General features: G+C 72.3%; 748 protein-coding genes, 8 tRNA genes, 5 rRNA genes, 2 pseudogenes and 3 riboswitches (2 of these 766 running past the window's edge). Of the genes and pseudogenes, 279 read left to right on the plus strand and 484 right to left on the minus strand.

All coding sequences use genetic code 11. From position 1 onward, the window contains the following. The 4 genes from asnB to ACXNSR_RS05900 form a co-directional block, all read left to right on the plus strand. Positions 1-1,204, plus strand: partial view of an asparagine synthase (glutamine-hydrolyzing) gene (asnB, locus tag ACXNSR_RS05885; RefSeq protein WP_458641080.1) — the 3' portion only. The gene continues 647 nt to the left of window position 1, outside the view; only the last 1,204 of its 1,851 coding nucleotides appear in the window; its start codon lies beyond the left edge, outside the window; it ends in the stop codon at positions 1,202-1,204. 267 nt (positions 1,205-1,471) lie between these two features. Then, positions 1,472-1,636: a hypothetical protein gene (locus ACXNSR_RS05890; RefSeq protein ID WP_458641081.1), complete on the plus strand. Its 165-nt coding sequence runs from the start codon at positions 1,472-1,474 to the stop codon at positions 1,634-1,636. Then, a complete protein-coding gene (locus ACXNSR_RS05895) occupies positions 1,623-3,047 on the plus strand; it encodes an amidase (RefSeq protein ID WP_458641082.1) in 1,425 nt (474 codons plus the stop codon). The genes ACXNSR_RS05890 and ACXNSR_RS05895 overlap by 14 nt, the downstream gene beginning before the upstream one ends. A 23-nt stretch (positions 3,048-3,070) precedes the next feature. Beyond that, positions 3,071-3,898, plus strand: coding sequence for a thioesterase family protein (locus ACXNSR_RS05900; RefSeq protein ID WP_458641083.1), 828 nt, complete (start codon positions 3,071-3,073; stop codon positions 3,896-3,898). An 80-nt stretch (positions 3,899-3,978) separates the two neighbouring features. Here ACXNSR_RS05900 and ACXNSR_RS05905 read toward each other — a convergent pair whose 3' ends face one another. Beyond that, complete coding sequence (locus ACXNSR_RS05905) at positions 3,979-5,217, minus strand: cytochrome P450 (RefSeq protein WP_458641084.1); 1,239 nt, start codon at positions 5,215-5,217, stop codon at positions 3,979-3,981. A gap of 101 nt (positions 5,218-5,318) precedes the next feature. On the opposite strand from ACXNSR_RS05905, the gene ACXNSR_RS05910 reads away from it, so the two are divergent. Further along, positions 5,319-6,242 (plus strand): LysR family transcriptional regulator, encoded by a 924-nt coding sequence (locus tag ACXNSR_RS05910; RefSeq protein ID WP_458641085.1) that lies wholly within the window; start codon positions 5,319-5,321, stop codon positions 6,240-6,242. 146 nt (positions 6,243-6,388) lie between these two features. On the opposite strand, the gene serA is transcribed toward ACXNSR_RS05910, so the two are convergent. The 13 genes from serA to ACXNSR_RS05975 form a co-directional block, all read right to left on the minus strand. After that, entirely contained in the window at positions 6,389-7,975 is a 1,587-nt protein-coding gene (serA, locus tag ACXNSR_RS05915; RefSeq protein ID WP_458641086.1) for a phosphoglycerate dehydrogenase, read from the minus strand. 81 nt (positions 7,976-8,056) lie between these two features. Next, the gene (gene fdxA, locus ACXNSR_RS05920) at positions 8,057-8,380 is read right to left on the minus strand and encodes a ferredoxin (protein WP_458641087.1); all 324 of its coding nucleotides are present in this window, start codon (positions 8,378-8,380) and stop codon (positions 8,057-8,059) included. Between the two features lie 36 nt (positions 8,381-8,416). After that, positions 8,417-9,469, minus strand: coding sequence for a 2-oxoacid:ferredoxin oxidoreductase subunit beta (locus ACXNSR_RS05925; RefSeq protein ID WP_458641088.1), 1,053 nt, complete (start codon positions 9,467-9,469; stop codon positions 8,417-8,419). Continuing rightward, complete coding sequence (locus tag ACXNSR_RS05930; RefSeq protein WP_458641089.1) at positions 9,462-11,324, minus strand: 2-oxoacid:acceptor oxidoreductase subunit alpha; 1,863 nt, start codon at positions 11,322-11,324, stop codon at positions 9,462-9,464. Before ACXNSR_RS05930 ends, ACXNSR_RS05925 begins: the two co-directional genes overlap by 8 nt. Beyond that, the gene (locus ACXNSR_RS05935; RefSeq protein ID WP_458641090.1) at positions 11,321-12,184 is read right to left on the minus strand and encodes a VOC family protein; all 864 of its coding nucleotides are present in this window, start codon (positions 12,182-12,184) and stop codon (positions 11,321-11,323) included. Before ACXNSR_RS05935 ends, ACXNSR_RS05930 begins: the two co-directional genes overlap by 4 nt. Positions 12,185-12,188: 4 nt before the next feature. After that, on the minus strand, positions 12,189-13,523 hold the full coding sequence (locus ACXNSR_RS05940) for a hypothetical protein (RefSeq protein WP_458641091.1): 1,335 nt from the start codon (positions 13,521-13,523) through the stop codon (positions 12,189-12,191). Continuing rightward, entirely contained in the window at positions 13,520-14,605 is a 1,086-nt protein-coding gene (locus ACXNSR_RS05945; protein WP_458641092.1) for an NAD(P)/FAD-dependent oxidoreductase, read from the minus strand. The genes ACXNSR_RS05940 and ACXNSR_RS05945 overlap by 4 nt, the downstream gene beginning before the upstream one ends. Next, positions 14,602-15,924 (minus strand): SidA/IucD/PvdA family monooxygenase, encoded by a 1,323-nt coding sequence (locus ACXNSR_RS05950; RefSeq protein ID WP_458641093.1) that lies wholly within the window; start codon positions 15,922-15,924, stop codon positions 14,602-14,604. The genes ACXNSR_RS05945 and ACXNSR_RS05950 overlap by 4 nt, the downstream gene beginning before the upstream one ends. A gap of 65 nt (positions 15,925-15,989) precedes the next feature. Then, positions 15,990-16,358, minus strand: coding sequence for an aspartate 1-decarboxylase (panD, locus tag ACXNSR_RS05955; protein WP_030719588.1), 369 nt, complete (start codon positions 16,356-16,358; stop codon positions 15,990-15,992). Positions 16,359-16,422: 64 nt separating this feature from the next. Beyond that, positions 16,423-18,015 carry a class I tRNA ligase family protein gene (locus ACXNSR_RS05960; protein WP_458641094.1) on the minus strand — a complete coding sequence of 531 codons (1,593 nt, stop codon included), beginning with the start codon at positions 18,013-18,015 and terminating at the stop codon, positions 16,423-16,425. Next, entirely contained in the window at positions 18,015-18,368 is a 354-nt protein-coding gene (locus ACXNSR_RS05965; protein ID WP_458641095.1) for a cupin domain-containing protein, read from the minus strand. The genes ACXNSR_RS05960 and ACXNSR_RS05965 overlap by 1 nt, the downstream gene beginning before the upstream one ends. Positions 18,369-18,462: 94 nt before the next feature. After that, positions 18,463-19,707: an FAD-dependent oxidoreductase gene (locus tag ACXNSR_RS05970; RefSeq protein WP_458641096.1), complete on the minus strand. Its 1,245-nt coding sequence runs from the start codon at positions 19,705-19,707 to the stop codon at positions 18,463-18,465. A 553-nt stretch (positions 19,708-20,260) separates the two neighbouring features. Continuing rightward, positions 20,261-20,878 (minus strand): TetR family transcriptional regulator, encoded by a 618-nt coding sequence (locus ACXNSR_RS05975; RefSeq protein WP_458641097.1) that lies wholly within the window; start codon positions 20,876-20,878, stop codon positions 20,261-20,263. Positions 20,879-21,314: 436 nt separating this feature from the next. Between ACXNSR_RS05975 and ACXNSR_RS05980 the strand changes: the two genes are divergently transcribed. Then, positions 21,315-22,553: an IS701 family transposase gene (locus ACXNSR_RS05980; RefSeq protein WP_458641098.1), complete on the plus strand. Its 1,239-nt coding sequence runs from the start codon at positions 21,315-21,317 to the stop codon at positions 22,551-22,553. A 163-nt stretch (positions 22,554-22,716) separates the two neighbouring features. Here ACXNSR_RS05980 and ACXNSR_RS05985 read toward each other — a convergent pair whose 3' ends face one another. Both ACXNSR_RS05985 and ACXNSR_RS05990 read right to left on the minus strand, forming a co-directional pair. Further along, entirely contained in the window at positions 22,717-23,490 is a 774-nt protein-coding gene (locus ACXNSR_RS05985; protein WP_458641099.1) for an SDR family NAD(P)-dependent oxidoreductase, read from the minus strand. A gap of 57 nt (positions 23,491-23,547) precedes the next feature. Beyond that, positions 23,548-24,186 carry a ScbR family autoregulator-binding transcription factor gene (locus tag ACXNSR_RS05990; RefSeq protein ID WP_458641100.1) on the minus strand — a complete coding sequence of 213 codons (639 nt, stop codon included), beginning with the start codon at positions 24,184-24,186 and terminating at the stop codon, positions 23,548-23,550. A gap of 126 nt (positions 24,187-24,312) precedes the next feature. Between ACXNSR_RS05990 and ACXNSR_RS05995 the strand changes: the two genes are divergently transcribed. After that, on the plus strand, positions 24,313-25,248 hold the full coding sequence (locus ACXNSR_RS05995) for a ScbA/BarX family gamma-butyrolactone biosynthesis protein (protein WP_458641101.1): 936 nt from the start codon (positions 24,313-24,315) through the stop codon (positions 25,246-25,248). 147 nt (positions 25,249-25,395) lie between these two features. Here the strand turns inward: ACXNSR_RS05995 and ACXNSR_RS06000 are convergent, their stop codons facing one another. Further along, a complete protein-coding gene (locus ACXNSR_RS06000) occupies positions 25,396-26,556 on the minus strand; it encodes a helix-turn-helix domain-containing protein (RefSeq protein WP_458641102.1) in 1,161 nt (386 codons plus the stop codon). Positions 26,557-26,642: 86 nt separating this feature from the next. Here ACXNSR_RS06000 and ACXNSR_RS06005 point away from each other — a divergent pair, with 86 nt between their 5' ends. Next, positions 26,643-27,698, plus strand: coding sequence for a ferredoxin reductase (locus tag ACXNSR_RS06005; protein WP_458641103.1), 1,056 nt, complete (start codon positions 26,643-26,645; stop codon positions 27,696-27,698). A 7-nt stretch (positions 27,699-27,705) separates the two neighbouring features. Further along, positions 27,706-28,824 (plus strand): fatty acid desaturase family protein, encoded by a 1,119-nt coding sequence (locus ACXNSR_RS06010; RefSeq protein WP_458641104.1) that lies wholly within the window; start codon positions 27,706-27,708, stop codon positions 28,822-28,824. Positions 28,825-28,863: 39 nt separating this feature from the next. On the opposite strand, the gene ACXNSR_RS06015 is transcribed toward ACXNSR_RS06010, so the two are convergent. From ACXNSR_RS06015 to ACXNSR_RS06110, 20 genes are all read right to left on the minus strand, one after another. Continuing rightward, positions 28,864-32,058 carry an eCIS core domain-containing protein gene (locus ACXNSR_RS06015; RefSeq protein WP_458641105.1) on the minus strand — a complete coding sequence of 1,065 codons (3,195 nt, stop codon included), beginning with the start codon at positions 32,056-32,058 and terminating at the stop codon, positions 28,864-28,866. Next, on the minus strand, positions 32,055-34,097 hold the full coding sequence (locus ACXNSR_RS06020) for an AAA family ATPase (RefSeq protein ID WP_458641106.1): 2,043 nt from the start codon (positions 34,095-34,097) through the stop codon (positions 32,055-32,057). The genes ACXNSR_RS06015 and ACXNSR_RS06020 overlap by 4 nt, the downstream gene beginning before the upstream one ends. Then, the gene (locus ACXNSR_RS06025) at positions 34,094-35,341 is read right to left on the minus strand and encodes a DUF4255 domain-containing protein (RefSeq protein WP_458641107.1); all 1,248 of its coding nucleotides are present in this window, start codon (positions 35,339-35,341) and stop codon (positions 34,094-34,096) included. The genes ACXNSR_RS06020 and ACXNSR_RS06025 overlap by 4 nt, the downstream gene beginning before the upstream one ends. A gap of 7 nt (positions 35,342-35,348) precedes the next feature. Further along, complete coding sequence (locus ACXNSR_RS06030) at positions 35,349-35,855, minus strand: hypothetical protein (protein ID WP_458641108.1); 507 nt, start codon at positions 35,853-35,855, stop codon at positions 35,349-35,351. 90 nt (positions 35,856-35,945) lie between these two features. Further along, positions 35,946-39,260 carry a DUF6519 domain-containing protein gene (locus tag ACXNSR_RS06035; RefSeq protein WP_458641109.1) on the minus strand — a complete coding sequence of 1,105 codons (3,315 nt, stop codon included), beginning with the start codon at positions 39,258-39,260 and terminating at the stop codon, positions 35,946-35,948. Between the two features lie 16 nt (positions 39,261-39,276). Further along, the gene (locus ACXNSR_RS06040) at positions 39,277-41,454 is read right to left on the minus strand and encodes a hypothetical protein (RefSeq protein ID WP_458641110.1); all 2,178 of its coding nucleotides are present in this window, start codon (positions 41,452-41,454) and stop codon (positions 39,277-39,279) included. After that, positions 41,451-44,048 carry a putative baseplate assembly protein gene (locus ACXNSR_RS06045; RefSeq protein ID WP_458641111.1) on the minus strand — a complete coding sequence of 866 codons (2,598 nt, stop codon included), beginning with the start codon at positions 44,046-44,048 and terminating at the stop codon, positions 41,451-41,453. Before ACXNSR_RS06045 ends, ACXNSR_RS06040 begins: the two co-directional genes overlap by 4 nt. Next, positions 44,045-46,789 carry a putative baseplate assembly protein gene (locus ACXNSR_RS06050; protein WP_458641112.1) on the minus strand — a complete coding sequence of 915 codons (2,745 nt, stop codon included), beginning with the start codon at positions 46,787-46,789 and terminating at the stop codon, positions 44,045-44,047. Before ACXNSR_RS06050 ends, ACXNSR_RS06045 begins: the two co-directional genes overlap by 4 nt. Continuing rightward, positions 46,786-47,151: a GPW/gp25 family protein gene (locus ACXNSR_RS06055; RefSeq protein WP_458641113.1), complete on the minus strand. Its 366-nt coding sequence runs from the start codon at positions 47,149-47,151 to the stop codon at positions 46,786-46,788. The genes ACXNSR_RS06050 and ACXNSR_RS06055 overlap by 4 nt, the downstream gene beginning before the upstream one ends. Before the next feature lie 10 nt (positions 47,152-47,161). After that, a complete protein-coding gene (locus ACXNSR_RS06060; RefSeq protein WP_458641114.1) occupies positions 47,162-47,479 on the minus strand; it encodes a hypothetical protein in 318 nt (105 codons plus the stop codon). Positions 47,480-47,482: 3 nt separating this feature from the next. After that, positions 47,483-48,010, minus strand: coding sequence for a phage baseplate assembly protein V (locus ACXNSR_RS06065; protein WP_458641115.1), 528 nt, complete (start codon positions 48,008-48,010; stop codon positions 47,483-47,485). Then, positions 48,007-49,134 (minus strand): hypothetical protein, encoded by a 1,128-nt coding sequence (locus tag ACXNSR_RS06070; RefSeq protein WP_458641116.1) that lies wholly within the window; start codon positions 49,132-49,134, stop codon positions 48,007-48,009. The genes ACXNSR_RS06065 and ACXNSR_RS06070 overlap by 4 nt, the downstream gene beginning before the upstream one ends. Then, a complete protein-coding gene (locus tag ACXNSR_RS06075) occupies positions 49,127-49,507 on the minus strand; it encodes a hypothetical protein (RefSeq protein WP_458641117.1) in 381 nt (126 codons plus the stop codon). Before ACXNSR_RS06075 ends, ACXNSR_RS06070 begins: the two co-directional genes overlap by 8 nt. A 1-nt stretch (position 49,508) precedes the next feature. Continuing rightward, positions 49,509-50,144, minus strand: a complete 636-nt coding sequence (locus ACXNSR_RS06080) for a hypothetical protein (RefSeq protein ID WP_458641118.1) — start codon at positions 50,142-50,144, stop codon at positions 49,509-49,511. Continuing rightward, on the minus strand, positions 50,141-50,404 hold the full coding sequence (locus ACXNSR_RS06085) for a hypothetical protein (RefSeq protein WP_458641119.1): 264 nt from the start codon (positions 50,402-50,404) through the stop codon (positions 50,141-50,143). Before ACXNSR_RS06085 ends, ACXNSR_RS06080 begins: the two co-directional genes overlap by 4 nt. Next, positions 50,401-51,270: a hypothetical protein gene (locus ACXNSR_RS06090; protein ID WP_458641120.1), complete on the minus strand. Its 870-nt coding sequence runs from the start codon at positions 51,268-51,270 to the stop codon at positions 50,401-50,403. Before ACXNSR_RS06090 ends, ACXNSR_RS06085 begins: the two co-directional genes overlap by 4 nt. Further along, a complete protein-coding gene (locus ACXNSR_RS06095) occupies positions 51,267-52,025 on the minus strand; it encodes a hypothetical protein (protein WP_458641121.1) in 759 nt (252 codons plus the stop codon). The genes ACXNSR_RS06090 and ACXNSR_RS06095 overlap by 4 nt, the downstream gene beginning before the upstream one ends. 8 nt (positions 52,026-52,033) lie before the next feature. Next, entirely contained in the window at positions 52,034-52,555 is a 522-nt protein-coding gene (locus ACXNSR_RS06100) for a phage tail protein (RefSeq protein WP_458641122.1), read from the minus strand. Between the two features lie 11 nt (positions 52,556-52,566). Further along, on the minus strand, positions 52,567-54,108 hold the full coding sequence (locus ACXNSR_RS06105) for a phage tail sheath family protein (RefSeq protein ID WP_458641123.1): 1,542 nt from the start codon (positions 54,106-54,108) through the stop codon (positions 52,567-52,569). A gap of 51 nt (positions 54,109-54,159) precedes the next feature. Further along, positions 54,160-54,933, minus strand: coding sequence for an AfsR/SARP family transcriptional regulator (locus tag ACXNSR_RS06110; RefSeq protein WP_458641124.1), 774 nt, complete (start codon positions 54,931-54,933; stop codon positions 54,160-54,162). A gap of 334 nt (positions 54,934-55,267) precedes the next feature. Between ACXNSR_RS06110 and ACXNSR_RS06115 the strand changes: the two genes are divergently transcribed. From ACXNSR_RS06115 to ACXNSR_RS06150, 8 genes are all read left to right on the plus strand, one after another. Beyond that, the gene (locus ACXNSR_RS06115) at positions 55,268-55,675 is read left to right on the plus strand and encodes an FKBP-type peptidyl-prolyl cis-trans isomerase (protein ID WP_458641125.1); all 408 of its coding nucleotides are present in this window, start codon (positions 55,268-55,270) and stop codon (positions 55,673-55,675) included. A 121-nt stretch (positions 55,676-55,796) separates the two neighbouring features. Further along, positions 55,797-56,801: a COX15/CtaA family protein gene (locus ACXNSR_RS06120; RefSeq protein WP_458641126.1), complete on the plus strand. Its 1,005-nt coding sequence runs from the start codon at positions 55,797-55,799 to the stop codon at positions 56,799-56,801. A 93-nt stretch (positions 56,802-56,894) separates the two neighbouring features. After that, the gene (locus tag ACXNSR_RS06125; protein WP_458641127.1) at positions 56,895-57,299 is read left to right on the plus strand and encodes a hypothetical protein; all 405 of its coding nucleotides are present in this window, start codon (positions 56,895-56,897) and stop codon (positions 57,297-57,299) included. A 137-nt stretch (positions 57,300-57,436) separates the two neighbouring features. Beyond that, on the plus strand, positions 57,437-57,847 hold the full coding sequence (locus tag ACXNSR_RS06130; RefSeq protein ID WP_458641128.1) for a hypothetical protein: 411 nt from the start codon (positions 57,437-57,439) through the stop codon (positions 57,845-57,847). Positions 57,848-57,985: 138 nt separating this feature from the next. Beyond that, on the plus strand, positions 57,986-59,146 hold the full coding sequence (locus ACXNSR_RS06135) for a PLP-dependent cysteine synthase family protein (RefSeq protein WP_458641129.1): 1,161 nt from the start codon (positions 57,986-57,988) through the stop codon (positions 59,144-59,146). After that, the gene (locus ACXNSR_RS06140; protein WP_458641130.1) at positions 59,143-60,456 is read left to right on the plus strand and encodes an MDR family MFS transporter; all 1,314 of its coding nucleotides are present in this window, start codon (positions 59,143-59,145) and stop codon (positions 60,454-60,456) included. The genes ACXNSR_RS06135 and ACXNSR_RS06140 overlap by 4 nt, the downstream gene beginning before the upstream one ends. Positions 60,457-60,592: 136 nt before the next feature. Then, a complete protein-coding gene (locus ACXNSR_RS06145; RefSeq protein WP_458641131.1) occupies positions 60,593-61,039 on the plus strand; it encodes a DUF6153 family protein in 447 nt (148 codons plus the stop codon). 76 nt (positions 61,040-61,115) lie between these two features. Further along, positions 61,116-61,745, plus strand: coding sequence for a DUF305 domain-containing protein (locus tag ACXNSR_RS06150; protein ID WP_458641132.1), 630 nt, complete (start codon positions 61,116-61,118; stop codon positions 61,743-61,745). A 51-nt stretch (positions 61,746-61,796) separates the two neighbouring features. Here ACXNSR_RS06150 and ACXNSR_RS06155 read toward each other — a convergent pair whose 3' ends face one another. The 14 genes from ACXNSR_RS06155 to ACXNSR_RS06220 form a co-directional block, all read right to left on the minus strand. Next, positions 61,797-62,765 (minus strand): MASE1 domain-containing protein, encoded by a 969-nt coding sequence (locus tag ACXNSR_RS06155; RefSeq protein ID WP_458643579.1) that lies wholly within the window; start codon positions 62,763-62,765, stop codon positions 61,797-61,799. Between the two features lie 35 nt (positions 62,766-62,800). Continuing rightward, positions 62,801-63,658: a PP2C family protein-serine/threonine phosphatase gene (locus ACXNSR_RS06160; protein WP_458641133.1), complete on the minus strand. Its 858-nt coding sequence runs from the start codon at positions 63,656-63,658 to the stop codon at positions 62,801-62,803. Then, entirely contained in the window at positions 63,655-65,265 is a 1,611-nt protein-coding gene (locus ACXNSR_RS06165) for an alpha/beta fold hydrolase (RefSeq protein ID WP_458641134.1), read from the minus strand. The genes ACXNSR_RS06160 and ACXNSR_RS06165 overlap by 4 nt, the downstream gene beginning before the upstream one ends. A 194-nt stretch (positions 65,266-65,459) precedes the next feature. Then, a complete protein-coding gene (locus tag ACXNSR_RS06170; protein ID WP_458641135.1) occupies positions 65,460-67,568 on the minus strand; it encodes an ATP-binding SpoIIE family protein phosphatase in 2,109 nt (702 codons plus the stop codon). A 117-nt stretch (positions 67,569-67,685) separates the two neighbouring features. Further along, on the minus strand, positions 67,686-68,642 hold the full coding sequence (locus ACXNSR_RS06175) for an ABC transporter substrate-binding protein (RefSeq protein ID WP_458643580.1): 957 nt from the start codon (positions 68,640-68,642) through the stop codon (positions 67,686-67,688). Between the two features lie 40 nt (positions 68,643-68,682). Beyond that, the gene (locus ACXNSR_RS06180; RefSeq protein WP_458641136.1) at positions 68,683-70,692 is read right to left on the minus strand and encodes an ABC transporter permease subunit; all 2,010 of its coding nucleotides are present in this window, start codon (positions 70,690-70,692) and stop codon (positions 68,683-68,685) included. A 112-nt stretch (positions 70,693-70,804) separates the two neighbouring features. Next, positions 70,805-71,893, minus strand: coding sequence for a quaternary amine ABC transporter ATP-binding protein (locus ACXNSR_RS06185; RefSeq protein ID WP_458641137.1), 1,089 nt, complete (start codon positions 71,891-71,893; stop codon positions 70,805-70,807). Further along, the gene (locus tag ACXNSR_RS06190) at positions 71,890-73,416 is read right to left on the minus strand and encodes a GMC family oxidoreductase (RefSeq protein WP_458643581.1); all 1,527 of its coding nucleotides are present in this window, start codon (positions 73,414-73,416) and stop codon (positions 71,890-71,892) included. The genes ACXNSR_RS06185 and ACXNSR_RS06190 overlap by 4 nt, the downstream gene beginning before the upstream one ends. 32 nt (positions 73,417-73,448) lie before the next feature. Then, a complete protein-coding gene (locus ACXNSR_RS06195; protein ID WP_458641138.1) occupies positions 73,449-74,954 on the minus strand; it encodes an aldehyde dehydrogenase family protein in 1,506 nt (501 codons plus the stop codon). Positions 74,955-75,285: 331 nt separating this feature from the next. Then, on the minus strand, positions 75,286-75,750 hold the full coding sequence (locus ACXNSR_RS06200) for a hypothetical protein (RefSeq protein WP_458641139.1): 465 nt from the start codon (positions 75,748-75,750) through the stop codon (positions 75,286-75,288). 3 nt (positions 75,751-75,753) lie between these two features. Further along, the gene (locus tag ACXNSR_RS06205; RefSeq protein ID WP_458641140.1) at positions 75,754-77,115 is read right to left on the minus strand and encodes a hypothetical protein; all 1,362 of its coding nucleotides are present in this window, start codon (positions 77,113-77,115) and stop codon (positions 75,754-75,756) included. After that, complete coding sequence (locus ACXNSR_RS06210; RefSeq protein WP_458641141.1) at positions 77,115-77,495, minus strand: hypothetical protein; 381 nt, start codon at positions 77,493-77,495, stop codon at positions 77,115-77,117. Before ACXNSR_RS06210 ends, ACXNSR_RS06205 begins: the two co-directional genes overlap by 1 nt. A gap of 121 nt (positions 77,496-77,616) precedes the next feature. After that, a complete protein-coding gene (locus ACXNSR_RS06215; protein WP_458641142.1) occupies positions 77,617-78,651 on the minus strand; it encodes a DUF6745 domain-containing protein in 1,035 nt (344 codons plus the stop codon). A gap of 34 nt (positions 78,652-78,685) precedes the next feature. Then, positions 78,686-79,012 (minus strand): hypothetical protein, encoded by a 327-nt coding sequence (locus tag ACXNSR_RS06220; protein ID WP_458641143.1) that lies wholly within the window; start codon positions 79,010-79,012, stop codon positions 78,686-78,688. A 187-nt stretch (positions 79,013-79,199) separates the two neighbouring features. Here ACXNSR_RS06220 and ACXNSR_RS06225 point away from each other — a divergent pair, with 187 nt between their 5' ends. Genes ACXNSR_RS06225 through ACXNSR_RS06245 form a run of 5 tightly spaced genes read left to right on the plus strand, consistent with a single transcriptional unit; the run spans position 79,200 to position 84,386 of the window. Beyond that, the gene (locus tag ACXNSR_RS06225; RefSeq protein WP_458641144.1) at positions 79,200-80,159 is read left to right on the plus strand and encodes an STM4015 family protein; all 960 of its coding nucleotides are present in this window, start codon (positions 79,200-79,202) and stop codon (positions 80,157-80,159) included. A gap of 10 nt (positions 80,160-80,169) precedes the next feature. Beyond that, positions 80,170-81,294, plus strand: coding sequence for an STM4014 family protein (locus ACXNSR_RS06230; RefSeq protein WP_458641145.1), 1,125 nt, complete (start codon positions 80,170-80,172; stop codon positions 81,292-81,294). 25 nt (positions 81,295-81,319) lie between these two features. Beyond that, positions 81,320-82,126: an STM4013/SEN3800 family hydrolase gene (locus ACXNSR_RS06235; protein WP_458643582.1), complete on the plus strand. Its 807-nt coding sequence runs from the start codon at positions 81,320-81,322 to the stop codon at positions 82,124-82,126. Further along, positions 82,123-83,490, plus strand: coding sequence for an STM4012 family radical SAM protein (locus ACXNSR_RS06240; RefSeq protein ID WP_458641146.1), 1,368 nt, complete (start codon positions 82,123-82,125; stop codon positions 83,488-83,490). The genes ACXNSR_RS06235 and ACXNSR_RS06240 overlap by 4 nt, the downstream gene beginning before the upstream one ends. A 5-nt stretch (positions 83,491-83,495) precedes the next feature. Beyond that, a complete protein-coding gene (locus tag ACXNSR_RS06245) occupies positions 83,496-84,386 on the plus strand; it encodes an STM4011 family radical SAM protein (RefSeq protein WP_458641147.1) in 891 nt (296 codons plus the stop codon). Here ACXNSR_RS06245 and ACXNSR_RS06250 read toward each other — a convergent pair. After that, the gene (locus tag ACXNSR_RS06250; protein WP_458641148.1) at positions 84,361-85,533 is read right to left on the minus strand and encodes a metal-dependent hydrolase family protein; all 1,173 of its coding nucleotides are present in this window, start codon (positions 85,531-85,533) and stop codon (positions 84,361-84,363) included. The two genes, ACXNSR_RS06245 and ACXNSR_RS06250, sit on opposite strands and share 26 nt — an antisense overlap. 127 nt (positions 85,534-85,660) lie before the next feature. On the opposite strand from ACXNSR_RS06250, the gene ACXNSR_RS06255 reads away from it, so the two are divergent. Then, a complete protein-coding gene (locus ACXNSR_RS06255) occupies positions 85,661-86,746 on the plus strand; it encodes an alpha/beta hydrolase-fold protein (RefSeq protein WP_458641149.1) in 1,086 nt (361 codons plus the stop codon). Positions 86,747-86,758: 12 nt separating this feature from the next. Here ACXNSR_RS06255 and ACXNSR_RS06260 read toward each other — a convergent pair whose 3' ends face one another. From ACXNSR_RS06260 to ACXNSR_RS06295, 8 genes are all read right to left on the minus strand, one after another. Next, on the minus strand, positions 86,759-88,459 hold the full coding sequence (locus ACXNSR_RS06260; RefSeq protein WP_458641150.1) for an ABC transporter ATP-binding protein: 1,701 nt from the start codon (positions 88,457-88,459) through the stop codon (positions 86,759-86,761). Beyond that, positions 88,446-99,452 (minus strand): amino acid adenylation domain-containing protein, encoded by an 11,007-nt coding sequence (locus ACXNSR_RS06265; RefSeq protein ID WP_458641151.1) that lies wholly within the window; start codon positions 99,450-99,452, stop codon positions 88,446-88,448. Before ACXNSR_RS06265 ends, ACXNSR_RS06260 begins: the two co-directional genes overlap by 14 nt. Positions 99,453-99,510: 58 nt before the next feature. After that, positions 99,511-101,304, minus strand: coding sequence for an ABC transporter ATP-binding protein (locus tag ACXNSR_RS06270; protein WP_458641152.1), 1,794 nt, complete (start codon positions 101,302-101,304; stop codon positions 99,511-99,513). After that, positions 101,301-102,362: an iron-siderophore ABC transporter substrate-binding protein gene (locus ACXNSR_RS06275; protein ID WP_458641153.1), complete on the minus strand. Its 1,062-nt coding sequence runs from the start codon at positions 102,360-102,362 to the stop codon at positions 101,301-101,303. Before ACXNSR_RS06275 ends, ACXNSR_RS06270 begins: the two co-directional genes overlap by 4 nt. A 113-nt stretch (positions 102,363-102,475) precedes the next feature. Further along, the gene (locus ACXNSR_RS06280; RefSeq protein WP_458641154.1) at positions 102,476-103,336 is read right to left on the minus strand and encodes an ABC transporter ATP-binding protein; all 861 of its coding nucleotides are present in this window, start codon (positions 103,334-103,336) and stop codon (positions 102,476-102,478) included. A gap of 57 nt (positions 103,337-103,393) precedes the next feature. After that, positions 103,394-104,461, minus strand: a complete 1,068-nt coding sequence (locus ACXNSR_RS06285) for a FecCD family ABC transporter permease (RefSeq protein WP_458641155.1) — start codon at positions 104,459-104,461, stop codon at positions 103,394-103,396. Next, positions 104,458-105,516: a FecCD family ABC transporter permease gene (locus ACXNSR_RS06290; protein ID WP_458641156.1), complete on the minus strand. Its 1,059-nt coding sequence runs from the start codon at positions 105,514-105,516 to the stop codon at positions 104,458-104,460. Before ACXNSR_RS06290 ends, ACXNSR_RS06285 begins: the two co-directional genes overlap by 4 nt. A 270-nt stretch (positions 105,517-105,786) precedes the next feature. Then, positions 105,787-106,062, minus strand: coding sequence for an isoamylase early set domain-containing protein (locus tag ACXNSR_RS06295; RefSeq protein WP_030009921.1), 276 nt, complete (start codon positions 106,060-106,062; stop codon positions 105,787-105,789). Positions 106,063-106,373: 311 nt separating this feature from the next. Here ACXNSR_RS06295 and ACXNSR_RS06300 point away from each other — a divergent pair, with 311 nt between their 5' ends. From ACXNSR_RS06300 to ACXNSR_RS06320, 5 genes are all read left to right on the plus strand, one after another. Continuing rightward, entirely contained in the window at positions 106,374-108,599 is a 2,226-nt protein-coding gene (locus ACXNSR_RS06300) for an MMPL family transporter (protein ID WP_458641157.1), read from the plus strand. Positions 108,600-108,670: 71 nt separating this feature from the next. Continuing rightward, positions 108,671-113,326, plus strand: a complete 4,656-nt coding sequence (locus ACXNSR_RS06305; protein WP_458641158.1) for an aminotransferase class I/II-fold pyridoxal phosphate-dependent enzyme — start codon at positions 108,671-108,673, stop codon at positions 113,324-113,326. Continuing rightward, positions 113,323-113,991, plus strand: coding sequence for a 4'-phosphopantetheinyl transferase family protein (locus ACXNSR_RS06310; RefSeq protein ID WP_458641159.1), 669 nt, complete (start codon positions 113,323-113,325; stop codon positions 113,989-113,991). The genes ACXNSR_RS06305 and ACXNSR_RS06310 overlap by 4 nt, the downstream gene beginning before the upstream one ends. Positions 113,992-114,120: 129 nt before the next feature. Next, on the plus strand, positions 114,121-116,559 hold the full coding sequence (locus ACXNSR_RS06315) for a SpoIIE family protein phosphatase (RefSeq protein ID WP_458641160.1): 2,439 nt from the start codon (positions 114,121-114,123) through the stop codon (positions 116,557-116,559). A 189-nt stretch (positions 116,560-116,748) separates the two neighbouring features. Further along, positions 116,749-116,979, plus strand: a complete 231-nt coding sequence (locus ACXNSR_RS06320) for a response regulator transcription factor (protein ID WP_458641161.1) — start codon at positions 116,749-116,751, stop codon at positions 116,977-116,979. A 65-nt stretch (positions 116,980-117,044) separates the two neighbouring features. On the opposite strand, the gene ACXNSR_RS06325 is transcribed toward ACXNSR_RS06320, so the two are convergent. The 7 genes from ACXNSR_RS06325 to ACXNSR_RS06355 form a co-directional block, all read right to left on the minus strand. Then, positions 117,045-118,061, minus strand: a complete 1,017-nt coding sequence (locus ACXNSR_RS06325) for a serine/threonine-protein kinase (protein WP_458641162.1) — start codon at positions 118,059-118,061, stop codon at positions 117,045-117,047. A 202-nt stretch (positions 118,062-118,263) separates the two neighbouring features. Beyond that, positions 118,264-118,833: a hypothetical protein gene (locus ACXNSR_RS06330; RefSeq protein ID WP_458641163.1), complete on the minus strand. Its 570-nt coding sequence runs from the start codon at positions 118,831-118,833 to the stop codon at positions 118,264-118,266. Positions 118,834-118,904: 71 nt separating this feature from the next. Next, positions 118,905-119,378 carry a hypothetical protein gene (locus ACXNSR_RS06335; protein ID WP_458641164.1) on the minus strand — a complete coding sequence of 158 codons (474 nt, stop codon included), beginning with the start codon at positions 119,376-119,378 and terminating at the stop codon, positions 118,905-118,907. Positions 119,379-119,492: 114 nt separating this feature from the next. Then, on the minus strand, positions 119,493-120,095 hold the full coding sequence (locus ACXNSR_RS06340; protein WP_458641165.1) for a hypothetical protein: 603 nt from the start codon (positions 120,093-120,095) through the stop codon (positions 119,493-119,495). 249 nt (positions 120,096-120,344) lie between these two features. Then, positions 120,345-121,553, minus strand: a complete 1,209-nt coding sequence (locus tag ACXNSR_RS06345; RefSeq protein ID WP_458641166.1) for a tetratricopeptide repeat protein — start codon at positions 121,551-121,553, stop codon at positions 120,345-120,347. 191 nt (positions 121,554-121,744) lie between these two features. Beyond that, the gene (locus tag ACXNSR_RS06350) at positions 121,745-122,413 is read right to left on the minus strand and encodes a hypothetical protein (RefSeq protein ID WP_458641167.1); all 669 of its coding nucleotides are present in this window, start codon (positions 122,411-122,413) and stop codon (positions 121,745-121,747) included. A 143-nt stretch (positions 122,414-122,556) separates the two neighbouring features. Continuing rightward, positions 122,557-124,827 (minus strand): WD40 repeat domain-containing protein, encoded by a 2,271-nt coding sequence (locus ACXNSR_RS06355; RefSeq protein WP_458641168.1) that lies wholly within the window; start codon positions 124,825-124,827, stop codon positions 122,557-122,559. Between the two features lie 256 nt (positions 124,828-125,083). Here ACXNSR_RS06355 and ACXNSR_RS06360 point away from each other — a divergent pair, with 256 nt between their 5' ends. From ACXNSR_RS06360 to ACXNSR_RS06370, 3 genes are all read left to right on the plus strand, one after another. Then, complete coding sequence (locus ACXNSR_RS06360; RefSeq protein WP_458641169.1) at positions 125,084-125,209, plus strand: class III lanthipeptide; 126 nt, start codon at positions 125,084-125,086, stop codon at positions 125,207-125,209. Between the two features lie 109 nt (positions 125,210-125,318). Next, on the plus strand, positions 125,319-128,006 hold the full coding sequence (gene lanKC / locus ACXNSR_RS06365) for a class III lanthionine synthetase LanKC (RefSeq protein ID WP_458641170.1): 2,688 nt from the start codon (positions 125,319-125,321) through the stop codon (positions 128,004-128,006). Beyond that, positions 128,003-129,574 (plus strand): ATP-binding cassette domain-containing protein, encoded by a 1,572-nt coding sequence (locus tag ACXNSR_RS06370; RefSeq protein WP_458641171.1) that lies wholly within the window; start codon positions 128,003-128,005, stop codon positions 129,572-129,574. The genes lanKC and ACXNSR_RS06370 overlap by 4 nt, the downstream gene beginning before the upstream one ends. 19 nt (positions 129,575-129,593) lie before the next feature. Here the strand turns inward: ACXNSR_RS06370 and ACXNSR_RS06375 are convergent, their stop codons facing one another. The 4 genes from ACXNSR_RS06375 to ACXNSR_RS06390 form a co-directional block, all read right to left on the minus strand. Next, positions 129,594-132,563 carry a helix-turn-helix transcriptional regulator gene (locus ACXNSR_RS06375; protein WP_458641172.1) on the minus strand — a complete coding sequence of 990 codons (2,970 nt, stop codon included), beginning with the start codon at positions 132,561-132,563 and terminating at the stop codon, positions 129,594-129,596. Between the two features lie 107 nt (positions 132,564-132,670). After that, the gene (locus ACXNSR_RS06380; protein ID WP_458641173.1) at positions 132,671-133,345 is read right to left on the minus strand and encodes a response regulator; all 675 of its coding nucleotides are present in this window, start codon (positions 133,343-133,345) and stop codon (positions 132,671-132,673) included. After that, positions 133,333-134,460, minus strand: coding sequence for a sensor histidine kinase (locus ACXNSR_RS06385; RefSeq protein WP_458641174.1), 1,128 nt, complete (start codon positions 134,458-134,460; stop codon positions 133,333-133,335). The genes ACXNSR_RS06380 and ACXNSR_RS06385 overlap by 13 nt, the downstream gene beginning before the upstream one ends. A gap of 563 nt (positions 134,461-135,023) precedes the next feature. Continuing rightward, positions 135,024-135,665: an ALF repeat-containing protein gene (locus tag ACXNSR_RS06390; RefSeq protein WP_458641175.1), complete on the minus strand. Its 642-nt coding sequence runs from the start codon at positions 135,663-135,665 to the stop codon at positions 135,024-135,026. Positions 135,666-136,154: 489 nt separating this feature from the next. Between ACXNSR_RS06390 and ACXNSR_RS06395 the strand changes: the two genes are divergently transcribed. From ACXNSR_RS06395 to ACXNSR_RS06420, 6 genes are all read left to right on the plus strand, one after another. Then, positions 136,155-136,385 carry a hypothetical protein gene (locus ACXNSR_RS06395; RefSeq protein ID WP_458641176.1) on the plus strand — a complete coding sequence of 77 codons (231 nt, stop codon included), beginning with the start codon at positions 136,155-136,157 and terminating at the stop codon, positions 136,383-136,385. 185 nt (positions 136,386-136,570) lie between these two features. Next, positions 136,571-137,728, plus strand: coding sequence for an RICIN domain-containing protein (locus ACXNSR_RS06400; protein WP_458641177.1), 1,158 nt, complete (start codon positions 136,571-136,573; stop codon positions 137,726-137,728). 360 nt (positions 137,729-138,088) lie between these two features. Continuing rightward, complete coding sequence (locus ACXNSR_RS06405; protein ID WP_458641178.1) at positions 138,089-139,798, plus strand: trypsin-like serine protease; 1,710 nt, start codon at positions 138,089-138,091, stop codon at positions 139,796-139,798. Positions 139,799-140,189: 391 nt separating this feature from the next. Continuing rightward, on the plus strand, positions 140,190-140,807 hold the full coding sequence (locus ACXNSR_RS06410) for an acyltransferase family protein (protein WP_458641179.1): 618 nt from the start codon (positions 140,190-140,192) through the stop codon (positions 140,805-140,807). A gap of 93 nt (positions 140,808-140,900) precedes the next feature. Further along, positions 140,901-141,752 carry a GNAT family N-acetyltransferase gene (locus ACXNSR_RS06415; RefSeq protein WP_458641180.1) on the plus strand — a complete coding sequence of 284 codons (852 nt, stop codon included), beginning with the start codon at positions 140,901-140,903 and terminating at the stop codon, positions 141,750-141,752. Between the two features lie 154 nt (positions 141,753-141,906). Continuing rightward, complete coding sequence (locus ACXNSR_RS06420; RefSeq protein ID WP_458641181.1) at positions 141,907-142,398, plus strand: hypothetical protein; 492 nt, start codon at positions 141,907-141,909, stop codon at positions 142,396-142,398. A 65-nt stretch (positions 142,399-142,463) separates the two neighbouring features. Here the strand turns inward: ACXNSR_RS06420 and ACXNSR_RS06425 are convergent, their stop codons facing one another. The 13 genes and pseudogenes from ACXNSR_RS06425 to ACXNSR_RS06485 all read right to left on the minus strand — a co-directional run. After that, entirely contained in the window at positions 142,464-142,934 is a 471-nt protein-coding gene (locus ACXNSR_RS06425) for a VOC family protein (RefSeq protein WP_458641182.1), read from the minus strand. A gap of 195 nt (positions 142,935-143,129) precedes the next feature. Beyond that, positions 143,130-143,393: a hypothetical protein gene (locus ACXNSR_RS06430; RefSeq protein WP_458641183.1), complete on the minus strand. Its 264-nt coding sequence runs from the start codon at positions 143,391-143,393 to the stop codon at positions 143,130-143,132. Next, the gene (locus tag ACXNSR_RS06435) at positions 143,390-147,349 is read right to left on the minus strand and encodes a hypothetical protein (protein WP_458641184.1); all 3,960 of its coding nucleotides are present in this window, start codon (positions 147,347-147,349) and stop codon (positions 143,390-143,392) included. The genes ACXNSR_RS06430 and ACXNSR_RS06435 overlap by 4 nt, the downstream gene beginning before the upstream one ends. 225 nt (positions 147,350-147,574) lie before the next feature. Then, the gene (locus ACXNSR_RS06440; protein ID WP_458641185.1) at positions 147,575-148,720 is read right to left on the minus strand and encodes a hypothetical protein; all 1,146 of its coding nucleotides are present in this window, start codon (positions 148,718-148,720) and stop codon (positions 147,575-147,577) included. Between the two features lie 31 nt (positions 148,721-148,751). After that, entirely contained in the window at positions 148,752-149,297 is a 546-nt protein-coding gene (locus ACXNSR_RS06445; RefSeq protein ID WP_458641186.1) for an RICIN domain-containing protein, read from the minus strand. Positions 149,298-149,339: 42 nt separating this feature from the next. Next, positions 149,340-150,917 carry an AbfB domain-containing protein gene (locus tag ACXNSR_RS06450; RefSeq protein WP_458641187.1) on the minus strand — a complete coding sequence of 526 codons (1,578 nt, stop codon included), beginning with the start codon at positions 150,915-150,917 and terminating at the stop codon, positions 149,340-149,342. A gap of 413 nt (positions 150,918-151,330) precedes the next feature. Further along, positions 151,331-152,881: an AbfB domain-containing protein gene (locus ACXNSR_RS06455; protein ID WP_458641188.1), complete on the minus strand. Its 1,551-nt coding sequence runs from the start codon at positions 152,879-152,881 to the stop codon at positions 151,331-151,333. A gap of 699 nt (positions 152,882-153,580) precedes the next feature. Next, a complete protein-coding gene (locus tag ACXNSR_RS06460; protein ID WP_458641189.1) occupies positions 153,581-154,240 on the minus strand; it encodes an alpha/beta fold hydrolase in 660 nt (219 codons plus the stop codon). Continuing rightward, positions 154,237-155,109: a DUF1295 domain-containing protein gene (locus ACXNSR_RS06465; RefSeq protein WP_458641190.1), complete on the minus strand. Its 873-nt coding sequence runs from the start codon at positions 155,107-155,109 to the stop codon at positions 154,237-154,239. Before ACXNSR_RS06465 ends, ACXNSR_RS06460 begins: the two co-directional genes overlap by 4 nt. Beyond that, positions 155,106-156,428, minus strand: a complete 1,323-nt coding sequence (locus tag ACXNSR_RS06470; RefSeq protein WP_458641191.1) for a class I SAM-dependent methyltransferase — start codon at positions 156,426-156,428, stop codon at positions 155,106-155,108. The genes ACXNSR_RS06465 and ACXNSR_RS06470 overlap by 4 nt, the downstream gene beginning before the upstream one ends. After that, positions 156,425-157,186 carry a DUF1365 domain-containing protein gene (locus ACXNSR_RS06475; protein ID WP_458641192.1) on the minus strand — a complete coding sequence of 254 codons (762 nt, stop codon included), beginning with the start codon at positions 157,184-157,186 and terminating at the stop codon, positions 156,425-156,427. The genes ACXNSR_RS06470 and ACXNSR_RS06475 overlap by 4 nt, the downstream gene beginning before the upstream one ends. Then, positions 157,183-158,439 (minus strand): NAD(P)/FAD-dependent oxidoreductase, encoded by a 1,257-nt coding sequence (locus tag ACXNSR_RS06480; RefSeq protein WP_458641193.1) that lies wholly within the window; start codon positions 158,437-158,439, stop codon positions 157,183-157,185. Before ACXNSR_RS06480 ends, ACXNSR_RS06475 begins: the two co-directional genes overlap by 4 nt. Positions 158,440-158,617: 178 nt before the next feature. Then, positions 158,618-159,199: pseudogene (locus ACXNSR_RS06485) on the minus strand (sigma-70 family RNA polymerase sigma factor); the annotation flags it as partial. 100 nt (positions 159,200-159,299) lie between these two features. Here ACXNSR_RS06485 and ACXNSR_RS06490 point away from each other — a divergent pair. Further along, a complete protein-coding gene (locus tag ACXNSR_RS06490; RefSeq protein WP_458641194.1) occupies positions 159,300-160,457 on the plus strand; it encodes a MerR family transcriptional regulator in 1,158 nt (385 codons plus the stop codon). Here ACXNSR_RS06490 and ACXNSR_RS06495 read toward each other — a convergent pair. The 4 genes from ACXNSR_RS06495 to ACXNSR_RS06510 form a co-directional block, all read right to left on the minus strand. Beyond that, a complete protein-coding gene (locus tag ACXNSR_RS06495; protein ID WP_458641195.1) occupies positions 160,445-161,380 on the minus strand; it encodes an alpha/beta fold hydrolase in 936 nt (311 codons plus the stop codon). The genes ACXNSR_RS06490 and ACXNSR_RS06495 overlap by 13 nt on opposite strands. 45 nt (positions 161,381-161,425) lie before the next feature. Next, complete coding sequence (locus ACXNSR_RS06500) at positions 161,426-162,805, minus strand: cryptochrome/photolyase family protein (protein WP_458641196.1); 1,380 nt, start codon at positions 162,803-162,805, stop codon at positions 161,426-161,428. Between the two features lie 76 nt (positions 162,806-162,881). Next, positions 162,882-164,462, minus strand: coding sequence for an SDR family oxidoreductase (locus ACXNSR_RS06505; protein WP_458641197.1), 1,581 nt, complete (start codon positions 164,460-164,462; stop codon positions 162,882-162,884). 106 nt (positions 164,463-164,568) lie between these two features. Further along, a complete protein-coding gene (locus ACXNSR_RS06510) occupies positions 164,569-165,207 on the minus strand; it encodes a fasciclin domain-containing protein (RefSeq protein ID WP_458641198.1) in 639 nt (212 codons plus the stop codon). Between the two features lie 223 nt (positions 165,208-165,430). On the opposite strand from ACXNSR_RS06510, the gene ACXNSR_RS06515 reads away from it, so the two are divergent. Together ACXNSR_RS06515 and ACXNSR_RS06520 are read left to right on the plus strand one after the other, a co-directional pair. Beyond that, on the plus strand, positions 165,431-166,015 hold the full coding sequence (locus ACXNSR_RS06515; protein ID WP_030011951.1) for a sigma-70 family RNA polymerase sigma factor: 585 nt from the start codon (positions 165,431-165,433) through the stop codon (positions 166,013-166,015). After that, positions 166,012-166,770, plus strand: a complete 759-nt coding sequence (locus ACXNSR_RS06520; protein WP_458641199.1) for an anti-sigma factor — start codon at positions 166,012-166,014, stop codon at positions 166,768-166,770. The genes ACXNSR_RS06515 and ACXNSR_RS06520 overlap by 4 nt, the downstream gene beginning before the upstream one ends. Before the next feature lie 105 nt (positions 166,771-166,875). Here ACXNSR_RS06520 and ACXNSR_RS06525 read toward each other — a convergent pair whose 3' ends face one another. Continuing rightward, a complete protein-coding gene (locus tag ACXNSR_RS06525; protein ID WP_458641200.1) occupies positions 166,876-167,793 on the minus strand; it encodes an aminoglycoside phosphotransferase family protein in 918 nt (305 codons plus the stop codon). A 60-nt stretch (positions 167,794-167,853) separates the two neighbouring features. Continuing rightward, complete coding sequence (locus ACXNSR_RS06530; protein ID WP_458643583.1) at positions 167,854-173,763, minus strand: WD40 domain-containing protein; 5,910 nt, start codon at positions 173,761-173,763, stop codon at positions 167,854-167,856. 159 nt (positions 173,764-173,922) lie between these two features. Between ACXNSR_RS06530 and ACXNSR_RS06535 the strand changes: the two genes are divergently transcribed. Together ACXNSR_RS06535 and ACXNSR_RS06540 are read left to right on the plus strand one after the other, a co-directional pair. Then, the gene (locus ACXNSR_RS06535; RefSeq protein ID WP_458641201.1) at positions 173,923-175,113 is read left to right on the plus strand and encodes an SLC13 family permease; all 1,191 of its coding nucleotides are present in this window, start codon (positions 173,923-173,925) and stop codon (positions 175,111-175,113) included. Positions 175,114-175,182: 69 nt separating this feature from the next. Further along, positions 175,183-176,340, plus strand: coding sequence for a pentapeptide repeat-containing protein (locus ACXNSR_RS06540; protein ID WP_458641202.1), 1,158 nt, complete (start codon positions 175,183-175,185; stop codon positions 176,338-176,340). Between the two features lie 62 nt (positions 176,341-176,402). On the opposite strand, the gene ACXNSR_RS06545 is transcribed toward ACXNSR_RS06540, so the two are convergent. The 9 genes from ACXNSR_RS06545 to ACXNSR_RS06585 all read right to left on the minus strand — a co-directional run bounded on the left by ACXNSR_RS06545 (position 176,403) and on the right by ACXNSR_RS06585 (position 183,400). Further along, on the minus strand, positions 176,403-177,233 hold the full coding sequence (locus ACXNSR_RS06545; protein WP_458641203.1) for an inositol monophosphatase family protein: 831 nt from the start codon (positions 177,231-177,233) through the stop codon (positions 176,403-176,405). After that, complete coding sequence (locus ACXNSR_RS06550; protein WP_458641204.1) at positions 177,214-177,702, minus strand: hypothetical protein; 489 nt, start codon at positions 177,700-177,702, stop codon at positions 177,214-177,216. Before ACXNSR_RS06550 ends, ACXNSR_RS06545 begins: the two co-directional genes overlap by 20 nt. Positions 177,703-177,856: 154 nt before the next feature. Next, the gene (locus tag ACXNSR_RS06555; RefSeq protein WP_327386686.1) at positions 177,857-178,801 is read right to left on the minus strand and encodes a hypothetical protein; all 945 of its coding nucleotides are present in this window, start codon (positions 178,799-178,801) and stop codon (positions 177,857-177,859) included. A 69-nt stretch (positions 178,802-178,870) separates the two neighbouring features. After that, positions 178,871-179,653 (minus strand): tyrosine-protein phosphatase, encoded by a 783-nt coding sequence (locus tag ACXNSR_RS06560; RefSeq protein WP_458643584.1) that lies wholly within the window; start codon positions 179,651-179,653, stop codon positions 178,871-178,873. A 119-nt stretch (positions 179,654-179,772) separates the two neighbouring features. Next, positions 179,773-180,177 carry a peptidoglycan-binding domain-containing protein gene (locus ACXNSR_RS06565; protein ID WP_458641205.1) on the minus strand — a complete coding sequence of 135 codons (405 nt, stop codon included), beginning with the start codon at positions 180,175-180,177 and terminating at the stop codon, positions 179,773-179,775. Positions 180,178-180,192: 15 nt separating this feature from the next. Continuing rightward, on the minus strand, positions 180,193-180,600 hold the full coding sequence (locus tag ACXNSR_RS06570; protein ID WP_458641206.1) for a peptidoglycan-binding domain-containing protein: 408 nt from the start codon (positions 180,598-180,600) through the stop codon (positions 180,193-180,195). A 73-nt stretch (positions 180,601-180,673) separates the two neighbouring features. Beyond that, positions 180,674-181,069, minus strand: a complete 396-nt coding sequence (locus tag ACXNSR_RS06575; RefSeq protein ID WP_458641207.1) for a peptidoglycan-binding protein — start codon at positions 181,067-181,069, stop codon at positions 180,674-180,676. Positions 181,070-181,253: 184 nt separating this feature from the next. Next, entirely contained in the window at positions 181,254-182,639 is a 1,386-nt protein-coding gene (locus ACXNSR_RS06580; RefSeq protein ID WP_458641208.1) for a sensor histidine kinase, read from the minus strand. After that, entirely contained in the window at positions 182,636-183,400 is a 765-nt protein-coding gene (locus tag ACXNSR_RS06585) for a response regulator transcription factor (protein WP_458641209.1), read from the minus strand. Before ACXNSR_RS06585 ends, ACXNSR_RS06580 begins: the two co-directional genes overlap by 4 nt. 73 nt (positions 183,401-183,473) lie before the next feature. Here ACXNSR_RS06585 and ACXNSR_RS06590 point away from each other — a divergent pair, with 73 nt between their 5' ends. The 3 genes from ACXNSR_RS06590 to ACXNSR_RS06600 all read left to right on the plus strand — a co-directional run bounded on the left by ACXNSR_RS06590 (position 183,474) and on the right by ACXNSR_RS06600 (position 186,459). Further along, complete coding sequence (locus tag ACXNSR_RS06590) at positions 183,474-184,664, plus strand: UDP-N-acetylglucosamine--N-acetylmuramyl-(pentapeptide) pyrophosphoryl-undecaprenol N-acetylglucosamine transferase (RefSeq protein ID WP_458641210.1); 1,191 nt, start codon at positions 183,474-183,476, stop codon at positions 184,662-184,664. Further along, positions 184,661-185,656, plus strand: a complete 996-nt coding sequence (locus tag ACXNSR_RS06595) for an SDR family NAD(P)-dependent oxidoreductase (RefSeq protein WP_458641211.1) — start codon at positions 184,661-184,663, stop codon at positions 185,654-185,656. Before ACXNSR_RS06590 ends, ACXNSR_RS06595 begins: the two co-directional genes overlap by 4 nt. 260 nt (positions 185,657-185,916) lie before the next feature. Then, a complete protein-coding gene (locus ACXNSR_RS06600) occupies positions 185,917-186,459 on the plus strand; it encodes a GNAT family N-acetyltransferase (RefSeq protein ID WP_458641212.1) in 543 nt (180 codons plus the stop codon). Here ACXNSR_RS06600 and ACXNSR_RS06605 read toward each other — a convergent pair. From ACXNSR_RS06605 to ACXNSR_RS06620, 4 genes are all read right to left on the minus strand, one after another. Further along, entirely contained in the window at positions 186,423-187,442 is a 1,020-nt protein-coding gene (locus ACXNSR_RS06605; RefSeq protein ID WP_458641213.1) for an LLM class flavin-dependent oxidoreductase, read from the minus strand. The two genes, ACXNSR_RS06600 and ACXNSR_RS06605, sit on opposite strands and share 37 nt — an antisense overlap. 13 nt (positions 187,443-187,455) lie before the next feature. After that, complete coding sequence (locus ACXNSR_RS06610; RefSeq protein WP_458641214.1) at positions 187,456-187,977, minus strand: hypothetical protein; 522 nt, start codon at positions 187,975-187,977, stop codon at positions 187,456-187,458. A gap of 1 nt (position 187,978) precedes the next feature. Further along, positions 187,979-188,914, minus strand: coding sequence for an alpha/beta hydrolase (locus ACXNSR_RS06615; RefSeq protein ID WP_458641215.1), 936 nt, complete (start codon positions 188,912-188,914; stop codon positions 187,979-187,981). Positions 188,915-189,026: 112 nt separating this feature from the next. Next, on the minus strand, positions 189,027-190,439 hold the full coding sequence (locus tag ACXNSR_RS06620; protein WP_458641216.1) for an MFS transporter: 1,413 nt from the start codon (positions 190,437-190,439) through the stop codon (positions 189,027-189,029). Positions 190,440-190,607: 168 nt separating this feature from the next. Here ACXNSR_RS06620 and ACXNSR_RS06625 point away from each other — a divergent pair, with 168 nt between their 5' ends. Beyond that, complete coding sequence (locus ACXNSR_RS06625) at positions 190,608-191,525, plus strand: helix-turn-helix domain-containing protein (RefSeq protein WP_458641217.1); 918 nt, start codon at positions 190,608-190,610, stop codon at positions 191,523-191,525. Positions 191,526-191,534: 9 nt separating this feature from the next. Here ACXNSR_RS06625 and ACXNSR_RS06630 read toward each other — a convergent pair whose 3' ends face one another. The 11 genes from ACXNSR_RS06630 to ACXNSR_RS06680 form a co-directional block, all read right to left on the minus strand. Continuing rightward, positions 191,535-192,758: an acyltransferase family protein gene (locus ACXNSR_RS06630; protein ID WP_458641218.1), complete on the minus strand. Its 1,224-nt coding sequence runs from the start codon at positions 192,756-192,758 to the stop codon at positions 191,535-191,537. A gap of 124 nt (positions 192,759-192,882) precedes the next feature. Further along, positions 192,883-194,136 carry an FG-GAP repeat domain-containing protein gene (locus ACXNSR_RS06635; RefSeq protein WP_458641219.1) on the minus strand — a complete coding sequence of 418 codons (1,254 nt, stop codon included), beginning with the start codon at positions 194,134-194,136 and terminating at the stop codon, positions 192,883-192,885. Further along, positions 194,133-194,915 (minus strand): hypothetical protein, encoded by a 783-nt coding sequence (locus ACXNSR_RS06640; RefSeq protein ID WP_458641220.1) that lies wholly within the window; start codon positions 194,913-194,915, stop codon positions 194,133-194,135. Before ACXNSR_RS06640 ends, ACXNSR_RS06635 begins: the two co-directional genes overlap by 4 nt. Positions 194,916-194,936: 21 nt before the next feature. After that, positions 194,937-196,133, minus strand: coding sequence for a non-hydrolyzing UDP-N-acetylglucosamine 2-epimerase (gene wecB, locus ACXNSR_RS06645; protein WP_458641221.1), 1,197 nt, complete (start codon positions 196,131-196,133; stop codon positions 194,937-194,939). A gap of 311 nt (positions 196,134-196,444) precedes the next feature. Then, on the minus strand, positions 196,445-198,133 hold the full coding sequence (locus ACXNSR_RS06650) for an FAD-dependent oxidoreductase (RefSeq protein WP_458641222.1): 1,689 nt from the start codon (positions 198,131-198,133) through the stop codon (positions 196,445-196,447). 6 nt (positions 198,134-198,139) lie between these two features. Next, positions 198,140-199,426 (minus strand): MFS transporter, encoded by a 1,287-nt coding sequence (locus ACXNSR_RS06655; RefSeq protein WP_458641223.1) that lies wholly within the window; start codon positions 199,424-199,426, stop codon positions 198,140-198,142. A gap of 8 nt (positions 199,427-199,434) precedes the next feature. Continuing rightward, positions 199,435-200,220, minus strand: a complete 786-nt coding sequence (locus ACXNSR_RS06660) for an SDR family NAD(P)-dependent oxidoreductase (RefSeq protein ID WP_458641224.1) — start codon at positions 200,218-200,220, stop codon at positions 199,435-199,437. 153 nt (positions 200,221-200,373) lie between these two features. After that, positions 200,374-201,819, minus strand: a complete 1,446-nt coding sequence (locus ACXNSR_RS06665; protein ID WP_458641225.1) for an MFS transporter — start codon at positions 201,817-201,819, stop codon at positions 200,374-200,376. 69 nt (positions 201,820-201,888) lie between these two features. Then, positions 201,889-202,860, minus strand: a complete 972-nt coding sequence (locus tag ACXNSR_RS06670) for a ParB/RepB/Spo0J family partition protein (protein ID WP_458641226.1) — start codon at positions 202,858-202,860, stop codon at positions 201,889-201,891. 201 nt (positions 202,861-203,061) lie between these two features. Continuing rightward, positions 203,062-203,967 (minus strand): UTP--glucose-1-phosphate uridylyltransferase GalU, encoded by a 906-nt coding sequence (gene galU, locus ACXNSR_RS06675; RefSeq protein WP_458641227.1) that lies wholly within the window; start codon positions 203,965-203,967, stop codon positions 203,062-203,064. Positions 203,968-204,024: 57 nt separating this feature from the next. Continuing rightward, positions 204,025-204,630, minus strand: coding sequence for a TetR family transcriptional regulator (locus ACXNSR_RS06680; protein ID WP_458641228.1), 606 nt, complete (start codon positions 204,628-204,630; stop codon positions 204,025-204,027). A gap of 307 nt (positions 204,631-204,937) precedes the next feature. Between ACXNSR_RS06680 and ACXNSR_RS06685 the strand changes: the two genes are divergently transcribed. Then, positions 204,938-206,137, plus strand: a complete 1,200-nt coding sequence (locus ACXNSR_RS06685) for an IS701 family transposase (RefSeq protein WP_458641229.1) — start codon at positions 204,938-204,940, stop codon at positions 206,135-206,137. Positions 206,138-206,248: 111 nt separating this feature from the next. Here ACXNSR_RS06685 and ACXNSR_RS06690 read toward each other — a convergent pair whose 3' ends face one another. From ACXNSR_RS06690 to ACXNSR_RS06700, 3 genes are all read right to left on the minus strand, one after another. After that, entirely contained in the window at positions 206,249-207,616 is a 1,368-nt protein-coding gene (locus ACXNSR_RS06690; RefSeq protein ID WP_458641230.1) for a phosphomannomutase/phosphoglucomutase, read from the minus strand. A gap of 105 nt (positions 207,617-207,721) precedes the next feature. Next, positions 207,722-208,678, minus strand: a complete 957-nt coding sequence (locus ACXNSR_RS06695; protein WP_458641231.1) for an NAD-dependent epimerase/dehydratase family protein — start codon at positions 208,676-208,678, stop codon at positions 207,722-207,724. Then, the gene (locus tag ACXNSR_RS06700; protein WP_458641232.1) at positions 208,675-209,430 is read right to left on the minus strand and encodes a ScbR family autoregulator-binding transcription factor; all 756 of its coding nucleotides are present in this window, start codon (positions 209,428-209,430) and stop codon (positions 208,675-208,677) included. The genes ACXNSR_RS06695 and ACXNSR_RS06700 overlap by 4 nt, the downstream gene beginning before the upstream one ends. Positions 209,431-209,533: 103 nt before the next feature. Here ACXNSR_RS06700 and ACXNSR_RS06705 point away from each other — a divergent pair, with 103 nt between their 5' ends. Further along, positions 209,534-210,505, plus strand: a complete 972-nt coding sequence (locus ACXNSR_RS06705) for a ScbA/BarX family gamma-butyrolactone biosynthesis protein (RefSeq protein WP_458641233.1) — start codon at positions 209,534-209,536, stop codon at positions 210,503-210,505. A 160-nt stretch (positions 210,506-210,665) separates the two neighbouring features. Here ACXNSR_RS06705 and ACXNSR_RS06710 read toward each other — a convergent pair whose 3' ends face one another. Both ACXNSR_RS06710 and ACXNSR_RS06715 read right to left on the minus strand, forming a co-directional pair. Then, the gene (locus ACXNSR_RS06710; RefSeq protein ID WP_458641234.1) at positions 210,666-211,022 is read right to left on the minus strand and encodes a zinc ribbon domain-containing protein YjdM; all 357 of its coding nucleotides are present in this window, start codon (positions 211,020-211,022) and stop codon (positions 210,666-210,668) included. Beyond that, entirely contained in the window at positions 211,015-211,722 is a 708-nt protein-coding gene (locus ACXNSR_RS06715; protein WP_458641235.1) for a TetR/AcrR family transcriptional regulator C-terminal domain-containing protein, read from the minus strand. The genes ACXNSR_RS06710 and ACXNSR_RS06715 overlap by 8 nt, the downstream gene beginning before the upstream one ends. On the opposite strand from ACXNSR_RS06715, the gene ACXNSR_RS06720 reads away from it, so the two are divergent. Then, positions 211,619-213,034: an amidohydrolase family protein gene (locus ACXNSR_RS06720; protein WP_458641236.1), complete on the plus strand. Its 1,416-nt coding sequence runs from the start codon at positions 211,619-211,621 to the stop codon at positions 213,032-213,034. The genes ACXNSR_RS06715 and ACXNSR_RS06720 overlap by 104 nt on opposite strands. A 10-nt stretch (positions 213,035-213,044) precedes the next feature. Here ACXNSR_RS06720 and ACXNSR_RS06725 read toward each other — a convergent pair whose 3' ends face one another. After that, positions 213,045-213,872: a helix-turn-helix transcriptional regulator gene (locus tag ACXNSR_RS06725; protein ID WP_458641237.1), complete on the minus strand. Its 828-nt coding sequence runs from the start codon at positions 213,870-213,872 to the stop codon at positions 213,045-213,047. 248 nt (positions 213,873-214,120) lie between these two features. Between ACXNSR_RS06725 and ACXNSR_RS06730 the strand changes: the two genes are divergently transcribed. From ACXNSR_RS06730 to ACXNSR_RS06740, 3 genes are all read left to right on the plus strand, one after another. Further along, positions 214,121-215,332 (plus strand): serine hydrolase domain-containing protein, encoded by a 1,212-nt coding sequence (locus ACXNSR_RS06730; RefSeq protein WP_458641238.1) that lies wholly within the window; start codon positions 214,121-214,123, stop codon positions 215,330-215,332. 258 nt (positions 215,333-215,590) lie between these two features. Further along, complete coding sequence (locus tag ACXNSR_RS06735; RefSeq protein WP_458641239.1) at positions 215,591-217,660, plus strand: galactose-binding domain-containing protein; 2,070 nt, start codon at positions 215,591-215,593, stop codon at positions 217,658-217,660. A gap of 121 nt (positions 217,661-217,781) precedes the next feature. Next, on the plus strand, positions 217,782-218,414 hold the full coding sequence (locus ACXNSR_RS06740; RefSeq protein ID WP_458641240.1) for a TetR/AcrR family transcriptional regulator: 633 nt from the start codon (positions 217,782-217,784) through the stop codon (positions 218,412-218,414). Here the strand turns inward: ACXNSR_RS06740 and metE are convergent. Beyond that, positions 218,411-220,726, minus strand: coding sequence for a 5-methyltetrahydropteroyltriglutamate--homocysteine S-methyltransferase (gene metE, locus ACXNSR_RS06745; RefSeq protein WP_458641241.1), 2,316 nt, complete (start codon positions 220,724-220,726; stop codon positions 218,411-218,413). The genes ACXNSR_RS06740 and metE overlap by 4 nt on opposite strands. 180 nt (positions 220,727-220,906) lie before the next feature. After that, positions 220,907-221,135, minus strand: a riboswitch (cobalamin riboswitch). Positions 221,136-221,350: 215 nt separating this feature from the next. Here metE and ACXNSR_RS06750 point away from each other — a divergent pair. Continuing rightward, complete coding sequence (locus ACXNSR_RS06750; RefSeq protein ID WP_458641242.1) at positions 221,351-221,917, plus strand: hypothetical protein; 567 nt, start codon at positions 221,351-221,353, stop codon at positions 221,915-221,917. Positions 221,918-222,017: 100 nt separating this feature from the next. Here ACXNSR_RS06750 and ACXNSR_RS06755 read toward each other — a convergent pair whose 3' ends face one another. Next, on the minus strand, positions 222,018-223,751 hold the full coding sequence (locus ACXNSR_RS06755; protein ID WP_458641243.1) for an FAD-dependent oxidoreductase: 1,734 nt from the start codon (positions 223,749-223,751) through the stop codon (positions 222,018-222,020). Between the two features lie 101 nt (positions 223,752-223,852). On the opposite strand from ACXNSR_RS06755, the gene ACXNSR_RS06760 reads away from it, so the two are divergent. Both ACXNSR_RS06760 and ACXNSR_RS06765 read left to right on the plus strand, forming a co-directional pair. Continuing rightward, positions 223,853-225,022: a SchA/CurD-like domain-containing protein gene (locus ACXNSR_RS06760; RefSeq protein WP_458641244.1), complete on the plus strand. Its 1,170-nt coding sequence runs from the start codon at positions 223,853-223,855 to the stop codon at positions 225,020-225,022. A 13-nt stretch (positions 225,023-225,035) separates the two neighbouring features. Then, entirely contained in the window at positions 225,036-225,287 is a 252-nt protein-coding gene (locus tag ACXNSR_RS06765; RefSeq protein ID WP_030011473.1) for an acyl carrier protein, read from the plus strand. An 84-nt stretch (positions 225,288-225,371) separates the two neighbouring features. Here ACXNSR_RS06765 and ACXNSR_RS06770 read toward each other — a convergent pair whose 3' ends face one another. The 3 genes from ACXNSR_RS06770 to ACXNSR_RS06780 all read right to left on the minus strand — a co-directional run bounded on the left by ACXNSR_RS06770 (position 225,372) and on the right by ACXNSR_RS06780 (position 228,374). Continuing rightward, the gene (locus tag ACXNSR_RS06770; RefSeq protein ID WP_458641245.1) at positions 225,372-226,430 is read right to left on the minus strand and encodes a methyltransferase; all 1,059 of its coding nucleotides are present in this window, start codon (positions 226,428-226,430) and stop codon (positions 225,372-225,374) included. Between the two features lie 35 nt (positions 226,431-226,465). After that, complete coding sequence (locus tag ACXNSR_RS06775; protein WP_458643214.1) at positions 226,466-227,584, minus strand: right-handed parallel beta-helix repeat-containing protein; 1,119 nt, start codon at positions 227,582-227,584, stop codon at positions 226,466-226,468. Between the two features lie 241 nt (positions 227,585-227,825). Next, on the minus strand, positions 227,826-228,374 hold the full coding sequence (locus ACXNSR_RS06780; protein WP_458641246.1) for a DM13 domain-containing protein: 549 nt from the start codon (positions 228,372-228,374) through the stop codon (positions 227,826-227,828). Positions 228,375-228,631: 257 nt separating this feature from the next. On the opposite strand from ACXNSR_RS06780, the gene ACXNSR_RS06785 reads away from it, so the two are divergent. Both ACXNSR_RS06785 and ACXNSR_RS06790 read left to right on the plus strand, forming a co-directional pair. Then, positions 228,632-228,994, plus strand: a complete 363-nt coding sequence (locus tag ACXNSR_RS06785) for a hypothetical protein (protein ID WP_458641247.1) — start codon at positions 228,632-228,634, stop codon at positions 228,992-228,994. 150 nt (positions 228,995-229,144) lie between these two features. Next, a complete protein-coding gene (locus ACXNSR_RS06790) occupies positions 229,145-233,038 on the plus strand; it encodes an nSTAND1 domain-containing NTPase (protein WP_458641248.1) in 3,894 nt (1,297 codons plus the stop codon). Here the strand turns inward: ACXNSR_RS06790 and ACXNSR_RS06795 are convergent. Further along, on the minus strand, positions 233,022-233,591 hold the full coding sequence (locus ACXNSR_RS06795; RefSeq protein WP_329104652.1) for a helix-turn-helix domain-containing protein: 570 nt from the start codon (positions 233,589-233,591) through the stop codon (positions 233,022-233,024). The two genes, ACXNSR_RS06790 and ACXNSR_RS06795, sit on opposite strands and share 17 nt — an antisense overlap. Positions 233,592-233,757: 166 nt before the next feature. Here ACXNSR_RS06795 and ACXNSR_RS06800 point away from each other — a divergent pair, with 166 nt between their 5' ends. The 12 genes from ACXNSR_RS06800 to ACXNSR_RS06855 all read left to right on the plus strand — a co-directional run bounded on the left by ACXNSR_RS06800 (position 233,758) and on the right by ACXNSR_RS06855 (position 246,162). Continuing rightward, positions 233,758-234,537 (plus strand): ABC transporter permease, encoded by a 780-nt coding sequence (locus ACXNSR_RS06800; protein WP_458641249.1) that lies wholly within the window; start codon positions 233,758-233,760, stop codon positions 234,535-234,537. Continuing rightward, entirely contained in the window at positions 234,534-235,253 is a 720-nt protein-coding gene (locus ACXNSR_RS06805; protein WP_458641250.1) for an ABC transporter ATP-binding protein, read from the plus strand. Before ACXNSR_RS06800 ends, ACXNSR_RS06805 begins: the two co-directional genes overlap by 4 nt. Before the next feature lie 8 nt (positions 235,254-235,261). Further along, a complete protein-coding gene (locus tag ACXNSR_RS06810) occupies positions 235,262-236,284 on the plus strand; it encodes an ABC transporter substrate-binding protein (protein WP_458641251.1) in 1,023 nt (340 codons plus the stop codon). Between the two features lie 51 nt (positions 236,285-236,335). After that, positions 236,336-237,445: an aryl-sulfate sulfotransferase gene (locus tag ACXNSR_RS06815; RefSeq protein ID WP_458641252.1), complete on the plus strand. Its 1,110-nt coding sequence runs from the start codon at positions 236,336-236,338 to the stop codon at positions 237,443-237,445. A gap of 208 nt (positions 237,446-237,653) precedes the next feature. Continuing rightward, on the plus strand, positions 237,654-238,616 hold the full coding sequence (locus ACXNSR_RS06820; protein WP_458641253.1) for an amino acid ABC transporter permease: 963 nt from the start codon (positions 237,654-237,656) through the stop codon (positions 238,614-238,616). Then, a complete protein-coding gene (locus ACXNSR_RS06825) occupies positions 238,613-239,413 on the plus strand; it encodes an amino acid ABC transporter ATP-binding protein (protein WP_458641254.1) in 801 nt (266 codons plus the stop codon). Before ACXNSR_RS06820 ends, ACXNSR_RS06825 begins: the two co-directional genes overlap by 4 nt. Before the next feature lie 60 nt (positions 239,414-239,473). Then, positions 239,474-240,493: an ABC transporter substrate-binding protein gene (locus ACXNSR_RS06830; protein ID WP_458641255.1), complete on the plus strand. Its 1,020-nt coding sequence runs from the start codon at positions 239,474-239,476 to the stop codon at positions 240,491-240,493. Next, a complete protein-coding gene (locus ACXNSR_RS06835) occupies positions 240,490-241,224 on the plus strand; it encodes a GNAT family N-acetyltransferase (RefSeq protein ID WP_458641256.1) in 735 nt (244 codons plus the stop codon). Before ACXNSR_RS06830 ends, ACXNSR_RS06835 begins: the two co-directional genes overlap by 4 nt. Before the next feature lie 128 nt (positions 241,225-241,352). After that, positions 241,353-242,534, plus strand: a complete 1,182-nt coding sequence (locus tag ACXNSR_RS06840; RefSeq protein WP_458641257.1) for an LLM class flavin-dependent oxidoreductase — start codon at positions 241,353-241,355, stop codon at positions 242,532-242,534. Positions 242,535-242,582: 48 nt separating this feature from the next. Next, on the plus strand, positions 242,583-243,953 hold the full coding sequence (locus ACXNSR_RS06845; RefSeq protein ID WP_458641258.1) for an NtaA/DmoA family FMN-dependent monooxygenase: 1,371 nt from the start codon (positions 242,583-242,585) through the stop codon (positions 243,951-243,953). Continuing rightward, positions 243,950-245,011: an LLM class flavin-dependent oxidoreductase gene (locus ACXNSR_RS06850; RefSeq protein WP_458641259.1), complete on the plus strand. Its 1,062-nt coding sequence runs from the start codon at positions 243,950-243,952 to the stop codon at positions 245,009-245,011. The genes ACXNSR_RS06845 and ACXNSR_RS06850 overlap by 4 nt, the downstream gene beginning before the upstream one ends. 11 nt (positions 245,012-245,022) lie before the next feature. Then, complete coding sequence (locus ACXNSR_RS06855) at positions 245,023-246,162, plus strand: LLM class flavin-dependent oxidoreductase (RefSeq protein ID WP_458641260.1); 1,140 nt, start codon at positions 245,023-245,025, stop codon at positions 246,160-246,162. A gap of 79 nt (positions 246,163-246,241) precedes the next feature. Here ACXNSR_RS06855 and ACXNSR_RS06860 read toward each other — a convergent pair whose 3' ends face one another. Both ACXNSR_RS06860 and ACXNSR_RS06865 read right to left on the minus strand, forming a co-directional pair. Then, on the minus strand, positions 246,242-247,807 hold the full coding sequence (locus ACXNSR_RS06860; RefSeq protein WP_458641261.1) for a hypothetical protein: 1,566 nt from the start codon (positions 247,805-247,807) through the stop codon (positions 246,242-246,244). A 129-nt stretch (positions 247,808-247,936) separates the two neighbouring features. Next, the gene (locus tag ACXNSR_RS06865) at positions 247,937-248,131 is read right to left on the minus strand and encodes a hypothetical protein (protein ID WP_458641262.1); all 195 of its coding nucleotides are present in this window, start codon (positions 248,129-248,131) and stop codon (positions 247,937-247,939) included. A 230-nt stretch (positions 248,132-248,361) separates the two neighbouring features. Between ACXNSR_RS06865 and ACXNSR_RS06870 the strand changes: the two genes are divergently transcribed. Both ACXNSR_RS06870 and ACXNSR_RS06875 read left to right on the plus strand, forming a co-directional pair. Beyond that, positions 248,362-249,345, plus strand: a complete 984-nt coding sequence (locus ACXNSR_RS06870) for a fibronectin type III domain-containing protein (protein WP_458641263.1) — start codon at positions 248,362-248,364, stop codon at positions 249,343-249,345. Between the two features lie 62 nt (positions 249,346-249,407). Beyond that, positions 249,408-251,504 (plus strand): ATP-binding protein, encoded by a 2,097-nt coding sequence (locus ACXNSR_RS06875; RefSeq protein WP_458641264.1) that lies wholly within the window; start codon positions 249,408-249,410, stop codon positions 251,502-251,504. A 152-nt stretch (positions 251,505-251,656) separates the two neighbouring features. Here the strand turns inward: ACXNSR_RS06875 and ACXNSR_RS06880 are convergent, their stop codons facing one another. Further along, on the minus strand, positions 251,657-251,842 hold the full coding sequence (locus ACXNSR_RS06880; RefSeq protein WP_030011808.1) for a DUF5999 family protein: 186 nt from the start codon (positions 251,840-251,842) through the stop codon (positions 251,657-251,659). 155 nt (positions 251,843-251,997) lie between these two features. Here ACXNSR_RS06880 and ACXNSR_RS06885 point away from each other — a divergent pair, with 155 nt between their 5' ends. Together ACXNSR_RS06885 and ACXNSR_RS06890 are read left to right on the plus strand one after the other, a co-directional pair. Next, complete coding sequence (locus tag ACXNSR_RS06885; RefSeq protein ID WP_458641265.1) at positions 251,998-252,435, plus strand: SRPBCC family protein; 438 nt, start codon at positions 251,998-252,000, stop codon at positions 252,433-252,435. A 50-nt stretch (positions 252,436-252,485) separates the two neighbouring features. Further along, a complete protein-coding gene (locus tag ACXNSR_RS06890; protein ID WP_458641266.1) occupies positions 252,486-253,259 on the plus strand; it encodes an LppU/SCO3897 family protein in 774 nt (257 codons plus the stop codon). A gap of 56 nt (positions 253,260-253,315) precedes the next feature. On the opposite strand, the gene ACXNSR_RS06895 is transcribed toward ACXNSR_RS06890, so the two are convergent. Beyond that, the gene (locus ACXNSR_RS06895; protein ID WP_150256329.1) at positions 253,316-254,545 is read right to left on the minus strand and encodes an acyl-CoA dehydrogenase family protein; all 1,230 of its coding nucleotides are present in this window, start codon (positions 254,543-254,545) and stop codon (positions 253,316-253,318) included. Positions 254,546-254,761: 216 nt separating this feature from the next. On the opposite strand from ACXNSR_RS06895, the gene ACXNSR_RS06900 reads away from it, so the two are divergent. Continuing rightward, positions 254,762-255,406, plus strand: coding sequence for a TetR family transcriptional regulator (locus ACXNSR_RS06900; RefSeq protein WP_301372652.1), 645 nt, complete (start codon positions 254,762-254,764; stop codon positions 255,404-255,406). Between the two features lie 68 nt (positions 255,407-255,474). Here the strand turns inward: ACXNSR_RS06900 and def are convergent, their stop codons facing one another. Beyond that, complete coding sequence (gene def, locus ACXNSR_RS06905) at positions 255,475-256,041, minus strand: peptide deformylase (RefSeq protein WP_458641267.1); 567 nt, start codon at positions 256,039-256,041, stop codon at positions 255,475-255,477. A 123-nt stretch (positions 256,042-256,164) separates the two neighbouring features. Here def and ACXNSR_RS06910 point away from each other — a divergent pair, with 123 nt between their 5' ends. From ACXNSR_RS06910 to ACXNSR_RS06935, 6 genes are all read left to right on the plus strand, one after another. Beyond that, positions 256,165-257,403 carry a MurT ligase domain-containing protein gene (locus tag ACXNSR_RS06910; RefSeq protein WP_150256332.1) on the plus strand — a complete coding sequence of 413 codons (1,239 nt, stop codon included), beginning with the start codon at positions 256,165-256,167 and terminating at the stop codon, positions 257,401-257,403. 27 nt (positions 257,404-257,430) lie between these two features. Next, positions 257,431-258,159 (plus strand): type 1 glutamine amidotransferase, encoded by a 729-nt coding sequence (locus ACXNSR_RS06915; protein ID WP_458641268.1) that lies wholly within the window; start codon positions 257,431-257,433, stop codon positions 258,157-258,159. Positions 258,160-258,374: 215 nt separating this feature from the next. Continuing rightward, entirely contained in the window at positions 258,375-259,400 is a 1,026-nt protein-coding gene (locus tag ACXNSR_RS06920) for a 6-phosphofructokinase (RefSeq protein WP_458641269.1), read from the plus strand. Positions 259,401-259,526: 126 nt separating this feature from the next. Further along, positions 259,527-260,489: a cytochrome c oxidase assembly protein gene (locus ACXNSR_RS06925; protein WP_458641270.1), complete on the plus strand. Its 963-nt coding sequence runs from the start codon at positions 259,527-259,529 to the stop codon at positions 260,487-260,489. Positions 260,490-260,521: 32 nt separating this feature from the next. Then, positions 260,522-260,680: a hypothetical protein gene (locus tag ACXNSR_RS06930; protein ID WP_458641271.1), complete on the plus strand. Its 159-nt coding sequence runs from the start codon at positions 260,522-260,524 to the stop codon at positions 260,678-260,680. Positions 260,681-260,764: 84 nt separating this feature from the next. Continuing rightward, entirely contained in the window at positions 260,765-261,475 is a 711-nt protein-coding gene (locus ACXNSR_RS06935; protein WP_356794452.1) for a lysophospholipid acyltransferase family protein, read from the plus strand. Positions 261,476-261,503: 28 nt separating this feature from the next. On the opposite strand, the gene ACXNSR_RS06940 is transcribed toward ACXNSR_RS06935, so the two are convergent. The 7 genes from ACXNSR_RS06940 to ACXNSR_RS06970 form a co-directional block, all read right to left on the minus strand. Continuing rightward, the gene (locus tag ACXNSR_RS06940; RefSeq protein WP_458641272.1) at positions 261,504-263,177 is read right to left on the minus strand and encodes an alpha/beta hydrolase; all 1,674 of its coding nucleotides are present in this window, start codon (positions 263,175-263,177) and stop codon (positions 261,504-261,506) included. 181 nt (positions 263,178-263,358) lie between these two features. Beyond that, on the minus strand, positions 263,359-264,171 hold the full coding sequence (locus ACXNSR_RS06945) for an urease accessory protein UreD (protein ID WP_458641273.1): 813 nt from the start codon (positions 264,169-264,171) through the stop codon (positions 263,359-263,361). Then, the gene (gene ureG, locus ACXNSR_RS06950; RefSeq protein ID WP_458641274.1) at positions 264,168-264,863 is read right to left on the minus strand and encodes an urease accessory protein UreG; all 696 of its coding nucleotides are present in this window, start codon (positions 264,861-264,863) and stop codon (positions 264,168-264,170) included. Before ureG ends, ACXNSR_RS06945 begins: the two co-directional genes overlap by 4 nt. A 20-nt stretch (positions 264,864-264,883) precedes the next feature. After that, on the minus strand, positions 264,884-265,558 hold the full coding sequence (locus ACXNSR_RS06955) for an urease accessory protein UreF (RefSeq protein ID WP_458641275.1): 675 nt from the start codon (positions 265,556-265,558) through the stop codon (positions 264,884-264,886). Positions 265,559-265,574: 16 nt separating this feature from the next. Next, complete coding sequence (locus ACXNSR_RS06960; RefSeq protein ID WP_458641276.1) at positions 265,575-267,296, minus strand: urease subunit alpha; 1,722 nt, start codon at positions 267,294-267,296, stop codon at positions 265,575-265,577. After that, positions 267,289-267,600, minus strand: a complete 312-nt coding sequence (locus ACXNSR_RS06965; RefSeq protein ID WP_458641277.1) for an urease subunit beta — start codon at positions 267,598-267,600, stop codon at positions 267,289-267,291. The genes ACXNSR_RS06960 and ACXNSR_RS06965 overlap by 8 nt, the downstream gene beginning before the upstream one ends. Positions 267,601-267,616: 16 nt before the next feature. Beyond that, positions 267,617-267,919, minus strand: a complete 303-nt coding sequence (locus ACXNSR_RS06970) for an urease subunit gamma (protein ID WP_030011137.1) — start codon at positions 267,917-267,919, stop codon at positions 267,617-267,619. Between the two features lie 314 nt (positions 267,920-268,233). On the opposite strand from ACXNSR_RS06970, the gene ACXNSR_RS06975 reads away from it, so the two are divergent. Next, on the plus strand, positions 268,234-268,626 hold the full coding sequence (locus ACXNSR_RS06975; protein WP_458641278.1) for a VOC family protein: 393 nt from the start codon (positions 268,234-268,236) through the stop codon (positions 268,624-268,626). A 65-nt stretch (positions 268,627-268,691) separates the two neighbouring features. Here the strand turns inward: ACXNSR_RS06975 and ACXNSR_RS06980 are convergent, their stop codons facing one another. Continuing rightward, the gene (locus tag ACXNSR_RS06980; protein WP_458641279.1) at positions 268,692-269,141 is read right to left on the minus strand and encodes an ATP-binding protein; all 450 of its coding nucleotides are present in this window, start codon (positions 269,139-269,141) and stop codon (positions 268,692-268,694) included. A 196-nt stretch (positions 269,142-269,337) separates the two neighbouring features. Between ACXNSR_RS06980 and ACXNSR_RS06985 the strand changes: the two genes are divergently transcribed. Together ACXNSR_RS06985 and ACXNSR_RS06990 are read left to right on the plus strand one after the other, a co-directional pair. After that, on the plus strand, positions 269,338-270,222 hold the full coding sequence (locus ACXNSR_RS06985) for a helix-turn-helix domain-containing protein (protein WP_458641280.1): 885 nt from the start codon (positions 269,338-269,340) through the stop codon (positions 270,220-270,222). A gap of 12 nt (positions 270,223-270,234) precedes the next feature. After that, positions 270,235-270,456 carry a DUF397 domain-containing protein gene (locus ACXNSR_RS06990; protein WP_458641281.1) on the plus strand — a complete coding sequence of 74 codons (222 nt, stop codon included), beginning with the start codon at positions 270,235-270,237 and terminating at the stop codon, positions 270,454-270,456. Positions 270,457-270,494: 38 nt separating this feature from the next. On the opposite strand, the gene ACXNSR_RS06995 is transcribed toward ACXNSR_RS06990, so the two are convergent. Next, positions 270,495-271,676 (minus strand): 8-amino-7-oxononanoate synthase, encoded by a 1,182-nt coding sequence (locus ACXNSR_RS06995; RefSeq protein ID WP_458641282.1) that lies wholly within the window; start codon positions 271,674-271,676, stop codon positions 270,495-270,497. 157 nt (positions 271,677-271,833) lie between these two features. On the opposite strand from ACXNSR_RS06995, the gene bioB reads away from it, so the two are divergent. The 3 genes from bioB to bioD are packed head-to-tail and all read left to right on the plus strand — an operon-like array spanning position 271,834 to position 275,159. Further along, on the plus strand, positions 271,834-273,084 hold the full coding sequence (gene bioB / locus ACXNSR_RS07000; protein ID WP_458641283.1) for a biotin synthase BioB: 1,251 nt from the start codon (positions 271,834-271,836) through the stop codon (positions 273,082-273,084). Then, the gene (locus tag ACXNSR_RS07005) at positions 273,077-274,399 is read left to right on the plus strand and encodes an adenosylmethionine--8-amino-7-oxononanoate transaminase (protein ID WP_458641284.1); all 1,323 of its coding nucleotides are present in this window, start codon (positions 273,077-273,079) and stop codon (positions 274,397-274,399) included. The genes bioB and ACXNSR_RS07005 overlap by 8 nt, the downstream gene beginning before the upstream one ends. Position 274,400: 1 nt before the next feature. Beyond that, the gene (bioD, locus tag ACXNSR_RS07010; protein ID WP_458641285.1) at positions 274,401-275,159 is read left to right on the plus strand and encodes a dethiobiotin synthase; all 759 of its coding nucleotides are present in this window, start codon (positions 274,401-274,403) and stop codon (positions 275,157-275,159) included. 144 nt (positions 275,160-275,303) lie between these two features. Here the strand turns inward: bioD and ACXNSR_RS07015 are convergent, their stop codons facing one another. Beyond that, positions 275,304-275,726 carry a GNAT family N-acetyltransferase gene (locus ACXNSR_RS07015; RefSeq protein WP_458641286.1) on the minus strand — a complete coding sequence of 141 codons (423 nt, stop codon included), beginning with the start codon at positions 275,724-275,726 and terminating at the stop codon, positions 275,304-275,306. A 206-nt stretch (positions 275,727-275,932) separates the two neighbouring features. Here ACXNSR_RS07015 and ACXNSR_RS07020 point away from each other — a divergent pair, with 206 nt between their 5' ends. The 6 genes from ACXNSR_RS07020 (at position 275,933) to ACXNSR_RS07045 (ending at position 281,837) form a co-directional block, all read left to right on the plus strand. Next, on the plus strand, positions 275,933-277,267 hold the full coding sequence (locus ACXNSR_RS07020; protein WP_458641287.1) for a hemolysin family protein: 1,335 nt from the start codon (positions 275,933-275,935) through the stop codon (positions 277,265-277,267). Then, positions 277,264-278,289, plus strand: a complete 1,026-nt coding sequence (locus ACXNSR_RS07025) for a hemolysin family protein (protein ID WP_458641288.1) — start codon at positions 277,264-277,266, stop codon at positions 278,287-278,289. The genes ACXNSR_RS07020 and ACXNSR_RS07025 overlap by 4 nt, the downstream gene beginning before the upstream one ends. 65 nt (positions 278,290-278,354) lie before the next feature. Continuing rightward, positions 278,355-279,137, plus strand: a complete 783-nt coding sequence (locus ACXNSR_RS07030; RefSeq protein WP_458641289.1) for an SGNH/GDSL hydrolase family protein — start codon at positions 278,355-278,357, stop codon at positions 279,135-279,137. Positions 279,138-279,208: 71 nt separating this feature from the next. Then, positions 279,209-280,642, plus strand: coding sequence for an adenylosuccinate lyase (gene purB / locus ACXNSR_RS07035; RefSeq protein ID WP_458641290.1), 1,434 nt, complete (start codon positions 279,209-279,211; stop codon positions 280,640-280,642). Continuing rightward, positions 280,639-281,211, plus strand: a complete 573-nt coding sequence (mug, locus tag ACXNSR_RS07040; protein ID WP_458643215.1) for a G/U mismatch-specific DNA glycosylase — start codon at positions 280,639-280,641, stop codon at positions 281,209-281,211. The genes purB and mug overlap by 4 nt, the downstream gene beginning before the upstream one ends. 92 nt (positions 281,212-281,303) lie before the next feature. After that, entirely contained in the window at positions 281,304-281,837 is a 534-nt protein-coding gene (locus tag ACXNSR_RS07045) for a DUF7822 domain-containing protein (RefSeq protein ID WP_458641291.1), read from the plus strand. Between the two features lie 368 nt (positions 281,838-282,205). Here the strand turns inward: ACXNSR_RS07045 and ACXNSR_RS07050 are convergent, their stop codons facing one another. The 3 genes from ACXNSR_RS07050 to ACXNSR_RS07060 are packed head-to-tail and all read right to left on the minus strand — an operon-like array spanning position 282,206 to position 284,382. Continuing rightward, on the minus strand, positions 282,206-282,643 hold the full coding sequence (locus ACXNSR_RS07050) for a hypothetical protein (RefSeq protein WP_458641292.1): 438 nt from the start codon (positions 282,641-282,643) through the stop codon (positions 282,206-282,208). A gap of 40 nt (positions 282,644-282,683) precedes the next feature. Beyond that, entirely contained in the window at positions 282,684-283,433 is a 750-nt protein-coding gene (locus ACXNSR_RS07055) for an ABC transporter permease (protein WP_458641293.1), read from the minus strand. A gap of 37 nt (positions 283,434-283,470) precedes the next feature. Beyond that, positions 283,471-284,382, minus strand: coding sequence for an ABC transporter ATP-binding protein (locus tag ACXNSR_RS07060; RefSeq protein WP_458641294.1), 912 nt, complete (start codon positions 284,380-284,382; stop codon positions 283,471-283,473). A gap of 108 nt (positions 284,383-284,490) precedes the next feature. Between ACXNSR_RS07060 and ACXNSR_RS07065 the strand changes: the two genes are divergently transcribed. The 3 genes from ACXNSR_RS07065 (at position 284,491) to ACXNSR_RS07075 (ending at position 287,576) form a co-directional block, all read left to right on the plus strand. Beyond that, positions 284,491-285,666: a sensor histidine kinase gene (locus tag ACXNSR_RS07065; RefSeq protein WP_458641295.1), complete on the plus strand. Its 1,176-nt coding sequence runs from the start codon at positions 284,491-284,493 to the stop codon at positions 285,664-285,666. A gap of 4 nt (positions 285,667-285,670) precedes the next feature. After that, the gene (locus ACXNSR_RS07070; RefSeq protein WP_376162363.1) at positions 285,671-286,321 is read left to right on the plus strand and encodes a response regulator transcription factor; all 651 of its coding nucleotides are present in this window, start codon (positions 285,671-285,673) and stop codon (positions 286,319-286,321) included. 100 nt (positions 286,322-286,421) lie between these two features. After that, a complete protein-coding gene (locus tag ACXNSR_RS07075; RefSeq protein WP_458641296.1) occupies positions 286,422-287,576 on the plus strand; it encodes an ROK family transcriptional regulator in 1,155 nt (384 codons plus the stop codon). 131 nt (positions 287,577-287,707) lie between these two features. Here the strand turns inward: ACXNSR_RS07075 and ACXNSR_RS07080 are convergent, their stop codons facing one another. After that, complete coding sequence (locus tag ACXNSR_RS07080; protein WP_458641297.1) at positions 287,708-288,478, minus strand: GntR family transcriptional regulator; 771 nt, start codon at positions 288,476-288,478, stop codon at positions 287,708-287,710. 288 nt (positions 288,479-288,766) lie between these two features. Here ACXNSR_RS07080 and ACXNSR_RS07085 point away from each other — a divergent pair, with 288 nt between their 5' ends. The 4 genes from ACXNSR_RS07085 (at position 288,767) to ACXNSR_RS07100 (ending at position 294,835) form a co-directional block, all read left to right on the plus strand. Next, positions 288,767-289,618: an alpha/beta fold hydrolase gene (locus tag ACXNSR_RS07085; protein WP_351154569.1), complete on the plus strand. Its 852-nt coding sequence runs from the start codon at positions 288,767-288,769 to the stop codon at positions 289,616-289,618. A gap of 147 nt (positions 289,619-289,765) precedes the next feature. Next, the gene (locus tag ACXNSR_RS07090) at positions 289,766-291,334 is read left to right on the plus strand and encodes an alkaline phosphatase D family protein (RefSeq protein ID WP_458641298.1); all 1,569 of its coding nucleotides are present in this window, start codon (positions 289,766-289,768) and stop codon (positions 291,332-291,334) included. 106 nt (positions 291,335-291,440) lie between these two features. Next, positions 291,441-292,895, plus strand: coding sequence for an N-acetyltransferase family protein (locus ACXNSR_RS07095; RefSeq protein WP_458641299.1), 1,455 nt, complete (start codon positions 291,441-291,443; stop codon positions 292,893-292,895). A 236-nt stretch (positions 292,896-293,131) separates the two neighbouring features. Further along, positions 293,132-294,835 carry a DUF885 domain-containing protein gene (locus tag ACXNSR_RS07100; RefSeq protein WP_458641300.1) on the plus strand — a complete coding sequence of 568 codons (1,704 nt, stop codon included), beginning with the start codon at positions 293,132-293,134 and terminating at the stop codon, positions 294,833-294,835. Positions 294,836-294,970: 135 nt separating this feature from the next. Here ACXNSR_RS07100 and ACXNSR_RS07105 read toward each other — a convergent pair whose 3' ends face one another. Further along, positions 294,971-295,519 carry a rhodanese-like domain-containing protein gene (locus tag ACXNSR_RS07105; protein ID WP_458641301.1) on the minus strand — a complete coding sequence of 183 codons (549 nt, stop codon included), beginning with the start codon at positions 295,517-295,519 and terminating at the stop codon, positions 294,971-294,973. Between the two features lie 94 nt (positions 295,520-295,613). On the opposite strand from ACXNSR_RS07105, the gene ACXNSR_RS07110 reads away from it, so the two are divergent. Beyond that, a complete protein-coding gene (locus ACXNSR_RS07110) occupies positions 295,614-296,060 on the plus strand; it encodes an Lrp/AsnC family transcriptional regulator (protein ID WP_458641302.1) in 447 nt (148 codons plus the stop codon). Here the strand turns inward: ACXNSR_RS07110 and ACXNSR_RS07115 are convergent. The 3 genes from ACXNSR_RS07115 to ACXNSR_RS07125 form a co-directional block, all read right to left on the minus strand. Continuing rightward, a complete protein-coding gene (locus ACXNSR_RS07115) occupies positions 296,050-299,061 on the minus strand; it encodes an AAA family ATPase (RefSeq protein ID WP_458641303.1) in 3,012 nt (1,003 codons plus the stop codon). The genes ACXNSR_RS07110 and ACXNSR_RS07115 overlap by 11 nt on opposite strands. Next, positions 299,058-300,227 carry an exonuclease SbcCD subunit D gene (locus tag ACXNSR_RS07120; RefSeq protein WP_458641304.1) on the minus strand — a complete coding sequence of 390 codons (1,170 nt, stop codon included), beginning with the start codon at positions 300,225-300,227 and terminating at the stop codon, positions 299,058-299,060. Before ACXNSR_RS07120 ends, ACXNSR_RS07115 begins: the two co-directional genes overlap by 4 nt. An 85-nt stretch (positions 300,228-300,312) precedes the next feature. After that, on the minus strand, positions 300,313-300,939 hold the full coding sequence (locus tag ACXNSR_RS07125) for a YigZ family protein (protein ID WP_458641305.1): 627 nt from the start codon (positions 300,937-300,939) through the stop codon (positions 300,313-300,315). A 70-nt stretch (positions 300,940-301,009) separates the two neighbouring features. On the opposite strand from ACXNSR_RS07125, the gene ACXNSR_RS07130 reads away from it, so the two are divergent. Further along, positions 301,010-301,534 (plus strand): hypothetical protein, encoded by a 525-nt coding sequence (locus tag ACXNSR_RS07130; RefSeq protein ID WP_458641306.1) that lies wholly within the window; start codon positions 301,010-301,012, stop codon positions 301,532-301,534. On the opposite strand, the gene ACXNSR_RS07135 is transcribed toward ACXNSR_RS07130, so the two are convergent. Then, entirely contained in the window at positions 301,523-302,077 is a 555-nt protein-coding gene (locus ACXNSR_RS07135) for a hypothetical protein (protein WP_458641307.1), read from the minus strand. The genes ACXNSR_RS07130 and ACXNSR_RS07135 overlap by 12 nt on opposite strands. Positions 302,078-302,235: 158 nt before the next feature. Between ACXNSR_RS07135 and ACXNSR_RS07140 the strand changes: the two genes are divergently transcribed. Then, positions 302,236-302,646, plus strand: a complete 411-nt coding sequence (locus ACXNSR_RS07140; RefSeq protein ID WP_458643216.1) for a CoA-binding protein — start codon at positions 302,236-302,238, stop codon at positions 302,644-302,646. Positions 302,647-302,808: 162 nt separating this feature from the next. On the opposite strand, the gene ACXNSR_RS07145 is transcribed toward ACXNSR_RS07140, so the two are convergent. Beyond that, positions 302,809-303,447, minus strand: a complete 639-nt coding sequence (locus ACXNSR_RS07145) for a helix-turn-helix domain-containing protein (protein WP_458643217.1) — start codon at positions 303,445-303,447, stop codon at positions 302,809-302,811. 105 nt (positions 303,448-303,552) lie between these two features. Between ACXNSR_RS07145 and ACXNSR_RS07150 the strand changes: the two genes are divergently transcribed. Further along, entirely contained in the window at positions 303,553-304,419 is an 867-nt protein-coding gene (locus tag ACXNSR_RS07150; protein WP_458641308.1) for an EamA family transporter, read from the plus strand. Positions 304,420-304,424: 5 nt separating this feature from the next. Here ACXNSR_RS07150 and ACXNSR_RS07155 read toward each other — a convergent pair whose 3' ends face one another. Continuing rightward, the gene (locus ACXNSR_RS07155) at positions 304,425-305,171 is read right to left on the minus strand and encodes an acyltransferase (protein ID WP_458641309.1); all 747 of its coding nucleotides are present in this window, start codon (positions 305,169-305,171) and stop codon (positions 304,425-304,427) included. 138 nt (positions 305,172-305,309) lie between these two features. Between ACXNSR_RS07155 and ACXNSR_RS07160 the strand changes: the two genes are divergently transcribed. After that, complete coding sequence (locus ACXNSR_RS07160) at positions 305,310-305,855, plus strand: gamma carbonic anhydrase family protein (protein WP_458641310.1); 546 nt, start codon at positions 305,310-305,312, stop codon at positions 305,853-305,855. Here the strand turns inward: ACXNSR_RS07160 and ACXNSR_RS07165 are convergent. The 4 genes from ACXNSR_RS07165 to ACXNSR_RS07180 all read right to left on the minus strand — a co-directional run bounded on the left by ACXNSR_RS07165 (position 305,839) and on the right by ACXNSR_RS07180 (position 310,389). Beyond that, entirely contained in the window at positions 305,839-306,543 is a 705-nt protein-coding gene (locus tag ACXNSR_RS07165) for an ankyrin repeat domain-containing protein (RefSeq protein ID WP_458641311.1), read from the minus strand. The two genes, ACXNSR_RS07160 and ACXNSR_RS07165, sit on opposite strands and share 17 nt — an antisense overlap. After that, positions 306,540-307,211: a DedA family protein gene (locus ACXNSR_RS07170; RefSeq protein WP_458641312.1), complete on the minus strand. Its 672-nt coding sequence runs from the start codon at positions 307,209-307,211 to the stop codon at positions 306,540-306,542. Before ACXNSR_RS07170 ends, ACXNSR_RS07165 begins: the two co-directional genes overlap by 4 nt. A 58-nt stretch (positions 307,212-307,269) precedes the next feature. After that, a complete protein-coding gene (locus ACXNSR_RS07175; protein ID WP_458641313.1) occupies positions 307,270-309,786 on the minus strand; it encodes a glycoside hydrolase family 3 protein in 2,517 nt (838 codons plus the stop codon). Positions 309,787-309,936: 150 nt separating this feature from the next. Further along, positions 309,937-310,389, minus strand: coding sequence for a DUF4442 domain-containing protein (locus tag ACXNSR_RS07180; protein ID WP_181382609.1), 453 nt, complete (start codon positions 310,387-310,389; stop codon positions 309,937-309,939). A 96-nt stretch (positions 310,390-310,485) separates the two neighbouring features. On the opposite strand from ACXNSR_RS07180, the gene ACXNSR_RS07185 reads away from it, so the two are divergent. Together ACXNSR_RS07185 and ACXNSR_RS07190 are read left to right on the plus strand one after the other, a co-directional pair. Continuing rightward, entirely contained in the window at positions 310,486-311,517 is a 1,032-nt protein-coding gene (locus tag ACXNSR_RS07185) for a hypothetical protein (RefSeq protein WP_458641314.1), read from the plus strand. A 62-nt stretch (positions 311,518-311,579) separates the two neighbouring features. Then, the gene (locus ACXNSR_RS07190; RefSeq protein WP_458641315.1) at positions 311,580-312,905 is read left to right on the plus strand and encodes an MFS transporter; all 1,326 of its coding nucleotides are present in this window, start codon (positions 311,580-311,582) and stop codon (positions 312,903-312,905) included. A 21-nt stretch (positions 312,906-312,926) separates the two neighbouring features. Here the strand turns inward: ACXNSR_RS07190 and ACXNSR_RS07195 are convergent, their stop codons facing one another. The 5 genes from ACXNSR_RS07195 to ACXNSR_RS07215 form a co-directional block, all read right to left on the minus strand. After that, a complete protein-coding gene (locus ACXNSR_RS07195; protein WP_458643218.1) occupies positions 312,927-313,718 on the minus strand; it encodes a spermidine synthase in 792 nt (263 codons plus the stop codon). Positions 313,719-313,818: 100 nt separating this feature from the next. Then, complete coding sequence (locus ACXNSR_RS07200) at positions 313,819-314,676, minus strand: patatin-like phospholipase family protein (protein WP_458641316.1); 858 nt, start codon at positions 314,674-314,676, stop codon at positions 313,819-313,821. A gap of 91 nt (positions 314,677-314,767) precedes the next feature. After that, the gene (gene tuf, locus ACXNSR_RS07205; RefSeq protein WP_458641317.1) at positions 314,768-315,949 is read right to left on the minus strand and encodes an elongation factor Tu; all 1,182 of its coding nucleotides are present in this window, start codon (positions 315,947-315,949) and stop codon (positions 314,768-314,770) included. Positions 315,950-316,038: 89 nt separating this feature from the next. Further along, a complete protein-coding gene (locus tag ACXNSR_RS07210) occupies positions 316,039-316,161 on the minus strand; it encodes a hypothetical protein (RefSeq protein WP_458641318.1) in 123 nt (40 codons plus the stop codon). A 52-nt stretch (positions 316,162-316,213) separates the two neighbouring features. Further along, positions 316,214-316,930 (minus strand): DNA alkylation repair protein, encoded by a 717-nt coding sequence (locus tag ACXNSR_RS07215; protein ID WP_458641319.1) that lies wholly within the window; start codon positions 316,928-316,930, stop codon positions 316,214-316,216. Between the two features lie 49 nt (positions 316,931-316,979). On the opposite strand from ACXNSR_RS07215, the gene ACXNSR_RS07220 reads away from it, so the two are divergent. From ACXNSR_RS07220 to lnt, 5 genes are all read left to right on the plus strand, one after another. Then, positions 316,980-317,708: a TVP38/TMEM64 family protein gene (locus ACXNSR_RS07220; protein ID WP_458641320.1), complete on the plus strand. Its 729-nt coding sequence runs from the start codon at positions 316,980-316,982 to the stop codon at positions 317,706-317,708. Positions 317,709-317,756: 48 nt separating this feature from the next. Then, positions 317,757-318,635, plus strand: a complete 879-nt coding sequence (locus ACXNSR_RS07225) for an undecaprenyl-diphosphate phosphatase (protein WP_458641321.1) — start codon at positions 317,757-317,759, stop codon at positions 318,633-318,635. Between the two features lie 114 nt (positions 318,636-318,749). Beyond that, positions 318,750-318,926 (plus strand): hypothetical protein, encoded by a 177-nt coding sequence (locus ACXNSR_RS07230; RefSeq protein ID WP_458641322.1) that lies wholly within the window; start codon positions 318,750-318,752, stop codon positions 318,924-318,926. Between the two features lie 69 nt (positions 318,927-318,995). Beyond that, the gene (locus ACXNSR_RS07235) at positions 318,996-319,463 is read left to right on the plus strand and encodes a nuclear transport factor 2 family protein (RefSeq protein WP_458641323.1); all 468 of its coding nucleotides are present in this window, start codon (positions 318,996-318,998) and stop codon (positions 319,461-319,463) included. A gap of 71 nt (positions 319,464-319,534) precedes the next feature. Continuing rightward, on the plus strand, positions 319,535-321,142 hold the full coding sequence (gene lnt / locus ACXNSR_RS07240) for an apolipoprotein N-acyltransferase (protein ID WP_458641324.1): 1,608 nt from the start codon (positions 319,535-319,537) through the stop codon (positions 321,140-321,142). Here lnt and ACXNSR_RS07245 read toward each other — a convergent pair. Beyond that, a complete protein-coding gene (locus ACXNSR_RS07245; RefSeq protein WP_458643219.1) occupies positions 321,066-321,971 on the minus strand; it encodes a Gfo/Idh/MocA family protein in 906 nt (301 codons plus the stop codon). The genes lnt and ACXNSR_RS07245 overlap by 77 nt on opposite strands. A gap of 82 nt (positions 321,972-322,053) precedes the next feature. Between ACXNSR_RS07245 and ACXNSR_RS07250 the strand changes: the two genes are divergently transcribed. Both ACXNSR_RS07250 and ACXNSR_RS07255 read left to right on the plus strand, forming a co-directional pair. After that, positions 322,054-322,578, plus strand: a complete 525-nt coding sequence (locus tag ACXNSR_RS07250) for a DinB family protein (RefSeq protein ID WP_458641325.1) — start codon at positions 322,054-322,056, stop codon at positions 322,576-322,578. Between the two features lie 128 nt (positions 322,579-322,706). Continuing rightward, positions 322,707-323,246 carry a hypothetical protein gene (locus ACXNSR_RS07255; protein WP_458641326.1) on the plus strand — a complete coding sequence of 180 codons (540 nt, stop codon included), beginning with the start codon at positions 322,707-322,709 and terminating at the stop codon, positions 323,244-323,246. A 19-nt stretch (positions 323,247-323,265) separates the two neighbouring features. Here ACXNSR_RS07255 and ACXNSR_RS07260 read toward each other — a convergent pair whose 3' ends face one another. From ACXNSR_RS07260 to ACXNSR_RS07295, 8 genes are all read right to left on the minus strand, one after another. Continuing rightward, entirely contained in the window at positions 323,266-323,838 is a 573-nt protein-coding gene (locus tag ACXNSR_RS07260; RefSeq protein ID WP_458641327.1) for a hypothetical protein, read from the minus strand. A gap of 95 nt (positions 323,839-323,933) precedes the next feature. Beyond that, positions 323,934-324,602: a uracil-DNA glycosylase gene (locus ACXNSR_RS07265; RefSeq protein ID WP_189746257.1), complete on the minus strand. Its 669-nt coding sequence runs from the start codon at positions 324,600-324,602 to the stop codon at positions 323,934-323,936. Positions 324,603-324,726: 124 nt separating this feature from the next. Next, the gene (locus tag ACXNSR_RS07270; protein WP_458641328.1) at positions 324,727-326,310 is read right to left on the minus strand and encodes an ABC transporter substrate-binding protein; all 1,584 of its coding nucleotides are present in this window, start codon (positions 326,308-326,310) and stop codon (positions 324,727-324,729) included. A gap of 152 nt (positions 326,311-326,462) precedes the next feature. Continuing rightward, positions 326,463-327,224, minus strand: a complete 762-nt coding sequence (locus tag ACXNSR_RS07275) for an SDR family oxidoreductase (protein WP_327734426.1) — start codon at positions 327,222-327,224, stop codon at positions 326,463-326,465. Between the two features lie 28 nt (positions 327,225-327,252). After that, positions 327,253-328,014, minus strand: a complete 762-nt coding sequence (gene fabG / locus ACXNSR_RS07280; RefSeq protein WP_382539444.1) for a 3-oxoacyl-ACP reductase FabG — start codon at positions 328,012-328,014, stop codon at positions 327,253-327,255. 125 nt (positions 328,015-328,139) lie between these two features. After that, positions 328,140-328,523 carry a DUF3037 domain-containing protein gene (locus ACXNSR_RS07285; RefSeq protein WP_458641329.1) on the minus strand — a complete coding sequence of 128 codons (384 nt, stop codon included), beginning with the start codon at positions 328,521-328,523 and terminating at the stop codon, positions 328,140-328,142. Beyond that, entirely contained in the window at positions 328,520-329,377 is an 858-nt protein-coding gene (locus ACXNSR_RS07290; protein ID WP_458641330.1) for a HipA family kinase, read from the minus strand. Before ACXNSR_RS07290 ends, ACXNSR_RS07285 begins: the two co-directional genes overlap by 4 nt. Positions 329,378-329,395: 18 nt before the next feature. Beyond that, positions 329,396-330,010 (minus strand): cysteine hydrolase family protein, encoded by a 615-nt coding sequence (locus ACXNSR_RS07295; protein WP_458641331.1) that lies wholly within the window; start codon positions 330,008-330,010, stop codon positions 329,396-329,398. Between the two features lie 76 nt (positions 330,011-330,086). On the opposite strand from ACXNSR_RS07295, the gene ACXNSR_RS07300 reads away from it, so the two are divergent. Then, positions 330,087-330,566: a pyridoxamine 5'-phosphate oxidase family protein gene (locus ACXNSR_RS07300; RefSeq protein WP_458641332.1), complete on the plus strand. Its 480-nt coding sequence runs from the start codon at positions 330,087-330,089 to the stop codon at positions 330,564-330,566. Between the two features lie 294 nt (positions 330,567-330,860). On the opposite strand, the gene ACXNSR_RS07305 is transcribed toward ACXNSR_RS07300, so the two are convergent. Next, on the minus strand, positions 330,861-331,790 hold the full coding sequence (locus ACXNSR_RS07305; protein WP_458641333.1) for a LysR substrate-binding domain-containing protein: 930 nt from the start codon (positions 331,788-331,790) through the stop codon (positions 330,861-330,863). 74 nt (positions 331,791-331,864) lie between these two features. Between ACXNSR_RS07305 and ACXNSR_RS07310 the strand changes: the two genes are divergently transcribed. Further along, a complete protein-coding gene (locus ACXNSR_RS07310) occupies positions 331,865-332,860 on the plus strand; it encodes a DMT family transporter (RefSeq protein WP_458641334.1) in 996 nt (331 codons plus the stop codon). A gap of 718 nt (positions 332,861-333,578) precedes the next feature. Here ACXNSR_RS07310 and ACXNSR_RS07315 read toward each other — a convergent pair. Further along, positions 333,579-334,913 (minus strand): aminotransferase class I/II-fold pyridoxal phosphate-dependent enzyme, encoded by a 1,335-nt coding sequence (locus ACXNSR_RS07315; protein ID WP_458641335.1) that lies wholly within the window; start codon positions 334,911-334,913, stop codon positions 333,579-333,581. A gap of 37 nt (positions 334,914-334,950) precedes the next feature. Between ACXNSR_RS07315 and ACXNSR_RS07320 the strand changes: the two genes are divergently transcribed. Next, the gene (locus ACXNSR_RS07320) at positions 334,951-335,670 is read left to right on the plus strand and encodes a pyridoxamine 5'-phosphate oxidase family protein (protein ID WP_458641336.1); all 720 of its coding nucleotides are present in this window, start codon (positions 334,951-334,953) and stop codon (positions 335,668-335,670) included. Here the strand turns inward: ACXNSR_RS07320 and ACXNSR_RS07325 are convergent. Further along, complete coding sequence (locus ACXNSR_RS07325; protein ID WP_458641337.1) at positions 335,652-336,611, minus strand: DMT family transporter; 960 nt, start codon at positions 336,609-336,611, stop codon at positions 335,652-335,654. The genes ACXNSR_RS07320 and ACXNSR_RS07325 overlap by 19 nt on opposite strands. Positions 336,612-336,774: 163 nt before the next feature. Beyond that, positions 336,775-337,746 (minus strand): EamA family transporter, encoded by a 972-nt coding sequence (locus ACXNSR_RS07330; RefSeq protein WP_458641338.1) that lies wholly within the window; start codon positions 337,744-337,746, stop codon positions 336,775-336,777. A gap of 172 nt (positions 337,747-337,918) precedes the next feature. Between ACXNSR_RS07330 and ACXNSR_RS07335 the strand changes: the two genes are divergently transcribed. Next, a complete protein-coding gene (locus ACXNSR_RS07335) occupies positions 337,919-338,347 on the plus strand; it encodes a type II toxin-antitoxin system Rv0910 family toxin (RefSeq protein ID WP_458641339.1) in 429 nt (142 codons plus the stop codon). 85 nt (positions 338,348-338,432) lie between these two features. On the opposite strand, the gene ACXNSR_RS07340 is transcribed toward ACXNSR_RS07335, so the two are convergent. After that, complete coding sequence (locus ACXNSR_RS07340; RefSeq protein WP_458641340.1) at positions 338,433-339,053, minus strand: PadR family transcriptional regulator; 621 nt, start codon at positions 339,051-339,053, stop codon at positions 338,433-338,435. A 193-nt stretch (positions 339,054-339,246) separates the two neighbouring features. On the opposite strand from ACXNSR_RS07340, the gene ACXNSR_RS07345 reads away from it, so the two are divergent. Both ACXNSR_RS07345 and ACXNSR_RS07350 read left to right on the plus strand, forming a co-directional pair. Beyond that, a complete protein-coding gene (locus tag ACXNSR_RS07345; protein WP_458641341.1) occupies positions 339,247-340,368 on the plus strand; it encodes an NADAR family protein in 1,122 nt (373 codons plus the stop codon). 169 nt (positions 340,369-340,537) lie between these two features. Then, on the plus strand, positions 340,538-341,041 hold the full coding sequence (locus tag ACXNSR_RS07350; protein ID WP_458641342.1) for an SgcJ/EcaC family oxidoreductase: 504 nt from the start codon (positions 340,538-340,540) through the stop codon (positions 341,039-341,041). Here the strand turns inward: ACXNSR_RS07350 and ACXNSR_RS07355 are convergent. Continuing rightward, positions 341,007-342,371, minus strand: a complete 1,365-nt coding sequence (locus ACXNSR_RS07355) for a sensor histidine kinase (RefSeq protein ID WP_458641343.1) — start codon at positions 342,369-342,371, stop codon at positions 341,007-341,009. The genes ACXNSR_RS07350 and ACXNSR_RS07355 overlap by 35 nt on opposite strands. Further along, positions 342,368-343,063 (minus strand): response regulator transcription factor, encoded by a 696-nt coding sequence (locus ACXNSR_RS07360; protein WP_458641344.1) that lies wholly within the window; start codon positions 343,061-343,063, stop codon positions 342,368-342,370. The genes ACXNSR_RS07355 and ACXNSR_RS07360 overlap by 4 nt, the downstream gene beginning before the upstream one ends. Before the next feature lie 160 nt (positions 343,064-343,223). Here ACXNSR_RS07360 and ACXNSR_RS07365 point away from each other — a divergent pair, with 160 nt between their 5' ends. Continuing rightward, on the plus strand, positions 343,224-344,066 hold the full coding sequence (locus ACXNSR_RS07365; RefSeq protein ID WP_458641345.1) for a PhzF family phenazine biosynthesis protein: 843 nt from the start codon (positions 343,224-343,226) through the stop codon (positions 344,064-344,066). Between the two features lie 63 nt (positions 344,067-344,129). Here ACXNSR_RS07365 and ACXNSR_RS07370 read toward each other — a convergent pair whose 3' ends face one another. The 3 genes from ACXNSR_RS07370 to ACXNSR_RS07380 all read right to left on the minus strand — a co-directional run bounded on the left by ACXNSR_RS07370 (position 344,130) and on the right by ACXNSR_RS07380 (position 347,434). Continuing rightward, positions 344,130-344,822, minus strand: a complete 693-nt coding sequence (locus tag ACXNSR_RS07370) for a hypothetical protein (RefSeq protein WP_458641346.1) — start codon at positions 344,820-344,822, stop codon at positions 344,130-344,132. Between the two features lie 89 nt (positions 344,823-344,911). Further along, complete coding sequence (locus ACXNSR_RS07375; protein ID WP_458641347.1) at positions 344,912-345,712, minus strand: CPBP family intramembrane glutamic endopeptidase; 801 nt, start codon at positions 345,710-345,712, stop codon at positions 344,912-344,914. A 189-nt stretch (positions 345,713-345,901) separates the two neighbouring features. Further along, positions 345,902-347,434: a glutamate--cysteine ligase gene (locus tag ACXNSR_RS07380; RefSeq protein ID WP_458641348.1), complete on the minus strand. Its 1,533-nt coding sequence runs from the start codon at positions 347,432-347,434 to the stop codon at positions 345,902-345,904. A gap of 487 nt (positions 347,435-347,921) precedes the next feature. Here ACXNSR_RS07380 and ACXNSR_RS07385 point away from each other — a divergent pair, with 487 nt between their 5' ends. Beyond that, positions 347,922-348,545, plus strand: a complete 624-nt coding sequence (locus ACXNSR_RS07385; protein ID WP_458641349.1) for a hypothetical protein — start codon at positions 347,922-347,924, stop codon at positions 348,543-348,545. Between the two features lie 261 nt (positions 348,546-348,806). Further along, positions 348,807-348,995, plus strand: coding sequence for a DUF5999 family protein (locus ACXNSR_RS07390; RefSeq protein WP_030009772.1), 189 nt, complete (start codon positions 348,807-348,809; stop codon positions 348,993-348,995). Positions 348,996-349,135: 140 nt separating this feature from the next. Here ACXNSR_RS07390 and gcvP read toward each other — a convergent pair whose 3' ends face one another. After that, a complete protein-coding gene (gene gcvP / locus ACXNSR_RS07395; protein ID WP_458641350.1) occupies positions 349,136-352,021 on the minus strand; it encodes an aminomethyl-transferring glycine dehydrogenase in 2,886 nt (961 codons plus the stop codon). A gap of 195 nt (positions 352,022-352,216) precedes the next feature. Further along, positions 352,217-352,315: riboswitch (glycine riboswitch) on the minus strand. Between the two features lie 112 nt (positions 352,316-352,427). Between gcvP and ACXNSR_RS07400 the strand changes: the two genes are divergently transcribed. After that, positions 352,428-352,793, plus strand: a complete 366-nt coding sequence (locus ACXNSR_RS07400; RefSeq protein WP_458641351.1) for a PRC-barrel domain-containing protein — start codon at positions 352,428-352,430, stop codon at positions 352,791-352,793. Positions 352,794-352,814: 21 nt separating this feature from the next. On the opposite strand, the gene ACXNSR_RS07405 is transcribed toward ACXNSR_RS07400, so the two are convergent. The 13 genes from ACXNSR_RS07405 to ACXNSR_RS07465 all read right to left on the minus strand — a co-directional run bounded on the left by ACXNSR_RS07405 (position 352,815) and on the right by ACXNSR_RS07465 (position 368,254). Continuing rightward, the gene (locus ACXNSR_RS07405; protein ID WP_458641352.1) at positions 352,815-354,269 is read right to left on the minus strand and encodes a DNA polymerase IV; all 1,455 of its coding nucleotides are present in this window, start codon (positions 354,267-354,269) and stop codon (positions 352,815-352,817) included. 43 nt (positions 354,270-354,312) lie between these two features. After that, the gene (locus tag ACXNSR_RS07410) at positions 354,313-354,951 is read right to left on the minus strand and encodes a MerR family transcriptional regulator (protein WP_458641353.1); all 639 of its coding nucleotides are present in this window, start codon (positions 354,949-354,951) and stop codon (positions 354,313-354,315) included. 180 nt (positions 354,952-355,131) lie between these two features. After that, positions 355,132-355,605: a bifunctional nuclease family protein gene (locus tag ACXNSR_RS07415; protein WP_030009777.1), complete on the minus strand. Its 474-nt coding sequence runs from the start codon at positions 355,603-355,605 to the stop codon at positions 355,132-355,134. A gap of 51 nt (positions 355,606-355,656) precedes the next feature. Beyond that, positions 355,657-356,430 carry a transcriptional regulator FtsR gene (gene ftsR, locus ACXNSR_RS07420; protein WP_458641354.1) on the minus strand — a complete coding sequence of 258 codons (774 nt, stop codon included), beginning with the start codon at positions 356,428-356,430 and terminating at the stop codon, positions 355,657-355,659. A 19-nt stretch (positions 356,431-356,449) separates the two neighbouring features. Next, positions 356,450-357,397, minus strand: coding sequence for an FHA domain-containing protein (locus ACXNSR_RS07425; RefSeq protein WP_458643220.1), 948 nt, complete (start codon positions 357,395-357,397; stop codon positions 356,450-356,452). 85 nt (positions 357,398-357,482) lie between these two features. Continuing rightward, complete coding sequence (locus tag ACXNSR_RS07430; RefSeq protein WP_458641355.1) at positions 357,483-358,463, minus strand: DUF881 domain-containing protein; 981 nt, start codon at positions 358,461-358,463, stop codon at positions 357,483-357,485. Positions 358,464-358,468: 5 nt separating this feature from the next. Further along, positions 358,469-358,801 carry a small basic family protein gene (locus ACXNSR_RS07435; RefSeq protein ID WP_030010496.1) on the minus strand — a complete coding sequence of 111 codons (333 nt, stop codon included), beginning with the start codon at positions 358,799-358,801 and terminating at the stop codon, positions 358,469-358,471. After that, the gene (locus tag ACXNSR_RS07440; RefSeq protein WP_458641356.1) at positions 358,798-359,706 is read right to left on the minus strand and encodes a DUF881 domain-containing protein; all 909 of its coding nucleotides are present in this window, start codon (positions 359,704-359,706) and stop codon (positions 358,798-358,800) included. The genes ACXNSR_RS07435 and ACXNSR_RS07440 overlap by 4 nt, the downstream gene beginning before the upstream one ends. A gap of 110 nt (positions 359,707-359,816) precedes the next feature. Next, on the minus strand, positions 359,817-362,312 hold the full coding sequence (locus tag ACXNSR_RS07445; protein WP_266598910.1) for a mannose-1-phosphate guanyltransferase: 2,496 nt from the start codon (positions 362,310-362,312) through the stop codon (positions 359,817-359,819). A gap of 100 nt (positions 362,313-362,412) precedes the next feature. Beyond that, positions 362,413-363,003: a CDP-alcohol phosphatidyltransferase family protein gene (locus tag ACXNSR_RS07450; protein WP_458641357.1), complete on the minus strand. Its 591-nt coding sequence runs from the start codon at positions 363,001-363,003 to the stop codon at positions 362,413-362,415. A 129-nt stretch (positions 363,004-363,132) separates the two neighbouring features. Continuing rightward, positions 363,133-363,249, minus strand: a 5S ribosomal RNA gene (gene rrf, locus ACXNSR_RS07455). Between the two features lie 77 nt (positions 363,250-363,326). Continuing rightward, positions 363,327-366,446 (minus strand): 23S ribosomal RNA (locus tag ACXNSR_RS07460). Positions 366,447-366,730: 284 nt separating this feature from the next. After that, a 16S ribosomal RNA gene (locus ACXNSR_RS07465) occupies positions 366,731-368,254 on the minus strand. The 16S, 23S and 5S rRNA genes sit together here, the layout of an rRNA operon. Before the next feature lie 746 nt (positions 368,255-369,000). Between ACXNSR_RS07465 and ACXNSR_RS07470 the strand changes: the two genes are divergently transcribed. Next, the gene (locus ACXNSR_RS07470) at positions 369,001-369,450 is read left to right on the plus strand and encodes a PTS sugar transporter subunit IIA (RefSeq protein ID WP_033226218.1); all 450 of its coding nucleotides are present in this window, start codon (positions 369,001-369,003) and stop codon (positions 369,448-369,450) included. Positions 369,451-369,524: 74 nt separating this feature from the next. Then, on the plus strand, positions 369,525-371,195 hold the full coding sequence (gene ptsP, locus ACXNSR_RS07475; RefSeq protein WP_458641358.1) for a phosphoenolpyruvate--protein phosphotransferase: 1,671 nt from the start codon (positions 369,525-369,527) through the stop codon (positions 371,193-371,195). A gap of 76 nt (positions 371,196-371,271) precedes the next feature. Here the strand turns inward: ptsP and ACXNSR_RS07480 are convergent, their stop codons facing one another. Continuing rightward, positions 371,272-372,195, minus strand: coding sequence for a hypothetical protein (locus ACXNSR_RS07480; protein ID WP_458641359.1), 924 nt, complete (start codon positions 372,193-372,195; stop codon positions 371,272-371,274). Between the two features lie 63 nt (positions 372,196-372,258). Next, positions 372,259-374,235, minus strand: coding sequence for an acetoacetate--CoA ligase (locus ACXNSR_RS07485; RefSeq protein WP_458641360.1), 1,977 nt, complete (start codon positions 374,233-374,235; stop codon positions 372,259-372,261). Positions 374,236-374,456: 221 nt separating this feature from the next. On the opposite strand from ACXNSR_RS07485, the gene ACXNSR_RS07490 reads away from it, so the two are divergent. The 4 genes from ACXNSR_RS07490 to ACXNSR_RS07505 all read left to right on the plus strand — a co-directional run bounded on the left by ACXNSR_RS07490 (position 374,457) and on the right by ACXNSR_RS07505 (position 378,246). Then, complete coding sequence (locus tag ACXNSR_RS07490; RefSeq protein ID WP_458641361.1) at positions 374,457-376,805, plus strand: glycoside hydrolase family 31 protein; 2,349 nt, start codon at positions 374,457-374,459, stop codon at positions 376,803-376,805. A 120-nt stretch (positions 376,806-376,925) separates the two neighbouring features. Then, positions 376,926-377,417: an SRPBCC domain-containing protein gene (locus ACXNSR_RS07495; RefSeq protein ID WP_458641362.1), complete on the plus strand. Its 492-nt coding sequence runs from the start codon at positions 376,926-376,928 to the stop codon at positions 377,415-377,417. After that, positions 377,414-377,758: an ArsR/SmtB family transcription factor gene (locus tag ACXNSR_RS07500; protein WP_458641363.1), complete on the plus strand. Its 345-nt coding sequence runs from the start codon at positions 377,414-377,416 to the stop codon at positions 377,756-377,758. The genes ACXNSR_RS07495 and ACXNSR_RS07500 overlap by 4 nt, the downstream gene beginning before the upstream one ends. A gap of 50 nt (positions 377,759-377,808) precedes the next feature. After that, positions 377,809-378,246 (plus strand): SRPBCC family protein, encoded by a 438-nt coding sequence (locus ACXNSR_RS07505; protein ID WP_458641364.1) that lies wholly within the window; start codon positions 377,809-377,811, stop codon positions 378,244-378,246. 50 nt (positions 378,247-378,296) lie between these two features. On the opposite strand, the gene ACXNSR_RS07510 is transcribed toward ACXNSR_RS07505, so the two are convergent. Continuing rightward, the gene (locus ACXNSR_RS07510; RefSeq protein ID WP_458641365.1) at positions 378,297-378,806 is read right to left on the minus strand and encodes an NUDIX domain-containing protein; all 510 of its coding nucleotides are present in this window, start codon (positions 378,804-378,806) and stop codon (positions 378,297-378,299) included. A 150-nt stretch (positions 378,807-378,956) separates the two neighbouring features. Here ACXNSR_RS07510 and ACXNSR_RS07515 point away from each other — a divergent pair, with 150 nt between their 5' ends. The 3 genes from ACXNSR_RS07515 to ACXNSR_RS07525 are packed head-to-tail and all read left to right on the plus strand — an operon-like array spanning position 378,957 to position 381,010. Next, positions 378,957-379,325 carry an Mpo1-like protein gene (locus tag ACXNSR_RS07515; RefSeq protein ID WP_458641366.1) on the plus strand — a complete coding sequence of 123 codons (369 nt, stop codon included), beginning with the start codon at positions 378,957-378,959 and terminating at the stop codon, positions 379,323-379,325. A gap of 33 nt (positions 379,326-379,358) precedes the next feature. Beyond that, positions 379,359-379,823 (plus strand): Zn-ribbon domain-containing OB-fold protein, encoded by a 465-nt coding sequence (locus tag ACXNSR_RS07520; protein WP_458641367.1) that lies wholly within the window; start codon positions 379,359-379,361, stop codon positions 379,821-379,823. After that, the gene (locus ACXNSR_RS07525) at positions 379,820-381,010 is read left to right on the plus strand and encodes a lipid-transfer protein (RefSeq protein WP_458641368.1); all 1,191 of its coding nucleotides are present in this window, start codon (positions 379,820-379,822) and stop codon (positions 381,008-381,010) included. Before ACXNSR_RS07520 ends, ACXNSR_RS07525 begins: the two co-directional genes overlap by 4 nt. Before the next feature lie 145 nt (positions 381,011-381,155). Here the strand turns inward: ACXNSR_RS07525 and ACXNSR_RS07530 are convergent, their stop codons facing one another. The 4 genes from ACXNSR_RS07530 to ACXNSR_RS07545 are packed head-to-tail and all read right to left on the minus strand — an operon-like array spanning position 381,156 to position 385,509. After that, entirely contained in the window at positions 381,156-381,782 is a 627-nt protein-coding gene (locus ACXNSR_RS07530) for a GTP-binding protein (RefSeq protein ID WP_030016310.1), read from the minus strand. Further along, positions 381,763-382,230: a DUF742 domain-containing protein gene (locus tag ACXNSR_RS07535; protein ID WP_458641369.1), complete on the minus strand. Its 468-nt coding sequence runs from the start codon at positions 382,228-382,230 to the stop codon at positions 381,763-381,765. The genes ACXNSR_RS07530 and ACXNSR_RS07535 overlap by 20 nt, the downstream gene beginning before the upstream one ends. Before the next feature lie 10 nt (positions 382,231-382,240). Then, positions 382,241-382,678 carry a roadblock/LC7 domain-containing protein gene (locus tag ACXNSR_RS07540; protein ID WP_030016314.1) on the minus strand — a complete coding sequence of 146 codons (438 nt, stop codon included), beginning with the start codon at positions 382,676-382,678 and terminating at the stop codon, positions 382,241-382,243. After that, positions 382,675-385,509 (minus strand): nitrate- and nitrite sensing domain-containing protein, encoded by a 2,835-nt coding sequence (locus ACXNSR_RS07545; protein ID WP_458641370.1) that lies wholly within the window; start codon positions 385,507-385,509, stop codon positions 382,675-382,677. The genes ACXNSR_RS07540 and ACXNSR_RS07545 overlap by 4 nt, the downstream gene beginning before the upstream one ends. A 424-nt stretch (positions 385,510-385,933) precedes the next feature. Here ACXNSR_RS07545 and ACXNSR_RS07550 point away from each other — a divergent pair, with 424 nt between their 5' ends. Beyond that, positions 385,934-386,392 carry a hypothetical protein gene (locus ACXNSR_RS07550; protein WP_458641371.1) on the plus strand — a complete coding sequence of 153 codons (459 nt, stop codon included), beginning with the start codon at positions 385,934-385,936 and terminating at the stop codon, positions 386,390-386,392. 58 nt (positions 386,393-386,450) lie between these two features. Here ACXNSR_RS07550 and ACXNSR_RS07555 read toward each other — a convergent pair whose 3' ends face one another. The 3 genes from ACXNSR_RS07555 to ACXNSR_RS07565 all read right to left on the minus strand — a co-directional run bounded on the left by ACXNSR_RS07555 (position 386,451) and on the right by ACXNSR_RS07565 (position 393,963). Beyond that, the gene (locus tag ACXNSR_RS07555; protein ID WP_458641372.1) at positions 386,451-391,190 is read right to left on the minus strand and encodes a hypothetical protein; all 4,740 of its coding nucleotides are present in this window, start codon (positions 391,188-391,190) and stop codon (positions 386,451-386,453) included. Positions 391,191-391,265: 75 nt separating this feature from the next. After that, entirely contained in the window at positions 391,266-392,168 is a 903-nt protein-coding gene (locus ACXNSR_RS07560) for a hypothetical protein (RefSeq protein ID WP_458641373.1), read from the minus strand. A 289-nt stretch (positions 392,169-392,457) separates the two neighbouring features. Further along, complete coding sequence (locus ACXNSR_RS07565) at positions 392,458-393,963, minus strand: hypothetical protein (protein WP_458641374.1); 1,506 nt, start codon at positions 393,961-393,963, stop codon at positions 392,458-392,460. 99 nt (positions 393,964-394,062) lie between these two features. On the opposite strand from ACXNSR_RS07565, the gene ACXNSR_RS07570 reads away from it, so the two are divergent. The 5 genes from ACXNSR_RS07570 (at position 394,063) to ACXNSR_RS07590 (ending at position 398,001) form a co-directional block, all read left to right on the plus strand. Continuing rightward, entirely contained in the window at positions 394,063-394,857 is a 795-nt protein-coding gene (locus ACXNSR_RS07570; protein WP_458641375.1) for a LamB/YcsF family protein, read from the plus strand. Further along, positions 394,854-395,477: a 5-oxoprolinase subunit B family protein gene (locus ACXNSR_RS07575; RefSeq protein ID WP_458641376.1), complete on the plus strand. Its 624-nt coding sequence runs from the start codon at positions 394,854-394,856 to the stop codon at positions 395,475-395,477. Before ACXNSR_RS07570 ends, ACXNSR_RS07575 begins: the two co-directional genes overlap by 4 nt. Next, positions 395,470-396,339 (plus strand): 5-oxoprolinase subunit C family protein, encoded by an 870-nt coding sequence (locus ACXNSR_RS07580; RefSeq protein ID WP_458641377.1) that lies wholly within the window; start codon positions 395,470-395,472, stop codon positions 396,337-396,339. The genes ACXNSR_RS07575 and ACXNSR_RS07580 overlap by 8 nt, the downstream gene beginning before the upstream one ends. Before the next feature lie 73 nt (positions 396,340-396,412). Continuing rightward, a complete protein-coding gene (locus tag ACXNSR_RS07585; RefSeq protein ID WP_458641378.1) occupies positions 396,413-396,991 on the plus strand; it encodes an RNA polymerase sigma factor in 579 nt (192 codons plus the stop codon). After that, positions 396,988-398,001 carry a hypothetical protein gene (locus ACXNSR_RS07590; protein WP_458641379.1) on the plus strand — a complete coding sequence of 338 codons (1,014 nt, stop codon included), beginning with the start codon at positions 396,988-396,990 and terminating at the stop codon, positions 397,999-398,001. Before ACXNSR_RS07585 ends, ACXNSR_RS07590 begins: the two co-directional genes overlap by 4 nt. Before the next feature lie 71 nt (positions 398,002-398,072). On the opposite strand, the gene ACXNSR_RS07595 is transcribed toward ACXNSR_RS07590, so the two are convergent. Together ACXNSR_RS07595 and ACXNSR_RS07600 are read right to left on the minus strand one after the other, a co-directional pair. Next, positions 398,073-399,470, minus strand: a complete 1,398-nt coding sequence (locus tag ACXNSR_RS07595) for a HEAT repeat domain-containing protein (protein ID WP_458641380.1) — start codon at positions 399,468-399,470, stop codon at positions 398,073-398,075. A gap of 331 nt (positions 399,471-399,801) precedes the next feature. Next, the gene (locus ACXNSR_RS07600) at positions 399,802-400,224 is read right to left on the minus strand and encodes an ankyrin repeat domain-containing protein (RefSeq protein WP_458641381.1); all 423 of its coding nucleotides are present in this window, start codon (positions 400,222-400,224) and stop codon (positions 399,802-399,804) included. Positions 400,225-400,553: 329 nt separating this feature from the next. Between ACXNSR_RS07600 and ACXNSR_RS07605 the strand changes: the two genes are divergently transcribed. Together ACXNSR_RS07605 and ACXNSR_RS07610 are read left to right on the plus strand one after the other, a co-directional pair. After that, complete coding sequence (locus ACXNSR_RS07605) at positions 400,554-400,748, plus strand: hypothetical protein (RefSeq protein ID WP_007262923.1); 195 nt, start codon at positions 400,554-400,556, stop codon at positions 400,746-400,748. A 69-nt stretch (positions 400,749-400,817) separates the two neighbouring features. Further along, on the plus strand, positions 400,818-402,449 hold the full coding sequence (locus tag ACXNSR_RS07610) for a hypothetical protein (RefSeq protein ID WP_458641382.1): 1,632 nt from the start codon (positions 400,818-400,820) through the stop codon (positions 402,447-402,449). A gap of 105 nt (positions 402,450-402,554) precedes the next feature. On the opposite strand, the gene ACXNSR_RS07615 is transcribed toward ACXNSR_RS07610, so the two are convergent. After that, a complete protein-coding gene (locus ACXNSR_RS07615) occupies positions 402,555-404,057 on the minus strand; it encodes an SCO1417 family PLP biosynthesis transcription factor (RefSeq protein WP_458641383.1) in 1,503 nt (500 codons plus the stop codon). Between the two features lie 225 nt (positions 404,058-404,282). Here ACXNSR_RS07615 and ACXNSR_RS07620 point away from each other — a divergent pair, with 225 nt between their 5' ends. From ACXNSR_RS07620 to ACXNSR_RS07630, 3 genes are all read left to right on the plus strand, one after another. Beyond that, positions 404,283-405,053, plus strand: coding sequence for a glycerophosphodiester phosphodiesterase family protein (locus ACXNSR_RS07620; RefSeq protein ID WP_458641384.1), 771 nt, complete (start codon positions 404,283-404,285; stop codon positions 405,051-405,053). 67 nt (positions 405,054-405,120) lie between these two features. Further along, positions 405,121-406,539, plus strand: a complete 1,419-nt coding sequence (locus tag ACXNSR_RS07625; RefSeq protein ID WP_458641385.1) for an MFS transporter — start codon at positions 405,121-405,123, stop codon at positions 406,537-406,539. Between the two features lie 313 nt (positions 406,540-406,852). After that, positions 406,853-407,227 carry an RNA polymerase-binding protein RbpA gene (locus ACXNSR_RS07630; protein ID WP_007262928.1) on the plus strand — a complete coding sequence of 125 codons (375 nt, stop codon included), beginning with the start codon at positions 406,853-406,855 and terminating at the stop codon, positions 407,225-407,227. A gap of 99 nt (positions 407,228-407,326) precedes the next feature. Here ACXNSR_RS07630 and fxsA (ACXNSR_RS07635) read toward each other — a convergent pair whose 3' ends face one another. The 4 genes from fxsA (ACXNSR_RS07635) to ACXNSR_RS07650 all read right to left on the minus strand — a co-directional run bounded on the left by fxsA (ACXNSR_RS07635) (position 407,327) and on the right by ACXNSR_RS07650 (position 411,250). Next, entirely contained in the window at positions 407,327-407,899 is a 573-nt protein-coding gene (gene fxsA, locus ACXNSR_RS07635; protein WP_458641386.1) for an FxsA family membrane protein, read from the minus strand. Between the two features lie 116 nt (positions 407,900-408,015). Then, complete coding sequence (locus tag ACXNSR_RS07640; protein WP_458641387.1) at positions 408,016-408,813, minus strand: polyprenol monophosphomannose synthase; 798 nt, start codon at positions 408,811-408,813, stop codon at positions 408,016-408,018. Between the two features lie 305 nt (positions 408,814-409,118). After that, complete coding sequence (locus ACXNSR_RS07645; RefSeq protein ID WP_458641388.1) at positions 409,119-410,747, minus strand: amidohydrolase; 1,629 nt, start codon at positions 410,745-410,747, stop codon at positions 409,119-409,121. A 62-nt stretch (positions 410,748-410,809) separates the two neighbouring features. After that, entirely contained in the window at positions 410,810-411,250 is a 441-nt protein-coding gene (locus ACXNSR_RS07650; RefSeq protein WP_030011705.1) for an Lrp/AsnC family transcriptional regulator, read from the minus strand. Between the two features lie 217 nt (positions 411,251-411,467). Here ACXNSR_RS07650 and ACXNSR_RS07655 point away from each other — a divergent pair, with 217 nt between their 5' ends. After that, positions 411,468-411,947 carry a hypothetical protein gene (locus tag ACXNSR_RS07655; protein WP_458641389.1) on the plus strand — a complete coding sequence of 160 codons (480 nt, stop codon included), beginning with the start codon at positions 411,468-411,470 and terminating at the stop codon, positions 411,945-411,947. Positions 411,948-411,963: 16 nt separating this feature from the next. Here the strand turns inward: ACXNSR_RS07655 and ACXNSR_RS07660 are convergent, their stop codons facing one another. Both ACXNSR_RS07660 and ACXNSR_RS07665 read right to left on the minus strand, forming a co-directional pair. After that, entirely contained in the window at positions 411,964-413,055 is a 1,092-nt protein-coding gene (locus tag ACXNSR_RS07660; protein WP_458641390.1) for a phosphotransferase family protein, read from the minus strand. Positions 413,056-413,070: 15 nt separating this feature from the next. Continuing rightward, on the minus strand, positions 413,071-414,204 hold the full coding sequence (locus ACXNSR_RS07665; RefSeq protein ID WP_458641391.1) for a hypothetical protein: 1,134 nt from the start codon (positions 414,202-414,204) through the stop codon (positions 413,071-413,073). Between the two features lie 1,852 nt (positions 414,205-416,056). Between ACXNSR_RS07665 and ACXNSR_RS07670 the strand changes: the two genes are divergently transcribed. After that, complete coding sequence (locus ACXNSR_RS07670) at positions 416,057-416,206, plus strand: hypothetical protein (RefSeq protein WP_458641392.1); 150 nt, start codon at positions 416,057-416,059, stop codon at positions 416,204-416,206. Between the two features lie 3 nt (positions 416,207-416,209). Here ACXNSR_RS07670 and ACXNSR_RS07675 read toward each other — a convergent pair whose 3' ends face one another. From ACXNSR_RS07675 to ACXNSR_RS07695, 5 genes are all read right to left on the minus strand, one after another. After that, positions 416,210-417,382, minus strand: a complete 1,173-nt coding sequence (locus tag ACXNSR_RS07675; RefSeq protein ID WP_458641393.1) for an acyl-CoA dehydrogenase family protein — start codon at positions 417,380-417,382, stop codon at positions 416,210-416,212. Positions 417,383-417,529: 147 nt separating this feature from the next. Then, the gene (locus tag ACXNSR_RS07680) at positions 417,530-418,219 is read right to left on the minus strand and encodes a TetR/AcrR family transcriptional regulator (RefSeq protein ID WP_458641394.1); all 690 of its coding nucleotides are present in this window, start codon (positions 418,217-418,219) and stop codon (positions 417,530-417,532) included. Between the two features lie 108 nt (positions 418,220-418,327). Next, entirely contained in the window at positions 418,328-418,480 is a 153-nt protein-coding gene (locus ACXNSR_RS07685; RefSeq protein WP_189748327.1) for an SCO1431 family membrane protein, read from the minus strand. 175 nt (positions 418,481-418,655) lie between these two features. Continuing rightward, positions 418,656-419,087 (minus strand): SPW repeat protein, encoded by a 432-nt coding sequence (locus ACXNSR_RS07690; RefSeq protein WP_458641395.1) that lies wholly within the window; start codon positions 419,085-419,087, stop codon positions 418,656-418,658. Positions 419,088-419,185: 98 nt separating this feature from the next. Further along, the gene (locus tag ACXNSR_RS07695; RefSeq protein WP_458641396.1) at positions 419,186-420,568 is read right to left on the minus strand and encodes a peptidase C39 family protein; all 1,383 of its coding nucleotides are present in this window, start codon (positions 420,566-420,568) and stop codon (positions 419,186-419,188) included. A 125-nt stretch (positions 420,569-420,693) separates the two neighbouring features. On the opposite strand from ACXNSR_RS07695, the gene ACXNSR_RS07700 reads away from it, so the two are divergent. Beyond that, positions 420,694-421,326, plus strand: coding sequence for a uridine kinase family protein (locus ACXNSR_RS07700; RefSeq protein WP_458641397.1), 633 nt, complete (start codon positions 420,694-420,696; stop codon positions 421,324-421,326). A 379-nt stretch (positions 421,327-421,705) separates the two neighbouring features. After that, complete coding sequence (locus ACXNSR_RS07705) at positions 421,706-423,625, plus strand: AAA family ATPase (RefSeq protein WP_458641398.1); 1,920 nt, start codon at positions 421,706-421,708, stop codon at positions 423,623-423,625. 78 nt (positions 423,626-423,703) lie between these two features. Here the strand turns inward: ACXNSR_RS07705 and ACXNSR_RS07710 are convergent, their stop codons facing one another. The 10 genes from ACXNSR_RS07710 to ribD form a co-directional block, all read right to left on the minus strand. Beyond that, positions 423,704-424,747 carry a hemolysin family protein gene (locus tag ACXNSR_RS07710; RefSeq protein WP_458641399.1) on the minus strand — a complete coding sequence of 348 codons (1,044 nt, stop codon included), beginning with the start codon at positions 424,745-424,747 and terminating at the stop codon, positions 423,704-423,706. Beyond that, positions 424,744-426,150, minus strand: a complete 1,407-nt coding sequence (locus ACXNSR_RS07715; protein WP_458641400.1) for a hemolysin family protein — start codon at positions 426,148-426,150, stop codon at positions 424,744-424,746. The genes ACXNSR_RS07710 and ACXNSR_RS07715 overlap by 4 nt, the downstream gene beginning before the upstream one ends. A gap of 200 nt (positions 426,151-426,350) precedes the next feature. Continuing rightward, positions 426,351-426,815, minus strand: coding sequence for a PH domain-containing protein (locus ACXNSR_RS07720; RefSeq protein WP_458641401.1), 465 nt, complete (start codon positions 426,813-426,815; stop codon positions 426,351-426,353). An 88-nt stretch (positions 426,816-426,903) separates the two neighbouring features. Beyond that, a complete protein-coding gene (gene hisG, locus ACXNSR_RS07725) occupies positions 426,904-427,752 on the minus strand; it encodes an ATP phosphoribosyltransferase (RefSeq protein ID WP_458641402.1) in 849 nt (282 codons plus the stop codon). Positions 427,753-427,809: 57 nt separating this feature from the next. Continuing rightward, complete coding sequence (locus ACXNSR_RS07730) at positions 427,810-428,091, minus strand: phosphoribosyl-ATP diphosphatase (RefSeq protein ID WP_458641403.1); 282 nt, start codon at positions 428,089-428,091, stop codon at positions 427,810-427,812. 67 nt (positions 428,092-428,158) lie between these two features. Then, positions 428,159-428,644, minus strand: coding sequence for a 6,7-dimethyl-8-ribityllumazine synthase (ribH, locus tag ACXNSR_RS07735; RefSeq protein WP_007262951.1), 486 nt, complete (start codon positions 428,642-428,644; stop codon positions 428,159-428,161). A 51-nt stretch (positions 428,645-428,695) separates the two neighbouring features. Further along, positions 428,696-429,985, minus strand: a complete 1,290-nt coding sequence (locus ACXNSR_RS07740; protein WP_458641404.1) for a bifunctional 3,4-dihydroxy-2-butanone-4-phosphate synthase/GTP cyclohydrolase II — start codon at positions 429,983-429,985, stop codon at positions 428,696-428,698. Beyond that, positions 429,982-430,635 carry a nicotinamide mononucleotide transporter family protein gene (locus tag ACXNSR_RS07745; protein ID WP_458641405.1) on the minus strand — a complete coding sequence of 218 codons (654 nt, stop codon included), beginning with the start codon at positions 430,633-430,635 and terminating at the stop codon, positions 429,982-429,984. The genes ACXNSR_RS07740 and ACXNSR_RS07745 overlap by 4 nt, the downstream gene beginning before the upstream one ends. Further along, entirely contained in the window at positions 430,632-431,255 is a 624-nt protein-coding gene (locus ACXNSR_RS07750) for a riboflavin synthase (protein ID WP_458641406.1), read from the minus strand. The genes ACXNSR_RS07745 and ACXNSR_RS07750 overlap by 4 nt, the downstream gene beginning before the upstream one ends. Further along, positions 431,256-432,401 (minus strand): bifunctional diaminohydroxyphosphoribosylaminopyrimidine deaminase/5-amino-6-(5-phosphoribosylamino)uracil reductase RibD, encoded by a 1,146-nt coding sequence (ribD, locus tag ACXNSR_RS07755; RefSeq protein ID WP_458641407.1) that lies wholly within the window; start codon positions 432,399-432,401, stop codon positions 431,256-431,258. Between the two features lie 149 nt (positions 432,402-432,550). Continuing rightward, positions 432,551-432,681: riboswitch (FMN riboswitch) on the minus strand. Positions 432,682-432,977: 296 nt separating this feature from the next. Between ribD and ACXNSR_RS07760 the strand changes: the two genes are divergently transcribed. The 4 genes from ACXNSR_RS07760 to ACXNSR_RS07775 all read left to right on the plus strand — a co-directional run bounded on the left by ACXNSR_RS07760 (position 432,978) and on the right by ACXNSR_RS07775 (position 438,370). After that, complete coding sequence (locus ACXNSR_RS07760; protein WP_458641408.1) at positions 432,978-435,353, plus strand: chitinase C-terminal domain-containing protein; 2,376 nt, start codon at positions 432,978-432,980, stop codon at positions 435,351-435,353. 101 nt (positions 435,354-435,454) lie between these two features. Further along, a complete protein-coding gene (locus ACXNSR_RS07765) occupies positions 435,455-436,354 on the plus strand; it encodes an RNA polymerase sigma-70 factor (protein WP_458641409.1) in 900 nt (299 codons plus the stop codon). A 53-nt stretch (positions 436,355-436,407) separates the two neighbouring features. After that, entirely contained in the window at positions 436,408-437,178 is a 771-nt protein-coding gene (locus tag ACXNSR_RS07770; protein ID WP_458641410.1) for an SDR family oxidoreductase, read from the plus strand. A gap of 553 nt (positions 437,179-437,731) precedes the next feature. Next, positions 437,732-438,370, plus strand: coding sequence for a VOC family protein (locus tag ACXNSR_RS07775; RefSeq protein WP_458641411.1), 639 nt, complete (start codon positions 437,732-437,734; stop codon positions 438,368-438,370). Positions 438,371-439,406: 1,036 nt separating this feature from the next. Here ACXNSR_RS07775 and ACXNSR_RS07780 read toward each other — a convergent pair. Further along, positions 439,407-440,564, minus strand: coding sequence for an ROK family transcriptional regulator (locus tag ACXNSR_RS07780; protein WP_458641412.1), 1,158 nt, complete (start codon positions 440,562-440,564; stop codon positions 439,407-439,409). A 55-nt stretch (positions 440,565-440,619) separates the two neighbouring features. On the opposite strand from ACXNSR_RS07780, the gene ACXNSR_RS07785 reads away from it, so the two are divergent. From ACXNSR_RS07785 to ACXNSR_RS07800, 4 genes are all read left to right on the plus strand, one after another. Next, positions 440,620-441,867, plus strand: a complete 1,248-nt coding sequence (locus ACXNSR_RS07785) for an MFS transporter (RefSeq protein WP_458641413.1) — start codon at positions 440,620-440,622, stop codon at positions 441,865-441,867. Positions 441,868-441,949: 82 nt separating this feature from the next. After that, on the plus strand, positions 441,950-443,347 hold the full coding sequence (locus ACXNSR_RS07790; RefSeq protein ID WP_458641414.1) for a uracil-xanthine permease family protein: 1,398 nt from the start codon (positions 441,950-441,952) through the stop codon (positions 443,345-443,347). A gap of 75 nt (positions 443,348-443,422) precedes the next feature. Beyond that, a complete protein-coding gene (locus ACXNSR_RS07795) occupies positions 443,423-444,064 on the plus strand; it encodes a DUF5995 family protein (protein ID WP_458641415.1) in 642 nt (213 codons plus the stop codon). Positions 444,065-444,114: 50 nt separating this feature from the next. Then, positions 444,115-444,708: a hypothetical protein gene (locus ACXNSR_RS07800; protein WP_458641416.1), complete on the plus strand. Its 594-nt coding sequence runs from the start codon at positions 444,115-444,117 to the stop codon at positions 444,706-444,708. Positions 444,709-444,795: 87 nt separating this feature from the next. On the opposite strand, the gene ACXNSR_RS07805 is transcribed toward ACXNSR_RS07800, so the two are convergent. From ACXNSR_RS07805 to ACXNSR_RS07820, 4 genes are all read right to left on the minus strand, one after another. After that, the gene (locus ACXNSR_RS07805; protein WP_383574372.1) at positions 444,796-446,493 is read right to left on the minus strand and encodes a flavin monoamine oxidase family protein; all 1,698 of its coding nucleotides are present in this window, start codon (positions 446,491-446,493) and stop codon (positions 444,796-444,798) included. 42 nt (positions 446,494-446,535) lie between these two features. Then, positions 446,536-447,336 (minus strand): carbon-nitrogen hydrolase family protein, encoded by an 801-nt coding sequence (locus ACXNSR_RS07810; RefSeq protein WP_458641417.1) that lies wholly within the window; start codon positions 447,334-447,336, stop codon positions 446,536-446,538. Positions 447,337-447,537: 201 nt separating this feature from the next. Beyond that, positions 447,538-447,951, minus strand: a complete 414-nt coding sequence (locus ACXNSR_RS07815) for a hypothetical protein (protein WP_458641418.1) — start codon at positions 447,949-447,951, stop codon at positions 447,538-447,540. 87 nt (positions 447,952-448,038) lie between these two features. After that, complete coding sequence (locus tag ACXNSR_RS07820) at positions 448,039-448,161, minus strand: cell envelope biogenesis protein OmpA (RefSeq protein ID WP_458641419.1); 123 nt, start codon at positions 448,159-448,161, stop codon at positions 448,039-448,041. 173 nt (positions 448,162-448,334) lie between these two features. Here ACXNSR_RS07820 and ACXNSR_RS07825 point away from each other — a divergent pair, with 173 nt between their 5' ends. After that, positions 448,335-449,054 (plus strand): GNAT family N-acetyltransferase, encoded by a 720-nt coding sequence (locus ACXNSR_RS07825; protein WP_458641420.1) that lies wholly within the window; start codon positions 448,335-448,337, stop codon positions 449,052-449,054. 7 nt (positions 449,055-449,061) lie between these two features. On the opposite strand, the gene ACXNSR_RS07830 is transcribed toward ACXNSR_RS07825, so the two are convergent. Beyond that, entirely contained in the window at positions 449,062-449,517 is a 456-nt protein-coding gene (locus ACXNSR_RS07830) for an Lrp/AsnC family transcriptional regulator (RefSeq protein WP_007262967.1), read from the minus strand. Positions 449,518-449,527: 10 nt separating this feature from the next. Further along, positions 449,528-451,018, minus strand: a complete 1,491-nt coding sequence (locus tag ACXNSR_RS07835; RefSeq protein WP_458641421.1) for an amino acid permease — start codon at positions 451,016-451,018, stop codon at positions 449,528-449,530. Positions 451,019-451,341: 323 nt separating this feature from the next. Between ACXNSR_RS07835 and ACXNSR_RS07840 the strand changes: the two genes are divergently transcribed. The 8 genes from ACXNSR_RS07840 to ACXNSR_RS07875 all read left to right on the plus strand — a co-directional run bounded on the left by ACXNSR_RS07840 (position 451,342) and on the right by ACXNSR_RS07875 (position 461,145). After that, positions 451,342-451,500 carry a hypothetical protein gene (locus ACXNSR_RS07840; protein WP_458641422.1) on the plus strand — a complete coding sequence of 53 codons (159 nt, stop codon included), beginning with the start codon at positions 451,342-451,344 and terminating at the stop codon, positions 451,498-451,500. A gap of 142 nt (positions 451,501-451,642) precedes the next feature. After that, complete coding sequence (locus tag ACXNSR_RS07845) at positions 451,643-452,635, plus strand: GDSL-type esterase/lipase family protein (protein ID WP_458643221.1); 993 nt, start codon at positions 451,643-451,645, stop codon at positions 452,633-452,635. 118 nt (positions 452,636-452,753) lie between these two features. Next, complete coding sequence (locus tag ACXNSR_RS07850) at positions 452,754-453,725, plus strand: SCO0930 family lipoprotein (RefSeq protein WP_458643222.1); 972 nt, start codon at positions 452,754-452,756, stop codon at positions 453,723-453,725. Positions 453,726-453,853: 128 nt separating this feature from the next. Then, positions 453,854-454,693 (plus strand): LytR/AlgR family response regulator transcription factor, encoded by an 840-nt coding sequence (locus ACXNSR_RS07855; RefSeq protein WP_458641423.1) that lies wholly within the window; start codon positions 453,854-453,856, stop codon positions 454,691-454,693. Between the two features lie 222 nt (positions 454,694-454,915). Continuing rightward, complete coding sequence (locus ACXNSR_RS07860) at positions 454,916-455,191, plus strand: hypothetical protein (RefSeq protein ID WP_458641424.1); 276 nt, start codon at positions 454,916-454,918, stop codon at positions 455,189-455,191. 116 nt (positions 455,192-455,307) lie between these two features. Then, positions 455,308-457,038, plus strand: a complete 1,731-nt coding sequence (locus ACXNSR_RS07865; protein WP_458641425.1) for a sodium/solute symporter — start codon at positions 455,308-455,310, stop codon at positions 457,036-457,038. Further along, positions 457,035-458,267 carry a sensor histidine kinase gene (locus ACXNSR_RS07870; protein ID WP_458641426.1) on the plus strand — a complete coding sequence of 411 codons (1,233 nt, stop codon included), beginning with the start codon at positions 457,035-457,037 and terminating at the stop codon, positions 458,265-458,267. Before ACXNSR_RS07865 ends, ACXNSR_RS07870 begins: the two co-directional genes overlap by 4 nt. A gap of 58 nt (positions 458,268-458,325) precedes the next feature. Continuing rightward, positions 458,326-461,145, plus strand: coding sequence for a LuxR C-terminal-related transcriptional regulator (locus ACXNSR_RS07875; RefSeq protein ID WP_458641427.1), 2,820 nt, complete (start codon positions 458,326-458,328; stop codon positions 461,143-461,145). Here ACXNSR_RS07875 and ACXNSR_RS07880 read toward each other — a convergent pair. From ACXNSR_RS07880 to ACXNSR_RS08020, 29 genes are all read right to left on the minus strand, one after another. After that, complete coding sequence (locus ACXNSR_RS07880; protein ID WP_458641428.1) at positions 461,088-461,642, minus strand: sigma-70 family RNA polymerase sigma factor; 555 nt, start codon at positions 461,640-461,642, stop codon at positions 461,088-461,090. The genes ACXNSR_RS07875 and ACXNSR_RS07880 overlap by 58 nt on opposite strands. Positions 461,643-461,995: 353 nt before the next feature. Continuing rightward, a complete protein-coding gene (locus tag ACXNSR_RS07885; protein ID WP_458641429.1) occupies positions 461,996-463,438 on the minus strand; it encodes a GuaB1 family IMP dehydrogenase-related protein in 1,443 nt (480 codons plus the stop codon). A gap of 145 nt (positions 463,439-463,583) precedes the next feature. Further along, positions 463,584-464,735, minus strand: a complete 1,152-nt coding sequence (locus tag ACXNSR_RS07890; RefSeq protein WP_458641430.1) for an XdhC family protein — start codon at positions 464,733-464,735, stop codon at positions 463,584-463,586. Next, positions 464,735-466,036 carry an IS701 family transposase gene (locus tag ACXNSR_RS07895; RefSeq protein ID WP_458641431.1) on the minus strand — a complete coding sequence of 434 codons (1,302 nt, stop codon included), beginning with the start codon at positions 466,034-466,036 and terminating at the stop codon, positions 464,735-464,737. The genes ACXNSR_RS07890 and ACXNSR_RS07895 overlap by 1 nt, the downstream gene beginning before the upstream one ends. A 72-nt stretch (positions 466,037-466,108) precedes the next feature. Then, positions 466,109-466,756, minus strand: a complete 648-nt coding sequence (locus ACXNSR_RS07900; protein ID WP_458641432.1) for a TMEM175 family protein — start codon at positions 466,754-466,756, stop codon at positions 466,109-466,111. A 112-nt stretch (positions 466,757-466,868) separates the two neighbouring features. Beyond that, entirely contained in the window at positions 466,869-467,210 is a 342-nt protein-coding gene (locus ACXNSR_RS07905) for a nuclear transport factor 2 family protein (protein WP_458641433.1), read from the minus strand. Positions 467,211-467,222: 12 nt separating this feature from the next. Further along, the gene (locus tag ACXNSR_RS07910) at positions 467,223-468,785 is read right to left on the minus strand and encodes an ATP-binding protein (protein ID WP_458641434.1); all 1,563 of its coding nucleotides are present in this window, start codon (positions 468,783-468,785) and stop codon (positions 467,223-467,225) included. Beyond that, a complete protein-coding gene (locus ACXNSR_RS07915; RefSeq protein WP_458641435.1) occupies positions 468,782-470,038 on the minus strand; it encodes an MFS transporter in 1,257 nt (418 codons plus the stop codon). Before ACXNSR_RS07915 ends, ACXNSR_RS07910 begins: the two co-directional genes overlap by 4 nt. A gap of 61 nt (positions 470,039-470,099) precedes the next feature. Then, the gene (locus ACXNSR_RS07920) at positions 470,100-470,933 is read right to left on the minus strand and encodes an FAD binding domain-containing protein (RefSeq protein WP_458641436.1); all 834 of its coding nucleotides are present in this window, start codon (positions 470,931-470,933) and stop codon (positions 470,100-470,102) included. Next, positions 470,930-473,335 carry a xanthine dehydrogenase family protein molybdopterin-binding subunit gene (locus ACXNSR_RS07925; RefSeq protein WP_458641437.1) on the minus strand — a complete coding sequence of 802 codons (2,406 nt, stop codon included), beginning with the start codon at positions 473,333-473,335 and terminating at the stop codon, positions 470,930-470,932. Before ACXNSR_RS07925 ends, ACXNSR_RS07920 begins: the two co-directional genes overlap by 4 nt. A 5-nt stretch (positions 473,336-473,340) precedes the next feature. Further along, complete coding sequence (locus ACXNSR_RS07930) at positions 473,341-473,847, minus strand: (2Fe-2S)-binding protein (protein ID WP_458641438.1); 507 nt, start codon at positions 473,845-473,847, stop codon at positions 473,341-473,343. 2 nt (positions 473,848-473,849) lie between these two features. Beyond that, complete coding sequence (locus ACXNSR_RS07935) at positions 473,850-474,464, minus strand: NADPH-dependent F420 reductase (protein ID WP_458641439.1); 615 nt, start codon at positions 474,462-474,464, stop codon at positions 473,850-473,852. Between the two features lie 37 nt (positions 474,465-474,501). Beyond that, on the minus strand, positions 474,502-475,986 hold the full coding sequence (locus tag ACXNSR_RS07940; RefSeq protein WP_458641440.1) for an aldehyde dehydrogenase family protein: 1,485 nt from the start codon (positions 475,984-475,986) through the stop codon (positions 474,502-474,504). Between the two features lie 33 nt (positions 475,987-476,019). Beyond that, complete coding sequence (locus ACXNSR_RS07945; protein ID WP_458641441.1) at positions 476,020-476,760, minus strand: type 1 glutamine amidotransferase domain-containing protein; 741 nt, start codon at positions 476,758-476,760, stop codon at positions 476,020-476,022. A 70-nt stretch (positions 476,761-476,830) separates the two neighbouring features. Beyond that, on the minus strand, positions 476,831-477,586 hold the full coding sequence (locus ACXNSR_RS07950; protein ID WP_458641442.1) for a MinD/ParA family ATP-binding protein: 756 nt from the start codon (positions 477,584-477,586) through the stop codon (positions 476,831-476,833). Continuing rightward, complete coding sequence (locus ACXNSR_RS07955; protein ID WP_458641443.1) at positions 477,587-478,843, minus strand: PP2C family protein-serine/threonine phosphatase; 1,257 nt, start codon at positions 478,841-478,843, stop codon at positions 477,587-477,589. It lies immediately after the preceding gene. After that, positions 478,825-479,298: an ATP-binding protein gene (locus tag ACXNSR_RS07960; RefSeq protein WP_458641444.1), complete on the minus strand. Its 474-nt coding sequence runs from the start codon at positions 479,296-479,298 to the stop codon at positions 478,825-478,827. Before ACXNSR_RS07960 ends, ACXNSR_RS07955 begins: the two co-directional genes overlap by 19 nt. Further along, a complete protein-coding gene (locus ACXNSR_RS07965) occupies positions 479,295-479,606 on the minus strand; it encodes an STAS domain-containing protein (protein ID WP_030008825.1) in 312 nt (103 codons plus the stop codon). Before ACXNSR_RS07965 ends, ACXNSR_RS07960 begins: the two co-directional genes overlap by 4 nt. A 16-nt stretch (positions 479,607-479,622) precedes the next feature. Further along, positions 479,623-481,770, minus strand: a complete 2,148-nt coding sequence (gene glgX / locus ACXNSR_RS07970) for a glycogen debranching protein GlgX (RefSeq protein WP_458641445.1) — start codon at positions 481,768-481,770, stop codon at positions 479,623-479,625. Beyond that, the gene (locus ACXNSR_RS07975; protein WP_458641446.1) at positions 481,767-482,117 is read right to left on the minus strand and encodes an STAS domain-containing protein; all 351 of its coding nucleotides are present in this window, start codon (positions 482,115-482,117) and stop codon (positions 481,767-481,769) included. Before ACXNSR_RS07975 ends, glgX begins: the two co-directional genes overlap by 4 nt. 37 nt (positions 482,118-482,154) lie before the next feature. After that, entirely contained in the window at positions 482,155-483,978 is a 1,824-nt protein-coding gene (locus tag ACXNSR_RS07980) for an AGE family epimerase/isomerase (protein WP_458641447.1), read from the minus strand. Between the two features lie 3 nt (positions 483,979-483,981). After that, positions 483,982-484,419, minus strand: a complete 438-nt coding sequence (locus ACXNSR_RS07985) for a VOC family protein (RefSeq protein ID WP_458641448.1) — start codon at positions 484,417-484,419, stop codon at positions 483,982-483,984. Further along, positions 484,419-485,030 carry a DJ-1/PfpI family protein gene (locus ACXNSR_RS07990; RefSeq protein ID WP_458641449.1) on the minus strand — a complete coding sequence of 204 codons (612 nt, stop codon included), beginning with the start codon at positions 485,028-485,030 and terminating at the stop codon, positions 484,419-484,421. The genes ACXNSR_RS07985 and ACXNSR_RS07990 overlap by 1 nt, the downstream gene beginning before the upstream one ends. Beyond that, positions 485,023-486,627 (minus strand): GMC family oxidoreductase, encoded by a 1,605-nt coding sequence (locus tag ACXNSR_RS07995; RefSeq protein WP_458641450.1) that lies wholly within the window; start codon positions 486,625-486,627, stop codon positions 485,023-485,025. The genes ACXNSR_RS07990 and ACXNSR_RS07995 overlap by 8 nt, the downstream gene beginning before the upstream one ends. 10 nt (positions 486,628-486,637) lie before the next feature. Beyond that, positions 486,638-487,021, minus strand: a complete 384-nt coding sequence (locus ACXNSR_RS08000; protein ID WP_327734549.1) for a nuclear transport factor 2 family protein — start codon at positions 487,019-487,021, stop codon at positions 486,638-486,640. 13 nt (positions 487,022-487,034) lie between these two features. Beyond that, positions 487,035-487,490 carry a nuclear transport factor 2 family protein gene (locus ACXNSR_RS08005; protein ID WP_030008817.1) on the minus strand — a complete coding sequence of 152 codons (456 nt, stop codon included), beginning with the start codon at positions 487,488-487,490 and terminating at the stop codon, positions 487,035-487,037. Between the two features lie 29 nt (positions 487,491-487,519). Next, complete coding sequence (locus ACXNSR_RS08010; protein WP_458641451.1) at positions 487,520-487,954, minus strand: nuclear transport factor 2 family protein; 435 nt, start codon at positions 487,952-487,954, stop codon at positions 487,520-487,522. 37 nt (positions 487,955-487,991) lie between these two features. Next, positions 487,992-489,638, minus strand: coding sequence for a thiamine pyrophosphate-binding protein (locus ACXNSR_RS08015; RefSeq protein ID WP_458641452.1), 1,647 nt, complete (start codon positions 489,636-489,638; stop codon positions 487,992-487,994). A gap of 42 nt (positions 489,639-489,680) precedes the next feature. Continuing rightward, positions 489,681-490,505 carry a type 1 glutamine amidotransferase domain-containing protein gene (locus ACXNSR_RS08020; RefSeq protein WP_458643223.1) on the minus strand — a complete coding sequence of 275 codons (825 nt, stop codon included), beginning with the start codon at positions 490,503-490,505 and terminating at the stop codon, positions 489,681-489,683. A gap of 300 nt (positions 490,506-490,805) precedes the next feature. Between ACXNSR_RS08020 and ACXNSR_RS08025 the strand changes: the two genes are divergently transcribed. From ACXNSR_RS08025 to ACXNSR_RS08045, 5 genes are all read left to right on the plus strand, one after another. Further along, a complete protein-coding gene (locus ACXNSR_RS08025; protein ID WP_458641453.1) occupies positions 490,806-491,078 on the plus strand; it encodes a UBP-type zinc finger domain-containing protein in 273 nt (90 codons plus the stop codon). Continuing rightward, positions 491,075-492,805, plus strand: a complete 1,731-nt coding sequence (locus tag ACXNSR_RS08030) for an FAD-dependent oxidoreductase (protein ID WP_458641454.1) — start codon at positions 491,075-491,077, stop codon at positions 492,803-492,805. The genes ACXNSR_RS08025 and ACXNSR_RS08030 overlap by 4 nt, the downstream gene beginning before the upstream one ends. A 55-nt stretch (positions 492,806-492,860) precedes the next feature. Next, positions 492,861-493,370, plus strand: coding sequence for a hypothetical protein (locus ACXNSR_RS08035; RefSeq protein WP_458641455.1), 510 nt, complete (start codon positions 492,861-492,863; stop codon positions 493,368-493,370). A 73-nt stretch (positions 493,371-493,443) separates the two neighbouring features. Beyond that, complete coding sequence (locus tag ACXNSR_RS08040) at positions 493,444-493,764, plus strand: putative quinol monooxygenase (protein WP_458641456.1); 321 nt, start codon at positions 493,444-493,446, stop codon at positions 493,762-493,764. A gap of 5 nt (positions 493,765-493,769) precedes the next feature. After that, positions 493,770-494,246 (plus strand): group II truncated hemoglobin, encoded by a 477-nt coding sequence (locus ACXNSR_RS08045; RefSeq protein ID WP_458641457.1) that lies wholly within the window; start codon positions 493,770-493,772, stop codon positions 494,244-494,246. A 68-nt stretch (positions 494,247-494,314) separates the two neighbouring features. On the opposite strand, the gene ACXNSR_RS08050 is transcribed toward ACXNSR_RS08045, so the two are convergent. The 7 genes from ACXNSR_RS08050 to fmt all read right to left on the minus strand — a co-directional run bounded on the left by ACXNSR_RS08050 (position 494,315) and on the right by fmt (position 501,703). Next, entirely contained in the window at positions 494,315-494,776 is a 462-nt protein-coding gene (locus tag ACXNSR_RS08050) for a barstar family protein (RefSeq protein ID WP_458641458.1), read from the minus strand. Further along, positions 494,773-495,207, minus strand: a complete 435-nt coding sequence (locus ACXNSR_RS08055) for a guanyl-specific ribonuclease (RefSeq protein ID WP_458641459.1) — start codon at positions 495,205-495,207, stop codon at positions 494,773-494,775. Before ACXNSR_RS08055 ends, ACXNSR_RS08050 begins: the two co-directional genes overlap by 4 nt. Before the next feature lie 49 nt (positions 495,208-495,256). Then, entirely contained in the window at positions 495,257-495,478 is a 222-nt protein-coding gene (locus ACXNSR_RS08060) for a CarD family transcriptional regulator (RefSeq protein WP_189740325.1), read from the minus strand. A gap of 123 nt (positions 495,479-495,601) precedes the next feature. Continuing rightward, positions 495,602-496,615 (minus strand): sugar-binding transcriptional regulator, encoded by a 1,014-nt coding sequence (locus tag ACXNSR_RS08065; protein WP_458643224.1) that lies wholly within the window; start codon positions 496,613-496,615, stop codon positions 495,602-495,604. A gap of 124 nt (positions 496,616-496,739) precedes the next feature. Next, positions 496,740-497,426 carry a ribulose-phosphate 3-epimerase gene (gene rpe, locus ACXNSR_RS08070; protein ID WP_458641460.1) on the minus strand — a complete coding sequence of 229 codons (687 nt, stop codon included), beginning with the start codon at positions 497,424-497,426 and terminating at the stop codon, positions 496,740-496,742. Positions 497,427-499,109: 1,683 nt separating this feature from the next. Further along, positions 499,110-500,594: an RsmB/NOP family class I SAM-dependent RNA methyltransferase gene (locus ACXNSR_RS08075; RefSeq protein WP_458641461.1), complete on the minus strand. Its 1,485-nt coding sequence runs from the start codon at positions 500,592-500,594 to the stop codon at positions 499,110-499,112. A 164-nt stretch (positions 500,595-500,758) separates the two neighbouring features. Then, entirely contained in the window at positions 500,759-501,703 is a 945-nt protein-coding gene (gene fmt, locus ACXNSR_RS08080; protein WP_458641462.1) for a methionyl-tRNA formyltransferase, read from the minus strand. A 249-nt stretch (positions 501,704-501,952) separates the two neighbouring features. Between fmt and ACXNSR_RS08085 the strand changes: the two genes are divergently transcribed. Further along, positions 501,953-502,504 carry a hypothetical protein gene (locus ACXNSR_RS08085; protein WP_458641463.1) on the plus strand — a complete coding sequence of 184 codons (552 nt, stop codon included), beginning with the start codon at positions 501,953-501,955 and terminating at the stop codon, positions 502,502-502,504. A gap of 202 nt (positions 502,505-502,706) precedes the next feature. Here the strand turns inward: ACXNSR_RS08085 and ACXNSR_RS08090 are convergent, their stop codons facing one another. From ACXNSR_RS08090 to pyrR, 14 genes are all read right to left on the minus strand, one after another. Then, positions 502,707-504,806, minus strand: coding sequence for a primosomal protein N' (locus ACXNSR_RS08090; protein WP_458641464.1), 2,100 nt, complete (start codon positions 504,804-504,806; stop codon positions 502,707-502,709). A gap of 239 nt (positions 504,807-505,045) precedes the next feature. Next, positions 505,046-506,254: a methionine adenosyltransferase gene (gene metK / locus ACXNSR_RS08095; protein ID WP_030841517.1), complete on the minus strand. Its 1,209-nt coding sequence runs from the start codon at positions 506,252-506,254 to the stop codon at positions 505,046-505,048. Positions 506,255-506,464: 210 nt separating this feature from the next. Further along, positions 506,465-507,664, minus strand: a complete 1,200-nt coding sequence (coaBC, locus tag ACXNSR_RS08100; RefSeq protein ID WP_458643225.1) for a bifunctional phosphopantothenoylcysteine decarboxylase/phosphopantothenate--cysteine ligase CoaBC — start codon at positions 507,662-507,664, stop codon at positions 506,465-506,467. Positions 507,665-507,785: 121 nt separating this feature from the next. Further along, positions 507,786-508,058: a DNA-directed RNA polymerase subunit omega gene (rpoZ, locus tag ACXNSR_RS08105; protein WP_004948662.1), complete on the minus strand. Its 273-nt coding sequence runs from the start codon at positions 508,056-508,058 to the stop codon at positions 507,786-507,788. Positions 508,059-508,131: 73 nt separating this feature from the next. Continuing rightward, a complete protein-coding gene (gene gmk, locus ACXNSR_RS08110; protein WP_030008745.1) occupies positions 508,132-508,695 on the minus strand; it encodes a guanylate kinase in 564 nt (187 codons plus the stop codon). Between the two features lie 61 nt (positions 508,696-508,756). After that, positions 508,757-509,080 (minus strand): integration host factor, encoded by a 324-nt coding sequence (locus ACXNSR_RS08115; protein ID WP_030008746.1) that lies wholly within the window; start codon positions 509,078-509,080, stop codon positions 508,757-508,759. Between the two features lie 303 nt (positions 509,081-509,383). Beyond that, positions 509,384-510,223, minus strand: coding sequence for an orotidine-5'-phosphate decarboxylase (gene pyrF / locus ACXNSR_RS08120; RefSeq protein ID WP_458641465.1), 840 nt, complete (start codon positions 510,221-510,223; stop codon positions 509,384-509,386). Further along, positions 510,220-511,329 (minus strand): quinone-dependent dihydroorotate dehydrogenase, encoded by a 1,110-nt coding sequence (locus ACXNSR_RS08125; protein WP_458641466.1) that lies wholly within the window; start codon positions 511,327-511,329, stop codon positions 510,220-510,222. The genes pyrF and ACXNSR_RS08125 overlap by 4 nt, the downstream gene beginning before the upstream one ends. 91 nt (positions 511,330-511,420) lie before the next feature. Next, on the minus strand, positions 511,421-514,729 hold the full coding sequence (carB, locus tag ACXNSR_RS08130; protein WP_458641467.1) for a carbamoyl-phosphate synthase large subunit: 3,309 nt from the start codon (positions 514,727-514,729) through the stop codon (positions 511,421-511,423). Continuing rightward, positions 514,722-515,870: a glutamine-hydrolyzing carbamoyl-phosphate synthase small subunit gene (carA, locus tag ACXNSR_RS08135; RefSeq protein WP_458641468.1), complete on the minus strand. Its 1,149-nt coding sequence runs from the start codon at positions 515,868-515,870 to the stop codon at positions 514,722-514,724. The genes carB and carA overlap by 8 nt, the downstream gene beginning before the upstream one ends. Beyond that, positions 515,867-516,448: a PH-like domain-containing protein gene (locus ACXNSR_RS08140; protein WP_030008751.1), complete on the minus strand. Its 582-nt coding sequence runs from the start codon at positions 516,446-516,448 to the stop codon at positions 515,867-515,869. Before ACXNSR_RS08140 ends, carA begins: the two co-directional genes overlap by 4 nt. Beyond that, positions 516,445-517,731 carry a dihydroorotase gene (locus tag ACXNSR_RS08145; RefSeq protein ID WP_458641469.1) on the minus strand — a complete coding sequence of 429 codons (1,287 nt, stop codon included), beginning with the start codon at positions 517,729-517,731 and terminating at the stop codon, positions 516,445-516,447. The genes ACXNSR_RS08140 and ACXNSR_RS08145 overlap by 4 nt, the downstream gene beginning before the upstream one ends. A 2-nt stretch (positions 517,732-517,733) precedes the next feature. Continuing rightward, positions 517,734-518,714: an aspartate carbamoyltransferase catalytic subunit gene (locus ACXNSR_RS08150; RefSeq protein ID WP_458641470.1), complete on the minus strand. Its 981-nt coding sequence runs from the start codon at positions 518,712-518,714 to the stop codon at positions 517,734-517,736. A 118-nt stretch (positions 518,715-518,832) separates the two neighbouring features. Next, positions 518,833-519,408 (minus strand): bifunctional pyr operon transcriptional regulator/uracil phosphoribosyltransferase PyrR, encoded by a 576-nt coding sequence (gene pyrR, locus ACXNSR_RS08155; protein WP_458641471.1) that lies wholly within the window; start codon positions 519,406-519,408, stop codon positions 518,833-518,835. Positions 519,409-519,702: 294 nt separating this feature from the next. On the opposite strand from pyrR, the gene bldD reads away from it, so the two are divergent. Beyond that, positions 519,703-520,203 carry a transcriptional regulator BldD gene (gene bldD, locus ACXNSR_RS08160; RefSeq protein ID WP_030008755.1) on the plus strand — a complete coding sequence of 167 codons (501 nt, stop codon included), beginning with the start codon at positions 519,703-519,705 and terminating at the stop codon, positions 520,201-520,203. A 170-nt stretch (positions 520,204-520,373) separates the two neighbouring features. Here bldD and nusB read toward each other — a convergent pair whose 3' ends face one another. From nusB to ACXNSR_RS08235, 15 genes are all read right to left on the minus strand, one after another. After that, positions 520,374-520,808 carry a transcription antitermination factor NusB gene (nusB, locus tag ACXNSR_RS08165; RefSeq protein ID WP_327734568.1) on the minus strand — a complete coding sequence of 145 codons (435 nt, stop codon included), beginning with the start codon at positions 520,806-520,808 and terminating at the stop codon, positions 520,374-520,376. A gap of 3 nt (positions 520,809-520,811) precedes the next feature. After that, positions 520,812-521,378, minus strand: coding sequence for an elongation factor P (gene efp, locus ACXNSR_RS08170; RefSeq protein ID WP_030008757.1), 567 nt, complete (start codon positions 521,376-521,378; stop codon positions 520,812-520,814). A gap of 59 nt (positions 521,379-521,437) precedes the next feature. Continuing rightward, positions 521,438-522,544 carry an aminopeptidase P family protein gene (locus ACXNSR_RS08175; protein WP_458641472.1) on the minus strand — a complete coding sequence of 369 codons (1,107 nt, stop codon included), beginning with the start codon at positions 522,542-522,544 and terminating at the stop codon, positions 521,438-521,440. A gap of 173 nt (positions 522,545-522,717) precedes the next feature. Then, complete coding sequence (locus ACXNSR_RS08180) at positions 522,718-523,524, minus strand: AAA family ATPase (RefSeq protein WP_458643226.1); 807 nt, start codon at positions 523,522-523,524, stop codon at positions 522,718-522,720. 92 nt (positions 523,525-523,616) lie between these two features. Then, positions 523,617-524,057, minus strand: a complete 441-nt coding sequence (aroQ, locus tag ACXNSR_RS08185; protein ID WP_030387213.1) for a type II 3-dehydroquinate dehydratase — start codon at positions 524,055-524,057, stop codon at positions 523,617-523,619. Further along, entirely contained in the window at positions 524,054-525,145 is a 1,092-nt protein-coding gene (gene aroB, locus ACXNSR_RS08190; RefSeq protein WP_458641473.1) for a 3-dehydroquinate synthase, read from the minus strand. Before aroB ends, aroQ begins: the two co-directional genes overlap by 4 nt. After that, positions 525,142-525,660 carry a shikimate kinase gene (locus ACXNSR_RS08195; protein ID WP_266389286.1) on the minus strand — a complete coding sequence of 173 codons (519 nt, stop codon included), beginning with the start codon at positions 525,658-525,660 and terminating at the stop codon, positions 525,142-525,144. The genes aroB and ACXNSR_RS08195 overlap by 4 nt, the downstream gene beginning before the upstream one ends. After that, positions 525,657-526,841: a chorismate synthase gene (gene aroC, locus ACXNSR_RS08200; protein WP_329104012.1), complete on the minus strand. Its 1,185-nt coding sequence runs from the start codon at positions 526,839-526,841 to the stop codon at positions 525,657-525,659. The genes ACXNSR_RS08195 and aroC overlap by 4 nt, the downstream gene beginning before the upstream one ends. 132 nt (positions 526,842-526,973) lie before the next feature. Next, positions 526,974-527,165: a hypothetical protein gene (locus ACXNSR_RS08205; protein ID WP_458641474.1), complete on the minus strand. Its 192-nt coding sequence runs from the start codon at positions 527,163-527,165 to the stop codon at positions 526,974-526,976. 31 nt (positions 527,166-527,196) lie between these two features. After that, positions 527,197-528,021: a shikimate dehydrogenase gene (locus ACXNSR_RS08210; RefSeq protein ID WP_458641475.1), complete on the minus strand. Its 825-nt coding sequence runs from the start codon at positions 528,019-528,021 to the stop codon at positions 527,197-527,199. 6 nt (positions 528,022-528,027) lie between these two features. Further along, positions 528,028-529,827: an endolytic transglycosylase MltG gene (gene mltG, locus ACXNSR_RS08215; protein WP_458641476.1), complete on the minus strand. Its 1,800-nt coding sequence runs from the start codon at positions 529,825-529,827 to the stop codon at positions 528,028-528,030. A 128-nt stretch (positions 529,828-529,955) separates the two neighbouring features. Further along, the gene (gene ruvX / locus ACXNSR_RS08220) at positions 529,956-530,426 is read right to left on the minus strand and encodes a Holliday junction resolvase RuvX (RefSeq protein ID WP_030009552.1); all 471 of its coding nucleotides are present in this window, start codon (positions 530,424-530,426) and stop codon (positions 529,956-529,958) included. Positions 530,427-530,428: 2 nt separating this feature from the next. Beyond that, positions 530,429-533,098 carry an alanine--tRNA ligase gene (gene alaS, locus ACXNSR_RS08225; RefSeq protein WP_458641477.1) on the minus strand — a complete coding sequence of 890 codons (2,670 nt, stop codon included), beginning with the start codon at positions 533,096-533,098 and terminating at the stop codon, positions 530,429-530,431. Continuing rightward, a complete protein-coding gene (locus tag ACXNSR_RS08230; protein ID WP_458641478.1) occupies positions 533,098-533,442 on the minus strand; it encodes a DUF6167 family protein in 345 nt (114 codons plus the stop codon). Before ACXNSR_RS08230 ends, alaS begins: the two co-directional genes overlap by 1 nt. A gap of 8 nt (positions 533,443-533,450) precedes the next feature. Then, the gene (locus ACXNSR_RS08235) at positions 533,451-533,894 is read right to left on the minus strand and encodes a DUF948 domain-containing protein (protein ID WP_458641479.1); all 444 of its coding nucleotides are present in this window, start codon (positions 533,892-533,894) and stop codon (positions 533,451-533,453) included. 147 nt (positions 533,895-534,041) lie between these two features. Here ACXNSR_RS08235 and ACXNSR_RS08240 point away from each other — a divergent pair, with 147 nt between their 5' ends. Further along, a complete protein-coding gene (locus ACXNSR_RS08240; protein WP_458641480.1) occupies positions 534,042-536,213 on the plus strand; it encodes an ATP-binding protein in 2,172 nt (723 codons plus the stop codon). 77 nt (positions 536,214-536,290) lie between these two features. Here ACXNSR_RS08240 and rpsD read toward each other — a convergent pair whose 3' ends face one another. After that, complete coding sequence (rpsD, locus tag ACXNSR_RS08245) at positions 536,291-536,902, minus strand: 30S ribosomal protein S4 (RefSeq protein WP_008740451.1); 612 nt, start codon at positions 536,900-536,902, stop codon at positions 536,291-536,293. A gap of 55 nt (positions 536,903-536,957) precedes the next feature. Between rpsD and ACXNSR_RS08250 the strand changes: the two genes are divergently transcribed. Next, complete coding sequence (locus tag ACXNSR_RS08250) at positions 536,958-537,866, plus strand: DUF2470 domain-containing protein (protein ID WP_458641481.1); 909 nt, start codon at positions 536,958-536,960, stop codon at positions 537,864-537,866. Here ACXNSR_RS08250 and ACXNSR_RS08255 read toward each other — a convergent pair. The 6 genes from ACXNSR_RS08255 to ACXNSR_RS08280 form a co-directional block, all read right to left on the minus strand. Continuing rightward, on the minus strand, positions 537,863-538,585 hold the full coding sequence (locus ACXNSR_RS08255) for an HNH endonuclease family protein (RefSeq protein WP_458641482.1): 723 nt from the start codon (positions 538,583-538,585) through the stop codon (positions 537,863-537,865). The two genes, ACXNSR_RS08250 and ACXNSR_RS08255, sit on opposite strands and share 4 nt — an antisense overlap. Positions 538,586-538,623: 38 nt before the next feature. Next, positions 538,624-539,535: a DUF2199 domain-containing protein gene (locus tag ACXNSR_RS08260; protein ID WP_458641483.1), complete on the minus strand. Its 912-nt coding sequence runs from the start codon at positions 539,533-539,535 to the stop codon at positions 538,624-538,626. A gap of 85 nt (positions 539,536-539,620) precedes the next feature. After that, positions 539,621-540,976, minus strand: a complete 1,356-nt coding sequence (locus tag ACXNSR_RS08265) for a replication-associated recombination protein A (protein ID WP_458641484.1) — start codon at positions 540,974-540,976, stop codon at positions 539,621-539,623. A 41-nt stretch (positions 540,977-541,017) separates the two neighbouring features. Further along, complete coding sequence (locus ACXNSR_RS08270) at positions 541,018-541,635, minus strand: vitamin K epoxide reductase family protein (RefSeq protein ID WP_458641485.1); 618 nt, start codon at positions 541,633-541,635, stop codon at positions 541,018-541,020. A gap of 121 nt (positions 541,636-541,756) precedes the next feature. After that, positions 541,757-543,016, minus strand: a complete 1,260-nt coding sequence (gene hisS / locus ACXNSR_RS08275) for a histidine--tRNA ligase (protein ID WP_458641486.1) — start codon at positions 543,014-543,016, stop codon at positions 541,757-541,759. Between the two features lie 10 nt (positions 543,017-543,026). Further along, positions 543,027-543,737, minus strand: coding sequence for an MBL fold metallo-hydrolase (locus ACXNSR_RS08280; protein ID WP_458641487.1), 711 nt, complete (start codon positions 543,735-543,737; stop codon positions 543,027-543,029). Positions 543,738-543,900: 163 nt separating this feature from the next. Between ACXNSR_RS08280 and ACXNSR_RS08285 the strand changes: the two genes are divergently transcribed. Then, the gene (locus tag ACXNSR_RS08285) at positions 543,901-544,692 is read left to right on the plus strand and encodes a peptidylprolyl isomerase (protein WP_458641488.1); all 792 of its coding nucleotides are present in this window, start codon (positions 543,901-543,903) and stop codon (positions 544,690-544,692) included. A gap of 191 nt (positions 544,693-544,883) precedes the next feature. Further along, positions 544,884-546,113, plus strand: coding sequence for a DUF349 domain-containing protein (locus ACXNSR_RS08290; protein ID WP_458641489.1), 1,230 nt, complete (start codon positions 544,884-544,886; stop codon positions 546,111-546,113). A 66-nt stretch (positions 546,114-546,179) separates the two neighbouring features. Here the strand turns inward: ACXNSR_RS08290 and ACXNSR_RS08295 are convergent, their stop codons facing one another. The 12 genes from ACXNSR_RS08295 to ACXNSR_RS08350 form a co-directional block, all read right to left on the minus strand. Next, positions 546,180-548,600, minus strand: a complete 2,421-nt coding sequence (locus ACXNSR_RS08295) for a RelA/SpoT family protein (protein WP_458641490.1) — start codon at positions 548,598-548,600, stop codon at positions 546,180-546,182. Positions 548,601-548,907: 307 nt separating this feature from the next. Then, positions 548,908-549,462: an adenine phosphoribosyltransferase gene (locus tag ACXNSR_RS08300; RefSeq protein WP_458641491.1), complete on the minus strand. Its 555-nt coding sequence runs from the start codon at positions 549,460-549,462 to the stop codon at positions 548,908-548,910. Continuing rightward, positions 549,459-550,514 (minus strand): protein translocase subunit SecF, encoded by a 1,056-nt coding sequence (gene secF / locus ACXNSR_RS08305; RefSeq protein WP_458641492.1) that lies wholly within the window; start codon positions 550,512-550,514, stop codon positions 549,459-549,461. Before secF ends, ACXNSR_RS08300 begins: the two co-directional genes overlap by 4 nt. Before the next feature lie 3 nt (positions 550,515-550,517). Further along, a complete protein-coding gene (gene secD / locus ACXNSR_RS08310; RefSeq protein ID WP_458641493.1) occupies positions 550,518-552,308 on the minus strand; it encodes a protein translocase subunit SecD in 1,791 nt (596 codons plus the stop codon). Positions 552,309-552,461: 153 nt separating this feature from the next. Then, the gene (yajC, locus tag ACXNSR_RS08315) at positions 552,462-552,914 is read right to left on the minus strand and encodes a preprotein translocase subunit YajC (protein ID WP_458641494.1); all 453 of its coding nucleotides are present in this window, start codon (positions 552,912-552,914) and stop codon (positions 552,462-552,464) included. Positions 552,915-553,079: 165 nt separating this feature from the next. Then, positions 553,080-554,141, minus strand: a complete 1,062-nt coding sequence (gene ruvB / locus ACXNSR_RS08320; RefSeq protein WP_458641495.1) for a Holliday junction branch migration DNA helicase RuvB — start codon at positions 554,139-554,141, stop codon at positions 553,080-553,082. Between the two features lie 153 nt (positions 554,142-554,294). Further along, entirely contained in the window at positions 554,295-554,918 is a 624-nt protein-coding gene (gene ruvA, locus ACXNSR_RS08325) for a Holliday junction branch migration protein RuvA (protein ID WP_458641496.1), read from the minus strand. Next, positions 554,915-555,445 (minus strand): crossover junction endodeoxyribonuclease RuvC, encoded by a 531-nt coding sequence (gene ruvC / locus ACXNSR_RS08330; RefSeq protein ID WP_458643227.1) that lies wholly within the window; start codon positions 555,443-555,445, stop codon positions 554,915-554,917. Before ruvC ends, ruvA begins: the two co-directional genes overlap by 4 nt. A 165-nt stretch (positions 555,446-555,610) precedes the next feature. After that, complete coding sequence (locus tag ACXNSR_RS08335) at positions 555,611-556,363, minus strand: YebC/PmpR family DNA-binding transcriptional regulator (protein WP_458641497.1); 753 nt, start codon at positions 556,361-556,363, stop codon at positions 555,611-555,613. Positions 556,364-556,420: 57 nt separating this feature from the next. Beyond that, complete coding sequence (gene pdxT / locus ACXNSR_RS08340; protein WP_189740209.1) at positions 556,421-557,014, minus strand: pyridoxal 5'-phosphate synthase glutaminase subunit PdxT; 594 nt, start codon at positions 557,012-557,014, stop codon at positions 556,421-556,423. Positions 557,015-557,021: 7 nt separating this feature from the next. Then, positions 557,022-557,939, minus strand: coding sequence for a pyridoxal 5'-phosphate synthase lyase subunit PdxS (gene pdxS, locus ACXNSR_RS08345; RefSeq protein WP_030706266.1), 918 nt, complete (start codon positions 557,937-557,939; stop codon positions 557,022-557,024). Positions 557,940-558,087: 148 nt separating this feature from the next. Continuing rightward, positions 558,088-558,630 (minus strand): LemA family protein, encoded by a 543-nt coding sequence (locus ACXNSR_RS08350; RefSeq protein ID WP_382600462.1) that lies wholly within the window; start codon positions 558,628-558,630, stop codon positions 558,088-558,090. Between the two features lie 109 nt (positions 558,631-558,739). Here ACXNSR_RS08350 and ACXNSR_RS08355 point away from each other — a divergent pair, with 109 nt between their 5' ends. Continuing rightward, positions 558,740-559,345: a hypothetical protein gene (locus ACXNSR_RS08355; RefSeq protein WP_458641498.1), complete on the plus strand. Its 606-nt coding sequence runs from the start codon at positions 558,740-558,742 to the stop codon at positions 559,343-559,345. A 4-nt stretch (positions 559,346-559,349) separates the two neighbouring features. Here the strand turns inward: ACXNSR_RS08355 and ACXNSR_RS08360 are convergent, their stop codons facing one another. Genes ACXNSR_RS08360 through pgsA form a run of 3 tightly spaced genes read right to left on the minus strand, consistent with a single transcriptional unit; the run spans position 559,350 to position 562,089 of the window. Continuing rightward, positions 559,350-560,522, minus strand: a complete 1,173-nt coding sequence (locus tag ACXNSR_RS08360; protein WP_458641499.1) for a glycosyltransferase family 4 protein — start codon at positions 560,520-560,522, stop codon at positions 559,350-559,352. Further along, complete coding sequence (locus ACXNSR_RS08365) at positions 560,522-561,424, minus strand: phosphatidylinositol mannoside acyltransferase (RefSeq protein ID WP_458641500.1); 903 nt, start codon at positions 561,422-561,424, stop codon at positions 560,522-560,524. The genes ACXNSR_RS08360 and ACXNSR_RS08365 overlap by 1 nt, the downstream gene beginning before the upstream one ends. Then, positions 561,424-562,089, minus strand: coding sequence for a phosphatidylinositol phosphate synthase (pgsA, locus tag ACXNSR_RS08370; protein WP_033222568.1), 666 nt, complete (start codon positions 562,087-562,089; stop codon positions 561,424-561,426). The genes ACXNSR_RS08365 and pgsA overlap by 1 nt, the downstream gene beginning before the upstream one ends. A gap of 325 nt (positions 562,090-562,414) precedes the next feature. Between pgsA and ACXNSR_RS08375 the strand changes: the two genes are divergently transcribed. From ACXNSR_RS08375 to ACXNSR_RS08385, 3 genes are all read left to right on the plus strand, one after another. Next, positions 562,415-564,610, plus strand: a complete 2,196-nt coding sequence (locus ACXNSR_RS08375; RefSeq protein ID WP_458641501.1) for an elongation factor G-like protein EF-G2 — start codon at positions 562,415-562,417, stop codon at positions 564,608-564,610. A gap of 129 nt (positions 564,611-564,739) precedes the next feature. Continuing rightward, complete coding sequence (locus tag ACXNSR_RS08380) at positions 564,740-566,419, plus strand: hypothetical protein (RefSeq protein ID WP_458641502.1); 1,680 nt, start codon at positions 564,740-564,742, stop codon at positions 566,417-566,419. A 48-nt stretch (positions 566,420-566,467) separates the two neighbouring features. Continuing rightward, a complete protein-coding gene (locus ACXNSR_RS08385; protein ID WP_458641503.1) occupies positions 566,468-566,875 on the plus strand; it encodes a DnaJ family domain-containing protein in 408 nt (135 codons plus the stop codon). A 46-nt stretch (positions 566,876-566,921) separates the two neighbouring features. Here ACXNSR_RS08385 and ACXNSR_RS08390 read toward each other — a convergent pair whose 3' ends face one another. Both ACXNSR_RS08390 and thrS read right to left on the minus strand, forming a co-directional pair. Further along, positions 566,922-567,482 carry an HIT family protein gene (locus ACXNSR_RS08390; RefSeq protein ID WP_030723580.1) on the minus strand — a complete coding sequence of 187 codons (561 nt, stop codon included), beginning with the start codon at positions 567,480-567,482 and terminating at the stop codon, positions 566,922-566,924. Positions 567,483-567,563: 81 nt separating this feature from the next. Further along, a complete protein-coding gene (thrS, locus tag ACXNSR_RS08395) occupies positions 567,564-569,540 on the minus strand; it encodes a threonine--tRNA ligase (RefSeq protein ID WP_458641504.1) in 1,977 nt (658 codons plus the stop codon). A 608-nt stretch (positions 569,541-570,148) separates the two neighbouring features. On the opposite strand from thrS, the gene ACXNSR_RS08400 reads away from it, so the two are divergent. Both ACXNSR_RS08400 and ACXNSR_RS08405 read left to right on the plus strand, forming a co-directional pair. Then, complete coding sequence (locus ACXNSR_RS08400) at positions 570,149-570,655, plus strand: GNAT family N-acetyltransferase (RefSeq protein WP_458641505.1); 507 nt, start codon at positions 570,149-570,151, stop codon at positions 570,653-570,655. Between the two features lie 10 nt (positions 570,656-570,665). Further along, positions 570,666-571,172, plus strand: a complete 507-nt coding sequence (locus ACXNSR_RS08405) for a DUF4232 domain-containing protein (protein ID WP_458641506.1) — start codon at positions 570,666-570,668, stop codon at positions 571,170-571,172. A gap of 22 nt (positions 571,173-571,194) precedes the next feature. Here ACXNSR_RS08405 and ACXNSR_RS08410 read toward each other — a convergent pair whose 3' ends face one another. Both ACXNSR_RS08410 and ACXNSR_RS08415 read right to left on the minus strand, forming a co-directional pair. After that, the gene (locus tag ACXNSR_RS08410) at positions 571,195-572,400 is read right to left on the minus strand and encodes a hypothetical protein (protein ID WP_458641507.1); all 1,206 of its coding nucleotides are present in this window, start codon (positions 572,398-572,400) and stop codon (positions 571,195-571,197) included. Continuing rightward, complete coding sequence (locus tag ACXNSR_RS08415; RefSeq protein ID WP_458641508.1) at positions 572,400-572,978, minus strand: DUF4365 domain-containing protein; 579 nt, start codon at positions 572,976-572,978, stop codon at positions 572,400-572,402. The genes ACXNSR_RS08410 and ACXNSR_RS08415 overlap by 1 nt, the downstream gene beginning before the upstream one ends. A gap of 205 nt (positions 572,979-573,183) precedes the next feature. Here ACXNSR_RS08415 and ACXNSR_RS08420 point away from each other — a divergent pair, with 205 nt between their 5' ends. Continuing rightward, a complete protein-coding gene (locus tag ACXNSR_RS08420) occupies positions 573,184-573,909 on the plus strand; it encodes a 3'-5' exonuclease (RefSeq protein ID WP_327386373.1) in 726 nt (241 codons plus the stop codon). Between the two features lie 53 nt (positions 573,910-573,962). On the opposite strand, the gene ACXNSR_RS08425 is transcribed toward ACXNSR_RS08420, so the two are convergent. After that, a tRNA-Val gene (locus ACXNSR_RS08425) sits at positions 573,963-574,034 on the minus strand. A 151-nt stretch (positions 574,035-574,185) separates the two neighbouring features. On the opposite strand from ACXNSR_RS08425, the gene ACXNSR_RS08430 reads away from it, so the two are divergent. Further along, positions 574,186-576,525: an SCO7613 C-terminal domain-containing membrane protein gene (locus ACXNSR_RS08430; protein ID WP_458641509.1), complete on the plus strand. Its 2,340-nt coding sequence runs from the start codon at positions 574,186-574,188 to the stop codon at positions 576,523-576,525. Between the two features lie 51 nt (positions 576,526-576,576). On the opposite strand, the gene ACXNSR_RS08435 is transcribed toward ACXNSR_RS08430, so the two are convergent. Further along, positions 576,577-576,648: transfer RNA gene (locus ACXNSR_RS08435), tRNA-Val, on the minus strand. Positions 576,649-576,694: 46 nt separating this feature from the next. Next, entirely contained in the window at positions 576,695-577,177 is a 483-nt protein-coding gene (locus tag ACXNSR_RS08440) for a TIGR02611 family protein (protein ID WP_458641510.1), read from the minus strand. Positions 577,178-577,354: 177 nt separating this feature from the next. Here ACXNSR_RS08440 and ACXNSR_RS08445 point away from each other — a divergent pair, with 177 nt between their 5' ends. After that, positions 577,355-577,768 carry an SsgA family sporulation/cell division regulator gene (locus ACXNSR_RS08445; RefSeq protein WP_030011909.1) on the plus strand — a complete coding sequence of 138 codons (414 nt, stop codon included), beginning with the start codon at positions 577,355-577,357 and terminating at the stop codon, positions 577,766-577,768. A gap of 201 nt (positions 577,769-577,969) precedes the next feature. After that, on the plus strand, positions 577,970-578,590 hold the full coding sequence (locus ACXNSR_RS08450) for a CGNR zinc finger domain-containing protein (protein WP_458641511.1): 621 nt from the start codon (positions 577,970-577,972) through the stop codon (positions 578,588-578,590). A gap of 214 nt (positions 578,591-578,804) precedes the next feature. Here the strand turns inward: ACXNSR_RS08450 and ACXNSR_RS08455 are convergent, their stop codons facing one another. Beyond that, complete coding sequence (locus ACXNSR_RS08455; protein ID WP_458641512.1) at positions 578,805-579,257, minus strand: hypothetical protein; 453 nt, start codon at positions 579,255-579,257, stop codon at positions 578,805-578,807. 202 nt (positions 579,258-579,459) lie between these two features. On the opposite strand from ACXNSR_RS08455, the gene ACXNSR_RS08460 reads away from it, so the two are divergent. Next, entirely contained in the window at positions 579,460-579,954 is a 495-nt protein-coding gene (locus tag ACXNSR_RS08460; RefSeq protein ID WP_458641513.1) for a DsbA family protein, read from the plus strand. On the opposite strand, the gene ACXNSR_RS08465 is transcribed toward ACXNSR_RS08460, so the two are convergent. Genes ACXNSR_RS08465 through ACXNSR_RS08475 form a run of 3 tightly spaced genes read right to left on the minus strand, consistent with a single transcriptional unit; the run spans position 579,951 to position 582,739 of the window. Continuing rightward, positions 579,951-580,775: a GNAT family N-acetyltransferase gene (locus ACXNSR_RS08465; protein WP_458641514.1), complete on the minus strand. Its 825-nt coding sequence runs from the start codon at positions 580,773-580,775 to the stop codon at positions 579,951-579,953. The genes ACXNSR_RS08460 and ACXNSR_RS08465 overlap by 4 nt on opposite strands. A gap of 60 nt (positions 580,776-580,835) precedes the next feature. Beyond that, on the minus strand, positions 580,836-581,657 hold the full coding sequence (locus ACXNSR_RS08470; RefSeq protein WP_458641515.1) for an aminotransferase class IV: 822 nt from the start codon (positions 581,655-581,657) through the stop codon (positions 580,836-580,838). Beyond that, the gene (locus tag ACXNSR_RS08475) at positions 581,654-582,739 is read right to left on the minus strand and encodes a chorismate-binding protein (protein WP_458641516.1); all 1,086 of its coding nucleotides are present in this window, start codon (positions 582,737-582,739) and stop codon (positions 581,654-581,656) included. The genes ACXNSR_RS08470 and ACXNSR_RS08475 overlap by 4 nt, the downstream gene beginning before the upstream one ends. A gap of 180 nt (positions 582,740-582,919) precedes the next feature. Here ACXNSR_RS08475 and ACXNSR_RS08480 point away from each other — a divergent pair. The 5 genes from ACXNSR_RS08480 (at position 582,920) to ACXNSR_RS08500 (ending at position 583,396) form a co-directional block, all read left to right on the plus strand. Further along, positions 582,920-582,992, plus strand: a tRNA-Gly gene (locus tag ACXNSR_RS08480). 39 nt (positions 582,993-583,031) lie between these two features. Beyond that, positions 583,032-583,105, plus strand: a tRNA-Cys gene (locus ACXNSR_RS08485). A gap of 1 nt (position 583,106) precedes the next feature. Beyond that, a tRNA-Val gene (locus ACXNSR_RS08490) sits at positions 583,107-583,178 on the plus strand. A 19-nt stretch (positions 583,179-583,197) separates the two neighbouring features. Beyond that, positions 583,198-583,269 (plus strand) — tRNA-Val (locus tag ACXNSR_RS08495). A gap of 52 nt (positions 583,270-583,321) precedes the next feature. Further along, positions 583,322-583,396 (plus strand) — tRNA-Val (locus ACXNSR_RS08500). A gap of 206 nt (positions 583,397-583,602) precedes the next feature. Here ACXNSR_RS08500 and ACXNSR_RS08505 read toward each other — a convergent pair. Next, positions 583,603-583,812 (minus strand): hypothetical protein, encoded by a 210-nt coding sequence (locus ACXNSR_RS08505; protein WP_375137948.1) that lies wholly within the window; start codon positions 583,810-583,812, stop codon positions 583,603-583,605. A gap of 527 nt (positions 583,813-584,339) precedes the next feature. Here ACXNSR_RS08505 and ACXNSR_RS08510 point away from each other — a divergent pair. Further along, the gene (locus tag ACXNSR_RS08510) at positions 584,340-585,554 is read left to right on the plus strand and encodes a serine/threonine-protein kinase (protein ID WP_458641517.1); all 1,215 of its coding nucleotides are present in this window, start codon (positions 584,340-584,342) and stop codon (positions 585,552-585,554) included. A 15-nt stretch (positions 585,555-585,569) separates the two neighbouring features. On the opposite strand, the gene ACXNSR_RS08515 is transcribed toward ACXNSR_RS08510, so the two are convergent. From ACXNSR_RS08515 to ACXNSR_RS08550, 8 genes are all read right to left on the minus strand, one after another. After that, positions 585,570-586,385, minus strand: a complete 816-nt coding sequence (locus ACXNSR_RS08515) for a TrmH family RNA methyltransferase (RefSeq protein WP_458641518.1) — start codon at positions 586,383-586,385, stop codon at positions 585,570-585,572. Between the two features lie 42 nt (positions 586,386-586,427). Continuing rightward, complete coding sequence (gene cobA, locus ACXNSR_RS08520) at positions 586,428-587,672, minus strand: uroporphyrinogen-III C-methyltransferase (RefSeq protein ID WP_458641519.1); 1,245 nt, start codon at positions 587,670-587,672, stop codon at positions 586,428-586,430. Positions 587,673-588,124: 452 nt separating this feature from the next. After that, positions 588,125-591,334, minus strand: coding sequence for a nicotinate-nucleotide--dimethylbenzimidazole phosphoribosyltransferase (cobT, locus tag ACXNSR_RS08525; protein WP_458641520.1), 3,210 nt, complete (start codon positions 591,332-591,334; stop codon positions 588,125-588,127). A gap of 274 nt (positions 591,335-591,608) precedes the next feature. Next, on the minus strand, positions 591,609-592,808 hold the full coding sequence (cbiE, locus tag ACXNSR_RS08530) for a precorrin-6y C5,15-methyltransferase (decarboxylating) subunit CbiE (RefSeq protein ID WP_458641521.1): 1,200 nt from the start codon (positions 592,806-592,808) through the stop codon (positions 591,609-591,611). Positions 592,809-592,910: 102 nt separating this feature from the next. After that, positions 592,911-593,609, minus strand: coding sequence for a GNAT family N-acetyltransferase (locus tag ACXNSR_RS08535; RefSeq protein ID WP_458641522.1), 699 nt, complete (start codon positions 593,607-593,609; stop codon positions 592,911-592,913). A gap of 236 nt (positions 593,610-593,845) precedes the next feature. Then, a complete protein-coding gene (locus tag ACXNSR_RS08540; protein WP_458641523.1) occupies positions 593,846-594,712 on the minus strand; it encodes a MetQ/NlpA family ABC transporter substrate-binding protein in 867 nt (288 codons plus the stop codon). A gap of 92 nt (positions 594,713-594,804) precedes the next feature. Beyond that, positions 594,805-595,473 (minus strand): methionine ABC transporter permease, encoded by a 669-nt coding sequence (locus ACXNSR_RS08545; protein ID WP_030010866.1) that lies wholly within the window; start codon positions 595,471-595,473, stop codon positions 594,805-594,807. Further along, positions 595,470-596,516, minus strand: coding sequence for a methionine ABC transporter ATP-binding protein (locus tag ACXNSR_RS08550; RefSeq protein WP_458641524.1), 1,047 nt, complete (start codon positions 596,514-596,516; stop codon positions 595,470-595,472). The genes ACXNSR_RS08545 and ACXNSR_RS08550 overlap by 4 nt, the downstream gene beginning before the upstream one ends. A 592-nt stretch (positions 596,517-597,108) precedes the next feature. Here ACXNSR_RS08550 and ACXNSR_RS08555 point away from each other — a divergent pair. Both ACXNSR_RS08555 and ACXNSR_RS08560 read left to right on the plus strand, forming a co-directional pair. After that, positions 597,109-597,477 carry a hypothetical protein gene (locus ACXNSR_RS08555; protein ID WP_458641525.1) on the plus strand — a complete coding sequence of 123 codons (369 nt, stop codon included), beginning with the start codon at positions 597,109-597,111 and terminating at the stop codon, positions 597,475-597,477. Further along, entirely contained in the window at positions 597,470-597,922 is a 453-nt protein-coding gene (locus ACXNSR_RS08560) for a hypothetical protein (RefSeq protein ID WP_458641526.1), read from the plus strand. Before ACXNSR_RS08555 ends, ACXNSR_RS08560 begins: the two co-directional genes overlap by 8 nt. Here ACXNSR_RS08560 and ACXNSR_RS08565 read toward each other — a convergent pair. From ACXNSR_RS08565 to ACXNSR_RS08575, 3 genes are all read right to left on the minus strand, one after another. Further along, complete coding sequence (locus ACXNSR_RS08565; protein ID WP_458641527.1) at positions 597,912-598,418, minus strand: GNAT family N-acetyltransferase; 507 nt, start codon at positions 598,416-598,418, stop codon at positions 597,912-597,914. The two genes, ACXNSR_RS08560 and ACXNSR_RS08565, sit on opposite strands and share 11 nt — an antisense overlap. A gap of 37 nt (positions 598,419-598,455) precedes the next feature. Continuing rightward, positions 598,456-599,016: a sigma-70 family RNA polymerase sigma factor gene (locus tag ACXNSR_RS08570; protein WP_458641528.1), complete on the minus strand. Its 561-nt coding sequence runs from the start codon at positions 599,014-599,016 to the stop codon at positions 598,456-598,458. A gap of 73 nt (positions 599,017-599,089) precedes the next feature. Continuing rightward, on the minus strand, positions 599,090-600,265 hold the full coding sequence (locus ACXNSR_RS08575) for a glycerophosphodiester phosphodiesterase (RefSeq protein ID WP_458641529.1): 1,176 nt from the start codon (positions 600,263-600,265) through the stop codon (positions 599,090-599,092). Between the two features lie 293 nt (positions 600,266-600,558). On the opposite strand from ACXNSR_RS08575, the gene ACXNSR_RS08580 reads away from it, so the two are divergent. Then, positions 600,559-601,188 (plus strand): lysophospholipid acyltransferase family protein, encoded by a 630-nt coding sequence (locus tag ACXNSR_RS08580; RefSeq protein ID WP_030765574.1) that lies wholly within the window; start codon positions 600,559-600,561, stop codon positions 601,186-601,188. 7 nt (positions 601,189-601,195) lie between these two features. On the opposite strand, the gene ACXNSR_RS08585 is transcribed toward ACXNSR_RS08580, so the two are convergent. The 3 genes from ACXNSR_RS08585 to ACXNSR_RS08595 form a co-directional block, all read right to left on the minus strand. Then, positions 601,196-602,671, minus strand: a complete 1,476-nt coding sequence (locus ACXNSR_RS08585) for a membrane-associated oxidoreductase (RefSeq protein ID WP_458641530.1) — start codon at positions 602,669-602,671, stop codon at positions 601,196-601,198. Positions 602,672-602,741: 70 nt separating this feature from the next. After that, positions 602,742-604,286 (minus strand): MFS transporter, encoded by a 1,545-nt coding sequence (locus ACXNSR_RS08590; RefSeq protein WP_458641531.1) that lies wholly within the window; start codon positions 604,284-604,286, stop codon positions 602,742-602,744. Continuing rightward, positions 604,283-604,834 (minus strand): TetR/AcrR family transcriptional regulator, encoded by a 552-nt coding sequence (locus ACXNSR_RS08595; RefSeq protein ID WP_382600293.1) that lies wholly within the window; start codon positions 604,832-604,834, stop codon positions 604,283-604,285. Before ACXNSR_RS08595 ends, ACXNSR_RS08590 begins: the two co-directional genes overlap by 4 nt. 90 nt (positions 604,835-604,924) lie before the next feature. Between ACXNSR_RS08595 and ACXNSR_RS08600 the strand changes: the two genes are divergently transcribed. Further along, positions 604,925-605,434, plus strand: coding sequence for an HAD domain-containing protein (locus tag ACXNSR_RS08600; protein ID WP_458641532.1), 510 nt, complete (start codon positions 604,925-604,927; stop codon positions 605,432-605,434). A gap of 205 nt (positions 605,435-605,639) precedes the next feature. On the opposite strand, the gene argH is transcribed toward ACXNSR_RS08600, so the two are convergent. Continuing rightward, entirely contained in the window at positions 605,640-607,067 is a 1,428-nt protein-coding gene (gene argH / locus ACXNSR_RS08605) for an argininosuccinate lyase (protein WP_458641533.1), read from the minus strand. Positions 607,068-607,193: 126 nt separating this feature from the next. Then, positions 607,194-608,387, minus strand: a complete 1,194-nt coding sequence (locus ACXNSR_RS08610) for an argininosuccinate synthase (RefSeq protein WP_458641534.1) — start codon at positions 608,385-608,387, stop codon at positions 607,194-607,196. Positions 608,388-608,572: 185 nt separating this feature from the next. On the opposite strand from ACXNSR_RS08610, the gene ACXNSR_RS08615 reads away from it, so the two are divergent. Genes ACXNSR_RS08615 through ACXNSR_RS08625 form a run of 3 tightly spaced genes read left to right on the plus strand, consistent with a single transcriptional unit; the run spans position 608,573 to position 611,210 of the window. Next, positions 608,573-609,931 carry a HEAT repeat domain-containing protein gene (locus ACXNSR_RS08615; protein ID WP_458641535.1) on the plus strand — a complete coding sequence of 453 codons (1,359 nt, stop codon included), beginning with the start codon at positions 608,573-608,575 and terminating at the stop codon, positions 609,929-609,931. Positions 609,932-609,935: 4 nt separating this feature from the next. Then, a complete protein-coding gene (locus ACXNSR_RS08620; RefSeq protein WP_458641536.1) occupies positions 609,936-610,517 on the plus strand; it encodes a pyridoxamine 5'-phosphate oxidase family protein in 582 nt (193 codons plus the stop codon). A 6-nt stretch (positions 610,518-610,523) separates the two neighbouring features. After that, positions 610,524-611,210, plus strand: a complete 687-nt coding sequence (locus ACXNSR_RS08625) for a L,D-transpeptidase family protein (protein ID WP_458643228.1) — start codon at positions 610,524-610,526, stop codon at positions 611,208-611,210. 7 nt (positions 611,211-611,217) lie between these two features. Here the strand turns inward: ACXNSR_RS08625 and ACXNSR_RS08630 are convergent, their stop codons facing one another. Continuing rightward, entirely contained in the window at positions 611,218-612,057 is an 840-nt protein-coding gene (locus tag ACXNSR_RS08630) for a LysR family transcriptional regulator (RefSeq protein WP_458641537.1), read from the minus strand. Positions 612,058-612,162: 105 nt separating this feature from the next. Between ACXNSR_RS08630 and ACXNSR_RS08635 the strand changes: the two genes are divergently transcribed. After that, positions 612,163-612,888, plus strand: a complete 726-nt coding sequence (locus tag ACXNSR_RS08635) for an SDR family NAD(P)-dependent oxidoreductase (RefSeq protein WP_458641538.1) — start codon at positions 612,163-612,165, stop codon at positions 612,886-612,888. Between the two features lie 22 nt (positions 612,889-612,910). Here the strand turns inward: ACXNSR_RS08635 and ACXNSR_RS08640 are convergent, their stop codons facing one another. The 7 genes from ACXNSR_RS08640 to ACXNSR_RS08670 form a co-directional block, all read right to left on the minus strand. Then, on the minus strand, positions 612,911-613,447 hold the full coding sequence (locus ACXNSR_RS08640; protein WP_030765547.1) for an arginine repressor: 537 nt from the start codon (positions 613,445-613,447) through the stop codon (positions 612,911-612,913). Between the two features lie 7 nt (positions 613,448-613,454). Continuing rightward, entirely contained in the window at positions 613,455-614,660 is a 1,206-nt protein-coding gene (locus tag ACXNSR_RS08645; protein WP_458641539.1) for an acetylornithine transaminase, read from the minus strand. Next, positions 614,657-615,601 carry an acetylglutamate kinase gene (gene argB / locus ACXNSR_RS08650; protein WP_458641540.1) on the minus strand — a complete coding sequence of 315 codons (945 nt, stop codon included), beginning with the start codon at positions 615,599-615,601 and terminating at the stop codon, positions 614,657-614,659. The genes ACXNSR_RS08645 and argB overlap by 4 nt, the downstream gene beginning before the upstream one ends. After that, positions 615,598-616,755 (minus strand): bifunctional glutamate N-acetyltransferase/amino-acid acetyltransferase ArgJ, encoded by a 1,158-nt coding sequence (gene argJ, locus ACXNSR_RS08655; protein ID WP_458641541.1) that lies wholly within the window; start codon positions 616,753-616,755, stop codon positions 615,598-615,600. Before argJ ends, argB begins: the two co-directional genes overlap by 4 nt. A gap of 88 nt (positions 616,756-616,843) precedes the next feature. After that, positions 616,844-617,872 carry an N-acetyl-gamma-glutamyl-phosphate reductase gene (argC, locus tag ACXNSR_RS08660; RefSeq protein ID WP_458641542.1) on the minus strand — a complete coding sequence of 343 codons (1,029 nt, stop codon included), beginning with the start codon at positions 617,870-617,872 and terminating at the stop codon, positions 616,844-616,846. 240 nt (positions 617,873-618,112) lie between these two features. Then, a complete protein-coding gene (locus tag ACXNSR_RS08665) occupies positions 618,113-618,688 on the minus strand; it encodes a histidine phosphatase family protein (protein WP_458641543.1) in 576 nt (191 codons plus the stop codon). Positions 618,689-618,720: 32 nt separating this feature from the next. After that, positions 618,721-620,163, minus strand: a complete 1,443-nt coding sequence (locus ACXNSR_RS08670; protein ID WP_458641544.1) for an aminotransferase-like domain-containing protein — start codon at positions 620,161-620,163, stop codon at positions 618,721-618,723. On the opposite strand from ACXNSR_RS08670, the gene ACXNSR_RS08675 reads away from it, so the two are divergent. Both ACXNSR_RS08675 and ACXNSR_RS08680 read left to right on the plus strand, forming a co-directional pair. Further along, the gene (locus tag ACXNSR_RS08675; protein ID WP_458641545.1) at positions 620,162-621,067 is read left to right on the plus strand and encodes a DMT family transporter; all 906 of its coding nucleotides are present in this window, start codon (positions 620,162-620,164) and stop codon (positions 621,065-621,067) included. The genes ACXNSR_RS08670 and ACXNSR_RS08675 overlap by 2 nt on opposite strands. Before the next feature lie 57 nt (positions 621,068-621,124). After that, positions 621,125-621,322 (plus strand): DUF1918 domain-containing protein, encoded by a 198-nt coding sequence (locus tag ACXNSR_RS08680; protein WP_030010502.1) that lies wholly within the window; start codon positions 621,125-621,127, stop codon positions 621,320-621,322. A gap of 1 nt (position 621,323) precedes the next feature. Here the strand turns inward: ACXNSR_RS08680 and ACXNSR_RS08685 are convergent, their stop codons facing one another. Further along, complete coding sequence (locus ACXNSR_RS08685) at positions 621,324-622,568, minus strand: glycoside hydrolase family 10 protein (RefSeq protein ID WP_458641546.1); 1,245 nt, start codon at positions 622,566-622,568, stop codon at positions 621,324-621,326. Positions 622,569-622,707: 139 nt separating this feature from the next. Between ACXNSR_RS08685 and ACXNSR_RS08690 the strand changes: the two genes are divergently transcribed. Continuing rightward, positions 622,708-623,601 (plus strand): 3-hydroxybutyryl-CoA dehydrogenase, encoded by an 894-nt coding sequence (locus tag ACXNSR_RS08690; protein ID WP_327386335.1) that lies wholly within the window; start codon positions 622,708-622,710, stop codon positions 623,599-623,601. Between the two features lie 15 nt (positions 623,602-623,616). Here ACXNSR_RS08690 and ACXNSR_RS08695 read toward each other — a convergent pair whose 3' ends face one another. The 9 genes from ACXNSR_RS08695 to infC all read right to left on the minus strand — a co-directional run bounded on the left by ACXNSR_RS08695 (position 623,617) and on the right by infC (position 633,905). Next, positions 623,617-624,153: an NUDIX hydrolase gene (locus ACXNSR_RS08695; RefSeq protein ID WP_458641547.1), complete on the minus strand. Its 537-nt coding sequence runs from the start codon at positions 624,151-624,153 to the stop codon at positions 623,617-623,619. A gap of 56 nt (positions 624,154-624,209) precedes the next feature. Then, a complete protein-coding gene (locus ACXNSR_RS08700; protein ID WP_458641548.1) occupies positions 624,210-625,550 on the minus strand; it encodes a transcriptional regulator in 1,341 nt (446 codons plus the stop codon). Positions 625,551-626,232: 682 nt separating this feature from the next. After that, complete coding sequence (pheT, locus tag ACXNSR_RS08705) at positions 626,233-628,761, minus strand: phenylalanine--tRNA ligase subunit beta (RefSeq protein WP_458641549.1); 2,529 nt, start codon at positions 628,759-628,761, stop codon at positions 626,233-626,235. Continuing rightward, positions 628,761-629,888 carry a phenylalanine--tRNA ligase subunit alpha gene (gene pheS, locus ACXNSR_RS08710; RefSeq protein ID WP_458641550.1) on the minus strand — a complete coding sequence of 376 codons (1,128 nt, stop codon included), beginning with the start codon at positions 629,886-629,888 and terminating at the stop codon, positions 628,761-628,763. Before pheS ends, pheT begins: the two co-directional genes overlap by 1 nt. A 153-nt stretch (positions 629,889-630,041) precedes the next feature. Beyond that, the gene (locus ACXNSR_RS08715; protein ID WP_458641551.1) at positions 630,042-631,286 is read right to left on the minus strand and encodes a sensor histidine kinase; all 1,245 of its coding nucleotides are present in this window, start codon (positions 631,284-631,286) and stop codon (positions 630,042-630,044) included. Positions 631,287-631,342: 56 nt separating this feature from the next. Further along, positions 631,343-632,203, minus strand: a complete 861-nt coding sequence (locus ACXNSR_RS08720) for a TrmH family RNA methyltransferase (protein ID WP_458641552.1) — start codon at positions 632,201-632,203, stop codon at positions 631,343-631,345. 177 nt (positions 632,204-632,380) lie between these two features. Next, positions 632,381-632,767 carry a 50S ribosomal protein L20 gene (gene rplT, locus ACXNSR_RS08725; protein ID WP_007263143.1) on the minus strand — a complete coding sequence of 129 codons (387 nt, stop codon included), beginning with the start codon at positions 632,765-632,767 and terminating at the stop codon, positions 632,381-632,383. 105 nt (positions 632,768-632,872) lie between these two features. Continuing rightward, positions 632,873-633,067: a 50S ribosomal protein L35 gene (gene rpmI / locus ACXNSR_RS08730; protein ID WP_266598480.1), complete on the minus strand. Its 195-nt coding sequence runs from the start codon at positions 633,065-633,067 to the stop codon at positions 632,873-632,875. A 103-nt stretch (positions 633,068-633,170) separates the two neighbouring features. After that, positions 633,171-633,905 (minus strand): translation initiation factor IF-3, encoded by a 735-nt coding sequence (infC, locus tag ACXNSR_RS08735; protein ID WP_458641553.1) that lies wholly within the window; start codon positions 633,903-633,905, stop codon positions 633,171-633,173. Positions 633,906-634,230: 325 nt separating this feature from the next. On the opposite strand from infC, the gene ACXNSR_RS08740 reads away from it, so the two are divergent. Further along, positions 634,231-634,608, plus strand: a complete 378-nt coding sequence (locus ACXNSR_RS08740) for a DUF1844 domain-containing protein (RefSeq protein ID WP_030012387.1) — start codon at positions 634,231-634,233, stop codon at positions 634,606-634,608. Between the two features lie 175 nt (positions 634,609-634,783). On the opposite strand, the gene ACXNSR_RS08745 is transcribed toward ACXNSR_RS08740, so the two are convergent. Genes ACXNSR_RS08745 through ACXNSR_RS08755 form a run of 3 tightly spaced genes read right to left on the minus strand, consistent with a single transcriptional unit; the run spans position 634,784 to position 637,575 of the window. Further along, positions 634,784-635,524 (minus strand): SseB family protein, encoded by a 741-nt coding sequence (locus ACXNSR_RS08745; protein ID WP_458641554.1) that lies wholly within the window; start codon positions 635,522-635,524, stop codon positions 634,784-634,786. Between the two features lie 21 nt (positions 635,525-635,545). Continuing rightward, on the minus strand, positions 635,546-636,751 hold the full coding sequence (gene mycP / locus ACXNSR_RS08750) for a type VII secretion-associated serine protease mycosin (RefSeq protein ID WP_458641555.1): 1,206 nt from the start codon (positions 636,749-636,751) through the stop codon (positions 635,546-635,548). After that, on the minus strand, positions 636,748-637,575 hold the full coding sequence (locus ACXNSR_RS08755) for a hypothetical protein (RefSeq protein WP_458641556.1): 828 nt from the start codon (positions 637,573-637,575) through the stop codon (positions 636,748-636,750). Before ACXNSR_RS08755 ends, mycP begins: the two co-directional genes overlap by 4 nt. Positions 637,576-637,937: 362 nt before the next feature. On the opposite strand from ACXNSR_RS08755, the gene ACXNSR_RS08760 reads away from it, so the two are divergent. Further along, positions 637,938-639,140 carry an amino acid deaminase/aldolase gene (locus ACXNSR_RS08760; RefSeq protein WP_458641557.1) on the plus strand — a complete coding sequence of 401 codons (1,203 nt, stop codon included), beginning with the start codon at positions 637,938-637,940 and terminating at the stop codon, positions 639,138-639,140. 15 nt (positions 639,141-639,155) lie between these two features. Here ACXNSR_RS08760 and ACXNSR_RS08765 read toward each other — a convergent pair whose 3' ends face one another. The 4 genes from ACXNSR_RS08765 to ACXNSR_RS08780 all read right to left on the minus strand — a co-directional run bounded on the left by ACXNSR_RS08765 (position 639,156) and on the right by ACXNSR_RS08780 (position 644,119). After that, the gene (locus ACXNSR_RS08765) at positions 639,156-640,430 is read right to left on the minus strand and encodes a haloacid dehalogenase-like hydrolase (protein WP_458641558.1); all 1,275 of its coding nucleotides are present in this window, start codon (positions 640,428-640,430) and stop codon (positions 639,156-639,158) included. 121 nt (positions 640,431-640,551) lie between these two features. Continuing rightward, entirely contained in the window at positions 640,552-641,346 is a 795-nt protein-coding gene (locus tag ACXNSR_RS08770; RefSeq protein WP_458641559.1) for a 3-oxoacyl-ACP reductase, read from the minus strand. A gap of 6 nt (positions 641,347-641,352) precedes the next feature. Next, positions 641,353-642,717: an aldehyde dehydrogenase family protein gene (locus ACXNSR_RS08775; RefSeq protein WP_458641560.1), complete on the minus strand. Its 1,365-nt coding sequence runs from the start codon at positions 642,715-642,717 to the stop codon at positions 641,353-641,355. 37 nt (positions 642,718-642,754) lie between these two features. Next, complete coding sequence (locus ACXNSR_RS08780) at positions 642,755-644,119, minus strand: glutamine synthetase family protein (RefSeq protein WP_458641561.1); 1,365 nt, start codon at positions 644,117-644,119, stop codon at positions 642,755-642,757. Positions 644,120-644,196: 77 nt separating this feature from the next. Here ACXNSR_RS08780 and ACXNSR_RS08785 point away from each other — a divergent pair, with 77 nt between their 5' ends. The 4 genes from ACXNSR_RS08785 to ACXNSR_RS08800 all read left to right on the plus strand — a co-directional run bounded on the left by ACXNSR_RS08785 (position 644,197) and on the right by ACXNSR_RS08800 (position 648,179). Continuing rightward, positions 644,197-644,943: a FadR/GntR family transcriptional regulator gene (locus ACXNSR_RS08785; protein WP_458641562.1), complete on the plus strand. Its 747-nt coding sequence runs from the start codon at positions 644,197-644,199 to the stop codon at positions 644,941-644,943. Between the two features lie 122 nt (positions 644,944-645,065). Further along, positions 645,066-646,544, plus strand: coding sequence for an ethanolamine permease (gene eat, locus ACXNSR_RS08790; RefSeq protein WP_458641563.1), 1,479 nt, complete (start codon positions 645,066-645,068; stop codon positions 646,542-646,544). 45 nt (positions 646,545-646,589) lie between these two features. Continuing rightward, positions 646,590-647,297 carry a gamma-glutamyl-gamma-aminobutyrate hydrolase family protein gene (locus ACXNSR_RS08795; RefSeq protein ID WP_458641564.1) on the plus strand — a complete coding sequence of 236 codons (708 nt, stop codon included), beginning with the start codon at positions 646,590-646,592 and terminating at the stop codon, positions 647,295-647,297. An 87-nt stretch (positions 647,298-647,384) separates the two neighbouring features. Continuing rightward, positions 647,385-648,179, plus strand: coding sequence for a hypothetical protein (locus ACXNSR_RS08800; RefSeq protein WP_458641565.1), 795 nt, complete (start codon positions 647,385-647,387; stop codon positions 648,177-648,179). 36 nt (positions 648,180-648,215) lie between these two features. On the opposite strand, the gene ACXNSR_RS08805 is transcribed toward ACXNSR_RS08800, so the two are convergent. After that, positions 648,216-648,572: a hypothetical protein gene (locus tag ACXNSR_RS08805; RefSeq protein ID WP_458641566.1), complete on the minus strand. Its 357-nt coding sequence runs from the start codon at positions 648,570-648,572 to the stop codon at positions 648,216-648,218. Positions 648,573-648,779: 207 nt separating this feature from the next. Between ACXNSR_RS08805 and ACXNSR_RS08810 the strand changes: the two genes are divergently transcribed. Next, a complete protein-coding gene (locus tag ACXNSR_RS08810) occupies positions 648,780-649,577 on the plus strand; it encodes a thioesterase family protein (RefSeq protein WP_458641567.1) in 798 nt (265 codons plus the stop codon). Positions 649,578-649,626: 49 nt separating this feature from the next. Here the strand turns inward: ACXNSR_RS08810 and ACXNSR_RS08815 are convergent, their stop codons facing one another. Beyond that, on the minus strand, positions 649,627-650,553 hold the full coding sequence (locus ACXNSR_RS08815) for a LysR family transcriptional regulator (RefSeq protein ID WP_458641568.1): 927 nt from the start codon (positions 650,551-650,553) through the stop codon (positions 649,627-649,629). Positions 650,554-650,623: 70 nt separating this feature from the next. Here ACXNSR_RS08815 and ACXNSR_RS08820 point away from each other — a divergent pair, with 70 nt between their 5' ends. Continuing rightward, positions 650,624-651,742, plus strand: a complete 1,119-nt coding sequence (locus tag ACXNSR_RS08820; protein WP_458641569.1) for a TDT family transporter — start codon at positions 650,624-650,626, stop codon at positions 651,740-651,742. A gap of 493 nt (positions 651,743-652,235) precedes the next feature. Here the strand turns inward: ACXNSR_RS08820 and ACXNSR_RS08825 are convergent, their stop codons facing one another. Together ACXNSR_RS08825 and ACXNSR_RS08830 are read right to left on the minus strand one after the other, a co-directional pair. Beyond that, positions 652,236-652,976: a helical backbone metal receptor gene (locus tag ACXNSR_RS08825; protein WP_458643229.1), complete on the minus strand. Its 741-nt coding sequence runs from the start codon at positions 652,974-652,976 to the stop codon at positions 652,236-652,238. After that, entirely contained in the window at positions 652,973-653,587 is a 615-nt protein-coding gene (locus ACXNSR_RS08830; protein ID WP_458643230.1) for a helix-turn-helix domain-containing protein, read from the minus strand. Before ACXNSR_RS08830 ends, ACXNSR_RS08825 begins: the two co-directional genes overlap by 4 nt. A 235-nt stretch (positions 653,588-653,822) precedes the next feature. On the opposite strand from ACXNSR_RS08830, the gene ACXNSR_RS08835 reads away from it, so the two are divergent. The 4 genes from ACXNSR_RS08835 to ACXNSR_RS08850 all read left to right on the plus strand — a co-directional run bounded on the left by ACXNSR_RS08835 (position 653,823) and on the right by ACXNSR_RS08850 (position 658,284). After that, complete coding sequence (locus ACXNSR_RS08835; RefSeq protein ID WP_458643231.1) at positions 653,823-654,728, plus strand: 5'-3' exonuclease; 906 nt, start codon at positions 653,823-653,825, stop codon at positions 654,726-654,728. A 48-nt stretch (positions 654,729-654,776) separates the two neighbouring features. Further along, a complete protein-coding gene (locus tag ACXNSR_RS08840; RefSeq protein ID WP_458641570.1) occupies positions 654,777-655,616 on the plus strand; it encodes a siderophore-interacting protein in 840 nt (279 codons plus the stop codon). Positions 655,617-655,754: 138 nt separating this feature from the next. Then, positions 655,755-657,293, plus strand: a complete 1,539-nt coding sequence (locus ACXNSR_RS08845) for a serine hydrolase (protein WP_458641571.1) — start codon at positions 655,755-655,757, stop codon at positions 657,291-657,293. A 19-nt stretch (positions 657,294-657,312) separates the two neighbouring features. After that, positions 657,313-658,284 carry a pseudouridine synthase gene (locus ACXNSR_RS08850; RefSeq protein WP_458641572.1) on the plus strand — a complete coding sequence of 324 codons (972 nt, stop codon included), beginning with the start codon at positions 657,313-657,315 and terminating at the stop codon, positions 658,282-658,284. On the opposite strand, the gene ACXNSR_RS08855 is transcribed toward ACXNSR_RS08850, so the two are convergent. The 13 genes from ACXNSR_RS08855 to ACXNSR_RS08915 form a co-directional block, all read right to left on the minus strand. Next, positions 658,281-658,946, minus strand: coding sequence for a TetR/AcrR family transcriptional regulator (locus ACXNSR_RS08855; RefSeq protein ID WP_458641573.1), 666 nt, complete (start codon positions 658,944-658,946; stop codon positions 658,281-658,283). The two genes, ACXNSR_RS08850 and ACXNSR_RS08855, sit on opposite strands and share 4 nt — an antisense overlap. A 91-nt stretch (positions 658,947-659,037) precedes the next feature. Continuing rightward, positions 659,038-661,878: a DEAD/DEAH box helicase gene (locus ACXNSR_RS08860; RefSeq protein WP_458641574.1), complete on the minus strand. Its 2,841-nt coding sequence runs from the start codon at positions 661,876-661,878 to the stop codon at positions 659,038-659,040. Positions 661,879-661,924: 46 nt separating this feature from the next. Beyond that, on the minus strand, positions 661,925-662,824 hold the full coding sequence (locus tag ACXNSR_RS08865; RefSeq protein ID WP_458641575.1) for a diacylglycerol kinase: 900 nt from the start codon (positions 662,822-662,824) through the stop codon (positions 661,925-661,927). 81 nt (positions 662,825-662,905) lie between these two features. After that, positions 662,906-663,871, minus strand: a complete 966-nt coding sequence (gene tatC / locus ACXNSR_RS08870; RefSeq protein ID WP_458641576.1) for a twin-arginine translocase subunit TatC — start codon at positions 663,869-663,871, stop codon at positions 662,906-662,908. A 47-nt stretch (positions 663,872-663,918) separates the two neighbouring features. Beyond that, positions 663,919-664,206 carry a Sec-independent protein translocase subunit TatA gene (gene tatA / locus ACXNSR_RS08875; protein WP_458641577.1) on the minus strand — a complete coding sequence of 96 codons (288 nt, stop codon included), beginning with the start codon at positions 664,204-664,206 and terminating at the stop codon, positions 663,919-663,921. 168 nt (positions 664,207-664,374) lie between these two features. Then, on the minus strand, positions 664,375-664,575 hold the full coding sequence (locus tag ACXNSR_RS08880) for a hypothetical protein (RefSeq protein WP_030723392.1): 201 nt from the start codon (positions 664,573-664,575) through the stop codon (positions 664,375-664,377). A gap of 26 nt (positions 664,576-664,601) precedes the next feature. Continuing rightward, positions 664,602-664,829: a CpXC domain-containing protein gene (locus ACXNSR_RS08885; RefSeq protein WP_030011077.1), complete on the minus strand. Its 228-nt coding sequence runs from the start codon at positions 664,827-664,829 to the stop codon at positions 664,602-664,604. A gap of 14 nt (positions 664,830-664,843) precedes the next feature. Next, positions 664,844-665,812, minus strand: a complete 969-nt coding sequence (locus ACXNSR_RS08890) for a helix-turn-helix transcriptional regulator (RefSeq protein WP_458641578.1) — start codon at positions 665,810-665,812, stop codon at positions 664,844-664,846. 103 nt (positions 665,813-665,915) lie between these two features. Continuing rightward, positions 665,916-666,872, minus strand: a complete 957-nt coding sequence (locus ACXNSR_RS08895) for a helix-turn-helix transcriptional regulator (RefSeq protein WP_458641579.1) — start codon at positions 666,870-666,872, stop codon at positions 665,916-665,918. A 171-nt stretch (positions 666,873-667,043) separates the two neighbouring features. Further along, positions 667,044-667,436 (minus strand): FKBP-type peptidyl-prolyl cis-trans isomerase, encoded by a 393-nt coding sequence (locus ACXNSR_RS08900; RefSeq protein WP_458641580.1) that lies wholly within the window; start codon positions 667,434-667,436, stop codon positions 667,044-667,046. 28 nt (positions 667,437-667,464) lie between these two features. After that, positions 667,465-668,406 (minus strand): FKBP-type peptidyl-prolyl cis-trans isomerase, encoded by a 942-nt coding sequence (locus tag ACXNSR_RS08905; protein WP_458641581.1) that lies wholly within the window; start codon positions 668,404-668,406, stop codon positions 667,465-667,467. A gap of 127 nt (positions 668,407-668,533) precedes the next feature. After that, the gene (gene pafA, locus ACXNSR_RS08910; RefSeq protein ID WP_030016332.1) at positions 668,534-669,895 is read right to left on the minus strand and encodes a Pup--protein ligase; all 1,362 of its coding nucleotides are present in this window, start codon (positions 669,893-669,895) and stop codon (positions 668,534-668,536) included. 140 nt (positions 669,896-670,035) lie between these two features. Further along, on the minus strand, positions 670,036-671,298 hold the full coding sequence (locus ACXNSR_RS08915) for an MFS transporter (protein ID WP_458641582.1): 1,263 nt from the start codon (positions 671,296-671,298) through the stop codon (positions 670,036-670,038). 158 nt (positions 671,299-671,456) lie between these two features. Between ACXNSR_RS08915 and ACXNSR_RS08920 the strand changes: the two genes are divergently transcribed. Continuing rightward, entirely contained in the window at positions 671,457-672,473 is a 1,017-nt protein-coding gene (locus ACXNSR_RS08920; protein ID WP_458641583.1) for a LacI family DNA-binding transcriptional regulator, read from the plus strand. Between the two features lie 72 nt (positions 672,474-672,545). Here the strand turns inward: ACXNSR_RS08920 and prcA are convergent, their stop codons facing one another. From prcA to arc, 6 genes are all read right to left on the minus strand, one after another. Beyond that, positions 672,546-673,310 carry a proteasome subunit alpha gene (gene prcA, locus ACXNSR_RS08925; RefSeq protein ID WP_078909722.1) on the minus strand — a complete coding sequence of 255 codons (765 nt, stop codon included), beginning with the start codon at positions 673,308-673,310 and terminating at the stop codon, positions 672,546-672,548. 46 nt (positions 673,311-673,356) lie between these two features. Then, the gene (prcB, locus tag ACXNSR_RS08930) at positions 673,357-674,196 is read right to left on the minus strand and encodes a proteasome subunit beta (protein WP_365275532.1); all 840 of its coding nucleotides are present in this window, start codon (positions 674,194-674,196) and stop codon (positions 673,357-673,359) included. Continuing rightward, a complete protein-coding gene (locus ACXNSR_RS08935) occupies positions 674,148-674,735 on the minus strand; it encodes an endonuclease VII domain-containing protein (protein WP_458641584.1) in 588 nt (195 codons plus the stop codon). Before ACXNSR_RS08935 ends, prcB begins: the two co-directional genes overlap by 49 nt. Before the next feature lie 40 nt (positions 674,736-674,775). Continuing rightward, a complete protein-coding gene (locus ACXNSR_RS08940; protein WP_030016348.1) occupies positions 674,776-674,988 on the minus strand; it encodes a ubiquitin-like protein Pup in 213 nt (70 codons plus the stop codon). A gap of 199 nt (positions 674,989-675,187) precedes the next feature. Then, on the minus strand, positions 675,188-676,699 hold the full coding sequence (gene dop, locus ACXNSR_RS08945; protein WP_266598411.1) for a depupylase/deamidase Dop: 1,512 nt from the start codon (positions 676,697-676,699) through the stop codon (positions 675,188-675,190). A 265-nt stretch (positions 676,700-676,964) separates the two neighbouring features. Further along, positions 676,965-678,731: a proteasome ATPase gene (arc, locus tag ACXNSR_RS08950; protein WP_189739954.1), complete on the minus strand. Its 1,767-nt coding sequence runs from the start codon at positions 678,729-678,731 to the stop codon at positions 676,965-676,967. A gap of 264 nt (positions 678,732-678,995) precedes the next feature. Here arc and ACXNSR_RS08955 point away from each other — a divergent pair, with 264 nt between their 5' ends. Next, positions 678,996-679,316 (plus strand): ferredoxin, encoded by a 321-nt coding sequence (locus tag ACXNSR_RS08955; protein WP_030016354.1) that lies wholly within the window; start codon positions 678,996-678,998, stop codon positions 679,314-679,316. Positions 679,317-679,320: 4 nt separating this feature from the next. On the opposite strand, the gene ACXNSR_RS08960 is transcribed toward ACXNSR_RS08955, so the two are convergent. The 3 genes from ACXNSR_RS08960 to ACXNSR_RS08970 all read right to left on the minus strand — a co-directional run bounded on the left by ACXNSR_RS08960 (position 679,321) and on the right by ACXNSR_RS08970 (position 682,154). Further along, a complete protein-coding gene (locus tag ACXNSR_RS08960; protein ID WP_458643232.1) occupies positions 679,321-679,839 on the minus strand; it encodes a hypothetical protein in 519 nt (172 codons plus the stop codon). A gap of 266 nt (positions 679,840-680,105) precedes the next feature. Beyond that, the gene (locus tag ACXNSR_RS08965) at positions 680,106-681,002 is read right to left on the minus strand and encodes a tRNA (adenine-N1)-methyltransferase (RefSeq protein ID WP_362596102.1); all 897 of its coding nucleotides are present in this window, start codon (positions 681,000-681,002) and stop codon (positions 680,106-680,108) included. A gap of 18 nt (positions 681,003-681,020) precedes the next feature. Next, positions 681,021-682,154, minus strand: a complete 1,134-nt coding sequence (locus ACXNSR_RS08970; protein ID WP_458643233.1) for a site-2 protease family protein — start codon at positions 682,152-682,154, stop codon at positions 681,021-681,023. A 221-nt stretch (positions 682,155-682,375) separates the two neighbouring features. Here ACXNSR_RS08970 and ACXNSR_RS08975 point away from each other — a divergent pair, with 221 nt between their 5' ends. Then, positions 682,376-683,269, plus strand: coding sequence for a RecB family exonuclease (locus ACXNSR_RS08975; protein WP_458641585.1), 894 nt, complete (start codon positions 682,376-682,378; stop codon positions 683,267-683,269). Between the two features lie 64 nt (positions 683,270-683,333). Beyond that, positions 683,334-684,005, plus strand: a complete 672-nt coding sequence (locus ACXNSR_RS08980) for a response regulator (protein ID WP_458641586.1) — start codon at positions 683,334-683,336, stop codon at positions 684,003-684,005. 121 nt (positions 684,006-684,126) lie between these two features. On the opposite strand, the gene ACXNSR_RS08985 is transcribed toward ACXNSR_RS08980, so the two are convergent. From ACXNSR_RS08985 to metH, 4 genes are all read right to left on the minus strand, one after another. Further along, positions 684,127-685,710 carry an ABC transporter substrate-binding protein gene (locus tag ACXNSR_RS08985; protein ID WP_458641587.1) on the minus strand — a complete coding sequence of 528 codons (1,584 nt, stop codon included), beginning with the start codon at positions 685,708-685,710 and terminating at the stop codon, positions 684,127-684,129. Positions 685,711-685,781: 71 nt separating this feature from the next. After that, the gene (locus ACXNSR_RS08990; RefSeq protein ID WP_458641588.1) at positions 685,782-687,386 is read right to left on the minus strand and encodes an ABC transporter substrate-binding protein; all 1,605 of its coding nucleotides are present in this window, start codon (positions 687,384-687,386) and stop codon (positions 685,782-685,784) included. A gap of 579 nt (positions 687,387-687,965) precedes the next feature. Continuing rightward, a complete protein-coding gene (locus ACXNSR_RS08995) occupies positions 687,966-688,667 on the minus strand; it encodes an HAD family hydrolase (RefSeq protein ID WP_458641589.1) in 702 nt (233 codons plus the stop codon). Between the two features lie 113 nt (positions 688,668-688,780). Next, positions 688,781-692,293 (minus strand): methionine synthase, encoded by a 3,513-nt coding sequence (metH, locus tag ACXNSR_RS09000; RefSeq protein ID WP_458641590.1) that lies wholly within the window; start codon positions 692,291-692,293, stop codon positions 688,781-688,783. A gap of 275 nt (positions 692,294-692,568) precedes the next feature. On the opposite strand from metH, the gene ACXNSR_RS09005 reads away from it, so the two are divergent. The 5 genes from ACXNSR_RS09005 to ACXNSR_RS09025 all read left to right on the plus strand — a co-directional run bounded on the left by ACXNSR_RS09005 (position 692,569) and on the right by ACXNSR_RS09025 (position 698,809). Next, a complete protein-coding gene (locus ACXNSR_RS09005; RefSeq protein WP_458641591.1) occupies positions 692,569-693,336 on the plus strand; it encodes an IclR family transcriptional regulator in 768 nt (255 codons plus the stop codon). Between the two features lie 314 nt (positions 693,337-693,650). Beyond that, positions 693,651-694,433 carry an MIP/aquaporin family protein gene (locus ACXNSR_RS09010; RefSeq protein ID WP_458641592.1) on the plus strand — a complete coding sequence of 261 codons (783 nt, stop codon included), beginning with the start codon at positions 693,651-693,653 and terminating at the stop codon, positions 694,431-694,433. A gap of 81 nt (positions 694,434-694,514) precedes the next feature. Continuing rightward, complete coding sequence (gene glpK, locus ACXNSR_RS09015; RefSeq protein WP_458641593.1) at positions 694,515-696,041, plus strand: glycerol kinase GlpK; 1,527 nt, start codon at positions 694,515-694,517, stop codon at positions 696,039-696,041. Positions 696,042-696,081: 40 nt separating this feature from the next. Next, positions 696,082-697,689 (plus strand): glycerol-3-phosphate dehydrogenase/oxidase, encoded by a 1,608-nt coding sequence (locus ACXNSR_RS09020; RefSeq protein WP_458641594.1) that lies wholly within the window; start codon positions 696,082-696,084, stop codon positions 697,687-697,689. A 127-nt stretch (positions 697,690-697,816) separates the two neighbouring features. After that, positions 697,817-698,809 carry a PAC2 family protein gene (locus tag ACXNSR_RS09025; RefSeq protein ID WP_458641595.1) on the plus strand — a complete coding sequence of 331 codons (993 nt, stop codon included), beginning with the start codon at positions 697,817-697,819 and terminating at the stop codon, positions 698,807-698,809. A gap of 173 nt (positions 698,810-698,982) precedes the next feature. Here ACXNSR_RS09025 and mshC read toward each other — a convergent pair whose 3' ends face one another. The 4 genes from mshC to ACXNSR_RS09045 form a co-directional block, all read right to left on the minus strand. Further along, positions 698,983-700,212 (minus strand): cysteine--1-D-myo-inosityl 2-amino-2-deoxy-alpha-D-glucopyranoside ligase, encoded by a 1,230-nt coding sequence (mshC, locus tag ACXNSR_RS09030; protein ID WP_458641596.1) that lies wholly within the window; start codon positions 700,210-700,212, stop codon positions 698,983-698,985. 110 nt (positions 700,213-700,322) lie between these two features. Continuing rightward, entirely contained in the window at positions 700,323-701,174 is an 852-nt protein-coding gene (locus tag ACXNSR_RS09035; protein ID WP_458641597.1) for an SCO1664 family protein, read from the minus strand. After that, positions 701,138-701,728 carry a DUF3090 domain-containing protein gene (locus ACXNSR_RS09040; protein ID WP_329103742.1) on the minus strand — a complete coding sequence of 197 codons (591 nt, stop codon included), beginning with the start codon at positions 701,726-701,728 and terminating at the stop codon, positions 701,138-701,140. The genes ACXNSR_RS09035 and ACXNSR_RS09040 overlap by 37 nt, the downstream gene beginning before the upstream one ends. A gap of 77 nt (positions 701,729-701,805) precedes the next feature. Then, the gene (locus tag ACXNSR_RS09045; RefSeq protein WP_030011535.1) at positions 701,806-702,525 is read right to left on the minus strand and encodes a histidine phosphatase family protein; all 720 of its coding nucleotides are present in this window, start codon (positions 702,523-702,525) and stop codon (positions 701,806-701,808) included. A gap of 54 nt (positions 702,526-702,579) precedes the next feature. On the opposite strand from ACXNSR_RS09045, the gene corA reads away from it, so the two are divergent. Further along, a complete protein-coding gene (corA, locus tag ACXNSR_RS09050) occupies positions 702,580-703,572 on the plus strand; it encodes a magnesium/cobalt transporter CorA (RefSeq protein ID WP_458641598.1) in 993 nt (330 codons plus the stop codon). Here corA and ACXNSR_RS09055 read toward each other — a convergent pair. Then, positions 703,550-704,380, minus strand: a complete 831-nt coding sequence (locus ACXNSR_RS09055; protein WP_458641599.1) for a ferritin-like domain-containing protein — start codon at positions 704,378-704,380, stop codon at positions 703,550-703,552. The two genes, corA and ACXNSR_RS09055, sit on opposite strands and share 23 nt — an antisense overlap. 212 nt (positions 704,381-704,592) lie before the next feature. Continuing rightward, on the minus strand, positions 704,593-705,642 hold the full coding sequence (locus ACXNSR_RS09060) for an LLM class F420-dependent oxidoreductase (protein ID WP_458641600.1): 1,050 nt from the start codon (positions 705,640-705,642) through the stop codon (positions 704,593-704,595). Between the two features lie 100 nt (positions 705,643-705,742). On the opposite strand from ACXNSR_RS09060, the gene ACXNSR_RS09065 reads away from it, so the two are divergent. Together ACXNSR_RS09065 and ACXNSR_RS09070 are read left to right on the plus strand one after the other, a co-directional pair. After that, entirely contained in the window at positions 705,743-706,726 is a 984-nt protein-coding gene (locus ACXNSR_RS09065; RefSeq protein WP_458641601.1) for an aldo/keto reductase, read from the plus strand. Further along, positions 706,723-709,125 (plus strand): ATP-binding domain-containing protein, encoded by a 2,403-nt coding sequence (locus ACXNSR_RS09070; protein ID WP_458641602.1) that lies wholly within the window; start codon positions 706,723-706,725, stop codon positions 709,123-709,125. The genes ACXNSR_RS09065 and ACXNSR_RS09070 overlap by 4 nt, the downstream gene beginning before the upstream one ends. A 62-nt stretch (positions 709,126-709,187) precedes the next feature. On the opposite strand, the gene ACXNSR_RS09075 is transcribed toward ACXNSR_RS09070, so the two are convergent. Beyond that, the gene (locus tag ACXNSR_RS09075) at positions 709,188-709,838 is read right to left on the minus strand and encodes a hypothetical protein (RefSeq protein ID WP_458641603.1); all 651 of its coding nucleotides are present in this window, start codon (positions 709,836-709,838) and stop codon (positions 709,188-709,190) included. A 47-nt stretch (positions 709,839-709,885) separates the two neighbouring features. On the opposite strand from ACXNSR_RS09075, the gene ACXNSR_RS09080 reads away from it, so the two are divergent. Then, positions 709,886-710,074: a DUF5703 family protein gene (locus tag ACXNSR_RS09080; protein ID WP_030009118.1), complete on the plus strand. Its 189-nt coding sequence runs from the start codon at positions 709,886-709,888 to the stop codon at positions 710,072-710,074. Between the two features lie 39 nt (positions 710,075-710,113). On the opposite strand, the gene ACXNSR_RS09085 is transcribed toward ACXNSR_RS09080, so the two are convergent. The 3 genes from ACXNSR_RS09085 to ACXNSR_RS09095 form a co-directional block, all read right to left on the minus strand. Beyond that, positions 710,114-710,935, minus strand: coding sequence for a chaplin (locus tag ACXNSR_RS09085; protein ID WP_458641604.1), 822 nt, complete (start codon positions 710,933-710,935; stop codon positions 710,114-710,116). A gap of 159 nt (positions 710,936-711,094) precedes the next feature. Further along, positions 711,095-711,328, minus strand: coding sequence for a chaplin ChpH (chpH, locus tag ACXNSR_RS09090; protein WP_266598362.1), 234 nt, complete (start codon positions 711,326-711,328; stop codon positions 711,095-711,097). A gap of 129 nt (positions 711,329-711,457) precedes the next feature. Next, positions 711,458-712,783 carry a M20/M25/M40 family metallo-hydrolase gene (locus ACXNSR_RS09095; protein ID WP_266598360.1) on the minus strand — a complete coding sequence of 442 codons (1,326 nt, stop codon included), beginning with the start codon at positions 712,781-712,783 and terminating at the stop codon, positions 711,458-711,460. A gap of 165 nt (positions 712,784-712,948) precedes the next feature. Between ACXNSR_RS09095 and ACXNSR_RS09100 the strand changes: the two genes are divergently transcribed. Continuing rightward, positions 712,949-713,036 (plus strand) — tRNA-Leu (locus tag ACXNSR_RS09100). A gap of 126 nt (positions 713,037-713,162) precedes the next feature. On the opposite strand, the gene sigJ is transcribed toward ACXNSR_RS09100, so the two are convergent. Further along, the gene (gene sigJ / locus ACXNSR_RS09105; RefSeq protein ID WP_458641605.1) at positions 713,163-714,119 is read right to left on the minus strand and encodes an RNA polymerase sigma factor SigJ; all 957 of its coding nucleotides are present in this window, start codon (positions 714,117-714,119) and stop codon (positions 713,163-713,165) included. Positions 714,120-714,235: 116 nt separating this feature from the next. Between sigJ and ACXNSR_RS09110 the strand changes: the two genes are divergently transcribed. Further along, complete coding sequence (locus tag ACXNSR_RS09110; protein ID WP_458641606.1) at positions 714,236-714,619, plus strand: hypothetical protein; 384 nt, start codon at positions 714,236-714,238, stop codon at positions 714,617-714,619. A gap of 105 nt (positions 714,620-714,724) precedes the next feature. Next, positions 714,725-716,494: a SpoIIE family protein phosphatase gene (locus ACXNSR_RS09115; RefSeq protein WP_458641607.1), complete on the plus strand. Its 1,770-nt coding sequence runs from the start codon at positions 714,725-714,727 to the stop codon at positions 716,492-716,494. A gap of 71 nt (positions 716,495-716,565) precedes the next feature. Here ACXNSR_RS09115 and ACXNSR_RS09120 read toward each other — a convergent pair whose 3' ends face one another. The 3 genes from ACXNSR_RS09120 to ACXNSR_RS09130 all read right to left on the minus strand — a co-directional run bounded on the left by ACXNSR_RS09120 (position 716,566) and on the right by ACXNSR_RS09130 (position 720,883). After that, complete coding sequence (locus ACXNSR_RS09120; RefSeq protein WP_458643234.1) at positions 716,566-718,005, minus strand: amino acid permease; 1,440 nt, start codon at positions 718,003-718,005, stop codon at positions 716,566-716,568. Positions 718,006-718,225: 220 nt separating this feature from the next. Then, positions 718,226-719,797, minus strand: coding sequence for an APC family permease (locus ACXNSR_RS09125; protein ID WP_458641608.1), 1,572 nt, complete (start codon positions 719,795-719,797; stop codon positions 718,226-718,228). 138 nt (positions 719,798-719,935) lie between these two features. Then, on the minus strand, positions 719,936-720,883 hold the full coding sequence (locus ACXNSR_RS09130; RefSeq protein WP_458641609.1) for a hypothetical protein: 948 nt from the start codon (positions 720,881-720,883) through the stop codon (positions 719,936-719,938). A gap of 385 nt (positions 720,884-721,268) precedes the next feature. Between ACXNSR_RS09130 and ACXNSR_RS09135 the strand changes: the two genes are divergently transcribed. Next, a complete protein-coding gene (locus tag ACXNSR_RS09135; protein WP_458641610.1) occupies positions 721,269-721,694 on the plus strand; it encodes an ASCH domain-containing protein in 426 nt (141 codons plus the stop codon). A 90-nt stretch (positions 721,695-721,784) separates the two neighbouring features. Here ACXNSR_RS09135 and ACXNSR_RS09140 read toward each other — a convergent pair whose 3' ends face one another. Continuing rightward, positions 721,785-723,440 (minus strand): FAD-binding dehydrogenase, encoded by a 1,656-nt coding sequence (locus ACXNSR_RS09140; RefSeq protein ID WP_458641611.1) that lies wholly within the window; start codon positions 723,438-723,440, stop codon positions 721,785-721,787. 83 nt (positions 723,441-723,523) lie between these two features. Here ACXNSR_RS09140 and ACXNSR_RS09145 point away from each other — a divergent pair, with 83 nt between their 5' ends. The 8 genes from ACXNSR_RS09145 (at position 723,524) to ACXNSR_RS09180 (ending at position 730,047) form a co-directional block, all read left to right on the plus strand. After that, entirely contained in the window at positions 723,524-724,045 is a 522-nt protein-coding gene (locus ACXNSR_RS09145; RefSeq protein ID WP_458641612.1) for an NUDIX hydrolase, read from the plus strand. A gap of 9 nt (positions 724,046-724,054) precedes the next feature. Further along, positions 724,055-724,453, plus strand: coding sequence for a YidH family protein (locus ACXNSR_RS09150; protein WP_030012404.1), 399 nt, complete (start codon positions 724,055-724,057; stop codon positions 724,451-724,453). Then, positions 724,450-724,767, plus strand: coding sequence for a DUF202 domain-containing protein (locus ACXNSR_RS09155; protein WP_458641613.1), 318 nt, complete (start codon positions 724,450-724,452; stop codon positions 724,765-724,767). Before ACXNSR_RS09150 ends, ACXNSR_RS09155 begins: the two co-directional genes overlap by 4 nt. Positions 724,768-724,853: 86 nt before the next feature. Next, positions 724,854-725,150, plus strand: coding sequence for a hypothetical protein (locus tag ACXNSR_RS09160; RefSeq protein ID WP_458641614.1), 297 nt, complete (start codon positions 724,854-724,856; stop codon positions 725,148-725,150). A 162-nt stretch (positions 725,151-725,312) separates the two neighbouring features. Continuing rightward, positions 725,313-726,224, plus strand: a complete 912-nt coding sequence (locus ACXNSR_RS09165) for an MBL fold metallo-hydrolase (RefSeq protein ID WP_458641615.1) — start codon at positions 725,313-725,315, stop codon at positions 726,222-726,224. Positions 726,225-726,361: 137 nt separating this feature from the next. Next, positions 726,362-727,420: a phosphotransferase family protein gene (locus ACXNSR_RS09170; RefSeq protein WP_458641616.1), complete on the plus strand. Its 1,059-nt coding sequence runs from the start codon at positions 726,362-726,364 to the stop codon at positions 727,418-727,420. An 11-nt stretch (positions 727,421-727,431) separates the two neighbouring features. Then, positions 727,432-728,658, plus strand: a complete 1,227-nt coding sequence (locus ACXNSR_RS09175) for an acyl-CoA dehydrogenase family protein (RefSeq protein WP_458641617.1) — start codon at positions 727,432-727,434, stop codon at positions 728,656-728,658. Positions 728,659-728,847: 189 nt separating this feature from the next. Then, positions 728,848-730,047: a S8 family peptidase gene (locus ACXNSR_RS09180; protein ID WP_458641618.1), complete on the plus strand. Its 1,200-nt coding sequence runs from the start codon at positions 728,848-728,850 to the stop codon at positions 730,045-730,047. Between the two features lie 150 nt (positions 730,048-730,197). Here ACXNSR_RS09180 and ACXNSR_RS09185 read toward each other — a convergent pair whose 3' ends face one another. The 3 genes from ACXNSR_RS09185 to ACXNSR_RS09195 form a co-directional block, all read right to left on the minus strand. Next, positions 730,198-730,803 carry a TetR/AcrR family transcriptional regulator gene (locus tag ACXNSR_RS09185; RefSeq protein ID WP_030010409.1) on the minus strand — a complete coding sequence of 202 codons (606 nt, stop codon included), beginning with the start codon at positions 730,801-730,803 and terminating at the stop codon, positions 730,198-730,200. Between the two features lie 68 nt (positions 730,804-730,871). Beyond that, entirely contained in the window at positions 730,872-732,683 is a 1,812-nt protein-coding gene (locus ACXNSR_RS09190; RefSeq protein ID WP_458641619.1) for a class I adenylate-forming enzyme family protein, read from the minus strand. Beyond that, positions 732,668-733,432: an SDR family oxidoreductase gene (locus ACXNSR_RS09195; RefSeq protein ID WP_458641620.1), complete on the minus strand. Its 765-nt coding sequence runs from the start codon at positions 733,430-733,432 to the stop codon at positions 732,668-732,670. The genes ACXNSR_RS09190 and ACXNSR_RS09195 overlap by 16 nt, the downstream gene beginning before the upstream one ends. A gap of 95 nt (positions 733,433-733,527) precedes the next feature. Between ACXNSR_RS09195 and ACXNSR_RS09200 the strand changes: the two genes are divergently transcribed. The 4 genes from ACXNSR_RS09200 (at position 733,528) to ACXNSR_RS09215 (ending at position 737,702) form a co-directional block, all read left to right on the plus strand. Beyond that, positions 733,528-734,790, plus strand: a complete 1,263-nt coding sequence (locus tag ACXNSR_RS09200) for an exo-beta-N-acetylmuramidase NamZ family protein (protein WP_458641621.1) — start codon at positions 733,528-733,530, stop codon at positions 734,788-734,790. Positions 734,791-734,857: 67 nt separating this feature from the next. Then, positions 734,858-736,246: a serine-threonine protein kinase gene (locus ACXNSR_RS09205; protein ID WP_458641622.1), complete on the plus strand. Its 1,389-nt coding sequence runs from the start codon at positions 734,858-734,860 to the stop codon at positions 736,244-736,246. A gap of 95 nt (positions 736,247-736,341) precedes the next feature. Continuing rightward, positions 736,342-736,941, plus strand: a complete 600-nt coding sequence (locus ACXNSR_RS09210; RefSeq protein WP_458641623.1) for a hypothetical protein — start codon at positions 736,342-736,344, stop codon at positions 736,939-736,941. Further along, positions 736,938-737,702: a 3-keto-5-aminohexanoate cleavage protein gene (locus ACXNSR_RS09215; RefSeq protein WP_458641624.1), complete on the plus strand. Its 765-nt coding sequence runs from the start codon at positions 736,938-736,940 to the stop codon at positions 737,700-737,702. The genes ACXNSR_RS09210 and ACXNSR_RS09215 overlap by 4 nt, the downstream gene beginning before the upstream one ends. Here the strand turns inward: ACXNSR_RS09215 and soxR are convergent. Beyond that, on the minus strand, positions 737,683-738,126 hold the full coding sequence (soxR, locus tag ACXNSR_RS09220) for a redox-sensitive transcriptional activator SoxR (protein WP_458641625.1): 444 nt from the start codon (positions 738,124-738,126) through the stop codon (positions 737,683-737,685). The genes ACXNSR_RS09215 and soxR overlap by 20 nt on opposite strands. A 106-nt stretch (positions 738,127-738,232) precedes the next feature. On the opposite strand from soxR, the gene ACXNSR_RS09225 reads away from it, so the two are divergent. Continuing rightward, positions 738,233-738,694: a MaoC family dehydratase gene (locus tag ACXNSR_RS09225; protein WP_458641626.1), complete on the plus strand. Its 462-nt coding sequence runs from the start codon at positions 738,233-738,235 to the stop codon at positions 738,692-738,694. On the opposite strand, the gene ACXNSR_RS09230 is transcribed toward ACXNSR_RS09225, so the two are convergent. The 3 genes from ACXNSR_RS09230 to ACXNSR_RS09240 all read right to left on the minus strand — a co-directional run bounded on the left by ACXNSR_RS09230 (position 738,685) and on the right by ACXNSR_RS09240 (position 740,979). Further along, positions 738,685-739,350, minus strand: coding sequence for a TetR/AcrR family transcriptional regulator (locus ACXNSR_RS09230; protein WP_458641627.1), 666 nt, complete (start codon positions 739,348-739,350; stop codon positions 738,685-738,687). The two genes, ACXNSR_RS09225 and ACXNSR_RS09230, sit on opposite strands and share 10 nt — an antisense overlap. Before the next feature lie 107 nt (positions 739,351-739,457). After that, positions 739,458-739,745, minus strand: coding sequence for a YiaA/YiaB family inner membrane protein (locus ACXNSR_RS09235; protein ID WP_327734722.1), 288 nt, complete (start codon positions 739,743-739,745; stop codon positions 739,458-739,460). Positions 739,746-739,824: 79 nt separating this feature from the next. Then, complete coding sequence (locus ACXNSR_RS09240) at positions 739,825-740,979, minus strand: acyl-CoA dehydrogenase family protein (RefSeq protein WP_458641628.1); 1,155 nt, start codon at positions 740,977-740,979, stop codon at positions 739,825-739,827. Between the two features lie 77 nt (positions 740,980-741,056). Here ACXNSR_RS09240 and ACXNSR_RS09245 point away from each other — a divergent pair, with 77 nt between their 5' ends. Next, a complete protein-coding gene (locus tag ACXNSR_RS09245; RefSeq protein WP_458641629.1) occupies positions 741,057-741,704 on the plus strand; it encodes a TetR/AcrR family transcriptional regulator in 648 nt (215 codons plus the stop codon). A gap of 79 nt (positions 741,705-741,783) precedes the next feature. On the opposite strand, the gene ACXNSR_RS09250 is transcribed toward ACXNSR_RS09245, so the two are convergent. The 8 genes from ACXNSR_RS09250 to ACXNSR_RS09285 form a co-directional block, all read right to left on the minus strand. Next, positions 741,784-742,869: a Zn-dependent alcohol dehydrogenase gene (locus ACXNSR_RS09250; RefSeq protein WP_458643235.1), complete on the minus strand. Its 1,086-nt coding sequence runs from the start codon at positions 742,867-742,869 to the stop codon at positions 741,784-741,786. Between the two features lie 97 nt (positions 742,870-742,966). Then, complete coding sequence (locus tag ACXNSR_RS09255) at positions 742,967-744,379, minus strand: aldehyde dehydrogenase family protein (protein WP_458641630.1); 1,413 nt, start codon at positions 744,377-744,379, stop codon at positions 742,967-742,969. Between the two features lie 97 nt (positions 744,380-744,476). Further along, positions 744,477-745,964 (minus strand): CitMHS family transporter, encoded by a 1,488-nt coding sequence (locus ACXNSR_RS09260; protein WP_458641631.1) that lies wholly within the window; start codon positions 745,962-745,964, stop codon positions 744,477-744,479. A gap of 73 nt (positions 745,965-746,037) precedes the next feature. Next, the gene (locus ACXNSR_RS09265; RefSeq protein WP_458641632.1) at positions 746,038-748,236 is read right to left on the minus strand and encodes a molybdopterin-dependent oxidoreductase; all 2,199 of its coding nucleotides are present in this window, start codon (positions 748,234-748,236) and stop codon (positions 746,038-746,040) included. 187 nt (positions 748,237-748,423) lie between these two features. Then, entirely contained in the window at positions 748,424-749,044 is a 621-nt protein-coding gene (locus tag ACXNSR_RS09270) for a TetR/AcrR family transcriptional regulator (protein ID WP_458643236.1), read from the minus strand. A gap of 35 nt (positions 749,045-749,079) precedes the next feature. Next, positions 749,080-750,387, minus strand: a complete 1,308-nt coding sequence (locus ACXNSR_RS09275) for a hypothetical protein (protein ID WP_458643237.1) — start codon at positions 750,385-750,387, stop codon at positions 749,080-749,082. A 232-nt stretch (positions 750,388-750,619) separates the two neighbouring features. Beyond that, entirely contained in the window at positions 750,620-751,441 is an 822-nt protein-coding gene (locus tag ACXNSR_RS09280) for a cupredoxin domain-containing protein (RefSeq protein ID WP_458643238.1), read from the minus strand. A 136-nt stretch (positions 751,442-751,577) separates the two neighbouring features. Continuing rightward, a complete protein-coding gene (locus ACXNSR_RS09285) occupies positions 751,578-753,725 on the minus strand; it encodes a right-handed parallel beta-helix repeat-containing protein (protein WP_458641633.1) in 2,148 nt (715 codons plus the stop codon). A 196-nt stretch (positions 753,726-753,921) separates the two neighbouring features. Here ACXNSR_RS09285 and hmgA point away from each other — a divergent pair, with 196 nt between their 5' ends. Together hmgA and ACXNSR_RS09295 are read left to right on the plus strand one after the other, a co-directional pair. Then, positions 753,922-755,235 carry a homogentisate 1,2-dioxygenase gene (hmgA, locus tag ACXNSR_RS09290; RefSeq protein WP_458641634.1) on the plus strand — a complete coding sequence of 438 codons (1,314 nt, stop codon included), beginning with the start codon at positions 753,922-753,924 and terminating at the stop codon, positions 755,233-755,235. A gap of 78 nt (positions 755,236-755,313) precedes the next feature. Further along, on the plus strand, positions 755,314-756,063 hold the full coding sequence (locus ACXNSR_RS09295; RefSeq protein ID WP_030723202.1) for a GntR family transcriptional regulator: 750 nt from the start codon (positions 755,314-755,316) through the stop codon (positions 756,061-756,063). Between the two features lie 73 nt (positions 756,064-756,136). Here the strand turns inward: ACXNSR_RS09295 and ACXNSR_RS09300 are convergent, their stop codons facing one another. Further along, positions 756,137-756,298: a hypothetical protein gene (locus tag ACXNSR_RS09300; RefSeq protein WP_189739804.1), complete on the minus strand. Its 162-nt coding sequence runs from the start codon at positions 756,296-756,298 to the stop codon at positions 756,137-756,139. A 136-nt stretch (positions 756,299-756,434) separates the two neighbouring features. Here ACXNSR_RS09300 and ACXNSR_RS09305 point away from each other — a divergent pair, with 136 nt between their 5' ends. Further along, positions 756,435-757,559 carry a type ISP restriction/modification enzyme gene (locus ACXNSR_RS09305; RefSeq protein ID WP_458643239.1) on the plus strand — a complete coding sequence of 375 codons (1,125 nt, stop codon included), beginning with the start codon at positions 756,435-756,437 and terminating at the stop codon, positions 757,557-757,559. Positions 757,560-757,597: 38 nt separating this feature from the next. Here ACXNSR_RS09305 and ACXNSR_RS09310 read toward each other — a convergent pair whose 3' ends face one another. Next, positions 757,598-758,323, minus strand: a complete 726-nt coding sequence (locus tag ACXNSR_RS09310; RefSeq protein ID WP_458641635.1) for a TetR/AcrR family transcriptional regulator — start codon at positions 758,321-758,323, stop codon at positions 757,598-757,600. 73 nt (positions 758,324-758,396) lie between these two features. Between ACXNSR_RS09310 and ACXNSR_RS09315 the strand changes: the two genes are divergently transcribed. Genes ACXNSR_RS09315 through ACXNSR_RS09325 form a run of 3 tightly spaced genes read left to right on the plus strand, consistent with a single transcriptional unit; the run spans position 758,397 to position 761,403 of the window. After that, entirely contained in the window at positions 758,397-759,389 is a 993-nt protein-coding gene (locus ACXNSR_RS09315; protein WP_458641636.1) for an ATP-binding cassette domain-containing protein, read from the plus strand. After that, a complete protein-coding gene (locus ACXNSR_RS09320) occupies positions 759,386-760,171 on the plus strand; it encodes an ABC transporter permease (RefSeq protein WP_458641637.1) in 786 nt (261 codons plus the stop codon). The genes ACXNSR_RS09315 and ACXNSR_RS09320 overlap by 4 nt, the downstream gene beginning before the upstream one ends. Positions 760,172-760,206: 35 nt before the next feature. After that, complete coding sequence (locus ACXNSR_RS09325; protein WP_458641638.1) at positions 760,207-761,403, plus strand: CaiB/BaiF CoA transferase family protein; 1,197 nt, start codon at positions 760,207-760,209, stop codon at positions 761,401-761,403. A gap of 49 nt (positions 761,404-761,452) precedes the next feature. Here the strand turns inward: ACXNSR_RS09325 and ACXNSR_RS09330 are convergent, their stop codons facing one another. Next, positions 761,453-761,722, minus strand: coding sequence for a hypothetical protein (locus ACXNSR_RS09330; RefSeq protein WP_172671376.1), 270 nt, complete (start codon positions 761,720-761,722; stop codon positions 761,453-761,455). A gap of 279 nt (positions 761,723-762,001) precedes the next feature. Between ACXNSR_RS09330 and ACXNSR_RS09335 the strand changes: the two genes are divergently transcribed. Further along, entirely contained in the window at positions 762,002-763,729 is a 1,728-nt protein-coding gene (locus ACXNSR_RS09335; RefSeq protein ID WP_458641639.1) for a serine/threonine-protein kinase, read from the plus strand. Here ACXNSR_RS09335 and ACXNSR_RS09340 read toward each other — a convergent pair. Next, the gene (locus ACXNSR_RS09340) at positions 763,699-764,505 is read right to left on the minus strand and encodes an SGNH/GDSL hydrolase family protein (RefSeq protein ID WP_458643240.1); all 807 of its coding nucleotides are present in this window, start codon (positions 764,503-764,505) and stop codon (positions 763,699-763,701) included. The two genes, ACXNSR_RS09335 and ACXNSR_RS09340, sit on opposite strands and share 31 nt — an antisense overlap. 207 nt (positions 764,506-764,712) lie before the next feature. Here ACXNSR_RS09340 and ACXNSR_RS09345 point away from each other — a divergent pair, with 207 nt between their 5' ends. Next, positions 764,713-765,810 (plus strand): DUF5925 domain-containing protein, encoded by a 1,098-nt coding sequence (locus ACXNSR_RS09345; protein ID WP_458643241.1) that lies wholly within the window; start codon positions 764,713-764,715, stop codon positions 765,808-765,810. Between the two features lie 104 nt (positions 765,811-765,914). Here the strand turns inward: ACXNSR_RS09345 and ACXNSR_RS09350 are convergent, their stop codons facing one another. After that, positions 765,915-766,304, minus strand: coding sequence for a GntR family transcriptional regulator (locus tag ACXNSR_RS09350; RefSeq protein WP_223835693.1), 390 nt, complete (start codon positions 766,302-766,304; stop codon positions 765,915-765,917). A gap of 71 nt (positions 766,305-766,375) precedes the next feature. Here ACXNSR_RS09350 and ACXNSR_RS09355 point away from each other — a divergent pair, with 71 nt between their 5' ends. From ACXNSR_RS09355 to ACXNSR_RS09370, 4 genes are all read left to right on the plus strand, one after another. Then, positions 766,376-767,317 (plus strand): N-acetyltransferase family protein, encoded by a 942-nt coding sequence (locus ACXNSR_RS09355; protein WP_458641640.1) that lies wholly within the window; start codon positions 766,376-766,378, stop codon positions 767,315-767,317. Continuing rightward, positions 767,314-767,796, plus strand: a complete 483-nt coding sequence (locus ACXNSR_RS09360; protein ID WP_458641641.1) for a DUF402 domain-containing protein — start codon at positions 767,314-767,316, stop codon at positions 767,794-767,796. Before ACXNSR_RS09355 ends, ACXNSR_RS09360 begins: the two co-directional genes overlap by 4 nt. 210 nt (positions 767,797-768,006) lie before the next feature. Then, positions 768,007-768,678, plus strand: a complete 672-nt coding sequence (locus ACXNSR_RS09365) for a histone deacetylase (RefSeq protein ID WP_458641642.1) — start codon at positions 768,007-768,009, stop codon at positions 768,676-768,678. A gap of 199 nt (positions 768,679-768,877) precedes the next feature. Continuing rightward, complete coding sequence (locus ACXNSR_RS09370; protein ID WP_458641643.1) at positions 768,878-769,945, plus strand: lytic polysaccharide monooxygenase auxiliary activity family 9 protein; 1,068 nt, start codon at positions 768,878-768,880, stop codon at positions 769,943-769,945. A gap of 129 nt (positions 769,946-770,074) precedes the next feature. Here ACXNSR_RS09370 and ACXNSR_RS09375 read toward each other — a convergent pair whose 3' ends face one another. The 5 genes from ACXNSR_RS09375 to ACXNSR_RS09395 form a co-directional block, all read right to left on the minus strand. Then, positions 770,075-770,935: an esterase/lipase family protein gene (locus ACXNSR_RS09375; protein WP_458641644.1), complete on the minus strand. Its 861-nt coding sequence runs from the start codon at positions 770,933-770,935 to the stop codon at positions 770,075-770,077. A 188-nt stretch (positions 770,936-771,123) separates the two neighbouring features. Further along, on the minus strand, positions 771,124-772,161 hold the full coding sequence (locus tag ACXNSR_RS09380; protein ID WP_458641645.1) for a DinB/UmuC family translesion DNA polymerase: 1,038 nt from the start codon (positions 772,159-772,161) through the stop codon (positions 771,124-771,126). Beyond that, complete coding sequence (locus ACXNSR_RS09385) at positions 772,158-775,607, minus strand: DNA polymerase III subunit alpha (RefSeq protein ID WP_458641646.1); 3,450 nt, start codon at positions 775,605-775,607, stop codon at positions 772,158-772,160. Before ACXNSR_RS09385 ends, ACXNSR_RS09380 begins: the two co-directional genes overlap by 4 nt. A 591-nt stretch (positions 775,608-776,198) precedes the next feature. Further along, positions 776,199-777,857, minus strand: a complete 1,659-nt coding sequence (locus ACXNSR_RS09390; RefSeq protein WP_458641647.1) for an amidohydrolase — start codon at positions 777,855-777,857, stop codon at positions 776,199-776,201. A 32-nt stretch (positions 777,858-777,889) separates the two neighbouring features. Next, positions 777,890-779,284: a purine-cytosine permease family protein gene (locus ACXNSR_RS09395; protein ID WP_458641648.1), complete on the minus strand. Its 1,395-nt coding sequence runs from the start codon at positions 779,282-779,284 to the stop codon at positions 777,890-777,892. 137 nt (positions 779,285-779,421) lie between these two features. On the opposite strand from ACXNSR_RS09395, the gene ACXNSR_RS09400 reads away from it, so the two are divergent. From ACXNSR_RS09400 to ACXNSR_RS09435, 8 genes are all read left to right on the plus strand, one after another. Further along, positions 779,422-780,024 (plus strand): TetR/AcrR family transcriptional regulator, encoded by a 603-nt coding sequence (locus tag ACXNSR_RS09400; RefSeq protein ID WP_458641649.1) that lies wholly within the window; start codon positions 779,422-779,424, stop codon positions 780,022-780,024. A 278-nt stretch (positions 780,025-780,302) separates the two neighbouring features. Further along, entirely contained in the window at positions 780,303-781,205 is a 903-nt protein-coding gene (locus ACXNSR_RS09405; protein ID WP_458641650.1) for an alpha/beta fold hydrolase, read from the plus strand. Positions 781,206-781,734: 529 nt separating this feature from the next. Then, positions 781,735-781,899: an FxSxx-COOH cyclophane-containing RiPP peptide gene (fxsA, locus tag ACXNSR_RS09410; RefSeq protein WP_094744751.1), complete on the plus strand. Its 165-nt coding sequence runs from the start codon at positions 781,735-781,737 to the stop codon at positions 781,897-781,899. Between the two features lie 28 nt (positions 781,900-781,927). Further along, positions 781,928-784,180 (plus strand): radical SAM/SPASM protein FxsBH, inactivated beta-hydroxylase extension form, encoded by a 2,253-nt coding sequence (gene fxsBH, locus ACXNSR_RS09415; RefSeq protein ID WP_458641651.1) that lies wholly within the window; start codon positions 781,928-781,930, stop codon positions 784,178-784,180. A 59-nt stretch (positions 784,181-784,239) separates the two neighbouring features. Beyond that, on the plus strand, positions 784,240-784,974 hold the full coding sequence (locus ACXNSR_RS09420; RefSeq protein WP_458643242.1) for an AAC(3) family N-acetyltransferase: 735 nt from the start codon (positions 784,240-784,242) through the stop codon (positions 784,972-784,974). Between the two features lie 80 nt (positions 784,975-785,054). Then, positions 785,055-786,431, plus strand: coding sequence for a TIR-like protein FxsC (locus ACXNSR_RS09425; RefSeq protein WP_458641652.1), 1,377 nt, complete (start codon positions 785,055-785,057; stop codon positions 786,429-786,431). Continuing rightward, positions 786,415-790,410, plus strand: coding sequence for an FxSxx-COOH system tetratricopeptide repeat protein (gene fxsT, locus ACXNSR_RS09430; RefSeq protein ID WP_458641653.1), 3,996 nt, complete (start codon positions 786,415-786,417; stop codon positions 790,408-790,410). The genes ACXNSR_RS09425 and fxsT overlap by 17 nt, the downstream gene beginning before the upstream one ends. Positions 790,411-790,495: 85 nt before the next feature. Continuing rightward, positions 790,496-791,392 (plus strand): DUF4231 domain-containing protein, encoded by an 897-nt coding sequence (locus tag ACXNSR_RS09435; protein WP_458641654.1) that lies wholly within the window; start codon positions 790,496-790,498, stop codon positions 791,390-791,392. An 18-nt stretch (positions 791,393-791,410) separates the two neighbouring features. Here the strand turns inward: ACXNSR_RS09435 and ACXNSR_RS09440 are convergent, their stop codons facing one another. The 3 genes from ACXNSR_RS09440 to ACXNSR_RS09450 all read right to left on the minus strand — a co-directional run bounded on the left by ACXNSR_RS09440 (position 791,411) and on the right by ACXNSR_RS09450 (position 794,799). Beyond that, the gene (locus ACXNSR_RS09440; protein ID WP_458641655.1) at positions 791,411-791,890 is read right to left on the minus strand and encodes a hypothetical protein; all 480 of its coding nucleotides are present in this window, start codon (positions 791,888-791,890) and stop codon (positions 791,411-791,413) included. A 97-nt stretch (positions 791,891-791,987) separates the two neighbouring features. After that, complete coding sequence (locus ACXNSR_RS09445; protein WP_458641656.1) at positions 791,988-792,872, minus strand: S1 family peptidase; 885 nt, start codon at positions 792,870-792,872, stop codon at positions 791,988-791,990. Between the two features lie 616 nt (positions 792,873-793,488). Beyond that, positions 793,489-794,799, minus strand: a complete 1,311-nt coding sequence (locus tag ACXNSR_RS09450) for a DUF5685 family protein (protein ID WP_458641657.1) — start codon at positions 794,797-794,799, stop codon at positions 793,489-793,491. A 285-nt stretch (positions 794,800-795,084) separates the two neighbouring features. Between ACXNSR_RS09450 and ACXNSR_RS09455 the strand changes: the two genes are divergently transcribed. Beyond that, complete coding sequence (locus ACXNSR_RS09455; RefSeq protein WP_030012752.1) at positions 795,085-795,534, plus strand: cell division protein SepF; 450 nt, start codon at positions 795,085-795,087, stop codon at positions 795,532-795,534. Positions 795,535-795,543: 9 nt separating this feature from the next. On the opposite strand, the gene ACXNSR_RS09460 is transcribed toward ACXNSR_RS09455, so the two are convergent. Further along, positions 795,544-796,716, minus strand: coding sequence for an acyl-CoA dehydrogenase family protein (locus ACXNSR_RS09460; RefSeq protein WP_458641658.1), 1,173 nt, complete (start codon positions 796,714-796,716; stop codon positions 795,544-795,546). Positions 796,717-796,896: 180 nt separating this feature from the next. After that, on the minus strand, positions 796,897-798,540 hold the full coding sequence (locus ACXNSR_RS09465; protein ID WP_458641659.1) for an MFS transporter: 1,644 nt from the start codon (positions 798,538-798,540) through the stop codon (positions 796,897-796,899). 321 nt (positions 798,541-798,861) lie between these two features. On the opposite strand from ACXNSR_RS09465, the gene ACXNSR_RS09470 reads away from it, so the two are divergent. Together ACXNSR_RS09470 and ACXNSR_RS09475 are read left to right on the plus strand one after the other, a co-directional pair. Then, positions 798,862-799,971, plus strand: coding sequence for a hypothetical protein (locus tag ACXNSR_RS09470; protein ID WP_458641660.1), 1,110 nt, complete (start codon positions 798,862-798,864; stop codon positions 799,969-799,971). A 242-nt stretch (positions 799,972-800,213) separates the two neighbouring features. Then, the gene (locus ACXNSR_RS09475) at positions 800,214-801,299 is read left to right on the plus strand and encodes a phosphatase PAP2 family protein (RefSeq protein WP_458641661.1); all 1,086 of its coding nucleotides are present in this window, start codon (positions 800,214-800,216) and stop codon (positions 801,297-801,299) included. 286 nt (positions 801,300-801,585) lie between these two features. Here the strand turns inward: ACXNSR_RS09475 and ACXNSR_RS09480 are convergent, their stop codons facing one another. The 3 genes from ACXNSR_RS09480 to ACXNSR_RS09490 form a co-directional block, all read right to left on the minus strand. Beyond that, on the minus strand, positions 801,586-802,566 hold the full coding sequence (locus ACXNSR_RS09480; RefSeq protein WP_458641662.1) for a helix-turn-helix transcriptional regulator: 981 nt from the start codon (positions 802,564-802,566) through the stop codon (positions 801,586-801,588). Between the two features lie 38 nt (positions 802,567-802,604). Beyond that, complete coding sequence (locus ACXNSR_RS09485; protein WP_458641663.1) at positions 802,605-803,147, minus strand: hypothetical protein; 543 nt, start codon at positions 803,145-803,147, stop codon at positions 802,605-802,607. 110 nt (positions 803,148-803,257) lie between these two features. Then, on the minus strand, positions 803,258-803,977 hold the full coding sequence (locus tag ACXNSR_RS09490) for a transglycosylase family protein (RefSeq protein WP_458641664.1): 720 nt from the start codon (positions 803,975-803,977) through the stop codon (positions 803,258-803,260). A 296-nt stretch (positions 803,978-804,273) separates the two neighbouring features. Between ACXNSR_RS09490 and ACXNSR_RS09495 the strand changes: the two genes are divergently transcribed. Together ACXNSR_RS09495 and ACXNSR_RS09500 are read left to right on the plus strand one after the other, a co-directional pair. Beyond that, entirely contained in the window at positions 804,274-805,083 is an 810-nt protein-coding gene (locus ACXNSR_RS09495) for a hypothetical protein (RefSeq protein ID WP_458641665.1), read from the plus strand. 208 nt (positions 805,084-805,291) lie between these two features. Then, positions 805,292-805,654, plus strand: coding sequence for a hypothetical protein (locus ACXNSR_RS09500; RefSeq protein ID WP_458641666.1), 363 nt, complete (start codon positions 805,292-805,294; stop codon positions 805,652-805,654). A gap of 34 nt (positions 805,655-805,688) precedes the next feature. On the opposite strand, the gene der is transcribed toward ACXNSR_RS09500, so the two are convergent. From der to ACXNSR_RS09525, 5 genes are all read right to left on the minus strand, one after another. Continuing rightward, on the minus strand, positions 805,689-807,152 hold the full coding sequence (der, locus tag ACXNSR_RS09505; protein WP_458641667.1) for a ribosome biogenesis GTPase Der: 1,464 nt from the start codon (positions 807,150-807,152) through the stop codon (positions 805,689-805,691). A 76-nt stretch (positions 807,153-807,228) separates the two neighbouring features. Next, positions 807,229-807,816 (minus strand): lysophospholipid acyltransferase family protein, encoded by a 588-nt coding sequence (locus ACXNSR_RS09510; RefSeq protein ID WP_373041677.1) that lies wholly within the window; start codon positions 807,814-807,816, stop codon positions 807,229-807,231. A 56-nt stretch (positions 807,817-807,872) separates the two neighbouring features. Next, a complete protein-coding gene (gene cmk, locus ACXNSR_RS09515; protein WP_458641668.1) occupies positions 807,873-808,580 on the minus strand; it encodes a (d)CMP kinase in 708 nt (235 codons plus the stop codon). 143 nt (positions 808,581-808,723) lie between these two features. Beyond that, on the minus strand, positions 808,724-809,812 hold the full coding sequence (locus tag ACXNSR_RS09520) for a prephenate dehydrogenase (protein WP_458641669.1): 1,089 nt from the start codon (positions 809,810-809,812) through the stop codon (positions 808,724-808,726). Between the two features lie 131 nt (positions 809,813-809,943). Beyond that, positions 809,944-810,471 carry a YidB family protein gene (locus ACXNSR_RS09525; protein WP_458643243.1) on the minus strand — a complete coding sequence of 176 codons (528 nt, stop codon included), beginning with the start codon at positions 810,469-810,471 and terminating at the stop codon, positions 809,944-809,946. 59 nt (positions 810,472-810,530) lie between these two features. Between ACXNSR_RS09525 and ACXNSR_RS09530 the strand changes: the two genes are divergently transcribed. From ACXNSR_RS09530 to ACXNSR_RS09540, 3 genes are all read left to right on the plus strand, one after another. Continuing rightward, the gene (locus ACXNSR_RS09530) at positions 810,531-810,872 is read left to right on the plus strand and encodes a DUF952 domain-containing protein (RefSeq protein ID WP_458641670.1); all 342 of its coding nucleotides are present in this window, start codon (positions 810,531-810,533) and stop codon (positions 810,870-810,872) included. A gap of 80 nt (positions 810,873-810,952) precedes the next feature. Further along, a complete protein-coding gene (locus ACXNSR_RS09535) occupies positions 810,953-811,441 on the plus strand; it encodes a Rieske (2Fe-2S) protein (protein WP_458641671.1) in 489 nt (162 codons plus the stop codon). Between the two features lie 28 nt (positions 811,442-811,469). Beyond that, positions 811,470-812,150, plus strand: coding sequence for a nucleotidyltransferase domain-containing protein (locus ACXNSR_RS09540; protein WP_458641672.1), 681 nt, complete (start codon positions 811,470-811,472; stop codon positions 812,148-812,150). A gap of 15 nt (positions 812,151-812,165) precedes the next feature. Here ACXNSR_RS09540 and ACXNSR_RS09545 read toward each other — a convergent pair whose 3' ends face one another. From ACXNSR_RS09545 to ACXNSR_RS09605, 13 genes are all read right to left on the minus strand, one after another. Further along, complete coding sequence (locus ACXNSR_RS09545; RefSeq protein WP_458641673.1) at positions 812,166-813,176, minus strand: ADP-ribosylglycohydrolase family protein; 1,011 nt, start codon at positions 813,174-813,176, stop codon at positions 812,166-812,168. Continuing rightward, a complete protein-coding gene (locus tag ACXNSR_RS09550) occupies positions 813,173-813,901 on the minus strand; it encodes an NUDIX hydrolase (RefSeq protein WP_458641674.1) in 729 nt (242 codons plus the stop codon). Before ACXNSR_RS09550 ends, ACXNSR_RS09545 begins: the two co-directional genes overlap by 4 nt. Next, positions 813,898-814,977, minus strand: coding sequence for an AAA family ATPase (locus tag ACXNSR_RS09555; RefSeq protein ID WP_458641675.1), 1,080 nt, complete (start codon positions 814,975-814,977; stop codon positions 813,898-813,900). The genes ACXNSR_RS09550 and ACXNSR_RS09555 overlap by 4 nt, the downstream gene beginning before the upstream one ends. Further along, on the minus strand, positions 814,974-815,582 hold the full coding sequence (gene pnuC, locus ACXNSR_RS09560; protein WP_458641676.1) for a nicotinamide riboside transporter PnuC: 609 nt from the start codon (positions 815,580-815,582) through the stop codon (positions 814,974-814,976). The genes ACXNSR_RS09555 and pnuC overlap by 4 nt, the downstream gene beginning before the upstream one ends. A gap of 149 nt (positions 815,583-815,731) precedes the next feature. Continuing rightward, positions 815,732-817,045 carry a pseudouridine synthase gene (locus tag ACXNSR_RS09565; protein WP_458641677.1) on the minus strand — a complete coding sequence of 438 codons (1,314 nt, stop codon included), beginning with the start codon at positions 817,043-817,045 and terminating at the stop codon, positions 815,732-815,734. After that, positions 817,045-817,617, minus strand: a complete 573-nt coding sequence (gene scpB / locus ACXNSR_RS09570; protein WP_458643244.1) for an SMC-Scp complex subunit ScpB — start codon at positions 817,615-817,617, stop codon at positions 817,045-817,047. The genes ACXNSR_RS09565 and scpB overlap by 1 nt, the downstream gene beginning before the upstream one ends. Before the next feature lie 59 nt (positions 817,618-817,676). Continuing rightward, positions 817,677-818,918, minus strand: coding sequence for a segregation and condensation protein A (locus ACXNSR_RS09575; RefSeq protein ID WP_458641678.1), 1,242 nt, complete (start codon positions 818,916-818,918; stop codon positions 817,677-817,679). 409 nt (positions 818,919-819,327) lie between these two features. Beyond that, on the minus strand, positions 819,328-819,849 hold the full coding sequence (locus tag ACXNSR_RS09580) for a hypothetical protein (RefSeq protein ID WP_458641679.1): 522 nt from the start codon (positions 819,847-819,849) through the stop codon (positions 819,328-819,330). Continuing rightward, positions 819,834-820,952, minus strand: a complete 1,119-nt coding sequence (locus tag ACXNSR_RS09585) for a ParA family protein (protein WP_458641680.1) — start codon at positions 820,950-820,952, stop codon at positions 819,834-819,836. Before ACXNSR_RS09585 ends, ACXNSR_RS09580 begins: the two co-directional genes overlap by 16 nt. 368 nt (positions 820,953-821,320) lie before the next feature. Next, positions 821,321-822,436, minus strand: a complete 1,116-nt coding sequence (gene ald / locus ACXNSR_RS09590) for an alanine dehydrogenase (protein ID WP_030720084.1) — start codon at positions 822,434-822,436, stop codon at positions 821,321-821,323. 152 nt (positions 822,437-822,588) lie between these two features. Further along, positions 822,589-824,577, minus strand: a complete 1,989-nt coding sequence (locus tag ACXNSR_RS09595; RefSeq protein WP_458641681.1) for a tetratricopeptide repeat protein — start codon at positions 824,575-824,577, stop codon at positions 822,589-822,591. Between the two features lie 174 nt (positions 824,578-824,751). Beyond that, positions 824,752-825,387, minus strand: coding sequence for an NUDIX domain-containing protein (locus ACXNSR_RS09600; protein ID WP_458643245.1), 636 nt, complete (start codon positions 825,385-825,387; stop codon positions 824,752-824,754). A gap of 83 nt (positions 825,388-825,470) precedes the next feature. Beyond that, the gene (locus ACXNSR_RS09605) at positions 825,471-827,123 is read right to left on the minus strand and encodes a CTP synthase (RefSeq protein ID WP_458641682.1); all 1,653 of its coding nucleotides are present in this window, start codon (positions 827,121-827,123) and stop codon (positions 825,471-825,473) included. A 464-nt stretch (positions 827,124-827,587) separates the two neighbouring features. Here ACXNSR_RS09605 and ACXNSR_RS09610 point away from each other — a divergent pair, with 464 nt between their 5' ends. From ACXNSR_RS09610 to ACXNSR_RS09620, 3 genes are all read left to right on the plus strand, one after another. Then, on the plus strand, positions 827,588-829,399 hold the full coding sequence (locus tag ACXNSR_RS09610) for a glycoside hydrolase family 15 protein (protein WP_458643246.1): 1,812 nt from the start codon (positions 827,588-827,590) through the stop codon (positions 829,397-829,399). 107 nt (positions 829,400-829,506) lie between these two features. After that, positions 829,507-830,889 carry an FAD-binding oxidoreductase gene (locus tag ACXNSR_RS09615; RefSeq protein ID WP_458641683.1) on the plus strand — a complete coding sequence of 461 codons (1,383 nt, stop codon included), beginning with the start codon at positions 829,507-829,509 and terminating at the stop codon, positions 830,887-830,889. 35 nt (positions 830,890-830,924) lie between these two features. Beyond that, entirely contained in the window at positions 830,925-832,544 is a 1,620-nt protein-coding gene (locus ACXNSR_RS09620) for a PucR family transcriptional regulator (RefSeq protein WP_458641684.1), read from the plus strand. A gap of 198 nt (positions 832,545-832,742) precedes the next feature. Here the strand turns inward: ACXNSR_RS09620 and ACXNSR_RS09625 are convergent, their stop codons facing one another. From ACXNSR_RS09625 to ACXNSR_RS09645, 5 genes are all read right to left on the minus strand, one after another. Then, positions 832,743-833,870, minus strand: coding sequence for a glycosyltransferase family 4 protein (locus ACXNSR_RS09625; protein WP_458641685.1), 1,128 nt, complete (start codon positions 833,868-833,870; stop codon positions 832,743-832,745). 205 nt (positions 833,871-834,075) lie between these two features. Continuing rightward, positions 834,076-835,800: a DNA repair protein RecN gene (recN, locus tag ACXNSR_RS09630; RefSeq protein WP_458643247.1), complete on the minus strand. Its 1,725-nt coding sequence runs from the start codon at positions 835,798-835,800 to the stop codon at positions 834,076-834,078. Positions 835,801-836,236: 436 nt separating this feature from the next. After that, the gene (locus ACXNSR_RS09635) at positions 836,237-837,181 is read right to left on the minus strand and encodes an NAD kinase (protein ID WP_458641686.1); all 945 of its coding nucleotides are present in this window, start codon (positions 837,179-837,181) and stop codon (positions 836,237-836,239) included. Next, on the minus strand, positions 837,178-837,993 hold the full coding sequence (locus ACXNSR_RS09640) for a TlyA family RNA methyltransferase (RefSeq protein ID WP_458641687.1): 816 nt from the start codon (positions 837,991-837,993) through the stop codon (positions 837,178-837,180). The genes ACXNSR_RS09635 and ACXNSR_RS09640 overlap by 4 nt, the downstream gene beginning before the upstream one ends. A gap of 7 nt (positions 837,994-838,000) precedes the next feature. Then, positions 838,001-838,270, minus strand: a complete 270-nt coding sequence (locus ACXNSR_RS09645) for a hypothetical protein (RefSeq protein WP_458641688.1) — start codon at positions 838,268-838,270, stop codon at positions 838,001-838,003. 64 nt (positions 838,271-838,334) lie between these two features. Between ACXNSR_RS09645 and ACXNSR_RS09650 the strand changes: the two genes are divergently transcribed. Next, complete coding sequence (locus ACXNSR_RS09650) at positions 838,335-838,682, plus strand: SCP2 sterol-binding domain-containing protein (protein ID WP_458641689.1); 348 nt, start codon at positions 838,335-838,337, stop codon at positions 838,680-838,682. A gap of 115 nt (positions 838,683-838,797) precedes the next feature. On the opposite strand, the gene ACXNSR_RS09655 is transcribed toward ACXNSR_RS09650, so the two are convergent. From ACXNSR_RS09655 to ACXNSR_RS09670, 4 genes are all read right to left on the minus strand, one after another. Further along, entirely contained in the window at positions 838,798-839,604 is an 807-nt protein-coding gene (locus ACXNSR_RS09655) for an ABC transporter ATP-binding protein (RefSeq protein WP_458643248.1), read from the minus strand. A gap of 20 nt (positions 839,605-839,624) precedes the next feature. Further along, positions 839,625-840,644: a FecCD family ABC transporter permease gene (locus ACXNSR_RS09660; protein WP_458643249.1), complete on the minus strand. Its 1,020-nt coding sequence runs from the start codon at positions 840,642-840,644 to the stop codon at positions 839,625-839,627. 71 nt (positions 840,645-840,715) lie between these two features. Next, a complete protein-coding gene (locus tag ACXNSR_RS09665; protein ID WP_458641690.1) occupies positions 840,716-841,783 on the minus strand; it encodes a FecCD family ABC transporter permease in 1,068 nt (355 codons plus the stop codon). A 50-nt stretch (positions 841,784-841,833) separates the two neighbouring features. Continuing rightward, a complete protein-coding gene (locus ACXNSR_RS09670) occupies positions 841,834-842,913 on the minus strand; it encodes an HAD hydrolase-like protein (RefSeq protein WP_458641691.1) in 1,080 nt (359 codons plus the stop codon). 114 nt (positions 842,914-843,027) lie between these two features. Here ACXNSR_RS09670 and ACXNSR_RS09675 point away from each other — a divergent pair, with 114 nt between their 5' ends. After that, the gene (locus tag ACXNSR_RS09675; protein ID WP_458641692.1) at positions 843,028-844,299 is read left to right on the plus strand and encodes a DUF1015 family protein; all 1,272 of its coding nucleotides are present in this window, start codon (positions 843,028-843,030) and stop codon (positions 844,297-844,299) included. A 67-nt stretch (positions 844,300-844,366) separates the two neighbouring features. Here ACXNSR_RS09675 and ACXNSR_RS09680 read toward each other — a convergent pair whose 3' ends face one another. The 4 genes and pseudogenes from ACXNSR_RS09680 to ACXNSR_RS09695 all read right to left on the minus strand — a co-directional run. Beyond that, positions 844,367-845,176 carry a hypothetical protein gene (locus ACXNSR_RS09680; protein WP_458643250.1) on the minus strand — a complete coding sequence of 270 codons (810 nt, stop codon included), beginning with the start codon at positions 845,174-845,176 and terminating at the stop codon, positions 844,367-844,369. Positions 845,177-845,548: 372 nt separating this feature from the next. Then, positions 845,549-846,652: pseudogene (locus ACXNSR_RS09685) on the minus strand (hypothetical protein); the annotation flags it as partial. A 156-nt stretch (positions 846,653-846,808) separates the two neighbouring features. Continuing rightward, positions 846,809-846,925 (minus strand): 5S ribosomal RNA (rrf, locus tag ACXNSR_RS09690). A 106-nt stretch (positions 846,926-847,031) separates the two neighbouring features. Continuing rightward, positions 847,032-849,187, minus strand: a 23S ribosomal RNA gene (locus tag ACXNSR_RS09695) (it continues 968 nt past the right edge of the window).

Raw genomic sequence — 849,187 nt, forward strand, 5'->3', positions numbered from 1 at the left:
GCTCGTCAAGCGCCGCTATTGGGCGCTCGAGGCCAAGGAGCACACGGACTCCCTGGAGACGACCATCGAGACGGTCCGCGGACTCCTCGACGACACCGTCAGCAGGCAGCTGATTTCCGACGTCCCGCTGTGCAGCCTGCTCTCCGGCGGCCTGGACTCCTCCGCGGTGACCGCGCTGGCGGCCAAGGCCCTGGCCGCACAGGGCGGCGGACCGGTGCGATCGTTCTCCGTCGACTTCGTCGGCGCCGCGGAGAACTTCGTCCCGGACCCCCTGCGGAGCACCCCGGACGCTCCGTTCGTCCGCGACCTGGCCCAGCACGTCGCGGCCGAGCACAGGGAGATCCTGCTCAACAGCGACGACCTGAGCGATCCCGGCGTCCGGGCCGCGGTCCTCGCCGCCACCGACCTGCCGCCCATGTGGTACGGCGACCTGTGGCCCTCCCTGTACCTGCTCTTCAAAGCGGTTCGGGAGCGGTCCACCGTGGCCCTGTCCGGCGAGTCCGCGGACGAACTCTTCGGCGGGTACAGCTGGTTCCACGATCCCGAGGTCCTCACGGCCGAGACGTTTCCCTGGCTCACCTCGACGCCCGGCCCCTTCTACGACGGGACGCCGCTGTTCGACGGCGGACTGCTGGGCAGGCTCGACATCCCCGGCTATCGGCGGTCGAGCTACGGCGACGCCATCGCCGAGGTGCCGGTCCTCCCCGGCGAGACGGGCCTGGAGAAGCGGATGAGGGAGATCAGCTACCTCAACCTGACCCGTTTCCTCAACACCCTCCTCGACCGCAAGGACCGCATGAGCATGGCCGTCGGGCTGGAGGTCCGCGTCCCGTTCTGCGACCACCGCCTCGTGGAGTACGTGTTCAACGCGCCCTGGGCCATGAAGACCTTCGACGGCCGGGAGAAGAGCCTGCTGCGCGCGGCCACCCGCGACGTGCTGCCCGAGTCGATCGTGAAGCGTGTGAAGGCGCCGTACCCGAGCACGCAGGACTCCGGTTACGAGAAGAAGCTCCGCGACCGGCTCGCCGAGGTGCTCAGCAGTGGTGACGCGCCGATCCTGCCGCTCCTCGACAAGGACCGTGTCCGCGGCCGGCTCGACGGCAGCATCAGCACGGCCAGCACCCAGATCACCCGGATCGACCTCGAGGTTCCGCTCTGGCTCAACGCCTGGCTGGAGTCCTACGGCGTCACGATCGACCTGTAGGACGTTCCCGCGCAGCCGTGCGCATCGGCCGTGAACGGCTGGGCGCACGGCACCCGCTCTCCCGGTGGCCCCCGCAAACCCCCGTCGGGGGCCACCGGGCTTCTCCGCGTCCGCGGGAAGGCAGCAGTACGGCACGGGTGAGCCTCGGACGGCCCCGCCGTCCCCGGCTCCGCACGTGATCCAAGGTATCCGGCTCCGATCACCCGGAAGGGAACCATGATGGCCGCTACGGGACCGTCCCGTCCGACCGTGCGACCCGCTCCGCCCATGGACGTCCGTGTCGGCGACGCGGCCGAACTGGCCGCCCGACTGGGGCAGCTCTTCGCCCGGCTGCGGGCCCTGGACCTGGCGGGCGTCGCGCCGGCCCCGGTCTTCCGTGCGGCGACCGACCGCCGCCCCGAGGCCCCGGGAGCCTTCGATGCAGCCCTTTGAGCTGACCGTCGAGGACGCGGCGGCGGCCCTGACGGCCCGCGCGCTGTCCCCCGTGGAACTCGTCGACTCCGTCCTGGACCGGTGCGACGCCGTCGAGGACCGGCTCCACGCGTACGTCACCGTCGTGGCGGACCGTGCGCGACGGGCCGCGCGGCAGGCGGAGCGGGAAATCCGCGAGGGCGTCCACCGCGGGCCGCTCCACGGCATTCCGTACGGCCTCAAGGACCTGATCGACGTCTCCGGGATCCCCACCACGGCCAGTTCGCGCGCGTGGGCGGGACGGATGCCCGGCGGGGACAGCACGGTGGCCACACGCCTCACGGACGCCGGCGCGATCCTGATCGGCAAGACCCACACCCACGAGTTCGCTTACGGGCTGCTCACCCCGCAGACGGCCAATCCGTGGCACGCGGACGCCGTCGCCGGAGGCTCCAGCGGCGGCTCGGCGGTGGCCGTGGCGGCCGGGACCGCGCTGTTCGCGCTGGGTACGGACACCGGAGGGTCGATCCGCATTCCGGCCGCGCTCAACGGGATGGTGGGCCTCAAGCCCACCTACGGTCTGGTCTCCCGCCACGGGGTGGCGCCCCTGTCGTGGTCCCTGGACCACGTCGGCCCCCTCACCAGGACCGTGCGGGACGCCGCCCTCGTGCTGCACGCGCTCGCCGGCCACGACCCCTCGGACCCCGCCAGCGTCTCCGCTCCGGCGGACCCGCCCGCGTCGTTCCCGGCGGACGTACGAGGGCTGCGCGTCGGCGTGCCCGTCACCTACTACTTCGACCGCGTCGATCCGGAAGTGGACGCTGCCGTCCGCGCGACGATCGACCGGCTGCGGGAGCTCGGCGCGACGGTGATGCCCGTGGACCTGCCGCTCGTCGAGTACGTCGAGGCGACGCAGTGGGGCCTGATGGCTCCCGAGGCCTCGGCGGTCCACGAGGAGGGCCTGCGCGCGACACCCGGCCTCTACGGCCCGGACATCCGGCTGCTCCTGGAGGCGGGACAGCACGTGTCCGCCCTGGACTACCTGCGCGCCCAGCGCACCCGGTCCCTCATCAGCCGCGCGTGGGGCCGGCTGTTCACCGGCATCGACCTGCTCGTTGCCCCGACCTCCCCCATCACGGCGGCGCGGCGCGGGCAGGAGACCGTGCGATGGCCGGACGGCGTCACCGAGACGGTCACCGACGCCTACGTCCGGCTCTCCTCCCCCGCCAACATCACCGGATTCCCCGCACTCTCGCTCCCGGTCGGCAGGGACTCCGCCGGACTCCCCATCGGCGCGCAGCTGATCGCCGCCCCGTTCGCGGAGTCCGTGCTCTTCCGGGTGGGAACCGCCCTCGAGGAGACGCGGTCGGACACGGGCGGACTTGCCGGGGCGGCTCGGACGGACATCATCCACAGTGCCTCGGATCGCTGAGGCAGGACCCGGAGGGCATACCCGTGAACCCAGAGCTCGTTCCGTTCCCCGACGCGCTGCCCGCAGCCTTCTACCACGACCTGGGGGAAGGCCGGTTCGAGAGCACCCCTGCCACCGCGGGCCCGTGGAGCGCGAAGTCGCAGCACGCCGGTCCGCCGTCCGCCCTGATCGGGCGGGTGCTCGAGCGCCACGGCCCCCGGCCGGGCATGCGGATCGCCCGCGTCACCGTGGAGCTGCTGCGCCCGGTCCCGGTCGCGGACCTGCGGGTCGAGGTGCGGACGGTCCGGTCCGGCGGCAGCGTCGAGATCCTGGAGGGGGAGATCACCGCCGACGGGGTCCCGGTGCTGCTGGCCCGGGCCTGGAGGCTCGTCACCAGCCCCGAGGACACTCCGGCCTTGCGGCCCGTCCCGCCCGCTCCCGCCCTGCCCGGGGCGCAGCCGCCGCACACCATGGCGGGCGCCCATCTGGACGGCTACATCGCGGCGATGGAGTGGCGCTTCGAGGACGGCGCGGGCTTCGACACGCCCGGTCCGGGGACCGCCTGGGCCCGGCAACGCATCCCCCTGGTCGCCGGCTCCCCGGACTCACCGCTGACGCGGGCGCTCACGGTGGCCGACAGCAGCTGGGCGGTCGGCTTCGAGCTCGACCATCACGAGAACCTCGTCATCAACACCGATGTGACCCTGGCCCTGCACCGGGATCCCGTCGGGGAGTGGCTGTGTCTGCGCTCGCACACCGCGGCCGACCCGAACGGATCGGGGCTCGCCGTCGGGCAGCTCGACGACGCGACGGGCAGCTGCGGTCAGGTCCTGCAGACCTTGCTGATCACTGAGCCGCGCGGCCGGCCGTGACCCGCCGCGCCGGACCCGTGGCACCCGGCGGGGCGCGCGTCCCGCCCCGCCGGGTGCCGTCCGGCTCCGGCCCCGGAGGGTCATCCGGGCCATTCGACGAGCAGGCTCCGGGGACCACGGAAAGAGACGTTCGCCGGGAAGTCGAAGTCCTGGTCCTCCACCAGCCGCATGTCCGGTGCCCGCTGCGCCAGCAGGTCGAGGGCGATCCGGGCTTCCATCCGCGCGAGCGGGGCCCCGATGCAGTAGTGGATGCCCTTGCCGAAGGCGAGGTGGCGGCGGGCATCTCCCCGGTGGATGTCGAACGTCTCGGGCTCCTCGAAGTGCTTCGGGTCCCGGTTGGCCGCGCCGAGCAGGATCAGCACCTTGGCCTGGGCGGGAATCTCGACACCGCCCACGTCCACCGCCCTGGTGGTAATGCGCCGCCAGGCCGGAATGCTGCTGTCGTACCGCAGGATTTCTTCGACCGCCTTGGAGATGAGACTGCGGTCGGCACAGATCGAGGCCCACTGCTCGGGGTTGGCCAGGAGCTGTCGGATCGCGTTGCCGGTGAAACTCGTCGTGGTCTCGTGTCCGGCGAAGCTCAGCCCGTAGGCGACATTGGTGATGTCTTCGAGCGACAGGCTGTCGGGATTCTCCTGGCGTATCCGGATCAGGTCACTGGTGAAGTCGTCCACCGGTTCCGCGGCCCGCTTGGCGACGAACTCCTCGCAGTACTCCCAGTAGTTCGTCATGTTCGTGGCGATCTCGCGCTGCTCGTCCGCGCTCGGGCGTCCCCAGCTGAAGGCTATGCGGTTCCCGCACCAGCTCTTCAGCATGTCCATGTCCTCGTCCGGGAAGCCTATGAACGTGAAGATCATGTAGGCCGGAAGCGGATAGGTCAGCGCGTTGACCAGGTCCACCTGCCCGGGCCTGATGGCGTCCACCAGCTCCGTGGCCTTGGCCCAGACCTTCGGCTCCAGCGACGCGATGCGCCGCGGGGAGAAGCCCGTCATGTTGTGCTTGCGAATGCGAGTGTGCCGCGGCGGGTCGCAGTCCGACATCACCGGGTAGGCGCGGAATCCTTTCTTCAGAATCTCCTGCGCCTCCTCCGAGAGAGGGAAAACCGGCTTCTGACCGACCCGCGCGGAGAAGGTCCCCGGGTCCTTGAGAACGGCCTCGATGTCGTCGTACCGGGTTATCACCCACATGTCGATGGCCGATGCGTAGAACGCCGGAGCCTCCTCCCGCACCGCGGTGTGGATCGGATACGGATCGGCGATGTAGGCGTCACCGAGCGGGTCGAAACCATGATGCACCGGGCATCCGGTCTTTTCGCTCATCGGCATCATTGCGAAACCTCCTCGACTTGATACTCCAATTCTCCGCCACGAGCGCCGAGTTGAAAACGAAGGAATGGTGAGGTGCGTTATGGGATTTCCTAATGACTGAACGGATCAGCCTTCGCCGGCTGCACGCCTTCGTGGCGTGCGCCGAGGCCGGAACCATGACGGGCGCGGCGCGGCAACTGTTCGTGACCCAGGGCGCGGTGTCGGTGGCGATCTCCCAGCTCGAACGGCAGATCGGTGTGCAACTGCTCCTGCGCTCCAAGGCGAAGGGGCTGACGCTGACCGAGGCCGGCCGGCTCCTCCTGCCCGAGGCCCGGTCCCTGCTGGCCCGGGCCGACGCGCTCCAGGCCGGCATGCGCGACCTGGGCAATGCCCCTTCGGGGCGCCTGGTGATCGGCTGCTTCACCACCATCGCCCCGTTCCTCCTGCCCCGCGTCCTGGAGGAGTTCCAGGCCGCCCACCCCCAAGTGACCCTGGACTTCGTGGAGGGCTCGCTCGACGACCTGCAGCAACTGCTCCTCGACGGGACGTGCGAGCTGGCAGTCCTCTACCGCGTCGACATCCAGGCCGGCATCGAGTACGACACGCTGTACGCGACCGAGCCGTACGTCCTGCTGCCGCCCGCCCATCCGCTGGCGGAGAAGGAGGAGGTCCAGCTCGCCGACCTCGCCGATCACGACATGATCGCGCTCGATGTCCCGCCCAGCCTGAGCTACTTCAACGAGGTGCTGAGCTCCGCCGGAGTGTCCCCCCGCATCCGGCACCGCACGGAAAGCTTCGAGATGGTGCGCAGTCTCGTCGCGCGGGGCGTCGGCTATTCGCTGCTCATACAGCGTCCCATCGCGGACGTCAGCTACGAGGGGCGCGGCCTGGTGGTCCGCCGGATCAAGGACGGGATACGGCCGCTGGACGTCGTCCTGGCACGTCCGGCGGGCGTCCGGCTGACGCGTCGGGCGGCGGCGTTCAGGGCGTTCTGCCGTGCGTCCGCACCCCGCCGCGAGGGCGTGTCCGCACCGTAGCGCCGGCCGCCCCGTACGCAGGCGGCCCCGCCCCTCATGCGTACTCCCCCGCTCCGCGTACGGAACGGGGGAGTACGGGTGCGGCCGGCGCCGGGGTGGGGGGCGTGTCCTCGGGGCGGCCGCGGGCGGGGGACGGCGGGCGTCCGCTACGGCATGAGTCGGACGAATCCGGCGGACGCCTCGTCGAGGGCCGACACGAGGCGGCCCACCACGGTCTCGGGGACGTCGATGTCGACGGACATGGCCGCCATCGCCCGGCCGCCGGACCGGGCGACCTCCATGTCGGCGATGTTGACGCCGGCACCGCCCAGGATCTGTCCGGCCTTTCCGATGGCCCCGGGTTCGTCGGAGTACCAGAGGAAGAGCATGCGGTCCGTGAGGTCCAGATCGATGTCGCACTCGCCGATCTCGACCAGCTTGTGGGTGCCCTTCCGGGCGGACAGGGCGCCGGCGACGACCAGCGGCCTGCCGTCCGGCAGCACGCCGCGGACGGCGACGACGTTGCGATGGTCCAGGCTCTCGGAAGTGGTCGAAAAGCGCACGGAGACGCCGATCTCCCGGGCGAGTTCCGACGCGTTCACCAGCGAGGGCTTCGTGGGGACGAGTTCGGCGAGGATCCCTCGGAGCGCTGCGGCCTCCAGGACCGTGACGTCCCGCCGGGTCACCTCGCCTCGGACCTCGATCTCCAGGTGCGTGGCGGCCCGGCGGCCCGCGAGCTCGGTGAAGAGGTGGCCGAGGTCGTCGGCAAGGGCCAGATAGGGGTGGACCTCCTCCGCGACGGGGCCTCCGGGGGCGTTCACCGCGTCGGGCACGAGCTCCCCCGCGAGTGCACGGCGCACCGAGTGGGCGACGGAGGTCCCGGCCTTCTCCTGGGCTTCGTGGGTGGAGGCGCCGAGGTGCGGGGTGACCACCACGCTGTCGAGGCCGAACAACGGGGAGGCGGTGCACGGCTCCACCGTGAAGGTGTCGAGTCCGGCCCCCGCGATGCGCCCGTCCTTCAACGCGGCGGCCAGCGCCTCCTCGTCCACGATGCCACCACGTGCCGCGTTGACGATCCGTACGGTCCGCTTGACGATGCTCAGCTCCCGCTCGCCGACGAAGCCCACCGTCTCCGGTGTCCTCGGCAGGTGCACGGTGATGAAGTCGGACTCCCGCAGGAGCCTGTCGAGCGGTACGAGGCGTGCGCCCGCGTGCAGGGCCCGCTCCTGCGTGACGTACGGATCGTGGGCGAGGATCCGCATGCCGAACGCGGACATCCTCTGGGCCACCAGGGTGCCGATGCGGCCGAGCCCGATGACCCCCAGGGTCTTGTCGGCCAGTTCGACGCCGGTGTGCTTCTGCCGGTCCCACTCCCCGCTCTTGAGCGAGAAGTCGGCCTGCGGGATGGTGCGGGCCGTGGACAGCAGGAGTCCGCAGGTGAGTTCGGCGGCGCTGACGACGTTGGAGAGGGGGGCGTTGACGACCAGGACGCCGGCCTTCGTGGCCGCGGTGACGTCGACGTTGTCCAGGCCGACGCCGGCCCGCGCGACGACCTTGAGGCGGCGGGCGGCGTCGATCACCTGGGCGTCCACGCGGGTCGCGCTGCGCACGAGGAGGGCGTCCGCGTGGGCGACGGCGGACAGCAGGGCCGGCCGGTCGGTCCCGTCGCAGTGCCGGATGTCGAAGTCGGGACCGAGTGCGGTGATCGTCGTGGGCGAGAGCTCTTCGGCTATGAGGACTATGGGCTTGGCCATGGGGAGAACTCGATCCGTGAAAGGCTCATGGGACGGAAAGGTCGAAAGGGACCGCGGGGGCCGGATCCGGCACCGGCGGGCTCAGGTCTGGGACGGCACGGGCACCGCGTCGACCACCGCGTGGTCCGCGGCGAGCGGGTCGTGATCGCGCGAACCGCCGGGCAGGCCGATGCCGTCGAACACCTCGCGGTCCGCGATGCGGTACTCGCCGAAGGCCTCCGGGAGGTCGTCCTCGTAGAAGACCGCTTCGACCGGGCAGACCGGCTCGCACGCCCCGCAGTCGACGCACTCGTCCGGCTGGATGTACATCTTGCGCGGGCCCTCGTAGATGCAGTCCACCGGGCACTCGTCCTGGCAGGCCTTGTCCTTGATGTCCACGCAGGGTTGAGCGATGACGTATGCCATGAGGGTTTCCCTCCCGTGTCGGTGGTCCGTCGGGGGTCAGCCGACGACGGACCAGGTGTCGTTTCCCACGAGCAGCGCGGCGAGGTCGCTCTTTCCGTACCGTTCCACCGCGGCATCGAGCTGGTCGGACATGAGGGTGTCGTAGACGGGGCGTTCCACCGATCGGAACACCCCGATGGGGGTCTGGTGGAGGGTGTCCGGGTCCGCCAGGCGGGAGAGGGCGAAGGCCGTGGTGGGGGTGGTCGCGTGGGCGTCGTGGACCAGGATCCGCGAGGCGTTCTCCGGAGTGACCGTGACGACCCGGAGGTCGCCGGTGGCCGGGTCGCGGACGACGCCCTTCTCGTTCTCGGCGCCGAAGCGGATCGGCTGCCCGTGTTCGAGGCGGATGACCGCTTCCTTGGCCCGGTCCTTGTCCTTGAGGACCTCGAAGGCGCCGTCGTTGAAGATGTTGCAGTTCTGGTAGATCTCCACGAGCGCCGTGCCGTTGTGGTCGGCGGCCTGCCGCAGTACCTCGGTGAGGTGTTTGCGGTCGGAGTCGACCGTGCGGGCCACGAAGGAGGCCTCGGCCCCGATCGCCAGCGACACCGGGTTGAAGGGCGCGTCCAGGGAGCCCATCGGCGTCGACTTGGTGATCTTGCCGAGCTCGGAGGTGGGGCTGTACTGGCCCTTGGTCAGCCCGTAGATCCGGTTGTTGAAGAGCAGGATCTTGAGGTTGGCGTTGCGCCGGAGGGCGTGGATGAGGTGGTTGCCGCCGATGGACAGCGCGTCGCCGTCGCCGGTGACGACCCAGACGGACAGGTCGCGGCGGGAGGTGGCGAGGCCGGTGGCGATGGCCGGGGCGCGGCCGTGGATCGAGTGCATCCCGTAGGTGTTCATGTAGTACGGGAAGCGGGAGGAGCAGCCGATGCCCGAGACGAAGACGATGTTCTCCTTCGCCAGGCCCAGTTCGGGCATGAAACCCTGAACCGCGGCCAGCACGGCGTAGTCACCGCAACCGGGGCACCAGCGGACCTCCTGGTCCGACTTGAAGTCCTTCATCGACTGCTGCGCCTCGGCCCGCGGGACCAGGTGGAGGAGGGGCTCACTCATCGATGGCCTCCTTGAGAGCGGCGGCGAGCTGCTCGGCCTTGAACGGCATGCCGTTGACCTGGGTGTGGCTGCGGGCGTCGACGAGGTACTTCGCCCGGACGAGGGTGGCGAGCTGGCCGAGGTTCATCTCGGGCACGACGACCTTCTCGTACTGCTTCAGTACCTCGCCGAGGTTCTTCGGGAAGGGGTTGAGGTGCCGGAGGTGGGCCTGGGCGATGGGGCCGTTCTCCCGCCGGATGCGGCGGACGGCCGCCGTGATCGGCCCGTAGGTCGAGCCCCAGCCGAGGACCAGGGTCCGTGCGCCGTCCGGGTCGTCGACTTCGAGGTCGGGGACGTCGACGCCGTCGACCTTGGCCTGCCGGGTGCGGACCATGAACTCGTGGTTGGCGGGATCGTACGAGATGTTTCCGGTGCCGTCCTGCTTCTCGATGCCGCCGATGCGGTGTTCGAGGCCGGGGGTGCCGGGCACGGCCCACGGGCGGGCCAGGGTGTCCGGGTCGCGCTTGTACGGCCGGAAGACCTCGGTGCCGTCGGCCAGCTCGTGGTTCGGGCCGGTGGCGAACTGCGTCCGCAGGTCCGGGAGTTCCTCGACGTCCGGGATGCGCCAGGGCTCGGAGCCGTTGGCGAGGTAGCCGTCGGAGAGCAGGAAGACCGGCGTTCGGTAGGTGAGCGCGATCCGGGCCGCCTCGATCGCCGCGCCGAAGCAGTCGGCGGGCGTCTTCGGGGCGACGATCGGGACCGGCGCCTCGCCGTTGCGGCCGTACATCGCCTGGAGCAGGTCGGCCTGCTCGGTCTTGGTCGGCAGACCGGTGGACGGGCCGCCGCGCTGGATGTCGACGATCAGCAGCGGCAGCTCCAGGGAGACCGCGAGCCCGATCGTCTCGGACTTGAGCGCCACGCCGGGGCCGGACGTGGTGGTCACGCCGAGCGCGCCGCCGAAGGCGGCCCCGAGGGCGGCGCCGATGCCGGCGATCTCGTCCTCGGCCTGGAAGGTGCGGACACCGAAGTTCTTGTGCCTGCTGAGCTCGTGGAGGATGTCCGAGGCCGGGGTGATGGGGTACGAGCCCAGGTACAGCGGCAGGTCCGCCTGGCGGGAGGCGGCGATCAGGCCGTACGAGAGGGCCAGGTTCCCCGAGATGTTCCGGTACGTGCCGGTGGGGAAGGCCCTGGTCGCGGGGGCGACCTCGTAGGAGACCGCGAAGTCCTCGGTGGTCTCGCCGAAGTTCCAGCCGGCCCGGAAGGCGGCGACGTTGGCCTCGGCGATCTGCGGCTTCTTCGCGAACTTCTGCCGCAGGAAGTTCTCGGTGCCCTCGGTCGGCCGGTGGTACATCCAGGAGAGCAGCCCGAGCGCGAACATGTTCTTGGAGCGCTCGGCCTCCTTCCGGGACAGGCCGAACTCCTTGAGCGCCTCGACGGTCAGCGTGGTCAGCGGCACGGGGTGGACCCGGTATCCGTCCAGCGAGCCGTCCTCGAGGGGCGAGGTCGCGTAGCCGACCTTGGCCATGGCGCGCTGGGCGAACTCGTCGGTGTTGACGATGATCTCGCCACCGCGCGGCACGTCCCCGATGTTCGCCTTGAGGGCGGCGGGGTTCATCGCGACCAGCACGTTCGGTGCGTCGCCCGGAGTCAGGATGTCGTGGTCGGCGAAGTGCAGCTGGAAGGACGAGACGCCCGGCAGGGTTCCGGCGGGTGCCCGGATCTCGGCCGGGAAGTTCGGCAGCGTGGAGAGGTCGTTCCCGAAGGACGCCGTCTCCGAGGTGAAGCGGTCACCCGTCAGCTGCATGCCGTCGCCGGAGTCACCCGCGAAGCGGATGACCACCCGGTCGAGACGGCGGACCTCGTGGTCGACGCTCATGCGGCATCGGTCCCTGCTGCGCCCCGCGCGGGAGCCGCGGACGTGTCGTGGAAACCGACGGCGCTGTCCCAGACCTCGGCGACGGAGCCGTCCTCCAGCCGGACGAGCCGGGGGCCGGCGGGTGGTCCCAGGGGCACGCCGAACGGGATGTCCTGCGGTGCGGAGGTCACCAGCGCCAGCCGGACGTCCGACGCCCGGGTGCTTTCCGGGCCGTCCGTGCCGACGACGAGCAGGTTCCCGACGGTGGCCAGCTCGATGCCGCCGAGGGCCTCCACCTGGAGGCGGGTGTCGCAGTCGAGGCCGAGGGCCGTCTCGTAGAGGCGGACGAGGGAGGCGAACATGCTCCGGCTCACCGCCTTGCGCAGGAGCAGCCGCACCCCCGGGTGTCCCGATCCTCGGAGCTCCGGGGGACGGGGCTGCTCGCCAGGGTTCGGGCGGTGCTCCACGAGCTCGGCGATCTCACCGTCGGGGAAGCGGACGCGGGCCCGGGCGCCCGGCAGGATCCGCTCCGGGGGTTCCAGCACGGTGGCGCCGACCTGGTCCAGGCGGCTCAGCGCGCCGTCGAGCGAGGGCACGATCACGGAGTAGGCCGTACGGCGCTGGATGTCGGTGAAGGGCCGGGCGCTGGCGATCAGGAGCATGTTCCCGACCGCCGCGAGCTCCAGCCCGCCGAAGTCGGGGATGGGCATCCTCAGGTCGGCGGTGATCCCGGTGAGCCGCTCGTAGAGGCGGATGCGCTCGTCGAGGACCGAGACGTCGATGAGGGAGCGGGCCAGCAGGCGCGGGCCGGGCAGCAGGGCGGAATCGGGCGTGGTGCGGAACCAGCGGTCCGGCAGCGCCGCCGCAGGAACAGTGGGCATCGCGTCAGGACTCCTTCCTAAGGTGCGACGTGGGTTCGCCCCACCATCTCCGGACGGTGAGTCCCCAGGACTCCAGCTCTTCGCCGACGAGGCGTCGCAGGGACGTGGCGTCACCGAAACGGTCGGGGATGCCGGTCACGGTGACGGTCAGCCGGTCGCCGGTCCGCAGGAGGCAGAGCGAGGCGCGCAGACGGGCCCGGTCCGGCAGGACGCCGGGCACGTTCATGGTGCGGACGGCGATGCCGGCGGCCTCCTGCCCGGTGAACCGGGCGATCGCCTCGGGGGTCCGGCCGAAGTTGGAGGCGACGACGGTGGTCTGCTGCGCCCCGGGGTTCTTGAGCCGGTGGGCGTGGCGTTCCGGTAGGAGATGCCACAGGGGTTCCGGGACGAGGGTGCCGCTGTGCTCGCCCGTGGTGCGGAGCAGTTCCCTCGTAGCCTGCCGGGTCTGCCGGAGGCTCTGGTGGCGGGCGGGGCCGCCCGGCACGGTCAACGGCATCACGACCAGGGCATTGGCCCGAGCGTCCCGGTCGGACCGCCGCAGGCTCACGGGGATGCCGACGTCGAACGGTTCGGACGGGTCGCCCGCCCCCGCCGCACGGACGAGGTTGGCGGCGATCTCGACGAAGAGGCTGTTGGTCGTCCCGCCGAGCACGTCCGCCTGCTGGTCCCACCGGGCGGCGTCCGTCTCGAAGATCGCCGAGGTGAAGAAGCGCGGTTCGGCCGGGGGTTCGGGACGGGCCGGGGGCCGCAGCGCGGTCCTGATCCGGTCGAGCCGTTCCGGGTTCGTCAGGGTCGCCGGGAGCCAGCGCGCGGCGGCCAGGCCGCCGCGGAGCGTCTGCTGCGCCAGGTCGGCCAGGTCGTCGAGCAGGCCGGGGGCGGCGGCCGGGCGGTGGGTGTCGTCACCGCCCGAGCCGATGGCGCGGAAGATGCCGAGCCCGTCGCAGCGGAAGTGGGGAACGGTCAGCGAGACGAGTGTGCCCTCACCGTACGGGGCCGCGGCCAGCCGCCACAGGGCGGAGCCGCCGGGCAGGAGCGGGGCCTTGACCTGGGTGTCGATCCAGTCGTTCAGAGTGGCGTCGGTCAGCGACGTCGAGGTGATGCCGAGGGTTTCCTCGTTCCTGGCCGGCACCCAGCTGCGGCGTGCCCCGGGGACGGGCGAGCTTCGGGCGCGGCGGCTCAGCCACCCCTGGTCCAGGCCGTCCCACGCGGCTTGCAGCGCTGCGACGGAGACCGGGTCCCGGAACGTCCACAGCACCTGCACGATCCTGCTGGAGCCGAGGGTGTCGGCGGCGCGGTGGAGCATCTCGTCGGTGGGGTTGAGGCGGACGGTGGCCGTCATCGGGCGGCCACCTCCTCGAGGCGGGCGGCCGCGAGCTCGCCGATCGCCGGTGCCAGTTTGAACCCGCCGCCGTTCCACCCGGTCGCGGTGACGAGACCGTCGAGTTCGGACCGCACGGTGACCTCGCCGTTCCCGGTCGATGCCAGGGCGTCGTACGCGGTGACGCCGCCCGTGACCGGGGCCGTGGCCAGGGGCGGGTAGCGGTGGCGCAGGACCGCGCGAACGCGCTCCTCCTCCTGAACCGACACACCCGGCCTGACGGTCTCGGGGACGTCGGTCACCTGCGAGGAGACTCCCGCGAGGACCAGTGAGTCCGATCCCCACGGGCGCAGCCAGGCGCCCGTGGTGACGTCCACGAGAGTGGGGAGTGTGGTGAGGCCCGCCGGTTCGCCGACCCGGAACAGGCAGTAGCCGACGGCCCGGGTGCGCAAGGGCAGGTGGACGCCGACGCTCGCGGCCAGGGAGGTGCTGGCCGCGCCCGCCGCCAGCAGGACGCCCCGGGCGTGCACGGGTCCGGCGGTGGTGTGGACCCCGGTGACGCGCGAGCCGGACGTGAGCAGGTGGGTGGCGCGTGCCGGGACCAGCCGGAGCCGGGGGCCCGCGTCGCGTGCCATGGCGTGGGCCAACGGTACGACGGGGAGCCAGCCCGCGTTCGGTTCGTGGACCGCGACCAGGTCATCGGGCACGTCGAGGGCGGGGAAGCGGGTGGCGAGGTCCCGGGCGGTGAGGATCTCCGCTTCGTGTCCGGCGGTGCCGAGGTCCGCGACCACCGCCGCGGCCTGCGGGAGGTCGCCGCGCGCCACGAGGCTCAGGCTGCCCTGCCGGCTCATCGCGGGCCAGGTGCCGCGGTGACCCCGGCGCAGGTAGACGTCCAGGGCGGCGGCGGCCGACTCCCGTCGGGACGCGGACAGGTCGAAGGCGCGGACCAGCCCGCCGGAGGCGCCCGTGGCGCCTCCGGCGATGCCTGCCGGGTCGATGACGGCGACGGCGAGACCGCGGGCGCTCAGCCTCTCGGCAGTGGCGAGCCCGATGATCCCGCCGCCGACGACGGCGACGTCGGCGGTGGGGACGGACCGGGTCACGGTGCGATCCCGGCGGCCAGCGGCTTCTCCCGGTCGTGGCTCAGGATCGAGTCGACGATGTCGGTCGCCCGTACCGAGAGCATGGCCAGCGCGCCGGCGTCGCCCATGCCGTGGCTCGCCTCGCAGAGCCCGTTGAGATAGACCTTGAGGGGCCGCGGGGTGCCGGCCTCCGTCTTCAGCTCGATCGAGTAGTCCCGCGCGACGACGGGGGTGCCCTCCTCGTCGAGCGGCAGACGGTGGGCGATGCCTTCCAGGAGCGGGTGGTACGGCTCATCGCCCGGTTCGCCGCCGAAGTCCCTGAAGCCGGTCGCCAGGATGACGACGTCGGTGTCGAGGGTCTCCTCGGTGAGGTGGTTGATGTCGCGCAGGACCATCCGGTGCCCCTGGCCGTGCGGCCTGCTGATGACGGCCTCCCGGAAGGGTTGCATCACGAGCCGGTCGGAGCCCGTGAGGTCGTACTCGCGCTGCACGCCGACGAGGCGGTCGATGACGTCCTGGTCGCAGGCCGCGTAGTTGATGGACCGCAGTTCGTCGCGCAGGCGGCGCTTCTTGGAGCTGGGCAGCGGGTGGAAGTAGTCCACGAACTGGGGGAGGAACACCTGCCGGCTGTAGGGGCTGGTGTCCTTGAGCCGGAACCCGATGCTGCGGTGGACCGCGGTCACCTGGCGCACGTTGGGGCGGCCCAGCAGGTCGAGGATGATCTCGATCGCGCTCTGGCTGGCCCCGACGACGGCGACCCGGATCGCCTTGTCCTTGAAGCGCTCCATGGACGAGAGGTACTGGGTGGAGTGGAAGACGCTCTCCCCCAGGCCCTTCTGGAACACGTACGGGATCCGGGGCGAGCGCCCGGTGCCCACGGAGACGCTGCGGCAGAGGTAGCGGCCGCCGTCGTCGGTGTCGACGCAGAACAGCTCGCTTCCGTCGTCGCCCTCGACGAGCGAGAGGTGTACGGCCGACCGACCGTAGTCCACCTGGTCTCGGAAGGCTTCGGCGACCCACGCGAGGTAGCCCGAGTACTCCCTGCGCAGCGGGAACTTGGCGTTCAGGTGGAGGTAGTCCGTCAGCTCACCGCGCGCGGCGAGGTACTTGACGAAGGTGTGAGGGCTGTCGGGGTTGCGCTGCATGGCCAGGTCGCGGAAGGGGTTGTTCTGGATGTCCGCGCCCGGGAGCAGCTGTTCTTGCTGCCACTGGAACTCGGGGGCCCGCTCGATGAAGTGGGCCAGGCCGGCGCGGCCGCGCTCTTCGAGCGCGACCGCCAGGGAGAGGTTCGCGGGTCCGAACCCCACTCCCAGCACCGGGTGGATCTCATGGGTTGTCACGGTTCACGCATCCTCGACTCGTCGTGCATGCAGGAACGTTGTCGCGGGACCGACGGGTCCGGAGGTCACGCGCTGAGGAGCGCCGTCTCGGTGATCGCGTTGGTGTCGTCGACGTGGACCACGCGGGACTTGTGGTCGGCGACCTCGTCCGGGGTGAGCTGCGCGTAGCTGATGATGATGACCTTGTCGCCGGTCTCCACGAGGCGGGCGGCGGCGCCGTTGACGATGACCTGGTTGGCGGCCGGCTCGCCGAGGATCGTGTACGTCTCGAAGCGCGCGCCGTTGTTGACGTTGACGACGTGCACCAGTTCGTGGACGCCGATGCCGGCGGCGTCGAGCAGCTCCGGCGAGATGGTGATGGACCCGACGTAGTTCAGGTTGCTGTCGGTGACGGTGGCGCGGTGGATCTTCGCGTTCATGAAGGTGCGCAGCATGGTGGATCTCCTGTGAGGATGTCGTCCGTGCGGGAGTGGTGTGCGGGGCGGATCGCCCCGCGGGTCATGCGGTCGGGGCGGCCGGGACGACCAGGCCCCGGAAGGGGTTTTCCGGTGTGCTGGACAGGTCGGCGAGCAGGGGTGCCTTGCCGACGGTGGTCGGGCCCGCGAAGGCGGTGGAAATGCTCTCGGCGAGGTCGGGGGTGATCGGCCAGGCCAGGGTGCGCAGCGCCCACAGGAACCTCAGCGCGCCGGAGACCTCGCTCGCGGCGTCGGCCTGGATCCGGGCGGAGCGCAGCGCCAGCACCTCCAGGTGGAGGGCGACCGCCTCGGCGGCCTTGCGGACGCTGAAGTTCTCCAGCCGGTAGGCGTCCTCGAAGCGCCGTCGGGACGCCTGCAGGGCCGCGTCCCACCAGGGGGAGGGCGTCGCGTCGATGTGGCGGCCGGTCAGGGCGTCGAGCTGTTCGACGATGGTGGTGAGGGGAGCGTCGTAGCGTGCGGCGATGGTGTCGGCCGCGATGGGCTCGCTGAACTCCGCCTGCTGCAGTTCGGGGCTGGTCAGGGCGAGGACGAACCGCGCCCGGTCGCGGCCGACGGACTCCAGGTAGTCGCGCGCCCAGCGCACGTCGCCCTTGCTGGTGGAGAACTTGCGGCCCTCCAGCATGTAGTACTGGTTGGTGAGCGTGCGGGTCCTGGGGAGGGGCACCGGCATGCCGTGGCGGGCCGCGAGCAGAGCCAGGGTCACGTAGACGAAGGCGTTGTAGAAGCCGTTGTCGATGCCGATGAACTGGACGAGTTCGTCGCACTCGGCCTGGGTGTCCAGACGTGCCTGCTGCAGCCAGTACAGGTGACCGACGTAGATCTCCGGCCAGGCGTTGATGGCCTGCGGCTGGATGTCGGGGCCGTCCCACTCGACCGTGATGCCCCAGGCGGTGGGGTACGTCAGCGGGATGTACGGGAGCCGCCCGGCCAGCGTGTCGGCGACGACCTTGGCCAGGTCCGGACGCAGCTGCACGTCGGTGGTCCGGTACCAGTTGGTGATCATGGACCGGTAGCGTTCGAGGTCCAGGACCCAGATCGAGACCGTTCGCTGCGGCAGGGCGGATGCGGTGTCGGTGACGGGCAGCAGGGCGCCGGGCAGGTTGTAGAGGCCACAGGCCTCACAGACGCCGGCCCTGGCGTGGGCCAGGCAGGTGGGGCAGCGTCCGGTGACGAAGGCCTCGGCCTTGTACTCACCGGTTTCGGCGTCGTACGGCAGGTCGACCTCGCGCAGGTCGAACGCGCCGTGCTCCCAGAGCCGGGTGAAGAAGCCGCGGACGAACGTGGTGTAGTCCTCGTCCGGCCGTTCGAACAGGTCGACGTCGACGCCCGCCAGTTCCAGCGACTTCGTCACGCTCTCCAGGGCGTGCCGGATGAGCGCCTCCGGCGTGGTCCCGAGCCGTTCGGCGGTGGTGACGACGTAGGTCTGGTTGTCGTCGGTGCTGGTGGCGAAGGCCACGTCGTGTCCGAGGATCTTCTGGGACCGGGCGCACACGTCACTGTTGAGGACGGGGCCGGCGAGGTGGCCCAAGTGCAGGTCGCCATTGGGCGTGGGAGGCGAGAAGGTGACGTTGACGCGGCGCGGGGCGGCGGTGTCGGCACCCGGGGAGTCGGCCATCAGGCGTCCTTGCCGGTCTCGGCGGGCTGGAGCCAGTAGATGCTCACGAAGGTCAGCGGGTCGGACTCGCTGGTGTTCGTGACCTTGTGGTCGGTGCCGTTCGGGATGTAGATGACATCGCCCAGGGTGATCCGGCGCTCCTCGGTACCGACGCGCACGTGCCCCTCACCGCTGATGAAGATGAAGGTCTCGTCGGTGGCGTGGCCGTGGGGCGTGCTCGACTCGGTCGGCCGGATGGAGCACAGGGTGCTGTTCCAGGGCGGGACGACGACGCCGTCCCAGGGGTAGAGCTGGCGGATGTCGCAGCCGTTCTTCCGGATCCGGGCGTCATCGGCATCGGTCTTCACGTGCATGGTGCAGGTCCCTTCGATGGGTGCGTCGGAGCCAACCGGGGCTGGGTCGTCTCTTTCGGATCTTGTCGGCCCGGCAAGATCCGAAAGAGACGGCCTAACCGAGGGCGAGCAGTCGCTGGACGGTCTCGGGGTGAAACGATTCGGCAGGAACGCCGTAGGCCCCCCGGAAGGTGGCGAGCCGGGATCCGGCCAGCACCGGGTCGGTGGGCCACGCCTTGGCGTACGCCTTGCGGCGCGCGGCGCCCTCGGGGGTGAAGGTCATGTTCATCGCGGTGCGGACGGATCCCGAGATGCGCAGGCGGCGCATCCGCTCCTCGCGTTCGTCGACGTACGGCTTGAGGATCCCGGGCGACCACGTGGAACTGGAGCGCAGCGCCTCCCACACCAGGCGCGCGTCCCGCAGGGCGATGGACAGGCCTTGGCCGACCACCGGATCGGTCCAGCCGGCCGCGTCGCCGATCAGGACGGCGCCGGGGACGACGGGGCCGTCCGTCCAGGCGTCGTTCATCGGGTAGAAGGCGCAGGACTCCGAGGGGGTGACCGAGGCGAACATCTCGCTGTTGGGGATGCAGTCCAGCTGGAACGCCTCGAGGAAGTCGGCCTGCCGGGTCGGGCCGGAGAAGCGTCCCTTCTGGGCGACGTCGTGCAGCAGGTACAGCCGGGCCTTGGCTCCCGCACGGGGGAAGACGAAGTAGAGCAGGTCCTTCTCGGTGCCGATCGAGGTGACGTTGGCGGGCCAGTCGTGGAGGTCCTCCACGAGCATGCCGCCGCCCAACGAGTTCGGCGGGGTCTGGGTCAGGGAGATGCCGAGCTGACGCCGTACGGTCGAGGTGCGACCGTCCGCTCCGACGACGAGGCGGCAGGACACCTCGTACTCGACGTCGTTGTACTCGTAGCGAACGCCGGGGTGGGGCCCGCCCGTCACCGTGACGTCGCCGATCCCCCTCACCACCGTGGCCCCGGCCTCGGCGGCGGCGGTGGCGAGCGCCTCGCACGCCTCGGGGTGACCGACGTCGAGCACGCCACGAATGCCGGGAAGCATGTCGTCCAGGTTGAGGGCGTTGGCCCAAGCGGTCTCCGGGTCGGTGATCTCATCGAATCCGACGAAGCGGTCGATGTAGGTTCCACCCGCGTCGAGCAGCTGCTTCTCCAGGCCGAGTTCGAGGAGTTCGACCACTCCCCAGCAGTTGATCACCTCGCCGCGCACCTTGTCCCGGTAAACGGTCTGCCGCTCCAGGAGCAGGACGTCGTATCCGTCACCCGCAAGCACCGCCGCCAGGGCGGATCCGGCTATTCCTCCCCCGATCACGACTGCGTCCACACGCTCAACTGTCGCCATGGAACCCTCCACAGAAGCCTTTCAAGGCATTGCCGTATTGACCGCCCCGGAAATGGGCAGCCGGAAGTCCGAGCTGGTCGAATCGATAGAGCTGCCGCAGGACGGCAAGTGCGGCATTACAAGAGGCGTGACTGCCGGGAGAGCCCCTGGCCCACGCCCGACGGAGTGGAGCAAGCCTGCCGATGGCCTTGCCTCTTGGAGCTCTTCCGATCGCTAGGGAGGGTCTGCCGGCGTTCCGGATCGCCGCGCGGACCGTATCGGCCGCAGATCGAACACGCTTGAGGACCTGCGGAAGCCGCCGGCACCCGTGCATCGATCACACACGCCGGCTCAGCCTCCCTTACTGGTCCGCCCTTGGTACTGGTGTCGGTTGCGGCATCCACGATCCGTGCCGGAGCGGGGTGCGGCAATGCCGACTCGCGAAAATCGCAACCCGGTTCGAGCAAAGATGCGAATGCCGCACCTGCGCGGACGGTGTCGGAACCGGGCCGGCCCCTGCCCTCGGCGACCACGGGCTCTCGGGCCGCCCTCCTGCTGCGCCGTACAGCCTCCGTCACGAAGACGCGAGGCTCGACGGACCGCAAATGCCTCGCTGGATGATGTCCCACATCTGCCTGATCTCCTCCACCGTGCCCGGTTCGCGCGGCTCCTCGCCGTTCTCCTCACTCGCCGCGCGGGCTCGGTACTCGGCACCGAGAATCAGGAACCGCGACAGCATGGCCAGATCCTCCGGACGGACCGCGGCGTGCAGCTGTCCGTCCCGATAGGCCTGGCTGAAGAGGTCCTGCACGGCGGCGACCCAGGAATTCATCCAGGCGAGGTCCCCGTCCGGCAGCTCGCGGCTGAGCCGTGCCGCGGAGCGGACGGCCGGCTCTTCCTGGAGCAGCCGCGCCAGTTCGAGCGTCATGTCGATGGCTCGGTGCAGCGCCGGTGCCGGGCCCGACGGCAGTGCGCCGAGCGCGGCCCGGGTGACGGTCTGGCCCTTCGCCTGCACAGCGGCGGCCAGTTCACCCTTGGTCGAGAAGTGGAACGTCAGGGCACCCATGGTTATCCCGGCGGCCCGGCAGACCCGGTTCAGTGCGGCGCCGGCATAGCCGCTCCGGTCGAACTCGGTCGCCGCGGCGTTCACCAGTGCCTGCCGGGTGCGTACCGCACGTAACTGCCTCGTCATGCATGTCTCCGGTGCGCTGGTTGATGGTCAACAAGACGGACCCTTCCGGCACCGACAGCGAGGACGGCAGGTGCGCGCACCACACGTACGACGGACGCCGTGAAGGCGAAGCGCGCCGACCTGCCCGTCCCCGGCTCGGTCCGGTGGCGGAGCGCCGGACGGCCTCCACGGGAGCGGAATGTGCCTGCGGCCCCCTTTCTGCGGGCGTTGCCGGGGGGCCGACCTCGTCGTCCAGCGGTCGTGGCGGCAAGTGTGACGCCGCAGGTCAGCGTCTACAAGCCCGTCGATCACGGTTGGCCGGTTCACGCAGAGTCAGGCCTGCGGACCGAAGGCGCGGACCTCGTGGGCGGGTTGGCTGATTCACTTCGACAAAAAAATAGCAGCCCCTATTATTCTTTGGGCATCGACCACTGAGCCGCACCCCTCGGAGCCTCTCGTGATCAACATCGCCTACGGTGCCGACCGGCCGTCCACCCTGGAAGAGGGCCGACGAGTCGCCGGTTTCGCCGATCAGCTCTTCACGCACTTACCGAGAGCGGACCAACGCCGCTGGGCCGCCGCGTATCTGCTGGGACTTCTGGCGGTCTCGGGCAGGAAGTCCGTGCGCAGCCTGGCTGCCGCCATCACCGACTCCCCCACCGCCTCGCAGTCGCTGCACCGCTTCATCAACGCCAGCCCGTGGGACTGGCAGCCGGTCCGGGGCGAGCTGAGGCGCTGGATCGAGCAGCGGACGCGGCCGAAGGCGTGGACCGTCGGTGTCGCCGTGGTGCCCAAGCGGGGCGACCAGTCGTGCGGGGTGCACCGCAGGTTCGTGCCGCCCCTGGGCCGGACCATCAACTGCCAGGTCGGCATCGGGCAGTTCCTGGCCACGAGCCGCGGCCAGATTCCCGTGGACTGGCGCCTGCACCTGCCGAGCGAGTGGAGCGAGGAACAGCTGCGCCGCCGCACGCGCATTCCCGAGGCCGTCCAGCCCCTTCCGGTCTGGGCCCAGGTGCTCGACCTGGCCGACACACTGGCCGCCGGAGCGTCCCCAACCCTGCCCCTGGTGGCGAACCTCCGCGAGCACAAGGAGTCCGACCGGCTCCTCCTGGGGCTTCGGCAGCGCGCCCACGACTTCGTCGTCGCCGTCCCCGACGGCCTCGCCGTCCAGCCCGGCGCGGCGGTTCCTCCCTCCGGTCCGGCCGCCGACGGTGCCGCTTCGCCCGTCAGCGCGCGCCGCTTCCTGGAGACCGAAGGCGAACTGCTGCGCTCGGTCCTGAGGACGAGCCCTCTTCGCCCCTCGCGGCTGACCCGTGTGGTCACCGGACTGGTGCGCCTGCCCCGCGGCCCGCAGCCGCAGCGCTTCTACCGGCTGTTCGCCGAAGTTCCCCGCGAAGGCGAGCAGCCCACCGCGCTGTGGGTCACCACCCTCGTGCACCTGCCGATGGAGGAACTCCTGGAACTGGCGTCCCTGTCGGACGCCACCCCCCGGGCATTGCGCCGACTCGAAGGCAGCTTCGGGCTCCAGGACTTCGAGGGCCGGTCCTATCCCGGCTGGCATCGCCATGTGACGCTGGTGTCGGCGGCCTGCGGCTTCCAGGACCTGGTGGATGTCGACCCGGCCGCCCTTCCCGGGATCCATCCCTCCGCCCGTCTGTTCAGGACGCCCCGGCGGCCGGCGCGGCTGCCGGTCTGACCTCGCCCGGCCCCTCAAAGCGGTTCCCCGTGGCACCGTTCCTCTCGTGCCACGGGACAGGAGCCCCGCTCGCACTATCCGTGTCGCACACGAGACGGGCGCCGTGACGTCACGCGGTTCGCCCGGTCGTGACGACACCATCTCGGCCCTTGCCCGGCACGGTTCACACCGCGCTCCACCCGCCGTCCACCGCCAGCGCTCCGCCGGTGACGAAGGAAGCCCGGCCGCTGCACAGCCACAGTGCGGCCTGCGCGATCTCCTCCGGGTCCGCCAGTCGCTTCTGCACCGCGCGCCTGGTCAGCCTCTCGACCGCAGCGGCGGTGCCGTCCAGGTACGGCTCCAGCTGCGGGGTGCGGGTGGCTCCCACCATCAGTGCGTTCACCCGGATTCCAGCGGCCCCGTACTCCGCCGCGGCGGCTCGGGTGAGGCCGAGGACCGCGTGCTTGGCCGCGATGTACGGGGCCGTGGCGCCCGTTGCCGAATGCCCGGCGACACTGGAGGTGTTGACGATCACGCCACCGTGCTCCTGCCGCAGCATGACGGGGATCTGCCGGCGCATGCAGTTCCAGACGCCCCGGACGTTGACGTCCATGACCGTGTCATAGGCGTCCTCGTCCAGTTCGTGCAGGACCGGGCCGATCGCCCCCGACCCGGCGTTGTTGAAGGCCGCGTCCAGTGCGCCGAACTCCTCGACCGCGCGGGTGACGGCCTCCCCCACCTCCTCGGGACTTCGCACGTCCCCCTGCACGACCAGCGCCCTCCCCCCTTCCGCACGGATCGCTTCGGCCAGTTCCCGCAACGCGTCCTTGCGCCGGGCCAGCAGCACGACGGCCGCACCCTCCCTGGCGAAGAGCCTCGCAGCGGCGGCCCCGATGCCGCTCGACGCTCCAGTGATCATGGCCGTTCGCCCCTGTAAGGCTCCCGCTATAGGTGACATAGCCAGATTCAACGCCATACGCAGCGGGCACGGCAGTCCCTTTGGGGGCGATCAGGTTCAATTCACGCCATGCGGAGGGGAATCGTCCTCATCGAGGCGCAACGTCCCCATCACCCTGGTCGCACATTCCTCGCTGGCGATGAGCGGCAGCAACAGGACCCACATCTGCCGGATGCGGTCCGGAAGGTCCCTCCGGTCGCTGTCGAGCTGGGCGTTCATCTGCGCCCCGGTGCAGGCGTTGACCACGAGCTGCGCCAGCTGCCGCAGTTCCACGTCCGGCCGCAGTTCACCGTTCTCACTGGCCTCGCGCAGGAACGGCTGGAGTACCTCCGCCCACTGCCGATAGGAGTTGCCCTCCTCGTCGCAGACGAAGTACTCCTGGTCCATCACCAGTCGAGCGCCGGCCAGCAGTAAAGGGTCCTCCCTCAGCCGTGTCGCCCAGGCCAAGGTGATGTCCACGGCACCCTGGAGGCCGGCGGCCGTGGGCCCGGCCACCAGCTCCGGCTGGGTCCGGACTATCTCACGGGCGAGCTCCCCCTTCGACTCGAAGTGGAAGTAGAGCGCTCCCAGCGTCAGGTTCGCCCGCCTCGCGATCTTGTTGACGCTCGCCCCGGCGAAGCCGAGCTCGGCGAAAACCTCGGCGCCCGCCCTCAGGATGGCCGCTCGTGTCCGAGCGCTCCGCTCTTGTTGTGCCATACATCTGCCTCCCCGGCATCTCGACAATAAACATAGTCATCTCTATGTTACTGCGCAGAGTTCATTGCACCGTTGTCTGCAGTGCCGCCTGCACCCAACTCGCATCGTTCCAGGGGGGAACAACCGATGAACATCACAACTGGCTTAATCGCGCCCTTCGAAGGCGTCCAGCACGTCTCCGCGGCCTTGACCCGCAAGACCGCACCCGGTCAGGCGTTCCTGTCCGGATGGCGCCACCACGACGACGGCGTCTCCCACACCGTCATCGCCGACTGGCCCGCGCACCACCCCTTGTACACCTCCCACAAGGGCCACTATCACCCTCTCCTCCTCGCTGAAACGATCCGCCAGTCCCTCGCCCTGCTGTCGCACGTCGCCCATGACATACCCCTCGACTTCCGCCTGGGCTGGGAGTCCTACGACAGTTCCGTCGTGCCGACAGCCATGCGGACCCGATCGGTGCCGGCCGTCGTGCGCCTGACGGTCACCCACACCGAGGTGGACCGTCACCGGCGCGGATCCGTCCGCCTCGCCACCCAGATCACGGCGGTACGCGACGGAGAGCCGCTCGGCATCGCCCGTGTCCGCTACACCGCCCACCCTCCCGCGATATACGAAAGGCTGCGCGGGGCGTACGCGGACGCGCAGGCCGCCACGGCACGCGCCCTCCCCCTCGGGCCCGCCCTCGACGACGCCACGCGGGGAGGGCAGACCTCGCCGGACAACGCCGTCCTGAGCCCGACCGGCGAATCGCATCGCTGGCAGCTGCGCGTGAACACCGCCAACCGCTCCTTCTTCGACCACGCACACGACCACGTACCGGGACTGGTCTTCCTCGAAGCCGCCGCCCAAGCCGCACAGGCCCTTTCCGACGCCTCCCAGACCGTCCCCACGGAATTCGACGCCCGGTTCGCCCGCTACGTCGAGCTGGACTCCCCTTGCTGGGTCGAGGCGACCCCGCTGCGCCGCAGCAGGAGCGGCGTCGTCCGTACCGAGGTCACCGGGCACCAGACCGGCATGAAGGTCTTCTCCGTACGCGTGACCGCCTTCGAAGACGCCTGAGAGCGCCGCCTCGGGGAAGGCCGCACCCCGGACCGCAGTGGACCGCTCTCGTGTGTCCAGTGATCGTGGCGTCGCAATGCCATGATCACGGACCGTCCCCCGCCCGCTCCTGCGACTGCTCCGGACCGGTCGCGGACGAGGCGCGGCTCACCGGGCGGGGGGCACGCCCTGGCCGACCCGAAGACCGACCGCCAGCGTCAGCTCGAGTACCCGGTGTGGCGATGCGAGATCCGGAAACAGGTCCCGCAGCTGCGACACCCGGTACCGGACGGTCTGGGGATGGACGAACAACGCCGCCGCCACCTCGTCCCGCCTGCCCTGGTGCAGCAGCCACGCACGCAACGTCTCCTCCAGCCGCCGTGCGGTCGCGACGGGCAAGGTCCCGAGCGGTGCGAGGGCTCGGGCCCGCAGGTCTGCGAACGCGTCCACGTCGGCGCTCAGCACCAGCTCGGGCAGGTGCTCCTCGGTGTCGCGGATGTCGGAGGAGAGGGAGCGCGCGCGTGCGGCTCGTGCGTACGAGGCGGACGCACGGGTCCATGGCCGGGCCGGTCCGACCACGGCGGTGCGGTCGGTCAGCCGCCGCAGGAGGTGCGACCGGTCGGCATCGGGTACGAGCAGCACGCCGAAGGCGTCCGGCAGATCGTCGAGGACGAGGGTGCCCGGGTCGAGCGTGCGGTAGGCGGGCCGGGCCTGGGCGGCGGGCAGCAGGACGGCGGTCAGCGAAACCGGAGGCTGCCACCCGGCCCGCTGGGCGGAGGCCAGCAGCACGTCCGGGCTCGCGCCGGCGAGGAGGTCGCGGGCCAGGTGTTCCAGGTGGCGCTCGTGGTCCCGGCCCCGGGCGGCCAGTTCGTCGGCGTGGCCCGCGGCGCTCGCGGCGGAGAGCTCGTCGATGTAGGCGAAGGTCAGCTCGGCGAACTTGGCGACCTCGGCGGCGGGCAGACCTGCGGGTACGGCACCCGCTGCCAGGCATCGCCAGGCCACGCGGGCGCCGACGCGGTAGGCGCTGAGCAGGGCGTCCATCGAACGCCCGTCGCGCACCTCGCCGCGGCCCAGCTCGTAGGCCGCGTCACCGGCGTCGCCGCCCGTGGCGTTCCCGCTCGCGAGGTCCAGATAGTGCCCCAGGGCGGTGCGGACCGCTCGGCGGATGGTGACGCCCATGCGGCCCGAAAGTGCATTGGCGTAGGGAGGGACCTCGTCGATGATCGCCTCGACGACCTCGTCGGCGGTGGTCTTCAGCGTGGCGCGAAGTGCGGTGACCGTTGTCCGATCCAGGGCCAGTTCGGTGACCCTCCGGATGGGGTGGCTCATATTTTATTCCCTGCGAACAATTCAGCCGACGAAATTTACGTCTTGTGGTCAGGACTTTACGCCCTGCGGCACATCAAGCTGGGGTCATGACGAGTGCAGCCCTCCGCAGTGGGGCATGGAAACTGCTGGAGATGATCACGACGCCGCTGCTGCCGTCGGACTACCTCGACCTGGTCAGCCCGCTGCGTGCGGGCGCCGACCTGCGTGGGCGCATCGAGGCCGTGCACCCCGAGACGGGTGACGCCGCGACCATCGTGATCAGGCCGGGAAGGGGCTGGCGCGGTCATACGGCCGGTCAGTACGTGCGGATCGGGGTGGACGTCGACGGGAGGCGCCTGTGGCGCGCCTACTCCATCACCTCGCCGACGAACCGCCGGGACGGCCGCGTCACGATCACCGTGAAGGCGATCCCGGACGGCAAGGTCAGCAACCACCTGGTCCGCAGGGCGAAACCGGGCACGCTGGTCCAGCTCGACCAGCCGACCGGTGACTTCGTACTGCCGAAGGCCAAGCCCGCCAAGGTGCTCTACCTGACGGCCGGCAGCGGCATCACGCCGGTGATGGGCATGCTGCGCGACATCGAGTTCGACGACGTCGTCATGATCCATTGCGCGCCGCGGCCGCAGGACGTGATCTTCCGCGACGAACTGCACGACCTGGTCGCGGACAGGAAGCTGCGGCTCACCGAGGTGCACACCGACACGGACGGCGTGCTCGACATCGCCCGTCTCGACGAACTGGTACCCGACTGGGCCGAGCGCGAGACCTGGGCCTGCGGGCCCGCGGGCCTGCTCGACGCCGCCGAAGCGTTCTGGAACGAACACGGCGTCGCAGAGCGCCTGCACACCGAACGCTTCCGCCCCGGCATCGTCGTCGCCGGTGACGGCGGCGAGGTCACGTTCAGCGCCACCGGCAAGACCGTCGACGCGGACGGCGCCACGCCGTTGCTGGACGTCGGCGAGGAGGCCGGCGTGCTCATGCCGTCCGGGTGCCGTATGGGCATCTGCTTCGGCTGCGTCACGCCGCTCAGGGCGGGCGCCGTCCGCGACCTGCGCACCGGCGAGATCACCGAGGCCGAGCCGGGCGTCCTCATCCAGACCTGTGTGTCCGCCGCCGCGGGCCCGTGCGACATCGAACGGTAGGAGCACCTTGACCGCCATCGACCCCACCGCCCACCTGACCGCGGAGCAGATCGAGGAGCTCGGCCGCGAGCTTGACGCGATCCGCGACGAGGTGATCGCCAGCCGGGGCGAGAAGGACGCCGCCTACATCCGGAAGGTCATCTCGGCGCAGCGCAAGCTCGAGCTGGTCAGCAGGGGCGTGCTGCTGTTCTCGTTCTTCCCGCCCGCCTGGCTGATCGGCACCGCCGGGCTGTCCGTTGCGAAGATCATGGACAACATGGAGATCGGCCACAACATCCTGCACGGCCAGTGGGACTGGATGCGGGACCCGAAGATCCATTCCACCACCTGGGAGTGGGACCACGTCTCGCCGTCCGACCAGTGGAGGCATTCGCACAACGAGCTGCACCACACGTACACCAACGTGATCGGCAAGGACAACGACCTCGGCTACGGCATCATGCGCGTCGACGAGGACCAGAAGTGGCACCCGTTCCACCTCGGCCAGCCGCTGTGGAACTTCATCAACGCCTGCTTCTTCGAGTACGGCATCGCGGCGTACGACCTGGAGCTCGGCAAGAACCTGCACAAGCGCCGCCGCAAGAACCCGGAGTTCCGCGCGCGGGCCAGGGCCGTGGGCCGCAAGATCCGCAAGCAGGTGCTCAAGGACTACGTGATCCACCCGCTGCTGTCGGGCCCGTCGTTCCTCACCACGCTCGCCGCCACGTTCACCGCGAACCTGGTCCGCAACATCTGGTCCCACTCGGTGATCATGTGCGGGCACTTCCCCGAGGGCGTGCAGGTCTTCGAGCGCCGGTCGATCAAGGGCGAGACGCGCGGGCAGTGGTACCTGCGCCAGATGATGGGCTCGGCGAACATCAGCGGCAGCAGGGCCATGCACTTCATGACCGGCAACCTGTCGCACCAGATCGAGCACCACCTGTTCCCGGACCTGCCGAGCAACCGGTACGCCGAGGTCGCGGTGAAGGTGCGCGCGCTGTTCGAGAAGTACGAGCTGGAGTACGTCACCGGGCCGCTGCCCAAGCAGGTGTTCTCCGCGTGGCGCAAGGTCTTCCGGCTCTCGCTGCCGAACAAGAAGCCGAAGGTCGATGCGCCGGACCGCGAGCAGGAGCTCGTCGCCGCCTGATTCCCGGTATCGGTCCGGATCGGGCCAGGCCGGACCGGGCTAGAAGCCGATGCCGGTCCGGACCTGGTTCGCGACGCGGTTCGCCAGGGCGGCCACGTCGATCTGCGGGACGATCCACTGGATGTCCCGTGCCTCGGGGAGGCGGAGCGGTTGGTCGGAGCGGTAGTGGAACGGGGCCACCAGGCCGAACTCCAGGCCCGTGGCGTACGCGTAGGACGCCAGCTGATAGGGGAAGCGCCAGGAGCCCCCGACGGCTGCCTCGATCAGGATGTCCGCCTCGATGCTCAGGGTCAGGACGGGCTGCACGCTGATGCGGGCCAGGGTGTCGAAGCTCAGGACCCCCTTCGCGTAGGCGAGCCGGGCGGTGGCGTCGAGGCCGCCCCGGAGCAGGACGCCGCCGGTGAGGGTGATGCCGCCGGTGGCGCTGGCGATGGCCACGGAGGCGCCGATGCCGGCGCGCACGGACAGCTCGAGACCCGCTTCCGCGGGCAGCACGAGGCGGGCCTCCGCCGCGAGTTCGGCGTTCATGTCCTCCTCGAGGGGGTTGAACGCGCCGCGGATGACCATGTCCCGGATCTCACCCGGGCCGAAGCGGTAGAAGACGGCCAGGCCGCCGCCGATGCGGGCGACCAGGCCGACCGCTCCGATGCCGAGCGGGATCGCGAAGATCGGGATGTCGGGCAGGCTGTGACGGAACAGCTCGTACCGGGCGCCCCGGGGTTCGAGGAAGCGGTACGGGGGGAAACGCAGCTCGCCGGAGACGCGGAGCTTGCGGTCCCGGCCGTACTCGACTCCGACGGTGGCGACCAGTCCGGGGCGGATCGTCAGGCTGCCGGTGCCGCGGCCGCTGATCCGGCCGTCCTCGTCGAGGTGCGCGTCGAGCCGGCCGGCGAACCTGCCGCGCCTGAGCTCGACGGATCCGTCGCCGCCGAAGAGTCCGTCGCGGTAGCGCAGTGCGATCTCGCCCTCGGCTCCGAGCAGGGCGAACGTCGTGCGGGCGGTGCCCGTCACGCGCTCGCCGTCGTAGGTCACCGCGACATCCACCGGCCGCAGGCCCGGCACCTTCAGGAGGGCCCTGCCGCCGTAGAGGATGCGGTCCCCGGACCTGCGGACGGTCAGCTGGACAGGACTGTCACCGGGCAGCACCACGTCGATCTGGCCGCCGACCCGCCACGTGCCGCCGCCGAGGTCGAGCCGCACCTCACCGCCGCGCACGAGCCCGGAGGGCTTCGATGCCCGTGCGACGAAGAACCCGGTGAGCCCCGTCGCGGGGCGGTACTCCACATCGCCGGTCGCCTCGTCGAGACCGGGGACGTGCCCGGTCACCCGGCCCTTGGCGAAGAACCCCTGGGCGTCCGCCCCCGCCTCGACGCGTCCGGTGACCAGCGAGCCGAGGACGAAGGCCACGTGGCCGCCCACCTGGAGCTGCGGGGCGATGCTCAGCGCGAGGGCGGCCTCGGTCACCTTGAACGGCGGCAGCGACAGCTTGTCCGCGGGCGCCTGCGCCGAACCGCGGAAGCCGCTGCGGTCCCAGTCCACGGTGATCGGAACCCGGGAGAGCAGGGGGACGCTGGGGGTGAGCGTCCCGTGCCCGACGAGCCCCTGGTCCGTGGAGGAGAGCGTGAGCCGGCCGGCGGACAGGTAGGGGTACAGGAAGCGGATCTCCTGGCTCCCGCCGCGCAGCGAGAGGGCGCCGGTCGTGAAGGGCTCCTTCACATCCAGGGTGAGGCGTTTGTCCTCGGGCCGGGGGATGCTGATGGGCAATCGGGTGCCCGCCCGTACGGGGTGCGCGTCGGAATCGATCCACGCCGTGACGGTGTGCGCGCCCTTGCCCGACGAGGGCCGGTGCAGCTTCTCCAGCATGACGCCCGCGATCAGTTCCCGGGCGGCACGGTTCTCCGGGACCGCGCTGGTCTCGATCTCGTCGTGGCCGTCGCCCGCCGGTTTGTCCGGCACCCGCAGTCCCTGCCGGTTCGGACCGCTGACCAGGGGATAGCTCCGGTAGGCGGCCCAGGCGTCGGCGGCCTTCTTCAGGTCGTCCGCCGAGGGGCGCCGCCCGGCCCCGAGGTCGGCCTCGGCGGTGAAGTGCACCTGGAGCGCCGACTGGGCCTTGCGGGAGGAGAAGGGCGGATCGAGCGGTTTCACCGCCTTCTTGTCGTACTTCTTGGGCTGGTCGGCGGAGCCGAACCACAGGACGATGTGGTCGGGCCGCTTGCGTCCCTTGGCGTGCAGCGCGTCCGAGACGGACGAGGCGGCCTGCTGCACGTGCCGGGCGATGGTGCGCCCGCTGTCCTCGTTGTCGGGACCGTCGTGCGGGGCCAGGTTCTCGGGGACGTTGGAGCCGCCGAGCTGGAGCTCGACGATGTGGTCGATCTGCGACTGCACGGAGTTGACGTACGGATCGAAGTCGGCGCTCTTCGTACGGTCGTCCCCGCCCGCGTCCTTCCACCAGGCGGCCGCCTGGTCCTTGGGCCACTGCATGCGCAGCAGCCACAGTCTGCGCAGCTCCTGCGTGGGGGCCCGCTTCTCCCAGAGGCCGGAGCTCGGCCGGCTCCCGGACATCTTGACGACCGCCTGCAGGCCCTTCTCCTTGGCGATGGCGTCGTACGTCTCCTTCCACGGGCCCTTGGTCTGCGGGACGAGGAAGGAGCCCAGGTTGACGCGGACCATGCCGGCCGGGTCTCCGGGAGAGCCCTGCTCCTCCTTGACGGTGCGCTGCTCGTCCGCGTACTCGACCGTGTACTGGTCCTTGGCCTCCAGCTTGGTCCAGTTCATGTCGGCGCGCCCCAGGAAGGGCCCGGCGGGCCGCTCCCACCGCCACCCCGCCGGCAGCGGCTCGCCGCGCGCGTGGAAGGCGGCCGCCGTGTGCGCCTGACGTTCCAGGGAGGCGTCGGCGGCCGGCGGAGCCACCGCGGGGTGGGTCCGCAGGAAGCCCGGTGCCGCGGGGTGGCCGCCGTGCTGGGCGACATGGGCCAGCTCGTGCGCGATGAGGGCCCGGCCCCGGCGCGACAGCGGATCGTAGGCGCCGTGCGAGAAGACGACGTCGTTGCCCACGGTGTAGGCGAGGGCGCCGAGTTCGGAGGTGGCCCGGTCCGCGGCGGGGCCGGCGTGGACCCGGACCGGGGAGAAGTCGTGGCCGTAGCTCGTGGAAAGCTGGTCGCGCACGCCCGGTTCCAGGGGTGCACCCGCTCCCTGGAGACCCGAGGCGGCGGTGCTGCCGGCGGTGTCGGTCATGAGGGGACCCAGCCGCGGATCTCGGCGGCGGCCACGGGACGTTCGAGTTTGTCGCTCTCGATCCTGGTGGCCTCCAGCACGTGGCGCATGCCCACGGGTGCGCCCTCGTCGGCGGCGAGGAACGCGGCGTGCAGGGCCAGCTGGGCGATGGTGCCGCCGCTGACGGCCAGTTGGGCGAGGCGGCGGGGGTCGAGCCCGTCCGTGGGGACGCCCGGCGGGAACGCCCCGGCCCACATCCGTGCGCGCTGCCCGGCGTCCGGGAAGGGGAACGTCACGACGAACCGCATGCGGCGGACGAAGGCGGGGTCGATCGCCTCGCGGGCGTTGGTGGTGAGGATCGTGACGCCGCGGAAGGTCTCCAGGCGTTGCAGCAGGTAGGACACCTCCAGGTTGGCGTAGCGGTCCCGGCTGTCGCGTACCTGGGTGCGCTTGGCGAAGAGGGCGTCGCCCTCGTCGAAGAGGAGCACCGAGCCGGTCTCGGCCGCGTCGAACAGCCGGGCGAGGTGCTTCTCCGTCTCGCCGATGTACTTGCTCACCACCTGGCTGAGGTCCGCGGCGATCACGTCGAAGCCGAGTTCGTGGGCGACCGCCTCGGCGGCCGTGGTCTTGCCGGTGCCGCTGGGACCGGCGAACAGGGCGGTGACCGCGAGGCCGCGGCCGCGTTCGGCGTACCCCCACTCGCCGTGCACCCGGCGGCGGCGTCGTACGTGGGCGAGCAGGGCGCGCAGGGCGCGGTCGGCCGGATCGGACAGGACCAGGTCGTCCAGCCCGGCCGCCGGGCGGCGTACCGTCGCGAGGCCGTGCAGCGGCCGTTCGGCGACGGCCCGGCAGGCCGCCTCCACGTCCGGGGTCGGGGTGCCGGTGGTCCCCGGCCCGGTGGCCGGTGTTCGGGTGTGCTCCGCGTTCGCGTCCCCGGGGGCGGAGGCCAGCCGGCCGGTGCGCTCCACGGCCAGCGCGATGCCCGCCGGGGTGAGCGCGTGCCGCTCGGCGAGTTCGGCCGGGTCCTCGGTCAGGTGCGCGTCGCGGAGGGCGGCGGCGAACAGGTCCCGTCGTTCGCCGGGCGATGCGGCCGGCAGCCGCAGCGCGGGCAGGTCGCTGCCGGGGGGCGCGTCGTCCACCGCCAGGACGGCGCAGACGCCCAGCGCCGCTCCGGCCGTCAGGAGCCGCAGGCAGCGCGCGAGGGATTCGTCGGTTCCCTCGACGAGCAGCAACCGCAGCCCGAGCCCCGCCTCGCGGGCGAGCAGCCGCCCCAGGGTGTCGATGGCGGGCGCCGTGTCCGGCAGGTCGAGGCCGTCGACGGCGAGGACGGTGAGCCCGATCCGCCCGGCGGCGTCGATGACGGCCTGGCGGCGGGTGAGCCGGTCCTCACCGGTGAGCAGACAGCCTTCGGTGCCCGGGGCGGGGCGGACCAGCGCGGCCAGGGAGGCCACGACGGCACCCTGCCCGGGCGCCAGACGGCACACGGGGGCGACGAGGCGGGCACGCCCGGCCAGGCGGTCGTCCGTCGTGTCGGCGCCGAGGAGCGCGTGCAGGATGCGCTCGTCCACGGCGAGGGGCAGCTGCGGCAGGCCACCGAACTCGGCGGGCGGCAGCTGCGCCGGTACGTCGAGCAGGCGCCAGCCCCGCAGCGGGGAGTCGGGCAGCAGCGCGCTCCAGTGCGCGTCGGGCAGTTCGGCCAGGGCGCGGGCGAAGGTGACCGGACCCGTGGCCGCGGGCAGGCCCAGTTCGGGGGCGGCGACCGCGACGAGCAGGTCCCGCTCGAACGCGGTGAGGGTGAACAGGCCGCAGAGCCGGTCGAGGGCCGTGGGCAGGCCCGTGGTCCCCCGGACCTCGGCGGCCAGCAGCTCGGCGGCGCGGGCCGGTTCGTCCGCCTCCCCCGGGCGGGCGTCGAGCCGGGCCGCGGCGGCGGCCGCGGCCAGGGTGAGGTGCCGCTGGTTGTCGCGGGCCCAGACGCGGTCGCGGTCTGCGGCGTCGGGGCGGGGTTCGGTGTCGGGGCGGGGCGCGGTGTCGGGGCGGGGCGCGGTGTCGGAGAAGGTCACAGGGTCACCACCGTGGGGACGTACAGGCCGTTGGCGTCGAGGTCCGGCAGGCTGCGCGCGCCGTCGACCTCGAGGGTGACGCGGTAGGGGCCCGCCGGGGCGTCGGTCACCGTGAAGTCCACCTGCGCCGTGGGGGGATCGCCTGCCGGCAGGGCGGCGGTGAGGGCGAGCGACACCGCCGATCCGGGCGTCGTGGCGTCGAGCAGCAGCCGCACCCGGTTGCCCGCTCCGACCGGCGGCGTGACGGCGGCGGAGACGGTGCCCGTACGCAGTCCCGGCTGGTGGCCGGGGCCGGTGGTGACGGCGACCGTGCCGAGGGTGGGGACGACGAGGACGACGACGGGTGCGCTGACCTGGGCGGGGCGGGTCGCGGAGAGGGTGGGGTGCGGCGGTGGCACGCTCCTGCGGACGGAGATGCGCCGTCGGCCGGGCGCGAGTGCCGGAGCGGTGAGGACGAGGTGTGTGTCGTCCGTGGCGGTCACCCCGGTGACGGGGGCGCCGTCGACCAGGACTTCGCTGATCTCGCCCTCGCGGGCGGACAGGGCGTGGCCGTGCAGATGGAGATCGGGCATCGGGGTGGCCGCTCGCACGGGAGCGCCCCTGCCCTCGGGTCCTCCGGCGCCGTCCAGCCTCGGCGGTGTGAAGGGTGCCACACCGGCGAGGAGGGTACGGACGGGGAGCACCGCGCCGGGGTCTCCGTCGCCGTCCACGAGCACGGGGCCGGCGGTGACGGCGAGCGTCACGGTGAAGGTCGCGGGCGGGAACAGCGCCCACAGCCGGGACAGTTCGTCGGTCGAGAGGGCCTCCGGTGTGACGCGGACCGGTTCGTCGGCCTGTGCCAGGTCGTTGTCGGCGATCTCGGGGTGGGCCGTCTCCGCCTCGGCGAGCAGGGCGGCGGTGACGTGGGGGACGGTGTGCAGCGCGGCGGCGGTCCCGGCCAGGAGCTGCTGCGTCTCCCATTCGTCGGAACCGCGGAAGGTGAAGAGGTAGTGCAGGTCGAGGGCCGCCCGCGGCTTCTGCCGCAGGTGGCCGGCGGAGGAGCGGGTGGGCAGATCGGCGAGGGACAGGGTCGCGTTGCGCGAGACCCGGTACAGGTGCACGCCGACGCGGGCGTGTTCCCCGCTGTCGTCGAGGGGGCCGGGGACGACGACCGGCCCGGGGTTGATCCCGAGCCCGTCCACGGCGTGCTGTACGAGGGTGGTCAGGGCGGCGGTGACGGCCGGCACGGCCAGGGCGTTGCTCATGGGGTCCTCACCACAGCGTGCTGAGGTCGTCGAGGTCGGTGAACCACTGCTCGGTGCCGTTGATCAGGCTTGCGGTGTTCTCGTCGGCGGTCTGTCCGTCGTCGGTGAGCGTCTGACGGACCCGCTCCAGGTTGTACTGGAGCAGGGGGTCGTTCTGGGCCGCCGCCTGCACGGCCTCGGCGTCGAGGATCTCGGCCGTCGCCCCGCGTTCGGCCGTGTCGGCTTCGAGGGCGCTGTTCGCGGTCCGGATGAGCGCGTCGAGTTCCGTACGGATCTGGTCGAAGAGGGGTGACAGGGCCTCGTTCACCACGTCGGGTACGTCGTCGCGTGCCTCCGGCAGGGGGGGTACGCGCACGATCATCCCCGGTCGCAGCCGGTCGAGGTCGAGGCCCGGATTGGCGTCGCGGATCGCCTGCGCGGCCTGCTCCTTGGCCGCTTTGGACGTTCGGGTCTTCACGAGCCGTGCGGCCAGGGCGGTGACGGTCTTCTCCTGATCGACGACGATGATCGGCATCGGTACGGTCCTTCCGGCGTTGGGGTCGGGGAGGGCGGGGGCGGCAGGGAGCGGCGGGCGGTCCCCGGCGGCGGGGTACCGGAGCCGTCGTCAGAGCAGCCCGTCGACGTTGAGGTGGAGCCACTTGGGGTCGATGGTGCCCTCGGCCTCGATGCCTCCGGTGGTGATGTTGCCGAGCACGGCGAGCTGTTGGGGTGCGACGTCGAGGCGGATCGACGGACGGCCGCCCCTGGCCCGGTTGCCGGTCACGGTCGCGGTCCCGGCCCGTACGACGAGTGCGGCGGGGTCCGAGTCGCCGTGCTGGCGGAACTGGTTGGCGGAGACGACGGCGTCCCTGGCCACGTGGATCCGCGCGGCGGGGTGCTGGGCGGCTCCGGTGAAGGTGTTGGCGGAGACGATCGCGCTGACGTCGTCCGAGACGTGGGCGAAGGCGGTGTAGGGGCCGATGAGGTACGAGGCCCTCTCCCCCACGACGGAGACGTACCGGCCGATGTGGCCGGTGAGGCCGTCCGGGGTGCCGGGGTCCTCGTCGTCGTCCCGCGGGTCGTCGCCCACCAGGAGTCCGCTCCACGGCGTGTGGCTGTCGTTGTCGACGTCCTCGGTGATCCGCCGGCAGACGTTGCCCTCGATGGTGGTGCGCATGAAGACGCAGATGTGGATGCCGAGGAGCCGGTCGGTCCAGCCGGGGTCGGACCGGCCGATCCGCTCGACGGCGTTGGCGTGCACCCGGGACTCCCGGCAGGCCAGCAGAACCACCCCGGTCCTCCGGTCCGATTCTTCGCCCTCCCGTTCCCCCCGCTCCCCCTGTTCCTCCCGGTCCTCTCGCTCGTCGTCCCCCTCGCCCTCCTGGTCCTCGTCGAATTCGGTGGTGAGACCGGAGACGGTGTTGGATCCGACGAGCGCGTGGTCCGCGCCCACGATGCGGATGCCGTCGGTTCCCTCGGACAGGTTCCACTCGTACGTGACGAGGTCCCGTACGGTGTTGCCGACGACCACGGCGTCGGCGACCCGGCCGCGCTCCGTGACCACGATTCCCCCTTCGCCGGCCCCATCGACGGTGTTGTGGGAGATGTCGATGTCGCCGGTGGGCACCCGTACGACGATGCCCGCTCCCCCGATCCGGCTGATGCGGTTGCCCGAGATGCGGGTGGTGCCGCGCAGTACGCCGGACACGCCGCTGCGCAGGACGATCCCGTCGCCCGAGCCGGATTCAGGGTCCGGGGTGCCGGAGACGGTGTTGTCCCGGACGGTGTATCCGCTCGCCCCCACCTCGATGCCGACCCCGTTGCTCTGCACGTGGTTGTCGGTGACGTCGAAGGAGGCCCAGGGGGAGACTGCTCCGAGGAACCGCAGGCCCGCGCCCTGCGCGAAGACGACCGTGTTGCCGCGGACGGTGTTGCGGAGCATGTGCGCGGCGCTGCCGCGGAACTGCACGCCGGCCCACCAGCACATCAGCAGGTTGCCGCTGATCTCCAGATCGGCGGTCAGCAGGTGCGCCCTGATCCTGCCGCCTTCGGCATCGCCGTCCCCCTCCCCATCGTCATCGTCATCGTCATCGGTGTTCAGGTTCTCCCTGGCCTCGATGCCGATGCGGCCCGCGATGTCGCAGTCCTGGATACGGGTGCGCAGGCACGCGTGGGACAGCTCGACGGCGGGGCCCTGGCCGCTGCCCTCTCCGCCACCGGCGATCAGCACGGTGAGCCGCCGGACGGTGACCTCGGCCGCGATGGAGATCTTGATCCCGGGACGTCGGCTGCTGGAGATCAGCGCGAAGTCCTCCAGGGTGACGAAGGCCGAGAGCTTGATGTCGAAGCCGCCCCGCTCGGCGATGAGCAGGGTGCCGGGCCCCTGCCCGTGGATGCGCACCGACCGTGCCCTGCGCATCCGCACGGGTTCGTCGCCGAGGTGGTAGACGCCCTGCGCGAGACAGACCGTGCCTCCCTCCTCCGCGACCGAGTCGACCGCCGCCTGCACGGTCATGACACCGCTGGCGTGCGACTCGGGCGTGACGCAGACCGTGCAGTCGCCGCAGTGCCCGCCGTCCGGCCACAGGGTCCGGCAGTCGAACACGTCGGTGGACGTGACGACGGCCAGGCGCGCGTAGTGGTGGTGGACGCCCAGGGGAGGTGCCTGGTCGAGCTCCTCGACGGTGGCGGTGGACGTGCGCGCGGTGAAGATCCAGTGGTCGCCGGGGCGGAAGGTCCCGCACGGGGCGTCGAGCCTGACGGTGATGCCGTGTTCCAGGACGACGGCCACTCCCCCGGCCGGCACCGTGATGACCCCGGTGGCGCCGGGGGCGTCGAGGTCCTCGAGCACCGCGCCCGCTCCGCTCTTGACCCTGCCCGCCTGGTCCCAGCGGCGGATCCGCAGATTCCGCCGGATGGCCTCGTCGGTGGTGGTGGGCAGGTCGCCCGGGAGCGCCGGGCTGAAGGAGATCGTTCCGTCGCCGTGCACGGTGGTGATCCGGCGCATCTCGCCCGGCCGTTCGTCGAGTTCCCGGTGGTCGTCGAGGATCTCGACCCAGTCGTTCTCGCTCAGACCGAGCACCGCGTCACGGCCCAGGTGCTCGGGCCTCAGCCGGTCGGCGGCCACGACTTCGACGACCCGCATGGCGACGGAGCCGTTGTCCCGGGACCACGTGAAGGTGGCGGTGCCGGGGGCGCCGCCGTCGTGGATCTCGACCCGGTAGGTCTGGTTCTCGAGACCGCGGTAGTCCCCGGTGGGCGGCAGCGAGCAGGGGTCGTCGTCGGGGGCCACGGCCACCGCGCCGGTGGTGAGCCGGCCCCCGGAGGGGGCGATGAGCTCGGACCAGCCGGGGATGTCCTCCTCCGGGGTGCTGCAGTCGATGCCGGGGGTGTCGGGCTCGTGCACGCGCACCCGCCAGACGGTCTGGGTACGGGCGGTCGTGTCGACGCCCACCGCTTCCTCGACCAGGTCGGGCGCCTGCAGCGGGGTGACCTCGCGCTGCCACACGTCGAGATAGACGAGATGGGTCCCGGAGGTGGGCAGTTCGTCCGGGTCCTCCCAGTAGGGCTGCTGCTCGTACGGGGTGTCCTGCGCGCGCGAGGGTTCGGCGAGCAGCGGGTCGAGGACGGCGGCGCCGGTGCCGTGGTTCTCGGCGAGCAGGCCGTCGACGTACATCCGGCCGCGGCCGATGGTCATGCCGTCGGCCGAGCTCGTGATCCGGAAGGCGTCGGGTGTCGTCCGGGGGACGACGGCGGCGCCGGAGAACCCCTCCGTGACCCCGGGGGTTCCGAGGTCGGCGGCGGCGGCGCGCAGCCGGCGGTCCACGATCGCCACGAACTCGTTCCAGTCGGAGTCGAGCAGCAGTCGGCCCTGCTGCATGACGACGCCGGAGTGGTCGCGCAGCGCGTCGAACCGCACGCGGCTCAGATCGGCTCCCATCGGGAGGCCTCCTTGCTCAGGTCGCGTAGAAGAAGCCCGCTTCGAGTCCGAAGCGGAGGTACTCGTCGAGCCGCAGCAGGAGATCGCTCTCCCGCCGGGGCGTGAACAGCAGGTGGGTGGCGCCCATCTCGCCCTCGTCGTCGGCTCCCCGCCGGACGGTGTCCGGCGTGGCGGCGGCGAGCTGGACGTACGCGGGGTCGCCGAAGCGGAGCGAGGTGAAGTGCGGGCGGTCCGCACGCCGGGTGCCGGGCGGATCGGCCGGGTCCGGCCGGCAGCGGTAGCGGCGGCCGGTGCGCGAGCCTTCCGGCACGTAGCTGAAGCGCAGGCAGCCCTGCTGGCGGCGCCGGGCCCAGACGGCGGCCTCCCGCACGTCTCCCGGGGCGAGTTCGGCGACGAGGAGGGAGTTCGACGCGTCGAGTTCGACGGCGTGGATGCCGCCGATGACGGTGCTCTCGCTCAGATGGAGGCGGGCTCCGGGCTCGGCGCCCGTGCCGGTGGCCCGCGCGGCCTCGTCGGGGACGGTGCGCGGGGTGCCGTCGGCGGGTGCGGGACGCCCGCAGTGGGCGACGGCCATCGGGGCGGAGGCGTCGACGACGCAGTCGGTGAGCGTGATGTCGGCGCCCTCGACGGCGACGATCGGCCCGAGGACGCACCGGTTCAGCCGTACGGTGGCGAAGGGGTCCAGGATGAGCAGGGAGGCACGCTCGGGATGGGCCGGCTGCCCGTCCGCGGTCCGGCTCCCGCCGGGGACCAGGGTGCAGTCGTGCAGTTCGACGGTGCGGTTGCCCCCGTCGCCGTGTTCCTCCAGGACGACGGGCCCGTCGGTGACCAGGAGGCCGTCGAGGACGACGGTGGTGCGCGGTCCCATCGCGAGGCGCAGGCCGTCCGGGACGACCACCGTGGGGCGGGCGCCGTCGTCGGCGCGTACCCACACGACGGTGTCGGGCCTGCCTGCTCCGGCCGTGGCGGTGCGCACGGTGTGCAGGGCCTCGTACCGGTCGGAGTCGGTGATCCGCAGCGTTCCGCCGTCGGCGAGCCCGTCGAGGAGGGCTTGCGGAGCCTCGCCGTCGGCGACCTCGCGGTGCGGAAGGGGCGGCGTCGCCCCGCCGCGCGCCGAACCCCGGGCGCCCAGCGGTACGGCGAGCCCGTAGTGGTGGGTGGCGACCGGCTCGGTGGTGGCGGGCAGGGCCGTGCCGAAGTACACGCGCCCGAGCTCGGGGTCGACCGCGACCTTGCCCGCCGCGGGCCGGTGCGCCCAGGCACCGGAGCCGCCCGGCAGGTCGGACAGGTCGCAGACGGTGATGTCGGAGGACGGCACGGGCGTGAGGTTCCGGGCACCGGCCGGGTCGCGGACTGCCTTTGCCAGCAGGAGGGCGCGCTCGTTCCCGTACGAGGCGTCGAGGCGGGCGGCGAGTCGGCGGCGCGTCAGCGGCAGCGGCACGTCCTCGGGCTCGGCGAGGTGGGTGATCTCCTCCTCGGTGCGCGGCGGGGCGAAGAGCGCCGAGTCGCTGCCCAGTGTGTCGAAACGGAACCGGCGCCGGTCACCGGTGGTGTGGGGGGTGAGCGGGGTGCGGTCGAGGCGCACGGCCTCGGTGCGCCAGAGGAAGATGCCGACGTTGGGAATGGCGTGCCGCCCGGCGTGGTGCGGTGGGCGAGCGGAGATGGCGCGCACGTCGGCGGTGTGGGCGAGGTCGTCGAAGGCCCCGTTCATCCGTGTGCCCCAGGACAGCGGCTCCTGGTCCCGCATGTCGGGGGTGGCGCGTGCGTGGAGCCGGGTGTGGTTCATGTACTGGGTGGTCACGAGGCGTTCGAAGAACTCGACGGCGCGGGCCGGCCAGCCGGTGACGTCCCGGGCCAGCTGTTCCAGTGCGGCGGCCGTGCCCTTGCGGCGCCGGTAGGCGATGGTGTGGGCCACTTCGGCGCGCGGTGAGCGGACCCGGTCCGCCACGCCGTGCAGCGGGCGGTATCCGATGAGGTCGCCGATGTAGGGCGCCGCCCAGGGCGCGCAGGTCTCGATGAACTGGTCGTCGTAGAACTGCTCCAGGTCCTCCTCCAGGGCGACCAGCTGGGTGGCCAGGAGGTCGACGAACTCGCGCAGTACGCCGCCGTGTTCGGCGTCGCGCAGCCGGTACACCTCGGGCAGCAGGGCGTACAGCCGGTCGGCGGTGGTGGGTTCGGGCCGAGGTGTGGTCACGGCATCTCCTGCAGCCGGTCGAAGGGAGCTTCCAAGAGGGCGAGCAACTCCGCCGGGACCGCCCTGCCATGGGCGTCGACCGACGCCCCGGCGGCGACGAGGCGGCTCTCCAGGCCCGGCCGCCGGCGGTAGAGCAGGTCCAGGTCCACGGCGACGACGCCCGGCACGCTCGCCGCGACGGCCACCACGCGGGAGCTGTGCACCGGTGCGGCGATGCCGAGCACGAGCGGCGCGTACGCGGCCCGCAGTGCGGTCTCGACGGCGGCGAGAACGGTCTTCGCCTCGCGGTCGGGGTCGACCCGGACCTTGAGGCCCAGCCGGAAACGTTCCTGACGGGCCGCCAGGACCTCGACCCGGGCCAGCGGGTCGCCGTACCGGCGCAGGGCGGCCGTGAGGTGGGCGACGGTGGCGGCGGGGGCCTCGGCGCCCAGGGGGCCGCAGACGCTGACGACGATCGTCCGGCCGGCCGGCAGCCGCAGCACGTCGGCACGGGCGAGCGAGACACCGGCGAAGGCGAGCGCGAAGTCGGCGTAGTCGCGCAGCGAGACGGCCCGGCCGAGGGTGCGGGTGGTGAGCGGCACGGAGACGCGGGCGTGCGCCTCGTCCTCGGGGTCGACTCCGCCGTCGGCGGGGACCGGGTTGGTGGCGGCCTTGACTCCGAGGGGCCGGTCCATGAGCTGGGAGAGCCGGTCGGCGGGCAGGTTGCCGGCCAGGCCGGCGCCCTTGCGGTACGTGGCACGGATGTTGTGCGAGCCCGAGGGGAGCCGGGCTCCGTGTGCGCCGTCGCCGAACGCGACCACCACGGAGCCGTCGGGTTCGTCGCGGGTGGTGAAGACGCGGTCGCCGGGCTCCGCCCCGTACAGGGTGGGACGTTCTCGCCAGGCGACCTCGTCGGCGCGGACGGCCAGGGTGGAGGCGTGGCCCTGCGGGGTGTCGGCCCGGACGTGGGTGAGCGGGGCGTGCAGCAGCGGCATGGCCTGGAAGGGGCGGCGGGCGTCACCGTCGCCGAGGACCTGCTGCACGGTCTCTCCGTGGGTGGCCTTCACGACGTTCCCGAAGAGCACGGCGGTCACGCGTTCGTAGCGGTGCAGGGGCGGCGCGGTGAGCGTCACCAGGGTCCGGCCGCCCTCGGCGCGCACGGAGTCGAGGACGACGAGCTCGGCCGCCGCTTCCCCGGGCCGTCCGTCGACCCGTCCGGACAGGACGAGCCGGCGGCCCGGGAGCATGGCGGTGGCGTCGCCCTCGACGAGGAGAGCGGGTGAGGTCACGGCGGTGGTGTCGGGTGCCTCGACGAGCGTGAGGGGTTCGGAGACGGCGAAGACGGTCACGTCGCGCGGTGTTCCGAAGGAATGCCCGTCGGCCCCGTTCCGGTCCGCGGGGGGCTGTTCGCCCCGCAGGGTCAGCCGGGTGACGGTGCCCGACACGGCGAACCCGGCCCGGGAGAACTCGGTCCGGTCCTCCACCTTGTAGAGCTCGCGGTAGAAGGCGGTGTCATGGCCGGTGTGTTCCTGGGAGAGGACCACCCAGGACCCGGCCACGACGTCGGGCTGCGATCCGTCGAGGTCGACCACGGTGACGATCTCCCCGGACGCGTCGTGTTCGGTGACGGCGGCGAACTCCGGCCACTCCGTGTCGCTCGCCTGCCCCGTGCCGACCGCGATCACATAGCCCTCGCGGAACTCCTCGTTCATCGCCCGCCACACCGGCGCGTTGTGGCCGAACACCCGCAGCCGCTTGCGCAGGACGAAGACCTCCGGCCGGGCGGCCGGTTCGTTGTACGGGGTGTCCGAGCCGAGCCCCCGGTCCCAGCGGACGTACGTGCGACGGTGCGGCGGGTCCGGCTCGACGGCGGTCACCAGCCGCACGTCCCACTTGTCATGGGCGAGGTCGTCGCTCGCGAAGAGGATCGCGTCGCCGGTCCGGACGGGGAGGGCGTCGCCGTCGAACCAGGCGTCGACGCTGCCCTTGACGGGTGGACGGGGCTTGGTGGGGACCACCGGCAGGGCGTTCCATTCGGCGTGGGCGAAGAGTTCCTCCACCGTCTCGAACAGCTGGGGGAGCTCGCCGGGGCCGGGCACGCTCTGGACCCTGAGACCGATGGGCAGGTCGACGGCCGTGGGCGGCGCCGGGGGGACCAGGCCGGGGTCGGGCGGCAGTCCGGTGAGCTGCCCGGTCGACGGCGGCTTCTCCAGGGAGAAGGCGAGGTGGGTCTCGGCCGCGACGCCGGGCGAGAGGCGGTAGGCGACGAGCCTGCCCAGTTCCTGGAGCGAGACGCGTTCGGTGGCCGTGCGGAGGTACGACTCGTTGACGAGACGCTCGTTGTAGAAGGTCAGGACGTCGCAGACGACCGCCCAGGCGTCGATCAGGGCGATCGTCGGATCGCCGGGGTCGCGGGTGAGCAGCCGGGCCAGCCGGGATCGGCTCGCGTCCGAGAGGGCGGCGACCATGCTCGACCGGAAGTCGCCGTGCACGCCGCTGCGGTAGGCGATCTCCGAGAGCCCGGGCCGGTTGCCGAGGACGGCGGGGGTACGCGCGGAGGTGCCCGAGCAGCAGCCGCAGGTCCCTTCGGTTCCGGCGGGGATCGTCGCGGTCATCGGCCGCCTCCCAGGGTGAGGTCGAGCATGCCGCGCTCGGGGAAGTTGGGGTCGTTGTCCAGGCGGGCGATCTCCAGGCGGCCCATCTCCAGGACTCCGTTCTCCAGACCGCTCGTCTCCGGGAGGCGCTGCCGCCGGAAGGTGTGGACGTCCACCGACTCCACGCCGGGCACGGCGTGCACCTCGGCGAGGACCGTGGACAGGTGCACCGGCCCGCCGAAGGTGAGCCGGTCGGGGTGGAACAGGCCGCGGCCACCGCCCGGCAGGTCGGTGTCGCCGAGCCGGGCGAGCACCTCCGCCCCGACGTCGGACCGCAGATGGGTGCGTTCCACGCACACCCGCAGCCCGATCTCCAGGGGTACGAACACCGGACCGTCCACCTCCAGGTCGTAGCCGGCCAGCCGGTACCGCTCCAGCCGGGCGCGCAGGTCCCGCTCGAAGTCCGCGTCGACGGCCTTGCCGCCCTGCCGGTCCGCGGTGACGAACACGCTGTGCCAGGAGCCGGTCCAGCGGAACGTCGCCGCCGCGCGCTGCACGGCGCCGACGCGTTCGGTCACCTCGGCCCAGTCGGCCTCGGTGACCGCCCGCTCCTGTACGGCGAAGGCCCGGGGCGCGTCGCGGCGGATCTCTCCCGCCGACTCGGGATCGGTCCCGCCCGCGGCGGGCAGCGGATTGGACACGGAGACGACCTCGGCGACGTACGTCACCGCGTGGGTGATCGACTCGGCGCCCACGTTGCCCGCGCGGCCGTTGCCCACCCTGTACCGGGCGAAGAAGCGCGTGCCCGGCCTGGGGCGCATCCCGTGTTCGTCGTCCCCGAAGCGCAGCCGTACGGTCCCGTCGTGTTCGGCCTCGACGGTGAAGTCGACGGCCGTCGGCGGGCTGTCCAGCAGGTCGGGCCGGACCTGCCAGTCCCGGCGGTCCCCGCCGAGGTCGCCGACGAGGCCGATGGCCGGGCGGGCCGCGCGGGGCTCGGCGGCGGGGACGGCCGACGCGGGCGGCGGCCGCTCCGAGACGAGGAGTTCGCCCCCGGAGCGGATGACGCGCAGGACGGTCGTGCCGTCGCTGATCGACCAGAGGGGGTCGGCGCCGCGGACGGTGACCGTGCCGCCGGCCGGCCGGCGTCCGTGGGCGGCCAGCAGCGTCCGGAGTTCCTCGCCGTAGGTGAGCGCGGTCAGTTCGGCGAGGAGGGCCGGGGTGGCGGCCTGCCGGAACAGGGTCGGGGCGGGGTGGGCGCCGGCGTGGGTGAGCGGGCCCCGGGCGAGCGTGGGGCGGTAGCGGGCCGGTACCGGGCCCGGTGCGGCGGCATCGGTCCGGCCCGGCCCGGCCACCCTGCTCAGACGGGATGCCGGGACCTCGCCGAGCGGTTCGCCGGGGCCGTCCGGGCCGGGGACGCCCTGCCCGTGGTCGGCGAGGACGATGTTTCCCCAGGCGCGCGCGGTCTCCCGGCCGCCGTCGACCACGCCGAGACACAGCGGGAACGGCAGGGCGTCCTCCTCGTGCCAGGCGATCTCGGTCACGGGAAGCGGATCCGCGGTCCGGGGTTCCTCGAACAGGCCGCCCACCGGGTCCTCGGCGCCGCGGACGTCGACGAGGCGGACGGCCCACCGCCTGGTGGGGTCGGCGTCGACGGCCCGCCCGGTGGTCGGTGACACAGTCTCGGCGAGCACCAGGACGTCACCGGCCCGCAGCTGCGGATGGGCGCCGCGCAAGGTCGCCGCCGTGGCTCCCGTGGGCAGGCAGCAGCCCTGGTCGCCCCAGGTGTGGAAGCGCATCTCGGCGAGATCCGCGTGCAGGACGGCCGGCTCGACGGTCTCGAAGACGACCGGCTGCGCCGCCAGCGCCGACCGGTGCGCCGGGGACCCCGGCTTCACCACCGGTGGCACGTCCCGCACCGTCGTGAGCAGCTGGGTGCCCGCGGGCAGGGTGACCGCCGCTCCCGGCTCGACGCCGATCCGCGCCCAGACACGGGCGTTGCACCCCTCGTGGACGCGGTAGTCGACGAGCCGGGCGTGCCGGCGCAGCGAGATCCGGCTCCGGGAGGTGCCGAGGTAGGCCTCGGTCGCCACGGCGTCCTGGCGGTAGGACAGCTCGTCGGCGGCGTAGGCCAGCAGTTCGACGAGGGCCGTTCCGACGTCCGCCGGGTTGCGCTCGGTCCACTCGGGTGCGAGCAGCGAGATCCGGTCCAGCATCAGGCGCCGGAATCCCTGGTAGTCCTTGGCGAGGTAGTCGATCGCGGGCGTGGCGTCCGGCTCGGGCGGACAGGTGTCGGCCGTGGCGCAGTCGAACTCGCCCGGGCATTCGACCTTGAACGCGAACTCGGCCTCGGCGAGCGGCGCGTCGAAGCCGGGGGGCGGCAGGTCCGAGCCCGGGCCGGCGACGAGCCGCAGCCGGTAGGTGGAGAAGTCCCCGCGCTGCGCGGTGCGGACCACGAGCACGTGGTCGGGTTCGTCGATGCCCACGAGCAGTTCGGGCGGCACGCCGGGGCTGTCGCCCGCCGCGGCCCATTCGACGGGCACGGCCGGGATGCGCTCGCCGCCCTCGACCACGACGTTGTCCCGGTCGAGTCCGGCGGGGACGGGCCGCACCAGCCGCACGTACAGGATGCGCTGGCGCAGGTACGGGGAGGGCGCGGCGGTGTCGAGGACCTCCACGTACTCGATGCCGTTGAGGTCGCTCAGGGCGCCCGCCTGCTGGAGCGCGAGCAGGCGGTGCGGCTTGGCGCACGGGAAGCGGGTCACGGGCGGCCACCGGGGGTGCGGAAGGTGGCGACCGCGCGGCTGCGGGTGCGCAGCACCACGTACGAGACGGTGATCAGGAGGGCGGAGTCGACGGCCTCCACCTCGACCCGGTCGGCGGTCAGGACCTGGCCCAGGTGCCGCTCGAGGGCGCTCTGCACGAGGTACTGCGCGGTGGCGGCGGCTTCGGGGCCGCCCGGTTCGAAGACCAGTTGCAGGAGCCCCGCCCCGAAGTCGGGCCGCATCACCCGCTCTCCGGGCGAGGTGAGCAGCAGCTGCTCGATCATGTCGCGCACGTGGTCGTCCGGATCGGTCGTCGCCGTGCGACCGCTGCCGCCGATGCGGTAGGGATGATCGATGGTCATGCCGACTCCCTCATGAGGCGATCACCCGGGTCTGGGCGGCCGACGGGACGAGTGGGGTACCGGTGGGGGTGCACATCGAGGTGCCGGACTGCAGCGCGACGGGCGTGCCGCCCGCCAGCACCCGCACGGCGCCGGCCATCCACTGGGCGGTGACGCACGGTGGGGTGGGGGTGCCGGTGAGCCCGCACCCGGCCACCACGTACGGGGTGGCGAGGGTGACGACGGGCTGACCCGAGACCGTCACCCGGGGGAAGGGCGTGGCCGGTGTGGCCTGTCCGGCGTGGGTGCACAGGACGGTGGCGCCGAGGTGGAGGATGGGTCCGGGCATCGTTCACACCACCGTCAGCGCGCCGAGGTTGATGTCGGTGGTCGGTCCGGTCAGGGAGATCGTCGCGCCCTTGCCGTTGCTGATGACGATGCCGACGTCGCTGACCGAGATCATGGCTCCGGTCGCGGTGGTGATCAGGATCCCGCCCGTCGGCCCCGGTGCGTCGCTGATCACCAGACCGTTCTTCAGCGTGGTCTGCAGGGTGATGCCGGCGACGCCGGGCGGCACCGTGCGGGACAGCAGGGGGACCTCTGCCGGACTCCCCCAGTAGCCGCCGACCCAGACCGGGTGGTCGGCGTCGCCGTGCTCGTACTCGATCCAGACTCCGGAGCCGATGGGTGGCAGGGTGAAGACTCCGGTGTTGATCCCGGCGAGGGGCAGGCAGGGCATCGCCCACGAGGACGCGCTCGGCGACACGTCGGGGACGACGGCCTGGATCCGGCCGATCTGCAGCGGGTCGACGTTGTTGACGACGGTGCCCCGGTACTTGCCGACGAAGCCGGTCACGGCAGGGGTCTGGGTCTGGGTCATACCGGCACCGCCGGGACGGTCGAGACGACGCCGTTGCGGGCGAGCGAGAACGTCTGGGTGTAGGAACCGCGCCGGATGTCGTGCGTGACGCGGGTGACGAAGTAGAGGCCGTCGAAGGCGGTGCCCGCGCCGCGCACCCCCACCAGCCTGCGGGACCGCAGTACATGGCCGTACTTCGCGACGTCGAGGGTGCCGGTGGCGAACACGGCGTCGGAGTGCTGGGCGGCGTGGGCGACGCCCCTCATCACGGCGGCGAGCGGGGTGAGGTTCGCGGTGTCCGTCATCCGGTGCAGCTTCGGCGGGAGCGGGGGGACGAGTCCCAGCGGGGGCCGGATGGGCGCGACGTCGGGGACGGGCAGTTGCAGCGGGGCCTTGCTCGTGCGTTCCTGGATCGCGACGATGGGAAGCTCCCTCTTCTCCTTGTCGAACGTGAAGTTGAGGGTGGCGACGTTGTCGTGGGCGGCATCGAGGCCGACGTTGAGCGCGGGCTGCGGTGCTCCGAGCCGGATCTCCGGCCCCCAGTACGCCTTGCTCACCCCCGGCACCGGTCCCGGTTCGATGTAGAAGACGTGGCCGACTTCCTTGGCGAGGGCCATGACGTAGGCGTAGTCGGTGCCCTGCTGGACGGGGATGCGGTCGACGGGGATCGGTACGTCCTCCAGCAGGCTCGGGATCACGACCGGCGCACAGCCCAGTGCCGCGTACTTCGCGAGGACGGTCAGGGCACGCACGGCCGGCGACATCGCCGGGTAGGGCAGGCCGTCGAACGGCACGAGGTCCATGACGCAGCTGATGTCCTTGCCCTTCACGTGGAGCACCGACACGGGTCCGGCCGCCGTCATGTCCTGGTGGGTCACCACGCCGTCGACGAGGACTTCGGTGACGCCGCGCAGCGTGACGGCGACGACGCACCGGAACACCGGCACGGTGACCGGGAAGAACGCCTGGACCGGGGAGTCGTTGGGGATGGAGAAGGTCAGCTCGAACCCGCTCTGCGCGTCCCCGGCGCCGCTCTCGACCTTGAGGCCGGTCAGCGCGTCGAGCACGAATCGGGGCGCGGGCACGGGGACGGCCGGGCCGAGGAACAACTGCAGCCGGACGGGGCCCGGGGGCAGGTCACGCATCCGGTGCTCCGGGCACGCCTTCGGCCAGGGTGACGCGCAGCCGGCGTCCCGGCGGCAGCGTCATCCCGGCCGGGTCGATCACCCCGTTGGCATCGGCCAGCCGCCACCACAGTTCCGGGTCGCCCAGCAGGCCCGCCGCGAGCAGGTCCCGGCGGTCGCCCGCCACGGTCGCGTACTCGTGGAGCAGCGCGAAGCGTTCCGGCGACGGGCACAGCCGGCGGCGGAAGTACGGTACGGGCGGCGCGGGTTCCTCGCCGGGCCCGTGCGGGCGGACGTGGGCCGTGACACCGGCCTCGGCGTAGCGGCTGGTCGGCGGCAGCGCCACGGTGGGCACGGCACCGGCAGCGAGCAGTGCCTGGAGCGGGTCGGGCACCTCAGATCACCTCCAGCCCGAGGGCGGACAGGGCGGCCGAACCGGCGCGGGCGGCCAGCGCCTCCTTGTTGCGCAGATGGCTCATGAACAGCGCTCCCCCGCGATGGCCGAAGCCGAGGTCGTCCACGGACAGCACGCGCATGCCGAGGGTGACCTTGGCCCGGATCGGGTTGAGCGAGGGGTCGAAGGCCTCCTCGGCGATCGACAGCTCGGTCACCCGGACCGGTACGACGCGCTGTTTGCTCCACACGAACAGCGTCAGCGGCGTTTCCATGGGCAGGACCTCCAGCATGCCCCGGGCGGCCAGGGCGTCGTTGTCCACGAGCGTGGTGGCACGCGGGTTGACCAGGAGTTCCAGGGCGGCGAGCTGCGGGTGGACGCCGAACTCGACCGTTCCCGGGTTCTCGGCCGGGAACTCGAGCCGGTCCGTCGCGTCGATCTCCGCCTCCAGCCGGAGCGTCTCGACGGCGACGCCCTTGAGCCGCAGCGCCTGGCCGGGGTCTCCGCCCGCGGCCTGGACGGCGACCGTGCGGGTGAGGGCGTCCGGGTTGTACTGGAGCGCGATCGTCCGCAGGACCCGGCCGCTGGTCGCCTCGATTTCGACGAGGCCTCCCTTGACGACACGGGGCGAGATCACCGTTCGCCTCCCAGGGCCGCCCAGATCGCCGTCGCGGCCTGCGCGCCCAGCGCGGCGGCGCTCGGTGCGGGGGTACGGGCGAGCCGGGAACGAACCACCGGCAGGGCACGCCCGGTGAGGGCGGCGGGGTCGGCTCCGGCGGCGAGTGCGCCGAGGGCCCGTTCGAGACCGGACACCACGGAACCGGCCTGGTCCGGTGTCAGGCCGCGCAGCACGACCTCGTCGACGACGATCCGCACCTGCGGCCGCACGGCGCTCATCGCGGGTCCCTGGTGCCGCGGAGGAACTCACCGAGGGACAGCGTGCCGGTGCCCGCTCCCCTCCCGCCGCGCAGGGCGCCGTCCGGCTCCGGGGTGACGGACGCGGGGGCCGCCGGGGGGACCGCGCGGATCTCGACCCTGCCGATGGTGATGGTGACGGCGAGGGCCAGCTCGGCGGGGGCGGAGAGGAACGGGGGCGCTGCGGAACGGGGACCCGCGGGCGGGGGGACCGGAGCGGGGACCGGCACGGGGCGGACGACCGGGACCTCAGGTGCTCCCTGCCGCCGCGCCGGCCGTGCGGGATCCCGGCCGGGGGCCACCGGACGGCGGTGCGGTCGGCGCTCGCCCGGTTCCAGCCGGCCGTGCGGGGCCGGGGAGGCGCCGCCGTCATCGGCGGGGGCCCGTTCGGCCGGTGTGCCGTCCGGCGGCGCCTCGGCGGGCGCGGGCGCAAGAACGGCCGGTACGGCGAGCGGCCGCGGGCTCGGCGCGATGTCCCCGGCCTCGATGCGGCGTTCGGAGCCGGGGGGCGTCGCGCGCCGCACGGCGTCCGCGACGGGTGCCGCCGGAGGCGGAGCCCCGGGGGCGGGGAGGGCGACGGGCGGACCGGGCGGCGCGGCCGCGGGGGGCGGGACGGGCCCGTCCGCGGCCGGACCGCGGTCCGTCCCGGTGCCCCGAGCGGACGGCTCGCCGTCCTGCGCGTGCACGGCCGCGTCCCGTACGTCCTCCTGCGGGGTGTCCTCGCCGGGCCCGACGGGCTTCCCGGACATCCGGTCGGCGGCGGGACGGGGCGGCAGGAGCGGGACGGTGGCGGGCCGGCCGCGCCGGCCGGTGGCCCGGGACGCGAGGCGGTGCAGCAGATCGGTCATGGCAGTTCCCCTGTGACGATGCGGAGATAGCTCGCCCGTCGCGGCTCGCTCAGCGCGAGCACCTCGCTCTCGGACCAGCCGTAGGCGCGGGCCAGCACGTCGACGTCGAGCAGCAGCTTCCGTGCGCGGTCTTCGACCTCGGCCCACACGAACGAGGCCACGTCGAAGTCGGCTGTGAACGCGTGCGCGCAGTCGGGGCACCGGAGGTCGACCAGCAGGTCCGCCAGCGGGTCCGCGGACGACATGGCACCGGTCAGCGCCTCACGCACCGCGTCGGGCAGATCCGCTGCGCCCGGCGCCGCCCCGTGCCCGTCATGGCGCAGGCCCAGCACGCATCGTTCGAGCAGCAGCAGTGCGCCGCGGTCCGGGTCCCGGGCCTCGGGCCGTTCGGCCACCGCCCGGAGATCCGCGTACGACGGGCACCGCCAGACCACCTCGTACCCGCCGTGCAGCAGGGGCGGCGGAGAGTCGACGATCTTGTCCTCTAGTGCGAGCAGCGCTTCGGTCGTGGCCTGGAACTCAACGGTCCCGCAGCACCCCGGGCAGTCGACCGTGGCCGTCATCCGCGGACCGGCCAAGGCGTTGCGCAGGCGCAGCAGCAGCGCGGTGACGCGGCCGACGGGCCGCTCGGCCGGCGGGACGGGATCGATGTCGTCGTCCGCCGCGGCGGCCAGGGCGAGGGCACGCGTCTGCGGGACCGCGTCCCGGCACTCCTCCCACAACCGCAGCACCTCTCCCGCGGGCAGTGTGCGCACGTCCCCTCCTACGGTTCGACGAACGAAGGCTCTTGCGGCTCGACCACGTCCACGTCCCGCTCCCAGCCCTCGTGTTCGAGCTTGAGCGTCTGGATGGCCACGGCGTTGGCGTTGGAGTCGAGTTCGGGGAGGGACTGGAACTCCGAGACCCATGCGCGGAAGACCTTGTAGGCGATGACCAGTTGGCCCGCCTCGTTGTACAGCTCGATGATCAGGTCCTTGCGGAAGTCCTTGAGGGAGACCTCCGCCCCGATCCCGGAGCCGAAGTTCCAGACCTTGTTGGCCCAGCGCTCGAACTCGACGTCGTGGGTGACGCCGCGGGTGAGGGTGATGGCCTCGTACTTCGTGCGGCCCGGCGACTTGCGCGCGGTGGAGGGGTCGGCTCCGTCGCGGTGCTCGACGACCTCGGTGGTGCGCTTGAGGGCGCTCACCTTGCTCACGCCGGCGACGAAGCGGCCGTCCCATTTCACCCGGAACTTGAAGTTCTTGTACGGGTCGAAGCGCTGGGCGTTGACGCTGAACTGTGCCATGGTGTCGGCTCCTAGGCGGGGATCTGGCCGGCGATCTGCTGCAGCCGGAGGACGACGAACTCGGCGGGCTTGAGCGGGGCGAAGCCGACGAGGATGTTGACGATGCCGAGGTTGATGTCGGTCTGTGTGGTGGTCGTCGCGTCGCACTTCACGAAGTACGCCTCGCGTGCGGTCTTGCCCTGGAAGGCGCCCTGCCGGAAGAGGTTGTTGAGGAAGGCGCCGATGTTCAGGCGGAGCTGGGCCCACAGGGGCTCGTCGTTCGGTTCGAAGACCGCCCATTGGATGCCGCGGAACAGGCTCTCCTCGATGAACAGGGCGGTACGGCGCACCGGTAGGTACTTCCATTCCGAGGCGATCCGGTCCGCGCCGTTGCGGGTGCGGGCCCCCCAGACGGCGTGCCCCGCGCCGGGTGCCAGCCGGAGGCAGTTCACCGCGACCGGATTGAGCTGCCCGATCTCGCCGTCGGTCAGCGGCAGGGTCAGCTCGGTGACTCCGGACAGGGTGGCGTCGAGCCCGGCCGGGGCCTTCCAGACGCCCCGCTCGGCGTCGGTCCGGGCGATGACGCCGGCGACCGCGCCGGACGGGGCGAAGGGCATCGCCCGGCCGTCCCGGAGGGGATCCGGCTGCTTGATCCGGGGGAAGTAGACGGCGGCGTTCTTGCTGCTGGTGAACGTGGCCGCGCCGGCGGTGGCCAGGGCCACCGTCGTCCAGGCCTGGGGCGGGTCGAGCACGACGACGGCACGCCGCTTCGCGGCATAGGCGAGGGCGGAGGTGACGACCTGGCTCTCGACGTCGCGGTCGCCCGGTTCGCCGGTGCCCGAATAGGGCGGGATGACGAGCAGGTTGAACAGGTCGGCGCGCTCCAGGGCGTAGAGGCCCTTCTTGTCCGCCTCGAAGTTGGCGCCGGTGGTGATCTCCGCTGCGGTGATCGGCCCGCCGTCGGCCCCTCCGGTGGCGGTGGCCTCCACCGGAAAGCCGCTCTGCGGCTGGGTCGGGAGGGCCGGGTCGGCCCTGACGAGCTGCGATTCGGCCGCGAGGACGAGGTCCACCCGACGGCCGGCGCCGGGCGCGAAGGAGACGTTGCGGAACACCTCCTTGACGCCCGTCGCCGTGTCGAGGACGGTCAGGTTGAACAGCGTCGGATCCTTCGTGCCGTCGTCGTTCAGCCGGACGTCGTCGTCCACGGTCGCCTTGAGCTTCGCGCCCCAGAGCCCGGGCGAGGCCGCGTTGAGCCTCAGCCGCCTGTTGCCGGTTCCCAGGCTGATGACGGCGGTGTCGTTGGAGGCACCGGCGTGGACCCGCACGACGAGGGCGACTCCGCCGCCCTGCTGGAAGAAGTCCCTTACGGAGTAGCCGAGATGGCTCTCCGACCAGAGGCCGCCGAAGCTGCGCTCGAAGTCCGCGTAGGACGTCAGTGTCACGGGGGCGTGGAGCGGGCCGCGCAGGGCGCGGCCGACGAAGGCCGTGATCGAGGTGGGGACACCCGTGATCGTGCGCACGCCGCTGGGCAGCTCTTCCACATACACGCCGGGATAGGACAACTGCACCGCCATCGGCTTTCCCTCCGCCAGGCCATCTGTTGTGCAAGGCTTATCCCGTGCGTGTCACCGTGGCGTCACCGGTCGATCACCGGTGGGGCCGCGCGGAGTCACGATCTGCCCCCGGGCAAGCGCCGTCAGCTGCGCGGAGGGCCGCAGTCCCAACTCCGTGTCGAGGAGCCGACGGAACCACTCGTAGTGCCGGACGGCGTCGGCCGTGTTGCCCTCCGAGCGGTGCACCGCGATGACCGCCCTGCTCGCGCTCTCCCGCAGCGGCTCCAGCCGAACGGCCTCGAAGGCGAGCTCCAGGGCGCCCGCGTAGCTGCCGCGCGCGGCCATGCGATGGGCTGCCGCTTCCAGTGCGTGCAGCCTGAGTTGACGGGTGTGCTCCTGCTCGAGCAGCACCCAGTCGTCGCACCACCCCGGCAGCAACTCCCCGCCCCTGAGCAGCCAGGCGTAGCCGTCGTCGTCCACCGGTGGCGGCTGGGCGCCGGAGGTCGGCAGCAGCATCCGCCTGACGCGGGCGGTGAACTCACGGTTGTCGACGACCGTGTCCCGTGCCAGTGCGACGTGGATCCCGCGGGTGACGACCAGGCCGGGCGCCGCCCGGTTGACCCGCCACACCGCGGTCCGCAGGCTGGCCTGAGACTTCCCCTCGGACGCCTCGGGCCAGAGCGCGGCCGCGGCCACCGACCTGCCGGCACCGATCCGCAGTGCGAGGTAGGCGACGAGCCGCTGCCCGCTGGGCGCCACGGCTACGGCACGGTCGGCGCAGCGCACGGCGAAGCCGTCGAGGAGCCGGACGGTGAAGCGGGAGGGGGCGACGCTCGGTACGGACATGAAGTTCCTCACGCAGAGCGACTGTCGAGCGATTCGATCGCAGACGGTAGCCGAGAGGTGCCGGGAGCGAGCCGGCCCGGCGAGCCGGCGGCCGCCCCCCGGTACGAGGCGTGCGGGCCGCACGGCGCGGCCCCGGGCGTCCGAGGTCCCGGGGCGGGTGTCCACGTACCGGGTGAAGGTCTCCCAAGGGATCAGGTTGACGACTCGGGTGATCCGGACCTCGTGGGGAGCGTCGGGGAGCGGCGTTCTCGGTGACGTGACCGGCTGCCGCATAGGGTGTCCGGGGTGTCCGGCCGATCCGGGCGGGGCTTTCGACGGAGAGTGAGCGGCTGCGATGAGTGAACCGACCAGGCCCGAGGTCGGCGTTCCGCAGGGTGACGCTCCCACCGAGCTCACCGTCCGGGACCTGGTCGTCGGGGACGGGCCCGAGGTGAAGCCGGGCATGGTGGTCAGGGTCCACTACGTCGGGGTGACCTTCGAGTCCGGGAGGGAGTTCGACGCCTCCTGGGACAGCGGGCAGCCGTTCAAGTTCGCCGTGGGCAGCGGCAGGGTCATCAAGGGCTGGGACCGGGGAGTGAGGGGGATGAGGGTCGGCGGTCGGCGCGAGATCATCGTTCCCCCGCGTCTGGGCTACGGCGATCAGTCGCCCTCGCCGTTGATCCCGGCGGGCTCGACCCTGGTCTTCGTGGTGGACCTGATCGACTCGTATTCCAGCACGACCGGATGGAGCAGAGGCGGCTGAGCCGCCGGCGGTCATGAACGCGGGGGCCGTTGCGCGACGCCCCGTCAGGGCGGGCCGAACGCCCCGCGTACGCTGGGCTTCCGCTCCGCTGCCGGGAAGGCGGAACAACGGAAGGCTGATCGTGCGCACTCCCTTCTCATGGCTTGCCGACCGGTACTCGCTCGGGGCGAGGAGCGCCGGGCGGGCCGCGCTCGGTTCCGTCGTGGCGAGCATCGCGATCATCGTGACCGGCGGAGTCGTCCGCGTCACGGGCTCGGGTCTCGGCTGCACCGACTGGCCCATGTGCACGGGAGAGACGCTGGCCCCCACCGCGGAGCTGGGGGTGCACGGTGCCATCGAGTTCGGGAACCGGCTGCTGACCGGGGTGCTGTGCGCGGTGGTGGGCTGGGTCATCATCGCCGCGCGCCTCCAGGAGAAGCCGATGCCCGCGGTGCTGCGCGGAGGCTGGGCGCAGTTCTGGATCGTCGTGCTGAACGCGGTCGTCGGCGGGGTGACCGTGTGGATGCGGCTGAGTCCGTACATCGTCGCCGCGCACTTCCTCGCCGCCACGCTGCTGCTCACCGCCGCGGTGTACACCTGGCACGCGGCGTACGCCGGTGCCGACGGCGGTGTCGACGCCGGTGCCGACGGCTCGGGGCCCGGCGGGCCGGGGTCCGTCGGGCGGATCCGGTGGCTGTCGGGGGCCCTGGTCACGGTGACGGCCCTCCTGGTCGTCGTGGGCACGCTCGCCACCGGTTCCGGTCCGCACGCGGGCGACTCGTCCGACGTGGCGCGGATGCCCTTCGACTGGACGGCGGTGACCGTCGTCCACGGCGTGCTGGCCGGAGCGGTCCTGGTCCTGGCCGGAGCCCTGCTGGCGGTGCTGCCCCGGAGCGGCTTCGGCGCCGCGCGCCGCAAGGCGGTCGTCTTCGTGGCCGTGCTCCTCGGGCAGGGCCTCGTGGGGCTGGTGCAGTCGCTGACGGCCCTGCCCTCGCTGCTCGTGATGCTCCACCTGCTGGGCGCGGCGCTCGTGTGGACCGGAGTGCTTCAGGTCCACCTCACGGTGAGGAGGGCCTGTTCCGGCCGTTCCGGTCCGCTCGGCGGTGCGCGGGTGCCGCGTGCTCGGGGCGCGTCGACGCAGGTCTGAGCCCTCCCACGGTCCGTGCAGGCAAGCGGAGTTGGAGCGCAGGCCCTTCCGGATCGGGCGCACGGTCCGGGGGACGCTGGCTATGATCACGGCGTGATGACAGCTTGGTCGCGTTCGGGCGGCCGGTCGGCCCTCTCGCGGGTGTGCCGGCTGGTCCCTGCCGGGCTGGCTGCCGTGCTCCTGCTCGGCCTGTTCGGCGTGTGCTGCTCCTCGTACACGGCGCACGACGGGGAGACTGTTGCCGCGCGGGGCACCTCCGTCTCCTCGATGGACGCGGCAGGCCCGGCCGTGACATCCGGCGCGGGCTGTTCCGAGGGGGAGGGCCACGCGGAGGTCGAGGGTGCGCGCCGGTCGGGCGCACCGTCGCGTGCGGCCGCCGAGCACGAGCGCGCCGACGCGCCGTGCGAGGTGCGGACGGCGTCGTCCCCGAGCGGGACGGGGCCATCCGCCGGCGCTCCGACCGAGGGCTCCGGATCACGGGTCGTCCTTCGGGTGTAGGCGTGTCGGAGTTCCCGCCGACGTCCCGTGCGCGCATAGGTTGCTCGTGGCACCTGAAGCCCTGCTGCCTGTGCGCGCAACCGCCCGCATCGCCTCCCATCCCCACGGCTGGGGCGTGACTGCCGCTCGGAGGATCTGTGCTCCGCCCGCACTCGCCGCGCCGGACCCGCCGGGTCCGGCTCTGGCCGGGAGTCCTGCTCGCCTGTGTGCTGAGCGTGCTGCTCCTGGCCGCCGTCCACTGCTCGTCGTACCTCGTCACCGACGGCCACCGGCACCTGTCCCTGTCGGCGCCGGCCGCTCCGGCCGCGCCGGACGGCCCGCAGCACGAACACGGGTCCGCCTGTGTTTCGCCCTGCCTGACCACGTGGGCCTCGACGAGCGAGCCGCAGGGCCCGGCCTCCACGCCCGGTGCGCCGACGCCTCCTTCGGCGCGGGCCGACGCACTGCCGGGGACGCGGGCGGCGTCCGCCGCTCTCCGCTCCGGTAGACCGCCCATAGCCCGCACCGGCCGTTCCACGCTCGCCGACGTTTGCCGGTGGCTGATCTAGGCCGCTCGTTCCGCAGCCGCCCGCGGCTGCCGCATGCCGCCCGCCGGGCCGGGGCCCAGCCCCGCTCATGCCCGCCGGTGACGGCATGCCACGCGAACGAGTAGCCGACGCCATCACCGAACGAACGAAGGCAGCATCATGCATTCTTCGACCACCGACACCTCTCCCACCGGCCGCTCGGCCCTGTCGAAGCTGGTGGGCAACACCCCGCTCCTGCGCATCTGCGAACCGCTCGCGCCGGCGGGCCGGGGCTTCTGGGCGAAGCTGGAGGGCTTCAACCCCGGCGGCATCAAGGACCGTCCCGGCCTGCACATGGTCGAACGGGCCCGCGCCCGCGGCGACCTGAAGCCGGGCGCCCGCGTCATCGAGTCCACGAGCGGAACCCTGGGCCTCGGTCTCGCCCTGGCGGGCATGGTCCACGGCCACCCGGTCTCCCTGGTCACCGACCCGGGCCTGGAGCCGTCCATGACCCGGCTGCTCGCCGCGTACGGCGCCCGGGTCGACGTGGTCGCCGAGCCGCACCCGACGGGCGGCTGGCAGCAGGCCCGCCGCGACCGCGTGCAGCAGCTCATGGCACGGCACCCCGGCTCCTGGTGCCCCGACCAGTACAACAACCCGGACAACACGAGCGCCTACACCCCGCTCGCCCTCGAACTGGCCACGGAACTGCGCCACATCGACGTGCTGGTGTGCAGCGTCGGCACGGGCGGCCACTCCGCGGGGATCTCCCGTGTGCTGCGGCAGTTCTATCCGGACCTGACGCTGGTGGGAGTCGACACGATCGGCTCGACGATCTTCGGGCAGCCCGCCCGCCCCCGGCTGATGCGCGGTCTGGGTTCGAGCATCTTCCCCCGCAACGTCGCCTACGACCACTTCAGCGAGGTGCACTGGGTCTCCCCCGCCGAGGCCGTGTGGACCTGCCGCCAACTGGCCGGCTCCTACTACGCCACCGGCGGATGGAGCGTCGGCGCGGTGGCCCTGGTGGCCGGCTGGCTGGCCCGCACGCTCCCGAAGGACGCGCGCATCGCGGCGGTCTTCCCCGACGGCCCCCAGCGGTACCTCGGAACCGTCTACGACGACGGCTACTGCGCCGCCCACGGACTGCTCGACTCGCCTCCGGCGCCGGAACCGGACCTCATCGGCCGGACGGACGAAAAGGAGGTGACCCGCTGGACCCGGTGCACCGCCGTCGTCGATCCGCTCGCCTCCGGCCGAGGCTGGACGAACGGAACCGACGACGGGGCGGGCGGCGAGGCAGGCGGCGAGCGCGCGAAGGACCCGCAGGGGCGGACCCGGTGAAGGACACGATCGCCCAGGTCCGCTCGTACGGCACCGGTGTCCAGCTGCTGATGGTCAACCAGTTCACCATCAACCTCGGCTTCTACATGCTGATGCCCTACCTGGCCACCCACCTGGCCGGGCCGCTCGGCCTGGCCGGCTGGCTGGTCGGGCTGATCCTCGGCGTACGCAACTTCAGCCAGCAGGGCATGTTCCTCATCGGCGGGACACTGGCCGACCGCCTCGGCTACAAGCCCATGATCATCGCCGGTCTGGTGCTGCGTACCGCGGGCTTCGCGACCCTGGGACTGGTGGAGTCCGTCCCTGCCCTCCTGGCCGCGTCCGCCGCGACCGGCCTGGCCGGCGCCCTCTTCAACCCCGCCTCCCGCGCCTACCTCGCGGCCGACGCCGGCGAGCGGCGCGTCGAGGCGTTCGCCCTGTTCAACGTGTTCTACCAAGCGGGCATCCTGCTCGGCCCGCTGGTCGGCATGGGTCTCACCGGCATCGGTTTCGGCGTCACCTGCCTGACGGCCGCGGGGATCTTCGCGATCCTGGGCGTGGTCCAGGTCCGGGCCCTGCCCGCACGCCGCCCCGACCGTACCGACACCTCGGACGGGGCGCGCGAGGGAGTCCTGCGGCAGTGGCGCGGGCTCTTCGCGAACCGTTCGTTCCTGCTGTTCTCGCTGGCCATGACCGGCTCGTACGTCATGTCCTTCCAGGTCTACCTGTCCCTGCCCCTGGAGGTCGGGCGCCTGGGCGGCGAAGGGCAGTCCGGTACCGCCGCGGTGGCGGTCCTGTTCGCCGTTTCCGGGCTGAGCACGATCGCCTTCCAGACCAAGGTCACCGCCTGGTGCAAGGCCCGGATGGCACCGGGCCGGGCGCTCACCTGGGGACTCCTGGCGATGGGGGCGGCCTTCGTCCCCCTCCTCCTGGCCTCCGCACTGGCCCCGGCCGTACCGGTACCGGAGAGCGGGCCGGGCCTGTGGCTGGCGGCGGCCCTGCCACCGGCGATGTCCGCGCTGCTGCTCGCGCTCGGCACGATGATCGCCTACCCCTTCGAGATGGACACCATCGTCCGCCTCGCGGGCAACCGTCTCGTGGCCACGCACTACGGCCTGTACAACACCATCTGCGGCATCGGCATCACGGTCGGCAACCTCCTGACCGGCGTGGCGCTGGACGCCGCGCGCGACGCCGGGGTGCCCGCCCTGCCCTGGGTGGCGCTGGGGTCGCTCGGCCTGGTCTGCGCGGCCGCGCTCCACCTGCTGCACCGTAGCGGCCGGCTGTCACCCGCACAGGCCGGGGAAGGACGCAGGACCGCCGCTGCCTGACCGGTACGGGTAGGAGTACGGACGGGGTGCCGGTGGCCGCAGCCGCCGGCACCCCGTGCCCCCGTCCGCGCGCAGCTCGGGGAGGGGGCGCCGCCCCGGCTTCGCCCCGTGCGGAGCCGGCGCCTACGATGCCGGTATGGATCACCAGGCGACGCGCGCGATGAAGCCGCTCGCGCTGCGTTCCCACCTCCTGCTGGTCCTGGCCGTGCTGGTGGGCCTCGTGGCCATGCACGGCCTGGGTCCGGGCGCCGTTCCGGCTCCCGCCGCCGCACCGGGGTGCGCGGCCGCCCACGAGCCGGCCCTCGCGCACGGCACGCCCGCCGCCGACGGGCACGCGATGCGGCACGACCGCGCCGTACGGGCCGATGAGCCGGCCGGCGACGAAAACGGCGGGCACACCGAGCACGCGGACGCGACCTGCGCCGCCGCGGGCACGGCGAGCGCCCCTGTGCTGCCCTCCCCGGCCGCCGCCCCGAGCGGCGTCGCGGCCGTACCGGTCCTCGGTCCCGGGATCGGCACGAGCGGTGCGGTCGGCGGCCGCGCGCCACCCTCACTGAGCGAATTGCAGCTCCTGCGCATATAGGGACCCCCGAGCTTCGGACCGTTCCCTACCCCGGCACGCCCCGACGCGCGCGTGCCCTCATCGCAGGAGCAGCACCATGACCAGCAAGCGTTCCCCGATCCGCCGTGCCGCGGCCGTGGCCGCGGCCGCCACCGCCGCCCTCGTCCTCGCAGCCTGCGGCGGCAACGGCGACGACTCCGGCCCGGCCCACGACGGGCACGGGGCCTCCGCCTCGCCGTCCGCGTCCGCCCCGGCACGGCAGGGCGACCACAACGCCGCCGACGCCGTCTTCGCGCAGGGGATGATCCCCCACCACCGGCAGGCCGTCGAGATGGCCGACCTCGCCGCGGCCCGGGCGGAGTCCGCAGAGGTGAAGAAGCTCGCGGAGGAGGTCAAGAAGGCCCAGGACCCGGAGATCAGGACCCTCTCCGGCTGGCTGACCTCCTGGGGCGAGCAGGTACCGGCCACGGGCGGGGGCCACGACGGCCACGCCATGTCCGGCATGATGTCCGCCGAGGAGATGAAGCAGCTCGCGGCGTCGTCCGGCAAGGCGTTCGACACCGCCTTCCTCCGGATGATGGTCGAGCACCACGAGGGCGCCGTCGCCATGGCCAGGACCGAGCAGGCCGACGGCGCTCACCGGCCCGCCAAGGACATGGCCGCCGCGATCATCACCTCCCAGAGCGCGGAGATCGCCCGGATGAACGCCCTTCTCGCCGGCAGCTGAGCGGCACCGGCCGCTCCGGTGCGGGCAGCCCTCCTCGGCTGCCCGCACCGGTCACGGCGGCGGGTGGTCCTCGGGCGGGGCGCGGTACGAATCGGGGCGCGGCTCCATCCGGCCCACCACCTCCGCGAGCCGCCCGCAGAGCTGCTTGATCTCCTCGTACGTCCGGTCGCGTTCGGTGATGACGGCCGCGAGGAGGAGGGCCGTCAGCGCGGTCGTGCCGTTGAAGGCCTGGAGCGTCACCATGTTGGCGAAGACGTCGTCGCCGACGAACGGGCCCGTGTCCCCGGCGGCCGCCAGGACCGCCAGCGTCACCACGGCGAGCGCACACGGTGCCGCGCCGGCCAGCCGGAAGCGGAAGGCCGCCCACATCAGGAACGGCGAGACGAGGAAGAGCAGGCTCGAGTCCCGCGTGCGCGTCGCCAGGAGCGTGGCGAAGAGCGTGCCGAGCGCCAGCGCCACCGCCTCGAACCATCGGCCGGGTCCGGCGCCCGACGGCCAGTGGGCCGTGCGCAGCACGAGCAGGAAGGGGGTGACGACGAGGACTCCCATCGCGTCGCCGGTCCACCACACCGACCAGGTCGGCCAGAAGTCGCCGGCGTCCAGCGCTCCGGAGAGGACCAGTACCCCGGTGCCGATGGTCGAACTGATCGACATCCCGGCGAGCGCGCCGAGGAAGACCAGTGCCAGTACGTCCCGCAGCCGGTCCAGCTCGTTCCTGAACCGGGCTCTGCGCAGCATCAGGGCGGCGCAGACCGGCGCGAGGGTGTTGCCCGCGGTGATGACCAGTACGGAGACCAGCGACGGCCCCAGGAACACGTTGGCCAGGAACGCGCCCAGCGCGATGCCCGGCCAGACGCGCAACCCCATCACGAGCAGCGCGGCCAGCGCCACGCCGGTCGGTGGCCACAGGGGGGTGACCTGGTCGCGCACCAGCTGCTGGAGGAGGCCGATGCGCGCGGCGCCGTAGTAGACGACGGCGACGCCGAGGATGCGCAGCGCGGCGGACCCGAGACGATCCATCTCCGCGCTGCTCACGACAGCAGTCTGCGCTCGGATCACGTCGACGGCGACCCCAGCTGTTCCGCCTGGGGACCGTCGTAGCGGACGACGAGGACCGCGGCGTCGTCGCGGTGTCCCGTCAGGTCGGCCACCTTGACGACGGCGGAGGCGAGCACGTCGGGATCGGCGTCGAACCCCGCGCGCACCAGTCTGACCACCTCGGCCAGACCGGACTCCATCGGGTAGTGCGGGCCCTCCACCACTCCGTCGGTGAGCAGGACGAGCACTCCCGCCTCCGTCAGGCGCCGGTGGGTCACCGGGTACCTCTCACCCGACACGATGCCGAGCGGCGGCCCGCCGCGGTCGAGCGCGATGCCGTGCCGGCCTCCGGCCGTGGCCCAGACCATCGGGACGTGGCCGGCCCTGGAGACCGTCAGATCGCGGCTGACCGGGTCGAAGCGGAGGAAACAGCAGGTCGCGAAGAGGCCGCATCCCATGGCGATCAGCAGATCGTTGGCGCGGCCCAGTACCTCCCGGGTGTCGCTCGTCGTCTGCGCGAGGGCGCGCAGGCTGGTACGCACCTGGCCCATGAAGGCGATGGCCTCCACGTCGTGGCCCTGCACGTCGCCGACCGTCAGACCCAGCGATCCGTCGTGCATGACGAAGGCGTCGTACCAGTCGCCGCCCACCTCCAGACCGCCTCGTGACGGGGCGTACCTGGCGGCCAGCCGCAGACCGGGCAGCTGCGGCAGCCCGGGCGGGAGCATGTGGCGCTGCAGTGCCACGGCCAGCTCGACCCTGGCCCGCTGGTACTCGATCCGGTCCAGGGCCTGGTCGACGAGCTGTCCGAGGGCGACGAGGAGTTCCTGTACGTTGTCGGACGGCTCGGGGCGGGGTCCGCGCCGCGAGCTCAAGGCCCGATCTCGAACTCGGGCGCCTCGAGGTTCTTCAGGCATGCGGTCTTCGGTGCGGCCGGGTCGTCGAAGAACGAGACGGTGATCTCCTGCGCGCACTTCGAGGTGGCGAACACCACGTGCGGCTCGTACGGGACCGTGACGACCTTGGCCTTGCTCAGCGTACGGGCGACGTACGGCCCGTTGTCCGCCCCGGTCTGGGAGTCGAACCCGCCCGACAGGGCGAGGGTCGGGATGTCACCGCGTGTGACGTCCCGGATCGAGGGCGACGCCGGGGGGACGTTCCAGGCGTCGCAGTCGGGGTGGAGGAAGGCGAGCTGCGGGGCCTGGGCCTGCACCGAGCGGGGGAAGGAGGGGAACGTCGCCCGTCCGCCCCGGAGCGCCGCGTCCTCGCTCTCGTACGGTGTCCATTCGCTGCAGAAGACGCCGTAGACGAGGCCGTGCGCGACCCTGCCGATGGCCTGGGGGCTGAGCTTGCCGCCGGCCCACTGCTGGGCGATCCGCTGCGGCTTGCCGTGTGCCAGCTCGTCGAGCGCCGCGGGCACCTGGGGCGCCACGTGGGTGGCGGAGGTCATCCAGTTCACCAGGGCCCCGCCGTCCAGGACGACCTTCACCGGCTTGTCGCTGCCGGGGAGGGTGACGGTCGTGGTGACGGGCTTGGCTTCGAGTTCGCGGACGAGCCGGTCGAAGGTGGCCGACAGGTTCGGATAGCGCTTGTTGCACGCCGGCTGGTCCGCACAGGCCTTGAACAGGCCGTCGAAGCCCTGCCGGGCGCTGCTCCAGGTCGCAGCCGATCCGGACGTGGACGGCGGCAGTATGCCGTCGATGCCCACGGAGCGCAGCCCCTCGGGGTGCAGGCGCATGTAGACGAGCGCCAGGTGGGTGCCGTAGGAGATCCCGAACAGGTTCCACTGCTCGACGCCGAGCGCCTTGCGCAGGTCCTCGTAGTCGGCGGCGCTCTCGGTGTCGTTGTAGGCGCTGAGGTCGATCCCGCGGCCCGCCAGCCGGTCGCGGCAGGCCTTCGTGGCGTCGACGTGCAGGCGTTCGGTGGACGGGGCGTCGTAGGCGAGGCCTACGGAGCGTGCGTTGAACTCGTCGATGTTGGGGCAGAGGAGGTTCGGGTCGGCCGAGTACGTACCGCGCTGGGACATGAAGATCACGTCACGGTCGCGGTTCAGGCCGCCGTCGATCGCCATCTTCGCCTCCCCGACGGCGTCGTCGCCGGGTCCGCCCGCGAGCCACACGATGGGGTCGGTCTTCGGCTTGTCGGTCGCGGCGGGGACGATCGCGACACCGAGCTCGGTCGTCCTGCCGTTCGGGGCGGCGCGGTTCTCGGGCACGGTGAGCGTTCCGCAGCGGGCCCCGTCGAGCGCCTCGATCGGTTCCGGTGTCTTCGGACAGGGCCCCGGTTCGAAGCGGGCGTCGCCCACCGTCCGGGCGACCGTGCCGATCGGCGCGTCGGGGCTGGGGCTCGTACCGGGGGTGGAGTCGGCGCGCGCGGGCGCCGCGAGCAGTCCGGCGACGAGGAGACCGGTCGCCAGGCCGGCCGACGTGGCCCGCAGGCGCCGTACCGTGCCGTGGTGGCGGGTCGGTCGACGGTGCGCCATCTGGCCTCCCGGTCACTTCGCCCGGCCGGTCGCACGGGTCGCGGCGCCGGGCCGTGACGATCGGTTCGGGGCCCTTGTCTTCCTCCGCCGATGCCGTCGGCGGCTCCGCCGGCCCCCGGCTCGGCAGCGGTGCGGACGGAACGCCCGCTCTCGACGCTACCGGGTGGACCGTACGCCCGCATGCGGGCCGCCGGTCACGCTCCCTGGGCGAGGGGCCCGCCGATGGGCTGTTCCGTCCAGATGGTCTTGCCGGTGCCGGTGAACCGGCAGCCCCAGCGGTCGGCGAGCTGGGCCACGAGGAACAGGCCCCGCCCGCCCTCGTCCGTTTCCCGGGCACGACGCAGGCGTGGCTGGGTGCTGCTGGGGTCGGACACCTCGCAGACGAGCACCCGGTCGCGGATCAGCCGGAGCCCGACCGGTCCCCCCGCGTAGCGGATCGCGTTCGTGACGAGCTCGCTGGCGACGAGTTCGGTCACGAAGCCCAGTTCGTCCAGCTGCCACTCGGACAACTGGCCCACCACCAGTTCACGGGCGCGCGCGACGAGCGAGAGGTCGGCGTCCAGTTCCCACTCGGCGACCTGGTCGGGCGGGAGCGCGTGGATGCGGGCGAGCAGCAGGGCGGCGTCGTCGACGGACTCCTGGGGGCGCACCCCGTCGAAGACGGCCCGGCTGAGCTCGTCGAGCGGCAGCCCCGGGTCGGCTCCGGCGAACGAACCCCTCAGTCTCTCCATCCCCTCCTCGATGTCGCCGCTCCGGCTCTCCACGAGTCCGTCCGTGAAGAACGCGAGCATGCTGCCGGGCCGCACGCCGAACTCCGTCACCTCGAACGGCACTCCGCCCACGCCCAACGGCGGCCCCGGCGTCACGCGCAGGAAGACCGGCTCCCCCTCCGGCGGCAGCAGGACCGGCGGCGGATGTCCCGCGGCGGCCGCGGCGCACTGCCCCGTCACCGGGTCGTAGACGGCGTACAGGCACGTCGCTCCGAGCACCGCCGGCTCGGAGCGCTCCGAGCGGCCCGGATGCTCCGCGTGGGATTCGCTGTTCATCTGCTCCTCGGAGAAGCCGAGCACCAGGTCGTCGAGATGGGTGAGGAGCTCGCCCGGATCCAGATCGAGGTCGGCGAGGGTCTGCACCGCGGTGCGCAGGCGCGCCATGGCCGCGGTGGCGTCGAGGCCGTGTCCGACGACGTCCCCGACGACGAACGCGACGCGCAACGACGGCAGGGGGATCACGTCGAACCAGTCGCCGCCGACTCCCGAGCCGCCGCCCGCCGGCTGGTAGACGCCCACCGTTTCGGCGGCGGCGGAGTCCAGGGCCGAGCGCGGCAACAGGCTTCGCTGCAGGGTCACCACCGACCGGTGTTCCTTGGTGTAGCGGCGCGCGTTGTCGACGCCGAGTGCGGCCCTGGACACGACGTCCTTCAGCAGTGCGGCGTCCTCCTCGCCGAACGCGGAAGGCAGCTGGCTGCGCCAGACAGTGACGCAGCCGAGGATCAGGCCCCGCGCATAGAGCGGCATGGCGATGGAGGAGTGGGCTCCGCTCGGGACGAACAGCGGCAGGGCCTTCGGATCCACGCCGAGCGCGGCCCGCAGGAGGGCCACGTCCGGCACGAGTACGGGCAGCCCCTCCATGAGGGGACGCATCAACGTGCTGTCCGTCACCGGAGGGAGCGCCTCCCCCACCGCCAGCAGGTCCTCGGCGGATATCTCCGGGCTCTGCGCGGCGGCGGTCCGGCGCAGGCGGACGTCGCCGCTGGTGCGGAAGTGCGGGGGCTCGTCGCCCACCAGCACGTTCTCGGCGATGTCCACGGTCGCCAGGTCCGCGAAGTCGGGGACGAGCAGGTTCACCAGGGTCCCGGCCAGCTCGATCATGTCCAGGGAAGTGCCGATACCAGCGGCGGCGGCCTGGGAGAGCCCCGTCCGGCGCCTTTGCGCATCGCGCTCGGCCGCCTCCTCGGCCGTCTCCGCCGGGGTGACCAGGACCAGCCACTGCGTGGCGGCGCCCACACCGCCGGGTGGGTGGGCCGCCGCGAGCCGGACGACCGTGCAGAGCAGTGGGACCTGCCGGCCCGCGTGAGCGTCGCCCGGAGCGGTCATCAGGTGCCCGGCCGGCCCCGCGTCGGTCCCGGCGCGCGGCAGCATCCCCAGCAGGGGCACACAGGTCCGGCCGGGCGAGCATTCCAGCAGTGTCGCGGCCCGCTCCGAACGGGCGATGACCACGCCGTCGCCGTCCAGGACGACCGCTGCCGTGCCGCTGACCGAGCCCGAGGCCGTCCCCGGGCCGCGATGCTCCGGTTCACGCATGTCGCCTCCACGCACCGTGGCCTTCAGTATCGTCCCCGAGCGGGGCCCGGGCGACCCGCGGCGCCGCCGGCCGCCCGGCACGCGCACGGGGCAGCGGGACCCCTGCGGGCTCCCGCGTCAGGACGGGAGCCAGGAGCGCCAGGTGGCCTCGTTGCGTTCCACCCAGCGGGCCGCCGCTTCCTGTGGGGAGAGCTTCTCCTCAGCGATCATCAGGGCGACGTCGTTCTGCATCCCGGTCGTCCACCGGAACTTCTTCAGGAAGGCCGCGGCATCGCCCCCGCCGGCCGCGAAGCGGGCGTTGAGGAACTTCTGGAGCGGCGTGTGCGGGTAGGCGCAGGCCACCTTCTTCGGGTCGGCGTCGCAGCCCTCCTTGTACTCGGGCAGCTCCACCTCGGTCATCGGGACCTTCTCGAACAGCCACTGGGGTTTGTACCAGTAGCTGAGGAACGGCTTCTTCTCCTTGGCGAACTGCCTGATCTGCGTGATCTGCGCCGCCTCCGATCCCGCGAACACGACCTGGTAGTCGAGGTCCAAGTTCTTCACGAGTGCCTTGTCGTTCGTCACGTAGGACGGGGAGCCGTCCAGCAGCTGTCCCTTGCCGCCGCTCTCCGCGGTGCGGAACTCGGCGGCGTACTTGTTCAGGTTCTTCCAGTCGGTGACGTCCGGGTGTTCCTCGGCGAAGTACGTCGGTACGAACCAGCCGATGTGGCCGGTCACTCCGAGGTCGCCGCCCCGTTCGATCGTCGCCTTGTCGTCGATGTACCGCTTCTCCTGCTCGGGGTGGCCCCAGTCCTCCAGGATGGCGTCCACCCGGCCCTGGCTGAGCGCGTCCCAGGCGGGCACCTCGTCGATCTGCACGGTGTCCACCCGGTAGCCGAGCTCGTGCTCCAGCAGGTACTGGGCGACGGCGACGTTGGCCTGCGCGCCCACCCAGGACTGCACGGACAGCGTGACCGTGCGGGAGCCCTTCGCGTCGGCGTACGGGGAGGACTGGCGTGTCATGTCGGCGGCGCCGCAGCCCGTGAGGGCCGTCAGGGCGAAGGCGGCGGCCGCCGCGAGAGCCCCGGAGCGCATGGTGCGTGTGGTGCGTGTGGTGCGTGTGGTGCGAGCCATGTCAGGCCCCCTTTCCGGCGGGGTCGCGGCGGCCGGTCGGCTGGGTGACGCGGTCGAGCACCAGACCGAGGCAGACGATCGCCGCGCCGGCGACCAGACCGGTCGCCAGGTCGCCCTGTGCAAGACCGAAGACGGCGTCGTAGCCGAGCGCCCCGCCGCCCACGAGGCCGCCGATGACGACCACGGCGAGGACCAGCACCACGCCTTGGTTGACGGCCAGCAGCAGCGCGGGCCGTGCCAGCGGCAGTTGGACCTGGAGCAGTTGCTGGCGTCCGGTCGCGCCCATCGAGCGGGCGGACTCCAGCGCGCCCGGGTCCACCGCGCGCACGCCCTGGGCCGTGATCCGCACCACCGCGGGCAGCGCGTAGACCACGGCGGCCGCGGCGGCCGGGGCGCGGCCCACGCCGAACAGGGCGACGACGGGGATCAGGTAGACGAACTGCGGCATCGTCTGGAAGACGTCGAGCACCGGACGCAGGGCCCGCCCCAGGCGGGTGCTGCGGGCTGCGGCGACGCCGAGGGCGATGCCGAGCAGCAGGGTCACGGCGACGGCGGCCAGGACCTGGGACAGCGTGTCGAGCGCCGGGTCCCAGACGCCGAGGACACCGATCGCGGCCATCGCCAGGACGGCCGTCGCGGCGGTGCGCCAGGTGCCGATGAGCAGGGCGAGCACGCCGACGGTCAGCAGGACCGTCCACCAGGGCAGCCACTGCAGCCCGTCGCGCAGGGGGTTGAGGACCCACGTGGTGAAGTGCCCCGCCCAGTCCGCGGTGCCGCCGACGAGGGGCACTCCGGAGTAGAGGTGGGCGGTCATCCAATCGACCGCTTCGTTGACGGGCCCGGCGATGTCCACCGTCCAGGCGTCGGGCCAGGAGAGCCGGTCGAGCAGGCGGGCTCCGACGGCTACGGCGCCGGTCACCAGGGCGGCGACGGCCCAGCGGAGCGCGGACCGGTCTGCCGGGGCTCCGCCGATCCGCTCCCCCGCCGCGGCGGTGACCCGGTCCAGGGCGATGGCGAGCAGCACGATCGGCACACCGGCGGCGAGCGCGGCACCGACGTCGACGGAGGCCAGTGCCTGGTACACGCGGTCGCCGAGGCCGCCCGCGCCGATGACGGACGCGATCACGGCCATCCCCAGCGCCATCATGATCGACTGGTTGACGCCGAGCAGCAGTTCCTTGCGGGCCAGTGGCAGCCGGGCCGTGAGCAGCCGCTGCCGGCCGGTGGCGCCGAGGGAGGTGGCGGCCTCCACGACCCCGGCGTCCGCGTCGCGCAGCCCGAGCGCGGTGAGGCGGGCCATGGGCGGGGCCGCGTAGACGACGGTCGCGAGGACGGCCGCGGGCACGCCGATGCCGAAGACGAGGACGACGGGCAGGAGGTACGCGAAGGCGGGCAGTACCTGCATGGTGTCCAGGACGGGCCGCAGGATCCGGTGCATCCGGTCCGACAGGCCGGCGGCGAGTCCGAGGAGGCCTCCGAGCAGCACGGACGCAGCGACGGCGACCACCATCAGGGCGAGCGTCTGCATGGTGGGCACCCACATGCCGAGCAGTCCGCAGACGCAGAAGGCGGCGAGGGAGGTCAGCGCGAGCCGGACTCCCGCCACCCGCCAGGCCAGCAGGGCGGCGGCGGCGGTGACGCCGGCCCAGCCGAGCGCGAGCAGCACCAGGTACACGGCGCGGACGGCCAGGACCACGAGGTTGCTGACGTGCCCGAGGAAGTAGAGGAAGAGCGGGTGGCCGTCGCGGTTGTCGATGATCCAGTCGCTGGTGCGCTCGAGCGGGCCCGACAGGTCGACGGAGAGCGGTGCCGGCCAGTTCCCGGCGCCCAGGAACACCCAGCCGAGGACGAGCGCGAGCGCCGCGCAGACGCCGATGAGCCGACCGCGGTGCTGCGCGAGCCCGCGCAGCACACCGGGCCCGTCGTCCGCGGGGGGCGTGGTCGTGGTCCGGGTCGTCGTCCGGTCCGTGGGCTTGGAGCCCGGCGGGGCGGAGGTGGCGGTGGTGGTCATCCGTTCCACCGCCCGGTGTCGGCCGGCACCGCGTCGGCACTTGCGCCGGCACTTGCGCCGGCGCCGGCGCCGGTCGTGCCGCACGGCGGCGGCCAGGTCGTATGGCCGTACATCAGGCCACCGCCTTTCCCGTCCGGGCCGGTATCCCGGCGACGACACCGAGGAGTCCGGCGCGGTCGACCACGCCCAGGCACCTGCCGTCCTCGACGACCCGCGCGTTCTCGCCGGTGCGGGCGACCGCCTCGATGGCCTCGTGGACGGTGGCGCTCGGGGCGAGTGCCGGGCCGGCCTGGGCCTCGTCGACGAGCGCGGGGCGCATCGCCGAGCGCACGGTCAGCACCTGCTCGCGCGGCACGTCGCGGACGAAGTCCCTGACGTAGTCGTCGGCGGGAGCGCCGACGATCTCCTCCGGCGTGCCGAGCTGTACGATCCGGCCGTCGCGCATCAGCGCGATGCGGTCGCCCAGCTTCAGCGCCTCGCTCAGGTCGTGCGTGATGAAGACCATCGTGCGTCCCTCCTCCTGGTGCAGGCGCACGACCTCCTCCTGCATGTCCCGGCGGATGAGCGGGTCCAGCGCGCTGAACGGCTCGTCGAAAAGCAGTACTTCGGGGTCCACGGCGAGCGCGCGGGCGAGGCCCACGCGCTGCTGCTGGCCGCCGGACAACTGGCCCGGCCTGCGGTGCTCCAGGCCGTCCAGGCCGACCTTGGTGACGAACTCGGCGGCTCGGTCGCGCCGTTCGCCGCGTCCCACGCCCTGGATCTCCAGCCCGTAGGCGACGTTGTCGAGCACCGTCCGGTGCGGGAGCAGCCCGAAGTGCTGGAAGACCATGGCCGCCCGGTGCCGGCGCAGCTCGCGCAGTCGGCCGCTGTCCATGGAGAGCACGTTCTCGCCGTCGATGGAGATGGTGCCCGAGGTCGGTTCGATGAGCCGGGTGAGGCAGCGTACGAGCGTGGACTTGCCCGAGCCCGACAGGCCCATGACCACGAAGACCTCGCCCTTGCGGACGTCGAAGGAGACGTCGCGGACGGCGGCGGTGCAGCCGGTGCGCTCGCGCAGCTCGGCGGCGCCGAGGGCCCCGAGCTCCTTGTCGGCGGGCACGCGGTCCGCCTTCGGGCCGAAGACCTTCCACAGGTCGCGTACGGAGAAGACGGACTCCGCGGGCGCCTGCGGCGGGGTCGCGGTGTGCGGCAGGGTGTTCATCGGGTGGTACCTCCCAGGAGGTCGGCGCATTTCTCGCCGACCATGAGCACGCCGATCATGGGGTTGACGGCGGTCATGGTGGGGAAGACGGACGCGTCGGCTATGCGGATGCCGTCGAGGCCCCGGATCTTCAGATCGGGTGCGACGACGGCGAGTTCGTCGTCGGCGGCCCCCATCCGGCAGGTGCCGGCGGGGTGGTAGACGGTGTGCGCGACCTGGCGGGCGTACGCGCTGAGCTCCTCGTCGGAGGTCACCTCGGGACCCGGGCACACCTCGCGCTTGAGCCAGCCGGCCAGCGGTTCGCTCGCCGCGATCCGCCGGGCGATGCGGATCCCGTCGACGAGGGTCCGGCCGTCGTAGTCGTCCTCGTCGGTGAAGTACCGGAAGTCGAGGGCGGGCTTGACCTCGGGGTCGGCGCTCGTCAGGTAGAGCCGGCCGCGACTGCGCGGCTTGGGGATGTTCGGGGTCATCGACACGCCGTGCGCGGGCCGTTCGTACCCCAGGCGCTCCGGATTGTCGGTGAAGGGGATCTGGTAGAAGTGGAACATCAGGTCCGGGCCCTCGGCCCCGGGGTCCCGGCGGACGAACAGTCCGGCGTCGGAGTCCATCGCGGAGTTCTCCGGGATCGGCCCGTGCGTCTCCCACACGATGACCGACTCGGGATGGTCGAGGAGGTTCTCCCCTACGCCCGGCAGGTCGTGCACGACGGGGATGCCGAGCTTCTCCAGGTCGGCGCGCGGTCCGATGCCCGAGTGGAGCAGCAGGCGCGGGGTGTCCACGGCTCCGGCGCACACCAGGACCTCGCGCCGGGCGCGCACGACGTGCTCCGCACCCTCCTTGGTACGGACGTGCACGCCGGTGGCACGGGTGCCCTCCAGCTCCAGCCGGAACGCCCAGGTCTCCAGGGCCATGTGCAGGTTCGGCCGGTCCAGGAACGGGTGCAGGTACGCGACGGAGGCGGAGGAGCGCTTGTTGGTCTCCGGGTGGTAGGCGAGGTCGAAGAAGCCGGCGCCCTCGTGGAAGGGGGCCTTGTTGAAGCCCTCGACGCGCGGCACGCCGAGCGCGGTCCGCGCCGCGTCGACGAAGTCGCGGGCGATGGCGTTCCGGTCGGCCTCACCGACGGGGACGACGTTGTTGCGCAGCCGGGCGAAGTAGGGGTCCATGGCCTTCGCGTCCCACCCGTCGGCCCCGGCCCCGGCCCACTCGTCCCAGTCGGAGGGGAGGGGCTTGAAGGCGATGAGGGTGTTGTGGGAGGAACACCCGCCCAGTACCCGCGCACGGCTGTGGCGGATGTACGAGTTGCCGCGGGGCTGCTCGGTGGTGGGGTAGTCGTAGTCGAGCTCGCCGCCGAGCAGACCCATCCAGCGGCGCAGGGTGAGGACGTCGTCGCGGCCGACGTCGCTGGGGCCGCCCTCGATGACGGCGACGCTGACGTCGGGGTCCTCGGTCAGCCGGGACGCGATGACGGATCCGGCGGTGCCGCCGCCGACGACGACGTAGTCGTACACGTGCTGGTCGTTCATGTGCTGGTCGTTCATGTGCTGGTCGCTCATGTTCAGCCCTTCGCCGTCGCACCCGCGAACCAGCGCACGGGGCGCGGGGCGAGGTTCTGGTAGATGTGCTTGGCCTCGCGGTATTCGGCGAGACCGCCGGGGCCCAGTTCGCGGCCGATGCCGGACTTCCCGAAGCCGCCCCATTCCGCCTGCGGCAGGTAGGGGTGGAAGTCGTTGATCCAGACGGTGCCGTGCCTCAGCAGACCGGCGACGCGCCGGGCCCGGTGTTCGTCGGAGGTCCACACGGCTCCGGCGAGGCCGTACTCGGTGTCGTTGGCGAGGGCGACGGCCTCTTCCTCCGTGCGGAAGGTCTCCACGGTGAGGACGGGGCCGAAGACCTCTTCGCGGACGACGCGCATGCCGCGGTGGCACCGGTCGAGGACCGTGGGCCGGAAGAAGTAGCCGGGGCCGGCCGGCCGGCCGCCGCCCGCGCGCAGGGACGCGCCCTCGGCGAGGGCGGAGGCCACGTACGCCTCGGTCCGTGCCAGCTGGGCCGCGGAGACGAGGGGACCGCACTCGACACCCGCATCGGTGCCGCGTCCCAGCCGGATCAGTTCGGCGCGGCGGGCGAGCTCGGCGACGAAGCGGTCGCGCAGCGGCTCCTCGATGATGAGGCGGGAGCCGGCGGAGCAGACCTGACCGCTGTGGATGAAGGCGGCGTTGAGCGCCTGGTCGACGGCGGTGTCGAAGTCCTCGGGTGTCGCACAGGCGTCGGCGAAGACGACGTTGGGGTTCTTGCCGCCCAGTTCGAGTGCGACCTTCTTGACGCTGTCGGCGGCCGCCCGGGCGACCTTGGTGCCGCTGAGGAGACCGCCCGTGAACGAGACGAGGTCGACGCCGGGGTGCTCGGCGAGCCGGGCGCCGACCGTGCCGCCGGGACCGGTGACGACGTTGGCCGCGCCGAGCGGAAGTCCGGCCTCCAGGAGCAGTTCGATCAGCACGACGGTGGTCAGCGGGGTGATCTCGCTGGGCTTGATCACGAAGGTGTTGCCGGCGGCGAGTGCGGGCGCGATCTTCCAGCTGGCCTGGAGCAGCGGGTAGTTCCACGGCGTGATCAGGGCGCAGACGCCGACCGGCTCGTGCACGACGACGCTGCGGATCTCGTCCGAGCCCGCGTCGACGGCCCGTCCGCCGTCGTTCTCGCTCTCCACGAGGTCGGCGAAGTAGCGGAAGGCGTCGCGGACGCAGTCGACGTCGACGCGGCCCTCCGCCAGCGTCTTGCCCGCGTCCCGGCTCTCCAGGGCGCCGATCCGCTCGCGGTCGCGCTCCAGCAGTGCGGCGACCCGGCGCAGCAGGGCGGCCCGCTCGGCGGCGGGCGTGCGCGGCCAGGCCCCGAAGTCGAACGCGGCTCGTGCCGCGGCCACGGCGTCGTCGGTGTCCGGGACACCGCCCTCCGCCACTACCTCGAAGGGGGTCGCGTCGACGGGGTCGATGATCTCGCGCGTGGCCCCGGACAGGGCCGCGCGCCACTCTCCGCCCACGTGGATGGTCTGCTGTGCTGCCGTCACGGTACGTATGGCCTTTCGTTCCTTTGAGTCCCCCTGTCGGTGAGACCGACGTGGTCCGGCCGCCTGCCCCGACTCCCGAAACCCATGCGCAATACCTTGCGGAGAGTGTTCTGCTTCACTCACGAAAAGACATTAAATACGGACATATTGCGCGACTCGCCCGTGCGAGTTCGACGCACCGCAGCGACTCAGGACGGTGGACGTCGCGGGCCACGACGAAAGCCGCCCTCGCCTGGAGCGGCGAGGGCGGCGAGGGCGTCAGCGGTGCATGGTGTGGGGGCAGCGTCTCGGCAGGGACAGCTGCCCGGCCGCCGTACCTTCGGACCTGCCGCTACTTCTCCACGATCGGATCCAGCACCACGGAACCGGGCAGCGCCGCGGCCATGTCGTGGGCGTAGACCCCGGGCCGCACCCAGATGAACCAGTTCCCGGCGGCGACGATGGTGTGCCGGTACGCCCGACGCCCGGTGGCGATCGAGTCGCCGACCTCGTCCCGGCTGAACCGGTCCGTGCTCAGCACCGAGATCTCGTTGGAGACGGTCGTTCCGCGGTGTTGCACCTCACAGGTGGCGTTCGACCCGTGCGCGTAGTGGTTGACCAAGGTGGTCCTGCAGTCGAAGCCGCCCTTCACGAGGGCCGCGACCACGTCCTCGGCCGTCGCGTACTCGGGGCCGGCCGGTACCTCGCTCGGCATCGGCGTGAGCGGCTCGGGACCCCGGTCGCCGCCGACGAGGCCGCAGCCGCTCGCCGTCAGCACGAGACACAGCAGCAGCGGGACGGACTTCCGTGTGCGCATGCGTCAGTTGCTCCTCGGCGGCGTGGGCGGCGGACCCGGGCTCGGCGAGGGGGTGCCGGGCTCCGCGGGACCGGTTCCCGTCCCGGTGTGCGGCCCTCCGCCCTCATGGTAGATCGGGTCGATGGAGACGTGATGTCCGGCCGGGGTCTGCGATTCCAGCTGCCGCACGGCGGTGGCCCGCTGCTCGTCCGTCAGCGCGTACCAGGCCATGGCGTCGTCCAGGTGCGGCTCCACCTTGTCCCAGTTCCCTCCCCGGGTCTTGATGTCTCCGCCCCGGCTGCCCGACTCGTCGCCGTACTGCTCGTTCAGTTCCCGGACCTCGGGAGTGTCCGCCGCGTAGAGGGTGAAGAGCTGCTTGTCGGTCCTCGCCCCGTAGGGGTTCTCCTGCAGGTCCTTGAGGAGGTAGGCACTCATGCGGATGTTCTCGTCGGGGTTCTCCTCGATGTACTTGGTGAGTTCCGCGTCACCGAGGCGCCCGAGGAACGTCCCGTCCTCCAGCGTGAACGCCTCACGGTTGTTCTCCATCACCTCCCGCGCCGTGTCCGGCTTCATGTGGGTGATGCCGAGGGACTTGTCGGGCTTGAGGGTCTGCTGCAACGACCAGTCGAAGATCCGTCCCACCTGGGCCAGCGGGCCGGTCAGGCCGGGACTGAAGTTCTGGTACCACTGCTGCTCCTGCCACAGGATCGCCAGCAGCAGCTTCCGGCTGATGCCCGTCTCGGCCGAGGCCCGGTTCACCGCGGCGAACTGCGCCGGGGAGACGTTGATCGGGTGCAGGCCGTCGGTGCCGCCCGACAGGGCCAGGGCCACGGCGAGCGGGGAGCCCGGGGTGAGGGCCTCCTTGGCCAGCGCCGGGTCGGAGACGGCGGTCAGGCCCTCGATCGTGCGCAGGGCGCGGGCCGCGTCCACGTCGGCCTGGGTGGCCTTCCGCAGGGCGTCGCCGATGATCCCCTGTGCGTGGTTGACCGGTTCGAGGTGCTCGGTACTGCCCGCGGGCACCATGACGGGGCGGGACAACTGGACCCGGCCGCTGTCGTCGACCTTCAGGTCGCGGGCACGGGCGTAGTCCAGGGCGCTGTTCAGGTCCCGCTGCGCTGCCGTGATCGCCTCGGCCAGGTCGTCGTAGACCTTGGCCATCGCGCGCAGGGCCAGCCCGGACGTCTCGTAGTCGTCGGCGTGCTTCACGAACCGTTCCGTGGCGGCGCGCCCGGACTCGCCTGTCCAGCACCGGTCGACGGTCCGGGCGACGTCCTCGCGCGCGTACGAGGCGAGGCCGTCGCACTGCTTCGCCACGGCCACCGCGTCGTCGGCCGCGGTACGCCACTTCTGCGGGTCGGCCTGCTTCAGCTCGGGTACGGAGACCATCAGGCGTCCTCCAGTACGCCGCCGGCCGCGCGCAGCCGGTCGGCTATCGCCTGGTCCTCGGCGGTGATGCCGTTCGCTCCCGTGGTCAGGGCGTCGGCCGCGCCGTCGACCAGGTCCGCGAGCTCCCGCAGCCTGCGCTGCCAGCCGGTGACGCAGTCGTTGCTGGCCGGACCGGCCGCCCATCCGGAGTGGCTCTTGCCGACGGCTTCGGCGTCGTCGAGCGTGGACTTGCCCCGGGCCTCCGCGTTCGCCGTGCGGATGCCCGACGCCTTGGAGTGCACCGGTCCGGCAGTGAGGCCGAGGTCCGGCTGGCCCGCGGACGGGGACGGCCCGGGTTGCGGCGTGGGCGAGGGCGACGGTCCGGCGGAGGCGAGGCGCATCGCCGCCTCTCCTTTCGCCCGTGTCCACTCCGCTTCGAATTCGAACGTCATTTCCCCAGCCTCGCACACCCGGATCGCCCGTGCTGAAGCCCTTTTTGACGGAACGTCCCTCGCGGAGGGTTCACGTCTCCCGGAGCGGTGCGTACACCTCGGGTCCGAGGCCGAACGTCCAGGCCACGCCCTGGCGGGCCGTCCGGGTCGTCGGCGGTACCCGCAGCCAGTACGTACGGCTCGTACCGTCGGGCTCCGGTGTCGAGTTGACGACCTCGACCATCACGACGGCCTCGTCGTCCGGCATGGGTATGCGCCACAGGATCCCCGTCTCGTCCCGGTGCACGGGGTCGGCCCCCGACTCCCGCAGATAGCGGTCGTATCCGTAGAACTCCAGCATCACCCGCCGGAGTTCGGCGTTCTCCTCCTCCCGGATCCGCTCCGGCGTCAGGGCGCCGAGTCCCGCCAGGAACTCGGCCGGGACGGGCATGCCCCGCCACGCGTGCAGCGCGAACCCGTCGGGGAACGCCAGCGCCGGGCCGTCCCCGCGGTCCAGCCTGCCCGCCTCGTCGCGGTGCAGCTCCACCGGGCGCTCGCACAGCACGGCCAGCCGTTCGTAGGGCCACCACCAGCCGGCCGAGCGGGCGAGGACGCCGAGCCCGTGCAGGAGCGTGCCCTCCCGCGTGTCGAAGGCGCACAGCCAGGCCGCGTCGTGCTGCCCGAGCACCGCGTCCAGGAGCAGCAGGCGAAGCGACCGCTCCTCGGCCGCGGGGGCGGCCGCCCCCGCCGTGAACTCCTCGACGAGACCCGTGCGGATCCGTTCCGCCAGGCGTTCGGTGTTCTCCCACAGGCGGCCGCCCGTCGCGCTCCAGTGCCGGCCCCAGCCCTGCGGGCCGAGCTGCCGCTGCACCCGGTCCCGCTCGGCCGCCCACGGCGCGGTGCGCACCGTCTCCCGTACGCCGCGCCCGCGCGCGGCCGGTCCGCACGGCCCGTCGTCCTCTCCGAGCAGGCGCACCGCCTCCCGGGGCGAGTCCGCCCAGACGATCCGCTCCGGCTCCGCCAGGCCCGCGGCCCGGTACGCGAGGCGTACCCCGGCCTCCGCGGCCGCCCGGTCGGCCGGTCCGGTGGCCGCCGCGGCCGCCCTCCATGCGTCGATGTCCGTCATCACGATCCCCGATCCCCCACTGTCCGACACGTTGTCAGTCCGCCACGATCCGTACGGATCCGGGTATGTACTCCCGCTGCCGCACGACCCGGTACCAGCCCTTGGGCAGGGGTATCGCGGCGTGCTCCTCGTGCACCACCCGCCCGCCGTCCGGGAGGTGCAGCAGCAGCGGGCCGAAGGCTCCCGGTTCGCGGACGAGCCGCCCGGGCCCGAGCACGGCGTGGGCGTGCCCGGTGACCTCGCCCAGGGCGAGGACCATCCGGCCCCGCCCGTCCCGCTGTTCCTGGTCCGCGTCGGCCGCGTGCGGCGGCACCGCCGACTCGTCGAGCGGCACGATGAGCACGTCCCCCTGCCGGTACATGGGTGTCCCCTTCCCCCCGCGCCGCCCGGTGCGCCGCGTTCTCCTCCGAAGGTAGGGGGCGGGTCTGACAACGGCCCTCCTCCCGCCCCGCACCCGCCCACACCCGCCCTGCCTCCGCCCCTGTCAGTGCCCCTTGGTACAACTTGCAGCACATCGGACGCGACAGGCGAGGAACGGCGGGAACCCCATGAGCCACCCGAGACACCTGACGGAATCGTGCGGGCTGCCCGTCTTCGATTTCCCGAGCCGGGAGGACGCCGACACGACTCCCCTGCCCGCGGCGGACGCCGTCGCGTGGCGGATCTCCAGCGACACCTACGACAGCGAGGAGAGCTGGACCGGGGCGTTCGCCCGGTTCCGCGCCGCGGTCGACACGACGAAGGTCCGCGCGATCGTCGTCGGTGCCTGGGAGGAGGCCTACGAGAGCGGGCCCGAGGAGATCATCGCCGCCCTCCTCGACGCACGCCCGGGCCTGCCCGCCCTGCGGGGCCTGTTCCTCGGGGACATGCACTCCGAGGAGTGCGAGATCTCCTGGATCACCCAGAGCGACGTCGGCCCGCTCCTCGACGGCTTCCCGGAGCTGGAGGAGTTCGGCGTGCGCGGCGGCTCCGGGCTGGTCCTGCCCGCCGTCACGCACCACAGGCTCCGCTCCCTGACCGTCGAGACCGGTGGCATGCCCGCCGAGGTGGTCCGCGGTGTCGCCGCGAGCGACCTGCCCGCCCTGGTCCACCTCGACCTGTGGCTCGGCACGAGCGAGTACGGCGGGGACGCGGCGATCACCGACGTGGCGCCGATCCTCGACGGCGACCGCCTGCCGCGCCTGCGTCACCTGGGCCTGCGCAACAGCGACATCCAGGACGAGATCGCCGGCGCCGTCGCGTCCGCACCCGTGGTCGCCCGTCTGGAGACCCTCGACCTGTCCATGGGCGTCCTCACCGAACAGGGCGGCGCCGCCCTGCTCTCCGGCCAGCCCCTGACGCACCTGAAGAAGCTGGACCTGCACCACAACTACCTCGGCGGGCCGCTGCGCGAGCGTCTGCAGGAGGTCCTGGGCGGCGCCGGCGTCGACCTCGACCTCGACCGCGGCCACGCCGAGGAGGACGAGGACGACGGCCGGATCTGGCGCTACGTCGCCGTCGGCGAGTAGCGCGCGGACCATGACGCAGCACGTACCACCGCCGCGCTGGGCGGTCGTCGGCAACCCGGAGAACCGGCGCGTGGCCCTGTTCTCCGGGGCGGTGCGCGATGCCGGGCTGCCCGCGCCGCGCATCGTGCCCTGGAGGGACGTCCTGCGCGGGGGCGGCGCCGCGTTCGCCGCCGACGAGATGGTCCGGATCGAGTCGCCCGGGGAGAACGCCGAGGTCGACCGGCTCCTGCGCGGCGCCGGGGACCCCACCCGGGTGGAGGGCGGGGCCCGCTGGTACGCCGCGTTCACGGCGGCCGTCCGGACGCTGACCGGCGGGCTGCGCCTCGACGACCCCGACGAGCTGGCCGTGCTCTTCGACAAGCGGCTCTGCCACGAGGTCCTCGCCCGCGCCGGGGTCCCCGTTCCGCGGTCGCCGACCTCCGGCGGCACGGTTCCGGTGCGCGGCTGGGACGACGTACGGGCCCTCATGGCCGCGCACGGCATGCCGCGGGTGTTCCTGAAGCCCGCCCACGGTTCCTCCGCCTCCGGTGTCGTCGCCGTCGAGACGGCCGGCGGGGGCCGGATCAGGGCGACCACCTCCGTGGAGAGCGCGGAGGGCGGCCGGCTGCACAACTCCCTGCGGGTACGGCGCCTCACCCGCGAGCCGGAGGTCGCCGCGCTGGTCGACGCCCTCGCCCCCGACGGTCTCCACCTCGAACAGTGGTGGCCCAAGGCCGCCCTCGGGGACGGGTCGGCCGACCTGCGCGTGGTCGTGGTGGCCGGCCGGGCCACCCACGCCGTGGTCCGCACCAGCCGGACCCCCATGACCAACCTCCATCTCGGCGGCCGTCGCGCAGACCTCGACGCCGCGGTCCGGGCCGCGGGCCCCGGGTGGTCCGGGGCCCTGCGGACCTGCGAGCGGGCCGCGGCCTGCTTCCCGGGCACCCTGTGCGTCGGTGTCGACCTGCTGCCCGCCGTCGGCTGGCGCCGGTTCGCCGTCGCCGAGGTCAACGCCTTCGGCGACCTCCTGCCGGGCCTGACCGGACTGCCCGGCAGCGGCGCCGAGGGCCTTGACACCTACGCCGCGCAAGTGGCCGCCGCCATCCGAAGACACGTACAGCACCACCCCACGAGGAACCACCGTGCACCCGCCTGAGACCCCCGCGCTCCCGCTCCCCGACATGAACGAGGTCGTCGGCCGCGACGACCTGCTCCTGCTCACCCTGGACACCCTGCGCCACGACGTCGCCGTCGAACTGGCCGCCGCCGGACGCATTCCGAACCTGGCCCGGCACCTGCCGGGGGGTGTCTGGGAGGAACGGCACGCCCCCGGGAGCTTCACCTACGCCTCCCACCAGGCGATGTTCGCCGGCTTCCTGCCCACTCCCGCCCGGCCCGGCCCGCACCCGCGGTTGTTCGCCGCCCGCTTCGCCGGCAGCGAGAGCACCGCCGGCCGCACCTATGTGTTCGACACCCCCGACCTGGTGTCGGGCCTCGCCGCGGCCGGGTACCGCACGGTGTGCGTCGGCGGCGTCGGCTTCTTCAACAAGCAGGGCGCGCTGGGCGACGTACTGCCCGGCATGTTCCAGGAGAGCCACTGGGAGCCGGCCTTCGGGGTCGCCTCGCCCACCTCCTTCGAGGCTCAGGTCGAGCGGGCCGAACAGGTCGTGGCCGCGCTGCCCGCCGACCGGAGGCTGTTCCTGTTCGTCAACGCCTCCGCGCTGCACCAGCCCAACTGGTTCCACCTCGCCGGAGCCACCGCCGAAGCGGGCGACACGCGCGCCACCCACGCCGCCGCCCTGGAGTACATCGACCGGCACATCGGCCGGCTGTTCACCGCCATGAGCTCCCGCCGCCGCTGCTTCGCGATCGTCTGCTCCGACCACGGCACCACCTACGGCGACGACGGCTACACCGGCCACCGCCTCGCGCACGAGGCCGTCTGGACCGTGCCGTACGCCCACTTCTTCCTGGAGCCGTCCGCATGACCGCCCCCACCGCCGCACCCGCCCCGCTCGCGCCCACCGCGCCGCCGCTGCGCCCGTACAGCGCCTACGTGTACGCCTACCCCCACAAGACCGCCTACCGGCCGCTGCCCGAGCGGCCCGCCCTGCGGGACCTGTGGCGCGGCGAACGCAAGGACGCCCTCTCCCTCTACCTCCACATACCCTTCTGCGAGGTCCGCTGCGGCTTCTGCAACCTCTTCACCCGCATCGGCGCCCCCGACGGGCTCACCGGCCGCTACCTCGACGCCCTGGAGCGCCAGGCCGTCGCCGTGCGCGACGCCCTCGGCGACGACGGCCCGGTCTCCTTCGCCAACGCCGCCTTCGGCGGCGGGACGCCCACCTTCCTGACGGCCCCCGAACTGGAACGGCTCTGCGACATCGCCGAGCGGCGCATGGGCGCCGACCTGCGCGCCGTCCCGCTGTCCGTGGAGACGTCCCCCGCCACCGCCACCGCCGACCGGCTCGCCGTCCTCGCCGAGCGCGGCGCCACCCGCGTCAGCATCGGCGTCCAGAGCTTCCTGCCCGAGGAGGCCCGGGCGGCCGTGCGCCCCCAGCGCCGTGCCGACGTCGAGGCGGCGCTCGGCCGCATCCGCGACGCCCGCGTCCCCGTCCTCAACATCGACCTGATCTACGGCATCGACGGCCAGACCCCCGCCACCTGGCGCACCTCCCTGGACGCCGCCCTGGCCTGGCGCCCCGAGGAGCTGTACCTGTACCCCCTGTACGTGCGCCCCCTCACCGGGCTCGCCCGGCGCACCGCGCTGACCGACCGGGCCTGGGACGAGCAGCGCCTGAGCCTCTACCGGCAGGGCCGCGACCACCTCCTCGCGCACGGCTACGAGCAGGTGTCGATGCGCATGTTCCGGCTGGCCGGTACGGCGCCCCAGGGCCCGGACGACCACGCCTGCCAGACGGACGGCATGATCGGCCTGGGCTGCGGCGCCCGTTCCTACACCTCCGCGCTGCACTACTCGTTCGACTACGCGGTCGACATGGGCGAGATCCGCGGCATCATCGACGACTACACGGCCACCGACGACTTCACCCGCGCCGTCCACGGCCGGCCCACGAACGGCGACGAGGCGCGCCGCCGCCACCTCCTCCAGTCGCTGCTCCAGGCGCAGGGCATGCCGGTGGCCGACTACCGGGAGCGGTTCGGCGCCGATCCGCACGAGGACTTCCCCGCCGAACTGGCCGCGTTCGCCGCCCGCGGCTGGCTCGACCAGGACGGGACGGGTCCGCTCCTGCGCCTGACCCCCGAGGGCCTGGCCCACTCCGACGCGCTGGGCCCCGAGCTGTTCTCACCGGCCGTACGGGCCGCGATGGCCGCCTACGAGGCCAAGTAGCCGCCGTGGACCTCACCCTGCTCTACCGCGGCCCGCTCGCCTCCTGCGACTACGACTGCCCGTACTGCCCCTTCGCCAAGCGGCGCGACACCACGGCCCAGCTGCGCGCCGACCGGGCCGCCCTCGAACGGTTCACCGGCTGGGCGCGCTCCCGTGCCGGGGAGGACCGCCTCTCCCTCCTGTTCACCCCGTGGGGCGAGGGGCTCGTCCGGTCCTGGTACCGCCGCGCCCTCGTCGACCTCTCGCACCAGCCGCACGTCGACCGCGTCGCCATCCAGACCAACCTCAGCTGCCGCACGGACTGGCTCGCGGAGGCCGACCCCGCCACGCTCGCCCTGTGGTGCACCTATCACCCGGGGCAGACCCCGTACGACCGCTTCCTGGGCAAGCTGCGCGGCCTCGCCGACCGGGGCGTCCGCCACAGCGTCGGCATCGTCGGCCTCCCCGAGAACCTGGAACACGCCCGCAGGCTGCGCGCCGCGCTGCCCGCGCACGTCTACCTGTGGGTGAACGCGGCCGACGGCCACACCTACACCGATGCCGAGGCCGACACCTGGACCGCGCTCGACCCGCTGTTCCCGTACAGCCGGCACCCGCACCGCTCGGCCGGACTGCCGTGCCGCACCGGCGAGTCGGTGATATCGGTGGACGGTGACGGCACGGTCCGCCGCTGCCACTTCGTCCGCGCCGAGCTCGGCAACCTCTACGACGGCTCCTACCGGACCGCGCTCGGCCCCCGCCCGTGTCCGCTGACCACCTGCGAGTGCCACATCGGCTACGTCCACCTGGAGACGCTGCCGCTCTACGACGTCTTCGCGGGCGGCGTCCTGGAACGCGTCCCGGCGGCCGCTCCGCCCGTGATACCCCTGCTCAGGAGGCCCCCGGCAGCGGGCTGACCACTCGCCCGCCGGCCACGACCAGCCGGACCGAACGCAGCGCGGCGAGGTCGGTGAGCGGATCTCCGTCCACCACCAGCAGATCGGCGCGCAGCCCGGCCACCAGCCGGCCGGTCTCGTCACCGATCCCCAGGGCCCGCGCAGCGCCCGTGGTGGCCAGGTCGACGATCTCGACCGGATTCAGCCCGATGTGCTCGAAGAACTCCAGGCTGGAGACGAAGGCGTCGAAGACGGCACGCGGGACACCCGCGTCCGTCCCGGGCAGCAGCCGTACGCCGCGCTCCGCCATCCACCGGAGCCGCCCGAACATCTCCTCGGCCCGCTCACGGCCGAACCGCTCGGCGAAGCCGCGCCAATCGGGGCTCGCCGCGGGGCAGACGGCGATGCCGCGCGCCGCGATGGCGTCGACCACGTCCTCCCGTACGTCGAAACCCGTCCGCCCCATCCATGTGCAGTGCTCGATGCTGTCGACCCCGGCGGCCACGGCGGCGGCGATGCCCTCGGTCCCGTGCGCGTGCGCGGCCACCGGCAGCCCGGAGCTCCGCGCCTCCGCCACGATCAGGGCCAGCTCCGCCGGGGTGAACTGGGCCTGCCAGACGGGCGGTCCGTCCTTGGTGATGCCGCCGCCCGTGGCCATCACCTTGATGAGGTCCACTCCGGCGGCGACGTTGCGGCGGACCGCGTCGCGGATCGCGTCGGCCCCCTCGACCTCACCGCCCATGAACCAGCAGTGCCCGCCCGGGACGGTCAGGGGTGTTCCCGCGGACAGCAGGCGCGGCCCCGGCACCCGCCCGGCCGCGATCTCGTCCCGCAGGCGTACGGCGAGCCCGCCGCGGTCGCCGAGATCGCGTGCGGTGGTCACGCCCGTGGCGAGCAGCCGCCCCGCCCGGTCGGCCATCGCGGCGTAGAGCTCCGCGTCCGAGGCGGACCGCAGGCCGGCCACGGGGTCGGGGCCGGCGTCGAGCGCGAGATGGACGTGGGAGTCGATCAGGCCGGGGAGCAAGGTGCCCTCGGGGAAGGCCAGTCGGGAAACCGCGGGGTCGGTCCGCGCCTCGACCTCCGCACGCGGCCCGGCCGCCGCGATCAGCCCCCCGTCGTACAGCACGGCCCCGTCCGGGACCACCTGTCCCTCCGGACCCGTGACCATCCGACCCGCCGATACCACCGCCCGCACGCTGCCCCTTCCGTCGACCGAGGTCGCCGTCCTCTCCCGGCCCCCACCGGAACGCTATAAACTTAGGTTACCCTAACTTCCTTTGCCGCTAGGAGACTTCATGCCCCCGGAGACCACCTTCGCCGCATACGGGCTGTCCGGTGAGCCGGGGTCCGAGGAGTTCTGGGCGGCGGCCGCGGGGCCCAGCTCGGTCCCCGCCGACGGCGGCGGTTGGGTGACCCTGTTCCTGTGGCGGGGCGCCGCGGCCAGGATCGGCTTCGAGAGCTGGTCGCCGGACGTTCCCCTGCGCCGCTGGGGCGGCACGGACTGCTGGTACGCCGAGGTGCGCATGCCCGCGCGGCTGCGGGTGACCTACCGGTTCCTCGTGGAGGACACCGCGTACGCCGACCCGTTCAACCCGGCCGGGGCGGGCGGTGACCGGTCCGTCGCCGCCACCCCGGACGCTCCGGTCCAGCCGCACTGGCCCGCCTTCGGGGCGGCCGACGTGCTGCCCGTCCCGCGGACCCGGGTCCGCTGGGCGAGCGAGCGGCTCGGCGGGCGGCGGACCGTGCGGGTCCACCCGGCGGGCGGCGGCGGACCCGTGGTGCTGCTGCTGGACGGGGACGACTGGCTGTACCTGCACCCGGCCATGACCGCCTTCGACTCCGCCGTCGCCGCCGGCGAGATGCCCCCGGTCACCCTCGTCTTCCTGCCGACGACGGACCGCGAGACCGAGTTCGGGTGCCGGCCGGAACTGTGGGAGGCGGTCCGGGACGAACTGCTGCCGCTGGTAGCGGAGTCCGGCGTCACCGTGGACAGGGACCGCCCGGTGGTCGCCGGGCAGAGCCTGGGCGGGCTGAGCGCGGTCTACGCGGCCCTGGAGTTCCCGGACCTGGTGTCCCGGGTCGCCTGCCAGTCGGCCTCGCTGTGGTGGACGCCCGATGCCGTGCGGTCGCCGGACCCCCTCGGCGGCCCGGTCGGCGGCGCCGTCGCCGCACGCCTGCGGGAGCGGCCCGACCTGTCCGGCCTGCGGATCGCCTTCGACGTCGGGGAGCACGAGACGCGGATGCTGCCCCACTGCGAGCTGGTCGAGAGTCTCGCCGAGCGGGCAGGAGCGACCGTGCGGGTCTCGCGGTCGGCGTCGGGCCACGACCGCGCGGGCTGGCGCCAGGCCCTGCTCCGGGACGTGGCCTGGGCGCTCGCCTAGGCCGCCGGCCGGTCAGCGAGCCACTGCCAGGCAGTACGCGGCGTCCCCGGCGAGGAGGTTGCGGTGGGTGTCCTCGGCCGTGATGACCCCCTCGTCCAGGACCAGCACACGGTCGGCGGCGTCCAGGAGGGCCGGGCTGCTGGTGATCACGAGGGTGGTGCGGCCCCGGCGCAGCTTCGCGATGTTGCGTGCGACGAGCTGCTCGGTGACCGCGTCCACGGCCGTGGTCGGATCGTGCAGGACGAGGATGTCGGAGTCGGCGGCCAGGGCGCGGGCCAGGGAGAGCCGTTGGCGCTGGCCGCCGGAGAGGTTCGCGCCGCGGTCGCGGACGCCGTGGTCGAGTCCTTCACGGTGGAGGGCGACGACGTCGGTCAGCATGGACGCCTCGACGGCCTCGGCGACCGTGCCGCTGGTGCCCGACGGGTCGATGTTCGTGCGGAGGGTGCCCGCGAAGATCTCCCCGTCGTAGGGGTTCACCAGCATGTGCTCACGGACCGCCTCGACCGACAGGGCGGCGAGCTCCTCCCCGCCGACCCGCACCACCCCTTCGTACGCGTGCGGCGGGACCTTCAGGGCCAGGATCGCGGCGAGGTCGGCCGCCGCGCGTGGCTGATAGGCGGCGATCGCCACGAACTCGCCCGCCGGCACCTGGAACTTCAGGGCGCGCAGGACCCCGTACCGGACGCAGTCGATCTCCAGGCCGCCCCCGGCGGCCGGGCGTTCCGGCCCGTGCGCGGCCACCGGGGGCGCGGTCAGCACCAGCGCCATGCGCTCGGCGGAGGCGCGCGCCATCATCACGTACTTGGGCATGTCCGAGAACAGCTTCAGCGGTTCCATGATGAACTGGGCGAGCCCCACGGCCATGACGAGCTCCCCGACGGTGATGCGGCCATTGAAGGCCAGCCAGCCGGCCGTCAGGGTCACGCCCGCGGCGAGCGCCGCGTTGAGGGCCGTCGCGGTGCCCGCGTAGGCGCCGTTCACCCCGGCCACGGTGATCGCCTGGTGCCTGGCCTCCGTGCTGACCTTCCGGTAGGACCGGAAGGCGGCGTGGTTGCCGCCGAAGCCGTGCAGCGGGCGCAGGCCGGTGATCAGGTCGGCCACCTTGGCGCCCGCCCGGGCCACCCGGGCCTGCTGTTCGCGGGTACTGGAGCCGATCCGCCGGGACATCACGCTCAGGACGGAGAGGATCAGGGCGGTGCCCACGATCACCAGCAGGCCGAGCCGGATGTCGGCCAGTCCCAGCGCGACCGCCGCGACCAGCACGGCGACCAGTGAGCTGATCAGCAGCGGCACCACCTCGATGATGTCGGCCGTCTGGTCGGCGTCCTCGGTGGCGATGGTCAGCACCTCGCCGGACTTGAGCCCGGCGTCCCTGGCGACCGGCTCCAGCCCGCAGTCCGCGACCCGCACCCGCCAGCGGTGCGCCTCGGTCGTGTTGGCCTTCTGCAGGATGCGCATGCCGAACCGCCACGACAGCGAAACGGTCGTGATGATCACGGCCAGCGCGCCGATCGACAGGGCGAGCGCACCGGGGCCGCGGTCCTGCATCGTGTGTTCGACGATCAGGCCGAGCGCGATGGGGAACGCGGTCTCACCGGCCTGGTACAGGCCCATGAGGACGGTGCCCCAGGTCATGGCGCCGATGTTGCGGCGCAGGGCGGTCTTGAGGATGTCGGACCCCGGTCGGGGCCGCCGCGTGTCAGGAGTTTTCATCGAGGTGACGGGCAATCATTTCCGGGGTCCGCAACGTGAACAGATCGCGGACCGTGATCACAGGACCGTACTCCCGGCGGAGCAGGGCGATCAGCCGCACCGCCAGCATGGAGTGCCCTCCCAGGGACACGAAATCGCTCAACGCGCTCACCTCGTCGTCGTCCAGGTCGAGTGCTTCGGCGAAGAACTCGCACACGACGGTCTCGGTCCCGGTCTCCGGGCCGCGCTCCCCCGCCGTGGTCAGCGTGCCGAGCGGCCTCGCCTCCGGCAGCGCCTTGGTGTCGGCCTTCCCGTTCACGGTCAGCGGGATGCGGTCGACCCGGGCGTAGTGCGTCGGGCGCAGGAAGTCCGGCAGCGCGGCGCCCACTTCGGCGGCGACCGCCGCCAGGTCCGGGCCGTCCGGACCGTCCGGGCCGCCGAGCACGAGGTAGGCGGCCAGCCGGTACGCGCCGTCGACCTGCGGGTCGGGCTGGGCCACGGCGGCGGCGAACCGCACCGCCGGGTGCGCGGCGAACGCGGCCTCGACCTCCCCCGGTTCGACGCGGTGTCCGCGGATCTTGACCTGCTGGTCGGTGCGGCCCAGGTACGTCAGGTTCCCGTCGGGCCGCCGGGCCACCAGGTCCCCGGTGCGGTACATGCGTTCGCCGGGTGCGCCGAACGGGCAGGCGACGAACCGGTCCGCGGTCTGGGCGGGCTGCCCCAGGTAGCCGCGCGCGATGCCGATGCCCGCCACGTACAGCTCGCCGGGGACTCCGTCCGGCAGCGGCCGCAGCCACGGGTCCAGGACGTACACGTCCGTGTTGTCGATGGCCACGCCCACCACCGGGTCCTGGCATTCGAAGGTGCCGACGCCCAGGGTGTTGATGGTGTACTCGGTGGGGCCGTACAGGTTGTAGCCGGCCGTGCCCTCGGTCTCGGCGAGCCGCTGCCACAGGGTCGGGGTGACGGCCTCACCGCCGAGCAGCACCAGGGCCGGGCGTCGCCCGGGCTTGTCGAGCAGGCCCTCGGCCACCAGCTGCTGCGCGTAGGTCGGGGTCACGTTGATGACGTCGATCCCGTGCTCCAGGCAGTACTCGACCAGCCGGGGGGCGTCGCGGCGCAGTTCCTCGTCGCAGATGTGCACCTCGTGGCCGTCGGCGAGCCAGAGCAGCTCCTCCCACGACATGTCGAAGGCGAAGGACACGGTGTGGGCGATGCGGAAGACCCGGTGGCCGTGGTCGGCCAGCACCGGCTCGAAGATCCGGCGCTGATGGTTGATCAGCATGTTGGTGAGCCCGGCGTACTCGGTCACCACGCCCTTCGGCCGGCCGGTGGAGCCGGAGGTGTAGATCGTGTACGCGGGGTGGCGCAGGCGGTCCGGGTCCTCGGGTGCGAAGGTGGTGAACGGCTCGGCCTCGGGCAGGGGCCGGTCCAGCTCGATCAGGTCGCCGGTCAGCCGGGGTGACACGGCGCTCACGGTGAGGGTCACGTCCGGGCGGGCGTCCGCGACGATGGCGGCGATCCGCTCGTCCGGGTGGTCGAGCTCCAGCGGCACGTACGCCGCGCCCACGCGCAGTACGGCGAACAGCGCGACGATCGAGTCGAGGGAGCGCGGGACGGCGAGGGCCACCGTCGTCTCCGGTCCGATGCCGCGGGCGGCGAGCACGCCCGCCAGCTCCCGGCTGCGGTCGCGGAGCCGCTCGAAGGTCATGGTCCGGCCGTGGGCGGCGAGCGCGACCCTCAGTGGATCGCGGTCGGCCGCCAGGTCGAACCGGTCGACCACGGTGTCCGTGCCGACCTCCGTGCGCGCGGCGGGCACCGGCCGGGGCGCCGCGCCCGGCAGCGCGCCCAGCGGCCCGGTGGCGCGGGCCAGGTTCCCGAGCAGGTCCAGGTAGTCGTCGAGGAGCCGGCGGGCCGCCCCGGTGTCGTGGTCGCGGTACTCCAGCTTGACCGTGAGCCGGTCGCCCGGGGTGACGACCCAGGTGAACGGGTAGTGCGTGGAGTCGTCGGCCCGGACCGCGGTGATGCCGTGCCGGGTGTTCATCGCGGCGAACGCGTCCATGTCCAGGAAGTTCTGGAGCACGAACAGGTTGTCGAACAGGGTGTCGTGGCCGCCGGCCCGCTGGATCTCGCCGAGCCCGAGGTGCTCGTGCTCCATCGCCGCGACCCGGGCCGCCTGCACGGCCGTCAGGTAGTCCCGGACGCTGTCGTCCGGCCGGGCCCTGGTCCACATGGGTACGGTGTTGAGCAGTACGCCGACGACCTCGGAGAGGTCCTCGCCCTCGCGGCCGGAGACGGTCACCCCGAACACGGCGTCGCCGCGGCCCGTGCGGGCACCGAGCAGGAGCCCGAACGCGCCGGTCAGCACTGAGTTGAGGGTGACGCCGTGGGTGCGGGCGAGGTCCCGCAGCAGCTGCGACGCTTCGGCGGAAAGGGTGTGCACGAGCGTGCGCGGCAGGTCGTCGACGAGGACCGGCGCCGCTCCGGCGAGCAGCGTCGGACCGGGCAGGCCGGCCAGGTGCTGCGCCCAGAAGCGTTCCGAGACGGCCGGGTCCTTGGCGTCGAGCGCCCGGGCGTGGTCCTCGAAGGCGGGTGTGGCAGGGGTCGGGTGCGTCAGCTCGCCCGCCACGGCGGCCTCGTAGGCGTCGAACAGGTCCCGCAGCACGATCTCGCGGGACCAGCCGTCCCACAGCAGCAGGTGGTAGCTGAGGAGCAGGCCGTCGCGGCCGCCGGGCAGCCGCACCACGGTCAGGCGGATCAGCGGCGGCTCGCCCGGGTCGAATCCGGTGTCGCGGTCGCGGGCGAGCAGGGCGTCGACCTCCGCGTCCGTCGCGAGGTCGATCGTACGGACGCCGACCCGCCGGCCCGCTCCCAGGACCTGGACGGCCCTGCCGTCGTCGTCGGTGGTGAAGCCGGCGCCCACGACCGGGTGCCGGGCGATCACCCAGGCCATCGCGTCGGCCAGCGCGTCCGTGTCCAGGCGCCGGTCGAAGGTGAACCAGCTCTGCGCGACGTAGTGGCCTGCCGACCCCGCCAGCTGCGCCTGGAAGAACAGGCCGCGCTGCAGCGGGGTGACCGGTGCCGTGCGCTCGGCGGTCGTGGCGGCGACCGCGAGGTGTTCCAGGGCATCGCGCCAATGCCCGGTGATCTCGTCGGGTATGCCCTCGGCGAGGGTGAAGACCGCGTGCAGGCTTCCGGTGGCCGCGTCGGTCCAGGCGTTGACCTCGACGGCGTACGGGCTGCCCTCGTCGGCGCCGGTGACCCGGAGGGCGTGTGACTCGCCGCCCCGGCCGAGGTAGTTGAAGAGCACCTGCGGGCGGGCGGTGAGCAGCGGGGCCGTCTGCGGGTTGAGGTAGCGGAGTCCGCCGTACGCGACGTGTGCCTGCTCGTCCGGCCGGCGTTCGGCGACCTCGCGGGCCGCGGCGACGGGGTCGGTGTGCGCCGTGAGGCGCACCGGGGCGATGGCGGTGAACCAGCCGACCGTACGGGTGTAGTCGTGGTGCGCCGAGGCCGGGACCCGGCCGTGCCGCTCCAGTTCGATCGCCAGGTCGGTGGGCGAGGGCTGGATGCGGGTGAGCGCGGTACGCAGGGCGCCGCACAGCAGCTCGGTGAGGCCGATGCCGAGTGCGGCGGGCGCGGTGCGCGTGACGTGGTCGCTGACCTCGGGCGGGAGGACGACCGTGGTCTCGCGCGGCCGCTCGGCCACGGGCAGCAGCGGGGGTGCCTGGAGGGTGGTGATCCAGTGCCCGAGGCCGTCGGTCTCGTGGGCCGACCGGTCGGCCAGTGCCCGGGCGTACTCGGCGTAGGAGGTGGTCGGCGGTGCGAGCGGGTTCCCGCGCAGGGCGGTGGCCAGGTCGTCCAGCAGGATCAGCCAGGAGACGGCGTCGACGGCGAGGTGGTGCACGGTGACGACGAGGGTCCGGGTCGCGTCCAGCCAGGTGAACGCGATGACGTCGCCGGCCTCGGGGTCGAGCCGGCCGGCGGCATCGTCCGCCGCGGCGCTCGCGTCGCGCGCGTCGCTGCGTACGACGGTGACCGCGCGGGCGGGTTCGGTGCGCAGGGCCCATACCCCGTGCTCGGTGCCCAGCCGCAGCCGCAGGGCCGGGTGGGCGGCCACGACGGCGTTCGCGGCGCGCTCGGCGTCGGAGTGGCCGGTGCCCTCGGCCGCGACCAGGGCCCGGGCCTGGGCGAACCGGGCGAGGGATCCGCCGAGTTCGCGCCGGCGCAGGATGATCGGGGTGGGTGTCAGCGGGCCGTCCTCGTGGACTGCGGGTGCGGGCGTACCGGGCGCGGCGGGATGCGGGGTGCTCGTCGCCAGGTGCTCGGCGAGCGCGCGCGGGGTCCTGAGCAGGAACACGTCCCGGGGGGTGATGGCGAGGCCCAGGGTCCTGGCCCGGTTGACGACGGTGATGGCGAGGATGCTGTCGCCGCCGGCCCGGAAGAAGTCGCTGTCGCCGTCGACGGCGGTACGGGGCAGGGTCTCGGTGAAGATGCCGACCAGTGCGGTGAGCGCGGAGCCGGTCGCCGCAGCGTCAGCGGCGGCGGGTACGGCGTGCGACGCGGCGCGTGCGGTCAGGGCCTTGCGGTCCAGTTTGCCGTTGACCGTCAGCGGGAGGGCGTCGACGGGCAGGACCAGGCCGGGGAGCATGTGGACGGGCAGCTTCGGGGCCAGCAGGCCGGCGAGGGCGGCGGTGTCGAAGGGGATCCGGCTCACGACGTGCGCGACCAGGTGGTCCGCGCTGTCGGCCACGGTGACGGCCGCGTCGACCACGCCGTCGAGTTCGCGGATCGCGGACTCCACCTCACCGAGCTCGATGCGGAAGCCCTTGAGCTGCACCTGGTCGTCGGCGCGGCCGGTGAACTCCAGCTCGCCGTCGAGGGTACGGCGGGCGAGGTCGCCCGTGTGGTACATGCGGGACCCGTCGCCCGCGAACGGGTCCGCGACGAAGCGGCCCGCGGTGAGGGACGGGCGGCCCAGGTAGCCGAGGGAGAGCTGGTCGCCGGCGACGTAGATGGCGCCCACCCGGCCCGGCGGGACCGGCCGGAGCCGGTCGTCGAGCAGGTAGGTGACGAGTCCGGGGATCGGGCTTCCGATCGGGCTGGTGTCGGCGCCGGGGCGGAAGTCCTCGTCGGTCAGGACCCGGTGCGTGACGTGCACGGTGGTCTCGGTGATGCCGTACATGTTGACCAGCTCGGGCGAGGCCGTCCCGTGCCGCTCGACCCAGCCGCGCAGCCGCCCGGTATCCAGTGCCTCGCCCCCGAAGATGATCCGGCGCAGGGTGGTGACGGGCTCGTCGGCGTGCCGGTCGGCCTCGATGAACTGGTAGAAGGCCGACGGGGTCTGGTTGAGGACCGTCACCCGGCGCTCTCGCACCAGGCGGTGGAAGTCCACGGGTGAGCGGGTGAGCGCGTACTCGGGCACGAGCAGTTCGGCGCCGTGTGCCAGTGCGCCCCACAGCTCCCAGACCGCGAAGTCGAAGGAGTACGAGTGGAACTGGACCCACACGTCGTGCGGGCCGAAGTCCATGTCGGGCCTCGTGTTCGCCAGCAGGGTCACCACGCTGGAGTGCGGGACGACGACGCCCTTGGGCCGGCCGGTCGACCCGGACGTGTAGATCACGTAGGCGGGATCGTGCCGGTCGGGCCCGCGCCCGGCGGCATCATCGGTGACCCGGGCGTCCGGGGCGTCCTCGGCGTCCTGCGGCGGCCGCTCCCCCTGTACGAGCACCCGGGCCGGTACGCCCGCCCGGTCCAGCAGCCGCGCGAAGCGCTCCCGGTGCTCCCGGTCCACGAGCACGACCTGCGGAGCCGCGTCCGCGAGGATGTACTCCAGGCGTCCGTCCGGGTAGGCGAGGTCCAGCGGTACGTACGCGCCGCCCGCGGTGACGACGGCGACGAGGGCGACGACCTGTTCGAGGGAGCGCGGGACGGCGACGGCGACCCGTTCGCCCGGCCGGACTCCGGCGGCGCGCAGGGCCGAGGCCAGCTCGTCCTTCGCGTCGGCCAGTTCGCCGTAGGTCAGTGACCGGCCGGCGCCGTCGAGGGCGCACTGGGTGACTGCGGTGGCGGCCGGATCGCGGTGCGCGGCGGCGTCGAACAGTGCGCCCAGCGTCGTCGGGGTGACCGGTGCGGGGGGCCGGGTGCCCGTGGGAGCCAGGTCGTCGACGAGGTCGTCGGGCCGGGTGAGCAGCCCGGTGAGGGTGCGGGTGAAGGTGTTCAGGACGGCCCGGGCGGTCGGCTCCCGCACCAGCGCGGTGTCGTGGATCAGGTTGAAGCGGGGGCGGCCGTCGAGCGCCCGCTCCACCACGAGGGTCAACGGGTAGTGCGGGGCGCCCTCGTTCACGATGTCGCTGATGACGAGCGTGTCCTCGGGTCCGCCCAGGTCCGCCACGTCGGTGGCCACGTCGAACACCACCAGGGTGTCGAAGAGCGGGCCGGCTCCGCCCAGGCGGCTGATGCGCGCCAGCGAGACGTGCTGGTGCGCCAGCACGGCGCTCTGGTGGTCCCGTACGGAGGCGAGCAGGCCGTGCGCCGGGGTGCCGGCGCTCCACCGGGCGCGTACGGGGATCGTGTTGATGAACAGGCCGACCATGTCCCCGATGCCGGGGACGTCCGCGTCGCGCCCGGACACCGTGGAACCGAAGACGACGTCCCGGGTGTGCAGGAGGCCGCCGAGCGTGGCCGCCCAGGCGCTGTGCACGGCCACGCTGAGCGGCACACCGGCGGACCGGGCGGCCTCGTCCACGTCCCCCTCCGGCGAGGTGGCGGTGTCGGCGAACCGGTCGGACGGAGCGTGCCCCTCGGCGACCAGCGAGGGGCCGGGGACACCGGCGAGCTGTTCGCGCCACACCCGGTCGCTCTCGTCCTCGTCGCGTTCGGCGAGCCAGCGCACGTAGTCGGTGAAGCCGCCGAGGGTGTGCACCGTCCCCGGTGCGTGGTATTCGGTCAGCAGCGCGCGGAGCATCGGCGGCACCGACCAGCCGTCCGCGATGATGTGGTGCACGGTCTGCACCAGGACGCTGCGGGCGGGGCCCGTGCGGATCAGCGTGTACCGCATCAACGGGCCGCTCGCCAGGTCGAACCCGGCGCGGCGGTCGCGCTCGGCGAGCTCGCGGATCTCCTCGTCGGAGATGCCGGGGCGGTCCAGGGTGGTGAACGGGGCCCGGACCCCGCCCTCCAGCACGGAGACCACGCGGCCGTCGGCGAGGGACGTGAACCGTGCGGCCAGGTTGGGGAAGAGCGTGAGCAGGCGGGTGGCCGCCGCCGCGAGCCGGTCGGCGTCCACCTCTCCGTCCAGGGTCAGGAGTTGCTGCTCGACGTAGCTGCCCGCGGAGTCGTCGTCGAAGACCGAGTGGAAGTAGAGCCCTTCCTGGAGCGGGGTCAGCGCCAGGACGTCCCGCAGCGCCGGGCCGTCCAGCTCGTCGACGTCGGCCTGGGTGAGCGCGGGCATGCCGAAGTCGCTGGGCGAGTGGCTGCCCAGGCCGAGTGCGGCCAGGTCGGACGCGGCCAGTGCGGCCAGTCCGGTCAGGGCTTCGCGGAAGTACCCGCCGATGGTCCGGGCGTCCTCGTCGGTGAGCAGCCCGTCGGGCCAGGAGAGGGTGGTGACCAGTTCGTACGCGCCCCCGGCCGAGGCGGGTTCGGCGATGGCGTTGAACTCCAGGGCGCGCGGCAGCCGCATCCCGGGGTCGCGCTTCTCGCCCAGCTGCCCGGTGGTGCGGGCGAGTTCCCAGTCCCCGGCGGAACCCGCGTCGAACCGGCCCAGGTAGTTGAACAGCACCTGGGGTGCGGGCGCGTCGAAGGCGGTGTCGGCCAGGTAGCGCAGGGCTCCGTAGGAGAGACCGTTGCCCGGCACGCGGGCGAGGTCCTCCTTGACCGCCTTGAGCGCGGCGACCAGGTACGCGGGATCCGTGGGGTCGGTGGCCGCGCCGGGGTCGACGGTCACCGGGAACAGGGTGGTGAACCAGCCGACCGTCCGGGACAGTTCCGGCTCGAAGCCGGCGGAGTCCGCCACGTGGCGTCCTTCGCGGCCGTGGCCCTCCAGTTCGATGTGCGCGAACGTCTGGTCCTGGCCGAGGTCGCTGCGCCACCGGGCGAGGGTGACGGCGAGCGCGGTCAGCAGCACGTCGTTGACGCCCGCGTGGAACCTCGCGGGAACCTCGCCGAGCAGCGCGGCCGTGACGTCGGGGGCGACGGCGAAGGCCGTCGTGCGTTCCCGGGCGACGGTGTCGGCCGCGGACAGCGCGCGCCGGCCCAGCGGTGCGTCCGTCCCCGGCAGGGCGCGCCGGTAGTGGTCGCGGTCGGCGTCGAACCGCGCGCGCCCGAGGAGCTGTGTCCAGCGCCGGAACGACGTGCCCACCGGGGGCAGGTCGATGGGCGCGCCCGAGACGTACCAGCGCCAGGCCGTGGAGAGGTCCTCCATCAGGATCCGCCAGGACACGCCGTCGATCACCACGTGGTGGGCGACCAGGACCAGCTGGCGCGCCTCGCGGCGCCAGACGGCGCGCAGCATCACGCCGCCGGCCGGGTCCAGCCCGTCGGTGGCGAGCGCGACGCACGCGTCGAGGGGCAGGTCGCTCTCCTGCCAGTGCGCCACGGCGTGGTCCGCCTCCGGGATCTCGAAGCCCCAGCGCTCGCCCCGCACCAGCTTGGCGCGCAGCATGTCGTGCCGTGCGACCACGGCGGTGAGGACGGCGCCCAGCGCGTCGGCGGTCAGGTCCGCCGGGGTGTTGAGCACCACCGACTGCACGAAGCCGTCGATGGCGTCCGTGGTCCCGCCGAGCCACTGCACGATCGGCGATCCCACGACCGTACCGGTGGCGACGTCGCCGTGGTCCACGGCGGCGGCCTCGCGGTCCGCGACGGCCGCCAGCGCGCCCACGACGCTGTGGGTGAAGATCTGCCGGGCCGTGACGTGCAGGCCCGCTTCGCGCAGGGCGCTCAGCAGGGAGATCGCCAGGATGCTGTCCCCGCCGAGCTGGAAGAAGTCCTGGTCGACGCCGACCGCGTCACGCCGCAGCACTGCCGCGACCGCCGCGCACACCACGCGCTCGTTCTCGGTGACGGGCGGGGCGAGCGCGCCCGCGGCGGCCCGGGGCTCCGGCAGCGCGCCCCGGTCGAGCTTGCCGTTCGCGGTGAGCGGGAACTCCTTCATCACGACGATGTGGGCGGGCACCATGTACTCCACCATGTGCCCGGTGGCCCACTCCCTGACCTCGTCGGCACGCAGGTCCTCGCTGCCGGAGGCGGGGATCACGTAGCCCACGAGGTAGGTGCCGCCGGCCGCGTTCTTCTTCGCCACGACGCAGGTGTGGCGCATCGCGGGGTGCTCGGCGAGGCCGACCTCGACGTCCTCGATCTCCAGCCGCATGCCGCGGATCTTGATCTGGTTGTCGGCGCGGCCGAGGAAGTCCAGGGATCCGTCGGGGGCGAAGCGGGCGAGGTCGCCGGTGCGGTACAGCCGGGACCCGTCCGTGGCGAAGGGGTTGGCGACGAACCGGGCGGCGGTCAGGCCGGGCGCGCCCACGTATCCGCGCCCGAGCAGGAACCCGCCGACGTACAGTTCGCCGCCGACTCCGACCGGGACCGGGCGCAGTTCGTCGTCGAGCACGTACAGCTGGGTGTTGGGGTTGGCCTTGCCGATCGAGGTCGACAGGCGTTCCGCGGCACCCCGGTAGATCACGTGCGAGACGCCGATGGTCGTCTCGGCCGGGCCGTAGCCGTGGTACATGGGTATGTCGAGCCGGGTGCGGAAGCGCTCGTAGAGCTCGGGGGTCAGCACCTCGCCGCCGCACCACACGTGCCGCAGGCTGTCCAGGCGTCCGGAGTCGCCCGCGATCTCCAGGAGTACGTCCAGCATGGACGACACGAGGTAGGTGAAGGTGACGTGCTGCTCGGCGATCACGCTCAGCAGGTGGTGCGGGTCGCGTTCGCCGCCGGGGCGCAGGACCACCAGCCGGCCGCCGCAGACCAGCGGCAGGAAGATCTCGTTGATGGAGATGTCGAAGGACAGCGGCGCCTTGAACAGGGACGCGTCGTCGTGGCCGAAGCCCAGGATCTCGTCGACCTGCCACAGCAGGCGCTCACTGATGGCCTCGTGGCGGATCATCGCGCCCTTGGGCCGGCCGGTCGAACCGGAGGTGAAGATCACATAGGCCAGGGCGGCGCCGGGGACGGTGACGCCGGTCCCCTCGCCGGGGTAGGAGCCGAAGCGCCAGTCGCCGAGGTCGACGGGGACGGCCGGCGGTTCGTCCGGAGCGTGTTCGCCCGAGTCGTTGAGCTGCAGGACGACGCGGGCGTCGGCGATGACGACGGAGCGGCGCGCGGCGGGCCACTGCGGGTCGAGCGGTACGAACGCGGCTCCCGCCTGGAGCACGCCGAGCAGGCCGACGACCATGGCGGCGGAGCGGTCCAGGGAGATGGCGACGACCTGTTCGGCGGTGATTCCGCGTTCGATCAGGTGGTGGGCCAGCTGGGCGGAGAGCTCGGCCGCCTGGCGGTAGGTCAGCGAGCGGTGCTCGTCGACGACGGCGACGGCGTCCGGCCGCAGGCGGGCCTGCTCGCGGAACATCTCGACGACGGTCGGGCGGATCCGGTCCGCCCCGGTGTCGTTCCACTCGGCCAGGGTGACGAGCCGCTGCGCGATGCCGGAGGGGCCGATCGTGGAGAGGGGGCGGTCCGGGAAGTCGGCCAGGTCGTCCAGGGCCAGCTGCGCGTCGGCCTGGACGACGTCGTCCGGGAGGGTGATGCTCTCGCCCTCCCGGCCGTCCGGGCCGTGGGTCGCGACCTCCCAGCCGGCCGTTGCGGCACCGCCGTTGTCCGCCCAGCCGAGGACGTCGGCGAAGAGGGTGCCGGGGGTGAGTTCGAGGCCGTCGGGGCTCTGCCCCGTGGCCCAGTGGGCCAGTGCGATGGCGCACGCCCGGGCGATGGTCGTGTCGCTGTAGTCGCCGGACCGCCGGCGCACGTCGGCCAGGCGGGTGGGAGAAAGCAGCACGAGACGAGCGGTCGATTCCGTCATCGAAGGCTCAACGCCCTTTCCAGATCGATATGTTGACCCAACCGAAAAAACGAGCGGCCTAGCTGCCTTCGCGCCAGGCCCGCCACAGTCGTGCGTAGCGGCCGCCCAGGGCGACCAGTTCCTCGTGCGTCCCCTGCTCCACGACGCGTCCGGCGTCCAGTACGGCGATCCGGTCCGCCGCCATCGCCTGGGTCAGCCGGTGCGCCACGAACAGCGTGGTCCGGCCCGCGCACGCGGCGAGTACGGCCCGTTCCAGCTCGGCCGCGCCCTCACTGCCCGCCTCCGCCGTGGACTCGTCGAGCACCACGACGGGGGTGCGGCCCAGTACCAGCCGGGCGAGGGCGATATGGGCGACCTTGGTGCCGTCGAGGCGTTCGCCGCCCTCGCCGACCGGCGTGTTCAGTCCGTCGGGCAGGGCGTCGGCCCATCCGTCGGCGCCGACCGTGCGCAGGGCGTCCCTCAGCTGGGCGTCGGTCGCTTCCGGGGCGGCCAGGCGCAGGTCCTCGGCGAGCGGGCCGGAGAAGACGTGCGTCTCCTGCGTCAGGATGCTCACCAGGGCGCGCGCGCCGGCCTCGTCGAGACCGGCGAGGTCGGTGGACCCGATGCGCACCGATCCGGCCTGCGGGGTGCCGATGCCCGCGATCAGCGCGGCCAGGGTGGACTTGCCCGCGCCCGTCGCCCCGACCAGCGCGAGCGAGGTGCCGGCCGGGATCGTGAGGTCGACGTCGCGGACGACCGGGTCCTCGGAGTCGGGATAGCGGAAGGTCAGCCCGCGCACGGTCACGGGTACCGGGTCCGGCGGGTCCGCCGCCCGTGCCCCGGCCAGGGCGCCCACCAGCCGGTCCTCCGCTTCCTCCTCCAGTACCCCGACCAGCCGGGTCAGGCTCGCGCCCGACTTCTGCGCCTCGTCGAAGGTGAACATGATGGAGCCGAGCGGGGTGAAGAGGCGGTGGAACAGCAGCGGGGCGGCGGAGACCTCGCCGAGGCTGGCGGCGTCGGCCTCCAGCAGGGCGTACCCCACCACGATGATCAGGACCAGTCCGATGAACTCGGCGCGGTTCTCACGGCCGACGAAGCGGCCGAAGAGCCGGAACACCTCGATGCCGAGTTCGCGCACCCGCCACGACTCGTGGGTGACCTTCTCGCGGACGGCCCCTTCGAGGCGGTACGCCCGGACCGTGTCTATCCCGTTCAGCCCGCTGATCAGGGCCTGGGCGCGGTCGGCCTGGGCCGCCCGCTGCTTCTGGTAGAGCGGGGCGGAGCGGGGCAGGTACCAGCGCAGGGCCAGCCCGTACGCGGGCAGCGCGCAGGCGCCGGCCAGGCCGAGCCGCCAGTCCAGGCCGAACATGCCGAGCGTGGCGATGACGACCAGCACCCCCGCCGAGAACACGGTGGGGACGGCCGTCCTGATGCCTTTGGACAGGACGGCCACGTCGTCGCCGACCCGGGAGAGCACGTCGCCCCGGCCGACCTGCTCGACACGGGCGCTCGGCATCCCGAGCACCGCCCGGACGGCGCCTTCGCGCAGCCGGGCGAGCAGGTCCGCGCCGAGGCGCCCGATGAGGTAGGTCGACAGGGCGGTGGCCGCCGCGCCGAGCAGCGCGGCGGCCACCATCAGTACCCCGGTCGTGACCAGGATCGAGCGCGGTCCGCCCGCGACCACCCCGTCGACGACCCGGCCGAGCAGGAGCAGCGGGAGCACCTGGAGGGCCGCCCCCGCCACCGTGGTGAACACGGTGGCGGAGGTGAGCCACGGCACCTCGCGGCAGTGCGCCACGACCCAGCGGGTGGCCTCGCGTCCGGTCGTGGTGCGCAGGGTCGACGGGGCGACGCGCGTGGCGGTGAGGCTCACACCTGACCGGCCGACTTGACGAGTTCGTCGATCGCGTACGGCAGGGAGAGCAGGGTGCCCTGGGACATGGCCGCGCCGACGGCCGGGCCCTCGCTGTCGAGGAGGTAGGAGACCTTGCCGTTCTTGACCGCGTCGAGGTTGGTGAACAGCTGGAACTTCTTCAGTGCTTCCTGGTCCGCCTTGTCGGCGATGACGAAGATGCGGTCGACGTCGACGAGGTCCATGCGCTCCGGGGAGAGCGTGGTGTAGAACTTGCCGTCCGCGATCTTGTCGATCTCGGTCTGGCCCTTGTATCCGATGCCCGTCACCAGCCGGCCGCGTACGTCGGTGGTGGTGAACGGGGCAACCGAGTCCTTGTACCAGGACAGCGGGACGGCGGTCTGGTTCGCGAACTCGGGGTGCGCCTTCTTGGCCGCGTCGAGCTTGTCCTGGATGCCCTTCACCAGCTCGGTGCCCTCGGCCTCCTGGCCGAGCGCCTTGGCGATGTGGACGGCGTTGTCCTGCCAGGGAGCGCTGAACGGCTCCTTCTCGGCCTTGGTGCGGCCCACGGTCGGGGCGATCTTGGAGAGCTTCTCGTAGCCGGCCCGGTCGATCTCGGAGTACACGGCGATGATCAGGTCCGGCCGCAGGGCCGCGATCTTCTCGTAGTTCGGGCCGGCGTCACCGTTGCTCATGACGACCTCGGGGCGGGTGTCGCCCCACTTCTCCTTCACCCACGGCCACTGGGTGTTGATGTCCGGGGAGGTGCCCGGCGGGTTCGGGTACTGGTCGACCATGCCGACCGGCTTGATGCCGAGCGCCAGGACGGCCTGGTCGTCGGTGTATCCGACCGAGACGACCCGCTTGGGAGCCTTGTCGACCTTGGTCGATCCGAAGGCGTGCTCCACGGTGACCGGGAAGGTGCCCCCGGCGGCCGGGGAGTTGTCGCTCTTCTTGTCGGCCTGGTCCGCCGAGTCGGAACCGCATCCGGCCAGGAGGCCGACACCGAGGGCCGCGGCGGACACTCCCGCCGCCAGCCGCTGCCAGGGCTTGATACGTGTCGTTCGATGGAAAAGCATCCGAAATCCCTTGCTTTCGTGCCGTCCACTGCAGTTCCGCCCGAGGGCAGGCAAACCCTACCGCGCTCAAGTGAGGCTAGCCTAGCCTTACTTGCGATGTAACTTTGTTTGATCTATGAGGTGTGCACGTGGGCGCGCCCGATGGGCACGATGAGCGGCCGGTCCCCGACCGGGTCGTCGATCACCTTGGCGCGCAAGCCGAACGCCTCGTACAACAGCTCGGCGGTGATCACGTCACGGGGGTGCCCCTGCGCGAGGATCGAACCGGCCTTCATCACGATGAGGTTGTCGCTGTAGCGCGTGGCCAGATTGAGGTCGTGCAGCACCAGGACCACGGTGCACCCCGACTCGTGCAGGTCGTCCACGAGGTCGAGCACGTCGATCGCGTGCGCCAGGTCCAGATAGGTGGTCGGCTCGTCCAGGAGCAGCAGGTCGGTGCCCTGAGCCAGCGTCATCGAGATCCAGACCCGCTGCCGTTGCCCCCCGGACAGCGCGTCGACCGGACGGTCGGCCAGGTCGGACACCCCGGTCATGGCCAGGGCCCGCGCCACGACCTCGGCGTCGTCGGAGGACCACTGCCGCAGCCAGCTCTGGTGCGGATGGCGGCCCCTGGCGACGAGGTCGGCCACCGTGAGCCCGTCCGGCGCCACCGGAGCCTGCGGCAGCAGGCCGAGCCTCTTGGCCACGTCCCTGGTCCTGAGCCGGCCTATGTCCTCGCCGTCCAGCACGACCGATCCGCTGGTCGGTTTGAGCAGCCGGGACAGGGTCCGCAACAGGGTCGACTTCCCGCACCCGTTGGAGCCGATGATCGTGGTGATCACCCGCGGCGGGATCGAGACGTGGAGGTCGTCGATGACGACCCGGCCGCCGTACCCGACGGTGACTCCTCTGGCCGCCAGCCGTACGGCCTCGTCCCCGTCGGATTCGGTCCCGGCGATCTGCGATACGGCCACAACTCCCCCTGAAGTAGGCATGTCTGAAGGGTCTTGGGTCTGAGGGTCCGAGGGTCCGGAGGCCCGCGGGGAGCTCGGCTAGCGGAGGTTGGCCCGCACCAGCAGATGGATCAGGAAGGGGCCGCCGATCACGGCGGTCACCACCCCGACGGGGAGGGTGATCGGCAGTGCCGTACGGGCGACCAGGTCCGCGCCGGTCAGCAGCAGGGCTCCGACCAGCCCGGAGGCCGCCACCGGCGGTGTCGGGCACTTCGCCAGCCGCATCGCCACCTGGGGCGCCACCAGCGCGACGAACGGAACCGGACCGGCCGCGCTCACCGCCACGCCGGCCAGCAGCACCGCGCACAGCAGCAGCACCGCGCGCACCCTCGTGTACCGGACGCCCAGGCCCGCGGCCACGTCGTCGCCGAGGTGCAGCGGTTTGAACTGGAACGCGACCACCGTCACGACGGCCATCAGGGCGAGGGTGCACCACAGCGCCACCCCCACGTCGTCCCACGACCGGTTGTCCAGCGAGCCGACCAGCCAGGCCTGGGCCCGCGCGACGTCCCTGATGTCGGCCGTGACCAGCAGCCAGGTCGTGACCGCCTCCATCACGGCGCTCACCGAGATGCCGATGAGGATGAGCCGGAAGCCGTCGATCCCGCGCCGCCACGCCAGGAAGTACACGAGGAGACCCGTGCCGAGGCCGCCCGCGAGCGCCGCCCCCGACAGGCCCACGGAGTCGACGACCGCCGCGGCGGTCCCGCCCGACACCGTCACCAGGAACACCGCGACCGCGCCGGCTCCCCCGGTGATCCCCAGGATGTCCGGGCTGGCCAGCGGATTGCGCGCGATCGACTGGGTGATCGCCCCGGACACCCCGAGCGCGACGCCCACGACGAGCCCGGCCAGGGCGCGCGGCATCCGCAGGTCCATGATCACGAACTTGTCGACCTGCTCGCCCCCGCCGACGACCGTGGCCATCACCCGCGACAGGCCGATGGGGAAGTCCCCCACACCCATGGACACGCAGAACACGAGGAAGGTCGCCGCCGCCAGCAGCAGCGTCACGCACACGACCCACGGCCGCCACACGAACGAGACGGGACCGAGCCGTACGCCCGGCGTCACCGGTGCCAATGCCTTCACCTCGGTCCCGGTCATGCGCTCTTGAACTTTCCGCGCCAGACCAGGGCCGCGAAGAAGGGGGCTCCGAGGAGGGCCACGACGACCCCCGCGTCCAGCTCCCCCGGCCGCACCAGCAGGCGCCCCGCCATGTCGCAGACCAGCAGGACGATGGCGCCGAGCAGGCCCGCGTACGGCACCAGCCAGCGGTAGTCCGGCCCGGTCAGGTACCGGGCCAGGTGGGCCACCATCAGACCGAGGAAGGCGATGGGGCCGCACGCCGCCGTGGCGGCTCCCGCCAGCAGGGTGATGGCGGCGATGCCGACGGTCCGGCTCAGCACGACGTTCACCCCCAGCCCCCGCGCGACGTCGTCGCCGAGGTTGAGCAGGTTGAGGGCGGGCAGCGTGATCAGCGCGAGCACCAGCCCGACGGCGATGAACGCGACCACCGGCCAGATGACGTCGAACCCGACACCGGCCACGGAGCCCGCGTTCCAGAACCGCAGGGCGTTCAGCGAGGCCTTGTCGGAGAGCGCGACCGCCGTGGTCATCGCGGCGAGGAACACCGTGACCCCTTGCCCGGCCAGCGCGAGGGTCAGCGGATTGCCGGCCCCCCGGCCGATGCTCGCCAGTCCGAAGACCACGACTCCGGCGACGGCGGCACCCAGGAAGGCGAACCAGACGTACTGGAAGGGGCTCGCGAACCCGAACAGGGCGATCACCAGCACCACGGCGAAGGAGGCGCCGGAGTTCACGCCCAGCAGGCCCGCGTCGGCGATCGGATTGCGCGTGTACCCCTGGATCAGCGCGCCGCCGACCCCCAGGGCCACGCCCGCCACGACCGCGAGCACCGTACGCGGCACCCGTACGGTCCGCACGATGAGCCGTATCTCGGTGAGCCGCTGGTCGGGGTCCGGCGCCGCCGATAACCCGCGCCACACCTCCGCGGGGGTCAGCGCCCGCGCGCCGACGGCCAGCGACACCACCACGGCGGCCAGGAGGACCAGCACCAGGGCGACCGAGCCCACGACCCGCCGCCGACGGGCCTCCGTCACGCCCCTGGGCACGGGGCGTTCCACTGCAATCGTGCCCATGTCGCTCTACGTCATCCCTTCGATCCACCGCCCGGACGGGTCGGCACGCCGACGCAGCCGCGACCGAAACTTAGGCAAAGCTAAGCTGATTCCATGGCGCACTGTCGATAGACAAAACGGGCACGCGGGAGTGAGAGGTCGCCAACTCGCCCCAGAATATGTACTGTTGATCGATTAGATTAGCCTAACCTTACTTCATTTGATCAGCGCCGTACAAACGCGCCCCGGCCCATGGCCGGGGCGCGCACCGGTCTGTGGGAGAGCCGGCCGTCAGGTGTGCAGGCGACTGTTGGGACCGTCCTGGTCCCCGGCGCTCTCGTCGTTGAACCAGTAGTCCCCGGCCGCCAGGTACCGGAAGGAATGCGTGCTCTTGCTGGGCAGCTCCACGGTCACGGCCCGCTTGCCGTCCTTGCGGCGGGCCAGGGTGTGGACACCGGGCTGCCAGTCGTTGAAGTCGCCCACCACGCTGACCGGTCCCGGCGGGGTGTCGACGGGCAGGATGAAGGTGACCTCGGTGTGGTCCTTGCGCAGTTTGCGCTCCAGCATGGTGAGCTCCTGACAACGGCAGTGGGGGTGGTACGCCGCCCATAGTCGGCGGCGGACGCACCGGACGCACCCCGGCGCCGCCACTCCCACCACGGACCCACCACATCGAGTGACCCGCGGGCACGCAATGTCACCCTGCGTGCCGACGCGCTCGGGATACGTCCCCGTCCCCTCCTGTCAAGGTACGAATGGCCGGGACTACGGCCCCGTCACGCCCGCGGGCACGGTGGATATCGACCTTCCTGCGCCCGAGCAGGAGCGAATCGCCGTCCGTACCGGAGGCATCCATGTTCCGCCGCGCAGGGGCCTTCGTGACCCGTCACCCCCGACTCGTCCTCGTCGGCGCGCTCGTCTTCCTCGTCCTGTCCGTCGTTTTCGGCATGGATGCGACCGGACGGCTGAAGACGCAGGGGTACGACGATCCGCGGTCCGAGTCCAGCCGCGCCGCGCACCTGGCCGCCGAACGCCTCGGCGCCTCCCCGAACCTGGTCCTGGTGGCGCAGAGCGGCAGCCGTTCCGTGGACGACCCGGCCGCCCGCGGCGCGGGCGAGGAGCTCACCGGCAGGCTCGCCGCGCAGCCCCACGTGAGCGCCGTGACCTCGTACTGGACCGGCGGCGCGGCGGAACTGCGCAGCCGCGACGGCCGCGCGGCGATGCTGCTCGCGCACGTGGACGGCGAGGGGGAGGAGCTCGCGGCGCGGGCCGGGCGGCTGCGCGCGGAGCTGGCCGGCCCGGCCGGTGCCGACGGGGCCCTGACGGTGCACGCCGGGGGGAGCGCCCTCGTCGACGCCGAGCTCCAGGACATCTCCGAGTCCGACCTGAAGCGGGCCGAGTCCGTCGTCCTGCCGGGCACCCTGATCCTGCTGGTCCTGGTGTTCGGCAGTGTGGTCGCCGCGGCCCTGCCGCTGCTGATCGGGGTCCTCGCCGTCACCGGGACGCTGCTGGTCCTGAGCGTCCTCGGCCGGATCACCGACGTGTCCGTGTTCGCACTGAACCTCACCACGGCGCTCGGCCTCGGGCTGGGCATCGACTACGGACTGCTGGTCGTCTCGCGGTTCCGTGAGGAGCTGGCCGCCGGATTCCTTCCGAGCACCGCCGCCGTACGGACCGTGCGCACGGCGGGCCACACGATCGTCTTCAGTGCCGCGACGGTCTCCGCCGCGCTCGCCACGCTGTTGGTGTTCCCGCCGTACTTCCTGCGCTCCTTCGCCTACGCGGGCATCGCCGTCGTGGCGATCGCGGCGGTGAGCGCCGTGACCGTACTGCCCGCCCTGCTCGCACTGCTCGGCAAGCGGGTGAACGCCTGGGCCGTGCCGTGGCGCCGCCGGGTCCGCTCCGGCTCCCGGTCCGGGTTCTGGGAGGGGCTGGCGCGGATCGTCGTACGCCGCCCGCTGATCGCGGCGCTGCCGGTGATCGGCCTGCTGGCGCTGCTCGCCGCGCCCTTCGCGCACGCCGACTTCGCCACCCCCGACGACCGGGCGCTGCCGCCCGGCGCGGCCGCCCGGCAGGCCGGCGACCTGGTGCGCGACCGCTTCGACATGAAGGGCTCCGGTGCGCTGACGGTCGTCACCACGGGCGAGGTCCCCGCGCCGGAGCGGGTGGCGTACGCCCGTCGCCTGTCCGCGTTCCCGCAGGTCGCCCAGGTCGTGGGAGCCGACGGCGGCTTCCGGTACGGGCAGCGGGCAGCGGTCCCGGGCCCGGCCGGGGCCGCTACCCGGCCCGCCGCCGAGGGCCCGGTCCGGCTCTCCGTGGTGCCGCTGGTCGACCCCCGGTCGCACGCCGCCCAGCGGCTCGTCCACGACATCCGCGCGATCCCCGCCCCCGCGGACACCGAGGTCCTCGTCGGCGGCCCGAGCGCGGTCCTCGTCGACGCCAAGGCCACCGTCGGCGACCGGATCCCGTGGGCGCTCGCGCTGATCTCGCTGACGACCTTCGCGCTGCTGCTCGGCTTCACGCGCAGTCTGCTGCTGCCGCTGAAGGCCATCGCGCTGAACGCGCTGAGCCTCGCGGCCGTCCTCGGGGCCATGGTGTGGGTCTTCCAGTCGGGTCATCTGCACCAGCTGCTCGGCTTCACCCCGGGACCCCTCAGCACGACCATGCCGGTCCTGCTGTTCTGCATCGTCTTCGGGCTCTCGGTGGACTACGAGGTGTTCGTCCTCGCGCGCATCAAGGAGGCGCACGAGGCCGGGCAGGACAACGCCCGCTCGATCGTCACGGGCATGGCCCGCACGGGCGGGATCGTCACCACCGCCGGCGCGCTGCTCGCCTTCACCCTCCTGAGCTTCGGCACCTCGCAGGTCTCCCTCCTGCAGTTCTTCGGGATCGGTGCGGGCCTCGGCGTCCTCCTCGACGCCACGCTCGTACGGGGTGTCCTCGTACCTGCGCTCATGCGCCTGGCGGGCGGCCTGAACTGGTGGGCTCCGCGTCCCGTCCGGCCCGGGGAGCCGCTCCCGGCGTCCCGTCCGCCTCCGGCCCCCGTCCGCAGGTGTCCCGCGGCCCGCCCCGCCCCGCGGACCCCGGCCCGCGCCCGGCACTGACCTCCGTCGCGCATCCGTCCCTCCCGTACCCGTCGTCTCCCGCACCCTCCTCATGACAAGGAAGAACTCCCATGACCGACATCGCCATCACCGGACTCGGCTGCCGCTTCCCGGGCGCTCCCGACATCAGCGCCTACTGGAAGCTCCTGCTGAGCGGGGAACGGCAGTTCTCCGCCGTTCCGAAGGAGCGCTGGAACCACGAGACCTTCCACGAACCCGGGAATCCGTCCGCGCCCCATGCCGCGTACACCGACCAGGTCGCCTTCCTGGAGGACGTGGACCGCTTCGACGCCCTGCACTACGGCGTACCGCCCGCTCGCGCCCGGGCCATGGACCCGCAGCACCGGCTGCTGCTGGACGTCACCCGCGAGGCCCTCGACGACGCGGGGCTGGGCCGGGGCGACTTCGACCGGGAGAACACCGGGGTCTTCTGCGGAATGTCTGTGTCCGACTACAAGGACCTCATGTCGGCCCCCATCCGGGCCATCGCCCTGGCCGAGGACGCACGGCAGGCGGAGACGGACCCCGGCGGCCTCCTCGACGCCGTCAAGGACCACGCGGGATCGCTCGGCACCGTACAGCCCTTCAGCCTGCCGGGGAGCCTGCTCAACATGGCCCCCGGCACCGTCAGCCGGCACTTCGACCTCGGCGGGCCCAGCTTCGCCGTCGACGCCGCCTGCTCCGGCTCGCTCGTCGCCCTGGACCAGGCCATGGCCCAACTGCGCCAGGGCAGCTGCCGGATCGCCGTCGTCGGCGGCGTGTACCTCAATCTCACCCCCGACAGCCTGATCGGTTTCTCCACGCTGCGGGCACTGTCCCCCACCGGGGTGTGCCGCCCCTTCGACGAGGGGGCCGACGGTTTCGTTCTCGGTGAGGGCGCCGGCGCCGTCGTCGTCCGGCCGCTCGCCGACGCGCTCGCCGCGGGCGACCGGGTCTACGCGGTGATCAAGGGCATCGGCTCCGCCAACGACGGCACGTCCCCCGGCCCCCTGGCACCCGCTCCCGAGGGCCAGCTGCGCGCCATGCGCCGGGCCTACGACGACGCGGGGGTCGCCCCGTCCACGGTCGGCTTCCTGGAGGCCCACGGGACCGGCACCGCCACCGGCGACCGCGCCGAGGTGGAGGCGCTGCGGCGGCTGCGCACCGAGTACCCCGACGACGACCCCTCGCTGTGCTACGTCGGCGCGGGCAAGGCCCTCATCGGGCACTCGCTGTCCGCCGCGGGGATCGCCGGACTGATCAAGACGGCCCTGGTCGTCCACCACCGGACGATCGTTCCGCAGCCGCGGACCGCCCCGCACCCGGGCCTGGGCATCGACGCCGCGGGCCTGCGCATCGCCGACACCTCGCGGCCCTTTCCGGACTCGGGCACTGCGTGCCGGGCCGCCGTCAGCTCGTTCGGCTTCGGCGGGACGAACGTCCACGTGGTCCTGGAGGAGCGGCCCGCCCCCGCCCCTGCCACCGGGCCCGCCCCCGGCACCGGCCCTCGGTTCGTCCTGCTCTCGGCGGGCAGTCCCGAACTCCTGGACCAGCACATCGGCGACGTTCTCGACGCACTCGACACGGCGGACCCCGCCCCGCTGGCAGCCGTGGCCCATACCCTCGGCTCCCGCCGGCCGCTGACGGCCCGGCTCGCGATCGTGGCCGACGACACGGAGTCCTTCGTCCGGCGGCTGCGCCACGCCCGCGAGCAGCTCGTCGAGGGCGAGCGGGGCGACCTCGGGGACGACGCCTTCGCCGCCGACGCCCCGCTGCCTGCCGAGCGGCGCCGACTCGCCTTCCTCTTCCCCGGCCAGGGCAGCCAGCGGCCCGGCATGATGCGGGACCTGCACGAGCGGTTCCCCGGCTTCCGGGCGACCGTCGACGGCCTCGGCGCCGCGGCCCGCGAGGCCGCCGGCTTCGACATCGCCGACCTGCTGTACGGCGGGGCGGCGACCGCCGGGGACGAGGACGGGGAGACCGGGCACCGACTCGCCTCCACCGAGGTGTGCCAGCCGCTGCTGGGAACCGTCCAGATCGCCGCCACCCGGCTCCTCGCCGGTTTCGGCATCGCTCCCGACCTGGTCCTCGGCCACAGCGTCGGGGAGTTCGCCGCGGCCGCCGCGGCCGGCGCCCTCACCGACGAGGAGACCGTACGGCTGCTGGTGCACCGGGGCGCGGCCCTCCGGGAGGCCGAGAGCGGCCTGCGCGGCGGGATGCTCGCCGTACAGACCGACAAGGAGACCTGCCGCCGCCTCGTGGACGGCATCGACGACGTGTGGCTCGCCTGCTTCAACCAGCCGCGGCAGGTCGTGGTCAGCGGTACGCCGCACGGGCTCGACGCCATGCGCCGGGCCTGCGCCGAGGCGGGGGTCGTCACGGTGGCGCTCGACGTGTCGAACGCCTTCCACTCGCCGCGGCTCGCCGCCGCCGACGAGAGGATGCGCACGGACCTCGCCGACCGCCCCGTCAGCGGCCCCGTCCTGCCGTTCGTCTCGTCCGTGAACGCGGAGGTCTGCGCCGACCCGGAGCGGCTGCGCGAGCTGTGGGCCCGGCACGCGTCCGCGCCGGTGCGGTTCGCCGAAGCCGTGCGCACCGCGTACGACCGGGGGGCCCGGATCTTCCTCCAGATGACCGGCGGCAACTCGCTGCTGACCTCGGTCCGCCGCAACCTCACCGACCACGGCGACATCCACGTCGTCCCCGTCACCGGAGTGGCGCCGGACGGCGGCCGGAGCTTCGTACGGGCCCTCGCCCGGCTCGCGGTCCTGGGCGCCCCGGTCGACCCGCGCGCCCTGGTTCCCCGGGAGGAACGCCGACTGCTCGACCTGCCGGTGGCCAAGCTCGCCACCCAGTCCTACTGGATGCCCCGCCGGCGCCCGGGGACGACCCGCGCCTCCGCCCCCTCCGCACCCTCCGTCCCCTCCCGCCGGCCCCTGGACCCGTCCCGCCCCGTATCCCCCGAGGAGACCACGATGAACGCCGCTCCGCCCCACCCGATGGACGAACTGCTCCAGCTGGTCCAGCGGCAGACGGCGCTGCTCGCCCGCCTCGCCGAGACCCTCCCCGCGCCGAACCCGGCCGCGGAGGCGGCGCTGCTGGCCCGCCTCGCCGAAACCCTCCCCGAGCGGAACCGGGCCGCGGGCTCCGTCGCCCCCCGTGCGGCCGGGGCCGCCCCGGCGCAGCCGCCCGGGGGCACCACCACGGTCACGGAGTCCGTGCTCGCGCACGTGGCCCGGGTCAGCGCGTTCCCCGTGGACCGGCTGCGCGACGACCAGCTGCTGATCGACGACCTCGGCTTCGACTCGCTGATGCTGACCGACCTCTTCTCCTCCCTCGCGCGGGAGTGGCCGCAGTGGACCCGCGACGAGACGGCCACCGACCGGCCGACCGTCGCGGGGATCGCCGCGATGATCGCGCGCGACTGCGGCGACACCGGGCCGGCTCCGGTCCCCGAGCAGCGCTCCGCGGCCGAGGAGGCCCCGGCACCGCCGCCCGCCGACCCGGCGGGGGCCGCGCCGCCGCCCGAGGAGCACACACGGATCGAGTGCTTCCCGGAGGTCACCGCCCACGCCGAGCGCATCGCCACCCTCTCCGGGCTGGGACTGGCCAATCCGTACTTCCTCGTCCATGAGGGCGCGCTGACGGACACCACCGTCATCGACGGCCGGGAGCTCCTCTCCTTCTCCAGCTACAACTACCTGGGCATGGCGACCCACCCGCAGGTCAGCGAGGCGGCCCACGAGGCGATAGAGCGCTGCGGCACCTCGGTCTCCGCCAGCCGGCTGCTCTCCGGCAGCCGTCCGCTCCACCTGGAACTCGAGAGGGAGATCGCCGAGCTGCTCGGATGCGAGGCGGCGGTCACCCTGGCCAACGGCCATGCCACCAACGTCACCGTGATCGGCCACCTCGTCGGACCCGGGGACCTCATCGTCCACGACTCCCTCGCGCACGACAGCATCCTGCAGGGGTGCAGACTGTCCGGCGCGACCCGGCGTCCCTTCCCCCACAACGACGCCACCGCCCTCGACACCCTGCTGGCGCAGGTCCGCGACCAGTACCGGCGGGTGCTCGTCGTCGTCGAAGGCGTCTACAGCATGGACGGGGACATAGCCGACCTGCCCGCCCTCGTCGACGTCAAGCGCCGGCACGGCGCGCTGCTGATGATCGACGAGGCGCACAGCATCGGGACGATCGGCCGGACGGGCCGCGGTATCGGCGAGTACTACGGCATCGACCGCCCGGCCGTCGACCTGTGGTCGGGCACGCTGTCGAAGGCGCTGGCGAGCTGCGGCGGCTACGTCGCGGGGAGCCGCCCGGTCGTGGAGTACCTGCGCTACACCGTGCCGGGCTTCGTCTACAGCGCCGGCATGACCCCGGCCGACACCGCGGCCTCGCTGACCGCCCTGCGCATGCTGCGGGCCGAACCGCAGCGGGTGGCACGGCTCTCGGAGAACGCGGCGCTCTTCGTCCACCTCGCCCGCGAGGCGGGCATCAACACCGGGGACAGCCATGACACGCCGGTCGTGCCGTGCATCGTCGGGGATTCGCTGAAGACGCTGCGGCTCGCGGAGGCCCTGTTCCGGCAGGGCATCAGCGTCAACCCCATCCTCCATCCGGCCGTACCGGAGGAACTGGCCCGGCTGCGGTTCTTCATCACCTACGACCACACCCCCGGCCAGATCCGCCGTGCCGTGGCCGCGCTGGCGCGCGAGCTGCCGCTCCTCGAATCGTCCCCGGTCTCATGACCGCCACCGCCGCCGTGGACGCCGTCCTCCCGCCGATCACGGCAGGCCGGGTGCACCGGTGGGGCGGGGCCCGCCTGATCGTGGCCCGGGCCCACGAGCTGCGGCGGGCTCCGCAGCTCTCACCGGCCGAGCGGCGCGTGCTCGGCTCGCTGCCGGCCTGGCGGCAGGCCGAGTGGACGGCCGGCCGGCTGCTCGCGAAGCGGCTGGTGGGCGAGGCGGTGTCCGGGCCGGCGGACGGCGTGGAGGTCCTCCCGCGGGACGACGGCAGCCCCCGTGTCCTCGTCGGCGGCAGCCCGGTACCCGCCCTGCACCTCTCCATCAGCCACACCCCCGGGTACGTCGCCGCGGCGCTCGCGCCGCAACCGGTCGGGGTGGACCTGTGCGAGTTCGCCTCGGCCGACGCCGTACGCCGGGTCGCGGACCATTTCCTGTCGCCCGAGGAGCTCTCCCTCATCGGCGGGGAGCGGTCCGACGCCATGGCCGGGGCCTGGGCGCTGAAGGAGGCCGCGGTCAAGGCCGACCGGAGCGGGGTCTTCGGCGCGGCTCCGCGCGGCATCCCGATCCTCGGCCTCCGGCCGCCCGTCCTCGGTGGACGGCGCCGCGCGGTGGTGTGGCGGGCGGACGACGCGGCGCTCGCCCTCGTCCTCGCGCAGCCGGCCGGCTGAGTGCCCCGCGTGACGGAACTGCGTTGGTGCTCCTTGCCCGGCTGGATGATCCTGGTCAGAGGAGCGCCTGGCCGTGCACGTCCCCGTGGGGCGGCGGCAGCGGAACGAGCGAGGGCGAGATGAGTGGCGATGGAGCAAGTTCCCACCTCTCCTGGTGAGCGGCCCGCGGAGACGGGCGCCCCCCTCGAGTCGGCCTACACGGCCTCGGCGACGATCAACGAGCAGGGCATCGTCACCGAGTGGAGCGAGGGCGCGACCCGGCTGCTCGGCTACGTCCCGTCCGAGGTCGTGGGGCTGCCGGCCGCCCACCGGCTCGCCGATGTCCTCAATGACGCGGCGCGGCGGGTGCCGTCCGAGCAGGAGCGGTGGAGCGGCACGGTGGCGCTGCGCCACCGGGACGGTCACCGCATGGAGGTGGCGCTGCTCGCGCATCGCTGGACGTCCAGCGGCGGGACCACCAAGTGGTTCGTGGTGTCCGCCGTCGGGGCCGAGCAGCGCTCTCCCTGGGAGGAACCGCTGAAGGAATGGGCGTTCACCCAGTCCCCCTGCTTCCTGGCGATCTTCGACGCGGACCTGCGGCTGGTACGGGCGAACACCGGCATGGAACGCACGCTCTCCCTCACGGAGGCCGAGATGCGGGGGCTACGGCTGCCGGAGATCGCGCCGGATCCTGTGAGCGACGAGACCGAGCGCCGGATGCGCCTGGCGTTGGACTCCGGTGAGCCCCAGTACATGGAGGCCTTCGTCCACCCGACGGGCGCCGACGCGGAGCACGGCTGGGCCACCTCGCTCGCGCCGTTGCGGGACCCGGACGGCCGGGTGCACGCCGTGTGTCTTGCCGCGCACGACCGCAACGGGGTGGAGAGCGTCCAGCACCAGATGCTGCTGACGGACGAGGTCGCCGCCGCGCCCATCGGGACCACGCTGGACAGCGTCCGCACCGCGCAGGAGCTGGCCGACGCCGCCGTCCCCCGGTTCGCCGATTTCGCGGTCGTCGACCTGCTGGAACCGCTCCCCCGCGGTGACGAACCGTCCCCGGTTCCGGCTGACGGGCCGGTGGCCGTGTGCCGCGCCGCGGCGCGGTCGGTCCTCGACGGAACCCCCGAGTCCAGCGTCGCCGTCGGGGACACGACCAGCTATCCGCCGCTGTCGCCACCCGTGGCAGCGCTGGTCGAGGGGCACGGCGCCGTGTACGGGGACGCGGACCCGGCCCTCGCCCGGTGGGCGGCCGAGGATCCCGGAGCCGCCTGGATCGGGGAGTACGGGGCCCACTCGGTCATGGTGGTGCCGATGCGGGCCGGCGGGGCCACGCTCGGTGTGGCCGTCTTCAGCCGCCACCGGCGCCGGGAGCCCTTCCAGCCGGAGGACCTCCGGGTGGCCGGAGAGCTCACGGCCCGCGCGGCGGCCGGGATCCGCAACGCGTACCGGTCCGGCCGCGAGCACACGACGACGATGACCCTGCAGCGCAGCCTGCTCCCGCACACGCTGCCCGACCAGGCCGCGCTGGAGATCGCGTCCCGCTACCTGCCCGCGGCCGGTGAGGCCGGTGTGGGCGGCGACTGGTTCGACGTGATCCCGCTGTCGGGCGCCCGGGTGGCGCTGGTCGTGGGGGACGTCGTCGGCCACGGCATCCGGGCCACGGCCACCATGGGGCGGCTGCGCACCGCCGTACGCACCCTGGCCGATGTCGACCTGGGGCCCGACGAGCTGCTCACCCACCTCGACGACCTCGTCATCCACCTGTCGGCCGACGAGGGCGACCAGGAGTCCGGCGGGGAGACGGCCGGCGGCATCGGCACCACCTGCCTCTACGTGGTCTACGACCCGGTCATCCGCCGCTGCACGGTCGCCCGGGCCGGCCACCCGCCGCCCGCCGTGGTCTCCCCCGAGGGCTCCGTGTACCTCCTGGACGTCCCGGCCGGTCCCCCGCTGGGCCTGGGCGGCCTGCCCTTCGAGACGCTCGAGGTCGAACTGCCCGAGGGCAGCATCCTCGCGCTGTACACCGACGGTCTGCTGCAGGCCCGCGACCACGACATCGACGAGGCGCTGGACAGCATGTTCGCGGCCCTGGTCCGGCCCGCGGACACGCTGGACGCGGTGTGCGACCGCGTGCTGACGGCCATGCTGTCGCACCGCCCGGACGACGACGTCGCCCTGCTCGTCGCCCGGACCCGGAGCCTGCACGCCGACCAGGTCGTCGTCTGGGACCTGGATTCCGACCCCTCGGTGGTCGCCACGGCCCGGCGTCAGACCACCGACCAGCTGACGGCCTGGGGGCTGGAGGAGGCCGCCTTCGTCACCGAGCTCCTGGTCAGTGAGCTGGTCACCAACGCGATCAGGTACGGCCAGCCGCCCATCCAGCTGCGGCTGATCCACGAGAAGAACAGCACCCTGATCTGCGAGGTCTCCGACGCGAGCAGTACCGCTCCGCACATGCGGCGGGCCCGGACCTTCGACGAGGGCGGGCGGGGCCTGCTGCTGGTCGCCCAGCTCGCCGAGCGCTGGGGCACCCGGCACGCGGCCATCGGCAAGACCATCTGGGCCGAGCAGTCCCTCACCGAGTACTGAGGACGCGTACGAGGCTGGGCGACATGCACTGAAATGTTCCCTGTGACGCGCCTGTGACAGTCGGCGGACAGCTCCATGAAGTCCCGCCGACAAGCTCTTTATCAGGGACAAACACCGACATTCCGGTATACGTCCCCTGCTTCCGAGGACGTGAGCAGTGATGACCAGGCCGATCCGTCGGAGGAAATCATGAGCCTCACCCTCGTCGCCCCGCAGACCGAGACCACCACCCCCACCCTCGCCCCGCGCGAGCAGGAGGCACTGCGACACATCGCCGCAGGCTGCACCTACCTGCAGACGGCTCGCCAGATGGGCCTCTCCAAGCACACCGTCGACGCGTACCTGCGCCGCATCCGCGCCAAGCTGAACATCAGCACCACGGCCGAGATGACCCGACTGGCCATCTCGATGGGACTGTGACGACCGCGGCGACGAAACGCCCGCCCCGCCCGTAACGGGCGGGGCGGGCGTTTCTCGTCTGAGGACTAAGAACCGCCGGACAGGCCGTAGAAGACCGGCCGGGCCCAGAGCGGGGGCTCCCGCGGGGGCGCGGAGCTCCCCGGGACACCGGGGGGACGGGCATCGCGGCGCGACGGCGGATCGGCGTAACGGCCGGCTCCGCCTCCCGTGGCGTCGCGCAGGGCGGCCACGAATTCGAGGCAGGACCCGTAGCGGTCCTCCGGCACCTTGGACAGGGCCTTGGTCAGTACATCGGCGGCGGCGGGAGCGATTCCCGGGCGCCGTTCCGTCAGTGGGGGCGGGGGGTCGTACTGGTGCGCCCACAGCAGCGCCGCGTCCTCCTCGCGCTGGAAGGGCGGCCCGCCGGCGAGGGTCTCGTAGACCACGCACGCCAGGCTGTAGAGATCGCACCTGCCGTCCACCGGCCTGCCGGAGATCTGTTCCGGCGCCATGTAGTCGAGCGTGCCGACGAACTCTCCGTCCGTGGTGAACCCGGTCAGCGCCAGCGACTTCTTCGTCAGCCCGAAGTCCGTGAGGTAGATGTGCTCGGGATGCTCGCTGTCGGTGCCCGCGGCGACCAGGATGTTGCCGGGCTTGACGTCCCGGTGCACCAGATCGTGGTCATGGGCCGCGTCGAGCGCCGATGCCACCTGGGCGGCGATGCGCAGGGCGGTCGCCACGGGCAGCGGCCCCTCGCGGTCCAGCAGCGCGCGCAGGTCCAGGCCGGAGACGTAGCGCATGGCGATGTAGAGGACGCCGTCGGTCTCGCCGGCTTCGAAGATGGGCACGATGTGCGGGTGGTCGATCGACGCGGCCACCCGCGATTCGTGTGTGAAGCGGCGGCGGAAGGTCTCGTCGCGGGCGCGCTCGGGGGCGATCAGCTTGAGCGCGACCGTACGGTCCAGGCGCAGGTCCTTCGCGCAGTAGACGACGGCCATGCCGCCGCGGCCGATCATGCGCTCCACCCGGTAGCCCGCGATCTGCTTGCCGATGAGGCCCGAGGCACGGCCGGCGTACACGCTGAGGTTGGACGCCTCGCTCATCGGACGCCCCCCTCACCCCGCCGGGTGGCGCCACCGGACGCGGCAGGCCGCTCTTCCATACCTGGAAGTCTATCGAGCGGCCCACCCGCGCGCCGCCCCGTCGGGCGGCGGGGACGGTACCGACACCGACACGGACACGCACGCGCACCGGGACCGGTCCCCGAAGGGAGCCGGTCCCGGTGCGCGCCGCGGTCCATGGCGGTCAGTCGTCGTCGCTGCCGCCGGCGCCGCCGTTGCCGCCGAAGCCGCCGGTGGTCCCGCAGCCGAAGCCGAAGCAGATGCCGCCCTCGCCGCCGGTGCCGCCCTTGCCGCCGTCACCGCCGGGCAGTGCGACCCCGCCGGTACCGCCGGTGCCTCCGTTGGCGCTGCCGTTGCACGTCCCGGCGCAGATACCGCCCTTGCCGCCGGTGCCACCGGTACCGCCCGGCACGCCCGTGACGCCGGTGCCACCGTTGGCGCTCCCGTTGCACAGACCGGCACAGATACCACCCTTGCCGCCCTTGGTGCCGTTCACCGATCCCTCGCAGCTGCCCGCACAGACCCGGTCGCCGACTCGGACACTGCCCTTGTCCACCTTGACTCCGTCGAGCACCGCCCGGCCGTCGAACCGGGCCCCGCCCGGATTCGCGTCGCTGCCGGCGAAGGCGGAGGCGGAGACCGTCCGGACGGACGGTGCGGGGGCCGCCGTGGCGACCGGTGCCATCGCACCCGCGCCGATCAGAGTCGCCGAAATGATGAGACCGAGCCGAAACTTCGTGGATCGCGTGCGCATGAGATTCTCCCTTTGCCTGGAATTCGTTCTGCCGGCGCCCCGGCCCTTTTACGGACCGGGGCACTGAGGACTCAAGAGCGGACGTCGTCCGACATCAGGGCGAACCAGTCGCCGTCGACGTAGTACTTCTTCCAGGTGTCGATCTGCTCGTCCGTGATCTTGTACTTCTCGGAGATCTTCTTCGTGGTCTCCTCCGGGTCGTCGGCCGCCAGCACGATGAGCACGATGCGCACCTTGTCGACCACCGTCAGATCCGCCTTCGGCTTGTCGGGCAGGTCCTCGAACTTGAAGCAGCCGACCCCGCCGGGCTGGCCGGGCTCACCCGGCTGACCGGGCTCGCCGCCCCGGCCGCCCTTGCCGCCCTCTCCGCCCTTGCCGCCTGCGCCGAATCCGATGCAGTGTTCGGGCGTGTCGGCCGGGGCCGAGGCGCTGATGTTCGTGGGGGTGTGGGACTGCGACGCCTGCGCGGCGCACGCCGTACCGGTGACGAGGGCCAGAGAGGCCGTGACCAGGATGATCGGACGCTGCCAGGACTTCGTGAACATGAGGGGTTTCTCCGTTTCGGCACATACCGACGAGGGGGTGTGGGGGTGGAACTGGGGGGGGTGGGGGTGGAGGCCCGAAGGCCTCCACCCGTTGAGCGGGTACTGCGGTGAGGGTCAGAAGAGGCTGCCGCCACCGGCGCCGCCGTCGCCGCCCTCGCCGCCGATCAGGCCACCGAAACCGCCGTCTCCGGCCTTGCCGCCGGCGCCTCCGTTGAAGAAGCTGAAGCCGCCGTTGCCGCCGTTGCCGCCCTTGCCGCCCTTGATGAAGCCGTCGCCGCCCCCGCCGCCGCCACCGGCGTTGCCGCCCTGGAGGACGCCGAAGCCGCCGTCGCCACCGTTACCACCGGCGCCACCGATGCGGCCTTCGCCGCCACCGCCGCCACCGCCACCGGCGCCACCGAGCAGGAAGCCGTCTCCACCGGCACCGCCGTTGCCGCCCTTGCCGCCGGTCCCCTTGACGCTGCCGCCACCGGAGCCACCGGCACCACCGGCGCCACCGACGAGACCGCCGGTACCGCCCTTGCCACCGTCACCTCCGGCGCCCCCGGCGTTCGGGAGAGCGGTAGCGACGTGGGTGGCCACCGGAGCGGCCGAGGCCATGGACGCCGGAAGCACAACTCCTCCTGTGACCACAGCGGCCGCGGCGACCAGAGTGGCTACGCGGAAACCGCGGCGGGTGGGACGGACAACGTTGTTGGTGTGCATCTTGCGGTTCATGACTTTCTCCTACGAATTCAAGAGGGGTGTATGACGCCCCGGATTTCCGAGACGCTGCGGTGATGTCGACGAAGGAAGAGGTATTCCTTTTCTTCTTCCGCCTGCCTCGTTCTGTTTCCGTTTCCGGTGAGGCCCGCACCACAAGTAAGCCCCGGGGGCCATATCCGGGTCATGTTCCGGAATCTCGGGACTTGACACCCTCGTGAACGTCGGCTAAAAGCCCCGCTCGGCCGGGCGGCGGCTCCGGTCTCAGGCGCCGGGCGGCGGGGTCAGCGCCCGCAGCCGGTCCTCCAGGGCACGGACCTCCGCGAGGGAGGAGGCGTACATCTGCGGCACCTCGGCCGCCAGCTCGCGCATGAGGCCGACCGCCTCCGTGGCGGCCGCCAGGCCCTCGGCGAGGTCGGTACCCGCCTCGGCCCGCACCCGGGCGTGGAACGCCAGTGCCAGGGCGAGGTCGCCCCGCCGGGCCACGGGATTGATCGCGGCCTGCTCCCGCATCATCGCCAGGGCCCGGGTGGTGACCTCGGCCGCCTCCCGGAGCCGTCCCAGGTCGGCCAGTGCCGCCGCGAGCAGGGAGAGCGCGTCGGCGAGGAGCGCGCCGTGGACACGGGGATCGCCCTGGTCCAGATCCCGCAGGATGGCCACCGACTCCTGCGCGGCGGCCAGCGACGCCTCGCGGCTGAAGTGCGTCCGCGCGAGGTTGCCGAGCGCCATCGCGACGTCCCGCCGGTGGACCGCCGGGTTGACCCGCGCCAGCCACCGGTAGAGCGCCACCGCCTCCTGGGCGCTGCGCAGTGCCCGGCGCCCGTGGTTGCGCACGGCCCTGCGACGGGAGAGGTTGTTCACCGCCTGCGCGAGTCCGAGGGTGTGGGCGGCCGGGTCCGCCCGGGTCAGCCGCCGGTACAGCGCGACGGACTCCTTGGTGACCTTCAGTGCCTCGGCGTGCAGCCCGAGGCGCGACAGCACCACGCCGAGCAGGTTGAGCGCGTTGGCGAGCTGCGGGCGGTGCGCGGCGTCCGCACGGGTGAGCCTGCGGTACAGGCCGACGGACTCCCTGGACATCGCGAGGGCCTCCTGCGGGCGGCCCAGTCCCCACAGGGCGGTGGCGAGGCCCATCAGGGTGGCGCCCAGCGGTGCGGCGAAGGGCGCGTCGGCCTGCTGCGAGCGGCTCAGGGCCACGGCCTCGGAGGCGGTGCGCAGGCACTCCTCCCACCGCCCCAGCTTCGACAGCGCCTCGCAGCGGAACACCAGGACGTAGGCGAGCGAGGCGGCCGCGGTCAGGGCCTCGAGCCGGCCGGTCCGGACGTCGGCGATCCGCTCCCGGTAGAGCCGCGCCGCCTCGTCGGTGGCCGCCAGGGCCTCCTCGTACCGGCCGGCGAGCACCAGCCGGCCGCTCAGCTCGAAAGCTTCCGGGGCCGGATCGGGCACCTCGTCGGCATTCGTCTTCCCGTCGGGCATGGGGCCCCTCGCTCCCGCGGACGGACGGGGGCTGCCCGGCCCGCCGGTCGACGACGGAAGCTGTGGTGCCGCCGGACCCGCCCCCCGCGCCGGACGACCCCGTCAGCATGCCCGTGGGGGCCGCTGCCGAACCGGATGCGGCCGTCGCCGTCCGGCCCCGCCCCGGGAAGCGGGGCGGGGCCGGACGGGGTTCAGCGGGACGCTACGAACGCACGGCCGCCCTCTGCCGTGCAGGAACGCTTCTCCGCGGCCGTCATCTTGCGGCTCTTGACCACCACCGCGTTGCTCTTGCCGTCCGTGCCGTTCCTGGCCGGGCCGGTGATCGTGTCCTGGAAGAACCAGTAGTAGTGGCCCCACTTGGGGCTGTCGTAGTGGGTCTGCCAGGTACCGGAGACCTTCTGCATCACCTGGGCGCGCGAGATCCATCCGACCTCGCCGGGCTTCACCGTCATGTTGAGCGAGCTGCTCTCCGAGTGACTCGTCGACCAACTATGGCTGTAACTCGCGGTTACGCTCAGGTCAACGATGCCCGCTATCTTGCCTCCCGCCGTGACGGAGACGCCCAGCGAGTCGGTGGAACCCACCGTGTCGTCCCAGGTCATCGACTGGGTGGCGTCGGACGTGCTGCAGTTGAACAGCGAGTTCGACACCTGGCGGAACGCACCCAGGTACGCCTCCCCGAGCTGGGGCGAGTTGAAGGTGCACTTGCCTTCGCCCGAGGCGCAGTCCGCCGTGAGCTGCTGCCGGGTGGGCTGGTCGGCGGCGGATGCCGGAAGGGTGGTCGCCGCAGCGACGGCGCAGGCCGCGACCGCCATGGTCAACGTGCGTGCCGCGTAACGCCTGACGCGGTGTGTGGTCATCGTGGTGCCTTTCACGGTGCTGGGGGGATCGGTGAACGGCCTTACGGAAGCGGCTCGTTCACTCGCCCCCACCCGTGCGGTCGATCACCGCCTCTTGCTCCTGGGATTCTCCCGACCCACCGGAGGGGTACGGTCCATTTGAGTCAACCCGCCGCCGGGCACAGCACCGTGGCCTCCGGGCCGAAGGCGACCACGAGCCGCCCGCCCGGCGCGGCCCCGAGCGCGGCCGCCGGGAGCGGCAGCACGTACTCGCCGCCCGCCTCCCGCCCGGTGGCGAGGTCCCGGAACCGCACGGCCCGGCCCTGGCCGATGGCCAGCACCGGCCGGGCGCCGCCGGTGACGACCATGGGCCCGTTCGGATCCGTGTGGCCTGTCAGCGGTTCGCCGGCCTCCCGCATCGTGGCCAGGTCCCACAGGCGCACCGACCCGTCCCGGCTCCTGCTGACCGCGACGGTCCTGCCGTCGGCCACCGCGGTGGCCACCGACGTCACCCAGTCGGTGTGGCCGGTCAGGGGTTCGCCGATCTGCCGGCCGGTGCCGAGGTCCCAGAGCCGTACGGTCCTGTCCCAGCTGCCGGTGACCGCGACGGGCCGCCCCGCCAGGTCCGCCGTCGCGACGGCGGTCACCCTGCTGGTGTGGCCGGTGAGCGGTTCGCCGACCGGGCGGCGGGTGGCGAGGTCCCAGATCGCCGCGGTCCGGTCGGCGCCGGCCGTGACGACGACCGGACGGCCGGCCAGGGTCGCGCCGGCCAGGTCCAGTACCCGGCCGTGGTGGCTGGTGACGGGCTCGCCGAGGCGCTCCCCGACCGCCGGATCCAGCAGGTGCAGGGTGTCACCGGAGCCCGCGGTCACGATGACCGGCCGCCCGTCCACCACCGATGCGACCATGGCGGTCACCTCGCCCTCCAGGCCGGTCACAGGGGCCGCGACCGGCTGACCGGTGGTCAGGTCCCTGATGTGCAGGGTGCGGTCGGCGCCCGCCGTGACGACCACCGGGCTCCCGTCGAGAACGGCCGTGGTGATCGCCGACACCGTTGCGGTGTGGCCGGTGCGGGCCGGACCGCCCCCGTGCGTGCGGGTGAGGTCCCAGGTCCGCAGCGTGTGGTCGGCGCCCGCCGTGACGGCCACGGGCCGTCCGTCCACGACGGTGGTGGCCACGTCCCATACCTTGCCGGTGTGGCCGGTGAGCGGCGGGCCCAGGGGCCTTCCGGTGGCGCGGTCCCGGACCACCGGCGTGTCGTCCTGCTCCACGGTGACCAGGACCGGATCGTCGCTGTCCGAAGGGCCACTCCCTCGGCCGGAGATCCGGTGCCAGAGCTGCGCGTCCGGCTCCCGGGCGGGCGGGAGGGCCGGCGCCGTGCCGCCCGCCCCGACCGCGCGGATCACCCGCATGCCGTTCGCGCGCTGCCCGTCGTCCGTCAGGTCCCAGATGCGCAGGGTCCCGTCGGCCTCGGCGGTGAGGGCGACGGTACGCCCGTCCAGCACCGCGGTATCCCGCGCCCGGGTCCGTACCGGGGCACCGTTGCGGCGGGCCTGGGCCAGGGGGCCGACGAAGCGGGGCTCCTCGCCGTCGAGGCCGACGGCGACGGCGCGTCCGCGCGCCACCGTCACGGTCGTCACGCCCGGCCGGTCCGTTCCACCGGACAGGACCGCGGCGGCCGAGGGGGCGTCCACCGGCTCGCCGGTGGCCAGGTCCCACACCTCCTGGTCCGGCTCGCCGGCGGTGACGGCGAGCACACGTCCGTCGAGCTCCACGGTCCGCACCGCCTCCGCCGACCGGGCCAGTTGCTCGCCGGTGCCCAGGTCCCACACGCGCACCGTCCGCTCCACGTCGATGTCGTCGACGGTGAGGACGACCCGGCGGCCGTCCAGCATCGCGAGGCCGGCCGCCGACGGGAAGGCGGCGGTCCGGCGGCCGGTGAGCAGGTCCGCCACGTGCAGGGTCCCGTCGGCCCCGAGGGCGAGCAGGGCCCGTCGCCCGTCCAGGACGGCGCTGTCCACCAGCCCGACGAACTCCCCGGCCGCGCGGCCGGTGGCCAGGTCCCACACCAGGACCGCGTCGTCGCCGTGCAGGCTGAAGGCCACGGGCCTGCCGTCGGCGACCGCAGTCGCCACGGACAGCACCTCGGCCGTCAGCGAGGACACCGGGTCGGTGCGTCCGGTGACCGGATCGTGGAGCTGCTCGCCGCTCGCGAGGTCCCAGAAGCGCACGGTGTCGTCCCGGCTGCCCGAGACCGCGACCGGTCTGCCGTCGACGATCGCCGTGGCCACCGCCCGCACCGGGCCGTCGTGGCCGATGAGGGGGCGCAGCCGCCGCCGGTCCGGTACGGGGCCGTCGGCCCACTGCACGGTCCACCGCGGTTCGTCGAGCGGGACGTTCACGTCGTCGGGCGCACCCGTGGAGGTCTCAGACATGGCTCCGAGGCTAGACACCGCCTCTGACATCGCCCTTCCCTACCACACCGGGTGCCGCCGGCCGGAGCGTGCGGACCACCACCATTCCGCTCGGTTCGGGGCGGCACTCCGGTGGGGGGCGCGGGCGGAGATTATGCGGGGTCACCGCCCATGTGCGGGTGCGGCGGATGGCGTTGAGTCGGACCTGCCGATCGGCCGGCCAGGAACCCACATCGGCGCGCGACCCGCGCACCCGACCTTCGAGGAGGTGATCCGGATGAGCGTCCTCAAGCTTCAGAACATGGAGGCCCGCGTCACGCCCAGTGCTGCCGCCACCGTCAGCCTGACGAGCAGCAGCAGCGACTGCTGCAAGTCCCCGCACCAGCCGCACGACCCGAACTGACCCGTCGGGTCCGTGCGGGGACTCGGCGCGCCCCCGCGCGGACCCGTCGTTCCCGACGGCCGCCCGCCGCTGCCGCCGGCGGCCCCCCAGGACGATCACAGAGGCTGACATGCGCAACGAACGCTGGGTCTACCGCTTCCTCTTCGCGTGGAACGACACACTGTTCTTTGACCCGCTCGACGTCTTCTACGAGCCGGGCGCGGACCACTTCCTCGCCGCGTTCGACGAGCGGGTGCGGGACCGGTTCGTCCGCAGCGGCATCTGGTGGAGCTTCCGGCACAACCAGAACCTGCCGGCGCAGGGCTGGAAGATCCACGTCTCGTCGAGCCACCGCCACGTGCGCGAGGTCGCCGCTTCCGTGATCGGCCACCTGACGGAACGCGAGATCGATTTCAAGATCGCTCTCGATCCCAACATCTTCGAGATGCTCAACTCCAAGGCCATGTCCCGGGGCAGCGGCGGCAAACTCGTCACCGTCTACCCGCGCGACGACGACGAGTTCCGCACGTGCCTGGCGGACCTCGCCCGCCTCCTGAAGGGCGTCGAAGGCGCCTACGTCCTGTCGGACCTGCGGTACCGGGACAGCAAGGCCCTCTACTTCCGCTACGGCCAGTTCCTCGACACCCGCACCGTCGACGTCCTCGGCCGCGGCCGGCCGCAGATCCTCGGACCGGACGGACCTGTCCCCGACGACCGGCGCCCGGGCCATGCGCAGCCCTCGTGGGTGCCCTGGCCGTTCGACGACTGGCGGCCCGACGACGAGGACGAGGGGGACGGCCTGCTCGGGGGCCGCTTCCGGGTGACCGGCGCGATCCAGTTCTCCAACAGCGGCGGCGTGTACACGGCCGAGGACACCGCGGACGACGACCGCCCGGTGCTGCTCAAGGAGGCCCGGCCGCACACCAACATCAACCCGCGCCAGGACCACGACGCCGTGGACATCCTCGGCCGCGAGTGGATGTTCCTGAACCGGCTGGCCGACGCGGGCTCGTACCCGGCGCCGATCGCCAGGTTCCAGCACTGGGAACACCACTACATCGCCGAGGAGTTCGTCGACCGCTCCGACCTCCGCTCGGTGCTCCTGGAGCGCAACCCGCTGGCGCGGCCGGGGTTCGACATCGAGCGGTCGCGGGACTACCTGCGGATCTTCCTCGCCGTCTTCCGCGGGCTGGCACGCGCGATCCAGGCCGCCCACGACCGGGGTGTGATCCTCGCCGACTTCACCGCCGCCAACCTGCTCATCGACCCGGACACCTACGAGGTGACCATCGTCGACCTCGAGGCCTGCCGGCTCGCCGAGAGCGGTGACGCCGCCCTGACGAAACCGGTCGAGCTGTACACCCCGGGGTTCAGCCTCTCCCGCAACCGCTTCAAGGCGTACGGGCCGGAGGGCGACCGGTACGCCCTCGCGTCCACCATGGCGTACTTCGTCTTCCCGATCGCCGCCATGTCGTACCTGCGCGAGGACGTGCTCGACCTGTACCGGATCTTCATCACCGAGGGCCTGGGCTGGCCGGAGCGCGTGCACCGGCTGATCACCGACCTGGCCGGGGACCGGATCGACCTCACCGGCCTGCTGACGGCCCTGGACGACGAGGAGGCCGGCCTGCTCGACGCGGTCGAGTCCATGCCGCCGCACCCGGTCGTCGAGGAGCGGCTCGCCCTGGCGGAGGCGGAGGCCGGGGTGGCCGCCTTCGTCGAGGCCACCGCCGACACCGGCCGCAACACGCTCTTCCCCGTGGACCCGTTCGCACACGTCACCAACCCGCTGAGCCTGGGCTTCGGCGCGAGCGGCGTCCTGTGGGCGCTGCACGCCAGCGGCGTCCCGATCCGACCGGAGTGGCACGCCTGGCTGAGCCGCGAACTGGCGGACATCGACCCGGCCCGCTACCCGGACGGCCTCATGAACGGCCTGTCCGGCATCGCCTGGGCGGCCGACTCCCTCGGGCTCGGCACACCGGCCAGGGAGCTGCTGACCCTGGCCAACGATCGGGCGGTGGAGAAGGGCGACCACACCTTCTACTACGGCCTCTCCGGGATCGGCATGACGAACCTGCGCTTCTTCCTGCGCGGCCACGACCCCCGCGACCTCGCCGCGGCGCGGGAGTGCGCGCAGGCACTGTGCGAGACGGCGCGGCGCGACGGCGGGCGGGCCCACTGGCTGAACGAGTTCTCCGCGAAGGAGCCGCTGACCGGCCTGGGATTCGGGCAGGCCGGTGTCGCGATGTTCCTGCTGCGCATGCACCAGATCACGGGAGAGGCGCGCTACCTGCGGCTCGGACGGGAGGCACTCGCCTGGGAGATGGACCGCGCCAAGCCCATCGACGACGAGGGCGGTCCGGTCATGTTCGAGCACGAGGGGACGATGGAGCCGTACGTCGAGGTCGGTTCCGCGGGCGTGCTGAAGGTGCTGCTGCGCTACGGGGACACGGACGCGGCCAGGACCGTCCTGCGCGGACTGGACGTCAGGTACTCGGTGATGCCGGGCTACGCCTTCGGCATGGCCGGGGTCGCCGACGCGCTGCTCGACGCGGCCGAGTTCACCGGCGACCGGTCCTGCCGCGACACGGCGCTGCGCCAGCTCGACTTCGTCCGGAGGGTCTTCCTCTTCGAGCCCGCGGAGCGCTTCGGGCTGCCCCGCACCGAAGGCCGGCCGCCCCTGCTGGGACTGCCCGGTGACGGGCTGCTGCGCTGCTCCACCGACTATCTGACCGGCTCGGCGGGCGTGCTGCGGGTGCTCCACCGGGTGAACCGGGGAGGCCCGGCCGACTTCCTGCTGGACGAGGTCGGACGGTGAAGCAGCTGTGGCGCACGCTGCGCGGGCACCGGGCCCCCTTCGTGGTGATCCTCGTCGCCGATGTCACCACGAGCGGGCTGGAGGCGCTGCTGCACCCGCTGCTGCTGAAAGCCCTGTTCGACGAAGCGATCCTGACCGCCGACCTGCACCGCTTCCTGGTCCTCGGCCTCGCCTACCTCGTGCTCGGGCTGACCCTCAACCTCACCGGGTACTGGATCGCCTGCCGGCGCAAGCGGTTCGAGAACGCGTTCACACTGGTGCTGGAGACGGAGCTGCTGGGCCGCGCCCTCGGCCTGGACGGCCGGAAGGTGTCGCGGGCCGGCAACGCCTCGTACGTCAGCCGCATCCACAACGACGTGTCCCAGGGGGTGCTGCCCGCCATCGACGTGTCCCTGCGCATCGCGCGCCAGGCGGTCGCCTCGGCCGTCTTCCTGGGGGTGCTGCTGTACCTGTCCTGGCAGGCCAGCCTCGTCCTGCTGGTGATCGTGCCGCCGCTGGTGTTCGTGAGCAACCGGCTGGGCCGGCGGATCGAGGAGAACACCGGTCCCGAACGCGAGGCGGAGGCCCGGTACATCAACACGCTGACCCGGACCCTGGAAGCCTTCCCCGCGCTGCGCGGTCTGCCGTCGCTGCTGCCGGGGACGCGCCGCGCGAACCAGGACGCGCTGCGCGGCTTCCTCGGCATCACCTTCGTCAACTTCCGGCTGGCGCAGCGCCAGCGGACCCTCAGCGATCTGGTGATGAACCTGTCGGACACCGCGTCGATGGTCGTCGGAGCCTTCTTCGTCTTCTCCGGCCGGATGTCCTTCGGCAGCTTCCTCGCCTTCGTCAACTCGCTGTGGCGGGCGGTGACCGGCGTGTTCGACCTCATCAACATGATTCCGCAGGCCCGCCGGAGCACCGCCGTCCTCGAACGGATCGAGTCCCTGCGGGAGGCCCGGGAGACGCCGTACCACGACGAGGGGGCGCTGGTCCGGGTCCGCGGGGCCCGTGTCGTGTACGGCGGTGGGGGTGCGGACGGGGACGGGACCGGGCCCGGGGAGGGCGAGGTGGCCGGGGTCTCGTTCGACACCTTCGAGCTGCGTCCCGGCGAGCACGTGCTGCTGCGCGGCCCCAACGGCTGCGGGAAGACCACGCTGCTGCACATCATCGCCGGGACGCTCGCCCCCGACGCCGGGTCGGTGACCCTGCCGCCCCGGGTGGCGAGTCTGACCGCGCCGGTGAACCTGCCCCCGCTGCCGGTGCGCGACCTCGTCCCCGACGAGGCGCTGCGCGCCGCGCTGGACCTGGACGCGCCGGCCGACCAGCTGCCCTCGCAGCTGTCCTCGGGCCAGCGCCAGCGCGTCGGGGTCGGCGCGCTCCTGTGCGAGGACGCGGACGCCTACCTCGCGGACGAGCCGTTCGCGAACCTCGACGACCGGGGCAGGGAGCTGGTGTTCCGGCTGCTGCGCGAGCGGACCGCCGGGCGCGCGCTGCTGGTCGTGCACCACGGGGACGAGGACCTCGACGGCGGCTTCGACCGCGTGGTGACCCTGAGCGCCGCACACCCGCTGGCCCGCCTCTCCTGACCCCCTGGAGGACCACGGCCTAAGCCACCAGGTCCTGGGCGGCGGTGGCGAAGGCCGTCCGGTTCGGGTGCCCGGTCTTCTGCAGGAGGCTCGCCACGTGCTTCTCGACGGTGCGCAGCGAGATGTGCAGCCGGCCCGCGATGTCCTTGTTGCTGATGCGTTCGGCGACCAGCCTGGCCACCTCGTACTCGCGGACGGTGATCCCGCAGCGGCGCAGGTCCGCCGGCACCCGCTCGGTGCCCGTGCGCCGTTGCCGGACCGGCGCGCCCATCCCGCGCAGCAGCGCCCGGCTGGCTCCGGCGACCGCCTGGAGGCCCGCCTCGTGGAAGTACTCCTCCGCCTCGCGCAGCCACTCGACCGGCGTGCCCCAGCCGTCGTCGTACGCCGACTGCGCGACGAGGCGCAGGCACAGCCTGTGCGCCACGGGGAAGGGTTCGGCCGCCTCCAGTGCCTTGACCGCGGCGGCCGTCGCCTCTTCGGGGCGGCCCTCGCGGCCGAGCAGCACGGCGTGCGCGAAGCCGGTGAACTGGTGGTTCCAGCGGGTGGTGCCGGCGCTGGCCAGCGTGACCTCGGTGTGGTGGCGCCGGCCCATGCGGCCGTCCAGTACGCCGAGCAGCAGGATGATGCCGTGCTTGCCGAACCCGCCCATCGCGGGGTTCTCCGCGTCGTAGGCGAGAGCCTGCGCGAACTCCTGCCCGGCGGCTTCGTGCCGCTCCTCCAGCAGCGAGCAGAACGCCCGCGCCAGCCCGTACGACATCGCTCGTACGCCGGGCGCCGCGTCCAGCAGCGGGGCCAGCCGCTCCAGCGCTCCGCGCATCTCGGCGCGGCGTCCCTGGTGGGCGTACCGTACGGCCTCGGCGAGGCGGAGCATCGCCAGGGGGCGGCCCAGTCCGAGGCGTGAGGCATCGGCGGCGGCCTCGCGGATCCGGTCCCGGGCCTCGTCGAACCGGCCGTGCTGGATCCGGTCCAGCGCGAGGACGAAGCCGGTTTCGTGGGCCAGGGGCAGCAGCCCCATGTCCAGGGCCTCCCGCCGGGTCTGTTCGATCCGGGTGGTCCGGCCGTCGTGGCTCGCGGCGACGACGGCCAGGTGCACGTCGGCCGCCATGCGCGGGACCGGGAGCCGGCGGGCGAGGGCGATGGCGCGCGCCCGCCGGAAGTGGGCGGCGGCCGTCGGCTCGTCCTGTTCCCGGGCCAGCTGCCCGAGCAGCAGCAGGGCCCTGCAGGCCACCTCGGGCAGGTCGACGCGCTGGGCGGCCTCCAGGGCCCGGTGGGCGTACCGGGTGGCGGTGCGCAGCCGGTCGGGGGCGAGCCGGCTCAGTTCCACGTGCACGGCACTGAGGTCCACGAGGGCCGCGTACTCGTCGGCCGGGTGGCTGCCGAGCAGAGCGCGGGCGATGTCGAGGTGCCACAGGGCTTCCGCGGGTCGGCCCGTCAGGGTGGCGATCTCGCTCAGCCGGGCGTGCAGTCCGGCGCGCCGCTGGGCGGGTATGCCGTGCTCGCCGCCGTCGCCGCCGAGGGTGTCCAGGACGGTGGCGGGCGCGGGCAGTCGGTCGAACCGCGCCGAGCGGGCGACGGCGTCGAGCAGCCGCTCCAGCACCGTGGCGTGCAGTTCGGGCGCGGTATCGGGTTCGACGAGCCGGTGGGCCCGGGTGAGCAGCTCCACCGCCCGGTCCACCGCGCCCTCGCCCGTGGCCCGCCCGGCCGCCTCGGCGTACAGGCGGATGGCCTCGGGCGTGTCGCCGGCGTGCTCGTGCAGCTGGGCGGCGTGCTCGCACCACGTTCCCGGCAGCCCGGGGTGGAGGTCGGCGAGGGCGCGCGCGGCCCGCCGTACGTACCTGGTGCGCTCCCCCGGGCCGAGGTCGTCCAGCAGGGCCTCGGCCGCCAGCGGGTAGCGGAAGGCGTACCACTGGGTGCCCGGGCCGTCCGGCGTGATCAGGTACGAGGCGACCGCGGCCCGCAGGACCGCGGACAGTTCGGCGTGGTCGCGGCCGATGGCCCGCTCCAGTACGGGCAGTGCGAAGCGCCGGCCGAACAGGGCGGCCATGCCGAGGAGTTCCGCGCCGAGCGGGCCGAGCCGCCCGGCCTGACGCCGGACGCTGTCCGCGACGGTGGCCGGGACGGGCGGCGTCCGCGGGTCGGAAGGGGCGGGGTGGGCGGGGTGGGCGGCGCGGCCGGTGAGGTCGTGGACGAGCTCCTTGACGACGAAGGGGATTCCGGCGCTGCTGTCGACCGCGCGGTGGACGAGGTCGGGGCAGACCTCGGCCGGGGGGACGCGCAGCTCGGCTGCGATGAGCAGGTGGACGTCGGGGTGGCTGAGCGGGGCGAGGTCGAGCACGGAGGCGGCCCCGCGCTGGCGGGCCCGCGTGGCGAGTTCGGCCGCCGCGCGGGGTGCGCATCCGGTGACGAGGAGGAGTACGGCCGGCTGGTGCCCGATGTTGTCGAGGAGGTACTCGACGACCGCCAGTGTTCCGGCGTCGGCGTCGTGCAGGTCGTCGAGGACGAGCAGGCAGCCCTTCCGCTCCCCCACGACGGTGAGCAGGCGCAGCATCGTCTCGGCCACCACGAGGTGCGAGGCGGCGTCGGCGTCCGTGTACCGGGCGCCGGTCAGCAGCCGGGCCATGACCGGCCCGTAGCGGCCGAGTTCCTCCGGGTCGGGCAGCAGGCCGGCCCGGGAGAGCAGGAGCAGTGCCTCGACCAGCGGCCGGTAGGGGACGGGTGAGCCGACCGCGCTGGCCCGCCCCCGTACGGTGACCATGTTGGTCTCGGCGGCCATGGCGAGGGCCTCGGTGGCGAGCCGGGTCTTGCCGACACCGGGCTCGCCGGTGACGAAGAGCGCCGCACCGCGCCCGGACCTGGCGGCCGCCAGCGCGAGCATGAGCTGCCCCATCTCGTTGCCGCGGCCGACGAGTTCCCCTCGTCTCGGGTGCGGGGCGCCGCCCGGGCCCGCGACGGTACAGTCCTCCGGCAGCGCCGGCCAGAAGATGGACACCGGCTCGTCCCCTTTCCGGCGGGCCGTCCGAGGCGCCGCCGGACAAGACGCTATGGACGGTGCGCGTGCCCCCTGTAGCCGTCCGTTTAGGGGGCTTGTGCGGGTGGTCAGCCCGCGTCGAGACTGTCCTCCCGTACCCGCTGGGCCAGGTCGAGCTTGGTGTAGGTGGGGCGGCCCGCCTGCTGGTACTTGGCCTTGACCCGGTCCAGGTAGTCCTTGGCGGTGTGGACGGTGATGCCGGCGCGCCGGGCGGCGGATTTCAGCGTCAGTCCGGAGGCGTAGTCGAGGAGGATCTGTCGTTCCCGGGGCGAGAGGCGGGGGCGGGCGGGGCTGTCGTCGTAGGCGCAGGCGAAGGCGAGTTCCGCGGAGAGGGCGCCCTGGCCCGAGGCCAGGTCCTTGATGGCGGCGACCAGGGTGGGCAGGTCGTGGTCCTTGGTCAGGTAGCCGTCGGCGCCGGCCCGGATGGCTTCGATGATCCGGGAGCGGTCGGGCACGGTGCTGATCATCAGGACGCGGCTGCCGGTCCGCAGCAGGCGCCGGATGTTGTCGGCGGGGGCGGAGCCGTCGCGCAGGAGGAGATCGAGGAGGACGATGTCGGGCGGGGAGTAGCCCGTCGCCCCGAAGCCGTACGGAAGCTGCGCGTCCGGTGTGCCGAGGAGCTCTCCGACGGTGGCGGCGGTCGCCACGAGCCGCAGTTCCGGCACGCCGCCGAGCCAGGCCCGCAGGCCGTCGAGGAGCATCCGGTCGTCGTCGACCACCGAAACGGTGATCACCCGGGCCATCTCAGCTCCACCCGTACGCCCTCGCCGGGGGCGGTGTCCACGGTCGCCCGGCCCCCCACCTCCTTCATCCGGTCGTGGACCGAGCCGCGCAGGCCGAAGCCGGGCTCGCAGCGCTCGGGGTCGAACCCGGGCCCCCGGTCGACGACGGTGACGACGGCTCCCCCGCGTCCGTCCGGGTCCCTGGTGGCGGTGAGGTAGGCGTGTCCGGTGCCGGCGTGGCGCCGTACGTTGTTCAGGGCCTCGCGGACGGCGTCCCCCAGCGCGGCGGCGACCGCGGGGGGCACCTGCGGCAGGTCGTGGTACTGGGCGGTGACCCGAAGCTGGAGGCTCTCGACGGATCCGACGGCCTCTTCCAGGGCTGTGCCGATCTCCCGGTGGTGGATCTCCTCGGCGGTCTGCTGGATCAGCCGGCGCAGGTACGCGGCCTCGCGCGCGCAGCGCTCGCGCACCTCGGGGGCGTTGGCGTCGACCGAGCCGGAGGCGAGGGTGGTCAGGGTCGCGAGGACGGTGTCGTGCAGCGCCCGGTGGTGTTCCAGCCGCTCGGCGTAGCGCGCCTTGTGGGCCTCGGCGGTCACCGCGCGGGCGTTGGCCTCGTCGAGGAGGCGGCCCTGGCGGAGCAGGTACCACCGGAAGAGCCAGGTCATCACGGCCGAGGACACCAGCGAGTTGGTGTGGCCGAGAATCACGGCGGGGCTCGCGCCCACCGCGTGGTAGCCGATGAAGTGGGTGCCGATCAGGAGGCCGATCGCGATGAGGGCGTGCAGCCGGCGCAGGGAGATGGCGACGACGGCGCTCGCCGAGCCGCCGAGCAGCATGGCCCAGGCGATCGCGGGCGGTTCGCGCAGGCCGCCCCAGGCCCACAGGACCAGGGGCAGTGCGCAGCCGGTGATCAGGGCGTCCGCCCAGATGTGCCGCCGGTCGAACCAGCCGCGCCGCAGTGCGGCGCCGTAGGTCAGCACGCTCAGCCCCAGGGCGGCGGCGAATCCCGCGTACTGCAGCGGGAGTTCCGACGTGCGCTGGGCGACGGCGAGGGCGCCCACGGTCAGATGGCTCGCCCGGTACAGCAGGGTGGCCACGATCAGGAAGGACTGGGCGCGCTGCAGACCCGATGCCACCCCGCTCGTCCCCCGCAGTGTCCGTATGCGCCGTACCGGTAAGGACAGCACCTCCAAGACCACACCCTCCCGTACCGATTTGCCGGTGACATCTGCCATTTTGCCCCAGCAGGTGCACGCCAAATAGGCGCGTACCGGCCTGCTCACGGGCTTGGCCGAGGTGTCACCACAGGTCGGCCGGAAAGCTGTTCCCGACGCCGGTCCGGCAGGCGTGCGGCGCCTGTCCGGCCACTACGACGACGTGATGCCGCCACCGCGCCGGGTGTCGCGGGCACCCCGGTGGCGCGATCGGTCGCGTCGGTGCCAGGCCGGGGGCCGGTGGCGCCACCACGGAAGACGCCATCGGCTGGAGTGGCCTGTACAAGAAGTGCTGGGCGATGTCGCTCATGGCAGTCGGCATTCGGCTCTGGGGGCGCGTCCCGCCTCCGACGAGGAGGCGGTGGAGGCGGCCCGAGCGGTACTCGCACGAGTGCCGCGACTCGTCCCTGTCTACGCGCACCGCTTCCTACCAGCAGGTCGCGACACCCCGGGACATCCGGTCCTGTCGTTGTGGGGTACCGACATCATCTGCTACGGCCACGATCTGGCGGACTACAACGACCACGCGTTCGGCGAGGTCGACGAGGACGCGCCCTGGGCTCCGCGGGCATCCGTGCCGTTTGGAAGGACTTCCTCGGCTGAGATCGCCCCCTGCTGGCGCCGGGCGCGTTCAGCATGCCGATGGCACGCAGCCTGTTGTCCCCTTCGAGGGCCAGATTCAGGCCCGTCTTCAGGAATTCGTCGATCTGCTGGTCCGAGCCGGTCAGGGCGCGTTCGGCGGTGTCCTTGGCGGAGTCCCCGCCCCCCTGCCGCAGCGCGACCACCCGGCGCGCCGGTTCTTCGGCGTGGTGGGGCCTGCCGGATCGGCCACGGCGATCGAGGGTGCCCGCAGTCCCGCGCCCACCTCGGCGACCAACGCCCCCCACACTGCCGCTCGTACGGCTTCCCGGCGGAGCCGGGACTGCGGGTCGCGCCCGTCTGCTCTGGTCATGACCTGTTGTTCCCCCAACAGTTGGTCGTGCGCGTATCCACCGCGAAGAGGCGGGACCGCACGCTGCTGTGGGGTGCCCTGCAGCATGCTCGCATGATCGAGCTGGATTCCCAGTGGTAAGAATCCAGCCACCGGGACAACGTTTCTGAACGTCCGTCAGGGGCGTGTCGGGCATACGCGACACGGGAAACGATCACCCGACACAGAGTCGGCCACGCGCCCGGAATCGGACATTCCACGTGCATGTGATTTGACCCACTTAACCGCTCATTACTTGCCTGAGCGGGCAAGTGATATGAATTACTGCGCCGTTCCGGGCTGTCGGCAGTTGCGATGCCCTCCATCAGGGCCGCGGCCGGGGAAAGCGACACCTGGCACGCACTGGACGGCCCTGCGCGAAGCGGATCGGTTTGCGCTTCATCGTTCAGATCACGAAAGACGAGAAACCCGTGAAGCTCTCTGCTGCCCGCACGACCGTCGGAGCCGTGTTCGGCGCCCTCGCCGTCGTCACGGTCGCCACGGTCGGCGTCGCACACGCCGAAGGATCGGCCACCGCCGCCGGAGCGACTGAGGAACTGCCGGCGCTCGCGGTGAAGGACTTCAAGTACCCGGCTGCCGAGTGCGGCAGCGAGCCGGGCCTGATCGAGGTGGGACGAGTCAGGACGTGGGCACCCGATTCTGCTTCCGGGTTATCGGTAGCACCGGCTACCTGAGCCTGGAACTGCCCGGCGTCTACGCCGCCAAGGGCAACGACTACAAGCTGCGGGTCGACATGAAGGTCGACAACCGCGAGGTGTCCTTCGACATCAAGACCAACCAGTGGCCTCCGGTCGGGAATTCCACCGACCCGGAGAAGTGTGAGCACATGCTCATGGAGATCTTCGCGACCAAGTAGACGGAGATCCCGCAGTACCGGAGGGAACTCCGCACGTCGACCTGTGATGGCGCCCCACCCCACCACAGCCGCCCCACCACAGCCGCCGCGCCACCACCTGACACCCGTCGATGCGGCGGCCGACCTGCGCTCCGGCGCATACGGAACCATACCCGCGCGTCCGCGCCCACCCCAGAAGGAAAACGATGTCTACTACCCGCCTCGGTGCCGCGCGCATCTCGGGCCTCCTCGCCACCACTGCCGTGCTGTCGACGGGCCTGGCACCAAATGCCAACACCGCTCTGGCGCTGACCGGACCGGAGGCTGCCACCGGCACGCACGCGTACGCCGTCCAGCTCACCATCGGCAGCGAGGCCGACACCCGCGCCTGCACCGGCACACTGGTCGACCGCTTCTGGGTACTGACCGCCGCGAGTTGCTTCGCCGGCACTTCCGGCTCCGCGGTCCCGGCGGGCAAGCCCGTCTCGAAGACGACCGCCACCCTCGGCAACGGCAAGAAGGTGGACGTCACCGAGATCGCCCCGCGCGGTGACCGCGACGCCGCCCTGGTGCGGCTCGCCACAGCCGTCACCGAAATCAAGCCCGCCGCCCTCGCCACCGCCGCTCCAACCGCCAACACCGAGCTGACCGCCGTTGGGTTCGGCCGCACCAGGACCGCCTGGGTGACCGAGCGACCCCACACTGGTACGTTCACCGTCAACTCGGCCACCGCCACGACCGTGGCGGTCACGGGCAAGGGCAGCGACGCCCTGTGCAAGGGCGACACCGGCGGCCCGCTCCTCAACGCCACCGGCGAGATCGTCGGCGTCAACTCCCGTTCCTGGCAGGGAGGCTGCCTGGGTACACCGACCACGGAGACCCGAACCAACGCTGTCTCCACGCGCACCGACGGCCTCGCCGACTGGCTGCGTGAAGTCCGCTTCCGCACGGCCTCGATCCAGAACGTCCAGAGCAAGCGCTGCGCGTACGTCGGTTGGCGCACCCCCGACAACGGGGCCAGCGCCCAGCAGGTCGACTGCGATCCTCAGTACGCCGACCAGCTCTGGAAGCTGCAGCCCGTCGCGGGCGGCGGCTACCAGATCCGCAACCAGCAGACCGACCGCTGCCTCGTGGTCTCCTGGCGCACCCCGGAGGACGGCGCGCCCGTGACGCAGTACGACTGCCACCCGGAGTTCGCCGATCAGGTGTGGAAGCTGGAGCCGACAGCGGGCGGCGACTACTCCATCCGCAACTCGGCGACCGACAAGTGCATGTTCGTCTCGTGGCGCACTCCGGAGTGGGGCGCGCCCATCACCCAGATCGGCTGCGACTCGCAGTTCGTCGACCAGGTCTGGAAGATCTGAGAGACCCCCCGCCGGCGTCATCGGCATCTGAACGCGTCGTCCGATCAGAGTCCACGTACGAATTCTCATTTCGACCACGTCGATCGGGCACTCCGGGGTCCGTACAAAAAATGGGCGGGCAGCCTTACAGCTTGAGGGCTTTGACCTGATGCGACGTCTGGTCCTCCCGAGCGTCCCGTACCCAAGTCGATCGCGGAACTCCACATCACTGCCGAATGCCGAATATATCGGCCTCCCTTTCCCCTCTGAAAGAAGACCATGCCTGTTATACGTCCCCTCCATGCGCGGGTGACCGGTCTACTCATTACTTCCACCGCCGTTGCGGCCGGCCTTGCCCCGGCCGGTCCCGCTCAGGCCGTCGTGGGCCCCGAGGCACCAGCCGATCAGTACGCCTACACCGCAAGGCTGGTCATCGGTGACGAGGCCGGCGGCCGCGGCTGCACCGGCACGCTGCTCGATGCCAGCTGGGTGCTGACCGCTGCCAGTTGCTTCGCGGCCACCCCGGGTGCGACGGTCCCGGCCGGCAAGCCGGCGCTGAAGACCACGGCGACCCTCAGCAACGGCAAGGCTGTCGAGATCACTGAGATCGCGCCGCGGGCCGATCGCGATGTAGTCCTCGCTCGCCTGGCTACGCAGGCCACCTCCCTCACACCGGTCAAGCTCGCGAGCGCCGCGCCCGCGGCCGGCGCCGATGTCACTGCGGCCGGGTTCGGGCGCACCAAGACCGAGTGGGTGCCCGGCAAGCTCCACACCGGCTCGTTCACCGTAAAGGCTGCGGACGGCGCCGGCCTGACCATCACGGGCAAGGGCACCGACTCCATCTGCAAGGGCGATACCGGCGGCCCACTGCTGAACGCGGCAGGCGAACTCGTCGGTGTCAACAGCCGTTCCTGGCAGGGCGGCTGCCTCGGAGTCGCCCCCTCCGAGACCCGCACCAGCGCCATCGCCGCCCGCACCGACAACCTCGCCCAGTGGATCGCGGACATCCTCCGGGGCGAGGGGAAGGGTGACGCGAACGGTGACGGCCGCACCGACGCGATGATGGCGTACCACCACGCCGACGGCTCCATCGGGTTCTACAGCTCACTGGCCGACACCACCGGTCACCTCGGCGCCTTCAACGTGGGCTACAAGGTCCCCGCGAGCGGCGGATGGGTCCGCGACTCGATGCGTCTGATCTCCGGCGACTTCAACGGCGACCACCGCTCCGACATCGCCATGATGTACCGCCACACCGACGGCTCCATCACCCTGCACACCGGCCTCGCCAACACCGAAGGACTCATCCAGCCCTTCACCGAATCCAGCTACCGCGTGCCCGCCAACAGCTGGGACTGGAACGCAATCCAACTCCTGTCCGGCGACGTCAACGGTGACGGCCGCACCGACGCGATGATGGCGTACCACCACAGCGACGGCTCCATCGGGTTCTACAGCTCACTGGCCGACACCACCGGTCACCTCGGCGCCTTCAACGTGGGCTACAAGGTCCCCGCAAGCGGCGGATGGGTCCGCGACTCGATGCGTCTGATCTCCGGCGACTTCAACGGCGACCACCGCTCCGACATCGCCATGATGTACCGCCACACCAACGGCTCCATCACCCTGCACACCGGCCTCGCCAACACCGAAGGACTCATCCAGCCCTTCACCGAATCCAGCTACCGCGTGCCCGCCAACAGCTGGGACTGGAACGCAATCCAACTCCTGTCCGGCGACGTCAACGGTGACGGCCGCACCGACGCGATGATGGCGTACCACCACGCCGACGGCTCCATCGGGTTCTACAGCTCACTGGCCGACACCACCGGTCACCTCGGCGCCTTCAACGTGGGCTACAAGGTCCCCGCAAGCGGCGGATGGGTCCGCGACTCGATGCGTCTGATCTCCGGCGACTTCAACGGCGACCACCGCTCCGACATCGCCATGATGTACCGCCACACCAACGGCTCCATCACCCTGCACACCGGCCTCGCCAACACCGAAGGACTCATCCAGCCCTTCACCGAATCCAGCTACAGCGTGCCCGCCAACAGCTGGGACTGGAACGCAATCCAACTCCTGCCCTGATCCCTCCCCGCACAGAACGGCCCGCCGGCAAACCCGGCGGGCCGTCCGCGTCCCGCCCGCTACCCGGCTGCACTGGGACGGATCACTGTGATCCCGGCCCCTTTCCCCCGCTCATCGCCCGCCGGGCCGAAGCGCTCACCCACAACGGTGGGCGAGTTCCAGCGGGGTGGCGGGACCGGCTGACGTGCCCTTGCCGGGGACCGCGTCCCTGTGACCGCCGATGCATTACGAGCGGACCTCGACCGGGCGCGAGGCGCCGGCGGGAGGGGTGGGGGGCGGGTGCCGCGCATCGCGGTGCTGGACGGCCTGCGGCTGCTCGCCGCGCTGTCGGTGGTCCTGTTCCACTACCTGGCCGGCTACGGGACGATCCCCTGGCAGCAGACCGCGGGCCATGCAGCATTTCTGGCAGGGTCGGATCCTGCGGCTGTTCCCGCTGTACTGGGCCGCGGTCGTGCTGTCCTCGGCGGCCGTCCGGCTGGGTCCCCACGTTCCGGGTGAGCCGAGGGTCACCATCGGCCAGATGCTCACCAACCTCACGATGTTGCACGAGCCCCTCGGCGTCCGCCACGTGGACAACGTCTACTGGACGCTCTGGGTCGAGCTCCGCTTCTACCTGCTGTTCTCCGTGGTCATCCTCGTCGGGAGCGGCTACCGCAGGGTCGCGACCTTCTGCTGGATCTGGGTGCTTGGCTCGGTCATGGCGCCCGCGTCGGGCATTCCCCTGCTGGACCAGCTACTGGCGCCGCGCTGGGCGCCGTTCTTCATTGCGGGCATCGCCTTCTACCTTGTTCGCCGGTCCGGCCGGCTCGAGGGCGAGACGGCGGGCATCCTGGCGCTGTCGTGGCTGCTGATGCAGCACCGCCTCCCGGAGATCATGGCGGCCGAGGGGCACGGCATCAACTGGAAGGTCTGCCTGGCCGCGATCACGGTGATGTACGCGGCAATGGGTCTGATCGAGCGGCCACTCACCCCGCTGCTGCACCGCGCGATGGCTCCCCGGGCCGAGTAGTCGCAGAAGTTGCCCTGGCAGCGGGCCATCGCGGCGCAGGCGCCGGGGCGGATCGGAACAGCGGAAGCCGGGACAGGTCTCTAGGGTGGGCGGATGAACGGGATACGGGTCGTGGCCGACCAGGACGAGTGGCGGGGCGGGTTCGAGGAGCGGGTGCTGGCCGGATACCGCGCGGCGGGCTGTTCGGAGCCGCTGGCCCGGGCCCTGCTGGAGCGGGCGGTGGAGGGGATCGACGGCTGGACGGTCGCCACGGACGGCACCGGGTGGATCGCGGTCGGGGTGACGGAGGACGACGGCGCGACCGTGGGCCGGATCCATGACCTGACGGTGCCGCGGGGGCGCGCGTGGGCCGAGCGGTGGTGCGCCGGGCAGGGGGCGCAACGGGTGGAGGTCCGGCTCACCGGCGGGGCGGGACAGTTCGCCGACTACCCCGTACGGAAACAGATCCGGATGAGCGCCACGGCCGAACGGGGCGAGATGCCTGCGGGCCTGACGGTGCGCCGGCTCACCGAGGAGGAGTACCCGGCCTGGTACGCCGCCGAAGTGGCGGCGTACGTGGTGGACATCGTCCGGTCCGGAGCCCTGACCCAGGAGCAGGCCGAGGCCAAGTCGGACCGGGACTTCGTCCGTTACCTCCCGCAGGGGTACCACACCCCGGGGCACGCCTTCTACGCGATGGAGGCCGACGGCCGGGCGGTCGGCACCGGCTGGGTCCACCACGGCTTCCTGCCGGGCGTGACCTTCGGCTTCTCGCTCGAAATATACGAGGAGCAGCGCGGCAGGGGCTACGGCCGGGCGGCGATGGCCGTCGGCCAGTGGGCCACCCGGCAGGGCGGCGACCGGGCGATGATGTTCAACGTCTTCGGCGGCAACGACGTCGCGATGGGCCTGTACGACAGCACCGGCTTCGCCGTGCTGGACGAGTACCGCTCGATCGCGCTCTAGGGCCGACGGATGCGACGGTTCGACCGGTACCCGCCAGTAGGCGACCAACGGGCCCTGGTTACAGTGGTGTTGAACAACCCCCGGCGCAGTTCGAGGCCCGGCGGGAGAGCGTGCGTGCGGCGGTGCGCCGTCGCACGCGGAAACAAAGGAAATCATGGGTTCGACACACAAGCGCATCGGCGCGGTCCTCGGTTCGTCCGCTCTGTTCGTCGGCGTGGCGTTCACGGCCGGGGCCGCGACCGCCAGCGCGGATGAGGTGGGCGACCTCTCGACCGACATCGACTTCTCCGTGTCCAGGACCGGGATCTCGGGCGTAGCCGCGCGGGCGGGGGACGGATCGTTCACGATGAACCTCGTCAGCCCCACGGACGGTCACGACATGGGCTTCGCCCGGTGGAACGCCGATCCGCAGCCCGCGCCCAACATTCCGGGCGACTCCCTGATCGCCAAGGACATCAGCCCCGACGGATGGGCGGTCGAGGCCGAGCTGAGCACGGGGCGCATCGCTTCCACGCGCGGCCACAAGGCGATCTACATGAAGGTCGTTTCCGGCAACCTGCCCGAGGGCCACGCGTACAAGCTGCGCGGGTGCGTCGCGAAGGGCAGCGAGCGCAAGTGCACCCAATGGGTTCAGGTCCACGCCTGATCCGCTGAAGGCCGGGCCGCTCGGCGGCCCGGCCGACGCTCGCGCCGATCGCGCCGGATCCTCGTTCAGTCCTCGTCGGCAGCGGCGTCACGCGAGGGGGCGTCCTTCTTCAGCTCCTGGGCGAGCATCACGAGGATGCCGCTGGGACCGCGGAGGTACGTCAGCTTGTAGACGTCCCCATAGGTCGCCACACCGCGCAGCGGATGGCATCCGTGCCGTGCAGCTGCCTCCAGGGCCTTGTCGATGTCGTCGACGGAAAAGGCGATGCGATGCATGCCGATCTCATGCGGAAGGGTGGGCTGTGTCTCGATGGCCTCGGGATGGATGTACTCGAAGAGCTCGAGGCGACCGTGACCGTCCGGCGTCTGGAGCATCGCGATCTTGGCGTGATTGCCGTCAAGGCCGACGGCCGTGTCGGCCCACTCACCACTGACCGTGTCACGACCCACGACGGTGAGGCCGAGGTCGGTGAAGAAGGAGACCGTTGCTTCGAGGTCGCGAACCGCGATGCCGACGTTCTCAAGTCTGATGGCCATGCATCGCATGCTAGCGAGCCGGGCTGCATGTACGCGTTGCACGAAGGACGCCGCGAGGACCACTCCGACGGGGCCACGGGCGGCGAGGGCCACTGCGCGACAGCCGGCCGCTCAACCCGCTCGGCTCGGCCGGACGGCCCAGAGGCCCACCGAGGTCTAATCCGATGGGCCTCCGGGACGGACGGACCGGAGGGATCAGCCGCCGGCCGCCGAGCGCTTCCGGCGGGCGATTTCCCTGTCCGTGTCGAGAGCGCTCAGCCGTACCGGGTCTCGTCGGTCGTCGATGACGACGGTGCGGAGCACCGTTCCGACGAGAGCGTCCTGATCACCTGCGGGCCAGGCCGGGCTCATGGTCCGGTCGACGAACCCGGGGGTGCCGTCCGGCGACTCCACGTCCAGCCCCCAGGGTCGAGAGGCGACCACGGTCACGTCGACCTCATGGTGCAAGCGTATTTTCATTTGCCGCCGTCCTTCCCCTTGTGCAGCCACGTACGCTTCACGGTGAGCTCGTTGAATTCCTTCAGCCGGTCGACGGGAATCACGAACTCGATGCGCGGGGCGCCCTTCGGGCCCTTCCAGTCGTACCGCTCGACGCAATCCCCGAATTTCACCAGGAACTCCGGCGACATATCGTACCTGAACATGCCGTCCGCATAGGGGCCGCTACCGCTGCCGATGTATTCGGCGGCAACGCTGCGCTCTCCGAAGTAGACGGACCTGTCACCAGTGGCATGTGAGGCCGGGTTGGGGCCGTACTTCTCCTCGTATTCCTTGTCGACCACCTTCGGGGTGCGATAGATGATGAGCCCGACAGCCGGGCAGTCGTCGTCCTTGTCCTTGCCCTTGTCCTTGCCCTTGTCTTTGCCCTTTTCCGATCCGTTGGAGCCGGCCAGCCGCATGCCGGATTTCGGGATCGGACCCTGCTTCTTGTCCTTGGCCTTGACCTTGTCCACCAGGCAGTCGGGAAGTCCCCGCCGGACCTGCTCGACGATCTTCTCGCCCTTTTGGATGAGCTTCTTCGCCTTGGCCGACTTGTCGAGGAACGTGTTGATCCCGGCGATGGCCTTCGCGATCCTCGGTATCTTGCTGGCGACCTTGAGCGCCTTGGCCGGACCGATGTTCTGAACGACGGCCCAGAGGCAGGTCGGGATGTCGGGGTCGTCGATGCAGGCCTTGATGTCCTCCAGGAAGAGCTCGACGAGGATCTCGGCGCCGTTCTCCAGCAGGTAGTCGATGAGGCTCTGCTCCGTGAGCGCCCGGGCCAGCTGGTACTCCTCGAGGCTGATGCCGGCCGCTTCGAGCGCCTTGCGCTCCGCCTCGTCAGGGGCGGCCGGTGCCTCGCCCTTCGACTTGGTCTTCGCGGCCTCCTCCCGCTCCTTGCGCTGCTGCTCGCGCTGTTCCTCCTCGGCCCTCTTGGCCGCTTCGTCGGCCTCACGGGCGTGCTGGCCGGCATTCTTGGCGGCGGTCTCCGCGCTCTTGGCGTGTTCCTCGGCGGAGGTGGCGAGCTTCGCGGCGTCCGCCGCGTCCTTCTCCGCCTGCGTCGCCGCGGCCCGGGCAGTGCTTGCTTCCTTCTCGGCGAGGGTGGCGGCGCTGTTGGCGGCAGTTGCCTGGTTCTCCGCCTCGAGAGCGGCACCCCGGGCCCGTCCCGCCTCGGCTTCGGCCTGGGCGGCCGCGGTCCTGGCCGCCACCGCGTCCGCGTAGGCGTCCTTCGCCGCTTGACGGGCTTGTTGCGCGTCGGCCTGAGCCTGAGCGTCGGCCTGGTCGGACCGTGCCGCGGCCGCTCTGGCCTTCGCGCCGTCCTCCGCTGCCTGTGCGGACGATGCGGTCGCGGCTGCCGAGGACCTCGTGGCGCTCGCCGTCGACCGGGCTGCCGCGGCGGCCGCCCTGTACGCCGGCGCGACCTGTGCGTGCGCCTGCTTCGCCGCGGTCTCTGCGGCCTCGGCGGCCCGGACCGCCTCCGAAGCCTTCGCCTCCGCGGCGGCGACCTGCTCCTTGCCCGTCCGCAGTGCTGCAGTGGCCACCGCCGCGGCGAAGTCCGCGTCGACGTCCTTCCCGGCGAAGGGCGCGGTGAGCGCGATGGCGGTGTTGGCCGGGTCGGCGATGCCCGCCGCAGTGGTCCGGGCTCCGGTAGCGGCCTGGACCGCGATGGTGGACTGGAGCTGTGCCATGCCCGCCTCGCGGGTGGCCCCATCGGCCTCGTCCCTGGTGCGGTTGGCCGCCTGCAGGGCCTGGTTGGCCTGGATGGCGGCCAGTCCGGCCAGCCGGGCGGCCGCATGTGCGGCGCTGCCCGCGCGGTTCTCCTGCGCGGTGGCTTCGGCTGCCTTGGCGTTCGCCCGCTGGGTCGCCGCGCGAGTGAGGGCGGCCTGGGCCTCGGCAGTGTTCGCCGCCGCGTTCGAGGCGAAGGCGGCTGCCTCGGCCTTGTTCGCGGCCGCGTCGGCTCGTGCGGCGTGCGCCCCGGCCTCGGTCGCCGCCGCGCGGGACCTGGCCGCCGCACCCGCCGATGCGATGGCCGCCTCCCGTGACCTCGTCGCCGCGCCGGTGGCCGAGTCTGCGGCGGTACGGGCGGTGACGGCCGCCCGCCCGGCTGCGTTCGCGTCGGCTCGTGCCGCCACTGCGTTCTGCCGTGCGAGACCGGCGTCGGACGTGCTGCTCGCTGCGGCGGCCAGTGCCTCTGTGGCCGCGGCCCGCGCTTCCTCCGCCTTGTGCAGCCGTTCCGCTTCGTAGGCCTTGTTCCGCGCGTCGCGGGCCTTGGTCTCCTCGTCCGTCGCCAGCTTCGAGGCCTTGGAGGCGTTGCCCTCCTGGGTCTCCGCGTCGACGCGCATCCGTGCCGCGGTGGCTGCGGCAGCCTGTGCCTCGGCGCGCTCGGCCGACGCCGTACGCGCCTCGGCGTCCGCGAGCGCCCGCGCCTGTGCCGCGGTGTCCCGCTCCTGCTCGGCCCGCACCCTGGCGGCGGTGGCCAGGTCGCGTTCCCGCTGGGCGACGACTCGCTGGTCGTCGGCGATCTTCGCCTGCCGCTGGGCTTCCAGCCGCGCGTCGCGGGTGTTGCGGGCGTGCTCCCAGGCTTCCTTCTCGGCCTGCTCCGCATCGATGCGGGCCTGTCGGCTCTTGGCCGCGGCGTCGGCGGCGGTCATGGCCTGCTGCTCGGCCTGCCGGGCCAGTTCGGCTGCGGCCTCGGCGTGCTGATCGGCGTTCTCGCGCCATGCCTTGGCCTGTTGCTCGTGCAGTTGAGCCTGGTTCTGCGAGTTGAGGCCCGCAGCGTCCGCCGCGGTGGCGTCGACCGCGTGCGCGGCGGTCTGCGCGGCGCGCAACGCGGCATCGGCTGCCGCGGAGATGCCGGCCGCGACGGCGGACCACTGCGTGCCGTGGGTCAGCCCGGTCTGCACGAGGACCTCGGCCTGTGCCTTGGCCTGCCCGGCGGCGACCCCGGCTTGCTTGGCGGCGGTGTCTGCGAAGCCGACCTGCTGGGCGACGTCCTCCTTGGGCTTCGTGTAGTCCGACAGCCGCTTGCCCGCCCGGTCCGCCGCCAACAGCCGTTCGGCATCGCGTGAGACGGCGGCCGCCCGGCTCATGGCATTGGCGGAGTTCTTCAATGCCCGTACGGCATCGCCGTGCGCCACGATCAGCTTGCTGCGGGCATCGGCGGCGAGGGTGGCGTTCTGCGCGAGCTTGCGCAGCTTTTCCGCGGCCTCCAGCGCCTCCTTCTGCTCCTTCTCCCGTGCGGACCGCTCATCGGCGTCCTTCTGCGCCGCGATCAGATAGCCCTTGTCCAGGAACTCCGCGATCGCCTTGTCGTCACCGCCGGCGAGGGCCAGCCGGGCGGCGTTCCTCACCTCCGGACCGCCGGAGGCGACCAGCATCTCGACGCGCCTGCGGTTCTCCTCGGCCCGCTTGCGGTCGTTGTCCTGGGTCGTCCTGTCGCGCCCGCGCGCGATCTCCGCGCCGAACGCCAGGAAGTCCGCACGGTCCTGCGCGGTCCCCTTCAGTACACGTTCGACCTCGGCGTTGAAGAACGGCCCGCCCGTACCCCGCAGCGGCTCGATCTTCTTCCGGTTCTCGGTGTCACCGGTGTTCCGCCTGTCCTTGGCACGCCTACGTGCCTCGGCCTCACCGTGCTCCAAGAACTGGCGGACGGCGGCCGGATCGGTGCTCTCCAGAGCCTTCCTGGCCGCCTCGCGGACCTCCTCCTCCTCGTCGAACTCGGCGTAGTCCTCGACCAGCTGACGGTCGGCATCCGCGCTGAGCCGGGCGAGCCCGGTCTGCGGCGCCCCGAGCGGCGGAGCGGCCTCCTTCGCCCGCGCGAACTGTGCCAGCAGTACGGCCGCCCGGGCCGGGGACAAGCTGTTCGGGCCGGGCGTCGCGGCCTGGGCCGGAGCGACCAGGCCGCACAGCAGCGCAGCCGCCAGCATCGCGGACATCGCTCTGGCGACGGCCGCCCTTGCGCGGCCGGGCCGTTTTCCGGCCCCCGGCCGGACTGTTCCCTTCACGAGAGAAACCCCCTGGAATGGTTGAGATGGGCATGGTGATGAAATGGGTGCAGCAGAAAAGACGGGTGCCCCGTCCCCTGTTGGGGACGGGGCACCCGGGTGTCGCAGGAGCCCGCACGACGCGGTCGGCCGACACCGATCGCCCCCGTGGTGCGTTCAGCTCGTCACGCGGCTCTCTCCGTCGCGGGCCCGCTGAAGGATGTCCTGCCAGAAGGCGGCGGACCCGGTCGCTTCCTGTGCCTCACGGGTCCAGGACCCATGGTTCTCTCCGGCGGGGTCGGCGATGCGCTGCCACAATTCCTCCGCCGCGCCCTTGGCGAGGGCCTGGATGTTCTTCCAGCTGTCCGCCTGCTGCCCGGCGCGTTCCCGCTCCGCGACCCAGGCCGTGTGAGCGCCCCGGGCGTGCACGGCCACGGCCTGCCAGGCGCGTTCCGCCCCGGCCCGGGCCACGGCGGTGTCCGACGCGCCGCGCAGCGCCTCCTCCGCCTCGGCCGCGGCCTTCAGGAGCAGGGTCAACTCCCGGTGGCGCAGGGCCTCGGAGTCCGTGGTCCGCATTCGGTGGCCTTCCAGGTCCAGAGCCCCGCCGTTCACCCAGCCGAAGCCGTAGAACTCCCGGACGTCCTCGTCCGTGGCTCCGGGCCGTAGAGCCCACTGCGCGGCCGCCCGGACCTGTTCGCCCGGATCGTGCTCGGCCAGCGACCGTACGAACTCCCGGTCCCGGTCCAGCACCGCGCGCTGCTCACCGGCCGCCGCTTCCCGGGCCATCCGGTCGATCTGCTGCGCCTGGGCGTAACCGGTCTTCACGAAAGCGGCCCGGTCGGCGTCCGAACCCTTCAGCGCCCGTTCCACCGCACCGCGTGTCTGTGGTGCGAGATCCGCCGGATGGGTGCGCAACACGCGTTCGCAGAACATGCGGTTGCGGGTCCTGGCGTCCTTGAGGCGCTGTTTCGCCAGGTCGTACCCGCCACCCGGTGCCAGCCAGTCGGCGATCGCCGCATCACCACGGGTGCTGCGCAACGCGTTCCACGCCGAGCTCCGCAATTCCGCGGGGAGTCCTGACAGCGCGATCCCCTGCACTTGCTCGCGGGCACCGGCCGCGGCCGCGGCCAGCGCCGCCTGTGACCCCTCCGGGCCGGGATCCGGCGCGGGCACGGACGCCGGCCGCTCAACCATCGGCACGGCTGCCGGGGCCCGGAGCGACGTCCGCTCGTGCGGCGCGTCCTGGGCGTGGGCGGCATGACCGGTGCACGTTCCCGCGATGACCCCCAGGACCACACTCAGCTGCCACAGGATCCGTGCCACCGGAAAGTCCGCTCCCCCTCGGCCGCTCACTTCAGGAGGCGGCCGGCAGGAACCGCCAGCGCTGGGAGGGAAGGTTGTAGCAGTCCACGATGTATGCCGTCGGCTCCTCACCGGGGGCCTGTCCGCCGACGGACAGGCACTCGCCGGGCCGGTCCACCGGGCGCAGTTCGTAGAGCTCCCTGGCGACCTCGACGAGCGTCACCTTCCAACGCTGGCCGGAGCCGGCGGAGCACCACTGCTGTACGACGCCCGGGACGTTCTCGGGACGGGCCAGGCACCGTCCGCTGTGCTTGGCCATCAACTCGAAGGCCTCACCGCCCACGGGTCTCCGCAGGAAGAGCTGGTGGTCGGCCTCCGTGCTGCACGTGCCGTCGACGGCGTAGGCGTCCTCGCGGAGGCTGCCGTTGACGATCGTGAGGCACTTCTTGGTGTACTCCGACTGCAGTCGTACGTACGACGGCGCGTCGAGGGCCGTCCGGGCGGTGGACTGGTCGGCGGCGTGCGCGGTGCTCGCGCCGCCGACCAGTGCGGCGGCACTGGCACAGGCGACGAGGGCGGCTCGCATGATGCGGGACATCGGGAAGGTCCGTTCGTGTGGTGGGTCGGCTCGGGGCTGGGGTCAGCCGGCGAGCGGCGGGGCGATCTTCCAGCTGGCCGCGTCGCCGGACCACCCGGGGTGGTAGAGGGAGGGGTACAGGTAGCCGTGGTAGGGCTGCAGCCAGCGCTCGTCCGGTCCGACGCCCCAGAGGAAGGAGGTGGTCCCCGATCCGGTGATGCCCGGCCGGGCGCACCACGTGGCGCTGTTGCGGAACTCCTCGCTGCGGTCGTCGGCGCCGACGACCGCCTTGAGGGGCGCTTGCTGCACCTTCAGGTAGTAGCCGGGCCTGCCCACCGACTCGAAGGAGTAGCAGCCGGGGCGGCCGGACAGCGAAGGGAGCACGACCCAGGTGGCGGCCTCGCGGTCGGCCTTGGGGCTCTGCCCGTCGACCGGGGAGAGGAAGCCGTCTCCCCCGTCCACGGTGCTCTGGCGGGCGTACCACCCGGGAGTGCTCGCCTCGATGCTCTGGAACGACTGGCGCCGCGCCCGGTACTGGTTGTCCTCCTTGAGGAACTCCGCCACCTTCTCGGGCCCTCCGGCCAGCGCGGTCTTCGCCGCGGCCACCAGCCCCGGGTTCACCCCGGTCTTCTCGGCCGCAGCCTGGATCTGCAGGGCGAGGCGGCGGTTCGACTCGGCCAGCTTCTGGCGCCGGCCCTCGTCGTCGCGCTTGTAGGCCTGGTCCGCACCAGTGTGGATGTACTGCTTCCAGTCCGCCGGGACGGAGCTGAGGGCCGCCCGCTGGGCGGTGGCGTGGAGCTCCGTGCCCTGGAGGTCGGCGGGCGACAGGCGCAGGAGTTCGCGGATGAAATTGTCGTCGCTCAGTTCGAGCATGGCCGGGGAGGGCGTGATGCGGAAGAGGGCCGCGGCGTTCTTGCGGGCCGCGAGTTCCTTGAGGCGCTCGGCCTCCTTGCGGTTCTTCTCCTCCAAGTCCTTCAGCTCGTTGGCGACGTCCCGCTTGTGGGCGTCACGGGCGCCGTTGACGATGAACTCCCGCCAGTCCGCCGGCCCGCCGAGCAGTGCACGCATGGCGGCGGAGCGCACCTCCGGCCCGGAGACCTCGTGCTTCAGGATCACACGGATGAAGTTGTCGTCGCTCAGGGCGAGCAGTTCGGGGGTGCTGGGGATGCCTACGGCCAGCAGCGCCTGTGACTTCGTGAGCCGGGCGAGGCGTTCGGCCTCTGCCCGGTCGCGCTCGCGCTGCTGGTCGAGCCGGTGGGCCTGGTGGATACCGGTGATGATGAACCGCGCGTGGTCCTCGGCCTTGGTGCTGGACATGGCCTGTTCCGCTGCGGTACGTACCGAATCCAGCCGCTCGCCCCCGTCCCTGGCCTTCTGCCACAGGGCGTGGACGAAGTCGTAGTCGCCGAGGAGGAGGACGTCCGGGGCCGGATCGAGCCGTACGACGGCCGCCGCCTCCACGCGCTGGGTATCTGTCGTTCCGATGCCGGAAGCCTGCGCCGTCGCCCGGGGTCCGGTCTGCGACGGTGCGGCGAGCGCCACACCCTGTGTTGCCACGCCGAGAGCGGCGGCGAGCGCGGTGCTGGTCACGATTCCCCGTGCGACGGTCTGCCGCAGGGGGGTGGTGTTTCTGTTGTGCATGCTGTTCGAAAAGCCCCTTCGATGCTTTGAATCGAGAGAACGAGGAGTCGAAATCGGTATTGCGGAAAGGGGAGATCGCCCTGCGGCGTCCACACGTACGCGCATCCTTCGTCGCATCGGCACGGCAGAAGGATTTCGCCGTCACGGCGCGTTTCCGGGCGGGAGCCGGTGGCGCTTTCGGCGCCTTGTGGGTGCGCGCAGAATTTCGTGGAATCGATGCGTGACGGAGCGGAGATCTGGTCAACACCGCCGACACGACCCGAGCGGTGGGGCCGTGGGTCACGGGTCGCGGCGCATCGGGCGCCGCGACCCGTACCTGCTCGTCGGGCGGTTCTCATGGACGCGGCGCGTTCGGCACGGTGCCCGTCCGCGCCTGCTCCGTGAGGACCGCACGAGGCGTCCCCTCACGGCAGTCAGGGGGCCAGCGGAGAAGACATGGTCCAGACGGCAAAGAGGGCCGGGTCCCTGCCGATCGCGGGGAACGTGAAGTTGGATCGGGCGTAGACGTCCCGGTGCGTGGGCGAGAGCCACTTCAGGCCCATGTCGGTAGCCTGCGTGAAGGACACTCCACCCCTCTCGGGGAGCGCCGCGGGCTGGCTGACGCACCAGTTGGCACTCTTGCGGAATGCTTCACTGCGGTCGTCGGCGGCGATCTCAACCTTCGGCGCACCCTGCTCCACCTCGCCGCTCCTGAGGTAGTGGCCGGGCTTGCGCACGGACTCGAAGGAGTAGCAGCCGGGCTCGCTCGCAAGGGAGGGTACGACGACCCAGGTGGCGTCCTCACGGTCGTTCAGCGAGCTGCTGTCCGAGACCCTCCGCATGACCGCCCTGTCGTTGTCCCCTTCGGACCGGCGCGCGTAGGCACCGCTGTCCCGCGCCCGGAGGGACTGGCGCTTGAGTCGTTCCTGGCTGTCCGGCTTGAGGAAGAGCGCGACGTCCTCATCGCTGCCGGCCAGTGCCTTCGCGGCTGCCTCGGCCAGGTTGGGGTTGACCCCGCTCTTCTGCGCTGCGGCCTGGATCTGCAGGGCGAGCTTGCGGTTCGCCGCCGCGAGCTTCTTGCGCCGGTTCTCGGCATCGCTCTTGTACGCGGTATCGGCACCGGTGTGGATGAAGGCCTTCCACGCGGCGGGGTCCGAGGCGAGGGTGGCGCGCTGGGCGGTGGCGTGGAGCTCCGTGCCCTGGAGGTCGGCGGGCGACAGGCGCAGGAGTTCGCGGATGAAATTGTCGTCGCTCAGTTCGAGCATGGCCGGGGAGGGCGTGATGCGGAAGAGGGCCGCGGCGTTCTTGCGGGCCGCGAGTTCCTTGAGGCGCTCGGCCTCCTTGCGGTTCTGCTCCTCCAAGTCCTTCAGCTCGTTGGCGACGTCCCGCTTGTGGGCGTCACGGGCGCCGCTGAGGATGAACTCCCGCCAGTCCGCCGGCTCGCCGAGCAGCGCCTTCAGCGCCGCTGCCCGTACCTCGGGGCCTGAGGCGGCGTGCCTGGCGACGGCCCGGACGAAGTTGTCGTCGCCGAGGGACAGCAGCTCCGGGGTGCTGGGAATGCCGATGGCGAGCAGGACCTGGGACTTGGCCAGCCTGGCAGCACGCTCGGTTTCGGCCTTGAAGCGCTCGCGCTCCTGGTCGAGCCTGTACGCCTCGTGGATGCCGGAGGTGATGAACCGCACGTGGTCCTCGGCGGCCCTGCCGGCCATCGCCTTCTCGGAGGCGGTGCGCACCGCGTCCAGCTTCTCGCCCGTTTCGACGGCCTTCTGCCACAGTGCGTGGATGAAGTCGTAGTCGCTGAGCAGGAGCAGGTCGGCGGTCGGGTCCAGGCGGACCACGGCCGCGGCCTCGACGCGCTGGCCGTCGGTCGTCCCGATGCCTGCGGCGCGGGCCACGGCATCCGATGCGGCGGCTCCCGAGGCGTTGTCGGCGAACGCGCTCGGCGCGACGGTGCCCGCGACGGCCGCGAGGGCAGTGGCGGTCACCAGACCCCGTGTGACGATCCGTCGCACCCGTAAGGAAGTGGTGTGATTGGTGTGCATGATGTTGCAAAACTCCTCTGCCGCCGGGAAACCGGCGGCTGGGCATGAGCTGGTGGAAGTGACGGCAGACGCGCCGCGGCGGTCCCGAGAACCGCGCGGGGCAGCCCGGCGGAACGCGCACCGCGTACTCGCCGCCCCCACGGCGCCGAATACCGCCGAATACCTGGGTCACCCCGAGGCGGGTGTGGGGCCGAAAGGTGCATTCGTCCAGGCCGGGATGCCCGCCGGTACCCGACGGGTCAGGCTGCGGGAGGGTGGAGGGGCGAGCCGGTCGAGGCGTCCGTCATGACGGGCGTGCGGCAATGCGCCGAGGCTTCGGAGTATTGCTCCGGACCTCGAAAAGCCGCCCGGAAAACGCGGAGCGCACGGAACTACGCATCACAGATCCCCCTGTTGTACACATGAACACTTTCAGCGCCCGGTCCGCCGGGGCATCACGGCCCCTTTGGTCCCCTCCGGCACGCCGCCAGGTCAGGTTGGTCATTGGGACCATAACTCGCATTTGTTGAGCAATGCAAAGTCGGCCCTGGCACAGTGACACATCACGCATTCGGTGCATGCCATTCCGTTTGAATGGCGGTAGTTGGGCCACGGCCGTCTCGGCGGAGGCCCCGATCGGCAGGACGCCCGTGGGGGCGGGCCTCAGTCGCGTGTGACCAGGCTGGTGACGAGCGCCGCGGTGCGCCGGTGCCAGGCGCCCGCGCCGCGGAGCATCGCGTGGCCGCCCGTGGGCATCGGGATGGCGGTGGCGTCGGCGCCCGCGAGCCGGGACCGGCGGACGAACTCCCAGGACCCGGCGGCCGAGGTGACCCGGTCCGCCTCGTCGTGCAGCAGGTAGAGCCGGCGGCCCGCGAGGTGATCCACCGGTTCGCCCGGCGGGCACCAGGGGGCGAGGGCCACCACGCCGTGGACCAGGGGTGCGCCGGCCGCCCGCAGTGCCGCCCGGCCGCCCATCGAATGGCCGACCAGGACCACGGGTACGTCCCCGGTGAGCCCGCGCAGCCGGGCGAGGGCCGCCTCGGCGTCCCGGGCGGCGTCGCAGCGGGAGCCGTTCCAGCCGCGGTGGCGGTAGCGCACCTCCGCCACCAGGACGTCGTGTCCGCGGGTCGCGCGGGCCACGGCGGCCGCGAAGGGGCGCATCCTCAGCGCGGGCAGGTTGACCAGGGGCGGCGGCTCCGGCCCCTCCTCGCGCCCTCCGTGCAGCAGCAGGACCACGGCCGCCGGTGTCGCGGGGGACGTACGCAGCACCAGGGCGCGGCCTCCGCCGGTGGACTCCGTGTCCCGTTCGGTCCCGGCCGTCACACCGCCTCCCGGCGTATGCGGCGCGGCGGACGGGGAAAGAACCCGCTGGTGCGGGCGGCGTAGGCGGCGTAACCGGGCCGGTCCGCCATGTGGGCCTCCAACAGTCTCTTGCCGCTGCCCCAGATCAGCAGCGCGCTCATCACCAGCGGTGAGACCAGTGCGAGTGCCGCAGTCTGCCAGGTCGCGCAGGCCAGCAGGTACAGACCCCACCAGACGAGGAAGTCACCGAAGTAGTTGGGGTGTCGCGTCCAGCTCCACAGACCTCGGTCCATGATCGCTCCGCGGTGCTCGGGGCGTTCCTTGAAGCGGGCCAGCTGGAAGTCGCCCACCGCCTCGAAGAGCAGTCCGGTCGCCCAGAGCAGCAGACCGGCGGCGGCGAGCGGCCCGAGGGGAACGGGCGCGTACGACGCGGCCTGCACGGGCAGCGAGACGAGCCAGACCAGCGCGCCCTGCAGGAGGTAGACCTTGCGCAGGGCGTAGAGCCGGGTGCTGCCCGGCGCCCGGGCGAGCATGCGGGCGTAGCGCGGGTCCTCGCCGTGCCCCCGGCCGCGCCCGGCGATGTGCAGGGCCAGGCGCAGTCCCCACACGACCGTCGCCGCGGCGACCGCCAGACGCCGGCCGTCGTCGCCGTGACCGGCCGACAGCAGCCAGCTGGTGAGCGCCACCGCGGCGAAGGCGACCCCCCAGGCGATGTCGACGATCCGGTGCAGGCCCTTGGCGATGGCCACGGCGAAGGTGACCAGCATGACGGCGAGGGCGGCGCCGGCCGCTACGGCCAGGTTCAGGGACAGCGCGCCCCAGTCGACGCCGGCGGCCAGGGCCTGCGCCTGGACCTGGACCTGGACCTGGACCTGGACCACGGTGGTCATCGGGGCTCCCGCGGCCCGTGGTCGTCGGCGGTGAGCAGGAGTTGGCGTACGTCCAGGTAGCGCGAGCGGAATCCGGCCTCGGAGTAGGCGAGGTAGAGCTCCCACATGCGCCGGAAGGTGCGGTCGAAGCCGAGGGCGGCGACGGAGTCGGCCCGGCGGCCGAACTCCTCGCGCCACAGCCGCAGCGTCTCCGCGTAGTGGTCGCCGAAGCCGTCGTCCGCCACGGCGGCGAGTCCGGCCGCCGCGCTCGCGCGGGTGATCGCCTCACGGGAGGGGATCACCCCGCCGGGGAAGATGTACTTGCTGATCCAGGTGTGCGTGCGGGCGGTGAGGAGCATGCGCTCGTGCGGCATGGTGATGGCCTGGAGCGCGACGCGGCCGCCGGGGGCGAGGAGCCGGCGCAGGGCGGCGAAGTAGGTGTCCCAGTACTCGGCGCCGACCGCTTCGATCATCTCGACGCTGACGACGGCGTCGAAGGAGCCCTCGACGTGCCGGTAGTCGCGCAGTTCGACGGTGACCCGGTCGGTGAGGCCGGCCGCGGCGATGCGTTCCCGGGCCAGGTCGCGCTGCTCGGCGGAGAGCGTCACGGTCAGCACGTCGGCGCCCCGGGATGCGGCCCGGATCGCCAGCTCGCCCCAGCCGGTGCCGATCTCCAGCAGCCGGGTGCCCGGTCCGACGTCCGCGAGGTCCAGGAGCCGGTCGATCTTGCGGTGCTGGGCGGCCGTGAAGGTGGCGGGTGAGGCGGGGAAGGCGGCGAAGACCGCCGAGGAGTAGCTCATGCTCCGGTCGAGGAACAGGGTGAACAGTTCGTTGGACAGGTCGTAGTGGCGGTGGATGTTCTCCCGCGCCCCCTCGGGGGTGTTGCGCTGCTGCTCCGGACGCCGGCGTACCCAGGCCTCGCGCAGTCGGCGCAGCGGCGCCGGCACCAGGTCGTCGACGTGCGTGGCGAGCACGGTCAGTACGCCGACCAGGTCGTCGCTGTCCCACTCCCCGGCCATGTACGACTCGCCGAAGCCGATCAGGCCGTCCGCGCCGATCCGGCGGTGGAAGGCCCCGGGGTCGTGGAGGGTGAGGGTCGGCAGCGCGCCCTCCTGCCGGGGAACACGGTACGTGGACGGCTCCCCGTCCCCGTGCCGGACCCGCAGCGGGAGCCGGTCGAGGGCCCGGCCGATGATCCGCTCGGCAACGGCCGTGCGCAGGGCCGAGGCGCGGGGCGGCCGGGCCACGTCGGGCCAGCGCGCCGGATCGACGGGGACGGGCGCGCTCTCGTGGTCCGGAACGTGGGCCGGGACGTGGGCCGGGATGTACGAGACGGTCACAGGGTGCCTTCCTGCGGGGGACGGACGGGACGGGGGCGGACCGGAAGGCCGCGGAGGAGCAGGCGGATGCCGTGGAAGCGGATGCCGGCGGAGACCCGGGCCGTGGACCACGGGTGGCGCAGGGCGGCGCCGATCAGGGCGCGGGCACCGGCCGGCCGGTGCGTGCCCCGCACGGTCGCGGTGAAGGGGCAGGTGCCGTCGTCGTGGCGCAGTTGCACGGTCAGGTCGAGGCGGTCGCCGGGGACGGGCAGCCGCATCCGGTAGAAGCCCTCGACCGCGAAGAACGGCGAGACGTAGAAGTCCTTGGGGACGTCGGTCAGTCCGTCGAGGCCGGGGCGCAGCAGGTAGCAGTGGCGCTCGCCGTAGGTGTTGTGCACCTCGGCGACGACGCAGACCGGGGTACCGGCGCGGTCGTGGCACCAGTAGAGGGTCAGCGGGTTGAAGACGTGGCCGAGGACCCGGGCGTGGGCGAGCATCAGGACGCGCCCGTCGGCGTTCTCCACCCCGTGGGCGGACAGCAGGGCCTGCAGGCCCGCGCGCAGGGTGGGTGCCCGGCCGCCGAAGTGGTCGCGGGCGTCGAACCGGGCGAGCGCGCGCAGTGCCCGTGGTATGCGGGGCGGGTCGTCGATGTCGATGAGCCACAGGTAGGTGCGCTGGAGGAAGGCGTGGCGGACGGGGGTGGTGCGGGCGTGGGCCACGGTGCACTCGTACAGGGCCGGAACGCGGGGCTGGGTCCGCCGGGCGGGGGTGCCGTTCACCACCGCACCCCCAGGGCCTCGGCGGCGGCGACGCCGGAGCGGCAGCCGTCCTCGTGGAAGCCCCAGCCGTGGTAGGCGCCGGCGAAGGCGGTCACGGAGGTGTTCAGCCGGGGCAGTTCCTGCTGCGCCGCGACCGACCCGGGCGTGTAGACGGGGTGTTCGTACACCATGCGGGCGATCGTGTCGAAGGGGTCGACCCGGCCGCGGGCGTTGAGGGTGACGATGTGCGGGTCGGCGGTCGGCAGCTGCTGGAGCCGGTTCATGTCATAGCTGACCTGCACGGATTCGGGCCGGGCGGAGCAGGAGGGGAGCCAGTAGTTCCAGGAGGCCCGCGCGTGCGCCGACCGGGGCAGCAGCGAGGTGTCGCGGTGCAGCACGGTGGGGTTGCGGGAGTACGTGAACGCGCCGAGGATCCGGATCTCGTCCTCGGTCGGATCGGCCAGCAGGCGCAGCGCCTGGTCGGGGTGGACCGCGATGACCACGGCCGTGTACGGGGTCGAGTCGCCGTCCGGGGTGAGCACGCGCGCGTGGTCGGCGGCGCGCGTGACGGCCCGGACCGGGGTCGAGGTGCGGACGGAGGTCAGGTGCTTGGCGACCTTGGCCACGTAGCTCGCCGAACCGCCCGTGACCGTACGCCACTGCGGGGATCCCTTGACGGACAGCAGTCCGTGGTGGTCCAGGAAGCGGAAGAGGTACCGGGCGGGGTACTGGAGGGCGGTGTCCGGCGCGCACGACCAGACGGCCGCGACGAGCGGGATGGCGAAGTGGCCGACGAAGTAGGAGGAGAAGCCGCGCCGGTCGAGGAACTCCCCCAGGGTCTCGCCGCTGTCGGGGGCGGCGAGCGTCCGCCGGGCGGCGCGGTGGAAGCGCGGGACCTCGGCGAGCATGCGCAGGTGGCGGCCGCGCAGCAGGTTGCCGCCGCCGAGCAGACCGGCCGCGCCCCGGGCGCCCGCGTACTCCAGGCCGCAGCCGTCGCACCGTACGGACATGCTCATCTCGGATTCCTGGGTGGTGACGCCGAGTTCGCGGAACAGCCGCAGCAGGTGCGGGTAGGTGCGCTCGTTGTGCACGATGAATCCGCTGTCCACATGGACCGTTCCCGCGTCCTGGGTGGGCAGTTCATGGGTGTGGGCGTGGCCGCCGAGACGGTCGTCCGCCTCGTACAGCACCACGTCGTACGTGCTCTGCAGGATGTGGGCGGCCGTCAGCCCCGCCACGCCCCCGCCCACCACAGCGACCCTCCGACGGTCCACGTCACTCAACCCCTCGCGCTCGCCTGCCCCGCACGGCCGGTGCCGGGCGTCTCACGGGTACTTCGGTGCCGGACGGCCCGCGGATGGGATCTTGTTCCGGCGGGTGCGCCGGGGGCCGCCCGGACCCCCCGTTCCCAACCCCGCTCCCGCCACCGCCGCCGCTCCCGCGTGCCTCGCCGCCGAGGCAGTGGCGCATCCGGTGCAGCCCCCGCCGGGCATGGCTCTTGACGGTGCCCAGCGGCAGTCCGGTGCGCTCGGCGATCTGGGCCTGGGTGAGGTCCGCGTAGAAGGCCATGGCCAGTACCTCCCGCTGTGCGCGGGGCAGTTTCGCCAGTTCGCCGGTGACGAGCACCCGGTCCAGGACGGTCTCCGGGCCCGTCACCGGCTCGCCGGTGGGCGGCAGTGCGGCGCCGGCCGCGGCGACCAGGTCGAGCCTGCGGGTACGGGCCGTCAGAGCGTCGGCGATCTTCCGCCGGGTGATGCCCACCAGCCAGCCGGGGAACGGGCCGCGCTCCGGCCGGTAGTTGGCGCGGCCCTGCCAGGCGGCCAGGAACACCTGCTGGCTGACGTCCTCGGCCTCCCTGGAATCGCCGAGGGTGCGGGTCGCCAGCGCGAGCACGAGCCCGCCCCAGCGCCGGTACGCGGCGCTCAGGCACCGCTCGTCCCCGCGGACGAAGCCCTCGGCGACCTCGTGGTCGAGGAGCCTCTCCCGGGCCGCGGGCACCGGGGACGGCCGGGCGGTGACGCTCTGTGCGGTCATGGCGACTGCTCCTCGGGGGCCGGGACCGGTTCCCGTCCAGATTCCGACCCGTCCGCGCATCGATTCCACTCGCATCGGTTGTGCGTCGCATGATGGAGACATGAACGAGCCCGCACAGACCGGGGAGCCCGCCGGGGCCGCCGGGGCCGCCGAGCCCGTGCACGGCGTCACCACCGGGGCCGTGGCCCGCCGCCTCGGTGTCGCCCCCACGACCCTGCGCTCGTGGGACCGGCGGTACGGCATCGGACCGGCCGCCCGCGAGGACGGCCGGCACCGGCGGTGGACCACCGGGGACATCGCCGTCCTCCAGGAGATGTGCCGCCTGACCGCGTCGGGGGTGCCGCCCGCGGAGGCCGCGCGCGCCGCCCGGGCGGGGACGGTACCCGCCGCGTCCCCCGCGCCGACCGCGCCCGCGGCCGCACCCGAGGCCGCCGTACCGGCCCGTCAGCCGGGATCGGGCAACGGCCTGCCGCTCGGCGACGTGCGCCAGGAGTGCCGGGGCCTGGGCCGGGCCGCCGTCCGCCTCGATTCACCGACCATGGACGAGATGCTCGGCTCCCTGATCGGCGAGTACGGCCTGGTCACCACCTGGGAGGAGGTGATGGTGCCGACCCTGCACGCCGTGGGGCGCAAGTGGGAGACCTCCGGCGACCAGTACGTCGAGGTCGAGCACCTGCTCTCCTGGCACGTCTCGACCGCACTGCGCCGCGTGGGCATCGGGGCGCGGCCCGGCCCCCGGGCGAGCGCTCCCCCGATCCTGCTGGCCTGCGTACCGGGCGAGCAGCACACGCTCCCGCTGGAGGCGCTCGCCGCCGGTCTCGCCGAACTGGGCCTGCCCGCCCGGATGTTCGGCGCGGCGGTGCCGCCCGAAGCGCTCGACCAGGCCGTCCGCCGGACGGGACCCGTCGCGGTCGTGCTGTGGGCCCAGGCCCGCTCCACCGCGCACCACGCCCTGGCCCGGCACGTCGCCGACACCGTGTGGGGCGTCAAGGGCGCCCGGGCCCGGACCACGGTCCTCCTGGCGGGCCCCGGCTGGGCGGGCCCCGTACCCGCCCCGGGCATGCTGCGCCCCGGCGGGCTGCGGGAGGCCCTGGGCCTGCTGCGCGGGCTGTGCGAGGCGGCGTCGACCGCGGTGGCGTCGACCACGGTGGGGTCGACCACGGTGGGGTCGACCACGGTGGGAGCGGGCCGGGGCGGCGGAGCGGACCGGGGCGGCGGAGCGGGCGGAAGCGGTGGAGCGGATCCTCAGCGCTCCTGACCGGCACGGACCTGCTCGACCACGTCGCGGATCGCCCCCACGACGAGTCCCGGCTGTTCGACGGCGATGCCGTGGCCGCTGTCGGTGTCGGTGACGTGCCGGGCCCTCAGCTCCTCGGCCAGGCGCCGCTGGGCGGCCAGCCAGGCCGGCCAGGTCGACCCGCCGCCGACCTGGAGGTCCCACGGGTGGTCGGAGGTGAGCACGACGGCGGGCAGGCCGGGCGGCAGGGCCGGCGCCCCGCGCAGCTCCCGCACGGCGGCGGGGTAGTCGGGCGTTTCGAGGCCCTTCCCGGTGTCCATGGTCCGGACCTTGTCCATCCACGCCGCCCACTGGGCCGGTGTCAGGGTGTCCTGGAGGAACGGGGAGGCCCCGTCGACGGTCACCAACCCGGCGGTCCGCGCCGGTTCGGTGCGCGCGAACAGCGAGGCGATCATCGCGCCCCACGAGGCCCCGACCAGCACGTACGGCGGGTGCTCACCGGCCGCGGCGAGCACCGCCCGCAGGTCCCGGGCGCCCGCCGCCGCCGTGGTGGGCTGGGTGACCGGTGTCGAACGGTTCGGCGTACCGTCCAGCCGGGTCGTGCCGGGGCGGTCGTAGGCGCACACCCGGGTGAACCGGGCGAGCTGCGGGAGCACCGCCGACGGACCGGGCTTCGGACCGGCCTGCGGACGCGCCGCGTCCGCGACGTGCGTCCACTCGTCCGACGCGCCCCTGGCGCCGGACACGAGCACGACCGTGGGGGACCCGGAGCCGCGGCAGTCCAGCGCCACGCGGCGGCCGCCGCCGATGTCCACCGGGCCGGCCGGACCGTCCCCGCCGTCCCGCGCCGCCGCGGGCGCCGCCCCCGCGCACAGCGCGAGCGAGACGGCGAGGGCGAGGGTGACGGCCACGTGACGGGCCCGGACCGGGCCTTTTCCGAACACCCGTCCAGTCTGGCACCCGGCGCCGGCGTCCGACAGCCGGTGCCGTCACGGACCGTCCTTGCCGCGGGCCCGCCGGAAGCGGGCCAGCCCCTCCGGGAGCCCGACCAGGGGGGCCGGGTAGTCGTACCGGGCCCGTTCCGGGCCCGCCAGCCGCCAGGGCTCGTGGACCGAGGAGCCCGGCAGCCCGGCGAGTTCCGGGACCCAGCGCCGTACGTAGGCGCCGTCGGGGTCGTACCGCTTGCCCTGGATCACCGGGTTGAGCACCCGGTTTGGGCGGGTGTCGGTCCCAGTACCGGCCACCCACTGCCAGTTGAGCTGGTTGTTGGCCACGTCGCCGTCGACGAGCAGGTCGAGGAAATGGCGGGCTCCGGCGCGCCAGTCGATGTAGAGCGTCTTGGTCAGGAAGGACGCGGCGAGCAGCCGGCCCCGGCCCGGCATCCAGCCCTCGTGGGCGAGTTGCCGCATCGCCGCGTCGACCACGGGGTAGCCCGTGCGGCCCTCCTTCCAGGCCAGCAGGTCGGCCTCGGCCGCCTTGCCCCGCCGCCAGCGGTCGGCCCGGGTGCGGTAGTCCCGGGCCGCGGCCCCGGGCCGGGCGGCCAGGAGCTGGTACTGGAAGTCGCGCCAGCAGAGCTGCCGGACGAAGGCCTCGGCGCCCGCCCCGCCCCGGGACCGTGCCCGGTGCACGGCCTCGGCCGCCGAGACCGCCCCGAAGTGGATGTACGGGGAGAGGCGGGAGGTGGCGTCGCCGGGAAGGTCGTCGTGGCCTTCCTCGTACCCGTCGGCGTACTCCTCCAGCCAGTCCGCGAGCCGTTGTCTGCCCTCCCGCTCGCCGCCGGTGGCCAGGCCCTCGGAGACCGACCCGACCGCGGCCCGGGAGGGGAGCGCCTCGGAGCGGATCGCGCCGGGCACCCGGACCTCCTGCGGCGGCGCGAGCGGCTCGCGCAGCCGTTCGCCCGACCAGCGCCTGAAGTACGGGGTGAAGACGGCGAAGTGATCGGATCCGCTCGGTGTCACGGCTCCGGCGGGCAGGGCGGTGACCACGGCGTCATGGACGTACAGGCGCCGCCCGTCGGCCTCCAGGGCGCTGCGCAACCGCTGCTCCCGGTGCAGGGCGAAGGCGCTGCACCCGGCCGCCATGTGCACCTCGTCGGCGTCCGTCTGCCGTACGACGGCGCACACCTCGGCGACGGGGTCCCCCGAGCGCACCACGAGCCGGCCGCCGCGCTCGCGCAGCCCGGAGTCCAGTCCGGCCAGGCAGTCCGCGAGGAAGGCGAGGCGGTTGGGCGCCGCGAAGCCGGCGCGGTCCACCGCCGGGTCCCGGACGAAGAGCGGCACGGTCTCGTTCCCCGGGCCCAGCGCGGCGCGCAGCGGCGGATGGTCGTGGACGCGGAGGTCCGAGGTGAACAGGACGACCGAGACGTTCATGGTGCTGCTCCTGGCATCGGGCCACCGGGCGGACGCGGGAGCTGCCGCGCGGTGGTCACTGGGCTGGCCTCGCCCGTCATTCGGCGCGGGCGGCCGCGGCGGATGCAGCGGATGCGGGCGGTGCGGCGGATCCGGGGGACGCGGCCGGGCCCCTGCCGTCGGCCGCCTCCGCCGTGCGCGCGATGTTGCGGGCCATGCCCCCGAAGACCACGGCGTGGAACGGCGATACGCTCCACCAGTACAGATGACCGGCCAGGCCGCGCGGGTGGAAGAGCGCGCGCTGCCGGTACCGGGTGCGGCCCTGCGCGTCCTGTTCGGCGTACATCTCCAGCCAGGCGAGGCCGGGCAGCCGCATCTCGGCGCGGAGCCTGAGCAGCCGGCCGCGTTCGATCTCCTCGACCCGCCAGAAGTCCAGGGAGTCGCCGACCCGCAGGTGTGCGGCGTCGCGGCGGCCCCGGCGCAGTCCGACGCCCCCGACGAGCCGGTCGAACCGGCCGCGGACGGCCCAGGCGAGCGGGAAGGAGTACCAGCCGTTCTCCCCGCCGATGCCCTCCACGACCCGCCACAGGGCCTGCGGGGAGGCCTCGACGGTGCGCTCACGGACGTCGGAGTAGAGGCTGCCGCCGGCCCAGTCCGGGTCGGTGGGCAGCGGGTCGCTCGGCGCGCCCGGCACGGAGGCGGAGGACCAGCGGGTGAGGACCTGGGCGTCGCGGACCTTCTTGAGGGCGTAGGTGAGGGCCGTGTCGAAGTCGAGGGGCGTGCCGGGCGGGTCGGGCACCCAGGTGGCGATGTCGTGCTCGTCGCAGACGACCTCGTACTTGAGGGATTCCGCGAGGGGGCGGGCGATGGCCCGGGGCACCGGGGTGACCAGGCCGACCCAGTGGCTGGAGAGCCTCGGGGTGAGGACCGGTACGGGCAGGATGACCCGCTGGGGCAGCCCGTCGACGCGGGCGTAGCGGCGCATCATGTCGAGGTAGGTGAGGACGTCGGGGCCGCCGATGTCGAAGGCGCGGCTGACCTCGGCGGGCATCCGGGCGCTGCCGACCAGGTAGCGCAGCACGTCGCGGACGGCGATGGGCTGGATGCGGGTGCGCACCCAGCTGGGGGTGACCATCACGGGCAGCCGCTCGGTCAGGTAGCGGAGCATCTCGAAGGAGGCCGAGCCGGAGCCGATGATGACGGCGGCGCGGAGCACCGTGGTGGGGACCCCGGAGTCCAGCAGGATGCGCCCGACCTCGGCGCGGGAGCGCAGATGGGGCGAGAGGTCCCGCGCGGGGACCCCACTGGGGGTGAGTCCGCCGAGGTAGACGATGCGGCGGACGCCGGCGGCGCGGGCCTGCTCGGCGAAGGTGCGGGCGGCCAGGCGGTCGGTGTGCTCGAAGTCCCGCCCGGTGCCGAGGGCGTGCACGAGGTAGTAGGCGACGTCCACGTCCCGCAGGGCGGGGGCGAGCGACGCGGCGTCGGTGACGTCGCCGCGGACGATCTCCGCCTGCCCCGCCCAGGGGTGGTCGCGCAGTTTTTCCGGAGTGCGGGCGAGGCAGCGCACCCGGTGGCCCGCGGTGATGAGCTCGGGGACGAGCCGGCCGCCGATGTATCCGGTGGCTCCGGTGACCAGGCACAGTGTGCCGGGGGCCGAGGTTCCTTGTGCGTCCGTCATGGAGTTGCTCCGATCGGGTGTCGCGGCTGCTCCCCGGACTTCTTCCCGGGGTGCGGTCCGGCTGGATGCACGGACCGCTGCCCGCGAGCCGATCGTCGGAGCGCGCCTACTTGGGCATGAGGACCGTGTCGACGATGTAGACGGTGGCGTTGGCGGTGGGGACGTTGCCGCAGACCACCGTGGAGGAATCGTTCACCTGGTAGGCGGTGCCCGAGCCCTTGGTCGTGATCATGCCCTTCTGGAGGGTCTGGAAGGAGCCGCTCCCCAGTTGCTGCGGGGTGAGCTTCTCGCCGACCACGTGGTACGTGAGGATCTTGGTCAGGGTCTCCTTGTCGGCCAGGACCTTGTCCAGGTCCGCCTTCGGGATCTTCGCGAACGCGTCGTTGGTCGGCGCGAACACCGTGATGTTCTGGGCGTTGTTCAAGGTGTCCACCAGTCCGGCCTTCTTCACGGCCGTGACCAGCGTCGACAGCGCCGGATTGTTCGAGGCGGCGGTGGCGACCGGGTCCTGCGCCATCCCGTCGAAGGATCCCGCGCCGCTCTTGGGCACCGAGGCGCACGCCGGACCGAACGGACCGTCCGCGCCGGTGCCGGTTTCACCGATCGGCTGGGGTGAGGAGACCGCGTCGGGCGCGGCCGCACCCCGATTGCTCGTACTCTCCTCCGAACAGGCGGACAGTGCCAGCGGAAGCAGCACTGCGGCCGTCACGGCGAGGGTGGCACGGCGGAAGGTGTGAATGCTCATGGTCTCTCCTGCGTCTGCGGGACCCACCCATCGGTGAGTCACGCCGCCGATTCGGCACCGGCCCTCGTCCGGATGGCCCCATCACCCGAACGAGTGGCGCCCCGCACAGGCCGTCGAACGGCGTTTCGAGGTCTGTCGAAGACACGTGCCCGCCGCGACCTATCCGCCAGCCCCGCGGCTCCGAATGAGCTGTGCAACCGAGTACTCCTGGAGGACCTCCCCGGTGAGAGAGAACGTGCGCATAGGCCGGCATCCGTCGGCCGCTCCCGACCTGCCGGAACTGATGGGCCGCGTGGCCCGCGGTGATCAGCAGGCGTTCACGGCCGTCTTCGAGGCCGTTTCGGGCCCCGTACTGGGCCTCGTCCGGACCGTGCTGCGGGACCCGGCCCAGTCCGAGGAGGTCGCCCAGGAGGTACTGGTCGAGCTCTGGCGGACCGCCGCCCGCTACCAGCCCGCGCGGGGGTCGGTGATGAACTGGGTGCTGACCCTGGCCCACCGCCGGGCCGTCGACCGGGTGCGCTCCGCGCAGGCGTCGACCAACCGCGAGAAGCGGGCGGCCCTGCTGGACCACACCACGGCCTACGACGAGGTGGTGGAGCAGGTGGAGTCCCGCCTGGAGCGCGAGCAGGTACGGCGCTGCATGAACGGACTCAGCGAACTGCAGCGCCAGTCGGTCACGCTGGCGTACTACCGCGGCCTGACCCACCGGGAGGTCGCCGAGTTGTTGGCCCTCCCGTTGGGTACCGTGAAGACACGGCTGCGCGACGGGCTCATCCGGCTCCGAGACTGCCTGGGGGTGGGCGTGTGAACACCACTGATCCGCACACATTGACGGGCGCGTACGCGCTCGATGCCCTGGAGCCGGACGAACGGGCAGCCGTCGAACGGCACCTCGCCGGCTGCATGTCCTGCGCCCTGGAGGTCCGGGAGTTCTCCGAGACCGCCACGCGGCTCGGGCTCGCCGTCGCGGCGCAGCCGAGTCCCGCGCTCCGCGACGAGGTGATGCGCCGGATCGCGACGGTGCGCCAGGAAGGGCCCCCGACGGTCAGGGCCGGACGCGGCGGCCACGTACGGCGCCGCTCGCGGCCGGTGTCGAACTGGGCCCTGGCCGCATGCATCGCGGCGGCCGTGGCGCTCGGCGGCGTCGCGGTGGCGCAGTACCAGCAGGCCGAGGACGCCCGCCAGCAGGCGCAGCAGGCCCGACTCACGAACGATGCCGTCGGCTCGGTCCTCGCGGCCGCCGATGCCCGGGTGGCCACGGCTCCGCTGCGGGGCGGGGCGGTGGGCACGGTGGTCGTCTCGGCCTCCCGCAACCAGGCCGTCTTCGCGGCCTCCGGCCTGCCGGCGCCGTCCGGCGGGAAGGTGTACCAGCTCTGGTACGACGACGGCGGCGGGAAGATGCGTTCGGCGGGGCTGATGGACACCGGTACCCCGGCGACTGCCACCCTGCTCGACGGCCCGGTCAACGCGGCGTCGGGGATGGGCGTCACCGTGGAACCGGCCGGCGGCTCACCGCAGCCGACCTCGGCTCCGGTCGCCCTGCTGGCCTTCCCGGCGGCCTGAGCGGGGCTCGGGTCGGCCGGCCCGGGGAGGACCGGAACCGGTTGCGGTATTCCGTGGCGTGATGCAGTGCCTCGGCTGAGCCGTCGGCCGGTCCGGCCGGGCCGGTCAGCCCGCCGTCGCCACGAGGCGGCGCAGTGCGGCGTGGGCGGGCGGGCCCCAGGTGGGCTTGCCGCCCGGCCGGCCACGGACACCGGCCTCGCCGATGAGGATGCCGCCGAGGGCGCGCTGCGCCGCCCAGCCACGGGCGCGGCGCCGGGTGGCCTCGTCCGCGGTCGGCCGGTAGGCGGCGTGGAATCGGTCGGCGGCGCCGTCCGGCAGCAGGGTCCACGGGGCGGCGAGGTCGCAGGCCGGATCGCCCGCACAGAGATCGCCGAAGTCGACCACGCCGCAGAAGGTGCCGCCCGCGGTGAGGACGTTGGCCGGGTGCAGGTCACCGTGCAGCCACATCGCAGGCCCCTCCCAGACGGGCGCGGCGACGGCGTCCTCCCACACCGCGCGGACGGCGTCCGGATCGGGGATCAGCCCCATGCCGGTGGCGGTGGCGAGCCCGTCGGCGAACGCGTCGGTGTGGTCGGCCAGTGGTCCCCCGCGGCCGTGGTTGCCCACGGGCGCCCCTTCGGGAGCCGGTCGGTGAAGAGCCGTCAGGAAGGCGGCCAGGGCGTCGGCCGCGTCCGCGGCGTTCGTCACGGGGGCGCGGTCGGCGGGCTCACCGGGGACCCAGGTCGTGACGATCCAGGGACGCGGGAACCGCTCGGAGGGCTCGCCGATGCGCTGCGGCACGGGAACCGGCAGCGGGAGGCCCGGGGCGAGGGCGGGCAGCCAGGCGTGTTCCTTGCGCAGCAGCGCGTCCGCGGACGGCGTCGCCCAGGGCAGCCGGACGGCGAGGTCCTCCCCGAGCCGCCACAGCTGGTTGTCCCAGCCGCGGGCGCCGAACCGCACGGGGCGGTCCGCCAGATCGGGATGCTGGTCGCGCAACAGGTCCCGGACGAGCTCGGCGGTGACCTCTGTTTCGGTGTGCGTCATGCGGACCAACCGTAGCCGGGGCCGTCCCTGAGAGGCCGCCGGGGCGAAGCCGTCGGGGCGTCAGAGCTCCTCCCCGAGCGGCAGCCGGTGGATGCCCGGAAGGTACTCGTCGAGCTCCCCCGGGGTGAACCGGGACATGCCGACGACGTGCCAGAACTCACCGGCCACATCGCCCTCGTACTTGTACCCGCCGGCCGGGGTCAGCGCCGCCCAGCCGCCCGCCATGCCCATCAGCGTCGCGCGCAGGGACGGCGGTTGCCCGTCCGCCGGGACGTTCCACAGCCGTACGGTGCCGTCCTCGGCGCCGCTCGCCAGGGTCGCGCCGTCCGGGGAGAAGGCGAGCGAGAGCACCCGGCCGGTGTGGCCGACGAGGTCGGTGAGGTGCTCGCCCGTCCCGGCGTCCCACAGGCCGACGGCCCGGTCGTCGCCGCCGGTGGCCAGCAGCGGGCGGCCCGGGTGGGCGGCCACCGCCCACAGCCTGCCCCCGCGTCCGCGCAGCCGCAGTTCCGCCTGCCCGTCCCGCCGGACGATGGCCGTACCGTCCCAGCTCGCGCTGGCGAGCCAGGCGCCGCCCGGGCCGTACGCGACGCCGTACACCCGGTCGGCATGCCCGCCGAGCTGCCCCAGGAGCTCCCCGCTCCTGGCGTCCCAGACCCGTACGAAGCTGTCGTCGCAGCCGGTTGCCAGTACGTCGGCGTCCGGGCGGAAGGCGATCGAGCGGACCCGGCCCCGGTGCTCGGTCAGTGTCGACACGGGGGAACCGGTGGGGCGGAACCAGACGCGTACGGAGTCGTCGTCGTTGGCGGTGGCGAGCAGGGTCCCGTCGGCGTTGAAGGCTTCCGCCCAGACGTGCTCGGTCTCGGCGTCGAGCTCCCTCAGGTACTCGCCGCCCACCGGGTCCCAGAGGTACATGTCGCCGTCGTTGCTGGCCGTGGCGAGGACGGCCTCGAGGGGGCTGAAGGCTGCCGAGACCAGCCGGTCGCCGCGCCCGGTGAGCTCTTGCGTACGCCGGCCCGTGCGCGTCTCCCACAGCCGTACGACCCCGTCGTTCCCGGCCGTGGCCAGTTGTGTGCCGTCCGCGCTGAAGGCGACACCGCTGATCCGGCGGCCGTGGCCGCGCAGGATGCGCTTGCCCTGGCCGGTGGCCGCGTCCCAGATCTGAGCGCCGCCGTCGTTGCCGACGGTGAGCAGTTGGGTGTCGCCGGGCCGGAAGGCGCACGCCCAGGCCGTGCCGCGGTGCTCGGTCGGCTGCTGGGGATGGAGGGCGATCGTGTACCCGTGGGGGCGTTCGGTGACCGTCCACAGCCGGACCGCGCCGTTGCTGTCGCAGGCCGCGAGGAGTTTCCCGCCGTCCCCGAAGAGCACCTGGTAGACGGCTCCGGTGCCCCGTTCGAGGATTCCGGCGGGCGTGCCGACCACCGGGTCCCAGAGCCGCACCTGGCCGTCGGTGTCACCGCTGGCGAGGAGGTTGCCCCCGGGGTGGAAGTCGAGGACGTACACCCGGCCGGTGTGTCCGGTGAACTCGTGCAGCAGCCGCGCGTCGGCCGTCCGCCAGATCCGCACCGTGCCGCCCTGCCCCGGCGCGCCCCGGTCGGCGGTGGCGAAGAGGGTCCCGTCGGGGCTGAACCGGGCCCGGTAGACGGCCCCCTGGTGACCGTCGATCTCCCGGACGCAGTGCCCGGTGTTCAGGTCCCAGAGCCGTACCTTCGCACCCGCGTCCCCGGTGAGCAGCAGGCCGTCCGGACCGTGGACCGCGGTGTAGACGGGCGCGATGTGACCCGGCATCCGGTGCACGGGTTCGCCGGTGGCCGTGTCCCAGACCGTGACCAGGCCCTCGCGGTCGCCGGTGGCGAGCAGGGTGCCGTCCGCGTCGAAGGAGAGCGGCCACACGCCGTCGGGGTGGACCCGCAGGTGGTGGCGGCACGCGCCGGTCACCGGGTCCCAGAGCCGCACCGCGCCGTCGGAGCCACCGGTGGCGATGACGTCGGGCCGGAACTTCACGGCGTACACGCGCCCTTCGTGGCCCTGGAGGGTGCGCACGGCCCGGCCGTCGTCGGCGCCGCAGACCAGGATGGAGCCGTCCTCGCTGCCGACCGCGAGGAGTTCGCCGTCGCTGCTGTACGCGATGGGTTCGGGGAGGCGGCTGGTGCGCATGCCGAAGCCGTACGGGACCCCGACGGCGGAGGGCCGGAACCCGGCGTCCACGGGCATCCCGGGGGCGATCGCGGCGGTCCCGAGCTCGGGGGCCGACCGCACCGCGTCGTCCATCGTCGTGTCGATGAGCGCGGCCCGGTGCCAGCGGCTGCCGGTCAGCAGGGCGCCCCGCAGATCGGTCCGGGTCAGCCGGGCCCGGCTGAGGTTCGCGCCGGTCAGGTCGGCCCGGCTCAGGTCGGCCCGGTCGAGGCGGGCGCCGGTCAGCCGGGTGCCGCGCAGCAGCGCGCCGGAGAGGTTGGCGCCGATCAGCCGGGCGTCCGTCAGGTCGGCGTCGCTGAGGTCGACCCCGGAGAAGTCGCGGTGCGAGAGGTCCTCGCCGGCCAGCCGGGCGCCGCGCAGGTCGGCGTTGGCCGGTACCCGGAGCCGGTCCGAGATGCGGACGGCGTTGGCGCGGGCGGCCTCGCCGGCCGCGCGCCCCGGGGAGTCGAGGACGTCGCGCACCCAGCGGGCGCACTGCTCGTGGTCGGCGAGGTCGCAGAAGAACTCGACGGCGAGCTGGCTGAGCGGGCGCGCGAGGAGCACGGTGTGCTGTCCGCGGGCGAGCTGGCGGGCGGCCTCCCGCGCCACCAGCCATTCGACGACGGAGCCGTGGATGAACTGGAAGACCCCGTCGTCGCTGCGGACCAGCAGGCTGCCCGCGCCGACCGCCTGGGCGCGTTCGGAGGGGGTGAGCGGGGACTCGGTGAGTTCGCTGAGGGTGTCGGCCACGGTCTCGGTGAGCTCGTCGAGCCGCAGGGCGCTGCGTCCGCTCTCCCACAGCCGCCAGGCCAGCGCGGTGACGGCGGCCCACAGCTGGTCGACGGTGAGTCCGGGCGGCGCGCCCGGCCCGCCCTGGCCGCGCCGTTCCTCGTGGTCGAGCCAGGAGGTGAACACGTCCTCGTACAGCCGGGCGGGACTGAGTGCCCGGCCCGCTCCGGCGACCGCGCGCAGCTGGTCCTGGCTCAGATCGGCGACGAAGGAGAGCAGCCGGGGGTTGCGGCAGAGCATCAGGAGGTCGGGGATGTTGCGCAGGAGCTGGAAGCGGCGGTCGGCGGCGCGCTCGTCGCCGTAGCTGCGTACGAGGTAGGAGCGGATCTGGGCCGGCGTGAAGCCCTCGACGGCCAGGATCCTGCGCTGCGGGAGCAGGCCGACGCGCTCGCCGAGCGCGGTGAGGACCTGGGCGTGCGACTTGAAGTGCTGGGTGCGGCTGCTGACGACGATCTTGGCATGGTCGACGGCGGCGTCGAGGAGGACCTGGAGGTGGTCGGCGGCCCGGTCGTAGCTGACCCGGTTGACCAGTTCGTCGAAGCCGTCGAAGAGCAGGACGACGCGGCCCTGGGCGAGCATGTAGCGCAGGGCCCGCAGGTCGATCGTGTCGACGTCGTGGCCGGCCAGGTGCGCGGCGACCAGGCCTTCGAGGCTGTGCGCCCGGTCGAGGGAGTTGAGCGGGATCAGCAGCGGGGTCAGGTGCGGGAGCTGTTCGGAGATGCGCCGGGCGAGCTCGCGCAGCGCGAAGGTCTTGCCGTGCCCGAAGTCGCCGAGGAGCAGGACGAAGCGGCCGTGGTCGGACTCCAGGAGCTCCAGCAGCTCCTCGACGAGTCCGTCGCGTTCCTGGCCGGTGCTGTCCTGGCCGTCGGGGCGGTCGGCGTCGCGGTAGCGCTGGGGGAGGTAGAGGCCCGGGGCGTACTGCTCGCTGCTGCTGAGCCGGGCCGTCTGCGCGGCGACGTAGCCCCGCAGGTCGAGCAGGCCCTGGAACTCGATGAAGCTGCGGACCCGGACCCGGACGCCGTGGGCGGCGGCCCGGCGGCGCAGTCCGCCGGCCGGGGCGTCGCCGGCGTACACCAGGACGGCCTCGGAGCCGGTGTCGGTCGCGTGGACCTGGGCGATGAAGCGGTCGAGTTCGTCCTCGGTGGGGCTGCCGGGGTGGACGGCTATGCGCTGCTGCTGGACGACGCCGTCCTCCTGCTCCTGCCAGGTGGCCATGATCTGCACCATGTCGCCCGGTTCACGGCGCGGGACGTCGCGCAGCCGTACGCCCTCCCGGCGCACGCGGCAGATCTCCTTCACCCGCTCGGCGAGCGAGGCCGCCGGGTCGTCCAGGGGAGCCCGGCCGGCGGCCCGCTCGACGTTGATGACGGCGGGCAGCTCCGGTACGGGGAAGACCCGGCGGGTCTGGCGCCATGCGGAGGGGAAGGTCTCGGACGCGGAGGTGATCCGGTCGTCCCAGCGGGTCACGCCCTCCGCGCCGACCTGGAGCAGCTGGAACCGGGCGGGGGCCGCGGAGCCGAACAGGGGCAGCTCGCCGGCGCCCCCGGGAGCCGCGTTGCCTGCCCGGGCCCCGCAGGCCCCGGCGAGCAGGGTGCGGCTGGGGGCCGAGGTGGTGGTGCGCGGGCCGCCGGTCGGCCCGTGCAGCAGCAGGTGCAGCCGCGGCGCGGCCAGCCGGGCGAAGGTGTCGGCGTCCCGCAGCCCGCCGGGGCCGCCGACCGCGTCGCCGGACCGGCGGCCGTCGGTGAGCGGGTGGCGGAGCGCGCCGATGCGCAGCCAGCCCTCCTCCTCGTACCGGCGCATGGCCTCGGCGAACCAGGCGGCCTGGTCGCGGCCGATGAAGCCGTACTGCTCCTCGGGGCGGTGGCTGTAGGCCATGGAGGAGTTGAATCCGGCGACGACCGTGCTCAGTTCGGGTACCGGGAAGAGGGTCCAGGGCTGGTCGCTGTCGAAGACGGTGTCCAGGCCCTGGTAGAGGCCGCGGAACAGCCGGGTGTAGTGGCGCCATTTGGGCCAGTACGGCGGCTGCGGTGCCACCTCGTCGGCCTCGCAGGTGTGGAAGTAGGCCTGGGAGGCGGCCTGGTTCACGTCCTGCGCTCCCGGTACCACCATCACCCGCTGGGGGGACAGGTCGAGCTGGGAGCGCAGGGCGGTGAGGAAGCTGAGGGCCTGGTCGCACTCGCGCGGGCTGCCGGAAGCGGTGAGGTCACCGGTGACCACCATCAGGTCGGGGGCGGGTGCTCCCGCGTCCCTGAGCATGATGAGGTCGCCGCGGATCTGCCGGCTGAGCGAGTCGGGTTCGCGGCCGCGCCCGAAGTCGGGCCCGGCCAGGTGCAGGACGGTCACGGTGTCCCCGGCGCTCCGGCCGGCCGCGGCGGTCTGCGGGTAGAGCGGCGCCCTGGCCGGCCGTCGGCGTCCCGACCAGCCGGGGCCGGCGAGCGCGCTCGGCTGCGGGTGTCCGGGGTTGGGCTGCTCGGGGTGGCGAACGGGGCCCTGCCCGCTCCTGTTACGGTTCCCGCCCCCGCCGCCGCTCCCGTTCCCCGGAAAGCCGGGACGGCGGCCCGGTCGGGCGTGACCGTCGACCGCTTGCCCGACGCGGTTGAGCAGCAGGGAACGGGCCGCGTCGATGTCCGATACGCCGACGAGGTCGACGTAGGTGATCGTGGCGAGGAGTCCCTCGATCGGGATCTCGTCCACCCGGACGGTCAGCAGCCTCCGTTCGGGCGACTCGGGCGAGGCCCGGAGCGCGGCCTGCCATTCCATGCGACCGTAGGTGGAACGCTCGTAGTGGCGGGACAGGACGGCGATGACCGCCACCGACTCGCTGACCCCCCGGTCCATGAAGTCTATGAAGTTGGTCCCCGGTACGAAGTCCCAGGCCTGCACCACCGTGCGGTAACCGGCCTCCTCCAGGGTCCAGGCGATCCATGCGGCCCATTGTTCGTCTGCCGGGGAGTAGCTGATGAAGAAGTCGAACTCTCTTGCGGGAGCGCCGAATTGCCCGTCCGTCATCATGAGTCCATCGTAGGGCCGTGCCTGCGGCAGCGGGATTGTACCGTCAAGGACGTTGCGATCTCCCGCGGGGTGCCGGGCACCCCGCCCGGTCGGGCCTGTCCGATTCCTTCCGCCCCGTCTGATGCCGGGGCGTGTGTATGTGCGAACCTGTTCGCCGTGTCTTTCCTCAGGCGTCTGCATCCACTGGACTGGCTGGCCGGCGGCCTGCTCGCACTCGGTGCGCTGTGCGTCGCCACGGGACTGCTGCCCACCGGACCCGCCTCGGACGTGCTGGAGCGCATCGGTCCGCTCGTGGTGTTCCTGGCCACCGTCATCGTGCTCGCCGAGCTGACCGGCAAGGCGGAGGTCTTCGACGTCGTCGCCACCTGGGTGGCCCGGGCGGGGCGCGGCAGGTACCCCCTCCTCTTCTGTCTGTGCGTGCTGTTCGCGTCGGTCACCACCATCACCCTCAACCTGGACACGACGGCGGTCCTGCTGACCCCGGTGATGCTGGCGCTGGCGACCCGGGTCGGGATCGCGCCCGTACCGCTGGCGATGACCACGGTGTGGCTGGCGAACACGGCCAGCCTGCTGCTCCCCGTGTCGAACCTGACGAACCTGCTGGCCGCGGACCGCATCGCGCTGACCCCGTCGGAGATGGCCGCCACCATGTGGGCGCCGCAGCTGGCCGCCATCGCCGTCACGATGGCCTGCCTGTGGGTCTTCTACTGGCGCCCGGGGCGCCGCGGCGAGACCCGCTACGCCCCACCGCCCCTGCCGCGTCCCGCGGACCCGGTCCTGTTCCGGGTGAGCGCGGTGGCGTGCGCCGGATTCCTGCTGGCGATCCTGCTCGCCGACGTGCCGCTGTGGTCGGCGTCGATGGCGGCCGCGCTGATCGTGGTCGTGGCCTTCTGGGTGCGCGGCCGGGAAGCGCTGCGCCTGTCCCTGATCCCCTGGCGGCTCCTGGTCCTCGTCCCGGGGATGTTCCTGGTCGTGGAGACGGTCAACGCCCACGGGCTGCACGAGATCCTCGCGGCGGCGATGGGCTCCGACAACGGCGTCGTCGGCATGCTGAGGTCGGCGGCGGTCGGCGCGGGCTTCTCGAACGTGCTGAACAACCTCCCGGCCTACCTGGCGGGCGAGGCGGCCATTCCGGTGGCCAATCACGAGCAGCTGCTCGCCCAGCTGATCGGCGTCAACGTGGGACCGGTCATCACGCCGTGGGCCTCGCTGGCCACCCTGCTGTGGTTCGAGCGGTGCCGCTGGCACGGCACCCGGATCGACCTGGGCCGCTTCTTCGGCACGGGCTTCGTACTGGCGGTGGCGGGCACCCTGGCGGCGACACTGGCGCTGGCGGCCACGACGTAGGGGCGCACCGGTCGGCGCTCCGACCGGATCGGCACACCGGCCGCGGCGCCACCCTGCGATCATGTGCGCATGGATACGGGGGGATCTGCTCATGGCCGCCGCTCGACCGTGGTCTCCCGGCTGCGTCGGGCCGGTTCCGCTCTTCTCGCGGTGGCGGCCGTGCTGGCCGTGCTGGCCGTAGTGGTGGTGGTGCTCCCGGGGCTGGTGGTCGAGCGCGACCTCGGCGGGGCCGGCATCTCGGCCGCCGAACGGCTCGGAGCGGTCAACAACGTACGCACCACACTCGTGCAGGCGGTCGGCGGCGCTGTCGTCCTCTTCGGCGCGTACGCCACCTGGCGGCAGTTGAGGGTCGGCCAGGAGAGCCTGAACGCCACCCGGGAGGGACACATCACCGACCGCTTCAGCCGGGCGGTCGACCAGCTCGGCGCCGACAAGACGGACGTGCGGATCGGCGGCCTCTACGCGCTGTGGCGGATCGCGGACCATTCGGCTCGCGACCGGGAGGCGGTCATCTCGATCAAGGCCGCGTTCCTGCGGACCCACCTGCCGTGGCCTCCGCGGGGACAGGACTCCCCGGCGGCGGAAGCCGCCATCAACTCCCTGCCTCCGCTGGAAACCCGTGCCCCGGATGCCCAGGTGGCGCTCACCGCCCTCGGAGTCCTGTGCCGGGAACGCCGGCCCGACTGGCTCAACGTCAGCTACACCGACCTGCGCCGGGCCGACTGCGACGGACTGTGGCTCCACCACGTCAACTTCGACGGCGCCTGCCTGGAAGCGGCGAGCATCTACCAGGTCAACCTGACCGGGGCATCGCTGATCGCGGCCAACATGCGGCACGTGGAGCTCGGAACCTCGATCCTCCACCGGAGCCGCTGCATCGAAGCCGACCTGCGCGGCGCCCGCATGGTCAGGGCCGACCTCGGCGACGCCGACTTCTCCGGAGCCGACCTGCGGGAGGCGAACCTGCGCAAGGCGCGGGGTCACGGCACCAAGTTCACCGGCGCGGACCTGAGACTGGCCGACCTCCGGGGAACCGACCTCACCGGTGCCGACCTGACACGGGCGAAGCTGGAGGGCGCACTGGCGAGCGACGTCACCGTCTGGCCGACGGACTTCGACGTCCGGACGGCCGGCGTCGTCATGGTCGAGGACCCAGGCGCCGAGCCGAACATCCTCCTGCAGGCCGCCGCACTCGCGAGGAACGTCCCGCCACTGCGCTCTGCTTGACGCTGCGCCGGAGGAGGTCCGTCGGGCGGCTGCCGAGTCTCCGGAGATCCGAAGGAGAGGATCTAGGCGCCCGGGGTGACGGCTCCCACCTCGCTCAGCAGGTATGCGAGGGTCTCGCCGCGGGCCGCCACGAAGCTGCGCCCGGTGTCGGCCCCGGCGAAGCCGGGTCTGAAGGCCGACCCGGACAGGGTGCGCAGCTCCACGCCCGCCTCGGCCGCGAGCAGCGCCCCGGTCGGCAGGTCGACGCCCTCGGCGCGGTAGCCGACGAAGGCGTCGATGGTGCCGCGCGCCAGCAGGCTCCAGCCGAGCAGCGGCGCCCACAGCTGCAGGACGCGCCGGCAGCGCAGCTCCAGTACCGTGCGCAGGCCCACCGCCGTCGCGTCGCCCCGTGCCACGGCGTACCCCTGGGTCCAGGCGACGACGGGGCCGGGGCGTGGCAGGGTGGGGTCGGGGCCGGGCAGGGCGCCCGACGGCCCGTGGGCTCCGTACCCCCTGACCGCGTGCCAGGTCTCCCCGGTGACCGGCTCGTGCACCACTCCCATCACGGGGGCGCCGCCCAGGCACAGCCCGATCCCCACCGCGTAGGTGGGCAGCCCGATCACGACGTTGTTGCTGCCGTCCAACGGGTCGACCAGCCAGGTCCGTTCGCCGGCCGCGTCGAGGAGTCCGGCCTCCTCGGACAGGATCCGGTCGTGGGGGAAGTGCCGCTGTATCCGGCTGAGTACGAGTTTCTCGGCGGCGAGATCGAGATCCACCTGCACGTCCCCGGACCCGCCCTTGGTCCGCACGCAGCGCGCCGTGCCGAAGCGCCTGCGCAGCAGGCCGCCCGCCTCCTCCGCCGCCGCGACGGCCACCTGCCTCTCGTGGTCGAAATCAGGCCCGCTGCTCGGCATCGATCCTCCTGAGGACGGTGTGGACGCTGCGCACGGTCTGCGCGGTGTCGCACAGCCTGCGGGTCGTGCGGCGCGGGCGGCCGTCGAGCGGGCCGAGGGAGAGGTCGAACTGCCCGGGGACCGACATGCCGTGCACCAGGGTGGCCGCGGGTTCCGCTCCCTCCAGGGCGGTGGCGTGGAACTCGCCGGCCGCCAGGGTGTACGTCTGCCCGCCCGCGCTGATGTGGGCGGGGCCGGGCTCGCTCCGTACCAGGAGGGAGGTCGGCCGGATCTCGTCCACGCCGTCGCTCCCGCTGAGCACCTCGAAGACCCGGTGGGTGGCGCCTTCCTCGTCGTCCCGTACCGGGCTCGTCCGTACGGGGACGTTGGCCACCCGCCCGTACAGCACGCGGCTGCGCAGTTCCCAGCTGTGGGCGTGCATCGGTGACGCGTCCGGATCGGCACGGTTGCCGATCTCGAAGAGATGCACGCAGATTCCGCGCGGACCCTCTCTCAGCAGGGGCAGACAGAGGAATCCGAGCGGATGACGGACTGCATGTAACTCCCTGGTCCCGGAGGCGATTTCCTCCAGGGTGACGAGAGTGCTTTCGAGCTCGCGGTCCATGGGCACGCGCCGGAGCGCATCACCTCCTGTAGGGGTCCTCCGCGTGCAGGGCCTTTTCGATGATCTTGCCGATGTCGCTGTCGGTGAAGACGCGCGGCAGGGGCAGCCGCAGGTCGTCGAAGAGCGTCCGCACCTCGTCGACGGTGGGCTCCTGGCCGAGGGGGGAGGCGACGCGCAGGTCGAGCACGGTCGCCTGCTCGCGGCTCTGGTGCAGCTCGGTCACGTAGTAGTCGTAGAGCGGTTGCCCGCGTTCCACCAGCAGGTTCACCCGGGACTGGTCGTCCTGGGTGATGACGAGGCAGGTCTCGGACAGGTCGAAGCGCAGGGTCGGCACGGCGGCCGACAGGTGCACGCTGATCTCCAGCGTGGTCAGCTGCCGTTGGTACCAGCAGGCGGCGAGGACGGTCGCGTACGATTCCCGGCGGACCCGGTCGGTGGTCCACACGTCGTCGCCGCGCCGCTGCCCGCCGAACATCTGCCGGAACCGGGCGTACGCGGCGCAGGCCCGCTCGTCGGCCGGATTGACGATGTCGATCTTCACGTTGAGCTGTGAGCGCTGTTCCTTCGCGGCGGCCACGCACAGGGGCAGGGTGACCGCCCGCAGGTAGGTGCCCGTACCGCCCTTGAAGTACCAGAGGTTGGTGTGCTGGCGGGCCTTGCGCAACGCCTCGCCGACCTCGTTGCCGGAGAGCGAGCGCACCATCGCGAGGTCTTCGAGGGCCTGGCGGGTCCCGCTCATGGCCTCCTGGATGCTCGCCGGCCGGCGCACCCGCTCCACGATCGACCCGGTCGCGAGGAGGCCGAGCACGACCAGGGTGGCGCCGGAGGAGACGTCGTCACTGATGACGTCTCCGAAGATGTCGAGGAGTCCGACGGCCATCGCGATGCCCAGGGCGACCACGACGTCGGCGTTCCGCAGCACCCAGGCAACGAAGCGTTCCAGCCGCCCCACGTGCGCTGCCATGGACGCACCCCCCTCCCCCACCCGTGTTCCGATGGTAGGAGACGCGCCGGTGGTGCCACCAGAGCGACTTCACGTCGCGCGGACGCCTCCACCGCCGTCGTGGCCGTGATCGCCGTGGCCGCCGTCGCCGGTCAGCAGGCGGGAGCGCAGCCGCTCCGCGGTGCCCTCCGGCAGGCCGACCCGGTCCGTGAGGTAGCCGTGCACGGAGCCGTACCGGGCCTCCAGGTCCGCGAGCGTCAACTCCATGATCACGGCGGGGGCGCGGCCGTAGCTCGGCCACTTCATGACGCGGTCCGGGTTGGCGGCCCGCCAGTCGGCGGCGAGCCGCTCGGTGGCCAGCTCGGTGAGCGCGAAGTCGGCCAGGACGTCGGCCCGCTCCACCCCGAGCAGGGTCAGCAGGAAGACGCCGATGAGCCCGGTCCGGTCCTTGCCCGAGGTGCAGTGGAAGACGAGGGGGCCGGGCGCCTGGGCCAGCTCCTCCAGGACCTGCCGTATCTCCTCGGCCCCGTCCTCGGTGACCTCGGCGAACCGGTCGGCGAGGTACCGCCAGGGGTCGGTGTCCGGGTCGATCTCGGCCTGGTCGTACGGGCGGTGCTCGATGCTCAGGTTGACGTAGCGGAACCGGTCCGCCTCGGGCACGCGCCCCTTGGCCTCGATCTCCCACGGATACCGCAGGTCGATCACGGTCCCGATCCCGAGCTCCAGGAACCGCTCCCAGTCCGCGCCCGCCAGCTTGCCGAGCGAGTCGGCCCGGTACACCGTCCCCCACCGGACGGTCCGGCCGTCGGCGGACCGATAGCCGCCCAGGTCCCGGAAGTTGTGCAGCCGTTCGAACTCGATGTGCCGCTTCATCGGCTCGCCCCCGTCTTCGTGACTCCTCACCGGACACGAACACCCTGCCGCAGACCGCCCGCCCCGCGGGGCGTCCACGGGAGACTCGGGCGAAGATCACATCCGGGAAACCGGACGCTCTACCCTTCCGCCGCGGGGATGAGGTAGCCCCAGGTCTTGATGCCGACGATGCCGTCCGGTCCGCCGGTCTCCCGCGGGTACTTCGACTGGAAGCGCAGTACGGCCGCCTCGGTCCTGGGGCCGAAGGAACCGTCGATGAAGGTCGGGGCGTCGGCGGAGTCGACGAACGCCGTGCGGACCAGCGCCCACTGGAGTGCCCGCACGCAGTCGCCCGAGGACCCCCTGGCGAGGTTCACCGCCGGGACGGGCCAGCCGTTGGACGCCCAGCGGGTGCCGACCTGGTTCGTGCACGCCTCCAGGTAGCCGGAGCGGGCCGAGGCCTGCGGGGCGGCGAGTCCGGCGGCCATGAGCAGCGTCGCGCCCAGGACTCCGACGCGGGTCGCCGTACGCCTGATGGTGTTCATGCCAGGTGTTCCTCTCTATTCGAAGTAGACGGTGGCGATCAGGTGGTGCCAGGTGTAGCGCCCGACGACGCCGTCCGCGCCGCCCCTGGTCGAGTTGCTGCGCTGGAAGTTCACCACCGCGTTGTACGTCTTGGGGCCGAAGCTTCCGTCGACGAAGCCGGGCTGGTCCTCGCTCCGGACGGCGCCGGCCTCGAGCAGCTCCTCCTGGAGTTCCCGGACGCAGACCCCGGACGAGCCCTTGGCGAGCACCACCGTGGGGATCTCCCAGGCCATGTAGTGCTCGGAGCCGTAGGCGTTCTTGCACGCCTGCAGCTCGTTGCCCCAACTGGCCTGGGCGGTGGGGGCGGTGACCAGCAGGGAGCCGACGGCGGACGCGGCGAGCGCGAGCGCGGCCAGAGGGCGGATGCGGCGCGACGAGGACATGGAAAGGCGTCTCCTGGCGATGGGGAAGAGGAAGAGGGGGAGGAGGAAGAAGATCGCGAGAAGCGGGAGGGGCTCAGCCCGTCAGGAGCTTCTCCCAGGTCCGCGGGCCGACGATGCCATCGGCTTCGAGGTTGTGGGTGCTCTGGAACCTGCGGATGGCCGAGTTGGTACGGGCGCCGAAGACGCCGTCGACGAAGTTGCCGCCACTCCCCTCCCAGGAGGTCAGGCCGTACTGCGCGACGAGCTCCTGGAGTCCGGCGACGCAGAGGTCCGAGTCCCCCTGGGAGTAGTTGTACCGCGGGATGTTGTAGCGCCCGCTCGGGGAGAGCCGCGTACCGTGCGCGTCCTTACACATCTTGTACTGGGAGTCGTCCGCGTGGGCGGCCGGCGCGGAGACGAGCAGGGCGCCGGCGGAGACCGCGGCGAGGAAGAGCGAGGTGACGCCCTTCCCGGGGCGAGAAATACGCATGTCGACAGAGCCTTTCGCTGGGGACCTGGTGGCAACGGAAAGCTGTCACACGGAGCGCGGCGGCCCCCCGCGTCCCATCCGCCCGGGACACGAGGGACGAGCATCCGCGCAGCTCAGAGGCGGTTTTCTGGGGGCGTCCCAGGGACGTCCCGTGGCTCGGGGACTCCGTCGCGGACGGGCCGGGTCAGAACGCCAGCCGGAACAGCGCGCCCCCACCCGGAGCGGCCTCCGCCGTGAGCTCGGCGGAGTGCGCCCGCGCGATCTGCCGGGCCATCGCGAGGCCGAGCCCCGACCCCGGCAGGGCGCGGGCCGCCCCGGCCCGGTAGAACCGGTCGAAGACGTGCGGCAGGTCCTCCGGCGAGATCCCCGGACCGTGGTCGCGGACCGTCAGCTCCGGGCCCCGGCCCGGGACGCCCGCCACCAGCTCCACCTCGACGGGCAGCCCGTCCCGGCCGAACTTGGCCGCGTTGTCGAGCAGGTTCCCCAGCAGTCGGCTGAGCCGGGCCGGTACCCCCGGCACCACGACGGGTCCGGCCGGCACGCGTACGTGGAAGGGCACGGCCGGCCAGTGCGTCCGCGCCGCCTGCGCGCAGTGCTCCACCAGCGCGCCCAGCCGGACCTGTTCCACCAGCGGCTGCGGCTCTTCGTCGCGTGCCAGCTCGATCAGGTCGTTGACCAGCCCCGTCACCTCCCGCAGCTGCCGCCCCAGCGCGGCCGAGGCGCGCTCGCGCTGCTCGGGCGTGAGCCGATCGGCCCTGGCCAGCAGTTCGGCGTTGGTCCGCAGCGCCGTCAGCGGGGTGCGCAGTTCGTGGGAGGCGTCCGCGACCAGTTGGCGCTGCGCGGCGATCGACTGTTCGAGCTCCCCCAGCATGGTGTTGAAGCTCGTGGCCAGCCGGGTGATCTCGTCCTCCCGCCCCGGTGGCGGGAGTTCGATCCGGTGCCGTGCGTCGCGGGTGGCGGCGATCCGCTCGGCCGTCGCGGTGAGCCGGGCGACCGGGGCCAGGCCGGTCCGGGAGACCCAGGACCCCAGCAGGGCGGCCAGCAGCACGCCGATCACCGCCGTCAGCACCAGCCACTGGGCTGCCTCCTCGATGCCGTCCTCGACGGTGTCGGCCCGCAGGGCCACCTGGAGGGCGCGCCCCTTGGCGTAGTCGGTGGTGAGCATCCTGGCGGGATATCCGGCCACCGTGATGTTGGTGTAGTAGGGGGCCTTCCGGCCCGCGGCGACCTCCCGCGCCGCCGGTTCCACGGGCAGCAGCCCCGGGGCCGCGGGGTCCTTGGCCGGGTCGGCGGCCACCACTTCCGCGCAGGCGGGGGCCGCCAGGAACCGGCATTCCCCGGCCAGGGTGCCCGGCGCGGCCCCCGGGTTGCGCTGGGCGGCCAGCCGCGCGGACTGGGTGAGGCTGAGGTCGAGCTGCTCGTAGAGGGCGGACCGGACCACCAGGAACGCCGCCGCGCACACCCCGACGGCCACGAGGGCCACGGCGGCGGTGACCGACAGCGCCAGCCGGGTGCGCAGGGGGCCGCGCCTGCGCCAGACCCGGCCGAGGCGCCGGCGGCCGCCGCTCATGCCGCGTCCAGCCGGTAGCCGACCCCGTGGACGGTGTGCACCAGCCGGGGCTCGCCCGCGGCTTCCAGTTTCCGGCGCAGGTAGCCGATGTAGACGGCGAGGGAGTTGGAGTCCGGCCCGAAGTCCCGCCCCCAGACCAGTTCGAGGATCAGCTCGCGCGGGAGTACCTGGCCGGGGTGGCGCAGGAGCAGTTCGAGCAGGGCCGCCTCGGTACGGCTGAACTCCAGCGGACGGCTCCCCCGGCGCCCGGTCCGGGTCGCGGGGTCGAGGACGAGGTCGGCGAAGCCGAGCGGGGCGGCGGCGGTGCCGGCGGGTCCGGGCGCGGCCCGCCGCAGGAGGGCGCGGACCCGGGCGACCAGCTCGTCCAGGGCGAAGGGCTTGACGAGGTAGTCGTCGGCGCCCGCCTCCAGCCCGTCGACGCGCTCGCTGACGGAGTCCAGTGCGGTGAGCACGAGGACGGGGGTACGGTCGCCCAGCGCCCGCAGCTGCCGGCAGACGGCGAGGCCGTCGAGTACGGGCATCATCACGTCGAGGACGACCGCGTCGGGCTCCCAGGCCGCGACCTGCGAGAGGGCCGCGAGCCCGTCCGGGACGCCCCGTACCTCGTACCCCTCGACCGCGAGCCCGTCCTCGACGGCTGCCCGCACCTCGGGCTCGTCGTCGACGACGAGGATGCGCTGCCCACCCGTGCCACCCGTGCCACCCGTGCCGCCCGTGCCACCGGTGCTGTGTGTGCTGCCTGTGCTGTCCGTGGAGCTCATGGGGCAAAGCCTGCCAAAGGCTTCTGAGAGAACCTCTTAGAACGTTCTTAGGGCGCACCGGGAGTGTGCGCACATGACCACCACCACACCCCACACATCCACGGCACTCTCCGTCGTGATCGGTGCGGGCGGCACCGGCGGGCACATCTATCCCGGTCTCGCCCTCGCGGAGGCGCTGCGCGGCGCCGTGCCCGGCGCCGTGGTCTCGTTCATCGGGACCGAGCGGGGCCTGGAGACCGAGCTGATCCCCGGCGCCGGCCACCGCCTGCACACCGTCGACATGATCCCCTTCGATCCCGCGCTGGGGGCGAAGCGGTACCTGCTCCCCGCGGCGCTGCTCCGCTCGGCGCACCAGGCGCGTGCGGTGATCCGCGCGCAGGGTGCCCACGTCGTCGTGGGCATGGGCGGGTATCCGAGCGCCCCCGCCGTGCTCGGTGCCCGGCTGGCGGGACTGCCGGCCGTGATCCACGAGTCGAACGCGGTACCTGGCCGGGCCAACCAGTTCGCCGCCCGGCTCACCCCGCACGTCGCGGTGGCCTTCGACCGCAGCCGGGGTCACCTCTCGGGCGGTGACCGGGCGCTGACCACCGGGATGCCGATCTCTGCGGCCCTCTCCGGCCTCGCGCAGCTGCCCGGGCCGGACCGGGCGGCGCTGCGCGCCGAGGCCCGGCGCGCGCTCGGGGTGCCCGAGGGGCGCCGGCTGGTCGTCTTCAACGGCGGCAGCCTGGGCGCGGTCCGCCTCACGCGGGCGGCAGCGGCGCTGGCGGGCCTGTGGCAGTACCGGGACGACGTACAGCTGCTGGTCAAGACCGGTCCGGCGGCGCTGCCGGACGCGGTCGCCGAGCTGGCGGCGTCCGGCGGGCAGCGGATCGCTCGCGCCGTGCCGTACCTGGACCGGATGGACCTCGTCTACGCGGCCGCCGACCTGGTGGTGTGCCGGGCGGGCTCCGCGACCGTCGCCGAGCTCGCGGCGACCGGGGTCCCGGCGGTCCTCGTGCCCTACCCGCACGCGCCCGGCGACCACCAGACCCACAACGCGCGGGTGCTGTCGGACGCGGGCGCCGGACTGCTCCTGCCCGATGGCGAGACCACCGCCGAGCGTCTCGCCGGCCTCATCGGGCCGCTGCTGGCCGACCCGGCGCGGCTGTCGGCGATGGCCGGCGCCGCCGACCCCGGCCCGCACGCGCGGGCCGCCGAACTGCTGGCCGCCGAAGTGATCCGCGTCGCCGGCCTCGTACCCACCCCTCACCTGGAGCGCATATGAACAGCTGGACCGACCGCACCGTCCTCGTCACCGGCGCGGAGGGCTTCATCGGCTCGACGCTGGTGGACCTGCTGGTGTCACGGGGCGCGCGGGTGCGTGCCTTCGTCCACTACAAGCCGTACGCCGAGAAGGGCCACCTGGCGCGCTACCTCGCCGACCCGGACGGCCCGGTGGAGATGTGGGCGGGCGATGTCCGTGACGCGGGCCGGGTCAGCGACGCGGTGGCCGGCTGCGACACCGTCTTCCACCTGGCGGCGCTGATCGGGATTCCGTACAGCTACGCCTCGCCGGGCGCGTACGTGCAGACGAACGTCACGGGCACGCAGAACGTGGCGGAGGCCTGCCGGCGGCACGGCGTACGGCGCCTCGTGCACACGTCGACCAGTGAGGTCTACGGGACGGCGCTGACCGCCCCGATCTCCGAGAGCCACCCTCTGCAGCCGCAGTCCCCGTACTCCGCGTCGAAGATCGGCGCGGACATGATGGCGCTCTCCTTCCACCACGCCTTCGAACTCCCGGTGACGGTGGTGCGCCCGTTCAACACGTACGGGCCGCGCCAGTCGGCGCGCGCGGTCATCCCGACGATCCTTGCGCAACTGCACGCGGGGTCCCGGGAGATCCGCCTCGGCTCGCTCACGCCGACGCGGGACTTCACGTACGTGACGGACACGGCGGAGGGCTTCCTGGCGGTGGCCGAGTGCGATCGGGCGCTGGGTGAGGTGGTCAACCTCGGTACCGGTGAGGAGATCTCCGTCGGGGCGCTGGCACAGGCCCTGATCGCGGCGTCCGGGCGGGACGCGGAGGTGGTGGTGGACCCGGCGCGGCTGCGCCCGTCGGGCAGCGAGGTCCAGCGCCTGCTGTCGGACAACTCCCGGGCCCGCGACTGGGCCGGCTGGCGGCCCGGAGTCGGCCTGGAGGAGGGGCTGCGCCGCACCTCGGACTGGATCGCGGCGAACCCCTCCCTCTTCGCCCCGGACCGGTACGTGGTCTAGGCCGTCTCTTTCGGATCTTGCCGGGCCCGCGACGCCCGGCACCGCACCCGGCCGCGTTGTCGGGGCGCCAGAGTACGTCCAGTACACGGGCGCACCTCCGCCTTGCCGGCCACGGCACCGGACGCCGCGGGCTCGGCCGACAAGATCCGAAAGAGACGACCCAGGCCGCCCCGGAACCACCGGGCGGATATTCCGGTGAGCGGGTGAACGGCCGCCGGATATCTTGGTACGTCCCGCACCGGCCATGGAGGTCCTCCCGTATGAGCAGCACGACGCCGTCCTTTCCCGACCGGGTGGAGCTGACGGGCGAGGGACTGGTCCTGCGCGACTGGACCGAGGCCGACCTGGCGTCGATGCCCGGGCTCTTCGACCACCCCGACATCGCGTACTGGACGCCGATCGTCTCCCCCTTCGACGACCGGGCCGCCCGCGACCGCCTCGGCCGGGCGCGGGAGCTGCGCAAGGAGGGTAAGGCCCTGCTGCTGGCCATCACCGTCGACGGCGGCGCCCCGCTCGGCGAGGTGATGCTCAAGCGCGCGCCGGAGGGCACGGAGCTCGGGTACGCGCTCGGTCCGGCGCACCGGGGCCGGGGACTGGCCGCCCGGGCCGTGCGGGTGATGGCCGCGTACGCCTTCGAGGAGCTGGGGGTGGACCGGGTGGTCCTGGAGCTGGAGGCCGAGAACGCCTCCAGCGTCGGTGTGGCCACCCGGGCCGGTTTCCGGCTCCTCGACGTTCCGTTGATCACGGGCGAGGAGAAGGGCCGGCCCTACGCGCTCCAGACCTGGGGCCTCGACCGCTCCTGACCCCGCACAGCCGGGCCGGATACTCCCACCGGGTCCGCCGGCCGCGCCTCGTGGGCCCGGAGGCCGAAGGCCTCGGACAGCAGCTCGTACGAGCGCCGGCGGTCCGCCGGGTCGCAGGTCAGGGTGTTGACGATCAGCTCGTCCACGCCGTGGCTCCCGGCGAGGGCCGCCAGTACCGCGGACACCTGCTCCGGTGCCCCGGAGACCAGGGCCGTGCGGTGCACCTTGGCCCGTTCCAGTTCCGCGCCCGTCCAGCGGTGGCGGCGCGTGGTCTCGTACGACGGCAGCGGGCCGTCCTGGCCGAGGTCCTTGCGGGCGCGCCACAGCAGCAGGCTCTGGGCCAGTTCCTCGGCGCGGCCGGCGCTGTCCGCCGTCACCACGCGGACCGCGAGCGCGCCGCCAGGCCGGTCCCCCGTGGCGGTACGGAACTGGGCGCGGTAGTGCTCGAAGGCCTCCTGGCCGCCCGCCGGGGAGAAGAAGTGCCCGAACGCGAACTCGGTGCCGAGCAGCCCGGCCAGCCGCGCCGACTCCCGTCCCGCGCCCAGGAGCCACATCCGCGGCGGCACCGGTGCGTGCGGGACGACTCCGCCCTCGCCCAGTAACGCGCGCAGCTGGGCCAGCCGCTGCGGGAAGTCGCGGGCGGGGCCGCCGGCCCGTCCGATGCCTAGGTCGACGCGTCCCGGGTGGAGGGAGGCCAGTACGCCGAACACCTCGGCCACCTTGGCCGGGTCGTAGCGGGGCAGCAGCACCCCGCCGGTCCCGATGCGCATCCGTGTGGTGTGGGCGAGCAGGGTACCGGCGAGGATCTCGGGCGCGCTGCTCGCGAAGCCGGGCGAGTCGTGGTGTTCGGCGACCCAGTAGCGGGTGTAGCCGAGGTCCTCGGCGGCGCGGGCGAGGTCCACGGAGGCGCGCAGCGCCTGGTCCGGGGTGTGGTCCTCGCCGACCGGGGTCTGGTCGAGTACGGACAGTCGCAGCTTCGTCATGACGGGCCGCCTTTCAGTGCTGGTGGGCGGGGAGGCCGGTGGCGCCCGCCATGGTCGCGGGCACGATCCGGAAGTCCCGTTCGAAGACCAGGTTGTGGAGGTCCGCGGCGGCGATCGCGCGCAGGGTGGGCAGTTCGGCGGCGGCCTGCGCGTCGTCGAAGACGTTCAGCGGCCATTCGGAGACCGTCGCGCCGCGCAGGTGCGGGTGGTGGAAGGAGGCTCCGTAGTGCGCGTACAGCGTCACGGGCGGGATGTCGGCGGCCGACTGCTCGTCCCACCACAGGGTCCAGGCGTGGAAGAGGCTGCGGTCGTCGGCTCGTTGGACGCCGCTGGCGTCGATGACGCCCTGTCCCAGGAGCAGTTCGTCATTGAGCTCGCCGAGCGCCTGGCGGGCGTACGGGTCCAGCAGGCGCGCGGCGGCCCGGAAGTGCTCCTCCTTGTCGGGGCGGGACACGGAGCCGCCGTGGATGCCGTCGCGCAGATCGGCGAAGTGGCGCAGCAGGGCGTCGAGGTTGGGGACGTCGGAGGTGGTCATGTCAGCTCCAGGGAGGGGAGGAGAGAACGTTTTCGGGGCCGTTCGGTGAGATGAGCCGCCGCAGGGCCAGCCCGAGCCAGCCGCGCATCGAGGTCGTCGGGTGCCCGCCCGGGCCGTGGCCGGGCTGCAGGAACGCCCCGTGACCGGTCTGCCGGAACTCCCGCAGGGCGACCTCCACCCCGGCCGCCCGCAACAGGCGCCCGTAGTGGTGCACGTCGTCGCTGACGGGGTCGAGGTCGCCGGTGGCCATCACGGCCGGTGCCACTCCGCGCAGGTCGGCGGCTTCGAAGGGGGTGCTGTGGAGCCGTGTGCCGTCTGCGGCGACCGGCCGGCCCGGGTGCCGGTAGTCCTGCCAGGCCGCTCTCAGGTAGGAGGCCGTGGGGAACATGTCCGGGAAGCGGTGGTACGAGGCCGCCGCGCAGCCGGGGTCCAGCGGCGGGTACGCCAGCACCTGCGCGGCCAGCGGCACCCCGCGGTCGCGGCAGACGAGGGCGGCCGAGGCGGCGAGGGTGCCGCCGGCGCTGTCCCCGCCGACGGCCAGGACGGGCGCGGCGGACGGGACGGGCGCGGCGGACGGGACGGACGCGGCGGACGGGACGGACGGGACGGACGCGGCGGACGGGACTCCGAAAGGCCCGTCCTGCTGTTCCCCGGCCCAGGTCAGGGCGGCCAGGACGTCCTCGACCATGGCCGGGTGGCGTACCTCGGGGGCGAGCCGGTAGTCCACGCTGACCACGCCGAAGCCGGAGTGGCGGGCGAGTTCGGCGGTGGCGCCGTGCCAGTCCTGGGCGGATCCGGCACGCCAGCTGCCCCCGTGGGCCCACACCAGCCAGCCCTGCGGTGAAGCGGTACCGGGCCGGTACACCCGGGCGGGAAGGGGCCCGGACGGGGTGGGCACGGACACCTGCTCCCAGCTGACGACGGTGGGTGTGGCCATCGGGGTTCCTTTCCATCGGTAGCCGGCGCTCGCGCCGGGCCCGGGGCCAACGTTCGCGGCCGGGGCAGGGCTGTCACAAGGCGGAGTTGCCTTAGTGGACGCGCGCACTTCGTCAGCCGGCCTGCTTGCTGCGGAGGAAGAGGACGGTGGTGAGGATGCCGACCACGACGATCGCGGTGTTCACGATGACCGCGGTCGTGATCCCCGCATGGATGTCCGTGTTGGCGGCGGCGATCGCCGACATGATCGGCGTGCCCATCGTGATGCCGACCTGCTGCGTCATCGTCGCCAGACCCGCCGCCATGCCCTGCTCGTGGTCCGGCAGGCCCGTCGTGGCCGTCACCATGAACCCGACGATCACCAGCATGTTGCCGACACCACCGGCGAACGTCGCGATCAGCAGCAGCCACATGCTGGAGGACGTCTCACCCAGTGCGATCAGGCTCAGCGTCGCCACCGCCTGCAGCACACCGCCGGTGATCAGCGTCGACCGTGTTCCCACTGCACCGATCACCCGCGGGGCGACGGAACCGCCGATCACGGTGCCGATGCCCAGCACGCCGAAGGACAGCCCCGCCGTCAGCGGGGAGAAGTCCAGGACCTCCTGGAGGTACAGCGTCATCAGGAAGACCAGGCTGGTCTCGGTGAGGAACGCGATCAGACCCGCGATGTTGCCCCACGCCACCGTCTTCTTCTTCAGCACCGACACCGGCACCAGCGGGGCCGGGCTCTTCGACTCGATCGCGTAGAACACCACCAGCAGCACCACACCCGCCGCCAGCCAGCCCAGCGCCGACGGCGCACCCCAGCCGTGCTCGCCCGCCTGCGTCAGACCGTAGATCAGAGCCAGCAGACCCAGCGTCACCGCCGTCGCACCCGGCACGTCCAGCTTCGGACGCACCGACGGACGCGACTCCTTGATCACCGCAGGAGCGATGAACAACACCGCCAGGGCGACGGGCACGTTGATGAAGAACGCCCACCGCCACGACAGCAGATCCGTCAGGACACCGCCCAGGATCGCGCCCGTCGTGAAGCCGGCCGACATCAGAGCACCGTTGAGACCCAGCGCCTTCTGACGCAGCGGCCCCTCGGGGAACGACGTCGTCAGCAGCGACAGACCCGCCGGCGTCACCGCCGCCGTCGCAAGACCCTGGAACACACGCGCCACCAGCAGCATCTCCGGACTGTTCGCCAGACCACCCGCCAGCGAGGACAGGCCCAGCACCGCCAGACCCACCAGGAACAGCCGCCGCCGACCGAACAGATCCGCCACCCTGCCGAACAACAGCGTGAAACCGGCCGCGCAGAGCGCGAACGACGTCGCGATCCACTGCAGGTTCGACAACGAGAAACCGAGCCCGTCACCGATCACCGGCAACGCCACGTTCAGGATCGAGAAATCGACCGCCAGCATGAACTGCGCCACCAGCAGCACCACGAGAACCAACTTGAGACGGCCGTCCAGCCGGACGGGCCCCTCCGTTCCCGTATCGACGACCCTCGCACCCTCGACGACCGACATCGCGAACCACATCCTCTCGATCACGCAACGAGCTGTTGCGTCATCGACTCTGGACCGGTCGGAAGGGGTTACCCAGCCCCCTGGTGTTGCTGGCGCCGCGCAGGCTAGCACTCCCAGGGCCACCTTCACGGGCAGCGTTCGGCGCCCTCCCCCGGCACACTGGAACGCATGGACACACCGACTGCACTGGGCGAGTTCCTCCGCACTCGTCGCGCCCAGCTCCAGCCCGAGGACGTCGGGCTCCCCTCCCACGGCACCCGTCGGCGCGTGCCCGGGCTGCGGCGTGAGGAGCTCGCCCTCCTGGCCGGCGTGAGCATCACCTACTACACGCACCTGGAGCAGGGGCAAAGCACCAATGCCTCGGACAGCGTCCTCGACGCACTGGCCCGTGCCCTGCGCCTGACCCCGGACGAGCACGCGCACCTGCTGAACCTCGCGCGGCCGCCGCGCGCCAAGCGGGCCCAGTCGCCGCGTCCCGAGTACGCCCGTGCCACCACGCGCCGGCTGATCGCCTCGATGCCGCACGTCCCGGCGGTCGTCCTGGACGGCCGCAACAACGTGCTGGCCTGGAATCCGCTCGGGCACGCCCTGCTCGCGGGGCATGTGGACATCGCGAGCCCCGACGACCCGGCCGTACGCCCGAACCTCACGCGGATGCTGTTCCTGGATCCGCACACCCGGGAGCTCTACACGGACTGGAAGAGCGAGGCCCGGGTCGCCCTGGCGGCCCTGCGCCTGGTCGCCGGGCGCAATCCGGAGGACCGCGCACTCGCCGAACTCATCGGGTCGCTCATGCTGCAGAGCCCCGACTTCGCCTCGCTGTGGTCGAAGCACCCCGTACGGGACTGCACGGTCGGCACCAAGACCCTGCACCACCCGGTCGTGGGCCCGCTGACCCTCGACTTCGAGAACCTGCACCTCACCGACGGCACCAACCACCGGATGCTGCTCTACAGCGCCCCCGAGTCCTCCCCTTCCGACGCCGCGCTGCGCATGCTGTCGAGCCTGACCGCCGGTCCTGCGGCGGTGGGGCACGACAGCGCGAAGCCCGCGTCGGCGGATGCCGACGCGGGCGGGGAGCGGTAGGGCGGCGGGTCAGTCCCGGGCGGCCGCGGTGACCGGGGTCCGGTCGCCGGAGGGTTCGGCGGCCGGGGCGGGTGCCGCGGCGGACGGCGTGCGGGTCCTGGCGCGGCCGAAGCGGCGCATGGCGGGCATCTCGACGAAGCGGAACAGGAGCCAGCCCCCCAGCAGGGACGCCGCGAAGAAGCCCGCGATCACCAGCAGTGCGACCGGGACGCTGTAGGTGTTCTCGCCCAGCAGGGAGCGCAGGTAGAAGATCGTGACGCCCTGGACGAGGTAGAAGCCGAAGGACACCTCGCCCAGCCACACCATGGGCCGGCTGCGCAGGAAGGTGGCCCGGTCGTCCACGTCGGCCTGTGCGGTGGCCCCGATGAGCGCGGCGACCGGGATGATCGTCGCGACGACGAACCCGTACTGGAACGGGGCGACGAGCGCGGCGGCGTAGCCGAGGACCGTGAGCACGAGGGAGACGCCGAAGCCGACGCGGCGCGGCCACAGTCCGGCGAGGACGATCCGGGCGAGCAGGATGCCGAGCACGAATTCGAAGAGCCGGCCGGCCGGAAGCAGGTAGCCGAACCAGAACTGCATCCCGGAGATCGGCGTGATGGTGGACTTCGGGGTGTCGGGGACGAAGTAGGTGGCGACCAGCTGGAGGGCGACCATCCCGGCGATCATCGCGGCGCTCCAGCCCCACAGGGCGGTCCGGCCGCGGAGCCGCCGGATCGGCACGATGAGGGCCGGGAAGAGCATGTAGAAGAGCAGCTCGCTGCCGAGGGACCAGCTGGGCGGGTTGACGCTGAGGTTGACGGTGGGCTGCGGCCACCAGGTGTGGATGAGGAAGAGGTTCGGGAGCCAGTCGGCGACGCCGGTGACGGCCGAGCCTGCGAAGAGGACCATCGCGGCGGCGAAGACGACGAGATGGTTGGGGAAGATCTTCAGCAGTCGGCGGCGGAGGAAGGCGGTGACGCGCTCGCCGGGCTTGGCGGCCCAGGCGAGGACGAAGCCCGAGAGGACGAAGAAGAAGGAGACTCCCAGGTAGCCGGCCTTGCCGAAGGCGGTGGAGAACCCGTCCGCGATGCCGGCGTCGGCGAAGGGGTTGATGGGCGCGTTCGGCGGGATCGGGGAGTCGGTGAGGGATGAGTGGAAGAAGAAGACGGAGAGTGCGGCGAAGAACCGCAGGCCGGTCAGTGAGGGCAGTTTCGCCCGCTTCGCGGCGTCGGGGGACGTCGTGGAGGCCACAGGGAATCGCTCTTTCGGAAGTGGGTTTCGTCGGGGACGGCCCGGGACCGTGCTCCGCGGTGCGGTGCGCGGTCCCGGTGGCGCGAAGAGGCGTACGGGACTGTCCGGTGGGGCCGGGTGCCGGCTACTGGTCGATCTCGTTGCGGTAGACCATGAGCTTGGCGTCCTTGGCCACGTAGTAGTTCTGGACGGAGTACGCGATGGTCGCGAAGTCGAGGCGGCCGTCCCCGTTGAAGTCGGCGGTGGCGATGCGGGCGACGGATTCCTCGGAGACCCGCCACTTGGCCCAGACACCGTTGGCCGCGTCGATCGCCTTGTAGTACATGACGCCCTGCCAGGGCCACGGTCCGCGCAGGGCCACGAGGAACTCCTCGTCGCCGTCGCCGTCGAAGTCGGCGCAGACGATCTGGTGGCCGGGGCCCTCGCCGTTCTCGTTGGGGTCGCCGTACACGTCGAGCAGGACCCGGTTCCAGCCCTCGCCAGCCTCGGCCTTCGTGTAGACGGCGACGGTGTTGCCGTGGAAGGGCTCGATCGCGGCGACGTACGCCATCGGGTCGTCGCCGAGCCGGCCCGCGTTGAGGTCGCCGCTGCCGCGGAAGCCGGTCTGCTCGAACTGGGTGAGCTCACCCGTGCCGATCAGCTCGCGGACCCACTCCTGGCGGGCTTCGTCGAACCAGAGCCAGGTGACGCCCTCGTCGGAGGCCAGCAGCAGGGATTCGAGGTCGGAGCCGGGGATCAGGCCCTTCTTCTTCTCGGCGCCGTGGATCATCCGGAAGTGGCTGTCGTCGATGACGGTCATCGGCCACTCCTGCGCCGTGTGCACGTCGTCGGGCTGGGTGAACAGCACCACGGGCAGTACGGCGTGGACGTCCTCCTTGGCGACGATCGGCAGGCCGATGATCTGGAGCCGGTCGGTGCGGGTGAAGTGGCCGGCGCGCAGCCGGTGCATACCGGTGGCGCGGCCGACGTAGTGGCGCTTCCAGCGGGACTCGTCCTTGTCGGGGGTGCCCGGGTTCTCCAGCCAGTCGATCTTTCCGCCTTCGGTGTTGGCGTCGTGGATCGTGCCGATCGGGCCGTAGAGGTCGTAGCAGACGATGACGTCGGGGTGGCCGTTGCCGCTGACGTCGGCGAAGTCGGCGCCGACCGGCATCTTGATGCGGTCGGCTATCAGCCGGCGGGTCCAGTCGCCGTCGTTGGCGTACCAGTAGATCTCGCCGAGCCGCAGTCCGTAGCCGAACAGGTCGGGCTTGCCGTCGCCGTTGATGTCGGGCGCCTCCAGCCAGTAGCCGTCGCGGAGCTGGTCGGCGACGACCTCGGCGGTGAACTTCGGGGCGCGCAGGACGGGCTCGGAGTGCTTGCCGGTGCCGGTGGTGGTCATGAGTGGTTCTCCAGGGTGGTGAGGGCGGTCGCGGGGCGGAGCGTGCGCAGCGCGCGGGGTACGGGGTGGTACTCGATGGCGAGCCAGATGCAGTCGGTGTCGGCCCGGTACTGGTGCCAGGGGTAGTGGTAGGTGCACTGGGGGCCGGTGGCGCAGAAGGGGTCCGGGGTGGTGTAGCCGGGGCTCATCAGGACGTCCTGGTAGAGCGAGGCGTGGTCGCGGTCCCGGAAGCGCTGCATCCGGCCCAGGCCGTGGACCTGGGTGTGGACCTCGATGAAGTCGTGGCTGTTGTGGACGGCGCAGTCGGTGCCGGCGGGCGAGAACCAGAGGTTGGCGCGGACGTTGAACTCGCGCAGGTCCATGGCGCTCTCGCGCTCGCCGAGTACGTGGGCCGGGTCGAACAGGACGGTGTTGATGTCGTCCTGGGGGCTGCGGTGGAGGGCGGTCTCGCGGGGGAATTCCCCGGGGCCGAGGAGGTCGGCGAGGTGGGACCAGCCGGGTTCCGCGGTGATGCCGGTGATGTCGGTGCCGTCGGGGGCGGTGCGCAGGAGGAGGAGCGCGTCGGCCTTCTCGATGCGGGTGTCGGCGAGGACGGTCGAGGAGAGCGGGGGGATGGTCTTGCGCGGTGTCTCCGCGATGGTCACGGGCGTCACGCCGGGGTTGACGACGATGGTGCGGCCCTCGACGGTGTAGTCCACTGCGTCGCGGACGAGCGCGGCCCTCAGGTACGGGGTGCTGAAGTTCAGGGGGCGTTCGACGGCGGACGGGGTGGCGCTCATGCGGCGGTTCCTCTCCGGGGTTCAGGTGCGGGCGAAGTCGGCCGTGCGGGCGAGCTCGACGCTGAGCTCGTCGACGGCGCTGTCGGGGACGAAGGGCTCGGGCGCGGGTCCCAGGCCGAAGAAGTGGGCGAGCGCGGCGACCGTGCGGGTGGTGGCCCGTCCGTCGCCGTACGGGTTGGCGGCGGTGGCCATCCGGTCGTACTCGGCCCGGTCGCGCAGCAGTTGCAGGGTGCGGGTGACGATGCCCTCGGTGGCCGTTCCGACCAGGCAGGCGGTGCCGGCGACGATGGCCTCGGACCGCTCGGTGACGTCGCCGAGGACGAGCGTGGGCTTGCCGAGCGCGGGCCCTTCCTCCTGGCTGCCGCTGCTGTCCGAGACGATGACGTCGGCGCGGCCCATGAGCTTGCAGAAGCTGAGGTAGGGCAGCGGGTCGACGACGGTGATGCTCGGGTGGCTGCCGATGTGCGGGAGGAGCGCCTCGCGGACGACGGGGTTGCGGTGCAGCGGGACGACGACGCGCACACCGGGCTCGTCGGCGATGCGGGCCAGGGCCCGGCCGATCTGCGGCAGGTGCGGCCACGCCTCGCGGCGGTGCGCGGAGGCCAGGACGATCCGGCGCGGGTCGGTGTCGAGGTCGGCCAGGGCCGGGTCGCCGTAGCTCTCGGCGCGGCCGCTGGCCCAGCGCAGGGCGTCGATGACGGTGTTGCCGGTGACGGTGATCGTGTCGGCGGCGATGCCCTCGCGCAGCAGGTTGGCCAGGTTGCCGGGGGTGGGGGCCAGGTGGAGGGCGGCGACCTGGGCGACGAGGCGTCTGTTGCCCTCTTCGGGGAAGGGCGAGCCGAGCCGGCCGCTGCGCAGTCCGGCCTCGACGTGGACGACGGGGATCCGCAAGTGGAATCCGGCCAGGGCTCCGGTGAGGGTGGTGGCGGTGTCGCCGTGGACCAGGACGGCGTCGGCGGGCGCGGTGGCGAAGTAGTCCTCCAGGCCGCGCAGTGAGCGGTAGGTGACCTGGGAGAGGGTCTGCTTGGGGGCCATCACTTTCAGGTCGACGTCGGCGGTGAGGCCGAAGTCGTCGAGGGTCTCGTCCAGCATCTGGCGGTGCTGCCCGGTGGAGATCACGACGGGCTCGAAGCGCGGGTCGTCCTGGAGGGCGCGGATGACGGGCGCGAACTTGATGGCTTCCGGCCGGGTGCCGAGGACTACGGCGACGGAACGCATGGCTTCCTCTGCTTTCTGTGCTTTCTGACGCGTGGGAAATCGAGCCGTGGCGGTGCGTGCGAGGGTGCGGGTGCGCGGCACGGCGATGTGCCGCGGGCCTGTCGGGAGGTGATGTGGCCAGGGGATCGGATCTCACTGCGAGGGGCCTTTTCGGCTGCCCTCTTCCGGCCAGGACACAGCTTTCCCGGAGCCGGCCGGGGAGTCAACGAACGCCCCCGGCCACTCGAACGGCCGGCCGGGAACGACAGAAGCCCCGCACTCCGGAGACCGGAGTACGGGGCTTGTGACCAGGGATTACGGGTGGGACGGGGTCAGCCTCGGGCAGGCTTGATCGACATCGAGTGACGGAAGAAGTCGGACGGGTCGTACTTCCTCTTCACCTGCTGCAGGCGCGGGTAGTTGTCCTTGTAGTAGAGCGTCTGCCAGGGCACGCCGGACCTGTTGCGACGGGGGTCGGTGATGTCACGGTCGGGGTAGTTGATGTAGCAGCCGTCGGTGCTGTCGTCGATCAGCGGTACGCCGCCGGTCGCCGAGAAGAAGTCCTCGTACAGGTCGCGCAGCCAGCCCAGGTAGAACGCGTCCTCGCCCTCGTCCTGCCAGAACGTCTGGAAGCACATCTTGAAGATGGACGAGCGCTGCGCGTTCGCCGTCGCGTCGGGCGCCATGGCGTTGACCTGCCCGCCGAAGGAGAAGAGCACCAGCATGGTGTCCGGGTTCTTGAAGTCCGGCCGGCTCATGTACCGGTACAGCGCGGAGATCTGATGGTCGGTGAAGTTCTTGCGCATGTACGCGGACTTGTGCGCGCCGCGTGAGGTCGGGTTGGTGATGACCGGGTTGTTGGTGCCGACCAGTCTGGTCGCCTGGAGCCAGGGCAGGGTCCTGGGCTCCGCGAACTGTGGCATGGCGGGCAGCTCACCGGTGGGGCGGGTGAGTGCCTTCGGGGTGACTCCCGTGCCGGCCGTGATGGCCGCCAGGTAGTCGTCGAGCAGTTTTCTCGCGTTCGGCACGGTCGCGTCGACCTGGGTGAACATGCCCAGGCTGCCGTGCGCCTTGGAGCTGACGTTGAACAGGCTGGAGAGGTTGCGGTACGGGGAGTCGGGCGCGCTGTTGGCGGCGTGCCAGGCACCGAAGTTCTTCAGCAGCCGGGTGAACTTCGCCTCCGTCAACTGCTCCCAGGGGAAGTCGACGGCGCTCACCAGGACCTTCGACGGCGGGGATATCAGCTGTTCGGAGGGTTCGGATCCGGTGGCGCCCGGGGAGCGGAACCAGTAGCGGGTCACCAGGCCGAAGTTGCCGCCGCCTCCGCCGGTGTGCGCCCACCACAGGTCCCGGTTCGGGTCGTTCTTCTCCCGGGTGGCCACGACGGTGCGTACGCCGCCCTTCCCGTCCGTCACCACGACCTCCACGGCGTAGAGGTGGTCGACGACCAGGCCGTGGGCCCGGGAGAGCAGTCCGTAGCCGCCGCCGGCTATGTGCCCGCCGGCACCGACGCTGTAGCAGATGCCGCCGGGGATGGTGACGCCCCAGCCCTTGTAGAGGGCCTCGTACACGTTGATCAGGCGGGCGCCCGCTTCGACTTCGAACGCGCGGAACTTCGGGTCGTAGCCGACGTGCGTCATCTCCGAGAAGTCGATGATGACCTGGGTGCCCGAGTGGGCGGCGAAGTCGGCGAAGCAGTGGCCACCGCTGCGCACCGAGACCCGCTTGCCCGCCCGGACCGCGTCTCTGAGCGCGCGTTCGGCGTCCGCGGTCGAGCGGACCATCTTGATGTAGTCCGGGCGGGCCACGAAGCGCTGGTTGTTTCCGGTGGTGAGCATTTCGTAGCGCGGGTCCCCCGGCCTGACGACGGACCCGGTCCCGGCCGCAGCGGCGCGGGCCGCGTCGCCGGGGGCGCTGGTGGCGGCTGCCGCCACGGGGCCGGACAGGGCGCCGGCCACCGCGGCGCCTCCGACGACGGCCGCGCTGCGGGCGAGCATGGTCCGGCGATCGACACCGTTCATATGCGTCTACCTCGAATTCTGTTCGACGATGGAGTGGGTGCCGGATCCGGCACCCGGTGCGTTCGTGAGTGGTGCGGTGGGGAGCTCCGCGCCGGGCCGCGGATGCGGCCCGCCGCGCCCGCCGCTCCCACGGCTGTCCCGGCTGCCGTGGCCGCGGCGGTCGAGACGACCGGAGAGCGCCGCGGTGCCCAGACCGGCCGCGGCCAGTCCGGCACCGATCCAGGTCGGCGAGGTCCATCCGAGGCCGTGGGCGACGGCGAGGCCGCCGAGCCAGGCTCCGAGGGCGTTGCCGAGGTTGAAGGCCGCGATGTTCGCCGCGGAGGCGAGGGCCGGGGCCCCGGCGGCCTGCTGCATCACACGGGCCTGCAGCGGTGGCACCGTCGCGAATCCGATCGCCCCGAAGGCGGCCAGGGTGATCGCGGCGGGCACGGCGGCGCGCGAGGTGAAGGTGAAGATCACCAGGACCAGGCAGAGGCCGCCGAGGATGAGGTACAGGCTGGGCATCAGGGCCCGGTCGGCGGCCCGGCCGCCGAGTACGTTGCCCACGCACAGCCCGACACCGAAGAGGACGAGGAGCCAGGCGACCGCGCCGTCGGAGAAGCCGGCCAGCTCCGTCATCATCGGCGCGAGGTAGGTGAAGGAGGCGAAGACCCCGCCGAATCCGAGGACGGTGGTCGTCAGCGCCAGCCACACCTGGGGTCGGCGGAAGACGGCGAGTTCACCGCGCAGGGCTCCGCGTTCCGGCGCGGGCTGTGCCGGGACCAGGGTGATCAGACCGAGCAGTCCGACGACTCCGATGCCGGTGACCGCCCAGAAGGTGGAACGCCAGCCGAACTCCTGGCCCAGGAAGGTGCCCAGCGGTACGCCGAGCACGTTGGCCAGGGTGAGGCCGGTGAACATGAGGGCGATGGCGCTGGCCCGCCGGTCGGGTGCCACCAGGTCGGCTGCCACGACGGAGCCGATCCCGAAGAACGCGCCGTGCGTGAGGGCGGCGATCAGCCGGCCGCCCATGAGGGCGTTGTAGTCGCCGGCCAGGGCGCAGAGCAGATTGCCGGCGATGAAGACGGCCATGAGGACGGCGAGCATGGTCTTGCGCGGCAGCCGGGCACCGGCCGCGGTCATCAGCGGTGCGCCGACGACCACGCCGAGGGCGTATCCGGTGACCAGCATGCCGGCGGAGGGGATGGAGACGGACAGGTCGTCGGCGACCTCCGGGAGCAGGCCGACGATGACGAACTCGGTCGTCCCGATGCCGAAGGCACCTATGGCGAGGGCGAGGAGGGAAGCGCGCATCGGCCCGGTCAGACCTGTCGCAGGGCGCCGCCGTCGACGCTCCACTCGGCGCCGGTGACCTGCCCCGCGAGGGGTGAGAGCAGGTACGCGATGACGCCGGCGACGTCTTCGGGGGTTCCGATGCGGCCGCTGGGGAGTCGGCGCACCTCGCGGATGAAGTGATCCACGGCCTCGTCGGCCGGGAGGCCGAACCGCTCGCCGAGCTGCTCGGCGAACCCGCCGGGAGCGTCGAAGAGCGCGGTCCGGGTGGGCCCGGGCGAGACCACGTTGGAGCGCACCCCGCGTACGCCGAACTCCGCGGCGAGGGACTTGGAGAGGGAGAGCAGCGCCGTCTTGGTGGCGGCGTAGTCGACGATGCCCGGGTCGGGGAAGCGGGCGGCCTCGCTCGCGATGTGTACGAGGGCACCCGCTCCGCTGTCCAGGAGCGCGGGGAGGGCCGCGCGGGTCATGCGGACCACGGAGTGGAAGTTGACCTCGAAGGTGCGCTGCCACTGCTCGTCGGTCACGTCGAGGAAGCCGGTACGGGACTCCAGCGCGCCGACGTTGTTGACGAGGCCGTCGAGCCGGCCGTGGCGTTCGATGACCGTGTCGGCCACGTGGCGCGCGGCGTCGGGGTCGGTGAGGTCGGCGGCGACGGTGCTGACCCGGTCGCCGAGGGCTTCGGTGCTCCAGGGCTTGCGGGCGACGCCGACGACGGTGGCGCCCTCGGCCGCGAGGAGGCGGACGGCTGCCTCGCCGATTCCGGACGACGCGCCGGTCACGAGGTACACGCGGTCTTCGATACGGAGGTCCATCACGTTCCTTGAGAAGAGGAGACCTTGGGGAGGGAGACCTGGGGAGGGAGACCTGGGGAGGGAGACCTGGGGAGGGGGCGCCCCGGCACGGTCGGGGGGGGAAGGAGGCCGTGCCGGGGCGCCTCTGGGGGGGGGAAGGGCCGGTCAGGGGGTTCAGCCGGCGGCGGCGAGGTCCTTCGCGGCCTTGTTCCGGAGGAAGAGGACGGTGGTGAGGATGCCGACCACGACGATCGCGGTGTTCACGATGACCGCGGTCGTGATCCCCGCATGGATGTCCGTGTTGGCGGCGGCGATCGCCGACATGATCGGCGTGCCCATCGTGATGCCGACCTGCTGCGTCATCGTCGCCAGACCCGTCGCCATGCCCTGCTCGTGGTCCGGCAGACCCGTCGTCGCAGTCACCATGAACCCGACGATCACCAGCATGTTGCCGACACCACCGGCGAACGTCGCGATGAGCAGCAGCCACATGCTGGAGGACGTCTCACCCAGCGCCACCAGGCTCAGCGTCGCCACCGCCTGCAGCACACCGCCGGTGATCAGCGTCGACCGTGTTCCCACCGCACCGATCACCCGCGGGGCGACGGAACCGCCGATCACCGTGCCGATGCCCAGCACACCGAAGGACAGACCCGCCGTCAGCGGCGAGAAGTCCAGGACCTCCTGGAGGTACAGCGTCATCAGGAAGACCAGGCTGGTCTCGGTGAGGAACGCGATCAGACCCGCGATGTTGCCCCACGCCACCGTCTTCTTCTTCAGCACCGACACCGGCACCAGCGGGGCCGGGCTCTTCGACTCGATCGCGTAGAAGACGACCAGCAGCACCACACCCGCCGCCAGCCAGCCCAGCGCCGACGGCGCACCCCAGCCGTGCTCGCCCGCCTGCGTCAGACCGTAGATCAGAGCCAGCAGACCCAGCGTCACCGCCGTCGCACCCGGCACGTCCAGCTTCGGACGCACCGACGGACGCGACTCCTTGATCACCGTCGGGGCGATGAACAACACCGCCAGGGCGACGGGGACGTTGATGAAGAACGCCCACCGCCACGACAGCAGATCCGTCAGGACACCGCCCAGGATCGCGCCCGTCGTGAAGCCGGCCGACATCAGAGCACCGTTCAGGCCGAGGGCCTTCTCACGGAGCGGACCCTCGGGGAACGAGGTGGTGAGAAGGGACAGGCCGGCCGGCGTCACCGCGGCGGTCGCCAGCCCCTGGAACACCCGCGCCGCGATCAGCATCTCCGGCGACGTCGCCAGACCGCCCACGAGCGAGGACAAGCCCAGCACCGCCAGACCCACCAGGAACAGCCGCCGCCGACCGAACAGATCCGCCACCCTGCCGAACAACAGCGTGAAACCGGCCGCGCAGAGCGCGAACGACGTCGCGATCCACTGCAGGTTCGACAACGAGAAACCGAGCCCGTCACCGATCACCGGCAACGCCACGTTCAGGATCGAGAAATCGACCGCCAGCATGAACTGCGCCACCAGCAGCACCACCAGCACCAACCTCAGACGCCCGTCCAGACGAACGGGCCCCTCGGCTCCTCCCCCCTCCCCTGAACCCGCGTCAACACGCGCTCCCTCGACAACCGACATCGCCATACATCCTTTCGATCACAACTGAGGCCTTCGACTCGAAGGCCGGTACTCGCCGGGGAAGCCGGCTCAGGCAGGGGTTTGCGCCGAGGCCCGGCGCCGGAGCTCTTCGGACAGTTCCTGCCAGTCCCGTGCGCACTGGGCCGCCGCGGCGGCCGCCGTCTCCACGCGGTACGGGGGTATCGCGGCGACGATCCGCTCCCACTGGCGCAGTCCGCTCACCTGGAGGTCGAGCATGCGGAGCAGGAGCCTGCCCGCATCGCTCAGCCTGAGCAGGGGGTCCTTGCACAGGCTGGTGACCAGTACGGGCAGTGGCTGCCCCCGGACCCGGGCGGGGACCGGAGGCGGTACGGGGGCGGGGGTGTTGCCGGAGCGCCGCTGGGCGGCCGGTACGGGGTCCGCGCCCGCCACGATCCGGCGCCGCACGTCCCGCACGGTCGAGGGTGCGATGCCCGCCTCACGGGCGATCTGCCGCAGCGACGCGGTGGGCCGACCGGCCAGCAGCCGGGCCGCGGTCTCCCGGCCGCGGACCGGGTCGGCCGGCCGGACGCGGCCGTCCTGGCCGACGCGGCCCGGCGGTTCGGGCCCCGGAGCCGCGCGGCGGCGGAGCGCCCCGACGGTCTTGCCCGCCAGCCCGGCCCGCCGCGCGATACCGCGGTCGGACCAGTCGGGGTGGGACCGCAGGATCCGCAGCGCCGCGGCGGTCCGCTCGGCGTGGGTCAGCGGGAGCCCGTGACTGGTGTTGGCCTCGACCGAGAGCACGAACGCGTCCTCGGCACTGCCGTCGAAGTACGTCACCCCCACCGTGTCCTGCCCGCGCAGTACGGCGGCCCGCAACCGGTGCGTGCCGTCGATGATCCGCATGGTGGGGCGGTGCACGAGCAGCGGCGGCAGGGTCCGGCCGGACTGGGCGAGGGCCTGTGCATGGCTCTCGTCCACCTGGACGGTGCGGGGGGAATCCGCGGCGCGCAGTGCGCCGACCGGTACCTCGGCCGCGGCGCCGGGGGTCTGCGTCGCGTGCCGCGGGTTCGGCTTGTCCATGAAGTTCACCTCCTTCCGTGCACTCGGTGCTTCGGGCGCCGCTCCGTTCGGTGGGGCGGCCCCGGGGAAGAAATTACGTAATTACCGTTCGGTAACCCATCGGGAGGCCGAACCCCACTGAGATCTGGGCAAGTTGGCGCGGGAATGCCTGGTGGGGGTGGGCGACCGCGGAAGTTCCCCGGTCGCCCACCGAGCGGCCGCTCAGACCCCGACGAGCTCTTCCGACCGCACGAACTCCCGCAGCCAGGCGAGGAATTCGGGTCCCAGGTCGGCGCGCTCGCAGGCGAGCCTGACCGTCGCGCGCAGGTACTCGGCGCGGTCCCCGGTGTCGTAGCGCCGGCCGGAGAAGACGACGCCGTGCACGGGGCGTCCGGCCCGGACCAGCGTGCGCAGCGCGTCCGTGAGCTGGATCTCCCCGCCGCGCCCCGGGGCGGTGTTCCGCAGGACCTCGAAGATCTCGGGGTCGAGGAGGTAGCGGCCGATGACGGCCAGGTTGCTGGGCGCGGTACCGGGCTCCGGCTTCTCCACCAGCTCGGTGATGCGTACGCCGTCACCGTCGGCCGACCGCTCCACCGCGGCACATCCGTACAGGTGGATCGCCTGCGGATCCACTTCCATGAGGGCCACGACGCTGCCGCCGAGCCGCTCCCGCACCTCGGTCATACGGGCGAGCAGCGGGTCGCGGGGGTCGATCAGGTCGTCGGCCAGGAGGACGGCGAAGGGCTCCCGGCCGACGTGGGGCGCGGCGCACAGGACTGCGTGCCCGAGGCCCTTGGGGTCCCGCTGGCGCACGTAGTGGATGTCGGCGAGTTCGGTGGAGGCGCAGACGCTCCTGAGTTTGTCCTGATCACCCCGGCGCTGGAGGGACTCCTCCAGCTCGTAGTTGCGGTCGAAGTGGTCCTCCAGCGGCCGCTTGTTGCGTCCGGTGACCATGAGGATGTCGGACATCCCCGCCGCGACGGCCTCTTCCACCACGTACTGGATGGCCGGCTTGTCGACCACCGGAAGCATTTCCTTCGGGGTGGCCTTGGTCAGCGGGAGGAATCGGGTGCCGAGTCCCGCGGCGGGGATCACCGCTTTGGTTATCCGGTGAGGTGTGGAATTCATGCCACCGAGGCTAGGGCGAACCGCGCCCCGCTGGCTTGAATTACCCTGCTTCTTCTTCTACTTGGGCATTTCCGGGTCCGCCGGAGCCGCAATGCCCCGACGGACGAGCCGCCACAGCTCCCCGAGCTCACCGGTCACCGCGCCGGGGCGCTCGACCCGGCCGCCCCGGCGCACCCGGGTGACGACACCGCCCACGAGGTGCGCCGTCAGCAGGGTGACCGGGCGCGGATCGACCTCGGGGTCCAGCTGGCCCTGCGCGGCCGCCTGTTCGAGCAGTTCCTTGACGTCAGGGAGCCAGCAGCCGCACCAGTCGGGTCCGGCGCCCACCCGCTCCTGGGTCAGCCGCGCCGCGGCGCGCACGGCCGCGTCCGTCTCGATCAGCCTGCCGAGAGCGAGGACGAGCGCGGAAACGGTGTCCAGCGGCGGGCCGCCGCGGGCCGTCACCCCCTCGACCACCCTGCGGGTGGCCGCGCGCCCCGAATCCTCGACGGCGGAGGCCAATTCCCCCTTCGCCGCGAAGTGAAAGGTGAGTGCTCCGATCGAAATTCCGGCGGAACGGCTCAGCCGGGAGAGCGAGGTCCCGTCGTACCCATTGAGGTCGAATTCAGCGGCGGCCACCGAGATCAGATGATTACGGGTGCGTACGCCGCGTTCTTGCTTCACCACTGCACTATCACTGCCATCCAGGTCGTTCCTCACTCGCCATTGCGCCCCGCACGGAGATGGCTGCCTCCAGCGTCGCCCCGGCGCCCGGCGCCGACAACGCCGACTTGACGAAGAAGCGCCCGTACCCCGGCTCCCCGGGGGACGGCACGGCACGGCTGCGGCACGGGCGCCGCAGGCCTCCGGATCCAACGTGCCGAAGTCGTGGGCGGAGCGCCATGGGTTCACTAGAAAAAAAACGAACGTTCTGTATTCTATGACCACTAACGACGGCGCATGCCGACGTCCGCAGTGGAGGGGGAGACAGATGACGGCACGGACGAGGACCAGAGCCCTGACTGCCGGTGACACCGCCCTGGCCGACTTCACGGAACGCCTCTTCGGTCACTTACCGCGAGCCGACCAGCGGCGCTGGGCCCGGGTCTACCTGCAGGGTCTGCTCACCACCCCGGGGAAGAAGTCCGTACGCCGGCTCGCGGCCTCCGTCACCGAGTCGCCCACCGCGTCACAGTCGCTGCAGCAGTTCATCAACGCCAGCCCCTGGGACTGGGGTCCGGCCCGCACGGAACTGCTCCGATGGGTGGAGGAACGGCACCCCGTGCGGGCCTGGACGATCGGGCAGGTGTGCTTCCCCAAGCGCGGTGAGCACTCGGTCGGGGTGCACCGCCGCTTCGACCCCGTCGCCGGACGCATCGTCAACTGCCAGCTGGGCTTCTGCCTCTTCCTGTCCCTGGACGGCATGAGTGTGCCCGTCGACTGGCGGCTGGCGCTTCCCGAGGCGTGGGTGCAGGATCCCGTGCTGCGCCGCCGGGCACGCATCTGCCCCGAGGCCGTCCATCAGACCCCGGAGGCCCTCGTACTGGAGCTCGTCGACTCGATCGCCGCCCGCACCTCGTCGGCGCATCCGCCGGTGGTCGCCGATCTGAGCCGCCTCGGCAATGCCGCCGCGCTGATCGGCGTGCTCGGCCGCCGCGGACACGACTTCCTGGTGTCCGTACCGCCTGCCCTGACGGTCCGTGCCGCCGCCCTGGCGCCGGGCGTCGGCCACGCGCGCACGCGGGGGCGCGGCGGGACGACCGCGGGCGAATTCGCCCGGCTGGGCAACACCAGCCACCCGTACACCGCGCCTCTCGCCGGCCCCGGCGGCCGTCCGCAGCAGCAGCGCATCCACTCGGCGCTGGTCCGGGTGCCCGAGGGGGAATCGGGCGGGCCGGGGGCGCAGCGGATCTACCGGCTGTTCGGCGAACGGCGGCCGGACCGGCGGGGCGGTGGCCCCGTCTGGCTCACCAATATGAACCGCCACCGGATGGACGACCTGCTGCACCTGGTGCGGGAGGCGGCCCGGTCCGGCGCGGTGCTCGGCTCACTGGCCGACGACTTCGGCCTCCTCGACTTCGAGGGGCGGTCCTTCCCCGGCTGGCACCACCACATGACGCTGATGTCGGCGGCGTACGCGTACGCGGTCGCGGTGCGGGAGCAAGCGGAGCCCGGGCGGCGGTCCGCCTGAGCGGGTGGGGCTCCGGGCTCCGCCCCGGCCCTCCCCCAGCTACCGCTGGGAGGTGCCCCCTGCTCGAACGCCGGCGGGGCTGGAGTGGGCGGAGCCCGGCCTGGATCGGGGTCAGGCGCGGATGAGGGCCAGGGCCTCGTCGCGGACCTTGGCCAGGGTGGCCTCGTCACGGGCCTCCACGTTCAGCCGCAGCAACGGCTCGGTGTTCGACGCACGCACGTTGAACCACCAGTCGGCCGCCGTCACCGTCAGACCGTCCAGCTCGTCCAACGTGACACCCTCGACGTCACCGAAGGCCTCCTTCACCGCCGCCAGCCGCGCCGCCTGATCACCCACCGTGGAGTTGATCTCCCCCGAACCCGCGTAACGGTCGTAGGAAGCCACCAGCCCCGACAGCGGACCCTCCTGACCGCCCAGCGCCGCCAGCACGTGCAGCGCCGCCAGCATGCCCGTGTCCGCGTTCCAGAAATCCTTGAAGTAGTAGTGCGCCGAGTGCTCACCACCGAAGATCGCACCCGTCTTCGCCATCTCCTCCTTGATGAAGGAATGACCCACCCGCGTGCGGACCGGCGTGCCGCCGTTCTCCCGCACGACCTCCGGCACCGACCACGAGGTGATCAGGTTGTGGATCACGGTGCCCGACCCGCCGTTGCGGGCCAGCTCACGCGCCGCGACCAGGGCGGTGATCGCCGACGGCGACACCCCGACACCCCGCTCGTCCACGATGAAGCAGCGGTCCGCGTCACCGTCGAACGCGATGCCCAGATCCGCACCCTCCGCCAGGACACGGGCCTGGAGGTCCACGATGTTCTTCGGATCCAGCGGGTTCGCCTCGTGGTTCGGGAACGTCCCGTCCAGCTCGAAGTACATCGGCACCACATCCAGCGGCAGACCCTCGAACACCGTCGGGACCGTGTGACCGCCCATCCCGTTGCCCGCGTCCACGACCACCTTCAGCGGCCGGATCGACCCCAGGTCCACCAGACCCTTGAGGTGCGCGGCATAACCGGGAAGCGAGTCCAGCTCCGTCACCGTCCCGGGGACGGTGCCCTCGGGGACCGCGGGGGCGCCCTCGTCCGACCACTTCTCCACCAGCGCCCGGATCTGCGACAGACCCGTGTCCTGACCCACCGGAGCCGCACCCGCACGGCACAGCTTGATCCCGTTGTACTGCGCCGGATTGTGCGAGGCCGTGAACATCGCACCCGGCAGACCCAGCGAACCCGACGCGTAGTACAGCTGGTCCGTCGAACACAGACCGATCAGCGTCACATCCACCCCACGCGCCGCCGCACCCCGCGCGAACGCCCCCGACAGACCCGGCGACGACGGACGCATGTCATGACCGATCACGATCGCCGCAGCGCCCACGACCTCCACGAACGCGGCACCGAACAGCTCGGCCAGGGACTCGTCCCACTCGTCCGGCACGACGCCACGCACGTCATACGCCTTGACGATGTTCGAAAGATCGGACATTTCCACTCCTTCAGGGGTGACCGGCTGTGCTTCGGACGCTACCCGCCTCCCTGCTCGGCACAGCCCGCCCACGCTTTATCCCGCCGAGGCTTTGGCAGATCGCCGTCACCCCGGGGCGGCCCCGCCCCTCTCCCGGTACCACTCGGCCGCCGGGCCGATCCGGCTCAGCGGGCCGGGACCCGGCGCGATCCCGGCGAGTTCCCAGACCTCGTCGGCGCGGTACCAGTGGTCACCGGCCAGCAGCGTGAACTGGCGCTCGCTCACCCACCCCGGGGTCGCGGCCAAGGTGTCCAGGCACCTGCGCCACGACCAGTCGACATCGGGCCGCGTCGGCAGCACACGGTGTTCGGCGAGGACGTCCATGAGGTCCCGGTTGCGCACCGGCTCGGGGTGATGGGCGTGCAGGACACCCGTGGCACCGGCTGCCGCGCCACCACCGAGGGCGAGCGCCACGATGAGCCGTGCCAGGTCGTCGACATCGACGAAGGAGGCGAGCCCCGCTCCTCCTCCCCAGCGCGCGGGTACCCGCCGGAACGCGTCGACGAGGGCCGGTACGGCCCACCGGTCGCCCCTGCCCAGCACGAGCCCCGCACGCAGGACCAGTCCCCCCGCATCGAGCACCGGCCCCTCCCCCGCCAGTCGGCCGGCACTGGCCACCGACACCGGGGCCGGCGTCAACTCGTGCGTGTTCATTCCCCGATGGGGTCCCGGACCGTAGACCGCGCAGGTGGACAGGTGGATGATCCGCCCCACTCCGGCCCGCCGGGCCTCGGCCACCAGGGCCGTGGTTCCGGCGGAGTTGACCGCGGTGCACCGGTCGGCGTCCGGTCCGACGTAGGAAGCCATGGACAACAGGACGTCCGCGCCGTCACACACCCCGCGCAGGGACGGTTCGTCCGTCAGGTCCGCGCCCACCCACTGCGCTCCGGACAAGGCCGCGGCCGCCTGCGTACGGGACACCGCACGCACCTCGGCCTGCCGGGCCGCCCCGGCCAGTCGGCGCAGTACCGCCGACCCCACGAAGCCCGTCGCGCCGGTGACGACGATCCGAGGAGTGGTCACGCCCGCTTCCCCGATGCCGGCTTCGACCTCGGTGCCGACTGCGCCTCCGCCTCCGGCTTCGGCTCCGACTTCGGCTCCGACTTCGGCTCCGGCTTCGGCTTCGGCTTCGGCTCAGGCTCGGGCTCGCTCGGCGGCAGCGTCAGGCGCAGCCCGCCCCGGATGTCGTCGGCGGCCACCGCGGGCAGCAGGTAGCGCCACAGGGAGGCGATCCGCTGCGGCAGGTCGGCCCGGCCGGTGGACGCCTGGGAGAACAGCTGTGCCCCGGTGAAGGAGCTGACCAGCACCCAGGCCAGTTCGTGGTCGTCGACGTCCGGCTGGAGTTCGCCCTTGGCCCGGGCGAAGCGCAGTTGCTGGCGGAACTCCAGCACCCAGGCCTGGTAGGCGACATCGTCGCGCAGGCCGAACTCGCCCTGTTCGACGGCGAGTCGGACTCCGGCGCGGAGCACCGGATTGTGCCGGAGCTGCTCGGCGAGGTACAGCGTGATGTCCACCAGGTGCTGCAGGCCGTCCTCCCCGGCGGGGAACTCCAGGCCGTCGCCCTGGCCGACCATGACGGCGTAGGCAAGCTCCTCCTTCGAGCTGAAGTGGAAGTACATCCCGCCCTGTGTGACGTCCGCCCGCTTCATGATCTTGCTGATGCTGGCTCCGCTGAAGCCGAACTCGTCGAAGACCTCGGCCGCTGCGCGCAGGATGGCCGCTTTGGTCTGAACTGCCCTGAGTTGGGGGGCGCGTTGCTGCTTTCGTTCTGACATGGGCACCTAACTAATCTCGACAAAAAAAACGAACATCCTTTATTTTAGGACCTGCGCCGAACAAGCACCAGCTCATGTCCGACGTTCCAGGGGGGGCTCAACCATGACTGTGTCCATTGATCACTCCGCCGCACCCGTCGCCGCGCTCAGCAGCGCCTTACCGCGGGAGTACGTACACAAGAGCGCACACTCGGAAGTCCTGCTCACCGGATGGCGCACCGTCGCCCCGGACGAGTACGTCGTCACCGCCCAGTGGCCCCGCGCCCACAGCTTCTACACTCCGGACGGCGGTCACCACGACCCCCTCCTCCTGGCCGAATCGGTCCGCCAGGCCATACCGCTCCTCAGCCACGTCGCGTACGACGTCCCCTTCGGCCACCGCCAGATCTGGGACACGTTCAGCTACTCGACGAACGCCGATGCCCTCGCGGTCGGTTCGACCCCGGCCGACATCTCCCTGCACATCCGCTGCTCGGACATCTCGCGCCGCGGCCGCAGACTCGCCGGTCTCACCATGCACGTGACCGCGACCCGCGACGGAGAGTTCCTCGGCACCGCCGAGGCGGGATTCACCAACCAGCCCGAGGCCGTCTACCAGCGCCTGCGCGGCTCGAACGGGAACCTCGACGAGGTCGCCGCCCGCACGATCCCGCTGCCGCCACCGCTGACTCCCCGCCGCGTGGGCCGCGACCGCTTCCACGACGTGGTCCTGTCCCCCACCAGCTCCACGCGGCGCGCCCAGCTCCGGGCCGATGTCAACCACCCGATCCTCTTCGACCACCCCGTCGACCACGCCCCGGGCATGCTGCTCCTGGAGGCCGTGCGCCAGGCCGCGTACCGTTCCGCCTTCCCCCGGCGGGGGGTCCTGACCGATATGGAGATTCGTTTCTTCCGCTACGCGGAGCTGACCTCGGCCTGCTGGATCGAGACGCTCCCGAACACCGACGAGGCGACCGCGCCGGACCGCCATCCCGTACGCGTGGTCGCCCGCCAGAACGGCGAGGTGATCTTCGCCGCCACCGCGGCCATCGCGACCGCGACGGCCGTCCCCCTCCGCATGTACGCCGCGCGCTGACCGGCCCGCCCCCGCCGGGGAGACTTCCGGCGATCCCGTCGTCCCATGAGCGCGCCGGCTCATGGGCCGCCCGCCGGATCGGCTCCGCCTGCGGGGAAGAACGACGAAGGCGCCTGCCCGGGACCGTGCCCAGCAGGCGCCTTCGTGCTGTCGGACCGGGTCAGACCTTCCTGACCACGGCGGACTTCAGCTGCATTGGGCCGAACCCCTCGATCCTGCAGTCGATGTCATGGCCGTCGACGCCGTCCACCAGGCGGATGTTGCGCACTTTGGTGCCCGCCTTGATGCCGGACGGGCTGCCCTTGACCTTCAGGCCCTTGACCACCGTCACGGTGTCGCCGTCGGCCAGCACATTGCCGACCGCGTCCTTGATCACCCGCTCCTCGGGGACACCGCCGGAGTCACCCTGGGCGAGCGGCCATTCGTGCCCGCACTCGGGGCAGACCAGGAGCGCCCCCATCTCGTAGGCGTACGCGCCCGCGCACTCGGGGCAGGGAGGCAGCTGGTTCTCAATCACCCCGACATTGTATTTCAGGGCCGTCGCCGCAGGTCGGCGCCCGGTCCAGGGCGCGCAGCCCCTGCAGGATCAGGGACAGTCCGAAGTCGAAGTGCGCCGCGAAGTCACCGCTGGTGAGCGTGGACACCACGGCGGCGAGCTGCGGATACCGCCCGGGCTCGGCCGCCAGGCGCAGGCTTTCGGGATCCGCCGCCCCCTCCCCCTCCGGCGGGCGCGACGCGGCCTGCTCCTCCAGCGTGTGGCCGATGGTGAAGTGGGCCACCACCATGAGCGCGCGCGCCGCGTCCTCCTCGCCGAAACCGGCCGCGCGCAGCACCCCGACGACCGCTTCGGCGAAGCCGAGGGTGTGGGGCCCGGTCGCGTGCGTGCCCGCGTAGACGCGAGCGCCGTCGCGGCGGGCGAGCAGTGCCGTGCGCATGGCCCGGGCGAGGCTGCCCTGCTGTGCGCCGGGCGCGAGGGCGCCCTCACCACGTGGGCGGCGCGGGCCGCCGCCGCGTGAGCATGGGTGCGGCGCACCCGGGCAGACGGCGGCCTGGCTGCCGCCCCGCCGCGGGCCGAGGCTGAGGGTCCGCACCCCCTCACGGCAGGACCTCCGTATGCCCCGCAACGACACCACCAGTGCCGCCGTCCTCGATCGGCTCCGCCTCCGGTCCGCCGATCCGGGACGGCGCGTCCTGTTCACCGGCGCCACGATCGTCACGATGGACCCGGACCTCGGCGTCCTCCACTCCGCGGACCTGCTCGTCGTCGGCGATACGATCGCGGCGGTCGGGCCCGGTCTGAACCGGGACGGCGCCGTGGTCGTCGACGCCACGGACACGATCCTGACGCCCGGCTTCGTCGACACCCACCGGCACGCCTGGCAGACCCAGCTGCGCAGGATCATGCCGGACGTGGACGATCTCGGCGGCTACGTCTCGGCCACACTGGCCGGCTACGCGCCGGTCTACCGGCCGCAGGACATGTACGTCGGGACCCGCCTGGCCGCCCTGTCCGCCCTCGACAGCGGCATCACCTGCATGCTGGACTTCTCGCACAACGCGCGCACTCCCGAGCATTCGGACGCCGCCGTCCAGGCGCTGCTGGACACCGGTATCCGCGGCGTCCACGCCTCCATGGGGCCGCACTTCGGGGAGTGGGACCGGCAGTGGCCCGGCGACCTGGCCCGGCTCAGGCGGCGCTGGTTCAGCAGCGACGACCAGCTGCTGACCCTGCGCGTGGCCGCGCTGGCCACCGAGGAGATCGCCGGTCCCGCTCTCGCGTACGGCCCCGGACTCGCACGGGTGGCCCGTGATCTGGACGTCGGGGTGAGCGTGGACGCGGTCTTCGGCACCCCGTCCTCCCGCGCGGTGCTGCGGTGGGCCGCGGACGGCCTGCTCGGCCCCGGCCTGACCCTCATCCACGCCACCGGTCTGACGCCGCGGGCCTGGAAGGAGATCGGGGAGAGCGGCACCACCATCGCCCTGGCCCCCACCTCGGACGCTCAGATCGGACTGGAGACGGCGGTACCGGCCGTCGACGAGGCCCTGGCCGCCGGCATCCGCCCGGGGCTGAGCATCGACGTCGAAGTCGCCCTGGCCGGAGACATGTTCACGCAGATGCGGGCCCTGCACACGGTCCAGCGGATGCGCGCGGTGAACGCCGCCCATGGCACCGACCGGCAGCCGGTGCGCATCACCACCCGCGACGTCCTGGACTTCGCCACCCTCCAGGGCGCCCGTACCAACGGCCTGGACGCGGTGACCGGCTCCCTCACGCCGGGGAAGAAGGCCGACCTGCTGGTCATCCGCGCCGAGGACCTCAACAACATGCCCCTCAACGACCCGATCGGGACGGTCGTCCTCGGCTCGGACGCCCGCAACATCAGCGCCGTCCTCGTGGCCGGCACGCCCCGCAAGTGGAACGGTCAGGTCCTGGACGTGGACCTGCCCGCGCTGCGCGAAGAGGTGCAGGCCTCCCGTACGCATGTGCTCGGCTCGGCGGATTGCCCGGCCGCCGCCGGGCGGTCCTGAGGTCCGGCGGTCATGAGGCCCGGCGGGTGGCCCGCAGGCTGCCGAGCAGGGCGAGGCTCCGGGCGCTCGGGCTTCCCGGTTCGGCGTGGTAGACCACCAGCTGCTGGCCCGGCGCCCCGAGCACGGCGAAGGACTGGAAGCCGAGGGTGAGCGGTCCGACGTCGGGGTGGTCGAGTTCCTTGGTGTCATGGGTCTTGCCGCGGACGGTGTGAGCGGCCCAGAGCGCCGTGAACTCGGCGTCGGCCCGCCCGAGTTCACGGATCAGTGCCCTCAGCCTCGGATAGTGCGGATCGAGTCCGGCCGCGTGGCGCAGGCCGGCCACCACCGCCTCGGCCGCGCGGTCCCAGCGCACGAAGAACGGCCGGGCCGCGGGGTCGAGGAAGGTCATGCGCGCGAGGTTGTCCCGCTGCGCGAACGGGGAGAAGAGCGCCTCGGCCATCGCGTTGGCCGCCAGGACGTCGGTGGCGGGATTCAGGACGAACGCCGGGGTGCCCGTGTACCCGTCCAGCAGGTGGCGCAGGGGGGCTCCGACCGACTCCCGCGGCCGCGGCCGGGCGCCGTCCGGTGCGGTGCCCGCCAGCCGGAAGAGGTGTTCCCGGGCCGCTTCGTCCAGGCGCAGGGCCCCGCTGATCGCGTCGAGGATCTGCGGGGAGGGGCCGCGCTCGCGCCCCTGTTCCAGGCGGGCGTAGTAGTCGCTGTTCATTCCGGCCAGGACGGCGACCTCCTCTCGGCGCAGCCCTGCCACGCGGCGCCGTCCGTAGGAGGCGAGTCCCACGTCGTCCGGCCGCAGGCGCGCGCGCCGGGCGCGCAGGAAGTCTCCGAGATCGCTGCTGGTCACGACCCCAGGCTAAGGCGCGCCTGCGAGCGGGTGCCTGGGTGCGCCGCACCCGGGCACCCGTCGCGCCGCGCCGCGCCGCCGACGGGATCGGGAAGTGCGCCGCGGCAGCTCCTCCGCGTGGCCGAACTGTCGTTCGTAATTGGCGCGTTCCCGCTCATTCCGACAGCCGATCGGCCCGATGATCTTGCGTAGGCTCGTGACGTCCTACCTGCACCACCCCCCACCGGAGGAGCATCGTGCCCCTGCCCATGAACCGTCGTCTTGCCCTGAGCGCCGCCCTGCTGGCGGTGATGGCCGCCGTGGCTCCGGCGACCGCCGCGCACGCCGCCACCGCCCCGACCACCCCCGATCTCGAAGGGCTGACCCAGGCGTTGCGGAACACGACCTCGGCGGGCGCGCCGGGCGCCCTGGCCCGTTTCAGCGGACCCGGCGGGGTCAGCGTCCGGACCGAGGGGGTGCGCGACAGGGCCACGGGCTCGGCGATGGACCCGCAGGCCCGATTCCGGATCGGGAGCGTCAGCAAGACCTTCTCCTCCGTCGTCCTGCTGCAGCTGGTGGACGAGGGCAAGATCGATCTGGACACGTCCGTCAACCAGTACCTGCCCGGACTGCTGCCCGACAACCGGATCACGGTGCGTCATCTGCTGAGCCACCGCAGCGGGCTGGCGGACTACACCAACGCCATGTTCGAGCACACGGTGCCGGGCTTCGAGGCCGTGCGCAACAAGGTCTTCAGCTACCAGGAGCTGGTGGACCTCTCGCTCCGCGAGCCCCGGACGACCGAGCCCGGCGTGGCGTACAAGTACTCGAACACCAACTTCGTCGTCGTCGGCATGCTCATCGAGAAGGCCACCGGCAACGGTGTGGCCAAGGAGTACGAGCAGCGCATCTTCAAGAAGCTGAAGCTGCGCAACACCTCTTACGTGCACCCCAGCACGCAGATCAAGGGACTGCACACGCGCGGTTACCTCCACCCCGACGAGGCGGGCGCGCCACTGGTCGACTCCACCGAGCAGACGGTGTCGTGGGCCCAGTCCGCCGGAGCGGTGATCTCCAGCCCCGCCGATCTGAACACCTTCACGTCCGCGCTGCTCGGCGGGCGGCTGCTGTCCGCCCGGATGCTGGACGCCATGGTCACCGTGACGCCGACCGACACCACGAACACCCGGTTCTACGGGCTCGGCCTGCGCCGCTACGACCTGTCGTGCGGCACCTCGGTCTACGGTCACACGGGCACCGTGCAGGGCTTCTACACCTACGCCTTCTCCACCCGCGACGGGCGCCGCTCCCTCTCCGCGATGGCGAACACCTCGAACAAGGGGGAGGCGAACACGGCCCTCGGCGGAACCCTCGAAGCTGCCTTCTGCGGGAAGCCGGCCCCGAAGGCCACGGCAGCCACGGCACGCGGATTCGGGACCGCCCCGGCCGAGATGGACCTGCTGGAGCACGGCGCGCGCTGACGCCCCGGCATCGCCGCCCCGGGCGGGCGGGCGGACCGCCCGCCCGCCCGGGTGCGTGGACCTTGTGAAGAAACGGTCCACCTGATGAATCATCAGGTCAGCTGTCCCGGACTATTGACTCTGTCGATGGCAGTCGCGATTCTCGTCCCACTGTTTGTGGGGTCCATGACAAGTCACGCCTGTGGCCGTGGCGCGTCGTGCCCCCGAACGGATCCGGCTCCCCGACCGCGCCTTCCGGCTGACCTTAAGACGTGAGTGATGACCATTTCCCGACACACGCACCACAGGCGTAGGCCCCTGGCGGTCCTGTCATTGCTCCTCGCCGTGGTGGCCATGGTGCTCGGCCCCGTACCCGCTTCCGCCGCCGACCCCGGCTGGTGGAACCCGGTCGCGCGGCCCGCACCCGACTCCGACATCAACGTCACGGGCGAACCCTTCAAGGGGACCGACTCCCAGGGACGGGTGCGGGGCTTCGTCGACGCGCACGACCACCTGATGTCCAACGAGGGCTTCGGCGGCCGCCTGATCTGCGGCAAGCCGTTCTCCGAGGCGGGGATCGCCGACGCGCTCAAGGACTGCCCCGAGCACTACCCCGACGGCACGCTCGCGATCTTCGACTTCATCACCAAGGGCGGTGACGGCAAGCACGACCCGAACGGCTGGCCGACCTTCAAGGACTGGCCCGCCCACGACTCGCTGACCCACCAGCAGAACTACTACGCCTGGGTCGAGCGGGCCTGGCGCGGCGGCCAGCGCGTGCTCGTGAACGACCTCGTCACCAACGGCGTCATCTGCTCGGTCTACTTCTTCAAGGACCGCGGCTGCGACGAGATGACCGCCATCCGGCTCGAAGCGCAGAAGACCTACGACATGCAGGCGTACATCGACAAGATGTACGGCGGCCCGGGCAAGGGCTGGTTCCGGATCGTCACCGACTCCGCGCAGGCCCGCGACGTCGTCCAGCAGGGCAAGCTCGCCGTGGTCCTCGGGGTGGAGACCTCCGAGCCCTTCGGCTGCAAGCAGATCCTGGACATCGCGCAGTGCAGCAAGGCGGACATCGACCGCGGCCTGGACGAGCTGTACCGGCTCGGGGTGCGCAGCATGTTCCTGTGCCACAAGTTCGACAACGCCCTGTGCGGGGTCCGCTTCGACGAGGGAGCCCTCGGTACGGCCATCAACGCGGGCCAGTTCCTGTCGACCGGAACCTTCTGGAAGACGGAGAAGTGCACCGGCCCCCAGCACGACAACCCCATCGGCCTGGCGGCAGCCGCGCCCGCGGTGCAGAGCAAGCTCCCCGAAGGGGTGGCGATCCCGTCCTACGCCGCCGACGCCCAGTGCAACACGCGCGGACTCACGGAACTCGGCGAGTACGCGGTGCGCGGCATGATGAAGCGCAAGATGATGCTCGAGGTCGACCACATGAGCGTGAAGGCCGCGGGCCGGTCCTTCGACATCATGGAGTCCGAGTCGTACCCGGGTGTGATCTCCTCGCACAGCTGGATGGACATGGACTGGACCGAGCGGGTCTACAAGCTCGGCGGCTTCATCGCCTCGTACATGAGCGGCGCCGAGGGATTCAGCGCCGAGGCCAAGCGGACGGACGCGCTGCGCGACAAGTACAACGTCGGCTACGGGTACGGCACCGACATGAACGGCGTCGGCGGCTGGCCCGGACCGCGCGGGGCCGGCACCCCCAACCCGGTGCGCTACCCGTTCCGCAGCACCGACGGCGGCTCCGTCATCGACCGGCAGACCACCGGCTCGCGCACGTGGGACCTCAACACCGACGGCGCCTCGCACTACGGCCTGGTCCCGGACTGGATCGAGGACATCCGCCTCGTCGGCGGCCAGGGCGTGGTGGACGACCTGTTCAAGGGCGCCGAGTCCTACCTGACCACCTGGGGGAACTCCGAGAAGCACAAGTCCGGGGTGAACCTCGCCACGGGCTCCCCGGCCTCGGCGTCGAGCGCGGAGTGGTGGAACCCCTTCGTGAGCTACGCCCCGGGCCGCGCCGTGGACGGCGACTCGGGCACCCGCTGGGCGAGCGAGTGGAACGACAACCAGTGGCTGCGCATCGACCTCGGGTCCGCGAACCGGGTGGGACGCGTCACCCTCGACTGGGAGGCCGCGTACGGGAAGGCGTACCGCATCGAGGTCTCCACGGACGACACGAACTGGCAGACCGTCTGGTCCACGACCGCGAGTGACGGCGGCCTGGACACGGCGCGCTTCTCCGGTGTGCCGGCCCGCTACGTCCGCATCCAGGGCCTCCAGCGCGGCACCAAGTGGGGGTACTCGCTCCACGAGGTCGGCGTCTTCAGCAGCTGATCCCGACGAACGCAAGCCAAGGGGCCGGGGCCGGCCGGATCTGCTGATCCGGCCGGCCCCGGCCGCCGTGGCACCACGCACCGCGCACCACGCACCGCAGCACGAACCGAAAGGAACGCCCATGGCACGGATGCCCTCGGCCGAGCGGCGCCGGCAGCTGACCGAGGCGGCCATCCGCGCGATGACCCGCGACGGCGTCGCCGCGACGACGACCCGGTCGATCGCCGCCGAGGCGGGCGTGTCCCTGAGCGTCTTCCACTACTGCTTCGACTCCAAGCAGGCCCTGCTCGAATCCGTCATCGCCGCGATCACCGACCACAGCGTCACCCTGGTGAGGGAGGCGATCCAGCCGAAGGCGACCCTTCGGGAGACCGTCCGGGCGGGGTTCCAGGCGTACTGGGACCATGTGTCCGCCCACCCGGGCGAACACATGCTCACCTACGAACTCACCCAGTACGCCCTGCGCCGGCCGGACTTCGAGCACCTGGCGCGGCGGCAGTACGAGCGGTACTGCGACACCTACACCGAACTGATCGAGCAGCTGCGGCACCACATGGCCTTCGAACTCCGCGTGCCCGTCAACGTGCTGGCCCGCTACCTGGCCGCCATGACCGACGGGCTGACGCTGAACCACCTCGTCCTCGGCGACGCCAGGATCTCGTCGGACATCCTCGATGTGATCACCGACCACGTGGCGGGCCTCGTCGGCGAGGACCGGGGCGCGTCCGCGGACGCGCCCCGGTCCTCGGCCTAGTTCTCGGCGCGCACCTGCCGGGCCGCCTCGACCAGGTTCTCCAGGGAGGCCCTGGTCTCGGGCCAGCCCCGGGTCTTCAGGCCGCAGTCGGGATTGACCCACAGCCGCTCCGCCGGGATGGCCCCCAGTCCCTTCCGCAGCAGGGCCGCCGCCTCGGCCACGGAGGGGATCCGCGGCGAGTGGATGTCCCAGACACCGGGGCCGACCTCGCGCGGGTAGCCGGCGCCCGCGAGCTCACCGGCGACCTGCATGTGGGAACGGGCGGCCTCCAGGCTGATCACGTCGGCGTCGAGGTCCTCGATGGCTTCCACGATGTCGCCGAACTCGGCATAGCACATGTGCGTGTGGATCTGGGTGTCCGCGCGGACTCCGGCGGTGGTGAGCCGGAAGGACTCGGTGGCCCAGGCGAGGTAGCCGGCGTGGTCGGCGGCCCGCAGCGGGAGGGTCTCGCGCAGGGCGGGCTCGTCGACCTGGATGACCGCGGTACCGGCCGCCTCCAGGTCGCCCACCTCGTCGCGCAGGGCGAGCGCCACCTGGCGGGCGGTGTCGCCGAGGGGCTGGTCGTCGCGGACGAAGGACCAGGCGAGCATGGTGACGGGGCCGGTCAGCATGCCCTTGACCGGCTTGGCCGTCTGCGACTGCGCGTACGTGGTCCAGCGCACGGTCATCGGGTCCGGGCGGGAGATGTCGCCGGCCAGGACGGGCGGGCGGACGTAGCGGGTGCCGTAGGACTGGACCCAGCCGTGCCGGGTGGCCAGGTAGCCGGTGAGCTGCTCGGCGAAGTACTGCACCATGTCGTTGCGTTCGGGCTCGCCGTGTACGAGGACGTCGATGCCGGCCTTCTCCTGGAAGGCCAGGACCTCCCGGATCTCGGCCCGGATGCGGTCCTCGTAGCCGGCGGTGTCGATGCGCCCGGCCCGCAGGTCGGCGCGGGCCGTGCGCAGTTCGGTGGTCTGCGGGAAGGATCCGATCGTGGTCGTCGGAAGCAGCGGGAGCCCCAGGTGCGCCCGCTGGGCGGCGGCCCGCTCCGCGTACGGCCGGTCGCGCCGCCCGTCCGCGTCGGTGACGGCGGCGGTGCGGGCCCGGACCGCCGGATCGTGGGTGAGGGCGGAGCCGGCGCGGGAGGCCAGGTCGGCCCGGTTGGCGGCGAGTTCGGCGGCGATGGCGTCCGTGCCGCGGGCCAGGCCCCGGGCGAGCGTGGCGACCTCCACGGTCTTCTGGCGGGCGAAGGCGAGCCAGCGCCTCACCTGCGGGTCGATGTCCCGTTCGGCGGTGGCGTCCAGCGGCACGTGGAGCAGCGAGCAGGAGGCGGCGACGTCCACCCGGTCGGCGAGCCCCAGGAGGGTGGCGAGGGTGCCGAGGGACTTCTCGTAGTCGTTGATCCAGATGTTGCGGCCGCCCACGACACCGGCGACGAGGCGCTTGCCGGGCAGGCCCCCGACGGCGGCGAGGTCGTCGAGGTTCGCGGCGGCGGCCTCGGTGAAGTCCAGGGCGAGCCCTTCGACGGGGGCCTTGGCCAGCACCGGCAGGGCCTCGCCGAGCCGGTCGAAGTAGGAGGCGACGAGGAGCTTGGGCCGGTCGCTCCGGCCGCCGAGCTCCCGGTAGGCGCGGGCGGTGGCGGCCAGCTCGGCCGGGGTACGGTCCTGCACCAGGGCGGGCTCGTCCAGTTGCACCCACTCGGCTCCGGCGGCGCGCAGGTCGGCCAGGACCTGCGCGTAGACGGGCAGCAGCCGGTCGAGCAGGGCCAGCGGTTCGAAGCCGGCGGCGACGCCGGGGGCGGGCTTGGCCAGCAGCAGGTAGGTGACGGGGCCGACCAGGACGGGGCGGGCGGTGTGCCCCAGCCCGAGTGCCTCCGTCAGCTGGGCGACCTGCTGGGTGGAGTCGGCGGTGAAGACCGTGTCGGGGCCGAGTTCCGGCACGAGGTAGTGGTAGTTGGTGTCGAACCACTTGGTCATCTCCAGCGGCGCGACGTCCTGGGTGCCGCGCGCCATCGCGAAGTACCCGTCGAGCGGGTCGGCCGCGACGGCGGCCCGGTGCCGCTCGGGGACGGCGCCGACCATCACGCTGGTGTCCAGTACGTGGTCGTAGTACGAGAAGTCGCCGGTCGGCACCTCGGTGATGCCGGCGTCGGCCTGCTGCCGCCAGTTGGTGCGGCGCAGGTCGCGGGCGGTCGCCCGGAGGGCGTCGGCGGTGGTGCGGCCCTTCCAGTAGCCCTCGACGGACTTCTTCAGTTCGCGGTTCTGGCCCTGGCGGGGGTAGCCGTACACGGTGGCCTCGGTGGGCCGTCCGGTGGCGGGGGTCGTGCCGGTCACGGAACTCTCCTTCGCGAGCGTTCTCCTGTGGACCCGGTGAGGGACCGAGGGCGCGAAGGGATGACGGACCGGGCGGATCACGACCGGGTACGGGTGCGTGCGGATGCACGTGCCCGCGGTCGTCCGCCTGATGTGTCGCCGACCCGCCCACGAGGTCACCGGGATTTCCGTGCGCGATCGGTCGCGCACGGGCAACGGGCAGGTCTTCGGACTCGCGGGCGCGTCCCGTCGTACGGATGCCGTACGAGACTCCTACTGGCCGTCGCTTCCCAGACCCGTCCGGGCCCAGTGCGTATGACGGCGGTCGTTCCCGCTCACCGCTGCGGGGCAGTCCCGGATTCCCACCGGGTTCCCTCTTACGACGCATCCCGCCTGGCGGACGGGGCGAACCAGCTGCCCGGCCAGAGTAGACGCCGTTCCCCGTCGGCGCGCGGAGTTGTCCGGCATCCGGATGGCGGAGTGAGACGTACCGGGGTCGAAATCCGGCCATGAAGTGAATTGCGTCACTGCGGAGCGAGTTGTGTCCCTCTTGTCCGTTTACCGGATCGAACTCCCCGGTCAGCGCAGTACCTTGCAGCTCACTCCATCGAGATCGCTCGATGACCACCGGAAGACCGAGGAAGTATGGCTGGACCGGTCCCGCGCCCCGCCCGCGTCCGCACCCTGGCACCCGGCGTCCTGCGCGCCGCACTGGTGTCAGTGCTGGCATGCGGCGCCCTCACCGCGTGCGGCTCCGACGAGGAGGCACTGCGGTACGCGACCGACTACGCGAACCACGAACCGCTGGGCGTGGTCGGGTACCCCACCTCCGAGTCCCTCAAGATCACCCAGAGTCTGGTCTGGCGGCTCGCCGACGGCAAGGCCGAGGAGGTGCAGTCGCTCGCCGCCAACCCCGATGACGCGAAGGGGGACGTCGAGCGGACCGCGCGGAACTGGATCCGGGCCTTCCACGAAGGCGCCAAGGGGAAGGTGACCGCGGAGTTCTACGACGAGGGGTCCGTACGGCAGCTCGTCGTCGTGTACTTCCACGACACGGGCCAGACCAAGTCGTTCACGGTCCAGCTCACCGGAAGGGCCGGAGAGGAAGGCTGGCGCGTGGCCATGCGCGAGCCGGACCCGAAGGAGGCCTCGGCGACCCCCGACTGGGTTCCGAGGACCCCCGGGGGCCTCGGCTCGAAGACTCCGCGATGACCCGGTCCGCCGTCGCCACGAACTGACGGGCGCCGCCCCGCGGATCACTCCGCCGGACGGCGCCCTCGGTGGCGCGGGAACGGGAACGGGAACGGTCGGATCAGGACCGGTCCAGCAGCGTGGTCAGGACCTCGTGGAGGACCGCCGCCGGGTCCGCCACCGCCTGCGCCGAGCGCCAGGCCACGAAGCCGTCCGGGCGGACGAGGATCGCGCCCTCGGCGGTCGTGCCGTGCACCTCGGTCCAGTCACCGCCGTTCGCCGGGATCAGGTCGGCGTCCGGGCCGGTGCCGATCGCGTACACGTCCAGGGGCAGGCCCAGCTGTTCGGCGACGGAACGCCCCGCGGCCCGCCACGGCCTGCCCTCGGAGCACAGCAGGACGAAGGAACGCTCGTAGAGGTCCACGGTGGACTTCGGCTCCGGATCCCCCGGACCGCAGAGCCACATGTGCGGTGCGCGGCTGCCCGGATCGCCGCAGAGCCGCATCCGTTCGGGCACCACGGGCTGGTCCGGGTCGGCCCCCAGCACCGCGCCCCGGTTGTAGCGGTAGCCCATGGCCACGGAGAGGACCCCGCCCTGGCGGCCGCCGGGCCCGGAGTGCGGCCCGGCCGCGGACCCGGAGGCCGGTGCGGACGCGGACGCGGGCTCGGGGTCGGGCTCGTACCCCGGGTGGCTGTGCTCCGCCGACCGCGCAGATGCGCGCTCGCTCGTGGCCCTGGCCACCGGCAACCGCTCGGCCTCGTAGGTCTGCAGCAGCCCCGGCCCGGCCGAACCGTCCAGCACCATCGCGAGCTTCCAGGCGATGTTGTGGGCGTCCTGGATACCGGTGTTCGAGCCGAACGCCCCGGTGGGGGACATCTCGTGGGCGGAGTCTCCGGCCAGGAAGACCCGGCCGGCCGCGTACCGCTCGGCGACCCGCTCGGCGGCGTGCCACGGGGCCTTCCCGGTGACCTCGACGTCCAGGTCGGGCGAGCCGACGGCCCGGCGGATGTGCTCCACGCAGCGCTCGTCGGTGAAGTCCTCCAGCGTCTCGCCCCGGTCCGGGTGCCAGGGCGCGTGGAAGACCCACCGCTCGCCGTTGTCGACCGGCAGCAGGGCCCCGTCGGCATCGGGCTTGGTCAGGTAGCACACGATGAAACGCCGGTCGCCGACCACATGGGGCAGCATCCGCGACCGGAAGGTGATGCTCACGTTGTGGAACAGGTCCCCGGAGCCGCTCTGGCCGATCCGGAGCGCCTCCCGCACGGGGCTGCGCGGCCCGTCGGCGGCGACGAGGTAGTCCGCGCGCACCGTGCTGTGTTCCCCGGTCTCCCGGTTCTTCACGATCGCGGTGACCCCGCCGGGGTCCTGGTCGAAGGAGAGGAGTTCGGTGGAGAACCGCAGGTCGGCCCCGAGCGTGGGGGTCACGGACATCAGGACCGGCTCGATGTCGTTCTGGCTGCACAGGCACCATGCCGCCGGACTGAAGCGCGCGAGCGCGCCACCCGGGTCGATTTCCTCGAAGAGCCACTCCTGGTCGTCACCGGTCAGCGAGCCACCCTGCATGATGCCGTGGTTGTCCGCCAGGACCGACGCGGCCTCGCGGATCCGGTCCTCGACACGGGCGACCCGGAACAGTTCCATCGTCCGTACGTTGATACCGCGTCCGCGTGGGTGCATCGAGGTACCCGCGTGCTTCTCGACCACCATGTGCGGGATGCCATGCCGGCCGAGGAAGAGCGAGGTGCACAGACCCACCAGCGAGCCGCCCACGATGAGGACCGGGACGTGGTGGTCGACGTTTTCCTTCATGGCTCTTCCATGCCCTGTAGGAGGCCGGTTCCCTCGCTCGTTCACCCGCTTGGTTCTCTCCTCTCGCGCCGCAGGGATTACGGGACAACGATCGGTTCGGGTGGCGCCGCCCGTGGCGACCGTGTGGTCTCGAAGGAGTGTGAACGATGACAACCTTGTCGGAACGGATATCCCAGTCCGCCTTCGACGGCTCGAGACTTCGGGTCGTTCTGCTGCTGGATCTGTACGACGGAGCGCAGAACCAGTTCCTCGAGGTGTACGAACATCTTCAGAAGCAGGTGTCCTCCGTCCCCGGACACATCAGCGACGAGCTGTGCCAGTCGATCGAGAACCCGTCCCAGTGGCTCATCACCAGCGAATGGGAGAGCGCACCTCGGTTCTTGGCCTGGATCAACAGCGAGGAACACGTCGCGTCGGTGCAGCCGCTCCACAGCTGCGTGCGCGACACCCGCTCGCTGCGCTTCAGCGTGCTGCGGGAGATCGGAAAGGGGCCGGGCACCGGCTCCCACTCCCCCACCGGCCCGCCCTCCGCCGCCTCTTCACCGGAGGCGGCGGACCGGGCCCGGGGCGGCCTCCAGGTCGCGCCGCGGCGTGGCGACGGCGTGGTCCGCCACGCGCTCACCTTCACCGTGAAGCCCGGCAGCGAGCCGGTGGTGGCGGAACTCCTGGCCGGGTACACGTCCCCGCAGGCCCGGGTGGACGAGAGCACGCGGCTGCGCCGCACGTCGCTGTTCATGCACGGCAACCGCGTCGTCCGGGCGGTCGAGGTCGAGGGCGACCTCCTCGCGGCCCTGCGCCACGTGTCCCAGCAGCCCGAGGTACGGGCACTGGAGGAGGCCATCAACCCGTACCTGGAGCAGGACCGGGACCTCAGCGACCCCGGATCGGCCCGGATGTTCTTCACCCGGGCGGCCCTCCCCGCGGTGCACCATGTGGCGGCCGGCGGCCGCGAGTCCGCGGACGTCGGGCGGCACGCCCTCTTCTACCCCGCGAAGGACGGGTGCGGCACGGCGCTCGCCCGGCTGCTCGCCGGGCAGGACGAGGCGGCCGTGGACGATCCGACGAGCCCCATCGAGGGCAGCACCATCTTCCAGCGCGACGACATCGTCGTACGCCTCCTCGACCTGCGCGGCCCGCTCGACGCACGGCCCGCACTGGCCCTCGGCGTCGAGGGCGGCCACAAGGCGGCCGTGCTCGCCCGGCTGCTCGACAGCGCCAAGGACGGCGTCCCCAGCACCGACCAGGAGATCTCACGCTTCCTCGCGCGCTCCGAAATGCGCCTGATCACCGACCGGCGTGCGCCGGCCCAAGACTGAGGAGTTGTCCGTCATGACCGCTCGACTGACCATGGAAGAACTGGCCGCCCTGATGAAGAAGGGTGCCGGCGTCACCGTCGACCCCGCGGACATGGCGAGCCGCCCCGACTCGGGCTTCGACGAGTGGGGGCTCGACTCCCTGGGACTCCTCGGCATCGTCGGCGAGCTGGAGAACCGGCACAGCCGGCCGCTGCCCGCCGACGCGGACCGGTGCAAGTCGCCGCGCGAGTTCCTCGACCTCGTCAACAGCGCCCTGGCGGCCTGACGCCGACGCCCGGGACACCGCGGACGCCCTCGAGACCGGCTTCGTGCCGGTCTCGAGGCGTGCGGGGCCCTATGCCGGCCGGCGTCACCCGGGCACGGTGCACTCGAACGCGTGCAGGTACGCGTTGACCGGCCGGATCTCGCCGATCACCAGTCCGGCGTCCTCCATGCGGGCGGTGAGGCTGGCCTTGGTGTGCTTCGCGCCGCCGACGTTGAGCAGCAGCAGCAGGTCCATGGCCGTGGTGAACTTCATCGACGGGGTGTCGTCGACGAGGTTCTCGATGATGACGACCCGGGATCCGGGACGGGCCGCGTCGACGACGTTGCGCAGGGTCCTGCGGGTGCTGTCGTCGTCCCACTCCAGGATGTTCTTGATGATGTACATGTCGGCGTCGACCGGGATGGCCTCGCGGCAGTCCCCGGGGACGATCTCGGCCCGTGCGGCGAGGGGTCCGTCCTCCCGCAGCCGCGGATCCGCGTTCGCCGCCACGCCGGGCAGGTCGAGCAGGACGCCCCGGACCGTCGGGTGCTTCTCCAGCAGGCTCGCCAGCACGTGCCCCTGGCCGCCGCCGATGTCGGCGACGACCTCGATCCCGGTGAGGTCGAGGAGCTCCGCGACGTCCAGCGCCGACTGCATGCTGGAGGTGGTCATGGCCCGGTTGAACACGTGGGCCGACTCGTGCGCGTCCTGGTGCAGGTAGTCGAAGAACCCCTTGCCGTACAGCTCCTGGAAGACGCTGCCGCCCGACCGGACGGCGTCGTCGAGCCGCGGCCAGGCCTGCCAGGTCCAGGGCTCCGTGCACCACAGGGCGATGTAGCGCAGGCTGTGCGGGTCGTCCTCGCGCAGCAGCCGCGACATCTCCGTGTGGACGAACAGGCCGTCCTCCGTCTCCGCGAAGATCCCGTAGCAGGACAGGGCGCGGAGCAGCCGTTGCAGGGGCAGCGGCTCGGAGCCGACCGCGGCGGCGAGTTCGGCCGCCGAGACGGGCGACTCCCCGAGGGCGTCGGCCACCGCGAGGCGGGCCGCGGCCCGTACGGCGGCGGCACAGGCCGCGCCGAAGACGAGCTCGCGCAGGCGCATGGCCGGCTGCGGGGTGTGCTGGGGGGACGGGATCGGGGTCGGGGTGGGACTTACCGTGGTCATGAGGCCTCGATTCTGCTGATCAGGGGGGTCACGCGTCAGCACATCCCGGCCGGCACGGAGGATGCGCACCGGTTGTTGACGAACCGGTTGCCCGTGCCGGTCCCCTGGTTGGCCAGGTCCGCCGGCTTGTTGTCGCGGACCACGTTGTCCCGGATGACGTTGTCGGTGTTCGTCGCGCCCACGAAGCTCTTGAACAGCAGGATTCCGCCCGACAGCGGGGAGGCTCCGACGTTGCCGCGGATGTCGTTCGAACGCACGACCGTCTCTTCGGCCCCGGTGAGGACGATGCCGACGCCCTGGATGTCGGGGAGGCGGCTGTTGCCCTTGCAGAACTTGTTGTTCTCGTGGATCCGGTTGTTGCGGATGGTCATGTCCCCGGCGCCGGGCTCGCCCTCGTCGCCGACGACGAAGATGCCGCCGCAGTTGCCGGTGAGGGTGTTGCCGTAGACGGAGAGGTTCCGCACGCGCCGGACGGTGACGCCGATCCGGTTGCCGGTCAGCGTGTTCCTGCGGACCACGGCGCCCAGGGTGTCGGTGGCGCCGCCCTCCCGGTCGACGGTGTTGGCGATGAAGAGGCCCGACTCGGCGTTGTCGCGGGCGGTGTTGTCCCGGAAGAGCCCGCGGGTGGACCGCTCCTGGGCGATGCCCCAGGTGCCGTTCTTCTCGGAGATCACCCGCTGGACGCTCAGCCGGTCGGTGTAGGAGGCCCAGATGCCGTTGCGCTTGAAGCCGGAGACGGTCAGCGACCGGATGTCCACGCCGACGACGGGCTGCTCCGCCGTCCCCATGACGCAGATTCCGGAGTCGGCCTGCGAGCAGGCGAGCGCCCGGCCGGACGGGGCCGTCGCCGCGGTCGGCACCTTGGCCGCTCCGGGTGCCGCCGGCGCCGGCGCCGTGCCGGAGGCCGGCGGCACCGCGGGCGCGACCGGCGTGACAGCCGTGACCGGCGGCTTGATCACCGTCCGGGCACCGAACCCGCGCAGGGTCAGCCGCTTGGTGATCAGCACGTTCTCGTAGTAGGTGCCGGGCATCACGGTGATGATGTCGCCCGGCCTGGCGTAGTTCACCGCGTCCTGGATCGAGTCGCCCGGGTGCACTCGGCGCCCGGCCTCGGCGGCGGCGGTCGGCGCGAGCACGCCGAGACCTGCGGCCATGACGACTGCGATGCACGTGAGGGACTTGATTTGTCGGTTCGTCACGATTCTGAAGTTATGGGCGATTACGACCTATTGCCACACCGCTTGAGCGGATGGATACATCCCGTGGGCAAACGGCCGCATTTTGCCGTCCGGAGGAGTGGATAGTCGTACTCCGGACGACGGCCGAACGGGGTGACGCCCGATCAGCTACGGGCACACGGCGTGTCGCCCGGCCCGGACGGCCCCCGGCGGCGGGTCAGACGGCGGTGAGGACGGCCGCTCCGAAGGAGACGTCGAAGCGGTCGCACCAGATGGTGACGCTGGTGAACCCGGCGACGTCCACGCCGGCGGGCACCGGGTAGTTCTGGTCCCCCTTGTTGCCCTTGAGCTTGCCGAGGCTCACGTGCTTGCCGTCGTCGAAGACGCGCCAGCCCGCGACGCCCTCCTTCACCGGTGCGTCGGCCAGCCACACCCGCAGGTCCGGGCCGTTGCTGGTGTCGAGGTTCGCCAGCCGCAGGGTGTGGGACCCGTCGGGGAGGCGGATGAGTTCCACCGCTCCGCTGGTGGCGTGCTCGTGGCTGATGAGCGTCCCGCGGGCGACGGTCACCGGGGCGGCCTGGGCACCCGGTACGGCCGCGGGCGCGCCCGGGCCCGACGGCGCGGCGGCGGCCGGGAGCGCCTCGCGGACGGTCTCGTCCTGCCACAGCTTCCACGGCTGCAGCCAGTACAGCGCCACTGCCGCCACCACCGCCGCGGCGATCGCCGCTCCGCCCCACAGCCGTCCGCGCCGCCCTGTCCGTGTCACTGCCGTTCCCTCTTCTTCGTCTTCGCCGGTCACTGCCTACGAATTCAACGCGGCCGGGCCGCCGGGCGCCATGCCCGCACCGATGACGAAAGTCTTACGCCGGCCCACCCGGCGTTGCCCGCCGCCGCACGTTCGGGCCGGTGGCAGGGGGTTTCCCGGGCGCTGCCGAGACGGGCGACGGGCAACCCGTCGACCCCGGCAGGGGCCGGGGGCAGGCTGGAGCCGTCAGCACGAGGCACGCACCCCAAGGGGAAGTCATGCGCAAGATGTTCCGCGGCGCCGCCGCGCTCGCCACCTCCGTCGTCGCCGTGATCGCGCTCAGCGGGACGGTCGAGGCCAAGCCGGCCGACGCGTGGGCCGGATGCCCGGACGGGGCGGTCTGCATCTACCCTCAGAACCAGAACCCCGCCGTCAAGCCGACGCACGTCTTCTACACCTACGGGGCGCACAACCTGAGCAATCAGTTCGGGAACCACTGGGTGCTCAACAACCAGTACGGCGGTGCGACCGCAAATCTGTGCACGGGTTCCGGAGGGTCGGGCTGCGGCAGCCCCATCGCTTCCAAGACCGGTGTGTACGCCGACCTCACACCCGTGAACTCGATCCGGCTCAACCCGTAGCGACGCCCCCTCAGGGGCGGCGTGCGGAGCCGCCCGACCGGCGGCTCCGCACACTCGTGTGCTGGTCATACCGGCTCGAAGGGGCAATTGTCGGCCCCACCCCCGCGGTAGCCTGGGCGCTCCCGTACCGCTGCCTGGGCGCGCACTGCCATGGGGGATGTCTTGGGGGATCCGGACCACCGGCCGAAGACCGACGGCCACCACGAGTCCGACGACGCGGCGCCACCCTTTCCCGCACAGCTGAGACGTCTGCGCGTGCAACGTGGTCTGTCCCTCTCGGACCTCGCCCGGCAGACGCACTACAGCAAGGGCTATCTGAGCAAGATCGAGACGGGTGCGAAGCGCGTCACCGTCGACGTCGCGCGACGCTGCGACGAGGTACTGGGGGCCGGAGGTGAACTGGTGCGGATGGTCCGGGAGACGGGACCGCGCGGCGCCGACGGCCACGGCGACAACGACGGCGGCAGGGACGGCCCGGGCGGCTCCGGCACCCCGGCCGGCGCCGAATGCCCCTACCGGGGTCTGCCTGCCTTCACCGCGCGGGAGGCCCGCTGGTTCTTCGGACGGGAGCGGGCGACGGCCGAACTGATCGAGCGGGTCTTCGAACGGGTCGGCGACGGCCCGCTGATGCTGCTCGCCCCGTCGGGCGCGGGCAAGTCCTCCCTGCTGAACGCCGGTCTCGTGCCGGCACTGCGCCGGGGCGCCTTCCCGATGCCGGGCTCGGACACCTGGCCCGTGCTGCGGTTCACGCCCACCGCGCGCCCGCTGGAGGAACTGCTGGACTGCGCCGCGAAGGCCCTGGGCGGCGATCCCGGCGTCACCGCCGGCGAGCTCCGGGACCGGCCGCACGCACTGCTCGAGGCCGTCCGGCGGCACCGGGGCGGTTCCCCGGCGGGCGGCCCGGACCGGACGCCGCCGCCGCGGCCGGTGCTGCTCGTCGACCAGTTCGAGGAGCTGTTCACGCTGTGCTCCGACGAGGACGAGCGGCGCGCGTTCGTCCGGGTGCTGTGCGCACTGGCGGCCGCGCGGCCTGAACCGGACGGACGCGAACCGGAGGGTCTCGATCCCGCCGTCGTGGTGCTCGGCGTACGGGCCGACTTCTCCGGAAACTGCCTGGACCTGCCGGAGCTGGCCCCGGTCTTCACCCGGGGGCTGTTCGTCCTGCCCCCGATGTCCCTGGCGGAACTGCGGGAATCGATCACGCGCCCGGCGGACCTCGCCGGACTCGCCCTCGAACCGGGCCTGTTCCCGCTGCTGATGCGCGACGCCGGACTGCGCGACGACCAGCCCGACCGGACCCCCTCCGGAGTGCTCCCCCTGGTCTCGCACGCCCTGCTGGCCACCTGGCGCCGGCGCGAGGGCGCCACCTTGACCGTCGACGGGTACGAGCGCACGGGCGGCATCCAGGGGGCGATCGCCCGCACCGCCGAGGAGGTGTTCACCCGCCTGTACCCGGCCGAGCAGAACACGCTCCGCCGCGTCCTGGTGCGGCTGGTGCACGTCGCCGACGGTACGGGGGCCACGCGCCGCCGGATGAGCCGGACCGCGCTGATGGAACAGCTGGCCGACGCGGGCCCCGCCGCGGCCGCGCTCGACGCCTTCGTCCGGGCGCGTCTGATCACCATGGACAGCGATACCGTCGAGATCACCCACGAGGCCCTGCTGCACGCCTGGCCGCGGCTGCGCGGCTGGATCCGCGCCGACCGGGCCGGGCTCCTGGTCCACCAGCAGCTGGCGCACGCCGCCGCCGAATGGGAGCGCGAGGGCCGCGATCCGTCGGCGCTGCACCGGGGGACCCGGCTGGAGACGGCCCGGGCCTGGGCCGACGAGCACGACGGCAGGAGCCGGCTCGGCCCGCTCGAGGCCGCCTTCCTGAGGGCGAGCCAGGACGCGCAGGACGGCCGCGAGCGGCAGGACGGACGTCAGGTGCGGCTGCGGCAGTGGACGCTGGCCACGCTCGTCGTCCTGCTGGTCCTCGCGGTGGGCGCGGGCGGGCTCGCGTACCAGCAGCGCGCGGGCGCGCTCGGCCAGGAGCGCGTCGCCCGGTCCCGGGCGCTCGCCCTGCAGTCCGCGGCGCTGGCCGCGGGCCGGCCCGAGGACTCGATGCTGCTCGCCGGCCGGGCGTACCGGACCTCGGCGACCAGCGAGGCCCGCGGGGCGCTGCTGAGCACCCAGTCCCAGCCGTTCGTCGCCCGCCTGGGCGGGCACGGCGGGCCGGTCAACGCGGTGGCCTTCGGCCCGGGCAACGGCACGCTGGCGACGGCCGGTTCCGACGGGACGGTGACACTGCGGCGGGTGGCCGACCGCCGGACGATCGCGACCTTCACCATGCCCGGACGGGTCCGTGCGGTCGCCTTCAGCCCCGACGGCGGGGCGCTCGCGGCCACTTCGACGGACGGGCCGACGCGGCTCTTCGACACGACCGGCCGGGGCACGGGGGCGCAGCTCCCGGCGAGTACGGCGGGTGCCCGCGCCGTGGCCTTCGCACCCGACGGGCGGAGCCTGGCCGTCGCCGGTGCCGACGGGACGATCGGGCTGTGGGACGCCACCGGGGACCATCACGCCCTCGGGTCCCTCACCGGCCACACCGGGCGGGTGAACTCCCTGGCGTACGCCGCCGACGGCCGGACGCTGGTGTCGGCCGGCGCGGACCGGACCGTACGGCTGTGGGATCCGGTGGCGGCCGGGGCGCAGGCCGTCCTCACCGGGCACACCGACGAGGTACTGGGCGTGGCCTTCGCCCCGGACGGACGGACGGTCGCCACGGGGGGCGTCGACCGCACGGTGCGGCTGTGGGACGTGGCCGGGCGCCGGACGACCGCCACGCTCACCGGGCACAGCGACGACGTCAACGGTGTCGCCTACACCCCGGACGGGACGACGGTCGTCAGCGCGGGCGGCGACGGTACGACCCGGTTGTGGGACGTGGCCGGGGGCCGGGCCACGGCCACGCTCGCCGGGCACACCGACTACGTCCTCGGGGTGGCCGTGGACCGGGGTGGCACGTTGCTGGCCACCGCGGGTTTCGACCAGTCGGTGGTGCTGTGGGACCTGCGGGGCGCGGTACTGACCTCGCGGCCGTTCACGGAGGTCTGGCACGCCGCGTACAGCCCGGACGGGAAGCGGCTGGCCACCGCGGAGTCCGATCACGCGGTGCGGCTGTGGGACGTCGCGGGGCGCCGGGTCCTGGCCACGTTCGCGGGGCACCGCGAGACGGTGTTCTCGGTGGCCTTCGCACCCGACGGGCGGACCCTGGCGTCGGCCGGCTCCGACGGCACCGTACGGCTGTGGGACACCGCGGCGCCCGGCCGGTCCGCCGTGCTCGACGGCCACGGCGGGACGGTGTTCGCGGTGGCCTTCTCCCCGGACGGGCGGACCCTGGCCTCGGCCGGCTCCGACGGCACCGTACGGCTGTGGGACGTGGCGGGGCGCCGCCCGCTCGCCGTCCTCACCGGTCACACGGACTTCGCCAACGACGTGGTGTTCAGCCCCGACGGGCGCACCCTGGCCAGCGCCGGGGACGATCTGACGGTACGGCTGTGGGACGTGGCGGGGCGCCGCCCGCTCGCCGTGCTGACCGGCCATCGGGGCGCGGTGCGCGGGGTGGCCTTCGGTCCGGACGGGCGGACGCTGGCGAGCAGCGGCAACGACGGGGCCGTACGGCTGTGGGACGCGCGGCGCCACCGCTTCGAGGCGGAGCTGGCCGGGCACACCGGATCCGCTCGGGGCATCGCCTTCTCCCCCGACGGCCGCACGCTCGCGAGCAGCGGCAACGACCGCACGGTCCGGTTGTGGGACGTGGCCGGGCGCCGGACGGTGGCCGTGCTGTCCGGCCACACGAACGCGGTGTGGGGCGTCGTGTTCGCTCCCGGCGGGCGGACGGTGGCCAGCAGCAGTACGGACGGCACCGTACGGCTGTGGGACCTGGACATCGGGGCGCGGCTGGCGGCGGTCGACGGGCTGCGGGCGTCCGGGTCCGCGGGGCGGGACGGCGGGCAGGCCGTGGGGAGTGCCCTGCCGATCGGGCTCAGGCGTTGGCGATGACGAGGAGGGTGCGTGCCGCGGCCGGGCCCGACAGGCGGCAGCGGTGCGGGACTTCGCCCCGGTGGTGGGCGCTCTGGCCCGCGCGCAGGGTCAGCGGGTCCTCTCCCTCGACCTCCAGGACGATCTCGCCCTCCAGGACGTAGAGGAAGTCCTCGCCGGGGTGTTCGAACCAGCCGCGCTCACCGCGGCCGGGCTCGAAGTGGTGCTCGTAGGCCTCCATCAGGGTGCTGCGCCCGCCGGGGATGAGCACCTGGGCGATCTGCCCCGCGGCCTCGCTGACGCGGATCACCTGGGGGTCGCTCTCGTGGCTGACGGCGCCCGGCCGGTCGGGCGGCCGCAGGAAGGTGCCCGGGGTGACGTCCAGGGCCTCGGCGATCCGGTAGATCGAGCTGAGGCTGGGCGTGGCCAGTCCGCGCTCCAACTGGCTGAGGAAGGGCTGGGAGAGGCCCGAGCGGGTGGCGAGTACGGCCATGGAGACGCCGCGCTGCTTGCGGCAGCCGCGGATCACCCGTCCGACCTCGATCGCTTCGGGCGTGGGTTCTGGGCGAGACACGCAGGTGAACGTACCCCATCGGATCCGGCGCGCCGGAGGGCCGCGGGAGGTTTCGCACTGCCGCAACACTCCCTTCATAAGCGTGGTCAATTATTGACCTCACTTATCAACGCATCGGAACGCACGCGTGGCAACGAGCGCGTCGCAACGAACGAGGAGCCGCCCCGTGCACGCCACCCCCTCACCCCCCGGCCGGGGCCTCGCCCCGCTCGGCCCGGCCCTGGGCGCGGCCGGCGTCGTACTCGCGCTCTGGTACCTCCTCGCCCACTCCGGCCGGGTCGCCCCGGGGCTGCTGCCCACGCCGGGGGAGACCGCGGCCGCCCTGGCCGACGGCGTCCGCACCGGCACCCTGGCCGCCGACCTCGGCGCCAGCCTCGCCCGGGCCGGACAGGGCTTCGCCCTGGGCGCCGTCGTCGGAGCTGCGCTCGGCTTCACCACCGGCTACCTGCCGAAGGTCTCCGCCGCCGTCACCCCGGTGATCTCCTTCCTCCGGCCTATCCCGGCCATCGCGCTGGTCCCGCTCGCGACCGCCTGGTTCGGCATCGGCGAGAGCGCCAAGCGCCTGCTCATCGCCTACGCCGTCCTGCTGGCCGTCTGGCTGTACGTCCACGACGGGGTCTCCCGGGTACCGGTCTCCCACCTGCGGGCGGCCCGGTCGCTGGGGGCCCCGCTGCACCGGCGGTTCACCGAGGTACTGCTGCCCGCCGCCGCCCCCGCCCTGCTCGCGGCCCTGCGCTACGGGGCCTCGGTGGCCCTGCTCGCGCTGGTGGCGGCCGAACTGGGCGGCGCGGACAGCGGACTGGCGTACCGGCTCCAGGTGGACGGCCAGTTCCTGCGGGTGGACCGGATGTTCGCGGGGCTGCTCGTACTCGGGCTGCTCGGGGTGGCCGCCGACCTCGTACTGGCCGCAGTGGGACGCCGGTTCGTGCACTGGAGCGCGTCATGAGCCTCGCGGTACGGCTGGAGGGTCTGTCGGCGGGCTACGGGGCCGGCGCGCCGGTCCTGGAGCGCACCGACCTGGAGTTCGCCGCGGGCTCGTTCACGGCGCTGCTCGGGCCCAGCGGATGCGGCAAGTCCACCGTCCTCAACACGGTGGCCGGCTTCGTGAGGCCCACCGCCGGGCAGGTCACGGCGGGCGCGGTGCCGGTGCGCGGGCCCGGCCCGGAACGGGGCGTGGTGTTCCAGCACTACGCGCTGTTCCCGTGGCGCACGGCCCGCGGCAACGTCGAGTTCGCCCTCAAGCGGCTCGGACTGCCCCGTGCGGAGCGCCAAAGGCGCGCCCTCGCGGCGCTGGCCGAGGTGGGGCTCGCCGACGGCTCGGAGAAGTACCCGGCCCAGCTGTCGGGCGGCATGCAGCAGCGGGTGGCGCTGGCCCGGGCGCTGGCCGCCGAACCCGAAGTGCTGCTGATGGACGAGCCGTTCGGCGCGCTGGACGCGCTGACCCGGACCCGGATGCAGAGCCTGCTGCGGGAGCTGTGGCAGCGCCGCGGCACCACCGTCCTGTTCGTCACGCACGACATCGACGAGGCCCTGGCGCTCGCCGGGCGCGTGATCGTCCTCGGCGGGAGTCCCGGGCGGGTGCTCGCCGACCACCCGGTACCCGCCGGACCGCCCGACCCCGACCTGCGCTCCCTGATCGCCCGCCGTCTCGGCGCCGAATGATCCCGTTCATGCCCCCGGAAGGACTGTTCACCATGCCCGGACCCCGCGCGGTGGCCGCCGTACTGCTGGCCGCCCTGCTCTCGCCGTTCGCCACGGCCTGCACCTCTTCGCCGTCAGGTCCGGCGGACGGCGGCCGCCCGGCCGTCACCCTCGCCGCGAGCGACCATCTCGGCGGCGCCCCCGTCTACGTGGCCGAGGAGGGCGGCCTCTGGCCGGCCGAGGGCATCGAGGCCACCGTCACCAGCCTGCCGACCGGCCGGGACGCGCTGAACGCCGTGCTCGGCGGCCAGGCCCAGCTCGGCGTCGTCGGCGATCTGCCCGCCGTGACGGCCGCGCTCGGCGGGCGCGAACTGCGGGTCGTCGCCGACCTGTCCCGCTTCTCCGACTGGCGCCTGCTCACCCGGACCGACCGGCAGATCACCGGCTTCGCCGCGCTGAAGGGCCGCAAGGTCGGAGTCCCGCAGGGCACGAACGTCGAGTACGCGCTGTCGCGGATGCTCGCCTCGGCGCACCTGACCGCCTCGGACGTCACCGTGGTCAACCTCGCCCCGAACCAGGTCACTCCGGCCCTGGCCCGCGGCGACATCGACGCCGGTGTCACCTTTCCCAGCTTCTACGACGCCGCGCGCACCGCCCTGGGCGGCTCCTACGCCGAGCTCCCCTTCACCGGATACACGGCCAGGACCCTCCTCGTCGCCGGCCCGTCGGCGAGCGAGGAGATCACCACCGCGGTCCTGCGCACGCTGCTGCGTGCCCAGCGGGAGCTCGGCGCCGACCCGGCCGGGGCACGAAAGGCGGTGCTCGCCCAGTCCAAGGGCGTCCTCCAGGCCGCCTACGTCGACACCTTCCAGCCGCGCTACACCTACGGCGCGACCCTCTCCCCCGAGCTGCTGGCACAGCTGGAGGAGGAGGCCGCCTGGGCCAAGGTCGCCCAGAACCTGCCCGGCGCCGCCGACCGCGCCGCACTGCTGAAGTACCTGAACGCGGGCCCGCTGACGGCCGTCGACCCGGCCGCCGTCACCGTCCGCTGACCGCCCCGCCCGCACCCGCACCCGCACCCGCACCCGCACCCAGGAGATCCCATGACCGTCGACCAGAACACCCTGCGCCGCCGCGGCGTCGGCCTGATCGCCCACGACCCCGAGCGCAGCTACGGGGGCCTCACCCTCTACACACCGATCACCAGCGCGGGCGAGATCCACCTCGTCGACATCGAGGGGCGGCCGGTCCACACCTGGAACTCCCCGCACCCGCCCGGCCGTCAGGCGCAGATCCTGCCGAACGGGAACCTCTTCTACGCGGCCAAGGACACGAGCGGCCCGACCCTCTTCCCCATCTGGGACGTCTACCACGGCGGCATCTTCCAGGAGCTGGCACCGGACTCGACGGTGATCCGCGAGGTCCGGCACCCCTTCCACCACCACGACGCGTCGCTCCTGCGCAACGGCAACCTGATCATCGGGGCCGTCGAGCCCCTGGACCCGGCCGACGCGGCCCGGATCCGGGGCGGCATCCCCGGATCCGAGGCGCCCGGCGGGGTGATCTACGGGGACGTGGTGTACGAACTGACCTGGGACGGGGAGATCGTGTGGCGCTGGGCCGCCATCGAGCACCTGGACCCGGCGGATGTGCCGCTGAACCCGCACTTCGCCCGCAACCACTGGCCGATGGCCAACACCGTCAACGAGAGCGCGGACGGCTCGATCGTGGTGGGCTTCCGCAGCGCGTCCACCACCGTGTCGGTGGACCGCGCCGACGGTTCCGTACGCTGGCGCATCGGCCCGGACGTACTGGCCCAGCAGCACCATCCGCACGAACTGCCCGGCGGCACCCTGCTCGTCTTCGACAACGGCACCTACCGCGACACCACTTCGGTGCCGTACTCCCGGGTGCTGGAGCTCGACCCGTCCACCGGCGAGGAGGTGTGGGCGTACGAGGACAACCCGCCGCAGAACTTCTTCAGCCCGTACATGTCCAGCGCCCAGCGCCTGCCGAACGGCAACACCTTCATCGCCGAGGGCTCCTTCGGCCGGCTCTTCGAGGTGACGCCCGGCGGGGAGGTCGTGTGGGAGTTCGTGGTCCCGCAGTTCCGGTCCTTCGGGGAGGGCGTGGGCCTGGAGTCCTCGGCCGGCGCCCAGAACTCGGTCTTCCGTGCCCACCGGTACGCCGCGGACCGGATCCCGTGGCTGTGAGGCAACCCCGAATTGTTTCACCGGAAGGCGTTTCATGTACGGCCGATTAAATTGACACGCGCTTATCCGGATACCGATCAGGAGCGTTGACAGCCCTTCTCCGGACTGCCTAGCTTACGCCGCAGAAAACGACATCGGCGGCCTCTTCTTTCCGGCATGACGGCTGCTTCTTTCGATTCTTCGATTTGTCGAATCTGCTGGAGTGTCCGTGACCGAATCCCTTGTCCTCGCCGCGCCCACCGGCCCTTCCGGCCCGCCCGCGCCGGCCGAGCGGGTCCGCCCGCTCCGCCGGCCCGGGCAGTGGCTCGCCACCGGCGCCGTGCTGGTGTTCGCCGCCCAGGCCGTGCACGGGCTGCTCACCAATCCCTTCTACCAATGGGACCGCTTCGCCTACTGGTTCCTGCGGCCCGTCATCCTCGACGGGCTGCTCATCACCCTCCAGGTGGCCGCGTACAGCGCGGTGCTGGGCCTGGTCGGCGGTGTCCTGCTCGCCCTCGCCAGGCTCTCCGCCAACCCGGTACTGCGGTCCGTCAGCTGGACGTACGTCTGGCTGCTGCGTTCGGTCCCGCTGATCGTCGTCCTGCTCTTCCTCTACAACCTCGGGGCGCTCTACCCCACCCTCAGCGTCAGGGTGCCGTTCGGACCGGCCCTCCTCACCTTCGACGAGTCCCGGCCGGCCCCCGACATGGCCATCGCGGTCGTGGGCCTGAGCCTGGCCGAAGCCGCGTACGCGGCCGAGGTGGTACGGGCGGGCCTGCTCTCCGTGGACCAGGGCCAGCACGAGGCGGCCGCCGCGCTGGGACTGCCCGGGCGCTACCGGTTCACCCGGATCGTCCTGCCGCAGGCCCTGCGGGCGATCGTCCCCTCGTACGTGAACCTGCTGATCGGGCTGGTCAAGGCCACCTCTCTGGTCTTCTACGTCTCCCTGCTCGACCTGTTCGGCTCGGTGCAGAGCCTGGCCGGCACCTACTCGGGCGACGTGGTGCCGCTGCTGCTGGTGGCGACCGCCTGGTACGTGATCCTGACCAGCCTGATCTCCGTCGTCCAGTTCTACGTCGAGCGGCACTACGCGCGCGGCGCGCTGCGCACGCTGCCGCCCACCCCGGCGCAGCGGGTCCGGGCGGCCCTGCGCGAACTGCGGGTCCGCTTCCGGAAGGAGACGTCCCGATGACCGCGGACACCACCGCGGCCGACACGATCGCGGCGCGGCCCGCCGCGATCGAGGTCCACGACGTGCACAAGTGGTTCGCGGGCCGGCCGGTCCTGGACGGGGTGAACCTGGCGGTGCCGCCGGGCACGGTCACGGTCGTCCTGGGGCGCTCCGGCTCGGGGAAGTCCACCCTGCTGCGGGTCATCAACCACCTGGAGAAGCCCGAGGCCGGGTACGTCAGCGTGGGCGGCGAGCCGATCGGCGTCCGGCGGCACGGAGGGCGGCTGAAGGAGCTGAGCGAGCGGGCGATCCTCGCGCAGCGCAGCCGGATCGGCTTCGTCTTCCAGAACTTCAACCTCTTCCCGCACCTCACCGTGCTGGACAACGTCGCCGCGGCTCCGGTCGCCACCGGCCGGCTCCCCCGCGGCGCGGCCGAGGACCTGGCACGGGAACTGCTGGAGCGCGTCGGGCTCGGGGACCGGACCGGCGCCCGTCCGCGGCAGCTGTCCGGCGGGCAGCAGCAGCGGGTGGCCATCGCCCGTGCCCTCGCGCTGCGGCCGGGGGTCATCCTCTTCGACGAGCCCACCTCCGCCCTCGATCCGGAACTCGTGGGCGAGGTGCTGTCCGTGATCAAGGAGCTGGCCACCGGGGGCACCACGCTGGTGATCGTGACGCACGAGATCGGCTTCGCCCGCGAGGTGGCCGACGAGGTGGTCTTCCTCCACGACGGGCGCGTCGTCGAACAGGGTCCGCCCGAGCAGGTCCTGGACCGGCCCGCCCACCCGCGTACCCGGGAGTTCCTGAGCAAGGTCCTGTGACCCGCCCCGGCTCCGCCTTCCGTCCCTCCCCGCCCCCTCCTCCTCCCGCAAAGGAACGCCATGCACCACGAGTCCACCCTGCGCGACAGACTCCTGCGCGGCCTCGGCGCCGCGACGGCCGCCGTGGCCCTCGCCGGCGGGCTCACCGCGTGCGGTGACGCCGAGGCCACCGCGACGCCGGCGGCCTCGGGCACGGTCACCGTCGGCGCCGAGTCCAACGGCGCCGCCCGGCAGACCGAACTGTCCGTGCCCGTCGTCGAGTCGCTGCGCGCCCGGCTGCCCGAGGACGTCCGCGAACGGGGCGAGCTGGTCGTCGGCGTCGGCGCGCTCCCGGCCGGCTTCCCGCCGCTGGCCTACGTCGGCACCGACCAGAAGACGCTCACCGGGGCGGAGCCGGATCTGGGCCGGCTGGTGGCCGCGGCCCTCGGGCTGAGGCCCGTCGTGAAGAACTCCACCTGGGAGAACCTCTTCGTCGGCATCGACAGCGGCAAGGTCGACGTGGCCTTCACCAACGTCACGGTCACCGAGGAGCGCAAGAAGAAGTACGAGTTCGCCTCGTACCGGCAGGACAACCTGGCCTTCGAGGTGCTGAAGGACAGCTCCTGGAACTTCGACGGCGACTACCGCAACCTCGCGGGCCGCACCGTCGCCGTCAGCTCGGGCACCAACCAGGAGAAGATCCTCCTGGAGTGGCAGAAGAAGCTGCGGGCCGAGGGCAAGGACGTCACCGTCAAGTACTTCCCCGACGCCAACAGCGTCTTCCTCGCCCTGAGCGGCAAGAAGATCGACATCAACTTCGCCCCGAACCCCTCCATCGCCTACCACGTCACCCAGACCGCGAACGGCAGCGCCCCCACGCGCAACGCGGGGTCCTTCTCCGGCGCCGGCGAGTCCCTGCAGGGCCTGATCGCGGCGACCGCCAAGAAGGACAGCGGGCTGGCCGAGCCGGTGGCGGCGGCCATCAACCACCTGATCGAGAACGGCCAGTACGAAAAGCTGCTGGCGGCCTGGAACCTGTCCGACGAGGCCGTCAAGACTTCCGCGGTCAACCCGCCCGGCCTGCCCCTGAGCAACTCATGAGCACCCCCGCGCCCACCTCGCCGAACCCCCATGTCCTGGACAACCCGGCCTGGGCCGCCCTGTCCGGCGCGCACACCGCCTTCGCCGAGTACCCGGCGGGCGGCGGCGCCCGCGCCGCCCGCTACGCCCCGGACGTCTCCCCCTTCGCCGCCCTCGCCGACCCGGAAGACCCGCGTTCCTGGGCCGACCTGCGCGCGCTGGTCGGCGACGGCGAGGTCGCCTCGCTCGCCGGGGTACTGACCCCGCCCGACGGCTGGGAGACCGTCGGGCGGATCCGGGGCGTCCAGCTCGTCGACACCTCGCTGCGCGCCGGGCCGGCCCCGGAAGCGGTCCGGCTGGGCGCCGCCGACGTGCCGGAGGTCCTCGAACTGATCCGGCTGACCGAGCCCGGGCCCTTCCTGCCCCGCACCGTCGAGCTGGGCACCTACCTCGGCATCCGCCGGCAGGGCCGGCTGGTCGCCATGGCCGGGGAGCGGCTGCGTCCGCCCGGCTGGACCGAGATCAGCGCGGTGTGCACCCATCCCGACCACCGCGGCCGGGGCCTGGCGACCCGGCTGGTGCGGGCCGTCGCCGCGGGCATCCGGCAGCGCGGCGAGGTCCCGTTCCTGCACACCGCGGCGAGCAACACGCGTGCGATCCGGCTCTACGAGTCGCTCGGCTTCACCCTGCGCCGCCGGCCCTTCTTCCTGGCCGTGCGGGCCCCGGGCAACACCGCTGCCAAGTTCTCTTAATACTGCGGTCATTGTATGGCGCCGCTATCGGGCGTAGCGTTTTCGAAGGAAATTGATGACGGGCCGAATTACCCGTTCCCGCATCGGATTCTCTTTTCCGTACGCCGAGCAGGAAGGCGCAATTCTCCGTGTCCGTTTCCTCATCGTCCCCGGCGCCCCTGCACCTGGCCGTCGCCCTCGACGGCGCGGGCCGGCACCCGGCCGCCTGGCGCGAGCCGGGCGCCCGGCCCGCAGAGCTCTTCACCGCCCGCTACTGGGCCGCTCTCGCCACCGAGGCCGAGGCCGGGCTGCTCGACTTCATCGTCTTCGAGGACGGCCTCGCCCTCCAGTCCTCCTCGCCCGCCGGACCCGACGGGCGCACGGACCGGGTCCGCGGCCGGCTGGACGCGGTGCTCACCGCGGCCCGGGTCGCGCCCCTGACCCGGCACATCGGGCTGGTACCGGCCGTGACGGCGACCCACACCGAGCCCTTCCACATCTCCAAGGCGATCGCCACGCTCGACCACGTGAGCAGGGGACGTGCCGGGCTGCGGATCCAGGTGTCCGGGCTCGCCCACGAGGCAAGGCACTTCGGGCGGCGGACCGCTCCGTTCCCGGACGGGGAGCTGTACGCGGAGGCCGCCGACCATGTCGAGGTGGTCCGGCGGCTGTGGGACAGCTGGGAGGACGACGCGGAGATCCGTGACGTGGCCACGGGCCGGTTCATCGACCGCGGCAAGCTGCACCACATCGACTTCGAGGGCCGGCACTTCAGCGTCAGGGGGCCTTCGATCACCCCGCGCCCGCCGCAGGGCCGGCCCGTCGTCAGCGCGTCCGGCGACGGCGAGGCCTCGTACGCGTTCGTCGCCCGGTCCGCCGAGGTCGGATACGTCGCCGCGCGCGACGACGACGGCACGCGCGCGGCCGTGGCGGCGATCCTGCGGGCCCGGGAGGCGGCCGGGTCCGCCGGGGACCCGCTGCACCTCTTCGGGGAGCTCACGGTGTTCCTCGACGCGGACGCTCCGGCGGCCGCCGCCCGCCTGGCGCGCCTCGACGCGCTCGCGGGTGCCCCGTACGCCGGTGACGGGGCCGTCTTCACCGGGAATCCCAGGCAGTTGGCGGACCTGCTCCTGGAGCGGCGTACGGCAGGCCTGTCCGGCTTCCTGCTGCGGCCGGGCGTGATCGCCCACGATCTGCCCGCCATCACCCGGGGGCTGGTGCCGGAGCTGCAGCGGCGCGGGGCCTTCCGCCGGGAGTACGGGGCGGACACCCTGCGCGGCCTGCTCGGGCTGGAGCGACCCGCCAACCGCTACGCGCGGCCCGCAGCCTGATCACGGCGCGGTCCGCCGCCCGAACCGGACCCTCCGGAAGGACGAACCATGAGCAGCAAGCCGCTCAAGCAGATCCATCTCGCGGCCCACTTCCCGGGCGTCAACAACACCACGGTGTGGAGCGACCCGGCCGCCGGCAGCCATATCGACTTCGACTCGTTCATCCACTTCGCGCAGACGGCCGAGCGCGCCAAGTTCGACTTCCTCTTCCTCGCGGAGGGGCTGCGGCTGCGCGAACAGGGCGGCGAGATATACGACTTGGACGTGGTCGGCCGACCGGACACCTTCACGGTGCTCGCCGCCCTGGCCGCGGTGACCGAGCGCCTGGGCCTGACCGGCACCATCAACTCGACCTTCAACGAGCCGTACGAGGTGGCCCGCCAGTTCGCCACGCTCGACCACCTCTCCGAGGGCCGGGCCGCCTGGAACGTGGTCACCTCCTGGGACGCCTTCACCGGCGAGAACTTCCGGCGCGGCGGATTCCTGCCGCGCGAGGACCGCTACTCGCGCGCCCAGGAGTTCCTGGCCACGGCCACCGAGCTGTTCGACTCCTGGGACGGCTCGGAGATCGCCGCCGACGCGGGGTCCGGCACGTTCCTGCGCGACGCGCGGGCCGGGGCCTTCGCCCACCGGGGCCGGCACTTCGGCATCGAAGGTCACTTCAACGTGCCGCGCAGCCCGCAGGGCCGGCCGGTGATCTTCCAGGCGGGTGACTCGGAGGAGGGCCGGGAGTTCGCCGCCGCCGGCGCCGACGCGATCTTCGGACGGTACGGAACCCTCGACGCGGGGCGGGAGTTCTACGCGGACGTCAAGGGCCGGCTCGCCCGGCACCGCCGGACGCACGACCAGCTGAAGATCCTGCCCGCGGCCACCTTCGTCCTCGGGGACACCGACGCGCAGGCACGGGAGACGGCGCACGAGGTGCGCCGTCTGCAGGTCAGCGGGCAGACCGCGATCAAGTTCCTGGAGCACGTCTGGAACCGGGACCTGTCCGCCTACGACCCGGACGGTCCGCTGCCCGAGATCGACCCCGAGGTCGGGGAGAACACCATCGCCCTCGGGCGGGCGAGCGTACGGCAGTTCCGCGATCCGCTCGCCACCGCACGGCAGTGGCGCGAGCTGGCCCGGGCCAAGAACCTGTCGATCCGCGAGCTGGTCATCGCGACCACCGCCGACCAGACGTTCGTCGGCTCGGCCGCCACGATCGCCGAGTCGATCAACACCCTGGTGCAGGCGGACGCCGCCGACGGTTTCATCCTGGTCCCCCACATCACCCCGGGTGGTCTGGACGGCTTCGCGGACTCCGTCGTGCCCTTGCTCCAGGAGCGTGGGGTCTTCCGCGCCGAGTACGAGGGCACCACCCTGCGCGACCACCTCGGTCTGGCGACCCCGGCGCCCGCCCCGGCCGCGGCCTCGTGAAGTTCCTCGCCATCACCCTGATCGCGGACTCCCCCGGCGCGGCGAAGGGTGGCCCGGGGGCCACCCGGGAGCGGTTCCGCGAGGTGGTCGACGCCGCCCTGCTGGCGGAGGAGCTCGGCTTCGACGGTTTCGGCGTGGGCGAGCGCCACGAACGGCCCTTCCTGTCCTCCTCGCCGCCCGTGGTGCTCGGCCACATCGCCGCGCTGACCCGGCGGATCCGGCTGTTCACCGCCGTCACCACCCTGAGCCTGCTCGACCCGGTGCGGGCGTACGAGGACTACGCGACACTCGACCACCTCAGCGACGGACGCCTGGAGCTGATGATCGGCAAGGGCAACGGCACGGCGCAGCGCGAGCTGTTCCAGGTGTCCCCCGAGGACCAGTGGGCACGCAACGCCGAGGGCTACGAGCTCTTCCGCCGGATCTGGCGGGAGGACAGGGTGAGCGCGCAGCCGCGCTTCCGGCCCGCGCTGAGCGGTGCGGAGGTGCTGCCGAGGCCGTTCCAGCGGACCCTGCGGGTCTGGCACGGCAGTGCCACGAGCCGGGAGTCGGTCGATCTCGCGGCGCGTCACGGCGACCCGATGTTCTCGGCGAACGTCACCCACCCGATCGGGCCGTACGCGGAGCTGATCCGCCACTACCGGGAGCGATGGGAGCACCACGGGCACGATCCAGCGCGGGCGGTGGTGGGCGCGGGCACGGCCGGCTATCACGCGGCCCGTACCTCGCAGCAGGCGGTGGCGGCGTACCGGCCGGCGTTCGCGCGTTACCTCGCCTTCCACGAGCAGCTGGGCGCGGCCCCGGTCTTCCCGACCCTGGAGGACTTCGTCGAGCGGAGCTCGGCGCTGATCGGCAGCCCCCAGCAGGTGATCGAGAAGGTGCACCGCTACCACGAGGCCTTCGGCCACACGGCCCTGCACCTGCAGGCCGAGGCGGGCGGGCTCGCCGCGGCGGACCACCGCGCCTCGCTCGAACTCTTCCAGTCGGACATCGCGCCGGTCCTGCGCCGCTCGATACCCGACCCGTGCTTCCCCGACCCCGCCTTCCCCGACCGTTAAGGAGTCCGGCCATGCCCGGCGTCCCCCTAGGGGTCCTCGACCTCGTCCCCGTCACGTCCGGTTCCACCGCCGCCGAGGCCCTGCACCGCAGCATCGATCTCGCCCGGCGCGCCGAGGAGTTCGGCTACGCCCGCTACTGGTTCGCCGAGCACCACCTCAATCCCGGGGTGGCCGGGACCTCCCCGGCGGTCGTGCTCGCGCTGACCGCCTCCGCGACCTCGGCCATCCGGCTGGGCTCGGGCGCGGTGCAGCTCGGGCACCGCACCGCGCTGTCGACGGTCGAGGAGTTCGGCCTGATCGACGCACTGCACCCGGGCCGCATCGACCTGGGGCTGGGCCGCTCGGCGGGCCGGCCCCGGCCGTCCGACGGTCCGGGCGGGCAGCCGCCGGTCATCCCGGTCGTGGACGGGTACACGCCGAACGGGCTGCGGATCCCCGACCCGTTCTCCTTCGCCCATCTGCTGGAGCATCCGCGGGTGGCCCTCCAGCAGAAGCTGCTGAACCTGCCGGGCGCCCAGCCGCAGGAGTACGGCGAGCAGGTCGACGACGTGCTCGCGCTGCTGCGGGGCGAGTACCGCTCGCCGGAGGGCGTGGAGGCGCATGCCGTCCCCGGCGAGGGGGCCGACGTACAAGTGTGGATCCTGGGCAGCAGCGGCGGGGTGAGTGCGGAGACCGCCGGACGCAACGGGCTCCGGTTCGCGGCCAATTACCACGTCAGCCCGGCGGCGGTGCTGGAGGCGGCCGCGGGGTACCGGGCCGCCTTCAAGCCGTCGGCCGGGCTGGACCGGCCGTATCTGACGGTGTCCGCCGACGTGGTGGTGGCCGAGGACGAGGAGACGGCCCGCGAGCTGGCCACCGGGTACGGGGCCTGGGTCCGCAGCATCCGGACGGCCGAGGGGGCCATCCCCTACCCCACCCCGGCCGAGGCGCGGGCCCTGCCGTGGACCGACGCGGACCGCACGCTGGTGGCCGACCGGCTGGAGACCCGGTTCGTCGGCTCCGCGCGCACCGTCGCCGATCACCTGGAGCGGCTCCAGGAGGCGACGGACGCCGACGAACTGCTGATCACCACGATCACGCACGGGCACGCGGACCGGGTGAACTCCTATCGGCTGCTCGCCGAGGAATGGCAGCGCCGGGCGGCGCACTGACGAGGTCGCGCGCCGTGCGGCGCCGTGAGCCGCCCGCCGCCGGGGGAATCCGGCGGCGGGCGGTTCGGCGGCTCGTCCGTCAGCTGTCGCGGACCGCGACGATGCCGTTGAAGACACCGACGTACGCGGCGCCGTCGGGGCCGAGGGTGATCGGGGCCCAGTTGTTGTCGTAGAGCGGACCGGTGCCGGTCAGCTGCCGCCAGCGGCGCTCACCCGTGCGGAAGTCCACGGCCGTGAGGTACCAGGCGTCGATGCCCCAGACGTTGGGCTCCTTCTCGTAGAAGTAGAGCAGCCCGTTCGCGGTGGAGAGCTTCGGGACCACGGAGGGAGCGCGGATCGCGCTCTCCCAGACCGTGTCGCAGCCGCTGCCGTCGGGGCGGACGTCGATGCGGGCCACTCCGCCCACGACGGACTTGCCCAGCAGCAGGGTGGTGGGGTTCTCGTAGCCGTAGTTGTTCTCGACGACGATGCTGTTGCCCCAGGTGATGAGGGAGTTGTCGGTGGTCGAGGCGCCGGAGCCGAACACCGGGACCTTGCAGACCAGCCGCCGGTCGGCGGGGACGTCCACGCCCCGCTTGTAGACGAGGACGTTCATCCGGTCGTCGGCGTTGTCGGTGATGGCGACGTAGTCCCGGCCGAAGAGGTCCGGGGTGGTGCCCGAACCCTGGTTGACCGAGCCCGGCTTGGGCGCCGTGCCCCGGTCGTACGTCTGGCGCCACTGGATCTCGGGGGTGCCGTCGGCGCCGGCCCGGAAGCTGTAGAGCGCGTGGTCGGAGACGATGGAGACACCGTCCTCGGCGACCGAGAAGGAGTTCTGGATCTCCTCGCCCGGCAGCCGGACGGAGCGGATCTTGTCGGTCGCCGGATCCACCGTGCCGACCCGGCCCTGGCGTGTGACCCACCAGATGCGGCCGTTCCAGTCGGGCATCACGGAGGTGACGGGGTCGCAGGTGCCGCTGGGCCACAGGTTGGTCCAGGTCACGCAGTCGTGCGGGACCTGTCCGGTGAGGTCCCAGTCGTCGTCGACCGTGAACTTCCAGCTGCCGTCGGGGTTCTGGGAGTGGGCCAGGCGCAGGATGTGCTGACGGGAGTCGGCCAGCACGGCCCGGTCCTGGTCGTCCAGGTAGAAGTAGGCGCCGCCCGAGGTGTCTTTGAAGATCTTCGCGAAGTCGAGCGAGGTGATCGCCTCGACCGTCGAGGAGCGCTGCGGGAGCTGGTGTTCCGCGAGCGTGGCGAGCGTACGGGGCTCCAGGAGCTTGACCTTGAAGCCGGAGAAGGTGCCGCACACCGTGACGAGCCGGCCGGCCGAGTCGAAGGTCGCGGTGGCGCACTCGCCGCCGAGCGCGGCGATCTTCTCGCTGGTCACCTTCGGGTTCTTGCCGAGCGGCCCCGCCCAGGGGGAGGTGGCGCTGCCGGCGGCGTCGGAGTGCATGCCGCTGCGGCCGTTGGGCGCGAGGTAGGGGTGCTGCGGGGGCGCTTCACCGGGCAGCGGGGCGGCGACCGCGGGGGCGCCGTCGTAGTGGGTGACGAGGCGGTGGCCGGGGGCCTTGGGTATCTCCTCGGCCTGGGCCGGCGAACCGCCGTACATCACCGTGAGTGCGGCGACGACGGGCAGCACGGCGCAGTTCAGCGATCTTCGGAGCATCCGGGCTTCCTCCATCTCTTCCAGCGTTGTTGACATTGCGTCTGATGTCGCGCCGCCGCCAGACGCTAGATCGCACCACTCGAGGAGTCCATGGATGGGCCGGATGATTCACGAAGGCGCAACAGTCGATCAAGGATTCAGGCTGGACACCACGTTCGCGGTGGCCGTCAGGCCGTCGTGGATGGTCGCGGCCATGCTGCTGCTCGCCAGGTAGAAGCCGAGCAGCGCGCAGACGACGGCGTGCGAGAACTTGAGGCCGCCGCTGCGCAGGAAGATCCAGGCCAGGATGAGGAGCAGGACGACCGCCGAGAGGGAAATCACCATCGAAACCTCCTTAATCGCCGCCATGGTGGCGCAGCGGGGGGTGCCTCCGGGCGAAAGACGTGTCCGCCGTACGGGTGTTGACCGTCCGTGACGGCCGGTCGGTCCTTGACGTTCCCTTCCCGGCGGGTCGTGCGGTCGCACCGGGAAGCCGGGTGCAGGGGGCTTGCCGGGGTCCTGCCCACCGTGCCATATATGTCTAGACCAATAAGGAAGCCGAGGAAGGCACCCCCGTGCGACGCAGCGCCCCCACGCCCGTCCTCCGCCTGGCCGTCGCGGGCATCACCGCCGTCACCGCCGTCACCGCCGTCACCGGCCTCACGGCCTGCACCGCACCCGACACCGAACCCCCGCCCGCCCCCGCCGGGCTGACCGCCCAGGCTGGCAGCGCCACCAGCGTGCACGTCATGTGGAACGCGGCGGCCGACCGGGACGGGGTGACCGGCTACCAGGTCTTCGAAGCCGACCGCCTGGTCCGAGAACTCCCCGCCGAGAAGACCATGGTGGACATCACGGGCCTCGCCCCGCAGACCGGTTACGCCTTCACCGTGCGGGCCAGGGACGCCGCCGGGAACCTCTCCGGTCCCGGCACGGCCGCCCGGGTGACCACCCCGGCCGCCAAGGCCGAGGACCGTACGGCTCCCACCTCACCGGCCGCCACCACCGCCCGGGCGACCGGGCCCCGGTCCGCCCGGGTGTCCTGGACGGCGGCGACCGACGACACGGGTGTCACGGCCTACGACGTCTACCAGGGCGGCGTCCGGATCCACACGGCCGGCCCCGGCGAGAGCGCCACGGCCCTGGACAACCTCCGGCCGGACACCGTCTACACCTTCACCGTCCGGGCCCGCGACGGGGCGGACAACTCCTCCCCCGACGGCCCGGCGGTGGACGTGACGACCCCGCCCGCCTCCGGCGACGGCCCCGGCACGGCCCCCGCCGAATTCACCGCGACCGCCTCCCCCGGCACCGTCGCACTGGCCTGGACCGCCCCGGACACCGGCGAGCCGACCACCGAGTACGAGCTGTACGTCAACGGACGGCCCACGACCGTCATCCAGTTCGGCGCGGGCGCCGTGCCCAGCGGCCGGGCGGAGCACCGGGTCACGGTGACCGAACCCGCGGGCACGGTCTGGGCCGTGAAACTGCGGGCCAGGCTCCCCGACGGCAACTGGGGATCCTTCTCCGCGGAACGGCGGATCACACTCGTCGCATGAAAGAAGACACCGATCCGGCCTGAACGGCACGGCCGCACGGGAAGATCGCGCACAATACATCCGTGTTCGGTGAGTACTCGTTCAATGACAATCAGGCAGAATCCGCGGACGGCGATCCCGGACCGGACCCCTGCCCGGCACCCGGCAACCTGCCTCCGGAACCCGCGAGCTTCGTCGGCCGGGAGCACGAACTCCGCCTGCTCGACGGCCTGTTGCGCGAACGAAGACTGGTCACCCTCACGGGGGTGGGAGGCGTCGGCAAGTCACGGCTCGCCCTGCGGGCCGTCGCCGCCGCCCACCAGGCGCGCCCCGACGGGGTCTGGTGGGTGGAACTGTCCCCCCTGCGCGATCCGAGCCTGCTCACGGCCACCGTCGCCCACGCCGTCGGCCTCGCCGACCACTCCCCGCGCCCTCCCGACGAGGAACTGTGCGCGTGGATGGCCGACAAGGAGCTGCTCCTGGTACTGGACACCTGCGAGCACCTGGTGGCCGACTGCCGCCATCTGGTCGGCGAACTCCTGCAGTCCGCGCCCGGGCTGACGATCCTGGTCACCTCCCGCGAGCCGCTCGACATGCCGACCGAGGAGGTCGTCGCGGTCCGGCCGCTGCCCTGCGAGGGGCCCGACAGCGACGCCCTCACGCTCTTCCGCGCCCGCGCCCTGGCCGCCACCCCGCAGGCGGCGGCCGTCTTCGCCGACCCCGCGCGGACCGCCCTCGCCGCCGAGGTGTGCCGGCGCCTGGACGGCATCCCGCTCGCGCTGGAACTCGCGGGCGCCCGGCTGCGGTTGTGGACGCTGGAGCACATGGCCGAGCGGATCGGCGCACGCTTCGAGGTACTGTCCGACGCCCGGGCCGCACTGCCGCGCCGGCACCAGACGATGCGGACCACGATCGGCTGGTCCCACGAACTGTGCGAGCCGCTGGAACGGCTGCTGTGGGCCCGGCTCTCGGTCTTCACCGGTGACTTCGACATCGCCGCGGCGCGCGCCGTCTGCTCGGGCGGGCCGCTGCCCGCCGCCCGGGTGGAGCGCGTGCTGGCGGGCCTGGCCGCCAAGTCCGTGGTCCTGCGCATCGAGGAACGCGGCAGCGGGGCCCGCTACCGGCTGCTGGACACGATCCGCGAGTACGGGCAGGACTGGCTGGAGGAGCTCGGCGAGGTCGAGATCGTCACCGACCGGCACGCCCACTGGTACGCGGCGCTCTCCCAGGCCGCCGAACGGGGCTGGATGGGTCCGGGGCAGGTGGACTGGTACCGCAGGATCACCGCCGAGCACGCACAGCTGCGTACCGCCCTGGAGCACCTGATCACCGCGGACCCGACGGCGGCGCTGGAGATGGCCGGGGCCCTGTGGTTCTACTGGTTCGCGTGCGGGCACGTCCACGAGGGCCGCGGCTTCCTGGAACGGGCCCTGAGACGCGCCCCGCGCACGGAGCTCGCGTACAACCAGGCCATGTGGGCCCTCGGCCTCACGATGATCCTCCAGGGCGACATGGACGAGGCGCGGCGCCTGGGAGAGGAGTGCGCACGGGACGCGGCCCACCTCGCCGACCCGGAACGGGAACTTCGCGCCGCCTACCTGCACGCGGCGTCGGTCCTGATGCCGGGCGACCCGGTACGGGCCCTGCAGCTGGCGGGCCCGCAGGCCCGGGCCGCCCACGGCGGGCGGCCCAGTGGAGTGGGCTGGCTCCTGTGCAAGCTCGTCACCAGCTACGCCCTGTCCGCCCTGGGGCGCTTCGAGCAGGCGACCGATGAGGCGCAGTCACTGCGCGAGGCCTGCGCGGAGCTCGGCGAGCGCTGGATGCGGGCGTACGCGGACTACATCCTGGCGATGAACGCGCTGGGCCTGGGCGACTACGGGGAGGCGGCACGCCACGTACGGGCGATGCTCTCCGGCAAGCGGCTCCTCGGCGACCGGCTGGGCATCGCGCTGGGGCTGGACCTGCTGGCCGCGGCGGTGGCCGGGCTGGGGGACGGCGAGCTGGCGGCGCGCCTGCTGGGCACCGGGCACGCCTGGTGGCGGACGGTGGGCAGGCCGCAGATGGGCTCGCCCTCGCTGACGGCCGTGCGGGACCAGGGCGAACGGCAGGCGCGGGCAGCGATCGGGGACGCCGCCTACGAGGCGGCGTTCCTGGGCGGCGCGGCTGCGCCCACCGGCTGAGTCTCGGCCGGTGGGTCTGGAATACGGCCTAAATCCTGGGCTCCCGTCAGTACGGGAGGGGTCTGCCCGACGGTGTGCGCAGGTCCAGGTCTCGGGGGGCGGGCTTCGGGACGGGCTTACGGATCAGCTGCTGGCGCATGCTGCCTCCTCGCTCAGACCAGTGCCGGGCGGCGGGGTTCCACCGTGCGGCTGTCGGGGAGCAGTTCACCGGTGTCGTCGAACACCACGACTCCGTTGCACAGCAGGCTCCAGCCCTGTTCGGGGTGAGAGGCCACTATGCGGGCGGCGTCGTGATCGGCGCTGTCGGCGGTAGGGCAGGGTGGCTGGTGGGAGCACATGGCGCACCTCCTCGCGAAGTGGGGCGGGAGCGCCGGTGGTCACCCGGTCGATTCCGCGATCCACGGTGGCGGTGAGTATTACTGATCGCCGCCCCCGGACGGAACCCATATTCGCCGTCCAGTTCACGGTGTGTATGCCCGCTTACCATGCGCTCATGCCCGCTATTCGGATCGTTCACCGCACGTCTTTGCCACCGGTCGAGGCGTGGCCGATGCTCACGGACTGGGAGCGCCACGGCGCGCAGGTCCCGCTCACCCGGACGATCATCGAGACGGCACCCCCGACCCGGGTCGGAACGATCTTCACGGCACGGACGGGCGTGAGCAGGATCACATTCGACGATCGCATGGAGGTCGTCGAATGGCGACCCCCTGCGGAAGATCTGCCGGGATTGGTCCGGCTGGAGAAGCGCGGCCGGGCGGTGACGGGGTGGGCGGAGATCGAGATCCGCCCCCTCGACGCGGGCGGCGCGGAGATCCACTGGCGGGAGGAGCTGCGTCTGCGCGGCCTCCCCCGCGCCCTGGATCCCCTGGTCGCGGCGGTGGGCCGGCTCCTGTTCGGCCGGGCCCTCGCACGGCTGCTGCGGCCTTAGGGTTTCGTGATCACCGTGCCGGTGATCACTAAGCGACCGAGGAGATCTCCGTGGCCACTCCGCCACAGCCGCAGCAGCAGGGCGCCGGCCCGTACAACCCCTACGCCGCGCCCGTCCCGCAGCAGGGCGGCCCGGCCGGCCCCGGGTTCCCCGGACCGCAGCCCCACGGCGCGTACGGCGCGTACGGCGCGCACCCCGACCCGGGCCGGTACGGCTGCCGGCTGTGCGGGGCCTGGCCCGCCGCGCACGCGACCGTACGCGGCCACCAGGGCCTGATCGTGCTGATGCGGTTCCTGAGCCTGCGCGGACCGTTCTGCCGCGACTGCGGGCTCGCCACCTACCGCCGCATGTCCTCGGACACCCTGTGGCAGGGCTGGTGGGGGCCGCTGTCCGTCTTCATCACGCCCGTGACCCTGCTGATGAACCTCGGCCCGCGGGCGTCCTTCCGCAGGCTCGCTCCCCCGGCGGGCGGCTACCGGCCCGCCCTCGACCCGGGCAGGCCGATGTGGCGCCGGGGCCCGGTCCTGCTGTTCCTCGCGCCGGTGCTGCTCGTTCTCCTGGGGATCCCCGCACTGATCGGGATCGCCCTGATCGCCGGCGACAGCACGCCGACCCTGTCGGTGGGCCAGTGCGTCGGCGACGAGTGGGACGGGGAGCGCCTGAGGCTGCGCGTACGGGACTGCGGTTCGCCGCAGGCCGAGTACCGCGTCAGCAAGCGGCTGGAGACGTCCGGCGACCGGTGCGCCCCGCTCGACCGGGTCGCCGGCTCCGAGTACGGCCCGGACGGCTCGACGCGCACCTGCCTCACGCCCCTGCCCAAGTGACGCGCGAGCCCCCGGACACCTCGCGGCGTCCGGGGGCTCGCGTCCGCGGGCACGCGTCAGCGGATCGGCATGCCGGAGATCGTGCGCGCGATCACCAGGCGCTGGATCTCGCTGGTGCCCTCGAAGATCGTGTAGATGGCGCTGTCCCGGTGCATGCGCTCCACCGGGTACTCACGGGTGAAGCCGTTGCCGCCCAGGATCTGGACCGCCTGGGCGGTGACCTTCTTGGCGACCTCGCTCGCGAAGAGCTTCGACATCGAGCCCTCCGCCGACTCGAACGGCCGACCCGCCACCGCCATCCAGGACGCCCGCCACACCAGCAGCCGGGCCGCGTCGATCTGCGTCCGCATGTCGGCGAGCTGGAAGGCCACGCCCTGGTTGTCGATGATCGGGCGGCCGAACTGCGTGCGCGTCTTCGCGTAGTCGAGGGCCACTTCGTACGCCGCGCGCGCGGTGCCGACGGCCATCGCGCCGACCGCCGGCCGGGAGGCCTCGAAGGTGGCCATGGCCGCGTTCTTCACGCGCTCGCCGCCGCCGCTGCGGGCGCGCTCGTGGGCCCGGGCGAGGCGCTCGTCCAGCTTCTCCTTGCCGCCGAGCAGGCAGGAGCCGGGGATCCGTACGTCTTCCAGCACCACCTCGGCGGTGTGCGAGGCGCGGATGCCGTGCTTCTTGAACTTCTGGCCCTGGGACAGGCCGGGGGTGTTCGGCGGGACGATGAAGGAGGCGTGGCCCTTGGTCCCCAGCGCGGGATCGACGACCGCGACCACGATGTGGACGTTGGCGATGCCGCCGTTCGTCGCCCAGGTCTTGGTGCCGTTGAGCACCCACTCGTCCTTGGCCTGGTCGTAGACCGCCCGGGTCCGCATCGAGCCGACGTCGGAGCCGGCGTCCGGCTCGGAGGAGCAGAAGGCGGCGACCTTCACGTCGTCCGGGGTCCCGTACATCTGCGGGATCCAGGTGCCGATCTGCTCCTCGGTGCCGTTGGCGACGACGCCGATGGCCGCGAGTCCGGTGCCGACGATGGACAGGGCGATGCCCGCGTCACCCCAGAAGAGTTCCTCCATCGCCATCGGGATGCCGAGACCGGTCGGGTCGAAGAACTGCTGGGCGTAGAAGTCCAGCGAGTAGATGCCGACCTTGGCGGCCTCCTGGATGACGGGCCAGGGAGTCTCTTCGCGCTCGTCCCATTCCGCGGCCGCGGGGCGCATCACATCGGCGGCGAAGCCGTGGATCCAGTCCCGCACCTGCTTCTGGTCGTCGTTCAGCTCCATGGTGAACTCCGCCATGTCCCCTCCACCTGTCTGTACTCGGCCCTGCGGAAGTTACTAGCGGTAACCTACGCGAGGACCACAGTCTGTTACCGGTGAGTAGCCACTGTCAAGCACCCTCCGCACCGGCCACGACGCCGGACGGGGCGACCTCCGATTCGATCGACGGGGTGTGCGGGGTGTTACGTTGCGTGGGCGTCACGCACATCGCAAGGGCGGGGAGAGAAACACGTCATGGAGACCACTCAGCAGGCCGGTGAGCCGGGAGCGGCCGAACGCCGCCGGCGGGAGCTGCTCGAAGCCGCCGACCGGGTCGTGCTCAGGGACGGCCCCAAAGCCTCCATGAACGCCATCGCGGCCGAGGCCGGCATCACCAAGCCCATCCTCTACCGGCACTTCGGGGACAAGGCGGGCCTCTACCAGGCCCTCGCCGTCCGGCACACCGACGCCCTGCTCGACTCGCTGCGGGCCGCGCTCGACGCCCCCGCCGAGCGGCGCCGCCGGGTGGAGGCGACCCTCGACACCTATCTTGCCGCCATCGAGGCCCGCCCGCAGGTCTACCGCTTCCTCATGCATCCCGCCGAGGACTCCCACAGCGCCGAACGCGGCTTCGACGTCGGCCTGCACTCGGCCCCGCTGCTGCGCCGGCTCGGCGAGGAACTGGCCGAGGTGATCGGCGAACGGGTGGACCTCGGCCCGGGAGGCGAACGCCTCGCCCGGATCTGGGGCCACGGCATCGTCGGCATGATGCACGCGGCCGGTGACTGGTGGCTGGGCGAACGCCCCTGCGAGCGGGCGGACCTGGTCGCGGGCCTCACGGACCTCCTCTGGGGCCGCCTGGCCACCGCAGGCAACCGCGTGGACGGCCCGGGCTTCTAGGCCGTCTCTTTCGGATCTTGCCGGCGTGTGAGGCGCGGGGTCCGGGGCGGAGCCCCGGGAAGCCCGGCTCAGACGCCGGCGAGGCCGGAGATGCCCTCCGCACCCCAGGAGGTCTTGCGGATGGCGCGCCGCAGGCGACGGGCGCGCAGGCCCGTCACGCGGTCCGCGTACACCGTCCCGTCGAGGTGGTCGCACTCGTGCTGCAGGCACCGCGCGAAGAACCCCGTCCCGGAGATCCGGACGGCCGCCCCGTCGGAGGTGACGCCTTCCACCACCGCGTGGTCGTGGCGGACCGTGCCCGCCTCCAGTCCCGGCAGGGACAGGCATCCCTCCGGCCCGAGGAACTCGTCCCCGTCGGCCGTCACCAACCGCGGATTGACGATGTGCCCCACGTGGCGGACGTCGTCGTCGTCGGGGCAGTCGTAGACGAACACCCGCTGTCCGACGCCGATCTGGTTCGCGGCGAGCCCGACACCGTCGGCGGCGTACATCGTGGCGAACATGTCCTCGATGAGCCGGTCGAGTTCCGGGCCGAATTCGGTGACCTCCGCGCACGCGGAGTGGAGCACCGGATCACCCAGCAGGCTCATGGTGCGGACGAGGCCGGTGGTACCGGGAATGGGGCGCTGTCGCATGGCCCCAACCCTACGACGGGCGACTATATGAGGAGATCCGCGGCGGGGCGGGGGCGCCGCGGTCAAGGCTCCGGCCGGTACTGGATAGGCTGGGGCCGACCGACGCAAGGAGGACAAGGGACGATGGCAGGCAACACGGAGCCGCTTTCGCCGCGGGCCAAGCTGGCCGTGACGGCGGGCAAGGCCGCGGCGGCGGTGTCGCGGGCCGCGGGACGCGGAAGCGGATCGGTGATCGGCGGCAAGGTCGCACTCAGGCTCGACCCCGATCTTCTCGGCGCGCTGGCGCAACATCTCGATGTCGTCCTCGTCTCCGCGACGAACGGCAAGACCACGACGACCCGCCTGATCGCGGAGGCCCTGCGGGCCAGCGGTCCGGTCGTCTCCAACGCCCTCGGCGCCAACATGCCGGCCGGCATCACGTCCGCGCTGGCCGGCGGCTCGGACGCCAAGTACGGCGTCATCGAGGTCGACGAGAAGTACCTGGCCGGAGTGGCCCGGGACGTCACCCCCAAGGTGATCGCCCTGCTCAACCTCTCCCGCGACCAGCTGGACCGCGCCGCCGAGACCCGCATGCTCGCGGAGAAGTGGCGCGAGGGGCTCCAGGGCTCCAAGGCGGTCATCGTCGCCAACTGCGACGACCCGCTGATCGTGTGGTCCGCCTCCTCCTCCCAGAACGTGGTGTGGGTCGCGGCCGGCCAGGAGTGGAAGGACGACGCCTGGTCGTGCCCCTCCTGCGGCGGTGTCATGCAGCGCCCGGGCGACGACTGGTTCTGCGGCGAGTGCGGATTCCGGCGCCCGACCCCGACCTGGGTGCTCTCCGGCGACCACGTCCTGGACCCGCACGGTTCGGCCTGGCCGATCCACCTCCAGCTGCCCGGCCGGGCCAACAAGGCCAACGCCGCCACCTCGGCCGCCGTGGCCGCCGTCTTCGGCGTCCCGCCGCAGGTGGCGCTGGAGCGCATGTACCAGGTGCAGGCCGTCGCCGGCCGCTACGACGTGGTCACCTTCCAGGGCCGTGAGCTGCGGCTGCTGCTCGCGAAGAACCCGGCGGGCTGGCTCGAAACGTTTTCTCTGATCGATCCCCCGCCGACCCCGGTGATCCTCTCGGTGAACGCGCGCGGCGCCGACGGCACCGACACCTCCTGGCTGTGGGACGTGGACTACCCGCGGCTCGCCGGTCACCCGATCTTCGTGATCGGCGACCGCAAGCTGGACCTCGCGGTCCGCCTCGAGGTCGCGGGCCTGGACTTCCGCGTGTGCGACACCCTCGACGAGGCCGTGCAGCTCGCGCCGCCCGGCCAGATCGAGCTGATCGCCAACTACACCGCCTTCCAGGACGTGCGCCGCCGCGTCGGCAACTAGTACTCATACCCCAGAGGACACAAGAGCATGAGCGACAACAGCCTGCGTCTGGTGTGGGTCTACCCGGACCTGCTGAGCACGTACGGAGACCAGGGCAACGCCCTCGTGGTGGAGCGCCGGGCGCGCCAGCGCGGCCTGGACGTGCAGCGCGTGGACGTGCGCAGCGACCAGCCGATCCCCACCTCGGGCGACATCTACCTGATCGGCGGTGGCGAGGACCGGCCGCAGCGCCTGGCCGCGGAGCGCCTGCTGCGCGACGGCGGCCTGGAGCGGGCCGTCTCGAACGGGGCGATCGTCTTCTCCGTCTGCGCCGGGTACCAGATCCTCGGCAAGGAGTTCGTCAACGACCAGGGCCAGCGCCAGGAGGGCCTCGGCCTGCTGGACGTCGTCACCGTGCGCGGTGAGGGCGAGCGGTGCGTCGGCGACGTCCTCGCGGACATCGACCCGCGCCTGGGCCTGCCGCAGCTGACGGGCTTCGAGAACCACCAGGGCGTGACCCACCTCGGCCCGACGGCCAAGGCGTTCGCCCGGGTGACCATGGGCCGTGGCAACGGCACCGGTGACGGCACCGAAGGCGCGTACAACGACACGGTGTTCGGCACGTACATGCACGGTCCCGTGATGGCCCGCAACCCGCACATCGCGGACCTGCTGCTGAAGCTGGCCCTCGACGTGAACGCGCTTCCGGCCATAGACGACCGGTGGTACGAGGCGCTCCGCGCGGAGCGCATCGCGGCCGCGACGCAGCCCGCGTAGCAGCCGCGAAAACCGCTCATCGGGGCGGCCCCCGCATCATGTGTTCGGCCCGGTTTTCCCTAGGGGGAACCGGGCCGACGTCGTTTTGCACGAGGAGTGCGACCAGCATGTGGAGGATGGTTCAGCGCACTGCTAAACCGCTTGTAGGGTGGCCGTAGTTCCAACCGGACGACGTGGTCCGGTCGCCGGTCCACGTTGCAAAGGTCTCTTCTGCCATGCGCATAGGTGTGCTCACTTCCGGTGGCGACTGCCCCGGCCTCAACGCCGTCATCCGCTCCGTCGTGCACCGTGCCGTCGTCGACCACGGCGACGAGGTGATCGGCTTCCTCGACGGCTGGAAGGGCCTGCTGGAGGCGGACTACCGCAAGCTCGACCTGGACGCCGTCGCCGGCATCCTCGCCCGCGGCGGCACCATCCTCGGCTCCTCCCGGGTCCAGCCCGCGCACCTGCGCGACGGCGTGGAGCGTGCCCGCGGGCACGTCGCCGACCTCGGGCTCGACGCCATCATCCCGATCGGCGGCGAGGGCACCCTGAAGGCCGCGAACCTGCTCGCGCAGGCCGGTCTGCCCATCGTCGGCGTCCCGAAGACCATCGACAACGACATCGCCTCCACCGACGTCACCTTCGGCTTCGACACCGCCGTCGGGGTCGCCACGGAGGCGCTGGACCGGCTGAAGACCACCGCCGAATCCCACCAGCGCGTGATGGTCGTCGAGGTCATGGGCCGCCACACCGGGTGGATCGCCCTGCACTCGGGCATGGCGGCCGGCGCGCACGCGATCGTCGTACCGGAGCGCCCCTTCGACATCGACGAGCTGACGGCGATCGTCGGCGAGCGCTTCTCCGCGGGCAAGCGCTTCGCGATCGTCGTGGTCGCCGAGGGCGCCAAGCCGAAGCCCGGTTCGATGGCCTTCGAGGAGCGCGGCAAGGACATCTACGGCCACGAGCGGTTCGCCGGCATCGGCAACCTGCTGGCCGTCGAGCTGGAGAACCGCCTGGGCAAGGAGGCCCGGCCGGTGATCCTGGGCCACGTCCAGCGCGGCGGCACGCCCACCGCGTACGACCGGGTCCTCGCGACCCGCTTCGGCTGGCACGCGGTGGAGGCGGCGCACCGGGGCGAGTTCGGCATGCTGACCGCGCTGCGCGGGACGGACATCGTGATGGTGCCGCTCGCCGAGGCGACCTCGACCCTGAAGACCGTTCCGGCCGAGCGCTACGACGAGGCCCAGACGGTCCTCTGACGGTTCCCCGGCCGTTCCCTGACGGTCCCTTTTGTCCGCCCCCTCTATCCTGGGCCGCCCCCGCGCGCAAGAGCGTACGGGGGCGGCATTACTGTGGTGGGGCATCACGGTCAAGGGAGTGAACAGATGGATCACAGCGGGCACGGCATGGACATGCACATGGACATGGACCTGCCGCCGTTCACTCTCGGGCGCGGGCTGGAGTTCTCCTTCGACTCCTTCTTCCTGATCGGCTCGCTGGTCGCGCTCGCCCTGTACGGGTGGGGCGTACTGCGGCTGCGCCGGCGCGGGGACTCCTGGCCGCCGGGCCGGACCATCGCCTTCGCCGTGGGCGTCCTGACCGTGATCCTCGTGATGTGCACCAAGCTGAACGACTACGGCATGGTCATGTTCAGCGTGCACATGGTCCAGCACATGGTGATCAGCATGGTCACCCCGATCCTGGTGCTGCTGGGCGCCCCGGTGACACTGGCGCTGCGTGCGCTGCCGCCCGCCGCCCGCGGCAGCAAGGGGCCGCGCGAGCTGCTGCTGATGCTGCTGCACAGCCGGTACATGAAGGTGATCACCCACCCGGCCTTCACGATCCCGATGTTCATCGCGAGCCTCTACGCCCTGTACTTCACCCCGCTCTTCGACTTCCTGATGGAGAGCCGGACCGGGCACATCGCGATGATGGTCCACTTCCTCGCGGTCGGCCTCATCTTCTTCTGGCCGATCATGGGCATCGACCCGGGTCCGCACCGGCCGGGCTACGTGATGCGGATGCTGGAACTGTTCGCGGGCATGCCCTTCCACGCCTTCTTCGGCATCGCCCTGATGATGGCGAGCCAGCCCATGATCAAGACGTACGCGAACCCGCCGGCGTCCCTCGGCATCGACCCGCTGCTCGACCAGCAGTGGGGCGGCGGCATCGCCTGGGCCTTCAGCGAGATCCCCTCGGTGCTGGTCCTGATCGCCCTCGTCTACCAGTGGTACCACTCCGAGCAGCGGGCCGCGCGGCGGTCCGACCGGGCCGAGGACCGCAGTGGCGACAAGGAGCTGGCGGCGTACAACGCGTATCTCGCCTCGCTCCGAGCGCGTGGCCAGTAGCGCGACCCCGCCTTCGCGCGCCACCATGGGGCATGACCGGATCCGTTAAGGCGATGGCCGTCATGACCTTCGCCGCTCTGGTGGCCGTAGCCACGTACTCCGTGGCCCTCGGCAGCAACGGCTGGCTGTGGTTCGGCTGGGTGGTGCTGGGGCTGCTGACCGCCGGGATGGCCGCCACGGGCAATGTCTGAGCAAGGTCCCCTCCGCCCCCTGCACCCCGTGGCTCACCGTCCGTAAAATGGCCGTGACAACGGGATACGGACAGGAGCGGCCTGGTGTTCTACCACTTGCTCAAGCACGTGTTGCTCGGCCCCCTGCTGCGGCTGCTGTTCAGACCCCGGATCGAGGGTCTGGAGAACATCCCGGCCGAGGGTGCCGCGATCGTCGCGGGCAATCACCTGTCCTTCTCCGACCACTTCCTGATGCCCGCCATCCTCAAGCGGCGGATCACCTTCCTGGCGAAGGCCGAATACTTCACCGGTCCCGGGGTCAAGGGCCGGCTCACCGCCGCCTTCTTCCGCAGCGCCGGGCAGATCCCCGTGGACCGCTCGGGCAAGGACGCCGGACAGGCCGCCCTGCGCGAGGGGCTGGCGGTACTGGCCAAGGACGAGCTGCTGGGCATCTACCCGGAGGGGACGCGCTCGCACGACGGCCGGCTCTACAAGGGCAAGGTGGGCGTGGCGGCGATGGCCCTGGGCGCCCGGGTGCCCGTGGTGCCCTGCGCGATGGTCGGCACCTTCGAGATCCAGCCGCCCGGGAAGAAGATCCCGAAGATCCGGCGGGTGACGATCCGCTTCGGCGAGCCGCTGGACTTCTCCCGCTACGCCGGGATGGAGGGCGAGCGGGCGGTCCTGCGGGCGGTCACCGACGAGATCATGTACGCGATCCTCGGACTGTCCGGCCAGGAGTACGTCGACCGGTACGCGGCCGAGGTCAAGGCCGAGGAGGAGGAACAGCGGAAGAAGGCCCGGCGCACCGCGCGCTGAGCCTTCTCCCGCCCGCTCCCGCCGGCCCTTAACGGACGGCCGGGAGCTCCTCCGGCGCCGGGAGGACCGAGGACTCGGCCGGCGCGTCGGACGACAGGGACTTCGCCGCGGCCGGGGCCGGGGCCACCGGGGTGGCGTGCGGCGCGCACGTCACGTCCTTGGCGTCGACCTTGCCGGTGAGCAGGTAGGCGTCCACCCGGGTGTTGATGCAGGGGTTCAGCAGGCTGGTGACACCGTGCGAGCCCGCGCTCTTCTCGGTGATCAGTCGCGAGCCGGCGAGGCGGCGGTGCAGCTCGACCGCGCCCTTGTACGGCGTGGCCGCGTCCCGCTCCGACTGGACGATCAGTACGGGCGGCAGCCCGTGCTTGGCGCCGACCGCGATCGGGGTGCTCTGCTTGGCCTTCCAGGTCGCGCAGGGGAGGTTCATCCACGCGTTGGACCAGGTCAGGAACGGGTACTTCTGGTGCAGCTTGGTGTTGTCCCGGTCCCACTTGGACCAGCTGGTGGGCCACTTCGCGTCGGCGCACTCGACGGCGGTGTAGACGGCGTTGCTGTTCTCCGACGCCGCGTTGCCCTTGGTGTCCGTCATGTCCGGGGCGATGGCGTCGATGAGCGCCTGCTCGTCACCGGCCTCGTACGCGGCCCAGGTCTGGGCGACGGGCACCCAGGAGGAGTCGTAGTACGGGGCGCCCTGGAAGAAGCCGATGAGCTCGGCCGGGCCGACGACCCCGCCGAGCGGGTTGGCCTTGGCCTTGGCGCGCAGCTTCTGGTAGCGGGCCTCGACCTTGGCGCGGGTGTCGCCGAGGTGGAAGACGGCGTCGTTCTTGGCGACCCAGTCCTGCCAGTCGTTCCAGCGCATCTGGAAGGCGACGTCCTGGCCGAGGTTGGCCTCGTACCAGATGTTGTCCTGCGACGGGTCCACCACGCTGTCGACGATCATGCGGCGCACGTGGGCCGGGAAGAGGGTCGCGTAGACCCCGCCCAGGTAGGTGCCGTAGGAGACACCGAGGTAGTTCAGCTTCTTCTCGCCGAGGCCGGCCCGGATCACGTCGAGGTCGCGCGCGGTGTTCGGCGTGGTCATGTGCGGCAGCATCTCGCCGCTGCGCTCCTTGCAGCCGTCCGCGTACTCGGCGGCGAGCTTGCGCTGGGCGCGCTTGTCGGCCTCGGAGCCCGGGACCGGGTCGGCCTTGGGGGCCTTGACGAACTCCTGCGGGTCGATGCAGGAGATCGGCGCGGAGTGGCCGACGCCGCGGGGGTCGAAGCCCACGAAGTCGTAGGCCTTGGAGGTGTTGACCCACAGCGGGCTCTTGGTGGTGACACGGCGCGGGAAGCGCATGCCGGAACCACCGGGGCCGCCGGGGTTGTAGACGAGCGCGCCCTGGCGCTCCTCCTTGGTCCCCGTGCTGCCGATGCGGTCGACGGCGATGTCGATGGTCTTGCCGTACGGCTTCGCGTAGTCGAGCGGAACCTTCACCCATCCGCACTGGATGGGCTTCTCGAAGCCCCAGTCCGCCGGGCAGTCCTTCCAGTCGATCCCGGTACGGGCGGCGCGGGCGGCGGCGATCTGGACGCCCAGCGCCTCCGGGAGCCTGCCGTCGCTGCCGGCGGAGGCCGCCGCGGCCGGCGGGGCCAGCAGCAGGCTCGCCGCGAGTGTGCCGGTGATCAGTGTGGCGGCGCTCCCCAGCGCCGCGTTGCGTATCACGTGGTTGTTCCCCCTGCGTCAGGTGCCGCCGTGGGCGGCCGGGTTGGTCGTTTCGGTCGTCGGCGTGCAGGGGGATCCTGTCGTCTGACCGGGACCCGGCGACAGGTCCCGATCGACTTCTTTGCCAACCCGATAACCGGAAAGGCGTGTACCGCTGAGCGGTGCCTGTTGCGTCCCGCTTTCACCACCCGTGGCTGCGGCAGACCTCGTCGAGCAGCTCGCGCACGAGCAGGGCGTCGGCGGCCAGGGCCGTCACCAGGACGGCCGGTCCGGCCAGCGGGGTCACCGCGGCGAACTCCCCCAGGACCGCCGCGGCGGGCGGGTCCTCGGCGAAGGCGGGGTCCACGACGAGGAGTTGGCCGAGCGCCCGGTGCCCGGCAAGGCCCGCCGGGCCGTCCCAGCCACCGGGCGCGCCGGGGCCGCAGGCGAGTTCCTGGTCCAGCAGCGGGCGGCCCCCGCGGTCGACGGTGAGGCGGCTGCGCAGCAGGCCCGGCACCTCCCCGGTGCGGCCCAGTACCTGCTCCTCGCGCAGCACCAGCCGTGCCGTGGGGGCGAGTCGGACCCGGGTGCGCACCCTCAGGTCGCTGCCGCGCACCGAGATGAGTGGCTCGGGCAGCCACCGAACCGACGCCCCGTCCGCCAGGTCGAGGTGTACGTCGTAGCGCGCGGGCTCGCCGGACCGGCCCGGCATCGCCAGGGTGGCCGCCGCCGAGGCGAGGGCGAGCCGCGCCCCGGGCCCGGCGGTGGCCTCGACGGTGAGGTGGTCCCCGCCGAGCGGGGCGGTCATCGCTCCGACCAGCATGACCCCGGCCTCGGCGACCGACTCCGAGCGGGTGCGGCGCAGCGCGAGCGGTCCCTCCCCGGCGAGCAGCGGCAGGGCGGTGCCGCCCCGCCCGTCGGCGACGGCGTGGATACGGGCGGTGGCCCGCAGTCCCGCCGGGGACTCCGAGGGTGCCGGTGCCGGCGCCGTGCCGGTGGCGCTCGCTCCGCTCATCGCGGGGACCAGGCGGCGATCCGCTCGCGCACCCAGGCGGCCACCGGGCCGACCCCTTCGGGGCCGCGCAGCGACTGGAAGGCGACGGGGAGTTCGCCGCGCTGTGCGGCGGCGTCGCGGGCCATCCGGTCGAGGTCGGAGCCGACGTGGGGGGCGAGGTCGGTCTTGTTGACGACGAGGAGGTCCGCGGTGGTGACGCCGGGACCGCCCTTGCGGGGGATGTCGTCCCCGCCGGCCACGTCGATGACGAAGATCTGGGCGTCGACGAGGCCGCGGGAGAAGGTCGCGGTGAGGTTGTCGCCGCCGGACTCGACGAGGATCAGGTCCAGTCGGCCGTTCTCCCGGAAGGCGTCCTCCAGTTCCTCCACGGCCTCCAGGTTGGCGGAGATGTCGTCGCGGATGGCGGTGTGCGGGCAGGCCCCGGTCTCGACGGCGGTGATCCGCTCGGGCGGCAGCACGGCCTCGCGGAGCAGGAACTCGGCGTCCTCGCGGGTGTAGATGTCGTTGGTGACGACGGCCATGGACAGTTCGGTGCGCAGTGCGCGGCACAGGGCGGCGACGGTGGCGGTCTTGCCGGAGCCGACGGGGCCGCCGAGTCCGATGCGCAGGGCCCGCCGGGTGCCGTCGGGCCGCAGGGGGTCGGCGCTGTGGGTGTGCCGGTGGGGGTAGGTGACGGCGTGGTCGAGGTGCATGGGGGTGTCTCCTTCAGGAGTCAGGAAGCGAAGAGGCGTACCGGCCAGGCGGCATGGACCTCCGCCGAGATGTCCAGCAGCGGCGAGGAGGCCGCGGGCAGCGCGTCGGTGCCCTGTGAGCGGGCCCGCACGGCCGCCCGTTCCGCACGGGCCGCGACGGCGTCGAGCTCGGGGGCGAGCCGGGCCAGTACCCCGCTCGCCTCGAAGGGGTCCAGGCCCAGCAGCCGTACGGTCGCGGTGGCGGGTCCGCCGACGCTCTCGTACGCCGCCACGTGCGCGGCGTCCCCGGGCCCGAGCCCGGCCGCCCGGGCGGTGACGCCGAGCACCACGGGCTGGTGGGCCCCGCGCGGGAACGCCGCCGCCAGGGACTCCAGTTCGGCGGCGGGCCAGGTGGCCCGGGCGGCGCGCAGCAGCTGCCGCCCGAGCCGCCGGGCCGCGGTGCGCAGCGCCGGCGAGGGGGTGCGGGCGTCGGCGGCGGCGTCGAGCACGGCCGGGTCGAGCCCGAGGGCGGCGGCCGCGGCGAGCGCGGCGGCGGTGAGGCCGGCGGTGTGCAGCCGGCCCCGGCAGAAGTCCTCCAGGGTGGCGGCGTCGTGGATCCGGCCCGCCTTGCAGGCGGCCTCGGCCCCGCCGGAATGGGCGTGCCCGCCGGCGGGGAAGCGACCGTCGGCGAGGACGAGCAGCGCGGCGCGGCTCATCGGCATGGACCTCGTCTCAGAACAGGAAGTAGCGCTGGGCCATGGGCAGTTCCGTCGCGGGCGCCGGTTCCACGGCCTCCCCGTCGATGGAGACGGTGAAGGTGTCGGCATCGACCTCGACCCTCGGCATGGCGTCGTTGCCCCGCATGTCCGCCTTGGTCACCTTGCGGGTGCTCTCGATGGCGACGAACTGCTTTCCCAGCCCGAGGCGCTCGGGCAGCCCGTCGTCGAGCGCGGCCTGGGCGGTGAAGTTCAGGGAGTTGAGGCCGGGCGCGCGACCGCGGCCGCCGAACATGGGCCGGGGCAGGACGGGCTGCGGGGTGGGGATGGAGGCGTTGGCGTCGCCCATCTGCGCGTAGGCGATCTGGCCGCCCTTGATGACCAGTTCGGGCTTGACCCCGAAGAAGGCCGGGTTCCACAGCACCAGGTCCGCGAGCTTGCCGGTCTCGACCGAGCCGATCTCACGGGCGAGCCCCTGGGCCACCGCGGGGTTGATCGTGTACTTGGCGACGTAGCGGCGGGCCCGGTGGTTGTCGGCGGGTCCGTCGCCGGGGAGGAAGCCGCGCCGCTTCTTCATCACGTGGGCGGTCTGCCAGGTGCGCAGCACGACCTCGCCGACCCGGCCCATGGCCTGGGAGTCGGAGGAGATGATCGAGATGGCTCCGAGGTCGTGGAGGACGTCCTCGGCGGCGATGGTCGACGGCCGGATCCTCGATTCGGCGAAGGCGAGGTCCTCGGGGACGGCCGGGTTGAGGTGGTGGCAGACCATCAGCATGTCGAGGTGTTCCTCGACGGTGTTGACGGTGTGCGGCCGGGTGGGGTTGGTGGAGCTGGGCAGTATGTTCGGCTCGGAGACCACCGTGATGATGTCGGGTGCGTGCCCGCCGCCGGCGCCCTCGGTGTGGTACGAGTGGATGGTCCGTCCGGCGATGGCGGCGAGGGTGTCGGCGACGAACCCGGCCTCGTTGAGCGTGTCGGTGTGGATGGCGACCTGGGCGCCGGTCTCCTCGCACACCGAGAGGCAGGCGTCGATGACGGCGGGGGTGGCTCCCCAGTCCTCGTGGATCTTGAATCCGAGGGCGCCGCCGCGCAGTTGGGAGTGCATCCCCTCGCGGGACATGGTGTTGCCCTTGCCGAGCAGGCCGATGTTGACCGGGTAGGCCTCCAGGGCCGCGAACATCCGGGCCAGGTGCCAGGGTCCGGGGGTGACGGTGGTGGCCTTGCTGCCTTCGGCCGGGCCGGTCCCGCCGCCGACCAGGGTGGTGATCCCGGAGGCGAGCGCCTCCTCGACGACCGTCGGGGAGATGAAGTGCACGTGGGCGTCGATGGCGCCGGCGGTGACGATCTTCCCGTTGCCGGCGATGATCTCGGTCTCGGGGCCGATGACCAGCGCGGGGTCGACCCCGTCCATGGTGTCGGGGTTGCCGGCCTTGCCGATGCCGCAGATCCGGCCGTCGCGGATGCCGAGGTCGGCCTTGACGATGCCCCAGTGGTCGAGGACGACGACCCCGGTGATCACCGTGTCGGGGGCGCCCTCGGCCCGGGTGGTGCGGGCCTGGCCCATGGATTCGCGGATCACCTTGCCGCCGCCGAAGACGGCTTCGTCGCCGGCCCGTCCGGGGCCGCCGCTGAGGTCCTGCTCGATCTCGACGAAGAGGTCGGTGTCGGCGAGCCGGATCCGGTCGCCCGCGGTCGGCCCGAAGAGGTCGGCGTACACCTGACGGGAGAGCTCAGCCATCGAGCGGCCCTCCGGTCTCGCCGCGCAGCCCGGGTACGGTCCGCAGGCCCGCCAGCGGTACGAGCTCCACCGCGACCGGGATGCCCGGCTCGAAGCGGACGGCCGTCCCGGCGGCGACGTTGAGCCGGAGCCCGCGGGCGGCGGAGCGGTCGAAGTCGAGGCCGGGGTTGGCCTCGGCGAAGTGGTAGTGGGAGCCGACCTGGACCGGCCGGTCGGCCGCGTTGAGCACGGTGAGACGGGTGACGGGACGACCCTCGTTGAGGGGTACCGGGCCGTCCCCGAAGGCGATTTCGCCGGGGATCATGCGGGGGTACTCCGTTTCAGACGATCGGGTCGTGGACGGTGACGAGTTTGGTGCCGTCCGGGAAGGTCGCTTCGACCTGGACGTCGTGGATCATCTCGGGGATGCCCTCCATGACCTCCTCGCGGGTCAGGACGGTGCGGCCCGAGGCCATCAGCTCGGCCACGGTCCGGCCGTCGCGGGCCCCTTCCAGGAGGTGCGACGTGATCAGCGCGATCGCCTCGGGATGGTTGAGGCGGACCCCGCGCGCCCTCCGCTTCTCGGCCACGTCGGCGGCCACATGGATGAGCAGTCTCTCCTGCTCGTGCGGTGTCAGTTGCACTCGTATCACCAAGCTTCCGGGACAAGATCAACAAGAGGCGGGGCGACCCTACCGGCCTTCAACACTCTGTTGACCTGCGCATATCCGAACCAAGCGTCTCTTGCCCAACTCGGGGAAAGGCTTTCCACCCCGACCACCGCCGCTTTACCGGATCATGGGTGATCATTGGCGGTCGAACGTGGCCGCCACGCTAAGCGCTGCGCTTTTCCGTTGAGTTAACCCACGTTTCGGGCAGGTACCCGGTTCAACTCCGGCGCCCCGGAGCCCCGATTCCGTATACGGCCGCGCATACGGATCCCCCACCGAGGAGACAGATGTTCGTCAACCCCGTCCGGCACATCACCTTCGACGCCCTCGACCCCTACCGCGTCGCCGAGTTCTGGTCCGCGGTGACCGGCTTCACGATGCATCCCGACGACGTGGAGGGGGACGACGAGGTCATGCTGGAACCCGGGCAGCCGGGCGTGCCGGGGCTGCTCTTCATCCGGGTCCCCGACGGCAAGTCGGTCAAGAACCGGGTCCACCTGGACATCCAGCCGCCGACCGGCACCCGCGACGAGACCGTCGAGCGCCTGATCGGGCTCGGCGCGAAGCTCGTGGACGACCGCCGCGACGCCGACGGCGTCGCGGGCTGGGTCGTGCTCGCCGACCCCGAGGGCAACGAGCTGTGCATCGAGCGCAGCGCCGGCGAACGCGGCCTCGCCTAGGCCGTCTCTTCCGGATCTTGCCGGGCCCGCAAGATCCGGAAGGGACGGCCCAGCGCTCCGGCAGGTCAGCAGCCGGTGACGCTGCCCGCCGGGGCCCCGACGCTCCAGGGCAGTGCGATCCACACCGTCTTGCCCCCGTCCTCGGTCGGCGTCACCGAGAGCCTGCCTCCCGCCTCCGCCGCCAGCCAGCGGATGATGACCATGCCCCGGCCGTTGTCCTGCTGGACGGCGGCCGGGAGCCGCCTGGGCCAGCGCGGGTGGCTGTCCGTCACCCCGACGCGCAACCACTCCTGGCGCTCCAGGCGGACGTCGACGGTGAAGGTGGGCGACTGGCCGAAAGTGTGCTGTACGGCGTTGGTGGCGAGCTCGGAGACGATCAGCCGGACGCTGTCGGCGGTGTCGGCGTCATCGGGGAGTCCCCACTCGCTCAGCACCTCCGCCACATAGCGTCGGGCAAGGGCGACCGAGGCGGGATCGCTCGGCAGAGTGACGGATGCTTCCTGGTGGTCTGCCATGGCGACGGTCCCTTTCCCACCGGAGCGAAAGGCCCCGGATCTGTGCTGGACGCCAGAGTGCCACTCATCGTGCCGCCGCATCTGCCTTTTCCCCAAGATATGCATATATCTGTCGCTCAATGCAGTGAACTCTGCTACGGAGGAGCTTATTTGAACGGCAAACTGGTGCGAGGTGTGCCGGTGGAAGGAGGCGGGTGTGCAGCACGGTCCCGCGGTGCGCCGACGCAAGCTCGGCGAAGAACTGCGTGCCCTGCGTGACCGGTCCGGTCTCACCAGTGGTGAGGCGGCTCGGATCATGGGATGGCACCAGTCGAAAATCAGCCGCATCGAGACAGGTCGCAGTGGCGTGAAGCCGGAGGACATCCGGCTCCTCCTCGACGCCTACGGGGAGATCGTCAGCCCGGAGCAGCGCGCGCTGCTGGAGGCGCTGTCGGTCTCGGCCGCCGGCCCCGGTCCGGCGGGCGACACCGGACGCGGCCGCCAGTGGTGGCACGACTACCGGGGACTGCTGCCGCAGGAGTACCGGGACTTCATCAGTCTGGAGGCGGGGGCCAGGTCGGCCCGTACCGTGGAGCTGTCCGTCGTTCCGGGGCTGTTGCAGACCCCCGGGTACGCGCGGGCGGTGACCCGGGCCGCGCTGGGCGGGCTGCCGGAGCCGAAGGTGGACGCGCTGGTCGACGTACGGCTGGCCCGGCAGTCGGTGCTGCGGGCCGATCCCCCGCTGGAGCTGAGCGCCGTACTGGACGAGGCGGTGCTGCGCCGGCAGATCGGCGGGCCCGGGGTGATGGCCGAGCAACTGCGGCACCTGACGGAGGTGTCGAAGCTGCCCCAAGTGCGGCTGCAGGTACTGCCGTTCAGCGTCGGAGGGCATCTCGGCCTGACCGGACCGTTCGTTATTTTTTCATTTCCGGACATCGCCGATCTGGATGTGGTGGTACTCGACCATTTGACGAGTAGCCTCTATCTGGAGCGGAAGGAAGACCTTGAGGCGTACGGCGCCGCGTTCCGCACCATCCAGGCGCACGCCCTCCCGCCCCAGGACTCGTCGGATCTCATCAGCTCACTCGCTGACGACGCGTAAGGAGGCACCCCCGTGTCCGCAACCCCCTTATCCAACAGCGGACTTCTGAGAAGCGCGCGGTGGCGGCGGAGCAGCCGTAGCACCGGAATGAACAACTGCGTGGAAGCGGCCGTCCTGGACGGCGGTCTGCTGGCCGTCCGCGACTCCAAGCGGACGGACGGCCCGGCCGTGCTCTTCACCGGGCCCGCCTGGACCGGCTTCCTCGCCTCGGTGGGGGCTGACGCGCCCGCGTAGCCCCGCCCCGGAACACCCAGGACCCCGGCCGCTACGGCCTACCGGCCCTGGCCGTCCGTGGCTCCCGCGGGTGCGGTCGCCAGGATCGTCGCCACCGCCCGATCGATCTCGTCCCCCGTGAGATCGGCCCGGGCGGTCAGCCGCAGCCGCGAGATGCCGTCCGGCACCGACGGCGGACGGAAGCAACCCACGGACAGACCTGCCTCGCGGCAGTCGGCGGCCCAGCGCAGTGCCGCCGACGCCGACGGGGCCCGAACCGACACCACGGCCGCGTCCGGCCGGGCCGCGGTCAGGCCGGACGCGGTGAGTCGCCCGTACAGCCGGTCCGCCACCTCGCGGGCGCGGTCCGCGCGCTCCGGTTCCCGCTGGAGCAGGCGCAGGCTCGCCAGGGCCGCACCGGCGGCCGCCGGTGCCAGTCCGGTGTCGAAGATGAAGGTGCGCGCGGTGTTGACCAGGTGCCTGATCACCCTGGCCGGGCCGAGCACCGCTCCGCCCTGGCTGCCCAGGGACTTCGAGAGCGTGACGGTGGCGACCACGTACGGCGCTCCCGCGAGCCCGGCGGCGTGCAGCGCGCCGCGGCCGCCCTCGCCCAGCACACCCAGCCCGTGGGCGTCGTCGACGACCAGGGCCGCGCCCTCGTCCCGGCAGGCGGCGGCGTACGCGGCCAGCGGGGCGGCGTCCCCGTCGACGGAGAACACCGAGTCGCTGACCAGCAGCGCGCGGCCCTCGTGCGCGGCGAGCGTCTTGCGCGCGGTGTCCGGGTCGGCGTGCGGGACCACGGCGGTCTCGGCGCGCGCGAGGCGGCAGCCGTCGACGATGGAAGCGTGGTTCCCGGCGTCGGACACGACCAGCGTGCCCCGTCCGCCGAGCGCGGTGACGGCGGCGAGGTTGGCCGCGTAGCCGGAGGACAGGACGAGCGCGGCCTCGAAGCCGCAGAAGGCGGCGAGCTCCCGCTCCAGCTCGGTGTGGAGCTCGGTCGTACCCGTCACCAGCCGCGAACCGGTGGCTCCGGCGCCCCAGCGCGCGGCCGCCTCCTGCGCTCCCCGGACGGTCTCGGGGTGCCGGGACAGGCCGAGGTAGTCGTTGCTCGCCAGGTCCAGCAGCGGCGACACCGGCGGCCGGGGGCGCAGCGTGCGCACGAGGCCGGCCTCCTCCCGCGCGCGCTCCGCGTCGTCGATCCACCCGAAGACGTCCACCGGGTCGGGAGTGAGCTCGGGCATCGGCACGTCCTCGTGTTTTGTCGGCAGTCCACAGACCTGCCCCGACCCTAGCTCGCGTGACCGCTGCGCCAGGTGTGGTGATACACACACACCCATCCGGCCATGTTGTCCGATCTCTCCTTGGCCGGGAGCGGTGGTGTGGTCCAGGATCGGGTTCATGGACCTGCTGAACACCCTGGTGGACAAGGGGCTGCGGCGAGAGCTGCCGACCCGCGAAGAAGCGCTCGCCGTACTGGCGACTTCTGACGACGAACTGCTCGACGTGGTGGCCGCGGCCGGCAAGGTGCGCCGCCAGTGGTTCGGCCGTCGGGTGAAGCTGAACTACCTGGTCAACCTGAAGTCGGGCCTGTGCCCGGAGGACTGCTCCTACTGTTCCCAGCGCCTGGGGTCGACGGCGGGCATCCTCAAGTACACGTGGCTGAAGCCCGAAGAGGCCTCCCAGGCCGCCGCCGCCGGTGTCGCGGGCGGCGCGAAGCGGGTCTGCCTGGTCGCGAGCGGCCGCGGCCCGACGGACCGGGACGTGGACCGCGTCGGCAAGACGATCGCGGCGATCAAGGAGCAGAACGAGGGCGTCGAGGTCTGCGCGTGCCTCGGCCTGCTCTCGGACGGTCAGGCGGAGCGGCTGCGGGACGCGGGCGCGGACGCCTACAACCACAACCTCAACACCTCCGAGGCGACGTACGGGCAGATCACCAAGACCCACACCTACGCGGACCGCGTCGACACCGTACAGAAGGCGCACGGCGCCGGCCTGTCCGCGTGCTCCGGTCTGATCGCGGGCATGGGCGAGAGCGACGAGGACCTGGTCGACGTCGTCTTCTCGCTGCGCGAGCTGGACGCGGACTCCGTGCCGGTCAACTTCCTGATCCCGTTCGAGGGAACCCCGCTGGCCAAGGAGTGGAACCTCACCCCGCAGCGCTGCCTGCGCATCCTGGCGATGGCGCGGTTCGTCTGCCCCGACGTCGAGGTCCGCCTCGCCGGCGGGCGCGAGGTGCACCTGCGCTCGATGCAGCCGCTGGCCCTGCACATCGTCAACTCGATCTTCCTCGGCGACTACCTGACCAGTGAGGGCCAGGCCGGTCAGGCCGACCTCGACATGATCGCGGACGCCGGTTTCGAGGTGGAGGGCGCCGGTACGTCGACCCTTCCCGCGCACCGCTCCGACGTCGCGGCCGCCACCACCGGCGGGGGCTGCGGTTCGAACGGCGGCGCCTCGCTCTGCGGTTCGGGCGCGCCCGCCTCCGAGGGCGAAGCCGCGGGCTGCGGCTCCGCGTGCGGCGGCTGCTCGGGCCACGCGCCCGAGGAGCGGACGCCCGCACCGGTCCAGGCCGAGGCCGGCGAGGTCCGCCCGGAGCTCGTGGCGGTCCGCCGACGCGGCGCCGGAACGGACATCGCGCCCAATGCCTGATCATCATGCACCGCTGTCCGTCGGCGCGGAACTGCTCGCGCTGGACCGGCAGCACGTCTGGCACCCGTACGGCCCGATGCCCGGGCGGCAGGAGCCGCTGATCATCGCCTCCGCCTCGGGGGTGCGGCTGCGGCTGGCCGACCCCTCCCAGGGACACGGCCACGAAGAGCTGGTCGACGGCATGTCCTCCTGGTGGTCGGCGATCCACGGCTACAACCACCCGGTGCTCAACGAGGCCGCCACCGCGCAGCTGGGCCTCATGTCGCATGTGATGTTCGGCGGGCTCACCCACGAGCCCGCCGTCCGGCTCGCCGCCAAGCTCGTCGAGATCACCCCGCCGGGGCTGGAGCACGTCTTCCTCTGCGACTCGGGCTCGGTGTCCGTCGAGGTCGCGGTCAAGATGTGCCTGCAGTACTGGCGTTCGCTCGGCCGGACGGGCAAGACCCGGCTGCTGACCTGGCGCGGCGGCTACCACGGGGACACCTGGCAGCCGATGGCGGTCTGCGACCCCGACGGCGGGATGCACGAGCTGTGGCAGGGTCACCTGCCGCGGCAGGTCTTCGCGGACGCGCCGCCCGCCGGTTTCGACACGCCCGTGGACCCGGCGTACGCCGACCACCTGCGCGCCACGATCTCCGCGCACGCGGACGAGCTGGCCGCGGTCATCGTGGAGCCGGTGGTGCAGGGCGCGGGCGGCATGCGCTTCCACCACCCCGGCTACCTGCGGGTGCTGCGCGAGCTGTGCGACGAGTACGGGGTCCTGCTGATCCTGGACGAGATCGCCACGGGCTTCGGCCGCACCGGCGCGCTCTTCGCGGCCGACCACGCGGGGATCACCCCGGACGTGATGTGCCTGGGCAAGTCGCTGACCGGGGGTTACCTCACGCTGGCGGCGACCCTGTGCACGGAGCGGGTGGCGAACGGCATCTCCCGGGGCGAGGTCCCCGTGCTGGCGCACGGGCCGACCTTCATGGGCAACCCGCTGGCCACGGCCGTGGCCCTGGCCTCCGTCGAGCTGCTGCTCGGCCAGGACTGGACGACCGACGTCAAGCGGATCGAGGCGGGGCTGCGCGAGGGCCTGTCGGCCGCGGCCGACATCCCCGGGGTGAAGGACGTACGCGTCCTGGGCGCCATCGGCGTCGTCCAGCTCGACCACGAGATCGACGTGGCGGCGGCCACCCGGGCGGCGGTGCGCGAGGGCGTGTGGGTGCGTCCGTTCCGGGACCTGATCTACGTGATGCCGCCGTTCGTGACCGGCGACGAGGACGTGGACCGGATCTGCCGTGCGGTGTGCGCGGCGGCGAGGGAAGGCTGAGATGTCCGTACTGATGGTTTCCGGGACGGGCACCGAGATCGGCAAGACGGTGGTCACGTCGGCGATCGCGGCCGCCGCGGTGGCCGCCGGCCGCTCGGTGGCGGTGCTCAAGCCCGCGCAGACGGGTGTCGGCCCGCAGGAGCCGGGGGACGCGGCGGAGGCGGTCCGGCTGGCCGGCCCCTCCGTCACGGCGGTGGAACTGGCCCGCTATCCGGAGCCCTTGGCCCCGGACCGGGCGGCCCACCGCTCGGGGCTGGCGACACTGGCCCCGGCGCAGATCGCGGAGGCCGCGCGGCGGCTGTCGCTGGACCACGACCTGGTCCTGGTGGAGGGTGCGGGCGGACTGCTCGTCCGCTTCGACGAGGCGGGCAACACGCTGGCCGACGCGGCCCGCCTGCTCGGCGCGCCGACGCTGGTCGTCGCCCAGGCGGGTCTCGGCACGCTCAACGCCACCACCCTCACGGCGGAGGCCCTGCGGGCCCGGGAGCTGACCGCGCTGGGCGTGGTGGTCGGCAGCTGGCCGCAGAGCCCGGACCTCGCGGCACGCTGCAACCTGGCGGACCTCACGAAGTCCTCGGGCCTGCCGCTGCTGGGCGCGGTCCCGGAGGGCTCGGGGACCCTCGCACCGGAGCGCTTCCGCGCGTCGGCCCCGTCCTGGCTGGCCCCGCCCCTGTCGGGCACCTGGTCGGCGGAGTCCTTCCTGTCCACCTGGACCCCACCGCCCTTCCCCCCGACCGCCCCCAGCCCCACCGGCGTCTGAGGCGCGGGGCCCGGCCGAACCCAGCCCCGCCGGCGTCTGAGGCGCGGGGTCCGGGGCGGAGCCCCGAATCCCTGAGGCGCGGCCGCCCACCCACGGGCGGCCGCCCACCGGCCGAGCCCCGGGCACCGGCACCGGCACCGGCGGCTAGCCGAGCGGCTTGACCCACCGCGTCCACTGCTCCTGCGGCCGGTATCCCACCGCGTCCCACACCCGGTGCGCCCGCTCGTTGCGATCGAGCACCATCGCGTCCCCGCGCCGCCCGCCCAGCGCCGTGAACCGTTCCTCGGCGGCGGCCAGCAGGGCGGCCCCGATGCCCTGCCGCCGGTAACCGGGGTGCACGGCGAGCCGGTAGAGGTGGCAGCGCCACCCGTCGAACCCGGCGATCACCGTGCCGACGAGCTCCCCGTCGCGCCGGGCGAGCAGCAGCGCCCCGGGGTCGCGGGCGTGCAGCCGCTCGACCCCCGCGGGATCGTCGCTGATACTCGTTCCCTCCGCGGCGGTCTTCCAGAAGGCCAGGACCTCGCCCAGGTCGGCCGCCGACGCAGAGCCGATGTGAAGATCAGTCATGGGTGAATCCCATCATCGGGCCGCGCTCCGCCAAAAGAATGATCCGTTCCCTTTGCTCGTCCTTTACCATGTGGTGAAAGGTCCCTCTTGAGTGAAAGGTGTGAGCGTCCGCCCATGGGCGAGCCTCCCAGTCCACGACATACGCGTTCACGACATCGCGCGGTACCCCTCCTCCTGGCCGATCATGGGACGGAGGTGATCGACCGATGACCGAGGTGCTCCTGCTCGTCGTGGCACTGCTGCTCTGCCTTGCCTGCGGCGTCTTCGTCGCGGCCGAGTTCTCCCTCACGACCGTCGAGCGCAGCGAACTCGAACGGGCCGTCGAACGCGGCGAGCGCGGCGCGGACAGCGCCCTGGCCGCCGTCCGCACCCTGACGTTCCAGCTCTCCGGCGCCCAGCTCGGCATCACCGTCACCGGCCTGGTCATCGGCATGATCTCCAAGCCGTCGATCTCCGCCCTGCTCCAGGGCCCCTTCGAGGCCATGGGCCTGCCGGCCGGCACGGCCTCCTCCACCGCCCTGATCCTCGGTACCGCGATCTCGACGGTCGTCCTGATGGTCGTCGGCGAGCTGGTGCCCAAGAACTGGGCCATCTCCTCCCCGCTGGCCATCGCCAAGCGGGTGGCGACCGCGCAGCGGGTCTTCAGCCGGGCCTTCAGGCCCCTGATCAGCCACCTCAACACCACCGCGAACCATCTGGTGCGCCGCTTCGGCATGGAACCGGCCGAGGAGCTGGCCTCCGCCCGCACCCCGCAGGAGCTGGTCGCCCTCGCGCGGCACTCCGCGAAGGCGGGCGCGCTGGAGAAGGACACGGCCGAGCTGTTCGTCCGGACCCTGAACCTCGCCGACCTGACCGCGGAGAACGTGATGACCCCGCGCGTGCAGGTGACCGCCCTCGACGTGCAGACCACCGCCGAGGACGTGGCCAACGCGACGCTGGCCACCGGCCTGTCGCGCTTCCCGGTCTACCGGGGCAGCCTCGACACGGTCGTCGGCATCGTCCACATCAAGGACGTGCTGGCCCTGCCGGCCGCGGAGCGCCGCCGCCGTCCCGTGTCGCAGCTGCTGCGCGAGCCCCTCCTCGTACCGGAGTCGCTGACCGTGGACCGGCTGCTGGACCGGCTGTCCGGCAAGCAGACGATGGCCGTGGTCATCGACGAGTACGGCGGCACGGCCGGGGTGGCCACGCTGGAGGACATCGTCGAGGAGGTCGTCGGCGAGGTCCGTGACGAGCACGACCCGCACGAGACCCCGGACCTGGCCCCGGCCGGTACGGACGACTCAGGGCGCCTGCTCTACTCCGCCGACGGCGCGGCGCGCACTGACCAGCTCCGCCGGATCGGCCTGCACGTGCCGGACGGCCCGTACGAGACCCTGGCCGGCCTGATAGCGACCGTGCTCGGCAGGATCCCGGTGGTCGGCGACCGCATGGAACTGAACGGCTGGCGCCTCGACGTGACGGACGCCGGCGGACGCCGGGCCGCACGGGTGCTGCTGCACGCCCCGGCCGAGCCCACCGAGGGAACGGAGGAGGCCCGATGACCGTCATCCAGCTGCTGATCGGCCTGGCGACCCTGGTCGTCAACGCCTTCTTCGTCGGCGCGGAGTTCGCGCTGATCTCGGTCCGGCGCAGTCAGATCGAACCGTACGCCGAGCAGGGCGACCGGCGGGCCCGCGCCGTCCTGTGGGGACTGGAGCACGTCTCGGCCCTGATGGCGGCGGCCCAGCTGGGCATCACGCTGTGCACCCTGGTGCTGGGTGCGGTGGCCGAGCCGGCCATCGCCCATCTGCTGACCCCGCTGTTCGACCTCGTCGGCGTACCGGCGGGCCTGACCCACGCGATCTCCTTCGTGGTGGCGCTGACCCTGGCGACGTACCTGCACATGCTCTTCGGCGAGATGCTGCCGAAGAACGTGGCGTTGTCCGAGCCCGTCCGCACCGCCCTGCTGCTGGGGCCGCCGCTGGTGACCCTCACGCAGGTGCTGCGACCGGTGATCTTCACGATCAACGCCTTCGCCAACACCCTGCTGCGGCTGCTGCGCGTGGAGGTCAAGGACGAGGTCGCGGCGACCTTCTCGGACGACGAGCTGGCGCGGATGGTCAAGGACTCCAGTGACGCGGGGCTCCTCGACGACCGGGCCAGCGAGCGTCTGCACGACGCGCTGGAACTGGGCCGGCGGCCCGTGACCGACGTGGTGCTGCCCGCGGACCGGGTGGTCCCGGCCCGGGAGGGCATCACTCCGGCCGGGCTGGAGCTGCTGTCGGCCGAGTCCGGGTACTCCCGCTTCCCGGTGATCGACGCGCAGCACGGGATCCTGGGCTACCTGCACGTGAAGGACGCCCTGGACGCGGACGACGAGGAGCGGGACGAGCCCTTCCCGGTGTCGGCGCTGCGGCCGATCGCCCAGGTGCGGGCGGAGACCCCGCTGGACGACGTGCTGACGGCCATGCGGCGCAGCCGTACGCACCTGGCGGCGGTCCTCGGGACGGACGGCGCCATGACGGGCCTGGTGACGATGGAGGACGTGCTGCGGGAGCTGTTCGGCAGGCCCGCGTCCGCGTGACCGTCCGAGGTGTGCGGTCCCCGGCCCTGCGGGGCCGGGGTACCGCGCGGTAACATCACTCCGCCATGGAGATGAATGCCTCTTACACCAGTTTTGTCGCGATCGGTGACTCCTTCACCGAGGGCATGTCCGACCTGCTTCCGGACGGCTCCTACCGCGGCTGGGCCGATCTGCTGGCCGCCCGCCTCGCCGCCCGGGAGCCGGGCTTCCGCTACGCGAACCTCGCGGTCCGCGGCAAGCTGATCGGCCAGATCGCCGAGGACCAGGTCCCGGTCGCGGCGGCGATGGGCGCGGACGTGGTGACCCTGGTGGGCGGACTCAACGACGCCCTGCGCCCCAAGGTGGACATGGGCCGGGTCCGCGCCCACCTGGAGTCGGCGGTGGAACTCCTCGCCCCCTCCTGCCGGCGACTGGTCCTGATGCGCTCCCCGGGGCGCAACGGACCGGTGATGGAACGCTTCCGGCCGCGCATGGAAGAGCTCTTCGCCACCATCGAGGAGCTCGCCGCCCGGCACGGCGCCGTGGTGGTCGACCTGTACGGGGCCCCCGCACTCGCGGACCCCCGGATGTGGGACGTCGACCGGCTGCACCTGACCGCCGAGGGCCACCGCCGGGTGGCGGAGGCCGTCTGGCAGGCCCTGGGCCTGCCCGCCGAACTGGACTGGCGCACCGAACTGCCCGCCGCCGCTCCCCCGGGCTGGACCGTACGCCGGGCCCAGGACCTGAGCTTCGCCCGGCAGCACCTGCTCCCGTGGATCGGCCGCCGTCTGACAGGCCGCTCCTCGGGGGACGGCCGCCCGGCCAAGCGCCCCGAGCTGCTGCCGTACGGGGACTCACCGCTCTCGTAGCAAGCCACAATCCCGAGTGGTGGCCCTACCTGCGTAAACACACAGCGGCGGCCCAAGTAGAATCCCTACACGTGACTGCCAAGCCCCGCATCCCCAATGTCCTGGCCGGCCGCTACGCCTCCGCGGAGCTCGCCGTCCTGTGGTCCCCCGAGTACAAGGTGACGCTGGAGCGGCGGCTGTGGCTCGCCGTGCTGCGCGCCCAGAAGGACCTCGGTATCGAGGTCCCGGACGAGGCCCTCGCCGACTACGAGCGCGTCCTGGAGACCGTCGACCTCGCCTCCATCGCCGAGCGCGAGAAGGTCACCCGGCACGACGTGAAGGCCCGCATCGAGGAGTTCAACGACCTCGCCGGTCACGAGCACGTCCACAAGGGCATGACCTCCCGCGACCTGACCGAGAACGTCGAGCAGCTGCAGATCCGGCTCTCGCTGGAGCTCGCCCGGGACCGCACGGTCGCCGTCCTCGCCCGCCTCGGCAAGCTGGCCGGTGAGCACGCCGAGCTGGTCATGGCCGGTCGCTCCCACAACGTGGCCGCGCAGGCCACCACCCTCGGCAAGCGTTTCGCGACCGCGGCCGACGAGCTGCTGGTGGCCTACGACCGCCTCGAGGACCTGCTGGGCCGCTACCCGCTGCGCGGGATCAAGGGCCCGGTCGGCACCGCCCAGGACATGCTCGACCTGCTGGGCGGCGACGCCGCCAAGCTGGCCGACCTGGAGCAGCGGATCGCCGCCCACCTCGGCTTCGCCCAGGCCTTCACCTCGGTCGGCCAGGTCTACCCGCGCTCCCTCGACTACGACGTGGTCACCGCGCTGGTCCAGCTGGCCGCGGCGCCCTCCTCCATCGCCAAGACGATCCGCCTGATGGCCGGCCACGAGCTGGTGACCGAGGGCTTCAAGCCCGGCCAGGTCGGTTCCTCCGCGATGCCGCACAAGATGAACACCCGCTCCTGCGAGCGCGTGAACGGCCTGATGGTCATCCTGCGCGGCTACGCCTCGATGACCGGCGAGCTGGCTGGCGACCAGTGGAACGAGGGCGACGTCTCCTGTTCCGTGGTCCGCCGCGTGGCCCTGCCGGACGCCTTCTTCGCCTTCGACGGCCTGCTGGAGACCTTCCTGACGGTCCTCGACGAGTTCGGCGCCTTCCCGGCGGTCGTCGCCCGCGAGCTGGACCGCTACCTGCCCTTCCTCGCGACCACCAAGGTCCTGATGGGCGCGGTGCGCGCGGGCGTGGGCCGCGAGGCCGCCCACGAGGTCATCAAGGAGCACGCGGTGGCCTCCGCGCTCGCCATGCGCGAGCAGGGCGCCGAGCGCAACGAGCTGCTGGACAAGCTGGCCGCCGACGAGCGGATGCCCCTGGACCGGGCCCAGCTCGACGCCCTGATGGCCGACAAGCTGTCGTTCACGGGCGCCGCGGGCGACCAGGTCGCGGTGGTGGTCTCCCGTATCGAGGCGATCGCCAAGCAGCACCCGGAGGCCGCCGGGTACGCGCCGGGATCGATCCTCTGACCCCCGAAGAGCTGAACGCCGCCCGCGACCGCGTCCTCCCGGACGTGGTCGCGGGCGGTCTGCGTGTGCTCTTCTGCGGGATCAACCCCGGACTGCTCTCCGCCGCGACCGGCCACCACTTCGCCCGCCCCGGCAACCGGTTCTGGCCCGTCCTGCACCTCTCGGGCTTCACCCCGCGCCGCCTCGCCCCCGCGGAGCAGGAAGAACTGCTGACCTACCGGCTCGGCATCACCAACGTCGTGGCCCGGGCCACGGCCCGCGCCGACGAGCTGAGCACCGAGGAGTTCCGCGAGGGAGGCCGCATCCTGACGGCGAAGGTGGAACTGCTGCGCCCCCAGTGGCTGGCGGTGGTGGGAGTGACCGCCTACCGCACGGCCTTCGGCGAGAAGAAGGCACAGATCGGCCCCCAGGAGCGCACCATCGGCTCCACCCGCATCTGGGCCCTCCCCAACCCCAGTGGCCTCAACGCCCACTGGACCGCCGAGTCCATGGCCCAGGAGTACGCCCGCCTCCGCACGGCCGCCGAGGCCGCCGAGGCCGCCGAGGCCGCCGAGGCCGCCGAGGACTGACGGATACCGGGATCCTTGCGGATGCCGTCCTGACCGCACGTCAGGAGTCAGGCGGAGCGGGGTTGTCGGTGGCCGGTGTTAGCGTCACCACCATGGCAAACCGTTCCTATCTCTACTCCGCGGACTCGATGCCGGACGAGGCGGAGATCCCCAAGCCGATCCGATGCATATCCCAGCACAACTGGGACATCCCGCTCGCGCACAAGCTCATGGTGGGGCGCGGGACGACGATCGTCCCGTCCATGATCTGGAATCCTCCGATCGGCGTCGCCGCGGACTACGCCGACGGGGCCGCCCTGTTGCGCGACCTCCTGCGTGCGGTCGGCAAGGGCCTGGAGGACGACACCGAGTTCGCCGAATGCGTCTCCAGGACCACGGCCCACCTCGAGAAGCAGCAGGCGAAGTACTTCATCCTCGAGACCGGGGAGATCGTCTCGATGTCGGGCGACGATCCGGCAGCGAGCGTCCGCAGTCTGGTGGCCGAGGACATCCCCGACGCCGTCGCCAAGGCCGAGGCTGCGATCGCCGGCCGGAACGACGACTGGCTGGCGTCGGTCCGAGCCGACTGGCAGAGTCACTTCGCGTCCTTCTACAGCGAGGCGCTCTACTTCTCGTTCCCCGGCTGACGCGGCCCGGTACCGGATGGCGGCGCTCCCGCCTCCGGAACCGGCGCGCTGGACGCCGGGGGTTCGGTCAGCGACAGCCGGAGCCGGGATGAGCACCCGGGCCCGGGTCGGCCGTGGCTGCGTCGGGCGGAGCCGCCGACCGCCTCGCCGATCCGGTCGCCGGACAGCCCCTGGGCTGTCTCTTTCGGATCTTGTCGGCCGAGCCCGCGGCGTCCGGTGCCATGGGGTCTCCCCAGGCCCGCCAGGGCCGAGGGGAAGGCCGGCAAGGCGGAGGGGCGCCCGTGTACTGGACGTACTCGGGTGCCCCGACAACGCGGCCGGGTGCGGTGCCGGACGCTGCGGGCCCGGCAAGATCCGAAAGAGCAGGCCTAGGGCGGGTCCGTGACGGTGATCCCCGCCATCAGCTGGTAGGGATCGTCGTCGGCCCACTGGGCCACATAGACCACCAGCCAGTGGGCGCCGACCCGCCACAGGTGCACATGGTCGGTGCTGTTGCCCACCTCGTCCCACGGCTGCGGTATCCGCTCCCCGGCGAATCCGCGTTCCCTCAGCGATCCCAGGCCGAAGACCTGCGGCGCCCCCCAGCGGTCCGTCGCGGCCTGGGCGAGCGCCCCGTACTCGGCACCGATCTGGTCGGCTGCCTCGATCCGGCCCGAGCCGTCGTCCTCCCAGAAGCTCCGCGTCCGGGCGAGCCGGACCAGGTGGAATCCCGGACCGCTGCTGTTTCCTCCGGTCCGGACCGGCTCGGGCGGGAACTCCTTCGCCCGGAGCCGGTCGATCGTGTCGAGGTGCTCTGCCGTGGTCATGCCGTCAGTATCCCGAGGGCCACTGACAACTGGCCCGGCGTCACGCGTCCCGGCGGCGCACCGCCAGCCAGCCCCCCAGCACCGCGGTCAGCGCCCACAGCGCGAGCACCCCCAGCCCGGCCCACGGACCGAGGTCGCCGTACTGCTGGCTGCGCATCATCGCCTGCCCGGCTCGGTCCGGCATGAACCGCCCCACCCCGTCCGCTGCCGCGCCCACGATGAAGGACACCATGACGACGAAGGGTATGAGGATGCCGAGGACGGCCACCCCGCTGCGCAGCACGGCCGTCAGTCCGGCTGCGAACAGCGTCATGAGGGTCAGGTAGAGACCGCAGCCGACAACGGCCCGGACGGTGCCGGGGTCGCCCAGGCCAAGGGCGTCGTCGCCCATGAACGACTGTCCGGCCATGAAGGCCAGCAGTCCCGCGAGCTGGCCGGCCACGAGGGCGAGCGCACCCAGCATCGAGATCTTCGACCAGTAGAACCGTGTGCGGTCGGGCACGGCCGTGAGGCTGGTGCGCAGGGCTCCGTTGTGGAACTCCGCGGAGAAGGCGGTGGTCCCGAAGGCGATGGCCGCTATCTGGCCGAAGTTGAGCCCGTAGAAGGCCGCGAGGAGCGGGTCGTCCCCCATGTCGCCCTCGTCGGCCCCGCCCAGGGCCGCGGCGGCCAGTACCTGGACGCCCACGGTGAGGACGAGGACGGATATCAGCGACCAGAACGTGCCCCGCAGAGACCTGATCTTGATCCATTCCGAGTGCAGTACGGGGGTCGTGGGCAGTGCGGCGCTCATGGCGAAGCCTCCTGGGGGTACGGGAGCGGGTGAGAGGTCAGTGGGTCGCGCTGAACTGCGCTTGATCGGCGGTGAGGTCGAGGTAGGCCTGCTCCAGCGAGGCGCGTTCGTCGGACAGTTCCAGCAGGGGAACCCCCTCTCGGGCGGCCAGGCTGCCGAGTTGCTCGGCGCGTATGCCGGCGACGGTCCATCGCCCGTCGTCCGCGGCCGTCATCTCGAGGTCGTCCCGGGCCAGCGCGGCCCTCAGCCGGACAGGGTCGGAGGTCCGCAGGCGCGCTCTCGGGGTGCTGCGGGCGTCGATGAACGCCTCCATCGAGGTGTCGGCCAGCAGCTTGCCGTTGCCGAGGACGACCAGGTGGTCGGCCAGCGCCGAGGTTTCCGACATCAGATGGCTGGAGACCAGCACGGCGCGTCCTTGGGCGGCGAGGGTGCGCATCAGCTCGCGGATCCAGATGATGCCCTCGGGGTCGAGGCCGTTGGTGGGCTCGTCCAGCAGCAGCACTCCGGGGTCGCCGATGAGTGCGGCGGCAATGCCGAGCCGCTGGCGCATGCCGAGCGAGAAGGACTTGATCCGCCGCTTCGCGACGGACGCCAGGCCGGTCTGGTCCAGGACCTCGTCCACACGGCGCATCGGGATGCGGCCGGCCGCCGCGAGCACGCGGAGGTGGTCGCGGGCGCTGCGCCCGCCGTGGGCCGCCTGGGCGTCCAGGAGGGCGCCGACCCGGTGCAGCGGGTCCGTCAGGTCCGGGTACCGCCGACCGCCGATCGTGGCCGTACCGGATGTGGGCCGGTCCAGGCCCAGAAGCAGGCGCATCGTGGTGGACTTCCCCGCGCCGTTGGGGCCGAGGAATCCGGTCACCCGCCCGGGCAGGACATCGAAGGTGAGGCCGTCCACCGCACGGTGGGTGCCGTATCGCTTGGTGAGTTCTCGGATCTCGATGCTGTTCATGGCTCAAGACTCGCCGCCGGCCCCACCCCCTCCCCTCCCCCATGCGAGGGTGCCGTCTCCCCCACGTGGGGGAGACGGCCGCGAACAGGGCGCTGCCACCATGGAGTCATGAACCGACTGCTGCGCGCCCCGTTCCAACCAGTGACCTATTCACGCTGGTTGCACCTCTGCGTGCCGCTGCTGCTGCTTGCGGTATGGATGTTCATCATGCCTTGGTGGCCCTGGGTGCCGCTGCTGCTCGTCCTGCCCTTGGGGCTGGTGCCCTGGGTGCGGCTGGCGGAAGGCCTTCAGGCACGGTTCCTGCTCACACCGTACGAGCGCGATGCGGCCGACAGCTCCATAAGCCTCGCTCCGTCGGCCCACTGGGGGGATCGCTGGCGAACCGTGCTGTGGCTGGAGACGCGGATGGTCGTCGCGGTCGGTGCGTGCGGCGCCACCGTCTGGCTGTCGGCGATGACCGTGGAGCTCGTCGCGATGGCGATCGGACATCCCCTGGGTGCGGACACCTTCCTTCCGTTCGTACCCGGGCGCTGGGCCGCCGCACTGCTCGTGCCCGTGCCGCTGGCCGTACTCATCACCATCATCGTCCTGCTCGGCGAGTTGATCACCGCGGCCGCCACCCGCCTGCTCGGCCCGTCCGCCGCCGAACGGCTGACCGCGCTGGAGGCACGCACGGAGCAGCTGCTGGAGCGGACCCGCATCGCGCGGGAACTGCACGATTCCATCGGGCACGCGCTCACCGTGGCCGTCGTGCAGGCGGGGGCGGCGCGTGCGGCGGGTGATCCCGCCTTCACCGATCGGGCGCTGTGCGCGATCGAGGAGACGGGCCGGGCCGCGCTGGAGGATCTGGAGCGGGTACTGGGGGTGCTGCGGGAGTCGGGTCGGCCGCCGTCCCAGTGGCCGACGCTGGCGGAGGCCGACCGGCTCCTGGAGTCGGCCCGGGCCTCGGGCTCCGTCGTCGACGCGCAACTGGCGGGCCCGCTGGAGAAGTTGCCGGAGCCGGTCACCCGGGAGGGTTACCGGATCCTGCAGGAAGCTCTGACCAACGTACTGCGGCACTGCGGCCCGGTGCCGGTGCGCGTCCGGGTGGAGATGACCGCGGGCCGGCTGGACCTGGAGGTGACGAACCCGCTGCCGGAACGCCCCGGGGTCACGGTCGGCGGCGGCAACGGCCTGCGCGGGATCCGGGAGCGGGCCGCGCTGCTCGGCGGAGAGGCCGAAACCGGTCTGTACGAAGGGGGTTGGAGAGTGCGCGCCCGGCTGCCGCTGGAGCGAATACGCTGACCGGATGCCGGTTACCGTACTGCTCGTCGATGACGAACCCCTGGTGCGCGCGGGTCTGCGCGCCGTCCTGGATGCCCAGCCCGACATCGAGGTGGTGGGTGAGGCGGCCGACGGGGCCTCCGTGATCCCGCTGGTCCGCCAGTTGCGGCCGGATGTGGTGGCGATGGACGTGCGGATGCCGCTCCTCGACGGAATCGAGGCGACGCGTGCGGTGCTGCGCACGGTGGACTCCCCGCCGAAGATCCTCGTGGTGACCACCTTCGAGAACGACGAGTACGTCTACCAGGCGCTGCGGGCGGGGGCGGACGGGTTCCTGCTGAAGCGGGCCCGGCCTTCGGAGATCGTGCACGCGGTGCGGCTGGTGGCGGAGGGCGAAACGCTGCTCTTCCCGGCGGCGGTGCGGGCCCTGGCAGCGGAGTACGGGAACCGGCAGGCCCGGGCGGCGCTGCAGCGGGCCGCCCTGACCGAGCGGGAGGAGGCGGTCCTGCGGCTGATGGCTCGGGGGCTCACCAACGTGGAGATCGCCGCCGAGTTGATCATCGGCACGGAGACGGTCAAGTCCCACGTCAGCGCGATCCTGGCGAAGCTGGGGGCCCGGGACCGTACGCAGGCGGTGATCACGGCGTACGAGTCGGGGTTCGTGTCTCCTGCCTGAGGGAAGGTCTGCTTCCGGCCGATGGGGGGCTGCTTCTCGCCGACTCGCCGGGCGGGCAGTACGATCCGGCTGACAAGCTCGCTACCTGGGAGGACACACGTTGGGGCAGCTGACCGGCGGGGACCCCTCTCTGCTCCGGCGGATCAATTCCGCCGTGGTGCTGCGCGCGCTGCGGACGGCCGGATCGCCGACCCTCACCGACCTCACACGGCTGACCGGGCTCTCCCGGCCGACCGTCGAGGGTGTCGTGGAGGGGCTGATCGGTACCGGGCTCGTCGTCGAGGCGGACGCGGAGGAGGGCGCGCGGCGGCAGGGCCGCCCGGCCAGGCGGTTCCGCTTCCGGACCGAGGCGGGGCACCTGCTGGGCATCGAGATCGGCTCGCACCGGATCGCGGTGCTGCTGTCCGGGCTGGACGGCCGTGTCATCGGCGCCGGTACCAAGGACGTCGCGGAGACGGCATCGGCCGATGAGCGACTGGAGCGGGTACGGGCGGCGGTCGCCGATCTGCTGCGCCGCGCCGGGGTGCCACGCGACTCTCTGCGGGCGGTGGGCGTCGGCAGCCCCGGCATCGTGGAGGCCGACGGCACGGTCCGCCTGGGCACCGCGCTGCCCGGCTGGACCGGGCTGCCGCTCGGGGACAGGCTGCGGCGCTCGTTCCGCTGCCCGGTCCAGGTGGAGAACGACGCCAACGCGGCAGCGGTCGCCGAGCACTGGAAGGGCGCCGCGCGGGACACCGGCGACATGGTGTTCGTGATGGCCGGGCTCAGCCCCGGCGCCGGCTCGCTGATCGGCGGCAGGCTGCACCGGGGCTTCGGCGGTGCGGCCGGCGAGATCGGCGCCCTGCACCTGCTGGGCCGTGAGGTCACGCCCGAGCGGTTGCTGTCGACCACGGGTGAACCGCTGCATCCGCTGGACGAAGCGGCCGTCGCCGAGGTCTTCGCGATGGCCGGGCGGGGCGACGAGCGGGCGGTGGCCGCCGTCGAGCGGTTCCTGCAGCGGCTGGTGCACGACGTGGCGGCACTGGTCCTGGCGATGGATCCGGAGCTGGTGGTCGTCGGTGGCTGGGCGGCCGGTCTGGACGGGGTGCTGGAGCCCCTCCGCCGGGAACTGGAGCGCTACTGCCTGCGCCCGCCGAGGGTGGCCCAGTCCATGCTCGGCGAGGCCGCGGTGGCGACCGGCGCCCTCCGGCTCGCGCTGGACCACGTCGAGGAGGAGCTGTTCGCGGTGGAGAAGACGGTCACGGCTCGCCGCTGACCCCGCCCCCACGGCCCCGCGCCCTCCCGTACACGCAGCCGCGGCCCGGTCCCCAGCCACTGCCGGGGGCCGGGCGCAGCCACGTCCGCACGCTCGGAGATGCCGGGGGCCGGAGCCGGCCACCGCTGGTGTCAGGAGGCGACGCGCGGCTCGTGGGTGATCTCGACGTTGCCCGAGTCGCCGAAGGTGAGCCGGCAGGTGTCCGCGCGGTAGGTGGCCACCGAGACGGCCGCCGTGCCCGCGGCGGTGAAGTAGCGCGTGGTGACCAGGAGCACCGGGGCGCCGGGCAGGCGGTCCAGTTCCTTGGCGTCGTCGGCGCGGGCGGAGCCGAGCTCCACCGAGCGGTCCTGGCCGTCGAGCACCAGCCGCTGCAGTTCGCGCAGGACGGCGCGGGCGCGGGCCGGTCCGGCCGGGGCCTCGATGGCGGGGAGTCCGGGCACCGACGCGGCGGGAACGTAGAGCAGTTCGGCGGCGACGGCCTGGCCGTGGGTGACCCGGGTGCGGCGCACCGTGTGCACCGGCTGGTCGGCGGCGAAGGCGCCACCGGTACCGAGGAGTTTCAGCACCGCAGCGGTCGGCAGGGTCTCGGCGGCGTCGAGCGGCTCCCAGCCGTCGACGCTCTCACCGGGCCAACTGTGCTGCGCGCTGCCCACGGCGACACCGACGCGCGGCGGGGCGACGGTGGTGCCCACACCGCGGCGGCGCTGCAGTCGGCCTTCGAGCTCCAGCTGCTCCAGCGCCTGGCGCAGGGTCGCGCGGGCGACACCGAACCGGGCCGCGAGCTCACGCTCGTTGGGCAGCACCTCGCCGACGGCGAAGTCCTGGTCGAGTGCCTCGCTGAGGACGGTCTTGAGGTGCCAGTACTTCGGCTCCGGTGCCGTTTCGAGCTGCGTGGTCCCCACCCTGACTCCTCCTGCCATCGCTGCACTCGCCGTGTGTTCCAGCGGCAGTTCCGCGCCTTTGTTTATTAAAGGTTCCTGCACTATCCCTGCGACGATAGGACGGCACACCTCCTTGGTCAAGACCAATGCTCATACCTTTGCCGGGCAGAACGGGCATACGTATCAAGCCGTTCACGGGATGTTCTCGCAGGCACGGAAGGCTTGTAGTCAAGGGCTACCGGACGGTAATCATGGCGGTAGGCACTACTGACATCCTGTCTCGCACGCGTCCAACCGACGAGGAGCAGCATGACCGCCACGGTCTCCTTCACGATCGATTCGCCGCTCGGCCCCCGCCCCACCACCGTCGCCTACGAGCGCAAAGGCGCCGGCGAACCGCTTCTCCTGCTGCACGGCATAGGCCATCACCTCCAGGCCTGGCACCCGGTGATCGACATCCTGGCCGCCGAGCACGACGTGATCGCCGTCGACCTGCCGGGCTTCGGCGCCTCGGAGCCCCTGCCCAAGGGCGTTCCGTATTCCCTCGGGACCGTGGCTCCGGCCCTCGGGGCGCTCTGCGCGGCCCTCGGCGTCGAGCGCCCGCACGTCGCGGGCAATTCGCTCGGCGGCCTGCTCGCCCTCGAAATGGGCCGGAGCAACCTCGTCCGCTCCGTCACCGCCCTGTCCCCCGCCGGGTTCTGGACCGAGGCCGAGCGCCGCTACGCCTTCGCCACCCTCCTCGCGATGCGCGCCGGCGCCAAGGCGCTGCCCCTGCCCGCCGTACGTCGGCTCTCGCGCACCGCCGCCGGCCGCGCCGCGCTCACCGGCACCATCTACGCCCGCCCGTCCCGCCGCCCGGCCGAGGCGGTCGTCGCCGAGACCCTCGCCCTGCGCGACGCCACCGGCTTCGAGGACACACTGGCCGCGGGCGGCTCCGTACGGTTCACCGACGACGTACCCGGTCTCCCGGTCACCATCGCCTGGGGCACCCGCGACCGGCTGTTGCTGCGCCGCCAGGGCATCCGCGCCAAGCACACCGTCCCCGGCGCCCGGCTGGTGCGGCTCCCCGGCTGTGGTCACGTCCCGATGAACGACGATCCGGCCCTCGTGTCCCGGGTGGTGCTCGACACGGCCCGCAGCGTGCGGCTCGTCGCCGCCTGAAGGGCCGGGGCCGGTCAATACCTGAACAGATGAACGAATGAGCTGCTGACGGCTGTTCATCCGCGGTTCGCGTGGGCGACGCGGCCGGGCCGGTGTGCCACGGCACGCTGGTCCGACCCGTCCTCGCCGGCCCCAGGAGACGTACCGATGGCATCGATCCCGCACACCCGACGGTCCCTCATCGGCGGTTCCCTCGCCCTGTCCTCCGCGCTGATCGCCGCCCCGGCGCTCGCCGCGCCCGCCTTCGCCCGATCCGGTCGGCCGCGCGCGCTCTGGGGCGTCCAGTCCGGCGAGATCACCGCCCACTCGGCCACCGTGTGGACCCGCTCCGACCGCCTGGCGCGGATGTACGTCGAGACCTCCCCGAGCGAGGCCTTCCGCTACGCCGTCCGCCGCCACCGCGGCCCGCTGCTCGGCCCGTCGAGCGACTTCACCGGCACCACCGTGCTGCGCGACCTGCCGCCCGGCCAGCAGATCCACTACCGGGTCCTCCTGACGGACCCCGACGACCCCCGCCGCAGCTCCTCGCCGGTCCACGGCACCTTCCGCACCACCCCCGTCTCCCGCCGCCACGACGTGCGCTTCCTGTGGTCCGGCGACCTGGCAGGACAGGGCTGGGGCATCAACCCCGACCTCGGCGGCTACCGCGTCTTCGAGGAGATGCGGCTGCGCAACCCCGACTTCTTCCTCTTCAGCGGGGACACGATCTACGCCGACGGGCCGATCAAGTCCACGGCTCCGCTGCGCGACGGAAGCCTCTGGCGCAACGTCACCACCGAGGAGAAGGCGAAGGTCGCCGAAACGCTCGCCGAGTTCCGCGGGAACTTCCGCTACAACCTGCTCGATCGCAATCTGCTCGGCTTCAACGCCCAGGTGCCCGTGCTCGCCCAGTGGGACGACCACGAGGTGCGCAACAACTGGTACCCCGGCCAGCTCATCGACGACACCCGCTACACCGTCAAGGAGGCCGACACCCTCGCCGCCCGCGCCCGCCAGGCCTTCGGCGAGTACTTCCCCGTCACCGACCTGCGCGGAGGCCGCGCCGAGGGCCGGATGTACCGGGTGATGCGGTACGGCCCGCTGCTCGACGTCTTCGTGCTCGACATGCGCACCTACCGGAACGCCAATTCCCCCGGCAGCCAGACCGAGGACCCCATCGGCATCCTCGGCCCCGAGCAACTTGCCTGGATCAAGCGCGAGCTGTCCCGCTCCCGCGCCACCTGGAAGGTGATCGCCGCCGACATGCCCCTGGGCATCGTCGTCCCGGACGGTGCCGCGAACTTCGAGGCCGTCGCCCAGGGCGACCCGGGCGCCCCGCTGGGACGCGAGCTCCAGATCGCCGAGCTCCTGCGGCACGTCAAGCACCAGCGCATCACGGGCACCGTCTGGGTGACGGCCGACGTCCACTACACCGCCGCGAACCACTACGCACCCGAGCGGGCGGCCTTCACCGACTTCGCGCCGTTCTGGGAGTTCGTGTCCGGCCCGATCGGCGCCGGCGGCTTCCCGGCCGGGCGGCTCGATGCCACCTTCGGCCCCGAGACGGCCTACGTGCAGTCGGCCCCCTTCGCCAACATGTCACCGTCCGAGAACCCTCCGTATTACGGAGAGGTCGACATCGACGGCGGCAGCGGGGAACTCACCGTCCGCCTGCGCCGGCAAGGAGGGGGCGTACTCTTCACCCGGACGCTCCAGCCCGGGCGCGTGGGCCAGTGACGCCCCGCAGTGCCCGAAAACTGGGTGAATCGGCCAGTTGGACACTTAACCAGTCGGTCACAGATCGTTCGTGATCACGCAACACCCCTGCGCCACAGTGGTGTGCATGACTGACCGTAACCCCGCCTCCGCCCACCGTCCCCACCGTCACCACTGGCGCCGCGACGTCGTCGAACTCGCCGCGATGTTCTGCGCCGTCGCGGTCGCCGACGCCATCGCCAATCTCGTCGTGCACGGGCCGAGGGGCCCGGTCCTGCTCGTGGCCTCGGCCGTCGTCCTCCTGGTGACGGCGGCCTTCCACACCTGGTGGGCACGGCGCCACAGCCATGCGCCCCCGCCCCGGAGCACAGCACCCGGCGATCCGGAGCAGCTCCCGTCGACGGGCACCGGCACGACCTCGACCGCGGGCACGACGGCGACCGCTACCGCGACCGCCAGCAGCACCTCGCTCTGGCGGATGCGCACGACCGTGCGGGACGAGCCGGGCTCCCTGGCCGCCCTCTGCACCGCCCTCGCCCGCAACGGCGTCGACATCCTGACCCTCCAGACGCACCCTCTCCCCGAGGGCGGCACGGTCGACGAGTTCCTGCTGCGCGCGCCGCAGGAGCTGCCCTCCGCCGAGCTCAGCCGGGCGATCTCCCGGGCCGGCGGCCACAGCACCTGGATCGAGCGCGCCGACGCCCACGACCTGGTCGACACCCCGACACGGGTCCTCGGCCTCGCCACCCGCACCGCCCTGGACGCCGCCGAGCTGCCCCTCGCCCTGCGCCAGCTGCTCGGCCGCTGCACGATCCACTCGATCCCGGCGACCACCCTCTCCGGCCGCCCCAACGCCGGCGCGGACGCCCCGGTCGAGGGGGTCCTGGAGGCCACGGTCATGCGGCTGCGCGACCCCTCCGGCGGTGCGATCACCGTGGAGCGGCCCTACCTTCCCTTCACCCCGACCGAGTTCGCCCGGGCCCGCGCCCTCGTCGAGCTCGACGCCCGCCTCGGCCCCCGCGTCCCGCGCAGCCAGGACGTACTGACGCTGCCCGAGGGCAACGAGATCACCGTGCGCCGCGCCGACGGCTCCGACCTCGCGGCGGCCCGCGCCATGCACGACCGCTGCTCCGAGCGCACGCTGTCGCTGCGCTACCACGGCCCCGTCCACGACGCCGACCGCTACCTCGGCCACCTGCTGAGCCCCCGCTTCGGCCGCACCCTCGCCGCGACCACCGCCTCCGGGAAGCTCGTCGCCCTCGGCCACCTGCTGTGGGACGGCGACGAGACCGAGGTCGCGCTGCTCATCGAGGACGACTGGCAGCGCCGCGGCATCGGTTCCGAGCTGCTGCGCAGGCTCCTCGCAATGGCCGTCGAGGCCGGATGCGACAGCGTGTACGCCGTCACCCAGGCCTCCAACACCGGCATGGTCGCCGCCATGCGCGGCCTCGGCCTCCCCCTCGACTACCAGATCGAGGAAGGCACCCTGGTGATCACGGCCCGGCTCGACGCGACCCCGGTCACCTCCCGCCTGCCCTACGAGCTCCCGCACGAGCAACCCGCTCCGCAGCGCCGCCCCTGACGACCCGTCCGGGCCGGGACCCCGACCGGGTCCCGGCCCGGCGGGCTCCGGCGGTATCCGGCCAAGCTGCGAGCGCCCCGCTCCCGGTGGCATTCGCCCCGGGAACGTGAAGTCGCTTGTCCAGCAGGGTGGTTGAGGATTCTTCGTACGCACGGGCGACCCCGCTCCGGCCCGCGTCAGCAGTCCGGCGGCAATCGGTGATGACGGGAACCCGTCCCGCATACGAAGATGTCCGCATGTCAGAGACCCTCCACAACGGCAGTGCACACCGGCTGCCCCGCCAGGTGGCCGACGCGTACGTCGACGACCTCATCGCCCTCGACCCGATCACCGGCACCTACCTCGGTGTCGCCGCGAGTTCGAGCAGGCTCCCGGACTTCTCCCCGGCGGGCCGTGCGGCCGTAGCCGACCTGATCCGCGAGACCCTCACGCGCCTCGACGCGGCCGAATCGGCTCCCGGCGCCGACAGCGACGCCGAACGCCGCTGCGCCCGGCTGCTGCGCGAGCGCCTCACCGCCGAGCTCGCCGTACTGGAGGCCGACGAGGACCTGTGCGCGGTCAGCAACATCCACAGCCCCGCGCACTCCGTCCGTGAGATCTTCTCCCTGACCCCGGCCGACACCGACGAGGACTGGGCGGCCATCGCCGAGCGCCTGCGCGCCGTGCCGGCCGCCTTCGAGGGCTACCGCGAGAGCCTCGGGCTCGGCCTGGAGCGGGGCCTGTACGGTGGCCCCCGCGCCACCACCACCATGATCGGCCAGCTCACCACCTGGGTCGGCCAGGACGGCTCCGAGGCGCCCTTCTTCGAAGGCTTCGTCGCCGCCGGCCCGGAGGCCCTGCGCGCCGAACTGGACGCCGCGGCCGCCGGCGCGACCGCCGCCGTCGTCGAACTGCGCGACTGGATGAGCTCGGTGTACGCCCCGGCCGTCGAGGGCAAGCCCGACACGGTGGGCCGCGAGCGCTACGCCCGCTGGGCCCGTTTCTTCAACGGCACCGACCTGGACCTGGAAGAGGCCTACGCCTACGGCTGGTCGGAGTACCACCGGCTGCTCGCCGAGATGAAGTCCGAGGCCGCCAAGATCCTCCCGGGCGCCGGCCCCTGGGAGGCGCTCAAGCACCTGGACCAGCACGGCACCCACATCGAGGGCGTGGACGAGGTCCAGGTCTGGCTGCAGGGCCTGATGGACGAGGCCATCGAGAACCTCGACGGCACCCACTTCGAACTCGCCGAGCGCGTCCGCAAGGTGGAGTCCCGCATCGCCCCGCCCGGCGGTCCCGCGGCCCCGTACTACACCTCCCCCTCCGAGGACTTCTCCCGCCCGGGCCGCACCTGGCTGCCCACCATGGGCCTGACCCGCTTCCCCGTGTACGACCTGGTGTCCACCTGGTACCACGAGGGCGTGCCGGGCCACCACCTGCAGCTCGCGCAGTGGACGCACGTGGCGGACCAGCTCTCCCGCTACCAGGCCACCGTCGGCATGGTCAGCGCGAACGCCGAGGGCTGGGCCCTGTACGCGGAGCGGCTGATGGACGAGCTGGGCTACCTCAAGGACGCCGAGCAGCGCCTGGGTTACCTGGACTGCCAGATGATGCGCGCGGCGCGGGTCATCGTCGACATCGGCATGCACGTGGGCCTGGAGATCCCGGCGGACTCGCCGTTCCACCCGGGCGAGAAGTGGACGGTGGACCTGGCGCAGGAGTTCTTCGGCCTGCACAGCGGCCGGCCGGCGGACTTCGTCGAGAGCGAGCTGACCCGCTACCTGTCGATGCCGGGGCAGGCGATCGGCTACAAGCTGGGCGAGCGCGCCTGGCTCCTGGGCCGCGACAACGCACGTGCCGCGCACGGCGATTCCTTCGACCTGAAGGCCTGGCACATGGCGGCGCTGTCGCAGGGTTCGCTGGGGCTGGACGATCTGGTGGACGAGCTGTCGAAGCTCTGACGGCGCCCCGGAGGTCGGGGCGCCGGCCGCCCGGTCTCCGGGTGGCGAAGGACGGACGGGCCGCTCATTCCCGGGGGGATGAGCGGCCCGTCCTCGTGCGCCCCGCACGGGCCCGCGGCCCGTGCGGGGCGCATCTCAGCAGCCGCAGTCGTCCGAGTCGGTCGGCGCGGTCAGCGGGTCGGCCTCGGCGCGCTGCCGGCCGCCCTGCCAGGTCTCGACCTCGAAGCCCTCGCGGATCCAGTACTCGATGCCGCCGAGCATCTCCTTGACCTGGAAGCCGAGTTCGGCCAGGGCGAGGGCGGAGCGGGTGCCGCCATTGCAGCCGGGGCCCCAGCAGTACGTCACCACGGGGACGCTCTTGTCGAGGAGCCGCTCGGCCTGCTCGGGTACGAGGGCGGTGGGCAGGTGGACGGCGCCGGGCACGTGGGCCTGGTCCCAGGACGGGGTGGAGCGGGAGTCGACGAGCTGGAAGCCGAGCTCCGCGCCCTGCTCGCGGTGGGCCTTGAAGGCGGCGGCGACATCCGACACGTCCGCGTGGAAGGCCAGGCTCGCGGCGAAGTACGCGGCGGCCGCGGCCGGCGGAGCCGGGGGCACCCGGAGCACGGGGTTGATGGAGGCGGGGGCCGCGGAGGCGGCGGAGGCGGCGGATCCCGGCTGGTTCGTGTGCGTCTGCGTCGTGGTCATGGCAAGAAATCTACGATCCGTTGATCACGGCCGGAAGTGAGATTCCCCGGCCTTTTCCTTGTCCGACCGGGGAATCCCCTGCTAGACCTGCATCATGACCGACTATTCCCCTGACGCCACCGACTGGCGGATCCTCGAAGCCCTCCAACGGGACGGCCGCGCCAGTTTCACCGAGCTCGCCCGCTCCGTGGCCATGTCCGCGAGCGCCGTCACCGAACGGGTCCGCCGGCTGGAGGAGACCGGCATCATCACCGGCTACACGGCGGTCGTGGACCCGGAAAGGCTCGGCAAGTCGATCCTCGCCCTGGTGCGGCTGCGCTACCCGCACGGCAACTACAAGCCCTTCCACGACTTCCTGGAGGCCACACCGGAAATCCTGGAGGCGCACCACGTCACGGGCGACGACTGCTTCGTCCTCAAGGTCGCGACCCGCTCGATGTCGCACCTGGAGGAGGTCACGGGCCGGATCGCGGGACTCGGTTCGGTGACGACCAGCGTCGTCTACTCCTCCCCGCTGCCCCGCAGGCCGCTCAGTCCGTGAGCGCCGCCGTCCGGTGGCGCACCACGGAGCCGCCGCGCTGTTTGACGATCTCCAGCTGGGCCTGGACCCGGGTCCGCAGGTCGGCGACGTGGCTGACGATGCCGACGCTGCGGTCCCGCTCGCGCAGCGAGTCCAGGACGTCGAGCACCTCGTCCAGCGCCTGGTCGTCGAGGCTGCCGAAGCCCTCGTCGATGAAGAGGGTGTCCAGGCGCATCCCGCCCGCCTCGTCGGTGACCACGTCCGCGAGGCCGAGCGCCAGGGCGAGCGAGGCGAAGAAGGTCTCGCCGCCCGACAGGGTGGCGGTGTCCCGCTCACTGCCGGTCCACGCGTCGACCACGTGCAGTCCGAGGCCGGAGCGCCCCCGTCCGCTCGCCCGCGCGTCGGAGTGGACCAGGGTGTAGCGGCCGCCGGACATGCGCAGCAGCCGTACCGTCGCGGCGGCGGCCACCTGCTCCAGGCGGGCGGCCAGTACGTAGGCCTCCAGGCGCATCTTGCGCTCGTTGTCGGCGGAGGTGCCGGCGGTGAGTCCGGCCAGCCGGGCGACCCGGTCGTAGGCCTCCCGGAGCGGGCCGAGCGCGCGCAGTTCCTGCTCTGCCTGCCGGGAGAGCCGGTCGAGCTCCGCGCAGCGCACCCGGGCCGCGTCGGCCGCCGATCCCGCCGTACGAAGCTTCGCCGCGGCCGTGGCCGCGTACGCTTCGGCCGCGTCCGGTGCGGCCGGAGGCAGGGCTGCCGCTTCGGCGGCGCCGGTCTCGCCGCGGCGGTCCGCCAGCAGGGCCTCCTCCGTCTGCCAGGCGTCCAGCCGGTGTTGGAGCGCGGTGCGCTCGTACTCGGGGAGCACCGCGTCGGCGGCGGCCTCGATGGTGTCGAAGCCGGCCTTGAACGCGGCGTCGGCGAGCTGGTCGTCGGCCTCCTTCAGCCGGGCCGCGGTGGTCTCGGCCCGGCGCAGCGAGGTGGCCGCGACGGAGACCATCCGGACCCGGTCCTCCAGGGTGCGGGCGCGGGCCGCGACGGTGGGCGCACCGTCCCGGACGAGGGCGAGTTCGGTCTCCAGCCCGGCCTGTTCGCGGTCCAGGGCCTCGCGCCGCGAGGCCCTGGCGGCAGCCCGGGTCTCCGCCCCCTGCCGGTCGGCGCTGCGCGCGGCGTGCTCCCGCTCGGCCCGGGCGAGCTGCTCCCGGGCGGCGTGCAGGCCGGCCGCCGCCGCGTGGGCGGCGGCATGGCGGGCGCTCAGATCGGCGGTCAGATCGAGGAGTTCGGCGGTGGCGGCCTCCCCGGCGGCGGCCGCGGCCTCGGCGCGGGCCTCCTGCGCGGCGGCGAGCCGGCGCTCGACGGCGGCCCGGGCCTGCTCGGCCCGTTCGAAGTGGGCGTGGGCCGCGTCCTCGGCGGCGCGGTCCACGTGGCCGGGGGCCGGGCGGGCCGGAGCGGGGTGTTCCGCGGACCCGCACACGGTGCAGGCCTCCCCGGCCACCAGTGCCTCGGCGAGCTCGGCGGCGATCCCGCGCAGACGGGCCTCCTTGAGCTCCAGCCAGCGCTCCCGGGCGGCGGCCGACTCCTCGCGCAGGGTGAGCAGTTCGCCCGCGGCGCGCGCCGCCTCGGCGTCGAGCTCGTCCCGTCGGCGGGCGGCGTTCAACTGCATGCGGGCGGGTTCCAGCCGGCCCGCGAGCTGCTCGGCCAGCGTCGCGGCCTGCTGGGCGGCGTCCGCGCGTTCCTGCAGGGCGGTCCGGGTCGCCTCCCAGCGCTCCAGCCACTCGGCGGACTCCTGGTGCTGCTCCTCGGCGGCCCGGGACTCCCGTTCCAGGTCGGCGCGTTCCCGGCCGATCTCGGCGCTGCGCTGTTCGGCCCGCTGCGCCGCGCCGAGCGCCCCGAGGGCCTCGCGCAGCCGCTGCTCGACGTCGGCCAGCTGCTCGGCTCCCGCCTCCTTCAGCGTGGGCGGCAGCTGCGCCCGGGCGGAGGTCTCGGCGTGCGCCGCGGCGAGGTGCGCTGCGGAGGCGGCGCCGCGCAGTTCCAGGGCGGGGGCCACCAGGGCGCCGCGCCGGGCCCGGTCCAGCAGGCCGCGCACCCGTTCCCGCTCGGGCCCGGCCTCGGCGAGCAGGGCGGCCCGGCGGAGCGTCTCGGCGTGCCGGCGCTGGAGCCGGTCGAGCTCCCGCGCGTCCTCGGCGGCCCGCCGGGCGGCGGCGTGCCGGCTCTCGACGGCGGCCAGGGCGTACTCGGCGACGTCGAGGCGCTCGCGGGCCGCGCACCGGGCGACGGCCGCCCAGGCCCGGACGGCCTCGGCGAGCCCGGGGTCGCCCGGCTGGTGTCCGGGCATCGGCCAGGCCCGCAGGTCGGCGCTGTCGCCGGCGGCCTGCGCGAGCCGCTGGGCGGTGTGCAGGACCTTCTCGTCGCCGGCCCGGACCTTGGCCTCGGCGGCCCGGCGGCGCTCGCCGAGCAGGGTCTCGACGGCGGCGAAACGGCGGGTGTCGAAGAGCCGGCCGAGCAGCCGGCCGCGGGCCGCCTCGTCGGCGCGCAGGAACCGGGCGAACTCCCCCTGCGGCAGCAGGACGACCTGGCAGAACTGCTCGCGGCTCATGCCGAGCAGCTGCTCGATCTCCTCGCCGATCTCCTGGTGGGAGCGGCTGAGCGGCTCCCAGCCCGCGCCGGTGTGCTCGCGCAGCCGGCTCTGGGCCTTGTCCCTGGTGGTGCCCGTGCCGCGCTTCTTGGGGCGCTCCTGCTCGGGGCGGCGGGTGAGCTCCAGGCGGCGTCCGCCCGCGGTGAGTTCGAGGGTGACCTCGGTCGGGGTGTCCGCGGCGGCGTGGTCGCTGCGCAGGCTGGTGCCGGGGGCCTGGCGGGGGCCGGGCACGGAGCCGTAGAGCGCGTAGCAGACGGCGTCGAGCACGGAGGTCTTCCCGGCGCCGGTGGGTCCGTGCAGCAGGAAGATGCCGGCGCCGGAGAGGGCGTCGAAATCGATCTCCTGGGGTTCGGCGAACGGCCCGAAGGCGGTCACGGCCAGCCGGTGCAGCCTCATCGGTGGGTCTCCCGGTGGCTGTCGTCGGCCCGTACGTCGTCGAAGGCGCCCTGGAGGACCGCCCGTTCGGCCTCGTCCGCGTGACCGCCGCCGCGTACGTGGGCGACGAAGTCCTCGGCGATCTCCTGGTCGCTGCGGCCCTTGAGCCGCTGGGCGTAGGAGGCGCCGGTCTCCTCCTGGCGGCCCTCGGGGTCGAAGGCGAGGGTGAGGGTGTGCGGGAAGCGGGCGGCGAGCCGGGCCATGGGGTCGTCGGGGCGGACCGGGTCGGTGAGGGTGGCCTCGACCCAGGCGTCCTCGTGGACCTGGTGCGCCGGATCCTGCAGCAGGTCCTCCAGCCGTCCGCGGAGCCGGGCGAGGGTGCGCGGGACCGGGGTGTCGATCCGCTCGGCTCCGGCGATCTCGCCCTGCGCGCCGAGTTCGATCAGCCACATGGTCTTGCGGTGGTCGGCCTCGGAGAAGGAGTAGGCGAGCGGGGATCCGGAGTAGCGGACCCGTTCGTGGATGGTCTGACTGCCGTGGAGGTGGCCCAGGGCGGCGTAGTCCACGCCGTCGAAGACGGAGGCGGGTACGGCCTCGACCCCGCCGACGGTGATGTCGCGTTCGCTGTCGCAGGCCTGTCCGCCGGTGACGAAGGCGTGCGCGAGGACGATCGAACGGGTGCCGGCCGGGCGGGCCGCCAGGTCGGCCCGGATCCGGTCCATGGCAGCGCCGAGGACCGCCTCGTGACTGACCTTCTCCGCACTGAACTGGTCCTTGACCAGGGCGGGCTCCAGGTACGGCAGACCGTAGAGCGCCACGTCACCGTGTACGTCGGCCAGGACGACGGGCTCGGCGCAGCCGGCCGGGTCGGTCCGCAGGTGGATCCCGGCCCGGCCGATCAGCCCGGCACCGACGCCGAGCCGGCGCGCGGAGTCGTGGTTGCCGGAGATCATCACGGTGGGCACGCCGAGGTCGGCGAGGCGGTGCAGGGCCCGGTCGTACAGTTCGACGGCGGGCAGCGGGGGCACGGCCCGGTCGTAGACGTCACCGGCGACGAGGACGGCGTCGACCTCGCGCTCGCGCACGGTCTCGACGAGGTGGTCGATGAAGACCGCCTGGGCGCCGAGCAGGTTGACCCGGTGGAAGGCCCGGCCGAGGTGCCAGTCGGAGGTGTGCAGGAACTTCACTCGCCGGCCCCGCCGCGCATGCCGTCTCCCCCTGGTCGTCTCCCGCTCGCTGAACCCCTCTACGCTAACCCGTCCCCGGGGGCGCTCAGGGCGCGTACGTCTCTCCGCCGAGGGTGAGACCGGCGCTGCCCGCGGTGGTGTCGGCGAGCCAGGCCTCGAAGGCGGGCAGGTCCGCCTCCGGAAGGGCCACCTCGATCTCCACCTCGGCCCCGTAGCGCAGGTCCACCACGGTCCGGCCGGTGGAGCGCAGATCGTTCTGGGTCTTGCCGGCGCGCTGGTGGTCGACGGTGACGGTGGCCAGCCGGTAGCGGCGCCTCGTGACGGTGCCGAGCTCGTCGAGGGCCTCGCCGACGACGCCGCCGTAGGCCCTGATCAGGCCGCCCGCGCCGAGCTTCACGCCGCCGTAGTAGCGGGTGACGACGGCGACCGCGTAGCGGATGTCGCGGCGCATCAGCATCTGCAGCATGGGCACCCCGGCGGTGCCGCCGGGCTCGCCGTCGTCGCTGGCCTTCTGGACGGACGCGTCGGCGCCGACGATGTAGGCGAAGCAGTTGTGCGTGGCGGTGGGGTGCTCCTTGCGGATGCGTGCGACGAAGTCCTGGGCCTCCTGCTCGGTCGCGGCGGGCGCGATCGAGCACAGGAAGCGCGAGCGGTTGATCTCGGACTCGTGCACGCCCTCACGGGCCACCGTCACGTACTGGTCTGCCTTCACCTCACCACCCTAAGCGGTGCAGAACGGGCCCCCGCCCGTCCGCGGCAGGTCACGGCCTACGCTGGCCGCCATGGAGCCACGGGGGTGGAAGTACCGGTACGTGGGACCGGTCGGGCTGAGGGCGCTGGTCCGGCCGGAGAGCGTGGGCCGGAGCATCCGCTCGGCCGCGGAGTTCGAGGACTGGGCGTCGGGCCCGGCGGCGGCCGAGCTGTCCGAGCCCGTCACGTTCGTCGTGGACGGCGGCGGTGTGCTGAGGCTCGCGCCGCGGCGCAGCGAGCACGTGGTCTGCGCCGGCGGCGGCACGGTGCTGAGCGCCGGGGAGATCGCCTTCGGGCGGGATTGCGGGCGGTGGGTGGTCCGTACGGTGAGCAACCAGTCGACCGGATACTGCCCCGACGCCTGCTCGTGGCCGGCCGTCGCGCGGGCACTGGACGCGGCGGGGATCGGGCACCCGTCCGGCTTCACCCACGAGGTGGTCTTCCGGCGCTGCCCGGCCTGCGCGCAGCTGAACATCGTCCGGGACGAGTACTTCGTCTGCGTCTTCTGCGACGCGTCCCTGCCGTCGGCCTGGAACGTGGACCCGTCAGCGGGGTAGGCGGCCGAGCACGGCGCGGAGCCGCTCGCGCCCCGACGCGACGCTCGCCTCCCACAGGCCCGCGGCGTCACCGCTCAGCGAGCGGGCCTGCAGCGCTTCCTCCTCGGCCCGGAAGACGGCGCCACCGGCCGGGCCCCGGTCCAGCAGACCCATCGCGGTGAGCGCGCCATGACCGCAGGACAGCGCGTGGCCGACGTCCGCCGAGGCGTTGGCCAGCAGCGCGTACCGCAGGACGAGGACACCGAAGAAGGCATAGGTCCCGGCGACGTCGGTGATGCCCTCCTCGTTCGGCAGCAGTTCCGGGAAGCGCTCGAGCGCGCGCACGCGCTCGGCGGCGTCGGACAGGGGCCGGTCCGCGTACCAGAGGCGGCGCAGGGACTCCACGCAGAGGTCCACGTCGGCCTCGCGGTCCGGGACGCCCGCCCGCATGCCGATGAACAGGGGCACCGCGCGTTCGGCGCAGGCGGCCGCGTACAGGCGGACCGCCCCGGCGTCACCCGTGTGCAGGGCCGCCACGACGGAGGCCTCCACCAGCGTGTCCACGTCCCACTCCTCGCACCGTTCGAACGGAGCGACAGACTACAGAGCGGCTCCGGGAGCGGCGCCGGGGAATCGCGCCCGGGAGATTTCGGTTGATGCGGCTGAGCGCCGGGCCGACACGACGGGCCGGCGGGCACACGGAGCACCAGGAGGCGGCACACGTGTACGGCGATCCGGCAACCATCCGCAAGATCCTCACCGAACTCGGCGACACCTGGGCCGTGGTGGGGCTCTCGAACAACCAGGACCGCGCGGCCTACGGGGTGGCCCGCGTGCTGCAGCGGTTCGGCAAGCGCGTGATCCCGGTGCACCCCAAGGCCGAGACCGTGCACGGCGAGCCCGGCTACGCCTCGCTGGCGGACATCCCGTTCAAGGTGGACGTGGTGGACGTCTTCGTGAACAGCGAGCTGGCCGGGCCGGTGGCCGACCAGGCCGTCGCCGTCGGCGCCGAGGCCGTCTGGTTCCAGCTCGGAGTGATCGACGAGGCCGCGTACGCCCGCACCCGCGAGACGGGGCTGGCGATGGTCATGGACCGCTGCCCCGCGATCGAGATCCCGGCGCTCCGGGCCTAAGCCGTCTCTTTCGGATCTTGCCCGGGCCCGCGCTGCCCGGCACCGCACCTCGCCGCGTTGTCGGGACCTCACAAGTACGTCCAGTACACGAGAGCCCCTCCGCCTTGCGAGGCACGGCACCGGACAACGCGGGCTCGGCCGACAAGATCCGAAAGAGACGGACTAGTCGGCGGACGCGCCGGTGCCGGTGCCCCCGTGCGCGTGCGCGGGGGCATGTGCGGGTACCTGGGCCGAGACCGGCGGGACCGACACGGCGAGGGTCATCTCCATCGGTACGGAGCCGTCGTTGCGGTAGGAGTGCGTGAGGTTCGCCTCGAAGGCGGCCGCGGCCCCGGCCGGGACGCGGAACTCCTCCTCGCCGACCACCAGCGTCAGTTCCCCGGCCGTGACGTGCAGCATCTCGATGGTCCCGGCCGGGTGCGCGACGGAGTCCGTCCCCTCGCCCGGCACCAGGTGCCACGTCCACAGCTCCATCGGCCCGCGTTCGTCGGTGCCGACCAGCATCGTCGTCGAGCTGCCCGCCTCGCTGGACCAGATCCGCACCGCCTGGTCCGGCTGGACGATGCGGACCTGCGGGCCCCGGTCGTGGTCGAGGAGCGCGGAGATGCTGACGCCCAGCGCGTCGGCCAGCCTGACGGTGGTGCCCACGCTGGGGTTCGTACGGGCCTGCTCGATCTGGATGATCATCCCGCGGCTCACTCCCGCGCGGGCCGCCAGGGAGTCCAGGGTGAATCCGCGCTCGCCGCGCCACCGCTTGAGGTTCCGGGCGAGCGCCTGGGTGAGCTGTTCGAGGTCCGACACCATTCCGTCCAATATTTTGGATGACACAGTCCAACAGAGTGCACTAACGTGTTCTGTATTCGATGCTGCACTCCAGCGTTCACCGCACTGTACTGCGAGGCCTGCATGACCGCCCTCTTCGCCCTGGCCACAGCCGTGCTGTGGGGGCTCGCCGACTTCGGCGGCGGGCTCCTGACCCGCCGGATCCCGGCGCTCACGGTGGTCGTCGTCTCGCAGATCGTCGCCGTGGTCGTGCTCGGCGCGGTGGTCCTCGGCACCGGCGCCTGGCGGGAGGCCGGCCCACAGCTGTGGTTCGCGGTCGGCGCGGGCCTCGTCGGGCCGGTCGCCATGCTCGCGTTCTACAAGGCACTGGCCCTCGGCCCGATGGGCGTCGTCTCGCCGCTGGGCTCCCTCGGCGTGGTCGTGCCCGTCACCGCCGGGCTGATAGCGGGCGAGCGGCCCGGCCTCGGGCAGGTCGCGGGGATCGCGGTGGCGGTCGTCGGCATCGTCCTCGCGGGCGGCCCGGAGCTGCGCGGCGCGCCCGTCCAGCGGCGGGCCGTCGTCCTCACCCTGGTCGCGGCCTTCGGCTTCGGCGCGGTGATGGCGCTGATCGCGGAGGCGTCCAGCACCGTCACCGGACTGTTCCTCGCGCTGTTCGTGCAGCGGGTCACCAATGTCGCCGTGGGTGGCGCCGCCCTCTGGGCCCAGACCCGGCGCGGCATACCCGCCCTCCCGGCCGGCGCCGACCCGAAGCTCCTGTGGGGGCTGCTGCCCGCCCTGGCCTTCGTCGGCCTCGCGGACGTCGCGGCGAACGGCACGTACTCCATAGCCGCCCAGAACGGCCCCGTCACGATGGCGGCCGTCCTGTCCTCGCTCTACCCGGTGATCACCGCACTGGCCGCCTTCGCCGTGCTCAAGGAACGACTGCGCGCGGTCCAGGCGGCGGGCGCCGGCCTCGCCCTCGCCGGAACGGTTCTCCTGGCCGCGGGCTGAACGGCCTAGGAGTGCTCGGCCTCCGCGAGCTCGGCCAGACCCCGCAGCTGCTCCGGGGTCATCCCCTCCGGGATCGGCACCGGCGTGGGCGTGCGCAGCGGCGGCTGCCAGCCCGTCTCCGGCTCCCAGCGCCGTACGATGCGCGCCGGCGCCCCCGCCACCACGGCGTGGTCCGGCACCTCTCCCCGTACGACGGAGCCCGCCGCCACCACCACGTTGCGGCCGAGGCGCGCACCCGGCAGGATCACCGCGCCGGTGCCGAGCCAGCACCCCGGGCCGATCTCCACGGGCGCGTTGCGCGGCCACTGCCGGCCGACGGGCTCGTGGGGGTCGTCGTAGCTGTGGTTGGTGGACGTGATGTAGACGCCGGGGCCGCAGAAGGTGTTCGAACCGATGGTGATCCGGGCGTCGGCGATGACATGGCTGTTCCGGCCTATGACCACGCCGTCGCCGAGCACCAGCATCGGCTCGGAGCCCAGGTCGAGGTCCGGCATCATCCCGGCGGTGAGGGTGACCTGCTCGCCGATGATGCAGTGCCCGCCGAGCCGGATCCACCGCTCGCCGAAGACGGTGCCCTGCGGGAAGGCGAGCCGGGTACCGTCCCCGATCGCACCGAACCTGAGCCGCCCCGGGGTCTGCGCGGTGACCGCGCCGGCCTGCTGCATCCAGCGCCAGCCGGTGTGGACCACGCGGCTCGCCAGCCGGCGGCGCGCGGCCGTCAGAGATGAGAACGTGTTCTGTTTCTTCGGCACCCGGCCACGGTAGTGCGCCGGACCCCGCCCGCCCCGGCCACACTCCTGTGATCTTCACCCCATCGCCGGTGCGGTGCACGCGTGGCCTACGGTGCCGTTAGCGCGGCAACCGGACGACAGACGGCAGAGGAAGAGAACATGACGTACCAGGCGGCCCAGGCACTCGTGGCGGGTGTCGGCGGCAAGAACCCGGACATCGACCCGACGGCCTTCACGGCTCCGACCTCGGTCGTGGTCGGCGACGTCACCCTCGCGGCGGGCGCGAGCATCTGGTATTCGGCGGTGCTGCGCGCCGACTGCGGACCGATCACGTTCGGCGCCGACAGCAATCTGCAGGACAACTGCACGGTCCACGTGGACCCCGGCTTCCCGGTCTCGATCGGCGAGCGCGTCTCCATCGGCCACAACGCGGTCGTGCACGGCTGCACCGTCGAGGACGACTGCCTGATCGGCATGGGTGCGACCGTGCTGAACGGTGCCGTGATCGGCGCCGGTTCGCTGGTGGCCGCGCAGGCCCTGGTCCCGCAGGGCATGGTCGTGCCGCCCGGCTCGCTGGTGGCGGGCGTGCCCGCCAAGGTGCGCCGCGAGCTGACCGACGAGGAGCGCGAGGGCATCAAGGTCAACGCCCTGATGTACGTGGAGCTGGCCAAGCAGCACCGCGCGTCGGTCACCCCGGAGGGCTAGACCGGGCCTCCCGCGCGGGCACGAGCAGCGCCCCGACGGCCTCGTAGTCGTCGTGGCGCGTGCCGGGGCCCGGTCTCGTGCTGCCCGTGGACCTGCGTCCCGCGGCCGCTTCCCGGAAGGTCCGCTCGGTCAGGGCGGCGCCGCGCTCGAGGAGCCGTGCCACCGTGGCCGGGCAGCCCTGCCGGGCGGCCCACTCGAGCGCGGTGCGGTCCCGCCTCGTCTCCTCGATGTCTGCGCCCCGGTCCAGCAACACGTCCACGGTCTCCGGGCTCCCGCCCGCCGAGGAGGTGGCCGCCAGGATCAGCGGTACGTAGCGCAGCCCGCCCGCGGGGCCGCCCGGCGGGGCGCCGGCGTCGAGGAGGGCCCGGGCGACGTCCGGGTAGCCGTTCATCGCGGCCAGGGCCAGCGGCGTCGCCTCGAGGTAGGGGCCGGCGTCGAGCCGGGGGTCGGCACCGGCCGCGAGGAGGAGCCGGACGGCTTCCGCCCGTCCGGCGCACACGGCCAGGTCCAGGGCGCGCCGGCCGCCGGGGACCCAGGCGTCGGCGTCGGCCCCCTCGGCCAGCAGGTGTCGCACCCGGCCGGTGTCGCCGGCCTCGGCAGCGCGTCCGAGCGCGTTCGCGAGCGGGTGGTAGTGGTCCTCCCGGCCCTCGTCCGACCAGTCCGGCTCCGGTCGTCCCGCTGCCGTCATTCGCCGACGGTGGCCCGGGCCGCCTGTTGTGCGGGGATCTCGGTTCCGGCGGCCCCGGCTGCCGCGGCCGCCTTCTTCATCCGGCTGCGCACCACGAGCGTGACCGCGAGCCCGAAGAGCACGGCGAGCGCCAGGGCCAGCCAGGAGAACCGCTTCAGCCACGGCTCGGCGACGATCCCGACCGAGTAGATGACGGCGGTGGTGCCGCCGGCCCAGAGGATGCCGCCGAGGACGTTGGCGACCAGGAAGCGCCAGTAGGGCATGTGCAGCACGCCCGCCAGCGGACCGGCGAAGATCCGCAGCAGGGCCACGAACCGTCCGAAGAAGACGGCCCACATGCCCCACTTCTCGAAGGAGCGTTCCGCCAGCGCCACCTGCTGGGGTCCGAAGTGCTTGGGGAAGCGCCGGCCCAGCCGCTCCAGCAGCGGCTTGCCGCCCCGGCGGCCGATCGCGTAGCCGATCGAGTCGCCCACGATCGCCCCGGTGATCGCGCAGAGCCCGAGGACCACGGGGTCGATCTCCCCGTGCTGCGAGGCCAGCAGCGCCGAGCTGACCAGGATGATCTCTCCGGGCAGCGGGATGCCGAGGCTTTCCAGCCCGATGACCAGACCCACCAGGAGATAGATGCTGACCGCCGGAATCGTCTCCAGCCATTCCTGGATGTGCACCGGTACGTCCTCCCGTGTCGTCCCCGGCGCGCCCCCTGTGACACACCGAACGCGCAGCCTATCGGCTCGTCACGACCGCCTTGGACCTCAGTGGCAGTTCGCGCGACGATCGGCCCACGAACACCTGCCGTCGGCCGGAACCCAGTACCCAGGCGTGCCGCTCCGGGTCCCATGACGACAGCGCCCGTTCGCCGATGCCGAGGCTGACGCGCTCCGCCTCGCCGGGCGCCAGGACCAGCCGCCGGTAGCCGGCCAGCGCGCGCACCGGCTGGTCCAGCTCCAGTTCCGCGGACGGCCCGACGTACACCTGGGCCACCTCGGTGCCCTTGCGGCGGCCGGTGTTGCGGACGGTGAACTCCACGCGCAGCCCGGACCGCTCCGGCCGGACGGTGAGCTTGTCGTACTGCCAGGTGGTGTACGAGAGCCCGTGCCCGAAGGGGAACAGCGGACTCACCCGCTGGGCGTCGTACCAGCGATGACCGACGTGGATGCCCTCGGAGTACTCCTGGCGGCCGCCCACGCCCGGGTAGCGGAGCGGGTCGCCGCCGACCGGGGTGGCCTGCTCGTCGGCCGGGAAGGTCTGGGTGAGGCGGCCTCCGGGGTCCGCGTCCCCGAAGAGGATGTCGGCGGTGGCTCCCGCGCCCTCCTGGCCCGGGTAGTACATCTGGAGGACCGCTGCGGTACGGGCGAGCCACGGCATCGTCGTACTGGAGGAGGTGTTGAGCACGACGGTCGTACGGGGGTTCGCTGCGGCCACCGCCTCGATCAGCCGCTCCTGCCCGCCGGGGAGTGCCAGGGTGGTGCGGTCCCGGCCCTCGGTGGCGTCCTCGTAGGCGAACAGCACCACGCTGTGGGCAGCCTTCGCGGTCCTCACGGCCTCGGCGAGGTCGGCGGCGCGGATCGCCCCGGTGGTGTGCCGGAGCCGGAAGCGCTGCCCCTGGTCCCCGCCCTCGGCGGTCACGGCGAGCCGGTGGGTGCCCGCCTTGAGGGCGAGGGTGGTGCGGCGGACGCTCATCCCGCCGGGTGCGGAGCCGAGCAGTCCGCCGGCGAAGTACTCGGCCACACCCTGCCGGACGGGGAACAGCTCCTCCCCGTCGAGGCGTACGACGGGCCGCTTCCCCGTGTAGTGCACGAGCAGGGTCCACTCGTCGTCGGCCGCGAGGCGGAACTGCCCCTCGTGGCTCCAGACGCGCCCGGGGTCGACCGTCCGCCCGTCGAGGTCGGCGGCCGGGGTCAGCAGTTTCGCCGGGAGCGGCCGCCCGTACAGGTCCTCACCGAGGGCGTAGCGGACGGTCGCGCCGTTCCCGGCCCGTCGCCGGATGGCGGTGAGCGGGGCGGCCGCCCCGTCGGGGACCACGTGCGCGCTGCCACCGCCGCTGACGAAGGGCACCTGCCCGGTCGGTCCGATCACGGCGATCGAGCGGGCGGCGGCGCCGGCCAGGGGCAGGGTGCCCTGCTCGTTGCGCAGCAGAACCGCTCCCGCGGTGGCCACCTTGCGGGCGGTCCTTGCCCCGGCGGCGGCGTCCCGCGGGGGCCGTGCGGCGGGCGGGGCCGCGAGCAGTCCGAAGCGGTCCATGGTGGCCAGGATCCGGTGGACGGCGAGGTCGACGGCGGCCTCCGGTACGGATCCGCCGCGCACAGCCTCGCGCAGCGGTCCGCCGAAGTGGGTTCCGGCCGGCATTTCCATGTCGAGGCCGGCGCCGATGGCGGCGACGGTGCTGTGGGTGGCGTCCCAGTCGGACATCACCCAGCCGTCGAACCCCCAGCTGCCGCGGAGCAGTTCGTCGAGCAGCGCCTTGTTCTCGCAGGCGTGGACGCCGTTGACCTTGTTGTAGGCGCCCATGACGGCGCCCGCGCCGGCCGCCACGGCGGCCTCGAAGCCCCGTAGCTCGGTCTCGTGAAGGGTCTGCTCGGCGGCGATCACGTCGACGGTGTCGCGGCCGTGCTCCTGGTTGTTGAGGGCGAAGTGCTTGACGGTGGCGATGAGGCCCTCGTCCTGGATACCGCGGATCATCTCGCCCACCAGGTCGGCGGTCAGGCGCGGGTCCTCGGCGAAGGTCTCGAAGTTCCGGCCCGCGTACGGGGTGCGGATGAGGTTGGCCATGGGTGACAGCAGGACGTCCTGGCCGAGCGCCCGGCCCTCGCGGCCGATGACGCGGCCGTACTCGCGGGCGAGCGCCGGGTCGAAGGCGGAGGCGAGCAGGACCGGCGCGGGCAGGGCGGTGGCGGGTCGGGTGACCCGCACCCCGGCGGGCCCGTCGGCCAGGCGCAGCGGCGGGATGCCCAGGCGCGGTACGCCGGGCACGTAGCCCGCCTGGCCGAGGCTGTGCGGATCGGGGGCTCCGTGCAGCAGGGCCGTCTTCTCGTCGAGGGTGAGCCGCGCCAGCAGGGCGTCGATCCGCGCGGCGCCCTCGGCCTCGGCGGGGGCGGGTGCGGGTGCGGCGGGCGGCGCCTTGCGGACTCCCGCGCCGGACGGCGCTCCGGGCGCGCAGGCGCCCGCTGCGAGGGCCGTGGCCGCCGTGCCCGCCGCCGCTAGCAGTCGCATCGCGGAACGTCTGGACACGGCCTCGCTCATGGCGCTCCCTGCGGCGTGCGGCGGCGGCGGGAGCGGCCCGCGCCGGACCGCTCCCGCGCCCACTGTGCGTCGTGGGTCCGCCGGGGCCCGCCGGGACGCGCCACCGCGGTGCCGAGGTTCAGCCCTCCGGCAGCGGCGGCGCGCCGGTCGTCACGCGTTGGGACGCAGGGTCCAGACGACGGTCATCTCACCGGTCACGGCCTCGTCCTCGCGCTGGATGGCGATGGTGACCGGGAACTCGGGGCGGCCGCCGGCGTCGAGTTCGGCGATGACCTCGGCGGCCGGGCGGCCGAGGGTGGCGGTGGCGGTGACGACGCCCTTGGCGAGCTTCTTGTAGCCGATCTCGGCCTTCACGGCGAGCGGGACGGCGCGCGAGAGCTGGTCGCCGAAGGCGGCCAGGACGATCGCGCCGCTCGCGGACTCGGCGAGGGTGAACATCGCGCCGGCGTGCGGGCCGCCGACGTGGTTGTGGTAGTCGGGCTGGTCGGGAAGCCGGACGACCGCGCGCTCGGGGGTGGTCTCCAGGAACTGGAGGTTCAGGGTCCGGGCCATCGGTACGGTCGCGGCGAGCAGTTCGCCCACGTTCATCTGATCTGCGCTCATGGAACGCGATGTTACCCACGGGTAGTACTCATTGGCCAGAGCTCCCAAGGGGGCGGCCGTGGCTCCCCATGGGCACGGCCACTATCGTTACCGGCCATGTGGCCAGGACAGCAGCAGCCGCCCGGGGGCGAACAGAACCCTCAGGACGCGCAACAGAACCCGTACCAGCAGCAGCCGGGACAGCCGGGGCAGCCGAACCCTTACCAGCAGCAGCCCGGTTACGGATACCCGCAGCAGCCGGGGTACCAGCCGCCCCAGGGCGTTCCCGGCCAGCAGTGGGGCCAGCCCCAACTGCCTCAGCAGCCCCAGCCCGCCGCCACCGGCGGCGGGAGCCCGTACTCGACCAAGACCGTGGCGATCGTCGCCGCGGCCGCCGTCGTCGTGGCCGCCGCCGCGACCGGCGCGTTCGTCCTGACCCGGGACGACAAGAAGACCGAGGCCGACGACAAGCCGGCGGCCAGCCCCTCGGCGTCGGCCCCCGAGGCACCCGCCCCGGCCGGCAGCAGCCCGAACCCGCGGGCCGGCGGCAGCGCCCAGCCCGTCATCCCGGGCTGGAAGGTCGTGGTCAACACGAAGTACAACGTCAGCTACGACGTGCCCCCCGAGTGGAACGTCAACGAGTCCGGCGCGATCCTCTCCATCTCCGACGAGGTCAAGAAGGACGGCTCGCCGCTCATCACGATGACCGGCACCGCCACCCTCAAGGAGGAGTGGTGCACGGTCGACAAGGACGCGGACGGCAGGGTCGAGAAGTTCTCGGTCGCGGACACCGGCGTCAAGGGCGCCCAGGGCGCCAAGGACACCGCGCAGGTGGCGACCGACAACACCGCCGCCTGGGTCTGGGCGGCCTTCGCCCAGAAGGAGCCCAAGGGAACGGTCAAGGTGGGCGCCGCCAAGGAGTACACGACCTCCTCCGGGATCAAGGGCCACATCGTGGCGGTGACCGCCCCGAACCTGAAGAAGGAGCACAAGTGCTCCACCGACGGCAAGGCGGTCGGCTTCGGCTTCAAGAACGCAGTCGGTGACTTCGCCAGCTTCGTGCTCATCAGCGCGGCCGGCGTGAAGGACGAGGTTCCGACCGAGGTCTCCGACAAGGTGATCAGCTCCATCCGGCTCACCACCCCGTGATCCCCGCGCCCCGGGCCCGCAATCCGTTTGGATTCTCGGCCCGGGGCGGGGATAGTCCCTGGGTGAGCTCTCCCCGCACCGCAGCACCCCGTACGCCCGCGAACCGCCGCCGACCCGACTGGGCCGGCCGCAACTACAGCCTGCTCACGGGTGCGGCGATCATCACGAACCTGGGGAGCCACGGAGCGCACATCGCGGCCGCCTTCGCGGTCATGCAGGCCGGCGGGTCCGTCGGCGACGTGGGGCTGATCGCGGCCGCCCGCACGCTGCCGCTCGTCCTCTTCCTCCTCATCGGCGGCGCCATCGCCGACCGGCTGCCCCGCCACCGCGTGATGGTCGCGGCCAACGCCCTGAACTGCCTCTCGCAGGCCGCCTTCGCCGTCCTCGTCCTCACGGGCGAACCCCCGCTGTGGCAGATGATGCTGCTGACCGCCCTGTGCGGCACCGGTACGGCCTTCTTCAACCCCGCCGCCGAGGGCATGCTGCTCTCCACCGTCTCCGGCGAACACTCCAACCGGGCCTTCGCGCTGTTCCGCATGGCGATCAACGGCGCCGGCATCGGCGGCGCGGCCCTCGGGGGGGCGATGATCGCCGCGGTCGGCCCGGGGTGGGTCCTGGCCGCCGACGCGGCCGCCTTCGCCGTCGCCGGGGCCCTGCGGACCTTCCTCGACGTCAGCCACGTGCCCGACCGGGCCCCCGGCGGCGGTCTGCTGGCCGATCTGCGGGAGGGCTGGGTTGAGGTCCGCACCCGCCCCTGGCTGTGGAGCATCGTGCTCCAGTTCTCCGTCGTGGTGGCCGTGGTCGGTGCCGCCGACGCGGTCTACGGACCCCTGGTCGCCCGGGACCGGCTGGGCGGGCCCGCGCCCTGGGGCGTGGCCCTGGCCTTCTTCGGCGTCGGTACCATCGCCGGGGCCGTCCTGATGATGGCCTGGAAGCCGCGCCGTCTGCTGCTCGTCGGCACGCTGTGCGTGTTCCCGCTGGCGCTGCCCTCGGCGGGACTCGCCGTGCCGCTGCCCGTATGGGGGCTGTGCGTGGTGATGTTCGTCAGCGGCGCCGCGATCGAGGTCTTCGGCGTGAACTGGATGACGGCGATGCACCAGGAGATACCGGAGGAGAAGTTCTCCCGGGTCACCGCCTACGACTGGTTCGGCTCGGTGTCGATGCTTCCGGTGGCCACCGCCCTGGCCGGGCCCGCCGAAGCGGCCTTCGGGCGCACCCAGTCCCTGTGGGGCTGCGCGGTCCTGGTCGTCGTGCCCACCGCCCTCGTCCTGCTGGTCCCGGACGTCCGCCGCATGACCCGCAGGGCGCACGGCAAGCCCGTCGCCGGGGCGGCCCCGGCCGCCGCGGACCCGGCCGAGCAGACTGCCGCCGGGGCCGTCGGCCACTGACGCACCGTCGGCCCCGGCCGCTCACCCCAGGCTGAACGCGCCCTCCGGCGGCGCCGGTGAGGGAGCCGCGTCCGCGTCGGCCACCGGCGCCGCGCCCTTCCTGAACCGGGCCAGCCCGTCCCCGTACTCCACCCGGGCGGGGAACGCGTCGGCCGCGCACTTGCGGGCCAGCGCCCCCACGTCCAGCGGGACGTCGGAGGCCAGCAGTACGGCGTTCCCGAAGCGCCTCCCCCGCAGCACCGCCGGCTCGGCGATCAGCGCCAGTTCCGCGAAGGCCTCGGCGAAGTTCGCCACCTGCGCCCGCAGGAAGTCGAAGGGCGCCCCGTCGGCCAGGTTCGCCGCGTACAGCCCGCCCGGCCGCAGCACCCGCGCGGCCGCCCGGGCGTACTCCACCGACGTCAGCTGGGCCGGCACCCGGGAGCCGCCGAACACGTCGGCCACGACGACGTCCGCGCTCGCCGCGGGCGCGGCCTCCAGCCAGGCGCGGGCATCGGCGGTGTGCACGGTGACCCCGGAGCCCGCCGCGAGCGGCAGGTGTTCGGCCACCAGGCCGACCAGGCCCGCGTCGAACTCGACGACCGTCTGCCGGGAGCCGGCCCGGGTGGCCGCGGCGTAGCGCGGCAGCGTGAGCGCGCCGCCGCCGAGGTGCAGGAGGTCCAGCGCGAGCCCCGGCTCGGCGGCGCAGTCCAGGACGTGCGCGAGGCGGCGTACGTACTCGAATTCCAGGTGCTGCGGATCGTCCAGGTCCACGTACGACTGCGGGGCCCCGTCGACGGTCAGCAGCCAGGCCCGGTCCCGGTCGACGTCCGGCATCAGCTTGGCGGTGCCCTGGCCCACGTCCCGGACGACCGGGATCTGTTCGTCGCTCACCGCTCCATTGTCCGGCAGCGGTCGTACGGGCTTCGAACGGCCCTCAGGCGGCCCCGGACGACCAGACCGCCGCCGCCTCCGCCGCGTGCTCCCGGGCCTGCGCCAGGCCCGCGCGCGCCGCCGGGGCCCGCCGCGCCGGATCCAGCACGTTGCGCCCGAAGGCCTTGCGGGCGGCCGGCGACGGGGTGATCAGCAGGACCCGCGCCCCCGCCTCCCGCAGCCGCTCGGCCTGCGCCGACGGCGAGGGCACCAGTGCGGAACCGAGCGAGATCGGGGCGAGGATCACCACACGGTCGTAACCGGCGGCCAGGTCGGCGTTGGTGGCGGAGCGGATCCCGCCGTCGATGAAGCGGCGGCCCGCGACCGTCACCGGCGGCCACACCCCCGGTACCGCGCAGCTCGCCGAGACCGCGTCGAGCAGCCCGCTGCCGCTCCCCCGCTCGAACGCCTCGAGCTCGCCGGTGACCGCGTCCACCGCGGTGACCACCAGCCGCCGCTCGGGCCACTCGTGGGAGACCAGCCGGGCGGCCAGGACCTTGCGGCGGTCCGCCTCCGAGCCGGTGTCCGCGGCCAGGGCCATGGCCCCCACCCGCCTGCGGTAGGCGGCGGCGTCGCTGCGCGAGCGCGCCATCGCCATTGCGTACCGGGCGATGACGGCGGCCCCCAGCTTCGCCACGGGTTCCGCCGAGGCGTCGCCGAGCTGGCGCTCGTACAGCTCCTGCACGCTGAGCAGCCCGGAGGTGAGCTGGGCGCCGACCACCGAGCCGGCGGAGGTGCCGACGACCAGGTCCGCGGTGGTGAGGTCCACGCCCGCGCGGGCGAGCCCGTTGAGCATTCCGCACTCCCAGCCGATGCCGGTCAGTCCGCCGCCGCCGAGCACCAGTGCCGTGCCGCCGCCCATCTCCGCCCGCCCCTTCCCGCATGCCTGTGGTGACGGCAGTCTGGCGCAACCGGGCCACCGCCACCACAGAGGGGTCGGGATCAGGCCGGGGTCACCCCAGCACGGCCGTCACCGTCCCCGCGCCGACGGTCCGCCCGCCCTCGCGGATCGCGAAGCCGAGCCCCGACTCCAGCGGGACGTCCCGGCCGAGCTCGACGGTCATCGTGACCGTCTCCCCGGGCCGGGCCACGGCGGCCTCGCCCAGGTCCACGTCCCCCACCACGTCGGCGGTGCGGATGTAGAACTGCGGCCGGTAACCGCTGGCCACCGGTGTCGTGCGGCCGCCCTCGCGTCCGGAGAGCACGTACACCTGCGCGGTGAAGCGGCGCTGCGGCGTCACGCTGCCGGGCGCCGCCACCACGTGCCCGCGGCGCACGCCGTCGCGCGGCACGCCGCGCAGCAGCAGCGCGACGTTGTCCCCGGCCTCGGCGGACTCCATCGGCTTCCCGAAGGTCTCCAGCCCGGTGACGACCGTGTCGACCGGCTCGCCGTCGCCGCCGAGGACCGCCACGCGGTCCCCGAGGCGTACGGTGCCGCGCTCGACGGCGCCGGTCACGACGGTGCCGCGCCCGGTGATGGTCAGCACGTTCTCCACCGGCAGCAGGAACGGCGCGTCCGTGTAGCGCACCGGGGTCGGTACGTACGTGTCGACCGCGTCCAGCAGAGCCTGGATCGCCTCCGTCCACCGCGGGTCGCCCTCCAGCGCCCCGAGGCCGGAGACCCGGACGACCGGCGCGCCGTCACCGCCGTATCCGTGCGCGGTGAGCAGCTCGCGGACCTCCAGCTCGACCAGGTCGGTCAGCTCGGGGTCCCCGGCGTCGGCCTTGTTGAGCGCCACCACGATGTGGTCGACGCCGACCTGCCGGGCGAGGAGCACGTGCTCGGCGGTCTGCGGCATGACCCCGTCGAGCGCGGAGACGACGAGGATCGCGCCGTCGAGCTGGGCGGCGCCGGTGACCATGTTCTTGATGTAGTCGGCGTGACCTGGCATGTCCACGTGGGCGTAGTGCCGGGTCTCCGTCTCGTACTCGACGTGCGTGAGGTTGATGGTGATGCCGCGCCGGGACTCCTCGGGGGCCCGGTCGATGCGGTCGAAGGGCACGAAGGAGGCGCCGCCGTGCTCGGCGAGGACCTTGGTGATGGCGGCGGTGAGGGTGGTCTTGCCGTGGTCGACGTGACCCATGGTGCCGATGTTGAGGTGCGGCTTGGTGCGCACGAAGGCCGTCTTGGCCATGATTCATTCCCGTGTCTGGAAGCTGGAACGGGACCCCGAGAGCGAGCCGACCCTCCCCCTGCGGGGTCCGCCGGACGATCCGGGAAGGGTCAGCTTCGTGCGCCGTCGAATGCGGCGAGGACGGGTGCGTATGCGGGTGCGCCCGCGAGGACGGCAGCCTTCGGCGCGTCCGCGGCTGCGGACCGCGCTGCGAGGAAGGCGTACCGGTTCATGCCCCCGATCCTGCCGGACGGTCCGGGGCACGTCGAACGAATTACCGCGCGGTCAGAGGTTCTTGAGGGCCTCTCGCACGGACAGCGGGGCCAGGGAGCCGCGTTCGGCCTCGACGAAGGCGCGTACCGCTCCCGGGTCCGTCTTCGCGTATTCGCGCAGGGCCCAGCCGATGGCCTTGCGCACGAAGAAGTCCGGGTGGCCCGCCCGGCGACGGCAGTAGGCGAAGAGCCGTCCGCTGTCGGTGGCGGACTTGAAGCGGAGCTGGTGGAGCAGCGCGGTGCGGGCGAGCCAGAGGTCCTCGTCCTCGATCCATTCGTCCATCACGGCCGCGAGTTCCGGGTCGGCGGCCACCAGCGGTCCGACCGTGTGCGCGGCCAGCAGGTCGACGGTGTCCCACCAGGGGACGGTGACGATCAGGTGGCGGACGACCGGCAGGAGGCCGGAGGAGCAGCGGGCGACGTGGCGGCGCAGGTAGTCCACCGCGAAGTACTGGTACTCGCGCTCCGGGAGGAGCCAGCAGCGCAGGGCGAGCGCCGCGCAGTCCGACTCGGACGGATTCGGAGTGTTCTTGGTCACGGTCCTCGACAGGTCCCGGCGCAGCGGGGTGGGGATGCCGAGGAAGGGCGCGACGTCCTTCATGTACGCGGCCATGGCCCGGCCCCGTACGGGATCGGCGGCCGCCGCGTACGCCCCGGTCAGCCGCTCCAGCAGGGTGTCCGCGAGGTCGCTGCGGGGAACTCGCGGGGGGCGTCGGCCGTTCGACAGCATGAGGCCCAGATTACGGCGCACCTGCGTACGGGTGGGCTAGTCTCCCGGGATGTCCCTCCTCCTCGCGCCGCGGACCCGGCTGTCGGTGCTCGTCGTGCTGCTCGTCGCGGCCGGCGTGTGCGTGCTGCTGTACGAGCCCCAGCGCATCCTCTCGGAGGGCTGGCCCCCCGGGCTCCCGGTGGGCGCGGCGGTCCTGCTGTTCGCAGCCGCGTACGGCGTGTGCACGGCCGCCTTCGTGCCGCGGCCCTTGCTCAACCTGGCCGCGGGGGCCGTCTTCGGCACCCAGTTCGGCCTCGTCGCGGCGGTCGGCGGCACGGTGCTCGGTGGCGCGATCTCGTTCGGACTGGGCCGGGTCATGGGCCAGGAGGCTTTGCGGCCGTTCCTGCGCGGGCGCTGGCTCCGGGCGGCCGACGGGCAGCTCAGCCGGCACGGTTTCCGCTCGATGCTGGCGCTGCGGATCTTCCCCGGAATGCCGTTCGTCGTGGCCAACTACTTCGCCGCGGTGTCGCGGTGCGCCTGGGGCCCCTTCCTCCTCGCCACGGCGATCGGTGTCGTCCCGAACACCGCCGCGTACGTGGTCGCGGGCGCCAGCGCCTCCTCGCCCGGATCGCCCGCGTTCCTCGTCTCGTTCGGCTTCATCGTCGTCTCCGTGGTGGGCGGCGCGGTCGTCGGATGGCGCAAACGACACCGTCTTGCACCCCCTCGAACCGAGGATCGAGTGCCCGAACTGGTGCCCCAGCACCCCCCTGTGGTCAGCGCCGCTTCGCACGGGCCCTAGCATCGGACGCGAACTGCCCGACGATCACAAGGACGAGCGCACCCCGACATGAGCTGGTTCGAATCCCTAATCCTCGGTCTCGTCCAGGGGCTTACGGAGTTCCTCCCGATCTCCTCCAGCGCCCACCTGCGGCTGACCGCGGCGTTCGCCGGCTGGCACGACCCAGGAGCGGCCTTCACCGCGATCACCCAGATCGGCACCGAGGCCGCCGTGCTGATCTACTTCCGCAAGGACATCGCGCGGATCGTCTCCACCTGGTTCCGCTCGCTCTACACGAAGGCCCTGCGCTCCGAGCAGGACGCCAAGATGGGCTGGCTGGTGATCGTCGGCTCGCTCCCGATCGGCGTCCTCGGCCTCGTCTTCAAGGACGCGATCGTGGGCCCGGCCCGTGACCTGCGGCTGACGGCCACCACCCTGATCGTCATGGGCATCGTGCTCGGCGTCGCCGACCGGCTGGCGGCCCGCGACGAGGAGGGCGGCCGGCACCGCGCGATCCGTGAGCGCAAGACGCTGCAGCAGCTGGGCGTCAAGGACGGTCTGATCTTCGGTGTCTGCCAGGCGATGGCCCTGATCCCCGGCGTCTCCCGGTCCGGCGCGACGATCTCCGGCGGTCTGCTGCTCGGCTTCACCCGCGAGGCCGCGGCCCGCTACTCCTTCCTCCTGGCGATCCCGGCCGTGCTGGCCTCGGGTGCGTTCGAGATCAAGGACGTGGCGGAGAACCCGGGTCACATCTCCTGGGGTCCGACGATCTTCGCGACGGTCATCGCCTTCTTCGTGGGCTACGCCGTGATCGCGTGGTTCATGAAGTTCATCTCGACCAAGAGCTTCATGCCCTTCGTGATCTACCGGATCGTCCTGGGCATCGCGCTGTTCGTGCTGATCGGCACGGACGTGCTGAGCCCCCACGCCGGCGAATCCGGTTCCTAGCGGGACCCCGTTCCACCTCTTCGCGTGAACCGCAGGCCGTTCGGGAACGTTCCCGGACGGCCTGCGCGTCGTTGTGCCTGAAGAGAACGGAAGGCGAACAGCAGGGGGTGTGCCATGGGTCGAGTGGTGCTGGAGCGATTTCCCGCCGGAAGTCCGCGGGGAAGCTGGCCCGCCGAGGAGTACGCGGCGCAGCGGATGCGCGAGGGAGTGCCGGCGGAGGTGGTCATGGATCTGGCCAGCGACGCGTTCCTCGTCGTGGTCCGGCAGCGGGAGTCCCGTTCCGGTCACTGACCGCGCGCGGGAAGATCCGGTGGGCGCACGGCCCTTGGCCTCGCGCCCGCGCAGCCCCACACTGACCCGATGACTCAGCGTGTGGATCTCGCGACGGTGATGGACCGGCTGGCGATCGACGAAGTGGTCACGGGCTACGCGGTGGCCGTCGACGACGGCGACTGGGACGCGTACCGGGCCCTGTTCACCGCGTCCGGGAGGGTCGACTACCGCTCGGCCGGCGGGATCGAGGGCCCGGTGGCGGTGGTCGCGGACTGGCTGGCGGAGACGATGACGCTCTTCCCCGTCCGCCAGCACCTGATCGTGAACCGGCTGATCCGCCTGGAGGACCTGGGCGGCTCCCCCGGGGACAGCGCCGAGGTCCGGGCGGACTTCCTCAACCCCATGCGGCTGGCGGGTCCGGATGCCGACGCCGCGGTCACCTCGCCCAACTTCGTCGCCGCCGGGCGCTACGGGTTCGCGCTGGCCCGCACCCGTGACGGCTGGCGGCTCACCCGTGTCACCGTGCACGAGAAGTGGCGGCACATGGCCGTCTGAGCCGGGCCGACCGGAACCGCTCGACTCGGCCGCTGCGCCGGGCACTGCCACACTGGAAGCGGAGGCACGCCATGATCACGATGCGCACGCGGTGGTGGTCCCCCCGATGGCGTGCGCCCGCCGCCGTGGCAGCCGGGGCGCTGCCCGCCCTCGCCTTCCCGGCCCCCGCGCTCTGGTGGTTCGCCTACGCCGCCCTCGTGCCCTGGATGCTGCTGCTGCGGTCGGCCCCCACCGGGCGACGGGCCGCCCTGGAGGGCTGGCTCGGCGGGGCGGGGTTCATCCTGGCCGTCCACCACTGGCTGCTGCCCAGCCTGCACGTGTTCCTCGTCCCGGTCGCCGCGCTGCTCGGGCTGCTCTGGATCCCCTGGGCGCTCCTGGTGCGGGAGCTCCTCGGCGGGACGCCGGCGGCGGGCCGGGCCTGCTGCGCGCTCGTCCTGGTACCGGCGGGGTGGCTGCTGTCGGAGCTGGTCCGGTCCTGGCAGGGCCTGGGCGGGCCCTGGGGGCTGCTGGGCGCGAGCCAGTGGCAGGTGGCGCCCGCGCTGCGACTGGCCTCGGTGGGCGGGGTGTGGCTGGTCAGCCTGCTGGTGGTGGCGGTGAACTGCGCGCTGGTGCTGCTGATCGCGGTGCCGGGGGCGCGGATCCCCGCGGTGGCGGGGATGACCGGGTGCGCGGTCCTGACGGGAGCGGTGTGGGTGTGGGCGGTGCGGCCCGAGGAATCGGGGCGGCTGCGGGTGGCCGTCGTACAGCCCGGCACGGTGGCGGACGGCCCGGACAGCGCCGAGCGGCGGTTCGACATCGGTGAGCGGCTGACGCGGCCGCTCGCGGGGCAGCGGGTCGATCTGGTGGTGTGGGGCGAGAGCAGCGTCGGCGCGGACCTGACGGCCCGCCCGGACCTGGCCCGGCGGCTGGCCGCGCTGTCGGCCGAGGTCGGTGCTCCGCTGCTGGTGAACGTGGACGCGCGGCGGGCCGACCGGCCCGGGATCTACAAGAGCGCGGTCCTCGTGGGTCCCCTGGGTCCCACCGGTGACCGGTACGACAAGATGCGGCTCGTCCCGTTCGGGGAGTACGTACCGGCCCGCGCGCTGTTCGGCTGGGCCACCTCGGTCGGCAGGGCGGCGGGCGAGGACCGGGTGCGCGGCGACCGACCGGTGGTCATGGACCTGCCCGGGCGGCCGGACCTGCCCGGGCAGCCGGACGGGCCCGGCGCTGTCCGGGTCGGCCCGCTGGTGTGCTTCGAGTCGGCCTTCCCCGACATGAGCCGGCGTCTGACCCTGGACGGCGCCTCCCTGCTCGTCGCCCAGTCGGCGACCTCCTCGTTCCAGGAGAGCTGGGCCCCGGCCCAGCACGCCTCGCTGGCCGCGCTGCGGGCGGCCGAGAACGGCCGCCCGATGGTCCACGCCACCCTCACGGGCATCAGTGTCGTGAACGGCCCGTCCGGCGCCCGGGTCGGCGCCGCCCTGCCCACCTCCGCGAGCACGGCGGCCGTGTACGAGGTCCCGCTCGCCCGTGGCACGACCCTCTACGTCCGCTTCGGGGACTGGCCGGTGACCGCCGCCCTCGCCGCCCTCGCGGTGTACTGCGCGGTGGCGGGCAGCCGTTCGCTCAGGAGGCCTGCTCCAGAGCCGAGCGCACCACCCGCTCGCACAGCTCGTGGGTTCGCAGGGCGTCGCGGGCGCTGAGCGTGGTGCCCGCCGCGACCGCCTCCAGGAAGTGGTCGACGACCTGCTCGATGCCGCGCTGGCGGGCGACGGGGACCCAGTCCCCGCGGCGCCGGACGGTGGGCTGGCCCTTGTGGTCGATGACCTCCGCGAGGTTGACCACCTGCCGCTTGGTGTCGCGGCCGGAGACCTCCAGGATCTCCTCGGTGGAGCCGGACAGCCGGTTCATGATCCCGAGGGCGGTGAAGCCGGCGCCGGACAGCTGGAGCACCACCTGGTGCATCAGTCCCTCGCGCACCACCGCCCGGACGTCGAGGTGGTCGGCCTCGCCGGGCAGCAGGAACCGCAGGGTGTCGACGACGTGGATGAAGTCGTCCAGCACCAGCGTGCGCGGGTCCTCGGGCAGCCCGACGCGGTTCTTCTGCATGATGATCAGCTCGCGGGCGTGGTCGGCGCACTGCGCGTAGGCGGGCGCGAAGCGGCGGTTGAAGCCGACGGCGAGGGAGACCCCGAGCCGCTCGGCCCGTTCCACGAGCTGCCGCGAACCCGCGAGTTCGTAGGCGAGCGGCTTGTCCACGTACGTGGGCACGCCGGCCTCCAGCAGCCGTGTGACGATCTCCGGGTGGGCCACGGTGGCGGCGTGCACGAAGGCCGCGTCGAGCCCCTCGGCGAGCAGCGCGTCGAGATCGGTGTGCCGGCGCGCGGCCGGGACGTGATGGGTGTCGCCGACCCGCTCCAGGGTGTCGGCGTTGCGCGTCTGCAGGTGCAGCTCGATGCCCGGGCGGGTGGTGAGGACGGGCAGGTACGCCTTCTGCGCGATGTCGCCGAGTCCGATGCAGCCGACCTTCACCGGGGCCTCCAAGTTCGGTCCGTGTGGATCTCGGCAGCATAATCCCTGGTGACCGGGGCCAGGATCGCTCAGGATGATCCTCATGACCACCAGTTCAGGATCACACCGCGAAGAACCCGCCACCACCGCCGACGAGCGGGAGATGCTCGACGGCTGGCTCGACTACCACCGTGCCACCCTCTTGTGGAAGTGCGAGGGACTGCGGGACGAGGAGCTGCGCAGGGCTCCTCTCGCCCCTTCCGAGTTGAGCCTCCTGGGCCTCGTACGGCACATGGCGGAGGTGGAGCGGTTCTGGTTCCGGGAGGTCATGCTGGGCGAGGACCTGCCCGAGCTCTACATCACGGACGAGGACCGGGACGGCGACTTCCACTTCACCGAGGCGGCCACCTGGGCCGAGACCGAGCCGGTCTGGCAGACGGAGGTCGAGCTGGCGCGCCAGGCCGCCGCGGGCCGTTCGCTGGACCTGCTCTCGCAGGCCGAGAACCACCACCGCGGCGAGGTGTTCAGCCTGCGCTGGGTCTACACCCACATGATCGAGGAGTACGCGCGCCACAACGGCCACGCGGACATGCTGCGCGAGCAGATCGACGGCGCCACCGGCGAATAGACGGTCCGCCCGGGGTCGGTCCCGGACGGCCCCGGGGCCCTGTCCGGCGGGTGTGTCCGTCACCCGTGCGGGGTGAATATCGGCTCCGGGTTTTCGCAACGGGGTCCTCGCACAGCAGAGTTGCGCGAGTGCATCCCACCCGAACCACGACAACGCTGCTGCTCGGAGTCGCCTGCGCCGTCTCGGCGGTCTCCGGCTGTGTGCAGGTGAGCCCCGGACCCGTGCGGCCCGCGGCGGCCCCCGCCGCCGGGGTACCGCCCCGCCATCAGCCCCGCGGCGAGCCCGGGGCGGCCCCGGTGACCGTCCGGGCGCCCGCCCTGGAGGCACTGGAGGGCGTGGAGAGCGCTCCGGAGAGGCCCGCGGCCCCGGCGGCCCCCGCGCCCGCCCAGCGGTCCGCACAGCGCCCCGTACCGGGCGGCTCCGGCGGGCCCGTACCGCAGGCTCCGCCGGTTCCGGACATCCCGGAGCCCCGGCGGGCCGCCGAGCCCGTGTCCGGGCACCCCGGAGGCCGTCCGCACCGTTCCCGGCCCGACGCCGAGGCGGAGCGTGAGCTGGCACGGAAGCTGCCGGTGCGGCCGGCCGATGTGTGCGCGCTGGGCCGCAGGCACGGCCACTGGCATCCCGACAGTCCGGAGGCCCGGATCTGCTCGGGCGTCCACGGGGACTGACCGTCCGCGGGCCTGTGCCCTACGGGGACTGCTCGGGGAACGGCCGTGGTCCGGGTCCCGGTCCCGGTTCCGCGGCCAGGCGCCGCTCCAGCCGGGCGATGGCGGCCCGTACGCCGTTCCCGTACCCGTCGTCGGACAGTGCTCCGGCAGCCGCCCGGGCCCGGGCCAGGTGGACCCGGGCCGCCTCCGGCCGCTGCAGCTTGACGTAGTCGGCGGCCAGGTTCAGGTGGAGTGACGGGTAGAACGCGGCCAGCCCCGGATGCGGCTCCCACCGCGCGGGCCGCCCGTCGCGGGGCGGCCCGGTCCCGGGACGGTCGCCGGGCACGTCGTCCGGCACGTCGTCCGGGACGTCGGCGGCGGCGGTCAGGGCCCGCAGGTCCCAGGCCAGCTCGTCGGCCGGATCGTCCTGGGCGTCGGCCATGTAGTGGGCCAGGGTGCACCGGTGGAGGTAGTCCCCCTCCTCGCCGATCTCGGACCAGATCTCCGCGAGCCGGTTGCGGGCCTCCTCGCGGTCCCCGGCGTGCAGCAGGATGACCGCCTGGCCGATCCTGGTCATGACGGCGTCCTGCGACGCCTCCTGCTGCTCCGCCACGGCGGCCTCCGGCTCGCTCTGCCGGACCTGCTCCGGTCCGATCGTCTCGAAGCTAGCCCGAGGCACCGGCAATGGCGCCGAGGCGCGGGGGGACGTCAGCCGAGGTCCGGGATCCGCCAGTCGATCGGCTCATGCCCCTGGGCTGCGATGGCCTCGTTGATCTGCGTGAAGGGCCGGGATCCGAAGAACTTCTTGGCGGACAGCGGGGAGGGGTGGGCGCCCTTGACGACCACGTGCCGCTCCTCGTCGATCAGCGGGAGCTTCTTCTGGGCGTAGGCGCCCCACAGGACGAAGACGGCCGGATCGGGCCGCTCGGACACCGCGCGGATCACGGCGTCGGTGAACTTCTCCCAGCCCTTGCCCTTGTGCGAATTGGGCTCGGCCTCCCGGACCGTGAGCACCGCGTTGAGGAGCAGGACGCCCTGCTCGGCCCACGGCATCAGGTACCCGTTGTCCGGGATCGGCAGGTCGAGCTCCTCCTTCATCTCCTTGTAGATGTTGCGCAGCGAGGGCGGGGTCTTGACCCCGGGCTGCACGGAGAAGCACAGGCCGTGGCCCTGGCCGGCGCCGTGGTACGGGTCCTGACCGAGGACGAGGACCTTCACCCGGTCGAAGGGAGTGGCCTCCAGCGCCGCGAAGACCTGCTCGCGGGGCGGGTAGACCGGCCCGTTAGCCCGCTCCTTCTCGACGAACTCTGTGAGCTCTTTGAAGTAGGGCTGGTCCAGCTCCCCGCCGAGGACGGGGAGCCAGGACTCGGGCAGCATCTGGGTCACGGCGACAACCTCCGGTACAAGTTGGTGCAACTGCTCGTGCAACTGCTCCAGAACCTACCGGTGCCCACTGACAACGCGTCGGCCGCCCGGGGCGGCCGACGCACCGTTGCCGGTCCTACCAGCTGGTCTTGCGGTAGAACTCCCACATCTGCATGACGGTCTGCGGGTCCAGCGCCCGCTCGGCGCCCGCGATGTCCTCGCGCGCCGCGACGTACAGCTTGCCCTGCCACAGGGGCAGCAGCCGGACGTCGTCGGCGAAGATCTTCTGGGCCTGCTCGAACTCCTGGACGCCGGCCGAGCGGTCGCCCTCGCGGCGGGTCTTGGGCAGCAGGTCGTTCACGATCTCGGCGGGCTCGTACGGGGTGCCGACCGCGTTCTCCTTGCCGACGAACGGCGCGATGAAGTTGTCCGGGTCCGGGAAGTCGGGGAACCAGCCGCGGCCGAAGATCGGGTACTCACCGCTCTTGTAGCCGGTCTGGAAGGTCTTCCAGGGCTGGCTTCGCAGGGTGATCCGGAACAGCTGGCTCTCGTCCAGCTGCCGCTTGAGCTCGGTGAACTCGTCGGCGGTCGAGGAACCGTAGCGGTCGGTGGTGTACCAGAAGGTCAGCTCGACCGGCTGGGTGATCCCGGCGTCCCTGAGGATCTTCTTGGCCTTGGCGACGTCCGCACCGCCGTACTTGTCGTAGAAGGGCGTCTTGTGACCGACGACCCCCTTCGGGACCATCGAGTACAGCGGCTCGGCGGTGCCCTGGTAGACCTTGGAGACGAGCGCACCGCGGTCGACGATCTGGGCGATGGCCTGGCGGACGGGGAGCTTGGCGACCTGGGGGTCCTTGGGGTTGAAGACCAGGTAGCGGATCTCGGCGCCGACGTTCTCGACGACCTGGACGCCCAGTGCGTGCGACGCGGGGGTCTGGAGGTCGGTGATCTCCGGGGCCGACAGGCCTCGGTAGGTGGCGTCGATCTCCTTCGCCTTCAGCGCCGCGATCATCTTCGGCGAGTCCGCGAAGTAGCGGATGGTCACCGCCTTGTTCTTGCGGTTGGCGAAGCCGGTGTAACCCGTGTTACCGGTGAGCACCGCCTCGGCGCCCTCCTTGTACGAGTCGAGCACGTACGGGCCGGAGCCGGTGATCTTGTCGCCCTCGCGGATCTTGTCGGCCGGGTAGTCCTTGGGCGCGACGAGCGAGGCGGCGGGCGAGCCGAGGACGTACGGGAAGGTCGCGTCCGAGGTGTTCAGGTGGAAGACGACCGTCAGCGGGTCCGGCGTCTCGATCTTGTCGAGGGTGCCGAAGAGTCCCTTGGGGCCGACGTTGGAGCCGATCGTCTTGATCCGGTCGAGGGAGTACTTGACCGCATTGGCGTCGAGCGGCTCGCCGTTGGAGAACTTCAGGCCCTTGCGCAGGGTGCACCGGTAGGCCTGGCTCGCCGCGTCCGTGAACTCGCAGTTCTGGGCCGCGTCGGGCTGGGGCTTGCTGGAGCCCGTCGGGAAGGCCAGCAGGGTCTGGTAGACGTTCCGGTACAGCTCCCAGGAGCCGTCCCACGCGGCCGCGGGATCGAGGGTGCTCGGGGTGCTCGTGGTACCGACGACGATCCTCTTCATCTCGTCGCCGTCGTCCTCCGACAGCAGGCCGCAACCGGCGAGCAGGGATATGGACGCAAGGGCCGCAGTGATCTGCAGGCATCTGGTCCGGTTGAACACGTGCACGCTCCTCGATCAGCCAGGGGTGCGGCAGACCCTACCGCAGTGCCTCACGAATCCAATGGGTTGGTTTCGTGAGGCACTTGACCGGTTCCGTGCCTATTCGATACGCATTTACCTCTCTTTCGGAGGCAAATACGTCCGATTATCGGTCAGTGAACCCCGGCATTGAGGAACATCCCACCGTCGACGACGAGAGTTTGCCCAGTGATCCATTCCGCTTGTGCAGATGTGAGGAACGCCGCCGCCCCGCCGATGTCCTCCGGGACCCCGAGCCGGCCGAGCGGATAGGCCGCCGCGGCCTCCTGCTCCCGGCCCTCGTAGAGCGCCTGCGCGAACTTCGTCTTGACCACCGCGGGGGCGATCGCGTTGACCCGGACCCCGGGCGCCATCTCGTGCGCGAGCTGGAGCGTGAGGTTGATCATGGCGGCCTTGCTCATCCCGTACGAGCCGATGAAGGGCGAGGCGGAGACCCCGGCGATGGACGCGATGTTCACGATCGCGCCGCCGTTGTCCTTCTGCCAGGCGTGCCAGGTCCGCTGGGCGAAGCCGAGCGCCGAGATCACATTGGTCTCGAAGACCTTCCGCGCCACCCCGAGGTCCAGATCCGCGATCGGACCGAAGACGGGGTTGGTGCCGGCGTTGTTCACCAGGAAGTCGACGCGGCCGAACGCCTCCATCGTGCGCTCGACGGCGACGGCCTGGTGGGCCTCGTCGTGCGCCTTGCCGGCGACCCCGATCACCCGGTCCGCACCGAGCCGCTCGACGGCCTCCTTGAGGGCCTCCTCGTTGCGCCCGGTGATGCAGAGCCGGTCGCCGCGGGCGACCAGCGCCTCGGCGACGCCGTAGCCGATGCCCCGGCTGGCCCCGGTGATCAGCGCGACCTTGCCGCTGTCGATACCGCTGTACGTCATGTCGTACGCCCTGCCTCTCGTGGACTCGTCAGTTCAGCGGGCCGCCGGCCACGTACATGACCTGGCCGGAGACGAAGCCCGCGGCCTCCCCCGTGAAGAAGGCGATGGCGTTGGCGACGTCGTCCGGACGGCCGACGCGCTGGACCGGGATCTGGGTGGCGGCGGCCGCCTGGAAGTCCTCGAAGCCCATGCCGACACGGGCGGCCGTCTGGGCGGTCATCTCCGTGGCGATGAAGCCGGGGGCGACGGCGTTGGCGGTGACGCCGAACTTGCCGAGCTCGATGGCCAGGGTCTTGGTGAAGCCCTGCAGGCCGGCCTTGGCGGCGGAGTAGTTGACCTGGCCGCGGTTGCCGAGCGCCGAACTGCTGGAGAGGTTCACGATGCGGCCGAACTTGGCCTCCACCATGTGCTTCTGACAGGCCTTCGACATCAGGAAGGCGCCGCGCAGGTGCACGTTCATGACCGTGTCCCAGTCGGTCTCGGTCATCTTGAACAGCAGGTTGTCGCGCAGCACGCCCGCGTTGTTGACCAGGATGGTCGGGGCGCCGAGCTCGCTCGCGACGCGCGCGACGGCCGCCTCCACCTGCGCGCCGTCGGAGACGTCGCAGCCGACCGCGAGAGCCTTGCCGCCGGCCGCCGTGATGGCCTCCACGGTGTCCTTGCAGGCCGCCTCGTCGAGGTCGAGTACGGCGACGGCCCGGCCCTCGGCGGCCAGGCGTACGGCGGTGGCCGCGCCGATGCCCCGGGCCGCCCCGGTCACGATCGCGACGCGCTGCTCGGTGGTGGACATGCTGGATCTCCTCGCCCTTGAGAGGCGGCCGCCCAGAGGTGAGCAACCGCTTAGTAGCTTCAGCTGAGGAGACGCTAGGAGCCCTGGCACCCGGTGTCAACGCCACCCGGGCCGGGGCGCGCCCGTCAGCGGACCAGCAGGTCCAGCAGCCGCTCCACCTCCGCCGCAGGATCGGCCGTCAGGCCGGTGTGGACCGGCCCCGGCTGCACCACGGTGCTCCGCGGGGCGATGAGCCAGCGGAACCGCCGCCCCGCGTCGTCGCCCGCCGCCTGCCCCGCCTCGGCCCCGCCGCTGCACACGCCCTCGACCCCGCGCAGGGCGGCCCGCACCCCGGCCACATCGGCCCCGGGATCCAGCGCGAGGAGCTTCGCCTCGTCGAGGTGGGTGCGCGCGGCGACGTAGGTGTGCGCCCGGCAGTAGACGATGACGCCGGCGTTGAAGCACTCGCCCCGCTCCACCCGGGGCACCACACGCACCAGCGCGTACTCGAACACGTCCCGCTTGGTCACTCGCTGCCGCTCTTCTGCTTGTGGGTCTTGTGGGTCTTGTGGGGCCATTCCGGCAGGTGGTCGGTGAGCCAGCCGGGAGGTCCGGCAGGCTTCTTCACCTCGGCCTCCAGCGAGATCCTCTCGTGGATCGTGGCCGCACGCGGAAGCAACGCATCCACATAGGCGCGGCGCAGCGCGTCGGTGGACTCGAAGCCCGGCTCGTCGACCAGCCACTCGTCGGGGACGTCGGCCGCGACCTCGGTGAGCAGTTCCTCGGTGACCAGCGGCGCGAGCGCGGCGGCCGCCGCGGCGATGTCCGGGCCCACGGGGGCCAGTACGTGGTCGGAGGCGTTGTAGGGCTTGGCGGCCGCGGCCGCCGCGGTGGGCCAGTTGTGGTGCCAGATCATCGTGGCGCCGTGGTCGATGAGCCAGAGGTCCCCGTGCCAGACCAGCATGTTCGGGTTGCGCCAGGACCGGTCGACGTTGTTGATGAGGGCGTCGAACCAGACCACGCGCCCCGCCTCGACCGGGTCCACCTGGTAGGCGAGCGGGTCGAAGCCGATCGAGCCGGGCAGGTAGTCCATGCCGAGGTTGAGCCCGCCGCTGGCCTTGAGCAGCTCCTGGACCTCCTGGTCGGGCTCGCCGAGCCCGATCACGGGGTCGAGCTGCATCTGCACCAGCCGCGGGACCCGCAGCCCCAGCCGCTGGGCCAGACGGCCGCAGATGACCTCGGCGACCAGGGTCTTGCGGCCCTGGCCGGCTCCGGTGAATTTCATGACGTAGGTACCGAGGTCGTCGGCCTCGACGATCCCCGGTAGCGAGCCGCCTTCACGCAGGGGCGTGACGTAACGGGTCGCGATCACTTCGGACAGCATCCGCCCAGGTTACGGGGGTCAGGTCGCGGGAGCCCACTGCGCGAGCAGTTCTTCGGTGGTGGTGATGACCGCGACCAGCGCCAGGGAGTTGCGGATCACCTCGGCGGTGCAGGAGGCGGGCACCCCGGCGATGGCGTCGGCGGGGACCACCACCCGGTAGCCGAGGTTCACGGCGTCGAAGACGGTGTTCGGGATGGCGATGTTGGAGGAGACCCCGGTGACGACGAGGGTGCGGATGCCGAGATTGCGCAGCAGGGGGTCGAGATCGGTGCCGGCCATCGGGGAGAGCCCGTGCAACCGGCGGACCACCAGGTCCTGGTCGGCGACGACCACGGGCGCGGCGACCTCCACCGCCCGGCTCCCGGTCAGCTGGCGCACGGGCAGCCGCTGCGCGGCCCGGAACAGCCGGGCGTTGGTGTTCGCGCCGAGCCCGTCGGGCCGCCGCTCGGCGACCGCGTGCAGCACCTGCACGCCGGCTCCGCGCGCGGCGTCGACCAGCGCCGCCACCCGTTCCAGCATCCCCGAGTCCCGGGCCTCCTTCGCCAGTTCGGGCAGCGCGCTCTCCTCGCCGACGACACCGTTCTGGCACTCGACGGTGAGCAGCGCGGTGGTGGCGGGATCGAGATCCGGCATGGCTCCCCCTGGCGTGGCGACGGAAGAGCCCCCATGATTCCTGACACATAGTCAGATGTGAAGGGGTGCAGGACGGATGGACGTGGACGGGACACGGACCGGAACCGCACAGCGGCGGGGCCGGCGCATCATGATGAGCGACGCGGAGGTGGACTCCTTCCTGCGCGAGCAGAAGACCTGCCGGGTCGCGACGGTCTCCCCCGACGGGCGCCCGCACGTGGGCGCCCTGTGGTTCGCGTGGGACGGCAGCTCGCTGTGGCTGTACTCGATCACGCGCAGCCGCCGGTGGTCCGACCTGCGCAAGGATCCGCGGATCTCGGTGGTCGTGGACTCCGGCGAGTCGTACGACGAACTGCGCGGCGTCGAGCTGTCCGGCAGCGCCGTCTTCGTGGGCGAGGCCCCGCGCACCGGCGAGCCCTGCCCCGAACTCGCGGAGGCCGAGCGGATCTTCCCGGTCAAGAACTTCGGCATCGAGGAGATGCCGCACGACGGGCGGCACGCCTGGATCCGGCTGACCCCGGACTCGATCGTCTCCTGGGACTTCCGCAAGCTGTAGGGGGGTGTTGCCGATCGGGCCGGATCACGGAGCGGGGACCGAGGACGACGCGGCCGGGTGCGGTGCCGGGGCCCGCGAGCCCGGCCTGATCGGCAAGGCACCCCCAGGGGGCGGCGGAGCGGCGGCGGGTCCAGGCCGTCTCTTTCGGATCTTGCCGGGCCCGCGACGCCCGGCACCGCACCCGGCCGCGTTGTCGGGACACCCGAGTACGTCCAGTACACGGGCGCCCCTCCGCCTTGCCGTGCACGACACCGGACGCCGCGGGCTCGGCCGACAGGATCCGAAAGAGACGGCCTAGCCGAGACCGGCGGCCGCCTGCCGCAGGGCGTCGACCGCGGCCCGGATGGAGGGCCGGCGGTCGGCGTCCGCGCGCCAGACGGCGTACACGTGGCGGCGGACGCTGTCGCAGACCGGCAGCAGCCGCACCCCCGGCGGCACCGGGCCGCGGCCCAGCTTCGGCGCCACGCACACGCCGAGTCCGGCCTCCACGAAGGCCAGCTGGGTGTGGTGCTCCTCGGCGATGTGGGCGATGCGCGGCTCGATGCCCGTACCGCGCAGGGTGAAGACCAGCCACTCGTGGCAGAACTGCCCCTCGTTCCAGGAGATCCAGTCGTCGTCGCCGCATTCGGCGAGGGAGATCCCGGCCTTCCCGGACTTCCCGGGGCCCGCGGTCCGGTCGGCCAGCCGGTGTCCGGCCGGGACCGCGATGTCGACGGTGTCGTCCAGCAGGTGGGTGCGGGTGAGCTCGGCGGGCACCGGCATCCGCTTGTTGTGCCAGTCGATCGCCAGGGCCAGATCGAGGTCCCCCCGCACGACGGCCGCCATGCTCTCCTCGGGCTCCTGCTCGCGCACCCGGACCCGCAGCTCCGGATGCCCGGCCCGCAGCGCGGCCAGGGCCTGGGGCAGCAGCCCGCGCATGGCGGTCGGGAAGGCGCCGATCCGCAGCTCGCCCACGGCGCAGCCCCGCTGGGCCTCGACGTCGGCCTGGGCGAGCTCCACCTGGGAGATGATCCGGGCGGCGTGGTCGGCGAGCAGCCGCCCGGCGTCGGTGAGCCGGACCCCTCGCCCGTTCCTGGCCAGCAGCGGCTGTCCGACCTCGCGCTCCAGCTTGGCCAGCTGCTGGGAAACCGCGGAGGTGGTGACGTGGAGGCCGTCGGCCGCGCCGCTGACCGAGCCGTGGCGGGCGAGGGCGTCCAGGGTGCGCAGGCGCTCCAGGTTCAACATGTAAGCAATGCTACGGCGTCACCACGAGAAACTCTCGCTTGTCCTACGAAGTTGATACGAGCACAGTAAGGGTCATGAGCGCACCGACCACTCCCGGGCCGACCCTCCCGGCCGCCTCCCCGTCCCCGGCCTCCCCCACCACCACGACCGCCGCCGCCTCCACCGCCGGCCGGCGCCGGGGCGGCCTGCTGGACTGGCGGATCCGGTTCGCGATCCTCTCGGTCGTCTGGGGCTTCAGCTTCCTCCTGATCAAGGTCGGGACCGAGGCCTACGCGCCGTTCCAGGTGGCGCTGGGCCGGGTCCTGTTCGGCGCGCTCGCCCTCCTCACCGTGCTGCTGGTCCGCCGCGAGCCGCTCCCGCGGGGCCTGCGCACCTGGGGCCACCTGACCGTGGCGGCTCTGCTGCTCAACACCGCCCCGTTCTCGCTCTTCGCGTACGCGGAGCTGAGCATCCCCTCCAGCCTGGCCGGCATCTGCAACGCCACCTCGCCGCTGTGGGGCATGGCGCTGTCGCTGGTCGCCCTGTCCGAGGACCGCCCGACGCGCCGCCGGTTCGCCGGGCTGGGCCTGGGCTTCCTCGGCGTCCTGACCGTGCTCGGCGCCTGGCAGGGCTTCTCCGGTGTCGACGCCAAGGGCACGGCGTTCGCCCTGCTGGCGTCCCTCTGCTACCCCATCGGCTGGATCTACGTCCGCCGCACGCTGGCCGGGACCCCGGGCTCCCCGGTGGCCCTGACCGGCGGCCAGCTCATGGTCTCCACGCTCCAGCTCGCGCTCGTGAGCGCCGCGTTCACCTCGGCCCCGGACTCGTTCCCGCTCTGGCCGACCCTGTCGGTGATCGCGCTGGGCGCCCTCGGCACGGGCATGGCCCTGCAGATGCAGTACGGGCTGGTGACGGAGGTCGGCCCGACCACCGCCCAGATGGTCACCTACTTCATCCCGGTCATCGCCACCACGGCGGGCGTCCTGGTCCTCGGCGAGCAGCTCCACTGGAACACGCCGGTCGGCGCCGCGATCGTCCTGGCCGGCGCCGCGCTCACCCAGACCCGCCCCGGGGCCCGCGGGCCCGCCTGACCGTCTCCGATCCCTGTCGGGGTCCGCCCCACCCCGACAGGTCGGCCGGCCAACTGAATCACCGGCGCCCTCACGGACGACCGGGCCCTGCCGAGCCGGGCCCTGCCCGGCCCGCAGATACCCGGCGGCCTCCAAGGCCGTGCCCGGTGCCCCCATACGGGATCGGCATCCCGTCGGGCAGCTTCCTCACACTCCCCCGACCGGGCCCGGATCCCGTCGGCGGACCCGGCCGGCCGGGCGCGGGCCGGCCGGGCGGGCCGGTGCTCGGGACCGACACGGCCCTGCCCCTTCGGCCGGGTCACGGAGCCCGCCGACGGGCGGGACCGCGGGAGGCCCGAATCCCGGCCGAGGACAGGACACGCCCTCGGGATGCTCGGCGCGCAGCGCACCGTCACGGCAGGAGCGGGCCCGGTCCGAGCGGCCCCGACTGCCGCCGCAGCGGTTCCCCGGCCGGGGCCCTCGGCGCGCGACGCGTCGTCATGGCAGGACCCTGGCACGGCCCGGGCGGACCCGGCTGCCGAATCCTGCTACCGCGTCCCGGGTTCCGCCGCACGGGTTCCCTCTCCGGGCCCCAGGCCGGGCTTCGCGGCGCGGGGCGTCGGGCCGCCCTTCGCAGCGCGGGGCGCACGGCGCGCGGCCCGGGCGGGACCGCCGGAGGCCCAACCGCCGCGTCCCGGGTTCCGAGGCCCGGCTACGCGACGCGGGGCGTCGGGCGCCGTCAGTCGTACCGCACGCCCGCCGCGCCCACGCTGGCCGCCGCGGCCACCGCGTCCGCCAGACCGGGCACCTCGTCGGCCGACAGCTGCGAGACCGTCAGCCGGATCCCCGGCCCCGTCTCGACCCGGAAGACGGCCCCCGGGGACACCGCCCAGCCGGCGGCGAGCAGCCGCGTCACCACCACCGTCTCGTCGACCACGGGCACCCAGACGTTCAGGCCGCTGCGCCCGTGCGCCCGGATCCCCCGCTGCCGCAGGGCCTCGACCAGCGCGTCCCGCCGCCCCGCGTACGAGCGGGACACCGCGACCGGGTCGACCGCGCCCGAGGTCCACAGCTCCACCACCGCGTACTGCAGCAGCCGGCTCACCCAGCCCGGCCCCAGCCGCTGCCGCCCCCGCAGCCGGTCCAGCGTGACCGCGTCGCCGGTCAGCACCGCGAGCCTCAGGTCCGGCCCGTACGCCTTCGCCGTGGACCGCACCAGCACCCAGTGCCGGGTCACCCCGCCCAGGGGATGCAACGGCAGGTCGACGATTCCGTTCCCGTGGTCGTCCTCGATCAGCAGCACCTCGGGGTGGTCCGCCAGCAGCGCCCGCAGCTCCCGCGCCCGCTCCGCGCCCACGGCGGCGCCGGTCGGGTTCTGCGCCCGCGAGGTCACCACCAGCGCCCGCGCGCCGGCCGCCAGCGCCCGGGCCACCGCCTCGGGCCGGGGCCCGTCGTCGTCCACGGCCACCGGCAGCACGCGCAGCCCGAGCGCCGGGACCAGGTCCAGCGCCCCGCCCCATCCCGGGTCCTCGACCGCCACCGCGTCGCCCGCCCGCAGATGGGCGGTGAGCACCCGTTCGATCCCGTCCAGCGCACCCGAGGTCACGGCCACCGGACCCGGCGGCACCCCGTCCGCGTCGAAGCCGGCCCGGGCCAGTTCCGCGAGCTCCGGGGCGACCGGGCCCGCCCCGTAGAGGGTCGGCGCCTGCGCGTACCGCCGGGCGGCCGCGGCGAGGGGTCCCTCGAGCGAGGGCAGCAGGGACACGTCCGGGCTGCCCTCCACTAGGTCCCGCACGCCTTCCGGCACCACCATGCGCAGCGCGTCCCGCGGCGTGCTCGACGGGCGGGCCCGCACGCGGCTGCCGCGCCGCCCGTCGGTCTCGATGACCCCGCGCTCGCGCAGCGTCCGGTAGGCGGCGGCCACGGTGTTGGGGTTCACCCCAAGCTCGCCGGCCAGCTCCCGCATCGGCGGCAGCAGCGAACCCGGCGGGAGCGCGCCCGAGGCCACGCCCGCCTCCACGCCGGAGGCGATATCCGCTGCGCGACGTCCTGTGATCCGATAGTCTCCTAGCACAAACCCCAGTATGCACTAGTGCAATGGAGTCCGCACCATGACCGCCACGCCCGCCACGCAGACGCCCACGACGAGGCCCGAGGGGACCGCGGGGGACGGATCGGCCGGAGGCTACGAGCCCACCGACCGCACCGTCCCCAGCCGCTCCCGCGACCGGGCGCGCTACGACCGCGCGACGGTGCACTCGATACTCGACGGCGCCTACATCTGCCACCTCGGCTTCGTCCGCGACGGCGCGCCCGTGGTCCTGCCCACGCTGTACGCCCGCGTCGGCGAATCACTCTACATGCACGGCTCGACCGGCTCCCGCCCGCTGCTCGCGGCCCGCCGCACCGACCCGGGGCTGCCCGTCTGCGTGACCGTGACCCACGTCGACGGACTGGTCCTGGCCCGCTCCGCCTTCCACCACTCGCTCAACTACCGCTCGGTGGTCGTGCACGGCACGGCCCACCAGGTCACCGACGAGGCGGAGTGCCGGACGGCCCTGGACGCGATGGTCGACGCCGTCGCCCCGGGCCGCTCCGCCGACACCCGGCCGGCCAACGCCCGGGAGCTCGCCGCCACCGCGGTGATCCGCGTGGACCTCGCCGAGGTGTCCGCGAAGATCCGCAGCGGCCCGGTGAACGACGACGCCGAGGACCTGGACCTGCCGTACTGGGCGGGCGTGGTCCCGGTGGCCCCGGCGTACGGAACCCCGGTGCCCGCCACGGACCTCACCCCGGGCATCGCCGTCCCGGACTACCTCAGCGCGCTCTGAGGACTGCGGCGTACGGGGGTGGGCGCGGCCACCGGCCGACGGGCCTCGGCCACGATCAGCGCGCCCACCGCCGTCAGCAGCAGTACGGTGCCCAGCACCACGGCGCCGGTCAGCCGCTCCCCCAGTAGCAGGACCGCGATCACCGCGGCGCTCACCGGCTCGATCAGCATGATCACCGACACGGTGGCGGCCCGTACCGCGGCGGCACCCGTGAAGTAGAGCGCGTACGCCAGCGCGGTCGGCACGGTGGCGACGTACACCAGCAGCCAGAGCACCCGTCCGAGTTCGGCGGTGTGCGGCAACAGCCCCTCCGCCGCGGCCAGCGGCAGCAGGCACACCATCCCCACCGCGACCGACCAGGCGGTGGTCACCAGCGGGTCCCCGCCCGCCCCGCGCTGCCCGAGCCACCGTGCCCGCAGGGTCATCCCCGCGTACCCGGCGGCCGACAGCAGCGCCCAGCCGACGCCGAGCGGCCGCACCTCGCCGCCGCCGCTGCCCAGCACCAGTACGGCCAGCCCCGCCAGCGCCCCCACGACGGCGACCGCGCCACCGCGGCCGAGCCGCTCGCCCATCCAGCGGCGGGCGCCCAGCGCGATGATCACGGGGCCGGCGCCGAGGGTGACCACGGTGCCCACCGCGAGACCGGTCTCGCGCACGGCGGCGAAGTACGCGGCCTGGAAGAGGGTGAAGAGCAGACCGGTGACGATCAGCGAGGACACCGGGGGCCGCACCCGCCCCGGGACGGGCCGGGACCCGCGGACGGCGAGCACCCCGAGCAGCACCACGAGCCCGCCCGCGCACCGCCAGAAGGACAGGGCGAGCGGGCCGAGGTCACTGGCCAGGAAGAGGAGGGAGGCGGCCGCCCCGGCGGTGCCCCAGGCGGCTCCGGCGACGACGAGGTACAGCAGACTGCGCCCGGCAGCGGGCGAATGGTTCGACACGAGATGTCTCCGCGCATGCGTGAAGGATGAAAGGAAGCAGGTCATCGCTTCGCGGGCAGCACGGATCCGCCCGGGGGCTCCCCGGGTCGGGTACCTGACGTGGTGGCGCCGCCCGCGCTAGGCGGCGGGAGGCGGAAGCACGGTCGAATGCATGACCGCCACCCTAGCCCTTGCCGACCGCGGCCGCCTCGCGGCCCGGTACGACCTGCTCGGCGACGGCCGGCGCCGGCGGGGCAGGCCGGGAGGACTGTGCGATGAAGGCACCGCCCAGCACCAGGCCGCCACCGACGATCTGCCAGGTGGAAAGGTGCTCGCCGAGCAGGATCCAGGCGAACACGGTGGCGACGACCGCCTCCAGGAAGGCGACGACTCCGGCGATCTGGGGCGAGAGCCGGCGCACCGACACCACACCGGTCAGGTAGGCGAACACGGTCGCGACCAGCACCACCCAGGCGAGCAGCACCGGAGCGGGCACCATCGTGCCGCCCACGGAGGCATCACCGCCCAGCACCTGCCAGTCGATCTCCCAGGGGCGGGCGATCACGGTCATCACCAGGGCGCCGACGAGCATGCCGTACGCGATCACCCCGAGCGGGTCGGGGGCGTCGTCCCCGTCGGCGCCCTGGTCGGCGAAGACGAAGTAGAAGGCCTGGCAGCAGGCGGCGGCGAGGCCGAAGAGCACGCCGAGCGGGTCCAGGCTCAGCCCGGCCCAGATCTCGACCACGCAGGCCAGCCCGACGACGGCCACGGCCGCGCCCGCGGCGGCGCCGCGCGTCACGGGCTTGCGCTGCACGAAGCGGATGTAGCCGAGCAGCAGCGCCGGGCCCAGGTACTCCAGCAGCAGGGCCACGCCGACGGGTATGCGGGACAGGGAGGCGAAGTAGAAGGCCTGCACACCCGCGACGGCGACCAGTCCGAAGCCGGCGAGCAGCGCGGGCCTGCGCAGCACGAGGTCCCGGTGGCGCCAGGCCAGCGGGGACAGCACGAGAGCCGCCCCGGCCACCCTGAGCCAGACCATGTGGAGCGGGTCCAGACCCGCCTCGATCAGCGGCTTCGCCGCCACTCCGGAACCACCGAACGCGAACGCCGAGACGAGGGCGAGGCCCAGTCCGGCATTTCTCCCTGACGCTTGCATTCCGCCATCATGACAGGGCAGGTCAGGACCGTCACGGGGATGACACCTGTTGAGACGGAGTCGAGATCACCCCCCGCCGATCCCGGCCATATCTGACAGGTCGTCAGTATTGAATGTTCCGCCCGCCGGGGCTACCTTCCGCCGCACGTACCCGACGAGAAGGGGTGGTCGCATGGCCGAAGTCACCGCGGAATCACGCATCGAGGCGTCCGCCGCGCAGCTCTGGTCCCAGCTGACGGACTGGGACGCGTACGGGCAGTGGAGCATGACCCACACGAACTTCCCCCAGGGCGGACCCGAGACCCTCGCGGTCGGCGCCACCTTCGCGGAGAACATGAAGATGATGGGCTTCCCGGCCGAGGTCGTCTGGACCGTCTCGGAACTGGAGGCCGAGCGCCTCTTCGCCATCACCGGCAAGGGTCCGATGGGCGTGGCGGTCCTCACCCGGTACACCCTGACCCCGGACGGCGGGGCCACCACGGTCCGCATCGACGGCGAGTTCACCGGGGCCGCCGTGTCCCTCATGGCGGGCAAGCTCAAGGACTCGGCCACGGCCGCGCTGAACGAGTCGCTGCGCAAGCTGGCCGGCCTGGTCGTCTGACCGCCGGCCCCCACCCCTTGCACGGCGGCGCGCCCCGCGAGACGAACTCGCGGGGCGCGCCGCCGCATGCCGGGGCCGGTCGGGCTCAGTGCTCGTCGGCCAGGATCAGGTAGAGCTTCTTGCGGGCGTCGTTGATGACCCCGAGGGCCTTCTCGCGCTGCTGGGGCGTGCCGGTCCTGAAGACCTGCCCGAAGGCTTCCATCAGGCCGGCACCGGCCGCCCGGACCTCCTGCATCGCCTCGAAGTCGAAGCCGCGCCCGGTGTCCGCCCAGGGGGCGTCCGGGCCCGACTCGGCCTCGGTGCGGCCGGTGTCGGTGAGCGTGAACAGCTTCTTGCCGCCCTCGCTCGCACTCGTGATGAGCCCCTCGTCCTCGAGCAGCTGCAGGGTCGGGTAGACCGAACCCGGGCTGGGCTTCCAGGCCCCGCCGCTGCGCTCGCCGATCTCCTGGATCATCTCGTAGCCGTGCATCGGCCGGTCGGCGAGCAGCGCCAGGATCGAGGCGCGCACATCGCCGCGCCGGGCCCGGCCGCGCGGTCCGCCGCGTCCGCCGCGGCCACCGAAGGGGCCCCCGCCGAAGGGCGGCCCGAACGGGCCGAAGGCGGCCCGCCGCCCCTTGAAACCCTCCCGACGATCGGGCCCGCAGTGGTCGTGGCCCCGTCCGTGGTCATGTCCGTGATCGTGTCCGTGCTGTCCGTGTGAACGCATGACTGCGCTCCTTTCGTCACGTTGTCGTTGCTTCATCGGTTGTCCGATGTCTCCACTATCGGCGACGGCTCGCGACCTGTCAACGATATATCGGAACCTGTCGCCGATAGTGCATCCTCGATCATGGAGGTGCCGGGAACCATCCCGAGGAAAATCACGGTCCGCGCGGCGACCGCTGCGGCACAATCTCGGGATGATCGGCAACCGGATCACTCATCGCACGGCGGACGGCGTCCGCATACCCGGAACCTGGCGCCACGCCTTCATCCGCAACGGCGGCAGCTACTTCCTCACGGACCTCTTCATCTACGCGGACGGGCTCATCGACTGCTGGGGCCTGGTCACCGTCGCGGAGTTCGAGGAGAAGCTGCGCACCGGCTGGGTGGCCACCAGCTTTCCGGAGGGCGGCGAGGCGTCCGCCCACGAGCTGGCGGACTGGAAGTTCAGCGAGCCGGAGAGCTGGATCACGCCCGAGCTGCTGGTCGCCGAAGTCCGCGACACCATCGACGAGCTGAACGGACGGCCCGACTCGACCGACCGCTGCCTGGCCGCCGTCGACGTCTTCCTCGCCGACCGGACCGAGGAGAACCGGGCCGCGGCCCGTGCCGCGTTCCTGGCCGTCCCGGAGTCGCAGCGCCGCTTCGCGCTGGGCGACATGGACCGCAAGGACTGGCCGCTGCGCGTACTGGTGGCAGGCCCCGGCGGCCGGACCTACCTCTCGTTCGACGGAACGGTCACACAGGAGAACTACGACGGCGCTCTCGCGTACTTCGAGGAGCGGGCCCGCTGGAACGCCGAACGGGGCACCCGCCTCCCCGCGGACGGACCGGAGACACCGCACGCACCGGCCGTCCAGCTGTACCACTCGTATCCGGGCAAGCCGGTGGCCGATCCCGGAAAGGTCGGCCTGCGGCACGACTATCCCGCCCCGATCACGGTCGCGGACACCGACTACCCCTCCGTCGCCCACGCCTACTGGGCCCTGTCCGCCGCCGGGCCCGAGACGCGGCACACGATCGCGACGGCGGAGAACGCCTCCGCGGCACGCACGCTCGCGGCCGGGGTACCGCGCCGCGAGGACTGGGAGCACGTCCGGACCGCCGTCATGACACACCTGCTGCGCGCCAAGTACGACCAGCATCCCGAGCTGGCCGAGGTCCTGCTGGCGACGGACGACTCCACCGTGATCTACGACGACGTGAACTCGGCCTTCTGGGGCGACAACGCCGGCCGGGGCCGCAACTGGTCGGGGCGTCTCCTCGAACTCGTGCGCTCCGAAATACGGATGCGGCGCGCAGGGATTCTCGAGGTGTGAGCGGGCCGGGCCGAGGGTTGGACGTGTCCTGGCCGTGCGCTGTAGATCACCTGCACCGTTCCTGGCCCGTGGACGGCGAGTCTGGAACCGCTTCCCCTCGATGACTTCCCGGCAGGGACCTCCCGACGGGAAGCGGACCCGATCCGAACCACCTCGCACTGGAGATGAGTTGACCCGTCGTTCCCTCAGCAAGCGCGCAGCCGTCATCGCCGGCACCGCAGTCCTGACCCTCGCCACCGTCGGTACCGTCGCCGCGACCGCCGGGCCCCAGCACCGGGACCCCCAGCCCGGAAAGGACCGGATCGCGGGCCTCTTCGACACCTGGAACAAGGCCCTGCAGACCGGCGACCCGAGGAAGGTGGCCGACCTCTACGCGAGCGACGCGGTCCTCCTGCCCACGGTCTCCAACAAGATCCGTACCGACCGCGCGGAGATAGTCGACTACTTCGAGCACTTCCTGCAGAACAAGCCCGTCGGCGTGAAGATCGAGACCATGGTCAACGTCCTCGACAAGGACTCCGCCATCGACACCGGCGTCTACGCGTTCACGCTCACCGACCCGAAGACCGGCGCGAAGAGCACCGTGAAGGCCCGCTACACGTACGAGTACGAGAAGCGCGGCGGCAAGTGGCTGATCGTCAACCACCACTCCTCGAAGATGCCCGAAGGGTGATGATCACCCACAGGCCCGATCCGGGCGCGTCCTGGAGGGTCACCGTGCCGCCGTCGTCCGTCACCAGCTGCTTGACGACGGCGAGCCCGAGGCCCGAACCGGAGCGCCCGGTCAGGCCCTGACCGCGCCAGAACCGGTCGAAGGCGCGGGACTTCTCCGCGTCCGACATGCCGGGTCCCTCGTCGAGGACGGAGAGCACGGCCTCGGCACCGCGGGGGTCGATCCGGACGGTGATCGTGCCGCCGTCCGGCGAGACCTCCAGCGCGTTGGAGAGCACGTTGTCCAGCACCTGGTCCAGGTGACCGGGGCTCGCCAGCACGGCCGGGCCGCTGTCGGCGCCCGCCGCGAACGCGATGGTGACGCCGCGTTCGTCGGCGGCCGGCCGCCACACCGACAGCCTTTCCTCCACGACGCCCCTGAGCGGCAGCGGCTCCGCCGCGGACACCTTGGCCTCCGCCCGGGCCAGTACCAGCAGGCCGTTGACCAGACGGCTCATCCGGACGACCTCCGCGGTCGCCAGTTCCACGTCCTCGTGCACGAACTCGTCGTCGACGCCGTCCGCGATGTTGTCCAGCGACAGGCGCAGGGCCGTCAGCGGCGTGCGCAGTTGGTGGGAGGCGTCCGCGACGAAGATGCGCTGCGAGGCGATCAGCGTGTCCAGCCGCTCGCCCGCCTGGTTGAGGGTCCGGGCGAGGGTCCGGGTCTCCTGCGGGCCCTCGACCGGGGAGCGCGCGGACAGGTCACCGTCACTGAACCTGCTGGCCACGTCGTTGAGCTGGCGGAGCGGACGCGTCAGGCGGCGGGCCACCACCGCGCCGATCAGCGCCGCCACGCCGAGCACCGCCACCGCGAGGCCGGCCCGGAAGCCCCAGATCGTCCACAGCCGGTGGGTGAGGTTGCCGGTCGAGTAGACGATGCGCACGGCGCCGACGATCCGGCCCCTGTCCTTCGCGGGGACGGTGATCACCAGATCGCGGCCCCAGATGAGGTCGGAACCCCAGTCGGTCGTCGCCTCCCCGTCCTGCAGCGCCCGGGTCAGGACCGCGTCGGAGGCCGGCGCGGGAATGTCCGGCGCGCAGCTGTCGGTGACGGTCACCTCCACCCGGTCGTGGGTCTCCCGCTCGTACGCCCGCACCACCTCCTCCAGCGCCTGACAGGAGCTGGCGTTGCCGTTGCCCAGCAGCAGCGCCATGGTGGTCGCCTCGCGCTTGACGAACGCCTCGGTGTCGTCGCGCAGCTGCGCGGTGAGCGTGAAGGCCACCGGCACGGTGAACAGCAGGATCGCCACGGCGACGAGCAGGATGTAGCTGCGGATCAGCTGGCGGATCATGGAGCGTCGTCGTCCGCGCCCTTGCCGGCCTCCAGCCGGAAGCCGACCCCCCGTACCGCCTCGATGGTGATCGCCCCGGCGAGTTTGCGCCGCAGCGCGGCCACGTGCACGTCCAGCGTCTTGGTCGGACCGAACCAGTTCGCGTCCCAGACGGCTTCCATGATCTGCTCGCGGGACATCAGCGCGCCGGGCTCCTCCGTGAGGAAGGCGAGCAGGTCGTACTCCTTGGGGGCGAGCGCCACCTCCTGGCCGTCCAGCCGCACGCGGGCGGCCCGGCGGTCGATGGTGAGCCGGGCGCCGTACCGGTCGGGCGCGCTCTCCGGGGACGAAGGGGTGCGGGGCTGCACGCGCCGCATCACCGCTCGTATTCGGGCGATGACCTCGCGGACCCCGAACGGCTTGGACACGTAGTCGTCGGCGCCCAGCTCCAGGCCGACCACCCGGTCCGTCTCGTCGCTGCGGGCACTGATGACGATGATCGGTACGGCACTGCGCCCGCGCAGCGCCTTGCACACGTCGAGGCCGTCGGTGTCGGGCAGCCCGAGATCGAGGAGGACGACGTCGTACGGGCCCTCGTGGCCCAGCGCCGCGCCGCCCGTGGTGACCCACTCGACGTCGAAGCCGTAACGGCTCAGGCCGCGGAGCAGGGACTCGGCGACCGGCTCATCGTCTTCCACCAGAAGTACGCGCACAGTGCGCACACTAGTGCGTACGGGTAAGGCGGTTCACAGCGCCGACGATCAACCGGGGCCCCCGATCCCGGCGAAGGCCGGCCCGGCACAGCACCGGACAGGGCCAGTCACCCCCGATTGGCCTTTGTCGACGATCAAGAAACCGCCCTACCGTCGGGGCATGCGCATCCGAATCGTCGACGCCTTCACCGACCGCCCCTTCCACGGGAATCCCGCGGCAGTCCTGCTCCTCGACGCCGCGTTCCCCCCGGACGCCTGGCTCCAGCAGGTCGCCTGCGAGATGAACCTCTCCGAGACCGCGTTCGCCCACCCCCTTCCGCCCGGCGGGGACGCCGACTGGGCGCTGCGCTGGTTCACCCCGGCCGCCGAGGTGGACATGTGCGGCCACGCCACGCTGGCCACCGCGCACGTACTGGCCACCGGCGGGCTCGCCACGGGACTGATCCGGTTCTCGGCGCGCTGCGGCATCCTCACGGCCGCGACGGCCGAGGACGGCACGGTCACCATGGACTTCCCGACGTCCTCCCTGACCCCGGTCGCACCGCCGGCCGCCGTGGACCACGCGCTCGGCGGTCCCCCGATCCTCTCCGTGCACGACACGGCCGACCACATCGGCGACCTCCTCGTCGAGCTCGCCGACGAGAAGACCGTGCGCGAGCTGGAGCCGGACCACGCCGCCCTGCGCGCCTTCGCCCGCCGCGGGGTGATCGTCACCGCGCCCGCCGAGGATCCCTCCCTCGGGTACGACTTCGTCTCACGCGGCTTCTTCCCCGCCTTCGGCATCGACGAGGACCCGGTCACCGGCAGCGCCCACACCGCGCTCGCCCCGTTCTGGGCGGAGCGCCTGGGCCGCACCGAACTGACCGGCCTCCAGGGCGGTGCGCGCCGCGGGCTCGTACGGGTGACCCTGGCGGGCGAGCGCACCCTGCTGGCCGGCCGGGCCGTCACGGTCGTCGACGGCGAGCTCCTCGCGCCCCCGCCCGGTGCCGAACGGGCGGGGTGAGGCCAGGGGGCACGGACGCGGGTGCCGGGCGGGGCCGGGCCGGGCCGGGCCGGGGCAACCGGATCAGCCCGCGGACCCGCCCCCGTCCCCCTTCGCGTCCCTCTTCGCGCGGGCGGCAGCGCGCCGCCTCCTCTCCTGCTCCTCCCAGGCGGCCGAGTCGATCCGCTTGCGGTACACCTGCTTCGGCTCCGCCGCGCCCAGGTGCACCGTCCACACCCACAGGAGGGCCGACACGACGAAGAGAACGCCGGCCGCCGCCAGATAGGAGGCGATTTCCTCGGACTCGGAGACGCCGTCCTCGTGCATGAAACCGGGTACGCCGGCGATGAGGGCGTTGACCCACCACGCGAGCGCCGCGTTGAACAGGAGGAGGGAGATCCAGTAGGCGACCCGCACGCTCTTCGCCGGGCCGCTCACCTCCCCCAGCAGCAGGAGGCGGCGCAGCGAGACCGGGCCCGTCCGGTGGCGGCCGCCCGTGTCCTGCTTGGCCCGGCGCACCGACGCGTAGCACTCGTCCAGCCAGCGTCCCGGCTCCGGATCCGGCACGGAATCGGTCGGCGCCGCCTGCTTGGCCTGGAGCCAGCCCGAGAGGAACTGGATCTCCAGTTGGGCCTTCTCCAGGCGCCGGCGGTAGCGGTGGTCGGTGCTGCGCGCCTCGCGCCGGTCGCGGATGAGGAGGCTGATGCCGCCCACCAGGCCGGTGACCACGGGCACGAGGAAGGGAGCGAACGGTACCAAGGTGTCCAGAACAGCCACCGGGCGCGCCTCCTTGCTCGCCCTCCAGCGTCGCACCGCTCCGGCGTCCGCCACCGCCCGGAAGGGCCGATCGGGTGGGCGGTCGCCGGTCACGGCGTCGGCAGCCAGCCCACCTTGCCCGCGAGCAGGGCGTACCCGCCGAAGGCGACGATGTCGAGGAGCGCGTGCGCGACGACGAGCGGCGTCACCCGGCCCCAGCGCCGGTAGGCGAGGACGAAGACGACGCCCATCACCATGTTGCCGATGAAGCCGCCGATGCCCTGGTAGAGGTGGTAGGAGCCGCGCAGCGCCGAGCTGGCCAGCAGCGCGGCCATGGGCGACCAGCCCAGCTGGCCGAGCCTGCGCAGCAGGTAGGCCAGCACGATGATTTCCTCCACCACGGCGTTCTGCAGCGCGGAGAGGATCAGTACGGGGAACTTCCACCACACGTCGGGCAGCGCCTCCGGCACCACCGTGAGGTTGAATCCGGTGGCCCGGGCGCCCAGGTAGAAGGCCAGCCCGGCACTGCCGATCCCGGCCGCGACCAAGGCGCCGCGGCCCAGGTCCCACCAGGGCCGGGTGCGGTCGAAGCCCAGCACCCGCAGCCCTGGGGCGCCCTCGCGGGTCAGCAGGTGCGCCACGAGGAGTACGGGGACCAGGGCGCTCGCGATGCCGAACAGCTGCCAGGCCAGGTCCAGCCAGGGCCGGCCCGGGGCGTAGGAGCCGTTGAGGGTGGCCGCCTGGTCCTTGAGCCCGCCGGGCTTGGTGAGCGAGCCGATGAAGCTGATCAGCGCCGAGACCCCGCTCGCGCCCAGCGACAGCGCGAGGACGAGCAGCGTCTCGGTGCGCAGCAGGCTCCGCCGCCCGTCCTCGTCCAGTTCCACGAACACCGGCTCCGGCTCCGTCCGCACGCCCGACTCCGTCCTGCCATCCCGTTGCGATCACCCCATACTGCCTCCTCGGCGGACCGGGAGGATCACTGCGGGGCCATCACCGGGATCACCGGACGGTGTCGGAGGCGCCGCTGGGGGGCGCGGCGGGCGGTCGGACCCGGACCCGGAGCCGGCCCCTGCCGCGGCAGGGGCCGGCTCCGGGTCCGGTCAGCGCACGACGGGCACCGAGGCCGTCACCTCCTCCGTCAGCCCCACCGGCCAGGTGTGCACCGGGTCGCCCTTGTGCATCAGCTCGCTGTACCTGCGGGTCGTCGCGGCCAGCGCCTCGTCCCGCTCCAGTCCGGCGGCGAGCGCCCGATGGTAGGTGTCCACCTGCCAGGTCGCCCCGTTCACCCGGCGCCGGCAGCGCTCCTCGATGATGCCGAGGTAGTGGTCCCGGTCCGCGGGCTCGATGCCCCAGGCGTCCAGCCCCGCCGCCGCCATCGGCAGCAGCTCGTCCAGGACCAGCCGTACGGCGGGCACGCTCGCCAGCCCCCCGGCCCGGCCGCGGCGCGGCCACCGCAGCCGCGCGTCGATCCCGTACCGGCAGGCCGCGTCGAAGTTGGCCTCCGCCTCGGCGAAGGGCAACCGGGTCCACACCGGGCGCGGTTCGTCCGCGAGGGTGCGCACGAGCCCGTAGTAGAAGGCGGCGTTGGCGACGACGTCGGCGACCGTCGGCCCGGCCGGCAGCACCCGGTTCTCCACCCGCAGGTGCGGCACCCCGTCGGCGACCCCGTACACGGGCCGGTTCCACCGGTAGACGGTGCCGTTGTGCAGGACGAGCTCCTGCAGCCCCGGTACCCCGCCCCCGTCGAGCACCCGCAGGGGCTCCTCCTCGTCGCATATCGGCAGCAGGGAGGGGAAGTAGCGGACGTTCTCGGCGAAGAGCTCGTACGCCGAGTCCACCCACCGCTCGCCGAACCAGGTGCGCGGCCGTACGCCCTGCGCCTGGAGCTCCGGCGGCCGGGTGTCGGTGGCCTGGGTGAACAGCGGCGGCCGGGACTCCCGCCACAGCTCACGCCCGAACAGGAAGGGCGAGTTGGCGCCGACGGCTATCTGTGCCGCGGCCACTGCCTGCGCCGCGTTCCACACCGCCGAGAACCGGGCCGGGGTCACCTGCAGGTGCAGTTGTACGGAGGTGCAGGCGGCCTCCGGCACGATCGACCCGGAGGTCCAGATCAGCCGTTCGACGCCGTCGATGTCGAGGGTGAAGTCCTCCCCGCGCATCATCAGGATCTGCTCGTTCAGCAGGGAGTAGCGGTCCACCGCCGAGAGGTTCGCGGCGACCAGGTCCGTGCGGGAGATCGTCGGCAGGATGCCGATCATCACCACTCCGGCGTCGATCTCCGCGGCCTGCCGGTGGGCGTACCCCAGCCCCGCGCCGAGTTCCTCGGCGAGCCGGTCGAATACCCGGCCGCCGAGCCGGTGCGGCAGAACGTTCACCTCCAGATTGAACATTCCCAGTTCGGTCTGGAAATCAGGGCTCGCAATCCGCTCCAACACCTGGGCATTCACCATTCGCGGCAACCCGTCGGCACCCGCGAGATTCAACTCGATCTCCAACCCCATCATGTTCTTCGGGCGATCGAACCTCTTCTCCGCCAGAAGTCGCTCCAGTCCCTCCAGACACTCGTGGAGTTTCCTTCGATACCGCTGCCGATCGGACAGGTCGAATCCGCCCGCCACGACCTTCTCCCCCATCGAAGCGTCCCTCCTCGAGTGGGCCTGGCCCGGTACACCCAGGCGCGCGTTACGGTCGATGATGCCCCTGCAGCGTGATCCCTAACGCGCGGGGGGCGTGCGCGACGAGGAGCGCGCGCCGGTTTGGCCGAAGGGCGCTTCGGCACATTCACCTGGCAAGTCGCGGTATGCAAATTCCGCTTCGACTTTGCCTGATCCGGATAACCGGAGCTTTCCAGCCGAGCCCCCGTCCGGTAACCTCCGAGGTCAGCGCGACATGTTCGCGTGCATCGGGCATGAATGCCACGTCAGCGGGTCCGGTAAGCGCCTTGCCGGCAATAGGCGGGACAGCTAGCCGAAACACTGCGTGAACACATGTCGTATAAACTCCGCAAACGAGGCAGAGAGTTGGCGCGCGGCCATTGCCCCTCGGCCCCCCTCTGGCCCCAGAATGCGAGTCCGCACCTGCCCCCGTTCCACCGGTCTCCCAAGTGAGAGGCGACCCACCATGCCGCTGCATGTCCCTCCGGCTCCCGCGCCCGCCCTGCGCAGCGTCCTCGCGGCACTCGGTTCCCCCACCGCCGTCCACGAGGCGCACACCCCGGCCCTGCGCGCGAACCAGGGGCCGCTGACCGCCGAACTCCCGCTTCCGGTCCACGTCCTCGACCGGCTGGGCCTGTCCAACCTCGCGGCCGGCGGCAGGCCGCCGCGCACCCGGCTCACGGGCTGGCGGTTCCTGATCCGCAGCGGGGACCGCTACATCGCGGCGGCCGACACCCGGCTGACTCCCGACGGCTGGGTCTTCTCCCATTTCTTCGAGGGGCCCTATGTCGCGGCCACCGAACGCGCCCTGCGCCAGGCGGAGTCCCTCACCACCGGCTACCAGCCGCGGCTGCTGTCGGTGCCGGAGCTCTACATGCTGACCCTGTGGCTGCACGGGGCGGTGGGCGCGGACGCCGCCGCCGGACTGCCGGCCGGAGAGGACCTGCTGGTGCCCCTCGCCCCGGCCCCGCCCGGCATCGCCCCGTACCGGCCGCATCCGGTCTCCGAGCTGCTGCCCGTGCTGACCCGTCGGCTGACCCCGGCGCCGACGGCGGCGGCGCCTCCCTCCCTGGCCGCGCCCGCCGCCTGACCCGAATCGCCCATTCGGCCTAGTCCGCCCGGGCCACTTGTGAACCATCCGAAATGACAGGGGAGTTGGCCTGAACCGCCCGCACGAGTGATGCGTCATCAATCTGTGAGGACAGCTGCCGGGAAATACCTGCGAAGCGGCTGTCATGGGGGAAGACTGATGACACGCTCCCCGCGGGTGCGGGGATGACCCAGGGGGACGGCCATGAATCACGCATCGAGCCGTAGCACGCAGACCACACCGCAGCGAAAGAACGCATCCATGTGCCAGCACCAGCCAGCCTGCCCGTCAGCCGAATCCGCCGACCGGGAGGCCGCGCGCCCGGTGGCCAACCACCCGGAGCAGGGCTGGAGCCTGCTGTGCAATGGCGTCCTGCTCTTCGAGGACACCGGCGAACTGCTGCCGGACGGCCAGATCATCGCCCCGCACCGCCCGCTCGCGGCGGCATAGACGGCCAGTACGGCCAGGACGGTCGAACCGTCCGCCGCCCGTAGGGAACGGCGAAGGGGCCGGTCCGGGAGACTCTCCCGGACCGGCCCCTTGTTCATGTCGTACGACCGTCATACGGCGGTCGTACGACCCGGTTCACCTCAGGCGTCGTACTCGTCCAGCGGCGGGCAGGAGCACACCAGGTTGCGGTCGCCGAACGCACCGTCGATGCGGCGCACCGGCGGCCAGTACTTCTCGGCGGCCGTGACCCCGCCCGGGAAGACGGCCTCGTCACGGGTGTACGGGTGGCTCCACTCGCCGCCCAGCGCCGCCGCGGTGTGCGGGGCGTTCGCCAGCGGGTTGTCGTCCACCGGCCACTCGCCGCCCGCGACCCGCTCGATCTCACCGCGGATGGCGATCATCGCGTCGCAGAAGCGGTCGATCTCGGCGAGGTCCTCGGACTCCGTCGGCTCGATCATCAGCGTGCCGGCGACCGGGAAGGACATGGTCGGCGCGTGGAAGCCGTAGTCGATCAGACGCTTGGCGATGTCGTCGACGCTCACGCCCGTGGCCTTCGACAGCGGCCGCAGGTCGATGATGCACTCGTGCGCGACCAGGTTGCCCGGGCCGGTGTAGAGCACCGGGTAGTGCGGCTCCAGGCGCTTGGCGATGTAGTTGGCGCCGAGCACCGCCACCTGGGTGGCGCGCTTGAGGCCCTCGCCGCCCATCAGGCGCACGTACGACCAGGAGATCGGCAGGATGCCCGCCGAACCCCACGGGGCGGCCGAGATCGGGCCGACGCCCGTCTCCGGGCCCGCGGTCGGCTGGAGCGGGTGGTTCGGCAGGTACGGGGCCAGGTGCGCCCGGACACCGACCGGGCCGACGCCCGGGCCGCCGCCGCCGTGCGGGATGCAGAAGGTCTTGTGCAGGTTCAGGTGCGAGACGTCGCCACCGAAGTGACCCGGCTTGGCCAGGCCCACCAGGGCGTTCAGGTTGGCGCCGTCGACGTAGACCTGGCCGCCGGCCTCGTGCACCTGGGCGCAGATGTCGGCGACGTGCTCCTCGAACACACCGTGAGTCGAGGGGTACGTGATCATCAGCACGGCGAGCTCGTCGCGGTGCTGCTCGATCTTGGCGCGCAGGTCGGCCGTGTCCACCTCGCCGTCGTCGGCGGTCTTGACGACGACGACCTTCATGCCGGCCATGACGGCGCTGGCGGCGTTCGTGCCGTGCGCGGAGGACGGGATCAGGCAGACGGTGCGCTGCTCGTCGCCGTTCGCCCGGTGGTAGGCACGCACGGCCAGCAGGCCGGCGAGCTCGCCCTGGGAGCCGGCGTTCGGCTGGATGGAGACCTTGTCGTAGCCGGTCACCTCGCAGAGACGTTCCTCCAGCTCGTTGATGAGCGTGAGGTAGCCCTCGGCCTGCTCCACCGGCGCGAAGGGGTGCAGCTGACCGAATTCGGGCCAGGTCACCGGCTCCATCTCGGTGGTCGCGTTGAGCTTCATGGTGCAGGAGCCCAGCGGGATCATGCCGCGGTCCAGCGCGTAGTCCTTGTCCGAGAGCTTGCGCAGGTAGCGCAGCATCGCGGTCTCGGAACGGTGCTGGTGGAAGACCGGGTGGGTCAGGTACGCGTCCGAGCGCAGCAGGCCCTCGGGCAGCGTGTCGGCCGTGGTCGCGTCCAGCGCCTCGATGTCGGCGGTGACGCCGAAGGCGGCCCAGACGGCCTCGATGTCGGCGCGCAGGGTGGTCTCGTCGCAGGCGACGGAGACGAGGTCGGCGTCCACCTGGAACAGGTTGACCCCGCCCTCGCGGGCGGCGGCGACGACCTCGGCGGCCCGGCCCGGCACACGGGCGGTGATCGTGTCGAAGTACGAGCCGTGCACGATCTCGACCCCGCCGGCCGTCAGACCGGCGGCGAGCACGGTGGCGTAGCGGTGGGTGCGGCTCGCGATCGTCCGCAGGCCGTCCGGGCCGTGGTAGACGGCGTACATGCCGGCCATGACGGCGAGCAGCACCTGCGCGGTACAGATGTTGCTGGTGGCCTTCTCGCGGCGGATGTGCTGCTCACGGGTCTGCAGCGCCAGGCGGTAGGCCTTGTTGCCGTCCGCGTCGACGGAGACGCCGACGAGGCGGCCGGGCAGGGAGCGGGCGTGCTTGTCCTGGACGGCCATGTAACCGGCGTGCGGTCCGCCGAAGCCCATCGGGACGCCGAAGCGCTGGGTGGTGCCGACGGCGATGTCCGCGCCGAGCGCGCCCGGGGAGGTCAGCAGGGTCAGCGCGAGCAGGTCCGCGGCGACGGCGACGATGGCGCCGAGCTCGTGCGCCTGGTCGATGACCGGCTTGATGTCCCGGACGGCACCGGAGGCGCCGGGGTACTGGACCAGGACACCGTAGATGCCGCGCTCGGCGACCTCGGCCGGGATGCCGGCGGACAGGTCGGCGACGACGACCTCGATGCCGATCGGCTCGGCGCGGGTCTCGATGACGGCGATGGTCTGCGGCAGCGCGTCGGCGTCCACCAGGAAGACGTTGCCCTTGGACCGGCCCACGCGGCGGGCCAGGGTCATGGCCTCGGCGGCCGCGGTGCCCTCGTCGAGCAGCGAGGCGCCGGAGGTCGGCAGGCCGGTCAGCTCGGCGACGACCGTCTGGAAGTTCAGGAGCGCCTCGAGGCGGCCCTGGGAGATCTCGGGCTGGTAGGGCGTGTACGCCGTGTACCAGGCCGGGTTCTCCATGACGTTGCGGAGGATCACCGGCGGCGTGAACGTCCCGTAGTAGCCGAGACCGATCATCGGCGAGAGGACCTGGTTGCGGTCGGCGAGCGAGCGCAGCTCGGCCAGCACCTCGGCCTCGGTGCGCGCCTCGGGCAGGTCGAGCGCCTCGGCGGTCTTGATCACATCCGGGACCGCGGCAGCGGTCAGTTCGTCCAGGGAGCCGTAGCCCACCTGGGCGAGCATCTTCGCCTGTGCCTCGGCATCCGGGCCGATGTGGCGCTGTTCGAAGGGGATGCCTCGCTCCAGCTGGGAGAGCGGAATGCGGTTGGCGGTCATGTACGGAGGCCTCCTGGTCGTATGACCTGCGAGGGGCACCACGGCGCGGGCACCCGGACGGCCTCCCCCTCTGTCATCTGCACCTGAGAGTTTCACCGGAGTCACGGGGGTCTCCCGAGAGTTCCGGCTTTCACCGTCGGTGAGGAGGGGGACCGGCACTGCGCGCCCGGTACCCGCCCTGCTTTCCAGAGTGGCCTCGTCCGTGCGGTACGTATGCCTGAGAGATTCCGGGGAGGATTTGCTCCTTCGGCGCCTCCGTCTCGTTCACTCGGAGGACTCTCCCGCACAGGGTCGACAGCCGTTCACCAGCGTACCAGCGAGGTTCTGAACCCTCCCCGAGTGGCCTCCACTGCGGATATGCACTTCTGTAGTCATTACGGAGCAGTTGCGACCTTTTGGAGGGACCGTGCAGACCGACATCGATCCGCGCAGCCTGATCGGCCGAAAGGCGTTCGACCGCAATGGCACCAAGATCGGCACGATCGACGAGGTCTACCTCGACGATGCCACGGGCGTCCCGGAGTGGGCCGCGGTCCGGACGGGGCTCTTCAGCCGGGACGCCTTCGTCCCGCTGGAGCCGAGCGAGCTGGTGGGCGACACCCTGCGGGTGCCCTTCGAACGCGCCCTCATCAGGGACGCCCCGGACTTCGGTGTCGGGCGCCACCTCTCCCCCGAACAGGAGCTGCAGCTCTACCACCACTACGGACTGGACACGACCCTTCCGTCGGACTTCGACCACGACTTCGGCCGCCTGGCGGGCGGCGAGAACTAGGCTGCCTAGGCCTGTTCCCGCCTAGGCCTGTTCCCCCACGAGCGGCAGCGGATCGGACGGCTCCAGCTCGGGGTCGTCCACCCGGAAGGTCCGCACCCGGCCGGGCTCCGAGCCGGGCTGCTCGAAGCGCACGGTCACCCGCCCGACCCCGCTGCCCTGCACCCATCCGGGCCCGTACACGGCATGCCGTACGTCGCTCCCGGCCGCCCAGCGCCGTTCGGGGGCCGGCTCCGGCCCCCGGGGCGGCTCGGCGGCCTGCTGGGCACCGCCGGCCGCCGTCCGGGCACCGTCTGCCGCCACGGCTTCCCCTCCTGCCCCGGCCGTCCTGTCCGCTCCGTCGTTCCCGTCCGCCCCCTCCAGCCCGTCCGCCCCATCCGCTCCCTCCGCCCCGTCCGGCTCAGCGGCGAGCGACTGCGCGAACAGGTCCTCCTGCGTGTAGTCCGCCAGCCCGCTGACCCCCACTCCGAGCAGCCGCACCCCACCCGTGGTGTCCACGCCCTCCAGCAGCCGCGCCGCCGCCTCCCGCACCACCGCGGGGTCGTCCGTGGGCCCCCGCAGGGTCTCCGACCGGGTCAGGGTGGAGAAGTCGTACCGCCTCACCTTGAGCACGATCGTGCGCCCCGAGTGCCCGGAGCCCCGCAGCCGCTGCACGCAGCGGTCGGCGAGCCGCTGGACCTCGCCGCGGATCCTCACCCGATCGTGCAGGTCCACGTCGAAGGTGTCCTCGACCGACACCGACTTCGCGTCGCGCTCCGCGACCACCGGCCGGTCGTCCAGCCCGAGCGCCATCCGGTACAGCCCGGCACCGGCCGCGCGGCCGACCATCCGGACCAGCTCGTCCTCCCCGGCCTCCGCCAGCTCCCCCACCGTGGTGATCCCGGCCCGGCGCAGGTGCTCGCCGGTGGCCGGACCCACCCCGGGCAGGGTCCGTACCGGCATCGGCGCGAGCAGCTCGCGCTCCGTCCCCGGCTCGATCAGCAGCAGTCCGGCCGGTTTGGCCTCCTCGGAGGCCACCTTGGCCAGCATCTTCGACCCGGCCAGGCCCACCGACCCGCTGAGCCCCGTGGCGGCCCGGATGTCCGCACGCAGCCGCTCCCCCGCCTCCCGTGCGCTGCGCGAGTCGAAGGCCACCCCGCCCGCCTCCAGGTCCACGAAGGCCTCGTCCAGGCTCAGGGGTTCCACCAGGGGCGACAGGTCCCGCAGCAGGGCCATCACCACGTCGCTGACCTGCCGGTAGAGGCTGAAGCGGGGGATCAGACAGGCGCCGTTCGGGCAGAGCCGCCGCGCCTGCCCCATCGGCATCGCGGAGTGCACTCCGAAGCGTCTGGCCTCGTACGAGGCCGTGGCGACGACCCCGCGCGGCCCGAGGCCGCCGACGATGACCGCCTTGCCCCGCAGGCTCGGCTTCGACGCCTGCTCCACGGAGGCGTAGAAGGCGTCCATGTCCAGGTGCAGGATGGTCGGCGCGGCTCTCACAGCCCGATGCTGCCCTACGCCACTGACAATGCCCCGACGCGGGTCAGACGGCCCGGTTGCGGCGGGCGGCCAGCTCGTCGGCGGGATTGTGCCGCACCAGGGTCTCGCCGGTGTCCACGCGCTCCCCGTGCAACTGCGACAGCGCGCTCTCGACGTCGCGCCACACCACGCCCACCGCGATGCCGAAGACGCCCTGCCCGCCCTGCAGCAGGCTCACGACCTGGTCCGGCGAGGTGCACTCGTACACGGTGGCGCCGTCGCTCATCAGCGTCATCCGTTCGAGGTCCGAGAGCTCCCGGTCGTGCAGGTGCTGGACCGCCGTGCGGATGTTCTGCAGCGCCACCCCGGTGTCGAGGAAACGCTTGACGATCTTGAGGACCACGACGTCGCGGAAGCTGTAGAGCCGCTGCGTCCCCGCCCCGTGGGCGGCCCGCATGCTGGGCTCCACCAGCCCGGTCCGGGACCAGTAGTCGAGCTGCCGGTAGGTGATGCCGGCCGCGGCGCACGCCGTCGGGCCGCGGTATCCGATCTGCTCGGGCTCCGGATCCGCGCCCACCGGTCCGACCGGCGTCGATTCCGGCTGACGGCGGGCGGAACCGATCGCACCGCCGTGCAGCGGGTACGGCCCAGCCTCACTCCGTGCGGGGGTGCCCCCGGTCGTACCGTCGCCCGTGATCCTCACGCCGACCCTCCGTCCTTGACCTGCCCACCTCGAAGGTAGGCAGTCACCAGGGGTGCGTCAACGATCGCCACACTCGGCACGCCGAGTGATAATCACCCTGAGAGTGGTTTCCCGTGTCCCTTTACGGGGAAAGGCTAATCGAATGCGCTGAGGATCCCCGAGGACGACGCGGCCGACACCTCACTGCGGGCCGGTGCCGAAGTCCTCCGGTGAGATCTGGTCGAGGAACTCGCGGAACTTCTCCACCTCGTCCTCCTGCTCGTCCGGAATGGCGATTCCGGCGTCGTCCAGCACGCCGTCGCTCCCGTAGATCGGCGTCCCCGTCCGCAGGGCGAGGGCTATGGCGTCGGAAGGACGCGCACTCACCTCGACCCCGCTGGCGAAGACGAGCTCCGCGTAGAAGACGCCCTCCCGCAGATCCGTGATCCGGACCTCGGTGAGCTCCTCGCCGATCGCCTCCAGCACGTCCTTGAACAGGTCGTGCGTCAGCGGTCGGGCAGGGGCCATCCCCTGCTGCGCGAAGGCAATGGCGGTCGCCTCCCCCGGACCGATCCAGATGGGGAGGTACCGATCGCCTCCCACTTCACGCAGGAGCACGATCGGTTGGTTGGAGGGCATTTCCACCCGGACACCCACAACGTCGAGCTCGTTCACACAGTAACCCTAGGACCTGCGCGACATGTTTGGGTAGTCGGGCCCCCCACCTCAGGGAAGCCGGACCCCGAGAGCGGTCTGCACGAACGCCTCGTGGAGCCGTACGGAGAGCCCCGCGAGCTCTTTCAGGGTGGCCTCCGCATGAGCCCTCGTCTGCGGATTGCGATGCCTGCGCAGCGGCGCCACCACCTGCTCCACCAGGCCCGCCTCGCGGTCCGCGGCGGCCTTCATCGCACGCAGGTGCCGCGGCTCCAGCCCGAACCGGCCCAGGTCGGCCACCAGCCGGGCCACGGTGACCGCCTCGGCGTCGAAACCGCCGTCCGCGCCCTCGGCCAGCAGCCCGTACGACTCCCACTCGACCAGCTGCACCTCGTCCACCCCGGCGGCCGCGAGCAGCTCGGCCCGGCCCACCCGGGCCACGGTGGGCCGGTCCCGCCCCACTTCGCCGTGGCCCGAGGCCGTTCCGGCGGGATCGGTGGAGTCCACGTGCGCGGTGGGCGCCGGAATGTGGACCTGCTCCCCGCGGGCGAGCGCGTCGAGCTGCTCGCGGATGACCTTCAGCGGCAGGTAGTGGTCGCGCTGCAGCCGCAGGATCCGAGCGAGCCGCTCCACGTCGTCGGTGCTGAACTTGCGGTATCCCGAAGGGGTGCGCCGGGGTTCGACGAGCCCTTCCGCCTCCAGAAAACGGATCTTCGAGATGGTGACCTCGGGGAACTCGTCACGCAGCGTGGTGAGCACCGTGCCGATGCTCACCAGCCGCCCGGCCGGGCCGGCGGTGCCGGCGGCGCCACTTCTCGGGGCACCGCCGGTCGGGGTACGCAGCATGGAACCTTCCCTAAAAGGGTCAGATGCCCCGCAGGCTCGCGTAGAAGACCAGCCGGTACTTGCCGATCTGCACCTCGTCGCCGTTCTGCAGGGCGACGGAGTCGATCGGTTCACGGTTCACGTACGTGCCGTTGAGGCTGCCGACATCGGCGACGGTGAAGCCGCCTTCCTGGCTCCTGCGGAATTCGACATGGCGCCGGGAGACGGTGACGTCGTCCAGGAAGATGTCGCTCTGCGGGTGGCGGCCGGCCGTGGTCAGCTCGCCGTCCAGCAGGAAACGGCTCCCGGAGTTGGGGCCGCGCCGCACGATGAGCAGAGCGGAACCGGAGGGCAGCGCTTCCACCGCGGCCTGCGCCTCGGGGGACAGCGAGGAGGACGACACGTGCGGTTGTCCGGACACCTCGGCCTCATAGGCCTCGAGGCCCGAGATCGAGATCGTGGACGTGGTCTCCGAGGCACGCTCCGGCGTCAGACCCGCCCGCAGCGGCGCGCCGCAGTTCGAGCAGAACCGACTGGCCGCATCGCTGCGGTGTCCGCACCTGCTGCAAATCTGCTCGGCCGACATGGACGGCTCCTCGCGCCGCGGATGCCCCGCGGATGCATTGGTGGCATACGGGTCGGGGGCAAACCCTCCACCCGCACTTGAGGTTGATGGTTCACCGAAACCTATGCGTCCGGTACCAGCAGGGTCAACAGCCGACGCGCCGGGGGCACCGGGAACATCACCCGCGCCGGCGACCTCGTCGCGGAAGAGCGGCCGGTCGCCCTGCCCTTCCACGTCCCCGTGCCCGGCGCGATGCCGTGCCGCGCCGCCTTCCTCACGGTTCTTCTTGCCGAACAACTTCTCAAACAACTTCACGGGCGATTCCCCTTGACTGAAACAGACCCGCCCGTGGGGCAGGACGAACTCCGAATGCAGACACCTGCCGACCCGGACATTCTGACAACGTCCGTAACCACCAGACAGTTTCCACCACGCACCGCGACTTCGGTGCGCCGACCCCCCGCAGGCATCCGCCCGCGTGAGCCGCTCGATCCTTCACTCCGAATCATCACGATGACGACCGAGCGTAGTCAGGCTGCTTCGCAGCCCGCAAGGCATCCACAACGATCTTCGCCGACCGTGTGACGGCGACGGTGGCCTGCTCCTTCTCCAGCGTCTGGACGACACCGCCGGGGATGTTCAGCGCGGGCTCCAGATCCTGTGGTTTGCCGATCACCCGGAACTCATAGGGTTGTGTGATCTTCTTGCCGTCGATGGAGACCCCGCCGTTCTCGTCGGAGAAGTACGAGCCCGCCACGATGCGCACCCCGTTGATCTGGATCGCCTCGGCCCCGGCCGCCCGCAGCTCCTGGAGCGTGTCCAGCAGCTGGTCCGACTGCACCTGACCCGTGGGATCCGTGATCTTCAGCGTGATGCCCGGCCCCTGGGCCGCCACCGTACCGGCCAGGATGCCGAGTTGGCGTTCCTTCTCGACCGTCTGCTTGCGGGCCTCCTCGGCCTGATTGGAACTGCTCTCCAGCTCCTTGCGCTGGTCCTCCAGCCGCTGCTTCTCGTCCTCCAGTCGCTTGGTCCGCCCGTCGAGCTCGTCGAGGATCCGTACGAGGTCCTCCTGGCGGGCCCCGCGCAGCGCGCTGGAGTCGCTGTTCGACCGGACCTGGATCGCCAGACCCAGTCCCAGCACGAACAGCAGCAGCGCAACGATCAGTTGGGCCCGGCTCACCCGCGGCGGCCACAGCCCGGCCGCGAGCCGCTGCCGGCCGGTCTCCTCCGGCTGCCCCGGTACTTCCTTGGACGGCTCCGAAGGCTCCTGCGGTTCCGGCGACGGCGGAGGTTGTGGCGACTGCGGGGGCTCCGGGGACCGCGGCGGCAGCAGGGGCTCCGGGGACTGCGGCGGCTTCGGGGGTTGCGGGGTCACCGGGGGCTGCGGGGTCTCCGGCGCCTTCGCGGGCTGCGGGGTCTCCGGGTCCTTCGGCGGCTCCGGCGGCCGGCCCGCGCCCCCCTGCTCCTCGGGGCTGTCGTTCGTACTCATCGGCCTCACGCCCGGAACACGTGCCGGCGGATGGCCGCGGCGTTGGAGAAGATGCGGATGCCCAGGACCACGACCACACCCGTGGACAGCTGCGAGCCGACCCCGAGCTTGTCACCGAGGAAGACGATCAGCGCGGCCACGACCACGTTCGACAGGAACGACACCACGAAGACCTTGTCCACGAAGATGCCGTCCAGCATCGCGCGGAGGCCGCCGAACACCGCGTCCAGTGCCGCCACCACGGCGATCGGCAGATATGGCTCCACCACGGCCGGCACCTCGGGCCGGACCAGAAGCCCGGCCACCACTCCGGCCAAGAGGCCCAGTACCGCGATCACGATGCACCCTTCTGCTGCTCTGCCGGTGTTGCTGTACGTACGGTCAGGCTCGACGCGGCCGGCAACCGCAGGTCGTCCGCCGGAGACAGGGCGTAACGGATCCCGTAGCTCTCCTGCAGCACGTGCAGGTACTGTCCGTCCGCCGAGTCCTGGAAGGCCGTGCCGAGCCGTTTCTTGTCCCCCACCGCCAGCACTTCGTACGGCGGCACCAGCGGCCTGTTGTCGACCAGTATCGCGTCACCCGCGGCTCTGATCGCCGAGAGTTCCGTCAACCGCTGCCCGTTGATGGAGATGGCCTCCGCCCCGGACTGCCAGAGCCCGTTGACGATCTTCTGCATGTCACGGTCACGGAGCCGGCCGGTGTCCGAGAAGCCAGAGCTCTCGCGCGGTTTGCCACCGCCGCCCGACGAAGCGCCCTTGGCGTCGTCCACCACCAGCTTGATCCCCGGCCCGTGGACCTCCGTGGCGCCCGCCAGCAGGGCCACGAGCTCGCCCTGGCCCCCGCCGGGCTGCTTCAGCGCCGCACGCTGGCGGGCCGCGACATCGGTCCTGAGGCGGTCGATGTCACGCTCCAGGCCGTGCGCGCGGTCGTCCGCCCGCTCCACCCGGTCGATCAGTTCCTGACGCTCCTTGGCCAGCGTCGGCGCGGCTATCCGGGCCTCCGCCGCGCCGAGCGTGACGACCATGGCGGTGACGACGAGCCCGGCGGCGAGCCCCAATTTGGCCTTGAGGGTCCGCGGCAGACCCGCCGTACCCTCGGCCTCGCGCCGGGCCGCGGCCTCCGCGTAGCCCTCGTCGAGACTGTGGTCCATCACGTGCGTCAGCAGCGACATGGAAGCGTCCGGGCGCGCGGGCACAGGAGACGCCGGAGTCCGGTTGTGGGGCGGCTGCGACATGCCGCACATCGTCGCATGTCGGCAGCGCAGTCACCCAATGCGTCCATCCGGTGGGCCGGGCAGGCACTCCCCGCACCCGGCCCACCGGACTTCCGCCCTGCCTCATCGCACGTCGGCACTCACTGCCCGGCACCCTCCACGACGCCCGCCCACTCGTCGAGCAGGGCCTGCGCGGTGCCGTCGTCGGGCCCCTCGGCCCACAGGTGCGTGACCGCTTCCGCCGGATCCGGCAGGACCAGCGCCCACCGTCCGTCGGCCTCGACCACCCGCACCCCGTCGGTGGTGTCCACCTGCCGGTCGCCGGCCGCCTCCACGACCCGCCGCATGACGAGCCCCTTCACCGCCCACGGCGTCGAGACGTCCCGCCTGAGCACGTGGGCCCGCGGGATCCGGGCGTCGATCTGGCTCAGCGTGAGCTGCGTGCGCGCCACCAGCCCGAGCAGCTGCACGAAGGCGGCCGAACCGTCGAAGACGCTGCTGAACTCCGGAACGATGAAGCCGCCCCGGCCGTCTCCTCCGAAGATGGTGTTCTCCGCCCGCCCCACCCGGGTCAGGTCGTCGGGCGAGGTCGTCGTCCACTCGACCTGCGTACCGTGGTAGGCCGCCACCTGCTCGGCCACCCTGGTCGTGGTCACCGGCAGCGCGACCTTGCCGCTGCGCTTCTCCGCCGCCACCAGGTCGAGCATCACGAGCAGCGCCCGGTCGTCCTCGATGATCCGCCCGCGCTCGTCCACGAGGGAGATCCGCTCGCCCACCGGGTCGAACCGGACGCCGAAGGCCGCCCGTGCCGAGGCCACGATCTCCCCCAGCCGCACCAGCCCGGCCCGCCGGGACTCCCTGGTTTCCGTCGGCCGGGACTCGTCGAGCCCGGGATTGATCGTCAGCGCGTCCACACCGAGCCGTCCCAGCAGGCTGGGCAGGACGAGCCCGGCGCTTCCGTTCGAGGCGTCCACGACCACCTTGAGCCCGGCGTCCCCGATACCGGTGGTGTCCACCCGCCGGAGCAACGATCCGGTGTAGGCGTCGAAGACGCTGCCCGGGAACTGCAGGTCTCCGATCTCCCCGGGGAACGCCCGCCGGTACTCCTGGCGCGCGTACACCCGGTCCAGCTTGCGCTGCCCCTGGAGCGAGAGGTCCGCCCCCCGCTCGTCCAGGAACATGATGTCCACGGAGTCCGGCACACCCGGCGAGGTCCGCAGTACGATCCCGCCGGCGCTGCCGCGCGCGGTCTGCTGCCGTGCCACCGGCAGCGGTACGTTCTCCAGGTCCCGTACGTTGATGGCGCTGGCCTGGAGCGCGGAGATCACGGCACGCTTGAGCGCCCTGGCGCCCCGGGAGTGGTCACGGGCCGTGGTGACGATCGCCCCCTTCTTCAGGGTCGTGGCGTACGCGCCGGCGAGCCGGACCACCACCTCCGGGGTGATCTCCACGTTCAGGATCCCGGAGACCCCACGGGCGCCGAACAGGTGCGCCTGGCCGCGGGACTCCCAGATCACCGAGGTGTTGACGAAGGCGCCGGCCTCGATGGTCTTGAACGGATAGACCCGCACATTGCCCTGGACGATCGATTCCTCACCGACGAGGCACTCGTCACCGATGACGGCCCCGTCCTCGATCCGCGCGGCCCGCATGATGTCGGTGTTCTTGCCGATGACGCAGCCGCGGAGGTTGCTGTGGGGTCCGATGTAGACGTTGTCGTGGACGACGGCACGGTGCAGGAAGGCCCCGCCCTTGACGACGACGTTCGACCCGATGACGGTGTGCTCGCGGATCTCCGCGCCGGCTTCGACCTTCGCGTAGTCCCCGATGTACAGCGGCCCGCGCAGCACCGCGTCGGGGCTCACCTCGGCCCCTTCGGCGATCCACACCCCCGGGGAGATCTCGAAGCCGTCCATCTCGATCTGGACCTTGCCCTCGAGCACGTCGGCCTGCGCCTTGACGTAGCTCTCGTGCGTGCCGACGTCCTCCCAGTAGCCCTCGGCGACGTAGCCGTAGATGGGCCGGCCTTCCTTCATCAGCTGGGGGAAGACGTCACCGGACCAGTCGACGGAGACGTCGGGGTCCACGTAGTTGAAGACCTCGGGCTCCATGACGTAGATGCCGGTGTTGACGGTGTCCGAGAACACCTGTCCCCAGGTCGGCTTCTCCAGGAACCGCTCGACCTTGCCCTCCTCGTCCACGATCGTGATGCCGAATTCCAGCGGGTTCGGCACCCGGGTCAGGCACACCGTGACGAGGGCGCCCTTCTCCTTGTGGAAGCGGATCAGGTCGGTGAGGTCGAAGTCGGTGAGCGCATCGCCGGAAATGACGACGAAGGCATCGTCCTTCAGTGCCTCCTCGGCGTTCTTCACGCTGCCGGCGGTCCCGAGTGGCTTCTCCTCGTGGGCGTAGGTGAGCTCCATTCCGAGCTCTTCGCCATCCCCGAAATAGTTCTTGACGAGTGACGCCAGGAACTGCACGGTGACCACGGTCTCGCTGAGCCCATGACGCTTGAGCAGCCTGAGCACGTGCTCCATGATCGGCCGGTTGGCCACCGGCAGGAGCGGCTTGGGCATGCTCGAGGTCATGGGGCGAAGACGCGTGCCCTCGCCACCGGCCATCACGACGGCCTTCATGTCGGAAGAGTCCTCCTTGGGAGACGACAGTCGTGCCGACCCTCACCCGTCTCGGGCGGTGACTCCGCAACTCCTCCGCGTCATCCGGCGCCGGGCGGGCTCAATCGGCCGTGGTGTCAGCCTTGACCAGACGGCGGACTTGAACCACGTAAAGGATTCCTGCCCACCAGTAGAGGGTTGTACCCCATACAGCGAACGCCCATCCGAAAACTGACGCCAACCAGGCCAACCAGCCGCTTCCGTCACTGAGGAGCAGCAAGGGAAACGCGTACATCAGGTTGAAGGTGGCGGCCTTGCCGAGGAAGTTGACCTGCGGCGGCGGATATCCGTGACGACGCAGGATCCACACCATGACCAGCAACATCAGCTCGCGCGCGAGCAACGCTCCGGTGAGCCACAGCGGCAGAATCCCGCGATAAGTCAGACCGAAGAGCGTCGAGAGGACGTACAGCCGGTCCGCGGCAGGGTCGAGCAGCCGGCCGAGCTTGCTGATCTGATTCCAGCGCCGTGCGAGCTTCCCGTCGAGGTAGTCGCTGATCCCGCTGAGCATGAGGACGGCCAGGGCCCACCCGTCGTACTCCGCGAGGATCAGCCACAAGAACAGGGGCACGCCGGCCAGGCGAGCCATGCTCAGGATGTTCGGAATGGTGAAAATTCGGTCAGTCTGAACCCGAGTCTCCTGGACCTCCACCCGGGGGCCTCCACTGTGACTGTAGAAATGTGGTCGTTCGATGCCCCCTGACCCTACAGGAGACCGCACACGTGTCCTGAACGCAGAAAAGCCCCGCACCATAAGGTGCGGGGCTCTCCCACAATAAAAGTTCGGCGGCGTCCTACTCTCCCACAGGGTCCCCCCTGCAGTACCATCGGCGCTGAAAGGCTTAGCTTCCGGGTTCGGAATGTAACCGGGCGTTTCCCTAACGCTATGACCACCGAAACACTATGAAATTTAGAACGCTGGTGTTTTCACAGCTGTTCGTTATTTCAGAACTAACACAGTGGACGCGAGCAACTGAGGACAAGCCCTCGGCCTATTAGTACCAGTCAGCTTCACCCGTTACCGGGCTTCCACATCTGGCCTATCAACCCAGTCGTCTACTGGGAGCCTTACCCTCTCAAGGAGGTGGGAATACTCATCTTGAAGCAGGCTTCCCGCTTAGATGCTTTCAGCGGTTATCCCTCCCGAACGTAGCCAACCAGCCATGCCCTTGGCAGGACAACTGGCACACCAGAGGTTCGTCCGTCCCGGTCCTCTCGTACTAGGGACAGCCCTTCTCAATATTCCTACGCGCACAGCGGATAGGGACCGAACTGTCTCACGACGTTCTAAACCCAGCTCGCGTACCGCTTTAATGGGCGAACAGCCCAACCCTTGGGACCGACTCCAGCCCCAGGATGCGACGAGCCGACATCGAGGTGCCAAACCATCCCGTCGATATGGACTCTTGGGGAAGATCAGCCTGTTATCCCCGGGGTACCTTTTATCCGTTGAGCGACGGCGCTTCCACAAGCCACCGCCGGATCACTAGTCCCGACTTTCGTCCCTGCTCGACCCGTCGGTCTCACAGTCAAGCTCCCTTGTGCACTTACACTCAACACCTGATTGCCAACCAGGCTGAGGGAACCTTTGGGCGCCTCCGTTACCCTTTGGGAGGCAACCGCCCCAGTTAAACTACCCATCAGACACTGTCCCTGATCCGGATCACGGACCGAGGTTAGACATCCAGCACGACCAGAGTGGTATTTCAACGGCGACTCCACAACCACTGGCGTGGCTGCTTCAAAGTCTCCCACCTATCCTACACAAGCCGAACCGAACACCAATATCAAACTGTAGTAAAGGTCCCGGGGTCTTTCCGTCCTGCTGCGCGAAACGAGCATCTTTACTCGTAGTGCAATTTCACCGGGCCTATGGTTGAGACAGTCGAGAAGTCGTTACGCCATTCGTGCAGGTCGGAACTTACCCGACAAGGAATTTCGCTACCTTAGGATGGTTATAGTTACCACCGCCGTTTACTGGCGCTTAAGTTCTCAGCTTCGCAACCCCGAAAGGTCACTAACCGGTCCCCTTAACGTTCCAGCACCGGGCAGGCGTCAGTCCGTATACATCGCCTTACGGCTTCGCACGGACCTGTGTTTTTAGTAAACAGTCGCTTCTCGCTGGTCTCTGCGGCCACCCCCAGCTCACGGAGCAAGTCCGATCACCAGTGATGGCCCCCCTTCTCCCGAAGTTACGGGGGCATTTTGCCGAGTTCCTTAACCATAGTTCACCCGAACGCCTCGGTATTCTCTACCTGACCACCTGAGTCGGTTTAGGGTACGGGCCGCCATGAAACTCGCTAGAGGCTTTTCTCGACAGCATAGGATCATCCACTTCACCACAATCGGCTCGGCATCAGGTCTCAGCCTTATATGAGGGACGGATTTGCCTACCCCTCGGCCTACACCCTTACCCCGGGACAACCACCGCCCGGGCTGGACTACCTTCCTGCGTCACCCCATCGCTTACCTACTACAAGTCTGGTTCGTCGGCTCCACCACTTTCCTTTCCCCGAAGGGTCCGGAACGGCTTCACGGACTTAGCATCGCCTGATTCGATATTGGGCGTTTCAAAGCGGGTACCGGAATATCAACCGGTTGTCCATCGACTACGCCTGTCGGCCTCGCCTTAGGTCCCGACTTACCCTGGGCAGATCAGCTTGACCCAGGAACCCTTAGTCAATCGGCGCACACGTTTCTCACGTGTGTATCGCTACTCATGCCTGCATTCTCACTCGTGAACCGTCCACAACTAGCTTCCGCTGCTGCTTCACCCGGCACACGACGCTCCCCTACCCATCACAACACCCGTTGGGGCTTCTGCTGCAATGACACGACTTCGGCGGTACGCTTGAGCCCCGCTACATTGTCGGCGCGGAATCACTTGACCAGTGAGCTATTACGCACTCTTTCAAGGGTGGCTGCTTCTAAGCCAACCTCCTGGTTGTCTCTGCGACTCCACATCCTTTCCCACTTAGCGTACGCTTAGGGGCCTTAGTCGATGCTCTGGGCTGTTTCCCTCTCGACCATGGAGCTTATCCCCCACAGTCTCACTGCCGTGCTCTCACTTACCGGCATTCGGAGTTTGGCTAAGGTCAGTAACCCGGTAGGGCCCATCGCCTATCCAGTGCTCTACCTCCGGCAAGAAACACACGACGCTGCACCTAAATGCATTTCGGGGAGAACCAGCTATCACGGAGTTTGATTGGCCTTTCACCCCTAACCACAGGTCATCCCCCAGGTTTTCAACCCTGGTGGGTTCGGTCCTCCACGAAGTCTTACCTCCGCTTCAACCTGCCCATGGCTAGATCACTCCGCTTCGGGTCTAGAGCGTGCAACTCAATCGCCCTGTTCGGACTCGCTTTCGCTACGGCTTCCCCACACGGGTTAACCTCGCTACACACCGCTAACTCGCAGGCTCATTCTTCAAAAGGCACGCAGTCACGAGATACAGCAAGCTGTATCCGACGCTCCCACGGCTTGTAGGCACACGGTTTCAGGTACTATTTCACTCCGCTCCCGCGGTACTTTTCACCATTCCCTCACGGTACTATCCGCTATCGGTCACCAGGGAATATTTAGGCTTAGCGGGTGGTCCCGCCAGATTCACACGGGATTTCTCGGGCCCCGTGCTACTTGGGAGATGAGCAAGCAAGCCGTACAGATTTCAGCTACGGGGGTCTTACCCTCTACGCCGGACCTTTCGCATGTCCTTCGCCTATCCATACGGTTTCTGACTCGCCTCACAGCCGGCAGACTGTGAAAGCTCATTCCCACAACCCCGCATGCGCAACCCCTGCCGGGTATCACACGCATACGGTTTGGCCTCATCCGGTTTCGCTCGCCACTACTCCCGGAATCACGGTTGTTTTCTCTTCCTGAGGGTACTGAGATGTTTCACTTCCCCTCGTTCCCTCCACACTGCCTATGTGTTCAGCAGTGGGTGACAGCCCATGACGACTGCCGGGTTTCCCCATTCGGACACCCCCGGATCAAAGCTCAGTTGGCAGCTCCCCGGGGCCTATCGCGGCCTCTCACGTCCTTCATCGGTTCCTGGTGCCAAGGCATCCACCGTGCGCCCTTAAAAACTTGGCCACAGATGCTCGCGTCCACTGTGTAGTTCTCAAACAACGACCAGCCACCCATCACCCCACCAGACAAGCTGGCGAGTTCACTGGGGCCGGCACTGAAGATCTCAACCTTACGGCCGTACCTTCAGGACCCAACAACGTGCCAGGCATCCTCGTTCGTCCGTCTTCTCTTTCCACGCCGAAGCAGTACTCGAGAACCATCAGATCCGAAGATGCCAACTAATCAACGTTCCACCCATGAGCTGACCGTGCAGAACGTTTGTCTGCAATCGGTACTGTGCTCCTTAGAAAGGAGGTGATCCAGCCGCACCTTCCGGTACGGCTACCTTGTTACGACTTCGTCCCAATCGCCAGTCCCACCTTCGACAGCTCCCTCCACAAGGGTTGGGCCACCGGCTTCGGGTGTTACCGACTTTCGTGACGTGACGGGCGGTGTGTACAAGGCCCGGGAACGTATTCACCGCAGCAATGCTGATCTGCGATTACTAGCGACTCCGACTTCATGGGGTCGAGTTGCAGACCCCAATCCGAACTGAGACCGGCTTTTTGAGATTCGCTCCACCTCACGGTATCGCAGCTCATTGTACCGGCCATTGTAGCACGTGTGCAGCCCAAGACATAAGGGGCATGATGACTTGACGTCGTCCCCACCTTCCTCCGAGTTGACCCCGGCGGTCTCCTGTGAGTCCCCATCACCCCGAAGGGCATGCTGGCAACACAGGACAAGGGTTGCGCTCGTTGCGGGACTTAACCCAACATCTCACGACACGAGCTGACGACAGCCATGCACCACCTGTATACCGACCACAAGGGGGGCACTATCTCTAATGCTTTCCGGTATATGTCAAGCCTTGGTAAGGTTCTTCGCGTTGCGTCGAATTAAGCCACATGCTCCGCCGCTTGTGCGGGCCCCCGTCAATTCCTTTGAGTTTTAGCCTTGCGGCCGTACTCCCCAGGCGGGGAACTTAATGCGTTAGCTGCGGCACCGACGACGTGGAATGTCGCCAACACCTAGTTCCCAACGTTTACGGCGTGGACTACCAGGGTATCTAATCCTGTTCGCTCCCCACGCTTTCGCTCCTCAGCGTCAGTAATGGCCCAGAGATCCGCCTTCGCCACCGGTGTTCCTCCTGATATCTGCGCATTTCACCGCTACACCAGGAATTCCGATCTCCCCTACCACACTCTAGCTAGCCCGTATCGAATGCAGACCCGAGGTTAAGCCTCGGGCTTTCACATCCGACGTGACAAGCCGCCTACGAGCTCTTTACGCCCAATAATTCCGGACAACGCTTGCGCCCTACGTATTACCGCGGCTGCTGGCACGTAGTTAGCCGGCGCTTCTTCTGCAGGTACCGTCACTTTCGCTTCTTCCCTGCTGAAAGAGGTTTACAACCCGAAGGCCGTCATCCCTCACGCGGCGTCGCTGCATCAGGCTTTCGCCCATTGTGCAATATTCCCCACTGCTGCCTCCCGTAGGAGTCTGGGCCGTGTCTCAGTCCCAGTGTGGCCGGTCGCCCTCTCAGGCCGGCTACCCGTCGTCGCCTTGGTGGGCCATTACCCCACCAACAAGCTGATAGGCCGCGGGCTCATCCTTCACCGCCGGAGCTTTCAACCCCCGCCCATGCAGGCAGGAGTGGTATCCGGTATTAGACCCCGTTTCCAGGGCTTGTCCCAGAGTGAAGGGCAGATTGCCCACGTGTTACTCACCCGTTCGCCACTAATCCACCCCGAAGGGCTTCATCGTTCGACTTGCATGTGTTAAGCACGCCGCCAGCGTTCGTCCTGAGCCAGGATCAAACTCTCCATGAATGTTTACCCGTAATCGGGTGCACACATCACTTAGAGCGGGCACGTCATGTCGGAATATGACCGACGCGCCACAACGTCCTCGCTGTGTTGTTGCCTGCAAGTGCTTCACGAGGAAGCCTCACAGGTCTTTTTCAAAGGAACCTCATCCACCGGAGTGGACGGGGTATCAACTTCTGGCGTTGATTTTTGGCACGCTGTTGAGTTCTCAAGGAACGGATGCTTCCTTTGTACTCACCCCCGCGACATCCGCTGGGGCTTTCCTCCGGGCTTTCGTTCTGTTCTTGCGTTTCCGACTCTATCAGACTCTTTCGTGTCCGACTTCCTCGGTGCTTTCCAGGTATTTCGCTTTCGCGCTTTCCCTTTCCGGCGGTTCCGACTCTATCAGTGCTTTTCCCTCTCCCTGACCACTCTCCGCATTACCGAAAAGGCGTACGAAAAGAAGGATGGGATCAAGATCGATACTGAAGAGGAGGAGTCCCGTCCATCTGCCGTTCGCGAGAAGTTCACACGAGGCGTCCTGGCGGGAGTCACGACAGTACAGCTCTGGGGGTGCCCAAGCAAATCGATTCAGGCGTATGGTCTAGTCCACCGGTCTAGTCCACTAGTCTTCCGGCCAACGGAGACGCCCGGATCAGGAGCTACATCGGGCGAACCCGAACATTTAGTGCCATATCCTTCTCAAGAGTGCGCCGTTCGCGACAGGTAGTGACGGCGACCCGAAGAGCCCCACCCCCTGGGAGGCCCCCATGACCAGCGTGACGTCCCCACTTGCCGGGCGCGCCATCGGACTCGCGGCAGTGCCCGATCCGGTGTTCTCCGGCGCGATGGTGGGACCGGGCACCGCTATTGATCCCGTGCGCGAGCCGTCGGAGGCGGTGTCCCCCGTCGATGGTGTGGTCGTCTCCCTGCACCCGCACGCGTACGTGGTCGTCGACGGCGAGGGCCACGGTGTACTCACGCACCTCGGCATCGACACGGTTCAGCTCAACGGCGAGGGCTTCGAGCTCCTCGTGAACAAGGGCGACACCGTGACCCGCGGCCAGGCCGTCATCCGCTGGAACCCCGCCGCTGTCGAGGCAGCCGGCAAGTCGCCGATCTGCCCCGTCGTGGCCCTCGAAGCGACGGCCGAATCCCTCTCCGACGTCGTCGAATCCGGCGACGTGAAGGCTGACGACGCTCTCTTCAGCTGGCAGTGACACGTCCGCCTGTACGGGCGAGTCGTACATCCACCGCGGCGGCTCGGCCCGCCGCTCAATCGGAGACGGGTGAAATGGAGACAACGCTGCGAGGCGTCGGCGTGAGCCACGGGGTGGCGATCGGCGAGGTGCGGCACATGGGCACGGCGGTTCTGGAGCCGCCGGCCAGGCAGATCACCGCGGATGAAGCGGCGCGCGAACAGGGGCGCGCCCGTCAGGCCGTGAGTGCCGTGGCGGCAGATCTGATCGCGCGTGGCCAGCTGGCCGGCGGCGAGGCACAGCACGTGCTCGAAGCCCAGGCGATGATCGCCGAGGACCCCGAGCTGATGGCGGACGTCGACCGGCGGATCGCCGTGGGCAGCACCGCGGAGCGCGGTGTCTACGACGCGTTCGCCGCGTACCGCGACCTGCTCGCGGGGGCCGGCGAGTACATGGCCGGCCGGGTGGCCGACCTGGACGACGTACGCAACCGCATCGTGGCGCGGCTGCTGGGCGTGCCGATGCCGGGCGTGCCCGACAGCGACGAGCCGTACGTGCTGATCGCGCGGGACCTGGCTCCCGCCGACACGGCGCTGCTCGACCCGGCCCTGGTCCTCGGTTTCGTGACCGAGGAGGGCGGGCCGACCAGCCACAGCGCGATCCTCGCGCGGGCTCTGGGCGTACCGGCGATCGTGGCGCTGCCGGGTGCCGGTGAGATCGCCGAGGGCACGATGATCGCGGTGGACGGCAGCACGGGCGACCTGTTCCTGGACCCGTCGCCGCAGAAGCGGGCCGAGCTCGAGGCCGCGGCCGCCGAGCGCAGGGCGGCCCTGGCCGCGTCGTCCGGTCCGGGCGCGACGTCCGACGGTCACAAGGTGCCGCTGCTGGCCAATGTCGGCGGTCCCGCGGACGTGCCGGCCGCCGTCGAGGCGGGGGCGGAGGGTGTGGGGCTCTTCCGCACCGAGTTCCTGTTCCTGGACGACAGCAAGAAGGCCCCCTCCGAGGAGAAGCAGATCGAGTCGTACCGCAAGGTGCTCGAGGCCTTCCCCGAGGGCCGGGTCGTCGTGCGGGTGCTCGATGCGGGCGCCGACAAGCCGCTGGACTTCCTGACGCCGGGCGACGAGCCCAACCCGGCGCTGGGTGTGCGCGGGCTGCGCTCGCTGCTGGACCACCCGGACGTGCTGCGTACGCAGCTCACCGCGCTGGCCAGGGCGGCCGAGGGGCTGCCGGTCCACCTCGAGGTCATGGCTCCGATGGTGGCCGACCGGATCGACGCCAAGGCCTTCGCGGACGCCTGCCGGGAGGCAGGTCTGAAGGCGAAGTTCGGCGCGATGGTGGAGATCCCCTCCGCCGCGCTGCGGGCCCGCTCCATCCTCCAGGAAGTCGAGTTCCTGTCGCTGGGCACGAACGACCTGGCCCAGTACGCCTTCGCCGCCGACCGTCAGGTCGGCGCCGTATCGCGGCTCCAGGACCCGTGGCAGCCGGCGCTGCTCGACCTGATCGCCATGTCGGCGGATGCCGCCAGGGCTGAGGGCAAGAGCTGCGGTGTCTGTGGCGAGGCCGCTTCCGATCCGCTGCTGGCCTGTGTGCTGACCGGTCTGGGTGTCACCTCTCTTTCGATGGGTGCCGCTTCGATCCCCTATGTGCGGGCGACGCTCGCCAAGCACACGCTGGCCCAGTGCGAGCGTGCCGCGGCGGCGGCCCGTTCGGCGGACAGCGCCGAGGAAGCGCGGGTGGCCGCGCAGGCGGTGCTGTCCGGCGAGTAGCCGAGCGGGACGGTGTGATGCGGTCTTCGAGGGGCCTTCGCCGGTGGCGAGGGCCCCTCGGTCCGTCCCGGACCGGTCAGTGGTGCGGTCCGGGCGCGTCGACCTCGTACCCCGGGCAGTACTCGACGCCCGATTCGGGGGCGACGGGGTCTCCGGTGTCGGCGTCGGTGCAATAGGCGTTGAAGACGGCCGCGGCGGACAGGGCGGTGAGCCGGCCGCGGTCCAGGCGCCAGCCGTGGACCCGGTCCCGGCGTCCCTCCTGGGTGGTGCGGACCACCAGTCCCCCGGGGCCGCCGAGGGCGAGTCCCGCGGCGAGGACCGTCACGAAGTCGAGGCCTGCGCGGCTTTCGATGCGGGGCGGGGCGGCCGGGTCGTCGGTGGTGTCGGCGTGCAGGACGGCGACGAGCTGTTGTGCTTCGGTCGGGATGCTGCAGACGAAGTGGTGGTGGCCGGGTCCTGCGCCGGCCACGAGGGCTTTGAGCGCGTCGGTGGCTCGGTCGAAGGAGGAGTGGCCGATGTCCTCGCCGCAGTCCGCGCAGTGGCCGACCTCGGCGAGGAGGCCGGTGGCGTACTCCCAGGTGGCCTGGCGGACGGCTTCGTCGACGAGGAGCGGGACGAGCTCGTCGATGGGCTGGCCGCTGTAGGGCAGGAGGGCGCCGCTGCCGGCCAGCTCCGCGGTGAAGCGGGCGCGGGTTTCGGCGGTGTCCGGATCGAGGCCGGTCTCCCCGCAGAATTCGGCGTACTCCTCGGGGTCGAAGAGGGCGACGGTGGTGTGGATGCCCTGGGCCGCGAGGGACCTGAGGAGGCCGTCCACGTGGTGGAGGTAGTCCTGGTGGTCGTCGAAGGTGAAGCTGCGGTAGCCGCGCATGGCCGCGAAGTCCCCGGGGTCGGCCAGCAGGCCGATGGTTCCTGGGACTTCGCGGCGCAGCAGTCGGCGCCGGTCGGTGGTGCGGGTCCGGTGCGTGCCCGTGCGCGCACCGGTGTCGTTCTTGCGTGGCATGGCTCCCCCTGAGTGTCGCAATCGCTTGCTCACTCAGAGTAGTCATTGCCACTGACAGTGGCCTCAGCCGCGGGTGCGGGCCAGCTCCTCGTAGAAGTGGAGGAGGTCGAGGTTGTCCACGGAGCCCGGGTTGACCGCCTTGGCCAGGGGGGTGCCCTGCAGGAGGCGCTTGACCGGGACCTCGATGCGCTTGCCGGTGAGGGTGTGCGGGATGCCGGGGACTTCGATGATCTCGTCGGGGACGTGGCGCGGGGAGAGTTCCTCGCGGATCGTCGACTTGATCCGGGCGCGCAGGTCGTCGTCGAGGGTCGCGCCGGGGACGAGGTGGACGAAGAGCGGCATCCAGTAACCGCCGTTGGGCTCTTCCAGGCCGATGACCAGGGATTCCTTGATCTCGGGGAGGCGTTCGACGGCCTCGTAGATGTCGGCGGAGCCCATCCGGACGCCCTGGCGGTTGAGCGTGGAGTCGGAGCGGCCGTGGATGATCACCGAGCCGTGGTCGGTGATGGTGATCCAGTCGCCGTGGCGCCAGACGCCCGGGAACATCTCGAAGTAGCTGTCGCGGTAGCGGCTGCCGTCGGGGTCGTTCCAGAAGTGGATCGGCATCGACGGCATGGGGTTGGTGACGACGAGTTCGCCGACCTCGCCGGTGACGGGCTTGCCGGAGGGGTCCCAGGCCTGGAGGTCCGTGCCGAGGCAGGCGGCCTGGAGTTCGCCGATGTGCACCGGGAGGGTGGGAACGGCGCCGGCGAAGCAGCTGCACACGTCGGTGCCGCCGCTGACGGAGGCGATCCAGAGGTCTTCGGCGACCTCCTCGTGGAGCCAGCGGAAGCCGTCGGGCGGGAGCGGGGAGCCGGTGGTGGCCACACACTTCACGGCGGAGAGGTCGAAGTCGCGGGCCGGGTGGACCTCGGCCTTGCGGCAGGCCATGACGTAGGCGGCGGAGGTGCCGTAGAGGGTGGCCTTCGTCCGCTCGGCGATGCGCCACTGGGCGCCCGTGTCGGGGTAGCCGGGGCTGCCGTCGTAGAGGACGACGGTGGTGCCCGTGAGCAGGCCGGAGACGAGGAAGTTCCACATCATCCAGCCGGTGGAGGTGTACCAGAAGAACCGGTCCTCCGGGCCGAGGTCGCAGTGCAGGCCGAGCTGCTTGAGGTGTTCGAGGAGGATGCCGCCCTGGGACTGGACGATGGCCTTGGGCAGGCCGGTCGTACCGGAGGAGTACAGCACCCAGAGGGGGTGGTCGAAGGGGACCGGCTCGAATACGGGCTCGGTGTCGCCCGAGGTCAGGGCGGACCAGTCCAGGGCGCCTTCGGGGGCGGGCGTGCCGAGGAGCGGGATGTGGACGACGGCGCGCAGGGAGGGGAGCTCGGCGCGGAGCTCGGCGACGGTGTCGCGGCGGTCGTGCTCCTTGCCGCCGTAGCGGTAGCCGTCCACGGTGAACAGGACGACGGGCTCGACCTGCTGGAAGCGGTCGAGGACGCTGCGGGCCCCGAAGTCGGGGGCGCAGGAGGTCCAGACCCCGCCGACGGCGGCGGTGGCGAGGAGGGCGACGGCGGCCTCGGGGATGTTGGGGAGGTAGCCGCTGATCCGGTCGCCGGGGCGGACGCCGAGGGCGCGCAGTTCGGCGGCGAGCGAGCCGACCCGGCGGCGGAGCTCGGCCCAGGTGACGGGGACGACCTCGTGGGTCTCGTCCACGTAGAGCAGGGCGGGGTCGTCCGCGCGGGCCGGGTCCTCGGCGGCGCGCAGGGCGTGCTCGGCGTAGTTGAGGGTGGCTCCGGTGAACCACTGCGCGCCGGGCATGGAGCGGTCGGCGAGGACGGACTCGTAGGGGGTGGTGAAGCGGACGTCGAACCACTCGGCGACGGCCTGCCAGAAGGTGTCGAGCTCGTCGACGGACCAGCGGTGCAGGGCGGGGTAGCCGCCGTCGGCGGGGGCGCCGTGGCGCTCGGCGGCCCAGGCCTGGAAGGCGGTGATCCGGGCCGCGGCGATCCGGTCGGGGCCGGGCGCCCAGAGGGGTTCCGGCTGCGTGGCTGAGGTCATGGGTCGGCTCCCGGTCAAGTCTGCGGCTCGCGCTTCGTGTGCGTACGGTGCCGTCGCGCGGGGGTGTGGGCGCGGCGGCTCACAGGGACCATGCCATGTGATCGTCGGCTGCACCAGGGCTGTCCTGGCGGGTCGGATGATCGACTCGGGGGTGCCGCTGCCGGGTGAACGGCAGTTGAACGCCGTCCCCTCGGTCGGGGGCCGGTGGCAGGGTGAGCGGCATGAACGGTCGTGATCTGGTACGTGCGGTGAAAGACATCGGTACGGAGCGCGGTCGGCGCGCCTGGCGCTCGGCCTGGCGCCACCGGCGTTCGGACGCGGTGGGGCTTCCGCGCCGGGGCGCGGAGCGGGCGCGTGTCCCCGGGCTGCTGACCGGTACCGAGGCCCGGCCGGGCGGGGGCGTGCTGCGGTTCGCGCGCTCCGAGCTGCTGGTACGGGTGACGGTGGGCGGCGCGGTGTTCTGGAGCTGGGACGGGGCCGGGCCGACGCCCTCGTACGCGGTGGTGGGCGACGGCCCCGAGCCGGATCCGCGGGCCGTGCTGGAGCCGGACACCGGGGGCGGCTGGCGGGTGGTGTCGGAGCGGGTGACGGTGGCGGTGTCGCGGTACGGGGCGCTGGAGGTGCGCACGCCCGGCGGGACGGTGCTGCGGCGAGAGGCGCCGCCGCGGTGGTGGGAGCCGGTGGATCCGCGGATGGGTGCGGCGCGGTGGCTGCAGCGGAGCGAGGTGCCGGCGGACGCGCGGTTCTTCGGGCTGGGCGGGCGGGCCGGGGGGCCGCGGCTGCGGGACGGGGCGTACCGGCTGTGGAACACGGATCCGAAGGGGGGCTTCGGGCCGGGGGCCGATCCCCTGTACCTGACGATGCCGGTGCAGCTGGTCGTGGCGGACGCGGGGACGCATCTGGTGTTCCACGACAACTCGTGGGACGGGCGGGTGATGCTGCGCGAGGGCGAGGAGGGCGCCGGTTCGGGGGCGGACCGGCCGGGGACGAGCGAGCTGCGGATGGAGGGCGGGCCGCTGCGGTGCTGGGTGCTGGTGGGGACGCCGGCGCGGGTGTTGCAGGGGTGGTCGGGGCTGACGGGTGCGGCGGCGGTGCCGCCGGAGTGGGCGCTGGGGTACCAGCACGCGCGGTGGGGGTTCGGGAGCGCGGAAGAGGTGCGCCGGGTGGTTGCCGGGTACGCGTCGCGCGGGCTCGCGCTGTCGGCCGTGCACCTGGACATCGATCACTACGACGGGCACCGGGTGTTCACGGTGGACGAGGAGCGGTTCCCCGATCTGCCCGGTCTGGCACGCGATCTGGGAGAGCGGGGGGTGCGGCTCGTGTCGATCGTGGATCCGGCGGTGAAGGCGGGCGACGGGGTGCACGCGTCGGGGCTGACGGTGGGGGCGGGCGGGGCCTTCGTGCGGGACGCGCGGGGCGGGGAGGTGCGCGGGGAGGTCTGGCCGGGCGAGTGCGCGTACCCGGACTTCACGGATCCGGCGGTACGGGAGTGGTGGGGCGGGCTGTACGAGGAGCGGCTCGCGCAGGGCTTCGCCGGTTTCTGGCACGACATGAACGAGCCGGTGTCCTTTGCTCCGTTCGGGGACACCACACTGCCGAGGTCGGCGCGGCACGCGCTGGACGGGGCGGGCGGTGACCACCGCGAGGGGCACAACGTGTACGCGCTGGGGATGGCGCGGGCGGGGTGGGAGGGGCTGGTGCGGCTGCGGCCCGCAGAGCGGCCTTTCCTGTTCTCGCGGTCGGGGTGGGCGGGGATGCAGCGGTACGGGGGCACGTGGTCGGGGGACGTGGAGTCGACCTGGGAGGGGCTGCGGGCCTCGCTGGCGCTGGTGCTGGGGCTCGGGCTGTGCGGGGTGCCGTACTCGGGTCCGGACGTCGGCGGGTTCGGGGGTTCCCCGTCGCCGGAGCTGTACGTGCGGTGGCTGCAGCTGGGTGCCTATCTGCCGCTGTTCCGGACCCACTCGGCGATCTGGGCGGGGCGGCGGGAGCCGTGGGAGTTCGGGCCGGAGGTGGCGGAGCAGGCCGGGGCGGTGATGGCGGAACGGGAGCGGCTGCGGCCGTACTTCGTGACGCTGGCCCATCTGGCGCGGCGGACGGGGGCCCCGTACGTGCGGCCGGTGTGGTGGGGGACGCCGGAGGAGCGGCGGCTGCGGGACTGCGAGGACGCGTTCCTGCTGGGTGACGCGCTGCTGGTGGCGCCCGTGCTGGAGTGCGGGGCGGACCGGCGGGCGGTGCGGCTGCCGCGGGGGCGCTGGTACGACACGGCGACGGGGGCGGCGTACGAGGGCCCGGGCCAGATCCTGCTGGACGCGCCGCAGGGCCGGATCCCGGTGCTGGCGCGGGCGGGGGCGGTGCTGCCGGTGCGGGCCGCTTCCGGTGACGGGGTGGAGCTGGAGGTCTGGGCTCCGGCGCGGGGGCGCACGGGGGGCGGGGTGGTGATCCGGGACCCGGGGCCGGGTTTCGGGGCGGGCGAGGTGGAGCGGTACACGGTGCGGTGGCTGGGGGACGCGGTGGTGGTGGAGGACGAGGCGGGGGACCGGGTGGAGGGGGTCACCGTACGGGGTCTGTAGGGGCAGGGGCAGGTGGCCGCGCAGGCCCGTGGCGGCGTCCGCGCCCGGCCGATATGCAACCATCGGTTGCGTATCGGCCGGAGGCGGACTAGCGTTATATGCAACCGAAGGTTGCGAAAGATGGGGACGGCCATGGAGTACGGGAGCATCGAGCGCGAGCTGCACATCGACGCCTCGCCGGAGGTGGTGTTCGAGGTGCTCAGCAGCCCCGAGCACATCCGGGACTGGTGGAGCGCCGAGACCACCGCGTTCGAGCCGGCCGCGGGCGCGACGGCCCGTCTCACGTGGACGGATCGGGACACCGGTCGGCAGCAGTCCGCGCCGTTCACGGTCGTCGAGGCCGACCCGCCGCGGATGTTCTCGTTCCGGTGGACCTACGACGAGACGGAGACCGGGACGGAGGCGGTCGGTCCGGGCAATTCGCTGCTGGTGACCTTCGAGCTCGTCCCCTCGGGGACGGGAACCACGGTGCGCTTCCGTGAGAGCGGCTACCGCGAGCGGGGCTGGGAGGCCGCCGTGCTGGAAGCAACCTACGACGACCACCGGCAGGGCTGGGACTTCTACCTGCCGCGCCTGGTCGCGACCGCCGACCGGCTGGCGGCCGCGCGATGAGCACCGCCGTCGACGACGACCTCTGGTCCGCGATAGGCGACCCGACCCGGCGTCGGATGATCGACCTCCTGCTGGCCGACGGCCAGGGGACCGCGACCACCCTCAGCGCGCACCTGCCGGTGACCAGGCAGGCCGTGACCAAGCACCTGGCCGTGCTCGACCGGGTCGGGCTGGTCCGGTCGGCGGCAGCGGGACGGGAGAAGCGCTATCGGGTGGACGAGGCCCAGCTGGCCCGGGCCGTGGCACAGCTGAACTCGGTCGGCGAGATGTGGGACGCCCGCCTGCGGCGCGTCAAGGGTCTCGCCGAGGCGATCCAACGGGCCAGGAACGCGCAGAACTGACACGGAGTGGCGAAACAGAGCAACGAAACGAGGAGAGCGAGGAGAGCGAAATGGTGGACATCCTGCACCGGGTAGGCATCACCGCGCCCCCGGAGAAGGTGTACGAAGCGCTCACCACGGTCGAGGGCCTGGCCGCGTGGTGGACGACCGACACGAGCGGGGACGCCGACGGCGTCCTGCAGTTCCGGTTCGGCGAGGTCGGCGGCTTCGACATGAAGGTGCTCGAACTGCGGCCGAACGCACGGGTGCTGTGGGAGGTCGTCGACGGTCCGGCCGAGTGGGTCGGGACCACGGTCGGCTTCGATCTGGCCCGGGACGGCGAGTGGACGATCCTCATGTTCGCCCACGCGGGCTGGCGGGAACCGGTCGAGTTCATGAACCACTGCAGCACCAAGTGGGCGATCTTCCTGATGAGCCTGAAGTCCCTGGTGGAAACGGGCTCCGGCGCGCCGCACCCGCGCGACGTACAGATCAGCAACTGGCACTGACGCCGCTCGCCCGGGGCCCGACGCCGTGAGCCCGGCTCACGGCGCCGGGCTCACGCGTACTCGCCCGCGAACCAGGACGCCGCCGCCCGGGTGTGCAGGGGGAAGGCCAGCACCGACGGGGTGCGCAGGACGTGCCAGCCCGTGGTCTCGTCCGTCGGCTTCGAGTCGGGGAGGTCCGCGGCCGGGCGGACCGGGAGGAGCCCGAGGAGGAGCAGGTGGCCCGCCGGGGAGCTCAGGGCGTCGGCCAGGACGACCTCCTCGGCGGGGGCCGTGATGCCGGTCTCCTCGAAGAGTTCGCGGACGACCGCGTCGCGCCAGTCCTCGCCGAAGTCGATGAAGCCACCGGGCAGGGCAACACCGCCGAGGGCCGGTTCGATGGTGCGGGTGATGACCACGAGGCCGGTGCTGTCCGCGTCCTCGACGGGGAGGAGGGTGACGGCCACCGGGAGCGGATTGCGGTAGGCGGTCGCCCCGCACGCCGCGCAGGTGCGGGGCCACGCGGGGCTGGAGTACGGGGCTCCGCAGGTGGAGCAGTGCGAGTCCTTCAGGTGTGCCGGCATCCGGCGATGGTATGCCAAGGGGGGTGCGGGCGGAGGCTGTTGCGGGGCCGCTGCCGGCCGGGGCGGGGTCGGTCCGGCGTCCGCCCCGGTGCGGGATTTCGCCTCTCCGCGTCGCTGTCGCCGCCGTCCGGCCGTGAGTACCGTGCCCGCATGACTTTCACCTCGTTCGAGGAATTCTGGCCGTACTACGTCGCGATGCACTCGCGCGCCGCCACCCGCTGGATCCACCTCACCGGCACGCTCACCGGTCTGGCCGTGACCGCCTACGGGCTGGCGCGCGGCCGCAGGCGCTACCTCGCCGCGCTCCCCCTGATCGGGTACGGGACCGCCTGGCCCGCGCACTTCCTGATCGAGGGGAACAACCCGGCCACCTTCGGCCATCCCGCGTGGTCGCTGCGCGGGGACGCGCAGATGATCCGGATGATGCTGGCCGGGCGTGACGCGGAGCTGGGCGAGATCGCGCAGAAGTGGCTCGCCGAGAACCCGTGCCAGGGCCGTCCTCCCGTGGCAGACTCCTGACGATCCGTCAGATCAGTGACCTGGGAGGGCATCGTGGCACGCACACGCACACCCGTCGTGAGCGGGTGGTTCACCGAGGACGCGCCGGACGGCGGCGGCTTCCGGCTGCTCGGCACCCGGTGCTCGGCCTGCAGCGCGGTGTTCTTCCCCCGCGAGGACGCGTACTGCCGCAATCCGCGCTGCCCGGGCGGCGGCGAGCTCGCCGAGGTCCCGCTGTCCCCGCGGGGCCGGGTCTGGTCCTACACCGACGGGCGCTACCGGCCGCCCGCGCCGTACGTGTCCGACCCGGACGTGCCCTGGGAGCCGTACACGCTGGTCGCGGTGGAGCTGGCGGCCGAGGGGATGGTGGTCCTGGGGCAGGCCGCGCCCGGGGTCGGTGTCGCCGATCTGGCCGTCGGCATGGAGGTCGAGGTGGTCGGGGGCGTGCTGAACGAGGACGCGGACGCCGACACGGCCTGGACCACCTGGCAGTTCCGGCCGGTGGGGGGAGCCGAGTGAGCGCCGACATCGCCGTCCTCGGCGCCGGCATGCACCCCTGGGGCAAGTGGGGCCGCAGTTTCGTCGAGTACGGGCGGGCCGCCGCGCGGGCGGCGCTGGCCGACGCCGGACTGGACTGGACGCAGGTGCAGTCGGTCGTCGGCGCCGACACCGTGCGTTCCGGTTACCCGGGCTACGTGGCGGGCGCCACCTTCGCCCGGGCGCTCGGCTGGCAGGGCGCGCGCGTCACCAGCGTGTACGCGGCCTGCGCGTCCGGTGCCCAGGCCATCGGAGCCGCCCGTGCGCAGATCCTGGCCGGCCTGGCCGACGTGGTGCTCGTGGTCGGCGCGGACGCCGCGCCGAAGGGGTTCTTCGCACCGGCGGGAGGTGACCGGCCCGACGATCCGGACTGGCTGCGGTTCCGCGTGCTCGGCGCCACCAATCCGGCCTACTTCGCGCTCTACGCCCGACGCCGGATGGCCCTGCACGGCGACACCCCGGAGGACTTCGCCCGGGTCAAGGTGAAGAACGCGGCGGCCGGGCTGCTCAATCCGCACGCCCGCTACCGCAAGGCCGTCACCGCCGAGGAGGTCGCGGCCTCGGCGGTGGTCGCCGATCCGCTCCGGCTGCTCGACATCTGCGCCACCTCCGACGGGGGCGCGGCCCTGGTGCTCACCAGCATGGACTTCGCCCGGGCGCGCGGGGTGGCGGATCCGGTACGGATCCGGGCCGTCTCCACGGTGACGCCCACCTATCCGCGGACGGTGCTGGACCTGCCGGACATCGCCACCGACTCGGCGCCGGCCGTGGCGCCTGCGGCCGGCTCCTTCAGGTCCTCGATCGCGCACGCCGCCTACGAGGAGGCGGGGCTCGGCCCGGACGACCTCTCGCTCGCCGAGGTGTACGACCTGTCCACCGCCCTGGAGCTGGAGTGGTACGAGGACCTGGGGCTGTGCGGGGAGGGTGAGGGCGCGAAGCTCGTGCGGGAGGGGGCGACGGCGCTGGGCGGCCGGATCCCGGTCAACACCAGTGGTGGTCTGGCCTCCTTCGGGGAGGCGGTCCCGGCGCAGGCGATCGCGCAGGTGTGTGAGCTGACCTGGCAGTTGCGCGGTACGGCCGGGGAGCGGCAGGTGCCCGGTGCGCGGGCCGGGATCACGGCGAACCAGGGGCTGTTCGGGCATGGTTCGGCCGTCGTCGCCGTGCGCTGAACTGCTGCTGTTGTCGGAACGCTTGACGGCTCCCGGCGGCAGGTTCACACTCGCTCCACAGTCCCGCGCCGCGACCGGGACCCGGATCCCCCCGTGAGAGCTGCGGCCCGTACCCCAGTCGGCGGGGGTACGGGCCGCCTCCGTGTCAGGCGCCCGCCGAGAGGCTCCGGCGCCGCTCGCGCGCCAGGGACATCGCGTGTTCCACGACCCCCACCAGCACGTCCTTCACGGATTCCCGGTCCCGTGCGTCGCACAGCAGCACCGGCACCCCGGGATCGAGGTCCAGTGCCGTCCGTACGGTCACCACCGGGTGCCGGTCGGCTCCGTCGAAGCAGTTGACCGCGACGACGAAGGGGATCGCGCGCCGCTCGAAGTAGTCGATGGCGGCGAAGCAGTCGGCGAGGCGGCGGGTGTCCGCGAGGACGACGGCGCCGAGCGACCCCTGTGCGAGCTCGTCCCACAGGAACCAGAAGCGGTCCTGCCCGGGCGTGCCGAACAGGTACAGCACCAGGTCCTCGCGGAGCGTGATGCGCCCGAAGTCCATGGCCACGGTGGTGGTGCTCTTGCCCTCCACTCCCCCGGTGTCGTCGACACCGACGCCCGGCTCGGAGAGCCGTTCCTCGGTGCGCAGCGGTCTGATTTCGCTCACCGCGCTGACCAGGGTGGTCTTGCCCACCCCGAAGCCGCCCGCGACCAGGATCTTCAAGGTCAGCGGCTCGACCGGCGACACCGCGTGCATGGCACCGGTGCGGCTAAAGCGCCCGAAGGCCATCGATCACCTCACGCAGAATGGATTCATCGGGCAGTTCGGCCGGCGGTACCGGCCTGGTCACGTGGACCAGTTCCTCGTCGACCAGGTCGCCGATCAGGACGCGGACGACCCCGACGGCGAGGTCGAGATCGGCCGCGAGTTCGGCGACCGACTGCGGTCGGCCCCGGCACAGCCCGAGGATGTGGGCGTGTTCCGGGGAGAGGGTCATGTCCCAGACCGGATCGTCGGCCGCCGGTTCGGCGACGACGAGCGCGATCAGGTCGAGTCGGTGCTGGCCCGCGTGGCTGGTCCGGCCGCGGGTCATGGCGTACGGGCGGACGACGGGCCCCGCGTCGTCGTCGAACCAGTGCGCGTGGTCGGGGTCCAGATGGTCGGGGTCGGAGTAGGACGGGTCGACGGTGAAGCCGACGGGAGTGCCGGTGGGGTGGTCCTGGCCTGAATCGCTCATGCCTTACGACTCACCCTCCGGCTGGCAGCCCGGTGCGCGGGGCGGTCGCCAGGTGGTCGCCGACACGCTTGACCATGAGCGTCATCTCGTACGCCACCTGGCCGACGTCGGAGTCGGCGTCGGCCAGGACGGCCAGGCAGCTGCCGTCGCCCGCGGCCATGACGAAGAGGAAGGCCTCGTCGAGCTCGACCACGGTCTGGCGGACGCGGCCGGAGTCGAAGTGCCGGCCGACACCCTTGGCGAGGCTGTGGAAGCCGGAGGCGACCGCCGCCAGGTGCTCGCTGTCCTCGCGGGTCAGGTCCTTGGAGCTGCCGGTGGGCAGGCCGTCGCCGGAGAGGACCACCGCCTTGCGGATGGATCCGACCCGGTCGACGAGCTCGTCGAGGAGCCAGTTGAGCGGGCCGGAGCCGCGGCCCCTGGTGTCGTTGCCGGTCTGCGGTGCGGTCATCGACCGTCCCCTTCGTTCTCGTTCGCGGGACCGCCGGCGGCGGACGTGCCCGCCTCGGTCTCGGACTTCTGCTGTGCGTGCTGGTTGCGGCCCGCCGTCCAGCCACGCTGGAGTGCGGACATGCGCGTACGTACGTCTTCCGCGTCGCGGTCGGCCACCTGGTCGGGGGCGGCTTCGGCGGGGGCGGCGGACGGGGACTTCTTGAGCTGGGGCGCCAGGCTGGCCTGGCGGACCCGGCGGGGCAAACCGCCGATGGCGGGGCCGGGTGCGGCGGCCCCGGCGTCGGATCCGGGGTCGGATCCGGGCGTGGAGGCCGGGGAGGGCTGCGGGACCACGGACACCGGGCGGGGCTCCACCCGGCGGCCGTGCTCGGCGACGAGGGTCGGGGTCGGGCGTCGGCGCGGCAGCGGTACGGCGCCCGCGGAGCGGGAGCCGTCCGGACGCGGGGTCTCCACGCGCTGGGTGTCCAGCCGGACCGGGCCGGTGGGCGCGTGCGGCTCGCGGTCGCCCTTGCGGGAGCCGCCGCGGTCCGCGTGCCGGTCGGCGTGCGGCCGGTCCGCCGGGCGCAGGCCCAGGAGGGCGCTGCGCGGGATGCCGTTCGGCGGGGTCTCGTCGTCGAGCGTGGCCATGACGGGGCGGCCGGCGGCGCCGGTGCGGCTCGTGATCGCCGTGGGGGCGTCGCCGCGCGCGGCGGGGTCGTCGAGGCCGTCCAGCCGGTCCAGGCCCTCCAGCCCGCCGACGGGGAGCGGGGCCTCCAGCTCGACCGGGCCGCGCAGTTCGGCGACGGGCAGCTGGCGGCCGGACGGGGCGCGCTCCATGGCGGCGGGTGCGGCCCGCTCGGACCCGGCGCGGCCGAGGTGGCCGGCCTTGTCGGACCGGAGGGGCTTGGCGGCGGCCCGGGCGCCGTCGAACCGTGCGCCCGCGCCGTTGGTCTCGGGTGCCTCGGTCAGCAGGGCCGCGGGGAGGAAGAGCACCGCGGTGGTGCCCCCGTACGGGCTGGGCTGGAGGACGACCTTGACGCTGTGGCGCTGCGCGAGGCGGCTGACGACGAACAGGCCGAGGCGGTCGGTGTCGGAGAGCTCGAACTCGGGGGTCTCGGCGAGCCGGAGGTTCGCGTCGAGCAGCGCCTCCGGGGTCATGCCGAGGCCGCGGTCGTGGATCTCCAGGGTGAAGCCGTTGGCGACGCGCTCGCCGTGCACCTGGACCGCGGTGTGCGGCGGCGAGAACACGGTGGCGTTCTCCAGGAGTTCGGCGATGAGGTGGGTGACGTCGGCGACGGCCGGGCCGACGATGCCCAGGCGGGTGAGCCGGCGCACCTCGATGCGCTCGTAGTCCTCGACCTCGGCGACGGCCGCGCGTACGACGTCCATCAGCTGGACGGGCTTGCGCCACTGGCGGGAGGGTGCGGCGCCGGAGAGGATCACGAGGCCCTCGGCGTGCCGGCGCATGCGGGTGGTCATGTGGTCGAGGCGGAAGAGGTCGGCCAGCTCCTCGGTGTCCTCGGTACGGCGCTCCATGGTGTCGAGGAGGGTCAGCTGGCGGTGCAGCAGAACCTGGTTGCGGCGGGCCAGGTTGACGAAGACCTCGGAGACGCCGCGGCGCAGGTCGGCCTGCTTGACGGCGGCCTCGACGGCGGCGCGCTGGAGGGTGTTGAGGGCCTGGCCGACCTGGCCGACCTCGTCCTTCTCGTATTCGAGGTGGGGCGACTCGGTCTCCACGTCGACGTGTTCCCCCGCGGCGAGGCGGCGCATCACGCTGGGCAGCCGGACGCCGGAGGCCTCGTGGGCCTCCTTGCGCAGCCGGGACAGGTCACGGACGAGGTCGCGGCCGATGCGTACGGACATCACGAGGGACACGACCAGGGCGAGGAAGCCGAGGACGCCGGCGACGGCGGCCTGGACCATGACGTCCGTGGCGACGGGCTCGATGCGCTCCTGGTAGCGGTTGCCGGCGTCGGTGTTCATGGCGGCCAGGTCTTCCAGGACCTTGGTGGCTGCCTCGTCCCACTGGGCGGCGGTGAGGTTGCGCGGCTTGTTGACGGCGCCGCCGGCTATGAAGCGTTCCTCGGCGTCGCGCAGGGGCTGGGTCTCGGGGTCCTTCCAGTACTTCTCGAAGCGCTCCCGGTCCTCGGCGGGGAGGGTCACGAGGTTGAACTCGTAGAGCAGGCCGCGGTTGGCGGCGAAGTCGGAGACGTGCCGGACGTCGGGCGCGGTGACGTTGCGCGCGGCGAGGGCGGAGGCGATGACGGCGTCCTCGCGGGAGAGCAGTTCGCGGGCGCGGCTGATGCCGACGAGGGCGCGGCCCTCCTTGTCCACCTCCACGTTGTCCAGGCCGTGGAGGTTCATGAGGAAGTCGTAGCAGGGGTCGACCAGCCGGTTGTAGAGGTCCAGGGCCTGCGTGGGGTCCAGGGCGTTCTGGTCGACGGAGCGGCGCATGGCGCCGATGCCCTGGAAGGCGGCGACGATCGAGTGCAGGCGCCGGGCGCTCTGCGGGCTCAGTTCGTCGATGACCTTGGCGTCGCGGGCGCTGACGCTGATCTGCTCGACGGCCAGGTCGGTTTCGGCGCGGCGCTTGGTGAGTTCGGCCGTCGCGGTGGCGGCCCGGGGGTCGCCGAGGACGACCAGGGTCTGGCGCCGTTCCTTCTGGATGACGCGGACGACGTCCTCGACGGGGTAGCCGACCTTGTCGATGATGTAGGCCACGTCGAAGAGTTGGACGGCCTCACGGCCGGTGATGACTGTCGCGAAGCCCCAGAGGGCGGTCAGGGAGACGAGCGGCACAAGGAGCAACGCCACGATCTTCCGGCGGATGGACTTCCCGCGAAAGCGCATGGCCTCCCCAGCCTCCCCCAGGTCAACCCCGTTACCGGGGGTCGGTGTTCCGTCATTTAAACGGCGTGAGCCTACTACTGCTGCGGGGCAGCTTCGAAGGCGTGTCCGGACGTTTTCGGCCTGCCCCCGGGAGGAAGATCACCAGTTGTCCGACACTTCCGGTCAACTGCGGCCCGATATGTGGCAGATGACACTTGGTGGGGCGTCAGTTCCCGCAACCCGATGGATGGCTGGAATTATTCGTTCCGCGATCATTTCGGCCGGTGAAGGCATCCGCGAACCGGGAATCTCCGGGCACCGCCGAACGTCCTTCTGTTCGAGGGGGCACACCGGACGGACGTGAGGGGCGGGCGGGGTGGGCAGACGTGGCAAGTAGGCAGGACATGCAGGCATGACGGACCGCGCGGTGGGGAGTGAGCGGACCATGAGCAGTGACGAGGGCGGCGGCGCGCGTGGGGGCCCGGGGGCCGGCGGGGCCGGGCGGGGACTGTGGGTGGAGGAGCCGGCCCGGCGGCGCCGGATGCCGGATTCGGTACGGGCCTCCGCGGTACGGGCGGTGCTGATCGTGGCCGTGACCCTGACGCAGGCGACGATCACGTTCTTCCTGACCCTGACCGGGTCCTGGCTGGCCCTGCCGATGGGGCTCGGCGCGATAGCGGGGACGATCGTGGCCACCTGGGGCGTGCTGGACGTGTGGATCACCCGGCAGACCTGGAACCAGCGGTACGGGGTCCTGTCGGAGCCCAGCAGCACGGCCCGCAGCCGCCGCTGGGAAGCCCGCCGGGCCTCCCGGACGGCCCGGACGGCCCGGGAGACCGCCGCGGGCCGAATACCCCGCGAGGACGGCCCCCTGGCGGCCTCCGGCCGCTACTCCACGCGCTGACGCCCTCGCAGGCCGACGCCCCGGCACGCCGACGCCCTCGCGCCGGCGTCGCCGCGCGTCAGGAAACGCCGCTGCGGCGGAACATGCGGGTCGCCGTGATCTCGCCGTGGATGGTCTCCGCCTCCGCGGACGGCTGCGGCAGGCCCGGGCGCAGGTGCTCCTCGACGCTGATGTACTTCAGGCCCGCCCGCAGGTCCGCGTCGTTGCGCAGGCGGATCACCAGCGGGAACTCGGCGAGGGCCGTGGTGTCGAACAGGCCGGTCGTGTAGAGCAGCTGGACGCCCAGCGCGTCGGAGACGGCCCGCTGGAGCTCCAGCAGGTATGTGGCGTTGGCGCGGCCGATCGGGTTGTCCAGGAACAGCGTGCCCGCGTGCCGGTGCTTGTCGCGGCCGCGGTCGTTGCTGCGCAGCGCCGCCATCGTGCAGTACAGCGCGATCGCGGCGGTCAGCAGCTGTCCGCCGGAGAACACGTCGCCCATCTGTCCCACCGGCACCCGCTCGGCGCGCAGCACCGCGTCGGGCTTGAGGATCTCCACGGAGATGCCCTTGGGCTCCAGGGCCGCCTGGACGCCCCTCAGCAGCAGGGACATGCCGTCGCGGCGGCCCTCGCCGAAGGCGGCGCCGCCGTTCTTCTTCACGGCCGCGCGGGTCGCCTCGTCGATGACCTCGCCGAGCCGCTCCGTGAGCGTGGCCTGGTCCGGTTCCTCGAAGCGGATCCGCAGGAACTCCTGGCCCGACCATTCGCCGAGGCCTTCCGGGAGCTGCGAGAGCCGCTGGGCGGAGCGGAGCGTGGCCAGGGCCGATTCGACGAGGCCGCGCAGGCGGTCGACGATGCTGTCGCGGTTGCGCTCCAGCTGGGCCAGTTCGTCGGTGAGGACGCGCAGCCGGGGCGCGAAGGCCGCGGCCCAGGCCGCGGCATGCTCGGGCAGGGCGGAGGCGGGCAGTTCGCGGATCTGCTGGCGCGCGGGGGTGCGTACCTGCTCGTAGCGGGTGGCGTTGGCGTGCCGGACCAGGATGTCGCTCGCCTCGCGCACCGCCGACTCGGCGGCCGAGAGGTCGCCCGCGCAGCCGCGCAGGGAGCGGCGGGCCTCGGCGGCGGACTGGCGGGCCTCCTCCAGGGTGCCCGCGTGGGGCGCCGGCTCCTGCTCGTCGTCCTGGTGGGCGTGGTCGCGCAGCAGGTCCCGCAGCATCGCCGCGGTCTCGTCGAAGCCACCGGCGCCGTCCTCGGCGGTGCGGTGGGCGCGCAGCAGGTCCGCGTGGGCGGCCCGGGCGCTCTCCACGGCCGCGGTGTGGGCGGCGAGCTGGGCGGTGGCCGTACGCAGCAGGGCCTGCGCCTGTTCGACGTCCTCGGGGACGAGCTCCTCGGGGAGTTCGGTGTGCGCCTCCCCCTCGGCGGGCGCGTGCCGTTCGGCCTCGCCGCGCAGTCGGCCGAGCTGCTCGCTGGCGGTGGACGCGCGGGTCTCCAGCATCTGCACGAGGGACTCGGCGCGGGCGGCCGCGGCCTGCCGGGAGGGGCCGTCGGCGCCGTCGGTGCCTTCGAGGAGCTGGGCGGCCCGGGTGCGGACCTTGTTGGTGAGGCGGTCGAGTTCGGCGAGAGCGGCGCTCTCGTCGCTCTCGGCGCGAGCCTGTTCGGCGCGCAGGTCGGCGCCGACGCCGACCTTCTCGTAGAGCTGGGAGGCCGCGCGGTAGGCCTCGCGCAGGTCCGGCAGCGGCGCCCGGGGGCCGTCGCCCTCGCCGTCGGGCAGCTGGTCGGGGGCGCCGGCGATCTCGGCGCGTTCGGCGCGCAGGGCGCGGGCGGTGCGGCGGGCGTCGTCGGCGGCGCGCTGGGCGGCGCGGCGGTCCTCGTCAGCGGCGCGGGCCCGGTCCAGGCAGACCTCGGCGCGGGCCTCGGACTCGGCGGCGTCGTCGGCGAGTTCGCGGAGCTTGGCCTGCCAGCCGGCGCGCTCGCGCAGCCGGAAGGCCAGCCCGGCGAGGGCGTCGGCGACGCGGCGGGCACGCTGGGCGGTGTCCTGGCGCTCCTCGCGCACGCGGGCCGCGTCGGCGGCGGCCTCGTCGGCCTCGGCGCGTACGGTACGGGCCTCCGCGAGCTCGGCGTCGGCCTCCTCGGCGAACATCCGGGCGGCGGCGGCCGCCTCCGCGAGTTCGGTGAGGCGGCCGGGCGGGCAGCCGGTGCGCCAGGAGCCGAGGCGGGCGGCGAGCTCGCGGTCACCGCCGAGGCGGGCGGCGAGGTCGCGGATCTCGGTGTCACGGGCGGCGGCGCGGGCACGCAGCGCCTGGCGCTCCTCGTCGGCGGCGTGCTCGTCGTGCATGGCCGGGTTCGGCGGTACGAGGAACACCCCGGAGTCGGCTGCGTCGCCGGCCGGCGGCAGCGGGGCCAGCAGGGCGGCGGCCGTGCCGACGGCGACGGTGGAGCGGGGCAGCAGGGCGGCGCCGGAGAGCACCTCGCGGGCCCGGCCGTGGGTGTCGGGGTCGGTGATGACGACGCCGTCGACGAGTTCGGGGCGGGCGGCGAGGACCGCGGCGTGGTCGGCGGGGTCCACGGACTGGGCGAGGTAGCGCCAGCCGGGGAGGGCGGGAATGCCGTGCTCGCCGAGGTACTCCACGGTGGCCAGGACGTCGGGGCCGGGCGGCAGCAGGCCGCCGTCGCCGAGGGCGCCGAGGATGCGGGCGTCGTCGGCGGCCGCGGTGCGCAGGTCGAAGAGCTGGCGCTCGGCGGCTGCGACTCCGTCGGTCAGCAGCCGGCGGAGGTCGTCGGCGTTGCGGTCGAGGTCGGCGACCGTGAGCCCGCCGGCGCCGGCCGCGTCGGGGCGGCCGGCGGGACCCGCCTGGGCCGCCGGACCGTGTCCGGCGGAGCCGTGCGCGGCCCCTGCCGACGCGCCCTGGGCGGCGGATCCGGCGAACGTGCCGGAGGTGCCGCTCTGCGTGCGCGGGTGGGGCAGGAAGGAGGCGGGCACCGACGGGAGCCCCAGGAGCTCCGCCAGGCGCGGGGCGGTGGCGAGGGAGGCCGCGGCCCGGTGCTCCGCGTCGTGGGCGGCCTCGGCGGCGTCGGCGGCGTCCGCCGCGCGGGCGGCGGTGAGCTCGGCGCGGGACTCCGCGGCAGCGGCCTCGCGGGCGGCCTCGGCGGCGGCGCGGGCGGCCTCGCGGGACTCGTCCCAGGCGGCGACGGCGGTCTTCTCGGCATCGGTGGCGGCGAGGGCGGCGCGGGCCGGGTCGGCGTCGGGGGCGGTGTCGTCGAGCCAGCCGGCGCGGACGGCCTCGGCGGTCTCCTGCTGGACCTCGGCCAGCCGCGAGCGCAGGTGCTCGGCCTCGCTGCGGGCCCGCTGGGCGGCCGTGGCGGCGGCGGTGGCGTCGCGGTGGGCGGCCTCGCCGGTGGCCTGGAGGGCGGCGGAGCGCTCCTCCTCCTCGTTGGCGAGCTGCTCGCCGTGCTCGGCGGCGGTGTGCAGGGCCCGGACGAGTTCGCCGGCGGCCGTGGCGCGGGCGGCCAGTGCCGGGGCGGCGTCCCGCTCGGCCTCCAGGATCGCGGCGGCGACGCGGGCCGAGCGGTCGGCGGCGGCCCGGTGGCGCAGCACGTTCTCGGCGGCCTGCCACGCGGAGTGCAGCGTCCTGGCCTCGAGGAGTTCGCGGCGCTGGGCGGCGGCCGCCTTGTCGGCGACGGTCAGGGCCAGCGAGGCGTGCCGGTAGGCGAGTTCGGCGGAGACGGCGGCACTGCGGGTGCGCGCGGACTCGGCGGCGGTGACCTGGTGGGCGGCGCCGGTGACCCGCTGGGCCAGGTCGGCGGCGCGGCCGCGCTCCTCGGCGGCGCGGGCGGACAGCCGCCGGGCGAGGGTGCGCGTACGGCGTTCCGCGCCCGCGTGCACGTCGCGCAGCCGGGAGCGGGCGGCGGCGGCCTCGACGATGCGGGTGAGCAGGTCCACCGAGCCTGCGGTGAAGTCCCGTTCGGCCATGAGCTCGGCGCGGCGGCCGAGCTTGTTGCCGAAGCCGTGGACGAGGTCGGCGAGGCCCTCCGTGTCGCGGGTGTCGGTGACGGCGCGCAGCAGGAGGTCGGTGAAGTCGGAGTCCTTCTTGACCGCGAAGAGGCCGGCCGCCTCGCCCTCGTCGGCGTTCATCTCGCGCTGGTAGCGGAAGAGTTCGGGGTCGAGGCCGAGTTCGGTGAGGTGCTCGTTCCAGCGGTCGTGGATCTCCTCGAAGTACACCTCCAGGTGCGGGTACGCCTTGCCCGCCTCGGTGAGGGAGTCGCGGAAGCCCTTCATCGTGCGGCGGCGGCCCTGGGCCCCGGAGGCGCCTTCGACGGGCGGGCGCACGGAGGTGGCCTCGGCGACGGGCAGGCTGTCGAGGCTGAGGCCGGGTCCGGGGCGGAAGGAGTACCAGGCCTCGGCGAACTTGCGCGGGTCGTTGGAGACCTGGCGGCCGCGCCATTCGCTGACCTTGCCGACGACCACGCACTCGCCGGTCTGGGTGTGCTGCCATTCCAGGGCGACGTGCCCGCAGTCGTCGGCGAGCAGGAACTTGCGCAGGACGCCGGAGCTGGCGCCGCCGAGGGTGTTGCGGTGGCCGGGGAGCATCACCGAGAAGATCAGCTTGAGGAGGACGGACTTGCCGCCGCCGTTCTCCAGGAAGAGCACACCGGCCGGCGCGGGCCGGCGCGGCGGGCCGGTGGGCTCGTCCTCGAAGAACTCCGCCTGGGTCGGTGCCGGGTGGGGCACCGGTTCGCCGACTCCGCGCAGGTCGAGCACGGTGTCGGCGTAGCGCGCACCGGCGGGCCCGATGGAGTAGAGGCGGATCCGGGACAGCTCGTACATGGCGGCGGACTCTCGTGATGTCTTGGGTGAGGCGGGACGTACGGGGATCGGGGCGCGGGCCGTGGGGCCCGGGGCTCAGGCGTGGAACGGGAGTCCGGCGTCGGCGGCCAGTTCCAGGTCGTCGCCCTCGGGCGGCGGCAGCAGGGTGGCGGAGCCGTCGCCGACCGGGACCACGCCGAGCTCCAGGAGCTCGGCCATCGCCGCGCTGCCCGCCATGTCACGGACCTGGAGCTGGTAGCGCGGGGTGGTGCGGTAGGTGCCGCCGGCCTCGTCCCCGGTGCGCTGGAGGAAACCGGAGTCGGTGAGGAAGGCGGCCGCCTTGCCGACGATGCCGGTGGTGGAGCCGGCGAGGCGGCGGGCGTCCTTGGTGGCACCGGTCGCGCTGCGGCGGGCGTAGACGCGCCAGGCGGCCTCCAGGCCGGGGGCGTCGGAGGCCGGGTCGGTGTTCTCGCCGAGCTCCTCGGCCCGCTCCTCCAGGCGGCGGCAGGTCTGCCGGACGAAGGCGTCGACGCCGTTGACCGTGATGCGGCCGATGTAGCCGTCGTCGGCGAGGTCCTCGGGGCGCGGGAAGGCCAGGGCGGCCACGGCGAGGTGTGCGAGGCCGTGCAGGAAGCGGTCGGCGGAGTCGGCGGCGGTGCGGCGGGCGTAGTCGCCCATCCGGACGGCGAAGACGGAGTCCTCGCCGGCGGCCACGGCCATGCCGGCGCGCGGGGACACCTCCAGGACGACGAGGCCGAGGCCGGTGGCGACCGCGTCGGCGAGCCGGCCGAAGGCGGGGTCCTCGCGGTAGCGGCGGAGCAGCTCCGCGTACTCGGCGTCCCGGGCGGGGAGCAGCTTGGGCTGCAGCCCGAAGGCGACGAGCCGGGCCGCGTCGGCGGCGTCCGCCGGGGTCACGGACCCACCGGTGGCGGGCGCGACGGGAGCCGACGGCGCGTCGGGCTCGCTCCACGCGGGGTGCTCGGCGTGGTGGTCGCTCACGGGTACGTCTCCTCGGCGGTGCGGGTCGTTCGGGCGGTACGGCTGCTGCCGGCGGGGCCTCTGTGCGGATCAGGCGGCTCCGGCCGATTCAGCCTCGCCGGCGTTTGAGGCGCGGGGTCTGGGGCGGAGCCCCAGGAAACCCGGCTCCGCCGGGCACCGGGCTCTGCCCGGACCCGCGCCTCGAACGCCGGCGAGGCTGAATCCGGAGCCGGCGAGGCTGAAGGAGGTGGCGCCGGCAGGGCCGGGTTCGGCACGGGCGAGGCGACAGCCGGGGCAAGGGCGCGGCGGGTCACGACGCCTCCGCGCGGTCGGCGGCCATGCCGGCGGCGTCCAGGAGGGCGGTGCCGACGATGAGGTCGGCGCCGCCGAATTCGTGGTCGTCGAGCTGCGTGCCGTCGTCCACCGCGAAGAGGAGCCGCTCCTCCCCCTGCCGGTAGGCCGTGCCGACGGCCGGGCTCGCCGCGTGGACGGCCAGCAGGGCCACCAGGTACGGCAGTTCGGGATCGCCGCGGCGGGCCTCCGCGAGGAGCCCGGACAGCCGCCGCGGGGCGTCGTGCGGAAGGTCGAGGAGCTCCATCGCGGCGGCGAGCTGCTCCTCGCTGAAGCGGCTGTCGTCCGGGGTGGCGATGAGGTCCGGCTCGGGCATCTCCGCGCCGAGGTGCTCGCGCTCCACCGGCGGGGTCAGCAGGATCTCGACCAGGTCGGCGACCCGCACCGAGACGGGCGTGCGCAGCCCCGCGCCGGCGGCGAAGAAGGCGGTGGTCACCCGGCTCGCCTGCGCCACCGGCAGCGGCAGCAGCGGGGCGACGAGCTGCCCGTACAGGTCGATGCCGGAGCGGGGGGCCGGGGCGGCGAAGGCCTGGCGGTCCTGTTCGGCCCGGAAGAGCGGGCCGGCGTCCAGCAGCCGGGACTGGAGCTGGGTGTGCCGGCGGATGCAGTCCTTGACGATGTCGACGAGTTCGGCCGCGCGCCGCTTGTTCTCCGGCTCCTCCGCCTCGTCGCGCGCCTTGCGGATGTTGGTCAGGATCGCGTTCTCGTGGCGGTAGCGGTCGGCGACGTGGTCCAGGGCCTCGGCGATCATGTCGGGCACGGCCCGGAGCCAGTCCACCGCCCGGACGTTGCGGCGCGTCGCGTCCAGCGTGCGGCGCAGGGTCTCGGCGTACTGCACGGTCCGGTAGCGGGCCTGCTCGGCGGCGAGCTGGGCGTCGGCCAGCCGGCCGCGGCTGATCAGCACCTCCAGCTTGACCTCGGCGGCGATCTGAGCGCTGGTGACGTCCGTGTCGAGGGCGCCGACGAGGACGTTGACGGCCTCGTCGGTGGTGCGCAGGTAGACCACGCCGCCGTAGCCGGGGACCTCTTCGATCAGCTTGAAGTCGTAGTCCCTGCGCACGTAGACGCCGTCGGGGCCGAAGGTGCCGTACATCGCGCGGAATCCGCGGTCCACGCTGCCGACGTTGATCAGGTTCTCCAGCACCCAGCGGGCCACCCGCTCGTGCTCGGCCGCCGGGCGGGCGGGGGCCTGGGCCGCGACGCGCGGCAGCAGCCTGGCCACTATCTGCTCGTGGTCGGCACCCGTGTCGAAGTCCATGTTGAGCGTGACCAGGTCGATCGCGGCCAGCGCGACCTCCGCCATCGCGTAGATCCCGTACTCGCCGGCCAGATTGGCCTTGCGGACGTCGAGGTCGTGCAGCGGGGCGGTGCAGGCGAGGGCACGCAGCCGCCGGGCCAGGCCCTCGTCGGCGGCCGGGCCCGGCGCCGGGGACGGAAGGGTCTTCGCCGGGGCAGGGAGAGTCACGGACAAAGACTAGGTCCTGTTACTGACAACATCCCAAACGGCATGGTTCGGCCGGATCGTCCCGGCGTCCGCTCCGGCCGCCTGCTCTACGCTCGGCGCATGGCTTCCATGATCGCATCCGCTCGCGTGATCGACCTCAACGCCGACCTCGGCGAGGGCTTCGGGCGCTGGACGCTCACCGACGACGAGGCCCTGCTGTCCGTCGTCACGAGCGCCAATGTGGCCTGCGGCTTCCACGCCGGTGACCCGTCCATCATGCGCCGCGTCTGCGAGCTCGCCGCGGAGCGGGGCGTGCGGATCGGCGCGCAGGTCTCCTACCGCGATCTGGCCGGCTTCGGGCGGCGCTCCATGGACGTGCCGCCCGCCGAGCTCGCCGACGAGGTGGCCTACCAGATCGGGGCACTGGAGGTGTTCGCGCGCGCGGCCGGCTCCCGGGTGTCGTACGTGAAACCGCACGGCGCGCTCTACAACCGCACCGTCCACGACGCCGGCCAGGCCGCCGCGGTGGTCGCGGGCGTCCGGCTGGCGGCCGGGTCCGGTGCCACCGGCGGCCTGCCGGTGCTGGGACTGCCCGGGTCGCTGCTGCTCGCCGCCGCCGGGGAGGCCGGGCTGGCTCCCGTACCGGAGGCCTTCGCCGACCGCGCCTACACGCCGGCCGGGACGCTGGTCCCGCGCGGCGAGCCGGATGCCGTGCTGCACGACCCGGACGCGGTCGTCGCGCGAGCCGTCCGGATGGCGGCCGACGGAGCGGTGACGGCGGCCGACGGGTCGACGGTCCCGGTGGCCGCACGCTCGCTGTGCCTGCACGGGGACACCCCGGGGGCGGCCGTACTCGCCCGCCGGGTCCGGGAGGCGCTGGGCGAGGCCGGGGTCCGGGTGGAGGCCTTCGCGTGAGGACCCTCGTGGTGGGTGCTGAGGCGCTGCTGATCGAACTGGACTCGGCGGACGAGGTCGCCGCGCTCCACGCCGAGCTGCTGCGCCGCCGGGACGCGGGCGAGCTGGGACCCGTACGGGACCTCGTACCGGCCGCGCGGACCGTGCTGCTGGACGGCGTACGGGACCCGGCGGCGCTCGGTGCCCGGATCGGGCGGTGGCAGGTGCCGCCGCTCGCGCCGACGCAGGGGCCGCAGGTCACCGTCCCGGTGCGGTACGACGGGCCGGACCTGGTGGAGGTGGCCCGGCTGTGGGGGGTCGCCCCGCGGGAGGTGCCGGAGATCGTCGGCGGGACCGTCTTCCGGGTGGCTTTCTGCGGTTTCGCGCCGGGCTTCGGCTACCTGACGGGGCTGCCGGAGCGGTTGCGCGTCCCTCGCCGCGGGACGCCCCGTACGGCCGTCCCGGCGGGCTCGCTGGCGCTGGCCGGGGAGTACGCGGGGGTGTACCCGCGCTCCTCCCCCGGCGGCTGGCAGCTGATCGGCTCCACGGACGCGGTGCTCTGGGACCCGCAGCGCGAGCCGGCGGCGCTCCTCGCGCCCGGGGTCCGGGTGCGGTTCACGCAGGAGGACGGCCGTGGCTGAGGGGCTGCTGGTGGTGCGGCCGGGGGCGCTGACGACGGTCCAGGACCGGGGCCGCCCGGGATACGCGCACCTGGGGGTCCCGCGCTCGGGGGCCCTCGACACGGCGGCGTACGCGCTGGCCAACCGGCTCGTCGGCAACGCACCGGACGCGGCGGCGCTGGAAACGACCCTGGACGGGGTCGGGCTGCGGGCCCTGGCCGCGACCACCGTGGCGGTCACGGGCGCGCCCTGTCCGGTACGGATCTCCGGTCGCCCGGTGGCCTGGGGGGCGCCGGTCCGGCTCCCGGCCGGGGCGGAGCTGGAGGTGGGCCGGGCGGAGTCGGGGGTGCGCTGCTACGTCGCGGTGCGGGGTGGCCTGGCCGCCCCGCCGGTCCTGGGCAGTCGCTCCACGGACCTGCTGTCCGGGCTGGGGCCGCCGGTCCTGTCGGCCGGGATGCTGCTGCCGGTGGGCCCGCCCGGCCCGGATCCGGTGCCCGGGGCGGATGTCTGCGGCCTGCCCGGGCCGCCTTCGGAGCTGCTGCTCCCGCTGCGGCTCGGGCCCCGGGCGGACTGGTTCACCGGGGCCTCCCTCGCCGGGCTGTGGCGCTCGCGGTTCCGCGTCTCGGCGGCGTCCAACCGCATCGGCCTGCGCACGGAGGCGGGCGCTCCGCTGGCCCGCGCCCGGGCCGGCGAGCTGCCGAGCGAGGGCATGGTGCTGGGCGCGGTGCAGGTGCCGCCGGACGGCCTGCCGGTGGTGTTCCTGGCCGATCACCCGGTGACGGGCGGCTATCCGGTGGTGGGCGTGGTCCCGCCGGGCCCGGCCCTGGACGCGGCGGCGCAGGCCCGGCCGGGGGTGCCGGTGAGGTTCGTGAGGTCCCGGTGAAACGCTTCGGGGGGCTTCGGCCAAGTACGGGGTGAGGGGGCCGCTCGGGTTCCCCGCGCAGGGGAGGAACCGGGTGCGCAGCCCACGACACGAGACCGGACCGCCGGATCTCACCACGCCCGAGGGGTTCGGGGCGTTCTACGAGGAACACATCGACGCCGTACTCGGCTTCGTCACGCGGCGGGTCGCCGACCCGCACCTTGCGGCGGACCTGACGGCCGACATCTTCCTCGCCGCGATGGGATCGGCCCGCGGCTACCGGCCCGACAGGGGAGTGCCGGTCGCCTGGCTGTTCGGAATAGCCCGCAACGTCCTGTCGGGCCACGCCCGCGGGCTGGCCCGCGAGAGCGGGGCGCTGGCGCGGCTGAGCGGGCGGCGCCTGCTCGACGACGAGGACGTGGCGGCGCTGGAGGAGCGGATCGACGCCCAGCGCGCGTTCAGGGAGCTCGCGGAGCGCCACGCCGCCCTGTCCGAGCCGCTGCGCGCCGCCCTCGACCTGGTCGTGCTCGACCAGCTCACCCCGGCCGAGGTCGCCCAGGCCCTCGGCGTCACCCAGGCGACCGTCCGCGTCCGCCTCCACCGGGCCCGCCGCGCGCTGCGCGGGACCGGGACCGCCGCCGTCACCGAATCGCAGTTGGAGGCAGCCCGATGAGCACCAGGCCCGGCGGGTTCGAGGACCGGCTCAAGGCGGCGCTGCTGGCCCGTCTCCCGCAGGAGGCTCCGGCCCCGGCTCCCGCCCGCTCCCTGACCCGCCGCTACGGCATCCCGCTGGCAGTGGGCATCGCGACGGCCGTCGTCCTCGCCGTGATGGCCCTGCCCGGCAGTACCCGCAACGGCTCGCTGCCGTCGGTCGGTCCCACCGGTTCGCCGAGCCCTTCGGCCGCGGACGCGCCCGGGATCGAGAAGGACCCGGACGGCTCGCTCCGGTTCAGGATGCCCGAGCAGCAGCAGGTCCCGGCCCTGGCCGACCGGCTCAAGGAACTGGGGGTCCAGGTCGCGCTGGTCCCGAAGCGGCCGCTGTCCCAGTGCAGCTCCGAGCTCATACGCGGGGGCTTCGATCCGATGGGCGACCCCGAGGCCGTGGTCCTGCAGCGCGGCGATGACGGGTGGTTCTTCAAGGTCAACGCGAAGACGGTCCCGCCGGGCTACACGCTCGCGTTCTCGTGGGCGGAGCACTTCCCGCTGGGCGATCGGAGGACAGACTTCAACGTGGTGGAGCCGGCCAGGATCCCGTCCTGCACGATCGACTACTCGGAGGGCCTGGAGGAAGCACTGAAAGCGCTCTCCGAGCCCCCGAAGGACCCCGGCAGGACCATCGAGATCCCCACGCCCAGGCTCGCCGATCTGCCGGAGGTGGTCCGGAGCCTGCAGGAACAGGGAGTCAGCGTCGCGGTGACCGAGCTGAAGCCCGCGTCGGAGTGCACACACCTGGGCCGCGGGTACCGCCATCCCGGCAGGCAGGCCGACCCCGAGAGCGAACTGACCCGGCGGCGGGAGGAGGGCACGTTGAGGATCAACTCCAAGACGCTGCCTCCGGGGTACACCCTCGTCTTCAAGAAGCCGGCGAACGGGTCGGACCCCGGCGCCGCGGTCGGGTACGGCGCGCAGAAGACGTCCGAGGTCACCGCCTGCGAGATCGACCCCCTCTTGCCGGTCGGGTGACGCCCTCTTCGCGATGAGCCCCGGACGCCCCGGCCTTCCTCAGGCCGGGGCGTCCGCGCGCCTGCGACCCGCTATACGGCGGACTCCGGGGCGATGCGGCTGCGGACCGCGGACTGGACGTCCTCCTCCTCCGCCGGATCGGCGGCCAGGCGTCGCAGCCGGGGCGCCACGCGGGCATCGGCCGTTTCGGCGTGGTGGGCCGCCACCTCGCGGGTGGTCTCCTCGCAGTCCCAGAGGCATTCGACGGCGAACCCGGCCGCGAAGGTGGGGTCGGTGCTGGCCAGGGCCTTGGCGGCCCGGCCGCGCAGGTGGGACGAGGCGGTCTCGCGGTAGATGTGGCGCAGCACGGGGGCCGCGCAGCCGACGGCGAGCCGGCCCGCCCCGTCCACCAGGGCGAACAGGCGCCGGGTGTCCGGGCCCGCACCGCGCACGGTGGAGCGCAGGGCGCCCAGCACCAGGCTCGCGTCCTCGGCTCCGCCGCGGGCGGCCAGGGTGGCCGCGGCGGCCTCGCCGAGCGCGTCGGGGCGGTGGACCCAGCGTCGGGCCCGTTCGACGGCCTCGGGTCCGCACATGCGCTCGTAGGCGGCCACGGCCGGCTCGTCGGCGGCGGCTTCGATCAGGTCCAGCACGGCCGGGTTCTCCGGCTCGGCGAGGACCAGGTGGTGCAGGGCGGTGGCCCGGGCGGCCTCGCCGTCGGCGCCGGCCGCGGCCGCGAGGATGGCGGAACGGTCCTCGGGCTGGGCCACGGCGGCGAGGCAGCGGGCAGCGGGGACGTGCAGCGGGGTACCGCGGCGCAGTCCGTCGGCGGCCCAGTCGAAGACGGCCTGGACGCCCCAGCCGGGCCGGGGCCCGCTCGGGGTCATCTGGCGCTGCCAGCGGTCGAAGGAGCCCTGCTGACGGGCGGCGCGCAGGCGCTCCCCGTACTGGGGGGTCTCCTCCCACAGACACCACGGGCGGGGCTCGTAGGCGTCGCGGACGGCGGCGGCCAGCCGCGCCTCGCCCTCCGCCGTGGCGGGGAAGCGGGCGAGGACGGCCGGGGCCAGGGACCGCAGGCCTTCGTCGTCGTCGCGCAGGGCCAGCTCGTCGAGCGCCCAGGCCCAGTTCGCCCCGGAGGCGGCGTAGCGGCGCAGCAGCATGAGCGCGTCGTCGCGGCCGTAGGAGGCCAGGTGGCCCAGGACGGACAGGGCGAGGCCCGTGCGGTGGTCCTCTTCGTCGACGAGGTCGTCGGCGCTGAAGAGGTGGGCCTCGATCTCGCCCAGCGGACCGGCGAGGTCCAGGTACAACCGGGCGTAGTACAAGGAGCGGTTCTCGACCTGCCAGTCCTGGCGCGGGTCGCGGAGCACGCACTGGTTGAGGGCCTCGAGGGCCTCCGCCCTGGGTGCCGCGAGTGCGTGCAGCGTGCCGTCGCCACGGCCTCGCTGAAGGAGCCCGAGCAGGGTACCGCTCGGAGCTATGACTGGTTCGAACATGGGAATGGCCTCAAATCAAGCTGGGGACGCAACCGGGAATCGGGATTCACAGGGCCGCGTAACAGCATGTGAGGACGTCCGCCGTCTTGTTCCGCTCGATGTAGACCATTGCCTTCTCACTCTCGTCGGTGCTTCGTGACCATGGAGGCCGGGCCGGCCGGTTCACGCTTCGTGTCTCGCCCGCTTCTGCCCGTCCCCCGTGCTCGCGAATCGAATCCGACGCCATGATGACCCAGCCGGTTTGTGCGCCGCGACCACATTTATGGCCGCCGTGACCAACCTGTGAGGTCGGGACGCGCCCGGGCCCGGCCAGATCCCGGGAAAAACCGGACTACTCGGCTCCGAAAAGTTCCAGCAGGTCGGCCTTGGCGAACATGCGCGCCGTGTCCACGGCGGAGGGGGTTCCGGCCTTCGGGTCGGCCCCGCCGGCGAGCAGCGCGCGGATGACGGCCTCCTCACCCTTGAAGACCGCGCCGGCGAGCGGGGTCTGGCCGCGGTCGTTGGCGCGGTCGGCCTCGGCGCCGCGGGCCAGCAGGGCGGACACGGCGTCGGCGTGGCCGTGGTAGGCGGCGAGCATGACCAGGGTGTCACCCCGGTCGTTGGTGAGGTTCGCCGGGACGCCGGCGTCCAGGTAGGCGGTGAGCGCCTCGGTCTCACCCTGGCGGGCGAGGTCGAAGATCTTGGTGGCCAGCTCGATGACGTCCTCGTCGGGGACGCCCTGGGAACCGGAGCCCTCGGCTGCGTGCTCGCTCATGGTCCGTACCGCCTTTCACTCGTTGCTGACATGGTCCGCCCGCCCGTCACGGCGTCGACGACCCGGGCCGGGGCCGGGCGGGCAGGGGGGTGCACGGCGCTGCGTCCGTACGGGTGAATCGTCAGGGTAGCGCCCTGGCCTGCACATGTCCGGGGCGGACCGAGGCAATGATCACCTTCGGCCCCCGGCCGCCGGGCGTAGTGGCCGGACTCGGCCGGTCAAGTGAAAAACCCTTGAATTCACCCGTATGCACCTTTTGTCGCATTGATACTTCCTGTGAGCCTGGGAGAACTGATGGTGACTGTCCCCACCAACCAGGAGAAAACCTCATGGTCCTGTCCATCTCAGGCGTGGTCCTGCTCGGCATCATCTGCTTCCTCTTCTTCAAGAAGGACGGGATGAAGCTGACGCACGCGTTCGTGTGCGCGCTCTTCGGCTTCTTCCTCGCCGGCTCCGCCATCGCCCCGAGCATCACGGCGAGCACGGCGAGCCTCGCGAGCCTGCTCGGCGGGATCAAGCTCTAGCCCGGCCATCGCGCAGCGACCCCAGCAGCACCCGGAACACCGTCACACCCACAACTCCAGGAGACGCCCGTGGCCCGGCGCCCACTTCCCCGCATCCTCAGCAGCGGCTCCACGTCGCTGACCCGGGGCCGCGACCTCGCTCGCACGGCCGCCGACAGTGCCACGGACGTCCTCCATCCGCTCCTCGTGATCGGGCGCGGCCTGCGCATCCTGGCCGCGGCCGGACGGCGCCGGTGGTCCACGACCCCCAAGGACAAGCGTGGTCCCGCGCTGTTCCTGGGAGTCGCCTGCGTCCTCGTGGTCGCGCTCCTCCCCTACGGCCCCCTCCTCGCCCTGATCACCCTCATGGCGACGGCGGCCTGGCACGGACGCGACCGCACCTCGGCGAAGACCGGCCCCAGCGATGCCGAGACCGAACGGCTCGGCTCCCTCTACGAAGCCCTCGTGCCGTACTTCTCCATCCCGGACGACCCCAGTCCGCTCTTCGCCCACGGCGGGGAATGGGACAAGGCCTTCAGCGACTACGAGTTCGACGAGGCGGGCCGCCTCACCCGGCTCCACATCCGCTACCCGGCCTACTTCACCGACGGCGAGGCCGCCTCACGGGCCCGCATCGAGGCACTGCTGCACGCCAAGTCCGGGCGCGGACGGGAGTACCTCTTCGACTGGGACGAGGAGGGCAACCAGCTCGGCCTGAGGGTGCTGGCGGCGCTGCCGACGGGCATCGCCGCCCAGCCGTTCGTCACCTCCCCCGGCGAGACCGTGCTCGGCTTCACCGACGCCGGCGGCGTGCAGCGCACCCTGCCCGTCCTGGAGGGCGACGAGCCCCGCGACGTGCCACCGGTGATCTGGCGCACCGGGCCCCGCTCCACCGAACCCCACCTGCTGGCCGTCGGTCAGCCCGGCAGCGGCACCTCCAGCCTGCTGCGCTCCATCGCCCTGCAGGCCCTGCGGCACGGGGGCGACGTCCTGATCGTCGACGGCGGCGGCAGCGGCGAGTACTCCTGCCTGTCCGGCCGGGGCGGCGTGCTCGCCGTGGAATGCGGGCCGACCGGGGCGCAGGCCACGCTGGAATGGGCCGCGCGGGAGACCGAACGGCGGCTCATCGCCACCCACCGGGCCCGGGAGGTCGGACGGCCCGCGCCCGAGGACACCCGGCGGCCCCTGTGGATCCTGCTGGACCAGCCGAGCGTGCTGGCCCACCTCGCCGTCTCCGGGGGCGGCCCCGACCTGCTGGCCCAGTTGCAGGTGCCGTTGCGGCACGGACGGCCCGCCCACGTCACCGTGGTGGTGGCCGAGCAGTTCGGGCACCTGGAACTGCTCAACGACGCCGTCTGGCAGCACACCCGCGCCCGCGTCGTCCTCGGGCCCGCCGCGGTCCAGCAGGTCACCGACGTACTGGGGCTGCCGCCGCACACCACCCCGACGGCCCAGGTGCCGCCGGGGCGCGGGTACGCCCGGCTCGGCACCGGGCCCGTGCACCGGCTCCAGGTGCCCGCCACCCCGGACCCGTACGACGAGGCCGTGCACCCGGCGTACCGCCAGGCCGTGATGGAGCTGCTGCCCGGTCGGCCCGCGCCCGGCGGGGGCGGTGGGCGGGACCGGAGCACGCTGAGCAAGCCGCTCCAGGAGCAGTCGGCGGCGCAGGGTCCGGCACTGGGCTCCCCGGAGACTCCGGAAGTGCCGGCCGAGGCCTCGTAGGCCGGTCGTGACGGGCGGCCGGTCCGCGGGGTACAGGTCCGCGGGTACAGCCCGCCCGCGGGTACAGCCCGCCCGCAAGTACAGCCGGTCCGCGGGTCCGGCGGGTTACGCCACGAACGTGCGCGGCGGCTCCGCCCCGCTGCCGCCCGCTCCGGTGCCGACCAGCCGGGCCGCCGCCGCCAGCCGGGAGGCGGCTTCCTCGGCCACCGGCCCGCCCACGGTGAACGGCAGCCGGACATACCCCTCGAAGGCGCCGTCCACACCGAACCGCGGCCCCGAGGGGACCCGCACCCCGACCCGCTCCCCCACTTCGGCCAGGCGCGAGCCGGAGAGCCCGCCCGCGCGGGCCCACAGGGTCAGCCCGCCCTGCGGAACCTCGAACTCCCAGTCCGGCAGCTCCCGGCGGACCGCCGCGACCAGCGCGTCCCGGTTCTCCCGGGCCTGCTCCCGGCGGAGCCCGACGGCCTCCTGCCAGCCCCCGGTGCGCATCAGCCAGTTCACCGCGAGCTGCTCCAGCACCGGAGTGCCCAGGTCGGCGTAGGCCCGGGCGGCGACCAGGCTGCGGATCACGTCGGGGGCGGCCCGCACCCAGCCGATCCGCATGCCCGCCCAGAACGCCTTGCTGGCGGAGCCGACCGTGATGACCGTGCTGCCGGCCGGGTCGAAGGAGCACACCGGACGGGGCATCTCCAGGTCCGGGTCCAGCCGGAGCTCCAGCATGGTCTCGTCGGCCACCAGGACGGTCCCGGCCGAGCGGGCGGCCTCCACCATCGCGCGGCGCTGCTCCTCGGAGGCCAGGGCCCCGGTCGGATTGTGGAAGTCGGCGACCACGTAGGCGAGGCGGGGGGCCGAATCGCGCAGCACCTGCCGCCAGACGTCCATGTCCCAGCCGCCGAGGCCCTCGGCCATCGCGACGGGCACGAGGCGGACCCCCGCCGCGCGCATCAGCTGGAGGATGTTGGCGTAGGAAGGGGACTCGACGGCGATCCGCTCCCCGCGCCCGGCGAAGAGAGTGCAGATGGCGTCGATGGCACCCATCGCACCGGTGGTGACCATGATCTGCTCGGGCATGGTGGGAATGCCCTGCTCGGTGTAGCGGTCGGCGAGCATCCGGCGCAGCGCGGGCAGGCCCGCCGGGTAGTCCCCGTGGGTGTGCGCGTAAGGCGGCAGCTCCTCCAGGGCACCCTGGACGGCCTTGGTGAGCCAGGGCTCGGGGGCCGGGAGCGCGGCGCAGCCGAGGTCGATCATCGAACCGAGGGACTCGGGCGGCAGCGGTTCCAGCCCCCGGGCGGGCAGCGGGTTCCCGGCCGGGACGGAGGTCCAGCTGCCGGCGCCGCGGCGGGATTCCAGGAACCCCTCGCCCCGCAGGGCCTCGTAGGCGGCGGCGACGGTGGTGCGGCTGAGGGAGAGGGCGACGGCCAGTTCCCGCTCGGCGGGCAGCCGGGCGGCGACCGGGACGCGGCCTTCGAGGACGAGCAGGCGGATGCCGTCGGCGAGGGTCCGGTAGGCGGGCAGCCTGCGCGCCCCGGGGACGCTGGGCCGCTCCTGCTGGGAGGTGATGAGACGGGCGAGCTGTGCGGCACCGACCGCTGAGGTCCATTCGGCCATGCTGTCCGGTCCACCTTCGTCGAATTGGCCCCGCCCGACGGCGGGCGCGGCCGGTATTGGATTGCTTCCGCCCCCACACCCTGTCACGCCGGGGTCCACCCGGACCAGGGGCGGGGGTGCCCGACCGCTCGGCGGAGGGGTCCGCACGGCTGCGGCGGCGCGCCGTTCATCACGCAGCCACCGGGGCGCACCCTCCCCACGGGTAACAAGAGGCATACTGCCGCCGTGACGCACGTACGCCTTCGCCATCCGTATCTGGACCACCCGGCTCCGATTCCCTTCGCGCACCGGGGCGGTGCCGCGGACGGGCTGGAGAACACCGCCGCCGCCTTCCGGCGGGCCGCCGCAGCGGGCTACCGGTACTTCGAGACCGATGTGCACGCCACGGTGGACGGGAAACTCGTCGCCTTCCACGACTCCACGCTGGACCGGGTCACCGACGGCCGGGGCCGGATCGCCGAACTGCCCTGGAAGAAGATCCGCGAGGCCAGGGTCGGGGGCACCGAGCCCCTGCCGCTCTTCGAGGAGCTGCTGGAGGAGTTCCCGGACGCCCGCTGGAACATCGACATCAAGGCCGAGTCGGCGCTGCACCCGCTGGTCAACCTGATCGCCCGGGCCGGGATCTGGGACCGGGTGTGCGTGGGCTCCTTCTCGGAGAGCCGGGTGGCCCGCGCCCAGAAGATCGCCGGGCCCCGGCTGGCGACCTCCTACGGCGTACGCGGGGTGCTCGGCCTGCGGCTGCGCTCGTACGCCATTCCCGCGGCGCTGCGCGTGGGCGCGGTGGCGGCGCAGGTTCCGGAGATCCAGTCCGGTATCCGCGTGGTCGACCGCAGGTTCGTACGGACCGCGCACGAGCGGGGACTCCAGGTGCACGTCTGGACCGTGAACGAACCGGAACGTATGGAGGCTCTCCTCGACCTGGGTGTCGATGGCATCATGACCGACCGGATCGACATCTTGCGCACGGTGCTGGACCGGCGTGGGGCCTGGGCCTGACGCGCCCTCCACCCCCCGCACGGGCCGGGACGCCGCTGCGGCACGGGACCAGCGAGGGGGACACCGCATGAGTGCGGAAGAGCGCAGCAGGACCGAGGAAGCGGAACCCGGGGCGGGGGACGGCAGAGCCGCGGCCGCCCCGGCGACCGCGACCTCCTCGACGGCCGCGATCGCCGAGCGCAAGCGCGAGCAGCGGGGCTGGTACTTCTACGACTTCGCCGTCTCGGTCTACTCGGCGAGCGTGCTGACCGTGTTCCTCGGGCCCTACCTGACCGCGGTGGCCAAGGCCGCCGCGGACGCCGAGGGCTTCGTGCATCCGCTGGGCATCCCGGTGCGCGCCGGGTCCTTCTTCGCCTACTCCGTCTCGGCCTCGGTGATCCTGGCCGTCCTGCTGATGCCGCTCGTGGGCGCCGTGGCCGACCGGACCGGCCGCAAGAAGCCGATGCTGGCGGCGGCCGCGTACACGGGCGCAGTGGCGACCACCGGAATGTTCTTCCTGGACGGCGAGCGCTATCTGCTGGGCGGCCTGCTGCTCATCGTGGCGAACGCCGCCCTGTCGGTCTCGATGGTGCTCTACAACGCCTACCTGCCGCAGATCTCCACCCCCGACGAACGGGACACCGTCTCCTCGCGGGGCTGGGCCTTCGGTTACACCGCCGGGTCCGTGATGCTGGTGGTGAACCTGGTGCTCTACATGGGGCACGACTCGTTCGGCCTCTCGGAGGGCATGGCGATCCGGATCTGCCTGGCCTCCGCGGGCCTGTGGTGGGGAGCCTTCGCGCTGATCCCGCTGCGCCGGCTGCGGGACCGGGCCGTGGTCCGGGAGCCCGGGGCGGCGCCGGCCGTCAGCGGCTGGAAGCAGCTCGTCGCCACCCTGAAGGACATGCGGCGCTACCCGCTGACCCTGTCCTTCCTGCTGGCGTACCTGATCTACAACGACGGCGTGCAGACCGTGATCTCCCAGGCCTCCGTCTACGGCTCGGAGGAGCTGGAGCTGGAGCAGTCCACCCTGATCGGGGCGGTGCTGCTGGTGCAGGTCCTGGCGGTGGCCGGCGCGCTGGGCATGGGCCGGCTCGCCCGGATCTACGGAGCCAAGCGGACGATCCTGGGCTCGCTGGCCGCGTGGGCGGTGACGCTGGCGGCCGGATACTTCCTTCCGGCCCGGACCCCGGTGTGGTTCTTCGCACTCGCCGCGATGATCGGGCTGGTGCTGGGGGGCAGCCAGGCGCTGTCGCGCTCGCTGTTCTCGCACCTGGTGCCGGCGGGCAAGGAGGCCGAGTACTTCTCCGCGTACGAGATGAGCGACCGGGGCCTGAGCTGGGTGGGACCGCTGGTGTTCGGCCTGACGTACCAGCTCACGGGCAGCTACCGGGACGCCATCATCTCTCTGGTGGTCTTCTTCGCACTGGGATTCGTGCTCCTGGCACGAGTGCCGGTGCGGCGCGCGGTGGAGGCGGCAGGCAATCCTGTACCGGAGCGGATCTGAGAGTGGGTCCGCGAGTGCGCCCGGCCCGGATCCACGAACGAATTCCGAACGAATTTAGACGTTGAAGCAAAGGGCCGGTAGTGTACGCCTTTGGCCTGCCAGGCGGACCGTTACTGCGCGCACAGCTGGCGTGGACGTTGGGTGACATCTGCTGCCAGATGTGACAAAACGGGCACTGGTGGGTACAACAAGGGGCGGTACGACGGGCGACGCACGACCCGGAGCGGGAATCTATACCGCCGACCGGACGTTGACCGGATGACGACGACAGCGACACCTGTCCTGTGGGCGACAAGCCCGGGAGGCACGATTCATGAGTGAGCGAGCTCTCCGCGGTACGCGCCTCGTGGTTACCAGCTACGAGACGGACCGCGGCATCGATCTGGCCCCGCGCCAGGCGGTGGAGTACGCATGCCAGAACGGACATCGATTTGAGATGCCGTTCTCGGTTGAGGCAGAAATTCCGCCGGAGTGGGAGTGCAAGGCGTGCGGCGCCATGGCACTCCTGGTGGACGGGGATGGGCCCGAAGAGAAGAAGGGCAAGCCCGCGCGAACGCACTGGGACATGCTCATGGAGCGACGCACCCGCGAGGAGCTGGAGGAAGTGCTGGCCGAAAGGCTCGCAGTCCTGCGTTCCGGCGCCATGAACATTGCCGTGCATCCGCGGGACAGCCGCAAGTCCGCCTGACAGCCGGACGGATACACAAGCCGAGGGGCCCCGCCACACTGTGTGTGGCGGGGCCCCTCGGCTTGTGTATCCGTCGTTCCGTCGTTCCGTCGTTCCGTCCTACGGGGTCAGCGGCGGGCGGTACGCCGTGTCCGGGCCGCCCTGCCCGCCGGGCCGGTCCTCGCGGATGACCTCGCCCTGGACGACCTTGCCGTCGGGGTAGTGGATACGGGCCTGCTGGAAGGCGTCACCGAAGCTGCCGGCCGGGGCCGAGGCCATCTTCCGCTCCAGCGACCGGGTCGCCCTGCGGCCGATCCAGGCCCGGACGGGCGGCAGCAGCAGGAGCAGACCCGCCACGTCGGAGATCAGGCCGGGCAGCATCAGCAGCAGGCCCGCCAGCATCGTGAGGCCATTGCCCTGCCCGGGCTGCTGCGGGGTGGGCTGCTGCCCCTGCTGGGCCTGCTGGAAGGTGCTCGCCAGGTTCTTGAAGGCGCGCCGCCCGGCCCGCTTGATGACCACCGCGCCCAGGACGATGCCGCCCGCGAGCAGCGCGGCCACGGCGAGCCCGCCGGCCACGTCCGCGACCACGGTGAGCAGCCAGATCTCCAGGATCAGCCAGGCGGCGATCGCCAGGGGGAGGAACGTACGGGCGGGCGAGCGCCGCCGGGGGGCCGTGGAAATGCCGGTCGTCATACCATCCAGTGTGCCTGGGCCCGCATAAAAGCGGCCTCAGCCGGAGGTACCGGACACCCCCTAGGGGGTGTCCCGCCGTCCGGACCGGACACCGCGAGCCCGGCCCGGTCTGCCCGTCAGGCTCCGCCGCCCGGCTTGCCGGTCTGCGGGCCGCCGTCCTTGCCCAGCAGCTTGGAGGCCTGGGCCTTGATGCCCCACTGGGTGACCCGCCACAGCGCCTCGACCAGGATGTCCTTGCTCATCTTGCTGTCGCCGAACTCCCGCTCGACGAACGTGATCGGGACCTCCACCACCCGGAAGCCCTTCTGCACGGCCCTGCGCGCCAGATCGACCTGGAAGCAGTAGCCCGCCGAGGCGACCTCGTCCAGTCCCAGCCCCTCCAGGGTCTCCCGGCGGAAGGCCCGGTAGCCGCCGGTCACGTCCCGCATCGGGAGGTTCAGCATCAGCCGGGAGTACGTCGAACCGCCGCGCGAGATGAACTCACGGCTCTTCGGCCAGTTCACCACCCGCCCGCCCGGCACCCAGCGGGAACCCAGGACCAGGTCCGCACCGGCCAGCGCGGTCAGCAGACGGGGCAGCTCCTCGGGCTGGTGGGAACCGTCGGCGTCCATTTCGACGATCACCCCGTAGCCCTGCTCCAGGGCCCAGACGAAGCCCGCCAGGTAGGCGGCGCCCAGCCCCTCCTTGCCCTTGCGGTGCAGCACGTGGACGTGGTCGTCGCCGGCCGCCAGCTCGTCGGCGAGCTTGCCGGTGCCGTCCGGGCTGTTGTCGTCCGCGACGAGGATGTGGGCCTCGGGCACGGCCGCGCGCACACGCCCGACGATCAGCCCGATGTTCTCCGCCTCGTTGTAGGTCGGAATGATCACCAAGGCCGTACCGAGCGGTCCGTAGGTCCGCTGTCCGCCGTCGCTCACTGAGTCCCCTTTTGTGCTCGTGCACGTCCTGTACGTCTGGTCGCAGAGGATGACTTTAGAACAGTGGCCGGGGCCCGCGGTCCTTCGGGCCGGTCGGACGCCCGCTGGCTGCGGGCCGCCGTGACCGTTGTCTACTGGACCGCGGACCCCGACCCGGGGCCACCCGCCGCCCGGCGAAACCTTCCCTCGCCCCCGAGGCGCGGGCGCGCTGCGCAGACGGAGTCGTCCGGCACGGACTTCCTGGTGGTGGACCCGGCCGAACCTATCCGTGTCCGGCCGCCCGTACCGAACCGAGGCCCGCCGGATCACCCCTGTGGGCGTACGAATACCTCCCGCCCGCCGACGACGGTGGCGAGGCACACCGGCAGTGCGGATCCGGGAGTCAGATCGGGCAGTCCGGGGGTGCCCGAGCGGGGGTCGGTGGACCAGCGGGCGACCCGGTCGTCGGGGGCCTGGACGACCAGGTCACCCGTCTGCCAGACCGCGTAGTCGGCCGGGGCGCCGGGGACCAGGACGCCGGCGTCGTCGCGGCCCAGCGCCCGCCAGCCGCCCCGCGTGTGGGCGGTGAAGGCGGCCCGTACGGAGATCCGGTGCCCGGGGGTCCGGTGGAAGGCGGCCGCGCGGACGGTGCCCCACGGGTCCAGCGGGGTGACGGGCGCGTCCGAGCCGAAGGCCAGCGGGACGCCGGCCTTGAGCATGGCCGCGTACGGGTTGAGGGTGCGGGCCCGCTCCACGCCCAGCCGGTCCGCGTACATCCCGTCCTCGCCGCCCCAGGCCGCGTCGAACGCGGGCTGCACGGAGGCGGTCAGCCCCAGCTCCGCGAAGGCGGCGATGGTGGCGGGGGTCATCATCTCCGCGTGCTCCACCCGGTGCCGGGCGGCCCGGACCCGGGCCAGGCCGACCTTCTCGGCGGCCGCCCGGACGCCCTCGACGACGGCGGTGATCGCGGCGTCCCCGATGGCGTGGAAACCGGCCTGGAGGCCCTCCTCGGTGCAGGCGGCCACGTGCTCGGTGACGGCGCGCACGTCGAGGTACTCGGTGCCGGTGTGCGCGGCGTCCGCGTACGGGGCGTGCAGACAGGCCGTGTGGGAGCCGAGGGCGCCGTCGACGAACAGGTCCCCGGCGGCTCCGACGGCCCCGAGCTCCCTGGCCAGCTCGAGGTCCGTGTCGGCCCAGTACCCGAAGACGCGCGGCCCCGGCCGCTCGGCGGCCAGGGCGAGCAGACCGGTGAAGTCCTCGGCGGAGGAGATCTCGGGCCCGCCGCACTCGTGGACCGACCCGATACCGAGGGACGCGGCCCGGTCGAGGGCGGCCCGCTGGGCCTCGGCACGCTGGGCGGGGGTGACGGCGGCCAGCGCGGCCCGCCGCACGGCGTGGTGGTCGTCACCGGTCAGCGGCCGGTCGCCTTCGGGGCGCACCCCAGGGACGAGGGCGAGCAGGGCGGTGGTGACCACCGCCGAGTGCACGTCGACGCGGCTGAGGTAGAGCGCGCGGCCGCCGGTGGCCTCGTCGAGCTCGGCACGGTACGGGGCCCGGCGCTCGGGCCAGCGGGCGGCGTCCCAGCCGTGCCCGAGGAGCACCCGGTCGGCCGGGCGGCTCGCGGCGTACGCGCGTACGAGCTCCAGCGCGGCGGGCAGGGTGCGCGCGCCCGTGAGGTCCAGCCCGGTGAGGGCCAGGCCCGCGGAGGTGGTGTGGACATGGGCGTCGGTGAACGCCGGCGTGACGAGCGCGCCGCCGAGGTCGACGACCTCGTCCACGCCCTGCGCGAAGGCGTCGGCGGCACCCTCGGAGCCGACCCAGGCGATGCGGCCGCGCTCGACGACCATCGCGGTGGCGAAGGGATCGGCGGGGCTGTGCACCTCGCCCCCGCGGAGGAGGACGGTCCTGGTCTGTGCTCCGGCGGCGTCGGCGGAGTGGGCGGTGCGGTCAGTCATGCCGACCAGTGTCCCGCGTCGCCCACCCCGGCCCGACCACCGGGTCCCCGCTCGGGCGTGGGTCAGACGCGGGGCGGGCGCGCCTCGTAGGGGGTGGACAGGACGACCGTCGTGCGCGTCGAGACGTGGGCGAGGGCGCGCAGGCGGCCGAGCAGGTCCTCCAGCTCCAGCGGCGTCGCGACGCGCACCTTCAGGATGTAGTTCTCGTCGCCCGCGACGCTGTGGCAGGCCTCGATCTCGGGGACCCCGGCCAGCCGGTCGGCGATGTCGTCCGGCGCACTCGGGTCGAAGGGCTTGACCGAGATGAACGCGGTCAGCGGCAGGCCGACGGCCTCCGGATCGACCACGGCCGCATAGCCGCGGATGACCCCGCGCTGCTCCAGACGTCGTACTCGCTGATGGACTGCCGACGTGGACAGTCCCGTGGCCTTGCCCAGATCCGTGTAGCTCATCCGCCCGTCCCGCACGAGCAGATCAACGATCTGGCGGTCCAGCTCCTCCATTGCGCTCATAGCCGCTCAACTTACGGCCCAAGGGCGCTCCAGGCCCAGTGCTGTCCGCCCACTGGAGGCATCTGCGGCAGGCATGTGACCAAGGCCACAGGGGTATGCAGGTGGAGGCCTGTCTGTTGTGGTTACTCGTGACGCTCGACGGGAATTGGTTGCTGTGGCCGAGGCCGAAGAACCTGCCCGCCCGGCCCACCCAAGGGGGAGTACATCCATGCTGAACACCAAGCGCGCCGGCCGCACCGAGCCGGAGCCCCCGGAACCGCTCGATTCCGGGGACGGCACGTACCCGGACGACGGCGGGGACGGCGACTACCTCGACGAGCTCGAGGGATTCGAGATCCACCACGCCACCTGCCCCGACTGCGGCCAGTCGATCGCCCTCGTCGCGGACGAGGAGTACCTGCCGCAGCACGCCCTCTGCCTGACCCCGTGGAACCCCTTCGGCCTCACCGTCTGCGCGGGCACCGGCCGGCCCGCGGGCGACGCCCTGCCCACCGTCGGCATGATCCAGCCGGTGGAGGCGCAGGAGCTCGAACCGTTCGTCCTGCCGGCCCTGCCCCAGGGCCTGGACTGGCGGACGCAGCCCTTCTCGCACGTCGGCGGTCCGGGCTCGCGCCCGATCCGTGTGGTGAGCCCCGTGCTGCCGCGGCCGCAGGCGCAGACGCGGCAGCAGCACGCGCAGGCGGCCTGACCGCCGCTCCGCTCCCCTACCAGTACGTTCCCTGCACCATGGCAGCCAGACTGGCGTGGTGCAGGATCAGGCTGTCCGGGTCCGCCGGGACCTCGACCTCCCCGAAGTGGGCCTGCCGGTAGGCGATGCGCAGCATCACGATCCCGTGCCGCAGGGCCGCGTAGAGGGTGTGGAACTCCATGTCCCGCGGGGTGTGGCCGGTGAGCTCGGCGTAGCGGCGTTCCAGGTCCTCGCGGCGCAGGAAGTCCGGCAGTCCGGGCTGTCCGAAACCGACCGTGAGGTCCTGGAAGAACCGGTGCAGGTAGACGGTCCAGCCGAGGTCCACCTCGCGCGGGGCGTATGCCGCCATCTCCCAGTCCAGTACGGCCACCGGCGTGAAGCCGTCGTAGATGACGTTGCCGATGCGGGCGTCGCCCCAGTTGAGGACGGCGGGGCCCTCGTCCTGCGGCCACAGCTCCTCCAGGCGGGCGAACGCCCGCTCGATGAGCGGGGACGGCGCGAGCCCGCCCACCACCCAGTCGTAGTAGGCGCGTTGGGCCTCAACATGCCGGCGCAGCGGTGTGCCCTCACCGTCGGCGAGGAGGAACTCGGCCTCCTTGGAGGGGAACTGGTCGTGCAGCCGGGCCAGCAGCGAGATGCTCGCCTCCTGGAGGGCGGCGCGCTCGGCGTCGGTGGCGGCGTGCAGCCAGTTGCCCTCGTAGGTGTAGGGCATGACGTCGGGCGGGACCCGGCCCTCCGCACGGGCCATCACGAAGAACGGTGCCCCCAGCGGCCCCGGATCCTCCTCCAGCCACTGCAACCGCGGGACGGGCAGGTCCGTGTGCCGGGCGACCAGGCCCATCACGCGGTGCTGGCGCGGCATGTCGTACGCCGGGAAGACGGTGTAGGCGGCCGGATCGGCGGCGAGCCGCAGCGCGCAGGCGCGCAGCGGGGTGTCGGGGTGCTCTATGTCGAAGAGCAGGGTCTCGCTGGACATCCCGTTGGATCCGGGGACGGAGACGTTGGCGATCCGCGCGCCGGGGAGCCTGGAGTCCAGCCAGGCGGCGAGGCGGCGGCCGAGCTCCTCGGGCTCACGGGTGGAGGTGCGCGGTCGTGGTGCGGTGGCCATGGTCGGTCCCCTTTCCTACTGGGCGACGGAGGAGTAGTCGGCGAAGCCGCTGGGGTCGTGGCGCCCGAAGCTGCCGTGTTCGAAGATGCCGTGGCCGATCCGGCCGTCGAGGGTGAAGCGGGCCGAGTGGTCGGTCACCCCGAAGGCGGCCATCGGATGGGCCGCGGGGTCGGAGAGGTCGTAGACGCGGCGGTCGCACCAGCCCCGGCCCTGCCAGGTTCCGTGCTGCCAGTCGCCGGCGGGCGGGTAACCGGCGCCGACGGCGAGCGGGGAGGAGTTGAGGATCTCCACGCCCAGCTCGAGGGGCTTGCGGGAGGGATCGGTGAGGTGGACGACGGCCCGCTCGGGGTGCCGGCTGCCGGGCCGGTAGCGGATCTCGGTATGCGGCCAGCCGAGTTGGACGTCGTGGCGTCCGCTGCTCTCGGGGAAGACCTGCACGGCCTCGTTCAGGGTGCGGTGGCCGTCGGCGTCCTCCTGGGCGATGACCATGACGAAGCGGTCCTCGAACCGGACCGGGATCCACAGCCAGTGGAAGCCCTCGGGGCGGTACTCCTCGGCCGCGCGGCCCCCCTCCTCCCCGGGGATCGGCCGTACGCCCCAACTCCGGTCACGGGTGCCGGTCCACTCCCCCGGCGTGAGGGTGAACCGCTCCCCCTTGGCGCGGATCGTGCCCGTCACGTTGCCGGCCTGGACGAAACGCCGGCCTTCCAGCATGAGCCGGTCGCCGCGCCGCTGGACGTGGTGCGGCTCCCAGACGGCGGGGAACCCGGCGGTCCAGGTGATGTCGTACGAGAGCCCGTGCGGGTCCGCCGGATCGGCGGCGCAGCGCAGCGTGAGCTGCCGGAGCGGTACGTCGACGGTGATGGACAGGGGCCCCACCGAGAGGTTCATCCGGTCGTCGGTGAGGGCGTCGGAGGCCCGAACGGCGAGCAACTCGTCCCCGATGCGGAGGGTGGCGTAGGCGTCGATGACCCCGGCGTTGGGGTAGACGCCGAGGCCGAGGATCAGGACGGCGCGGCCGGCGTGGTCGAAGACGTGGAAGATGCACCGGTCGTAGGCGTTGCGGTCACCGCTGACGACGTGCTTCATCGACAAGGGCGCCTGGTGGATGGGGTATTCGTCGAGCGCGACGGGCCGGTCGGCGGGCATGGCGAACCTCCTGTACGGACGGCTTCGGGTCGGCTTCACGGGGGGCGGCTCAGGCGAATATGACGGTACGTCAGAAACCTGTCTCGAGGCCACCCTTCTGGCACGCCCTGCCAGACCGGCGTACTGTGCCGGGGCCTTGGGGGCGGGGCGGGGCGGGGGCTTCGGGGTGGGGCGGGGCCCTCTCGGCCGGTATCAGAGAAGCGGATGGGGGTTTCCCGTCAGTCCCATCGTCCCTCCGTGTCGGGCCGGTCCCTCAAGGGCGCTCCCTCCGGTCGCGTCGCTTCGCGATGTCGCTGCGCTCCACCCTTGACCGACCGTCCCGCCCCGGAGAAACGAAAGACTGCCGGGAAGCCCCCAGAGGAACGGGCCGGGACATCAAGACACGGACGGGGACGGTCGGCCATGCCCGGCCCCGTCCCGCGTGGGACACGACCGACAGACGGGGCCGATAGAAGCCACCTGCCGGGTCGGTGGGGCGCACCAAATCGCTACGCGCTCCTCACCCCTCAGCGTCCGACGACCGTCTAGGGCTGGACATAGACCGCCCACGCCCCGAAAGGGTTTCTCACCGACAGCGGCCGACGGTCGCCCATAGCTGGACATAGACCGCCCGCGGCCTGGGGCGCTTCTCGTCGACAGCGGCCGACGGCCGTCTGTGGCAGTTCACAAGCCGCCCGAGGCCCCGGTGCGGCGCTCGCCCCGCGTCCGACGACCGTCTGGGGCTGGACATAGACCGCCCACACCCCGCAAGGGTTTCTCACCGACAGCGGCCGACGGTCGCCCGTAGCTGGACATAGACCGCCCACGGCCTCAGGCGCTTCTCGCCGACAGCGACCGACGGCCGTCTGTGGCCGTTCACAAAGCCGCCCACGGCCTCGGTGCGGCGCTCGACCCGCGTCCGACGACCGTCCGTGGCCGGCCGCAAGCCGCCCACGACCCGCAGGTGCTTCCCCGGGAGGCGCCTGCGGGTCGTCGCGGGGCGAAAAGACGTGAGACAGCGCCTATTCCGCAGTGGATGCGGGTCAGCGTGCATGGGCGACTCAAAGGGCCGACGGATTGCCCCAATTGCACCTCTTTGGGGGTGGGTTTGTGGTGTGGTGTTCGCGCTGACCCGGCTCCACTACGGAATACCCGGACTATCGGCCGTCCGCCCCTCTCACCAGGTGCTGACGGCCGTGGATCGCGGTCCTGGAGAAGCGCGTAGCGATCTGGGGCGGCCTGTGCCCGGCCCAGGACGGTCGTCGGACGCAGGTCGAGCGCCGGACCGAGGCCGTGGGCGGCCTATGCCCAGCCCAGGGCGGCGTGGAGACGCTGAGAGATGAGGAGCGCGTAGCGATTGGATGCGCCCACCGACCCGGGCCCCTGGTCTCGGTCGGCCCCGCCTGCCGACCCTGGCTTACGCGGGACGGGGCTGGGCATCTCCGACCGTCCCCGTCGGTGTCTTGATCCCCCGGCCCGTTCCTTTGGGGGCTTCCCGGCAGTCTTTCGTTTCTCCGGGGCGGGACGGTCGGTCAAGGGTGGAGCGCAGCGACATCGCGAAGCGACGCGACCGGAGGGAGCGCCCTTGAGGGACCGGCCCGACCCGGAGGGACGATGGGACTGACGGGAAACCCCCAGCACATCCCCGACACCGGCCGAGAGGATCCCGATCACCCCGAAGCCACCGCCCCGCCCCCGGCGACACCTCGAACGGATAGGCGCACCCCGGGGGCGATTACCCGGCCCTTCGGTTCCGCGTTGGCGGGGTATGACCATGCTTCAGTCTTCAATGGGCCGAAGGCGTCGACTGGTGGCGCCGGGATTCGAAGAATCGGTTCAGCGGCCGCGTGAGCAGGCACCGCAGGCATCGCAGATGCCGCAGGTGGCGGATCCGCCGATCTACCAGGACCTGCTGGCGCGGTGGGCCGATGCCGGCCGGACGCTGCCCGGCCGGCGCGACCCGGAGTGGTCGCGGCTCACGTCCTCCCCGGTCTGGCCCACCACCAGCAGCGGGCTGTACTGACGGTCAGCGCGTCTCCGGGCCGGCCAGGTGGCGGGCGATGACCATGCGCTGGATCTGGTTGGTGCCCTCCACGATCTGGAGCACCTTCGCCTCGCGCATCAGCCGCTCGACGGGGAAGTCCGCCGTGTAGCCGTATCCGCCGAGGACCTGCACCGCGTCCGTGGTGACGGCCATCGCCGCGTCCGTGCAGAAGAGCTTGGCCATGGCCGCCTGGCGGGAGAACGGCTTGCCCGCGTCCCGAAGCCGCGCCGCCGCGAGGTAGAGCGCCCGGCCCGCCTCGATCTTGGTGGCCATGTCGGCCAGCATGAACCGCAGCCCCTGGAAGTCCGCGATCGGGTGCCCGAACTGCTTGCGGTCCAGCGCGTACGTCAGCGCCTCGTCCAGCGCGGCCTGGGCTACGCCGATGGCGCAGGCGGCGATGCCCAGGCGTCCGGCGTCCAGCGCGGCCAGGGCGATGCTGAAGCCCTGCCCCTCCTCGCCGATGCGGCGGGCGTCCGGGACGCGTACGCCGTCGAAGTGCAGCTGGGCGGTGGGCGAGCCCTTCATGCCCATCTTCTTCTCGGGCACGGCCGCGGTCAGGCCCTCCGCGTCCCCGGGGACCAGGAAGGCCGTGATGCCCTTGGGACCCTCGGCGCCGGTGCGCGCGAGGACGGTGTAGAAGTCGGCGACCCCGCCGTGGGTGATCCAGGCCTTGGTGCCGGTGATGATCCAGTCGTCGCCGTCGCGCACCGCCTTGGTGGTGAGCGAGGCGGCGTCGGAGCCGGCGGCCGGCTCGGAGAGGCAGTAGGCGCCCAGGAGGCCGCCGCCGAGCATCGCGGGCAGGTGGGCGCTCTGCTGCTCCTTGGTGCCGTAGCCGCCGAGTCCGTGGCAGGCCAGGGAGTGCACGCTGACGCCGAGGCCGACGGTCAGGCGGGCCGCGGCCAGCTCCTCCAGGACCTGGAGGTAGACCTCGTACGGCTGCTCGCCGCCGCCGAATTCCCCGGGGTAGGGAAGGCCGAGCAGGCCGGCCTCGGAGAGCAGGGTGAAGACCTCCCGCGGGAACCGGCCGGAGTCCTCCTCCTCGGCTGCCTTGGGGCGGATCTCCCGCTGTGCGATCTCGCGTACGAGGGCGAGGAGGTCCCGGGACTCCTCGGTGGGCAGCTGTCGGTCCACCGGCTGCGGCGCGCGGTCAGTCATGGCGGCGCTCTCCTCCCTGGTCGGGCACGGCGGCGACGCGTGAGGTGTGGGACGCGCCGCCGGGTCTCGGAAATCTCGCAGCCGATGCTGCCCTCCCGGGTCACGGAAGGGCCTGTTCAGCGGCTGCGGCGGCTTGAGTATGCCCGATCAGGCGCTTCCCGTCACCGGGGCAAGATCACCGAGCGGATCGAACGGCTTTTCGGGGCCGGGAGGTGCCGGACACTCCGGGACGAACTCCTCGATCACCTCCAGTGTCGCGCGCAGCTGGCGCACCAGCAGGGCCCCGAGCTCGGTGCGATCGGGCCGGTCCGGGGTACCGAGTGCCCCGATCCAGTCCAGGGTGGCCCCTTCGACCCCGGAGAGCCAGCCCACGAGGGCGAGGCGGGCGATCGGCGGGAGGGCGCGGCGCCCGTAGGCGCCTTCGGCGACGGTGGCGACGAGCTCCTCGCGGACGGAGTCGCGGACGGCGAGGACCTCGGCGTCGGAGCCGACGCCGCCGGTGACGATGGTGCGGTAGGCGGCGCGGTGGTGCTCGGCGTAGTGCAGATAGCCGTCGACGGTGCGGCGGACGCGCTCCGCGCCGGGGAGGTCGGTGTCGGCGCCGGCCAGGGCGATCAGCTCGGCCGCGGAGTCCTCGACGATGGCGAGGTAGTAGCCGCGCTTGCTGTCGAAGTAGTAGTAGATCAACCCTTTGGCGACGCCCGCCTGCTTGGCGATGTCGTCCATGGAGAGCGCGTCGTACGAGGTGTCGGCGAACAACGTGCGCCCGGTGGCTATGAGTTCGGCCCTGCGCGCCTGCGATCGACCGGTCGTTCCACGCTGCTGACCACTGTTCAAATCCAGCCCTAGCCTCGAACCGCCACAGGGCGCCCACCTTAGGGCAGACCCGTGCGCCGGGCTCGTTTCACACGGACTCGGACGTGATCGTCGCGGACGGGGAGGGGCTCAGAGCCAGCCGACCTGGGTGACGAACATGGCGACGACGACCACGAGGGTCCAGCCGAGCACGTGCTCCAGCCAGGTGGAGTCGTCCTTGGGGCCTCCGGTGCGGACGAGGTCCCGGGGAGCGGCGATGGGGGCGGCGCTGTCGGCAGTCATGGCGTCCAATGTGCCAGCGTTCGCGGCTTTCGCGGTAGGGACGCCACGGGTGGGATACGTCACGCAAATCCGGCATAACGATATGCGGAGGCGGGGACAGCGGGCGGCCGGGCCCCGGCCTTCCCGGTCGGGACCCGGCGCGCTCGTTCAGCGGGCGCCGCCTCCGGCGCCCCCGTCAGGCGCGGGACTCGCGGTCACGGCTCGCCAGGCCCGCCATCGCGAGGCCGAGGCACAGGGCGATGCCTCCGGCGATCACGTTGCTGACCACCGTTCGCGTCGTGTCCATCTCACCGGCGATGGCCCACGGGGCGATGATCGTCCACGCGCCGAGGACGACCGCCGTCCACGCCATCGCGTGGGTGCGCTCGTAGGCGGAGCCCAGACCGCTCATGCACAGGCAGAAGGCCAGGCCGGCGATCAGGTTGTTGATGGCCAGCGGGGTGAGGCCGCTGAACCCCACGATCCACGGTGAGGCGGCCAGGTACAGGCCCGTGATCAGGGCCAGTGCCTCGACGGCCTGCGCCCGGGGAGTGGTGGTCACCCGCTCGAACCGAGTGCGCATCTCGGCCAGATCGGGGTGGTGCTCGATGCTGGGATGGGTGGTCATGGCCGGCCGCCTCCTACTGAGAAGCCTTTATCTGCCATTTACCCCACTATGTTCCGCTTATCCGTGCCCCCTGGTCAACGGGAAATTCCAGGGGTTTCTCACAGCACCCCCACCGCCCGCAGCGCCCGGAACTGCGCCCGGCTCAGACGGGCCGGCGCGTAGAGGTAGCAGATGCCTCCGGAGCCCGAGGTGACCTTGCCGGAGGCTCCCGTGCGCTTGGTGCGCAGCCAGATGTTCTCCCACTCGGCGCGCCGGTAGACGCGGCGCACGGCGGGGTTGTCCCGCGAGTTGGGGTCGTTCGCGATCACGTCCCCGGCGGCGGTGAAGCCGATGACGGTCATCAGGTGGCCGGCGGTGCCGTAGCCCGCGCCCGTGAGTTCCTCGGGGCGGAAGGACTGGGAGGTGATGGCCGGGATGCCGGACCGGACCAGGGTCTCCAGGTCGGTCAGGGAGGTGAGGCGGGTGACGACTCCGGCCAGCCCGCGGTAGGTGGCGGCGTACGCGGCGTTGAAGGGCCAGTTGCCGCAGCCCTTGTAGGCGGCGTCGTAGGTGGACCGGGCCGCGTGGCAGATCTGCGGGTCGGAGTACTTCGGATCGACCCAGGTCAGGTCGGAGGGGGCGGCCTTGCCGCCCCAGTACTCGATGATCATCTGCGAGGAGGTGGGGCTGCACCAGGCCTCGCCGCCGTTGTCGTACTCGGGGTACCGGCCGGCGTGGACCTCCTGCGAGTAGCGCGGGACCTTCAGCTCGTGGGCCGTGCCGGAGGGGGTGGAGGCCGGGACGGTGAAGCGGTCGGGGACGTCGGAGACCATGGCGCCCGCGAGCCGAACGGTGGGACCGCGCTCGGCGCCGGGCCTGCGGTGGAGGGTGAGGCGCAGCTGCCAGGCCGCGATCCGCAGTCCGGCGGTGGCGGCCGGGGGGTCGAGGGCCAGCGTGTCGGTCCAGACGGTGGACCTGCCGTCGCTCTGGCCGTCCACCGAGGTGCGGCGGATGTCTCCGTCGCCGGAGGCCCAGCGGCCCATCACGTACCAGGGGGTGGTGGTGCCGTCGGTGTAGGTGCCGCGCAGTTCGATCTGGATCCAGGTCCCGGCCGGGGTGCGGGCGTTCCAGGAGGCGATGGCCTCGGTGGCGGGCACCTCGGAGCGGTGGACGGGGGAGGTCCAGGTGGCGTACTCCCAGGTGCTCTTGCGGCCGGTGTGCGGGTCGGCGTACTCGGTGCGGCCGACGGCCGTCGCGATCTCCAGGCCCGGGCGGGCGCCGCCGACGGCGGTGGTGCCCTGGTGGGTACCGGCGAGCCAGTGGCCGTAGGAGTACCAGAAGCGGTTGTCGACGGTGCGGCCCGGGGTGCGTGGGGCGGGAGGCGTGGGAGGCGTGGGAGGGGCCGCCGAGGCGCTGCCTCCGGAGACGGTGGCGGCGGTGGCCGCGGTGGCGACCGCGAGTGCGGCGACGAGTACGGCCCTGCGCGGCGTGGGTTCGGTCATCTCGTGTTCCCCCAGGGTGGGTCGGTACTTCGTGGCTCTCGGGTGGCGTCCGGCCTCACCCTTGCAGTTCCCGGTGGTGGCGGCCCGAAGCCACGGGTCGTGTCGGGCCTGTCTACGCTGGTCGGGTGGAGCCACACCAGTCACTTGAGTCACTCGCCCGGGAGCTCGCCGCCCTGCCGCCCTCCCTCGGTCCGGTGCGCCTGATCGGGATCGACGGGCACGCCGGGTCCGGGAAGAGCACCTTCGCGGGACGGCTCGCCGAGGCGCTGGGGGCGCCCGTGCTGCACCTGGACGACGTGGCCACCCACGAGGAGCTGTTCGACTGGGAGGAGCGGCTGCGCGCGCAGGTGCTGGAGCCGCTCGCCGCCGGACGGCCCGCGCACTGGGCCCCGTACGACTGGATGGAGCGCCGGTTCGGTCCGGAGCGGGTGCTGGATCCGGCGCCGGTGCTCCTGGTCGAGGGGGTCGGCGCGGGGCGGGCGGCGCTGCGGCCGTGGCTGGCGCGGCTGCTGTGGATGGAGACGCCGCGCGAGCAGTCCTGGCAGCGGGGGCGAAAGCGGGACGGGGATGACCTTTCCGACTTCTGGGACGGATGGGAGCGCGCGGAGCGCGCGCACTTCTCCAACGACCCTTCGCGCCCCTTCGCCGACACCCTGGTACGCCAGAGCGGTACGGGATACGAGTGGACTTCCGGGACTCCTGCGACCGCAGGAACCTCCGCTTCCGTAACCAGGAGTAACGAACTCCCCCGCGCCTGAACGCCCCCGGAAATCCGCCCCTCCGGGCTCCGGCCGACCCGCTTGACCCGGGCCCCGCAGCGGCCTTACGTTCTGAATGTGCGGCCCCTACGGGCCGCCGTGGACACGAAGCCCCCGGTTGTTCCCCCGTGATCGGGGGCTTCGTTCTGCCCGCGAACCCCCTCCGCGGCGGTTCCACGCGAGGCCGGTCCACCCCGAAAGCTCACTCTGAGTCACTTTTTGCCCAGGGGGCGCACGCCGGATCCGGCCTTGTCGCGCCCTACGTAAGGTGCGTGACCGCAGGTACGATGCAGCCCTGATTTCATCGGCGCAGTGGGCAACTCATGTGCTCGTCACGGAGGTTGCCGCGCACCACGGGGGCAGGCTTGTGGGGGACGTGATGGATTTCGGCACGCCGGGCAGCATGCACGCCCCGGCCGAACTGGCCTGGCTGCGCGGGGTGGACGCCTGCACCATGGGCGCCTATCCGCAGGCCGAGGAAGAGTTCCGGGCGGCCGTACGACTCGACCCTTCGATGGCGGACGCGTGGCTGGGCCTGCACGCGCTCCGGGTCGACACCGGCAACGCGTTACTTCGCATGTACGCCCACCGGGACCGGTTCGGCGAGCAGCGCGCCCGGCACCGCCGGACGCTGAACTCCTGGTACTGGCTGGGCTGGTGGGTGCAGCCGGTGCTGGAGAGCCGGCGCGATCTGCTCCTCGCCCATGCCTCGCACTGGCTGGACGGCCGTCATGTGCCGGAACTGGACCAGGCGTTGGCCGCGCTGCCGCCGGTGGACACCGATGCGCAGGTCCGGTTCCTGCACGCCTGCCGGGCCTATCTCGTCAAGGACTGGGAGCAGTTGGTCCGGCACACCGAGCCGCTGGTCGACGATCCGCTGCTGGGCATCGAGGCCGGGCTGTTCGGCGGGATGGCGCGGGTCCGGCTGGAGATGTACGGGCAGGCGGAGCCGATGCTGGCGGCGGCGCTGATGCGGTGCCGCAGCGAACAGCCCCAGCGCAAGGAGCTGCGGTACTGGCTGGCGCGGGCACGGGAGGGCACCGGCCGCAGTGCTGCGGCGCTGCCGCTGTACCGGGCGGTGCACCGGGTGGATCCGTCGTTCATGGACACCGCGGCCCGGCTGACGGCCATCGAGGACAGCGACGACACCGACGGCGTGGCCGATCTGGCGGGCCTGGCCGGGTACGCCGCGTACGGGGGCTACGGCGGGCACGGCCCGTCCCCGGCCGGCGGGGACCTCGCGGCGGTGGCGCTGGGCGGCGGGCCCGTGCAGGACGTCGCGGCGGACGGCCAGGTGGAGCCCGATCCGCTGGCTCCGCCCCCTCCCCCGGCGGGACGCATGGAAGGGGCGCGGCGCAAGGCGCCGGTGCCGCCGCAGGGCACGCCCGAGGGGCTGCCGGCCGGACCGGCGGACCCGGCGGCGCTCGCCGAGGCGCTGGCGGAGCTGGAGCGGATGGTGGGCCTGGAGCCGGTCAAGCGGCAGGTGAAGGCGCTCTCGGCGCAGCTGCACATGGCGCGGCTGCGCGCGGGTCAGGGGCTGCCGGTGCAGCCGCCGAAGCGGCACTTCGTGTTCTCCGGACCCTCCGGCACGGGCAAGACGACCGTGGCCCGGATCCTGGGCCGGGTGTTCTACGCGCTGGGACTGCTCGGCGGCGACCATCTGGTGGAGGCCCAGCGGGCCGACCTCGTGGGCGAGTTCCTGGGGCAGACGGCGGTGAAGGCGAACGAGCTGATCGATTCGGCGATCGGCGGGGTGCTGTTCGTGGACGAGGCGTACTCGCTGTCCAATTCGGGCTACAGCAAGGGCGACGCGTACGGCGACGAGGCGCTGCAGGTGCTGCTGAAGCGGGCGGAGGACAACCGGGACCACCTGGTGGTGATCCTGGCGGGCTACCCGGCCGGGATGGACCGGCTGCTGGCCGCCAATCCGGGGCTGTCCTCGCGCTTCACCACCCGGGTGGACTTCCCCAGCTACCGGCCGCTGGAACTGACCGCGATCGGCGGGGTGCTGGCGGACGCCAACGGGGACCACTGGGACGAGGAGGCGCTGGAGGAGCTGCGCAGCATCAGCGCGCACGTGGTGGAGCAGGGCTGGATCGACGAGCTGGGCAACGGCCGCTTCCTGCGGACCCTGTACGAGAAGAGCTGCGCGTACCGGGACCTGCGGCTGGCGGGCTTCGCGGGCGAGCCGTCGCGGGACGACCTGGCGACGCTGCGGCTCCCGGACCTGATGCAGGCGTACGGCGAGGTCCTGTCGGGCCGCGGCCCGCAGGAACGGCCGGAGCCCCCGGCCCTCTGACGGTGCTGGACCGGCCGCTGCGTCCCCGGACCCTCGCGGGCCGGGGACGCAGCGGCCGGGGGCGCAGCGGCCGGTCGCCTAGCGACGGGCGAGCGCCACCCGGTGGGCCGGGTCGCGGACCTCGCCGACCAGCATTTCGAGGACGTCCTCCAGGGCGACCAGGCCGAGGACCCGGCCCGCCGGGTCCGCCACCTGCGCGAGGTGCGTGGCGTCCCGGCGCATGACGCCGAGGGCGTCGTCCAGCGGGACGGTGGAGCACAGCGTGGTCATCCGGCGCCAGACCCGCTGGGGGACGGCCCGTTCCCGGTCCTCCAGGTCCAGTACGTCCTTGACGTGCAGGTAGCCCATGAAGGCGCCGCTGTCGGCACGGACGGGGAAACGGGAGTAGCCGGTGCGCACGGTCAGCTGTTCGATCTGCCGCGGGGTCACCGCCGGGCCGACCGTGACCAGCCGGTCCGGGCCGAGGAGGACGTCGGTGACGGGGCGGCTGCCCAGTTCCAGCGCGTCCTCCAGCCGCTCCTGCTCGACCGGCTCCAGGAGCCCGGCCTGCCGGGAGTCCTTGAGGAGCCGGCCCAGCTGGGCGGAGGTGTAGACGGCCTCGACCTCGTCCTTGGGCTCCACCTTGAAGAGCTTGAGGACGAGCGCGGCGCAGGCACCGAGCGCGGTGGTGACCGGCCCGCACAGGCGGGCGAAGGCGACCAGGCCGGGGCTGAACCACAGTGCGGTCTTCTCCGGGGCGGCCATCGCCAGGTTCTTCGGCACCATCTCGCCGATCACCAGGTGCAGGAAGACCACGGCGCTGAGCGCGAACGCGTAGCCGAGGGGGTGGATCAGGCCCTGCGGTACGTGGACTGCGTGGAAGACGGGTTCCAGCAGCCGGGCCACGGTGGGCTCGGCGACCGCGCCGAGGGTGAGCGAGCAGATGGTGATGCCGAACTGCGCCGCGGCCATCATGCGGGGCAGGTTCTCCAGGCCGTGGAGCACCTGGCGGGCCCGCTTGGATCCGGCCGCGAGGGGCTCGATCTGGCTGCGCCGTACGGAGACGAGCGCGAACTCGGCACCGACGAAGAAGCCGTTGGCGAGGACCAGCAGCAGGGCGAAGAGGAGCTGGAGCGCGTTCATCGGGCGGCGCCTTCCAGCTCGGCCCGCTGCGGTTCGGGCACGGTCGCGCCGTCGGCCGCGGACGCGGGCCGGTACGCGCCGGCCGCGGGCACCGCCGCCAGCCGGACCAGCCGGACCCGCTCGGCGCGGTTGCGGCCGACCCGGCGGACGGACAGCTTCCAGCCGGGGAGTTCCGCGCGGTCCCCGGGTGCGGGGATCCGGCCGAGCAGGTCGGCGACGAGGCCGGCGACGGTCTCGTAGGGGCCTTCGGGCACTTCCAGGCCTATGCGGCGCAGGGTCTGCACCCGGCAGCTGCCGTCGGCCTCCCAGGAGGGGCGGCCGTCCTCGGCCGGTACGGCGGCCAGTTCGGGGGTCTCGTCCTCGGCGAGGTCGTGCTCGTCGCGGACCTCGCCGACGAGTTCCTCCACGATGTCCTCCAGCGTGACCACGCCGGCGGTGCCGCCGTACTCGTCGACGACCACGGCCATCGGCTGCTCGCTGCGCAGCCGTTCCAGCAGCGGCTGCACCGGCAGGGAACCGGGGACCAGCAGCGGGGCGACGCAGATCCGGCTCACGCTCGTGCGGTCGCGTTCGGACTCGCGCACGGCGAGGGCGTCCTTGAGGTGGACGACGCCGGTGATCTCGTCGATGCGGTCGCGGTAGACCGGGAACCGGGACAGGCCCGTGGCGCGGGTCAGGTTGAGCACGTCGGCCGCGGTGGCCGTGTGCATCAGGGCGCTGACCTTCACCCGGGGGGTCATGACGTGCTGGGCCGTGAGCTCGCCCAGCGAGAGGGTACGGACGAAGAGGTCGGCCGTGTCCTGTTCGAGGGCGCCGGCCTGGGCCGAATGACGGACCAGGGAGAGCAGCTCGCCGGGGGTCCGGGCGGAGGCCATCTCCTCGGTCGGTTCCACACCGAGCGCCCGCACGAGGCGGTTGGCCACGGCGTTGAGGGCGGCGATGACCGGGCGGAAGGCGCGGGAGAAGGCGTGCTGGGGGCCGGCGACGAAGCGGGCCACCTGGAGCGGCCGGGAGACCGCCCAGTTCTTCGGGACTAGCTCGCCGACGACCATCTGGACGGCGGAGGCGAGCAGCATGCCGATGACGACGGCGACGCCGGAGACGGCTCCCTTCGGCAGGCCGGTCGCCGCGAGCGGCCCGGCCAGCAGTGCGGCGAGGGCGGGCTCGGCGAGCATGCCGACCACGAGGGAGGTGATGGTGATGCCGAGCTGGGTGCCGGAGAGCTGGAAGGACAGCTCCCGTAGGGCCTTGACCACCGTGCGGGCACGGCGGTCCCCGTCGGCTGCGGCGCGTTCGGCCTCGGGTCTCTCCACGGTGACGAGGCCGAACTCGGCGGCCACGAAGAATCCGTTGGCGAGGATGAGGGCGAAGGCCGCCGCGAGCAGAAGTAGCGGGATGGTCATGCCGCCGCCTCCGAGGGGAGGGCGGCGCGGGTACTACCGGACGATCCGTCCATTGCTGGAGGGAGTCACTCCTCAAGTCGCAGGTGCCCACGGGCCACGAGGTCCCGGGGCCGATGGGGGGGCGCACAGCTGCGCCCCGCCACCAGGGTAGTCATTGAGATCCCGGCCGCAACGGTACGCAGCCGTGGGGATCGGCCGACTCAGTGGTCGCCGGTACCCGTTCCGTGGGTTTCGGCCAGGGCGCGCAGGGCGCGGGCGTCGCCGATCGCCTGCTGCTTGGCGATGCCCGGCTGGATGCCGAGGGCGGGCAGGCTGGTGCCGTCGCTGAGGTCGAGGAACACCCAGGGGTCGCCCGGGCGGAGGTTGACCCGCAGGATCTGGGCCCACTCCAGGCGGCGGGTGTTGGTCAGGTTGACGACCGTGACGCCGGTCTCGTCCGCGACCACCTTGGGGCGGCTGAGCAGGACGAGTACGGAGCTCAGCAGGACGGCGGTGAAGACGAAGCTGATCCGCTCGCCCGGGCTGAGGTTCTCCAGCAGCAGGGCGATCGCCGTGATGGTGGCGAACATGGCGAGGCCGACGCCCAGGAGTACGACCCGGGTGCGGGTCGGCCGGAAGGTGACCGGCAGGGCGGGTGTGACGGGCTGGGCGGCGGACTCGGCCATGGTGCGGTGCCTTCTGGAGGTGGCGTGCGGGTCGGTGGGCGGCGTGCCGGTGCGGCACGCCGGGCCCGGCAGGATCCGGAAGAGACGACTAGAGGCGGCAGGCGTGGATCGAGGTGGTGAGGATCGCGCGCGCGCCGAGCTCGTAGAGGTCGTCCATGATCCGCTGTGCTTCCTTGGCGGGGACCATCGCGCGGACGGCGACCCAGCCTTCGTTGTGCAGCGGGGAGACGGTCGGCGACTCCAGGCCGGGGGTGAGGGCGACCGCGCGCTCCAGGTGCTCGGCGCGGCAGTCGTAGTCCATCATCACGTAGCTGCGGGCCACCAGGACGCCCTGCAGGCGGCGCAGGAACTGCTGGACCTGCGGGTCGTCGGCGACGGCGCCGTTGCCGCGGATGACGACGGCCTCGGAGGTGAGGATCGGCTCGCCGATGACCTCCAGGCCGGCGTTGCGCAGGCTGGTGCCGGTCTCGACGACGTCCGCGATGATCTGGGCGACGCCGAGCTGGATGGCGGTCTCGACCGCGCCGTCGAGGTGCACGACGGAGGCGTCGATGCCCTTCTCGGCGAGGTGCTTGGCGACGATTCCCTCGTACGAGGTCGCGATCGTCATCCCGGTGAAGTCCTCGGGGCCCTTCGCCGTGCCGGGGGTGGTGGCGTAGCGGAAGGTGGAGCGGCCGAAGTTCAGCGGCAGGATCTCCTCGGCGCTGGCGCCGGAGTCGAGCAGCAGGTCGCGGCCGGTGATGCCGATGTCGAGCTTGCCCGAGGAGACGTAGATCGCGATGTCCTTGGGGCGGAGGTAGAAGAACTCCACCTCGTTCTCGGGGTCGACGACCACGAGCTCCTTGGACTCCTTGCGCATCCGGTAGCCGGCCTCATGGAGCATCGCCGACGCCGGTCCGGAGAGTGAACCCTTGTTGGGGACGGCGATGCGCAGCATGGGGCTTCCTTTGGTGCGTGGATTGCGGGATGTACGGGCGGGTGTGCTGGCCGGAGCTCAGAGGTGGGCGTAGACGTCGTCGAGGGAGATCCCGCGCGCCACCATCATCACCTGGACGTGGTAGAGCAGCTGGGAGATCTCCTCGGCGGCGGCTTCCTTGCCCTCGTACTCGGCGGCCATCCAGACCTCGGCGGCCTCCTCGACGACCTTCTTGCCGATGGCATGGACGCCCTTGTGGACGAGCTCGGCGGTGCGGGAAGTGCTGGGGTCGCCGGTGGCGGCCTTGTGCTGGAGCTCGGTGAAGAGCTCCTCGAAGGTCTTGGAGGTCTTGTTCGCCATGATGTCCTTAGAGTACGGGCTGACCGGGGTACCCCGGTGCCCGGGTTCACTCCTTGGACCGGGGGCGTCAGCGCCAGGGCTCGCTCACGGTGCGCAGGGTCATGGCGGTGGAGACGGCGGCGGTGACCGCTTCGTGGCCCTTGTCCTCGTTCGACCCTTCGAGTCCGGCGCGGTCCAGTGCCTGCTCGTCGTTGTCGCAGGTCAGGACGCCGAATCCGACGGGGACACCGGTGTCGATCGACACCTGGACCAGGCCCTGGGTGACGCCCTGGCAGACGTAGTCGAAGTGCGGGGTGCCGCCGCGGATGACCACGCCGAGGGCGACGATGGCGTCGTAGCCGCGGCCGGCCAGCACCTTCGCCACGACCGGGAGCTCGAAGCTGCCGGGGACGCGGAGCAGGGTGGGCTCGTCGATGCCCAGCTCGTGCAGGGCCCGCAGGGCTCCGTCGACCAGTCCGTCCATGACCTTCTCGTGCCACTGGGCCGCGATCACGGCGACTCGGAGGTCTCCGCAGTTCTTCACGCTCAGTTCGGGTGCGCCCTTGCCGCTCACAGCTCTGCTCCTCGGTGGTTCGTGGATGTACGTACAGGTGGTGGTGCGTGCCTACTGGTTGCCGCAGGCGGAGGTGGTCACGGGCCCGTCCAGCCAGGGCAGGTCGTGACCCATCCGGTCCCGCTTGGTGCGCAGGTACCGCAGATTGTGCTCGCCGGCCTCCATCGGCATCGACTCCCGGCTGGTGACCGTGATGCCGTGACGGACGAGGGCGTCGGACTTCTCGGGGTTGTTGGTCATCAGGCGGACGCCGTGCACGCCGAGGTCGGCGAGGATCTGGGCGCCGGCGCCGTAGTCGCGGGCGTCGGCGGGCAGGCCGAGTTCCAGGTTGGCGTCGAGGGTGTCGCGGCCGCGTTCCTGGAGTTCGTACGCGCGCAGCTTGGACAGGAGTCCGATGCCGCGGCCCTCGTGGCCGCGCAGGTAGACGACGACGCCGCGGCCCTCGGCCTTGATGCGTTCCATGGAGGCGTGCAGCTGGGGACCGCAGTCGCAGCGCTGGGAGGCGAAGATGTCGCCGGTCAGGCACTCGGAGTGCATCCGGACGAGGATGTCGGAGCCGTCGCCGATCTCGCCGTGGACGAGGGCGACGTGCTCGACGCCGTCGACGGTGGAGCGGTAGCCGTACGCCGTGAACTCGCCGAAGGCGGTCGGCAGGCTGACCTCGGCCTCGCGGCGCACGGTGGGCTCGGCGGAGCGGCGGTAGGCGATCAGGTCCTCGATGGAAATGATCGTCAGGCCGTGCTTGCGGGCGAAGGGGATCAGCTCGGGCAGGCGCAGCATGGCGCCGTCCTCGCCGGCGATCTCCACGATGGCACCGGCCGGGCGCAGGCCCGCGAGGCGGGCGAGGTCGACGGCGGCCTCGGTGTGGCCGTTGCGGACCAGGACGCCGCCGGGCTTGGCGCGCAGCGGGAAGATGTGGCCGGGGCGGACGAAGTCGCCGGGCTCGGAGACCCCGTCGGCGAGCAGGCGCAGGGTGGTGGCGCGGTCGGCGGCCGAGATGCCGGTGGAGACGCCGTGTGCGGCGCTCGCGTCGACGGAGACGGTGAAGGCGGTCTTCATCGACTCGGTGTTGTTCTGGACCATCTGGGGGAGTTCGAGCCGGTCCAGCTCGGCGCCCTCCATGGGGGCGCAGATCAGGCCGCGGCACTCGCTCATCATGAACGCGATGATCTCGGGGGTGGCCTTCTCGGCGGCGATGACGAGGTCGCCCTCGTTCTCGCGGTCCTCGTCGTCGACGACGACGATGGGGCGGCCCGCCGCGATGTCGCGGATGGCCTGCTCGACGGGGTCGAGGCGGAAGGTCTCTTCGGGGATGTCGGGCACGGGCTTGAGGCTGGTCATGCCGTTGCTCCTTCCAGGGCCTGGGCGGGATTGGTGCGGGAACGCTGGTACCAGTCGTAGGCGCCCCACAGCACGAGGGCGAAGTACACGACGTAGACGAGGCCGGAGAAGGCCAGTCCGTTGCTGAAGGCGAGGGGGACGCCGACCAGGTCGACGAGGAGCCAGGCGAACCAGAACTCGACGAGGCCGCGGGCCTGGGCGACCATCGCGACGATGGTGCCGACGAAGATGTACGCGTCGGCCCACGGGCTCCACGAGAGGTTCGGGAAGAGCGTGAAGAGGCCGCCGACGGCGAGGGTGCCGAGGGCCGCGCCGGCCAGGAGGAGCCCGCGCTCCTTCCAGGTGGCGGTGCGCACGGCGATGGAGCCGTCCTGGGCCTGCCGCCGGCCGCGCTGCCAGGCGCGCCAGCCGAAGACGGCCACGCCGATGACGAGGAGCTGCTTGCCGACGCCGCCCGCGAGGTGGGCGGAGGCGTAGGCGGCGATGAGGATCAGGCCGGAGAGGAGCTGCGCGGGCCAGGTCCAGATGGAGCGGCGCCAGCCGAGCGCGAGTGCGGCCAGGCCCATCAGGTTGCCGATCATGTCGGACCAGATGACCTTCTGGCCGAAGACGGTGAAGGCCTCGGCGTTGAGCCAGGTCAGGGCGCTCACCGGTCGTCTCCCGTCGCGTGCAGCGGGTTCACGCCGGCGGCGAGGAGGCGTTCGACGTACTTCGCGAGGACGTCGACCTCCAGGTTGACCGGGTCGCCGCTCTGCTTGATGCCGAGGGTGGTCAGCGAGAGGGTGGTGGGGATGAGGCTGATGGTGAACCAGTCGGCGGCGGCCTCGACCACGGTGAGGCTGACGCCGTCGACGGTGATGGAGCCCTTCTCGACGACGTAGCGGGAGAGGTTCTCCGGGAGGGCGACCTTGACGATCTCCCAGTGCTCGGAGGGGGTCCGCGAGATGATCTCGCCGGTGCCGTCCACGTGTCCCTGGACCAGGTGGCCGCCGAGCCGTCCGCCGAGGGCCATGGGGCGCTCCAGGTTGACCCGGGAGCCCGCGGTCAGGGCGCCGAGGCTGGAGCGGTTCAGGGTCTCCTGCATGACGTCGGCGGTGAACTCGCCGTCCGCGGTCTCCACGACGGTGAGGCAGACGCCGTTGACCGCGATGGAGTCACCGTGCTTGGCGCCCTCGGTGACGAGGGGGCCGCGCAGCCGGAAGCGGGAGGCTTCCTCGAGCTGCTCGACAGCGGTGACCTCGCCCAGTTCTTCGACGATTCCGGTGAACACTCAGTGCTCCTTGGTGGCGGTGGCGGTGGGTGCGGTGACGGGCACTGCGGTGATGCGGAGATCGGGGCCGATGCGGACGGCCTCGGTGAGGTCGAGGCGCAGCGCACCGGAGATGTTCTTGATCCCGGCGTCGGCGAGGGCCGCGGGGCCGGCGCCGAGCAGGGCGGGGGCGAGGTAGCCGATGACGCGGTCGACGGCGCCGGCCTCCAGGAAGGCGCCGGCCAGGGTGGGCCCGCCTTCCAGCAGGACGGAGCGCACACCGCGCAGGAAGAGGCGGCCGAGGAGGTCGTGGACGCCGATGCGGCCGTCGTGCAGGGGCAGCCGGAGCAGTTCGGCGCCGGGCAGGTGCCTCGTGTCGGCGTCCTCGCCGACGACGAGCAGGGTGGGCGCGGCGTCGTCGAGGATGCGGGCGGTCGGCCGGATCGCGGCCCGGGCGTCGAGGGCGATGCGCAGCGGCTGCGTGGCGCCTTCCACGCCGCGGACGGCGAGGTGCGGGTCGTCGGCGCGCAGGGTGCCGGCGCCGACGAGGACGGCGTCGCTCTCGGCGCGCAGCCGATGGACGTCGGCCCGGGACTCGGCGGAGCTGATCCAGCGGCTGCTGCCGTCCGCGGCGGCGCTGCGGCCGTCGAGGGTGGCGGCGTACTTCCAGGTGACGTGCGGCCGGCCCAGGCGTACGGAGGTCAGCCAGGCGGCGTTGCCCGCCTCGGCCTCGGCCGCCAGGAGCCCGGCCGCGGTGTCGATCCCGGCCGCGCGCAGGGTGGTGGCACCACCGCTGGCCTGCGGGTTCGGGTCGGAGACGGCGTAGACCACGCGGGTGATCCCGGCGTCTGCGAGGGCCTGGGCGCAGGGCCCCGTGCGGCCGGTGTGGTTGCAGGGTTCGAGGGTGACGTAGGCGGTGCCGCCGCGGGCGGCGCCGCCCGCGGCGCGCAGGGCGTGGACCTCGGCGTGCGGGCCCCCGGCCCGTTCGTGCCAGCCCTCGCCGACGATCGCGCCCGAGGCGTCGGTGATGACGCAGCCGACGACGGGGTTGGGGCTGGTGGAGCCGAGTCCGCGGGCCGCGAGCTCGATGGCTCGGCTCATGGCACGGGTGTCCGCGTCGGGTGCTGCGTGCGCGGCGTGTGTCGCCACCGGGTCCTCCTGCCTCATCGGGCACGGACTCCGGGGCCTGTCGGGATACGACAGATGAAGCGGAACAGCGCACAGGGGACGCCGAGGCCGGAAAAACGGTTCGACCGGGCATATCCGCAGGGATATGCCGACGAACCGCCGACGGCGGCGTACCGGTGACTGGCCCGCCGCGCACTGCCTCCCATCCGGACTTTAACCGTCGGTCCAGGAATCTCACCTGGTCAACCGGCCGCTGGCTGCGGACGGGTCGCGGACTATAACCGCCGGTTCGGAATTACACCGACCCCGGAGTGCGCTGCTACTGGTACTCCAGCCAGTCTGCCATGCCCGGTCGGGCGCCATGCGGGCGATGTGGTGTGGCCTGGCTCACAGGCGGGCGGCACCGATGCGGACTTTGTCAAGTCGGGCGAGGTTGGTCCAGACCTATTGACGGGGTGGTCTAGTCCTTTTAACGTTCCCTTCATCTTCCCGGGAACGGCCCGTCAGGTGTGCGCACATCGCGGGCCAACACGCTTGCGCACCAATCCTGTTGCTCCATGCCGTGTTCAGTTGTGTCCAGTTGTGTCCTGCATCCTCCCCTCCCCAGGAGGCACAATGCCGTCCCCCACACGTACGAGAGCGATGCTCCTGGCATCCGGCGCAGCGATCGCCGGACTCCTGGTGGGCGGGCTCTCGGCGGGCGTCTCGCACGCGGCCGACAACGAGGGCTGCCGCCCCGACGGGCTGTACAAGACCGCCGGCGTCGACGTCCCGTACTGCTCGGTCTACGACTCCGAAGGCCGCGAGAAGATGGGCGCCGACCACCAGCGCCGCGTCATCGGGTACTTCACCGGCTGGCGCACCGGCAAGGACGGCGCCCCCGCCTACCTCGCCAACAACATCCCGTGGTCCAAGGTCACCCACCTGAACTACGCCTTCGCCCACGTGGGCTCCGACAACAAGATCTCCGTCGGCGCGGACGGCGTGAACAACGCCGCCACCGGGATGACCTGGCCCGGCGTCGCCGGTGCCGAGATGGACCCGGCCCTCCCCTACAAGGGCCACTTCAACCAGCTGACGAAGTTCAAGAAGCAGTACCCGAACGTCAAGACGCTGATCTCGGTCGGCGGCTGGGCGGAGACCGGCGGCTACTTCGGTGACGACGGCAACCGGGTCGCCTCCGGCGGCTTCTACTCGATGGCCACGAACGCCGACGGCTCGGTCAACCAGGCCGGCATCGACACCTTCGCCGACTCCTCGGTCGAGTTCATCCGCAAGTACGGCTTCAACGGCGTCGACATCGACTACGAGTACCCGACGACCATGAAGGACGCCGGCAACCCGCTGGACTGGCAGCTGGCCAACGCCCGCCGCGCCGGCCTCGTCCAGGGCTACGCGGCCCTGATGAAGTCCCTGCGCGAGAAGCTCGACCGCGCGGGCGCCGCCGACGGCAAGCACTACCTGCTGTCCGTCGCCGCCCCCTCCTCCGGCTACCTGCTGCGCGGCATGGAGACGTTCCAGGTCCAGAAGTACCTGGACTACGTCAACATCATGTCCTACGACCTGCACGGCGCCTGGAACGAGTACGTCGGCCCCAACGCCTCGCTCTTCGACGACGGCAAGGACGGCGAACTCGCCGCCGCCGGCGTCTACTCCACGTCCCAGTACGGCGGCATCGGCTACCTCAACACCGACTGGGCCTACCACTACTTCCGCGGCTCGATGCCCGGCGGCCGGATCAACATCGGCCTGCCCTACTACACCCGCGGCTTCAAGAACGTGCAGGGCGGCACCGACGGTCTGTGGGGCAAGGCCCCCGCGACCACCTGCCCGGCCGGCGCGGGCCTGACCAAGTGCGGCGACGGCGCGGTCGGCATCGACAACCTGTGGCACGACAAGGACACCAACGGGGTCGAGTCCCCGGCCGGCTCCAACCCGATGTGGCACGCCAAGAACCTGGAGAAGGGCGTCGTCGGCGACTACGTCACCAAGTACGGCTTCCCCGCGAACACCACGCTGACCGGCACCTACGCCCGCAAGTACGACTCCACCCTGGTGGCGCCGTGGCTGTGGAACGCGCAGAAGAAGGTCTTCCTCTCCACGGAGGACGAGCAGTCGGTGGCCGCCAAGGCCGACTACGTCATCAACAAGGGCATCGGCGGCACGATGGTCTGGGAGCTCGCGGGCGACTACTCGTACAACGCGGCCAAGGGCCAGTACGAGATGGGCGACACGCTCACCGACACGATGTACCAGAAGTTCAAGTCGGCCTCCCCCTACGGCGCGAAGAAGGCGGGCGCCACCGCCCCGCCCACCCAGGCCGTCGACATCAGGACGGAGTTCACCGAGTTCAAGCTCGGCGACTCCAACTACCCGCTCACCCCGAAGCTGAAGATCACCAACAACACGAACGCCACGCTGCCCGGCGGCACCGAGTTCCAGTTCGACTACGGCACCTCGGCCCCGAACAACGCCTCCGACCAGTCCGGGTTCGGCACGACCGTGATCAGCAGCGGCCACACCGGCAACAACGTCGGCGGCCTGAAGGGCGACTTCCAGCGGGTCTCCCTGAAGCTCCCGGCCTGGCAGACCCTGGCCCCCGGCGCCTCCGTCGACCTCGCGTTCAACTACTACCTGCCGGTGTCCACGCCCTCCAACTGGACGGTGAAGATCTCCGGCACCACCTACGCCCTCACCGGCGACCTGGCCCGCGGCACGACGACGGTCCAGCCCGGCGGCGGCACCCAGCCCCCCACCACTCCCCCGACCACCCCTCCCACCACCCCGCCGACCACTCCCCCCACGACCCCGCCGACCACGCCTCCGGGCGGGACCTGCACCAACCCGGCCTACGTGGCGGGCACGGTCTACAACAGCGGCAACCTCGTCTCCCACAAGGGCCGCAACTGGAAGGCCCAGTGGTGGACGCAGAACGAAGAACCCGGCACCACCGGCGAATGGGGTGTCTGGAAGGACCAGGGCGCCTGCTGACCCCCGCACCCTGATCCGCGGACGAACGTGAGGACCCGGTGGCCCGGCGGCCACCGGGTCCTCGCTCGTTCCGCGCGAACCCGGCCTCGTACGCTGCACCGGTGATCACACACATCACCGCGTCCGACGCGGACTTCGAGGAAAACCGTCCCCGGATGTTCGGCATCGCCTACCGCATGCTCGGCTCCGCCGCGGAGGCCGAGGACACCGTGCAGGAGGCGTACCTGCGCTGGGCGGCCGCGGACCGCACGGAGATCGAACACCCCGGCGCCTGGCTCGCCAAGGTCGTCACGAACCTGTGCCTCAACACCCTCACCTCCGCACGCGTCCGGCGCGAGGCGTACGTCGGCCCCTGGCTCCCGGAACCCGTCCTCACCGGGGACGGCACGCTCGGCCCGCTGGAGTCCACGGAACAGCGCGACAGCGTGTCCATGGCCCTGCTGGTGCTGCTGGAACAGCTCACGCCGGTGGAACGGGCCGTCTACGTACTGCGCGAGGCCTTCGCCTACAGCCACCGGGAGATCGCCGGACTCCTCGACCTCACCGAGGCCAACTGCCGCCAGCTCTACCGGCGGGCGGCCGGCCGGGTGACCGCGGACCGGCCGGCCGCGCCGGAGCCGCGCTTCGCACCGGACCCCGAACGGTGGCAGAGCCTCGTGGAGACCTTCATGACGGCGGCGCGCGACGGGGACCTGACCCGGCTGGAGGGGCTGCTGACGGCCGACGTCCGGTTCGTCTCGGACGGCGGCGGCGTGGTCAACGCAGCGCTGCGGCCGATCCTGGGGCGGGAGAAGGTGGCCCGGTTCGCGATCGGGGTGCTCAAGAAATTCGCCGGGGACCTGCCGGTCAGCGTCGCGGAGATCAACGGAGTACCCGCGCTGCTCTTCGGCGGGACGGGCGTTCTTCTGGTGGAATTCGAGAACGGGCTGGTCAGCGGGCTCAGCACGGTACTCAACCCGGAGAAGCTGGAATTCCTCCAGCGGCAGCTGTCACATTCCTGAGGGCCGTCCGGTCTCCGCTGCTGAAGGAACGACATCGGCGAAAGGCGGAACCCGTGAGCACCATCCTCGTCACCGGCGGAACCGGCACCCTCGGCGCACTGGTCGTGGACCGGCTCCGCGCCGCGGGCCACGAGGTCCGCGCGCTGAGCCGGCACGCCCCGGACTTCCCGGTCGACCTGTCGGACGGCGCCGGGCTGGACGCGGCGACGGCGGGCGCGGAGGTGATCGTGCACTGCGCGAGCAACACGCGCGGCGGGGGCAAGGGCGACGAGGCCGCCATCCGGCACCTCATCGACGCGGCCCGGCGGGCGGGGACCGTCACCAATGTCGTCTACATCTCGATCGTCGGGGTGGATGTGGTGCCGCTCGGCTACTACCGGACGAAGCTGAAGGTCGAGCGGCTGCTGGAGGCGTCGGGGCTGGGCCTGACCATCCTGCGCACGACCCAGTTCCACGACCTGGTGGCGCAGCTGGTGGACACGGCGGCGAAACTGCCGCTGGTGCCGGTACCGGTGCCGAGCGGGGTACGGGTCCAGCCGATCGCCGTCGGGGAGGTCGCGGACCGCCTGGCGGAACTGGCCGTCCCGACCCCGTCGGGCCGGGTCCCGGACATGGGCGGCCCGGAGATCCACACCCTGCCGGACCTGGCCCGCACCTACCTGACCGCGACGGGCCGCCACCGCCGGGTGCTCCCCTTCCCCCTGGCGGGCAAGGCCTACGCGGGCTTCAAGCGCGGCGGCAACCTGACCCCGTCCCACGCGGTGGGCCGCGTGACGTTCGCACAGTTCGCGCAGCTCGCGGCGGGGTGGGGGCGGGGGCGGTAGGGGTGGGTGGGGCGGTGGCTTCGGGGGGCGGGATCCTCTCGGGCGGTGTCGGGGATGTGCTGGGGGTTTCCCGTCAGTCCCATCGTCCCTCCGGGTCGGGCCGGTCCCTCAAGGGCGCTCCTCCTTCGTCGTCGCGTCGCTTCGCGATGGCCTGCGGCCACCCTTGACCGACCGTCCCGCCCCGGAGAAACGAAAGACTGCCGGGAAGCCCCCAAAGGAACGGGCCGGGGGATCAAGGATCAGGACGGGGACGGTCGGCTGTGCCCGGCCCCGTCCCGCGTGAGGGACGAGCAGGAGACGGGGCCGATCCAGACCCAGGCCCGGGTCGGTGGGACGCGTCCAATCGCTACGCGCTCCTCATCTCTCAGCGTCTCCACGCCGCCCTGGGCTGGACATAGGCCGCCCACGGCCTCGGTCCGGCGCTCGACCTGCGTCCGACGACCGTCAGCAGTTGGTGAGAGGATCCGCTCCACGGCTGAATCCGCGGCGGACGCGGTCGGGGCGGCGGGCGTGGCGTCGGGACTGGTACGGGTTGTCGGGTGATGATGACGCCGTGCGACTTGATCACGTGTCCTATGCGGTGGCCCGCGACAGCTTCGTCTCGACCGTCCAGTGGATCGGATCGGCCCTCGGCGCCGGGTTCGTCGACGGGGGCGTGCACCCGCGATTCGGCACCCGCAATTTCATTCTCCCGCTGAGCGGCGGCACCTACGTCGAGGTCGTCACCACGCTCGACCACCCCGCCGCCGACCGCGCACCCTTCGGCCAGGCGGTCGCGCGCCGCGCCGCCGAGGGCGGCGGCTGGCTCGGTTGGGTGGTCTCCGTCGACGACATCGCCCCGGTCGAGACCCGCCTCGGCCGCACCTCGGCCGAGGGCCACCGTGTCCGCCCCGACGGATTCGACCTGAGGTGGAAGCAGATCGGCCTGCTGGAACTGATGGAAGACCCACAACTGCCCTACTTCCTGCAGTGGCTGGTCCCCGACGAGGAACGCCCGAGCGCCGGCCCGCGCACCTCCACCACCATCCACGGGGTCTCCATCGCCGGCGACGCCGCCTCCATCGCCGAATTCCTCGGCGAACCGGCCGACCACCCCCTCGACCAGATCGACGTCACCTGGGTCGAGGATGAGGAACCGGGCTTGGTCTCGGTCGAGTTCGCCACCGCGCGCGGCCCGGTCACGATCACCTAGGGGCAGCCGATGCGTCGGCAGTACGCGACGGTGAGGATCGCCAGGAGCGGGCCCCAGGCGATGAGCGGGACGTAAGCCGCCCACAGCGCCCAGGCGGCCGGACCGCCGGTGGGGCCACCGCCGAGATCGGGATCCGCCTACCGTGCAGCCCCGGCACCCAACGAGGGACGGATTCGCCCACGGCCGCACCAGCCCGAGGGCGAGCAGCGCGAGCCCTTCGCTGACCACGGACAGGCCGATCACGTAGGGGCGTTCCCACGCCGCCCATTCGTGGTCCGCGTCGTAGCCGGCCAGGCCCAGCACCAGCGCGACACGCCATGACCCGGACGGCAGGACACACAGCGGAATGGCATGGGCCACCCGGATCGCCCAGCGGGCGTCCGGTTGGCGCGACTGACGTCTTGTCCCTGGTATGCATGGTCATCTGCGCCCTCCCCACGAGATCCGTCGTGGTCGATCCTCGGTCGCGGGGCGGGCGATCAGCGTCTGCCGCCGGGGTGGGCCGACGGGCGACCAGAGGGTGACACCGTCAGCAGTGACCCACGTGCACTGACCCGCATCCACTACGGAATGGCCGCTGTCCCACGCTTCTCCGCCCCGGACAGCCGTCAGACGCCTCCCAAGAGGAGCGCCCAGGGGGCGTGGGCGGCCTATGTCCAGCCCCAGACGGTCGTCCGACGCTGAGACGTGAGGAGCGCGTAGCGATTTGGCGCGCCCCACCGACCCGGGGCTGGGTCTGGATCGGCCCCGCCTGCCGATCGTGCCCCACGCGGGACGGGGCCGGGCATGGCCGACCGTCCCCGTCGGTGTCTTGAAGTGCCGGCCCGTTCCTCTGGGGGCTTCCCGGCAGTCTTTCGTTTCTCCGGGGCGGGACGGTCGGTCAAGGGTGGCCGCAGGCCATCACGCAGTGACGCGACGAAGGAGCGCCCTTGAGGGACCGGCCCGACCCGGAGGGACGATGGGACTGACGGGAAACCCCCATCCGCTTCTCTGATACCGCCCGAGAGGATCCCGCCCCCCGAAGCCACCCCCACCCCTACCCCCCGAACAGCACCGCCTGCGCGGCTTCCCGGGCCGCCAGTCCGGCTCCTGCCAGGACGGCCGGGTCGCCCAGGGCCGTGGCGCGGATCTCCGTCGGGACCGGGGTCAGTTTCGCCACGTGGTGGGCGACCCGGGCGGCCAGGGCAGGGCCGCCCGCGCGGCCCAGTTCGCCCGCCAGGACCACGCAGCCCGGGTCCAGGATCGCCGCGGCCGCCGCCGCGCCCAGCGCGAGCCGTTCGGCCAGGGCTTCGAGGAAGGCCTCCCCCGCGGCTCCGGCGACGGCCTCCTCCGCCGGGCCCGCGAAACCGTGTGCGCGCGCCAGTGCGGTCACGGCTTCGCGGCCCACCAGGGCGTGGAATCCGCCCGCGCAGTCCTCGGCCGACGGCAGGCCGGAGGTGCCCGGTACCGGGAGGAAGCCGATCTCGCCCGCCCCGCCGGAGGCGCCCCGGCGCAGCCGGCCGTCCAGGACCACGGCAGCGCCCACGCCCGCGCCGAGCCACAGCAGGACGAAGGAGTCGAGGTCGCGGGCCGCGCCCAGGCGCTGCTCGGCGAGAGCGGCCAGGTTGGTCTCGTTCTCGACGACGACCACGGCGGGCAGGCTCCGCTGCAGGGCGGTGACGAGGTCCCGGTGCCAGGCGGGGAGGCCGCTGGTGTCGCGGAGTTCGCCGGTGGCCGGGGCGACCAGGCCCGGGGCGCCCATGACGACGGTGTGCAGTTCGGCGGCGCCGGCTTCGCGTGCGGTGCGCAGCAGGGCGGCCACCGCGTCCTCGGGGGCGCCGACGGGCAGGGCGGCTTCGGCGAGGGTGCGGCCGAGGAGGTCGGTGACGACGGCGGTGACCCGGTCGGTGCGCACGTCGAGGGCGGCGAGGTGGGCGCGGTCGGCGACGATCCCGTACAGCTTGGCGTTGGGGCCGCGGCGCTGTTCGCCGGATTCGCCGGCGACTTCGATGAGTCCGGCCTCGGTGAGCCGGTCGACGAGGTCGGCGACGGAGGGGCGGGAGAGGCCGGTCATGGTCTTCAGCTGGGTGGCCGTCAGAGGCCCGGATTCCTGGAGGAGTTGCAGGGCGAGGCGGTCGTTGATGGCCCGGGCCGTGCTGGGCGAGGCGGGGGACGGTGCCGGTGCGGTGGTGGGGGCAGGAGTCACGGAGCCCATCCTAGGGAGTCGGGCCCATTATCTATCAGGCAGGGTCCCTGATAGTTTAATTCCCATGACCGGGGACACCGACCTCAGCCCGGCGCGCCTGCGCCATGCCCGTTACGCCATCGCCGCCGTCTTCTGCACCCACGGCGCCGTCACCGGCTCCTTCGCCACCCGCATCCCCTGGATCCAGGAGCACGCCCAGCTCAGCCCGGGCACCCTGGGCCTGGCCCTCGCGGCCCCCGCCGTGGGCGCGGCCCTCGCCATGCCGCTGGCGGGCCGGATCAACCACTGGCTCGGTGCACGCGCGGCGCTGCGGGCACTGCTCTCGCTGTGGACCCTTTCGCTGATCCTGCCGAGCCTCGCCCCGAACCTGCCCGCCCTGTGCTTCGTGCTCTTCGTCTACGGGGCCACCGCCGGAATGTCGGACGTGGCGATGAACGCGCTGGGCGTGGAGACGGAGAACCGGCTGGGCCGTTCGATCATGTCCTCGCTGCACGGCATGTGGAGCGTGGGGGCACTGCTCGGCTCCGCCGCGGGTACCGTCGCGGCGCACACGGGGGCCGACGCCCGGCTGCACCACCTGGTCGCCGCGCTGGCCTTGACCGCGGTCGGGCTGTTCGCCGTACAGGGCGTGCTGGACCTGCGGGCCGGCCAGGAGGAGCAAGCGCCGCCCCACTTCGCGCTGCCGCCGAAGTCGGCGCTGCTGATCGGGGCCGTCGGGTTCTGCGCGGTCTTCGCCGAGGGCGCGAGCCTGGACTGGTCGGCGGTCTACCTGCGGGACGTCCTGCACACGGACGCGGGTCTGGCGGCGGCTTCCACCACCGCCTTCGCGCTGACAATGGCCGTGGCCCGGCTGGTCGGGGACCGGGTGGTGGACCGCTTCGGGCCGGTGCGCACGGTCCGGGCGGGCGGGGTGGTGGCCACCGCGGGCGGACTGCTCGTGGTCGGGGTCCGGCATCCGGCGGGCGCACTGGCCGGGTTCGGCTTGATCGGGCTCGGGATCGCGGTGGTGGTCCCGCTGGCCTTCGCGGCGGCGGGGCGCAGCGGCCCGGCCCCGGCGCAGGCCATCGCCGGTGTCGCGACGATCACGTACACCTCGGGGCTGATCGCCCCGTCGGCGATCGGCGCGGTGGCGGACGCGACCTCGCTGGTGGTGTCCTTCGGGCTGGTCACCCTGCTGGCGTTCGGGCTGGTCGCCGGTGCCGCGGTGCTGCGTCAGGGGCCGCCGGTGGGGCAGGCTGGGGGCGATCACGGCGGGGTGACGGCCGAGTCCGGTCCCGCCGACTTCGACGAACCTGCCCAAACCCGGCCGTAACATATCGACTGGCCGCAGCGGCACGTACTCCGTGCGCTGCGGCCTCGATGTGTGAGCAGCAGCCGGAGAAACGGAGTGGAACATGGGCCTCGGCGTGGGCTGGACCCTGCACGGAGACGGGCGGACTCCCGCCCCCGGGGCGGTGGTCCGGCCGGAGGAGCGGCTGTCGTGGCCGCGGACCGCCGGGCTGGGGGCGCAGCACGTCGTGGCGATGTTCGGCGCGAGTTTCGTCGCTCCGGTCCTGATGGGCCTGGACCCGAACCTGGCCATCATGATGTCGGGCGTCGCGACGGTGATCTTCCTGCTGGCGACGCGCGGCCGGGTCCCGTCGTACCTGGGCTGCTCGCTGTCCTTCGTCGGTGTCGCGGCGGCCATCCGGGCCGCGGGCGGCGACAGTGCGGTGGTCACGGGCGCCGTCTTCGTCGTCGGCGTGGCGCTGTTCCTGGCGGGCCTGGTGGTCCAGCGGTTCGGCGCCCGCGTCATCCACACGGCGATGCCGCCGATCGTGACGGGTGCGGTGGTGATGCTGATCGGCTTCAACCTGGCGCCGGTCACGGCGAGCACGTACTGGCCGCAGGACCAGTGGACGGCGCTGCTGACGATGCTGTTCACGGGGGCGGCCGTGGTCTGCCTGCGCGGGTTCTGGTCGCGCATCGCGATCTTCCTCGGTCTGCTCTTCGGGTACGGGATCTCCTGGCTCTCCGACGTGCTCTTCGGGAAGATCCACTCGACACTGGGCGGGGAGGCCGCCGTCGACCACTGGCGGCTCGACCTCTCCGCGGTCGCCAAGGCGGACTGGATCGGGCTGCCGTCCTTCCACGCGCCCGCCTTCGAGTGGTCGGCGATCCTGATCGCGCTGCCGGTGGTGATCGCGCTGATCGCCGAGAACGCGGGCCACATCAAGGCCGTGGGCGAGATGACCGGTGATCCGCTCGACGACAAGCTGGGCACGGCGATCGCGGCGGACGGCGCCGCGTCCATGCTGTCCACGGCGGTCGGCGGCCCGCCGAACACCACCTACTCCGAGAACATCGGTGTCATGGCCGCCACCCGGGTCTACTCCACGGCGGCGTACTGGGCGGCGGCGGGCTTCGCGCTGCTCTTCGGGCTGTGCCCCAAGTTCGGTGCGATCGTCGCCGCCATCCCGGGCGGGGTGCTCGGCGGCATCACGGTCATCCTCTACGGGATGATCGGCCTGCTCGGAGCGCAGATCTGGATCAACGGCGGGGTGGACCTGCGCAATCCGCTGAACCTGGTGCCGGCCGCGGCGGGCATCATCATCGGCGTCGGCGGCGTGAAGCTGCAGATCACCGACACGTTCGAGCTGGGCGGCATCGCGCTGGGCACGATCGTGGTGATCACCGGCTACCACGCGCTGCGGTACCTCGCGCCCGCGCACCTCAAGCAGGAGCCCCTGCTCGACGCGGGCACCTCCGCCTACGACGAGGGCTCCGGGGACGGCCAGGACAAGCCCCGTTGACGGTGTTTCGCCCGAACCGGGGAAGCGTACGGCCAAGTTCCCCGGATCCGCGTCGGCGCCTGCGAACCTGCCCCCATGGAAGCGGTGCTGGCGCGGATGCGCGCCCTGGAGGAGCGGCTCCCGCCGCAGGACGGTGTCGCCGTCTTCAACCGGGTCTACCTGACGGTGACGGAGACCCTGCACCGGCGGATCGAGCACGGCGGGTTCCCGGCGCCCCGGCGGGCGGAGACGCTCAGCGTGCGGTTCGCGGAGCGGTACCTGACGGCGGTCGAGGCGGACCGGGCCCCGGCCTGCTGGCGTCCTCTGCTGCAGTACCGCCGCCACCCCGGGATCCGCCCGCTCCAGCACGCGCTGGCCGGGATCAACGCGCACATCGGCCACGACCTGGCGCTCGCGGTGGTCAGCACCTGCGGTGAGCTGGGCTGTGAACCCCGGGCCCTGGAGGCGGACTTCGACCGGGTCGGCGACACGCTGGTCTCCCTGGAGGAGCACATCCGGGAGGACCTGATGCCGGGCCCGGACCTGCTGGAGATCGCCGACCCGCTGACCCACCTGGTCGGCTCCTGGAGCCTGGAGCGCGCCCGTGCCGGGGCCTGGTCGGCGGCCCGTCTGCTGTGGACGCTGCGCCGGGTGCCGGAACTGGCCGAGGAGTTCACCGACTCCCTCGACGCGGGCGTGGGCCTGGTCGGCCGCTGCCTGCTGACCCCGCGGGGCTGAAACCCCCTGCCGCCCCGGGGCCGTCACCGGTGGCCGGATAGTTTCGCCGTATGACGATGCTCCTCCTCGACGACGGGCCGGTCGCCCCGGACGCCGCGGTCAGCCGGACCGGCGGGGTGCCGACGGCTCCCGCCGGGACCGTGTGGCCGCTGTGCCGCCTGTGCGCGGGTCCGCTCCAGTTCCTCGCTCAGATCGTGCTCGGCGACCGGGCCCCTGCGGGGCCCGGCGTACTGGCCCTGTTCATGTGCGCCCACCGGCCCGGGCGGTGCGAGCAGTGGAGCCCGACCGCGGGCGGGAACCTGGCCCTGCTGCTGCCCGCCGGGGACCTGGTGTCCGTACCGGCGCCCGACGCCGACGCGGACGTCCTCGGGCTGGGCGCCGTCCGCGCGGCCGTACCCGTCCCGGCGGCGCCGGACGGCACCGCACCGGCCGGGCGGCCGGTGCTCGGATCGCTCGGCGGCGAACCCGACTGGCTCCAGGACGACGAGACGCCCGACTGCCCCGGCTGCGCGCGGCCGATGGCCTACGTGGCGGGCCTGCGGGAGGGACCGGAGCCCACCACCGCCATGAACTTCGGCTCGGGACGGGCCTACGCCCACGCGTGCGCCCCCTGCGGGCGGGCCGCGCTGCTCTGGCAGTGCTGACCGGACGGCCTGGAACCCGGAAATGAGAACGGGCCGTCCCCGCGCTGCTCACGCGGGGACGGCCCGTGGCCTTTGGTACCCGGAGGATCAGTCCTCGGGGAGTTCGACCGGGGCGATGTCGTCGTAGACGTCGCCCGGGCCCGGGTTGGTGGAGTCCGTGGACCCGCCCAGGTGGTGCATGACGCCCCAGACGGCGTTGAGGGCGGTCTGGACCGCGCCCTCGGCCCAGCCGGCCGTCCAGGAGATGTCGTCGCCCGCGAGGAAGATGCCGCGCTTGTCCTCGGGGAGGCGGTCCTGCATGAAGTGGGTGAACAGGCGGCGCTGGTAGCGGTAGTGGCCCGGGAGGTTGGCCTTGAACGCGCCCATGAAGTAGGGCTCGTCCTCCCAGGAGACGGTGACCGGGTTGCCGATGATGTGACGGCGGATGTCGACCTTGGGGTAGATCTCGCCGAGGGACTTCAGCATGACCTCCATCCGCTCGTTCGCGGACAGCGGCAGCCACTTGAGGCTGTCGTCGCACCAGGTGTACGAGAGGCAGATCACGGCGGGCTTGTCCGGACCGTTGTCGAGCAGGTAGGTGCCGCGGGTCATCCGGTCGGTCAGCGTCATCGACATGACGTCGCGGCCGGTCTCCTCGTCCTTGTCCAGCCAGAACGGCCGGTCCACGGGAACGAACAGCTTCGACGACTCCATGTAGTGGGTGCGCTCGATCGCCGTCCAGTGGTCGATCGGGAACAGCGTGTCGTCGCACTCGATCTTCGACAGGAGCATCCAGGACTGGGCCGTGAAGATCGCGGCGCGGTACGTGCGGATGTCGCCGGAGGAGTCGGTGACCGTGATGCGGTTGCCGGCCGTGCGGTGCAGGCGGGTGACCGCCGGGCGCGGGGTGCCGTCGTGCAGGGTGGACAGGGAGGTGCCCTGGGCCCAGTGCACGATCTTCTCCGGCTCGCGCTCCCACAGGCGCAGCGGCAGCTGCTGCGAGCCGCCCACGATGCCGCGGTGGTGGTCGTCGGCCTCGGTGTAGACGACGCGCAGGATCTCCAGGATGGAGTTCGGGAAGTCGGTGTCCCAGCCACCGGTGCCGAAGCCGACCTGGCCGAAGATCTCGCGCTTGCGGAAGGACTTGAAGGCCTCCGACTTGCAGAGGAAGCCGTAGAAGGTCTCGTCGTCGAGCTTCTCGACGAGCTTGGCCCAGATCTCGCGGATGCGCGGGACGTCCCGCTCGCGCATCGCGGTGTTCATGTCCGAGAAGTCGGCGCCCTCGTCGAGGCAGGCGTTCCACGCGGCGGACACGTCGCGGTAGATCTGCGGGAGGTCCGCGATCGTCTCGGCGTAGTGCGTCTCGCCCTTGAGGTCGACGACCGTCGAGGGGGTGGACTCCGCCAGCGGGTTCGGGAAGGGCTCCGTGACCAGGCCGACGAGGTCGATGTAGTGCTGCAGGGCCGTGGAGGAGGGCGGGAAGCGCATGGCGCCCATCTCCGCGGTGAGACCCTCGGTCTCGGCACCCTCGAAGCCGACGGTGCGCAGGCGGCCACCGATCTGGTCGGCCTCGTAGACGACGGGCTTGAGGCCCATCTTCATCAGCTCGTAGGCCGAGATGATGCCGGACAGCCCGCCGCCGATGACGGCGACCTCGGTGCCGAGCTCGGTCGCCGGTATCTGGCCGAGGCCCGCCGGGTGGGCGAGGAAGTCGTCGTACGCGTACGGGAAGTCCGGCCCGAACATGGTGATCGGCGGCTGTCCGTCGCTGTGCGGGACGGCGGTGGTGGGCACCGTGGACGTCATGGGGTACGTCTCCTTGCGGCAGGGCTGGGGGAGGAAGAGGGCTTAGACGAGGGAGGCGTAGAGCCCGGGGCGGCGGTCGCGCAGGTAGGGGTTGTTCTCGCGCGAGGCCGACAGCAGCTCGGGGTCGGCCTCGCCGAACACCAGCTCCTCGCCGCGGCCGGCCCGGGTCCGGGTGACCCCGTCGGGGCTCGCCAGGCAGCTGAGTCCGACGAACTCGAACTCGCCTTCCGGGCCGGTGCGGTTGACGTACGCGATGTACATCTGGTTCTCGAAGGCCCGTACGGGCACCAGCTGTTCGGCGACGAACTGGAACGGGTGCATCTGCGCGGTCGGCACCAGGAGGAGGTCGGTGCCGGCGAGCGCGTGCGCCCGGACGTTCTCGGGGAACTCCACGTCGTAGCAGATCATGATGCCGATGCGGAGGCCGTTCAGGTCCGCCTGGACGACTTGGGTGTCGCCGGGGGTGAAGGCGTCCTGTTCGAAGCAGCCGAAGAGGTGGGTCTTGCGGTAGTTCGCCAGCGCCGCGCCGTCGGGACCGATGAGCTGGGCGGCGTTGTAGACGACGCCGTCCGCGCCCTCCGGGTAGCCGTAGAGGACGGCGATCCCGTGGCGGCGGGCGATCTCGCCGATGGCCCGGGCGCTGGCGCCGTCCGCGGCCTCGGCGAGGCCGGGGATGTCCTGGAGGTCCAGCGCGTAGCCGGTCAGGAACATCTCCGAGGTCACGAGGAGCCCGGCCCCGCTCTGTGCGGCGCGCGCCGCTGCCTCGTCGAGCGCCTTGAGGTTCTCGGCGGTGTCGCCGAGAACGCCGGAGCTCTGGAGGAGGGCGGTGCGCAGCGGGGGCATGGGCTACCTCTGTGACAGGCGGGGAGGGGGTCATAAAACGGTACGTTCGAGCGTTCGATCCGGACAAGTGGTGAGCGTTGCGCTCCGCGCATCGATTCGTTGCGTGTTCCCCGGTCGGCGCGGCGATTCGTTGCGCGGGCGCTGCGGGCCCCCTGGTGGACCCCGTACGGCCCCTGGTGCTGACCCTGGTGCGGCCCCTGGCTACGCGCCCGCGCGGAAGGCCGGGTGGGAGGCCAGGAAGCGCAGGTCGTCGAGGATGTCGGGGGTGTGGTCGGAGACGACGCGGCCGCTCCAGGTGTCGACGAGGGCCGGGACGGTCAGGGCCCCGTCGAAGTGGTGGCCGGTGGCCTCGTAGGCCAGCCGCAGTGCCGTGTACTCGGCCGCCCGGGGCTCGGTACCGAGGACGGTGGCGGTGATCGAACGGTCCAGGCCCAGCGCGGCGAGGGCGGTGGTGACCTGCTGCGAGGGGAGACAGGCGGCGCGGAGGTAGAGGTGGTAGCGGTGCGGGACGGGTGAGAAGCCGGCTCCGATGCGGCCGCGCGGGGCGGGCGCCGGGGCGGTGCGGGGCTGCTGGGTGCGGGGCTGCTGGGTGCGGGGCAGGACGGTGTGCGACATGACTCTCCTGGGGTGGAGGACAACACGGCTGGGCCCCGGGCGGCGCGGTGCGCGCACCCGGTCCGGGTCACTCGTCTCTGGGAGGGCTCAGCCGCGCGGGCCGAACGCGCTGCACACCCGCAGGAGGTCGATGTGCAGGCGCCGGGTGAGCCACCAGCGCCGCAGGGTCCGGGTCCGGGTGTCCGTGTCAGCCGTCCGGGCCGTGTCCACCGCCGCCCACCCCCCTCCTGTGCTCGGCCGCCCCCGTCCGGTGCCGCTTAGGCTTCCGGTGGCGGGCGCTGTCCGTCATGGCCGTCCACGGCAGTCTCGTGGCGGCGCCCGGGGCCGTCAAGAAGGCGGTCACCAGCCGGACGCCGTCGTCACACGTGAGGAGTCCTGCACCCATGTCCACCGAGAGCGGCACGCTGTGCGGCAGTGAAGTGCTCGACGAAGTGCTCGACAATCCGGTCTGGGCCGCGCTGACCGGGCCCCACCGTGGTTTCGCCGAGTTCGGGCCCGCGGGTCTGGCGGCCCGCTACACGCTGGACACGTCCCCGTTCTCGGCGCTCGCCGATCCCGAGGACCCGCGGGCATGGGCGGACCTGGCCGCACTGGCCGGTCCCGGGCAGGAGGTCTGGGTGACCGGGCTGCTGACCCCGCCGCCGGGCTGGCAGACGCTGGTGACGGTCCCGGGGGTGCAGCTGGACGGGCGGGCGGTACGGGCCGGGGCTGCGCCGGAGGCGGTGGTGCTGGGGCTCGAGGACGTGCCGGAGATGCTGGAGCTGGTGGCGCTGACCAAGCCCGGCCCGCTCCTGGACCGGACGGTCGAGCTGGGCACGTACCTCGGGATCCGGCACGAGGGCCGGCTGGTGGCGATGGCCGGGGAGCGGATGCGGCCGGCGGGCTGGTCGGAGATCAGCGCGGTGTGCACCCACCCGGACCACCGGGGCCGGGGTCTGGCGGGCCGGCTGATACGCGCGGTCGCGGCGGAGGTCCGTGAGCGGGGGGAGCGCCCGTTCCTGCACGCGGCGGCGGCCAACACGGGAGCCGTGCGGCTCTACGAGTCGATGGGCTTCACCCTGCGCCGCAGCCCGCTCTTCCTGGGCGTGCGCACCCCGGCCTGAAGGGTGTCTACGCCGGCGCGCCCGAGGTGAAGCGGCGCAGGAGCGGGGAGAGGACGAGTACCGACTTGGTGCGTTCCACGAACGGCTCGCCCGCGATGCGCTCCAGGACCCGTTCGAAGTGGCGCATGTCGGAGGCGAAGACCTGGACGAGGGCGTCCGCGTCGCCGGTGACGGTCGACGCGGACACCACCTCGGGGTATCGCTCCAGTCCTCGCCGGATGTCGTCCGGCGAGGTGTTGTGCCGACAGTAGATCTCGATGAAGCCCTCGGTCTCCCAGCCCATGGCGGCCGGGTCCACGCGGACGGTGAAGCCGGTGATGGCGCCTTCGGCGCGCAGCCGGTCCACGCGCCGCTTGACGGCGGGCGCGGAGAGCCCGACCTCGGAGCCGATGTCCGCGTAGGAGCGGCGGGCGTCCTCGGCGAGGGCGTGCACGATGCGTTCGTCGAGATCGTTCAGTCGCACGGAGGGTGAATCACTTCTGTTCAGCGACCTCCGCGGCCGGGGCGGCCACGGTGGCCACAGTGGCCAGGCTGGAGCGGCGCATGCCGTAGAAGAAGTAGATCACGAGCCCGACCGCCATCCAGCCACCGAAGCACAGCCACGTGGCCATGGGCAGCTCGATCATGAGGTACGCGCAGAAGAGGAAGCCCAGGATCGGGGTGACCGGGAAGAGGGCGACCTTGAAGGTGCGGTTCATCTCGGGGCGGGTGTAGCGCAGGATGACGACGGCGATGTTGACCAGGCCGAAGGCGAAGAGCGTGCCGATGCTGGTGGCGTTGGCCAGTTCACCCAGCGGGATGAACGCGGCGAGCAGTCCGCAGAAGAGGCAGACGATGATCGTGTTGATCTTCGGGGTGCCGGTCTTCTCGTCGACCTTGGCGAAGGCCTTCGGCATCAGGCCGTCGCGGGACATGGCGAAGAGGATGCGGGTCTGGCCGTAGAGCACGGCGAAGACGACGCTGGCGATGGCGACGACGGCGCCGGCGGCCAGGACGACGCTCCAGAAGGAGTGGCCCGTGACGTTCTCCATGATCTGGGCCAGGGCGGCCTCGCTGCCCTCGAACTCCTGCCACGGCATGGCGCCGACGGCGACCAGGGCGACGAGGCAGTAGATCGCGGTGACGATCACCAGCGACAGCATGATCGCGCGCGGCAGGTCCTTCTTCGGGTTCTTGGCTTCCTCACCGGCGGTGGAGGCCGCGTCGAAGCCGATGTACGAGAAGAAGAGCATGGAGGCGGCGGTGCTGATGGCGGTGATGCCGAGCGGGGCCAGCGGGGTGTAGTTGCCGGCCTTGATGCCCATGAAGCCGATGACGATGAAGACCGCGAGCGTCACGATCTTGACGGCGACCATGATCGTGTTGATCCGGGCGCTCTCCTTGGCCCCGCGGAGCAGGAAGACCATGCACAGGAGCACGACGACGAGGGCGGGGAGGTTGATGTAGCCGCCCTCGCCCAGCGGGGCGGAGAAGCCCTCGGGGATCGTGAAGCCGAGCGTGCCGTCGAGCAGCTCGTTGAGGTACTGGCCCCAGCCGACGGCGACGGCCGCGACGGAGACGCCGTACTCCAGGACCAGGCACCAGCCGCAGACCCAGGCTATGAGCTCGCCCATGGTGGCGTAGGCGTAGGAGTACGAGGAGCCGGAGACGGGGATGGAGCCCGCGAGCTCGGCGTAGGAGAGCGCCGAGAAGAGCGCGGTCAGGCCCGCGACGATGAAGGCGATGAAGACGGCCGGGCCGGCGACCGGGGTGGCCTCGCCGAGGACGACGAAGATGCCGGTGCCGAGGGTCGCGCCGATGCTGATCATGGTCAGCTGCCACATCGTGAGCGAGCGCTTCAGCGCGCCGCCCTCGCCCTGGCCGCCCTCGGAGACCAACTGCTCCACCGGCTTGCGGCGGAGCAGCGGGTTGACGGGCCTCTTGGCCTCGGAAGCGAGCGGTGGCGCCTGGCCGTGGTCGAGCACGAGGGGACTCCTTGTCACTGCGGATCGGGGAGGTCAGGGGAGGCGTCGACCGCGACGATCCGGAGCAGGGCAGGGCCCGTCGTAAGAAGGGTCTGCTCATGGGGGACCGCCGAGCAGGCGATCCGCGCCACTCCACGTACAGCGAGTGAGCCTACGAGCTGAGTGATACCGCCCGTAATGGACCATCCTTGCACATTGGCGCACGATCATTGCGCGGATCGGTCACCGACAGTCGTTTGTTGCGTAGGGATGATCGATCGCTGCGCAGACCACCGCGACCCCCTTTCCTTGACACTTCGTCAGATCTGCCGCAGCGTGCCGCCGTGGATCCGGACCTGGCATTGGTCCGCTCCGCGGCGGTGGAACCGGGCCCGAGCGGGGTACTGGTGAACGCGGTGGCACCGGGGGCGGTGCGGACCCCGCCGGTCGCCGCCCCGCCGGGCCGGGGCGGACACCCGTGGTGGACGGCGGGGTCGGCGTGAGGTTCCCGTGCCCGACGATCGGAGGCGACAAGTGATACCAGCGGGACCATCGGGACCATCGGGGATGCAAGGACCGGGACTGCCGGCGGAGCCGACGGGACCGGCGTGGTCGGCGGGCCTGCAGCGCCACCCCGACGAGCCGATGCCCTGGCAGGACGCGCTGCCCTTCCTGCGCGGGGTCGCCTGGCTGGACCGGGGGCGGCCGGTCCGCGCCGACCCGGCCGACACCATGCGGCTGCCCTGGGACACCGGCGAGCGCTCCACCCTGCCCATCGGCGTCCGGCTGGAATTCACCACCGATACCGCGCGGGCGGTGGAGGTGCGCTACCGGGCGACCGTGCCCGGCCCCACCGACGCGCTGCGCGACCTCGCGCACGGCTTCGCGCTGTGGGACCGGCACGGGGTGGTCACCGAGGTGTTCACCGACCCGGCCGCGGAGGCCGTCGTACGGATCGACCTGGGCGGCGGCACCGGCCCCTTCACCATCCACCCGCCCGAGACCCAGTCCCCGCTGATCCTCGGACTGCGCGGGATCGGCGGCACGCTCGCCCCGGCGCCGCCCGCCCCGCGCTGGGTGGTGCACGGCGACTCCATCACCGAGGGCTGGTGGTCCACCCGGCCCGCGCACGGCTGGCCCGCCGTCACCGGCCGGGCGCTCGGCTGGGACACCGTCAACCTCGGGTACGCGGGCGCCGCACGCGGCGAGCTCACCACAGCCGAACAGCTCGCGGGCCTGCCCGCCGACGTCCTCACGCTCGCCTTCGGCACCAACTGCTGGTCCCGGGTGCCCTTTTCGGCTCCCCTGCTGTACGAGACCACGCGCGCGTTCCTCGAACTGGTCCGCCAGGGGCACCCGCGGACCCCGATCCTGTTGGTCTCCCCCGTGCTGCGGCCCGACGCCGAGCGCACCCCGAACAAGCTCGGCGCCACCCTCGGCGCCCTCCGGGACGCCATGGAGCGCGCCGCCCGGGACCGGATGGCCGCGGGGGACGACCGGCTCGCCGTGCTCCCGGGCCGGGAGCTGCTCGGTCCCGAACACCTGGCGGACGGGCTGCATCCCAACGACAGCGGACATCAGGTCCTCGGCCTCGCTGTGGCCACGGCTCTGCGGCGCAGTGGGTTCGGCGTGGGGTAAGTGAAACAGCCCACACCGGACAAGGTGAACAGATCTCCCCCACCGCGGCGTGTCCTGGGCAGAGTTGACGCCATCACGGTGGCGGACGCGAAGGACACCACAAGTGGGAGAGATCAACATGGGCATCAAGCGCGGAACCACCCTGGCCGCGGCCGCGATCGTCGTCGTCCTGGCGGCGACGGCCTGCGGCCCCACCGACGACAAGGCCGCGGACACGACCAAGCCGGTCGGCGCCGCCGCCCCCGCCGCCCAGGACTACGGGAAGTCCTCGGACGCCGCCTACGGCTCCGACGGCGCCGCGGGCGGCGCGGGCGCCAAGCCGGCCGGGCAGCTGGCGATCGCCCCCAACGACCAGCTCGGTTCGGTCCTCACCGACAGCGCCGGGATGACCCTCTACCGCTTCGACAAGGACACGGCCAAGCCGCCGAAGTCGAACTGCGACGGCGACTGCGAGAAGACCTGGCCGGTGGTCGCCGCGGGCGATGCCACCGCCGCCGCGGGCATGGACCCGGCGCTGCTGGGCGAGGTGGTGCGCACCGACGGCAGCAAGCAGCTGACGGTGGGCGGCTGGCCCGCGTACCGCTACAGCAAGGACGCCAAGGCGGGCGACGTCAACGGTCAGGGTGTCGGCGGGGTGTGGTTCGCGCTCGCGGCGGACGGCAAGAAGGCCGCGAAGGGCGCGGCGCCCGCCGAGTCGGCGCCCCCGGCCGCGGGTGGCGCCGCCGAGGCCGACGGGAAGCTGTCGGTGGCCAAGGACCCCAAGCTGGGCGACCACATCGTCGACGGCAAGGGCATGACCGTCTACCGCTTCAAGCCGGACACCCAGTGGCCGATGACCTCCAAGTGCGTGGGCGACTGCCTGAACAAGTGGCCGGTCGTCGCGCCGGTGGAGAAGGCCAAGGACAAGGGGATCGTCGAGAAGAACTACACGGTGCTCAACCGCCCGGACGGCCAGAAGCAGCAGAGCGTCGACTGCTGGCCCGTCTACACCTTCACCGGTGACAAGAAGCCCGGCGACGTCAACGGCCAGGGCGTGGGCGGCACCTGGTACGCCGTGTCCCCGGACGGCAAGCTCATCACGGTCCAGTAGCCCCTGCCCCACCCGCCGCTCCCCACTCCCCCCACCCCGTTCGCGCGGCCCTCGCCCACATCCCCCCTGGGCGGGGGCCGCGCCCTTTGCCGTTCCGCGCCGGCCCGGTCCTCTCTAGACTCGGCCGCATGCTGCGCGTACTGGCCGTCGACGACGAGAAGCCGCTCCTGGAGGAACTCCTCTACCTGCTGCGCTCGGACCCCCGGGTGCGCAGTGCCGAGGGTGCCTCGGACGCCACCGAGGCCCTGCGCCGGGTCACCCGCGCGCTGGAGTCCGGCCCCGGCGGGCCCGACGGCATCGACGTGGTGTTCCTGGACATCCACATGGCCGGGCTGACCGGGCTGGACATCGCGCGGCTGCTCGCCGGGTTCGCGCGGCCGCCACTGATCGTGTTCGTCACCGCCCACGAGGGTTTCGCCGTGCAGGCCTTCGACCTGAAGGCCGTGGACTACGTACTCAAGCCCGTGCGCCCGGAGCGGCTGGCCGAGGCCGTCCGGCGGGCCTGCGAGCAGCTGGGCCGGTCCGAAGAGGGCCCGGCGTCCGCGGTGGCGGCGGCCGACGCCCCGGTGGCGGGCGTCCCGGCCGTGCCGGCGCCGCGCCGCCCGGCCGCCGAGGTCGCCGTCGCCGACCGCACGCCGGACCAGATCGCCGTCGAACTGGGCGGGGTCACCCGCTTCGTGGCGATCGCGGACATCTCCTACGTCGAGGCGCAGGGCGACTACGCCCGCCTGCACACCGACGAGGGCAGCCACCTGGTCCGGATCCCCGTGTCCACGCTGGAGGAGCGGTGGGCGGCGCGCGGGTTCGTGCGGATCCACCGCCGCCATCTGGTGGCGCTGGCGCGGATCGACGAGCTCCGGCTGGAGGCGGGGACCACCAGCGTCCGCGTGGGGGCGGCGGAGCTCCAGGTGAGCCGCAGGCACGCGCGGCAGCTGCGGGATCTGCTGATGCGGCAGGCGACCGGCTGAATCCGGCCGCTCCCTGACCGTTATCCCTGACCGCTCCCCCGCGGCTTCCGGGCCGCCGCCGCGCCGTTCGCTCCCGACCGTCCGGCGCTCGGGAGCGCCGTTCGTCGCGCGGGGAGGGGCGTACGGCGATCCGCCGGAGCCGTCGGCCGCACCGGCGCCCCGATCGGCCCCCGGGCCGCCGCCCCTCTCGTATCGTGGATCTTCCGGCGCGGGAGGAGTGAGATGTCCGAGATCCAGGCGCTGGTCGACGCCCTGCGCGGGCTGCCCCGGGCCCGGCCGGCCGGGCCCGCCGAGGCCGAGGTTCTGCTGGCCCGGCTGCGCAGCGCGGCCGCCCGCTGGGCCGACATCCTCTATGAGGCCCGCGAGGGGGTCCGCGAGCAGGTGCCGCCGCGCGCGGAAGCGGCCCTGACGCTGGCGTTCCGGCGCGCGGAGGAGTCGTACGTCGAGCTGGAGATCGCCCTGCGCGACTGCGCGGAGCACCGCGACCCGGCCCGGTGACGGGGTGGCCCGGCAGGGCGGATCCGACGGGTCCGCTGGGTCCGAATCGAGCCTGTCGCCCGGTCAGGGGGCGTGCGTAGACTCCGGACACCCCTCCCCTGCCGAAGGACCGCCCGGTGAACCAGACGTACGCGCTGACCGCGGTCGCCGTCGTCGTCCTGGTCACGGTCCTGGTCGGCGCGCTGGGTCTGCGGATGTCCCGGACCACGTCCGACTTCTACGTCGCCTCGCGCACGGTGGGACCCCGCCTGAACGCGGCCGCGATCGGCGGCGAGTACCTGTCCGCCGCGTCCTTCCTCGGAGTGGCGGGGCTGGTACTGCTCCAGGGGCCCGAGATGCTCTGGTACCCGGTGGGCTACACCGCCGGGTACGTGGTGCTGCTCGTCCTGGTGGCGGCCCCGCTGCGCCGCTCGGGCGCGTACACGCTGCCCGACTTCGCGGAGGCGCGGCTGGAGTCGCTGGTGGTGCGCCGGATCGCGGTGCTGTTCGTGGTCGGGGTCGGCTGGCTGTACCTGCTGCCGCAGTTGCAGGGGGCCGGGCTGACGCTGGAGATCCTGACTGGGGCCCCGTACTGGGTCGGCGGGCTGGTCGTCGCGTGCGTGGTGACGGTGGCGGTGGCGTGCGGCGGGATGCGTTCGGTCACCTTCGTCCAGGCCTTCCAGTACTGGCTGAAGCTCACGGCCCTGCTGGTGCCGGCCTTCTTCCTGATCGCGGCGTGGGCCGGGGACGGGGCGCCGCGGGCCACCTTCGACGCACCGGCCGTCTTCCGGGAGCACACCTCGGTGACGGTCGCGCAGGACGTGCGGCTGTCGGTGGCGAATCCGCTGACGGTGACGGTGACCGGGCAGGTGGACGGGCGCGGCTACGCGTCGGCTCCCCTGACCCTGGCAGCCGGTGAGCATGCCGTACGGGCACACGCGCGGCTGGAGTTCGCCCCCGGCGCGCCCGTTCCCGACACCCGGTCCGAGGCGCGGCCCGGGGTGTCCACCTGGACGGCGGCGACCTCCGGCGGGCTGCGCGAGTACCGGCTGTACGCCACGTACGGGCTGATCCTGGCGACCTTCCTCGGCACGATGGGCCTGCCGCACGTGGCGGTGCGGTTCTACACCAGCCCCGACGGGCGGACCGCGCGGCGCACCACGCTGGTCGTGCTCGCGCTGGTCGGGGCCTTCTACCTGCTGCCCCCGGTGTACGGGGCGCTGGGCCGGATCTACACCCCCGAACTCGCGCTGACGGGTGACGCGGACGCGGCGGTGCTGGTGCTGCCCGGGCGGATGCTCGGCGGGGTGCTCGGCGATCTGCTGGGCGCGCTGCTGGCCGGGGGTGCCTTCGCGGCGTTCCTGTCGACGGCGTCGGGGCTGACCATGGCGGTGGCGGGGGTCCTGCACCAGGACGTGCTGCCGGCCCGCGGGGTGCGCAGCTTCCGGTCGGCGGCGGTCGTGGCGATCCTGGTGCCGCTGGCGGGGAGCGTGGCGGCGACGCAGGTGCCGGTGGCGGACGCGGTGGGCCTGGCCTTCGCCGTGTCGGCGTCCTCGTTCTGTCCGCTGCTGGTGCTGGGCATCTGGTGGCGCGGGCTGACCCCGCCGGGCGCGGTGGCCGGGCTGGTCACGGGCGGCGGGGCGGCGCTGGGTGCGGTGCTGGCGACCCGGGCCGAGCTGGCGCCGCCGGGCTGGACGCACACGCTGCTGGCGTGGCCGGCGGCGTGGTCGGTGCCGCTCGGGTTCGCGACGATGGCGGCGGTGTCGCTGGCCACGCGGTCGCGGATCCCGGCGGGGACGGCGGCGACCCTGGCCCGGCTGCACCTGCCGGAGGCCGTGGCCGGTGCGCGGGCGGGCGGTCCGCGGTGACGCCGACGCTCCTGGCACTGCTGGTGGTGGCGGGTGCGGCGCTGCTGCTGGGTGCGGGCTGGGCGGCGGGCCGGTGGCACGCCCGCCGTGGGGAGCGGGCGGCCGGGATGGACCTGGGGAGCCCGGTGGAGCGGGCGACCTTCCACACCCTGCACACGGCTTCGCTGGCCGCTCCCCCGCTGCGCGCCGGGCTGACCGAGGACGCCGCCCGCAAGGCGGCCCGGCGGCTGCGGTCGTTGCTGGGGACGGAGGCGCTGTGCCTCACCGACCGGGAGTCGGTGCTGGCCTGGGACGGTCCGGGCGCCGATCACCACCAGCGGCGGGCGATGGCCCGGGTGGCGGTGATGCTGGCGTCGGGGCGCAGCCAGAGCGTGCGGACCGAGTGCCAGCGGCCGGACTGTCCGCTGAAGTGGGCGGTGGTGGCACCGCTCACCGGCGAGGACGGGGTGCTGGGCGCGCTGGTGGCGTACGGTTCGCGCGAGTCGGCGGTGCTGGTGCGGGCCGCGACGGAGGTCGCGCGGTGGGTGTCCGTGCAGCTGGAGCTGTCCGAGCTGGACCGGTCGCGGACCCGGCTGATGGAGGCGGAGATCAAGGCGCTGCGGGCGCAGATCTCCCCGCATTTCATCTTCAACTCCCTGGCCGCGATCGCCTCGTTCGTCCGGACCGATCCGGAGCGGGCCCGGGAGCTGCTGCTGGAGTTCGCGGACTTCACCCGGTACTCCTTCCGGCGGCACGGTGATTTCACCACGCTGGCCGACGAGTTGCGTTCCGTGCAGCAGTATCTGGCGCTGGCCGGGGCCCGGTTCGGCGACCGGCTGAAGGTGACGCTGCAAGTGGCGCCGGAGGTGCTGCCGGTGGCACTGCCCTTCCTGTGCCTGCAGCCGCTGGTGGAGAACGCCGTGAAGCACGGGCTGGAAGACTCCACCGAGGAGTGCCGGATCACGATCACGGCGCGGGACGCGGGCGCGGAGGCGGTGATCACGGTGGAGGACAACGGGGTCGGAATGGATCCGGCGCTGCTGCGCCGGATCCTGGCCGGGGAGCACGGCGGTTCCTCCGGGATCGGGCTGCCCAATGTCGACGAGCGGATCCGTCAGGTGTACGGGGACGCGTACGGTCCGGTGATGGAGACGGGGGTCGGCGCCGGCATGAAGGTCACCCTGCGCATTCCCAAGTACCGTGCGGGTGTGCACAGTTCACCGCCCGGACAGCAGACTCCGCGGCTCTGAGGGCCCTTCGGCGTGGCATCCTGTGACCGGCGCGACGTGACCGGAGGGAATCGCCGACGTGCGGGTCGGGCGGGAACAGCTGCGTGACGAGTTACGGCAATGGGTGCGCGGGGGTGCGGAGGGCCGCGGAGCCCTGCTGATCGTGGAGGGCGAGCCCGGAGCGGGCCGCACCGACTTCGTGCGCGGCGCCCTGGGCGGGGCGGCGGCGCTCGGCTGCCGGGTGCGGTACGGGGCGGCCGACGCCCTCGGGGCGGAGCTGCCGCTGCGGGCCGCACTGGACTGCCTGCACCCCGGCGGGCCGGACCGGGCGGCCGTCGTCGCCCTGCTGCGGGAGGCCGGGGACGCGGCGCGGCCGGGCGGTGCGCTGCTGGCCGCCATGGACCTGCTGACGACCCGGGTGGAGGAGTGGTGCGCGCGGCGGCCCCTGCTGCTGGTGCTGGACGACGCGCACTGGGCGGACCCGGCCAGCCTGCTGCTGTGGCAGCGCCTGGCGGACTGGGCGGTGGCGGACCGGCTGCCGCTGCTGCTGGTGGTGACCCGGCGGCCGCTGCCGGGCCGGCCCGAGCTGGAGCCGCTGTGCGCGACGCCGGGCGCGCGCACGCTCCGGCTGGAGCCGCTGTCCACCGCGGAGACGGACGAGCTGGTCCGGGACCTGCTGGGGGCGGAGCCGGGGCCCCGGCTCCGGGAGGCGGCGCGGCAGGCCGGCGGCAACCCCCGGCTGCTGCGGGAGCTGATCGCGCAGTGGTCCGGGCTCCTGCGGGTCGAGGAGGGCCGGGCGGAACTGCTGCTCCCGGAGGCGGAGTTGCCGCCGCCGCCCGCCTCGGTGACGCGCGGCCTGGACTGGCTGACCGGGCCCGCGCGCACCGCCCTTCGGCACGCGGCGCTGCTGGGTCCGGCCTTCACCGTCCGCGAGCTGGCCCTCGTACGGGGCAGGCCCGCCCGGGAGTTGCTCACGGAGCTGGCCGATCCCCTGTCGGCCGGGCTGCTGGCGGACGCCGGCGGCGGCCGGCTGCGCTTTCGCCACCCGGCCCTGCGGCCGGCCCTGTACGCCGAGATCCCCGCGGCCCTGCGCACGGCCCTGCACCAGGACGCCGCCGAGGCCTTCGCCGGGGCGGGACTGCCCGCGGCCCGGACTGCCGAGCAGCTGCTCGACGGCGGCCCGCTGACGCCCTGGGCGGTGCGCTGGCTGGCGGCCTCGGCCCCGGCGCTGATCGCGGGCGCTCCGGGCGCGGCGGCCGAGCTGCTGGAACGGGCCATCGCGCAGGGCGACCCGCGGGAGCGGGAGACCCGCGACGCGCTGGAGGAGCGGCTCGCGGACGCCGCGCTGATGCTGCGCCGCCCCGAGTCGGTGGAACTGCTGGCCGCCCTGCGGGCCCGGACCACCGACCCCGGCCGCCGGGCCTCGGTCGACTTCAGGCTGGTCTCGGCCCTGATGATCCAGGGGGACATGGCCCGATCCCTGGCGGTGACCGAGCGGGCGCTGGCGCAGGAGTTCCCGTCCGTCGCCCTGCGGCTGCGCCTGGAAGCCTGCCGGGTGCTGGCCCTGGCCGATCTGCACCGGGCGGCCGAGGCCCACGCGCTGGCCGGGCCGGTGGTGGCGGCCGCGCGGCGGCTGCGCGATCCGCTGTGCGCGGCGGAGGCGCACCACGCGGCGTCGTACGCGCTGTTCCACCTGGGGCGCGGGCGGGCCTCGCTGGGGCACGTGGCGGAGGGCATCGGGTGGGCACGGCGCAGCCCGGAGGCCAATGACATGCGGTTGCTGCTGCTGGCGAACCAGGCGGAGGGGCACATGCGATTCGACGAGCCGGTGGTCGTGGCCGCCGCGCTGGAGGAGGCGCGCGAGCTGGCCACGGCGACCCGGTCGACCGGGCGGCTGGTGGTCACGGAGGCCCGGCTCGCCGAGTTCCACTACCGGCGCGGCGACTGGGACGGGGCCCTGGCCGGGGTGGCGCGGGCGGGCCGGCTGCCGGTGTCGGACGGCTGGCTGCCGGTGGTGGTGCACGGGCTGCGGACGCTGGTGCTAGGCCACCGGGACGAGCGGGAGGCGGCCCGCGCCGGGCTCGCGGACCTGCCCGCGGACGCCTTCGCCACGCCCACGGCCCGCCGCTACGCCTCGCACGTACTGCTCGCGCGGGCACTGCTGGCGGAGCGGGACGGCCGGCCGGCCGACGCGCTGGCCGCGCTGCTGCCCGCGCTCGCGGAGGGTGGGGAGGAGGAGTCGGTGTACGAGCGCCCCTGGGTGCTGTCGGAGATCGTCCGGCTGGCGCTGGAGTGCGGGCGGAGCGCCACGGCCCGGGCCGCGGTGGAGTCCTGCGCGCGCTCGGCGCGGGCGCTGGCCGAGTATCCGGGGCCGGCGCTGGCCCTGCTGCGCTGCCGGGGCCTGTTCGCGCAGGATCCGGAGCTGCTGGCACAGGCGGTGGCGCGCGGTGAGCACGGCGGGTGGCCGCTGGTGCTGGGCCAGACCCTGGAGGACCTCGCGGTGGCGCAGGCCTGGCACGGGGATCTGGCGGGGGCGCGGTCGGCGCTGACGCGTGCGGTGGAGGTCTACGAGGCTCCGGGCGCCCGGTGGGACATCGCCCGGGCCGATGCCAGGCTGCGGAGCCTGGGGGTGCGCCGGGGCAGCCGGTCGGCGCGGCGCAGACCGGCGAGCGGCTGGGAGGCTCTGACCCCGGCCGAGCTGAAGGTGGCGCTGCTGGTGGCACAGGGCCGGTCGAATCCGGAGATCGCGAGCGCGCTGTTCCTCTCGCCGAGGACGGTGCAGACGCACGTGTCGCACATCCTGGCCAAGCTGCAGGTCCGTTCGCGGGCGGCGGTGGCGGCTCAGGCGGCGGCGCGGCCGCCGGGCGCGGCGGGCACTGCGGGCGTGCCGGGTCCGTAGCCGGGCATGGCGGCGCGCAGTGCCCGCAAGGCGTAGTGGGTACGGGACTTCACGGTGCCGGCGGGCAGACCGAGCACCTCGGCGGCCTCGCCGACGGAGGAGCCGTGGTAGTAGATCTGCACGAGCACGGCGCGGTGCGCGGGGCTCAGCAGGCGCAGTGCCCGGCGGACGTCGAGGGTGGCGACGGCCTGTTCGGTGTGGTCGTCGGCGGCCGGGGAGTGGTCGAGGGCGTCGGGCCCGACCTCGGCGGGCCGTACCCGGCGGGCCCGCCGGGCGTCGATGGCGAGGCGCCGGCCGACGGTGTAGAGCCAGGGCCGCACGGAGGTGTGGCCGCTCTCCAGGGCCTCGGGGTGGGTCCAGGCCCGGAAGAGGGTCTCCTGCAGGAGGTCCTCGGCGCGCTGGCGGTCGCCGAAGGTGAGGCCGAGGAGGAATCCGTAGAGGGCCTTGCCGTGCTCGCTGTGCAGCCGGGCGAGGGCGTGCGGGTCGGTTCTGGTCACGGGGGTGCCCCTTCCGGGTCGGGTCACCTCAGCGTGACGGCCCGCGGCCCCGGAGTTATCCGCCGCTTGGCGTATCCGGCTGCCGCCTGCGCCGAACGGTCCCCCGCTGCGCCGAACGGTCGTGCGGGTACCGCTGCGCGGGGCCTTCCCCCACCCCGCCCTTCCGCCGTTCCCCGGGGCTCGGCCCCGGACCCGGACCCGGCGCCTCAAACGCCGGCGAGGCTACAAGACAGCCTCGCCGGCGTTTGAGGCGCGGGGTTCTGGGGCGGAGCCCCAGCAGCGGCGCCGCACCCGGGAACGCACGTGGCCTCGGCCGTCCGCAGAGGGACGGCCGAGGCCACGGAACGGAAGAACTAGCTCCAGCTGGCGTGCAGCGGCTTGCCCTCGGCGTAGCCGGCGGCGGACTGGATGCCGACCACGGCCTTCTCCTCGAACTCCGCGAGGGAGCCGGCACCGGCGTAGGTGCAGGAGGAGCGGACGCCCGCGATGATCGAGTCGATCAGGTCCTCGACGCCCGGGCGGGCCGGGTCGAGGAACATGCGCGAGGTGGAGATGCCCTCCTCGAACAGGCCCTTGCGGGCGCGGTCGTAGGCCGACTCCTCGCTCGTGCGGTTCTGCACCGCGCGGGCGGAGGCCATGCCGAAGGACTCCTTGTAGAGGCGGCCCTCGGCGGACTGCTGGAGGTCGCCCGGGGACTCGTACGTACCGGCGAACCAGGAGCCGATCATCACGTTGGACGCACCGGCGGCCAGCGCCATCGCCACGTCGCGCGGGTGCCGGACGCCACCGTCGGCCCACACGTGCTTGCCGTACTTCTTCGCCTCGGCCGCGCACTCCAGCACCGCGGAGAACTGCGGGCGGCCCACGCCGGTCATCATGCGGGTGGTGCACATGGCGCCGGGGCCCACACCGACCTTGATGATGTCCGCGCCGGCTTCGATGAGGTCCTTGACGCCCTCGGCGGCGACGATGTTGCCCGCCACGATCGGGACCTGCGGGTCCAGGGCGCGGATGGCCTTGATCGCGTTGATCATCGACTCCTGGTGGCCGTGCGCCGTGTCGATGACGAGCGTGTCCACGCCCGCGTCGAGCAGCTGCTTGGCCTTGGCCACGAAGTCGCCGTTGATGCCGACGGCGGCCGCGATGCGCAGCTTGCCGTTCGCGTCGGTGGCCGGGGTGTAGAGCGTCGCGCGCAGGGCGCCCTTGCGGGTGAGGATGCCGACGAGCTTGCCGTCCTTGTCGACGGCCGGGGCCAGCTTGCGGTGGCCGGCGTCGAGCTGGTTGAAGGCCTCGCGGGGGTCGATGTCGGCGTCGATGAGCAGCAGCTCCTTCGACATGACCTCGGAGAGCTGGGTGAAGCGGTCGACGCCGGTCAGGTCGTGCTCGGTGACGACGCCGACCGGGCGGCCCTCGGAGTCGACGACGACTCCGGCGCCGTGGGCGCGCTTGGGCAGCAGGGACAGCGCGTCGGCGACCGTCTGGGTGGGTGCCAGCGTGATCGGGGTGTCGAGGACGTGGTGGCGGGTCTTGACCCAGGAGATGACGTCGGTGACGACCTCGATCGGGATGTCCTGCGGGATGACGACGATTCCGCCGCGGCGGGCGACCGTCTCGGCCATCCGGCGGCCCGCGATGGCGGTCATGTTGGCCACGACGAGGGGAATGGTGGTGCCGGTTCCGTCGGGCGAGGACAGGTCGACACCCTGGCGGGAACCGACCGCGGAGCGGCTCGGCACCATGAACACATCGTCGTACGTCAGGTCGTACGGCGGCTTCAGGTCATTGAGGAAACGCACGTGCTGAACATCCCAGTCGATCGAAGGATCCGTCTACGCCCCGGCAGGACAGCCGGGGAAACGCACGTACTTCATTCTCCCACGGCCTGGCGTTCACACCTTCCGGGCTGATCGTCCAGGACATACCGGGCCGGGTGGTCGTTTCCTACGGGACCTTGGTCCCGGCGGGCCGGGTCCGGCGGTGGACCGGACCGCGCCGCCCGGCCAGCGGGAGCACCGATCCGCCGTGCCGGACGGCCGTGAACTCGGCGGCTATGGCCAGCGCGGTCTCCTCCGGGGTGGCGCCGCCGAGGTCGAGTCCGATGGGTGAGCGCAGGCGGGCCAGGGCGGAGTCGGTGATGCCCCGGTCCCGCAACCGTCTCTCGCGCTCGGCGTGGGTGCGGCGCGATCCCATGGCACCCACGTAGCCCAGGGGCAGCCGCAGGGCCAGTTCCAGCAGCGGTACGTCGAATTTGGCGTCGTGGGTGAGGACGCAGACCGCGGTACGGGAGTCCAGGCGGCCCGCGTCCCATTCGGCGGCCAGGTGCCGGTGCGGCCAGTCGACGACCACCTCGTCGGCGCCGGGGAAGCGGGCCGGGGTCGCGAAGACGGGCCGGGCGTCGCACACGGTGACCCGGTGGCCCAGGAAGGCGCCGATCCGGGCGAGGGCCGCGGCGAAGTCGATGGCCCCGTAGACGAGCAGCCGGGGCGGCTCGGCGGCCGATTCCACGAGGAGGGTCAGGGGCTGACCGCAGAGCCCGCCGGCCGTGCCGAGCTCGGCGGTGCCGGTGCGCCCGGCCAGCAGCAGCGCCCGTACCTGCCGGGCGGCGGCCCGGTCCAGGTCGGGGCCGCCGCCGAGCCCGCCCTCGTAGGTGCCGTCGGCGTGGACGGCGAGCGCCCGGCCCAGCTGGGGCTGCGGTCCGCGGACCACCCGGGCGAGTGCGGCCCGGGCGCCCTGGGCGGCGGCGTCGAGCACCGAGCCGAGCACGGGCCGGACCGGGTCGGGCCCGCGCACCGGGGTGACCAGGACGTCGAGGACTCCGCCGCAGGTCAGGCCGACGGCGAAGGCGTCGTCGTCGCTGTAGCCGAAGCGGTGCAGGCCGCCTTCGCCGGAGGCGATGGCGTCGAGGCACAGCTCGTGCACGGCGGATTCCACGCAGCCTCCGGAGATGGAGCCGAGCGCGGTGCCCTTGTCGTCGACGGCGAGGGAGGCACCGGGGCCGCGGGGAGCGCTCCCACTGACGGCGACGACGGTGGCGAGTGCGAACTCCCGCTGCGCGGCGCACCACGCGCGTAGCTCGTCGGCTATGTCGAGCATCAGCGGATGTACTCGCGGCGCGGGACGGGTCCGGGCAGGTGCGGGCGCGGCGGCAGGACGGCCGGGGTCGCCGGCCGGGCCGCGGGTGGTCGCGCCGACGCGGCGGCCGACCGGGTGGGTCCGGGGTATCCGTCGGGTACCGGCGGGCGCGCGCCGAGGAGTCTCGCGGCGTGGGCCACGCTGGCGAGGGTGGCGTGGTGGTGCCAGCCCCGGAAGGAGCGGCCCTCGAAGTCCCGGATGCCCACGGGTTCGCAGGTCTCGGCGAAGTCGAGGGAGACGCGGTCGGTGAGTTTGGCGAGCAGGAAGAGCTGGGCGAGCGGCCGGTCGCCGATGTTGGTGATCCAGAACTCGGAGGGCAGCAGGGCGGCTTCGGTCCAGGCTCCGACCAGCAGCAGCGGGGTGGGCGGCGCGGGCACGGGGCGGTCCTCGCAGGGGGTGGCGAAGATCGAGGCCGAGGTCAGCAGGGTGACCGCGCCCTCGGCGCGGCCGTGCCGGGTCCATTCGACGACGCGGCGCTGGGAGCGCAGGGAGTCGATGAGCTCGCGGGCGGGGGCGGTGTGCGGCCCGGGCTTGTACCGGCCGGCGCCGCCGAAGGAGACGGGCAGCGAGCCGTCGACCTTGAAGACGAAGGGGATGTCCTGGAGGGTGAAGGACTCGATGCTCTGGGGGAGATCGCCGTTGGCGACCTCCATCACCACGGGCCGGCGCTGGAGTTGCCAGCTGGCGGCCATCCGCTGGACGGCGTGTACGGCGTCCTGGGCGGGGGTGAGGGAGCGGGCCGTGTCGGGGATGCCGGCCCGGCGGCGGCGCAGGAGTTCGCTGGTCCAGGGCCCGGGGAGGGTGAGGGTCCATTCGACCGGGAAGCTGGCCTCGCTGGAGGCGAGCCAGATCCCGCTCGCCTGCTGGCAGTTGGCGGTGCGGCCGAGCTGGGGCACGAACTGCCGGCCGACGCCGACGGAGCGGTCCCCGGCCTTCTCTATGACCATGGGCTGGAGCACCCAGGCCAGGGGGCGCTGCGCGGTGCGTTCGAGGTGCTGGGCGAGGGAGCGGCGGACCGGGGTCCAGTCCCAGGGGGACTTGCTGATGAACTGCTGGAGGCTCTGCTCGACGGAACTGGCCCCTGTTCCGGCGATGTTACGAATTGTTTTCTTCCCGGTGGTACGCACCAGGCCGTTCAGATAAACGCGGGCCCAGTTTCGCTGGTCCCGCCGGGGTAATGATTCGAAGAGAAGAGAGATCAGGACGTCGATCAATTCGGAGATTTCCGTCGTGGAATCCTCCGGCAGGACTACGCGAGCCATCTGGGCCTCCCCCGCGACCAGCTAGATCCAATACCCTACTTGACCGTCCAGAACGGCCGTAGGCCCCGGCGGCTACTTCCTGAGGTCGCTGGCAGTTTCGAGCCGCTCTTCCTCTACCACGAGGGGGATGGGGATCTGGTTCGCCGCATAGTAGATCGCGATCAGGAAGTGGGCGACAAGTGTGAGTGGTGCGGAGTAGAAGGCCAGCAGGACGGTGAGGGGGTACGCGATGGCCCCGAGGCCGAAGCGCACCCGTGTGGCGCGTGCGCCGTCCTTGTCCACCTGCTCGTGGAAGAGGTGGCCGACCCGGGTGACGTACCACCAGAAGCCCAGGAACGCGAGGGCGTAGGCCACGGTGACGGCGCTGTAGAGGACGGCCGCCGCGTTGGCGGAGCCACCTTCCTCCATGAGGTGCTCGGCGAGGACGTTGGTGGTGTACGGCACCACCGACACCACCATCAGCACCAGGAGATTCAGGAACAACAGGGGGCGGTCCACCCTCCTGAGGTGACTGAAGATGGTGTGGTGGTTCACCCACATCACACCGATGATGAGGAAACTCACGATGTATGCGGCGTAATGGGGCCACTGTTCCCGGACTCCGTGCCAGAAGTCCGAGCCGGTTTCTTCCGGAACCTTTAATTCCAGAACGAGGATCGTGATGATGACGGCGAATACGCCGTCACTGAATGCCTCGATCCGCCCGGTTTCGCTTTCCATTGCCTCCCCTTTGCCACTTCATGCATATAAGCAGCCCGCGCGCACGCTGTGCCACACATACGGGGAGGGCGCTGCGGCGCCCTCCCCGCACACGCTACCCAGATTCCGGCCGTCAGCTGCCGAATCCGGCTGTCTGGCGCCAGATTCGGCCATCGCGGACGACGAGTGTCCCGAACGCGTGCTCCGGTTCGCCGTTCAGGTTCATGATCGCCCGGTAGAAGATGGTGTCCTCGGTCTCGATGTACTCCTGGAGTTCCACGAGCGAGGGCTTCACCGTGAGGTAGCCGGTGAACGTCTCGCGAACCTCCTCGATCCCCACCGAGGCCCCCTCGAAGCGCAGCAGCACGGCGTCGTCGGTGTAGTTCTTCATCACCGCCTCGATGTCCAGGGCGGCCAGCGCCTCCATCTGGCGGACGAACACCGGGTGCAGCTTGGAGATGTCGTACTTGGCCATGTCGACTCCGTTTCAACTGGGAGAGGTGCCCGGGACGGGTGCCGTTTCAGGTGCCGTTTCGGGTGCCGTTTCGGGTGCCGGTTCGGGTGTTGTCGCAGGTGGGGCACAGGACTGGGCGCTGCCGGCGAAGGGCAGGCGGACGACCATCCGGGTCTCACCGGGACGCGAGCGGGCGGTGATCGACCCGTGGTGGCGCTGGGTCACGATGCGGTAGCTGAGGTGCAGCCCCAGGCCCGTGCCCTTGCCCACGTCCTTGGTGGTGTAGAAGGGTTCGAAGATCCTCGGCAGGGACTCGGCCGGGATGCCGCGGCCGGTGTCGGCGATCTCGACGACCATGCAGACGCCTTCGGCGCGGGCGCGCAGGGTCAGCACCCCGGAGCCCTCCATGGCCTCGGCCGCGTTGTCGACCAGGTTGGTCCACACCTGGTTCAACTCGCTCGGATAGCCCGTCAGTTCGGGCAGCTCGGGCTCGTACTCACGCACGATGGTGATGCCGGCCAGCTTGGCACGCAGGACGACCAGCGTGTTCTCCAGTCCGTCGGTCACCGGGAAGCGCTGTTCCGGTGCCCGGTCGAGGTTGGCGTAATCCCGGGTGGCGGAGACGAGCTGGGAGATCCTGGGACCCGCGGCCCGCAGCTCCGCGGCGAGCGAGCGGATCTCCAGCAGCGCCGCCAGGTGGTCCAGGGCCGGGGCGAGCGCCGGCTCTCCCACGCCCTCCAGCCGCTCCAGCAGCCAGCCCAGCTCCAGCCCGAGGTCCGCGATCCCCGATCCGAGCAGGCCGGGCCGTTCGGTGCCCGCCTCCTCGGCCCAGTCGGCGATCTCCTCCTCGGCGTCGGCCTGGGCGAACGGGTCGGTGGTCGCGGGCGGCGGCAGCTTGTCCAGTTCGTCGGCGAGCCGGTCCAGGAGCGAGCGCTCCGCCCCCGAGGCGGCCGCGCCCCAGGCCTGGGCGGTACGGGTGAGCCGCTCCAGGGCGGGGGCCAGTTCCTGCGCGGCCCGGGCCACGGCCGCCGCCGGGTTGTTCAGCTCGTGGGCCAGCCCCGCGGCCAGGGTGCCGAGCGCCTCCACGGTGGCCCGTTTGCGGGCCTGCACCTCGGAGGACTTGATGCGCCAGGCCAGTACGGGGATCAGTACGGCGGCCACCCCGTGGCAGCGGGTCAGCATCTCGAAGAAGACCGGCTTCGGGTAGGCCACCACCGTGGTCGAGGGGCCGCTGGCGGCCGCGGTGGCCACGTAGGAGCCGTCGGTCAGCAGGGGCAGTTCGCCGGTGAACCGGTGGGCGGCGGACGGCTTGCCGTCGTGGTCCTCGGCGGCGGCGCTCTCCTCCTCGGTGGAGTGCCGGGTGAGCACCTCCTCCCGGCCGTCGACGACCTTGGTGACGACCAGCCCGCCGGAGAGCAGCACGTGGAAGCCGGTGGCCTCCTCGCCGTCCCGGAAGAGGACGTCCCCGTCGGCCAGGATCCGGGGCTCGGAGACCGACACCAGCCAGTCCAGCTGCTCCTCGGTGATCGCGGCGAAGATCTCCAGCTCGCGCAGGGCTGACCGCAGCCCGGGGCCCTTCGTGTCCGCCGCGTTCACGCCGCACTCCCCTCGGCCCGGGTCCGGGCGGCCAGTCTCAGGGTGGCCAGCAGGGCCAGCACGCACACGCCGGCCACGGCGGCCATGAAGCCGACCGAGGTGCGGTGCAGTCCGTGGATGTTGGTGAGCATCCCGGCGAGGACCGCCGGGACGCTCATCGCGAGGTACGCGAAAACGTATACGGCGGCGGTCAGTTCGCCGCGGTGCGCCGGTTGCGCGAGCGTGCTCAGCGCACGGAAGGAGCCGAGGAAGGCGGCGCCCCAGCCGCTGCCGAGGACGGCCGTGGCCACGAGGAACACGGCGGCCGAACGGACCCCCAGAGCGAGCAGCACCAGCCCGAGTCCGGCGAGGAGGCCGAACAGGCCGAGCACGGCGGTGCGCAGCGCCTCGGTGCGGCCGAGCATCAGCTGGGCGGTGGTGGCGGCGCCCGCGAGCAGGGCGACCGTGGCGCCGCCCACGAGGTAGTTGGCGGACTCCAGCAGCGACAGCGCCAGGTGCGGGCCGAGGGAGAGGTAGAAGCCGCCCACCGACCAGACCGCGACGATGGTCAGGACGAGGACGGCGAAGCGGCCGCGGGCGTCCGCCGGTACGCGGATCCGGTGCGGGACCACCCGGAAGCGGCCGCCGGCGCCCGGCGCGCTCTCCCGCATCCGGACCACCCCCACCAGGGTCGCGGCGAAGGCCCCGACCAGCAGCAGGTAGCTCAGTACGGTCGGCGCGGGTGCGAACTGGACGAGGAGTCCGGCCCCGATCCCGCCGAGCCCGATGCCCACGGTGGGTCCGGCGCTGTTGACCTGGGCGCCGAGTGCGGGTCTGGACGCGGGGCTGAGTTCCAGCAGGGCCGCGCCCATCGCCCCGGTGGCCAGGCCCACGGCGAGCCCCTGGACGGCGCGGGCGGCCAGCAGCAGGCCCAGTCCCCGGGCCCCGGCGAACAGGCCCATCGAGACCATGGCCAGGACCAGTGCGGCGCCCAGGACCGGGCGGCGGCCCAGGGTGTCGGAGAGGGAGCCGAACAGCAGGAGTCCGGCCAGGACGGTGACCGCGTACAGGGCGAAGACCACCGTGATCGTGCCGGAGGAGAGCCCCCACTCCCGCTGGTAGAGCACGTAGAGGGCGGAGGGCACGGAGGAGGAGAGCATCAGCAGGACGAGGACCGCTCCCACCACCCAGAAGCCGGAGCCTCTGGGCGCACTGGCCGCGTGCGCGGCTGGGTGCACGGTTACCCCCGTGGTCGTCTCGGATGTGTCGGCCACTGCGTCACTCAACTCCCCCGTGATGGGGCCCGTGGCGGGCCCCGTGGTGTGCCCTCCCGGGCTATCGGTCGAGGGCCTGCCCGGCCCTCTGCAGGGCCCGGGCCGTGAGGACCCCCGCGAGATGGCCGAGGTACTCGGCCGAGGTGCCGCGCCCGGGGACGAAGAGCTCCCTGGGTTCGGCGCGGAAGGCCGCGAGCACGGCGTCCGTGCCGTAGGTGCCCCCGCGCAGCCGGTCCTCGACCCCGCGCAGCCGCACGGGCCGGGCGGTGGCCCCGGTGACGGCGATGCGCGGCCCGCCCGGGGTGATCCGTACGGCGGTGGCGCACACCGGGTAGCGGGTGGCCCGGTCGGCGGTCTTCTCGAAGGCGGCCGCGGGTCCGGCGGCCGGCACGAGCAGCGCGGTCAGGACCGTGCCGGCGGGCGGGCCGCCGGCCGCGAGCTCCTCGGCCGTCAGGGTGGTCCGCCCGCCGGGGCCGGCCAGTTCGACCGCGGCGTCGGCGGCCATGGCGGCGACCGGCAGGTCGGTGGCCCGCCCGGCGGCGGCGAGGTTGCCGCCGACGGTGCCGAGGTTGCGGACCTGGGGGTCGCCGTTGGCGCGGGCCGCGGCGGCCAGTTCCGGTGCTTCGGCGAGCACCAGCGGGTAGGCGGCCAGTTCGGCGAGCGTGGTGAGGGCTCCGATCCGCAGCCCGGTGCCGTCGGGAGTGCGCGTGACTCCGCGCAGCTCCGCCAGTCGGCGGATGTCGACCAGGAGGGCGGCCCGGTCGGCTCCCGCGCGCAGGTCGGGCAGCAGGCTCTGGCCTCCGGCCAGGATCCTGGCGCCGCGGGTCCCGGACAGCAGGGTGAGCGCCTCGTCCAGGCCGGCGGGCCGGGCGTAGTCGAACTCGGTGAGGATCACTGGGCTTCCCCTCTCAGGCGGCGCCAGACCTTCTCGGGGGTGAGCGGCATGTCGATGTGCTGGACGCCCAGGTCGGAGAGGGCGTCGACGACGGCGTTGACGACGGCCGCGGCGGGCGGGACGGTGGCGATCTCGCCGGCCCCCTTGGCGCCGAGCGGGTTGTGCGGGCTGGGCGTGACGGTCTTGTCGAGCGTGAAGAACGGCACGTCGGCGGCGCGCGGCAGGGCGTACGAGGTGAGGTCGGAGCTGATGAGCATGCCCTGTTCGTCGTAGACGGCGGCCTCCATCAGGGCCTGGCCGAGGCCGTGCGTGATGCTGCCCTCGATCTGGCCGAGGACGATCTTGGGGTTGCCGATGTGGCCTGCGTCGTCGACGGCGGTGTAGGACACCACCTCGGTCTCGCCGGTCAGTTCGTCGATCTCGACGACCGCCACGTGCGTGCCGAAGGGGTAGTTGAAGTCCGGCGGGTCGAAGTGGGTGGTCTCGTCGAGGGCGGGTTCGATCTCCGCGGGCAGCCCCCAGCCGTACCACATGGACATCGCCAGCTCGGCGAAGGTCTTGGTGTTCTGCTCGTTGCCCTCTTCGTATACGCGGCCGCCCTCGTAGACGACCTTGTCCTCGGGGACGCCGAGGAAGACGGCGCCGGCCCGGATCAGTTTGCTCTTGATCTTGCGGGCGGTGAGGGCGACGGCGGGCGCGGCCATGCTGTAGGAGCGGGAGCCGTAGGTGCCCTGCCCGTACGGGGCCTTCTGCGTGTCGCCCTCCAGGACCTGGACGGTGTCCGGGTCGATGCCGAGCTCGTCGGCGGCGACCTGCGCGAAGACCGTGCCGTGGCTCTGGCCGGTGGAGGCGGAACCCACGATGACGGTGACCTCGCCGGTCGGGTGGACGCGGATGTTCGCGCTCTCCCAGGTGCCGCCGAGCATGCCCTCCTGGGACATCCGGGTGGAGGGGCCGACCCCGCAGATCGCGACGTAGGTGGCGAGGCCGACGCCGAGCCGCTTGCCGCGGGTGCGGGCCTCGGCCTTGCGGGCGGGCATGTCGGCGTAGCCCGACAGCTCGATGGCCCTGTCGAAGTTCAGCTGGTAGTTCCCGGAGTCGTAGGTCCAGCCGAGGCCGTTGTCGTACGGGAACTTCTCCTTCGGCACCAGGTTCTTGCGGCGGACGGCTGCCGGGTCCATGCCGATCTCGGAGGCGTACCGGTCGACGAGGCGCTCCATGAGGAAGGCGGCCTCGGCGCGTCCGCTGCCCCGCTGGGCGCCGAGCGAGACGGTGTTGGTGAAGGCGGCGTAGACCTCGCAGAAGGCGGCGTCGATGTCGTACATGCCGCTGATGGAGCGGCCCATCAGGGCGGTGGCGACTCCGGGGCCGATCGTGGAGGGGTACGCGCCGAGGTTGGCGTAGCTGGTGCAGCGCACGGCGGTGATCCGGCCGTCGCGGGTGCCGGCGAGCGTCACGTGCTGGCGGTGGTCACGGCCCTGGACGGTGGAGTTCATCAGCCCGGTACGGGTGTCCACCCACTTCACGGGCCGGCCGAGCGCCTTGGACAGCAGCAGCACCAGCGCCATGTCGGGGTACAGGTACCCCTTGGTGCCGAAGCTGCCGCCGACGGTCGGGGCGATGACCCGGAGCTTGTTGAAGGGGATGCCGAGGACCAGCGCCGAGAGCAGGAAGCGGTGGTTGTGCGGGCCCTGGGTGGAGGCGTAGAGGGTGTACTCGCCGGTGGCCGCGTCGTAGTCGCCGACGGCGCCGCGCGGCTCGATGGGGCTGTTGATGGTGCGCTGGTTGACCAGGTCGAGCTCGACGGTGACCTCGGCGGCGGCGATGGCGGCGTCGGTCCGGTCCTTGTCGCCGCAGGTCCAGTACGCGTTGAGGTTGCCCGGGACGGCTTCGTGGAGCTGGGGCGCGCCCTCGGCGAGCGCCTCGTCGGCGCGGGTGACCACGGGCAGCGGTTCGTACTCGACGGCGATGGCGGCGAGCGCCGCGGTGGCCTGGCGCGGGGTCTCGGCGACGACGACGGCGATGGGGTCGCCGACGTGCCGGACGGTGTCGCCGGTGAGGACGGGGCGGGCGCCGGGGAGTCCGTAGGGGTGGGGCGGGAAGTGGCTCTCGACGCCGCCGGGGATCCAGATGCAGGGCAGCGGCATGACGTCGGTGAAGTCGGCGGCGGTGGCCACCTTGAGCACGCCGGGCAGCTGCTCGGCGGCCTTGGTCTCGATGGAGAGGATCCTCGCGTGCGCCACCGGGCTGCCCAGGATGGCCATGTGGGCGGTGCCCGGCAGGTCGATGTCCGCCACGTACGTGGCCTCGCCGCGCAGCAGTTGCGGATCCTCGCGGCTGTCCAGCGGCTGTCCGAGGACGCCGCTCCCCGTGGCCGGGGCCTCCCCCGTCACTGCGGTCATGTCCCTCACACCTCCTGTCCGGCTGCGGTGGACGCGGCGGAGCCGGCGGGCACCTCGGCGCGGGCGGCCGCGCAGGCGCGCTGCACGCCGCGGACGACGCTGTGGTAGCCGGTGCAGCGGCACAGGTTGCCGGTGAGCCACTCGCGGATCTCGGGTTCGGTGGGGGCTTCGCCGCCGGCGGTGGAGTCGACGAGTTCGCCGAGGGCCATGACCATGCCGGGGGTGCAGAAGCCGCATTGGGTGCCGTGCTCCTGGCGCAGGGCCTCCTGGAGGCCGGACAGTTCACCGCCGCGGGTGGTCTCGCCCTCGATGGTGGCCACCTCGCTGCCCGCGGCGGAGGCGGTCAGGACCAGGCAGCTCTTGACGGACCTGCCGTCGAGGCGGACGACGCAGGTGCCGCACTGGCCGGTGTCGCAGCCGACCTTGGTGCCGGTCAGCCCGAGCCCGTCGCGGAGCCGTTCCACGAGCAGTTCGTTCGGCTGTGCCGAGAACTGCTCGGGTCTTCCGTTCACCTTCAGTGTGATATCCATGCCAGCGCCTGCGCTTCCGTGAGCGGCCGGTTGAAAAGGGGCCCGCCGGGTTGTTGGAGAATTCCTCCGGAGTGCAGCGGGCCGGTGTCCACGGGTGCGAATCCCAGATCCGTGATGATTCCCGCGACGATTTCCTTCGATTTCACGTCGTCGCCCGCCGTGAAATGCGCCAGGCGCTCTCCGGAACTGGTGCCGGCGACGGCGAGGGTTTCGAAATGCATGGTGTTCAGGGATTTGACGACCTGGGCGTCGGGGTACCACTCGGCGACCAGGTCGCTGGAGCCGCGCCCGCCGAGGTCGGCGGGGGTGCCGGGGCCGCCGAACGCGTTCGTGGCGTCCACCAGCACCTTGTCCTGCACGGCGTACGGCGGGAGCAGCCCGCGGACGCGTTCGAAGGGCACCATCAGCACCAGGAGTTCGGCCCGGTCGGCGGCCTCGGCGGGGTGCGCCGCCGAGGCCGCCCGTCCCAGCTCGGCCACGAGCGGGCCGAGGGTCTGCGGGCCCCGGGCGTTCGCGAGGACGACCTGATGGCCTGCCGCCACGAGGATCCTGGCCAGGGTCGAGCCGATCCGCCCGGTGCCGATGATGCCTGTCCGCATTGCCGCTCCTCGGGAAAGGGGGGTCTCGGTAGCGCTCTCAGTCCATGCCGATCCAGACCGATTTGGTCTGGGTGTAGCTCTCCAGCGACTCGGGGCCGCACTCGCGGCCGTAGCCGGAGGCCTTGTAGCCGCCGTAGGGCACGGCGGGGTCGTACTGGTTGTAGCAATTGACCCAGACGGTGCCGGCCTTGATCTGCGAGGCGACCCGGTGGGCCCGCCGCAGGTCCTTGGTGTGGACGCCGGCGGCGAGGCCGTACGCGCTGTCGTTGGCGATGCGTACGGCGTCCTCCTCGGTGTCGAAGGGGATGATCGACAGGACCGGGCCGAAGATCTCCTCCTGGGCGATCCGCATGCCGTTGTCGACGCCGGTGAAGACGGTCGGCAGGAAGTACAGGCCCTGACTGGAGGCGCCCTCGGGGGTCCAGCCGCTGCCGCCGGTGCGCAGGACCGCGCCTTCCTTCTCGCCGACCTCGATGTACGAGCTGACCTTGTCGAACTGTCCGCGGTGGGCCAGCGGCCCGAAGAGGGTGGCCGGGTCGCGCGGGTCGCCGGGCTTGAGGTCGGCGGCCCGGCGGACCAGGCGTTCGACCATCTCGTCGTGGATGGGGCGCTGCAGCAGCAGCCGGGATCCGGCGGTGCAGATCTCGCCCTTGTTGTAGTAGATGCCGAAGAAGGCGAGTTCCTCGGCGGCGTCGAGGTCGGCGTCGGCGAAGACGATGTTGGCGGACTTGCCGCCGAGCTCCATCGTCACCTTCTTCAGGGTGCCGGCCGCCTTGCGGATGATGGTCTGGCCGACCGAGGTGGAACCGGTGAAGGCGATCTTGTCGATGTCGGGGTGGCCGGTGAGGGTCTCCCCCAGTTCCACGCCCGGGCCGGTGATGACGTTCAGCACCCCGTCGGGGATCTCCGCCTCCTGGAAGAGCTCGGCGATCTTCAGGGCGGTCAGCGGGGTGGCCGGGGAGGGCTTGTGGACCACCGTGTTGCCCGCAGCGAGCGCCGGTGCGATCTTCGTCATCGACAGGAGCAGCGGGAAGTTGAACGGGGTGATGGCGCAGACCACGCCCAGCGGTTCGCGCAGGGTGTAGGCGAGCTGGCCGCCGGCCGGGGCCCGCGAGGAGCCGTCGACGCGGGTCACGGCCCCGGCGTAGTAGTGCATGAGCTGGGCGGCCATGGGAGCGTCGACCGTGCTGGAGAACGCGAACGGCTTGCCCATGTCCACGGTCTCCAGCAGGGCGATCTCCTCCAGGTCGCGCTCGATGAGCTCACCGACCCGGTTCAGCCGCAGCGCGCGCTCCTGGGCCGACAGTCTGCTCCAGGGGCCTTCCTCGTACGCCGTGCGGGCGGCGGCGACGGCCGCGTCCGCGTCGGCGGCGGCGGCCTGGGCCACCGGTACGATCTCCTGCCCGTCCACGGGGCTGATGTCCGGTTCGGTACGGCCGTCCCGGGCCGGGACCCAGGCGCCGCCGATGAACAGTTTCCCGGGGTTGGCGAGGGGCTGGCCGCTCAGCTCACGCTTGGTCATGGCTGCCTTCCGGTGTCGGGTGCGGGGGCGGTACTAGCCCTTCGCGAGCTGCCGCAAGAAGGTCTCGGCGAGGGCCTTGGAGGAGTAGGGGTTCTGGCCGGTCGTCAGCTTGCGGTCGACGACCACGTGCGAGTCCCAGATGGCGTCGGCCTTCTCGTAGCGGGCGCCGAGCCGGGTGAGTTCGACCTCCAGGATCAGCGGGAGCCGGCCGGCCATGTTGGTGACCAGTTCCTCGCTGTGCGAGAAGGCGGTCATGCGGTAGCCCTCGAACGGCCAGCGGCCTTCGCCGTCGCGCAGCGCGAGCAGCGCGGTGTGGCCGTGGCACACGGTGGCGAGCGGCTTGTCCTGGGCGATGACCCAGCGAAGGATCTGGGCGAGCTCGTCGGACTTGGGGAGGTCGCCGATGGCACCGTGACCGCCGCTGACGTACACGCCGTCGTAGTCCGTGATGTCCTTCTCGGTGAGGGTCTCCAGGGCGATGGGGGCTCTCAGCTGTGGGGTGTTCTCGATGGCCCGGACGTACTCCTCGGCGTTGGCCGCGTCCTCGTCCGGCGACCCCTGGGGGCGGACCCACTGGAGGAACTGGGGGTCGATGCTCGTCCGGTCGACCGTCGGTGCCCGGCCTCCGATCGTCGCCACGTCCACGTCGTGGCCGGCCGCTTTGAAGAGCGAGAAGGGCACGACGAATTCCTCGGCCCAGAATCCCGAGGGGTGCTGTTCGCCGTCGAGCAGGTGCAGTGTGGCTTTGGCCGTCATGACGACGAGAATCTTCATGATTCTCTCCTTGTTCTGGATTCGCTGCCGATTCAACACGCCACCCGCAGGGGGCGTAAGGGGGATGACGTCAGGCCCGCGATACTTCGTCACGTGCGTCCAACGCCGAGATGATGGTGCGGAATTCACCGACCAGGGGGTGGTCGGGGTGGGCTTCTGCAAATATGCGCTCCCCGTACAGAGCCGCCATTTCCGGCGAGTAGGGAAGGATTCCGGCCAGTGGCGCCCCGTAGACCGCCTCGGAGCGCCGGCGGGCCGCGTCCCGGTCGATGCCTTCGGGGGCCATGCTCAGGACCAGGTTCCGCCGGCAGGTCAGGCGCCCTGCGAGGGCGATGGTCTCCTCGACCCCGGAGAGGTCGATCCGGTCGGCCCGAGCCATGATCATCAGTACGTCGGCGCTCGCCATGGCGGTCACCGACTCGTTGTTGAGCCCGGCGTGGGTGTCGAGCAGCAGCACGTCGAGGGCGTAGTGCGCGGCCAGCCGGTCGAAGCCCTCGGGCAGCAGCCCCACGTCGTAGCCCCCGGCCATGATCTCGCGCAGGGCGGCCGTCCCGGTCCGGGCCGGTACGACGTACAGGCCCCCCTGACCGGAGACGTCGCCCGTCCGCTGGGCGGTGGCCTCGATCTCGCAGCGGCCGAGCAGGTAGTCGGTCAGGGAGGGGCCGGGCCCCAGGCGGAACAGCAGGTCCAGGGTGGGTGACTGGATATCGGTGTCGACCACCCCCACCCGGCGCCCCTCGGCCGCCAGGAGCAGCGCGAGGTTCGCCAGTACCGAGGACTTGCCCGTCCCACCGCGGTGCGAGTGCACGACGATGGTGCGGGTCATCTAGGCCACCACCCGGGTGCCGGCGCCGTCCGCGCGCGGCCCCCGCGCCGCGCGTGGCCGGTGCAGGGCCAGCATGGTGACGTCGTCGTGCTGTTCGGCGGCGCCGGTGTGCTCCCGGACCGCCAGGTCCATCCGGTCGACCACGTCCTTGCCGCTGACCGGTGGCCCGGCGAGCAGTTCCAGCATCCGGTCGTCGCCGAGGAAGGTGCCGTTCGGGCAGCGGGCCTCGGGGACCCCGTCGGTGAAGGCGAACAGGGTGTCGCCCGGGTCGAGCTGGGCGTAGCCGAGGGTGTAGACGCAGTCGGGCTGGATCCCGACGGCCGGTCCGGTGATGTGGAGGGCGACGGGCGGGCTGCCGTCGGCGGGCAGCAGCAGGGGCGGGTTGTGGCCGCCGTTGATGTAGACGAGGCTGCCGGTGAGCGGGTCGAGCACCCCGAAGAAGAGGGTGGCGAAGTAGCCCTGCCGCAGGTGGTTGCGGGTGAGGTAGCCGTTGGTGGCGGTGACCGCGTTGAGCAGCGGCGTGGCGCCGACGACGGGGATCCGCCGGCTGGCGCCGGCGCGTCCGGCGACCAGGTGCTGCAGCCCGCTGTTCTGTGCGGTGTGCCGCAGCAGGGAGCGGATGAGCGCCATGAACAGCGCCGCTCCGACCCCCTTGTCGCAGACGTCGGCGACGACGAAGGCGAGCCGGCGGCCGCGGGAGATCTCGAAGACGTCGTAGAAGTCTCCGGCGACCTGCCGGGCGGGGCGGAACCGCACGTCGATCTCCCAGCCGTCGGGGACGGGCATCGATTCGGGCAGGAAGCCCGCCTGGATCTCCCGGCCGATCTCCAGTTCCTTCTCGTAGCCCATGAGTTCGGCGCGCGCGTCGGCCTCCCGCAGGGTGCGGCCGAGTCCGGCGCGCTCCGAGCAGCTGTGCAGCCGGGCCCCGACGAGGGCGGGCAGGAAGGGCGGTACGAGGTAGTCGTGCCCGATCCGGACGTGCTCCTCCAGGGCGGCGAACTCCGTCACGGTCCAGACGACCACGATGGGGGCCCCGGCCCAGCGGCGCAGTCGGCGTACGGCCATCCGTACCGCGTCCCCGTCGGACTCGGCCGGGGCGAGCAGCACGTCCGCGACGGGCAGCAGTTCCAGCGCGCCTTCGCGCAGCTCCGTGAGGGAGCGGGTGACGAGTGCCGCGTCCATCGTCCGCAGGGCGTCGAGCAGCTCGGGCGGCGGTGGCGGGTACGCGTCGAGGATGATCACGGTCGTGGAGGGCATCGGTCGGTCCCCTCAGCCTGCACGGTCAGGGTGCTGATGTTGCGGCCGTCCCTGTGCGCGTAGCCGAACTCGTCCACGCTGGTCAGTGCCAGGTGGATGCCGAGGCCGCCGATCCGCCGGTCCTGCGGGGGGACCCCGGGGACGGGCGGCAGGCAGCCTTCGACGGGGTCGAAGGGGGGTGCGGTGTCCTCGATGACGATCCGCACCCCGTCGGGGCCGGAACGGCCGCGGACGGTGATCCGTCCGACGCCGCCCCGGTACCCGTGCATCACGATGTTCGTGGCCAGTTCGTCCACGGCCAGCCGGAGCCGGTAGGCGGCGCCCTTGTCCAGGCCCGCCGCCCCGGCCAGCCGCAGTACGAACGAGGCGATTTCGCCCAGTGCCCCCACCGTTGCGGGCACTTCCAGTACGCAGGACTTCCTCGCCAGTTCGACCATGTCAGTCACGGTGGTCACTCATCGGAGAGGACGATGCTCCGGTCGAGCCCGGCCGTCCGGATGGTCCGGGACACGGGCTCGATGGCACCGACCACCTTGATGGTGACGTCGTTGGCGACCTTCTGCTGGGCGAAGACCAGGGAGCGCAGTCCGGCGCTGGCCATGTAGCCGACGCCGGCCATCCTGATCTCGACGGTCTGGGTGCCGTGGCCGGCGGCCTTCTCGATGGTCCGGTGGAAGTCCGGCGCGGTCTTCGCGTCCAGCTCGCCCGTCAGTTCGATCACGGTGGTGTCGCCCTCGATGCTCAGGGACACGGAAAGCGGCATGTCAGGTCTCCTTCGGTCAGGGCGTGTCGAGGTCGTCGGAGTCGTTCGTGCGGCCCACCAGGATCACCACCGAGCGCGGGCCGATCAGGTACTTCCCGGCGTTGTCGAGCTCCTGCTCGGCTCCGGGGGTGCGGATGTCGTACGGTGCCTCGGCCCCGGTGTCGGCGAACAGGTGCCAGCTCCGGCCTCCCGGCAGGGCGGGCAGTTCCAGGTCGTGCGACTCCCAGTGCGCGTTCATGGCCACGTACACCACGTCGTCGTCACCGGTGCCGCAGCGGGCCACCGCCAGCAGCCGGCTCTCGGCCGACCAGTCGGGCTGCCAGGCCCGCTCCCCGTGCCAGCTGATGTCCGGCAGGCCCAGGTGTTCGCGGACCTGGCCGGTGGGGTGGGAGGTGGAGCGCAGTTCGCGGTGGTGCTTGCGGAACTCGATCATCTCCCGGGTGAACCGGAGCAGTTCGGCGTTGTCGTCGACCTGGTCCCAGTCGAACCAGGAGAGCTCGTTGTCCTGGCAGTAGGTGTTGTTGTTGCCCTGCTGGGTGCGTGCGACCTCGTCCCCGGCCAGCAGCATCGGGATGCCCTGGCTGGTGAAGAGGATCGCGAGGGCGTTCTTCATCTGCCGGGTGCGCAGCGCGTTGATCTCCGGGTCGTCGGTGGGTCCCTCGGCGCCGCAGTTCCAGCTGTTGTTGTCGTTGGCGCCGTCGTTGTTGTGCTCGCCGTTGGCCTCGTTGTGCTTGTCGTTGTAGGAGACCAGGTCGGCGAGGGTGAACCCGTCGTGCGCGGTCAGGAAGTTGACCGAGGCCGCGGTTCCGCGGCTGGCGTACAGGTCCGGCGAGCCGGCGATGCGGGTGGCGAGCTCGCCCGTGACGCCGGGGTCGCCCTTGAGGAAGCTGCGCACGGTGTCGCGGTACTTGCCGTTCCACTCGGCCCAGCGGCCGTACGCCGGGAAGTTGCCGACCTCGTAGAGGCCGCCGGCGTCCCAGGCCTCGGCGATGAGCTTGGTGTGGCGCAGGACCGGGTCGTAGGCGAGCAGTTCCAGCAGCGGCGGGTTGGGCAGCGGGGTGCCGTCCAGGGCCCGGCCGAGGATGGCCGCCAGGTCGAAGCGGAAGCCGTCGATGTGGTAGTCGGCGACCCAGTGGCGCAGGCAGTCGAGCACGTAGTTGCGCACGACGGGGTGGTTGCAGTTGACGGTGTTCCCGGTGCCGCTGAAGTTGAAGTAGTACCCCTCGGGCGTGAGCATGTAGTACGTGGCGTTGTCGAGCCCCTTGAAGGAGATCGTCGGGCCCTGCTCGTTGCCCTCGGCGGTGTGGTTGAAGACGACGTCGAGGATGACCTCGATGCCGGCCGCGTGCAGGTCCTTGATCAGGGTGCGGAACTCGTCGCCCTGCATGCCGTAGCGTCCGGTGGCCGCGTAGCCGGCCTTGGGCGCGAAGAAGGAGACGGTGTTGTAGCCCCAGTAGTCGAAGAGCTGCTCGCCCGTCTCCGGGTTGGTGCGCGGATTGTCGCTCTCGTCGAACTCGAACACCGGCAGCAGCTCGATGCAGTTGATCCCGAGTTCCTTCAGGTACGGGATCTTCTCGCGCAGCCCCGCGAACGTGCCGGGCGCGGTGACCTGCGAGGAGGGGTGCCGGGTGAAGCCGCGCACGTGGGTCTCGTACACGACGAGGTCCTCGGCGGGGATGCCCAGCGGGGTGTCGTCGCCCCAGTCGAAGTCCTGGAGGCAGACGCGGGAGCGGTACTGGTAGCCGCGGCTGCGGTCCGGCTCCACGCCCCACACGTCCCGGCCGGCGATGAGGCGGGCGTACGGGTCGGAGAGCACCTGGCGGGCGTCGAAGCGGTGGCCGGTGACCGGGTCGTAGGGGCCGTCGGCCCGGTACCCGTACTCGATGTTCTCGTGGTCGAGGCCGAAGACGGTCATGGCGAACACGCTGCCGGTGCGGAATTCCTCGGGGAACTCCAGTTCGGCCATCGGCTCGGGTTCTCCGCGCTTGAAGATGACCAGGGTCATGGAAGTGGCCTGGTCGGAGAAGACGGAGAAGCTGACCCCGCCGGGGACCACGTTGGCCCCGAACGGGAACGGTTTGCCCGCGCGGACGCGGTACCCGCCCACCTCGTGGGTCGGGTACGCGTCGACGCGCAGCACCTGCTCGGACCGGGTCTCGGTCATCGCGCGGCCCTGGCCCTGGCCTTGGCCGTCGCGGCGACGGCCTCGCCCGTTTCGAAGAAGTCGAGGAACCCGGTGGCCGACATGACGAACCGGACTTCCTCGCTCACCCCGTAGAGGGTGACCGCGACGCCGGCGTGCTGCGCCTCGCGGTAGACCACGAGCAGGGTGCGCAGGCCCGCGCTGGAGACGTAGGTGACCGCGGTGAGGTCGATCTTCAGCGGCTTGCCCTCGCGGACCAGCGGCAGCAGTGCCTGGAGCAGCGAGCCGGATGTCTCGCTGTTGATCTCGCCGGTGGCGACGAGCACGGTGCCCGTCTTGTTCCGGCGTTCCTTGACGTTGAGAGTCATTGCATTCCCCTCTGGTTGGGGCGCCCCCCGTTGAGCGCTACTTCTTGGCGACCGGACGCAGCCGGACCTTGACCTTCACCCGGCTCTGCACGTCGGGCAGCCGGACGGTGAGGGCATCGGCGTCGAAGTCGGTGTAGGGCTTCTCGTCGATCTCCACGGACGCGATCCGCACCGAGCCGGCGGGCAGCAGGTCGGGCGAGACGCGCAGGACGCGGTCGGGCAGGTTCGTCGGGTCGGGCTGGAAGTGGAAGTCCATCTCCCGGCCGTTGATGAGCAGGTTGTTGTAGACGGCGGAGAGGTAGCAGAGCTCCGCCGAGTGGTACATGGACATCGAGTGGCTCCCCTTGAGCCGCTCGGTGCCGAGCAGGTACGGCGTACCGCTCGCGAGCACGTTGAAGTAGACGGCTCCCTCGTCGTGGTCGAGGAAGAAGGTGTTGTAGAAGGCCTGCGCCTGCCGGGCCTCGCGCAGGTTCGCGTCGCCGCCGACCGTGCCGTTCAGGATGAGGTAGGCGAGGATCGCCTGCTCCTGCTGCCACCAGGCCTTGCGGTCGTGCCAGGCGAACCGGTACGCCTCCTGGTCGCCCTCCTTGATCCGCTCGACGACGTCGTACCAGCCGCCGCGCTGCACGTCGCTGCCGACCGCCGGCATGATCTCGCCGATCTTCCTGGCGAGCTGCTCGTACTCCGGCTTGGCCTTCAGCGAGTTCATCCGCATCAGGTTCCAGGCGATCTTCAGGTTGTGGCCGACCACCGCGCGGTTCTGCTGCCAGCTGTGCGCGGTGTCGTGCGACCAGTCGCGGAAGAAGCGCTCCTGCACGAAGGGGCTGTTCTTGTAGTCCGGGAACTTGTCCGCGATGGTGTCGAAGGTGTACTCGAGGAAGTCGGCGTACTTCTGGTCGCCGGTCGCCAGGTACAGGTTGATCAGGTAGGCGGGCGCGTGGTCGCCGACCGAGTTCCAGTTCTTGCGCTCGGCGTTCTCCCCGAGGGACTCGTGGTCGGCGCTGAAGAGGATCGGGTCGATGTGCGAGTAGTAGCCGCCCTGCTCCGGGTCGAAGAAGAACTTGTCGAACAGCCGGATGGTGGCGTCAGCGTCGTTCTTGATCCGGACGTCACCGGTGACCCGGTACGTCTGGATCGGGCCGGCCAGCGCGTAGATCTGCTCGTACATCGGGATCGCGTCGTAGTCGTCGGAGAACTCCGAGGTGAAGAGCTTGCGCTCGCTGTCCCCGTCGACGCTGATGCCGTGGTACCAGAAGACCACGTCCTCCTCGCTGTCCACGACCCGCATGTGCTTGCGCAGGTACTCGGTGCCGCGTTCGGCGATCTCCAGGTACTCGTCCTTGCCGGTCAGCAGGTAGGCCGAGGCCATGCCGTAGACCAGGCGGGAGATCGTGTCGGTCTCCTGGACGTGGCTGGCGGTCTTGTCACCGCCGAGCCGGATCTCCGTGCGGTACTCGGTGAAGTCCACCGGCCCGTCGCCGAACTGCGCCCGCTTGTAGAAGTCGGCCAGCGATTCGATCTGCTTGATCCACCAGCTGGGCTCCTCGAAGCGGTAGTCCTCGGACCCGCGGCCCAGGAAGACCAGGCGCTTGGCGTCGAAGCTCCCGCCGCGCTCCGGGTAGTGCACCCCGTAGACGAAGAGGAACCGGCCGGGCGAGAGCATCTCGTCGATGTGCCCGGAGGCGTCGATGTAGGGCTCGTCCAGGTTGCGGACCAGCTCGGCGCTGGGGTCACCGGCGAGGGAGACGTCGAACTCGCGCCCGTCGGAGGTCTTCAGCCCCAGCAGCCGGGCCCCGGAGTCGAAGCGGGTGACGTATCCCGCGATCGTGTCGGAGAAGGAGAAGGTCACGGCGTCAGCCATGGGTCACGCACCGTCCTTGTCGTGAGTGCCGTCGTCCTCGTATCCCTGGCTGACCTCGACGATGACCCCGTCGGGATCGCGGACCCACACGGTCCGCCAGCCGCAGATGAAGTCGTCGAAGTCCAGCGGTCCCAGGGTCACTTCCGCCGCGTCGCCCAGCTCGGCCAGGAACGCGTCCACGCTGTCGGTCTGGAAGGCCAGGTGGCGCATCCGGCCGGGGGCCTGCGGCCCGTCGTCGTCCGCCGGGCGGGCCGGTTCGGTCCCGCCGGCCGCGAAGAGCTCCAGGTACGCGTCCCCCTGGCGCAGGAACACGATCTGCGTCTCCCCGAGGTCGACGACCCGGGCCCGGGTGAAGCCGAAGTACCGGGTGTAGAACTCCTCGGTGGTCTTCTGGTCCGCGCAGTTCAGGCCCACGTGCGACCACCGCAGCCCGGCGGCCATCAGCCGGCTCCCCGGCCCCGGCCGGCCGCGATCAGTTCGATGATCCGGCGGGCGAAGAGGTGGTGGTGGGCCCCGGTGCGTCCGGTGACGAGGTCCCCGTCGACCACCACGTCCTCGTCGACGTACTCCCCGCCCATGTTCCGGACGTCACCGATGAGGTTGTTGTGGCAGACGACCTTGCGGCCGCGGATCTTGTCCGGGATCGAGGAGGCCAGCCACATGCCGTGGCAGATGATCCCCTTGAGGACCGTCGGCTCCTCGAAGGCCCGGCGCAGCAGCTCGGTCGCCGGGGCGAGGACGTCCACGTCCTCGGTGTAGCGCAGCCGGTCGGCCACCATGCCGGAGGGCACGATGATCGCCGCGTACCGGCGCAGCTCCGCGTCGCTCAGCCCCTCCAGGGACCGGTCGGCGGTGAAGGGCGCCCGGTACTCGTGCCCGGTGAAGGTGATGGAGTCGTTGCCCCACAGCCGGGTCAGGAAGTCGACCTCGGCGCCCTCCTCGGCGAACCGGTGCCGGTAGTAGAAGATCTCCGGCTCGTAGTAGTCGCTCTCGACCAGGACCGCGATCCGGGTCCCGGACAGCGCGCCCTCGCGCAGCACCGCGTCAGACACGGGAGGCCCCCTTCAGGAAGTCCGCCGCGCGCTCGGCGATCATCGCGATGGCGGTGTGGCAGTTGCCGGACGGGACCGCGGGCATCACGCTCGCGTCGACCACGCGCAGGTTCCGTACGCCGTGCACCCGCAGCTCGGGGTCGACGACGGAGAGGTCGTCGATGCCCATGCGGCAGGAGCCGGCCTGGTGGTGGTAGCTCTCCGACTTCTGCCTCGCGAAGGTCCGCAGGTCCTCGTCGCTCGCGTAGCCGGGGCCTGGCTGCAGCTCCTGCTTGTACCAGGGCGAGAAGGCGGAGGTCGCGAAGATCTCCCGGGCGATCCTGATGCCCTGCACCATCCGCTCCAGGTCCCACCGGTCGCCCAGGTAGTTCGGATTGATCAGCGGGTGGGCCAGCGGATCGGCGCTCGCCAGCCTGATCCAGCCGCGCGAGACGGGCCGTACGACACCGGGCAGGATGGACACCGTGTTGGGGTGGTCCCGGCCGACGATCACGTCGAACGGCACGTGGACGAAGGCGATCTGCAGGTCCGGGGCGGGCAGCCCCGGCCGCGAGGACAGGAATAGAGCGCTCTCCGACAGGTTCTGCGCCGGTGGCGGGAGCTCCTGGGTGACCTCGGCCATCAGCCCGGTCAGGACGTGGTTGTGGAAGTTCTCGCCGACCCCGGGCAGGGCCGCGGTGACCTCGATGCCGTGTTCGCGCAGCTGCTCCGGGTGGCCGATGCCGGAGAGCAGCAGCAGCTTCGGGGACTCGATCGCCCCGGCCGCCACGATCACCTCGCGGCGGGCCCGTACCGAATGCAGCCCGGGCTCGGCGGCGGTGCTGTGGCCGTCCCGGACGGTGCGGCCCGGGACGTCGGCGGGCGCCTTCAGCTGGACGTATTCGACGCCCGTGCAGGCGTCCCCGTCGAACAGCAGCCGGGTGCTCTGCGCGTTGGTGCGCAGGGTGAGGTTGGCGCGCCGCAGCGCCGGCTCCAGGTAGGCGGCCAGGGTGCCCTGGCGGCGGCCGTCGGCCACGTCGATGTGGTGCCAGCCGGTGCCGAAGAGGCCGCGCCGGGGGCCGTCCGTGTTGAAGTCGGCGATCTCCTGGTGGCCCAGCTCGACGGCCGCGTCGATGAAGGCGCGGGAGACCGGGTTGGGGCCGTGCAGCCCGGCGTTGGTGATCCGTTGCGGGCCCCGGGTGCCCGTGGTGGGCGCGGTGACGTCCTCCTGGCCCTCCAGCAGGGCGAAGTAGGGCAGCACGTCCTCGTAGGACCAGCCCGCCGCGCCCTGGTAGGCCCAGTTGTCGAAGTCCGAGGCGTGGCCCCGGATGTGCATCATGATGTAGAGGTTGCTGCTGCCGCCGGGGGCCTTGCCGCGCGGTTCGTACGTACGGCGGCCGTCGAGTCCGGGCTGCGGGGTGCTGGTGTAGCCCCAGTCCACCGGCCCGCCGAGGAGCTTGTACCAGGAGGACGGGTCGTCCACCTCGGGCGGGATGCGTGAGCCGCCCGCCTCCAGGACCAGGACGGAGACGTCCGGGTCCTCGGACAGCCGGTCGGCGAGCACGCTGCCGGCGGTGCCGGATCCCACGACGATGTAGTCGTACTCTTCGACGCTCACGGATCCCCCCTCAGCCCTGGCTCAGCACCTGGAAGGGAACCGTGTCGTGGTAGTTCGCCATGTAGGCGATCTTTCCGTCCACGATCCGGAAGAAGTTCATGACCTCGGCCTCGATGGCCTCGCCGGAGGCGCTGACCGCGGTCAGGTGCGAGACGGCCGCGGCCTTCTCGCCGTCGACGACGAAGTGCACGGGCTCGTTGCGGAAGACCCGGTACATCGTGCCCATGCCCTTCATCATCGACCGCAGCACCTCCAGGCCCTCGATGTGGCCGGCGAGCTGCTCGTCCATGACCTGGTCGTCGGCGAACAGGTCGCACCAGCGGTCCCAGTCCCCGGCGTTGGCGTACTCGTAGTACTTCCGAAGGATTTCGGTGTGGCTCTCGTGTCGGTCCATCGCGTTCGACCCCCTATCGGTCCCTGCGGGTTCCGTCCGGCGCGAACGGCGCCCAGAACTGGCTGAAGGCGGTCGCCGAGTCCCCGAAGAGCCCGTCGCGGCCCTCGACGATCCGGCCGCCGCGCCACCGCATGAAGTGGAAGACCGGGTAGTCCATCCGCTCGTACGGGGACGTGCTCGTCTCGTCCGCGCCGTCCCGCAGGGCCACGTTGCGGCACACGTCGGCGCTGCAGTCCTCGCCGACGAGGACCGCCTGGATGTCCATCCGGAAGGTGCCGCCCGTGAGCTTGTGGGTCTGCCCCATCAGCTCCAGGAACGCGTCCAGGCTCTCGTACCAGCCGGCCAGCGGGTGGCTGCCCGGCACCAGCCAGCGCAGGTCCTCGGAGTAGTACTCCAGGATGCGCGCCCGGTCGCCGGAGCCGAGGGCGGCGTAGGCCGCCTCGACCCGCTCCCGTGTCACTTCGGTCATCGTCGCTCCTCCTTCGCCTGTGCCCGTGCTCAGAGCGAGCCGGAACCGGGCATCGGCGCCAGGTCGTTGACGGTGTACTGCTTGATCAGCGGTCCGTCCGGACCGGCCACGACCGTCCAGGTCTGGTCGGCGTCGAAGCCGAGCCACTGGCTGCGGGCGGCCGGCGGGTCCCAGATCTTGGCCTGCCAGTTGACGAGGACCCGGACGACCGCCCGGTCGCCCTCGATGACGGGCTCCACCTTCGTGACGGTGTGCACCTCGTCGAAGAAGCGGTGGGTGACGGCCGCGTACCAGCGGCCGAACCCCTCGTGTCCGAGGAAGGTGTCCTCGGGGACCTTGAACTCCAGGTCCTCGGTGATCAGGGCGAGCACGTCGGCCAGACCGACGTGCTGGTCCAGCGCCACGTACCAGTTCTCGGCGAAACCGCGGATCGCGTCCTCGGTCAGCTGCCGCTCGGCGGGCATGCGCTCTCCTCCTGTCCGTGCTGCGTGAGTGCTCTGGTCAGATCTGGACGTCCACGAGGAACGGTCCGGGGTGGGACAGCATCCGGCCCACGGCGGCGACCGCCTCGTCCGGCTTCTCCACGCGCATCCCGCCGGCGCCCAGCGACCGGGCCAGCCCCGCGAAGTCGATCTCGGGGTGGGAGAGGTCGAAGGAGTGCGGGAAGCCGTGCTCCGGGATGTCCCGCTCCCGCCAGTACTGGGCGATGTTGTCGTCCAGCAGCCGGTACTTGCGGTTGTTGCACACCACGAACTTGGCGTCGATGCCGTGCCGGGCCGCCGTCCACAGCGCCTGGTACGTGTACATGGACCCGCCGTCGCCCGCGAAGCCGACCACCAGCCGCTCCGGCCGGGCCAGCTTGGCCCCGACCGCGCCCGGGAAGCCCACTCCGAGCGAACCGCCCCGGGTGAGGTGGTAGTCGCCGGGGCGCTCCGCCGGCAGGTACCGGGTGACCAGCGGCGAGGTGGTCAGCGCCTCGTCGAAGACGATCAGGTCCCCGCCGGTGCGCTCGGCCAGGGTCTTCAGGAAGACGGCCATCGGCGTGCCGTCGTCCGCGGCCGACCGCGCCTCACGCACCTCGCGCACCCGCTCCCGGGTCCGTACGTCGAGGCGCGCGGCGGCCGCGGCCCGCCGCTGCGGGCCGAGCTGACGCTCCAGTACGCCGGCCAGCGCACGCAGCGCCTGCTTGGGATCCGCGGCCAGCCCCAGGTCCACCGGGTGGTTCTTGGCGATCTCGTAGGCGTTGAGGTCGATGTGGACGACCTTGGCGCCCGCCCGGAAGGGGCTCTCCAGCTCCGGGAAGACCTCCGGGAAGACATAGGTGCCGACGATCAGCACCCCGTCGGCGTCCCCGACGAGCTCCTTGCTGTGCGGGCCGAACATGTGCCCGGTCTGGCCCCGCCGCAGCGGGTGCGAGGCCGCGATGTTCACCTCGGACGAGTCGACCTCGTACACGTCGGCGCCCAGCAGCTCGGCGACGGCGACCAGCTCGGCCTGCGCCCCGGAGAGTGCGACTCCGTCCCCGACCAGGACGATCGGCCGCTCGGCGGAGGCGAGCAGCTCGGCCGCCCGTCCCACCGAGGCCGGCGAGGGCGCGACGTCGGTGAGCACCTGCGTGGAGGGCAGGACGGGCTCCGAGTTGAGCTCGTCCAGCACGTCCATCGGCAGCGCCACGAACACGGGCCCGCGGGGCGGGGTGAGCGCGATCTTCACGGCCCGCCGGACGGTACGGAGCACCGACCGCGGGTCGGTGACCCGGGTCGCGTACTTCGTCACCGGCCGGGCCATCGCCACCAGGTCGGAGGCCATCTGCGCGTCCATGGCGTCGTAGCGGACCCCGGCGTCACCGGCGACCACGACGAGCGGGGTGTGGCCGCGCAGCGACTGGTAGAGCATGCCGATGCCGTTGCCCAGGCCGACACCGGAGTGCAGCTGGAGCAGGGCGGCGCCGCCGGTCGCCCGGGCGTACCCGTCGGCGATGCCGGCGGCGACGGTCTCCTGGAGGGCGAGGACGTAGTGGAAGTCCTCCGCCGCGTCCACCGCGTCGAGGAATCCCTGTTCCACCGTCCCCGGATTTCCGAACATCACATTCAGACCGTCGGCCTTGAACTGCTCGATCAGCCTTTCCCGTCCGGGAGTGGCTTCCATGAATTCCCCCTCAACTCTCCGATTTCCCTGCGGCCTCCGGGATCACCAGCCGTATCGGGTGAGACCGTCCTCCAGGACTTCCACGATCTTCTGCCCCGTCAGATAGGAGTCGGGGGTGGACCGTCCGGTGACGAAGGGGAAGTCGACGATGACCGATACCGGCTTGCCGAAATTCCCGTGGTACGCGCCGCGCGGGCCCGTCGCATCGCGCAGGATGTACTCCAGCGGGTAAGGCGGCGGCCCCATGTTGAAGTCGGTACCGAGGAATCCGGTGCCGTCCTTGTAGTCGTACTCCTTGCAGTGGCCCGTCACGTGCTTGCCCCAGATGATGCTCCGGCGGTCGCCCCAGTCCCGGGCGAAGGCCAGGCAGGCGACGCCGTAGCACTCGGCGGCCACGACCTTGCCGGCCTTCCGGAAGGCCAGGATCAGGGCGTGCACGCGCTCGTTGTTGGCGAGGTCCGCGATCGGGCCGCTGCCGCCGACGATGAGGATCGCGTCGTACCCGGCGATGTCGGCGTCGATCTTGTCGAGATCGCGGTGGTACTGCTCCAGCTTGGGCAGATAGCCCTCGTCGCTCGTGTACGGACGCTCGGGGACCCACGCCTCGATGTCGAGCGGCGAGTCCAGCCGGCTCGACCGCTCGAACTCCCGCCCGAGCCGGGCGTTCTCCTCGGTGGTGACCGAGCGTCCCAGCGGGGGATCGATGTAGTTCGCGTCGAGGCTCGGCGGAAGAGCGTGTGCACGCTTTCCGGTCGGCGTGGCGAATATGACCTCGTAGCCCCGCTCGTCGAACTTCGATACGGGGCCTACCAGTTCCTCGGCCCAGTAACCGTGTTCGGAGACAATGACCAGAATCTTTCTGCTCACGTATTCCTCCAGGCGCCGCCTGTTGTCGTTGGCGTCCCCCACACTGGCCGCGCCCAGCAGCTTCGTCAAAGCGCTGGCATGCGACTTCGTGAGGTAGCGGGCCAGGTCGTGGCGGCACCTCAGGAAGTCGTCCGCGGACATCAGGAAGTAGCTTCAGGACTACCTGACTTCGGCCGAATCGATGAACCATTCCGCCGGCGCCGACCTATGGTCTGGACGCGCCGTGAATCACAGGCGCACGAGCCGACTCGATGAACGAGCAACAGCACGGGCAAGAGCACGAGGAGAGGGACGGGGACGATGACGATGGACCTGTTGTGCACACACATCGATCAGATACGTCCGGTGAAACCCACGGCCGTGGGCTGCGAGGAGTGCCTCATCGCCGGCGACAGCTGGGTCCACCTGCGGATGTGCCTCAGCTGCGGGCACGTCGGATGCTGCGACTCGTCGAGGAACCGTCACGCCACCCGGCACTACCGGACCACCGAGCACGCCATCGCGGCCTCCCACGAGCCCGGCGAGGACTGGGCCTGGTGCTACGCCGACCAGCTGATGCTGGACCCGGCATGAGCGCGGCCCCGGAGAGTTCCGCCGCCGCCACCGCCCCCTCGGCGGCGGCCGCCGCCGAACGCGCGGAGCACCGGAAGCCGGTCATCCTCGCCGTGGACGACGACCCGCAGGTGCTGCGCGCCGTCCGCCGCGACCTGCGCAGCGCCTACGGCGACCGCTACCGGGTGCTCGGCGCCTCCTCGGCGGCCGACGCCCTGAAGATCCTGGACTCCCTCGACGAACGCGGCCACGATCCGGCGCTGTTCCTCGTGGACCAGCGCATGCCGGACGTGACCGGCGTCGAGTTCCTGCTGGAGGCGGTCAGCCGCTTCCCGGACGCCCGCCGCGTGCTGCTGACGGCCTACGCGGAGACCGACGCCGCGATCACCGCGATCAACCGGGTCCGGCTGGACTACTACCTGCTCAAGCCCTGGGACCCGCCGCACGAGCGGCTCTTCCCGGTCCTGGACGACCTGCTGTCGGACTGGCTGGCCACCTACCGGCCGGCGTACGACGGGATCATCGTCGCGGGTCACCTCGTCTCCCCCGGCACCCACGCCGTACGGGACTTCTTCACCCGCAACGGCCAGCCGTTCCGCTTCCTCAACGTCGAGCGGGACCCCGAGGCGCTGACCCTGATCGCCGCCCAGCCCGATGGGGCGCTGCCCCTCGTCCGCTTCCCCGACGGGTCGGTGCTCTCGGCCCCGACCGACACCCAGCTGGCCCAGCGCCTGGGCCTGGCCACCACCGCCTCCCGCCCGCACTACGAGTGCGTCATCGTCGGCGCGGGCCCGGCAGGCCTGGCGGCGGGCGTCTACTCGGCCTCGGAGGGCCTCTCGACCCTCATGCTGGACTCCCGCGCGCCGGGCGGCCAGGCGGGCACGTCCAGCCTGATCGAGAACTACCTCGGCTTCCCCTCGGGCCTCTCGGGCGGCGACCTGACCCGCCGGGCCACCATCCAGGCCTCCCGGTTCGGTGCCGAGATCCTGCACCCCGTGGAAGTGGTCTCGCTGACCCGGGACGACCCGGCCAAGATCCTGACCCTGGCGGACGGCACGGAGATCTCCGCCGAGACGGTGCTGCTGGCCACCGGGGTCTCGTACAACCGCCTGGAGGCCCCCGGCGCGGACCGCTTCGAGGGGGCCGGGCTCTACTACGGCGCGGCCACCACGGAGAGCTCGGCCTGCATCTCCCAGCACGTGTTCATCGTCGGCGGGGCCAATTCCGCGGGGCAGGCGGCGGTGCACTTCGCCAAGTACGCCGCCCGCGTGACGATCCTGGTCCGCGCGGCCTCCCTGGACGCGAGCATGTCCCGCTACCTGATCGACGAGATCGACCGCACCCCGAACATCGAGGTGAAGGTGCGCACGACGGTGGTCCGGCTGGACGGCGAGGAGCACCTGGAGCGCCTCACCCTCCACGACGCGGACACGGGCGAGGACACCGAGATCCCGGCCCGCTTCATGTTCACCTTCATCGGCGCCCGCCCGCACACCGACTGGCTCGCGGGCGTCGTCGAACGCGACGAGTACGGTTTCGTCCTCACCGGCTCGGACCTGATCTCGAACGGCGGTGAACTGCCGGCCGAGTGGAGCCTGGAGCGCGCCCCGTACCCCCTGGAGACGAGCGTCCCCGGAGTCTTCGCGGCGGGCGACGTCCGCGCCCACTCGGTGAAACGGGTCGCCTCTGGAGTGGGAGAGGGAGCGATGGCCGTCTCGCTGATCCACCGCTACCGCTCGATGGGCTGAGAGCGAACGCCGCGCGCCTTGCGATCAAGGCCACAACGGATGCAACGTTGATTACATGATTACAGCCGAACAGAGCGAACAGCTCCGCGCGTGGTTCGCCGAGCGCCTGCCGGTCGACGTCTACGAGTCCCTGGACTCGGTCACCCTCGACCGCGAGGAGATCACGGTCGTCGGCGTCATACCGGCGGCCGAATCGGTCAAGGAGTTCCGCGAACGCACCCGCGAACAGCGCATCGAAGTGGCCCGCGAGGCCGAAGAGCTCTACCGCCGCAAGGTCGCCTGGGGCGTACGGGTGGGTGAGGAGACGACCCTGTTCACCCACCTCGCCGTTCCGGTGATGACCCGCCTGCGCCAGTCCGAACGCCAGGTCCTCGACACCCTGGTCGCCGGCGGCGTCGCCCGCAGCCGCGCCGACGCCCTCGCCTGGTGCGTCAGGCTCGTCGGCCGCAACACGGACGAGTGGCTGACCGAACTGCGCGACTCCCTGGACAAGGTCCAGCGGGTCCGCGCCCAGGGCCCGGACCTGTCGGAACCGACCGACTCCATGAAGTCCGGATCCGAATGACGAATCCGCCCCACTGCGGCGCGTGATCGCGTAAGGCTGGCGACGACCTACACCCAGGGAGAGGCACGCACCCATGACCACCACCGTCGAATACATCCGCTACCGGATCGCATTGGACGACCAGTCGGCCTTCGAGGACGCGTACGCCCGGGCCGCCGAGTCCCTGGCGGCCTCGCCCGAGTGCATCGACTACGAGCTGGCCCGCTGCGAGGAGGAGAAGGAGCGCTACATCCTCCGGATCCGCTGGACCTCGATCGACGACCACCTGAACGGGTTCCGCAAGGGCGAGCACTTCCCCGCCTTCTTCAGCGCGATCCGTCCGTACGTGACGGCCATCGAGGAGATGCAGCACTACCTCGTGACGGGCGTCGTGGGCACGGGAAAGGCCACCTGATCACGATGAGCACCACACCCACCATCTACGAGTGGATGGGCGGAGCGGAGGCGATGAACCGCCTCACGGACGCCTTCTACGCCCACGCCCTGCAGGACGAGATCCTGGCCCCGGTCTTCGCCGGCATGGACTCGGAACACCCGCAGCACGTCGCGGTCTGGCTGTCGGAGGTCTTCGGCGGCCCCGCGGAGTACACCGCCCACCACGGCGGCCACCAGCACATGGCCACCAAGCACCTGGGCCGGGCGATCACCGAGCGGCAGCGCCGCCGCTGGGTGGACCTGCTGATGGACACGGCCGACGAGGTCGGCCTCCCGACGGACCCGGAATTCCGGGGCGTGTTCGCCTACTACATCGAGTGGGGCACCCGTATGGCCCTGATCTACTCGGGCCCCAACCCACCCCCGGTCGACGCGGCCAAGATCCCGGTCTGGTCCTGGGGCCAAACCCCACCCTGGATCCCGAACACCTCCCAGAACTGACCGAAGGGGGCAGGCCCAGCCTGCCCCCACCAACCCAACCCAGCCCCGCCGGCGCTTGAGGCGATCTTTCAGCCCCGCCGGCGCTTGAGGCGCGGGGTCCGGGGCGGAGCCCCGTCAACCGGCCCGGCATCGGCATCGGCATCGGCATCGGCCAGCACCACCACCAGCGCGGGCCCCCCGCCCGCCCCCGACCCCCGCCAGAAGTCCACGGCTTCCTCCAGCACCTCGCCCAGCGTCTGCCACTCGCCCGGCCGCGCATCCGCGTACCCCCGCCACGACGTCACCGCCACCAGCCACCCCCCACCGGACGGCGCCGACGACGGCGACGGCAGCCACGACAGGTCCCGCAGCGCATCGGCCAGCGCGTCCCAGTTCCCGCCGACCCACTCCGGCAGCCGCAAGGCGTCCCCGCACCGCCGCATCAGCTCGGCCTTGCCCCGTACCCCGCTCAGGTCCAACCGTACGGTCGTCCGGCCCGCGGCTTCGGCGGCTTCGAGCGCCGGGGCGAGCGGCTGCGGGTCCAGGCTCATCGGAGAACCGCCTTGAAGGTGTCGTAGTGGTCGTCCGTGTAGAAGAACTCCCCACCCTCGCCCGTCACGATCCGCCGGGCTCCGCGATCACGCTCCCCCGGCGTCCGCACGGTGTACTCGTGGTAGTAGCCACGTTTCTGCTTGGGCAGGGCCTTCTCGAAGTTCCCGAAGACCGTGCCGTCCTGCCGGTAGGGGTACGGCCCGCCCTTGTCGATGAGCGCGAGCACGTCACGGGCCTGTTGCGGGAGCCCGTCGGCCCGTACGGTGGCCATCCCCTCGGCCCACCCGGGGACGGCGAAGGCACTCGCACTGGCGGCCGCGGCGGGTACGGGTTTCTGCCCGCCACAACCCACCGCACCGACCAGCGCGGCACAGAGGAACAGCGCCCCCAGCAAACGCGGCAACGATCGGGGCACGTTCCGAAAGATCATGCACCGATCGTGCCAAATATCCGATTCGCTAGCGAATCGCCGGCCGACCTCAGAGCGCGGCCATCTTGGTGTAGGGACTCAGGATTCGCTTCTGAACCGAACCGAAGTCGACGAGAACAGCGATCCCCTCCTCGATTCCGACGACACGGCCGAGGCCGTGCTCGTCGTGGGTCACCCGGTCACCCACGCTGAACTGCCGGATGGGCTGCTCCACGGGGGCCTTGAACGGGCTGGACGGCAAATGGCGGCGAGGTACTGCTGACTTTGTCATTGGAACCAGTATGCGCCCCGCGGGCCGCCGCGCGGCCCGCCGTTCGGATCTCAATTCCAGCACCATCCGCACCGGCCGCAGCAACTGCGGCCGCCACGGCCCGTCATGCCCGGTCAGACCTCATCAGTCGTCCGGGTCGGCCCGGTCCAACGCCGGCCGCAGCCCGGGGGCCGACTCGGTGAGGAGGTAGTCGGCCACCGCCGTGTCCGTGACGAGGCTGGTCACCAGCCCCGACCTCAGCACGGCCCCGATCGCGGAGGCCTTGCGCAGCCCGCCCGCGATCGCGACGACCTCGGGGATCCGCCGCAGCCGGTCCGCCTCGACCGTGATGCACCGCTCGCCGAGGTCCCGGCCGACCCGACGCCCTTCGGCGTCGAACAGGTGCGCGGACATCTCCGCCGCCACACCCAGCGAGGCGTAGTGCTCCCGCTCCTCGTCGGTCAGCATGTCGTGCACGGTCGAGATGCCCGGCTCCCACGAACCGATCGACACGGCCGCGACCGTCACCTTGTCGAAGTACTCGAAGGCGCGCGCGATCCCGGTCTGGCTGCGCAGCGCGGCCGCCGTCGCCGGATCGGGCAGCAGCATCGGCGCGTAGATCGGGTGCGCGTCTCCGCCCGATACCTGGGCGGCCCGGCGCACGGCCTCGACCGAACCGCGCTCGGCGGTCCCCGCGTCGTACACACCGGTCAGCTGCACCACGGTGCACTGCGGCAGCCGGTGCAGGGAGGCGGCCATGTGGATGGTCGACCGCCCCCACGCCAGACCGAGCACGTCGCCTTCGTTGACCAGCTCGCCCAGCAGGTCGGCCGCGACCGCGCCCAGGTTCTCCGGGTCGGGCGCGTCCTCGGTGGTGTCGGCGGGCGACTCCACGACGACGGCGTGCCGGAGCCCGTACCGGGACCGGAGCGCGTCCGACCGCTCGGCATCGAGTTCGGCCGGCACCCGGATCTCGATCCGTACGAGGTCACGTTCGAGGGCCGTTTCCAGGACCCGGGCCACCTTGAAGCGGCTCACGCCGAACTCCTCGGCGATCTGGATCTTGGACTTGCCCTCCAGGTAGAAGCGGCGGGCCATGGCCGCCGCCTGCACCAGCTCCGCGGGTCCCATCCGCAGGGCTGACCGTCCCGCCGACATTGCAGACACCGCGCTCTCCTCACTGCTGTTCACACTCTCGACTCGCCGTTCATCCTGTCAGATCCGACGGCCGTTGATCAGCCTGGACAGCTCCCGTTCACCGAGCTGTTCATCAACCCTTGGTTCAGTGGTCGCAAGCCCACGGCGCTGCTGCGATCGCCGCACCCGCCTGCTCACGCAGCGTGCGCACGGAGGCGGCCGGATCGACCGCTCCGTAGACCGCGCTGCCCGCCACGAACACGTCCGCGCCGGCCTCGGCACAGCGTTCGATGGTCGAGGCGGAGACCCCGCCGTCCACCTGGAGCCACAGCTCCAGACCGTGCTTGGCGATCAGCTCCCGCGTACGGCGGATCTTCGGGAGCATGATGTCGAGAAAGGGCTGGCCGCCGAAGCCGGGCTCGACCGTCATGATCAGCAGCATGTCGAGCTCGGGGAGGATGTCCTCGTACTGTTCGATCGGCGTCGCGGGCTTGAGGGCCATCGAGGCACGCGCCCCCTTGGCCCGGATCTCCCGCGCGAGCCGCACGGGGGCGGCGGCGGCCTCGGCGTGGAAAGTGACCGAGCCCGCGCCGGCCTCCACGTACTGGGGGGCCCAGCGGTCCGGGTCCTCGATCATCAAGTGAAGGTCCAGCGGGATGTCCGTGGCCCTGCTCAGGGATTCCACGATCGGCATACCGAGGGTCAGGTTCGGGACGAAATGGTTGTCCATGACGTCGACGTGCAGCCAGTCGGCCCCCTCGACGGCCTTCGCCTCCTCGGCGAGTCGGGCGAAGTCGGCGGACAGGATGCTGGGATAAATCTGAGCGGCCATGCCCCAAGCCTGCCATGCCCCCACCGGGTTCCGGCCACGACCCCGCAAGTCACCCCGCGCGCGACGGGACGGGACGACCGGGCACGGTACGGCCGGGACCGGGTGGTGCGGGAGCGGCTCCGGGGAGCGGGATCCGGCCGAGCGGGGCCGGAGGCCGCAAAGGCACCGCAGAGGTGGGGCGGACCACGCGGGCGGCACCGGGACCCCGCGGCGGGGGTGTGGGTGTGCGGGACCCTCTCGGCCGGTATCAGAGAAGCGGATGGGGGTTTCCCGTCAGTCCCATCGTCCCTCCGGGTCGGGCCGGTCCCTCAAGGGCGCTCCTTCGTCGCGTCGCTTCGCGATGGCCTGCGGCCACCCTTGACCGACCGTCCCGCCCCGGAGAAACGAAAGACTGCCGGGAAGCCCCCAAAGGAACGGGCCGGAGGATCCTTTCCAGGGACGGGGCGTCGGATCCACCCAGCCCCGTCCCGCGTAAGCCAAGGTCGGCAGACGAGGCCGATCCAGACCCGGCCCCGGGTCGGGGGGCGCACCAAATCGCTACGCGCTCCTCACCCCTCAGCGTCCGACGACCGTCTAGGGCTGGACATAGACCGCCCACGCCCCACAAGGGTTTCTCACCGACAGCGGCCGACGGTCGTCCGTAGCTGGACATAGACCGCCCACGGCCTCAGGCGCTTCTCGCCGACAGCGACCGACGGCTGTATGTGGCAGTTCACAAGCCGCCCACGGCCCCGGTGCGGCGCCCGACCCGCGTCCGGCGACCGTCTGCGGTCGGCCACAAGCCGCCCACGACCCGCAGGCGCTTCTCACCGACAGCGGCCGACGGCCGTCTGTGGCCGTTCATAGGCCGCCCGAGGCCCCGGTACGACGCTCGACCCGCGTCCGACGACCGCCTGTGGCCGGCCACAAGCCGCCCACGACCCGCAGGGATTCTCCCGGGAGGCGTCTGATGGCCGTCGCGGGGCGAAAAGACGTGAGACAGCGGCTATTCCGCAGTGGATGCGGGTCAGCGCGCATGGGCGACTCAAAGGGCCGACGGATTGCCCCAATTGCCCCTCTTTGGGGGTGGGTTTGTGGTGTGGTGTTCGCGCTGACCCGGCTCCACTACGGAATACCCGGACTATCGGCCGTCCGCCCCTCTCACCAGGTGCTGACGGCCGTGGATCGCGGTCCTGGAGAAGCGCGTAGCGATCTGGGGCGGCCTGTGCCCGGCCCAGGACGGTCGTCGGACGCAGGTCGAGCGCCGGACCGAGGCCGTGGGCGGCCTATGCCCAGCCCAGGGCGGCGTGGAGACGCTGAGAGATGAGGAGCGCGTAGCGATTGGATGCGCCCACCGACCCGGGCCCCTGGTCTCGGTCGGCCCCGCCTGCCGACCCTGGCTTACGCGGGACGGGGCTGGGCGGATCCGACGCCCCGTCCCTGGAAAGGATCCTCCGGCCCGTTCCTTTGGGGGCTTCCCGGCAGTCTTTCGTTTCTCCGGGGCGGGACGGTCGGTCAAGGGTGGCCGCAGGCCATCACGCAGTGACGCGACGAAGGAGCGCCCTTGAGGGACCGGCCCGACACGGAGGGACGATGGGACTGACGGGAAACCCCCAGCACATCCCTGATACCGCCCGAGAGGGTCCCGATCCGCCCCCGCCGAAGCAACCGCCCCGCCGCCCGACCCCGCCCCGTGCGGCCCGGCTACGCCGTCCGCCTCAGCAGGGCCAGGTACATCGCGTCCGTGCCGTGCAGGTGGGGCCAGAGCTGGACGTCGGGGCCGTCGCCCAGGGCCGGGACCCCCGACATGAAGGGCCTCGCGTCGATCAGTTCCGCGGACACCGGGGAGTGCCCCGCGCCGCGGCCCTTCAGGACGTCGTCCACGACGACCCGGGTCTCCGCCAGGTGCGGCGAGCACGTCGCGTAGCCGACGATGCCGCCGACCCGCACCGCCGACAGCGCCTCGCGCAGCAGCCCGCGCTGGAGCGGTGCGAAGCCCTCCAGGTCCTCCGGGCGGCGGCGCCAGCGGGCCTCGGGGCGGCGGCGCAGTGCGCCCAGGCCCGAGCAGGGGACGTCCATCAGGACGCGGTCGAAGGAGCCCGGCAGCCAGGCCGGACGGGTGCCGTCGGCGGCGATGACCTGGTACGGGCCCGGGTTGCCCGCGAGCGCGCGCTCCACGAGCCGGGCCCGGTGCGGCTGCTTCTCCGAGGCCAGCAGGAACGCTCCGCGCTGCGCGGCGAGCGCCGCGAGCAGCGCCGCCTTGCCGCCCGGGCCGGCGCAGCCGTCGAGCCACCGCTCGTCGCGGCCCTCGACCGGTGCGGCCGCCAGGGCCATGGCCACCAGCTGGCTGCCCTCGTCCTGCACGCCCGCGCGGCCTTCGCGGACCGCCTCCAGCGCGCCCGGTTCGCCGCCCTCGGCCATCCGGACGGCGTACGGCGACCAGCGGCCCGGCAGGGCCGAGTCCTCGCCGACCGCCTCCAGCAGTTCCTCCGGCGTGGACCGGCCCGGGCGGGCCACCAGGGTCACCTCGGGCCGTTCGTTGTCGGCCTCCAGCAGGTCCTCGATGCCTGCGCGCCCGCCGCCCAGCGAGTCCCACAGGGCGCTGACGACCCACCTGGGGTGCGAGTGGTACACCGCGAGGTGTTCCTCGGCGTCGTCCTCGTAGGGCGGGGCGACGCGCTCCAGCCAGGTGTCCAGGTCGTGCGCGGCGATCTTCCGCAGGACGGCGTTCACGAACTTGGCGCGCCCGTCCCCGAGCACCACCCGGGCCAGTTCCACGCTCGCCGAGACGGCCGCGTGCGTGGGGATGCGGGTGCCGAGCAGCTGGTGGGCGCCGAGCGAGAGCACGTCCAGCACCGGCGGGTCCACCTCCCGCAGCGGGCGGTCGATGCACGCCTTGATGACCGCGTCGTAGGTGCCCTGGCGGCGGAGCGTCCCGTAGACCAGCTCGGTGGCCAGCGCAGCGTCGCGCGCCTGGAAGTTCTCGTCCTGGCGGGCCTTCCTGAGCAGTGGCGGCAGCACGAGGTTGGCGTAGGCGTCGCGCTCGTCCACCGCCCGCAGCACCTCGAAGGCCAGCATCCGGACGGGGTCCTTCTGGGGCCGGCGGTAGGGCTTGGCCTGCTTGCCGCCCGCGCCTGCGGGGGCAGGCTTTCGTCGGGGCTGACGGGGCTGACGGGGCTGTTCGCTCACGTGAAAGGTGCTCCGGGGTTACGAGTTCTACGAGTACTACGGGCGCTACGGGTGGTGCCGGTCCTGCGGGTCCTGCGAATCCTGCGCGGTGCGCCGTGCGTGATGCATGGTGCTCGTGCGCGGGGGGGGTGGGGACGTCCGCGCCCGGGCGTCGTCCCCACCGATCAGCCTACGTCGGCTCCGCCGAGCCGCTCGCCGGGAGCGATCCGCACCCCGCGGGCCCAGTCGGCGGCCCGCATCGGCTTCTTGCCCTGCGGCTGCACCCACAGCAGCTCCACGGCGTGCGAGCCGGTGCCGGCGTAGACGTTGTTCTTGGCGGGGGCCAGCTCGCCCGGTTCCAGGTCCGTGCGGTCGGGCACCAGGCCCAGAGAGATCAGCTTGAGGCGTTCCCCGCGGAAGACGGTCCACGCGCCGGGGGCCGGCGTGCAGCCGCGCACCAGGCGGTCGGCACGCATCGCGGGAGCGGTCCAGTCGATCCGGGCGTCCTCCACGGTGATCTTGGGCGCGTGGGAGATGCCGTCGTGGGGCTGCTCGACGGCGCGCAGGGTGCCGTCCTCGATGCCGTCCATGGTGGCGGCGAGCAGTCCGGACCCGGCGAAGGCGAGCCGGGTGAGCAGGTCGCCGCTGGTGTCGGTGGGCCGGATCTCCTCGGTGAGGATGCCGTAGACCGGCCCGGTGTCCAGGCCCTCCTCGATGCGGAAGGTGGAGGCGCCGGTGACCTGGTCGCCCGCGATGATCGACTGCTGGACGGGCGCGGCTCCGCGCCATGCGGGCAGCAGCGAGAAGTGCAGGTTGACCCAGCCGTGCCGGGGGATGTCGAGGGCGCTCCTGGGGATCAGGGCGCCGTAGGCGACGACCGGGCAGCAGTCCGGGGCGATCTCCCGCAGCCGGGCCTGGAAGTCGGGGTCGCGGGGGCGGGCGGGCTTGAGTACCTCGATGCCCGCTTCCTCGGCGCGTTCGGCGACCGGGCTGGCGACGAGGCGGCGACCGCGGCCGGCCGGTGCGTCGGGCCGGGTGATGACGGCGGCGACCTCGTGCCGCCCGGAGGCGATCAGGGCGTCCAGGGCGGGTACGGCGACCTCGGGGGTGCCTGCGAAGACGAGCTTCACTGGGGGACTACCTCGCTATCTCGGCTGTCAGCAGCGCACCAGTCTATGGGGCGCGGGTCGGGCCGCCCACCTGTGGTGTTGAGGGGGCGTACGCACACGCGCACGCCCCTCGCATATGCCGACACGCCCCCACAGCGTGACCTGGGCGACGGGTGGCGCGTTGTCAAGAGAGATTGACCAAAACGGGCCGCGTGTGAACGGTGTCTGCGGCCCGATCCGCCCTTCAGAACCGGTTCGAGAGGCTTCTTCATGGCCGACCACGCCACCCACGACGCTCAAGCCCGGGCCAGCCTGCACCTCCTGGTACGGGACATCGAGCGGGTTCGCCGGCAGGTGGATGCCCTGCGTACGCTCACCGCCCAGCTCGGCAACGTGTACCGCCCGCGCCGATCGGGTCCCTCCACGGGCTTCGTCGTCTACGGCCGGGCGCCCGCGCCGACCGTCCGCCTCGCGCAGGAGCTGCGGGACAGCGTCGAGACGCTGGTCACCGCGGCGGTGGACTTCGACCGCTCGCTCGGTTTCTCGTGGGACGCGGTCGGTTCGGCGCTCGGGGTCACCAAGCAGGCCGTGCACCGCCGCTACGGGGCCCGGCGGGCGCAGTCCGCCGAGTCCGCGGAGCCGCTGGCCGAGGGGACGACCGCCCGGGCCCTGGGGCCGCTGCCGACCGTCCCGGCGGCCCGCTCGATGCCGCCGCAGCCGGTGCGCGAGGAGGCCCAGGCGGCAGCGGCCGGGAGTGTTCCCGGTCGGGGACTCGCGGAGGCTCCCCGCTCCCCCGCCTTCCCCGGCCCGCGCAACGGCTGAGGGGTGTCCTGCCGCCGGGACGCCGAAACCCGACGGCCGGCCGCGTCGACGCGCCCGAGTCCACCCCCGGTGGGACGACCGTACGGGTCGCCCCACCGGGGGTTTCGGCGTTCGGCGAGGCCTTTGCGCGCGCCACGTCGGCACACCGCGGCGGCACGGCTCGTCCGCGCGGCTCGTCGGCATACCGCGTCGGCCCGGTCCCTCAGCCGATGTCGGGCGGGTCGATCCGGACCCGGACGGCCTCGGCCGCCGGTACCCCCTTCGCCAGCCGGGCCGCCTGCGCCGACTTCAGGGCGGCCGCCAGGGCGGCTCCGCTGCCCGGTGGGACCCGGACCAGCGCCCGCTCCCCCGGGGACGGCTCCCCGCGCCGCCCGGGGAGCGGCACCGGCCCCAGGATCTCCGCGTCGGGCGGCAGCCCGGCTCCGGCCAGGAACGCCTCGACGACCTCGCCCCGGCCGGCCACCGCCGCCATCCGGGACACCGGCGGGAAGCCGAGCTGGGACCGCTCCGCGAGCTCCCGGACGGCATGGCCCACCGGGTCCCACCGGACCAGGGCCTGGACGGGTCGCAGCGTCGGTTCGGCGACCACCACGACCTGGCCGTCGCCCCGGACCAGGGAGGCGGCGGCGATCCACCGCCGCAGCGCGTCCTCGCCGGCCCGAAGGTCGGGCCGGGTGAGCATGGCCCAGCCGTCGAGCAGCAGCGCGGCCGCGTACCCGGCGCCCGCAGCCACGGGCTCGGCGCCCGGGGTGCACACCACCAGCGCGGGCCGGTCCGGCACCTCGTCGAGGACGTGGTCGCGCCCGGAGGTCCGTACGGCCACGGCCGGGAAGGCGCGTCCCAGTTCCTCGGCGGTGCGCCGCGCGCCGACCACCTGGGCCCGCAGCCGGAACGATCCGCATTCCTCGCAGTGCCAGGATGGCTCGCCGCGCCCGCACCACCCGCACCTCAGGTCCCGCTCGTCGGGGGCCTCCAGGGGGCCCGCGCAGACCGTGCAGCGGGCCGGGGTGCGGCAGCGCTCGCAGGCCAGCCGGGGCACGTAGCCCCGCCGCGGTACCTGGACCAGTACGGGCCCGGTCTTCAGCCCCTCCCGTACGGTCTCCCAGGCCAGGCTCGGCAGGCGCGCGGCCCGGGCGGCCTCGTCGCGGGCGAGCAGTTCGTCCCCGACGGTCCGGATGCGGGGCGCGCAGGCCCGTACGGTCTCGCGGTCGGCGATCAGGGGCCTGGCCCAGCCGGACTCGACCAGCTGGGCGGCCTCGACGGTGCAGCTCGTACCGCCCACGAGGAAGCCGCAGCCGTCGCCCACGGCGCGCAGCTCCAGTACCTCTCGGACGTGCGGGAAGGGGGCGTTGTCGTCGCTGTGGCTGGAGTCGCCGTCGTCCCAGACGGCGACCAGCCCGAGGTCCCGGACGGGTGCGAACATCGCGGCCCGGGTGCCGATGACGGCCCGCACGGAGCCCCGGTGCACCGCCAGCCATTGGCGGTAGCGCTTCTCGGGCCCCGACTCGGCGGTCAGCAGCGCGTGCCGGCCCTCGCCGAGCAGGGCGGTCAGGGCCGCGTCGACGCGGGCGGCGGTCCGCCCGTCGGGGAGCACGGCGAGGGCCCCGCGCCCGGAGGCCAGGGTGGCGGCCATGGCGCGGGCGAGTTCGTCGGCCCAGCCGGGGCCGGGCAGGGCTGTCCACACGGCGCGCGGGGTGCCACCGGTGGCGAGGGCGCGCAGGAAGCCGGGCCCGGCGCCGTACCGCGCCCAGCCGGCGGGCTCGGGGGCCGGGGGCGGCGGCAGGGGTTCCGGTGAGGGCTTGGCCTCGGCGCGGGCGCTGCGCGCGGGCAGGGCGAGCTGGAGCACGTCGGCGAGGCTGCCGGCGTACCGGTCGGCGACGGCCCGGGCGAGGGCGAGCATGCGGGGGCTGAGGACCACCTCGGGCGAGACCACGTGGGCGAGGGCGGCCAGTGCGCCGTCGTAGTCGGACTCGGCGCGGCGCTCCACGATGAAGCCGTCGATGAGGCCGCCGCCCTCGCGGCGGCCGCCGTGCACGTGGTGGGAGCCTGCGCCGAACCGGACGCGGACGCGGACGCCGGGCTGGGCGGCTGCGGAGAGCTCCTCGGGGACGGCGTAGTCCCAGAGCTGGTCGAGGTGGAGGACGCCCTTGTTCACGAGGATCCGGGCGATGGGCAGCTCGGCGGCGAGGGCGGCCCCGCGCCAGGTGCGCGGCTTCGCCTTGGGCGCCTTGGCCTTCGCCTCGGCGACCATTTCCCGGATCAGCGCGAGCTGCTCCGGCGGGGACTCGTTCGCGCTGCTCACATCAGCATTCTTACCAAATGCCACCGACAGCGGCGGGTGCGGTGTGTGGGCCCTCCCGAGATCGGGCCGGGCGGCGGCGGGTCCTGCGCTTCCTTCGACACGGGGTTCGCACCCCGCTCCAGATGAAGCCGTCACCCCTCGCACCGGGAGGGCTGCGCCAGCCTATCCGCGCGGGAGGGGCCGCACCAACGCAATACGGCCCCGGACCGGGCGGTCCGGGGCCGTATTGCTACGGGTGACTACAGGCCGGCGGCCGTGCGCAGCGCGTCCACGCGGTCGGTGCGCTCCCAGGTGAAGTCCGGCAGCTCACGGCCGAAGTGGCCGTAGGCGGCGGTCTGGGCGTAGATCGGGCGCAGCAGGTCCAGGTCGCGGATGATCGCGGCCGGGCGCAGGTCGAAGACCTCGCCGATCGCGTCCTCGATCTTCTGGACCTCGACCTTGGCGGTGCCGAAGGTCTCGACGAAGAGACCGACGGGCTCGGCCTTGCCGATGGCGTACGCGACCTGGACCTCGCAGCGCGAGGCGAGGCCGGCGGCGACCACGTTCTTGGCGACCCAGCGCATGGCGTAGGCGGCGGAGCGGTCGACCTTCGACGGGTCCTTGCCGGAGAAGGCGCCGCCACCGTGGCGGGCCATGCCGCCGTAGGTGTCGATGATGATCTTGCGGCCGGTGAGGCCGGCGTCGCCCATCGGGCCGCCGATCTCGAAGCGGCCGGTCGGGTTCACCAGGAGGCGGTAGCCCTCGGTGTCGAGCTTGATGCCGTCCTCGACGAGCTGGGCCAGGACGTGCTCGACGACGAACTCGCGGATGTCGGGAGCGAGCAGCGAGTCGAGGTCGATGTCCGAGGCGTGCTGCGAGGAGACCACGACGGTGTCCAGGCGCACGGCCTTGTCGCCGTCGTACTCGATGGTGACCTGGGTCTTGCCGTCGGGGCGCAGGTACGGGATGGTCCCGTTCTTGCGGACCTCGGAGAGCCGGCGGGACAGCCGGTGCGCGATGTGGATCGGCAGCGGCATGAGCTCGGGGGTCTCGTCGCAGGCGTAGCCGAACATCAGGCCCTGGTCGCCCGCGCCCTGCTTGTCCAGCTCGTCCTCGTCGCCCTCGACGCGCTTCTCGTAGGCGGTGTCGACGCCCTGCGCGATGTCCGGGGACTGGGCGCCGATGGACACCGACACGCCGCAGGAGGCGCCGTCGAAGCCCTTCTTGGAGGAGTCGTAGCCGATCTCGAGGATCTTGTCCCGGACGAGCTGCGCGATCGGCGCGTAGGCCTTCGTCGTCACCTCTCCCGCGATGTGCACGAGACCCGTGGTGATCAGGGTCTCCACGGCGACGCGCGAGGTGGGGTCCTCGGTGAGGAGCGCGTCGAGGATCGTGTCGCTGATCTGGTCAGCGATCTTGTCGGGGTGGCCCTCGGTGACGGACTCCGAGGTGAACAGACGACGGGACACAACGCTCCCTGGGGTTGCAGCGGCTGCTGGCTGATCATTGGCGGAACCACATCGGGGGCTGCGCCCGATCACGTTCCGGATGCAGTTTATCGGTCGCCACTCATCGATGGACCACCCGTCTCGCCTTATGGGAGCCGTGTGACCTGCGGCACTCCCATTCTTACGCACAGATGTGACCTGGAGAAGGGGAATCGGCCCAGGCGCGTCGCACTAGAGCCGGGCGGCCACCCGGTCCCAAATCACCTCGGCCAGAGCCTCCTTCGGACCATAGGGCACTTGAGTCTCAGAGCCATCAGAGGCCAGGATGACCGCTTCATTCTCCTCAGATCCAAAGGTGCGAGCCTCTCCGACTTCGTTCACGACGAGTAGGTCACAGCCCTTGCGGGCGAGCTTGGCGCGGCCGTTCGCGAGGACGTCGTCGGTCTCGGCGGCGAACCCGACGACCACTTGCCCGACCCTGGCACGATCGGCCGAGATCTCCGCCAGAACGTCCGGATTGCGTACGAGCGCCACCGGCGCCGGGTCCTGCCCGTCCTTCTTCTTGATCTTTCCGCCCGCGTACTCGGCGGGCCGGAAATCGGCCACGGCCGCGGCCATCACCACGGCGTCGGCGTCCGCGGCGGCCTTGAGCACGGCCTCCCGCAGCTGCACGGCCGTCCCCACGCGTACGACGTCCACCCCGGCCGGGTCGGCCAGCGCGGTGTTGGCCGCGACCAGGGTGACCCGGGCCCCGCGGGCGACGGCGGTGCGGGCGAGGGCGTAGCCCTGCTTGCCGGAGGAGCGGTTGCCGAGGAAGCGGACCGGGTCCAGCGGCTCCCTCGTGCCGCCCGCGCTGATCACCACGTGCCGCCCGGCGAGGTCCGGCTCGGCCGCCCCGCGCGCCAGGACCCGGCGGCAGACCTCGAAGATCTCCTCGGGGTCGGGCAGCCGCCCCTTGCCGGTGTCCTTGCCCGTGAGCCGGCCGACGGCGGGCTCGATGACGAGGGCGCCGCGCCGGCGCAGCGTGGCCACGTTCTCCTGGGTGGCGGGGTGCTCCCACATCTCGGTGTGCATGGCCGGGGCGAAGACCACCGGGCAGCGGGCGGTGAGCAGGGTGTTCGTGAGCAGGTCGTCGGCGAGCCCGTGGGCGGCCTTGGCCAGCATGTCGGCCGTGGCCGGGGCGACGACGACGAGGTCGGCGGACTGTCCGATGCGCACGTGGGGCACCTCGTGGACGGACTCCCAGACCTCGGTGGAGGCCGGGTTCCCGGAGAGGGCGGACCAGGTGGCCTCCCCCACGAAGTTCAGGGAGGCCGCGGTGGGCACCACCCGCACGTCGTGTCCGGACTCGGTCAGCCGGCGCAGCAGCTCGCACGCCTTGTAGGCGGCGATCCCGCCGCTGACCCCCAGGACGACCTTCGGCTTGTCCACCACGTACTTCCCTTCGACGGCTGCGACGCGTTCGGCTCTGATCGTCGTCGTACCCACCCATGACACACCACAGGCCCGGCAGATGTTCTGCCGGGCCTGTGGTGAAAGGACTTCTGGTGCCTTACTGGGCCGGGGCCTCGATGGCCTCGGAGGTCAGCAGACCCGCGTTGATCTCGCGCAGCGCGATCGAAAGCGGCTTCTCGTGGACGTGGGTGTCCACCAGCGGGCCGACGTACTCGAGCAGGCCCTCACCGAGCTGCGAGTAGTACGCGTTGATCTGACGCGCACGCTTGGCCGCGTAGATCACGAGGCTGTACTTCGAGTCCGTGGCCTCGAGCAGCTCGTCGATCGGCGGGTTGATGATGCCCTCGGGCGCAGTGATGGAAGAGGACACGCTCTACCTTCCGAAGATGGGTGAAAGATGGGGCCGCCCTGGAATCGACCGAATCAGAAAATTCGATCAACGATCAGACAACTGCCATCAAGGCTAGCAGCTCACGTGCTACGTCCTCGACGGAGGTGTTGACCAGGGTGGTGTCGAACTCGGACTCGGCAGCGAGCTCGATCTTGGCGGCGGCGAGCCGGCGCTCGATGACCTCCGCCGATTCGGTGCCCCGGCCGGTGAGCCGGCGGACCAGTTCGTCCCAGCTCGGCGGTGCCAGGAAGACCAGCTGGGCGTCGGGCTTGGACTCGCGGACGAGTCGTGCGCCCTGGAGATCGATCTCCAGCAGCACCGGCTCGCCGTTGTCCAGGCGTTCCAGTACCGCGCCGCGGGGGGTGCCGTAGCGGTTGCCCGCGAACTCGGCCCACTCCAGCAGCTCGCCGTTGGCGATCAGCTTGTCGAACTCGTCGTCATTGACGAAGAAGTAGTGGACTCCGTGTCGCTCACCGGGCCGCGGCTTGCGGGTGGTGGCCGACACCGAGAGCCATACCTCGGGGTGAACCTTGCGCATATGCGCGACGACCGTGCTCTTGCCGACCCCTGAGGGGCCGGAGAGCACGGTCAGCCGCGGACGAACCTCTGCTGCCATAGAGCGATTATCCAGGTTCTCGGGACTGCCTGAGAACGCCGGGAGAACTTCAGTCGACGCCTCAGGCGCCGGTGCTGCCGAACTCGCGCTCCAGAGAGGCGATCTGGTTGGAACCGAGACCTCGGACACGCCGGGACTCGGAGATGCCGAGACGCTCCATGATCTGCTTGGCGCGCACCTTGCCCACGCCAGGCAGAGACTCCAGCAGGGCGGAGACCTTCATCTTGCCGATGACGTCGTTCTCCTGGCCCGTCTTGATGACCTCTTGGAGCGAGGCACCGGAGTGCTTGAGTCGATTCTTGACCTCGGCCCGCTCCCGGCGAGCCGCGGCGGCCTTTTCGAGCGCGGCTGCGCGCTGTTCAGGGGTAAGGGGCGGAAGAGCCACGCCTACGTCACCTCGGATGTCGAACTGTCGGATACGGACCGGTGGGCAGCCCGAAGGCACCACACCTGGCGAGCTCCCGAACAGCGATCGAAACGCGTTCGCTGCACGTTCACTCTGGTCGGAGACTAGCGGCCAACAACGCTCCAGTCAGCGAGAACGGACGAAAAGTCCTGGTCAGCCTCCACTGAACCGTACATCACGGACAAAATACCCCGGTTTTGTCCGATGAAGAGCGTTCGAGTTTCGCCAAGAAATGCGAGACGCCCTGCCGCGGAGGTGCGACAGGGCGTCCCGGGTGACCGATCACGCGGTGACGGCCTCGTGGATCTCGTCGGCGAAGCGCCGCGCCGAGTCGCGCAGGGCCGTCACGTCCGGTCCGTGCTTCAGGACGCCCCGCGAGACGTTCGGGACGACGTTGCGCACGGCCTTGCCGAAGACGCCCGGCAGGTCCGCCGCCGTCGCGCCCTGCGCACCGATGCCGGGGGCCAGCAGCGGACCGTTGATGTCCAGGTCGAAGGAGGACAGATCGCCCAGCGTGGCGCCGACCACCGCGCCGAAGGAGCCCATCGGGGCGGCGTCCGCGTTCTCCGCCGCCAGGTGGGCCAGCATCGTCGCGCCGATCGTGCGGCCGTCCTCGCGGACCGCCCGCTGGACCTCGGCGCCCTCCGGGTTCGAGGTCAGCGCCAGGACGAACAGGCCCGCACCCGACTCCCGGGCCAGATCGACGGCCGGCTTCAGCGAGCCGTAGCCCAGGTACGGGGAGACCGTCAGCGCGTCCGAGAACAGCGGCGAGGCCGGGTCCAGGAAGGCCGAGGCGTACGCAGCCATGGTGGAGCCGATGTCGCCGCGCTTGGCGTCCATGACGACCAGGCTCCCGGCCGCCCGGGCGTCCGCCACGGCCCGCTCCAGGACGGCCACGCCCTTCGAGCCGAACCGCTCGAAGAAGGCCGCCTGGGGCTTGAAGACGGCCACCGACTCAGCGAGGGCCTCGACGACCGTACGGGAGAACCGCTCCAGGCCCGCGATGTCGTCCTGCAGGCCCCACTGGGCCAGCAGGGCGGCGTGCGGGTCGATGCCGACGCACAGCGGACCCCGGGAGTCCATCGCCGCGCGCAGGCGGGTGCCGAACGGGGTGACAGTCACTTGGTGGCCTTTCGGGTCTCGGCGCCCACCGCTTCGGCGAGCGTCGCGTACGGGCTGTTGGCCAGGCGCGCGGCGAGGCCCTTGTGGATGGCGCGGGCGTAGAACGGGCCCTCGTAGATGAAGGCGCTGTAGCCCTGGATCAGCGTGGCACCGGCCAGGATCCGCTGCCAGGCGTCCTCGGCGTTCTCGATGCCGCCGACCCCGACCAGGACCAGGCGGTCCCCCACGCGGGCGTACAGGCGGCGCAGGACCTCCAGCGAGCGCTCCTTGACCGGGGCGCCGGAGAGCCCGCCGGTCTCCTTCACCAGGGACGGGGCGGACTTCAGGCCCAGCCCCTCCCGGGCGATGGTCGTGTTCGTCGCGATGATGCCGTCGAGGCCCAGCTCCAGGGCCAGGTCGGCGACCGCGTCGACGTCCTCGTCCGCCAGGTCGGGGGCGATCTTGACCAGCAGCGGCACCCGGCGGTCGGTCACCGTGCGGTCGGCGGCCTCGCGCACGGCCGTCAGCAGCGGGCGCAGCGACTCGGTGGCCTGGAGGTTGCGCAGGCCGGGGGTGTTGGGCGAGGACACGTTCACGACGAGGTAGTCGGCGTGCCGGGCGAGGCGCTCGGTGGAGGCGACGTAGTCGCCCACGGCCTCCTCCTCGGGCACGACCTTCGTCTTGCCGATGTTGACGCCGACGACCGTCTTGAAGACGGCCTCGCGGGCCGCCAGGCGGGCCGCCACGGCCGCCGAGCCCTCGTTGTTGAATCCCATGCGGTTGATCAGCGCGCGGTCCGCCACGAGGCGGAAGAGCCGCTTCTTCGGGTTGCCGGGCTGCGGCTCGGCCGTGACCGTGCCGATCTCGATGTGGTCGAAGCCGAGCATCGACATGCCGTCGATGGCGACGGCGTTCTTGTCGAAGCCGGCGGCGAGGCCGAAGGGGCCGTGCATGCGCAGGCCGAGGGCCTCGGTGCGGAGCTCCTCGTAGCGCGGGGCCAGGGCGGCCGCCGCGAAGGTGCGCAGCACGGGCGTGCGGGCGGCGAGGCGGATCCAGCGGAAGGCCAGGTAGTGGGCCTGCTCCGGGTCCATCCGCTTGAAGACCAGGTTGAAGAACGTTTTGTACATCGTCGGAAAATCCCTCTGCGCTCGTGAAGAGGGGGACACCCGTCGTGAAACCGGTGTCCCCCTCCCCGTGTCCGGGCTGTACGGGCCTGCGTCAGTCGCGGGCCGCGGTCAGGTGCTCCGCGTGCTCCTGGAGGGAGCGGACGCCCACGTCGCCGCGGTTGAGCGCGTCGATGCCCTGGACGGCGGCGGCGAGCGCCTGGACCGTGGTCAGGCAGGGGACGCTGCGGGCCACGGCCGCCGTGCGGATCTCGTAGCCGTCGAGGCGGCCTCCGGTGCCGTACGGGGTGTTGACGATCAGGTCGACCTGGCCGTCGTGGATCAGCTGGACGATGGTCTTCTCGCCGTTCGGGCCCTCGCCCTCGCTGAGCTTGCGCACCACGGTGGCGTTGATGCCGTTGCGGCGCAGCACCTCGGCGGTGCCGGAGGTGGCCATCAGCTCGAAGCCGTGGGCGACGAGCTCGCGCGCCGGGAAGATCATCGAGCGCTTGTCGCGGTTGGCGACCGAGATGAAGGCGCGGCCCTTGGTGGGCAGCGGGCCGTAGGCGCCGGCCTGCGACTTGGCGTAGGCGGTGCCGAAGACGGCGTCGATGCCCATGACCTCGCCGGTGGAGCGCATCTCCGGGCCGAGGACGGTGTCCACGCCGCGGCCGTGGATGTCGCGGAAGCGCGACCACGGCATGACGGCCTCCTTGACGGAGATCGGCGCGTCGATCGGCAGGGTGCCGCCGTCGCCGGTCTTCGGCAGCAGGCCCTCGGCGCGCAGCTCGGCGATGGTGGTCCCGAGCGAGATGCGGGCGGCGGCCTTCGCGAGCGGGACCGCGGTGGCCTTCGAGGTGAAGGGGACGGTCCGGGAGGCGCGCGGGTTGGCCTCGAGGACGTAGAGGATGTCCCCGGCCATCGCGAACTGGATGTTGATCAGGCCGCGGACGCCGACGCCCTTGGCGATCGCCTCGGTGGAGGCGCGCAGGCGCTTGATGTCGTAGCCGCCGAGGGTGATCGGGGGCAGGGCGCAGGCGGAGTCGCCGGAGTGGATGCCGGCTTCCTCGATGTGCTCCATGACGCCGCCGAGGTAGAGCTCGTGGCCGTCGTAGAGGGCGTCGACGTCGATCTCGATGGCGTCGTCGAGGAAGCGGTCGACCAGCACGGGGCGGGTCGGGGAGATCTCGGTGGACTCGGCGATGTACGACTCGAGGCGGGTCTCGTCGTAGACGATCTCCATGCCGCGGCCGCCGAGCACGTAGGACGGGCGGACCAGGACCGGGTAGCCGATCTCGTCGGCGATCGCCTTCGCACCCGCGAAGGTGGTGGCGGTGCCGTGCTTGGGGGCCGGCAGGCCGGCGTCGGCGAGGACCTGGCCGAAGGCGCCGCGGTCCTCGGCGGCGTGGATGGCCTCGGGGGACGTGCCGACGACGGGGACGCCGTTGTCCTTGAGGGCCTGGGCCAGGCCCAGCGGGGTCTGGCCGCCGAGCTGGACGACGACACCGGCGATGGGGCCGGCCAGCGACTCGGCGTGGACGATCTCCAGCACGTCCTCGAGCGTCAGCGGCTCGAAGTACAGGCGGTCGGAGGTGTCGTAGTCGGTGGAGACGGTCTCCGGGTTGCAGTTGACCATCACGGTCTCGTAGCCGGCGTCGCTGAGGGCGAAGGAGGCGTGGACGCAGGAGTAGTCGAACTCGATGCCCTGGCCGATGCGGTTCGGGCCGGAGCCCAGGATGATCACCGCGGGCTTGGTGCGGGTCGCGACCTCGGACTCCTCGTCGTACGAGGAGTAGAAGTACGGGGTCTTCGCGGCGAACTCGGCGGCGCAGGTGTCGACCGTCTTGTAGACCGGGCGGACGCCGAGGGCGTGCCGGACCTCGCGGACGACGTCCTCGCGCAGGCCGCGGATCTCGGCGATCTGGGCGTCGGAGAAGCCGTGGCGCTTGGCCTCGGCGAGCAGCTCGGGGCCGAGCTTCTCGGCGGCGGTCAGCTCGTCCGCGATCTCCTTGATGAGGAAGAGCTGGTCGACGAACCAGGGGTCGATCTTCGTGAACTCGAAGACCTCTTCCTGGGTGGCGCCGGCGCGGATGGCCTGCATGACGGTGTTGATGCGGCCGTCCGTCGGGCGGACCGCGGTGCGCAGCAGCTCTTCCTTGTCGCCGGTGGGGCCGACGAAGGTGAACTGCGAGCCCTTCTTCTCCAGGGAGCGCAGGGCCTTCTGGAGGGCCTCGGTGAAGTTGCGGCCGATGGCCATGGCCTCGCCGACCGACTTCATGGTGGTGGTGAGGGTGGCGTCGGCCAGCGGGAACTTCTCGAAGGCGAAGCGCGGGGCCTTGACGACGACGTAGTCGAGGGTCGGCTCGAAGGAGGCCGGGGTCTGCTCGGTGATGTCGTTGGGGACCTCGTCGAGCGTGTAGCCGATGGCCAGCTTGGCGGCGATCTTGGCGATCGGGAAGCCGGTGGCCTTCGACGCGAGCGCCGAGGAGCGCGAGACGCGCGGGTTCATCTCGATGACGATGACGCGGCCGTCGGTCGGGTCGATCGCGAACTGGATGTTGCAGCCGCCGGTGTCGACGCCGACCTCGCGGATGATCGCGATGCCGATGTCGCGCAGCCGCTGGTACTCGCGGTCGGTGAGCGTCATCGCCGGGGCGACGGTGATCGAGTCACCGGTGTGGACGCCCATCGGGTCGAAGTTCTCGATGGAGCAGACGACGACCACGTTGTCCTTGGTGTCGCGCATCAGCTCCAGCTCGTACTCCTTCCAGCCGAGGATGGACTCCTCCAGGAGCACCTCGGTGGTCGGGGAGAGCGTGAGGCCCTGGCCGGCGATGCGGCGCAGCTCGTCCTCGTCGTGGGCGAAGCCGGAGCCGGCGCCGCCCATGGTGAAGGAGGGGCGGACGACGACGGGGTAGCCGCCGAGGGTGTCGACGCCCTTGATGACGTCGTCCATCGAGTGGCAGATGACCGAACGGGCGGACTCGCCGTAGCCGATCTTCGCCTTGACGGCCTCGACGACGCCCTTGAAGAGGTCGCGGTCCTCGCCCTTGTTGATGGCCTCGACGTTGGCGCCGATGAGCTCGACGCCGTACTTCTCCAGCACACCCTGCTCGTGCATGGAGATCGCGGTGTTGAGCGCGGTCTGGCCGCCGAGGGTGGGCAGGAGCGCGTCGGGGCGCTCCTTGGCGATGATCTTCTCGACGAACTCGGGGGTGATCGGCTCGACGTACGTGGCGTCGGCGATCTCCGGGTCGGTCATGATCGTCGCGGGGTTGGAGTTCACCAGGATGACCCGCAGGCCCTCGGCCTTGAGGATGCGGCAGGCCTGGGTGCCCGAGTAGTCGAACTCGGCGGCCTGTCCGATGACGATCGGGCCGGAGCCGATGACCAGGACGGACTGGATATCGGTGCGCTTAGGCACGCTCGGCCTCCATCAGGGATACGAAACGGTCGAAGAGGTACGCGGCGTCGTGCGGGCCGGCGGCCGCCTCGGGGTGGTACTGGACGCTGAAGGCCGGCTGGTCGAGCAGCTGGAGGCCTTCGACGACGTTGTCGTTCAGGCAGACGTGGGAGACCTCGGCGCGGCCGTAGGCGGTCTCGGTGACCTTGTCGAGGGGCGCGTCGACGGCGAAGCCGTGGTTGTGCGCGGTGATCTCGACCTTGCCGGTGGTGCGGTCCTGCACCGGCTGGTTGATGCCGCGGTGGCCGTACTTCAGCTTGTAGGTGCCGAAGCCGAGCGCGCGGCCCAGGATCTGGTTGCCGAAGCAGATGCCGAAGAGCGGGGTCTTGCGCTCCAGCACGCCCTGCATGACGGCGACGGGGCCGTCGGCGGTGGCCGGGTCGCCCGGGCCGTTGGAGAAGAACACGCCGTCGGGCTGGACCGCGTACACGTCCTCGACGGTGGCGGTGGCGGGGAGCACGTGGACCTCGATGCCGCGCTCGGCCATCCGGTGCGGGGTCATGCCCTTGATGCCGAGGTCGATGGCGGCGACGGTGAAGCGCTTCTCGCCGATCGCGGGAACGACGTACGTCTCCTTGGTGGCGACCTCGGCGGAGAGGTTCGCGCCCTTCATCTGCGGCTGCGACTGGACCTTGGCCAGGAGGGCCTCGTCGCGGATGCCGACCCAGGCCTCGCCCGAGAAGATGCCGACGCGCATGGCGCCGCGCTCGCGCAGGTGGCGGGTGAGGGCGCGGGTGTCGATGCCGGAGATCCCGACGACGCCCTGCTTCGTGAGCTCCTCGTCCAGCGAGCGCCGGGAGCGCCAGTTGGAGGGGACGCGGGCGGGGTCGCGCACGACGTAGCCGGCCACCCAGATGCGGGAGGACTCGGGGTCCTCGTCGTTGACGCCCGTGTTGCCCACGTGGGGGGCGGTCATCACGACGACCTGCCGGTGGTACGACGGGTCGGTGAGGGTCTCCTGGTAGCCGGTCATGCCGGTGGAGAACACGGCCTCGCCGAAGGTCTCCCCCACAGCGCCGTAGGCGCGGCCGCGGAAGATCCGACCGTCCTCCAGGACGAGTACGGCGGGAGCTTTGGCTGCTCCCCTGGTGGAGGTCGTCATCGTTCGGCGCCTTCCGTCGTGATGGATGAGTTCATGAGGTTGATGGCTTCGACCCAGGCGGCGTGTTCGGCCGCGCGGTCGGAGCGGAATCCGGAGTCGATGAGCTTGTCGCCGTGCGCCCAGGTGACGACGAGCAGACCGCCCTCGGTGAGTACCTTGCCCGCGATTCCCTTGTCGAGGCGGGCGCCGCGCAGCTGCGCGGCCGGTACGAAGAAGTCGTTGGCCCCCGGTCGGACCACGTCGAGGCCCGCGTCGGTGAGCGTGAGCTCGACCCGGCTGCGCAGGCCCAGACCGTGGGCGACGATCCGGTCGAGCCACTGCCCGGCGGTGGTGGACCCGTGGTAGCGGCCGGTCAGGGCCAGCCGGTGCTCGGGAAGGCCGTCGGGTGCGGCGGGCAGCTCCGGCAGATCGTTCTGCAGAGCGCCGCGCCATTTCCAGCCCTGCCGCATCAGCCAGTAGACGAAGGCGACGAAGACGGCCAGGCCGATCACCCACGCCATGCGGGCACCGAAGCTGGTCACCTCCGCCGACTGTCGTTCGGCGGCCTCGGCGGCCAGTTGGATTACTGCAGGTGTCACGCCAGTTTCCCGTCCACGACCGTTGCCCGGCCCCGCAGGAAGGTGTGAGTGACGCGCCCCGGCAGCTCACGGCCCTCGTAAGGCGTGTTGCGGCTGCGGGAGGCGAAGTGTGCGGGGTCCACGACACCACGGTACGAGGTATCGACCAAGGTCAGGTTCGCGGGTTCACCTGCCGAGACGGGACGGCCGTGGTTCTCCAGGCCGCCGATGCGCGCCGGGGCGAAGCTCATCCGCTCGGCGACGCCCGCCCAGTCGAGCAGTCCGGTCTCCACCATCGTCTGCTGGACGACGGAGAGCGCGGTCTCCAGGCCCACCATGCCCATGGCGGCGGCGGCCCACTCGCAGTCCTTGTCCTCGTGCGGGTGCGGGGCGTGGTCGGTGGCGACGATGTCGATCGTGCCGTCGGCGAGCGCCTCGCGCAGGGCGAGCACGTCGCGCTCGGTGCGCAGCGGCGGGTTGACCTTGTACACCGCGTTGTACGAGCGCACGAGCTCCTCGGTGAGGAGGAGGTGGTGCGGGGTGACCTCGGCGGTGACGTCGATGCCGCGGGACTTGGCCCAGCGGACGATCTCGACGGAGCCGGCCGTGGAGAGGTGGCAGATGTGGACGCGGGAGCCGACGTGCTCGGCGAGCAGGACGTCGCGGGCGATGATCGACTCCTCGGCGACGGCCGGCCAGCCGCCGAGACCGAGTTCCGCGGAGACGACGCCCTCGTTCATCTGGGCGCCCTCGGTGAGGCGGGGCTCCTGGGCGTGCTGGGCGACGACACCGCCGAAGGCCTTCACGTACTCCAGGGCGCGGCGCATGATCACGGCGTCGTCCACGCACTTGCCGTCGTCGGAGAAGACCGTGACGCGGGCGGCGGACTCGTGCATGGCGCCCAGCTCGGAGAGCTGCTTGCCCTCCAGGCCCACGGTGACGGCGCCGATGGGCTGCACGTCGCAGTAGCCGGACTCCTTGCCCAGGCGCCAGACCTGCTCGACGACGCCGGCGGTGTCGGCGACCGGGAAGGTGTTCGCCATGGCGAACACGGCGGTGTAGCCGCCGGAGGCGGCGGCACGGGTGCCGGTGAGGACGGTCTCGGAGTCCTCGCGGCCGGGCTCGCGCAGGTGGGTGTGCAGGTCGACGAGGCCGGGGAGGAGGATCTGGCCCTCGGCCTCGATGACGGTCGCGCCTTCGGCGGACAGGCCGGTGCCGACCTCGGCGATGGTCTCGCCGTCGATCAGGACGTCCTGCGCCTCGCCGCCGAGTACCTTCGCGCCACGGATAAGGATCTTGCTCATGGTTACTTGCTCTCCTCGGTACGGGCGGTGGTGACGGCGGGCTGGGAGCCTCCGAGCAACAGGTACAGGACGGCCATCCGGGTGGAGACGCCGTTGGCGACCTGCTCGACGGCCGTGCAGCGGTCGGAGTCGGCGACCTCGGCGGTGATCTCCATGCCGCGGTTCATCGGGCCGGGGTGCATCACGATGGCGTGCTCGGGCATCTTCGCCATGCGGTCGCCGTCGAGCCCGTACCGGCGGGAGTACTCGCGCTCGGTCGGGAAGAAGGCGGCGTTCATGCGTTCGCGCTGCACACGCAGCATCATCACCGCATCGGACTTCGGCAGCACGTCGTCGAGGTTGTACGAGACCTCGCACGGCCAGGTGTCGACGCCGATCGGGACGAGGGTGGGCGGGGCCACCAGGGTGACCTCGGCGCCGAGGGTGTGCAGCAGGTGGACGTTGGAGCGGGCCACACGGCTGTGCAGGACGTCGCCGACGATGGTGATCCGGCGGCCGTTCAGGTCCTTGCCGAGGCCGGCGTCGCGGCCGACCAGCCGGCGGCGCATGGTGAAGGCGTCCAGCAGGGCCTGGGTGGGGTGCTCGTGGGTGCCGTCGCCGGCGTTGACGACGGCGGAGTCGATCCAGCCGGAGGTCGCGAGCCGGTAGGGGGCGCCGGAGGCGTGGTGGCGGATGACGACCGCGTCGGCGCCCATGGCCTCCAGGGTCAGCGCGGTGTCCTTGAGGGATTCGCCCTTGGAAACGGACGAACCCTTCGCGGAGAAGTTGATGACGTCGGCCGAGAGCCGCTTGGCGGCCGCCTCGAAGGAGATCCGGGTGCGGGTCGAGTCCTCGAAGAAGAGGTTGACGACGGTGAGGCCGCGCAGGGTGGGCAGCTTCTTGATCGGCCGGTCCGCGACACGGGCCATCTCCTCGGCGGTGTCGAGGATCAGGACGGCGTCGTCGCGCGTGAGGTCGGCGGCCGAGATGAGGTGGCGCTTCATCTGGATGGCTCCGTAGGTCGGGAGGGCAGGCGGACTGACGGGCGGAGGTGCGAGCGGGTCAGGGCGGGGCAGGGCAGGCCTCGGCGCGGGCCCGGTCGGGGCCCGTCACCCGGACGGTCTACTGGCCTGCGGCCTGGTCGGTCCGCTGGCCGAGCAGCACGGCGTCACGGCCGTCCTCCTCCTGGAGCTGGACCTTGACGGTCTCCCGCAGCGACGTGGGGAGGTTCTTGCCGACGTAGTCGGCGCGGATCGGCAGTTCGCGGTGGCCCCGGTCGACGAGGACCGCGAGCTGGACGGCGCGGGGGCGGCCGAGGTCGCCGAGGGCGTCGAGAGCGGCGCGGATGGTGCGGCCGGAGAAGAGCACGTCGTCGACGAGGACGACGAGGCGGCCGTCGAGGTCGTCGCCGGGGATCTCGGTGCGACCGATCGCGCGGGCGGGCTTCATCCGCAGGTCGTCGCGGTACATGGTGATGTCGAGGGAACCGACCGGGATCTTCGTGCCGGTGATCTCTTCGAGCTTGGCGGCCAGCCGGCGGGCGAGGTACACACCGCGGGTGGGAATGCCGAGGAGCACCACGTCGTCGGCGCCCTTGGCGCGTTCGACGATCTCGTGGGCGATGCGGGTCAGGACCCGGGCGATGTCCTGCGCTTCGAGTACGGGGCGCATGGAATCGGCGTGCTGCTGGGTGTCCATGAAAAGGACCTCCTTCTCCGCCTCACGGGACGGACCTTAAAGGACGTCTGATGTACGTCTCACACGGTACCAGGCAGAGGCCGGTGACTCGGACCGGGCCGGTACGGAATGGCTCTCACAGGGCTGCTGGGACGAACCCCCGGGGGGCGACGAAGACCATTCGGCTTGACGCATCCAAGTAACGCTGCGTAACCTCACAGTGAGTTACCAGCCGCGCGGCTGAACAGCACGTAGTTACGTAGTTACGTAGTCGCAGTGTCCACCAGTCACAGCGTCACAGCGTCCGGGAGCGTTATGTCCAGCGAATACGCCAAACAGCTCGGGGCCAAGCTCCGCGCCATCCGCACCCAGCAGGGCCTTTCCCTCCACGGTGTCGAGGAGAAGTCCCAGGGTCGGTGGAAGGCCGTGGTGGTCGGTTCCTACGAGCGCGGGGACCGCGCCGTGACCGTCCAGCGTCTTGCCGAGCTGGCGGACTTCTACGGGGTTCCGGTGCAGGAGCTGCTGCCGGGTACGACTCCCGGCGGGGCCGCCGAGCCGCCGCCGAAGCTGCGCCTCGACCTGGAGCGCCTGGCGGGCGTTCCCGCCGAGAAGGCCGGCCCGCTGCAGCGTTACGCGGCGACGATCCAGAGCCAGCGGGGCGACTACAACGGCAAGGTGCTGTCGATCCGCCAGGACGACCTGCGCACCCTGGCCGTCATCTACGACCAGTCCCCCTCGGTCCTGACCGAACAGCTGATCAGCTGGGGAGTGCTGGACGCGGACGCGCGTCGTGCGGTGGCGCACGAGGAGCTCTGAGTCCGGCCTCCGGACCAGCAGAAACGTTTACCGGTGGGCGCCGGACCCCTGCGGGGGTCCGGCGCCCACCGGTTTTTTGTTCCCCTGCCCCGCGCCGCACATACGGAAGGGCCCGCAACGCGTGCGTTGCGGGCCCTTCCGTATGGCGGTGCCGGCGCCGGCCGCCGCGGTCAGCTCTCGCTGCGCCGCAGGCTCGGCTTCAGGTCCTTGAAGCGGGCCAGCAGCCCGTTCACGAACGAGGGGGACTCGTCCGTCGAGAACTCCTTGGCCAGCTGGACGGCCTCGTCGATGGCCACGGCGTCCGGGGTGTCGTCCACCCAGATCAGCTCGTAGGCACCGAGCCGCAGGATGTTCCGGTCGGCGACCGGCATGCGGTCGAGCTCCCAGTCCACGGCGTAGGTGATGATCAGATCGTCGATGCGGTTCACCTTGTCGGCGTAACCCTCGACGAGATCCATCGTGAAGGCGCTGACCGGCGGCTGCCGGTCGTCCGACCGCGCGTGGCGGATCCAGTCCGCGAGGACCTCGCGTACGGGCACCCCGCGCTGGTCGGCCTCGAAAAGGATCTGGAAGGCGCGCTTGCGCGCATTGCTCCGAGCAGCCACGGGTTAGTTGCTCTTCCGGCCGAGGTAGTCGCTGGTGCGGGTGTCGACCTTGACCGTCTCGCCGGTGGTGACGAAGAGCGGGACCTGGATCTCGTAGCCGGTCTCCAGGGTGGCGGGCTTGGTGCCACCGGTGGAGCGGTCGCCCTGGACGCCCGGGTCGGTGTGCTCGATCTTGAGCTCGACGGCGGCCGGGAGCTCGACGTAGAGCACCTCGCCCTCGTGCTGGGCGACGGAGGCGGTGAAGCCCTCGATCAGGAAGTTGGCGGCGTCGCCGACAGCCTTCTTGTCCACCATCAGCTGGTCGAAGGTGGTCATGTCCATGAAGACGAAGTACTCGCCGTCCATGTAAGAGAACTGCATGTCACGGCGGTCGATGGTGGCCGTCTCGACCTTCGTGCCGGCGTTGAACGTCTTGTCGACGACCTTGCCGGAGAGCACGTGCTTGAGCTTGGTGCGCACGAAGGCCGGGCCCTTGCCGGGCTTGACGTGCTGGAACTCGACGACGGACCAGAGCTGGTCACCGTCGAGCTTGAGCACCATGCCGTTCTTGAGGTCGTTCGTGGAAGCCACGGTTGCGGAATCTCCTGCACTGGAAGACCACGGGTGCGCGCACAGCCCGGCAGAGCCGGCTAGAGCGCGAGCAGCTCCTTGGTCGTAATGGTGAGTAGCTCGGGACCGCCGTCCGCCTCGGGGCGTACGACGAGCGTGTCATCGATCCGGACACCTCCCCGGCCCGGGAGGTGAACCCCCGGTTCGACGGTGACCGGCACGCAAGCGTCCAGTTTACCCATTGCCGTAGGTGCAAGCTGCGGGTCCTCGTCGATTTCGAGGCCCACGCCGTGTCCGGTCCACGGAGCGAGGGCTTCCGTATGGCCCGCGGAGTCCAGTACGGAGCGTGCGGCATGGTCCACGTCCCGGTACGCGGCCCCGGGCAGCAGGGCCTCCCGTCCGGCCCGCTGGGCGGTGAAGACGAGGTCGTACAGCTCGATCTGCCAGTCGGCCGGACTGGTGCCGATCACGAAGGTCCGGCCGATCTCGCACCGGTAGCCGCGGTAGCCGGCGCCCAGGCAGACCGTGAGGAAGTCGCCTTCCTCCACCCTGCGGTCGGAGGGCCGGTGCCGGGAGCGGCCCGAGTGCGGGCCGGTGCCCACGGAGGTCGGGAAGGCCGGACCGTCCGCCCCGTGGTCGACGAGCCGCCGCTCCAGCTCCAGCGCGAGGTGCCGCTCGGTGCGGCCGACGAGGATGGACTCCAGCAGCTCCCCGAGGGCCTGGTCGGCGATCTCGGCGGCGATCCGCAGGCAGGCGATCTCCTCCTCGTCCTTGACGAGGCGCTGCTGCTCCACGGCGGTGCCCAGGTCCGAGAGGCGCAGCTTGGGCGCGACGGAGCGCAGGGCCCGGTGGCGGCCGACGGTGAGGTGGTGTTCCTCCACCGCGAGCGAGTCCGCCCGGAGGGAGGCGGCCAGATCGGCGGCCGCGACGGCCGGGTCACCGCCGGGGCTGCCCAGGACGGTGGCGGCCAGGTGCTCGTCGAGGCGGCCCTCGTCGGCCTCGCCGGTGGGGGCGCCGGCGCAGAACAGCATGTCCTCGGTGGGGCCGACGAGCAGCACCGCGCCGAGCGGGGACGCCCCGGAGAGGTACCGGACGTTCGCCGGACGCGTGATCAGTGCGGCGGCGCTCCCCGCGGCGGCACATCGGTCGCGAAGCAGGTCCCGGCGGGCGGCGTACACGTCTGACATGTCTTCGAGCGTACGAGCGCCCCGCCGATCCGGCCCGGCGAGCGCGTCCGGACGGGCCGTGGGAAAGCATCGCGGTGCGGACGAGGGAGGCGACGCGGAGCGCGGCCGACCGATGACAACGCCGCGATGCGCGGTGCCGGGGCCCACGAGCCCGGCCCGATCGACAGGACGGCCTACAGGCCGGGGCGGCCGCCGGGGGTCGACAGGGCGCGGGCCAGGGCCTCGTCGAGGGCGCGGGCGGTGCCCTCGACGTCGAGGTGGGAGTTGTCGATGATCGGCAGTCCGGAGCCGTACCAGCCGGCCATCCGGCCGTGGATCCGCGCGACTTCCTCGTCGGAGAGCCTGCGGTTGCCGGAACGCGCCGCGTTGCGCTCCAGGACGATCTCCAGGCCCGGCAGCAGCACCACCGGCAGCAGGGTGGGGCCCACGTGCCGCTTCCAGCCGCCCAGCCCGACCACGGGCCGGTCCGGGAAGACGGCGTCGTCCAGGATGCAGGAGATGCCGTTCGCCAGGTAGTTGCGGGCGGCGAAGCCGCAGGTGCGGCGGGCGAGCCGGTACTGGGCCTCGGAGTGCTCGTTCCAGCCCGCCTGGGGGTCCGCGAAGCCGGAGCAGACCCACTCGCGGACGTCGTCCAGGCTGACGTGGGCGGTCGGCACGGGCCGGGTGCCGGCCCAGTGCCGGGCGACGGTGGTCTTGCCGGCGCCCGCCGGGCCGATCAGCAGGACGGCGAGGACGGCCCCGCCGGTGCCGGGCACCGCCGGAGGCAGCGGGATGTGCCCGGTGGCCTCCGGCACGGCAGGAACCGGCTGCGAGGGATACGACGGCTGTTGATGGGGCTGGTGGGGCGGCTGGGGCGGGGATTGCGGCGGGGGCGAGCCAGGCCAGCCCTGCGCCGGAGGTATCGGCGGCTGCGGGGGCGCCGACGGGCGCGGTCCCGGCTGCCACGGGCCCGCGCCCCCATTCCCCACTCCGTGCTGCATCCGCTGCCACTCCGTCTCGTTCAAGCGACTGATGCGAGAACGTTATATGACTGCCGGGGCCCGGCCGTCCACCAGCACCGTCAGGCAGCGTGTCAGGCGGAGATCTCGTCCGCCAGTGCGCGGAGCGCCAGCCGGTACGAACCGATGCCGAAGCCCGCCACCGTCCCGGTCGCCACGGCCGCGATGACCGAGGTGTGGCGGAACTCCTCGCGGGCGTAAGGGTTCGAGATGTGCACCTCGATCAGCGGCGCCGTGCGCTGCGCCGCCGCGTCCCGCATGCCGTACGAGTAGTGGGTGAAGGCCCCCGGGTTGATGACCACGGGGATCTTCCCGTCCGCCGCCTCGTGCAGCCAGCGGATCAGCTCGCCCTCGTCGTTGGTCTCGCGGACCTCGACGTCGAAGCCGAGCTCCTCGCCCAGCGAGCGGCAGCTCTCCACCAGTCCCGCGTACGAGGTGGCCCCGTACACGTCGGGCTCGCGCGAGCCGAGCCGGCCCAGGTTCGGGCCGTTCAGCACGAGGACCGGGCGGCTCACGCCGACACCTCGCCGTAGGCGGCGACCAGGTGAGCCGGGTCGGGCCCCTCCAGGACGGTCGGCTTGGCCAGGCCGTCCAGGACGATGAAGCGCAGCAGGTTGCCGCGGGACTTCTTGTCGACCTGCATGGTCTGGAGCAGCTTGGACCACTGGTCGCCGCGGTAGGTCAGCGGCAGCCCGACCGAGGCCAGGACCGCCTTGTGCCGGTCGGCCGTCGCGTCGTCGAGCCGGCCCGCGAGCCGGCCGAGCTCGGCGGCGAAGACCATGCCGACGGACACGGCGGCGCCGTGCCGCCACTTGTAGCGCTCGTTCTTCTCGATGGCGTGCGCGAGGGTGTGGCCGTAGTTGAGTACCTCGCGCAGCCCCGACTCCTTGAGGTCGCTGGAGACCACGTCGGCCTTGACCTGGATGGAGCGCACGATGAGCTCGGCGGTGTGCGGGCCCTCGGGCGTGCGCGCCGCCGCCGGGTCCTCCTCGATCAGGTCGAGGATCACCGGGTCGGAGATGAAACCGGCCTTGATGATCTCGGCGAGGCCGCTGACGTAGTCGTTGACCGGCAGCGAGTCCAGCGCCGCCAGATCGCAGAGCACACCGGCCGGCGGGTGGAAGGCACCCACCAGGTTCTTGCCCTCGGCGGTGTTGATGCCGGTCTTGCCGCCGACCGCCGCGTCCACCATCGCGAGGACGGTGGTCGGTACGGCGACCCAGCGCACCCCGCGCAGCCAGCTGGCCGCGACGAAGCCCGCGAGGTCGGTGGTGGCACCCCCGCCGACGCCGACGATCACGTCGGTGCGGGTGAAACCGGACTGGCCGAGCGCCTTCCAGCAGTACGCGGCGACCTCGACCGTCTTGGCCTCCTCGGCGTTCGGCACCTGGATGGCGACCGCCTCGTAGCCCTGCTCGGCCAGGTCGTCGCGCAGCGCCTCACCGGTCGAGGCCAGCGCCTCGGGGTGGATCACGGCGACCCGCTGGGCCTTCGTACCGATCAGGGAGCCGAGCTCGCCGAGCAGCTGTCGCCCGACCAGCACGTCGTACGCGTCGTGTCCGGCGCTCCCGCCGACGTGGATGCGCGTCACCTGGTCTGTCATACGTCCTTCAACTCCAGAGCGTCGAGGACCGCCTGGGCGACCTCTTCGGGGGTGCGGTCGTCGGTGGCCACCACGACGCGCGCGACTTCGGTGTACAGGGGGCGCCGGGCGTCCATCAGCTCGCGCCACTGGCGGCGCGGGTTGACGGCGAGCAGCGGCCGGGCGGCGCCGAGGCCCACGCGCCGTACGGCTTCCTCGACGTCCATCGAGAGGTAGGCGACGGGCAGGCCGGCCAGCAGCGCCCGGGTGCCCTCGTCGAGGACGGCGCCGCCGCCGAGGGCGAGTACTCCGGTGTGCCCGGCGACGGCGGCGGCGACCGCCTGCCGCTCCAGGTCACGGAAGTACGGCTCGCCCTCGTCGACGAAGATGTCGGAGATCTCCCGGCCCTGGGCCGCGACGATGTCGGCGTCGGTGTCCCGGTAGGGGACGCCGAGCCGCTCGGCGAGCAGCGCCCCCACGGTGGACTTGCCGGACCCCATGGGGCCGACGAGGACGACGAGCGGTCCGGCCGTCACCGGATCTGCAGGTTGTCGAGGTAGGACCGGACGTTGCGACGGGTCTCGGGGACCGAGTCGCCGCCGAACTTCTCGACGACCGCGTCGGCCAGGACGAGGGCGACCATCGCCTCGGCGACGATGCCGGCGGCCGGGACGGCGCACACGTCGGAGCGCTGGTGGTGGGCCACCGCCGCCTCGCCGGTGGCCACGTCGACGGTCGCCAGCGCGCGCGGGACGGTCGCGATGGGCTTCATCGCGGCGCGGACGCGCAGCAGTTCGCCGGTGGTCAGTCCGCCCTCGGTGCCGCCGGAGCGGCCGGAGGTGCGCTTGATGCCCTCGGGGGTGGAGACGATCTCGTCGTGCGCCTTGGAGCCGGGCACGCGGGCGAGCTCGAAGCCGTCGCCGACCTCGACGCCCTTGATGGCCTGGATGCCCATGAGGGCGGCGGCGAGGCGCGCGTCGAGCCGGCGGTCCCAGTGGACGTGCGAACCGAGGCCGACGGGGACGCCGTAGGCGAGGACCTCGACGACACCGCCGAGGGTGTCGCCGTCCTTGTGGGCCTGGTCGATCTCCGCGACCATCGCCTTCGACGCGTCGGCGTCGAGGCAGCGCACCGGGTCGGCGTCGAGCTTGTCGACGTCGGCCGGGGTCGGGTAGACGCCGTACGGGGCCTTGGCCGCAGCCAGCTCCACCACGTGGGAGACGATCTCGATGCCCGCGACCTCCTTGATGAAGGAACGGGCGACGGCGCCGAGGGCGACGCGGGCGGCGGTCTCACGGGCGCTGGCGCGCTCCAGGATCGGCCGGGCCTCGTCGAAGCCGTACTTCTGCATGCCCGCGAGGTCGGCGTGGCCGGGGCGCGGACGGGTCAGCGGCGCGTTGCGGCCGGTCTCCTTCAGCAGCGAGGGGTCGACCGGGTCGGCCGACATGACCGTCTCCCACTTGGGCCACTCGGTGTTGCCGATCATGACCGCGACCGGGCCGCCCTGGGACAGCCCGTGGCGGACGCCGCCGAGGAAGGTGATCTCGTCCTGCTCGAACTTCATGCGGGCACCGCGGCCATAGCCGAGCCGGCGCCGGGCCAGGTGATCGGCCACCAGCTCGGTGGTGACCGGGACGCCGGCGGGAAGACCCTCCAGCGTCGCGACCAGTGCCGGTCCGTGCGACTCTCCTGCGGTCAGCCAACGCAACCTGCTCAACGATGCTCCTCATGCTCGCGCCTGGTACAGCGACGGCGCGATCGGGTGCGCGGCCCGGACCCGCCTCACCCGATCCTCCCACGTCCGGAGGGGTTTCTCGGGCCCCGGTCCAGCTATCGGACGCCCGGGGCGTCAGCGGGCCCGCCGGCCGCGCTCGCGCTGCCAGGTGATCCCGTACCAGAGGACGACGGAAGCGAAGAGTCCGAGGACGAGCGCCTTGGCCCACAGGGGCAGGGTGCCGAACGCCACTCTGATCATGCTGAAGACGACGAAGGGGAGGTCCCACTTCGACGCCAGTACCTGGTCCGTGCTGTTCCCGTCCATGCCGCCCCCTGTGAATATGCAGGCGGAAAGCCTAACGGGCGGCGAGCGCCCGCTCTCCGGCGGCCCTCATCGCGGCGAGCGGCCCCGGGGTGCGGCCCGTCATCAGCTCGACCTGGAGCACGGCCTGGTGGACGAGGAGGTCGAGGCCTCCGACGACCTGGCCGCCCTGCCGTGACCAGGCCGCGGCCAGCGCGGTCGGCCAGGGGTCGTAGAGCACGTCGAAGAGGGTGCCCGCCCCTTCGGGCACGGACGCCGCCAGGGCGTCGGTCGTACCGGCCGGGGTGGTGGCGATCACCAGGGGTGCGGAGAGCGCCGTGGCCGCCTCGGACCAGTCGGCCGTGCGGACGGGCACGCCGAGCCGCTCGCCCCACTGCCGCATCTCGTCCGCGCGGGCCGCCGAGCGTACGTACGCCGTGACCTCGCCGGAACAGATCCGCGAGAGCGCGGCGAGCGCCGAGGAGGCCGTGGCGCCGGCGCCGAGGACCGCCGCGGAGGACACCTTCTCGACGCCGCGCTCGTGGAGCGCGGCGACGATGCCGGGGATGTCGGTGTTGTCGCCGAGGCGCCGGCCGTCCTCGGTGAGGACGACCGTGTTGACCGTCTCGACGGAGGCGGCCGTGTCGCTGATGCCGTCCAGCAGCGGCATGATCGCCCGCTTGAGCGGCATGGTCAGGGACAGCCCGGCCCACTCGGGGCCGAGTCCTGCCACGAACTCCGGGAGCGCGGCCTCGTCGATCTCGAAGCGGTCGTACGACCAGCCGTCGAGGCCGAGCTCCTGATAAGCGGCGCGGTGCAGCACCGGTGAGAGCGAGTGCTCGATGGGCGAACCCAACACCGCGGCCCTTATGCGTGACATGTCCTGCTATCCGCCGTTCTTCTGCTTCTGCCGTTCCTGGAACTCGTTGGCGAGCTTGGTGTGCTCTTCGTAGGTCTTGGTGAAGGTCGTGGTCTTGCCGTCGACCGACACGAAGAACATCCAGCCGCCGTGGTCCGGGTTGAGCGTAGCGGTCAGCGCGTCCAGGCCCGGGTTGTCGATCGGCCCGGTGGGCAGCCCCTTGATGAAGTGCGTGTTGTAGGGGTGGTCGAAGGCCTGGGCTTCCTTCAGGTTGAAGTTGATCTCGCTCTGGTTCTTGACGTAGTTGTACGTCGAGTCGAACTGGAGCTTCTGGTTCGTGACGTCGTTGGTCTTCTTGAGGCGGTTGTAGACCACCTCGGCCATCTTCCGGAAGTCGTCGTGGTTCTTGCCCTCGGCGTTGACGAGGCTGGCGACCGTGACCACCTGGAGCGGGTTCTCCAGGCCCAGCTCCTTGGCCTTGCCCTCGATTCCCAGCTCCGTGTACTTGTCGGTCGCGTTCTTGACCATCTGCTTGAGCAGCGAACCGGGGGTGCTGTCCTTGCTGAGGTCGTAGCGCGCCGGATACAGGAAGCCCTCGAGCGGGTCGATCAGCTTGGGGTTGTTGTTCGCCCAGGCCGGCAGGCCGAGATTCTTGATCTCGCGCTTGGCGGTCTCGGCGGTGGTGCCCTCCTGCTGGCCCAGCTTCTTGTCGATCGCCGCGTACACCGCGGAGTTGCGCATGCCTTCGGTGACCGTGATCACGTTCAGCTTCGAGGGGTCGCTCATCACCTCGACCGCGGACGCGGCCGACATCTTCTTCCGGAGCGGGTAGACACCGGCCTGGATGGCCTTGCCCGGCGGGAGCTTGGACGCGGCGTCGACGAACGCCTGACCGCTCGCGACGACGCCCGCCTTCTTGAGGATCAGGCCCATCTGCATGAGGCCCGAGCCCTTGGGGATCTCGACCTCGACGATGTCGCCGCTGCCCTCGCCCGCGAAGTCCTCGGCCGAGCCGAACCTGGCCTTGATGTAGTTGTAGCCGTAGTAGCCGCCACCGCCGACGACGCCGAGGATGACGACCGCGGCGACCAGGCAGGCCGTGCCGCGGCGCTTCTTGGGCTTGTCGCCCTTGGAGCGGCCGCCGCCCCGGCGGCCGTCACCGTCGTCACCGCCGCCGTCGCCCTCGTCACCGTCACGGCCTCCACCTGCGGTGAGCAGGCCGTTCTCCGGCTCCTCCGCGGGCTCCGGCTCCTCTGCCGGTTCCGGCTCCAGGTGCCGTCGGCCCGGAGGCTGCGGCGGCGCGTAGGCGTCCTGCGTGCTGTAGAGGTCGGGGGCCTCACCCGGGTAGCCCGAAACGGGCTGCTGGGTGTAGGGGTCCACGCCCGCGTACGAGTCGGTCTGCACGGCCGCCGGGTACTGGCCCTGGCCGGTGTCCCAGCCCTGGCCGTCGTACGCCGGCTGCTGCGGCTGGGGCTGCTGCCCCTGCTGCTGCGGGGCGTAGGCCTGCTGCTGCCCGGTGTACTGCTGCTGCGGGTACTGGCCCTGCATGTACTGCTGGGGCTGCTGCTGCGCCTGCTGCGGGTACTGCCCCTGCGGGTACTGCTGCTGCGCCTGCTGCGGGTACTGCTGCTGTGCCTGCTGCTGGTACTGCTGGTGCTGGGGGTACTGCTGCTGGTACTGCGGCTCCTGTGGGTACTCCTGCTGCTGGGCACCGCCGTAAGGCACCTGGCCCTGCTGGGTCTGGTGCCCGGTCCACCCCTGGTCCCCGTAAAGGGGGTCCTCAGGGTGCCAGGGTTCGGGGCCACGGCCCCGGCCATAGTCAGTCATCGGTCCCCTAGAGCCGCGAGACAGAGGCCACGGACTCCGTCATCCGTGGCAACCGGTTCCGCCTCTTTGACGGTGATCGACGGCTGTTCGAATGCCGTCTCATCGCGCGGAACGTTACCGTATCGCGATCAGACAACCACTTCGACGCACTCGCCAGGCGGATTACCCGATACCCGTTCGGTCTCAAGAGCGTTCTGAAGGATCACCACAGCGGCTGCCTGATCGATGACCGACCGGCCCTTCTTCGCGTTCTTCCCGGAGGCCCGAAGACCCTGGGCGGCGGTGACCGTGGTCATCCGCTCGTCCACCAGACGGACCGTCACCGGCTTGATGCCCTTGGCGAGTTCGTTCGCGAAGGCGCGCACCTTGACCGCGGCCGGCCCCTCCCGCCCGCTGAGCGAGCGGGGGAGGCCGACCACGACTTCGAGGGGCTCGTACTCCTCGACGAGCTGCCGCAGCCGCCGGTGGGCGAAGGGGATGTCCCGGCCCGGAACGGTTTCCACCGGTGTGGCCAGCACCCCGTCGGGGTCGCACGAGGCGACCCCGATCCGGGCGTCACCGACATCGATGGCGAGCCGGCGGCCGCGGCGCAGAGTCATCGTCAGACCGTCTCTACGACGAGGCGCTCGACGGCGCTGATGGCCTCCGGCACTGCGGCCGGGTTCTGGCCGCCGCCCTGGGCGACGTCCGGCTTGCCGCCACCGCCGCCACCGAGGGTCTTGGCGGCCGTACGGACCAGGTCGCCCGCCTTGAGGCCGCGCTCGCGGGCGGCCTCGTTGGTGGCGATGACGGTCAGCGGGCGGTCGTTCGCCACGGTGAACAGGGCCACGACGGCCGGACGGTCGCCCGGGATGCGGCCGCGGACGTCGAGGACCAGCTTGCGCAGGTCGTCGGCGCCGATGCCGTCCGCCACCTGGCCGACGACAAGGGCGACGCCCTTGATGTCCTGGGCGTTCTGGGCGAGCCCGGCGGCGGCCTGGAGGACCTTCTCCGCGCGGAACTTCTCGATCTCCTTCTCGGCGTCCTTCAGCTTGCCGAGCATGGAGGCGATCTTCTCCGGCAGCTCCTCCGGACGGCCCTTGACCAGCTCCTGGAGCTGGGCGACGACCGTGTGCTCCTTGGCGAGGAAGTTGTACGCGTCCACGCCGACGAGGGCCTCGACGCGGCGCACGCCGGAGCCGATGGAGGACTCGCCGAGCAGCTTCACCAGGCCCAGCTGGGCGGTGTTGCCGACGTGCGTGCCGCCGCACAGCTCCTTGGAGAAGTCGCCGATGGTCACGACGCGCACGCGCTCGCCGTACTTCTCGCCGAACTCGGCGATGGCGCCCTGCTTCTTCGCCTCGTCGATGCTCATGATCTCGGCGGTGACGTCGAGCTCGCGGGAGAGCACGTCGTTGATCTTCTGCTCGACGTCGGTGAGGACCGAGCCGGGGACGGCGTTCGGGGAGCCGAAGTCGAAGCGGAAGCGGCCGGGGCTGTTCTCGGAACCGGCCTGGGCGGCCGTCGGGCCGAGGGCGTCGCGCAGCGCCTGGTGGGTCAGGTGGGTGGCCGAGTGGGCGCGGGCGATGGCCCGGCGGCGCTTGACGTCGATGGCGGCGTACGCGGAGGCGCCCACCGTCACCTCGCCGACCTGGACCGATCCCTTGTGCACGGAGACACCGGGGACGGGCTGCTGGACGTCGCGGATCTCGATGACGGCGCCGGTGTCGAGCTTGATCCGGCCCTGGTCGGCGAGCTGGCCGCCGCCCTCGGCGTAGAAGGGGGTGCGGTCGAGGACGACCTCGACCTCGTCGCCCTCGGAGGCGGCGGGCGCGGAGACGCCGTTGACCAGCAGGCCGACGATGGTGGACTCGCCCTGGTTGGTGGCGTAGCCGGTGAACTCGGTGGCGCCGGCGCCGTCCGCGATCTCCCGGTAGGCGGACATGTCCGCGTGGCCGGTCTTCTTGGCCTTGGCGTCGGCCTTGGCGCGGTCGCGCTGCTCCTGCATCAGGCGGCGGAAGCCGGGCTCGTCCACGGTGAGGCCCTGCTCGGCGGCCATCTCGAGGGTGAGGTCGATCGGGAAGCCCCAGGTGTCGTGGAGCAGGAACGCCTTGTCGCCGGAGAGGACCGTGCCACCGGTGGCCTTGGTCTCGGTCACGGCGGTGTCGAGGATGTTGGTGCCGCCCTTGATGGCCTTGAGGAAGGCGGCCTCTTCGGCGAGCGCGACCGTCTCGATGCGCTTGCGGTCGGTGACGAGCTCCGGGTACTGCTGGCCCATCGTGTTGATCACGACGTCGACCAGGTCCTGGACGACGGGACCGGTGGCACCCATGAGGCGCATGTTGCGGATGGCGCGGCGCATGATGCGGCGCAGCACGTAGCCGCGGCCCTCGTTGCCGGGGGTGACGCCGTCGCCGATGAGCATGGTCGAGGTGCGGATGTGGTCGGCGACCACGCGCAGCGAGACGTCCGTGCCCTGGGCGGCGCCGTAGCGCACCCCGGTCAGCTCGGTGGCCTTGTCCATGACCACGCGCAGGGTGTCGGTCTCGTACATGTTCTGCACGCCCTGCAGGATCATCGCGAGGCGTTCGAGGCCGAGACCCGTGTCGATGTTCTTCGACGGCAGGTCACCGAGGATCGGGAAGTCTTCCTTCCCGTCGCCGGCGCCGCGCTCGTACTGCATGAAGACCAGGTTCCAGATCTCCACGTAGCGCTCGTCGTTGACGGCCGGGCCGCCCTCGACGCCGAACTCGGGGCCGCGGTCGTAGTTGATCTCGGAGCAGGGGCCGCAGGGACCCGGGACGCCCATGGACCAGAAGTTGTCCTTCTTGCCCAGGCGCTGGATGCGCTCGGCGGGGACGCCGATCTTCTCGCGCCAGATCTGCTCGGCCTCGTCGTCGTCGAGGTAGACGGTGATCCAGAGCTTCTCCGGCTCCAGCCCGTAGCCGCCGTCCGCCACGGAGCTGGTGAGCAGCTCCCAGGCGTACTTGATGGCGCCTTCCTTGAAGTAGTCCCCGAAGGAGAAGTTGCCGCACATCTGGAAGAACGTGCCGTGGCGGGTGGTCTTGCCGACCTCTTCGATGTCCGGCGTGCGGACGCACTTCTGGACGCTGGTGAGCGTCGGGGCCGGCGGCTTGGTCTCACCCAGGAAGTAGGGCTTGAACGGCACCATGCCCGCGGGCACCAGCAGCAGAGTCGGGTCGTCCGCGATGAGCGACGCCGAAGGGACAACGGCGTGACCGCGCTCCTCGAAGAAGCTCAGCCAGCGGCGGCGAATCTCAGCCGACTCCATCAGTGGTCCTCATTCCGGTCGTACGAAAACTTAGGTCGGTGGGTGGTCTTGCTGTGCTCGATGGCCCGCAGCCGCCGCGGCCCGGGGAGGGCCGTGACGTTGTCGAGCCGGTCGGGATCCTGGTGGAGCCCCAATGCGTCGTTCAGCTCGTCCTCGCGCTGCGTCATTCCCGCTCTGACGTCGAGGGCGAAGTCCTTGAGGCGGTGTCCCGCCTCCACGGCCTTGTCGGCCGCCTGGGCGGCGAGACTCTCCGGCGTCAGCTTCTTCAGCTGGCGGTTGACCTTGGTGGTGGCCCACACGCCGGCGGCGGCGCCTGCGGTGAACCAGAAGGCTCGGCGGAACATCGGCGGTCTCAGCCCTTCTGCTTCCGGCGCCGGGCGGCCGGCACCGTACGTCCAACGATCACGGTTCGCCGGGAGGCCTGCGGCGGCGTGCCGCCCGACGCCCCCGCGTCCCCCTTGCCCAGCGCCTTGCGGACGCCGTAGCCGAATGCCGCGACCTTCACCAGCGGCCCGCCGAAGGCGGTCGCCACGGTGGAGGACAGCGCGGAGGCGTTGGAGGTGACCTCCTGCACGTCGCTCGCGATGGCGTCGACCCGGTCGAGCTGGGTGCGCGCGGAGCGGACGGTGGTGGAGGCGTCGGCGAGCAGCGGGACGGCCTGGTCGGTCACGTCGGCCACCAGTTTGGTGGTCGCCCTGAGCACCTGGGCCAGCCTCACCAGGGCCACCGCGAGGAAGGAGATCAGGATGGCCCAGAAGACGGCCACGATGATCCCGGCCACCTCTACACCGGACACGTCACACCGCTCTCTGTCTGTACCTGAACCGCAGGACTATTCGCCCTCCGACCCTATCGCGCCGGAGATCCCCGGCCGTACCGGAAATCCGGGAGGACCGGACCCGTCTTGAACGCAGCGCATCCGGACCAGTACGCTCCGTGTCCTATGGGACAGAGACCCCTTCGAAGTACCGCCGGGGGCAATCTTCCCTCGGAGCTCGGCCGGTTCATCGGGCGGGGTGGCGAACTCGCCGAGCTGGGGCGGCTCCTGGAGTCCTCGCGGCTCGTGACGGTGACCGGCGTGGGCGGCGTGGGCAAGTCCCGGCTCGCGCTCGCGGCGGCCCGGGCGGCGGCCGAGGGATCGCAGGAACGCTACTGCGACGGGGCCTGGCTGGCCGAGCTGGCCACGGTACGGGATCCCGCGCTGCTGGAGCTGGCCCTCGCCGAGGCGCTGGAGCTGACCGACCACACCACCCGGCCGCCCCGGACGGTCCTGGCCGAGCACCTGGCCGGGCGCCGCCTCCTGCTGGTCCTGGACGGCTTCGAGCAGCTGGTGGACGAGTGCGCCGACCTGGTGCGGGAGCTGCTGCGGCGCTGTCCCGGCCTGCGCGTCCTCGCGGTCGGCCGTCGCCCGCTGGCCCTGGAGGGGGAGCTGGCCTTCCCGCTGGCCCCTCCGGCGTCCGAGGAGGCGCTGGCCCTGCTGGTGGCGCGGGCGTCCGCGGCCGACCCGGCCTTCGCGGTGACCGCGGACAACCGGGCCGCGCTGGTCGAGCTGTGCGCCCGCCTCGACGGGATCCCGCTGGCGCTGGAGCTGGCGGCGGGCCGGCTGCGGACGCTGTCCCCCGCGCAGGTGCTGGCCCGGCTGGAGGACCGCTTCGCGCTGCTGACGGGCGGGGCGCGCGGCGGGCTCGACCGGCACCGGGCGCTGCGGACGGCGATCGGCTGGAGCCACGAGCTGTGCACGCCCGCGGAGCGGCTGCTGTGGGCGCGGCTGTCGGTGTTCGCGGGGCAGTTCGACCTCGACGCCGTCGAGTACGTGTGCGCGGGTCCGGATCTGCCGGTGGAGGACGTGCTGGACCTGGTCGGGGAGCTCCTCGCCCAGTCGCTGCTGGTCCGGGAGGAGACGCCCGCCGGGGTGCGTTTCCGGATGCTGGAGACCGTCCGGGTGTACGGGGCGGGGTGGCTGGAGTCGCTGGGCGACGCCGGACGCCTGCGGCGGCGGCACCGGGACTGGTACGTGGGGCTGGCGACGTGGTGCGAGCTGGACTGGTTCAGCCCGCGCCAGCAGGAGGTGGCCGCGCTGGTGGAGGCGGAGCTGCCGAACATCCGGCTCGCCCTGGAGTGCTGCCTGGACGAGCCGGACGAGGCGCATCTGGGCCAGTACCTGGCGGGGACGCTGTGGTTCTACTGGGCGGGCTGCGGGCGTCTGACCGAGGGGCGGCACTGGCTGGACCGGAGCCTGGAACCGGCGGACCGGGCGGTGGAGTACGAGACCTCGCGGCTGAAGGCCCTGTGGGTGCTGGGCTACGTCGCGGCGCTGCAGGGGGACGCGACGGCCTCGATGAGCGCCCTGTACGAGTGCCGTGACGGGGCCGCGCAGAGCGGGAACGCGGTGGCTGCGGCCTACGCGGTGCACCGGATGGGCTGCCTGGCGCTGGTCTCCGACGACATGGCGCGGGCCCGGGAGCTGCTGGGCGACGCGCTGGAGCGGTACCGGGCGGCCGGCGAGCTGAACAGCAACGTGCTGATGTGCCAGGTGGAACTGGGGATGGCGCTGGCCTTCCTCGGCGACCTGCCGGGCGCGCTCGGGCTGTGCGGAGAGGTCCGGGAGATCTGCGAGGAGCGCGGGGAGCGCTGGACGAAGTCGTACGCCCTGTACGTGCTCGCGTACGCGGCCCTCGACGCGGGGCGCACGCGGGAGGCGCGGCGGCTGCTGTCCGAGTGCGTGGCCATCAACCACGTCTTCCACGATCTGGTCGGGCTGGTGCTCGCGCTGGAGCTGCTCGCACTGGTCACCGTCGCGGAGGGGGACGCGGCCGAGGCCGCGGTGCTCCAGGGCGCGGCGGAGCCGATGTGGGGCGGGGTGGGGCTGCAGCTGTTCGGCTCGGGGTACTTCAACGCCCCGCGGCTGATGTGCCGGGAACAGGCGGGCGAGCTGCTGGGCGCCGAGCGCTACGCGGCGTACGAGGCCGAGGGCCGGGAGCTGAGCCGAGAGGCGCTGGTCGGGCGGGCGCTGCGCGATCCGGAGGAGCGCGCGGGCGGGGTGCCCAGGCAGGCGGGGCGGCCGCGCGGCTCCCGGATGTCGGCGGGCGCGGCGGCGGAGCAGCCACAGCCCTGAGGCCGGTCCGGAAACGGAAAGCCCGCCGCCCCCCGGAGGGGACGGCGGGCTGACCGGTCGGTGAGACTAGGCCTGCATCAGCGGGCGTAGTACTCGACGACGAGCTGCTCGTCGCAGATGACCGGGATTTCCTTGCGGTTCGGGTCGCGGTCCAGGCGGAAGGCCAGGGCCTTCAGGTTGACCTGCAGGTAGCGCGGGGTCTCGCCCTCGCCTGCGTAGCCACCCTCGCGGGCAACCTGGAACGGAACCTTCTCGCGGCTGCGCTCGCGCACGGTGATGACGTCGTCCGGACGGACACGGAACGACGGCTTGTCGACCTTGTCGCCGTTGACCTCGATGTGGCCGTGAACGACCATCTGGCGGGCCTGGTAGATGGTGCGGGCGATGCCCGAACGCAGGACCAGGGCGTCGAGGCGACGCTCGAGCTCGACGACAAGCGCCTCGCCCGTCTTGCCTTCGGCCTTCTTGGCGCGGTCGTACGCGCGGGCCATCTGACGCTCAGAGATGTCGTACTGAGCGCGCAGACGCTGCTTCTCCAGCAGACGAACCTTGTAGTCCGAGTTCTGCTTGCGGCCACGGCCGTGCTCGCCCGGCGGGTAGGGGCGGGCCTCGAAGTACTTGACGGCCTTCGGGGTCAGCGCAATGCCGAGGGCACGCGACTTCTTGACCTTGGGTCGCTTCTGGTTCACGGGGAACCTACCTCCATGTAAGTTAGGTGAGGCTTACCTTAGCGAGGAGGACGTAATGTCTCGACCACATGGGATCCCCCTGCCCAGTGCGCAACGCAGTTCGGATTCAGACGAAAAAGAATCCGCTTGCGCCGACGATAAGCAAGGTCAGCCGCGTCCCAGGGAAGGCGTTCGGCAGCTCACCGGAGCCGAACGCGTACGAACCCTCGTAGAGTCCAACGCCTCAGTATCCCTCACGCTGATCGGTGCTCGTGACAGTCACGATGCCGAGGAGTTCGGGACAGGGCTGCCGGTCGCACGGACCGTCACCCCGGACGGGGACGTGATTCTCCTTGTTTCAGGGGAATCCGCGGCTGCCAGGGCAGCCGCTCACGCCCAGGACGACGACCTCACCGCCGTGATCGAGATCACGGATGTGGCGCCGGTGTCCGTCCCACATCGTATCCGAGGCCGCGCCTGGCTGGCCGGGTGGCTGACGCCGGTGCGCGGGGACGACCGTGCGGCCTGCGCGGCGCTGCTCGCGGAGCGGCAGCCGGTGGGCGAGCTGCTGGGCATGCGGGAGTCCCTCGACGCCCCCCACGCCGGGCGTCCGGCGTGGATGATGCTGCGCCTGGAGGTCGGCGAGATCTCCGTGGACGACCTGTGGGGCGCCGAGCACGTGGACCCGGACGACCTGGCCACGGCGGAGCCGGACCCGATGGTGGCGCACGAGTCGGAGCTGCTGCAGCACCTGCACTCCGCCCACGGCGACCGGCTCGGCGAGCTGGGCGGTCTGCTCGGCTCCCGCGAGGCCCGCGGAATGACGGCCGTCCCGCTCTCCCTGGACCGCCTGGGCCTGCGCGTCCGCTTCATGGGCGGCCCGGCCGGCTCCTTCGACGCCCGCTTCGACTTCCCGGATCCGGTCACGGACATCTGCGGCCTGCGCCGGGCGATGCACTCCCTGTTCTCGGCGGCTTCGTACTAGGCCGGGCAGGTGGCCAGCATGTCCTGGAGGGCGAGCTTCTCCGGCGCCGTCACGGACAGGCCGTACTTGTCCTTGATGCCGGTGCAGCGGCGCGCGTACTCGCACCAGTACGCACGCCGGGGCGGCCGCCACTTGTCGGCCGTCCTGCTGCCCTTGTCCTGGTTGGTCCGCTTGTCCACGGCCAGCAGTACGTCGAGGTCGTTGGCGTACTCCAGCCTGCGCTGCGGGGTCCAGGCGTACGCGCCGCCCCGCCAGGCGGCGCCGAGCGCGACCACGTGATCGGTCTGGATCTGCGAGGCCCGCCGGTAGGTGTAGGGCAGCACCTTGCCGGTGTACGGGTCGTGCAGCACCCCGGAGAGCACGACGCAGGGGTTCCGGTCCCCCTCGCGGAGCTCCCGGAGGTCCCGGCGCAGCACGTCGTCGCGGGTGTCGCAGCCGTTGCGCCCGCCGACGGCGTCGGTCTCGTCGGACCAGTACCGGCCGAAGTTCTCGCGCCGGTACGTCTCCCAGTTCCTGCCCCGTTCGACCTTCAGCCCGGCCAGCCGCGCCTTGGCGGCAGCAGCGCCCGGCGGGAATCCGGCACTCGTGAGCGGCACCCGCCCGACCAGGGCGACCGCGCCGGCCCGCGCGGTCGCTGTGTCGTCGTGGTGGCACCCGACCGCCGCGGGCCCGGCGAGGGCGAGAACGGCGAGGACCACGAGCGGCCGGGAGGGACCCATACCGCGAGCCTAGGAGCTCTCCCGGGGATCGGGCCGGATCAGCGCGCGGCGCCGTTCACCGCGCGATCGAGGGAGCGCCAGGTCCGCTGGGCCCAGGCCAGGTCGGCGGGGTCCTCGTAGGTGCAGTAGATCCCGGCGGCGGTTCCCGCGGTGACGGCCATGCCGTAGAACTCGTGGCGCGGCCGGCCGTTGTCCTGCGGGGTCAGCCAGAACGCGTACCGCACGCCCTCCCCCAGTGCCTCGCGGAGCCGCTGGGCGGGCCGCGTGTCGGGGGCTCCGGACAGCAGGGCGTCGAGGAAGTCCGCGGGGGCGCGGCCGGGGACGTCGTCGCGCATCAGGCTGACGGAGGCGCTGCGGTCCGGGGCGGTGAAGTGGTCGGCCCCGTCGGCGAAGGAGGCGGTGAGACCGGCGGTGCGCAGTACCGACCAGCGGCCGCCGAGGTCGGTGCGCACCTCCACCGGCAGCGGGTACGGGAAGCGGCTGAGGACGTGGTCGCGGTCCCAGGTCCGGGTCAGGACGCCGGCGGCCACCGGGTGGCGCACGTCGACGACGCAGGGCAGTTCCTCCGGGTCGGCGACCTTCGCGGTGACCGCTGCGCCGAGCAGGTCGTCGCCCCAGGGCTGGATCCGGTTGGCGAAGGTGCCCTCGATCGACAGGTCCGCGTAGCCGGGCTGCCCCCACAGCTCGTCGGCGCGCCGCAGGGTGTCCTCGTCCACCTCCACCCAGGCGCCGAGGACCAGCTCGGTGCCGTGCGTGAGCCGGACGGCCAGCAGGCAGCGTATGAAGCAGCCGACCCCGTCCACCCGGAGCAGGGCGCGCACGCCGAGCCGGTGGACGGCCTCCTCGGGCAGGCCGAAGGCGGCGTCGGGCAGGTCGTAGCCGAAGTCGATGCGGCGCTCGTCGGCGAGCGTCTCGCCGCAGCAGGCGCAGGAGGGGAGGTGCGTGGTCATCCGGGCAGCTTAGACATGCCGCTCGTCCGGCCGGCACGGCGGCCGCTGCGCGGAGCGGTCCCCGGCCCGGCATCCGCGGCGCGCGTCAGGCCCCGGTGCCCCGCAGGCGCTCGCGGACCTTCTCGACCACGTCCGCGTAGCGGGCCTCGGCGCCGTACCGCGTCGGCTCGTAGTACCGCTTGCCCTGGATCTCGTCCGGGGCGTACTGCTGCGCCGCGATCGCGCCCGGCACGTCGTGCGGGTAGACGTACCCCTGGGCGTGCCCCAGCTTCGCGGCGCCCTTGTAGTGCCCGTCCCTCAGGTGCGGCGGGACCGATCCCGCGAGGCCCGCCCGTACGTCGGCCAGCGCCGCGCCGATGGCGGTCGTGGCGGTGTTCGACTTCGGGGCCAGTGCCAGCGCGATCGTGGCGTGCGAGAGGGTCAGCGCCGCCTCCGGGAAGCCGATCATCGCCACCGCCTGGGCCGCGGCCACCGCGATCGGCAGGGCCGTCGGGTCCGCCAGGCCGATGTCCTCGCTCGCGGAGATCATCAGGCGGCGCGCGATGAACCGGGGGTCCTCGCCGGCCTCGATCATCCGGGCCAGGTAGTGCAGGGCGGCGTCCACGTCCGAGCCGCGGATCGACTTGATCAGCGCGCTGGCCACGTCGTAGTGCTGGTCGCCGTCCTTGTCGTACCGGACCGCCGCCCGGTCCACGGCGTCCTCCAGTGTCTGGAGGGTGATCTCGTCCTCGCCCTTGGCGATGGCCGACCCGGCTCCCGCCTCCAGCGCCGTCAGGGCCCGCCGGGCGTCGCCGCCGGCGATCCGCAGCAGATGGGCCTCGGCGTCCGCCGGCAGGGTGACGGCCCCGCCCAGGCCCCGCTCCTCGGTGAGGGCGCGCCGCATCAGGGCGCTCAGGTCCTCGTCCGTGAGCGGTTCCAGCGTCAGCAGCAGCGAGCGCGACAGCAGCGGCGAGATGATCGAGAAGTACGGGTTCTCGGTGGTGGCCGCGATCAGCGTCACCCAGCGGTTCTCGACGGCGGGGAGCAGCGAGTCCTGCTGCGCCTTGCTGAAACGGTGGATCTCGTCGAGGAAGAGGACGGTCTCCTTGCCGTAGCCGCCCGCGGCGCGCTTGGCGCCCTCGATGACGGCCCGTACCTCCTTGACCCCCGCCGTGATGGCGGAGAGCTCCACGAAGCGCTTCTGCGTGGCCTGACTGACCACGTACGCCAGCGTCGTCTTCCCGATGCCGGGAGGCCCCCAGAGGATCACCGACGAGGCGCCGGCCGGGCCCGCGGCCCCTTCCCCGACCAGCCGCCGCAGCGGTGATCCGGGCTTCAGCAGGTGCTGCTGGCCGACGACCTCGTCCAGGGTGCGCGGGCGCATCCGGACGGCGAGCGGGGAACTCGCGGGGTCGTTCTCCCGGCGGTCTTCGGCAGCGGCGGTGAACAGGTCTGGTTCCACACCGGAAGCCTATGCGAGCCCACCGACAGGGCCGTGCGCGCTCAGGAGGTCCAGAAGTCCCACCAGCGGGTCAGGATCAGCATCCCGATGATCCCGACGTGCAGGACGGGCAGCACCCAGGTGAACTCGTCGAGGAAGGACCTCAGCCAGCCCGGGGCGGGCAGCAGGCCCTCGCGGACGTTGTGCGCGGTGACGTACCAGAACATGAAGATCGTGGCGACCCAGGCCAGGCAGCACCACAGGCAGAGCGAGTTGATGTTGTACAGCGACTGGTACATGAGCCAGGTGCAGAAGACGACGCCGAAGAGGGTGCCGGCGTTGAAGGTCAGCCAGTACCAGCCGCGGAACGAGGCCCCGGCCAGCATGCTCATGCCGACGCAGATCACGATCCCGTAGGCGACGAGTCCGAGCATCGGGTTCGGGAAGCCGAAGGCCGACGCCTGGTCGCTCGTCATGATGTTGCCGCAGGAGACGATCGGGTTGAGGCTGCAGGCGGGCTTGAAGGTCGGGTCCTCCAGCAGCTTGAACTTGTCGATCGTGATGACCCAGGCGGCGAGCAGGCCCGCCGCTCCGGTGATCACCAGCAGCAGGGCCAGTGCCCGGCTTCCCCCGACGGTCCTGCCCCGGGCGGTGTCCGCGTCCGCGCTTCGTGTCGTCATACCGCCCGCTCCACATCTGCCAGGTGATCAAGCACGGGCCATTGTGCCGTACGAGCCTGTGAACGGACGGGGCCGGGGAAAGATCCCCGGCCCCGTCCTGTGCGCGTGCGTACCGCTGCCGTCAGGCCAGCCGGGCCAGGACCGTGTCGACCAGGCCGTCGACGGGCACGGCCGACTGCTCGCCGGACTCCATGTCCTTCAGCTGGACGACGCCCTCGGCGAGGTCCCGTTCGCCGACCACGACCGCGAAGCGGGCACCGCTGCGGTTCGCGTCCTTCATGGCGCCCTTGAGGCCCTTGCCGCCGTAGGACATGTCGGCCGCGACACCCGCCTTGCGCAGCTGCGTCACCAGGCCGAACACGGTCGGCTTGGCCTCGCCGAGGGCCACCGCGAAGACCGTCGTCGCCGCCGGGATGTCCAGCTCGATGCCCTCGGCCTCCAGGGCCAGGACCGTACGGTCCACGCCGAGCGCCCAGCCCACCGACGGCAGGGCCGGTCCGCCGATCATCTCGGACAGCCCGTCGTAGCGGCCGCCGCCGCCCACCGCGGACTGCGCGCCCAGACCGTCGTGGACGAACTCGAAGGTGGTGCGGGTGTAGTAGTCCAGTCCGCGCACCAGCTTCTCGTCGTCCTCGAAGACGACGCCGGCGGCCGTGATCAGCTCCCGCACCTCCTCGTGGTACGCCTTGCACGCGTCGCACAGGTAGTCGCGCAGCACCGGGGCGCCGACGAGCTGCTTCTGCACCTCGGGCCGCTTGTCGTCGAGGACGCGCAGCGGGTTGATCTCGGCCCGGCGGACGGTCTCCTCGTCGAGGTCGAGGCCGCGCAGGAAGGACTGCAGGGCCTCGCGGTAGACCGGGCGGCACTGCTTGTCGCCGAGCGAGTTCAGCAGGATGCGGAAGTTCGACAGGCCGAGGGTGCGGTAGGCCTGGTCGGCCAGGATGATCAGCTCGGCGTCCAGCGCCGGGTCCTCGGCGCCGATGGCCTCGGCACCCACCTGCGAGAAGTGGCGGTAACGGCCCTTCTGCGGCCGCTCGTAGCGGTAGTAGGAGCCCGAGTACCAGAGCTTGGCCGGGAGGTTGCCCTGCTTGTGCAGGCTGGCCTCCAGGGCCGCGCGCAGCACGGAAGCGGTGCCCTCCGGGCGCAGGGCGAGGTTGGTGCCACCCTTGGTGGTGAGGGTGAACATCTCCTTGGTGACGATGTCGGTGGACTCGCCGACGCCCCGGGCGAAGAGGTTCACGTCTTCGAAGCCCGGCGTCTCGATGTAGCCGTACCCGGCCTTGCGCAGCGGGGCGGAGATGGCGTCGCGGACCGCCAGGTACTTGGCCGAGTAGGGCGGGATCAGGTCGTACGTGCCCTTGGGGGCCTTGAAAGTGCTCACGAAACTCTCGTCACATTCCTCGTCGTGGAGCGGCGGTGCCGTCTCCGAGCCCGGCGGCGACTTCCCGGAGGTACGGGTTGGTCGCGCGCTCGCGGCCGATGGTGGTCTGGGGACCGTGGCCGGAGAGCACCACGGTCGAGTCGTCGAGCGGCAGGCACACGCGGCCCAGCGATTCGAGCATCTCGGCGTGGGAGCCGCCGGGCAGGTCGGTGCGTCCGATGGAGCCGGCGAAGAGCAGATCGCCCGAGAAGAAGACCGGCGGGATGTCGGCCAGCTCGGGCATCCGGAAGGTCACCGACCCCTTGGTATGCCCGGGCGCGTGCGCCACGGAGAACTCCATTCCGGCCAATTTCAGGGTGGCGCCGTCGGCCAGCTCGCGGACGTCGTCCGGCTCCCCCACGGTCAGTTCGCCCATGAGCGGCATCCCGATGGACCGGCCGAGGGCCTTCTCCGGGTCGCTCATCATGTAGCGGTCCTCGGGGTGGATCCAGGCCGGTACGTCGTGTGCTCCGCACACCGGGACCACCGAGGCCACATGATCGATGTGGCCATGGGTCAGCACGACCGCGACGGGCTTGAGCCGATGCTTCTTCAGCGTCTCCTCGACACCCTGGGCGGCCTGGTGGCCCGGGTCGATGATGACGCACTCCTCGCCGGCGGCGGGGGCGACCACGTAGCAGTTGGTGCCCCAAGCGCCTGCGGGGAACCCGGCAATCAGCACGTTCGTCCTCAATCGTCGTCCGGCGGGAGGTTCGGGAGGTTGCAGACAGGAATCCTGCTGCTCAGAGCCTACCGGCGCCGCTCATTACACAGCGAACCCATATACGGTACGGCCTAGCCCCAGCCCGGACAGCAGTATCAGACACGTACAAGGAGACGACCCGGTGGTCACGAGCGATCAGCGGCGGCGACAGCTCGCCAGGGAGAAGTACGAGCGCCAGCAGAAGCGCCGGGTCGAGGCCCGGAAGAAGAGCCGCCAGCGGGCGGCGGTGATCGGCGCGGCCGTGGCCGTGGTGATCGCGACGCTGGTCGGCCTGATCGTGGGCGGTGTCTTCGACAAGGACAAGAAGGACCAGGCCGCGGACCCGTCCGCGAACCCGTCGGCATCGGCGAGCGAGCCCGCGCCCAAGCAGTCCCCCTCGCCGGAGATGGCGATCGACCAGAAGGCGAAGTACACCTTCGCGCTGAAGACCAGCGCGGGTGACATCAACTTCACGATGGACGCGGCCAAGACCCCGCAGACCGTGAACTCCTTCAAGTCGCTCGCCGACAAGGGCTACTTCGACAACACCAAGTGCCACCGGCTGACGGCCGGCGGGATCTTCGTACTCCAGTGCGGCGACCCCGAGGGCACCGGCCGCGGCGGCCCGGGCTACAACATCCCGGACGAGAACCTGGACTCGCTGGGCAAGGCCAACGACCAGGGCCAGGTCGTCTACCCGGCCGGCACGGTGGCGATGGCCAACACGGGTCAGCCCGGCTCGGGCGGCAGCCAGTTCTTCCTGGTCTACAAGGACAGCCCGCTGGCGCCGTCGTACACGCCGTTCGGCAAGATCGACGCGGCCGGCCTGAAGGTCCTCGAGGAGATCGCGAAGGCCGGTACGGTCGACGGCGGCCAGGACGGCGCGCCCAAGACCGAGGTGAAGATCGAGAAGGGCACGGTCACGCAGAACTGACGTGACGCGCCGACCCCGGGCCCGGCCGGCCCGCCGCCAGTACGCCGATATTGCGTCGTGCGGGATGCGGACAGCCGGCCCGGCGGTCGCCTATGTTGGCGTTGTGCAGGGCGGGCGCTGCCCGCCCCAGGAAACTGTGGACGATGCCCAGGGGGTGAACCCCTCGCAAGGCATCAGGTGGAGGAGGCGCTGTGAGCAGCGACCCGTGGGGCCGAGTCGACGAGACGGGCACCGTGTACGTGCGTACTTCCGATGGCGAGCAGGTCGTCGGATCGTGGCAGGCCGGCACCCCTGAGGAGGCCCTGGCCTATTTCGAGCGCAAGTACGAGGGCCTGGTGGTCGAGATCGGCCTCCTCGAAAAGCGGGTGCGGACCACTGATCTGTCCGCCAAGGACGCCCAGACGGCGATCGACCACCTGCGTACGCAGGTCGACGAGCACCATGCCGTGGGCGACCTGGACGCTCTGCGCGTGCGGCTGGACAAGCTGGTCACGACCGTGGAGTCCCGGCGCGAAGAGCGCAAGGTGGCGAAGGCCAAGCAGACGGACGAGGCCCGTGCGGCCAAGGACGCGCTGGTCGTCGAGGCCGAGCAGCTGGCGCAGAGCGACCAGTGGCGCAGTGCCGGTGAGCGGCTGCGCGCCCTGGTGGACATCTGGAAGGGGCTGCCGCGTCTGGACCGCAAGTCGGACGACGAGCTGTGGCACCGGTTCTCGCACGCGCGTTCCGCCTTCTCCAAGCGCCGCAAGGCGCACTTCGCCTCGCTGGACGCGCAGCGCGAGGATGCCCGCAAGGTCAAGGAGAAGCTGGTCACGGAGGCCGAGTCGCTGTCGAAGTCGACCGACTGGGGTCCGACGGCCGCCCGCTACCGCGAGCTGATGGCCGACTGGAAGGCGGCGGGCCGGGCCCAGCGCGAGTCCGAGGACGACCTGTGGAACCGCTTCCGCGGTGCGCAGGACGTGTTCTTCGCGGCCCGCAGCGAGGTCTTCGCGGAGCGTGACGCCGAGCAGATCGAGAACCTGAAGCTCAAGGAGGAGCTGGCCGACGAGGCCGAGAAGCTCGTCCCCGTGACGGACCTGAAGGCGGCCCGTGCCGCGTTCCGCTCCCTCAACGAGCGCTGGGAGGGCATCGGCCACGTGCCGCGGGACGCCCGGCCGAAGGTCGAGGGCCGGATGCACTCGGTCGAGCGCGCGATCCAGGAGGCCGAGGAGGGCGAGTGGCGTCGTACGAACCCGGAGGCGCGGGCCCGTGCGGCCGGTCTGACGGGTCAGCTCCAGGCGGCGGTCGACAAGCTGCGTGAGCAGATCGACGCGGCGCGCGCGGCGGGCAACAACGCCAAGGCCGACAAGCTGTCGCGCGAGCTGGAAGGCCGCCAGGCGCTGCTGGACCAGGCGCTGAAGGGCCTGGAGGAGTTCGGCGGCTGACAGCCGGCCGCCCGGGCATGTGCGAGGGCCCCGGTACGGATCTCCGTACCGGGGCCCTCGTACGTGTTACGGCCTGCGGGCCGAGGTCACGCGGTAGACGTCGTAGACGCCCTCGACGCCCCGCACGGCCTTCAGGACGTGCCCGAGGTGCTTGGGGTCGCCCATCTCGAAGGTGAACCGGGAGGTGGCCACCCGGTCGCGTGAGGTCTGGACGGCCGCCGAGAGGATGTTGACGTGCTGGTCCGACAGGACCCGGGTGACGTCCGACAGGAGCCGGGACCGGTCCAGCGCCTCGACCTGGATGGCGACCAGGAAGACGGAGGACTGGGTGGGCGCCCACTCGACCTCCAGCATCCGCTCGGGCTGCTGGGAGAGAGAGTCGACGTTGACGCAGTCCGCGCGGTGAACCGATACGCCACTGCCGCGCGTGACGAACCCGATGATCGGGTCGCCCGGCACCGGGGTGCAGCAGCGGGCCAGCTTGACCCACACGTCGTCGACGCCCTTGACGACGACACCCGGATCGGCGTTGGTGCGCCGCTTGCGGCCGCGCGCCGGCGGGATCGATTCCTCGATGTCCTCGTTGGCCGCTTCCTCGCCGCCGAGGGCCGCCACCAGCTTCTGTACGACGCCCTGCGCGGCCACGTGGCCCTCGCCGATCGCCGCGTACAGGGACGAGATGTCCGGGTAGCGCATCTCGTGCGCGAGGGTGACGAGCGAGTCGCCGGTCAGGATGCGCTGGATCGGCAGGTTCTGCTTGCGCATGGCCCGGGCGATGGCGTCCTTGCCGTGCTCGATGGCCTCGTCGCGACGCTCCTTGGAGAACCAGGCGCGGATCTTGTTGCGGGCCCGCGGGGACTTGACGAAGCCGAGCCAGTCGCGGGACGGTCCGGCGCCCTCGGCCTTGGACGTGAAGACCTCGACCAGGTCGCCGTTGTCGAGGTTCGACTCCAGCGGGACCAGGCGGCCGTTGACCCGGGCCCCTATCGTCCGGTGGCCGACCTCGGTGTGGACGGCGTACGCGAAGTCCACGGGGGTGGCTCCGGCGGGCAGCGCGATGACGTCGCCCTTGGGGGTGAAGACGAAGACCTCGTTGCGGGAGAGGTCGAAGCGCAGCGAGTCGAGGAACTCGCCCGGGTCCTCGGTCTCCTTCTGCCAGTCCAGCAGCTGGCGCAGCCAGGCCATGTCGTTGACCGTGTCCTGGCCGGCGCTGCCCTTGGCGGCCTGCGGGACGTCGGTGCGGACCTTGGAGGTGCCGGCGACGGTCTGCTGCTTGTACTTCCAGTGCGCGGCGATGCCGTACTCGGCGCGGCGGTGCATGTCGAAGGTGCGGATCTGCAGCTCGACGGGCTTGCCGCTGGGTCCGATGACCGTCGTGTGGAGCGACTGGTACATGTTGAACTTGGGCATCGCGATGTAGTCCTTGAACCGGCCGGGGACCGGGTTCCATCGCGCGTGCACGGTGCCCAGAGCCGCGTAGCAGTCCCGGACGGTGTCGACGAGGACGCGAATGCCCACCAGGTCGTAGATCTCCGCGAAGTCGCGGCCGCGGACGATCATCTTCTGGTAGACGCTGTAGTAGTGCTTCGGGCGGCCCGTGACGGTGGCCTTGATCCGGGCGGCCCTGAGGTCGACCTGCACCTCGTCGGTGACGACGGCGAGGTACTCGTCACGCTTGGGCGCGCGCTCGGCGACCAGGCGGACGATCTCGTCGTACATCTTCGGGTAGAGGATCGCGAAGGAGAGGTCCTCGAGCTCCCACTTGATCGTGTTCATGCCCAGCCGGTGGGCCAGCGGGGCGTAGATCTCGAGGGTCTCGCGGGCCTTCTTCTCCTGCTTCTCCCGCTTGAGGTAGCGCATGGTGCGCATGTTGTGCAGCCGGTCGGCGAGCTTGATGACCAGGACCCGCGGGTCCTTGGCCATCGCCACGACCATCTTGCGGACGGTCTCCGCCTGGGCGGCCTCGCCGAACTTCACCCGGTCCAGCTTGGTGACGCCGTCGACGAGCAGGGCCACGGCGTCGCCGAAGTCGCGGCGCAGGTCCTCCAGGCCGTACTCGGTGTCCTCGACGGTGTCGTGCAGCAGACCGGCCATCAGGGTGGCCGGGTCCATGCCGAGCTCGGCGAGGATCGTGGTCACCGCGAGCGGGTGGGTGATGTACGGGTCGCCGCTCTTGCGCTTCTGGCCGCGGTGCCAGCGCTCGGCCACCTGGTAGGCCTGCTCCAGCTGGCGCAGCGTCGACGTCTCGATCTTCGGGTCGTTGCTGCGGACTATGCGGAGCAGCGGCTCCAGAACCGGGTTGTACGGGTTCGATCGCTGTACGCCCAGCCGGGCGAGACGGGCGCGCACCCGGTTGGAGGACCCGGCGGACTTCGTCGGCGCGGGCTTGACCGGCGGCGCCGGCGGGGGCGTGGCGGGGGCCGCCGTGGTCTGCTCGGCCTGCGGGTCGGGCTGCGCGGCGGAGATTGGCTGGACCTCGTCTGGCAAGAGCGCTCCTCACGGGGGTCCCCCCGGACGGAGTCCCGGGGGAGGGTCCGGTGCCCGTGTCCGGTCCGGACAACCCATGGTAGCGAGCGTTACGTCACCCCGTTCCCCGAGGCTCCCCCACGCCCGACCCCGGCCCCGCAGGTGCACCCGACGCTCCTTCGGCCCCGCGGACCGCCAGGCACCCCTCCAGCCCCGCCGGCGTTTGAGGCGCGGGGGTCCGGGGGCGGCGCCCCCGGCAGCGGCGCCGCACGCGAAAGCGGCGGGCACCCGGAAGAACCGGATACCCGCCGCTTCGGCAGAGCAGTACTCAGACCACGATCAGCGCGTCCAGCGGAGCCTCGCCCAGGGCGGGCGCCAGCTTGGCGCGTCCCGGGAGGAAGGACAGCTCCATCAGGACCGCCACGCCCGCGACCTCCGCGCCGGCCCGCCGGATCAGCGAGAGCGAGGCCTCGGCGGTACCGCCGGTGGCCAGCACGTCGTCGATGACCATCACCCGGTCACCGGCCGACAGGTCCTCGGCGTGGACCTCGATCTCCGCGGTGCCGTACTCCAGCTCGTACGACTGCGCGAGCGTCGCGCCCGGCAGCTTTCCGGCCTTGCGCACCGGCACGAAGCCGATCCCGGCCTGCACGGCGACCGGAGCCGCGAGGATGAACCCGCGCGCCTCCAGGCCGACGATCTTCGTCGCGCCGTACCGTCCGGCCAGCTCCACCAGCGCGTCCGTCAGCGCGGCGAACGCCTCGGGGTCCGCAAGCAGCGGGGTGATGTCCTTGAACATCACGCCCGGCTTCGGGTAGTCCGCCACGTCCTTGATCCGGCTGAGGAGCAGCTTGCGCGCGTCCTCGGTCAGCGCCGCGGTCAACGTCGCCGTCCCGGCCGGCCCTGCGCCACGACCTGCGGCTCGTCCTCGGCCTCGTAGGCCTCGTCCGGGGACTCGCCCTTGGCCGCCGCGGCCGCCCGCTTGGCGAGCACCCGCTTCTTGAGCGCCTTCATCGCCGGCTCGCGCTCCTTGAGGTCCACGACCAGCGGGGTCGCGATGAAGATCGAGGAGTACGCACCGGCCGCGAGGCCGACGAACAGCGACAGCGAGATGTCGTTCAGCATGCCGGCGCCCAGGAAGCCACCGCCGATGAACAGCAGCGCGGCGACCGGGAGGAGCGCCACGACCGTGGTGTTGATCGAGCGGACCAGGGTGCCGTTGATGCTGCGGTTGGCGATCTCGCTGTACGTCCAGCGGGTCTGCTTGGTGAGGTCCTTCGAGCTCTCCTTGAGACCGTCGAAGACGACGACGGTGTCGTAGAGGGAGTAACCGAGGATCGTCAGCAGACCGATGACCGTGCCCGGCGTGACCTCGAACCCGACGAGCGCGTACACGCCGACGGTGATGGTGAGGTCGTGGATCAGCGCGATCAGCGCCGCGACCGCCATCCGCCACTCGAAGGCGATGGCCAGGTAGATCACGACGAGGACCATGAAGACCCCGAGACCGGTCCAGGCCTTGTTCGCGATCTGCTCGCCCCAGCTGGGGCCGACCAGGTCGGCGTTGATGTCGGCCTCGCTGACCTTGAGGTCGGCGGCGAGGACCTTCTTGACATCGGTCGCGGCGGCGGTGTCCAGACCGGAGATCTGGATCCGCAGTCCGCCGGTGCCGAGCTGCTGGACGATCGCGTCGTGGCCAGAGGCCTTCTCCGCGACCTCCGTCGCCTTGGCCACCGACACCGAGGACTTCGAGGTGGTGAAGACGGCACCACCCTTGAACTCGATGCCCATGTTGAGGCCCTGGACGGCCAGGGCGACGATCGCCGTGATGGTGATCAGGATGGAAACGCCGTACCAGAGAAAGCGCTTGCCGACGAAGTCGTAGCCGACCTCACCGCGGTACAGCTTGGCGCCGAGATCTCCCAGCTTCGACATCTCTCACGCCTCCTTTGCGTCGACGGGGGCGGGGGCGGAACCGGTACGGCGGGACCGGCGCAGCGGGGGCTTGGCACCCAGCCGCTTCGGGTCCAGCCCGGACCACGGGTGACCGCTGGCGAAGAACTTCGTACGCGCCACCAGTGTCATGACGGGCTTGGTGAAGAGGAACACCACGACCACGTCGAGCAGGGTCGTAAGACCCAGTGTGAACGCGAAGCCCTGGACCTTGCCCACCGTGACGATGAAGAGCACCGCGGCGGCCAGGAACGACACGAAGTCGGAGACCAGGATCGTGCGACGGGCGCGCGGCCACGCGCGCTCGACGGCCGGACGCAGGGTGCGGCCCTCGCGGATCTCGTCCCGGATGCGCTCGAAGTACACGATGAACGAGTCCGCCGTGATACCGATCGCCACGATCGCGCCGCAGACGGCCGGCAGGTTCAGCGCGAAGCCGATGCCCTTTCCGAGCAGCGACATGATCGTGTAGGTCAGGATCGCGGAGACCAGGAGGCTGACGATGGCGATGAACGCCAGGCCCCGGTAGTACACCAGCAGGTAGATCACCACGAGGAGCAGGCCGATGGCGCCGGCGATCAGGCCGGCCTTCAGCTGCTCGCCGCCGAGCGCGGCGGTGACGGTGGTGACGCTGTCCTCCGTGAAGGTGAGCGGCAGGGCGCCGTACGAGAGCATGTTGCCCAGGTCCTGCGCGGACTGCTGGGTGAAGCCGCCCGAGATCTCGGCGTTGCCGCCGGTCAGCGCCTGGCTCACGGACGGGTCGGAGATGACCTGCCCGTCGAGCACGATCGCGAACTGGTTCTGAGGCATCTGCTTGGTGGCCAGCTCACCGGTGATCTTGGCGAACTTGTCGGCGCCCTTGTCGGTGAACTGCATGGTGACGATCCACTGGCCGCGCTGGGGGTCGATCTGACCCTTGGCGTCCTTCACGTCCTGGCCGTTGACCTGGGCCGGGCCGAGGATCCACTTCCCCCAGGCGTTACCGCGCTGGCCGCACGCGACCATCGGCTCCTCGGGCTTGGCACCCGCGCCGGCGGCGGCGCGCTGCGCCTCGTCGTTGCAGTCCAGCGCCGCGAACTTGGTCTGGAGGGCCGCCGCGGCGGCCTCGTCACCGGTCGCCGGCGTGGAGGCGGAGGCGGAGGGCGACGGGGCCTTGGTGTCGTCTGCCTTCTTCGACTCGCTCGCCGAGGGCGAGGGAGTGGGCGCGGCCGGGGCCTTGAGGGCCTCACTGAGCGCGCGGCCCTGGGAAGTGGCGCTGGACGACGGGCTGGCGGAGGGGCTGGTCTTGCCGTCTCCGGCCTTGGGAGCCCCGGAGCCGCTCGCGGAGGGGCTCGGGCTCGCGGTGCCCTCGGGGGCGGCCGGGGAGCCGTCCGCGAAGGCGAGAACCGGGCGGAAGTACAGCTGGGCGGTCGTACCGACCTGCTCGCGCGCCTGCTGCTCGTTCGTCCCCTTGGGGATGTTCACGATGATGTGGTCGCGGCCCTGGGTCTGGACCTCCGCCTCGGACACGCCGAGACCGTTGACGCGGCGGTCGATGATGCCGACCGCCGTGTTCATGTTGGTCTCGTTGATGGCGCTCTCTTTGCCGGGCTCGCTCTTGGCCTTGAGCGTGATGCTCGTGCCGCCGGCGAGGTCGATGCCCAGCCTGGGAGTCGTCTGCTTGGAGAGGAACATCCCCGCGGTGAGCGCCACCATCGCGATCAGGATGATCGCCAGGGCGCGCCCCGGCCTCCCCTGAGCCCCCGTGGGCCGCCGGCCCTTCTTCGGTGCTGCCACCTTGTCGTTTCTCCCTGTCCAACCGTCCCGCGCCGGGTCAGCGCGGGGACGGCCACGAAATGTGTGGTGGGGACCCCTGCCCCCCGCAGAAGTGTCACAGACGGGGACCGTGCCGGTCGCCGGTCGGGCGCCTCCACGGTCCCCCGCCGCGCGTTACTTCGCGCCGGCCTCGCCGTCGGACTTTCCGTCCTTGGGCTCGTCGTCGCCCTTGGGCGCGTCCTCGTCCTTCTTGCCCAGGTCGAGCTTGGGAGCCTCGTCCTCGTCCTTGGTCAGCGAGGAGGCGTCGTCCGGGACGACCGGCGTGTCGGTCGCCTCGTCGTCCTCGATGCCGTGGACGATGCGGTTGTACTCCGCGTCCTCCAGAACGGCACCGATGGCGTTCTTCGCGAAGATCGCGTGGACGCCGGGAGCCAGCTCCAGGGTGACCGTGTCGTCACCGATCTCCTTCACCGTGGCGTACATGCCGCCGATGGTGCGGACCCCGGTGCCGGGCGTCATGTGGTCGCGCATCTGCGCGGCTGCCTGCTGCTTCTTCTTCGCGGAGCGGGTCATCAGGAACATCGCCCCGATGAGCACGATGAACGGGAGGAGTGTCACGAGATTCACGGGACGGAGATCCTTCGCACGACCGCACGCGGACGGCGGCCTTTTCTACGGGGGTGGGCACACCGACCCGAAGGGTCGGCATCGGCGGAGTCTAGGCGAGTCCGCACCGATGGAACAACGCCCAGCATGGCACCGCAGTTCCTGGGGGCGCGAACCTCCGCGCCGTCAGGCCCCGAACAAGCCCTGTTGTCCGCTTGATCCACTCCCGCCGTGCTGCGGCGGTACGAGCCCCAGGTGAGCCCATGCGGCAGGGGTCGCCACCCGTCCCCTGGGGGTACGCGCGAGCAGCCCCTCGCGGACCAGGAAGGGCTCCGCGACCTCCTCCACGGTCTCCCGCTCCTCACCGACGGCCACGGCGAGGGTGGACAGGCCCACGGGCCCGCCGCCGAACAGTTTGAGGAGGGCCTCGAGAACGGCGCGATCCAGTCGGTCGAGGCCGCGCCCGTCCACCTCGTACACCTGGAGGGCGGTACCGGCCACCTCGCGGTTGATCACGCCGTCCGCCCGGACCTGGGCGTAGTCGCGGACGCGGCGCAGCAGGCGGTTGGCGATGCGCGGGGTGCCGCGGGAGCGGCCGGCGATCTCGGCGGCTCCCGCGCTGTCGATCTCCACGTCGAGGAGGCGGGCGGAGCGGTGGATCACGCGTTCCAGCTCCTCGGGGGCGTAGAACTCCATGTGCCCGGTGAAGCCGAAGCGGTCGCGCAGCGGCGGGGGCAGCAGGCCGGCCCGGGTGGTGGCGCCGACCAGGGTGAAGGGCGGCAGCTCCAGCGGGATCGCGGTGGCCCCGGGGCCCTTGCCGACGATCACGTCGACGCGGAAGTCCTCCATGGCCATGTAGAGCATCTCCTCGGCGGGCCGGGACATGCGGTGGATCTCGTCGAGGAAGAGGACCTCGCCCTCCTGGAGGGAGGAGAGGATCGCCGCCAGGTCACCCGCGTGCTGGATGGCGGGGCCGGAGGTGATGCGGATGGGCGCGCCCATCTCGGCCGCGATGATCATGGAAAGGGTGGTCTTGCCGAGGCCGGGCGCACCGGAGAGCAGGACGTGGTCGGCGGTGGCTCCGCGCTGCTTGGCGGCCTTCAGGACGAGGTCCAGCTGCTGGCGGACCTTCTCCTGGCCGACGAACTCGCCGAGGTCCTTGGGGCGCAGCGCCGCCTCCACGGCGGTGTCCTCGCCGTCGGCGGCGGCCGCCACGATCCGGTCGTCGCTCTCGTCTTCCCAGTTCACGCTGTCAGTCTGCCTTCTCGGTTCGTACGGTGGTCGGTCGCCTGCGGGCCGGTCCCTGCGGGGCTTTCCCCCGCCCCGCCCTTTCGCCGTTTCCCGGGCGCTGCCCGGACCCGCTCCTCGATCGCCGGAGGGGCTGAACGTGGCGTCGCGCGGCTAGCGGGCCCGGTTCAGGGACTGGAGGGCCGCCCGCAGGAGCTGCGGAACGGGGGCCGAACCGCCGGCGGCGATGGCGGCCTCCGCCTGCGGCGTCACCGTCACCACGGCCTCCTCCGCCTCCCGGGACGCGTAGCCGAGGCCGATCAGGGCGGCGGAGAGCTGCTCGGTCCAGGGTGCGGGCGCCGACGCGACCGCGCGCTGGGCACCCACGACCGGGGCGGGGGCGCCCAGCTTGCCCTTGAGCTCCAGCAGCAGCTTCTGCGCGCCCTTCGGCCCGATGCCCGGTACCGCCGTCAGCGCCTTCGCGTCGCCGGAGGCGAAGGCCGCCCGCAGGGCGTCCGGGGTGTGCACGCCGAGCATCGCCTGTGCCACGCGCGGTCCGACGCCGCTCGCGGTCTGCAGGAGCTCGAAGACCTGGCGTTCGTCGTCGTCGGCGAAGCCGTAGAGGGTGAGCGAGTCCTCGCGTACGACGAGGGAGGTGGCCAGCCGGGCCTGCTCCCCCATCCGCAGGCCGGCGATCGTGGTGGGCGTGCACTGCACGGCCATGCCCACTCCCCCGACCTCGATCACGGCCAGGGTGGGGGCGAGCGCGGCGACCGGGCCGCTGACGAAGGCGATCATCGGGTACGGCCTTTCGAGGCGTGCAGGGCGACCGCCTGCTGGAGGCGGTTCTGGGCGGGGGCCCGCCAGATGTGGCAGATGGCGAGGGCGAGCGCGTCGGCGGCGTCCGCCGGTCTGGGTGGTGCGTCCAGTCTCAGCAGCCGGGTGACCATGGCGCCGACCTGGGCCTTGTCGGCCCGGCCGCTGCCGGTGACGGCGGCCTTGACCTCGCTGGGGGTGTGCAGGGCGACCGGTATCCCGCGGCGGGCGGCGCACAGCATCGCGACGGCGCTCGCCTGGGCGGTGCCCATCACGGTGCTGACGTTGTGCTGGCTGAACACCCGCTCCACGGCGACGACTTCGGGCCGGTGCGTGTCGAGCCACTCCTCGATGCCCTGTTCGACGGCGACGAGCCGGTGGCCCAACTCGGCGTCAGCGGGGGTCCGTACGACCCCCACGCCGAGCATGGTCAGCGGCCGTCCGGCCACGCCCTCGACGACGCCGACACCACACCGCGTCAGCCCCGGGTCGACGCCCAGCACTCGCACCACCGCCACCTCCTCATTCGCGCAGGTGTGCAGGCTACCGGCCGCCTGTGACAGCGGCCCCGACCGCACGGACCGACCCGCCGGGCCGGGGGCGCCGGAAGTGCCGGGAGCGGAAACGACGGTGGGCCGACGGGGTGTCCCCGTCGGCCCACCGTTGACGTCCGGTCAGGCGTCGACCTTCTCCATGACCTCGTCCGAGACGTCGAAGTTGGCGAAGACGTTCTGCACGTCGTCGCTGTCCTCGAGCGCGTCGATCAGCTTGAAGATCTTGCGCGCGCCCTCTTCGTCCAGCTCGACCTGCATGGTCGGCAGGAAGTTGGAGTCGGCCGAGTCGTAGTCGATACCGGCCGTCTGGAGCGCGGTACGGACCGCGACCATGTCCGTGGCCTCGCTGATGATCTCGAAGCTGTCGCCGAGGTCGTTGACCTCTTCGGCACCCGCGTCCAGCACCGTCTCCAGGACGTCGTCCTCGGAGAGCTCGCCCTTGGGGAGCAGGACGACACCCTTACGGTTGAACAGGTACGAGACCGAGCCCGGGTCGGCCATCGAACCGCCGTTGCGGGTCATGGCGACGCGCACGTCGGACGCGGCACGGTTGCGGTTGTCGGTGAGGCACTCGATGAGCACCGCGACCCCGTTCGGACCGTAGCCTTCGTACATGATCGTCTCGTAGTCGGCGCCGCCGGCCTCGAGGCCGCCGCCGCGCTTGACCGCGGAGTCGATGTTCTTGTTCGGGACCGAGCTCTTCTTGGCCTTCTGGATGGCGTCGAAGAGCGTCGGGTTGCCGTCGATGTCGGCACCGCCCATACGGGCCGCGACCTCGATGTTCTTGATCAGCTTCGCGAAGAGCTTGCCGCGCTTGGCATCGATCACGGCCTTCTTGTGCTTCGTCGTAGCCCATTTAGAGTGGCCGGACATCCGCCTGTCTCCTTCGCGTAACCAACAGTGTTCGTCTCCGATCCTACCGGGAGCCCGTCACAGCCCCGCGCGCACCATGTCGACGAAGTACGCGTGAACGCGGTCGTCCCCGGTCAGCTCGGGGTGGAACGAGGTCGCCAGGACGTTGCCCTGACGCACGGCGACCGTGTGGCCGTCGTAGGTGGCGAGCACCTCGGCGGCGGCGCCGACGGACTCGACCCAGGGCGCGCGGATGAAGACGCCCTCGACCGGACCGCCCGCTATGCCCGCGAAGTCGATCTTCGCTTCGAAGGACTCGTTCTGGCGGCCGAACGCGTTGCGGCGGACGATCATGTCGATGCCGCCCAGGGTCTCCTGGTCCTCACGGCCGTCCAGGAGCTTGTCCGCCAGCATGATCATGCCGGCGCAGGTGCCGTACACGGGCATACCGGCCGCCACGCGCTCGCGCAGCGGCTCCAGCATGCCGAACAGCACGGCGAGCTTCGACATGGTGGTGGACTCGCCGCCGGGGATCACCAGGGCGTCGACCTCGGCGAGCTCCTCGGGACGCCGGACCGGCCTGGCCACGGCGTCCGCCGCGGCCAGGGCGATCAGGTGCTCCCGTACGTCGCCCTGGAGCGCCAGGACACCGATCACGGGGGTGTTCGTCATGATGGGACTACCAGCCGCGGTTGGCGTAGCGCTCGGCCTCGGGGAGGGTGTCGCAGTTGATGCCGACCATGGCCTCGCCCAGGTTGCGGGAGGCGTCCGCGATGATCTTCGGGTCGTCGTAGAAGGTGGTGGCCTTCACGATGGCGGCGGCGCGCTTGGCCGGGTCGCCCGACTTGAAGATGCCGGAGCCGACGAAGACGCCCTCGGCGCCGAGCTGGCGCATGAGCGCGGCGTCGGCGGGGGTGGCGACGCCACCGGCGGAGAACAGCACGACCGGGAGCTTGCCGAGCTCGGCAACTTCCTTGACGAGCTCGTACGGGGCGCGCAGCTCCTTGGCGGCGGCGAACAGCTCGTTGTTGTCGTAGCCGCGCAGGCGGGCGATCTCGTTCTTGATCTGGCGCAGGTGGCGGACGGCCTCGACGACGTTGCCCGTGCCGGCCTCGCCCTTCGAGCGGATCATGGCCGCGCCCTCGGCGATGCGGCGCAGGGCCTCGCCCAGGTTGGTGGCGCCACAGACGAAGGGGGTGGTGAACGCCCACTTGTCGGAGTGGTTGACCTCGTCGGCCGGGGTCAGGACCTCGGACTCGTCGATGTAGTCGACGCCGAGGGACTGCAGGACCTGGGCCTCGACGAAGTGGCCGATGCGGGACTTGGCCATGACCGGGATCGAAACGGCCTCGATGATCTCTTCGATCATGTTGGGGTCCGACATGCGCGCGACGCCGCCGTCCTTGCGGATGTCGGCGGGAACCCGCTCCAGGGCCATGACGGCCACGGCGCCGGCGTCCTCGGCGATCTTCGCCTGCTCGGCGTTGACCACGTCCATGATCACGCCGCCCTTCAGCTGCTCGGCCATGCCGCGCTTGACGCGCGAGGTGCCGATCGCCGACTCGGCGGACTGGGGGGAGGTGGGAAGCGTGCTCACGGATTGACCTCACTCGGAAGGAAGACGGGTGCTGCTCGTACTACTCGGCCGAGGAAACCCCAGAGGATCAGTCCACTACAAGGGCCAATGTGGAGCCTGTGGCTCCTTGATTTGTCCCTCGCGGCCCTTTGAAGCCCTCGAAGGTGGCCTAGGCCGGCCGATCCGCAAGATCCACCGGGGGTTCGTCGTCCATTTCGAAGGCGAGCGGGAACGGCGCGTGCCCCGCCAGTCTGAACCAGCGGACCTTGCGGTGACGGCGCAGCGCGCGGGCGGCCCGTACCGAGTCGTTGAGGAAGCGACGCGCCATCGGAACCCGGCGGACGGCCGCCGCCAGCTCCTCGGTCGCCTCGGCACCGCCGGGGGCCGCCTTGAGCACGTCGACCTGGTCGGCATCGGCGAAGACCGCCCGCAGCGCCTGGCTGAGCTCGCTCTCGGCCACCTCGCGGTGGTCCTCCTCGGCCTGCCGGGCGGCGTGCGCGGCCTCGTAGAGCACCAGGGAGGAGGCGGGGTCGAGCACCCCGGAGGTGGCCACCTCCAGCACGACGGAGGCCCGCCGCACCAGCTGCGCGTCGAGCGCGGCCCGCGCGGCGTCCATCCGCGAGTGCAGCCGGTCGAGCCGGCCGGCGGTCCAGCTGAGGTAGACCCCGATGACTCCGAGAGCCAGGGCGATCCAGACAAGGGTTTCGATCACGCTGCGCGACCCTACCGCTCCACGCGGCCCCGGCCCCCATCGCCCCTGGCCCGGGCCGCTCCCGGCCCCGTAGGGTTCATGATCCAGACCTATCGGGGGGACAAGACTCATGAGGCCGCACCGCAGAACGACGGCACGCGCACTGCTGGGGGTGGCCGCCGCCCTCGTGGCGGGCGCGCTGGTGGCCGGCACCCTGGCCGCTTGCATCTGGGGCGGATCGGACGGCGGTCTCGTCGTCCTCGGCAAGGTCCGGGGCCACTTCGTCACGATGTGCTGGCTCGCACTCGTCGCCGTGATCGGGGCGGTCCTGCTGGGAGCGCGGAAACCGGCGACGCGCCTCGCCGTCGCCCTCCCGTTGGCCGTGATCGGCGTGCCGGTCCTGTGCATCGCCACCTTGCTGGCCGTGCTGACGGGCGGGGAAGTGCGGACGCGAGACCTGGCGTCCCCCGGCCGGGACGACCGGCGGCTGGTCATCGAGCAGGAGCGGGCCGGGATCGACCCGGTGTGGACGGTGTACGTCCACCAGGGCAGCGGGCTCCTGGAGCGCCGCTGGACCGTCGGTTCCTTCAACGGCGACGCCCCGTACTACGCACTGGGCGAGACGGTGTGGACGGCCCCCGACCGGATCCGCATGACCACCGGGGGCGGGGAGGTCCACGAGGTGACCGTCGCCCCCGGCGGGCGGCCCGACCGGACCGTCTCCGCCGGGTGGTGAGTCCTCAGGAGGCGGTGGTGTCCTTCGAGAAGCCCAGGCGGGTGCGGAGGGGAACGCGTTCGTCCGTGGCCACCGCCGCGGCGCCGTCCGTCACCGTTTCGTAGACCGCCAGGATGTCCGCGCCGACCGTGGACCAGTCGAAGCGGCGCACGTGCGCCGAGCCGCGGGCGCTGAGCCCGGCGCGGCGCTCCGGGTCCCGCAGCAGGGCGATCGCCGCCGTCGCCAGCGCGTCGGCGTTCTCGTTGGCGAAGAGGTCGCCGGCCCCGCCCTGGTCCAGGACCTGCGCGAAGGCGTCCAGGTCGGAGGCGAGCACGGCCGCGCCCGCCGACAGGGCCTCCACCAGGATGATGCCGAAGCTCTCGCCGCCGGTGTTCGGGGCGACGTACACGTCGACGCTGCGCAGCAGCCGTGCCTTGTCCTCGTCCGAGACCATCCCGAGGAATTCCACGCGGGCGCGGAGGTCCGCCGGGAGGGAGGCCACCGCCTCCTCCTCGTCGCCGCGGCCCGCCACCAGGAGGCGTACGTCCGGGCAGGCCTCCACGATCTTCGGGAAGGCCGCCATCAGCACCGGCAGGCCCTTGCGGGGCTCGTCGATCCGGCCGATGAAGCCCAGGGTCTGCCCGGACCAGTCGGGGTTGGGCTCGGCCTTGGCGAAGAAGTCCACGTCGACACCGTTGGGGATGACGACCGCGTCGCCGCCCAGGTGCTCCACCAGCGTGCGCCGGGCGTACTCGCTCACCGCGATCCGCGCGTTGATCTTCTCCAGGGCCGGCTGCAGGATCGGGTACGCCGCGATCATCGCCCGGGACCGGGGGTTCGAGGTGTGGAAGGTCGCCACGATCGGCCCCTGCGCCGCCCAGCAGGACAGCAGCCCCAGAGAGGGCGAGGCCGGCTCGTGGATGTGGATCACGTCGAAGGTGCCGTCGTGGAGCCAGCGCCGCACCCGGGCCGCCGACAGGAAGCCGAAGTTCAGCCGGGCCACCGAGCCGTTGTACGGGACCGGCACCGCCCGCCCGGCCGAGACCACGTACGGCGGCAGCGGGGTCTCGTCGTCCGCCGGGGCGAGCACCGACACCTCGTGGCCGAGGCGGATCAGGTGCTCCGCCAGGTCCCGGATGTGGAACTGGACGCCACCCGGCACGTCCCACGAGTACGGGCACACGATGCCGATCTTCACTACGGGCGCTCCTCCAGGTCGTCCAGCCACAGCCGCTGCAGCATGTGCCAGTCCTCCGGGTGCTCGGCGATGCCCCATGCGAAGGCGTCCGCCACCGCCTGGGTCATGAGGGTGGTCTTCTCGGTCCGGGTCCCGGTCTTCGGCACCTCCACCTCGGGGTGGATCCGGCCGTACATCTTCGGCGTGTCGCCGTAGTGCAGGGTCGCCGGGAGCAGCACCGCGCCGGTCTGCTGGGCCAGCAGCGCCGGTCCGGCCGGCATGCGCGCCGTCGAGCCGAAGAAGTCCACCTCGACGCCGGAGGCCGACAGGTCCCGGTCCGCGACCAGGCAGACCAGGCCGCCGGAGCGCAGCCGCCGGGCGAGGGTGCCGAAGGCGGCGCCGCCGCTGTGCGGCAGGACCTCCATGCCCAGGCTCTCCCGGTAGGCCACGAAGCGGTCGTAGAGGGTCTCGGGCTTCAGCCGCTCGGCGACCGTGGTGAACGGCGCCCCCATGTGGCCGATGGCCCAGGCCCCGGCGAGGTCCCAGTTGGCGAGGTGGGGCAGGGCCACGACCACGCCGCGCCCGGAGTCGAGGGCCTCGCGCAGCAGGTGCTCGTCCCGGAACGTGACGTCGGTGCTGAAGCGCTCCGGGTCCATGGTCGGCAGCCGGAAGGACTCCATCCAGTAGCGCATGTACGAGCGCATGCCCGCCTGCGACAGCTCGCGCAGCCGCTCCGGACCGGCGTCGGGCACCACCCGGGCGAGGTTCGACTCCAGCCGCAGCACGCTCTTGCCGCGCCGCTTCCACGCGAAGTCGGCGATGCGCCGGCCCAGGGCCACGGCGGCCGGTTCGGGCAGCTTCTTGACCCCGGCCCAGCCGAGTCCGTACAGCGAGTCGACCAGCTTGTCCTGTATGGCGCCCATCAGGCCGCGCCGCCCTCGGCGGCCGCGGCCGCCGCGTCGGCCTCGGCGGATTCGCGGCGCACGGTGACCACCCGCTGGATCAGGGTGACGAGGGAGCCCACCGCCACGATCCACAGCGCGATCGGCAGCAGTACGCCGATCCAGGACGGCACGCCGAAGGTCTGCAGCCCGGACAGGCCGGCCGCGACCAGTGAGATCACCAGTCGCTCGGCCCGCTCGATGAGCCCGTTGACGGCCACCGGCAGCCCGATCGACTCGCCGCGCGCCTTGGTGTACGAGACGACCTGGCCGCTGGCCAGGCAGAAGATCGCCACCGCGCACAGCGCGTTGTCGTTCCCGTTGCCCGCGTACCAGAGCGCGAGGCCTCCGAAGATCGCCGCGTCCGCCACCCGGTCGAGGGTGGAGTCGAGGAAGGCGCCCCACCGGCTGGAGACGCCGGCCTGGCGGGCCATGTTCCCGTCCACCAGGTCGGAGAAGACGAAGAGGGTGATGGTGATGGTGCCCCAGAAGAACTCGCCGCGGGGGAAGAACCACAGCGCTCCGGCCACCACTCCGGCCGTGCCGATCAGGGTGACCGCGTCCGGGCTCACCCCCCGCCGGAGCAGAAATGCGGCGAATGGCGTGAGAACACGCGTGAAGAATGCACGCGCGTACTTGTTCAGCATGGCCTTCCCGGAGGGTCGCTGGGCCGCACGGCCACCACGGCCACCGGCTGGCCCATCGTAGCCAGCACGCCACCGCGCGAACGCCGCGCACCCACCGGTTCGTGTCACGTAAGACGTACTTCACGCCGTGGACCGCCTCCCGTGTGCCCCGGGTACGTCCCCGGTACGACGTATGGACGGGATGTGACACCAGTGCAAAGCTCGAAGAATCCCGCTTTCCTCCTCCCTGGAGGAGGCCGGGACACCCGATCCGGACACCGATCGCCCCACCGATCCCCTCACCACCGGACCCTCCTCACCGTCACCACCGGGAGGCACGAGCATCATGGGAGCCACATCACACCAAGCCGGAGCCGCCGGCAGGGCACTGACGGCCGACCGCCCCTCTTCCATCCGGAACGTCGTGCTGGTCGGCCACAGCGGATCAGGCAAGACCACGCTGGTCGAAGCCCTCGCCCTGACCGCCGGAGCGGTCAACCGGGCGGGCCGGGTCGAGGACGGCGCCACCGTCTCCGACTACGACGAGATCGAGCACCGCCGACAGCGCTCCGTCCAGTTGTCCCTCGTCCCCGTCGAATGGGGCGGAATCAAGATCAATATCCTGGACACCCCCGGATACGCCGACTTCGTCGGGGAACTCAGGGCCGGTCTGCGCGCCGCGGACGCGGCCCTTTTCGTCGTCTCGGCCTCGGACGGGATCGACGGCGCCACCCGCATGGTCTGGGACGAGTGCGAGGCCGTCGGCATGCCCCGCGCCATCGTCGTGACCCACCTGGAGGCCGCCCGCTCCGACTACACGCAGATGACCACCGTCTGCGGTGAGATCTTCGGCGCCGACGACCCCGACGCGGTCGTCCCCCTCTACCTCCCCCTGCACGGCCCGCCCGGCCCGGACGGGCACGCCCCCGTCACCGGTCTGCTCGGCCTGCTCTCCCGGCGCGTCTACGAGTACGCCTCCGGCGAGCGCGTGGAGCGCGACCCGGATCCCGCCGAGCTCGCCCTCATCACCGACGCCCGCGCCCGGCTGATCGAGGGGATCATCGCGGAGAGCGAGGACGAGAGCCTCATGGACCGCTACCTGGGCGGCGAGGAGATCGACCTCAAGACCCTCGTCGACGACCTGGAGCGGGCGGTGGCGCGCGGCACCTTCCACCCCGTCCTGATGGCCGCCCCCGCCACCGACGGCGCCCGCCAGGGCCTGGGCACCGTGGAGCTCCTCGAACTGGTCACCGGCGGCTTCCCCACTCCCCTGGAGCGCGCCGCCGTCACCGTCACCCGCCCGGACGGCTCCGCCCGCCCGGACGTCACCTGCGATCCCGACGGCTCCCTCGTCGCCGAGGTCGTCAAGACCTCCTCCGACCCCTACGTCGGCCGGGTCTCCCTCGTACGCGTCTTCTCCGGCACCCTGAAGGCCGAGGACACCGTCCACGTCAGCGGGCACGGCCTGGCCGACCGCGGGCACGAGGACCACGACGTCGACGAGCGGGTCGGCACCCTCTCCTCCCCCTTCGGCAAGCAGCAGCGCGTCCTCACCCGGTGCATCGCGGGCGACCTGGCCTGCGTGGCCAAACTGACCCGCGCGGAGACCGGCGACACCCTCTCCGCCAAGGAGGACCCGCTCCTCATGGCGCCGTGGACCATGCCCGACCCCCTGCTCCCCCTCGCCATCGAGGCGCACAGCAAGGCCGACGAGGACAAGCTGTCCCAGGGCCTGGCCCGGCTCGTCGCCGAGGACCCGACCATGCGGCTGGAGCAGAACCCGCACACCCACCAGGTCGTCCTGTGGTGTCTCGGCGAGGCCCACCAGGACGTGGCCCTGGAGCGGCTGCGCACCCGCTACGGCGTCCAGGTCGACCCCGTCCCGCACAAGGTGAGCCTGCGCGAGACCTTCGGGGGCAAGGCCGCCGGGCGCGGCCGGCACGTCAAACAGTCCGGCGGACACGGCCAGTTCGCCATCTGCGAGATCGAGGTGGAGCCGCTCCCGCCCGGCAGCGGCATCGAGTTCGTCGACAAGGTCGTCGGCGGCTCCGTGCCCCGCCAGTTCATCCCGTCCGTGGAGAAGGGCGTACGGACCCAGGCGGCCCGCGGGGTCGCCGCCGGCTACCCGCTGGTCGACGTGCGCATCACCCTCCTCGACGGCAAGGCGCACTCGGTGGACTCCTCCGACGCCGCCTTCCAGACGGCCGGCGCCCTCGCCCTGCGGGAGGCCGCCGCCGAGGCCCGGATCGACCTCCTCGAACCGGTCGCCGAGCTCGCCGTCGTCGTCCCCGACGAGTACGTCGGCCCGGTCATGAGCGACCTCGCCGGCCGCCGAGGCCGTGTCGTCGGCACCGACCAGGCCACGCCGGGGCGCACGCGGGTGCGCGCCGAGATCCCGGAGATCGAGATCGGCCGCTACGCCGTCGAGCTGCGCTCCGTCTCGCACGGCACCGGCCGCTTCGCGCGGGCGTACGCCCGCCACGAACCGATGCCGCCGCAGATCGCGGAAAAGGTGCGCGAACAGGCTGAGAAGGGAACCTGATTGGTGTGACACCGGGTCGGCCGCCCACCCAACCAGCTTGCGGTGGGCGGCATTTCCCTGTCCCATGACCACGGGGTGAGATCCGCCGATAGGCTCTTCGGCGCACCAAAAGAGCAGGAACGCACAGCGATGGGGGCAGCGGTGGCGGACGACGGATTCGACTTCAGGCCCGGAGCACAGGTTCCGCTGCAGGGCGGCGGCGGGCAGACGGCGGCGACCAACGCCCTCGCCTCGGCCGCGTACCGGGACGGCGGCAAGGACAGCAAGCTCGAGAAGATACTCACCGCCAACAGCGAGAACCACCCGGCGACGGTCAAACCGCCGAAGATCTCCCTCTTCGAACCGAGCCTCGGCGAGGCCTTCTGCCGGGCCGTGGAGGCCCGCGCCCTCGGTCCGGACCGCAAGCCCCTCATCCAGTCGTTCGGCGCCGATCCGCAGACGGTGGTCGAGCACTGCCTGGCGGCTTCGCACATCCGCAAGGAGCGCGACCGCAGGCTCCGGCTGATCATGCTGGTCTGCGGTGTGCTGTTCCTGCCCGGCCTGCTGCTGTGGCTCGGGCTCTTCCAGCTCCGCAAGACCCTGGCCGCCAAGGAGGGCAAGCACAGCTCCTGGATCGGCACCGCGGTCCTGGTCGGCATCGGCGCCGTGGCGGCCGTGCTGATGTTCAAGCTGCCGCTGACCGGCTTCCTCGGCCTGTACGCCCGCGGCATGATCATCGCCCCGGCCCTGGGCTGGCTGCTCGCCCGCCGCACCTGCGAGGCCACCGCCCGGGACCTGCGCGCCCGCTGGGACGGGCTGCTGTCGGGCGGCGGGGTCGGCGCCAAGATCCCCGAGGCCGTGCCGGGCAACCCGGACGAGAAGGCCCGCGAGGACCTGCGCCACCAGCTCGCCAAGCTCACCGCGGAGGACCACAGCAACCAGGTCTTCTACGCGGGCCCCAAGGGGATCCTGGGCATGGGCACCCGCTGGGGCAGCTGGCAGATGGCCGAGGAGCTGGCCCCCCGGAGCGAGGGCATGGAGATCCACCCCTTCCGCAGCTGGGACGTCATACGCGGGATCGACGCCCAGCTGCGCAAGCTGGAGCGGGGTCCCCTGCACACCGGCGGTTTCCCGCCCGCCGCGATCCAGCACTGGATCGTCACCCCGATCGGCGAGGGCGCCGCCGAGGTGGCCCGCCCCACCGGCGAGAACGTGGACGCCTTCCTGATCAAGCCGCACGAGATCACCCGGATCTGCAACGAGCAGCAGTTCAGCGCCGGGAACCGGCACTACCTGGGCATCCAGTACCCGCTCTGGGACGGCCAGCTGGTCATCAACATGCTGGTCACGGTCACCGTGCTCTACAAGACGCTGCGCGTGGACGTCACGGCGCACGCCCTGGGCCCCGTACACGGGCTGTTCACCACCAAGTCCGCGGCGCCGACCGTGGAGGTGCCCAAGAGCGTCCGCTTCTGGGAGACCGTGGAGCGCCCGCTGCCGCTGGTGGACGCGCAGGAGGTGGTACGCCTCGCCGTGCGGGCCCCGCTGACCTGGTACCCGCCGCTCCTGGAGTTCTTCGGCGGCAAGCTGGTCCTGCCCGAGCCCTTCGGCCTGCGCCACGTCTGGGCGAGCTCGATGTGGCGGCACCGGTTCATGGCGGACGACGCCCTGCGCACGGTGGCGCCGGTCCTGCGGTCGATCCACGCGGCGACCTTCAAGGTGCTGGAGGAGAACGGCGTCGACACCGAGCGCTTCACCAACCGCTCCTCGATCATGAGCGGGCTCATCCAGGAGCCGTCCCCGCGCAAGGCCGACGTCTACGACGCGTGACGCACGGGGCGCGTGATTAGGCTGGAGTGACGGCCGAGGAGGGACACCATGACCGAGCGCAAACCACCGGGTGTCGACGTCGAGTCCTGGGTGGACCGGCAGATCCGGGAGGCGACCGAGCGGGGCGAGTTCGAGAACCTGCCGGGCCGGGGGAAGCCGCTGGCCTCGCTGGACGCGCCCTACGACGAGCTGTGGTGGATCAGGGGCAAGATGCACCGAGAGGGCTTCGCCGTCCTGCCGCCGGCCCTCGCGCTGCGCAAGGAGGCCGAGGACGCCGTGGAGAAGGTCCGGGCGGCCCGCTCCGAACGCCAGGTGCGGGAGGTCCTCACGGAGATCAACGAGAAGATCGCGGCGGCCCTGCGCATGCCCCCGCCGGGCCCGCCCCTGGGCCTGACGGAGTTCGACGTCGAGGCCGAGGTGGAGACCTGGCGCCGGGGCCGCCCGGACCGGGGCTGAGCGGACCCGGCCGGGCCGGGCCCGTCCTGGCCCGAGCCGGCAGCCGTCAGTCGACGGGCCAGGCGTCGGCGAGCATCTGGCGGGTGTCCGCCAGGAGTTGGGGCAGCACCTTGGTGTGGCCCACGACCGGCATGAAGTTCGTGTCCCCGCCCCAGCGGGGCACGATGTGCTGGTGCAGGTGCGCGGCGATGCCGGCGCCCGCGGCCGCACCCTGGTTCATGCCGATGTTGAATCCGTGCGCGCCGGAAGCCTTGCGCAGCGCGATCATCGCCCGCTTGGTGAGGTCGGCGAGCTCGGCCGTCTCCGGCCCGTCCAGCTCGGTGTAGTCGGCGACGTGCCGGTACGGGACGACCATCAGGTGGCCGCCGTTGTACGGGTAGAGGTTCAGCACCGCGTACACGTGCCGGCCCCGCGCGACGACCAGGCCGTCCTGGTCGGACATGTCCGGAATCCCGCAGAAGGGACAGCCGTCCCCGGCCTCCGGGCCGGTCGGCTTGTTCTCCCCCTGGATGTAGGCCATCCGGTGGGGCGTCCACAGTCGCTGGAACGCGTCCTGCGTGCCCACACCGATCTGCTGCTCCGGCTGAGTCGTCATGGCGGCAAGCATATGACCTTGGCCTGTCGTACGAAGAAGGCCCCCGGAAAGTGATCACTTTCCGGGGGCCTGCCGGGCGGACGGGTCCGGGGATCAGACCTGGACGCGGTCCGCGACGACCTTGGCCAGCTTGGCCAGCGCCTCGTCCTTGGCGATGCCGTTCTCCTGCGAACCGTCGCGGTAGCGGAAGGAGACGGTGCCCGCGGCCATGTCCTCGTCACCGACGATGATCATGAACGGGACCTTGAGCTTCTGGTGGTTGCGGATCTTCTTCTGCATGCGGTCGGAGGAGGCGTCCACCTCGACCCGCAGGCCCTGCTTCTTCGCCGCCGCGGCGAACTCCTGCAGGTACTCGACGTGCCCGTCACCGATCGGGATGCCGACCGCCTGGACCGGGGCCAGCCACGGCGGCATGGCGCCCGCGTAGTGCTCCAGCAGCACGGCGAAGAACCGCTCGATCGAACCGAACAGCGCGCGGTGGATCATGACCGGCCGCTGGCGGGAGCCGTCGGGCGCGGTGTACTCCAGGTTGAAGCGCTCCGGCAGGTTGAAGTCGAGCTGCACGGTCGACATCTGCCAGGTGCGGCCGATGGCGTCCTTGCACTGCACCGAGATCTTCGGACCGTAGAAGGCGGCGCCGCCCGGGTCCGGGACCAGCGGGAGGCCCTGCTTCTCGGCGACCTGCGCGAGGACCGCGGTCGCCTCCTCCCAAGCCTCGTCCGAGCCGACGAACTTCTCCGGGTCCTTGGTGGACAGCTCCAGGTAGAAGTCGGTCAGACCGTAGTCGCGCAGCAGGTTGAGCACGAAGGTGAGGGTCGTGTCGAGCTCCTCCGCCATCTGCTCGCGGGTGCAGTAGATGTGCGCGTCGTCCTGGGTGAAGCCGCGGGCACGGGTCAGACCGTGCACGACACCCGACTTCTCGTACCGGTACACGGTGCCGAACTCGAACAGGCGCAGCGGCAGTTCACGGTAGGAGCGGCCGCGCGCGTCGAAGATCAGGTTGTGCATCGGGCAGTTCATGGGCTTGAGGTAGTAGTCGGTACCACCGTCGAGCTGCATGGGGGGGTACATGCCCTCCGCGTACCAGTCCAGGTGACCGCTCTTCTCGAAGAGGGCGCCCTTGGTGGCGTGCGGGGAGTAGACGAACTCGTAGCCCTCCTCCTCGTGCCGCTTGCGCGAGTAGTCCTCCATCACCCGGCGGATGATGCCGCCGCGCGGGTGGAAGACGGCGAGGCCGGAGCCGATCTCGTCCGGGATGGAGAAGAGGTCGAGCTCGTTGCCGAGCTTGCGGTGGTCGCGCTTCTCGGCCTCGGCGAGGAAGTCGAGGTGGGCCTTCAGCTCTTCCTTCGACGGCCACGCGGTGCCGTAGATGCGCTGGAGCATCGGGTTCTTCTCGCTGCCGCGCCAGTAGGCGGCCGCGTTGCGCATGAGCTTGAACGCCGGGATGTTCCGGGTGGTGGGCAGGTGGGGACCGCGGCAGAGGTCCTTCCAGCACAGGTCGCCGGTCTTCGCGTCCAGGTTGTCGTAGATGGTCAGCTCGCCGCCGCCCACCTCGACGTTCGCGCCGTCGTCGGTGGACGCGGAACCCTTGATGCCGATGAGCTCCAGCTTGTAGGGCTCGTCGGCGAGCTCCTCGCGGGCCGCCTCGTCGGTGACGACGCGGCGCGAGAAGCGCTGGCCGCGCTTCTGGATCTCCTGCATCTTCTTCTCGATGGCCTTCAGGTCCTCCGGGGTGAAGGGCTTGGCCACGTCGAAGTCGTAGTAGAAGCCGTTCTGGACCGGCGGGCCGATGCCGAGCTTGGCCTCGGGGAACAGCTCCTGCACGGCCTGGGCCATGACGTGCGCGGTCGAGTGGCGCAGGATGTTGAGGCCGTCCTCGGAGGAGATCTCCACCGGCTCGACGGTCTCGCCGTCCTGAATCTCGTACGCGAGGTCCTTGAGCTCGCCCGCGATGCGCGCGGCGACGATGGTGCGCTCGCCGGCGAAGAGCTCCGCCGCCGTAGTGCCCGTGGCCACCACGCGCTCGTCCCGCTCGGAATCGCGTTGGATGATCACACGGACGTCTGACACCGGTCTCTCCTGACTCAGGGGGTACGCGGGCGAACGCCGCGCGCCTGAATCGTACCGAGCGGAGTGGCCGCGCCGCGAAACGGTTACCACCCGGGCCCGCCCGACAGGTCCCCCGGACCCCGGCGCCGGATCCGCACGGCCCGTGGGGCGGGGACACTCCGGGATGTCCCCGCAGGCCGAGCGAACCCACCACCGACCAGCCGACCGGTCCGGCCAGGGGTTCGCGAGCCGAGGAGACATCCCGGAGGGGCACCGCCCCACGACAAGGCCACGGCTCCGGGCGGGCCCGCCCGACGGGTCTCCCGGACCCCGGCGCCGGATCCGCACCGCCCCACGACAAAGCCGCGGCTCCGGGCCTGGCCCGCGGCAGGCGGCGGGCGGCACCACCGCCGCGCCGCGAAGCGGAGCCGTGGCTCCGGGGCGGGCAGGCGCAGGCGGGTCCGTGGGGCGGGGTCCCCCCGGGGCGTCTCCTCGGCTCGCGAACCGTTCGCCGGACCGGCCCGCCGCCCGGCGGTGGGTTCGCTCGGCCTGCGGGGACGCCCCGGCGTGCCCCCGCCCCACCCGGAATTCCGGGCCCGTCGGCGGGAGCCGCCGGTAGCGTGGCCCGCATGCCGCAGATACGTACGCTGGACCTCACCGACGACGCCACCGCGGCGGCCGTGCACCGGATCGGGCGGGCCGCATACGCGGTGGAGGCGGAGCTGATCGGCTTCGACGGCATCCCGGCGCTGGGCGAGAGCCTCGCCGAGATGAGGGCCCTGCCGCTGAACTGGGTCGGCGCGTTGTCGGGGGACGGCTCGCTCGACGGCTTCCTCGCCTGGGAGGAGACCGACGGCAGCGTCAGCCTCGACCGGCTGTGCGTGGACCCGGGACGGTTCCGCCGCGGCGTCGCCTCGCTGTTGCTGCGCCACGCCCTGGACGAGCTGTTCCCCGGCCGTCCGGTCGAGGTCACCACGGGCGCGGCGAACGCCCCCGCCGTGGCCCTGTACGAACGGGCGGGCTTCACCCGCGGCCCCGATTTCTCGCCCGTCCCGGGTCTGACCATGGCCTCCTTCGGCCGGGCCGCCTCCGCCACCTCGTGCGAAGGTGGAAGGGGATCTTCCGGCCAAGGGTGAGGAGACGCCCATGCGAGGCACGAGGAAGACGGCGGTCCTGACGGCCGCGACGGCTCTGCTGGCCGGCGGCCTGCTGGCCGGCTCACCGACGGTGGCCACGGCGGCGCCCGCCGCCCCGTGCACCGGGGACCAGCTCCTGGTCACCCGCGCGGATCGGCCCGACACCACGCACGTGCGGCTCACGGTGGTCAACGAAGGCGCGGCCTGTCAGCTGCGGGGCTTCCCGACGGTCGCTCTGGCCGGCCAGGGGTCTCCGGACCGGAACAGGCCGTTGCGCGTCGTCCCCGTGGGTGAGGCCCGTCCCGTGCCGGTGTCCGCGGGCGGCAGCGCCTCGGCGGTCCTGACCTTCACCCCGGTCCTCGGCGAGGCGGACGGCTACTGCGCCTCCGGCGCCGATCCGACCGTCGCCCCCTCGCTGGTGATCGGCGTCGCGGGCATGGGCTTCCAGGTGGCTCCCTCCGACGGCGGCCGGTTCGCCCTGTGCGGCGACACCGTCCGCGCCACCGCCTTCCGCTGACTCCCGGCAGGGAAGAGACGCCCTAGTCGTCGGACGGCAGCACGTCCTCCGGGTCGAAGGCCGCGTCCAGGGACTTCATCAGCCGGTCCCGTTCGACCTCGTCCATCGGTACCGGCGTCACGTCCGCCGCGTCCGACAGCCGCCGGAAGCCGCCGCGGCGTTGCAGCCGGCCCGTGACCCGGATCGGGAGGCCCACCAGGTGGGCGTGCCCGGCCGTACGGTACGCCTCCTCGTCCAGCCGCATCCGGACGTACGGGACCTCCGCCCCGGCCAGCACCCGTAGCCGGACCGTGCCCCCTCCCCCGGCGGCCTTGCGCCGCATCCGCACCACGGCCCCGGCGAGCCGGACCGGTACGGCGGGTTCCGCGCGGGTGTAGCGGGCCGCGGCCTCGCGCAGCACGGGCAGGTCGCCCGGGGAGAACTCCACCGGCTCGGGGCGGGCCGCGCAGCCCGCCGGGACCCCGGCCGCCGGCGCCCAGGCCAGGGTGATCCGGGCGCCCTCCGAACCGCGGACCAGGGCGATGAGGGCTTCGGCGAGTTCCCGGCTGACCCCGGCGGCCACCGCCGCGTCGAAGGCCTCCATGCCCCCGGTGGCCCGCTGGTAGTCCACCGCCTCGCGGGCCGCGTGCAGGGCGTGGTGCAGCCGGGTCACGGGTCCCCGGCCGCCGTCCACGGGAACGTACGCGGTCAGCCGGCGCCCGCCCGGGGAGGGCCCCACCAGGACCCCGTCCAGGGTGCGCTCGGCCTGCGCCTGGTGCCGGGCCCCGTAGTACCCGGCCCGGGCCCGGTCGGCGAGGGCGCCCGCGAGCAGGAGCCGGCGGGCGGCCGAGCGCAGCTGTTCCTGCACGGGCCAGGACGCTTCGCCCCGGTACTCGTGGGGCCCCTCCGGGATCTCCCGCTCCCAGCGGATCTCGTCGCTGGGCACGCTCAGCCCGAGGAGCACTTCGCGCGCCGAGGGCAGGCCGCCGTGCGCGAGGGCGGTGAGCGCCTCGTCCAGCAGGTCCGCGCAGTCGGGGAAGGCGCGGCTCTCCGGGACGAGCAGGCTGGTGCCCGAGCGGCCGGGCGGGGTCCAGCGGCCGTACCGGCCGGCCGCGCCGCCGCGCCGCAGCCATCCGTGCCGGTGCAGCAGCGCTCCCAGTACCTGCGGGTCGACCTGCGCGGGATCGGGGCCGCCCGGGGCGTACCGCGGGGACGGGATTGGTTCGAGGTGCGGTGAGTGCAGGTTCATCAGGGTGTCCCTCCCGACCCGACCCGGGTCATGATCTCGCACAGCGCACGGTCGTCGAAGATCCGCGCGGTCGGGATCCGTACGGTGGTGCGGCGCCGGCCGGTCACGGGGTGTCCGGCGAGGTTGGTCCAGTAGCAGCAGTGCCTCAGGTCGAGCCGGTCGTGTCCGGCGGAGAGCCACTGCTCGCGCTCCCTCGGTACGAGCATCACGACGAGGATCTTGTGGACGGCGACGGGCGTCCGGGCCAGCTTCACCAGGTGCTCGTTGTCGAGGGTGAACCCGAAGGTGGCCCCGGCCGGCCGCGGCGGTATCTGGTAGGTCGCCTTGAGCTGCACCTTGATGGTGACCTCGTCGTCGACGACGTGTTCGGGCGCCCCGTGGGAGACGTGCCAGTCGATGCCGTTGTCGGGGAAGGGCTGGGAGAGCGAGCACCCGGCGGCGGCCGCGACGGCGTGCAGGTATCCCACCTGGAGGGTCTCCATGCAGGCGGTGGTGGCGAGCGTGCCGCGCAGGGCTCCGGTCCGCGGACCTGTCCCCTCGTGCAGCACCCCGCCCGGTTCGGGCTGTGTGAGCGCCATGGCGCCGGCTCCCCCATGCCTTGCGGGCTCTGCCGCGAGCGGTGCGGGGTGACGACCGGTCATACGTACGGTCCCCCAGGGAAGTTGTCTCCGTACCCGACTGCCCGCAAACGGCGTACGGGGCAAACAGCCCGGGTATCACCGATGCGGCGGGGGTCGTGTGTCCAGGAAGCTCCACCCGCCGCTCGGGGACGAGGAGTTCGCCATGACACGCTGGTACGAGGGCCCGCTGGCCGCATTCGACACGGAGACCACCGGGGTGGACGTCGAGCAGGACCGGATCGTGTCCGCCGCGCTCATCGTCCAGGAGTGTGCGGGCGGCCGGGTCCGCAGCACGCGCTGGCTGGTCAATCCCGGTATCCCGGTGCCCCCGGGCGCTACGGAAGTGCACGGGCTGACCGACGAGCACCTGCAGCGTCACGGGCGCTGGCCCGCGCCGGTGGTGGAGGAGATAGCCCGGGCGCTCGGGGAGCAGCAGGTGGCGGGCCGGCCGGTGGTGGTGATGAACGCGCCGTTCGACCTGACGCTGCTGGACCGGGAGTTGCGCCGGCACCGGGCGTCCTCGCTGTCCCGCTACCTGGACGACCGGCCGCTGACGGTGCTGGACCCCCGTGTGCTGGACAAGCACCTGGACCGGTACCGCAAGGGCCGCCGGACGCTGACGGACCTGTGCGCGCACTACGGGATCGAGCTGGAGGGCGCGCACGACGCGGCGGCGGACGCGATGGCCTCGCTGGAGCTCGTCCGGGCGGTGGGGCGGCGGTTCGCGGCCCGGCTGGAGCGGCTGACGCCGGCCGAGCTGCACACGCTGCAGGCGGTGTGGCACGCGGCGCAGGCGCGCGGTCTGCAGGCGTGGTTCGCGCGGCAGGGGACGCCGGAGCCGGTGGATCCGCACTGGCCGCTGCGGCCGGACCTGTCGACGGCGGCGTAGGGGCCCGGACATGCGGAAGGCCGGTCCGTCAGTGACGGACCGGCCTGTCCCGGTGGGCGATACTGGGATCGAACCAGTGACCCCTTCGGTGTGAACGAAGTGCTCTCCCGCTGAGCTAATCGCCCGGGAACGGACTGAACAATACAGAAGGCTCGGGGCTGGTTCAAACCGCTTCTCCCGCCAGGGCCCCCGGGGAGTACGTCAGGTACCTACTCAGGGCACATCTGAGTACGCACGCCCATGTCCTGACTGCGTGACCGCCGCCACACTCCGGATATGAACACGCCTCTGCCGCCCGCCGAAGAGCTGGCGCTCATCGACCGCGAGCTGGCCCAACTCGATGCCCGGCGGCTGTATTTGCTGGGCCGCCGGGACTGGCTGCTGCGCCTGCTGCTCCAGCCCGGCGGCGCGCCCGCCCCGGTCCGCTGGGGCCAGGCCGTGCCCGCCGGCCCCGCGGGGGCCTCGAAGGAGGCCTCCGCACCGAGCGCGCAGAACGTGCTGCTCACCCTGGGCGCGGTGCTGCTGGCGGTCGCGGCGCTCGCGTTCACGCTGGTCAGCTGGGGGTCCATGGGGATCGCCGGGCGCTCGGCGGTGCTCGCCGCGGTGACGGCGGCGGCGCTGGGCACGCCCGTGCTCCTGCTGCACCGCGGGCTGCGTTCGACGGCGGAGTCGGTCGCGGCGGTCGGTCTGCTGCTGACGGTGCTCGACGCGTACGCGCTGTACGCGGTCGGCATGCCGGACGCGAACGGCACCGGTTACGCGGCGGGGGCGGCCGCCGTGCTGGCGGCCGTGTGGGCCGGCTACGGCTCGGGGCTGCGGAAGCTGCGGCTCCCGCTGCCGGCCGCGGTGCTGGCGGCGCAGTTCGCGCTGCCGCTGGCCGCGCTGGCCGCACGGCCCGGCCCGGAGGCGCTCGGCTGGGCGCTGCTGGCGACGGCTGCGCTGGACGCGGCGCTCGCCCTGCGGGTCGGGGCGGCGGCGGTGCCGGCGGCCGTGACGGGCGCGGGCGCGCTGCTGATCGGGGTGGCCCAGTCGTGGTCGGCCGGGTCCGCGGCACAGGCCCTGGCCCCGGCGGCGCTGCTGCTGGCCTGCGCGGCCCTCGGGGTGGCGGCGGCCTGGCGGGAGCCGCGCGCCTCGGCCGCGGCGCTGGCGGGCGCCCTGGCGGCGGTGGCCGGTCTGGGCGGGGTGGTCCGGCCGGTCCTGGACCCGGCGTGGACGGTGCCGGCGCACCTGCTCCTGGCGCTGCCGCTGCTGGCGGCGGTACGGGCCTCCGCGCTCCCGGCGGCGGTCCGTCGCGGGTCGGCCCGGGCCGGGGCCGCGGTGGCGTCGCTGGCGGCGCTGGCGGCGGGTGCTGCGGTGGCCGCGGCCCTGGTGGCCGGGGTCCGGGTGCTGGGCGAGGTGTGGGCGGCGACGACCCCGGAGCGGGACCCGTACGGCGCGGGGGGCGCTGCCGTGCTGACCCTGCTGATCGCGGCCGGGGCGGCCGGGTGGCTCGGGCGGGCGCTGTCCCGGCCGGAGCCGTTGGTCGTGGCGGTGCCCCTGGCCTGGGCGGGGCTGTTCACGGCTCCGGTGCTGCTCGGGTTCCCGGTGGCGGCGGTGTTCGCCGCGCAGCTCGCGGTGACGGGGGCGGCGGGTGTCCTCGCCCTGCGCTCCCCGGCGCGCGGGACGCGGATCGCGGCCGTGGTGTGCGCGCTGACGGGTGCCGCGAGCGTGTCCCTGGGCGCGCTGGACGGCAGGGTGGCGACCTTCGCGGTCTGGGGGCTGCTGGGCGCGGGCTGCGCGGCGGCAGCGGCGTACGGGGCGGCTCCGCGCCCGGTCCGGTCCGGAGCGGCCGTGTCCGCCGTCGGGTACGCCACCGGCGTCCTGGTGGCGGCGGGAGCGGTGTCGGACCTGGCGGTGGCCTGGTGGGCGCTGCCGGTGCTCGCGGTCCCGGCGCTGGCGGCGGTCCTCGGGCCGCGGCTGGGCGGGGTCCGGCTGCCCGTCGAGATCGCGGCGGCGGTGGCGGGCGTACTGGCGCTGGGCCTGTCGGCCGGCCGGGCCGGGACCCTGGCACTGGTCCTGGCGCTGGCCGGGGTGGTCTGCGCGGGCGCCGCGGTGCGGCCGGAGCGGCGGGTCCTGGGCTGGGCGGCGGGGGCTCTGTTCGCGGCGGCGACCTGGGTGCGGCTGGCCGAGGCCGGGGTGAGCGCCCCGGAGGCCTACGCGCTGCCGGTGACGGTGCCCGCCCTGGCGGTGGGTCTGCTGCGGCGGCGCCGGGACCCGGGGGCCTCGTCCTGGACGGCGTACGGCCCGGGCCTGGCGGCGACGCTCGTGCCGAGCCTGCTGGCGGCCTGGGGGGACGCGGGCTGGCTGCGGCCGCTGCTGCTGGGGGCGGCCGCGCTGGTGGTGACCCTGCTGGGCGCCCGGCGGCGGCTCCAGGCTCCGCTCCTGCTCGGCGGGGCCGTGCTGGCGGCGGTGGCGCTGCACGAGCTGGCCCCGTACGTGGTGCAGGTCGCGGGTGCGCTCCCGCGCTGGGTGCCGCCGGCCCTGGCGGGCCTGCTGCTGCTGGCGGTGGGGGCGACGTACGAGCGGCGGCTGCGCGACGCCCGCCGGCTGCGGGCCGCGATCGGCCGGCTGCGCTAGGGAAACGCCAGAGGCCCGGAGACGGTGAAGTCTCCGGGCCTCTGGTCCGGGTGGGCGATACTGGGTTCGAACCAGTGACCCCTTCGGTGTGAACGAAGTGCTCTCCCACTGAGCTAATCGCCCGGACGCACCGCAAACATTACCGCATGTCAGCGGTGCTCCTTGACCATCACTGGTCCTTGAGGCTCCAGGGCATGACGAGCCCGTACTTCCAGAGGTAGAAACCGATCAGCGCGCCCGCGATGACGAGGCCCGCGCTGGTCAGGATGATGTTGCGGCGGCGGACCTTCGGGTCGAGCGCCTTCTGTGCGGCCTCGGTGACTTTCCGCTTGGTCCAGCGCAGCACGAGGTGGGCCCAGGCGAACTCGGTGGCCCAGATCGCCAGGCCCGCGAAGATCGCGACCCAGCCGGGGCCGGGCAGCACGAGCATCGCGACACCGGCGACGATCACCGCGAGGCCGACGATGAAGACGCCGACCTGCCAGCTCAGGTGCAGGCTCTTGTTCGACTTGATGAAGGCCGGGGCCTTCGATACGTGCGGCGCCTGCGCGCCGGCCTCCGCGGTGTCGCCCGCGGCCGATCCGGCGGCGGCTTCCGTGGCGGCTTCGTCAGCGGCAGACCCTTGGGTTCCGCGGTCACTCCCCGTATTCATGGAGTCGAATCTACCGGAGCTCGATGCACACGTGAATGCGGGTTTGGATCCGCCGTCCGAGGGACCCAGAGGTCCGCAAAACGGTCAGAGGGGTTTACAACGGCACCGTAGGTGGCATGTCGATTTCGCCGACGTGCGAATCCCCGAGCGCACACTGAGCGAAAGGCCCTGGCGCTTATGAACACCACGGTCAGCTGCGAGCTGCACCTGCGCCTCGTTGTGTCGAGCGAGTCCTCACTGCCTGTTCCCGCGGGCCTGCGGTATGACACGGCCGACCCCTACGCCGTGCACGCCACCTTCCACACCGGCGCCGAGGAGACGGTCGAATGGGTGTTCGCCCGCGACCTCCTCGCGGAGGGCCTCCACCGGCCCACCGGTACCGGCGACGTCCGCGTCTGGCCATCCCGCAGCCACGGTCAGGGCGTCGTCTGCATCGCCCTGAGCTCACCGGAGGGAGAAGCGCTGCTCGAAGCACCCGCCCGAGCACTCGAGTCGTTCCTCAAGCGGACGGACGCCGCGGTTCCACCCGGGACCGAGCACCGGCACTTCGACCTCGACAAGGAGCTCTCCCACATCCTGGCCGAAAGCTGAGCCAGGCCCACAGCCGCTCGACACCGTCCGACTCGGGGCGACGGTGCGGGTCGGCCGACAACCACATACGCAGTGCCGGCGCTGTTCCCGCGGGAGCCACCCGCGAGGACGGCGCCGGTGTGCTTCGACGGGACCCGCTATTGTCGGGCGGCAGCGGCGGCGCCTCCCGTCGTCGCAGGCCCGGCCCCTGAGGGAGACCCCGTGCAGATTCCCCACGACACCCGTCGCGCGCTCGACGTCGTCGTCGCGCTGGTGAACACCGCGGCCGAGGCCGATCAGCCCGACGGGCTGTCGGACATCGGCGCGCTGCGCGGATTCGTCCAGGAGTACTCGATCAGCGACGTCGGCGAGCTCAGCGCCCGCGACCTGGCCGGGGTCCGGACCGTGCGCGGAAAGTTCGCCCAGGTCTTCGCCTCCCCGAACCCGCGTACGGCCTCGATACTGATCAACGAGCTGGTGGCCACGGCCGGCACCACCCCGCAGCTGACCGACCACGACGGCTACGACTGGCACGTGCACTACTTCGCGCCGGGCGCGTCGGTGGGCGACCACCTGGCGGCCGACGGCGGCATGGCACTGGCCTTCATCGTGGTCGCCGGCGAACAGGAACGGCTGCGCCGCTGCGAGGCCCCGGACTGCCGGCGGGCCTTCGTCGACCTGTCCCGCAACCGCTCACGGCGTTACTGCGACAGCCGGACCTGCGGGAACCGGCTGCACGTGGCGGCGTACCGGGCCCGGCGCAAGGAGGCCGACGCGGAGGCGTCAGAGCAGGAACAGATCGTGCACGGCGGCGAGCAGCAGCAGGATGCCGATCACCGCTAGGAAGATCATCAAGGGTGGTTGGGAGAGCGCGAAGAGACAGCCTCGCGGCTCCTCCACTGCAGGGGCGGGTACCGGCGGGTCACCGTGCGATGTGTCGAACATGTCGGGGCGATGATGGCGCAGGGCACCGCCGACCGGCCCTCAACACGCCAACATCCGCGCGGGAGTTCGCTCGATCTTGTGGACGAGGCCCGGTCCGGGCCCCGTCCGGCGTTCAGATCCCGTGCTTCTTGAGAATGGCCTCGATGTCGGAGAAGTCGTCCGCGGGAGCGTCGGACCGGGGCTGCGAACCGGCCCGGGCTGCGCCCAGGGACGGCGCGGAGGCGGCCGGGGCGACGGCTTCGGCGGCCGGGCTCCCCTTGACCTTCTTCTTCGGCTTCCCGGCTTCTGCGGTCTCCCCGGACGCGGTGAGGCCCCGGCGCTCGATGGCGCGGGTGGTCATGAAGAGCAGCCAGGACACCCCCAGCAGCCCGAAGCCGGCCCAGACGGTCGGGTTGAAGACCATCCCGGACACCCACTCCACGAACCCCGTCATCACCAGGGCGACCGGCACGAGCGCGTACGCGGTGATCCGCGCGGCGGCCAGGAAGCGCTTGCGGTAGGCGGTGACCGCGGCGATGCCCAGGCCCGCCACTGACACCGCGGAGCAAATGGTCTCGGCAAGCATGCGGTCCTCCGGACTCTCGGGGGCTCGGCGGTCTGTCCCGCTCCCTCTCCATCCTGCACCGGACGCGGCCGCGGCGGCCAGGTCCGGGGCCCCGCCCGGACGGATCTCCGGGACATCTCCGGGTCGCGTCTCCTCCCCTGGTCCCGCTCCCCCGGCCCGGGTCCCGGTCGGTGGGGCGGGCGGGGGCTGGGAGACTGTCCGTATGACCGATTCCGTGATCCTCGACGTCTGGTGCGAACTGCAGTGCCCGGACTGCCACCGCGCCCTGGACGACGTACGCGCCCTGCGGGCCCGCTACGGCGACCGGCTGGACATCCGGCTGCGCCACTTCCCCCTGGAGAAGCACAAGCACGCCTTCGCCGCGGCCCAGGCCGCCGAGGAGGCCGTCGAACAGGGGCAGGGCTGGCCCTACGCCGAGGCCGTACTGGCGCGGACCGCGGAGCTGGCCGAGCGCGGTGAGCCGGTCCTCCTGGACGTGGCGCGCGAACTGGGGCTCGACGTCGAGGAGTTCGACACCGCCCTGATCGACGGGCGGCACATCCTGATCGTCGACGCCGACCAGGCCGAGGGCAAGGCGATCGGCGTGACCGGCACCCCGACGTACGTGATCGACGGACAGCGCCTCGACGGCGGCAAGAGCCAGGACGGCCTGCGCGCCCGCATCGAGGAGATCGCCGACCGTCTCCTGACGGCCTAGATCAGGTCCTTGGCGTAGTTGAAATTGGTGGGCCGGTAACCGAGGGAGACGTAGAGCCGCAGGGCCGGGGTGTTGTCGGTGAAGACCTGGAGCGCCAGCAGGCGGTGACCGGCGGCGAGGGCGGTGTGCTCGGCGAGCTCCATCAGGTGGCGGCCGTGCCCGCGTCCCCGGTGTTCGGCCCGGACCTCGATGTCGTAGACGTACGAGCCCGTCCCGCGCGGCGCGAGCCACACGTGGCCGACGGGCACCCCGGCGGCCTCCAGGACGACGAAGGAGGCGCCCGGGGTGGCCAGGCCCCGGGGCAGCTGGCTCTCGTGGTCGGCCACCGACTTGGCGCGGGCGGCCTCGGCGGACATGCCGCGGCTGCTCCAGTTCGCGGCGTAGGAATCGACGGCCCGGGCGTACCAGTCCTCGTACTCGGCGTCCGTCATGGAGCGCCCGCGCACCCCCTCGGGGAGGGCGGGCGGCTCGGCCGACAGCTCCTTGGCCATGTTCCGGCTGTACTCCGCGTAGCCGAGGGCCTCGGCCATGCACAGGCCCGCCTCCGAGTCCGCCGGGACCGAGACGCGGACCCGGCGGCAGCCCCAGCCGCGCAGCACTTCCTCGGCGGCGAGCGCGGCCACGGTGGCCCTCCCCCGCCGCCGGTCGCCCTGCTCGACGTCCAGGTCGCGGATCTCGCCGACCGTCGGCCCGAACGGGGTGTCGGAGGCGATCACCAGCGCGCCGACCCGCCTGCTGTTGACCCGGATCTCGTACGGGCGCGAACGCGCGCCCTCCGCCGTGTGCTGGAGCGGCCCGGACGGCCGCAGGGTGGTGGTCATCCCTTGAGTTCTACCCGCCCCGCGGCCGCCGCGACAGTCCTCCTCGCGGCCGGGCACCCGTTACGGGTCGATGTCCGCGGCCGCCTTCACCTCGAAGATCCGCATCACCTCGGCCGTGACCGGTCCGGGGGCGGTCCCCAGCTCGCGGTCGTCGATCCGCAGCACCGCCTGGGCATCGCGCAGCGAGGAGGTCACGAAGACCTCCTCGGCCCGCTCCAGCACCTCGAAGGGCAGGTCGGTCTCCTTGGCGCCGGCCCAGTCGACGATCAGGGCCCGGGTGATGCCCGCCAGGCAGCCGGATTCGAGCGGCGGGGTGTGCAGTTCCCCGTCCACTACGACGAACACGTTGGAGCCGGTGCCCTCGCAGAGCCGGCCGAGGGTGTTGGCGAGGAGCGCCTCGGAGGCCCCGGCCCGGTGCGCGGCGGCGAGCGCGACCACGTTCTCGGCGTACGAGGTGGTCTTCAGCCCGGCCACGGCGGAGCGCTCGTTGCGGACCCAGGGGACCGTGACGACGGCGGTGGTGTCCGGGCGGCGGGGGGAGTCCGCGAGGGCGGCGATCAGGGTGGTCCCGGCGTCCCCGCGGTCGGAGCCGAGCGGGGAGACGCCGCCGGTGTAGGTGATGCGCAGCCGCCCGTGCTCCAGCGGGTTGGCCTCCAGTACGGCGGCGCAGGCACGGCGGACCTCGTCGAGGTCGGGGTCCGGCAGGCCCAGGCCCCGGGCCGAGCGGGTGAGGCGTTCCAGGTGCCGGGTGAGCGCGAAGGCACGGCCGCGCTCCGCCTTGAGCGTCTCGAAGACGCCGTCGCCCACGGTCAGACCGTGGTCGAAGACGGACACCTTCGCGCTGTCCACCTCGGTCAGGGCTCCGTCGAGCCAGATCTTCATGGTGCGGTCCTTCCGATCGTGTCGTTCGTCCCCTGCGTACCACCGCTCACCTCGTGGCCCATGGCCACACGCAGGAGCCGGGCGGCCTTGAGCTCGGTCTCCGCCCACTCGCGGTCGGGGTCGGAGCCCCAGGTGATGCCCGCGCCGGTGCCGAAGAGCAGCCTGGGTCCGCCGACGGCCTCGCGGTCGATCCAGAAGGTACGGATGCCGACGGCGAGCTCGGCGGTGCGCCGGTCCGCGTCGACCCAGCCGATGCCTCCGCAGTAGGGGCCGCGCGGGGCGGTTTCCAGGGCTTCGATGATCCGCAGGGCGGAGGACTTCGGGGCGCCCGTGACGGAACCGGGCGGGAAGGTGGCGGCGAGCAGCTCGGGCCAGCCGGTGCCGTCGGCGAGTTCGCCGCTCACGACGGAGACGAGGTGGACCAGGCCGGGGTGCTCCTCGACGGCGCACAGCTCGGGGACGGCGACGGAGCCCGTGGCGCAGACCCGGCCGAGGTCGTTGCGTACGAGGTCCACGATCATCACGTTCTCGGCGTGGTCCTTGGGGAGCAGGTCGTCGACGGTGCGGCCGGTCCCCTTGATGGGACCGGACTCGATGTGACGGCCGGTGCGGCGCAGGAACAGCTCGGGGGAGGCGGTGGCGATCTCGACGCCGTGGGCGGCCAGGCGAATCGTTCCTGCGAAGGGTGCGGGGTTGCCACGCGCGAGGAGCGCGGTGAGCGCGTCGACATCGGCGCGGTCGGGGTGGGGCAGCGGCGCGGACATCACCCGGCAGAGGTTGGCCTGGTAGACCTCACCGGCGGCGATGTGTTCGCGCACGCGCCGTACGCCGGCCACGTACGCGGCGCGGTCGAGGGAGGAGGTCCACCGGTCGGCGTCGGGACCGCGCCAGGCACCCGGAACGGGCGCGGGGACCGGCTCGCGGCGCACGTCGCCGAAGCGCGCGCAGACGAGCCGCCCCTCGAAGTCGGCGGACACCGCCCAGAAGCCGGTGGAGTCGAGGGCGGCGGGATCGCTGGTGACGTCTCGGAGGTCGGTCGCGAGAAGGCCGCCGAAGCGGGCCATGGGAGGCAGGTCGTGCACGGCTGCGAGTCTATGACCGGTGACGGCACGGCGCCGGTGCGGTGACGGCAGGGTGACCTGTGGTGATCGAGCGGCAGCACGCTGCGGAAACGCGTTTTTGAGCTGGCCCGGTAATCCGCTAGAGTTCAACACGTCGCCAGGGAGCGAAGGGGAAAAACCCCGGAGCGAACACGGTGACCTGCGGACGTAGCTCAGTTGGTAGAGCACCACCTTGCCAAGGTGGATGTCGCGAGTTCGAGTCTCGTCGTCCGCTCGAAGTGGGGGATCTTCCCGAGAACCCCTGCAGCTCCATGGTGGAGTGGCCGAGAGGCGAGGCAACGGCCTGCAAAGCCGTCTACACGGGTTCAAATCCCGTCTCCACCTCCAAGGACGATTAGCTCAGCGGGAGAGCGCTTCCCTGACACGGAAGAGGTCACTGGTTCAATCCCAGTATCGTCCACTGATCCGCAAGGATCCCCGCGCGATTAGCTCAGCGGGAGAGCGCTTCCCTGACACGGAAGAGGTCACTGGTTCAATCCCAGTATCGCGCACGCAGCACCTGCACCACCTTGTTCCACCTGCGGCTTTCGAGCTGCGGAGCCCGCGCGATTAGCTCAGCGGGAGAGCGCTTCCCTGACACGGAAGAGGTCACTGGTTCAATCCCAGTATCGCGCACCACCGGAAAGCCCCGGCCGTTCTCACGGTCGGGGCTTTCGCGTTCCCCCGCCCGAGTGGGCCGCACGAAAAAGGGTGCTGCCCGTCCGACTCCCCAGTCGTACGGGCAGCACCCTTCACCTGCCGTCCGTCCGCCGCGCCCCCGTCCCCACGGGGTGCGACAGGCCGATGTCCCGGTCCGGGCCGCTCTCCCGGACCTGGGGCGCCGCTCAGCGCCCCAGCATCACGCCCACGGACGACGCCTGTGCCGCCAGCTGCTCGAAGCCTCCGAAGAGGAAGAGCAGCAGGGCGGCCAGGGGGAGCACCATGGCCGCGGCCACCAAGGGGTGGCGGGTACCGGACTCGTGGCCGTTGAACGCGAATGCCTTGCGCCCCTGCCGTGCGATGTCCGCCATGGTCCTCTCCCTGTCGTCTGGCAGCGGCGGGCTCGTGACCTCGGGGGACGAGTGCGCCACCCGCCGCTTGTCTTCAACACTAGGCGGGCGGGCGGCCCCTGGCCTCATGCCCTCGTACCCTTTGCCGGGCCTCCGGGAGGATGACGGGGCCGGCCCCGTGTACTCCCCTGGGTGGAGACCGCTCCCCCGTTGTGGGGGTCTTCCCGGAGGGGATGACCGGAGGGTAGTGACTTCGCTCACTTCCGTCACTCCCTGTCGCCGCGTGTCCGCCCACCGGCCGTCGGCAAGATCGACTCGGCCGGGAGCCGCGTACGGGCGCACCGGAGTGGGTCCGGACCTGCTCCTGGGCGCCAATCCCCTTGCAGGAAGGGCTGTTTGGCCGGAAGGGCCACCCCGGGAGTGCTCCCGGACATCAGCGCCGACGCCCCCTCACGTGTGCTGTGGCGCACTGACAACCGAATCCCCCGGCGAGGGCGCGGCCTCTGAGCACGCATGCCGGATGGTCCGTAAGCTGTGCCACGTCAACAGGACGACCGGTCAGCGGGGTGGACATGGCGATGATGCGGCTCCGGCGCGAGGACCCGCGTGTCGTCGGCTCGTTCAGACTGCACCGGCGGCTCGGTGCCGGCGGCATGGGCGTGGTCTACCTGGGATCGGACCGGCGCGGGCAGCGTGTCGCGCTCAAGGTCATCCGGCCGGATCTGGCCGAGGACCAGGAGTTCCGCTCGCGGTTCGCCCGTGAGGTGTCCGCCGCCCGGCGGATCCGGGGCGGGTGCACCGCACGCCTGGTGGCGGCGGACCTGGAGGCCGAACGCCCCTGGTTCGCGACCCAGTACGTGCCCGGTCCCTCGCTGCACGACAAGGTGGCCGAGGAAGGCCCCCTGACGGCCGCACAGATCGCCGCCGTGGGCGCCGCGCTCTCCGAGGGCCTGGTCGCCGTCCACGAGGCGGGGGTCGTCCACCGCGACCTCAAGCCCTCGAACATCCTGCTGTCGCCCAAGGGCCCCCGGATCATCGACTTCGGCATCGCCTGGGCCACCGGGGCGAGCACCCTCACCCATGTGGGTACGGCCGTCGGCTCCCCCGGATTCCTCGCGCCCGAGCAGGTTCGCGGCGCCGCCGTCACCCCGGCCACCGACGTCTTCGCGCTCGGCGCCACCCTGGCCTACGCGGCCACCGCCGACTCGCCCTTCGGGCACGGCAGTTCCGAGGTCATGCTGTACCGCGTGGTGCACGAGGAGCCGCACCTGCAGGGCGTGCCGGACGCCCTGGCTCCCCTGGTACGGGCCTGCCTGGCCAAGGACCCCGAGGAGCGGCCCAGCACCCTCCAGCTGTCGATGCGGCTCAAGGAGATCGCGGCCCGCGAGGCGCAGGGCCTCTCCGACGGACGCCCGCCGGCCCAGCGGGCCCGGGTCGAACGGCCGACGGGACGGCTCCCCGAGGCCGAGCGGATCGGCGGGGCCGAGGAGTACCCCGGCCGGCGTACGGAGCGCCGTACGGGCGGCTCCACCGCGCCCCGGGCCCAGGGCGGGTCCCCGAGCGGTCCGCACTCGCGGCCCTCGTCCTCCCGCAATCCGCAGCACCCCGGCGGCCCGTCCTCCCGGCCGACCTCGGGACGTACGGGCGGCCGCCCCGCCCCCAGGACGACGGGGACGGGACGGCGGCCCTCGCGGCCGGATCCGAAGCTGATGCGGCAGCGGCTGATCGTGTTCGTCGTGGTGACGCTGGTCGTCGCGCTGGGCATCTGGGCGGCCCAGAAGCTGTAGCGCCCGGCCGCCCTGCTACGCGGCGCGGTTCTGGGCCACCGCGTAGAAGGCGACCGCGGCCGCCGCGCCCACGTTCAGCGAGTCCACGCCGTGCGCCATGGGGATGCGGACCCACTCGTCGGCGGCCACCAGCGCGGGCGTGGACAGGCCGTCGCCCTCGGCGCCGAGCATCAGGGCGACCCGTTCCAGGGACTGCGGCGCGGCCACGTCGATCGGCGTGGCCTTCTCGTGCGGGGTGAGGGCGAGCAGCTTGAAGCCCGCCTCGCGCACCGAGTCCAGGCTCTTCGGCCAGGCCTCCAGGCGGGCGTAGGGAACGGAGAACACCGCTCCCATGGAGACCTTCACCGAACGGCGGTAGAGCGGGTCCGCGCAGTCGGGTGACAGCAGCACCGCGTCCATGCCGAGGGCGGCGGCACTGCGGAAGATGGCCCCGATGTTGGTGTGGTCGTTGACCGCTTCCATGACGACGACGCGGCGGGTCGTGGAGAGCAGTTCCTCGGCCGTGGGCAGCGGCTTGCGCTGCATGGAGGCCAGGGCGCCGCGGTGCACGTGGTAGCCGGTGACGCGCTCGGCGAGCTCGGGGCTCACGGCGTAGACCGGTGCCGGGAGTTCGTCGATGACGTCGCGCATGACGTCGACCCACTTGGCGGAGAGCAGCATCGAGCGCATCTCGTACCCGGCGTCCTTGGCGCGTCTGATGACCTTCTCGCCCTCGGCGATGAAAAGGCCCTCCGCGGGCTCGCGCCTGCGCCGGAGTTCGACGTCGGTCAGGCCCGTGTAGTCGCGCAGGCGCGGGTCGTCGGGGTCGTTGACGGTGATGAGATCAGCCACAGGGTGATACTGCCTTGTCCGGGGTGCGGTGCCAACGGCCTGTCAGGCGCCGGTGGCGGGAAGGGTGGGGGCGCCCGGGCCGTTCACGCGGACGACCTCGCCGATGACGATGACGGCCGGCGGGCGGACCTCTTCGGCGCGCACGGTCTCGCCGACCGTTGCCAGGGTGGCGTCCACCCGGCGCTGGGTGGCGGTGGTGCCCTCCTGGATCACCGCGACGGGGGTGTCCGCGGAACGGCCGTGGCGCACCAGCGCCTCGGCGATCAGGCCGATCTTGTCGACGCCCATCAGGATCACCAGGGTGCCGGTGAGCTTGGCGAGGGAGGCCCAGTCCACGAGCGAGCGCGCGTCGTCGGGGCCGACGTGGCCGCTGACCACGGTGAACTCGTGCGCCACACCGCGGTGGGTCACCGGGATGCCGACGGCGCCGGGCACCGAGATGGAACTGGAGATGCCGGGAACGACGGTGCAGGGGATGCCGGCCTCGGCGAGGGCCTGCAGCTCCTCCATGCCACGGCCGAAGACGTACGGGTCCCCGCCCTTGAGCCGGACCACGGCCTTGCCGGCCTTGGCGTGCTCGATCAGGGCGTTGTTGATGGCCTCCTGGGCCATGAACCGGCCGTACGGGATCTTCGCGGCGTCGATGACCTCGACGTGCGGCGGGAGCTCGTCGAGCAGGTCGCGGGGGCCGAGCCGGTCGGCGATGACCACGTCGGCCTCGGCGAGGAGGCGGCGGCCGCGCACGGTGATCAGGTCCGGGTCGCCCGGGCCGCCACCGACGAGGGCCACGCCGGGGGTGGCCCTGTGCCGGTGGGCGGGAGCGGTGAGGGTGCCGTCGCGCAGGCCCTCCACCACGGCGTCACGGACGGCCGCGGAGCGGCGGGGGTCGTTGCCGGTCAGCACGGCGACGGTGACGCCCTCGACACGGCCGGTCGCGGGGGTCCAGGCGGTGGCCGCGGAGGCGTCGTCGGCGCGGACGCACCAGACGCGCTCGCGCTCGGCCTCGGCGGAGGCGCGCTCGTTGTCCTCGCGGTTCTGGGTGGCGATCAGCGCGTACCAGGCGTCGGCGAGGTCACCGTCCTGGTAGCGGCGGCGCTCCCAGCGGATCTCGCCGGTCTCGGCCATGGCGTCCACGGAGGGCGTGGCGGAGGGCGAGATGAGCAGGATGTCGGCGCCGGCCGCGATGAGCGCGGGAAGGCGACGCTGCGCGACCTGTCCGCCGCCGATGACGACGACGCGGCGGCCGGCGAGTCGGAGACCGACGGGGTAGGCGGGGGTTTCGGCCATGACGGTGCGGCTCCTGGTGCGGCGGTCGTTCTGTCGTGCCGCTGCGGCTCTGGAGCGGCGGTGTGCTGACGTGCGGATTCTTGGTGCGGGTCCACCATACGGCGCGGGCCGTCCCGAGGCGCGGACGGGGCTGCGCCTTGCTCCTGCGGAGCTCGGCCGGCCGTCTGTCGTACGTGGGTGCCGGTCACGGATCGGGGCTCCGCCCCGGACCCCGCGCCTCAAACGCCGGCGGGGCTGCGGGCCGGCTTCGCGGTGGGGCGGTGCCCCTCCGGAACGTCTCCTCGGCTCGCGAACCCCGAGCCGGACCGGCCTGCCGACCGGCGGTGGGTTCGCTCGGCCTGCGGGGACGTCCCGGAGTGTCCCCGCCCCACGGCAGACCCGATCGCCGAGCTGAATCAGCCCGGCCGGCGTTCGAGGCCCGGGGTCCGGGGCGGAGCCCCGGAAAACCGGGGCTACTTCTCCGTCACGCCCGCCGAGTCGAACGTCGCGACCTCGTGCATCGCACGGGCCGCGCTCTGGACCAGGGGGAGGGCCAGGAGGGCGCCCGTGCCCTCGCCGAGACGGAGGTCCAGGTCGACCAGCGGGCGCAGGCCCAGCTTGTTGAGCGCCGCGACGTGGCCCGGCTCGGCGCTGCGGTGGCCCGCGATGCAGGCCGACAGGGACTCGGGGGCGATGGCCCGGGCCACCAGGGCGGCGGCTCCGGCGCTGACGCCGTCCAGGATCACCGGGGTGCGCAGCGACGCGCCGCCGAGGAGGAGGCCGACGATGGCCGCGTGCTCCAGGCCGCCGATGGCCGCCAGGACGCCGATCGGGTCCGCCGGGTCGGGCTGGTGGAGCTCCAGGGCACGGCGGACGACCTCGACCTTGCGGGCGTGCGTCTCGTCGTTGATGCCCGTGCCGCGGCCGGTGACCTCGGCCGGGTCGACCCCGGTGAAGACCGAGATCAGGGCCGCCGAGACGGTCGTGTTGGCGATGCCCATCTCGCCGGTGAGGAGGGCCTTGTTGCCCGCGGCGACGAGGTCGCGGGCCGTCTCGATGCCGACCTCGATGGCCGCGACGGCTTCCTCGCGGGTCATCGCCGGGCCGGTGGAGAGGTCGGCGGTGCCGGGGCGGACCTTGCGCGGGAGCAGGCCCGGCGTGGCGGGGAGGTCGCCCGCGACGCCGACGTCGATCACGCAGACCTCGGCGCCGACCTGGTTGGCGAAGGCGTTGCAGACCGCTCCGCCGCCCAGGAAGTTGGCCACCATCTGGGTGGTGACCTCCTGCGGCCACGGGGTGACGCCCTGGGCGTGCACGCCGTGGTCGCCAGCGAAGATCGCGACCGCGGCCGGCTCCGGGATCGGCGGCGGGCAGACCCGGGAGAGGCCGGACAGCTGGGCGGAGATGATCTCCAGCATGCCCAGGGCTCCGGCGGGCTTGGTCATGCGCTTCTGGCGCTCCCAGGCCTCGCCCAGGGCCTTCGCGTCGAGCGGGCGGATGCTGGCGACCGTCTCCGAGAGCAGGTCGTGCGGCTCCTCGCCGGGCAGCGCGCGGCGGCCGTAGGTCTCCTCGTGGACCACCCAGGAGAGCGGGCGGCGCTGCGACCAGCCGGCCTGGGCCAGCTCGGGCTCCTCGGGGAACTCGTCCACGTAGCCGACGCAGAGGTAGGCGACGACTTCGAGGTGCTCGGGCAGGCCCAGCTCGCGGACCATCTCGCGCTCGTCGAAGAAGCTGACCCAGCCGACGCCGAGGCCTTCGGCGCGCGCGGCGAGCCAGAGGTTCTCGACGGCGAGGGCCGAGGAGTACGGGGCCATCTGCGGCTGGGTGTGCCGGCCGAGGGTGTGGCGTCCGCCCCGGGTCGGGTCGGCGGTGACGACGATGTTCACCGGGGTGTCGAGGATGGCCTCGATCTTGAGTTCCTTGAACTGCTTCGCCCGGCCCTTGGGCAGCGACTTCGCGTACGCCTCGCGCTGGCGCTGGGCGAGCTCGTGCATGGTCCGGCGGGTCTCGGCGGAGCGGATGACGACGAAGTCCCAGGGCTGCGAGTGACCGACGCTGGGGGCGGTGTGGGCCGCCTCCAGGACGCGGAGCAGCACCTCGTGCGGGATCGGGTCGGTACGGAAACCCTTGCGGATGTCGCGGCGCTCGCGCATGACGCGCAGGACGGCCTCGCGCTCGGCATCGGCGTAGCCGGGAGCCGGCTCGCCCACGGCGGGCTCGGCGGATTCCGCGGCGGCCGGCTCGGCCGGGACGGCCTCCTCGGGCCGGGGCTCCACGGCCACCGGCTCGGCCTGGGCCACCGGCTCGACCGCGACCGGCTCGGGCTGGGGCACGGACTCGGGTTCGGGCTGCGGCTCCACGGCCGCCGGCTCGGGCACGGACTCGGCCGACGGCTCGGACTCGGGCTGCGGCTCGGCCTCCGGTGCCGGCTGTGCCTCGGCGCCCGGCTCCGGCTGGACCGGCTCGGGCACCACGGCGGCCACCGGCTCGACGGCGGCCACCGGCTCGACGGGGGCGACCGGCTCGGGCTCGGGCTGCGGCTCCACCGCAACCGGCTCGACCGCGATCGGCTCGGCCGGGACCACGGGCTCCGGCTCTGCCGCGGGCTGGACCTCGGCAACGGGCTCCGGCTGGACCGGCTCGGCCACGACGGCCACCACCGGCTCGGGCTGGGCCTGGGGCTCCACGGCCACGGCCTCGGCCGCGACCGGCTCCGGCTCGACGGCGACCGGCTCGACGGCGACCGGTTCCGGCTGGACGGCGACGGGTTCCGGCTGGACGGCGACGGGCTCCGGCTCGACCGCGACGGCCTCCGGCTGCAGCGGCTCGGCGGCCACCGGCTCGGGCTGGACCACCGCTTCCGCGGGCGCCGGGACGGGCTCCGGCTCCACGGGCGGTGCCGCGGCCTCGGCGGGGGCCGGGGCGGGCTCCGCCGCCGGCTCCGGCGTCCAGGGGGCACCGGCCTGCGGCGGGATCTCGCCCAGCTGGACCGCGGGGGCCGGGGCGGCCTCGGCGCGCGGGACGTCCAGGTACTCGGGTCCCGTGGTCGGGGGCCCCGCCTGGCGCAGCGGAACGGGCGCCACCGGGGTGCTCACGGCGGCCATCGGGGCGGCCTGGGCGGGCGCGGCGGCCGGGCCGCGGTCGGCGAGGGAGCGTACGACTCCGCCGTTGGCCTCGGGCATGGGCGGGCCCATGTGCAGGGGGCGCCGGACGGGGGCCGCGGGGGCCGCCGGGGCTACGGGGACCGCCGGGGGCGGCACGACGAGCCCGCCGAGGTCGAGCGCGCCGGAGTCACGGCCGCCCGTCTCGTGCGCGCCCGCGCTGTAGCCGCCGTCGGGGAAGACCGGCGGCGGGAACTCGGTGTACGCGGCCGGGGCCCCGGGGTAGGCGGGCTCGGCGGCGTAGGACGCGTCCGGGTACATCTGCGGCTCGCCGGGCTGGGGCGCGGCGGGGAAGGCGGGGGCCTGCGGGACGACCTGCGGGTCGCTCCAGGCACCCTGGCCGCTCGGCATCAGCAGGAGTTCCTCGTCCTCCGGCTCGGCCGGGTTGTCCATGAGGTCCTGGAAGGCGTAGCCGGCGGGAATCGGTGCCGGGATCTGGACCGGAGCGGGGACGCTCTGCTGATCCACCATGCCCGCGTTGTCCGGGAGACCCTCGCCCGGTACCTGGCCGGTGTCAGTCATGCTTACCCCTCGCCCATCGGTGTTGCCTCTTCGATCGCCCGGTCGCCCACGAGTCCGCCGAGCGGTTTTGCCTGCGGGATTGTGGTGCGACGAGCTCGTCTCGCATACGCCTGCACGACAACCAGTAAGCATTGTCGCGCCCGTCGGCCACCCTGACGGCCATAACCGTCACGGTCCTCTGTGGACTGCGCCACGTCGCGCGTCCCGGCGGTGTCGCGATGCCCGAATCGTCCGAAGCAGTACGACGATCGGCCAGCCTACCCCGGCCCTCGGCTCAGCGCGTGGCGGGGCGTTCCGCTGCCAGGAGGAACACCACGGAACGGTCCTGTTCGGCCCAGGTCCGGGTGTCCAGGCCGACGGACTGGAGCAGCGCGCACTCGACGGCGTAACCGTGTTCGGTGAGTGCCCTGCCGATCGCCTCCGCCTCGTCGCGGGTGGAGGCGTGGCTGACGATCCGTTCGGGACGGCGTTCGGCGACGGCCGCGACGACCGCGGCGCCGCCACCGCCGACGCGGACGACATCGGGCTCGGGCAGGCTCTCCAGTACGTGCGGCGCGCGTCCGGCGACGGCCTGGAGCTGCACTCCGCGCTCGCGGGCGGCGGCCGTTATGCGGTCGCAGGCGGCCGGGTCGGCGTCCACCGCGATGACGGCGGCCCCGAGGGCGGCCGAGTCCACGGCCACACCGCCGGATCCGGCGCCGATGTCCCACAGGAGGTCGCCGGTGCGCGGGCCGAGCCGGGCGAGTTGGGCCGCGCGCAGCTGGGTGGACCCGCCTTCTCCGGCGTCGGCCAGCGGCCGGGCCCAGCCGCGGTCGCCGGACCGGGCGGTGCTCTGACCGAGGAGCCAGCCCGCGTCGGCGGGGGCCGGTCCCCCGCCCCCGATGACGATGACGACGTTCGGGTCGCGCCAGCTGTGGTCGGCGGCCTTGTCGGAGGTGAGGACGCTCACCTGTTCCCGGTCCGTACCGAGTTCCTCGCAGACGACGAAGGTGCGGTGAACTCCTTCGAGGAGCAGTGCGAGTTCCGCGGGGCCGGCGCCGGGCGAGGTGAGGACGGCGACCTTCGTGTGGGCGCGGCAGACGTTGACGGCGCGGCGCAGGGTGCGGGGGTGGGCGACGACGACCTGGGCGTCGTCCCAGGGCATGCCGGCGCGGGCGAAGGCTGCGGCGACGGAGGAGACGGCCGGGAACACCTCGACCTCCAGGCCGTGCTCGGGGGCGCGCAGGACGCGTACGGCGCCGAAGAAGCCGGGGTCCCCGTCGGCGAAGACCACCGCGGTGCCGCGGTGGCCGGCGATGCGGCGTGCGGCGAGGCCGACACTGCCCAGGCGGATGCGCTCGGCGGTGGGCGGTACTTCGGGGAGGGCGAGGTGGTGCGCGGCGCCGGCCACGAGGGTGGCGGCGGAGAGCGCGGACCGGGCGCCCGCGGTCAGGGGCGAACCGTCCCAGCCGATCACCGTGACCCGGTCGGCCATCGTCGTCAGTCTCCTGGTCTGGCAGGGGGCACCTCCCGGCGGCGGCCGGTGGAGGGCGGGGTTTCGTCGGGGCGGGCACGGCGAGACTACCCGGTCATCGGTTCAGTTCCAGTCGGCGCCGACGGGGTGGCCGTTCGCGTCGGCGCGCTGCGGGAACGCGGTGCTGCGGGCGTATCCGTCGTACCTGTCGTAGCTGTCGTACCCGTCGTAGCCGTCGCTCTCGTCGAGGTCCTCGGGGACCAGGCTCCAGACGATGAGGTCGGTGCGGGTGTCGGCCCAGCCGTCGTCGGCCGTCTGCGTCCGCACTATCCACGCGTTGCGCAGGACGCCCTCGCTGATGCAGCCGATCTTCTGGGCCACCTGCTGCGAGGCGGTGTTGTCGGCGGCGGTGCGCAGTTCGAGGCGCTCGAACCCCTGGGCGCGGAAGAGCCATTGGGCGACGGCCAGGACGGATTCGCTGGCGTAGCCCTCGCCGCGGGCCCAGGGGGCGGTGACGTAGCCGACCTCGGTGGCGCGGGTGCGCCAGTTGGTGTTCTGCAGGTGCACGATGCCGACGAGGCGCTGGGTGAGGAACTCGGTGACGGCGAAGACGATGCCGCGGCCCTCGGTGCGTTCGGCGTGGGAGTGCCGGGTGGCCCAGGCGTGCGCTTCGGCGTGGGTGTAGGGGTGGGGCGCGCCGGTCCAGGCGGTGACGTGCTCGTCGTTCATCATCTCGGTCAGCGCGGTGACGTCCTCTTCCTCGAAGGGGCGCAGCACCAGCCGGTCCGTGCTGATGGTGACGTCCGGGAAGGTGGTAGTCATGCGCAGCTCCATGCCTGAGACCGTGGTGCGACCGTGTTGCGATGCGACCGCGGTGCGGGACCGTTCGTGCGGGACCGTGCGTGCGGTTCGTAGGCCACAGCATGCAGCATCGACCGGGTGATGTGCAGGGCCGGGTTGCCCGGAAGCGGGCAGAGCTCGGCCCCGCGCGCCGTCAGGTGCGTGCGGGGCCGAGATTCATGACCGGTCCGGGAGGAAACGGATCAGGAGATACCGGTTCAGGAGGCGGCCGGGGCACCGAAGGCCGGGACGACCGAGCCCTGGTACTTCTCCTCGATGAACTTCTTGACCTCGTCGGAGTTCAGCAGCTTGGCCAGCTTCTGGATCCGCGGGTCGCTCTGGTTCCCGTCCTTGACCGCGAGGAAGTTGGCGTAGGGGTTGCCCTCGGCCTTCTCCAGGATCAGCGCGTCCTTGGCGGGCGACAGCTTGGCTTCGAGGGCGTAGTTGCCGTTGATGACCGCGGCGTCCACGTCGTTCAGGGCGCGCGGGACCGTGGCGGCCTCCAGCTCCTTGAACTCCAGGCCCTTCTTGTCGGTGATGTCGGACAGCTTGGCCGCGGTGCCGACGCCCTCCTTGAGGGTGATCAGGTTGTTCGCGGCGAGCAGCTGGAGCGCGCGGCCCTCGTTGGTGGTGTCGTTGGGGACGGCGATGGTCTGGCCGGCCTTGATGTCACCGATGGCCTTGATCTTCTTGGAGTAGAGACCGAGGGGCTCCAGGTGCACGTTCACGACGGGCACGACGTGCGTGCTGTTCTTCTTGTTGAAGTCGTCGAGGTACGGCTTGTGCTGGAAGTAGTTGCCGTCGACCTGGCCCTGCTCGGTGGCGGTGTTCGGCAGGACGTAGTCCGTGAACTCCTTGACCTCCAGCTTGAGGCCCTCCTTGGCCGCGAGCTTGTCCTTGACGAAGTTCAGGACGTCGGCGTGCGGGCTCGGGGAGGCGGCTATGACCAGGGGCTTGCTCTCGTCGGCCTTGCCGCCGTCGGCCTTCGCCGAGGACGGGTCCGAGGAGCTGCCGCAGGCGGTGAGGCCGAGGGCGAGCGCGGTGGCCGTGGCGGCGAGGGCGGTGAGCTTGATGTTCTTACGCACGAAGAGTGCCTTTCTTGCTGAACAAGTACCGATGACTTGCTGGTGGTGGCCCAAGCACGACAAGTGCGGGCTCTGTTGGGGGGAAAGTCTTCTCAGGCGGTCCTGCCGCGGCGGGCGAGGAGGCGGACCGCGCCGTCGCCGAGCAGCTGGATCACCGTGACGAGGGCGATCAGGACCACGACGGTGGCGATCATGAAGCCGGTCTCGAAGCGCTGGAAGCCGTAGGTGATGGCCTTGGAACCGAGCCCTTCGCCGCCGACGGCGCCGGCCATGGCCGAGTAGCCGACGAGGGTGATGACGGTGGTGGTGACGCCGGCGACCAGGGAGGGCAGGGCCTGCGGCAGCAGCACCTTGCCGACCAGGGTGGGGATGCCGCCGCCCATGGACTCGACGGCCTCGATGAGACCGTGGTCCACCTCGCGGACGGCGGTCTCGACGAGCCGGGCGAAGAAGGGGACGGCGCCGATGGCGAGCGGGACGATCATGGCGGTGGGGCCGATGAAGGTGCCGACGACCGCCGTGGTGACCGGGATCAGGAAGATCAGCAGGATGATGAACGGCAGCGAGCGGCCTATGTTCACGATCACGCCGAGGACCTTGTTGAGCGGCTGGTTCTGCAGGAGGCCGCCCTTGTCGGTGAGGACCAGCAGGATGCCGATGGGCAGGCCGCCGAGCACGGTCACCAGGGTGGACCACAGCACCATGTAGAGGGTGTCGTAGGTGCCCTGGGTGAGCAGGGGCTGCATTTCGGACCAGGTCACTTGGCACCATCCTTGACCAGCTCGGCCAGTTCGTTGTCGATCCCGTCGACGATGTCGACCTGGAGGCCCTGCTCGCGGAGGAAGCCGACCGGCACGACGTTGTCCTCGTAGCCGCCGGGCAGTTCGATGCGCATGCGGCCGATCTGCCGGCCCGCGACGGTGTCCATCGCGGCGCCGAGGATCGAGATGTCGATGTTGTACGTGCGGGAGAGCTGCGAGATGACCGGCCGGACGGCGGCTTCGCCGTGGAAGGTGACGTCGACGACCGTGCGGTCGGGGCCGGTGGCGGTACCGGTGACCGGGAAGAGTTCGCCGGCGAGCTCGGAGCCGGGGGTGGCCAGGAGTTCGGCGACGGTGCCGGACTCGATGATCCGGCCGTTCTTCATCAGGGCGGCCGAGTCGCAGACCGTCTTGACCACGTCCATCTCGTGCGTGATGAGCAGCACGGTGAGGCCGAGCTGCCGGTTGAGGTCGCGCAGCAGGCCCAGGACGGAGCGGGTGGTCTCGGGGTCCAGGGCGCTGGTGGCCTCGTCGGACAGCAGCACCTTGGGGTCGCCGGCCAGCGCACGGGCGATGCCGACGCGCTGCTTCTGGCCGCCGGAGAGCTGGGCCGGGTAGGCCTTGGCCTTGTCGGCGAGGCCGACCAGGTCGAGGAGTTCGAGGGCCTTGCGGGAGCGCTCGCGGCCGGAGACGCCGAGGATCTCCAGGGGCAGCTCGACGTTGGCCTGGACGGTGCGCGAGGACAGCAGGTTGAAGTGCTGGAAGACCATGCCGATGCGGCTGCGGGCCTGGCGGAGCTCCTTGCCGGCGCGCCGGCCGCGGCCGGCGAGGGCGGTGAGGTCGACGCCGTCGACGGTCACGGTGCCGGTGGTGGGTCGCTCCAGCAGGTTGACGCAGCGGATCAGGGAGGATTTGCCTGCGCCGCTCTGGCCGATGACTCCGTAGACCTCGCCCTCGCGGACGTGGAGATCGACGCCGTCCAGGGCGGTGACCTCGCGGCCACGGGACTGGTAGACCTTCGTGAGGCCCGATGTGGTGATCACAGGATTTCCGTCGCTGTCGAGTGCGCGGCGCAGCGGGCTGCCGGCACGGGGCAAACAATCTGGGGACGCGATACGGGACGAACCGTCAGAAAATGATGGTGTCGACACGTGCGCGGGGCATGAGTGAGCCGGGCTGTCCATCAGTGGGTGACGTGGTGGCGCGGCTGGTCTCGCTTCGGGGCGCGAGGCTCAGGAAGGGGCCCTCAGAAGGCGCACATTCGACACATACAACGAGCACCGGGCGTCATCGTCGCCTCGGTCGCAAGGGTGCGGCTGCTCGTCGTGGTCATGGGCCCCAGTAAAGCAGACCTCTTCACTGACCGATCAATGATGTCCGGATAGCGGACGCGATCCGACCACATACCGGACCTCCCCGGTCAATGCCGACCCCCGCCCCGAGGCCGGTTCCCCGCCTCCGACCTGCGCCGACACGGGCTGCCGGGGCTGCCCGGCCCGCCCGTTCCGGAGCGCGGCACCCCGGCCCCGTGTGGTCAAGACCACGGTCGGGACGCCGGGCCCGCGCTCAGCGCGCGGGGCTGTCCGGGACAGGGGTGCGCGCATCGGGTCTTACGGCCCGTAATACCCTCGCTGCATGCTCGACGCCCTGACGGTCGCCATCGGCGTGGCCGCACTCGCCCTCGCCGCCTGGTGCGGCCACGCCGCATGGCGGGACCAGCCGACCAAGGACTGGCACTTCATCGGTATGGCCGTCGTGACCGTGCTGGTCCTGGCGCAGCTGGTGATCGGCCTGGTCAAGCTGGCCCTGGGCGAGAAGCCCGACGAGGGCACGGTGATCTTCGTGGCCTACCTGGTGGGCGCGTTCGCCGCGGTCCCGGCGGCCGGGATGCTCTCGCTGAGCGAGCGGACCAAGTGGGGATCGATCACGGTGGCCGCCGGCGCCGTCGTGCTCGCCGTCCTCGAAGTACGGCTCTACGACATCTGGGGAACCACCGGTGCCTGACTCCGACACGACGGACGCCGCCGGCGCCGCCGCCACCGCCTCCGGACGCGAGCGGCTCGTCTCCGGGCCCGGTCTGCTGCTGGTGTGGCTGTACGGCGTGATGGTGGTGGGCGCGGTCTCCCGCTCGGCCTTCCAGATCTCCACCGAGTTCGACCGGGCGCCTCTGGCGTACTCGCTGTCCGCCGTGGCCGCGCTGGCCTACGCGTTCATCACGTACTCACTGGTGCGCGGCGGGGATAGGGCCCGCAGGGCGGCGCTGATCTGCTGCGCCGCCGAGCTGGCCGGCGTGCTGGCCGTGGGGACCTGGACCCTGGTGCGACCCGACTCCTTCCCCGACACGACCGTGTGGTCCCAGTTCGGGATGGGCTACCTGTTCATCCCGGTGATCCTGCCGATCACCGGGATGCTCTGGCTGCGCAAGCGGCGCGACGCGGCTACGCGCTGACCGTGAAGTCGGTCGGGTCCTTGGCTTCCTTCTCCAGGATCACCAGCTGGACGCCGTCGGAGGCGGTGCGGCCGCCGACCTTGACGTAGCCGGCCTTGCGGTAGAGGCGCAGGTTCGACTCGCTCTTGTGCCCGGTGTGCAGGCGGAAGCGGGTGGTGTTGCCGGGGCTCGCCAGAGCCTCCTCGACCGCACGCAGCAGGCGCGCCCCGAGACCGTGACCCTGCAGGCGCGGGTGCACACAGAGCTTGGCGATCTTGGCGGTGCCGTCCTCGTCGACGTTGCCCCGCACGGTCCCGACGATCTCGTCGCCGAGCCGGGCCACCAGGACGGTGTCCGTCGCCAGTTCGCCCTTGAGGGAGTCCAGGGACTGGGTGAGCGGCTGGATGAGGTAGTTGCCGTACAGCTCGGCCTCCCGCTGGAAGGCCAGGTACTGCAGTTTGAAGATCTGCTCCGCGTCCTCGGCAGCCGCCGCCGAAATGGTCACGCTCATGCCCATGTGCGCATGCCTCCAGCTCACCTGGTAGCCCGTTGGTCTACCGCTCCTTTCCCCGCAGGCCAGGAGCCGCAACCTCTGCAGCCAGCATTCTGCGCAGACATCCCAGGCAACGGGAACGGACGGGCCCTAAACTTCCTTGTGAGATACCCAACTCTCCTGCGATTTCACGGTAAGTGAGGTCTCTGGGCGAAAGAAGTGCCTTCATCAGCTCGGGACAGCGTCCGGGCAACCGGGCGACCGCCGATCGGAGTGCGCGGTTCTCCTCGCCGTGCAGGAGGGCGTCTTCGGGCTCGGCCGCGGGGGCCGGGCCGGCCGGAGCGTTCCCGTCCACCGGGTGCTGGCGGTGGCCGTACGGGATCTCCCGCCTGGCGCGGCGCCGGGCGAGGCGGGCCTCCGCCCGGACCGCCCGGCGCAGCCACCGCGCCGGCTCGGCGGGTTCGGCCGGATCGGTGACGTGGCGGCCGCTCTCCAGCAGCCTGACCCAGACGGCTTGTTCCAGGTCGGCCGCGTCCACTCCGGTGCCCGGTGCCTCCGCGGCCGCCTCGGCGGAGAGCAGCGGGCCGAGCTTGTCGACGTAATCAGCCTTCAGCAGGTCCATGCCGGGCGGGACGAGCGGGCCGGGCCGGACGGTTTCCCCACCGGGCCCGGCCCACTCGTACGGGAACGGGGGCTCAGCGGTTGACGGGGCGTCGGCCCGGGCGGAAGGCCTCGGCGGCGAGCAGTCCGGTGTCCGGGTTGTCGGTGAAGATGCCGTCGATGCCCTGTTCGAAGTAGGTACGGAAGGCGCCGAAGGCGTCCCCGTACGCGGTGGGGTCGGTCCCCTTGCGGTAGTCGGCGGGCAGGAAGCTGTTCTCGTTGCGCGCGGTGTAGGGGTGCAGCAGCAGCCCGCGGGCGTGGGCGTCCTTCACCAGGGTGGTCGGCGCGCCGAGCTTGCCGGCCGCGTCGCGCGGGAGGATCAGGTCCATGGTCGGGCCGATGCCCTGGGCGAAGCCGGCGATCCACTTCAGCCCCTCGGGCTCGACGAGGTCGGCGACCGTACGCGGGTCCTTGGCCACCTCGAAGTCCCAGGGGCGGGTGCCGGCGGCGGAGAGCAGGACCACGCGGGGCGCGGAGACCAGCCGGGAGAGCCGCTGGATGCTGGAGGGCTCGAAGGACTGGAGGAAGAGGGCGGCGCCCCGTCCGTCGCGCCCGTAGCGGCGCAGGAGCTTGGCGAGGGGCTCCTCCAGGCCGAGGCCCAGGCCCCGGAAGTAGGTGGGGTGCTTGGTCTCGACGTGCAGCCACACCCGCCGGCCGCGGCGCTTGCCCTCGCGGTCGGCCCAGCGGAGCACCTCTTCGAAGGTGGGCACGGCCCACTGGCCGTCATAGAGCGTGTTGCGCTGGCGGACGGCGGGGATGCGTTCCTTCGCGCGCAGGGTCCGCAGCTCGGCCAGGGTGAAGTCCTCGGTGAACCAGCCCGTGACGGAGACCCCGTCGACGGACTTCGTGGTGCGCCGCGCGGTGAACTCGGGGTGGTCGGCGACATCGGTGGTCCCGCCGATCTCGTTCTCGTGGCGGCACACCAGATGGCCGTCCCTGGTCGGGACGAGGTCCTGCTCGATGACGTCGGCACCCAGGTCGAGGGCGAGCTGGTAGGAGCCGATCGTGTGCTCCGGGCGGTAGCCGCTGGCTCCGCGATGGCCGATGACCGTCGGGTGGGGGAGGTCCCGGTATCCCCCGTCGCCGCGTCCCTCCCCGTACCCGCCCTCGGCCGCGGCGGCGGAACCCGCCGCCAGTCCCGTGATCCCCGTCCCCGCCGCCAGGACGGCCGCCCCCAGGACCGTGCGCCGCGCTGCCCCACCCTGTGTCATGAGTGTCACTCCTCTTCGTGATCGCCGTGTCGCGGCCCGCGATCGGCGTGCCGATGGTAGGCAAACAGGGGTGACCGAGGGGCGTGCGACGACGGCACATCCGGGGAACGTGGCGGAAACGTGCGTCAACACTGCGTATCCGACACGTGAACCCGATGTGCGCTCGGAGCTGACCCGCGAGTATCGTCCTCACCTGCGCTACCGCCGTGTGGTGGGTGCGCGAACCGCTTTTCGATGCCGGAGGGCCCACGTTGTTCCGTACGAAGCTCATCAAAGCCACTGTCGGACCGGTCATGCGCATGATGTTCCGCACCCGTGTGGAGGGCATCGAGAACATCCCCGGCTCCGGGCCGGTGATTCTGGCGGGCAACCACCTCACCTTCATCGACTCCATGATCCTGCCGCTGGTGTGCGACCGTACGGTCCACTTCATCGGCAAGGACGAGTACGTGACCGGCAAGGGGATCAAGGGCCGCGCCATGGCCTGGTTCTTCACCGGCTCCGGCATGATCCCCGTCGACCGTGACGGGGCCAACGGCGGCGTCGCGGCCCTGATGACCGGCCGCCGGATCCTCGAAGAGGGCAAGATCTTCGGCATCTACCCCGAGGGCACCCGCTCCCCCGACGGCCGCCTCTACCGCGGCCGCACCGGCATCGCCCGCCTGACCCTGATGACCGGCGCCCCCGTGGTGCCGTTCGCGATGATCGGCACCGACAAGCTCCAGCCGGGCGGCGCCGGCATGCCGCGACCGGGCCGGGTCACCGTCCGCTTCGGCGAGCCGATGGAGTTCTCCCGCTACGAGGGCATGGACCGCGACCGCTACGTGCTGCGCGCCGTCACCGACTCGGTGATGGCCGAGGTCATGCGCCTTTCGGGCCAGGAGTACGTCGACATGTACGCCACCAAGGCGAAGGCCGCGTAGCGCTCCGCTACTGACGCTGGAGTGACCGGCTGACGCCCGCCGCCGTGGTGGTGGCGAGGATCCAGCCGGTCACGATCAGCAGGTACGACAGCCACTGGTGCAGGCCGCCCGGCGCGAAGGCCCCCTCCTGGCCGAAACCGACGATCGGCACCATCAGGTCGATCGTGTAGAAGACCGGGTTGAAGTCAGGGGCCTCCCCCGCCTTCAGGGCGCGCGGCGGGTCGATGCCGTACGCGATCGACCCGGTCATCAGTAACGCCAGCAGCCATCCCGCCGCGCGCAGCGGCCGGAAGCCGTAGCCGACGGTGACGTCCTGGAGCAGTCCCCACGCCCGCGCGGCCCGGGGCAGGGTGCGGCGGTGCCTGCGCAGCTTCGCGAGCTGGACGGTCCGGGCGGCCGCCTCGTCGCCCGCCGTACGGTAGGCCGCCGCGAGCTGTTCGTAGGCGTACGTGAGGTACCCGGACTCCTCCCGCTCCAGGGCGGGCAGCCGCTGCTCGGCGGGCAGGTGCGGGGCGAGGGTGCGGTAGGTCAGGCCGTCGATGGCGATCCGCTCGGGCCAGGCCTGCGGGTCGATGTGGAGCAGGTCGACGGTGGACCGGCGCAGGTTCACGTCGCCCCGGATCGTTTCGCAGCGGCGCAGCCACAGCTCGCCGATGGCGCAGCTGGAGGCGCGCAGGGCGGTCCCGTCCGGGTTGGCGAGGTCGGCTCGGGTGAGGTTGGCCTGGCCCGGTATCCGGGAGCCGGTGAGGTTGACCATGCCGCGGGCCTGCATCCGGTGCGCGCGCAGGTCGGTGCCGACGGTCAGGTTCTCGGCGTGCAGGGCGATCCCCCCGGGGGCGAGCAGCCGGGCGCGGTCGAGCTGGATCTGGCCGCCGACGGTGGCCCCGTTGAGGCGGAGCTGGCCGTGCACGGTCAGGTCGTTCGCGATGATGTCGGTGTCGACCTCGATGTGGTTGAGCTGGAGCGGGGGCTCGTCCGCCTCCTCGCCGGCGGTGGGGCCGATCACGGCGCCCTGGAGGAAGAGCCCCCCGGATATCTTGGCGCCCTGGAGCCGCACGGGCCCGGCGATCCGGCAGCAGGAGAGCCGCAGGACCACCTCGACGCGCACCGTGGAGGCGGTCAGGCCGGGCAGCGTGGAGTAGCCGAGGACGAGGGCACGCAGCTGGGCCCCGTAGATCAGGGGCTTGCGCTCGAACCAGCAGTCGCGCAGCCGGATGGGGTGGTCGATCACGGCGTAGCGCAGGTCCAGCTTGCCCACGATCTTCGCGCCCTTGACCTTGAGGCCGGGGATCCGGCCCTGGACGACGGGCCCGGCTCCCAGCAGGATGGCCCGCAGCACCTCGGCGCGCAGGGTGCGGTCGGGCCCCCAGTCGGCCCCGTCGACGGAGCTGTCCTCGGGGGTGTGCCGGAAGTCGACCCCGTCGCCGCGCGGGAAGGCTTCCCAGACGCGGCGTTCCGCCGGGGTCAGATCGTTGATCTCCATCGCCGGGATGGTGTCCCGCAGTTCCGCGAACTGTCAACTCCGGCCGGAACACCATCCCTTCGACGGGACGTCAGTGCTCGACGCCCTCCTGGAGCCGCTGGCCCCTGAGCAGGAACCAGGCGGCCACGGCGGTGGCCAGCAGGACGGCCGCGCCGACGCCGGAGGCGAGCCGCAGCCCGTCGACGAAGGCGTCCTGGGCGGCGCCCACCATCACCTGGGCGGTGTGCGGGTCCAGTGCCTTGGCGGCCTCGACGGCCCCGCCGAGGGATTCGTGCGCGGCGTCGGCGACCGGGCCCGCGACCGAGGCCGGGGCGGTGAAGCTCTGGTAGACGCCGGTGACGATGGAGCCGAGCAGGGCGATGCCGAGGGCGGCGCCGAGCTCGTACGCCGTCTCGGAGACGGCGGAGGCCGAACCGGCCTGCTCCTTGGGCACGCTGGAGAGGATCACGTCGGCGGTGACGGTGAAGGAGAAACCGGCACCGAGGCCGACGACGAGCAGGGCCGCGCCGAGCAGCGGGTAGCCGCTCTCCTTGTGGATCAGCGTGAGCACGGCGAGGGCCAGGCCGATGGCGCCGAGGCCGCCGGCCACGATGGACCGTACCGAGTACCGGCGGGCGTACCGGCCCGCGATCAGGCCGGTCACCACCGCGCCGATGGCGGCGGGCAGTTCGGCGAGGCCCGCTTCCAGCGGGTCGCGGCCCTGGACGAGCTGCAGGAACTGGGAGAGGAAGAAGACCAGTCCGGAGAGGCCGAACACGGTGAGCAGGTCGGCGAGTACCGCGCCGGAGAAGCCGCGGTGCTTGAAGAGCCGCATGTCGAGCAGCGGCGACGCCAGCCCGAACTGACGGCGCACGAAGGCGTACAGGGCGCCCGCGCCGAGTGCCGCGGTGGCCGCGACCTCCCAGGTCACGCCATGGGTGGCGACTTCCTTGACGGCGTAGACCACGCTGATCACGCCGACGAGGGAGAGGCCGACGCTGACGAGGTCCCAGGGACCGGCGACCGGGTTCTTGGATTCGGGGAGCAGCTTGATTCCGACGACGACCAGGGCGATCATCACGGGGAGGTTGATCAGGAAGACCGAGCCCCACCAGAAGTGCTGGAGCAGGGCTCCGCCGACGACCGGGCCGACGGCCGCGCCGGCCGAAGCGGTGGCGCCCCAGATGCCGATCGCGAGGCTGCGCTCCTTGGGGTCGTGGAAGATGTTGCGGATCAGCGCGAGGGTGGACGGCATCAGGGTCGCGCCGGCCACGCCGAGCAGGGCCCGGGCGACGATCATCATCTCGGGGCTGGTGGCGTAGGCGTTGAGCACGGACACGGCACCGAACGCGGTGGCGCCGGTGAGCAGCAGCTTCTTGCGGCCTATTCGGTCACCGAGGCTGCCCATGGAGACCAGGAGTCCGGCGATGACGAAGGAGTAGATGTCGCCGATCCACAGCAGCTGGGTGCCGGACGGCTTGAGGTCCTCGGAGAGCGCGGGCGTGGCGAGGCCGAGTACGGTCGCGTCGACGGCGACCAGCAGCACGGCCAGCACCAGCACGCCCAGGGCGAGCCAGCGGCCGCGGCTCCTGGTCTCCGTCCCGGTCGGGCTGTTCAGCTGCTGGATGCTGCTCATTTCTCCACACTCCGTCTGGCGCCACCGAGCAACAGCTCGATGATCATGTACTGGAAGTCCTTGGCGGCGACCCGGCCGTCCATCACGGCCCAGGCGCAGGCCCCGACGAGGGCGTAGAGCGCCTCGGTGAGCCATGCGGGGGTCAGGTCGATCCGGATATCGCCCTCCTCCTGGCCGCGCCGGAAGAGTGCGCTGACGCGGGCGTCGAGCCGGGCCCATCCCTCGTTGACCTCGTCGCCCTCGAACAGCTGGTTCTCGGTGACGAGGAAGGCCAGCAGCTGGGCATTGGGCTCGGACTCGGCGACGAGGCGTCCGATCGCCTCCACCGCCGTGCCCTCGTCGAGGCGGGCGTTGTCGAAGGCCACCTCGAACTCCCGGATGCCGAGTTCTTCGAGGGCCCGTACGAGGGCGTCGCGTCCGGCGAAGTGCCGGTGGAGGGTCGCGCGCCCGATGCCGGCGGCGCGGGCGACCTCGTCCATCGTGGCGGTCGACTTGCGGGAAAGCAGGGCGGCCGCATCGCGGAGCACCTGGTCACGATCCATGGCCATGAGACAAGCATACCCCGAATGAGACTCTCGTGTCTCATTCCGTCGAAAAATGAGCTGCCCGAGGGGTGGCCGGAACGGAATCCTGCCGAAATGAAGCCACTGCTGCTGATCGACGTCGACGGGCCGCTGAACCCCTACGCGGCCCAGGCCCAGCGCCGCCCCGAGGGCTATCGCACCCACCGCATGCGCCCGACGGGCTGGACGGGGGCCGAGCGGACCAAGCCCCTGCGGGTGTGGCTCAATCCCGGCCACGGGGCGGAGCTGCTCGCCCTCGCGGACACCTACGAGCTGGTCTGGGCCACCACGTGGAAGGACGAGGCCAACGACTGGATAGGTCCGCACCTGGGTCTGCCGAGACTCCCCTTCATCGACTGGCCGGTGATGCACGGCCGGGCGCCGCGCGGCACGTTCTGGAAGACCCAGTACATCCTCGAATACGCGGGCGAGCGCCCCTTCGCCTGGATCGACGACGACATCACGGCGATGGACCGCGAGTACGTCGACCAGCATCACCCGGCGCAGACCCTGCTGATGCGCATCGACGAGCGGATCGGGCTGGTCCGCGCGGACTTCGACGCGCTGGCGGACTGGGCGGCGTGACGCGCGGTGGCGAACGGGCGGCTCCCCCGGGGCCGGGCAGTGGCCGGTGGGGCAACCGGGCGTCTGGGGCAAACACCGGAGGGGCGGCGGGAGCACAGGGCTCCTGCCGCCCCTCCGGGCATTCCGCCGCGGACGTACAGGCCCGGACCCGGGTCCGGGTCCTACGGGCGTGCGGGCCGCAGGGCGGCGGACGCAGTGGGGGCGCCTACTGCTTGTGGGCCGCCCAGGCGTGCTGGATGACCAGATCGGCCTTGAGCTCGGTGAGCTGGGTGGCGACCGCCGACGGGGCGGTGCCGCCGCGGCCGCTGCGCGAGGCCAGGGCGCCCTTGACGTTCAGGACGGTCCGGACCTCCGGCGTCAGGTGCTCCGAGATCTTCACGAACTGCTCGTCCGTCAGCTGGTCGAGCTCGATGCCCTCGCCCTCGCAGACCTTGACGCACTCACCGGCCACCTCGTGGGCCACGCGGAACGGCACGCCCTGCTTGACCAGCCACTCGGCGATGTCGGTGGCGAGCGAGAAGCCCGCGGGGGCCAGCTCCTCCATCCGCTCCCGGTTGACCGTGAGGGTGGCCATCATGCCGGTGAAGGCCGGCAGCAGGACCTCGAGGGTGTCGCAGGAGTCGAAGACGGGCTCCTTGTCCTCCTGGAGGTCCCGGTTGTACGCCAGGGGCAGCGCCTTGAGCGTGGCGAGCAGGCCGGTCAGGTTTCCGATGAGCCGGCCCGACTTGCCGCGCGCCAGCTCCGCGATGTCCGGGTTCTTCTTCTGCGGCATGATCGACGACCCGGTCGAGAAGGCGTCGTGCAGCGTCACGAAGGAGAACTCCTTCGTGTTCCAGATGATGATCTCCTCGGCGATCCGGGACAGGTTGATCCCGATCATCGCGGTGACGAAGGCGAACTCGGCCACGAAGTCGCGCGAGGCCGTACCGTCGATCGAATTGCCGACCGAGCCCCGCTCGAAGCCCAGGTCGGCGGCGACCTGCTCCGGGTCCAGCCCCAGCGAGGAGCCGGCGAGGGCGCCCGAACCGTACGGGGAGACCGCGGTGCGGGTGTCCCACTGCCGCAGCCGCTCCGCGTCCCGGGACAGGGACTGCACGTGGGCCAGGACGTGGTGGGCGAAGAGCACGGGCTGCGCGTGCTGGAGGTGGGTCCGGCCCGGCATCGCCACGTCGTGATGCGTCTCGGCGAGGCCGACCAGCGCGTCCTGGAGGTCCGCGATCAGACCGCCGATGATCCGGCCGTGGTCGCGCAGGTACATCCGGAAGAGGGTGGCCACCTGGTCGTTGCGGGACCGGCCGGCGCGCAGCTTGCCACCGAGCTCGGCGCCGAGCCGCTCCAGCAGGCCGCGCTCCAGGGCGGTGTGCACGTCCTCGTCGGCGACGGTGCCGGTGAAGGAGCCGTCGGCCACGTCGGCTTCGAGCTGGTCGAGTCCGGCGATCATGCGGTCGAGCTCTTCGGTCGTGAGCAGGCCCGCCTTGTGGAGCACGCGGGCGTGGGCGCGGGAGCCCGCGATGTCGTACGGCGCGAGGCGCCAGTCGAAGTGGACCGACGCCGACAGCAGGGCCAGCGCCTCCGAAGGACCGTCGGCGAACCGGCCGCCCCAGAGCCGGACGTCACCCTTGTTGCTGCTCACAGCTACTGCTCCTCAAGACTGCATGGCTTTGACTGCTGGTAAGGCTCCGGGGCCCGGAGAGCCCCGGATGTGCAACCGCCTCCCCGCCGCGGAGGTAACGGGGAGGCGGTACGGACTGCCGGCCGGTCAGGCGAGGTCGCGGCGGGCCGCGATCTTCGAGGAGAGACCGAAGATCTCGATGAAGCCCTGGGCCTTGGACTGGTCGAAGGTGTCGCCCGAGTCGTAGGTCGCGAGGTTGAAGTCGTACAGCGACTCGTCCGACTTCCGGCCGGTGACGACGGCGCGGCCGCCGTGCAGGGTCATCCGGATGTCGCCGGTGACGTGCTGGTTGGCCTCGTTGATGAAGCCGTCCAGGGCGCGCTTGAGCGGGGAGAACCACAGGCCGTCGTAGACCAGCTCGCCCCAGCGCTGCTCGACCTGCCGCTTGTAGCGGGCCAGCTCGCGCTCGACGGTGACGTTCTCCAGCTCCTGGTGGGCCGTGATCAGCGCGATCGCACCCGGGGCCTCGTACACCTCACGGGACTTGATGCCCACGAGGCGGTCCTCGACGATGTCGATCCGGCCGATGCCCTGGGCTCCGGCGCGGTCGTTGAGCTGCTGGATGGCCTGCAGCACGGTGACGGGCTTGCCGTCGATGGCGACCGGGACGCCCTCCTTGAAGGAGATGACGACCTCGTCGGCCTCGCGCGGCAGGGCCGGGTTCGAGGTGTACTCGTAGATGTCCTCGATCGGGGCGTTCCAGATGTCCTCCAGGAAGCCCGTCTCGACGGCGCGCCCGAAGACGTTCTGGTCGATGGAGTACGGGGACTTCTTGGTGGTCGCGATCGGGAGCTGCTTCTCCTCGCAGAAGACGATCGCCTTGTCCCGGGTCATCGCGTAGTCGCGGACCGGCGCGATGCACTTGAGGTCCGGGGCGAGGGCGACGATGCCCGCCTCGAAGCGGACCTGGTCGTTGCCCTTGCCGGTGCAGCCGTGGGCGACGGTCGTGGCGCCGTGCTTCTTGGCGGCGGCGACCAGGTGCTTGACGATGGCCGGCCGGGAGAGCGCCGAGACCAGCGGGTAGCGGTCCATGTAGAGGGCGTTCGCCTTGATCGCCGGGAGGCAGTACTCATTGGCGAACTCGTCGGAGGCGTCGGCGACCTCGGCCTCGACCGCACCGCAGTCGAGCGCGCGCTTGCGGATGACGTCCAGGTCCTCGCCACCCTGGCCGACGTCCACGGCAACGGCGATGACCTCGGCGCCCGTCTCCTCGGCGATCCAGCCGATGGCGACGGAGGTGTCCAGGCCGCCCGAGTAGGCGAGTACGACGCGCTCGGTCACGGGTTTCTCCTTACGGTGCATTCAACGACAGGCATAACTATGCACTACTCCGTATGTTTCGTCAATCGACCTCCGCGGAGATCCCGCGTGTCACCCGCCCACCCCCACCTGACCTGCGGATATATGGGAGGCAGGCAGCCGCTCGGTTCCCTACGATCAGCCCTGACAACCGCAGGGGAGGGCGTATGGACACGGACACGCAGGACCGGCTTCCGCCACCGGGGAGCCCGGCGGCCGAGTGGATCGCCTTCGACCGCGCGGTCCGGCGGACCCACCACTGGTCGTACACGAGCCCCCTCGGGACACCGGACGCCGTGAAGCTGTGCCACGCGAACGGCCGGATCCGCGAGGCGGCGCTCCGGGAGCCGTCGCCGCTGCTGGTGGAGCTGGTCGCGATCCGGTGCACGGACTGGGTACCGGCCGTCCGGGAGCGGGCCAGGCGGGTGCTGGCCGCGGCCCTGGCGGACGACCCCGCGGGCACCGTGCTGCGGCTGACACCGCTCGTGGTCCGGCTGGGCCGGCGCGAGCAGGGCGCGTGGGCGCTGGAACGCTTCGGGGCCGTGCTGGACGGCGACCGCGACCTCCTCGGCGAGCTGCGCGGGAGCGCGGACCCGCCGACCCGCCGGCTCGCGGCGCGGCTGACCCTCGACGCCGGGCTGCTGGGCGTGAGGGAAATGGCCCGGCTGGCGGCCGCCGAGCCGGACCCGGTGACCGGCGGACTGTGGACGGACGGTGCGCTGGCCGCCCTGGCCGCCAACGGGCCGGACGACGAGGCCGTCGACACGCTGCTCGGCGGGCACGGTCAGATGGTCCGCGCGGCCGGGGTCACCGCCCTGCGCGGGGCCGGCCGGGCCGCCGAGGCCGCCGATCACCTCGACGACCGCTCCGGGATGGTCCGGGCCTGTGCCCGGTGGCTGGTTCGCCAGGGCGGCGGCGACCCGTACACCGTGTGCCGCGAGCGGCTCGCCGATCCCGCCCGCGTGACCCCGTACGCGGTGACCGGCTTCGCCGAGTGCGCCCGACGCGAGGACGCGCCGCTGCTGCGCGTGCTGCTGGAGCACCCCGACGGCCGGATGCGGGCCGCGGCCGTCGCCGGGCTGCGCCTGCTGGACACCACGGACATCGAGCTGCTGCGGGCCCTGCTGGACGACCCGTCGCCCGCGGTGGCCCGCGAGGTGGCCCGGAGCCTGAGCGCCTCCGCCCCGCTGCTGCCCGTCGACTGGCTGATGGACCGCATCGCGCCCGAGCGGCCTTCACACACCCGCCGGGCCGCCTACCGGATCCTCTTCGCCCGGGGCGGGGTGGCCGGACTGCGCGCCTCCACGGAGCTGCTGACGGACCGTGACCCGGGCCTGCGGACCGTCGCGGCCCAGCGCGTCCAGAGCATGTGGTCCCCCCACAGGCCCCCGGACCTGCCGGTCCGCGATCCGGAGGTCGGCATGCTCCTGGACCGCTGCACGCACCTGTTCAGCGCGTACGTGATGCGGCTCATGCGCGCACGGCTCGGGCTTCCGGCCCGGCCGGCCCCCTCGGACGGATACTGAACCCATGGGAAAACTTCACGACCGAATAGACGGCCGGCTCCGCGCGTTCATCGAGGCACAGCCGGTCTTCTTCACCGCGACCGCACCGCTCACGGGCGACGGTCACGTCAATCTCTCCCCCAAGGGCCGCGCCGGAACCCTCGTCGTCATCGACGAGCAGACCCTGGCCTACCTGGACTTCGGGGGCAGCGGCGCCGAGACCATCGCCCATGTCCGGGAGAACGGCCGGATCACCCTGATGTGGTGCGCGTTCTCCGGGCCGCCCAACATCGTGCGCATCCACGGCGAGGGCGAGGCGGTCTTCCGCGACGATCCCCGCTGGAGCGACCTGATCGCCCTGTTCGGTGACGCGGACGGGCCGGCGGCGCGGGCGGTCATCCTGGTCCGTGCCCGCCGGATCGCGGATGTCTGCGGGTACGCCGTCCCCCTGATGGAGTACCAGGGCGAGCGGACCCTGCACGCGGAGTACTTCGGCCGCAAGACGGACGAGGAGTTCGCCGCGTACTGCGAGAAGAACGAGTTCATCGGATCGAGCGTCGACGGCCTGCCTGCGCTGCCGCTGCCCCTTCCGCCCCGTACCGTCTGACATGTGCTGCGTACCGCTGTAGTCACCGTCTCACTGATCGTCACTTCCCTGCTCCCGCAGGGCCCCGCGCCCCTGCCCGAGCGGCTCGCCGACACCGGCGGCGGCAGTCAGCTGATCACCGCCGTCGCGCCCGGGCCCGGATCCACCACCGGCCGGGTGATCTGGTGGGACCGCTGGGCGGGGCGCTGGCACCGGTCCGGGAGCGCGCCCGCCCGGTTCGGCGCGAACGGCCTCACCGAGGGTGCGACCCGGACCCAGGGCACGAACACCACGCCCACGGGTCTCTTCGAACTCCCCTACGCCTTCGGGATCCGGCGGGCCCCGGTCGGCACGGACCAGGCCTACCGGCGGGTGGGCCCCGACTCCTGGTGGTGCCAGGACAACGCGTCCGCCCACTACAACCGCTGGGTCGAGCCGCTGCCGGCGGACTGCGCGCCGGGCGAGGCCGAGCACCTGGTCACGTACGAGAAGCAGTACGCGCACGCGCTGGTGATCGCCTTCAACTACGACCGGCCCGTGCGCGGCCGGGGCGCCGGGATCTTCCTGCACGTCAACGGCAAGGGCGCGACGGCCGGTTGCGTGTCCGTGCCCGAGCAGGCCATGCGGGCGATCCTGCGCTGGGCGGACCCGCGCCGCCGTCCGCACATCGCGATCGGCACGGAGTCCGGGGACCTTGCCGTGACCCGGTACTGAACCCTGGCTAGAGGCGCGTCGCGGTGCGGACGAGGTCGGCGACGGCCTTGGACCTGCTGTGTGGTGGCCAGGCGATGACGGTCGTGACAGCCGGTGCGTCCGGCACCGGCACCGTCGCGTGGTCGTCGCGCAGGTGGGCCCGGAGGGACTCGGGCACGACCGCGCAGGCCCGTCCGAGCGCGATCAGCTGGAACAGCTGGGTGTGGTCGCGCACCTGCGGGCCGGGTCCGTCCGGATAGCCCCCGCCCCGTCGGGGCCAGCGTGGCAGGGGCAGGCCCGTCAAGGTGGTGACCTCGGCCATCGACATATGGGATCGGCCGGCGAAGGGGTGCCCCGCGGGCAGGACCACGACCTGCTGTTCGGTGTGCAGGTCCTCGGTGTCGAGTCCGGCCGTCGTGTCGAAGGGCCGGTGGAGCAGGGCGACGTCGGCACGCCCGTCGCGCAGCAGCCTCTCCTGTTCGCCGGGCCCGCACAGCATCACCTCGACGGCGACCGCGCCGGGCTCGGCGGCGTAGGCGGCCAGCAGCTTCGACAGCAGTTCGCTGGACGCTCCGGCTTTCGTGGCCAGCACCACGCCGAACGGTTCGGCAGCAGCGCGGCGGGTGCGGCGCTCGGCGGCTTCGACCGCGTCGAGTGCGGCCCGGGCCTCCCGCAGGAGCACCGACCCGGCCTCGGTCAGGGCGACTGCGCGGGCGGTGCGGTGCAGCAGGACCACTCCTAGCCGCCTCTCGAGCTGCTGGATCGCCCGCGACAGGGGTGGTTGCGCCATGGCGAGCCGCTGCGCCGCCCGCCCGAAGTGCAACTCCTCCGCGACGGCGACGAAGTATCGCAACTCCCGCGTCTCCACCGCGCCATCGTATCCGGCGCTCACCACGGCCGATATCCGTACGGTATCGCCGCCCACCCAGTCGGTCTTGGACGTCCCACCCGGGTGCGGACCACGCTGGACGACATGAGTGAACAGAGGATCGCGCTGGTGACCGGCGCGAACAAGGGAATCGGATACGAGATCGCGGCGGGCTTGGGCGCCCTCGGCTGGCGGATCGGCGTGGGCGCGCGGGACCGGCAGCGCCGCGACACCGCGGTGGAGAAGCTGCGCGCGGCCGGGACGGACGCCTTCGGCGTTCCGCTCGACGTGGCGGACGACGCGAGCGTGGCCGCCGCGGCCGAGCTGGTAGCCGACCGCGCCGGGGGGCTCGACGTCCTGGTCAACAACGCCGGGATCACCGGCGGTACGCCGCAGACGCCCACCACGCTCGATCCCGCGACCGTACGGGCCGTCGTGGAGACCAACGTGATCGGGGTCATCCGCGTCACCAACGCGATGCTGCCCATGCTGCGCGGCTCGGCATCGCCGCGGATCGTGAACGTGTCCAGCAGCGTCGGCTCGCTCGGCCTGCAGACCACGCCCGGCATCGACATGGGCCCGGTTCCCACGGCCTACCTGGCGTCCAAGACCTTCCTGAACGCCGTCACCGTCCAGTACGCGAAGGAACTGGGCGGCACCGGCATCCTGATCAACTCCGGCTGTCCCGGCTACACCGCCACCGACCTCAACGGCTTCCAGGGAGTCCGGACTCCCCACCAGGGCGCGGCGATCGCGATTCGGCTCGCGACCCTGCCCGACGACGGACCGACCGGCGGATTCTTCGACGACGGTGGACCGGTGCCCTGGTGACGGGCGAACCGGGAGGGAGGGCCTAGCCTTCCTTCTGCGCCAGCCGCAGCAGGTGGTCGGCCAGGGCCTGGCCGCCCGCCGGGTCCCGGCTGATCAGCATCAGGGTGTCGTCGCCCGCGATCGTGCCGAGGATCGCGCGGAGTTCGGCCTGGTCGATCGCCGACGCGAGGAACTGCGCCGCACCCGGCGGGGTGCGCAGGACCACGAGGTTGGCGGAGGCCTCCGCCGAGATCAGCAGCTCCCCGGAGAGGCGCCGCATGCGCTCCTCCTTCGCGGATTCGCCGAGCGGGGCCTGCGGGGTGCGGAAGCCGCCCTCGCTGGGCACCGCGTAGATCAGCTCGCCGCCGGTGTTGCGGATCTTCACCGCGCCCAGCTCGTCCAGGTCGCGCGAGAGCGTCGCCTGGGTGACGCTCAGCCCGTCGTCCGCGAGCAGCTTGGCCAGCTGGCTCTGGGAGCGGACCGGCTGCCGGTTGAGGATGTCCACGATCCGGCGGTGACGCGCGGTGCGGGTCTGCGGGACGGCCTGGCCGCCTTGCTCGTTGTCCTGCGCCTGACTCATCGTCGTCTCATTCTCCGGATCCGTCCCCGCCTGCTGCGTCAAGGATGCCGGGCAGGGCCCGGACGAACGCGTCCGCCTCGGCCTCGGTGAGCACGTACGGGGGCATGAGCCGTACGACGTCGGGGGCGGGCGCGTTGACCAGGAAGCCGGCGTCCTGAGCCGCCTGCTGCACCCGGGCGGCGAGCGGCTCGGTCAGCACGATACCCAGCAGCAGTCCCGCACCCCGTACGTGGGAGACCAGGGCGTGGCCCGTGCCCTCGATCCCGGAGCGCAGCCGCTCGCCGCGGGCCTTCACCTGGTCGAGCAGTCCGCCGGTGGCGATCGTGTCGATCACCGCGAGGCCGGCGGCGCAGGCGACGGGGTTCCCACCGAAGGTGGTGCCGTGCTGGCCCGGCTGGAGCAGGTCGGCGACGGGGCCGAAGGCGACCACCGCGCCGATGGGCAGACCGCCGCCCAGCCCCTTGGCGAGGGTGACGATGTCGGGCTCGACGTCCTCGTGGGCCTGGTGCTCGAACCACTGGCCGCACCGGCCGATGCCGGTCTGGACCTCGTCGAGGACGAGCAGGGTGCCGGTGGCGCGGGTGATCTCGCGGGCGGCGGTCAGGTATCCGGCGGGGGGTACGACGACGCCGTTCTCGCCCTGGATGGGCTCGATGACGACGAGCGCGGTCTCCTCGGTGACGGCGGCCCGCAGGGCCTCCACGTCACCGAACGGGACGTGCGTGACGTCGCCGGGCAGCGGCCGGAAGGGCTCCTGCTTCTTCGGCTGGCCGGTGAGCGCGAGGGCGCCCATGGTCCGGCCGTGGAAGCCGCCGTCGGTGGCGACCATGTGGGTCCGCCCGGTCAGCCGGCCGATCTTGAAGGCGGCCTCGATGGACTCGGCGCCCGAGTTGCAGAAGAAGACCTTGCCGGGGCGGCCGAAGAGCTGGAGCAGCCGCTCGCCGAGCGCGACGACCGGCTCGGAGATGAAGAGGTTGGAGACGTGGCCGAGCGTGGAGATCTGCTCGGTCACGGCCGCCACGATCGCCGGGTGGGCGTGCCCGAGGGCGTTGACCGCGATGCCGCCGACGAAGTCGGTGTACTGCTTCCCGTCGGCGTCCCAGACCTGGGCGCCCGCACCGCGTACGAGCGCGACCGCGGGGGTGCCGTAGTTGTTGGCCAGCGCGTCCTGCCAGCGGGCGCCGTACTCCTGGTTGCCGGTGCCCTGCGTCATTCCGTTCCCCCTGACTGGTGGTCGGGCACGACCATCGTGCCGATGCCGGAGTCCGTGAAGATCTCCAGCAGGATCGAGTGCTGGACCCGGCCGTCGAGCACGCGGGCGGTGTTCACGCCGTTGCGCACGGCGTGCAGGCAGCCCTCCATCTTGGGCACCATGCCGCTGGACAGCTCGGGCAGCAGCTTCTCCAGCTCGCTGACGGTGAGCTTGCTGATGACCTCGTCGCTGTTCGGCCAGTCCGCGTAGAGGCCCTCGACGTCGGTGAGGACCATCAGCGTCTCGGCGCCGAGGGCGGCGGCGAGCGCCGCGGCCGCCGTGTCGGCGTTGACGTTGTAGACGTGGTGGTCGTCGGCGCTGCCCGCGATGGAGGAGATGACCGGGATCCGGCCGTCCTCCAGCAGGGCCTCGATCGCGCCGGTGTCGATGGAGGTGATCTCCCCGACCCGGCCGATGTCGATGACCTCGCCGCCGATCTCCGGGCTGTGCTTGGTCGCGATGATCGTGCGGGCGTCCTCGCCGGTCATGCCGACGGCCAGCGGCCCGTGCTGGTTGAGCAGTCCGACCAGCTCGCGCTGGACGTGGCCCGCGAGGACCATCCGTACGACGTCCATGGCTTCCGGGGTGGTGACGCGCAGCCCCGCCTTGAACTCGCTGACCAGGCCCTGCTTGTCGAGCTGGGCGTTGATCTGGGGGCCGCCGCCGTGGACGACGACCGGCTTCAGGCCGGCCTGGCGCAGGAAGACCACGTCCTGGGCGAAGGCGGCCTTGAGGTCCTCGTCGATCATGGCGTTGCCGCCGAACTTGATGACGACGACCTTGCCGTTGTGGCGGGTGAGCCAGGGCAGGGCCTCGATGAGGATCTGCGCCTTGGGCAGGGCGGTGTGCTTGCGGGCGGTGCCGCCGGAGGTGCCGGGCTGGCCGGCCTTCTCGTCGCTCATGAGGAGTAGGCGCTGTTCTCGTGGACGTACTCGGCGGTCAGGTCGTTGCCCCAGATCACGGCGGATTCGCTGCCGTTCGACAGGTCGGCGGTGATGCGGACCTCGCGGCCCTTCATGGAGACCAGGTCGCGGTCGTCGCCGACCGAACCGTTGCGGCAGACCCAGACGTCGTTGATGGCGACGTTGAGGCGGTCCGGGTCGAAGGCGGCCTTGGTGGTGCCGATCGCGGAGAGCACCCGGCCCCAGTTCGGGTCCTCGCCGTGGATGGCGCACTTGAGGAGGTTGTTGCGGGCGATGGACCGGCCGACCTCGACCGCGTCGTCCTCGGTGAGCGCACCGATGACCTCGATGCGGATGTCCTTGCTGGCGCCCTCGGCGTCGCCGATGAGCTGGCGGGCCAGGTCGTCGCAGACCTTGCGCACGGCCTCGGCGAAGTCCTCGTACGCCGGTACCAGGCCGGAGGCGCCGGAGGCGAGCAGCAGCACCGTGTCGTTGGTGGACATGCAGCCGTCGGAGTCGACCCGGTCGAAGGTGGTGCGGGTGGCCGCGCGCAGCGCCTTGTCGAGGGTGGCGCTGTCCAGGTCGGCGTCGGTGGTGATGACGACGAGCATGGTGGCCAGGCCCGGGGCGAGCATGCCCGCGCCCTTGGCCATGCCGCCGACGGTCCAGCCGCCCTGGGAGACGGTGGCCGTCTTGTGCACGGTGTCGGTGGTCTTGATGGCGATGGCTGCGGCCTCGCCGCCGTCCGCGGACAGGGCCGCGGCCGCCGTCTCGATGCCGGGGAGCAGCTTGTCCATGGGGAGCAGGACGCCGATCAGGCCGGTGGAGGCGACCGCGATCTCGCCGGCGTTGAAGTCCCCGCCGAGCACCTGCGCGACCTTCTCCGCGGTGGCGTGGGTGTCCTGGAAGCCCTTGGGGCCGGTGCAGGCGTTGGCGCCGCCGGAGTTCAGGACGACCGCGCTGACGGCGGCGCCCCGCAGGACCTGCTCGGACCAGTGCACGGGGGCGGCTTTGACGCGGTTGGAGGTGAAGACGCCCGCGGCGGCGAGACTCGGCCCGTTGTTGACCACCAGGGCCAGGTCGGGGTTGCCGTTGGCCTTGATCCCGGCGGCGATGCCGGCTGCCGTGAATCCCTGTGCTGCCGTGACGCTCACTGTGTGCTCCTGTTCGCTTCTCCGCCCGCGCAGCGCGCCGGTGCGGCCATCGTCGTCGCCTGCAGCCCGGTGGCTGCGCGCGCGTCGCTCACGGTGCGACTCCGATCGTGGAAAGACCCAGGCTCTCGTGAAGCCCCAGGGCGATGTTCATGCTCTGCACCGCGCCGCCGGCGGTGCCCTTGGTCAGGTTGTCGATGGCGCTGACGGCGATGATCCGCCGGGCGGACTCGTCGTAGGCGACCTGGACGTGGACGGCGTTGGAACCGTGGACGGATTTGGTGGACGGCATCCGGCCCTCGGGCAGCAGGTGGACGAAGGGCTCGTCGGCGTAGGCCTTCTCGTACGCGGCGCGCAGCGATTCGGCGGTGGTGCCGGGGAGTGCCTTGGCCGAGCACGTGGCGAGGATGCCGCGCGCCATGGGCACGAGGGTCGGCGTGAAGGAGACGCTGACGCGCTCCCCCGCGAGCGGGCTGAGGTTCTGGACCATCTCGGGCGTGTGGCGGTGGCCGCCGCCCACGCCGTACGGGGTCACCGAGCCCATCACCTCGGCGCCGAGGAGGTGCGGCTTGAGGGCCTTGCCCGCGCCGGAGGTTCCGGTGGCGGCGACGATCACGGCCTCCGGCTCGGCGAACTTCCCCTGGTAGGCGGGGAAGAGCGCGAGGGAGACGGCGGTGGGGAAGCAGCCGGGGACCGCGATGCGCCTGGTCCCCGTCAGCGCCTCACGGCCGCCGGGCAGTTCGGGGAGGCCGTAGGGCCAGGTGCCCGCGTGCGGGGCGCCGTAGAAGGCGTCCCAGTCGGCGGAGTCCTTGAGCCGGTGGTCGGCGCCCATGTCGACGACGAGGACGTCCTCGCCGAGCTGGGCGGCGACGGCGGCGGACTGGCCGTGCGGGAGGGCGAGGAAGACGACATCGTGGCCGGCGAGGACCTCGGAGGTGGTCGCCTCCAAGGTGCGTCCCGCGAGCGGCACGAGGTGCGGTTGCAGGGAGCCGAGGAGCTGTCCGGCGTTGGAGTTGCCGGTGAGGGCGCCGATCTCCACCTCGGGGTGCGAGAGCAGGAGGCGCAGGACTTCTCCGCCCGCGTACCCGCTCGCTCCGGCCACCGCTACACGTACCACCATCGGACCCTCCTCATCGATGGCATGACTATACGTACTTACGCACGTTTATGCAATGCTCTTGATCGCGACGGGAAAGGGGCACCGAAGGACCGGGCGCGCACGGCGCCCGCAGGAAAATATGTAGCAGGAAAGAGTGCGCTCCGACGTCGTTTCCGCCGCTTGCGACCCGCCCGGCCCTGTCGGCGGGACGGATCGGGACCCCGGCTTGGATCCGGCCGGGCCACGGGGACCCGGGGCGGCCTACGCCGGGGCCTGCAGGCAGAGGTGCCAGTCGCCTGACCGGCCCGTGAGGGTCATCGTGGACAGCGGCCGGACGTCCACGTTCCAGTAGGTCAGCGGGGGCGCCTTCAGCGCATACACCAGGGCCGCCCGCACCACCGAGGGCTCCGTCACCGCCACGATCGAGCCCCCGTCGTCGGCCGGCCGGGTGTCGAGCCAGCCGCCGACGCGGGAGATGAAGGCGAGCAGGGACTCGCCCCCGTGCGGGGCGGACAGCGGATCGCTGAGCCACAGCTCCACCGCCCCGGGCTCGTGGGCGGTCACCTCGGCCAGGGTCAGCCCCCGCCAGCGGCCCATGTCGCACTCGCGCAGCGCGGGCTGGGCGAGGGGCGCGTACCCGAGGGCCTCGCCCGTGGCACGGCTGCGCGGGGTCGGCGAGCAGTAGCGCAGCTCGGCCGCGGCCAGGGGTACGAGGCCCTGCGCGGCGGACTCCACCGACCGCCAGCCGGGTCCGTCCAGCGGGCGGTCGTCGTCGAAGCGCTCGGCGAGCAGCGAGGAGCTGCGGGCTGCGGCGACGAGCGAAACCCGAACATGCATGCGGCGATGGTGAGTCCGCACACCTCGGCGGGTCAAGCGTCCGGACCGAGGCCGTCCGCCAGGCCGGTGCGCAGCCGCTGGACCGCCTCGACCAGTTCGCCCGGGCCCGCGACCCCGGCGAAGCTCAGCCGGACGTACGGAGCGGGCGGTTCGGCGCAGAAGTAGGGGCGGCCGGGAGCCACCGCCACCCCGGCGCGCAGGGCCGTGGCCGCGAAGGACGCGTCGTCGCCCCCGGTCATCCTGGTCCACAACTGATAGCCGCCCGAGGGCAGGTGGGGCACGGTCAGTCCGGGCAGCTCCCGCCGCAGCGCGCCGGCGAGCACGTCGCGCCGGTGGCGCAGTTCGGCGGCCACCGTACGCAGGTGGCGCGGCCAGGCGGGCGCGCCGACCAGTTCCAGTGCCGCCTCCTGGAGCGGGCGGGGCACGAAGAAGGAGTCCACGACCTGGACGGCGCGCAGCCGCTCCACCACCGGACCGCGGGCGGCCAGCGCGCCGACCCGCAGGCTGGGCGAGGTGGCCTTGGTCAGGGACCTGACGTGCACGACCACGCCGTCCCGGTCCTCGGCGGCCAGGGTCGCGGGCAGCGGCCCGCAGTCGTCGTGGGCGAGGGCGCGGGCGTAGTCGTCCTCGACCACGAAGGCCCCGGCGGCCCGCGCGATCCGCAGCACCTCGGCCCGCCGCCCCGGGGCCAGGACCGCTCCGGTCGGGTTCTGGAACAGGGGCTGGCATACGAACACCCGCGCGCCGGTCGCTTCGAAGGCGGCGGCCAGCAGCTCCGGCCGGACCCCCTCGGCGTCCACCGGGACGGGCACGGGCCGGCAGCCGGAGGCCCGGGCGATGGCCAGCAGTCCGGGGTAGGTCGGGGACTCCACCAGGATCGGCGCGCCGGGCGGGGCCAGCGCCCGCAGGGCGGTGGTCAGCGCGCTCTGTCCGCCCGCGGTGACCAGCACGTCGGCGGCCCCGACCGCCCCGCCGATCTCGCGGGCGAACCAGTCGCGGAGCTCGGGCAGCCCCTCCATGGGCGGCCGGTCCCAGGCCCCGGGGCGCCGCCCGGCCCGGGCGAGCGCGGCGGCCATGGCCCGCTCGGGCTGGACGGAGGCGTGCAGGTATCCGCTGTTGAGGGCGATCACCGACGGCGGCGGCGCGGCCAGGCAGGCCAGCACCCCGGAGGCGTCCACCGAACGCGGGACGACGTCCCCGGCCCCCTCGGCACTGAGGGCGACCTCCTGCCAGGAGGTGTCCCCGGGCGCGGGGGCCGCCGTGCGCGGTGCGGCGCGGAAGACGCCCGCACCGGGCCGGGTGACGACCAGGCCTTCGGCGGCGAGCTGTGCGAGGGCCCGGGAAACGGTGACCGGACTGACCCGGTAGCGCTCGACCAGGGCCCGACTCGACGGGAGCTTTCCACCTATCGAGTAGCGGTTGAGTTCGGACCGCAGGGATTCGGCCAGTTCCGCCACACTGCTACGCTCATACATGACAGCACAGAATAGCGCTACTCTCCCGGCCACGATAGCGGTCAAGAGCCCGGTACGCCGGGGTACCGCCCTCGCCCTGCTCGGCGTCGTCGCCTTCTCGCTGACCTTCCCCGCCACCGCCTGGGGACTGGAGAGCTTCGGCCCGTGGTCACTGGTCGCGCTGCGCAGCGTCCTCGCCGCCGCCATCGCCGGGGCCTTCCTGCTGGCCCGGCGGGTCCCGCTGCCCGCCCGCGAGCACTGGGCGGGGCTCGCCGTCGTCGCCGCCGGGGTGGTCGTCGGCTTCCCGATGCTCACCACCCTCGCGCTGACGACCTCCACCACCTCGCACGCCGCCGTGGTGGTCGGCCTCCTGCCGCTCACCACCGCGGCGCTGTCCGCGCTGCGCACCGGAGCCCGCCCCTCTCGCGCCTTCTGGGCCGCGGCCCTCGCCGGGGCCGCGGTCGTGATCGCCTTCACGCTTGCGCAGAGCGGCGGCGCCCTCTCGGCGGGCGACGCGTACCTGTTCGGCGCGCTGCTGGTGTGCGCCGCCGGGTACACCGAGGGCGGCCGCCTCGCCCGGCTGCTGCCCGGCTGGCAGGTGATCGGCTGGGCGCTGGTCCTGTGCCTGCCGCTCAGCCTGGCCGGTTCCGCCGCCGGGCTCGCGTACGAGCCGGTGCACCTCGGTTTCCACGGGCTCGCCGGGCTGATCTGGGCGGCCGCCGGCTCCACCTTCCTCGGCCTGTACGTCTGGTACCGCGGCATGGCCGAGATCGGCGCGCCGCGGGCCAGCCAGCTGCAGCTCGCCCAGCCGCTGCTGACCCTCGTCTGGTCGGTGGCCCTGCTGGGCGAGCACCTCTCCCCGGCCGCCCCGGCCGCCGCCTGCGCGGTCCTCGTCTGCATCGCGGTGACCCAACGGGTCAAATAGCCGCATGACGACCTAAACTGCAAGCACCGGATCGGACCGCCACCGAGGAGGTCAGTTATGCGCGCGACCGAGGGCGACCAGCTGGTGCAGCACGGCAGGATCGTCGGACAGCACGACAAGGTGGGCGAGATCACCCAGGTCCTGGGCGAGAACGGAACCCCCCCGTACCGGGTCCGCTTCCAGGACGGACACGAGGCACTGATGGCTCCCGGACCCGACTGCACGGTCCGCCACCCCTCCGAGCCCACTCACTGAATCAGCGCCGGGACGCCGTCGTGCCGTAGTGGTCGGCGACCACCCGGGCCATCGCTCCGTTGGGGTCCGCGGCCACCTGCTTCGCCGAGAAGTAGACGTGGCCGCGGACCTCGGGGTACCCGGCGGCGAACGTCAGGTGCTTCGACAGCTCCCCGGGGTCGCGCCAGGCCTCGGTGGAGCTGTCCTCGTCGCAGCGGTACAGGGCCTCCCCCACGTACAGGTCGACCTTCGTACCGGCGACGGTCCGCGCCCACCAGGGCACGATGTCGGCGTAGTCGGCGGTCGGGTGCCCGATGTGCCAGTAGGCCTGCGGCGCGATGTAGTCGATCCAGCCCTCCCTGACCCACTTGCGGGTGTCCGCGTACAGGTCGTCGTACGTCCCGAGGCCCGCGCGGGTCGGCGAACCGGCCGGGTCGCGGTCGGAGTTGCGCCAGACGGCGAACGGGCTGATACCGAAGCGGAGCGCCGGCTTCAGCGCCCGCAGCCGCGCCGACATCTCGCGGACCAGGGTGTCGATGTTGCTCCGGCGCCAGGCGGCGCGCGAGGCGAAGTCCGCGCCGTACTCCTCGAAGGCCTCGTCGTCGTCGAAGTACTCCCCCGCCACCGGGTACGGGTAGAAGTAGTCGTCCCAGTGCACGGCGTCCAGCGGGTAGCGGGAGACGGCGTCGAACATGGCGTCCTGGACGAAGCGCCGCACCTCGGGCAGGCCGGGGTTGTAGAAGAGCTTGCCGCCGTACTCCACCGTCCAGCCGGGATTGCGCCGCGCCGGGTGCGTGGAGACCAGCCGGTCGAGGTCGGTGTGGTTGGCCACGCGGAACGGATTGAACCAGGCGTGCAGCTGCAGCCCGCGGGCGTGCGCCTCCTTGACCGCCGTGCCCAGCGGGTCCCAGCCGGGATCGACGCCCTGCTGGCCGGTCAGCCACTGCGACCAGGGCTCCAGCTTCGAGGGCCACAGGGCGTCCGCCGCCGGCCGGACCTGGAGGATCACCGCGTTCAGGCGGCGCTCGACGGCGGAGTCGAGGAGGGCGAGCAGCTCCGTGCGCTGCCGCGCCGCGGACAGTCCGCTCTCGGAGGGCCAGTCCACGTTCGACACGGAGGCGATCCACATCCCCCGGAAGCCGGCGGCGGCCCGCCCCCCGGGGATCCTCGCGGAATTCCGCGGCGCCGCCCCCGCCGGCCCGGCCGTGGCGGCGGCGATCACGCCCACGGCTCCGGCCAGCAGTGCCCGTCGGCCGATGTACGTCATGTGACAGCTCCGTTTCACTGAGTGACATTGCACGGTGTCCGCTCAGCATGCCCGCCCCGGCCCGCCGCCCCGCGCAAGGTCGGGAGTAACGTCGGGGGGCGTGGCGGGCGCCGGAATCGTACGGGGGACCCGCCGACGGATGAGCTGCGAAAGGCACGAAGTGACTGACCTCCCTTCCGACATCACACGGGTCGGCGTAGTGGGCTGTGGCCAGATGGGCGCGGGTATCGCCGAGGTGTGCGCTCGCAGTGGCCTTGAGGTCAAGGTCGCCGAGACCACCGGCGAAGCCCTGGAGATCGGCCGTACCCGGCTGCACAACTCCCTGACCAAGGCCGCCGAACGCGGCAAGATCACCGAGGAGGAGCGGGACGCCACGCTGGCCCGCCTCACCTTCACCACCGACCTGGGCGAGTTCGCCGACCGTGACCTCGTCATCGAGGCCGTCGTCGAGAACGAGCAGGTCAAGACGGAGATCTTCCAGATCCTCGACCAGGTGATCACCCGCCCGGACGCGATCCTGGCCTCCAACACCTCCTCGATCCCGCTGGTCAAGCTGGCCGTCGCGACCTCGCGGCCGGACCAGGTGATCGGCATCCACTTCTTCAACCCGGCCCCGGTGCAGAAGCTCGTCGAGCTGATCCCGGCGCTGACCACGGGCGAGGAGACGGTCAAGCGGGCCGAGGCCCTGGTGCGGGACGTGCTGAACAAGCACGCGGTCCGCGCCCAGGACCGGTCCGGGTTCGTCGTCAACGCGCTCCTCGTCCCGTACCTGCTGTCCGCGATCCGGATGTTCGAGTCGGGCATCGCCAGCCGCGAGGACATCGACAACGGCATGGAGCTGGGCTGCGCCCACCCGATGGGTCCGCTCAAGCTGTCGGACCTGATCGGCCTGGACACCATCGCGTCGATCGCCGACTCGATGTACGCGGAGTACAAGGAGCCGCTGTACGCCGCTCCCCCGCTGCTCCAGCGCATGGTCGACGCCGGCCGCCTGGGCCGCAAGACGGGCGCGGGCTTCTACCCCTACGGCTGATCCGTCCGGTCGGCCCTACGGCCGGCCGAGCCGCAGATGGTGCAGCAGGAGCAGCCCGGCCGCCATGTTGGCGGCCGGGATCTCCCCGCGGGCGATCATCTCCGGCACGAGCCCGAGCGGGACCCACTCCCGGCGCGAGGACTCGAAATCGTCCTCGGGATGCCCGATGTGGGTGGCGCCGTCCGCCCAGTAGAGGTGGTGCCGGGCGTCCGTCAGGCCGTTGGACGGCTCGACGGTCATCAGGTGGTGGAGCGGGCCGGGACGCCAGCCCGACTCCTCCTCCATCTCACGGGCCGCCGCGACCGCGATGTCCTCGCCGTCCTCGACCACCCCGGCGGGCAGTTCCCAGCCCCAGCTGTCGGTGATGAAGCGGTGCCGCCAGAGCAGCAGCACCTCGTCCGCCTCGTTGACGGCCGTGGCGACGGCGACCGGGCGCAGCCGGATCACGAAGTGGTCCAGGTGCTGGCCGTCGGGAAGTTCCACATCGGCGAGGTTCACGTCGAACCAGCGGTTCTTGTACACGGTCTGCTCACTCAGGTTCGTCCACTGCACGGTTGTGCCACCTTCTTCCGTTCGAACAGGTGGCAACATGGCAGCACCCCGGCCCGTCAGAGCGGAACGCGCAGCGCCCCGTCGATGAGCCGCGCGGTCTCCTCCGCGCCCGTACAACCGCTGGTCAGAAGCTGCTCCCGGACCGTCCGCAGCCGGTCGCGCAGCCGCAGCGACTCCATGCCCCTGGCCCTCTCCGCCATCTCGGCCGCGGACGCCGCGGCCCGGTCCGCCTCCCCCTGGCGCAGCTGGATCTCGCACAGCATCGCCAGCCGGTGCACCCGGCCGCGGTCGTGCGCCGGGGTGCCGACGGCGGCGGTCGCCTGGATCCGGGCGGCTTCCAGATCGCCCAGACTGAGCAGCGCCTCGGCCACCTGGACGTTGACCAGCCCCGGCTGTACGTAGCCGGTCTCGTCCGGTTCGCTGCCCGGCTGGATCCGCTCGGCGGCCGCCTCCGCCCTGCGGATGCAGGCCAGTGCGGCCGGGGTGTCGCCGAGCTGGGCGTACGCCTTGGCCTGCATCGCGTACAGGTCGGCGGCCAGCGCCGCGGTGGTGTGCCGCCCGGCGGCCCGCAGCGCGGCCTCGGCGAACGCGACGGCCTGGCGGTACTCCCGCAGGTGCAGGGACTGGTTGACGATCAGTGCGACGACGTACGCGCCGAGCCCCCGGTCCCCGCTCGCCTTGGCCAGGCGCAGGGCCTGGTGGAAGTAGCGCTGGGCCAGGCCGTGGGCGTCCGAGTCGTACGCGCAGATCCCGGCCACCGCGACCAGGGACCCCGTGGCCCGGTGCAGCCGTCGGCCGAGGTCGTCGGAGTAGCTCCCGCGCAGCATGGGCGCGGTCTCACTGCCCAGGAAGCGGACGATCCGGTCCCGCGTGGCGAGGCCGCCGGCCCGGCGGTACATCAGCTCGTAGTGGGCGCGGGCCGACTTCAGGATCTCGATGTGCTCGGGACCGATCGGGTTCGGGCCCTCGCGGGAGACGTCGGCGTCCTCGGGCGGATTCTCCCATTCCCACACCGGTATGACGGCGGGCGTCCCGGTGACCGCCTCGGCGGCCAGCAGCTGGGGCCGGGCCTGGACGTCGGAACGCCACAGTGCGGCGGCCCGGTCCACGAACCCGCTGAGCGGCGAGGCGTGCAGCGGAACGGGCTGGTCGGCCGCGCCGAGCCCGATGTCGTCCAGCCCGAGGGGACGCCGCAGCCGCCCGCCGAGCACCTCGCAGATCAGGTCGGGGACCTGCCCCCGGGGCCGCTGGCCCTTCAACCACCGGGTCACGGCGGTGTGTTCGTAGCGCAGGGCGAGTCCGCGGGTGCGGCCTGCCTGGTTCACGTACGCCGCGAGTCCGGCATGGGACATGCCCGCCTCGGCGAGGAGGGCGTCGAGCAGGACATTGGGCTGCATGGGCCGCTCCAAGGGCTCGTCGGTCTCAGGCTAGTGGGTGCGCGGTTCACACGGGGTGTGAACCGAGTACGCGCATAAATGCGCTGCGCACTCTGCCGCATGGACCCATGGAGGCGCTTCACTGAAGAGCCTCGCCAAGAGGTAGCTCGGGTCGTCGGCTCCCCCTCGAACAGTGCGACGACCCGTCACCGCGCCGCCCGTTCTGCTGTCTGCCCGACACTCCATGGCAGGCGGGCGGCGCGTTCCGGCCCCGCCGGCGCCCGGTTGGTCGCCGCGCCCCGGCAGGGGCCGGGCCGAGAGCGCGCGCCGGGCTCATCCACCGGGCCCGGCGCGCGTGTCCGGAGCCGGTGGCCGGGGCCGGCCGGTGCGCAGCACCGGCAGAGCGGCGTGCACGCCCGCCACCAGCCGCGCGGGCGTGGCCGCCGCCTCCGGTGCCGAAACCCCCGCCGGCTCGGCGAGCCACTGCGCGCGGCTTCCCCCACTCCGCCCCCTCCCGAAACCGGGCGCCGCCCGGACCCGGGCCCCGAGCGCCGGACGGGCCGGCCGGCGGACCGCCCCCTGCGGCCGGATCGATTGTGCCGACCGACCGGCACCCCGGAACCGGGCCACAGGGGTTCTCACCCGAACGTGTGAGGGGCACGTCCGGTGGTCCGGACGTGCCCCTCACACGTGTACGAAGCGGCTACGCGCCCCGGAGCACCGCCCCGGTCCGCTCGCCCGCCAGGGCCACCGCGGCGTCGCGCGCGGCCGTGGACTCCTCGGCGGTCAGCGTCCGGTCGGCCGCGCGGAAGCGCAGCGCGTAGGCCAGGGACTTCTTGCCCTCGCCGACCTGCTCACCGGTGAACACGTCGAACAGCCGCAGCGATTCGAGGAGTTCGCCGGCGCCCTTGCGCAGCGCGGCCTCCACCGAGGACGCCGGGACCGACGCGTCGACGATCAGCGCCACGTCCTGGGTCGCCACCGGGAAGGAGGAGATCCGCGGCGCCCGCAGGGCCTCTCCGCCGGCCTCCGCGAGGCGGTCCAGGTCGAGCTCCATCGCGCTGGTGCGGGCCGGCAGACCCATCGCCTTGACCACGCGCGGGTGCAGTTCACCGGCGTGACCGATGACCTGCTCGACCCCGCCGAGGGTGACGACCAGCTCGGCGCAGCGGCCCGGGTGCCAGGGGCCGTACTGGCCCTGGCGGACCACCAGCTCGGCGCCGGCCTCGACGGCCAGCGCGCGCGCGGCCTGGACCGCGTCCGCCCAGTCGGCCGGACGGCCCTTGCCCCACCAGCCGGCCTGCTCGCGCGCACCGGCCAGCACGACCGCGGCGTACCGCGGCTGCGCGGGCAGGGCCGCGTTCAGGGTGGCGATCTCCTCGTCCGTGGGACGCCGGTCGACGGGCAGCCGTACGGCGACGCCCGGCTGGGCGGCGGCCCGGAAGACCGAACCGGTCTCGAAGAGCGCGAGGTCGTGGCTGCCCCGGCTGTCGTTGCGGCGCAGCGCGCCGAGCAGACCCGGCAGCAGCGTGGTGCGCAGCGCCGGCTCCTCGTCGGAGATCGGGTTGACCAGCTTGACGACCTGGCGGGCCACGTCGTGCGCCGGGAGCTGGAGCTGGTCGAAGACGCCCTCGCCGATGAACGGGTAGCTGAGCGCCTCGACGTAGCCCGCGCCGGCCAGCGCGCGGCCGACCCTGCGGTGCAGCTGCTGCCGGGCGGTCAGACCGCGGCCGGAGGGCACCTGCGGGAGGGTCGACGGGAGGTTCCCGTAGCCCTCCAGCCGGATGACCTCTTCGGCGAGGTCGTTGGGCGCGGCGAGGTCGGGCCGCCACGAGGGGACGGTGACGACGAGCTCGTCCTGGCCGTAGACGTCGCAGCCGATCTCCTGGAGGCGGCGCACGACGGTCTCGCGGCCGTACTCCATGCCCGCCACCCGGTCCGGGTGGTCCGCGGGCATGGCGATGGTGCGCGGCGCGCCCGGGGCGATGACCTCGGTGACGCCCGCCTCGGCGGTGCCGCCCGCGAGGAGCACGAGCAGGTCGACGGTCCGCTGCGCGGCCGCGGCGGCGGCCTGCGGGTCGACGCCCCGCTCGAAGCGCTTGGAGGCCTCGGAGGACAGCTTCAGACGGCGGGCGGTGCGCGAGATCGACACGGAGTCGAAGTGCGCGGCCTCGATGACGACGTCCGTGGTCCCCGTGACCTGGCCGGTCTCGGGGTCCGTGACGGAGTCGGCGATCTCGGTGTTGGCGCCGCCCATGACGCCGGCGAGGCCGATCGGCCCGCTGTTGTCGGTGATCACCAGGTCCTCGGCGTCGAGCGTGCGCTTGACCCCGTCGAGGGTGGTGAACTTCTCGCCCTGCTCTGCGCGGCGGACGCCGATGGTGCCCTCGACGCTGGCGCGGTCGTAGGCGTGCAGCGGCTGGCCGAGCTCCAGCATCACGTAGTTGGTGATGTCCACGGCGAGCGAGATCGGGCGCATGCCCGCCTTCTGCAGGCGACGGGTCAGCCAGATCGGGGAGCGCGCGTCGGGGTCGAGACCGGTCACCGTGCGGGCGGTGAAGCGGTCGCAGCCGGCCGGGTCGTCGACCTTGACCGGGTAGCCGTACGAGTTCGGCGCGGGCACGTCGAGCAGCGCCGGGTCGCGCAGCGGCAGGCCGTAGGCGGTGGCCGCCTCACGGGCGACACCGCGCATGGACATGCAGTAGCCGCGGTCCGGGGTGATGTCGATGTCGAGGACCTCGTCGACGAGCTGGAGCAGCTCGATCGCGTCGGTGCCGACCTCGTGCTCGGGCGGCAGCACGATGATGCCGTGCGTGCCGTCGTCGCCCATGCCCAGCTCGTCGCCGGAGCAGATCATGCCGTGCGAGGTACGGCCGTAGGTCTTGCGCGAGGCGATCGCGAAGTCGCCGGGCAGGACCGCGCCGGGCAGCACCACGACGACCTTGTCGCCGACGGCGAAGTTCCGGGCGCCGCAGACGATCTCCTGCGGCTCGCCGGTGCCGTTGGCGGAGCCGACGTCGACCGTGCAGAAGCGGATCGGCTTGCGGAAGCCCTCCAGCTCCTCGATGGTCAGCACCTGACCGACGACGAGCGGGCCCTTGAGGCCGCCGCCGAGCTGCTCGACGGTCTCGACCTCGAGGCCGGCGTCGACCAGCTTGGCCGCCACGTCACGGCCGGTTTCACCCGCGGGGAGATCGACGTACTCCCGCAGCCAGGAAAGCGGGACGCGCATCAGATCTCACTCCCGAACGGCCGGGTGAAACGAACGTCACCCTCGACCATGTCTCGCATGTCTTCGACGTTGTGGCGGAACATCAGCATCCGTTCGATGCCGAACCCGAAGGCGAATCCGCTGTACTTCTCGGGGTCCACACCGCAGGCGACGAGCACCTTGGGGTTGACCATGCCGCAGCCGCCGAGCTCGATCCAGCCCTCGCTGGAGCAGGTACGGCACGGGCGGTCGGGGTTGCCCACCGAAGCGCCGCGGCACACGTAGCACTGCATGTCCATCTCGGCGGACGGCTCGGTGAAGGGGAAGAAGTGCGGGCGCAGGCGCGTGGTGGTGCCCTCGCCGAAGAGCTCCTGGACCATGTGGTCCATGGTGCCCTTGAGGTCCGCCATGGTCAGGCCCTCGTCCACGGCCAGCAGCTCGACCTGGTGGAAGACCGGGGTGTGCGTCGCGTCGAGCTCGTCGGTGCGGTACACCCGGCCCGGGCACACGATGTAGACGGGGGGCTTGCGCTCCAGCAGCGAGCGGGCCTGCACCGGGGAGGTGTGGGTGCGCAGCACGACGCCGGACTCGTCGCCCTGGGTGCCCTCGGGCCCCCGGACGAAGAAGGTGTCCTGCATCTGGCGCGCCGGGTGGTCGGGCGTGAAGTTGAGGGCGTCGAAGTTGAACCACTCCGCCTCGACCTCGGGCCCCTCGGCGACCTCGTACCCCATGGCCACGAAGATGTCCGCGATGCGGTCCATCAGCGTGGTCAGGGGGTGACGGGCGCCGGCGGGGACGCGGTCGTAGGGCAGCGTGACGTCCACGGCCTCCTCGACCAGCACCCGCTCGTCACGCTCCGCCTCGAGCGCGACCGTGCGGGCCCCGAAGGCCTTGTTCACGGCGCCGCGGGCCTGTCCCACGCGCTTGCCCGCCTCGGCCTTGGCCTGCGGGGGCAGCGCGCCGATCTCGCGGTTGGCGAGCGCCAGGGGCGAGCGGTCGCCCATGTGCGCGGTCTTCGCCTCGCGCAGCGCTTCGAGGTCGCCGGCGGCCGCGAAGGCGGCGAGCGCCTCGTCCCGCATGCGCTCGATCTCTTCCGGTTTCAGTGCCTCGACCTCGACAGGGTCGTACGACTTGTTCGGTGCCGACATCTCTTCCCGTACTTCCGATGGCTGGCTGGTTGGGTCCCCCGCGCGACGCGCAGGACGCGCTCGGCACAAGGACGCAAAGGTGCCAAAGGACGAGTCTAAAGGTCGCTGGGGGTGAAGGAGCCCGTGGGCCGCCTGCCGAGACGCTCCGCAGGACTACTGCGTGAGGTACGCGGGGGCGCTCACGGGCAGGATAAATCGGAACTCGGCGCCGCCGCCGGGGCCGCGGCCGACCGTGATGGTCCCGCCGTGGGCCTCCACGATGCCCTTGACGATGTACAGGCCCAAGCCGGTGCCGCCGCGCTTGCTCCCCCGCCAGAAGCGGGTGAAGACGCGGCCCATCGACTCCTCGGGGATCCCGGGGCCTTCGTCGGTCACGGTGACGGCGGTTCCCTTCTCATGCGGCGACACACCGATGGTGACCGTTCCCTCGCCGTGGCGCACCGCATTTTCCAGGAGGTTGCCGAGGATCTGGTCGATCTTGTCCGGGTCGGCCCACAGATCGGGGAGCGGACGGCTGACGCTCACGAGGAACCGCTCGGGGTCCTGCCCGTTCGCCGTGAGCGCCTGCACGTGGCGGCCGACGGCGGTGGCGATGTCCACCGGCTGGCGGCGCACCTCCAGGCGGCCGGAGTCGATGCGGGAGATGTCCAGGAGCTCGGCGATGAGGCGGGTGACGCGGTTGGCGTCGGCGTCGACGGTCTCCAGCATCAGCCGCTTCTGGTCGTCGGTGAACCGCTCCCACTTGGCGAGCAGGGTCGCCGTGAACCCCTTGACCGAGGTCAGCGGGGAGCGCAGCTCGTGGGCCACGGTGGCGATGAGCTCGGCGTGGCTGCGCTCGGTGCGCCGGCGTGCCTCGGTACCGCGCAGGGTGACCACGAGGCGGCGCAGCGGGCCGGTGGGGTGCGTACGGACGTAGCTGGCGGAGACCAGCACCTCGCGGCCGCCGGGGAGCAGCAGGTTCCGCTCGGGCTGCCCGCGGCGGGTGGCGAGGCCCCCGTACGGGTCGGTCAGCGCCCACCAGCGGCGGCCTTCGAGGTCCTCCAGCGGGAGCGCCCGCTCGATGCGCGTGCCGAGCGCCTGGGCGGGGTCGGTCGCGGTCATCCGGGCCGCGGCCCGGTTGAAGCAGATCACGTGCCCGGTCGCGTCGGCGACGACGAGCCCGTCGGGCAGGCAGTCGGGGTCGATCCCGAAGGCGAGCCCCTCGCCGGTGAGGCCGGCGCCGGCGCCCAGGACCGCCCCGCGCGGCGCGCCCTGCGGCGGTACGCCGCGCAGCGCGTCGGAGGGGTGGACGGGGGGCACGGCATCGGCGGGCCCGCCCGTCCGGGCGCAGGGGCCCAGCGGCACCGGCCGACCGGCCGTCGTGCCGGCCCCCGGCGAACTGTTCGTACCGACGGTCATGTCCCCGTACCCCACATCTCCGAGTAGCGCAGTGGGCCCCCCGGGCCGCCACACTACTAGCTGGGGGTCACGGAGCGGCACCCTCCGGGCGCCCGCTGTGCACGCGCGGACGCGTAGAGGCACACGGCGGCGGCCGTCGCCAGGTTCAGGCTCTCCGCCTTGCCGTGGATCGGGACCCGTACGACGGCGTCCGCCAGGGCCCTGGTCTCCTCCGGCAGACCCCAGGCCTCGTTGCCGAAGACCCAGGCGGAGGGCCCGCCCATGGTGCCCGCGTCCAGTTCGGCGTCGAGGTCGTCGTCGCCCGCGCCGTCGGCCGCCAGGATCCGTACGCCGGCCGCCCGGAGCCCCTCGACGGCCTGCTCGACCGGAACGCCGACCGCGACCGGGAGGTGGAAGAGGGAGCCCACGGAGGCCCGTACCGACTTGGGGTTGTAGAGGTCCACGGAAGCGTCGGTCAGCACCACCGCGTCGGCGCCTGCGGCGTCGGCGCAGCGCAGCACCGTACCGGCGTTGCCGGGGTCGCGGACGTGCGCGAGGACGGCGACGAGCTTGGGCCGGGACTCGAGGATCTCCTCGAACGGGGAGTCCAGGAAGTGGCAGACACCGACCAGGCCCTGCGGGGTGACGGTCTGGGAGACCTCGGCGAGCACCTCGTCGGAGGCGTAGTGCACGCGGGCGCCCGCGTCCAGGGCGGCCTCGATGATCCCGGAGTAGCGCTCGGCGGCCTCGACGGTGGCGAACAGCTCGATCAGGGTCGGCGCTCCCGTGGGACCGCGGTGTTCGACGGCCTCGCGGACGGCCTGCGGGCCCTCGGCGATGAAGCGGCGCTCCTTGGTGCGGAAGTTGCGCCGCGCCAGGCGCCTGGCGGCGGCCACCCGCTGGGATCGGGGGGAGATCAGCTCGTCGGGGTGACCCATGGTGTCTGCGGTTCTCTCTCGGGGTTCCGGGCCCGGGTTCCGGGCGGGATGGGGCGGGGCGGGGCGACGCGGGACGGCGCGGCGCCGGGCGGCGCGGGGCGGAAAGCACACGGACCCGCAGGCGAATGCCTGCGGGTCCGTGGGGGCCGGCCCCGGGTGAGCCGGGCCGGCTAGCCCTTAGGCAGCGGCCTTGGGGGCGTTGACGTCGGCCGGAAGCGCCTTCTGCGCGACCTCGACGAGCGCGGCGAACGCGTTGGCGTCGTTGACGGCCAGCTCCGCGAGGATCTTGCGGTCCACCTCGATGTTGGCGGCCTTCAGACCCTGGATGAGGCGGTTGTACGTCATGCCGTTCTGGCGGGCAGCGGCGTTGATGCGCTGGATCCACAGCTGACGGAAGTCGCCCTTGCGCTTCTTGCGGTCGTTGAAGTTGTAGACCAGCGAGTGGGTGACCTGCTCCTTGGCCTTGCGGTACAGGCGCGAACGCTGACCGCGGTAGCCGGAGGCCGCCTCGAGGATCGCCCGGCGCTTCTTGTGGGCGTTTACTGCCCGCTTGACGCGTGCCACTTTTTAACTCCTTGTAGCGGGGCCGTGGGTGTCTTCACACGACCCGAAATTCGATGGGGTCCCGGTCTCGACGTGCGTCCGCTCCCGGTAGGGGGAGCGGAGACGTCAGATGCCGAGAAGCTTCTTGATCTTCGCGGCGTCGCCGGGGGCCATCTCCGCGGTGCCGGTGAGGCGGCGGGTGACACGGGACGACTTGTGCTCGAGCAGGTGGCGCTTGCCGGCGCGCTCGCGGAGCACCTTGCCGGAGCCGGTGACCTTGAAGCGCTTCTTGGTACCGCTGTGCGTCTTGTTCTTCGGCATGGCGCCGTTATCTCCTCGTCGGTGGCGCTCCCACCGGTCCGATGCGGGACCGGCTTGCGGGAGCGTCAGTTGTGTCGGGTGATCCGGGACGGGCGTCCTGGAATCAGGCCTCGGCGTTCGCCTCGTCGGCCGGAGCCTGTTCGGCAGCGGCCTCGGTGGCCTCGGCGGAGGCGACCTCGGTGGTGTTCTCGACCTCGACTGCGGCCTCCTCGGAAGGAGCCTCGCCTTCGGTGGGAGCGACACCCTGGCGCTCGGCCTTGCGGGCGGCCTGCGCCTCGCGGGCTTCGGCCATCGCCTCGGTCTTCTTCTTGTGCGGACCGAGGACCATGATCATGTTTCGGCCGTCCTGCTTCGGGTTCGACTCGATGAAGCCGAGCTCCTCGACGTCCGAAGCGAGACGCTGCAGCAGTCGGTAGCCGAGTTCCGGCCGGGACTGCTCGCGACCACGGAACATGATCGTGATCTTGACCTTGTCGCCCTGCTTGAGGAACCGAACGACGTGACCCTTCTTGGTGTCATAGTCGTGCGGGTCGATCTTCGGCCGGAGCTTCATTTCCTTGATGACCGTGTGCGCCTGGTTCTTGCGCGCCTCACGGGCCTTCATGGCCGACTCGTACTTGAACTTGCCGTAGTCCATGAGCTTGCAGACCGGCGGGCGTGCGGACGCCGCGACCTCGACCAGGTCGAGGTCGTACTCCTGCGCGAGCTCAAGCGCCTTGGCAAGCGGCACGATGCCGACCTGCTCACCGCTGGGACCGACAAGCCGTACCTCGGGAACGCGAATCCGGTCGTTGATGCGGGGCTCGGTGCTGATGGATCCTCCTCGGTAGCACCACACGGCTGCCTGGCAGACAGCCGCTGACGTGTATTTCCGTCAGACCGACCGCAGCGGGAGAATCAAAAAAGCCCCGCCGGGCACAGGCAGGGGCTCCAAAACAACCGGAACACCGCCGCGTGCGAACCGCGGGGCGTAAACTCGGGCAGCTTTCCATCGTCCGTACGGAACGATGGATGCCGCCTGACCGGTGACCCGCCGTCCCGGAGGACGGTCAGGTGGGAGAACGGAGCCTCCACTTGTGGGCCGGGCACATAAGTGTCCGGCCGGTCGAAGTACATACTAGCACCCGCGCCGCAAGCCCGCCGCACGGCATATCGTGGGGCGCATGACTGACGCGACACCCCCCACCGAACCCACTGCCGACGGCGCCCCCGACTACGACACCATGACCCGCGACATCGCGGACGTGCCCGCCGTCGAGGTGATCACCACGGTGGCCGTGCACCTGCTGAGCGCCGCGGCGGTCAACCTGGGCCTGGACAAGCCGGACTCCGAGCACAAGGACCTCGACGAGGCCCGCAAGCTGATCACGGCCCTGGCCGGCCTGGTCACCGCGAGCGCCACCGAGATCAGCTCCTTCCACGCCGCCCCGCTGCGCGACGGCCTGAAGTCGCTCCAGCTGGCCTTCCGCGAGGCCTCGATCGTGCCGGACGAGCCGGGCCAGGGGCCGGGCGAGAAGTTCACGGGCCCCGTCTTCGGCTGAGCCGGTACCCCGAAGGCATACGGCGACGGCCGGTGCGCCCCGCGCGGGGCGCACCGGCCGTCGTCACAAGCAGCGGTCGGCCGCCATGATCTCCTACGCGTTCAGGTGCGTCCGGTTCTCGGGGACGGCCAGGCGCACCCGGGTCAGCAGATCACTCATGGGGACCCCCCCGCGCTCAGCGGGCGAACAGGGGCTCGCCGGGCGGTGCCGGCGCGTCCGCAGGGAGCAGCGCCAGGTCCAGTCCGCGGACCAGCCGGGCCCGCAGGGTGGTGTCCGCCGCCAGCGTCTCGGCGACGCGCCGGGCGGCCGCGGCCGCCTGCGCGCCCTCGGCCAGCACGATCGCCAGGGTGCCGTCGGAGTCGGCGCCCCCCGGGCCGAGGTGGGCGCGCAGCACGGCCGGCTCCGCGGACACGGCGGCCCGTACGGCCTCCCGTACGGCGGGATCGGCCAGCGGACCCGCGTCGGTGCGGCCCTCGGCGAGCGCGCGGAGCGCGGAGCCGGTGAGCTGGTAGGTGACGGGGCCGGCCAGGTCCAGAACCACGGTGTCGGCCTTCTCGTGCGCGGCGGCGGCCAGCGCCTGGTGCAGAGGGACGGCCACCGGCCGGGCCGCGGGGTCCCAGAGCGCGAGCGAGGCGATCGAGGTGAAGGCGGGCAGTGCCCGCCGGTCGCCCGCCCGCAGGGTCGGGACGGCCATGTCGCTGGTCTTCTCCCGCTTCAGGCCCGTCTCCGGATCGGTCTCCACCTCACCGAGGACGGCGACCACCGGGACCAGCAGGCGGGCGCCCTTGAGCGCGGCCAGCACCTCCGGCTCCTTCGCCCGGTCCTCGGACCAGGCGGCCAGGGCAGCAGTCAGCCGGGGATCGGCGGAGCCGTCGTCGTCGGAGAAGCCCGGGTCGGGAATGTTCTTGTTCGCCATGTTCGCCACAGTTACCCGACCCTACTGTGCCGCGTACGGGTCCTGGTCACGGCCCCGGGCACCCCGGCGCGGGCGCCGGCCGACGACCACTGCCAGTGCGAACAGCACCGCCCCCGCGACCGCTGCCGCCGGGGCTCCCAGCCGGGCGCCCCGCTCGCGCGGGCGGACCGGTTCGGGGCCGGGACCGAAGTAGGTGCTCCCGGCCGCGGCGGGCACGGGCGCCGCGGCCTCCGCGCGCATCCCCTCGGCGGCCTGGAGGGCGGCGACGGGATCGACGAGCCCGTGACCGCGGGCGTCGTCGCGGCCGCCGGCCGGGGAGTCGGAGGCGGTCGCCTCCAGCAGCTTCTTCACCTGGGCCGGGGTCAGGTCGGGGTGCGCGGCCAGGACGAGGGCCACGGTGCCGGAGACGAAGGCGGCCGCGGCGCTGGTGCCCCAGCCCTCGTAGTACGAGCGGTCGGGGTCGGCGATGACGACGTCGACGCCGGGGGCGCTGACGGTGGCGTACCAGTTGCGGGTGGAGAACTTGGCCTTCTTGCCGCGGCGGTCGACGGCGGTGACGGCGATGACCCCCGGATAGGCGGCCGGGTAGGAGACGCGGTCGCCGGCCTCGCCGCCGTTGCCCGCGGAGGCGACGACGACCACGCCCTTGGCGAGGGCGTACTGGACGGCCTCGTCCTCCCCCGCCTCGTGGTGGGCGGAGTCGCTGTCGTCGCCGAGGGACAGGTTGATCACGTCGGCGCCGTGGTCCGCGGCCCAGCGGATGCCCTCGGCGAGGGCTCCGCCCTTGCTGTCGCGGGCCTTGGCGCGACCCGGGTCACCCTCTTCGAGGATCACCCGGACGGGCAGGATCCGGGCCTGCGGGGCCATGCCGAGGACGCCCTGGCCGCGGCTGGGGCCGTGGCCGTGCCCGGCGATGATGCTCGCCATGGCGGTTCCGTGGCGGGCCCAGGCCCGGTCGCCGGGGCCGGCCCCCATGCCGATGAGGTCGGTGCCGGCCAGGACCTGACCGGAGAGGTCGGGATGGGATTCGTCGACGCCGGTGTCGAGGACGGCGACGGTCACTCCGGCGCCCCGGGTGGTACCCCAGGCCTCCTCCGCGCGCAGGGCCAGCAGGCCCCACTGGCGGTCGCGGATGTTGTCGGCGGCGGCGGGGGTCGCGGTGGCGGACACGAGGAGGGTCGCGGCGAGCAGGACGGCGGCCGCCTGCCCGGAGGCCCGGTGGATCATCGGGTGGGCTCCGGGGTGGTCGGGGTCGGTGCGGACGTCGCGGACGTTGCGGACGTTGCGGGCGGTGCGGCGAGGAAGGCGAGGCCGTGGCCGACGCGGTCGGCGAGCGCCCGTGCCTCGTGGCCGAGGCCGGCCTGGGCGGCGGCTCCCGTGGCGTCCTTCTTCATGAGGTCCGCGGCGGGGTGGGGTGCGTCCAGGGGGCGGCCGTCGGCGAAGGCGGAGACGGTGTAGACGACGACGGGTGCCTCGGTGGGTACGGAGGTGGCCCAGGCGGCGCGCTGCGCGTTGGTGAACCCGTACGCGGGCGGGGCGGGGATCCGGCCCGCGAGGGCGGCCATCGTGGGGGCGTCGGCGGGGGTGAAGACCATGCCGACGGTGATCAGGAAGCTGCGGGTGGCGTCGGTGTAGGTGGCGCGCAGCACGCGGGTGCAGCCGGTGGTGGCCAGCAGGGCCTGCCAGTCGGCGGCGAGGGCGGCCGGGCAGTCGGCGTCGGGGGCGAGCGCGATCCGGGTCCAGGTGCGGTCGGAGCCGCCGGGGCCGGCGGAGGGGCCGGTCACCACGGGCGGGAGCAGGCTGTCGACGGGGGCGGCCCGCCACAGCGAACCGGCCTTGCGGTAGGCGGCGTCGGCGGGGAGGGGACGGGCCGCGGCGCGGTGTTCGGCCCAGGTGGTGAGGGCGGCCCCGCCGACGAGGCCGCTGCCGAGGAGTGCGCAGAGCGTGGCGGCGACGACCCGTGCGGGGTGGCGGCGCGTGTTCGCGTGCGGGGGCCCGGCGGCCGGTTCGGGCTCGCCCAGGATTGCGGTCCGCGGTGTCGTCGTGGTCATCCGGCGGCTCCGCCCCCCGTTCCGTACGGCTGCCTGCCCTTACTCTACGGCGTCGGCACCTCCCGATGGTTGCCGGTACCTCACCTTCCGGCTCGGCCGTCCTGGACGGCGCGAGGCCCCGGGCGGACGGCCGCACCACCCCGACCCGCCCACGTCCGACCACCCCCAGCCCCGCCGGCGTTTGAGGCGCGGGGCTCGGGGCGGAGCCCCGGTCCCTGACGCGCGCCTGCGCAGACAGCCGCACCACCCCGACCCGCCCACGTCCGAGGCGCGGGGCTCCGGGGCGGAGCCCCGGGAAACGGGGAAAGGGCGGGGCGGGGAACCTCTACCCACCGGTAGACACCTCTGGCAAGCTGCCGCCCATGAACTCCCCCGCCACCGACCGCGCCCGGTACGACCGGGCGACCGCGCACCTGGACGCGCCGCTGGCCATCGTGGATCTCGACGCCTTCGACGCCAACGCCGACGATCTCGTCCGCCGCGCCGCCGGCAAGCCGGTCCGGGTCGCGAGCAAGTCGGTCCGGTGCCGCGCGCTGCTGGAACGGGTCCTCGCCCGCCCCGGGTTCGCCGGGATCATGTCGTACACCCTCGCCGAGTCGCTCTGGCTGGCCCGGTCCGGTTTCGAGGACGTGCTCCTCGCCTATCCCTCCACCGACCGGGCCGGCTTCGGCGAGCTGGCGAACGACGCCAAGCTGGCCGGCGCGGTCACGGTGATGGTGGACGATCCGGCCCAGCTGGACCTGATCGACGCGGCCCGGGACGGCGGCGCCGAGGAGATCCGGGTCTGTCTGGAGCTGGACACCTCCCTGCGGCTGCTCGGCGGCCGGGTACGGGTCGGGGCCCGCCGATCCCCCCTGCGCGAGCCCGCGCAACTGGCCGGGCTGGCCCGGGCGGTGGCCTCCCGGCCCGGATTCCGGGTCGTGGGTCTGATGGCGTACGAGGGCCACGTCGCCGGGGTCGGGGATTCGCTGGCGGGTCGCCCGCTGCGGTCCCGGGCGATCCGGCTGATGCAGGGCGCGGCCCGCAAGGAGCTCGCGGAGCGGCGGGCCGCGGTGGTGCGGGCCGTGCGGGCCGTCGTACCGGATCTGGAGTTCGTCAACGGCGGCGGTACCGGCAGTGTGCAGCAGACGGCCGCCGAGGACGCGGTGACCGAGGTAGCGGCGGGTTCGGGCCTGTACATGCCCCGACTGTTCGACAACTACACCTCGTTCAGCGGGCGTCCGGCGGCCCTGTTCGCCCAGCCCGTGGTGCGCCGGCCCGGGGTGGGTGCGGTGACGGTGCTCGGGGGCGGCTATCCGGCGTCCGGTGCGGCCGGGGCGGACCGGCTTCCGGTCCCGTACCTGCCCCAGGGGCTGCGCTACGACCCCCAGGAGGGCGCGGGCGAGGTGCAGACCCCGCTGCTGGGCAGCCCGGCCGACGACCTGCTGATCGGCGACCGGGTCTGGTTCCGGCACGCGAAGGCGGGTGAGCTGTGCGAGCGGTTCGACACCCTGCACCTGATCGAGGGCGACCGGGTCACCGGCAGCGCGCCGACCTATCGGGGTGAGGGGCGCACCTTCCTCTAGGCCGTCTCCTACGGCCTAGTACACCGAGTCCGTCTGGTCGGGGACGACGCTGCCGTCGCCCCGCCGGACCGGCCCCTTGGTCCCGTCGTGGTCGACGTAGCCGGTCGTCGCGCACGGGTAGGGGTCGGTCTTCTGCTTCTTCGGCTCGATGAACATGGGGTTGACGATCCAGCGGCCGTCGCTGTTGTCGTACGCCCGGCACATCAGCTCGTTCTTGTTGCGGTTCACGACGAGCCGCAGGGCGGTGGCGTCGCGCAGGAAGGAGATGTCGGTGTCGGAGTCGCCGGCGGCGAACACCTGGCGGCGGGCGGCGGGCTGGACCTTCTCGGCGGCCGCGCCGCGTACGCCGAAGATCTCCTTGTTGATCCAGCAGCGCTTGCCGTCGATGTAGGTGATCATCGTGTCGGCGCCGTCCCGGACGGATCCGCAGCCCTGGAGGTGGGGGGTGAACTTCCCGCCGTACGTGGTGGTGTTGCGGATGCCGATGACGTGGTCGGCCGCGATGCCGGTGCCCTGGGCCCAGACCTCGACCACGGGCTGCGGGGAGGCGGAGCTGATCCACACGTCGAAGCCGGCCTTCTGGAGGCCCTTGATCAGGTCCTTCTGCTGGTCGTAGTAGCGGACCCAGCCGGTGGCGGTGGTGCTGCCGACCCGCTGGGTGCTGCCGACGGGCGCGGCGAGGTTCTCGGCGCGGGCGGCGGCGGCGAAGCCGCGGATCTCGCGGGCGGTCCAGCCCTGCATCAGCTGGGGGAGCCAGGCGTACGAGGGTTCGGTGGTGCGGCGGTCCCAGCCGGCGAAGGCGGGGGCGCCGGCGCGGGTCGCGGCGGCCCCGTAGACGGCGTTGATCTCGTCGGCGCAGGCGGCTCCGGCAGGGGTTCCGGTGGGCAGGGGGGTGCCGGGGCGGGCGAGGGCGGCGCAGGCGTCGGCGAGGGCCTTCGTGGCGGCGGGGGTGAGGAAGCGGCTGGTGGTGGACCAGTCCCCGGCGGCGGGCTGGCGGATCCGGCCGTTGCGCAGGAGCCAGAACATGGTGGCGTCGCCGACGTCGTTCTTGACGACGGTGTTGTCCCAGTCGAAGACGGCGACGGGCTTGGTGCGGCCGGTCCGGTACGGGTTGCAGCTGCCGTACCGGTCGATCAGCTGCTGGAGGCGGGCCTGGTTGTCCCCGTACCAGCCGGAGCCGACGGTGACCCGGGGACAGGGGGTGTGCGCGGCGGCGGCGGGCGGGGCGGCGAGGAGGCCGGATCCGGTGATCGCGACGAGGGCGAGGGGGGCTGCCCATTTTCTGTGCATGCTGCTCCTTCGGGGTCGGGGCAGCCCTGAAGGACCGGCCGGGCACCTCGTGGTGCCCGGCCGGCCGGGGTGCGGTGCGCGGTGGCGCCGGGGTGCCGTGGCGCCGTGGCGCCGGGGCGACCTACAGCGGGGTCACGTACGCGCCGGAGATGCCGCCGTCGACGAGGAAGTCGGTGGCGTTGATGAAGGAGGAGTCGTCGCTGGCGAGGAAGGCGACGGCGGCGGCGATCTCGGTGGGCTCGGCGAACCGGCCCAGCGGGATGTGGACGAGGCGGCGGGCGGCGCGCTCGGGGTCCTTGGCGAACAGTTCCTGCAGCAGGGGGGTGTTCACGGGCCCCGGGCACAGGGCGTTGACGCGGATGCCCTCGCGGGCGAACTGCACGCCGAGCTCGCGGGACATGGCCAGGACCCCGCCCTTGGAGGCGGTGTAGGAGATCTGGGAGGTGGCGGCGCCCATGATGGCGACGAAGGAGGCGGTGTTGATGATGGAGCCGCGGCCCTGGCGCTGCATGTAGGGGAGGGCGGCCTTGCAGCACAGGTAGACGGAGGTGAGGTTGACGTCCTGGACGCGCTTCCAGGCCTCCAGGCCGGTGGTGAGGATGGAGTCGTCGTCCGGGGGCGAGATGCCCGCGTTGTTGAAGGCGATGTCCACGGAGCCGTAGGTGTCGAAGGCGGTCTTGAAGAGCGCCTCGACCTCCTCGGGGCTGGTGACGTCGACCTTGACGAAGGTGCCGCCGACCTCTTCGGCCGCGGCCTTGCCGGCGGTCTCGTCGATGTCGGCGCACACGACGTTGGCGCCCTCGGAGGCCAGGCGGCGGGCGGTGGCCAGGCCGATGCCGCTGCCGGCTCCGGTGATGACGGCGGTGCGGCCGACCAGGCGGCGGCAGACGATCTCTTCGTTGGTCTGGCTGGACATGGGTTCTCAGGCCTCCGTGCTGATGAAGACGTTCTTGGTCTCGGTGAAAGCGGTGAGGGCGTCGGGTCCGAGCTCACGGCCGAGCCCGGACTGCTTGTAGCCGCCGAAGGGGGTCCAGTAGCGGACGCTGCTGTGGGAGTTGACGGACAGGTTGCCGGCGGCGACGGCGCGCGAGACGCGCAGTGCGCGGCCGATGTCGCGGGTCCACAGGGAGCCGGAGAGGCCGTACTCGGTCGCGTTGGCCAGGCGGACGGCGTCCTCCTCGTCCTCGAAGGGCAGGACGACGGCGACCGGTCCGAAGACCTCCTCGGCGGCCACGGGCGCGGTGGGGGCGACGTCCGTGACGAGGGTGGGCGGGTACCAGAAGCCGGGGCCCTCGGGGGCGGTGCCGCGGATCGCGGTGAGGTCGTCGGTGACGAAGGACCGTACGCGGTCCAGCTGGGTCCGTGAGATCAGCGGGCCCATCTGGGTCTTCTCGTCGAGCGGGTCGCCGACGGCGACGGCCGCGATGCCGGGGGCCACGAGCTCCAGGAAGCGGTCGTAGGCGGAGCGCTGTACGAGGATCCGGGTGCGGGCGCAGCAGTCCTGGCCGGTGTTGTCGAGGAAGGCCATCGGGGCGGCGGCGGCCGCCGCTTCGAGGTCGGCGTCGGCGAAGACGATGTTGGGGCTCTTGCCGCCGAGTTCGAGGGTGACGCGCTTCACCCGGTCGGCGCACTTGGCCATGATCTGCTTGCCGACGCGGGTGGACCCGGTGAAGACGATCTTCGCGACTCCGGGGTGTTCGACGAGTGCGTCGCCGGCGGTGTCCCCGCGGCCGGGGAGCACCTGGAAGAGGTGCTCGGGGATCCCGGCCTCGAGGGCGAGCTCGGCGAGGCGCAGCGCGGTAAGCGGGGTGGTCTCGGCGGGCTTGAGGATGACGGCGTTGCCGGCGGCGAGGGCCGGGGCCAGGCCCCAGGCGGCGATCGGCATGGGGAAGTTCCACGGTGCGATCACGCCGATGACGCCGAGGGGTTCGAGGAAGGTGACGTCGATGCCGCCGGCGACGGGGATCTGGCGGCCGGAGAGCCGTTCCACTCCCCCGGCGGCGAAGTCGAGGAGGTCGCGTACGTTGCCGGCTTCCCACCGGGCGTTGCCGATGGTGTGGCCGGCTTCGCGGACCTCCAGCCGGGCGAGTTCCTCGATGTGGCCGTCCACGACGGCCGCGAAGCGGCGCAGCAGCCGGGCCCGGTCGGCGGGGGCGGCCGCGGCCCAGGCGCGCTGGGCCGCGGCGGCCCGGGCGACGGCGGCGTCGACGTCGTCCCGTGTGGCGGCCGGGACGACGGCAACGGTTTCCTCGGTGGCCGGATTGAGCACTTCCAGCGCATCGGACACGTGGTGCCTCACAGTTTCGTTCGGTGGCGTGCGGTGGCTACAGGCGTTCGAAGGAGCGGCGCAGCTCCCAGTCGGTCACCGCGGAGTCGTAGGCGTCGAGTTCCACGCGGGCCATGTTCCGGTAGTGCGCGACGACCTCGGGGCCGAAGGCGGCCTTGGCGATCTCGCTGTTCTCCCAGAGCTCGGCGGCCTCGCGCAGGGTGGCGGGGACGTGTGCGTAGTCGGCGGTGTAGGCGTTCCCCGCGCAGACCTCGGGAAGTTCCAGGCGGTTCTCGATGCCGTAGAGCCCGGCCGCGACCAGGCCGGCGACGGCGAGGTACGGGTTGACGTCACCGCCGGGGAGGCGGTTCTCGAAGCGCATGGAGCGGCCGTGGCCGACGACCCGGAGCGCACAGGTGCGGTTGTCCACGCCCCAGGCGACGGCGGTCGGCGCGAAGGATCCCGGCCTGAAACGCTTGTACGAGTTGATGTTCGGGGCGTAGAGAAGGGAGAAGTCGCGCAGCGCGGCCAGCTGGCCGGCCAGGAAGTGCCGCATCACCGGTGACATTCCGCCTGGACCGTCCCCGGCCATCGCGTTGTTTCCGTCGGTATCGGCCAGCGAGAGGTGAATGTGACAGGAGTTGCCCTCGCGCTCGTCGAACTTGGCCATGAAGGTGAGCGAGACACCTTCCTGGGAGGCGATCTCCTTGGCTCCGGTCTTGTAGACGGAGTGCTGGTCGCAGGTGGTGAGCGCCTCGTCGTAGCGGAAGGCGATCTCGTGCTGGCCGAGGTTGCACTCGCCCTTCGCCGACTCCACGATCAGGCCCGCGGTCTGCATCTCGTTGCGGATCCGGCGCAGCAGGGGCTCGATGCGGCCGGTCCCGAGGACGGAATAGTCGATGTTGTACTGGTTGGCCGGGGTCAGGTCGCGGTAGCCCGAGTTCCAGGCCTGCTCGTAGGTGTCCTGGAAGACCATGAACTCCAGCTCGGTGCCGACCATCGCGGTGTAGCCGGCCTCGGCGAGGCGCTCCAGCTGGCGGCGCAGGATCTGCCGGGGCGCGGCGACGACGGGCGTGCCGTCGTTCCAGGCGAGGTCGGCGAGGAGGAAGGCGCTGCCGGGGTTCCAGGGGATGCGGCGCAGGGTGGCGAGGTCGGGGTGCATGGCGAAGTCGCCGTAGCCCCGGTCCCAGGAGGACATCTCGTAGCCGTCGACGGTGTTCATGTCGGTATCGACGGCGAGGAGGTAGTTGCAGCCCTCGGTACCGTGCTCGAGGACCTCGTCGAGGAAGAACTGTGCGGCGAACCGCTTGCCCTGGAGCCGCCCCTGCATGTCGGGGAAGGCCAGGACCACTGTGTCGATCTCACCGCTGGCGACGAGGGAGCGGAGCTCCTCGGGCGCGAGCGGCGGCTTGCGGTCTACCACTGGAATCTCTCCTTCGGTGAGCCGAGGAGGCCTAAGGTATTGAATAAAACCATTGCTTGGGAAGGGGCGAAGTCAAGATGACCGATACGACCAGCGAAGGCGACGCCGTCGCGCGACTGAATCCCGTGCTGCGACAGGTGCGGGCGGGCAACGGTTTCGAGGAGGCGCTGCAGCAGATCCTCCAGGTGGTCCGGCTGGGTCTGGTGCCGGGCGGCGAACGGCTGCCGCCCGAGCGCGAGCTGGCCGAGCGCATGGGGATCAGCCGGGTGACCCTGCGCGAGGTGTTGAAGGTGCTGCAGGACCAGGGGCTCGTGGAGGCCCGGCGCGGGCGGTACGGCGGAACGTTCGTACTGTCCCGCCCCGACACCCCGGCCGGCGCGGCCGAGGAGGAGCTGCGCCGGCGCGTCGCGGGGGTGGACATCGAGGACGTCCTGCGGTTCCGCGAGGTCCTGGAGGTGGGGGCGGCCGGACTGTGCGCTTCCCAGGGCCTGACCGAGGAGGGCACCGAGCGGCTGCTCGGCGCCCTGGCCGCCACCCATGACGCCCCGCTCGCCGACTACCGCCGCCAGGACACGCTCTTCCACCTCACCCTGTGCGAACTGGCCGGGTCCGCCACCCTGACGGCCCAGTACGCCGCCGTCCGGGCCACCGTCAACGACCTGCTGGACTGCATCCCGCTGCTCGTACGGAACCTGGAGCACTCCCAGCAGCAGCACAGCACGCTGGTGGAGGCGGTGCTGGAGGGCGACGCCGCCGGGGCCCGGGAGACCATGCGCGAACACTGCTGCGGCACGGCGGCACTGCTGCGGGGCTTCCTGGCCTGAACCACGCCGGGGGCGGCCCGAGAGGGTTTCGTAACTTCTGTTTAACGCAGAGGTCTTGCGCACTCCACTCCTCTACGGCAAAGGTACGCCCCACAACCATTGCCCTGAGGCAGGAGCGCACGATGGCCGACGACATCGAGGCACGGCTCGCCGCCGTACCCGCACCCACCAAGTCCCCCGACGGCGGGGACGGCCCCGACGAATACCTCGCGCGCCGGACGCTGCGCCGCGGCAGCGCCGGCTGGCTGCTGCTCACCGGTCTCGGTGTCGCCTACGTCGTCTCCGGGGACTTCTCCGGCTGGAACGTCGGCCTCGACAAGGGCGGCTTCGGTGGCCTGGCCATCGCCACCGTCCTCATGGGCGCGATGTACGCCTGTCTGGTCTTCTCGCTCGCCGAGCTGTCCACGATCCTGCCGACGGCGGGCGGCGGCTACGGCTTCGCCCGCCGCGCGCTCGGCCCGTGGGGCGGTTTCCTCACCGGCACCGCCATCCTCATCGAGTACATCCTGGCCCCGGCCGCGATCGTCATCTTCATCGGCGACTACGTCGAGTCCCTCGGCCTCTTCGGACTCACCTCCAGCTGGCCCGTCTACCTGGGCTGCTTCGTCATCTTCATCGGCGTCCACCTCTGGGGCGTCGGCGAGGCGCTCCGCTTCAGCCTCGTCGTGACCGCGATCGCCGTCGCCGCGCTGCTGATCTTCGCCGTGGGGGCCTTCACCGAGTTCGACGCCTCGGGCCTGAACAACATCCCCGTCGACGCGGACGCCTTCGGCTCGAACTCCTGGCTGCCGCTGGGCGTGCTGGGCATCTGGGCGGCGTTCCCCTTCGGCATGTGGTTCTTCCTCGGCGTGGAAGGCGTACCGCTGGCGGCCGAGGAGGCCAAGGACCCGGTCCGCTCGATGCCGAAGGCCCTCTCCATCTCCATGGGCATCCTCGCCCTGCTCGCCCTGATCACCTTCTTCGCCGCGACCGGCGCCCAGGGCGCCGACGCCGTCAAGGCCGCCGGCAACCCGCTGGTCGTGGCCCTGGAAGGGGACGGCGGCCCGACCGCGCTCAGCCGCTTCGTGAACTACGCGGGCCTGGCCGGCCTGGTGGCCTCCTTCTTCTCCCTCATCTACGCGGGCTCCCGCCAGCTCTTCGCCCTCTCCCGGGCCGGCTACCTGCCCCGCTTCCTCTCGCTCACCTCGAAGCGCAAGGCCCCGTACCTGGGTCTGATCATCCCCGGCGCGATCGGCTTCGCCCTGGCCGCGGCCACCGGCGACGGGGCCCGCATGCTCAACATCGCGGTCTTCGGCGCCACCATCTCCTACGCCCTGATGGCGCTCTCGCACATCGTGCTGCGCCGCCGGGAGCCGGACCTGGAGCGCCCGTACCGCACCCCGGGCGGAATCCTGACCTCTTCGGTGGCCTTCCTGCTCGCCCTGTCGGCCCTGGTCGCCACCTTCCTGGTGGACAAGGACGCCGCGTTCATCGCCCTGGCCGTGTACGCCGTCGCCCTCGCCTACTTCGCCTTCTACAGTCGCCACCACCTGGTGGCCTCGGCCCCGGAGGAGGAGTTCGCGGCTCTCGCGGAAGCAGAGGCGGAACTGACCCGCGACTGAAACCCTGTTGCTGCCCCGATCCAGCCCCTGTTGGAGGTAACGAACGTGCCCAGGCCGCTCATCGGCATCACCACCTACGTCGAGGATTCCACCCGCTACGGGGTGTGGGACCTCCCGACATCCCTCGTACCGACCGGGTACTACGAACTCGTCCAGGCGGCGGGCGGCGCGGCCGTGCTGCTCCCGCCGGACGAGCCCGGGGCGGCGGCGGAGGTGCTGAGCCGGGTGGACGGCCTGGTGGTCGCGGGCGGCCCGGACCTGGACCCGGTGCACTACGGGGCCGCGCGCGACTCCCGTACGGGCGCCCCCGCCACGGTCCGCGACCAGTGGGAGCTGGCCCTGATCGCCGCCGCGCTGGAGGCGGACCTGCCCCTGCTCGGCATCTGCCGGGGCATGCAGGCCCTCAACGTGGCCCTGGGCGGCACGCTGATCCAGCACATCGACGGCCACGTCGAGACCCCGGGCACCATGTCCCGGCACCCCGTCCGCCCGGTCCCGGGCACCCGGTACGCGGAGCTGGTCCCGGAGGAGGCACAGGTCCCGACCTACCACCACCAGGCCGTCGACCGGCTGGGCCGCGACCTGGTGGTCTCGGCCCACGCGGTCGACGGCACGGTGGAGGCCATCGAAGTACCCGACCCGGAGCGGTGGGTGCTGGGCGTCCAGTGGCACCCGGAGCGGGACACGGACACGCGCGTGATGTCCGCCCTGGTGGAGGCGGCCTCCGTCCGCACCGCGGTACCGGTGGGCTGACGCCCGCGTCCCTCCCGCTTCCGTATCCCGCCCGCACCCCGCCCGTCCCGAATGGCCGGTCCCCCGCCGGGCGCGCAGGCTGGAAGGATGCAGACCGAAGCGGAGGGCAAGGCATCCGGCCCGGTCTCCAAGATCCTGGAGAACCCGGTCATCGGAATGGCGCCGTGGATCGTCTTCTCCCTGCTGGTCGGCCCGGGGCGGTTCGAGCTCGCGGTCGGACTGGCGCTGGCCACGGCCGTCGCGCTCATCGCGACGAGCCACCTGGTCAACCGCGGCAGCAGTTGGAAGATCCTGGAACTGGCCGACGTGGTGTTCTTCGCCTCGATGGCCGTCGTCGGAGCCCTGGCGAGCGACGGGACCCTGCGCTGGCTGGAGACGTACGCGGGGGAGGTCGCGAACATCACCCTCGCCGTGATCGCCTTCGGATCGATGGCCGTGCGGATGCCCTTCACGATCCAGTACGCCCGGGAACAGGTGGATCCGTCGCTCTGGCACGCTCCGGGCTTCCTGCGGACCAACTACATGATCACCGGCGTGTGGGGACTGGCCTTCCTGGTGGCTGCCGCCGCGGGCGCCTACGGGGACCTCGTCCTGCACAATCCGAACAACATCTGGACCGGCTGGATCATCCAGATCCTGGCGATCGTCGCCGCGCTGAAGTTCACCGCCTGGTACCCGGACGTCGTCCGCGCCCGCGCCGTGCGCGAGGCCACCGGCGAGGGCCCCGAACCACCCGGCCGGGCCAGCCTGTTGCTGCCGCTCGCGGGCCTGCTGGTGCCGATCGGGATCGCCGTCCTCATCTTCGACAACATGTGGTGGCTGGGCGTCGCGCTGATCGTCGTGGGCTCGCTCCTGACGAAGCGGCTCAGCTCGGAGAGCTGAGCCTCTCCGCGCGGCACCGAACCTGGACGCCGTCCCTCACTCGGGGCGGACGAAGAGCACCGACCGCAGCTCCAGACGCTCCGTGCCGTAGCCCGTGCGGGGCCGCAGCCTGAACTCCCTGCCCGTGCAGTCCGGCTCGGTGAACACGATCGCCACCTCGTCGGTCCGGTTGCGCGGCGAGTGCGCCGGGGAGCTGGCCGAGGGGTCGGCCACCTCGGGGAGCGTGATGCACTCCCCGCTCGCCGGGTCCTCCAGTACGACCGTCAGCGGGCTGCCGTCGAGGCCGGAGACCGTGTACTGGAACTCTCCCGTCGCGGCCGAGGCCGAGGCCGGGACGGTCAGCAGGAGCGTGAAGGCGCCGAAAGCGGCGAGGGCGGCATGGCGAAGACGCATCAGGATTCTCCTCGTGGGGGGACGCGTGCAGGAGCCACCTTTCCTGCGGCTCCGCCCGGGGTCACCCTCCGCGCCGCGGCGAATCGTTCCCTCCTCGCCCGAACGGACGCACGACTTCCGCCCCTGTGTCCGCCAGATCACAGTGACGGAAGGAAAGGCGCCTCCTACGATGCATGATCGATACACCCATCCGAGGAGGCAGATCCCGTGACCACCGGCGCCGCCGCCCCCGAGAGCTACTACGAGCGGACGGGCGAGCACAGCTTCAAGCCCACCGCCCACGCGGGCGGTGCGTGGAACACCGACGAGCAGCACTTCAGCCCGCTCGCCGGCCTCGTGGTGCACGCGATCGACGGGCACCTGGCGCAGCGGCCCGAGCCGTTGGCGCTCGCGCGGATCAGTTACGACATCCTCGGCCGCATCGCCCTCGACGAGTGCGAGATCACCGTCGAGACCCTCCGGCCGGGCCGGACCATCGAGCTCCTGGAAGCGAGCGTGGTCATCGGCGGCCGTCCGGTGGTCCGCGCCCGCGCCTGGCTGCTGGCCACCCTGGACTCCTCCTCCGTGGCCGACAGCCCCCACGAACGGCTGCCCGCCCCCGAGGAGCTCGACGTCTGGGCGATGGACGAGGAGTGGAGCGGCGGCTACGTCTCCTCCGTCGAGGTGCGCCGGACGCCCCCCTCCCGCCGCGGCCGGGCCGCGGCCTGGGTTTCCTCGTCCGTCGCCCTGGTCGCGGGCGAGCCGGTCGGCGCCCTCGCCTCGTACCTGGCGCTGGTGGACACCGCGAACGGCATCGCGGTCCAGCAGGACCCCACCGCGTGGATGTTCCCGAACCTCGATCTGACCGTCCACCTGCACCGCCGGCCACGAGGCCCGTGGACCGGCCTGGACACCACCGTGACGTTCGGCCCGTCCGGGCAGGGGCTCACCAGCAGCGTCCTGCACGACGCCGACGGCCCGGTCGGCCAAGCCGAACAGATCCTCACGGTCCGCCCGCTCTCCTAGGCGGTCCCTTCCGGATCTCGCCGGGCGACAAGATCCGAAAAGAGACGGCCTAAGCCGGAGTACCCCGGGTCAGGGACAGCAGGTCCCGGGCCGGGCCCGCCGGGCGGGCGCCCGCGGGCCAGACCGCCCGCAGGGCCCGGCCGAGCCCGGCGCCCGACACCGGCACCTCCACCAGCCGGCGCGCCGCCAGCTCGTCCACCACGGCCAGCTCCGACAGCACGCACGGCCCGGCACCGCCCAGCGCGGCCGCCTTCACCGCCGTCGTCGACGCCAGCTCCAGCAGCGGCGCGGCCACTCCACCGTGCCCGGCGAGCGCCGCGTCCAGCACCTGCCGCGTACCCGATCCCCGCTCCCGCAGGATCAGTGGAGTCGCCGCGAGTTCCGCCGCCTCCACGCCCCGCGTGCGCCGCGCCCACGGATGGACCGGCGCCACCGCCACGACCAGCCGGTCCTGCGCGATCACCGCCGAGTCCAGCCCCTCGGGCACCGTCAGCCCCTCCACGAAGCCGAGGTCGGCCTCGTGCGTGAGCACCCGCTGCACGACCACCGCCGAGTTGCCGGCGTGCAGGGACACCGCCGTGTCCGGGCGCTGCCCGCGCAGGGCGATCAGCCAGCCCGGCAGCAGGTACTCCGCGATGGTCATGCTGGCCGCCACCCGCAGCCGCGAGTCCCGGCGCCCGCGCAGCGCCTGCGCGCCCGCGTCGAAGGCCTCCGCAGCCTCCACCACCCGCCGGGCCCAGTCCGTGACGAGCGCGCCCTCGGCCGTCAGCGTCGACCCCCGCGGCGAGCGGTCCACCAGGGCCACGCCGAGCCGGGTCTCCATCGCCCGGATCCGGCTGCTGGCCGCGGGCTGGGTGATGCCCAGCCGCCGCGCCGCCCCGCTCAGGCTGCCTACCCGCGCGACCGCGAGCAGCAGTTCCAGCGCGCCCAGGTCCGGTACCCGGTGTGCCAGCGGAACCCACTCCTCATCACCCATAACATCAGTTTATGGCCTCATAGGAAGATGACCTCTGCCGCCCCGGCCGCCCCGGCACGAGGCTGGATCCATGGCCACCACCCTCGTGCGACCCCGCACTCACACCACTCCCGCGGTCCGGGCCCACAAGGCCCCCGCACTGCGGCACCTCGGCCCCAACTGGTACGCCTGCGTCATGGGCACGGCGATCCTCGCCAACGCCGGCGCGACCCTCCCGTACCAGCTCCCCGGCCAGCGCGTGGCCTGCCAGCTGGCCTGGGGCCTGTCCGCCATCCTCCTCGCCGTCCTGCTCACGGCCCGTGCCGGGCACTGGCTCCACCACCGCGACCAGGCCCGCGCCCACCTCCTCGACCCGGCCGTCGCCCCGTTCTACGGCTGCCTCGCGATGGCGCTGCTGGCCGTCGGCGGCGGCACCCTGATCGTCGGCAAGGACCTCATCGGGACCGGCGCCGCCGTCGCCGCGGACGCCGTGCTCTTCACCGCCGGTACCGTGATCGGCCTGGTCATGGCCGTGGCCGTGCCCTATCTGATGGTCGTACGGCACAAGGTCGAGCCCAAGCAGGCCACCCCCGTCTGGCTGCTGCCCCTCGTCGCCCCCATGGTCTCCGCCGCCCTGGGCCCGCTGCTGATACCCCACCTGCCCGCCGGCCAGGCCCGCGAGACCCTGCTGCTCGCCTGTTACGCCATGTTCGGCATCAGCCTGCTGGCCACCCTGCTGATGCTCCCCCTGATCTTCGGCCGGCTGATCGTCGGCGGCCCCCTCCCGCTGGCCCTGACCCCGACCCTGTTCCTGGTCCTGGGCCCCCTCGGCCAGTCCACCACCGCCGTGAACCAGCTCGCCGACGTCGCCCCCGGGGCGATCGACGGCACCTACGCCGGCGCGCTGGGCGCCTTCGCCGTCGTCTACGGGGTCCCCGTGATGGGCTTCGCCCTGCTGTGGCTGGCTCTGGCCGCGGCCATGCTGGTCCGGGCGGCCCGGGCCGGCATGGGCTTCGCGATGACCTGGTGGGCCCTGACCTTCCCCCTCGGCACCTGCGTCACCGGCGCCACCGGCCTGGCCCACCACACCGGCCTGACCGCCTTCGCCTGGCTGGCCACCGCCCTCTTCCTCGGCCTGCTGACCGCCTGGCTCCTGGCCGCCGCCCACACCCTGCGGGGCCTGCTCACGGGCCGACTCCTTCCCAGCTAGGTCCGGGTCGGCCTGCGGCCCGGTGCGGGCCGCTCCCGCGGGGTGGGTCCGAGTCGGCCCGCGGGTCGGGGTCCGGGCGCGGTGCGGGCTGGTGCGCGGGGCCGGGGAGGGGTGTCTCCTCGGCTCGGCGCGTGCGGGCGTGTCTCGGCTGTGTGCGGTGGTTGCGCGCTCGTCCTGCGGGGACACCCCTCCCCGTCCCCGCTCCCCAAGCGTCGGGGCGGCTCCGGGCGGCTTCGGGGTGCTGTCGGAGCACTGCCGTGGGGCGGGGACACGGCGGAGTGTCCCCGCAGGACGAGCGCGCACCACCGGGCACCGCCGCGACATGCCGAACCGCGCGAGCCGAGGAGACACTCCGGCGGGGCACCGCCCCACACCACCCAGCCCCGCCGGCGATTGAGGCGCGGGGCCCGGGGCAGCACCCCGCCACCACCGACCCGCCGAAGCAGAACCGCCGGAGCAGAACCGCAGCGCCCCGGCACCACCGGCCCGCCGATCAGCGCGCGGCGCGCAACTGCTCGGACAGCACCGCCGCCGCATCGGCCAGCGAGGGCCCGTACCAGGTCAGGTACCTGCCGTCGACGAGGGCGGCCGGCAGCCCCGGGAAGGCCTCCGGCCCGTCCTCGCGCGTGAAGCGGTACGGCTCGTCCGGGAGCACCACCAGATCGCAGCCGGCCGCAGCCGCAAGTTCCTCCACCGGCACCCGGGGATACCGCTCCGGATGTCCGGCGTAGATGTTGCGGACCCCGAGCCGCGCCAGCAGGTCACCGGCGAACGTGTCCCGGCCCAGCACCATCCACGGCCGCCGCCAGATCGGCACGAACGCGGTGACCTCCGCGCGCGGCGCCGGCGGCTCCACCCGGGCCCACGCACGCTCCGCGTCCGCCAGCCATCCCGGCCTCGTCAGCCCCAGCGCCCCCACCAGCACCCGGTCCAGCTCCCGCAGCGCCTGCGGGAGGTCCCGGACCTCGGTGACCAGCACGTCCACCCCGGCCGCGCGCAGCGCCGCCACGTCGTCGGCCCGGTTCTCCTCCTCGTTGGCGATCACCAGGTCCGGCCGGAGCTCCGCGATCGCGCGCACATCGGGGTTCTTCGTCCCCCCGATGCGCACCGCGTCGCCGAGGTCCCCGGGGTGCGTGCACCAGTCGGTGACCCCGACCAGCAGCCCCGGCGCGCTCACGGCCACCGCCTCGGTCAGCGAGGGCACCAGCGAGACGACCCGCCGCACGCCGCTCAGTGTCCCGGGGACGGCGGCTCGGAGGTCGCGTGGATGTGCTCGCCGACCGCGACGACCAGGATCCGGGTCTCCTCGGTGACCGCGCGCCAGCGGTGGCGCACGCCGCCGGACAGGAACAGCGCGTCCCCGCTCTCCAGCCGGTACGCCCGCCCTTCCGCTTCGACCTGGCAAGCACCCTCGACCACGTACATCAGTTCGTCGTTGCGGTGCTGGTACTCGCGTCCGGCGTCCTGGTCCCCGGTGAACTCCATCGCGTGCAGCTGGTGATGACCGCGCACCAGGGGGCGTACGCCCGGGAACGGAGTGAGCCCGGAGGCGTCACCGGCCCGTACGAGGTCCACCGTGCGCGCGGTGTCGGAGGCGGCCAGCAGCTCGACGGCCGTGGTCTCCAGTGCGTCCGCGACCCGCTCCAGGGAGCGCATGCTGGGCCGGGCCCGCTCGTTCTCTATCTGACTCAGGAAGGGCACCGACAGGCCGCTGCGCGCCGACACGGCGGCCAGCGTGAGATGGAGCGCGCGGCGCCGCTTGCGCACGGCCACGCCCACCCGGAGCGGCTCCTTGCCGTCCTTGTCCTTGCCCTTGTCGTCCTTGTCGTTCAGCTTGCGGTCCATGCCATCAATGCCGTCGGTGCCGTCCCTGTCGTTCATGTCGGGGCTGCCCTCCCCATGTCTGTCGCACATCGGTGTGCTGTAAGCACCTTACGCAGCAACCGCCTCCGGTTTCGCGTGCACGGCTCTTCCCGTACCCGTGCGCTCACTGTCCGTCGCGGCCAGGGGCGCCCGGACGGCCGGAACATCCGCCGGGGCGGGTTGCGGCATCATCGACTCCGTGACGACACGACGCCTGATGCTCCTGGACACCGCCTCCCTCTACTACCGCGCGTACTTCGGTGTGCCGGACTCGGTGAAGGCCCCCGACGGCACCCCGGTCAACGCCGTGCGCGGGCTGCTCGACTTCATCGGCCGGCTCGTCCAGGACCACCGGCCGGACGATCTGGTGGCGTGCATGGACGCCGACTGGCGGCCGCACTGGCGGGTGGAGCTGATCCCCTCCTACAAGGCGCACCGGGTGGCCGAGGAGACCGCGAACGGCCCCGACGTGGAGGAGACCCCGGACACGCTGGCCCCGCAGGTGCCGATCATCGAGGCGGCCCTGGACGCCTTCGGCATCGCCCGGGTCGGGGTCGCCGGTTACGAGGCGGACGACGTGATCGGTACGCTCACCGCCCGTGCGAGCGGCCCGGTGGACATCGTCACCGGCGACCGGGACCTGTACCAGCTGGTGGACGACGCCCGGCAGCGGCGGGTGCTGTACCCGCTCAAGGGCGTGGGCACCCTCCAGGTGACCGACGAGGCGTGGCTGCGCGAGAAGTACGGGGTGGACGGCCCCGGTTACGCGGATCTGGCGCTGCTGCGCGGCGACCCGAGCGACGGCCTGCCGGGTGTCCCCGGCATCGGCGAGAAGACGGCCGCCAAACTCCTGGACGCCTACGGCACCCTGGCCGGAATCATCGCGGCGGTCGACGACCCGAAGTCGAAGCTGACCCCGACCCAGCGCAAGCGGCTGGACGAGTCCCGGCCCTATCTGGCGGTGGCACCGAAGGTGGTCCAGGTGGCCTCCGACGTGCCGCTTCCTGCGTTCGACCCGGCCCTCCCGACGGCTCCGGCGCAACCCGAACTGGTGGATGCGCTAGCCCATCGGTGGGGTCTGGGGGGTGCGGTCGCTCGCCTGAGCAGCGTGCTGCGCCCATGAGGTGATAACTTAGGTAAGGCTAAGTTTCATGGAGTCAGGGGAGTCACCGTGGCAGAAGGACGCGCCCGCACCGTCGGCACCGCCGTCGTCGTACGCACCGAGCGGCTGTCGCCGCACATGGTGCGCCTCGTGCTGGGCGGTGAGGGCCTCCGGGAGTTCGGCGCGGGCGCGTACACCGACCATTACGTCAAGCTGCTGTTCGCCCCGGTGGGCGTGACCTACCCCGCCCCGTGGGACCTGGACCGGATCCGCGCGGACTTCCCCCGCGCGCAGTGGCCGCGCCAGCGCGCGTACACGGTACGGAGCTGGGACCCCGCGCACCTGGAACTGACCCTCGACTTCGTGGTCCACGGCGACGAGGGCCTGGCCGGTCCCTGGGCGGCGCGGGTGCAGCCGGGCGAGCTCGTACGCTTCCTCGGCCCGGGCGGCGCCTACGCCCCGGACCCGGTGGCCGGCTGGCACCTCCTGGTGGGCGACGAGAGCGCCCTGCCGGCGATCGCCGCCGCGATGGAGCGGATGCCGGCCGGCGCGCAGGTCCACGCCCTCGTGGAGATCGACGGCCCGGCCGACGAGCTGAAGGTCGCCACCCCGGACGGCATCGTCCCGGTCTGGCTGCACCGCGGCGACCGCCCGGTGGGCGAGGCACTCGTGGAGGCCGTCATGGCCATGGAGTTCCCGAGCACGGACGTCCACGCCTTCGTCCACGGCGAGGCCGGCTTCGTCAAGGACCTGCGCCGCCACCTCCGCATGGAACGCGGAGTCCCGCGCGAGCGCCTGTCGATCTCGGGCTACTGGCGCCTGGGCGAGACGGACGAGGGCTGGCGCGCGATCAAGCGCGACTGGAACGCCTCGGTGGAAGCCGAACAGGAACACCGAGCCGCTGCCTAAAGGTTTCCCCCGGCGGCGTTCGAGGCGCTGAGCCCCGGGTCTTCCAGCCCCGCCGGCGTTTGAGGCGCGGGGGTCCGGGGGCAGCGCCCCCGGCAACGGCGCCGCGCGCTCCGCGCTCCCCCGCAGGACAATGACCCCATGCGTACGCTCCCGTCGCTCGGGGCCGCCGTACTCCTGACCGCAGCGGTCGGCGTCACGGCCACCGCCGCGCCCACCCCGCCCCCCGCCCCGACACCCCAGATCACGGACGCCGCCGTCGACAGGGCCGTCGCCCGTCTCGACCGCACCGTCGAGGACATGATGCGCCGCACCGGTGTCCCCGGCGTGTCCGTGGCCGTGGTCCACGACGACGAGGTCGTCCACCTCAAGGGCTACGGGCTCCGCAGGACCGGCGAGAGCGGCAAGGTCGGACCCGACACCGTCTTCCAGATCGCCTCGCTGTCCAAGCCCGTCTCCTCCACGGTGGTGGCCGGCACCCTCACCGACCCCCGGGAATGGGACGACCGCGCCGTCCTGCCCGGGTTCTCCCTGAAGGACCCCTGGGTCACCGGCCACGTCACCACCGCCGACCTGTTCTCCCACCGCAGCGGCCTGCCCGACCACGCCGGCGACCTCCTCGAAGACCTCGGCTACGACCAGGCGTACATCCTGGACCACCTGCGCCTGGAGCCCCTCGGCCCGTTCCGGGCGAGCTACGCCTACACCAACTTCGGGTTCACCGCGGCCGCCGAGGCCGTCGCCCGCGCCAAGGGCACCAGCTGGCAGAAGCTCAGCGCCGACACCCTCTTCAAGCCCGCCGGCATGACCCGTACGAGCACCGAGTTCTCCGCCTTCGTCAACTCCCCCGACCACGCCGCCACCCACGTCAGGAACGCCGACGGCACCTGGAGCCCGCGCTTCGTCCGCGACCCGGACGCCCAGGCCCCGGCCGGCGGGGTCAGCTCCACCGCCACCGACATGGCCCGCTGGCTGCGGCTGCAGCTGGCCGGCGGCACCCTCGACGGGAAGCGGATCATCCCCGCCGACACCCTCGCCCGGACCCACGTGCCCGAGATCGTGTCGCAGCCGACCAACGCCGTCGGCACCACCAGCTTCTACGGTCTGGGCTGGAACGTCGGCTACGACGGCGCCGGCCGCGTGCGCCTGAGCCACTCCGGTGCCTTCGCCCTCGGCGCCAACACCAACGTCACCATGCTCCCGCTGGAGCGGCTCGGCATCGTCGTCCTGACCAACGGCGCCCCGGTCGGCCTGCCCGACGCCGTGGCCCTGGACTTCTTCGACTACGCCGAGCACGGCAAGGTCTCCACCGACTGGCTCGCCCTCGCCGCCTCCGCCTACGCGACGGCCCTCGAACCCCCGGGCGGATCGGCGGCCACCGACTACGCCCACCCGCCCGCCGGAGCGCGGCCGGCCCGGGACAGCGCCGCGTACACGGGAACGTACGACAACCCCTACTACGGCAGGGCCACCGTGACCGCCGACGACAAGGGCGCGCTCACCCTCGCCCTCGGCCCCCAGCCGCAGCGCTTCCCGCTGACCCACTACGACGGGGACACCTTCAGCTTCGTGACCGCGGGCGAGAACGCGGTCGGCCGCACCGGTGCGGTCTTCGCCGACGGCACCCTGCGCGTCGAGTACCTCGACGCGGACCACCTGGGCACGTTCACCCGGCAGTAGCCGCATAGCCTGTTCCCCGATGAGACGCAGAGCCCAGCCACCCCCCTCGCCCCTCCCCCAGCGCGCCGGCATCGACCCGGTCCGGCTGCGGCTGCCGCCCGACCCGGACCGGGCATGGCCGGATCTCGGCGACTACCTCGCCGCTCGCTACGCCGGCACCCGCGGCGCCGACTCGGTGGCCCGCCTGCTGGCCGCGGGCCGGGTGCTGGGCCCCGGCGGCCGGGTCCTGCGCGCGCAGGACCCGTACGAGCCGGGCGCCTACCTGTGGTTCCACCGGGACATGGAGCCGGAGCCGCGGGTGCCCTTCCCGATCTCCGTGGTGCACCGGGACGCGCACCTGCTGGTCGTGGACAAGCCGCACTTCCTGGCCACCACCCCGCGCGGCTCCCACATCACCGAGACCGCCCTGGCCCGGCTGCGCGCGGAGCTGGACCTGCCCGGCCTCAGCCCCGCTCACCGGCTGGACCGGCTGACGGCGGGACTGGTGATGTTCAGCGTCCGGCCCGAGGACCGCGGCGCCTACCAGCTCCTCTTCCAGCGGCGCGAGGTGCACAAGGAGTACGAGGCCCTCGCACCGCACGATCCGGAACTCGCCCGCACCCTCCCGCGCACGGTCCGCAGCCGGATCGAGAAGGCCCGCGGGGTCATCGCGGCGGTCGAGGTGCCCGGCGGCGAGCCCAACGCCGAGAGCCTCGTCGAGTCCGTGGAGGCCCGCGACGGGCTGGGCCGCTACCGGCTGACCCCGCGCACCGGCCGCACCCACCAGCTGCGGGTCCACATGAACGCCCTGGGCCTGCCCATCCTCGGCGACCCCGTGTATCCGCAGGTCACCGACCCGGCCCCGGACGACTACCGCAGGCCGCTGCAACTCCTGGCCCGGGTACTGGAGTTCACCGACCCGGTGACCGCACGCGTGCACCGCTTCGAGAGCGGCCGCACCCTCCAGGCCTGGGACGACCGAGCGGGCTGGGAGGCCGGAGCCGACCGCTAGGAAGGAGACCGGAGGGGGCCGACGCCCGCGATCCGCAGCGCCGCGTCCGCGGTGGCCTCCGCGAAGGCCGTCACCGGGCGCGCCGGATCCGTGCGGTGGATCAGCATGACGCCCTCGATGAGCCCGAAGACCAGGTCGCCCCGGAGCGTCAGCCCCGCCTTGTCCCCGGCCAGTTCGGCGCCAACGCGGGTCCCGGCGAGCAGCACCCGGTAGGCGTCCTTGAGTTCCCCGCGCATCCGGCGGAACCGGGTGAGGCGCGAGCCGCCCAGCTCGGGCAGCAGGTAGAGCGCCCCCAGGTCGTACGGCCCCCCGCACAGCAGCAGCACGTCGGAGCGGCACAGCTCCCACAGCCGCCGCGCGGCGCACCGCCCGTCGTCCGCGAGCAGCCGCCGGGCGAGCACCAGCGAGGGCGCGACGGTGGACTCCAGGAGTTCGGCGAGGAGTTCCTCCTTGCCGCCGAAGTAGTGGTACATCGTGGCCTGGCGCATCCCGGCCCGTTCGGCGACGGCCCGCGTGGTGGTCGCCGCGTATCCCCGGACCGTGAACAACTCGGCCGCCGCGCAGAGGAGTTCCTCGCGCGGCGGCCGGCCGCTCTCCGGTCTCAGCCGGTCGGCACGTGGCCGGCCGACCCGTCTCGGACCCTCGTCCGCTCCCCCGCTCATGGAATCGATCGTCGCACAGAGCACCACGATTCGATCATGGCAAGAGATCAGATCAGGCCATCCCCACCCTCGGAGGAAGCCCCAAAACCGCCTAGCCGACCGAGCTGTAGGCCACTACGCCCCGAAGCAGCGCGTCCACGGCCTTGCGGGCGTTGCGCGCCACCGTGCTCCCGCTGTCACCGGAGGCCGCCGGAGCCGCCGCCGCGATCTGCCCGAGCACGTCGATGACCTGCTTGCACCAGCGCACGAAGTCACCGGCCGGCATCTCCGCCTCGCGCAGCACCTCGTCCAGGCTCTTCTCGGAGGCCCACTGGTACGCCGCCCACGCGAAGCCGAGGTCCGGCTCGCGCTGGCCCACGCCCTCCGCCTGGTTGATGCGGTGCTCCTCCTCCAGTGCGTCGAGGCGGCCCCAGATCCGGACCATCTCGCCCAGCGCCTCCTTCGCCGCGCCGCCGGGCACCTTCGGCGCCACCGCGTCGTCGGACTGCCGCGCCTCGAAGACCAACGCCGACACGCAGGCGGCCAGTTCGGCCGGACTCAGGCCCTCCCACACCCGGGCACGCAGGCATTCGGAGGCCAGCAGGTCCAGCTCCCCGTACAGCCGGGCGAGCCGCTTGCCGTGCACGGTGACCTCGTCCTCGCGCAGGTAGTCCAGCTCGGTCAGCAGCGCGTGGATCCGGTCGAAGGTGCGGGCGATGGTGTTCGTCCGGCCCTCGATCCGCCGCTCCAGCTGCTGGGTGTCCCGCTTGAGCCGGTGGTAGCGCTCCGCCCAGCGGGCGTGGTCCTCGCGCTCGTCGCAGCCGTGGCAGGGATGCGCCCGCAGCTCGGACCGCAGGCGGGCGATCTCGCGGTCGTCGGCCGCCGCGGCCCGGCCGCGCGAACGCCGCTCCGGAGTGATGTGCCCGGCCTTGCTCCGCAGCTGGGACGCCAGGTCCCGACGGGACTGCGGCGAGCGCGCGTTGAAGGTCTTGGGGATCCGCATCCGGTCCAGCGCCTCGACCGGGACCGGGAAGTCGATCGCGGCGAGCCGCTTGACCTGCCGCTCGGCGGTGAGCACCAGCGGGCGCGGGCCCTCCGCGTACTCGTAGCCGCGGCTGCCGTGGACCCTCCCGGCCGGCACGCCCGGGTCCAGGACCAGCGCGAGTCCGGCGAACTTGCCGGTCGGCACGTGGATGATGTCGCCCGGCTTGAGCTTCTCCAGCGAACTGGCCGCCTGCACGCGGCGCTGCGCCGCGCCCTGCTTGGCCAGGTCCGTCTCACGGTCCTTGAGGTCCCGGCGCAGCTGCGCGTACTCCTCGAAGTTCCCCAGGTGGCAGGTCATGCCCTCCTGGTAGCCCTGCAGGCCCTCCTCGTTGCGCTGGACCTGCCGGGAGATCCCGACGACCGAGCGGTCGGCCTGGAACTGCGCGAAGGAGGTCTCCAGCAGTTCGCGCGAGCGGTGCCGCCCGAACTGGCTGACCAGGTTCACGGCCATGTTGTAGGAGGGCTTGAAGCTGGAACGCAGCGGATACGTACGGGTACCCGCGAGCCCGGCGAGCCCCGCCGGGTCCATGCCCCGCTGCCAGAGCACCACCGCGTGGCCCTCGACGTCGATGCCGCGCCGCCCGGCCCGGCCGGTCAGCTGCGTGTACTCGCCGGGGGTGATGTCGGCGTGCTGCTCGCCGTTCCACTTGACCAGCTTCTCCAGGATCACCGTGCGCGCGGGCATGTTGATGCCCAGCGCCAGGGTCTCCGTGGCGAAGACGGCCTTCACGAGGCCGCGTACGAAGAGCTCCTCCACGACCTCCTTGAAGGTGGGCAGCATGCCCGCGTGGTGCGCGGCGATACCGCGCTCCAGTCCTTCGAGCCACTCGTAGTACCCCAGGACGTGCAGGTCCTCGGTGGGGATGGAGGCGGTCCGCGCCTCGACGATCTCGCGGACCTTGGTCCGCGCGGACTCGTCGTTGAGCCGCAGGCCCGCGAACAGGCACTGCTGGACCGCGGCCTCGCAGCCGGCCCGGCTGAAGATGAAGTTGATGGCGGGCAGCAGCCCGTCGCCGTCGAGGCGGGCGATGACCTCGGGGCGCGAGGGGGTCCAGATCCGGCCGCGCGAGCGCCGCTCGCGCTCGCGGTCGGCCTCGCGGACCATCTTGCCGCGCCGCCGGTCCTTCGGACTGTAGGTGCGGGTGTTCTCCTCGCGCGCCATGCGCAGCAGGTCGGGATTGACCTCCCGGCGCGCGGAGCCGCGGCCGCCGTGGTCGGACTCCTCCTCGAAGAGGTCGTAGATCCGGCGGCCGGCCATGACGTGCTGCCACAGCGGTACGGGCCGCTCCTCGGAGACGATCACCTCGGTGTCCCCGCGCACGGTGTCCAGCCAGTCGCCGAACTCCTCGGCGTTGGACACGGTGGCCGAGAGCGAGACCAGGGTCACCGACTCGGGGAGGTGGATGATCACTTCCTCCCAGACGGCCCCGCGGAACCGGTCGGAGAGGTAGTGGACCTCGTCCATCACGACGTAGCCGAGTCCGATCAGCGACTGCGAGCCCGCGTACAGCATGTTGCGGAGCACCTCGGTGGTCATCACGACCACCGGCGCCTCGGAGTTGACGCTGTTGTCGCCCGTCAGCAGGCCCACCTTGTCGGCGCCGTAGCGCTTGACGAGGTCGGCGTACTTCTGGTTCGACAGCGCCTTGATCGGCGTCGTGTAGAAGCACTTGCGGCCCTGCTGGAGGGCCAGGTGCACGGCGAACTCGCCGACGATGGTCTTGCCCGAGCCGGTCGGGGCTGCGACGAGGACGCCCTTGCCGGCCTCCAGCGCCTTGCAGGCCTCGACCTGGTACGGGTCGAGGTCGAAGTCGTACATCTCGCGGAAGGGGGCCAGGGCGGAGGCCTCTTCGGCGGCGCGGATCCGGGCAGCGGCGTACCGCTCGGCGGGTGAGAGTTCTTCGGTCATCTTGCTCTCGAGCCTACCCGCCACCCCTGACAACAGTCGCGATCATTTAAGTGAGCAGCCGGACCGCCCGGGGAACGCACGCGGCGGTCACCGGCAGGGCCCCCAGCGGCTCGCCGTCCGCGTACGCGGACAGGCCCGCCGCCTCCAGGGTGATCTTCCTGGCCCGGTGGACGGTCACCTTCGGATGGCCCAGGTGGCGGCCCTTGTAGACCTGCGGGAACACCTTGAGCAGGGTGGCGCGGCTGCAGTCGCCGACGACCGTGACGTCGAAGAGTCCGTCGTCGGGGACGGCGTCCGCGCAGATGCGCATGCCCCCGCCGTAGGAGGATCCGTTGCCGACGGCCACCAGCGTGGCCTCGGTCTCGATCACCGGCCCGTCGTCCAGGGTGATCCGGTAAGGGAACGGCCGGAAGGCCGCCAGCTCCGCGATCATCGCCAGGTCGTACTTGAACCGCCCGGCGGGCAGCCGCATCCGGTTGCCCCGGTCGTTGACCCGCGAGTCGAAGCCGGAGCACAGCACGGTCCCGAACCACTTCTCGTAGCCGTCGCCGCCCACCCGGCCCAGGTCGATCTCCCGGATCCGGCTCTCCTTGACGGCCTCGGCGGCCATCCGCCCGGCCAGCGCCGGCTCCCGTACGGGCAGCCCCATCGCGCGGGCGAAGTCGTTGCCGGTGCCCACCGCGACCACCCCGAGCGGCACCGGCGTCCCCGCCAGGGCCTGGAGCGCCAGGGAGACGACCCCGTCGCCGCCCACCGCGATCACCGCACCGGTGCCCTCCCGGACTGCGGCCGTCAGCCGGGCCAGTGCGTCGGGCGCGTCGGCGCCCACCACGGTCCGTACGGAGAAACCGGCCTCGCGGACAGCCGAAGCGGCCGGCTGCGCGGCGTGCGCGCCCCGGCCGCGTCCGGCTGTGGGATTGACGAAGAGGGTGACCTCGTGGCTCATCCACGGGAATGTACCGGAGCCCGTTCCCGGACCCCTTTCGCCCCCGGGAGCGCCGCCCGGCAGCAGCCGGGGGCGCACCTGTCAGGTGGCGTCGTCGTACCCGTTGATCCGCTGGCGTCCGCCGTCTGCCTGTTCCGGCAGCGCCGCGGGAGCCGGGACGGATTCCAGCGCGCCGATCGGCGACGGCGTGAGGTCCAGCTGGGAGGCCTCGTCGTCGCTCAGGTCCGCGTCGGGGTCGTTGCGCCTGCGCCTGCGGTCGTTGAGGAGGCAGATGCCGAGGGCGGCGAAGTAGAGGGCCACGATGGGCACGGCCAGCGCGAGCATCGTCGGCGGGTCACCGGTGGGCGTCGCGAAGGCGGCGAAGATCGTGATGCCGAGGACCATGCCCCGCCACCAGCCCGCCAGCCGCTTCCCGCTGAGCACACCGGTGAAGTTCAGCAGGATCAGCAGCAGCGGCAGCTCGAAGGCCAGGCCGAACACGATCACCATGCGGGTGACCAGGTCGAGGTAGTCGTCGACCGGCAGCAGGTTGCGCGCGTGGTCGGGGGTGAACTCAAGCATGATCGTCGCGGTCTGCGGGAGGATCTTGTACGCGATCACCGCACCGGTCAGGAAGAGGGGCGCTCCGACCGCGACGAAGCTGCGCGCGTACTTCTTCTCGTGGCTGTGCAGCCCGGGCGCGGCGAACGCCCACAGCTGGTACAGCCACACCGGGGCGGACAGCACCACACCGGCCATCAGCGCGACCTTCAGGGCGATCGAGAACGCCGAGATCAGGCCGTTCACGGTCATGTCGGCGCAGGGGCGGCCGTTGCGCTGGGTCACCACACCGTTGGTACAGCCGACGGAGTCCAGCATCGGCTTCAACAGGAAGTTGATGATCTCCCGGTAGAAGAACGCGGCGATGATCGTGATCACCACGATCGCCAGGACCGACTTCAGCAGGCGGTTCCGAAGCTCACGCAGGTGCTCGACGAGAGGCATGCGCCCTTCGGCGTTCTTCGCCTGCCGTTCCTTCTTCTCCTGCTTGCGGGCAGAGTTGAGCAACCCACGTCCCTTGTCTCGTTGCAGATGACTGGCGTGTACGGCGGGTGTCAGCCCTGGGCGGTGCGGTTCGGCTCGCCGACCGGACGCGAGCTGCTGACGTCACCGGGAGCGGCCTGGATGGTACGCGGGGCGACGGGCTGCTGCGCGGACTGGTCCGCCGGCGCGGCGGCGGCGTCGTCGCTCTCGCCGTCCTTCTTCATGGCCTTGGCCTCGCTCTTGAGGATGCGGGCCGACTTGCCCAGGGAGCGGGCCATGTCAGGGAGCTTCTTGGCGCCGAACAGCAGGATGATCAGTCCGACGATGACGAGGATTTCCCAACCCCTGAAGTTGCCCATGGGTATCTTCCTTCTTCTCCGAGGTTCACAGCACGCCGGACGGGCGCCCAGGACTTGCTCTACCGAGGATCGTAACCCCAGGGGGTTAACGCCCGGCAATCCCCGGGGGTCCCCTCGCTTGCACCTGGGCAGGTTCGCAATGCCCCGGTCACACGCGTGCGCCCCGCGTCAGGGACGTACACCGTGCCCCGCCCGGGCCAGGTCCACGGCCGCCCGTTCGAGATCCGCCGAGGCGTCGGTGATCCGGCGGCTGGCCTGTGCCACCTGGGAGGCCAGCCTGCGCACCTCCACGTACACCCGAACCGCCAGCACGGCGAGCACGGCCACTCCGAGGAAACCCAGGACAATTGCGAACATCGGCCACAGCATGGGGCGAGCCTAGGCCACCCGCCCGGTCAGATGCTGCGCAGGGTGCTCACGCCACCACCGGTCAGCAGTTCAACGATCCGCTCACCCGCGGGCTTGCGTACGGCGGCACCGCACTCGGGACACGTGAAGGAATAGAACGTGGTCCGCCTGCTCCCGCCGATGGCCAGCCGCAGGGCGCCCGCGTCCAGCTCGAAACGGGCCCGGCAGTCGGGACAGGAAGCCTTGAAGGCGACGGGCCCGGACGTCGGCGACATCGACCGCGCTCCCCTCAGACCTGTTCCCCGTACCCCGCCAGGGCCTCCCGGGCGGCGCTGCGCGCGCTGTCCGCCAGCTCGGCCGGAGCCACGATCCGGCCCTCACGGCCCAGCCGCAGCGCCAGCCGGCGCAGCGAGGCCGGGTCCGGGCTGCGCAGGGTGATCCGCAGGCCTCCGTCCGCGAGCTCCTCCGCGCTGTCGTGCGGGTAGTACTCGGCGACCCAGCGCCCGCCCGGCCCGACCTCGACCACGACCTCCGGGTCCTCGGCCGCCGGCTGGACCAGGCCCTCGGACAGGTCGCGCGGCTCGATGGCGGGCGGCTCGGCCCGCTCGTCCAGCAGCCGGATCTCCGCGACCCGGTCGAGGCGGAAGGTACGCCGGGCCTCCGAGAGGTGGCACCAGCCCTCCATGTACGTGTGCCCCACCGCGAAGAGCCGGATCGGGTCGACCGTGCGCTCGGTCAGCTCGTCCCGCGCGGGCGAGTAGTAGCGCAGCCACAGCCGCCGCCGCTCCGCGATCGCCCGGTCGACGTCCGCGAAGACCCCGCCCTCGGACTCGAAGGTCACCGACAGCCGGGAGCTGGCCCCGGCCACCTCGCCCGCGGCCGCCTCCAGCTTGGCCGTGGCCCGCAGCAGGGCGTCCCGGTCGCTCTCGCGCAGCCCGGGCAGGGTGGCCACCGCGCGCGCGGCCACCAGAAGCGCGGTCGCCTCGTCGGCGGCCAGCCGCAGCGGCTCGGCGGTGGACTCCCCCGAGGCGTCGGGGTTGCGCCACCAGATGCGCTCCCCGTCGGTGTCGATGTCGAGCAGGTCCCCGCCCCGGAAACTGGTCCCGCACATGGGCAGCACGTCGAGGTCCGAGATCAGCTCGTCCTCCGTGATCCCGAAGGCGCGCGCGACGTCCGCGACGTGCGCACCGGGGCGCTCGCGCAGGTAGGTCACCAGGGACAGCATCCGGCGGGTCTGGTCGATGGCGTTGGCAGCCATGCTGGTACGTCTCCCCCTCAGGGCACATCTTGGATGTCGCTCTTGTGGAACGTGCGGCCGCGGATCGGCCACCGGGCCCGCGGGCCCCGGAATCGGGCCCCGCTCAGGCCCCGGCCACGGCCCTCAGCCGGTCCACCACGTCCGCCCGCAGGTCGGCCGGACCGACCACGACGACGTCGGGCCCGAACTCGACCAGCCAGGCGTCCAGCCCGTGCCCGTAGGGGATCTCCAGCTCGTCCCAGCCGTCCCCGCCCTCACGCACCGCGGTGGCCTTGGCCCGCAGCGGATAGCCCGCCCCGGCCCGCAGCCGGATCAGCGCGGAGCGGTCCGCGCTCTCCCCGGCCCAGCTCGCCACGGTCTCCCGTACGGTCACCACGTCCGGCACCTCGGCGGTGTACTTCGCGGCCCGGGAGCGGACCTTCCCGGTGATCCGCGACAGCCGGAACACCCGCTCCGCCCCCCGGTCGCGGTCGTAGCCGGCCAGGTACCAGTGGCCGCGCCAGCACTCCAGCGCCCAGGGCTCCACCTGGCGGGTCTCGGGCCGGGCCGCGGTCGACTTGCGGTAGTCGAAGACCACCGGCCGACGGTCCCGGCAGGCCAGCATCAGCGGCTCGAAGGCCGCCTCGTGGACCGGGATGCGCGGCTCGATCGCGCTGTGCTGCCCCGCGTAGGGGTCCTCCGCCTCGGGCATCCCGCCCGCGCGCAGCTTCTGCAGCGCCCCGCTGGCGGCCCCCGCCAGCCTCGCCTGCTGCCAGACCTTGGCCGCCAGCCCCAGGGCGGCGGCTTCCTCGGCGTCCAGCGAGACGGGAGGCAGCCGGTTGCTGTCCCGGCGGGCCAGATAACCGGTCTCGCCGTCCAGGTTCTCCACCGTCTCGATGACGAGGCCGAGTTCGCGGAGGTCGTCCTTGTCCCGCTCGAACATGCGGTTGAAGGACTCGTCGTTGCCGGCCTCCATGTAGGCCTCGATGGAACCGCGCAACTCCCGCTTGCTGAGCGGACGGCGGGTCCCCAGCAGACACAGCGCCAGATTCATCAGCCGCTCGGCCTTGGCAATCGCCATCGACGCCCTTCCGCCCTTCTCCGCCTGCACATCCGTCGGACCGTCACCCGGGCCGCGGCCGGATGCGGACGGACCCGTTGACCGTTGACCGTACCGCCCCGGCGCGCCCGGACAAAAGCGAGGGCCCCCGCCGGACGGCGGGGGCCCCTGCACCGATCGCGGATGTCCGGATCAGCCGACCTTGACCAGGTCGCAGACGAAGATCAGCGTCTCGCCCGGGGCGATGGCACCGCCCGCGCCACGGTCGCCGTACGCGAGGTGCGCCGGGATCGTCAGCTTGCGGCGGCCGCCGACCTTCATGCCCTGGACGCCCTGGTCCCAGCCGGAGATGACCTGGCCGACACCGAGCTGGAACTGCAGCGCGGAACCGCGGTTCCAGGAGGCGTCGAACTCCTCACCGGTGGAGAAGGCCACGCCCACGTAGTGGACCGAGACCCGGTCGCCCTTCTTGGCCTCGGCGCCGTCGCCCAGCCAGATGTCCACGATCTCGAGGTCCTTGGGGGCCTCGCCCTCGGGGAAGTCGATCTCGGGCTTCTGGAGGTCACTCACGGAACTTCTCCTCATACGTACGAAACGGTCAACCGGAACAGTCTTACATCACCGCGAGGATGTCGAGACTGAAGACCAGCGTCGACTTCGCCGGAATCGTGCCCTGCTCCTTGTCCCCGAAGCCCTGGTCCGGCGGGATGACCAGCAGGATGCGGCTGCCGACCTTCTTGCCGACGATGCCGTCCTTCAGACCCTTGACCGAAAGCTCACCCAGCGGCCAGGTGATCGCCTGGTCGCTGGTGTAGGTGCTCTCGAAGGACTTGTCGTCCTTCCACGTCTTGCCGTTGAACTTGACGACGACGCTGTCGGTGTCCTTCACGACCGCGCCGTCACCCTCCAGGACGTAGTTCGAGACCAGCTTGGCGGGCTCGGCCGTGTCCTTCGGGACGGTCACGGAGACTTCCTTGCCGTCCGCGTTCGTGCCGACCTTGGGCAGGTCCTTGTTCTCCTGGGCGACTTCCTTGCCCGTGGCCGAGGCCGGCACGGTCGTGCCCTTGACGATGTCCACGACGAACACCAGCGTGGCGTTCGGCCCGATCTTCGGGGGCGAGCCCTGGGCGCCGTACCCGAGCTCCGGCGGGATCACCAGCTCGACGCGGCTGCCGACCTTCTGGCCCTCCAGGCCCTGGTCCCAGCCCTTGATGACCGCGCCCGCACCGATGGTCACGTCGAAGGGCGCGGGCCGCCCGAAGCTCTTGTCGAACGACTCCTTGCCGTCCCACACCTGGCCGAGGTAGTGGACCTGCGCGATGTCGTTCTTCTTGAGCACCTGCCCGGTGCCCTCGCTGATCGTCACCACCTTGAGCTCCTTGGGCGGCGCGCCCTTCCCCTTCGACAGGGTGGGCGTCTCCCCGAAGGCGGCGCCCTTGGTGATCGCGGGAGCCCCGTTCTTCATCTGGGCGGAGTCGGAGCCGCTGTCGTCGCCACACGCTGCGGTCGTCAGCAGCAGCAGGGGTACGACAAGCAGGCCGGCAAGTCGGCGCACGTGTTCCTCAGATCTCAGACGGCAAAGCGGTCGCTCGCCACTCTAAGCCGTGCACGGGGCCCCGTACGAGAGACGTACGGGGCCCCGGCGAGGAGTGCGATGTCACACTGCGGACACTGCGCGGGTCCTACATGCCCGCGATCAGCTTCTCCACCCGGTCGTCCACCGACCGGAACGGGTCCTTGCACAGCACCGTCCGCTGCGCCTGGTCGTTGAGCTTCAGGTGCACCCAGTCGACCGTGAAGTCCCGCCGCTGCTCCTGCGCCCGCCGGATGAAGTCCCCGCGCAGCCGCGCCCGCGTCGTCTGCGGAGGCACCGACTTGCCCTCGAAGATCTTCAGGTCGTTGCAGATCCGCGCCGCCTGCCCCTTGCGCTCCAGCAGGTAGTACAGCCCGCGCCGACGGTGGATGTCGTGGTACGCGAGGTCTATCTGGGCCACCCGCGGATTCGACATGGTCATGTTGTGCTTCGCCCGGTACCGCTCGATCAGCTGGTACTTCATGACCCAGTCGATCTCGGTCCCGATCCGGTCCAGGTCCTCCGCGTCGATCGCGTCGAGCGTGCGGCCCCACAGCTCCAGCACCTGGTCCACCACACCGGTACGGATCCCCCGGCGCTCCGCGAAGTCCACCGCCTTGTCGTAGTACTCCCGCTGGATCTCCAGCGCCGAGGCCTCCCGGCCGCTCGCCAGGCGCACCTTGCGCTGACCCGTGATGTCGTGGCTGACCTCACGGATCGCCCGGATCGGGTTCTCCAGGGTCAGGTCCCGCATCACCGTGCCCGCCTCGATCATGCGCAGCACCAGGTCGGTGGCTCCGACCTTGAGCAGCATGGTCGTCTCGGACATGTTCGAGTCACCCACGATGACGTGCAGCCTGCGGTAGCGCTCGGCGTCCGCGTGCGGCTCGTCCCGGGTGTTGATGATGGGCCGCGAGCGGGTCGTGGCGGAGCTGACGCCCTCCCAGATGTGCTCGGCCCGCTGACTCACGCAGTAGACCGCACCCCGCGGCGTCTGCAGCACCTTGCCGGCGCCACAGATCAGCTGGCGCGTGACAAGGAACGGAATGAGAATGTCCGCCAGGCGGGAGAATTCCCCGTGCCGGGCCACCAGGTAGTTCTCGTGGCAGCCGTACGAGTTGCCCGCCGAGTCGGTGTTGTTCTTGAAGAGATAGACGTCGCCCGCGATTCCTTCCTCGTGCAGGCGTCGTTCGGCGTCGACGAGCAGACCTTCGAGAATGCGCTCGCCTGCTTTGTCGTGAGTGACCAGCTCGGTCACGTTGTCGCATTCGGGAGTTGCATATTCCGGATGCGAACCCACGTCGAGGTACAGGCGGGCGCCGTTCCGCAGGAAGACATTGCTGCTGCGGCCCCATGACACGACACGGCGGAAGAGGTAGCGCGCCACTTCGTCAGGAGACAGTCGGCGCTGTCCCCTGAACGTGCACGTGACGCCGTACTCGTTCTCCAGCCCGAAAATGCGGCGGTCCATGACTGAACATTACGCCTTCTGCCCTCTTCTGAAACCGGGTTCGGGAGCGCCGTTTCGATCAGTCCCCCTCGGCGGGCCGATCCAGGCCCCGATCGCCGCCCCGATCACGGCCCGATCGGCCCATCGCGCGCACCCGCCGATCAGGACGCCGAGGACACCCCGGACGGCACGTCAGCAGCGCCCTGCGACACACCGTCAGCCGAACCCGCCACCGCGCGACTGCGCCCGCCCGTTGCCAGCGCCCGCTGAGTGACCATCAGCACGAGCAGCGCCGAGAAGCCCGCCACGCCCGCCACACCGAAGCCCGCCGCGGTACCGCCCAGCTCCACCGCCGGCCCCGCAGCCGCCGTACCGATCGCCGCACCCACACCGAAGAACGTCACCAGCCACGAGAACGCCTCCGTCACCGTGCCCACCGGAGCGTGCCGGTCCACCACGATGAACGCACACGCCAGCGCGGGCGCCAGGAACACACCCGACAGCGCCGACAGCGCCGTCATCGCCACCGCCCCCGGAACCAGCATCAGCGGCAGGTAGCAGACCGCCAGCAGGGCCACCAGCAGCCGCAGCCGCCGCTCCGGCGCCCCGGCCCACTGCCGCGCACCGTAGAACACCCCACCGATCAGCGCACCCAGCCCCAGCGCCGCCATCAGCCAGCCGTACACCGCCTGACCGCCGTGATCGTCCGCGTACGCCACACCCGCCACCGTGATCGAACCCAGCGCCATGCCCACGAAGAAGAACGCACCCAGCAGCGCCAGCAGCCCGCGCGAGCGCAGCGCACCCAGCCAGTGCGCCTCCCGCGGCGCCGAGCGCCACTTCCGGGACGGCTCGCTGACCACCACCGACAGCGCCCCCAGCACACCGATCGCGTTCAGCGCCAGCAGCGCCCCCGCCGGCGACCACATCGCCACGAACAGCGTCACCAGCAGCGGACCGACGGTGAACATGACCTCCTGGGCCACCGCGTCCATCGCGTAGGCCGCGTGCACCTTCTCCTCGCGGCCGCCCAGCACCGTCGGCCACAGCGCCCGCAGACCGCCCTCCAGCGGCGGCGTGAACAGCCCCGCGACCACCACCGCGGCGTACGCGGCCACCGCCGACCCCGTGCCCGCGAGCGCCAGCCACACCATGCCCAGCGCGGAGACCACCGCGGCCGGCAGCTGCACCCGCGGCTGCCCGAACAGGTCCACGGCCCGCCCCAGCAGCGGCTGACCCACCGCGTTCGCCAGCCCGTACGCGGCCGCCAGCGCCCCCGCCAGGCTGTAGCTGCCGCCCTCGGCACGCGTGAACAGCACGATCGCGATCGGCCCGGTGGCATTGGGCAGCCGGCCCACGAGCGTGCCCACCAGCAGCCTCGCGGCGTGCCTGGTCCTCAGCAGCTCCGCGTATCCCGCGGCCATCTCTCCGCCCCACCTTCCGCCCGGATCCAACCGGGAGCCATCCAAGTAATACGTATAACGTGAGCCTCATACGTACCATGGCCGCAGTCCGCCGGTCCACCCCACGGACCCGACCACACCCCCCGACCTCGCACCACCTCGCACTTCAGGAGCCCCCTGTGACGAGACCCACCAGCCGCGACGTGGCCACCGCCGCCGGGGTCTCCCAGGCCACCGTCTCCCTCGTCCTCGGCGACAAATGGCCCGGCCGCGTCTCCGAACGCACCGCCACCCACGTCCGCGAGACCGCCACCCGCCTCGGCTACCGGCCCAACCTCGCCGCCCGCAACCTCCGCCTCGGCACCACCCGCACCGCCCTCCTCGTCGTCCCCGCCCTCACCAACGAATTCTTCGCCCGCGTCTACACCGGAGCCGCCCGCGTCGCCGCCGAACACGGCTTCGGCGTCGTCCTCTACCCCTCCCCCGACGGCACCGGCCCCGCCCGCGACCCCTTCGCCTCCGCCCGCGCCGCCCTCGACGGAGTCATCGCCTCCTCCATGGCCGCCCACACCCTCGACGCCATCGGCGGCAACACCCTCCCCCTCGTCATGCTCGACAGCGACCCCGCCGCCGGCACCGCCGCCGCCCACGTCAACCTCGCCATGGCCGACGGCATGCGCCAGATCACCGAACACCTCCTCGCCCTCGGCCACCGCCGCTTCCTCCACCTCGCCTCCGCCGTCGACTCCTGGACCTTCGAGACCCGCGCCGAAGCCCTCACCGCCCTCCTGGGCCCCCGCACCCAGCTGCGCACCGTACGGGCCCCCCTCACCGTCGACGCCGCCCGTACGGCCACCGAGGCCGCCCTGGCCACCCCCCAGGACCGACCCACCGCCATCGTCTGCGACGACGACATCCTCGCCGCCGGCGCCTGCAAGGCCGCCCGCCGCCTCGGCCTGCGCATCCCCGAGGACCTCTCCGTCACCGGCTTCGACGACCTCGCCCTCGCCACCGCCGTCGAACCCGAACTCACCACCGTCCACCTCCCCGCCGAACGCGTCGGCGAACAAGGCATGACCGCCCTCCTCGCCGTCCTGGAAGGCACCCCCTGGACCGCCCCCGACATCCCCGTGCGACTCGTCGTCCGCGACTCCACGGGCCCTGCCCCCACCGCCACCGCCACCCCCACCCCCTGACCCCGGACACGACGAAGCCCCGGCCCGCCGAGAACGGCGAACCGGGGCCCCGCACACACTGCCTCTACGCGCCTACTCGGCGTCGTCCTCCGGCGCCTCGTCGTTCGACACGGCATCGGCCTGCACCGCCGCCGTCACGTCCGCCTCCAGCAACCGCGACAGCTGCCGGCCCCGGATCCGCTTGAACTTGCGCTGCTGGGATCGCGTACGGTCCAGCACCGCGACCTCCAGCCGCTCCGCCGGAATCGTCTTGTCCGCGCCGTTCGCCTGGCTGGACAGCGCCTGCACCGCCAGCTTCAACGCCTCCGACAGGGTCATCCCGTCCTGGTGACGCTGATCCAGGAAGGTACTGATCTGCTCGGCATTGCCACCGACCGCGACCGAACCGTGCTCGTCCACGATCGACCCGTCGTGCGGCAGCCGGTAGATCTGGTCACCCGCGGCGGTCGCACCGACCTCCGCCACCACCAGCTCCACCTCGTACGGCTTCTCACCGGCCGAGGAGAAGATAGTGCCGAGCGTCTGCGCGTAGACGTTCGCCAGCCCACGGGCCGTCACGTCGTCACGGTCGTAGGTGTACCCGCGCAGATCCGCGTACCGCACACCACCGATCCGCAGGTTCTCGTACTCGTTGTACTTGCCGGCGGCCGCGAAGCCGATCCGGTCGTAGATCTCGCTGAACTTGTGCAGCGCACGGGACGGGTTCTCACCGACGAACACGATGCCGTCGGCGTACTGCAGCACGACCAGGCTGCGACCGCGGGCGATGCCCTTGCGGGCGTATTCGGCCCGGTCGGCCATGGCCTGCTGGGGTGACACATAGAACGGAGTCGACACCGGCTGTCCGTCCCTTTCTTCTGGGCTCCTACGGGGCGACGGATGGTCAGAGCAGGGCGGCGCGCGGGCCGTCGGGCTGCTCCAGCCGACGGTTGGTGACCGTACGGGCGAGCTCCTGCGACTCGTCGTCGGTCAGCCTGCGGAACCCCTCGTCCGTGATCACGGTGACGATCGGGTAGATGTGGCGGTACAGGTCCGGACCACCGGTCGCCGAGTCGTCGTCGGCGGCGTCGTACAGCGCCTGGACGACCAGGGTGGTGGCCTGCTCCTCCGACAGATCGGGGCGGAAGAGCTTCTTCATGGAGCCCCGGGCGAAGATCGAACCGGAACCGGTGGCGGCGTAACCGTGCTCCTCGGAGCGACCGCCGGTCACGTCGTAGGAGAAGATCCGGCCCTTCTCCTTGGCCTCGTCGTACCCCGCGAACAGCGGCACGACGGCCAGGCCCTGCATGGCCATCCCCAGATTGCTCCGGATCATGGTGGAGAGCCGGTTGGCCTTGCCCTCCAGGGACAGGGTCGTCCCCTCCACCTTCTCGAAGTGCTCCAGCTCCAGCTGGAACAGCTTGACCATCTCCACGGCCAGGCCGGCCGTACCGGCGATACCGACGGCGGAGTACTCGTCGGCGGGGAACACCTTCTCGATGTCCCGCTGCGCGATCATGTTCCCCATGGTCGCCCGCCGGTCACCGGCGAGGACCACCCCGCCGGGGAAGGTGGCGGCGACGATGGTCGTCCCGTGCGGCGCCTCGACGACACCCTCCGGCAGCTTGCGGTTGCCGGGCAGCATCTCGGGCGAGTGCGCGCCCAGGAAGTCCATGAAGGACGACGACCCCGGCGTCAGGAAGGCTGCCGGTAGACGCCCTGTGCTACGAGTGTTGGGTTCCACAGGTTTCCTTCCACGTAAGCGGCTGCACGCCTCATGACGTCCGGCCGATCCTTGAACTGCCCCAGGGCTGCGTTACAGCTGAAGCACAGTACGCCTCGGACCTTACCCGTCTGATGATCGTGATCAACGTGCTCGGCGGGAGCGATCCGACAGATCACGCAGACCCCGCCCTGAGCAGCGATCATCTCGTCGCGCTCGGCCTCGGTAATGCCGTACTTCCGCACGAAGTAACTCGCCCTGTTGCGCTTAGCCCGACACGAACGGCAGTAGCTGGACCATCCGTCCGAGGTGGTTTTGTTGGGCTCCCATTCCGAATGCGGTTTGATCTCTTCGCACTGCGGGCACCGTTTGTGGCCGGACGGCACGTCCACCTTGACCCGCACCGTCCGCCCCTTCACCTCCTGCCGCGCTTTGTAGTACTCCGCCCAACACTCGCGGCAATAGGCCTGTAAGCCGTCGGCCGCCGAGCGGTTGCTCGCGAAGTCCCCTCGCGGTTTGTCCTGCTTGCAGCGCGAACACCGCTTCGCACCCTCGGACACTTACCCTTGCCCCCACCTTCGATTCGAAGGTCAAATGGCCCTACTGGCCACCTTTTTGAACGAACGACCGCACGAAGTCCTCGGCGTTCTCCTCGAGGACATCGTCAATCTCGTCAAGTACGGAGTCGACGTCGTCGGAGAGCTTCTCCTGGCGCTCCTTGAGGTCGGTCGATTCCTCGACCGCCGCCTCCTCGACCTCCTCGGTCGAGCGCGTCGCCTTCTGCTGTCCGCCGCCGGTGTCCTTGGTCGCCATGTCTACCTCACCCCGCTCGGTTCGCACGCTCATGTCGAGAGACCCCGGGATTCGGGATCTCTCAAGATCAGACCCTACGTCGGACCCTATAGGGAGGGTCCGACATTCGTCCCCGCACTTGTTCAAAAGCTCGCGGAACAACGTCCGGTTCTCTCCATGATTCCCGGACCGGGGGCCTTTCAGGCCCCCCGGGCGCCCCTCACTGTCCCGAAAGCACCCGCACCAGGTCCTCCGCCGTGCGGCAGCGGTCCAGGAGCTCCTTGACGTGGTTGCGGGTCCCCCGCAGGGGTTCCAGCGTCGGGACCCGCTGGAGGGAGTCCCGGCCGGGCAGATCGAAGATCACCGAGTCCCACGAGGCCGCCGCCACGTCGTCCGCGTACTGCTCCAGGCAGCGGCCGCGGAAGTACGCCCGCGTGTCCTCCGGGGGCTTGCTCTGAGCCCGCTCCACCGCCGGCTCCTCCACCAGGCGCTTCATCTTGCCGCGGGCCACCAGGCGGTTGTACAGGCCCTTCTCGGGCCGTACGTCCGAGTACTGGAGGTCCACCAGGTGCAGCCGCGCCGCGTCCCACTCCAGCCCGTCCCGGCGCCGGTACCCCTCCAGGATCTCCCGCTTGGCGATCCAGTCCAGCTCCCCCGACAGGCTCATCGGGTCGCTCTCCAGCCGGCCCAGCACGTCCTCCCAGCGGCCCAGCACATCCTTGGTCTGCTCGTCCGCGTCCGACCCGAAACGTTCGTCCACGTACTTCCGTGCCAGCTCGAAGTACTCCATCTGGAGTTGCACCGCGGTGAGTGTCCGGCCGCTGCGCAGCGTGATCAGGTGCTGGAGGTCGGGGTCGTGGGAGACCTGGTGCAGGGTGCGTACGGGCTGGTCGACGGCCAGGTCGACGTTGATGAACCCGTCCTCGATCATGGACAGGACAAGTGCGGTCGTGCCGAGTTTGAGATAGGTGGAGATCTCGGAGAGGTTGGCGTCTCCGATGATCACGTGGAGTCGGCGGTACTTCTCGGCGTCCGAGTGGGGTTCGTCGCGGGTGTTGATGATGGGGCGCTTGAGGGTGGTCTCCAGGCCGACCTCGACCTCGAAGTAGTCGGCGCGCTGGCTGATCTGGAAGCCGTGTTCGCGGCCGTCCTGGCCGATGCCCACGCGTCCGGCGCCGGTCACGACCTGGCGCGAGACGAAGAAGGGGGTCAGGTGGCGCACGATCTCCGAGAAGGGGGTTTCCCGCTTCATCAGGTAGTTCTCGTGCGTGCCGTAGGAGGCGCCCTTGTTGTCGGTGTTGTTCTTGTAGAGGTGGATCGGCTGGGCGCCGGGGAGCTGGGCGGCGCGGACGGCCGCCTCGGCCATGATCCGCTCGCCGGCCTTGTCCCAGAGGACGGCGTCGAGCGGGTTGGTGATCTCGGGCGAGCTGTATTCGGGGTGTGCGTGGTCGACGTAGAGCCGTGCGCCGTTCGTGAGGATGACGTTGGCGAGGCCGATGTCCTCGTCGGTCAGCTGGCTGTTGTCGGCGGCCTCGCGGGCGAGGTCGAAGCCGCGGGCGTCCCGCAGCGGATTCTCCTCCTCGAAGTCCCAGCGGGCGCGTCGCGCCCGGTGCATCGCCGCCGCGTAGGCGTTGACGATCTGGGACGAGGTGAGCATGGCATTGGCGTTCGGGTGCCCCGGGACGGAGATCCCGTACTCCGTCTCGATCCCCATTACTCGCCGTACGGTCATGCGGCCCTCCTTGCCCGGCGGCGCTCCCCTTTCGGGAGCGGCGCTCAAGTACCGCTGGTGCTCCGGTGCGTGTGCCTGTGCGGTGCCCGTCCCCGCACTGCGCGTCCGGCGGTACGGAAGAGCCTAGAACCACTGCGCGCTGGTGGGGAGATCATTTCCGTCATTGGATCCGCCTCGTCACCGGCTGAAAAGAGGCCGGTAATGGGGTGGGGTAAAGCAGTCGGCTGCGGATGCCCGGGAGGGCATCCGCAGCCGCCCCGCTTTGTCAGAGGTACTGACCGGTGTTCGCCACCGTGTCGATGGAGCGTCCGGTGTCCGCGCCTTGCTTTCCGGTGACGAGGGTGCGGATGAATACGATCCGTTCGCCCTTCTTTCCGGAGATGCGGGCCCAGTCGTCCGGGTTGGTGGTGTTGGGCAGGTCCTCGTTCTCCTTGAACTCGTCCACGCAGGCCTGGAGCAGGTGGGAGACCCGCAGGCCCTTCTGGTTGTGTTCGAGGAAGGCCTTGATCGCCATCTTCTTGGCCCGGTCGACGATGTTCTGGATCATCGCGCCGGAGTTGAAGTCCTTGAAGTAGAGGACTTCCTTGTCGCCGTTGGCGTACGTGACCTCGAGGAAGCGGTTTTCCTCGGTTTCGGCGTACATCTGCTCGACGACGGTCTGGATCATGCTGTGGACGGTGCCGGCCGAGGAGCCCTGGTGTTCGGACAGGTCGTCCGTGTGCAGGGGCAGCGAGGCCTTGAGGTACTTGGCGAAGATGTCCTTCGCGGCCTCGGCGTCCGGGCGCTCGATCTTGATCTTCACGTCGAGGCGGCCGGGGCGCAGGATGGCCGGGTCGATCATGTCCTCGCGGTTGGAGGCGCCGATGACGATGACGTTCTCCAGGCCTTCCACGCCGTCGATCTCGGCGAGCAGCTGGGGGACGATGGTGTTCTCCACGTCCGAGCTGACTCCGGATCCGCGGGTGCGGAAGAGGGATTCCATCTCGTCGAAGAAGACGATGACGGGGGTGCCCTCGCTGGCCTTCTCGCGGGCACGCTGGAAGACGAGGCGGATGTGCCGCTCGGTCTCGCCGACGTACTTGTTGAGGAGTTCGGGTCCCTTGATGTTCAGGAAGTAGGACTTTCCTGCTGCCTGTCCGGTCACCTCGGCGACCTTCTTGGCAAGGGAGTTGGCGACGGCCTTGGCGATGAGCGTCTTGCCGCAGCCGGGCGGGCCGTAGAGCAGGATGCCCTTCGGGGGCCGCAGTTCGTGTTCCTTGAAGAGGTCGGGGTAGAGGTACGGGAGCTCGACGGCGTCGCGGATCAGCTCGATCTGGTCGCCCAGGCCGCCGATCTTGTCGTAGTCGATGTCGGGGACCTCTTCGAGGACGAGGTCCTCGACCTCGCTCTTGGGGACGACCTCGTAGACGTAGCCGGAGCGGGGTTCGAGCAGGAGGGCGTCGCCGGGGCGGATGGTGATGTCCAGGAGCGGCTCGGCGAGCCTCACCACCCTTTCCTCGTCGGTGTGCCCGACGACCAGGGCGCGCTCGCCGTCCTCGAGGATCTCCTTGAGGGTGACGATGTCCCCGGCCCGCTCGAATTCCATGGCCTCGACCACGTTGAGGGCCTCGTTGAGCATGACCTCCTGGCCGCGCCGGAGGTCTTCCGGGTCGACGCTGGGGCTGACGTTCACGCGGAGCTTTCGGCCTCCGGTGAAGATGTCGACGGTGCCGTCCTCGTTCGCTTGCAGGAAGACACCGAAACCGGCCGGCGGCTGTGCGAGCCGGTCGACTTCTTCCTTGAGGGCCACGATCTGGTCTCGGGCCTCACGGAGGGTATTCGCGAGTCGTTCGTTCTGTGCGGATACGCCGGCCAGATTTGTCTGGAGCTCGACGATCCGCTCTTCGAGAATCCTCGTGTGTCGCGGAGAGTCGGCGAGCTTTCGTCGCAGGACGGCGATTTCCTGCTCGAGATAGGCAACCTGGCCGGCGGGGTCCTCGGACCCTCGCGCGGGCCGGATGCCGCGGTTGATGTCGTCGTCGTGGGCTGCCACGGTCCTCACCTCCTCCAAGGGGAGCTGGACGCTTCCTGACCCTACCTGGGCTGGTGGTGATTGAAACCCCTAGATCACAAAGACGGTAGAGGTGTGTCCGATCTTCACCCTTGCGTACTCCCTCACGCCAAGGAAATACCCACCCATCAAACTCGGGAAGCAGGCGGTTGTAAGGTCGAACCGTTCAACACCCGTCAGGGCTCGCGCGACTTGCTGCGGGCGGTGACCGGGGTGGATCACTCAGCGCAGGGAACGGCAGGAGATATGACCGTGCAGCAGGAGGCTCCGACGGGCGGCGGCGGCGAGGCCGGCGAGCCGCTCGAGGTCTGGATCGATCAGGACCTGTGCACCGGGGACGGCATCTGCGTGCAGTACGCGCCTGAGGTGTTCGAGCTGGACATCGATGGTCTGGCGTACGTGAAGAGTCCGGAGGACGAGCTGCTGCAGGACGCGGGGGCGACCACTCCGGTTCCGCTGACGCTGCTCCAGGACGTGGTCGACTCGGCGAAGGAATGTCCGGGGGACTGCATTCACGTACGGCGCGTGTCGGACCGGGTGGAGGTCTTCGGTCCCGACGCGGAGTGACGTTTCAAACACTCCTGGCGGCCGAGTCCGTCAGCTCCTGGCGGAATTTTCCGTCGTGCCAGCGCCACTTGGCGAGCTGTTTCGTGTCGGGGCTGTAGCGGGGTACGTCGGGTGAGGAGTAGCCGACGAGGGTTGCCGTGACGATGCCGTCGCGCACGGTGAGCTCGGTGGCGGTCTGGCGTCGGGCGGTGTCGAGCAGGGTGGCGACGACGCGGGGGCCGGTGGCCCCGGCCGGGTCCTGGGTGAGTACGTAGATCGCGTGGGGCGGGGTGCCGGAGCCGGCGTCGCAGCGGACGGCGACGACGGTCTCGGGGCGGCGGTCGCCGTCGAGGTCGCCCTGGGCGCTGATGGTGACGGTCTGGGGGGCGCCCTTGCAGTCGAGGGGGTAGGTGACCCCTGCCGGGTCGGGTGCGGTGGCCCGGGGGCCCTGCGCGGGGGGTTCCGCGGCGGCGGTGGTGGTGTCGGTGGCCGAGGCGCCGGTGGCGGGCTGTACGAGTCCTGCGGCGGCTATGACGGCTGCCATGGCGGTGGCCGTGGCGAGCCAGTGGACGGGCCTGGTGCGGCTGTGCTCCAGGGTGTGCGGGGCCGTCTCGGCGTGGCTGTGCGGCACGCGGGGTGTCTCCTGTGCGAAGGGTGACGAGGAGCCAGCATCGTGCCACACGTCACAGGGTGGTGGAACGGCCGGGTCCGGGGCTGGTGCACGGGACAACGAAAAGGCGCTGTGGCGCAGTTCCCGGGTGGGTCGGGGGAACTGTGCCGCAGCGCCTTCGTGTTGGGTCTGCGGGGCGGTCAGGCGGAGCGGTCGCTGCCGGGGCCTTCGTAGTCCTCGCCGTAGGCGCCCTTGGCGGGGCGGCGGCGGCGCATGGGGGGCTCGACGCCGTCCGCGAGGCGGCGGGCGGTGACGAGGAAGCCGGTGTGGCCGATCATCCGGTGGTCGGGGCGGACGGCGAGGCCTTCCACGTGCCAGTTGCGGATCATCGATTCCCACGGCTGCGGCTCGGCGAAGCAGCCGATCTCGCGGATGGACTCGACGGTCTTGGACAGCTGGGTGGTGGTGGCCACGTAGCAGCACAGGATGCCGCCGGGGACCAGGGCCTTGGAGACGGCTTCCAGGCATTCCCAGGGGGCGAGCATGTCGAGGATGACGCGGTCGACGTCGGTGTCGGACAGGTTGTCCTGGAGGTCGCCGACGGTCAGCTGCCACGCGGGGTGGGGTCCGCCGAAGTAGCGTTCGACGTTGGCGGTGGCGATCTCGGCGAAGTCCGCGCGGCGCTCGTAGCTGTGGAGCATGCCCTGGTCGCCGATGGCGCGCAGCAGGAAGCTGCTCAGGGAGCCGGAGCCCACTCCCGCTTCCACGACGCGTGCGCCGGGGAAGATGTCGGCGAAGGCCAGGATCTGGCCTGCGTCCTTGGGGTAGACCACGGCGGCGCCGCGGGGCATGGACAGGACATAGTCGGGGAGCAGGGGGCGCAGCGCGAGGTATGCGACGTTGCCCGTGGTGCGGACAACGCTGCCTTCGGGAGCACCGATCAGCTCGTCGTGCGGGAAGGAACCCTTGTGGGTGTGGAAATTCTTCCCGGCTTCGAGCGTGAACGTGTAGTGGCGGCCCTTGGGGTCGGTGAGCTGTACCTGGTCCCCGACCTCGAAGGGCCCGCGTCGGCGGGCGGCACCGGTCGGTTCGGACATGTGACCAGTGTATTGGCTTCAGGACTGGGGCCGTGCCATGGCCTTCACGAAGGCCTTTTCGACGTCGAGGGTGGACAGGACGCCGTAGATGGCGCCGCCGGGTTCGAGGACGAGGTATTCGGTGGCGGGGGTGGCGCGGAGGTGGTCGAGGAGTTCTTCGCCGGTGAGGTCCGCTGAAACCTTCATGCCGTCGGTGAGGTCCTGGGCGAGGGTGCTGACGGCGACCCAGGGGCGGCGGTGTTCGGGGACGGAGGCGATGGCGGTTTCGCGGACGATGGCGGTGGGGTCGCCCTGTCCGTCGACGACGACGAGGGCGCGGGCGCCTGCTTCGTTGGCGCGGCGGAGGGCTTCGGAGAGGGGGGTGGTGTTCTCGACGGGGATGGCGCGTCGGGTGAGGGTGCGGGCTCGCAGTTCGGGGAGGTGTTCGCGCAGGCGGGCCATGCGCAGGCTGTTGCCGGCGCCGGTCCAGATGATGCCGGCGAGGATGGCGGCGAGGAGGGCGTCCATGACGGTGTTCATGCCGCCGATTTCCTCGGTGCGGTTGCCGAGGACTCCGGTGTGGGTGAGGAGGGGGAGGCCGAGGAGGACGGCGAGGGCGAGGCCGCGGCCGACCCAGGCGGCGGCGATGGTGCCGGTCATGGGTTTGCCGGTGATGCCCCAGATGACGGCTCGGAGCATGCGGCCGCCGTCGAGGGGGAGGCCGGGGAGCAGGTTGAAGGCGGCGACCAGGAGGTTGGAGATCATCAGGCCGGCGAGGAGGACGCCGGGGACGGTGGCCGGGTCGACGGCTTTCATGCCGAGGTAGAAGGCTCCGGTGAGGAGGAGGGAGAGCAGGGGGCCGACGAAGGCGAGGACGAATTCGCGGCCGGGTGTCTCGGATTCCTTTTCGATCTCGGAGACTCCGCCGAAGAACTGGAGCTGGATGCGGCGCACGGGGAGCTTGAAGCGCAGGGCTGCGACGGTGTGCGCGAGTTCGTGGACCAGGACGGAGGCGTAGAAGGCGACGGCGAAGAAGAGGGAGACGAGGTAGCGGACGGGTCCGAGGTCGGGCAGGACGCGGTCGAGCTGGTCGCCGAAGACCCAGGTGATGAGGGCGGCGACGAGGAACCAGCTGGGCGAGACGTAGACGGGCACGCCGAAGGGGCGGCCCATGAGGAGTCCGCCGCCCGGTCCGGAGCGGCCGCCTGCGCGCTCGCCGGTTTCGTCGGTGTCTGCCACGGTTGTCCTTCGTTCGGTGCTGGTGTTTCCAGTGTGTTCTGTTCGCGTACGGGCTGGTGCTGTAGCGCGTCGTGATGCTCTGATCATGCAGTGCGAGGGGGCTTGGCGTCGATGGTATGCGCGTCCTGTCGGTGGCGGGTCGTAGGGTTTTGTGCATGACGACGAGCCCCGGTGCTGTGCCTGGCGCAGCCGATGCCGATGCGCGGGGTGCTGTGGCGCCCTCTTCGCTCTCTCCTTCGCGGGCGAGTGATTTCATGCAGTGTCCGTTGCTGTACCGGTTCCGGGTGATCGACAGGCTGCCGGAGAAGCCCAGTGCCGCTGCTACCCGCGGGACGCTGGTGCATGCGGTGCTGGAGCGGCTCTTCGATCATCCGGCGCAGGAGCGGACGGCGCCGCGGGCGAAGGCGTTGGTTCCGGGGCAGTGGGACCGGTTGCTGGAGTCGAAGCCGGAGCTGGCGGAGCTGTTCCCGGAGGGTGACGAGGGGGCGGGGCTGGCGCGGTGGCTGACGGAGGCGGAGGCGCTGGTCGAGCGGTGGTTCACGTTGGAGGATCCGACGCGGCTGGAGCCGGTGGAGCGGGAGTTCTTCGTGGAGACGGAGCTGGATTCGGGGCTGCGTCTGCGGGGGATCATCGACCGGGTGGACGTGGCGCCGTCGGGTGAGGTGCGGATCGTCGACTACAAGACGGGGAAGGCGCCGCGGCCGGAGTACGCGGAGGGTGCGCTGTTCCAGATGAAGTTCTACGCGCTGGTGGTGTGGCGGCTGAAGCGGGTGGTGCCGCGGCGGCTGCAGCTGGTGTATCTGGGCAGTGGGGACGTGCTGACGTATGACCCGGTGATCGCGGATCTGGAGCGGGTGGAGCGCAAGCTGCTCGCGTTGTGGGACGCGATCCGGGAGGCGACGGAGTCGGGTGAGTGGCGGCCGCGGCCGACGAAGCTGTGCGGCTGGTGTGATCATCGGGCGGTGTGTCCGGAGTTCGGTGGTACTCCCCCGCCCTATCCTCTGGTGATCTCGCCGCGGCGGGAGGCGGAGCTCCCGGCCGAGTCGTGATCCCGGTGTCAGGGCAGAATGGTCGGGCCTGCCGTTGCCGTCCGACGAATTCGAGGTAGACCCCGTGGCGATCCGCGTCCTTCTGGTCGACGACCAGCCGCTGCTGCGCACCGGCTTCCGGATGATCCTGGAGGCGGAGGAGGACCTGGCGGTGGTCGGTGAGGCCGGGGACGGGCTGCAGGCGCTGGACCAGGTGCGGGCGCTGCAGCCCGATGTGGTGCTGATGGACATCCGGATGCCGCGGATGGACGGGGTGGAGGCGACCCGGCAGATCACGGGTCCGGATCGGGACGGGCCGGCGAAGGTGCTGGTGCTGACCACGTTCGATCTGGACGAGTACGTGGTGGAGGCGCTGCGGGCGGGGGCGAGCGGGTTCCTGCTGAAGGACGCGCCGGCGAACGAGCTGGTGCAGGCGATCCGGGTGGTCGCGGCGGGTGAGGCGATGCTCGCGCCGAGTATCACGCGGCGGCTGCTGGACAAGTACGCGGGGCATCTTCCGTCGGGTGAGGAGAGCCTGCCGAACTCCTTGGGGACGCTGACCGAGCGTGAGGTCGAGGTGCTGAAGCTGGTGTCCCGGGGGCTGTCGAACGCGGAGATCGCGGCGGATCTGTTCGTGAGCGAGACGACGGTCAAGACGCATGTGGGGCACGTGCTGACGAAGCTGGGGCTGCGGGACCGGGTCCAGGCTGCGGTGTACGCGTACGAGAGCGGTCTGGTGCGTCCCGGGGCCCAGTAGTCCTGTGAGGTCCGGCCGGACGCGGATGCGCGGAGGGGGCCGTACGCGCTCGTGCGCGTACGGCCCCCTCCGCGTGGTGCCGGTGCCGGGCCCGCCCTGGGCGGGCCCGGCTCGGTCGGCGTCAGCCCTTGCTGATCTCCCAGAAGCGGAAGACGGTCGAGGCGTCGAGGGACCACTGCAGGCCGCTGACGTTCTGGCGGGTGACGGCGTACTGCTTGCCCTGCCAGAGCGGGATGAGCGGGAGCTCCTCGGCGACGATGTCCTGGAGGCGGTTGTAGTCGGTGTTGGCCGCGGTGCGGTCGGACTTCGCGGAGGTCGACGGGATGATCGTCCCGGTGATCTCCTTGTTGTCGTAGTTGTTGTTCAGCACGTTGTCCGGGCCGAAGAACGGCTGCGTGAAGTTGTCGGCGTCCGGGTAGTCGGGCACCCAGCCCTTGACGTACACGCCGTACTTGCCGGCCTGGATGTCCTTCTCGTACTGCTCGTACTCGACGGACTTGACGTCGGCGTCGAAGAGGCCGCTGTCGTTGAGCTGCTTGGCGATGACCTCGAACTGCTGGTCCGTGGAGGGGCCGTAGCGGGACGGGGTGGAGTACAGGGTGAGCTTGATCTTGCCGTTGATGTTGGCGGCCTTGAGGACGGCCTTGGCCTTGTCGACCTGCGGGGTGCCGCCGTAGCGGTCGAAGAACGGGGTCGTGTGGCCGGCGATGCCGGTGGGCACGATGGAGTAGAGCGCGGTGGCGGTGCCGGCGTACACGTCCCGGACGAGGGCTTCGCGGTCGATGAGGTAGGCGATGGCCTTGCGCACGGGGAGCTTGCCGACGACGGGGTCGTTGACGTTGAACACCATGTGCTCGACCTCGGCGCCGGTGCCCTGGACGACGTCGACCTTGTTGTCGCCGGTCTTGCTGGAGGCGAGGGCGGCGATGTCCTTGGCAGCGAGGCCGCGGAAGGCGAAGTCGACGTCGCCGCTCTCCAGGACGGTCTTGAGGCCGGCCTGGTCGCCGTTGAAGAACTTCAGCGTGACGCCGGTGTTCTTGGCCTTGGCCTTGCCGCTGTAGGACTCGTTGACGGAGAAGGTGGCGCTCTTCTCGCCGAAGGAGTCGAGCTTGTAGACGCCGGAGCCGACGGCCTTGTTGTCGGTGCGCAGCTTGTCGGCCGGGTACTCGGTGCGGTCGACGATGGAGCCGGCGCCCGACGCGATCTTGCTGGGGAAGGTGGCGTCGGAGGTCTTGAGCTTGAAGACGACGGTCTTGTCGTCGGGGGCGTCGATGCTCGCGATCGACGCGAGCATGACGGCGGGGCCGTTCGCGTCGTTGATCTTCAGGGTGCGCTCGAAGGAGAACTTGACGTCCTTCGAGGTGAGGCTGTGGCCGTTGCTGAACTTCAGGCCGTCGCGCAGGGTGCACTTGAAGAGCTTGCTGTCGGCGCCCTCGAAGCCGCAGGCCTGGGCGGCGTCGGGCTCGGGGGTGGTGCCGCCCTTGGGGAAGCTCAGCAGCGACTGGAAGACGTTGTTGAACAGCAGCCAGGAGCCCGGGTCGTAGCCCGATGCCGGGTCGACGGACTTCACCTTGTCGGATATGCCCATGACCACGCCCTTGCCGCTGCCGGCATTGGAGCCATCGGTCGAACCGCAACCGCTGAGCAGCGCGGCGGCGGTGGCTGCGCCGAGCGGGGCCGCCAGCCACTGGTTACGTCGATTCACGCGAACGTCCTTCACAGTCGAACTGTTTCGTTGCTCCGGCCCGCGACACCCGCTGCCGGTCTTTGCCTTGCTCAGCCGCTTACACCGCGACCGAGCTCCCACAACTGGAGGTCGGAGATGGCGTTGACCGACCACTCCACTCCGGTGATGCCGTCGCGTGCGGCGACGTACTGCTTGCCCTGCCACAGGGGCAGGACGGGCACGTCCTCGGCGACGATGTCCTGTATCTCCGTGATCGCGGGGACGGCGATCGTACGGTCGCCCGCCCGCCGGGATTCGGGGATGAGCTTGCTGCGCACCGTGTTGTTGGTGTACGGCGTGCCCAGGAAGTTGTCCTGCTCCAGGAACGGGGCGAGGAAGTTGTCGGCGTCCGGGTAGTCGGGGAACCAGCCGAGCCCGTAGGCGGCGTGGTCGCCCTTCTTCTGCGCGGGGCGGAAGTCCGTCCACTCGCTGCCCTGGACGGTGATGTCGAACAGGCCGGTGGAGTTGAGCTGGGCCTTGAGGGCCTCGAACTCGGCGGCCGTGCCGTCGCCGTAGTGGTCGCTGGTGTAGTTCAGGGTCAGCTTGACCGGGGTCTTGATCCCGGCCTCCTTCAGCAGGGCGGCGGCCTTGGGCGTGTTGGCCTCGCCGTACTTGTTGTAGAAGGAGTTGACGTGGCCCGTCACGGTGGTGGGGACCAGCGAGTAGAGCGGCTGGGCGGACTTGCCGTAGACCTTGGAGATGAGCTGGCCGCGGTCGACGGCGGCGGCGAGCGCCTGGCGTACGGCCTTGTCCTTGACGACCGGCGCCTCGGTGTTGAAGCCGAGGTAGCGGATCTCCAGGCCGGGCATCGGGACCAGCTTGACGCCCTTGGGCGGCTGGGCGCTGAACTCGGCGATCTGGGCCGGCGACAGGGTGCGGGAGACCATGTGGATCTTCCCGTCGGTGAGTGCCTTGCCCATGGCCGGGGAGTCGGTGAAGGTGCGCAGTTCGACCTTGTCGTTCTGCAGCTTGAGGTCGCCCTTGTAGTGCGGGTTCTTGGTGAAGACGGCGCGGACCAGCTGGTTGCCCTTGACCTCGGCCTTCATCGTGTACGGGCCGGAGCCGTCCACGGCGAAGCCCTCGCGGAGCTTCTTGGCGTCGTAGTTCTTCTCGCTGACGATGCCGGCGGCGGGGGTGGAGAGCTTGAACGGGAAGGTCGCGTCCGGGGTCTTCAGGTGGAAGACGACGGTGTCCTCGCCCTTGACCTCGACCTTGTCGAGGGTGGAGAGCAGCGAGGAGGGGCCGTTCTCGTCCTTGATGGCGCGGACGCGGTCGATGGAGAACTTGACGTCCTTGGCGGTGAGGGACTCACCGTCGGCGAACTTCAGACCGGGGCGCAGGGTACAGCGGTAGCTCTGGTTGCCGGCGTCGGTGAAGCGGCAGGCGGAGGCCGCTTCGGGGACGGGCTGGCCGCCGCCGCGCGGGGTGTGCATCAGCGTCTGGACGGTCTGGCGCAGGATGTTCCAGGTGCTGGCGTCGTAGGCGTAGGCCGGGTCGAAGGGGGCGGGAGCGAAGTCTGCGGCCTCGAACCGATCGGTGGTTCCGACGACGATCGCTCCGGATCCTGCTCCTCCGCCGCTCGCGGTGCCGCAGGCGGCCAGCGCGGGGGTGAGCAGTCCGGCCGCGGCCGTCAGCACCATGGTCTTGCGGTTCATGCTGGAAGTACTCCCTGTAACCGGCACTTGTTCAAAGCGGCGTAGAGGGCACTTCGCGTCGGTCGCCCGTTCGGGGCGGAACGATCGGGCCGGTGTTGTGACGATCGGTCCACGCGGTCCCGGCACAGGGGTGTGTGTCGGGGCCGGCTGAGGTGCGGCGTAGTGCCCGCATCGACAGTAGTGGTCCGGGGCGGGATGGCTGGAACCGCCGGAACTTGGGGCGTAACCGCACTGTGATCGGAGCGAACTGCCTGTTCGCAGGCAGGCTGCTCAGATTCGGTCAGGGGCTGATCAATGCGGACACATTGGAAGCCGCGGAGGCCCCGGGGTGGACCCGCCGACGGTGCTCGGGGTGACCAAGGTCACCCTGAGCAACGGCCGTGGAGGGGATGGAATTTCAGCCTCCAGGGCCTGCGGCGGAAGATCCTTCCGCCAGGGCGCCGTCGGGCAGCGTTCCGTTCGGCACGGAGCGTACTCGGGGGGCTCCGTTGCGTGGCAATGCATACCGATGTACGCCAGTGCATGCCGATGTGTCCGCTTGGGTCGTGCGTGCCCGACTGGAGGCCGGGATCGTCACTCTCAGTTAAACGGGGCGATGATCGAGCGCAGGAACGCCAGGTCCACGTCCTCCAGCGAGCGGACGACCGTACGCCCCGGGGCGGGTTCGATCACGCCGACCGAGGGGATGGCCACGACCCGGCAGCCGGCGGCCTCGGCGGCCGCCACGCCGGTGTGGGTGTCCTCGATGACCGCGCAGCGCGAGGGGTGCGCGCCCAGCGAGCGCGCGGCGAACAGGTACGGGTCGGGGTGCGGCTTGGTACGGGCCACCTCGTCGCCGGCGACCGTCATCGTGAAGCGGTCGCGGCCGAGGGTGAGCAGGACCTGGTCGATGACCCGGCGGTGGGAGGCGGAGACGAGCGCGGTGGGCACGTTGTGCCGGGCGAGCTCGGCCAGCAGCCGCTCGGCCCCGGGCATCAGCGGCACCCGGTCGGCGATGCGGGCCTCGAAGCGCTCGTTGAGCAGGACGCTCAGCTCGGCGAGGCCGATGGCGGCGCCGGTCGACTCGATCAGGAAGGTCGCGCTGCGGCTCATGGGGCCGCCGACGACCACGTCGCGCCAGGCCTCGTCGAGGCGGTGGCCCAGCTCCTGGAAGATCTCCGCCTCGATCTCCCACCAGAAGCCCTCGGTGTCGACGAGGGTGCCGTCCATGTCGAGCAGCACCGCCTGCAGGGCAGAACCGTCGGCCGTACGGGCGACGGGGGCGGGAACGGTGCTCGTCATGCGCATGCCTCTCAGAAGGGACGAGAAGGCCGGTCACCTCTTCCGCGGGGCATACGACCCCGGGGAACAGGCGACCGGCCTGTATGGGACCGACAAGTGTACGTCGGTCGAGCTCAGCGTGCGTTGAAATACTTGGCTTCGGGGTGGTGAATCACGATCGCGTCGGTGGACTGCTCCGGGTGGAGCTGGAACTCCTCCGACAGGTGGACGCCGATCCGCTCCGGCTCCAGCAGGTCGGCGATCTTCGCGCGGTCCTCCAGGTCGGGGCAGGCGCCGTAGCCGAGCGAGAAGCGGGCACCGCGGTACTTGAGGTCGAACATGTCCTCGACCTTCGCCGGGTCCTCGCCGCCGAATCCGAGCTCGGCGCGGACGCGGGCGTGCCAGTACTCGGCCATGGCCTCGGCGAGCTGGACCGAGAGGCCGTGCAGCTCCAGGTACTCGCGGTAGGAGTCCGACTCGAACAGCTTGGCCGTGGCCTCGCCGATCTTCGAGCCGACGGTCACCACCTGCAGGCCGACGACGTCGGTCTCGCCGGACTCCTCCGGGCGGAAGAAGTCCGCGAGGCACAGGCGCCGGCCGCGGCGCTGGCGCGGGAAGGTGAAGCGGGTCCGCTCGTTGCCGGCGTCGTCGAGGATGATCAGGTCCTCGCCCTTGGAGACGCAGGGGAAGTATCCGTAGACGACCGCGGCTTCGAGCAGGTTCTCGGTGTGCAGCTTCTCCAGCAGGCCGCGCAGGCGCGGACGCCCCTCGCTCTCGACGAGCTCCTCGTACGTGGCCCCGCCCGCGCGGGCCTGCTTGAGGCCCCACTGGCCCTTGAAGAGGGCCCCCTCGTCCAGCCAGGAGGCGTAGTCCTTGAGCGGGATGCCCTTGACCACGCGGGTGCCCCAGAACGGCGGGGCGGGGACCGGGTTGTCGACCGAGACGTCGGAGCGGCCGCCGGGCTCCTCGGCCTCCTCGACCTGGAGGGCCGGAGTGTCACGCTTGGCGACGCGGCGCTGCTTGAGCTCCGGCAGGGTCGCGCCGGGAACACCGCGCTTGACGGCGATCAGGGCGTCCATGAGGCGCAGGCCCTCGAACGCGTCGCGGGCGTAGCGGACCTCGCCCTCGTAGATCTCGTGGAGGTCCTGCTCGACGTAGGCGCGGGTCAGGGCGGCGCCGCCGAGGATCACCGGGTAGTCGGCGGCCAGCTTGCGCTGGTTCAGCTCCTCCAGGTTCTCCTTCATGATCACGGTCGACTTCACGAGCAGGCCGGACATGCCGATGACGTCGGCCTTGTGCTCCTGCGCGGCTTCGAGGATCGCGGAGACGGGCTGCTTGATGCCGATGTTGACGACGTTGTAGCCGTTGTTGGTGAGGATGATGTCGACGAGGTTCTTGCCGATGTCGTGGACGTCGCCGCGGACGGTGGCGAGCACGATCGTGCCCTTGCCCTCGTCGTCGGTCTTCTCCATGTGCGGTTCGAGGTAGGCGACGGCCGTCTTCATGACCTCGGCGGACTGGAGGACGAAGGGGAGCTGCATCTGGCCCGAGCCGAAGAGCTCGCCGACGACCTTCATGCCCTCCAGGAGGGTGTCGTTGACGATGTCGAGGGCGGGGCGGGTCGCCAGGGCCTCGTCGAGGTCGGCCTCCAGGCCGTTCTTCTCGCCGTCGATGATGCGGCGCTGCAGTCGCTCGTCCAGCGGCAGGGCGAGGAGCTCCTCGGCGCGGCCGGCCTTGAGGGACTTGGTGTTGACGCCCTCGAAGAGGGCCATCAGCTTCTGCAGCGGGTCGTAGTCGCCGTCCCGCCGGTCGTAGATCAGGTCGAGGGCGGTGGTGACCTGCTCCTCGTCGAAGCGGGCGATCGGCAGGATCTTGGAGGCGTGGACGATGGCGGAGTCCAGGCCGGCCTTGACGCACTCGTCGAGGAAGACCGAGTTCAGCAGGACGCGGGCGGCCGGGTTGAGGCCGAAGGAGATGTTGGACAGGCCGAGGGTGGTCTGGACGTCCGGGTGGAGCCGCTTGAGCTCGCGGATCGCCTCGATCGTGGCGATGCCGTCCTTCCGGGACTCCTCCTGGCCGGTGCAGATGGTGAAGGTCAGCGTGTCGATGAGGATGTCGGACTCGCGGATCCCCCAGTTGGCCGTGAGGTCCTCGATGAGCCGTTCGGCGATGGCGACCTTGTGCTCGACCGTGCGGGCCTGGCCCTCCTCGTCGATGGTCAGCGCGATGAGCGCGGCGCCGTGCTCCTGGGCCAGTCGGGTGACCTTGGCGAAGCGGGACTCGGGGCCGTCGCCGTCCTCGTAGTTCACGGAGTTGATGACCGCGCGGCCGCCGAGCTTCTCCAGGCCCGCCTTGATCACGGGAACCTCGGTGGAGTCCAGCACGATCGGCAGGGTGGAGGCGGTGGCGAAGCGGCCGGCGAGCTCCTCCATGTCGGCGACGCCGTCGCGGCCGACGTAGTCCACGCAGAGGTCGAGCATGTGCGCGCCCTCGCGGATCTGGTCGCGCGCCATCTCCACGCAGTCGTCCCAGCGGGCCTCCAGCATGGCCTCGCGGAACTTCTTGGAGCCGTTGGCGTTGGTGCGCTCGCCGATCGCCATGTACGAGGTGTCCTGGCGGAAGGGCACGGTCTGGTAGAGCGAGGCGGCGCCGGGCTCGGGCCGGGGGTCGCGCTGGACGACGGCCGTGCCGCGGACCCGCTCGACGACCTGGCGCAGGTGCTCGGGGGTCGTGCCGCAGCAGCCGCCGACCAGGGAGAGCCCGTACTCGCGGACGAAGGTCTCCTGGGCGTCCGCCAGCTCGGGGGCGGTCAGCGGGTAGTGCGCGCCCTCCTTGGTCAGGACGGGCAGGCCGGCGTTGGGCATGCAGGAGAGCGGGATGCGGGCGTTGCGCGCGAGGTAGCGCAGGTGCTCGCTCATCTCGGCGGGGCCGGTGGCGCAGTTCAGGCCGATCATGTCGATGCCCAGCGGCTCCAGGGCGGTCAGGGCCGCGCCGATCTCCGATCCGAGGAGCATGGTGCCGGTGGTCTCGACGGTGACGGAACAGATCAGCGGGACCGTGACGCCGAGGGCTTCCATGGCCCGGCGGGCGCCGATGATCGAGGACTTCGTCTGCAGGAGGTCCTGGGTGGTCTCGACGAGCAGCGCGTCGGCGCCGCCGGAGAGCAGGCCCTCGGCGTTGATCTGGTAGGCGTCGCGGATCTGGGCGTAGCCGATGTGGCCGAGCGTGGGGAGCTTGGTGCCGGGGCCCATGGAGCCGAGGACCCAGCGCTGCTGTCCGGTGGAGGCGGTGAACTCGTCGGCGACCTGGCGGGCGATGCGCGCGCCGGCCTCCGACAGCTCGAAATTGCGTTCGGCGATGTCGTACTCGGCGAGCGCCGCGTAGTTCGTGCCGAAGGTGTTGGTCTCGACGCAGTCCACGCCCGCCGAGAAGTACGCCTCGTGGACGGAGCGCACGATGTCGGGGCGGGTGACGTTGAGGACCTCGTTGCAGCCTTCGAGCTGCTGGAAGTCCTCCATGGTGGGGTCCTGCGCCTGGAGCATCGTTCCCATGGCTCCGTCGGCGACGACCACGCGGGTCGCGAGCGCCTCCCGGAGGGCATCGGCCCGGGTCTGGGTGTCGGCGGGCGGGTTCGGCAACGAGGCCATGGAGTGCTCCCTGGGATGCGACGGCTGTCGGCTTTGCACCCCCGCTGTGTCAAGGGTGCACGCGGCCAGGGTAACCGCGAGGCACCCGCCCCGGTGTGGGTGTCCCACGTGGCGGACTGCATTCTGTGGCGGGGAGTTTCCGCGGGGTGTCCCGGCGACGGTACGCCGAACAGCTGTCCGACGGTGCGCAAGGTCGACATCGACCGATACTGTTCAGCATTGTCGAACCGCGTCAAGATGGTCAGTATTACCGAAGGTCTGCAGGAGGCTGCGCGATGGCACGGAACATCCAGTCGCTCGAACGAGCCGCTGCGATGCTGCGACTCCTGGCCGGCGGCGAGCGCCGGCTGGGACTCTCGGACGTGGCGTCCTCGCTGGGCCTGGCCAAGGGCACGGCCCACGGCATCCTGCGCACCCTGCAGGCCGAGGGCTTCGTGGAGCAGGACCCGGCCTCCGGCCGCTACCAGCTGGGCGCGGAGCTGCTGCGCCTGGGCAACAGCTACCTCGACGTGCACGAGCTGCGCGCCCGCGCCCTGGTGTGGACGGACGACCTGGCCCGGGCGAGCGGCGAGAGCGTGTACGTGGGCGTGCTGCACCAGAGCGGGGTGCTGATCATGCACCACGTGTTCCGCCCCGACGACAGCCGTCAGGTGCTGGAGGTCGGCGCCATGCAGCCGCTGCACTCCACGGCCCTGGGCAAGGTGCTGTCGGCCTACGACCCGGTGGCGCACACCGAGGCGCTGGAGGCGGAGCGCGACGCGTTCACCCCCCGTACGGTCACCGACACCGTCGGCTTCGAGGAGATCCTCGGCCTGACACGGGCGCGCGGCTGGGCCGCGGACGTCGAGGAGACGTGGGAGGGCATCGCCTCGGTGGCGGCACCGATCCACGACCGGCGCCGGATGCCGGTGGGCGCGGTGGCGGTGGCGGGTGCCGTGGAGCGGGTCTGCGGCGAGGGCGGCGAGCCCCGCGCGGCCCTGGTGGCCTCGGTGCGCGACTGTGCGCGCGCGGTTTCACGCGATCTCGGCGCAGGCCGGTTCTGACCTCCCTTTAGCAGGCTTCGGCCATCACTTGGCCCCCTTCTGCCCATTTTTCGCCATATCCCGGCCTTCGAATGGCTGGATTTGGTCGATCGCACCTACGGGTAACGATCCGACACATTGGCCTGGCCGACCCTTGACGCATTCTTCACCTGGGCGGAAAACTGCCGTTCATCGGTCGGCATTGTCGAACACCTACCGGCAATACGCGCTAGGATGCGACAAGGCCAAGGACCGGTGCAGCACTCACCGAGTGCGCGGAACCACCGGAGGGACCCGGTGTCCGCCCACCCCTGGACGTACGTAAGGAGTCGCGGGTGTCCAGCTCCGACATCTTCATCGGCGAGACCATCGGTACCGCCCTGCTCACCCTGCTCGGTGGTGGCGTCTGCGCCGCCGTGACACTCAAGAGCTCCAAGGCCCGCAATGCGGGCTGGCTCGCGATCACCTTCGGCTGGGGCTTCGCCGTCCTCATCGCGGCCTACGTGTCCGCGCCGCTCTCCGGTGCGCACCTCAACCCGGCGGTCACCGTCGGCCTCGCCGTCAAGACCGGCGAGTGGGGCGACACGCCCGTCTACTTCGCCGGCCAGCTGCTGGGCGCCATGCTCGGCGCGGTCCTGATGTGGATCACCTACTACGGGCAGTTCCGCGTCCACCTGGCCGACCCGGAGCACATCCGCGACGCCAAGCTCGGTCCCGAGGACCCGCACCCGCACGACATGGCCGGTCCGGTGCTCGGCATCTTCTCCACCGGCCCCGAGATCCGTAACGTCGTGCAGAACCTGGCGACCGAGATCATCGGTACCGCCGTCCTGGTCCTGGCGATCCTGACCCAGGGCCTCCAGGACGGCGGCAAGGGCCTCGGTGTCATCGGCGTCCTGATCACCTCGTTCGTGGTCGTCGGCATCGGTCTCTCGCTCGGTGGCCCGACCGGCTACGCCATCAACCCGGTGCGCGACCTCGGTCCGCGTATCGTGCACGCCCTGCTGCCGCTGCCCAACAAGGGCGGCTCCGACTGGGGTTACTCCTGGATCCCGGTGGTCGGCCCGCTCGTCGGTGCCGTGCTCGCCGGCGGTCTGTACAACATCGCGTTCGCCTGATCAGCAGTACCGGCAAGATCGTAAGATCCGCACCGCCCTCCTGATTCCGCCTACTCAACCGACCTGCCAGGAGCAGCCAACATGACCACCAGCACCGGCCCCTTCATCGCCGCGATCGACCAGGGCACCACGTCCTCCCGCTGCATCGTCTTCGACCGCGACGGCCGCATCGTCGCCGTCGACCAGAAGGAGCACGAGCAGATCTTCCCGAAGCCGGGCCAGGTCGAGCACGACGCCACCGAGATCTGGACCAACGTCCAGGAGGTCGTCGCCGGCGCGATCGCCAAGGCGGAGATCACCGCCGCGGACGTCAAGGCCGTCGGCATCACCAACCAGCGCGAGACCACGGTCCTGTGGGACCGCCACACCGGCGAGCCGGTGCACAACGCGCTGGTCTGGCAGGACACCCGCACCGACGCCCTGTGCAAGGAGCTCGGCCGCAACGTCGGCCAGGACCGCTTCCGCCGCGAGACCGGCCTGCCGCTGGCGAGCTACTTCGCCGGCCCGAAGGTCCGCTGGCTGCTCGACAACGTCGAGGGCCTGCGGGAGCGCGCCGAGGCCGGCGACATCCTCTTCGGCACCATGGACTCGTGGATCATCTGGAACCTCACGGGTGGCCCGCAGGGCGGCGTGCACGTCACCGACGTCACCAACGCCTCTCGCACCATGCTGATGAACCTGCACACCCTGGCCTGGGACGACAAGATCGCCGAGTCCATGGGCGTCCCGCTCAACGTCCTGCCGGAGATCAGGTCCTCCGCCGAGGTCTACGGCCACGTCAAGGACGGCGTCCTCGCCGGTGTCCCGGTCGCCTCGGCGCTCGGTGACCAGCAGGCCGCCCTCTTCGGCCAGACCTGTTTCGCCGAGGGCGAGGCCAAGTCCACCTACGGCACCGGAACGTTCATGCTGATGAACACCGGCGACAAGGTCATCAACTCCTACAGCGGCCTGCTGACCACGGTCGGCTACCAGATCGGCGACCAGAAGCCGGTCTACGCGCTGGAGGGCTCCATCGCCGTCACCGGCTCGCTCGTCCAGTGGATGCGCGACCAGATGGGCCTGATCAAGTCCGCGGCCGAGATCGAGACCCTGGCCTCCTCGGTCGAGGACAACGGCGGCGTCTACTTCGTGCCGGCCTTCTCCGGCCTGTTCGCCCCGTACTGGCGCTCCGACGCCCGCGGCGTCGTCGCCGGCCTCACCCGGTACGTCACCAAGGCGCACATCGCCCGTGCCGTCCTGGAGGCCACCGCCTGGCAGACCCGCGAGATCACCGACGCCATGACCAAGGACTCGGGCGTCGAGCTCGCGGCCCTCAAGGTCGACGGCGGCATGACCTCCAACAACCTGCTGATGCAGACGCTCTCGGACTTCCTGGACGCCCCCGTGGTGCGCCCGATGGTCGCCGAGACCACCTGCCTCGGCGCCGCCTACGCCGCCGGCCTGGCCGTCGGCTTCTGGCCCGACACCGACGCCCTGCGCGCCAACTGGCGCCGCGCGGCGGAGTGGACCCCGCGGATGCCCGCCGACCAGCGGGACCGCGAGTACAAGAGCTGGCTCAAGGCCGTGGAGCGGTCCATGGGCTGGGTCGACGACGAAGACGCCAGCTGACCGCACCAGCTGAGTCAATCGACGAGGAGCTAAGAGAGATATGAGCAGCCTGCAGAGCGTTCCCGCACTGGGCACGCACCCGACCGCCGGTGCCAACGTCAGCCGCGCCCAGACCCGTGAGCAGCTGTCGAAGGCCACGTACGACCTGCTGGTCATCGGTGGTGGAATCCTGGGCACCTCCGTGGCGTGGCACGCCGCGCAGTCGGGCCTGCGGGTTGCCATGGTGGACGCCGGCGACTTCGCCGGCGCCACCTCCTCGGCCTCCTCCAAGCTCGTCCACGGCGGTCTGCGCTACCTGCAGACCGGCGCGGTCAAGCTGGTCGCCGAGAACCACCACGAGCGGCGGGTGCTGGCCAAGGACGTGGCCCCGCACCTGGTCAACCCGCTCACCTTCTACCTGCCGGTCTACAAGGGCGGTCCGGTGGGTGCGGCCAAGCTGGGCGCGGGCGTCTTCGCCTACTCCGCCCTCTCGGCCTTCGGCGACGGCATGGGCAAGGTCATATCCCCGGCCCGTGCCGTCGCCGACAACCCCGGTCTGAAGACGGACAACCTCAAGGCCGTCGCGGTCTACTACGACCACCAGATGAACGACTCCCGCGTCGCCGTCATGACGGTCCGCGCGGCCGTCGAGTCGGGCGCGGTCGTCCTCAACCACGCCGAGGTCACCGGCCTGCGCAAGACCGGCGGCCGGGTCACCGGCGCCGAGCTCAAGGACCGCCTGGACGGCACCGAGTTCGGAGTCGACGCGCGCGTCGTGCTCAACGCCACCGGCCCGTGGGTGGACCACCTGCGGCGCATGGAGGACAAGCACTCCATGCCGTCGATCCGCCTCTCCAAGGGCGCGCACATCGTCATGAAGCGCAAGTCGCCGTGGAAGGCCGCCATGGCCACCCCGATCGACAAGTACCGCATCACCTTCGCCCTCCCCTGGGAGGACCAGCTGCTGCTCGGCACCACCGACGAGGTGTACGAGGGCGACCCGGCGGACGTGCGCGCCACCGAGTCCGACATCCAGCAGATCCTGGACGAGGCGGCCTTCTCGGTGAAGGACGCCGACCTGGACCGCTCGCTGATGACGTACGCCTTCGCCGGCCTGCGGGTGCTGCCCGGCGGCCCCGGCGGCGTCGAGAAGGCCAAGCGCGAGACCGTCGTCTCCGAGGGCGCCGGCGGCATGCTGTCGGTGGCCGGCGGCAAGTGGACGACGTACCGCCACATCGGCCGTGTGGTCATGGACAAGCTGGCGAAGCTCCCGGGCAGCCCGCTGACCGAGGACATGGAGCCGGTGAAGTCGCTGGTACGCCGGATCGCGCTCCCCGGTGTCGCCAACCCGAACGCGGTCGCGCACCGGCTGCTGGTGGACCGGGAGCCGGGGACGCGGATGGACCCGCTGACGGCCCGCCACCTGGCCTCCCACTACGGCTCGCTGGCGTTCGACATCGCGCGCCTCGCGAACGAGGACCCGGCACTGGCCGAGCGGATCCACCCGGACGGTCCGGAGATCTGGGCGCAGGTCGCCTACGCCCGTGACAACGAGTGGGCCGAGACCGTCGACGACGTGCTGCGCCGCCGTACGACGGTGACGATCCGCGGCCTGGACGACGACTCCGTGAAGGCCCGGGTCGAGGAGATGCTGGCCCGCAAGGCATAGCTCTCACGCAGGTGGGGAAGAGGGGCGGTTCCGAGGGGAACCGCCCCTCTGTCGTGGGCTGTGGCCGGTGCCTCATCAAGGCTTAGGCTGACCCACGTACACAAGGGAACTTCGGAAGGAGACCTGGGTGATCGAGCTTGAGGGCGTGCCCGAGCTGATCGACCCGGTCATGGTGGCCGCGTTCGAGGGCTGGAACGACGCGGGTGACGCGGCCTCCGGTGCGGTCGCACACCTGGACCGGGAGTGGAAGGGCGAGGTCTTCGCGGCGCTCGACGCCGAGGACTACTACGACTTCCAGGTCAACCGGCCGACGGTGTGGCTGGACAACGGGGTACGGAAGATCACGTGGCCGACGACCCGGCTGTCGGTGGTCCGGATCGGCGGTGCCAAGCCGCGGGACCTGGTGCTGGTGCGGGGCATCGAACCGTCCATGCGGTGGCGGTCGTTCTGCAACGAGATCCTCGGCTTCGCGCACGAGCTGGGCGTGGAGATGGTGGTCATCCTGGGCGCGCTGCTCGGGGACACCCCGCACACCCGGCCGGTGCCGGTGAGCGGGGTCACCTCGGACGCGGACCTGGCGCGGACGATGGACCTGGAGGAGACCAAGTACGAGGGCCCGACGGGCATCGTGGGCATCCTTCAGGAGGCCTGTACGCACGCGGGTGTCCCGGCGGTGTCGCTGTGGGCGGCGGTGCCGCACTACGTCTCGCAGCCTCCGAACCCGAAGGCGACGCTGGCCCTGCTGAACCGGCTGGAGGATCTGATCGACATCCGGATCCCGCTGGGCGAACTGCCGGAGGACGCGCGGGCGTGGCAGCTGGGCGTGGACCAACTGGCCGCCGAGGACAGCGAGGTGGCGGAGTACGTCCAGACGCTGGAGGAGGCGCGGGACACCGCCGATCTGCCGGAGGCCTCGGGCGACGCGATCGCCCGGGAGTTCGAGCGGTACCTGCGCCGGCGTGATCCGGCGGCGGGCCCGGCGGCGGAGCCGGGCGACGGCTCCTACCTGCGGGACACGACCGGGGGCCTCCCCCGTCCCCCGAAGCCGCAGCCGCCGGTGTCCCCACCGCCCCCGGAGGCTCCGCCGGAGGAACCGGGCGAGGACACCCCGGGCGCGTAGCGGGGCGGGGCCGGGGCCTCGTGGGGCTCCGCCGTGTACAGGGCTTCCACGTAAAACGCCGGCGGGGCTGGAAAATCCAGCCCCGCCAGGGGGCACCTCCCAGCGGTAGCTGGGGGAGTTTGAGGCGCGGGGGTCCGGGGGCGGAGCCCCCGGAAGACGGCCCGCAGGTGGCGTTACAGGGCCACGCCCAGGAGGGCGTCCACGGTCCGGGAGACCAGGCCGGGGGCCGACTCGTCGTCGCCGTCGGTGGCGTTCTGGAGCTCCACCCAGCGGTCCACGGCCGCCAGCGCCGCCGGGGCGTCCAGGTCGTTCGCCAGGGCTTCGCGGACCTCTTCGAGCACCGCGTCCGCCGGGATGCCGTCCGGCCGGGACACGGCCGCGCGCCAGCGCTCCAGCCGGGCCACGGCCTCGTCGAGGACGGCGTCCGTCCACTCCCAGTCGGCCCGGTAGTGGTGCGACAGCAGCGCCAGGCGGATCGCCGCCGGGTCCACCCCGGAGCGGCGCAGCGCCGACACGAAGACGAGGTTGCCCTTCGACTTCGACATCTTCTCGCCGTGCAGCGCCACCATGCCCGCGTGCACGTACGCCTTGGCCATCGGGAACTCGCCCGTCAGCGCCTGGGCGTGCGAGGCGCCCATCTCGTGGTGCGGGAACGCCAGGTCGGAGCCGCCGCCCTGGATGTCGAAGCCCATGCCCAGGTGGTCGAGGGCGATCGCCACGCACTCGATGTGCCAGCCCGGCCGGCCGCGGCCCAGCGAGCCGCCGTCCCAGCTCGGCTCGCCCGGACGCGCGGCCATCCACAGCATCGGGTCCAGCGGGTTCTTCTTCCCGGGCCGGTCGGGGTCGCCGCCCCGTTCCGCCGAGAGCAGCCGCATCGCCTCGGCGTCGAGGTGGGAGACCCCGCCGAAGTGCGGGTCGGCCTCGACCGAGAAGTAGGTGTCGCCTTCGAGCTCGTACGCCGCTCCCGCGTCCCGCAGCCGCTCGACCAGCGGCACGATTCCGGGTATGGCCTCGACGGCACCGATGTAGTGCTGCGGGGGCAGCATCCGCAGGGCCGTCATGTCCTCGCGGAAGAGTGCGGTCTCGCGCTCCGCCAGCTCGGTCCAGTCCTGGTCGTCGCGCAGCGCCCGCTCCAGGAGCGGGTCGTCCACGTCCGTGACGTTCTGGACGTAGTGGACCTGCCGCTTGGTGTCGAGCCACACGCGTTGTACGAGGTCGAACGCGTTGTAGGTCGCCGCGTGACCGATGTGGGTCGCGTCGTACGGAGTGATGCCGCAGACGTAGATACGGGCGACGGGACCGGGGGCGAGGGTGATCGTCCCCTGGGTCGCGGTGTCGTGGATCTGGAGGTCGCGGCCCTTGCCGGGAAGGGCGGGGACCTCAGAAGCGGGCCAGGCATGCATGTCTCGAGCCTAACCGGACGGATGTTCCGGAAACGAACTGGACCTGCACTGTTGTCTTGATCGGCACTCTTGCGGTCTGGCCGGTTCTGTGCGTATGGCCGGTGGCCGATTCAGACCGGTGGCCAGGGGATCGCCGGCCACTGCCCGGACGGCCGGGGATGGGTTCCGGTGCGCAGCAGGTGCTCCACCCGGTCCCGTACGGCGGCCAGCTCGACCGGTGTGATCAGTTCGGCCAGCCGGGTGGCGAGCGGGGCTCCCCCGGTCAGCGCGTCGGCCAGCGCGGCCAGCGCCTCGCGCGCCTCGTCGGTCAGCGGCTCGCCCGCCCAGCCCCACAGGAGGGTGCGCAGCTTGTCCTCGGCGTGGAAGGTCACGCCGTGGTCGATGCCGTAGAGCCGTCCGTCGGGCGCGGGCAGCAGGTGGCCGCCCTTGCGGTCGCCGTTGTTGATCACGGCGTCGAGTACGGCGAGCCGGCGCAGCCGGGGGTCGTCGGCGTGCACGAGCAGGGCGGTGCGGCCTTCGCCGACCTCGGCGAGGGCGACGGCCTTCCAGCCCTCCCCGGCCTCCTCGCCGTCGACGAGCCCGAGGAGCGGGCCCAGCGGGGCGTCCTCGTCCGGCTGCTCGGCGTCGATCCACCGCTGGACCATGCCCTCGCCGTACGGTCCGTCGCGCAGCACGGTGGCGGGGACCAGGCCCCATCCGGTGGCCTCGGAGATCAGGTAGGCGGCGACCTCCCGGCGGGCGAGGTTCCCGTCGGGGAAGTCCCACAGCGGCCGCTCGCCCTTGACCGGCTTGTACACGCAGTCGGCGCTCACGCCCCCGTACGTGACGCTGCACAGCAGGACGGCGTTGGACGCCTCGCGGATCCGGCCTATGACGGTGAGCTCGCCCTTGGCGAGTATTTCCTCCATCTTCTCCCCCGTGTCGCTCACGCCTGGCGCCGGTAGCCGTTCTGGCGCGGGCACACGTGCCCCTCCGGGTCCAGCGGGAGGCTGCACAGCGGGCACGGCGGGCGGCCGGCGTTGACGACGTCCAGGGCCCGTTTGGCGAAGGCCCGGGCCTGGGAGCCGGTGAGGCGGACCCGCAGCATCGGCGGGCCGTTCTCCTCGTCCTGGAGCAGCCGTTCCTCGGCCTCGGCGAGGTCCTCGTCGGAGTCGGCGTCGAGCTCGACCAGCGCCTGGGCCTCGACGATCATGCGCTGTTCCTCGCCGTCCCAGGCCAGCGCCATGGTGCCGACGCGGAACTCCTCGTCGACCGGGACGTCCAGCGGCGCGGTGTCGGCGGCCTCGGCGGGGGCGACCGCCGGAACCGGGGCGTTGCCGCCGGTGCGCCGCACGACCTCGTCCAGCAGCTCGTCCATCCGCTCGGCCAGCGCCGCTACCTGGGTCTTCTCCAGGGAGACGCTGGTGACGCGGGGGCCGGCGGAGGCCTGCAGGAAGAACGTACGGCGTCCCGGCAGACCGACCGTGCCGGCCACGAAGCGGTCCGGGGGGTCGTAGAGGAACACCTGACGGGGCACGTCCAGTCTCCAAGTCTCGGCGGCAGGGGCAGCTCTGCGCCCTTGTGTGGGCCCGTCCACCCTACTGCTCCGGGCGATCACGCCGCGCCCGCGCCGCCCCCCACGACGGCGTTCCCCGCGTCTTCGGTGTCTTTGTCCGATGCGACGGTCTCCGGTGCGGCGGGGCGCCGGACGAGGGAGCCGAAGTCACCGGTGTCACCGAGCCGGAACACGAAGGGCCTGGTGGCGGTGTACCGGACGGCCGTCACCGAGCAGGGGTCGACGTGGATGCGCTGGAAGAGGTCCAGGTGCATGCCGAGGGCGTCCGCGACAAGGGACTTGATGATGTCGCCGTGCGAGCACATCAGGAAGACGGCGTCGCTGCCGTGCTCCTGCTCGATCCGCGCGTCCCAGTCGCGTACGGCGTCCACGGCGCGGGCCTGCATGGCGCGCATGGACTCGCCGCCGGGGAAGGCGGCGGCCGACGGGTGCTGCTGGACGATCTTCATCAGCGGTTCGTCGGAGAGCTCGGACAGTTTGCGGCCCGACCATTCGCCGTAGTGGCACTCGCCGATCCGCTCGTCGGTGTGCAGTTCCAGCTCGGGCCGGGCGGCCATCAGGGGGGCGAGGGTCTCCCGGCAGCGCTGCAGCGGGCTGGTGACGGCGGCGGCGAGCGGCACCCCCGCCAGTCGGCCGGGGAGCGCGGCGGCCTGCTCCGCGCCGCGTTCGTCGAGTGCGACCCCTGGGGTCCATCCGGCGAGCAGCCCGGCGGTGTTGGCGGTGGACCGCCCGTGTCGTACGAGGATCAGCGTGGCCATGGGGCCAGCGTATGCGCAGGCGCGGGTGTGCGGGCGGGCCGTGGGCAGGGAAGAATGCCCCGCGTGATTGTGGACTGCGCGATTTACCGGGACGGCCGCCGTACCGAGGGGCCGGAGGATTTCTCGGACGCCCTCGACCAGGCCCGGGCGACCGGTGACGCCTTCCTGTGGATCGGCATGCACGAGCCGACCGAGAAGGAATTCGACCACGTCAGCCAGGAGTTCGGCCTGCACCCGCTGGCGGTGGAGGACGCGCTGACCGCGCACCAGCGCCCGAAGCTGGAGGTGTACGACGATTCCCTGTTCGTCGTCCTCAAGCCGGTGCTGTACGACGAGGACACGGACACGGTGAGCGCCGGCGAGCTGATGGTCTTCATAGGGGACTCGTTCGTCGTCACGGTCCGGCACGGCGAGGGGGCCCCGCTGGCCGCCGTGCGCCACCGGCTGGAGCAGGAGCCGGACGTGCTGCGGCACGGCCCGACGGCGGTGCTGTACGCGGTGTCCGACGCGGTGGTCGACCACTACATCGAGGTGGCGGCCGAGCTCCAGGCGGACCTGGAGGAGCTGGAGGCCGAGGTCTTCGCCCCGAACGCCTCGGACACCAAGAACACCGCCGCCCGGATCTACGGGTTCAAGCGGCAGGTGCTGGAGTTCCGGCGGTCGACGAGCCCGCTGCTCCAGCCGATGGACCGCCTCGCCTTCGGGGAGGTCCCCTTCGTCCACGAGCACGCCCAGCCGTTCTTCCGCGATGTCGCCGACCACCTGACCAAGGCGAACGAGTACATCGAGGGCCTGGACCGGCTGCTGTCGGACGCGCTCTCCGCGCACCTGGCGCAGATGGGCCTCCGGCAGAACGACGACATGCGCAAGATCTCGGCGTGGGCGGCGATGGCGGCCGTCCCCACGATGGTGGCGGGGATCTACGGAATGAACTTCGACCACATGCCGGAGCTGCGGCACACCTGGGGCTATCCGGCGGTGCTGGTGGTCATGGCGGGCGCGTGTCTGGGCCTGCACCGGATGTTCAAGCGCCGGGGCTGGCTCTGAGCTCCCTCTCGCGCGGGGCGTGGGCGAACCCGCCCGCTGCGGCGGGTTCGCCGCCGAGGGCGTCCAGGCGCTCGGGCAGCCGCAGGTCCACCATCCGGTGCCAGCCGCTGAACCGCTCGTACGCGTACATCGCGCGGATGCCGGCGGCCAGCGCGGCCGCCTTGTGGGCGGGCCAGTGCAGCAGCCTCCCCATGTGGCTCATGACGGCGAGGCTCACGTCGCGGTAGACGGAGATCTCGGCGAGCGCGCTCTCGCGGAGCACCCGCTGGATGGTCCGGCCGTGGCCGGACCGGGCGAGGCGCAGCAGTTCCTCGTGGCAGTAGGCGAGGTGGTTGTCCTCGTCGTGGCTGATCAGGTGGATCGCCTTGCCCACCTCGGGGTGGTCGCCGAAGTACTTGACCAGCATGTCCATCTGGTCGGCGGCGCGCTGTTCGGTGACGCGGCTGTGCGCGAGGTAGACGACGATGTCCTCCTCGGTCAGCGCCGCCTCGCCGCGCAGCTTCGCGTGCGCGAGGCCGATGCCGCGGCGCTCCAGCAGCATCGTGTAGTCGGTCTCGGGGGGTACCGGGACGGCGGGCAGGCCGCGCTTGCGGAGCAGGGCGTTGAAGATCCGGCCGTGCTTGTCCTCGTCGGCGCCGTGCCGGGTGATCTTGGGCGCGAGGTGGCGCATGCCGTCCGGCACCAGGGCCGCGATACGGGCGTTCTCCCAGCCGCCCTGGGTCTCCCCGCTGGCGGCGATGGAGCAGAACAGCTGGAAGGAGTCGTCGTTGTCGACGATCTCCTGGAACAGGCTGCGGGCAGAGAGCATGGAACGAGTCAAACGCCGGTGGGCGGGGCGGGCAACCGATGGGTCGCGCCGCTCGTCCGAATGAACGAAATCGGGGGTTGGGCCGCCGTGCGTAACCCGGCGGGCTTCCCCGGCGTTGTTCGCTGTGTCGGCCGTGGCGGGGAAGACCCCCCGAGCCCCCACCACGGCCGCAGAAACTCCGGTCGGCGCCCGATCCGCGCCGACGCTCCGGATCAGGCGAGGCCCGCGAGCTCCATGGCCTCGGTGCCGGCGCGCAGGGCGGCGATCCGCTCGTCCAGGGTGAAGCCGGCCGGGGCCAGCGTGAGGGTGGTGACCCCGGCCTCCGCGTAGGCCCGCATCCCGTCCGCGATCCGGGCGACCGGGCCGAGCAGGGTGGTCGAGTCGATCAGCGAGTGCGGGACGGCGGCGGCCGCACCGGTCTTGTCGCCCGCCAGGTACTTGTCCTGGATCTCGGCGGCTTCCTTCTCGTAGCCCATGCGCTGGGCCAGCTGGTTGTAGAAGTTCTGCTTCCGGCTGCCCATGCCGCCCACGTACAGGGCGGTGTACGGGCGGAACATGTCCGCGAGCGCGTTCACGTCCTCGCCGAGGGCCAGCGGCACGGTCGGGCAGACGTCGAAGCCCTCCATGGTCAGCCCGGCCTTCTCGCGGCCCGCCCGGATGTGGGTGAGGGCGGTGGCCTCCAGGTGCTCGGCGGCCGGGAAGATCAGCAGGGCGCCGTCGGCGATCTCGCCGGTCTGCTCCAGGTTCTTCGGTCCGATGGCGGCGATGTAGAGCGGGATGTGCTCGCGCTCGGGGTGCACGGTCAGCTTGATCGGCTTGCCCGGGCCGTCCGGCAGCGGCAGGGTCCAGTGCTCGCCCTCGTAGGAGAGGCGCTCGCGGCTCATGGCCTTGCGGACGATCTCCACGTACTCGCGGGTGCGGGCCAGTGGCTTGTCGAACTTGACGCCGTACCAGCCCTCGGAGACCTGCGGGCCGGACACGCCGAGGCCGAGCCGGAAGCGGCCCTTGGTCAGCGAGTCGAGGGTGGCCGCGGTCATGGCGGTCATCGCGGGCTGGCGGGCCGGGATCTGCATGATCGCCGAGCCGACGTCGATGCGCTCGGTCTGGGCGGCGACCCAGGCGAGCACGGTCGGGGCGTCGGAGCCGTAGGCCTCGGCGGCCCAGCAGACGTCGTAACCCAGGCGGTCGGCCTCCTGGGCGACGGCGAGGTTGTCCGCGTCCATGCCCGCGCCCCAGTAACCAAGATTGATGCCGAGCCGCATGTATCGTCCCCTTACCGGTTTACCGATCAGTAACGTTGGTGTGCGGGGACTGTAGCGCGCCAAGGTCCTCCGCGTCAGCGCCCCAGTAGTCTCAGCGCTCATGGAGCAGAGGCATCTCGGCCGCACCGGACTGCGCGTCTCCCGGATCGGCCTCGGCACCCTCACCTGGGGCCGCGACACCGGCGAGGAAGCCGCCGCCGAGCAGGTGAAGACGTTCTGGGAGGCGGGTGGCACGCTCGTCGACACCGCCGACGTGTACGGCGGTGGTGAGGCGGAGTACCTCCTGGGGCGGCTGGTGGGCGGGCTCGTCCCGCGCCGGGACCTGGTGATCGCGACCAAGGCGGGCAGCGTGCCGGACCCCGACCGCAGGTTCGACGGCTCGCGCGGGCACCTGCTCGCCGCCCTCGACGCCTCGCTGGACCGGCTGGGCACCGACCACGTCGACCTGTGGCAGGTGCACGCGTTCGACCCCGCGACCCCGCTGGAGGAGACCCTGCAGGCCCTGGACCTGGCGGTGAGCAGCGGCCGGGCCCGGTACGCGGGACTGGCGGGCTTCTGCGGCTGGCAGCTGGCGAAGGCGGCGACCTGGCAGCTCGCAGCTCCCGGGGTGCGCACCCGGATCGCCTCGACGCAGATGGAGTACTCCCTGCTCCAGCGGGGCGTGGAGCGCGAGGTGCTGCCGGCCGCGCTCGACCTCGGGATCGGCCTGCTGCCCTCTTCGCCGCTGGGCCGCGGGGTGCTGACGGGCAAGTACCGGGACGGCACCCCGGCCGACTCCCGGGGCGCCTCGGAATCGCTGGCCGCCCTGGTGGAGCCGTACCTCGACGAGGCGGCGGGGCGGATCGTGGACGCGGTGGTGACGGCGGCCCAGGGGCTGGCCGTGACCCCGCTCCAGGTCGCCCTGGCATGGATCCGGGACCGGCCGGGGGTGGTGGCGCCGATCGTCGGCGCGCGGACGTCCGCGCAGCTCGGGGCGGCGCTGTCGGTGGAGGCCCTTAGTCTTCCGGAGGAGATCTGCCGGGCGCTGGACGATGTTTCGGCCCCGGTGCACCGCTACCCCGATCAGGACTGGAGCACGCTGTGAGTACGGACCCGCAGGCCGACACCGCTGCCGCGGAGGACCCGGCCACCCCGGAGGCCGACCCGTCCGCAGCCGCCGAACCGGAAGTGGCACCCGGGGCCACGCCCGAGCCCGACGAGGCACGGGCCGCGGAACCCGAGGCGGAGCCGGACGGGTCCGGGACCGCCGAACCGGCCGGGGCCGGGGACGGGGGTCCGGGGGCGGAGCCCCCGGTTTCGGGAAGGGGCGGGGAGGGGGAAAGCCCCGCAGGGCCTGCCTCCGAGGCGGACCTGGGGACCGGCCCCGCGCCGACCGACGACGCGGCCGGGTCCGAGGCCGAAGCCGGATCCGAGGCCGACGCGGACGCCGGGGCCGACGCGGACGCCGGGGCCGGCCCCGAGGGCACCGCCGAGCCAGCCGCCGAGGCCCAGGCGGCGCCCGCGCTCTCCGAGGCACAGGCCGAACTGGCCGCCCAGAAGATCGAGCGGGAGCGGATCGCCCGGCGCAAGGCCGAGCGGGAGGCGCCCGTCGAGGCCGGGGCGAAGCTCAGCGGGAAGGCCGCCGACCTGCTGGCCGCCGTACGGGCCGTCGAGAGCGGAGAGAAGCCCTCCCCCGTCTACTTCGACGAGGCCCCGGCCGCGCCCCGCAGGCCGGCCCCCGCTCCCGCCGCCCCCCGCCCCGCCGCCCCCGCGGCGGTGGCCTCGCCCGCGCCCTCCGCCGACACCGTCGAGGGCGTACGGGCCGTACTGGCCCGCGGTGGCGCCCCCGAGGCCCTGGCCGCCCCCGCCGCGGCGGCCCTCGGCGAGGACGCCGCCGGGCAGCTCACCGAGAACCCCTGGCGGCTGCTGTCGCTCCCCGCCGTACGCCCGGCCCAGGCCGACGGCTTCGCCCGGGCCCTGCTGGGCCCCGGGGCGGGTCCCGGGGACGAACGCCGCACCACCGTCCTGGTGGGCTGGCTGCTGGCCCAGGCCGGACTGAAGGGGCACACCGCCCTGGAGGCCCCGGTGCTGGAGAAGGCCCTGGCCCAGTACGGCGTACCGGATCCGGCCGAAGCGCTGGAAGAGGCCATCGCCGAGGGCTCGGTGCTGGTCTTCCACGAGCCGCTGGGGCCGCCGGTCGGCGCGGACGCCAGGGACGCCGAGGACACCGAGGACGCGGCGCAGCCCGTTCGGTTGCTCGTGGGCCTGGAGGGTGCCGCCATGGCCGAGGAGAGCCTGGCCGACGGCCTGGCCCGGCTGGCGGCCGGCACCTTCGACGCCCCCGGGGACTGGGAGCGGGCCGCGGGATCCGCGCCGAGCCCCTCCGCCGCCGAGCTGATCCGTGCGGTCGCCGGCCACGGCCTCGTCACCCACACCGGCGGCGAGGCCGCCCGCGCCGAACCGGTCGCCCTGGCCGCCGCGGCCCGGGACCTGGGCCTGCGGGTCTGCGTGGCCGCGCACGCCCCCGGCGGCGGCCCGGACCCGGTGACCGTGGCGGGGCTGCTGTCCGGCGCCGAGGGGCCCGGGCGGGACGCGGACGGGCAGTTCGCGCTGGACCTGCTGGTGGTGCTGGACGCGCCGCAGCTGGACGTGGAGACCGCGGCCGCGCTGGTGGAGTCCGTCCCGGACGGGGCCCGGCTGGTGCTCTCCGGGGACCCCGGCGTGCTCGGGTCCGCCGGGGCCGGGCGGGTGTTCGCCGATGTGCTGGCGGCCCGTACCTGCCCGCAACTGGTCTCCCGCACCCCCGACCCGGGCCCCCTCGGCGAGCTCGTCTCCGGGATCGGCATCGGGGAGCTGAACCAGGTGGACGCCCCCGGCAAGGAGGTCGTCATCGTCCCGGTGAAGGACGCCGGGGAAGCCGTGCACCGGGCCGTGCAGCTGGTGGCGGAATCGGTGCCGCGGGCCTTCGGGATTCCGGCGGACCAGGTGCAGGTGATCACCCCGGGCCACGGCGGCTCGGCGGGCACCCGGGCGCTGAACGTCGCCCTGAAGGAGCGTCTGAACCCCGGACCGGGCCGCTTCGGCGGCTTCGACCCCGGTGACCGGGTCGTCCACGTGCCGTCCGCCGGGCGGGCGCTGGCGGCCCGGGTGGTGTCGGCCGACGCCGAGGGCCTGCACCTGGACCGGGCGGGCGCGCGGGTCGTCGTACCGAAGGAGCTCGTCGAGTCCCAGGTGCGGCACGGCTGGGCGGTGACGGCGCACCAGGCCGTGGGCACGCGCTGGCCGGCGGTGGTCGTCGTACTGCCGGGTGACGCGGCGCAGGCGCTGTCGCGGGACTGGGTCTACACGGCGTTCGGGCGGGGCGAGCGGCACCTGTCCGTGGTGCACGGGGTCGACCAGGCGCTGCCGCACGCGGTGGCCGAGGTGCCGGCGAAGCCGCGTACGACGCGCCTGACGGGCCTGCTGACGGCCCTGGCGACGGCGGGCGCGCAGCAGCCGGAGTGAACCGGCCGTGGCCCCCGCCCGGGCGGGCGGGGGCCACGGATCAGGGCCGGATCAGGGGTGGATCAGGCCGGGGCCAGCCCCGGCTCCGCGGCCCCGTCCTCGTCGAACTCGTCGGCCTCCTCGTCGAAGACGGAGCTGACGTCGAACCGGTGGAGCACGTCCTGCGGATCGATGTGCCCGAAGGGCGAGCCCAGCCACTCCCCCGGTTCCGCCACCTCCTCCGAGGCCGCGATCCAGAGCGTGGAGTCGCCCTCCTCCAGCCCGAAGTCCTTGTAGCGGGAGGCGATCTCGTCGGGCTCGTACTCCCCGAAGAGGACGCCCAGCGCGTCGGCGCTGCCGCCGTCGCCCACGAACTCGGCGTCCCGGTCGTGCGCGGCGACCCGTTCGGCCTGGGCGATCAGCCGGGCCGGTTCGACCACGGCGTAGTCGCGGCGGATGAGCACGCTGAAGGCGGCGGGCTCGGCGGGGCCGGTGTACGGGACACCGTCCTCGGGCGTGGGGATCTCGAACGGGGTGACCTCGTCGTACCGGTCGTAGAGGAGTTCGTCGTACACCTCGGCCGCGGCGGCCAGTTCGTTGAACGCGGCGTAGACGTCCGGGTCCTCGTCCCCGATCCTGTGCTCGACCGCGGCGAGGTGACGGTCGAGCGCGGCCTTGACCGCCTCGGCGGCGGCGCGTACCTCGGCAACAGTGGGCAGATCGGCATCAGACATAGAGCAGACGCTATCCGTAGCAGGGCTGTGCCCGCACAATAGATGCGATGCCGGAATACGAATTCGTCGACGTGTACGTGCCCCGCGGTGTGCCTCGCAAGGAGGCGACCCGCCTGTTGACCGACCATGCCGAGTACGGGAACTGGGAACTCGACCGGCTCAGCCTGTACCGGGACGGCAGTCGCCGCGTGCGACTGCGCCGCCGGATCATCCGCCAGGTCCGGGCGACCTGGTGACGCGGGCCCCGGGGGCGGGGCCCGCGCCGTGAACATCCGTCAGGCGGCGTTGCGGGCCCGCCGGTAGAGCACGGTGCCGGCGAGCAGCAGGCCGCCCGCGAGCGGCAGCCCGGCGGTGAGGACGTCACCGGACCCGGTGGCGGCGAGACCGCCGCCCTGCCCCGGGTTGCTCCCGGTCCCCGGACCGGGGTGCGTGACCGGGGTGCCGGGGGTGGTGGACGTACCGGGACCACCCGGGTTGCCGGGGGTACCCGGGTTACCGGGGTTACCGGGGTTGCCAGGGTTGCCAGGGTTACCGGGGTTACCCGGGTTGCCAGGGTTACCGGGGTTGCCAGGGTTACCGGGGTTACCGGGGTTGCCCGGGTTACCGGGGTTGCCCGGGTTACCGGGGTTGCCGGGGTTGCCCGGGTTACCGGGGTTGCCGGGGTTGCCGGGGTTACCCGGGTTACCGGGGTTACCCGGGTTACCGGGGTTACCCGGGTTACCGGGGTTGCCAGGGTTGCCGGGGGTACCCGGGTTACCGGGGTTACCGGGGTTTCCCGGGTGGTCGTCGCACGGTTCGTCGTCGCCCGGGTGGTGCGGCTTCGGGGGCTTCGGCTTGGCGTGGCCGGATCCGTTGGCGCAGTGGTTCCCGAAAGCCGGGTTGAGGGCTCCCACCACCGTGATCGTGTTCCCGCAGGCGTTCACCGGCGCGTCCACGGGCGCCTGCAGGTTGTTCCCGGACAGCAGGCCCGGAGAGTTCGCGGTGTGCCCCGAGGCGCCGGAGTCCGCGTGTGCGTAGCCTCCGCCCATCGCGAGGACACCCCCCGCGGCCGCCATGGTGATCAGGGTCTTCCTGGTGACCTGTGCCGGTCGTCGCATCTGTACTCGTCCCCTGGTGTGTACGTTTCGGCCGTCGTCCGACGGCCCGGCCCGCCTGGCTCCCCCGCCCGGTGCGCCGGAAGTGAAGGAAATCCGGGCCTGAAAGCCCGGTGGCCCCGGAGCGCGGGATGCGCTCCGGGGCCGAAGACTTCAGACGCGTCAGGCGTTGACGCAGGTGTTGCCGAAGGCCGGGTTCAGCAGGCCGATGACGGAGATCGTGTTGCCGCAGACGTTCACGGGGATGTGAACGGGAACCTGCACCACGTTGCCGGACAGGACGCCGGGGGAGCCGATGGCCGCACCCTGCGCACCCGCGTCGGCGTGGGCCAGGCCCGCACCCGCGAGAACCAGGCCACCGGTGGCAGCCACTGCGGCGACAACCTTCTTGATCATTGTTCCTCCTAGTAGGCAATGCGGTCCCAGCCGCGGACCGCAACACCTGTAACGAGGAGGGATCACCGGGGCTACGAGCGTATGAGTGCATTCACTCTTCTCAGTGGAATGCGCACACCTTCTCGAATCTCAGGCGTTGTCGATGAACCGGTCGAGCACCCGCACACCGAACTTCAGTCCGTCGACCGGCACCCGCTCGTCCACGCCGTGGAACATCCCGGCGAAGTCGAGCTCCGGCGGCAACTGCAGCGGCGCGAAGCCGAAGCAGCGGATACCGAGGTCGTCGAAGGACTTGGCGTCCGTACCGCCCGAGAGCATGTACGGGACCGCCCGCGCGATCGGGTCCTCGGCCTTGAGGGCGCCCTGCATGGCGTCCACCAGCCTTCCGTCGAAGTCCGTCTCCAGCGCCTTGTCGCCGTGCACGTCCTCCCGCTTCACGCGCGGTCCGAGGATCCGGTCCAGGTCGGCGAAGAACTCGTCCTCGTAGCCCGGCAGGAACCGGCCGTCGACGTGGGCCGTCGCCTGGCCGGGGATGACGTTGACCTTGTAGCCGGCGCCGAGCATCGTCGGGGCGGCCGAGTTGCGCAGCGTCGCGCCGACCATCTTGGCGATGCCGCCGAGCTTGGCGAGCGTCGCGTCCATGTTGTCGGGGTCCAGGGGGGTCCCGAGCGCGTCGGAGAGCTCGTCCAGGAAGCTGCGCACCGTCTTGGTCACGCGGACCGGCCACTGGTGGCGGCCGAGCCGGCCCACGGCCTCGCAGAGCTCCGTGATGGCGTTGTCGCTGTTGGTCATGGAGCCGTGGCCCGCGGTGCCCTCCACCGTGAGCCGCATCCAGTGCATGCCCTTCTGGGCGGTCTCCACGAGGTAGAGCCGCAGGTTCTCGTTGACCGTGAAGGAGAAGCCGCCGACCTCGCCGATCGCCTCGGTGACGCCCTCGAACAGGCCCGGGTGCTTGTCGACGAGGTGCCGGGCCCCGTAGATGCCGCCCGCCTCCTCGTCGGCGAGGAAGGCCAGCACGATGTCCCGCGGGGGCTTGCGGCCGCTGCGCATCCGGTCGCGCACGACGGCCAGCGTCATCGCGTCCATGTCCTTCATGTCGACGGCGCCGCGGCCCCACAGGCAGCCGTCGGCGATCTCGCCCGCGAAGGGGTCGTACGTCCAGTCGGCGGCGTTGGCCGGAACCACGTCGGTGTGCCCGTGGATCAGCAGCGCCGGCCGCGAGGGGTCCTCGCCCTCGATCCGCGCCACGGTCGAGGCGCGTCCCTTGTGCGATTCGAAGATCTGCGGCTCCAGCCCGACCTCGGCGAGCTTCTCGGCGACCCATTCCGCCGCCTTGCGCTCGCCGGGGCCCGAGTGGTCCCCGTAGTTGCTGGTGTCGATCCGGATGAGGTCCCGGCAGAGGTCGACCACCTCGTCCTCGCCGGAGACGGTCCTGCCCGTGCTCGACTCGCTCACGCTGCTTCCTCCCACTGATCAGTACCGGACCCCCATCCTCCCGCCCCGGGCCGCTCTCCCCAAGGGCGATCCTCGGTCGTCGGGGGGTGTGATCGAGGACCCCGGAATGTTTGGTAATGTTTTCCACGTCGGAACGGCCCGCGAGGGACGCGAGACAGACACCTTGTCCGGGTGGCGGAATGGCAGACGCGCTAGCTTGAGGTGCTAGTGCCCTTTATCGGGCGTGGGGGTTCAAGTCCCCCCTCGGACACCATGGTCGAAGGACCAGGAAGAGCCGGTCAGAGCGATGTGAAGTCGCACTGACCGGCTCTTTCGTCGTATGTGCCCGCCGCGGCCCGCGCGCCCCCCCGGCGGCGGCGGTCACCGGGGGCGCGCGGGGTCAGCCCTGTCCGTCCTCCAGCCAGGGGCGGAGCTTCTCCGGATTGCGGACCGCCCAGATGCGGGTCACCCGGTCGCCGCCGAGCTCGAAGGCCGCCACCGTCACGGTGACCCCGGTGAGCTGGGCGACGAGGCCGGGCCGGCCGTTGACCGAGCGTTCCAGGAGCTTCAGTCCGGGAGCCCGGTCCGCGATCCGGATCAGGTACTCGGCGATGCGCGCGCTGCCCTCGACCGGGCGCAGGGCGGCGCCGACCAGTCCGCCGCCGTCGGCGATCATCTCCGCGTCGGGGGCCAGCAGGCCGACGAGGGCCTTGATGTCCCGGGCCTCCCACGCCTCCTTGAAGTTCCGCACCAGAGGGGCCTGTCCGGCCGTCGGGGCCGTCGGGACCCGCGCGGCGCTCACCCGCCGGCGGGCCGACGTCGCGAGCTGCCGGCAGGCGGCCGGGGTCCGGCCGACGATCACGGCTATCTCGGCGAAGGGGTAGCGGAAGACGTCGTGGAGGACGAAGGCGACGCGTTCGGCCGGGGTCATCGACTCCAGGACGACGAGGAAGGCCATGTTGACCGACTCGTCCAGGGTGACCCGGTCGGCCGGGTCGAGCGTCCCGGCCCCGCCGCCCGCCGGCCCGCTGATCCACTCCGCGCGGTCGGGCAGCGGCTCGGGGATCCATTCGCCGACGTAGCGCTCGCGCCGCGCCCGCGCCGAGCCGAGCAGGTCCAGGCAGATGCGGCCGGCGACCGTCGTCAGCCAGGCGCCGGGCGACTCGACGGCCTGCTGCTTCTGCTTCGGCATGGCGTACCAGCGCGCGTAGGTCTCCTGTACCGCGTCCTCGGCCTCCGCCAGCGAACCGAGCAGCCGGTAGGCGAGGTTGGTGAGGTGTCCCCGCTCCCCGACGATCGCGTCCAGGACCGGATCGGACCCGAAACCCCCGCGCGTGGACGACGTACTCGCGCTCACGACCGCTCCCCCCGGCCCGCCTCCCGGTGCCTCGCCTCACATTTCGCGGGCCCACGTCGTCGGACTACCGAGACCATATCGATCTACGCCGTGAGGCAGAAGAGGGGACCGCCACCATGGCCACACTGACGACCGAGAAGCCGCGTGCCTTCACTTTCCTGCAGGTCACCGTCGGCCTGCAGACCCTGTCCCTCTTCTTCCAGGCGGTCACCGCCGGGGTGCTGCTGTCCTCCGCCCACGGCGAGCTGCTGCACGGCATCGGAGCGCGCGTGATGTACGGGGCGACCATGCTGTACGTGATCGCGGCGGTGCTGGCGTGGCGGCCGGGCGGCGGGTCGGCCAAGCCCGTCCTGTACTCGTCGGGGTTCCTCGTCCTCGCCTCGGTGCAGGTGGTCCTGGGGATCGCGCGCGTGCCGTCGGTCCATGTCCCCCTGGGTGTCACGATGTTTGCCCTGAGCCTGCTGGCGCTGAGCCGCAGGCCGTCGGCCCACCGGTCCTGATCGGTGCAACAGGGCAGGTCAGCGCGACGCAATATCGCCCTGACCTGCCCTTTTGCTATGTTGGGAGCACATCGGAGGGGCAGACCGGCTGATGGAGGTCCCGTGATGTGGGCTGAGGGTGCCGGCCCGCGTCCGCTGTTCCGCCAGGACGCGGACGAGGTGGTCGCCGCCGCCCTGGCGGGTGATCCGTCCGATGTGGACCGGCTGGTGCGCGAGTACCGGCTGCTGCGGCAGGTCATCGACGGGGCCCGGGCGGGGATCGCCCTGCTCGACACCGACCTGCGCTATCTGTACGTGAGCCCGCACATGGCCGTGATGAACGGCGCGCCCGCAGAGGCGCTGCTGGGACGGACGCTGAACGAGGTGCTGCCGGACGTCGAGCGTCCCGACGAGGTGCTGCACGAGGTGCTGCGGGACGGGCAGCCCCGGGAGCTGATCCTGGAGGGCCGCACCCTGGCCGATTCCCCGTACGAGTCCCGGGTGTGGCGGGGGACCTACCACCGGCTGGAGGAGGACGGGCGGGTGCTGGGGCTGGCGGGGATCGGCCTGGAGGTCAGTGCTCCCAGGGAGCGGCAGCGGGAGCTGTCGCGCACCAACCGGCGCCTGCTCCTGCTGGACACCGCCGCGGTGCGGGTCGGGACCACCCTCGATGTGGACACCACCTGCCGTGAGCTGACCGGGTTCCTGGTCCCCGGGCTGGCCGATGCCGCGAGCGTGGAGCTGATCCCGCGGGAGGGGCAGGGCGGGAGGCTGCCCGACGGCGGGTCCCTGCGGCTGCGGCGGGTCGCGGTGGCCTCGGTGGCGGAACTCTCGCCGCGGGTGCGGGTGCTCGGCGCGGCCGGGGAGCACGTGGACTACCAGCCCGGCTCGGCGGTCCGGCAGTGCCTGGAGAGCGGTGAGCCGTGGCTGGGCAACTTCTCCTCCGACGAGGCCTTCAGCCGGGCGGCGCCGAGCGCGGACCGGGTCTCCGCGTACCGGGAGGCGGGTATCCACTCGGGGGTGGTGGTCCCCCTGATCGCCCAGGACCGGCCGATCGGCACGCTCACCCTGGTGCGTGCCGGGGACTCGCCGGCCTTCGGGCGCGAGGACATCGTCGTGGCCCGCACCCTGGCGGAGCGGGCGGCCACCAGCCTCGCCAAGGCGGAGCGGTTCGCGCGGGAGCAGGGGATGGCCCTCGAACTGCAGCAGGCGCTGCTGTCCGAGCCGACCTTCCCGCACGACGATCTCGAAGTGGCCTCCCGCTACCTGCCGTCCGGCACGGGGGTCCTGGTGGGCGGGGACTGGTTCGACTGCCTGGCGCTGCCGGGGGGCCGGACCCTGCTGGTGATGGGCGATGTGATGGGCCACGGGGTCGAGGCGGCGGTCGCCATGAGCCACTACCGCTCCCTCATCCGCGCGCTGGCCGCTTCCGGGAACCCGCCGGCGGACATCCTGCGCGAGGCGGACCAGGTCGTTCTCGCGGGTGGCCTGGACCGGGTCGCCACCTGTCTGCTCGTCCTGGTCGACCGGGCCGCCGGGGCGTGCGTCCACGCGAGCGCGGGGCACCTGCCCGCCATGGTCATCGGCCGGGGGCAGGGCCCGTTCCTGGCGCCGGTCCCGGTGGGCCCGCCCCTGGGCACCGGCTACGGCCGGTACGAGGACGCGTCCTTCGAGCTTCGGCCGGGTTGCGTCCTGATGCTCTTCACCGACGGCCTGGTCGAGCGCCGGGGCGAGGACATCGACGCCTCGCTGCGACGGCTCACCGGCATTCCGCTGCCGGTGGACGGGCCCCTGGACGAGGTCATCGACACGGTCCTCGCGGCCCTGCGGGCCACGGACGCGGAGGACGACGTCACCATCCTGGCCGCCCGCACCACCGACCGCCGGGGCGGGTGAGCCGGCGGGCCGGAAATCCGGAAGCCCCCGCGCCGGACGGGGCCGGCGCGGGGGCTTTCGGGGTCGCGGGATCAGCCGCGGGTGGTGGCGAGTTCGGCCACGCGGCCGCGGACCAGGTACCAGCCGCCGACCAGGGCGGCGCCGATGGCCGGGACGCAGAGGACGGTGGTGCGGCCGACGCCGCCGTCGCACCACATCAGCACCAGCACGGCGAGCAGGAAGGCCAGGGTGACGATCTGGGTGTACGGGGCCCAGGGCAGGCGGTACGAGGGGCGCTCCACGAGGCCCTGCTGGGCGCGGCGCCAGAAGAACAGGGAGCAGATCATGACCATCGCCCAGGTGCCGAGGATGCCCAGCGAGGCGAAGTTCAGGACGAGCTCGAAGGCGTCCTTCGGCATGAAGGCGTTCAGGCCGACGCCCGCGAGGCCGAAGGCGGCGGTGAACAGGACGCCGCCGTAGGGGACCTTGCCCTTGTTCATGACGCCGGTGAACTTGGGGGCGGAGCCGGACAGGGACATCGAGCGCAGGATGCGGCCGGTGGAGTAGAGGCCGGAGTTCAGGCTGGAGAGGGCGGCCGTCAGGACGACGAGGTTCATGATGCCCGCGGCGCCGGGGACGCCGAGCTTGTCGAAGACGGTGACGAAGGGGCTCTGGTCGGAGCTGTAGGCGGTGTAGGGCAGGAGGAGGGTGAGGAGGACGACCGAGCCGACGTAGAAGAGGCCCACGCGCCACATGATCGAGTTGATCGCCTTCGGCATGATCTTCTCGGGGTTCTCGGTCTCGCCGGCGGCGACGCCGCAGAGCTCGACGGAGGCGTACGCGAAGACGACGCCCTGGATCACCAGGAGCATCGGGAGGACGCCGGAGGGGAAGAGGCCGCCGTTGTCGGTGATGTTGGCGAGGCCGGGGGTGGTGCCGCCGATGTCGTGGCTGGTGGCGACGAGCCAGATGCCGACGATCAGGAAGACGACGAGGGCGGCGACCTTGACGAGCGAGAACCAGAACTCCATCTCGCCGAAGTACTTCACCGAGATCAGGTTGGCGGTGAGCACGATGGCGAGGGCGATGAAGGCGAGGACCCACTGGGGGACGTCGGTGAACAGCGACCAGAAGTGGGCGTAGGTCGCGGCGGCCGTGATGTCGGCGACGGTGGTCGTGGACCAGTTCAGGAAGTACAGCCAGCCGGCCGTGTAGGCGCCCTTCTCCCCCATGAACTCACGGGCGTAGGAGACGAAGGCACCGGAGGAGGGCCGGTAGAGGACGAGCTCGCCGAGCGCCCGGACGACGAAGAAGGCGAAGACTCCGCAGACCGCGTAGGCGATCGCGAGGGAGGGGCCGGCTCCGGCGAGGCGGCCGCCCGCGCCGAGGAAGAGGCCGGTGCCTATGGCTCCGCCGATCGCGATCATGTTGATGTGGCGGGACTTGAGGTCCTTGCTGTAGCCCTCGTCGCCGGCGTCGACATGGCGGGTCTGCGCCGGGGCGGGTGCCTCGGTCAAGGTGCGGTCACTCAGGTCACTCATGTAGGACTTCGCCTTCGTGGGTGGGACAAGGCAGGCCCGGACCGCCGCGCAGGGGAGCTGGGTGGTGTCCCCTGTGCTGCGATCCGGGTGGTTTGGTCGCAACAGGAGACCATGAGGCTCCGCTCCCCTCCAAAAGCACCCCCCGCACGCCGAAGCCCCCGACGACCATGGAAACGGGTGTCGGGGGCTTCATAGGGGCTGGAAAGCGAGGTCAGTCGCCCGGGGTGCCCTCCGCCGCCTGGTCGAGGCGGAAGGCCTCGTTGCCCAGGCCGATACGGGCGTGCACCTCGGGGCGGCTGCGGCGCAGCAGGGCTCCGTAGGCCAGGCCGATCACGACGGCGGCGCCGATGATGCCGGGCAGCACCCAGCTGAGCGCGGAGCCCTTCTCGGCGCCGACCAGGACGCCGAAGTCCTTGACGGTGTAGACGGCGATGGCGAGCAGGGCGAGGCCGGCGGCGCCGGCCGCGACGAGGCGCCAGACCTGGGCGCCGGCGGTGCCGCGGCGGACGAAGAAGGCGATGACGGCGAAGGAGGCGGCGGCCATGAGAAGGGTCACGCCGAGGGCGCCGACGCTGCCCATCCAGGTGAACAGGTGCAGGACGGGGGTGGTGGGGTCGGGCGGCTGCACCGCGAGGGCGGGGTCGGCGGGGGCCTTGTCCTCGGTGAGCGCGAAGGCGATCACGACGAGGGCGGCGACGCCGGTCTGCAGCAGGGAGCCGGTGGCGGGGGCGCCGGTGCCGGCGTTGGTGCGGCCGAAGGTGGCCGGGAGCAGGCCCTCGCGGCCCATGGCGAAGGCGTAGCGGGCGACCACGTTGTGGAAGCTGAGCATGGCCGCGAACATGCCGGTCACGAAGAGGACGTGCAGGACGTCGGTGAAGGTGGTGCCGAGGCGGGCCTCGGTGAGCTGGAAGAGCAGGGTGGGGCCGGCCTCGGCGGAGGTCCTGACGACCTCGGAGGGGCCGGTGGCGACGGTGAGGGCCCAGGCGCTGACGGCGAAGAAGAGGGCGACGAAGCCGACGGCGAGGAACATCACGCGGGAGACGACGATGTGCGGCTTGCTGGTCTCCTCAGCGTAGACCGGGGACTGCTCGAAGCCGACGAAGGCGGCGATGCAGAAGCAGAGGGCGGTGCCGAAGCCGGCTCCGCCCAGGGTCTCGGGGTTGAAGGCGTGGAGCGAGAGGCCTTCGGCGGCCGGCTTGCTGATGGCGGCGATGTCGAAGACGACGACGAGGACGCACTCGACGAGGAGGAGGACCCCGAGGACCTTCGCGTTGAGGTCGATCTTGAGCCAGCCGAGCGCGCCGGTGACTGCGACGGCGAGCAGGGCCGGTATCCACCAGGCGAGTTCGATGTCCAGGTAGGTGGCGAAGAGGCCGGAGATCTCGAAGCCGAGGATGCCGAAGACGCCGACCTGCATGGCGCTGTACGCGACGAGCGCGACGAGGGAGGCGCCCGCGCCGGCGGTGGGGCCGAGGCCGCGGGCGATGTACGCGTAGAAGGCGCCGGCGTTGTGGACGTGGCGGCTCATCTCGGCGTAGCCGACGCTGAAGAGCGCGAGGACGGCGCCGAGGATGACGAAGAGCAGGGGCTGGCCGACGATGCCCATGACCCCGAAGGTCGTGGGCATGACACCGGCGACGACCATGAGGGGCGCGCTGGCGGCGAGCACGGACAGGAGCAGCCCCGCGGTGCCGAGGCGGTCGGCGCGCAGGGCCCGGTCCTGGCCCTTGTACGTACGGATCTCGGCCGGGTCTTGGAGCGTGGAGGGTCTGCCCGTCGGCATGGCGGCGTCCTTTCGGGGGCGTGGTGCTCGGGGATGGGCGTCGTTCTTGGGGGGCGCTCGCGGCTGCCGTCCGGCCGGTGGCGTCCGGCGGTCGGCGTGGTCGGGCGTGCGATCGGGCAGCGGGGTCAGGCGGTGGGGTCAGGCGGTGCCGAGTGCGACGCCGCGGGCGGCGAGGAAGGCCTTCTGCGGGTCCCGGTCCGGATAGGACCAGGGGGCGCGGGTGGCATGGCTGCCGATGCGGTGGAAGAGGGCGGCGGCCTCGGCGGGGCGGCCCTCGCAGAGTTTGGCGTGGGCGAGGAAGTTGAGGTCGACGCGGTTGCGGGGGTGGTCCTCGCGCTCCCACTCCAGCCACCAGTCGAAGGCGGAGCGCAGGACCTGGCGGGCTCGGCGGCCCGCCCAGTGGGCGGCGGCCGACTCCGGCGAGTGCCCGTGGACGGCGGCCAGCACCCGGTACCGCTCGGCGTGCGCGACGACGGGGAGCACGGCGAGCGGGGAGTCGGCCGGGGACTCCTCGGCGGCCCAGGACGCGAAGTCGTAGACCTCGTGGAGCGGGTCCTGGCCGGAGCCGAGGGCCCGTTCGGCCAGTCGGGCGACCATCAGGTGATGGGCGTGGTGGTGCTCGCGGTGACGGGCCCGGACCTGGTCGAAGTGGCGGCTGAACTCCTCCTCGCCGCCGAACGCGCGGGAGAGCAGGAGCAGCCCGAGCCAGGGGGTGGGGTCCGCCGGGTGCAGGGCGGCGGCCCGGCGGCAGGCCTCCTCGGCCGCGGCCGGGGCGCCCTTCTGGCGCAGGGCGGTGAAGACGGCGGCGCAGGCGAGCAGGGTGGCGGCGTCGGCGCTCTCCGGTTCGGCGAGCAGCCACTCGCGGGCCCAGGCGGTGGCCGCCGGGGTCTGCGCGAGGACGACGACGCGGTGGCCGCGGCGGTCCCAGTCGTCGCCGGTACCGACGAGGAGGGAACGGGCGCGGGCCCACCGGCCCTGGGTGAACTGGGCTCGCACGTCGACGAGTTCGGCGTCGCACAGGGCCGGGTCGAAGAGCTGGGCGTCCCGCTTGCGGGCGCGGCCGAGGGGCGGCGGAGGCGGGGACATCCGCGGGGTTTCCCTCCAGGACGCGGGCGGACGGGGATCGGGGCGGCGGCGTCCCCCGCGCGCGCAGGGGGCACGCGCGCGGTCGGGCCGTGAGGCCCGGGGATCGTGCCGGTGGAGCCCCGTGGGGGCTCCGGAGGACTGCGGAGGACTGCGGAGGAACGGCGAGGAACGGCGATCGTGCTGGTTCGGGTCTCCGGCGTACGTGCGGAATCCGGTCGGAACTCCGGTGAGCACTCCGGTGATCACGCACAGCAAAGCGGTACGTGCAGCTCCGAGTCAAGGTCCAGTCCACTGCGTGGCGGGTTTCAACTGCTCTTGCGGTCGTGCCAGTTGGAGAGCGTTTATTCGTTCCGGCAGGCCGCGGGCGGCGGCTTAGGGTGGCCGTATGACTGCATATGACGATCTTCCCCCGTACCTCCTGGGGTTCCCCGGGCCCCTGCGCGACCAGCTGGTCGCGGCCGTGCTGAGCGGGGCGAAGACCAGCACCACCGGCCTGCTCGCGGAGTACGAGGCCGAGCGGGAACCGCTGCCGGAGCCCGGCGCGCGGTCCCTGCTCGTCGACTCCGACGAGCGCGGGGTGGCGGTGGTGGAGGTGACGGCCGTGGAGGTGCTGCGGCTCGCCGACGTGGGGCTGGGGCACGCCCTCGACGAGGGCGAGGGGTACACGTCGGTGGCCGAATGGCGTGCGTCGCACGAGGAGTTCTGGCACAGCGAACCGGTGCGTACCGTGATCGGGGACCCGGGGTTCACGGTGGACGACGACACCCTCGTCATCGCGGAACGGTTCCGCGTCACCGAGCGGCTCGTCTGACGCCCCTCCCCCGGCGCGCGACGGGCCGTACGCGCCGGGCCGTACGCGCCGGGCCGTACGCGCGGGCCGGTCCCCGCGCCGGAGCCGGACTCAGCCGACCGCCTGCGCCGCGGCGCGGCCCGCGGCCCGGCCCGAGAAGATGCACCCGCCGAGGAAGGTGCCCTCCAGGGCCCGGTACCCGTGCACCCCGCCGCCGCCGAATCCGGCCGCCTCGCCGGCCGCGTAGACGCCCGGCAGCGGTTCGCCGGAGGCGGTCAGGACGCGTGAGGAGAGGTCGGTCTCAAGGCCGCCCAGGGACTTGCGGGTCAGGATGGACAGCCGTACCGCGATCAGCGGGCCGGCGCCGGGGTCGAGGATCCGGTGCGGGGCGGCCGTGCGGATCAGCTTGTCGCCGAGGTACCTGCGGGCGCCGTGGATGGCGGTGACCTGGAGGTCCTTGGTGAAGGGGTTGGTTATCTCCCGGTCGCGGGCCACGATCTCGCCCCGGACGGTCGCCTCGTCGAGGAGGCCCTCCTTGGTGACCGCGTTCATCCCGCGGACCAGGGCGGACAGGTCGCGCTCGACGACGAAGTCGGCCCCGTTGTCCATGAAGGCCCGGACCGGGCCGGGTACGGCCTGGCGCGCGCGGGTGAGGACGCCGCGCACCGACTTTCCGGTCAGGTCCGGGTTCTGCTCGGAGCCGGAGAGGGCGAACTCCTTGCCGATGATGCGCTCGTTGAGCACGAACCAGGTGTGGTCGTGGCCGGTCCTCATGATGTGGTCGAGGGTGCCGAGGGTGTCGAAGCCCGGGAAGAGCGGGACGGGCAGCCGCTTGCCGGTCGCGTCCAGCCACAGCGGGGAGGGGCCGGGCAGGATGCGGATGCCGTGCCGCGCCCAGATCGGGTCCCAGTTCTGGATGCCCTCGGTGTAGTGCCACATCCGGTCCTTGTTGATGTGGCTGGCGCCCGCCCGCTCCGCGATGCCGAGCATCAGGCCGTCGACGTGCGCCGGGACCCCGGAGAGCATCCGCTGCGGCGGGGTGCCGAGCCGGGCGGGCCACTGCGCGCGGACGAGGTCGTGGTTGCCGCCGATGCCGCCGCTGGTGACGATCACGGCCTGGGCCCGCAGGGTGAAGGTGCCGGTGGCCTCGCGGCTGCTGGCGGTGCCGCGCACGGCGTCGGAGGGTTCCAGGATCTCGCCCGTGACGGTGTCCACCGCGCCGGCCGTGGCGGAGAGCCCGGTGACCCGGTGGCGGAACGCCAGGCGGACCAGGCCGCGGGCCGCGCCGGCCCGCACCCGCCGCTCGAAGGGCTCCACCAGGCCGGGGCCGGTGCCCCAGGTGATGTGGAAGCGGGGCACCGAGTTCCCGTGGCCGTTCGCGTCGTAACCGCCGCGCTCCGCCCAGCCGACCACCGGGAAGAAGCGGACGCCCCGGGCGTGCAGCCAGGAGCGCTTCTCGCCGGCCGCGAAGTCCACGTAGGCCTCGGCCCAGCGGCGCGGCCAGGCGTCCTCCTCGCGGTCGAATCCGGCGGTGCCCAGCCAGTCCTGGAGGGCGAGCGCGTGACTGTCCTTGATCCGCATCCGGCGCTGTTCGGGCGAGTCCACGAAGAACAGCCCGCCGAAGGACCAGTGCGCCTGACCGCCCATGGACCGCTCCGGCTCCTGGTCGAGCAGGATGACCTTGCGGCCCGCGTCGACGAGCTCGGCGGTGGCCACGAGCCCCGCGAGCCCGGCCCCGATCACGATCACGTCTGCGTCGTACGTCATGCGGATACCCGTCCTCCGTCGGTGGTGGGGCAGATCCTTGGCTACGGAGCGGTAACCAGTCAACAGCGGTGGTTGGATGACGTATGAGTGCCGCTGACGAAGTACTGGACGTGGTGGACCGGGACGACCGGGTCGTCGGACAGGCCCCGCGGGGCGAGGTGTACGCCCGGGGGCTGCTCCACCGCTGTGTGTTCGTGCAGGCCAGGGACGCGGAGGGGCGGATCTTCGTACATCGGCGGACCGCCTCGAAACTGGTCTTCCCCGCGCACTACGACATGTTCGTGGGCGGGGTGCTGGGCGCCGGCGAGAGCTACGCCGGGGCCGCGCTGCGCGAGGCCGAGGAGGAGCTGGGGGTGCGGGGTCTGGCGCAGCCGACGCCGTTGTTCAAGTTCCTGTACGAGGGTCCGGGCGGGGCCTGGTGGTCGTACGTGCACGAGGTGCGGTGCGAGCTGCCGGTGGACCCGCAGGCGTCGGAGGTCGACTGGCACGCGTACCTCACCCAGGAGGAGCTGGACCGGCGGGTGGACGGCGGGGAGTGGGCCTGGGTGCCGGACGGGCTGGAGGCGTACCGGCGGCTGCGCGCGCATCCGGAATCCCGCTTGTAGATTTATCGGGTGATCGACTTCGTCAAGGACGTGCGCCTCTGGTTCGCACCCTCGCGGCTGAGGGACGAGGGCGAGACCCCGGACTACCGCTTCTCGCTGGCCAACGAACGGACCTTCCTCGCCTGGATCCGGACCTCGCTGGCCCTGGTGGGCGGCGGTTTCGCCGTCGACCAGTTCCTGCCGGACCTGCGCTGGGGGGTGCGGGTCGGGATGGCCTTCACCCTGCTCGCGGTGGGCGCGGCGTGTGCGCTGCGGGCGGTGAACCACTGGGTGCGGTGCGAGCGGGCGATGCGGCGGGGCGAGGACCTGCCGCTGTCGCGCTTCCCGGTGCTGCTGAGCCTGGGCGTCGGGCTGGTGGCGGTGACGATGGTGGTGGTCGTGCTGCTGGGCTGGACGACGGGACGGTGAGCGGCTCGGGCACGGACCGCGATGCCGGGCTGCAGCCCGAGCGGACCCGGCTCGCGTGGCGGCGCACGACGCTGGCCTCCTCGGTGGTGGCGGTGCTGGCGCTGCGGCAGGCGCTGCGCGGTACGGGCGCGCCGGTGGAGCTGGCGGGGGCGGCGGCCATCGCGCTGATCTGGCTGGCGTTCCTGTGGGTGGCGCACCGGCGGATCCGGGCGCTGGCCCGCGACCGGCCGCGGGACCTCGCGCCGCGGGCGGCCCTGGCGGTGGTGGCGTGCACGGTGGCGCTGGCGGCCTTCGCGGTCACGGTGATCTTCTGAGCCGGCGGCCGGTGTGATGATCGCGCTTCGCCGCGCCATTGCGACAGAGCGGGCGATATCCGGCAATTCGCACTAATCTCGGCGCCATGACGACCCTGCACCACGAACACCCCACGCACCAGCACACGCACGGCGCGGACTGCGGGCACCAGGCGGTCTCGCACGGCGACCACATCGACTACGCGCACGACGGCCACCTGCACCGGGAGCACTCCGGGCACTGGGACGAGTGCGAGCCCAGCGGGCACACCACGCACGACGGCCACGCGCACGCGCACGGGGCGGACTGCGGGCACGAGACGGTCCGGCACGGCGATCACGTGGACTACCTGCACGACGGACACCGGCACGCGGAGCACGACGGGCACTACGACGACCACTGACCGGCACCACTGACCGGCACCGCCGGCCGGCACCACCGACCGGTACCGATGACCGGACATCCGTACCGGTTCCCGGCCGGAACCCGGTACCCGCCCTCCCTCCGGGCCGCAACGGCTGGCAGGATGCCGACCGTTCGCCGAAGCGACCCGGGGAGAGCACAGATGTCCGTCGAAGAGCCGTACCTCGTCCAGCCCGCACCGGGGGTGTACGCCTACGTCCAGCCGGACGGCGGCTGGTGCCTCAACAACGCCGGATTCGTGACCGACGGGGGCCGGACCCTGCTCGTGGACACCGCCGCCACCGAACGGCGGGCCCTGGCCCTGCGCGCCGCGGTCGTCGCGGCCGGGGCGCCGCTTCCCCGCACCGTGGTCAACACCCACCACCACGGCGACCATACGTACGGGAACGGCGTGTTCGCCCCCGAGGCGATGATCCTGGGGCACGACAACGCGCGGTCCGAGCAGCTCGCGGCCGGGCACCAGCTGGAGCTGATCTGGCCCGCCACGGACTTCGGCGCGATCGACATCGTGCCGCCCGATCTCACCTACAGCGACCGGGCGACCCTGCACGTCGGCGCGACGGAGGTTCAGGTCATCCACCCGGGTGTCGCGCACACCACCGGGGACTCGGTCGTGTGGCTGCCCGGGCAGCGGTTGGTGTTCACCGGCGACCTGGTCTTCGCCGGGGGGACGCCGTTCCTCGCGATGGGCTCCCTCGCCGGCTCACTGCGGGCGCTGGAGCTGCTGCGCTCGCTCGACGCGGAGACCGTCGTACCGGGCCACGGACCCCTGACCGACCCCTCGGCCTACGACTCGACCGAGCGCTACCTGCGGTACGTGGCCGAGCTCGCCCGGGAAGGGCGGGCGAAGGGGCTGTCCCCGCTGGAGGTGGCCCAGCAGGCCGATCTCGGCGAGTTCGGCTCTTGGCGGGAGAGCGAGCGGCTGGTGGCGAACGTGCACCGGGCGTACGCGGAACTGGCCGGCCGGCCGGAGGGCGCGCCGCTGGACATCCTGGCGGTCCTGACGGACATGACCGTGATGAACGGCGGAACACCGATCCTCTGCCACGCCTGAGACCACCGGGCGGAGAGTTTTCCCTCCGCCCGGCCTCTGGACGACATACCGACTGGTCGGCATGATGGCTCGCGACGGTGCTCCGCGTGCTGTCGCTCTTCTCCCCCTTCCCGTCGAATCGCACGGAGGTACGCACCATGACCTCAGCCCCGGCCGACCCGCGCGGCCTGGATCTGGAGCGACTGCGCGGTCATCTCGACCGGGCCCGGCCGGGACTCGTGGCCGGGGCGCTGCGCGGCCGGCTCATCGAGGGCGGCCGGTCGAACCTCACGTACGAGATCACCGACGGGACCGCCCGCTGGGTGGTCCGCCGGCCGCCGCTGGGCCACGTACTGGCCACCGCGCACGACATGCGGCGCGAGCACCGGGTCATCGAGGCGCTGCACGGCACGGCCGTGCCGGTGCCCGAGCCCCTGCTCCTGTGCGAGGACGAGGCCGTGCTCGGGGCGCCGTTCTACGTCATGGAGTTCGTGGACGGGGTGCCGTACCGGACGGCCGAGCAGCTCGCCGCGATCGGCCCGGAGCGGACCCGGCGGGCGGTGCTGGGGCTCGTGGACACCCTGGTGGACCTCCACGCGGTGGACCCGGAAGCGGTGGGCCTGGGCGACTTCGGCCGGCCCGAGGGCTTCCTGGACCGGCAGCTGCGCCGCTGGGGCAAGCAGCTCGCGGCCTCCCGGGGCCGCGAGCTCGCCGGGATCGACGAGCTGCACGGCGCGCTGGGCCGGACGCTGCCCGACTCCCCCGCCCCGACCGTGGTGCACGGGGACTTCCGGCTCGACAACGTCCTGATCGGCGGGTCCCCGGCCGGCACCGACACCGTCCGGGCAGTGCTGGACTGGGAGATGTCCACGCTCGGGGATCCGCTGACCGACCTCGGGCTGCTGGTGATGTACAGCTCGGACCTGGGCCTGACCGGATCGCCGGTCAGCACGACGAGCGGGGCGCCGGGCCACCCGACGCCGGCCGAGCTCGTCGAGCGCTACGCCGCCCGCTCGGGCCGGGACACCGGGGCGATCGCCTGGTACACGGCATTCGCCTGGTTCAAGCTCGCCGTGATCCTCGAGGGCATCCACTACCGCTACACGCTGGGACAGACCGTCGGGGCGGGCTTCGACCGGATCGGCGAGCTGGTCCCGGTCTTCATCGAGCACGGACTGACCACGCTCCAGGACCACCAGGACCACCAGGAAGGCTGAGGCACCCACCCATGGATTTCGCATTCGACACCCGGACCGAGGAACTCCGCGGGCGGCTGCTCGCGTTCATGGAGGAGTACGTCTACCCGGCGGAGCCCGTCGCCGCCGAGCAGCGCGCACGGCTGGCCTCGCCCTGGGACACCCCGGCCGTCTTCGGTGAACTGAAGGCCGAGGCGCGCCGCCAGGGCCTGTGGAACCTCTTCCTGCCCGACGCGGAGTACGGCGCGGGGCTGACCAACCTCCAGTACGCGCCGCTCGCCGAGATCACCGGCCGCAGCCCGCACCTGGCACCGACGGCGACCAACTGCGCCGCCCCGGACACGGGGAACATGGAGCTGCTGGCCCAGTTCGGGAGCGAGGAGCAGCAGAAGCAGTGGCTGGAGCCGCTGCTGGAGGGCGAGATCCGCTCCGCGTTCGCGATGACCGAGCCCGAGGTGGCCTCCTCGGACGCGACGAACGTCGAGACCCGGATCGAACGGGTGGGCGGCGAGTACGTGGTCACGGGCCGCAAGTGGTTCATCTCCGGGGCGATGAACCCGGACTGCAAGGTCTTCATCGTGATGGGCAAGACCGACCCGGAGGGCGCCGATCCGCGCCGCCAGCAGTCGATGGTCCTGGTGCCGCGCGACACCCCGGGGGTCGAGGTGCGCCGGGCGATGACGGTGTACGGGTACGAGGACCACGACCACGGCGGCCACGCCGAGGTGGTCTTCCACGGGGCCCGGGTCCCGGCGGCGAACCTGATCGGCGAGGAGGGCGCCGGCTTCGCCATCGCGCAGGCGCGCCTCGGCCCGGGCCGCATCCACCACTGCATGCGGCTGATCGGGATGGCGGAGCGGGCCATCGAGCTGATGTGCCGACGCGCGGTGGAACGTACCGCCTTCGGCAAGCCGCTGGCCGCCCAGGGCGTCGTTCAGAACTGGATCGCCGATGCCCGGGTGACGGTGGAGCAGCTGCGGCTGCTGGTGCTGAAGACGGCCTGGCTGATGGACACGGTCGGCAACCGGGGCGCGCACACCGAGATCCAGGCCATCAAGATCGCGACGCCGCGGGCGGTGGTGCGGATCCTGGACGACGCGGTGCAGCTGCACGGCGCGGGCGGGGTGAGCCAGGACTTCCCGCTGGCCGAACTGTGGGCGGCGGCACGGACCCTGCGACTGGCCGACGGGCCGGACGAGGTGCACCAGAGGTCCTTGGCGCGGCGGGAGTTGAAGCGGTACGCGGCCGGTCGTCCGTGAACGTGTGGGAATCGTGCGGGAGTTCGCGTGAACCTGTGTACGAGATGAAGGCGGTGCGGGGGACCCTTTAAGAAACCTTGTTGAACAACCCCGGAACCCCAAAGCGTTCTTGATTTGCGCCTGTCAATCGGAACAGGGTTCTCCAGAAGGTCTGACGCCCCCAACGTCAACACGAGGAGAACCCTCCAGATGGCAACTCACAAGCGCTCGCGCGGTTTCCGGTACGCCGCGGTCGGCACCGGAGCGGCCACGGCGGCCGCCGTGGCCCTGCTCGCCACCCCCCTCGCGGGAGCGGCGACACCGGCCGAAGGCACGGTGTACGGCCTCGGCGCACCCGGCGCGATCAGCGGAAGTTACGTCGTCATACTCGACGCATCCGCGAACAAGGAACAGCTCGCCCGCAAGTACGGCGGCGAACTGAAGCGCTCCTACGGTTCCGGGGTCAACGGCTTCTCGGCCTCGGGCCTGAGCGAGACCGAGGCGAAGCGGCTCGCCGCGGACCCGGCCGTCGGCAAGGTCGTGCAGAACAAGAAGTTCACCATCAACGCCACCCAGTCCAACCCGCCGTCATGGGGGCTGGACCGGATCGACCAGACGGCGCAGGCGGGCGACAAGAAGTACACCTACCCCGACGCCGGCGGCGAGGGCGTCACGGCGTACGTCATCGACACCGGCGTACGCACCACCCACAAGGACTTCGGCGGCCGCGCGTCGTCCGGGTTCGACGCGGTGGACAACGACGACAGCGCCGACGACGGCAACGGCCACGGCACGCACGTGGCCGGCACCATCGCGGGGACCTCGCACGGCGTCGCCAAGAAGGCGAAGGTGGTCGCGGTGCGGGTGCTGGACGACAACGGCTCCGGCACCACGGAGCAGGTGGTCGCCGGGATCGACTGGGTCACGAAGAACCATTCGGGGCCCTCGGTGGCCAACATGAGCCTGGGCGGCGGCGCCGACGAGGCCCTCGACGAGGCGGTGCGCCGGGCCGTCGCCGCGGGCGTCACCTTCACGGTGGCGGCCGGCAACGAGTCGGCCGACGCCGGTCAGGGCTCGCCGTCGCGGGTCCCGGAGGCGATCACGGTGGCGTCGAGCACCATCGACGACGAGCAGTCCTCGTTCTCGAACTTCGGCTCCGTGGTGGACCTGTACGCGCCGGGCTCGGACATCACGTCCACCTGGAACGACAGCGACACGGGGACGAAGACCATCTCCGGCACGTCCATGGCGGCCCCGCACGCGGCCGGCGCCGCGGCGGTCTACCTGGCGGGGCACCCGTCCGCGACCCCGGCGCAGGCGGCCGCGGCACTGGCGGGGGCGGCCACGTCCGGGGCGATCACCAACCCGTCGTCGGGCGCGGCGAACAAGCTGCTGAAGGTGGCCCCGTAGTAACTCCCTGCCCGTGACCTACGGCCGTGATCGGCCCGTGGTCCCCGGCCTGTGGTTCCCGGCCCGTAGTCCCCGGTCCGCGCCCCGTCGGGCGGCACCGGAGGGCTACGGGCCCGGGCGCTGGGGGCCCGGGCGCCACGGTCTCACCAGCTACGGACGCAGCGCGCGCAGCAGCAGGTCGGCGAGGTGATCGGCGACCTGCTGCGGCGTGAGCGGGCCGTCCGCGCGGTACCAGGTGGACAGGTGGTGGACGGACCCGAAGTGGTAGTCCACCACCAGGTCGGCGGGGGTGGCACTGGAGAACACCCCCGTGCGCTGCCCCTCCTCGACCAGCGCCCGGAAGCGCTCGTGGTATCGGCGGCGCTCCGCCCTCACCTGCTTGGACTTCTCCGGGCTGAGCTGGTGCATCGACCGGAAGAAGATCATCGCGTCGTCGAGGTTCTCGATGGTCGTGACGACCACGTCGGCGGCCGCGGTGCGCAGCCTCTCCTCGACGGGCGCGTCGGAATCGGCCACCGCGTCGAGGCGCTGCTGCTGGAGCCGCAGCATCCGCGCGTACACCTCGTGCAGCAGGTCGTCCTTGGACCCGAAGTAGTGGTAGAGCGCGCCCTTCGTGACACCGGCCGCCTCGACGATCTCCTGGACCGAGGTGCGGTCGTAGCCGCGCTCGGCGAACAGCCGGGTGGCGACGGCCAGCAGCCGCTGCGGTACCGGGGCCTCGTGCGTGCCTGCGGGTTCCGTGGTCCGTGCCGCCATGGCGCTGACCTTCCCTTCCTCGTTCCTGCCTGGTCACCGCGACCAGCTGTACGACCGTCCGACTGTTTTCAGCCGCGATCGCGCAGTTCCCGTCGCAGGATCTTGCCACTGGTCGTCTTCGGAAGGACAGGCAGGATCTCGACCTGGCGCGGGTATTTGTACGCTGCGATGCGCTCGGCGCAGTGGGCCGCGAGCTCCGCCGGCTCCACCGAGGTGCCGGGACGCAGGCTCACGTACGCCTTCACGCTCTCCCCCCGGTACGCGTCGGGGACGCCGACCACGGCGGCCTCGCGGACGGCGGGGTGGGTGTAGAGCACGTCCTCGACCTCCCGGGGCCAGACCTTGAAGCCGGAGGCGTTGATCATGTCCTTCTTGCGGTCGACCACGTAGAGCCAGCCGTCGGGGTCCATGAATCCGACGTCGCCGGTGCGCAGTTCGCCGTCCGGGAAGGCCTTGGCCGACTCGGCGGGCAGGCCCCAGTAGCCGGGCACCACCTGCGGGCCGCGGACGGCGATCTCACCGGTCTCCCCGAAGGGGACCTCGGCACCCTGCTCGTCGAGGATGCGGACCACGGTGTCGGCGCCCGGCAGGCCCACGGAGAGGGTCCCGGAGCCGGGGTCCACGGGGGCTTCGAGGTGCACGGGCACGCTGGCGCACGGGGCGGTGCACTCGGTGAGGCCGTAGCCGTTGCGGAGGTAGAAGCCGAAGGCGCCGCGCAGGCGCTCGACGAGCGCGGGCGGGAGCGGCGCGCCGCCGGAGGAGATCACCAGGAACGAGGCGAAGTGGTCCGGGGTGGCCTCGGGGTGAGCGGCGAGGGCCATGAAGGCGGTGGCCGGGCCGACGGTGTAGGCGGGGCGGTGTTCGAGGAAGGCGTCGAGGACGGCGCCGGCGTCGAAGCGGTGGGTGAGGACCAGGGTGCCGGCGTTGGCGAGGCAGGCGGCCAGCTCGCACACCATGCCGGTGATGTGGAAGAGGGGCGCGAGGGCGAAGTAGGTGGCGCCCTCGGGGAGGGGGTGGGCGGTCACCTGCCGGACGGCGTTGTAGGTGAGGGCGCCGTGCGGGTTCATCGCGCCCTTGGGGGTGCCGCTGGTGCCGGAGGTGTAGCTGATCAGGGCGGTGTCGGCGGCGGTGAGGCAGGGGTCGCCCGGCGCGGGCCGCCGTCCGCGGGCCACGGCGAGGAAGTCTGCGGCGGCGGGGCCTGCCGCAGGGGCGGCCGGATGCTCCCGGTCGGGCGCCGCGTCCGCAGCGTCCAGCTGGGCCGTCCGGGCCGCCTGGGCCGGCACGAACGGCCGGGCGGGGGCCGCGACCCGGTACGGCGGCGGGCCCGCCGGGCCCGCCGGGCCGAAGACGCGCGGGTCGTCGCGGGTCTGGAAGTCCAGGTCCGACGTGGTCAGCACGGTCCGTACGGCGCTGTCCCGCGCGGCCTCGCCCACGTACGCCGCCCACGCGCCGCCCTCGCAGACCAGCGCGGCGGCCCCGGAGTCGCGCAGGATGTGCCCGACCTCGCCGGATTTGTACATGGGGTTGAGCGGGACGACGACCGCCCCGGCCTTCCACGCCGCGAGGACGGCGAGCACGAAGTGCGGGGTGTTCTGCAGCATGACGGCGACCCGGTCCCCGCGGCGGATGCCGTGCGCCGCGAGGTGGCCGGCGACGGAGTCGGAGAGCTCGTCGGCCTCCGCGTAGCCGATCCGGCCGTCGAAGTAGGCCAGGGCGGTGCGTTCGGGGGCCCGGGCGACCGCCTCGCGGAAGGCGTGCAGCACGGTGGGCGGCGGTGCGACGGGCTCCCGCTGGACCGCGGCGAGCAGCCCGAGCCACGGCTTGGCGGCGTACCGGGAGGCGCCGGAGACGGAACGGGCAGGGGTCACCGGGTCTCCCATTTCTGCTGGAGGTGGTTCATGCCGCTCAGCCAGCGGTCCGGCTCGGTGGCTCGGGCGGCGTAGAAGTCGGCGACCTCGGGGTGCGGGAGGATCAAGAACCGGCCCTTCTCCATGCCGTCGAACAGTGCGTCCACGACCGCTTCCGGCTCGATCGCGGTCGGCGCGAGCACGAGTTCGCCCGCCGAGCCCGCGGCGGTCAGCATGTCGGTGCGCACCCCTTGCGGACAGATGGCGTGGACCTGGAGCCCGCGGTGGCGGTAGGTCAGCGAGAGCCATTCGGCGAAGGCGAGCGCACCGTGCTTGGTGACACTGTACGGGGCCGCTCCGATCATGGTCAGGAGCCCGGCGGCCGAGACGGTGGACACGAAGCGGCCGCTCTGCCGTTCCAGCCAGTCCGGCAGCAGCAGTCTGGCGGCGCGGACGTGGGCCATGACGTTAGTGTCCCAGGCCGCTTCCCAGACGGCTTCGTCGGCGAAGGCGTCACCGCCCGAGGCGAGCCCGGCGTTGGCGCAGTAGACGTCGACCGTGCCGCCGAGGGCCGCGCGGGCCTCGGCCACGATCGCCGAGGCGTCGCCCGGCACCGGTATCGCCCGGGCGCCGATCGCGGCCGCGACCGAGGCGGCCTTGGCCGGATCCAGATCATTGACCACCACCGTGGCGCCCTCGGCCGCGAAGCGGTGCGCGAGGGCGGCGCCGATGCCGCCGCCCGCGCCGGTGACGACGACTCGCTGGTCCTGGTACGCGCTCACGGGGTCCACCTCTCGTGCGGCCGGATGCCGGATCGCGGGCAGACTAACCGGTCGGTATGTCAGGAGGAAAGGGGCGCGACACCTAGCGTGGCCGGATGACGCTGTCGCGACGCGGGGTGCTGGGACTGGCGGGGGCCATCGGTTCGGCGGGCGCCCTGGGAGCGGCGGCACCGCACGGGTCCGCCGGGGAGGCTGCTGCTGCGGCGGGCCGGGTGCGTACCGGATTCGAGCGGCTCGCCGCCGACGGCTACGCCGAGCTGGCCGGACAGAAGGTCGGGGTGGTCACCAACCCCACCGGGATCACCGCCGACGCCCGGCACCTGGTCGACGTACTGCACGCGGACGAGCGGGTCGATCTGGTGGCGGTGTTCGGCCCCGAGCACGGTTTCCGCGGAACGGCCCAGGCGGGCGGCTCGGAGGGGGCCTCCCGGGATCCGGCGACGGGGCTGCCGGTCTACGACACGTACGACAAGAGCGGACAGAAGCTCGCGGACGTGTTCACGGCGGCCGGGATCGACACGGTCGTCTTCGACATCCAGGACGTCGGGGCGCGCTTCTACACCTACATCTGGACCCTCTACGACTGCATGCGCGCGGCCGCGCTCGCCGGCAAGGCGGTGGTGGTGCTGGACCGGCCCAACCCGGTGGGCGGCCGGCGCGCCGCGGGGCCCGTGCTCCAGCGGCCGTACGCGAGCTTCGTCGGCCGGGAGCCGATCGCCCTCGCGCACGGGATGACGGCGGCCGAGCTGGCCCGGCTCTTCAACGGCGAGTTCCTGGCGGACCGCCCGGTCGGGCTGCGGACGGTGGCGATGTCCGGGTGGCGGCGGGAGGCGTTCTTCGGGGAGACCGGGCTGCCCTGGGTGCCGCCGAGCCCGAACATGCCGACCCCGGACACGGCCCTCGCGTACGCCGGTACCTGCCTGTTCGAGGGGACGAACCTCTCCGAGGGGCGGGGGACGACCACGCCCTTCGAGGTGGTCGGTGCGGAGGGGATCGACCGGCGGTGGGCGGAGGCGGCGAACGCGCTCGGGCTGCCCGGGGTGTGGTTCCGGGAGGCGTACTTCACGCCGGCCTTCTCCAAGCACGTGGGGAAGGTGTGCGGCGGGGTCCGGCTGATCGTGCACGACCGGGAGGCCTTCGACCCGGTACGGGCCGGGATCGGGCTGCTGATCACGGCGCGGCGGGTGTGGAGCGGCTTCGGCTGGCGCGCGGACCACTGGATCGACCGGCTGACCGGATCGGACCGGGTGCGGACGCTGATGGACGCCGGGGCGGACGTGGACGAGGTCGCGGGTGACTGGGCGGCGGGGCTGGCGCGCTTCGGGGCGGTGCGCGAGGAGTACCTGCTGTACCCGTGATCCGACCTCCCCGGGGGCTGGCCGGGCGGGCGCCGCAGCAGGATGCTGACTGCAGCGGAGGCACGGCGTGAAGGGGGACGTCATGGCGGCGGTCGGTGGCGGGTTCGGGGCCGGGATCGGGACCGGGACCGGGGCGGGGATCGGGGTCCGGCCGTACGCGGAGCTGACCTTCGATTCCGAGGGGGACGTGGACCGGGTCACGCAGGGGGCGGTGTCCCGGATGGAGGCGACCGACCTGCTGGTCTTCGCGCACGGCTGGAACAGCGACCGGTCCACGGCGACGCGCCTCTACGACCGGTTCTTCGCGCCCTTCCAGGAACTGGTGGGGTCGGGGGTGCGCCTGGGATATGTGGGTGTCGTGTGGCCCGCCATGGGCTTCTCCGACGAGCCGATACCGGACTTCGACGCGCCGGGCGCCCTCGCACAACCGGGCTCCGGCAGTGCACTGGACCCGCTCACCCGCCGGGCGCTCGGGGAGTTCTGGCCGGAGCGGCGGACGGAGCTGGACCGGGTGGCGGAACTGCTTCAGGAGCGGCCGGACTCGGCGGCCGCCTTCATCGAGTTCGGCGCCCTGGTGCGCGAGTTGGCGGGAGTGGACACGGTGCCCTCGGCGGTCGCGCCGTCGGTACCCGCGATCTTCACGGAAGACGTACTGGAGGTGTGCCGGGCCCTGTCCGTCGCCCTGGCCAGGGCGGGGGCGCCGGGCGCGACGGACCATGCGGACCCGGCGGACCCGGCGGATCCGGCGGACCCGGCGGATCCCGACGGTCCGGGGCTCACGGTCGGCGGCGGGCTGCGCGGCCTGTGGGGCGGCGCCAAGGAACTGCTGCGCCAGGCGATGTACTACAGGATGAAGAAGCGGGCGGGCGTGGTCGGCGAACGCGGCCTCGGCCCCGTGCTGGCCCAGCTGGCGGCTGCCCGGCCCGCCCTGCGCTTCCACCTGATCGGACACAGCTTCGGGGCACGCGTCGTCTCCTTCTCCCTGCGCGCGGTGCCGGACCGGGCCCGGTACGTGAAGTCCGTGACCCTGCTCCAGGGGGCCTTCTCCCACTACGCGTTCGCCGACCGGCTGCCGCACGACAAGGGCAACGGCGGCGCCCTGCGCGGACTCCAGCGCAGGGTCGACGGGCCGGTGGTCGCCTGCCATTCCCCGCACGACTCGGCCCTCAAGCTCTTCTACCCGCTGGCCTCCCGGATGGCGGGCGATTCGGCCGGACTGCTGGGTTTCGACGAGCGGTGGGGCGCCATCGGGCACGACGGGGTCCAGGCGGTCCCGGGTGCGCCCCGTCTGAGCTTGGAGACCGTGCTGCGCGAGGGGCTGCCCGCAGCCGGTTGCGTCAGTGTGGACGCGGGCTCCGTGGTGCGGCGCGGCGGCGCCCCGGCGGGGGCGCACAGTGACATCTGCCACGAGGAACTGGCCCGGGTGGTGGTGACAGCGGGGCGCATGGGGCGCTGAGTTCTGGCCATGTGCCACCCGCACGCCTCGTCCGCCCCCGCATGCGCCCGCCTTCGGCCGGGCATGTTGGGCACATCGACGGAGGTGATGGTGTGATGGCGGGATTCCGGAGTCTGGCCTACCAGGTGCGCGACGCGCGCAACGACCGGGCCTTGCGGCGCCATTCACTGCGCCGCTGCCTCGAGCGGTTCGCGCCGTACGGGCACCGGGCCACGTGGTGGCACCTGTGCGACCGGCACGGGATCGCCCCGGAGGACCGGGGGGCCGATCCGCTGCGGCTGGTCGCCGCCCTGGAGGAGCTGGAGGACGCGCGGGCGGTCTGGCTGGAGTACGAACGGCAGTTCGCAGAACGGCGCCGGCGGGAGAAGCACGACGGCCTGCGCCGGCCGGAGTGGGCCTGGGGCGGCAGCGGGGACGCGGTGGTCCGGTGCGCGGATCCGGGGGTCCGTCCGGAGGGGACGCTGGGCGAGGTGCTGCGCAGGCTGGTGCGGGCGCTGGAGTCGGCACCGGGCACGGCGTGTCCGGTGTGCGGGGACACCGAACTGCACTGGCCGGAGGTGGCTCCGGTCGGCCCCTGGGCGGGGGCGCTGGCCTGGGACGGGCCGGTGTGCGCGGGCTGCGGGATCGTGGTGCCCAGACCGGCCCTGGTGGACACTCCTGCGCTGCTGGGCACCCCCTCGGCGGGAGCCGCGTGAGAACGCCGCCGCGGGTGTCGCCGCCGGTTCCGCTGCTGGTGTCCTTGAACGGCTCGCGGAGCGCCGCGGACGGCCCGGCCGTGCCCTTGTCTCCGCAGGCGCTGGCGGAATTGGCGCTCGCGGCCGTCGGCGCCGGGGCCGGGGAAGTGCTGGTGCATCCGCGGACGCCGTGCGGGCGGGAGAGCCTCTCGCCGCGGGTGGTCGGGCCGGTGCTGGCGGTGCTGCGGCGTACGGGGGTCGGCGTAGCGCTGTCGGTGCCGGTGTCGATCGGGGCCGAGCCCGATCCGGCGGGGCGGCTGGAACGGGTGGCCTCGTGGACGGTGCTGCCGGACCGGGCGGTGGTGCGCTTCGGGCAGCCGGGCGCCGCGGAGCTGGCGCGGGCCCTGCTGGCGCGAGGAGTCGCGGTGGACGCGGTGGTGCCGCTGGGCGGTACGGCCGGGCCGGAGCCGCTGGCCGCGTTCCTGGGCTGGCCGGTGCGTGAGCCCGGGCGGGTCCGGCTCTCGGCCGAGCTGGCGGCGGCCGATCCGGCCCTGGTCGCGGGGCTGCGGGCGCTGCCGCCCGTACCGGTGCTGCTGTACGGGCGGGACGCGGCCGCCTGGCCGGTGCTGCGTCTGGCCACGCGGTGCGGCACCGGCGTACGGACCGGCGCGGGCGATGTGACGCACCTGCCCGACGGGCGGCCCGCCCGGTCGAACGCCGAACTGGTGGCGGCGGCCCGGGAAGTGACGGCGCGGACGGTGGCTACAGCCGCGAGCCGGTGAGCCGCTCGCCGAAGACGTCGTCCGGGTTGGACAGCGCGCAGGTCTCCATGGACAGGCAGCCGCAGCCGATGCAGTCCGTCAGGTGGTCGCGCAGACGGCCGAGCCGGCTGATGCGTTCGTCGAGTTCGGCGCGCCAGGCCTCGGAGAGACGGGCCCAGTCCTCGCGGTTGGGGGTGCGCTCCTCGGGGAGCTGGGCGAGCGCGTCGCGGATGCTGGCCAGCGGGATGCCCACGCGCTGGGCGGCCCGTACGAAGGCCACCCGGCGCAGCGCGTCGCGCGTGTAGCGGCGCTGGTTGCCGGCGGTGCGTCGGCTGCTGATCAGGCCCTTGGCCTCGTAGAAGTGGAGCGCCGAGACGGCGGCGCCGCTACGGGCGGACAGCTGGCCGACGGTGAGCTCGTGGACTTTCTCGGGAATCTGAGGCACCCGGCCGAGCGTAGTCGCAGGTCCGTTGACATCCGCATACGCCCCCCAGCATGCTGAGCAAGCGCTTATTCGTCCGTCAGTCGTCCGCGAGAGACAGGAACAGGGCATGGCCGAGCCGAGGGTCTTCACGTCCGCCGAGGAGCTGCACGCCGGGATCGGCGAACCGCTCGGCCCCAGCGAGTGGCTGGAGGTGGACCAGAAGCGGATCGACCTCTTCGCGGATGCCACCGGCGATCACCAGTGGATCCACGTGGACCCGGAGCGCGCCGCGGGCGGACCCTTCGGTTCCACCATCGCGCACGGCTATCTGACGCTGTCGCTGCTGCCGAGCCTGGTGCCGCAGATCATGCGGGTCGAGGGCATGCGGATGGGCCTCAACTACGGTACGAACAAGGTCCGTTTCCCGGCGCCGGTGCCGGTCGGCTCGCGGCTGCGCGCCACCGCCGTGATCACGGAGGTCGCGGAGGCGGGCGGCGGCGTACAGGTCACCGCCACGGTCACGGTCGAGCGCGAGGGCGGCGACAAGCCGGTGTGCGTGGCGGAGTCGGTGTCGCGCTACTACTTCTGAAGCCCGGCCGGACCGCCGCGCGCCCGCCCCGGGGCCGGCCGCGCGGCGACCATGCGGAGTACGAGGTCGGCGTAGAGCCCGCCGACCTCGTCGGGGGTGCGCTGCCCGACCGTGTTGAACCAGCGGGCCACGTCGATGCACAGCGACAGCACGGCGAGGGTCGTGCCCGGCACGTCGGGGACGTCGAACTCCCCCGCGGCCACCCCGTCGGCGATGATGCGGCGCACGGCCGCGTCGCTCTCCCGGCGCAGCGCCACGATCTCGGAGCGGTGCTCCGGCGCGAGGGCGTCGAGCTCGTACTGGACCACGCGTGCGGTGGTGTGGTGCGCCGCGTGCCAGCGGACGAAGGACCGTACGGCCGCGTCGAGCCGGTCGGCCGCACTGCCGGGGCCGTCGGCGGCGGTGGTCAGGATCTCCAGCGCCTTGTCGTGGCCGATCCGGCTGATCCGGTGGAGCAGCTCTTCCTTGGTCTTGTAGTGGATGTAGAGCGCGGCCGGGCTCATGCCGGCACGGCCCGCGATGTCACGTGTGGTGGTGGCGTGGTACCCGCGCTCGGCGAAGGCGTCGACGGCGGCGACGAGCAGCCGCCGTGCGGCGTCGGGGGTGACCTCGGACCACGGCCGGTAGCCGTCGACCGTATCCTCCGCGCTGCCCATCGCTCACTCACCCTTCACCGTATGGAAGTGAACACCCTACCGGAGGGTGAGCAAGCGCTTAGCGAAGTCGGGCCGACCGGGCCCGGCGAGCCGCCCCCGGGAACCGGCTACTTCGGTGCGAAGGGATCGTACTCGGCCATGATCTTCTCCATCCTGGCCTGATCCACCCGGCTGACGATCTGCGTGACCTCCTGGCGGTCACGGATCACCTTGGCCAGGGTGAAGGCCGAGGTGGTGAGGTAGAGGACCGCGATACCGAGGAAGGCCCGGACCCAGCCGCTCGCCTCCAGGTTGTAGATCCCCACGGCCACGGCGCCGATGGCGATGCCGAAGGAGGCGACGGCCTGGCCGTAGTACGCCCCCGTGCTCTGCTGCTTGACCGGTGTCTCGTTCATGGGTCGAGCATCGGGCGGAGCGAGCGCGAGCACATCCGCACGCGTACTCATGCGCGTACTCAGCCTGCCCCGGGCGGCCTCAGAAGGCGGAGACCCCGGTGCGGGCGCGGCCGATGAGCAGCTTCTGGATCTGGCTCGTGCCCTCGTACAGGGTCATCACGCGGGCGTCGCGCAGCAGTTTGCCCGCCGGGTACTCGTCGATGTAGCCGTACCCGCCGTGCACCTGGAGGGCGTTGCTCGCGGCGCGCACGGCGGCCTCGGAGGCGAAGAGCTTGGCGGTGGAGGACTCGGTGGCGAAGGGCTGCCCGCGGTCGATGAGGTCGGCCACGCGCCAGGTCAGCAGGCGGGCGGCGTCCACGTCGACCGAGATGTCGGCGATGAGCTCCTGGACCAGCTGGTGGTGGGCTATCGGCTTGCCGAACTGCTCGCGCTGGGCAGCGTACGAGAGCGCCGCGTCCAGGGCCGCCTGCGCGATGCCCACACAGCCGGCGGCGACCGACATCCGGCCCTTGGCGAGGGCGGACATGGCGACCGAGAAGCCCTTGCCCTCGGGGCCGAGCATCGCGGAGGCGGGCACGCGGACGCCGTCGAGGACGAGCTCGGCGGTGGCCTGGCCGCGCAGGCCGAGCTTGCCGTGGATCTCGCGGCGGGTCAGGCCCGGGGTGTCGGTGGGGACGAGGAAGGCGGACACCCCGCGGTGGCCGGGCTCGTCGCCGGTGCGGGCGAAGAGCAGCACCACGTCGGCCCAGGTGCCGTTGGTGATGAACATCTTGCTGCCGTCGAGGACGTAGGCGTCGTCCCCCTCGCGCACGGCGCGGGTGGTGAGGCTGCCGGCGTCGGAGCCGGTGCCGGGCTCGGTCAGGCCGAAGCAGCCGAGCGCGTCGCCGGAGCACAGGCGGGGCAGCCAGGCGCGCTTCTGCTCCTCGGTGCCCCAGGCGGCGACGGTCTTGGCGACCAGGCCGAGGGAGACGGAGACGATCCCGCGCACGGCGGAGTCGCCGCGCCCGAGCTCCTCGGTGACCAGGACGTAGGAGAGGTGGTCGCCGCCGGAGCCGCCGTACTCCTCGGGGACGGTCAGGCCCAGGAAGCCGAGCGCGCCCAGCTTCTTCACGATGGCCCGGTCCACGCTCTCGGCACGGTCCCACTCGGCGGCGTACGGGACGACCTCGCGCTCGGTGAACTCGCGGGCGAGCCTGCGGACGGCGGTCTGCTCCTCGCTCAGCTCCAGATTCACCGGGCACCTCCGGGACGGGACCGGGGCCTTTAACTAGCACCGGTAGTTTATGGCGGGCAGGCCCTACTATGTGGCGCATGGCCAGACCGCGCAAGCCCCTCCTCAGCCGGGACCGCATCATCGAGGCGGCCGGCGCCCTGGTGGACGCGGAGGGGCTGGAGGCGGTGTCGACGCGGCGGCTGGCGGCCGCGCTCGGGGTCAGCGGACCCTCGCTCTACAACCACTTCCGGACCAAGGACGAGATCCTGGACGCGGTGGCGGACGCGGTGAGCGCGCGGGTGGACCTGTCGATGTTCGACGGCGGCCGGGACCAGGACTGGCGGGCGGCTCTGCACGCGTGGGCGCACTCGTACCGGGACGCCCTCGCGGACCACCCGAACATCGTCCCGGTGCTGGCGCGCGGGCCGGGCCGGCGGCCGGCCGGGCTGCGGCTGGCGGACGCGGTGTTCGGGGCCATGACGGCGGCGGGCTGGCCGGCGGCGCAGGCGACCCGGATCGGCGCCCTGATGCGGTACTTCATCCTGGGCTCGGCGGTGGCCTCCTTCGCCGGGGGGTTCGTGGACGACCGCACGGCGTACGACCCGGCGGACTACCCGCACCTGGGCCAGGCCCACCTGCTCGCGGAGCGCGGGCGCGAGGTGGACGAGGACGCCTTCGAGACGGGCCTGGCGGCGCTGCTGGACGGACTGGCCCTGCAGTACGAGGCGTTGAACGAAGTCGCGTGACGCGCCCGGTCGCGGCAGCGCGCCGGGGCACGGCGGCGGCAGCAACCGGGCGGCGGCCGCAGCGGCAGGGCGGCGTCCGTCAGGGCTGGAAGACGACGAGGGAGCGGCCGCCCTTGCCGGCCAGCATGGCGTCGAAGGCGGCCGGGATTCCGTCGAGGGTGATGCGGTCGGTGACCAGGGTGCCCAGGTCGAGGCGGCCGGCGCGGACGTGCTCGGCGATCACCGGGAGGTCGCGGGCCGGGTCGCTGTTGCCGTAGACGCAGCCGGTGAGGGTGCGGGCGAAGTGGAAGATCTCCATGGAGTGGAAGGTGACCCGCTGCTCCTTGCCGCCGATGCCGACGACCGTGGTGCGGCCGCCGCGCCGGGTCGACTCCCAGGCTCCCCGGATGGTCTCGGCCCGGCCGACGCACTCGACGGCGACGTCGGCGCCCTGCCCGCCGGTCAGCGCGCGGATCTGCTGGGCGGTGGTGTCGGAGGCCACCACGAACTCGGTGGCCCCGGCCGCGCGGGCCAGTTCCTCCTTGGCCGGGGACACGTCGACGGCGATGACCGGACCGGCCTGCGCGATCCGGGCGGCCTGGAGGGCCGCCAGGCCGACCCCGCCGACTCCGAAGACGACCACCGACTCGCCCGGGCGGACCTGGGCGCTGTGCCGGACGGCCCCGTAGCCGGTGAGGACGGCGCAGCCGAGCAGGGCGGCCTCGGTGAGCGGGATCCCGGCCGGGGCGGGCAGTACGCAGTTGGCCGCGACGACGGTCTCCTCGGCGAAGGCGGCCACGTTCAGCCCGGGGTGCAGCGCGGTGCCCTGTGCGTCGTGCGCGTAGACGGCCCCGACCCCGGTGAGCGCCGTGGCGCAGAGCCAGACCTCACCGATCGTGCAGTGGTGGCACTCCCCGCAGGACGGGGCCCAGTTGAGCACCACGCCGTCACCGGGGGCGACGTGGGTGACGCCCTCCCCCACCGCGAGGACCGTGCCCGCGCCCTCGTGACCGAGGACGGCGGGCACGGGGACCCGCATGGTGCCGTTGGTGAGGGAGAGGTCGGAGTGGCACACCCCGGCCGCGGCCAGCCGCACCCGGACCTGCCCCGGGCCGGGATCCGGCAGCACGATGTCCCTTATCTCCAGCGGGGCTCCGACGGCGGGCAGGACAGCGGCGCGGACCATGGTCGTCATCTCGTCTTTCCGGTACGGGGCGGGTGCGGCGGTTCGGACGGGTGCGGCAGGCGGGCAGGTGGGCAGGCCGACAGCTCGGGCAGGGGGATCAGAACTGCAGCGACTTGGTCTGGAGGTACTCCGCCAGACCGTGCGCGCCCAGCTCACGGCCGACACCCGACTGCTTGTAGCCGCCGAAGGGCGCGAGCACGTTGAAGCGGCCGCCGTTGATGTCCACCTGCCCGGTGTCCATCCGGCGCGCGAAGGCCACGGCCGTCGCGTCGTCGGCGGCCCAGACGGCGCCGCCCAGGCCGTAGACGGTGCCGTTGGCGATGCTCAGGGCCTCCTCCTCGTCCTCGTAGCGCAGGATCGACAGCACCGGGCCGAAGATCTCCTCCTGGGCGATGGTCATGTCGGGCGTGACGTCGGCGAACACCGTCGGCGCCACGAAGTACCCCTGCTCCAGCGGCGCGTCGGGCCCGCCGGCGACCAGGCGCGCGCCTTCCACCACGCCCTTGGCGATGAAGCCGCGGACGCGCTCGTGCTGCTTGGCGTTGACGACCGGGCCGACGCGGACGCCGGCCTCGCGGGGGTCGCCGGTGGGGTAGTCGGCGACGGCGGCGGCCGCGAGCGAGACGGCCTCCTCGTAGTGGTCCCGGTGGACGAGCATCCGGGTCAGCGCGTTGCAGCTCTGGCCGCTGTTGTTCATGACGTGCCCGACGCCTGCCGCGACGGCCTTGACCAGGTCGGCCCCGGGCAGGATGACATTGGCCGATTTTCCGCCCAGCTCGAGCGCGACCCGCTTGACGGCGGCACCGGCCGTGGCGCCGATCTGCTTGCCGACCGCGGTCGAGCCGGTGAAGGAGACGAGGTCGACTCCCTCGTGCGCGGCGAGAGCCTGGCCGGCGACCGGACCGGTACCGGTCACCATGTTGAAGACTCCGGCCGGGATGCCCGCCTCGTGCACGGCTTCGGCGAAGAGCTGTGCGGTCAGCGGGGTGTCCTCGGCCGGCTTGAGGACGAGGGTGCAGCCGGCGGCGAGAGCGGGCGCCACCTTTGCAACGACCTGGTGCAGCGGATAGTTCCAGGGCGTGATGGCCGCGACCACCCCGATCGGTTCCAGCAGCACGGTGGAGTTCCCGACCCGCTCCTCGAAGGCGTACGAGGCGGCGAGTTCGGCGTAGGAGGTGGCCACGGCGATCGGCGCTCCGACGTGGACCGCCTTCGAGAAGCCGAGCGGGGACCCGAGCTCGGCGGTGATGGTCTCGGTGAGCTCGCCGGTACGGGCCAGCAGTGCGTCGCGGAGCGCGCCGATCAGGGCGGCCCGCTGGGCAGGGGCCGTGGCCGCCCAGCCGGGGAGGGCCGCACGGGCCGCGCGTACGGCCGCGTCCACGTCCTCCTCGGTACCGGCCGGGACCTGGGCGATGACCTGGCCGTCGGCCGGGTTCACGACCTCGATCAGATCGCTGCCGGCGGCGGGCCGCCACGCGCCGTCGATGTACATCCCGTCGTGGGCCTTCATGGCATTCCTCCCGAGCACGCACGAGCGCGTAGATCCGACCTCGTGAACACCCTACAAACTAGCGTCGGTAGTTTTTATCGGCCGGAGGCGCCGGATCTCAGATGATGCCGAAAAGCATCCCTGCCGCGAGGACCACGAGCGAGGTCAGGGCCGCCCATTTCACGGTGAATCGGGTGTGGTCGCCGAACTCGACCTTGGCCATGCCGACGAGGACGTAGACGGCCGGAACCAGCGGGCTCGACATGTGCAGGGCCTGGCCGACGAGGGAGGCGCGGGCGATCTCGAGCGGGGAGACCCCGTGGGCGGCGCCGGCCTCGGCCAGGACGGGCAGGACGCCGAAGTAGAAGCCGTCGTTGGACATGAAGTAGGTGAGCGGCAGGCTGAGCAGGCCGGTGACGAGCGCCATGTGCGGGCCCATGCCCTCGGGGATGGCGCCGACGAGCCAGTCGGCCATGTGCTTGACCATGCCGGTGCCGGTGAGGACCCCGGTGAAGACGGCGGCGGCGAAGACCATGCCGGCGACGTTCAGGACGTTGTCGGCGTGGGCGGCGATCCGGGCCTTCTGGTCGGGCATGTGCGGGAAGTTGACGGTGAGGGCGAGGGCGGCGCCGAGCAGGAACAGCACCGGGATGGGCAGCAGCTCCATGATCATCGCGGTGAGGAGGGCCACGGTGAGGCCCGCGTTGAACCAGTAGAGGCGGGGCCGCAGGGTGGGGCGGTCGGGGTCCAGGCCCTGGAATCCGTCCTCGGGCGCGGGGGCGGAACCGTTCCCGTTCGGGGCGGCGGCGGCCGGACCGGCGGCTGACCCGGCGGAAGTCGCAGATCCGGCGGAATCCGTAGATCCGGCGGAGCCATTGACGGACGCGGACGTCACGGCAACGTCCGCGGCGGCCGCCGCTACCGCGCCGGGCCCGGCCGGGACCAGCTCCGCCTCGGTGGCCCCCGGCGCCGCCGGACCGGGCAGCACCAGCGTGCCGACCCGGCGGCGCTCCCGTACGCCGAGGACGTACGCCAGGACGAACACGAACAGCAGGCCCACCGCGAGCGCCGGGATCATCGGGACGAAGATGTCGGCGGCATCGAGCTTGAGGGCGGTGGCGGCGCGCGCGGTCGGACCGCCCCAGGGCAGGGTGTTCATGACGCCGTTGGCCGTGGCCGCAACACCCGTCATCACCACCAGGCTCAGGCCGAGCCGCTTGTACAGGGGGTACATGGCCGAAACGGTGATCATGAAGGTGGTCGATCCGTCGCCGTCGAGCGAGACGATCGCGGCGAGGACGGCGGTGCCGACCACCACCCGCATCGGATCCGCCTTGCAGAAGCGCAGGATGCCGCGGACGATCGGGTCGAAGAGGCCGACATCGATCATCACGCCGAAGTAGACGATGGCGAACATCAGCATGGCGGCGGTCGGGGCGAGCTTGCCGACGCCTTCGATGACGTAATCGCCGAGGTGCGCGCCCTTGCCTGCGAACACGCAGAAGAGTGCGGGGATGAGGACGAGCGCCGCTATGGGCGACATTTTCTTCATCATGATCAGGACCAGGAATGTCGCGATCATGGCGAAGCCGAGGAAGGTCAGCATGTGGGGAAGGTAGGTGCCGCCTCATTGCGCCAACAAGACGTCCGAGCGTGAGCAATACGAGCAAAACCCCAGCTCAGGGCAGTGGCGCCAGCTCGACGGGGAAGCCGTTGAGCACCGCCGTGCCGGACAGCCGGTCCATGCGGGTGCCGTCGAGCAGCTGGTTGACGTTCGCACCGGGCGCCGCGGCGGCCACCGACAGCCGCGAGCCGGCCCGGTCGTGGCCCCAGCCGTGCGGAAGGCTCACGACGCCACGGCGGACGGCGTCGGTGACCTCGACGGGCACCTCCAGGCTCCCGCCGTCGGCGGTGATCCTGGCGTGCCCTCCGTGGACGAGTCCGAGCCGGTCCGCGTCCTGCGGATGGACCTGAAGGGTGCAGCGGTTGGAACCTCCGGTGAGGGCCGGGACGTTGTGCAACCAGCTGTTGTTGGACCGCAGATGGCGGCGGCCCACGAGCACCAGGGCGGCGGGGCGGTCGGCGAGCGTCGCGCCCAGCCGGGGGAGCTCGGCTGCGATCGGGTCCGGGAGCAGCTCGATCCTGCCGCTGCGGGTCTTCAGCACGCCCGGGAGCCGGGGCCGCAGCGGACCGAGGTCGATGCCGTGCGGCGCCTGCCGCAGATCTTCGAGGATCAGGTCGTACGGGCCGGTGCGCAGCATCAGGTCCAGGCGCCGCTCGGGTCCGGTGCGGCCGGTCAGCAGGCGCGCCAGCTCCTGCGGGTCGCCGCCGTGGAGCGGTGAGTGGGGATCGGTGACGGCCCGGGCCAGGCTGTCGGTTATGACGCGCTCGTCCACGGCCCCCGGCGGCGCTCCGTGCAGGCCGGAGACCGCGAGGATCAGGCGCGCGTGGATCTCGCACTCGTCCATGCGTCCGTCCTCCAGCGGGAGGGCGGCGGGTGAATAGCGGGCCTGGTTGCGCACGGCGAACCCGTTGAACGCGAAGTCGAAGTGCGCGCTCTGCGAGGGCGGCGGCGGTGGCAGGACGACGTGGGCGTGGCGTGAGGTCTCGTTCAGGTAGGGGTCGACGGAGACCATGAAGTCCAGTCCGGCCAGCGCCCGGTCCAGTCGGTCGCCGTCGGGTGCGGACAGGACCGGGTTGGCGGCGATGGCCAACAGGACCCGGATCCGGCCGTCGCCCGGAGTCTCGATCTCCTCCGCGAGGGCGGCCATCGGCAGCTCGCCCTTGACCTCCGGGTGGCCGGAGACCCGGCTCGACCAGCGGCCGAGGGTGAACCCCCTGCCCGGACCCGCGGGGCGGCCCGCAGGGGCCGTCGCGGAGAGCGGGAAGAGGGCTCCGCCCGGCCGGTCGAGGTTGCCGGTGAGGATGTTCAGTACGTCGACCAGCCAGCTCGCGAGCGTGCCGAACTCGACGGTGCAGCTGCCGATCCGGGCGTAGACGGCGGCGGTGGGTGCGGCCGCGAGCTCGCGGGCGAGGGTGCGGATCTCGGCAGCGGTGAGGTCGCACGCGGGTGCGACGGCCTCAGGGGTGAAACTCCCGAGCGCGGCACCGAGTTCCCCGATGCCGTCGCAGTGTTCCGCCAGCGCTCCGGGGTCGGCGAGCTTCTCCTCGATCAGGGTGTGCGCGAGGGCGGCGAGCAGCAGTGCGTCGCTGCCGGGGCGGGGCGCGAGGTGGCGGTCGGCGAGCGCGGCGGTGCGCGTACGGCGCGGGTCGACGACGACCAGGGTGCCACCGCGGGCGCGCAGGGCCTTGAGCCGGCCCGGGAAGTCGGGAGCGGTGCACAGGGAGCCGTTGGACTCGACCGGGTTCGCGCCCAGGAGCAGCAGGAAGTCGGTCCGGTCGAGGTCGGGGACCGGGATGGCGAAGGGGTCGCCGAAGAGCAGTCCGCTGGATACGTGCTTGGGCATCTGGTCGAGGGTGCTGGCGGTGAAGAGGTTGCGGGTGCCGAGGCTCTTGAGGAGCAGGGGCGGGTAGAGCGCGCCGGCCATGGTGTGGACGTTCGGGTTGCCGAGGACGACCCCGGCCGACTGGGCCCCGTACTCCTGGACCAGGGCCGGGACGGCGCTCGCGACGGCCTCGAAGGCCTCTTCCCAGGTGGCCTCCCGCAAGCGGCCGTCGCGGCGGACGAGGGGGCTTCGCAACCGGTCGGGGTCGGAGTCGAGCGCCCCGAACGCGGCGCCCTTGGGACAGATGAAGCCGCGGCTGAAGACGTCCCCGCGGTCACCGCGGGCTCCGGTGACCGCGCCGTCGGCAAGGGTGAGGCTGAGGCCGCAGGTGGCTTCGCAGAGGGGGCAGATACGCAGGGCGGTGCGGGACATGGGCCCTCCAGGGGCGGCGGTCTGCGGCACGGACGCGCGGAGTGCACCGAGCATACCGACCGGTACGCATGGAGGGGAGAGGTGTGCGGGACCGAGTGGGTACGGGTGACGACCGGCACCTCTCGAACCCCGGCGGCAGCGACACCGGGCCCGGCAGCGGCAGTACCGCCGCCGGGCCCGGAAGGGGTCAGTCCAGCACGCGGGCCAGGTACGCGTGCATCATCGCGCGCGTCTCGGCGACGATGCCGGGATCCCCGGCCGGGTCGGTCCGGAAGGCGAGCTGGATCAGCGCGTCGGTGGCCTCGACCGCGACGAGGACGGCCCGCTCCAGCACGGCGTCGGGGGTCAGGGCGAGATGCGCGGAGAGCAGTTCCGTGAGCCGGGCGGCGACCTGGTGATTGGGGTCCGCCTCCGGCCCCTCCGTCGGAGGCGCGGGCACACCGAAGTCGACGAGCGCGAAGCCGGGAACACTGCGCTTCATCGCCAGGTACTCGTCCAGTACCGCGTCCACGACGGGCCGCCAGTCGGTGGCCGGGATATCGGCGAGCCGGTCCGCGATGCCGTCGGCGTAGCGGTCCAGGTTGCGATGGGCGAGGGCGATGGCCATGGCCCGCTTGTTGCCGAAGAAGCGGTAGACGGAACCGATCGGCACGCCGGCGCGCAGGGCCACGGTACGGGTGCTGAGGTTCTCGTACCCGGTCTCGTCCAGCAGCTCGGCGCAGGCGTCGAGGATGCGGGCGAGCCGGTCGGCGCTGCGCTGCTGGATCGGCGCTCGGCGCAGGGAGTGGACGGGAGGCACGGGGTCCATCATGCCGCTCCTCGCTTCTCGGTTCCGTGGGGGTCTCAGTTCAGCAGAAGACTGAGCCCTCCGACGGTGTAAGTGATCATCAGCACGAGCAGCGGCAATTGTCCGGCGACCGCCTTCGCGGGCGGGAAGAGCCGCACGGACCGGTCGTGGGCCGCGACGACACCGAGGACGTGACCGGTGACGACGGCGATGACCTGGAGGGCGGCGAGGCCGCCGGGACCCAGTGGCGGCACGGGTTCGGGGGCGTTGTCAGTGCCGAGTGCCATGCTCACCGTGCGTGGTCCTTCGACTACCAGGAGGGAGAAGTAGTGGGCGATGAGATAGCCGAGCGCGATCGGTACGAGTGAGTGCGCGAAGGCGGTCAGCGGGCCGGGGTGCGGGCCGCTGACGAGGCGGGTGGCGGCAGCACAGAGGCAGTAGAGGGTGGCGACGAGGGCGATGGAACCGAGGAGTCCGAGTGTGGCCGTGGGGATGCGGCCGAGGGGGGAGGTCTGCAGGACGTTGATCCAGGAGGGGTTGTCGGAGAAGCCGTCGTAGGCGGTCGAGCCGAGCAGGACGCAGACGGTGGCGACGAGTCCGGGCCGCTCGGGTGTCGCGTCGAGTCCGTGGAAGGGGTTACGGAGAACGAGGCGGCCGTCGCTGCGACGGCCGAGGGGGGCGAGCCGGGCCAGGAGGGCGGAGTACGCCTCGAAGGCGTCGCCTCCGTCGAACCAGCGCTCGCCGAAGCGGGCGGCGAGCAGTAGCTGGGCAGTGGCATAGGCGGTGAAGGCGATGAGGAGGGTGGTGGTGGATGCGGGATCGGGAGCGACGAGTTCGAGCCAGGTGAAGCCGAACAGCCCGGCGGCGGCGGGCCATTGGCCGAGCCGGTCGGGAAGGGGGCGGTGGCGGCCGGGGCCGCGGCGGAGCGGGGAGCGGGAGAGCAGGCGGTGCAGGGTGCGGAGCGGGTTGAGCAGGCGCCAGACGGGGCCGAGGAGGAGGGAGGCGGGGACGAGTCCGACCCAGAGGAGGACGTAGACGGCGCCCGGAGCGGGGTTGCGCGCGGGGTCGTCGGGACCGAGGAGGAGGTGGAGCAGGACGGCCGCCGCGGCGGCGAGTCCCAGTCCGCGCAGGGTGGTTCGGACGGCGGGCGCGTCGGCCGCCCGCTGGAGGGCGGCGGGCAGGGCGAGGCCCGAACGCGCTCCGCGGAAGCGGGAGGTGGACCAGAGCAGGCCGAGCGCGAGGAAGGAGACGAACAGCGCGGCGAAGGCACCGGCGAAGGCGTAGAAGGGAGAGATCGGCAGATCGTGCTGGGACCCGATCCCGTGCGCGAGCGAGGTGAGCGGATCGGCCGGGTGAAGGACCACGCCCTGGCCGTGGCCCCCCTCGCCGGCGCCCGGAGCGGGAACCGGCCCGAGCGGGCTCACCGCCCCACCGCCCGGGGCGGCACCTTGCCAGCAACACGGCCCGGCCACCCGGACTCCGCCCCGGCCCCGTCCGACCCGGTCGGGACTCCACCCGGCGGCCCGAACGGGAGGCCGAGCCGCGCGGCCCGGGGCACGGGCCCGGGCTCGGGGCTGAGCTCGGGGTGGTGTGGGCTCATCGGACGAGGAGTTGGGTCAGGACGAGGCCGGACTCGTGGGTCTCGACCTCGAAGAGGCCCGTGCGGTCGGCCGTCAGGATCAGGGTGGCCTCCTGGCCTGCCGGCAGGGTGAGCTCCTTGTCGTAGCCGTGGACGTGCAGGGTGTCCGCGCGGTCGCTCGTGACGCGCAGGGCCACGCGCTCTCCGCGCCGCAGCTCGGTGCGGGCGGGGGCCGGGCTGACCTTGCCGTCCCGGACGGTGATGGTGACCGTGCGGTCGGCCTGCTCCGGCGCCGGGCTCCCGCTCGGCGGCGGGGTGTCCCCGTGGCTGTGTCCACCCGGCTGCCCCGGGGCGGTGGCGGTGGCGGTGAGCCGGGCCGTGCCCTCGACCGGCTTGCCCGAGACCGCCCAGGCGGTGTGGTCGTCCGCGTAGAGGCGGACGGTCAGGGTGTGAGCACCCTCGGGGACCTGTGCCGCGGGCAGGTGGAACCAAGGGCCGTACAGCCGTGCCAGCTTGCGCCCGTCGAGCTCCAGGTGGGCGTGGCCGACGCCCGGGAGGGCGGCGCCGCCGGTGCTGTCCGGGGTGAAGCGGTAGTTCGTCACGGCCAGTTGGAGGTTCCAGCCGTCCTCCGAGTCCGGGCGGACGGTCAGCTGGACCTCCGGCGCGCCCTGGGCCGGGACCTCGCGGAGCCGGTGGCCGGTGGCGTCGGTGGCCTCGAGCAGGGTGCCCACGCCGCCCGAGGCCTGCTCGTGGCTGGTGCCGGGCTTGTGGTGGGTGGTGGCCCGCCCGCCGCAGCCCGTCGCCGCGCCGCCCGCGAGGAGCAGGGCGAGGGCGAGCAGGGCCGCGGCGCGGGCGGTCCGGGGGAGCCTGCGGGCTCCACGGGGATGCGGCGTGGCGCAGGCGTCGCACCGGGTGTCGTCGTCGGGCCGGTCGGTCACGGCTGGCCTCCTGGGGTCGGGGCGGCCTGGGCGGGGGTCACGGCGCGGGGTCCGGGGTCGTCGGGGCCGCCGGGGGCTCGGGGGCGGCCGCGCTCAGCGCCGGGGCGGGGCCGGCGGGGACCGGGGCGCGGTCGCCCGCGGGGTCGTCGCCCGGGCCCGACGGGCGGGCCGGGGTGCCGGGGCGGGCCGAGGCCACCACCGCCCACAGGACCCAGATCACGGCGACCAGGGCCCGTACCCAGGCGGGGCTCAGCGGGGTCCAGGGGATCATCAGGACGGCCTTGTCGAAGGCGTCCAGCAGGGTGAGCCCGGCCAGCAGCAGGGTCAGGCGGGCCAGCCAGGGGCGGCCGGGGCGCAGGACCAGGCCCGCGCCCGTCCACCACAGGCCGAGCAGGAGGAGGGCGAGCGCCGGGACGAAGGTGGCGGTCAGGGGCATGGTGGAGCCGGCCACGTCCAGGACCAGACCCGCCAGCCCGGCCAGCGTGGCGGCCGTGCCCAGCCGGGAGCCGCGCAGGCGGCGCCACCACAGGACGCCGCCGACGAGCAGCAGCACCGCGGCCACGGCCAGCGCGAGCTGGGTCTCCACCCGCTCCAGTCCGCGCGCGCCGTACCAGTCGCAGCCTGCCGGGAGTTTGCGCGCCTGGACGTTGTAGTCCGCGCAGACGAGGAGTTGGGCCAGCTTGACGGGTTCGCCGACGAGGCGGGCCGAGGCGCCCGAGACCTCGCCCCGGCGGTCACCGCACTGCGGGACCGCACCGGGGGTGGAGCCGTCGGGTCCGTCCTGCCAGCAGTTTCCGCGTCCCTGGCCGTCCCACCACACGTCCATGCCGTTGGGGCGGGCGGCGCCGGACTTGTCCTTGCCCATGACGTTCCCGGCGTACCGGTTGTGGTGGGAGGTGTCGGTCTGCTTCGACCACGCCTCCTCACCGCGGATGAAGGCGGGGACGGCGCTGAGGAAGAAGCCCGCGCGCCGGTGCCCGTACACCCAGTTGTTCTCGTAGAGGTTCCAGTTGCCGCCCGCGGTGATGATGCCGGTGCCCGGCGGCATGGAGATCTGCGGGCAGACCACGCCCCGCTCGTAGCCGCGCTCGATCGGCGGTTTGGCGCAGGTGCCGTCGGCGACGTACCCGTAGTAGTCCTGGTTGTTGTCGTGGATCAGGTTCCGCTCGAACTTGGCGTGGTTCTGCGGGAGTCCGGGGTGGCCGGGGAAGGCGCTGTCCATCGAGGCGCCGCCCATGTTCTGGTCGAACTCGTTGTCGTGCACCCACACCGAGTCGCCGGCGGTGCCGGAGTATCCGACCATGTTGTGGTGGCTGCGGCAGCCGGTGATCTCGATGGAGTAGCGGGGGACCTCGTAGCCGCGGCCGTCGTTGATGTTCGAGGCGCTGCCCGGGTAGATGCCGGAGTCGCCGTTCCCGTACGACTCGCAGTTCTTGTAGAGCCCGTGGTCGCTGGCGAAGGTCAGGAATCCGTACTCGTCGTTCCAGCGGGTCAGTACGTCGTCGATGACGAAGCCGTCGCCCGCGAGGACGTACAGCGAGTTGAAGGTGGTGCGCTGGGCGGTGAAGTTGCGGAAGTAGATCCCGTTGGACTTGTCCGCGCGGATGGCGTTCAGCTTCTGGTACTTGGCGTCGACGACCACGTCGAGCCGTGACGCGCCCGTGCCCTCGATCTGCAGGTTCGTCTTGCCGAGGATGGCGACGAGGTTCTGGTTGTGCCGGCACTGCACCTGCTGCTCGTACGACAGGATCTGGTACCCGAGCGCGGACTGGGGGGCCTTGAGCGCGGCGCACTCCCCCGTCGGCGTGGGGAGCGAGGGCTCCTCCTCGTAGAGGCCGGGGAGGATCGCGATGTTCATCCCGGGCCGGTCGACGGCGTCGACGGCCTGCTGCAGGTGCCGGTAGCCGCTCTTCTCGCACCGCTCGTACAGGGCGAGGTTGCGCTGCCTGAGCTCTTCGGGGAAGGCGGATATCCGGCGCTCGAAGGCGGGCCGGTCGGTTTTGCAGACGATGAGGTCGGGCTCCGCCGTGCGGTACTCGGGTACCGATCCGGAGCCGTCCGGGAGGGTGATCGGGCGCTCCTCGTGCGCGCTGGCGGCGGGCGCGGCGACGAGGAGGGACAGGAGGGCGAGGAGGGCGGCGAGGAGCGCCGCCGGCACGGCAGGGAACCTGCGGGTCCACGACATGCGCGTGAGAGTAGAGCAATGTTCATCTTTTGGGACCCCCCTCGACCGGATTCGCGCCCCCGGCCCCCGTCGCCCTCTCCCCCATTTCCGGCCTTTCCCGGCGATCTCCGGACCGAGCGCAGTCCTGCCGTTGACGTGCGGGCCACGGAATCCTACTGTCGACCATAGGATTCCTTCGACGGAGCGGGAGCAGCACATGAGCGAGCAGGCCAGGAAGACGGCAGAGGCACTGGAGTACCTCACCGGCTTCGGCAACGAGCACAGCTCGGAGGCCGTCCCCGGCGCACTGCCGATCGGCCGGAACTCGCCCCAGCGCGCACCCCTCGGCCTCTACGCCGAGCAGCTCAGCGGCAGCGCCTTCACCGAGCCGCGCACCCACAACCGCCGCTCCTGGCTCTACCGGATCCGCCCCTCGGCCGCGCACCCGCCCTTCACCCGCATCGACAACGGAGCCCTGCGCTCCGCGCCCTTCACCGAGTCCGTCGCGGACCCGAACCGGCTCCGCTGGAACCCGCTGCCCGACCCGGCCCCCGGCACCGACTTCCTCGCCGGCCTGTGGACCCTCGGCGGCAACGGCGACGCCGCCCAGCGCGCCGGCATGGCCATCCACCTCTACGCGGCCAACGCCGACATGACCGACCGGGTGTTCAGCGACTCCGACGGCGAGCTGCTCATCGTTCCCGAGCGCGGCGGGCTGCTCCTGCGCACCGAGCTGGGCCTGATCGCCGCCCGCCCGGGCGACATGGCCCTGATCCCCCGCGGTGTCCGCTTCCGCGTCGAGCTGCTCGACGCCGACGCCCGCGGCTACGTCTGCGAGAACTACGGCCAGCCCTTCGAGCTGCCGAACCTGGGCCCGATCGGCGCCAACGGCCTCGCCGCCGCGCGGGACTTCCAGGCTCCCGTCGCCGCGTACGAGGACACCGAGCGCCCGACGGAGGTGATCAACAAGTTCTGCGGCAACCTCTGGTCCGCCACCTACGACCACTCCCCGCTCGACGTCGTCGCCTGGCACGGCAGCCACGTCCCGTACGTGTACGACATGCGCCGCTTCAACGTCCTGGGCTCGATCAGCTACGACCACCCCGACCCGTCGATCTTCACCGTCCTGACCTCTCCCTCCGACACTCCGGGGCTGGCGGGCGTGGACTTCGTGGTCTTCGCCCCGCGCTGGCTGGTCGGCGAGGACACCTTCCGCCCGCCCTACTTCCACCGCAACGTGATGAGCGAGTACATGGGCCTCATCGAGGGGGCTTACGACGCCAAGGCCGAAGGCTTCGTCCCCGGCGGCGGCTCGCTCCACAACATGATGTCCGCGCACGGCCCCGACCACGAGACCTTCGAGCGGGCGAGCGCGGCCGAGCTGAAGCCGCAGAAGATCGACGACGGCCTGGCCTTCATGTTCGAAACCCGCTGGCCGATCACCGCCACCGCGCAGGCGGCCGGCGCCGATCACCTCCAGCGCGGCTACGACGACGTGTGGCAGGGTCTGCAGCGCCACTTCCGCGCCTGACCTGCACTGCATACGCTGCATGCGCCGTACCCTGCATGCGCCGCACCTCCCCCCTGTCCAGCCTTCGGAGAACCACCCGTGACCGCCTTCGCCCCCGACTCGCTGGTACTGAACCGGAAGCTGCCGCTCTGGTACCAGGTGTCGCAGTCACTGCGCGCCTCGATACTGGGGCGCACCCCGGACGCCTCGCTGCGCCTGCCCACCGAGGAGCAGCTGGCCGGGCACTACGGGGTGAGCGTGCTGACCATGCGGCAGGCGCTCAAGGAGCTGGAGGGCGAGGGGCTGATCAGCCGGCACCGGCGGCGCGGCACCTTCATCGAGCCGGGCGCGCTGCGCAGCACCCCGGTCCGGCTGCTGGGCTCGGTCGACGCGATCGTGGCCCAGCAGTCGGGCGACCGCACGACGATCCTCGGGCACGGCCGCACGGCCGTGTCCGGGGAGCTGCTGGAGCACTTCCCGGGCACGGCCGAGGTGGTCACCTACCGCCGCCTGCGCCACGACCGGGAGAGCGGCGAGCCGACCAACTGGGCGGAGAACGCCGTCCTCCCGGAGTTCGCCGAGGCGGTGGATCTCGCCGATCTCGAACGCTGGCCGATGACGAAGGTCCTGCGGGACATCGTGGGGGTCCGCATCAGCCGGATCACGGACACGGTGGAGGCGCGGCTGGCCGACCCGGAGACGGCCGAGCTGCTCCAGGTACCGCTGCTGAGCCCGATCCTGCACTACACGGGCGTCACCTACGACGAGGACGGCCGGGTGGTGGACGTGGCCCGGATCCGCTATCGGGGCGACCGGTTCTCCTTCACCGTGACGGTCGACGCGCACTGACGGCCCCCGTGACGGTCGACGCGCACCGACCATGCCCGTGACGGCCCGCCGCCCGCCTTCCGGCGGCGCGCGCCTACTTCTCGTCGTCCTCCCTGGTGCGTTCCCCCTCCGCCTGGGACGGCGTGGTCCGCATCGTCTGGGGGTGCCGCTGCTTGCGCTGGGCCTCGTCCATGTCCTCGTCGAGGCGCTCGCCCTCGGCCTGTGACGGGGTCGTGTATTCGTCGTACTGGCTCATGACCGCCTCCCCGGTCGATACCGTACGTATGGGTATATAAGGAGCCTAGCTCTTCGGCCTGGACGCAGCCCGGCCATCGGATGCCGTCGCTACCATCGGCGGCGTGAGCGAAGACGTACCGCTGCTCGACGATCTGATGCCCTGGTCCGTGGGCGGCCTGCGCCTGGGCCGGGACTGGGTGGCCGCACCCGATCCGGCGGCCCTGCGCGCCCGCTGGGCCGCCCTGACCGGCTCCGAAGGTGCCGAGCGGGAGCGGCTGTTCCGTCCGAGCCGCAGCCGCGGGCCCGATGCCGGGGCGGCCGCCCTGCCGGGGCAGCGCTCGGCCGCCACGGCCCGTTTCGCCGACGTCCCGGGCCCCTGCCCCGACCCGGTACGGGTGCTCCGCGAGCCCTTCGACGAGCAGTGGCTGCTGCCCGACCAGCGGCTCATCGACGCGGCCCGCCCCGAGCTCTGGCGGGTACGGGACGAGCACCAGCTGTTCCTCGCCCTGACCCCGGATCCCCTGGTCACCGCGCACCTCCCGGTGGGCCGGCTCGGCCGGATCCGCCCCCTGCACCGGCGCCCCGGTGGCGCCGAGCCGAACCTCGCCCCCGGTCTGCTGCCCCTGCTCGGTGCGCGCCTCGGCGGCGACGTCACCCCCGAGGACGTCCTGGGCTGGATCCTCGTGGCCGGCCGGGCGGGCCCGCGCGGGTACGAGGTCCCGCTCGCCGCCGATCCCGGGCGCTGGCGGGCCGGCCTGGAGCTGGGGCACCGGCTGCTGGGCGTGCAGCTGCGCGGCGCCCGCGGCGGCGAGCCGCCCCGGCTGCCCGGCGGACGCCGCCCGTACGTCCGCTCGGCGGTCGCGGGCTGGCCGCGCGAGCTCGCGTACGACGCCGAGAGCGAGACGCTGGGCCTCGGGAGCGGGACGGTCTCCCCCGTTCCGGCCGGGGCCTGGGAGTACGAGGCGCAGGGTGTGCGGGTGCTCCCGGCCTGGTTCGCCGCCCGCACCGCACACCGTGGTCCGGACGCCGAGGGCCTGGCCGCGCTGGGGCCGGCCGAGTGGCCGCAGCGCTGGACCTCGGAGCTGCTGTCGCTGGTGACCACGCTGGCGCTGCTGGCCGAACTGACCCCGGAGCGCGCCGCGTTCGAACCCGGGCCGGGGCTGTCGGCCGAGGAGCTGCGCACGGCCGGGGTGCTGCCCCCGCCGGCCTGGTCCCGGCGCCCGGCTTCGGTGCTGGACCACCAGGAGGAGGGCCCGGGAGGGCAGTTCGCCCTCCTCTGAGCAGGACCGGGTGGAGCAGCCCATCCGAAAGAGACGGCCTACGCCCCCCAGGCCCCCAGCAGCCGGGACACCGTACGGTCGAAGACCTCGGCCATGTCGAGTTCGGCGCCCGGGACCGGGCCGCCGCCACCGAGGGCCGCCGCCAGCCGCGGATACTCCCCGGTGGCCAGCCGGGAGCCGAGCCAGGCCGTCCGTACGCGCTGCTCCTCCGCCTCGCCCCAGGGCAGCGACCGGGCCCTTTCGGCCAGCGCCAGCTCACTGGCCACGTAGGTGGCGACGGTCCCGTTGACGGCGGCGACGAGCTCCAGCTTCTCGCCGTCCGGCGCGTCGAGCGGCGCCAGGCATTCCAGGCTGTACTCCAGGTAGCGCAGGGCGTTCGGGCCGAAGCCGTAGACGGGGCTCAGCAGGCGCGGCAGCCAGGGATGGCGGTGCATCAGGGCACGTGTCCCGCGGGCGAGCACGAGCAGGTCGGCCCGCCAGTCGCCGGTCGGCGCGGGGAACTCGTACTCCCCGCTGACCGCGTCGACCATCAGCTCGTACAGGTCCTCCTTGCGCGGCACGTAGTTGTAGAGGGACATCGTCCCCGCGCCGATCCCGGCCGCCACGCGCCGCATGGAGACGGCCTCGATCCCCTCCTCGTCGGCGATCCGCACCGCCTCGGACGCGATGGACTCGCGGCTGTGCGCGGGCCTGGGGCCGCGGCCGGCCCGCTGGGGGCGGGACCAGATCACTTCGGGTTCAGCGGGTCGCCCGCCGGCTGTCATGGCTCAGATCACCTCGTCGTCTCCCCACCATCTTAGTTACGTACACCGTACGCAGTGAGGTACGGTGGCACACATGACTACTACGTACGCTGTACTTAGTGAGGGTCTGGAGAAGAGCTACGGGGAGGTCCACGCCCTGCGCGGCCTCGACCTCGCCGTCCCCGAGGGCACGGTCTGCGGCCTCCTCGGCCCCAACGGCGCGGGAAAGACCACCGCCGTCCGGATCCTCACCACGCTCACCGCACCCACTGGCGGCCGCGCCCTCGTCGCCGGTCACGACATCGCCCGGGATCCCGCGGCCGTACGCCGCGCCATCGGCGTCACCGGCCAGTACGCTTCCGTCGACGGGGATCTGACGGGCCGTGAGAACCTCCGGCTCTTCGCCCGGCTGGCCGGACTGCGCGGCCGCGCGGGCCGGGCCCGCGCGGACGAGCTGCTGGAGCGCTTCGGACTCGGCGAGGCCGCCGACCGGGTGTCCGCCACCTGGTCCGGCGGCATGAAGCGGCGTCTGGACCTGGCCGCCGGCCTGGTCACCCGGCCCCGGGTGCTGTTCCTCGACGAGCCGACCACCGGCCTGGACCCGGCGGCCCGCGAGCAGATCTGGACGGCGGTGCGGGAACTCGCCGAGAAGGGCTCCGAGGGCACGACGGTCCTGCTCACCACCCAGTACCTGGAGGAAGCCGACCGGCTGGCCGACGAGATCGCGGTCGTCGACCGGGGCCGGGTCGCCGCCACCGGCACCCCGGCCCGGCTGAAGGCCCGGATCGGCGCCCGCGCCGAGGTCACCGTCGCGGAGCCCGGGGCGCTCACCCGCGCCGCCGCCGTGCTCGACCGGCTCACCGGCGGCCGGCCCGTGCTCGACGAGGAGCGGCTGGCCGTCGGGGTCACCGTCCTCGACGGCGCCCTCACCCTGCCGCGGATCATCCGGGAACTCGACACCGCCGGAGTCCCGGTCACGGACGCGACCCTGCGCCCGCCCACCCTCGACGAGGTGTTCCTGCGCCTCACCCGGGCCCACGGCACCGCCGTCGCGGCCGCCACCGCCGATCAGGAGTACGCCGCATGAGCACCCTGCTGTCCGACGGCGGAGCCGTCCTCACCCGTCAGCTCCAGAAGGCGCGGCACGCCCCGGCGCTGCTGGTCCTCACCCAGACGATGCCGATCACCATGCTGCTGTTCTTCGGCTACGTCTTCGGCAGCGCGCTCGCCATGCCGGGCGCGGAGTACCGGGAGTTCCTGGTCCCCGGACTGCTCGCGGCCACCGCCGCGAACGGCCTGATGACGGGCATGTTCACGGCCGCCCAGGACGCCCACCGCGGGGTGATGGACCGTTTCCGGACCCTGCCGATGAGCCGCACCGCCGTACCGCTCGGACAGACGGCCGCCGACCTGCTGACCACCGGCGTGTCCATGGTGCCGCTGATGTTGGTGGGGATGGCGATGGGCTGGCGCATCGAGAACGGCTTGCCCGGTGCGCTGGGGGCCCTCGGCGTGCTGCTGCTGTTCCGCTTCGCCACCGCGTGGGTGGGCACGTACCTCGGCCTGCTGAGCAGCAGCGAGGAGGCGGCCGGCCAGCTCGGCAGCGCCACCTTCGTCCTGCCGATGCTCTCCAGCGCGTACCTGCCGACCGCGGGGCTGCCCGGGTGGCTGCGCGCGGTCGCCGAGTGGAACCCGATCAGCGCCGTCGCCACCGCCGTGCGCACGCTGTGCGGGAACGCCGGGGGCGAGGCCGCGGCGGGCGCCGCGTGGCCCGCCGCCCATCCCGTGGCGGGGGCGCTGCTGTGGTCGGGGCTGCTGCTCGCGCTGTTCGTGCCGCTGGCGACCCGCAGGTTCGCGCGCGGCCGGTAGTGACAGCGGCCCGTCCGACCAGGTAGGCAGGGCCCATGGCTACCGAACCGCTCCCCCTGGACGGCATCACCGTCGTCGCCGTCGAACAGGCCGTCTCGGCCCCCTTCGCCACCCGTCAGCTCGCGGACCTGGGCGCCAGGGTGATCAAGGTGGAACGCCCCGACGGCGGCGACTTCGCCCGCGCCTACGACACGGCCGCGCACGGACTCGCCTCGCACTTCGTGTGGGCCAACCGGGGCAAGGAGTCGATCGCGCTCGACCTGAAGGACCCGCGCGGCCGGGAGGTCCTGCACGCGCTGCTGGCCGGGGCCGACGTCTTCGTGCAGAACCTCGCGCAGGGGGCCGCGGCCCGGCTGGGGCTCGACTCGGCCGCGCTGTGCGCGCGTTACCCCCGGCTGGTCGCCGTGGACGTCTCCGGCTACGGCCCGGAGGGCCCGTACGCCCACAAGCGCGCCTACGACATGCTCGTCCAGTGCGAGGCGGGCCTGGTGTCGGTGACCGGCACCCCGGAGCGGCCCGTCAAGGCGGGCATCCCGGCGGCGGACATCGCGGCGGCCATGTACGCCTTCTCGGGCGTCCTGGCCGCTCTGCTGCGCCGCGGGACCACCGGGCGCGGGGGCCGGGTGGAGGTGTCCATGCTGGACGCGCTCGCCGAGTGGATGGGCCACCCGCTGCACCACACGATGCACGGCGGGGAGCAGCCCGTACGAACCGGCCTCGCGCACGCGGTGATCGCGCCCTACGACGCCTACCCGACGGCCGACGGCGACCGGGTGCTGCTGTCGGTGCAGAACGACCGCGAGTGGCGGCGGCTGGCCGAACAGGTCCTGGAACGGCCCGACCTGGCCGGGGACCCGGCGTACGCGACGAACGCGGCGCGCACCGCGAACCGGGAGAAGACCGACGCGGTGGTGGCACAGGCGCTGGGCCGGCTCGGCGCGGACGAGGCGATCGGGCGGCTGGAGGCGGCGGGCATCGCGTGCGCGCGGCTGAACTCGGTGGCCCAGCTGGCCGGGCATCCGCAACTCGCGGCCCGGGACCGCTGGCGGGAGGTGGATTCACCGGTCGGTCCGCTGCGGGCCTTGCTGCCGCCGATCGGACTGCCAGGCGGCGCGGCACCGCACATGGGTGCGGTGCCCGCGCTGGGCGAGCACACCGACCCTCTGCTGCGCGCCCTGGGGATGGTGGACGCACAGATCTCGGAACTGCGCCGGGACGGTGTGATCGGGTAGGGCCGGGGAGCCGGTGGCCCGGGGGCCGACGGCTGCGGTACGGGGAAGGTTACGAGCGGCGGCTGCCGAAGAGCGTGCGACGCAGACGGCGCAGCGGCGCGAAGAGCGAGACGCGCGCGCTCCGGCTCCGCAGACGGTGCGTGTGGTCGCGGGAGGTGAGCTCGCGCATCAGCAGCGTCGCCTCGGCGGCCTCCCGGTGCGGGACGGCGGGACCGCCCAGCACGGCGAGGTGGCGGTCGAGGCGCGAACTGGTCGCACTGCTGCCGCAGGTGATGGCAGGCACGCGAGGCGGCCTGCTGCGCATTGCTATCTGTTCCATGATCTCTCCCCACCCGTACGAGGGCACCCGGCCCGGGCAGGTTAACCCTATCGCCCCCGCGTCGCCCCCGGGTATCCCGGTGGTGTGAATTACCCCTGCGGCGACGGGGAGTTGACGATTACTCAACGGAGTCGCCGATTACTCTCCGCACAGACGTCACGCTGCGGAAGGCCTCTGCACCAGTCCCGTCACGACAGGAGCCACATGGCTCGCACTGCGCTAACTTGGAGTGATCGCCCGATGACAGGCGGGCGCACGGGAGCACACTCGGGGGCGCGCGTGAGTGACCAATCGAACTCCGGTCGTGTCGTGTCGGGCCGCTACCGGCTGCTCGAACCGATCGGCCGGGGCGGGATGGGCATCGTGTGGCGGGCCCGCGACGAGGTACTCGCCCGCGAGGTCGCCGTCAAGGAGGTGCGGGCGCCGGCCGGACTGGAACCCGCCGAACTGGAGCGGCTGTACCGGCGGCTGGAGCGGGAGGCCTGGGCCGCGGCCCGGGTCTCGCACCGCGGGGTCGTCACCGTCTACGACGTGGCCTCCGAGGGCGGGCGCCCCTGGATCGTGATGGAGCTGGTGCGCGGGCTCTCGCTGGCGGAGGTACTGGAGGCCGAGGGGCCGATGGCCCCTCAGCGGGCCGCGCACATCGGGGAACAGGTACTCGCCGCGCTGCGCTGCGCGCACGACTCGGGGGTGCTGCACCGGGACGTGAAGCCGGGCAACGTCCTGATCGCCAACGACGGCCGGGTGGTGCTCGGCGACTTCGGGATCGCGACCCTGGAGGGCTCCTCGGCGATCACCATGACGGGCGAGGTGGTCGGCTCACCCGAATTCCTGGCACCGGAGCGGGCGTCGGGGCGCGATCCGGGACCCGCGTCGGACCTGTGGGCGCTCGGCGTCATGCTCTACGCCGCCGTCGAGGGGGTCTCGCCCTTCCGGCGGGCCACCGCACTGGACACCCTGCGGGCCGTGGTGGACGCGGAGTTGCCGCCGCCGCGCCGGGCCGGTGCGCTGCAGCCCGTACTGGAGGGGCTGCTGCGCAAGGACCCGGCCGAGCGGCTGCCCGCGGCGGAGGCGGCCCGGATGCTGCGCGTGGTGGGCGCGGGCGGGACCGTACGGGACCCCGGCGGACCGGCGTCGGGGCCGGACGCGCAGACGACCGCGGCGGCGCACCACGGACAGGGGGCGGGCGAGCCGTACGCGGCGGCGCGCACGGCGCCGTACGGGACACCGCCGCCACGGCCCGCGTCCGGGCCCGGTCCCGGACCGGGGCCCGGGGCGCACGAGGGCCGCGCCGGGCTGCTGCTGACGGCCGGGATCGTGCTGATGCTGCTGGCCCTGGTCGCGGTGGGGTGGCTGCTGGTCAGGGACCGTGCGGACACGGGCGGGAAGGACGGCGGGAACAGCGGTGCGCCGACCGGCTCGGCCACCACCGCCCGGGGCGTCACCACTCCCCCTTCGACGGCTCCGTCGGCCCCGGCGTCGGGGTCCGCCCCGGCCGCTCCGGGGCAGCACGTCTCGGTGTACGTGGACGCGGTGCGCTCCTCCTACACCGGCAGCTGCCCGCCGCCCGCCGGGTCCGCGCCCGCCTTCACGGCCACCGTCGAGGTGGAGCGCACCCCGGTAGTACTGGAGTACCGCTGGGCCACGCGGAGCGGGCGGACGTCCGGCCCCGACTGGCGCTCCGTCACGTACGAGGAGGGCGGGCCGAGGAGCCGGCGGCTGGAGCACACGGAGCTCACCCACGAACCGGACGGGGTCTTCGAGGACGCGGTCCGGCTGGAGGTGCGGGGACCGGCCGAGGTGGCCACCCAGTGGGTGGCCACCTCGGTGACGTGCCGGAAGGAGACCCCGACGAGCGGGGCCCCCTCCCCCGGACCGAGTCCGTCACCGGCCTCGCCGACGGCGAGTGCGCCGACGGGTCCCGCGAGTCCGGTGAGTCCGGTGAGTCCCGCGACCGGCGAGCCGGAGCGGGCCGATCAGGCGGCGTTCGTGAGGACCGGCAGGTAGCCGCCGGACTGTCCGGCCGCGGTCGGGTGGTACGACTCGCCGATGTTGAGCCAGTTGACGCTGTGCAGCCACGCGCTGCCGGAGCAGATCTCGTGACCCGTGAAGGCACCGGCGACCGAGGCGAAGGTGAAGCCGTGGTTGGCGGCGCGTTTGGCGATGGCGGCGTTGAGGTAGTCGGCGGCGCCGTTGATGGCGGCCCGTTCGCCCTCGGTCAGGCCGGTCGTGCAGGTGCCGTTCAGCTTGTAGAAGCGGGGGTAGCCGAGGACGACGACGTGCGCGCCGGGCGAGCGGCTGTCGATGGCGTTGTAGACCTGGTCGAGTTGACCTGGGAGGGTGGAGTCGACGTAGGCCTTGGCCTGGTTCACGCGGCTGACGCAGGTGGATTCGGCCTGGAGGACGCAGGTCGTCATGACGTCGGAGAATCCGGCGTCGTTGCCTCCGATGGTGATGCTGACCAGGTCGGTACCGGAGTTGAGCGGGGCGAGCTGGTTCGCGAGGACATCACCCGTACGAGCGCCCGAGCAGGCGGTGAAGGAGAAGGTCTGGGGGGAATGGGCGGCGGCCCACAGGGCCGGATAGGCGCGGTTGGTGCGCTTGCAGTTGCCGCTCGCGCCGTCGTAGTTGCCGGCGCCGACGCCGGAGGAGTACGAGTCGCCGAGGGCGACGTAGCCGAAGTCGGCCCGGGCGGTGGCGGCCGCCTGGCCCGCGCCGAACAGGGTGGCGCCCGCGGCGAGTAGGAGGGAGGAGGTCAGGGCAGCGAAGCGCGACAGTTTCAAGCTCATGTGTGCGGCTCCTTGTGGGGGTTACTCCTGAGTCCGTGGTACAAGCAGCCGAGGATGGCTGGAAGTGTCCATGCCAAGAAGGTTCGGGGAAGAGTTGCGACCCGAACCTTCACTCCGATGGCGTTTGAAGAGGGCACCCGGGCCACCCGATCCGGCGAAACACGGGTGCACGAGGCCACCGCGTGCCGGATCATGGGCGCCATGTCAGCCAACCCGCAGGACGCGCTGCCGATCCGGCTCAACGTCGACGACAGCGACTCACCGTCGGACGTCGTCGACGCGCTCTTCCTCGGCCGGTTCGCGTCGGGCGAGCAGCCGTACTCGCACAGCGTGTCGATCGAGCGGGTCAAGGCGGAGGCCACCCTCCTGCCGCCGGAGGCCACGGTGTTGCGCTCGGCGCGCGACAGCGACCGCAGCGCCACCCTCGCCGAGGGCGAGGGCTGGACCATGCTCGTCTCGCGCTGGAGCCGGGGCGCGGACGTCACCGTGACGGCGGTGAGCGACGAACTCGCCGCCGGCGTGCTCGGCAGGGCCACGGAGGGCGTGCAGGACGAGCCCGAACCGCAGCCCGAGAACGTCACGATGGGCTTCTGGTACGTCTCCCCGCGCCGCGGCCCGTACCGGACGACCCGCCAGATCGCGGCCGGGACCTGGGCGGAGGTGCGCCCCAACTACACCGCGCCGGTGGCCGGAGCGATGGACCGGCTGATGAAGGTGACCCCGGACGACATCGCGGGCCGGCTGCTGCTGCTGCACGGACCGCCCGGCACCGGCAAGACCTCCGCGCTGCGCACGCTGGCCCGGTCCTGGCGGGACTGGTGCCAGGTGGACTGCGTGCTGGACCCGGAGCGGCTGTTCAACGACGTCGGCTACCTAATGGACATCGCGATCGGCGAGGACGAGGGCACGGCGAAGGGCCGCTGGCGGCTGCTGCTGCTGGAGGACTGCGACGAGCTGATCCGGGGCGAGGCCCGCCACACCGCCGGGCAGGCGCTGTCCCGGCTGCTGAACCTGACGGACGGACTGCTGGGGCAGGGCCGCAACGTCCTGGTGGGAGTCACCACCAACGAGGACCTGGAACGGCTCCACCCGGCGGTGGTCCGTCCGGGGCGCTGCCTGGCGCGCATCGAGGTCGGCCGGCTGACGCACCGGGAGGCGGTGGACTGGCTGGGCACGGACGAGGGCGTATCCCGAGAGGGCGCCAGCCTGGCGGAGCTGTTCGCCCTGCGCCGCGGCACGGGCCCGGCGTCGATCCTGCCACCGCAGCCGCACAGCTCGGAGGCGGGGCTGTACCTCTAGCCTCCGGCGGGGCCCAATTCAGCCCCGCCGGCGTTTGAGGCGCGGGCGCGGAGCGCCGTAGGGGGTCCGGGGGCGGAGCCCCCGGAGCCCGGCCGCGGGGGCGGCTACTTCGCGGCGTACCTGGCCCGGAGGGCGTCCGTGGCGGCGGCGAGGGCTTCGGCCTGCGTCAGACCGAGGCGGTGGACCCGGTCCGCGTACGCCTGCGCGGCGGACGCCGCCTCCCGGGACACCGCGTCCCCGGCGGCCGCGATGAAGGTCCCGTTCCGGCCCCGCGTCTCGATCACGGCGTCCGCCTCCAGCGCCCGGTACGCCTTCGCGACCGTGTTGGCGGCCAGCCCCAGCTCCTCCGCGAGGCCCCGTACCGTCGGCAGCTTGAAGCCCGCCGGGAGTTTCCCCGACCGGGCCCGGTCGGCGATCTGCGCGCGCAGCTGTTCGTACGGGGCGGCCGACCCGGCCGAGCCGTCGATGGTGATCTTCAGGTTCGTCGAGGTCACGCGGGTGATTGTCCCCCATCGGCGGTTAATTGGGAGGCGCCCGCCGCGAAGGCGCACGTAGCGTCTGCCCCATGACCGTAACGATCCGCGACATCCGCGCCGGCGATCCCTCGGACGCGGAGTCCGTCGCACGGGTACGCCGCGCCGCCCTGCCGTTCCTGATCGTCACCGCCGAGAGCGTGGCCTCCGAGCTCGCCGGCGCCCACCCGGCGAAGCACCACCGGATCCTCGTCACCGAGACCCCGGACGGCCGGATCATCGGCGCGGCCCAGGTCGGCATCGCGCACGACAGCCCCGAGCCCGGCCAGTCCTACGTGAACGCCTACGTCGACCCCGCCCACCGCGGCCTCGGCGCCGGTGCCCTCCTGCTGCGCACCGCCGAGGAGCACCTCTCCGCGCGCGGCGCGGTGGACGTGTACGCCTGGGTGCTCGACGAGCCCGCCCCGCGCGCCTTCGCCGAGCGGCACGGGTACCGCCCCAGCCGGTCTGCGCACTTCCTGCGCCTGGACCTGGCCGCGGCCACCCTGCCCGAGCTCCCGCGGGACCTTCCGCCCGGGGTCGAACTGCGCCCCGGCTCCGCCTTCGCCGCCGACCCGCGGCCGCTGTTCGAGGCCGACGCCGAGGCGACCTCCGACGAACCGGGCGACGTGCCGGTGGAGTTCGACGACTACGAGGACTGGCTCGCGCACACCTGGAACAGCCCGACCCTCGACAAGGAGCTGACCACCGTCGCCGTGGTCGACGGCGTCGTGGCCTCCTTCGCCGCGGCGCAGACCGACGGCGCCACCCGCTACGGCTCGGCGATGACCGGCACCCTGCGCGCCTTCCGCGGCCGGGGGCTGGCCAAGCTCGCCAAGACGGCCTCCCTGCACCGGGCCCGGGCGGCCGGGTACACCGAGGCCTTCACCGGGAACGACGCGGGCAACGGCCCGATGCTCGCCATCAACGAGTGGTTCGGTTACGAGATCTGCGCGTCCGAGAAGCGCTACACGAAGAGGCTGGAGACACTGTGACCGCACAGCTGACCGTCGTCCTGACCAAGGCCGGACGGACCAAGATCCGCTACCCGGCGGCGCAGGTCTCGGACGACGGCGACCGGATCTCCGTGCGCGCCCCCTGGGCGGCGGAGGGCGTGCGGGACTTCGGCTTCGTGCGCTTCGAGCCGGGCGACGTGTTCGTCGAGCACTTCTGGCGGACCCGCTGGTACGCGGTCAAGGAGGTGTGGACCGCGGGCGGTGTCCTCAAGGGCTGGTACTGCGACGTCACGCGCCCGGCCGTGGTGCGGAGCGGGGAGATCCTCGTGGACGACCTGGACCTCGACCTGTGGGTCTCGGCGGACGGGAGCTCCGTGCTGCGCCTGGACGAGGACGAGTTCGCCGGGAGCGGGCTCACCGCGACCGACCCGGAGGCCGCGGCCCAGGCCGTACGGGCCCTCGACGCGCTGGACGAGCAGGCCCGGTCCGCGGCCGGCCTGTCCGCGCTCCTCCCCTAGGAGCCGGGGCGGGGCGGGGGCGGGGCGCGCGGCGGCCCTCCCGTGGGGAGCCGGGAGGGCGCCGGGCCCGGGATGGTCCGGAGCCACACCATACGCACGGGCCCCAGTGGCCCGATAGGCATATGACAGGGGAGATTCCGGATCCCCGAACCCCTGGTCCCGCCACCCGCATCCCCCTGTCTCCGACCTCCGATCTCCGAGGAACCGAGCGTGCCCGTCCACACCGCCACCCCGCTCGCCGAGTCGATCCCCACGCCCGAGAGGGTCTGGTACGCCTCCTACGGATCCAACATGCACATGGACCGCCTCGCCGCGTACCTCGCCGGAGGGACCCCGCCGGGCGCGGCACGCACGTACCCGGGCTGCCGGGACCACAGGGCGCCCGAGCGCTCGATCCCGGTCGAGCTGGCAGGCCGCCTGTACTTCGCCACGGAGTCCCCGGTGTGGACGGGGGGCCGGGCGTTCTACGACCCCACGGCTCCCGGGCGTACGCGCGGCCGGGCGCACCTGGTGACGGTGGGTCAGATGTCCGACATCGCCGCACAGGAGATGTACGAGGAGCCGGGGACGGACCTGGACCTGACGGCGGCCCTGCGGGACGGTCGTGACGAGCTGGGCCCGGGTCGGTACCAGACCCTGATCTGCCCGGGCACGATCGAGGGCATCCCCATGCTGACCTTCACCGCGCCGTGGAGCCTGCGGGACGTCGAGGTGCTCAACCCGTCCGGCGCGTACCTGCGCTACCTGGCCGCCGGGCTCCTGGAGTCCGGCCCCTGGGAGGAGCAGGACATCGCCGGCTACCTCGCGGCCTGCCCCGGCGCCGCCGGCAACTGGACGGCCGCACAGGTGAGGGCCCTGCTTACGGCCGGCCCCGGCCGGTGACGCCCTGCCGGGCCCGCTTCCTGAGGCGGCGCTTGTCCCCGGGTTAAGAGGACCCTAAGGATCCGTTCCGGGCGGCCCGAGGCGGCGAAAGGCGTGGTCGGGGCGGCTAGCTTGGCCGGGCCAGGACAGGAAGGGCCCGCTGTCGCGCCGAGCCCGATTCCGCCGGCACGCCCTGCCTTGCGCCCGAAGGAGACCACCCATGCCCGCACGCCGCCGCACCGCCGTCACACTGACCCGCATCGCCTCCACCGGCCTGGCCCCGCTCGCGCTGGCCGCGTACGCGGCGGCTCCGGCGGTCGCCCACGGTTCGATGACGGACCCGGTCAGCCGGGTGGCCGCGTGCTACGCCGAAGGGCCCGAGTCCCCGAAGTCGGCGGCGTGCAAGGCGGCGGTCGCAGCCGCCGGGACGCAGCCGTTCTACGACTGGAACGCGGTGAACATCGCCAACGCGGCCGGCAACCACCGGTCGTTGATCCCGAACGGGCAGCTCTGCTCGGCCGGCAACGACAAGTACCGGGGACTGGACCTGGCCCGTGCCGACTGGCCGGCCGGCCCGATGACCGCCGGCGCGCACACCTTCCGCTACAAGGGCACCGCCCCGCACAAGGGCTCCTTCGAGCTGTACGTCACGAAGGACGGCTACGACCCGACCAAGCCCCTGGCCTGGTCCGACCTGGAGCCCACACCGTTCGCGAAGGTCACCGACCCGGGCATGCAGAACGGCGACTACGTCTTCTCCGGGACCGTCCCGAACAAGTCGGGCCGCCACCTGATCTACAGCATCTGGCAGCGCTCAGACAGCCCGGAGGCCTTCTACACCTGCTCGGACGTGGTCTTCGGCAAGGACAACGGCGGCAACGGCGGCGGCTCCGGTACCGCTCCGACCACCGGGACGGGTACCAAGCCGAGCGGCAAGCCCGGCGGCAGGCCGAGCGACAAGCCGTCCGACAAGCCGGCGGACAAGCCCTCGGCCCCGACCGACCAGCAGATCTCCGACGGCGCCGGCAAGTCCACGGTGGAGCACAACGGCCACGGAGACAACGACCCGAAGACGAACGGCGCGAAGGATTCCGCCGCCGTCCCGCTCGCGGCCGGCTCCTCCTCGCCGGCCACGGCCAAGGACAACCTCGCGGAGACGGGCGGCAACAGCGCCACCCCGACGATCGCGATCGCCGGGGCCGCCGCCCTGGCCGTCGGCGCGGCCGCGCTGTTCGCGGCCGCCCGCCGCCGTACCGCGCGTACGATGACGGGCCGCCACGGCCGCTAGGCCGTCTCTTTCGGATCTTGTCGGCCCGGCAAGATCCGAAAGAGACGACCTGGGCCCGGCCTCGGACGCCGCGGCGCCAGGACCCCTGCGGGGATCCTGGCGCCGCGTCGGACCGCCCGGGCCCGTCGGTCAGTCGAAGACCGAGGCGCAGGTGGTCCGTTCGGCGTTGGCCGGGTCGAGGGCGTTGACCGCCTCGTGCCAGGCGATCCGGTCGGTGAGGCCGATGGCGACGTGCTCCGAGAGGTCCAGGAAGCACAGGTCCTGGAGGACGACGTTGCGGACGTCCGGCCCGTCCAGGAAGCCGCTCCGGTACGGCGTCACCACCTCGTCGTACTTGGTCGCGATGACCGTGTACTTCACCCCGGGCACGGTGTCCCCGCCCTCGTTGAGCTTCTGCAGGAAGGCGGAGCCGGCGATCTGGTCGGCGAGGCCCGGGGTCGCGGTGCTGATCAGGTCCTCGGCCCCGGGGAAGTAGGGCAGGAGCTTGGTGAATCCGAGCAGGGTGGTGCCGTGGTTGTCGGGGGCGAGCCCGACCAGCGCGTTGACCTTCGAGGCGCCGCCCAGGAACTTCAGGTAGTAGCGCGGCATCATGCCGCCCTGCGAGTGCCCGATGATGTCGGTCTTGGCGGAGCCGGTGGCGGCGAGGACCCGGTCGACGAAGGCGTCGAGCTGTCCGGCGGACTTGTCGATGGGGCCGAGCCCGTTGAAGAGGGGCACGCCGGGCAGTTGACCGTAGTCGAGCGAGTAGACGCAGTACCCGCGGTGCACGAGGTACGGGGCGAGGCCGAGCCAGTTGTCCCAGGAGTTGCCGAAGGTGCCGTGCACGAGCACGACGGGGCGCGGGTGCGCGGCGGACGGCTTGCACGACCAGTTGTTCCAGCCGCTGCTGGGGGCGGCCGCGGCCTGCGCCGCGCCGGTGGGGGCGACGAGCGCGGCGGCGGCGAGGGTGAGGACGACGAGTGGGCGGAGCAGGCGTCTCCAGGGCAGCATCGGGTGATCTCCTCGCGGGTCGACTCAGGGGGATGAGGGGATGAGCGTGGGGGTTCGTCCCGTGATCCGGATCACAAGGGGGGAGCTGCTGCCGCTAAATTACGGGTGAGTAGCAATGCAGGGAAGTTACGCGTCGGTAAAAACTCACGCGTCGCCCGGGCGACCGGCGTACGGCACCGGACGGACCGTCAGGCGGCCAGTGTGCCGCGGGCGATCGCATGCGGCCCGAAGCGCGCGCGGACCCGGTCCGTGACGGCCTCCAGGCGGCGGGCCTTCTCGTCCTCGGGGTCGAGGCTGAGCTGCCGCGCGGCCCGTTCGGCCGAGGTCAGGTCCTCGGCGCGCAGGGACAGCGCACGGACCCGGGCCCGCTGCAGGCCGAGGCCCGCGTAGAGGGCGTAGGCCGTGGCGGTCAGGGCGGCCGAGTGCGCGGTGGGCTCGGCCAGGGTGCGCGTCCGGGTGAGCGTGGTGCGGTCGGCGCAGCGGACGGTGAGCGAGAGGGCGCGGCAGACCTGCCCCCGGCCCTGGTCCCGTGTACGAAGCTTCGCGCCGAGCTCCTCCGTCAGCGAGAGCAGGGCCCGCCGGTGCCGTACGGGATCCAGCTCGTCCAGATCGAAGAGCCGCTCGGCGGCGACGGCGCGGGCGGCAGCGCCCGGCCGGACGGGGGTCCGGTCGATCCCCAGGGCGCGCTCGTGCACCTCGCGGCCGAGCCGCGCGCCGAGGATCCGCCGCAGGGCGGCGGGCGGGGCGGCGGCGACCCGGCCGACGGAATCGAGGCCGTAGGAGCACAGGGTGCGGGCGGCCTTCGGCCCGACCCCGTCGAGGGCGGTGACGGGCTTGCCCGCCAGGAAGTCCCGTACGGCGGCGGGCTCCCCGGGGATCACCAGGGTCTGCCCGGGCCGGGCCTCGCGGGCCGCCGCCCGGGCCAGCATGGGGTTGCCGGCCACGCCGACGGCGGCGTCCACTCCGTACAGGGCGAGGGCCCTGACCCGGATCACGGCGGCCAGCCGGGTGGCGTCGCAGTCGAAGTACCGCAGGGCGCCCCGCACCTCGGCGAGGACGGTGTCGGGCGCCAGGGCCTGCACGGCCGGGGTGATGCCCCCGAGCAGCGCGAGCACCCCGGCGTACTCCCGGGCCCCGAGCGGGCCCCCGTCGGCGGGGTACGGGCGCAGGCACATCACGACCCGCTCGGCGGCGGCCCCGGCGGTCCCGGCCGTCCCGGCGGTCATCCCGCGCTCCCCGGGCTGGAGTGCCACAGCTTGCGGCCGGTCGCGGGGCCGGTGCCGGGCGGCTGGAGGTCGGCCCAGGGGTTCATCTCGTACCCCGTGGACATGCGGATCCTGCGGCCGGGGCCCCGCGGACCCTCCCCCGCAGGCTCCCCGCCGGCGTCCGGGGCCGCCAGTTCGGCCGCCGGTTCGGCAAGACGGGCCGCGACCGCGTCCAGGCCGCCCGCCGCCCGCAGTTCCACCAGCTCCGCCAGGTTCCACGCGGCCGCCCCGACCACGCTCAGGCTCTGCGGGCCCCGACGCTGCACGACACCCCGTACCAGCAGCAGGAAGGAGTGGAAGACGGTGTGCGCGCAGCGTTCGTGGCTGTCGTCGAAGAAGGCCAGGTCGACCAGGCCCGTCCCGTCGTCCAGCGTCGTGAAGATGACCCGCCTCCCGGAGCGGATCGGCGGGGTCTGGGTGGCCGCCTTGGCCCCCGCGACCAGCACGGTCTGCCCGTGCTCGGTGTCGCGCAGCCGACGCGCCGGGATCACTCCCAGTTCGGCCAGGAAGGCGCGGTGGTCCTCCATCAGGTGCCGGGAGGCGTCCATGCCGAGGACGCCCAGCTCGGCGCTGAGCCGTTCCGTCTCGGTCAGGTCGGGCAGCCCGACGGGGGCCGTGGACCGGCCGCCCCCCAAGGGGAGTTGGGAACCGCGCACGCCTGCGGCCCGCTGCGCGCCGTGCAGTTCGGACACGTGCAGCAGCAGGTCCCGCCGGTTGGCGCCGAAGGCGTCCAACGCCCCGACCTGCGCGAGCCGTTCGGCGACCGGGCGGCCCGGGTGCGCCCGGTCCCAGAAGTCGCGCAGGGAGGCGTAGGGCTGCCCCGCCTCGATCCGGTCCGCCTCGGCCCCGCTGATGCCGTGGACGTCGGACAGCCCGAGCCGCAGCCCCCACACTCCTCCATTATAGGACACCAGTTCGATACGATGGGCGGCCGCCGACCGGTTCACGTCCAGCGGCAGCACCGGTACGCCCCGCCGCCGCGCGTCCGCCAGCAGCAGCCGTTTCGGGTACATCCCCGGGTCGTGGGTCAGCAGCCCGGCGTAGAAGGCCGCCGGGTGGTGCGCCTTCAGCCAGGCCGACTGGTACGTGGGCACCGCGAAGGCCACCGCGTGCGCCTTGCAGAAGCCGTACGACCCGAAGGCCTCCACGATCTCCCAGGTCCGCCCGATCACCTCGACCGGATAGCCGCGCTCGGCGGCCTTCGCCGCGAACCAGACCTTGATCCGCGGCTGCGACTGCGGGTCGGACAGCCCGCGCCGCACCCGGTCCGCCTCGTCCCGCCCGCAGCCGGTCATGACGTGCACGATCTCGATGATCTGCTCGTGGAAGACCACCACCCCGTACGTCTCGCGCAGCGCGTCGGCCAGGTCCGGGTGCGGGAAGCGGACCGGGGCCCGCCCGTGCCGGGCCTCGATGAAGGGCCGCACCATGTCGGCGGCCACCGGCCCCGGCCGGAACAGCGAGATGTCGACGACCAGGTCGTGGAAGGTGGCCGGCTGCAGCCGCCCCACCAGGTCGCGCTGGCCCGGCGATTCGATCTGGAAGCAGCCCAGGGTCTCGGCCGAGCGGATCAGCTCGTACGTGGCCCGGTCTCCCGGCGGCACCTGCGCCGGGTCGTCCAGATCGAGCTCCCGCCCCGTACCGCGCCGGATCTCCGCGACCGCGTGGGCCATCGCGGACTGCATCCGCACGCCCAGCACGTCCAGCTTGAGCAGCCCGAGCTCCTCCACGTCGTCCTTGTCGAACTGGGACATGGGGAACCCCTCGCCGCTGGTGGGCACCACCGGCGTACGGGCGAGCAGCGAGTCGTCGGAGAGCAGCACCCCGCACGGGTGCATGGCGATCCCGCGCGGCAGCGCGTCCAGCGATTCGACCAGCTCCCACAGCCGCCCGTACGACTCCCCCCGTACGTCACGCAGTTCGGGGAGTTCCTCCAGGGCGGCGCGGGCGTCACGGGCCCTGATGTGCGGGAAGGCCTTGGCGAGCCGGTCGGTGACGGCGGGGTCCATGGACAGGGCGGCGCCGACGTCGCGGATGGCGTGCCGGACCCGGTAGGTCTCGGGCATGGAGACGGTGGCGACGCGCTCGGTGCCGAACCGCTCCATGATCCGCCGGTAGACCTCCAGCCGGCGGGCGGACTCCACGTCGATGTCGATGTCGGGCAGGACGCGCCGCCGCTTGGAGAGGAAGCGCTCCATCAGCAGGCCGTGGGCGACGGGGTCGGCGTGCGCGATCCCGAGCAGGTGGTTGACGAGGGAACCGGCGCCGGAGCCGCGGGCGGCCACCCGGATTCCCATCTCCCGTACGTCGTCCACCACTTGGGCGACCGTCAGGAAATACGAGGCGAAGCCGTGGTGGGCGATGATGTCGAGCTCCTGGTGCATCCGCTCCCAGTACGCGCGGTCGCCCGCGTAGCCGCGCAGCACCATGCCCGCCGAGGCCCGGGAGGCGAGGACCCGCTGGGCGGTGCGGCGGGCCGCGCCGACGAGCCGGGCCTCGGGGAAGTGCACGGAGCCGATGCCGAGGTCGTCCTCGGGGTCCACGGAACAGGCCTCGGCGGTGTGCCGGGTCTCCGCGAGCAGGCGCCTGGCGTCGGCGGGGCGCAGACCGGCCGCCTGCGCGATCCGGTCGGCGGCCTCGGCCATGGCGGCGGGGGCCTTGAGCCAGCGCTCGCCGCTGTCGAGGGGGCCGCGGCGGTCGACGGGGACCAGGCGGCGGGCCGCGTCGAGGATGTCGGCGACCGGACCCTGGCCGGGGTCGGCGTAGCGGACGGCGTTCGTGAGCACGGCCGGGACGCCCTGCTCGGCGGCGAAGCCGACGGTACGGGCGGCCAGCCGCAGCGAGCCCGGGCCGGTGCCGGTGCGGCCGTGGTGGACGGCCTCCAGGCGCAGGCGGTCGCCGTAGATCTCCCGCCAGGGTGCGAGCAGCCGGGCGGCCCGGTCGGGGCGGCCCGCGGCGAGCGCCCGCCCCACCTCGGAGCCGGGCCCGAGCAGGACGAAGACGCCCTCCCCGCGCAGGGCCTCCCAGGGCACCAGCGGGACCTCGGCGGCCTCCGCGTGGGCGGCGGTGACCATCCGGCACAGCTCGGCCCAGCCGGCGGCGCCGTCCCGGGCCAGGAAGACGGCGCGCGCGGCGGACTCGTCCACGAAGGCTCCGCCCTTGACGGGGGTGCGCCGCCGGTACGAGGCCTCGCCGGGCCCGGTCGGGCCCCCCGACCCGGCCGGACCCGTCGCGGGCGGGACCGCCATGTCCACTCCGAACAACGGCCGGATGCCTGCCTGGGCGCACGCCTTCGCGAACCGGACCGCGCCCGCGAGGGTGTCGCGGTCGGTCAGGGCGAGGGCGTCCATGCCCCGCTCGGCGGCACGCTCCGCCAGCCGCTGCGGGTGTGCGCCTCCGTAGCGCATGGAGAACCCCGAAACGGTGTGCAGATGCGTAAAACCAGGCACCCGCGGCCTCCTGCTTCGCTCGAATGAACACCTCCCCCGCTCTCCACCATAGAGCAATTCGAATATCCGTGCGAAACACTAGTTCGATGACCTGGCCCTGCGGGCTGCGGGCGGCTGGTTCGTGTTGCGGCCGTCTGCCGGGGCGGGGGGCCGGGGCGGGGTGTCTCCTCGGCTCGCGCGGTTCGGTTTGTCTCGGCTGTGCTCGGTGGTGCGCGCTCGTCCTGCGGGGACACCCCGCCCCGTCCCCCCGCCCCTCAGCCGCATGCCCACGGGGAAGAAGGCCGGGTTCCCCCCGCCCGGCGGCGCAGGCTCTCCGGGAAGGGGGCGGGCCGTCGCTGTCGAAGCCGTACCGGTGGGGCGGGGACACGCAGGAGGGTCCCCGCAGGACGAGGCGCGACCATGGCCGTCTGGCCGAGACAGGGCCGCGCGCGCCGAGCCGAGGAGACCCTCGTGCGGGGCCCCGCCCCACCCCCCTGAAGCCCCGCCGGCGATTGAGGCGCAGCCCCGGCGGGGACAGCCCGCAGCCCCAACCGCCGAGCCGACCGCAGGTCAGACCGTCCGGTGGACCACCTCGCCCGCCACCACCACCGTCTCGGCGACCGTGCCCGGGATCTCGTCCGCCGGGACGGCGAGGATGTCCCGGGACAGGATCACGAAGTCCGCGGCCTTGCCCACCGTGAGGGAGCCGCGTTCCCGCTCCAGGAAGTTGGCGTGGGCGGAGCCCATCGTGTAGCCGTACACGGCCGTCGCCACGTCCACCGTCTCGGCCGGCTGCCAGGCCGGCCCGTCGCCGGACAGCGGGCGGCGCGTCACGGCCGTGTAGATGCCGACCATCGGGTCCATCTCCGCCACGTTCCAGTCGCTGGAGAACGCCAGCACCGCACCCGCCTCGTGCAGGCTCCGCATCGGCCAGGCCTTGTGCCAGCGGTCCTCGCCCACGTTCTCCGCCCAGTCCTGGCCGGGACCCGCGATCTCCGGTGCGCAGTGCCTCGGCTGCATGCACGCGATCACGCCGAGCCGTGCGAAGCGCGGTACGTCCGCCGGGTCCAGGCACTCCACGTGGACCACCTGGTGGCGGGCGTCGCGCGGGCCGTTCAGGGTGCGCGCGTGCTCCACCGCGTCCAGGACGGTCCGGATGCCCCGGTCGCCGGTGGCGTGCACGAAGCACTGGAAGCCGCGGGCGTCCAGCTTCGCCAGCAGGTCCGCGAACTCCTCCGCCGGGTAGAAGGTCTCGCCCCGGTGAGCACCGCATCCGGTGTACGGCTCCAGCAGGGCGGCCGTACGCGGTTCCACCACGTCGTCGATGTACAGCTTGAGCGGGCCGACCCGCAGCCGGTCCCCGGCGAACCGCCGTGCCGCGTCGGCGAATTCGTCCAGGTCGGCGTCGCCGGTACCGCGCGGGTGGAACAGCGCGGCGACGATCCGTGAGCGCAGCCGGCCTTCGGTGCGGGCCCGTTCGAAGAGTTCGAGGTCGTCGAGGGAGTTCTGCGGCTCGACCACGGTGGTGATGCCGAAGCCGATGGCGTCGTCGAGGCTCTTGGCGAGCCGCCCGTACTGCCGGTCCGGCGAGGCCCACGGCACGCCCAGCTCGCGCAGGGCCCGATGGCCGTCGCGGGAGAGTCCCTTGATGGCGAAGTCCTTGACGAAACCGGTGGGTTCGCCGGTCTCCGGGTCCACCGCGGCCGTGCCGAAGGGGAGGTCGGTGCGGTCCCGCGAGACGCCGAGCCGCCGCATGGCCGCCGTGTTCAGCCAGGCCGTGTGCACGTCGTACGAGAGCACGATCGCCGGGGTGTCCCCGGTGACCGGGTCCAGGTCGGCGGCGCACGGCATCCGCCCGCCCGGGATGGCGGAGTAGTCGAAGGCCTCGGCCTCGATCCAGCCGGCGTCCGGGTTGGCCTGCCGCCAGGCCAGGATCCGTTCGTGGATGCCCTCCAGGGTGCGTACGCCGGCGAGCTGGACGCAGTCGGCGTCGGAGCCGAGCCGGACGTGGTTGTGGGCGTCGATGAAGCCGGGCAGGACGAGCTTGCCGCCCGCGTCGATCCGCCGGGTGTCCGGGCCGGCCCAGGCGGCCGCGCCGGTGTCCGGGCCGACCCAGACGATGCGCCCGTCGTGGACGGCGAGGGCCTCGGCCTCGGGCAGGCCGGGGTCGACGGTGTGGATCCGGGCTCCGGTGAGCAGCAGGTCGGCGGGGAAGGGGTGGCGTGCCATGTGGGGGTGCTCCGTTGTGTGTGCGGTGTCGTTCAGGCGGCCGGGACGTACGCCGCGACCCGGCGGTGGGTGAGGGCCCAGTAGGTGAGTCCGGAGACGACCGAGCCGAGCAGGGTGAGGTCGGCGCCGCCGAGCGGGGCGACCAGGGGCCCGGTCCACAGCTCGGAGTCGCAGGTCAGGGCGGCGAAGGTCATTCCGGTGAGCAGGGCGGTGAGGCCGGCGGGGTGGTAGCCGGAGCGGTACCAGTAGGCTCCCGCGCCGCCGGCGTGCAGTGCGTCGGCGTCGTAGTGGCAGCGGCGCAGCAGCATGTCGGCGAGGAAGACTCCGCCCCAGGGGGCGAACACGATGATCAGCAGGGAGAGGAAGGAGAGGAGGGAGGTGGTGAAGTCGGTGAGGAAGAGCGCGGCGAGCGAGCCGAGGGCGGTGACGGCGGCGCTGATGACGATGGCCCGGGCGCGGCTCCAGGGGATGCCGAGGACCTGGAGGTTCAGGCTGGAGGAGTAGAGCGTGATGATCGAGTTGGTGACCGAGCCGCCGAGTACGAGGGCCAGGAACAGCGGCTGGAACCAGCCGGGCAGCAGGCTCTCGGTGCCGGCCACGGCGTCGGTCATGTCGGTCTGGGTGGCGGCGGCGACGCCCGCGACGCCGAGGGCGACGGAGGAGAGGAAGCCGCCGAGGGCGCCCATCCAGGTGATGGACTTCAGCGAGGTGGTCCGGGGCAGGTAGCGGGTGTAGTCGGCGGGCATGGGCAGGTACGAGAAGGGGCCGGCGAGCATGACCACGAAGGCGAGGCTCCAGCCGGAGAGGCCGGGTGCGGCGGCTGCCGGGGCGGCGGTGTCGGTGCCGGGCAGGACGAAGAGGAGCAGGACGCCGAAGCCGGCGGCGAGGACGTAGGCCATCCAGCGTTCGGCGAACTGCACGGTGGCGTGGCCCCACATGGCGACGGCGAAGGTCAGCGCGAGGGTGACCAGCAGGGCGACGGCGCGGCCGGCGGTGCCGCCCTGCCAGCCGATCTCGGCGAAGAAGACTTCCAGTGCGAGGGTGCCCACCACGGTGTTGACGATGGTGTAGCCGATGCTCACCACCCAGTTGAGGACGCCGGCCGGGAAGTTGCCGCGGACCCCGAAGGCGGCGCGGGAGACGACCAGGGTGGCGGTGCCGGTGCGGATGCCGCTGAGTCCGGCGGCGCTGATGGCGAAGAAGGAGAGTCCGCCGATCACGACCACGGCGGTGGCCTGCCAGAAGGAGAGTCCGAAGGCGACGGCGAGCGCGCCGTTGATCACGTAGGTGAAGGTGAGGTTGGAGCCGAACCAGAGCCAGAAGAGGTCCTTGGCGCTGCCGTGGCGTTCGGCGTCCGGAATGGGGTCGATCCCGTGCGTTTCGACCCGGAACACCTCGTCGACGTCGACTGTCTCCTGCTGTCCCATGAGGACCCCTGACCTTGAATGATCTTGAACGACGTTCTAACTTCTTGAATGGCATTCAAGATGAGGGCTGGACCTCGACCCCGTCAAGACCCTGTCCGGGATAAGGTCGGACCAGGAAGATCCGGAGGGCGGGAGCGGTGGCGGGAGCAGCACGGCGGCGCGACGGGCAGATCGCCCAGGAGCGGATGCTGGAAGAAGCCATGGCGGCCATCGCCGAGGACGGGCTGGCCTCGCTCACCATGTCCGCGCTGGCCGAGCGGCTCGGCACCAGCGGGGGCCACATCCTGTACTACTTCGGCAGCAAGGACCGGCTCCTGCTGGAGGCCCTGCGCTGGAGCGAGGAGCAGCTCACCGGGGAGCGCCGGGCACTGCTCGGCCGCCGGGTGACGGCGGCGCGCAAGCTGGACCAGTTCCTCGAGCTCTACCTTCCCGAGGGCCCCCGCGACCCGCGCTGGACGCTGTGGATCGAGCTGTGGGCCCGTACCGCCTCCAACCAGCCGCTGAAGGCCGCCCAGGAGGAGATCGACGACAGCTGGCAGCGGGACCTGGAGGCCCTCCTGACCAAGGGCGTGGACCAGGGCCGCTTCGCGCCCATGGACGTGCCGGCACGGGCCTCGGAGCTGCTCGCCCTGCTGGACGGCCTGAGCACCCGGGTCGTCCTCGGGCAGCGCGGCGCGGACCGCGCCCGCGCCCTGGAGCAGGCGCGCTCGGCGGCGGCCCTGCTCGTGCCCCGCACCTGAGGGAACTCTCCTCTTTTCCGTCAATTCGACGGCCAAAAGCGGAAGCCGCCGCACCGAGAAAGCCTTTCGCGGCGACCGGGCGCCCATTCACACCTGTTCACGCCCGTTCACTCCCCCACTACGCCCCCTTGACCAGGGCATATGCGAGAGGAACAAAGGCCTTCCCGGCCTTGTGAAGGCATTCACGAGAATTCCGCCGTAAGTGCGCCCTACCGCGCTCCTCCCCCAGCGCGCACAATCGCGGTGACGACTCGCATCGACCGTGAAGGAGGGAGCGCGTGCGCAATCAGGTGCGCACAGCGGACGGGCGCGCTCTGACCGTGGAGCGCTGGGGCGATCCCGACGGCAAACCCGTCTTTCTGCTGCACGGCATGCCCGGCAGCCGCCTCGGCCCGGCCCCCCGGGGCATGGTCCTCTACCAGCGCCGGATGCAGCTCATCGCCTACGACAGACCCGGCTACGGCGGCTCCGACCGCCATGTGGGCCGCACCGTCGCCGACGTGGCCCAGGACGTGGCCACCATCGCCGACGCCCTCGGCCTGGACACCTTCGCGGTCGCCGGCCGCTCCGGTGGCGCCGCGGGCGCACTGGCCTGCGCCGCCCTCCTCCCGGACCGCGTCACCCGGACCGCGGGGATGGTCGGCCTCGCCCCCCGGGACGCGGAGGACCTGGACTGGTTCGCCGGGATGGCCGCGTCGAACGTGCGCGAGTACACCACCGCCACCGACGACCCCGAGGAACTGGCGGCCCGGCTGATCCCCCGCGCCGCCGGCATCCGCAAGGACCCCGGCCGGCTGCTGGACGAACTGCGCCGCGAGCTGACCGACAACGACCGCATGATCGTCTCGGACGCGGGACTGCGGGCGATGCTCCTGCGCAACTACCGCGAGGGGCTGCGCCATTCGGCGTACGGGTGGATCGACGACGTCCTCGCCTTCAGCCGCCCCTGGGGCTTCGACCCGGCCGACATCCGCTGCCCGGTGCTGATCTGGCACGGCGAACTCGACGTGTTCTCCCCCGTGGGCCACTCCCGCTGGCTGGCCCGCCGCATCCCCGGGGCCACGACCAACATCGTTCCCGCCGCCGCGCACTTCGCCTCCCTGCGCGCGCTGCCCGACGTACTGAACTGGCTGCTGCGCGAACTCCCGACACCGGATCTCAGCGAACAGCAGCCCGCCTAGCGGCCGTTGGCCGTCCAGTTGTTCCGACCGAGCCCGAACGAACGTCGGCAGGTTCCTGCTCGTCCTCGCCGTCGGGCTCCTCGTCGGCCACGCCGTCCACAAGCACACCGGGGCCGCCGCCGGGGCCGGCACCGAGGGGGACCTCGTCGGCGCGATCGGCGCCGCCGCCGCAGTGATCACCGTGCTCTTCCTGCTGTTCGGCGGGGGCGGTTCCGCGCAGGCCGGCCCGACTCCCGGCCGGCGGGCCACGCCCTCGCATCGCACCAGGTCAGCGCGGTGCGGGCGACGCAGGTCCGGTCCGGGCACGATCGCCGCCGGAACCCCCGGCCATGAAAAGGATCTTTCCTTGCGGCAAACGGCCGAATCCGCCCTCTTGAGAAATCCGCCAGGCATTGCATGGAAGTCTTGACCAGGCGTCATGTCTCGTGTTGCCAAGGGGGACTGTCCTAGTAAAGTCCCTGCTTGACAGCAGCATGTAGCCGTTGTCATTCACATGTCCATTCCACATGGCTTCCCCAAGGACGGTGCCGTGAACACTTCAGCATCCCCCGCGACCAGCTCGGTCAAGGCCCACCGGGTCCCGCTCGGCAAGATCGACGTCCACACCGCGTCCGCGGCGACGACGCTCGGTCGCGTGCTGCCGGCAGAATCCGCCCGTCCGGTTCAGGCACCGATCTTCAACTCCGCGCTCTGACCCGAACTCCGCGCTCTAGACTGGTGGAATGACCGGCCTGATCGCATTTCGCGAGATCGTCCTGAAAGTTCACAGCAGATGCGATCTTGCTTGTGATCATTGCTACGTCTACGAACACGCAGATCAGAGCTGGCGGGCCCGGCCGAAAGTGATCTCCCCCGAGGTTATTTCGCATACCGCGTCCCGGCTCGCCGAACATGCCCGTGACCATGCACTCCCCTCCGTCACGGTGATTCTCCATGGAGGGGAACCCCTGTTGGCGGGCCCGGCCCGGCTGCGCCTCGTGTGCGAGGAATTCACCCGGGCGCTCAGCGGGATCGCCTCCCTCGACCTGCGCATCCACACCAACGGGCTCCAGCTCAGCACCCGTTACCTCGACCTCTTCGACGAGTACGGCGTGCGGGTCGGCATCTCCCTCGACGGGGACCGCGCCGCCAACGACCGCCACCGCCGGTTCGCCGACGGCCGCACGAGCCACCCGCTGGTCCTGGCCGCCGTCGCGCTGCTGCGCTCCGAGCCGTACCGCCATCTCTACCAGGGCCTGCTCTGCACCGTGGACGTGGCCAACGACCCCGTCGCCGTACTGGACGCGCTGGTCGAACTGGAGCCCCCGCGCGTCGACTTCCTCCTCCCCCACGCCACCTGGGAGGCACCCCCGGCCCGCCCCGACGGCGCCCCCGACGCCTACGCGCGCTGGCTGCTGCGGATCTTCGACCACTGGGACCGGCTGGGACGCCCGGTGCCCGTACGGCTCTTCGAGTCCCTGCTCTCCACCCTGCGCGGCGGCCCCAGCCTCACCGAGTCCCTCGGCCTCGCGCCCACCGACCTCGTCGTCGTCGAGACCGACGGGACCCTGGAGCAGGTGGACTCCCTCAAGAGCGCCTTCGAAGGGGCGGCGGCCACCGGCTTCAACGTCTTCGACCACGCGTTTGACCAGGTCGCGGCCCATCCCGGGGTCCGTGCCCGGCAACTGGGCCTGGCGGGCGTCAGCGAGTCGTGCCGCCGGTGCCCCGTCGTACGTTCGTGCGGCGGCGGGCTCTACACCCACCGCTACCGCGACCGGAACGGCTTCGACAACCCTTCCGTCTACTGCACGGACCTGCGCGAGCTCGTGGACGGGGTCGAGGGCCGCACCGCACGGCGGGAGACCGCCCCGGAGCTCACCGACCCGGCCGAACTCGCCCGGTCCCAGGAGGAGCTGACCCGGATCCTGCTGGCCCGGCTGCACGAGGACCTCGCCGCCGACCCCGGCTGGGCCCGGGCCTGGGAGCTGCTGGCCGCGGTGGAGGGGGCCGGGGAGGCGGGCACGGACGCGCTGGACGCCGTACTGGACCACCCCTTCACCCGGACCTGGGTACTGGCGGCCCTGGACGCCGCGCGCGACGGCGGGCAGGACGCCGCGGAGGCGGCGCGCAGGCTGACCGCGCTGGCCGCCGCGGCCGTGCTGCGCGGCGGGCTGGACCTGCCGGCCGAGGTGGCCTACCGGGACGGCGAGGTGTACCTGCCGACGCTGGGGCTGCTGCGGCTCGGGGAGCCCGGCACGGAGGGCCGGGCCGCGCTGCACGTCACCGCCGAGGGGTACGCCGTACGGGACGGCCGCGCCGAGCACCGCTTCGGCCCCACGGCGGGGGACGCCCGCTGGCAGCCCGTACGCACCTGGTCGCCCGGGCCGGACGCGGCGCCGGTGGCCCTGGAGGACCTCGACCCGTACCGCAACTGCTTCGCCCGTCCGCCCAGGCTCCGCCTCGGCTCCGGGGAGGCCGAGGAGTGGCGGGGCAGGCTGGACCGGGCGTGGGCGCTGCTGCACAAGGCGGTGCCGGAGTTCGCCCGGGCGGCGGCCACCGGGCTGACCACGCTGACCCCGCTCGCGGGCGGCCCGCGGTCGGGCGGCTGGGGCGAGGCCGGGCGGCACGGGCCGGGGGCGCTCGGGGTGCCGTACGCGGCGGGGGTGCGGGAGACCGCGCTGGCGCTGCTGACCGGGCGGCGGCGGACCCGGCTGCGGGCGCTGACGGAGGTGGCCGACCTGTACGCGCTGGACGGCGAGTGGCAGCACCGCTCGCCGTGGCGGGAGCGGCCGGTACCGGTGTCCCGGCTGCTGGCGGACGTGCACGAGCGGGTGGCGGTGGAGGCGTACAGGCGGGCCACGGCGACGCCCGAACCGGGCGGCTCGGACCGGATCCACCGGGCCCTGGACCGGCTCTCGGAGGCGGCCGAGCTGACCGTCACCGGAAAGAGCCTGGTCGCGGAGCTCCGCTACGAACTGAAGACGGTCGGCGCGTGAACGCGCCCGGCAGGCTCCAGCTCGCCGTGCAGTTACGGCTTGCCGGGGTCCGCCCCGGCATGCGGCTCATGGTGCACGGCGCCCTCGGCGGGACCGGGCTGCGCGCGGAGCTGCTGCGCGACGCCCTGATGGGGGTCCTCGGGCCGCGCGGCACCCTGGTGGTCCCGGCGTTCACGCCGGAGAACTCCAAGACCTCCGCCGCCCACCTGGAGCGGATCCGCGGTCTGGACGGGGCCGGGGTGCGGGACTTCCGCGCGCGGATGGCCCCCTTCGACCCGGCGCGCACCCCGAGCCAGGGCATGGGGGCCTTGGCCGAGGCCGTCCGCACCGCGCCGGGCGCCGCGCGCAGCGCCCATCCGCAGACCTCGTTCGCGGCCCTCGGGGCGGACGCGGAGCGGCTGTGCGCGGGACATCGCCTCGAAAGCCATCTGGGGGAGGAGACACCCCTGGGAAAGCTGTGCTGGGAGGGCGGGCAGGTACTCATGATCAATGTGGGGTTTTCGGTCTGTACCGCTTTCCATCTCGCGGAGTACCGAATTCCGAAGCCCCCCTTGCGCATGTACGAGTGTGTGGTGAAGGTGAACCTTCCGGGGTCGCAAAGGCACCGGCAGGAGGGGGAGTGGACCGCATACGAGGACGTCGCGCTGGACGACGGCGATTTCGCGGAGATCGGTGACGCGTTCCCGGATTCACGGGTGCGCAGGGGGCGGGTGGGAGGCGCGTCGACCATGCTCTTCTCCCTCCCGGACGCGGTCGATCACGCCCTTGACTGGATGACCGAAAACAGACGCTGATTGACTGAACGATGAGGGGATGTGGCGAAGCAGCTCCGGAATGATGTTTCTTCGCTTCGCATCTTCGGGACGGGGGTCGTGTGCCCGCATCAGGGGAGCCGTACTTTTTTCTCAGTTACGCACATACACCGAGGTTCGGGGCCGGGGGCCCCGACCCGGACATGTGGGTCGAGCGCCTTTTCCGTGATCTCTGCGGGCATGTCATGGCGCTGACGGACCTGCGTGCCGGGTACGACGTCGGGTTCATGGACCGGGAGATACGCAGCGGCGAGGGCTGGTCCGAACGGCTCGCCCGGGCACTCGCCAACTGCCGTGTCTTCGTTCCCCTGTTCTCGCCGCGGTACTTCGCCAGCGAGATGTGCGGGAAGGAGTGGTTCGCCTTCGCGCAGCGCGCCGTCCAGCACGGCGCGCTGAGCAACAAACAGGCCGAGGCCATCGTGCCCGCGTTATGGGTGCCGGTGCCACCGGAGCAACTCCCCGGACCTGCCGAGCGGTTGCAGTTCAACCACAACACCTTCGGCGAGCGCTACGTCACCGACGGCCTGTACGGGCTGATCAAACTGCGCGGTTACGCCGAGCAGTACGAACAGGCCGTCTACGAGCTCGCCCGGCGCATCGTCCAGGTCGCCGAGACCGCCCACCTGGACCCCATCCGCCCGCTGGACTACCGGAACGTGCCGAGCGCCTTCGGTTCCAGCGGCAGCCCGGCCCGCACCCTGCACGTGACCGTGGCCGCCGCCTCCCGGCACGATCTGCCCGAGGGCCGCACCTCCGAGTACTACGGGGACACCGCGCTGGAGTGGAACCCGTACCACCCGGTCGCCCAGCGGCCCATCGCCTATGTCGCCGAGGACCTGGTCAAGAACCTCAACTACCAGACCACCATGTCCTCCTTCGACGACGAGGCCGGGCACCTCGACGGCAAGCAGCTGCCGACCCGGCCCGAGATCCTGATCGTCGACCGGTGGTCGGTGGAGGACGAGCAGCGGCGCCGTCGCCTGGCCGCCTTCGACCGTGAGCCCCGGCCGTGGGTCAACGTGGTCGTGCCGTGGAACCGGTACGACCATCAGAGCCGGTCGAAGGAGAACGAGCTGGCCGACCGGCTGGAGACCACCATGCCCAGGACGATGAGCCAGGGCCGGGCGGCCTGCCGGGCCGCCGCGAACGGCGTGGCCAACGTGGAGACCCTCGGCCAGATCCTGCCGCAGGTGGTCGAGGCGGCCGCCCAGCAGTTCCTCAGACACGCGCAGCCGTATCCGCCGAAGGGCGACACCTCCATCGAACGGCCCCGGTTGCTGGGGCCGATGGGCATGAACGGGCCGCCGGGACCGCCATCGCCCCGTGTCCCCTTCCCGCCCGACTCCGACCGGCACCGGACCGGGCCGGCGGGGGCCGGCCTCCACCACAACGACGACAACGACACCGACCGGGGGGACGCGGATGACAGCGAGCAGTGACAGCAGCGGCGACAGCGACAGCCGTGACGGACGCATCGTCACCTTCTATTCGTACAAGGGCGGCACGGGCCGCACCATGGCGCTGGCCAACACCGCCTGGATCCTGGCGGCCAACGGCAAGCGGGTCCTCGCCGTGGACTGGGACCTGGAGGCGCCGGGCCTGCACCGCTTCTTCCATCCCTTCCTGGACCCCTCCACGCTGGGGGCCACCACCGGGGTCATCGATCTGATCAGCGAGTACGCCTGGGCCGCGACCAGCCCGGTGCAGCGGCCCGACGACTGGCACAAGGACTACGCGCGGATACAGCCGCACGCCGTCTCGCTCACGCCGGAGACCCACGGCTGGGAGTTCCCGGACGGCGGCACCCTGGACTTCGTCTCGGCGGGCCGGCAGAACCGCGAGTACTCCGCGACCGTCTCCACCTTCGACTGGGACAACTTCTACGACCGGCTCGGCGGCGGGCTCTTCTTCGACGCCCTGCGGGCCGACATGAAGCGGAACTACGACTACGTCCTGATCGACAGCCGCACCGGCCTGTCCGACATCGCCGACATCTGCACGGTCCACCTCCCGGACGTCCTCGTCGACTGCTTCACCCTGTCCGACCAGTCCATCGACGGCGCCGCGTCCGTCGCCCGCCAGATCGACGAGCGGTTCAACGACCGCGGCATCAAGATCTACCCGGTCCCGATGCGGATCGACGAGGGCGAGAAGGAGAAGGCCGACGCCGGCCGCGCGCTGGCCCGGATCAAGTTCGACCGCTTCCCGAACGGCCTGGTCGGGGACGAGCTCACCTCCTACTGGGGCGCGGTGGAGATCCCGTACCGCCCCTACTACGCCTACGAGGAGACCCTGGCCACCTTCGGCGACGAGGCCGGGCTCACCAACTCCCTGCTCTCCGCCTTCGAACGGCTCACCGCCGTGGTCACCGAGGGCCACATCACCTCCATGCCGGTCATCGGCGAGGAGGTCCGGCTGCGCATCAGGGACGCCTTCACCCGGCGCCGCCCGGCACTGCCCGCCGACCTGTTCCTGTCCTACGTCGCCGAGAACCGGATGTGGGCCGACTGGATCGAGTCGGTGCTCACCCGGGCCGGTTTCCGGGTCGTGCCGAAGGACGTCTCGGCCGAGCGCGCACCGGGGGCGGTCGCCGGGGACACCCTGGGGGGCGCGGGCATCAGCATCGACACGGCCGCCCGGACCGTCGTGCTGCTCTCCACGGCCTACCTCAAGTCGGCCCGGGCCGTGGACGTGTGGGAGCGCGCGGCCGCCGAGGACCCGACCGGGGGCCGGCGCCAGCTGGTGCCGCTGAGGGTGGGCGACGTACGGCTGTCCACCCCGTACATCGACCGCAACCCGGTGGACCTCTTCCGGCTCGACGAGGTACACGCCACCACCGCCCTGCTGCGTGCGGTGGAGCGGCCCATGGCTTTGCCCGACAGCGGCAGCAGCGCCTCGCAGCCCGGTCCCCGCTTCCCGGGGACCGTCCCGAAGATCTGGAACGCGCCGCCCCGCAACCCCGGGTTCACCGGGCGCAGCATCGTGCTGGAGCGGATGCGCGACCAGCTCGGCGGGGGCATGGCCGTGGTGCTGCCGCAGCCGCAGACCCTGTTCGGGCTCGGCGGCGTCGGCAAGACACAGGTGGCGCTGGAGTACGTGCACCGGTTCATGGCCGACTACGACCTGGTGTGGTGGATCTCCTCGGAACAGACCGACGACGTGGTCGCGGCCCTCGCGGAGCTGGCGGTGCGGCTGGGCGCGCAGACCGGCGAGGACATGGCGGCCGCGTCCCAGGAGGCGATCGATCTGCTGCGGCGCGGGGTGCCCTCCTCGCGCTGGCTGCTGGTCTTCGACAACGCGGACGATCCCGAGACGCTCAAGCGGTTCTTCCCGCCGGGCGGGCCGGGCCATGTCCTGGTGACCTCCCGCAACCAGTCCTGGTCGCAGTACGGCGACGCGCTGCCGGTGGACGTGTTCCTGCGGGAGGAGTCCATCGAGCACCTCCAGCGCCGGGCCCCCGGGCTCAGCAAGGACGACGCCGAGCAGGTGGCGGTGGCGGTGGGCGACCTGCCGCTGGCCGTCGAGCAGGCGGGTGCGTGGATCGCGGAGACGGCGACGCCGGTGTCCGCGTACATCGAGCAGCTGGCTCAGCAGGCGGCGCGCGTCCTGGCCCTGAACCAGCCGCCCGGCTACCCGGAGCCGGTGGCCGCCACCTGGAACATCTCCATCGAGCGGCTGCAGTCCCGGTCCCCGGCGGCCGTCCGGCTGCTCCAGCTGTGCGCCTTCCTGGCGCCGGAGCCGATCTCCGCGAACCTGCTCTACAGCAAGGAGATGATCGACGCCCTCAAGCCCTACGACTCCTCGCTGCAGGAGAAGCTGGTGCTGGGCCGGGTGATCCGGGAGATCGGCCGGTTCGCGCTGGCCAAGGTCGACCAGGTCAGCAACAGCATCCAGGTGCACCGGCTGGTGCAGGCGGTGATCCGGGCCCAGCTGAGCGAGGAGGAGCAGCGCGAGACCCGGCACGCGGTCCACCGGATCCTGGCCGGGGCCCGGCCGGACGACGACGAGCCGATCGACAATCCGGAGACGTGGCCGCGGTTCAACACCATCTGGTCGCACCTGACCCCGTCGGAGGCCCGGTACTGCAAGGAGCCGGAGACGCGCCGGCTGCTGATCGACCGGGTGCGCTACCTGTGGAAGCGCGGCGACTTCAAGGCCGCGTACTCCCTCGGCGAGGAGCTGCGGGAGGCCTGGAAGGAGATGCTGGGCAACGACGACCTGCAGTACCTGTACCTGCGCTTCCACCTGTCGAACATCCTGCGCTCGCAGGGCCGGTTCGTGGAGGCGAAGGAGCTGGACGAGGTCACGCTGGAGCGGCAGAAGGCGGTGCTCGGCCCCTCGCACCCGCACACGTACATGACGATGAGCGGTCTGGCCAACACGCTGGGCGCGCTGGGTCATTACGGACAGGCGATGGAGCTGGCGACCGACGCGCACGAGGGCTTCAGCCAGATCTTCCACGAGGCGCACCCGCGCACGCTGGCCGCCGCGAACAACCTGGCGCTGAACCTGCGGCTGGTGGGTCAGTACACCAGGGCCCGGGAGATCGACCAGGAGGTGCACGACCTGCGCACGGAGGTGCTCGGGCCGGAGCACCCGTACACCCTGTCCTCCGCGCAGAACCTGGCGCGCGACCTGCGCGAGGTGGGCCGGTACGAGGACTCGGTGCAGCTGCTCAGCCGGACCTACGACACCTACAAGCGGACGCTGGGCCGGGCGTTCCCCGGCACCCTGTCGGCGGCGAAGAACCTGGCGGTGTCGCTGCGCCGGGCCGGCCAGCTGGAGGACGCCCTGCGGCTGACCACGGCCACCCGGGCCCGCTACCGGGCCAAGTACACCTCCGTCAACCCGGACCTGCTGTCCTGCGAGCTCAACCTGGCCTCGGACCTGTTCGCGACCGGGGATCCGGGCGGGGCCCGGGACCTGGCGCAGGAGGTGGTGGACGAGTACATGAAGGTGCCGGGCGAGCGGCACCCGTACACCCTGGCGGCCGTGAACAACCTGGCGGTCTTCCACTGGGGCACGGGCGCCGCGGAGACGGCGGAGACGATGCTGCGCCAGACGATCAGGGGGATGCGGGACGTGCTCGGGGACAACCACCCGCACACCGTCTTCGCCCACCTCAACCTGGCCAACACGAGGGCCGACCTGGGCGATCCGGAAGGTGCTCTGGAGCTGGAGCGGATCGCGGTGATGCGGCTGCGCGAGGCGCTCGGGGCGCACCATCCCGAGACCCTGGCGAGCAGTTCCAACATGGCGGTCAGTCTGGATTCGATGGGCCGCAAGGAGGAGGCGGCCAGGCTGCGGGCGGAGGCGGTGTCCGAGCTGACCCGGCTGCTCGGCGAGGACCACAGCCTGACCCGGTACGCGCGCGACGAGCGGCGGGTCCACCGCGACCTGGAGCCTCTCGCCGTCTGATCCGACGGCGGGCGGCGGGGCTCCCGCGACCGCGGGGCCCCCGCCGCCCGCCACCCGACAGCAGGGGGGCGCTGTGACCGACAGCATGACCTTTCGAAACGAGGACCTGCCGGCCCTCTTCCACCACACCGACCAGGCGGCGATCTCCCGGCAGCGGGAGTCGACCCAGGCCACCCGCGCCCAGTTGCTGCTGCTGGTCGCGGCCGCGGCGGCCGCCGCGCTGCCCGCCGGGCCGAAGCTGGGCTCGATGTACCTCTTCGGGCTGCTGAGCGTGCTCTCGTACGTGGGGGTGCTGGGCGTGGGGATGCGGGCGACGCGGCGCCGGGCCCGTCCGCAGTGGCAGCTCAACCGCAGTGCGGCGGAGTTCATCAAGTCCCTGGCCTGGCGGTACGCGGTGCACGGGGCGCCGTTCGGCAGTGCGGTCGCCGCTCCCGAGGCGACGTACCGCACCCGGCTGGAGGCGGGTCTGGCCGAGCTGCGGAAGATGGGCTGGGAGGATCCGCGGACCGCCGGGACGGTGCCGGAGGGCGGGGAGATCACCGGCGCGATGCAGCGGTTGCGCGGGATGGACTACCAGGCGCGGCGCGAGACGTACGTCCGGGACCGGCTGATCGAGCAGCGCAACTGGTACCGGCGGCGCACGGAGGTGTCCCGGCGGGCGACGAACCTGTGGTCGTGGACGATCGTGCTGCTGACCTGTCTGGCGCTGCTGTTCGCGCTGCTGGGGTCGTTCGGTTCGGGTCCGGGGCCGAGGCTGACGGCGCTGCTGAGCGCGGCGGCGGCGGCCGGGATCGCCTGGAACGAGGTGCGCCGCCACCATCCGCTGATCGAGGCGCACACGCTGATCGAGCAGGACCTGGCGGCGATGATGGTCGTGATGCAGACGACCATCACCGAGTCGCAGTGGCCCTCGTCGGTGTACGAGACGGAGCGGTACGTGTCCCCGCAGCACACGGACTGGCTGGCCCGGCACAGCAGCTGAGGGCTACAGGGGCGTGGCTCAGTCCCGGGTCACGCCCTCGCACCAGATGACGGTGACCGGTTTGCCGAGCGCCCGCGCGTAGGCGACGATCTCGGCGGTACCGCCGTGGCCGCGGGCGGGCTGTCCGTCCCAGACGGCGACGATCCGGTCGCAGGAGTCGGCTATGTAGGTGCCGGCGGCGTAGTAGGCCTCGTCCGTGGAGCGGGCGAAGTCCATCCGGACCTCCTGGGTGGCCCGGTTCTTGAGTCCGCGGTAGCGGGCGAGGGCCTCGGCGCCCTCGAAGGCGTCCTCGTAGTCCCCGCTGGGGATCACCACGGTGAGGTCGGCGCCGTTTTCGAGGGCGATGGCGGCGAACAGCTGGTCCGCTCCCTCGGCGAGGCTGGAGAAGGCCTCCAACGGTCCTTCGTGGCCGGCCAGTACGGCCCGCAGACCGTCCTCCACATGGCCGAGCACCGAGTCGGGAATGGCCCGGTGCCCGGTCACGCCGATGCGTTTCATGCAGAAACCAGCCTCCCCCGTGGACACGGCCGCCCCGAACATCCTCCCAGAAGGCGGGAGGACGTCCAGGGGTGCGACGGGGGCGCGTGAGTCATCGTCAGTAGACGCTGACTCCGTACGCGTTGAGGGCTTCGACCACGGGCTGGAAGAAGGTCGTCCCGCCCGAGGAGCAGTTGCCGCTGCCGCCGGAGGTGAGGCCGACGGCGCGGGTGCCCGAGTAGAGCGGGCCGCCGCTGTCGCCGGGTTCGGCGCACACGTTGGTGCGGATCATGCCGTAGACGATGTCGCCGCCACCGTAGTTGACGGTGGCGTTGAGCCCGGTGACCCGGCCGCTGTGGATACCGGTGGTGGATCCGCGGCGGGTCACCGACATGTTGACCGTGGCGTTCACGGCGCTGGTGATGTCCTGGCTGCCGACGGTCCCGGGGGGCACCGGCGTGTTGCTGGCGTACTTGATGAGGCCGTAGTCGTTGGTCGGGAAGCTGGAGCCGACCGTGGAGCCCACGACGGTGGTGCGGGCGGAGTTGCTCCACCAGGTGCCCGCGCCGTCGGTGCAGTGCCCGGCGGTCAGGGCGTAGTAGTTGCTGCCGCTGCGTACGTTGAAGCCCAGCGAGCAGCGCCAGCTGGTGGCGTAGATGGCGTCGCCGCCGGAGACCAGTTTGGTGAGCTTGCCGGGGATGCGTTCGATGCGCAGTGCTCCGACATCGGCTCCGGCCTCGCGCTTGATTCTCGCGATGCCGGCGTCGGAGACCGTGGAGTCGGCGGAGACCACGAGGGTTCCGGTGGCGGGGTCGGTGTGCCAGGCGGTGCCCGCCACGTCGGCGCGCAGGACGGATGCGCCGGCCGAGGCGAGCTGGTCGGCGCTGAAACCGCCGTCCTTCGGGTCCGCGCTCGCAGCCGTGGGGACGGCGAGCGCTGCGGCGGCGGCCAGGCCGGTGGCCACCGCGAGCAGCCTGGTACGGGTCGTGCGCTTGATCCTCACTTCTCGTCCTCCTGGAGAGGTTCGGGGGCCCGGCGGTTGTGGGGGTACCGGAGCCCGTGAGGCGCAGCCGGGGGCACGGCGGGCGCATGAACTTTGGCCGTGCCCCTGACAAGCGCTGTCGGGAGTGTCCTGTCGTCGGATACCGGTAGCAAGAGCGGCTTTCAGCCTCCGCCCGCCCGCCGCGGCCTCGAAGGGCAGCGGGTTCCCGGGCGGCGGAAAAGGACGGTCGAAGCGGTCCGCGAAGGCGCGCGCGGACAGCGGGAGCGGCGGGGATCCACCGCGATCGCGCCGCGCGCGTCGGGTATGCCGGGGTTCGGGCGACAAAAGCGGGGGCCGGAGCGCCCGGCGGTGGCGTGCGGCGCCGCACCGGTCTCCGTGCGGCTCCGGTGCCCCGGAACGGCCGGAATTCGACCTTCCGGGTAGTCGGCGGGCCGGAGGGTTCCGGTCAGCGCGAGGGGGCCGTAGGGCGCGGACGCGGCCGCCGCCCTGCGTTCATGCCGTTCCCGCCGCGCGGCGTGCGGGTCTGCGTCGTCGCTCATCCCGCTCAACCCTTCCACACGGGTCCGGGCGGGAATCCCCGCGTACGCCGTCCGGACCTGTGAAATCTGAAAGAGCCTCAGCAGTCGCAGCCGCAGCAGTCACAGCTGCAGCAGCCGTCACCACCACCGCCACCACTCCCACCACTCCCGCCGCTCTCGCCGCTGCTGCTGCAGCAGTCGCAGTTTTCGCAGCACTCGCAGGCGTCGCACCACGGGTCCCGCTTCTTCCGGGACCACGGTCCCTCGTGCTCGGTGCAGCACATCTGGCAGGTGCAGAACAGCCCGATGGCCACCGCGCAGCCCGCGAGCAGTCCGCGGCGGGGCTTCTGCGGGGGCTGCGCGCCGCCGAATCCGCCCGGGCCCGTGGGCGGCATCCCTGGGCCGCCCGCTCCCCCGCCGTACGGGGCCCCGCCGTACGGGTTCTGGCCGTACGGGTTCTGGCCGTACTGGTTCCCACCCTGGCCACCGTAGGGCTGGCCCGCGTACGGGTTGCCGCCCTGGCCGGCGGATGCAGTCGCCGTGTGGCCGCAGCTGCCGGTGCCGAAGGCCCGGTCCACCGAGGTGCGCAGCTCGTGCACGAGCAGCCGGTGGGCGAGCCCGGCGTCCGTGAACTCGACCTCGCCCAGCGCGAGCTTGATGCCGTGGAGGGCGTCGTCGCAGAGCCTGCGGGCCTCGGTGAGCGAGGTCCCGGTGGCGGTGAGCGGGTTCCAGGCGCCCGCGACGGCGTCGGCACCCTGGTCCTCCACCGCGTCCAGCAGGTGCGCGAGCCGGCCGAAGTACCGGCCGGCCTCGGCCAGCGCGGGGGCGTTGCCCGGCCGTCCGGCCAGTTGCGCGGTATGCGCGAAGGCGGCGGCCGTCGCGGTCTCCGTCGGCTCGGTCACCACGAGGACCGGGGTGCCGAGGCCGGCGAGCGTCTCGATGCCCGCCTGCCGGTCCACCGCGTCGACGAGCACGGCGGTGTCGAAGCCGAGCGAGGCGCCGGTGCGGGCTCCGGCCCGGTCCCAGCCGCGGGCCACCTTGCGTGCGGCGGCGGCTATCGGGGCACGGGCCAACAGCCCGTCCCGGTCGGCCACGTGGTCGCGCACCTTGGCGGAGGCGAGCACGAGCGAGACGGCGGCGGCGAGCCGCGCGCCCTCGCCCTGGGCCACGGTGGCGGTGCGCATCCCGCGCAGCGGGCAGGGTCCCGCGGTGCGCCGGGCCTCGGGCGCGGCACCCGACTGAGCCTCCGTCAGGACGGAGACGAGCAGCCCGTCATAGTTCGTAACGATCCGGGCGAATTGTCCGTGATCTCCCCGAAGTGCCAGGCAGAGCCCGCACAGATGGGCCATCCACTCCGCCTTGAACCGCTCTCCCAGCCGGTGCGCGCAAGGTCTCACTATGCCGAACAAGCTGCTTCCCCCGTGTGTCGTACGCGTGCTTGCCGGGCATCGTATCGACCCTCGCGCTTCACCCGTACGTCCGCGTCGCTCACCCGTAAGGCGGCAGCGGTCGTATTTTCACTCAGTCAGCAGTGGTGGCGAACAGGATCCTTGACCGTGCAACGGATGTTCTGCACCAGTACCGTCACGAAACCCGTGCGCGGCGACTATCCACTTGGCGCGTTGTCAGCATCATGGACGAGCATAGGGGCAGCGGAGAGAAGACAGACTGACCGCGGTGAAAGGAGGCAGTCCATGGGTTCGGTGCGCAAGGCGAGTGCCTGGCTGGGTCTCGTGGAGGACAGCGACGACGATCGCTACTACGACGACGACTACGCGGAGGCCGCCCAGGGTTCGGTGGCCGGCCCCGGCGAGCAGTGGGTCACCGACCCCCGGGTCCGGGTGGCCTCCGAGTCGGCCGTCGAGCACGGCCGCCGCATCGCGACGGTGACCCCGGACGGTTTCCGTGACGCGCGGGGCATCGGCGAGCTGTTCCGCGACGGGGTCCCGGTGATCGTCAACCTGTCGTCGATGGACCCGGGTGACGCGAAGCGCGTCGTCGACTTCGCGGCCGGACTGACCTTCGGGCTGCGCGGTTCGATCGAGCGGGTGGCGACCAGGGTCTTCCTCCTGACCCCGGCCGACACCCAGATCGTCAGCGGCGAAGCGGGCGGCCGCTCGCGCGACTTCTTCAACCAGAGCTGAGCAGGGCTCTCACCGGAAGGCGTCCAGGCCGGTGAGTGCCTTGCCCAGCACCAGCTGGTGCATCTCGACGGTGCCCTCGTAGGTGAGCACCGATTCGAGGTTGGTGGCGTGCCGCATGACGGGGTATTCGAGGGAGATCCCGTTGGCGCCGAGGATGGTCCGCGCGGTGCGGCAGATCTCGATGGCCTCGCGGACGTTGTTGAGCTTGCCGAAGCTGATCTGCTCCGGCCGCAGGGTGCCCGCGTCCATGCGCCGGCCCAGGTGGTGGGCGAGCAGGATGCCCTTGTGGAGTTCCAGGGCCATGTCCGCCAGCTTGGCCTGGGTCAGCTGGAAGCCGCCGATCGGCTTGCCGAACTGCTCCCGCGTCCTCGCGTAGTCGAGCGCGGACTCGAAACTGGCCCGCGCCGCGCCCATGGATCCCCAGATGATCCCGTACCGCGCGTGGCTGAGGCAGCCGAGCGGCCCCTTGAGCCCGGTGACCAGCGGCAGCACCGCGTCGGCGGGCAGCCGTACGTCGTCCATCACCAGCTCGCTCGTGACGCTGGCCCGCAGCGACCACTTGTGCTTGATCTCCGGCGCGGAGAAGCCGGGGGTGTCGGTGGGCACCGCGAAACCGCGGATCCCCTCGTCGGTCTGCGCCCACACCACGGCGACCGCCGCGACGGAACCATTGGTGATCCACATCTTGCGGCCGTTCAGCACCCAGTCGGTGCCGTCGCGCTTGGCGTAGGTGCGCATCGCCGCGGGATCCGAGCCCACGTCGGGCTCGGTCAGCCCGAAGCAGCCGATGAGCTCGCCCGCGGCCATGCCGGGCAGCCAGCGCTGCTTCTGCTCCTCGGAGCCGTACTTCCAGATCGCGTACATGGCCAGCGACCCCTGAACGGAGACCAGCGAGCGGATGCCGGAGTCGGCGGCCTCCAGCTCCAGGCAGGCGAGGCCGTACTGCACGGCGCTGGCGCCGGCGCACCCGTAGCCCTCCAGGGACATCCCGAGCGCTCCGATGCCACCGAGCTCGCGGGCCAGCTCGCGGATCCCGGGCAGCTCGCCGCTCTCGTACCACTGCGCGATGTTCGGCAGCACCCGGTCGGCGGCCCAGGCGCGGACGGTGTCCCGGACGGCGAGGTCCTCGGGCCCGAGGAGCTCGTCGAGCCCGAGCGGATCATGGGGCAGGAACGCGGACACTGGGCCTCCCGGCGGCCTGAGACAGAACCTAGCAGCGCAAGTTTTGCGCTCGCCCGAAGCTATTAGCCATCGCCGGGCAAATCCAGACCCCACCGTTGCGGCCCCGCCGGCGATTGAGGCGCGGGGGTCCGGGGGCGGCGCCCCCGGCAACGGCGCCTCACCCGGCGGCACCGGACGGCGTCAGCCCGCCTGCTCGACCGGGGTCGGCCGCGCTTCCCCCTTCGCCTGCGCGGGCAACCGCACCTCCGCCGCCTCGTCCTCCGCCGCCCCGCAGTCCATGACCCGCGGCAGCTTCAGCGCCATCACCGCCCCCGCGAACAGCAGCACCGCGCTCACCAGCAGCGTCACGTGCAGTCCGTGCACGAACGACTGCCGCGCCGCCGCGTGCAGCGACGCCCCCGCCGGCCCCCCGAGGTGCGCGGCGATCTGGTAGGCCTCGCCCAGGGAGTTCGCCGCCCCCGCCGAGTCCGCCGCCGACACCCCCGGCACGTCCATGAGGCCCGGCCGGTACGCCGCGTTCATCACGCTGCCCAGCAGCGCGATGCCGATGCCCGCGCCCAGCTGGTACGAGGTCTCGCCGATCGAGGCCGCGCCGCCCGCGGTGGCCGCCGGGGCCTCGCTCAGCATCGACTCGTACGCGGCGAACAGCGTCGTCTGCAGCCCGAAGCCGAGCAGGATGAAGCCGATGGTCAGCAGCAGCGGCCGGTCCTGCTGGCCCATGAGGGTCAGCAGGAGCACGGCGCAGGCGGTCAGGACGAAGCCCAGCGACACCATCGTGCGCGGCCCGACCCGGGCCAGGGTGTACGAGCCGGTGGCACCCGCGGCCATGGCGGCGAAGGTCAGCGGCAGCAGTCGCAGGCCGGTCTCCAGCGGGCTGAGGTGCAGCACCAGCTGGAGGTACTGGACGGCGATCAGCTCCAGGCCGACCAGGGCGAGCATGGCGAGGACGATGCACGCGACCGAGGTGGAGAAGGCGGCCCGCGCGAACATCCGCATGTCGATCAGGGGGTGCTCGCGCCGCTTCTGGCGCCGTACGAACAGCACGAGCAGCACCACGCCGAGCAGCAGCGGGAGCAGTGCCTCGGCGTCGAGGAGCCGGCGTTCGGCGCCCAGCCGCTTGATCCCGAGGACCGTGCCCAGTACGCCGACGGCGGCCATCAGCGCGCCGAGGACGTCCCACGGCCCGTCGGCGGATCCGCGCGACTCCGGCAGCAGCCAGCGGCCGAGCGGCAGGATCAGGGCCATCAGCGGGATGTTGATGAGGAAGACCGAGCCCCACCAGAAGTGCTCGATGAGGAAGCCGCCGAGGACCGGTCCGCTGGCCGCGCCGATGGCGGCGACGGCGGTCCAGATGCCGATGGCGAGCGCCCGCTCGCGCCGGTCGGGGAAGACCTGGCGCAGGATCGACAGGGTGGCGGGCATGATCATCGCGCCGCCGATGCCGAGCAGGGCGCGCGCGGCGATCAGCACCTGGGCGTTGTCGGCGAGGGCCGCTATCGCGGAGGCCACGCCGAAGAGCCCGTAGCCGAGGAGGAGGACGCGGCGGCGGCCGACCCGGTCACCGAGGGTGCCGAAGAGGATGAGCAGCGAGGCGCAGACCAGCGGGTAGGCGTCGACGATCCACAGGAGCTCGATCGAGCCGGGGCGCAGGTCCTCGGTGACGGAGGGGACGGCGACGTGCAGGATCGTCGCGTCGAGCGCGACGAGGACCAGGCTGACGCAGAGCACCGCCAGGACGACCCAGCGGTTGGTCCCACCGGAGGCGGCGCCCAGCCGCTGCCAGGGGGAAGGGGTCCGGACCCCGGCCGCGTTCGTCCCCGACATGCATGTACCTCCCAGGTGATCCCTCGGGCTCGGCGGACCAGCGTCTTGTGGAGCCACGGGGGGTGGTGCGCTGTGCGGCGTCCAACGGGGTCCGGCATCGACACGCGAGTGAACGGTCAGCGTACGCGAGTTCGTCTGCCCGACACGTGGTCAAGCTCTCATCCCGGTGACGGCCTCCGTGTGGCGTGTGCCACTCCCTCCACCGTCATCCTTCCCCCGTGTACACGCGCGCTCACGGCCCGTGGTTTCCCCGTCGCCGCGCTTCCCGCCCGGCTCCGGCTCCTGAGGGGCGCATGGCCGCCGCCACCGATAATCATGCCTGTGGAAGATCTTGGATTTCGCCGGGCCGCGCCCGCACTGGCCGCCTTCGCCGCGGTCCGGCTGCTCGGGCTGACCGTGCTCGCGGCGTGGGGCGCGGCGGTCGGCAGCAGCCCGCACACACTGCTGTCCGCCCGCTGGGACTCGCTCTGGTACGCCCGCATCGCCGCGGAGGGGTACGGCTACGAGATCGCCCTGCCCAACGGGGACGTCCACTCGAACCTGGCGTTCTTCCCGCTGCTGCCGTGGCTGGAGCGGCTGGTGTCCGCCGCGACCGGGCTCTCGTACGGCTCCGCGGGTCTGGTGGTGTCGGTGGTCGCGGGGCTCGCGGCGGCCTGGGGGATCTTCGCGGTGGCCGACCTGGTCCACGGCCGCCGGGCCGGGGTGTTCGCGGTCGCGGTCTGGGCGGCGCTGCCGGTCGGGATCGTGCAGTCCATGGCGTACAGCGAGTCGCTGTTCACGGCCCTGGCCGCCTGGGGCCTCTACGGGGCCCTGCGCGGACGGTGGCTGACGGCGGGGCTGCTGGCGGCCGGGGCCGGGCTGACCCGCCCGGTCGGCGCGGCGGTGGTCGCGGCGGTGTGGGTGGCCGCCGCGCTGGCCTGGCGGCGCGGGGAGCGGTCCTGGCGGACGGTCGTGGGGGTGCTGCTGGCTCCGGCGGGCGCGGCGGCGTACGTGCTGTGGGTCGGCGCGCGCACCGGGGGCGGGCTGCTGGGCTACCTGGAGGTGCAGGGCGGCTGGGGCAACGGCTTCGACGGCGGCTGGGCGTTCGCGGGGTTCATCGGGGCGAAGCTGGCCTCGTCCGCGTTCCCCGCCGGGGTGGGGCTGATCGCGGGGGTCGCGCTGGTGCTCTGGCTGTACGGGAAGTGCGTCCAGCAGCGGCAGCCGGTGCCGCTGCTCGTGTACTGCGGGATCGTCGTGGCGCTGGCGCTGTGCGCGTCCGGGTACTTCGGCTCCAAGCCCCGGCTGCTGCTGCCCGCCTTCCCGCTGGTGCTGCCGCCGGCGGTGGCGCTGGCGCGCCGGCGGACCGGGCGGGCGGCCGCGGTGGTGGGCGCGCTGGCGCTGGCCTCGGCGGTCTACGGGGCGTTCTGGCTGAACGGATCGGGTCCTCCTTAGGACCCGCACGTCACGGAATGGATCATTCCGGCCCATCTTTCAGCAAAAGGAATGGCCCGCACGGCAATAAAGCCCATATAAGCGACCGAAACAATTCACGGAGACAGTCGATCAAGGGGCGGCCAACCACTGCCGAAATAGCGGGAATTAAGTCCCACGTGAGACCAACTCCACATCACATGGTCATCACAAACCCCGCGATTCGCCCGGGCCGACCAGCGGCGGGCGGTAACGTCGATTGAGTGCGTACCGACCAAATCCTGACCCGTCTGGAGCGGGTGTTCGCCCGGCTGGACCGGGAACCAGAGCGACCGGCTCATCTGCAAACCCCGCAGATGAGCCGGCACCGCGTCGTACTCCTGGGATCGACCCTCGCCTTCTATCTCGCAATCGTGGTCGCCGTACTGACCACTTCCTGGCTGGTCCGCCTGGACTGGCAGATCATGTTCTTCCGGCCCTACGAGCAGTGGCCGCAGCTGCACGCCTTCCTCGACTACCTGGTCGTGCTGGGCCAGCGCGGCCCCACCGCGGTCATGGTCGCCGCCTGGCTCGGCTGGCGCTCCTGGCGGCAGCACACCCTCCGCCCGCTGATCACCCTCGGCGTGGCGCTGCTGCTGCTCAACATCACCGTGGGGTCCGTCAAGCTCGGCCTCGGCCGGCTCGGTCCGCACTACGCCACGGAGATCGGATCCGCCGAACTCTTCGCCGGCGGCGATATATTCCCTTCCGGTCACACCGCCAACGCCGTGGTGACGTGGGGCATCCTGGCCTACCTGGCCTCCACCGGGGTCACCCGGCGGGTGCTGTCCGTGGTGTCCGCGGTCGTCTCGCTGAGCGTCGGCGCCACCACCGTGTACCTCGGCACCCACTGGGTCAGCGACGTCCTGCTCGGCTGGTCCGCGGGTCTGCTGATCATGCTGGCCCTCCCCTGGTTCGAGCCGCTCATCGCCCGGACCGAGGCCTACGTCTTCGACGTGCGCGAGCTGCTGCGCCGCCGCGCCGAGACCGGGCGCATGCCGGCGCCGGTGGTCTCCGTGCTCACCCCGCTGCTCTCGGCGGGCGGCAAGTGGCAGTTGCGGAGCCCCGCCGAGGCCGCCACCGACACCACCGGGGAGCCGGTCCCGCAGCCCGTCACGGCCACCGCGGCCGCGGCGGCCACCGCCACCGCGCACTCCCCCACCGCCCGGCCCGCCGTGCACCCGGCCGGCCGGCCGCACGTGATCCGCTCCGAGCGGACCCCGGTCACGCCGAACGGCAGCCGCCGCCCGGCGCACACCGAACGGGCCACTGCCCGGGGAGCGGCGGCCCGGCCCGTCGCCGGCGGCTGACGGTCCCGCCGCGGGGGCGGTACGCACCCCTCTCCCCGCGGCGCACGAAGGCGGGCCAGGTCCTCCGACCTGGCCCGCCTTCGCCGTTCGTCAGCGCCACGCCCGGACGTTCGTCCGTCCCGGGTCACGCTTGTGTCACAGAATATCAACAGCCGCAAATTGTTTACCGGTCCGCGACACGCCCGGGGTTCAGACGGTTTGGAATTTGCGCGAAACGCGGCCGAATTCTGGCCCGGGATTGCCACGGCCCTCTTGGACCAGACCAGTTGAATCCCCCTCAGCTCTCCTACATTTCCTTCACTTCTCCGGCCTCCAGGGCCCTGCCCAGGAGATCCCGCGCGGCCCTGATCCGATCCGTCAGCTCCGGTGGTTCGACCACTTCGAACTCACAACCGAGCAGCATGACGTGAATCACCAGAACGTCCAGGCTCACCGCCCCGGTCCGCAGCAGGCAGCTCTGCCCGTCGACCGGTTCCAGGACCCCGTCGCTCGGTCCGACGATCCGTGCCGCGTCCTGCGCCGAAACCTTCAGCCGCACCACCGCACGGGCCGCGTACGCCTGCCGCGACACCCCCTCGGAGACGTACGCGGCGAGGTCCTCGGCGGGGGCCGGGCGCGGCGGGAACCGCGGTCCGTGCGGAGGTCTGGGTTCGATCCGGTCGGCGCGGAAGGTCCGCCACGCCTCCCGGTCCAGGTCCCAGGCGACCAGGTACCAGCGCCGCTCGGTGCAGACCAGCCGGTGCGGTTCGACGGTGCGGCGGCTGACGTTCCCCTCGTGGTCGCGGTACCCGAAGCGCAGCCGCTCGCCGTCCCGGCAGACCGAGGCCAGCTCGGTCAGCACCGAGGGGTCCACGGTGGACCGCTGAGCGCCGCGCAGCATCGGCACGGTGTACTCGTTGAGCGCGGACACCCTGCGGCGCAGCCTCGACGGCAGCACCTGCTCCAGCTTCGCGAGGGCGCGTACGGAGGCCTCCCCGATGCCCTCGACGCCGTTCCCGGCGGCGGTCCGCAGGCCCACGGCGACGGCCACGGCCTCGTCGTCGTCCAGCAGCAGCGGCGGCAGCTCGGCCCCAGCACCCAGCTGGTAGCCGCCGCCGGTCCCGGGGCTGGCGTTCACCGGATACCCGAGCTCGCGCAACCGGTCGACGTCGCGCCGGACCGTCCGCGCGGTGACCCCGAGGCGGTCCGCCAGATCGGCCCCGGTCCATTCGCGGTGGGCCTGCAGCAGGGACAGCAGGCGCAGCAGTCGTGCGGAGGTATCGAGCATCCCCCGAGTCTGCCAGCGCGCCGCGCCCGGCCGGGGCCTCAGCAGAGCAGCGGTGGCGCCTCGGCGCCGCTGAGCCCGACGAGCGCGCAGAGGGTCTTCAGGGAGACCTTCCAGACCCCGTCCTCGAGGACCGCGGTCCCCTTGCTGCCGGGCATCACCGTCTCGTCACCGACCTTCAGGTCGTAGGTCACCTCGGCCTCGGTGGGCGTGGTGAAGGTGACGCCGGTGACCACGGCGGAGGCCTTGGCCGCTTCGGCACCGGCCGAGAAGCCGTCCAGCAGCACCTCGAGCAGGTCGCCGTGCTGCAACAGAGCGGCCTTCTCCTCGGTCGGGGTCTTCGGGTCGAAGAACGCGGTCCAGTTCTTCTCGATCTGTGCCTCGGCCGCCTCCGGGTCCGCGGGACCGTCCGCCGCCGGCCGGATCAGGACCGCGGCGGAGGGTGGGCCCGGTGCTCCCGCCGCCACCGCGGACGAGGACCATCCCACGGCCGCCGGAACGGCCAGCAGGACCGCGGCCGCCGTGCAGGCCGCGGCACGTGCGGAGGTCCGCGGGTGGGCGCGTGGGTGTCTGCTCTGGACCATCTGGCTCACCACCGGTGTCCGGGCGAGCCGTTCGGCCCGTCGTTTCCAGGGTCGGCGCCCGCACGGCATCGCGCAACGCGCGGACGGCCCCGGCGGCCCGGACGGCCCGCTCAGGGGCGCGGGGCCGGTGGCGGAGCGGCCGGAGCGGTGACCGGCACCGGCGCGGGCGCGGGCACCTGTGCGGGCACCTGTACGGGCCCGGCCGGGACCTGCGGCGGGGCGGCGGGCTCCGCGGTGGGCAGAACCAGCAGCATGCCCGCCGCGAGGGCCTCGGGCTTCGGTCCGATCCTCTCCCGGTTCGCCTCGTACAGGGCCCGCCACCCGCCCCGGATCCGGTGCTTGCGGGCGATCGACACCAGCGTGTCGCCGTCGCGCACCGCGTGCATCCGTCCGGCCAGCCCGTACCGCTTGGAGCACACCGGCCACGCGTTCCAGCCCTGCGAGCCCAGGACGTCCTCCGCGACCCGGATCTGCTGCACGCGGCCGGCCAGGTCGGCCCGTTCGGCGAACGCCAGCCCGCCGAACTCCTCCCACGTCGGCTGCCGGAACTGCAGCCCCCCGTAGAAGCCGTTGCCGGTGTTCACCGCCCATCGCCCACCGCTCTCGCAGTCGGCCACGCAGTCCCAGGGCCACTCCCCGCCCGGCCCGCAGTCCCCCGGCCCGTCCCCGATCACACCGGGCGAGCCGGGATGCGCCGCCCCGGCCGGCCCGGGCGCCGGAGGCGGTGGAGCCGCGGCCACGGCCGCGCGGGGCAGTACGAGCGCCAGCACGGCGGCGAGGGCGACGACGGCGCCGCCGGAGGCGGCCCGGCGGGTCCGGTGACGGGGCATCGGATCACGCTACGCAGCCCCCCGCGGCCCCCTCCGGCCCGCCACGCGGCAGGTCACCGCACCCCACCCGGTCGGCCGACCGCCGACACCGCCCCAAACAGCCACACTCGGGCATCAACTGAGCACGATCAGAAAACAGTTGGCATGGAAACGAAGCCGAGGTCGGCCGGTTCACCCTTCCGGGGGCCAGGTTCGAATCCGTTCCCTCAAATGGCGTGACCCCGGCCGCCGCTCGGCCGTTGAGCCCGGCGAGCCGGGAGCCTCCCGGACCCGCACCTATGCCGAGGAGCCACCCCGTGCCGCGCATGCTCGACGTCAGTGATGAGGTACGTGCCGAGATCGGTGACGAAGAAGCCGACAGGCTGCTCGTCGGCGAGGACGCGCCGCGCAGTTACGACTGCACCTCCTGCCGCACCCCGGGCGACCCCGAGAACGACCGCACCAGCACCGTGCTGTTCGTCGGCGAGGAGACCGCCGTCCTCGCCTTCGCCCACGCCACCTGCATCCCCTCCCAGGTGGTCTCGGTCTCCGAGGAGCAGCTCCAGGGCGCCGTCCGCAGCATCACCGGCGACAGCCCGGCCGCCGCCGGCGGCCCCGGCGCCGCCCCGCAGAACGTGCCCGGCGGCCAGGCCGTCCTCGGTATCACCAGCGGTCTGATCCTGATCGCCGGCGAGCTGCACCCCGCCCTGGTCGTCGAGCCGACCGCACCCATCGCCCGTCCCGGCAGCGACGGCCCCGGCGACGACTTCCTGCCGCTCCTCATCGAGCAGGGGTTCATCCCGGTCACCGACACCTCCGAGGTCCCCACCCTCCTCGGCGGCTGGTCGGTGCTGCTCGCCGCGGGCCAGCTGCACGCCGTCCTGCAGCCGGGCAACGACGGCGTCGGCCAGGTCGCCTGGTGGCAGGCGCACCAGGCGCTGTCGGTCACCGACGGCTGGCGGGCCGCCGTCAACAAGACCCAGCGCGTGCTCATCTACGCCGCCCCGGTCGGCTCCATCGGCCAGCAGCCCCGTGAGGACCTGCTGCGCGACGCGCTGGACAAGGCCGCCGCCGCGGGCAAGCTCGTCGCCGCCGCGATGCCGCTGGCGGGTACGCCCGGCGCCTGATCCCGCCGGTACGAGAACGGCCTCCCAGCCCCCTGCCGTGGGGGCCGGGAGGCGTGCGCCGGGGGTGTGCGGTCCGTCCCGCACACCCCCGGCGATCTGCGTTTCCAGCCCTGTCACCCCGCATCCGCAGCGCGCCGGTTTCGTTGGCTGATACGTGCATTCATACGACTCCACCCGCGCCCCGTCCTACCAGAGCACCGTCCCCGCGATGCGTCCCGCACGGGACCGGGACACCCCTCCGGCCGTCTCGCACACCCCGATCTACGACACGCTGTACTCGGAGTACCTGCGCGCCTTCCGGGCGCTGCCGGGCGACCGTACGGGCGAGGAGGACCACGGGTTCACGGCCTTCGCCTACGGGGGCTCGTACACGAGCGGCAGCCCGTACGGCAGCGGCTGGACCGGCTCCGGGTGGCAGCGCGTCGACGGCTGGCAGCCCTCGTACACCCCGCAGCCGCTGCCGGCGTACTCCTACGCGGGCAGCCCCGGATACGCCGACGGGCGGCAGCACCAGGCCGGGATGACGCACATCCCGGCGGCCCTGCCGCCCGCTCCGCGCCGGGGCTACTGACCCCGCCGAGTCCGCCGGAGCCCCCGCCCGGCTCCTACTTCTTCTTCTTGTACTGGGCGCCGCGCTTCTCGCGCACCCGCACCGAGATGTGGATCGGGGTGCCCTCGAAGCCGAACTCCTCGCGCAGGCGGCGCTCGATGAAGCGCCGGTAGCCGTGCTCCAGGAAGCCGGAGGCGAAGAGGACGAACCGCGGCGGCTTGCTGCCCGCCTGGGTACCGAACAGGATGCGGGGCTGCTTGCCGCCACGGATCGGGTGCGGGTGGGCGGCAACGACCTCACCGAGGAAGGCGTTCAGCCGGCCGGTGGGGACGCGCGTCTCCCAGCCCGCCAGCGCCGTCTCGATCGCCGGGACCAGCTTCTCCATGTGACGGCCGGTGAGCGCCGAGACGTTCACCCGGGGCGCCCAGGAGACCTGCTGCATCTCGGTCTCGATCTCGCGCTCGAGGTAGTAGCGGCGCTCCTCGTCGAGCTCGTCCCACTTGTTGTACGCGATCACGATCGCGCGGCCCGCCTCGACGGCCATCGTGATGATGCGCTGGTCCTGGACGCTGATGGTCTCGGTGGTGTCGATCAGGATCACCGCGACCTCCGCCTTCTCGACGGCGGCGGCCGTGCGCAGGGAGGCGTAGTAGTCGGCGCCCTGCTGCAGGTGGACCTTCTTGCGGATACCGGCGGTGTCGACGAACTTCCAGGTGATGCCGCCGAGTTCGATCAGCTCGTCGACCGGGTCGCGGGTGGTGCCGGCCAGCTCGTTGACGACGACGCGGTCCTCCTTCGCCACCTTGTTCAGGAGCGAGGACTTGCCGACGTTCGGGCGGCCGATCAGCGCGATGCGGCGCGGGCCGCCGGGGGCGGCGCCGCCGAAGGTCTGCTCGGGTGCCTCGGGCAGGGCCTCCAGGACGGCGTCGAGCATGTCACCGGTGCCGCGGCCGTGGAGCGAGGAGACCGGGTGCGGCATACCGAGGCCGAGCGACCACAGGGAGGCCGCGTCGGCCTCGCCGCTCTGGCCGTCGACCTTGTTGGCGCAGAGCACGACGGGCTTGCCCGCCTTGCGCAGCAGCCGTACGACGGCCTCGTCGGTGTCGGTGGCGCCGACCTTGGAGTCGACGACGAAGACGACGGCGTCGGCGGCCTCGATGGCGTACTCGGCCTGGGCGGCGACGGAGGCGTCGATGCCGAGGACGTCCTGCTCCCAGCCGCCGGTGTCGACGACCTTGAAGCGGCGGCCGGCCCATTCGGCCTCGTACGTGACGCGGTCGCGGGTGACGCCGGGCTTGTCCTCGACGACCGCCTCGCGGCGGCCGATGATCCGGTTCACCAGGGTCGACTTGCCGACGTTCGGGCGGCCGACGACGGCGAGGACGGGAAGCGGGCCGTGACCGGCCTCCTCGATCGCGCCTTCGACCTCTTCGATGTCGAAGCCCTCTTCCGCGGCGAGCTCCATGAACTCCGCGTACTCGGCATCGCCAAGTGCTCCGTGGTCGTGCTGGTCGTTCATGAAGTCCGTTCCTCGTCGTTCGTGGTGATCGGTGGTACCCGCGCAGCGCGGTTCCACTACTGGTTTCAAGTCTCGCTCAGCGCCCGGTGAGGCGCTTGGCGTCGGCCAGGTGGGCGGTCAGCCGGTCCTGGATGCGTACGGTGGCCTCGTCCAGTGCGGTACGGGTCCGGCGGCCACTGCCGTCACCCGCGTCGAAGGCCGAGCCGAAGACGACGTCGACCCGGCTCTTGAGGGCCGGCAGTCCCTTGACGACCCGGCCCGGGGTGTCCCCGCTGCCCAGGACGGCGACGGGGACGATGGGCGCGCCGCTGCGGACCGCGAAGTACGCGAGGCCCGCGCGCAGCGAGGCGAAGTCGCCCTCGCCGCGGGTGCCCTCGGGAAATATCCCCAGGGCTCCTCCATTGTCGAGCACGCCGAGGGCGCGGCCTATCGCCGTCCGGTCGGGGCCGCCGCGGTCGACCTTGACCTGCCCGATCCCTTCGAGGAAGGGGCCGAGCGGGCCCACGTACGCTTCCTTCTTGATCAGGAAGTGCAGCGGCCTGGGCGCGGTGCCCATGACCATGGGGCCGTCGATGTTGTGCGAGTGGTTCACGGCGAGGATGACGGGGCCCGAGGCGGGCACCTTCCAGGCCCCCAGCACGCGCGGCTTCCAGAGCCCGTACATGAGCCCGATGCCGATGCGCCTGCCGACCGCCGCACCCTTGAGGGAGGGCGCTTGGCTCACTTGCTGCCCGCCCGCTTCTCTTCCACCAGCGTCACGACGCACTCGATCACCTGGTCGAGCGTGAGTTCGGTGGTGTCCACCTCGACGGCGTCGTCGGCCTTGGCCAGCGGGGAGGTCTTGCGGCCGGAGTCGGCCGCGTCGCGCTTGATCAGCGCCTCCTTGGTGGCCGCGAGGTCGGTGGCCTCCTTGCCGCGGAGCTCGCCGCTGCGCCGGGCGGCGCGCGCCTCGGCGGAGGCGGTCAGGAAGATCTTGAGGTCGGCGTCGGGCAGCACGGTGGTACCGATGTCCCGGCCTTCGACGACGATCCCGTCGGCCTCCCGGGCCGCCGCGGCGGCGATGGACCGCTGCAGGTCGGTGATCAGGGTGCGCACCTCGGGGACGGCGCTGACGGCGCTGACCTTGGAGGTGACCTCCTGGGTCCGGATGGGACCGGCGGCGTCGAGGCCGTCCACGGTGATGGTGGGGGCGGCCGGGTCGGTGCCGGACACGATGGCGGGCTTGCCGGCGGCGATCGCGATGGCCTGCGGGTCGTCGGTGTCGACGCCGTTGGTGATCATCCACCAGGTGATGGCCCGGTACTGGGCGCCGGTGTCCAGGTAGCGCAGCCCGAGCTTGGCGGCCACGGCCTTGGAGGTGCTGGACTTGCCCGTGCCGGAGGGACCGTCGATGGCGACGATCACGGCGGACGGAGCTGCGGTTTCCACGGTGCGGGCACCTTCCTGGTTGCGCGTACGTGTCCGGGCGCGGCAAAGCGCCCCTCCCCAAGGTTACCGGCCCCGGACGGCGCCCGTCCCCGCCGTGCGTTCCGGGGGCCGGCGGACTCCGGGGAGGGGTCTGCCGGCCGGTGCTACTGCTGTCGCAGCGCCCAGCCCCGCTCGCGCAGCTCGGCGGTCAGGCCGGCCGCCGCCCGCGGTTCCACCATGAGCTGGACGAGGCCGGCCTGCTGGCCCGTCGCGTGCTCGATCCGTACGTCCTCGATGTTGACCCCGGCTCGCCCCGCGTCCGCGAAGATCCGCGCCAGCTCGCCGGGCTGGTCGCTGATGAGCACGGCCACCGTCTCGTAGACGATGGGCGCCGCGCCGTGCTTGCCCGGCACCCGGACCCGGCCCGCGTTCCCGCGGCGCAGCACGTCCTCGATGCCCGCGGCGCCGCCGCGCCGCTTCTCCACGTCGGCGGACTGCAGGCCGCGCAGTGCTTCCACGGTCTCCTCCAGGTCGGCGGCGATCCCGGCGAGGACGTCAGCCACCGGTCCCGGGTTGGCCGACAGGATCTCCACCCACATCCGCGGGTCGGAGGCCGCGATCCGGGTGACGTCGCGGATGCCCTGCCCGCACAGCCGGACCGCGGTCTCGTCGGCCTCCTCCAGCCGGGCCGCGACCATGCTGGAGACCAGCTGGGGGGTGTGCGAGACGAGCGCCACCGCGCGGTCGTGGGCGTCCGCGTCCATCACCACCGGTACGGCCCGGGACAGGGCCACCAGCTCCAGCGCGAGGTTGAGCACCTCGTGGTCGGTGTCCCGGGTGGGGGTCAGCACCCACGGGCGGCCCTCGAAAAGGTCCGCGGTGGCGGCGAGCGGCCCCGACTGCTCCTTGCCGGCCATCGGGTGCGTCCCGATGTACGCGGTGACGTCCACGCCGAGCGCCGCCAGCTCCCGCCGCGGTCCGCCCTTGACGCTGGCCACGTCCACGTAGGCGCGCGCGACCCGGCGCCCGATCAGGTCGGCCAGGGTCGCGGCCACGTGGGCCGGCGGTACGGCGACGATCGCGAGGTCGACCTGCCCCTCGGGGGCCTCGTCGGTGCCGGCCCCGAGGGCGGCGGCCGTACGGGCCCGGTCCGGGTCGTGGTCGGCGAGGTGGACGGTGATCCCCCTGGCGGACAGGGCGAGCGCCGCGGAGGTGCCGATCAGTCCGGTTCCGATGACGACGGCGGTTCTCACGAGGTACTCCCAGGGGACGGAAAGGCGAGCTGACGGACTGTCCGGCCAGGGTATCCAGCGACTGCGGCACGAGGGCCCGACCGCCCATCCCGTGGGACGGCGGCCGGGCCCTCGGACGGCGCTTCGGCCGGTCAGAACTTCTGCGCGCGGATGATCTCCTCCAGCGAACCGGTCGGAAGCTGCCCTTGCGGGCTCAGCCTGTCGACGGCGGTCGGCAGTGCCCGTGCGATCTGGTCGGCGGCCTCCTGCGGGCTGACGCCGGCCTGCGCGGCCGCCTTCTGCAGGGCCTCGTCGGGCAGTGCCTCGGCGATCTGGGCTCCGCTGACCGACTGGTTGTCACCGGTGCCGATCCATGACTGGGCCTGGTCGGCGAGGCCGGACTTGGTCAGCATGTCCATCAGTCCGCCGAGCGGGTTGCTGCCGTCGGCCCGGGAACCGCCGGCTCCGCCCATGAGGGCGCCGAGCAGCGCACCGAGGATGTTGCCGGCGCCGCCCGCGGCACCGCCTCCGGCGCTCCCGCCCTGACCGCCGCTCCCGCCCAGGAGACCGCCGAGAAGGGAGCCGAGGTCGTTACCCGCCATCGTCGTGCCTTTCGCAGAGGGACCGGGTCGCGCGGACATGGGCGTACCCGGGTTCGAGACACGGATAATGTCACCCATGGCGGACAGTGCCGCCACCTGGCGCACACCTGCGCGCCCCCTGCGGTAGAACCATCCGCATGATCTTCCACATCGTCCCGCTCGCCGACTGGGCCGCCTCCCCCGAGCTCCCGTACGCCCCGCCCTCACTGGCGGCCGAGGGGTTCGTGCACTGTTCCGCGGACCGCCCCACGGCACTCGCGATCGTCGACGCGCACTACCGGTCGGTACCCGGGATCCTGCTCGCGGTGGAGCTCGACGAGGACGTGCTGACCGCCGAGGTCCGCCGGGAGAGTGATTCCGGCGGCCGTTACCCGCATGTTCACGGCCCGCTGAACCGGGAAGCCGTGATCCACGTGTGGGAGGTCGTACGCACACCCGGCAGCCCTGCCTCACTGGCCCCATGGGAACCGGGCCGATGAATCGGCGCGGCAGGCTTCACCCGAGGCCCGCCGCAGGCCAGGATGCTGACGCCATCCGGCCACGAAGCGAGGAGAGACTCATGAGCGACCTCACGCACACCGCCCGGCGCACGGTACTGACGATCGGCGCGGCCGCCCTGGCCGGCGGTGCGATCACCGCCTGTGGCAGCAGCGGCGGTGAAAAGGCCTCCCCGGGGGAACCGAACGAGGTGCCCGCCCAGCCCGCGGAGCCCGCGGCCCCGGCTCCCGCCACCCCGGCGGACACCGGCGCCGCGGCCGGCAAGGCCCTCACCAAGAAGGCGGACGTGCCGGTGGGCGGCGGCAAGGTCTTCAAGGAGGAGAAGGTCGTGGTCACCCAGCCCAAGGCCGGCACCTTCAAATGCTTCACGGCGGTCTGCCCCCACCAGGGCTGCCTGGTCAACAAGGTGGAGGACGGCAGCATCGACTGCCCCTGCCACAACAGCAAGTTCGCGATCGCCGACGGCGCGGTGACCAAGGGCCCGGCCACCAAGGGGCTGGCGGAGAAGAAGATCAAGGTCGCGGCGGACGGCAATATCTCGCTCGCATAGCGGCAGGTCAGACGCCTAAGCTCCCCGAATGGACGATCTGACGCTGGTACGGGACCACACCGTCTACCGGTGCGTGATGGGCTCCCGGGCGTTCGGACTGGCGACGGGGGCGAGCGACACCGACCTGCGCGGTGTCTACCTCGCCCCGACGCCGCTGTTCTGGCGGTTCGAGAAACCCCCCACGCACGTGGAGGGCCCGCGGGACGAGGAGTTCTCCTGGGAGCTGGAGCGCTTCTGCGAACTGGCCCTGCGGGCCAACCCGAACATCCTGGAGTGCCTGCACTCCCCCCTGGTGGAAGAGGTCACCCCGGTCGGCGAGGAACTGCTCTCCCTCCGCGAGGCCTTCCTCTCCCGCCGGGCCCACACCAGCTTCACCCGGTACGCGGCCTCCCAGCGCGGCAAACTCCTCGCCGATGTCCGCGTGCACGGCGCCCCGCGCTGGAAGCACGCCATGCACCTGCTGCGCCTGCTGCTGTCCTGCCGTGACCTCCTGCGCACCGGCCGGCTGACCGTCGACGCCACCCCGCACCGCGACCGCCTGCTCGCGGTCCGCCGCGGCGAGCTCACCTGGGAGGAGGTCGACGCCTGGATGGCGCGTCTCCAGGAGGAGACGGAAAGCGCCCTGGCCCGCACCGTGCTGCCGGCGGAGCCGGACCACGCCCGGGTGCAGGACTTCCTGGTCCGCGCCCGCCGCGCGTCGGCCGCGTAGCGCGTCCGGCACTGCTCAGGCGTCCCAGAGGGTGCCGAAGGCCAGGAGTTCGTCCCGGTACTCGATGCGGCCCTCCCATTCGCGGGGCCAGACGTCCGCGCCGAGGTGGGCTCCGGCGAAGGCGCCCGCGAGGCAGGCGATGGAGTCGGAGTCGCCGCGCGTGCAGGCGGCCCGGCGCAGCGCGGTCAGGGGCTCCTCGGGGAAGAGCAGGAAGCAGTGCAGGGCGGTGGCGAGGGCCTCCTCGGCTATCCAGCCGTCGCCCGTGGTCAGGCAGGGGTCGGTCTCCGGGGAGGGCGAGCGCAGGGCGGCCGCGAGCCGGTCGAGGACCGCCAGGCACTCGTCCCAGCCCCGGGCGATGAACGACTCCGCGGAGGCGTCGGACGCGGTGCGCATCCACAGGTCGCCCAGCCAGCGCTCGTGGTAGCGGGTGCGGTTCTCCAGGGCGTACGAGCGCAGCCGCCCGACGAGCCCGGTCACCTCGGTCCCGCCGGCCAGCAGGTGCACGGCCCGGGCGGTCAGGTCGGAGGCGGCGAGCGCCGTCGGGTGCCCGTGGGTGAGGGCGGACTGGAGCTGCGCCGCGCCCGCCCGTTCCTCCTCGGTCCAGCCCGGCACCAGCCCGACCGGGACCACCCGCATGTTGGCGCCGCAGCCCTTGGAGCCGATCTGGCTGGCATCGCGCCAGTCCCGGTCCGGGGAGTCCAGCAGCCGGCAGGCCGTCATGCAAGTGCGGCCCGGGGCCCGGTTGTTCTCCGGGGAGTGGTACCAGTCGACGAACTCCTCGCGGACCGGCCGGGTCAGGCGCAGCGGGCCCACCGGGCCGCGCTCGGCCGCCGTGCGCATGCCGCGGGCCAGGGCGAGGGTCATCTGGGTGTCGTCCGTGACGATCGCCGGGCGCGGCAGGCCCATCTCCCGCCAGGGGCCGGTCTTGGCCAGGATCGAGGGCACGTCGTTGAACTCGGTCGGGAAGCCGAGGGCGTCGCCCAGGGCCAGGCCGATCATGGCGCCGGTGGCGGCTCGCTTGGTCATCGGGTGGATCCTTCCGGTCGCAGCAGCGGAGGGTGGAGGGTGGTCGCCGGACCGGGCCGGTAGAGGGCGGCCGGTTTGCCACGGCCGCCGGTCAGCCGGGCGGCGCCCGGTACGGCCTCGACGAAGCCCGGCGTCGCCAGGACCTTGCGGCGGAAGTTGGGGCGGTCGAGGGTGGTGTTCCAGACGGTCTCGTAGACGGACCGGAGCTCGCCGAGGGTGAACTCGGGCGGGCAGAAGCCGGTGGCCAGGCAGGTGTACTCGAGCTTGGCGCCGATCCGCTCGCGTGCGTCCGCGAGGATCACCGCGTGGTCGAAGGCGAGTTCCGAGACCTCGTCCAGCGCGGTCCAGCGGGCGTGCGCCGCGTCCCCGCCGCCCTCGGCGGCCGGCTCCGGCAGGTCCGGGACGAGCGCGGTGAAGGCCACCGAGACCACCCGCATCCTGGGGTCGCGGTCCGGTTCGCTGTACGTGCGCAGCTGCTCCAGGTGGAGTTCGGCGACGAGCCGGTCCGGCAGGCCGGTCTCCTCGGCCAGTTCGCGCCGGGCCGCGGTCTCGGCGGACTCCCGCGGCAGGACGAACCCGCCGGGCAGCGCCCAGGCTCCGGCGTACGGTTCCTGGCCGCGCCGGATCAGCAGGACGTGCAGGGCGCCGCCGCGCACGGTGAAGACAGCCAGGTCCGCGGTCACCGCGAACGGCTCGAAGGCGTAGGGGTCATAGCCGGCGGTCATCGGTTCTCCGGAAGGGGGTCGGTGAAGTGCCAGCCCTCGGCCAGCAGGGCGTCCACGGCGCGGACGGCCTCCTCCAGCCGGGCCGCCCGGTCCCCGCGCACGACGAGGAAACGCCTCCCGGTGCGCTCCAGTTCCGCCCGGAACCGCTCGGTCATCCAGGGCCGCAGGTGCTCTCCGTCCCGCAGTCCGTCGTCCTCGAAGGGCACGTCGGCGTGGTCGGTGAGCAGGTACAGGTCCCGCCGGGTGAGGCCGGCGATCCGCTCGACCTCGGCATTGCGGCCGCCCGTGTACCGCTCGTGCCAGATGCCGGTCGCGAAGGAGTCGGTGTCGCAGAACAGCACCGGGGAGCCGAGCCGGGCCGCCTGCTCCTCGTCCGCGTCCTGGCGGCGTGCGATGACCGGGAACTCCTCGGAGGCGAAGGACACGTCCTCCCAGGAGGCCGCCGGGTCGGCGGCGCGGGCCGCCGCCAGCTTCTCCTCGCTGTACCGGCGCCCGTACTCGGCGACCCAGCCCGTCTTGGCCCATACGCCGCCGCGGCGCCGGTAGTGGTCGGCCAGGGCCCGCGAGAGCGTGGTGGTGCCGGTGGACTCCGCGCCGAGGACGACGACGCGCCGGGTGAGGGCGGCCCGGACGGCCGGCCCGAGGAACTCCCAGGAACCGGCCGGGTCCTTGCGCACCGCCGTACCGGACACCGGGAACAGCGTCCGTTCCCGGTCCACGAGGACCTCCTCGGCGCCGAACCTCCGGGCGAGCTCGCTCCCGTACTCCTCCGAGGTGAACACGGCGTCCACCCGCCCGGGGACCGCGCCGCGGAAGACGGCCATGTGCGCCTCCCAGATCTGCGGGTCGTGCAGGTCGACCGGGATGTCGTCCACCGCGCCGACGACCTCCGCGCCGGGGTGCGCCTCGCGCATCCAGGCGACCCGGTCGGCGAGCGGGACCGACTCCACCGAGGCAGCGCACACCAGCACGGTCAGCCGCTCGCACTGGTCCTGGGCGGTGCGCACGAGGTGGTGGTGGCCGGCGTGCGGCGGGTAGAACTTGCCGAGGACCAGGCCGTGCCCGTGGCGCCTCATGCCGTCGCCTCCGCCGCCGTACGGGCGTCGCGGGCGGGCAGGGTGCGCCGCCAGCCGAGGAGTCCGACCACGCACAGGGCGAGGAAGCCCACGTAGAGCGCGGAGGTCAGGTAGAGGCCCTTGTGGGCGTAGAGCGGGATGTAGACGAGGTCGGCGGCGATCCACAGCCACCAGGACTCCACGAGCTTGCGGCACTGCCCGTACGTGGCGACGAGCGAGAGCCCGGTGGTCAGCGCGTCCCAGAAGGGGACGGTGGAGTCGGTGGCCCGGTCCAGCAGCAGGGTGAGGGCGAGCACCCCCACCGCCCCCGCCGCGGCGAGCCCGGCCCATTCGGTGCGCGTGGTGCGGCGCACCGGCAGGGCCCCGGCGGATCCTGGTCCACCCCCGTGGGTCCAGGACCACCAGCCGTATGCGGCGAGGGCGATGAAGACGATCTGGAGCCCGGCGTCGGCGTAGAGGCCGGCCTGGGCGAAGAGCACGATGAAGAAGATGTTGTTGGCGATCCCGATCGGCCAGTTGGCCACGTGCTGCCGGGCGACCAGCCAGACGCACAGCGCGCCGGTGGCGAAGCCGAGCACCTCGGTCCAGCTCATGCTCCAACTCATGCCGACCCCTCCCACTCTTTAATGGTCAGATTGACTATAAACAATGGGAGGGGTCCCCGACAAGCAGAAAACCCGCGGCGCCCTGGGGCACAGCGGGTTTCCGGGGACCGGTCCGGCCGCCTGCGCGGCGACCGGTCTGCTCACGGGTACTAGAGGCCGACCTCGCGCATCAGCATGCCGACCTCGGTGTTGGTCAGGCGGCGCAGCCAGCCGGACTTCTGGTCGCCCAGCTCGATCGGGCCGAAGGAGGTCCGGACGAGCTTGTCGACGGGGAAGCCCGCCTCCGAGAGCATGCGGCGGACGATGTGCTTGCGGCCCTCGTGGAGGGTCACCTCGACCATGTAGTTCTTGCCGACCTGGTCGACGACGCGGAAGTGGTCGGCGCGCGCCCAGCCGTCCTCGAGCTCGATGCCGTCCTTGAGCCGCTTGCCGATGTCGCGCGGCAGGTTGCCGGTGATCGCGGCGACGTAGGTCTTCTGCACGCCGTACTTCGGGTGCGTGAGGCGGTGGGCCAGCTCGCCGTGGTTGGTGAGCAGGATGATGCCCTCGGTCTCGGTGTCGAGCCGGCCGACGTGGAAGAGACGGGTCTCGCGGTTGGTGACGTAGTCGCCGAGGCACTGGCGGCCGTCCGGGTCCTCCATGGTGGAGACGACACCGGCCGGCTTGTTCAGCGCGAAGAACAGGTACGACTGGGTGGCGACGGTCAGGCCGTCCACCTTGATCTCGTCCTTCGGCTGGACGCGCTTGCCCTGCTCGGTGACGATCTCGCCGTTGACCTCGACGCGGGCCTGCTCGATGAGCTCCTCGCAGGCGCGGCGCGAGCCCATGCCGGCGCGGGCGAGCACCTTCTGCAGGCGCTCGCCCTCCTGCTCGGCGCCCGGGAAGGTCTTCGGGGTCTTGATCACGGGCTTGTCGGCGTACCGGTCGCGCACGCGCTCCTCGATGCGCGCGTCCAGCTCGCGCGGGCGGGACTGGCCGCTGCGGCTGCCGGGGCCGCTGCGCGGGCCGCCGGCGCCGCCGATGCCGGGGGTCCTGGAGGTCCGGGGACCGCCCTTGGCGCCACCGCGCGCCGCGGCGCCGCGGGCACCGCCGCCGCCCGCCTTGGGGCCGCTGCGTCCGCTGCGCTCGCCCTCGGGGCCCACGTCGTAGCGGCGCTCCTCGGGACGCGGGTTGCGGATGCGGGGGGCCGGCTGGTCGCGGTCGCGCGAGTCGGAGCCGCCCTGGTAGCCGCCACCGCCCTGGTAGCCGCCGCGGGAGCCGCCGCCCTGGTAGCCGCCGCGGGAGCCGCCGGAGCTGCCGCCCCGGGAACCGCCGCCGGAGCTGCCGCCGCGGGAGCCGCCGGAGCCGCCCCCGCGGTAGCCACCGCCGCCGCTGGAGGAGCCGCCGCGGGAGTTACCGCGCCCGCCGCCTCCGCCGCCGCTGTTCCTGTTGCCGCCACCGTTGCCGTTGCCGCTGCTTCGCATCAAAGTTCCGTCGTCTTGTCGTCGTCTTCATCGGTATCCGGTGCATCCGGATCGAACGACGGCACACCTTCTTGCGTCTCGGCTTCGATCGCGTCCGCCTCAGGGAGGAAGGGCGCGAGCTCCGGGAGCTCGTCCAGGCCTCGCAGGCCCATCCGCTCCAGAAAGTAGTTCGTCGTCCTGTACAGGATCGCACCTGTTTCGGGTTCCGTCCCCGCCTCCTCCACCAGACCCCGCTGCAGGAGGGTCCGCATGACCCCGTCGCAGTTGACTCCGCGGACCGCGGAGACCCGCGACCGGCTCACCGGCTGCCGGTACGCGACGACCGCGAGGGTCTCCAGGGCCGCCTGGGTGAGCCGGGCCTGCTGGCCGTCCAGTACGAAGCCCTCGACGGCCGGCGCGTACGCGGCCCGGGTGTAGAACCGCCAGCCGCCGGCGACCAGCCGCAGCTCGAAGCCCCGGCGCGCGGCCGTGTACTCGTCGGCGAGCTCCCGCAGCGCCTGCCCGACCTCGCGCGGGGTGCGCTCCAGCACCTTGGCCAGGTGCGCCTCGGTGGCCGGCTCGTCCACGACCATGAGCACGGCCTCCAGAGCCGGCTTCAGTTCCAGCGCTGCCACCGCGCTCACGTCGCCGTTCAATCCTTCGCCTCCACGATCCGGTCGAACTCGTCGGTCACGGTCGGCATGCCGTCACCGTCCCCGCCGCTCCAGCGCACGGTGAGGGTCTGCAGCGCCTCCTCCTGGTCGAGGACGACCGCCTTCTCCCGGTAGAGCTCCAGCAGGGCCAGGAAACGCGCGACGACGGTGAGGGTGTCCCCGGCGTCCTCGGTGAGCTCCTGGAAGGTGGCCTCCCCGCGCGCCTTCAGCATCCGCACCACCAGTCCGGCCTGCTCGCGCACGCTGACCAGAGGGGCGTGGATGTGGTCGACGTACACCTGGGGCTTGGCCCTGGGCTGCATGGCCTTCACGGCCAGCCGGGCGAACCCCTCCGGCCCGATGCTGATGACGACCTCGGGCAGCAGGTCCGCGTGGTGCGGCTCCAGCCCGACCGTCCGCGGGTACCGCCTGCCCTCGGCCTCCGCGCGCCGCTCGAAGATCTCGGCGATCTGCTTGTACGCGCGGTACTGGAGCAGGCGCGCGAAGAGCAGGTCCCGGGCCTCCAGCAGGGCCAGGTCCGCCTCGTCCTCGACCTCGGCGACCGGCAGCAGCCGGGCGGCCTTCAGATCGAGGAGGGTGGCGGCGACGACGAGGAACTCGGTGGTCTGGTCGAGGTCCCAGTCGGGCCCCATGGCGCGGATGTGCGCCATGAACTCGTCGGTGACCTTGGACAGCGCGACCTCGGTGACGTCGAGCTTGTGCCGGGAGATCAGCTGGAGCAGCAGGTCGAAGGGGCCTTCGAAGTTGGCGAGCCGCAGGGTGAACCGCCCGTCGCCTCCGGCGCGGCTCGCGGTGTCGGTGCCCTGGCCCGGATCACCGGCCGCCGCCTCGCGGGCCCGCGGGGCGTGCGGGTGCGGAGCATCGGCCGAGCCCTCGGCGTCCGGAACCTCGGCTTCCCGGGCTTCGGCGTCCGGGGCCGGACCGGGCTCAGGATGCTCCTGCTGCCCGTCTGCGGGCCCGGGGGAACGTTCCGGCCCGGTACCGCCCGCCGCCGGCGCGGGGCGCGCAGCGGGCGGCTCAGGGGCTTCGGAGGTCTGGTGGGGCCCGTGGGCGTCGATGGTTCCGGGAGCCTCGGGCGCCTCCGGGCTTTCGGGGGCTCCAGGACCTTCGCGGTCCGCTCCCGCGTCGTACGCCTCCGGCTGCCGGCCCGGGTCGGGGGCGCCGGGGCCGCGCCCCAGGGCGCGCCGGGTCGGTCGGCCGGAATCGGCGGGGAAGGGCATCGCGGTCCAGGAGGTGCATGGGGGCGGCGTGGAGGGCCGGGCGCCGTGGCCGCGGCCACCAGCAGCCTACGGGCTCCCCCGCGCTCCCCGGCGGATCACCGCCCGGCACGGCGCCGCACCGCAGGACCGGCGCTCCCACGCCCGTCCGGGCCCCATGCGGACGGCTCCCCGCGACGGGGCGGAGCTCCGGAGGGGGCGGGCCGCAGATCGTCGGAGGCCCGGTCGCCGGGCGGACGCCCGCCGGAGCCCGGCTCCGGGAGCTCGCGCCGCGGGCCGAGCGGCGCGCAGGCGGACCGGACGCGGCCCGGACGCGGCCCCGGGCGGCGGGAAGGCGGGCCGCAGGCCGAGCCAGGGCGCGTGCGCGGCCCGGGCGGGGCCGGGGCACCGGGCGGGCGGGTCCGCAGGGCGGTCAGCGGCCGCGCAGGCGCCGTACGAGGATGCTCGCGTCGCCGCGGGATTCCAGATCGGCGAGGACGACCGCGACCGCCTCGCGGACGATGCGGCCCCGGTCCACCGCCAGGCCGTGCTCCCCGCGCAGCACCAGCCGCGCGTGTTCCAGGTCCATGAGCTCCTCGGCGGAGACGTAGACCGTGATCTTCTCGTCGTGGCGCTCACGGCCGCTGGGGCGCCGGTTCGCGCCCCTGCCCTGCCCCTTGCCCCGGCGGCCCGTGCCGACCGGGGCGGACCCCGGGCCGCCGGCCGGTCCGGCAGAACCTTCCTGCGGCCGCCTGGGCTGCCCCACGACGGGCCCGCCGGTGTCCGCGGCCTCCCGGCCGCGGCCCTCGCCCGCCGCGCCCTCGGCCGAGGTGGCCGTGTGTTCGGCGGCGGGCGCCTCCTCGGCCCCGCGCCGCGGCGAGGACGACTGGAGCGCCATCCCCCCGGTCGTACGGAACAGTTCGTCGGCTCCGGGCAGACTCACTCGGCGTGACACCGGGCGAGCACCTCCCTGGCCAGCTGGCGATAGGCGGCGGCGCCGACGGAGTTGGACGCGTACGTCGTGATCGGCTCACCGGCGACCGTGGTCTCCGGGAAGCGCACCGTGCGGCCGATGACCGTGTGGTAGACGTGGTCGTCGAAGGCCTCGACGACGCGCGCCAGCACCTCGCGGCTGTGCACCGTACGGGAGTCGTACATCGTGGCGAGGATGCCGTCGAGCTCCAGCTCGGGGTTGAGCCGCTCCTGCACCTTCTCGATGGTCTCGGTCAGCAGCGCCACGCCGCGCAGCGCGAAGAACTCGCACTCCAGCGGGACGATGACCTTGTGAGCCGCCGTCAGGGCGTTCACGGTCAGCAGACCGAGCGAGGGCTGACAGTCGATCACGATGTAGTCGTAGTCGGCCATCAGGGGCTTCAGGGCCCGCTGCAGGGTGGACTCGCGCGCGACCTCACTGACCAGCTGCACCTCGGCAGCGGACAGGTCGATGTTGCTCGGCAGCAGGTCCATGTTGGGGACCGCCGTCTTGAGCAGCACCTCGTCGGCCGACATGCCCCGCTCCATGAGCAGGTTGTAGACCGTCAGGTCGAGTTCCATCGGGTTCACGCCGAGACCCACGGACAGCGCGCCCTGCGGGTCGAAGTCGACGAGCAGCACGCGGCGCCCGTACTCGGCGAGCGCGGCACCCAGGTTGATGGTCGACGTGGTCTTGCCCACGCCGCCCTTCTGGTTGCACATCGCGATGATCTTCGCCGGACCGTGGTCGGTCAGCGGACCCGGGATCGGGAAGTACGGGAGCGGGCGTCCGGTCGGGCCGATCCGCTCACGGCGCTGGCGGGCAGCGTCGGGGGCGAGTGTGGCCGCGTACTCGGGGTCCGGTTCGTACTCCGCGTCGGGGTCGTAGAAGTGCCCCTCGGGCACATTGTCGTAGTCGGCGAAACCCACGGGCTTTTCGCCGCTCAGGTCGCCGGCCCTGGAGTTCACGTCTAGGCCGTCCATGCTCTTTTGGGGCGTCGTCATGTGCTGGTGGTTTGCGAAGGTGCGTACTGCGACGGAGCCGACAGCTTCGAGCCCGGTAGGGCCTTCGCCCCGCTCAGGCATCCCTGCTCGACCACCCCCAGGAGCAAATGTCGACTCATTCACAAGTCGTCTTACCTCCTCGGACGTGACCAGGACACTTATCGATAGGTCAGCGTGGCACCATGCCGACGGTTGGCGACTCTATGGCGTGTCACCGCCCAGCGGCAACACAATCCACCGGACCCGGCACGATGTGTCGGCAACCGAACACCACTCTGTCAAGGGCGCACGAGCTGTCGCCGCGAAGTTTCGCGGGTGCGCGAAAGGGTTAAAGGGTTACGTTCGAGGCGAGTTGAGCGGGGTCTGCGGGCGCGCCGCAAACGCGTCCGGCCGGACCTTGCGGGCAAGGTCCGGCCGGATACGTGAGATTGACGTCAATCGTTGACGTGTCAGCCGAGCAGCGTGCTCAGCTCGAGGGTCTCGAGACCGTGGGCCTCGGCGACGGGACCGTAAACGACCTGGCCGTCATGGGTGTTGAGGCCCAGCGCGAGCGCGGGGTCACGACGCAGCGCCTCGACCCAGCCGAGGTTCGCGAGCTGCACGATGTAGGGCAGCGTGGCGTTGGTCAGCGCGTAGGTGGAGGTGTTCGGCACCGCGCCCGGCATGTTGGCGACGCAGTAGAAGACCGAGTTGTGGACCTGGAAGGTCGGCTCGGCGTGAGTGGTCGGACGGGAGTCCTCGAAGCAGCCGCCCTGGTCGATCGCAATGTCGACAAGGACACTTCCGGGCTTCATCTTGGCGACGAGCTCGTTGGTGACCAGCTTCGGGGCCTTCGCACCCGGGATCAGGACGGCGCCGATGACGAGGTCGGCCTCGACGACGGCCTTCTCCAGCTCGAAGGCGTTGGAGACGATCGTCTTGATCTTCGTACCGAAGATCTTGTCGGCCTCACGGAGCTTGTTGATGTCGCGGTCGAGCAGGGTCACGTGGAAGCCCATGCCGATGGCGATCTGCGCGGCGTTCCAGCCGGAGACGCCGCCGCCGATGACGACGCACTCGCCGGCGTGGGTGCCGGGGACACCGCCCGGGAGGACGCCGCGGCCGCCGGCCGAGCGCATCAGGTGGTAGGCGCCGACCTGCGGGGCCAGGCGGCCCGCGACCTCGGACATCGGGGCGAGCAGCGGAAGCGCGCGGTTGGCGAGCTCGACCGTCTCGTAGGCGATGGCGGTGGTGCCGGACTCCAGGAGGGCGTCCGTGCACTCGCGGGAGGCCGCCAGGTGCAGGTAGGTGAAGAGCGTCTGGTCCTTGCGGAGGCGGTGGTACTCCTCCGCGATGGGCTCCTTGACCTTGAGCAGCAGGTCGGCGGTGGCCCAGACCTCGTCGGCGGTACCGAGGATCTCGGCGCCGGCCGAGACGTACTCGGCGTCCGTGATCGAGGAGCCCACACCGGCGTTCTGCTCGATGAAGACCTGGTGGCCGTTGCGGACCAGCTCATGCACGCCGGCGGGCGTGATGGCGACCCGGAACTCGTTGTTCTTGACCTCGCGGGGGATGCCGACCTTCATCGTCGATCACGGTCCTTGGCTCAGGGGATATTACGGGGCACTTCCATACATACCCGCCCACAAGAACGCGCAACGGGATGCACCACGGGAAGCCGCGGTGAACCCAGTCTAATGAAGGATGAGTCGCTGTCTAGCCTTGCAAACCAATAATCTCAGTCGGAAGCACTACGGATTTCGCAGGCTGCGGGGTCATCTCCCAGCAATCTGTCGGCTGCGGAGCGGTGCAGCCTGGCAGCCGCGGGGTCCCCCAGTCTGTCCAGCGTGTCGGCCAGCCGGACCTGCAGTGCGGCCTGAAGTCGCTGGTCACCCGCCCGGCGGGCGAGCTCCACCGCCTCACGGCAGGTGTGCAGCGATTCCTCGGGCCGGCCCGCGTACTCCTGGACCCGCGCCATCTCGCTCAACGCCTTTGCCTGACCGGGAACATCGGCCAGCTTCCGGTAGCCCGCGGCGGCCGCCCGCCAGCTGCGCAGCGCGTCCCCGTACCGCCCCGCGTAGGTGTGGACGTTGCCCAGCCGTCCGTACAGCCGTGCCTCGTCCGCGCGCTCGCCCCGCGCGAGGGCCTGGGACAGTGCCCGGCCGAACCAGTCGGAGGCCCGGTGCCAGTCCGCCAGCTCCTGGTAGGCGCCTCCTACGGATTCCATCGCGCGGCCCGTCGCGTACGGATCGCCGGCCGCCCGTCCGGCGTCCAGTGCGGCCCGGTAGCGCTCCAGGGCCTCCTGGGTCCGGCCGGTCGAGGCGTCCAGGTCGGCCAGGTTCAGCAGCGCGGCGGCCTGCTCCCGGTGCAGGTCCCGGCGCTCGGCCACGTCCAGGACCAGGCGGTGCAGCCCGTACAGCTCGGGGGCGGCCCCGGCCGTGCCCCGGTGGTCCGCGAGCGCCCGCACGAGGGCCGCGACCAGCCGGCGGGCCAGGGTGTCCAGCTCCCCGTCGGCCACGGCCAGGGAGGCGGCCGCGGTGAGCGCGGGCAGCCGGGTGTCCAGCCAGGTGGCGGCGGCCCGCCGGTCGGGGAAGCGCAGGGCGCGCGGCAGGCCGTCCAGCAGTTCGCGCAGGCCGTCGTCGACCGCGGCGTCCACCCCGGGCTCCTCGGCCTCTGCCATGGCGCGGCAGGAGTGCAGCAGCCGTACGGTCCGCTCCAGCATCCGGGCCCGGGCCAGCTGGACCTCGGCGGGGCGCTCCTTGGCCTCCAGCAGGGCCTGGAGCATCGGCGCGAGGCAGCCGGGCAGCAGGAAGAGGCCGTCGCGGGCGGGGCGGATCAGGCCCAGCCCTGCGAAGTCGTCCAGGGTGGACTGGGCGGCGGCCACCGAGCAGCCGGCGAGGGCGGAGGCGGTGTGCGAGTCGACGATGCCGGCCGGGGCGAGCGGCAGCAGCCGCAGGGTCCGCTGGGCGGGCTGCGGCAGGGACTCGTAGACCAGCCGGAAGCCGCGGGCGAGCGGACCGCCGGTGGTGGCGGGCATGTCGTGGAGCTGCTTGGCCACGTCGGCGACGGCGGCCTTGGGATGGGCGGCGAGCCACCCGCCGACGAGGACGAGCGCGGCGGGCTGGCCCCCGCACTCCTCGGCGAGGGCCTCGGCGGCCCGGGGGTCGGCGGTGACCCGGGTGTCGCCGATGCGCTGGACGAGCAGTTCCACGGCGGAGGGGGTGTCGAGTCCGCCGAGCGTGCAGGGCCGGACGTCGGGGATCCCGGTGAGCGGCCCCTCCGCGGTGACCACGACGAGGCACTCGGGGGTGTCCGGCAGCAGTGCGTCCACCTGCTGCGGATCGGCGGCGTCGTCGACGAGGATGATCACCCGGCGGCCCTTGAGCGCGGTGCGCAGGGCGGAGCTCAGTTCGTCCTCACCGGCCCCGGGCGGGGTGGGCAGCCCCAGCCCCTCCAGCAGGCTCCGGACGGCCCGCTCGGTGGCCACGGTCTCCCCTCCGGGGGAGGTGAGCCGGGCGTGGAGCACTCCGTCGGGGTAGTCCTCGGCGACCTCCTGCACGAAGGCCTCGGCGAGGGCCGTGCGCCCGGACCCCGGTCGTCCGGCGACGAGCAGCACCCGGGCGCGGGGCGCCTTGGCCTTGCGGCCGGAGAGGGTGTCGAGCCCGGTCCGCGCGATGTCCTCGCGCAGCTCCTTGAGCTCACGCCGCCGCCCGACGAAATCCGCCACGGATCCGCTCCTCTCCCTGCCACCGGATTGCGAGCGTAGTTCACGCAGAGCGACGACCCGGGTGGAGCGTGGCGGACAAATCCCCCGATCGGATCAGCAGATGGACCTATTTTTCACGCGTCGCTCGCGTGGGCGTGTGGCCGGGACGTGCCGGGCACCCCGAGGACGCCCCCCTCAAGCCCCGTAGGGGCGGGCCGGCCAGGGGGCGAGGGCCGGGCGCAGGGCCTCGACACCGCCCTCGGAGGCCAGCGCCGCGGCGAGGGCCAGTACCCCGGTCACCAGCCCCGGGTTGTGCAGTTCGCCGGCCAGGACCCCGCCGACCAGGTCCGCGAGCGGGACCCGGGCGATCTCCATGTCCGCCTCCTCCTCGGAGACCTCGTACCGCTCCCCCTCGGCCTCCGCCAGGTCGCGCGCGAGGAAGATCCGGACGGCCTCGTCGGACCCGCCGGGCGAGGTGAAGAAGTCGGCCAGCACCCGCCACTCGCCCGCCTTGGCGTGCGCCTCCTCGTACAGCTCCCGCTGGGCCGCGTGCAGCGGGTTCTCGCCGGGGACGTCCAGCAGTCCGGCCGGGAGCTCCCACAGCCGGTGCCGCACCGGGTGGCGGAACTGCCGCAGGACCAGGACCCGCTGCTCCTCGTCGAGGGCGAGGACGCACACCGAGCCGGGGTGCACCTGGTAGTCGCGGCGCACCACCGAGTCGTCGGGCATCCGGACCTGGTCCGAGCGGACGGACGTCTTCGCGCCCTCGAACGGCGTCCGTGAGGCGACGACCTCCCACGACTCCGGTGTGTCCACGATGTCGTTGCCCATGGCCATGGCCGATACCTTCCCCGAGAACGCGACAGCCGGGGCACGATCCGTGCCCCGGCTGCCTACGTTATGCGGTCAGGCTCTCACTTCGCGGACTGCTGCCGCTCCACGGCCGCCTTCACCAGGCCGGCGAAGAGCGGGTGCGGGCGCGTGGGGCGCGAGCGCAGCTCCGGGTGGGCCTGGGTGGCCACCAGGTAGGGGTGCACCTCGCGCGGGTACTCGACGTACTCGACGAGCTTGTTGTCCGGGGAGGTGCCGGAGAAGACGAGGCCCGCCTTCTTCTCCAGCTCGCCGCGGTAGGCGTTGTTGACCTCGTAGCGGTGGCGGTGGCGCTCGTCCACGTACGCCTGGTCGCCGTAGACCTCGCGCACGATGGAGCCCTCGGCGAGCTTGGCCGGGTACATGCCCAGGCGCATGGTGCCGCCCAGGTCGCCCGCGCCCTCGACGAAGGCCAGCTGCTCCTCCATGGTCGAGATGACCGGGTGCGGGGTGGAGGCGTCGAACTCGGTGGAGTTGGCGTCCTCGATGCCCGCGAGGCTGCGCGCGGCCTCGATGACCACGCACTGCAGGCCCAGGCACAGGCCGAGCAGCGGGATCCTGTTCTCGCGGGCGTAGGTGATCGCGCCGACCTTGCCGTTGACGCCGCGGTCGCCGAAGCCGCCGGGCACGCAGATCGCGTCCACGTCGCCGAGCACCGCGGCGGCGCCGGCCGGGGTCTTGCAGTCGTCGGAGGTGACCCACTTGATCTGGACGCGGGCCTTGTTGGCGAAGCCGCCGGCGCGCAGCGCCTCGGTCACCGACAGGTAGGCGTCGGGCAGGTCGATGTACTTGCCGACGAGCGCGACCTTGACCTCGTGGTCGGGGTTGTGGACCCGGTCGAGGAGGTCCTCCCAGACGGTCCAGTCGACGTCGCGGAAGGGCAGGTCGAGCTTGCGCACGACGTAGGCGTCCAGGCCCTCGGTGTGCAGGACCTTGGGGATGTCGTAGATCGACTTGGCGTCGATGGCCGCGACCACGGCCGCCTCGTCCACGTCGCACATCAGCGAGATCTTGCGCTTGATGCTGGTGGGGACGTCGCGGTCGGCGCGCAGCACGATGGCGTCGGGCTGGATGCCGATGTTGCGCAGGGCGGCGACGGAGTGCTGGGTCGGCTTGGTCTTGAGCTCGCCGGAGGGGCCGATGTAGGGGAGCAGCGAGATGTGCACGACGAAGACGTTGTCGCGGCCGACCTCGTGGCGGACCTGACGGACGGTCTCCAGGAACGGCAGGGACTCGATGTCGCCGACGGTGCCGCCGACCTCGGTGATGACGACGTCGACGTCGTCGGTCGCCATGCGGCGGATGCGGTGCTTGATCTCGTTGGTGATGTGCGGGATGACCTGCACGGTGTCACCGAGGTACTCGCCGCGGCGCTCCTTGGCGATGACCGTGTTGTAGACCTGGCCGGTGGTGACGTTGGCCGAGCCGTCGAGGTCGACGTCGAGGAAACGCTCGTAGTGGCCGATGTCCAGGTCGGTCTCGGCGCCGTCGTTGGTGACGAACACCTCGCCGTGCTGGAACGGGTTCATCGTGCCGGGGTCGACGTTCAGGTACGGGTCGAGCTTCTGCATCGTGACCCGCAGACCGCGCGCCTTCAGCAGCGCACCCAGGCTGGAGGCCGTCAGGCCCTTGCCGAGGGAGGAAGCGACACCCCCGGTGACGAAGATGTGCTTGGTCGTCATGGATTTGGGCGGCATCGCCAAGAGGGGGCTCCCGTGGTCGCGAGGTGAGGTGCGTCCGGCGCCGGCCACCGTCGATCCGGAAGGGTCTCAGGGGGCGCCGAAGCTGCGGTTTCGGGGCTCCTGATTCGCACAGGCAGACCACCGGTCCACGGGGTACCAGCCTATCAGCGCCCGGAGCGGTCCGCCTCCGGGCACGCGGCGCGCACGCCCGGCACGGGGGTGCGTGCGTGCGCCGGGGCGGTATCGCCGCTGCTCACCCGTTCGGCCCAACCGCATTCTCCACAGGATCACGGAGATCACTAGGGTGCCGTCTTATCCTGCTCGGATATTGAACACATCACCGCCGGGCAGTCCGTCGGACGGCCTAACCGAGCCGATATACGGAATCATGGGCTCACGCGGAGATCCCTGCACACAGGAGACCGCGCAACCGCGCAATGCAAGCGCCCTTCGGGGCGGACGTGGCCGTTCGACTGGAGATGCACGTGTCCGGGCGCATCGAGGATTACGCACTGATCGGGGACATGCAGACCGCAGCACTGGTCTGCAGGGACGGAGCCGTGGACTGGCTGTGCCTGCCACGCTTCGACTCGCATGCCGTGTTCGCGAGCATTCTCGGCACCGAGGAACACGGGTTCTGGCGGATCGGCCCGTCGTTCCCGGCGGGCACCGAGGCCCCCCGCGCGACCCGCCGCCGCTACCGCGGTGACTCGCTGGTACTGGAGTCGGAGTGGGACACCCCGCGCGGCAGGGTCCGCGTGATCGACTTCATGCCACCCCGAGAGGATCACGCCCCCCAGCTGATCCGCATCGTGGAGGGCATCAGCGGGCGCGTGCCGATGCGCTCGGCGCTGCGCATGCGTTTCAGCTACGGGCGGGTCGTGCCCTGGGTGCACCGGGTCGACGGGCGCACCGTGGCCGTGGCCGGCCCCGACTCCGTCTGGCTGGACGCCGACGCGCAGACCTACGGCGAGGACCTGACGACGTACTCCGACTTCACCGTCGGCCCCGGCGACCGGAAGGCCTTCAGCATCAGCTGGCAGGCCTCGCACCGCGACGCGCCCGAGACCCCGGACGCCGAGGCGGCTCTGGAGTCGACCACCGACTTCTGGCGCGAGTGGGTCGACCAGTGCACCTACCACGGGCCCTACCGGGAGGCCGTGATCCGCTCGCTGATCACCCTCAAGGCCCTCACCTACGGCCCCACGGGCGGGATCGTCGCCGCGCCCACCACCTCGCTCCCCGAGGAGATCGGCGGAGTCCGGAACTGGGACTACCGCTACACCTGGCTGCGGGACGCGGCCATCACCCTCTCCTCGCTGCTGCGCACCGGATACCGCGAAGAGGCCCGCGCCTGGCGCGAGTGGCTGCTGCGCGCGGTCGCCGGCGACCCGGAGAACCTGCAGATCATGTACGGGATCGCGGGTGAGCGGGAACTCGGCGAGACCGAGCTGGACTGGCTGCCCGGCTACGAGAACTCCCGCCCGGTCCGCGTCGGCAACGGCGCCGCGGGCCAGCTGCAGCTCGACGTGTACGGCGAGGTCACCGAGGCCCTGCACCTGGGTCACATGACCGGACTCGCCCGCAGCGACTACGCCTCGCTGCTCCAGCTCAAACTGATCCGCTACCTGGAGACCCACTGGGACCAGCCGGACGAGGGCATCTGGGAGGTGCGCGGCCCGCGCCGCCACTTCGTGCACTCGAAGGTGATGGCCTGGGTCGCCGTGGACCGCACGATCAAGCTGATCGAGAGCGGCGACGCGGACGGCCCGCTGGAGCGCTGGCGCGAGCTGCGCGACGAGATCCACCAGGACGTGTGCGAGAAGGGCTACGACAAGGAGCGCAACACCTTCACCCAGTCGTACGGGTCGAAGGAGCTGGACGCGTCCCTGCTGCTGATCCCGCAGATGGGCTTCCTGCCGCCGGACGACAAGCGGGTCATCGGCACCATCGAGGCGATCCAGCGCGAGCTGTCCACGCCCGACGGCTTCATCCTGCGCTACCCGACGGCGGGCGAGGAGGCCGGCGTGGACGGCCTGGAGGGCGACGAGGGGGCCTTCCTGGCCTGCTCGTTCTGGATGGCCGACGACCTGGCGATGATCGGCCGGGTCGACGAGGCGCGGCGGCTGTTCGAGCGGCTGCTGTCGCTCCGCAACGACCTGGGCCTGCTCGCGGAGGAGTGGGACCCCCGGCTCCAGCGGCAGGTCGGGAACTTCCCGCAGGCCTTCAGCCACGTTCCGCTGATCGACACGGCCCTGCGGCTGACGGCCAGCGGGGCGTACGGCGGCTGATACCGGTCGACCCGCCGGGGGCGCGGAGATTCTCGCCGCGCCCCCGTGATCGTCCGCGCCTACGCTGGAAGGGTCCTATGCCCTCCCTCCGGTGGAAGGGGGCAGCCATGGCTCCCCTGTCGAAGGCGGGCGCGGCCCTGACCGCGCTCCGCGAGGATCTGTCCGGCGAGGTCTTCGCCCCGGAGGATCCGGGGTACGACGAGGCCCGGACCCTCTTCAACGCGATGATCGACCGCAGGCCCGCCGTCATCGCCCAGTGCGAGAGCACGGCCGACGTGGTGACCGCGGTGCGCTTCGCGAGGGATCTGGACCTGAACATCGCCGTGCGCGGCGGCGGGCACAGCGTGGCCGGGATGTCCCTCAACGACGGCGGTCTCGTCGTGGACCTGCGGCGCATGCACGAGGTGACGGTCCATCCGGCGGCCGGGGCCGCGCACGTCGACGGCGGGGCCACCATGAGCCACCTGGACCGGGCCTGCGAGCCGTACGGGCTGGCGACGACCGGCGGCCGCGCCTCCACGACCGGCGTCGGCGGTTACGTGCTGGGCGGCGGCAGCGGCTGGCTGGACCGCAAGTTCGGCCTGGCCGTGGACAACCTGCTGGGCGTGGACCTGGTCACCGCCGAGGGCGAGGTCGTCCACGCGACCGCGGAGGAGCACCCGGAGCTGTTCTGGGGGCTGCACGGCGGCGGCGGGAACTTCGGCGTCGCCACCTCGCTCACCCTGCGGCTGTACGAACTGCCCGCCATGTCGATCGCGTTCCTGCTGTACCTGCCGGAGCGCGGGCCCGAGGTGGTCCGTACGTACCGGGACGTCATCGAGGCCGCACCGCCCGAGGCCTCGGGCGCCGCCCTCTACCTCACCGGCCCGCCCGAGGAGTTCGTCCCGCAGCACCTCGTCGGGCGGCTGCTGGCCGGGGCGCTGCTGACCTACGCGGGCCCCGAGGACGAGATGCGCAAGCTGGCCGAGCCACTGCTGGCGATCCCCCACGAGTCGGAGATCGTCACGGCCATCCCGTACGCCGATCTCCAGTGCATGATCGACGACCCGCCGGGCATGCGGAACTACTGGTCGGCCGAGTACCTCACCGGCTGCCCCGACGCGTTCGTGGACGTCTTCTGCGCCCGCGCCGAGGCCATGCCGGTACCGACCGGCACCCAGCACCTGGTCTTCCCGCAGGGCGGCGCCATCGCCTCCGGCCCGGCCGACTACCCGGTGCCGTACCGCGACTCGCCGTGGGCCGTGCACCCGTTCGGGATCTGGGAGGACGCCGCCGACGACGAACGCTGCCGGCAGTGGGTCAAGGACGTCCGCGCCGACGCCCGGCCGTGGAGCACCGGCGCGGTCTACCTCAACTTCACCGGCGACGAGGGCGTGGAGCGGGTGGTCTCCGGTCTCGGAGCCGAGAACATGCGGCGGCTGGCCGCGCTGAAGCGCCAGTACGACCCCGACAACATCTTCCGCTTCAACCACAACATCCAGCCCGCCTGACGATGGAGGCGGATCGGCCGGTAGCGTCCCACGCTATGGAAAACCAGGGCGGGATCACGGTTCAGCGGGCACTGGAGCTGCCGGGGCTGCGCGGCGGACTGCCGGAGGTGGTGGCCTGCGCCGACCGCCTGGGCCGGACCGTCCGCTGGGTGCACGCGGGCGAGGTGCCGAACATCGCGTCCCTGCTCAAGGGCGGCGAGCTGCTGCTGACCACGGGCCTGGGCCTCGGCACCCGGCCGGCCGAGCAGCGGGCCTTCGTACGCCGCCTCGCGGACCGCGGGATCGCCGCCCTCGTGGTCGAACTGGGCCCGCGCTTCACCCGGCTCCCGGCGACCCTCGTGGAGACGGCGCGCTCGGCGGGACTGCCCCTGGTCCAGCTCCACCGGGAGGTCCCCTTCGTGGCGGTCACGGAGGAGGTCCACACCGAGATCGTCAACCACCACTACGCCCTGCTCCAGCGCGCCGAGGAGGTCCACCGCCGCTGTACGGAGGCCCTGCTGGGCAGTGGGGGCATCCCGCAGGTCCTGCGGCTCCTGGCCGACTTCACGGGGAACCCGGTCTTCCTGGAGACCCCCGACGGGCAACTCCTGTACGCGGCCGGCAGCACGGCCGGGGACGCGGGCGCGGACCCGCTCCAGGTGTGGGAGGGCCTACGCGGTCAGCGCGAGGCCGAACCCGCCACGAACACGGTGGTGATCGACGTGCCCGGCGGGGGCCACGGCACCGGCTCGGTCCGGGCCCGGGTCGTCCTGGTCGGTGTCTCGGCCCCGCTGCTCCCGGTGCACCGGATGGCGGCCGAACGCACGGCGGGCGTCCTGGCCGTGGTCCTGATGCAGGCACGGCAGGAGGAGGAACTGGCGGCGCGCGGCCGCGGCGACTTCCTGACGGACCTGGCGGAGGGCCGCATCTCGGCGGAGGACGCCCCGGCGCAGGCCCGGGTCCTGGGCTTCAAGCCGGGCGGCGGTCCGCTGCTGCCGGTGGTGATGCGGCTGGCCTCGGACCTGGGCCCGTCCGGGAACTGGGCCGTCCTGGCCCGTGCGGTGCTGGAGGAGCTCTCGTCGGTCGGGGTCCCGGTCCTGCTGGGTGTCCGCCCGGTCGAGGGCCGGGTGCCGCTGCTGGTCTCCCTGCGCGCGGAGTCGGAGCGTACGGCGGTGGCGGACCGGGTCTCGGCCGCGCTGCGGGCGGGCGTCGAACGCGCGGGCCTGGACCGGGCCGACGCCCCGCCGGCCGTGGTCGTCGGCGTGGCGGGTGGCTGGGCGGCGGCCTCGGCGGGCCTGCGCCACGCCGCGGAGACGGCGACGGCGGCGCACGGTCTGCCGGCGCGCCCCTGGTACGACGCGCGCCGCCTGGACATCGACCTGCTGCTGTGGCGGCTGCGCGAACACCCCGACCTGGCCGCCTTCGTGGACCGCGCGATCGGGCCGCTGCGCACGCACGACACGGCGTCGCGCCCGCCGCTCCTGCCCACGCTGGAGACGTACCTGGCGCACGCGGGCCGCAAGGCGGAGACGGCCCGCGAGCTGCACCTGAACCGGCAGACGCTGTACAACCGGCTGGCCCGCATCTCCGAGCTCCTCGGCACGGACCTGGACGACCCCGAAACGGTCCTCGCCCTGAGCCTGGCCCTCCGCGCCCGCCGGCACACGGCTTCCTGACGCGCCGCTCGCACGGCTCGGCCCCTGGGGGCCTCCCCGGCTTCGCGCCACTGCGCCGGACTCCGTCCGTCGACGCCCGGGCGGGGGGACGGGTGCCCTGCGGGGCTGTCCCCCACCCGCCCTTCCACCGTTCCCCGGGCTCTGCCCGGACCCGCGCCTCAATCGCCGGCGGGGCTCGAATCGAGCCCCGCCGGGAGGCTAGCGGCGGCGGGTACGTTCCATCAGTTCGTCGTAGACCGACAGGACCTGGGCGACCGTGTCGTCCTCCGACGGCCACGTCGCGGCCTGGACGCGCCCCGCGACGGCCAGCGCGGCCCGGCGGTCCGGGTCGGCCAGGAGGCCGGTCACGGCCGAGGCCAGCGGCCCCGCCTCTCCCGGCGGGACCAGGACCGCGCCGTCCCCCACCAGCTCCGGGACACCGCCCACCGCCGTGGCCACCAGCGGCACGCCCGCCCGCAGCGCTTCCTGCGCGAGCGGCGCCCGCGCCTCCCAGCGGCTGGGCAGGACCGCCAGGTCCGCCGCCGCCAGCAGCTGCACCGCGTCCCGGCGGCGCCCCAGCAGCCGTACCGGGAGCCGCTCCGCCTCGATCCGCCGGGCGAGCTCCGCCCGGAGCGGCCCCTCCCCCGCGATCACCAGCAGCGGCGCGGGGTCCAGGCGGCGCCACTCCCGCGCCGCGTCGAGCAGTACGGAGTACCCGCGGTGCGGCACCAGGCTGCCGACGGCGATCAGCAGCGGCCGTTCCACCGCGCCGAGTTCCGCGCGTACCTTGCCGGGGTCGGCCTCGGCCGACGGACCCGCCGGGCCCGCCGGCAGGGCCACCGGGGCCAGCCGCGCGTCCCTGGCACCCCGCAGCCGCGCGGCGTCCACCTGGTCCGAGGAGGCCCCGAGCACCACCGCCGCGGCCCGCGCGACGTGCCGTTCGAGCAACCGGCCCAGCCGTCCGAGCGCTCCCGCCGCCGTGGGGCCGTCACCGTGCCAGCTCACCACCAGCGGCACCCGGCGCCCCCGTATGGCCAGGGCGGCGCGCATCCCGGCGCGCACACCGTGCGCGTGCACGAGGTCCGCACCGGCGCAGGCGGCCCGCAGCACGCTGACCGCGTCGGGCGCGAACTCCGCACCGGCGCCGGTGAAGTCGTACTCCCCCTCCGCCTGGACGGGCGCGCACACCGTGACCCGTACCCCGCGCGCGGCGAGGCCGGTCGCGAGCGAGCGTACGTGCGCGCTGCTGCCCGCGCCCGCGCCGCCGCCGAGTACCTGCACGGTGCGCAGCGGCGGCCGGCCGTAGGGCTGGGCCGGAAGGGAGGTGGAGACCGGGGAGCTGCTCACGGGCCGAAGCTCCAGGGTGAGGGAGTCAGAGACGTCGCCAAGGATGCCAGTCCGCACGCGCGTTCCGGGACCATACGGGTGCGGATCCCGTACGAGATACCGCAGGACGCCGCTCAGCCTCACCCACAAGGGCTATCTCCGGGCGGGCCGGGGCCATGGCGAAGGGCCCGGAACGCCGTGCGTTCCAGGCCCTCGCCGGGGCGTCTCACGCGTCCGCGCGCGCCGCCGCCAGAAGTTCCTCGGCGTGCGCCCGCGCCGAGGCCGAGTCCTCGTGGCCGGCGAGCATGCGCGACAGCTCCCGGATCCGGTCCTCGCCCTCCAGGACGGTGACCCCGCTGCGGGTGACCGATCCGTCGTTGGTCTTCTCGACGAGCAGCTGCCGGTCCGCGAAGGCCGCCACCTGCGGCAGGTGCGTGACGACCACGACCTGCGCCGACTTGGCCAGCTTGGCCAGCCGCCGGCCGACCTCGACCGCCGCCTTGCCGCCGACGCCCGCGTCGACCTCGTCGAAGAGGTAGGTGGGGACCGGGTCGGAGCCCGCGAAGACGACCTCGACGGCCAGCATCACCCGGGACAGCTCACCGCCCGAGGCGCCCTTGGCGATCGGCCGCGGCTGGGCTCCGGGGTGCGGGGCCAGCAGCAGCTCGACCTCGTCGGCGCCCGAAGGGCCGTAGGCGACCGGGCGGCCGTCCACGTCCACTCCATCGGGGTCCTCGGCCTGGCGGATGTCGATGGTCACGCGGGCGTGCGGCATCGCCAGCGAGGCCAGTTCCGCCGTCACCGCGGAGGCGAAGCGGGTCGCGGCCTCCACCCGGGCATCCGTCAACGCCTGTGCCAGCAGCGAGAGTTCACCGCGCAGTCCGTCGCGCTCGGCGGTCAGCTCGGTGATCCGCTCGTCGTCGCCGTCCAGTTCCAGCAGCCGTGCCGCGCCCTGTTCGGCCCACTCCAGCACGGCGTCCACGGTGCCTTCGGAGCCGTACTTGCGGGTGAGCTGCGTCAGGGCGGCCCGCCGCTCCTCCACCGCGGCCAGCCGCAGCGGATCGGCGTCCAGGTCGTCGGCGTAGCCCGCCAGTTCCCCGGCCACATCGGACAGCAGGATGCCGAGCTCCCCGATCCGCTCGGCGAGCGAGCCGAGGGCCGGGTCGTGGGAGCGTACGGATTCCAGTGCCCGGTGGGCGCCCGCGACGAGCATGTTCGCGTCGATCGCCTCCGGGTCCTCGGGGTTGCCCGCGAGCGCGCCGTGCGCCAGCTGCGCCGCCGAGGCCAGCGACTCGGCGTGCCCGAGCCGCTCCGCCTCGGCCGCGAGTTCGGCGTCCTCGCCGGCCACCGGTTCCACGGCCGCGATCTCGTCCAGCCCGAAGCGCAGCAGGTCCGCCTCCTGGGCCCGTTCCCGGGCCCGGGTGGTGATCTCCTCCAGCTCGACGGCGACCGCGCGGAACCTGCGGTAGGCCGAGCCGTACTTCTCGAGCGGGACGGCGACGGCGTCCCCGGCGTACCGGTCGAGCGCCTGCCGCTGCCGGGCGGGGCGCAGCAGCCCCTGCTGGTCGGTCTGCCCGTGTACGGCGACCAGGTCGTCGGCGAGCTCGCCGAGCAGGCCGACGGGCACGGAGCGGCCGCCGACGTGGGCGCGCGAGCGGCCCTCGGCGGACACGGTCCGGCTGATCAGCAGGGCGCCGTCGTCGAGCTCGGCCCCGGCCTCCTCGGCGCGTACGGCGGCGGGGGCGTCGGGACGCATGACGATGCGGCCCTCGACCACCGCGGCCTTGGCCCCGATCCGCACCAGGGCCGGGTCGGCGCGACCGCCGAGCAGCAGCCCGAGGCTGGTGACGACCATCGTCTTGCCCGCGCCGGTCTCGCCGGTCACCGCGGTGAATCCGGGCGACAGCTCGACCACCGCGTCGTCGATGACCCCGAGCGACCGTATCCGCATCTCCTCAAGCACGGGACGACGATACCGAGGTTTCATGGGTGCCATGTGACGTCACCCGCCCCGAGTTTCTCGAACGCATGCACTAATACCGCTCTCCCGGCCGAACTCCCCACCGTGCCACGGGGATAGACACCGGGAACCGCTTCGAACTCGATTTCGGCTCGCGGGCGACGAGCACGGCATGCGCACCCGCCGCGGGTGCGGTTGCGGCCCGGGCGGGTCTCGATCACCTCCGAGAGCCCGAGACCGGCCGCCTTCTCCCGGGCCGACGGGAAGGCCCCGGTGCCTCCGCCGCCATCGAGCAGCCGTCCGGGTCCCGGTTCGGCGCCGGCCCGCCGGGCGCCGGCCGCGCCGGCGCGGTGAACAGGCCGAGGTCCACGGCGGCGGCCGGGCCGGTGCGGGGCGGACCGGCGGGAACCGCCGCCCCGCGATCCCGTCAGTGCGGCGCGCCGCGCCACCCCGACACCGGCAGCGCGAACTTGGCGACGAGCCGGTCCGTGAAGGACGCGTGGTGCAGCCGCGCGAGCCGCACCGGCACCGCACCGCGCCGTACCTCGACCCGCGCCCCGGCGGGCAGCTCCAGCGTGCGCCGCCCGTCGCACCACAGCACTCCGTGCGGAGTGCCGTTCTGCACCTCCACCGCCAGCACCGACGTCGGCGAGGTCACCAGCGGCTTCGCGAACAGCGCGTGCGCGCTGATCGGCACCATCAGCAGGGCCTCCACCTCCGGCCAGACCACCGGCCCGCCCGCGGAGAAGGCGTAGGCCGTGGAGCCCGTCGGAGTCGCGCAGACGATCCCGTCGCAGCCGAAGCCGGTCACCGGGCGCCCGTCGATCTCCAGGACCACCTCCAGCATCCGCTCCGGGGACACCTTCTGGACCGCGGCCTCGTTCAGCGCCCAGTCCCGGTGGACCACGTCGCCGTTCGTCCGCACGATCACGTCGAGCGTCATCCGCTCTTCGACCTCGTACGAGCGCGTCACCACCCGGTCCACGACCTTGTCCAGGTCGTCGCGCTCGGCCTCGGCGAGGAACCCCACCCGGCCCAGGTTGACGCCCAGCATCGGCACCCCCGAGGCGCGCGCGAACTCCGCGCCCCGCAGCAGGGTCCCGTCCCCACCGAGGACGATGAGCAGCTCACACCCGTCGAGCACCCCGGGGGTGGACTCGGTGACCAGCTCCACCTCGGGGGGCAGCGGCAGGTCCACCGCCTCGTGCTCCATGACGCGAACGCCCAGTCCGCACCTCAGCAGACCCTGCACGACCAGCTCGGCGCTGCGGATGGCCGCCGGCCGCCCGGTGTGCGCGAGCAGGAAGACCGTCCGCCCCTCCCCCGAAACAAGTGAACCCGCTGTACCCGCTGAACCCGCTGAATCTGTCACTGCGGCCCCTCCGCCACTGCACGGTCAACATCCGTCGGGTCGAGTGCCGGTGCCCCCGCCCGCAGCCACAGAAAGTACTCGACGTTCCCCGACGGCCCCGGCAGCGGACTCGCCGTCACCCCGAGGACACCCAGCCCCAGCTTCGCCGCCTGCGCCGCGACCTCGCGTACCGCCTCGGCCCGCAGCTCGGGGCTGCGCACCACGCCGCCGCTGCCCAGCCGGTCCTTGCCGACCTCGAACTGCGGCTTCACCATCAGCACCAGGTCCGCGTCCGGCGCGCAGCAGCGCACCAGCGCCGGCAGCACCAGACCGATGGAAATGAACGACAGGTCACCGACGACCAGGTCGACCGGGACCCCGTCGAGCTGTTCCACCGTCAGCTCGCGCACGTTCGTGCGGTCCTTGACGGTGACCCGGTCGTCGCTCTGCAGCGACCAGGCCAGCTGCCCGTAGCCGACGTCCACGGCCATCACGTGGGCCACGCCCGAGCGCAGCAGCACGTCGGTGAAGCCGCCGGTGGAGGCGCCTGCGTCCAGCGCCCGGCGGCCCTCGACGACCAGCCCCTGCGGCTGGAAGGCCGCCAGCGCACCGGCCAGCTTGTGGCCGCCGCGCGAGACGTAGTCGGGGTCTGCGTCGTCCTTGAGGACCACGAGGGCCGCGCTGGTCTCGACCTGGGTGGCCGCCTTGGTCGCGGTGGTGCCGCCGACGGTCACCCGGCCCGCGGCGATCAGCTGCGCGGCGTGCTCGCGCGAGCGGGCCATGCTGCGGCGTACCAGTTCGGCGTCCAGGCGGCGGCGTGCCACTCCTGCCACGTTCGGTTCAGCTCCTGTTTTCGTACGGTCCGGGGACGGGCGGTGCGTCCAGCGCGGTCAGCGCCTCGCGCAGCCCCCGGTGGACATCCTCGTACACCTCGACGTGTCCGTCCGCCGCGAGGTGGTCCGCGTCCGCCAGGCGCGCCAGGTGCGCGTCCACGCCGGCGTGGCCGGTGGGCGTGCGTACGACGCCCAGCGCCACGGGCCCGGCCGGCTCTGCGGGCTCGGCGGGCTCGGCGGAGGCATCGACTCGGGGGTCGGCGGCTTCGTCGGTCATGCCCCGACGCTACCCCGAAGCGCCCCGCGACCACGCATGGCTCTGCGGTACGGTCGTGATCACGATGGCTACGATCCAGGAGTGCCGCGAAGCACTCGACAACCTCTCCGGCAATCTCGCGCGGGCCGACGGCGCCGTACGCGGCGCGGCCGCGTTCGACCGTTCCCTGAGCTGCCACATCACCGACCTGGACCAGACGTTCACGGGCCGCCTCGACGCGGGCCGGATCCGGGTGGACGCGGTCGCTCCGGGCCCGCCCGCGACGAAGGCCGAGATCAGGCTCGCGATGACGGGCGACGACCTCGTGGCGCTGGTCGCGGGCGAGCTGAAGTTCGCGAAGGCCTGGGCCTCGGGCCGGGTCCGCCTGGAAGCCGGCTTCCGGGACCTGCTCCGCCTCAAGAGCATGCTCTAGCCCCGCCGGTCTTTTCAGCCTCGCCGGCGTTTGAGGCGCGGGGGTCCGGGGGCAGCACCCCCGGCAACGGCGCCGCACGCGCCATGCGGCACGGCACCGCCCGCCCGGCCGGGGGCTACTCCGCCGGGGCCACCGCACGGGCCTTGCGCGCCGCCGGAACCACCAGCGGCGTCCCCGTCTCCGGATCCGGGATCACCTGGCAGCGCAGCCCGAACACCTTCTCCACGAGTTCCGCCGTCACCACCTCGGCCGGCGGCCCCTCCGCGACGACCTTCCCGGCCCGCATCGCGATCAGGTGCGTGGCGTACCGGGCCGCGTGGTTCAGGTCGTGCAGCACCGCCACCAGCGTCCGCCCCTGCGTCTCGTGCAGCTCCGCGCACAGGTCCAGCACGTCGATCTGGTGCTGGATGTCCAGGTACGTCGTCGGCTCGTCGAGCAGCAGCAGCGGCGTCTGCTGGGCCAGCGCCATCGCGATCCACACGCGCTGGCGCTGTCCGCCGGACAGCTCGTCCACGGCCCGGTCTGCGAGCTCGGCGACCCCCGTCGAGGCCATCGACTCGTTCACGATCCGCTCGTCCTCGGCCGACCACTGCCGCAGCAGCCCCTGGTGCGGGTACCGGCCGCGCGAGACCAGGTCGGCCACCGTGATGCCATCGGGCGCGATCGAGGACTGCGGGAGCAGGCCCAGGGTCTTGGCGACCTTCTTCGCGGGCATCGACCCGATGGCCTGCCCGTCCAGCAGCACCCGCCCGGTGGACGGCTTCAGCATCCGCGACAGGGCCCGCAGCAGCGTGGACTTGCCGCAGGCGTTGGGGCCGACGATCACCGTGAAGGAGTTGTCGGGGATCTCCACCGACAGGTTCTCCGCGATGACCCGCTGGTCGTAGCCGAGGGTCACGTTCTCCGCGGTAAGCCGCTGCACTTGGGTACTCCTCATCAGGTTCATATACGTCCCGCCTTGCGCTCGGTGACGAGCAGCCAGAGCAGGTAGACACCGCCGACGAGGCCGGTCACCACACCCACCGGCAGCTGGTCGGAACCGAAGGCCCGCTGCGAGGCCCAGTCGGACACCATCAGCAGCACCGAGCCCATCAGGGCGGCGTTCAGCAGGTTCCCTCCGGGCGAGCGGGTCAGTCGCCGGGCCAGCTGCGGCGCGGCCAGCGCGACGAAGCTGATGGGCCCGGCCGCGGCGCTCGCCGCCGTGGTGAGCACGACCGCCGCGAGCATCAGCAGCATCCGCGTCCGCTCCACCCGCACGCCGAGCGCGTACGCGGCGTCGTCGCCCATCTCCATCATCCGCAGGGCCCGGCCCTGCCCGAGGACCAGCGGGAAGAGCACCGCGCACACCGCGAGCAGCGGCCACACCTGCGCCCAGTCCCGGCCGGCCAGCGACCCGGTCAGCCAGACCATGGCGCGGGTGGCCTCGATCAGCTGGGCCTTCGTGATCAGGTACTGGATCACGGCGATCAGGATGGCGGAGGCGCCGATGCCGACCAGCACCAGCCGGTAGCCCTGGATGCCCTGCTTGTAGGCGAGCAGGTAGACGAGGACTCCGGCCAGCAGACCGCCGAGCAGCGCGCCGACCGCGACCTCGGTGGCGCCGCCCTTGAACAGGACGATGACGACGAGCGCGCCGACCGCCGAGCCGTAGCCGAAGCCGAGCATGTCCGGGGAGCCCAGCGGGTTGCGGGAGACGGACTGGAAGACGGCTCCGGAGATCCCGAGCGCCGCACCGACGAGCAGCGCGACCAGGACCCGCGGCAGCCGCAGGTCGTTGACGATGAAGTCGGTGGCGGGGGTGCCGTTGCCGAGCAGGGTCTGCACGACGTCCCACGGCGCGATCCGGAAGTCGCCGGTGCCGATGAGCACGACGGCCATCGCGAGCGCCGCGACGGTCAGCAGGAGCCCGACGGCCAGGGCGCGCCGCTCGACGCGCAGCGAGACCCCACCGGGCAGGCGCATCGGGCGGGGGCCGGAGCGGCGGCTCTTGCCGGGGGTGTCGGTAGCGGTCACGGGGGTGGGCGCGGTCGCGGTCACAGCTGGGCCATCCTCTTGCGCCGAACCAGGTAGATGAAGACCGGGCCGCCGATGAGCGCGGTCACGACGCCGACCTGCAGTTCGGCGGGCCGGGTGACGACACGGCCGACGATGTCGGAGCCGAGCAGCAGGACCGGCGACAGGACGGCCGAGTACGCGAGCACCCAGCGCATGTCGGGACCGGTGAAGGCCCGGACGAGGTGCGGCACCATCAGCCCGATGAACACGATGGGACCGCACGCGGCGGTCGCCGCACCGCACAGCAGGGTGATGGCGACCATGGCGCCGATCCGGGTCCGCGTCAGGTGGGCGCCGAGCGCCCGCGCCGTGTCGTCGCCCATCGCCATCGCGTTGAGCGGCCGGCCCAGCAGCAGCGCGAGCACCGCGCCGACGAGCAGGAAGGGGGCCACCTGCCGGACGGTGTCCATGTTGGCCGAGGCCAGCGAACCCACCGTCCAGAAGCGCAGCTTGTCCAGCGCCTTGCTGTCCATCAGCTGCACGGCGTTGATGTAGCCGACGAGCGCCGCGCTGGCCGCCGTACCGGCGAGCGCGAGGCGCACCGGGGTCGCACTGCGGCTGCCGCCGAGCACGTACACGAGGACCGAGACGAAGGCGGCGCCGAGGAAGGCCCACCACACGAACTCGTTCAACGACGTCGCACCGAAGAAGCTGATCGCGGAGACCACGGCGGCCGCGGCACCCGCGTTGACGCCGAGGATGCCGGGCTCGGCCAGCGGGTTGCGGGTCAGCGCCTGCATCACGGCACCGGACAGGCCGAGCCCGAGCCCGACCATCAGCCCGAGCAGGGTGCGCGGGATCCGCAGATCCCGCACCACCACGTCGGCGGGCGTACCCGCGTAGGCGAACAGGCCGTGCCAGACCTCGTCCAGGGACATCGGCTTGGCGCCCACGCCGATGCTCACGACGGCGATCAGGGCCAGCACCGCGAGAGCGGCGAGCAGACCGGCGGCGCGCGCGGCATGGCGCGGGCGGGCTACGGAGGTGTCGGCGCCCTCGTCGGGCGCCGCGCTCCGTTCGGGTTCAGGGGGACTCTCGACCAACACGCAGGTTAGGCTAACCTACCTTCCGCACAGGCGGATCCCCCGGACCGCCCTTAAAGACCCAGCCTGGCCAGCGCCTTCGCCGCGTCGAACGTGCAGGACCCGTCCCCGGCCACCGTCCAGGCAGCCGCGCACAGCGCCCGCAGCCCGTCGAGCGGATCGCCGCCCTCCCCGGCTTCTCCCCCCTCTCCGGTCTCTCCGGTCTCTCCGGCTTCGCGCAGCTCCAGCACACCGCCGTTCGTCGCGACCGCCGTCCAGCCGCCACAGCGGAAACCCTCCGCGCACGGCTCCACTTCCGGCTGCCCGGCCAGCAACCCCCGCAGGTCCCGGTCCACATAGGTCGGACGGTGCCTGGGCTCGGCCCGCAGCAGCTGCTCCGCGTCCGTGACCCCGGTCAGCACCAGCAGCGAGTCCACCTCCCCGTTGAAGGCCCCCTCGATGTCGGTGTCCAGCCGGTCCCCCACCACCAGCGGCCGCCGCGCCCCGGTGCGCAGCACCGTCTCCCGGTGCATCGGGGGCAGCGGCTTGCCCGCCACCTGCGGCTCCGCACCCGTCGCGATCCGTACGACCTCCACGGCGGCCCCGTTGCCCGGCGCGATCCCCCGCGCCCCCGGAATCGTCAGGTCGGTGTTGGACGCGAACCACGGCACCCCGCGGTTGATCGCGTAAGAGGCCTCCGCGAACCGCCCCCACGGCAGGTCGGGGCCCCCGTACCCCTGGACGACCGCCGCGAGCCCCTCCTCGTCGGCCGACTCCACCGGCACCAGACCCCGCTCGCGCAGCGCGACCCGCAGCCCTTCCCCACCGATCACCAGCACCTTCGACCCCGGCTCCACCTGCTCCGCGATCAGCCGGGCCACCGCCTGCGCCGAGGTGATCACCTCGGCCGCCTCCGTCGGAATGCCCAGCTCACCCAGGTGCTCCGCGACCGCGTCCGGGGTCCGCAGCGCGTTGTTCGTGACGTACGCGAGGTGCATCCCGTCCGCCCGGGCCGCGGCGAGGGACTCCACCGCGTGGGCGATGGCCTCACCGCCCGCGTACACCACCCCGTCCAGATCCAGCAGCGCGGTGTCGTACGCCTGGTGCAGACTCTGCTCACTCGCCGCGGGACTGGTCCTGCTCTGCCGGGTCATCCTGTCCGCTCCTCCTGAGCCCCTCCCGGCGGTGGCCGGGAGGAGATCGATCTTGTCCAATTCCGTACCTGCCCCGATCATCCCGCATGGCAAGACGCGTCTTACCATGCACCAATGACCACTTCCGGTACTGCGGGGCACGGGCTGCGCCTGATCCCGTTCCATGGCCTGCGCTACGTCCCCGAGCGTGTCGGCAGCCTCGCCGCCGTCACCTCGCCGCCGTACGACGTGGTCGTGCGTCCCGACGGAGTCGACCACCTCGAATCCGCCGACCCGCACAACATCGTCCGCCTGATCCTCCCGCAGGCGGGTACCCCGGCCGCGCGCAACGAGCAGGCCGCGCGCACCCTGCACGACTGGCTGGCCAAGGGCATCCTGAGCGCCGACCCCGAGCCCGCGCTCTACGTGTACGAGCAGCGCCGGGCCGGCCTGCTCCAGCGCGGCCTCATCGGCGCCCTCGCCCTGTCCACCGCCGACGCCGGCATCGTCCTGCCCCACGAGGACGTCATGCCGGACGTGGTCACCGACCGGGCGGGCCTGATGCGGGCCACCTCCGCCAACCTCGAACCCCTCCTGCTCACCTACCGGGGCGACGAGCCCGGCACGGGAGCGGCCGCGGTCGTCGAACGGACCGCCCAGCTCGCCCCCCTGCTGTCGACCACCACCGAGGACGGCTTCCAGCACCGCCTGTGGGCCATCACGGATCCCGCCGAGCTCGCCACCGTCACGGCGGACCTGAGCCACCGCCAGGCACTGATCGCCGACGGCCACCACCGCTGGGCGACGTACCTGCGCCTCCAGGAGGAGCACGCCTCCCCCACCCCCTGGGACTTCGGCCTGGTCCTGCTCGTGGACACCGCCCGCTATCCGCTCCAGGTCCGCGCCATCCACCGGATGCTGCGCCGCCTCCCGGTCGCGGACGCCCTCGCCGCCCTCGACGGCCACTTCCGCGTCCGCCCCGTCGACGGACCGCTCCCGCTGGCGCTGGACGCCCTCGCGGACGCCGCGGAGCGCGGCAACGCCTTCCTGCTCGCCGGTGACGGTGCCTTCCACCTGGTCACCGACCCCGACCTGGCGCTCCTGGACACCACGGTCCGCCACGACCGCCCCGAGGCCTGGCGCCGGCTGGACGCCACCGTCCTGCACGCGACGCTGCTCGACGCCCTCTGGCACATTCCGGACGCCCCGGACCAGATCACCTACATCCACGACGCCCCGGCCACCGTGGCCATGGCCGAGCGGCACGGCGGCACGGCGGTCCTGCTGCATCCCGTACGCGAGGAAGTCGTACGGGACCTGGCCCGCCAGGGCGTCACCATGCCCCGCAAGTCCACGTCCTTCGGACCGAAACCGGCCACCGGCCTGGTCCTGCGCGGCCTGGGCTGACGACTTCCGGACATGAAGAAGGGCGGTACCCCGGCCGGGGTACCGCCCTTCTTCATGTCACCGTGCCTCAGGCCTTGTCGCCCTCGGCGTCGGCCTCGGCGTCGGCCTCGGACTGCTCCAGCGGCTCGTACTCCTCGTCGTCCTCGTCGTAGTACTCGGTGACGTCGGCGGCGCGCTCGGCCGCGGCGATCTCCGCCGCGTCCTCGTCGTCCTGGTCGTCGTCGCCCTCGTTCTCGTCCTCGGCGAGGTCGGAAAGGTCCATCGAGGCGTCGACGAACTCGACACCGTCGAGCTCGGCGAGACGGTCGGAGGCGTCGGTGGCCCCGTCCTTGTCCGCTTCGAGGGTCTTGGCGAACCACTCGCGCGCCTCGTCCTCACGACCGGCGGCCAGCAGGGCGTCGGCGTAGGCGTACCGCAGGCGCGCGGTCCACGGCTGGACCGAGTTGGAGGCCAGCTCCGGGCTCTGCAGGGTCACGATGGCCGCTTCGAGCTGCCCCTGGTCCCGCCGGGCACCGGCCGCGACCAGACGCATCTCGACCTGACCGGCCTTGTCCAGCTTCTGCACCTCGGGCTCGCCGGCCATGGCCAGCGCCCGCTCCGGACGGCCGAGGCCGCGCTCGCAGTCGGCCATGACGGGCCACAGCTCGACCGAGCCGGTCATGCGCTTGGCGGCGCGGAACTCGGCGAGGGCCTCGCTGTACTTCTGCGTGGCGTAGGCGGCGAAGCCGGCGGCCTCGCGGACGGCGGCGACGCGGGAGGCCAGCCGCAGGGCGATGCGCGAGTACGCGTACGCCTGCTCGGGCTCCTCGTCGATCAGCCGGGCGACCATGACGAGGTTCTTGGAAACCTCTTCGGCCAGGCCCTTGGGCAGGCTCAGCAGCTCCTGACGGACATCGGCGTCGATCTCGAGGCCGGTGACGTCCTCGTCGATCGGAAGCCGCTTGACCGGGTCCCGGTCACGGTCCGCGCGGAAGTCACGGTCGCCGCCACGGTCATCGCGACCACGGTAGCCACCACGGTCACCACCGCGATCGTCACGGCCACCACGGAACCCACCGCGGTCGCCGCCCCGGTCGTCGCGACGCGGGTAGGACGGGCGGTCGCCACCACGGTCGTCACGACCGCCACGGTAGCCGCCACGCTCGTCATCACGGCGCGGGTACGAGGGACGGTCGCCGCCACGGTCGTCACGCCCACCGCGGTAGCCACCACGGTCGCCGCCCCGGTCGTCGCGACGCGGGTAGGACGGGCGGTCGCCACCACGGTCGTCACGACCGCCACGGTAGCCGCCACGCTCGTCATCACGGCGCGGGTACGAGGGACGGTCGCCACCGCGGTCATCGCGACGGGGGTAGCTGGGGCGGTCGCCGCCACGGTCGTCACGACCGCCACGGAACCCACCACGGTCATCGTCACGGCGCGGGTACGAGGGACGGTCGCCACCGCGGTCGTCACGGCGCGGGTAGGACGGACGGTCACCACCGCGGTCGTCACGACCGCCGCGGTAGCCACCACGGTCGTCATCACGGCGCGGGTACGAGGGACGGTCGCCACCGCGGTCGTCACGACGGGGGTAGGACGGACGGTCGCCACCACGGTCGTCGCGGCGGAAACCGCCGCCACCACCGGAGGGACGGCCCCCGCGGTCGTCATCACGACGGGGGTACGAGGGGCGGTCGTCGCGGCGCGGGTAGGACGGGCGGTCACCACCGCGGTCGTCACGACCGCCGCGGTAGCCGCCACGGTCGTCATCACGACGGGGGTACGACGGACGGTCGCCACCACGGTCGTCACGACGCGGGTAGGACGGACGGTCGCCGCCACGGTCGTCACGACCGCCACGGAACCCACCACGGTCATCGTCACGACGGGGGTACGACGGACGGTCGCCACCGCGGTCATCGCGACGCGGGTAGGACGGACGGTCGCCGCCACGGTCGTCACGACCGCCACGGAACCCACCACGGTCATCGTCACGACGGGGGTACGACGGACGGTCGCCACCGCGGTCATCGCGACGCGGGAAGCTGGGACGGTCGCCGCCACGGTCGTCACGGCGGAAACCGCCGCCACCACCGGAGGGACGGCCGCCACGGTCGTCGTCACGGCGCGGGTAGGACGGACGGTCGCCACCGCGGTCGTCACGACGGAAACCGCCGCCACCGCCGCCGGCCGGGCGACCACCACGGTCATCACGGCGGAAGCCGCCACCGCCACTGGACGGCCGGCCGCTGGTACCACGGTCGTCACGACGGAACGGGGGGCGGTCGCCACCACGGTCGTCACGGCCCCCGCGGTAGCCGCCCCTGTCACCACCGTCGTTGCGACGAGGCTCGCGCTCCGGACGATCGTCGGGAGAGTTGGACATGGGTGTGACTCCTGTCTTCGGGGTACCGCTAGTCATTCTCGCGCAACCAACCCATGGCCGCGCTTCGGCGTAAAGAGGTAAAAACAAAAAAGGACCCTTGGTCCAGCGTTGAACGCTGGACCAAGGGTCCTTTGAAAGATTGTTCGGCGGCGTCCTACTCTCCCACAGGGTCCCCCCTGCAGTACCATCGGCGCTGAAAGGCTTAGCTTCCGGGTTCGGAATGTAACCGGGCGTTTCCCTAACGCTATGACCACCGAAACCCTATCGGTTTCGAGCGAACAAGCACACTTTGTAGTTATGTTCTAGCTCTAGAAACCAGCAACTGTTCGTTGCTTCAGAACTAACACAGTGGACGCGAGCAACTGAGGACAAGCCCTCGGCCTATTAGTACCAGTCAGCTTCACCCGTTACCGGGCTTCCACATCTGGCCTATCAACCCAGTCGTCTACTGGGAGCCTTACCCTCTCAAGGAGGTGGGAATACTCATCTTGAAGCAGGCTTCCCGCTTAGATGCTTTCAGCGGTTATCCCTCCCGAACGTAGCCAACCAGCCATGCCCTTGGCAGGACAACTGGCACACCAGAGGTTCGTCCGTCCCGGTCCTCTCGTACTAGGGACAGCCCTTCTCAATATTCCTACGCGCACAGCGGATAGGGACCGAACTGTCTCACGACGTTCTAAACCCAGCTCGCGTACCGCTTTAATGGGCGAACAGCCCAACCCTTGGGACCGACTCCAGCCCCAGGATGCGACGAGCCGACATCGAGGTGCCAAACCATCCCGTCGATATGGACTCTTGGGGAAGATCAGCCTGTTATCCCCGGGGTACCTTTTATCCGTTGAGCGACGGCGCTTCCACAAGCCACCGCCGGATCACTAGTCCCGACTTTCGTCCCTGCTCGACCCGTCGGTCTCACAGTCAAGCTCCCTTGTGCACTTACACTCAACACCTGATTGCCAACCAGGCTGAGGGAACCTTTGGGCGCCTCCGTTACCCTTTGGGAGGCAACCGCCCCAGTTAAACTACCCATCAGACACTGTCCCTGATCCGGATCACGGACCGAGGTTAGACATCCAGCACGACCAGAGTGGTATTTCAACGGCGACTCCACAACCACTGGCGTGGCTGCTTCAAAGTCTCCCACCTATCCTACACAAGCCGAACCGAACACCAATATCAAACTGTAGTAAAGGTCCCGGGGTCTTTCCGTCCTGCTGCGCGAAACGAGCATCTTTACTCGTAGTGCAATTTCACCGGGCCTATGGTTGAGACAGTCGAGAAGTCGTTACGCCATTCGTGCAGGTCGGAACTTACCCGACAAGGAATTTCGCTACCTTAGGATGGTTATAGTTACCACCGCCGTTTACTGGCGCTTAAGTTCTCAGCTTCGCAACCCCGAAAGGTCACTAACCGGTCCCCTTAACGTTCCAGCACCGGGCAGGCGTCAGTCCGTATACATCGCCTTACGGCTTCGCACGGACCTGTGTTTTTAGTAAACAGTCGCTTCTCGCTGGTCTCTGCGGCCACCCCCAGCTCACGGAGCAAGTCCGATCACCAGTGATGGCCCCCCTTCTCCCGAAGTTACGGGGGCATTTTGCCGAGTTCCTTAACCATAGTTCACCCGAACGCCTCGGTATTCTCTACCTGACCACCTGAGTCGGTTTAGGGTACGGGCCGCCATGAAACTCGCTAGAGGCTTTTCTCGACAGCATAGGATCATCCACTTCACCACAATCGGCTCGGCATCAGGTCTCAGCCTTGTATGAGGGACGGATTTGCCTACCCCTCGGCCTACACCCTTACCCCGGGACAACCACCGCCCGGGCTGGACTACCTTCCTGCGTCACCCCATCGCTTACCTACTACAAGTCTGGTTCGTCGGCTCCACCACTTTCCTTTCCCCGAAGGGTCCGGAACGGCTTCACGGACTTAGCATCGCCTGATTCGATATTGGGCGTTTCAAAGCGGGTACCGGAATATCAACCGGTTGTCCATCGACTACGCCTGTCGGCCTCGCCTTAGGTCCCGACTTACCCTGGGCAGATCAGCTTGACCCAGGAACCCTTAGTCAATCGGCGCACACGTTTCTCACGTGTGTATCGCTACTCATGCCTGCATTCTCACTCGTGAACCGTCCACAACTAGCTTCCGCTGCTGCTTCACCCGGCACACGACGCTCCCCTACCCATCACAGCAGGCGTTGGCCCTATTGCTGCAATGACACGACTTCGGCGGTACGCTTGAGCCCCGCTACATTGTCGGCGCGGAATCACTTGACCAGTGAGCTATTACGCACTCTTTCAAGGGTGGCTGCTTCTAAGCCAACCTCCTGGTTGTCTCTGCGACTCCACATCCTTTCCCACTTAGCGTACGCTTAGGGGCCTTAGTCGATGCTCTGGGCTGTTTCCCTCTCGACCATGGAGCTTATCCCCCACAGTCTCACTGCCGTGCTCTCACTTACCGGCATTCGGAGTTTGGCTAAGGTCAGTAACCCGGTAGGGCCCATCGCCTATCCAGTGC

It is taken from the genome of Streptomyces sp. NC-S4 (genome assembly GCF_054353315.1).

Bases quoted from the DNA above. Each gene is read 5' to 3' on its own strand.
- ACXNSR_RS05890 (WP_458641081.1), top strand. From the start codon at position 1,472: ATGGACGTCCGTGTCGGCGACGCGGCCGAACTGGCCGCCCGACTGGGG.
- ACXNSR_RS05895 (WP_458641082.1), top strand. From the start codon at position 1,623: ATGCAGCCCTTTGAGCTGACCGTCGAGGACGCGGCGGCGGCCCTGACG.
- ACXNSR_RS05905 (WP_458641084.1), bottom strand. From the start codon at position 5,217: ATGAGCGAAAAGACCGGATGCCCGGTGCATCATGGTTTCGACCCGCTC.
- ACXNSR_RS05910 (WP_458641085.1), top strand. From the start codon at position 5,319: ATGACTGAACGGATCAGCCTTCGCCGGCTGCACGCCTTCGTGGCGTGC.
- serA (WP_458641086.1), bottom strand. From the start codon at position 7,975: ATGGCCAAGCCCATAGTCCTCATAGCCGAAGAGCTCTCGCCCACGACG.
- fdxA (WP_458641087.1), bottom strand. From the start codon at position 8,380: ATGGCATACGTCATCGCTCAACCCTGCGTGGACATCAAGGACAAGGCC.
- ACXNSR_RS05925 (WP_458641088.1), bottom strand. From the start codon at position 9,469: ATGAGTGAGCCCCTCCTCCACCTGGTCCCGCGGGCCGAGGCGCAGCAG.
- ACXNSR_RS05930 (WP_458641089.1), bottom strand. From the start codon at position 11,324: ATGAGCGTCGACCACGAGGTCCGCCGTCTCGACCGGGTGGTCATCCGC.
- ACXNSR_RS05935 (WP_458641090.1), bottom strand. From the start codon at position 12,184: ATGCCCACTGTTCCTGCGGCGGCGCTGCCGGACCGCTGGTTCCGCACC.
- ACXNSR_RS05940 (WP_458641091.1), bottom strand. From the start codon at position 13,523: ATGACGGCCACCGTCCGCCTCAACCCCACCGACGAGATGCTCCACCGC.
- panD (WP_030719588.1), bottom strand. From the start codon at position 16,358: ATGCTGCGCACCTTCATGAACGCGAAGATCCACCGCGCCACCGTCACC.
- ACXNSR_RS05960 (WP_458641094.1), bottom strand. From the start codon at position 18,015: ATGGCCGACTCCCCGGGTGCCGACACCGCCGCCCCGCGCCGCGTCAAC.
- ACXNSR_RS05965 (WP_458641095.1), bottom strand. From the start codon at position 18,368: ATGCACGTGAAGACCGATGCCGATGACGCCCGGATCCGGAAGAACGGC.
- ACXNSR_RS05970 (WP_458641096.1), bottom strand. From the start codon at position 19,707: ATGGCGACAGTTGAGCGTGTGGACGCAGTCGTGATCGGGGGAGGAATA.
- ACXNSR_RS05975 (WP_458641097.1), bottom strand. From the start codon at position 20,878: ATGACGAGGCAGTTACGTGCGGTACGCACCCGGCAGGCACTGGTGAAC.
- ACXNSR_RS05985 (WP_458641099.1), bottom strand. From the start codon at position 23,490: ATGTCACCTATAGCGGGAGCCTTACAGGGGCGAACGGCCATGATCACT.
- ACXNSR_RS05990 (WP_458641100.1), bottom strand. From the start codon at position 24,186: ATGGCACAACAAGAGCGGAGCGCTCGGACACGAGCGGCCATCCTGAGG.
- ACXNSR_RS05995 (WP_458641101.1), top strand. From the start codon at position 24,313: ATGAACATCACAACTGGCTTAATCGCGCCCTTCGAAGGCGTCCAGCAC.
- ACXNSR_RS06000 (WP_458641102.1), bottom strand. From the start codon at position 26,556: ATGAGCCACCCCATCCGGAGGGTCACCGAACTGGCCCTGGATCGGACA.
- ACXNSR_RS06005 (WP_458641103.1), top strand. From the start codon at position 26,643: ATGACGAGTGCAGCCCTCCGCAGTGGGGCATGGAAACTGCTGGAGATG.
- ACXNSR_RS06015 (WP_458641105.1), bottom strand. From the start codon at position 32,058: ATGACCGACACCGCCGGCAGCACCGCCGCCTCGGGTCTCCAGGGAGCG.
- ACXNSR_RS06025 (WP_458641107.1), bottom strand. From the start codon at position 35,341: ATGAGCAACGCCCTGGCCGTGCCGGCCGTCACCGCCGCCCTGACCACC.
- ACXNSR_RS06030 (WP_458641108.1), bottom strand. From the start codon at position 35,855: ATGCCGATCATCGTCGTCGATCAGGAGAAGACCGTCACCGCCCTGGCC.
- ACXNSR_RS06035 (WP_458641109.1), bottom strand. From the start codon at position 39,260: ATGGGAGCCGATCTGAGCCGCGTGCGGTTCGACGCGCTGCGCGACCAC.
- ACXNSR_RS06045 (WP_458641111.1), bottom strand. From the start codon at position 44,048: ATGACCGCGACGATCCCCGCCGGAACCGAAGGGACCTGCGGCTGCTGC.
- ACXNSR_RS06055 (WP_458641113.1), bottom strand. From the start codon at position 47,151: ATGACCATCGATCATCCCTACCGCATCGGCGGCAGCGGTCGCACGGCG.
- ACXNSR_RS06060 (WP_458641114.1), bottom strand. From the start codon at position 47,479: ATGCCCGGACCCATCCTCCACCTCGGCGCCACCGTCCTGTGCACCCAC.
- ACXNSR_RS06065 (WP_458641115.1), bottom strand. From the start codon at position 48,010: ATGACCCAGACCCAGACCCCTGCCGTGACCGGCTTCGTCGGCAAGTAC.
- ACXNSR_RS06070 (WP_458641116.1), bottom strand. From the start codon at position 49,134: ATGCGTGACCTGCCCCCGGGCCCCGTCCGGCTGCAGTTGTTCCTCGGC.
- ACXNSR_RS06085 (WP_458641119.1), bottom strand. From the start codon at position 50,404: ATGAGCGCCGTGCGGCCGCAGGTGCGGATCGTCGTCGACGAGGTCGTG.
- ACXNSR_RS06090 (WP_458641120.1), bottom strand. From the start codon at position 51,270: ATGACCGATCTGCTGCACCGCCTCGCGTCCCGGGCCACCGGCCGGCGC.
- ACXNSR_RS06100 (WP_458641122.1), bottom strand. From the start codon at position 52,555: ATGGCACAGTTCAGCGTCAACGCCCAGCGCTTCGACCCGTACAAGAAC.
- ACXNSR_RS06105 (WP_458641123.1), bottom strand. From the start codon at position 54,108: ATGGCGGTGCAGTTGTCCTATCCCGGCGTGTATGTGGAAGAGCTGCCC.
- ACXNSR_RS06110 (WP_458641124.1), bottom strand. From the start codon at position 54,933: ATGTCCGTACCGAGCGTCGCCCCCTCCCGCTTCACCGTCCGGCTCCTC.
- ACXNSR_RS06115 (WP_458641125.1), top strand. From the start codon at position 55,268: ATGAGTGAACCGACCAGGCCCGAGGTCGGCGTTCCGCAGGGTGACGCT.
- ACXNSR_RS06135 (WP_458641129.1), top strand. From the start codon at position 57,986: ATGCATTCTTCGACCACCGACACCTCTCCCACCGGCCGCTCGGCCCTG.
- ACXNSR_RS06145 (WP_458641131.1), top strand. From the start codon at position 60,593: ATGGATCACCAGGCGACGCGCGCGATGAAGCCGCTCGCGCTGCGTTCC.
- ACXNSR_RS06150 (WP_458641132.1), top strand. From the start codon at position 61,116: ATGACCAGCAAGCGTTCCCCGATCCGCCGTGCCGCGGCCGTGGCCGCG.
- ACXNSR_RS06155 (WP_458643579.1), bottom strand. From the start codon at position 62,765: ATGGATCGTCTCGGGTCCGCCGCGCTGCGCATCCTCGGCGTCGCCGTC.
- ACXNSR_RS06165 (WP_458641134.1), bottom strand. From the start codon at position 65,265: ATGGCGCACCGTCGACCGACCCGCCACCACGGCACGGTACGGCGCCTG.
- ACXNSR_RS06170 (WP_458641135.1), bottom strand. From the start codon at position 67,568: ATGCGTGAACCGGAGCATCGCGGCCCGGGGACGGCCTCGGGCTCGGTC.
- ACXNSR_RS06175 (WP_458643580.1), bottom strand. From the start codon at position 68,642: ATGCGCTCCGGGGCTCTCGCGGCGGCCGCCGCCTTCGCCCTGACGGCC.
- ACXNSR_RS06180 (WP_458641136.1), bottom strand. From the start codon at position 70,692: ATGACCACCACCGCCACCTCCGCCCCGCCGGGCTCCAAGCCCACGGAC.
- ACXNSR_RS06185 (WP_458641137.1), bottom strand. From the start codon at position 71,893: ATGAACACCCTGCCGCACACCGCGACCCCGCCGCAGGCGCCCGCGGAG.
- ACXNSR_RS06190 (WP_458643581.1), bottom strand. From the start codon at position 73,416: ATGAACGACCAGCACGTGTACGACTACGTCGTCGTCGGCGGCGGCACC.
- ACXNSR_RS06200 (WP_458641139.1), bottom strand. From the start codon at position 75,750: ATGCGCACACGGAAGTCCGTCCCGCTGCTGCTGTGTCTCGTGCTGACG.
- ACXNSR_RS06205 (WP_458641140.1), bottom strand. From the start codon at position 77,115: ATGGTCTCCGTACCCGAGCTGAAGCAGGCCGACCCGCAGAAGTGGCGT.
- ACXNSR_RS06210 (WP_458641141.1), bottom strand. From the start codon at position 77,495: ATGCGCCTCGCCTCCGCCGGACCGTCGCCCTCGCCCACGCCGCAACCC.
- ACXNSR_RS06215 (WP_458641142.1), bottom strand. From the start codon at position 78,651: ATGACGGACATCGACGCATGGAGGGCGGCCGCGGCGGCCACCGGACCG.
- ACXNSR_RS06220 (WP_458641143.1), bottom strand. From the start codon at position 79,012: ATGTACCGGCAGGGGGACGTGCTCATCGTGCCGCTCGACGAGTCGGCG.
- ACXNSR_RS06225 (WP_458641144.1), top strand. From the start codon at position 79,200: ATGAGCCACCCGAGACACCTGACGGAATCGTGCGGGCTGCCCGTCTTC.
- ACXNSR_RS06230 (WP_458641145.1), top strand. From the start codon at position 80,170: ATGACGCAGCACGTACCACCGCCGCGCTGGGCGGTCGTCGGCAACCCG.
- ACXNSR_RS06235 (WP_458643582.1), top strand. From the start codon at position 81,320: ATGAACGAGGTCGTCGGCCGCGACGACCTGCTCCTGCTCACCCTGGAC.
- ACXNSR_RS06240 (WP_458641146.1), top strand. From the start codon at position 82,123: ATGACCGCCCCCACCGCCGCACCCGCCCCGCTCGCGCCCACCGCGCCG.
- ACXNSR_RS06250 (WP_458641148.1), bottom strand. From the start codon at position 85,533: ATGGTCACGGGTCCGGAGGGACAGGTGGTCCCGGACGGGGCCGTGCTG.
- ACXNSR_RS06255 (WP_458641149.1), top strand. From the start codon at position 85,661: ATGCCCCCGGAGACCACCTTCGCCGCATACGGGCTGTCCGGTGAGCCG.
- ACXNSR_RS06260 (WP_458641150.1), bottom strand. From the start codon at position 88,459: ATGAAAACTCCTGACACGCGGCGGCCCCGACCGGGGTCCGACATCCTC.
- ACXNSR_RS06265 (WP_458641151.1), bottom strand. From the start codon at position 99,452: ATGACGGAATCGACCGCTCGTCTCGTGCTGCTTTCTCCCACCCGCCTG.
- ACXNSR_RS06275 (WP_458641153.1), bottom strand. From the start codon at position 102,362: ATGCTTTTCCATCGAACGACACGTATCAAGCCCTGGCAGCGGCTGGCG.
- ACXNSR_RS06280 (WP_458641154.1), bottom strand. From the start codon at position 103,336: ATGCCTACTTCAGGGGGAGTTGTGGCCGTATCGCAGATCGCCGGGACC.
- ACXNSR_RS06285 (WP_458641155.1), bottom strand. From the start codon at position 104,461: ATGACCGGGACCGAGGTGAAGGCATTGGCACCGGTGACGCCGGGCGTA.
- ACXNSR_RS06290 (WP_458641156.1), bottom strand. From the start codon at position 105,516: ATGGGCACGATTGCAGTGGAACGCCCCGTGCCCAGGGGCGTGACGGAG.
- ACXNSR_RS06295 (WP_030009921.1), bottom strand. From the start codon at position 106,062: ATGCTGGAGCGCAAACTGCGCAAGGACCACACCGAGGTCACCTTCATC.
- ACXNSR_RS06305 (WP_458641158.1), top strand. From the start codon at position 108,671: ATGACCGACATCGCCATCACCGGACTCGGCTGCCGCTTCCCGGGCGCT.
- ACXNSR_RS06310 (WP_458641159.1), top strand. From the start codon at position 113,323: ATGACCGCCACCGCCGCCGTGGACGCCGTCCTCCCGCCGATCACGGCA.
- ACXNSR_RS06315 (WP_458641160.1), top strand. From the start codon at position 114,121: ATGGAGCAAGTTCCCACCTCTCCTGGTGAGCGGCCCGCGGAGACGGGC.
- ACXNSR_RS06320 (WP_458641161.1), top strand. From the start codon at position 116,749: ATGAGCCTCACCCTCGTCGCCCCGCAGACCGAGACCACCACCCCCACC.
- ACXNSR_RS06325 (WP_458641162.1), bottom strand. From the start codon at position 118,061: ATGAGCGAGGCGTCCAACCTCAGCGTGTACGCCGGCCGTGCCTCGGGC.
- ACXNSR_RS06330 (WP_458641163.1), bottom strand. From the start codon at position 118,833: ATGCGCACGCGATCCACGAAGTTTCGGCTCGGTCTCATCATTTCGGCG.
- ACXNSR_RS06335 (WP_458641164.1), bottom strand. From the start codon at position 119,378: ATGTTCACGAAGTCCTGGCAGCGTCCGATCATCCTGGTCACGGCCTCT.
- ACXNSR_RS06340 (WP_458641165.1), bottom strand. From the start codon at position 120,095: ATGAACCGCAAGATGCACACCAACAACGTTGTCCGTCCCACCCGCCGC.
- ACXNSR_RS06345 (WP_458641166.1), bottom strand. From the start codon at position 121,553: ATGCCCGACGGGAAGACGAATGCCGACGAGGTGCCCGATCCGGCCCCG.
- ACXNSR_RS06350 (WP_458641167.1), bottom strand. From the start codon at position 122,413: ATGACCACACACCGCGTCAGGCGTTACGCGGCACGCACGTTGACCATG.
- ACXNSR_RS06355 (WP_458641168.1), bottom strand. From the start codon at position 124,827: ATGTCTGAGACCTCCACGGGTGCGCCCGACGACGTGAACGTCCCGCTC.
- ACXNSR_RS06360 (WP_458641169.1), top strand. From the start codon at position 125,084: ATGAGCGTCCTCAAGCTTCAGAACATGGAGGCCCGCGTCACGCCCAGT.
- lanKC (WP_458641170.1), top strand. From the start codon at position 125,319: ATGCGCAACGAACGCTGGGTCTACCGCTTCCTCTTCGCGTGGAACGAC.
- ACXNSR_RS06380 (WP_458641173.1), bottom strand. From the start codon at position 133,345: ATGGCCCGGGTGATCACCGTTTCGGTGGTCGACGACGACCGGATGCTC.
- ACXNSR_RS06390 (WP_458641175.1), bottom strand. From the start codon at position 135,665: ATGCCCGACACGCCCCTGACGGACGTTCAGAAACGTTGTCCCGGTGGC.
- ACXNSR_RS06400 (WP_458641177.1), top strand. From the start codon at position 136,571: ATGTCTACTACCCGCCTCGGTGCCGCGCGCATCTCGGGCCTCCTCGCC.
- ACXNSR_RS06410 (WP_458641179.1), top strand. From the start codon at position 140,190: ATGCAGCATTTCTGGCAGGGTCGGATCCTGCGGCTGTTCCCGCTGTAC.
- ACXNSR_RS06415 (WP_458641180.1), top strand. From the start codon at position 140,901: ATGAACGGGATACGGGTCGTGGCCGACCAGGACGAGTGGCGGGGCGGG.
- ACXNSR_RS06420 (WP_458641181.1), top strand. From the start codon at position 141,907: ATGGGTTCGACACACAAGCGCATCGGCGCGGTCCTCGGTTCGTCCGCT.
- ACXNSR_RS06425 (WP_458641182.1), bottom strand. From the start codon at position 142,934: ATGGCCATCAGACTTGAGAACGTCGGCATCGCGGTTCGCGACCTCGAA.
- ACXNSR_RS06430 (WP_458641183.1), bottom strand. From the start codon at position 143,393: ATGAAAATACGCTTGCACCATGAGGTCGACGTGACCGTGGTCGCCTCT.
- ACXNSR_RS06435 (WP_458641184.1), bottom strand. From the start codon at position 147,349: ATGTCCGCGATGCTGGCGGCTGCGCTGCTGTGCGGCCTGGTCGCTCCG.
- ACXNSR_RS06445 (WP_458641186.1), bottom strand. From the start codon at position 149,297: ATGTCCCGCATCATGCGAGCCGCCCTCGTCGCCTGTGCCAGTGCCGCC.
- ACXNSR_RS06450 (WP_458641187.1), bottom strand. From the start codon at position 150,917: ATGCACAACAGAAACACCACCCCCCTGCGGCAGACCGTCGCACGGGGA.
- ACXNSR_RS06465 (WP_458641190.1), bottom strand. From the start codon at position 155,109: ATGACCACCGTGGTCCAGGTCCAGGTCCAGGTCCAGGTCCAGGCGCAG.
- ACXNSR_RS06490 (WP_458641194.1), top strand. From the start codon at position 159,300: ATGAACGAGCCCGCACAGACCGGGGAGCCCGCCGGGGCCGCCGGGGCC.
- ACXNSR_RS06500 (WP_458641196.1), bottom strand. From the start codon at position 162,805: ATGAACGTCTCGGTCGTCCTGTTCACCTCGGACCTCCGCGTCCACGAC.
- ACXNSR_RS06505 (WP_458641197.1), bottom strand. From the start codon at position 164,462: ATGACGGACGCACAAGGAACCTCGGCCCCCGGCACACTGTGCCTGGTC.
- ACXNSR_RS06510 (WP_458641198.1), bottom strand. From the start codon at position 165,207: ATGAGCATTCACACCTTCCGCCGTGCCACCCTCGCCGTGACGGCCGCA.
- ACXNSR_RS06525 (WP_458641200.1), bottom strand. From the start codon at position 167,793: ATGACGCACACCGAAACAGAGGTCACCGCCGAGCTCGTCCGGGACCTG.
- ACXNSR_RS06530 (WP_458643583.1), bottom strand. From the start codon at position 173,763: ATGACGGACGGGCAATTCGGCGCTCCCGCAAGAGAGTTCGACTTCTTC.
- ACXNSR_RS06540 (WP_458641202.1), top strand. From the start codon at position 175,183: ATGGATACGGGGGGATCTGCTCATGGCCGCCGCTCGACCGTGGTCTCC.
- ACXNSR_RS06545 (WP_458641203.1), bottom strand. From the start codon at position 177,233: ATGCCGAGCAGCGGGCCTGATTTCGACCACGAGAGGCAGGTGGCCGTC.
- ACXNSR_RS06555 (WP_327386686.1), bottom strand. From the start codon at position 178,801: ATGGCAGCGCACGTGGGGCGGCTGGAACGCTTCGTTGCCTGGGTGCTG.
- ACXNSR_RS06560 (WP_458643584.1), bottom strand. From the start codon at position 179,653: ATGAAGCGGCACATCGAGTTCGAACGGCTGCACAACTTCCGGGACCTG.
- ACXNSR_RS06565 (WP_458641205.1), bottom strand. From the start codon at position 180,177: ATGAACACCATCAGGCGTACGGCGACCCGCGTCGGAGTCCTGGGCGCG.
- ACXNSR_RS06570 (WP_458641206.1), bottom strand. From the start codon at position 180,600: ATGTCCTCGTCGCGCCGCATCCGCCCTCTGGCCGCGCTCGCGCTCGCC.
- ACXNSR_RS06575 (WP_458641207.1), bottom strand. From the start codon at position 181,069: ATGCGTATTTCTCGCCCCGGGAAGGGCGTCACCTCGCTCTTCCTCGCC.
- ACXNSR_RS06580 (WP_458641208.1), bottom strand. From the start codon at position 182,639: ATGAGCGGCGGCCGCCGGCGCCTCGGCCGGGTCTGGCGCAGGCGCGGC.
- ACXNSR_RS06585 (WP_458641209.1), bottom strand. From the start codon at position 183,400: ATGAGCTCCACGGACAGCACAGGCAGCACACACAGCACCGGTGGCACG.
- ACXNSR_RS06590 (WP_458641210.1), top strand. From the start codon at position 183,474: ATGACCACCACCACACCCCACACATCCACGGCACTCTCCGTCGTGATC.
- ACXNSR_RS06595 (WP_458641211.1), top strand. From the start codon at position 184,661: ATGAACAGCTGGACCGACCGCACCGTCCTCGTCACCGGCGCGGAGGGC.
- ACXNSR_RS06600 (WP_458641212.1), top strand. From the start codon at position 185,917: ATGAGCAGCACGACGCCGTCCTTTCCCGACCGGGTGGAGCTGACGGGC.
- ACXNSR_RS06605 (WP_458641213.1), bottom strand. From the start codon at position 187,442: ATGACGAAGCTGCGACTGTCCGTACTCGACCAGACCCCGGTCGGCGAG.
- ACXNSR_RS06610 (WP_458641214.1), bottom strand. From the start codon at position 187,977: ATGACCACCTCCGACGTCCCCAACCTCGACGCCCTGCTGCGCCACTTC.
- ACXNSR_RS06615 (WP_458641215.1), bottom strand. From the start codon at position 188,914: ATGGCCACACCCACCGTCGTCAGCTGGGAGCAGGTGTCCGTGCCCACC.
- ACXNSR_RS06620 (WP_458641216.1), bottom strand. From the start codon at position 190,439: ATGTCGGTCGTCGAGGGTGCGAGGGTCGTCGATACGGGAACGGAGGGG.
- ACXNSR_RS06625 (WP_458641217.1), top strand. From the start codon at position 190,608: ATGGACACACCGACTGCACTGGGCGAGTTCCTCCGCACTCGTCGCGCC.
- ACXNSR_RS06635 (WP_458641219.1), bottom strand. From the start codon at position 194,136: ATGACCACCACCGGCACCGGCAAGCACTCCGAGCCCGTCCTGCGCGCC.
- ACXNSR_RS06640 (WP_458641220.1), bottom strand. From the start codon at position 194,915: ATGAGCGCCACCCCGTCCGCCGTCGAACGCCCCCTGAACTTCAGCACC.
- wecB (WP_458641221.1), bottom strand. From the start codon at position 196,133: ATGCGTTCCGTCGCCGTAGTCCTCGGCACCCGGCCGGAAGCCATCAAG.
- ACXNSR_RS06650 (WP_458641222.1), bottom strand. From the start codon at position 198,133: ATGAACGGTGTCGATCGCCGGACCATGCTCGCCCGCAGCGCGGCCGTC.
- ACXNSR_RS06655 (WP_458641223.1), bottom strand. From the start codon at position 199,426: ATGCGCGCTTCCCTCCTCGCCCTCGCCATAGGTGCCTTCGGCATCGGG.
- ACXNSR_RS06660 (WP_458641224.1), bottom strand. From the start codon at position 200,220: ATGGACCTCCGTATCGAAGACCGCGTGTACCTCGTGACCGGCGCGTCG.
- ACXNSR_RS06665 (WP_458641225.1), bottom strand. From the start codon at position 201,819: ATGTCGGTTGTCGAGGGAGCGCGTGTTGACGCGGGTTCAGGGGAGGGG.
- ACXNSR_RS06670 (WP_458641226.1), bottom strand. From the start codon at position 202,860: ATGGACAAGCCGAACCCGCGGCACGCGACGCAGACCCCCGGCGCCGCG.
- galU (WP_458641227.1), bottom strand. From the start codon at position 203,967: ATGAATTCCACACCTCACCGGATAACCAAAGCGGTGATCCCCGCCGCG.
- ACXNSR_RS06685 (WP_458641229.1), top strand. From the start codon at position 204,938: ATGACGGCACGGACGAGGACCAGAGCCCTGACTGCCGGTGACACCGCC.
- ACXNSR_RS06690 (WP_458641230.1), bottom strand. From the start codon at position 207,616: ATGTCCGATCTTTCGAACATCGTCAAGGCGTATGACGTGCGTGGCGTC.
- ACXNSR_RS06700 (WP_458641232.1), bottom strand. From the start codon at position 209,430: ATGTCAGAACGAAAGCAGCAACGCGCCCCCCAACTCAGGGCAGTTCAG.
- ACXNSR_RS06705 (WP_458641233.1), top strand. From the start codon at position 209,534: ATGACTGTGTCCATTGATCACTCCGCCGCACCCGTCGCCGCGCTCAGC.
- ACXNSR_RS06720 (WP_458641236.1), top strand. From the start codon at position 211,619: ATGCCCCGCAACGACACCACCAGTGCCGCCGTCCTCGATCGGCTCCGC.
- ACXNSR_RS06730 (WP_458641238.1), top strand. From the start codon at position 214,121: ATGAACCGTCGTCTTGCCCTGAGCGCCGCCCTGCTGGCGGTGATGGCC.
- ACXNSR_RS06735 (WP_458641239.1), top strand. From the start codon at position 215,591: ATGACCATTTCCCGACACACGCACCACAGGCGTAGGCCCCTGGCGGTC.
- ACXNSR_RS06740 (WP_458641240.1), top strand. From the start codon at position 217,782: ATGGCACGGATGCCCTCGGCCGAGCGGCGCCGGCAGCTGACCGAGGCG.
- ACXNSR_RS06750 (WP_458641242.1), top strand. From the start codon at position 221,351: ATGGCTGGACCGGTCCCGCGCCCCGCCCGCGTCCGCACCCTGGCACCC.
- ACXNSR_RS06760 (WP_458641244.1), top strand. From the start codon at position 223,853: ATGACAACCTTGTCGGAACGGATATCCCAGTCCGCCTTCGACGGCTCG.
- ACXNSR_RS06765 (WP_030011473.1), top strand. From the start codon at position 225,036: ATGACCGCTCGACTGACCATGGAAGAACTGGCCGCCCTGATGAAGAAG.
- ACXNSR_RS06770 (WP_458641245.1), bottom strand. From the start codon at position 226,430: ATGACCACGGTAAGTCCCACCCCGACCCCGATCCCGTCCCCCCAGCAC.
- ACXNSR_RS06775 (WP_458643214.1), bottom strand. From the start codon at position 227,584: ATGGCCGCAGGTCTCGGCGTGCTCGCGCCGACCGCCGCCGCCGAGGCC.
- ACXNSR_RS06785 (WP_458641247.1), top strand. From the start codon at position 228,632: ATGCGCAAGATGTTCCGCGGCGCCGCCGCGCTCGCCACCTCCGTCGTC.
- ACXNSR_RS06790 (WP_458641248.1), top strand. From the start codon at position 229,145: ATGGGGGATGTCTTGGGGGATCCGGACCACCGGCCGAAGACCGACGGC.
- ACXNSR_RS06805 (WP_458641250.1), top strand. From the start codon at position 234,534: ATGAGCCTCGCGGTACGGCTGGAGGGTCTGTCGGCGGGCTACGGGGCC.
- ACXNSR_RS06810 (WP_458641251.1), top strand. From the start codon at position 235,262: ATGCCCCCGGAAGGACTGTTCACCATGCCCGGACCCCGCGCGGTGGCC.
- ACXNSR_RS06815 (WP_458641252.1), top strand. From the start codon at position 236,336: ATGACCGTCGACCAGAACACCCTGCGCCGCCGCGGCGTCGGCCTGATC.
- ACXNSR_RS06825 (WP_458641254.1), top strand. From the start codon at position 238,613: ATGACCGCGGACACCACCGCGGCCGACACGATCGCGGCGCGGCCCGCC.
- ACXNSR_RS06830 (WP_458641255.1), top strand. From the start codon at position 239,474: ATGCACCACGAGTCCACCCTGCGCGACAGACTCCTGCGCGGCCTCGGC.
- ACXNSR_RS06835 (WP_458641256.1), top strand. From the start codon at position 240,490: ATGAGCACCCCCGCGCCCACCTCGCCGAACCCCCATGTCCTGGACAAC.
- ACXNSR_RS06845 (WP_458641258.1), top strand. From the start codon at position 242,583: ATGAGCAGCAAGCCGCTCAAGCAGATCCATCTCGCGGCCCACTTCCCG.
- ACXNSR_RS06855 (WP_458641260.1), top strand. From the start codon at position 245,023: ATGCCCGGCGTCCCCCTAGGGGTCCTCGACCTCGTCCCCGTCACGTCC.
- ACXNSR_RS06860 (WP_458641261.1), bottom strand. From the start codon at position 247,807: ATGCTCCGAAGATCGCTGAACTGCGCCGTGCTGCCCGTCGTCGCCGCA.
- ACXNSR_RS06865 (WP_458641262.1), bottom strand. From the start codon at position 248,131: ATGGTGATTTCCCTCTCGGCGGTCGTCCTGCTCCTCATCCTGGCCTGG.
- ACXNSR_RS06880 (WP_030011808.1), bottom strand. From the start codon at position 251,842: ATGTGCTCCCACCAGCCACCCTGCCCTACCGCCGACAGCGCCGATCAC.
- ACXNSR_RS06885 (WP_458641265.1), top strand. From the start codon at position 251,998: ATGCCCGCTATTCGGATCGTTCACCGCACGTCTTTGCCACCGGTCGAG.
- ACXNSR_RS06895 (WP_150256329.1), bottom strand. From the start codon at position 254,545: ATGGCGGAGTTCACCATGGAGCTGAACGACGACCAGAAGCAGGTGCGG.
- ACXNSR_RS06900 (WP_301372652.1), top strand. From the start codon at position 254,762: ATGGAGACCACTCAGCAGGCCGGTGAGCCGGGAGCGGCCGAACGCCGC.
- def (WP_458641267.1), bottom strand. From the start codon at position 256,041: ATGCGACAGCGCCCCATTCCCGGTACCACCGGCCTCGTCCGCACCATG.
- ACXNSR_RS06910 (WP_150256332.1), top strand. From the start codon at position 256,165: ATGGCAGGCAACACGGAGCCGCTTTCGCCGCGGGCCAAGCTGGCCGTG.
- ACXNSR_RS06915 (WP_458641268.1), top strand. From the start codon at position 257,431: ATGAGCGACAACAGCCTGCGTCTGGTGTGGGTCTACCCGGACCTGCTG.
- ACXNSR_RS06920 (WP_458641269.1), top strand. From the start codon at position 258,375: ATGCGCATAGGTGTGCTCACTTCCGGTGGCGACTGCCCCGGCCTCAAC.
- ACXNSR_RS06925 (WP_458641270.1), top strand. From the start codon at position 259,527: ATGGATCACAGCGGGCACGGCATGGACATGCACATGGACATGGACCTG.
- ACXNSR_RS06930 (WP_458641271.1), top strand. From the start codon at position 260,522: ATGACCGGATCCGTTAAGGCGATGGCCGTCATGACCTTCGCCGCTCTG.
- ACXNSR_RS06945 (WP_458641273.1), bottom strand. From the start codon at position 264,171: ATGAGCGGAGCGAGCGCCACCGGCACGGCGCCGGCACCGGCACCCTCG.
- ureG (WP_458641274.1), bottom strand. From the start codon at position 264,863: ATGCACCTCGACCACGCCGTCACCTACCCCCACCGGCACACCCACAGC.
- ACXNSR_RS06955 (WP_458641275.1), bottom strand. From the start codon at position 265,558: ATGAGCCGCGCCGCGCTGCTCGTCCTCGCCGACGGTCGCTTCCCCGCC.
- ACXNSR_RS06960 (WP_458641276.1), bottom strand. From the start codon at position 267,296: ATGGCTGAGCTCTCCCGTCAGGTGTACGCCGACCTCTTCGGGCCGACC.
- ACXNSR_RS06965 (WP_458641277.1), bottom strand. From the start codon at position 267,600: ATGATCCCCGGCGAAATCGCCTTCGGGGACGGCCCGGTACCCCTCAAC.
- ACXNSR_RS06975 (WP_458641278.1), top strand. From the start codon at position 268,234: ATGTTCGTCAACCCCGTCCGGCACATCACCTTCGACGCCCTCGACCCC.
- ACXNSR_RS06980 (WP_458641279.1), bottom strand. From the start codon at position 269,141: ATGGCAGACCACCAGGAAGCATCCGTCACTCTGCCGAGCGATCCCGCC.
- ACXNSR_RS06995 (WP_458641282.1), bottom strand. From the start codon at position 271,676: ATGCCCGAGCTCACTCCCGACCCGGTGGACGTCTTCGGGTGGATCGAC.
- bioB (WP_458641283.1), top strand. From the start codon at position 271,834: ATGGACCTGCTGAACACCCTGGTGGACAAGGGGCTGCGGCGAGAGCTG.
- ACXNSR_RS07005 (WP_458641284.1), top strand. From the start codon at position 273,077: ATGCCTGATCATCATGCACCGCTGTCCGTCGGCGCGGAACTGCTCGCG.
- bioD (WP_458641285.1), top strand. From the start codon at position 274,401: ATGTCCGTACTGATGGTTTCCGGGACGGGCACCGAGATCGGCAAGACG.
- ACXNSR_RS07015 (WP_458641286.1), bottom strand. From the start codon at position 275,726: ATGACTGATCTTCACATCGGCTCTGCGTCGGCGGCCGACCTGGGCGAG.
- ACXNSR_RS07020 (WP_458641287.1), top strand. From the start codon at position 275,933: ATGACCGAGGTGCTCCTGCTCGTCGTGGCACTGCTGCTCTGCCTTGCC.
- ACXNSR_RS07025 (WP_458641288.1), top strand. From the start codon at position 277,264: ATGACCGTCATCCAGCTGCTGATCGGCCTGGCGACCCTGGTCGTCAAC.
- ACXNSR_RS07030 (WP_458641289.1), top strand. From the start codon at position 278,355: ATGGAGATGAATGCCTCTTACACCAGTTTTGTCGCGATCGGTGACTCC.
- ACXNSR_RS07045 (WP_458641291.1), top strand. From the start codon at position 281,304: ATGGCAAACCGTTCCTATCTCTACTCCGCGGACTCGATGCCGGACGAG.
- ACXNSR_RS07050 (WP_458641292.1), bottom strand. From the start codon at position 282,643: ATGACCACGGCAGAGCACCTCGACACGATCGACCGGCTCCGGGCGAAG.
- ACXNSR_RS07055 (WP_458641293.1), bottom strand. From the start codon at position 283,433: ATGAGCGCCGCACTGCCCACGACCCCCGTACTGCACTCGGAATGGATC.
- ACXNSR_RS07060 (WP_458641294.1), bottom strand. From the start codon at position 284,382: ATGAACAGCATCGAGATCCGAGAACTCACCAAGCGATACGGCACCCAC.
- ACXNSR_RS07065 (WP_458641295.1), top strand. From the start codon at position 284,491: ATGAACCGACTGCTGCGCGCCCCGTTCCAACCAGTGACCTATTCACGC.
- ACXNSR_RS07070 (WP_376162363.1), top strand. From the start codon at position 285,671: ATGCCGGTTACCGTACTGCTCGTCGATGACGAACCCCTGGTGCGCGCG.
- ACXNSR_RS07085 (WP_351154569.1), top strand. From the start codon at position 288,767: ATGACCGCCACGGTCTCCTTCACGATCGATTCGCCGCTCGGCCCCCGC.
- ACXNSR_RS07090 (WP_458641298.1), top strand. From the start codon at position 289,766: ATGGCATCGATCCCGCACACCCGACGGTCCCTCATCGGCGGTTCCCTC.
- ACXNSR_RS07095 (WP_458641299.1), top strand. From the start codon at position 291,441: ATGACTGACCGTAACCCCGCCTCCGCCCACCGTCCCCACCGTCACCAC.
- ACXNSR_RS07100 (WP_458641300.1), top strand. From the start codon at position 293,132: ATGTCAGAGACCCTCCACAACGGCAGTGCACACCGGCTGCCCCGCCAG.
- ACXNSR_RS07105 (WP_458641301.1), bottom strand. From the start codon at position 295,519: ATGACCACGACGCAGACGCACACGAACCAGCCGGGATCCGCCGCCTCC.
- ACXNSR_RS07110 (WP_458641302.1), top strand. From the start codon at position 295,614: ATGACCGACTATTCCCCTGACGCCACCGACTGGCGGATCCTCGAAGCC.
- ACXNSR_RS07115 (WP_458641303.1), bottom strand. From the start codon at position 299,061: ATGAGGCTGCACCGGCTGGCCGTGACCGCCTTCGGGCCGTTCGCCGAA.
- ACXNSR_RS07130 (WP_458641306.1), top strand. From the start codon at position 301,010: ATGGAGCCACGGGGGTGGAAGTACCGGTACGTGGGACCGGTCGGGCTG.
- ACXNSR_RS07150 (WP_458641308.1), top strand. From the start codon at position 303,553: ATGACCGCCCTCTTCGCCCTGGCCACAGCCGTGCTGTGGGGGCTCGCC.
- ACXNSR_RS07160 (WP_458641310.1), top strand. From the start codon at position 305,310: ATGACGTACCAGGCGGCCCAGGCACTCGTGGCGGGTGTCGGCGGCAAG.
- ACXNSR_RS07165 (WP_458641311.1), bottom strand. From the start codon at position 306,543: ATGACGGCAGCGGGACGACCGGAGCCGGACTGGTCGGACGAGGGCCGG.
- ACXNSR_RS07175 (WP_458641313.1), bottom strand. From the start codon at position 309,786: ATGAGCGAGGCCGTGTCCAGACGTTCCGCGATGCGACTGCTAGCGGCG.
- ACXNSR_RS07180 (WP_181382609.1), bottom strand. From the start codon at position 310,389: ATGAGCGCAGATCAGATGAACGTGGGCGAACTGCTCGCCGCGACCGTA.
- ACXNSR_RS07185 (WP_458641314.1), top strand. From the start codon at position 310,486: ATGTGGCCAGGACAGCAGCAGCCGCCCGGGGGCGAACAGAACCCTCAG.
- ACXNSR_RS07195 (WP_458643218.1), bottom strand. From the start codon at position 313,718: ATGCCGGACGTCGACCGGGACCGGGCCTGGCTGCTGACCGTCGACGGG.
- ACXNSR_RS07200 (WP_458641316.1), bottom strand. From the start codon at position 314,676: ATGGGCGGCGGCACGGCACTGGTGCTCGGCGGCGGCGGACTGACCGGC.
- tuf (WP_458641317.1), bottom strand. From the start codon at position 315,949: ATGGCCAAGACGGCCTTCGTGCGCACCAAGCCGCACCTCAACATCGGC.
- ACXNSR_RS07210 (WP_458641318.1), bottom strand. From the start codon at position 316,161: ATGAACCGGTACGCCTTCCTCGCAGCGCGGTCCGCAGCCGCGGACGCG.
- ACXNSR_RS07215 (WP_458641319.1), bottom strand. From the start codon at position 316,930: ATGCTGTCGAACGGCCGACGCCCCCCGCGAGTTCCCCGCAGCGACCTC.
- ACXNSR_RS07220 (WP_458641320.1), top strand. From the start codon at position 316,980: ATGTCCCTCCTCCTCGCGCCGCGGACCCGGCTGTCGGTGCTCGTCGTG.
- ACXNSR_RS07225 (WP_458641321.1), top strand. From the start codon at position 317,757: ATGAGCTGGTTCGAATCCCTAATCCTCGGTCTCGTCCAGGGGCTTACG.
- ACXNSR_RS07230 (WP_458641322.1), top strand. From the start codon at position 318,750: ATGGGTCGAGTGGTGCTGGAGCGATTTCCCGCCGGAAGTCCGCGGGGA.
- ACXNSR_RS07235 (WP_458641323.1), top strand. From the start codon at position 318,996: ATGACTCAGCGTGTGGATCTCGCGACGGTGATGGACCGGCTGGCGATC.
- lnt (WP_458641324.1), top strand. From the start codon at position 319,535: ATGATCACGATGCGCACGCGGTGGTGGTCCCCCCGATGGCGTGCGCCC.
- ACXNSR_RS07250 (WP_458641325.1), top strand. From the start codon at position 322,054: ATGACCACCAGTTCAGGATCACACCGCGAAGAACCCGCCACCACCGCC.
- ACXNSR_RS07265 (WP_189746257.1), bottom strand. From the start codon at position 324,602: ATGCTGCCCGAGTCCTGGCTCCCCGTCCTCGGCGGGGAGCTGGACCAG.
- ACXNSR_RS07275 (WP_327734426.1), bottom strand. From the start codon at position 327,224: ATGACGTACAGCGGTATCGACAGCGGCAAGGTCGCGCTGATCACCGGG.
- fabG (WP_382539444.1), bottom strand. From the start codon at position 328,014: ATGTCCACCACCGAGCAGCGCGTCGCGATCGTGACCGGGGCGGCCCGG.
- ACXNSR_RS07290 (WP_458641330.1), bottom strand. From the start codon at position 329,377: ATGCTGTCCGAAGTGATCGCGACCCGTTACGTCACGCCCCTGCGTGAA.
- ACXNSR_RS07295 (WP_458641331.1), bottom strand. From the start codon at position 330,010: ATGCCGGATCTCGATCCCGCCACCACCGCGCTGCTCACCGTCGAGTGC.
- ACXNSR_RS07300 (WP_458641332.1), top strand. From the start codon at position 330,087: ATGGACGTGGACGGGACACGGACCGGAACCGCACAGCGGCGGGGCCGG.
- ACXNSR_RS07305 (WP_458641333.1), bottom strand. From the start codon at position 331,790: ATGTTGAACCTGGAGCGCCTGCGCACCCTGGACGCCCTCGCCCGCCAC.
- ACXNSR_RS07310 (WP_458641334.1), top strand. From the start codon at position 331,865: ATGAGCGCACCGACCACTCCCGGGCCGACCCTCCCGGCCGCCTCCCCG.
- ACXNSR_RS07320 (WP_458641336.1), top strand. From the start codon at position 334,951: ATGACCGCCACGCCCGCCACGCAGACGCCCACGACGAGGCCCGAGGGG.
- ACXNSR_RS07330 (WP_458641338.1), bottom strand. From the start codon at position 337,746: ATGCAAGCGTCAGGGAGAAATGCCGGACTGGGCCTCGCCCTCGTCTCG.
- ACXNSR_RS07335 (WP_458641339.1), top strand. From the start codon at position 337,919: ATGGCCGAAGTCACCGCGGAATCACGCATCGAGGCGTCCGCCGCGCAG.
- ACXNSR_RS07340 (WP_458641340.1), bottom strand. From the start codon at position 339,053: ATGCGTTCACACGGACAGCACGGACACGATCACGGACATGACCACGGA.
- ACXNSR_RS07345 (WP_458641341.1), top strand. From the start codon at position 339,247: ATGATCGGCAACCGGATCACTCATCGCACGGCGGACGGCGTCCGCATA.
- ACXNSR_RS07355 (WP_458641343.1), bottom strand. From the start codon at position 342,371: ATGATCCGCCAGCTGATCCGCAGCTACATCCTGCTCGTCGCCGTGGCG.
- ACXNSR_RS07365 (WP_458641345.1), top strand. From the start codon at position 343,224: ATGCGCATCCGAATCGTCGACGCCTTCACCGACCGCCCCTTCCACGGG.
- ACXNSR_RS07380 (WP_458641348.1), bottom strand. From the start codon at position 347,434: ATGGGGGAGAAGGTCGTGGCGGGCGGATTCGACCTGTCCGATCGGCAG.
- ACXNSR_RS07385 (WP_458641349.1), top strand. From the start codon at position 347,922: ATGCCGCTGCATGTCCCTCCGGCTCCCGCGCCCGCCCTGCGCAGCGTC.
- ACXNSR_RS07390 (WP_030009772.1), top strand. From the start codon at position 348,807: ATGTGCCAGCACCAGCCAGCCTGCCCGTCAGCCGAATCCGCCGACCGG.
- gcvP (WP_458641350.1), bottom strand. From the start codon at position 352,021: ATGACCGCCAACCGCATTCCGCTCTCCCAGCTGGAGCGAGGCATCCCC.
- ftsR (WP_458641354.1), bottom strand. From the start codon at position 356,430: ATGCTGCGTACCCCGACCGGCGGTGCCCCGAGAAGTGGCGCCGCCGGC.
- ACXNSR_RS07430 (WP_458641355.1), bottom strand. From the start codon at position 358,463: ATGAGTACGAACGACAGCCCCGAGGAGCAGGGGGGCGCGGGCCGGCCG.
- ACXNSR_RS07440 (WP_458641356.1), bottom strand. From the start codon at position 359,706: ATGTGCGGCATGTCGCAGCCGCCCCACAACCGGACTCCGGCGTCTCCT.
- ACXNSR_RS07445 (WP_266598910.1), bottom strand. From the start codon at position 362,312: ATGAAGGCCGTCGTGATGGCCGGTGGCGAGGGCACGCGTCTTCGCCCC.
- ACXNSR_RS07470 (WP_033226218.1), top strand. From the start codon at position 369,001: ATGACCAGCGTGACGTCCCCACTTGCCGGGCGCGCCATCGGACTCGCG.
- ptsP (WP_458641358.1), top strand. From the start codon at position 369,525: ATGGAGACAACGCTGCGAGGCGTCGGCGTGAGCCACGGGGTGGCGATC.
- ACXNSR_RS07480 (WP_458641359.1), bottom strand. From the start codon at position 372,195: ATGCCACGCAAGAACGACACCGGTGCGCGCACGGGCACGCACCGGACC.
- ACXNSR_RS07485 (WP_458641360.1), bottom strand. From the start codon at position 374,235: ATGACCTCAGCCACGCAGCCGGAACCCCTCTGGGCGCCCGGCCCCGAC.
- ACXNSR_RS07490 (WP_458641361.1), top strand. From the start codon at position 374,457: ATGAACGGTCGTGATCTGGTACGTGCGGTGAAAGACATCGGTACGGAG.
- ACXNSR_RS07495 (WP_458641362.1), top strand. From the start codon at position 376,926: ATGGGGACGGCCATGGAGTACGGGAGCATCGAGCGCGAGCTGCACATC.
- ACXNSR_RS07500 (WP_458641363.1), top strand. From the start codon at position 377,414: ATGAGCACCGCCGTCGACGACGACCTCTGGTCCGCGATAGGCGACCCG.
- ACXNSR_RS07505 (WP_458641364.1), top strand. From the start codon at position 377,809: ATGGTGGACATCCTGCACCGGGTAGGCATCACCGCGCCCCCGGAGAAG.
- ACXNSR_RS07510 (WP_458641365.1), bottom strand. From the start codon at position 378,806: ATGCCGGCACACCTGAAGGACTCGCACTGCTCCACCTGCGGAGCCCCG.
- ACXNSR_RS07515 (WP_458641366.1), top strand. From the start codon at position 378,957: ATGACTTTCACCTCGTTCGAGGAATTCTGGCCGTACTACGTCGCGATG.
- ACXNSR_RS07530 (WP_030016310.1), bottom strand. From the start codon at position 381,782: ATGGCCTTCGGGCGCTTTAGCCGCACCGGTGCCATGCACGCGGTGTCG.
- ACXNSR_RS07535 (WP_458641369.1), bottom strand. From the start codon at position 382,230: ATGAGCGATTCAGGCCAGGACCACCCCACCGGCACTCCCGTCGGCTTC.
- ACXNSR_RS07540 (WP_030016314.1), bottom strand. From the start codon at position 382,678: ATGACCGCACCGCAGACCGGCAACGACACCAGGGGCCGCGGCTCCGGC.
- ACXNSR_RS07545 (WP_458641370.1), bottom strand. From the start codon at position 385,509: ATGCGCTTTCGCGGGAAGTCCATCCGCCGGAAGATCGTGGCGTTGCTC.
- ACXNSR_RS07550 (WP_458641371.1), top strand. From the start codon at position 385,934: ATGAGCAGTGACGAGGGCGGCGGCGCGCGTGGGGGCCCGGGGGCCGGC.
- ACXNSR_RS07555 (WP_458641372.1), bottom strand. From the start codon at position 391,190: ATGTACGAGCTGTCCCGGATCCGCCTCTACTCCATCGGGCCCGCCGGT.
- ACXNSR_RS07570 (WP_458641375.1), top strand. From the start codon at position 394,063: ATGGCTTCCATGATCGCATCCGCTCGCGTGATCGACCTCAACGCCGAC.
- ACXNSR_RS07590 (WP_458641379.1), top strand. From the start codon at position 396,988: ATGAGCACCAGGCCCGGCGGGTTCGAGGACCGGCTCAAGGCGGCGCTG.
- ACXNSR_RS07595 (WP_458641380.1), bottom strand. From the start codon at position 399,470: ATGTTCGAACCAGTCATAGCTCCGAGCGGTACCCTGCTCGGGCTCCTT.
- ACXNSR_RS07600 (WP_458641381.1), bottom strand. From the start codon at position 400,224: ATGAGCGAGCACGCAGCCGAGGGCTCCGGTTCCCAGGGCGTCCCCGAC.
- ACXNSR_RS07605 (WP_007262923.1), top strand. From the start codon at position 400,554: ATGGTCCTGTCCATCTCAGGCGTGGTCCTGCTCGGCATCATCTGCTTC.
- ACXNSR_RS07615 (WP_458641383.1), bottom strand. From the start codon at position 404,057: ATGGCCGAATGGACCTCAGCGGTCGGTGCCGCACAGCTCGCCCGTCTC.
- ACXNSR_RS07625 (WP_458641385.1), top strand. From the start codon at position 405,121: ATGAGTGCGGAAGAGCGCAGCAGGACCGAGGAAGCGGAACCCGGGGCG.
- ACXNSR_RS07630 (WP_007262928.1), top strand. From the start codon at position 406,853: ATGAGTGAGCGAGCTCTCCGCGGTACGCGCCTCGTGGTTACCAGCTAC.
- fxsA (WP_458641386.1), bottom strand. From the start codon at position 407,899: ATGACGACCGGCATTTCCACGGCCCCCCGGCGGCGCTCGCCCGCCCGT.
- ACXNSR_RS07645 (WP_458641388.1), bottom strand. From the start codon at position 410,747: ATGACTGACCGCACCGCCCACTCCGCCGACGCCGCCGGAGCACAGACC.
- ACXNSR_RS07650 (WP_030011705.1), bottom strand. From the start codon at position 411,250: ATGGAGGAGCTGGACCGCCAGATCGTTGATCTGCTCGTGCGGGACGGG.
- ACXNSR_RS07655 (WP_458641389.1), top strand. From the start codon at position 411,468: ATGCTGAACACCAAGCGCGCCGGCCGCACCGAGCCGGAGCCCCCGGAA.
- ACXNSR_RS07660 (WP_458641390.1), bottom strand. From the start codon at position 413,055: ATGGCCACCGCACCACGACCGCGCACCTCCACCCGTGAGCCCGAGGAG.
- ACXNSR_RS07665 (WP_458641391.1), bottom strand. From the start codon at position 414,204: ATGCCCGCCGACCGGCCCGTCGCGCTCGACGAATACCCCATCCACCAG.
- ACXNSR_RS07670 (WP_458641392.1), top strand. From the start codon at position 416,057: ATGCCGCAGGTGGCGGATCCGCCGATCTACCAGGACCTGCTGGCGCGG.
- ACXNSR_RS07675 (WP_458641393.1), bottom strand. From the start codon at position 417,382: ATGACTGACCGCGCGCCGCAGCCGGTGGACCGACAGCTGCCCACCGAG.
- ACXNSR_RS07685 (WP_189748327.1), bottom strand. From the start codon at position 418,480: ATGACTGCCGACAGCGCCGCCCCCATCGCCGCTCCCCGGGACCTCGTC.
- ACXNSR_RS07690 (WP_458641395.1), bottom strand. From the start codon at position 419,087: ATGACCACCCATCCCAGCATCGAGCACCACCCCGATCTGGCCGAGATG.
- ACXNSR_RS07695 (WP_458641396.1), bottom strand. From the start codon at position 420,568: ATGACCGAACCCACGCCGCGCAGGGCCGTACTCGTCGCCGCACTCGCG.
- ACXNSR_RS07705 (WP_458641398.1), top strand. From the start codon at position 421,706: ATGGATTTCGGCACGCCGGGCAGCATGCACGCCCCGGCCGAACTGGCC.
- ACXNSR_RS07710 (WP_458641399.1), bottom strand. From the start codon at position 424,747: ATGAACGCGCTCCAGCTCCTCTTCGCCCTGCTGCTGGTCCTCGCCAAC.
- ACXNSR_RS07715 (WP_458641400.1), bottom strand. From the start codon at position 426,150: ATGACCATCCCGCTACTTCTGCTCGCGGCGGCCTTCGCCCTCATCCTC.
- ACXNSR_RS07720 (WP_458641401.1), bottom strand. From the start codon at position 426,815: ATGGCCGAGTCCGCCGCCCAGCCCGTCACACCCGCCCTGCCGGTCACC.
- hisG (WP_458641402.1), bottom strand. From the start codon at position 427,752: ATGCTGCGCATCGCCGTCCCCAACAAGGGTTCACTCTCCGGACCGGCG.
- ACXNSR_RS07730 (WP_458641403.1), bottom strand. From the start codon at position 428,091: ATGGCGAACAAGACCTCCAAGACCTTCGAGGAGCTCTTCACCGAGCTC.
- ACXNSR_RS07740 (WP_458641404.1), bottom strand. From the start codon at position 429,985: ATGACCAGCCTCAAGCCCGTGCCCGACATCCCCGAAGAGACCTTCCGC.
- ribD (WP_458641407.1), bottom strand. From the start codon at position 432,401: ATGAGGCAGGAGGACCCGGTGGCGACACACGCCGCGCACGCAGCACCC.
- ACXNSR_RS07760 (WP_458641408.1), top strand. From the start codon at position 432,978: ATGCCGTCCCCCACACGTACGAGAGCGATGCTCCTGGCATCCGGCGCA.
- ACXNSR_RS07780 (WP_458641412.1), bottom strand. From the start codon at position 440,564: ATGGGCTCCGTGACTCCTGCCCCCACCACCGCACCGGCACCGTCCCCC.
- ACXNSR_RS07785 (WP_458641413.1), top strand. From the start codon at position 440,620: ATGACCGGGGACACCGACCTCAGCCCGGCGCGCCTGCGCCATGCCCGT.
- ACXNSR_RS07790 (WP_458641414.1), top strand. From the start codon at position 441,950: ATGGGCCTCGGCGTGGGCTGGACCCTGCACGGAGACGGGCGGACTCCC.
- ACXNSR_RS07795 (WP_458641415.1), top strand. From the start codon at position 443,423: ATGGAAGCGGTGCTGGCGCGGATGCGCGCCCTGGAGGAGCGGCTCCCG.
- ACXNSR_RS07800 (WP_458641416.1), top strand. From the start codon at position 444,115: ATGACGATGCTCCTCCTCGACGACGGGCCGGTCGCCCCGGACGCCGCG.
- ACXNSR_RS07805 (WP_383574372.1), bottom strand. From the start codon at position 446,493: ATGACGTCCACGGTGCCCACCACCGCCGTCCCGCACAGCGACGGACAG.
- ACXNSR_RS07810 (WP_458641417.1), bottom strand. From the start codon at position 447,336: ATGCCCCCGCTGCGCACCGCCCTCCTCCAGAGCTCCGGCGTTCTCGGC.
- ACXNSR_RS07815 (WP_458641418.1), bottom strand. From the start codon at position 447,951: ATGTCGCACACCGTCCTGCCCCGCACCCAGCAGCCCCGCACCCAGCAG.
- ACXNSR_RS07825 (WP_458641420.1), top strand. From the start codon at position 448,335: ATGTCCACCGAGAGCGGCACGCTGTGCGGCAGTGAAGTGCTCGACGAA.
- ACXNSR_RS07845 (WP_458643221.1), top strand. From the start codon at position 451,643: ATGCCCTGGCAGGACGCGCTGCCCTTCCTGCGCGGGGTCGCCTGGCTG.
- ACXNSR_RS07850 (WP_458643222.1), top strand. From the start codon at position 452,754: ATGGGCATCAAGCGCGGAACCACCCTGGCCGCGGCCGCGATCGTCGTC.
- ACXNSR_RS07855 (WP_458641423.1), top strand. From the start codon at position 453,854: ATGCTGCGCGTACTGGCCGTCGACGACGAGAAGCCGCTCCTGGAGGAA.
- ACXNSR_RS07860 (WP_458641424.1), top strand. From the start codon at position 454,916: ATGTCCGAGATCCAGGCGCTGGTCGACGCCCTGCGCGGGCTGCCCCGG.
- ACXNSR_RS07890 (WP_458641430.1), bottom strand. From the start codon at position 464,735: ATGCTCGACATAGCCGACGAGCTACGCGCGTGGTGCGCCGCGCAGCGG.
- ACXNSR_RS07895 (WP_458641431.1), bottom strand. From the start codon at position 466,036: ATGGCTCGCGTAGTCCTGCCGGAGGATTCCACGACGGAAATCTCCGAA.
- ACXNSR_RS07900 (WP_458641432.1), bottom strand. From the start codon at position 466,756: ATGGAAAGCGAAACCGGGCGGATCGAGGCATTCAGTGACGGCGTATTC.
- ACXNSR_RS07905 (WP_458641433.1), bottom strand. From the start codon at position 467,210: ATGGCCAAGTACGACATCTCCAAGCTGCACCCGGTGTTCGTCCGCCAG.
- ACXNSR_RS07925 (WP_458641437.1), bottom strand. From the start codon at position 473,335: ATGACCGCAGTGACGGGGGAGGCCCCGGCCACGGGGAGCGGCGTCCTC.
- ACXNSR_RS07935 (WP_458641439.1), bottom strand. From the start codon at position 474,464: ATGCGGACAGGCATCATCGGCACCGGGCGGATCGGCTCGACCCTGGCC.
- ACXNSR_RS07940 (WP_458641440.1), bottom strand. From the start codon at position 475,986: ATGACCAAGCGTGAGCTGAGCGGCCAGCCCCTCGCCAACCCCGGGAAA.
- ACXNSR_RS07945 (WP_458641441.1), bottom strand. From the start codon at position 476,760: ATGAAGATTCTCGTCGTCATGACGGCCAAAGCCACACTGCACCTGCTC.
- ACXNSR_RS07950 (WP_458641442.1), bottom strand. From the start codon at position 477,586: ATGACCCGCACCATCGTCGTGCACTCGCACCGCGGTGGGACGGGCAAG.
- ACXNSR_RS07955 (WP_458641443.1), bottom strand. From the start codon at position 478,843: ATGCCCTCCACGACCGTGATCATCCTCGACGCGTACCCGCCACCGCCG.
- ACXNSR_RS07965 (WP_030008825.1), bottom strand. From the start codon at position 479,606: ATGCCGCTTTCCGTGTCCCTGAGCATCGAGGGCGACACCACCGTGATC.
- glgX (WP_458641445.1), bottom strand. From the start codon at position 481,770: ATGACCGAGACCCGGTCCGAGCAGGTGCTGCGCGTCGACGCGTACCCG.
- ACXNSR_RS07975 (WP_458641446.1), bottom strand. From the start codon at position 482,117: ATGACTCTCAACGTCAAGGAACGCCGGAACAAGACGGGCACCGTGCTC.
- ACXNSR_RS07980 (WP_458641447.1), bottom strand. From the start codon at position 483,978: ATGGCTGACGCCGTGACCTTCTCCTTCTCCGACACGATCGCGGGATAC.
- ACXNSR_RS07985 (WP_458641448.1), bottom strand. From the start codon at position 484,419: ATGGCCGCCGGGCTGCGGTGGTCGCACGTGGGCCTGAACTGCGCGGAC.
- ACXNSR_RS08000 (WP_327734549.1), bottom strand. From the start codon at position 487,021: ATGGACCGACACGAGAGCCACACCGAAATCCTTCGGAAGTACTACGAG.
- ACXNSR_RS08005 (WP_030008817.1), bottom strand. From the start codon at position 487,490: ATGACCGAAGTGACACGGGAGCGGGTCGAGGCGGCCTACGCCGCCCTC.
- ACXNSR_RS08010 (WP_458641451.1), bottom strand. From the start codon at position 487,954: ATGCCCGCCGAGCGGCAGCTGACCGAGGACGCGATCCGCGGTTTCGCC.
- ACXNSR_RS08015 (WP_458641452.1), bottom strand. From the start codon at position 489,638: ATGGAAGCCACTCCCGGACGGGAAAGGCTGATCGAGCAGTTCAAGGCC.
- ACXNSR_RS08025 (WP_458641453.1), top strand. From the start codon at position 490,806: ATGACGATGGACCTGTTGTGCACACACATCGATCAGATACGTCCGGTG.
- ACXNSR_RS08030 (WP_458641454.1), top strand. From the start codon at position 491,075: ATGAGCGCGGCCCCGGAGAGTTCCGCCGCCGCCACCGCCCCCTCGGCG.
- ACXNSR_RS08035 (WP_458641455.1), top strand. From the start codon at position 492,861: ATGATTACAGCCGAACAGAGCGAACAGCTCCGCGCGTGGTTCGCCGAG.
- ACXNSR_RS08040 (WP_458641456.1), top strand. From the start codon at position 493,444: ATGACCACCACCGTCGAATACATCCGCTACCGGATCGCATTGGACGAC.
- ACXNSR_RS08045 (WP_458641457.1), top strand. From the start codon at position 493,770: ATGAGCACCACACCCACCATCTACGAGTGGATGGGCGGAGCGGAGGCG.
- ACXNSR_RS08050 (WP_458641458.1), bottom strand. From the start codon at position 494,776: ATGAGCCTGGACCCGCAGCCGCTCGCCCCGGCGCTCGAAGCCGCCGAA.
- ACXNSR_RS08055 (WP_458641459.1), bottom strand. From the start codon at position 495,207: ATGATCTTTCGGAACGTGCCCCGATCGTTGCCGCGTTTGCTGGGGGCG.
- ACXNSR_RS08060 (WP_189740325.1), bottom strand. From the start codon at position 495,478: ATGACAAAGTCAGCAGTACCTCGCCGCCATTTGCCGTCCAGCCCGTTC.
- ACXNSR_RS08065 (WP_458643224.1), bottom strand. From the start codon at position 496,615: ATGTCGGCGGGACGGTCAGCCCTGCGGATGGGACCCGCGGAGCTGGTG.
- rpe (WP_458641460.1), bottom strand. From the start codon at position 497,426: ATGGCCGCTCAGATTTATCCCAGCATCCTGTCCGCCGACTTCGCCCGA.
- ACXNSR_RS08085 (WP_458641463.1), top strand. From the start codon at position 501,953: ATGGCCGACCACGCCACCCACGACGCTCAAGCCCGGGCCAGCCTGCAC.
- gmk (WP_030008745.1), bottom strand. From the start codon at position 508,695: ATGGCAGCAGAGGTTCGTCCGCGGCTGACCGTGCTCTCCGGCCCCTCA.
- ACXNSR_RS08125 (WP_458641466.1), bottom strand. From the start codon at position 511,329: ATGTACAAAACGTTCTTCAACCTGGTCTTCAAGCGGATGGACCCGGAG.
- carA (WP_458641468.1), bottom strand. From the start codon at position 515,870: ATGACGACCTCCACCAGGGGAGCAGCCAAAGCTCCCGCCGTACTCGTC.
- ACXNSR_RS08145 (WP_458641469.1), bottom strand. From the start codon at position 517,731: ATGAGCAAGATCCTTATCCGTGGCGCGAAGGTACTCGGCGGCGAGGCG.
- ACXNSR_RS08150 (WP_458641470.1), bottom strand. From the start codon at position 518,714: ATGAAGCGCCACCTCATCTCGGCCGCCGACCTCACGCGCGACGACGCC.
- pyrR (WP_458641471.1), bottom strand. From the start codon at position 519,408: ATGGACACCCAGCAGCACGCCGATTCCATGCGCCCCGTACTCGAAGCG.
- bldD (WP_030008755.1), top strand. From the start codon at position 519,703: ATGTCCAGCGAATACGCCAAACAGCTCGGGGCCAAGCTCCGCGCCATC.
- ACXNSR_RS08175 (WP_458641472.1), bottom strand. From the start codon at position 522,544: ATGTCAGACGTGTACGCCGCCCGCCGGGACCTGCTTCGCGACCGATGT.
- ACXNSR_RS08180 (WP_458643226.1), bottom strand. From the start codon at position 523,524: ATGCAGCACGGAGTGGGGAATGGGGGCGCGGGCCCGTGGCAGCCGGGA.
- aroB (WP_458641473.1), bottom strand. From the start codon at position 525,145: ATGACAGACCAGGTGACGCGCATCCACGTCGGCGGGAGCGCCGGACAC.
- ACXNSR_RS08205 (WP_458641474.1), bottom strand. From the start codon at position 527,165: ATGGACGGGAACAGCACGGACCAGGTACTGGCGTCGAAGTGGGACCTC.
- ACXNSR_RS08210 (WP_458641475.1), bottom strand. From the start codon at position 528,021: ATGTCACGCATAAGGGCCGCGGTGTTGGGTTCGCCCATCGAGCACTCG.
- mltG (WP_458641476.1), bottom strand. From the start codon at position 529,827: ATGACTGACTATGGCCGGGGCCGTGGCCCCGAACCCTGGCACCCTGAG.
- ruvX (WP_030009552.1), bottom strand. From the start codon at position 530,426: ATGACTCTGCGCCGCGGCCGCCGGCTCGCCATCGATGTCGGTGACGCC.
- alaS (WP_458641477.1), bottom strand. From the start codon at position 533,098: ATGGAGTCGGCTGAGATTCGCCGCCGCTGGCTGAGCTTCTTCGAGGAG.
- ACXNSR_RS08230 (WP_458641478.1), bottom strand. From the start codon at position 533,442: ATGTTCCGCCGAGCCTTCTGGTTCACCGCAGGCGCCGCCGCCGGCGTG.
- ACXNSR_RS08240 (WP_458641480.1), top strand. From the start codon at position 534,042: ATGGGACAGAGACCCCTTCGAAGTACCGCCGGGGGCAATCTTCCCTCG.
- ACXNSR_RS08250 (WP_458641481.1), top strand. From the start codon at position 536,958: ATGTCTCGACCACATGGGATCCCCCTGCCCAGTGCGCAACGCAGTTCG.
- ACXNSR_RS08255 (WP_458641482.1), bottom strand. From the start codon at position 538,585: ATGGGTCCCTCCCGGCCGCTCGTGGTCCTCGCCGTTCTCGCCCTCGCC.
- ACXNSR_RS08260 (WP_458641483.1), bottom strand. From the start codon at position 539,535: ATGACCACGCACCTCCCCTCCTGCGCCTGCTGCGGCGAGACGCTCGCC.
- ACXNSR_RS08270 (WP_458641485.1), bottom strand. From the start codon at position 541,635: ATGACGACACGAAGCGCGGACGCGGACACCGCCCGGGGCAGGACCGTC.
- secF (WP_458641492.1), bottom strand. From the start codon at position 550,514: ATGTCGAAGCTGGGAGATCTCGGCGCCAAGCTGTACCGCGGTGAGGTC.
- ruvA (WP_458641496.1), bottom strand. From the start codon at position 554,918: ATGATCGCCTTCGTCAGCGGCCCGGTCGCCGCGCTCGCCCCCACCCTG.
- ACXNSR_RS08335 (WP_458641497.1), bottom strand. From the start codon at position 556,363: ATGTCCGGCCACTCTAAATGGGCTACGACGAAGCACAAGAAGGCCGTG.
- pdxT (WP_189740209.1), bottom strand. From the start codon at position 557,014: ATGACGAACACCCCCGTGATCGGTGTCCTGGCGCTCCAGGGCGACGTA.
- ACXNSR_RS08355 (WP_458641498.1), top strand. From the start codon at position 558,740: ATGAGGCCGCACCGCAGAACGACGGCACGCGCACTGCTGGGGGTGGCC.
- ACXNSR_RS08365 (WP_458641500.1), bottom strand. From the start codon at position 561,424: ATGGGCGCCATACAGGACAAGCTGGTCGACTCGCTGTACGGACTCGGC.
- pgsA (WP_033222568.1), bottom strand. From the start codon at position 562,089: ATGCTGAACAAGTACGCGCGTGCATTCTTCACGCGTGTTCTCACGCCA.
- ACXNSR_RS08375 (WP_458641501.1), top strand. From the start codon at position 562,415: ATGGGAGCCACATCACACCAAGCCGGAGCCGCCGGCAGGGCACTGACG.
- ACXNSR_RS08380 (WP_458641502.1), top strand. From the start codon at position 564,740: ATGGGGGCAGCGGTGGCGGACGACGGATTCGACTTCAGGCCCGGAGCA.
- ACXNSR_RS08385 (WP_458641503.1), top strand. From the start codon at position 566,468: ATGACCGAGCGCAAACCACCGGGTGTCGACGTCGAGTCCTGGGTGGAC.
- ACXNSR_RS08390 (WP_030723580.1), bottom strand. From the start codon at position 567,482: ATGCTTGCCGCCATGACGACTCAGCCGGAGCAGCAGATCGGTGTGGGC.
- ACXNSR_RS08400 (WP_458641505.1), top strand. From the start codon at position 570,149: ATGCCGCAGATACGTACGCTGGACCTCACCGACGACGCCACCGCGGCG.
- ACXNSR_RS08405 (WP_458641506.1), top strand. From the start codon at position 570,666: ATGCGAGGCACGAGGAAGACGGCGGTCCTGACGGCCGCGACGGCTCTG.
- ACXNSR_RS08410 (WP_458641507.1), bottom strand. From the start codon at position 572,400: ATGAACCTGCACTCACCGCACCTCGAACCAATCCCGTCCCCGCGGTAC.
- ACXNSR_RS08415 (WP_458641508.1), bottom strand. From the start codon at position 572,978: ATGGCGCTCACACAGCCCGAACCGGGCGGGGTGCTGCACGAGGGGACA.
- ACXNSR_RS08420 (WP_327386373.1), top strand. From the start codon at position 573,184: ATGACACGCTGGTACGAGGGCCCGCTGGCCGCATTCGACACGGAGACC.
- ACXNSR_RS08430 (WP_458641509.1), top strand. From the start codon at position 574,186: ATGAACACGCCTCTGCCGCCCGCCGAAGAGCTGGCGCTCATCGACCGC.
- ACXNSR_RS08440 (WP_458641510.1), bottom strand. From the start codon at position 577,177: ATGAATACGGGGAGTGACCGCGGAACCCAAGGGTCTGCCGCTGACGAA.
- ACXNSR_RS08445 (WP_030011909.1), top strand. From the start codon at position 577,355: ATGAACACCACGGTCAGCTGCGAGCTGCACCTGCGCCTCGTTGTGTCG.
- ACXNSR_RS08455 (WP_458641512.1), bottom strand. From the start codon at position 579,257: ATGCTTGCCGAGACCATTTGCTCCGCGGTGTCAGTGGCGGGCCTGGGC.
- ACXNSR_RS08460 (WP_458641513.1), top strand. From the start codon at position 579,460: ATGACCGATTCCGTGATCCTCGACGTCTGGTGCGAACTGCAGTGCCCG.
- ACXNSR_RS08465 (WP_458641514.1), bottom strand. From the start codon at position 580,775: ATGACCACCACCCTGCGGCCGTCCGGGCCGCTCCAGCACACGGCGGAG.
- ACXNSR_RS08470 (WP_458641515.1), bottom strand. From the start codon at position 581,657: ATGAAGATCTGGCTCGACGGAGCCCTGACCGAGGTGGACAGCGCGAAG.
- ACXNSR_RS08510 (WP_458641517.1), top strand. From the start codon at position 584,340: ATGGCGATGATGCGGCTCCGGCGCGAGGACCCGCGTGTCGTCGGCTCG.
- cobA (WP_458641519.1), bottom strand. From the start codon at position 587,672: ATGGCCGAAACCCCCGCCTACCCCGTCGGTCTCCGACTCGCCGGCCGC.
- cobT (WP_458641520.1), bottom strand. From the start codon at position 591,334: ATGACTGACACCGGCCAGGTACCGGGCGAGGGTCTCCCGGACAACGCG.
- cbiE (WP_458641521.1), bottom strand. From the start codon at position 592,808: ATGGCCGACCGGGTCACGGTGATCGGCTGGGACGGTTCGCCCCTGACC.
- ACXNSR_RS08535 (WP_458641522.1), bottom strand. From the start codon at position 593,609: ATGACTACCACCTTCCCGGACGTCACCATCAGCACGGACCGGCTGGTG.
- ACXNSR_RS08555 (WP_458641525.1), top strand. From the start codon at position 597,109: ATGCTCGACGCCCTGACGGTCGCCATCGGCGTGGCCGCACTCGCCCTC.
- ACXNSR_RS08565 (WP_458641527.1), bottom strand. From the start codon at position 598,418: ATGGGCATGAGCGTGACCATTTCGGCGGCGGCTGCCGAGGACGCGGAG.
- ACXNSR_RS08570 (WP_458641528.1), bottom strand. From the start codon at position 599,016: ATGGACCTGCTGAAGGCTGATTACGTCGACAAGCTCGGCCCGCTGCTC.
- ACXNSR_RS08575 (WP_458641529.1), bottom strand. From the start codon at position 600,265: ATGACACAGGGTGGGGCAGCGCGGCGCACGGTCCTGGGGGCGGCCGTC.
- ACXNSR_RS08580 (WP_030765574.1), top strand. From the start codon at position 600,559: ATGCGCATGATGTTCCGCACCCGTGTGGAGGGCATCGAGAACATCCCC.
- ACXNSR_RS08585 (WP_458641530.1), bottom strand. From the start codon at position 602,671: ATGGAGATCAACGATCTGACCCCGGCGGAACGCCGCGTCTGGGAAGCC.
- ACXNSR_RS08590 (WP_458641531.1), bottom strand. From the start codon at position 604,286: ATGAGCAGCATCCAGCAGCTGAACAGCCCGACCGGGACGGAGACCAGG.
- ACXNSR_RS08595 (WP_382600293.1), bottom strand. From the start codon at position 604,834: ATGGCCATGGATCGTGACCAGGTGCTCCGCGATGCGGCCGCCCTGCTT.
- ACXNSR_RS08600 (WP_458641532.1), top strand. From the start codon at position 604,925: ATGAAGCCACTGCTGCTGATCGACGTCGACGGGCCGCTGAACCCCTAC.
- ACXNSR_RS08615 (WP_458641535.1), top strand. From the start codon at position 608,573: ATGGACACGGACACGCAGGACCGGCTTCCGCCACCGGGGAGCCCGGCG.
- ACXNSR_RS08620 (WP_458641536.1), top strand. From the start codon at position 609,936: ATGGGAAAACTTCACGACCGAATAGACGGCCGGCTCCGCGCGTTCATC.
- ACXNSR_RS08635 (WP_458641538.1), top strand. From the start codon at position 612,163: ATGAGTGAACAGAGGATCGCGCTGGTGACCGGCGCGAACAAGGGAATC.
- ACXNSR_RS08640 (WP_030765547.1), bottom strand. From the start codon at position 613,447: ATGAGTCAGGCGCAGGACAACGAGCAAGGCGGCCAGGCCGTCCCGCAG.
- ACXNSR_RS08645 (WP_458641539.1), bottom strand. From the start codon at position 614,660: ATGACGCAGGGCACCGGCAACCAGGAGTACGGCGCCCGCTGGCAGGAC.
- argB (WP_458641540.1), bottom strand. From the start codon at position 615,601: ATGAGCGACGAGAAGGCCGGCCAGCCCGGCACCTCCGGCGGCACCGCC.
- argC (WP_458641542.1), bottom strand. From the start codon at position 617,872: ATGGTGGTACGTGTAGCGGTGGCCGGAGCGAGCGGGTACGCGGGCGGA.
- ACXNSR_RS08665 (WP_458641543.1), bottom strand. From the start codon at position 618,688: ATGCATGTTCGGGTTTCGCTCGTCGCCGCAGCCCGCAGCTCCTCGCTG.
- ACXNSR_RS08675 (WP_458641545.1), top strand. From the start codon at position 620,162: ATGACAGCACAGAATAGCGCTACTCTCCCGGCCACGATAGCGGTCAAG.
- ACXNSR_RS08670 (WP_458641544.1), bottom strand. From the start codon at position 620,163: ATGTATGAGCGTAGCAGTGTGGCGGAACTGGCCGAATCCCTGCGGTCC.
- ACXNSR_RS08680 (WP_030010502.1), top strand. From the start codon at position 621,125: ATGCGCGCGACCGAGGGCGACCAGCTGGTGCAGCACGGCAGGATCGTC.
- ACXNSR_RS08685 (WP_458641546.1), bottom strand. From the start codon at position 622,568: ATGACGTACATCGGCCGACGGGCACTGCTGGCCGGAGCCGTGGGCGTG.
- ACXNSR_RS08690 (WP_327386335.1), top strand. From the start codon at position 622,708: ATGAGCTGCGAAAGGCACGAAGTGACTGACCTCCCTTCCGACATCACA.
- ACXNSR_RS08700 (WP_458641548.1), bottom strand. From the start codon at position 625,550: ATGCAGCCCAATGTCCTGCTCGACGCCCTCCTCGCCGAGGCGGGCATG.
- pheT (WP_458641549.1), bottom strand. From the start codon at position 628,761: ATGCGCGTCCCGCTTTCCTGGCTGCGGGAGTACGTCGATCTCCCCGCG.
- pheS (WP_458641550.1), bottom strand. From the start codon at position 629,888: ATGTCGGCACCGAACAAGTCGTACGACCCTGTCGAGGTCGAGGCACTG.
- ACXNSR_RS08715 (WP_458641551.1), bottom strand. From the start codon at position 631,286: ATGACCGTCGGTACGAACAGTTCGCCGGGGGCCGGCACGACGGCCGGT.
- ACXNSR_RS08720 (WP_458641552.1), bottom strand. From the start codon at position 632,203: ATGGGTCACCCCGACGAGCTGATCTCCCCCCGATCCCAGCGGGTGGCC.
- rpmI (WP_266598480.1), bottom strand. From the start codon at position 633,067: ATGCCGAAGAACAAGACGCACAGCGGTACCAAGAAGCGCTTCAAGGTC.
- ACXNSR_RS08740 (WP_030012387.1), top strand. From the start codon at position 634,231: ATGACTGACGCGACACCCCCCACCGAACCCACTGCCGACGGCGCCCCC.
- ACXNSR_RS08745 (WP_458641554.1), bottom strand. From the start codon at position 635,524: ATGGCGAACAAGAACATTCCCGACCCGGGCTTCTCCGACGACGACGGC.
- mycP (WP_458641555.1), bottom strand. From the start codon at position 636,751: ATGATCCACCGGGCCTCCGGGCAGGCGGCCGCCGTCCTGCTCGCCGCG.
- ACXNSR_RS08755 (WP_458641556.1), bottom strand. From the start codon at position 637,575: ATGACCACGACGACACCGCGGACCGCAATCCTGGGCGAGCCCGAACCG.
- ACXNSR_RS08760 (WP_458641557.1), top strand. From the start codon at position 637,938: ATGAACTCCCCCGCCACCGACCGCGCCCGGTACGACCGGGCGACCGCG.
- ACXNSR_RS08765 (WP_458641558.1), bottom strand. From the start codon at position 640,430: ATGCACAGAAAATGGGCAGCCCCCCTCGCCCTCGTCGCGATCACCGGA.
- ACXNSR_RS08770 (WP_458641559.1), bottom strand. From the start codon at position 641,346: ATGTCCAGCCAGACCAACGAAGAGATCGTCTGCCGCCGCCTGGTCGGC.
- ACXNSR_RS08785 (WP_458641562.1), top strand. From the start codon at position 644,197: ATGACCGATACGACCAGCGAAGGCGACGCCGTCGCGCGACTGAATCCC.
- eat (WP_458641563.1), top strand. From the start codon at position 645,066: ATGGCCGACGACATCGAGGCACGGCTCGCCGCCGTACCCGCACCCACC.
- ACXNSR_RS08800 (WP_458641565.1), top strand. From the start codon at position 647,385: ATGCAGACCGAAGCGGAGGGCAAGGCATCCGGCCCGGTCTCCAAGATC.
- ACXNSR_RS08805 (WP_458641566.1), bottom strand. From the start codon at position 648,572: ATGCGTCTTCGCCATGCCGCCCTCGCCGCTTTCGGCGCCTTCACGCTC.
- ACXNSR_RS08815 (WP_458641568.1), bottom strand. From the start codon at position 650,553: ATGGGTGATGAGGAGTGGGTTCCGCTGGCACACCGGGTACCGGACCTG.
- ACXNSR_RS08820 (WP_458641569.1), top strand. From the start codon at position 650,624: ATGGCCACCACCCTCGTGCGACCCCGCACTCACACCACTCCCGCGGTC.
- ACXNSR_RS08830 (WP_458643230.1), bottom strand. From the start codon at position 653,587: ATGGACCGCAAGCTGAACGACAAGGACGACAAGGGCAAGGACAAGGAC.
- ACXNSR_RS08835 (WP_458643231.1), top strand. From the start codon at position 653,823: ATGCTCCTGGACACCGCCTCCCTCTACTACCGCGCGTACTTCGGTGTG.
- ACXNSR_RS08845 (WP_458641571.1), top strand. From the start codon at position 655,755: ATGCGTACGCTCCCGTCGCTCGGGGCCGCCGTACTCCTGACCGCAGCG.
- ACXNSR_RS08850 (WP_458641572.1), top strand. From the start codon at position 657,313: ATGAGACGCAGAGCCCAGCCACCCCCCTCGCCCCTCCCCCAGCGCGCC.
- ACXNSR_RS08855 (WP_458641573.1), bottom strand. From the start codon at position 658,946: ATGAGCGGGGGAGCGGACGAGGGTCCGAGACGGGTCGGCCGGCCACGT.
- ACXNSR_RS08860 (WP_458641574.1), bottom strand. From the start codon at position 661,878: ATGACCGAAGAACTCTCACCCGCCGAGCGGTACGCCGCTGCCCGGATC.
- ACXNSR_RS08865 (WP_458641575.1), bottom strand. From the start codon at position 662,824: ATGAGCCACGAGGTCACCCTCTTCGTCAATCCCACAGCCGGACGCGGC.
- tatA (WP_458641577.1), bottom strand. From the start codon at position 664,206: ATGGGCAACTTCAGGGGTTGGGAAATCCTCGTCATCGTCGGACTGATC.
- ACXNSR_RS08880 (WP_030723392.1), bottom strand. From the start codon at position 664,575: ATGCTGTGGCCGATGTTCGCAATTGTCCTGGGTTTCCTCGGAGTGGCC.
- ACXNSR_RS08885 (WP_030011077.1), bottom strand. From the start codon at position 664,829: ATGTCGCCGACGTCCGGGCCCGTCGCCTTCAAGGCTTCCTGTCCCGAC.
- ACXNSR_RS08890 (WP_458641578.1), bottom strand. From the start codon at position 665,812: ATGGCTGCCAACGCCATCGACCAGACCCGCCGGATGCTGTCCCTGGTG.
- ACXNSR_RS08895 (WP_458641579.1), bottom strand. From the start codon at position 666,872: ATGGCGATTGCCAAGGCCGAGCGGCTGATGAATCTGGCGCTGTGTCTG.
- ACXNSR_RS08900 (WP_458641580.1), bottom strand. From the start codon at position 667,436: ATGAGGAGAAGTTCCGTGAGTGACCTCCAGAAGCCCGAGATCGACTTC.
- pafA (WP_030016332.1), bottom strand. From the start codon at position 669,895: ATGGACCGCCGCATTTTCGGGCTGGAGAACGAGTACGGCGTCACGTGC.
- ACXNSR_RS08915 (WP_458641582.1), bottom strand. From the start codon at position 671,298: ATGGCCGCGGGATACGCGGAGCTGCTGAGGACCAGGCACGCCGCGAGG.
- ACXNSR_RS08940 (WP_030016348.1), bottom strand. From the start codon at position 674,988: ATGGCGACCAAGGACACCGGCGGCGGACAGCAGAAGGCGACGCGCTCG.
- dop (WP_266598411.1), bottom strand. From the start codon at position 676,699: ATGACCGTACGGCGAGTAATGGGGATCGAGACGGAGTACGGGATCTCC.
- ACXNSR_RS08955 (WP_030016354.1), top strand. From the start codon at position 678,996: ATGACCGTGCAGCAGGAGGCTCCGACGGGCGGCGGCGGCGAGGCCGGC.
- ACXNSR_RS08960 (WP_458643232.1), bottom strand. From the start codon at position 679,839: ATGGCAGCCGTCATAGCCGCCGCAGGACTCGTACAGCCCGCCACCGGC.
- ACXNSR_RS08965 (WP_362596102.1), bottom strand. From the start codon at position 681,002: ATGTCCGAACCGACCGGTGCCGCCCGCCGACGCGGGCCCTTCGAGGTC.
- ACXNSR_RS08970 (WP_458643233.1), bottom strand. From the start codon at position 682,154: ATGGGCCGCCCCTTCGGCGTGCCCGTCTACGTCTCGCCCAGCTGGTTC.
- ACXNSR_RS08975 (WP_458641585.1), top strand. From the start codon at position 682,376: ATGACGACGAGCCCCGGTGCTGTGCCTGGCGCAGCCGATGCCGATGCG.
- ACXNSR_RS08990 (WP_458641588.1), bottom strand. From the start codon at position 687,386: ATGAACCGCAAGACCATGGTGCTGACGGCCGCGGCCGGACTGCTCACC.
- ACXNSR_RS08995 (WP_458641589.1), bottom strand. From the start codon at position 688,667: ATGACGAGCACCGTTCCCGCCCCCGTCGCCCGTACGGCCGACGGTTCT.
- metH (WP_458641590.1), bottom strand. From the start codon at position 692,293: ATGGCCTCGTTGCCGAACCCGCCCGCCGACACCCAGACCCGGGCCGAT.
- ACXNSR_RS09005 (WP_458641591.1), top strand. From the start codon at position 692,569: ATGGCACGGAACATCCAGTCGCTCGAACGAGCCGCTGCGATGCTGCGA.
- glpK (WP_458641593.1), top strand. From the start codon at position 694,515: ATGACCACCAGCACCGGCCCCTTCATCGCCGCGATCGACCAGGGCACC.
- ACXNSR_RS09020 (WP_458641594.1), top strand. From the start codon at position 696,082: ATGAGCAGCCTGCAGAGCGTTCCCGCACTGGGCACGCACCCGACCGCC.
- mshC (WP_458641596.1), bottom strand. From the start codon at position 700,212: ATGCATGCCTGGCCCGCTTCTGAGGTCCCCGCCCTTCCCGGCAAGGGC.
- ACXNSR_RS09045 (WP_030011535.1), bottom strand. From the start codon at position 702,525: ATGGCCACGCTGATCCTCGTACGACACGGGCGGTCCACCGCCAACACC.
- corA (WP_458641598.1), top strand. From the start codon at position 702,580: ATGCCCCGCGTGATTGTGGACTGCGCGATTTACCGGGACGGCCGCCGT.
- ACXNSR_RS09055 (WP_458641599.1), bottom strand. From the start codon at position 704,380: ATGCTCTCTGCCCGCAGCCTGTTCCAGGAGATCGTCGACAACGACGAC.
- ACXNSR_RS09060 (WP_458641600.1), bottom strand. From the start codon at position 705,642: ATGCGGCTCGGCATCAATCTTGGTTACTGGGGCGCGGGCATGGACGCG.
- ACXNSR_RS09065 (WP_458641601.1), top strand. From the start codon at position 705,743: ATGGAGCAGAGGCATCTCGGCCGCACCGGACTGCGCGTCTCCCGGATC.
- ACXNSR_RS09075 (WP_458641603.1), bottom strand. From the start codon at position 709,838: ATGTCTGATGCCGATCTGCCCACTGTTGCCGAGGTACGCGCCGCCGCC.
- ACXNSR_RS09080 (WP_030009118.1), top strand. From the start codon at position 709,886: ATGCCGGAATACGAATTCGTCGACGTGTACGTGCCCCGCGGTGTGCCT.
- ACXNSR_RS09085 (WP_458641604.1), bottom strand. From the start codon at position 710,935: ATGCGACGACCGGCACAGGTCACCAGGAAGACCCTGATCACCATGGCG.
- chpH (WP_266598362.1), bottom strand. From the start codon at position 711,328: ATGATCAAGAAGGTTGTCGCCGCAGTGGCTGCCACCGGTGGCCTGGTT.
- ACXNSR_RS09110 (WP_458641606.1), top strand. From the start codon at position 714,236: ATGGCCACACTGACGACCGAGAAGCCGCGTGCCTTCACTTTCCTGCAG.
- ACXNSR_RS09115 (WP_458641607.1), top strand. From the start codon at position 714,725: ATGTGGGCTGAGGGTGCCGGCCCGCGTCCGCTGTTCCGCCAGGACGCG.
- ACXNSR_RS09125 (WP_458641608.1), bottom strand. From the start codon at position 719,797: ATGCCGACGGGCAGACCCTCCACGCTCCAAGACCCGGCCGAGATCCGT.
- ACXNSR_RS09130 (WP_458641609.1), bottom strand. From the start codon at position 720,883: ATGTCCCCGCCTCCGCCGCCCCTCGGCCGCGCCCGCAAGCGGGACGCC.
- ACXNSR_RS09135 (WP_458641610.1), top strand. From the start codon at position 721,269: ATGACTGCATATGACGATCTTCCCCCGTACCTCCTGGGGTTCCCCGGG.
- ACXNSR_RS09140 (WP_458641611.1), bottom strand. From the start codon at position 723,440: ATGACGTACGACGCAGACGTGATCGTGATCGGGGCCGGGCTCGCGGGG.
- ACXNSR_RS09145 (WP_458641612.1), top strand. From the start codon at position 723,524: ATGAGTGCCGCTGACGAAGTACTGGACGTGGTGGACCGGGACGACCGG.
- ACXNSR_RS09160 (WP_458641614.1), top strand. From the start codon at position 724,854: ATGACGACCCTGCACCACGAACACCCCACGCACCAGCACACGCACGGC.
- ACXNSR_RS09165 (WP_458641615.1), top strand. From the start codon at position 725,313: ATGTCCGTCGAAGAGCCGTACCTCGTCCAGCCCGCACCGGGGGTGTAC.
- ACXNSR_RS09170 (WP_458641616.1), top strand. From the start codon at position 726,362: ATGACCTCAGCCCCGGCCGACCCGCGCGGCCTGGATCTGGAGCGACTG.
- ACXNSR_RS09175 (WP_458641617.1), top strand. From the start codon at position 727,432: ATGGATTTCGCATTCGACACCCGGACCGAGGAACTCCGCGGGCGGCTG.
- ACXNSR_RS09180 (WP_458641618.1), top strand. From the start codon at position 728,848: ATGGCAACTCACAAGCGCTCGCGCGGTTTCCGGTACGCCGCGGTCGGC.
- ACXNSR_RS09185 (WP_030010409.1), bottom strand. From the start codon at position 730,803: ATGGCGGCACGGACCACGGAACCCGCAGGCACGCACGAGGCCCCGGTA.
- ACXNSR_RS09190 (WP_458641619.1), bottom strand. From the start codon at position 732,683: ATGGGAGACCCGGTGACCCCTGCCCGTTCCGTCTCCGGCGCCTCCCGG.
- ACXNSR_RS09200 (WP_458641621.1), top strand. From the start codon at position 733,528: ATGACGCTGTCGCGACGCGGGGTGCTGGGACTGGCGGGGGCCATCGGT.
- ACXNSR_RS09210 (WP_458641623.1), top strand. From the start codon at position 736,342: ATGGCGGGATTCCGGAGTCTGGCCTACCAGGTGCGCGACGCGCGCAAC.
- ACXNSR_RS09225 (WP_458641626.1), top strand. From the start codon at position 738,233: ATGGCCGAGCCGAGGGTCTTCACGTCCGCCGAGGAGCTGCACGCCGGG.
- ACXNSR_RS09230 (WP_458641627.1), bottom strand. From the start codon at position 739,350: ATGGGCAGCGCGGAGGATACGGTCGACGGCTACCGGCCGTGGTCCGAG.
- ACXNSR_RS09235 (WP_327734722.1), bottom strand. From the start codon at position 739,745: ATGAACGAGACACCGGTCAAGCAGCAGAGCACGGGGGCGTACTACGGC.
- ACXNSR_RS09245 (WP_458641629.1), top strand. From the start codon at position 741,057: ATGGCCAGACCGCGCAAGCCCCTCCTCAGCCGGGACCGCATCATCGAG.
- ACXNSR_RS09250 (WP_458643235.1), bottom strand. From the start codon at position 742,869: ATGGTCCGCGCCGCTGTCCTGCCCGCCGTCGGAGCCCCGCTGGAGATA.
- ACXNSR_RS09255 (WP_458641630.1), bottom strand. From the start codon at position 744,379: ATGAAGGCCCACGACGGGATGTACATCGACGGCGCGTGGCGGCCCGCC.
- ACXNSR_RS09260 (WP_458641631.1), bottom strand. From the start codon at position 745,964: ATGCTGACCTTCCTCGGCTTCGCCATGATCGCGACATTCCTGGTCCTG.
- ACXNSR_RS09265 (WP_458641632.1), bottom strand. From the start codon at position 748,236: ATGTCCCGCACCGCCCTGCGTATCTGCCCCCTCTGCGAAGCCACCTGC.
- ACXNSR_RS09270 (WP_458643236.1), bottom strand. From the start codon at position 749,044: ATGGACCCCGTGCCTCCCGTCCACTCCCTGCGCCGAGCGCCGATCCAG.
- ACXNSR_RS09285 (WP_458641633.1), bottom strand. From the start codon at position 753,725: ATGTCGTGGACCCGCAGGTTCCCTGCCGTGCCGGCGGCGCTCCTCGCC.
- hmgA (WP_458641634.1), top strand. From the start codon at position 753,922: ATGAGCGAGCAGGCCAGGAAGACGGCAGAGGCACTGGAGTACCTCACC.
- ACXNSR_RS09300 (WP_189739804.1), bottom strand. From the start codon at position 756,298: ATGAGCCAGTACGACGAATACACGACCCCGTCACAGGCCGAGGGCGAG.
- ACXNSR_RS09305 (WP_458643239.1), top strand. From the start codon at position 756,435: ATGCCCTGGTCCGTGGGCGGCCTGCGCCTGGGCCGGGACTGGGTGGCC.
- ACXNSR_RS09310 (WP_458641635.1), bottom strand. From the start codon at position 758,323: ATGACAGCCGGCGGGCGACCCGCTGAACCCGAAGTGATCTGGTCCCGC.
- ACXNSR_RS09315 (WP_458641636.1), top strand. From the start codon at position 758,397: ATGACTACTACGTACGCTGTACTTAGTGAGGGTCTGGAGAAGAGCTAC.
- ACXNSR_RS09320 (WP_458641637.1), top strand. From the start codon at position 759,386: ATGAGCACCCTGCTGTCCGACGGCGGAGCCGTCCTCACCCGTCAGCTC.
- ACXNSR_RS09325 (WP_458641638.1), top strand. From the start codon at position 760,207: ATGGCTACCGAACCGCTCCCCCTGGACGGCATCACCGTCGTCGCCGTC.
- ACXNSR_RS09330 (WP_172671376.1), bottom strand. From the start codon at position 761,722: ATGGAACAGATAGCAATGCGCAGCAGGCCGCCTCGCGTGCCTGCCATC.
- ACXNSR_RS09345 (WP_458643241.1), top strand. From the start codon at position 764,713: ATGTCAGCCAACCCGCAGGACGCGCTGCCGATCCGGCTCAACGTCGAC.
- ACXNSR_RS09355 (WP_458641640.1), top strand. From the start codon at position 766,376: ATGACCGTAACGATCCGCGACATCCGCGCCGGCGATCCCTCGGACGCG.
- ACXNSR_RS09370 (WP_458641643.1), top strand. From the start codon at position 768,878: ATGCCCGCACGCCGCCGCACCGCCGTCACACTGACCCGCATCGCCTCC.
- ACXNSR_RS09375 (WP_458641644.1), bottom strand. From the start codon at position 770,935: ATGCTGCCCTGGAGACGCCTGCTCCGCCCACTCGTCGTCCTCACCCTC.
- ACXNSR_RS09380 (WP_458641645.1), bottom strand. From the start codon at position 772,161: ATGACCGCCGGGACGGCCGGGACCGCCGGGGCCGCCGCCGAGCGGGTC.
- ACXNSR_RS09385 (WP_458641646.1), bottom strand. From the start codon at position 775,607: ATGCGCTACGGAGGCGCACACCCGCAGCGGCTGGCGGAGCGTGCCGCC.
- ACXNSR_RS09390 (WP_458641647.1), bottom strand. From the start codon at position 777,857: ATGGCACGCCACCCCTTCCCCGCCGACCTGCTGCTCACCGGAGCCCGG.
- ACXNSR_RS09395 (WP_458641648.1), bottom strand. From the start codon at position 779,284: ATGGGACAGCAGGAGACAGTCGACGTCGACGAGGTGTTCCGGGTCGAA.
- fxsBH (WP_458641651.1), top strand. From the start codon at position 781,928: ATGACCGGCCTGATCGCATTTCGCGAGATCGTCCTGAAAGTTCACAGC.
- ACXNSR_RS09420 (WP_458643242.1), top strand. From the start codon at position 784,240: ATGCGGCTCATGGTGCACGGCGCCCTCGGCGGGACCGGGCTGCGCGCG.
- fxsT (WP_458641653.1), top strand. From the start codon at position 786,415: ATGACAGCGAGCAGTGACAGCAGCGGCGACAGCGACAGCCGTGACGGA.
- ACXNSR_RS09435 (WP_458641654.1), top strand. From the start codon at position 790,496: ATGACCTTTCGAAACGAGGACCTGCCGGCCCTCTTCCACCACACCGAC.
- ACXNSR_RS09440 (WP_458641655.1), bottom strand. From the start codon at position 791,890: ATGAAACGCATCGGCGTGACCGGGCACCGGGCCATTCCCGACTCGGTG.
- ACXNSR_RS09455 (WP_030012752.1), top strand. From the start codon at position 795,085: ATGGGTTCGGTGCGCAAGGCGAGTGCCTGGCTGGGTCTCGTGGAGGAC.
- ACXNSR_RS09465 (WP_458641659.1), bottom strand. From the start codon at position 798,540: ATGTCGGGGACGAACGCGGCCGGGGTCCGGACCCCTTCCCCCTGGCAG.
- ACXNSR_RS09480 (WP_458641662.1), bottom strand. From the start codon at position 802,566: ATGCTCGATACCTCCGCACGACTGCTGCGCCTGCTGTCCCTGCTGCAG.
- ACXNSR_RS09485 (WP_458641663.1), bottom strand. From the start codon at position 803,147: ATGGTCCAGAGCAGACACCCACGCGCCCACCCGCGGACCTCCGCACGT.
- ACXNSR_RS09490 (WP_458641664.1), bottom strand. From the start codon at position 803,977: ATGCCCCGTCACCGGACCCGCCGGGCCGCCTCCGGCGGCGCCGTCGTC.
- ACXNSR_RS09500 (WP_458641666.1), top strand. From the start codon at position 805,292: ATGCGTCCCGCACGGGACCGGGACACCCCTCCGGCCGTCTCGCACACC.
- der (WP_458641667.1), bottom strand. From the start codon at position 807,152: ATGAACGACCAGCACGACCACGGAGCACTTGGCGATGCCGAGTACGCG.
- ACXNSR_RS09510 (WP_373041677.1), bottom strand. From the start codon at position 807,816: ATGTACGGGCTCTGGAAGCCGCGCGTGCTGGGGGCCTGGAAGGTGCCC.
- ACXNSR_RS09525 (WP_458643243.1), bottom strand. From the start codon at position 810,471: ATGGGTGACATTATCCGTGTCTCGAACCCGGGTACGCCCATGTCCGCG.
- ACXNSR_RS09530 (WP_458641670.1), top strand. From the start codon at position 810,531: ATGATCTTCCACATCGTCCCGCTCGCCGACTGGGCCGCCTCCCCCGAG.
- ACXNSR_RS09535 (WP_458641671.1), top strand. From the start codon at position 810,953: ATGAGCGACCTCACGCACACCGCCCGGCGCACGGTACTGACGATCGGC.
- ACXNSR_RS09540 (WP_458641672.1), top strand. From the start codon at position 811,470: ATGGACGATCTGACGCTGGTACGGGACCACACCGTCTACCGGTGCGTG.
- ACXNSR_RS09545 (WP_458641673.1), bottom strand. From the start codon at position 813,176: ATGACCAAGCGAGCCGCCACCGGCGCCATGATCGGCCTGGCCCTGGGC.
- ACXNSR_RS09550 (WP_458641674.1), bottom strand. From the start codon at position 813,901: ATGACCGCCGGCTATGACCCCTACGCCTTCGAGCCGTTCGCGGTGACC.
- ACXNSR_RS09555 (WP_458641675.1), bottom strand. From the start codon at position 814,977: ATGAGGCGCCACGGGCACGGCCTGGTCCTCGGCAAGTTCTACCCGCCG.
- pnuC (WP_458641676.1), bottom strand. From the start codon at position 815,582: ATGAGTTGGAGCATGAGCTGGACCGAGGTGCTCGGCTTCGCCACCGGC.
- ACXNSR_RS09565 (WP_458641677.1), bottom strand. From the start codon at position 817,045: ATGCGAAGCAGCGGCAACGGCAACGGTGGCGGCAACAGGAACAGCGGC.
- scpB (WP_458643244.1), bottom strand. From the start codon at position 817,617: ATGGTCGTGGACGAGCCGGCCACCGAGGCGCACCTGGCCAAGGTGCTG.
- ACXNSR_RS09575 (WP_458641678.1), bottom strand. From the start codon at position 818,918: ATGCCCTTCCCCGCCGATTCCGGCCGACCGACCCGGCGCGCCCTGGGG.
- ACXNSR_RS09585 (WP_458641680.1), bottom strand. From the start codon at position 820,952: ATGCCTGAGCGGGGCGAAGGCCCTACCGGGCTCGAAGCTGTCGGCTCC.
- ald (WP_030720084.1), bottom strand. From the start codon at position 822,436: ATGAAGGTCGGCATCCCCCGCGAGGTCAAGAACAACGAGTTCCGGGTC.
- ACXNSR_RS09600 (WP_458643245.1), bottom strand. From the start codon at position 825,387: ATGGGCAACGACATCGTGGACACACCGGAGTCGTGGGAGGTCGTCGCC.
- ACXNSR_RS09605 (WP_458641682.1), bottom strand. From the start codon at position 827,123: ATGCCGCCCAAATCCATGACGACCAAGCACATCTTCGTCACCGGGGGT.
- ACXNSR_RS09610 (WP_458643246.1), top strand. From the start codon at position 827,588: ATGCACGTGTCCGGGCGCATCGAGGATTACGCACTGATCGGGGACATG.
- ACXNSR_RS09615 (WP_458641683.1), top strand. From the start codon at position 829,507: ATGGCTCCCCTGTCGAAGGCGGGCGCGGCCCTGACCGCGCTCCGCGAG.
- ACXNSR_RS09620 (WP_458641684.1), top strand. From the start codon at position 830,925: ATGGAAAACCAGGGCGGGATCACGGTTCAGCGGGCACTGGAGCTGCCG.
- recN (WP_458643247.1), bottom strand. From the start codon at position 835,800: ATGCGGATACGGTCGCTCGGGGTCATCGACGACGCGGTGGTCGAGCTG.
- ACXNSR_RS09645 (WP_458641688.1), bottom strand. From the start codon at position 838,270: ATGACCGACGAAGCCGCCGACCCCCGAGTCGATGCCTCCGCCGAGCCC.
- ACXNSR_RS09650 (WP_458641689.1), top strand. From the start codon at position 838,335: ATGGCTACGATCCAGGAGTGCCGCGAAGCACTCGACAACCTCTCCGGC.
- ACXNSR_RS09660 (WP_458643249.1), bottom strand. From the start codon at position 840,644: ATGCGCCTGCCCGGTGGGGTCTCGCTGCGCGTCGAGCGGCGCGCCCTG.
- ACXNSR_RS09670 (WP_458641691.1), bottom strand. From the start codon at position 842,913: ATGACCCGGCAGAGCAGGACCAGTCCCGCGGCGAGTGAGCAGAGTCTG.
- ACXNSR_RS09675 (WP_458641692.1), top strand. From the start codon at position 843,028: ATGACCACTTCCGGTACTGCGGGGCACGGGCTGCGCCTGATCCCGTTC.